Genomic DNA, 922746 nt, shown 5'->3' with positions numbered 1-922746 from the left:
CCGGGTCAAGCGTGTGTTGAGCATGGTCCAGCTCGATGCTTTCGCCCAGCGTTACCCGGCGCAGCTTTCCGGCGGACAGCAACAGCGTGTGGCGTTGGCTCGCGCATTGGTGTTCGAACCGCAATTGGTGTTGATGGACGAACCCCTCGGCGCACTCGACAAGCAATTGCGCGAACACATGCAGATGGAGATCAAGCACCTGCACCAGCGCCTCGGCGTAACGGTGGTCTACGTGACCCACGATCAGGGCGAAGCCTTGACCATGTCCGACCGCGTGGCGGTGTTTCATCAGGGCGAAATCCAGCAGATCGCGCCACCGCGCACCTTGTACGAAGAGCCGAAAAACACCTTCGTTGCCAACTTCATCGGCGAGAACAACCGTCTCAACGGGCGCCTGCACAGCCAGACCGGCGACCGTTGCATTGTTGAGCTCGGGCGCGGTGAAAAGGTCGAAGCGCTGGCGGTAAACGTCGGCAAGACTGGTGAGCCGGTGACCCTGTCGATTCGTCCGGAGCGCGTCAGTCTCAATGGCTCCAGCGATCAATGCGTCAACCGCTTCTCCGGGCGAGTCGAGGAATTCATCTATCTGGGCGACCACGTCCGGGTTCGCATGGAAGTCTGCGGCAAGACCGACTTCTTCGTTAAACAACCGATTGCCGAGCTCGATCCGGCGCTCGCGGTCGGCGACGTGGTACCGCTTGGCTGGCAGGTCGAACACGTTCGCGCGCTCGATCCACTTTTAGAGGCGCATTGATCGCCCCGGCAATACCAACACCAACCCTGCACGTGGAGAGAACAATAAATGTTGAGATCCCTGAAATTCACCGCTTTGGCACTGGGCATGATGGGCGCGGCCAGCGCAATGGCCGCCGGCCCTGACCTGACCGTGGTGTCCTTTGGCGGGGCGAACAAGGCCGCGCAGGTCAAAGCCTTCTACGCACCATGGGAAGCGGCAGGCAACGGAAAAATCGTGGCCGGCGAGTACAACGGTGAAATGGCCAAGGTCAAAGCCATGGTCGACACCAAGAGCGTGTCCTGGGACCTGGTGGAAGTCGAGTCGCCGGAATTGTCCCGTGGTTGCGACGAAGACATGTTCGAGCAACTGGACCCGGCGCTGTTCGGCAAGACCGAAGACTACGTCAAGGGGGCAATCCAGCCTTGCGGCGTGGGATTCTTCGTGTGGTCGACCGTGCTGGCCTACAACGCCGACAAGCTGAAAACTGCACCCACCAGTTGGGCGGATTTCTGGGACACCAAGCAATTCCCGGGCAAGCGTGGCCTGCGTAAAGGCGCCAAGTACACCCTGGAATTCGCCCTGATGGCCGACGGCGTTGCGCCCAAAGACGTCTACAAAGTGCTGGCAAGTAAAGATGGCCAGGACCGCGCGTTCAAGAAACTCGATGAACTCAAGCCAAGCATTCAGTGGTGGGAAGCCGGCGCACAGCCGCCGCAATACCTCGCTTCCGGTGATGTGGTCATGAGTTCGGCGTACAACGGCCGCATCGCTGCCGTGCAGAAAGAAAGCAACCTGAAAGTGGTGTGGAACGGCGGTATCTACGACTTCGACGCATGGGCCATTCCCAAAGGTTTGGATGCCAAGCGCGCCGAAGCGGCGAAGAAATTCATCGCCTTCTCGGTACAGCCGCAGCAGCAGAAGACCTACTCGGAAAACATCGCTTACGGCCCGGCGAATATCCAGGCCGTACCGTTGCTGGCCAAGGATGTCCTGAAAGACATGCCGACCACCCCGGAAAACATCGCCAACCAGGTGCAGATCGACGTCAGCTTCTGGGCTGACAACGGCGAGCAACTGGAACAGCGCTTCAATTCCTGGGCGGCGAAGTAAGCAGCGATTGAACCTGTAGGAGCTGGCTTGCCAGCGATCCGGGCGACACGGTGTATCAGCCAGACCCCGTTATCGTTCATCGCTGGCAAGCCAGGCTCCTACAGGTGATGAGTTGTTATCAAGAACAGAGGTGGCCTTGTCCTCAAGAAGCGCCACCTCTGTAACGATCAAAGATTTCCGGAGTACGCCATGGCTATCGCCGTTCCCGTGAACGCGGGCACTGACCCCACCTTGAAGCAACGGCTCAAGCACGCCGAGCGGGTCAACCGCTGGAAGGCCCAGGCGCTGATCGCGCCGCTGGTGCTGTTTTTGTTGCTGGTGTTCCTGGTGCCGATCGTGGCGCTGCTCTACAAAAGCGTGGGCAACCCGGAAGTGGTAGGCGGCATGCCGCGCACCGTGACCGCCATCGCCAGTTGGGACGGTCGCGGCCTGCCCGCTGAACCGGTTTACAAAGCGGCCGCCGAAGACCTCGCCGAAGCCCGCAAGAATCAAACCCTGGGCGATTTGTCCAAACGCCTGAACATGGAGCTGGCCGGCTACCGCAGCCTGCTGACCAAAACCGCTCGTGCCTTGCCGCTCGCTACTGAACCGGCTTCTTATAAAGAAGCGCTGGAAGGCCTCGACGAACGTTGGGGCGATCCGGCCTATTGGCAAGCGGTACGCCGCAACACCAGCAGCATCACCCCGTATTACCTGCTGGCAGCTGTCGATCACCGTATCGACGACCTCGGCGAAATCGCTCCGGCGACCCCGGACCAGGCGATCTACCTCGACATCTTCGCCCGGACCTTCTGGATGGGCCTGGTCATTACCGTGATCTGCCTGGTGCTGGCGTATCCACTGGCTTACCTGCTGGCCAACCTGCCGTCGCGGCAGAGCAATTTGCTGATGATTCTGGTGTTGTTGCCGTTCTGGACGTCAATTCTGGTGCGCGTCGCAGCGTGGATCGTGTTGCTGCAATCGGGTGGCCTGATCAATAGCGGCCTGATGGCCATGGGCATCATCGATAAGCCGATCGAGCTGGTGTTCAACCGTGTCGGCGTCTACATCTCGATGGTGCATATCCTGCTGCCATTCATGATCCTGCCGATCTATAGCGTGATGAAAGGCATCTCGCCGACCTACATGCGCGCCGCGATTTCCCTCGGCTGCCATCCGTTCGCCAGTTTCTGGCGGGTGTACTTCCCGCAGACCTATGCCGGTGTCGGCGCTGGTTGCCTGTTGGTGTTCATCCTCGCCATCGGCTACTACATCACCCCGGCGCTGCTGGGCAGTCCGAACGACCAGATGGTCAGCTACTTCGTCGCTTTCTACACCAACACCAGCATCAACTGGGGCATGGCGACCGCACTCGGTGGGCTGCTGCTGCTGGCGACGGTCGTGCTTTATCTGATTTACAGCTGGCTGGTTGGCGCGAGCCGCCTGCGCTTGAGCTAAGGGGAGAACGAAATGCTGAGTCCTTATATGTCGCCCATTGAACGGGTGTGGTTCTACAGCTTGCGGATTCTCTGCGGCTTGATCCTGTTGTTCCTGATCCTGCCGGTGCTGGTGATCATTCCACTGTCGTTCAACTCCGGCAGTTTCCTGGTGTATCCGCTGCAAGGGTTCTCGTTGCAGTGGTACCACGATTTCTTCGCCTCGGCGGAATGGATGCGCGCTCTGAAGAACAGCATCATCGTGGCCCCGGCAGCAACGGTGCTGGCAATGATCTTCGGTACGCTGGCGGCCATTGGCCTGACCCGGGGAGACTTCCCCGGCAAAGCGCTGGTGATGGCATTGGTGATTTCACCGATGGTGGTGCCGGTGGTGATTATCGGTGTGGCCAGTTACTTGTTCTTCGCGCCGCTGGGGCTGGGCAACAGCTTCTTTTCGCTGATCGTGGTGCATGCGGTGCTGGGTGTGCCGTTTGTGATCATCACGGTATCGGCGACATTGCAGGGTTTTAACCAAAATCTGGTGCGTGCCGCTGCGAGCCTCGGTGCTTCGCCGCTGGTCGCGTTCCGTCGCGTGACGTTGCCGTTGATCGCGCCGGGTGTGATTTCCGGTGCACTGTTCGCCTTCGCGACCTCGTTCGACGAAGTGGTGGTGACACTGTTCCTCGCCGGACCGGAACAAGCGACCTTGCCACGGCAGATGTTCAGCGGTATCCGCGAAAACCTCAGCCCGACCATCGCCGCCGCCGCAACATTGCTCATCGCCTTTTCGGTGGTGCTGTTGCTGACCCTGGAATGGCTACGCGGCCGTAGCGAAAAACTGCGTACCGCTCAGGTTTGATACCGCTTCTTGTAGGAGCCGGCTTGCTGGCGAATGGTGCAACGCGGTGTGCCTGATACACCGCTTTCGCCGGCAAGCCGGCTCCTACAGGGTCGTGTCAGGCGTGGGTCATTCACCACCTGAATGGCAGACAACCCGCAATCCCAAGCTACTATTGTGCCCAGCTCCCCTACCTATAAGAGGCTGCGCACATGAGTCTTTCCTCTTTCAAAATCGCTCACAAACTGATCACCGGCGCAGGGGCTATCGAGCAACTCGCTGCCGAGCTGACGCGTCTGGATATCGACAACCCACTGATCGTCACCGACGCCACGCTGGTCAAATCCGGCACGGTAGAGCTCGCTCTGGCGCAGCTCGGGGGGCGGGCGTACGAAATTTTTGATCGCGTGTTGCCGGATCCGGAAATCGCCATCGTCGAAGACTGCATGCAGGTCTATCGCGATGGCGGGCATGACGGTTTGATCGGGCTGGGCGGCGGCAGTGCCATCGACATCGCCAAGAGTGTGGCAGCTTACGCCGGTTATCACGGTGCGCTGGAAGATCTGTTCGGCGTCGACCAGGTGCCGCGCAAAGGCCCGCCGCTGATCGCCATTCCGACCACTGCCGGCACCGGCTCGGAAGTGACCAATGTGGCGATTCTTTCCGACAAGGTCGCGCAGCTGAAGAAGGGCATCGTCAGCGATTATTTGCTGCCCGATGTGGCGCTGGTCAGCCCGCAGATGACCCTGACGTGCCCGCGCAGCGTCACCGCCGCCAGTGGTGTCGATGCGCTGGTGCATGCCATCGAATCCTACCTGTCGGTCAACGCTTCGCCGATTACCGACGCGCTGGCCATCGGTGCAATCAAGCTGATCGCCAAGGCATTGCCCAAGGCCTACGCCAATCCATCGAACCTGCAAGCCCGGGAAGACATGGCCACCGCAAGCCTGATGGCGGGCATGGCATTCGGTAATGCCGGGGTCGGCGCGGTGCATGCGCTGGCGTATCCGCTGGGCGGGCGTTTCAATATTGCCCACGGCGTCAGCAACGCCTTGCTACTGCCCTATGTCATGACCTGGAACAAGATGGCGTGTGTTGAGCGCATGCAGGATATCGCTGAGGCCATGGGTGTACAGACCGCTCACCTGAGTGCCAATGAGGCGGCGGACAAAGCCGTTGTAGCCATGACTGAATTGTGTGCGGCAGTGGAAATTCCACAGGGGTTGCGCAGTTTCGGCGTTCCCGAAGACGCCATCCCGGCCATGGCCGTGGAGGCGGCCGGGATCGAGCGCCTGATGCGCAACAATCCGCGCAAACTGAATGCCGTCGATATCGAAAAGATTTATCGCGCGGCGTACTAGGGCCTTCTCTGATCATGGATGATGGCTAAGCCCAATCATCGCGCTTACGGTGCGCGCGCCAAAGTATGAGGTATACAATGCGCGCCATCGTGATTCTGCTCAGAAAAGGTGCGTCATGCAGCCCTTCGTAATTGCTCCGTCGATTCTCTCCGCCGACTTCGCCCGCCTGGGCGAAGAAGTGGACAACGTCCTGGCCGCTGGCGCCGATTTCGTGCACTTCGATGTCATGGACAATCACTATGTGCCCAACCTGACCATCGGCCCGATGGTGTGTGCGGCGCTGCGCAAGTACGGCGTGACCGCGCCGATTGACGCGCATCTGATGGTCAGCCCGGTGGACCGCATCGTTGGCGACTTCATCGAAGCCGGCGCGACCTACATCACCTTCCACCCGGAAGCCACCCAGCACGTCGACCGCTCTTTGCAATTGATCCGCGAGGGCGGTTGCAAGTCGGGCCTGGTGTTCAACCCGGCGACTCCGCTGGATGTGCTCAAGTACGTGATGGACAAGGTCGACATGATCCTGTTGATGAGCGTCAACCCGGGCTTTGGTGGGCAGAAATTCATCCCAGGCACGCTCGACAAGCTGCGTGAAGCGCGGGCATTGATCGATGCCTCGGGTCGTGACATCCGCCTGGAAATCGACGGCGGCGTGAACGTGAACAACATTCGTGAAATCGCCGCGGCCGGGGCTGACACCTTCGTCGCCGGGTCGGCCATTTTCAATGCGCCGAACTATCAGGAAGTCATCGACAAAATGCGCTCCGAACTGGCACTGGCTCGCCCATGAGTGGTTTTGAGCAGCTTTTCGCGGGGCGTCTGCCACGGCTGGTGATGTTCGATCTGGACGGTACGCTGATCGATTCGGTCCCGGACCTGGCGGCGGCTGTGGATAAGATGCTGCTCAAACTGGGTCGCGAGCCCGCAGGCCTGGAAGCCGTGCGCGAATGGGTCGGTAATGGCGCGCCGGTGCTGGTGCGTCGTGCACTGGCCGGTGGCATCGATCATTCGGCGGTCGATAACAGCGAGGCCGAGCGGGCGCTGGAATATTTCATGCAGGCCTATGGCGAGAGCCATGAGCTGACCGTGGTCTATCCCGGCGTACGCGATACCCTCAGATGGTTGAAAAAGCAGGGTGTCGAAATGGCGCTGATCACCAACAAGCCGGAGCGATTCGTTGCGCCGCTGCTGGATCAGATGAAAATCGGCCGGTATTTCCGCTGGATCATCGGCGGTGACACCCTGCCACAGAAAAAACCGGACCCGGCCGCACTTTTTTTCGTGATGAAAATGGCCAACATTCCGGCCTCGCAATCCTTGTTCGTCGGCGATTCGCGCAGCGATGTGCTGGCGGCGAAAGCGGCGGGAGTCAAGTGCGTGGCCCTGAGCTACGGCTATAACCACGGACGTCCGATTGCCGAAGAGTCGCCGGCCTTGGTGATCGACGATCTGCGCATGCTAATTCCCGGTTGCCTGGATCCGGCCGCTGAGATAACGTTGGCCGACGCTGTCAAACCCCCTTCTGGAAACGCCATCGTGGTGGTCACTCGCAAACTCTGGATGAAAGTCATCAAGGCCCTGGCCCGCTGGCGTTGGCGCGCCTGACTTTATCCTGGCCGGTCCCCCGGCGCGTTTGCACACCTGACTGTTCGACCCTCAAGCCACGAGGCACCTCATGATCCGCGAAGAATTCCTGCGTTTGGCCGCTGCCGGCTACAACCGCATCCCGCTTGCCTGCGAAACCCTGGCCGACTTCGACACCCCGTTGTCGATCTACCTGAAACTGGCCGATGAGCCCAATTCCTACCTGCTGGAGTCCGTACAGGGCGGTGAGAAGTGGGGCCGTTACTCGATCATCGGCCTGCCGTGCCGTACCGTACTGCGAGTCCACGATCATCACGTCAGCGTGACCGTTGATGGCATCGAGACTGAAAGCCACGATGTTGAAGACCCACTGGCTTTCGTCGAGACCTTCAAGGCTCGCTACAACGTGCCGACCATCGCCGGTCTGCCACGCTTCAACGGTGGCCTGGTGGGTTACTTCGGTTATGACTGCGTGCGTTATGTGGAGAAACGTCTGGGCAAGTGCCCGAACCCGGATCCGCTCGGTGTGCCGGACATTCTGCTGATGGTGTCGGATGCCGTGGTGGTGTTCGATAACCTGGCCGGCAAGATGCACGCCATCGTCCTGGCCGATCCGGCCCAGGATGACGCCTTCGAACAAGGTCGCGCGCGCCTCGAAGAGCTGCTGGAAAAGCTCCGACAGCCGATCACCCCGCGCCGTGGCCTGGATTTCAGCCAGCAACAGTCCGCCGATCCAGTCTTCCGTTCGAGCTTCACCCAGAACGATTACGAAAAAGCCGTCGACACCATCAAGGAATACATCCTGGCCGGTGACTGCATGCAGGTCGTGCCTTCCCAGCGTATGTCGATCGACTTCAAGGCAGCGCCGATCGATCTGTATCGCGCACTGCGCTGCTTCAATCCGACGCCTTACATGTACTTCTTCAACTTCGGCGACTTCCATGTCGTTGGCAGTTCGCCGGAAGTGCTGGTGCGGGTCGAAGACAACCTGATCACCGTGCGCCCGATTGCCGGCACCCGACCACGGGGCGCCAACGAAGAGGCTGACCTGGCGCTGGAAAAAGACCTGCTGTCGGACGACAAGGAAATCGCCGAACACTTGATGCTGATCGACCTCGGTCGCAACGACACCGGTCGCGTATCGGAAATCGGCTCGGTGAAACTGACCGAGAAGATGGTCATCGAGCGTTATTCCAACGTCATGCACATCGTGTCCAATGTTACCGGCCAACTGAAGAGCGGGCTGACGGCGATGGATGCACTGCGGGCGATTCTGCCGGCGGGCACCTTGTCTGGCGCACCGAAGATCCGCGCGATGGAAATCATCGACGAACTGGAGCCGGTCAAGCGCGGCGTGTATGGCGGTGCGGTCGGTTACTTCGCCTGGAACGGCAACATGGACACCGCCATTGCGATCCGCACGGCGGTGATCAAGGATGGCGAGCTGCACGTGCAGGCCGGTGGCGGCATCGTCGCCGACTCGGTGCCGGCGCTGGAATGGGAAGAAACCCTGAACAAGCGCCGTGCCATGTTCCGTGCCGTGGCCTTGGCCGAGCAAACCCCAAACACCTGAGTTCATGCGGTAAAGGAGCTTCTGTGGCGAAGGGGCTTGCCCCCGTAGCGAGTGCTCAGCAAAAAGATCGCAGGCTGCGCCAGCTCCTACAGCACATCCCCAGGTGCATGTAGGAGCTGGTGCAGCCTGCGATCTTTTGATTTTCAAACGCGGATCAGAAATCCAGCGCGACCCCAACCGTCAGCCCTTGCTGGGTAAAGTCATCATCCTTGCGGAACGTGTACCCGCCACGCAGCGCCAGATCGGCCGTCAACTTGTGGCTGACGCCCAGGCTCACGCGATTCAAGTTGCTTTGCGGCGCGTATCCATCAAGCTCGAAATCCAGGGATGGCAGACTGTTGAGGGCGATGTTTACATTCTGCACGTCATCCTCGTATTCATGCTCGTAGGCATACTCGCCGAACACTTGGGTCTGTGAAGTGATCTGGTATTTCCCCTGCAGTCCTGCACCGAGGCGTTTTGAGTCGCGCTTCTGGTCGTCAAACGTCAGCGCCGTAGAACGTGCGGCGTTTTCCGAGTAGCCGTCGACTTCGACCTTCGCGTAATCCGCGCTGATGAACGGTGACAGGTGCCAGTCACTGCCCGGCCGCGCAATGTCGTAGCCGACACGTGTGCTGAACGCCCAGAGATAGCCATCGGTATCACCTTTCTCCGCACCTTGCGCCGCACCCAGATCGAATTTGCGCTTGAGGTTGTCGTAATCCAGTTTGCCCCCGGTCAACGCAGCGTCCGCCCACCAGCGATCTTGCTGGAACTGACCGAAGGCGGTGGCCAGGTAGCTGTTGAGTTTGTAATCCGAGTCGTTATTGCCTGCCTCCAGATCTTGACGGTAGAAGCCTGCCGCTACACCCACACGCCAGGCTTCGTTAAGCCGATAGCTGCCGCCGATGTTGAGGTTGTAACCACTGCCATCGGCGCTGGCGCCGCTGCTTTGGCTGTCGACATCGAGGTGCTGTCCACCCCCGGCGACAATCGCACGCCATTGACCGACGGCTTGCCAATTACCCCAATCCGATTGCCATTGGCTACGCAGTTCATCCTGATGCGCCCGCAACGTTGCGTGAGCCATCTCCGGCAACAGCGTCAGTTCCCAAGGCGCCGCCAGTAAGGAATAGGCGTAATCGGAAATCAGCTTTTGCCCGGTCTCAGTCGGGTGAACACCGTCGTTGTAGATCAGCTTGCTCGGATCCGGGGTCGCGCTGTTGATGCCAAAGGTCGCGTTTTCGGTGCAGCCATTTCCGCTGAAGCAAGTCGCAGTCAGGTTCTGCCCGGTGGCCAGTCCGAATCGCGCCGGATCGGCGAAGGTTTCCTGCAATAGCAGTGGAATATTCAGTGGAATGATTTGCGCATCGATCCCCGCCAGTCGAGTGACCAATTGCCGATTGAAGGCCGCGCTCAGTTGTGAGGTCGGTGTCTGCAAAGGGGTCCCATTGATGGCTGGAGTCAAACCCAGGTCCGGTAGCAGCCAAACCATGATGTACTGGGCGCCGGCGGTTTGCAGTAGCTGAACGCTGTTTGCCAGCCGGTCCGCCGCGGCATTCGCCTGGGCGCCACTTTGTACGCGGCCCTGCAGGAAATCATTACCGCCGCCGGAAAGGTAGTACAGCGCGTTGGGATCGGCGCGAAAGCTGTTGGTCGGCAGATAGCCGGCGCGGGCACGTTCGCCCGTCGCGGATACGGTGGTGATCGAGTCAAGGATCTGGTCGGTACGGTAGCCACCTACAGCCCAGTTGTTACCATCCGGCAAACCTTGGGCGGCCCGTGCGGCCGAGGTCGAAGCGGAGGTCTGGTCCGCTGAAAATCCAAGATTCCCGCCCAGCAGTTGGGTCGAGTTGGCGGAATAGACTTCGCCGCTACCGTCCCGATAAGTCGGTCCGGTACGGTTGGTGAAGCGCAGGGTCGAACCGGGAGGGCCGCCCCTGTCGGTAAACTGTCCCGCATCGTTGAGGCTGTCGCCAAAGACGATGAAGTTCGAGTAAGGGGTGGGCGCCGCAATCGCCTGGGCGCAGGCCATCGCGAGCACGCAACCGGCGAGCGGTGCAGCCAATCTCTGCTTGATCATGAGCAAGTCCGTTTGTTTATTGTTTTGGTAGGCAAAACGACAGTGCCAAAAAACTATAGAGCCAGATGCCATTCGGCGCGAACCCGCCAAATGTTTCAGGCGCTTCGATCGCACCATATTGCACGCTCTGCCCAGCTAAGTTACTGTGCCAAGACGTATAAATGAGACCTTCCCCGTGTTGATCGTCAGCAAACTTCTGGATCAAGTCATCAAGGCACACGCCCGTTGGCGTTGGCGCGCCTGAATCCTTCTGCCGGCCCGGCCGGATCTTTACCGCTTCGCCTTCTTTACCCGTAAGACATGCCGCTTTGCTGCGCAATTCCAGCGCCTGACAAAAGTGCAGGACGCTGCGGGTGAATCATTCGAAGGCTGTTTTAGTAGTCAGTGAATCAAAGAGGTTCTTAACGCCATGTTGCTGATGATCGATAACTACGACTCTTTTACCTACAACGTTGTGCAGTACCTTGGTGAGCTAGGCTCCCAGGTCAAAGTCGTGCGCAACGACGAGCTCACCATCGCTGAAATCGAAGCCCTCAACCCAGAGCGCATCGTTGTGTCGCCCGGCCCGTGCACGCCGACCGAAGCCGGCATCTCTATCGAAGCGATCAAACATTTCGCCGGCAAGTTGCCGATCCTGGGCGTGTGCCTGGGCCATCAGTCCATCGGCCAGGCCTTTGGCGGCGACGTGGTGCGTGCCCGTCAGGTGATGCACGGCAAGACCAGCCCGGTGTTCCACGAGGACAAAGGTGTATTCGAAGGTCTGAATCGTCCTCTGACGGTCACGCGCTATCATTCCTTGATCGTCAAACGCGAAACGCTACCCGACTGCCTCGAGTTGACCGCCTGGACGCAGCTTGAAGACGGCTCGGTCGACGAAATCATGGGCCTGCGTCACAAGACCCTGAATATCGAAGGCGTGCAGTTTCACCCTGAGTCGATCCTCACCGAGCAGGGCCACGAACTGTTTGCCAACTTCCTCAAACAAACCGGCGGCACGCGCTAAGGACGACTCATGAATATCAAGACAGCCCTGGGCCGTATCGTCGAACATCTCGACCTCAGCACCGAAGAAATGCGCGACGTGATGCGCGAAATCATGACCGGGCAATGCACGGACGCGCAGATTGGCGCGTTCATGATGGCCATGCGCATGAAGAGCGAAAGCATCGACGAAATCGTCGGCGCCGTATCAGTGATGCGTGAACTGGCCGACAAGGTCGAACTCAAGACCCTCCACGGTGTGGTCGATGTGGTCGGCACCGGCGGCGACGGCGCGAACATTTTCAACGTGTCGACCGCTTCGGCGTTCGTGGTTTCGGCAGCCGGATGCACCGTGGCCAAGCACGGCAACCGTGCAGTCTCGGGCAAGAGCGGCAGTGCCGATTTGCTGGAAACAGCCGGTATCTATCTGAACCTGACGCCGGTGCAAGTCGCGCGTTGCATCGACAACGTCGGCATCGGCTTCATGTTTGCCCAGACTCACCACCGCGCCATGAAGTACGCCGCGGGTCCGCGCAAGGATCTGGGCTTGCGCACCTTGTTCAACATGCTCGGCCCGCTTACGAATCCGGCCGGTGTTAAACATCAGGTGGTCGGCGTGTTCACCCAGGCGTTGTGCCGGCCATTGGCTGAAGTGTTGCAGCGTCTGGGCAGCAAGCACGTGTTGGTGGTGCATTCGAAGGATGGCCTGGACGAATTCAGCCTCGCAGCGCCGACCTTTGTCGCTGAGCTGAAAGACGATCAGATCACCGAATATTGGGTCGAGCCGGAAGACCTGGGCATGAAGAGCCAGAGCTTGCACGGCCTGGCGGTCGAAAGCCCGGCGGCATCCCTGGAACTGATTCGCGATGCCTTGGGCAAGCGCAAGACCGAAAACGGTCAGAAGGCTGCCGAGATGATCATGCTCAATGCCGGCGCCGCGTTGTACGCCGCCGACCATGCCAGCAGTCTCAAAGAAGGTGTTGCCTTGGCGCACGATGCGCTGCACACCGGCCTCGCTCGGGAAAAACTCGAGGAGCTGGGTGCGTTTACCGCGGTATTCAAAGTGGAGAATGAGGGATGAGTGTGCCGACGGTTCTGGAAAACATTCTGGCGCGCAAGGCTGAGGAAGTCGCCGAGCGTCGTGCTCGCGTCAGCCTCTCCGAGCTGGAAAGTCTGGCCAAGGCGGCCGATGCACCCCGTGGTTTTGCCCAGGCATTGATGGCTCAGGCCAAGCTGAAACAGCCGGCGGTCATTGCTGAAATCAAGAAAGCGTCGCCGAGCAAGGGCGTGATCCGCGAGAACTTCGTTCCCGCTGACATCGCTAAAAGCTACGAGAAGGGTGGCGCGACCTGCCTGTCGGTGCTCACCGATATCGACTTTTTCCAAGGGGGCGATGCGTATCTGCAACAGGCGCGTGCGGCATGCAGCCTGCCGGTGATCCGCAAGGATTTCATGCTTGATCCGTACCAGATCGTTGAGGCGCGTGCATTGGGCGCCGATTGCGTGCTGTTGATCGTCTCCGCACTGGATGACGTGAAAATGGCCGAGCTGGCGGCCGTGGCCAAAAGCGTCAATCTCGATGTGCTGGTGGAGGTCCACGATGGCGATGAGCTGGAGCGGGCCCTGAAAACCCTCGACACTCCGCTGGTCGGCATCAATAACCGTAACCTGCACACCTTTGATGTCAGCCTCGAAACCACGCTTGACCTGTTGCCGCGTATTCCGCGCGATCGTCTGGTGATCACTGAGAGCGGCATCCTCAATCGTGCCGATGTCGAGTTGATGGAAATCAGCGATGTCTACGCATTCCTGGTCGGCGAGGCATTCATGCGCGCCGAGAGTCCGGGTACCGAGTTGCAGCGTCTGTTCTTCCCAGAGCGCGGTGTGCCTGTCAGCGGTTCGACCCTCGACTGAAACGCATCGCGAGCCTGCTCGCTCCCGCATTGGATTTTTTGGTGTAAACAAATCCTTTGTAAGAGCGAGCTGGCTCGCGATAGCGGCATAGGAAGCACCACAGGCTTTGTGTCCGACGGATTCCCTCATGACCTCACCTCTCTCCCTGACCATCGAAGCCGGCCTGCAAATGGAACAGGATCTGTTGGCGTCAGTCTGTGCCGGCGACGCAGAATTCGGTCTGCTGTTCTGGCAACCAAGCGATCAAGCCTTGGTTATGCCGCGCCGCTTGAATCGCTTGCCAGGTTTCGAGGCCGCTTGTGAGGTGTCGGCAGCAGCAGGCTGGCCCGTGCTGTTGCGCGATACCGGCGGCGAACCCGTCCCGCAATCAGCCACCACGATCAACATCGCACTGGTTTACGCCCCCCCGCGCAGCGAAGGGGATCTGAACCGCATCGAATCTGGATACCGCCGATTGTGTGATCCGATCTGCCAGCTACTGGATGAATTGGGTGGCGCTTCGTCTCTTGGCGAAATCGACGGTGCGTTCTGCGATGGCCGTTTCAACGTCAACCTGGACGGACGCAAGATGGTTGGCACCGCCCAGCGCTGGCGCCAGAGCCAGGGCGGTCAACGTCCAGTGGGGCTGGTGCACGGTGCAATGTTGATCGATAACGAGCGCGAGTCGATGGTCGCGGCGGTCAACCGCTTCAACCAAGCGTGCGGACTTGAACAACGGGTGCGTGCCGAAAGCCACATTGCCCTGCATGAGAAATTCGTCGCGCCGGATGCGTTGGCGCGTCTCGATGAGCTTTACCGTCTGATGCTCGAACAGATGTTCAGCGGCTAGGTTTTCGAGCTTATCGGGTGCCGAAGACCACCATGGTCTTGCCTTTGACGTCCACCAGGTTGCGTTCTTCCAGATCCTTGAGCACACGACCGACCATCTCTCGCGAACAACCGACAATCCGTCCGATTTCCTGTCGTGTCACCTTGATCTGCATCCCGTCCGGGTGAGTCATGGCATCCGGCTGCTTGCACAATTCCAACAAACAACGCGCAACGCGACCGGTGACGTCGAAGAACGCCAGGTCACCCACCTTGCGCGTAGTGTTGCGCAGGCGTTGTGCGATTTGTCCGCTAAGCACGTAAAGAATGTCAGGATCCTGCTGCGACAGTTCACGAAATTTCGCGTAGCTGATTTCCGCGACTTCGCATTCGACCTTGGCCCGCACCCAGGCACTTCGCTCCTGCTCCAGACCGGCCTGTTCGAACAGGCCCAACTCACCAAAGAAGTCCCCGGCATTCAGGTAAGCGATGATCATCTCCCGACCGTCCTCATCTTCGATCAGGATGGTGACCGATCCTTTAATGATGAAGAACAGCGTCTCCGAACGGTCGCCGGCGCAAATGATGTTGTTCTTGGCCTGATAGCGACGGCGCTGGCAATGCATCAGCAGCTTGTCGAGGTTTTTGATCCTGGGGGTGTGGGCAAGAGCAACCATGGTTGTATCCCGAAAAGACTGCGCGGTGTGTTTGGTTTTTTTATGAATAGCGAAAACAGCGACAAGGCCGACCATGCGCCAGCGAATTGGCGTCAGCTTATCAGACACTTCCTAGAATATTCGAGAAATTACCTACGGTGCAGATGCTTATGTCCTAGGAAGGCAAGCGCTGCCATTCGAGGGCCCTGTGCTAAGCTGGCGACCCTTTTTTAGACAGTGGAGTCTTGGCGATGAAGGCACGCATCCAATGGGCTGGCGAAGCCATGTTCCTCGGCGAATCCGGTAGCGGTCATGTCGTGGTCATGGACGGTCCGCCCGAAGCCGGCGGTCGTAACCTGGGAGTCCGGCCGATGGAAATGCTCCTGCTGGGTGTTGGCGGTTGCAGCAATTTCGATGTGGTCAGCATCCTCAAGAAGTCCCGCCAGGCTGTGGAAAGCTGTGAAGCCTTCCTGGAAGCCGAGCGTGCGACCGAAGATCCAAAAGTGTTCACCAAAATCCACATGCATTTCGTGGTCAAGGGCCGTGGCTTGAAAGAAGCCCAGGTCAAACGTGCCATCGAGCTGTCCGCCGAGAAGTATTGCTCGGCTTCGATCATGCTCGGTGCAGCAGGCGTGGCGATCACTCATGACTACGAGATCATCGAACTCGGTTGAATAGACATTCAACTATCATAAAAGCGGTGCAGACTCTGGCGATCCCAAGCGGACGTCTGCATAATGCGCCACTTTTTTCAGGGTAGTGGCCGGTCGACCGGCAGGCCGCGCGCCCGAAACAGACAACCAAAATCGCCATCGCGAAGAGGTGTTAACCGTCCTACGCAGGTGCGTTGTTCGCATCTGACGGGCATGCTTGATCACGCGGCCGGGCCGCAAACACATAGAGAGTTTTTAACGGTGAAAAGCAAACTCAAGCTCCACGGGTTCAATAACCTGACCAAGACCTTGAGCTTCAACATCTATGACATCTGCTACGCGGAAACCCCGCAAGATCAACAGGCCTACGTCGAGTACATCAATAAAGAGTACAACGCCAAGCGCCTGACGCAGATTCTCACGGAAGTTGTCGATATCATTGGTGCCAACATCCTGAACATTGCGAGTCAGGACTATGAGCCACAGGGCGCCAGCGTCACGATCCTGATCTCTGAAGAACCGGTAACCCCGACCGAGAGTCAGATCGAAGAGTCCCCGGGCCCGCTGCCGGAAATCATCCTGGCCCACCTCGACAAGAGCCACATTACGGTGCACACCTACCCGGAAATCCATCCGGATGACGGTATTGCAACCTTCCGTGTGGATATCGACGTGTCGACTTGCGGGGTCATTTCACCGCTTAAAGCGCTCAATTTCCTCATTCACCAGTTCGACTCGGACATCGTGACCGTGGATTACCGTGTGCGCGGTTTCACCCGTGACGTTGAGGGCAAAAAGCACTTCATCGACCACGAGATCAATTCGATCCAGAACTACCTCTCCGAAGACACCCGCGACGCGTATCAGATGACCGACGTGAACGTGTACCAGGAAAACCTTTTCCACACCAAAATGCTGCTGAAGAACTTCGAGCTGGATAACTACCTGTTCGGTGACGCTACCAACAGCCTGTCCTCTGAGCAGCGCACTCAGGTGACCGAGCGGGTGAAGCACGAAATGCTCGAAATCTTCTACGCGCGTAACATGTCGTAAGATTCTCGAACTCAAAAAAGGCGACCTCGGTCGCCTTTTTCATGTCCGTCGCAAACCCCTGTAGGAGCGGGCTTGCCCCCGAAGAGGACCTATAAGGCAACAGAGCCCTCACATCCGATAAGTACTCTTGGTCATCACCTTGGCCATCAGACTCATTCCGAACTTCACAGGTGCCGGAAAACGGAAGCCCCCCGCATCCAGCGCACTTTCGGCATGTTGCTCTTCATCAATGCGCATCTGCTCAAGAATCGCCCGGGACTTTTCATCCTCGGCCGGCAATTGCTCCAGATGTTCGTTCAGGTGTTTGCACACCTGATCTTCCGTCGCCGCAACGAACCCCAGGCTGACTTTATCGCTGATCAGGCCGGCCACTGCGCCGATCCCGAAAGACATGCCATAAAACAGCGGATTGAGAATGCTGGTGTGGCTGCCCAACTGATGAATGCGTTGTTCGCACCAGACCAGGTGGTCGATTTCTTCCTCGGCGGCGTGCTCCATGGCTGCGCGCACTTGCGGCAGTTTCGCGGTCAGGGCCTGCCCCTGATACAGCGCCTGGGCGCAGACTTCGCCGGTATGGTTGATACGCATCAGGCCGGCGACGTGGCGGGTGTCTTCGTCGCTCATTTTTGCGTCCGGTTGGACGATGGCCGGCGATGGGCGGTACGGATGGCCATTGGAAGGCAACAGAGTACGCATCGCGGCGTCTGCTTGCAGCAGAAGACGGTCAATCGGCGAGTAGTGACGTTGGGTAGTCATGCTGACCTCCGGAGGAATCTCGGCGGCCAGTTTAACCCAATCGGCCGGGGAAGGTTTGCGCTGGGTCAAGATCAAAAAATCGCAGCCTGCGGCAGTTGCTACATGGGTTCGCGATCCACGTAGGGGCTGCCGAAAGCTGCGATCTTTTAAGTACCTACACTCAGCCCGGCGGCCAATGCATTTGGCGCTGACCCAGCACGTGCATATGAATGTGATAGACAGTTTGCCCACCTTCTTCATTGCAGTTCATGACAACGCGGAAACCTTTTTCACAACCCAGCTCCAGCGCCAGACGCTGGGCCGTGAACAGAATGTGTCCGGCCAGTGCCTTGTCATCTTCGGTGAGGTCGTTCAGGGTGCGCACCGCTTTCTTCGGGATCACCAGAAAATGCACGGGTGCCTGTGGGGCGATGTCGTGGAAGGCCAGAACCTGGTCGTCCTCGTAAATGATCTTCGCCGGGATTTCCCGATTGATGATCTTGGTGAACAGAGTATCCACAGCTGTTTTCTCCGTTGTTTGGGCTGGTCTGAGTGTACTCACGGGTTCAGTCCGAGCCCAGTCTTTTACCGGCAAGTCGGTCAGCGTGGGCAGTGTGCCTTGATGACCATCCCGGTGATTGTGCGAATCAGCCAGCGCGAGCCGAACCGGGGCAGGGTGGCCAGCCATCGGTTGCGCCGTCCCGGAATGATGATCGCACGGTTTTTCTCCAGGGCGCGCACGGTATAGAGGGCGACCTCTTCCGGGCTCATCAGCATTTTGCTGTTGGCCAGTTTTTCAGTGTTCAGTTGCGCGGTATGGAAAAACGCCGTGCGGGTCGGTCCTGGGCAAAGCACTGAGACCTTCACTGCGCATTTTTTAAGCTCGACCCGCAAGGCTTCGGAAAAGTGCAGCACATAAGCCTTGCTGGCGTAATACGTGCTCATCCACGGCCCGGGATGAAAGGCTGCAACCGAAGCCACATTCAGTATTTGCCCGCCGCCTTGCAGCGCCATGCTATTGCCAATGGCGTGGCAGAGGCGGGTGAGGGCAAGGATGTTCACTTCGATGAGGTCCTGCTCGGTCATCCAGTCCTGGGCCAGGAACGGGCCGCATGTACCGATGCCGGCGCAGTTGACCAGCAAGTCGATCTGCCGCTCACCTTCTTCCAATTCCAGCAAGAACCCGGACAGGCGCAGTGGCTCACCCAGGTCGCAGGCGCGAAACAGCACTTCCACGCCGAAGCGTTGAGTCAGTTCAATCGCAATACTTTCCAACTGATCACGTTGTCGGGCCACCAGAATCAGGCTTCGGCCGCGCCGGGCCAGGGCTTCGGCCATCGCCAGGCCGATGCCACTGGAAGCGCCGGTGATCAGAGCGTAACGGGTCATGCAGTTCTCCATCGCAACAGCTCCGCGCCGCGACGCAGGTGTCACGGGCCAGGAGCGCTGTTCATTCTTTCGCAGAGTCTACAGGGGGCTGGGCCTCTTCGGCTGCATCGTCGTTGGAATTTGGCGCAGGCTCGGCCTCGACATCGATTTCTTCGGAGATGACAGAACCGCTGTCGTAGCGGCTCTGCGCAGCACTTTCATACTCTTCCTGAAGGCTCGAGATGCCTCCGGCCAATACGCCCACCAACATCAACGCGATGAACGCCAGCCACAATGAAGCCAGCACTTTTACCGCAGCGCTGTTTGGCGGGGGCGGCGGGCCGTAGCGATTGGGACCTGTGTCGCCGGGCATCGCCATGGTTACAAACGGGAAGATGCTGCCAACAAACGGAACGAGGTTGATCAGCCACAGCCAGCCGGACCAGCCGATGTCATGCAGGCGCTGAACATTGATCTGAATGCTGACGAAGGCGAACCCGACAAACACGATCAAGGCGAGCAGACTGCCTAAAATCAGGCCCGCAGTAGAGTCTGAATCGATAAGGGCCAGGGCGACCACGGCAAACACCCCGCAAACCGCCATGAGGATCAGGGTCAAGACCATCGTCCAGGCCAGATAGCGCAAGCGACCGATACGCCCATCGAAGCTGAATGGCTTGAGTGTGGCAAATTCTGTGGAGGTTGCCCCAAGGTCCGCTCGGGGTGGGGTGTAAGGCGACGGAGGATCGACCGATGTGGCTGAGTAATGCTCATGAATCTCGGTGAGGTTCAATTCTACAGGCGGCTCGGCTTCGATGCGGGCATCGATGCCGGTTTTGCTCAGTGCTTGCAGATAGGTTTGAGCGTCGGCATGGCTCAGGTCGCGTTTGAGCGCGACCGGGCGGCCGCTGAACAGGCGCTCGATTGCCGCGACATCACTTTTGAACAACTGCGCAAGGTTGACCTTTGCAGTCGTGATATCGACACCGGGCTGCAAAGCGCCTTCGAATACGATCTTGAAACGGTTTTCGCCCATGTTCGAAGCATCCTTGTCACGAGAGATTGAATAAGAAATCCAGGCCTGGGCGTGTAAAGGGTCAGCCGTGGGAGGTCGACCCAGGGTTGACTGTCAGCGCGGCCACCGCTTTGGCAGCTGTGCGGCGTGTTCCAGCGCCTTGCGATACTCCCCATCAAGACGCGCGACCAATTGATCGACACTTGGCAAATCATCGATCTCGCCGACGCCCTGGCCCGCGGACCACACGGTTTTCCAAGCTTTGGCTTCATCGCTGATGGGCTTGAGCTTGGAGCCGAAGTTGATTTCGCCCTTGCCTTGCAGCGCTGACATGTCGAAACCGGCGGCTTCCAGGCTCTGACGCATGAAGCTTGCCGGAACGCCTGACACCGCTGGAGTATGGATGATGTCTGCGGCTCTGGCTGTCAGCAGCATTTCTTTGTAGGCGTCAGACGCATGACTTTCGGTTGTGCCGATAAATCGCGTACCGAAGTAAGCTAAATCCGCACCCAGCAATTGTGCGGCGAGAATTTCGTGGCCGTGGTTCAAGCATCCGGCCAATAGCAGGGTCTTGTCGAAGAACTGGCGGATTTCGGCCATCAGCGAGAACGGGCTCCAGGTGCCGGCGTGGCCACCGGCACCGGCGGCCACTGCGATCAATCCATCTACCCCGGCTTCGGCAGCTTTCTCGGCATGACGGCGGGTGGTGACGTCGTGGAATACCAGGCCGCCGTAGCTGTGGACCGCATCGACCAGTTCCTTTACGGCGCCGAGGCTGGTGATCACGATCGGTACTTTGTGTTCCACGCAGATTTCCAGATCCGCTTGCAGCCTTGGATTACTGTTATGGACGATCAGGTTCACAGCATACGGTGCGGGGTTGTCCATTGTCGCCAACCCGGCCTCGATCTCCTTCAACCAGGCTTTGAACCCACTGCTTTCACGCTGGTTCAGCGCCGGGAAGCTGCCGACCACGCCGTTGCGACAGCAGGCCAGCACCAATTGCGGGTTGGAGATGAGAAACATCGGCGCAGCCACCACAGGCAAGCGCAGACGTTGTTCGAGCAAAGCGGGCAGCGACATTGGAAGTACCCCGAAATAACACGATCAGTAGGATTTAGAACGGCCGAACCACGACCAGAATTACGATTGCCAGCAATAGCAGAACCGGCACTTCATTGAACCAGCGATAAAAGACATGGCTCCGGGTGTTTTCGCCACGGGCAAATCGTTTTACCTGGGCGCCGCACATATGGTGATAGCCGATCAGCAGTACGACCAGTGTCAACTTCGCATGCATCCAGCCACCCTGGGTGAAATATGCACTTGGGTTGAGGCTGATCAACCAGCCGCCAAAGATCAGCGTGGCGATCATTGCCGGGCCCATGATTCCCCGATACAGCTTGCGCTCCATGATGCTGAAGCGTTCCTTGCTCACGGTGTCTTCGCTTTGAGCGTGATAGACGAACAGGCGCGGCAGGTAAAACAGGCCGGCAAACCAGCAAACGATGCTGATGATGTGAAAAGCTTTTAGCCACAAATAGAGCATTTTTAGTTATTCCAGGATTCACGGTAGACCGAATAGTAGAGGCTTGAGCGTCCGCACGTCACCTTGGCGGTTGTCGCAGGGGCGCGCGGCCCCTATTATCGACGGCTTTCCAGTGGGTTCGTTGAGGGCAGGTTTATGGTCAAGGTCGGTATCGTCGGCGGCACGGGTTACACCGGTGTCGAACTGCTGCGTCTGTTGGCGCAACATCCGCAAGCTGAAGTGGTTGTCATCACTTCCCGATCCGAGGCAGGCCTGGCCGTTGCCGACATGTACCCGAACCTGCGAGGCCACTACGACGGCCTGGCGTTCAGCGTTCCGGACATCAAGACCCTGGGCGCTTGCGATGTGGTGTTCTTCGCCACACCGCACGGTGTTGCCCACGCCCTGGCCGGCGAGTTGCTGGCGGCGGGGACCAAGGTCATCGACCTGTCGGCCGATTTCCGCCTGCAAGACGCGGATGAATGGGCCAAGTGGTATGGTCAGCCGCACGGCGCACCGGAGTTGCTGGACGAAGCGGTCTACGGCCTGCCGGAAGTCAATCGCGAGCAGATCAAGAAAGCGCGTCTGATTGCGGTGCCGGGTTGCTATCCAACTGCCACGCAATTGGGCTTCCTGCCATTGCTGGAAGCGGGTCTGGCCGACGCCTCGCACTTGATCGCTGACTGCAAATCCGGCGTCAGTGGTGCTGGTCGTGGCGCCTCCGTAGGCTCGTTGTACTCCGAAACGTCGGAAAGCATGAAAGCCTATGCCGTGAAAGGTCACCGTCACTTGCCGGAAATTCGCCAGGGCTTGCGTCGTGCAGCAGGCAAGGATGTCGGCCTGACTTTCGTTCCACACCTGACGCCAATGATCCGTGGCATTCACTCGACGTTGTACGCGACCGTCGTTGATCGCTCGATCGACCTGCAGGCGCTGTTTGAAAAGCGTTATGCCAACGAACCGTTCGTCGACGTTATGCCGGCCGGTAGCCACCCGGAAACCCGCAGTGTGCGTGGTGCCAACGTCTGCCGTATTGCTGTGCATCGTCCTCAGGATGGCGATCTGGTGGTCGTATTGTCGGTGATCGACAATCTGGTCAAAGGTGCGTCGGGTCAGGCGGTACAGAATATGAACATCCTGTTCGGGCTGGATGAGCGTCTGGGTCTGTCCCACGCTGGCATGTTGCCCTAAGGCTTGTACCGAACAGCAAAAAGGCCCTTTGAAAGGGCCTTTTTGCATTCTGGCTTGGCGATTGGATTGGCTGATATACCATAACAATAGTTGACCGCTTTTCTAGGAGAAGCGGATAATGCGCGTCATCACGCAATATGACGGCGTAACGCCGGGAGATAGTCAGCATGAGCGTCGAATCCTTCACCCCCACGGCTTTGCAATTCACCCACGGTGCCGCGCACAAGGTGAAGAGCCTGGTCGATGAAGAGGGGAATGATCGCTTGAAGCTGCGCGTATTCGTTACGGGCGGCGGTTGTTCAGGTTTTCAATACGGCTTCACCTTCGATGAAGAAGTGGCCGATGACGACACCATCGTCGAGCGCGAAGGTGTGAGTCTGGTTGTCGATCCGATGAGCTTCCAATACCTGGCGGGCGCCGAGGTGGATTACCAGGAAGGTCTGGAAGGCTCGCGTTTTGTCATCAAGAACCCTAACGCGACCACTACCTGTGGCTGTGGCTCTTCGTTCTCGATCTGATCAGCGCGTCGCTACCAACAAAACGCCGTATGGCCTCAAGGCCCTGCGGCGTTTTGCTGTCCGGCATTTATGCGGGGTAGATGGCGCCGAGCACGCGTAATCCACGGGCTCCAGTGACGCTAGGGCGATTGGCCGCGATGCCTTCGAGGCAGCAGTGGGCCAACCAGGCAAAGGCCATCGCTTCGACCCAGTCAGGGTCTACGCCGTAAATGGCGGTGCTGCTGACTTTTGCGTTTGGCAGCAGGCTGGACAGTCGGCTCATCAGCGCAGCGTTATGCGCGCCGCCGCCGCAGACCAATAGTTCCTGGGTATCCAGCTGAGCGCTTTGCAGTGATTCAATGATGGTCAGCGCGGTCAGCTCAAGCAGCGTTGCCTGCACATCCTCGGCCGCAAAGGAGGGCAAGTGCGCGAGGTGTTGCATCAGCCATGGCAGGTTGAACACTTCGCGGCCGGTACTCTTCGGGCCTTGGGTAACAAAGAATGAATCACTGAGCAGTGCCTTCAGCAGATCAGGTTCGATCTTTCCACTGGCCGCCCATTGGCCGCCACGGTCGTAATTGTCGCCACGATGCTGATTGATCCACGCATCCATCAGCACATTCCCTGGACCGCAGTCGAAGCCGGCTACAGGTTTTCCGGGCTCGATCAGGCTGAGATTACTGAAGCCACCAACATTAAGCACTGCGCGATGGCCGGTGCGCTCTTCGAACAGGGCTTCGTGAAAGGCGGGTACCAGCGGTGCGCCTTGACCGCCAGCGGCGACGTCGCGGCTGCGGAAATCGCTGACTACCGTGATGCCGGTGAGCTCTGTCAGCAGGGCGGGATTACCTATCTGCACCGTGAAGCCTCGTGCGGGCTCATGGCGAATGGTCTGGCCGTGGCTGCCAATCGCTCGAATGCTTTGAGGCTTGAGCTGCTGTTGAGTCAGGAGGGCGTTAATGCCCTGTGCAGCCAGCTTTACCCAGTTTTGCTGGGCCACGGCAGAGCGGGCAATCTCGTCCGCCCCACTGACGCACAAGCCAAGCAGCTCGGCACGCAGTGAATCGGGCATTGGGATGTAGTGGGTGGCGACCAGTTTGATCGCCGGGGATTGCTCGATCAGCGCTATGTCCAGGCCATCAAGGCTGGTCCCGGACATCACGCCTATATAGAGCGACATGGCTTAGCGCCTGGCCGAGGCTAGCTGGGTGGATTTTTCCTGATCCATGCGCGCCATCAGCGGTTGGCTCTGAGCAAGGAAGCGCGCACGCTCGCCTTTGGAAATTGGATCGGCCATTGCTACTTTCTGGCCCAGCGGATCAACGTGCACGCCATTGACCTGGAACTCATAGTGCAAGTGCGGTCCCGTGGAGAGGCCAGTGGTGCCGATATAACCAATGACCTGACCTTGCTTGACCGTGCCGCCAGTCTTGACGCCTTTGGCGAAGCCCTGCATGTGGCCATACAGCGTGCGGTAGGTGTTGCCATGCTGAATGATGACCGTATTGCCGTAACCGCCACGGCGGCCGGCGAGCAAGACTTTGCCGTCACCGGCGGCCTTGATGGGGGTGCCGCGCGGCGCTGCGTAGTCGACACCTTTGTGGGCGCGGATCTTGTTCAGGATCGGGTGTTTGCGGCCCATGGAGAACTTGGAACTGATACGGGCGAAGTCCACCGGCGTACGAATGAACGCCTTGCGCATACTATTGCCGTCAGCGGTGTAGTAGCTGCTGTTGCCTTGTTTGTTGGTGTATCGCACGGCAGTGTAGGTCTTGCCGCGGTTGGTGAAGCGTGCGGACAGGATTGGGCCATTGCCGACAGCCTTGCCGTTGACAACCTTCTGCTCGTAGATCACGTCAAACTCGTCGCCCTGTCGAATATCCTGGGCAAAGTCAACGTCGTAGCCAAATACGCTGGCCATATCCATGGTCAGGCTATGGGACAGGCCGGCTCGAGCCGCGGACTGCGATAGCGAGCTGTTGATCACGCCATGTACATAGGCTGAGCGCACGGTGGGTTTGGCAGTAATGCGGTTGAACGTGTAACCCTTGTCGTTCTTGGACAGGGTGATGGTTTCCAGATCGCTGATTTTACTGTGCAGGCTGGTCAGTTGGCCGTCCGGGCCCAGTTCGAATTCAAGTTTCTGCCCGCGCTTGAGTTGGCTGAACTGCTTGGCCTGCTTGTCACTGGCGAGTACTTCTTTCACGGCAGTGGTTGGAAGGCCTACTTTTTCGAACAGGGTAGAGAGCGTGTCGCCTTTGGCAACGGTCACTTCCCTGTGGCTATCGAGCTTCTTTTCTTCAGCGACCGCTACTGTCACGGGAGCAGGTGCTGGCGCGGCTTCAGCGGTTTCCTGTGGCTCTTCTGCGCTGTTTTCAATCTGTGCGAAAGGAGAAGCTGCTGACTCATTTGTGGCTTCGACGGCTTCAGCGACGTCTTGATCTTGTGTCAGTTGTTCAGCAGGGCTTTCCAGTTCAAGACTCAGGGTCGTCTTTTTGGCTTCAACATCACTGGAAGGGAATACCAGAAGCGCCAGGCTCAGAAGGGCGGCGATGCCACTTGCAGCGAGCAGATGGGTCTTCGGGTAAAGCGGAGGCGCTTTAGACGATTCTTTGGTCATAAGTAGTGTTTTGACTTTGAAAATGATGAATTGGAAAAGATGAATGACATGATGAAGATGAAATAACTGTATAAAATATAACCAAATCATCTCTGAAGCAAGTCTACGGACGTTCCGTCCGTGGATTGGTGTCCGTGTGCCGGGCAAACCTTGTATTTGACGCCCGATCTTGTATGGTTGGTCCCCTTTGAATTCGAGCCTTGCGGGTCTGTTATGAAGTCGGTTGAAGAGCAGCTAGCGCTGATCAAACGTGGTGCGGAAGAACTGTTGGTCGAGTCCGAGCTGATCGAAAAGCTCAAGCGTGGCCAGCCGCTGCGTATTAAGGCAGGCTTCGATCCGACGGCGCCGGATTTGCACCTGGGTCACACCGTGCTTATTAATAAGCTGCGTCAGTTCCAGGAGCTGGGGCATCAGGTGATCTTCCTGATTGGTGACTTCACCGGGATGATCGGTGATCCGAGTGGCAAGAGCGCGACGCGTCCTCCGCTGACTCGTGAGCAGGTTCTCGAGAACGCCGAAACTTACAAGACTCAGGTTTTCAAGATTCTCGATCCGGCCAGGACGGAAGTGGCATTCAACTCCACCTGGATGGATCAGATGGGGCCGGCCGACTTCATTCGCCTGACTTCGCAGTACACCGTGGCTCGCATGCTCGAACGCGATGACTTCGACAAGCGCTACACGACCAATCAGCCAATCGCCATTCATGAGTTCCTTTATCCGCTGGTCCAGGGTTACGACTCGGTAGCGCTGCGTGCGGACGTCGAGCTTGGCGGTACCGATCAGAAGTTCAACCTGCTGATGGGGCGTGAGCTGCAGCGTGGTTATGGTCAGGAAGCTCAGTGCATTCTGACCATGCCGCTGCTTGAAGGTCTGGATGGCGTGAAGAAAATGTCCAAGTCGTTGGGCAACTATGTCGGTATTCAGGAAGCGCCGGGTGTGATGTACGGCAAGCTGGTTTCCATTCCGGATGCGCTGATGTGGCGTTACTTCGAGCTGCTCAGCTTCCGTTCGATGGATGAGATCAATGCGTTCCGTGCCGATGTGGAGGCGGGTGCCAATCCGCGTGACATCAAGATCAAGCTGGCTGAAGAGATCGTTGCACGTTTCCATGGTGAAGAGGCTGCGGCCAGCGCTCATCGTGCGGCGGGCAACCGTATGAAGGATGGCGAGCTGCCGGATGATCTGCCAGAGATCGAATTGACTGCTGCTGAGGATATGCCGATCGCTGCTGTCCTTAATAAGGCTGGCCTGGTCAAGAATTCGGCTGTAGCGCGAGATCTTCTCGGTTCTGGTGGAGTGCGTATAGATGGTGAGGTTGTTGATCGCACCTTTATACATGCGCTGGGTGCGACCCATGTTTGCCAGGCTGGCAAGAAGGCATTTGCGCGTATTACGCTCAAATCCGAATAAACCTGAAATAAGGGGTTGACGGCGAATTTTAGAAGCCTATAATTCGCCCCACTTCCGGCGCAGTCGAAACGGAAAACTCCTTGGTAAACAAAGAGTTACGCAGTTTCGGCAGCAGGTTGCTTCAGGTCATCGAAGCCAGAAAGAAGTTGAAAAAGAGGTGTTGACAGCAGCGTGTAACGCTGTAGAATTCGCCTCCCGCTGACGAGAGATCTGAAGCGCAAGTGGTTGAAGTTGTTAAGGAAATCCTTGAAAACTTCTGAAAAATACCACTTGACAGCAAATGAGGCTGCTGTAGAATGCGCGCCTCGGTTGAGACGAAAGATCTTAACCAACCGCTCTTTAACAACTGAATCAAGCAATTCGTGTGGGTGCTTGTGGAGTCAGACTGCTAGTCAACAGATTATCAGCATCACAAGTTACTCCGCGAGAAATCAAAGATGTAACCAACGATTGCTGAGCCAAGTTTAGGGTTTTCTCAAAACCCAAAGATGTTTGAACTGAAGAGTTTGATCATGGCTCAGATTGAACGCTGGCGGCAGGCCTAACACATGCAAGTCGAGCGGATGACAGGAGCTTGCTCCTGAATTCAGCGGCGGACGGGTGAGTAATGCCTAGGAATCTGCCTGGTAGTGGGGGACAACGTTTCGAAAGGAACGCTAATACCGCATACGTCCTACGGGAGAAAGCAGGGGACCTTCGGGCCTTGCGCTATCAGATGAGCCTAGGTCGGATTAGCTAGTTGGTGAGGTAATGGCTCACCAAGGCGACGATCCGTAACTGGTCTGAGAGGATGATCAGTCACACTGGAACTGAGACACGGTCCAGACTCCTACGGGAGGCAGCAGTGGGGAATATTGGACAATGGGCGAAAGCCTGATCCAGCCATGCCGCGTGTGTGAAGAAGGTCTTCGGATTGTAAAGCACTTTAAGTTGGGAGGAAGGGCATTAACCTAATACGTTAGTGTTTTGACGTTACCGACAGAATAAGCACCGGCTAACTCTGTGCCAGCAGCCGCGGTAATACAGAGGGTGCAAGCGTTAATCGGAATTACTGGGCGTAAAGCGCGCGTAGGTGGTTTGTTAAGTTGGATGTGAAAGCCCCGGGCTCAACCTGGGAACTGCATTCAAAACTGACAAGCTAGAGTATGGTAGAGGGTGGTGGAATTTCCTGTGTAGCGGTGAAATGCGTAGATATAGGAAGGAACACCAGTGGCGAAGGCGACCACCTGGACTGATACTGACACTGAGGTGCGAAAGCGTGGGGAGCAAACAGGATTAGATACCCTGGTAGTCCACGCCGTAAACGATGTCAACTAGCCGTTGGGAGCCTTGAGCTCTTAGTGGCGCAGCTAACGCATTAAGTTGACCGCCTGGGGAGTACGGCCGCAAGGTTAAAACTCAAATGAATTGACGGGGGCCCGCACAAGCGGTGGAGCATGTGGTTTAATTCGAAGCAACGCGAAGAACCTTACCAGGCCTTGACATCCAATGAACTTTCCAGAGATGGATTGGTGCCTTCGGGAACATTGAGACAGGTGCTGCATGGCTGTCGTCAGCTCGTGTCGTGAGATGTTGGGTTAAGTCCCGTAACGAGCGCAACCCTTGTCCTTAGTTACCAGCACGTCATGGTGGGCACTCTAAGGAGACTGCCGGTGACAAACCGGAGGAAGGTGGGGATGACGTCAAGTCATCATGGCCCTTACGGCCTGGGCTACACACGTGCTACAATGGTCGGTACAGAGGGTTGCCAAGCCGCGAGGTGGAGCTAATCCCACAAAACCGATCGTAGTCCGGATCGCAGTCTGCAACTCGACTGCGTGAAGTCGGAATCGCTAGTAATCGCGAATCAGAATGTCGCGGTGAATACGTTCCCGGGCCTTGTACACACCGCCCGTCACACCATGGGAGTGGGTTGCACCAGAAGTAGCTAGTCTAACCTTCGGGAGGACGGTTACCACGGTGTGATTCATGACTGGGGTGAAGTCGTAACAAGGTAGCCGTAGGGGAACCTGCGGCTGGATCACCTCCTTAATCGACGACTCAGCTGCTCCATAAGCTCCCACACGAATTGCTTGATTCATTGAAGAAGACGATAGAAGCAGCTTTAAGCTCCAAGCTGATAGCTCCAAGCTAACAGTTGCGCGCTCGAAATTGGGTCTGTAGCTCAGTTGGTTAGAGCGCACCCCTGATAAGGGTGAGGTCGGCAGTTCGAATCTGCCCAGACCCACCAATTTTGTTATGGGGCCATAGCTCAGCTGGGAGAGCGCCTGCCTTGCACGCAGGAGGTCAACGGTTCGATCCCGTTTGGCTCCACCATATAACTGCTTCTGAAAGTTTAGAAATGAATATTCCGATGTGAATATTGATTTCTAGTCTTTTGATTAGATCGTTCTTTAAAAATTTGGGTATGTGATAGAAAGATAGACTGAACGTTACTTTCACTGGTAACGGATCAGGCTAAGGTAAAATTTGTGAGTTCTCTTAGTTGAGAAATTCGAATTTTCGGCGAATGTCGTCTTCACAGTATAACCAGATTGCTTGGGGTTATATGGTCAAGTGAAGAAGCGCATACGGTGGATGCCTTGGCAGTCAGAGGCGATGAAAGACGTGGTAGCCTGCGAAAAGCTTCGGGGAGTCGGCAAACAGACTTTGATCCGGAGATGTCTGAATGGGGGAACCCAGCCATCATAAGATGGTTATCTTGTACTGAATACATAGGTGCAAGAGGCGAACCAGGGGAACTGAAACATCTAAGTACCCTGAGGAAAAGAAATCAACCGAGATTCCCTTAGTAGTGGCGAGCGAACGGGGACTAGCCCTTAAGTGGCTTTGAGATTAGCGGAACGCTCTGGAAAGTGCGGCCATAGTGGGTGATAGCCCTGTACGCGAAAATCTCTTGGTCATGAAATCGAGTAGGACGGAGCACGAGAAACTTTGTCTGAATATGGGGGGACCATCCTCCAAGGCTAAATACTACTGACTGACCGATAGTGAACTAGTACCGTGAGGGAAAGGCGAAAAGAACCCCGGAGAGGGGAGTGAAATAGATCCTGAAACCGTATGCGTACAAGCAGTGGGAGCCCACTTTGTTGGGTGACTGCGTACCTTTTGTATAATGGGTCAGCGACTTATTTTCAGTGGCGAGCTTAACCGAATAGGGGAGGCGTAGCGAAAGCGAGTCTTAATAGGGCGTCTAGTCGCTGGGAATAGACCCGAAACCGGGCGATCTATCCATGGGCAGGTTGAAGGTTGGGTAACACTAACTGGAGGACCGAACCGACTACCGTTGAAAAGTTAGCGGATGACCTGTGGATCGGAGTGAAAGGCTAATCAAGCTCGGAGATAGCTGGTTCTCCTCGAAAGCTATTTAGGTAGCGCCTCATGTATCACTGTAGGGGGTAGAGCACTGTTTCGGCTAGGGGGTCATCCCGACTTACCAAACCGATGCAAACTCCGAATACCTACAAGTGCCGAGCATGGGAGACACACGGCGGGTGCTAACGTCCGTCGTGAAAAGGGAAACAACCCAGACCGTCAGCTAAGGTCCCAAAGTTATGGTTAAGTGGGAAACGATGTGGGAAGGCTTAGACAGCTAGGAGGTTGGCTTAGAAGCAGCCACCCTTTAAAGAAAGCGTAATAGCTCACTAGTCGAGTCGGCCTGCGCGGAAGATGTAACGGGGCTCAAACCATACACCGAAGCTACGGGTATCATCTTAGGATGATGCGGTAGAGGAGCGTTCTGTAAGCCTGTGAAGGTGAGTTGAGAAGCTTGCTGGAGGTATCAGAAGTGCGAATGCTGACATGAGTAACGACAATGGGTGTGAAAAACACCCACGCCGAAAGACCAAGGTTTCCTGCGCAACGTTAATCGACGCAGGGTTAGTCGGTCCCTAAGGCGAGGCTGAAAAGCGTAGTCGATGGAAAACAGGTTAATATTCCTGTACTTCTGGTTATTGCGATGGAGGGACGGAGAAGGCTAGGCCAGCTTGGCGTTGGTTGTCCAAGTTTAAGGTGGTAGGCTGGAATCTTAGGTAAATCCGGGATTCTAAGGCCGAGAGCTGATGACGAGTGTTCTTTTAGAACACGAAGTGGTTGATGCCATGCTTCCAAGAAAAGCTTCTAAGCTTCAGGTAACCAGGAACCGTACCCCAAACCGACACAGGTGGTTGGGTAGAGAATACCAAGGCGCTTGAGAGAACTCGGGTGAAGGAACTAGGCAAAATGGCACCGTAACTTCGGGAGAAGGTGCGCCGGTGAGGGTGAAGCATTTACTGCGTAAGCCCACGCCGGTCGAAGATACCAGGCCGCTGCGACTGTTTATTAAAAACACAGCACTCTGCAAACACGAAAGTGGACGTATAGGGTGTGACGCCTGCCCGGTGCCGGAAGGTTAATTGATGGGGTTAGCTAACGCGAAGCTCTTGATCGAAGCCCCGGTAAACGGCGGCCGTAACTATAACGGTCCTAAGGTAGCGAAATTCCTTGTCGGGTAAGTTCCGACCTGCACGAATGGCGTAACGATGGCGGCGCTGTCTCCACCCGAGACTCAGTGAAATTGAAATCGCTGTGAAGATGCAGTGTATCCGCGGCTAGACGGAAAGACCCCGTGAACCTTTACTATAGCTTTGCACTGGACTTTGAATTTGCTTGTGTAGGATAGGTGGGAGGCTTTGAAGCGTGGACGCCAGTTCGCGTGGAGCCAACCTTGAAATACCACCCTGGCAACTTTGAGGTTCTAACTCAGGTCCGTTATCCGGATCGAGGACAGTGTATGGTGGGTAGTTTGACTGGGGCGGTCTCCTCCTAAAGAGTAACGGAGGAGTACGAAGGTGCGCTCAGACCGGTCGGAAATCGGTCGTAGAGTATAAAGGCAAAAGCGCGCTTGACTGCGAGACAGACACGTCGAGCAGGTACGAAAGTAGGTCTTAGTGATCCGGTGGTTCTGTATGGAAGGGCCATCGCTCAACGGATAAAAGGTACTCCGGGGATAACAGGCTGATACCGCCCAAGAGTTCATATCGACGGCGGTGTTTGGCACCTCGATGTCGGCTCATCACATCCTGGGGCTGAAGCCGGTCCCAAGGGTATGGCTGTTCGCCATTTAAAGTGGTACGCGAGCTGGGTTTAGAACGTCGTGAGACAGTTCGGTCCCTATCTGCCGTGGACGTTTGAGATTTGAGAGGGGCTGCTCCTAGTACGAGAGGACCGGAGTGGACGAACCTCTGGTGTTCCGGTTGTCACGCCAGTGGCATTGCCGGGTAGCTATGTTCGGAATAGATAACCGCTGAAAGCATCTAAGCGGGAAACTAGCCTCAAGATGAGATCTCACTGGGACCTTGAGTCCCCTGAAGGGCCGTCGAAGACTACGACGTTGATAGGTTGGGTGTGTAAGCGCTGTGAGGCGTTGAGCTAACCAATACTAATTGCCCGTGAGGCTTGACCATATAACACCCAAGCAATTTGCTTCTCGAAAGAGCATCAGATTGCGGTGTGTGAAGACGCAACGAACCGAAAGTTCGAAATACTCACAAAACACCAAGCTATCACATCCCCAATTTGCTGAAGCGCGGCCAGCTGGCCACGATTCGGTACCCGAATTTCTTGACGACCATAGAGCATTGGAACCACCTGATCCCATCCCGAACTCAGCAGTGAAACGATGCATCGCCGATGGTAGTGTGGGGTTTCCCCATGTGAGAGTAGGTCATCGTCAAGATTAAATTCCGAAACCCCAATTGCGAAAGCAGTTGGGGTTTTGTTTTGTCCGCGGGAAAGTTTCGTCTCCGGGATTTCTATGCAATGGCTCGGAGCGTGGCTATTATGCGGGCCTCATTGTGAGGCGAGACTTGCATGCTGACGTTGTTAAAGCTTCTTAAAGATGGTCGATTTCACTCCGGCGAAGCCTTGGGGGCGGCCTTGGGTATCAGTCGTAGTGCCGTGTGGAAACAGCTCCAGCATCTAGAAGCTGAACTAGGTCTTTCTATTCACAAGGTCAGAGGTCGTGGTTATCAGCTATCGACTTCATTGGTACTGCTGGACCCTGCGGAGATCCTGCGAGCATCTTCCTGTGCCTGGCCAGCCCTCGTTTACGACTCGATCGACTCTACAAATGCAGAGGCGCTGCGTCTCATCGAGCGGGGCCAGGCGGCACCCTTTCTAGTGCTTGCTGAGCGGCAAACGGCCGGTCGCGGGCGACGCGGCCGCAAATGGGTGAGCCCATTTGCAGAAAATGCCTATTACAGTCTCGTTTTGCGTATTGATGGTGGTATGCGTCAGCTAGAAGGCTTAAGCCTGGTTGTTGGGCTTGCCGTAATGCAGACCTTGCGTGAACTGGGTATTCCAGGAGTCGGGTTGAAATGGCCTAACGATGTCCTGGTAGGGCAGAAAAAAATAGCCGGGATACTGTTGGAGTTGGTCGGGGATCCTGCTGATGTTTGTCACGTGGTCCTTGGTGTTGGGATTAATGTGAACATGCAATCGACTGATGAGGTTGATCAGGAGTGGACATCCATGCGGCTCGAATCAGGCAGGGTCTTTGATCGCAATCATTTGGTCGCATCGTTGAGTGTGACGCTTCAACGATACCTGGCTCGTCATCAGGCGGATGGCTTTTTGGCTATCCAGTCTGAGTGGGAGCAAAATCACCTGTGGCAAGGGCGAAATGTGTCGTTGATTGCTGGCGTCAACAAAATAGAAGGCCAGGTGATAGGTATCGACAGTCAGGGTGCGTTGCGTTTGAGGGTTGGTGGCGTGGAGAAAGTTTTCAGTGGTGGTGAGCTGAGCCTGAGGTTGCGTGATGATTCTTGAGCTCGACTGTGGAAACAGCTTCATCAAATGGCGTGTGCTCGCAACGCATGTCCGGCAGGTAGTTGGTGAGGGGGTCGTTGATTCGGACCTTGCGTTACTGGAGAGTCTTGAGGCGATTGGAGGGCTTGCTCTTACCTTTTGCCGGCTGGTAAGTGTCAGGACTGCAGAGGAAACCACCGCTTTGATGTCGTTGCTTTCAGGCGCCTTCAGCGTCTCCGTAGTCTGTGCTGGGCCGGCGCGTGAGATGTCTGGCGTTCGAAATGGATATGAAGAGTTCGAGCGTCTAGGGCTTGATCGTTGGCTGGCTATGCTTGGTGGCTTCCATTTGGCGGGCGGCGCCTGCCTTGTGCTTGATTTCGGAACAGCGGTCACTGCTGACTTCGTTGCTGCGGACGGAGAGCATCTAGGTGGTTTCATCTGCCCCGGCATGCCATTGATGCGCAACCAGCTGCGTACCCATACCCGTAAAATTCGATATGGAGATCTGGCGGCTGAGCGGGCACTGGAGGTGCTTGTTCCTGGTCGAACCACTGTCGAAGCTGTCGAGAGGGGCTGCTCCCTGATGTTGCGTGGCTTTGTTCTGACTCAGCTCGAATTGGCACGCAGCTACTGGGGTGAAGATTTCACCGTCTTCCTCACTGGTGGGGATGCGAGTCTGGTCGCCGAGGTTGTGCCTCAGGCCAGAGTCGTTCCGGACCTGGTCTTTGTCGGTTTGGCTATGGCTTGCCCTTTGTCCTGAGGTTTTTATGCGTTGGTTGTTTCTGCTGCTACTGGTCCTCAATGGCTTTTATTACATCTGGCATCAGCAGGAAGCGCCTCTGCGTGCGAAAGACGTAACACCCTTGAATTTGTATCGCGGCGCTCAGCAAGATATCCGCTTGTTGAGCGAAGCATCTGAAGCCCCCCGAGACAAAGCCAAGGCGCCTGCGGACAATAACTGCCTTTATTTGGGGGGATATGTTCGTCAGGACGCCGCACAAGCGGTAGAGCGGCGCTTGACTGGCATGGACGTAAAGTTTCAATCGTTGCCAAGGAGTGGGGGAGAGGCCTCTGGTTACTGGGTGCGTATCGCGCCTGAAAGCAGGCGATGGCTGGATGATCTGCAGCTGATAAACCTTTCTAAAGAATTCAACGAGTTAAAACATAAAATAATGCTATGCGAGGGGGTTGCGCCCACTGAATAGTTTGCATAGAATGGCGCCCGCTCCACAGCGAACACCGGAAACGGTAAGCGGTGTGAAGCGAGGTCAACGCAGCTAAGCTCAGGTTTTTAATGAGAAAAATGCTTGACAGAAGGCTGGCATGATGTAGAATGCCGGCTCGCTTAGGAGGGGTTCCCGAGCGGCCAAAGGGATCAGACTGTAAATCTGACGTCTACGACTTCGAAGGTTCGAATCCTTCCCCCTCCACCATTTTAGCGAGAGCTGTAAGCCTCGCGGGTATAGTTTAGTGGTAGAACCTCAGCCTTCCAAGCTGATGATGCGGGTTCGATTCCCGCTACCCGCTCCAAGTTTACAGGTTTTGCACAGTTTTACGCTCTTGTAGCTCAGTTGGTAGAGCACACCCTTGGTAAGGGTGAGGTCAGCGGTTCAAATCCGCTCAAGAGCTCCATATAACAAGGCAGATATGAAAATATCTGCCTTTGTTTTAGGTGGTAGTGGTTGCGCCTGATTGTGTTTTTGAAGGTTGCCGGTGTCGTGAATGCCGGTGTTGCAGCCAGGGTTGCCTAGTAAGTGTTGTAAAGTCTTTTTCGGGTCGGCATAATGGTCGGCCTGATTTTGTTTTAGGTCAGTAGCTCAATTGGCAGAGCGACGGTCTCCAAAACCGTAGGTTGGGGGTTCGATTCCCTCCTGACCTGCCAGATTCACTCGGTGTGTCTGGCTTTCTTTTCACAGGATCTTCATAGATGACTCCTAAAGCTGAAGCTCAAGGCTCTCGTTTCGACCTCCTCAAGTGGCTTGTAGTAGTCGCTCTGGTGGTTGTTGGCGTTGTTGGCAATCAGTACTTTTCTGCTTCGCCGATCCTGTACCGCGTACTCGCATTGCTTGCTATTGCTGCTGTAGCTGCCTTTGTAGGCCTGCAGACGGTCAAGGGCAAGTCTTTCTTTGTACTGGTTAAGGAAGCGCGCACCGAAATTCGTAAAGTCGTTTGGCCAACTCGCCAAGAAACCACGCAGACCACGTTGATCGTTGTGGCTGTTGTTCTGGTTATGGCGTTGCTGTTGTGGGGGCTTGATTCCCTGCTCGGCTGGCTTGTTTCCTTGATTGTCGGCTAAGGGTGTCCCGTGGCTAAGCGTTGGTATGTTGTGCATGCTTACTCCGGTTACGAGAAGCATGTTATGCGCTCGCTCATCGAGCGCGTAAAGCTGGCCGGTATGGAAGATGGCTTCGGCGAGATTCTGGTTCCCACTGAAGAAGTGGTTGAAATGCGCAATGGCCAGAAGCGCAAAAGCGAGCGTAAATTCTTCCCTGGCTATGTGCTGGTGCAGATGGATATGAATGAGGGTACTTGGCACTTGGTCAAGGATACTCCTCGGGTGATGGGTTTCATTGGCGGTACTGCCGATAAGCCTGCACCAATCACCGATAAAGAGGCAGAAGCGATTCTGCGCCGCGTTGCCGATGGCAGCGACAAGCCGAAGCCGAAGACGTTGTTCGAGCCGGGCGAGTCGGTGCGTGTCAATGACGGTCCGTTCGCAGACTTTACCGGTGTTGTTGAAGAAGTTAACTACGAAAAGAGCCGGATCCAGGTCGCGGTGCTCATTTTCGGTCGCTCTACTCCGGTGGAGCTCGAGTTCAGCCAGGTCGAAAAGGTCTAGTTGAACAAAAATCCCAACCCCGCAGCCGTAGGCTGTGGGGTTTTGTCGTCACTGGGATAAACGCGCAAGTAACCGGGGAGCCTTTCGAGGCGCTTGAACCCGTAATTGGAGTGCCTCATGGCCAAGAAGATTACCGCTTACATCAAGCTGCAAGTGAAAGCCGCTCAGGCTAACCCAAGCCCACCAGTTGGTCCTGCTTTGGGTCAGCACGGCGTGAACATCATGGAATTCTGCAAGGCTTTCAACGCCCGTACTCAGGGTCTTGAGCCAGGTCTGCCGACTCCAGTGATCATCACTGTCTACAGCGACCGTAGCTTCACTTTCGAAACCAAATCCACCCCTGCTTCGGTTCTGCTGAAGAAGGCGGCCGGTCTGACCAGCGGTTCCGCTCGTCCGAACACCGTTAAGGTTGGCACTGTAACTCGTGCTCAGCTGGAAGAAATCGCGAAAACCAAAAACGCGGATCTGACTGCAGCTGATATGGAAGCAGCCGTGCGTACTATCGCCGGTTCTGCTCGTAGCATGGGCCTTAACGTGGAGGGTGTGTAATGGCTAAGCTGACCAAGCGTCAAAAGGCTATCGCCGGCAAAATCGAAGCAGGCAAGGCCTACAACTTTGTAGACGCTGCTGCCCTGCTGGCTGAGCTGTCGACTGTCAAGTTCAGCGAGTCGTTCGACGTTGCTGTAAACCTGGGTGTTGACCCGCGTAAATCCGACCAGGTCGTTCGTAGCGCTACTGTGCTGCCGCACGGCACTGGCAAGACCGTTCGCGTTGCTGTGTTCACTCAAGGTCCTGCTGCTGAAGCCGCTCTGGCTGCCGGCGCTGACCGTGTGGGCATGGACGACCTGGCTGCCGAAATGAAAGGCGGCGACCTGAACTATGACGTAGTGATCGCATCCCCGGATGCCATGCGCGTTGTAGGTCAGTTGGGTCAGATCCTCGGTCCACGTGGCCTGATGCCTAACCCTAAAGTCGGCACCGTAACGCCAGACGTCGCTACCGCGGTTAAAAACGCCAAGGCTGGTCAGGTTCGTTATCGCACCGACAAAAACGGCATCATCCACACTTCCGTTGGCAAGATCGGCTTCGACGCCGTCAAGCTGAAGGAAAACGTTGAAGCCCTGATCGCTGATCTGAAGCGTATCAAGCCAGCTTCCTCGAAAGGCATTTACGTCAAGCGCGTTACCCTGAGCACCACTATGGGCCCAGGTCTGGTCATCGACCAAAGCTCGCTCGACGCGTAAGACACAGATTGGCGCAAGCGATTGCGCCAATTGAAAAATTGGGGTCCCTGCCTGGCGGGGGCTATCCAAGACCGTAGGCGACGCAAGTCTTAAACCTCAAGCCTACGCAGATGGTGCTCCCGGTTCCTTACCGAATCAGACACCAAAACGACATCGGGTTTCGACCAGATGAAACGGTAACAAGCAGGAGTTAAACCCGTGGCAATTAAACTCGAAGACAAGAAGGCCATCGTCGCTGAAGTCAACGAGGCTGCCAAAGTCGCTCTGTCCGCTGTCGTGGCTGATGCCCGTGGCGTAACAGTAGGCGCGATGACCGGACTCCGTAAAGAGGCTCGTGAAGCTGGCGTTTACGTACGTGTTGTACGTAACACCCTGCTCAAGCGCGCTGTTGCTGACACTGAATTCAGTGTCCTCAACGACGTGTTCACTGGCCCTACCCTGATTGCATTCTCCAAAGAACATCCAGGCGCTGCTGCCCGGATTTTCAAAGAGTTCGCAAAGGGTCAGGACAAGTTCGAGATCAAGGCAGCTGCGTTCGAGGGCAAGTTCCTCGCAGCTAACCAAATCGACGTACTGGCAACTCTGCCGACCCGTGACGAAGCAATTTCTCAGCTGATGAGCGTGATTCAAGGCGCTACCAGCAAATTGGCTCGTACTCTGGCGGCAATTCGCGACCAGAAAGAAGCTGCTGCAGCCTAAGGCTCGTCAACTTCTCGCGTTTTTTGTTTTTTTCGATGGTCGCGTAGGCCGTCCCCAATATCAGGAATTAGATTCATGTCTATCTCTCAGAACGATATCCTTGAAGCAGTTGGCAACATGTCCGTAATGGAAGTTGTTGAGCTGATCAAAGCTTTCGAAGAAAAATTCGGCGTTACCGCTGCTGCTGCATCGGCTGGTCCAGCTGCTGCTGCCGCCGTTGTTGAAGAGCAAACTGAATTCAACGTCATGCTGACCGAAGCTGGCGAGAAGAAAGTTAACGTGATCAAGGCAGTACGTGAACTGACCGGTCTGGGCCTGAAAGAAGCCAAGGCTGTAGTTGACGGCGCTCCTGCCATGGTTCTGGAAGCTGTTGCCAAAGAAGCAGCTGACAAAGCCAAAGCAACTCTGGAAGAAGCAGGCGCTAAAGTCGAGCTGAAGTAAGCATCGACTTTGCTCCTCCAGCCCGAGCGTTAAGCGACAGGCTGATGGCTGGTGGCTCTTGCCACCGGCCTTTTTCCGTTATTGGCAGCCGACTGGGTCGGCACCGATAACGTGCTGTAACCACCCGATGCGGTGGCGCAAACCATGGGGTTTGCACGATTTTCTGGCTGCTCCCGTCGGGAGGGGCCAAACAAGCAGGTGACCAAGCTGGGGAACGCTGATGGCTTACTCATATACTGAGAAAAAACGTATCCGCAAGGACTTTAGCAAGTTGCCGGACGTCATGGATGTGCCGTACCTCCTGGCCATCCAGCTGGATTCGTATCGTGAATTCTTGCAAGCGGGAGCGACTAAAGATCAGTTCCGCGACGTGGGCCTGCATGCGGCCTTCAAATCCGTTTTCCCGATCATCAGCTACTCCGGCAATGCTGCGCTGGAGTACGTCGGATATCGTCTGGGCGAACCGGCATTTGATGTCAAAGAATGCGTATTGCGCGGTGTTACTTACGCCGTACCTTTGCGGGTAAAAGTGCGCCTGATCATTTTCGACAAAGAATCGTCGAACAAAGCGATCAAGGACATCAAAGAGCAAGAAGTCTACATGGGTGAAATCCCCCTGATGACTGAAAACGGTACCTTCGTAATCAACGGTACCGAGCGTGTAATTGTTTCCCAGCTGCACCGTTCCCCGGGCGTGTTCTTCGACCACGACCGTGGCAAGACGCACAGCTCCGGTAAACTGCTGTATTCCGCGCGCATTATTCCTTACCGCGGTTCGTGGCTGGACTTCGAGTTCGACCCGAAAGACTGCGTATTCGTGCGTATCGACCGTCGTCGCAAGCTGCCTGCTTCGGTACTGCTGCGCGCGCTCGGTTACACCACTGAAGAAGTGCTGGACGCGTTTTATACCACCAACGTATTCCACGTGAAGGGCGAGACCCTGAGCCTGGAGCTGGTGCCTCAGCGCCTGCGTGGTGAAATCGCTGTCCTTGATATTCAGGATGACAAAGGCAAGGTTATTGTCGAGCAAGGTCGTCGTATTACCGCTCGCCACATCAACCAGCTGGAAAAAGCCGGGATCAAAGAGCTGGATGTGCCTCTGGACTACGTCCTGGGTCGCACAACCGCCAAGGTCATCGTGCATCCGGCAACCGGCGAAATCCTGGCAGAGTGCAACACCGAGCTGAACACCGAGATCCTGGCCAAAATCGCCAAGGCTCAGGTTGTTCGCATCGAAACTCTGTACACCAACGATATCGACTGCGGTCCGTTCGTCTCCGACACCCTGAAGATCGACTCCACCAGCAACCAATTGGAAGCGCTGGTCGAGATCTATCGCATGATGCGTCCAGGCGAGCCGCCAACCAAAGACGCTGCCGAGACCCTGTTCAACAACCTGTTCTTCAGCCCTGAGCGCTATGATCTGTCAGCGGTCGGCCGGATGAAGTTCAACCGTCGTATCGGTCGTACCGAGATCGAAGGTTCGGGCGTGCTGTGCAAGGAAGACATCGTCGCGGTACTGAAGACTCTGGTCGACATCCGTAACGGTAAAGGCATCGTCGATGACATCGACCACCTGGGTAACCGTCGTGTTCGCTGCGTAGGCGAAATGGCCGAGAACCAGTTCCGCGTTGGCCTGGTACGTGTTGAACGTGCGGTCAAAGAGCGTCTGTCGATGGCTGAAAGCGAAGGCCTGATGCCGCAAGACCTGATCAACGCCAAGCCAGTGGCTGCGGCGGTGAAGGAGTTCTTCGGCTCCAGCCAGCTGTCCCAGTTCATGGACCAGAACAACCCGCTGTCCGAGATCACCCACAAGCGTCGTGTTTCAGCACTCGGCCCTGGCGGTTTGACTCGTGAGCGTGCCGGCTTTGAAGTTCGAGACGTTCACCCGACGCACTACGGTCGTGTTTGCCCGATCGAAACGCCGGAAGGTCCGAACATCGGTCTGATCAACTCCCTGGCTGCCTATGCGCGCACCAACCAGTATGGCTTCCTGGAAAGCCCGTACCGTGTGGTGAAAGACGCTCTGGTCACCGACGAGATCGTATTCCTGTCCGCCATCGAAGAAGCCGATCACGTGATCGCTCAGGCTTCGGCCACGATGAACGACAAGAAAGTCCTGATCGACGAGCTGGTAGCTGTTCGTCACTTGAACGAATTCACCGTCAAGGCGCCGGAAGACGTCACCTTGATGGACGTATCGCCGAAGCAGGTAGTTTCGGTTGCTGCGTCGCTGATTCCGTTCCTCGAGCACGACGACGCCAACCGTGCGTTGATGGGTTCGAACATGCAGCGTCAAGCTGTACCAACCCTGCGCGCCGACAAGCCGCTGGTAGGTACCGGCATGGAGCGTAACGTAGCCCGTGACTCCGGCGTTTGCGTCGTGGCTCGTCGTGGCGGCGTGATCGACTCCGTCGACGCCAGTCGTATCGTGGTTCGTGTTGCCGATGACGAAGTTGAAACCGGTGAAGCCGGTGTCGACATCTACAACCTGACCAAGTACACCCGCTCCAATCAGAACACCTGCATCAACCAGCGTCCGCTGGTGCGTAAAGGTGATCGGGTTCAGCGTAGCGACATCATGGCCGACGGCCCGTCCACCGACATGGGTGAACTGGCACTGGGTCAGAACATGCGCATCGCGTTCATGGCATGGAACGGCTTCAACTTCGAAGACTCCATCTGCCTGTCCGAGCGTGTTGTTCAGGAAGACCGTTTCACCACGATCCACATCCAGGAACTGACCTGTGTGGCCCGTGACACCAAGCTTGGCCCAGAGGAAATCACTGCCGACATCCCGAACGTGGGTGAAGCGGCACTGAACAAGCTGGACGAAGCCGGTATCGTTTACGTAGGTGCTGAAGTTGGCGCAGGCGACATTCTGGTCGGTAAGGTCACTCCGAAAGGCGAGACCCAGCTGACTCCAGAAGAGAAGCTGTTGCGTGCGATCTTCGGTGAAAAAGCCAGCGACGTTAAAGACACTTCCCTGCGCGTACCTACCGGTACCAAAGGTACTGTCATCGACGTACAGGTCTTCACCCGCGACGGCGTTGAGCGTGATGCTCGTGCACTGTCGATCGAGAAGTCCCAGCTGGACGAGATCCGCAAGGACCTGAACGAAGAGTTCCGTATCGTTGAAGGCGCTACTTTCGAACGTCTGCGTTCCGCTCTGGTCGGCCACAAAGCCGAAGGCGGCGCCGGTCTGAAGAAAGGCCAGGACATCACCGACGAAGTTCTTGACGGTCTTGAGCACGGCCAGTGGTTCAAACTGCGCATGGCTGAAGATGCTCTGAACGAGCAGCTCGAGAAGGCTCAGGCCTACATCGTTGATCGTCGCCGTCTGCTGGACGACAAGTTCGAAGACAAGAAGCGCAAACTGCAGCAAGGCGATGACCTGGCTCCAGGCGTGCTGAAAATCGTCAAGGTTTACCTGGCAATCCGTCGTCGCATCCAGCCGGGCGACAAGATGGCCGGTCGTCACGGTAACAAGGGTGTGGTCTCCGTGATCATGCCGGTTGAAGACATGCCGCACGATGCCAATGGCACCCCGGTCGACGTCGTCCTCAACCCGTTGGGCGTACCTTCGCGTATGAACGTTGGTCAGATCCTTGAAACCCACCTGGGCCTCGCGGCCAAAGGTCTGGGTGAGAAGATCAACCGCATGATTGAAGAGCAGCGTAAAGTTGCCGAGCTGCGTAAATTCCTGCACGAGATCTATAACGAGATCGGCGGTCGTCAGGAAAGCCTCGATGACTTCTCGGACCAGGAAATCCTGGATCTGGCTCAAAACCTGCGTGGCGGCGTTCCAATGGCCACTCCAGTGTTCGACGGCGCCAAGGAAAGCGAAATCAAGGCCATGCTGAAACTGGCGGACCTGCCAGAAAGCGGCCAGATGCAGCTGACCGACGGCCGTACCGGCAACAAGTTCGAGCGCCCGGTTACCGTTGGCTACATGTACATGCTGAAGCTGAACCACTTGGTAGACGACAAGATGCACGCTCGTTCTACCGGTTCGTACAGCCTGGTTACCCAGCAACCGCTGGGTGGTAAGGCGCAGTTCGGTGGTCAGCGTTTCGGGGAGATGGAGGTCTGGGCACTGGAAGCATACGGTGCCGCTTACACTCTGCAAGAAATGCTCACAGTGAAGTCGGACGATGTGAACGGCCGTACCAAGATGTACAAAAACATCGTGGATGGCGATCACCGTATGGAGCCGGGCATGCCCGAGTCCTTCAACGTGTTGATCAAGGAAATTCGTTCCCTCGGCATCGATATCGATCTGGAAACCGAATAACACGTGACGCGAATCGAGAGCGGGGCAGGATTGCCCGCTCTCTGCTCCGCCAGGAGGAAAGGCCTTGAAAGACCTACTGAATTTGCTGAAAAACCAGGGTCAAGTCGAAGAGTTCGACGCCATCCGTATCGGATTGGCATCGCCTGAGATGATCCGTTCGTGGTCGTTCGGTGAAGTTAAAAAGCCGGAAACCATCAACTACCGTACGTTCAAACCTGAGCGTGACGGCCTGTTCTGCGCCAAGATCTTTGGCCCGGTAAAGGATTACGAGTGCCTGTGCGGTAAGTACAAGCGCTTGAAGCACCGTGGTGTGATCTGCGAGAAGTGCGGCGTTGAAGTTGCGCTGGCTAAAGTTCGTCGTGAGCGCATGGCGCACATCGAACTGGCCTCGCCAGTTGCCCACATCTGGTTCCTGAAATCGCTGCCGTCCCGTATCGGCTTGCTGATGGACATGACCCTGCGTGATATCGAGCGCGTTCTCTACTTCGAGAGCTATGTCGTTATCGATCCAGGCATGACCACCCTTGAAAAAGGCCAACTGCTCAACGACGAGCAGTACTTCGAAGCGCTGGAAGAGTTCGGCGACGATTTCGATGCCCGCATGGGTGCTGAAGCTGTCCGCGAACTGCTGCACGCTATCGACCTGGAGCACGAGATTGGCCGCCTGCGTGAAGAAATTCCGCAAACCAACTCCGAAACCAAGATCAAGAAGCTGTCCAAGCGTCTGAAGTTGATGGAAGCCTTCCAGGGTTCCGGCAACCTGCCAGAGTGGATGGTGCTGACCGTTCTGCCGGTTCTGCCGCCAGATCTGCGTCCACTGGTTCCGCTCGATGGCGGTCGTTTCGCGACTTCCGACCTCAACGATCTGTATCGTCGAGTGATCAACCGTAACAACCGTTTGAAGCGCCTGCTGGATCTGTCCGCTCCGGACATCATCGTGCGCAACGAAAAGCGTATGTTGCAGGAAGCTGTCGACGCACTGCTCGACAACGGTCGTCGTGGCCGCGCTATCACAGGTTCCAACAAGCGTCCTCTGAAATCCCTGGCTGACATGATCAAGGGTAAGCAGGGTCGTTTCCGTCAGAACTTGCTCGGTAAGCGTGTTGACTACTCCGGTCGTTCGGTAATTACCGTAGGTCCGACCCTGCGTCTGCACCAGTGCGGTCTGCCGAAGAAGATGGCTCTCGAGCTGTTCAAGCCGTTCATTTTCGGCAAGCTGGAAATGCGTGGTCTCGCTACCACCATCAAGGCTGCCAAGAAGATGGTTGAGCGCGAGCTGCCGGAAGTTTGGGACGTTCTCGCCGAAGTGATTCGCGAACACCCGGTGCTTCTCAACCGTGCACCGACCCTTCACCGTCTAGGTATCCAGGCGTTTGAACCGGTACTGATCGAAGGTAAGGCTATTCAGCTGCACCCTCTGGTCTGCGCCGCGTACAACGCCGACTTCGACGGCGACCAAATGGCCGTGCACGTACCGCTGACGCTGGAAGCCCAGCTCGAAGCGCGCGCGTTGATGATGTCGACCAACAACATTCTGTCGCCAGCCAACGGTGAGCCAATCATCGTTCCGTCGCAGGACGTTGTATTGGGTCTGTACTACATGACTCGTGAAGCGATCAACGCCAAGGGCGAAGGTCGTGTGTTCGCGGATCTGCAGGAAGTTGACCGTGTATTCCGTGCCGGCGAAGCCGCACTGCACGCCAAGGTCAAAGTCCGGATCAACGAAACCGTCAACGACCGTGATGGCGGCAGCGTGAGCAACACCCGTATCGTCGACACCACTGTCGGCCGTGCGCTGTTGTTCCAGGTTGTGCCAAAAGGTCTGTCGTACGACGTCGTCAACCTGCCGATGAAGAAAAAGGCAATCTCCAAGCTGATCAACCAGTGCTACCGCGTGGTTGGTTTGAAAGAGACTGTGATCTTCGCTGACCAGTTGATGTACACCGGTTTTGCTTATTCGACCATTTCCGGCGTTTCCATCGGTGTTAACGACTTCGTTATCCCGGATGAAAAAGCCCGCATCATCAATGCTGCTACTGATGAAGTGAAAGAGATCGAAAGCCAGTACGCCTCCGGCCTGGTAACCCAGGGCGAGAAGTACAACAAAGTGATCGACCTCTGGTCCAAGGCGAACGACGAAGTTTCCAAGGCGATGATGGCCAACCTCTCGAAAGAGAAAGTCATCGACCGTCATGGCGTCGAAGTCGACCAGGAATCGTTCAACTCGATGTACATGATGGCTGACTCGGGTGCGCGGGGTTCCGCAGCACAGATTCGTCAGCTGGCCGGTATGCGGGGCCTGATGGCCAAGCCGGACGGTTCCATCATTGAAACGCCGATTACTGCGAACTTCCGTGAAGGTTTGAGCGTACTCCAGTACTTCATCTCCACTCACGGTGCTCGTAAAGGTCTGGCGGATACCGCGTTGAAAACGGCGAACTCGGGTTACCTGACTCGTCGTCTGGTAGACGTGGCGCAGGATCTGGTTGTAACCGAGATCGATTGCGGCACCGAACACGGTCTGCTGATGACTCCGCACATTGAAGGCGGTGACGTTGTAGAGCCGCTGGGTGAGCGCGTATTGGGTCGTGTTATCGCCCGTGACGTATTCAAGCCAGGTACCGAGGACGTCATCGTTCCTGCCGGCACTCTGGTAGACGAGAAGTGGGTCGAGTTCATCGAACTGAACAGCATCGACGAAGTGATCGTGCGTTCGCCGATCAGCTGCGAAACCCGTTTCGGTATTTGCGCCAAGTGCTACGGTCGCGATCTGGCTCGTGGTCACCAGGTGAACATCGGTGAAGCGGTCGGCGTTATCGCTGCCCAGTCCATCGGTGAGCCGGGTACCCAGCTGACCATGCGTACGTTCCACATCGGTGGTGCGGCAAGCCGGACCTCCGCAGCCGACAGCGTTCAGGTGAAGAATGGCGGTACCGTCCGTCTGCATAACCTGAAGCACGTTGAGCGAGTGGATGGTTGCCTGGTTGCAGTGTCCCGTTCTGGTGAGCTGGCCATCGCTGATGACTTCGGTCGTGAGCGTGAGCGTTACAAGCTGCCGTACGGTGCCGTGATTTCGGTTAAAGAGGGTGACAAGGTCGAAGCTGGCGCTATCGTGGCCAAGTGGGATCCGCACACTCACCCAATCGTTACCGAAATGAAAGGTACCGTGACCTACGTGGGCATGGAAGAAGGCATCACGATCAAGCGTCAGACTGACGAATTGACCGGTATGACCAACATTGAAGTACTCGATGCCAAAGATCGTCCAGCTGCCGGTAAAGACATCCGTCCTGCCGTGAAGATGGTCGATGACAACGGCAAGGATCTGTTGCTGCCAGGCACTGACGTTATCGCTCAGTACTTCCTGCCAGCCAACGCCCTGGTCGGTGTAGCGGATGGTGCGAAGATCGCGATCGGTGATGTTATCGCTCGTATCCCGCAAGAAACTTCGAAGACCCGTGACATCACCGGTGGTCTGCCGCGTGTTGCCGACTTGTTCGAAGCTCGCCGTCCGAAAGAAGCGTCGATTCTGGCTGAAGTCAGCGGCACCATCGCGTTCGGTAAAGAGACCAAAGGCAAGCGCCGTCTGGTTATCACGCCGAACGACGGTAGCGATCCGTACGAAGAGCTGATTCCGAAGTGGCGTCACCTGAACGTATTCGAAGGCGAACAGGTAAACCGCGGCGAAGTTATCTCCGACGGTCCAAGCGATCCGCACGACATCCTGCGTCTGTTGGGTGTGAGTGCGCTGGCCAAGTACATCGTTAACGAGATCCAGGACGTTTACCGTCTGCAAGGCGTGAAGATCAACGACAAGCACATCGAGACCATTCTGCGTCAGATGCTGCGTAAAGTTGAGATCGCTGAATCCGGCGATTCCAGTTTCATCAAGGGCGACCAGATGGAATTGACTCACGTACTGGTAGAGAACGAGCGTTTGAGCGGCGAAGACAAGTTTGTCTCCAAGTTCACTCGCGTTCTGCTGGGTATCACCAAGGCGTCGTTGTCCACCGAATCGTTCATCTCGGCGGCTTCCTTCCAGGAAACCACTCGCGTACTGACCGAAGCGGCGGTAACCGGCAAGCGCGATTACCTGCGCGGCCTGAAAGAAAACGTGGTCGTGGGTCGTCTGATCCCGGCTGGTACCGGCCTGGCCTATCACAGCGAGCGTAAGCGCCGTCGTGATGCTGACAAGCCGTTGCGCGTAAGCGCCAGTGAAGTGGAAGCTGCACTGACCGAAGCGCTGAACTCGAGCGGTAACTGAGTTCTGCGGTAAATGAGCGTGAGGCCCTGGTCGCTCCGTTCATCGAATCGAGACAATTTGTCGAGGTTGGATGAGCGGAGAGGGCGGGGCCTTGCCTTGACTGGGGACAAGATCCTCTTTAGACTCTTGTACCCCTAAATTTGGCGGGAATTCGTTCCTGCCATTTTGCTTTTCTTGCAAGACAATAGCGTCGCAAGACAACAGTGGAGCTAGTAGATGGCAACTATCAACCAGCTGGTACGTCAGCCGCGTAAGCGTATCGTCGAGAAATCCGACGTACCTGCGCTGCAGAACTGCCCGCAACGCCGTGGCGTGTGCACCCGTGTGTACACCACCACGCCGAAAAAACCTAACTCGGCACTGCGTAAAGTATGCCGTGTGCGCCTGACCAACGGTTTCGAGGTTTCCTCGTACATCGGCGGTGAAGGTCACAACCTGCAAGAGCACAGCGTGGTACTGATCCGCGGCGGTCGTGTAAAAGACTTGCCAGGTGTTCGTTACCACACCGTACGCGGTTCTTTGGATACTTCCGGCGTTAAAGGTCGTAACCAGGGTCGTTCGAAGTACGGTACCAAGAAGCCTAAGTAGTAGCGGCTTTTTGTAAAAACTGATTTTCTATTTTTCTGAGTCGATAAGAGTAAGGTCGGAGGCGTCCCGTAAGGGCACCGATTCCGAGCGAACCTGAAGACCGTTTGAGGGCTTATCCATGCCAAGAAGACGCGTAGCAGCCAAGCGCGAAGTGCTTGACGATCCAAAATACGGAAGCCAAATTCTGGCCAAGTTCATGAACCACGTGATGGAAAGCGGCAAGAAAGCCGTTGCCGAGCGTATCGTTTATGGCGCGCTGGAAAAGGTTAAAGAACGCAAGAACAGCGACCCCCTGGAAATCTTCGAGAAAGCTCTCGACGCCATCGCTCCGCTGGTCGAAGTAAAGTCGCGCCGTGTAGGCGGTGCTACTTACCAGGTTCCGGTTGAAGTTCGTCCGTCCCGTCGTAACGCTCTGGCAATGCGCTGGTTGGTAGACTTCGCCCGTAAGCGCGGCGAGAAGTCTATGGCTCTGCGTTTGGCTGGCGAACTGCTGGACGCTGCCGAAGGTAAAGGTGCTGCAGTTAAGAAGCGTGAAGACGTGCACCGTATGGCTGAAGCTAACAAAGCTTTCTCGCACTACCGCTTCTAATTTTTGCGTCACTAATTTTGCGAGGGCTTTATGGCTCGTACTACACCGATTAACCGCTACCGTAACATTGGTATCGTAGCTCACGTGGATGCTGGTAAAACCACCACCACCGAGCGCGTCCTTTTTTACACTGGCAAAAGCCACAAGATGGGCGAAGTGCATGACGGCGCTGCGACCACTGACTGGATGGTTCAGGAGCAGGAGCGTGGTATTACCATTACTTCTGCTGCCATTACCGCCTTCTGGCAGGGTTCGGCCAAGCAGCACAAAGACCAATACCGCTTCAACGTAATCGATACCCCGGGCCACGTAGACTTCACCATTGAAGTTGAGCGTTCCCTGCGTGTACTCGACGGCGCTGTCGTTGTGTTCTGTGGCACTTCCGGCGTTGAGCCGCAGTCCGAAACCGTATGGCGTCAAGCCAACAAATACGGTGTTCCGCGTATCGTTTACGTGAACAAGATGGACCGTGCCGGCGCTAACTTCCTGCGCGTGATCGCTCAGATCAAGCAGCGCCTGGGTCACACTCCGGTGCCGATCCAGTTGGCTATCGGTTCCGAAGACAACTTCCAGGGTCAGATCGATCTGATGTCCATGGAAGCTGTTTACTGGAACGATGCTGACAAGGGCATGACTCCACGTCGTGAAGCCATCCCTGCCGAGTTGCAGGAGCTGGCTGAAGAGTGGCGCGGCAACATGGTTGAGGCTGCGGCCGAAGCCAGCGAAGAGCTGATGAACAAGTACCTGGAAGGTGAAGAGCTCACCATCGAGGAAATCAAGGCCGCTCTGCGTCAGCGTACTATCGCTGGTGAGATCGTTCTGGCTGTTTGCGGTTCTTCCTTCAAGAACAAGGGCGTTCCCCTGGTTCTCGACGCCGTTATCGACTACCTGCCGGCTCCTGTCGACATTCCTGCTATCAAGGGTTCCAACCCTGATAACGAGGAAGAAGAGATGGAGCGTCATGCGGACGACAACGAGCCGTTCTCGGCTCTGGCGTTCAAGATCGCTACCGACCCATTCGTGGGTACCTTGACCTTCGTCCGCGTTTACTCGGGCGTGTTGGCCTCCGGCGACGGCGTGATCAACTCGGTCAAAGGCAAGAAAGAGCGTGTGGGTCGTATGGTGCAGATGCACGCAAACGCCCGTGAAGAGATCAAGGAAGTGCGCGCTGGCGACATCGCGGCCCTGATCGGCATGAAGGACGTCACCACTGGTGAAACCCTCTGCAACGCTGACAAGCCAATCATCCTGGTTCGCATGGACTTCCCGGAGCCGGTTATTTCGGTTGCTGTTGAGCCTAAGACCAAGGATGACCAGGAAAAAATGGGTATCGCTCTGGGCAAGCTTGCTCAGGAAGACCCGTCTTTCCGCGTAAAAACTGATGAAGAGACTGGTCAAACGATCATCTCCGGCATGGGCGAGCTGCACCTGGACATCCTGGTTGACCGGATGCGCCGTGAGTTCAACGTCGAAGCCAACATCGGCAAGCCTCAGGTTTCCTATCGTGAGCGCATCACGAAGAGCTGTGAAATCGAAGGCAAGTTCGTTCGTCAGTCCGGCGGTCGTGGCCAGTTCGGTCACTGCTGGATCCGTTTTGCTCCTGCTGACGAAGGTCAGGAAGGTCTGCAATTCGTGAACGAAGTAGTGGGTGGTGTGGTTCCTAAGGAATACATCCCGGCTATCCAGAAAGGTATCGAAGAGCAGATGAAGAACGGTGTTGTTGCCGGCTATCCGCTGATCGGCCTGAAGGCTACCGTGTTTGATGGTTCCTACCACGACGTCGACTCGAACGAGATGGCGTTTAAGGTGGCTGCTTCCATGGCGACCAAGCAACTGGCCCAGAAGGGCGGTGGTGAGCTGCTTGAGCCGATCATGGCGGTAGAGGTTGTTACGCCTGAAGACTATATGGGTGACGTGATGGGCGACCTTAACCGTCGTCGCGGCATGATTTTGGGTATGGAAGATACGGTCTCCGGTAAAGTAATTCGTGCCGAAGTTCCGTTGGGCGAGATGTTCGGTTATGCGACCGACGTTCGTTCCATGTCCCAGGGTCGCGCAAGCTACTCTATGGAATTCAAAAAATACAATACAGCTCCGTCGCACATCGTCGAAACTGTAACCAAAAAACAAGGCTGATTCAGCCCCTTTAGGCTAGGAGTTAATTGTCGTGGCTAAAGAAAAATTTGATCGTTCCCTTCCGCACGTCAACGTTGGCACCATCGGTCACGTTGACCACGGTAAAACCACTCTGACCGCAGCTCTGACTCGCGTTTGCTCCGAAGTTTTCGGCTCGGCAATCGTTGATTTCGATAAAATCGACAGCGCGCCAGAAGAAAAAGCTCGTGGTATCACCATCAACACCGCGCACGTCGAGTACAACTCGAAGATCCGTCACTACGCTCACGTTGACTGCCCAGGTCACGCTGACTACGTGAAGAACATGATCACCGGTGCTGCCCAGATGGACGGCGCGATCCTGGTTTGCTCGGCCGCTGATGGTCCGATGCCACAAACCCGTGAACACATCCTGCTGTCCCGTCAGGTAGGCGTTCCGTACATCGTGGTTTTCCTGAACAAGGCTGACCTGGTAGACGACGCTGAGCTGCTGGAACTGGTCGAGATGGAAGTTCGCGACCTGCTGTCCACCTACGACTTCCCAGGCGATGACACTCCAATCATCATCGGTTCGGCTCGTATGGCGCTGGAAGGCAAAGACGACAACGAAATGGGCACCACTGCCGTTCGTAAACTGGTTGAAACTCTGGACAGCTACATCCCAGAACCAGAGCGCGCTATCGACAAGCCATTCCTGATGCCAATCGAAGACGTATTCTCGATCTCGGGTCGTGGTACTGTTGTGACTGGTCGTATCGAGCGCGGTATCGTTCGCGTTCAAGATGCACTGGAAATCGTTGGTCTGCGTGACACCACCACCACCACCTGCACCGGTGTTGAAATGTTCCGCAAGCTGCTCGACGAAGGTCGTGCTGGCGAGAACTGCGGCGTTCTGCTGCGTGGTACCAAGCGTGACGACGTTGAGCGTGGCCAGGTTCTGGTTAAGCCAGGTTCGGTTAAGCCGCACACCAAGTTCACCGCAGAAGTTTACGTTCTGAGCAAGGAAGAAGGCGGTCGTCACACTCCGTTCTTCAAAGGCTACCGTCCACAGTTCTACTTCCGTACTACTGACGTGACTGGTAACTGCCAGCTGCCAGAAGGCGTTGAAATGGTAATGCCAGGTGATAACATCCAAATGGAAGTTACCCTGATCAAGACCATCGCAATGGAAGACGGTCTGCGTTTCGCTATCCGTGAAGGCGGTCGTACCGTCGGCGCTGGCGTCGTAGCCAAAATCATCGAGTAAGCATCTCTTTTGAGATAGCTTCGATGCTTTGAAAAAGCCCCCGCTCAGCGGGGGCTTTTTTATTGGGTTGACACCTATCTGGGGCGTCTATAGAATTGCGCCTCCTTTTAACGGGCGTATTGCGCTCGGTGGGAATAGCAGCCGGAGTCTGAAATCCAATGCAAAATCAGCAAATCCGTATCAGGTTGAAGGCTTTCGACCATCGCCTGATCGACCAATCAACCCAGGAAATCGTGGAAACCGCGAAACGTACTGGTGCTCAAGTGCGTGGTCCAATTCCACTGCCTACCCGTAAAGAGCGGTTCACCGTTCTGGTCTCCCCGCACGTCAACAAAGACGCGCGTGACCAGTACGAGATCCGTACTCATAAGCGCGTTCTGGACATCGTCCAGCCAACGGATAAAACCGTTGATGCTCTTATGAAGCTTGATCTTGCGGCCGGTGTGGAAGTGCAGATCAGCCTCGGCTAAGACTCGGTCTTAGTCGTGTAACGCTCTGAAATGGGCGGCCATAGCGGGTGAAAGCCCCGTACACTCATGAGGTTTACAACATGACTATTGGTGTAGTCGGTCGTAAATGCGGTATGACCCGTATTTTCACCGAAGAAGGTGTCTCCATTCCGGTCACGGTCATTGAGATCGAGCCGAATCGCGTCACCCAGTTCAAAACTGAAGAGACCGATGGCTATCGTGCAGTGCAAGTCACTGTCGGCGAGCGTCGTGCTTCGCGTGTAACAGCAGCTCAGGCTGGCCACTTCGCTAAAGCGAACGTTGCCGCTGGTCGTACCGTAATGGAATTCCGCCTTGAAGAAGGCGAGTACCAGGCCGGCGATCTGATCAACGCTGAAATCTTCGCCGCTGGTCAACTGGTTGATGTAACCGGTCAGTCCAAAGGTAAAGGCTTCCAGGGTACGATCAAGCGTTGGAATTTCCGCGGGCAAGATAACACCCACGGTAACTCCGTATCCCACCGCGTTCCAGGCTCTATCGGCCAGTGCCAGACTCCTGGTCGTGTATTCAAGGGCAAAAAAATGTCCGGTCATATGGGCGCTGAGCGCGTGACCGTGCAGTCCCTCGAAGTAGTGCGCGTGGACGCTGAACGCAATCTGTTGTTGGTCAAGGGCGCTGTTCCTGGCGCTACTGGCGGCAACTTGGTTGTACGTCCAGCAGCCAAGGCTCGCGGTTAAGGGGAAGCTGACATGCAATTAAATGTAAATGACGCTCAAGCGATCGAAGTTTCCGAACTGACATTTGGCGGCGAATTCAACGAGACGCTGGTTCACCAAGCAGTCGTGGCCTACATGGCCGGCGGCCGTCAAGGTAGCAAGCAGCAAAAGACCCGTTCCGACGTTCGTGGTGGCGGTAAGCGCCCTTGGCGTCAGAAAGGTACTGGCCGCGCTCGTGCCGGTACTATCCGTAGCCCAATCTGGCGTGGCGGCGGTACCACTTTCGCAGCTCGTCCTCAGGATCACTCCCAGAAGCTGAACAAGAAGATGTATCGCGCAGCAATGCGTTCCATCCTTGCTGAGCTGGTGCGTACTGATCGTCTGGTAGTAGTTCAGGATTTCGCCGTTGAAACGCCGAAAACCAAAGACCTGCTGGGCAAACTGAACAACATGAGCCTGACCGACGTTTTGATCGTGTCGGACGCTGTTGATCAGAACCTGTACCTGGCTGCTCGTAACCTGCCACACGTTGATGTACGTGACGTGCAAGGTTCCGATCCAGTTAGTCTGATCGCATACGACAAGGTGTTGATCACCGTGTCGGCCGTGAAGAAATTCGAGGAGCTGCTGGGATGAACCAGGAACGCGTATTTAAAGTTCTGCTTGGCCCGCACGTTTCCGAGAAGGCTACGGTTCTGGCAGACAAGAAAGGCCAGTTCGTTTTCAAGGTTGCTACCGACGCAACCAAGCTGGAAATCAAGAAGGCCGTCGAAAGCCTGTTCAGCGTGAAAGTAGAGCGTGTTACTACCCTGAATGTTCTGGGTAAGAGCAAGCGCACTGCTCGCGGTCTGGGCAAGCGTAATGACTGGAAGAAGGCAGTTATCTCCCTTCAGCCAGGCCAAGATCTCGATTTCAGCAGCAGTGCTGAGTAAGGAAGGGGTGCATCATGGCAATCGTTAAATGCAAACCGACTTCCCCTGGCCGCCGTTTTGTGGTCAAGGTGGTCAACCAGGAGCTGCATAAAGGCGCTCCTCACGCACCGCTGCTCGAGAAGAAGTCGAAGTCTGGTGGTCGTAACAACAATGGCCGTATTACCACTCGTCACATCGGTGGTGGTCATAAGCAGCATTATCGTCTGGTCGACTTCCGTCGCAACGACAAAGATGGCATCTCTGCCACTGTCGAGCGTATCGAATACGATCCAAACCGTACTGCTCACATCGCTCTGCTGCTGTACGCAGATGGCGAGCGTCGCTACATCATCGCCCCTAAAGGCGTGAGCGCTGGCGACCAGCTGATCGCAGGTGCTCTGGCACCGATCAAGCCGGGCAACGCTCTGCAACTGCGTAACATTCCAGTTGGTAGCACCGTACACGGCATCGAATTGAAGCCAGGTAAAGGCGCACAGATCGCTCGTTCCGCTGGTGCTTCGGCTCAGCTGATCGCTCGTGAAGGCGTGTACGTTACCCTGCGTCTGCGTTCCGGTGAAATGCGTAAAGTCCTGGCTGAATGCCGTGCGACCCTGGGCGAAGTCTCGAACTCCGAGCACAGCCTGCGTTCGCTGGGTAAAGCTGGTGCCAAACGCTGGCGTGGCGTTCGCCCAACCGTTCGTGGTGTTGCCATGAACCCGGTTGACCACCCACATGGTGGTGGTGAAGGTCGTACCTCTGGTGGTCGTCATCCGGTATCGCCATGGGGCTTCCCGACTAAGGGCGCGAAGACTCGTGGTAATAAGCGTACCGACAAAATGATCGTCCGTCGTCGCAAGTAAATAGAGGGATACGACAGTGCCACGTTCTCTGAAAAAAGGTCCTTTTATCGATCTTCACCTACTGAAGAAGATCGAAGTGGCGGCGGAAAAGAACGATCGCAAACCGGTGAAAACCTGGTCGCGTCGTTCGATGATCCTGCCACAAATGGTCGGTTTGACCATCGCAGTACACAACGGTCGTCAGCACGTCCCAGTTCTCGTGAACGAAGACATGGTCGGCCACAAACTGGGCGAGTTCGCCGGTACCCGCACTTATCGCGGGCACGTGGCAGACAAGAAAGCCAAGCGTTAAGGGGTTAGGAAATGGAAGTAGCCGCTAAGTTGTCGGGCGCTCGAATCTCCGCCCAGAAAGCCCGCTTGGTCGCCGACCAGATCCGCGGGAAGAAGGTGGGCGAAGCGCTCAACCTGTTGGCTTTCAGCAGTAAGAAAGCCGCCGAGATCATGAAGAAAGTGCTGGAGTCGGCCGTAGCCAACGCCGAGCATAACGAAGGCGCAGACGTTGATGACCTGAAGGTCAGCACCGTTTTCGTCAACGAAGGGCGTTCGCTGAAGCGCATCATGCCGCGTGCCAAAGGCCGTGCTGATCGCATCGTCAAGCGGTCTTGCCATATCACTGTCAAGGTTGCTGACAAGTAACGGAGTCGAAGAGATGGGTCAGAAAGTACATCCCATTGGCATTCGCCTGGGAATCGTCAAGGAGCACACCTCCGTCTGGTACGCAGACGGTCGGACTTATGCGGACTATTTGCTCGCAGATCTGAATGTGCGTGAGTACCTCCAAGACAAACTAAAAAGCGCGTCCGTAAGCCGTATCGATATCCATCGTCCGGCCCAAACTGCACGCATCACCATCCACACCGCTCGTCCAGGTATCGTTATCGGGAAGAAAGGTGAAGATGTTGAGAAACTGCGTCAGGACCTGACCAAGCAAATGGGTGTGCCTGTGCACATCAATATCGAAGAGATCCGCAAGCCGGAGCTCGACGGTATGCTGGTTGCGCAGAGCGTAGCTCAGCAGCTGGAGCGTCGCGTAATGTTCCGTCGCGCTATGAAGCGCGCTGTACAGAACGCCATGCGCATTGGTGCCAAAGGCATCAAAATCCAAGTGAGCGGTCGTCTCGGCGGTGCTGAAATCGCACGTACTGAATGGTATCGCGAAGGTCGTGTGCCACTGCACACCCTGCGTGCCGACATCGACTATGCCAACTACGAAGCTCACACCACTTACGGTGTGATCGGTGTAAAGGTTTGGATCTTCAAAGGCGAAGTAATTGGTGGTCGCCAAGAAGAACTGAAACCACAAGCACCAGCGCCTCGTAAAAAAGCTGCTAAGTAAGGGGTACGCCAAATGTTGCAACCAAAGCGTACGAAGTTCCGCAAGCAAATGACTGGTCACAACCGTGGCCTGGCATTGCGCGGTAGCAAAGTCAGCTTCGGCGAGTTCGCGCTGAAGTCTGTTGCTCGTGGTCGTCTCACCGCTCGTCAGATCGAGTCAGCGCGTCGTGCTCTGACCCGTCACGTAAAACGTGGCGGCAAGATCTGGATCCGTGTATTCCCGGACAAGCCTATTTCCAAGAAGCCACTCGAAGTTCGGATGGGTAAAGGTAAGGGTAACGTCGAATACTGGGTTGCCCAGATTCAGCCAGGCAAAGTCCTGTATGAAATCGAGGGTGTTTCTGAAGAGCTGGCGCGTGAGGCTTTCGCCCTGGCTGCTGCAAAGCTGCCGCTCGCCACCTCCTTTGTTAAACGGACGGTGATGTGATGAAAGCGAATGAACTTCGTGAAAAATCCGCACAGCAGCTGAACGAGCAACTGCTCGGCCTGCTGCGCGACCAGTTCAATCTGCGTATGCAGAAAGCAACTGGCCAGTTGGGGCAGTCTCATCTGCTCTCGCAAGTTAAGCGTGACATCGCTCGCGTGAAGACTGTGCTCAACCAGCAGGCAGGTAAGTAATCATGGCTGAAGCCGAAAAAACTGTCCGTACGCTGACTGGCCGTGTTGTCAGCGACAAGATGGACAAAACCATCACCGTTCTGATCGAGCGTCGCGTTAAGCACCCGATCTACGGTAAATACGTTAAGCGTTCGACTAAGCTGCACGCGCACGACGAAACCAATCAGTGCCACATCGGCGACAAAGTCACTATTCGTGAAACTCGTCCTTTGGCCAAGACCAAGTCTTGGGCGCTGGTTGATGTTCTCGAACGCGCTGTGGAAGTCTAAGGACTAGGGGTCGGAGAAATTATATGATTCAGACTCAATCCATGCTCGATGTGGCCGATAACAGCGGCGCTCGCCGTGTTATGTGCATCAAGGTGCTGGGTGGCTCCCATCGTCGTTACGCTGGTATCGGTGACATCATCAAAGTTACCGTGAAGGAAGCAATTCCTCGCGGTAAAGTGAAAAAAGGCCAAGTGATGACTGCTGTTGTAGTCCGCACTCGTCACGGCGTACGTCGTGCTGATGGCTCCATTATCCGCTTTGATGGCAACGCTGCTGTTCTGTTGAACAACAAGCAAGAGCCGATCGGCACCCGTATCTTTGGGCCAGTGACCCGTGAACTTCGTACTGAGAAGTTCATGAAGATCGTCTCGCTCGCCCCAGAAGTGCTGTAAGGAGATCCGACATGCAAAAGATTCGTCGTGACGACGAGATCATCGTGATCGCCGGCAAAGACAAAGGTAAGCGCGGTAAGGTGCTTAAGGTTCTCGCTAACAACCGTCTGGTTATTGGTGGTCTGAACCTGGTCAAGCGTCATACCAAGCCTAACCCGATGTCGGGCGTGCAGGGCGGTATCGTCGAAAAAGAAGCTCCACTGGATGCTTCTAACGTCGCCATTTTCAACGGCGAAACCAACAAGGCTGACCGCGTTGGTTTCAAAGTAGAAGACGGCAAGAAAATTCGTGTCTTCAAGTCGACCCAAAAAGCGGTTGATGCTTGAACACTGCTAGGTAGATGAGACCATGGCACGACTAAAAGAGATTTACCGGAAGGAAATTGCTCCGAAACTTAAGGAAGAACTTAAGCTTTCGAACGTGATGGAAGTTCCGCGCGTTACCAAAATCACCCTGAACATGGGTCTGGGCGAAGCGATCGGCGACAAAAAAGTCATCGAGCACGCTGTTGCTGACCTGGAAAAGATCACCGGCCAGAAAGTCGTTGTGACCTACGCTCGCAAATCCATCGCTGGCTTTAAAGTCCGTGAAGGTTGGCCGATCGGCGTCAAAGTGACCCTGCGCCGTGAGCGTATGTACGAGTTCCTGGATCGTCTGCTGTCGATCTCCCTGCCTCGGGTTCGCGACTTCCGCGGCCTGAATGCCAAGTCCTTTGATGGTCGTGGTAACTACAGCATGGGCGTGAAAGAGCAGATCATCTTCCCGGAAATCGACTACGACAAGATCGATGCTCTCCGCGGTCTGGACATCACCCTGACCACCACTGCCAAGAACGATGATGAAGGCCGCGCTCTGCTGCGTGCGTTCAAATTCCCGTTCCGCAACTGATTGGAGTAGGACCATGGCCAAGATGAGCATGAAAAACCGCGAGCTGAAGCGTCAGCTCACGGTTGCCAAGTACGCCAAAAAGCGTGCAGCACTGAAAGCTATCATCGTTGATCTGAACGCAAGTCCAGAAGCGCGTTGGGAAGCTACAGTAGCTCTGCAGAAGCAGCCACGTGACGCAAGCGCTTCGCGCATGCGTAACCGCTGCCGCCTGACCGGTCGTCCACACGGCGTTTACCGCAAGTTCGGCCTCGGCCGTAACAAACTGCGTGAAGCTGCCATGCGTGGTGACGTACCGGGTCTGGTTAAAGCCAGCTGGTAAGTACTATCAAAGTCTCGGTGTCCAGGATCGCAAGATCCTGACCACCGGTGGCCTTGAATCTGAAACAAGCCCCTTTTGGGGCTTGTTTCATTTCCGCAGTGTGTCTAGAATACCCGGCTCGCCTGAGCCCGTGTTTTCATGCTCGGAGATTCTCGGCGACACGTAATAGCCGCAAGGCTAATTTTTTTGTATTAGGAGCGTCTAGCCCATGAGTATGCAGGACCCGTTAGCGGACATGCTAACTCGTATCCGTAATGCCCAGATGGCTGAAAAGTCCGTCGTAAGCATGCCATCTTCCACGTTGAAGGTAGCTGTTGCCAAAGTCCTGAAGGACGAAGGTTACATTGCGGGTTATCAGATCAGCAGCGAAATCAAACCACTGCTGTCCATCGAGCTGAAGTACTTCGAAGGCCGTCCGGTTATCGAAGAAGTGAAGCGCGTTAGCCGTCCAGGCCTGCGTCAGTACAAGTCCGTCGATGATCTGCCAAAAGTTCGTGGCGGTCTCGGTGTGTCTATCGTCTCCACCAACAAGGGTGTGATGACTGATCGTGCTGCGCGCGCTGCCGGTGTCGGCGGCGAAGTTCTTTGCACTGTGTTCTAAGGGGGGATAAGCATGTCTCGCGTCGCTAAGAACCCCGTTAAGCTGCCAGCCGGTGTCGAAGTAAAATTCGCAGGCCAACAGCTTTCGGTGAAGGGTGCCAAGGGCACTCTCGAACTGAACATCCATTCGTCCGTTGAGATTGTTGAAGAAGCTGGTGAGCTGCGTTTCGCTGCTCGCAATGGCGATCAACAAACTCGCGCAATGGCTGGTACCACTCGTGCGTTGGTAAACAACATGGTCCAAGGCGTAAGCCAAGGCTTCGAGCGCAAGCTCCAGCTGGTCGGTGTTGGTTACAAAGCGCAAGCAAAAGGCACAGTGCTGAACCTGGCTCTTGGCTTCTCGCATCCAGTGGATTACGAACTGCCGGAAGGCATCACCGCTGAGACTCCTAGCCAGACCGATATCCTGATCAAGGGCATCGACAAGCAGCTGGTAGGTCAAGTGGCCGCCGAGATCCGCGACTTCCGTCCACCAGAGCCGTACAAAGGCAAAGGTGTGCGCTACGCGGACGAAGTCGTCCGTCGTAAAGAAGCCAAGAAGAAGTAGGGCATAGCAAATGACCGACAAAAAAGTTACTCGACTGCGTCGCGCTCGCAAAGCACGCCTGAAAATGCACGAACTCGAAGTCGTGCGTCTCTGCGTGTTCCGCTCTTCGCAGCACATCTACGCCCAGGTCATTTCGGCCGACGGCAGCAAAGTCCTGGCAAGCGCCTCGACTTTGGATAAAGAACTGCGTGATGGTGCCACTGGCAACATCGACGCGGCCACTAAGGTTGGCCAGCTGGTCGCTACGCGTGCTAAGGCCGCTGGCGTCTCGCAAGTGGCTTTCGACCGCTCTGGCTTCAAGTATCACGGCCGCGTTAAAGCGCTGGCTGATGCTGCTCGTGAAGCTGGGCTGGAGTTCTAAGTTATGTCAAATAACGACCAAAAGCGCGACGAAGGCTACATCGAGAAGCTGGTTCAAGTTAACCGCGTAGCCAAAACCGTTAAAGGCGGCCGTATCTTCACTTTCACCGCGTTGACCGTGGTGGGTGATGGTAAGGGCCGTGTTGGCTTCGGCCGTGGCAAGTCGCGTGAAGTGCCTGCTGCGATCCAGAAGGCAATGGAAGCTGCTCGCCGCAACATGATCCAAGTTGATCTGAACGGCACCACTCTGCAGTACGCAATGAAGTCCGCTCACGGCGCTTCGAAGGTGTACATGCAGCCTGCTTCTGAAGGTACCGGTATCATCGCTGGCGGCGCTATGCGTGCTGTCCTCGAAGTTGCTGGCGTTCAGAACGTTCTGGCCAAGTGCTACGGCTCGACTAACCCGGTAAACGTGGTTCACGCCACTTTCAAAGGTTTGAAGGCTATGCAGTCTCCTGAATCCATTGCCGCCAAGCGTGGCAAAAGCGTCAAGGAGATCTTCTGATCATGGCTACCGTTAAAGTTACGCTGATCAAAAGCATGACCGGCCGCATCCCTAACCACAAACTGTGCGTTAAGGGTCTGGGTCTGCGTCGCATCGGTCACACTGTAGAAGTCCTGGATACTCCCGAGAATCGCGGGATGATCAACAAGGCTTACTACATGCTGCGTGTCGAGGGTTAATCGATGAAACTCAATGATCTGAGTCCAGCGCCGGGTTCCCGTCGCGAAAAGCATCGTCCGGGCCGTGGTATCGGTAGCGGTTTGGGTAAGACCGGTGGCCGTGGCCACAAAGGTCAGACCTCCCGCTCCGGTGGCACCATCGCTCCAGGCTTTGAAGGCGGTCAACAGCCGCTGCATCGTCGCCTGCCGAAGTTCGGTTTCGTTTCCCTGAAGGCCATGGATCGCGCAGAAGTGCGTTTGTCCGAGCTGGCTAAAGTGGAAGGCGACATCGTCACCGTGCAGTCCCTGAAAGATGCCAACGTGATCAACGTCAACGTACAGCGTGTGAAAATCATGCTGTCCGGTGAAGTGACTCGCGCTGTCACTATCGGCAAGGGAATCGGCGCCACCAAAGGTGCGCGTGCGGCTATCGAAGCAGCTGGCGGCAAGTTCGAGGAATAAATGGCTAAGCAAGGTGCTCTCTCTGCGCTCGGCAAAGGCGGTATGTCTGAACTCTGGGCTCGTCTGCGTTTTCTGTTCCTGGCGATTATCGTCTACCGAATAGGCGCACACATCCCGGTTCCAGGTATCAACCCAGACCGACTCGCGGACCTGTTTCGACAGAATGAGGGGACCATTCTTAGCTTGTTCAACATGTTTTCCGGCGGCGCGCTGGAGCGGATGAGCATCTTTGCACTGGGGATCATGCCTTACATTTCGGCATCGATCATCATGCAGCTGATGACCGCCGTCAGCCCGCAGCTGGAGCAGTTGAAGAAGGAAGGTGAAGCTGGCCGTCGCAAGATCAGCCAGTACACCCGCTACGGCACTGTCGTCCTCGCTCTCGTCCAGGCTATTGGTATGTCCATTGGTCTGGCGGGGCAGGGCGTTGCGTTCACTGGTGACTTTGGCTTCCATTTCGTCGCGGTATCCACTTTTGTGGCTGGTGCGATGTTCATGATGTGGCTGGGTGAGCAGATTACTGAGCGTGGTGTTGGCAACGGTATCTCGATGTTGATTTTTTCGGGTATCGTCGCCGGTCTTCCGAGAGCGATCGGGCAGTCTTTCGAGTCTGCACGTCAGGGCGATATCAACATCTTCGCTTTGGTTGCCATCGGTTTGCTGGCAGTAGCGATTATCGGTTTCGTGGTGTTCATTGAGCGTGGTCAGCGTCGTATTGCTGTTCACTACGCCAAGCGTCAGCAGGGCCGTAAGGTCTTCGCTGCGCAGACTAGCCACTTGCCGCTGAAGGTGAACATGGCCGGTGTTATTCCGGCTATTTTCGCGAGCAGCATTTTGCTGTTCCCGGCTTCGTTGGGTGCCTGGTTTGGTCAGTCTGAAGGTATGGGCTGGTTGCAGGACATCTCGCAGTCGATCGCTCCTGGTCAGCCGTTGAATATTCTGCTGTTTAGTGCAGGGATTATTTTCTTCTGCTTCTTCTATACGGCGTTGATGTTCAATCCGAAAGACGTAGCGGAAAACCTGAAGAAGTCCGGTGCCTTTATTCCGGGCATCCGTCCAGGTGAGCAGTCTGCGCGCTACATTGATGGCGTTCTGACTCGCTTGACCATGTTCGGTGCTCTTTACATGACGGCCGTGTGCCTGTTGCCCCAGTTTCTGGTGGTCGCAGCCAACGTTCCGTTCTACCTTGGCGGGACCTCGTTGCTGATCGTCGTCGTGGTTGTGATGGACTTCATGTCCCAAGTACAATCGCACCTCGTTTCGCACCAGTACGAATCCCTGATGAAGAAAGCCAACCTGAAGGGTTACGGCAGCGGCATGCTGCGCTGACCCATAAGGTTCGAGGAGTTGGTGATGAAAGTTCGTGCATCGGTGAAAAAGCTGTGCCGTAACTGCAAGATTATTCGCCGCGAAGGTGTTGTTCGAGTAATTTGCAGCGCGGAACCGCGTCACAAACAGCGCCAAGGCTGAGTGTGATTGTGCTTCAAGCCCGGTAGCTAGTGCGCTACCGGGTTGATTATTTGTTATTACAGCGATATTATCTCGCGCCCTATTTCTTGGCTTCCGGGGCGTAGGTAGCTGTCAATTGGAGTCCCACTGAATGGCCCGTATTGCAGGCGTTAACATTCCAGATAACAAGCATACTGTTATCTCGCTGACCTACATCTATGGTGTTGGTCGCACTACTGCACAGAAAATTTGTGCAGAGACTGGGGTAAACCCAGCCGCAAAGATCAAGGATCTGAGCGACGAGCAAATTGAACAGCTGCGTGGCGAAGTGGCGAAGTTCACCACTGAAGGTGACCTGCGTCGCGAAATCAACATGAAAATCAAGCGCTTGATGGACCTCGGTTGCTATCGCGGTCTGCGTCATCGTCGTGGTCTGCCAGTACGCGGTCAGCGTACCAAGACCAACGCGCGTACCCGTAAAGGTCCGCGTAAGCCGATCCGCAAGTAATCGCCCCAGCGAATCGACAGGAAAATTATCATGGCAAAACCTGCTGCTCGTCCTCGTAAAAAAGTTAAAAAGACAGTGGTTGATGGCATCGCCCACATCCATGCATCTTTTAACAACACCATCGTGACCATTACCGACCGTCAAGGTAACGCTCTTTCCTGGGCTACCTCCGGTGGTTCGGGTTTCCGCGGTTCCCGCAAGTCCACCCCGTTTGCTGCTCAAGTAGCTGCTGAACGTGCTGGTCAAGCTGCGCTGGAATACGGCCTGAAAAACCTCGACGTCAATGTCAAAGGTCCAGGTCCAGGTCGTGAATCCGCAGTCCGCGCTTTGAACGGCTGTGGCTACAAGATCGCCAGCATCACCGACGTGACGCCAATCCCGCACAACGGGTGCCGTCCGCCGAAGAAGCGCCGCGTGTAATCCAGGAGATTGTAAAGAATGGCTCGTTACATTGGTCCAAAATGCAAACTCGCTCGTCGCGAAGGCACCGATCTCTTTCTGAAGAGCGGCGTGCGCGCGATCGAATCGAAGTGCAACATTGAAGCAGCACCTGGTATCCACGGCCAACGCCGCGGTCGCCAGTCCGACTACGGCACCCAACTGCGTGAAAAGCAGAAGGTCCGTCGTATCTACGGCGTTCTCGAGCGTCAGTTCAGCGGCTACTACAAAGAAGCTGCTGGCAAGAAAGGTGCAACCGGTGAAAACCTGCTGCAACTGCTCGAATGCCGTCTGGACAACGTTGTATACCGTATGGGCTTTGGTTCGACTCGTGCCGAATCCCGTCAGCTGGTATCGCACAAGTCGATCAGCGTAAACGGTCAGACCGTTAACGTTCCGTCTTACCAGGTTCGTGCTGGTGACGTGGTCGCTGTTCGCGAGAAAGCAAAAAATCAACTTCGCATTGTCCAAGCTCTCGATCTGTGTGCCCAACGTGGCCGCGTAGAATGGGTAGAAGTAGACACTGAGAAGAAGTCGGGCGTTTTCAAGAACGTTCCAGCTCGCAGTGATCTGTCCGCCGACATCAACGAAAGCCTGATTGTCGAGCTCTACTCCAAGTAAGGGCTAGAAAATAGGTGCATCCATGCAGATTTCGGTAAATGAGTTCCTGACACCCCGCCACATTGATGTGCAGGTTGTCAGTCCAACCCGCGCCAAGATCACGCTCGAGCCTCTCGAGCGTGGCTTTGGCCATACCCTGGGCAACGCGCTGCGCCGCATCCTGTTGTCCTCAATGCCCGGCTGTGCAGTAGTCGAGGCCGAGATTGACGGTGTGCTCCACGAGTACAGCGCCATCGAAGGTGTACAGGAAGACGTAATTGAAATCCTGTTGAACCTTAAAGGTCTGGCTATCAAGCTGCACGGTCGTGACGAAGTTACGCTGACCTTGTCGAAGAAGGGTTCGGGGGTGGTTACCGCTGCCGATATTCAGCTGGATCATGATGTCGAGATCGTTAATCCCGATCACGTAATCGCTAACCTGGCGTCTAACGGCGCCCTGAACATGAAGCTAGTAGTAGCTCGTGGTCGTGGTTATGAACCGGCAGACTCGCGTCAGAGCGATGAAGACGAAAGCCGCAGCATCGGTCGCTTGCAGCTTGACTCTTCGTTCAGCCCGGTTCGCCGTATCGCATACGTGGTGGAAAACGCCCGTGTCGAGCAGCGTACTAACCTGGACAAGCTGGTTATTGATCTGGAAACCAACGGCACCCTGGATCCTGAAGAGGCTATTCGTCGCGCTGCAACCATTCTGCAACAGCAGTTGGCTGCGTTCGTCGACCTCAAAGGTGACAGTGAGCCAGTGGTTGTCGAGCAGGAAGACGAGATCGATCCGATCCTGCTTCGCCCGGTTGACGATCTGGAACTGACTGTACGTTCGGCTAACTGCCTTAAGGCGGAAAACATCTACTACATTGGTGACCTGATTCAGCGTACCGAAGTAGAGCTGTTGAAGACTCCGAACCTGGGCAAGAAATCCTTGACTGAAATCAAGGACGTTCTGGCCTCCCGCGGTCTGTCCCTCGGCATGCGCCTCGACAACTGGCCGCCTGCAAGTCTTAAGAAGGACGACAAGGCGACTGCCTGATCGTCGTAATCACCGAACGTAGTGTTTGGTAAGGAATGAACCATGCGTCATCGTAAAAGTGGTCGTCACCTGAGCCGCACCAGCTCGCACCGCAAGGCCATGTTCCAAAACATGGCGGTGTCGCTGTTCGAGCACGAGCTGATCAAAACTACTCTGCCAAAAGCTAAAGAACTGCGCCGCGTTGCTGAGCCGCTGATCACTTTGGCCAAGACAGATAGCGTTGCTAACCGTCGTCTGGCTTTCGACCGTACTCGTTCGAAAGCTATCGTTGGTAAGCTCTTCAACGACCTGGGCAAGCGTTACGCTACCCGTGAGGGTGGCTACCTGCGCATCCTCAAGTGCGGTTTCCGCGCTGGCGACAACGCGCCTATGGCGTACGTCGAGTTGGTTGATCGTGCTACTGCCGGCGAAGCTGTATCCGCCGAGTAAGACGTCAGTCTGAAACAAAGAACCGGGCCTAGTGCCCGGTTTTTTGTGTCTGAAACAAATGTGTTGGTTGTACAGATCTCTTCTTCCTCCAAGCCGTCATGATGTAGAGGGGAGGATCGTTAGGAATTATCTATCGATGTCTATGAGTCAATGAATTTGTAGGTGTCACATTGATGATCAATACTCCTTCTCAGCCGATTAGCCGGCAGTTCAAGACCGACAGAGGAAGGACGATCGCATGAGTCAGAACACAACGCTTACAACCGCCAGTGGCGCACCTGTTGCCGATAACCAGAATTCCCGTTCCGCCGGCCCCCGTGGCCCGCTGCTACTCGACGACTTTCACCTGATCGAGAAGCTCGCCCACTTCAACCGTGAAAACATCCCGGAGCGCCGCGTGCACGCGAAAGGCTCGGGCGCCTACGGTACGTTCACGGTCACTCGCGATATCACTCAATACACCAGCGCAAAACTGTTTGAATCGCTAGGTAAGCAAACCCCGACCTTTTTGCGGTTCTCTACGGTCGGTGGCGAACGCGGTTCGGCTGACACTGAGCGTGATCCCCGTGGTTTCGCGTTGAAGTTCTACACCGAAGAAGGCAACTGGGACATCGTTGGCAACAACACCCCGGTATTTTTCATCCGTGATCCGTTGAAGTTCCCTGACTTTATCCACACCCAAAAACGTCTGCCGCAAAGCAATCTCAAAAGTGCCCAGATGATGTGGGACTTTTGGTCGCACTCGCCTGAGGCACTGCATCAGGTAACGATCCTGTTTTCGGACCGTGGCATTCCTGACGGCTACCGTCACATGCACGGCTTCGGGAGCCACACCTACAGTCTGATCAGCGCCGATAACGAGCGGCATTGGGTCAAATGGCACTACAAGACCAAGCAGGGAATCAAGAACCTGGCACCAGCCGATGCAGCACGTTTGGCTGGTACAGATCCTGATTACGCCCAGCGTGACTTGTTCGAGGCCATTGAGGGCGGTGATTTCCCGAAATGGCGCGTCTGCATCCAGATCATGTCCGAAGCTCAAGCCGCTGCGCATTACGAGAACCCGTTTGATGTCACCAAGACCTGGTCGCAGAAAGAGTTTCCGCTGATCGAGGTCGGTGAGCTGGAGCTCAATCGCAACCCGCAAAATTACTTCGCTGAAGTCGAGCAGGCCACATTCGGCCCTAGCAACATGGTACCGGGTGTGGGGCTTTCGCCGGATCGTATGCTGCAGGGTCGGGTATTTGCCTATGCGGATGCACATCGCTACCGCGTCGGCACCAATCACCAGCAATTACCGGTGAATGCGCCTCGCTGCCCGGTCAACACCTATCAACGTGATGGTTCGATGGCGTTTGGCAGCAACGGCGGCGCAGCGCCGAACTACGAGCCGAATAGCTACGTCCATTCACCCAAGCAGGCACCTCATTTTGCTGAGCCTGCATTGGCGCTGAACGGAGCGGCTGATCGCTACGATCACCGCGAAGACACCGACTACTACAGCCATGCTGGAGCATTGTTCCGCTTGATGACAGAGGACCAGAAATCACTGCTGGTCAGCAACATCGCAGGTGCGATGGCGGGTGTTTCCAGCGATGTAATTGATCGTCAGCTCCAGCACTTCTACAAGGCTGATACGGCGTATGGAGAAGCAATCGCAAAGCAGCTCAACGTACAGCTTAACGAAGTCTAAATGAGAAGCAGAACCGCCCTTGTTTGGGCGGTTTTTGCGTTATTTAAGCTGCTTTTCTCAGAATATCTTCGCTTTTATTGCGTCTGGCGAGTGACGTTATGGTCGGGTTGGTTCAAACTGTAACTTTCAAGCAGGGAGATGTAGGGCAATGCAAGGCCACCCAGACGTAATCGATTACCTCAACACGTTGCTGACCGGCGAACTGGCCGCGCGTGATCAATATTTCGTCCACTCGCGGATGTATGAGGACTGGGGTTTCACCAAGCTCTACGAACGTATCAATCACGAGATGGAAGAGGAAGCAGGGCACGCCGATGCGCTGATGCGCCGGATCCTGATGCTCGAAGGCACGCCGCGCATGCGCCCGGACGATCTTGATGTCGGCACTACGGTGACCGAGATGCTCGAAGCGGATTTGCGCCTGGAATACAAAGTCCGTGCTGCGCTGTGCAAGGGCATCAAGCTCTGCGAGCAGCACAAGGACTATGTCAGCCGCGAAATGCTGCGGGTTCAATTGCATGACACCGAAGAAGATCACACCTACTGGCTCGAGAAGCAGTTGGGTCTGATCAAGTTGATCGGGCTTGAGAACTACCTGCAATCCCACGCCTGATTCAACGGATACAAAAAAGCCCCTGTCACTGATGAAGTGACAGGGGCTTTTTCATGAGTCGGATTAAGCCCGATCACGTTCCAACAGCGGTTTCAGGTAGTAGCCGGTGTGAGATTGCTTCATCTCGGCCACTTCCTCGGGTGTGCCAACCGCAATGATCTGCCCACCCTTGGAGCCACCTTCCGGCCCAAGGTCCACCAGCCAGTCAGCGGTCTTGATCACGTCCAGGTTGTGTTCAATCACCACCACGGTATTGCCGTGATCGCGTAGGCGATGCAGTACGTCCAGCAGTTGCTGAATGTCCGCGAAGTGCAGGCCGGTCGTTGGCTCGTCGAGGATGTACAAGGTTTTGCCGGTGTCGCGTTTGGACAATTCGCGGGAGAGTTTCACCCGCTGGGCTTCACCACCGGACAAAGTGGTCGCCGATTGTCCGAGTTTGATATACGACAGACCGACATCCATCAACGTTTGCAGCTTACGCGCCAGTGCGGGGACCGCGTCGAAGAACACCCTTGCTTCCTCGATGGTCATTTCGAGGGTTTCGTGAATGCTCTTGCCCTTGTACTTGATCTCCAGGGTTTCGCGGTTGTAACGCTTGCTCTTGCAGACGTCGCACGGGACATAAATGTCCGGCAGGAAGTGCATCTCCACCTTGATCAGGCCATCACCCTGGCAGGCCTCGCAGCGTCCGCCCTTCACGTTGAAGGAGAAGCGCCCTGGCCCGTAACCCCGGGAGCGGGATTCCGGCACGCCGGCGAACAACTCGCGGATCGGCGTGAACAATCCGGTGTAAGTCGCCGGGTTGGAGCGCGGTGTACGGCCGATAGGGCTTTGGTCGATGTCCACGACCTTGTCCAGGTGTTCCAGGCCCTTGATGCTGTCGTGGGCGGCAGCCTCAAGCGTGGTCGCGCCGTTCAGCGCCGTGGCACTTAATGGAAACAGCGTGTTGTTGATCAGCGTCGACTTGCCCGAGCCGGACACACCGGTCACGCAGGTCAGCAGGCCGATCGGAATCTCCAGGTCGACATTGCGCAAGTTGTTGCCACGAGCTCCTTTGAGGGACAGCGTCAGCTTCTTGTTGCGCGGCGTGCGATTGGCCGGGACTTCGATCTTCACGCGCCCTGAAAGGTACTTGCCCGTCAAGGAATCCGGGTGAGCCATGACTTCCGCCGGCGTACCTTCGGCGACGATATGCCCGCCGTGCACGCCGGCGCCTGGACCGATGTCCACCACATAGTCGGCCAGGCGAATGGCGTCTTCATCGTGTTCGACCACGATTACCGTATTGCCAATGTCGCGCAGGTGTTTAAGAGTGCCAAGCAACCGGTCGTTATCGCGCTGATGCAAGCCAATCGACGGTTCGTCGAGGATGTACAGCACGCCGACCAGACCGGCGCCGATCTGACTGGCCAAGCGGATTCGCTGGGCCTCGCCGCCCGACAACGTGTCGGCACTGCGATCAAGCGACAGGTAATCGAGACCTACGTTGACCAGAAACTGCAGGCGCTCACGGATTTCCTTGAGGATCTTGTCGGCAATCTCGCCACGACGGCCGGTCAGTTTCAACCCGCCGAAGTATTCGCAAGCATCGCCGATGGGCAGGTTGGTCACTGCCGGCAGGGTCTTCTCGCCGACCCATACGTGCCGTGCTTCACGGCGCAGGCGGGTGCCGCGGCAATCAGGGCAGGATTGAGTGCTGAGGAACTTGGCCAGCTCTTCACGCACCGAGGCCGACTCGGTTTCGCGGTAACGGCGTTCCAGGTTTGGCACGATGCCTTCGAACGGGTGCGAGCGTTTGACGATATCGCCACGGTCGTTCAGGTATTTGAAGTCGACGTTTTGCGAACCGCTGCCGTGCAGGATGAATTTCTGCTGATCGGCCGGCAGCTCGTTGAACGGCACTTCGAGGCTGAACTTATAGTGCGAAGCCAGCGATCCGAGCATCTGGAAGTAATAGACGTTGCGCCGATCCCAGCCGCGAATCGCACCTTCGGCCAGGGTCAAATCACCGTTGACCAGTCGCTTGATGTCGAAAAACTGCTTAACCCCCAAACCATCGCAGGTCGGGCAGGCACCGGCGGGGTTGTTGAAGGAGAACAGCTTGGGTTCCAGTTCGCTGATGGCATGGCCGCAGATCGGGCAGGCGAAGCGCGCGGAGAAGATCATTTCTTCACCGGGCTCATCGTCCATCGGCGCCACGAGGGCGATGCCGTCCGCCAGTTTCAGCGCGGTCTCGAAGGATTCGGCCAGGCGTTGTTGCAAGTCGGCGCGAACCTTGAAGCGGTCGACCACGACATCAATGGTGTGTTTTTTCTGTTTGTCGAGCTTGGGTGCTTCGTCCAGCTCATAGAGCTTGCCGTTGATTCGGGCGCGGACGAAGCCCTGTGCGCGCAGCTCTTCGAAGACCGACAGATGTTCGCCTTTGCGCTCGCGGATCACTGGGGCCAGCAGCATCAGCTTGCTGCCCTCCGGTTCGGCGAGGACCAGGTCGACCATCTGGCTGACGGTCTGCGCTTCGAGCGGGATGTCGTGATCCGGGCAACGCGGAATACCTACGCGTGCATACAGCAGGCGCAGGTAGTCGTAGATTTCAGTGATGGTGCCGACGGTCGAGCGCGGGTTGTGCGAGGTCGACTTCTGTTCGATGGAGATCGCCGGCGACAGGCCTTCGATGGTGTCGACATCTGGCTTTTCCATCATCGACAGGAACTGCCGGGCATAGGCCGAAAGCGATTCGACGTAGCGGCGCTGACCTTCGGCGTACAGGGTGTCGAACGCCAGGGATGACTTGCCCGAACCGGACAGGCCGGTGATGACGATCAGCTTGTCCCGTGGCAGGGTCAGGTCGATGTTCTTCAGGTTGTGGGTTCGAGCCCCACGAATCAGGATCTTGTCCAAAGTGGCCTCGCTCGGCGGGCGTCGAAAACATAGGAGTATACGGCCAAATACTGGATGGATGCACACTATCAAGCAAGTGGGTTACTGTCGTACATGAAGAGTGTGTCAGCAATGCGCGGCAAAGCGTCGCGATATATCCCGTCAATCGATGGGACTGGTAGAATCGCCGCCGGTTCACATGAGGTTTTTCCATGCACGATCCCCACAGCGAGCGTATGAGTGGCAGCGAGACCCGCGCAGCAAGCGGTCTGGCCCTGGTGTTCGCCTTCCGTATGCTTGGCATGTTCATGGTGTTGCCGGTACTGGCGACCTATGGGATGGATCTGGCGGGAGCAACCCCGGCCTTGATCGGTCTGGCGATTGGCGCTTACGGCCTGACGCAGGCGGTTTTCCAGATTCCGTTCGGTATCATTTCCGACCGCATAGGTCGTCGCCCGGTGATTTACCTGGGGTTGATCGTCTTCGCCCTCGGCAGTGTGCTGGCGGCCAATGCCGATTCGATCTGGGGCGTTATCGCCGGACGAATCCTGCAGGGCGCCGGGGCGATTTCCGCGGCGGTCATGGCATTGCTGTCAGACCTGACCCGCGAGCAGCACCGGACCAAGGCCATGGCCATGATCGGTATGACGATTGGTCTGTCGTTCGCGGTCGCCATGGTCATAGGGCCGTTGCTGACGCGTGTTTTCGGCCTGTCCGGGTTGTTTTACGCCACGGGTGGCATGGCGCTGTTCGGCATCGTCATCGTGATGTTCATGGTGCCGCGCTCCACCGGGCCGTTGCAGCATCGTGAGTCCGGTGTGGCGCGTCAGGCGCTGATGCCGACGCTCAAACATCCGGACCTGCTGCGCCTGGATCTCGGCATCTTTGTGTTGCACGCCATGTTGATGTCGAGTTTCGTTGCCTTGCCCCTGGCCCTGGTCGAAAAAGCCGGCCTGCCCAAGGAGCAACACTGGTGGGTCTACCTGACCGCGCTGCTGATTTCTTTCTTCGCCATGATCCCGTTCATTATCTACGGCGAGAAGAAACGCAAAATGAAACGAGTTTTACTCGGCGCCGTCGTGACGCTTCTGTTCACTGAGCTATTCTTCTGGCAGTTCGGCGACAGCTTGCGGGCTCTGGTGATTGGTACGGTGGTGTTTTTCACTGCGTTCAATCTCCTGGAAGCTTCGTTGCCGTCGCTGATCAGCAAGGTTTCACCGGCGGGTGGCAAAGGCACTGCGATGGGGGTTTATTCCACCAGCCAGTTCCTCGGGTCGGCACTGGGCGGCATTCTCGGCGGCTGGATGTTCCAGCATGGCGGTCTGTCGGTTGTGTTCCTCGGATGCGCCGGTCTGGCTGCCCTCTGGCTGGTCTTTGCTGTTACCATGCGCGAACCTCCCTACGTCACAAGCCTGCGCTTGCCGTTGTCGCCTGAGGCGATCCGCGAAGCGGGTCTGGTCGAGCGCCTGAAGGCGGTCGTAGGGGTAACAGATGCAGTGATCGTCGCGGAAGAAGCGGCTATTTACATCAAATTGGACACCGAACTATTGGATCGCACCACCCTTGAGCGCCTGGTGAACAACCCGGCCGGGGCAGCGTGCGTAGCCTAGGAGAACGTTATGGCCCGTGGGGTTAACAAAGTCATATTGGTCGGCACTTGCGGCCAGGATCCCGAAGTTCGCTACTTGCCTAACGGTAACGCCGTGACCAACCTGAGTCTGGCGACCAGCGAACAGTGGACCGACAAGCAAACCGGTCAGAAAGTCGAAAAGACCGAATGGCACCGTGTATCGATGTTCGGCAAGGTTGCAGAAATCGCCGGCGAATACCTGCGTAAAGGTTCGCAGGTCTACATCGAAGGCAAACTGCAGACCCGCGAGTGGGAAAAAGACGGCATCAAGCGTTACACCACTGAAATCGTGGTCGACATGCAAGGCACCATGCAACTGCTGGGCGGCCGTCCACAGGGCGACCAACAGGGCCAGGGCGGTGGTAACAACTACCAACAATCCGCTCCGCGCCAACAGGCACCGCGTCCTCAGCAGTCGGCACCGCAACAGCGTTCGGCTCCGGCTCCACAGCAGGCTGCGCCGCAACCGGCTCCGGATTTCGACAGCTTTGATGACGATATCCCGTTCTAAGCATTCGTTAGACCGAACGGTATAAAAAAGCCCGTAGCGCTTACACGCTACGGGCTTTTTGTTTTTCGTATGTGGCGATTCAGCCCTTGGCGAACGCCAGCATGTCCGCGTTCACCTTCTCTTTATGGGTATCGGTCAGCCCATGGGGCGCGCCGGGGTAGACGAGCAACTGCGCATGCTCGATCAACCGCTTGCTCTCCAGGCCCGCAGCCTGAATCGGCACGATCTGGTCATCATCGCCGTGGAGGATCAGGGTCGGCACATCAAATTTCTTTAGATCCTCGCGGAAATCGGTTTCCGAGAATGCCTTGATGCTGTCAAGGGTGTTCTTGTGGCCGCCCATCATGCCTTGCATCCAGAACGAGTCGATCAGCCCCTGGGAGGATTTGGCGCCCGGACGGTTGAAACCGAAGAACGGACCGCCGGCAATGTCCTTGTAGAGTTGTGAGCGGTCGGCGATGGAGCCGGCGCGGATGCCGTCGAAGACTTCGATCGGCAAGCCCTTGGGGTTGCTTTCGGTTTTCAGCATCAGCGGTGGTACGGCGGAGATCAGTCCGGCCTTGGCCAGGCGTTTGGTGCCGTGACGGCCGATGTAACGGGCCACTTCACCGCCGCCAGTGGAAAAGCCGAAAAGAATCACGTCCTTGAGGTCCAGGTGTTCGATCAACTCCGCCAGGTCGTCGGCGTAGTGATCCATGTCGTTGCCGTCCCACGGCTGGCTGGATCGGCCATGGCCCCGACGATCGTGCGCGATGGCGCGGAAGCCGTTGTTGGCGAAGTGCAGCATCTGCGATTCCCAACTGTCGGCGCTCAAGGGCCAACCGTGGCTGAACACCACCGGTTGTCCGCTGCCCCAATCCTTGTAGTAAAGGGTGTTGCCTTCGCGAGTCGTCAGAGTAGCCATGTCGAACATCTCCAGAACGTAGCGTGGGTTGGGTGTTTACTGGTTGGCAGTCAGGAAGTCGTCGGTGGAGACCACACTGGCGTAGGCAAAGCCCAGGGCGGACATAAAGGCCGCATGCACGTGGGCTGCCGGAACGGTCAGGCCGTTGAATTCCAGGTCGCGGCTGGCACAGGCGTCGTGAATCACCGTGACGCTGTAGCCCAGATCATTGGCGGCGCGGGTAATGCCGTCGACACACATGTGGCTCATGCTGCCCACGACCACCAACTCCTTGATGCCTTTCTCATCGAGGATTGACTGTAGTTCGGTTTCGCGGAACGAGTTGACGAAGTGCTTGAGCACCACTGGCTCGTTGGCGCGGTTGAGGACTTTGGGATGCAGTTTGGCGCCTTCGGAGTTCGGGGTGAAAAACGGTGCATCCTCGGAGGTGAACTCGTGGCGGATGTGCACCACCGAATCACCTGCGTCGCGGAAGGCCTTGATCAGGCGCACGGCATTGTCCGCAGCGGCGTCGGCACCGACCAGCGGCCACTTGCCTTGGGGGAAGTAGTCGTTCTGGATATCGACTACGATGAGCGCTTGCTTGGCCATGACTGTTACCTCGAAGTGTGTGTTGGGTGTGGAATGAAGTATCAGGTTTAGCTGACATTCCGAGGATTGGCCGCACCGACAATAAGAGGGGGAAAACTGACAATGGACGCACAAAGGGCAATCGCCGAATTGGGGGTACTGATTTACCCCGGCGCGCAGATGGCGGCCGTGCATGGGTTGACGGACTTGTTCGGCGTGGCCAACCGGATCGCTGCCGAGCATCAGGCTGTGCAGTTGCCGTTGCTACGCGTCAGCCATTGGCAGGTCCGGGACGAGCAAGTGCCGGAGCGCGTCTTCGACAGCCAACCAGGGCCGGATCGCGCCATGGTGGCCGTGCTGATTCCGCCATCGATTGCCGGTTTCTCCGAAGGCCAGGCGCCGCAGGGTTTGATCCGCTGGTTGTGCGAACAACATGCCAGCGGTGCGACGCTGGGCGGAGTATGCGTAGGGTCGATCCTGCTGGCTGAAAGCGGTTTGCTCGACGGCCGCAGCGCCACCACGCACTGGACCTCTGCGAAAACCTTCGCCGAGCGTTACCCGGCCATCAAACTCAAGGCCGATACACCCATTGTCGATGACGGTGACTTGATTACCACTGCTGGATTGATGGCTTGGTCCGAGTTGGGTTTACGTCTGGTCGACCGCTTGCTCGGGCCGAGTATCGCCACCGGCACGGCGCGTTTTCTGGTGGTGGAGCACAGCGACAGTGCCAGTGAATGCGGCAGCAACTTTGCGCCGATCCTCAGCCATGGCGATGCATCGATCCTGAAAGTGCAGCACTGGTTGCAAAGCACCGGCGCGACCGATGTTTCATTGTCGGCGATGTCCGAGCGGGCAGGGCTGGAAGAGCGCACATTTCTGCGGCGTTTCCGTTCAGCCACCGGGCTCAAGCCCACCGAATACTGCCAACATCTGCGCGTGGGTAAGGCCCGAGAAATGCTCGAATTCACCAACGGCACCATCGATCACATTGCCTGGACTGTGGGTTATCAGGACCCCGGAGCATTTCGCTCGACCTTCAAGAAAATCACCGGGCTGGCGCCGAGTGATTATCGAACGCGGTTTGGTGTCACGCCGGCTAGCGCCACACGCTAGATGCCTCACCACAAACCCATGCAGGAGCGAGCTTGCTCGCGATAGCGGCTTAGCATTCAACATAGATGTTGACTGGCATTCCACCATCGCGAGCAAGCTCGCTCCTACAGGGGGTCGTGCAAAATGCCTGAACCTCAACAGGCTTCGTGCAGATTAAAACAGGCAAGTTGCCATCACGTTTTGCGCAACCCATTGATTTGAAAGCCATTGCACCCGCCTGGTCATTGGCGTGATCTCTGCACTCCCTATCACTACATTCATCACGCGCCGATTGAAGGGGGATGCATGACCCCGGCAAACCGCAAGAAACTGGTGGTCGCTCATTCGGTTAACGCCGACGCGCCGTTGCACGAAGTCGAGACCAACCGGGCACTCGCCCGTTGGCTCGCGCAAATACTCGGGCTCAAATACGCGGGCAGTTACAACGCCGACTTGCATGACGGAAAGGATCTGTATCTGTTGCCCACCCAAACCCTGGTCGGCGCCGCCGCAGCAAGAGCATTGGGGGTCGAGGGGCCAGACGATTTGTGGGGCGGTTATGTCGACCACGATTTCATCTGCACCAAGGCCATCAGCCACGGCTTGCTGAACCACAACGCTCGTGCACCTCAAGGTTGGGCGCCGTTGTTCTCCGAGCGGGTGCGCAGCGTGGTGCTCGACGGTCTCAGCGTGTTTTCCTTTGAAGATGCGCGGCCGGCAGCGGAACATCTGCTGTACAACGGGCCGATTCGCCTCAAGCCGATTCATGCCTGTGCGGGGCGCGGGCAGGAAGTGATCAAAAGCCTCGATCAATTCGACGACATCCTTGCCCGGCCAGACGCTAAAACCCTGTTCAACGAAGGCGTGGTACTGGAGCAGGATCTGGAGCAGGTCATCACCCACAGCGTGGGTCAGAGTTTTGTCGGCGACAAAGTACTGAGTTACTGCGGTGAGCAATACTTGACCGAAGACGCCCATGGCGAGCCGGTATACGGCGGCTCCGACCTGCTGGTGGTGCAGGGCGAGTATGACGATTTGCTGTTGCTCGACCTGGCTGAAGACGTGCGCCTGGCGATTGAGCAGGCCCAGGTATTCGACAGCGCTGCGAATGAAGCCTACCCCGGATTTTTTGCGTCGCGGCGCAACTACGACATCGCTCAGGGGGTGGACAGCAACGGTCGGCAACGCAGTGGCGTGCTCGAACAATCCTGGCGCCTGGGCGGGGCCAGCAGCGCCGAGGTCGCGGCATTGCAGAGTTTCATCAACGATCCGGACATGCGCGCCATTCGCGTGTCTGCCGTCGAGACCTACATCGACCAGCCGCTGCCGCCAAACGCCATTGAGGTGTATCGCGGCCCGGCTCAGGACAGTGATTTTCTACTCAAGTACGTAACGGTCAAATCCTATGACGGCTAGAAGCGAAAGCATTCAAATCGACATCGACGACGAACAGATGAGCGGGACCTTTCTCAGTCCAAAATCGAAAGTCCCCGGCGTGTTGTTTGTGCACGGCTGGGGCGGCAGTCAGGAGCGCGACCTGGAGCGGGCCAAAGGTATCGCCGGGCTGGGTTGTGTGTGCCTGACGTTTGATTTGCGCGGCCATACCGGGGGCACAGGCATTCCCTTGACCCGAGTGACGCGCGAGGACAATTTGCGGGACTTGCTGGCAGCCTATGATCGTTTGCTTGCGCATCCTGCGCTCGATACCTCGGCGATTGCCGTGGTCGGCACCAGTTACGGCGGCTACCTGGCTTCGATCCTTACGTCGCTCAGGCCGGTGCGCTGGTTGGCGCTGCGGGTGCCGGCGCTGTATCGCGACGAAGAATGGCACACGCCTAAACGCGATCTGGACAAGCTCGATTTGTGCGATTACCGCAGTACCTTGGTGCGCGCCGACACAAACCGTGCGTTGCATGCGTGTTCGGCATTTACCGGAGATGTGTTGCTGGTGGAGTCCGAGACCGACGACTTTGTTCCCCACGCAACGATCATGAGTTATCGCGCGGCGTGTCAGCAGACGCATTCGCTGACGCACCGCATCATCGATGGTGCCGATCACGCCTTGAGCGACCCGGTTTCACAGCAGGCCTACACGTCGATCCTGGTGGACTGGATCACGGAGATGGTAGTGGGTGAACGGTTGAGCATTATTCAATCGAAATGATTTGAGGCGTTCTCGCGGATGCCTTCGCCGCTTGCTCGCGATGGCGTCCTGACTACCAACAACAATTCACTTGGGTTTCTTGCTGATCCGCAACGACTTGGCCTTGGCTTCGACGATCAGGTACATCACTAAGGTGATCAACAGCGGCAACAGAAAATAGATCGCCCGATATGCCAGCAATCCTGCCACCAGACTGCCCCGTGATGCCTCATGTTGCAGCAGCGCCACAAACACCGCTTCCAGCACGCCGAGCCCGGCGGGGATGTGCGTGATGACCCCGGCAATTGCGCTGATCAGCAATACACCCAGCACCAACGGGTAATCGAGCTTGCTCGGCAGCAGGGTGAAAATGACCGCTGCCATCAGCGACCAGTTCAGCGCGCCGAGGCACAGTTGCAGGATCGCCATGCGCAGCGACGGTAAATTGATTTCCACTCCACGAATCGACCATTCCCGACGACTGGAAAAACGGCAAGCCGCCAGGTATCCGGCACTCACCAGCAGCAACAACACTCCCACCGCTTGCAGCGCACCGCTGCTCAGTTTCCAGCCCGGTGGCATGCGCACCAATCCACTGCTGAACACCACGCCGGCGATCAGCATGTAGCCGATCCAGTTGGTCGCCAGGCTCAGGCCGAGGATTTTCGCGATGTTGCTCTTGCTCACCCCGAGGCGCGAGTACAGCCGATAACGCATGGCAATGCCACCGACCCAGGCACTCAAGTTGAGGTTGAAGGCGTAGCTGATGATGCCCACCGGGAGGATCTGTTTCCAGGTCAGGTCCTGACGGATGTAAGTGCGCCCGATCAGATCGAAACAGGCATACACCAGAAAACTCAGCACTGTCAGGGAGGACGCGATGATCAAGGTGCGCACTTTGAAATCGGCCAGGGTCTCGAGCACTTCGGCCCATTCGATGCGCTGGGCGAACATCGTCAACAACACAATCAGCGCCAGAAAAAACAACATGGTCAGCGGTTTTTTCCAACGGCTCCAGCGCGACTTGGCCGGGTGCTCGGTGTGGGACGTCGATCCGGTATCAGCGTGGCTCATGGTGATCGCTCCCGGTCGCAGGCGTGAAGGGTTTCAGGCGTGGTTTGTGCGCCGGTAGCCAACCGGCCCATGCCGGAAAATGCCGCAGAAAGTGAAATACCAGAAAGCCGACGGTCATGTGCCAGACCCGTCCGCGTGGCATTTTTTCGGGGGACATGATCTTGCAGTGATGGTCGCTGAGGTCTTCGAGTCGGTCGTACAGCTCACGGTTGAACTGGCGATCGCGAATCAGCACGTTGGCCTCAAGGTTCATCGACAGACTCAACGGGTCCAGATTGCTGGAGCCGACGGTGCTCCAGTCTTCGTCCACCAGCGCCACTTTGCCGTGCAGCGGTCGGTCGCAGTATTCGTAGATTTTTACCCCGGACTTGAGCAAGTAGTCGTAGGTCATGCGCGCCGCGAGCTTGGCCACCATCATGTCCGGCTGGCCCTGCAGGATCAGCCGCACATCGACGCCCCGGCGCGACGCGTTGCGAATTTCGCGCAACAGCCGATAACCCGGAAAGAAGTAGGCATTGGCGATCACCACCCGCCGTTGTGCAGTGCGCAACACCTGCCGATAGACCTCTTCAATGTCCGTCGGGTGTTCGCCGTTGTCGCGGTACACCAACCGCACTTGACCGTCATGATCGTTGATGGCCAGTTCGGAGCGCCGTTGTCGGCGCCTTTGCCACCAGTATTTGGCCCGCGCCGGGCGACCGCATTGCAGCAAGGCAAAGTGATGGATGTCAGCGACCACCGGCCCCTGTACTTCAACCGAATAATCCTGCTTGGCCTCAGGGCCGAAGTCAGCCAAATGATCGGCGGAAAAATTGATCCCGCCGATGAAGGCGACAGTCCCGTCCACCACCACGATTTTGCGATGCAAACGTCGGAACCAGTTGGTGCGGATGCCCAGGCGTTTCGGTGCCGGATCGAACATCTGCAAATGCACGCCCGCGCCGCTTAGAGCGGTGAGAAACCCGGTGCTCAATTCGCCGCAACCGAAGCCGTCGAGGCTGACGGTGGTGCGCACGCCCCTTTGTGCCGCTTCGATGAGGATCTGTTGCAGTTCGTTGCCAACCTTGTCTTCGAACAGAATGAAGGTTTCCAGCAGGATTTCGTTCTGGGCCTGACGCAACGCTTCGAACACTCGAGGAAAATACGCCTCGCCATTTTCCAGCAACTCGACTCGATTGCTGCCTTGCCAGCCGTATTCGACATCGACTGCTGTCGGCTCGCGTACCGGCGGCGCGGGGATGTGTTCAACCGTGGTTTTTTCCATCGACTGGCTGCTCATAGCTCGATCTCCACCGATAGCGGGACGTGGTCGGAAAGGTGGGACCAGGGCCGGCTTGCCAGCACCTGCGGATGGCTGGCCTTGAGGTGGCGCACGTAGATGCGGTCCAGACGCAAAGCCGGCAAACGTGCGGGAAAACTGCGCGCCGGTTTGCCATGATGTTCGGCAAAGACTTCGCGTAATCCGCTGGGTTTGAGCAACGCATCGGCGCGCTGGCGCCAGTCATTGAAGTCACCGGCAACGATTACCGGCGCGTCGTCTGGCAGCGCGTCCAGGCGTTGGGCCAACAGAGCGAGTTGCGCGTTGCGGTGGGTTTCCCGAAGGCCCAGGTGCACGCAGATGGCGTGCACCTCGCGACCGTCGCCGGGCAGGCGCAACACGCAATGCAGAATCCCGCGGTTTTCGTGACCGCTGATGGACACGTCGAGATTGTCATGACGAATAATCTGGAATTTCGACAGCAGCGCGTTGCCGTGATCGCCCGCCGGATAGACCGCGTTGCGCCCATAGGCGAACTGTGGCCAAAGGGTGTCGGCGAGGAATTCGTACTGCGGTATCGTCGGCCAATTGTTGTAGCGCTTTGGATGCTGCTCGTGGGTGCCATGGACTTCCTGCAAAAACACCACATCGGCGGACACACTGCGCACCGCTTCGCGCAGTTCCGGCAGGATGAAACGCCGATTGAGCGCGGTGAATCCTTTGTGGGTGTTGACCGTCAGCACCGTGAACCGACGCACTTGGGTGTCGATGCTGGACTGTTCGTCCGTCACGCCGACAGGCTCTGAAATGCTCATGACAACACGCCCTCCACAGCGGGCTCACCGGGAACGGTGTCCAGATCCTTGTCGAGGTGCAATCGCTCCAGTAAACGACGGGCATCGAAAGGCGCCCGGACTTTGATGTCGTTATCGAAATAGCAGAACACTTCACGGGACTTGCGTGGCTTTGGCTTCAGGCGAGGTGCAATCAGCTGCGGATCGCTCGGTTGTCGGCCGTGCTGCCATGCTTCGATCCGGTCGCCCCAGCGCTGCAAGGCCTGCGGCGTGTAACCGCTGGCGTAGAGTTCTTCGGCGCCATGCAGTCGCAGATAGACAAAGTCGCTGGTGATGTCTTCGCGGTACGGCCATTTACCCGCGGTGTCGGCGATCACCAGGGCGGTGTTGTAGCGTTTGAGCAGGCGAATGAACGCCGGGTCGACAAAGCTCTCGTGGCGGATTTCCACGGCGTGGCGTAAACGCTTCTTTTTGTAGGCCTTCAGGCTGGCATGGCCGTTGACGTGGGCGTCATGCTGACGGGCGAGGGCGGCGGCTTGTTCGGTGTCGCGGGGCAGCTGGTCAAGGAAGGTCTCGAACAGCCCAGCGTCGAATTTGAAGTCAGGAGGGAACTGCCAGAGGATCGGTCCGAGCTTTTCTTTCAGCTCCAGTACCCCGGAGGCAAAGAAGTTCGCCAAGGGCTTGTGAACCTCCCGCAGGCGTCTGATGTGGGTGATGAAACGCGGGGCTTTGACGCTGAACACGAACTCGGCGGGCGTTTCGCCATACCACTGAGCGTAACGTTCCGGCCGCTGCAGGGCGTAAAACGATCCATTGATTTCGATGCTGTTGACCGCCCGTGAGGCGAATTGCAATTCTCGCTTCTGGGCCAGCCCCTTCGGGTAGAAATCCCCGCGCCAGGGCGTATACCGCCAACCTGAAATACCGATATGAATCGCCGCCATGTCGCCTCCGGTCCGATGCCCTGTCTTTGAAGGACTGCACGGTGGCGCCGAAAGTTTCGACGGGGCTACGGACGGTTGACCGCCGCTTGCAGCGTAGGAGCTGGCGCAGCATGCGTGCTAATGTCACCCGGCGAGTTTTTCGACGATGCATTGGCGGGCCAGGTGCGAACTTGTCCGGCATTTCTCGATCAGTTCCTTACAGTCACAGCCAACGGAGAGGGTGCTTTGATCGGGCTCAAGATCGCGACTTTACTGGGTGCACTGCTGTTTTTGGGCAGCGAGACGCTCGAAGCAGCGGCGATACCGGGATTGCCGGCTGCCGCCAGTACCGCCGCGACACCCGCGGCGCACCCAGAACCGCTGGTGCAGGGCGGATTGCTGGGCGCCATCAGTTCGAGCATTGACGAGGTCCAGAGCAAGCTCGACCTCAACGAGCACCTGGTCGACACCTGGCGCCTGCGCGCTGATCGGGCGGTGGATGAAGTCGATGAGCTGGTCAATCGTCCATCGGCTCGCTCGAGCTGGAGCGTCCTGGGGGATTTCCTTCTGCTGACCTGCGTCTGGGCTGGCGTATTTGCGCTGCTTTGGCTGGTCGGGCGCCTGTTGGCGCAACGTCTGGGTGCACATCGCTGGCTGCTCAGTCGCGAGCGTGGCCAAGCGTTGCTCGGCTACTTGTTGCCCTACGCAATTCCGGCGGTAGTCAGTTTGCCGCTGACGATATATGCCAGCCAGTTTTTGCAGGTTTCAGCGGGTCGGGCCCTGGCGCTGTGTTTTGCCTACGCGACGAGCGCCGGCGTTTTTGCCGCGTCATTGGTGATGTCGCTGGTGGTGGTGTTCAACGTCGGGCACAAGCGCCGGGCGGTGCGGATCATCCGAGAACACAGTCCCCGGCCGCTGTTCTCCATCGGTTTTCTGGTTGCCCTGAGCGATGCCCTGACCAGCCCGCAGATCGCCCATCAACTGGGTAATAACCTCACCAGCAGCGTCGCCGTTTTTACCGGGCTCGCCGCTTCAATTTCGTTTGGCTTGCTGGTGATCCGCATGCGTCGGCCGGTGGCTCATGTGATTCGGATTCTGCCGCTGGCCCAGCGCGTCAGCCAGCCGGCATTGCGTGAAACCCTGCGCATATTTTCCGGGCTCTGGTACTGGCCAATCCTGTTGATGGTGCTGGTATCGATCATCAACCTGATCGGCATTGGTGACGACAATCAGACTGTGCTGCGCAGCGCGCTGTTCACCACCGTGTTGCTGATTGCCACGGTGTTTCTCAGCACCACGCTGCATCATTTGTTCAAGGCACGCAGCGAATCGGATGTGCGGCGCGGCAGTGCCTACAAAGAGCGTTTCCTGAACCTGTCCCACGCGTTGTTGCGCATTGCCATGGCCGTCGTGTTCATCGATGTCCTGGGACGCATCTGGGGCGTGTCGTTGTTCGAGTTTGCGGTCAGTAACGCAGTGGGCCGAGCGATCAGCGATTCCCTGAGCCATATCGGTCTGATCTTCCTGGTGACGTGGATGGTCTGGGTGGTGCTCGACACGGCCATTCAGGAGGCCTTGAAACCACCGGCAAGCAAGCGCTCGGCGCGCCAGCCGAGTACACGGGTGAAAACCATCCTGCCGCTGTTGCGCAATGCGATCAAAATCATCCTGGTGGTGATCTGCGCAATCACCACCATGGCCAACCTGGGAATCAACGTTGCGCCGTTCCTGGCTGGTGCCGGGGTAGTGGGCCTGGCGATCGGTTTCGGTTCCCAGCAACTGGTGCAGGACGTGATCACCGGGTTGTTCATCATCATCGAAGACACCCTGTCCATCGGCGACTGGGTGGTGCTCGATTCCGGTCATGCCGGTACTGTCGAGGGCCTGACCATTCGCACCTTGCGCCTGCGTGACGGCAAGGGGTTCGTGCACTCGGTGCCGTTCGGCCAGATCAAGGCGGTGACCAACCAATCGCGGCAATTCGCCTATGCGTTTTTCTCGGTACAGTTCACCTATGACACGGATGTGGACAAGGCCATCGAGTTGATTCGCGAAGCCGGGCATTCGATCAGCAACGATCCCTTCCTGCGTTACAACCTGCAAGGGCCGCTGGATGTCTTCGGCGTCGACAAGATGGACCTCAACGGAGTGGTGCTGACCTCGCAATTCCGCACGGTGTCCGGCGGGCAATATGCGGTGAGCCGGGCGTTCAATCAGCGTTTGAAAAAACTTGTGGATAACAGTCCGTGGGTGCACTTCGCGCAGACTTATCCACAGCAGGCGCTGGTGCCGAGGCATCCAGTCGAGGCGCCGCCGCAGGTTGAGTCAGAGCCGGAGCATTCGGTATTGATGCCCGATGGGTCGCGGTCGCAGTAAGTCGTCCGGGAGGTTTTTGTTGGTTTTGAGGGCCCCTTCGCCAGCAAGCCGGCTCCTACAGGGATATGCGCAGGTACATCAACCAGTAGGAGCCGGCTTGCTGGCGAAGGGGCCAGCGCAAACGCCATCAATGCCGGATCAGCTTATTGCGCACCTCTTCGCTGGCTTGCTGATCAAGTTCCACCCAGAACAAAGGCTTGCCGGCAATCTCGGCAGCCACCGGCAGGCCATCGCGATACACCAGCCGATTGCTCGCCAGCGCCGGGACTTTCGCACCGGGCAACAGCGTGCCGGCGAGATTCAGCGGATCGACCCCGCAAACGGCGACGAGACTGCCATCCTTCGGTCGGCCCCGTACTTCTCGCAATAACGGAATCGCCTCGGGGAGCGCAAATTGCTCCCCCGCCAGGCCGCTGACAAACCGCCCGCCACGAATCTCGCCCCGAGCCTCCAGGCGATGAAAAGTGCGCAGCAGCTCGCGCCAGCTCGGCAGCCAGTCCGCCTCACGTTCCAGCAGGCGCCAGAACACCACGCCGTAGCGGCGCAGCAAGGTCATGGCAATGTGTTCCAGCGTATCGGCGGGTGTCGGCGCCGGACGTGGGTTATCCACAGCCGGCACGGCGGGAGCGCGACGCAACAGCGCCCATCGCCCCGCATCGTCCATGCCGCCGATGAAGGCCCCACGTCCGCGGTGACTGCTGCGGTTCTGCCGCTTGCTGGCCGGCGTAATCAGCGCGCGCAGTCCGGCGAAGCTGTCGGCGTTCACCAGTCCGGCGCCTACCAGTTCCTGCAAGGCGATTTCCAGTTCCGAACGCAGCAGATGGGCCTCGTGAATCAGCTCATCGAAAAACAGCGCGCCGTGCTGACTGAGGGCGGCGTGAACCTTTTGCGTTTTCGGTGACAGTTCACTGATTGGCGTCTGCTCGGTCAGCCCGCTCCAGAGCCCGACCTGACTGCGCGGCAGCAACACAATCGGTGTACTGCGCAACGCGGTGCCGGTGCTCTTGTTGCGCGCGCTCAGACGCGTCCACACCAGCCTGCCGCTACGGCACAGCTCATCGAGCCACAACGCCGAGTAATCCTTGATCCGCGCCGGCAGGATGTCGCTGTCCCACGCAGAAGCGGCGGCGGGGTAGCCTTCGAATTGGCTGACCACGACCGGCAACACGGCCGCGCCTTGACCCTGATTGGCACTGGACACATGCTGCCAATCGAACAGAAACCGCATGAAGTCCTGCAAAGCCACCGGCTCGATTTCCCGGCGCAGGCGCTTGACCGTGTAGCGATGAATACGTGCGAGCAAATGCCGCTCGGACCATTCTTCCTCTTGGGTGCCGGGGTTGAAACGTCCGCGCAGGACATAGCCCTCACGCTCCAGTTGCGCCAAGGCCTGGCTCACGACAGGGCCGGATAAGCCGAGGGGTTCGGCAATAGCATGCAGCGGTAGCGGTCCGAAGGCGCTGAGTCGCGCCCGGATCATGTCGACCAAGGCTTCCTCCCGCTCCCAGACTTCATCGAAACCCGGTAGCGCCAGCAAGGGTGGCGAACATTGTGCCTGTGGATAAATCGCCCTTAGACAGGTCAGCCGTTCCAACGCCAGCCACAACGATTGCACAGCGTTGATCTGCAAACGGCTGGCGCGACCGCTCTGGGCCAACGCGTTGAGCCAGTTGCGCCACTGCGGATTGACCTCGGCTTCTGCGTCAGTGATACACGCCAGGCTCATCAGCGCTTCATGCATTTCATCGATGCCCGTGGGCGCAGGCCAGGCTTCTTTGCGCACAGCGTTGATCGCCTCGGCATCCAGTGCACCGAGGTCGTCGGTCGATTGCGGGTCGCTCCAGCGCCGGTTGAGCACAGCTTGGGTGCGGCGCTCTTCCAGCGGCGCGTCGTCGAGAAAGGTGTAGGGCCGGGCGCTGAGAATTTCTGCTGCCAACGGGGAGGGCGCCGGCAGGTCGCGACTGATCAGACGCACCTCGCCGCGCTCCATGCGGCGCAGCAAGGCGAGCCAGCCTTCGCAGTCCATGGCGTCGTGCAGGCAATCGTCGAGGGTTTGTTCCACCAGCGGATGGTCAGGAATTTCCCGTTCGCCGGCGAGGTTTTCCACGCAAGCGATCTGATCGGGGAACACGCTGGCGATCAGGTCTTCGCTTTTCATTCGCTGGATTTGCGGCGCCACTTTGCGCCCGCCGCTGTAGCGCGGTAACGCCAGGGCCACCCCGGTATTCCAGCGCCAGCGTACGCCGAACAGCGGCGCGTCGAGCACAGCCTGAATCAGGAGGTGTTCGGCACTGTTGCTGTGGATATATCGCCAGACATCGTCCAGTTCGAAGCTGTGGCTGGTGGACAGCGACAGCACGATGGCGTCTTCGCTGGCGGCGGCCTGCAATTCGAAGTTGAAGGTGCGGCAGAAACGCTTGCGCAGGGCCAGACCCCAGGCGCGGTTGATGCGGCTGCCGAACGGCGTGTGAATGATCAGTTGTGTGCCACCGGACTCGTCGAAAAAGCGCTCCATCAGCAGCGTGTCTTGCGACGGCAGGGCGCCCAGGGTTTGACGCGCTGGAGCCAGGTAGTCCACCAGTTGTTCAGCGCTGGCGACGTTCAGGCCAAGGGTCTCGGTCAGCCAGTCGAGTGCCGGTTGCAAGTTGCCCGGCGTGCAGCCAAGCAACTTATCGAGGTGCGCTTGCAGGCGCGCTACCGCCCAAGACAATTCAGCGCTGCGCCCCGGTGCTTCGCCGAGCCAGAACGGAATGGTCGGTGGCTGACCCTGGGCGTCTTCGACCCGGACCTTGCCGGTTTCGACGCGCAGGATCCGATAGGACGTATTGCCCAACTGGAAGATATCGCCGGCGATGCTTTCCACCGCAAAGTCTTCGTTGATGGTGCCGATGTTCAGCCCTTGGGGCTCCAGCAGTACGCTGTAGTCAGCGTTGTCCGGAATCGTCCCGCCGCTGGTCACGGCGGTGAGTTTTGCGCCCCGGCGACCGCGCAGGGTGCGGGTCACGGCGTCGCGGTGCAGGTAGGCGCTACGGATGCCCTGACGCCCGTTGTAGCCCTCGGCGAGCATGTGCAGCAGCGCTTGATAATGCTTGTCGTCGAGTCCCGCATACGGCGACGCCCGGCGGAACATGTCCAGTAGCGCTTGCTCCTGCCATTCCTGGCAGCTGACTTCGGCGATGATCTGCTGCGCCAGTACATCCAGCGGTGCCTTGGGAATCGACAACGTGTCGAGCTCGCCCCGACGCACGCAGTCGAGCAGCGCGGAGCATTCGATCAGGTCGTCGCGGGTGGTGGCGAACAGTCGACCCTTGGGCGTGCCACCAACCTGGTGCCCGGAGCGACCGACTCGCTGCAGAAAACCGGCAATCGAACGTGGCGAGGCGATCTGGCACACCAGGTCGACGTCGCCGATATCGATCCCCAGCTCCAGCGATGCCGTGGCGATCAGCACTTGCAGGTCGCCGCGCTTGAGCCGCTGTTCGGCGTCGAGGCGAAACTCTTTGGCCAGGCTGCCGTGGTGGGCGGCCACGGCTTGCTTGCCCAGGCGTTCGCTGAGGTGACGACTGAGGCGCTCGGCCAGGCGCCGGGTGTTGACGAAAATCAGCGTGGTGCGGTGTTGCCGGGCGAGGGCGGCGAGACGGTCATAGACCAGTTCCCAGACATCGTTGGCCATCACCGCCGACAGCGGTACCGGAGGTACTTCGATGTCCAGATCACGGGGCCGGGCATGACCGATGTCGATGATCTCGCAAGGACGATCACGACCCACCAGAAAACGCGAGACTGCCGCGATGGGTTTTTGCGTGGCCGACAGACCGATGCGCATCAGCGGTTCGGCGCACAGGGTCTGCAAGCGTTCAAGGCTCAGGGCCAGGTGACTGCCGCGTTTGCTGGCGGCGATGGCGTGGATCTCGTCGACGATCACCGTGCGGGTGGTTGCCAGCATCTGCCGGCCGGAGTCGGATCCCAGCAGCACGTAAAGCGATTCGGGGGTGGTGACGAGGATGTGCGGCGCCATCTTGCGCATCGCCGCGCGATCTTTCTGCGGGGTATCGCCGGTGCGAACGGCGGTGGCGATCTGCACCTCGGGCAGACCCATTGCACGCAATTGCTCGGTAATTCCGGCCAATGGGTTTTGCAGGTTGATCTGGATGTCGTTGGACAAGGCTTTGAGCGGCGAAACGTAAACCACCAGGGTTTCGTCAGGCAGGCCGCCAGGGCTTTCAAGGCCTCGGTGGACCAGATCGTCGATCACGGCGAGGAAGGCGGTGAGGGTCTTTCCGGAACCGGTGGGCGCGGCGATCAATGTCGAGCGGCGCTGGCGGATCAACGGCCACGCCCGGGCCTGGGCGGCGGTGACCGCAGGGAAGGTGTGGCTGAACCAGGCGCTGACGGCGGGGTGGAAGCCGTTCAGGGCACTGTCTGCGGGGATGGGCAGGTTCATGGGGCAATTTATGCGGGTGGGTGGGCCAAGATGCAAGTACCGCTGGGGATCTGGGCTTGCTGGCAATGGGGCCAGTAGCATCACCACAAATCCCGGACATCTACACTTTACGGATGACGGTTGCGCACTAAACCCGCAAAATGCAACGATTCGCGCAACTTTCAACGACATCGCCCGCAAGCGCTGTCGACAAACCATCGTTCCAATCAGACTGGGCCTGCTGACTCTATGCGAATGCGCCTTATGTTACTGGGCGGCGGAAATGCCCTTGGGCAGGCGCTGATTCGCCTCGGTGCAGAGGAAGACATCGGTTTCCTCGCCCCCCGCCCGCCACAAGATGGCTGGGATGCCGCGAGCCTGACGCAACTGCTCGACGACACGCGCCCGGACGCGTTGATCAACCTCGCCTATTACTTCGACTGGTTTCAGGCCGAAGCGGTCAGCGAACAACGCCTGGCCCGACAGGAACGGGCGATCGAGCGTCTGGCCGAACTGTGCCAGCACCACAATATCGTGCTGTTGCAACCTTCGAGCTATCGGGTGTTCGACGGCTCCCGCGCTACCGCCTACAGCGAAAAAGACGAACCACTGCCCCTGGGCCTGCGCGGTCAGGCGTTATGGCGGATCGAACAAAGTGTGCGTGCCACCTGCCCGCAACATGTATTGCTGCGTTTCGGCTGGCTGCTCGATGACAGCCCCGATGGGACCCTTGGCCGCTTCCTCGCCCGAGCCGAAAAGCCGGAAGAGCTGCTGATGGCCGATGATCGCCGCGGTAATCCAACGCCGGTAGACGACGCCGCTCGCGTGATCATTTCGGTGCTCAAACAACTCGATTGCTCCGCGCCGCTGTGGGGCACCTACCACTACGCCGGGCATGAGGCGACCACGCCGCTGGCGTTGGGGCAGGCAATTCTTACCGAAGCCCGCAACCTGCATGAGCTGGCCATCGAAGCGCCGACCGCCCAGGCTCATGCCACGCGTCCGGATGCCGCCGAAGAGCCGCAACACGCTGTGCTGGCCTGCAAGAAGATTCTCCACACTTTCGGGATCAAGCCACGCGCCTGGCGTGCGGCACTCCCCGGTCTACTGGACAGGTTCTATCGCCATGGCTGAAGGTCCCGTTTTAATCACCGGCGGTGCCGGTTTCATTGGCTCGCACCTGACCGATGCCCTGCTAGCCAAGGGCCATTCGGTGCGCGTTCTCGATGACTTGTCCACCGGCAAGCGCAGCAACCTGCCGCTGGATAATCCCAGGGTCGAGCTGATGGTGGGCGATGTTGCCGACGCAGCGCTGGTTGCCCGGGCGATGGTCGGTTGCAGTGCAGTGGCGCACCTGGCGGCCGTGGCCTCGGTGCAGGCCTCGGTGGACGATCCGGTGAAAACGCACCAGAGCAACTTCATCGGTACGCTGAACGTCTGCGAAGCCATGCGCCAGGCCGGGGTCAAACGCGTGTTGTTTGCCTCCAGCGCCGCGGTGTACGGCAATAACGGCGAAGGCGAGTCCATCGACGAAGACACGCCGAAAGCGCCGTTGACGCCTTATGCGTCGGACAAGCTGGCCAGCGAGCATTACCTGGATTTTTATCGACGCCAGCATGCGCTGGAGCCGGTGATCTTTCGTTTCTTCAATATCTTCGGCCCGCGCCAAGATCCGTCCTCGCCGTATTCCGGGGTGATCAGTATTTTCAGCGAGCGCGCGCAGAAAAGTCTGCCGATCACGGTGTTCGGTGATGGCGAGCAGACGCGTGATTTTGTCTACGTCGAAGACCTGGTCGATCTGCTGGTGCAAGCCATCGAAAAAAACCAGGTCGAATCGGGCGCAATCAACGTCGGCTGGAACCAGGCAACGACGCTAAAACAGTTGCTCGAAGCCCTTGAAACCGTGGTCGGTGAGTTGCCTCCCGTGAGCTACGGTCCGGCCCGTTGCGGTGACATTCGGCATTCCCGGGCGAACAACCGGCGGCTGTTGGAGCGCTTCAAAACCACCGAACAGACACCCATGAGTGTTGGCCTGGCGCGGTTGTTGGAACGATAAATCGTTTCAAGCGGACATGAAAAAGGCGCCTTTTTACAGGCGCCTTTTTCACGGCCGGAATTTACGTTACAACGTGCGCAATTCCTGTGGCAAGGGAGCTTGCTCCCGGTCGACCGCAATGCAGTCGCCATCAGTTCTAAGTCTGCTCACCACTAAGCCAGGTTCACCACCACGTGAACGTTCTTTAGAACTTGTAACCCAGACCGACCATGTAGATGAACGGGTCCACATCCACGTCCACACGTGCCCGGGTACCTGGGGCAATCGCGTTGTTTTCAACGGTGGCGCGGGTATCGATGTCGATGTAGCGCACCTGGGCGTTGATCATGACGTTGTCTGTCAGCATGTAGTCAGCACCGACCTGCCAGGCCATGCCCCAGGAGTTTTCCGCCTTGAAGTTGCTGAAGCCGGCGGCCTCGGCTTCGCTGCCCACATGTTCGTCGTAGATATAGGTGTAGTTGATGCCGCCGCCGACGTACGGCTGGAACGCCGACTTCGGATCCAGCGGGTAGTACACCAGGCTCAGGGTCGGTGGCAGGTGCTTGAGCGTGCCAAGTTTGCCGTTGGCCGCGCTCAGCGCTGTGCCCTTGAGTTTCACGTCATGCTCGAACGGTGTCGCTGCCAGCAGCTCGATACCCACGTGGTCGGTGAGCATGTAGGCGAAGTTCAAGCCCAATTGCGTGTCGCTGCTCAGGGTCGCCTTGCCACCCAGGTCGGCACCCGCCAGCGGGCCTTGATCGACCTTGACGTGGGAGCTGTCGGCTTCCGGGTTGACAGTGATTGCACCGGCGCGGATGAGAATGTCACCGGCCTCGTGGGCGTGGGCGAGCGGGGCTGCGAGCGCGAGGGCAACCATCGAGGCGCTGAGCAAGGACTTGTTCATGGGGGCTCCAGAGGACGTTAAAAATTTTCTATGACCAATGGTAGCGGGCTAATGAATTTCTGGTGTTGATGTAGCTCAATAAATTTGAAATGGATAGGTTTTATGGTGTTTTTGCTGGCCTCATTGCAAGCAGACTCGCGATGAGGCACTAACAGACAACACAAGGGCAGCGGATTCACTCCGGCAATTCATAGAGGTAAATCTTGTCCGCCCCCATTTGATATCCGGCATCCGCCAGCTCGCTGCTGGACGCCTGGACCTGCAATGCACCTTCGATCCAGTACGGTTGATACAGCTCGTCGACTTTCACCCCGACTTCACTCCTGACGTGCACGATCTGGTTCGACGGCGGTGGCGGCACATGGATGCAAGCGCCGAAATACGGCACCAGCAGAAACTCGGTGGTGCGTCCTTCTTCGTTCACTTCCAGCGGCACGATGTAGCCCGGCAAGCGGATGTTCTGACCGTCGAGCGCCTTGACCACCGGTGCGTTGGGCAGGTCTTGCCTGGCGGCCGGCGCCGATTCGGCCGACAACGCATCGCTCATCTTCGACAGATCGTGCAGCGGTGTCATGTTCGGTACTTCAACCGGCGCGTCAGGCGGAATCATTTCCGACCAGGTCAGGTCTTTGGGCTGTGCCGCCCACAGGGGCAGGGCGACCAGCATCAACAGCGCAAGTACAGCGCGGGGCATTTTCAACATCCTCATAAACGGATCGACAGACCATCGGCCAACGATTGGCGATAGGCGCGCCAGGCCGGCACGCAGCCCATCAGCAATGCGGCGCCAAGGATGCCACCGAGCAGCGTCCATTCATATTCGCTTGGCCAACTCAGCGGCAAAAACAGACCGTAATTGGCTTGCACGTACCCTTGGGCTGCGGCGATACACGCATAGAGCAGTGCTACGCCCGTCACGACGCCCGACAGCGCCAAGGCAAAAGCTTCCAGCACCAGCAACGTCGCGATGTGCCACGGGCGCGCCCCCACGGAGCGCAGGATCGCCATCTCCCGACGGCGTTCGTTGAGGCTGGTGAGAATCGCCGTGAGCATGCCGATCAAACCGGTCAGGACCACAAACAGCGAAACCACGAACAACGCTTTTTCCGCCGTGCCCATCAAACTCCACAGTTCTTGCAGCGCCACGCCCGGCAAGATCGCCAGCAACGGTTCACCACGGAATTCGTTGATGTCGCGCTGCAGGGCAAAGGTTGAAATCTTGTTGTTGAGGCCGAGCATGAACGCGGTGATCGCCTGCGGTTTCAGGTCCATGTTGCGCGCTTGATCAGCCGTGACGCGACCCTCGCCCCGGGCCGGCACGCCGTTGTGCCAGTCGATGTGGATCGCTTCCATGCCGCCGAGGCTGATGTGCAACGTGCGGTCGACCGGCGTGCCGGTGCGCTTGAGAATGCCGACCACGGTGAATGGCTTGTCGTCGTGCTTGACCAGGCTGATCGCTGCCACGCCGTGGGCCAGCACCAGTTTGTCGCCCGGTTTGTAATGCAGCGCTTCGGCCACTTCGGCGCCAAGCACCACTTCGAACGGATCGGTTTGGAAGGCCCGGCCATCGCTCAGTTGCAGGTGCTGCTGGCGGCCGTACTGGTAATGCTCGAAGTAGGCTTCGGTGGTGCCCATCACCCGATAACCGCGATGGGAATCGCCGAGGGACATCGGGATCGCCCATTTCACTTTCGGGTTGTTGGCGAAATGCTCGAAGCTGTCCCAACGGATGTTGTTGGTGGCGTTGCCGATGCGGAACACCGAATACAGCAGCAGATTCACCGAGCCCGAACGGGCGCCAACGATCAGGTCGGTGCCGCTGATGGTGTTGGCGAAACTGGCTTTGGCCTCGGTGCGCACACGCTCGACGGCCAGCAGCAGGCACACCGACAAGGCAATGGCGAACGCGGTGAGGATCGCAGTGAAGCGGCGGTTAGCCAGGCTGGCCATGGCTAGACGGAACAAATACATCTCAGACCTCGGACGGGGTGGCGGCGCGATTGAGTTCGGCCAGCGACAGGTTGCGGTCGAACAGCGGTGCCAGGCTCTGGTCATGGCTGACGAACAACAGGCTCGAGCCAGCCTCGCGGCACTCGGCGAACAGCAGGCGAATGAAGTTCTCGCGGGCGTCGTAATCCAGCGCCGAGGTTGGCTCATCGGCAATCACCAGCTCGGGCTGTCCGATCAATGCCCGTGCGGCGGCGACCCGTTGTTGCTGGCCGATGGACAACGAATCGGCGCGCCGACCGAGGATGTTTTCATCCTTCAAGCCCAAGTGGGCGAGCAGGGTGGCCGCCGCTTTATCGACACTGCCGTGACGCTGTCTGGCCCGCTCGGCACGCAGTTTCGAGAAGTGGCAGGGCAGCTCGACATTCTCGCGCACCGACAGAAACGGCAGCAGGTTGAACTGCTGGAAGATGTAGCCGGTGTGATCGACGCGAAAGTGATCGCGAGCGCCGGCCGAGAGTTGCGTCAGTTCCTGGCCGAGCAGGCGGATACTGCCGTGATCAGGCTTTTGCACGCCGCCGAGCAGCCCGAGCAGGGTGGTCTTGCCACTGCCGCTGGGGCCTTTGAGGAACAGGGTTTCCCCGCGCTCCAGGACAAAGACCGGAATGTCCAGCAGTGGCGGGTGACCGGGCCAGCTGAAGCCCAGGTCGGACAGTTCGATGAGTGGTTGGGTCATTTAGCCGATTTCATGGGTGTTGATTGACCTGTGTAGGAGCTGCCGCAGGCTGCGATCTTTTGATCTTTTGATCTTTGAAGGTCAAAAGATCGCAGCCTCGTTTCACGCCGCAGCTCCTACAGGGCGATCTTCGGTGAGTTTAGAATTTGAGAGCAGCCGCTTTGGCCGCCACATCAACCCCTTGCTGCCCGCTCGGGCCGATCAGTTGTACCTGAATTTTTTGGGTGGCCGGGAACGTGTTGAAAATGTTCGCCAGATCCAGGGTCTTCAGTGCGTCGGGCGTAGCGCAGGTGAGTTGGTAACGGGCGTGGATTTCGCTGTGGTCGTGGTGATGTTCGCCTTCATCGTGATCCTCGTCGGCATCTGGTTTGTCGCCGAACAATGGGCTTTCCAGTGCCTGATTTTCCACCACGCACCCAGCGGCTTTCGGCAAGTTGAACAGCGCCAATGGTGATTCAAGCTGAGCACGTACGGTCGCGACTTTGGCTTTATCGGCATCGCTGGTGGCGGCGTGTTCGAAGCCCACCAGGTTCATCGCCGGGCTTTCCAGTTCCAGTTGCAGCGTTTGCCCATCCAGTGCCGCGTTCAAGCGACCGACGCCATGCTCGTGGGCGCCGAGGCTGCCGTGCTCATGGTCATGTTCATCAGCGGCGTGGGCGCCAGCCAGCGGCAGCAAGGCAAACGGCAAGGCGAGAAGCAGGCGGCGCATGGCGAGTCTCCAAACAGTAAAATGAATAAAATGTTATGTGATCTTATAACGTAAGTGCAGAGAGTTTGACTGTCTGCTTGGCGTTGCACAAGTCCCATGGGAGCATGCAAGCGAAGAAATGTGCGGGAGCGGAGTTATGTTGCGAATTCGCGGAAGCATCGGCGAATGGCCGGTGGATTTGACCCTGGAAATGGATGACAGCGACTGGGCACGGCTGGGTGCGCAGTTGCAGGTGGAGAAAACCGCCGTCAGCACGCCTGCGGCGAAACCGCTGAATCAGGACGAGGCACTGTGGCAGGTTGCCAAGGACTTGTTGCGCAAGGCCGGGCAATTGAGCGGGCCGCAGCTGCTTGATCAGCTCGAAGGGCTGGCCGGCAGCGCGGCGGCAGGCAAGCGACTGTTGGTGCGTTTGCGCCACAGTCCGCAAGTCAAAGTGGTGAGTGGTGGGGACACGCCGCTTTACAGTTGGATCGAATAAACCGCAAAACATCGCAGCCTGCGGCAGCTCCTACAGGGTTTACATTCCTCTGTAGGAGCTGCCGCAGGCTGCGATCTTTGGACTTTTAATAAAGCGCAGCAAACAGTTTGCGACGGTACGTGCTCACCAACGGATGATCGCTGCCCAGCAGGTCGAACACTTGCAGCAAGGTCTTGTGCGGCAAGCCTTCGCTGTAGCTGCGGTTGCGGATGAACAATTTCAGCAAAGCATCCAGCGCGGCGTCGTATTGCTGACGGGCCAGCTGCTGGATCGCCAGTTGATAAACCGCTTCATCGTCCAGGGGGTTTTTCGCCAGGCGAGCTTTCAGGTCAGCGGCGTCCGGCAGGTCCCGGGCCAGGCCGAGGAACTTGATCTGCGCCTTGGCGCCGGCCAGTGCGGCTTTGTGTTCGTCGCTTTTGACGGCATCCAGCACGGCTTGAGCTTCGCCCAATTCACCGCGTTCGGTCAGGCAGCGGGCGTAGAGGATAAGCGCCCTGGCGTTGGTGTTGTCCTCGCCCAACAGCACTTTGAGGATGGCTTCGGCATCGGCGAAGCGGCTGTCATCAAACAACGCCTGAGCCTGCTCGAGCGGGTCGGCGGCGGCTGGCGGGGGCATCTGTACGTGGGGTTCGAGCAAGGCGCGCACGGCCGATTCCGGCTGAGCACCGGCAAAACCGTCTACCGGCTGGCCATCCTTGAACAGCACCACGGTCGGCAGGCTGCGAATGCCGAAGCGGGCAACGATGTCTTGCTCCAGGTCGCAGTTGACCTTGGCCAGCAGCAACTCACCCTGATAGCTCTCGGCGATGGTCTGAAGCAGTGGCATCAGCACTTTGCACGGCGCGCACCATTCGGCCCAGAAATCCACCAGCACCGGTTTGTGAAAGGAGTTCTCGATCACTGACTGGTCGAAATCGGCAGTCGTGGCGTCAAAGATGTACGGCGTTTCCTGACTCATGGGCAATCTCGTAAAAGCGTGAATGTGCTCACTATAAGGGCTGGCGTAAAAGATCGCAGCCTTCGGCAGCTCCTACGGCTAAACCGCATTCCCCCTGCAGGAGCTGCCGAAGGCTGCGATCTTTCAACGGTTTCAAATACGTCGTGCGTGATACAGGCTCACATGCCGGAACTCTTCCGGCTCGGCCAGATCCGGCAAAGTCATGGCTTCGAGCATTTCAATGCGCCGGTACAACGGATGGCGAAAATCCCTGACCCGCGAATCCGCCACCAGGGCTTCGCGCCCGCGACTGAGAAACTCATCGAGCAGCGGCAGGTTCGCCCGGTCGTACAACACGTCCGCCACCAGAATCAGATCGAAGCGATCGTCCTCGGCGAAAAAATCCGTGGAGTAATTGAGCTGCACGTCATTGAGCTCGGCATTGGCCCGACAGGCGGCAATCGCCAGCGGATCAAGGTCGCAAGCCACGACTTCGAGCGCCCCGGCCTTGACCGCAGCAATACCTGCCACGCCAGAACCGGCGCCAAAATCCAGCACTCGCTTGCCTTTGACCCAATGCGGGTTTTCGGCGAGATAGCGGGCTACGGCCAGACCACTGGCCCAGCAGAAACTCCAGTACGGCGGCTCATGCAGGATGCGCCGGGTTTCTTCCGGGCTAAAGGCACGGTCCATGTTGTCGCCGTCGATCAGCCACAACTTCAGCTCGGTTCCCGGCAGCCCGCACGCCACCAGTTGCGCATCGCCCAACAGTTCACTCAAGGCCTGTTGCAGGTCTGGCGGTGCACTCATGGGGCTTTGACGAACTGCAATTGGCCCACGGCCTGGGTCGTCGGCTGCGTGATCGTTCGCGACGGCAGATGCAGGATCAGTTGCCCGGACTGACTGGCGCGGCCACGCAATTCAACGCGGGCACCGGTCGGAAAGGATTCAGGATTGAAGCGCAGGCGAAACGGCAAGGCCTGATTGGTGCCGATCAGGCTGGAGCTGGCGAGCAATTGTTGTGGCCGATCCTTGTCATCGATCACCAGCAGTGCGAGTTCGACTTCGGCGCCGGCCGGTACACCTTGCAGGGTGCCGCTCAATTCACGCTGATACGCCGGCAGCGGGCCGAGTTCAGCCGCTTCCCGAGCTTTTTTCTGCGCTTGCTGCGGTGCGGGACCGGGTGTCGGCGGCTGGGGCTGGGGTGAATCGCTGCTGCAGGCCACCAACAGGCCGAAAAGACTGAGCAAAACGAGCGGACGTAACGACATTGGCGGCTCCGGAAAGATGAAATCCATGGATCAAGTGATCATCCCGTCTGTATACCGCAAACCCTATGGCTTGTCTTGCCACAGGGATGCGCTACCATGGCCCTCCCTTTTTTTGTTGCCTGCCACCATGCACTGTCCCTTCTGCGGTGCCAACGACACCAAGGTCATCGACTCGCGTCTGGTCGCCGAGGGCGAACAGGTTCGCCGCCGGCGTGAATGCCTGGCCTGCGGCGAGCGTTTCACGACGTTCGAGACGGCTGAACTGGTGTTGCCGCGCCTGATCAAAACCGACGGAAGTCGCCAGCCGTTCGACGAAGAAAAACTGCGCGCCGGTATGCAGCGGGCGCTGGAGAAGCGCCCGGTGAGTGTCGAGCGCCTCGAATCGTCGCTGGTGCACATCAAACACAAACTGCGCGCCACCGGCGAACGCGAGGTCAAATCCCTCGTGGTCGGTGAACTGGTGATGGCCGAGCTGCAAAAACTCGACGAAGTCGCCTATATCCGCTTCGCTTCGGTGTATCGCCGCTTCCAGGACCTCAACGAGTTCCGCGAAGAGATCGATCGCCTGGCCCGTGAGCCGGTGAAAGAATGAGCACGCCTACCGAACAAGCCATCCTCGACGCGCATTTCATGGCCCGCGCCCTGGAACTGGCGCGCAAGGGTCACTACACGACGCACCCCAATCCTCGGGTTGGCTGCGTGATCGTGCGTGACGGGCAGATTGTTGGCGAAGGCTGGCATGTCCGTGCCGGTGAGCCCCACGCCGAAGTCCACGCCCTGCGCGCGGCGGGCGAGCAGGCTCGAGGCGCCACCGCATACGTGACGCTGGAACCGTGCAGCCACCACGGCCGCACGCCACCCTGCGCCGATGCGCTGGTCAATGCCGGCGTGGCGCGGGTGGTCGCGGCCATGCAGGACCCGAACCCGGAAGTCGCCGGTCGTGGTCTGCAACGCCTGGAGCAGGTCGGTATCGCCACCGAAAGCGGCGTGCTGGAAAGTGAAGCGCGCAAGCTCAATCAGGGCTTCCTGAAACGCATGGAACACGGCTTGCCGTTCGTGCGGGTCAAACTGGCGATGAGTCTCGACGGCCGCACTGCGATGGAAAGCGGCGAAAGCCAATGGATCACCGGCCCGGCGGCGCGTTCGGCGGTTCAGCGCCTGCGCGCCCAGGCCAGCGTGGTGCTGACCGGTGCCGACACGGTATTGGCGGACCACGCCCGTTTGACCGTACGCGCCGAAGAGCTCGGTCTGGATGCCGAACAAACAGCATTGGCCATGAGTCGACCGCCGCTTCGTGTGTTGGTCGACGGGCGTTTGCGCGTGCCGCTGGATGCGCCGTTCTTCAAGGCTGGCCCAGCGCTGGTTGCCACCTGCGTAGCGGTGGAAGAGCAGTATGCAAACGGCCCGGAATGCCTGATCGTGCCCGGCTACGATGGTCAGGTCGATTTGCGACAGCTGCTGGTCGAGCTTGCCAATCGTGACGTCAATGAAGTGTTGGTCGAGGCCGGCCCGCGGTTGGCGGGCGCCTTTGCCCAACTCGGTCTGGTGGACGAGTTCCAGATCTTCATCGCCGGCAAGTTCATGGGCTCTTCTGCACGACCGTTGCTGGACTGGCCGCTCGCCCAGATGAAGGATGCGCCCGAGCTCAAAATTACTGAAATTCGCGCAGTGGGCGATGACTGGCGAGTCATCGCCATTCCTTTGTCAACCGCGAGCGTATAATTCCCGGCCATCGCTTTAGCGCTGGCTTTGTTCTCGAGGAGAACCCCATGTTCACCGGCATCATCGAATCCATCGGCAGTATCCGTGCACTGACCCCAAAGGGCGGTGATGTGCGGGTTCACGTCGAAACCGGCAAGCTCGACCTGAGCGACGTCAAACTGGGCGACAGCATCGCGGTCAACGGCGTGTGCCTGACTGCTGTCGAACTTCCGGGCAATGGCTTTGCGGCCGACGTCAGTCGCGAAACCCTCGACTGCACCGCCATGAACGACCTGAAAAGCGGTAGCCCGGTCAATCTGGAAAAAGCCCTGACCCCGACCACTCGCCTCGGCGGGCATCTGGTCAGTGGTCACGTCGACGGCGTGGGCGAAGTGGTTGCCCGTACCGAGAACGCGCGGGCTGTGGAATTCCGCATCCGCGCGCCGAAGGACCTGGCCAAGTACATCGCCCATAAAGGCTCGATCACCGTCGACGGCACCAGCCTGACCGTGAACGCAGTCGATGGCGCCGAGTTCCTGCTGACCATCATTCCCCACACCCTGAGCGAAACCATCATGGCGTCGTACCAGCCGGGTCGCCGGGTGAACCTGGAAGTGGACTTGCTGGCTCGTTACCTGGAGCGCTTGCTGCTGGGAGACAAAGCCGCAGAGCCGACCTCCGGTAACATCACTGAAAGCTTTTTGGCCGCCAACGGCTACCTAAAATCCTGACCCAAGGGGGTGCCTTGTGGCGCTCAATAGCATCGAAGAACTGGTTGAAGACATCCGCCAAGGCAAGATGGTCATCCTCATGGATGACGAAGATCGCGAGAACGAAGGCGACCTGATCATGGCCGCCGAGTGCTGCCAGCCCGAGCACATCAACTTCATGGCCAAGCACGCCCGTGGCCTGATCTGCATGCCGATGAGCCGCGAGCGCTGCGAACTGCTCAAGTTGCCATTGATGGCGCCGCGCAACGGTTCGGGTTTCGGTACCAAGTTCACCGTGTCCATCGAAGCGGCCACCGGCGTGACCACCGGCATCTCCGCCGCCGACCGCGCACGCACCGTGCAAGCGGCCGCCGCCCGTGATGCCAAGGCTGATGATATCGTCAGCCCTGGCCACATCTTCCCGTTGATGGCCCAGGCTGGCGGTACGCTGGCCCGCGCTGGCCACACCGAAGCGGCCTGCGACCTGGCGCGCATGGCCGGTTTCGAGCCGAGCGGCGTGATCTGCGAAGTGATGAACGACGACGGCACAATGTCCCGTCGGGCAGAACTGGAAGCTTTTGCTGCCGAGCACAACATCAAGATCGGCACCATCGCCGACCTGATTCACTACCGGATGATCCACGAACGTACCGTTCAGCGGATTGCCGAGCAGCCACTGGACAGCGAACTGGGCCAATTCAACCTGGTGACCTATCGTGATTCGGTAGAGGGCGATGTGCACATGGCACTGACCCTGGGCAATGTCTGCGCCGAAGAACCGACCCTGGTTCGCGTGCACAACATGGACCCGCTGCGCGACCTGTTGATGGTCAAACAACCGGGCCGCTGGAGCCTGCGCGCCGCCATGGCCAAGGTTGCCGAGGCTGGCAGCGGTGTGGTGCTGTTGCTCGGTCATCCGCTCGATGGCGACGTATTGCTTGCGCACATCCGCGAAACTGCCGACCAGCAAGCGGTGAAAAAACCGACCACCTACAGCACCGTGGGAGCCGGCTCGCAGATCCTGCGTGACTTGGGCGTGCGCAAAATGCGCCTGATGTCGGCACCGATGAAATTTAATGCGATATCCGGTTTCGATCTGGAAGTTGTAGAATACGTGCCCTCCGAATAATGACCGGTTGTTTGCGGCCTTGAATTCGCGGTTCAAATATCACTGAGGGATGCGTACGAGACGCGTCCCGGCTCTTTAAGAGATCTAACGAATGACCCTGAAGACCATCGAAGGTACCTTCATCGCCCCTAAAGGCCGCTACGCTTTGGTAGTGGGCCGTTTCAACAGCTTCGTTGTTGAAAGCCTGGTCAGCGGTGCTGTTGATGCCCTGGTTCGCCACGGCGTGAGCGAAAGCGACATCACTATCATCCGCGCACCTGGCGCCTTCGAAATCCCGCTGGTTGCGCAGAAAGTCGCTCAGAAAGGCGAGTTCGCGGCAATCATCGCCCTGGGCGCGGTCATTCGTGGCGGCACTCCGCACTTCGAATACGTGGCTGGCGAGTGCACCAAGGGCCTGGCCCAGGTGTCCATGGAATTCGGCGTCCCGGTCGCTTTCGGCGTCCTGACCGTTGATTCCATCGAACAAGCCATTGAACGTTCCGGCACCAAGGCCGGTAACAAAGGTGCTGAAGCTGCCCTGTCCGCTCTGGAAATGGTCAGCCTGCTGGCGCAGTTGGAGGCCAAGTGATTAGCGACGAAAGCGATCGTTTCAACCCGCGCGATCCAAAGCCTGCGGATGCCGGCAAGCCATCGAAAAGCGTCAAGCGTCGCGAAGCTCGTCAGCTCGCGACTCAGGCGCTGTACCAATGGCACATGGCCAAGCAGTCGTTGAACGAGATCGAAGCGCAGTTTCGGGTCGATAACGATTTCAGTGATGTCGATGGCGCGTACTTCCGCGAGATCCTGCATGGGGTTCCGCAGTTCAAGACCGAAATCGACACCGCACTCACGCCTTGCCTCGATTTGACCATCGAAGAGCTGGATCCGGTTGAGCTGGCGGTTCTGCGCCTGTCGACCTGGGAACTGCTCAAGCGCGTCGATGTGCCGTACCGCGTTGTGATCAACGAAGGTATCGAACTGGCCAAGGTCTTCGGTTCCACCGACGGCCACAAGTTCGTCAACGGTGTGCTCGACAAGCTGGCCCCGCGTCTGCGTGAAGCTGAAGTCAAGGCGTTCAAGCGCTAACCAGCGCTTGGATCTGCGATGGGTGAGTTTGAGCTGATCCGCCATTTTTTCGCCGCCGCGCCTTGTGCGCAGGGCGGCGAGGGCGTTGCCCTCGGGATCGGCGATGACTGCGCCTTGCTGGCTGTTCCCCCGGGGGAACAGTTGGCGATTTCTACCGATACGCTGGTAGCCGGTGTGCATTTCGCCGACCCCTGCGATCCGTTTTTGCTCGGTCAGCGCTCGCTGGCCGTCGCGGTCAGCGACCTGGCCGCCATGGGCGCCACGCCCATTGCCTTTACCCTTGCCCTGACCTTGCCGACGGTGACAGCCGAATGGCTGCAAGCCTATGCCCGTGGTTTGAATCAAATGGCGCAAAGTTGTGGTGTGGCATTGGTCGGTGGTGATACCACCCGTGGGCCGTTGAGCCTGACCATGACGGTGTTCGGTCGTGTGCCGGGTGGGTTGGCGTTGACACGCAGCGGTGCGCAACCGGGCGATCTGCTGTGCGTGGGCGGTAATCTGGGCAACGCCGCCGGTGCGTTGCCCTTGGTGCTCGGTCAGCGCACAGCCAGGCCTGACATCGCCGAGCCGTTGCTAGCGCATTACTGGTCGCCGCAACCGCAGCTCGGTTTGGGACAGGCTTTACGCGGCAAGGCCACGTCGGCAATGGATATCTCTGACGGCCTGCTCGCGGATTGCGGGCATATCGCGCTGGCCTCGAAGGTTGGTATCCGCATCGAGCGGGACCGCTTGCCACTGTCGCAGGCCCTGGTCGCATTTGTCGGTTTCTTTGACGCACAAGTGGCGGCCCTGAGCGGCGGTGACGATTACGTACTGGCCTTCACCCTACCGTCCGTCGAGTTACCCGGTTTGCTTGCCGATGGCTGGCCGATCCATGTGATCGGGCGGGTAGTGACGGGGCAGGGCGTGACGTTGCTGGATGCCGACGGGCAAGACATCACCCCGCAAATCCGGGGCTATCAACATTTTCGGGAGTCACCGTGACAGATCACCCCAAACAGGTTCCGGCAGAGTTCGTACCGCCGTCGGTCTGGCGCAATCCTTGGCATTTCCTCGCGTTCGGCTTCGGCTCAGGCACCTTGCCAAAAGCGCCGGGCACTTGGGGCTCGTTAGTTGCGCTACCCTTTATACCGGTATGGCAGATGCTACCGGATTGGGGTTACTGGCTAATGCTGGGCATCACCATGCTGTTCGGCTTCTGGCTGTGCGGCAAGGTGGCCGATGATTTACGCGTACACGACCACGAAGGCATCGTCTGGGACGAAATGGTCGGGATGTGGATTACCCTGTGGCTGGTGCCGGAAGGTTGGCAGTGGTTACTCGCGGGTTTTCTGATGTTCCGCTTCTTCGATATTCTCAAGCCGTGGCCGATTCGCTGGATTGACCGGCATGTGCACGGTGGCGTAGGGATCATGCTCGATGATGTATTGGCCGGGGTGTTTGCCTGGCTGGCGATGCAAGGGTTGGTATGGATATTCGCCTGACCTGGGCAGGTCATCAGGCGTCAAGTGGGAGAACTAGGGATGGCTCGACACAGGTTGGTGGTGATGGTATTCGCCTTTTTTTGCTCACTCGCTCAAGCGGGAGAGGCTGAGACGACGCCGTCCGTAATTCACCTGGCCAGCGAAGATTGGGAAGACTACACCGCTGCCGATGGCCATGGATTGGGTTGGGACGTGCTGCGGCATGTCTTCGAACCGGCGGGTGTCAAAGTGGACATTCGTTCCGAGCCCTATGTACGTTCAATGGGCCTGGCCGAGCGTGGTGAGGTCGATGCCTGCGTCGGCTCTTATGGCAACGAATCCAAAGGCGTGCTTTATCCCCGCTGGAATTTCGACACCGATCATATCTATGCCTTGGGATTGGCGAGCAGCCCGGTGCCAACCCCTGAAACCCTGGGCAATTATCGGCTGGCCTGGGTCCGCGGTTACGATTTTCAGGATTACCTGCCCAACGTGCACCGCTATGACGAAGTGATCCGGCGCACCGGTATCGTGTCGATGCTGACTCACAATCGCGCGGACTTTTATATCGATGCCCTGACCGAGGTCGATTTCGTTCTCAATCGGGCCAAGGATCCGTCGCAGTTGCGCCGTACCCATATCGCCGAGTTGCCGCTGTATCTGTGTTTTGCCAAGACCGACAAAGCCCGCACGCTGATGGCGTTGTTCGATCAGCGCATGGAGCAACTGGTGAAAAACGGCGAACTCAAACCGATCTTTGAGCGCTGGAAGCAGCCGTATCCGTTTGACGACCATTAAATGTAGGAGCTGCCGAAGGCTGCGATCTTTTGATCTTGACGCTTTAGGATCTAAAGATCGCAGCCTTCGGCAGCTCCTACCTTGATGGCAGATCTATAGATATCAAACTTTTTGATGGTTATCGCCGATAATTCAGCCTAAGCGTCCTCCGGATCCTGCTGTTACAATGCCCGCTTTATGCGAACTTCAGATTCTTTAGATCAGGAGCACACCGGTGCCTGTCGTTTTTGTCGCCGCTTCCAAGCTGCCAACGCCTTTTGCGCAATTCACCATGCACGGCTTTCTCGATGAAGCCACCGGCCGGGAGCACGTCGTATTGAGCCTGGGTGAGTTCGACGACGGTGCCCCGGTACTCGGCCGGTTGCACTCCGAATGCCTGACGGGCGATGCCTTGTTCAGCCAGCGTTGCGACTGCGGCTCGCAACTGGAGGCCGCCTTGCAGGCTATCGCCCGTGAGGGTCGTGGCGTATTGCTCTACTTGCGTCAGGAAGGCCGTGGCATTGGCCTGCTGAACAAGATCCGTGCCTATGAATTGCAAGACGGCGGTGCCGACACCGTTGAGGCCAACGAGCGTCTGGGTTTTGCCGCTGATCAGCGTGACTACGCCATGTGCCTGCCGATGCTGGAGCATCTGGGCGTGAAATCCCTGCGCCTGATGACCAACAACCCGCGCAAGGTCAAAGCCTTGACCGACATGGGAATCGTGGTTGCCGAGCGGGTGCCGCTGCACACCGGTCACAATCCGCACAACCGCCTCTACCTGGCGACCAAGGCCAGCAAACTCGACCACATGATGGGCAATGAACATCAGGGCGAGGTAGACCGGGCGTGACCCGCGGTCAGGTACGGCGGCGACTGTCAGTCAGCTGGTGGCAATACCTGGCGATGGCCTTGTTGCCTCTCTTTGTGATCAATGCGGTGTTTGGCCAGAGCGAGGCGATCCTGCCGGTGCTGGCGATGCCGCTGTTCATCGCTGGCGTGGCCTCGATGTTTGTCAGCCTGAAATTTTTCGGTGCCTACAAACACGCGCTGATCGCCACTCAGAAAGCTCTCGACTCCCCTGAAGAGCCCGCCGCATGGATCAGCCTGGCCGCCAAGCGCCGCACAGCCTTTCTCGCCGCCGGCCTTCCGGCATGGATCGGTGCGCTGGCGGTGTTCGTCGGTCTCGAGGCGGTGCCACTGATGCTGCTGGCGCTGTCGACCGCCGTGCTGTTCTACCTCTATCGTATTCCGCGTCAACTCGGTTGATGCGTCCTGTCTGGCTGGCAGTTTTGCTGCTGGCCATCAGCGGTCCGGCAGCGGCTGTCGAGCGCGTTGTCAGCCTTGCGCCTTCCCTGTCTGAAATTGTCGTTGAACTGGATTCGGCAGACCTTCTGGTCGGTGTCCTGGATGCGGGCGAACGTCCTGCCGAACTCAAGGACTTGCCCTCAGTGGGTCGTTACGGTCAGCTGGACATGGAGCGTTTGCTCAGCCTGAAACCTGATTTGCTGTTGCTCTGGCCCGGCAGCGTCGGCCCGGCCCAGCGTGCCCAGCTCAAGCGTCTGAACATCCCGACTTTCGTCGCCGAACCCCATAGCGTGGTTCAACTGACCGTGCAGATCGAGGCGATTGCAACTCAGCTGGGTCGGCCTGAGCGTGGGGCTGCCTTGTCCACCCAGTTGCGCCAGCGGCTGGATGAACTGCGTCAACGCTATCGACGAGAGCAGCCGTTACGCGTGTTCTATCAGGTCTGGGACAAGCCGCTGTACACGGTGGGGGGAGGTCAGATCATCAGCGATGCGCTGGAAGTCTGCGGGGCGAAGAACGTGTTTGCCGACCTGCCGCTGCCAGCACCGCAAGTCAGCGTAGAGGCCGTGCTTCAGCGCAATCCCGAGGTGATTCTGGCCAGTGATCAGGCGCAGCTCGAGGCGTGGAAAGCGTGGCCGCAGGTGGCGGCGGTCAAGCAGCAGCAATTGCGCTTAGTGACAGACAAAGGCCTGGAGCGGCCGAGTGGGCAGATGGTCGAGGCGACTGCAAAGCTGTGTCAACTTATCGATCCTGAGCGCTGAGTTGCGGCGTACCTACGCGCTACCTCCTACAACTGTATTTCCGGTGTCCACGTCACCCCGAACATCCACGCCCGACCTTCTTCGCGATACCCATACTGACTGCCTTCATGGCTGTACATCGCCCGGCTGTAGCCCTTGTCCAGCAAGTTATCCACCTTTAGCTCCAACTGAATTTCACGGTTGAGTGCCCAACTGCTGCGCAACCCCAGCAACGCGTAACCACCCAACGGCTGTTGATTGTTCAAGTCGTCGTAGCTGCTGCTGACCGCCTGCCAACTGGCGCCGAGCCCGAGACGATCGAACTGTCGATCCAGGTCCAGGCTTAGCGTGCGTCGTGCGCGGCGGGCCAAGGTATGGCCGGTGTCGCGGTCCCGTGGGTCGATGATCGCCACGCCAAGGTTGCTCTGCCAGCCGAACAGCTCCTGTTTCAACGCCGCTTCGAAACCGTTGATCCGCGCCGAAGCAACGTTTTCCGGTCGCGAGTTGCTGCCGAAAATGATCGCGTCTTCAAGGTCCGTCCGGTAGAGCGAAGCCTCCAGTCTACTGCTCTCGGTCAGTTGGCTTCGCCATTGCAGTTCATAGCTTTTCGACGTCTCGGGCTTTAAATCCGGGTTGCTGAAGTCCGGGTAATACAGATCATTAAAGGTCGGTGCGCGAAAACCTTCGCTGTAGGTCAGCAACATTTCATTGTCAGGGTTCAGCGGCAGGGTGAGGGTACCGCTCCAGGTGTTCTGGCTGCCAAACTGCTGGTTGTCGTCATGACGCAAGCCCAGTTCGGTGGCAAAACTGTCGGCCTGATAACGATGCTGGATAAACGCGGCACGGTTCCAGCGGCTGTCTTCATCGAACGCGGTGCTGCTGTTGACCCGGTCTTCGTACCAGTCGCCGCCAATCATCAGGCTGTTGCGCTCAGTGAGTGTCAGGTCGTTTTGCCAGTTCACCGAGTCGCGATAGGTGTTGAACACGCTGCGCTCATCGCTGAGCTTGTCGAAGGTTTTCTCGCTGTTTTCACTGTGGCCGAATTCAACGCGGGATTTCCACACCTCGTTGATCCGGGCGTCGGCATAGCTGCTGACACTGCTCACATCGAATTCGTTGTAGGGCTGCTGCTGACCGAAGGTGTTCAGGTCGAAGCGCCCGAACGGGTTGTCGTATTCGCTCTTGCCGCGGTTATCCAGCAGGTTGGCACCGATCTCGATGTCGTCGCTGAGCGCGTGGCTCAGACTCAGGCTGAGCGACTTGTTGCGGTAGGCATCGTGATCACCGTCACTGGGATATGACTGGTGAGTGCGATCAATCCCGGCGGTTTCATCGAGGCTGGCGCCGAGATTGAAGCGGGTTTGCTCATCGCCACCGGACAGCCCGAGACTGCGTTCCCAGGTCTGATTGCTACCAAAGCCGACATGCAGTTGCGGCCGCAATCCTGGTTCGCCGCCACGGCGGGTGAAAATCTGGATTACCCCGCCAATTGCATCGCTGCCATAAATCACCGAACGGGAGCCGCGCAACACTTCAACGCGCTCGACCTGTTCGATGTTGATGTGTTGCAGGTTGCTGTCGCCGGAGGTTGAGCTGCCGATGCGTTGGCCATCCACCAGCACCAGACTCTGCGCCGATTGAGTGCCACGGATGTAGACCCCCGGCAGGCTGCCGCGCCCACCGGTCTGTGCGACCTGAACACCGGGCACACGACGCAGCAGATCAGTGACGCTGTCGGGTTGCAGGCGGTCGATGTCTTCGCGGGTGAATACAGTGTTGGCGGCGCTGCTGTCATTGCGCGCCTCGACCTGGCGGTTGGCGCTGATCAGCACGTCGGGCAATTTCAGGGCTTGATCGCGTTCGAAGGTGTCGGCCAGCAGTGGGCCGGCTGGCAACAGGGTCAGCGTCAGGGCGAGGGGAGAGAGTTTCATGGAGGATCCGGGATTTCAGATGCGACACAACGCCCCTGTAGGAGCTGCCGAAGGCTGCGATCTTTTGATTTTGATTTTTCAGATTTGGCGCTGCCGAAAGCCAGGATCAAAAGATCGCAGCCTTCGGCAGCTCCTACACAGGGTTAGCTGTTTAGAGGTTCAGCAGTTGCAGGCGTTCGCGAATGGACGCTTCGATCCCGGCCTCATCCAAACCGCATTCGGCCAGCATCTGCGCAGGTTTGGCGTGTTCGACGTAGATGTCCGGCAAGCCCAGGTGCAGCATCGACTTGAGGATGTTCTCGCGAGCGAGGAATTCGCTGACCGCGCCTCCGGCGCCGCCCATGATTGCGTTTTCTTCGATAGTCACCAGCAGTTCATGACTGCCGGCGATTTCGCGAACCAGCGCTTCATCCAGCGGCTTGACGAAGCGCATGTCGACGACGGTCGCCTCCAGCTTCTCGGCGACTTTCAGCGCCTCGGCCAATTGCACGCCGAATACCAGCAAGGCGACCTTGCTGCCCTGACGACGAATCACACCCTTGCCGATTTCAATCGGTTCGAGATCTTTTTCGATCGTCGCATTAGGGCCATTGCCGCGCGGGTAGCGCACCGCCGCCGGGCCGTTGTAGAGGTGGCCGGTGGTGAGCATTTTGCGCAGTTCGTTTTCGTCGCTCGGCGTCATCACCAGCATGCCGGGGATGCAGCGCAAATAAGACAGGTCAAAGCTGCCGGCGTGAGTCGGGCCGTCTTCGCCCACCAGACCGGCACGGTCGATGGCGAACAGCACGTCGAGGTTCTGCACCGCCACATCGTGAACAAGCTGGTCGTAACCGCGTTGCAGGAACGTCGAGTAGATCGCCACCACCGGTTTCGCGCCTTCGCAGGCCATACCGGCGGCGAGAGTCACGGCGTGTTGTTCAGCAATCGCCACATCGAAGTAGCGCTGCGGGAAACGCTCGCTGAAGGCCACGAGGTCCGAGCCTTCCTTCATCGCCGGGGTGATCCCGACCAGGCGCGGATCGGCAGCGGCCATGTCGCACAGCCACTCACCGAACACACCGGAATACTTCGGCCCGCTGGCCTTCTTCGGCGCGACGGCCGGGGCGTCCAGCGGTTCGAGTTTGGTGATGGCGTGGTAACCGATCGGGTCGACCTCCGCGGGAGCGAAGCCTTTGCCTTTCTTGGTGACGATGTGCAGGAACTGCGGGCCCTTCAGATCGCGCATGTTACGCAGGGTGGCGATCAGGGTCGGCAGGTCATGGCCGTCGATCGGGCCGATGTAATTCCAGCCCAGCTCTTCAAACAGCGTGCCGGGGACCAGCATGCCTTTTGCGTATTCTTCAGTGCGGCGGGCAATTTCCCAGGCGCCGGGCAGGCGCGACAGGACTTTCTTGCTGCCTTCACGCATGCTCGCGTAAGTGCGGCTGGAAAGGATTTTCGCCAGATAATTCGACAGGCCGCCGACGTTGCGCGAGATCGACATGTCGTTGTCGTTGAGGATTACCAGCATGTTGGCGTCCACTTCCGGCGCATGGTTCAGCGCCTCGAACGCCATGCCGGCCGTCAACGCGCCGTCACCAATGACGGCAATCGCCTTGCGATCGCTGTTCTGCAGGCGGGCGGCAATCGCCATGCCCAGCGCTGCACTGATCGAGGTGCTGGAATGGCCAACGCCAAAGGTGTCGTACTCGCTCTCTGAGCGGCGCGGGAAAGCGGCAATACCGTCCTTCTGGCGCAGGGTGCCCATGCGCTCGCGGCGACCGGTGAGGATCTTGTGCGGATACGCCTGATGACCCACGTCCCACACCAACCGGTCGTCCGGGGTGTCGAAGACGTAATGCAACGCGATGGTCAGCTCGATCACGCCCAGCCCGGCACCGAAATGCCCACCGGTCTGGCCGACCGTGTAGAGCAATTCCAGGCGCAACTCATCGGCCAGGGTTTCCAGCTCGGCTTCGCCTAACCGGCGCAGGCCGTCCGGCGTATTCGCGCGGTCGAGCAGGGGCGTGGTCGGGCGCTTGCGGGGAATCTCATGAAACGTCGTGGGCATCAGGCGAATCGTTATAGGTATAAAAGATGCGGCAGTTTACCTGATGCATCGCCCCCTGCCCACGCGTTGGTTTTTTTTGGCGTAATCGCCGTCAGCTGCGGCGATCGACGATATAACGGGCCAGATCGCGCAACGGCTCGGCCGCCGCGTCAAACGGTCGCAGCGCCTGCAGGGCCTGGTCGCGCAGTTCCAGGGCATAGGCCTTGGCGGCTTCGAGACCGAGCAGGGCCGGGTAGGTCGGTTTGTCCCGCGCGATGTCGGCGCCCTGGCGTTTGCCAAGCGTGGCGGTATCGCTTTCGACGTCGAGAATGTCGTCCTGGACCTGGAATGCCAGGCCAATGGCCTGCGCATAAGTTTGCAGGGCTTGCAGTTCGTCTTTCTCGGCACGGCCGCTGGCCAGGGCGCCGAGCTTGACGCTGACCTCGATCAGCGCGCCGGTCTTGTGCCGATGCATGTATTCAAGGGCTTTTTGATCGAGCTTCAAACCGACCGAGCCAAGGTCGATGGCCTGACCACCGACCATGCCCGCCGGGCCTGCGGCCAGTGCCAGGGCGCTGACCATTTGCAGGTGGATCACAGCGTCCAATGTGCTCAGGCGCGGGTCGAGCAGGGCGCTGAAGGCCAGACTCTGCAAGCCGTCGCCAGCGAGAATCGCGCAGGCTTCGTCGAATTTCTTGTGGGTGGTGGGCAGGCCGCGACGCAGATCGTCATCGTCCATGGCCGGCAAATCATCATGCACCAACGAATAGGCATGGATCAGTTCCACGGCACAGGCCGCGCCGTTGGCTTGCTCGGGCTTGCCACCCAGTGCTTCGCACGCGGCATAGGCCAGCAGTGGGCGCACGCGTTTGCCGCCATTCATCACGCTGTAGCGCATGGCTTCGTACAGCCGCGCCAGTTCCGGGCTCGGCGCGGTGAACAGGGTTTCCAGCGCTGTGTTGACGCGGGCCTGACTGCTTGCCGAGTACGCTGCAATCATTCTGGTTGATCCGCGTCGAAGGGTTCCTCGGCCAGCTCGCCATCACGCTCAAGCAGCACCTGAACCTTTTGCTCGGCCTGGGCCAGCGCCGCCTGGCAATCGCGAGTCAGACCGATACCCTGCTCGAAAGCGGCCAGCGAGTCCTCCAGCGACAATTCGCCATTCTCCAGACGCTCCACCAGCGTTTGCAGGTCGGCGAGGGACTGTTCGAAATCCAGTGCAGCTTTTTTGCGGGCCATGGCGGCGATTTCCGGTTGACGTTAAACCGGCGCGACACTAGCAGATAGGGGGGGCGTGGGCAAATGAAGGGGGGATTCGAAGGCCTTGATTTTGAGTGCCTCAAAGTTCGTGGCCCCCGATGATACGGATTATTCGGCTCGCATTATGAGCCGAATAGAAACGCTATTCGGCTCACCGTCCACCCGTTACCGTGATTCCGACCGCAATTTCAGATCCATCCGATTGTTTAAAAACGTCCCAATGGCTAACCTGCGCCCCCTCTACGACTCGACAGTCACGGGTCTTTCAGACGAAACGCAGTATTGGCATCTATAACGCGTCCAGGATCAGGCGCAAGGTTTCGTCATGCATGGCAGGAGGCGTCGCATGCGCTCATTTCTTTTGCTGCTGATCGGGGTGGTTTTCGCGCCCATGATTCTGGCTGCGCCGAATGCCGAGTTATCGGAACCTGTGGGCGGATGGCGCTTCAACGGGTTGCTCGATCGCACAGAAAACCCGCAAGTCGCCTATCCCACGCCACCCATTGACCGGGGCGTGCAGCGTAATCGCACGATGATCGAAGGCCGGCTCAAGGCCCTCGGCACCCAGCGCGGGCCGCACACCTTGGCGGTCAACGGTAATCCGCTGAATCTCTACACCGACGAACAAGGGCGTTTTGCCCGGCCCTATGCGTTTGGCGCCGGCTCCAACAGCGTCGAAGTACGCAGCGCCGAAGGTCAGTCACTCAAGCGTGTTCAATTCTATGAGGCCAACAATCTGCGCACCCCGGCGCGGATTCGCGTGGTGCTGGGTTGGGACGATCCGAAAGCCGAACTCGACCTGCATATTGTCACGCCCGATGGCCAGCATGCCTTCTGGGCGCACCCGGCGTTGACCAATGGCGGGGGCCTGGACCCTGACGGCGTCGATGGTCCGGGTCCGGAAATGTTCACCATGACCGCACCGCTGCGTGGCTCTTATCTGGTTTACGTGAACTATTGGGGCAACTTCGGCAGCGGCGGCTATAACTTCGATGAGGCCGGCAACCAGAACGAGGTGATCACTTCGCAGATCAATCTGGTGCTCAACGAAAATACCGTCGATGAAAAACGCGAGACGTTCATCGTGCCCCTGCGCGCAATCGGCGACCTGCTGCTGGTCAAGACTTTCAACTACTAAACATCCCGCTCCACGGATGAACTGGGTTTTGTGAACATGAGCGAAAACACTGCAACGCCGGCCGTCAAACCGTCCCGCCGTTGGCCAGCCATTGTCGTCGGGCTGTGCCTGGTCTCAGGCGTGGTCGCTGGCATGGGCTGGCTGATGCAAAAAAACAAAGCGCCGGCACCGCAACTGGCGGCGGAAAAACTCGGCATGAGCCGCCCCGATGGATTGCTCGAAACCCATTCCTTGAGCCAGTTGCCCAAGGACCTGTTGGCGGTGCCGTTTCTCAAGGAAACCCTGACCGAAGATTTCGTTTTCTATTATCAAGCCCACGCCGATCGCCTTGGGTTGATCGGCAGTCTGCGGCGGATCATTTACGAGCATGACCTGAAGTTTCAGGATTCGCTGATCGAGCAACTGTTCGATCAACCGGCAGACGTGGCGTTGTGGCGCGGTACGGATGGACGGCTTAAGGATTTCCTGCTGGTGATGGATCGCGGTGGCCTGGCCAAGGTCCTGGAACCGCTGGCGAAAGTGGCGCTGGATGATTCGCAATTGAGCAAAATCGCCGACGTGAAAGTCGGTGCCGAGGATGTGGCGCTCTATCAACTGACTTACAACGCCAGCAAGGCGCTGCTGTTCGCTTCCCATGGCGACAAACTGGTGGTGTTGTCCAATCCGGCGAAACTCTACGACCCGCAACGCGGCGCTTCACAGGACGCCGGGAGCGTTTCGACCCAATCCATCGCGGCGCTGCTCAACGGCGAAAAATTGTTCCCCGAAGCCTTCGGCCTGCCACCCCGTGCGCCGGAGGTGAAGCAACGCCTGTCGGTCAATGCCAGTGTGTTGGCCATGGGGTATCAGCGCTTCATTCCGAATTTCGCCGGCCTGCGTTTCGACATGGACGACAAGGGCTGGCACAGCTTTCTCGCGATGGACGAGTTGGACAATCAGCCGGACTTCGATTTCAAACCGATCTGGCAAGCCATGCCCATGGGCGCCAGCGCTTGCGTAGCGTTGCCGCTGGCCGCCGAACAACAAAAGCCGCTGCTGGTGAAACTCGGCGCCGAAGACCGTGTTGCCCAAGCGTTGACCGAACACATGGCCGGCGCGGCGGGGCTGTGCTGGTACGCCGATTCGCGGCTGTATACGCCGTTGCTGGTGGCCAGTCTGAATGATGAGGAGGGCGGCAAGCTCGATGGCGATCTGGGCACGTTGTTTGGCTCGATGGTGGGTGCCTATGAAGGCAATGTCGCCGAGCGCGTCTTCCCGGTGGTGGAGAAACAGGAGGGGCAGAGCCATCAGTGGCAGCGGCAAGTCAGTTCCAGTTTCGGCCCGTACAAAGCCAAGGACGCCGAGAATCCGGAGGCGATCAGCGGCAAGGCATTCATGCGTGTGAGCCTGGCGCGGCACGGTTCGACACTGCTGTTTTCCCTCGACGACAAACTGGTCGACAAGGCCCTCGGCACCCTCGACAAACGCTTCCCGCCGATGGCCGATGTGGTGCCCAAAGACCTGCTGATGCCGGTGTACTTCGGCCCGGAATCCATGGCGCAATTGATACAGCAGGAAACCCTCGACAGCCTGCCCCAAGACATGGAACCGGTGTTCTACAACGCCGCGCAGACCTACCTGATTCCGAAACTGCGCCAGCTCGGCGGCTACCGCAAATATGCGCTGACCTTGCCCGAAGGCAGTGAGCCCGACGGCCATTGGCACTGGTTGCCGCTGGAATGGAAAGCCCTGTGAGCGCACTGATCCGCAGCCTTGGTTTACTCGCTTTGCTGCTGAGTGCGGGCGCCCGGGCCATCGAAGCGCCCGCGCTCGATCCGCAGCAATCCCAGGTCTTCCGCGCCTGGTTTGTGCGCATCGCCCAGGAGCAACTGAGCCAGGGCCCAAGCCCACGCTGGTATCAGCAGGACTGCGCCGGGCTGGTGCGATTTGCCGCCAATGAAGCGCTGAAAATCCATGACGACAAATGGCTGCGCAGCAATGGCCTGTCCAATCGCTACCTGCCGCCGGAGTTGCAACTGAGCAATGCCCAGCGTCGTCTCGCCCAGCAATGGCAGCAGGGCGGTGGCAAGGTCGGGCCGTACGTCAACGCGATCAAACTGATTCAGTTCAACAGTCATCTGGTCAGTCGCGATGTGTCTCAAGCTCGTCCTGGCGACCTGATGTTTTTCGATCAGGGCGACGATCAGCACCTGATGATCTGGATGGGCCGCTACATCGCCTATCACACCGGCACCACCACCCCCACCGACAACGGCATGCGTTCGGCAAGCCTGCAGCAACTCATGACATGGAAGGACACGCGATGGATACCCGATGCAGCCAACCCCAACTTCATCGGCGTCTATCGACTGAATTTTCTCTCCCAATGACCGGTGCCCGCATGCTGCGTTTTCTGTCTCTGCTGTTGGTGTTGATACTGCCGTTCTCGGCGGTCAATGCCGAAGACACCGTCGAGCCAAGCGGCTACACGCCGGTGGCGGGCGAAAGTTTTTTCCTGCTGGCCGACAGCAGTTTCGCCAGCGATGAACAGGCGATGGTGCGCCTCGAGGCGCCGGGTCGTGACTACCGGCGTTATCGCATGGAACCGTACGGTGGCGCCGACATTCGGGTGTATCGCATCGACAAGCCGCTGGATTTCCTCAAGCGCCAAAAGAACCTGCATCGCGTGGTGAGTGACGGCCAGTTCAAGGGTGAGGGGCTGTCCAATACGTTGGCGTACCTGTGGGACAACTGGTACCGCAAATCCCGGCGCGTGATGCAGCGGGCGTTTTCCTACGAGTCGCGTAAACAGGTCACCGAGCAAGTGCCGGAACTGAAGATGGGCGACACCATGGCCGCGCCAACGCCCTACGATGCACAGCCGCAATTCGCACTGATTCCGGGTTTGCCGGTGGTCAGCCAGTTCCGTTATCCGCTGTGGCAAGCCAAGCCGATTCAGCCGCCAGCGGGGGTAAACCTGGCGGGGTCTTCCAGTGAGTTTGTCAGTGTGGCGCCGGGCAACGTGTATATCCCGTTGGGCAACCTGAAACCGGGTTTGTACCTGGTGGAAGCGCTGATCGGCAAGTACCGCGCGACGACCATGGTCTTCGTCTCCAACACCGTGGCGGTGAGCAAGATTGCCGGCGACGAATTGCTGGTGTGGGCGGCGCGCAAACACGAAGGCAGTTCGGTGGCGAAGGTCAATGTGCTGTGGACCGATGGTCTCGGCGTGATGAACAGCGGTGCCACCGATGCCGACGGTTTACTGCGACTGAAACACGTGAGCCCCGAGCGCTCGTTCGTGATTGGCGAGGACGAAGAGGGCGGGGTGTTCGTCTCGGAAAACTTCTACTACGACAGCGAAATTTACGACACCAAACTCTACGCCTTCACCGACCGGCCGCTGTATCGGCCGGGGGATTGGGTGTCGCTGAAAATCGTCGGACGCGAGTTCAAGAACGCCCGGGATTCGGTGCAGCCCAGCGCTGCCGACGTCAACGTGAGCGTGCTGGATGCGACGGGAACGGCGCTGCAAAGTCTGGCCTTGAAACTCGATTCCACGGCGGGTGCCGAGGGTCGCTTCCAATTGCCGGATAACGCGGTGGCCGGTGGCTACGAGTTGCGGTTCAACTACAAGGATCAGGTCTACAGCAGTGCGTTCCGCGTGGCCGAATACATCAAGCCACATTTCGAAATTTCCCTGAATCTGGCCAAGCCGGATTACCGCACCGACGAGCCGGTGAAGGGCAATCTGGTGCTGTTGTACCCGGATGGCAAACCGGTGGCCAATGCCAAATTGAGCCTGAGCCTGCGCGCCCAGCAACTGTCGATGGTCGACAACGAGCTGCAATACCTCGGGCAATTCCCGGTGGAGTTGACCAGCACGGAACTGACCACCGACGCCAAAGGCAACGCGACGCTCGATCTGCCGGCGGCCGAGAAACCGAGTCGCTACATGCTCACCGTTTTCGCCAGCGATGGTGCGGCGTACCGGGTCAGGACCACCAAGGAAATCCTCATCGATCGCGGTGCGGCGAATGTCCGGTTGAGCGCGTCGCAACGGTTCAGCGCGGTGGGCGACAAGGTTGGGTTCAGCTACGCCCGCGAGGGTGAGCACGCGCAAGCGATTACACCAAGCAGTTACGGTTGGGTACGCCTGGAAGATCAGAGCACGGGCGAAGGCAAACTGGCTGCAACCGACAAAGGCTTCACCCTGGCCTTCGAGCGTCCGGGGACATACAGCCTGACACTCAGGGATGATCATGGCCGCACGCTCGGCGCGACCGGGCATTCGGTCACGGGCGAAGGTGTCAAAGCGGTCCCCGGCACCGTGGAAATCGTCCTCGACAAACCCGAGTACAAAACTGGCGATGAAGCGCTGGCGCTGATTACTTTTCCCGAGCCGATCAGTGATGCGCTGCTGTCGCTGGAGCGTGACAAGGTCGAGGCCACCGCGTTGCTGTCCAAGGGCGGCGACTGGTTGAAGATGGAAAAACTCAGTGACACCCAATACCGCGCACGTATTCCGGTGCGCGACGGTTTCGCGCCTAACCTGACCTTCTCGGTGCTCTACACCAAGGGCGGTCAGTACAGCTTCCAGAACGCCGGCATCAAGGTGATTACGCCGCAGATCGACGTGGCCATCGCGACGGATAAAGAGGCTTATCAGCCCGGCGAAACGGTCTCGGTGGACCTGACCACACTGTTCGCCGGCAAACCGATTCCGGCGCATCTGACGGTCAGCGTGGTCGACGAAATGGTCTACGCGCTGCAACCGGAAGTCGCGCCGACGATCGACCAGTTTTTCTACCATCCACGGCGAAACAACGTGCGTACCAGCGCCAGTCTGTCGTTCATCAGTTACGACGTGGCATTGCCAGGCAGCCCCGGCGCGCCGGGCAAAGCCAATCGCAGTGAGCGCGGGGTGAAAGTGCTGGAGCGGCCGCGTCGCGAAGACGTCGACACCGCTGCGTGGCAACCGGAGTTGCTGACCGATGCCAATGGTAAAGCCCGTTTCACCTTCAAAATGCCTGACTCGCTGACCCGCTGGCGCATCACGGCGCGGGCCATCGCCGATGACGGTCAGGTTGGGCAGAAGAAGCAATTCGTGCGCTCGGAAAAACCCCTTTACCTGAAGTGGAGCGGGCCGAACCGATTCCGCAGTGGCGACAAACCGGACCTCGGCGTGTTCGCGTTCAGTCAGGCCGAAAAACCAGTCAAGGCTGAACTGGTGACCCATTACGCAGGCACCGAACAGCGCTTGCCTGTCACGCTCAATAGCGGCATCAACTACATCGCCTTGCCGGCATTCCCATTGGCCAATGGTGAGTGGACGGCCGAGTTGCTGCTGGACGGTAAACCCGCTGATGCCCTGGCCGTGCATCTGGCCGTGACCGGTGAAGGCTGGCAGGTCAGGCAAAGCCAAAACCTGGACGTTGCCACTGGCGATACACCGTTGACCTTGCCGGCTGATGCAACGGACATCCACCTGCGACTGGACGACAGCCCGCAAGCGCTGTTCCGCTCGGCGCTGGATGATCTGCTGAGTTATCCCTACGGCGGCGTCGAGCAAACAGCCAGTCGTCTGTTGCCGTTGAGCATCGCTTACCCGACCCTTGCAACGAATCCGCAGATCCGCGATCGCTTACGCCTGATCATGCAGAACAGTCGCTTGCGTCTGGTGCAAATGGCTGGGCCGTCGGCGGCATTCACCTGGTGGGGCATGGACGGCGAGCCGGACGCGTTCCTCACCGCTTACGCCTATTACGCCGACTGGCACGCCAGTCAGGTACTGGACCTGAGCCTGCCGCCGGAGCATTGGCAGCGGGTGTTGGAGGTGTACGCGAAGCAGGCGAAGAACACGCCGCTGTTGCAGCGTGCGCTAATTCTATCGTTCGCCAAACAGATGCAATTGCCGGTCAATACGCTGCTCAGCGGTTTGATGGACGATCTGTCGAAAGCGGGCGAGGGCACTGCCGCGAACCTGATGGAGGATGGCGAAGACAGCCTCGTCATGAGCGATCCGGATTCCGCTCTCGGTCTGGCCGCCGCACGCGTGCTGACGGCCTCCTTGGCCAAACAATCCAAGGTCGCTCTGCCAGAGACTTTCAACCGGCAACTGGCCGATGCGCAGCAACGATTGGCGGCCAGTTCCCAACCGTTTGCCGAAGCGCTGGACCTGTCGTTGCAACCGTTCAATCAGGCTCATGCTCAAGCGTTGTTGCGACGTCTGTTGCCGCAGCAATCAACCCTGGAGCGTGCGCTGGCGCTGACGTGGCTGCAACGCAGTATCGAACAGGCGTCGCCTACCATCGCACTGGCGCCAGGTGAAGGCTGGAAGAAGCAGCATGGCGTTTCTGGTGAAATGTATTGGACGTGGCAGGGGGCTGCGCCGGTGCCCGCCGTGTTGTCACTGACCGGGGAGCAAGAGCGTCCGCTGCGTGCCGCATTGAGCTTCCAAAGCCAGCAACCTGTGGTCGATCCGATGGCGGTCACTATCACCCGTCGTCTGTCGCGTCTGGTGCCGGGGGATGAAGCATTCACCTTCAAACTGGAAGCGGTCGGCAACGCGCCGCTGTCCAGCGACAGCCTGTATCTGGACGAAGTGATCATCACCAGCAAAGCCGCCAAACCGCTGCGCTACGGCATGCTCGAAGTGCCGTTGCCACCGGGCGCAGATGTTGAACGTACGACCTGGGGCATCAAGCTCATGGGCAAGGCCGGCACCGAGCCGAGCGCGCTGGAAAAAGCGCGCTTCGAGCCGGGGCAAATGGCCTACGCCATTGCGGTCGATGCCTTGAGCGGTGAATTGCGTCTGCGGCACTTGGTGCGCTTCTCGCAAAAAGGCCAGTTCAACCTGCCGCCGGTGCGTTTCACTCAGGTTTATGCGCCACAACATCAGGCCCGGGAACAGACACCGGCCCTCGGTCAGGTCACGGTTCACTGACGTGTGGCGGCCTCTGCTCGGGTGGCTGCTGTGTTTGATCCCTGCGCTGGCAATGGCGCAGGACGAACCGCTGCGCGTGGCATTCAAGGGCGAATTGTTGTCGTTGAATCGTGCTCAAGCGATCTCTCGCGAGCCTTTGCCTGCAGATTTGCAGGCGCCGCTGGGCAGTGTGTGGAAGTTGTTTGTCTATGCCTGGCTGGTGGATACCGGCGCACGAGAACCGGCCTATGAATGTCGTGGGCAGTCGAAGGAAGAAGTTTATTGCTGCACGCCGGGCGGCAAGATCGAACGTGATCAGGCGCTGGTGAAATCCTGTGGCTTGTATTTCGAGCCGGCGCGATTGGGCATCAAGGACGCCGATTGGCGGGTGTATTGGCAGGCGCGGCAAGCACCGGAATGGCTACTCGATTTACCTTCGCTGCAACCGGCCACACGGGTTTCGGTGGCGGCGCTGTTGAAGGTGCTGGCGGTCATGCCGGCACAGGATCAGGCCCGGCGTGTGTTGCTCGATGTGGTACTGAATGCGGCGGATGGCAATGTCGCAGGCGAACTCGGCAGCCGCTTGCGGGTGAAAACCTGGAGCTGGTTGAGGGATCAGGATGCCGCATCGCGCCAAGGTGGATTTGCCGGTTGGACGGCAGACGCAGAGCCGATCTGGGCCGGTGGGCGCGGGACCAGTCAACGGGTTTTGCGTGATTATGCGCAGGCGTTGGCGTCGGTCATTCCCGTTGAATGGCCGGTCGATGCTGGACGGTGCGTCGAGGTCGGGCTGTTCTCGCGATACCCGGTGCGGCGTGTGCTATCGGGTGAGAGCGTGGTGTCCGCGGGACCCTTGCGTGGCGATTATCGTGTCGAATTCATGAACGGTAACGCGCTGGATATTCACAGCGACGGTGAACTTTTTCTGCTGAACGACACGCTCGTTGCCCGTGTGGATCGCGAAGAATACGTCGCTCGGGTTTTGCAACGTGAAGCCAGTGCAGAACCCGTCGAAGCTGCCAAAGCCCTGGCTGTGGCCATCCGCACTTACTTGCTGCAAAACGCCACGCGACATGGTGATTGCCTAAGCATCGATGACAGCAGCAGCCGTCAGCGCGTTGCACCGCGTCCGGCCAGTGCCGGGACGCGCAACATTGCCGCGTGGACCAGCGACCTGGTACTGGCAGGCAGCGCCGTCACCTACCACTCCGATCAACCCGGCCCCGACAGGCTGTCCTGGCAACAAGCCGTCGAGCAAGCCAACGCCGGCCAGCGTTACGACGCCATCCTGTTGCACGCTTACCCACGTGCCAGCCTCAGCCGCTGGGACAACCCGGTCGCTTCCTGCGAGGTGCTTCCCGCCGCACAAGACTGGCTGCAAAAGCAGCGTCACACCTGGCGCCCGCGCCTCGATAGTGAAACCGGCTACAACGAAATCAGCAGCTTCGCCGTGTGTCGCCTGACCTTCGGCCGACCCTATGTCGACCGCGAACGCCAGCGCATTTATGTGCGCGGCGTGCTGTCGCTGCAAGACCGGCTCGACCTGACCCACGAATACCTGCATCTGGCCTTCGAAGCGCACCCCAACGGCCAGGATGAAACCTACATCGAAGGGCTCGCCCGCCACCTCTTGCTGGAATAGTCCATGAAAACCCGTTTTCCACAGCTATTGTTGTTTCTCTGTTCGCTGGTGGCATTGCCATCGGTGATGGCGGCTGAAGGCGTCAAGCTCGACACGCCCGCCGGCGGTTGGCGCACCGGCGCACCTGAGGGCGAAGGGGAAAGCTTCCGGCAGACCGTCAACTACCCGGCCTCGTCGGTGAACACCCCGCCAGGTCAAGCCAACACGGCTCGCATCAGCGGGCAAATCAAAGCGACAGCCAAATCCACAGAGCCCGGCCGTCTGATCGTCAACGGGGTCAGTATGCCGCTGAAAATCGATCCAGCCGGCCGTTTCGATCGCCCGTTCTCATTCCCCAACGGCAGCAACAGCGTCGAGGTTCGCAGCCCCAACGGCCAGCAACGTCAGCGCACGCAATTTCTCAACAGCAGTGGGGGTGCGACCCCGGCCAAATTGCGCGTGCTGTTGTCCTGGGACAGCGACAACACCGACCTGGACCTGCACCTGATCACCCCCGACGGCGCCCACATCTGGTACGGCGACCGTGTTGTTCCCAATGGCGCAGCACTCGATGTCGACGTGACCACCGGCTACGGCCCGGAAATCTTCGCCATGCCCGCGCCGATCAAGGGACAGTATCTGGTGTATGTGAACTACTTTGGCGGCGGGTATCGCAGCGATGAAGAAGGGCAGGAGGATGCGGGTCAGCCGCTGACCACGGCGCAGGTAACGGTGATTTCCGAGGAGGGGACGCCGAGCGAGAAGATGGAAACGTTCCTGGTGCCGATGCGGGCGGTGGGGGAGCTGACGCTGGTGAAGTCATTCAGCTATCCGTGAGGTCGAGGTACAACATGCGCAGCGTTTGCACACGATTGCGCCCGTGATCCTTGGCGCCATACAGGGCTTCATCCGCTTGTGAAAGCAGGCTCGAAAGGTCGTAGCCCGATTCGCGAGTGGTGACTACGCCGATACTGACGCTGAGCAACCCTGGCTCCAGCATCGCCAGCCGGAAAAACGCTTGGCGAATACGTTCCGCCACCTGAACCGCCTCCTGTTCATCGGCCTCTTTGAGCAGGCAGGCAAACTCCTCTCCTCCGATCCGACCGAACACATCGTGACTGCGAAGGTGAGCTGTCAAGATTCGACTGAACGCGATCAGTGCCTGATCCCCCATCGGATGACCAAAGCTATCGTTCAGACGCTTGAAGTGATCCAGGTCGCACAGCAGCAATGCAGCGGGTTCTTCGCGGCGCTTGCAGCGGGTCAGCAGGAGTTTTCCGTGTGACATGAAGGCGCGACGGTTGCCGATTCCGGTCAGCGGATCACAGAACGCAGCAGCCTTGAGCTTCAACTCGGCGCGCTCCTTGACCATGGCCAGCGTCACGTAAGCAATCCCGATGACATACAGCATGGATTCGAACAGCATGAAGGAGAAAAAACGCACACCATCGCCGAGGCCTGACAGGGCTTGCTCCAGTGGCAGACTCTTATCGATCACGCTGCGAACGATATAGAAAGTCGTGTGCAACAGCGTCAGTGCCAGCGCTGGCATGTACGCGACTTCAAGCTTACTGCGGCTGCGCCAGAACTCCGATGCCGTCAGCACGCCGTAACCGGCCGCCATCAGTGAATACGCCACAACTCGCAGGGGCATGGCGTCATAGAACGCCGGGATAAAGCACAGGATCAGCCAGATGCCGGCGCCCGCGAAAATTCCCGGCAGCGACGGCGCACGCCCGACAAACACGCGCATGGCGGTCCAGTTCATAGCGGCGCTCAGCAACAGCGCCAAGTTGCCAAAAACGAGCGGGATAACATCCACTCCCCGCGACCGCCAACTGACCAGCACCACACCAAGTGCAGCCAGCAGCATCATTGCACCCAGATAAGCCAGCGACCGCTCGCGGGTTTCACGCCACCAGGCATGACAGGTCAACAACCCCATCAAAATGAAAACGAAGACCGAGACTACCAGCAGGGTCGGGATGTGCAGATCCATTGCGAAGGTTTCCGTTGAGCTTGAATGCGAAGTCCGACCGGCAGAGCTTCTTCCGGGTAAGGGTAACGGTCTTTGGACGAGGTGGATTTAGCATCAGCGATTTCACCTTGGCAAGCCAATCAACTCGCTCGTATTCAGCACGGACCGCTGGGCGTCAGACAGGAAGCTGTCGCAAACCTATGGTCGTGAATTACTTTCTTTGAGGCATTAAAAAGCCGGCTTGTGGCCGGCTTCTCGGGGACTGGCTTGGATCATTTTTGGTAAACCGCGCCAGCCTTCAAAACGTACATCCGGATCTTGCGTCCGGCTGTGGGACCTGGCGAGAAAATCATCTGCCGGGTCGGGGCGATCTCGGCCGCGGGGCGGGTCGATGCGCAAATGTGGGGCGCAGCATACTGATTTTTTTGGGGAATTCCCAGTCTGGCGTGAAGTGCCAAGCTGATTGGAACGGGTCGGCACTACAGAAACGGTACCGTCGGCCTGCGTTTGTTGAGCGTGGACCACCAGAACACCCAGCCCAGTACTCTGATGTTTTGTTCTTCTATGTGTGCGGCTCTAAAAATTTCATCCGGGTACTCGGCGCTGTTGTGACTGCGCATGCGCAGTGAATTGCCCGGAACTCTGTGCAGGTATTTTATTCGCAGCATGCCGTCATGTTCGACGGCGTAAATCTCTCCATCGATAATTTGCGTGAGCCCACGGTCAATGGCGATGAGGGAGCCATCTTCAATTTTTTCCGCCATGCTGTTGCCGATCATGCGTGCACAGATGGCATCGGCATAATTGATTTCCAGAGAATCGAGGTCGCTTCGGGGGAGCCGGATGGACTGATTGGGGACTTCGATGACATGGGTTTTGTTGGAGTCGGGCTTGATGGCTGTTTCCTTGAAGAGGGGCAGTTCGATATCGGTGGGTTCGATGACCTTGTAAATACCGCGTATCGCCTGAGCATCGAAGGCATTGCCGGACTCGTCGAGCAGGCGTAGTTCTTTCGCGTCCTTCGGGCCGTCGCCGGTTTTCAGCCAGTCGCTGTTCACGGACAGTCTTCTGGCAACTTCTTCCATGCGGTAATGAGGCACTCCGCGGGTGTACCAGTTGTGAACATTTTGTGGTTTTGAAATCTTCAGGAATTCGGCAAATCCAGTCGTCGTAATGTTCGCCTCTTCGAGGAGCATTTTGAATCGTGAACCGCAGGTCTTGGTCTTTTTCATAAACGCGAGTCTACCCGCGTGGCATAAGGCTTTGATTCAACGAGACGTTCAAATTTCAGGGGTAATTTAAGACTGGATGTAAGAGGTGTTGGGGGGAGGTTAAACAGGAAAAAACCAATGCGCCCCGGTATTAAACGACGCGTTATGGAGCGCTTTTGCAACGTCCACAAAAAACCCCGGATCACCGGGGTTTTTCTTGCCGCTTACCGCTAGAAGCAGCGCAGCTGCGCTTAGCCTTTATAGGCAGCAACCGACTTGGTGATCGCTTCGCGGGCGGCGTCTGCGCCGGCCCAGCCTTCGATCTTCACCCATTTGCCTTTTTCGAGATCTTTGTAGTTCGCGAAGAAGTGCTCGATCTGCTGGATCAGCAGAGGTGGCAGGTCGGTGTATTCCTTCACGTCGACGTACAGCTGGGACAGCTTGTCGTGTGGAACCGCGATCACTTTGGCATCGCCGCCGCCGTCGTCGGTCATGTTCAGGATGCCGACTGGACGCGCGCGAATCACCGAACCTGGAGCTACCGGATAAGGGGTAACAACCAGCACGTCGAGGGGATCACCGTCGTCAGCCAGGGTGTTCGGGATGTAACCGTAGTTGGCCGGGTAGAACATTGGGGTGGCCATGAAACGGTCAACGAACAGGCAATCGCTGTCTTTGTCGATTTCGTATTTGATCGGCGCGTGGTTGGCCGGAATCTCGATCGCGACGTAGATGTCGTTCGGCAGGTCTTTGCCAGCCGGAATCTTGCTGTAGCTCATTGGGCGTTGCCCCCGTTAGTTGACCAGAAACACTTGGCCGGATTGACCAAAAAGTGGCGGCGATTATAGGCATATTCCTACGGCGACGCCATGTACCAGAAGTCGCGTAGACCTTAGTCGTGGGTCCGGTAGACCGGGTCTTGCGCCAGAAGTTGCCGCAGCCGGCCCAATGGGTCCTGGCGATAGAACAACTTCAACTGCGCATACACCTGTGGATAAGTGTCTTGCAGCACATCCGGGGCGCTGAAGAAGTACTCGCTGGTGACGGCGAAGAACTCGGCCGGATTTTCCGCAGCGTAGGGGTCGATGGCGGTCTCGGCGTCGGGATTGCGATCCAGTTGCCGGTCGAGGTCGTCGTAGGCTTCCTGCATGACTGTGGCCCATTCGCTGACCCGCATGTCGGCGTGCAGCGGCGGTAAGCCATTGGCGTCACCGTTAAGCATATCGAGCTTATGCGCCAGTTCGTGGATCACCAGGTTGTAGCCTTCCCAACCACCGCTGGCCATTACCCCGGGCCAGGCCAGGATGACCGGACCTTGCTGCCAGGCCTCACCGCTGTGTTCGCCATCCCATTCGTGTTCGACGCCACTGGCGTCGCGATGGCGCTGGGGGCTCAGGAAATCGTCCGGGTAAAGGATGATTTCGTGAAAGCCCTGATACCAGTTCAGATCGCCAAGGTTCATCAAGGGCAATTGCGCCTGGGCAGCGAGCAGCAGGCGTTGTTCCTGGTGTAACTCCACCCCGGGCAGGGCGGTCAGGTGTTTGTCGTCCAGAAAGAGCACACAGGCTTCGCGCAGCCATTGATCTTCGGCAGCGCTGATACCGTCGAGAAGGCTCAGGTGATGACGCACCCGCTGCCACATGTCATCGGCAATCGGGTGCCTGGCCAGGATACGCTGGCGGCGCCAGGCGCTCAGGGACCACATCGACGATCAGCGCGGGTGGGCTTTGGATGCCGCGTTACCGAAGCGGCTGCGCACGACGCCAATGATCATCGGTACCAACGACAGCAGGATGATGCCGACCACCAGCAGTGACAGATTCGATTTGATGAACGGCACGTTGCCGAAGAAGAAACCGAGGGTCACCAGGCCGCCGACCCACAGGATGGTGCCAAGGACGCTGAAGGCGAAGAAGCGGGGGTAGGGCATTTTTGCCACGCCGGCGACGAACGGTGCAAATGTGCGGATGATCGGCAGGAAGCGCGCCAGCGTCACGGTTTTTCCACCATGCTTGTCGTAGAAATCGTGAGTTTGTTGCAGGTAGTCGCGACGGAATATTTTCGAGTTCGGATTACTGAACAGTTTTTCACCTGCCGTTCGTCCAATCACGTAATTGGTGCTATCGCCCAGAATCGCTGCGAGCATCAACAGACCTGCCAGCAATACCGGGTCCATGCCGCCACCCGCCGCCACGGCGCCAGCGATAAACAGCAGAGAGTCGCCAGGCAGGAAGGGCATTACTACCAGGCCGGTTTCACAGAAAATCACCATAAACAGAATGGCGTAGATCCAGGTCCCATAGTTGGTCACGAGCATATCGAGGTACACGTCGAGATGCAGGACAAGATCGATCGGGTTGAAATCCATGGGGGCACCTGTGTTAACGGTCCGGGGCTGCGGGCCTGTGCGATGACTTCGAAAGCCTACAGACGGGTGTAGATTTTCTTACAAGTCAGAAAGGTCGGCATTATACGAGCCGGGTGGTGAAAAGCGCGTCGAGATTGTAGCGGGGGATGTCGATACAAAGATCAAAACTCGGGTGACAATTAATAACCCCCGCGACGTGCTACAGATCTTGAGTTTGCGGCTCAAGAAAAATTCCATGGGCTGGATTGACGGCTTTACGGCAGTCGAACAGGAGGGGCTCGCCGCAGAAGCCCGTCCTGTTGGCGCGAACTTACAGTTCGTCGCTGATTGGCAATATATAGTTCTTGAACTCGGTGTCTTCCCGGAATCCGATGGACTCATAGGTTTTCTGCGCGGCTTCGTTGTGACTGCTGGTGGAAACCCGCATGCGCACGGCATTGGTTTCCTTGGCCATTTTTTTCGCAGTACGGATCAGGTTGTCGGCCACCAGTTGGCGACGGGCATCTTCTGCAACGTAGATATCGTTGAGGATCCAGACGCGCTTTAGCGATAGCGACGAGAAACTTGGGTACAACTGACAGAAGCCCATCAGTTTGTCGTCATCGGCCAAGGCCAGGTAAATCACCGATTCCTTGCGACGCAGGCGTTTTTCGAGGAATGCCCGGGACGAGTCCGGATACGGCAGGGAACCATAAAACTCGCGATATCTGACGAACAGCGGAGTCAACAGGTCCAGGTGTTCGAGGGTCGCTTGAATAATCCGCATGGTAGGTCTCGTCTGCAAGTGGCTGTCTCACATCTTTGTCGGCGACGGGAAACCCTGGCGGCCGTGAATCGATCCTGCCTCAAATCGGAATGCAAACGCAATGCGGAAACGGTTCAGGTTTTCGGAGGATTCAACAGAAAATTACTTTTCATGTCTGCACTCATGTCCGCATCCAGCGTATGAACCTGTGCCTCGTCCTTCAGATTGACTCCCGATAGCTGCCGCCGGCAGGCTTCCCGCATCAAATACACCAAGCGATGTGCCGCCATGCCGTAACTCAGGCCTTCGAGACGGATATTGGAGATGCAGTTGCGCCAGGCATCCGTCAGGCCGACCTTCGGGTTGTAGGTGAAGTAAAGGCCCAGGCTGTCCGGGGAACTGAGGCCGGGGCGCTCACCGATAAGTATCACGGTCATTTTCGCACCAAGCAGTTCGCCAATTTCGTCTGCGACCGCCACGCGTCCCTGTTCCACGAGGATGACCGGTGCAACGGACCAGCCCTCGACTGAAGTCTGTTCCTCGAGGCGTGCCAGAAACGGCAGGCTATGGCGATGGACGGCCAATGCCGACAGGCCATCGGCGATCACAATGACCAGATCAACGCCGTCGGGATGGCTTGACGCGTATTCGCGCAGGGTCTGCGCCGATGCATCACTGAGTTTTCGCCCCAAATCCGGGCGTTGCAGGTAAGTGTTTCGATCCGGCGCCGCGCTATGTAGGAACAAGCTCTCGCGACCACGATCGAGCAGTTGCGCACCGAGTGAGACATGATCAAAAGGCAAATGAACAGCGTCCCGCGCCTGAGCATGCGCGTATTGGAAGTCCAGTTGTGCGCGGGTGGGGATGCTGGTGCCAGTACGGCCCAAGGCGATCCGGGCGGGTGTCAGCCGGCGCAGTTCCAGCCATGGATTGTGCGGGTCGAAGGGTAGTTTATCCATGTCATCATTCATCCCAGTTGTGCCAGGGCCTGGCGGAAGGCTGGCGGCAGGTTGTCGCCAAAGAGAACCTTGCCGTCCGGCTGGGTAAAGATGCCCATTTTGGCCAGCCACTGCTCGAATTCCGGTGCCGGTTTGAGTCCCAGCGTCTGGCGGGCATAGAGCGCATCATGGAATGAAGTGGTCTGGTAGTTGAGCATGATGTCATCGGACCCTGGAATGCCCATGATGAAGTTGATCCCGGCTACGCCCAACAGGGTCAGCAGGGTGTCCATGTCATCCTGGTCGGCTTCGGCGTGGTTGGTGTAACAGATGTCACAGCCCATCGGTACGCCCAGCAGCTTGCCGCAGAAGTGGTCTTCGAGTCCGGCGCGGATGATTTGTTTGCCGTTGTACAGGTATTCCGGGCCGATGAAGCCTACGACGGTGTTCACCAGAAACGGATTGAAGTGTCGCGCTACAGCGTAGGCACGGGCTTCGCAGGTCTGTTGATCGACACCGTGATGGGCGTTGGCCGACAGAGCGCTACCCTGGCCTGTTTCGAAATACATCAGGTTTTGCCCAAGTGTGCCGCGATTCAGGCTCAATCCGGCGTCGTACCCTTCCTTTAGCACGTTCAGGTTGATGCCGAAGCTGGCGTTGGCCGCCTCGGTGCCGGCGATCGACTGGAACACCAGGTCCAGTGGCACGCCACGGTTTACCGCCTCAATCGACGTGGTGACATGGGTCAGCACGCAGGCCTGCGTCGGAATTTCGTAGCGCTGGATGATCGCGTCGAGCATCTCCAGCATGGCGCAGATCGAGGCGACGCTGTCGGTGGCCGGGTTAATGCCGATCATTGCATCGCCGTTACCGTGCAACAGGCCATCGAGAATACTTGCGGCGATACCGGCCGGCTCGTCGGTCGGGTGGTTGGGTTGAAGGCGGGTGGACAGGCGGCCGCGAAGGCCGAGGGTGCCGCGAAAGTGGGTGACTACACGGATTTTTTGCGCCACCAGGACCAGATCCTGTACGCGCATGATCTTCGACACGGCGGCGGCCATTTCCGGGGTCAGGCCGGGGGCGAGGGCGCGCAGGCTCTGTTCGTCGGCGTCGTCGCTAAGCAGCCAGTCGCGAAAGTCGCCCACCGTGAGATGGCTGACGACGGCGAAAGCCTGTTTGTCATGGGTATCGATGATCAGTCGGGTGACTTCATCGGCTTCGTAGGGAATCAGGACGTCCTGCAGGAAGTGGCGCAACGGAATATCGGCCAATACCATCTGCGCGGCCACACGCTCGCCATCATTGAGCGCTGCCACGCCTGCCAGAAAGTCGCCGGAACGCGCCGGGCTGGCCTTGGCCATGACGTCCTTGAGGCTGTCGAATCGGTAGGTCTGGGCGCCGACGGAATGGGCAAATGCGGCCATGGGGCGGGGCTCCTGTTGTGTACAAGCATTGATTGCTTCGCGAATTTCCGTTGGAGTCTGCTCGCGAATGCGATTTGCCAGAGGCTTTTATGCACAATGACACACCGCATTCACGGGCGAACCCGTTCCCGTTTTGGATCTTCATGCACCTCAACAAGGCAGACACCGGCCAACTCTCCAGGTGCCGGTGATCTCGACTGTGCATAGCGTCGGCGGGCCCCTGGAGCGCTGCCTGGCCGACGGTCAAGAGCATTACTGAATGATGGGCAAGCAAAGACCGCGCCGGAGCGGTCTGGCCTTGTGTGTTAGTGGCGGGCTTCGCTGGCAAGCCAGCTCCTACAGGTTTTGCGCGATCTTGCAGGAGTCGGCTTGCTGGCGAATGGCTGCTATTCGGTCAGAAGAAGCCCAGCGGATTGATGTCGTAGCTCACCAGCAGGTTTTTGGTTTGCTGATAGTGGTCGAGCATCATCTTGTGGGTTTCTCGGCCGACGCCGGACTTTTTGTAGCCACCGAACGCGGCATGCGCCGGGTACAGGTGGTAGCAGTTGGTCCACACACGACCGGCCTTGATGGCGCGGCCCATGCGGTAGGCGCGGTTGATGTCGCGGGTCCAGAGGCCGGCGCCGAGGCCGAACTCGGTGTCGTTGGCGATGGCCAGGGCTTCGGCTTCGTCCTTGAAGGTGGTGATACTCACCACCGGGCCGAAGATTTCTTCCTGGAATACACGCATTTTGTTGGTGCCCTTGAGCAGGGTTGGCTGGATGTAATAGCCGCTCGCCAGGTTGCCCTCGAGTTTTTCCACCTTGCCACCGGTCAGCAGCTCGGCCCCTTCACCCTTGGCGATTTCCAGGTATGAAAGGATTTTGTCGAATTGCTGTTCGGACGCCTGGGCGCCGACCATGGTGTCGGTGTCCAACGGGTCGCCACGTTTGATTTGCAGGACTTTCTTCATTACGACGGCCATGAATTCGTCGTAGATCGACTCTTGCACCAGCGCCCGGGAAGGGCAGGTGCAGACTTCACCCTGGTTGAAGAACGCCAGTACCAGGCCTTCGGCGGCTTTTTCGATGAAAGACGGTTCGGCCTTCATGATGTCTTCGAAGAAGATGTTCGGCGATTTTCCACCCAGCTCCACGGTGGACGGAATGATGTTTTCCGCTGCGCATTTCATGATGTGCGAGCCGACCGGGGTCGAACCAGTAAAGGCAATCTTGGCGATGCGTTTGCTGGTTGCCAGGGCCTCGCCGGCTTCTTTGCCGAAGCCTTGTACGATGTTCAGTACGCCGGGTGGCAGCAGGTCGCCGATCAGTTCAACCAGTACGGTGATGCCCAGCGGGGTTTGTTCGGCAGGCTTGAGCACTACGCAGTTACCGGCAGCCAGGGCCGGGGCAAGTTTCCAGGCGGCCATCAGGATCGGGAAGTTCCACGGGATGATCTGCCCGACCACGCCCAGTGGTTCATGGATGTGATAAGCCACGGTGTTGCCGTCGATCTCGGCAGCGCTGCCTTCCTGGGCGCGGATGCAACCGGCGAAGTAGCGGAAGTGGTCGGCAGCCAGCGGGATGTCGGCGTTCAGGGTTTCGCGAACGGCTTTGCCGTTGTCCCAGGATTCGGTGATGGCCAGCAGTTCGAGATTTTGCTCGATGCGGTCGGCGATTTTCAGCAGCACCAGTGAACGCGCCTGAGCGGACGTGGCGCCCCAGGCATCTGCAGCGGCGTGGGCGGCGTCCAGGGCCTTGTCGATGTCTTCGGCCGTGGAGCGCGGGAATTCGGCAATCGGTTGGCCATTCACTGGCGAGGTATTGGTGAAGTACTGACCTTTGACAGGCGCGACGAACTCGCCGCCGATGTAGTTACCGTATTTGGCTTTGAACGAAACGATAGCGCCTTCAGTACCGGGGTGAGCGTAACGCATGGTGGTTTCTCCTGGCTTTTGTGCTTATTAGGGAGGCGCGCATGTGCGCTTGGTATAAGCGTAGAGCAAGGGGCGGGCCAGTGCCGTGCAGGTCAGGAAGATCAAGGCCTTGCAACGTTTTTGTCGGACGGATGGAGTACGCTTGTGACGCTTTTGGTACAGGTGATGTGACACTTTGTACCGCTAATGGCACAGCTCGTGACTGATCGGTCTTACCAGCATTGCAATGCAGGTCAGGCTGGAGGATGCTCGGGCCATCGCTGCAGAGACAAGCTGTAGGAGCTGCCGAAGGCTGCGATTTTATGGATTGAAAAATCAACATCAAAAAGATCGCAGCCTTCGGCAGCTCCTACGCTGAGTAGGACTTTTCGGGGAGAATAATAAGAAAATGCACGACAACCATTTGAGTCGACATGCTCGCCAGGTGTTGACCGTGACCCAGGGTAAAGCCCATTCGCAGGGGCCTGGCAGCGATCCGTCAATCGCCCGTTCCTGGCTGCGCTGCCTTGAGGATTATCGCCTCGACCCGGCCCTGACCATGGCGCCTACGGTGCTGGAACATGGCCGCGTCCTCGAAAGTCGCGAACGGTTGCAGCAAGTGCTGCACATCGCCGGCAATGAAATGACCAGCCTGCATCAACAGCTCTCAGGTGCCGGACATGCGGTGCTGTTGACCGATGCCCGGGGCGTGATTCTCAACTGTGTGACGGCCCCGGCCGAACGCCAGATCTTCGAGCGCGCCGGTCTCTGGCTGGGCGCTGACTGGAGTGAGTCCTGCGAAGGTACCAACGGTATCGGCACCTGCCTGGTGGAGCGCCAGTCGCTGACTATCCATCAAGATGAGCATTTTCGCGGTCGCCACACTGGCTTGACCTGTTCGGCGAGTCCTGTTTTCGATCCCCATGGCGAATTGCTCGCTGTTCTGGACGTTTCCTCGGCCCGCCGGGATGTCTCGCGGCAAAGCCAGTTCCACACCATGGCGCTGGTCAATCTGTCGGCGAAGATGATCGAGAGTTGCTACTTTCTGCGCAGCTTCGACAATCACTGGTTATTGCGTTTTCACTTGCAGGCCGAATCTGTCGGTTTGTTCAGTGAAGGGTTGCTGGCGTTTGACGGGGAAGGACGCATCAGCGCGGTCAATCAGAGCGCGCTGAACCTGCTGGGGCATATTCGCAGCGGCTTGCTGGGTCATCCGGTGGAGGCGTTTTTCGATTGCTCGCTGGATGAATTGCTCGGTCGCGCCAGCATCGATGCCAACGCCAGCTGGCCACTGCGCACCCGTGACGGGCGCAGTTTGTTTGCCGTCTTGCGTGGGCAACCCCGTCGCATTCAGGCTCCGTTGGTGCAGCGGCCGCTGGTTGAGGCGCAGGCAGGTACGTCCGGTATTTGTCTTGGGGATTCGTCGCTACAAGAAAGCTTTCGCAAGGCCTTGCGGGTTTACGAGCGGGATGTGCCGCTGCTGGTCAATGGTGAAACCGGGTCGGGCAAGGAAGCGTTCGCCAAAGCCGTGCATCAGGCCAGCCAGCGGGCGCAAAAAGCCTTTGTCGCCCTCAACTGTGCAGCCATCCCTGAAAGTCTGATCGAGAGTGAACTATTCGGTTATCGCGGTGGCAGCTTTACCGGTGCACGCAAGGAAGGCATGCGCGGCAAGTTGCAGCAGGCCGATGGCGGGACGTTGTTCCTCGACGAAATCGGCGATATGCCGCTGGCCATGCAAACGCGGCTGTTGCGGGTGCTGGAGGATCGTCAGGTGGTGCCGATTGGTGGGGAGCCGGAATCGGTGGACGTACGGATCATCAGCGCAACGCACAGAGATTTGCTGGCGCGGGTGCAGGACGGTGGTTTCCGCGAGGACTTGTATTACCGCCTCAATGGTTTGGAGATTGCGTTGCCCGCGCTGCGTGAACGCAGTGACAAATCCCGACTGCTCGATTTTTTGCTAGCTCAGGAGGCGGGCGGGGAAACCGTATTGATCGACACAGCCGCTCGTGAGGCGTTGCTTGGGTTTGCCTGGCCGGGCAACGTGCGGCAGATGCGAAATGTACTGCGTACGTTGACCGCGCTTTGTGAGAACGGGCGGATCGGACTGGAAGATTTACCGGTAATGATTCGTCAGGCGCGACCGGCTGAACACGCGGTTGATGAACCTTGCGAATATCCGCTGGAAGATGCCGAGAGGCTGGCGCTGTTGAATGCGCTGGAGCATACGCGGTGGCACATGACGCATACGGCTGAGCAATTGGGGGTTAGCCGAAATACCCTTTATCGCAAGCTGCGCAAACATGGTATTGCCCGCTAATTGCCACGACGACCTGTAGGAGCCGGCTTGCTGGCGAAGGCGATCTTGAGATTGCTTCGCCAGCAAGCCGGCTCCTACAGGTTTTGCACTGAGCACAATCGAAACAAAGGTGCGATTTTCCCCTCCCTACGCTAACCTGCGGCCATGTTTTACGAGGTCGACTATGCACATTCATATTCTGGGTATCTGCGGGACTTTCATGGGCTCGATGGCGGTTCTGGCCAAAGAGCTGGGTCATCACGTGACGGGCTCCGATGCCAACGTCTATCCGCCGATGAGCACTCAGCTGGAGGCTCAGGGGATTGAACTGACCCAAGGCTACGACCCGGCGCAACTGGATCCGGCCCCTGATCTGGTGGTGATCGGTAACGCCATGTCCCGGGGTAATCCGGCCGTTGAGTATGTTCTGAACAAAGGCCTGCCTTATGTTTCAGGTCCGCAATGGCTGGCCGATCACGTGCTGCAAGGTCGTTGGGTGCTGGCGGTTGCCGGTACGCATGGCAAAACCACCACCAGCAGCATGCTCGCCTGGGTGCTGGAACACGCAGGTATGAGCCCCGGCTTCCTGATCGGCGGCGTGCCGCAGAATTTCTCGGTGTCGGCGCGTCTTGGTGATACGCCGTTTTTCGTTATCGAGGCCGATGAATACGACAGCGCGTTCTTCGACAAGCGTTCCAAATTCGTTCACTACCGTCCACGCACGGCAATCCTGAACAACCTTGAATTCGACCACGCTGACATTTTCCCGGACCTGCCGGCCATCGAACGGCAGTTCCATCACCTGGTGCGGACCATCCCGAGCGAAGGCCTGGTGATTCACCCGACCACCGAACCCGCGTTGCAGCGGGTCATTGAGATGGGTTGCTGGACTCCGGTGCAAACCACGGGTGCCGGCGGTCAGTGGCAGGTCAAGTTGCTCAGCGAAGATGGCTCGAAGTTCGAAGTGATGTTCGAAGGCGTCGCCCAAGGCGTGGTCGAGTGGGACATGACTGGCCAGCACAACGTTGCCAACGCCTTGGCGACCCTGGCTGCCGCACGCCACGTTGGTGTGGTTCCGTCCATGGGCATCGCCGCCTTGAGCGCCTTCAAAAGCGTGAAACGCCGGATGGAGAAAGTCGCGGAAGTCCGTGGTATCACCATTTATGACGACTTCGCTCACCACCCGACGGCCATTGCCACCACGCTGGATGGCCTGCGTAAACGCATTGGTGATGCACCGTTGATCGCAATCATCGAGCCGCGCTCCAACTCCATGAAGCTTGGCGCACACCGTGACGGATTGCCGGAAAGCGTGGTCGATGCCGATCAGGTGATCTGGTACGCACCGGCCAATCTCGGCTGGGACCTGGCGGGCACTGCGGCCCTGTGCACCGTGCCGTCGATTGTCAGCGATTCGCTGGAAGGCATCATCGAGCGTGTGAAGAGTCAGGCGCAGCCGGGCACCCACGTGGTGATCATGAGCAATGGCGGCTTCGGCGGCCTGCACGGCAAACTCGCCGAGGCGCTGAAATGAACAACGGCCCGGACCGCATTACGCTGGCGATGACCGGCGCTTCGGGCGCTCAATACGGTTTGCGCCTGCTCGACTGTCTGGTGCGAGAGGATCGGGAAGTGCACTTCCTGATCTCCAAGGCTGCGCAATTGGTGATGGCCACCGAAACCGACGTCACGCTGCCGGCCAAACCGCAGATGATGCAGGCATTCCTGACCGAATACACCGGCGCCGCCGCCGGGCAGATACGCGTGTATGGCAAGGAAGACTGGATGTCGCCGGTGGCTTCGGGTTCCGGCTCTCCAGCGGCGATGGTAGTGGTGCCGTGTTCCACGGGCACCTTGTCGGCCATCGCTACCGGCGCTTGCAACAACCTGATCGAACGGGCCGCTGACGTGACGCTCAAGGAGCGTCGCCCGTTGATCCTGGTCCCTCGTGAAGCGCCGTATTCGAGCATTCACCTTGAGAACATGCTCAAGTTGTCGAACATGGGCGTGACGATTTTGCCGGCGTCACCGGGCTTCTATCATCAGCCGCAAACCATCGACGATTTGATCGACTTCGTCGTCGCACGGATTCTCAATCTGCTGAATATTCCCCAGGACATGCTGCCGCGCTGGGGCGAGCATCATCTGACCAGCGATGAATAAGCTGTTGGTGATGGTGCTGGTGTTGCAACTGACCGGTTGCGCCACGGTGCGAACGCTGGATGCGGCCAAGCCGGGGGCGCCGGTGGTGTACTCGGGAACGCGTCTGGATTTGTATGCGTTGAAGGGGGGTTGCTGCGCCATGGACCGTTTCGGTGCCGAGGCGCCGAGTTATCCCGGAGTCGACCTGCCGGCCAGCGCTTTGCTCGACACGCTACTGTTGCCGCTGTCGTTGTTGACGGTCTTGGGTGTCAGCTTTCAGGCCACGGGCGGGTTGTAAAAACAAAAGATCGCAGCCTTCGGCAGCTCCTACAGATGATTGAGCAGGAGCTGCCGACGGCTGCGATCTTTTGAACCTACTTGCCTAATTTGCGCAACTCATCCGACTCGACAACCCGCACGCCGTCCTGTTCTTCCAGCGCCAGACGCCACATCGCGCGGGCCAGTTGGCAGGCTTCGATGCCGTGGTATTTACCGGGGATCAGCCGCGACAAGGGGCCGGCAACTTTCTCGCCCAAGCGTGGTTGAGTGCGCTCGCCCAGCAGCAGCGAGGGGCGGCAGATGGTCAGTTGTGGCCAGTCCTGCGCGCGTAATGCGTGCTCCATCTCGCCTTTGACCCGGTTGTAGAAAATCGAAGATCTGCGATCGGCTCCCAGCGCACTGATCACAATCAGATGCCGTGCGCCCATCTCCCGTGCGCGTTTGGCAAAGGCCACCACCATGTCCAGATCCACCGCGCGGAACGCTTCTTCCGAGCCGGCTTGCTTGATAGTGGTGCCCAGGCAGCAATAGGCAATGTCGACGCGGCCGTTCAGTTGCGGCAGAAAAACCGTTGGGTCCCCTACCGGGTTTTCCAGATGCGGATGCTTGGCCAGTGGCCGGCGCGAAGGCGCCAATACCCGGCTGATCGTGGGCTCGTTAAGCAGGCGATCAAGCAGGTGCTCACCGGTCAAACCGGTAGCTCCGGCAAGCAATACGTGCTGAGGCGTCAAGTACATAGTGTTTCTCCCTTGATACTGTTCAGCTTAGTTGTTGTTTGCAGGCTTGCCGTTGATCAAGGCACTTTGTAAGGCTTTTCGTGCCTGCTGCTTACGTAACAGCTGCCAGTGCGAGAGGACGGTTTTCGGTGCCCAGATCTGTGGTTCCGATGCTTCGAAACCGTCCGCCAGTTCGCGTTCGGCAACGGTGGCCTTGGCGAGTTTGAAGGCCTGTTCCAGGTCATCGGTCTGGTTCAATGCCTGGGAGAACAGGGCATCGCCGAAGTAAGTGAAATTGGCTTCCTCCGAGCAGCCGAAGGAAACCCGGTCGGCCCGCGAGGCCGTCATGATCAAGGTCCGTTCATCCTTGAGGGCCGGGATGAAACCGCCGGAATAGCAGGACGAGATTACGATCACCTTGTCCCGATTTTTCAGCGGGGCGAGGACCGCGGCCATTTCGTCGGCCGGCAGATCGGCCAGTTCCATACGCGGTTGATCGAGCACCAGTTCGTGTTCGCTGGTGCCGTGGCTGGTCAGGTAAAGGAAGATCAGGTCTTCCGGGCCACTGCGTTCAGCCAGGGTCAAGGCGGCGCGGCGCAGGTTTTCCCGAGTGGCCATCGGGCGGTCGCCAAGGTGGTCGCGGTGGTTGACCAGACGGATCTGGCCGTAGGCGCCAAAGCGGCTGGCGAGCATGTTGGCGACATAATCCGACTCGCGCAGGAACACGCTTTGCTTGCCGTCACCGGCAAGGGTCAATGAGTAGAGTTCAACGGCGGGGGTCGAGGCTGGAACGTTGGCCAGCGCTTCTTCGAGCAAGCGCCCCTGGGCCAGCAGGCCAAGCTCCAGCGTATCGGGCAACAATTTGCCCGCAGAGTCCCGTACGCGCTGGCCGTTGACCCACGTTCCACTCAGTACAGTCCCGTCCGTCAGCACCAACGTGCCGTGGCCCTGATAGCTGTCGTTGTCGAATTGTCCGGTGTAGAAGCTACCGTCCGCCAGGTTCAATCGGCCTTGGCCGCTGAAACGCCAGTCGTTGAACTGACCGATGTAGTGACTGCCGTCCGCGCCAATCAATTCGCCCTTGCCATTGAGCGAGCCTTCCTTGAACTGGCCCAGCCAGACATCGCCGTCCGCGTTTTCGTAACGACCTTTGCCGTGCAATTGGTTGTTCTTGAAGGCGCCGATGTAGATGTCGCCGTCGGCACTGTTGAAAGTCCCGTTGCCTTCCAGTTGGCCGTCGACGAAGTGACCGGTGAACTGGTTGCCGCTGGCGTCGCCGCGCTGGCCTTCGCCGTTGGGTTTGCCGTGGGCGAATTGGCCCTGGTAGGAACTGCCGTCATCGAGTTCGAGGCGACCCAGGCCTGAATACTGATCGGCTTTGAATTCGCCGCGATAACTCATGCCGTTTTCTTTGAGGGTCCCTTCGCCCGAGCGTCGGCCGGCTTTGAAACCGCCACTGTAACTGCTGGCGCTGGTGGTCAAAGTGCCCTGGCCGTCGAACAGTCCCTGATTGAACTGACCGCGATAGACCTCGCCGTTACTGCCGTGCCATTCGCCCTGGCCATGCCACTGGCCCTTGTCGAATTCGCCGGCGTACCAGCTACCATTCGGGTAGTCGATGCGACCTTGGCCTTGCAGCATGCCGTCGACCAGATCGCCGCGATAACGTCCGCCGTCCGGCAGGCGAGCATCGGGGGGTAATGGCGATTCGCCGTCTCCGCAAGCGGTGAGCAGCAGGGTCAAGGCAAGCAGTGCAAGTGGGCGCATAGCGGGTTCCGGGCAATTAGGCGACCGAGTATGCCGCAGCCATGTGTCCTTATATAGAGTGGGGCAGAGCGAGACAGTGCGAAACAGCGTGAGCTGCTTCGCATCAGCGAAGGTTTACACGAAGCAGAGCGACAAGGGCTCGGCGACGTAGGCCGGTTTGTCCGAACCTTCGATTTCCAGGGTGGCGGTGGCCTTGAGCAGCCATTGGCCAGGTTTCTTCTCGTTGACTTCAGTGAGTTCGACCTTCAAGCGCACTTTCGAATCGACTTTGACCGGCTGAATGAAACGCACGCTATCAAGACCGTAGTTGACGACCATCTTCAAGCCTTCGGGCATGACGAGGATGTCTTCCATCAGTTTCGGGATCAGTGACAGCGACAGGAAACCGTGGGCGATGGTGCTGCCGAAAGGCGTTTGCGCGGCCTTGACGGGATCGACGTGGATGAACTGAAAATCCCCTGTGGCTTCGGCGAACAGGTTGATGCGGTCCTGATCGATGGTGAGCCATTCGGAACGTCCAAGTTCCTTGCCGATATAATCTTTGAGCTCTGCAACGGGAACATAGGGCATTGAGACTCTCCTTGGGTGTATCGCTTTTATAGTTTTGAGGTGGGGGGGGATTTGACCTCCCGGATTACCACTTTAGATCATCATGGCAAAACGCTCCGGTCAACTCACCATGCTTTTGGCGAATGCCGGTTCATAGCGCAGGCGTGCTTATAATGCCCGGTCCAATGCGGGTGACGGGTTTTTCAGGAGATCGAAAATGTTGTTACGGGGCCTGACGTGGCTGGTGCTGTTCCAATTGCTGGGCACCGCGATCAATCATTTGTTTTTACCCGTGTTGCCGGGGCCGATTGTCGGGTTGCTGCTGTTGCTGGTGTATCTCATTTGTCGTGGTCAGGTCGGTGAGCCACTGAACCTGGCGGCCGGCAGCCTGTTGCGATACTTGCCATTGTTGCTGGTGCCGCCGGCCGTGGGTGTGATGGTGTATGCCGCCGACATTGCGGCGGACTTCTGGGCCATCGTCGGTGCACTGGTACTGTCGCTGCTGTTGTCGATGGCCTTTGCCGGCGTGCTGATGCAGCGCCTGGTCAAGCGTCACGCTCATCACCCCGAGGACGGGCAATGATCTTCGATTGGCACGGCGCCTGGGCGTCGGTAATTCATCATCCCCTGTTCGGGATCGGTATCACCCTCGGTGCTTATCAGTTGGTGCTGGCAGCGTTCGAGAAAACCCGCTGGATCTTTTTGCAGCCGGTGCTGGTCTCCATGCTGTTGGTGATCGGTGTGCTGGTGGGCTGCGGCCTGACCTACGCCGAGTACCGCAAGAGCACCGAAATTCTCAGCATCCTGCTCGGCCCGGCGACAGTGGCGCTGGCTGTTCCGCTTTATCTGAACCTGCGGCGGATTCGACAGTTGTTCTGGCCGATATTTACTACGCTGGTGATAGGCGGCGTGGTGGCCACGGGGATGGGCGTGTTGCTCGGCTGGTGGTTCGGCGCCGAACACATGATCCTGATGACCATGGCGCCGAAGTCGGTGACCTCGCCAATCGCCATACTGGTGGCCGAGCAGATCGGTGGGGTCGCCGCGCTGGCAGCGGTGTTTGTATTGATCACCGGGGTGATCGGAGCCATCTTCGGTCCAGGTCTGTTGACTTGGCTCGGTGTGCACAGCGCCGAAGCCCGGGGCATGGCGTTGGGCATGACCGCCCATGCGGTCGGCACAGCGGTGGCGATGCAGGAAAGTGAAGAGTGCGGCGCCTTCGCGGCGCTGGCGATGAGTCTGATGGGCGTGGCCACGGCGGTGTTCCTGCCGTTGGTGGTGTCGATGGTGGTGTAAGGAAAAATGTCTATGAGTCTGCCGCTTTTCCCGCTGAACACAGTGCTGTTTCCTGGCTGCATCCTCGATTTGCAGATATTCGAAGCGCGCTATCTGGACATGATCGGTCGCTGCATGAAGCAGGGCGGCGGCTTCGGCGTGGTGTGCATCCTCGAAGGTGAAGAAGTCGGTATCGCCCCGGCGGGTTACGCCCTGGTCGGGTGTGAGGCGCTGATCACCGATTTCAAACAGCAGGACAACGGCCTGCTGGGGATTCGGGTTCAGGGCGGACGGCGTTTCCATGTATTGCGAACGGAAGTCCAGCGCGATCAGTTGACCGTCGCCGAGGTCGAGTGGCTGGAAGACGAGCCCGAGCAGCCACTGCAGGATGAGGACGCCGACCTGGTGGCATTGCTCAAGGCCCTGGCGGAACACCCGATGGTCGAAGCGTTGAACATGGGCACTGAGGCGACCGGGCAACAATCACTGGCCAATCAATTGGCGTACCTGCTGCCGTTTGCCGAAGTCGACAAGATCGACTTGCTGCAACTTGATGATCCGCAACAACGACTGGATGCAATTCAGGCGTTGTTGGACGAGTTGCAGGGTGAGTTGTTTGCATAGTTGTACTTTGAATTATGTGGGCTGTTGTTTTTTCTCTGCTCGTCAATTATTTTTCCAATGGCTCGGATGCGCTGAGCTGTTTGATAATTAATGGATGATCTTATGACTATTTATGAAGATGAGTATGCTTTTTGGGATGATATTGCAGGCAGGTTCATTTTAAAGCACGCTTCAAATGATACGAGTGCCAAGGATATTATCGAGGCGGCTGGTTTCTATGCAGACCAAATGGTAATTGAGCGACGCAAGCGCAAGCGTAAGAAAAATCCAGAATGAGTCGGGTTTTTATACGTTGATAATTCCCAGTTGATTGGGTTGCCAAAACATTCGGCTGCACTTTGTGAAGAATGGCTGGTTTGATATGGATATTCAGGTGTTTTATGATAACGGAATGGCCCCGGTTAGATTTTTCTGCTCATCTTTTTGTAAATGGACTTCCGCTGGTGCTGAATCTACACCATATGGAGCAGCGACTACTTGATAAGCGTATAACGACGAATGAGCGTCTGCAGGTCGAGTCTGATCTGGCGGATAAGGATCTGCCACGGTTTGTGACAGTTGCCGCTCATGACGATGACGATCCGCTATTGTTTCGTTTTGTAGTGGCTGGCGATAACGTCTATGAAATGTATGCGGATTCGCCTGGCAAGTACCAGGGGTGGCGTTTGCATATGGATCCGGTAAAACGGCATATGAGTGTGGTGGATAGCTCCACGGATGCGCTTTTCTCGCTCATAGGAAAGGAAGGGGTGAGGCTGGGTTTAGACGATTTGAGTGTTGGCTCTTTGTCGGTGGTGTTGGTGAGTGAAGAGCGAAAATCAGGGATTTATCTGACCACTACAAATTATCGAGATAAGCGACCGGATATTAAAAGGCCGGCCGTCAAGAAAATTATTGTTGATGTAAATCCTAACTTTACCGGGCATGACGCTTTTAACGGAGAGGTCGCGAAATTTGTTCTTAAGGTGGTTAAGCAGCCTGAGTGGGACGATGGTGATGACTGGTTTCTGGCTGGATAATATTGCCTTGTTGTGACTTATAGGTCTGCAGCAACGGCTGAATATGATTCAGACGTTGCTGTGTGATTTTCAGTGTGAGGTGGTTCGCCTGGCGAACACTAATAAATGCGACCTGCAGCAGTTGCTTCAAGGGATTGCGCGTCAATAGGCATATTTCATCATGGCATGGGGCAGGTGCCGCAACGCAAAGAACCCGAACAGCGCCACCATTGCCGGCAATATCAGCCACCAGACCTTGGGTGGCATGGCGTTGAGTGGCGTCTGGCGCTGACTCAACCCCAGGCTCGCCGCACAGACACATGCCGCCAGCATGGCGCCGGCCAGCACATCCGTTGGCCAGTGCGCGCCCAGATAGACGCGTGACAAAGCAATCGCCAGCGCCGGAAGGCAACCCACCAGCAACCAGGTCAGGCGCATCCGCGGGGGTTGTCCGCGGCCGGCCAGTACGGCGAGGGTGAGGAACAGCGCGAAAGACCCTGAAGCGTGGCCGCTGGGCATGCTGTAGCTGGTGAGCGGATCGCTCAACACTTCCGGGCGCAGACGGGCGAAAAAGTATTTGGTCGCGGTATTGGCCAGTGCCGTGAAGAGTAGTGTGCCGCCGACGAAAATAGCGTGTCGCCATTGCCGCATCAGTAGCAACAAACCGGTCAGCAGCGCACTGAGCAGCAACATGTTGCGGAATTCCCCGATCAGGGTGAACACCACTGCCACTTCATCCAGCATCGGTTTTCGATGTTCCTGCACCAGCGTCATCACGCCTTGATCGAGTGCAGACAGGTGCGAGTAACCGATAAACAGTCCCGCCAGAATCAGCAGGCTCATCCCGGCAATGAACAGCGTCGCGCGGCGATGCCGGCGCAGGCTGCTGGTCGCGCTTAAGCCAATCATCACCGCAATACTGCCGGCAACAATTCCGGCCTGGAGCCAGAAGCCTTCCGGCAACGGCAAGCGTATTGCCGCTCCGGTTGCCCAGCCAGGCATCAGGTAAGCCACCGACCAGCCCGCACCGGCCAACAGACTGACGGCGAAGAAGCGCGGGAACGGCATGTCGCACATCCCGGCCACCATCGGCAGCATCGGACGCAGGGGGCCGATAAAGCGTCCGACCAGCAGGCTGGCAATACCGTAGCGCTGAAAATAAGACTCGGCCCCGGCAATCCATTCCGGATGATGGCGCAAGCCCGGCAGGCGCCGGATGTTCTGGTGGAAGTGACGGCCCAGGAAATACGAAACGACATCGCCCAGCACCCCGGCGACGAAGCCCAGCAAGAGCGTCTCGCTCAGCGTCAGCGCGCCACTGCCGGCCAATACCGCCACGGCGAACAGCAGCACGGTGCCTGGGACGATCAGCCCGGCAATCGCCAGGCACTCGACAAAAGCCACGATGAATACCGCCGCGGCCAGCCATTGCGGGTTGACCGCCAGCCATCCGGTCACGCTGTCGAGCCATGGGCCCATAAGTCCAACTCCATTTTCATTGGTTGCTCCGTAGGAGCTGCCGCAGGCTGCGATCTTTTGCCTTTCAAAAATCACAAGATCGCAGCCTGCGGCAGCGCCTACAGGAATTTGTTTACAGCAGGATGTAATCGCGCCCTTCGACTTGCCCCCGCCGCAGCGGGTTGCGCGTGCAGTACGGCGCATAGGCCGCATCGACGAAACGGTACATCAGGTGTTCATCGCGCCCATGGGGGATACCCAGGCGTGTCGTCTGGATGATTTGTGCCGGCACAGGACCGACGTCTTCGACCAGTAGCACCTCATGGTCAAAACGCTTGGCGTCCCACATCCGCACCTTCAAGCCCAGAGACTTGCACAGCAAGGTTTGGCCTGCGCAGAGCTTTTGTGACGGGCGAGGGTGGCCTTGGGCGTCGGGATTGTTCAACAGCATCTGCGCCAGGCTGGCCGGTCCGCTCAACTCATCTATCCACGGATAGGCGGATTTGATCAAAACCGCATTGCCCGGTCCTTGGGCGCTGAAGTTCAATGAGTCGCCACCCCGGGCGTAATACATATAGATGTGGCCGCCTTCCAGAAACAAAGCCTTACGCTTTTCTGTGTAGCCGAGGGACGCGTGGCTGCCTTTTTCGACACAGTAATAGGCTTCGGTCTCGATGATTCGAGCGCTGAGCCACAGGTCGCCGACTCGGTGGCGGATGACTTTTCCCAGTAGGTCCCGGGCCAGAGTCTGCGCGTCGCGGTCGAAAAATACGTCTGGAAGACCCGTGGGCTGGCCAGTGGTGGGTGCTCGAATGGTCAGGTTGGACATGATATTCGGCGTTTGTCAGGGTTGAATGAGTCGTGATGATAACAATTTGCAGCTTAATTCCGGCTGAACGTGGACAAATCACCCTCGATTTCGACCATCCGCCCGTCACCGCTGTTAGTCGGAAGGCGCGACAGCTATAATCTGCCGCTTTACTCTTTACCACGACCTTAGCAAAGACCTCGCCCAGACCATGACTGAGTCCGTTCTTGACTACATGACCCGCTTGGGTCGCGCTGCCCGCGAAGCCTCCCGCGTGATCGGCCGTGCCAGCACCGCGCAGAAAAACCGCGCCTTGCAGGCTGCCGCCAACGCGTTGGACGCTGCACGCGCCGAGCTGACCGCTGCCAATGAGCAAGACCTGGCAGCCGGCCGCGTCAATGGTCTGGAGCCGGCTTTGCTGGAGCGCCTGGCGCTGACCCCTGCGCGCATCGACGGCATGATTATCGGCTTGCGTCAGGTCGCGGCATTGCCGGACCCGGTCGGTGCGATCCGAGATATGAGCTACCGTCCGTCCGGCATTCAGGTCGGCAAAATGCGCGTACCGCTGGGAGTGATCGGGATCATCTACGAATCCCGGCCGAACGTGACCATCGATGCCGCCAGCCTGTGCCTGAAGTCCGGTAACGCGACCATCCTGCGCGGCGGTTCCGAGGCGATTCACTCCAATCGTGCCATCGCTGCCTGCATTCAGCGTGGTCTGGCCGAGGCCAATCTTCCGGCTGCAGTGGTGCAAGTGGTCGAAACCACGGACCGTGCTGCCGTCGGCGCACTGATCACCATGCCTGAATACGTCGACGTCATCGTGCCCCGTGGCGGTCGTGGCCTGATCGAGCGTGTCAGTCGCGACGCCCGCGTGCCGGTCATCAAGCATCTGGACGGTATCTGCCACGTTTATGTGAGCGAACACGCCGACCTGGCAAAAGCCCAGCGCATCGCGTTCAACGCCAAGACTTACCGTTATGGCATCTGCGGTGCGATGGAAACGTTACTGGTCGATCAAACCGTTGCCAACAATTTCCTGCCGTCGATGGCGGCCCAGTTCCGCGAAAAAGGCGTCGAGCTGCGCGGTTGCGAACGCACCCGGTCGATCATTGATGCCATACCGGCCAGCGAAGACGACTGGAGCACCGAGTACCTGGCGGCGATTCTGTCGATCCGTGTGGTCGACGGGCTGGACCAGGCGATCGAACACATCAACCATTACGGCTCTCACCACACCGACTCGATAGTCAGCGAACACCAGGGTGACACCCGGCGTTTCGTGGCTGAAGTCGACTCGTCATCGGTGATGATCAACACGCCGACCTGCTTCGCCGACGGCTTTGAATACGGATTGGGTGCCGAGATCGGCATTTCTACTGATAAGCTGCACACCCGTGGCCCGGTCGGCCTCGAAGGCCTGACCTGCGAGAAGTACATCGTAGTCGGTGATGGACAGCTGCGCGGACAGGAGCCGGTCTGACTTGGGCGATCTCGACCCGTCAGCCCCGTTGACCGCCAGCGAGCCAGCACCTCGGCGCATTGGCGTACTGGGCGGAACCTTCGATCCGGTGCACATCGGCCATTTGCGCGGTGCGCTGGAAGTCGCCGAAACCCTGGCGCTCGATGAGCTGCGTCTGACACCCAGTGCCAGGCCGCCTCATCGGGACACACCCCAGGTTTCGGCACAAGACCGTCTGGCGATGGTCGAGTGCGCGGTGGCCGGTGTGGCTCCGTTGGTGGTGGACGCCCGCGAATTGCAGCGGGACAAACCGTCCTACACCATTGATACCCTGGAACTGATGCGCGCCGAACTGGCTGTGTCCGACCAGGTTTTTCTGCTTTTGGGCTGGGACGCATTTTGCGGCCTGCCCACTTGGCACCGCTGGGAAGAGTTGCTCCAGCATTGCCATATCCTGGTGTTGCAACGCCCGGATGCCGACAGCGAACCGCCGGATGCCTTGCGCAACCTGCTGGCAGCGCGCTCGGTGAGCGACCCGCTGGCCCTCAAGGGGCCGAGCGGACAGATTGCATTCGTCTGGCAGACACCGCTCGCGGTATCCGCCACCCAGATCCGTCAACTGCTGGCCAGCGGTAAGTCGGTACGTTTCCTGGTGCCCGACGCGGTCCTGGCCTACATCGATGCGCACGGGCTCTACCGTGCGTCGAACTGAATAGGAGTGCTTCAAGGCACGTGGCAACAACGTGTATCGAAGCCCCGAACAAACGAGCAAAACGAGTTTTATATGACGAGCAACAACGAAAGCAAAGTTAAACGCAAAGGCACATTCAAGAGCGCCCCGCTGCCTGAGAAAGTTCTCGCCGTCGAGCCGCCTAAAGGTGACGAGCTGGTCAAGGTCGCCGTAGCCGCCCTGGAAGACGTCAAGGCCCAGGACGTGCTGGTGATCGATGTTCGCGACAAGCAGAGCATCACCGACTTCATGATCATCGCCACCGGTACCTCGAACCGCCAGATCGGCGCGATGCTGGACAAGGTTCGCGAAGCGGTCAAGGCCTTGGGCATCAAGCCGCTGGGCGAAGAAGGCAAGGGCGACAGCGACTGGGTCCTGTTGGACATGGATGACGTGATCGTCCACATGATGACCTCCAACGCCCGTCAGTTCTACGACCTGGAGCGCCTGTGGAAAGGCGCCGAGCAGAGCCGTGCCGCTGATGGCAAACACCACAGCCCTGAAGTTGGTCACGAGCATTTCACCAAGCTCAACAAAGACCAGGAATAAGGAACGGCTGTGCGACTGCGACTGATCGCCGTCGGCTCCCGCATGCCTAAATGGGTGGAAGAAGGCTGGCATGAATATGCCAAGCGTCTTCCGTCCGAGCTGGCGCTGGAACTGGTGGAAATACCGCTCAACACCCGGGGCAAGAACGCCGACGTGGCACGCTTCATCCGTCAGGAAGGCGAAGCCATGCTGGCCAAGGTCGGGCCGAACGAGCGTGTTGTCACCCTCGAAGTCCATGGCAAGCCCTGGAGTACCGAGCAACTGGCGGTCGAACTCGATCGCTGGCGGCTGGACTCGCGCACCGTCAACTTCATGGTCGGCGGCCCAGAAGGGCTGGCGCCGGAAGTCTGTGCCCGGGCTGACCAGCGCTGGTCGTTGTCGCCGCTGACGTTGCCGCACCCGCTGGTGCGGATTCTGATCGGCGAACAGTTGTACCGTGCCTGGACCGTGCTGTCCGGTCACCCTTACCACAAGTAATTCTGCCCTCATGTCCCAGCCGATCCGCATCAAGGACCACGAAAAAGACGCCCGTCTGGTGCGTGGCCGCGTCGTGTTCGGGGCAATTGCAGTGGTGACGCTGATCTGCGTGTTGATTGCGCGTCTGTATTTTCTCCAGGTCATCCAGTACGAGTACCACTCGACCCTGTCGGAAAACAACCGTGTCCATGTGCAGCCGATTCCGCCGACGCGCGGTTTGATCTTCGACCGTAATGGCGTGGTGATTGCCGACAACCGGCCGAGTTTCAGCTTGAGTATGACCCGCGAGCGCTCCGGCGACTGGCAGCAAGTGCTCGATGTGATTGTCGAAGTGCTGGAGCTGACGCCCGAGGATCGGGTGATTTTCGAGAAACGCATGCGCCAGGGCCGTCGTCCGTTCGAGCCGGTGCCAATCCTGTTTGAGTTGAGCGAAGAACAGATCGCCCGGATCGCGGTGAACCAGTTCCGCCTGCCTGGTGTGGAAGTGGTCGCGCAATTGGTACGTCACTATCCGCAGGGTGCGCACTTTGCGCACTCGGTTGGTTACATGGGGCGGATCAACGAGAAGGAGCTCAAGTCCCTCGATCCGGTCAATTACAGCGGCACTCACCACATTGGCAAAACCGGTATCGAGCGTTTCTACGAGCCTGAATTACACGGCCAGGTGGGTTACGAGGAAGTCGAGACCAACGCCCGGGGCCGCGTTTTGCGCGTGCTCAAGCGTACCGATCCGATTCCCGGCAAGGACATCGTCCTGAGCCTGGACATCAAATTGCAGGAAGCCGCCGAAGCGGCGCTCGGTGGTCGTCGTGGCGCGGTGGTCGCACTGGACCCGAAAACCGGCGAAGTACTGGCCATGGTCAGCCAGCCGAGTTTCGACCCGAACCTGTTTGTCACCGGCATCAGTTTCAAGGCCTATTCCGAACTGCGCGACTCCATTGACCGGCCGCTGTTCAACCGCGTATTGCGAGGCCTGTACCCGCCAGGTTCGACCATCAAGCCGGCGGTGGCGATTGCCGGTCTGGACGCGGGTGTGGTGACGGCGTCGTCGCGAGTGTTCGATCCGGGCTATTACATGCTGCCCAACTACGATCACAAATACCGTAACTGGAACCGTACCGGTGACGGCTTTGTCGACCTCGATACGGCGATCATGCGCTCCAACGACACCTACTTCTATGACCTGGCCCACAAGCTGGGGATCGATCGGTTGGCGGCATACATGACCAAGTTTGGCATCGGTCAAAAAGTCTCGCTGGACATGTTCGAAGAATCACCGGGGTTGATGCCGTCCCGCGAATGGAAACGTGCGACCCGTCGGCAGGCGTGGTTCCCGGGCGAAACGCTGATTCTCGGGATTGGGCAGGGCTATATGCAGTCGACCCCGCTGCAACTGGCCCAAGCCACCGCGCTGGTCGCCAACAAAGGCGTCTGGAACCGTCCGCACCTGGCCAGGACCATCGAGGGTGTGAAACCTGTTGATGAGAATCCGATGCCGGACATCATCCTGCGCGACCCGTCGGACTGGAACAAGGTCAACCATGGCATGCAGCAGGTGATGCACGGTGCCCGGGGTACGGCGCGCAAGGCCGCGATCGGTGCGCAGTACCGGATTGCCGGCAAGTCGGGTACGGCCCAGGTGGTCGCGATCAAGCAGGGCGAGAAGTACGACCGTTCCAAGGTTCAGGAGCGCCATCGCGACCACGCCTTGTTCGTTGGCTTCGCGCCGGCCGATGATCCGAAAATCGTGGTCTCGGTAATGGTCGAGAACGGTGAGTCCGGCTCTGGTGTCGCCGCGCCCGTGGTGCGGCAGATCATGGACGCCTGGCTCCTGGACCAGAATGGCCGGTTGAAGCCTGAATACGCCAGCCCTATCAGCCCTGAGGCAACAGCCCGTGAAGAATAATTTCGATCGCATGCTCTCGAGCGAGGATGTGATGCGTCGTCGTGCGACGTTGCTGCAGCGTCTGCATATCGACGGCCCGTTGCTGATCCTGCTGCTGACTCTGGCGGCCGGCAGCCTGTTCGTACTCTATTCGGCCAGTGGCAAAAGCTGGGATCTACTGGCCAAACAAGCCACTTCGTTCGGCATCGGCCTGGTGTCGATGATTGTCATCGCCCAGTTCGAACCGCGTTTCATGGCCCGTTGGGTCCCGGTGGGTTATGTGCTCGGCGTGTTGTTGCTGGTGGTCGTCGACATCATGGGGCACAACGCCATGGGCGCCACGCGCTGGATCAACATTCCCGGGGTCATCCGCTTCCAGCCTTCGGAATTCATGAAGATCCTGATGCCGGCGACCATCGCCTGGTACCTGTCCAAGCGCACCTTGCCGCCGCAACTCAAACATGTGGGGGTCAGCCTGTTCCTGATTGGCTTGCCCTTCATCCTGATCGTGCGTCAGCCCGACCTCGGCACTTCATTGCTGATTCTGGCGGGGGGCGCCTTTGTGCTGTTCATGGGCGGCCTGCGCTGGCGCTGGATCCTCAGCGTGCTCGCTGCTGCCGTGCCGGTGTCCGTGGCCATGTGGTACTTCGTGATGCACGATTACCAGAAACAGCGCGTCCTCACTTTCCTCGACCCGGAAAGTGACCCGTTAGGCACTGGCTGGAACATCATTCAGTCGAAAGCCGCCATCGGCTCCGGTGGGGTGTTCGGCAAAGGCTGGCTGCTCGGCACCCAGTCGCACCTGGACTTTCTGCCAGAAAGCCACACCGACTTCATTATTGCGGTACTGGGTGAAGAGTTCGGCCTGGTGGGTATCTGCGCGCTGCTGCTGATTTATCTGCTGCTCATCGGTCGTGGCCTGGTGATTACCGCCCAGGCCCAGACATTGTTCGGCAAATTGCTCGCGGGCAGCCTGACCATGACGTTTTTTGTTTATGTTTTCGTCAACATCGGTATGGTCAGTGGCCTGTTGCCGGTGGTGGGGGTTCCGTTGCCGTTCATTAGCTACGGAGGAACTTCGCTGGTGACGCTACTGTCAGCGTTTGGGGTTTTGATGTCGATCCATACCCATCGCAAGTGGATCGCGCAGGTTTGAATAAGGTGAAGATTTCAATGCAAGTAATGCGTGGCTGGGCGACTCGATACGCGCCATGGGTCGGCCTGGTAAGCATCCTTGGCACAATGCAGACAGCATTGGCCGGCGATTACGAAGGTTCACCCCAGGTGGCCGAATTCGTCGGTGAAATGACCCGCGACTACGGGTTCGCTGGTGAGCAACTGATGGGCGTGTTCCGCGAAGCCGAGCGCAAACAGTCGATTCTGAATGCCATCTCCAAACCTGCCGAACGGGTAAAACAGTGGAACGAGTATCGCCCGATGTTCATTACCGACGCGCGCATTGCACGCGGTGTGGACTTCTGGCGCCAGCACGAGGCAGTCCTGGCACGAGCCGAGCAGGAATACGGCGTACCGGCGCAGGTCATTGTTTCGATCATCGGCGTTGAGACCTTTTTCGGGCGCAATACCGGTAATTTCCGCGTAATCGATGCCTTGTCGACGCTGGGTTTCGACTATCCTCCCCGTGCCGAATTTTTCCGCAAGGAACTGCGTGAATTCCTTTTGCTGGCCCGTGAGGAGCAGGTCGATCCGTTGACACTCAAGGGCTCTTACGCCGGGGCAATGGGGCTGCCGCAATTCATGCCGAGCAGTTTTCGCGCCTATGCAGTGGATTTCGACGGTGATGGCCACATCAATATCTGGAACAACCCGGACGATGCCATTGGCAGTGTCGCCAGTTATTTCAAGCGTCATGGCTGGGTCGCGGGCGAACCGGTGGTCAGCCGCGCCGATGTGCGCGGCGAGCAGGTGGACGAAGGTTTGACCACGGGCATCGAGCCGGCGAAAACCGTCGGGGAGTTGCGAGCCTTGGGGTGGTCAAGTCATGATGCGCTGCGCGATGATATGCCGGTTACAGCTTTCCGCCTGGAAGGCGACAATGGCCCCGAATACTGGATGGGTCTGAAGAATTTCTACGCGATTACGCGTTATAACCGCAGCGTGATGTACGCCATGGCCGTACATCAGCTGTCTGAACAGCTGGTCCAAGCACGGGGCGTCAAGTAATGCGGGCATTGCCTATGAATAAACCCCTGAAGCTGATGGCATTCGCCGCGCTGGCGATGCTGGTCGCCAGTTGTTCGACCAGTCGCCCGCCAGCGCAGAAGGCTCCTGCCGCCGTACGCACGACACCGGGACTGGACATCAACCGCGCCCACAAGGATGGCGCGCCTTGGTGGGACGTCGATGTTTCGCGTATCCCGGACGCCACGCCGACCCTGCACACCGGCCCGTACAAGGCTAACCCGTACACCGTGCTGGGCAAGACCTACTTCCCGCTGCAAGAGTCCAAGACCTATGTGCAGTCGGGCACGGCGTCCTGGTATGGCACCAAGTTTCACGGCCAGAACACCGCCAACGGCGAGGTGTATGACCTGTACGGCATGAGTGCCGCGCATAAGACGCTACCGTTGCCGAGTTACGTTCGGGTGACCAACCTGGACAACAACAAGAGCGTGATCCTGCGGGTCAACGACCGGGGGCCGTTCTACTCGGACCGGATCATCGACTTGTCTTATGCGGCCGCCAAAAAACTCGGTTATGCCGAAACCGGCACTGCGCGGGTCAAGGTTGAAGGTATCGATCCGCAGCAATGGTGGGCCGCCAAGGGCCGTCCGGCACCGTTAATGCTCAATGAACCGAAAGTCGCGCAAAATAGCGCTCCGGTGATTACGGCTTCGGCCGGCACTGTCGAGCAATGGACGCCGCCACCGCAGCAACACGCCGCCGCGGTAGTGCCTGTACCGGTTGATGCAAAAAAAAACGCTTCTGCAGCAGCCTCTGGCCAGTATCTGCAGGTGGGCGCGTTCGCCAACCCGGACGCTGCAGAACTCCTGAGATCGAAGCTCAGCGGGATGGTGAGCGCTCCGGTGTTCATCAGTTCGATCGTGCGCAATCAGCAGACCCTGCACCGGGTGCGCCTGGGGCCGATCGGTTCGCCGGGTGAAGTCCAGCAGGTACAGAACAGTGTGCGCCTGGCCAACCTCGGTTCGCCAAGTGTTGTGACTGAGTAATACGTAAGACTTGATTGACGGTTCGTCTGCGGTTTTGGGGGGCGGACCAGGTTGTTGACTCGTTGAAGAACAAAAGCCCGGCAAGGGTGACTGGAGTGAGCAACTGAACACGCGATAACCCGTTAGAAGGTTATTTGATTAGTTTTGCCCTTGGGCAGTTTCCATTAGCGATTTCGAGAGACGGATGAACATCACCACCTTTGCCAAACGCCTGTTCCTGTTAGTCCCGCTGCTCCTCTCACCCGCCGCTTTCGCGGTCGAGATGATGCCGTCGCCACCACAACTGGCCGCCAAGGCCTACGTGCTCATGGATGCCAGCAGCGGCAACGTGCTGGTCGAGAACAATGGTGACCAGCGTCTGCCGCCGGCCAGCCTGACCAAGCTGATGACCGCGTACATCGCGACCCTCGAAATCCGTCGTGGCCAGATCGGCGAAAACGATCCGGTGACCGTCAGCGAAAATGCCTGGCGTACCGGCGGTTCGCGGATGTTCATCAAGGTCGGCTCGCAAGTCACCGTCAGCGACCTGCTGCACGGCATCATCATCCAGTCGGGCAACGACGCCAGCGTTGCGCTCTCCGAGCACATCGCCGGCAGCGAAGACGCCTTTGCCGATATGATGAACAAAACCGTTGGCGACCTGGGCATGACCAACAGCCACTTCATGAACCCGACCGGTCTGCCGAACCCTGAGCACTATTCGTCGGCTCACGACATGGCGGTGCTGGCTCGTGCAATCATCCACGAAGATCCTGCTCACTACGCGATCTACTCGCAGAAAGAGTTCTTCTGGAACGGCATCAAGCAGCCGAACCGCAACCTGCTGCTGTGGCGTGACAAGACGGTCGACGGTCTGAAAACCGGCCATACCGACGAAGCTGGCTACTGCATGGTGTCCTCGGCCGTACGTGATGGCATGCGCCTGATTGCTGTGGTTTTCGGCACCAACAGCGAAGTGGCCCGCGCCGCCGAGACCCAGAAGCTGCTGACCTACGGTTTCCGCTTCTTCGAAACCCAGACCTTCTATCAGAAAGGCGCCGAGCTGGCTCAGGCGCCGGTGTGGAAAGGCTCCACCAATCAAGTCAAGGCTGGCCTGGCGCAAGACCTGACCATGACCCTGCCCAAAGGCCAGCTGAAAAAGCTCGCGGCCAGCATGACCATGAACCCGCAACTGATCGCGCCAATCGCCAAGGGTGACGTGATCGGTAAAGTCGAAGTGAAACTGGACGACAAAGTGGTGCACAGCGCCGACCTGATCGCCCTGGACGCTGTCGAGGAGGGTGGTATCTTCCGCCGCATGTGGGATAGCATCCGTCTATTCTTCTACGGCTTGTTCAACTGATAGTGTGCACCTGCAAGGCCCCGCGCTGATCTGGCGTAGGGCCTTGCCGTCGCCACGGCTTACGCTTACGAGGCCGTTACGCCATGACCGATACCGAAGTAAAGGCGCCAAAGATCGAATTCCCTGCCAACGATTACCCGGTTAAGGTGATCAGCGACACCGGCGTGGGCAACAAGGACAGGATCATCGACATCGTCAAGAAGTACGCCACGATCAATGATGAGCGAATTGACGAGCGCCAGAGCAGCAACGGCAAATACACCACGATTCAGTTGCACATCGTTGCGACCGACCAGGACCAGCTGTACAACATCAACAGCGCACTGCGGGCCACCGGTTTCGTGCACATGGTGCTGTGATGTCTGGCACGCTGGGCTTTCGCGAACTCGGCCAGATGGCTTACGAGCCGGTCTGGCACGCCATGCAACGATTCACCAACGAACGCGGCAATGATGCCGCCGACGAGATCTGGCTGGTCGAGCACCCGCCGGTATTTACCCAGGGACAGGCTGGCAAGGCCGAGCATCTGCTGCTCCCCGGCGATATTGCGGTGGTGCAGGTTGATCGTGGTGGTCAGGTGACGTACCACGGTCCCGGCCAGTTGGTGGCTTATTTGCTGTTGGATGTGCGCAAGCTGGGGTTTGGCGTGCGCGATCTGGTCAGCCGGATGGAGCAGTGTCTGATCGAGCTGCTTGCGAGCTACGGCGTGACCGCCGCGGCCAAGCCCGACGCGCCGGGTGTCTACGTCAATGGAGCGAAAATCGCTTCCCTGGGTCTACGGATCCGCCACGGTTGTTCCTTTCATGGCCTGGCCCTGAACGTGGACATGAACCTGGAACCGTTTCGACGGATAAATCCCTGCGGCTATGCCGGGCTGGCGATGACCCAGCTGAGCGATCACGCAGGACCGATTGAATTTGCCGAGGTAAGTGCCCGGCTGCGCGCGCAGCTCGTCAAACACCTCGACTATGCTGAGCAGACGACCCTGACGGGCGGAATCGACTGATATGACTACTGATGCAGTGCAAACCATGATCCCGACGCTCGATGTCTCCGAGCGCCCGGCCCCGCGTCCCAAGGTTGAAGCCGGCGTCAAGCTGCGCGGCGCCGAGAAGGTTGCACGCATCCCGGTAAAGATCATTCCGACCACCGAACTACCGAAGAAGCCCGACTGGATTCGCGTACGCATCCCGGTTTCGCCGGAAGTCGACCGCATCAAGGCCCTGCTGCGCAAACACAAGCTGCACAGCGTCTGCGAAGAGGCGTCCTGCCCGAACCTGGGTGAGTGCTTCTCCGGGGGCACCGCGACCTTCATGATCATGGGTGACATCTGCACCCGTCGTTGCCCGTTCTGCGACGTTGGTCACGGCCGTCCGAAGCCGCTGGACGTCAACGAACCGGAAAGCCTGGCCATCGCCATTGCAGACCTGCGTCTCAAGTACGTGGTGATCACCTCGGTAGACCGCGACGACCTGCGTGACGGCGGTGCCCAGCACTTTGCCGACTGCATCCGTGAAATCCGCAAGCTGTCGCCGAATGTGCAACTGGAAACCCTGGTTCCGGACTACCGTGGCCGCATGGACATAGCCCTGGAAATCACTGCCGCCGAGCCGCCGGATGTGTTCAACCACAACCTGGAAACCGTGCCGCGCCTGTACAAGGCTGCGCGTCCGGGTTCCGACTACCAGTGGTCGCTGACCCTGCTGCAACGCTTCAAGCAGATGATGCCGCACATTCCGACCAAGTCCGGCTTGATGCTGGGCCTGGGCGAGACCGACGAAGAAGTCATCGAAGTCATGAAGCGCATGCGCGAACACGACATTGACATGCTGACCCTCGGCCAATACCTGCAGCCGTCCCGCAGCCACTTGCCGGTGCAACGTTTTGTGCACCCGGATACCTTCGCCTGGTTCGCCGAAGAAGGTTACAAGATGGGCTTCAAGAACGTCGCATCCGGCCCGTTGGTACGTTCTTCGTATCACGCCGACGAGCAGGCGAAGCTGGTCAAGGCTGAACTGATGTCGTCCTGATCGACGCAATGAAATGAAAAGCGCCCGCACGGCATCCAGCCTCGCGGGCGTTTTTTTGCCTGGCCTACGGCAATGGCTGTTTTTTCCTGCAACCTGCGGGGCAACGGTTCCTCTTCTGTTTGTCCCCGTTCCTGACTACTGTGTGCTGAAGATTTCACACAGGGAGATTCACGGATGACCGCTCGACCGACCCACACCCTTTGCCCTCATGCCCCCGTCCCGGCACTGCCGTCGGAAGGCATGATCGGTGTCATCGCACCCGCCGGTCCCGCGCCGCTGGACACCGACAAGGCGGTGCAATGGATGCGTGCCCGGGGTTATTCACTGAAAGTGTTTCCCGGGGTCTACGAAAAAAACGGTTACCTGGCCGGTAGCGACGAGGTGCGACTTGGCGACCTGCATGCAGCATTCGCCGACAGCGAGGTGGATGCGATCATCTGCCTGCGCGGCGGTTACGGCACACCGCGACTGCTCGATCGCATCGATTTTGATTTGCTGCGTGACAACGCCAAGCCGTTCGTCGGCTACAGCGATATCACCGCGCTGCATTTGGCGATCAGTCGTTATGCCGGCTTCGTGACCTTTCATGGTCCGTTGCTCAATGCTGACCTGCTGGGTGACAAGCAAATACCTACGGAGTCTTCGTTCTTCAACATGTTGCGCGGGCAGGTAAGGGCGGGCACGGTGCTGGCTCATCCGGTGGCTTACCCGCTGACGACGATCGAGCCAGGCGTTGCTCATGGACGCTTGCTCGGAGGCAATCTGGCCATGATCGCCGCGACCATGGGCACGCCCTACGAGATTGATGTCGAGGGCGTCATTCTGTTGATCGAGGATATCAACGAGCCTCTGTATCGCATCGACCGGTTGCTGACGCAGCTGCGGCTGGCCGGCACGTTGCACAAGCTGCGCGGCGTGTTGGTCGGGGATGTCGCGGGTGTTGAGGTGGCAGCGCTGGACCGGTTGCTCAAGCAGACCTTCGCGCCATTGAAGATTCCGGTGTTGTCCGGGTGGCGAAGCGGCCATTGCGATCCGAACCTTACGCTACCCATGGGGGCGTTGGTGCGCTTGGATGCTGGGAACAAGGAGTTACTGTTGGAGCAGGATGTGGTGGTCAGTTAAGTCGCGAGCATCTGAAAAGATCGCAGCCTGCGGCAGCTCCTACGGATGTACCCCAAATCCCGTAGGAGCTGCCGCAGGCTGCGATCTTTTGCTTTTAGCGGTTGCGTAACCCTTCGAGCAACTTGTGCGTCGGGTAACCATCCGCCGGCCAGCCAAACGACTGCTGGGCGCTGCGGATGGCCTTGCGCGTGTTGGCGCCAATGATGCCGTCGGCGGTGCCTGCGTCGTAGTTCTGGGCACTCAACAGGTTTTGCAGTTCAATCCGTTCGGTACGGCTCAGCGGCAGGTCATCCTTGGGCCACGAACCGCTGATCAAGCCAGCGCCGTTGAAGCGTTCGGACAACAGGCTCACCCCCAGGGCATAGGACGACGAGTTGTTGTACTTGAGAATCGCGCGGAAGTTATCGAGCACCAGGAATGCCGGGCCTCTATAGCCAGCCGGCAGCAACAGGGCGGCGGATAACTGCTCGGAGCCGGCCGGGGCCTGGCCGCCGTTGGGCAACATGACGCCCAGTTGGCGCCATTCGGCGACAGTCTTGCGAATCGTACCGTCGGCCAATACGTAATCGAAACCGCCCGGCAGCTGGACTTCAAAGCCCCATGGCTGACCTCTCTGCCAGCCGGAGCTTTGCAGGTAATGCGCGGTCGAGGCCAGGGCATCTGCCGAACTGCCCCAGATATCGCGGCGGCCGTCGCCGTCGAAGTCCACGGCGTGGGTGTTGTAGGTGGTCGGGATAAATTGGGTCTGGCCCATCGCGCCCGCCCAGGAGCCCAGCATCTTCTCAGGCTCGATGTCACCTTGTTGCAGGATCTGCAGGGCCGCGATCAATTGCGCATGGGCGAAGCCTGGGCGGCGACCTTCATAGGCCAGAGTCGCCAGCGAATTGATCACCGATTTGCTGCCCTGGAATTGCCCGAAGTTACTCTCCATGCCCCACACCGCCACCAACGCCTGGCGATCGACGCCGTAGCGCTGCTCGATACTTTGCAGGACATCGGCGTATTGGGTGACCAGCGTCTGGCCCTTGCGCACGCGCAGTGGCGACAGGGCGCCGTCGAGGTATTCCCACACCGGTTTTGCGAATTCCGGTTGGCTGCGATCGGCACGAATCACGCTGGGGTCGAAGCTGACATTGGCGAAAGCGCGATCAAACAGATCGGCGCGCACGCCGGCGGCCAAGGCATCCTTGCGGAAACCTGCCTGCCATTCGGCGAAGGTCTGCGTCGGCTGGATGTCGACGTTCTCACCGGTCGGAACCACTGGCGGAACAACCGCCGGGGCGGTGGCAACGGGCGACGTCTGGAGGGGTTGAGCGTCGGCAGCGGTCGGTTTTTCCGCGCAGGCGACAAGCAAAACAAGGCTGGAGGCAGCAATCAATTGGCGCAGGTGCCAACGACGGGGAATACAAAAGGGCATGCACAGGTCCAGGGAAAACGATTCAGATACAGACCTTAACATGTAGAAGGGGTGTTCTGCTTCAAGCGGCCAGAAAGTAAGAAGCCTCCCAGCTATTAGACTGGAAGGCTTCGCGGCGGTAGCTGCCTTTGCCTTTGCCGGCACGTTCCTGACGGCTGCGGAACAGTGGCTGGGCGATGATGGATTTGGCCTTGTTGGGGCCATGCGTTGATGGCTTTTTGCTCATGATGATTTCTCGCAAGTGTGTGGTTTTTGCGGGGTAAATCATCGGCTGAAGTTGAGGTTCTGTCTATAGGGGCGATCGATGGGGACTTTGCAGGAACAAAGATCAAAGGATGGTCCGAATGCGGCCCGAGCTTTCGGCAGCTCCTACGCAGGATCGCGTTTCAATCTGCAGGAACTGCCGAAGGCTGCGATTTCTTGATCTTACTCGGCAGGCAACGCCAATTTTTGCCCAGCCATCAACAGTGTCAACCGACTCAAGCTCATCCACGGCGAACCAGCCGCCTGGCCTTTGATCTGCGCATCAATGCGTTGCGCTTCCAGCAACAACTGCGCCCAGCGTTGCGCCGAGTAGCGTTGCAGGGCTTTACTCATCAACGGTTTGCGTTTGTCCCAGACAGGCGGCTTGGCCTGGCTGAAGGCTTTGTCCAGCGGCGTGCCCTGACTGTATTGCAGCGAAATGTTGGCCAGCAGGCGCAGTTCGCGGGCCAGGGCCCAGAGAATCACGGGTGGCTCGACGCCCTCACCGCGCAACCCTTCGAGCATTCGCAAGGCATGGGCCGCTTCGCCATTGAGGATCGCATCGGTCAAACCGAACACGTCGAAGCGAGCACTGTCGGCCACGGCCGCCTGCACTGTTTCAACGGTGATCTGGCCACCCTCGGCCATCAGTTTGAGCTTCTCGATTTCCTGGGCTGCGGCCAACAGATTACCTTCGACCCGCGCGGCAATCAGCTCAACGGCATCCTGGTTAGCAGAAAGCCCGGCCTGGGACAGGCGCTGGCGGATCCAGCTCGGCAACTGGCTGACATCCACCGGCCAGATCTGCACGAACTGGGTTTGCTGGCCTTCAACCAGGGCCTTGCCCCACTTGGTCTTCTGCGCGCTGCCATCGAGCTTGGGCAGGCTGATCAACAACAGTGTGTCTTCGGCCGGTCGCGAGCAATACTCAATGAGCGCGGCTGCACCTTTGTCACCGGGTTTGCCGGAAGGCAGACGCAATTCCAACAGGCGCTTTTCGGCGAACAGCGACATGCTGGCGCCAGCCTGCAGCAATGTACCCCAGTCGAAACTGGCATCGGCGGCAAACACCTGGCGTTCATCAAAACCCTGCTGGCGGGCGGTCAAGCGAATGGCATCCGCGGCCTCCTGGCACAGCAACGGATCATCGCCGCTGATGATGTAGACAGGCGCGAGGGCACCTTGCAGGTGTTTGGCGAGTTGGGCGGGGGCGAGTTTCATAAGAGAGGGCGAACGGGGCGCTTGAGCGCCCCGTAAGTCTTACTGCTTCGGCAGTTGGATTGGCGACTGACGCGGCGTTTGCGCTTCAGCTTTTTGCGCCGCTTCCAGTGCCGCAGCATCAGCCCTGGCTTTGGCTTCGGCGGTCTGTTGCAGCTGATCCAGTTGCGCTGGGCTCAGCTGCGACAGGCGCAGCATCATGCGTTGAACCAGCTCACGACGGGTTTCCGTCTTGGCGGTTGTGGCTTCCTGGTCCGAGCCCGCCAGATTGTTGCCGTCGTGAAGGAAGATTTTTTGTACTTCAAGCTTGTCACTTAACAGCGGCAGGTTGCCCTGGCCACGGATGTCGTAGTTGAGTACGGTCGTCACCTGGTATTCACCCGTACGGCCGGCACCGGCGTAGCTGAGGATGCGCTGACTTTCCTGCTCGTCAGTCAGCACAAGCTTGTAGGGTGCGCCGGTGTAAACCTTGACGCCGCTGCTGGTCAGCATCTGACGCAGTTGCGTCACGGTTTCGCCGTAAGCGTTGCGGGCGCTCAGATCAAGTTCCTTGATCGCCAGTTCGTTGGTGCCGGTACCACGCAGCTGGAAACCGCAGGCGCTCAGCAGAACCGCAAGGCCCATTACCAGCAAATTGCGTTTGATCATCTTGTTGTTCCCCTTGAAACCATGTGGGCCGATCGAGCGGCCCGAAAGGTTTTACTCGGCGCCAGGCTGACCTGGCGCCTGCTCCAATTAGCTGGCGACGATATTGACCAGTTTCCCGGGCACTACGATCACTTTACGAATGGTCAGGCCGTCGACAAAGCGCAGAACGTTCTCGTTGGCGCGGGCGGCGGCTTCGACTTCTTCGCGGCTGGCGCTGGCCGGCATTTCGATGTGACCGCGCAGTTTGCCGTTGACCTGAATCACCAGCTGCAAGCTGTCTTGCACCAAGGCCGTTTCGTCCAGCACCGGCCAGCCAGCGTCGATCACCGGTTCGGCGTGGCCCAGTTGATTCCAAAGTTCATGACTGATGTGCGGCGTGATCGGAGCCAGCAGCAGCGTCACGGTTTCCAGGCCTTCGTGAATCAGTGCACGATCCTGTTCGGTGCCTTGCGCGGCTTTTTCCAGCACGTTCATCAGTGTCATCACCTGGGCGATGGCGGTGTTGAATTTGTGGTTCTGGCCGACGTCCTGGCTGGCCTGCTTGATGGCCAGGTGGATCGAGCGGCGTACAGCCTTCTGTTCATCGTTCAGGCTGGCAACGTCGAGTTTGCCCGGCAGACCCTGCGTGACGTGCGCCTGAGCCAGACGCCAGACGCGCTTGAGGAAACGGTGTGAGCCTTCAACGCCGGAGTCGGACCATTCTGCGCTCATGTCTGGTGGCGAAGCGAACATCATAAACAGACGGCAGGTGTCTGCGCCGAACTGGTCGATCATCGACTGTGGGTCGACGCCGTTGTTCTTCGACTTGGCCATCTTCTCGGTGCCGCCGATTTCTACCGGCAAGCCGTCAGATTTCAACTTGGCGCTGATCACCTTGGCTTTGCTGTCACGCTCAAGTTCGACGTCCGCCGGATTGAACCAGGTGTAAGCCCCGTTGGCTTCGCGACGATAGTAAGTCTCGGCGATCACCATGCCTTGGGTCAGCAGGTTCTTGAACGGTTCGTTGGAACTCACCAGGCCTTCGTCGCGCATCAGCTTGTGGAAGAAGCGCGCGTACAGCAGGTGAAGAATCGCGTGTTCGATTCCGCCGATGTACTGATCCACCGGCAACCAGTGGTCGGCCGCCGATTTTTCGACCAGGCCACCTTCAAAGTGCGGCGAGGCGTAACGGGCGTAGTACCACGAGGACTCGACGAAGGTGTCCATGGTGTCGGTTTCACGCTTGGCAGGCGCGCCGCATTTAGGGCAGCTGCACTCGTAGAACTCGGGCATGCGCGCCAGTGGCGAACCGGCACCATCGGGTACGACGTCTTCCGGCAGCACCACAGGCAGTTGATCTTCCGGCACTGGCACATCACCGCAAGTGTTGCAGTGGATGATCGGGATCGGGCAGCCCCAGTAGCGCTGACGGCTGATACCCCAGTCGCGAAGGCGGAACTGGGTGCGCGAGGCGCCCAGTTCTTTCTTGATCAGCGCAACTTCGATGGCATCGAAGGCCCCTACGAAGTCGAGGCCGTCGAACTCACCGGAATTGATCAGCGTGCCGTGCTCGCCGTAGGCGTCTTGCCATGGTGCGGGGTTGGTGTCACCGGAGCTGGTGCGCACAACCGATTTGACCGGCAGGTTGTACTTGTGTGCGAATTCGAAGTCGCGTTCGTCGTGGGCGGGAACCGCCATGACTGCGCCGTCGCCGTAGTGCATCAGCACGTAGTTGGCGACCCACACCGGGAGTTTTTCACCGGTCAACGGGTGCTCGACGAACAGGCCGGTCGGCAGGCCTTTTTTCTCCTGGGTGGCGACGTCGGCTTCGGCCACGCTACCGCCTTTGCATTCAGCGATGAACGCTTGCAGTTCAGGATTGTTCTGTGCGGCCAGGGTGGCCAGGTGGTGCTCGGCGGCCACGGCAACGTAGGTTGCGCCCATCAAAGTGTCTGGACGGGTGGTGAAGACTTTCAGCGCGCCGGATTCGCCGATGGAGTCGACGTTGTACGGAAATTGCACTTCCATGCCGCGAGATTTGCCGATCCAGTTGCGCTGCATGGTCTTGACCTGTTCAGGCCAGCCAGTCAGCTCGTCGAGGCTCTCCAGCAACTCATCCGCGTACGCGGTGATCTTGAAGTAGTACATCGGGATTTCGCGTTTTTCGATCAGCGCACCGGAGCGCCAGCCGCGACCGTCGATCACCTGTTCGTTGGCCAGGACGGTCTGGTCGACCGGGTCCCAGTTCACGGTGCCGCTTTTTTTGTAAATCACGCCTTTTTCGAACAGGCGGGTGAACAGCCACTGTTCCCAGCGGTAGTAATCGGGTTTGCAGGTGGTCACTTCGCGCGACCAGTCCACCGCCAGACCCAGGCTGCGCAGCTGGGTTTTCATGTAGGCGATGTTTTCGTAGGTCCACTTGGCAGGCGCTACGTTGTTCTTCATTGCGGCGTTTTCCGCAGGCATGCCGAAGGCGTCCCAACCCATGGGTTGCAGAACGTTCTTGCCGAGCATGCGCTGGTAGCGGGAGATCACGTCGCCAATGGTGTAGTTGCGCACATGCCCCATGTGTAGCTTGCCGCTGGGGTAAGGGAACATCGACAGGCAGTAGAAGGTCTCCTTGCCTGGCTGTTCACTGACTTCAAAGGACTTTTGCTCATCCCAGAAAGACTGGGCGGCGGCTTCGATTTCACGGGGCTGATATTGTTCGTGCATGGCTACTTTTGAACTGAATAGGGGTGGCCTAATCCTCTTCAATGCAACGCTGGACAGTGATCACGCCCTATTGGCGTTTTCGATGTCCAGCCGAGCTGGAAGTGGAGTTACAGGAAGCGCCGTAGCATACATGACCGCGCTCTACCGAGGGAAACCCTGATTGCTGCCGCGCGTCTCGTAAAACCGCTGCGAGGGCCGTTGGTCGCGGCACTCAGCCGGTTTGTTGATGGAAGCTAAGCTCTAACTGGGGAGTAGGTCTTATCTTCCAATGAGGTGAGGGATGGTTGAGTCACGGCAAAAAGCATCAAAACCGGAGCTGTACGAAAGACTGATCGATCGTCTGGGGCTGGCCCTGGAAGCGGCAAAAACCGCAGGTCGGCTGCGCGACGAACGCCCTCTGGAACTGGAACTGCGTGGCTTGAGCCCCGCAGAGTTTGCTTTGGTCAAGGCGTATCTGGATCGCAGTGAACGTGAGACACATGGATGCTTGTCAGAAGCAGTGAAGCAACTTGATGCACCACGTTCGGCCAAGATCATCTGGCTAAAGGACAAGGTTCCCGGCAGAGACGCGGTAAAGGTCCGGTCTTTGCAATACAAGTAGTCACAAAACCATGCTCCAGGATTTTTTGAAGCATAGTCCTTCCATATTTATTGTCGCATTGTGCCAACCCACTTAGGCTTCGGGCATCTCAAGGAGATGCTCGATGCCTTTTCGTTATTTCATGAAACAACTACTGTTGCCGCCCGGCATTCTCTTGCTGCTGCTTTTGCTCGCCTGGTGGTTGCGCCGCTCAAGGCCGCGGCTGGCCGGTGTGTGCTTTGCTCTGGGCTTGGGCGGGCTTTGGCTGATGAGTCTGCCCGTGGCGGTGGAATGGAGTGCCAGGCTGCTTGAAACCGAACCCCCGCTCAGACGCGACGAATGGGCAACTTTGGGGCAGCGCGCCGACGCTATCGTGGTATTGGGCTCGGGGCGTGAACGGGGTGACCTGGCCTGGGGCGCCGATCAGCCCACAGGCATTGGTCTGGAGCGCCAACGCTATGCGGCGCGGCTAGCCAAGGCGTCCGGGTTGCCGGTGTTGACCAGCGGCGGACTGCATTACGGTTCGCCACCGAGCGAAGCGCAGTTGATGGCTGATTCTCTGCGTGACGATTTTGGTGTGACGGTGCGCTGGCAGGAGGGCGAGAGCCGTACCACCTGGGAAAACGCGCAACTCACGGCGCAAGTGTTGTTGCCCCAAGGGATCAAGCGCGTGGTGGTCGTGACGCAGGCTGCACACATGCCTCGTTCTGTCTGGAGCTTTCGCAAGGCAGGATTTGAAGTGATACCCGCGCCCGTTGGGTTTTTGGGCGGGGACAATGCTCGACCGTTGGGAGGCTGGATGCCGGAGTTCAAGTCGATCTGGCAGAGCGGGCAGTTGATGAATGAAGCGGTCGGGCAGGTTGGGTACTCGTTGTTCTATCGCTGAAGAGCAAAAGATCGCAGCCTGCGGCAGCTCCTGCATTGGGATTGCGTACACCCTGTAGGAGCTGTCGAGTGAAATGAGGCTGCGATTTTTTCACCGTCGCCTCAAGTCTTCAGACAGTCTTGGCCATCCGGCTCGCCATTAGCGCCCAGCCAAACAACAACACGCAAACAATGATCAACGGCCAAGAACGCCATTGAAGATAAGGTGTGAGGCCGTGCATCGGTACCACTTCGCCATACAGGATTGCGCGTTCGAACTGCGGAATCTGCTCGGTGATCTGGCCAAAGGGGTTGATCAGGCCGGTTACGCCATTGTTGGTGGCGCGAATCATCCAGCGGCCGGCTTCAAGGCCACGCATCTGTGCCATCTGCAAGTGTTGCAGTGGGCCGATGGACGTGCCGAACCAGGTGTCATTGCTGATGGTCAGCAGCAAATCACTGCGGGCGGCCAGGCTGGCGGCGAACTCCGGGTACACCACTTCGTAGCAGATGAACGGCGCAATCTGATAGCCCTTGGCTTGCAGTAGCGGCTGGTCGGCCGGGCCGCGGGCAAAGTCCGACATTGGCAGGTCAAAGAAGGCGATCAGCCCGCGCAGTACGTCCTGCAGCGGCACATATTCGCCAAACGGCACCAGTTTCTGTTTGAGGTAAGTACCGTCGCCCTCACCGGCAACGGTGATGCCATTGAAGAAGCGCTTTTCCTGATGAACGATTTGCCGGATCGGCACGCCGGTAATCAGCGCCGAATCTCGCTCGGCAGCGAATTTTCCCATCATGTCCAGATAGCCCTGGGCAGATTCCTTAAGCACCGGAACCGCCGTTTCTGGCCAGATCAGCAAGTCGACACGCTTGGAACTCAAGCTCATGTCACGGTACAGCGCGAGCTGTGCATTGAGCTGCGCCGGATCCCACTTCATGCTCTGTTCGATATTGCCCTGGATTGCCGCGACACTCAGTGGCGCGCCTGAAGGGCTGGTCCAGGCGTGATGCTTGAGCGCCATGCCGGCCACCCATGGTCCGGTCAACAGAACCACGCCCGCAGCAATGAAGCCTTTACGGCCCGTACGAACCAGCCGCAAGCCGTTGTAGATCAGCGCGGCCGTTAGAGCCAGGGTGAAGGAAATCAGCCACATCCCGCCGACAGGCGCGAGCCCGGTTAGCGGGCCATCGAGCTGACTGTAGCCGGAGTAAAGCCATGGGAAGCCGGTCAGGAACCAGCCGCGGAACGCTTCCTGGCCTACCCACAACGCCGCGAAAGCCAGCGAATCGGCTAGCGGCGCCTCATTGCGGCGCAGCCAGCGCGCCCAGAGCCAGGCGGGCAGGGCGAAGAACCAGGCAATCGCCGCGGTGAAGATCAGCATCAGGAAGCCGGCCAGCAGCACCGAAGCACCACCGAAGTGGTGGATGCTGTAGTAGATCCAGCTGGTGCCGGCGCCGAACAGGCCGAAGCCGAAACACCAGCCGCGTCCCAGCGCTTGGCGCGGGCTCAGTTCACGTAGACCGGCGTAGAACAGGCCGACTGCCAGTAATGCCAATGGCCAGATATCGAACGGCGCCAGCGCCAGGGTGGTGATTGCACCGGCCGCCACGGCCAGCAGGTTACCGGGCCAGCCGGGGCGGGTTGTCCAGCGCATTTCAATCCTTAGCGAGCAATAGGCGTCAGGCGAAGCAAGTGAATCCGACGACTGTCGGCATTGAGGATGCGGAAGCGGTAGGGGCCAATTTCCGTGATTTCGTTGCGCTTGGGCAGATGCCCGAATGCGCTCATCACCAGGCCGCCGACGGTGTCGAATTCGTCGTCGGAGAATTCGCTGTCGAAGAACTCGTTGAAGTTCTCGATCGGCGTCAGGGCCTTGATCAGGAAGTCACCGCTGGGTAGTGGCTTGATGTAGCTGTCTTCTTCGACGTCGTGTTCATCTTCGATGTCGCCGACGATCTGTTCCAGCACGTCTTCGATGGTCACCAGGCCTGCCACACCGCCGTATTCGTCGATGACGATGGCCATGTGATTGTGGTTGGCGCGGAATTCGCGCAGCAACACATTAAGGCGCTTGGATTCGGGTACAAAAGTGGCCGGCCGCAGCAGGTCCTTGATGTTGAAGCTATCGCCGTTCTCCTTGAGGATCAACGGCAGCAAGTCCTTGGCGAGCAACACGCCCATCACGTCATCATGGCTTTCGCCGATGACCGGGTAGCGCGAGTGCGCCGAGTCGACCACGGCAGGCAGGAATTCGCGGGGTGTCTGGGTCGCCTTGATGCTGACCATTTGCGAGCGCGGGACCATGATGTCGCGAACTTGCAGGTCGGCTACCTGGATGGCACCTTCGACGATGGCCAGCGCTTCGCTGTCCAGCAGTTTGTTCTGATGTGCATCGCGCAGCAGCTCCAGCAGCTCCTGGCGGTTTTTCGGCTCGTGGGCAAAAGCCTGGGTGAGCTTGCCCAGCCATGACTTCTGCCCGTTGCTCGATCGATCTTCGCTCATAGCGATTACTCTGAATCCTTTGTTGTTTTGGTAGGGGGTACGTCAGTTTCGTCATCCGCGTACGGATCGGGAAAGCCCAGTTCAGCAAGCAACGTTCGTTCCAGTGCTTCCATTTCTTCGGCTTCCTCGTCCTCTATATGGTCGTAACCAAGTAGATGCAAGCAGCCGTGAATCACCAGATGCGCCCAATGGGCGTTGAGTGCCTTGCCTTGTTCGGCAGCTTCGCGCTCGACCACGGCGACGCAGATCACCAAATCGCCCAGCAACGGGATGTCGAGAAACTCGTCCGGTACATCGGCCGGAAACGATAGGACGTTGGTGGCGTAATCCTTCTGCCGCCAGGTGTGGTTCAGCTCGCGACCTTCAGCCTCGTCGACCAGACGAATGGTCATTTCCGAGTCGGCAGTGCGCTGGCGCAGGGCCAGTTCGCACCATTGGCGGAACTCGGCCTCGCCAGGGGCAGCGGCGTCGGTGGCGATTTGCAGATCAAGCTCAAGCATCGCGGCGGCTATCCTTGGCGGCTGCATCATCGGCCGCTTTGGTTTCGAAGCGCTCGTAGGCTTCGACAATGCGCTGCACCAATGGATGGCGCACAACGTCCTTGGGCTGGAAATGGGTGAAGGTGATACCTGGTACGTCCTTGAGCACTTCGATCACATGGTGCAAGCCGGATTTCGTGCCGCGTGGGAGGTCAACCTGGGTGATGTCGCCGGTGATGACCGCTGTTGAGCCGAAACCGATCCGGGTCAGGAACATCTTCATCTGCTCGACCGTGGTGTTCTGGCTCTCATCGAGAATGATGAAGCTGTTGTTCAGCGTACGGCCGCGCATGTACGCCAGTGGCGCAACTTCAATCACTTGACGCTCGATCAGCTTGGCGACGTATTCGAAACCCAGCATTTCGTAGAGCGCGTCATAGAGCGGGCGCAGATAAGGGTCGATTTTCTGCGACAGGTCGCCGGGCAGGAAACCGAGTTTTTCACCCGCTTCGACCGCCGGGCGAACCAGCAGGATGCGGCGAATCTGTTCGCGTTCCAGCGCGTCCACCGCGCAGGCAACCGCCAGATAAGTCTTGCCGGTACCGGCCGGGCCGATGCCGAAATTGATATCGTTACCGAGAATTTCCTTCACATAGCGCAGCTGATTCAAGCCGCGTGGGCGAATCATGCCTTTTTTGGTACGCAGGGCGACGGAGGCTTCGGCGGGCGAGTGGTTGTCCAGCTCTTCGACGGCAGATTCCTGCAGGAACAGGTGAACCATGTCCGGCGACAACTCGGTACCCTTGGTTTCCCGGTACAGGCGGCGCAGGAGGTTTTCCGCGGAGGTGGTGTGTTTGGGTTCGCCGATCAGTTCGAACTGGTTTCCGCGGTTGCGGATCTCGATGGTCAGGCGCTGTTCGATCAAGCGCAGGTGCTCGTCGAATTGCCCGCACAGATTGGCGAAGCGGCGAGCTTCAAAGGGCTCGAGGATGAAACGATGTGGTTCGATGGGTGCGTTCAAGGTCGTATTTAGCCGCCCTGGGGCAATTGAGATGAATCAAGGATAGCGCCAGTGGCGCGGGTGCGAAAGCTCTTAAATGGATCAATCCATTCTCAAGAACAATGCAGTTCACTGTGGGAGCTGGCTTGCCAGCGATGGCGATGTAACTGGCGACATCTTTGTCGGGCTTGCTGGCCCTATCGCTGGCAAGCCAGCTCCCACAGGGATCGGTGTTATTGGAGCAACGAACCGCGCAGCGAGTGCGGCTGCGCGGCATCGATATGTACATCGGCGAACTGGCCGATCAAGTTCGGATTATCGCAGCGGAAGTTGACGATCCGGTTGTTCTCGGTCCGGCCCTGGAGTTCGCCAGGGTCTTTCTTCGAATAATCTGTAACCAGAATTCGCTGAATCGAACCGACCATTTGTCGGCTGATTTCGAAACCTTGTTGGTTCAGGCGATGCTGCAGTGCGTTGAGGCGTTCTTTTTTCAGCGCTTCCGGCGTCTCGTCGGCAAGGTCTGCGGCCGGTGTGCCCGGACGCTGGCTGTAGACGAACGAGTAGGAAAAGTCGAACCCGACGTCCTGAATCAACTTCATTGTTTGTTCGAAATCTTTCTCGGTCTCGCCGGGGAAGCCGACGATGAAGTCCGAGCTGATGCAAATGCCCGGCACGGCAGCCCGCAGTTTGCGCAGTTTGGATTTGTATTCCAGTGCGGTGTGGTTGCGCTTCATCGCTGCGAGGATGCGGTCCGAGCCCGATTGCACCGGCAAATGCAGGTGTTTGACCAGTTCCGGCACGTCGGCGTGGGCCTGGATCAGGCTGTCCGAGAATTCCAGCGGGTGCGAGGTGGTGTAGCGGATGCGGTCGATGCCGTCGATGGCTGCAACCACGCGGATCAGCTCGGCGAGGTCGGCCAGGCGACCTTCATGAGTGGTTCCACGGTAGCCGTTGACGTTCTGCCCCAGCAAGGTGACTTCGCGAACGCCGTTTTCGGCCAGGTGGATGATCTCGGCGATCACGTCGTCGAATGGCCGGCTGACCTCCTCCCCGCGGGTGTAAGGCACTACGCAGAACGTGCAGTACTTGCTGCAACCCTCCATGACCGAGACATAAGCACTCGGGCCGTCGACACGGGGCTCGGGCAAGTGATCGAATTTTTCGATTTCCGGGAACGAGACGTCGACTTGCGGCAGTTTGCTGCTGCGCGCGGCGTCGATCATTTCCGGCAGGCGGTGCAGGGTCTGCGGGCCGAAGACCACATCGACGTAAGGGGCGCGATCGCGAATTGCGGCACCTTCCTGACTGGCTACGCAACCGCCGACGGCGATCACCATGTCAGGGTTGGCCAGTTTCAGCTCGCGCCAGCGACCGAGCTGGGAATAGACGCGATCTTGCGCGCGTTCGCGAATCGAGCAGGTGTTGAGCAGGATCACGTCGGCGTCTTCAGCGCGGGCGGTGACTTCCAGGGCCTGATGTTCGCCCAGCAGATCGACCATGCGCGAGCTGTCGTACTCGTTCATCTGGCAACCGTGGGTTTCGATGTAAAGCTTCTTGGCCATGGAAAGATTCATCACGTGATTCAAAGAACCGCCCATTATAGGGAACATGTTGCGCGGTTCCTACCGCTGTGCGTCCGGTGGCTATGCTATAGTTTGCGCCCTCATTTTTATCCCCGACGTGTTACTCGCCCACCATGACCAAACGTGAAGCTCCAATCTATAAGGTGATTTTCCTCAACCAGGGCCAGGTGTTCGAAATGTACGCCAAGCAGATCTATCAAAGTGATCTGTGGGGCTTTCTGGAAGTGGAAGAGTTCGTCTTTGGCGAGCGCACGCAAGTGGTCGTCGATCCGAGCGAGGAGAAGCTCAAGGCTCAGTTCGAAGGCGTAGTGCGTAGTTTTGTGCCGATGCATTCGATTGTGCGCATCGACGAAGTCGAGCGTCTGGGCACACCGAAAATCAGCGAAGCCCGGGGCGCGGTCGGCAATGTGATGCCGTTTCCGATGCCGATGCCTGAGAAGTAAGGCAAGGGACCGGGTCGCCCCTATCGCTGGCAAGCCAGCTCCCACAGGGAATTGTGGCGATCACGATAGGGTGAGCGCCCGAGATCAACTGTAGGAGCTGGCTTGTCGGGTCGCCGCATCGCAGCGAAGGCGACAGCCGGCTCGGCGCTAAAATCAGGGAAGAGGCGAAAAAGGCGTGCGCCCATCAGCGCTCTGCAATTCCATCAAATATTTACGGAATATTTGTCCCAGCACCTGAGTGGCTATCTCGAGTTCTTCGCGGGGCATCTTTTCAGTGACTTCGTCGGCAGTATCCAATGCTTCTTCGGCGCCATTGACCGCCGCCATCTTCAACAGAATGTATGCCTGGATGTTATTGGCCGGTACGCCTTCGCCATGGAAAAACATGCTGCCGAGCTTGAATTGCGCCTGTGCATGGCCTTGCAGTGAGGCCTTTTCGAAATAGCTCAAGGCTTGATTGAGGTCGCGCGGCGTATTTTTACCTTCGTAATAGAACTCACCCAACTCGTATTGCGCCTGGGCATCCCCTTCATTCGACGCTTTCTGGCAGGCGGCGAGTGCCTGTGCCAGGTCTTGCGGCTGAGTATTGAGGGTGCAGCGACCCATCGCTGGGATTAACAACGAGTTGCCGCCTGCTTGTGCGAGCGCGAGCAGGGGCTGAAGGAGCAACAGGCAGCCCAGTGAAAGGGCGCGGCCGGTGCGGTTCATGGGAATCGACTTACCTCTGAAGGGCGCGCGGACCCATCGAGGGATCCAATAAGCGCGCATTATGAAATAAGCAGGACCAACCTTACAAAGTCTTTACTCGTTTTTCTGCTACGCGGGAATTATTTCCCCGCTATGCGAGAGATTATTAGCAGATGAGCAGAAGAATGTGCAGGAATGTCGGTGAAAGCTGACGCTGGCAGCGGCCAGCGTCAGCGATGCAGTCTTATTTCAATGCTGCGAACGCGCGTTCAGCCGCGTCCAGGGTCAGTTTCAATTCGGCTTCGCCGTGGGCAATCGAGGTGAAACCGGCTTCGAATGCGCTGGGTGCCAGGTACACGCCACCTTCCAGCATCAGATGGAAGAACCGTCCGAACAGCGCTGCGTCACTGGCCATCACGTCATCGAAGGTGACGATGTCGTCTGCGCCGCTGAAATACAGGCCGAACATGCCACCGGCCTGGGTGGTCACGAACGGAATGCCGGCCGCATCGGCACGCTGTTGCAGGCCGTCGAGCAGGCGGGTCGTGTAGTCGCTCAGTTCCGCGTGGAAGCCCGGGCGGCTGATCAGGCGCAGAGTGGTAAGGCCCGCGGCCATCGCCAGCGGGTTACCCGACAACGTACCGGCCTGGTAGACCGGGCCGAGCGGGGCGATGCGCGACATGATTTCGCGCTTGCCGCCGAAGCAGCCGACCGGCATGCCTCCACCGATGATCTTGCCAAAGGTGGTCAGGTCCGGCGTTACGCCGTAGTGAGCCTGGGCACCGCCGAGGGCGACACGGAAACCGGTCATCACTTCGTCAAAAATCAGCACAACGCCGTGCTTGTCGCACAGGGTGCGCAGGCCTTCGAGGAACCCCGGCGCCGGCGGTACGCAGTTCATGTTGCCAGCCACTGGCTCGACGATGATGCAGGCCACCTCCTGTCCTGCTTCGGCAAGCATGGCTTCGACGGCGTCGATGTCGTTGAACGGTAGGGTCAGGGTGTGTTTGGCAAACGCCGCCGGTACACCGGCGGAACTCGGCACGCCCTGAGTCAGTGCGCCAGAGCCTGCCTTGACCAGCAAGCTGTCGGAGTGGCCGTGGTAGCAGCCTTCGAATTTGATGATGCTGTCGCGACCGGTGAAACCACGGGCCAGACGGATTGCGCTCATGGTCGCTTCAGTGCCGGAGCTGACCATACGCACCATTTCCATCGACGGCACGAGCGAGCAAACCAGATCGGCCATCTGGGTTTCCATCTCGGTCGGGGCGCCGTAGGACAGGCCGTGCTCCAGTTGCTTGCGCACGGCGTCCAGCACGTCCGGATGACTGTGGCCGAGGATCATTGGGCCCCAGGAGCCGACGTAATCGACATAACGCTTGTCGTCCTCGTCGGTCACGTAGGCGCCTTCGGCATGCTTGAAGAACAACGGGGTGCCGCCGACACTCTTGAATGCGCGGACTGGCGAGTTCACGCCCCCGGGAATGTGTTTCTGGGCGTTGGCAAACAGGGTTTCGGAACGAGACATGATCGGGCTCTCAAATCAGATATTTAAGCGAATTAAATAGAAAGCAATTGGTTGAAGGCGCGAGCTCGGCGGGTCACTTCAGCCGTGCTCTCGGCGCCAAAAAGACCCTGCACCACTGCCAACAGGTCGACACCATGCTCCACCAGCGGGGCGGCGTTCTCCAGGGTGATGCCGCCAATCGCGCAGATCGGCAGGTGCAATTGCTTGCGGGCGTGGTCCAGCAGTTCGAGGCTGCAGGTCGGCGCGCCGGGTTTGGTGTTCGAATTGAAGAAACGGCCGAAGGCGACATAGCTGGCGCCTTCCCTGGCAGCCTGTTCAGCCAGCTCGAGTTGCGCGTGGCAGGTCGATCCGATGATGGCCCTGGAGCCGAGCAATGCCCGGGCCGGGGTCAGCGGACCGTCGGTCTGGCCCAGGTGTACGCCAACGTTCAGGCGTGCCGCCAACTCGGCGTCATCGTTGATGATCAGCCGGGTTTTGTAGCGTTCGCACAGATCGCGCAGGGCCTCGGCCTCACGCAGGCGGCGGGCCTCGTCATTGCTCTTGTCGCGGTATTGCAGCAGGGCGACGCCGCCTTCCAGTGCCGCCTCCACGTACGAAAGAAATTTACCGGCCAGTAGCTGACTGTCGGTAATGGCGTACAGCCCACGTAGTTTCATCGGACAAGCCTCACCGCATGTAGGAATTACGAACAGAAATCCAGTGGCAAGCGACGCGGCACGAACTGGCCTTTGCCCAACTGCTCGGCATCGCGCAGTGTGCGCCACGTGTAGTTAAGCGCGGTCTGCACGGCACTGGCGAGGTTTTCGCCTTGGGCCAGACGACCGGCCAAGGCGCTGGCCAAGGTGCAACCGGAACCGTGATAACTGCCCGGCAGACGCTGACAGGTAAAGGTCTGGCGCAAGCCGTCACGGCTGTACAGGCGGTTGTGGATTTCGGTTTCATCGCCATGACCGCCGGTGATCAGCAGGTGTTTGACGAACGGCAGGAGTTTTTCAGCGCACTCGTCGGCGGTGCCCTCAGGCAGTTCGGCGAGGATGCGGGCTTCAGGAAGGTTAGGTGTCGCAATGATCGACAGGGGCAGCAGGCGCTCACGCATGGCGTAACCGACTTCGTCCTTGCCCAGGCGTCCGCCGCCGCCGGCGCGCAGCACCGGGTCGCAGACCACCGGCAAATGCGGGTGCGCTGAAAGCAGTTCGACGACGGTGTCGACCATTTCCAGGGAGCCCAGCATGCCCAGTTTAACCGCCGCGACTTCGGAATCGTTAAGCACGGCGTTGGCCTGAGCCATTACCCACTCACGGTCGAGGACGCGGAAGTCAGTGACATTGACGGTGTCTTGCACGGTCAGGGCGGTGACGGCCGGAGCCGCATGGCAACCCTGAGCGAGCAGGGCTTCGATATCTGCCTGCAAGCCGGCGCCACCACTTGGGTCGTGGCCGGAGAGACAGAGGACAACGGGGCGAGAGCTGTAGATATTCATGGTGCGCGAGCTTACCACCAAACCTGTTTTTCGGGTGTTGTGGCAGTGTGTTTGGTCGATACATTGTGGCGAGCGGGCCAGCTCCCGTTGGGCAGCGAAGCGGCCCTGGCTTTTTTTCTGCTATACCGCGTTGCCGGACTTTACGACGGCTTCGCAGCCGAGCGGGAGCAAGCTCCCTCGCCACAGTGTTGCTCGATTTACCGTAAGTGTCGCTGTAACGCCCGTCCTAGAGCCTTTTCTTTAAATGTTTCAATGGTGTTTAATGGCCATCAACGGCTATGCTAGAGTGGATCCAAACCAATAACAGGTAATACCGGTTTTACGTCTGCTCAAAAGGAAATGGGGGGCTTCTGACAGGACCGGACAGGCCACGCTGGGGCTTAAATGCGCTATTTGCTAATGTTGCTGTTGTGTTTGCCCCTTTTGGCAAACGCCGTCGAGTTCGACGAGTTCACTCAGAGCCTTCCCTTGGGCCGAACCCTGCAAGTGTTTGAAGACGCGGCAGGTCAGGCGACCATCGCGGATATCCGTGCGCAAGCGGCGGCGGGCAATTTCAAACCCCACAATAAAGACACGCTCAATGCCGGGTATTCACGTTCGGTGTACTGGCTAAAAATCGACCTGCATTATCGTCCGTCCAACCCGGTGGCACAGCGCAGCTGGTTGCTGGAACTGGCTTACCCGCCTCTCGATCATCTCGATCTGTATTTGCCGGATGCCGCCGGCAACTATCAATTGGCGCGGCAGACCGGCGATGCCTTGCCGTTCGACAGTCGTGAGATTCGCCAGAACAATTATCTGTTCGACCTGACGTTCAAACCCGATCAGGCGCAAACCGTTTATCTGCGTCTGCAAAGCCAAGGCTCGATTCAGGCACCGGTGACCTTATGGTCGAGTACAGCGTTTCTCGAAGAACAGCCCGTGCGCCTCTACGTGTTGGGTTTGATCTACGGCGTGCTGCTGGGGATGCTGGTCTACAACCTGTTCATCTATCTCAGCGTACGTGACACCAGTTACCTTTATTACATTTTCTACATCGCTTCGTTCGGCTTGTATCAGCTCTCGGTTAATGGGGCGGCGGTGCAGTATTTCTGGCCGGACAACCCGTGGTGGGCTAACGCCGCGACGCCGTTTTTCATCGGGTGCGCAGGGCTGTTCGGCAGTCAGTTCGCCCGCAGCTTTTTGCAGATGTCCACGCACAGCCGCTGGGTCGACCGCTTGTTGTTGGCGCTGGTGGCGTTCAGTGCGCTCGTGGTCGGCCTGTCGCTGATGGCCAGCTACGCCCTGGCGCTACGCCTGGCGACGGCGTTGGCGTTGACGTTCACCGTGGCGATTTTTGCCGCCGGTATATTTGCCTGGCTGCGCGGTTTGCGGGTGGCGCGGTACTTCATCATCGCCTGGTCGGCGTTTTTGCTGGGCGGCATCGTCAATACGCTGATGGTGCTGGGATACCTGCCAAACGTGTTCCTGACCATGTACTCCAGCCAGATCGGATCGGCGATTGAAGTGGCGTTGTTGTCCCTGGCCCTGGCCGACCGCATCAACGCCATGCGCGAGCAACAGGCGCAAACCCTGTTCGATGCCAGTCAAAAACTCGAAGTGCTGAACCAGCAACTGGCGCACAGTAACCAGCTCAAGGATGAATTCCTCGCCACCCTGACCCATGAATTGCGTACGCCCATGAACGGGGTGATCGGCTCACTGGAGCTGATGCAGACTGTCCAGATGGACCCGGAACTGGAGCAGTATCAGCAAACGGCTTCAGTCTCGGCGCGGGACATGATGCGCATGGTCAACGGCATACTGACCCTGACCGAATTGCAGGCTGGCAAGCTCAAGGCCTCGGCGAGCACCTTCAGTCTGCGCGCAATGGTCGAGGCATTGCGCATGCAGTTCGAAGGCAATGCGTTGGCCAAGTCGCTGGATTTCAAGGTCGATGTGGCCACGGGGGTGCCGGATCGTATGCAGGGCGACAGCGTCAAGATCGCGCAATGCCTGGAATGCCTGCTGGACAACGCCATCAAGTTCACCCGCATCGGCGGCCTGGCCCTGCGTGTGACCGGCAAGACCATCGAGCCCGACCGTCTTGCGCTGACCTTTGCAGTGATCGACACGGGCATCGGCTTCACTGATCTGGGGGAAGCGACGATGTACCAGCGGTTCTTCCAGCTTGATGGTTCGATGACCCGTGAATACGGCGGTTTGGGGGTTGGCCTGGCGATTTGCCGACAGTTGGTGGAGTTGCTGGGAGGGCGCCTGACTCACCGTTCCGAGCCCGGACGCGGCAGCCGATTCCAGCTCGACGTCGTGGTAGAACAACCCATGGCGGAACGGCCGGCGATGCCCTCGATGCCCAGGGTTTTTCCACCGTTGCGTCTGCCCCAGGATTGCACGGTGCTGCTGGTGGACGACAACAGCATCAGCCAACTGGTGATGCGCGGCATGTTGCTCAAGCTTGGCTTTCGTGTGCGAACGGCTGACAACGACGCCATGGCGCTCGAACAATTGCAGCAGGAAATCTTCGACGCAGTGCTGATCGATTATCGGTCGCCGCGTCGGGAAGAGGTGTCGTTCTGCTGCCAGATTCGCGCCTTGGCGGGTTACGCCGAGGTTCCGCTGTTCATGATCGCCCTCGGTATTGACCGGGAGCACTGCCCGACCGGCGCAATGATCGATTACCTCAGCAAACCGGTGAAGTTCGAAGACTTGCAGGCAATACTCTATCGTCGAGTGCTCTGTTCTCAGCAGGGCGAAAGCGCCGACAATTAGGCGGATATGACACTTTGTTCGGTCAAGAGGCGGTGCTTAACTGAACTCCCTTGGCCGACCAAAGGAGCCCTGTCATGAACTTGCATCAGTTCGCCGAAACCCACGAAGTCACCAACCAGCCGCCATCACTGGACGGCGCCAATCTGTACCGTATCGACTTGCCGTTGCAGGAATGGTCGCGGCGGTTCGGTGCCGGTTGGGCGCAATCGCGGATCGAGGCCTACGGCGCACTGGCGGGTGGGCCGCTGATGGAAGCAGGGTTCCTGGCCAATCAGAACAAACCGGTTTTCAGCAGCCATGACCGTTATGGTCATCGCATCGACTTGGTGGAGTTTCATCCGGCCTATCACGAACTGATGCGCACGGCCGTCGAGCACGGCTTGACCTCATTGCCCTGGGCGCACCCGCAGGACGGCGCCCATGTCGCTCGCGCATCCATGACGTATCTGCACAGCCAGGCCGAAGCCGGCAGTGGCTGCCCGCTGACCATGACCTTCGCCAGCGTCCCGGCGTTGCGCCTGCAAGCGGACTTGGCGAAACAGTGGTTGCCCAAAGTCCTCGCCACCGAATATGACCCGCGCAATGTTGGCATGGCCCACAAGGCTGGCGTAACCATCGGCATGGCGATGACCGAGAAGCAGGGCGGTACCGATGTTCGCGCCAACACCACCAAGGCCTATCCGGTCGGCGCCAGCGGTCCTGGCCAGGCCTACGAACTGGTTGGCCACAAGTGGTTCTGTTCGGCGCCGATGTGCGATGCGTTCCTGACCCTGGCACAGACGGACAAGGGGCTGACCTGCTTCCTGCTGCCGCGCCATCGTCCCGACGACGCGCGCAATCAGTTCTACATCCAGCGGTTGAAAAACAAACTCGGCAATTGCTCCAACGCCTCCAGCGAAGTGGAGTTCCGTGGCGCGCTGGCGTGGATGGTCGGTGAAGAAGGGCGCGGCGTCCCGACGATCATCGAGATGGTTGCCATGACGCGCTTTGATTGCATGGTCGGTTCCAGTTCGCTGATGCGCCAGGCGCTGACGCAGGCCAGCCATCACTGCGCCCATCGTTCGGTGGGTGGCAAGTTGCTCAGCGAACAACCCTTGATGCAGAACGTGCTGGCGGATCTGGCGCTGGAAAGCGAAGCGGCGCTGGCGTTGAGCCTGCGCATGGGCAAGGCGCTGGATCATCTGGACGACAGCCAGGAAGCCAGGTTTGCGCGACTGGTCACGGCCGTAGGCAAGTACTGGATCTGCAAGCGCGCCCCCGCGATGATCAACGAAGCCGCCGAATGCATGGGCGGCGCGGGTTATGTCGAAGACAGCATCCTGCCGCGTCTGTATCGCGAGGCCCCGGTGAATTCGACGTGGGAAGGTTCCGGCAACGTGCAGTGCCTTGACGTGCTGCGTGCGCTATCCAAAGAGCCCGGCGTTCTCGATGCGCTGTTCAGCGAATTGGGCGATGGTCATGGCGATAAACGGCTGGCGGCGCACATCCATCAATTGCAGGCGGCGTTCAAAGACACCGGTGACATTCAGTACCGGGCGCGACAACTGACCGAAGACATTGCGCTGGGGTTGCAGGCCAAGCTGTTGCTGGAGGCGGGGAATGCGGTGGTGAGTGATGCGTTTATTGCCAGTCGACTTGGTTCGAACGGTCGGGTTTACGGCGCCTTGCCACGTGGCCTGGATGTGGAAGCCATCGTCGCTCGGTCCACCCCGCAAGGATTCTGAACACTGTAAAAACCTGTGGGAGCCAGCCTGCTGGCGATAACGGTGCCACAGCCAGCAGACAGGGTGAATGTAATTGCGCTATCGCCAACAGGCTGGCTCCCACAGGGGTTTTGCATTCACCGCAATTCTTCTGCATTGCCAATACGCCACTGTTCCCGTGAAGCGATGATGCAGGCAAGATGAAGGTCTGCAAGTCAGAACACAGGATGCTGATCGTGACCGAAGCTTTTATTGTCGTTCAAACCGCCGAGCAAGCCGTGGACCGGCTTGCACTCTTGCACAATCGTGCAACCACCGCGCTGAATCAGGCGCTCAAGCGTTACCTCAAGGATCGTGTCGAGCCCGATGCCGAACAGCGCTCGATGTTCCGCTATCCCGAATTGCGTCTGACCTACCATTGCCAGGGCGAAGTCCCGCAAACCACCCGCGCCTACGCCAAAGTCCAGTTACCGGGCACATACAGCGTCACCGTCACCCATCCCGCCGCATTCCGTAAATACCTGTTGGAGCAACTCGTGCCGCTGATGCACGACTTCACGGTGACCGTCGAAGTCGGTGTCAGTCAGCAGAACATTCCATATCCGTACGTGGTCGAGCAGGGCGATGAGCTGGCCGGCTCCGGCGTGACCGCCGCCGTCCTGGCGCGGGTGTTTCCAAGCACCGACCTGTCGGCGGCGACCGACGGTATTGCCGATGGTTTGTACGATTGGGAAAACACCGATCCGCTACCCCTGGCGCTATTTGACGCCGCTCGTGTGGACTTCTCCCTGCGTCGGCTGGTGCATTACACCGGCAGCGACTGGCGTCATGTGCAGCCGTGGATCCTGCTGACCAACTATCACCGTTACGTCGACCAGTTCATCGTCCATGGCCTGGAACAATTGCGCAGCGATCCGCGTTTTGTGCGCATGGTCTTACCGGGCAATGTGATCATCGAAAAGAGCATGGATCACGGCGAAGCATCGGCGATTGCCGCGGGCGTGGTCTGGCATCGCTACCAGATGCCGGCGTATCACCTGATCGCCAGTGATGGCCACGGCGTGACCCTGGTCAACATCGGCGTCGGCCCGTCCAACGCCAAGAACATCACCGATCACCTGGCCGTGCTGCGCCCGCATTGCTGGCTAATGATCGGCCACTGCGGTGGCTTGCGTCAGTCGCAGACCATTGGCGACTACGTGCTGGCGCACGCTTACATGCGCCGTGACGGGATTCTCGACCGGGTCGTGCCGCCGAACATTCCGATTCCGGCCCTGGCCGAAGTACAGATGGCGCTTCAGCAGGCGGCAGCCAATGTCACCGGGGAGAAGGGCGATGAGCTGAAGAAACGCCTGCGCACTGGCACCGTGCTGACCTACGACGACCGCAACTGGGAGCTGCGCTGGGCCCAGGAACGTCCGCTGATCAACTTGTCCCGCGCCGTGGCGGTGGACATGGAAAGTGGCACCATTGCGGCTCAGGGTTATCGCCTGCGGGTGCCGTACGGCACGTTGCTGTGCGTGTCGGACAAGCCGTTGCACAGCGAGATCAAGCTGCCGGGCTCGGCCAACGCGTTCTATGAGCGTGCGGTCAGCCAGCACCTGAAAATCGGTATCGCCGCCGTGGATCTGCTGCGCACCGAGCTTAACTCGTTGCACTCGCGCAAACTGCGCAGCTTCGACGAGCCGCCGTTCCGCTGATTCGCGATGGTCATTTAGCGGTCGGGGCACTAGCATTGTCAGCCCTGATCGCTAGATGTTCTCGCCGCCATGTCCCGTCCTCAACGTCCCGTTTCCCGCCGCCCCGGTGTGAAGCCTCCTGCTGCAGCCCCGCGCCGTGTTGCCAAGGCACCGCCAGCGGAGCCGAAACTGATCCTGTTCAACAAGCCGTTCGATGTGCTGACCCAATTCAGTGACGGCGAAGGGCGGGCGACGCTCAAGGATTACATCGATGTACCGGGGATTTATCCGGCGGGGCGACTGGACCGAGACAGTGAAGGTTTGTTGCTACTGACCAACGATGGCCAGCTACAGGCGCGCATCGCCGATCCGAAACACAAGCTTGCCAAAACCTATTGGGTTCAGGTTGAAGGGGAGCCGAGCGCCGAACAGTTGCAGCGCTTGCGTGACGGCGTCGAATTGAATGACGGCATGACCCTGCCCGCCGAGGCGCGTCCACTGGACGAACCCGAATTGTGGCCTCGCAACCCGCCGGTACGCTTTCGTAAAAGCGTACCCACCAGCTGGCTGGAGTTGGTGATTCGTGAAGGGCGCAACCGGCAGGTGCGGCGCATGACGGCGGCGGTCGGTTTGCCGACGTTGCGCCTGGTACGGGTCAGAATCGGCGACTGGACGATCGAAGGGCTCGATCAAGGCCAGTGGAAGGAAGTGCCAGCGCGCTTATAGGGCGCCGGATTCGATCAGGCCGATCACCACGCTCTTGATGATGAACGCTGCCACGCCCAGGCCCAGCACGAAAAACAGAATGAACGAGCCAAAGCGCCCGGCCTTGGACTTCTTTGCCAGATCCCAGACGATGAAACCCATGAAAATGATCAGGATGCTGACCAGTCCGGTCATCATCCACTCTTCGAATACTGCAGGATCCATCGAACATCTCCAGCGCGCAGGCGGCTAAAAAGGGCGCGGGGAGTATACGCCTGCGCGGGTTCACGCTGTATCGACCTGCGTCGGTGTGTCGCAGTCATTCGTCGCCTGTGCCGTCCCCATCGCCGGCAAGCCAGCTCCTACAAGGTCTAGCGCCGGTCACAACGTTGCGAACGACACAAAACCTGTAGGAGCTGGCTTGCCAGCGATAGCGTCCTCAACTGCGCAGATGAGTCAACGGCAGTTCGGTGCTGTTCAATACCTGATTGAGCACAAAACTCGAGCGCACACTGGTCACGCCTTCAATCCGGGTCAGGTGTCCCAGCAGTAGCTTCTGATAGTGATCCATGTCCGGCACCACGACCTTGAGCTGATAGTCGGCGTCCATCCCGGTCACCAGGCTGCATTCGAGCACTTGCGGCAAGGTGCGAATGGCCGCTTCGAAATTCTCGAAACGCTCTGGCGTGTGGCGGTCCATGCCGATCAGCACGTAGGCGGTCAGGCTCAAACCGAGCATTTTGCGGTCGAGCAGGGCGACCTGGCGGGAAATGTAGCCGTCGTCCTCCAATTGCTTGACCCGTCGCGAGCACGGCGAAGGCGACAGGCCGATGCGCTCGGCCAGCTCCTGGTTGGAGATGCGCGCGTCGCGCTGCAATTCCGCCAAAATGCTCAGGTCATAACGGTCGAGCTTGCTCATCAATCAGTCCTTTGTCGTAACTATTGCGATGGATTATCTATCCAGGGTTAAAAATTGCGCAAGTGATGTTTATTTCAGCAATCTTCGCAATCCTCTGCTGGTGCTCCAGGCCTATTCTTATCACCAGAATCACTGCTCGGACAAACAGTCCACAGCCGCTCGCCCAATCAGGCCAGCGGCGGCCGCCGCCCCCCACCGGGGATGTGCCGGCCCCCGAGCTACACACTGTCCAGAAGGCGGCGTGAGGTGAGCCAACGTCAAAAGCGTTGAGCCAGGACGAAGTTCTCAAGGGGAGGCCGACGGGTCTCCCCTTTTTCTTTACCCGTAATTTACCGCCGCCCCTCAATAAATAAGTTTCGTGACTGATAACCTGTTGCAGAACCGGCCTGTGCTTTCCCAGTCTTACGTACAGGCTCTAACCGGCAATGAGGAAAAGCATGAAGTCGCGCATCTGGCGTTTGGCCGGTGTTGGTTTGCTGTGTATCAGTGTCACTGCGCAATCGCTGGCCGATGAGACGCAGAATCGGGGTGGCGATGGCGGACAACATGGCCAGGGCGGCCATCAGGGCAGCAATCAGGGACATGGCGGCAACGATCAACCGCGCCCGCAAAACGGCCAGCAACAGAACAGCGACGTCATTCACGGCGACAACAGTCGCCAATTCGAGCATAACGGCCAGCCCCCGAACGGCCAATCGCAGAACCACCCACCACCAGACTACAACAGCCGGGTTCGCTCCCCGCCACCACCGCCACAATTGCCGGCCAATGACCTGCCGATCCAGGGTAAACCCGACACCGTGCGCCAGACCCAGGAACCTCAACGTGGTTACTATCAGGACCCGCCGCGTCGCAATGATTACAACCAGCATTGGGGCGGCTATGTGGGGGCGCCCAGCCATGACAATCAGTGGCAGGGACGTCCGGGCGGACACGGTAACGGCTGGGGCCCCGGACCCAGATATCGTCCCGGCCAGGTAATCGATCGCTTCCCGGAACGCGACTACCGCGTGCCTTACCGGGGCATGGATTACCACTATTCCGGTGGCTACTGGTACCGCCCACTTGGTCCGCGTTATGTGGTGGTAGAGCCGCCGAGGGGGATTCGTGTCAGCTACTTGCCTGAATACGCCCAGCAAGTCTGGATCGGCGGGGCGCTGCTGTTCCTCGCGGCAGGCTCGTATTACGCCTATCAGCAAAGCACTCAGGATTACGTCGTGGTCGAGCCGCCGGTCGGCAGCCCGCAATCACAACCGGTGCCACCGGCCGGCAGCAATGGTTATGACGTGGTGGCGTATCCGGCCAACGGCCAGTCGCCGGAACAGGTCAGCGGGGATGGTTTCGAGTGTTATCAGTACGCGGTGCAGCAGAGCGGTTTTGACCCGCGCACAGCGACCTATCAGCCAGACCCTTCCGTAGTGCAAAGCTACCAACAAGCCCAGGGAAACTGCCTGAGCAGTCGTGGCTATCAAGTGAATTAGCGAGCCCGTGCGGCGTTCACCACTTCCTGCGGGTCGGCGTGCACCAGCACTTCGGCGCGCGGGTAGGCGCTGTGAATGGCTGCCGCGGCCTGCTCGCTGATGCCATGAGCGACTGACAATGTCAGATCCCCCGGCAATTCCAGATGCAATTGCACGAACCATTGATTGCCGGAGATGCGCGTTCGAAGGTCGTGCGCGCCCAGCACCCCGGGCACGCTGCAAGCCAGTTCCAGCATGTGCTGGCTGACATCCGGTGGCAGCTCTTCATCCATCAACACCGCAAAACTTTCCCGGGCGATCTGCACCGCGCTCCACAGAATGTAGGCAGCGATTCCCAGACCGAACCAGGGGTCGACCTGATGCAGGCCAAACCCGGCCAGCACCAGAGCCACCAGAATGCTGCCGTTGAGCAGCATGTCCGAGCGGTAGTGCAGGGAGTCGGCGCGCACCGCATTGGAACCGGTGGCCTTGACCACACGATATTGAAACATCAACAAGGCCAGGGTCAGCGCGAGCGAGAACACAATCACCGCGATGCTGATCCACGGCGCGCCCACGGGCTCGGGATGTTTCAACCGATCGTAGGCCTGCAACGCAATCAGCACCGCACTGCCACCAATGAACAGCGCCTGGGCCATGCCCGCCAGTGACTCGGCCTTGCCATGCCCGTAGCGATGATCGTCGTCGGCCGGGCGCAGGGCGTAATGCACCGCGAGCAGGTTGAGCAGAGACGTAACGCCGTCGAGTGTCGAGTCGGTGAGGCCGGCGAGCATGCTCACCGAACCGCTCAGCCACCAGGCGATGGCTTTGGCGACGATCAGCGTGCACGCCACCGCCACCGAGGCACGGGTCGCCAACCGCAGCAAGCGGGCGTGTTCGGAGCTGGAGGTCATAGGGACAGCTGTTCCTTAAAGTGATCCTTCACCCGCATGGGTTACGCGGACGGTTGCAGGCCGAGCATCGCCAATTGCTGGGCGCTGCCTTTGCTCTGGATCAAGCGCGGATCGTCCAGCGGAAAGCTGCGGCCCAGTTCACGTTCGAGAATAGTCTGCAACTTGCGGTTATCGACTTTGCCGTCGGCGCCAATGGCTTCCTTGAGCTTTTGCGGTGCAACTTGCGCGGTCTCTCCCGGTGCGTAGTAAATCGCGCCGGTGGCGAAGTCCACGGCGAACGCGATCAATCCGGGAATGATGTAGAACAGCAAGCCCACGGCATCGAGCACGGCAATGGCCGGGTCGATCTTGCCGTCGATCTGGCCACGGCGATCGGGATAGAAAATCGACCCACAGGCGGTCACTTGAGTCAGCAAGGTTGCGACCAGAACACCGCCAATCAGGCGAAAGGGAGCACGCATATGAAATCTCCTGAGTAGAACGCCAAGAACGTTACTGGTTTGAGCCCAGACTACGCCAAACAGTTCGCCGTTATACTCGCCGCTCTGTTTTGGAGCCAGCATGATTTCTTTGCCGATTGATGAAGTTTTACCCGCCCTGCGTGAAGCCCTCGCTACACGCCACGAAGCCGTGCTCGAAGCACCGCCCGGCGCCGGTAAAACCACCCGCGTGCCATTGGCCTTGTTGAACGAACCTTGGCTGGCCGGGCAGACCATCCTGATGCTCGAACCGCGCCGCCTGGCTGCCCGCGCCGCGGCCGAACGGCTGGCCAGCGAGTTGGGCGAGAAGGTCGGCGAAACCGTGGGTTATCGCATTCGACTCGACAGCAAGGTCGGCCCCAACACCCGTATCGAAGTGGTCACCGAAGGCATTCTCACCCGACGGTTGCAGGACGACCCGGCGCTGGAAGGCGTGGGCTTGCTGATTTTCGATGAATTCCATGAGCGTAGTCTCGATGCCGATCTGGCGTTGGCCCTGAGCCTCAACGGCCGGGAATTGTTCCGGGATGACCAGCCGCTGAAAATCCTCTTGATGTCTGCCACCCTCGAAGGCGAGCGCCTGGCCGGGTTGCTCGACGACGCGCCGATCCTGCGCAGCGAAGGGCGCATGTACCCGGTGGCGATGCGCTGGGGGCGGCCGTTTCAGGCCGCAGAGTTCCTCGAGCCGCGTCTGGTGCAGACCATCCTCGAAGCCTTGAGCGACGAGACCGGCAGCGTGTTGGTGTTCCTGCCGGGGCAGGCGGAAATCCGTCGTGTGCATCAACAACTGGCCGATGCCTTGGGCGTAAATACTCAGGTTTTACTCTGCCCGTTGCACGGTGAACTGGACCTGGCCGCGCAGCGTGCGGCCATCGATCCGGCACCGGCGGGCAAACGCAAAGTGGTACTGGCCACCAACATCGCCGAAACCAGTTTGACCATCAACGGCGTGCGCGTGGTCATCGATGCCGGGCTGGCGCGGGTGCCGCGTTTCGATCCCGGCAGCGGCATGACCCGCCTCGACACCCAACGCATTTCCAAGGCCAGTGCTACCCAGCGCGCGGGTCGTGCCGGGCGACTGGAGCCGGGCGTGTGTTATCGCTTGTGGTCGCAGGATCAGCACGAGCAACTGGCCGCTTACGGCAGCGCAGAGATTCTTTCGGCGGACCTCGCAGGGCTGGCCTTGCAACTGGGCCGTTGGGGCGTGACACCGGGGCAATTGGTGTGGCTCGACGTGCCACCCGCGGCCGCTTATGCACAGGCTCAGGATTTGCTGCAGCGCCTCGGTGCGCTGGAGGGGGAAACGCTGACCCGTCACGGTCAGTCCATGGCCGAACTGCCGGCGCATCCGCGCATCGCCCATTTGCTGTTGCGTGGTCAGGCGTTGGGGTTGGCGGACATGGCTTGCGATGTCGCCGCATTGCTTGGCGAGCGCGATATCCTGCGCGGCGCCGGGGCGGATCTGCACAGTCGATTGACCCTGTTATCCGGCGAGGAACGTGCCGCGCGCGGCGCACAGGGCGGGGTACAGCGAGCTCGGCAATTGGCACGGCAGTATCGCGGCTATCTGCGCGGCAAAGCATCCGAACCGGTCAGCGATCCGGATCATCCACGCTGGCTCGGCGCGTTGCTGGCGCTGGCCTATCCGGACCGCGTGGCCCAACAGCGCCGCGCCGGTGGCGCGGAGTATCGCCTGGCCAACGGTCGCGCCGCGTTGTTCGCCGAAGCCGACAGTTTGATGAAGCAGCCGTGGCTGGTGATTGCCGATCTGGGCAGTCGTCAGGGGCAGCGTGAAGAACGGATTTATCTGGCGACGGATTTCGATCCGGCGCTGTTTGATTCAGTGCTGGCCGAACAGGTGCGCTGCGTCGATCAACTGGATTGGGACGAACGCGAAGGTGTGCTGCGCGCCGAGCGCCAGCGTAGGGTCGGGGAGTTGATCCTCAGCCGCGAACCGCTGACCGGCCTCGACGAAAGTGCCCGCAGCCAGGCGTTGGTCAACCTGGTGCGACGCAAAGGGCTGGAGTTGTTGCCGTGGACTCCTGAGCTGCGCCAGTGGCAGGCGCGGGTCGCACTGTTGCGGCAACTGGATCTGACCGGCAAGGGCGAAAGCGAATGGCCGGATGTCAGCGACGCTGCGCTGCTCAAAAGCCTCGAACACTGGTTGATGCCGTATCTGGGCAAGGTTTCGCGACTCAGTCATTTTGCCAATCTCGACCTGTCGAGCATCATTCGCAATTTGTTGCCATGGCCGCTGCCACAACGGCTGGACGAGTTGGCGCCGCACCATTTAAGCGTACCGTCGGGCTCCTCGATTCGTCTGGATTACAGCGAGCAACCGCCGATTCTCGCTGTGCGTTTGCAGGAGTTGTTCGGCCTGGCCGAAACCCCGCGCATCGCCGGTGGTCGGCAAGTGGTGAAACTGCATCTGCTGTCGCCGGCGCGGCGGCCTGTGCAGGTGACGCAGGATCTCGCGAACTTCTGGCGCAGCACCTATGCCGAGGTGAAGAAGGATTTGAAAGGGCGTTATCCGAAACATTATTGGCCGGATGATCCGTTGGTGGCCGAGGCGACTGCGCGGATCAAACCGCGTAAATAATCGCAACGCGATTACGTAGGAGCCGGCTTGCTGGCGATAAGGCCACTGAAATTTGCATCGGCTGCGATGACGCCATCGCTGGCAAGCCAGCTCCTACAGGGGAGGGTGTGAACGTTCGGATTTGGCGGTGAGTTGTTCGCGGCAGTAATCAGCAAACAACTGCGCCGGCTTGGTCAGTTGCCCGCGCTTGAGCCATGCCGCCACCAGCCCTGAACCGGTGACCTCTTCTGCAATGTTCACGCACGCCACTTTCTTCCCGTCGTAGGTGCACTCCGAGTGTGGCTTGGTGACCAGGATCGAGAAGCCGAATCCCTGGCCGACCATGCCGCGCACCATCTCGATGGAAGGCGAGCTGAAGGCGATGCGTGGGGTCAGGCCCAGCTCATCGAACAGGCTGACGAAGTAGGTCCGACTCGGTTGCACGTCCAGAAGAATCATCGACTCCAGGCACAGGTCCCGCAGTGACACCTGAGCCTGTTGGGCAAAGCGGTGATCCGCCGGCAGCAGCGCGTAAGGCCGCTGTGCCGGCATCAAGGGCTCGGTCTGGATGGTGCCGTCGAGGTCGTGTTCATACAGAATCGCCAGGTCGAAGGCGCCGGAGGTCAGGCCCTGCACCAGCTCTTGTTGTTCGCCGTCGCGAATGCGGATCTCCACCCCCGGATACAACGCCGAAAACCCGGCGATCAATTGCGGCAGGTACAGCGGAGCTACGGTTTCGAAACAGCCGATATCGATCTGTCCGGACACTACGTCGTTGTCGGCCAACGCGTTCTGTTCGAACTCCTTGGCCATGCGCAGCAGTTCCTGGGCCTTGCGATAAAAGCGTGCACCGCTGGGGGTCAATGACACGCCCTGGGCGTGGTGGCGGATCAGCAGCTGCACGCCGAAACTGTCTTCCAGCCCTTTGATGGCCGTGGAGATCGAAGGCTGGGCGATGTACAGCTTGCGTGAAGCCTCGGCGACGCTGCCGCACTCGACGGTGGTGATGAAGTATTTCAGTTGACGCAGATTGTAGGCAGCCACAGCAAACCTCGGGGGAGAACGGATCAGGCATCCTGGCAATTTGCGCGCCACCCCTATCCACTCGGGTAGCGATTTGTTGTGTTTGAACAATAACCACATGCTGCGCCAGAAGGGAGATTGGCTACGTAGTTTTTTCTTGGCCTGCGAACACATTTTTACTGGTTTTGCACCGCTCGGGCCTGAGCGACTATCCAATACACAAGAATGTCCTCTGGAGCATCTGAACGTGTTCGATCTTGAGTATTGGCAACGCAAGGCCGCCACAGTGCGGTTTCCCGACCTGGCGGTGATCGACGGTCAACGCCGCCCTGCGCAATCGGGGCGGACATTCGCTTCGATCAATCCTGCCAACGGGCAATGCCTGGCCAACGTTGCCGCCTGCGGCGAAGAAGACGTAAACGTGGCAGTACGCAATGCGCGGCAGGTGTTTGAGGCCGGTACCTGGTCGGCACGCTCGCCGAGCGAACGCAAGCAAGTGCTGTTGCGCCTGGCCGACTTGATCCTGGAAAACCGTGAAGAACTGGCGCTGCTCGATTCGCTGAACATGGGCAAACCGGTCACGGACGCCTACAACATCGACGTGCCGGGTGCCGCCGGGGTGTTCCGCTGGTACGCCGAAAGCCTCGACAAACTCTACGACCAGATCGCGCCGAGTGCGCAGAACGTGCTGGCAACCATCACCCGCGAAGCACTCGGTGTGGTCGCAGCGGTAGTGCCGTGGAATTTCCCGCTGGACATGGCCGCATGGAAACTCGCCCCGGCCCTGGCCGCTGGCAACTCCGTCATTCTCAAACCTGCCGAGCAGTCGCCGTTTTCCGCTCTGCGCCTGGCTGAGCTGGCGCTAGAGGCGGGGATTCCAGCAGGAGTGCTCAACGTGCTGCCGGGTCTCGGCGAACAAACCGGTAAGGCCCTCGGTCTGCACCCGGACGTCGACTGCCTGGTGTTCACCGGCTCCACTAAAGTCGGCAAATATTTCATGCAGTACTCGGCGCAATCGAACCTGAAGCAGGTGTGGCTGGAGTGCGGCGGCAAGAGTGCGAACCTGGTGTTCGCCGATTGTCAGGACCTCGATCTGGCAGCGGAAAAAGCCGCGTTCGGTATCTTCTTCAATCAGGGCGAAGTCTGCTCGGCCAACTCGCGGTTGCTGGTGCAGCGTTCGATTCATGACGAGTTCGTCGAGCGCCTCAAGGCCCAGGCCGAACGTTGGCTACCGGGCGATCCGCTGGACCCGTCGAGCGCCGCGGGGGCCATCGTCGACAACCGTCAGACCGCGCGCATCATGAAGTTCATCCAACAGGCCGAACAGCAAGGCGCGACCAGAGTCTGTGGCGGTCGGCAGTCGATTTTCAACGGCTCTGACAACTTCATTCAGCCGACGATTTTCACCGGTGTGACCCCGGACATGCCGCTGTTTCGCGATGAAGTGTTTGGTCCGGTATTGGCCGTCACGGCGTTCGACGACGAAGCCCACGCGTTGCAACTGGCCAACGACAGCGTCTACGGTCTGGCGGCTTCGCTGTGGACCGACGACCTCAACCGCGCCCATCGTGTGGCGCGACAATTGCGAGCGGGCACGGTGTCGGTCAACAGCGTCGATGCGCTGGACGTGACCGTACCTTTTGGCGGTGGCAAACAGTCCGGTTTCGGCCGCGACCTGTCCCTGCATTCATTCGATAAATACACCCAGTTGAAGACCACCTGGTTTCAATTGCGCTGATAACAAAACGGAGAACCGGCGATGACCACACCACGTGATACCCGCGACTACCAGGCCGCCGACGCTGCGCACCACATCCATGCGTTCGTCGATCAGAAAGCCCTCAACGACGAGGGACCAAGGGTGATGGTCCGTGGCGAGCGCCTGCACCTGTGGGACAACGATGGCCGGCGTTACCTCGACGGTATGTCCGGGTTGTGGTGCACCAACCTCGGCTATGGGCGCAAGGACCTGGCCGCCGCTGCGAGCCAGCAGTTGGAACAGCTGCCGTACTACAACATGTTTTTCCACACCACCCACCCGCAGGTGATCGAACTGTCCGAGCTGCTGTTCAGCCTGCTGCCGGCTCACTACAGCCACGCGATCTACACCAACTCTGGCTCCGAAGCCAACGAGGTGTTGATCCGTACGGTGCGTCGCTACTGGCAGGTGCTCGGCAAGCCCGAGAAGAAAATCATGATCGGCCGCTGGAACGGTTACCACGGTTCGACCCTGGCCGCGACGGCGCTCGGCGGCATGAAATTCATGCACGAAATGGGCGGCATGATTCCGGACATCGAGCACATCGACGAGCCTTACTTCTTCGCTCACGAGGGCAATCTGACCCCGGCCGAATTCGGTCTGCGTGCGGCGCAGCAACTGGAAGCCAAGATTCTTGAACTGGGGGCGGACAAGGTTGCCGGCTTCATCGCTGAACCGTTTCAGGGCGCGGGTGGGATGATCTTCCCGCCGGAAAGCTACTGGCCGGAAATCCAGCGCATCTGCCGCAAGTACGATGTGTTGTTGTGCGCCGATGAAGTGATCGGCGGCTTCGGTCGTACAGGCGAATGGTTCGCCCACGAGTACTTCGGTTTCGAGCCGGACACCCTGTCCATCGCCAAGGGCCTGACCTCGGGTTACATCCCCATGGGCGGCTTGATTCTGTCGAAGAAAATGGCCTCGGTGCTGGTGGAGCAGGGCGGTGTATTTGCCCACGGCCTGACCTACTCCGGGCACCCGGTGGCGGCGGCGGTGGCGATCGCCAACCTCAAGGCCCTGCGCGATGAAGGTGTGGTGACGCGGGTCAAGGACGACATCGGCCCGTACCTGCAACAGTGCCTGCGCGAAGTGTTCGGCAAGCATCCGTTGGTGGGTGACATTCAGGGCACCGGGATGGTTGCGGCGCTGCAACTGGCTGAAGACAAAACCAGCCGCAAGCGCTTTGCCAACGAGAATGACATCGCCTGGCGCTGCCGCACGATTGGTTTCGAGGAAGGTGTAATTATTCGCTCGACGTTGGGGCGGATGATCATGGCGCCAGCGTTGATTGCCAGTCGTGAAGAGATTGACGAGCTGATCGGCAAGACCCTGAAAGCGATGGATCGTACGGCGCAGGAATACGGCCGGCTCTGATATCGCCTGAAGGTTCTTCGGACCTTGATCGCCGGCAAGCCAGCTCCTACAGGGTTTGCGTCGACCCTGTTTTTTGGGTGCGACAAAGAACCGTAGGAGCTGGCTTGCCGGCGATCGCTATTGCACATTCAACACATTCTCCAGGTTCTGCACCCACCTCGGGCATCACCGCCTACAGCGCTCTTTCCCGGTGCGCGCTAAGCAGTATTTTCATCGTCCACATCCACATATTTCCTCATTTTCCTAATCCCGCCCTTGGGCCACCATCGATCTCGCCAGCCCACCGAACGCTGCCCACCGAAGGGTCCCCGAGAGACCACAGGTTGCAGCCGATTCAGGGCTCGCCGTACTGCCCATGACAAAACTAAATCAACAGCTTTGGGAGTGCTCCATGATCAAGTCCTTGCTTACCCGCGTTGCCCATCCACTGGCGGTCACCGCCATCGCCGCGACGGTCGCCACCAGCGCCCAGGCCGGCACCCTGTCCATCGGTCATACCACCTGGGTTGGCTACGGCACCCTTTACCTCGCACAGGACCTTGGCTACTTCAAGGAAAACGGTTTGACCGTCGAGTTGCCGGTGGTCGAGGAAGCGGCGATGTACATGGCCGCGCAAGCGTCCGGCGAGTTGTCCGGCTCGGCGTCGACCATCGACGAGGTGCTCAAGTACCGTCCGCAATTCTGCTTCAAGGCTGTGGCCGCGCTGGATGACAGCCATGGTGGCGACGGCGTGCTGGTCGGCAAGGACGTCAAGAGCCTGCAGGAACTCAAGGGCAAGGCCGTGGCGGTGAACGAAGGTTCGACCTCGCAGTTCTGGCTCTCGTATCTGCTGAAAAAACACGGCATGAGCATGAGCGACATCACTGTGCAGAACATGACGGCCGACGACGCCGCCACTGCATTTATCGCCGGTCGCGTACCGGCCGCCGTGACCTGGGAACCGCACCTGTCGATGGTCCGCGACAAGCAGCAGGGTAAGGTGCTGATCGACAGCAGCAGCACGCCGGGAGTGATCGTCGACGTGGTCGCACTGAACTGCAGCGTGATCGAAAAACAGCCGGAAGACGTCAAGGCGCTGGTGGCCGGTTTGTATAAAGCCGTGCAATACACCAAGGACCATCCGCAGGAAGCCTACAAAATCATGGCCAAGGGGGTCGGCGGTTACCTGTCCGATCCGAAAGAGCTGGAAGCCGCCGCCCAAGGGGTACGTTTCTACGATCAGGCGATGAGCGAAAAACTGTTGGGCTCGCCGGGCCAACCGGGTGACAGCGCACCGCTGATCAAGCTGGCCAACGAGACCGCCAGCGAGCTGCAAGGCAAGCCCTACAACGTCAGCAATGACGACCTGATCGACAACCGCTTCGTCACCCCGCTCTAGGAGGCTGCATGTTCAAGCGCAATTCATGGCTGAGCCGCTGCATAACGCCCAAGACCGGTTTGCCGGTCTCGGTGATCTGGAGCGCGAGCGGCCTGGCCTGGGTGCTGTTGGTCGGGCTGTGGGCCGGGTTGTCCTACGGCGGCGTGGTGCCGGGCATGTTCCTGCCGACGCCGGGCGCGGTGGTCGAGGCCGCCGTGCGGTTGGGTCGCGACGGCACCCTTGGCCAGCATGTATGGGCCAGCGTTGAAGTGGTGATGGTCGGCTTCATTGTGTCGTCCCTGGTGGCGGTGCCGCTGGGGCTGTTGATGGGCAGTTTTCGCATCGTCCAGGCCTTCCTTGAACCACTGGTGAATTTCATTCGCTACCTGCCGGTAACCTCGTTCGTGCCGCTGTTCATCCTGTGGATCGGCATCGGTCTGGAGCAGCGGGTGTCGGTGATCATCTTCGGCGTGTTCTTCCAGCAACTGGTGATGATCGCGGACGTGTCCAAAGGCATCTCCAAGGACCTGATCAACGCCTCCTACACCTTGGGCTCCAATCGCCGCGATGCCGTGCTGCATGTGATCGCGCCGGCTTCCCTCCCCGGTGTGCTCGACACCCTGCGCGTGACCATGGGCTGGGCCTGGACTTACCTGGTGGTGGCTGAACTGGTCGCCGCTTCCAGTGGCCTGGGTTACCTGAGCCTCAAGGCGATGCGCGGCTTTCAGGTGGACGTGATTTTCCTCGCTATCGCGATCATCGGCCTGCTGGGCCTGTTCACCGATCAACTGTTTCGTTTCCTTCGCCTGAGGATCACCGCATGGGCTCAGTAACCGCCGCCACTCATCGTTTTGTCGCCCCTCAGGCTGCCCCGGTGAACGCGCCCCGGCTGCAAGTAGACAAGGTCAGCCTTCGTTACAAGAAACCCGATGGCGGTACTTTTACTGCGCTGGAGGAAGTGTCGTTCGAAGTGCCGGACCAGCAATTCGCCGTGCTCGTCGGGCCGTCGGGTTGCGGCAAGTCGAGCCTGCTGTACCTCACCGCCGGCCTCGCGGAACCGACCTCAGGCGAGATTTACGTCGGCGGCCAGCAAGTCGAAGGCCCGGGCGCGGATCGCGGCATGGTGTTCCAGAGCTACACGCTGTTCCCGTGGCTGACCGTGCGGCAGAACGTCGAATTCGGTCTCAAGCGTCGCGGCATGCCGGCGGCGCAGCGCAAGGACATCGTCGACTATTACGTCAATGAAGTGGGCCTGAGCGGATTTGCCGACAACTACGCCAAGCAGCTGTCCGGCGGGATGATGCAGCGCGTGGCGATTGCCCGGGCATTGGCTAACGATCCGCAGATCCTGCTGATGGACGAGCCCTTCGGCGCCCTCGACAGCCAGACCCGCCTGCAAATGCAGCAGTTGTTGCTGCGGGTGTGGGGCAACAGCAAGAAGACCGTTCTGTTCGTGACCCACGACATCGACGAAGCCATTCTGCTCGGCGACCGGGTGTACGTGATGGGTGCCAGACCTGGACGGATCAAACAGATCCTGGATGTGCCGATAGAGCGTCCACGCAACCTCGATATGGTCATGGAGCGCTCATTCATCGAGATGAAGCGTGAGATCTTCGGGCTGCTGCATGATGATCTGGAAGAGGTGCATTAAGCCGCCAACGCACACCCCCTGTAGGAGCTGGCTTGCCAGCTCCTACAGGTTATGCGTTAAGGCGCAGCCGGGAGTAGGAACCGGGCAATCACCGGCAGGTGATCGGAAATACGCAGCGTATCGTCTTGCCTGACCTGCGCCTCGACCCGTTTGATCCGCGGACTGTAGAACAGATAGTCGACAGTCCGGTCCGGGCCGCTCAGCCCCGTATCATTCGGGTAGTGGGTCAGCCAGCGCTCGCGGTCGATACCTCCGGCCTCGTTGTTGGTCGGGATCATCGGGTACTTGTCCCACAGCACATGCAGCGCGCTGTCGGCGGAGTAGGGCGTGCGTTGATCTTCCGGCAGGCGTCGATACTGGCCCAGCGGCAACAGGTTGAAGTCACCGCCGATCAGCCACGGCGTGCCACGACCTTCGAACTTGTCGAGCATCTTGGCCACGGCGCTTACCTGGGCCTGCAATGTATCGTCGCTCTGGGTGGCGCGGTCCAGATGAGTGTTGAGGACCGCCATCTGCCCGCCATCACTCGACGGCAAGTAGGACACCAGCACGGCGTTTTTGGGATTGAACTGGCGGCTGATCGGGTTGGCCGAGGCGACCGGCAGTTGCAATCGTTCGGCATGTTCGATCTGGAAGCGGCTCAGGGTTGCCAACTGCCGGCCAACGCTGCCGAAGATGTGTGGATCGGGGATGAAATCCGCCTTCCAGTCGAAGGCGTTGGCGCTGCACGGATACAAGTCGGCGACCCGTTCCTGCAGCAGTTTGAGCTGGTGCTGGTAATCGCTGGCCTTGGCACCGTTGTCGAGCTCTTGCAACAGCACCACGTCCGGTTGCTCGTCTCGAATCACCCGCGCCACTTCGTCGAGGCTGAAGGCCATGTCTTCGGGCGTGGGGCTGTCGTCGGTGCCGGCCGCCAGGTCGTTCCAGAACACATAACGCTTGCCGGCCAGGTACTGAACGTTCCAGGTCATCACCTTCAGCGCCTGGCCGGGGACCAGTGTCGGTGCCTTGGAGCTGCAATTGACCGGCAGCACTTCCTTGGCCTCGGGGCGCCAGGTCAGGCTGTAGATCGACAGTGCGAGCAGACCGGTCACAATCATCAGGCCCAGCAGGGTGTAGCGCAGTAGACGGGTCATGGCTCGACTTATTAGCGTTACAAAATTGTTCCCGAGCATACCTGAGCGCGATGGCCGCGCCCACGGTCAGAGCGCTGCGTCATTGTTCTCGGGCAACGGGTTGATCAGCATGAACAGCCGGAAGAGCACAACGCTGGTAAACAGCTGAAGGAAGCTGTGGGCGCTGTCGATCAGCACGGATACCACCGGGTTCTGCGGTTCCGGGTAAGCCGCCAGCGTCAGGCCTTTGAGCAGCCACAACGGTCCCATCACACACAGAATGCACAGCAGGATGCGCAGGAAGTGACCTTTGGTCGTGCGCAGGCTTTCCTTCATCGCGGCCAGTGGCGCCAGGCCACGCAGGACCAGCAGGTATTCACCGAACGCCAAGGTCACCATCAAGTAGATACCCGGCAGGAAGTACAGCGAAAGACCCAGCAGAATCAGTACGGTGTTGAGCGCTGTCAACAGGGCGAAGCGTGGCCACAGGTAAGCGGCCCTCGACAACAGCTCGCGATTGCTCGGCGATTCGCCACGGCTGCGAGCGTCGAGAAACAGAATCAGTGCGGCGGTGTACAGCGGGTACACCAGCAGGCCGACGATCACGCTGATGCCGGGAAAGCTGTCCGGCTCGGTGGAGTGGTCGACCACTTGTTGCAGCAGCGCTTCAAGGATCACCAGCGGCAGGCATAGCTGCACGATCTGACCCAGATTGCGCTTGAAGAAATACAGGGAGTCACGCAGTACATCTAAGGGGTTCATCAGTCGTTATCGCAGGTTGTAATCAGGTGCACACTGTAACCGATGATATGCAGGCGTTAGCAAACGTAAACGTTCGGTAAAGGACATTGAAACATCTTGTTTCAGCCTCCATTAAGGTCGAGCACCTTATCCTTAATGGATAAAGGCAACGATTTTCCCGGCAATCTATGAGGTCGCCATGAACAGCGAAGAACAAACCCTGATCGATGGACTGTTTTCCCGGCTGCAACAAGCCGAATCGGACGCAGCCCCGCGCGACGGCCAGGCCGAGGCGCGGATCAAGGAACACCTGACGCGCCAGCCGGCGGCAGGTTATTTCATGACTCAGGCGATTCTGGTTCAAGAGGCGGCGATCAAGAGTCTCGATGAACAGAACAGGCGACAGACCCAACAGATCCAGCAATTGCAGGCTGAGCTGCAACAAGCCAAGGCGCAGTCGGCCCCGGCCCCTGCAGCGAGCAGCGGCGGCTTTTTGTCGAGCATCTTCGGCGGCGCTACCCGCGATCCACAGCCCGTGCCAACCCAGAGTGCGCCGCCTTCGAACGCTGGCTGGCGTGAACCGGGACGCTCGTCGTTCGGTTCACAGCAGAACTTCGGAGCACCGCAGCACAATTACGCCCCTCAGGCGCCAGCAGCCGGGAGCAGTTTTCTCGGTGGTGCATTGAAAACCGCCGCTGGCGTGGCGGGTGGCGTGATGCTGGCACAAGGCATCAGCAGCCTGTTCCAGCACAATCAGCAACCGCAGGAAGTCGTCGAAGTCATCAAGGAAGAGCCGGCCCAGGTCAACGACCAGAGCAACAACACCTGGGGCGATGATCAGCGTATGGCGGACAACGATCAGGGCGCCGACGCCGACTACGGTGATGAATCGTTCTTCAGCGGCGACGACGATTCTTTCGTCTGATACACCTGTGGCGAGGGAGCTTGCTCCCGCTGGACTGCGTAGCAGGCCCTTTGGGTTCTAAAGCAAGCGCGTTGCTTCGCACCCCAACGGGAGCAAGCTCCCTCGCCACATAGCCGATTATTCGCGGAACATTCCTCAGGGCTGGCATACTGGGCGCCTTTCGGGCCTGGAGCCTGATTTCCGCCTTTGAGGAATGCCGGTGAAAAAAATCGCAGTGTTCGCCGATGTCCAAAACCTCTACTACACCGTGCGTCAGGCCTATGGTTGCCATTTCAACTACGCCGCGCTGTGGGCTGACATCAGCAAACAGGGCGAAATCGTTGAAGCCTATGCCTACGCCATCGACCGTGGCGACAGCAAACAGCAGCAGTTCCAGCAGATCCTGCGCAACCTCGGTTTCACCGTGAAGCTCAAACCCTACATCCAGCGCAGCGACGGCTCGGCCAAGGGCGACTGGGACGTGGGCATTACCCTCGATATCATGGACGCCGCGGACCATGTCGACGAAGTCGTGTTGGCGTCCGGCGACGGTGATTTCGACATGTTGCTCGAACGCATCATCAGTAAACATGGCGTGCAAGCGGTGGCCTACGGCGTCCCAGGCCTGACCGCCAATTCGCTGATCCGCGCCGCCAGCCGCTACGTGCCGATCGAAGGCGCGTTGCTGCTCAAGAATTGATTTTTACGGAGTTGAAACAGGTTTGGAACGCATCGCAGTCATCGACTTTGAAACCACCGGGATCTCCCCAAGCAGCAGCTGCCGGGCCACGGAAATCGCCGTGGTGATCCTTGAACAGGGGCGCATCGTCGAGCGTTACCAGAGCCTGATGAACGCCGGTGTGCGGGTCCCGGCGTTCATCGAGCAACTTACCGGCATCAGCAACGCCATGCTGCGCACCGCGCCGTCGGCGGAGCAGGTGATGAACGAGGTCAATGAGTTCGTCGGCACTACGCCCCTGCTGGCGCACAACGCCGCGTTCGACCAGAAGTTCTGGGATTTTGAACTGGGGCGGATCAAGCGCACCCGGTTGCAGAACTTTGCCTGTTCGCTGTTATTGGCCCGACGTCTGATGCCGGCTGCGCCGAACCACAAACTCGGCACGCTCACCACATTCGCCAACCTGCCAAATACCGGCAAGGCCCACCGGGCGATGGCCGATGCCGAGATGGCGGCCAACCTGACCACCCATCTCGCCGAAGAGTTGTTGAAGAAGCATGGCTTGCGCGAGCTGTCCCATGATTTGCTGTGCAAGTTGCAGAAAGTACCGGCCGCGAAAGTAACCGAGCATCTCCAGCGCTATCGCTGATCCCGAGTACACCGCATATCCGCTGTAGGAGCCGGCTTGCTGGCGAACGCAGTGGATCAGCCAGCATTGGGTTTGAATTTGAATCCGTCATCGCTGGCAAGCCAGCTCCTACATGTAACTATTTGCCATTCCCTTCGATATGCCCCAGCGGCACGCGCTTCTCTATCGCACTCGACAACACAATCGACGTCTTGCTGAACCCGAACGTGGCAATCCGGTTGATCAGCTCTTCCAGCTCCGGCATCGAGCCCACCGCCGCTTGCATGATCACGCATGGGTCACCTGTCACCCGGTGGCATTCGGTCAATTGCGGGATTTTGATCAGGTCGTCGTAGGCCTTCTGGTTGCCGTGCTGGTTCAGGCGCAGTTCGATCACGCACTGGATCGGAAGCCCGAGCTTGGCCATATCGACTTTCGCCTGGTACCCGGTGATCACGCCGCTGGCTTCGAGCTTGGCCACGCGTTCGGCCACCGCCGGGGCGCTCAGGTTGACCTTGCGCGCCAGGTCCGCGTAGGACGCGCGACCGTTTTCCAACAGGGCGCTCAGTAACATGCGGTCATATTTGTCCATCGAGCAGGCTCCTGAAATGACAGACTTTCGAAAGCACGGTTTATTGCAACAAACTCCGTGATTTGAAAAGTGTACTGGCGCTATAAACACGTTTTGTAACTTATTTTCCACCGTTGGCCTTTCTAGAATAGCCGTTCACTTGTCTTGCCTGCGAGCTGTCACCATGCCTGGCCTCCGTCGCTTTCCTTTGCCGTTGATCGCTGCCTTTTTCGCGTTGTACGTGATTTGGGGTTCGACGTATCTGGTGATCCGTATCGGCGTGGAGTACTGGCCGCCGTTGCTGCTGGCGGGTATTCGTTTCGTCATTGCCGGCTCGCTGATGTACGTCTTTCTGCGCTGGCGCGGGGCGCCGGCACCGACCTGGGCGCAGTGGAAAGCGGCAGGTATCATCGGGATCTTGCTGCTGGCGTGCGGTAATGGCGCGGTCAGCGTGGCGGAACACACCGGCGTGGCTTCCGGCGTCGCGGCACTGGCGGTGGCGACGGTGCCGTTGTTTACCTTGCTCTGCGGATATTTCTGGGGCGCACGTAATACCCGTCTCGAATGGGCCGGGATTGTGCTCGGGATGATCGGCATTGCCATGCTCAACCTGGGTTCCAACCTGCAATCGAGTCCATTGGGTGCGGCGTTGTTGATTTTTGCGGCGGCCACCTGGGCGTTCGGCTCGGTGTGGAGCAAACACCTGCCGTTGCCCCAAGGCGCGATGGCCAGTGCCGTGGAAATGCTGGTGGGCGGCGTCGTGCTTCTGATCGCCAGCGCTGCGAGCGGTGAGCACCTGGAGAAAATGCCGCCAATCGAAGGCTGGGCCGCACTGGCGTACCTCACCGTGTTCGGTTCGATCATCGCCTTCAACGCCTACATGTATTTGTTGAAACACGTGCGTCCGGCGGCAGCGACCAGCTATGCCTACGTCAACCCGGCGGTGGCGGTGTTGCTGGGCATCGTGTTTGTCGGTGAAAGCATCGGCATCGAGGAAGCATTGGCCATGCTGGTGATCATCAGCGCGGTGGTGCTGATTGGCCTTCCGCAATGGCGCCGGACACCGCAGCGGCCAGTGGTGACGGCAGTGCCGACAGAATCCCGCGTGAATTAGGGTAAACTGCGCGGCATTGCACACCCGCGCTGAATTTTCCTACGGTACTCCCATGACTTTCGCCTCCCTTGGCCTGATCGAACCCTTGCTGCGCTCCCTTGAGACGCTCGGCTACCAGACGCCTACGCCGGTTCAGGCGCAAGCCATTCCGGCGGTGCTGGCCGGTCGCGACCTGATGGCCGCCGCCCAGACCGGCACCGGCAAGACCGCAGGTTTCGCCCTGCCGCTGCTGCAACTGCTGGCCATGGAAGGGCCGAAAGTCACCGCCAACTCGGTGCGTGCGCTGATCCTGGTGCCGACCCGCGAACTGGCTGAGCAGGTTCACGAAGCCGTGCGCCAGTACGCCGAGAATCTGCCATTGCGCACTTACGCGGTGTACGGCGGCGTCAGCATCAACCCGCAAATGATGAAGCTGCGCAGCGGCGTTGATCTGCTGGTTGCCACCCCGGGCCGCTTGCTCGACCTGTTCCGCCAGAACGCGCTGAAGTTCAACCAGTTGCAAACTCTGGTACTGGACGAAGCCGACCGCATGCTCGACTTGGGCTTTTCCGAGGAGTTGGCGAACATTTACCGTGCGCTGCCGAAGAAACGCCAGACGCTGCTGTTCTCCGCCACCTTCTCCGATGAGATCCGCCTGCTGGCCGGGCAGATGCTCAACGACCCACTGACCGTTGAAGTGAGCCCGCGCAACGTCGCGGCCAACACGGTCAAGCAATGGATCGTGACGGTGGACAAGAAACGCAAGCCGGAACTGTTCGTGCACCTGATGCGCAAGGGCAAGTGGAAACAAGTGCTGGTGTTCGCCAAGACCCGCAACGGCGTGGACGCGCTGGTGGAAAAACTTCAGGGCCTGGGCATCAATGCCGACGGCATCCACGGCGACAAACCCCAGGCAACCCGTCAGCGTGCACTGGACCGTTTCAAGGCGAGTGAAGTGCAAATCCTGGTCGCCACTGACGTGGCCGCCCGAGGCCTGGACATCGAAGACTTGCCGCTGGTGGTCAACTTCGACTTGCCGATCGTGGCCGAGGACTACATCCATCGCATCGGTCGTACCGGTCGCGCGGGTGCGACTGGCGAGGCGATTTCGCTGGTGTGTGCCGATGAAGTGAATTTGCTGTCGGCCATCGAGATGCTGACGCGCCAGACCTTGAAGCGTCAGAGCGAGCCGGATTTTGAACCGGAGCACCGCGTGCCGGACACCGATGCCAGCGGTCAGGTGGTCAAGAAGCCGAAGAAACCGAAGAAGCCAAAGGCTTCGGGCGGCGGCGGCGGTAAACGCAATCTGGGTAAATGGGTCGATAGCGGGGAAGCTGCGCCAGCGGAACCGTCGATCAAGCCTGTGCGAAAAGTGCCGGTGTTCAATACTGGGCCGCGTAAGCGTAAGCCGTAATTTCGCACTGCGTCCGTTAGGCCGTCATCGCCAGCAGGCTGGCTCCCACAGGTTTTTTGTGAACGACACATATCCCCTGTGGGAGCCAGCCTGCTGGCGATGGGAGCTACGCGGTCATTAGCCCTTGCGCTGCAACCACTGCACCATTCCCGATCCGGCCGCTCGCCCACTGGCGAAACACGCGGTCAGCAGATAGCCACCCGTCGGCGCTTCCCAATCGAGCATTTCCCCGGCGCAAAACACGCCAGGTATTTGCTTGAGCATCAAGCGTTCATCCATCGCCTCGAACAGCACACCGCCCGCGCTGCTGATGGCTTCGTCCAGTGGGCGGGTTTTTACCAGCGTCAGGGGCAACGCCTTGATCGCGTTGGCCAGCAGGGCCGGGTCCGTGAAAGTGTCGGCAGGGGTCAGTTCTCGCAGTAGTGCGGCTTTCACGCCATCGATACCCAACTGACTGTGCAAGTGCTTGGCCATGGAGCGTGAGCCCCGTGGCTTGTTCAGCGCAACCTGGATTTTATCCACAGGCCGACCCGGCAGCAGATCCAAATGAATCGTTGCCGAGCCATGCCGGTTGATCGCCTCGCGAATCGGTGCAGACAGGGCGTAGATCAAACTGCCTTCGATTCCGGTGGCGGTGATCACGCATTCACCCAGCCGTGGTACGTCGTCATTGAGGCCAATGGCGATGTTTTTCAGCGGGGCGCCGGCGAATTTGCTGATCATTAAATCGCTCCAGGCCTGCACCTCGAAGCCGCAGTTGCTCGGCTGCAGGGGTGCAAGTCCTACGCCGCGTTGCTCCAACGGCAGCATCCACGCGCCGTCCGAGCCCAGGCGCGACCAACTGCCGCCGCCGAGGGCGAGGAGGGTGGCGTCGGCTTGCACGGTTTTTTCGCCTTCCGGGCTGTCGATGCGCAAGTCACCTTGGTTATTCCATCCCAGCCAACGGTGACGGGTGTGGATAACTACACCGCTGTCGCGCAGGCGCTTGAGCCAGGCGCGCAGCAAGGGGGCGGCTTTCATGTCGGTCGGAAACACCCGGCCGGAACTGCCGACAAAGGTTTCGATGCCCAGGTCATGAATCCATTGGCATAACGCATCGGCACCGAAACCTCTCAGCAACGGTGCGATCTGCGGGGCGCGTTCGGCGTAGCGTGAGAGAAATGCCGGATAGGCTTCGGAATGGGTGATGTTCATGCCGCCGACACCGGCCAGCAGGAATTTGCGACCGACTGAAGGCATGCCGTCGTACAGATCCACCTTGATCCCGGCCTGGCTCAACACTTCGGCCGCCATCAGACCGGCGGGGCCACCACCGATGATGGCGACCGTAGAAGGGGAGGTATTCGAAGGCTGGGTCATGGAGTGCGCTGCGGTTTGGCTGGATAAGCCGCGCATTCTACCAGCCCGATCCCCTGTAGGAGCGAGCGTGCTCGCGATAGCGGTCTGTCAGTAGGTTATGCGTTGAATGTGCCTGCGCCATCGCGAGCAAGCTTGCTCCTACAGGGGGGGGAGCGGTGTTTTTAATGCTGGTTAAAAAATAACCAATTCTCTGTAGTCTGTAAGTAGCAAGGGCTGTAGGCGCTTTCACTCAGGTTATCCACAGGCAGTTCCACAGGCATTGTGGGTAAAGCATCCACACGTCAGTGACAACCTGATGACGCCCAGACGCGCTGCGCGCTGTGATGGAGGATGCCGTGACGACGGGCCAGCGCATGGCGGTCCTTGCTGTAGCCGCCGCCGATCACCCCGACCACCGGGATATCCCGGCCCAGGCAATGGCGCATGACGCTTTCATCGCGGGCGCCAACGCCTTCGTCTGTCAGCTTCAGATAACCCAGGGCGTCGTCTTTGTGCACATCGACCCCGGCGTCGTACAGCACAAGGTCTGGTTGATAGAGGGGCAGCAAGTAATTGAGTGCGTCATCCACCACCCTCAGGTAATCCGTATCACCCATGCCATTGGGCAGCGGAATGTCCCAGTCACTTTCGGCTTTGCGTGCCGGAAAATTTTTCTCACAGTGCAGGGAAACGGTCACCGCTTCGGGAGTGTTGTGCAGAATCCGTGCAGTTCCGTCGCCTTGATGCACATCGCAATCGAAGATCAGCACCCGATTGACCCGACCGCTTTGCAGCAGGTAATGACTGATCACCGCCAGGTCATTGAAGATGCAGAACCCGGCCGGGTAGTCGTAATGAGCATGGTGGGTGCCGCCCGCCAGATGACAGGCCAAGCCGTGTTCCAGCGCTTGTTCGGCCGCCAGTATCGAACCGCCGACTGCCCTAACGGTTCGCCGCGCCAGTGCTTCGCTCCACGGCAGGCCGAGGCGGCGCTGATCTTCGCGGGACAAATCGCCACTCATGTAGCGTTCGATATACGAAGGGTCATGGGCGAGGGCGAGAATCTCTGCCGGGCACAACTCAGGTCGCAGCAAATCAACATCGCGGGTCAGACCACTGTCAATCAAGTGATCGCGCAGCAGGCGAAACTTGTCCATGGGGAAGCGGTGCTCCGCCGGGAACTCGGGACTGTAGTCTTCGTGATAAATCAGTGGCAGTGACATGGTCATTTCGGATAGGAATGAGAGAAGGATCCTACCAGCGTTGTAGACTTGCAGCATGCAAACGGAGGGCGGGGGAACAATGGAGCCGATACTGGAACTTGAGAGTGCGCGATTGTTGTTACGTCAGTGGCGCGACGAGGACTTGCCGGAATTTGCGGCAATGTGTGCCGACTCGCAGGTGATGCGCTACTTTCCAGCCCCCTTGAGTCGATTGGAAAGTGCTTCATTGATCGGGCGAATCCGGGGACATTTTGCCGAGCATGGTTTCGGGCTGTGGGCGCTTGAACGCAAGGACACAGGCCAGTTCATCGGTTTCACCGGGCTTGGCGTCGTCGGCTTCGACGCGCCGTTTACCCCGGCCATTGAAATCGGCTGGCGCCTGGCTCGTGAACATTGGGGGCTGGGCTACGCCAGTGAAGCGGCGTGGACCGCTCTGCGGTGCGGGTTTGATCGCCTTTCGGTCAATGAAATCGTCTCGTTCACCGCTGACAACAATCTGCCATCACAGAAAGTCATGCAGGCAATCGGTATGCAGCATGATCCGGCCGACGATTTCAACCACCCCAAGCTCGCCGTCGATCATCCCTTGCGTCACCATGTGCTGTATCGCATCAACCGTGAGCAATGGCTGCAAACCTTGCATGGATAAGCCTGCTTGGATGTTTACAATGACCCCATAGGCCCAGTCCGGAAATTGAATTGACTGTCGCAGTCAAGACTGCGCGGTAATGTTGTATGTGAGGAGAGTCTGAATGAGCCAAGTGTTGGAAGATCTGGTCGACCTGTTGACCCTGGAACCGATCGAAGAAAACCTGTTCCGTGGCCGCAGCCAGGACCTGGGCTTTCGCCAGTTGTTCGGCGGTCAGGTGCTCGGCCAGTCGCTATCGGCAGCCAGTCAGACGGTTGAAGAGGCGCGCCATGTGCATTCGATGCACGGCTATTTCCTGCGTCCGGGCGATGCCGGTTTGCCGGTGGTGTATCAGGTTGACCGGGTGCGTGATGGCGGCAGTTTCAGCACGCGTCGGGTGACGGCAATCCAGAAAGGCCACCCGATCTTCACGTGCAGTGCGTCGTTTCAATACGACGAAGAAGGCTTCCGGCACCAGACCGAAATGCCGCAAGTGGTCGGTCCGGAAAACCTGCCGTCGGAGCTGGAGATCACTCAGCAGCGCGCACACCTGATCCCCGAGAAAATGCGCGAAAAACTGTTGTGCCCCAAGCCGATCGAATTCCGCCCGGTGACCGAAAAAGATCCCTACAACCCGCTGCCGTGCGATCCGGTCAAGTACGTCTGGTTTCGCGCCGATGGCGCCTTGGCCGACTCCGCGGCGCTGCATAAATATCTGCTGGCCTACGCCTCGGACTTCGGCCTGCTGGTGACCTCGATGCAACCCCACGGCAAAACGGTCTGGCACAAGGACATGCAGGTCGCCAGCCTCGACCACGCGTTGTGGTTCCACCAGGATTTGCGCGCGGACGACTGGTTGCTTTACGCGATGGACAGCCCGTGGGCCGGCAACTCACGCGGGTTCAACCGTGGCAGCGTGTTTAACCGTGCCGGACAACTGGTGGCGTCGGTGACCCAGGAAGGGTTGATTCGTCATCGCAAGGATTGGGCATGAGTCTGGTCGACGTGCGTCATTGGGTGTTTGATATGGACGGCACCTTGACCGTCGCCGTGCACGACTTCGCCGCGATTCGCGTGGCGTTGTCGATTCCTGCCGAGGACGACATCCTGACCCATCTCGCCGCGTTGCCGGCCGATGAAGCGGCAGCCAAACACGCCTGGCTGCTGGAGCACGAACGAGACCTGGCGCTGGGATCGAAACCCGCGCCGGGTGCCGTGGAACTGGTGCGTGAACTGGCCGGTCGCGGTTATCGCCTGGGCATCCTCACGCGCAATGCCCGCGAGCTGGCGCACGTCACGCTGGAAGCTATCGGCCTGGCCGACTGCTTTGCGGTGGAAGATGTTCTGGGTCGCGATGAAGCACCACCGAAGCCGCATCCCGGCGGATTGCTGAAGCTGGCGCAAGCGTGGAACGTGCCGGCCAGCGAATTGGTAATGGTGGGTGACTACCGGTTTGACCTGGATTGCGGTCGGGCAGCGGGAGCGCGGACGGTGCTGGTCAATCTGCCGGATAATCCGTGGCCGGAATTGACCGATTGGCATGCAGCCGATTGTATTGAGTTACGCCAAATGCTTTGCGCATGAGGGCGTTGTTCTCTGCTTGATCGCCATCGCGAGCAGGCTCGCCCTACAGATGATCGCCTTCCAGTGTGGGAGCGAGCCTGCTCGCGATGGCGTCATATCAGCCACTGCATTCCCTACTGCCCAAACAGCGCCTTCTGGCCCTGCGGCGATGTAAACATCCCATCCCCGTCATGCCCGACGCCGGGTACTTCGATCAATTGCTGATTCAGCCCTTCGGGTTGCAGCCGCTTCAGATAACTAAAGTAAAAACGCCCCCGCGCCAACCGAGAGGGACCTTGAGCCTTGGCCTCGCAACGCGTGTCCAGCTGTGGATGATTCGGGTTGGTGTCCTGCTGGCCCAACAGGTAAACGATGTCTCGCTTGAGGTACTTTTCCTGCAACTGTGCGGGTGTTTGTCCTTCGGCGTAAGCGGGTAAATCAGCCAGTCCATATTTCCAGCGATTGAAATCCGGACAGCCTGCATGGTTGAACGCCACCGGCCGACGCTCGTCGAAATAGGCGTAAGACGAAGGGTTGGCAATCACATAACGCACCTGCACACCGGAGGCTTCAAGGGCTGACTGATCGTGACCGAGCAATGCGTAGCGCTGAACAACCTGCGCGCCGCCGGAATGTCCGGCAATGACAATCTGTTTCACCTCGGGAAACTGCTGTCGGTCACCCAGGCGGGCGATGATATCGTCCAGCGCCTGGTAAGAACTCAGGCGAAACGGTGCGGTAGATTCCCCACCCGCCATCCATTCGTCGCCCTGCCAGCGTAAAACGGTGTCCGCTACCGGATGCAGCGCGACGTCGGTGTCGTTGAGAAATTGCGGGGCGATCACCAGGGTCGTCGCGCTTTGCCCGGCCAGTTCGGCCGCCCGTTCACCACTTTGCAGATAGGTTTGCGCATTGCGCAGGCGACCGTGGAGGATGATCAATACCCGTTCGAGTTTTGCCGGGGCGGGGCTGATGCCCACTGCAATTTCGCCTGATTTCAACAGCAGGCGTCCGGGACTGATCTCGTTGACCGCCCGTTCGGCGGCCTGGGACGTTGCGCATGTGAACAGAACAACCAACAACCACTTCTTCATTTACAGATTTTTCGCCGCAAAGGTATCGCACTGGCCAACCTGGCCCTGGGCGAAACCGGTTTTGAACCAGCGCACCCGTTGCGCTGACGTACCGTGGGTAAACGAGTCCGGCACCACACGGCCCTGCCCTTGTTGCTGCAACCGATCGTCGCCGATGGCGTTCGCTGCATTCAGTGCTTCTTCGATATCGCCCGGTTCCAGCCAGTTCAGACGCTTCTGCGCATTGTTGGCCCAGACCCCGGCGAGGCAATCGGCTTGCAGTTCCTGGCGTACCAACAGACCACCGTCGCCTTCCATCTGCCGACCCTGTTGGCGCGCGGTCTGAATTTTCGCGGAGACGCCCAGCAAGGTCTGCACATGGTGTCCGACCTCGTGAGCGATCACGTAGGCCTGGGCGAAGTCGCCAGCGGCAGAAAACCGTTGGGACATTTCCTGGAAGAACGCCATGTCCAGGTAGACCTTTTGGTCAGCGGGGCAGTAAAACGGACCGGTAGCGGAGGTGGCCAGACCACAGGCTGAATTGACGCGGTTGCTGAACAACACCAGAGTCGGGTCCTTATATTGACGACCGGCCTGCTGAAAGATCTGACCCCAGGTGTCTTCGGTATCGCCGAGGATCGAGCGCACAAACTCAGCCCCCTGGTCATTGGCCGGTGGCGCCTGACGACTCTGGTTGGTGGCCGGTGCCGATTGCTGGCCCATTTGCCCGGTCAACTGCCCGAGGATTTGCAACGGATCCTGGCCGGTGATCCAGCCAATGCCGACAATCAGGAGGATCGCCGTCAGGCTCAGGCCCTTGCCACCACCAAAGCGCATGCCGCCACCGCCACCGCCGACATTATCGCCACGGGCGTCGACCACGTTGTCGCTGCGTCGGCCTTTTTTCCATAGCATGTGGGAATCCTCTGGTTGTCCGTGCGATGAGTGTTGCTGTTGAGTGGGACCCGCGCCAGTCCGGTCGTCAGACTGCTTTTTGTACTTGTGGTTCCAGATTTCGCTTCAATCGCCTTATCTTCTAGAATCAACAAAATTTTTCTTTGGAACGTCCCATGGCAGGCAGTCAGATCGAACGTGTCTTCAGCGTTTTGGAAAGTTTGACCGGTGAACCTCAGGGTTTGCCGATGCAGACGTTGGCCGAACAACTGGACATCCCCAAAAGCGCGACCCATCGTTTGTTGGCCGAGCTGATCCGTTTGGGCTATGTGCGACAAAATCCGGAAAACCTGCGCTATCACCTGTCCACCAGACTGGTCGCCATGGGGTTTCGTTACTTGTCGGTCAGTGGTGCGGATATCGTTCAGCCAGTGCTCGATCGTTTGGCCCGGGAAACCGGTGAGCTGGTGCGGTTGGGCGTTGTCCAGGGCGAACGACAAGTGTGGATCGCCAAATCCCAGGGCGCCCGTTCGGGCCTGCGATACGACCCCGACATGGGACGCGACGCGCCATTGTTCTACACCGCTTCCGGGCACGCCTGGCTGGCCAGCATGAGTGATGCCGAGGCGTTGTCGCGAGTGGAGCAGCAGGCGCAAGAGTTGCCTCACGATATTGGACCGAATGCACCACGTTCCAACATTGAACTGCTGGAGCGCTTGCGTCTGGCCCGGGAGCAGGGCTATGCCTGGGTCGAAGAAAGTTCTGCAGTGGGCACTTCGGCGATTGCGGCGGTGATACGCCATCCACGGGAGGGGCGAGTGATCGGCGTGCTCAGCATTGCCGGTCCGAGCGCACGATTACCGGGCGCGCTATTACATGAGTTGGCGCCCACGTTGTTGAAATACACTGAGGAATTGTCGGCGGCGAGTCAGGCGTCGGAGTTGTTCACTTGAGCGCCTTGGAGTTGTCATTCTGAAGTGTGCGGTATTCGCCCTTTTTTTCGCTTTCTCTGTGTGAAAAAGTGGAACCAAGTTCTAAATTAATCGAATCGCGCCTCAACCTAAAAAGGACTTCGCTTTGACGTCGCCTACCAGCACCCCGCTTTCCGGCGTCAACCATCCCTTTAAAGGGATCTTGCTGATCGTTGTAGCCACCTTCCTGTTTTCCAGCCACGACGCTTTTTCCAAATACCTGTCCGGTTTCTACCCGATTGTCATGGTGGTCTGGGCGCGCTATGTGGTGCATACCTTGCTGATGGCCGGGATTTTCCTGCCGCAATCCGGGCTGCGAGTACTGCGAACCAAGCGGCCACTGCTTCAGCTGGCCCGGGCGCTGTGCCTGTTGGGTACCAGCCTGTTTTTTACCACGGGGCTGATGTACATCCCGCTGGCTGAGGCGACCTCAGTCAACTTCCTGGCTCCAGTGCTGGTCACTGCGCTGTCGGTGCCGCTGCTGGGCGAGCGGGTGACGCGAGGACAATGGCTGGCGGTGATTTTCGGGTTTATCGGGGTGCTGATCATTGTTCATCCCGGTGGGGATCTGTTTACCCCGGCGGTATTGCTTCCATTCTGTTCGGCGCTGTTTTTCTGCTTCTATCAACTGCTGACGCGCAAGCTCAGCAAGATCGACAGCCCGACCACCAGTAACTTCTTCGCCGGCTTGTGCAACACGCTGGTGATGAGTGCGCTGGTGCCGTTCTTCTGGCAGACACCAAACCTGGTGCATGGCGCGATGATGCTGGCGCTGGGAGCTTGCGGGATGACGGCGCACCTGTTTCTGACCCAGGCTTTCCGCCTCGCGGCACCGGCGTTGCTGGCACCATTCAGCTATTGCCAGATCATTTTTGCCGGTCTGCTGGGCTGGCTGCTGTTTTCCCACACGCCGACCTTGACCACCGTGATCGGTATTGCCGTGATCTGCTGCAGTGGGTTGGCGGCGGCGTGGCAGCAAAGCCGCCGGTAAAAGCCCAAAGAGAAACGACCTGTAGGAGCGAGCCTGCTCGCGATGTTCGTTAACGATGACGCGGGTTGTCTGGATACCCGCATCGCGCTCAGGTTTTTCGCGAGCATGCTCGCTCCTACAGGGGGTAATGCGCCGAACGTCAGTCGGTGATGGTCGGAATCTTGCGCGGAGCCATGAAGTACATCCAGATCAGTGCAATGAAGTACATCGCCGGGATCATGGTGAACAGCACGGTGTAGTTGTTGTTGGTGATGGTCAGAATGTGGCCGACCAACTGGGTCATGAACATTCCGCCAATCGCCGCACACATGCCACCGAAGCCGAACACCGTACTCATCATGTGCTTGGGCGTGTAGTCCATCACCAGGCTCCAGATGTTTGCGGTCCAGGCCTGGTGGGCGCCGATGGCCAGGGAGATGGCAGCCACCGCGACCCACAGGTTGCTGGAACCGGCCGCCATGATCACCCCGATGATGCAGCAGGCGAACAGGAACATGGACATCAGTCGCGCCTTGATCGGGTTGACACCGCGACCGATCAGGAACGAGGAGAGGATGCCGCCGCCAACGCTACCGAAGTCGGCAGTGAGGTAGATGATGATCAGCGGAATTCCCATCTGGGTCACATTGATGCCCAGGTTGTATTGCTGGTTGAGGAACGGCGGCAGCCAGTACAGGTAGAACCAGAACACCGGTGCGGTCATCGAGTAGGCGAGGGCGAAGGCCCAGGTGCCGCGCATGCGCAGGATTTTCGAGAACGGTACGCGGGTTTGTTCCGGTTCGACTTCGTTCTGGATGTAGTCCAGCTCAGACTGTTTCACGCTCGGATGATCTTCCGGGTTGAAGTACTTCAAGCCCCAGAACAGCAACCAGATCCCGCCCAGCGCCGACATGCACAGGAACGCGGCTTGCCAGCCCCAGACGTGCAGGATCAGCGGCAGCAGCATTGGGGTGAACATCGCCCCGACGTTGGTGCCGGCGTTGAAGATACCGGTCGCTACGGCGCGCTCGCCGGCCGGGAACCACAGGCGTGTGGTTTTCACACAGGCCGGGTAGTTGGCTGCTTCGGTCAGGCCGAGGATGAATCGGCAAACCATGAAGCCGACCGCTGAAGTGGCCAGGCCGTGGGCACCGGTCGCCAGGCTCCAGAGCAGCACCGCGCAGAAGAACACGCGCTTGACGCCAACTCGGTCGATCAAGCGGCCTTGCAGCACGAAACCGATGGCGTACCCAACCTGGAACCAGAAGTTGATGTTGGCGTAATCCATCGCCGTCCAGCTCATTTCCTTGGCCAGGATTGGCTGCATCACGCCCAGGGCGGCGCGGTCGATGTAGTTCAGGGTGGTGGCGAAAAACACCAGCGCCAGCATGCCCCAACGGGTTTTGCCGACTGCCATGGCGCCGCGGATTTTGTCGCCGATACCGCCGGCAGTGACGCTCATGGCCGGAGCCATGCGTGAGCTTTGGGAAGGAATCATGTGTGCCACCCGTTTTTGAATTTGTTATGTGGTGTTCTGAAGCATCGAACTGGTTGTTGTTCACTGCGACCGGTATGGCCTCAATGTGGAGTCGATGTTGGGCAGAAGACGAAAAACCGTCAATTCGCCTACGGCCATTTTGTTCGATAATCGCACACAAAACTAACCAGATAGTACACTTTGAATTGCTGTGTCACGCTGTCAGCCCAATAATTCTCCCAAGACAAACGCTATCCTCGTAGGAGCTGCCGAAGGCTGCGATCTTTTGATTTTGGCCATCCTCGATCAACCGAAATCAACATCAAAAGATCGCAGCCTTCGCCAGCTCCTACATACAAAGCGTGCAACGCCCCTAACAAGATTGCCTCCACCGGGAGCCGAACTATGCAGCGTTCCATTGCCACCGTGTCCTTGAGCGGTACCCTGCCGGAAAAACTCGAAGCCATTGCCGCCGCCGGTTTCGACGGCGTCGAAATTTTCGAGAACGACCTTCTCTACTACGACGGCAGCCCTCGGGAAATTAAACAGATGTGCGCCGATCTCGGGATCGCCATCACCCTGTTTCAACCGTTCCGCGATTTCGAGGGTTGCCGCCGTGATCGATTGGCACGCAACCTGGAACGGGCCGAACGCAAGTTCGACCTGATGCAGGAACTAGGCACTGACTTGGTGTTGGTGTGCAGTAACGCCTCGGCCGACTCCATGGGTGATGAACAGATTTTAGTCGACGATTTGCGTTTGCTGGCCGAGCACGCTGGTGCCCGTGGGCTGCGCATCGGTTACGAAGCGCTCGCCTGGGGGCGGCATGTGAACACTTGGCAGCAAGTGTGGAACATCGTGCGCCAGGCCGATCATCCCAACCTCGGCGTGCTGCTCGACAGCTTCCACACGCTGTCGCTCAAGGGGGATCCGAGTGCCATCGCCGATATTCCCGGCGACAAGATCTTCTTCGTGCAAATGGCCGACGCGCCGATTCTGGCCATGGATGTACTGGAGTGGAGCCGACATTTCCGCTGCTTCCCGGGCCAGGGTGAATTCGATCTGCCAGGCTTTCTCGCACCGATCATCAAGAGTGGCTACACCGGGCCGCTATCGCTGGAAATCTTCAACGACGGCTTCCGCGCCGCGCCACCTCGGGCCAACGCCGCCGATGGATTGCGTTCGTTGCTGTATCTGGAAGAAAAAACCCGCGAACGCCTGGCCATGGAAGCCCAGCCTGCGAGCAACAGCGAAATTCTCTTTGAAACGCCCAAGGCCAGCGAATACAACGGTATCGAGTTTCTCGAATTCGCAGTGGACGAAAGTCTCGGCGCCAAGCTTTCCCATTGGCTGGAACGCTTGGGGTTCGCCAAAGCCGGGCAACATCGTTCCAAAAGCGTCAGCCTGTTTCGCCAAGGCGATATCAACCTGATCCTCAACTCTGAACCGTACTCGTTTGCGCACAGTTTCTTCGAGGCTCACGGTCCTTCGCTGTGTGCTACCGCCGTACGGGTCAAGGACAGCAGCAGTGCGCTGGCTCGGGCCGTGGCTTACAAAGGTCAGCCGTATCGCGGGCTGGTCGGCCCCAATGAACTGGAGCTCGCCGCCGTGCGCGCACCCGATGGCAGCCTGATTTACCTGGTGGATCAGGATGCCGATGTCTATGGCACCGACTTCAACCTGTCCCCGCAAGCGCTGGTCAGCGGAGGGCTCAAGCGCATCGATCACATGGCCATGGCATTGCCCGCCGACAGCCTCGACAGCTGGGTGCTGTTTTACAAGAGCCTGCTGGATTTCGAGGCCGATGACGAAGTGGTGTTGCCCGATCCCTATGGTCTGGTGAAGAGTCGGGCACTGCGCAGCCGGGACAGTTCGATCCGCCTGCCGCTGAACATTTCCGAGAACCGCAACACTGCGATCTCACACGCGCTGTCGAGTTATCGCGGCTCCGGGGTGCATCACATTGCGTTTGATTGTGACGATATCTTTGCCCAGGTCAGCCGGGCGAAAGAGGCGGGTGTGCCGCTGCTGGACATCCCGCTAAATTATTACGATGACCTGGCGGCGCGCTTCGATTTCGACGATGAGTTCCTCAGCGAACTGGCGTACTACAACGTGCTGTACGACCGCGATGCCCAGGGCGGCGAGCTGTTCCACGTGTACACCGAGCCGTTCGAAGGGCGGTTCTTCTTCGAGATCATCCAGCGCAAGAATGGTTACGCCGGCTACGGTGCGGCCAACGTAGCCGTGCGTTTGGCGGCCATGGCCAAATCCCGAAGCGGCGCCGTACGTCAGGCAAAGTTGTAGGGAAATCGTAATCACGGTAACAAAAGCGCTGCTGCGCGGCTTCCTTCACTGTGCCGCGCAGCCCATAATCGCCGCCTGTGCAGTGATGGCCGTGAGCCCGCGATGACAACAATTTCAGAACTCTCTTCAGTGCCCGACCAGCCCGTTGCCGAGCCGCGCAAGAGTCGCAAGAACAACCCGGAAAAGACCCGCGAGAACATCCTGCAAGAGGCGATCGTCGAGTTCGTCCAGCAGGGGTTGTCCGGTGCTCGTGTCGACGCCATCGCCGAGCGCATTCACACCTCCAAGCGCATGATCTATTACTACTTCGGCAGTAAGGAACAGCTCTACGTTGAGGTGCTGGAGAAGCTTTACGGCGACATCCGCAACACCGAAAGCCGTTTGCACCTGACCGAGCTGGCGCCGGTGGATGCCATTCGGCGGATGGTTGAATTCACCTTCGATCACCACGACCGCAACGTGGATTTCGTGCGGATTGTCAGCATCGAGAACATCCACAACGCCGAGTTTGTAAAGCGTTCCGAGGCGATCAGGGCGATGAACAACACCGTGCTCGATTCACTCGATGTGATTCTGCGCCGGGGTGTTGAAGAGGGTGTCTTCCGCGCGGGCCTGGTGCCGCTGGATGTGCATCTGCTGATCAGTTCGTTCTGCTTCTATCGGGTTTCGAACCGCCATACCGTGGGGGAGATTTTTCAGATCGATCTGCCGGACGAGGCTGTCAAACAGCGTCATCGCGAGATGATTTGCGAGTCGGTTTTGCGCTACCTGCAGGCTTGATTGTCCTGGTTCTCAACCAATCGCATTCACGCAACACTCTGTAGGAGCTGGCTTGCCAGCGAAGGCGGCTGACCTGATTCACCGCATCGCCTGCTTCGCCAGCAAGCCGGCTCCTACGTAAAAGCAGGTTGGCGCTTCAGTCATTCATGCTCTGGAAATGCTCAAGCATTCGCTGGACATCCGGCACCACACCGCTGAACAATTCGAACGCCTTCACCGCCTGAAACACCGCCATGTTGCCGCCATCCAAAGTCCGGCAACCCAATGCACGGGCGTTGCGCAGCAATTCGGTCTCCAACGGGAAGTAGACGATTTCCGCCACCCACAGTTCGGCTCGCAGCAGCTCGACTGGCACCGGCATGCCCGGCAGTTTTTTCATGCCCATCGGCGTGGTGTTCACCAAACCGTCAGCCTGAGCCATGGCGGTTGACAGGTCATACCCGGCCACCGCTCGTGCCACGCCGAAATGCTGATTGAGATTGTCAGCCAGATCCTGGGCGCGGCGGATATCCACGTCAAAAATGCTCAGCTGTTGTACGCCCTCGCTCAACAACGCGTGAGCCACCGCTGCACCTGCACCGCCGGCGCCCATTTGGACCACGCGCTCAACGGCAACACCCTTCAAACCGCGACGAAAACCCTCGGCAAATCCCAGGCAATCGGTGTTGTGGCCGATGCGCTTGCCGTCTTTCAGCACCACGGTGTTGACCGCACCGATACCGCGGGCTTCCGGCGACAGTTCGTCGAGCAGCGGGATGATCGCCTGTTTGCACGGAAAGGTGATGTTCAACCCGGTGTAGTTCATCCGCTCGGCAGCCATTAACAGGTCGGGCAGGGCATTGCTGTCGAGTTTCAACTGATCAAGGTCAATCAGGCGATAGAGATAACGCAGCCCTTGGGCGTCGCCTTCGTGCTCGTGCAACGCTGGTGTGCGGGAGGCCTGAATGCCGGCGCCGATCAGCCCGGCCAGGATCGCGGAGTTCTGAGTCACGGTAGTCACCCCTTCAAACGCTGACTGAAATGCTCCAGCGCCAGGCGATAGCCGTGGCTGCCGAAACCGGCCATGACAGCGGTCGCAATGGCGGATACAAAAGAGTGGTGGCGGAAGGGCTCGCGGGCGTGGACGTTGGACAGGTGCACTTCGATCACCGGCAGTTCGCTGGCGACGAGGGCGTCGCGAATGGCGACGGAAGTGTGGGTCCACGCGGCAGGGTTGATGACGATCCCGGCACAGCGTCCGCGGGCGGCGTGAATCCAGTCGAGCAATTCACCTTCATGGTTAGTCTGGCGAAACTCCACTGCCAGGCCGAACTCTTCGGCGGTACGTGCGCACAGGACCGAAATGTCTGCCAGGGTTTCGTGGCCGTAAGTTGCCGGTTCACGGGTGCCGAGCAGGTTCAGGTTCGGGCCGTTGAGCACCAGAACGATAGGGGGCATCGCAATTTCTCCACTTATTATTTTTGGATTCGGCCGTATGTTTCAGCCTGTGGAGATAAATTGTACTAACTGGTTAATTCGGTCAATTGAAGTGACTGCACGCTGGCTGTTTGTGGGCGGTGATCGGACACTTTCAGCGGCTAACGCGGTAAATGCTCTACGAGGAAGTCGATGAACGCCCTCAACCGCAGCGGCACGTGACGGCTTTGCGGGTAGAGCAGGGTAAATGGCCGTGAGCACCCGCCATAAGGCTTGAGCACTTCCAGCAGCGAGCCATCGGCCAGTTCCTTTTCCACGATAAAGCGGTAGGTCTGGAACAATCCGGCGCCGTATTTGGCCAGGGTCACGCCACCCAGTACGTCGTCGGAGCAACTGAGGTTGCCCTCGGCCAGAATCTCCCGTTGTACGCCGGCATCATTGAACAGCCAGGCAATACGCCGACCACTGCTGGGCAATTCGTACTGAATGCATTCGTGTTGCTCAAGATCGCCGAGGGTTTGCGGAGTACCGTTACGTTTCAAGTAATCCGCGCTGGCGACCACCACCAGTGCGGCGTCTTCCAGATGCCGGGCGATCAGACCGGAATCCGGGATGGCTCGCACGCGAATTGCCATGTCGTAGCCTTCACCGACGAAATCGATGTTGCGATTGCTGATGTGCGACTCGACTTTCACAGCCGGGAACCTCGCCCGGAATTCGGGCAGCAGCGGCAGAATTCGATGGTGTGCGTAGGTGGTCGGAATACTGATGCGCAAGGTTCCTGATGGCTCTTGCTGTTGACCCATGACCTCACGCTGGGCCTCGACCAGTTGTGCCAGAGCCTGGCGGCATTCTTCGTAATAACGGCGGCCACTGTCGGTCAATTTGACGCTGCGCGTGGTGCGGGCGAACAAGCGCACGCCAAGGCGCTCCTCCATGCGTGACACTGAACGGCTCACCGCGGCCGGTGTTACCCCTGCCACCAGCGCCGCCGCGGTGAAGCTGCCAGCCTCGGCGGCCAGGCAAAACAGCTCGATGCTGCCCAGCTGTAGATCGTCGAAATGTCGCTGCATGATGGGTTACACCGGGGGTAGATGAAGTATTCGACCCAGTATTTATCAGCGCCAAACCTACGAATACAAAAAAACCGTCACGAGGACGGTTTTTGCGTCTTGCAGATGCACTCAACGCCGGGTCAGCATCACCCCGGATTCCATGTGATGAGTCCACGGGAACTGGTCGAACATCGCGCATCGGGTGATGCGGTGGGTGTCGTGCAGTTGGGCGATGTTGGCTGCCAGGGTCTCCGGATTGCAGGAGATGTACAGGATGTTGTCGAAGCGTCGGGTCAGCTCGCAGGTGTCCGGGTCCATGCCGGCGCGCGGTGGGTCGACGAACACGCTGCCGAACTCATAGCTCTTGAGGTCGATGCCGTGCAGGCGCCGGAAAGGACGAACTTCGTTCAGGGCTTCGGTCAGCTCTTCGGCGGACAAACGCACCAGGGTGACATTATCCACAGCATTTTCGCTGAGATTGCTCAAGGCCGCGTTGACCGAGGTCTTGCTGATTTCGGTGGCCAGCGCCTTGCGCACGCGGGTGGCGAGCGGCAGGGTGAAGTTGCCGTTGCCGCAATACAGCTCCAGCAAATCATCGGAGCGATCGCCAAGCGCATCGAATGCCCAATTGAGCATCTTCTGGTTTACCGTGCCGTTGGGCTGGGTGAACGCGCCTTCCGGCTGGCGATAGCTGAAAGTGCGGCCGCAGACTTCCAGCTTTTCGACCACGTAATCGTGCCCGATGACTTCGCGCTTGCCCTTGGAACGGCCGATGATGCTGACATTCAGCTCGGCCGCCAGCTTCGTGGCCGCCGCGTGCCAGTGCTCGTCCAGTGGACGGTGATAGCAAAGAGTGATCATCGCATCGCCAGCCAGGGTGGTCAGGAACTCCACCTGGAACAACTTGTGGCTCAGCGGCGCACTCGCTTGCCACGCTGCCTTTAGCTGCGGCATCAACTGGTTGATGCGCAGGCTGGCAATCGGGAACTCTTCGATCAGGATTGGCGTGCGTTTGTCTTCCTGGGAAAACATCGCGTAATGACGTTCGCCGGCTTCGCGCCACAGGCGGAACTCAGCGCGCAGGCGGAAGTTCTGCAACGGCGAGTCGAATACGGCCGGCTCCGGCGCATCAAACGGGGCCAGCAGGTCCCGCAAGCGCGTGACCTTCTCTTCGAGTTGAGTGGCGTAAGCCTGGGAATCAAAAGTCATGCGTTGAACCAACCGAGTTTGATCACAAACAGAATCGACAGGATCACCAGCGCCGGGTTCAGCTCGCGACCACGACCGGACATCAGCTTGATGGCGGTCCAGGCAATGAAACCGAAGGCGATGCCGTTAGCGATGGAGTAAGTGAACGGCATGGCCAGCGCGGTGATCACGACAGGTGCAGCGACGGTGATGTCGTCCCAGTCTATTTCGGCCAGGCCGGATGTCATCAGCACGGCGACGAACAGCAGGGCCGGTGCAGTGGCGAAGGCTGGAACGCTGGCGGCCAGTGGCGAGAAGAACAGCGCCAACAGGAACAGGATCGCCACGACGATAGCGGTCAGGCCGGTGCGGCCCCCGGCACTTACGCCGGCAGCGGACTCAATGTAGCTGGTGGTGGTCGAGGTGCCCAGCAGGGAACCGGCCATTGCAGCGGTACTGTCGGCGATCAGCGCACGGCCCATTTTCGGCATGTGGCCGTCCTTGCCCATCAATCCAGCGCGCTTGGCCACGCCGATGAGGGTGCCGGAGTTGTCGAACAGGTCGACGAACAGGAAGGCGAAAATCACGCTGACCAGACCGATGTCCAGCGCACCTTTGATGTCCAGTTGCAGGAACGTCGGCGCCAGGGATGGCGGCATCGACATCACGCCGCCGAACGGGGTGAAGCCCATGACGATGGAAATGATGGTGACCACCAGAATACCGATCAGCACCGCACCGCGCACGGCCAGGGCTTCAAGGGCGACGATCAGGGCAAAGCCGAGGGTGGCGAGGATCGGCGCCGGCTGTTTCAGGTCGCCGAGGCCGACCATGGTCGCCGAGTTGCTGACAACAATGCCGGCGTTGTGCAGGGCAATCAGGGCCAGGAACAGCCCGATACCGGCGGCAATCGCCGAGCGCAGCGGCAGCGGGATACTGTTGATGATCCATTCGCGGATGCGGAAGATCGACAGCAGGAAGAAGCACACCGCCGAGATGAACACCGCGCCCAGCGCCACTTGCCAGGTATGGCCCATGTGCAGGACCACGGTATAAGTGAAGAAGGCGTTCAGGCCCATGCCCGGTGCAAGGGCGATCGGGTAGTTGGCGATCAGGCCCATGACCGTGGAGCCAATGGCGGCTGCCAGGCAGGTGGCGACGAACACCGCGCCCTTGTCCATGCCGGTCTCGCCGAGGATGCTCGGATTGACGAACAGAATGTAGGCCATGGCCAAAAAGGTCGTGACGCCCGCGAGAATCTCGGTGCGTACATTGGTGTTATGTGCCTTGAGTTGAAACAGCCTTTCCAGCATGTCTGCTCCCCGTGGCGCGCCGGGCGCCGTGAATGTATCGACCTCAACAGCAAAGCACAGACCGCAGAACGCGCCTGAAAAATACTGTGGGTCGGAAAAAGCCGCGCATCATACCAGTCGCGTGGGGTTATGGCTGCTTATGGCGGTGATCGTCGTCGATGTTTTGCGACAAAGCCAAGTGCGCCATACTGCGCGCTGGTTTTTTGAGGTGGACAGGTCCTGGATGAAAAAGCGTCTGGCTGGCGTATTTGGCGTACTGATGGCGTTGTTTCTCGGGACTCAAGTGGCCAAGGCGGCATCGGCCCCGCCCTTGAGTGAAGTGAAGGTGCTCAAGGTCGCTTCGCCTTCCTGCGGCGTCGAAAGTATCGACGAGGGACAAAAACAGACGCGTTGTGACCACAGCGGATCGAACATCCTTGTTTACGTGCTGGAAGTCGGTTACGGCCGCGAGCCCCGTGTCGCGCTGGACGGCTTCGAAGTGAATGGCACCCGCACGCCGGTCTGTGCTTTCAGGAATGGAAACCTGACCACCTGCACCCCCGGAGAAAAAACCGTCGGCTATTTATATGCCTTCGATCTCGCGGGCAAACAGGAAGGCACTTTCAGCTTCAGCAACACCTCGCTCAATGCACCGGGCAATACGCTGTCTACTCAGCTTTACATCAAGTAACGGCCGGACCAGAAACAGAGGGCACGAAAGCTGACTACGCTTTAAGAATCATTTTGTGGATCGTAGCCCATGACCTTTCGTGCCTTGATTGCCCTCGCCGAGGGTGTTGATGACCTGCAAGTCGTGACCTTGATCGATGTGCTCCGCCGCGCCCAGGTTGAAGTGGTGGTGGCAAGCATCGAGGGGCGACGCATGCTCACCTGCGCCCGCGGCACCCGCCTGACCTGCGATGCGATGTTGGTGGATTTGCTGGCCCAGCCTTTTGACCTGATCGCCCTGCCAGGCGGTGCGGTGGGTGCGCAACATCTGGCGGCGCACCAGCCCGTGCAGCAATTGATCAAGGACCAGGCCGCCGCCGGTCGACTGTTCGCAGCAATTGCCGAAGCACCTGCGGTGGCGCTGCAAGCCTTTGGGGTATTGCGGCAACGGCGCATGACATGCCTGCCTTCGGCCAGTCATCAGCTGTCGGGCTGTAACTTCGTCGATCAGCCGGTGGTGGTCGACGGTAACTGCATCACCGCCCAAGGCTCGGGCGCGGCATTGGCGTTTGCCTTGGTGCTGGTTGAGCAACTCTGTGGCAAAGCCACGCGTTCGGCGGTGGCGGGGGAGATGTTGATCAAGTGAGGGTCAGGCCTTCACCTCTTCCTTTGGCACATGCATGCGGTCGCGATTGGCCAGGGTCGGGAACAGCTTGATCCAGGTCCCGGTCACCACCAGCGTACCGATTCCACCCATGACCACGGCTGGCACGGTGCCGAACCAGTGGGCGGTCAATCCCGATTCAAATTCGCCCAACTGATTTGAAGCACCGATAAACAAACCGTTCACGGCGCTGACCCGACCGCGCATTTCGTCCGGTGTTTCGAGTTGTACGAACGATGCGCGGATCACCATGCTGATCATGTCGGCGGCGCCCAGCACCACCAGCACGGCCAGCGAGAACCAGAACGAGGTCGACAGGCCGAAGGCAATGGTTGCCACGCCGAACACACCCACGGCCGTAAACATCACGCGCCCGACATTGCGTTCCACGGCGAATCGCGCCAGGAACAGTGACATCAGCAAGGCGCCCACTGCCGGTGCCGAGCGCAACAGGCCAAGCCCCCACGGGCCGGTCAGCAGTATGTCTTTGGCGAACACCGGCAACAGCGCCGTCGCCCCACCCAGCAGAACGGCGAACAGATCCAGGGAAATGGCCCCGAGAATGTCCGGTCGGCTGCGAATGAAACGAACGCCTGCCAAAAGCGAGTCCAATGTGGCTTTGCCTTTGTTCAACGGCGTTTGCCGGGCCGGCAGGTTGAGCATCAATGAACATGCGATGACATAGAGGAGCACGGTGGGGCCATACACCCAGACACTGCCGAAGGCGTAGAGCAGACCGCCGAGGGCCGGCGCAACGATGGTCGCCGATTGCTGCGCTGACTGTGCAGCGGCAACGGCCCGGGGAAACAGGGCGCTGGGCACAATGCTCGGCAGCAGGGCCTGGGTGGTCGGCATCTCGAAGGAGCGGGCCGCACCGAGCAGGAAGGCGAGGATGAAGATCAGTTCCCGAGTGACATGATCCGTCGCACTGCCAATGGCCAGCGATAAGGCGATCAGCGCTTGCAACGACTGGCAGATCGCCGCGACCTTGCGCCGGTCATAGCGATCCGCGACGTGCCCGGTGTGCAGCATGAACAACACGCGCGGGGCAAACTCCACCAGGCCGACCAAGCCAAGGTCGAGCACGTTCCCCGTCAGTTGGTACAGGTTCCAGCCGATAGCCACCGTGAGCATCTGAAAACCGCTGGCGGTGAAAATCCGGGCCAGCCAGAACGCGAGGAACGGACGATGGTGACGTAACAGCAAGGGCTCTTGGCTGGGCATCTGCGGCAAATCTGGGGGAGGGGAACGGCGAGGTTATCACCAAGCTGTAACAGGAAGTTGCAGTGACAGAAAATTTAGTTAGCCAGACATCGATTGTCCACTCAATGGAAAATCTTCTGGAGAGGGAGCTTGCTGTGGCGAGGGGGCTTGCCCCGTTCGGCTGCGTAGCAGCCGTAAAAACGATCAAGCAGGGCTAACTGATAAATCCATTTTTTGCCGGGGCTGAGGTCGCTTCACAACCTGACGGGGACGAGCCCCCTCACCACATTGATGTTGTTCTATCCAAAAATCTGTTTCAGGCCATTTCGCCACCCCTGAGGCAACTTGTCACGCGGCAAAAGACCACGCGAGTCCTCCCCGGAAATGGGACTACTCTTTCAACGTTGATTGATCCAGATCAAAACCCTCAAATGGAATTGATCCGGCGGCCGCAAGGCCTGACTCCCTGCGTTGTGATGCGTATAAAAAAAGAACAAACAGAGATTCGCCACACTCCATATCCGTGGGGGCCGTGGGTGCAGGCTTTCAGCCCGCAGCCGTACTACCTGACAGAGGAAGACTTATGTTCGGTTTAGAGGCACTTGATCTCGCCCGAATTCAGTTCGCGTTCACCATCTCGTTCCACATCCTGTTTCCGGCCATCACCATCGGTCTGGCGAGCTACCTGGCGGTTCTCGAAGGCCTGTGGCTGAAAACCCACAACGACACCTACCGTGACCTCTACCATTTCTGGTCGAAGATCTTCGCCGTCAACTTCGGCATGGGGGTGGTTTCTGGCCTGGTCATGGCCTATCAGTTCGGCACCAACTGGAGCCGCTTCTCCGATTTTGCCGGGGCGGTGACCGGTCCGTTGCTGACGTACGAAGTGCTCACGGCATTTTTCCTCGAGGCCGGGTTTCTGGGTGTGATGCTGTTCGGCTGGAACAAAGTCGGGCGTGGCCTGCACTTCTTCTCCACGGTCATGGTGGCCATCGGCACACTGATCTCGACCTTCTGGATTCTCGCCTCCAACAGCTGGATGCAAACCCCGCAAGGCTTCGAAATCATCAATGGCCAGGTCATCCCCACCGACTGGCTGGCGATTATCTTCAACCCATCGTTCCCGTACCGCCTGATGCACATGGCGACGGCGGCGTTCGTCGCCACGGCGTTCTTTGTCGGATCTTCCGCGGCCTGGCATTTGCTGCGCGGCAAGGACAACCCGGCGATCCGTAAAATGCTTTCGATGGCGATGTGGATGGCCCTGATTGTCGCGCCGATCCAGGCCGTTATCGGTGACTTCCACGGCCTCAACACGCTCGAGCATCAGCCAGCAAAAATTGCGGCAATCGAGGGGCACTGGGAAAACAAGGGCGATGAGGCGACTCCGTTGATCCTGTTCGGCTGGCCGGACATGAAAGAGGAGAGAACCAAATTTGCCGTAGAGATCCCTTACCTGGGCAGCCTGATCCTTACTCACTCGCTGGATAAACAGGTGCCGGCACTCAAGGAATTCCCGCCTGAAGACCGGCCGAACTCGACCATCGTGTTCTGGTCGTTCCGGATCATGGTTGGCCTGGGCTTCCTGATGATCTTCACCGGCTTGTGGAGCCTGTGGTTGCGCAAGCGTGACAAGCTCTATACCTCGCGACCTTTTCTGTATCTGGCGCTGTGGATGGGGCCATCCGGCCTGATCGCGATTCTCGCCGGATGGTTCACGACGGAAATCGGCCGCCAGCCGTGGGTGGTGTATGGCTTGATGCGCACGGCGGATGCGTCCTCCAACCATAGTTTCGTGCAGATGAGCATCACCCTGATCCTGTTCGTCGTGGTGTATTTCGCGCTGTTTGGCGCCGGCCTGGGCTACATGATGCGCCTGGTGCGCAAAGGGCCGAAGATCGACGAAGGCAAGGAAACCAACGACGGTGGTCCAGGCCAAAAACGTACGCCCGCCCGTCCGCTGTCCGCAGCCGACGACGAGCACGCTGATGCCGACCACGCCGTGACCAAGGAGATTTGAATCATGGGTATTGATCTTCCGCTGATCTGGGCCGTGATCATCATCTTCGGCATCATGATGTACGTGGTCATGGATGGCTTTGACCTGGGTATCGGGATTCTCTTCCCGTTCATTCCCGGTAAAACCGACCGTGATGTGATGATGAACACTGTCGCCCCGGTCTGGGATGGCAACGAAACCTGGCTGGTGCTGGGCGGCGCGGCGTTGTTTGGCGCCTTTCCGCTGGCCTATTCGGTGGTGCTCTCGGCGTTGTATCTACCGCTGATCTTCATGTTGATCGGGCTGATCTTCCGCGGCGTGGCCTTCGAGTTCCGCTTCAAGGCCAAGGACGACAAGCGTCACCTGTGGGACAAGGCCTTCATCGGCGGCTCGATTGCCGCCACGTTCTTCCAGGGGGTGGCGCTGGGTGCATTCATCGACGGATTGCCGGTGGTCAATCGGCAGTTTGCCGGTGGCTCACTGGACTGGCTGACCCCGTTCACGTTGTTCTGCGGAGCGGCGCTCGTCGTGGCGTATGCGCTGCTCGGTTGTACCTGGCTGATCATGAAGACCGAAGGCAAGTTGCAGGAACAGATGCATGACCTGGCGCGGCCCCTGGCGTTTGTGCTGCTGGCGGTGATTGGCATCGTGAGCATCTGGACCCCTCTGGCTCACGCTGAAATTGCGGCGCGCTGGTTCACCTTGCCGAACCTCTTCTGGTTTCTGCCGGTGCCGATTCTGGTGCTGGTGACGATGTACGGCCTGATCCGTGCCGTGGCACGCAATGCGCATTACACGCCGTTCCTGCTGACGCTGGTGCTGATCTTCCTCGGTTACAGCGGATTGGGGATCAGCCTGTGGCCCAACATCGTGCCGCCGTCGATCTCGATCTGGGATGCCGCCGCGCCGCCGCAGAGCCAGGGTTTCATGCTGGTGGGCACGCTCTTCATCATCCCTTTCATCCTTGGCTACACCTTCTGGAGCTACTACGTATTCCGCGGCAAGGTGACCCATGAAGATGGTTACCACTAAAGGAGGTCGAAACAATGAGCGGCAAACACACCTTGCACGACATTGAAGAAGCCGAAAAAAAACCGCTGTGGCAGCGGCTCGGCTGGTTGGCCATGATCTGGGCGGGCAGCGTCGGTGCATTGTTCATCGTCGCCAGCCTGATGCGCATGTTCATGAACGCCGCAGGCCTGAGCACCCACTGAACCACCTGACATCCCATCCCGCGGCCATCAGGCGCGGATTTCAACCCTCCGACCGGAGGGTTTTTTTTACCTGTTACTTACGCGCCCTGAGGATCACAAATTTAGGGTTGGCCGCCACTTGCTCGACGCCGCGAAACAACCGCGCCAGTTTGCTGTGATACCCCAGGTGACGATTACCGACGATGTATAGCGCGCCACCGACGACCAGCGCTTCACGTGCCTGCTGAAACATCCGCCAGGCGAGAAAGTCGCCCACGACCTGTTGCTGATGGAAGGGTGGATTGCACAGCACCACGTCCAGCGACTGCGGCTCTTGTCCGGCCAGCCCATCCCCGGCGCGGACGATCACATCCCGCTCACCCAGCGCCGCGCGCCAGTTCTGCTCGGCCGATTGCACCGCCATGAATGATTCATCTACCAGCGTGTAATGGGCTTGGGGGTTTTGCAGCGCGCTGGCGATGGCCAGCACCCCATTGCCGCAACCGAGGTCGGCCACGCGTGCCGTACCCAGGTTTTTTGGCAAATGCGGCAAGAACGCTCGCGTACCGATGTCCAGGCCTTCGCGGCAAAACACATTGGCGTGGTTGAGCAGTTCAATCGCAGGCGTTTCGAGTCGATAACGAGTCGGGTAAGGGGAAGTGGCGGGCGCTTTGTTTTCGGTCGTCGCAATCAGCAAACGCGCCTTTTTCACCGCTAAAGAGGCCTGCACCGGACCGATGTAACGCTCCAGCAGGTCTCCCGCCGCCCGTGGCAGATGCTTGATCATGGCGCCCGCAATCACTTGAGCACCGGGTGTCAGTTGGCTTTGCAGACGGATCAGTTGTTCTTCCAGCAACGCCAGGGTTTTCGGCACCCGGACCAGCACGCGATCAAAGGGGCCGACCAACGCTTCACTGGCCGGCACGCTCGGTACGGCATCAAATGCCATGCCGTTGCGCACAAGGTTTTTTTCCAGCCCCTGAGCGGACAGGTAAGAATCGCCGCTGCTGATCACCTGGACTTTTCCCGCCAGGCTGGCGGCCAAAGCGCCGAAACTGTCGTTGAGTACCAGCACTCGGGTGTCCGCCGCTGGTTGTTGTCCGGCCAGATGGTTGAGCAGGTATTCGTCTGCGGCGTCGAAAGCCTGCAGCGGTTCGTTCTGCTGTTCAGGCTGGCGGATCAGGTCAAGGCGGGCGAAGGGTGTTTCGAGCAAAGGCATGGGGCGGGGCTCTGGGTGATCAACGTATGTCCCGCAGCCCGAGGGCGTTGTGGCGGGCGGAGCCGTCCGAGTGTACTGCGTCGTGAAGGGTTCACACGTCATCACTCAGGAGGGCCGCAAATGGTACTTTTTTTTCGATGGGATTACTCGCAGGATTTCCTGAAGACGGACGCGCTCAGATGGCTCCTGACCTGGCCGCGGCGATGACTGCCGCAATCTTGTTGTTAACGCCAAGCTTTTCGATAGCCCTGTGCACATGAAAGTTGATCGTACGCTCGCTCAGATTGAGGATCCTGGAGATCTCATAGGCGGTCTTGCCCAAGGCTGACAGCTGCAGTACTTCTTTTTCACGTGGTGATAATGGCGGTGCCGGGTGGGCAGGCGTTTTTTTCGGGTAAGCCAGAGCCGCCAGGGCATGCAGGTGGTGGATGATGAAAACCATGAATCCCATGTTTTCATACAATTCGAAGGCTGAAATAGGGCAGTGGCTTCTGGCCAGGCTCAGGGTGCTGCACAGACCCGTTTGCTCATCGTGGATCGCTTGCGACCAGCCATATTGCAAGCCTTGCTGTTGCATCGCTTGCCAGATCCACGGTGCTTCAGAAAAAAGCTCTTCACTCCAGAGAACCGGCAAAGTGGAATGGTTGCAGTATGCCACTATCGGGTTTGTTTGACCCACTGTATGTTGCTCATTGCGGGTGCTCCAGCTATGAGGAAAATTGTTCAGATTCAGAATGTCGCAAGCTGCAACGTTGTTGTTAGAAGTTACTGAAAATTCACAAAATTTGTATCCCAGATTTCTGACAAAATTCAGTGAGATTCGATAGGCTGTTTTGATCTCGTGCGTATGTGAAAGCTGTTTAAGCTGTGACTCCTTCCAGATCTCCATACTTGTACTCCATCATCATGTCCGCAGGGTGCACTCTTTGGATCCGAGATCCGGCACGCCACGAGTGTAGGATAATTCCTAGCGCCATGCTGTGACTTTTTTGCTCTTGCAAATAAGGAAAAGTGTACCTGTGGTTCTTAAGCGAAAGATCAGCATTGAAATGCTATGTGACATCCAATATGGACTGTTCGTAGTGCTAAATAGATATAAGTCACTTCGATATACATTAAAAGCCACTACAAACTATGGGTGGTTACGTCCGTGGGTTTGCGGGACACTGCTCCTGTCTGTTGATTGGAGCGTCCTATGACCGCCAGCGAAGAGAAATTCACACGTCAGACCTTGCTCGACGTACAGCCGGTGACTGCGAACCTGTTCACTTTGCGCGCAACCCGCGACGCAGGTTTCCGATTCCGTGCAGGACAGTTTGCCCGGTTGGGAGTGGTCAAGGCTGATGGCAGCACGGTATGGCGCGCTTATTCCATGGTGTCCTCACCTTTTGATGAATTCCTCGAGTTCTTTTCCATCGTCGTCCCGGGAGGTGAGTTCACCAGCGAGCTCAGTCGTTTGGGCGTCGGCGATACCTTGTTGGTGGACCGTCAGGCCTTCGGCTACCTGACACTGGACCGTTTTGTCGATGGGCGAGATCTGTGGCTGTTGTCCACAGGCACAGGCATAGCGCCGTTCCTGTCAATACTTCAGGACTTCGAGGTGTGGGAGAAGTTTGAGCGCATCCTCCTGGTCTATAGCGTGCGTGAAACCAGGGAGCTGGCCTATCAAGCATTGATTTCGGGTCTGGCGCAAAGGGAGTACCTCGCGGAACACGCACATAAACTGCAATTTATCGCGACGGTCACGCGCGAGCAGCATCCCGGAGCCCTGAATGGACGAATTACCACGCTCATTGAGAATGGCGAGCTGGAGCGGGCGGCGGGTGTTGCGCTGACGCCAGAGCATTCGCGGGTCATGCTTTGCGGCAACCCTCAGATGATCGACGACACGCGCAAACTGCTTAAACAGCGCGATATGCACCTGAGCCTGAGCCGGCGACCCGGGCAGGTCGCAGTGGAAAACTTCTGGTAAAAAAAACGGCGCCTCGCGGGCGCCGTTTTTTTACCAAGCCATTCGATCAAGGCTGGTTGTTCTGTGCCTTCAGCAGGTCACGGATCTCGCCAAGCAATTCTTCTTCCTTGGTCGGAACCGGCGGCAAGGTAGGCGCCACGGATTCTTCGCGCTTCAGACGGTTGATGGCCTTGACCCCCATGAAAATCGCGAAGGCGACAATGACGAAGTCGATGATGGTCTGAATGAATTTGCCGTATGCCAGCACCACGGCCGGGGTGTTGCCCTCTGCTGCCTTGAGCGTGATGACCAGGTCACTGAAGTCAACGCCACCGATCAACATCCCGATTGGCGGCATGATCAGATCGCCCACAAACGACGTTACGATCTTGCCGAAAGCGGCCCCGATGATGATGCCGACAGCCATGTCGACCACGTTGCCTTTGACCGCGAAGGCCTTGAATTCATTGAGCACGCCCATAGGTTATTTCCTTGTTACAGATGAGGTTGATGAACGCAGTGTAAATCAGCGAATCGCTTCTTGCTCGAAACCACTGCTCACGGCATTAGCTTGCTATCGACCAGGCCAGCGGTGAAAAGGTTGCAGTGATCGCTCGCGGGTGAGCGCCACGGCGATGCGCAAAGTTCCTTTTTGAAACAATGTTTTCATGGAAGTCTTGATGCCTCGTCGAGCAGTTGATATTTGTTCCGAATGATATATCTGACAGGATCGCATCGGTCTTGTTGATCGTTTAGGTTGCTAATTAACCAGGGGGTTAATTGGCGCTGATGTTGATGTCGAACAGGTTGCTTCTGGCGTTTATATATTCTGAAGGGGAAGTTGAAGTTGCTGTTTAAGTGAATCTAAACAAGATTCATTATTCTGGATTGGTTGTGCAGTGCATGTTTAATTGGTTAAAGGTTGTATAGCTTTTGAGAAGTGCTTTCTGAGTGTTGTTTGCTCTGTATAGGGGGCGGGGTGGAAAAGTTAGACAAGCGTAGATTAAATGGTGGGAGTAATTGAATAAGCGCCAATTCAACGGGTACTTCCTGTAAACCTGAACGTATCAATCATTTTCTTGCCGCGCTGATGCGCCCCACCTGAGCTATCATCGCGTTTTTTTCCGGGGGTTCCGATGGCCAAGGCCAAGCGCATGTACGGCTGCACCGAGTGCGGCTCAACCTTCCCCAAGTGGGCTGGCCAGTGCGGTGAATGCGGGGCCTGGAACACGCTCACCGAAACCATGGTGGAAAGCGGCGGGGCAGCGGCGCCCAGTGGTCGTACCGGTTGGACCGGCCAACAGGCGCAGATCAAGACCCTGGCCGAGGTCAGCGTTGAAGAGATACCGCGTTTTTCTACGGCCTCAAGCGAACTCGACCGCGTGCTGGGCGGTGGCCTGGTGGACGGATCGGTGGTGCTGATCGGCGGCGACCCTGGCATCGGCAAATCGACGATTCTTTTGCAAACCCTGTGCAATCTCGCCAAAAGCATGCCGGCGTTGTATGTCACTGGCGAAGAGTCTCAGCAGCAAGTGGCCATGCGTGCCCGGCGACTGGGGTTGCCCCAGGATCGGTTGCGGGTCATGACCGAAACCTGCATCGAAACCATCATTGCCACGGCCCGCCAGGAAAAGCCCAAGGTCATGGTGATCGATTCGATCCAGACGATCTTTACCGAGCAACTGCAATCGGCACCGGGTGGTGTATCCCAGGTGCGTGAAAGTGCGGCGTTGCTGGTGCGCTATGCCAAACAGAGCGGTACGGCGATTTTCCTGGTGGGCCACGTCACCAAGGAAGGCGCGCTGGCTGGCCCTCGAGTGCTGGAGCACATGGTCGACACCGTGCTGTATTTCGAAGGTGAGTCCGATGGACGCCTGCGTCTGCTGCGGGCGGTGAAGAACCGTTTCGGTGCAGTCAATGAACTGGGCGTGTTCGGCATGACCGACAAGGGCCTGAAAGAAGTCTCAAACCCTTCTGCGATTTTTTTGACCCGTGCTCAGGAAGAAGTCCCGGGTAGCGTGGTCATGGCGACGTGGGAAGGCACCCGGCCGATGTTGGTGGAAGTCCAGGCGCTGGTGGATGACAGCCACCTGGCTAATCCGCGTCGGGTCACGCTCGGGCTGGATCAGAACCGCTTGGCGATGTTGCTGGCGGTGTTGCACCGTCATGGTGGCATTCCAACCCACGATCAGGATGTGTTTCTCAACGTGGTCGGTGGGGTGAAAGTGCTGGAGACCGCGTCGGACCTGGCGTTGATGGCGGCGGTGATGTCCAGTTTGCGCAACCGGCCGTTACCCCACGATCTGTTGGTGTTCGGTGAGGTCGGGCTTTCCGGTGAGGTGCGTCCGGTTCCTAGCGGTCAGGAGCGTTTGAAAGAAGCCGCCAAGCACGGCTTCAAGCGGGCCATCGTGCCTAAGGGCAATGCGCCGAAAGAGTCGCCGGCAGGGTTGCAGATCATTGCCGTCACTCGTCTGGAACAGGCCCTGGATGCGCTCTTCGAATAAAGTGCTACCTCTCGTAGAAGCTGCCGAAGGCCGCGATCTTTTTTATAAGGTCAAAAGATCGCAGCCTTCGGCAGCTCCTACGAGGTCAGATTTCGATTAGTTCGCCCAGTTCGCGCTCCAGTTCATGCTGGTCGGCCAGGTTGAGTTCGATCAGGCGCCGCAGGCGCTCAATAGACTCCAGGCTGATGTGTCGGCAGACGAAGCCGAGCTGGCCGTGTTCTTCGTGGGTCAGGTGCACATCCATGAAGATGTCGATGTCATCGCTTAGATGAATGTCGACTGAAAAGTCCTGCTCGGGATTGCCCTGCCAAGGATCGGGTCGCTCGATCAGCAAGCCCTTGAGCGACAAATCAACCAGCTTCACCGGCCAGATGTACTCTCCCTGGCTCAGCTCGGTCCTGGCATCGAACGCGATTCGTTTGAAGCGGCGACGTTCGGCGGGGTGCTCGCTCATGGCGCAATCCTCTTGATGTTCGCTGACTATAGACCCGCATTGTCAGAACCTGCCAACCAGGACAGGGCTCTAGACCAACGTTGGGTATGGTCTTTGTCGTCAGGAGCGCTAAACTCGGTGTGGCTGTCTTTTCTTGTCCACTCTGGCTGGAATCCTAAAATGAAAAATAATAATAGCCTGCTACGCCATCTACCCTGGCTGTTGCTGGCAATCATAGGTGCGTGTGCTTTGGGCGTAGTGGCATTGCGCCGAGGCGAGGCGATCAACGCCTTGTGGATTGTGGTCGCTGCTGTGGCCATCTATCTGGTCGCCTACCGCTACTACAGTCTGTTCATCGCCAACAATGTCATGCAACTCGATGCGCGACGGGCTACCCCTGCCGTGCTCAATAACGACGGTCTGGACTACGTTCCAACCAACAAACACATCCTCTTCGGTCACCACTTCGCGGCCATCGCCGGTGCAGGTCCACTGGTCGGCCCGGTCCTGGCGGCGCAGATGGGCTACCTGCCCGGCACGCTGTGGCTGATCGCCGGGGTGGTGCTGGCCGGTGCCGTTCAGGACTTCATGGTCCTGTTCATGTCCACCCGCCGCAACGGTCGTTCCCTGGGCGATATGGTCCGCGAAGAAATGGGCCGGATTCCCGGCACCATCGCGCTGTTCGGCTGCTTCCTGATCATGATCATCATCCTCGCGGTGCTGGCGCTGATCGTGGTCAAAGCCCTGGCCGAGAGCCCGTGGGGTATTTTCACGGTGATGGCGACCATCCCGATCGCGATGTTCATGGGCATCTACATGCGCTACATCCGCCCGGGTCGCATCGGCGAAATCTCGGTGATCGGCGTGCTGTTGCTGCTCGGTTCGATCTGGCTCGGCGGGCAGATAGCCGCCGATCCGGTGTGGGCCAAGGCCTTTACCTTTACCGGTATCCAGATTACCTGGATGTTGATTGGCTACGGTTTCGTCGCCGCAGTGTTGCCGGTGTGGCTGATTCTGGCCCCGCGCGACTACCTGTCGACCTTCCTCAAGATCGGCACCATCGTCGCATTGGCCATCGGCATCCTGGTGACCATGCCCGAGCTGAAAATGCCGGCGCTGACCCAGTTCGTCGACGGCACCGGTCCGGTATGGAAAGGCGGTCTGTTCCCGTTCCTGTTCATCACCATTGCCTGCGGCGCGGTCTCCGGTTTCCATGCGCTGATTTCTTCCGGCACCACGCCGAAGTTACTGGATAACGAAACCAACGCCCGTTACATCGGCTACGGCGGCATGCTGATGGAGTCCTTCGTCGCCATCATGGCCATGGTTGCAGCATCGGTGATCGAACCTGGCGTGTACTTCGCCATGAACAGCCCACCGGCCGTGGTCGGCGGTGATGTGGTGGCAGTGGCGCAAGCCGTCAGCAGCTGGGGCTTTGCAATTACCCCGGAAGCGCTGCAGGCAGTGGCCCACGACATCGGTGAAACCACCATCCTGGCCCGTGCCGGCGGTGCACCGACCCTGGCGGTCGGTATCGCGCAGATCCTGCACAGTGTTCTGCCGGGTGAAAACACCATGGCGTTCTGGTACCACTTCGCGATCCTGTTCGAAGCGCTGTTCATCCTGACGGCAGTCGACGCCGGCACCCGAGCCGGGCGCTTCATGCTCCAGGATTTGCTCGGCTCTTTCGTGCCAGCGTTGAAACGCACCGAATCCTGGACCGCCAACCTGATTGCCACCGCCGGTTGTGTGGCCATGTGGGGTTGGTTGCTGTACCAGGGCGTGATCGATCCACTGGGTGGCATCAACACCTTGTGGCCGTTGTTCGGCATCTCCAACCAGATGCTGGCCGGTATCGCATTGATGCTCGGCACCGTGGTACTGATCAAGATGAAGCGCCAGCGTTATGTCTGGGTGACCATGCTGCCGGCAGTATGGCTGCTGATCTGCACCACCACCGCAGGCTTCATCAAGCTGTTCGACGCCAACCCGGCGATCGGCTTCCTGGCGTTGGCGAAAAAATACAGCGATGCCTTGGCCAATGGCCAGATTCTCGCCCCGGCCAAGGACATTACGCAGATGCAACACGTGATCTTCAACGCCTACACCAACGCAACGCTGACCGCGCTGTTCCTGTTCGTGGTATTCAGCATCCTGTTCTATGCGCTCAAGGTCGGCATTGCCGCCTGGGGTAAAAAAGAACGCACGGATAAAGAGTCGCCATTCCAGGCACTGCCGGACGCGTAACCGAGGATTTGCACCATGTTCAATGACCTGAGTCGCCTCGGTAAATACCTCGGTCAGGCTGCGCGCCTGATGGTCGGCATGCCCGACTACGACAACTACGTCGAGCATATGCAGACCAAGCACCCGGACAAACCGGTGATGAGCTACGAGATGTTCTTTCGCGAACGTCAGGAAGCCCGTTACGGTGGCAAGGGTGGGCCTAAGTGCTGTTGAAACACACCACTTAGGCATCACCTCTGTAGGAGCCGGCTTGCTGGCGATAGCGATCTTCGGGACGCCATCGCCAGCAAGCCGGCTCCTACAGTTTTTTCTGCGCCCAGGAGACCTTATTTTGTCAGTCCCTATACCCGTCACGATCCTCAGCGGCTTCCTCGGTGCCGGCAAGACCACGTTGCTGCGCCACCTGCTCAAAGCCGAGCACGGCCTGAAAATCGCCGTGATCGAGAACGAATTCAGCGATGCCGGTATCGACACCCAACTGTTGGGCGACGAGCCGGTACAAGTGATGACGCTGTCCAACGGCTGTGTCTGCTGCACCATCCACACCGACCTGACCAAAGCCTTGTATCTGCTGCTCGAGCGCCTCGACAGCGGCGACATCGCCTTCGACCGCCTGGTGATCGAATGCACAGGCCTGGCGGATCCGGCACCGGTGGCGCAAACCTTTTTCATCGACGAAGAACTGCGCGAACGCTACATCCTTGACGGCATCATCACGTTGGTCGACGCAGCGCATGCCGACGTGCACCTGACCCAGACCATCGCCCAGGCACAGATCGGTTTCGCCGACCGTTTGCTGGTGAGCAAGCGCGACCTGGTGAACGAGCCGACGTTCACGGCATTGAGCGAGCGCCTGACCCGTATCAACCGCCGAGCACCGATTCGCATCGTCGATCACGGCAAGATCGATCTGGCTGAATTGCTTGATGTTCGCGGGTTCAATCTAAACGCTGATCTCGGTGGCGGCGTGAGTTTGCGTCCAGTAAGCCAAGCCCCGTCCATCGACCGCATATCGAGCCTCGTGCTGCGCACCGACAAACCACTGGATATCGACAGGCTCAGCGAGTTCATGAACGAACTGCTGGAGGAGCATGGTAAGCAACTGCTGCGCTACAAGGGGGTGTTGAACATCCAGGGCGAACCGCGACGCATGGTGTTCCAGGGAGTTCTGAAGTTGTACGGTTTCGACTGGGATACCGAGTGGTCCGACGATGAAACGCGTGAAAGCGTGATCGTTTTCATTGCCGATGATTTGCCGGAAGAAAAGATCCGTGAAGGATTTTCGCGGGTGGCGGCGGAGTAAGCTCCGCCGTTTTCATTGGGTCTGACGTCGCCATCGCAAGCGGGCTCGCTCCTGCATTTGCAGTGTATTCGTCTGTAGAAGCGAGGTTCGCCCGCGAAGACGAACTAGCCGGCAACGCGGTTCTGGCTGAGTAACGGTTGAGCGTTCAGTAACATCTCCTCCAAATGATCCAGATGCCGGTGTAGAAGTGTCTCGGCCTTCAAAGCATCGCCATGCTCAATCGCATCCACAATCTCTTGATGTGCTTGCCAATCGCAATAGCCTCCCGCTTGCGCATCAAATTGCGCAATGGCCAACGATACTAGCGGCACAAGTGTTCCCAAAAAATGCGCCAGTGGCGCATTTCCCGCCATTTCGGCCAGCTGCGCGTGAAACTCCCCCGAAACCCGGAGTGCTGAGGCAGGATCCCTGCATTGGCGCTCGCGCGCGATGAGTGCGCGCAGACATTGCAGATCTTGTGGAAGAGGGTGCTGACAGGCCAGTCGTACCAACGTGATCTCGGTCAGGCGCCGGGCATGCAGGTTTTGCCGAACCTGATCGACTCCGAGCGTTGCAACGCGTGGACGATGATTGCTGCGCAGAACAATGATCTGTTGATGAGAAAGTCGTGTCAGCACGCCACGAACGTCGCTGCGCCGAGCGCCGAACATCTGCGCCAGACTTTCCTCGGTAAAGCGGCTGGCCTCATGAATGCGCTGTGCAAAGATGGCGTCGAGGACCCGCGAGTACAGATCATCCGCCGCCAGTGGAAAGGGCAGGGTGGTAAGCGTTTGCGGTGAAGCGAAGCTGTTCATGGCCTGTCTCCGGTTCGAAGAGGATTCAACTGCCGAGGTTGTCTTCCGGGATGTTCAACTCGATGCCCATGCGCTGGCCTTCGCGAAGAATGTGCCGACGCATCTCGGCGCTGGCCTGGGCGCTGTTCTTGCTGCGGATCGCCCGCACCACGGCTTCGTTTTCTTCAAGCCGTTCAGCCAGGTGTTCGGGGGAGTTGCGCAGCACTTCGGCGCTTTGCTTGAGGGCATTGCTGGTTTGCTGGACCACGCTTTGGAAGATTGGATTCGACGTCAGCGCGAACAGCTCTTCGTGGAACGCGATGTACGCATTCGCACCGGCTTCGCTGTCGTTGGCTTCCAGGGCTTCGCGCATGTCCATCAGGGTGAGGCGCAGTTGCCCGACTTCCTTGCTGCTGATGGACTGCGCCACGAGGCCGACGATGAAAGGTTCGAGGGTGTAGCGCAGTTGCAACACATCCTCCAGGCTCGCGGCGGCGACTGCGCTGTCATGTGCCTGACTGTCGGCGAGATTCGCTTCAAGCACCACCACGCCTTTACCCGGCATCGAGCGCACCAGGCCGAGGGTTTCCAGCACGATCACTGCTTCACGCAGGCTTGGCCGGCTGATGCCCAGTTGTTCGGCCAGTTCACGTTGTCCCGGTAGCATTTCGCCGGAGCGCCACTGACCACGGGCCAGCGCGGCCCGAAGTTTTTCTACGACTGAATTGACGACGGTTGAGGTGCTAATCACTTTTTGCTCCGTGAGTTGCTGATGACCAGTCACTGAGCGCCGAGGGCAGGATCAAAAAATCGCAGCCTTCGGCAGCTCCTACGGATGGTCCTGCGTCAAAATTCCTGCTGATGGGCCGCGGTTACCGGTTTTCTCGGCTGGAAGGTATAACCCACCTGGCCGGAAAGTACCTTGTTCGCCCGTTGCACATCGATGTCTTTTTCCCAACGGGCAATGGCCACTGTGGCGACGCAGTTGCCGATCAGGTTGGTCAGCGCCCGGCCGATGCCCATGAACCAGTCCACGGCCAGCACCAGCACCAGGCCCACCACCGGAATGGCCGGGATCGCCGTCAGCGTTGCCGCCAGGATCACCAGTGCCGAGCCCGGAATACCGTGCGCACCTTTTGAGGTGATCAACGACACCAGCAGAATGGTCAGCAGGTCGGTCATTGCCAGCGGTGTGCCGGTAGCATTGGCGATGAACACGATGGCCAGGGTCAGGTAGATCGAGAAACCGTCGAGGTTGAACGAGTAACCGGTAGGAATCACCAGTCCGACTGTCGAACTTCCGATCCCCAGATGCTCAAGCTTGCGCATGATTTGTGGCAGCACGGCATCGGATGAAGCGGTGCCCATGACGATCAGCAATTCTTCGCGCAGGTACTTGAGCAATGGCCACATCTTCAGGCCGGAGAGGCGCATCACCAGGCCGAGAATCAGCGTCACGAAAGCCACGCAGGTCAGGTAGAACAGGCCGACCAGGCTACCCAGATGTTGCAGCGAGTCCAGGCCATATTTGCTGGTGGTAAAGGCGATCGCACCGAACACGCCGATCGGCGCCAGGCGCACGATCATGCCCATGATGCGGAAGATTACGTGGCTCAACTCATTGATCAGGCGGGAAATGCCTGACGCCGCCTCACCCACCAGGTTCAGTGCGCTACCGAACAGCACGGAGAACAGCAGCACTTGCAGGATGTTGTTGTCGGCGAATGCACCGATCACCGACGTCGGAATCAGGTCCATCAGGAACTGCGTAGTGGTGTGCATGTGCTGGCCGCGCTGGGCGATATCACCCATGTCGGCTGCGGAAAGCTGCTCCAGGTGAATGTTCGCGCCGCTGCCAATGCCAGTACTGAAGGCGAACACCAGACCGATCACCAGCGCAATGGTGGTGAGTATTTCAAAGTAGATCACTGACTTCAGGCCGATACGGCCGACTTTTTTCAGATCACCGGCACCGCTGATGCCACTGACCACGACGCAAAACACGATCAGGCCAATCAGCATTTTGATCAGCTTGATAAAGCCGTCGCCGAGCGGTTTGAGTTGAGCGGAATATTCGGGAAGGGTCAGTCCACAGACGATGCCGAGCACCAGTCCGAGAACCACTTGGAGGAAGATTGAACGCGTGCACCATCTGAGCATGGGAGGAATCCTGGTCGGTGTCCTGGCAGCCGAGCGTCAGTCGCATTGACTTCAGGACTTAATTATTGTGGTCTTACCGGTATGTCCAGTGCAGGCGCAGTCTAGGCTCGGCTTTTGGGTGATCGCAAGTAAAATTTAAGAAATTGGCATGACCGGTCTGACCAGTAATGCTGGTCCTGTAGGAGCTGGCTTGCCAGCGAAGGCGTCCGAGTGGTTGGTGAATGGTTCAAGACCGCCTTCGCCGGCAAGCCGGCTCCTACAGAGTGACGGCCTTTAAAACGCAGACGAAAAAAAACCGGCCATTTCCATGGCCGGTTTTTTTAGACTGCGGTTAGGCGGGCTGATTAAGCGCCGTACACCGGCAGCTTCTTGCAGATGGCCTTGACCTTCTCACGAACGGCGTCGATCACCGCTTCATTGTTCAGGTCAGCCAGGATGTCGCAGATCCAGCCAGCCAGTTCCTTGCACTCTGCTTCCTTGAAGCCGCGGGTGGTCACAGCCGGGGTGCCGAAACGCAGACCGGAAGTGACGAACGGGGAGCGTGGGTCGTTAGGTACGGAATTCTTGTTCACGGTGATGAACGCTTTGCCCAGAGCGGCGTCGGCGTCTTTACCGGAAATTTCCTGCTTGATCAGCGACAGCAGGAACAGGTGGTTTTCAGTACCGCCGGATACCACGTCGAAACCGCGCTCGATGAAGACGCTGGCCATGGCCTGGGCGTTTTTCACCACTTGTTGCTGGTAAACCTTGAACTCAGGCTGCAGCGCTTCCTTGAAGCAGATCGCCTTGGCCGCGATCACGTGTTCCAGCGGACCGCCCTGGGCGCCCGGGAATACCGCGGAGTTCAGCTTCTTCTCGATGTCGGCGTTGGCGCGAGCCAGGATCAGGCCACCACGTGGACCGCGCAGGGTCTTGTGGGTGGTGGTGGTCACGACGTCAGCGAACGGAACCGGGTTCGGGTAGACGCCAGCGGCGACCAGACCGGCCACGTGGGCCATGTCGACGAACAGGTAAGCGCCCACTTTGTCCGCGATTGCGCGGAAACGCGGGAAGTCGAGGATCTGCGAGTAGGCAGAGAAACCGGCCACGATCATTTTCGGCTTGTTCTCGACCGCCAGGCGCTCGACTTCGTCGTAGTCGATCAGGCCGTTGGCGTCGATGCCGTACTGAACGGCGTTGTACAGCTTGCCCGAAGACGAAACGCTGGCACCGTGGGTCAGGTGACCGCCGTGGGCCAGGCTCATGCCCAGGATGGTGTCACCGGCCGATAGCAGGGCCAGGTAAACAGCGCTGTTGGCTTGCGAACCGGCGTGTGGCTGAACGTTGGCGTAGTCGGCGCCGAACAGCTCTTTGGCGCGATCGATAGCCAGCTGCTCGACGATGTCGACGTACTCGCAACCACCGTAGTAGCGCTTGCCCGGGTAGCCTTCGGCGTACTTGTTGGTCAGTACCGAGCCTTGAGCTTCCATCACCGCAGGGCTGGTGTAGTTTTCCGAAGCGATCAGCTCAATGTGCTCTTCCTGGCGCTGAGCTTCTTGCTCCATGGCGGCAAAGAGATCGGCGTCGTACTTGGCAATAGTCAAATCACGGCTGAACATGGCGGTCCTCAAGGATCGGGGGCAGAAAAGGGGGGCATTCTACCCCAACGCGTTTTGGAAGGCATATGAAACGGCATCATGTCGCAGACAAGTGGGCTTCATGACGGGATCAGCGGTGAATGTGCCGGCCACGCCAGCAAGCCGGCTCCTGCAGGAGACTGCATTTCAACGTAGGATCCGGCTTGCTGGCGATCGCGTCATCAGCCTCGCTGCACAATTTCAGTCGAAAATGAACAGCGCATCATTGCTGAACTGCCCTTCGAATCGATCGGCCGGCATCGGCCGCCCGAACAGATAACCCTGCACTTCGTCACAACCGTGCTCACGCAGGAAATCAAGCTGCTCCTGGGTTTCCACACCTTCGGCGATCACCGACAGATTGAGGCTGTGAGCCATGGCGATGATCGCTCGGGCAATCTGCGCATCCTGTTCGCCGGACGGCAGGCCGTCGACAAAGGTGCGGTCGATTTTCAGTACATCGATCGGGAACTGCTTGAGGTAGTTGAGCGACGAATAGCCGGTGCCAAAGTCATCGACCGCAATGCTCAATCCAAGATTTTTCAGGCCGTCGAGGATCTGCATCGCTTCACTGACTTCGCGCATCAGAATGCTTTCGGTCAGCTCCAGCTCCAGGCATCCCGGCGGCAGGCCGGTTTCCTTGAGAATCGTGGCGATGCGCGTGCCGAGTTGGCCATCGGAGAACTGCCGCGCCGAGATGTTCACCGAAACCTTGGGCACGCGCACTTTGGCCTGGTGCCAGGATTTGAGCTGACGACAGGCCTCAAGGATCACCCAGTCACCGACATCAACCACCAATCCGAGCTCTTCGAGTACCGGAATGAAGTCCCCCGGCGGCACCAGCCCGCGGCGTGGATGACGCCAGCGCAACAGCGCCTCGGCACCGGTCAGACGCTTGCCGTCACCACTGAACTGCGGTTGGTAATACAGCACGAATTCGTTTTGCTCCAGGGCGTGGCGCAAGTCGCTTTCCAGCTCCAGTCGCTCCAGGGCGCTGGCGTTCATGTCCGCCTGATAGAACTGGAAGTTGTTCTTGCCGCGCTCCTTGGCGTGGTACATCGCCGTGTCGGCGTTCTTCATCAACTGGCTGAGTTCGTTGCCGTCCTGCGGGCTCAGGGCGATGCCGATACTGGCCGTGACAAAGAACTCGCGGCCTTCGAGCACGAACGGTTTCACCAGGCTGGCGAGAATCTGCTCGGCCACATGAATCGCCCGGTTCAAGGCGATTTCACGGTTGGCCCGCGGTTGCAGAAGCAACGTGAACTCGTCACCGCCCATGCGTGCCACGGTGTCGTCGTCATCCACGCAGCCGAGCAGGCGCGTGGCCATGTCCTTGAGCATACGATCGCCAGCGGCATGACCCAGGGAGTCATTGATCGGCTTGAAACGGTCGAGGTCGAGGAACATCAGCACGACCCATGACTTCTGGCGCTCCGCTGCCTGCAACGCCGTGTGCAGACGATCCTGAAACAGCGTGCGGTTGGGCAGGTGGGTCAGGGCGTCGTAATAAGCGAGGCGGTGAATGCGTTGCTCGCTGGCCTTGCGCTCGCTGATGTCACTGAAAAAGCACACGTAACTGGCCAGATCGCCTTCGTCATCCAGTACTGCGGTGATGCCGACCCAGGCGGGATAGTGTTCGCCATTGCGCCGGCGCAGCCACACTTCGCCTTCCCAGGTGCTGTGCTGATTGAGTTGCTTGAGCACGTAACGCAGGTGGGCTTCCTGCTGATCGTCGACGGTCAGCATGTTCGGCAACTGGTCGAGCACCTGCTCCACGGCGTAGCCGCTGACACGACTGAACGCTTCGTTGGCCTGAACGATGTAGCCAGCGGGGTCGGTGATCAGGATCGCCGATGTCGAGTGCTCGAAAACCGTGGCCGCCATGCGCAGATCCTTTTCCGCCCGGCGTTGCTGGCTGATGTCGCGGCCGACACCCAGCACCCCTTCAAAGGCGCCGTGTTCGTCCCAGACCAGCACCAGGCGCAGTTCGATGGGAATCTTGCGCCCGTCGGCCCGCAGACAGTCGAAAAGGAACAGTTGGGTTTGCACCTGGCTGCGCAAACGGGCCAGTTGATCGGCCGAGTCCAGCGCCTTGCTGACCCGGTCCATCAGGCTGTAGATGCCCATCAATTGTTGCGGGTTGGCGATCGTCGATTGCCAGCCGTTCTGAAATATCCACTCGACGTCATAGCCCAATACTGCTTGCACCGACGGGCTGACGTAGTTGAGTGCCAGCCGGCTGTCGGTGGAAAAAATCACATCGCTGATGCTTTCGGCGAGCATTCGGTAGCGCTGCTCGCTGTCGCGCAGGGATTCGCTGGCTTCGATCTGGTCGGTGATGTCCTTGGCCACGCCGATAATCCGCGTGACCTGATTGTCCTTGTCCCGCGCCAATGCCTGCTCGCGAATCTCGAAGCGTCGCCATTGCCCATCCTGATGGCGGAAGCGCAACTGGCATTGCATCAACTGGCGGTAACCGGCCTGGCGCTGGACTTGACGCGAGCGGTGGTAGTAATCGGCGTCTTCGGGATGCAGCAGGATTTCCCAGAAGTACTCACCCATCTGGTGCAGCTCGGTGCGGCTGTAACCCAGTGTCTGGCCCAGATGGTGGTTGCTGAAAATCATTCGCTGACTGATCACGTCCTGCACATACAGGTGATCCGGGACGGTACGCACCACGTCCGACCAGAATCCCTCACGCTCCAGCAGAGACAATTCGATGAGCTTGCGGCTGGTGATATCGGTGATGCTCAGGATCACTGCCTGGTAATCGACCTTGTTTTCCGGAAGGCGAAGCACCAGCCACAAGTGTTGGTCCCGACCATTTGCATTTTGCAGTTTGATTTCCAGCTCAAGTTGTTTTTGCTGGTTGAGCGCCGCCTCGAGCACCTGGTCGCCGATGGCGCTGCCATTAAGCGGATCGCCATCGATCAGGCGTTTCCAGGCTTGGTCGGAGCAATCGACGTTGAGCAATTGCAGCGCGACCTGGTTGACCTCGGTGATGCGCAGTTCCTGGAGCAATCGCTGGCGCTGCTCCGGCACTGCCAGCCATGCTTGCAACTGTTCGCCGCCTTGCAGTTGCGCCTTGTTGAAAGCGTTCTGCAACCCGGACATATCCAGTACGCACAAGGCGACGCCAGTGCCTTCGAAAATGTCTTGATAGCGGCGGCGGCCCTCATGCAGCTGGCGTTGGCGGCGGCGCATGTTGAGCAAGGCGATGAACGGCAGCATGGAAAACGCCAGCCCCAGCAGGCATTTTCCAATAAACGCCGGCAGCAGTTCTTCGAGCACATCTTGTCGATCGAACAGCCCGCGTAATTGCCAGTCGCTGCTGCTCAACGGAACGGTCAGCACGCTGTTGGCAACATCGTCCTCGGTCAGGGTGCCCGGATTGACCGAAGGCATCGCTTCGTCGCGGCTGATGATCTGGTGATCGATGCGGTTCTCTACCAGCCACAGCGGGCGGTCACCGGCTTGCGATTGCTTGGTCAGCGAAGCAAAGAAGGTCGGTGTCAGGCGCAGTGCCCAGTATCCACGGGAACTGCCGCTGGCTTGATGCAGCAGCAAGTACACCACCGAGCCATCATTGGCATTGCTGAAATAATGCGCCTGGGCATGGCTGCGACGAACGAGTTCAGCGAGGTAGTCGGTGTCATCGCTGTTGCTGGCGCTGTCGCCGATAACCTTACCTGAAGGGCTGAGCAAGGTCAGGCTGTGCAAGTCCGGCAGGGACTGTTGCAGTTTGCGCTGCAGTGCCTGCAATTCGTCGGTGCCTTGGGGTTGCTCGATGATCGGCAGCAGGTTGAGGGCGATCTGCGCGTTGAGCGCCATGTTGAGGCTGACTTGCGCAGCCAGATCGGCGGTGTAATCGATGGTGTACTGACGCTGGTTTGTCTGGGTTTCACGCAGTTGATCAAGCAACTGCCAGAACAGCAGTGCCAGTAGCAGCAAAACGAGGGTTGCCAGGCTGCCCCTCAAGGTCCCGCGCAGGGGCGAGCCGGGCGCGGTGGTCGGCGCACTGGAAGTCAGGGACAAAGGAGCGTTGGACAAGCTGTCATCCTGCGGTTTGGCTGGACTGGCGCGACGCGCACTATAAGCCGGACGCCCGAAGGGCGGCTAGCATGCCCTGAGTTGTGGCGAAGTGCCAGCCCCAGTCCGTCGGCTGGACTGCCACTGGTCAATCAGGTAGCTTTGCCGGTTACGCGGGAGCGTTCCAGCTCCTAGACTCAGACTTTTTCAGCGCGCACGTATTGATAGCCTCAAGCGAGCGACGCGCACGGTCTGGCCGGGCATTGCCTGCGCTCCAATCATTCATCAGTCACTGACCCAAGGTTCTCCATGGCTCAATACGTATTCACCATGCATCGGCTGGGCAAAGTTGTTCCACCGAAGCGGGAAATCCTGAAAAACATTTCTCTGTCATTCTTCCCGGGCGCCAAGATTGGCGTCCTCGGCCTCAACGGTTCGGGTAAGTCCACGCTGCTGAAAATCATGGCTGGCGTTGATACCGAATTCGACGGCGAAGCCCGTCCGATGCCGGACCTGAACATCGGTTACCTGCCGCAAGAGCCTCAACTGGATCCGACCAAGACCGTGCGTGAAGTGGTCGAGGAAGCGGTCAGCGTGATCAAGAACGCCCAGGCTCGCCTGGACGAGGTCTACGCGGCCTACGCTGATGAAGATGCCGACTTCGACAAACTGGCCGCAGAACAGGCCAAGCTCGAAGCCATCCTGCAAGCCAGCGACGGTCACAACCTGGATCGCCAACTGGAAGTCGCCGCCGATGCGCTGCGTCTGCCAGCGTGGGACGCCAAGGTCGAATTCCTCTCCGGTGGTGAGAAACGTCGTGTGGCCCTGTGCCGTCTGCTGCTGTCCGCACCGGACATGCTGCTGCTCGACGAACCGACCAACCACCTGGACGCCGATTCCGTTGCGTGGCTTGAGCACTTCCTGCACGATTTCCCGGGCACCGTGGTCGCGATCACGCACGACCGTTACTTCCTCGATAACGTCGCCGGCTGGATTCTGGAACTCGACCGCGGCGCTGGTATTCCTTACGAGGGCAACTATTCGGGTTGGCTGGAAGCCAAGTCCGATCGTCTGGCTGCCGAATCCAAGCAGCAGTCGGCCCACGAAAAAGCCATGAAAGAAGAACTGGAGTGGGTGCGCAAAGGCGCCAAGGCTCGCCAGTCGAAATCCAAGGCTCGTCTGCAACGTTTCGAAGAAATGCAGTCGCAGGAATTCCAGAAGCGCAGCGAAACCAACGAGATCTACATCCCGGCCGGTCCGCGCCTGGGCGACAAGGTCATCGAATTCAAGAATGTCACCAAGGGCTATGGGGATCGCGTACTGATCGACAACCTGTCGTTCTCGATGCCTAAAGGCGCCATCGTCGGTGTAATCGGTGGTAACGGTGCCGGTAAATCGACGCTGTTCCGCATGCTGATGGGCAAGGAACAACCGGATTCGGGTTCCATCGAAGTCGGCGAAACCGTGCAGCTGGCTTGCGTGGACCAGAGCCGCGAGGACCTGGATGGCAGCAAGACCGTGTTCCAGCAGATCTCCGACGGTTCGGATCAGATCCGCATCGGCAACTACGAGATCCCGTCGCGTACCTACGTCGGTCGCTTCAACTTCAAGGGTGGCGATCAGCAGAAGTTCGTCAAGGACCTGTCTGGTGGTGAGCGCGGTCGCTTGCACCTGGCCCTGACCTTGAAAGAGGGCGGCAACGTCCTGCTGCTCGACGAACCGTCCAACGACCTCGACGTTGAAACCCTGCGTTCCCTGGAAGAAGCCCTGCTGGACTTCCCGGGCGCCGCCATTGTGATCTCTCACGATCGTTGGTTCCTTGACCGCGTCGCGACCCACATCCTGGCGTACGAAGACGACTCGCAAGCCGTGTTCTTCGAAGGCAACTACACCGAGTACGAGGCCGACCGTAAAAAGCGCCTCGGCGAAGCCGCTGCACAGCCGCACCGTGTACGGCACAAGAAACTGGCGTGATTCGGGCCGGTTGCATGAACACACGGAGCCTTCGGGCTCCGTTTTTTTTGCGTGTTTTTTACGCATACCGAGTTGAATTCATCGCCGGCAAGCCAGCTCCTACAGGATTTGTGTTGTGCCCGGATTGTGTGAGCTCAGGGAAAACTGTAGGAGCTGGCTTGCCGGCGATGCGGTGTAACTGATGGTGCATTGCTGGGAATTGATCTCCCTATTCGGGTGCGAAAAAGGCCAAAAAGCAGATTAATTTATATCCTGCGCACCATTTAATTTCATAAATGCGACGTTCTGCGCTGTTCTTGTGCGTGAATCCTTTGTTACAGTCCGGCCAAATCTCCTCCAACGACAATAAATTTGCCGAGACATTTCCATGATCGAATCCGTCGAATCCTTCCTTGCGCGCCTGAAAAAACGCGACCCGGACCAACCCGAGTTTCACCAGGCTGTCGAAGAAGTCCTGCGCAGTCTGTGGCCCTTCCTCGAAGCCAATCCGCATTACCTGGCCTCGGGCATCCTGGAGCGCATCTGCGAGCCGGAGCGGGCGGTCGTGTTTCGGGTTTCCTGGGTCGACGATCAGGGCAAGGTGCAAGTCAATCGCGGATTCCGTATCCAGATGAATAGCGCCATCGGTCCGTACAAGGGCGGCTTGCGCTTCCACCCGTCGGTGAACATGGGTGTGCTGAAATTCCTCGCCTTCGAGCAGACCTTCAAGAACTCCCTGACCTCGCTGCCGATGGGTGGCGGCAAGGGTGGTTCGGACTTCGATCCGAAGGGCAAAAGCGACGCGGAAGTCATGCGCTTCTGTCAGGCCTTCATGAGCGAGCTGTACCGCCACATCGGTGCAGATGTTGATGTGCCGGCCGGTGATATCGGCGTCGGTGCCCGTGAAATCGGCTTCCTGTTCGGCCAGTACAAACGCCTGAGCAACCAGTTCACCAGCGTACTGACCGGCAAGGGTCCAAGCTACGGCGGCAGTCTGATTCGCCCGGAAGCCACCGGTTTCGGTTGTGTGTACTTCGCCGAAGAGATGCTCAAACGTCGCGGCCTGGCTGTCGAAGGCAAGCGTGTGGCGATTTCCGGCTCGGGCAACGTTGCGCAATACGCGGCGCGCAAGGTCATGGATTTGGGTGGCAAGGTGATTTCGCTGTCCGATTCCGAAGGCACCTTGTACTGCGAGAGTGGTTTAACCGAGGAGCAATGGCTGGCGGTGCTGGAGCTGAAAAATGTGCAGCGCGGGCGCATCCGTGAACTGGCCAGCCGTTTTGGCCTGGAGTTCCGCGCCGGTGAGCTGCCGTGGAGCCTGAGCTGCGACATCGCTTTACCGTGCGCCACGCAAAACGAACTGGATGCCGAGGCTGCTCGTACCTTGCTGCGCAACGGCTGCTTCTGTGTGGCGGAAGGCGCGAACATGCCGACCACCCTTGAGGCCGTCGATTTGTTCATCGAGGCGGATATTCTGTTCGCGCCGGGTAAAGCGTCCAACGCCGGCGGTGTCGCGGTGAGCGGGCTGGAGATGTCGCAGAACGCCATGCGCCTGCTGTGGACCGGTGGAGAGGTGGACAGCAAGCTGCACGCGATCATGCAGTCGATCCATCACGCTTGCGTGCACTACGGCGAAGAGGACGGTCGGGTCAACTACGTCAAAGGCGCCAACATCGCCGGTTTCGTAAAAGTCGCCGATGCCATGCTGGCTCAAGGCGTGGTTTAAGCCGGCTCGATGCGGATCACCTCAATCAGCTGATCCCCGGCGGGGCGCTGCCACAGCACTTCATCATTGAGTTGTGCTCCCAGCAGCGCCCGACCCAGTGGAGAGCCCCAATTGATCAGGCCATGGGCGGCATCGGCCTGATCTTCGCCCACCAGTTGCACGCGGCGTTCGCTGTCGTGTTCGTCGGCGTAGGTCACCCAACTGCCGATCTGCACTTTCTCGGTCGAGGTCGCGGCTGGCACCACTTGCGCACTGCCCAGACGTTGTTTGAAGTAGCGCAAGTCGCGCTCAAGGTCCGCCAGGCGCTGTTTGTCGGCTTGCTCTCCCTTGGCCGATTGCTCGGCATGCAGAGTTTGCAGCTCGGCGACTTTGCCCTGCAACTGGCTCAGGCCTTGCGGGGTGACGTAGTTGGGTTGCGCACTGACCTGCCGCTCGACCGGCTGATCGGCTTGCGCGGCGGCATTATCTTCATTGACGAAGGCACGGCTCATGGTTTTGCTCCCGTAATAGGGTTTTGGCCATGGTCGCAGGCATTTGGTTTCACTGGATGTCTGTAAGCGACTCATTGCGAGCGATAGGCTCGGGCAGCGTCCTGATCCTTTTGTTGTTGCCAGGCTTTGTCCCGTTCCTCCAGATGGCTGTTGCGGTAGTCTGCGCGATCCTGGTTGTCACGCATGGCCAGGCACTGGTGGAATCCATCGCTCCAGCCCTCTGCGTATAACGGATCCTTCAGATAACGCGGTACGTTTTTGCGAAACTCGCCGCTGATGGATCCGGCGGCTTGCCGGCCACTGCTGCAACCGTCGTCAAAACCATCGGCGAAGGCGGGCGGGTAACCTTTGGCGAGCAGATCATCGTGGGTTGACTGGCAACCTGTGATCAACAATACAGTCAGCAATCCTGCACACCGCCACATCATTCACTCCAAAGCCATTACGTGGCCGATAGGGTGAGTCTAGAAGTGGATGCGTCAGTGGTTTGTGAAAGGAAGATCAAAAAAACGCAGCTTTGTAGGAGCCGGCTTGCTGGCGAAATGGACCATGCGGTGTCGGCTGGACCGCTTTCGCCAGCAAGTCGGCTCCTACAGGGAGTTGCGGTGCGTTCGGATCAGTAGTGGTACCACTTCACCTCCAGCATCACTTCGTTTTCTGGCGTGGCCATGTGACTGAATTCACGCTGGGCACTCAGGCGCAGACCCAGATTGCGTGACAGCTCCCATTGCTGATTCAAGCTGATGGAGCGCCGCACTTCGCCATTGGTGAAAAAATCACCCTTGGTTTCCAGGCTGAGGTTGCCCAGCGGGTTTCTCCATAGCAGGCCCGTATTGAAACCCGCCGCCGGGGAAATGAATTCAGCGAAATCGTTGTTGTGCTCCACGCGCACGGTGCCCAGGGCAAAACCGAGCATGTCATCGGCCAATTGCCAGGTGCCGCCACCGCCGCCGTTGACGTGGCTGACCAGGTTTTCGTCATCATGTTTGCCCGGCACCCGTTCCAGGCCGCCGGTGACTTGCCAGGACCACGGTTGCAACAACTCATTGCGCGGGGTCAGGGAGCGGATGGTTGCCAGGTCCAGTTGCTGGACCTGCCAGTCATTGCCCTCGTACTGGCGCAGTTTCAGTTGCAGGATTTCGATTTGTGCGCCGAGGGGGAAGCTTTCGGCGTTGTCATTGAGGTCGTGATAGGCCATGCGCAGGCCGTATTCGCCGAACGCTTTGTCGCCTCTGGTGCCCGCGCCGAGTTGCCAGGTGCGGGACTCATGGCCGTCCTCGGGCAGGCCGGGTTGCGGGATGTCCAGCTCCGGTGCCGGATTCTGATTGATCGCCCGCAGCAATTCGAAACTGCGCTGGGCGCGCTGCGGATCGCGCTCCTGACCATTGGCGCGGTAGCGCTCCAGACGATAGGCCGCATCGATAATCAGGGCCTGACGGTCGCGGGGTTGCGCCTTGAACGCCGGGTCTTGCAATTGATTCTGATCGGCGCTGACTTTCAGTACCCATTGTTGCTCTTCGTCAGACAAAGGCTCGGCACGGCTCAGCAGCTCACGTTCGCGCGAAGGGCGATACTGGATGGATTCCACCACCCCGGCCTCTTTCACAGCTTTGACAGTGTCGGTGGGAATGGCCGTGATCGGAAATTGTTCCGTCAGGCGCAGGCTTGGGCGTGCCACTTGCAGCAGTTCAAGCAGGCGATAGGAGCAGTTTTCGTCGAAGAAGAAGTAGTCGAATTTGATCTGCTTGAGTTCCCAGACGTGCTCGACCATACGTGCGGTCTCTTGCTGGGTCAGGTTCAGTCGGTACTCCCACAGGTCACGGTTTTCCAGGCTGCGGTATTCCGAAAGTTTTTCCTGATAGGGTACCAGCGCGAACAGGCCAGGATAGCCGCCCATCAAGCCTTTCCACGCATACAGAATGCTGTTGTCCGAACCCTCGATGTAGGCGCCGAAGTTGATCGCGTAACTGAGCAGCGAGGTTTTGTCGCTCTGCACATCAGCTTGATCGATGCGCAGCAGGGTATGGCCGAACATCGAGGATGGGCTGTTCAGGTAGGCGGCAGGAAAGATCATCACCGCGCTGTGGGGGGAGACATCCTTGAACCATTGCTTGAATTCGGCGCAGTCCGGTGCGGGCAGGTCAGTGAGATTCAGCTGTGCTTTGAGCCAGCGTGCACGGGCCGGGTATACGCATTGTGCATGTTGCTCACCTGCGCTGGCTGGGGTGTACAGCGCCTGCACCGTCGCGGCCAATTCATGATCGGGGTGTTCGTTGCCATCGGCGGCAAGGAAGAATTTCGGGTCGCTGACATAACTGCGCCAGCCACCGAGCTTGGCGGTTTCGTAATGTCCCAGGGATATCCAGAAGGGGTCGTTGGCCAGTTGCTGCAAACGTTGAGGGTCGATGTGAGGCGCGGCGGACAGCGGGGCGCAGACACAGAGCGCCAGCCAGGCAAGGCGTTTGAGCATAAATGGCAACTTAAACAGAAAATAAATGAAAGACCCGGCGCGGTTCATGCCGCTCACTTGTAGGAGCTGTCGAGTGAAACGAGGCTGCGATCTTTAAAGACAAGATCAAAAGATCGCGGCCTCGTTTCACTCGACAGCTCCTACGGTTGATCTGGTATTCCCAAAAGAGGGCAGGTCCAAAAAACAAAAACCCGCTTCCCGAAGAAAGCGGGGCGGATCGAGCTTAAGCCTGGGTGGCGTACTTGGCCAGTCGTGGGTCGTTCTTCAGAACGGCCAGCGTGTTGGTATGCACATCTTCCGCCGTCACGTCAGCTTTGCTGAAGATCTGCTGGAAGTGCTCGTGAGTCACGGCGGCGAAGTGCGCACGGTCTTGCGGCGCCACACCCAGTACAACGGCATAAGTGGTCAGCGCTTCGCCCTGACCTTTGGCCATGTCTTCGGATAGCTCGTTCATCATGCCGTTCATGGCAAACCACGATTTGCCGCCATAGGTCAGCGACGCATTGGTCGCACAACCGTTGGTACCGGACGTCATACCAAAGGTTGCGTTGCCGGAAGTGCCGTTGGTGGTGGATGCCAGGAAGTGAGCCGGAGTACCACGCTGACCTTCGAACAGCATGTTGCCCCAACCGCAATCCGGACCGCCTGGCGCCTGCGCCATAGCGTTGATGGATACAGCGGTGAAAAGAGTACCGAGAAGAATCCGTTTCATAGCGTTGTTCTCTTTATGTGCGTACTAATAGACAAGGGGGTCTGGCCCATTCCGGTGCCAGTGGGCCGGACATTACTCCGGCCGCGCAGGTTGGAGTTTAGGCACGATCAAGGGGTTCCGTGATTTTTTGCAAAACATTCATTGGGAACTGTGAATTGTGCCCGTTGCGCCTGGGGATGTCGGATTGTCTATGCTCAGGCCTACGGCGCTCCTTGCCAGTCGGGCATGGGCAGCGCCAGAATGCTGCCATCTGCCCCGCCTGATTGTTAAGGAAGCCCGATGCCTGATCCTGTTGCTGCCAGCTTGCGTCTCGCGCCTGAAGCGCTGACCCGTCCGTTTTCCGCTGAACAGTTCAGCTTCTCTACCACCAATGATCTGGAGCCCTTTCGCGGTGTGCTTGGCCAGGAACGTGCGGTTGAAGCCTTGCAGTTTGGTGTGGCCATGCCACGCCCCGGTTACAACGTCTTTGTCATGGGGGAGCCCGGCACCGGTCGCTTCTCGTTCGTCAAACGCTATCTGAAGGCTGAAGGCAAGCGCCTGCAGACCCCGGCGGACTGGGTCTACGTCAACAATTTCGATGAGCCGCGCGAGCCACGCGCACTGGAATTGCCGTCGGGCAGCGCCGGTGCATTCATCAGCGACATCAACGGGTTGATCGATAACCTGCTGGCGACATTTCCGGCGGTGTTCGAGCACCCTTCCTATCAGCAAAAGAAAAGCGCCATCGACCGCGCATTCAATCAGCGTTACGACAAGGCGCTGGACATAATCGAACGTCTGGCCCTGGAGAAGGACGTCGCGCTCTACCGCGATGCCAGCAATATCGCATTCACTCCGATGAGCGATGGCAAGGCACTGGACGAAGCGGAGTTCGCCCAGTTGCCGGAAGCCCTTCGCGAGCGCTTTCATGACGATATTTCGGCCCTCGAAGAGCGCCTGAACGAAGAGCTCGCCAGCCTGCCGCAGTGGAAGCGCGAGTCGAGCAATCAATTGCGCCATTTCAACGAAGAAACCATCACTCTGGCCTTGCAGCCGTTGTTGTCGCCATTGTCCGAGAAGTACGCCGAGAACGCGGCGGTGTGCGGTTACCTGCAAGCGATGCAGGTGTATTTGCTCAAGACCGTGGTCGAGCAACTGGTGGACGACAGCAAAACCGACGCTGTCGCGCGCAAGATGCTGGAAGAACAATACGCACCGAGCCTGGTGGTGGGTCATTCGGCCAGTGGCGGTGCACCGGTGGTTTTCGAGCCGCATCCGACCTACGAAAACCTGTTCGGCCGCATCGAATACAGCACCGACCAGGGCGCGCTGTACACCACCTACCGTCAGTTGCGGCCGGGTGCGTTGCACCGGGCGAACGGCGGTTTCCTGATTCTTGAAGCGGAAAAAATGCTCAGCGAGCCGTTCGTGTGGGATGCGCTCAAACGCGCCCTGCAATCGCGCAAGCTGAAAATGGAATCGCCACTGGGCGAGATGGGCCGTTTTGCGACCGTGACGCTGACCCCGCAGCACATTCCGTTGCAGGTCAAAGTCGTTATCATTGGTGCCCGTCAGCTCTATTACACGCTGCAAGACCTCGATCCGGACTTCCAGGAAATGTTTCGTGTCCTGGTGGATTTCGACGAAGACATCCCGATGGTCGACGAGAGCCTGGAGCAATTCGCCCAGTTGCTTAAAACCCGTACTTCCGAAGAAGGCATGGCGCCGTTGACCGCCGATGCGGTGGCGCGCCTGGCGACGTACAGCGCCCGTCTGGCGGAACATCAGGGGCGTTTGTCGGCACGTATCGGTGACCTGTTTCAACTGGTCAGCGAGGCGGACTTCATCCGTCACCTGGCCGGTGATGAAATGACTGACGCGGGGCACATCGAGCGCGCACTCAAGGCCAAGGCCACCCGTACCGGGCGTGTATCGGCACGGATTCTCGACGATATGCTGGCCGGGATCATCCTGATCGATACCGATGGCGCGGCGGTCGGCAAGTGCAACGGTTTGACGGTGCTGGAGGTCGGCGACTCGGCCTTCGGTGTGCCGGCGCGGATTTCCGCCACGGTTTATCCGGGCGGCAGTGGCATCGTCGACATCGAGCGTGAGGTCAATCTCGGCCAGCCGATCCACTCCAAAGGCGTGATGATCCTCACCGGGTATCTGGGCAGCCGTTACGCCCAGGAATTCCCGCTGGCCATTTCCGCAAGTATCGCGCTGGAGCAGTCCTACGGTTACGTCGATGGCGACAGCGCCTCCCTCGGCGAGGCGTGTACGCTGATTTCGGCGCTGTCGAAAACCCCCCTCAAGCAGTGCTTTGCCATTACCGGTTCGATCAACCAGTTCGGTGAAGTGCAGGCCGTGGGTGGCGTGAACGAGAAGATCGAAGGCTTCTTCCGTCTTTGTGAGGCGCGTGGGTTGACGGGTGAACAAGGAGCGATCATTCCGCAGGCCAACGTTGCAACGCTGATGCTCGACGAGAAAGTGTTGGCCGCGGTGCGCGCCGGGCAATTCCATGTCTACGCCGTGCGTCAGGCCGACGAGGCGCTGAGCCTGTTGGTCGGCGAGCCTGCCGGCGAGCCGGACGAGAATGGCGAATTTCCGGAAGGCAGCGTGAATGCGCGGGTGGTCGAGCGCCTGCGGGTTATCGCGGAAATGATCAGCGAAGAAGATTTCAAAGAAGCTGAAAAAGAAGCCGCACAGGAAGCCTTGGTCGAAGCCAAGCCGGCTTGAGGCCGCACCTGAACTGAACTCGCGCCTCTAGTGTGGGAGCGAGCCTGCTCGCGATGACGGACTGACATTCACCGGTGTGGTGACTGATATTCCGCTATCGCGGGCAGGCTCGCTCCCACATTTTCATGTGTGAAATCGTGAAAATGCGCCATCGAAATGACGTCAATATTCACACTATGACCGCTCGGCGCCTTCTGGTCTTGATGGGCGTCCGGATCAGACTTTTCTTCTATTCTCAGCTCAAGGATATCGACAGTAATCACTGGATCGAGACAGCCTTCCCGCGGGGGCTGAACAACCGCACTACCGAGGGTCGCCGCCATGTCGCGCAACCTCTGCCTTACCCGTCATTGCCTGGGTCTTGTGACCCGGATCGAGTGCGCCGTCCGCCCATTGGCGGGAGATACGGGCATGTGGACCTTGCTGTTTGCCGCCGGAATGGCCGGTGAACAGCCTTCGGCGATCAAGGCCCAAGGCCCGTTTCACGGACCGTTTGTGGCCGAGTCCATTCTCGATACCATCGTGGAAAGCCTGACCCTGCACGGCTACGAATTGGCCGATGATCCGCAAATCTGGTGCCTGCACTTGCAAGCCCAGCTGCGTGAAATCAATGGCGGCCGCTGCCGCAATGTGGGTGGCTTCGAGTTTCACCCCGAGCATTGAGTCGCACTATTGATCAAGACGCGACATGTCGGCCTTGTCGAGTTTGACCTCGTAACCATATTGCACGGTGGTAAGGTCGGTGCGTTGATAGGTTTCCAGGCGCGTTGGCTGGCCGTAGAAGTAATGCACGGCAAACAGCGCCGGACCTTGCGCGCCGGCTTCATGGGTCACTGATAGAATTTCCTTCAAGTAATTGCCGCTGTCGTCCCTGGCGAAAAAACGCCAGTCCTGGGCAGGAAACGTCTTCAGATCGACCACCAATTTGTTGCCCTTGAGTGCCAACCCTTTGGGCATTTGAGGCGCGTCGATTACTTTTTTGTCGACGGTGGCCAGGAACAATGGCATAGAGCCCACCGCGTAGGCCGGAGTCTGCGGGAACAGATTCAGATCGTAGATGATAGTGCCGCGCAAGCTATCAATCTGATAAGCCTGCGGTGGCAGTTCAATCGGCTCGTCGCGTTTGCCGTGGCTGTCTTCGGTGAAAAAACTCACCGGGCTTTCACCCGGATTGAACGAGGTGCCGAGCAGTTCATCATTGAAAGTCCGCAGGTGACTGAACTCGATGCGCGCTGCGCTGGGGTCATCGACCGACTGGGTGATGCTGACGCCTTTTTTCAGTTGCTCCTCACTTAACGTGGCTCCCGCGAGCCAGGCTGGCGCCTGATCGTCGTACACCACCACCGACAGATCCAGCGGCTGGATGGTTTTGTCCGTGGTGCTGGCCTCGAAATGCCGGATTGGCAGGTTCAGGTTTTTGCGGGTTACGGTGGCGGTGGAAAAATCGAGCAGGCTGACTTCGAGGGTTTCGATGGTTCCGTTGAAGTACACCTTGGAATAGTGGCGCGCCTGCTGCTTTTCGAAGGTACGCTGTTCTTCGTTGAGCTGCCTTTCCAGGTCCACGCTCCAGCTCTTCTGTTGCTGCATTTTCGCGAGTTGTTGCTGATAGAAGGCGATTTGTGCGGCGGTTTCGTTGATCGAACCGGCGCGTGACAGGAATTGGCCTGTGTTGTCCCTCGCCTGGACAATCAGCGGGTTCAGCAGTGCCTCGTTGACTTCAGCGGCCGGTGGCGCGCTATTGATATATTCGATTTCTGCGTAGTTGTTCGTGAGATTCAGCAGGGTGACGCTCAGATTGTCATTGGTGCGCGTCTGTCCGACATCCTTTTTCGTCAGGTCGAAACTGTAGAGCCGGCGCGGTGCAATGACTTCGAGTTTACCCTGCAGGGTTACCGGTTGCGGCTGCTGCTTCTTATCGGCGTCGAGACCGTCGATAAAGGGGTAGGTCACGGTCAGGTCATCGGGATTTGTCAGGTTGGAGCTTGATGGGCTGAGTTGAATGCCGGGATCGGTCTCCGACCATTCCGGCTGAAAGGGGATCACCCGCTGGTTACTCAGGGTGACCGATTGCCATTCCAGGCCATGGGGAAACAGAAACGCGGCGGGGATGCCGAATGTGAAGGGGAATACCGGTTGCAGATCGATCAGGTAATCGGAACTGGAGTCTTTTTGCAGCACGAACAACCCATTGATATAGGTGTCGACCAGCGCCTGCGGCGTGGGGTAATGCTTGAGCATGGCGAGCACGTCTTCGGCGTATTCGGTTTCCGATGGCTTGCTGTCGAGCTTCAGCTGCGCCCGTTCAAGCAATAACAGGGATCCGCCCAATTCCGCCACGGCATCCTTGAGTTTTGGATCCGCTATGGCATCCAGGGATTTTTCGAACTGTGCGGTTTTTTCTTCAAGGCCAACCTGGCGTTTTTCATCGCTGGGTGAGCAGCCGCTTAGCAACAGTACCAGGCAGATTCCGGCACTCGTCAAAGGCAATCGCGCATCCATTTCCAGTCTTCCTGTCCGATACCGCGGGGCGGTCAATGATTTGGACACTAGCAGAAAAACCTTGATACACAGGTGCAGGTGACGGATTTTTCAGTGGTTTCTGGGTGTAACGAGCGGCTGTTATACTCGCGGCCATTTCCAGTCCACATGTGAGTTTCAATGGAACGCTTTATCGAAAACGCAATGTACGCCTCGCGCTGGCTGCTGGCGCCGATCTATTTCGGCTTGTCCCTCGGGTTGCTGGCGCTGGCACTGAAATTCTTCCAGGAAGTTTTCCACGTCATTCCGAATGTATTTTCGATGGCCGAGTCGGACCTGATTCTGGTGCTGCTGTCGTTGATCGACATGGCGCTGGTGGGCGGTTTGCTGGTGATGGTGATGATTTCCGGTTACGAGAACTTCGTTTCCCAACTGGATATCGACGACAGCAAGGAGAAGCTCAACTGGCTGGGCACCATGGACTCGTCGTCGTTGAAGATGAAAGTCGCCGCATCGATCGTGGCGATTTCGTCCATTCACCTGCTGCGCATCTTCATGGATGCCAAGAACGTCGACCCTGAGCATTTGCAGTGGTACGTGATCATTCACATGACCTTCGTGGTATCGGCATTTGCCATGGGTTATCTGGATAAAGTCACCAAGCACTGATCCGGACCAGCTCCCTTGTGGCGAGCAAGCTCGCTCGCCACAAAATACCCCGATAACAGACCAATGGTCCGCCTGGAGGCTTGTACTTTGCTGCGTCGAGGCTTATCCCTGTAGAGGTATTGGCTCGTCACTGCGAGAGGTGCGTCCATGAACCTGCAAGAGTTGAATGCCTATGCCGTCGCCGGGAAGGTAGACGAGCTGAACCTTATTTCCATGGAGGGAGGCATCTACCTGCTGGAGGCACGGATGCATGGTGCGGCGTATCCGTTGAGCGATACACATGGCCACATGATGAACCTGCGTTCGGTGGAGCATGCGCGTGATGTACTTCGCTCCTTTCCCAAGTTGCATTTCAATCTGGTGCATACCGTCGTTCATGACGAGATGTGCGGGTTGGTTGCCGATGTCGAGGAAAACCTGAAGGTGCCGATCGCCTGACGTCCCTCATCAACGCCATGACAACTGTGCTAGTCTGCTGGCCCTTTTGGTTCCGGGCGCTCCGGGACGCGCTGTGCACGCACGGCCTGTTCCTGAGCCGTCCGCACAGCGGAGCAGTGTCATGTCCGAAGTAAATCTGTCCACCGACGAAACGCGCGTCAGCTACGGTATCGGCCGTCAGCTGGGCGATCAATTGCGCGACAACCCGCCACCGGGCGTTAGCCTGGACGCGATCCTGGCTGGCCTGACCGACGCATTTGCCGGTCTACCAAGCCGTGTTGGCCAGGAAGAAATGTCCGCGAGCTTCAAAGTGATCCGCGAAATCATGCAAGCCGAAGCTGCAGCCAAGGCTGAAGCGGCCGCTGGCGAAGGCCTGGCGTTCCTGGCTGAAAACGCCAAGCGTGATGGCATCACCACGCTGGCTTCCGGCCTGCAGTTCGAAGTTCTGACTGCCGGTGAAGGCGCCAAGCCATCCCGTGAAGACACCGTGCGTACTCACTACCACGGCACTCTGATCGACGGCACCGTGTTCGATAGCTCTTACGATCGTGGCCAGCCAGCAGAGTTTCCGGTTGGCGGCGTGATCGCCGGCTGGACCGAAGCCCTGCAACTGATGAATGCTGGCAGCAAATGGCGCCTGTACGTGCCGAGCGAACTGGCTTACGGCGCTCAAGGCGTTGGCAGCATTCCGCCGCACAGCGTACTGGTGTTCGACGTCGAGCTGCTCGACGTTCTGTAATTGCGGTTACCTGTAGGAGCCGGCTTGCTGGCGAATTGCATCTGCGCGATTTCATAGGTAAATCGTGTCGTCTGCATCGCTGGCAAGCCAGCTCCTACAGGTTTTGTAGCGTGTTTCATATTTCGAGCTTGTGGGTCATTTCGTGCGACGGGCGCAACGCCCGGGCATAGCAGAACAGAAACAGGTTGCGCACCACCTCTTTGAGTACCACCGGCTCGCTGGAACTCAAACCGTTGAGGTCAAGGTCACCTTGATCCTGCAACTCACTCAAGGCCTCCTCTTCCAGTACAGCGCAAACTTCACCGGTTTCCCGATGCAGAATCCTGAGATAGGGGTGCGGGCGGTCCAGCCAGGCGTCGATCAAATAAGTCATGAGTTCTCATCTCCATTGGTGGGTTCAATGAGAATAATTCCTATTCAATAAATAGCAAGGCCCTATTGGCAGTTTGGACTTTTTTGTGGGTAAAGATTGCGTCAGGTCAAAACGGCTGGCGTTTGGCTAGTGTGCGGATATGCGGGGCGAAACGGAGGAGGGTGAGGCACCATCCCACGCCGGGCGCGGGATGGAGTACAGCGCAATCAGACCTTTCTGACGAACTCGGATTTGAGTTTCATCGGACCGATACCGTCGATCTTGCAGTCGATGTCGTGATCGCCATCGCACAGACGGATATTCTTGACCTTGGTGCCGACCTTGACCACCAGCGATGTGCCCTTGACCTTGAGGTCCTTGATCACGGTAATCGTATCGCCGTCCTGCAGGACGTTGCCGACCGAATCTTTCTTCACCGCGTCATCGGACGCCGCTTCGGCTTCGCCACTGGCGGACCACTCGTGGGCGCACTCGGGGCAGATCAGCTGAGCGCCGTCTTCATAGGTGTATTCGGAATTGCATTTCGGGCAGGGTGGCAACGTGCTCACTAAAGCTCCTTGGATTCAGGATCGCTAAAAAGCGCACATTATATAGGGTTTTAGAGTCGGAAGGTGGGACTGTAGGAGCCGGCTTGCTGGCGATGCATGCAACTCGGTGTGCCAGGGGCGCCGAGGTGATGCAATCGCCAGCAAGCCGGCTCCTACAGAACGCGTATCAATGCGTACGCGCGACCGCGAATTCGCTCAGTTCAACCAATGCATCGCGGTATTCACTGGCAGGTAGCGCGTCGAGGCACTTGATTGCGCGGGCTACGTAATCACGGGCCAGTTGCGCGGTGTACTCCAGCGAACCTGAGGCTTCCACGGCTTCGCGGATACTTTCCAGGTCTTCGATCCCGCCTTTCTGGATCGCCTTGCGCACCAGGGCAGCCTGTTCGGGTGTTCCTTCGCGCATGGTGTAGATCAGCGGCAGGGTCGGCTTGCCTTCGGCCAGGTCGTCGCCGACGTTCTTGCCCAGGGTTTCGGCGTCACCTTTGTAGTCCAGCAGGTCGTCCACCAACTGGAAGGCTACGCCCAGGTGGTCGCCAAACGTGCGCAGGGCTTCAGCCTGTTCCGGTGTAGCTTCACACAGGGCTGCGGCACTGTGGGTCGAGGCTTCGAAGAGCATCGCAGTCTTGCCGCGGATGACTTCCATGTAGGTCTCTTCGGTGGTGCTGGCGTCACGGACCTTGGACAGCTGCAACACTTCGCCTTCGGCGATAATGCGCGTGGCTTGCGAAAGGATCTTCATCACCGGCATAGAGCCCAGCTCGACCATCATTTCGAACGAGCGCGAATACAGGAAGTCGCCCACCAGTACGCTCGGCGCGTTGCCCCACATGGCATTGGCGGTCGAGCGGCCACGGCGCATGCCTGACATGTCGACGACGTCGTCATGCAGCAGGGTCGCGGTGTGCAGGAACTCGATGGTCGCAGCCAGCAGGCGCAGTTCGTCGCCTTCGCGACCCAGCGCCTTGCCACACAGCAACACTAATAAAGGACGCAGGCGTTTACCGCCGGCCGAGGTAATGTAGTCGCCGATTTTCGATACCAGCGGCACACGGGAGGTCAGCTGCTTCTTGATGATGCCGTCGACGGCGCTAAAATCGTCCGCCACCGCGCGGTAGAAAGCTTGGGGTTGCATCAGCGACAGTTGCTCCAGAAGGGTTGCGCGGCATGCTAGGACCCACGCCAGCAGGTGTCAAGGCGCGATGGACGGCCCCTTGCAAGGCAAGCGTGGCTTGCGTACAATCGCGCACCCTGAACTTCCTGGGCAGCACCTGCCTTACGCAATTGCAAGCGGGCCTTCCAGCCCCATGCAGCCATGCCAGCCAATACCTCTTCTTATAAAGAGCTGGGTGAGCAGGATTATCGGAGAAATACCATGTCTTATGCAGTAATCGTTACTGGCGGCAAGCAGTACAAAGTCGCCCCAGGTGAATACCTGAAGATCGAAAAACTGGAAATCGCTACCGGCGAATCCGTTACCTTTGATCGCGTTCTGTTGGTTGCCAATGGCGACGACGTGAATATCGGCGCTCCAGTTGTTGCTGGCGCTACCGTTGTGGCTGAAGTGATCTCCCAAGGTCGTCACGATAAAGTCCGCATCATCAAGTTCCGTCGTCGTAAGCACCACATGAAGCGTATGGGCCACCGCCAGTGGTACACCGAGATCAAAATCACCGGTATTCAGGCTTAATTTCAGCCTAATTCCTCACTAGGAGAATTGAACTCATGGCACACAAAAAAGCTGGTGGTAGTACCCGTAACGGTCGCGACTCAGAAGCCAAACGCCTTGGCGTGAAGATGTATGGCGGCCAGGTTATCATTCCGGGCAACATCATCGTGCGTCAGCGCGGCACCCAATTCCACGCTGGCTACGGCGTTGGCATGGGCAAAGATCACACTCTGTTCGCTAAAATCGACGGCGTGATCAAGTTCGAAGTAAAGGGCGCCTTCGGTCGTCGTTACGTAAGCATTGTCCCGAAGACTGAAGTCGTCGCGGCATAATTACGTGGTTGCTGGAAAAGCCCTGTCTTGCGACGGGGCTTTTTCGTTTGTGGGGTGAGTCTCTTGCAAAGCTGTTTGAGGTGGGCTCCAGCGCTGGATTCGCGGTCGTTGATTGAGGTCGCTGCGCTCATTTTTGCAAGAGTCTTATGTCTAGATTTTTTCGGCTCGTCCGTATGGCGAGAGGCGTTTTGTTATGAAGTTTGTTGATGAAGTATCGATTCGAGTAAAGGCCGGTGACGGTGGCAACGGTTGCATGAGCTTCCGTCGCGAGAAATTCATTGAAAATGGCGGCCCGAACGGCGGTGATGGTGGTGATGGCGGCTCGGTCTACATGATCGCCGACGAAAACCTCAACACTCTGGTCGACTACCGTTACACCCGGCACTTCGATGCCGAGCGTGGCTCCAACGGCGGCAGCACCGACTGCACCGGTAAAAAAGGTGAAGAGCTGGTGTTGCGCGTTCCGGTCGGCACGACGGTAATCGACTCCGCGACTCAGGAAGTGATCGGCGACCTGACCAAGGCCGGCCAGAAGTTGTTGGTCGCTCACGGTGGCTGGCACGGTCTGGGTAACACCCGATTCAAATCCAGTACCAACCGCGCACCACGCCAGACTACCCCGGGCAAGCCAGGCGAGCAGCGTGACCTGAAACTGGAAATGAAAGTGCTGGCGGACGTCGGTCTGCTGGGCTTGCCGAATGCTGGCAAGAGTACCTTCATTCGTTCGGTATCGGCTGCCAAGCCGAAAGTCGCCGACTACCCGTTCACTACCTTGGTGCCGAACCTGGGCGTGGTCAGCGTCGATCGCTGGAAAAGCTTTGTGGTCGCCGACATCCCGGGTCTGATCGAAGGTGCTTCCGATGGTGCGGGCCTGGGGATTCGCTTCCTCAAGCACTTGTCGCGTACGCGTCTGCTGCTGCACCTCGTCGACATGGCGCCCCTGGATGACACCAGTGCGCCGGATGCCGCTGAAGTCATCGTCAACGAGCTGACCAAATTCAGCCCGTCCCTGGCTGAGCGTGATCGTTGGTTGATTCTGAACAAGTGCGACCAGATCCTCGACGAAGAGCACGATGCTCGCGTCAAGGAGATCGTTGATCGCCTGGAGTGGACCGGTCCGGTCTATGTGATCTCGGCCATCGCCAAGCAGAACACCGAGCGCCTGTGCCACGACATCATGCGTTACCTGGAGGATCGTGCTGATCGTCTGGCTAACGACCCAGCCTACAAGGAAGAGCTGGCGGATCTCGATCAGCGCATCGAAGACGAAGCCCGTGCTCAGTTGCAGGCGCTGGATGATCAGCGTGCCCTGCGCCGCAGCGGCGTGAAGTCGGTCCATGACATCGGCGACGATGATTGGGACGAAGAAGATGTGGATGACGAAGACGGTCCGGAAATCATTTACGTGCGTGACTGATTCGTTGCGATAAACTTAAGCGCCGCTCAATTGAGCGGCGTTTTAGTATCTGGAAATCGATTGTTGGTCACGAATAACCACGAATAATGTCACGGGCAGTGCTAGGTCGTGCTGCCCTCAAGCTAAGGTTGAAGATGATGCGGAGCAAGGTGACAGGTGCGCAGCGTTGGGTCGTCAAAATCGGCAGCGCTTTGCTGACGGCTGACGGCAAGGGCTTGGATCGCGCGGCAATGGGTGTCTGGGTTGATCAGATGGTGGCCTTGCATGAGGCAGGTGTTGAGCTGGTGCTGGTGTCCTCTGGGGCGGTGGCGGCTGGCATGAGCCGTTTGGGCTGGACCTCGCGACCCAGTGCGATGCACGAGCTTCAGGCCGCGGCTGCAATCGGTCAGATGGGGCTGGTGCAGGCATGGGAATCGAGCTTTGCCGAGCATGGCCGGCATACCGCGCAGATTCTCCTGACTCACGACGACCTGTCCGACCGCAAGCGCTACCTGAATGCCCGCAGTACCTTGCGTGCACTGGTCGAGCTGAAAGTGATTCCGGTGATCAATGAAAACGACACCGTGGTCACCGACGAAATCCGTTTCGGCGACAACGACACCCTTGCAGCGCTGGTGGCGAACCTTGTCGAAGCTGATTTGCTGGTGATCCTCACTGATCGCGATGGCATGTTCGACGCTGATCCGCGCAATAACCCGGATGCCCAGCTGATTTACGAAGCGCGCGCCGATGATCCCGCGCTCGATGCGGTGGCGGGTGGTACGGGTGGTGCGTTGGGTCGTGGTGGCATGCAGACCAAGTTGCGTGCGGCGCGTCTTGCTGCACGCTCCGGTGCTCATACCATAATCGTTGGTGGACGAATTGAGCGCGTGCTGGATCGCCTCAAGGCGGGTGAGCGCATCGGCACGCTGCTCTCGCCTGAGCGCGGCATGCTCGCGGCGCGCAAGCAGTGGCTGGCCGGGCATCTGCAAACCCGTGGCACCCTGGTGCTCGATGCGGGTGCGGTGACGGCGTTGTCCCAGGGCAATAAAAGCTTGCTGCCGGTTGGCGTCAAATTGGTCCAGGGCAGTTTCCGGCGCGGCGAAATGGTTGTGTGCGTAGCGCCGGACGGTCGTGAAATTGCCCGTGGCCTGGCCAACTACAGCGCGCTCGAGGCACAAAAAATCATCGGTCAGTCGTCTGATGCGATTGTCGGTCTGTTGGGTTACATGGCGGAGCCGGAACTGGTTCACCGCGATAACCTGATCCTGGTCTGAAGGAATACCTGAATGCGCGTGGCAAATGGATTGTTGGGATTGCTGTTGGCGATGCCGCTGTTGGTTTCGGCCGAAGAGATTGGTCAGGTGTCGACGGTGTTCAAATTCGTCGGGCCGAATGACCGGATTGTGGTCGAGGCTTTCGACGATCCGAAGGTTGAGGGTGTGACCTGCTACCTGTCACGCGCCAAGACCGGAGGTGTGAAGGGTGGGCTTGGCCTGGCCGAAGATCGTGCCGAGGCGTCTATCGCTTGTCGTCAGGTCGGGCCGATTACCTTCAAGGGCGAGCTCAAGGATGGTGATGAGGTGTTCAAGGAGCGTACCTCGCTGGTCTTCAAGACCATGCAGGTGGTGCGCTTCCTCGACAAGAAGCGCAATACGCTGGTGTACCTGGTGTACAGCGATCGCCTGATCGAGGGCAGCCCGCAGAATGCGGTGACGGCGATTCCGATTTTGCCGTGGGCTCACGCTCAGTAATCGGACACAAATCGAACTGTAGGAGCGAGCTTGCTCGCGATAGTGGATATCCAGCCAGCACAAATGCTGAGCGTTAATCCGTCATCGCGAGCAAGCTCGCTCCTACAGTTTTTTGTGTGTCCGCCAAATCGCAGGCAATAAAAAACCGACCCTGAGGTCGGTTTTTTAATGAACGAGTCGCTTAGGCAGCAGCGGCAACGTTCAGGGCCTTAACGTGGCCATTCAAACGGCTCTTATGGCGAGCAGCCTTGTTCTTGTGGATGATGCCTTTATCGGCCATACGGTCGATAACTGGCACAGCCAGAACGTATGCAGCTTGAGCTTTTTCAGCGTCTTTTGCGTCGATGGCCTTAACTACATTCTTGATGTAGGTACGAACCATGGAACGCAGGCTGGCGTTGTGGCTGCGACGCTTCTCAGCCTGTTTTGCACGTTTTTTGGCGGAAGGTGAGTTGGCCACCGTCGAGCTCCTCGAAAGACTTTTTAGGAAATAGCAAACAAAATAGGCCGCGAATCATGCCGATGAGTTGAGGTCTTGTCAAGGGCGGTTGAGACGTTCCGCTAAGTGGTAGGTGACGCAAGCTTGGAGATTTCTTTCCAGCGTGCGACCTGTAAACTCGCGAGCTTTGGCTCTGTGCTGTTGCGGCGCGGAGTATCGCATAAGTGGGCGCTTTATTCGCCTGCTGTTTATCGACAGGCGCAAACTCTTTCAATGAATCTGCTCAAATCGTTGGCCGCCGTAAGCTCTATCACGATGCTTTCCCGGGTTCTGGGGTTTGTTCGTGACACCCTCATTGCGCGCACATTTGGCGCGGGAATGGCGACGGACGCCTTCTTTATCGCCTTCAAATTACCCAATCTTCTGCGGCGGATTTTTGCCGAGGGGGCGTTTTCCCAAGCTTTCGTGCCGATTCTTGCCGAATACAAGAGCCAGCAGGGTGAGGAGGCAACACGAACCTTCATCGCTTATGTCTCGGGCCTGTTGACGCTCGTACTGGCGCTGGTCACGGTGCTGGGCATGATCGCAGCGCCCTGGGTTATCTGGGTGACGGCACCGGGTTTCACTGATACCCCGGAAAAATTCGAGCTGACGACCAGCCTGCTGCGGGTCACGTTTCCCTACATTCTGCTGATTTCCCTTTCGTCACTGGCCGGTGCGATCCTCAATACCTGGAATCGTTTTTCGGTGCCGGCTTTCGTGCCGACGCTGCTGAATGTCAGCATGATCATCTTTGCGCTGTTTCTGACGCCGTATTTCGATCCTCCCGTGATGGCGCTCGGCTGGGCCGTATTGGTAGGGGGGGTGGCGCAGTTGCTCTATCAGCTGCCGCATCTGAAAAAGATCGGCATGCTGGTGCTGCCGCGCCTTAATCTGCGCGACAGTGGTGTCTGGCGAGTGATGAAGCAGATGTTGCCGGCGATTCTCGGCGTGTCGGTGAGCCAGATTTCGCTGATCATCAACACCATTTTTGCTTCGTTCCTGGTCGCCGGGTCCGTGTCGTGGATGTACTACGCCGACCGTTTGATGGAATTGCCATCCGGCGTACTGGGCGTGGCTTTGGGTACGATTCTGCTGCCGACGCTGGCCAAAACCTATGCCAGCAAGGATCGCCACGAGTACTCGCGCATCCTCGATTGGGGGCTTCGGCTGTGCTTTGTACTGGTGCTGCCATGTTCGCTGGCATTGGGGATTCTTGCGGAGCCGCTGACGGTTTCGCTGTTCCAGTACGGCCAGTTCAACGCGTTTGATGCGGCGATGACCCAGCGAGCCCTTGTTGCCTATTCCGTCGGATTGCTGGGGATTATTGTGATCAAGGTGCTTGCTCCCGGCTTTTATGCGCAACAAAACATCCGCACACCGGTAAAAATCGCAATTTTCACGCTGGTCGTCACACAGCTGTTCAACCTGATGCTGATCGGGCCATTGGCCCACGCCGGGCTGGCGCTGGCTATCAGTGCCGGTGCCTGCCTGAACGCGGGGCTGCTGTTCTACCAACTGCGCAAGCAGCAGATGTACCAGCCGCAACCGGGCTGGGCGAAGTTCGGCTTGAAGCTGGTGATCGCGGTCTCGGTGATGTCTGGCGTACTGTTGGCCGGGATGCATTTCATGCCGGCGTGGGGCGAAGGGCAGATGCTGGAGCGTTTCCTGCGCCTGGGTGCATTGGTGGCTGCTGGCGTAGTGACATATTTCGGCATGTTAGGGTTGATGGGCTTTCGTTTGCGCGACTTCAATCGAAAGGCGTTGGGCTAAGGTTAAGGTCTTGAAAAATACGGGCGAGCCGACAGTTTGGTCGGCTCGATTACTTTGGGTTACGGTGTTGCCTGTCGTCGGGCGCCGGGTGTGGTTATAATCGACCACTTTATGAGCAAGAAGCGCGTTATGCAGCTGGTTCGAGGCCTCCACAATCTGCGCCCCCAGCATCGGGGCTGCGTCGCCACTATTGGCAACTTTGACGGTGTACACCGTGGCCACCAGGCTATCCTGGCGCGGCTGCGTGAGCGTGCGCTTGAATTGGGCGTGCCCAGTTGCGTGGTGATTTTCGAGCCGCAACCACGCGAGTTTTTTGCGCCGGAGACTGCGCCGGCTCGCCTGGCCCGCCTGCGGGATAAACTGCAGTTGCTAGCCGCCGAAGGTGTTGACCGCGTTTTGTGCCTGGCTTTCAACCAGCGCCTGAGCAAACTCAGCGCCAGTGAATTCGTCGATACCATCCTGGTTGATGGTCTTGGCGTACAGCACCTGGAAGTTGGTGACGACTTCCGATTCGGCTGTGACCGTGCAGGGGATTTCGATTTCCTGCTGCAGGCAGGCATGGTTCAGGGTTTTACCGTTGAAGCGGCGCAGACTGTCGAACTCGATGGCATCCGTGTCAGCAGCACACAGGTGCGTAACGCCCTGGCCGCCGCTGACTTCGCCCTGGCCGAACGCCTGCTGGGGCGTCCGTACCGGATCGCCGGGCGGGTGTTGCATGGTCAGAAACTGGCCCGGCAACTGGGAACGCCCACTGCCAACATTCAACTCAAGCGCCGTCGCGTGCCGTTCACCGGGGTTTACCTGGTCGACGTCGAGATCGACGGCAAGACCTGGCCCGGCGTCGCCAATATCGGCGTGCGGCCTACGGTCCAAGGTGATGGCAAAGCCCACCTGGAAGTGCATCTTTTAGATTTTGCCGGCGATCTGTATGACCGGCGTTTAACGGTGGTTTTCCACCACAAGCTGCGTGAAGAGCAGCGTTTCGCCTCTCTGGAGGCGCTGAAAACGGCGATCAGCGCGGATGTCGCCGCCGCCCGTGCACTAGCCGCACCTAGCGCCCATCGCTAATGAAGAGCCTTAAATGACCGACTATAAAGCCACGCTAAACCTTCCGGACACCGCCTTCCCAATGAAGGCCGGCCTGCCACAGCGCGAACCGCAGATTTTGCAGCGCTGGGACAGTATTGGCCTGTACGGAAAGTTGCGCGAGATTGGCAAGGATCGTCCAAAGTTCGTCCTGCACGACGGCCCTCCGTACGCCAACGGTACGATCCACATCGGTCACGCACTGAACAAGATTCTCAAGGACATGATCATCCGCTCGAAGACCCTGTCGGGTTTCGATGCACCTTATGTTCCAGGCTGGGACTGCCACGGTCTGCCGATCGAGCACAAAGTCGAAGTGACCCACGGCAAGAACCTGGGCGCCGACAAGACCCGCGAACTGTGCCGGGCCTACGCCACCGAGCAGATCGAAGGCCAGAAGTCCGAGTTCATCCGTCTGGGTGTGCTGGGTGACTTCTCCAACCCGTACAAAACCATGGATTTCAAGAACGAGGCCGGTGAAATCCGTGCCTTGGCCGAAATCGTCAAGGGTGGTTTCGTGTTCAAGGGCTTGAAGCCTGTGAACTGGTGCTTTGACTGCGGTTCGGCCCTGGCTGAAGCGGAAGTCGAGTACGAGAACAAGAAGTCCTCGACCATCGACGTGGCGTTCCCGATTGCCGATGAAGCCAAACTGGCTGCCGCTTTCGGTCTGCCGTCGCTGGCCAAGCCTGCTTCCATCGTGATCTGGACCACCACCCCGTGGACCATCCCGGCCAACCAGGCGTTGAACGTTCACCCGGAATTCAACTACGCACTGGTCGATGTCGGCGACAAACTGCTGGTGCTGGCCGAAGAACTGGTCGAGTCGTGCCTGGCGCGCTACTCGCTGGAAGGTTCGGTTGTTGCGACCACGACCGGTAAAGCACTGGAACTGATCAACTTCCGTCATCCGTTCTACGACCGTCTGTCGCCGGTTTACCTGGCCGACTACGTTGAATTGGGCGCTGGCACCGGTGTGGTTCACTCCGCACCGGCCTATGGCGTGGACGACTTCGTGACCTGCAAGAAGTACGGCATGGTCAACGACGACATCCTCAATCCGGTCCAGAGCAACGGCGTGTACGCGACCTCGCTGGAATTCTTCGGCGGCCAGTTCATCTGGAAGGCCAACCCGGCCATCGTCGACAAGCTGACCGAAGTCGGTGCGCTGCTGCACACCACCATCATCGAACACAGCTACATGCACTGCTGGCGCCACAAGACCCCGCTGATCTACCGCGCCACCGCGCAGTGGTTCATCGGCATGGACAAGCAGCCAGTGACTGGCGACACCCTGCGCCAGCGCTCGCTCAAAGCCATCGAAGAGACTCAGTTCGTTCCGGCCTGGGGACAGGCGCGTCTGCACTCGATGATCGCCAACCGTCCTGACTGGTGCATTTCCCGTCAGCGCAACTGGGGCGTGCCGATCCCGTTCTTCCTGAGCAAGGAAAGCGGCGAGCTGCACCCTCGTACCGTCGAGCTGATGGAAGAAGTCGCCAAGCGCGTTGAAGTCGAAGGCATCGAAGCCTGGTTCAAGCTGGACGCCGCCGAGCTGCTGGGCGACGAAGCGCCGCAGTACGACAAGATCAGCGACACCCTGGACGTCTGGTTCGATTCTGGTACCACGCATTGGCACGTCCTGCGCGGTTCTCACCCGATGGGCCACGAAACCGGGCCACGCGCCGACCTGTACCTGGAAGGTTCGGACCAACACCGTGGCTGGTTCCACTCGTCGCTGCTGACCGGTTGCGCCATCGACAATCACGCGCCATACCGCGAGCTGCTGACCCACGGCTTCACCGTCGACGAGTCCGGCCGCAAAATGTCCAAGTCTCTGGGCAACGTCATTGCACCGCAGAAAGTCAACGACACCCTGGGCGCCGACATCATGCGTCTGTGGGTTGCATCGACCGACTACTCGGGTGAAATGGCTGTTTCCGAGCAAATCCTGCAACGCAGTGCGGACGCCTACCGGCGTATCCGTAACACTGCGCGCTTCCTGCTGTCGAACCTGACCGGCTTCAATCCGGCCACCGACATCCTGCCTGCAGAAGAAATGCTCGCGCTGGACCGTTGGGCCGTGGACCGCACCCTGCTGCTGCAGCGCGAGCTGCAAGAGCACTACGGCGAATACCGTTTCTGGAACGTGTACTCGAAGATCCACAACTTCTGCGTGCAGGAGCTGGGTGGTTTCTACCTCGACATCATCAAGGACCGTCAGTACACCACCGGCGCCAACAGCAAGGCCCGCCGTTCGGCGCAAACCGCGCTGTTCCACATCTCCGAAGCGCTGGTTCGCTGGATCGCGCCGATCCTGGCCTTTACCGCCGACGAGCTGTGGCAATACCTGCCGGGCGAACGCAACGAATCGGTGATGCTCAACACCTGGTACGAAGGCCTGACCGAATTGCCGGAAGGCTTTGAACTGGGTCGTGCGTATTGGGACCGGATCATGGCCGTGAAGGTCGCGGTCAACAAGGAAATGGAAATCCAGCGCGCCGCGAAGGCTGTCGGTGGCAACCTGCAGGCCGAAGTGACGCTGTTCGCCGAAGACGCACTGAGTGCCGATCTGGCCAAGCTGAGCAACGAGCTGCGCTTTGTGCTGATCACTTCGACCGCCTCTGTCGCACCGTTCGTGCAAGCACCGGCCGATGCTGTGGTAACCGAAGTCGGCGGCTTGAAGCTGCAAATCGTCAAGTCGAGCCACGCCAAGTGCGCCCGTTGCTGGCACTGCCGTGAAGACGTCGGCGTGAACCCGGAGCATCCTGAAATCTGCGGCCGTTGCGTAGATAACATCAGCGGCGCTGGCGAGGTTCGTCACTATGCCTAATGCCATTGGCCGTTTCGGACGGCTGAGCTGGCTTTGGTTGAGCCTGCTGGTTCTGGTCATCGACCAGGCCAGCAAGTTCTACTTCGAAGGCAAGCTCGAGATGTATCAGCAAATCGTGGTGATTCCCGATTTGTTCAGCTGGACCCTGGCCTACAACACTGGCGCTGCGTTCAGCTTCCTGGCTGACAGCTCTGGCTGGCAGCGCTGGTTGTTTGCCCTGATCGCCATCGTGGTCAGTGCAGTACTGGTGGTCTGGCTCAAGCGTCTGGGACGCAACGAGACCTGGCTGGCCATTGCCCTGGCGCTGGTGCTGGGGGGCGCGCTAGGCAATTTGTATGACCGCATCGCCCTTGGCCATGTGATCGATTTCATTCTGGTGCATTGGCAGGATCGCTGGCGTTTCCCGGCGTTCAACGTTGCCGACAGCGCCATCACGGTTGGTGCGGTAATGCTGGCACTGGACATGTTCAAAAGTAAAAAGACCGGAGAAGCCGTAAATGACTGAACAGGTATTGGCTGAGCAACGCATCGGCCAGAACACGGAAGTCACCTTGCATTTCGCATTGCGCCTGGAGAACGGCGACACGGTGGACAGCACCTTCGACAAAGCCCCGGCGACCTTCAAGGTCGGTGACGGCAACCTGTTGCCAGGTTTCGAAGTGGCATTGTTCGGTTTCAAGGCCGGTGACAAGCGCACGCTGAACATCGAGCCGGAAAACGCTTTCGGCCAGCCGAACCTGCAAAACGTACAGATCATCCCGCGTTCGCAGTTCCAGGACATGGAGCTGTCGCCAGGTTTGCTGGTGATCTTCAACGATGCGGCCAATACTGAATTGCCGGGTGTGGTCAAAGAGTTCGATGACGCGCAAGTGACCATCGACTTCAACCACCCGCTGGCTGGCAAGACGCTGACCTTTGACGTGGAAATCATTTCCGTCAAAGCGCTGTAAACGTCTTTCTGTAGGAGCCGGCTTGCCGGCGAAGTGGCCTTGAAGCCTTGCGGTGAATCCAATGGCCTCATCGCTGGCAAGCCAGCTCCTACGGTGAGTTGTAACGATCTGAATTCTTGCGCGCAAGACACGAGGCACAGCATGCAAATCAAACTCGCCAATCCCCGTGGCTTCTGCGCCGGTGTGGACCGGGCGATCGAAATCGTCAACCGCGCCCTGGAAGTCTTCGGGCCACCGATCTATGTGCGCCACGAAGTGGTCCATAACAAGTTTGTCGTCGAAGACCTACGCTCCCGTGGTGCGATCTTTGTCGAAGAGCTGGATCAGGTGCCGGACGATGTCATCGTGATCTTCAGCGCCCATGGTGTTTCCCAGGCTGTGCGTACCGAAGCGGCTGGCCGTGGGCTGAAAGTATTCGACGCTACCTGCCCGCTGGTGACCAAAGTCCACATCGAAGTGGCGCGCTACAGCCGTGACGGCCGCGAGTGCATTCTCATCGGCCACGCCGGTCACCCGGAAGTCGAAGGCACCATGGGTCAGTACGACGCCAGCAATGGCGGCGCAATTTATCTGGTCGAAGACGAGAAAGATGTCGCCGCGTTGCAGGTGAACAACCCGGAAAAACTCGCCTTCGTGACCCAGACCACGCTGTCGATGGACGATACAAGTCGCGTTATCGACGCACTGCGTACGCGCTTCCCTGCTATCGGCGGACCGCGCAAGGATGACATTTGCTACGCCACGCAAAACCGTCAGGACGCGGTCAAGCAACTGGCCGATGAATGTGATGTGGTGTTGGTGGTCGGCAGTCCGAACAGCTCCAACTCCAATCGCCTACGCGAATTGGCAGAGCGCATGTCCACGCCTGCCTATCTGATCGACGGCGCCGAAGACCTGCAAAAGAGTTGGTTCGACGGTGTAGAGCGTATTGGTATCACCGCGGGCGCTTCTGCTCCGGAAGTGCTGGTGCGTGGCGTGATCCAGCAGTTGCAGGCCTGGGGCGCTACCGGTGCCGACGAGCTGGCTGGTCGCGAGGAGAACATCACGTTCTCTATGCCTAAAGAACTGCGTGTTCGCTCCTTGCCCTGAGTTTTTTCCTTTTTTCGCATAACGCCTGTTCAGGTTTTGCATTGCGCAGGCTTACACGACCGGTCCGTGCCAGCACCACTTGATGCTGGCTTACCGGTTTGCGAGCTGCACAAATGTGTAATGTCCCCCCAAACAGTGTCTCGCCCTGACCTCTGAACCGTATCGAGCTTTCGACCGTGCTGTTCCCCACAATCGATACGCGTGCACCGCTCTGGCGTTCGGCCAGCAGTGGATTGTCGTTGTCCATCTCTCCCTTGCCGCTGATATCCAGAATGATCCGCCAGCCTTGGCTCCAGTCGCCATTGATGCCGTGAATCACCACGGCCTGGTTGCGGACGATGGCTTCGCTCCGGGCGGTGCGAATACCACTGTAAAGAGCCTGGGCCGCTTGCTCTCTTTGGTTCGACTCGATCAGCGTTGCGAACGCCGGACTGACCAAATGCAGAACAATTCCTGCAATTGCCAGTCCCATGAGCAGTTCGATCAGGCTGAAGCCCTGTTGCCGCATGACGTCTCCCTCCGTGGCGTGATGTGGTTCGCGCAATCCTTGCGCGAGAAATCGTAACGCAATCGCACCACAGCGCTCGAACGTTGTGCGGCGTAAGAGCAGGTATAGCCGAAGGAAACAAAAGGCTGCGATGGATCATCCTACAAAAGGTTTCACGCTGATCGAGTTACTGGTCGCGATTGCGATCTTGCTGGTGCTGATGACCTTGGCCATGCCGGCATTTACCCGTTCGGTGCAATCGGCCAAGGCTGATACGGAAATCAGTGACCTGCAACGCGGTTTGAATATGGCCCGACTCGAAGCTATCGAACGTGGCATCACCACGCGGCTTCGCCCGACAGCAGACGACAACAAATGGACCGGGGAACTGGCGGTTTATGACGGTGCTGGCAAATCAGCCAATGTATTGCGGGTTATTCCGGCGATGAGCAGTGGTGCAATCCTGACGCTAACCTCAGATGTCACTGCCATCGATTTCAACAATCTCGGCGGGTTGTCATCGCCGCCCACAACGGTGGTGATCAGCCATGTGCTGGGGGGCCAGAGCAGGATGCTAAATGTGTGTTTGAACGGACGAATTCTTTTGGGTGGAAGTTGCGGATGAGAGCAGGGAGCAAGTTTATACAGGAGGGCATGACGCTGATCGAGGTCCTGGTGGCGTTGTTGATTCTCGGCGTGGGGTTGTTGGGGGCTGCGGCGTTACAGCTCAATGCGCTGAAGTACACGGACAGTTCGCGAATGAGCAGCCAGGCGAGTTTTATCGCCTATGACATGATGGACCGCATTCGCGCTAACGCTAATGCCGATTACACCGTTACGCCCACCGGCTCGGGCAACCTGAATATTGCCCGGGATCAGGATCTTTACGACTTCACCAGCAACATCCTCGATTTTGGCGGTCCTACCGCCACTGGCAACATCTCCGTCAATCAGCGCGTATACACGATCACCCTGGAATGGGATGACTCGCGAGCGGCCAACAGGGCTGATTCGCGACGCAGCTTTGTGCTGACCAGTCGTGCAACCGTCGATCCGCAATCAACACGATGAGCCACACCAGTAAAGGTTTTGGCCTGATCGAGTTGCTGATCGCCCTGGCACTGAGCCTGGTTGTGGTGCTCGGCGTGGTACAGGTGTTCATCGCTTCCAAAAATACCTTTGTCAGCCAGAACGTCTCGGCCACCCTGCAAGAAGATGCGCGTTTCGTGCTGAGCAAAATGATTCAGGAAATCCGCATGGTCGGCATGTTCGGCTGCCTGGGGACGATTACCGACTCAAGTAAAAAAAAGGACTTCAAGGCAAACCAGATGACACCGGTCCGTTGGGATAACGCCGCCCGCAAGTTGACCCTGGTGACGGCAGATGTCGGCAGTAATGGAGGCGCACCCACCTGGACAGTGATTTCCGATTGTCGCAACAGCGCAACGGCGTATAGCGATGCGCAGACTGCGGCGCCCGGGCAGTTGGCATTTCCGATTCGACGGGTGATTTACGGCGTCAGCAATAACGAGTTGACGATGGGGAGTGGAGAGGGCCCGCAACAAGTGCTGGTAGATAATGTCGGTGCGTTCGATGTGAGCTTCGGTCTCGCCAGGTCCGCCACTGACATTGGCGTTTCCAGTTACAGCAGCAACCCGTCGGACCCGGCGCGAATCCGCAGCGTTCGTTTGACGCTGACGCTTCATGACCCCGGCAACAGGGTCCGTGATCAAACCTTCCATGTGGTTGCCGCCTTGCGCAATCGCTTGTTGTGAGGGAGTGTCAATGAGTTGCCAATCCGAGCGCGGCATGGCGCTGCTGATTAGTCTGGTGTTTTTGCTGTTGCTGACGCTGATCGGCATTTCGTCAATGCAGAGCGCTACGCTGCAGGAAAAAATGGCCGGTAGTGTGGCATTGCGTAATCAATCTTTTCAGGGTGCTGAAGCGGTGCTCAGGGTTGGCGAAAGCGCAGTGCAGCAAAAAAACTATTCACTGCATGTTTGCAGCAGTACTCGCCAATGCACGCCGCCGACCGAGTCGTCGACCATTACCGCTGCAGGGTTCAACTCCACGTCGGGGGTGACCTGGATTGCATCCGGCAATGGCTTTTATGGTGTGCAAAATTTAGGACCTGTCCGGGATGCCGTGAATGTGCCGATCAACACGCCAGCGACTCTATATCGGGTAACAGCAGTAGGTATCACCGGACATTCTCGCAGCGTGGTGGAGAGCATCTATGCGAAGTACTGAACTGCGTGCCGGGCTTTGGCCGCGAGTGTGCGGTGTTGTTTTGGGGGTGTGTCTTACAGTTCCCGCCTGGTCGTTTACGCTGCCGAACACGCCAGCCCTGAATCGGGAGCGGTGTTTGGCTGCGGGTAATTGGTACGGTTTTTATCATGTCAGCGTAGGGTTGCGGCCAATCTGCCTGAACCTGCCCGAGGCGTTCAGCGGTAAGATGCTCGACAGCAACGACGATGGCGTGATCGATAATCCCGATGCGATTTCCAGCGGCGTGATCTTTGTCGGAGAAGACGCGACTGCCATCGACAATGACGCGACCGGGATCGGCAGTGATTCCAGTGGCGACAACACCCTAGGGGTGGAAAAATCCGGCGGCGTCAGCCGTCGCATCATGTGGCGACAAATACAGTAAGTGAGCGTTGAGGTATGCAGAGATTCAACCGTGGATTTACCCTGATCGAAATCATGATCGTGATCGCGATCATCGGTATTGTCATGACCATTGCAGCACCGAGCTTTACCGAATATCTGCAGAAAGGCCGACGTGCCGAAGTGGCCGGGCTGCTATCTGAACAGGCGCAGATCCTTGAGCGCTTCTATTCGCAGAAAAATGCCTACACCGGTGCTGCCGGTCTGAGCGGCGGTAATGACTACTACACGATCACAGCTACCCTGACTGACCAGACCTTCCTGCTGACGGCAGTGCGCAAGGCTGACACCAGCATGGCCACAGACAAGTGTGGTGATTTCACGATCACCAACACCGGGGTGCGCAGCATGGTCAACGCCGCCTCCGGCCTGACCAGCAAGGATTGCTGGGGTCGTTGAGTTCCTTTTTCGGGCGCTTTTTTTTGCCCTCTGTCTAATGAATGGTTGGATCAGAACATGACCAGGCAACAGCAAGTGGTGATTGTCGGCGGCGGGGTGATTGGTTTGCTGACGGCCTTCAATCTGGCATCCGAAGGACAGAATATTGTGCTGCTGGATCGTTCGAGCGTCGGCCAGGAATCTTCATGGGCCGGCGGCGGGATCGTTTCGCCGCTTTACCCGTGGCGCTACAGTCCGGCAGTCACAGCGCTGGCTCATTGGTCGCAGGATTTTTATCCACAGCTGGGCGCGCAATTGTTTGCAGCGACGGGCGTCGATCCTGAAGTGCATACCACCGGGCTGTACTGGCTGGATCTGGATGACGAGGCTGAAGCGCTGGCATGGGCTGTCCGGGAAAATCGTCCTTTGAGTGCTGTGGATATCTCGGCGGCTCACGACGCGGTGCCGGTGTTGGGTGGTGGTTTTTCCCGGGCGATCTACATGGCCGACGTGGCCAATGTGCGTAATCCACGCCTTGTGAAGTCGCTGAAGGCTGCATTGCAGGCGCTGCCAAACGTGACAATTCATGAGCAGTGTGAAGTCAGCGGTTTTGTTCGTGACGGCGATAAAGTGCTTGGCGTGCAAACTGCCATGGGGGCGATCCATGGGGATCAAGTGGTCCTGACTGCGGGTGCCTGGAGCGGTGATTTGCTCAAGAACCTGGGTCTGCAATTGCCTGTCGAACCGGTAAAAGGGCAGATGATTCTCTACAAGTGCGCGGCTGACTTCTTGCCGAGCATGGTCCTGGCCAAGGGACGTTATGCAATTCCCCGGCGCGATGGACATATCCTGATTGGCAGCACGCTGGAGCATGAAGGCTATGACAAGACGCCCACCGGGCCGGCACTGGAAAGTCTGAAAGCGTCGGCGGTGGAATTGATTCCGGCACTGGCCGACGCCGAAGTGGTTGGGCATTGGGCTGGTCTACGCCCAGGTTCACCTGAGGGCATTCCCTACATCGGTCGCGTGCCGGGATTTGACGGGCTGTGGCTCAACTGTGGGCACTACCGTAACGGGTTGGTGCTGGCGCCAGCCTCGTGCCAGTTGTTTGCTGATGTGATGCTGGGCCGGGTGCCGATTATCGATCCTGCGCCGTATGCGCCGAGCGGTCGGATCTGAAGTAAAGTCAAAAGATCGCAGCCTTGGGCAGCTCCTGCATAGGAATGTGTTTTCCATGTAGGAGCTGTCGAAGGCTGTGATCTTTAATGCTTAATCCAGCCCCAGTTTCTTCAGTCGGTAACGCATCGACCTGAATGAAAGGTTCAGCCGCTGAGCCGCCGCCGTGCGGTTCCAGCGGGTTTGCTCCAATGCCTGAAGCAGTAACTGGCGTTCGACGTTTTCCAGGTAGGCTTCCAGATTGTGGATCTGAGTCAGGTCTGGCAGGCCATCTCCAACAGCGCAATTGCCTTCGGCCAGGCGCAGGTCGCCGGCTTCGATCTGCTTGTTTTCGCATAGCGTATGCGCTCGCTCGAGCATGTTTTCCAGTTCCCGGACATTGCCGGGGAAACGGTAGCTTTTGAGCACGTCGAGGGCTTGCGGATGGAGTTTTACCTCCGCTTGACCGGTGTTGGCGGCGAGGCGTTTCAGCATGTGGCTGGACAGTGCTTCGATGTCATCGCGTCGTTCGCGCAAAGGGGGGACTGGCAGCTCTATGACGTTCAAGCGGTAATACAGATCCTGTCGAAAGCGCTCGGCAGCAACTTCCGCATTCAAGTCCTTGTGCGTAGCGCAAAGGATGCGCACGTCAACTACCGTTTCCTGCTGCCCACCGACACTGCGCACGGCTTTTTCCTGAATGGCACGTAACAGTTTCACCTGCATCGCCAGCGGTAAATCAGCCACTTCGTCAAGGAAAAGAGTGCCGCCCTGGGCCGCCTGGAACAGGCCGGGTTTATCTTCCATGGCGCCGCTGAAGCTGCCTTTGCGATGGCCAAAAAACTCGCTTTCCATCAGCTCCGACGGGATCGCTCCGCAATTGATCGGGACGAACGGTTGGCCGCCGCGGGGGCCTTGGTCATGGATCAGGCGCGCGACTAATTCTTTGCCGCTACCGGATTCACCGCTGATGTAAACCGGTGCCTGACTACGGGCCAGTTTAGTGATGTGCTTGCGCAGAGTGCGCATGGGCAACGAATTACCGAGCAGGCGTCGGTCAATGGCGACGCCGGCAAGGGGAAGCAGCAGGGCACTGGTGACCAGTTCACGCAGGCGTGTGAGGTCCACCGGTTTGGTCAGGAAGTCGAAGGCCCCGGCCTTGAGTGCGCTGATCGCGGTGTCCAGGCTGCCATAGGCAGTGATCATTGCCACCGGCACCTGTGGATAAAATTGTTGGATGTGCTGCACGAGCTCAAGGCCGGTACCGTCCGGCAAGCGCATGTCGGTCAGGCACAAATCGAAGGTTTCGCGCTTCAGCAGAGCCAGAGCCTCGGCGACATTGCGGGCGCTGAACGTATCGAGTTTCATTCGTCCCAGAGTAATTTCCAGGAGTTCGCGAATGTCCGGCTCGTCGTCGACGACCAATACTTTTTTCCGTGTGCCGGTATTCAAATTTGTTTCCGTTCGTGAGCAAAGATGATGCGAAAGCAGCCGCCCTCTTGGCGTGCCTTGAAGTCCAGGCCGGCCTGATTGCTTTCGCACAGCTCACGGGACAGATAAAGCCCCAGGCCTGTGCCTTGTGGGCTGGAAGTGAAGAAAGGTTCGAACAGATGCGTTTGAAGCTCCGGCGCTACGCCGGGGCCGTTGTCGAGGATATCGAGGGTTGGCAGTTGGGTGTCGCGGTCGATGAACAGATCAAGCCAGACTTTCGCGTTTTCCTGGTCACGGGTGTTATGGCGCCACGCATTGTTTAACAAATTACCGAGAATCTGGTTCAACTGATTCGGGTCCATCAGGGTTTTGAAATTGCCGGCACCGATGTTCAAGTGAATCTTCTGGTTTTGGGCTATTTCTTCGCGGGCATCGGCCACGAATTGTTCCAGCCATGGCTTCAAGTCGAGCCGTTGCGGCACAGTTTTTTCGCGGCGAGACAGTTGCAGGACGTTTTCGATGACTCGATTCATGCGTTGGGAGTGATCTTGAATAATCTGCGTCAGACGTCGATCGGCAGCGTTCAGTTCCTCTGATTCACGTAACAGTTGTGCAGCATGACTGATGGCACCCAGCGGATTGCGGATTTCATGGGAGATGCTCGCGGTCAGGCGACCCAACCCTGCGAGTTTCAGTTGCTGAGCCTGTTGCGCGATGTGGGCAAGGTCTTCGAGAAAGACCAGTGTCTGGTGTTGTGGGCTCTGGTCCAGTGCAATGAAGCTAGGTTGCAATTCCAGGCCGTTACTTTCGATCTTAAGGCTCTGGGGGCGGCGAACCGGATTGTCGAGCCAGCGTTGCAAACGCTCGACCAAGGCAGGAGCGCAGTCGTCGATTCGGCGGCTTTGGATGAGGGCACAACCGAGCAAGGTCAGGGCGCTGTGATTGGCCAGTTGCACGTATCGCTGTTCATCAAGCACGAGAATGCCGGTGCGCATGCGTTGCAGGATCAGGGCGTTGAGGGTTTCGAGGCCAGCCACTTCGCTGGCCCGCTGTTCGGCCAGGCTTTCGCTGACTTCGACGCGCCGGGTCAGGCCTTGCACCAACAGTGCTGCTACAAAGCACAGGGTGCCGAGCGTGCCCGCTTGCAGGTAATCATTGGCGCTGGCCGCATGGGTGAGGCTCAGGAGAAAGCTGAAGCCGACGATACCAAGCGCACCGACAGCTGCAATCAATAGGCCGATGCGCCTTCGCAACAGGGTATTGCTGATGGCCACCGATACGACCAGAAGATTGCCGATGGCGCTGGCCACACCACCGGCGGCGTAGAACAGGCCGCTCAGCAACAGGACGTCGACCAGCGCCAGACTGAACAATTGCCCGTGCCGGCGCGTGTTTCCAGGAAGCGCCACCAGCAAAATATTCAGGACCAGATACAGCCAACTGCCACGGCGCAATAAAGCATCGTTGGCAGATGTCAGCAGCGGGGTATCAATGTTACTGGAGACCAGCACCAGGGTAATGCCGATGGTCAAGCGGTAGAGATGATAGAGGCGCAGCAGGCGGCGGGCCTGTTTGCCGCCGGGACTGATTCTCTCAGCGGTCACTGGAGCCTGGGCCTTGCTCGAGATGAGCCTGGCTGCAATACCATTGTTGTTCCAGGTTCAAAGCGCGGTCGCGGGGCAGGTGGACGCCGCAATGGGCGCAACGGACCATGGGCGCGGCTTCTCGCTCGCCAGGAGATTTGGGGGCAGAGGACTGACCCTTGAACTTGCGCCAGAACCATACTGCAGCGGCAATCAGGGCAATCCAGAACAATAGACGAAGCATGGTGAGCTGCTTTATGGCGGATGAACCGCCAGTTTAGCCAAGGACCTGACAGGCGCACAGCCTAATAAAACGCTGACATAAAAAAGGGAGACTCGAAAGTCTCCCTTTTTGTACACCCGAGGTGTCAGTCGAACACACCGAAGGTCATGTAGCTGAACCACGAACGGTCGTCGTTGTTGCCTTCAGCTTCGTGATTTTCTTCCTCTATCACATCGCCTTCTGCGTCTTTTGGCTTGAGCTCGTTAGGAATCGCGTCCTTGGCTTCCTGGAACTGCTTCTGCACATCCTGGTTGGCACGGGTTTCACCCGGTGGCAGTGGTGGACGCGACTCGATGAGACCCAGGGTTGCCTTGCTCAGCCACGAACGGTTGTCGGCTTCCGCCATCGACGGTACGAACTGGCCGTCTACCAGACTTGGATGGTTCGGGTAGTTGAGTTTCAGGGTTTCCAGGCTGGTGGTCGCCAGCTCATCCAGATGCAGGCGCTGGTAAGCCTCGGTCATCACCGCCAGGCCGTCACCGACAGAAGGGGTTTCCTGAAAGTTTTCCACGACATAACGGCCACGATTCGCAGCGGCAACGTAGGCCTGGCGAGTCAAGTAGTAGTTGGCAACGTGAATTTCGTAGGCCGCCAGCAGATTGCGCAGGTAAATCATGCGCTGCTTGGCGTCAGGCGAGTAACGGCTGTTGGGAAAGCGGCTGGTCAGTTGGGCGAACTCGTTGTACGAGTCACGCGCGGCACCTGGGTCACGCTTGGTCATGTCCAGCGGCAGGAAGCGCGACAGCAGGCCAACGTCCTGATCGAAAGATGTCAGGCCCTTGAGGTAGTACGCGTAATCCACGTTCGGATGCTGTGGGTGCAAGCGAATGAAGCGCTCTGCGGCAGACTTGGCTGCCTCTGGCTCGATGTTCTTGTAGTTGGCGTAGATGAGCTCAAGTTGCGCCTGGTCGGCATAGCGACCGAACGGATAACGCGATTCCAGAGCCTTCAGCTTGGTGGTGGCGCTGGAGTAGTTGTTGTTGTCCAGGTCGTTTTGAGCCTGTTGGTACAACTCGACTTCACTCAGGTTTTCGTCTACGACTTCCTTCGATGAGCAAGCAGCGGTCAATGCGAGGATGGCGATCAGCAGCAGGTGTTTCACTTGCATGGCGGCTTGCGTCCCTATGACGGCCGCTGTCTTGGGCGTGGCCGTCCTGTTATGATGAGCGCCCCGTTGAATAGCCTCGGGGCAAAAGACGCCGTATTTAACCACAAGCGCGCAGCCGAAACCAAAAGCTGTGCCGACGCCTAGTCTGAGCATGTCCGATAAAATTGAACTTCGCGCAGAGGTGCCGTCCGAATTGGGCGGCCAACGCCTCGATCAAGTCGCCGCACAATTATTCGCTGAGCACTCGCGCTCGCGCCTTTCCGCCTGGATCAAAGACGGCCGCCTGACTGTGGATGGGGCGGTTATCCGCCCGCGAGACATCGTCCATGGTGGCGCCATCCTTGAGTTGACTGCCGAGCAGGAAGCTCAGGGCGAGTGGGTCGCTCAAGACATTGCCCTGGACATCGTCTATGAAGACGACGACATCCTGGTGATCAACAAGCCTGCGGGCCTGGTGGTGCACCCGGCTGCCGGTCATGCCGACGGCACCTTGCTCAATGCCTTGCTGCACCACGTGCCGGACATCGTCAATGTGCCCCGCGCCGGTATCGTGCACCGTCTGGACAAGGACACCACCGGTCTGATGGTGGTGGCCAAGACCATTCAAGCGCAGACGCAGCTGGTTACACAGTTGCAGAGCCGCAGCGTCAGCCGCATCTATGAATGCATCGTGATCGGTGTGGTGACAGCGGGCGGCAAGATCAACGCGCCGATCGGTCGTCACGGCCAGCAACGCCAGCGCATGGCCGTAATGGAAGGTGGCAAGCAAGCCGTCAGCCATTACCGCGTGCTCGAGCGCTTCCGCTCCCACACTCATGTGCGGGTGAAGCTGGAAACCGGCCGTACGCACCAGATTCGCGTACACATGGCGCACATCAACTACCCGTTGGTCGGAGATCCTGCCTACGGCGGTCGTTTCCGTATCCCGCCGGCAGCCAACCCGACCATGGTCGAGTCGTTGAAAAACTTCCCGCGTCAGGCGCTGCATGCGCGTTTCCTGGAACTGGATCATCCGACCACCGGTAAGCGCATGAGCTGGGAGTCGCCGTTGCCGGAAGACTTCGTCTGGCTGTTGACCCTGCTCAAGCAAGACCGCGAGGCGTTCATCGGATGAGTGACTGGCTGATTCCTGACTGGCCCACGCCGGCCGGGGTCAAAGCCTGTGTCACCACCCGTGCGGGCGGCGTCAGTCTGGCGCCGTTCGACAGCCTCAACCTCGGCGATCATGTCGACGACAGCCCTGAAGCCGTCGCCGAGAATCGCCGTCGTCTGACCGAGCATTTCTCCGTTCAACCGGCCTGGTTGCAGCAGGTCCACGGCATTGTCGTGGCCCATGCTGATCCGGGTCGGGTGGATACGGCTGATGCCAGCTGGACATCAACACCGGGGATCGCCTGCGCGGCGATGACGGCCGATTGCCTGCCTGCGCTGTTTTGCGACCGCGCCGGCACTCGTGTAGCGGCGGCCCATGCCGGTTGGCGCGGGTTGGCGGCGGGCGTGCTGGAAGCCACCCTCGACAGTCTGGCGGTGCCACCAGCAGAAGTATTGGTCTGGCTCGGTCCAGCCATCGGCCCACAAGCCTTTGAAGTCGGCCCGGAAGTGCGTGAAACCTTCGTGCACCAGTTGCCGCAAGCGGCTGAAGCCTTTGTGCCGAGCCAAAACCCCGGCAAGTTCATGGCCGACATCTATCTGCTTGCACGTCTGCGTCTGGCAGCTCGCGGCGTCACCGCTGTCTACGGTGGCGGTTTCTGCACCGTGACCGACCCACGATTCTTTTCCTATCGCCGTGCCCCTCGCACCGGTCGGTTCGCCTCCCTGATCTGGCTCGCCCGCTAAGCTTGTCTGATCTGCATCAATGTCTTGACGCTTGAAACTCCCAGAATCGACCGCATCTATTGTGGTATCTGGCAGGTTTCTTCATTCAGGACGTTTTATAGGTCCGACCTGCTCAAAAGGAAGGTGACTTATGCGTATAGACCGTTTAACCAGCAAATTGCAGTTAGCGTTGTCCGATGCTCAATCCCTGGCAGTCGGGCTCGATCATCCGGCCATCGAGCCGGCGCACTTGATGCAAGCCTTGCTCGAACAGCAGGGCGGTTCGATCAAGCCGCTGCTGATGCAGGTGGGCTTCGACGTCAACAGTTTGCGTAAAGAGCTGACGAAAGAGCTCGACCAGCTACCGAAAATCCAGAACCCGACCGGTGACGTGAACATGTCGCAGGATCTGGCGCGTCTGCTCAATCAGGCCGACCGTCTGGCCCAGCAGAAAGGCGACCAGTTCATCTCCAGTGAGCTGGTGCTGCTGGCCGCCATGGACGAGAACAGTAAGCTCGGCAAGCTGTTGCTCGGCCAGGGGGTGAGCAAGAAAGCCCTGGAAAATGCGATCAATAACCTGCGTGGTGGTGAGGCCGTCAACGACCCAAACCACGAAGAATCGCGTCAGGCGCTGGACAAGTACACCGTCGACCTGACCAAGCGCGCCGAGGACGGCAAGCTTGACCCGGTGATCGGCCGCGACGATGAAATTCGCCGCACGATTCAGGTGCTGCAACGCCGTACCAAGAACAACCCCGTGCTGATCGGTGAGCCTGGCGTGGGTAAAACCGCCATTGCCGAAGGTCTGGCCCAGCGCATCATCAACGGCGAAGTGCCGGATGGCCTGAAGGGCAAGCGCCTGCTGTCCCTGGATATGGGGGCGTTGATTGCCGGTGCCAAATATCGCGGTGAGTTCGAAGAGCGGCTGAAGTCCCTGCTTAATGAACTGTCGAAGCAGGAAGGGCAGATCATCCTGTTCATCGACGAACTGCACACCATGGTCGGTGCCGGTAAGGGCGAAGGTTCGATGGACGCAGGCAACATGCTCAAGCCAGCCCTGGCGCGCGGTGAGCTGCATTGCGTCGGTGCGACCACGCTCAACGAGTACCGCCAATATATAGAGAAGGATGCGGCCCTTGAGCGACGCTTCCAGAAGGTTCTGGTGGACGAGCCGAGCGAGGAAGACACCATTGCGATCCTGCGTGGCCTGAAAGAGCGCTATGAGGTTCACCACAAGGTGGCGATCACCGACGGTGCGATCATCGCTGCGGCCAAGCTCAGCCATCGCTATATCACCGACCGGCAGTTGCCGGACAAGGCCATCGACCTGATCGACGAGGCCGCCAGCCGCATCCGCATGGAGATCGACTCCAAGCCCGAAGTGCTGGACCGTCTGGAGCGTCGCCTGATTCAGCTGAAGGTGGAATCCCAGGCGCTGAAGAAAGAAAGCGACGATGCCGCGAAGAAGCGTCTGGAAAAGCTGCAGGAAGAAATCGCTCGGCTTGAGCGTGAGTACTCGGATCTGGAAGAAATCTGGAACTCGGAGAAAGCCGAGGTGCAGGGTTCTGCGCAGATTCAGCAGAAAATTGAACAGTCCCGGCAGGAACTGGAAGCCGCTCGTCGTAAAGGCGACCTGAACCGCATGGCCGAATTGCAGTACGGGGTGATCCCGGATCTGGAGCGCAGCCTGCAAATGGTTGACCAGCATGGCAAACCTGAAAACCAGTTGCTGCGCAGTAAAGTGACAGAGGAAGAGATCGCCGAAGTCGTTTCGAAATGGACGGGTATCCCGGTATCGAAAATGCTCGAAGGCGAGCGCGACAAACTGATGAAGATGGAAAGCCTGTTGCACCAGCGTGTGATCGGCCAGGACGAAGCGGTGGTCGCGGTTTCCAACGCGGTGCGGCGTTCCCGTGCCGGGTTGTCCGACCCGAATCGGCCAAGCGGCTCGTTCATGTTCCTCGGCCCGACCGGTGTCGGTAAAACCGAGCTGTGCAAGGCGTTGGCCGAATTTCTCTTCGATACGGAAGAGGCGATGGTGCGGATCGACATGTCCGAGTTCATGGAGAAACATTCCGTGGCTCGCCTGATCGGTGCGCCACCAGGGTATGTCGGTTACGAAGAAGGCGGTTATCTGACCGAGGCAGTGCGTCGCAAGCCTTACTCGGTGATCCTGATGGACGAGGTCGAGAAGGCGCATCCGGATGTGTTCAACATCCTGCTGCAAGTGCTTGAAGACGGTCGCTTGACCGACAGCCATGGCCGCACGGTGGATTTCAAGAACACCGTGATTGTCATGACCTCCAACCTGGGCTCGGTACAGATCCAGGAACTGGTCGGTGATCGTGAGGCGCAACGTGCGGCGGTGATGGATGCGATCTCCAGCCATTTCCGGCCGGAGTTCATCAACCGTGTCGACGAAGTGGTGATCTTCGAGCCTTTGGCGCGGGATCAGATCGCCGGCATTACCGAGATCCAGTTGGGTCGTCTGCGCAGCCGCCTGACCGAACGGGAGCTGAAGCTTGATCTCAGTCCCGAGGCGATGGATAAGCTGATCGCGGTGGGTTACGACCCGGTATACGGCGCACGGCCGCTCAAACGAGCGATCCAGCGCTGGATCGAGAACCCGCTGGCACAGTTGATTCTGTCGGGGCGGTTCATGCCGGGCGACACTGCGCACGGGGTCGTGGAAAACGACGAAATCGTATTCGCCTGATCCATAACCGCAACAAAATTGAAAAGGTCCCGCATTGCGGGACCTTTTTTTCGTTAGGCTGTTGAACTCAAAGGAAAAGGCTTGTAAAGTGCGCCCCGCAGTAAGTCACCCGCCAGGGTTTCCGCTCCCCAAGCAGGAATCCAAAATAAGTTGCAAATCATTAACTTGAAAGCAATTTAGGGGGTTGACAGAGGTTCTGAAGATTGTAGAATAGCGCGCCTCAGACACACGAACGCAGCGATGCAAACGGGTCGAAGAGAACGCAGTAAAGCTTCAAAGTTGTAAATTGAAATATGTAGTTCCGTGATAGCTCAGTCGGTAGAGCAAATGACTGTTAATCATTGGGTCCCAGGTTCGAGTCCTGGTCACGGAGCCAATTTCAAACCGGGGTATAGCGCAGTCCGGTAGCGCGCCTGCTTTGGGAGCAGGATGTCAGGAGTTCGAATCCCCTTACCCCGACCATTTTTGGGTCGTTAGCTCAGTTGGTAGAGCAGTTGGCTTTTAACCAATTGGTCGTAGGTTCGAATCCCACACGACCCACCATTTTTGAAACCAGTTAACGCTGGGATCGAATCTTAAGATCAGAGGCCAAAAGCGCTGATCGAAGAAGGCGACTTTTGTAAGGTCGCCTTTTTTTTACCGGGGTATAGCGCAGTCCGGTAGCGCGCCTGCTTTGGGAGCAGGATGTCAGGAGTTCGAATCCCCTTACCCCGACCATATTAAAAATCCTCGTATCGAAAGATACGGGGATTTTTTTTGTTCCGGTTTTTTGTGGAGCCCATGAGAAGCTTCGCTGGCAAGCCAGCTCCTACAAGATCGATGCGGTCCTGTAGGAGCTGGCTTGCCAGCGAAGAGGCCCTCGGATCTTAGTGCAGCTTCAAGCGCGGCTCGGTACCTCGCCCGATTTTGCTGCCCAGCATCAGCATTGCCGTGCGAAACGGTCCGTACAGCGCCATTTGGTGCATGCGGTACAGCGACACATAGAACATCCGCGCCAGCCAGCCTTCGAGCATCACGCTGCCGGTAAGGTTGCCCATCAAGTTACCCACAGCCGAAAAACGCGACAGTGAGATCAGTGAGCCGTAGTCGGTGTACTTGTACTCCGGCAGTGCCTTGCCTTCGATGCGCAGTTTCAGCGATTTGGCCAGCAACGAAGCCTGTTGGTGAGCGGCCTGGGCTCGTGGGGGCACGTTACGATCACTGCCCGGTTGTGGGCAGGCTGCACAGTCACCGAAAGCGAAGATGTTCTCGTCGCGGGTGGTTTGCAGGGTCGGCAGCACTTGCAGTTGATTGATGCGGTTGGTTTCCAGGCCGTCGATGTCCTTGAGGAAACCCGGTGCACGAATCCCCGCAGCCCAGACTTTCAGACTCGCCTTGATCTCGTTGCCGTCGGCAGTGATCAGGCTGTCGGCGGTGACTTCACTGACCGCCGCATTGGTCATGACGTTGACCCCGAGCTTCTCCAGGGTTTTATGCACAGGTCCACCAATCCGTTCCGGCAGCGCGGGTAATCCCCGTGGGCCGGCTTCGATCAAGGTGATGTGCATGTTTTCCGGTTTGATTCGGTCCAGACCGTAAGCCGCCAATTCATGAGCGGCGTTGTGCAGCTCGGCGGCCAGCTCGACGCCGGTGGCACCCGCACCGACGATGGCCACGCTGATCTGCTCGACGGTGTCGGTCTGCCCGGCATGCGCTCGCAGGTAGTGGTTGAGCAGTTGCTGGTGAAAGCGCTCGGCCTGTTTTCGGGTATCGAGGAACAGGCAATGCTGTGCCGCGCCCTGGGTGCCGAAATCGTTGGTGGTGCTGCCGACGGAAATCACCAGCGAGTCATAAGGCACTTCGCGTGCAGGTACCAATTCCAGGCCGGCTTCGTCATATGTGGCGGCGAGCTGGATTTTCTTGCTCGCACGATCTAGCCCGCTCATGCGCCCCAGCTGGAACTCGAAGTGGTTCCATTTCGCCTGGGCAACATAGTTGAGTTCGTCTTCGGAGGAGTTCAGGGAACCGGCCGCCACTTCGTGCAACAACGGTTTCCAGATGTGGGTCAGGTTCGCGTCGACCAGCATCACGCTGGCTGTGCCGCGCTTGCCCAGAGTCTTACCCAGACGGGTAGCCAACTCCAGACCGCCGGCGCCGCCGCCGACAATAACAATACGATGGGACATGGGGATAACTCGCAAGGCTAAAAGAAATCTTTTTCGTTACCCAAGCGAGCATGAGGGTCTGTTGACGTTTGATGACGACCGCCACGTGGGCGTCCGTCCCTTCGGGTTGCGCTCCAACGAGCGCGAGGCTGCGTTGCGGGATTTGCCAAGGGAACAACCATTGGCGGCATCCCGCGCCTTGCCTCGCACTCGTTGGAACGCAACGCAGTTCGTCATTAAACGTCAACAGACCCTCGGCAGCTCATAGCGTTAGGTAACTGATAAATCGGCTCAACAGGCCCAGACCAATGGTCACTGCCAGGACCAGTACAAGGAGCATCCACGGCCGAAAAGGCCGGCGCTCGACTTGGTGCTGAGACAACTGCAGGTACTCTTCGACATGCTTTTGGTCGTCGGGGTTCAGGCGGCTGGTCATATTTGGGCCTCGTCAGTAGACGTTGCTAAATCTGTAGAAGCTACAGTGGTTTTATCCGGGGTTGAACGCAGCATAGCCGCTGTCCGGAATGGGCTCGACGCTCACTGTATCGTCCAGGCGAATGATGCCACTTTGTAACACCCGTGCGGTGATTCCGCCATGCCCACGCACAGCCTGGAAGGTACCGGGGCCGAGGTTGTTTTCAAGGCGTGCACAGGGCTGACACCAACCGGTGGTTTCGAAAATCGCCTGGCCGATGCGAAATCGTCGGCCCTTGAGGCTGAACAGGTTGATCCCACTGATAACGAGATTGCGCCGCAGATCTTCAGGCCCAACCGGATGATCCTGGGCACGGCCCATCAGCGAAATGATCACGGCCAGATGTTCCCACTGAAGGAGTGTCACCTGTCGCGCATTACGCACGCCCGGGCGGGCGTGATCGCCGGTCAGGCCGGCTTCAAGACGCGCTTCCACGGCGTCCAGTTCAATCATCTGCGAATGTGAGAACGGTCGTACGCCAATCCAGCGCACGCGCCCTTGCTGCGGCACGTCGGCAATCAGTTGCTGCAATGGGCTCACAGGCTGATCCCGACGTCGAACACAATGCTGCGTCCCAGGTTACTGCGCAGAAAGTCCGGTGCGTCCGGATGGGCGAACAGCACGCGGGCGAAGGTCGGACCGACCAGCGACAACGATCGCCAGCCCTGGCGCAGGTATTCGGTGGGCGGAGGGAAGTGGCTGTTGAGGTCCAGCACTTCTCGCTTGAGGCTGGCGAACGCGATGATGTCCAGTTCGCCCAGATCCATGCCACGTTCTTTGTAGTTGTGGGCTTTTTTGCGCAAGGTCGGCGCCAGTCGCAGCAAGAACTCGTTGGCGGGGATGCGTCGAGGCTTGGCTTCACGGCGCACCAGTTGGCTCAGGGAGAACGCACTGCGGCGGCGTTGCAGTTCGTCGCGCCATTCATCATTGAGGCGACGGCCTTCATCGAGCACAAAGAACACTTCGAAATTGGCATCACGAAACAGCACGTCCGGCGGCTCGCCGGCAGGGGCAAACTCGTCGGCGCGGTAGGGGATGTTCAAGCCTTGTAACAGGCGCTGGCAGACCCAACGCTCACGCTCCCATTTGCGGGCATTGGACAGGAACGCGTTGGCTTGCTCGGCCGCAATGGTCAGCAGGCGTAAATAATCTGAGTCATCCATAGGCCCAAGCTTAGCGTTCAAACGTGATCGCAAAGAAGACAATTTGCCTCATTGGGTCAATTCCTCTGCTCCTCATGCCCGTTTCAGGGCTCTGCACAAAACGGATAGTGATCTGCGCTCACTGGATATTGCCTCGCACCGGACAGCTCTACCCTCGGCTGTACGGACGTAAGCCGTGTTACCGATGCTCTAAAAAAACAACAACAAGAGATATATGCCATGCGCAAGATCGACGTACATGAGGTTATCGACAACGCACGTTTCAACCGCTTTCACTGGATGGTGCTGTTCTGGTGTGCCCTGATCATCATCTTCGACGGTTACGATCTGGTGATCTACGGCGTGGTCTTGCCGATGCTGATGAAAGAGTGGGGGCTCAGTCCTCTGCAAGCCGGTGCACTGGGCAGTTATGCACTGTTCGGCATGATGTTTGGCGCGCTGTTCTTCGGACCGCTGTCGGACAGGATCGGCCGCAAGAAAGCCATCACGATCTGCGTGATGCTCTTCAGTGGTTTCACCGTGCTCAATGGTTTCGCACGCAACCCCACCGAGTTTGGCCTCTGTCGCTTCATTGCAGGGCTCGGCATCGGCGGCGTGATGCCTAACGTGGTGGCGCTGATGAACGAGTACGCGCCGAAAAAAATCCGCAGCACGTTGGTTGCGATCATGTTCAGCGGTTATTCGGTGGGCGGCATGTTGTCCGCGGGGCTGGGCATTGTGCTGATCCCGAGTTTCGGCTGGCAGTCGGTGTTTTACGTGGCGGTCCTGCCGTTGCTGTTGTTGCCGCTGATCATGTATTTCCTGCCCGAATCGGTGGGCTTCATGTTGCGTCAGGGGCGTAATGAAGAGGCGCGCAACATTCTTCAGCGCATCGATCCGGCCTACGTCGCGCAAACGTCTGATCAATTGCACATGGCCGAAGTGAAAGGTACGGGCACCCCGGTGTTGCAGTTGTTCCGTGAAGGCCGCGCGCTGCGCACGCTGATGCTGTGGCTGGCGTTTTTCTGCTGCCTGTTGATGGTGTACGCGCTGAGTTCCTGGTTGCCGAAACTGATGGCCAACGCCGGTTACAGCCTGGGTTCGAGCCTGTCGTTCCTGCTGGTGTTGAACTTCGGTGCAATCTTCGGCGCGGTCGGCGGCGGGGTGCTGGGCGACAAACTCAATCTGCCGAGAGTGCTGGCGGTGTTTTTCGCCATGGCGGCGGTATCGATCACGCTGTTGGGCTTCAACAGCCCGATGCCGGTGTTGTACCTGCTGATCGCCATTGCGGGTGCGACCACCATTGGCTCGCAGATTCTTTTGTACGCCTGCGCCGCGCAGTTTTATTCCATGACGATTCGCTCTACCGGCCTGGGCTGGGCGTCGGGCATTGGGCGCAACGGGGCCATCGTCGGTCCGCTGCTGGGTGGTGCCTTGCTCGGGATCAGTCTGCCCTTGCAACTTAACTTCATGGCGTTTGCCTTGCCCGGTGCGGTGGCGGCCCTGGCCATGACTGTGTTCGCCATCAGCAGCCGACGCAGCGCTGCTGGTGTCAACCCAGCGTTGTCAGCGACGGGTGCCTGAAACATGAAAGCGTTTTTCCAGGACTTCTCGTTGTCAGCCGCTGTGGCTGGGTTCATTGCCACGGTTATTTCCTATGCCGGCCCGTTGGTGATCATCTTTCAGGCGGCAGAAGCGGCTCATCTTTCGCGGGAAGTGTTGTCGTCCTGGATCTGGGCAATCTCCATTGGTAGCGCTGTGCTCGGTATCGGTTTGAGCCTGCGCTACCGCGTTCCGGTGATCATCGCCTGGTCGGCGCCGGGCTCGGCATTGCTGGTGACGCTATTGCCGGACATTTCCATGGCCGAGGCGGTTGGAGCTTATCTGGTCAGCAGCCTGATCATTTTCGTGGTTGGCATCTCGGGTGCTTTCGACCGGATCATCAGCAAGCTGCCCGCTGCCATCGCGGCGGCGATGCTGGCGGGGATCCTGTTCAGCTTCGGCACCGGCTTGTTCGTGTCGATGCAGCGCAAGCCGTTGCTGGTCCTGGCGATGTTTGCCTGCTACCTGATCTGCAAGCGGGTGATGCCGCGTTATGCAGTGATGATGGTGCTGCTGGTTGGCTGTTCGATTGCCGCGTTCACCGGTGATTTGCATCGTGACGCGCTGGTGATCGGCCTGGCCACGCCGGTGTGGATCACCCCCGAGTTTAGCCTGGGGGCGATCCTGAACATCGCATTGCCACTGGTGATGGTGGCGCTGACCGGTCAGTTCGTGCCCGGCATGGCGGTGCTGCGAGCCAGTGGTTACCCAACACCAGCAAGCCCGATTATCGCCAGTAGCGCGCTGGGCACGGCACTGCTGGCGCCGTTCGGTTGCCATGGACTGAACCTGGCGGCAATCACCGCGGCGATCTGCGCCGGTCGCGAATGCCACGAAGATCCTCGCAAACGCTACGTGGCCGGGGTCGTCGGCGGCCTGTGTTACCTGCTGCTGGGGATCTTCGGCGCCACGCTGGTCTCGCTGTTTTCAGCGTTCCCCAAAGAGTTGATTGCGGCGCTGGCCGGCCTTGCTTTGTTCGCCGCCATTGCCGGCGCGTTGACGGGCGCGATGGCGGTGCCGAGCGATCGAGAAGCCGCGCTGGTGACCTTTCTGGTCACGGCTTGCGGCATGTCGTTGTTCGGTTTGTCCGCAGCGTTCTGGGGGCTGATTTTCGGCATGGTCACCCATGTGCTGTTGAGCGCCCGTCGTCCCGTTCCCACTCGCAAATCCACTGCAACTGAAGTCCTTCAACCTGTCGATCAATAACAATAAGAGAAAAACGATGAAACAGATTCTCCCAACAACCGGTTCGGCGTTGTCCCTGGCTGTCGTCTCGAGTTTTTCCACGGGCGCGATGGCCGCCGAAAAAGGCTTTATCGAAGACACCACCGCGACGTTGCAGGCGCGCAATTATTACTTCAGTCGCGACTATTCAGACATCGTCGGCGCCAACCAGCAGTCGAAGGCTGAAGAGTGGGCTCAGGGTTTCATCCTCAACGTGAAGTCCGGATACACCCAGGGCCCCCTCGGGTTTGGGGTGGACGTCATCGGCTTGCTCGGCCTCAAGCTCGATAGCAGCCCGGACCGGGTCAATACCGGTTTGCTGCCGGTGCAGGACGACGGCCGCGCGGCGGACAACTACAGCCGTCTGGAAGGCGCGTTGAAGATGCGCTACTCCAAGACCGAGCTGAAAGTCGGTGAGTTGCAACCCAACCTGCCCGTGCTGGTGTTCAGCGATATTCGCCTGCTGCCGCCGAGTTATCAGGGCGCAAGCATCACCTCCAGCGAGATCAACGGCCTGACCTTGCAGGGTGGTCATTTGAGCTCGACCAGCCTGCGCAATGAGGCCGGCGACGAAAAAATGCAAGCGATGCTGGGACATGTGCCGCAGCGCCAGGTCAGCAGTGACGGTTTCAATTTCGCAGGCGCCGACTATGCCTTCAACGACAAGCGCAGCTCGGTCAGCGCCTGGTATGGGCAACTGGAAGATATCTACAGCCAACGGTTTTTCGGTCTCAAGCACAGCGAGCCGGTGGGGGACTGGACCCTCGGTGCGAACCTCGGTTATTTCGACTCGCGAGAGGACGGCAAAAAGCTGCTGGGCAACATCGACAACCAGGCGTTCTTCTCGTTGCTGTCGGCCAAGCGGGGTGGCCATACGTTTTACGTCGGCTATCAAGGCATGTTTGGCGACAGCGCGTTCCCCCGGGTGTTTGCCAACATCTCGCCATTGGGCAACGAAGTGCCGACCTACGAGTTCGCCTTCACCGATGAACGTTCCTGGCAGGCCCGCTACGACTATGACTTCGCCGCGCTCGGTGTCCCGGGGCTGACCAGCACCGTGCGCTACATCAGCGGCAATAACGTCGATACCGGAAAGGGCTATGAAGGAAAGGACCGCGAGCGTGACCTGGACATTGGCTATGTGTTGCAGAGCGGCAGCCTCAAAGGCCTTGGCATCCGTGTGCGCAACGCGATGGCGCGCTCAAACTACCGCAGTGATATCGACGAGAACCGCTTGATCCTCAGCTACACGTGGACCTTGCTGTGAGCCATTGATCACAGGTTGCTGGTGCAATCACCCATGACGTTGTAGGTCACGCGATGGGTCTGGCCCTGATGATCGATATACTCCATGGTCGCCGGTACGACCCCGCACGCGGTCGCCGTGTTCGACACGGAAACAACTTTGGCGATGTCCAGCGGCTGCGCAGGGTTGTACAGGACCGCGAGAGGTTCGTTGTCGGCGGCCATGGCCGAGGTGGCGATGACGGTCAGCAACAGGCTGATCAACGTTTTCATTATGGTGTGCTCCGTGTCGGTTCTGATGTTTGAATTTTAGTCTTCGCCACCGACGGATAAAGGGGTGAACGGCGGATGCAGCCTTACATAAAACGTAACAGTCACCGCCCGGGGGAGGGTTTATGGATGTGCTTAACAACCTGCGTGTATTCATGCGCGTTGTCGATTGCGCCAGTTTCACCGGGGCCGCCGATGCACTGGATTTGTCGACCGCACAGGTATCTCGACTGGTGGCGGATCTGGAGGAACATCTACAGGCGCGCCTGCTGCACCGCACCACACGGCGCCTGAGCCTGACCGAAGCCGGTGAACGCTTTTTGTTGCGCAGTCGGCAAATTGTCGAAGCCATGGACGAGGCAACGGCCGAGGCCCGTGGCGCTCATATCAATCCGGCCGGACGCCTGCGGGTGCACAGCATGACCGGCCTGGGCGTGCTGCTCACACCCTTGATCGCCCGCTACAGTGAGCTTTATCCCGATGTGGTGTTCGAGCTGACCTTGTCGCAGCGCAATCCCGATCCGCTGGAGGAGGGGCACGATGTGGTGATTTCGATCGCTGCCGAATTGGCCGACTCGCAAATGGTTGCGCAGGCCATCGGACAGATCTACAGCGTACCCTGCGCCTCCCCGGGCTATCTGCAACGCCGGGGCGTGCCGCAGCAGCCGTTGGCGCTGAACGATCACCAATGCCTGCGCATGCTCGACCCATTGTACAGCGATCAATGGCTGTTCCAGGACGAGCACGGCGAGCTTGCCGTCAGCCCGGCCAAGACCTTTCAGTGCAATGTCGCCGAGTCGATGGTCAAGGCATCGGAGGCGGGCATGGGCATCAGCCTGCTGCCGTTCTACACCGCGACGCGGCCCTTGAGCGACGGCACTTTGCTGCGCGTGTTACCGGCATGGCGCCTGCGCGAACGCAATGTGTATGCACTGTATCCGTCGCGGCGTTTTCTCGATGCCAAGGTGCGCACCTGGGTGGACTTTCTCAAGTCTGAACTGCCGAAGGTGTTCGCCGAACATGAGGCAGTGATGAACGATCCGCGGCATTGGGCTTGAAGTCGAAGGGCGGGCCAGCGGCGGTGTAGACTGAGTGTCTGTTGTTCTTCGCCTGGGAGGCGCGCGTAGCCATGATCGGTGCAGAGTTGCTGTCATCGCAAACCCTTGCGGTCGGCTGGCTGATCTACGTGCCGGTGTTGATCTGGGCGATCAGCCGCGCACCGTGGGTTGAATTGTTCACCGATAGCCGACGTCAGCATTTGCTGTTCGGAACAGTGTTTGCGCTGTTTCTGTTGTGGCTGGTACGGCGTGACTTCGATACTGGCGTGTCATACCACTTCATCGGCATGACGGCGGTGACACTGCTGTTGGACTGGCCGCTGGCGCTGGTCGGCGGGTTGGTGGCGCAAATGGGGCTGGTGTTGCTTGGCCGACAGGATCTGGCGGCGGTTGGGGTCAATGGCGCGCTGTTGATTGCGCTTCCGGTGCTGGTCACGGAGTGCTGCGCCCTTCTGGTGGAGCGTGCGCAGCCACGAAATCCCTTTGTGTATATCTTCGTGTCCGGTTTCTTCGCCGCCGCACTGTCGGCGTTGCTGTGCCTGCTGCTGGCGCTTTGGTTGTTATGGTTCGATGAGCGTTTCGAGATGCCGTACTGGCTGGAGGATTTCGTCGGATACCTGTGGCTGATCATTTTTCCTGAAGCGTTCATCAACGGCATGATCGTCAGTGCGCTGGTGGTATTCAGCCCCGAGTGGCTCGAGACATTCAACCGCACGCGCTATCTCTCGGCGCCGTGGAAGGACGACGATCCCAAGTCCTGATTCACGTCAAAACCTGGAATCGCCGATTCGATGGATCAATGCCGCGGGTCGAAATCGCCGCTGAACATTTCGTCCTCGGCATCGGGCGCCACCGGAATCTTGTGTTCTTCGGATGCCCAGGCGCCCAGGTCGATCAGCTTGCAGCGGTCGGAGCAGAATGGCCGGAACTTGCTCTCGGCGGTCCATTCCACGGGGGCGCCACAGGTTGGGCATTCGACGGTTGTTGGTTGGCTCATGACTGGCCTCCACGCAAAGAAAGATAAAAGTGATGCAGGCGTTCGACCTCGCTGTGCAACCAGGCAAGGTCGCGGTCATTGACCACGACGTCGTTGGCATGGCTCACGCGATCGTGGCGGCTGGACTGCACCTTGAGGATCGCCTGGACTTGCTGTTCGCTGGTCTGGTCACGCCGCAATGTGCGTTCGATCTGGAGCTGCTCGGGGGCATCGATGACCAGCACTCGCTGAGTCATGGCGTACTGTCCGGACTCGATGAGAAGGGGCGAAACCAGGATCGCATAGGGTGATTTTGCCAGCGCCAGGTGATGGGCAATCTCCTCGCCGATCAGCGGATGCAGCAAGGCCTCCAGCCAAAGGCGCTCATCCGGGACTTCAAAAATCAGCTTGCGCAAGGCGGCGCGGTCCAATTGCCCATCGGCCTGCAGCACGCCGGGGCCAAAGTGTTCAGCGATTTGCACCAGTGCCGGACGACCCGGCTCCACGACCCAGCGGGCAGCGTGATCGGCGTCGACCACGTGCACGCCCAGGTCGATGAAGTGTTGGGCGGCCGCGCTTTTGCCGCTGCCGATACCGCCGGTCAGGCCGAGAATCCAGGGTTTTTCCACAGGGGTATTCATTTCAAACCGACAAACTGCCAATAGAAGTCGGTTATTTGACCACCCCAGAGCAAGGCAATCCAGCCGGCAATTGCCAGATAGGGGCCGAAAGGGATCGGAGTTGAGGTTTTTGCGTGGCGCAGACGCAGGCTGACCAACCCGATGATGGCCCCCACCAGTGACGACAACAGGATGGTCAACGGCAGGATTTGCCAGCCTCCCCAAGCGCCCAGCATGGCCAACAGCTTGAAATCGCCGTGACCCATGCCGTCCTTGCCCGTGATCAGCTTGAACAGCCAGAACACCACCCACAGCGCTGTGTAGCCAGCGATTGCGCCCCACAGGGCTTCTTGTAAGGGCACGAACAGGCCGAAGCTGTTGACGATCAATCCCAGCCACATCAATGGCAGCACCAGCACGTCCGGCAAAATCTGATGCCCGGCGTCGATCAGGCTCATCGCCAGCAAGCCCCAGGTCAGGATCAGCACCAGGCAGGCCGCCCAACCAAAACCAAAGTGCCAGGCAATGAAGGCCGACAACAGGCCGCAAGCCAGTTCGGTGAGTGGATAGCGCTTGCTGATCGGTGTCGTGCAGGCGGAGCAGCGTCCGCGCAGAAATACAAAACTGAGCACAGGAATGTTTTCCCAGGCACGGATCCGGTGACCGCAGTGCGGACACTCGGAATGCGGCAGCATCAGGTTGTAGGTCCGCAACGGTGTTTCGGCGGGGAGCCCGAGAATGTCATGGGCTTGCAGGCGCCAGTCGCGTTCGAGCATTTTAGGCAAGCGCCAGATCAACACATTGAGGAAGCTGCCGACCAACAGGCCGATCACCCCGGCGATGACGACAAAAGCCAGCGGATGGAGCATCAGAATTTCGTTCAAGGGCATGTCAGATCGCTGAGCCGAGTTGGAAGATGGGCAGGTACATCGCAACTACCAGTCCGCCGACGATAACACCCAGTACCACCATGATGAATGGCTCCATCAGACTGGTGAGGTTATCGACCAGGTTATCGACCTCGTCCTCATAGAAGCCGGCGACCTTGTCGAGCATAGCGTCCAGCGTGCCGGACTCTTCGCCGATGGCGGTCATCTGGATCGCCATGCTCGGAAAGACTCCGCTGGTGCGCATGGAAAAATTCAATTGCATGCCGGTTGCGATGTCTTGCTTGATGCGCAGCACGGCGCGTTTGAACACGACGTTACCGGTGGCACCGGCCACGGACCCCAAGGCTTGCACCAATGGGACGCCAGCAGCGAAGGTCGTCGACAGGGTGCGGGCGAACCGGGCCACGGCGGACTTGTACATCAGGCTGCCCACCAGCGGCAGGTTGAGGAGCCAGGCGTCCACTCGTTCGCGAAAAACCCGGGATGCCTTGAGCGCGTGGCGCATACCGAAGATCGCAACGAGCAGTGCGCCCAGCACCGCCCACCACCAAGCCTGCATGAACTGCGACAGGCTGATGACCATCACCGTGAACGCCGGCAGTTCGGCGCCAAAGCCCTTGAACACGGATTCGAACTGCGGCACCACTTTGACCAGGAGAATCCCGGTGACAATGGCCGCGACCAATACCACCACCAGAGGATAGGTCATGGCCTTCTTGATCTTGGCCTTGAGGCGCTCGCTCTTTTCCTTATAGGTCGCAACGCGTTCCAGCAAGGTATCCAGGGCGCCGGCCTGTTCGCCAGCGTCGACCAGGTTGCAGTAGAGATCATCGAAATACTGAGGTTTCCTGCGCAGGGCCGCGGCGAAGCTGTTGCCCGCTGCAACGTCCTGTTTCAGCTCATCCACCATTTTGCGCATGGCCGGGTTATCGAAGCCTTCGGCGATGATGTCGAACGACTGCAATAACGGCACGCCGGCCTTCACCATGGTCGCCATTTGCCGGGTGAACAGGGCAATGTCGTGGGCTTTGATGCGTTTGCCGATGCTGAACAGTGACGGTGGTTTCTTGCGTACCTTGGCGGGCGTGATGCCCTGCTTGCGCAATTGCGCCTTGATCAGTGCCGGGTTCGCCCCGTTGAGCTCGCCGGTGACTTTGCTGCCTTTGCGGTCTGTACCTTCCCACGTATAGACACTGATTTTTGCTGCCTTGACCGCCATGTTCTGCCCTTGGTGACTCGATTAGTCGAACTGCCTCGCGAGACTTATAGCCTAGTCAACGGGCGAAGCCCAACCCGCGTCGGTCAGGTGACAAAAAGCGTCAGATAGTGCGGATCCTGAGGGTAGGAAAGTGCTTCGCACGGGTCGCATCCCTTGAAAACACGAGGGCAGAGCCTTGGCACAAGCTGTGCTCCCCCAAGGTCAGATCATGAGATTTCCACTCATGCACGGAGTTTTGCTATGAACAATCACAAAGGTTTTACTCTGATCGAGCTACTGATCGTGGTGGCAATCATCGGGATCCTGGCCACCTTTGCTTTGCCGATGTATTCCAAGTATCAGGCCCGAGCCAAAGTCACGGCCGGACTGGCCGAAATTTCCGCGATGAAGGTGCCTTTCGAGGATGTGATCAATCAGGGCGGTACACCCGCTACCGAAAACGTGGTCCCGGGAGGCGGGACCTCGACCAGCAACTGTGCACTGACGGTGACAGCCACTGCCGAGTCGGGTGACGGCAAAATTGTTTGCACGCTACAGAATGCGCCCGGTCAGGTACAAGGCAAAACCATCACCCTGACCCGCAACGGCACCACCGGCTGGTCCTGCGCGAGTACCGTGTCGCAGGATTACGTGCCTAAGGGTTGCATCGGTTCTGCAACCTGACGCAGTACCCTGTAGGAGCGAGCCAGCTAGCGATGGTCGTTAACGATAACGCGTATTTACTGGCTAAGCGCGGAGTTCTCGAGTCCATAGTCGCAACGCCGCCCGCAGCGAGCTCGCTCCTGCACAAGTGTGAGCAATCGCATGTCGAGAACTCATGTCATTTACTAAAAAAAGCTCAAAAAATTCATGAGCTTAGGAACTTTCTTCAAACCTGCAACTTGCATGCAGTGTTTTTGCTACTCATGCATTTTGCATGATTCCGGGAAAATTGAAATTCTATAACTTATTGATTTTTATAGTTTTTTATCTAATCGAAAAGTTGGCACAGCGTTCGCAATACTCCAGACAACCCTGCCGACATGACACCCGGCAGACTTTTCCGAAAAACAGGAGTTACTCGTATGAAGAAGTTCGCTATCACTGCCGCTGCTGCTACCGCGCTGACCCTGACCATGGCCAATGCTGCATTCGCTCAAACCAGCCAGGCATCCCAATCGCCAATGGTGCTGGCTACCGGTGAAGTGACCGAAATGAAACAGGACACTTCCGATACCTGGATCACCACCAAAGTCAAAAGTGACCTGATGACCGAAAAAGGCATTCCAGGCACCGACATCAAAGTCGAAACCAACAAGGGTGTTGTATCCCTGTCGTCCACCGTAGCGGTCACTAAATCCCAGAAAGATACCGCAGTGGCGATCACCAAGAAAATCGAAGGCGTCAAAGCGGTTTCCGCTGACGGCCTGAAAGCCGAGTAAGGCAAGGCTTCTCGCCTGGACCGGGAGAAGTTGCGGCAGACGGGAAAAGTCATACGTCTGTCGCCTTTGAAGAGTTCATGCGACCGGCCATAAGGATTTGGCCACCACAGGCTCCGCGCATTCGTGCCGGGGCCTGTTTTTTGGGGAATCAACATGATTCCTGTAGGAGCGAGCTTGCTCGCGAAAGCGGTCTTTCATTCAATATTTGTGTTGAATGTCAGTCAGCCATCGCGAGCAAGCTCGCTCCTACATTGATCGTCAGTTGCAAGACTGGGCTTTCACTCCGCATCCAGATGCAACGGTGTTATCACCCGGCCGTCACTTTGCGCCTCGCCCAGGTTGGCATCGATAAAGTACACCCGGTCATCTTCCAGCTGGCCCTTGTCGACCAGGTAATCCTTGATGCTGCTGGCGCGTTCCTGGCCGAGTTGACGTAACAGCACATCACTGGAACTCCAGAACTTGATCACTTCGGCACGCATTTTTGCGGTGCGTTCTTCCTTGCCCAAGTCCTCCCACTCCGGCGCTGGTTGCGTCTTAAGGCGAGTGCGGAAGATGCCTTCCAGAAGGGGACCCTTTTCACTGTCCGGTACTTCCAGCAATGAGGCCTGCGCGGGAACCTTGTCGCCACGACGCTGGAGCATTTTGTAGTAGTTGTACTGGTATTCCCGTTCCAGGCGTTGCTCGGCAATCAACGGACCATCGCTGCTCTTGGCGGCGGTGCCTTCGATTTCCAGGCGCAGGGCCGGACGCTCCTTGAGGGCCTTGGCCAGTTTGTCCAACGCGCCTTCGGCATCCTTGCTCAATTCGCTGGACCCCGCTGCGAACGAGACGGTGCCCAGGTCTTCCGAACCGCCACCACTGACCAACCCGCCGATCAACTTGAATGGCGCTGCCGCCGCTTTGACGATCAGGTTACGCAGGGTTTGCCAGACAATCGGCATGACGCTGAACTGTGGATTGTTCAGGTCGCCGGTGACGGGCAATTCGATGGAAATCTTGCCATCGACGTCCTTGAGCAGGGCAATGGCCAGCTTCAATGGCAGGCTTACGGCGTCCGGGCTGTCGACTTTTTCACCCAGTTGCAGTTGCTCGACCACCACTTTGTTGTCGGCCTTGAGCTGACCCTTGGTGATCCGGTAATGAAGGTCCAGGTTGAGTCGGCCCTTGCGGATGCGGTAACCGGCGAACTTGCCCGAGTAAGGTGTCAGCGTGGTCAATTCGACGCGTTTGAAGCTGGTTGCGATGTCGAGGCTGGCCATCGGGTCGAACGGGTTGACCGCGCCCTTGATGGTCACTGGCGCATAGCGATCTACCTTGCCTTTGACGTCTACACTGGCCGGTTTCGGCTGGCGGCTGTCGATGGTGCCAATCTGACCGTTGAGCTGCTGGATCGCGGTCGCAAAATTCGGTGTCAGGCTGAAGTCGGCGAAGTTGGCCGAACCATCATTGATGAAAATGCCACCGATGTGGATGCCCAACGGTTTGTCTTTGCTGGCAGGTTGGGCGGTGGTCGTCTTGGTAGCGGAATCGGCCGGTTGGGGGATCAGCAGGTCATCGATATTGGTGGTGCGGTCATCGTTGATCATGAAACGCGCGTAAGGCTGCAGCAGATTGATCCTGTCGATCGAAAGGCTATCGCCGTGCTGATAATTCAGACCCTCGGCCACCACTTGTTGCCATTTGAGGAAGTCTCGGGTTTTCAGGGTGTCCAGCGTATGCAACTGATCGATCCGGGCGCGGCCGGTGACGCTCAAAGCCAGCGGTTCGGTGCTCTTGAGGTTGACCGCCAGATCGCTGCCGAGCATGCCGCTGCGCAGTTCCAGGCGAATGAATGGGTTGATGTAGGACTGCGCGACACGCAGGTCGATGTCCTTGGTCTGGACATTCAGTCTGGCGCTGACCGGTGCCAGGTTGACTTCGCCATCGGCCGTGATCTTGCCTTGTTTGCCTACGCCGGTATCGAGCCTGAGCTTGAAGGGCGAGCCATTGAGGCTGTCGTATCCTTCCAGATCGATATTTAGCGGTGCCAGCTCCAGCTCCACGGCAGGTTGCGCCTTGCGATCCGCCAGATGCACCTTGTAATCGCGCAGTTGCACATCCTTGAGCAGCACTTGCCACGGTTTGCTCGGCGCGGTGGGTTCGGGTTTTGGCGAATCGGCGGAGGCAGGTGCGGTGGCGGGTTCGGCGTCAGCCTTGGCTTTGGCCACCGGTTTGGCTGGCTGGCTGGCGAAGAGTTTCTGCCAGTCGAGCTGGCCATCGGACTCCAGCGCTGCCCAGGTTTCCAGCTTGTTGCTGCGGATCTTGCCGACCACTACTTGCTGCTTCGCCAGGTCCACAGTGGTTTCACTGACGTCCAGACGCGCAAGCTTCACCAGCGGACGCCCGTCTGGGGCCTTGATGGCGAAAGGGGCGATGGTGGCCGAGACGTTACTCAACAGCAGTTCGGTTTCCTTGGACAGGTTGAGTTTGTAGTCGGTGCTGACGCTGAGAATGCCGCTTTCGAGGTCCAGCGGCACGGCGTCGCGTACATAGGGCCAGAAGGCTTTCATCTTGCCATCGGTGATTTTCAGCTTACCTTCGGAGGCGAGCGGGATAAGGCTGAAGTTGCCGGTCCAGTCGATCTGTCCGCCGTTGGGGCCGATAGCCACCAAGGTCATGTCGGCGCTGTCTTCGGGCAGGGTGCTGAGGTTTTTCAGCTCGAAATCGAGTGTGTCGTAGAGGAATTCGATGGGCTCGCTGGGGCGGGCATCTTCGAAATGCACGGCGCCGCCAGCGAATTTGATCCGCTCTATGCGCAACGGAAACGGCTTGGCGTCCGGGTCAGTCGGCGTCGGCTCACTGGCGGGCACCTTGAACAAGCCGAGCAGATTGAGCTTGCCGTCCTTGGCGAACAGGATTTCTGTCTTGGCTTTGTCCAGTTCAACATCGGACAGGTGCAGTGCCTTGGTCCAGAGGCTGTCGATCTGCAGGTTAGCGTATAGGCGTTCGAAGCCTACGTGTTCCTTGCCAGGTTCGCCGATGTTCAAGCCCCAGACCGTCAGTTCAAGGCTGAACGGATTGAGTTCGATCCGCTGAATCGTGGCGGGCATGGTGGCGTAATTGGCCAGTTGCTGATTGGCTACGCGCAGCGCAATTCCCGGCAAGATCAGAAAGCCCAGCAAGCTGTAGAGGGCCAGAGCAGTCAACAAGGCGCCGATGGCGCGAATCAATCCTTTGGGCATGTGTGGCTTCATCTGTCTGAATCGGAGTGCCTTGGAGTATGGCATGCGATTACGGTTCCGAAGGAATCGCCCGATTCAGGAAACTTCAGATTTATCCGACGTCAGTTTACAGCTGCAAAATAAGCGTTTTCAGAGGCGGCTGTTGATCCGCCGACGGGAAATCGGCACCCGGTTTCATCACCGTCCACTCCCGAACGGGCCGCCCGGCCTTCTCGGCGCAGCGCAGGACCTGCTCGCGCCAATCGTCCATGCTGACCTTTGCCAGGTTGTTGCAGCAGATCAGCACGCCGTTGTCAGCGGTAGTCAGCAGCGCCGGTTTCAGCAGGCTCTGATAGTCGCGCAGCAGATCGACGGTACCAAAAGCACTCTTGGCCCAGGCTGGTGGGTCGAGCAACACCAGGTCGTACTGACGTTGCTCCAGGCGTTGATAGCTCGGGAGTTTTTGCCCGCGACGCTGGCTGATCGGCAGTCCGGCCAATTGGCGAATCGCCGGGAAGTAATCGGACTGGATGAATGACATGGTCGGCAACTGCGGGTTCAGCAGGCCGTTTTCCCGACCCACCGCCAGGTTGCCTTCGGCGAAGTCGAGGTTGCATACCTCGCTTGCGCCACCGGCCGCGGCGCTGAGGCCGACGCCACAGGTATACGCAAACAGGTTCAATACGCTTTTGTTCTTGCTGTGATCCTTGACCCAACCGCGTGTATTGCGCAGGTCGAGAAACAGCAGCGGGTCCTGACCGGCATGACGCCCGCGAACCCGGTAATTGAGGCCCCACTCGTGACCGACCAGGTCTTGCAGGGCGGCATCGTCGGCACGGTACACGATGTCTTCGCGGTCGATGCGTGAGTTGCCACGGGAACGGTCGTTGTAGACCAGCAGCAAGTCGAGGCCCAGGTGTTGATTGATCGCTTGGTGCAATTGCAGCAGCGCCTCGCGTTCCAGCGGCTGGTGGAAACTCTGCACCAGCAATTGCGGCCCGTAGCGGTCGATGGTCAGGCCACCGGCGCCTTCCTGGCTGCCATGGAACAGGCGGTAGCAATCGGTGCCCTGCTGATGCAGTTCGGCAAGCAGGTCCTGGCGATGTTCGAGGGCGGCGCGCAGCGCCTGATTCAAGGAAGACATGCTGGGCGCCTTGCTGGAGGATTTGGGCGCGGGAGTTTAACAGTTTGGAGCGCAACCTGTAGGCGCTGCGATGCGGCCTTGCGACTTGCCAGCGAAGGCCGCAACACAGCTTATCTGACAATCCGCATTTTGGTTATCGCTGGCAAGCCAGCTCCTACAGGCCCATCCGCCGCCTGGCACGTTGCACCGAGCCATTGCGTACCGCCCAGCGCAACATCGGCGCACTGCGATTGACGCTGGCGCGGATCAGTTTGCGTTGCAACGGGTTCTGGCTGACGCCGAGCATGTCGCTGGCCCAGTCCGGCAGCAAATCTATCCCGGCCTGCATCATCAACCCGCCGAAAGGCTTGGCCAGGCGGCTGGGGGAGGGAGCATTCAATAGCAGGCGCAGCACTTCACGACTGCGTTCATCGCACAACAGTTGCGGGCGAATGCGTTCAAGGTAGTCGCGAATTTCTTGCCGCGAGCGGGGCACATCTCGGGCGCCGAGCCGTTCGGCGACCAAGGCAATTTCGGCGTAATAGCGATCCTGATCCGCGAGGGACAAGTGTGGATTGCGATAGCGCAGGTGCGCGGCGAGAAAGTTGCTGACTTCCGCGACGTGTACCCAGGTCAGCAGGTCCGGATCGCTGGCCGCGTAAGGGCGCCCATCCGGCGCCGTGCCCGTCACTTGCAGGTGAATGGTGCGCACTTTTTCGATCAGCCAGTCGGCGTCCTGGCGTGAGCCGAAGGTCGTGCCGGAGATGAATTGCCCGGTGCGCCGCAGGCGCCCGAGCATGTCCTCGCGAAAATTCGAATGGTCCCAGACCCCGGCCAGCGCCAGCGGATGCAGGGCTTGCAGCATCAAGGCACTGATGCCCCCGATCAGCATGCTGCTGAAGTCGCCGTGGACTTGCCAGCTCACCGAATCGGGTCCGAACAGGCCAGGGTCGCCCTTAGGATTTTCCAGATCGAGCTTGCCGAGGGATAAACCGGTCAGGCTCATGATCTGGGTTTCGATGCGGGTGCGGATGAATTCCATAATGAACCTGTAGGAGCGAGCATGCTCGCGATGGACGTGAGGATACGCGGTGCGTTTGAGTCCATCGCGAGTGAACTCGCTCCTACGCAAGGCAGTACGTTATTGATTCAGGCGTTTATCGATCAGGCCTTGTACCACGCTTGGGTCGGCAAGGGTCGAAGTGTCGCCCAGGGTGTCGAGTTCACCGCAGGCGATCTTGCGCAGAATACGCCGCATGATCTTGCCCGAACGGGTTTTCGGCAAGGCCGGCGCCCATTGGATCAAGTCCGGTTTGGCGAAACTGCCGATCTCTTTGCTGACATAAGCCAACAGCTCCTTCTTCAGTTCATCGTCGGGCTCGACGCCATTCATGGGGGTGACGAAGGCATAGATGCCCTGGCCCTTGACGTCATGGGGGTAACCGACCACGGCAGCCTCGGCGATGCTGTCGTGCAGCACCAGGGCGCTTTCGACTTCGGCGGTGCCGATGCGGTGGCCGGACACATTGATCACATCGTCGATGCGTCCGGTGATCCAGTAGTCGCCATCTTCATCGCGTCGCGCGCCATCGCCGGTGAAGTAGTAGCCGGGGTAAGGTTTAAAGTAGGTGTCGACCATGCGCTGCGGGTCACCGTAGACGCTGCGGATTTGCGCGGGCCAGCTGGATTTGATCGCCAGCACGCCGCTACCGGCGCCTTTGATTTCCTTACCCTGTTCGTCGAGCAACACCGGTTGCACGCCGAACATCGGTTGCGTGGCGCAGCCAGGTTTGATTCGTTGCGCACTGACCAGCGGGCTGAGCATGATGCCGCCGGTTTCGGTCTGCCACCAGGTATCGACAATCGGGCAACGCTCTTCGCCGACGGCGTGGAAATACCATTCCCACGCTTCCGGGTTGATTGGTTCGCCGACGGTGCCGAGCAGCCTGACGCTGGCCCTTGACGTTTGCTTCAAGGGTTCCGGGCCTTCTCTCATCAGGGAGCGCAAAGCGGTCGGGGCGGTGTAGAAAATGTTCACCTTGTGCTTGTCGATCACCTGCCAGAAGCGTGAAGTGCTGGGGTAACTCGGCACGCCTTCAAAGATCAGCGTGGTCGCGCCGTTGGCTAGCGGGCCGTAGACGATGTAGCTGTGGCCCGTGACCCAGCCGACATCGGCGGTGCACCAGAAGACTTCGCCGTCGCGGTAGTCCAGCACGTATTTGAAGGTCATCGTCGCCTGTAGCAAGTAGCCGCCGGTGGTGTGCAGTACGCCTTTGGGTTTGCCGGTGCTGCCGGAGGTGTAGAGGATGAACAGCGGATCCTCGGCGTCCATCGGCTCGGGCGGGCAATCGGCGCTGGCGTCTCGTAGCGCCTGGTGATACCGGATGTCACGGCCTTCGATCCATTCGACTTCACTGTGGGTGTGCTCGACGACGATGACGGTGCTGACATTCGGACAACTTTGCAGCGCCTTGTCGACTTTCTCTTTGAGCGGTACGGGTTTGCCGCCCCGAACGCCGGCGTCGGCGGTGATGACGGTCTGGCAGTCGGCGTCGAGAATGCGGTCGCGTACGGAGTCAGGCGAGAAGCCCCCGAATACGACCGAGTGCACCGCGCCAATGCGGGTACAGGCGAGCATGGCGAAAGCCGCTTGCGGAATCATAGGCATGTAGATGCACACGCGATCGCCTTTTTTCACCCCTCGGCTTTTCAGCACATTGGCCAGGCGACAGACATTTTCATACAGTGTTTTGTAGGTGATCGAGAGGGAGTCGGCAGGGTCGTCGCCTTCCCAAATGATTGCGACCTGGTCGCCGCGCTGTTGCAAATGGCGGTCGATACAGTTGTAGCTGACGTTCAACTTGCCACCAGCAAACCAGCTGGCTTCGCCGGTTTTCAGGTTATAGCGCTGGACGGTGTCCCACGGCGCGCTCCAGTCGAGGAAGCGTGTGGCCTGTTCGGCCCAGAAGGTGCTGGGGTGTTCGATGGACTGGCGGTAGAGGCGGTGGTAGTCGTCTTGACTCAATTGTGCAGCCCGGCGGACGGCATCGGCTTTGGGGAACGTGCTGATATCGAACATGACGGTTCCTTATTCTTGTTTTGCGACAAGGATAAAGATGCGCCGAGAGGTCAATGGGTTCAAGAGGGGAGCGGTACGACCCTCGTAGGAGCTGGCTTGCCAGCGAAAGTGGTGGATCAGTCAATATTTATCGGACTGACACACCGTCTTCGCTGGCAAGCCCGCTCCTACAGAGGAGGGCATTACTGCCGCACCGTCAAATCATCCGCGGTGACGACCGCGGAAGTAGTTGATCAGGCCTTGTGTCGAGGCATCTTCGGCAGGGGTTTCTTCGCTGCCGACCAGGCGGTTGTAGACACCTTTGCCCAACTCTTTGCCCAGCTCCACGCCCCATTGGTCGAAGGCGTTGATGCCCCAGACCACGCTTTGCACGAAGACTTTGTGTTCGTACATCGCCACCAGCGCACCGAGGCGGCGCGGGCTGATGCGTTCAACCACCAGGGTGTTGCTCGGTCGGTTGCCCGGGATCACTTTGTGCGCGGCGAGTTTCTGTACCTCGTCTTCGCTCATGCCCTTCTCGCGCAGCTCAGCTTGGGCCTCGGGCAGAGTTTTGCCCAACATCAATGCCTGGCTCTGGGACAGGCAGTTGGCGTACAGCCACTGGTGGTGGTCGGACAGCGGGTTGAAGCTGACGATCGGCACAATGAAGTCGGCCGGAATCAGTTGGGTGCCCTGGTGCAGCAACTGGTGATACGCATGCTGGCCGTTGCAACCAACGCCGCCCCAGATCACTGGCCCGGTGTCGGTGGAAACCGGTGTGCCGTCCTGGCGCACGCTCTTGCCGTTGGACTCCATGTCCAGCTGTTGCAAGTGCTTGGTGATGTTACGCAGGTAGTGGTCGTATGGCAGGATCGCGTGGCTTTGCGCGCCCCAGAAGTTGCCGTACCAGACACCGAGCAAGGCCAGCAGCACCGGCATGTTCTGTTCGAACGGCGCGGTCTGGAAATGTTGGTCCATGGTGTAAGCACCGGACAGCAGTTCCTTGAAATTCGACATGCCGATGGCCAGGGCGATCGGCAAACCAATGGCTGACCACAGCGAGTAACGTCCACCGACCCAGTCCCACATCGGGAAGATGTTTTCTTCGCGGATACCGAACGCCACGGCGGCGGCGTTGTTGCTCGATACCGCGATGAAGTGGCGATACAGCTCGGCTTCCGAACCACCCTGAGCCAGGTACCAGGCACGGGCGGCCTGGGCGTTCTTCAGGGTTTCGAGGGTGTTGAAGGATTTCGACGAGACGATGAACAGCGTGGTCTCGGCGCGCAGCTTCATGGCCAGTTCGTGGAATTCGCTGCCGTCGATGTTTGCCAGATAGTGGCAACGCACACCTTTCTGGGCGTAGGACAACAGTGCTTCGGAGACCAGCTCGGGGCCGAGGAAGGAGCCACCGATGCCGATGTTCACTACGTCGGTGATCGGTTTTTCGGTGTAACCGCGCCACAGGCCGTCATGGATTCGGCCAACGAGGTCGGTGATCTGGTTCAACACCTTGTGCACTTCAGGCATCACGTTGACGCCATTGACTGACAGCTTGTCGCCAACCGGACGGCGCAGCGCGGTATGGAGTGCCGGGCGACCTTCTGAAGAATTGACGATTTCGCCGTCGAACAACGCCTTGATTGCGCCCTTGAGGTCGACTTCGTTAGCCAGGCCCACCAGCAGATTGCGGGTCTCGGCGTTGATCAGGTTCTTCGAGTAGTCGAGAAACAGGCCGCAGCTGCTGAGAGTGAATTGAGTAAAGCGCTGCGGATCGGCATTGAACGCCTCCCGCATGCTGAAATCCTGCATGGCTTGGCGGTGGTCTTTCAGCGCTTGCCAGGCGGGCAGAGCGGTCACGTCGTGAGGGGTGCGGTAGTACGCCATCGCTGCGGGTTTCCTTTTTACTTGAACGGCATTTTTAATACTGAAAATACCGGAGCGCTGTGGGTGGGCGTCCGGTCAACTGCGACGATTCGATTTCATGGCGCAGGGCGAATACAGTAAACCCCGCGTCATGATCTGTCTTGACTTTGTCTGACCTGTTTCCGGTACTTTTTTAACATCGAAGTTAGGAACGGTCCGACAAACGGAGGAGAAAGCGCCCGGATCAGGCGACCTGGACCGGAATGGCGTTGCTGGTGTGGCTCAGTTCATTGCCTGGCGCCATGTAGAGCATGCGCGGCTTGAAGTTGAGCAGTTCGGCTTCGCTGTAGTGGGCGTAAGCGCAGATGATCACGCGGTCACCGACTTTAGCCTTGTGCGCGGCCGCGCCATTGACCGAAATCATGCGCGAGCCTTCTTCGCCTCGAATGGCGTAGGTGGTGAAGCGTTCGCCGTTGTCGACGTTGTAAATCTGGATTTGCTCGTACTCACGGATACCGGACAGGTCGAGCCATTCACCGTCGATGGCGCAGGAACCTTCGTAATCAAGGACGGCGTGGGTGACTTCGGCGCGATGCAGTTTGGCTTTGAGCATGATGGCGTGCATGGATCTTTCCCAGGTCGGCGGGCAAATGGCCCGAAGGGTTGGTGGGGGCAATGCATTACAGGTGGGCACAGCACAACCCCTGTAGGAGCAAGCTCGCTCCTACAGGTTTTTTCGTGTTCAGACGAGCGCGTCGAGGTTCAGGTGCAGGTTGTCGATCAGCCGCGTGGTGCCGAGGAACGCCGCCACCAGAATCACGAGGTCGCGATCTTCCGCCGTTGCCGGGTGCAAGGTCAGGGCATGGCGAATTTCCAGGTAATCCGGACGCAGACCCGTCGCTTCGAGCTGTTTGATTTGTGCGTCGATCAGCGCCGGGAAATCCCTCCGGCCCTGCTTGATCGACTCGGCGATCTCGCTCAACGTGCGATACACAATCGGCGCTATGGCCCGTTGTTCTTCGCTCAGGAAGCTGTTGCGCGATGACAGCGCCAGGCCATCGGCCGCGCGCACGGTTGGCTCGCCGATGATCTGGACCGGCATGTTCAAGTCATGCACCAGTGCGCGAATCACGGCTAGTTGCTGAAAGTCTTTCTGGCCGAAAATCGCCAGGTCCGGCTGGACCATGTTGAACAGTTTGTTGACCACCGTCGCCACGCCTTCGAAATGCCCCGGACGGCTCGCGCCGCACAAACCTTCGGACAATTGCGGGACGCTGACGCGGGTCTGGCCCGTCATGCCGTCGGGGTACATCTCTTCAACGGTGGGTGCGAACAACAGGTCGCAACCGGCTTCGAGGAGTTTTTCCTGGTCGGCGGCGAGTGTGCGCGGGTATTTGTCGAGGTCTTCGCCAGCACCGAATTGCAGCGGGTTGACGAAAATGCTCGCGACCACGAAATCCACCCGTTGGGTGGCCTTGGTAATCAACGCCACGTGACCACTGTGCAAGTTGCCCATGGTTGGCACGAAGCCTATGCGCTTGCCTTCGTTGCGGGCGCGGGCCACAGCGGCCCGTAGTTCGCGTACGGTTTTTACGGTGTTCATGCAGAAAATCCGTGTTCGATTCCTGGGAAAGTCGCCGCTTTGACTTCAGTCACATAGGCACGCAAGGCCGCATCAATACTGGTTTGGCCGGTCATGAAGTTTTTCACGAATTTTGGTACGCGGCCGGTAATGGACAATCCCAGCATGTCGTGCAGGACCAATACCTGACCGTCGGTGCGATGGCCGGCGCCGATCCCGATCACGGGAATATTCACCGCCTGGGTAATTTCCTCAGCCAGTTCGCTGGGTACGCATTCAAGCAGCAGCATCGCCGCGCCAGCCTGCTCCAGGGAAATTGCATCGGCACGCATCTGCCGCGCCTGGTTTTCGTTGCGGCCTTGAACCTTATAGCCACCCAGGATGTTCACCGACTGCGGCGTCAGGCCCATGTGCGCGCATACCGGGATGCCGCGTTCGGCTAGCAGGCGGATCGAGTCGGCCAGCCACAATGCACCTTCGACCTTGACCATGTGCGCACCGGCCTGCATCAACAGGGCGCTGTTGGTCATGGCTTGTTCGGTGGTGGCATAAGCCATGAAAGGCAGGTCGGCGAGAATCAAGGCATCGCTGTTACCGCGTTTGACGGAGGCGACATGGTAAGCCATTTCCGCAGTGGTAACGGGCAGGGTGCTGTCGTGACCCTGCAGAACCATGCCGAGGGAGTCGCCCACCAGCAGCACTTCGACTCCCGCCTGATTGCAGGCGTGGGCGAAGGTCGCGTCGTAGCAGGTCAGCATGGTGATCTTTTCACCTTTTTGCTTGAGACCTTGCAGGGTGGTCAGGGTGATGGCTGGCATGAAAAGTTCCTCATTCAGGCGCTGTGGAAACTACTGCGAGTAACGCGCGTGATTCTTCGATAAACACAGGCGCACGTTCTTCTGTCGTGCTTTTAAGGCCTGGATTGCGCCCTTTAACGCCGTGTTGGCGGCAGCGGGACGCCTATAGTCGTGAGGAGAACGAGGGAAGTCAATTGTGTGTGTTACCGCATTGTTACGGGTGGGGTGTTACCGGGGTAACTGATGCGATTCAGCAGGTTTGTTCGATTCGGCGGCCAGTTGCACTTTTGTGTTCACCACAAACCAATGTAAAAGCGAGCCTGCCAGCGATGGCGCTGGATCAGTACATACCAATATTGGATGTACTGCCGCCATCGCGAGCAGGCCGCTCGCGCAAGGGATTTGGGTCAGTTCGGGGGGAGTCGCTCCAGGCCGACGAACGGGCATGCCTTGAGCAGTTCGGCCAGGGTCCGGCCATCGGCTAATCGCAGATCCGCCGGTGCCAGCTCGGCGAGCGGATACAGAACGAAGGCCCTTTCCTGCATATGGTAGTGCGGGACCTTGAGGCGCGGCTCGTCGATCAACCGGTCACCAAACAGCACAATATCGAGGTCCAGCGTACGTGGCCCCCAGCGTTCAAGGCGTTCGCGGCCTTGTCCATTTTCAATGGCTTGCAGGGCATCCAATAACGCCAACGGCGCCAATGTACTGTCGAGTGCGGCGACCGCGTTGGTGTAGCGCGGTTGACCCGGCAGCAGCGAGTCGCTCTGGTAAAACGCAGAAACCCCGAACAGCTCAGAATGGGGTAACTGCGCCAGTGCCTCGACAGCACTGCGCAACTGTTCGGCGGGTGCAGCCAGGTTGCTGCCCATGCCGATATAAACGCGTTCCATGGATTACTCGTCCGTGGTGCTCGAAGCGCCTGCGGCGCGTTTTCGCTTGGAACCACCGCTGCGCCGACGTTTGCGCGGCCCCCCGGTGCCGTCGTCTTTGCCACTGAGGTCGCGGATCATGTCGCGACGCTCGCTTTCATTGGCGTCCTGATAGTCGGTCCACCACTCGCCCAGACCGTCGGTCTGCTCGCCAGCGCTTTCGCGCAGCAGCAAGAAGTCGTAACCGGCACGGAAGCGTGGATTGTCCAGCAACAGATCGGCACGCTTGCCGCTGCGGCGTGGCAGGCGCTCCTGCATGTCCCAGATCTCGCGGATCGGCATGGTGAAGCGTTTCGGAATCGCAATGCGTTGGCACTGTTCTGCAATCAGCTCGTGCGCCGCTTCCTGCATCGCCGGAATCGGTGGCATGCCACGTTCTTGCAGGCGCAGGACGCGTGCCGGCAGGGCCGGCCAAAGCAGGGCTGCAAACAGGAAGGCCGGGGTTACCGGTTTGTTCTGTTTGATCCGCAGATCGGTGTTTGTCAGAGCTTCGCTGATCAAGGTGTGCGTGTACGTGGGGTTGTATTCCAACGCTTCGGCACTGGCCGGGAACAACGGATCGAACAGTTGCAGGTCGACCAGCATTTCAAACGTATCGGCGGCATGGCCGGAGAGAAACAGTTTGAGCACTTCTTCGAACAGGCGGGCCGAAGGGATTTCTCGCAACATCGGCGCCAGTTCACGGATGGGCTGGGCGCTGTGCTTTTCGATGCCGAAATTCAGCTTGGCGGCGAAACGCACTGCCCGCAGCATCCGCACCGGGTCTTCCTGGTAGCGCTGCTTCGGATCACCGATCAGACGGATCAAATGATTGCGGATGTCGTGTACGCCATTGGCGTAATCGAGGATGCGCTCACTGACCGGATCGTAATACAGGGCATTGATGGTGAAGTCGCGACGTTGCGCGTCTTCCTCCAGCGTGCCGTAAACGTTATCACGCAGAATGCGCCCGCTCTCGTTGCGGGAAGACTGGTTGCTGTCTTCCTCTTCTTCGTTTTGCGGGTGATTGGCGCGGAAGGTCGCGACTTCGATGATTTCGCGGCCGAAGTGGATGTGCACCAGTTTGAATCGGCGACCGATGATCCGCGCGTTGCGAAATTCGGCTCGTACCTGTTCTGGAGTGGCGCTTGTGGCAACGTCGAAGTCTTTCGGCGTGATACCCAGCAGCATGTCGCGCACACAACCGCCGACCAGGTAGGCCTGGTATCCGGCGCTCTGCAGGCGTTCGACGATATTCACCGCATAACGGCTGAATTGCGCCTTCTGCAGCGAGTGTTGGCCGCTGTTGAGCACTTCAGGCGTACTGCGAATGTGTTGCGTATGACGCTTTGGAGAACGGAATGACTGGAACAGCTTCTTCAGCATGGGATGCACTGTTTGAAGGAATATTCGGCCATACCAGAAGAACGACCGCATGATGGGCGGGGATTCTAGCATTTAGTCGGGGGATGGTGTAGGACGACGCGTTATGACCCTGTAGGAGCGAGTATGCTCGCGATGGTCGTCAACGATTACGCGGGGAATCAGATGCCCAGGCGGCGCCTATGAGTTTTTCGCGAGCACGCTCGCTTCTACAGGGGGCTGGGTGATTTCTTTGAATCGCGGAAACCACAAGGGGAGCCGAAGCTCCCCAAGAAGTAGTTGCATGCTCTATTTTTATTTTTGGTTTCGGGCTTTTTATTTTTGTTGAGTGCCCTCGTCATGAAGCTTTTCCTTCATGACCCTCCCAATCGGGAGCCAAGAGCAAACGGATTGCTTTGGTCGCTGAATTGCAGTGATCTTTCGATCCAACCAGTACAGGCTCTGTCTTAGGACAGTTTTTTGTTGTTCTCGGCCTGGTCGTGGGGCTAGCCCCAAATACAACGCCTCTCCAAAAGAATCAGTTAGCTGCGCCTCTCGCCGTCTTGTTTTTATTGTGCGTGAGTCGATTCGTCTTATTTTTATTGTCTTGTGCATTGCTTGTTATTGTTCTTGTACCAAACATATAGCAGGGTGCGTGCCAACTTTTGCGAAGCCTAGTAAAACAAGGGGTTGGGTCGGTTAGGTGGGTTTATGAAGGCGAAAAAAAACCGGGGTTTCGTTACCGTAAGCCCCGGCTTCTGTTACGTGAAAAAAGTGAGGTAACAGTTTTTTCACAAAAACACGTGTTACCTGCACATCAGACAGGTGCGATTCAGCTTTCGCTGGGCACTCCGGTCTTGCGGCGTGGAATACCCAGGCGCTGACGACGTTCCCACAGGCATTTGCGACTGACGCCGAGTTTGCGCGCCAGCTCGGTTTCGGTCATGTGGTCCTGGTGTTCGAGCACGAAATGCTGGAAGTAGTCCTCCAGGGACAGATCTTCGGTCGGCTCATGGTTGGTGTTACTGGAGCTACCGTTGCCCTGTTGCGGGGGCAGGCCGATGAAATCATCGTCTTCCAGGTCACTCAGTTCGATGTCGATGCCCAGCAATTCGGCGGAAATTTCCGGACTCTCGCACAGGATCACGGCGCGCTCGACGGCGTTTTCCAGCTCGCGGACGTTACCGGGCCAGGAATAGTGACGAATGGCCTGCTCGGCATCGGCGGCGAATTTCAGGTCTGTGCGGTTGATTCGCGCACTCTGCCGCGCCAGGAATGCATTCGCAATTTCGTTGACGTCTGCGCCACGCTCGCGCAGGGCAGGCAATTTCAGTGCGATCACATGGAGGCGATAATACAAGTCTTCACGGAACTGGCCGATCTTCGCCAGGCTCTTGAGGTCGCGGTGAGTCGCGGCAATCAAACGCACGTCGACCTTTTGCGACTGCACCGAACCTACCCGTCGGATTTCGCCTTCCTGCAGGACGCGCAGCAAGCGAGCCTGGGCTTCCAGTGGCAGCTCGCCGATTTCATCGAGGAACAACGTGCCGCCGTCCGCCGCTTCGACCAGGCCGGCACGCCCGGCGCTGGCGCCGGTGAAAGCGCCTTTTTCGTGGCCGAACAGTTCGGACTCGATCAGGCTTTCCGGAATGGCTGCGCAGTTCACCGAGATCATCGGTGCCTTGGCGCGTTTGGACAGGTTGTGCAGCGCGCGCGCGACCAGTTCTTTACCGGTTCCGGACTCGCCCTGGATCAGGACATTGGAGTCAGTCGGTGCCACTTTGCGGATCTTGCCATACAGGTCCTGCATGGGCGGACACGAGCCGATAATGCCGATTTCGCCATTGCTGTTGTCGGTAGCGGATTTCACTGCGCCATTGGTGGCCTTGCTGGCCACCGGCTCAACACCAGACTGGGCTGATTGCCGGTCACGCAGGATTCGCGCGGCAGCTTGCAGCATCTCGTCGTGGTCGAACGGCTTGGCGATGTAGTCCACAGCCCCCATTTTCATTGAGTCGACCGCCGAGCGCAGGCTGGCATAGCTGGTCATGATCAGCACAGGCGTGCCCTGGGCGAGCTTGATCAGCTCGGTGCCAGGCGCACCCGGCAGGCGCAGATCGCTGACGATCAGGTCGAACGAGGGAATGGTGAAGCGTTCTTGTGCTTCCTGCACTGAACCGGCTTCGCTGACCTGGTACTGGTTACGTTCCAGCAGGCGGCGCAAGGCGGAGCGGATAATGGTTTCGTCTTCGACGATCAAAATGTGCGGCATTGATTCGATACTCTCGACGGTCTCAGTTCACAGCGGACGTCGCTTCGACATGACGCGGCAAGGTCACCCGAATTCGGGTGCCGCGTTGGCTGTGTACATCAGCCGGGCTGTCGATGGTGATTTGTCCATAATGCTCTTCAACGATGGAATAGACCAGTGCAAGGCCCAGACCTGTGCCTTCGCCAGGATCCTTGGTGGTGAAGAAGGGTTCGAACAATCGGTCCATGATGCTCGACGGAATACCGCTGCCTTCGTCTTCCACGATCAGGTCGACCGTGTGTTCGCCGGCTTCGCTTTTGACTCGCACCGCGCTGCCGGGAGGCGAGGCGTCTCGGGCGTTTGAGAGCAGATTGATCAACACCTGCGCCAGTCGTTGCGGGTCGCCCTCAACCCAGTGATCCGGATCGCACAGGTTGTAGAACTGCACCTCGAAATTGCGCCGGTTCAGGGCCAGCAAGCCAATGGCATCCTGGGCCACTTCGGCCAGACAGACGGGTTCGTCACTGTGTTGATGGCTGCCGGCATGGGCGAAGCTCATCAGCGACTGGACAATACGTGACACACGTTTGGTCTGCTCAAGGATCTGTCCGCTGATTTCCTTCAGCTCACCGTCTTCCTCGCGTTCTTCGCGCAGGTTTTGCGCAAGGCAAGCGATACCGGTAATCGGGTTGCCGATTTCATGGGCCACACCGGCCGCCAGCCGGCCAATGCTCGCCAGGCGCTCGGAGTGCACCAGTTTGTCTTCGAGCATCTGGGTTTCGGTCAGGTCTTCCACCAGCAACACCAGGCCGCTGTTACCTGGCGCGAGCGGTTCATCGATCGCCGCTTTGTGCAGGTTCAACCAGCGGGTCTGTCCGTCGAGGGTCAGATGTTGTTTGTGCAGATGTTCGTCCGGCAGATTGATGAAGCCTTGCAGTAATTCTTTCCAGGGATCGGCAATGGTGCTCAGTCGCGATCCGACAACACGTTGCGCGGCAATCCCGGTCAATTCCTCCATGGCTTTGTTCCACATGAGGATTTCCTGATCCTTGGCCAGCGAGCAGACACCCATCGGCAGCTCCTGCAAGGTCTGGCGGTGATAACGGCGCAACGCATCGAGCTCTGCGGCCAGGCCGGTCAGGCGCGAGTGGTAGTCCTCGAGGCGGCTTTCGATGAAGTGGATGTCCTCGGTGACATAGTTTTCGCCACCGGCCTTATAAGGCAGGAAGGTCTCGACCATGTCCTGGGCGACGCTGGGCCCCATCAGGCCGGAGAGATTGGCTTCGATGCGGTCGCGCAAGCGGCGCAAGGCGTACGGCCGGCGTTCGTCGAAGGGCAGATAGAGGTCGCGCAGGGCCTGCTCGACTTCCTTCTGCGCCGCCTTGGCGCCCAACGGTTTGGCCAATTGCGTAGCAAACTCCTGAGGCGACGCGGCATGCAGTTCACGCCGCTGCGGCCGGCGCACGTTGTCCACGGCACAGGCTTCAGCGGCGCTGGCTTCTTCGGTACTGGCATTGGTGAACAGTGAAATCAGGGTGAACATCAACACGTTGGCGGCCAGGGAGGCAATCGCTGCCATGTGCCAACTGGTGTCATCCAGCACGTAAATCATGTTCAACAGCGGTATATAGAAGCCCTGCAGGTTGCCGACCAGCGGTAGCAACATGGTGATCAGCCACACCAGAATCCCCGCCAGCAAGCCGGCGATGAAGCCGCGACGGTTGGCGGTCGGCCAATACAGGACCGACAGCACGCCGGGGAGGAATTGCAGTGTGGCAACAAACGCGACGATGCCAAGGTTGGCCAGATCCTGCTCGGCACCGAGCATCAGGTAGAAGCCGTAACCGGCCATGATGATTGCGACGATCAGTGCTCGGCGGGTCCACTTCAGCCAGCGGTAGATGTTGCCTTCGGCCGGTGGTTGATAAAGCGGCAACACCAAGTGGTTCAACGCCATCCCGGACAGCGCCAGGGTGGTGACGATGATCAGGCCGCTGGCGGCGGACAGGCCGCCGACATACGCCAGCAACGCGAGGGCTTTGCTGTTGGCGGCAATGCCGATACCCAGCGTGAAGTATTCCGGGTTGGTGGTGGCGCCGAGTTTCAGCCCCGCCCAGAGAATCAGCGGTACCGCCAGACTCATCAGCAACAGGAACAGCGGCAACCCCCAGCTGGCACTGACCAGTGAGCGCGGGTTGAGGTTTTCAGTGAAAGTCATGTGATACATGTGCGGCATCACGATCGCCGAGGCGAAGAACACCAGCAGCAGAGTGCGCCACGGGCCTTCCTGCAGCGGCGTGTGCAGGGCGGCGAGGGCGGTCTGGTTTTGCAACAGCCACAGCTCAAGCTGTTGCGGGCCGTCGAATACGCCATATAGCGCATAGAGGCCGACGCCGCCCAGCGCGATCAGCTTGATCACCGATTCGAAGGCAATCGCGAATACCAGTCCTTCGTGTTTCTCGCGGGTGGCGATATGCCGGGAACCGAAGAAAATCGTGAACAGTGTAATCAAGGCACAGAAGCTCAAGGCCACGCGGTGTTGCACGGGTTCGCGGGTGAGGATGCCGATGGAGTCGGCTACCGCCTGAATCTGCAGTGCCAGCAGCGGCAAAACGCCGACCAGCATGAAAATCGTCGTCAATGCACCGGCCCAGGTGCTGCGGAAGCGGAACGCAAACAGATCGGCCAGGGACGACAGTTGATAAGTGCGGGTGATTTTCAGGATCGGATACAGCAGCACCGGCGCCAACAGAAATGCCCCGGACACGCCGAGATAGCTGGACAGGAAGCCGTAGCCGTATTGATAGGCCAGGCCGACGGTGCCGTAAAACGCCCAGGCACTGGCGTAAACCCCCAGCGACAAGGTGTAAGTCAGAGGGTGGCGAATAATCGCCCGGGGGATCATGCCCCGTTCGCTGATCCAGGCCACGCCGAACAGCACCGCCAGGTACGCGGCGCTGATCAGGATCATCTGGGTCAGGCTAAAGCTCATCGGCATCTTTTTGACTCTGCAGGATGAAGGTCACGACAATCAGAATCAGCCAGAGCAGATAAGGGCGATACCAGGCGCCAGTGGCGTCGATCCACCAATCCATGATGGCCGGGGAAAACAGGTAAATCCCCACTACCAAAAGCAGGACCAAGCGATAGATGTACATCCCGGCCTCTCTTTTTTATGCGCGTGCCCGAAAACGTGCGGCGATGGTAACGGATGGGCGCGCCACTGCAAGCAAGATCACAGCAGTTGTGCCTCGGGCAGGTTCAGTGTGCGCGGGATCAGCGACGCATCCCAGTGCGCAATACCCCAGCTCAGTAGCTCCCGTGGCGTGGCGTACGCCAGTTCGCTGCCCGGATTCTGCCCCAGTGCGCGAAGGGCTCGCAGCAACAAAGGTGTTGCCTGATCTTCGGTTAGCGGCGGCGAACGGTAGGATTTGCCGAGTTTGTTGCCATCGGGCTGGGTAATCAGTGGGATGTGCAGATAGCGCGGCTGCCGCAGGCCAAGCAACTCCTGGAGATAGAGCTGACGGGGCGTTGAGTCGAGCAGGTCTGCACCCCGCACGATGTCGGTGATGCCTTGCCAGGCATCGTCCAGCACCACGGCCAGTTGGTAAGCATAAAGCCCGTCGCGGCGACGAATGACAAAGTCGCCTACCTCCCGGCCCAGATGCTGGCGGTACTCGCCCTGCACACGGTCAACGAAGTGATATTCCAGCGTTGGCACGCGCAGGCGTATGGCGGCATTTTCCGTGCTATGGCCAGCGTTGCGGCACAGCCCCGGATAAATGCCGTGATAGGGCTCCAGTTGCTTGCGTGAGCAGGTACAGGCGTAGGCCAGGCCATGATTGAACAAGCCATTGAGTACTTCGGCGTAAGCGTCGTGGCGATCGCTCTGGCGAACCAGTTCGCCGTCCCATTCAAAGCCGTAACTCTCCAGTGCCTTGAGTATTGCTGCCTGCGCGCCCGGTTCCTCACGGGGCGGGTCGAGGTCTTCCATGCGCATCAGCCAACGCCCACCCACGGCGCGGGCATCGAGGTAGGACGCCAGCGCGGCGACCAGTGAGCCGAAATGCAGATGGCCGCTGGGCGTGGGGGCGAAGCGCCCGATGTAGTCAGGTCTGGTGATGGCGGTCATGAAGGCAACGTTACTTTTCCAGGCGGTCGTCAGATTCCCGTAGGAGCGAGCTTGCTCGCGAAGGTCGTCAACGATAACGCTGGGAGCCTGTTGCTACTCGGCGATCTCAGGTTCATCGTCGGAACGCCGCCCGGAGCAAGCTCGTTCCTACAGTGATGGCGATATTATATCGAGACGGGCATCGCAAAATTCAGAAACAAAAACGGAGCGTTCGCACGCTCCGTTCTTCGTTCAAGCCGCAATTATTTGCCGACTTGCTTTTCCTTGATTTCCGCCAGGGTCTTGCAGTCGACGCACATGTCGGCAGTAGGGCGGGCTTCCAGGCGTTTGACGCCAATTTCGACGCCGCAGGATTCGCACCAGCCGTACTCTTCGTCCTCGATCAATTGCAGCGTTTTGTCGATCTTCTTGATCAACTTGCGCTCACGATCACGGGCTCGCAGTTCGAGAGCGAACTCTTCTTCCTGGCTGGCACGGTCTGCCGGGTCCGGGAAGTTGGCTGCTTCGTCCTTCATGTGATCAACCGTGCGGTCGACTTCCTGCATCAAGTCCTGTTTCCACTTGTTCAGGACCTTGGTGAAGTGCGCGCGCATGGGCTTGCCCATGTACTCCTCGCCCTTCACTTCTTTGTAGGGTTCGAAGCCGCTGATCGACTGATTTTGCTGCTTTGCTTGGGTGGACATGAAATAGACCGCCTCTACTCTTGTAATCCATCTGCGCAGGATTGCTCCATCACCGACACCTGCCGGCCCTGCGGCTGCAAGCGGGCGAACTTACCAGATCAAATCAGACCGCGCTACTCCCGGATGTCGAGGCTGCGGCCCGTTGCGCTTTCAAATGCTGACAAAGCGCTGTCTGGTGGCTCTGGAACGCTGCTCAATTATTGATTTTAGTCAAACCTGGGGCACCCGCATGAGTCGTTTGTGTCCAGTGTGTTAAGGCTTCTGACCGCTTTAGGTTCTCGCTCGTTCCTGCGCTTGGGTAGAATCGGTTTTTTTCCCGTTGAAGGAAGGCCCATGGCTCAGTCCTACAGTGCCCGCAGTCGTGCGATCGAACCTTTCCATGTCATGGCGCTGCTGGCGCGGGCCAATGAATTGCAGGCGGCCGGCCACGATGTGATTCATCTGGAGATCGGCGAGCCGGACTTCACCACTGCCGAACCGATCATTCAGGCCGGCCAGGCTGCGCTGGCATCGGGCCGAACCCGTTATACCGCTGCCCGTGGCATTCCCGAGTTGCGTGAGGCGATTTCAGGCTTTTATCAGCAGCGCTATGGCTTGAACATCGACCCGCGACGCATCCTCATCACGCCCGGCGGTTCTGGTGCGTTGTTGCTGGCCAGTGCTTTGCTGGTGGATCCGGGCAAGCACTGGTTGTTGGCAGACCCCGGTTACCCGTGCAACCGACATTTCCTGCGACTGGTTGAGGGCGCTGCACAGTTGGTTCCGGTAGGTCCCGACGTGCGCTATCAACTGACGCCGGACCTGGTCCAGCGTTACTGGGATCACGATAGCGTTGGCGCGCTGGTGGCGTCTCCGGCTAACCCGACAGGGACGATCCTGACCCGGGATGAGTTGGCCGGGCTGTCTCGTTCGATCAAAGAGCGCCACGGCCATCTGGTCGTGGACGAGATCTATCACGGGCTGACTTATGGCACCGATGCTGCCAGCGTGCTGGAAGTCGACAATGACGCCTTTGTGCTGAATAGTTTTTCGAAGTATTTCGGAATGACCGGTTGGCGTCTAGGTTGGCTGGTGGCGCCCGATGCCGCGGTCGGTGAATTGGAAAAACTCGCGCAGAACCTCTACATCAGTGCGCCGAGCATGGCTCAGTACGCTGCGCTGGCCTGTTTCGAGCCGGCAACAATCAGCATCCTCGAAGAGCGCCGGGCAGAGTTCGGTCGACGTCGGGATTTCTTGCTTCCCGCTTTGCGCGAGTTGGGTTTTGGCATCGCGGTAGAGCCGGAAGGGGCGTTCTATTTGTACGCCGATATCAGCAAGTTCGGCGGCGATGCCTTCGCGTTCTGTAAGCATTTTCTCGAAACCGAACATGTGGCGTTTACTCCGGGACTGGATTTCGGGCGGTATCAGGCCGGTCATCATGTGCGGTTTGCCTACACGCAAAATCTTCAGCGCCTGCAGGAGGCGGTCGAGCGTATCGCTCGCGGCTTGCGGAGCTGGCAAGGCTGATGCGCTTTCATCCTCCCCTCGAAGAAGGTCGGTTGATTCGTCGATACAAGCGTTTTCTCGCCGATATCGAAACCGTTACCGGTGAGTTACTGACAATTCACTGCCCGAATACCGGATCGATGCTCAATTGCCAGGTCGAGGGCGGGCAGGTCTGGTTCAGCCGCTCCAACGATCCGAAGCGCAAGCTGCCTGGCACTTGGGAAGTCGGTGAAACCCCGCAAGGGCGATTGTTCTGTGTGAACACTGCTCGGGCCAACGCTTTGATCGAAGAAGCACTGCGAGCAGGCGTGATCGGCGAGCTCAATGGCTTTACCGGGTTAAAGCGTGAAGTCGCATACGGTCAGGAAAACAGCCGCATCGATTTTCGCCTCGACTATTCCGAAGGGCCGGCCTATGTCGAAGTCAAAAGCGTAACGCTGGGCTTCGACGGGACGGCGGTGGCAGCGTTTCCCGATGCGGTGACCCAGCGCGGGGCCAAGCATCTTCGGGAGTTGGCCCATTTAGCCCGGGATGGCATTCGTGCGGTGCAGTTGTATTGTGTGTGCCTGACTGGCATCGAGTCGGTGCGGCCTGCCGTCGAGATCGATTCAGCGTATGCCGCTGCACTGCGCGAGGCGGTGGCCAGCGGCGTCGAAGTGCTGGCTTACGGTGTGCGCCTGAGTCATGAGGAAATGGTCGTTGATCGACGCCTGGACGTTGTGTTCGAAGACTAAATGCTGACCCAGATGCCCTGTTCGTCCTCGCTGCAGGGAATACTCGTCAGTGATCGCCCTTCACATGGACCGGCAATGCATGCGCCGTCTTCGATCAGGAACAGTGCGCCGTGGGTGGCGCACTGGATCAGGCTTTGACTGGAGTCGAGAAACTGATCAGGGTGCCACTCAAGCGCAACGCCTCGGTGCGGGCAACGATTGACGTAGACATAAACCTGTTCGCCACGGCGCACGGCAAACAGTTTTTGGCCCTCGAGTTCGAAACCCCGACTGCGGTCGTTGACCAGTTCTGCGCCCGCACAAAGCAACTTCATCGCTATCCTCTGTTTCGCAACTCGTGACCGAATATGTCCGAGCTTGACGTTCAAATGCTGTCGATTATCAAATGGCTGACTTGCCCGCAAGGGACGCGCGCCATGGTGCCGAGGATACTTGGCCTGCTGATGTGATGCCCGGGAAACCTTCAAAGGAAGCTATTTATGCGCCTGAACGCCCGTGTCACTGCAATCTGTTTGGGGTTCTTCGTCAGTCACCACGCCGCGGCGGCCGAGTTGCCGCAACGCTGGGTCAGTGCCGGGGGGGCACTGTCAGAATGGGTGAGCGCTCTTGGCGGTGAATCGAAACTGGTCGGTGTCGATACAACCAGTCAGCACCCGGCGTCCCTCAAAGCGCTGCCTAGCATTGGTTATCAGCGGCAGTTGTCAGCAGAAGGTGTCTTGAGCCTGCAGCCACAAATTCTTGTCGGCACCGAAGAAATGGGGCCGCCGCCGGTGCTATCGCAGATCCGAAGCGCGGGGGTGCAGGTTGAATTGTTCTCGGCGCAGCCGGACCTGTCGACATTGCAAAACAATGTGCAACATTTGGGCAAGCTGCTGGGGGCGGAAAATCAGGCCACGCAATTACTGGCAACTTATCAACAGCAACTTGAACAGCAAAAAATTCGGGTGACCAAGGCGCAGTTGACGCAAAAGTCCCCAGGTGTCCTGTTACTGCTCGGTCACGCAGGTGGCAAACCGCTTATTGCCGGCAAAGGCACGGCCGCCGACTGGATGCTGCAACGCGCCGGGGGGCATAACCTGGCGATCCATACCGGCTACAAGCCTTTTTCTGTTGAGTCGCTGGTCAGCCTGGACCCTGACGTGTTGGTGTTCGCCGATCGTGCATTGGCCGGCGATGCAGCGCGGGCAGCGCTGTTCAAGGAGAATCCGATTCTTGCGTCTACTCGCGCGGCAAGGGATGGACGGGTCCTGGAGCTCGACCCGACATTGCTGGTAGGCGGGTTGGGCCCCCGTCTGCCGGAAGGTATCAAGCGGCTGTCTGACGGTTTTTACCCAGAGGGTGCGCTGCATTAACCCTTCGGATGGATTCGCCGATATCCGGCACTTTTTCACAGGCAAAAAAAGACCCGGCAAGAGCCGGGTCAAATAACCGTGATTAGCCTGATGAGGAGATAATCTGAGAGTCCGAACCAAGGGCTTTCAAGAATATCGACCAGTCTCGCGACCAGTTGTGATAATCATAGCGATTCTCATTATCATGTCAACAGCTGATTTCTCATTTGCCGACTTCATGTCGCAGGCTGGAAGTAAGTCGTTGAAATCATTGTGTATTGATCTGTCGTTTTCAGGGGGCCATTAATTTGATCTACCTGCAGCCGGAGTGGACAACGTTAATGCGCTCAGTTCTTATGGCGCGACGAAATGGCTTCCAGCTGTTTGTTCAGGGCCTCTTTGCGTTCGGCAGGAATGTCATTCCAGTGCACGTCCATCAGGGCGCCTTCAATCGCATACAACAACACCTTGGACGCCCGAAATCCGCGCGTGCGCACGGCCCGATAAGCATCCACCGCTCCCAGGCGCCGCAAGTCCGAGGCGCTGTGGATGCCCACGGCATGCAGCCACTGCGCCGATGTCTTGCCAAGATTCTTCAGGTGTTGCAATTCATCATTCATCAAGCCTCCTTGCGATGGCCAAATGGAGATCGTGGGCAAGCATTTGAGGAGTGTAGCCATCAGTAGGAAAAGCGTGATTGTTTGGTCGTTTTTGACGCAAATGCTTCTAAGGGGCGAATGTCGAGAGGGTGGGTCGCTTCGAAAATGCGCAAGAAACGGCGGTGAGAAATCGCCCTTTGCAGCAATGACATCCTGTACCCGGCGCGATAAGTGCGCTGGACTTTTCAGTGCGTAGCCTTGTTCAGCGAGTTCGATATCGCAGGCGGGTGCCAAAATTCATCGACATCAGGATTTCGTCTGCACTGAGTTCGCGGGGGAAGTAGGCGCCGGAAATTTGCGCGTGGCCCAAACTTGCACCTTCGAGGTTGGCCTTACTGAAGTCAATGCCGCGCAAGTCGGCAGAGCGGAAGTAAGCGTCGCGGAAGTCTACGCCATCGGCATTGAGTTCCCGCAGGTCCAGACCCCGGAAATCGCCACTGACCATGTCGATCGGGCCATCCGTGGGGCGTTCGCTGTTGAAGCCTCTGATGTCGTCTTTGTGCAGCAAGGCATAAAGCGGAGTGTCGAGAAGTTTCGGCTGGCTCATATCGCATCACCTATTGGTTTTATGACGCCAGTATAGTGCCGCTATTTAACAGCCGTGAAGCCGATGAAGGCTTCACGCTGAAATACTTTTTACAGCCCGGGAAGGCGTTGTCGAATTTGCGCGACTACGGTATCGAGGGTCCCGCTCTCATTGGTCTGTACGCGCTTGCTGCAGAGAATTTCCGCCGGTGTCAGCGCTTCACGGTTGGCTTGCTGGGCTTCGATAACGGCCAGGGTGGCGTCCGACGGGTCCTTCTTGTCTGCCTGACGCAAAGCCAGCCAGCTTTCGATCACGGCTTGCGGCGCATTGCAGTCGAGGATCAGGAACGGTGCGCCGGTGGCCTCGGCAACTTTCGCTGCGCTGTTGCGCTGATCACGCTTGAGGTAAGTGGCGTCGATCACCACCGGAAATCCAGCATGCAGTATGACATCGGCGATTTCATGCAGTCGGTCATAGGTCGCAACGCTGGCATCGTTACTATAAATGCCGGCCTGCAGGTCATTCTTGACGGTTTGCTCGCCGAACAGGCGCTTGCGTTCAACATCGGAGCGCAGGCGAATCGCACCCAGCGCTTCCACCAGGCGCATTGCGACATGGCTTTTGCCGACAGCGGAAACACCGTGGGTAATGGCCATGAAGCGCGATGGGATGGTGCTGTAGCTTTCCGCCAGGTTGGCGTAATTGCGGTATTGGCGCAGGGTGGTCGCGCGCTGCACTGCAGTGGCTTCGGCTGGCATGCTGAACAGGGCGACTTTGGCGCGAACCAGGGCACGGTAGGCTTTGTAGAAATTCAGCAGTTCGAGGCCGCGGTAATCGCCGGTCAGCTCCAGGTACTGGCTGATGAAGCGACGCGCCAGGCACTTCAGGCCGCGGTCTTCCAGATCCATTGCGAGGAAGCCGGTGTCGGCATACACGTCAGTAAAACGAAACGGTTCGTTGAATTCGATGCAGTCGAAGATGACGACCTTGCCGTCGATCACGGTTGCGTTGCCGAGATGGATGTCACCGTGGCATTCGCGAATGAAACCGTCGGCCTTGCGCTGGGCAAACAATGGCTTGAGACGCTCGAAGCTGCTTTCGGCCCATGCTTGCAGGGCGTCGAGTTGCAGTAGATCGGCCTTGTCGCTGAGGAACGGGCGGATCTGCTCGAAGTTCTGCCGTACCGGTGCCATGACGCTATCGGGAGTGCCGGCTTCGTGCTCGCTCGGGACTTTCGGTGCGCTGAGGTGGAAGCGGGCAATTTGTTCGGCCATTTCGTCGATGTGCGCAGGGGTCAGTTCGCCGTTGGCTTGCAGAGTGCTGAGCAGTCCGTTTTGCGCGAACTGGCGCATCTTCAAGACATACTCGATGGCCGGGCCGTCGCCGCCCAATTGCGGAGCTTCGATGCTGCCGGTGACCGGTAGCACTTCGAGGTACAAATCGTCGGTCAGGCGCTGGTTCAGGCGCAATTCTTCCTTGCAGAAATGTTCCCGAGCCTCAAGGCCGGTGAAGTCGAGAAATCCGAAATTAACCGGCTTCTTCACCTTATATGCATAGGGGCCGGTGAGCAGTACCCAGGAGATATGGGTTTCGATGACCTGGAATTCCTCAACGGGATGCGGATAGAGGGCAGGGTTTTGCAGGGCAGCGATCAGGGACTGGCTCACAGGCGATCCTTCAGAGTCTGGGAAATTCAAGGCCGTCATTATGGCCGCAAGTCCGCTCGACGCAAACCTCGGAGCGTGCCTGTTGAGGAGCAATAAAGTGCGTATAATCCGCCGCCATGACTCGTACTAGATCTCCCCGTACCCCTAAAAAACCACCTGCCAAGGGCATGAGCCCATGGTTGAGCTGGGCCATTAAACTCAGTCTGGTCGGCCTTGTAGTGCTGGCCGGCTTCGCGGTTTACCTCGACGCGATCGTCCAGGAAAAGTTCTCCGGCAAGCGCTGGACGATTCCTGCGAAGGTCTATGCGCGCCCGCTCGAACTGTTCGTCGGACAAAAGCTGAGCAAAGCGGACTTTCTGACCGAGCTCGATGCTTTGGGCTATCGCCGCGAAAGCGTGGCCAATGGCCCGGGTGCGGCGGCTGTCAATGGCAATACCATCGATCTCAACACCCGTGGCTTCCAGTTCTATGAAGGCATGGAGCAGGCGCAACCTGTTCGCGTGCGTTTCTCCGGGGATTACGTGGCCGAATTGTCGGCGACCAATGGTTCGAAGCTTTCGGTGGTGCGTCTGGAACCGCTGCTGATCGGTGGTTTGTACCCGAAGAATCTTGAGGACCGGATTCTGATCAAGATCGATCAGGTTCCGCCGTACCTGCTCGATACGCTGGTCGCCGTAGAGGACCGTGATTTCTATCATCACTTCGGTGTTTCGCCGAAATCGATTGCCCGCGCGATCTGGGTCAACGGCTCGTCTGGGCGCATGCGCCAGGGCGGTAGTACGCTGACACAGCAGTTGGTCAAAAACTTCTATCTGACTAATGAGCGCAGCCTGAGCCGAAAGCTCACCGAAGCCATGATGGCGCTCTTGCTGGAACTGCATTACGACAAGCGCGAAATCCTTGAGGCTTACCTCAACGAAGTGTTTGTTGGCCAGGACGGTCAGCGTGCGGTGCACGGTTTTGGTCTCGCCAGCCAATTCTTCTTCAGTCAGCCATTGGCAGAGCTCAAGCTGCATCAAGTGGCCTTGTTGGTTGGCATGGTCAAAGGCCCGTCTTCCTACAATCCGCGTCGTTATCCGGAGCGTGCGCTTGAGCGCCGCAACCTGGTGCTGGATGTGCTGCAAGAGCAGGGCGTAGCCACTGCCGAGCAAGTTGAAGCCGCGAAGAAGATGCCGCTGGGCGTGACCAAGCGCGGCAGTCTGGCGGACAGTTCGTTCCCGGGCTTCCTTGACCTGGTCAAGCGTCAATTGCGCGAAGACTATCGCGACGAAGACTTGACCGAAGAAGGTCTGCGGATCTTCACCAGTTTCGATCCGATCCTGCAAATGAAGGCTGAAGCCTCTGTCAACGACACCTTCAAGCGCCTGTCCGGGCGCAAAGGGTCCGATGACGTTGAAGCGGCGATGGTCGTGACCAATCCGGAAACCGGTGAAGTACAGGCCATGATCGGTAGTCGTCAGGCCAGTTTTGCAGGGTTCAACCGGGCGCTGGATGCGGTGCGACCGATAGGCTCGTTGATCAAGCCAGCGGTCTATCTGACAGCGCTCGAGAAACCGAGTCAGTACACGTTGACCAGTTGGCTGTCGGACGAATCCTTCTCGGTCAAAGGGGCGGATGGTCAGGTCTGGAAACCGCAGAACTATGATCGCCGCTCCCATGGCACGGTCTTCCTTTATCAAGGGCTGGCGCACTCGTACAACCTGTCGACCGCACGTCTCGGGTTGGCCGTGGGTGTGCCAAACGTGTTGAAGACACTGGGGCGGCTGGGGGTGACTCGCGAGTTTCCTGCCTTCCCGTCGATGTTGCTCGGTGCTGGCGGCATGACGCCAATCGAAGTGGCGACCATGTACCAGACCCTCGCCAACGGTGGCTTTAACACGCCGATGCGCGGGATTCGCAGTGTGCTGACCGCCGAGGGCGAGCCGCTCAAGCGTTATCCGTTCCAGATTCAGCAGCGTTTCGATCCGGCTTCTATTTACTTGATCCAGAGCGCCATGCAGCGCGTGATGCGCGAAGGCACCGGCAGCTCGGTTTATAACGTGCTGCCCAAGACCCTGACCCTGGCCGGCAAGACCGGTACCAGTAACGATTCGCGAGACAGTTGGTTCGCAGGCTTCAGTCAGGATTTGCTGGCGGTGGTCTGGCTGGGGCGCGATGACAACGGCAAGACGCCGTTCACCGGTGCCACTGGCGCGTTGCAGGTCTGGACCAGTTTCATGCGCAAGGCTGACCCACTTCCCCTGGACATGCCACAGCCTGACAATGTTGTACAGGCCTGGGTCGATTCACGCACCGGCCAAGGTTCTGATGCCGGTTGCCCAGGCGCTGTGCAGATGCCGTATATTCGCGGCAGCGAACCGCCTCCCGGTGCCGCATGCGCGAGCGAAAGCCCCGCTTCCGGAGAATCGGTGATGGATTGGGTCAAAGGCTGGATGAATTAAGCAAAGAGGGTTTCAAGTGAACAAGTGGTTGATTCCAGCGGTTGCCGCCATGGCTTTGCTCAGCGGTTGCTCCTCCGTACAACGGGGTTCGATTCCGGTCGTGGATTCCGGTACTGCGGTGTCCAACAGCGAGCGGATTTCGGCGAACGGCGGCTACCGTCAGACGACGGTAAAACGTCCTGTGCAGGCACAGGCTCAAGCGATTCCGCAGGGTGATACCGGCGTTGTCGTGATGGTCCCAGGTGGCGGTGCGACGACCTCGACGCCGATCAGCACCACACCGATTACTCCCGGCCCGATCACGCCGGGCCCGATTGATACGTCGCCGGTTCAATCCGCACCGGTCAATCAGGGCGGTTACAGCATGCCGTCGACGCCTAGCGGAATTCCATCGGCCAGTGCTGGTGGCCTGTCCGCGGACGAGCAACTGGATGGCCCGGTGCTCGCACTGTTGACCACGGCCCAGCAACAACAGGCCAGTGGTGATCTAAATGGTGCCTCTTCCAGCCTCGAGCGCGCTCAGCGTGTGGCGCCGCGCGAACCTCAAGTGCTTTATCGCCTGGCGCAAGTGCACATGGCTCAGGGTGACGCAGCACAGGCTGAGCAGTTCGCTCGCCGTGGACTGACTTTAGCCAATGGTCGTCCGGCACTTCAGGCAAGTTTGTGGGAGTTGATCGCGCAGGCGCGTGAGAAACAGGGAGACTCTTCCGGTGCAGCATTGGCCCGTCAAAAAGCCAAGGTTGCGTCATGATGGATGCGCGTTTTCTGAAGATTGCCGATCAGTTGCTTCTGATCGAGCGTGAACTGCGGGTGCAAGGCTGGTGGGACGAAGTCGCGCCATCGGCTGAAGCGCTTTCCAGTGTGGAGCCGTTTTCGGTCGATACCCTGGACTTCGAGCAGTGGCTGCAATGGATTTTCCTGCCGCGGATGAAGATGATTCTTGAACAGGATCTACCGTTGCCCAACGCCTCGGGCATACAGGAAATGGCCGAAATGGTCTTTGCCGGGCGCAATGTCCGGGGTAAGGACCGGCAATTGCAAGTGTTGCTCAAAGAGTTTGATCTGCTGATCAAGGCATCTCGCTGAAGCAAAAGCTGCCAGTGCCTGCTGGCGGTTTTCGATAATACTCCCCGGTCAATCGTCGGTCGCTGCCGGTGAAGTGCGTACGCCTGCCAATTTCTTGCCAAAAGTTGCGCAATTGAAGCCAACACTCACGGTATTTACAGGTTTTTTCTTGCGTTCTCATGCGGTTACCAGAATAAAGCGCATAGACGACTTGACTTGCAAGGGACGAAACAGAAGAATCCAAAGTCCGCTGTACAGGGACTGCCAGAAGCAGACCCTCTCAGCAGATCATGAGGCGCATATCCGCGTCGACCTGTTACACCCGCAACGCGTTACCTCGCGCTGGGTGGGAAAGCCCCGCAACACTTGGGACGATCCCAATACTTGCTCAGTCAGTGCTGACGTAGTCGGCGACCACCGTCGCTCATGCTCTGCTGAGAAGTAAACCTATTAAGACCCGTTCCATTTTTCGTGGGCGGTATTCTGGCGTTTTAGAGGTGAGCAACGTGGAGCTTTTATCTGGCGGTGAGATGCTCGTCCGCTTCTTGCGTGACGAAGGCGTCAAATATATCTACGGGTACCCGGGTGGTGCTCTTCTTCATGTATACGATGCCCTGTTCAAAGAACCGGAAGTGACCCACATCCTGGTTCGTCACGAACAAGCGGCTACCCATATGGCTGACGGTTACGCCCGTGCCACCGGTAAAGCCGGTGTGGTACTGGTGACTTCCGGTCCTGGCGCCACAAACGCCATCACCGGTATCGCCACGGCCTACATGGATTCCATTCCGATGGTGGTGATTTCCGGCCAGGTGCCGAGCACTATGGTCGGTACCGATGCGTTCCAGGAAACCGACATGATCGGTATCTCCCGGCCGATCGTGAAGCACAGCTTCATGATCAAGCACGCGTCGGAAATCCCGGAAATCATGAAGAAAGCCTTCTATCTGGCCCAATCCGGTCGTCCTGGTCCTGTCGTGGTCGATATCCCGAAAGACATGACCAACCCGGCCGAGAAGTTCGAATACGTCTTCCCGAAAAAAGCCAAGTTGCGCTCCTACAGTCCGGCTGTTCGTGGTCACTCCGGGCAAATCCGCAAGGCGGCAGAAATGCTCCTGGCGGCCAAGCGTCCTGTGATGTATTCCGGCGGCGGCGTTATTCTGGGGGGCGGTTCTGCGCCGCTCACCGAGTTGGCGAAGATGCTCAACCTGCCTGTGACCAATACCCTGATGGGTCTCGGTGGCTTCCCTGGCACCGACCGTCAGTTCATCGGCATGCTTGGCATGCACGGCAGCTACACCGCCAACCTGGCCATGCACCATGCTGACGTGATCCTTGCCGTCGGTGCGCGTTTCGATGACCGTGTAATCAACGGCGCTTCGAAGTTCTGCCCGAACGCCAAGATCATTCACATCGACATCGACCCGGCTTCGATTTCCAAGACCATCAAGGCCGACGTGCCTATCGTGGGTCCGGTTGAGAGCGTCCTGACCGAAATGGTCGCGATCCTCAAGGAAATCGGCGAGACCCCGAACAAGGAGTCTGTTGCCAGTTGGTGGAAGCAGATCGACGAATGGCGCGGTGATCGCGGCCTGTTCCCTTATGACAAGGGCGACGGCAGCGTGATCAAGCCGCAGGCTGTGATCGAAACCCTGTGCGAAGTGACCAAGGGCGATGCCTTTGTCGCTTCCGATGTGGGTCAGCACCAAATGTTCGCGGCGCAGTACTACAAGTTCAACAAGCCGAACCGCTGGATCAATTCCGGTGGGCTGGGCACCATGGGCTTCGGTTTCCCGGCGGCCATGGGTATCAAGTTGAGCTTCCCGGATGATGATGTCGCCTGCGTGACCGGCGAGGGCAGCATCCAGATGAACATTCAGGAGCTGTCGACCTGCCTGCAATACGGTTTGCCGGTAAAAATCGTCATCCTGAACAATGGTGTCTTGGGCATGGTTCGCCAGTGGCAGGACATGAGCTACGGCAGCCGTCACTCGCACTCCTACATGGAGTCGTTGCCTGATTTCGTCAAGCTGGCGGAGGCCTATGGTCACGTTGGTGTGCGCATCACCGATTCGAAAGATTTGAAGTCGAAGATGGAAGAAGCGTTTGCCATGAAAGATCGCCTGGTGGTGATCGATATTTCGGTCGACACCAGCGAGCACGTCTATCCGATGCAGATCAAAGACGGCTCCATGCGCGATATGTGGCTGAGCAAGACGGAGCGTACCTAATCATGCGGCACATTATTTCCTTGCTTCTGGAAAACGAACCGGGCGCTCTGTCTCGTGTGGTCGGCCTGTTCTCGCAGCGCAACTACAACATCGAAAGCCTGACCGTGGCGCCAACCGAAGACCCGACCCTTTCGCGTCTGACGCTGACCACTGTCGGTCACGATGAAGTTATCGAGCAGATAACCAAGAACCTGAACAAACTGATCGAAGTGGTAAAACTGGTCGACTTGTCGGAGAGTGCTCACATCGAGCGTGAACTGATGTTGGTCAAGGTCAAGGCCACCGGCGCCCAGCGCGCCGAGATCAAGCGCACCACCGATATTTACCGTGGACAGATCGTCGATGTCAGCGCCAGCGTGTATACCGTTCAACTGACCGGTACCAGCGACAAGCTCGACAGCTTCATTCAGTCCATTGGCACTGCCTCGATTCTGGAAACCGTCCGTAGCGGCGTGACCGGGATCGCACGCGGCGACAAAGTACTCAGCATCTAAACCAAATTAGCGAATGGCCTGAACGGCCTGATATAGGGGAAATTCATGAAAGTTTTCTACGATAAAGACTGCGACCTGTCGATCATCCAGGGCAAGAAAGTCGCCATCATCGGTTACGGTTCCCAGGGCCATGCTCAAGCGTGCAACCTGAAAGACTCTGGTGTTGACGTGACTGTTGGCCTGCGTAAAGGTTCTGCCACCGTTGCCAAGGCTGAGGCTCATGGCCTGAAAGTGACTGACGTTGCTTCCGCTGTTGCAGCTGCCGACCTGGTCATGATCCTGACCCCGGACGAGTTCCAGTCCTCCCTGTACAAGAACGAAATCGAGCCGAACATCAAGAAGGGCGCCACCCTGGCCTTCTCCCACGGCTTCGCGATCCACTACAACCAGGTTGTGCCGCGCGCTGACCTCGACGTGATCATGATCGCGCCGAAGGCTCCAGGCCACACCGTACGTTCCGAGTTCGTGAAGGGCGGCGGTATCCCTGACCTGATCGCGATCTATCAAGACGCATCGGGCAACGCCAAGAACGTTGCACTGTCCTACGCTGCTGGCGTTGGTGGCGGTCGTACCGGCATCATCGAAACCACCTTCAAGGACGAGACCGAAACCGACCTGTTCGGCGAGCAAGCCGTTCTGTGCGGCGGTACCGTTGAACTGGTCAAAGCCGGTTTCGAAACCCTGGTTGAAGCTGGTTACGCGCCGGAAATGGCCTACTTCGAGTGCCTGCACGAACTGAAGCTGATCGTTGATCTCATGTACGAAGGCGGTATCGCCAACATGAACTACTCGATCTCCAACAACGCCGAATACGGCGAATACGTGACCGGTCCGGAAGTCATCAACGCTGAATCCCGTCAGGCCATGCGCAACGCCCTGAAACGTATTCAGGACGGCGAATACGCCAAGATGTTCATCAGCGAAGGCGCTACCGGCTATCCTTCGATGACCGCCAAGCGTCGTAACAACGCCGCTCACGGTATCGAAGTCATCGGCGAGCAACTGCGCTCCATGATGCCGTGGATCGGTGCCAACAAGATCGTCGACAAAGCTAAAAACTAAGTCACGCGCTTGTACGAAAAACGCGGCTTAGGCCGCGTTTTTTCGTTTGGAGGATCGGTTCTGGTATAAAGCTACATCGTTTGCGGCCGAATCGTGGTCCCAGACACCTGTCCAAACTTTCCACCCCGTTGCAAGGTAATGTCCATGAGCGAACGCCCCGAAGAGCCAAACCAGGCTCCTGACGCCGAAAGCCTGCTGCCCATCGATGAACATGTCGAGGAAGGGCATGACGCTGAAGGTCGCAAAGTCCGGCATCGTGGTATCTATCTTCTGCCGAACCTGTTCACCACTGCGAACCTGTTCGCAGGGTTCTATTCCATCATCAACTCGATGAGTGCTCAGGCGGCCTTGAGTGCTGGCGACGCCGTCAACGCGAGCAAGTATTTCGCTTTTGCCGCTATCGCGATTTTCGTCGCCATGGTGCTCGACGGCCTCGACGGCCGCGTTGCGCGCATGACCAACACCCAGAGTGCCTTCGGTGCCGAGTACGACTCGCTGTCGGACATGGTCGCCTTCGGCGTTGCCCCGGCGTTGCTGGCATTTGGCTGGGCCCTGGGTGACATGGGCAAGGTTGGCTGGATGGTGGCGTTCATCTATGTGGCGGGTGCGGCGTTGCGTCTCGCGCGTTTCAACACGCAGGTCGGTACCGCCGACAAGCGCTACTTCATCGGTCTGGCCAGCCCGGCGGCTGCTGGTGTGGTGGCGGGCATTGTCTGGGCGTTCAGCGATTACGGCATCCAGGGTTCGAAGATGTCTTTCCTGGTTGCGTTGATGGTTGCGGCGGCGGGCATGCTGATGGTCAGCAACATCAAGTACAACAGCTTCAAGGAGTTGGATCTGAAGGGGCGTGTGCCCTTTGTGGCGATCCTTGTCGTAGTGCTGGTGTTCGCCGTGGTGTTCAGTGATCCACCGCGCATTCTGCTGCTGGTTTTCCTCGCCTATGCAGCATCCGGTCCGGTGCAGTACTTGTTACATCTTCGTCGGCGCAAAAGCGCCGAGTGATGTAATTTCCCTCATACTCCGCAGTCTGTTGGTGCATCTGTTCTCCAATGCTGCGGAGTAGCCATGCTGATCAAAGTCCCAAAAGCATCTGACTGCCATGAGTGGGATGTCACGCCTGAGTCCCTCTATCTTTCTCGACGCCATGTATTGGGTGCTGCTGTTGCCGGTTTGGCCATCAGCGGGCTACCTCGGTGGGCGGCGGCGGCCGACGATGTGGAGCGCTATGCGGGCGTTGAACCTGGAAAGGCACCTTCCTGGTTCGGCAAAAAGCTTCCCTCAATTGAGTGGGGGGCAGTAAACGTCAAGGATGAGGCGGTCACGCCGTTCAAGGACGCAACCCACTACAACAACTTCTATGAGTTCGGCACGGATAAGGGTGACCCAGCTGCCAACGCCGGTGCACTGAAGACTCAGCCGTGGACCGTTGTTGTGGATGGTGAGGTGGGTAAGCCGGGGCGATATGCGTTGGAAGACTTCATGAAGCCTTACCAATTGGAGGAGCGTATCTATCGACTTCGTTGTGTTGAGGCATGGTCGATGGTGATTCCATGGATCGGATTTCCTCTCTCGGCTTTGCTCAAGGAAGTTGAGCCAACCTCCAGCGCCAAATTCATCCGGTTCGAAACCCTGCAGGACCCCAAGAGTATGCCGGGACAACGCTCCGGTTTTGCTTTGATCGATTGGCCTTATATAGAAGGGCTGCGATTGGATGAGGCGATGAACCCGTTGTCGATTCTCGCGGTGGGCATGTACGGACGTGAGTTACCGAATCAGAACGGGGCGCCACTACGTCTGGTGGTGCCCTGGAAGTATGGGTTCAAAAGCATCAAGTCCATTGTTCGGATCAGTCTTGTCAGCGAACAGCCTAAAACCACCTGGGAAAGCATCGCCTCGGACGAATACGGCTTCTATGCGAACGTGAACCCTACGGTTGACCATCCGCGCTGGACTCAGGCACGCGAACGTCGACTGCCAAGCGGACTCTTCAAGCCGAATGTGCGTGAGACGCAGATGTTCAATGGGTATGGGGATGAAGTCGCTTCTCTATATGCGGGGCTCGATCTGCGGAAGAACTACTGATGCGATATCCGGCTTGGCGTGTGGGTGTGTTTGTTGTTGTGATGGTGTGGCCAATGTTCTGGTTGTACCAGGCCTGGATGGATGTGCTTGGGCCGGATCCTGGCAAGGTATTAGTCGACCGGCTGGGATTGGGAACGCTAATTCTGTTGCTCATCACACTGAGCATGACACCGATGCGGAAACTCACCGGTTGGGCGGGGTGGATTGCTGTCCGTCGGCAATTGGGATTGTGGTGTTTCGCTTATGTGGTTCTGCATCTGGTTGCCTACCTGACTTTTATCCTTGGGTTCGATTGGTCGCAACTCGGCGTCGAGCTGCGTAACCGGCCGTACATTATTGTCGGAGTAATGGGCTTCTTGTGTTTGCTGGTGTTGGCGGTGACCTCCAATCGATACAGTCAGCGCCGATTTGGTGCTCGCTGGAAGAAGTTGCACCGCCTGGTTTACGTAGTTCTCGGGCTTGGGCTGCTGCATATGCTCTGGATTGTGCGCGCCGATCTGAAGGAGTGGACTATCTATGCATCTATAGGTGCAGTGCTATTAGTGCTGCGATTACCGCCTCTTGCTCGCCGAATCCCCTGTTTAGTGACTAAAAAGGGCACTTCTGCCAAAAAGGCGTAAATAGGTGTTGACGGCAGATTTCAGATGTCTATAATTCGCCCCACTTCCGGCGCAGTCGAAACGGAAAACTCCTTGGAAAACAAAGAGTTACGCAGTTTTCGGCAGCGGGTTGCTTCAGGTCATCGAAGCCAGAAAGAAGTTGAAAAAGAGGTGTTGACAGCAGCGTGTAACGCTGTAGAATTCGCCTCCCGCTGACGAGAGATCTGAAGCGCAAGTGGTTGAAGTTGTTAAGGAAATCCTTGAAAACTTCTGAAAAATACCACTTGACAGCAAATGAGGCTGCTGTAGAATGCGCGCCTCGGTTGAGACGAAAGATCTTAACCAACCGCTCTTTAACAACTGAATCAAGCAATTCGTGTGGGTGCTTGTGGAGTCAGACTGCTAGTCAACAGATTATCAGCATCACAAGTTACTCCGCGAGAAATCAAAGATGTAACCAACGATTGCTGAGCCAAGTTTAGGGTTTTCTCAAAACCCAAAGATGTTTGAACTGAAGAGTTTGATCATGGCTCAGATTGAACGCTGGCGGCAGGCCTAACACATGCAAGTCGAGCGGATGACAGGAGCTTGCTCCTGAATTCAGCGGCGGACGGGTGAGTAATGCCTAGGAATCTGCCTGGTAGTGGGGGACAACGTTTCGAAAGGAACGCTAATACCGCATACGTCCTACGGGAGAAAGCAGGGGACCTTCGGGCCTTGCGCTATCAGATGAGCCTAGGTCGGATTAGCTAGTTGGTGAGGTAATGGCTCACCAAGGCGACGATCCGTAACTGGTCTGAGAGGATGATCAGTCACACTGGAACTGAGACACGGTCCAGACTCCTACGGGAGGCAGCAGTGGGGAATATTGGACAATGGGCGAAAGCCTGATCCAGCCATGCCGCGTGTGTGAAGAAGGTCTTCGGATTGTAAAGCACTTTAAGTTGGGAGGAAGGGCATTAACCTAATACGTTAGTGTTTTGACGTTACCGACAGAATAAGCACCGGCTAACTCTGTGCCAGCAGCCGCGGTAATACAGAGGGTGCAAGCGTTAATCGGAATTACTGGGCGTAAAGCGCGCGTAGGTGGTTTGTTAAGTTGGATGTGAAAGCCCCGGGCTCAACCTGGGAACTGCATTCAAAACTGACAAGCTAGAGTATGGTAGAGGGTGGTGGAATTTCCTGTGTAGCGGTGAAATGCGTAGATATAGGAAGGAACACCAGTGGCGAAGGCGACCACCTGGACTGATACTGACACTGAGGTGCGAAAGCGTGGGGAGCAAACAGGATTAGATACCCTGGTAGTCCACGCCGTAAACGATGTCAACTAGCCGTTGGGAGCCTTGAGCTCTTAGTGGCGCAGCTAACGCATTAAGTTGACCGCCTGGGGAGTACGGCCGCAAGGTTAAAACTCAAATGAATTGACGGGGGCCCGCACAAGCGGTGGAGCATGTGGTTTAATTCGAAGCAACGCGAAGAACCTTACCAGGCCTTGACATCCAATGAACTTTCCAGAGATGGATTGGTGCCTTCGGGAACATTGAGACAGGTGCTGCATGGCTGTCGTCAGCTCGTGTCGTGAGATGTTGGGTTAAGTCCCGTAACGAGCGCAACCCTTGTCCTTAGTTACCAGCACGTTATGGTGGGCACTCTAAGGAGACTGCCGGTGACAAACCGGAGGAAGGTGGGGATGACGTCAAGTCATCATGGCCCTTACGGCCTGGGCTACACACGTGCTACAATGGTCGGTACAGAGGGTTGCCAAGCCGCGAGGTGGAGCTAATCCCACAAAACCGATCGTAGTCCGGATCGCAGTCTGCAACTCGACTGCGTGAAGTCGGAATCGCTAGTAATCGCGAATCAGAATGTCGCGGTGAATACGTTCCCGGGCCTTGTACACACCGCCCGTCACACCATGGGAGTGGGTTGCACCAGAAGTAGCTAGTCTAACCTTCGGGAGGACGGTTACCACGGTGTGATTCATGACTGGGGTGAAGTCGTAACAAGGTAGCCGTAGGGGAACCTGCGGCTGGATCACCTCCTTAATCGACGACTCAGCTGCTCCATAAGCTCCCACACGAATTGCTTGATTCATTGAAGAAGACGAAAAGAAGCAGCCCGAAATTGGGTCTGTAGCTCAGTTGGTTAGAGCGCACCCCTGATAAGGGTGAGGTCGGCAGTTCGAATCTGCCCAGACCCACCAATTTTGTGTGGGAAACGCCTGTAGAAATACGGGGCCATAGCTCAGCTGGGAGAGCGCCTGCCTTGCACGCAGGAGGTCAACGGTTCGATCCCGTTTGGCTCCACCACTAACTGCTTCTGATTGTGTAAAGCTTAGAAATGAGCATTCCATCGGTTCGATGGTGAATGTTGATTTCTAGTCTTTGACTAGTTCGTTCTTTAAAAATTTGGGTATGTGATAGAAAGATAGACTGAACGTTACTTTCACTGGTAACGGATCAGGCTAAGGTAAAATTTGTGAGTTCTCTTAGTTGAGAAATTCGAATTTTCGGCGAATGTCGTCTTCACAGTATAACCAGATTGCTTGGGGTTATATGGTCAAGTGAAGAAGCGCATACGGTGGATGCCTTGGCAGTCAGAGGCGATGAAAGACGTGGTAGCCTGCGAAAAGCTTCGGGGAGTCGGCAAACAGACTTTGATCCGGAGATGTCTGAATGGGGGAACCCAGCCATCATAAGATGGTTATCTTGTACTGAATACATAGGTGCAAGAGGCGAACCAGGGGAACTGAAACATCTAAGTACCCTGAGGAAAAGAAATCAACCGAGATTCCCTTAGTAGTGGCGAGCGAACGGGGACTAGCCCTTAAGTGGCTTTGAGATTAGCGGAACGCTCTGGAAAGTGCGGCCATAGTGGGTGATAGCCCTGTACGCGAAAATCTCTTGGTCATGAAATCGAGTAGGACGGAGCACGAGAAACTTTGTCTGAATATGGGGGGACCATCCTCCAAGGCTAAATACTACTGACTGACCGATAGTGAACTAGTACCGTGAGGGAAAGGCGAAAAGAACCCCGGAGAGGGGAGTGAAATAGATCCTGAAACCGTATGCGTACAAGCAGTGGGAGCCCACTTTGTTGGGTGACTGCGTACCTTTTGTATAATGGGTCAGCGACTTATTTTCAGTGGCGAGCTTAACCGAATAGGGGAGGCGTAGCGAAAGCGAGTCTTAATAGGGCGTCTAGTCGCTGGGAATAGACCCGAAACCGGGCGATCTATCCATGGGCAGGTTGAAGGTTGGGTAACACTAACTGGAGGACCGAACCGACTACCGTTGAAAAGTTAGCGGATGACCTGTGGATCGGAGTGAAAGGCTAATCAAGCTCGGAGATAGCTGGTTCTCCTCGAAAGCTATTTAGGTAGCGCCTCATGTATCACTGTAGGGGGTAGAGCACTGTTTCGGCTAGGGGGTCATCCCGACTTACCAAACCGATGCAAACTCCGAATACCTACAAGTGCCGAGCATGGGAGACACACGGCGGGTGCTAACGTCCGTCGTGAAAAGGGAAACAACCCAGACCGTCAGCTAAGGTCCCAAAGTTATGGTTAAGTGGGAAACGATGTGGGAAGGCTTAGACAGCTAGGAGGTTGGCTTAGAAGCAGCCACCCTTTAAAGAAAGCGTAATAGCTCACTAGTCGAGTCGGCCTGCGCGGAAGATGTAACGGGGCTCAAACCATACACCGAAGCTACGGGTATCACTTAGGTGATGCGGTAGAGGAGCGTTCTGTAAGCCTGTGAAGGTGAGTTGAGAAGCTTGCTGGAGGTATCAGAAGTGCGAATGCTGACATGAGTAACGACAATGGGTGTGAAAAACACCCACGCCGAAAGACCAAGGTTTCCTGCGCAACGTTAATCGACGCAGGGTTAGTCGGTCCCTAAGGCGAGGCTGAAAAGCGTAGTCGATGGAAAACAGGTTAATATTCCTGTACTTCTGGTTATTGCGATGGAGGGACGGAGAAGGCTAGGCCAGCTTGGCGTTGGTTGTCCAAGTTTAAGGTGGTAGGCTGGAATCTTAGGTAAATCCGGGATTCTAAGGCCGAGAGCTGATGACGAGTGTTCTTTTAGAACACGAAGTGGTTGATGCCATGCTTCCAAGAAAAGCTTCTAAGCTTCAGGTAACCAGGAACCGTACCCCAAACCGACACAGGTGGTTGGGTAGAGAATACCAAGGCGCTTGAGAGAACTCGGGTGAAGGAACTAGGCAAAATGGCACCGTAACTTCGGGAGAAGGTGCGCCGGTGAGGGTGAAGCATTTACTGCGTAAGCCCACGCCGGTCGAAGATACCAGGCCGCTGCGACTGTTTATTAAAAACACAGCACTCTGCAAACACGAAAGTGGACGTATAGGGTGTGACGCCTGCCCGGTGCCGGAAGGTTAATTGATGGGGTTAGCTAACGCGAAGCTCTTGATCGAAGCCCCGGTAAACGGCGGCCGTAACTATAACGGTCCTAAGGTAGCGAAATTCCTTGTCGGGTAAGTTCCGACCTGCACGAATGGCGTAACGATGGCGGCGCTGTCTCCACCCGAGACTCAGTGAAATTGAAATCGCTGTGAAGATGCAGTGTATCCGCGGCTAGACGGAAAGACCCCGTGAACCTTTACTATAGCTTTGCACTGGACTTTGAATTTGCTTGTGTAGGATAGGTGGGAGGCTTTGAAGCGTGGACGCCAGTTCGCGTGGAGCCAACCTTGAAATACCACCCTGGCAACTTTGAGGTTCTAACTCAGGTCCGTTATCCGGATCGAGGACAGTGTATGGTGGGTAGTTTGACTGGGGCGGTCTCCTCCTAAAGAGTAACGGAGGAGTACGAAGGTGCGCTCAGACCGGTCGGAAATCGGTCGTAGAGTATAAAGGCAAAAGCGCGCTTGACTGCGAGACAGACACGTCGAGCAGGTACGAAAGTAGGTCTTAGTGATCCGGTGGTTCTGTATGGAAGGGCCATCGCTCAACGGATAAAAGGTACTCCGGGGATAACAGGCTGATACCGCCCAAGAGTTCATATCGACGGCGGTGTTTGGCACCTCGATGTCGGCTCATCACATCCTGGGGCTGAAGCCGGTCCCAAGGGTATGGCTGTTCGCCATTTAAAGTGGTACGCGAGCTGGGTTTAGAACGTCGTGAGACAGTTCGGTCCCTATCTGCCGTGGACGTTTGAGATTTGAGAGGGGCTGCTCCTAGTACGAGAGGACCGGAGTGGACGAACCTCTGGTGTTCCGGTTGTCACGCCAGTGGCATTGCCGGGTAGCTATGTTCGGAATAGATAACCGCTGAAAGCATCTAAGCGGGAAACTAGCCTCAAGATGAGATCTCACTGGGACCTTGAGTCCCCTGAAGGGCCGTCGAAGACTACGACGTTGATAGGTTGGGTGTGTAAGCGCTGTGAGGCGTTGAGCTAACCAATACTAATTGCCCGTGAGGCTTGACCATATAACACCCAAGCAATTTGCTTCTCGAAAGAGCATCAGATTGCGGTGTGTGAAGACGCAATGAACCGAAAGTTCGAAATACTCACAAAACACCAAGCTATCACATCCCCAATTTGCTGAAGCGCGGCCATCTGGTCACGATTCGGTACCCGAATTTCTTGACGACCATAGAGCATTGGAACCACCTGATCCCATCCCGAACTCAGCAGTGAAACGATGCATCGCCGATGGTAGTGTGGGGTTTCCCCATGTGAGAGTAGGTCATCGTCAAGATTAAATTCCGAAACCCCAATTGCGAAAGCAGTTGGGGTTTTGTTTTTGCGGCGTGAAAAAAACGAGAGCAATCAAGCACAAATTGCTCAGTTATTTTTGCCCCAGGACACTAGAATAGGTCCAACTTTTTCAGAGTCAGAGCGCTTATGCCGGATTCGGTTGACGCCAAAGAGCTGTCAGAATTACCACTGGAAGATCTGGTTGCCTGCCATGAGTGTGATTTGCTCATGCGCAAACCCGAACTCGCCCACGGCGAAAAAGCCCTGTGCCCACGCTGTGGCTACGAACTCTATGCCCATCGGTACAGCGTTGTACAACGCAGTCTTGCATTGGTCATAGCCGCGCTGTTGCTGTATGTCCCGGCGAACTTTTTACCCATCATGCAGCTCAATCTACTCGGGCAATCTTCGCATGACACTGTCTGGAGCGGGGTTGTTGCGCTTTTTGACACGGGCATGCAAAGCGTTTCAGTGATTGTGTTCCTGTGCAGCATGGGGATCCCGCTGCTCAAGCTGCTGTGCCAATTGGCCGTATTGTTGAGTATCCGTTTCGATATCGGACGCAGTTACGGCTTGTTGCTCTATCGCATTTATCACCACATACGCGAATGGGGGATGCTTGAGGTTTACCTCATGGGTGTGTTGGTTGCGATCGTCAAACTGGCAGATATGGCAGCAATCACCGTCGGCCTGGGATTGGCGTGTTTCATTGGTTTGTTGCTGGTTCAAGTCTGGCTGGAGGTCGTCATGTCGCCTCACCAGATCTGGCAGGCGTTATCAGGAGAGGATGCCCATGCGGGCGATTGATGCAGGCATTCTGATTTGCAAGGAATGTCATGAATTGAACAGGCAGGAAGCTGATACCGATGAGCAAGTCTGTACGCGCTGCGGGGCGCTTGTGCACGCCCGCACCCCGAATAGCCTGGTGCGAACCTGGGCCTTGCTGATCACCGCTGCCATTCTGTACATACCGGCGAATCTGCTGCCGATCATGACCGTCAACTCTCTGGGCAAGGGGGCTCCGAGTACGATCATGGCGGGGGTGATCGAGCTGGTGCACTACGGAATGATCCCCATTGCCGCCGTGGTGTTTATCGCGAGCATTCTGGTGCCGACGTTCAAGCTGGTGGGGATCGCGCTGTTGCTGTTCTCCGTGCAGCGTCGGCAGCCACTTTCCGCGCGGCAGCGCATCTGGATGTACCGTTTTATCGAATTTATCGGCCGCTGGTCGATGCTCGATATCTTTGTGATCGCCATCCTCGTGGCGGTTGTGAATTTCGGGCGGCTTGCCAGCATCGAAGCCAATCTTGGTGCCGTCGCGTTCGCCAGCGTGGTGATTCTGACGATGCTTGCCGCAGTAACTTTTGATCCCCGACTGATTTGGGATAACACGGAGTCGGACGACGACCATGAGTGATTTGCCTGTAGCGAAAACCCGACCGGCCTCCAACTGGTCTGCCATTTGGGTGTTACCACTGATTGCCTTGATCATTGGCGGCTGGCTCGGCTGGCGTGCGTATAACGAAACCGGCATCGAAATTCAGGTGCGCTTTGAAAGTGGTGAAGGTATTCAGGCCAACAAGACTGAGGTTGTCTATAAAGGCATGTCGGTCGGTAAAGTCAAAAGCCTCAAGCTTGATGACGAGGGCAACTCCAAGGGTGTGATTGCCAGCATCGAAATGAACAAGGATGTGGAGCAATACCTGCGTACAAGTACACGTTTCTGGCTGGTCAAGCCGAGCGTGACCCTGGCCGGTATCACTGGCCTTGAGACGCTGGTTTCAGGCAACTACGTTGCGGTCAGTCCGGGGGAGGGCGAACCCGTCCGCAAGTTCAAGGCCCTGGCACAGGAACCGCCACTCTCTGATGCGCAGCCCGGCCTGCACCTGACAATCAAGGCTGATCGCCTGGGTTCGTTGAACCGTGGCAGCCCGGTGTTCTACAAGCAGATCAAGGTTGGGCAGATCAAGAGCTATATCCTTTCCGAAGACCAGAGCACCGTTGAGCTCAAGGTCTTCATTGAGCCGACCTACGCCAAACTGGTGCGCAAACACACCCGTTTCTGGAACGCCAGTGGCGTCAGCATCGACGCCAACCTGTCGGGTGTGAAGATACGCAGTGAGTCCCTCGCCAGTATCGTTGCCGGTGGTATCGCGTTCGCTACGCCGGAAAACCGCAAGGACAGCCCGCCTACCGATCCGAGTCTGCCTTTCAGGCTCTATGAAGACTTCGATGCCGCAGCGGCCGGTATTCGAATCAAGGTCAAGCTCAGCGACTTCGAAGGCTTGCAGGCTGGTCGCACGCCGGTGATGTATAAAGGCATTCAGGTCGGTAATCTCAAGGCACTGAAAGTCGATCCTGACCTTTCCGGAGCTACTGCTGAACTGACAATGGACCCGTTGGCCGAAGACTATCTGGTGGACGGTACGCAATTCTGGGTGGTCAAACCGTCGATTTCCCTGGCGGGAATTACCGGTCTGGAAGCACTGGTCAAAGGTAACTACATCGCCGTGCGTCCTGGCGACAAGGGCTCGGCACCGCAGCGCGAATTCGTCGCACGGCCCAAAGCGCCACCGCTGGATCTGCGCGCACCTGGCTTGCACCTGGTGTTGTTCACCGAAAACCTCGGCTCGCTGGAAGTCGGCAGCCCGGTTCTCTACAAGCAGGTCAAGGTCGGTTCGGTACAGAGCTACCAGTTCTCGCGAACCAAAAAGCAGCTGATCATCGGCGTGCACATCGAGAAGGAGTACGAGGAGCTGGTTAACGCCTCGACACGCTTCTGGAATGCCAGCGGCATTACGCTGACGGGCGGGCTCGGTGGGGTTCAAGTCAAAAGTGAATCGTTGCAGAGCTTGATGGCCGGCGGCATCGCATTCGAGACGCCTGAAGCCAAGGCACCCTTGCAGAAACGCATTCCACGTTTCCGTTTGTTCGCCAATCATGAAGACGCCACGCAAAAGGGCGCAGTGGTCACGATCAAAGTGGATCGCGCCGATGGTCTGCGTACCGGCACGCCGATCCGCTTCAAGGGTCTGGATGTCGGCAAGATTGAAGATGTCGACCTGAGTGAGGATTTGCAGTCCGTACTGCTCACCGCACGCATTACTGAAGTGCCGGAGCGCATCGCTCGGGTGGGTAGTCAGTTCTGGGTGGTCAAGCCTGAACTGGGACTGATCAAAACGTCCAACCTCGAAACCCTGGTCACCGGGCAATACATCGAAGTACAACCTGCGGCCAAGAATCTTGGCCCGCAGAAGAGTTTCGTAGCGTTGCCCACGCCACCGGAAACAGCCAAACAGGAGGCCGGTTTGAGCCTGGTGTTGAGCGCTCCGCGCCGTGGGTCCCTTAAGGCCGGTGTGCCGGTTACCTACCGCGAAATCACGGTGGGCAAGGTGACTGGCTACGAGTTGGGTCAGACGGCTGATCGTGTGCTGATCCGTATCCTGATCGAACCAAAGTACGCACCACTGGTACGCAGCGGTACACGTTTCTGGAACACCAGTGGTTTTGACTTCGACGTGGGTCTGTTCAGAGGTGCGACGGTGCGCACTGAGTCCCTGGAGACAATGATTCAGGGCGGTGTTGCCTTTGCCACGCCAGACGGTGAGCGCATGGGGAACCCGGCGCGGCCCGAGCAGACGTTCGCGCTGTTCGACAAGTTCGAAGATGAATGGCTGACCTGGGCGCCGAAGATTCCCCTCGGCAAGTAGTTCTCCGGTGCCTGTGCTGCCGTCATCGCGAGCAGGCTCGCTTGCACAATGATCTTGATCTTATGTGGGGGCGAGCCTACTCGCGAAACGGTCTTTGAGTGCACCAAAAAGACTAAAAAAAGCCTACAAAAAAGGCCGCGATCCATCGGATTGCGGCCTTTTTTATTGCCTTCGATTCAAGCCTCAGACCGCATCCAGCTCCGGTTCATCCGCTGGCTCGTTGATCGTCGTCTTCACTTGTTCGTGACGACGAATGTACTTCCAGTCCGCTTCATCGATGTAGATACCGGCGGGACCGCTGCCGCCTTCCAGGTCGATGGCGACACTGGCGCAGACTTGCGGCTTCACACTCGCCAGAATCGGTACGAAGCCCAGTTGCAGGCTGGTTTCCAGCAATGCGGCCTGGTTCTTCTCATCAATGTCCGCGGCCTCGTCAAGGTAGTACGGTAGACGCACGCGACCGGCGAGGTCGCGATCCATCAAGTGCAGCAACAAGTACATGTTGGTCAGTGCCTTGATGGTCATCGTGGTGCCATTGGACGCGGCGCCGTCGATGTCGGTATGGATCACTGGCTGGCCGTTGACCTTGGTGATCTCGAATGCCAGTTCAAACAGATCCTTGAGGCCGAGCTGATTGTGGTTCGCCGCTACCAGACGCGCCAGATATTCCTTGGCCTCTTCGTTCTTGTTGTCCTGTTCGGCGCTTTGGCTGAGGTCGAAGACGGACAGGGTTTCGCCCTCTTCGTACTGCCCGGCGCTGTGGATGATCTGGTCGATGTGCTTGAGCGCTTCCTTGTTCGGCGCGAGGACGATGCGGAAGCTTTGCAGGTTGGACACCTGACGCTTGTTGATCTCGCGGTTGAACAGCGCCAGTTGGTGCTCGAGGCTGTCGTAGTCGCTGCGGATGTTGCGCAAGGTCCGAGCGATGTCCGTCACGGCGGCACGACGTGCCTTGCCGAGGGTGAGGGCTTCGTCGGTGCGGTGCGCGTAAGCGTTGATCAGCAGTTGCAGACGACGCTCCATATCGTCTTCGCTGTCGAACTTGGCCACGCCCTTTAGGCGCACCTGAGCGTACAGCGCCTCGATCTGGCCGTCGGCGCGCAGCAGGCCTTGCCAGCTGTCCTGATAGTCGTTGAGCAACGGCAGCAGGTTGTCCATCGAATCGTCGATCGGGTCCATAAACGGTGTGCCGAACGGCAGGTCCGCCGGCAACAGCTGGCGGCGACGCAGGGCGTCGTCGAGGGTGCGTTGCTTGGCTTCCATGTCGCCGATCTGCCGGCCGACCAGTTGCAGCTTGGCCGACAGTTGCTGGACGCGTTCGGTGAAGGCGTCACTGGAACGCTTCAGTTCGTCCTGCGCCGCTTCCATTTGCGCCAGTTGCTCGAGCTTGTCTCCTTCCTCGGCGCTCAGGGTTTGCGCGCGGCGGAAGTCTTCCAAAGCCTTTTGCGCATCCAGCACTTGCTGGTACAACGCTTCGGTCTGGGTCTTGCTCGCAGCGCGGTCGGCGGCGACGGCTTGCTGGGTCTTGAGTTGCTTGAGTTCTTTGTCCAGACGCTCTTTCTGATCGCGCAATGCGGCACGGTCAGCCAAGGCTTGCAAGGCTGGCGGTTCGATGTTGGAGATGTCGATGGACAGCCCAGGTACTTCGAAACGCTCGCCTTTGAAGCCGTCGAGGATCAGTTCCACGGACTTCACCCAGTCGCCGTTTTCGTCGAGGGTGATGCCGTGTTCGCCCAATGGCAGGCTGAACAGTGTGCTGTTGAACAGACGCATCAGTCGTTCGACGTCTTGCTGCGAGAATTCTTCACGCAGGCGGGCGTAGCTGTTGTTATCGGCATGATCGAGTTGCTGTTTGACCGACTTCAGGCGTTTTTCCAGATCGCGCAGACGCTCTTCGAGGTCTTCGGCGCTGAACTGACGGGACTGCGCCAGTGCACCGGCCAGTTCATCGTGGGCGTCCTTGGCGGCCAGCAGTTGCTGCTCCAGCACCTTGACGTCATCGACCAGGGCAAAGCGATGCTTGAGCACCGACAGTTCGCCAAGCCAGCGCTGGATGCCGGTGATTTCCCGCTCCAGGCGCATCAGTTCCTGAGTGCCGCCGCGCTGATCGTTTTGCAGGGCGTCCTGCTCGTTACGGTAGTGCTCGGACTGTATGGTCAGTTCTTCCTTGCGCGCACTGGCGTAGTCCGACCAAGTGCCGAGCAGCGAGTCGAGCAGGGGGGAGATCCGGTGCAGTTTGCCGCGCAGAATGTCGCGTTGCTTGACGCCGTTGGCCAGGGCCTCGACCAATGGGCCGGCGGCGACCAGCGAGTTGTAGTCCTGCTCCATGCGTCGTACATCGCGGAAGGCTTCTTCGCACGCCGCAATGTAATCGACGCTGCCGGATCGCAGGCTGTGCTCGAACGCATCGAGAAACAGTTGCTTGAGTTTGGCCGCAGTGATTTCGCGCATGTGCAGCAGGTTGATGAACAGCGCTCTGAAGGTCTTCAGGCTTTGTTCGCTGGTGGAGCGCAGCGGGATCAGCGTCAGGTCCAGCGGGATCGACGTGTGTCCGCCGACCAGCAAACGGCGCAGTTCATCCGGCTTGAGTTCGTAGGCTTTCAGGCCTTCGCGCTCAAGGTTGGTGAACAGTTCTTTTTGACGCAGGCAAGTATCGTTCTTTTGGTAGTGGGCCAAATCGAGTTGACCGGCATAGGCAAAGAACTGGTGACCGAAACCACCCCCAGGGCCACGGCCGACCACACCGATCACGTGCGGGCCGTGGGGCAGGTTCACTTCAACGAGAATGTAACTGGTGTCCGAGGCGAAGTAGAAGCGTCGGGACTGCTCCAGGCTGTACTTGCCGAAGCTCATGTCCGACATGCGCGCCAGAATCGGGAATTGCAAGGCATTGATCGAAGCGGATTTGCCGAGGTTGTTCGCGCCGTAGACCGACAGCGGTTCTTCCAGCGGGAACAGACCAAGGCTGTAACCGGCGGTGTTCAGAAGGGCAAAGCGGCGGATGCCGTAACGTTCCTTGCTCATGCGTCGAGCTCCTGTTCTTCGGCGATGGCGCGGGCCAGGGCGTCTTCTTCGCTTTCACCATCGAATTCACTCAGATCGAGCGGATCGTCGGTCTGCAGCAGTTTTTCGTCGCTGTCTTCATCGATCAGCACTGGCACCGGCAAAGGCAATACGCTGTGCAGGCTGGCTGCCAGATCACGGTCCTGCTGGACCGAGAGGCACACATCGAGGAAACGGTGCATCGGCGGCAAGAACCGGTAGATGCCGTTTTCTTCACCGGCGAAGCCGAGCTGGGTCATGCGGCGCATGATTTTTTCTTCAAGCTCTTCGACGGTCTGCACTTCAGCCTGGATGAACAGGTCGCGGTATTTTTCCAGCAACGACGGCAATTCATCACGGCCCAGGCTGCCGCCATCGAGGACGGCAATCGGATCGCGGCCCTGATCGGCCAGGTGCTCGACGAGGATGAACGTGAACAGCGCCAGACGTTGCGCGGTCTTGTTCACTGCCGCAGCGGCGAGGTCCGGAACGAAGTAGTAGAAGCCGCGGGTATCGCACACCAGTTCAAAACCCAGGGCCTTGAACAGCGTGCGGTATTGGTCCTGGAAGTTCGACAATTGTGCGTACAGCTCCGGATCCCGGCGGCTGACGTGATAACCCTTGAACAGCTCGCGAAAGATCGGTGCCAGATGGGACAGTTCGGATAGATCAAGATGCATGTGGAGTGCTCGCAGAATTCTCGGGGGCCTCAGGGCCGGCCGAGAGCAGGGCGAAGGAGCGCAGGCTGACCTGGTGCTCGTGTGTGAAGTAATCGCGACGTTCCAGGCGCTCGCGCTGGAAGCGTTTTTCCCGGGAGAGGCGCGAGAACCAGTACAGCAGTTCGTCGGTGGCGCTGTCCGGTTCCTGCTCCAGCAGCCAGGTCATCAAGTCCGGCATCGGCAGCGCGTCTTCGCAGCGTTCGAGCATTTCCCGAACTGTGCGCGGCGCACGCGGCGCTTCGCCTTTCTGCGTCTTGTGGGCTTTGGGGAAACGCGCCGGTTTCGGTTCGAAACGGGCCAGGGCGTAAACGTAGGCTTCGACCTGACTGGCGCTGCCGAGAAAGGTGCTCTGCGGCCGCGTGAACATCGGCATGGCAGCATGCGGTACGGCATCGATGCCTTTGCGGCGGATCATCGACAGGGCCAGTGCGGCGCCACGGGTCACGGCGTTGTGTCGGCGCGCTTCTTCGCGCAGCGGCAACAGCAGTTCGCGGGCGTGACGCAAAGTCAATTGGGCGCTGGTTTGCATTTCGAGGATGCGCGCGTGGGTGCGCAGCAGCATGTCGTCGTCGACCAGGTGGCCGAGGCGTTGCTGTTCGCTGAGCATCTTGAGCAGGACGTTTTCGACCTTGCGCACGCCTTGTTCGAAGGCGCCGTCGGCGTTCACCAGATCAATCATCGGCTCGACGTATTCGTCCCAGGTCGCCAGGACTTCAGCGTAACGCTGGCGCAAGGGAATCTGCCGGTCGCTGGTTTTCGCCCTTTCGGCGACGGCCACCAGCGCCTGTTCGTCGTTATCGAGTTTTTTCAGTACATCGCGCACCCGCATGTCGAGCAGACGCAACTGGCGCGCCAGGTCGTTGCCATCGCGGATATCGAACGCGTCCTGGATATAACCGGCCAGACGCTCGAGGTGGCGCAAATAGGCTTCGATCTCCAGGCACAGGCCCAAACGGTGTTCACGGCGCAGGTAGGCGAGGAAGTCGTGAATCTGCGCATTGAGCTCGAACCGGTTCGGGCTTTTCGCCACGGGGACCAGAATATCGAGGCGAATCCACACGTCCAGCAGGCTGGTGATGTCCTGCGGCGTACTGTCGAGTTGCTGGGCGGCCAACTGTGAACGCAATTCGTTGAGGCTCAGTGTGCCTTGGTCGAAGTGCTCGCACAGTGGCTCCAGAAGTGCCCAGTGTTCAGCGAGGGCGCGCAAGACGCGCTTGGGTTCGATCATCGGAATGGCCGGCTGGTTGGCGATTAAAAGCCGCGATTGTACTGCATTGGGCGCGATGCAATTCACTCTCGGGACAAGCTGTCGCTTTTTGTATCGGTAAAGTCTATCGATCAACAGCGGGCGATCTTGTGCGAACGGCGGTAGAATCAGCGCACTATTAGTTATCCACAAGTGGCCGACCTTTGCTTATCGAGTCCCGCCGTCGCGCTTATTTGAACGCCATGCAGGTGGTCAACTGGCTGCCGCGCACCGAATTGCCCTTTGCCGCGCCTTCACGGCCCGAGCTGCTGGAGATCCCCGAGCCGCTTGTCGTCGCGCCTGTTGCGCCGGCTCCGGTGGCTCAAACACCCGTCGCGCCTGCGGTCAAACCGGCCGAGCGGGTGAAGATCGAGGTGCCTCGGCCATCGCTGGCGAGCACGCGCACCGGGGCCAAACCGGTGGAAGAGGCCGACGCGGCACCGGTCGTGGCGAAGGCGCCGGTCGTGCCGCCACCGCGCTTCGCGCTGCAATTGCTGCGGGCCGGGCGTTGCCTGCTGCTGGTCGAGTTACCCACAGGCGAAACGTTCCAGACCCGCGATCCCGCTTATTTGCTGCTCAAGGACATGTTGCGCGCCGCCGGTCTGCCGGACAGTCCGCAGATCGTCGGTGAACCTGTACGCTGGCCGTTGCTGGTGCGCGGGACGATGGATCAGGGCCCGGAAGCCGCCCGTGACTTCGTGCAGGGTTTTCTCTCGGTGCGGATGGAAGAGGCGCCTTGCGTCTGTCTATGGCTGATCGGCCTGCCCGCGGTGCGTTTTGCCGCAGAGGCAAATGCCGAGGCCTTCAACCGTGAACTCCAGGTCGAAGGCCTGGGTTCGGTCTGGGCCTTGCCGGGCCTGGAATTATTAATGGAAGAGCCACAGCGTAAAGCTGATGTCTGGCAAGCCATGCGTCGGCTGATGGCGCGCTGGAAAGAATCGAATGAGTGACGCTGTATCGTTCCGCCCGATGAGCGAGGCGGACCTGGAAACCGTACTGAAGATTGAATACGCGGCGTACAGCCATCCCTGGACCCGCGGGATTTTCCTCGATGGCCTGGGCAAGTACCAGATCTGGCTGATGTTTGAAGGCCAGCAGCAGGTTGGCCACGGAGTGGTGCAGATCATCCTTGATGAGGCGCATCTGCTGAACATTACCGTCAAGCCCGAAAACCAGGGCCGAGGCCTTGGTTTGACGTTGCTGGAACACCTGATGTCGATTGCGTACAACGCCGACGCCCGGGAGTGTTTCCTGGAAGTGCGCGACAGCAATACTGCGGCGTTCAAATTGTACGAGCGGTATGGATTCAACGAGATCGGACGCCGCCGGGATTACTATCCGGCCGTGGGCGGGCGCGAAGACGCGGTGGTCATGGCCTGTACTTTGGTGGACTGAGCACTGTAGGAGCTGCCGAAGGCTGCGATCTTTTGATTTTCTATTCGAAACAAAAAAGATCGCAACCCTCGGGAGCTCCTGCGAATGCACGCAGAACTCAGCGCTTTTTGTCGAGAGGATCGCGCCGCGCCAGCTCCGCTTCATCCAGGCCATTGCCGCCACCGATGTCTTCTTCATCGACGATGCTCAAGTCCCAGTCTGCGGGTTCATCCTCGCCAGCTTCACGGCTATCACGAGCGCCATCTTCACGGGTCAGCGTTTCCGGGCTCATGTCATCGTCGGTGGGCTCATGGTCATCGGTCGAAGCACCGGTCATGCCTGCTTCACGTACACGCTGGCGGGGCATCAGTTGCTCACGTTCTTTTTCGGGCAGTTCGTCACCGATTTTTGCGCTGGGTTCTTCCTCATCGAAATCCAGTTCACGCACCGAGCCCATGCGGTCTTCGTTGTCATCGACAGGTTCCGGTTGTACCGCATCGTACGGACGTCGTGATTCAGTCATGGCAATTCCTCATACTGTGGGTCTTACTAGGGTGGACCCATCCGGCTCACGAGAATTCCCCCGGCAAGGAGCGCCACGTTTTGCATCAGGGCTTATCTGCATTACGCGCGTGACCTCGACGGGCGGTCGTCTGTCAAAGCAGCGCATCATTCACGAGGCTTCATTGCATGAACGAATTACAAGATCTGATTGATAACAACGAGCGTTGGGCCGATGCGATCAAGGAGGAAGATCCTGACTTCTTCGCCAAACTGGCCCGCCAGCAGACACCTGAATACCTGTGGATCGGTTGTTCCGATGCCCGTGTGCCTGCGAACGAGATTGTGGGCATGCTGCCCGGTGACCTGTTCGTACACCGCAACGTGGCGAACGTGGTGTTGCACACCGACCTGAACTGCCTGTCAGTGATCCAGTACGCGGTCGACGTGCTCAAGGTCAAACACATTCTCGTCACCGGTCACTATGGCTGCGGCGGCGTACGTGCCTCGATGCAGGATCGTCAGTTGGGCCTGATCGACGGCTGGCTGCGCTCGATCCGCGATCTGTATTACGAAAAACGCGACGAGCTGGCCAAGTACGCGACCGAAGAGGAACGTGTCGACCGCCTCTGCGAACTCAATGTGATCCAGCAGGTGGCTAACGTCGGCCACACCAGCATCGTGCAGAACGCCTGGCACCGGGGACAGAGCCTGTCGATCCACGGTTGCATCTACGGCATCAAGGATGGTCGCTGGAAAAGCCTGAACGCCACCATTAGCGGTTTCGAGCAGCTGCCACCGCAGTACCGCTTGCGTCCGGTTGATTCGCAGTAATCCATCGGTTGAGAAAGGCTTGGCTGACGCCCAAGGGCATAGGCAAAAAAGAACGGTATTTCCACTGTTGAAGACAGAGGAAATACCGTTTGATCACAGCCTTGGCGAGGGATGGCGGATCAAGATATTGGAAAAGGATTACAGCAGACGCAATGCCAGTTGGCTGCCGGCACGCAGGTATTCAACTTGTGCGGTTACCGCGTCCTTGACGATTGCTTCGCCGGTATCGGTCAGTTTGGCTTTTTTGGCATCAATGACAGCTGTCTGCAGCAACTGCATGGCGACATCCATTGCTTTCTGGAAAGCAGTCACAGTGTTGTGCTGGCCAAACTCGCGCACCACAACGTCCATTCGACGATCGGCATCGTCTCGCAGGTTTCGGTACTCAACGACCGATACCTTGCCGTCCTGATAAATTTCATTGATCAACTCTTCGAGTGTCCTGGATATCGGGGTCATCGGATCTTCCTTGGGTTGGTGTTTGAATGTCCGACTCAGGTTAATTCAAGTCCACAGCGTCGAAGAATCAGGACTAGCCCTTGCACTCAGTGAGATAACACCGCACGTGTTGTAAGAAGGTTCTTTCGGCTTTTCAGGCCTGGCCCTCGACACAAGCAGTCGGTGGCCAGGCAGACGAAGGGGGAAGTCGATGGCGCAGGCAACCTGCGCTTTTCTTACGGCATCACTGGCGGCGTGTACGCCAGCGTTGTTCCCAGCGCCCACAGCAGAAACAGCACCAGTGGCGTGTGCACCAGCAGCTGCACGAACGAGAAGCCGATCAGGTCTCGCGCCTTCAACCCCAGTACGCCCAGCAGCGGTAGCATGTAAAACGGGTTGATCAGGTTGGGCAGGGCTTCAGCAGCGTTATAGATTTGCACCGCCCAGCCCAGGTGATAGTTCAGGTCGTTGGCGACTTGCATCACGTAAGGCGCTTCAATGATCCACTTGCCGCCGCCGGACGGGATGAAGAAACCGAGGATCGCCGAGTACACCCCCATCAGCAGCGCATAGGTGTCGTGGGACGCAATGCTGACGAAGAAAGACGAGATATGGTGCGCCAGAGTTTGCGCGTCGGCGCCTTTGACCGTGGTCATCAATGCGGCAATCGAGCCGTACAGCGGGAACTGGATCAGCACGCCGGTGGTGGTCGGCACCGCACGGGACACCGCGTCGAGGAAGCTGCGCGGACGCCAGTGCAGCAGCGCACCGAGCATGATGAACAGGAAGTTGTAGGTGTTCAGCCCGGAAATCGCAGTGATTGCCGGTTTGGTCGAAAACTCGTGGAACAGCCAGCCACCCGCCAGCAGCACCAGCACAATGGTCAACAGCGGGCTGTGTTCCAGCCATTCGCCTGGACGAGTGCGCGGTTGCAGGGGCGGCAGGTTGAAGCTGGGGTCGATGCCACAGGCCTTGGCATCGCGCGCCGTGTTCGGGCCAGGCGCGGTGGCGTACGCGATGATCAGCGAAATGACAATCAAGGCCAGTAACATTACGCCCGATTGCCACAGGAAGATCGTCTGGGTGAAAGGAATCACCCCGGTGATCGACAGAATTGATGGCGGCAGGCTGGCGGGATTGGCCTGCAATTGCGCGGCGGACGACGAAAGGCCCAATGCCCACACGGCACCGAGACCCAGATAGGCCGCAGCACCCGCAGCGCGATAGTCCATTTTCAGGTCGGCACGGCGGGCGAGAGCGCGCACCAGCAACCCGCCGAACACCAGCGACAAGCCCCAGTTCAACAGCGAGGCAACCATCGAAATCAATGCCACCCAGGCCACGGCGGAACGACCGTTTTTCGGGATCTTCGCCAGGCGGTCGATCAACTTCACTGCCGGAGGCGAACTGGCAACCACATAGCCACCGATCACCACGAAGGCCATTTGCATGGTGAACGGGATCAGGCTCCAGAAGCCATCGCCGAACGCCATGGCCGCGTCGGTGGGTTTGGCGCCCATCGCAAGGGTGGCGAGGGCGACGATAATCACGGCCAGTGCCGCGAACACCCAGGAGTCAGGGAACCAGCGTTCGGCGAAACTTGAACAGCGCAGGGCAAAACGGGCGGAGCGGGTATCTTCGATATCAGCGGCCACGGGAGTACCTCGAATTTTTATGTTTGTTGTGGTCTTCGGGGCCGCAGCGACCCGTCTGGACAGACGCCAACATTAATTCACCCCGGCATTTTTTGCGGGCCTGATTTGCGGCTATGGGACTTTGGTCTAACGGGTTGTCCGCGGGCGCGTTTGCGTAGACCATGAGCGCCTTGGTTTTTGCCTGCCAGAGTTCTCTTCATGACTGCCAACACCGATTCGCGCCCGGCGCCGTTCAATCGCTCGGACTACAAGACCCTGGGGCTTGCAGCCCTTGGCGGGGCGCTGGAAATCTACGATTTCATCATTTTCGTGTTTTTCGCGCTGACGCTGAGCCAGCTGTTCTTCCCACCGGAAATGCCCGAGTGGCTGCGTCTGCTGCAAAGCTTCGGGATCTTCGTCACCGGCTACCTGGCGCGGCCGCTGGGTGGCATCCTGATGGCGCATTTCGCCGATCAACTGGGGCGCAAGAAAGTCTTCAGTCTGAGCATCCTGATGATGGCGCTGCCGTGCCTGTTGATCGGGATCATGCCGACCTACGCCCAGATCGGCTATTTCGCGCCGTTGCTGTTGTTGCTGTTGCGCGTGCTCCAAGGCGCCGCGGTGGGCGGCGAAGTGCCGAGTGCCTGGGTGTTTGTCGCCGAACATGCGCCGGTGGGCCATCGCGGTTATGCCTTGGGCTTTTTGCAGGCGGGGCTGACGTTTGGCTATTTGATCGGCGCGTTGACCGCGACGTTTCTGGCGCAGGCGTTCACACCGGCGGAAATTCTTGATTACGCCTGGCGCTACCCATTCCTGTTGGGCGGTGTGTTCGGCGTGATTGGCGTCTGGTTGCGCCGCTGGCTCAGTGAAACACCGGTGTTCATGGCGATGCAGGCGCAGCGCGAAACAGCGGCCGAATTGCCATTGCGTACGGTCCTGCGCGAGCATCGCCTGGCGATCTTGCCGGCCATGATCCTCACCTGCGTGCTGACCTCGGCGGTGGTCGTGTTCGTGGTCATCACCCCGACCATGATGCAGAAAGCCTTTGGCATGACTGCCAGCCATACCTTCGGTCTGAGCGCGCTGGGCATTGTTTTTCTGAACATAGGCTGCGTCCTTGCCGGATTACTGGTCGACCGCATTGGCGCCTGGCGTACGGTGATGCTTTATAGCCTGTTGCTGCCGCTGGGGATCGGGGTGCTTTACACCTGCCTGATCACGGGTGGCAACTGGATCGGCCTGGCCTACGTGATTGCGGGTCTTTGCTGTGGTGTGGTCGGCGCGGTGCCGTCTGTGATGGTCAACCTGTTTCCAGCACGGGTTCGCGTTTCAGGCATTTCCTTTACCTACAACATTGCCTACGCCGCCTGGGCAAGTGTCACACCGCTGTTACTGATCGGTCTGATGCCGTGGAGCCCATGGGTCTGTGTGATGTTCAGTGCGGTGATGGGGGCGGTGGGCGTTGGCAGTGCCGCGTATTTCGGTGCGCGCATGCCAAACATTGGGCGTTGCACGGCGGCGGGCGTTACCTGATAGGCAGGTTTGCCAAAGGTGAGGCGTTTATTTTGTGTAGGACAGCGTTGAAGCGCTCTTCAGAAAAGATCCTCAAGGCCGATGATTAGGCTGCATATCGCTTTCTAACCTGTCCATCGGTGCTTTCCATGTTCAATAAACGCTTGAAGCAGGAGCTGTCGGCCCTTCGTGAAGAACTCTCCAGCCTTCAACAAGTGAAGGAAAGTCTGGAAAGCGAAATGCTGGTGCTGACCCTCGACAGTGAGGGGCGGGTTCAGTCGGTCAATCAGAACTTCCTCGATGAGATGCATTACAAGAGCGTCGACTTGATCGGGCGACACATTGACGACGTTGTTCCTGGTCATGTGAAAAACGACGAGTTCCAGCAGCGTTTCAAGAATGCATTGATTCGTGGCGAGCACTTTGCCGGCACCGTGCGCCTGCTGCGCGGCACGGGTCAGGAAGCCTGGTTGCGTTCGATCTTGCAACCGGTGCGCAGCGCTGGCGGGCGGATCAAGCACTTCTCGATTTTCTCCAGCGACCTGACGCGTACCATCGAGTCTTCCCGAGACCACGAGAACCTCATTGGTGCGCTGGTCCGCTCTACAGCGGTGATCGAGTTCGACCTCAATGGCAATGTGCTCACCGCCAACGACCGCTTCCTCAGCGGTATGGGCTACAGCCTGGCGCAGATCAGGGGCAAACATCACCGCACGTTTTGTATGCCGGAAGAGTACAACAGCGGCGAGTACCAGAATTTCTGGCGCCGATTGAATGCGGGCGAGTACGTGGCTGATCGCTTCAAACGGATCGACAGTCATGGTCGTACGGTCTGGCTGGAGGCTTCCTACAACCCGGTGGTCGATGCCAACAACACGTTGTACAAAGTGGTGAAATTCGCCACGGTGATTACCGATCAGGTCAATCAGGAACAAGCGGTGGCCGAAGCCGCCAACATTGCCTACAGCACATCAAAGCAAACCGACCAAAGCGCCCAGCGCGGTAACGCCGTGGTCACCCAGGCAGTCGATGTGATGCGTGACCTGGCCAAACACATGCAAACGGCCGGAGATGGTATTGAAGCCCTGAATGAGCAGTCGCTGGTGATCGGCACCATCGTCAAAACCATCAGCGGCATTGCTGAGCAGACCAACTTGCTGGCGCTCAATGCGGCCATCGAAGCGGCCCGCGCAGGTGAGCAGGGTAGGGGGTTTGCCGTGGTGGCGGACGAGGTCCGGCAACTGGCTTCACGCACTAGCCAGGCCACTGACGAAATCGTCCTTGTAGTGCGTCAGAACCAGGACATGGCGCGCAATGCCGTGTCGCTGATGACTGACGGCAAGCTCCAGGCCGAGCAGGGGTTGGCGCTGGCCGCGGAGGCGGGTACGGTGATTGTCGAGATCCAGGACGGCGCGCAGAAGGTGGTCAATGCGGTGGGGCAGTTTGCCAATCAGTTGACCGGTTGATTCAACGCCATCGTATTTGGAAGATCGCTACAATCTGCTCCTTTGCCCAAGGAGCAAACTTCCATGAGCGCTTCCCACCGCCGCCCCGTTCCCTTGTCCAAGGCCTATCGTCTGCTCAATCACGGGCCGACCGTGTTGGTCAGCGCAACCCACAATGGGCAGCGCAATATCATGGCCGCAGCCTGGGCCATGCCGCTGGATTTCGAGCCGCCGAAAATCGCCGTGGTGCTGGACAAGTCCACTTGGACACGCCACTTGCTAGAGGCCTCGGGCACCTTTGTACTCAACGTGCCTTGTGCCGCCCAAGCCGATATCGTCCAGACCGTTGGCTCGACCTCCGGCCTGGAACTGACCCGGAGTCAGGGCCGGGACAAGTTTGATGCCTACGGTTTGCAGACCTTCGAAGGCGAACGGATCGCTGCGCCGATGCTCGAAGGCTGCGTCGCTTGGCTGGAATGCCGTCTTCTGCCCGAGCCCGATAATCATCAACAATACGACCTGTTCCTGGCCGAAGTGATTGCGGCCCAGGCGGATGAGCGTGTCTTCAGCGACGGCCGCTGGCATTTCGAAGGTCATGACTCGTTGCGCACTTTGCACCATGTGGCGGGTGGGCATTTCCTGAAGATTGGCGACCCGGTGGACGGCAAGGCTTTGCAGCCGTAACGTGGTTCGATCCAAGCCATCAGCACATTTACAATGAGGCCAAGCGATGAGCAAGTTGCGTGTGGGGATCATTTTCGGGGGCCGTTCGGCGGAGCATGAAGTGTCATTGCAATCGGCGAAAAACATCGTCGATGCGCTGGATCGTTCGCGTTTCGAACCGGTGCTGATCGGCATCGACAAGCAAGGCCACTGGCACCTTAACGATCCTTCGAGTTTCCTGTTGAATCAGGAAAACCCGGCGCTGATCGCACTCAATCAGTCCAACCGCGAATTGGCTGTAGTGCCGGGTAAAGCCAGTCAGCAACTGGTGGAAACTTCCAGCCAGGAACTGCTGGGCCATGTCGATGTAATCTTCCCGATTGTCCATGGCACCCTTGGTGAGGACGGTTGTCTCCAGGGCTTGCTGCGCATGGCCGACTTGCCGTTTGTCGGTTCCGATGTGCTCGGCTCGGCCGTGTGCATGGACAAGGACATCAGCAAGCGCCTGCTGCGCGATGCCGGTTTGGCGGTCACGCCGTTCGTGACCCTCAATCGCGCCACGGCAGTGCGTTCGGGGTTTGCCGAGGTACAGGGGAAGCTGGGCTCGCCGCTGTTCGTCAAACCGGCGAATCAGGGCTCGTCAGTGGGGGTGAGCAAGGTTGCCGATGAGGCTGAATACATCGCAGCGGTGGAACTGGCGTTGAGTTTCGACACCAAGGTTTTGATCGAATCCGCCGTCAGCGGCCGCGAAATCGAGTGCGCGGTGCTCGGCAACGAAGACGCCATTGCCAGCGGCTGCGGTGAAATCATCGTGCGCAGCGGCTTCTACTCTTATGACAGCAAATACATCGATGCTCAGGCGGCCGAGGTGGTGGTGCCAGCCAACATCAGCCCCGAAGCCAGCGAGCGCATTCGTGCCATGGCAGTTGAAGCATTCCACCTACTCGGTTGCTCGGGACTGGCCCGCGTCGACGTGTTCCTGACCGACAACGGTGAAGTATTGATCAACGAGATCAACTCGCTTCCCGGCTTCACCCGCATCAGCATGTACCCGAAACTCTGGCAGGCCACCGGTATGACCTATAGCGAATTGGTAACGCGTTTGATCGAGTTGGCACTGGAGAAACATCAGGACAGGCAGGCGTTGAAGATCAGTCGTTAAGCCGGTAAAAAGGGCCTGCCAACCGGTAAGCCCTTTCGCATTCCCGCGTGCGATTCAATCCCCCAGTGCCAGCCCCTCACGTCGTGGGTCCGCGCCACCTGCCAATGATGTTTTCCCTCGCGCATCCTTCACACGCACAATCGCCTGGGTGCCGCTGGTCATGTCGATTTCACTCACCGTGTGCCCTTTGTCCTTCAGCGCCTGAATCAGCGTCTGGCTGAATTGGCCGCGCTCCAGTTCCGTGGGGCCGTTGCGGCTACCGAAGTTCGGCAGGTTGATGGCGGCTTGTGCATCGAGGTTCCAGTCGAGCAGTCCGATGGTGGATTTGGCGACGTATTCGATGATTTGCGAGCCGCCGGGAGAACCGACCGTGGCTAGAAATTCGCCGCTCTGGCGATCGAAGATCAAGGTGGGGGCCATGGACGAGCGTGGGCGTTTGCCAGGTTCGACGCGGTTGGCGACTTTCTGCCCGTTCTCTTCGGGGATAAACGAGAAATCGGTCATCTCGTTGTTGAGTAGAAAACCCTGGACCATCACGTGGGAACCGAATGCCGATTCGATGGTGGTGGTCATGGACACAGCGCCACCGGCGTCATCGACCGCCACCACTTGCGAGGTAGAGATGCGCAGCGGCGAACGGTCTGGCGCGTAGGCAACCTGAACGCCTGGCGGTGTGCCGGGGTTGGCGGTGCCCATGCTGCGTTCCCCGATCAGGGCGGCACGGCTGACGAGGTAAGCCGGATCGAGCAGGCCTTTGACCGGTACGGGCACGAAATCGCTATCGGCCAGGTACTGCGCACGGTCGGCGTAGGCCAGACGCTCGGCTTCGGCGATCAGGTGCACGGCTTGCGGCGTTGGCTCGATGCCGGCCGGAAAGTCGGTTTTAACCGGTTTCATCGGCGCCAGTGCCAGGCGTTGATCACGCGTTTCCAGGGCTTGCAACGTGCCCAGGATTTGCGCCACGGCAATGCCGCCCGACGACGGCGGTGGCATGCCGCAAACCTGCCAGCGTTTGTAGTCGGTGCACAGCGGCGCGCGTTCCTTGGCCTGATAGCCGCTGAGGTCGCTCAGCGACAGACTTCCCGGGTTGCTGTGACCTTGAACCTTGGCCACGATCTCTTGGGCGACAGCGCCTTTGTAGAGAGCATCGGGACCTTCATGGGCAATACGTTTGTACAAGGCGGCCAAGGCCGGATTTTTCAGCACGGTGCCTGTGGCTTTCGGGGTGCCATCGGCGTTGCGAAAGTAGGCCATCATGTCGGGTGAGCGCTGCATCGATGAGTCCGCAGCGATCAACCGGTGCAGGCGTGGGGAAATGACGAAGCCTTGTTCGGCGAGTGTTATCGCCGGATCAAACAGTTTCGACCAAGGCAGTCGGCCGTGTTTTTGATGAGCCAGTTCCAGGGCGCGCAAGACACCCGGCGTCCCCACCGAGCGACCGCCAATCTGCGCTTGGGTGAACCCCATGGGTTGCCCGTCGGCTTGCAGGAAAAGCTTCTCGGTGGCACCGGCCGGCGCGGTTTCGCGACCATCGTAGGTGCGCACGGATTTGCCATCCCAGAGCACGATCAGCGCGCCACCGCCAATGCCCGATGATTGTGGTTCGACCAGCGTCAACACGGCTTGCATCGCAATCGCCGCATCGATGGCCGAGCCGCCCTGGCGCAACATCTCGCGTCCGGCTTCAGCGGCCAGCGGGTTGGCGGCGGCCGCCATGTATTTTTCGGCGTGGCGGGTTTGCAGGTCGGTGCGATAGCCCGAAGCGCTTTCCGGTGCGATGGGCAACGTCGGCGCCGAAGCGTTATGACACGCGGTCAGGGTTAAAGCACTGGCGACGAGCGCGAGGTCTGACAGGCGAAAGCGGCTCAAAGGGAAGGCTGAGAACACGCGAAAATACTCCGTCCGTTGGATACAAGATCAATGGACTCTAAAGGCCGACCGGGGCGGACGCAAACCAGCTTCTGCGGCAAATTGTTTTTGTCCTTCATGGGCGACCGGATTTTCTGTAGGGTCGTTGGCACCAGGCAGGCCAGAAGATCTACAAGAGGCGTACATGCAAACCGAATTCCCGACCCAGCCCAGCTATCGTACCCAGCGCGAACAGTTTCTTGTCGCGGCGACCGGCGCTGGCGCGACGCTGACCGAGTACCTCCATCCGCTCAAAGGGCCGTTCGGCGAGACCTTGAGCACCGATGTCGCGGTGCTGGGTGATCCTGGCGCCAAGCGTTTGCTGATCGCGTTGAGCGGTACCCACGGGGTCGAAGGTTTTTATGGTTCGGGTTGTCAGACCCAATGGTTGCAGGAACTGGGCAAGCGCTCCCTGCCTGCGGACGTCGCTGTGGTGATGATCCATGCCATCAACCCCTGGGGCATGGCTTGGCTGCGTCGAGTCAACGAAGACAACATCGACCTCAATCGCAATCACCTGAACTTCCAGCGCTCGCTGCCGGACAACCAGGCCTACAGCGCGCTGCATGAAATCTATGCCTGCGCGCAATTGCACGGCCCGGAGCGCGAGCGTGCCGATGCCTTGCTCGACGAGCAGATTCGCCAGCATGGCTGGCCAGCGGTGATGTCGATTGTCGAAGGCGGACAGCATGCTCATCCCGATGGCCTGTTCTACGGCGGGCTCGCGCCTGGCTGGTCGAACCGCACGCTGCATCAGATCTTGCAAAAGCACGTGGCCCACGCTGAGGTCGCGATGTGTTTCGACTTGCACACGGGCGCGGGTGAGTACGGGCATCCAATGCTGTTGACCATCACCGAGTCTGCCTATTCGGCACTGGCGGATGCACAAGCGATTTACGGTCCGTGGCTCTATAGCCTGCAAACCGGTGCCGACACCACGAGCGAAACCGGGGTGGCCGCGACGGCCACCGGTTACACCTCACAGGCGTTGATCGATGCGTTACCGCATGTTCGGTTGATGCCGTTTGTCATCGAGTGCGGGACCTATCCCGGGCCGGACGTTCACCGGCATCTGCGCGATGACCATTGGCTGCACCTGCATGGCAACCCGAGTGATACGGTGGGGCGGGCAATCAAACTGAATCTGCTGGAGCAGTTCTACCCTGCCGACAGTGATTGGCGAGCGATGGTCTGGCTGCGGACCTGGCAGATCTGGGAACGGGCGTTGAACGCGTTGCCAACGGTTCGTGCCTGATCTGTAAATGGCGTTGATGTACTGAAGCGATTTACTGTGGGAGCGAGCCTGCTCGCGATGGGCGTTAACGATAACGCGTGCGTTCTGGATAAACGCGGCGTTCTTGAGTCCATCGCGAGCAGGCTCGCTCCTACATTGTTACGTGCGTTGCCCGTTGGAATTTACCAGTCGGTCACACTTGCGCCACGGCATTGCCAGGGATGGCCGCGGTGTTTTTACGCACGGCGCGATACAGCAGGCTGGAGACCATGAAACCGATCACCGCCAGCACGCTCATCAAGCCAAACACATAGTTATAGCCTTGCTGGCCAGGGAAGTGATCCAGGATCGAACCGTAGATCACGTAGGCAAACATGCCGGGTGCGTAACCGATCAGGCAGCCAATGCCGAACGCAGAACCGGTGATGTGCTGGGGAATTCCCACTTCGCTCATCGGCGCCCAGAACACGCCGCGCATGGTGAACACGATCAGCGCGAAGGAGAGGGTGGCAGCCATGCCGACGTAGATGAATTGTTCACCCTTGGGGATCAACAGGATCAGGGCCATGAGCGGCAGCAGGGCCAGAAACGCCCACTTCAGGTAGCGCGAGGGGCTCTTGAAATGCTTGTCCGCCAGGAATCCACCCGCCGGGCCACCCAGAATTTTCAGGAAGTACTGGTTGATGATGCCGTAGGCGCCGACCAGCGCGACTGGAAGCTCGTAGATGTCCTTCAGATAAGGAATGAAGTAGGTCAGACCGCAGTACACGATGTAGACCATGAATACGTTGAGGCTGACCAGCCAGATGCCGGGCACCCGAATGGCTTCGAACAGGCCGGACCTGCCGGACTCGCGCTTTGCCACGGGCGCGGGTTTGCTGTCACGCAACAGGAACCAGGTGAGAATGCCCGCGAGGATGTCGACGATGGAGTAGAAGACAATCGCCGATTTCAACCCCGCTTCGCCAGAACCCATGGCCACGAAGACGCCGAGGGCAGAGAAGGCGACCAGCGTATCGACGACACCGCGACCCCCCTCCAGAAAACCGAACATGCGCCCTTGTTCTTTGTCGTCGCCAAGATTGCGCACGGCCTTGAGCAGCGAGGGCCAATAGATGCAGTCGGCGCAGACTGCCAGCAGGCAGAACACGATCAGCAGTTTGTTGAAACCGGGAAAGGTCGCCAGGTACAGCCCCAGACCACCGGTGCCGATCAGCCCTAAAGGAATCAGTTTGCGCGTGTCAAAACGGTCGGCGAGATAACCGCCGACCACGAACAGCGCCGTGGCGATAATGGCGTTGGCGCTCAGCAATGTACCGATTTCGGTATGGCTCAGGCCCATGTATTCCTGGATGGGCACGTAGAACGCGTCTTTCAGGTTCGCGAGTTTGTAGATGGTGCCCCCACCCAGGATGAGGATGAGGAAACGCAGCCATTTGGCTTTTGCCTGTGCGGTCATTTTTTTGTTCTCCACAGTATTCAAGGGGCGTTCTGGCGAGCTTCGTCAGCGATCAGGCAGGAAGCGGCGTGTCAGCCAGGGTCAGTTCGGCCAGCACTTTCAGCTCACCGAGCAGGCCGCGAACGTATCGAATCTGGTTATTCGCCCAGACGTGCTCATCGGCCATCATTCGTTCTGCCGAGTAGCCGGGCGGTAGCGCCGTTTCACTCATTTCCCGGTAGTCGATGAAGGGGTCGGCGGCTTCGTCCGTCTGGCGGAAAGCGGGGGCGATGTAGTGGTTCTCCTGCTCCAGAATGAAGGCCACTACCTGAGGCGTCTTGTCGCCGAGCATCAACAGTTCGAACAACATGCGCGCGCTGGGCAGGTGATCTTCGACGCTGCCTTGCAGTACACCGTAGTGGCCGAAGCCATTGTGTTCAGGGACGACTCGCACGCCTTTCATGTGGACCTGGCGGATATGCGGTGCCAGCGCTTGCAGGGCTGGAAGCGGTTGTTCGCAGGCATTGATCATGTTGCCGAAGTCGAACAGGGCATGCAGGCGTGGATGCTCGAGGCGGTTGAGCAACTGGGCGATTTCGTGGCTCTTGAGCTCTTCGTGCTGCTCGAAGTCGAAGAACAGATCGTGTTCGTCTGCTTGCTGCGCCAGGTAGCGAAGGTCGGTCTCGATCAGGTCCATCACTCGCGAGAGGTGACCTTCATAACGCGAATAGACGCGGATGTTGCGGGTGCCTATGGCCTTGGCGATGGCGATGACCTGGTCCACGTCTTCCTGGCGTGTGCTGCTGATTTCCAGGTGCACATCCAGGCCCAGGGCCGAAGCCTTGCAGGAGAAGTCCTGAAGTTGCTGCAGACTCATGTTGCTCAGGCTGTTGGCCTCGCCATCGAGCAAATGCAGGCTCAAGCCTTGCAATTCATGGCGATAGGCGAAATCCAGAAGTTCACCGGGTGTCACGCCGCCATGGGTGAGGTTGGTCAGCAAAGGGTAGGCATGGGCGAACAGGCGCATGCGTTGCATGCGGTCGATGAGTTTGCCGGCAAGTTGTGGGGTCAGCAGCGGTGGCGGGTGGTTGCCGTGGGTGTTGTGGCTCAATAGAGCGTTGAAGCGTGCTTGGATACAGTTCATTGGAATTATTCCTGGTACAGGCACCGGTTCGGTCGGTGACGTCTTTATCGCACCAGGGTGGATCTACCCCTATATCCACTAATTTTTAATTTTCAGGACCACTTTCACGCCAGTGGGTCCACTTGTCAGAAGCGCTTTGCGCAATGGCCCGTTGAAAAAAGATTGCAATCAAAGTGTGTAGCCCATTTTGATCAAGGCCTGAGCCAGCGCCTCGACTTTGTCCCTGGCCTGTTCAACCGGCGTTCCGGCGAAGCCGATGAGCAAACCGGGTGGCAGATAGCGTTGCAGGCAGTAGTCGCTCAGGGCATAGGTATGAATCTGGTGGTGGGCCAGTTCCTTGGCAATGGCATCGTCATCCAGTTCGGGAGCCAGCCAGCCGATCAGGTGCATGCCGGCGTTGACCGGCTTGATCTCCATGAAATTCCCCAGGCGTTGCTGCAGTTCGTTCAGCAGGCAGTCCTGACGCGCCTTGTAGAGCGCACGCATGCGCCGGATGTGACCGAGGAAATGGCCTTCTCGAATGAAGTCCGCCGTGACCGCCTGGAGTAGCGTGGAAGGGCTGCGGTCCATGACCGCGCGCATGGCGCAGAACGGTTCGACCAGTGCCGGCGGGAGCACCACATAGCCAAGCCGCAGCGATGGGTAGAGCACCTTGCTGAACGTACCGACGTAGATCACCCGCGCCCATTGATCCATGGCGTAGAGCGCCGGCAGCGGGCGTCCGCCATAGTGGAACTCGCTGTCGCAGTCGTCTTCGATGATCCATCGTTGCCCGCGGCCGGCCCACTCGATCAACTCCTGGCGTCGCGCATAACTCATGGTCGTGCCGAGCGGGTGCTGACGCGAAGGCGTGGTAAACGCCAGCCGGGCTTCGGGGCACTCACGCAGACCTTGTTGAACGTCGATGCCCTGCTCGTCGATGCGCAAGGGCACCACCCGGCAACCTTGGGCCTGTAGCGCGATGCGTGCGGCGATATGGCCGGGATCTTCCATCCAGATACTGTCTTGAGGGTCGAGCAGCAACATGCCAAGCAGGTTGAAGGCTTGCTGGGCGCCAGAGACGATCACCACTTGCCCTGCCTCACAATCGATTCCGCGGGCGTCATAGACATATTCGGCAATGGCCTCCCGCAGCCGCTGCAGGCCTTTCACTTCGCCGTAACCGAGTATCGCTTTGGTCGGCTGTCCCAGGTGCCGGTTCATCAAGCGCTTCCAGACATGCAATGGAAAGGCATCGAATGCCGCGTGGCTGGGCAGGAAAGAAGTGGGACAGCTGGGTTCCCACGCTGCGTAGGAAATCCCGCTGAAATGGTCGCTGCGTAGCGACAGCACGGACTGGCTCAGGTTCGACAGGCGAGGGGGCTTGCGCTGTTCGTCGGCTGCGGCGTCACGACTTTCCCACTCGGCGCAGACATAAGTGCCTGCGCCTTTGCGAGAAACCAGGAAGCCTTCAGCGATCAGTTGGTCGAAGGCATTGAGAATTGTGATTCGCGACAACTCCTGCTCTTTGCACAAGGTCCGCGTCGAGGGCAGGCGGGTGCCTCCGGGCAGTCGACCGGCAAGGATCTGTTGGCGGATTTGCAGGTAGAGCTGGCGATAAAGAGGCGTTGAACTGGCACGATCCAGCGCGATACCTGTCAGGAGCATACCGCCGGGGGATTTCATCTGTTCTGCCTCGGTTGTTTTTCTTGTACGTCACCGCGCCATTATGTTGTAGCGCCTCAAGAAGGAAAACCTGTCGGTTTCCAGGGCGATCTCTGATGGGCGATGGAGGTAATGGCGACGTACTTTTCTCGAGGCATAAAAAAACGGCCTACCTTTCGGTAAGCCGTTTTTAGTACTTGGTGGCTACACAGGGACTTGAACCCCGGACCCCAGCATTATGAATGCTATGCTCTAACCAACTGAGCTATGTAGCCAAGTGGCGCGCATTATTCACCGGTAACGGGGATGCGTCAAGCATAAATCTAAAATATTTCTCCACACTTTCAACCGCTTATCCTCTTGAGCCGAAAAAACGGCTCTGGGGAGGGCATCAATTGGGCTGAAATCTGCCGGTATTGGTACTCACAACGCACTTCAAGGTCGTTAGCAGGCTAAGGGGATGGCGCTGCCGCACTGAAAAATGGCACATTGGCAACCTGCCCGTTTGCACCTCTCTGTTGTTTGGAAACTCCAATGGCTATCAGCAATGCCCAGACCGGTTCAATGCCGGCGTCCGCTTCTCCTCAAAGCAGCCCTTTGGTCATGCGCATCATCGGCGCCGTTGCGCTGGCGCATCTGATCAATGACCTGATTCAGTCGGTGTTGCCTTCGATCTATCCGATGCTCAAGGCCAACTACGGCCTGACGTTTACCCAGGTCGGGCTGATCACCCTGACGTTCCAGTTGACGGCTTCTCTGTTGCAGCCCTGGGTCGGTTACCACACGGACCGCCATCCCAAGCCGTGGCTACTGCCGGCCGGGACTGTGTGCACCTTGATCGGGATCGTCATGATGTCGATGGTAGGCAGCTTCCCGATGATCCTGCTCGCGGCAGGGTTGATCGGCATCGGCTCGTCGACTTTTCACCCGGAAGCGTCCCGTGTGGCGCGACTGGCTTCGGGCGGGCGCTTCGGTCTGGCGCAATCGACATTTCAGGTCGGCGGTAACGCCGGATCGGCCTTCGGCCCTTTGCTGGCAGCGGCGATCATCATTCCTTACGGTCAGGGCCATGTGGCGTGGTTTGGTTTGTTCGCGGTGTTTGCGCTGTTCGTGCTGTATTGGATCAGCCGCTGGTACGCCAACCACTTGAACCTGTTCAAGCTCAAACAGGGGCAGGCGGCGACTCACGGACTGTCCAAGGGACGGGTAACCAGTGCACTGGTGGTGCTTGGGTTACTGGTGTTTTCCAAGTACTTCTACATGTCCAGCCTCACCAGCTACTTCACCTTCTACCTGATCGAAAAGTTCGACCTGTCGGTGGCCAGTTCGCAGTTGCACCTGTTCCTGTTTCTCGGCGCGGTGGCGGCGGGGACCTTCTTCGGTGGGCCGATCGGCGACAGGATCGGGCGTAAGGCGGTGATCTGGTTCTCGATCCTCGGCGTTGCGCCATTCACGTTGTTGTTGCCCCATGTCGATCTGTTCTGGACCAGCGTCCTCAGCGTGGTCATCGGCTTCATCCTCGCCTCGGCGTTCTCGGCGATTGTTGTGTACGCCCAGGAACTGGTGCCGGGCAATGTCGGGATGATTGCCGGGATATTCTTCGGTCTGATGTTTGGTTTTGGCGGGATTGGCGCGGCGTTGCTGGGGCATCTGGCGGATATTCACGGCATCGAGTACGTGTATTTCCTGTGTTCGTTCCTGCCGTTGCTGGGCGTGCTGGCGATTTTCCTGCCTAGAACAAAAAAAGCCTGAATCACCCTGTAGGAGCCGGCTTGCTGGCGATAGCTGCGCTGCGGTCTACCTGACACCGCGTTATCGTTCTTCGCCAGCAAGCCGGCTCATACAGGAATTCCAGGCAAGAAAAGCCGCGTATCAAGCGCGGCTTTTTCTTGGGCGTGTTGCTGGCACGTTAAGTAGGAAGTCTTGATCGCCGAAGGATGATTTCGACCTTCTCTCGTTAGCGGTGACACCGACGCAAATCTATCGGCTCAGAATCCAGGCGTGAACGCGGTGCCCTTGAACGACTTATTGGCTTCTGCGTAATCCGTTGTTCGGCTGCGCAATCGGATGAGTGTGTGGCGGTACGGCTCGATAGGATCGAGGCTCTAATGTTCGCCGGGCAGAAGCTCAACATGAAAATAGCCATTGTGGGGATCGGCGCCATGGGTGGGTTGTTTGCTGCCCGTTTAGCCTTGAAGGTCAGCACGGTGTACCTGATTGAGAAATCGCCATCAATCATTGACGCCGTTCGAGCGCATGGTCTTCGGTTGCACGATGGAAAAGGGCTGCATGTGGTCCATCCGGCAATTGGCTTGGCGGCCGATTTTTCCGAGCCTGTAGACATGCTGTTGATGTTCACGAAAGGTTTTCATACGCGTGACGCTATCGAATCCTGTCGACATCTGGTGGGGCCCTCCACCAGCGTCGTCTCATTGCAGAATGGATTGGGAAATGCCGAGATCCTCTCAAGTGTGGTGGCGTCTCAGCAAATCGTCATTGGGGTTACCAATCATCCGGCGGATCTCATGGCGCCCGGGGAGATACATAGCTGTGGTGAAGGTGAGATTCGGCTATGGAGTTGGCGAAATGGTGGGGATGAGCGAGCGAAAGCCATTGCACAGCTGTTGAGTGCAGCCGGTTTAACCTGTATCGCCGATCCTGAAACGGCGATGAGGGTCTGGGAAAAGGTCGCGTTCAATACGGCCTTGAATTCGATCTGCGCCGTTTCTCGTTTAGATGTGGGAGCTGTGGCTTGCAGTTCGCCCGGGATTCAGCTCGCTCTGAGCATTATCGAAGAGGTTGCGGTGGTGGCGACTGCATCCGGAAGCAGGTTCGACACGGTCAGAGTCGAAGCCGCGATTCGTTATGCGTTTGCTCATCAATCAGCGCACAAGCCTTCGATGCTTCAGGATATTGAGGCGCGAAGGGCTACCGAGGTGGACTTTATCAGTGGCGCAGTTATTGAAAGAGCGCAGAGTCTTAATGTGCAGATACCCGTGACTGTCGCGCTGGACTCATTGATTCGCCTGATAGAGCAGCAGCACTTGGTTGAGAAGGGGGATGTTGCTGGATACAAAAAAACCCATATTCACTGAGTGAACATGGGTTTTTTGTGTCCGTGAGCGTGCGCCGAAATCCGGCTCCGCGTTACACGTTGAAGCGGAAGTGCATCACGTCGCCGTCTTTGACGATGTAATCCTTGCCTTCCAGGCGCCATTTACCGGCTTCCTTGGTACCGGCTTCGCCCTTGTACTGGATGAAATCGTTGTAGGCGATTACTTCGGCGCGGATGAAACCTTTCTCGAAGTCGGTGTGGATCACGCCGGCAGCCTGAGGTGCGGTGGCACCGACTTTGACCGTCCAGGCGCGGACTTCTTCGACGCCGGCGGTGAAGTAGGTCTGCAGGTGCAGCATTTCGTAGCCGGCGCGGATCACGCGGTTCAGGCCAGGCTCTTCGAGGCCCAGTGCCTCGAGGAACATGTCTTTCTCTTCGCCGTCATCGAGTTCGGCGATTTCCGCTTCGATCTTGTTGCAAACCGGTACAACCACTGCGCCTTCTTCTTCGGCGATGGCGCGAACAACGTCCAGGTGCGGGTTGTTCTCGAAACCGTCTTCAGCGACGTTGGCGATGTACATGACCGGTTTGGTGGTCAGCAGGTGAAAGCCCTTGATCACCGCTTTCTCATCGGTGCCCATGTTCTTCATCAGGCTGCGCGCAGGCTTGCCTTCGGTGAAGTGAGCGATTAGTTGCTCCAGCAAGCCTTTCTGGACCACGGCGTCCTTGTCACCGCCTTTGGCGTTGCGCGCGACTTTCTGCAGTTGCTTCTCGCAGCTGTCGAGGTCGGCGAAGATCAGTTCCAGGTCGATGATTTCGATGTCGCGTTTCGGGTCGACGCTGTTGGAGACGTGAATCACGTTCTCATCTTCAAAGCAGCGGACCACGTGAGCGATGGCGTCGGTTTCACGGATGTTGGCCAAAAACTTGTTGCCCAGGCCTTCACCTTTCGAGGCGCCGGCAACCAGGCCCGCGATGTCGACGAATTCCATGGTGGTCGGCAGGATGCGCTTTGGATTGACGATGGCTGCCAGGGCTTCCAGGCGCGGATCCGGCATTGGCACGATGCCGCTGTTCGGCTCGATGGTGCAGAAGGGGAAGTTCTCGGCCGCGATACCGGATTTGGTCAGGGCGTTGAACAGGGTGGACTTGCCGACGTTAGGCAGGCCGACGATGCCGCAATTGAATCCCATGGTGTTTCCCCTCGGATAAGAGTCAGGCCTTCTGGCTGTGCAGGTTTTTCATCGCGCGGTTCCATTCTCCGGCGAGGATATCCGGCAGCACGCCGAGGGCAAAGTCGATGCTGGCATCGAGTTTTTCCTGTTCGGCGCGTGGCGCACGACCCAGGACGAAATTTGAAACCATACTGGCAACGCCCGGGTGGCCAATGCCAAGCCGCAGACGGTAGAACGTATTCTGATTGCCCAGTTGCGCAATGATGTCGCGCAACCCGTTGTGACCGCCATGGCCGCCGCCCTGCTTGAGCTTGGCAACACCGGGTGGCAAGTCGAGTTCGTCGTGCGCCACGAGGATTTCTTCAGGCTTGATGCGGAAGAAACCGGCGAGTGCCGCTACGGCCTGGCCGCTGCGGTTCATGTACGTGGTGGGAATCAGCAGACGAACATCCTGACCCTGGTGCGAATAGCGCCCGGTCAGGCCGAAATATTTGCGGTCCGCCACAAGGTTTACCCCTTGTGCGTTCGCGATGCGCTCAACAAAAAGGGCCCCTGCGTTATGCCGGGTCTGTTCGTATTCAGCGCCTGGATTACCCAGGCCAACGATCAGTTTTATGGCAGTCACGATAGGGGCCCTTCCTTGGAGTGGTGGATAACATCGCCGCAATCAGGGAAAGCGGCGAAAGTGGACGAAAATTGCTCATTTACCATAGATGTAAACTCCGCGTTCTCGCCCGCTTTCTCGCTATGCTCTAGTCCGCGATGTTTCCGGTCACTCCGGCGAACAGAGTGAAATTACTCTGCTGCGCCTTCTTCGGTAGCTTCTGGAGCAACACGTGGAGCGTGGACGTTGGCAACAGCCTTGTCATCGCCGTGTGCCAGAGCAACGAACTCAACGCCTTTAGGAGCTTTGAGGTCCGACAGGTGAATGATCGAACCGATTTCGGCGTTAGCCAGATCGACTTCGATGAACTCAGGCAGGTCTTTCGGCAGGCAGGAAACTTCGATTTCCGAAGTAACGTGCGAGATTTCGCCGCCTTTCTTGGTCGGTGCTTCTTCGTTGATGAAGTGCACTGGAACGATCGCGGTCAGTTTCTGGCCAGCGACTACGCGTACGAAGTCAGCGTGCATCACGTGGCCTTTGGCCGGGTGACGCTGCAGGGCTTTGATCACGACGTTCTGCTTGGTGCCACCAACGTTCAGCTCGATGATGTGGCTGTAAGCCGCTTCGTTTTCGAGCAGTTTGGCAACTTCTTTGGCCAGCATGCTGATGGATTCAGGGGCTTTTTCGCCACCGTAAACTACAGCTGGAACCAGGCTTGCGAGACGACGCAGGCGGCGGCTCGCACCTTTCCCTAGGTCGGAACGCACTTCAGCATTCAGAGTAAAATCGTTCATGTTGTATCTCCAAAATAACCACACTCGCCCCAGCGTTTGCGACCAGCGCTAAAGGCGATATGGGCAAAAAAGCCCCGCCCCGACAGGAATGCCGGGGCGGGGCGCTTTTCGTCAACGAGACATTTCGAGAAGGGCAGGGCCCTTAGCGGAACATCGCGCTGATCGATTCTTCATTGCTGATGCGGCGGACCGCCTCGGCAACTACCGGTGCGATATCCAGTTGGCGGATACGCGCACAGGCTTGTGCTGCAGCGGACAGCGGGATGGTGTTAGTCACCACCAGCTCGTCCAGCACGGAATTTTCAATGTTTTCGATCGCCCGACCGGACAGCACAGGGTGCGTACAGTAAGCGAAAACCTTGGCAGCGCCATGCTCTTTCAGGGCCTTGGCCGCGTGGCACAAAGTGCCGGCGGTATCGACCATGTCATCGACCAGAATACAGGTGCGCCCTTCGACATCACCGATGATATGCATCACTTCAGAGTGATTGGCTTTCTCACGGCGTTTGTCGATGATCCCGAGATCAACGCCCAGGGATTTGGCAACGGCACGTGCACGCACGACGCCACCAATGTCCGGGGACACGATCATCAGGTTTTCGAAGCGCTGATCTTCAATGTCATCCACCAGAACCGGGGAGCCGTAGATGTTATCTACCGGAATATCGAAGAAACCCTGGATTTGGTCAGCATGCAGATCAACCGTGAGAACACGGTCGATGCCGACTACGGTAAGCATGTCAGCCACGACTTTCGCGCTGATAGCCACACGTGCGGAACGCGGACGGCGATCCTGACGGGCATAACCAAAGTAAGGAATAACAGCAGTGATACGAGTAGCCGAGGAGCGGCGGAAGGCATCAGCCATCACTACCAGTTCCATCAGGTTATCGTTGGTCGGAGCGCAAGTCGGCTGAATAATGAAAACGTCTTTACCGCGAACGTTTTCATTGATCTCGGCTGTAATTTCGCCGTCGGAAAATTTACCGACAGAAATGTCACCGAGAGGGATATGCAGCTGACGTACGACACGCCGAGCCAGATCGGGGTTAGCGTTCCCCGTAAAGACCATCATCTTGGACACGCGCAGTACCTAGAGGCTGAGGGTAACCTGGATGAGTATAGAAAATGGCAGGGGCGGCTGGATTCGAACCAACGCATGGCAGGATCAAAACCTGCTGCCTTACCGCTTGGCGACGCCCCTGTATCTGTTGCAACGATTACCCAGTAATCGGTTCCTTTAGAGCAGACTTTGCAGCTTGCGATGCAACATCGAAACGTTGCTTCCTTTTGCTACAAACCCTGTAAGGGTCTCTGTAAGAAGGGCCGAGACTTTATCAGCTTCAGCTTTGCTTGGGAAGCCCCCAAACACACAACTTCCAGTTCCGGTGAGTTTTGCTTCGGTAAATTTACCTAACAAATTCAAAGCGTTACGTACTTCTGGATAACGCCTTGTTACCACCGGCAAGCAGTCATTTCGACTGTTTCCCTTGGGAACGGGGCGCACTTTAATGGGAGGAGTGTTACGTGTCAACAACGGATCTGAAAAAATTTCTGCCGTACTAACAGAGACTTGCGGTACCAGCACGAGATACCACGGTTCTTCCGGGTCGACAGGGGTCAGTTTCTCGCCAACACCTTCGGCAAAAGCCGCATGGCCACGCACGAAAACCGGGACGTCGGCACCCAGCGTCAAACCCAGTGCAGCCAGTCGATCCTCGTCCCAGCCCAGTTGCCAGAGATGGTTCAGCCCGAGCAGTGTCGTCGCGGCATTCGAACTGCCGCCACCGATGCCGCCGCCCATGGGCAGGATTTTTTTGATCCAGATGTCGACACCCTGCGAACAACCGGATTGCTCCTGAAGTTTTTTCCCGGCCTTGACGATCAGATTGCTGTCGTGGGGGACGCCTTCGAATTCGGTGTGCAGTTGAATGACGCCGTCATCGCGCAGCGCATAAGTGATTTCGTCCCCGTAATCGAGGAACTGAAACATCGTCTGCAACTCGTGATAGCCGTCTTCACGGCGACCGAGAATGTGCAGCATCAAATTAAGCTTGGCCGGAGAGGGCAGGGTCAGGCGATTGGCTGGCATGTCATTGCCCCAGCTTGCGGGGTTGCCACACCTTGATCACCAGCGTGACATCAAGGTCGGTGCCGCTGAGCTTGATGCGCTCGGGCAGCCAGAAACCATTTTGTTGCGTATACGAGGTGTATTGGACCTTCCAGCCATCCTGTTCGAGGCCCGCCAGGCGACTGTCGGCATCCAGTGTCAGGCGACTTTTGCTATCGGGAGCGGGAAGCCCGCGCACCCACCAGGACAGGTTGGACACCGGCAACTTCCAGCCCATCTGTTCCTCAAGCAGGACTTCCGGGTTCGGCGCCTCGTAACGCCCCTGATTGGCGACTTCCAGCGACACCTTGCCCGGACGCCCGGTCAGGCGTGCGGCGCCGCGACCCAGCGGACCGGAGAGGCGAATGTCGTAGTAATCCTGGCGCTGCAACCAGAACAGCGTGCCGCTGCCCGAATCCTTGGGTGCGCGAATGCCAATCTTGCCGTCGATCTGCCAGCCGTCGAGGCTGGTCAGTTGCTGTTTGTGCTCGCGCCAAAGCGCCGGGCTGCCGTGACCCTCTACCGATTCGCGGGAACCGACGCCCGCGCAACCGGCGAGCAGGGCGATGAAACTGAAAACGATGAAGTGGCGCAAAAACATGATTTTAAAGAGTCTCTGATCCGGTCAAGCGCTTGATGGTGCCGCGCAGGGTTGGGCTGTCGGGTTGTTCCTTGAGGAATTTACTCCAGACCTGTTTGGCTTCGCGTTGCTTGCCATTGGCCCACAGCACTTCACCCAGGTGGGCGGCGACTTCCTGATCGGGGAAGCGCTCAAGCGCTTGACGTAACAGGCGCTCGGCTTCGTCGTAATTGCCCAGCCGGTAATTTACCCAGCCGAGGCTGTCGAGGACTGCCGGGTCTTCGGGATTGATCTTGTGGGCTTGTTCAATCAAGGCTTTGGCTTCGGCGTAGCGTGTTGTGCGGTCAGACAGCGTGTAACCGAGGGCGTTCAGCGCCATGGCGTTGTCCGGGTCGCGCTTGATGATCAACCGCAAGTCCTTTTCCATCTGCGCCAGATCATTGCGTTTTTCCGCCTGCATGGCCCGGGTATAAAGCAGATTCAAATCATCCGGGTATTGCTGCAAGGCTTGCTGCAACACGTTCCAGGCTTTGTCGGACTGATTGTTGGCGGACAGGGTTTCAGCTTCGATCAGGTACAACTGGATCACGTAATCCGGTTGTTCATCGCGCTCGGCCGCCAGTTTGCGCTGGGCTTCGGCGGTCTTGCCGTTGTTCATCAGGATATCGGCCTGACGCAATTGCGCAGGCAGGTAATCGTTGCCAGGGCCGACCTGGTTGTATTCGATCAATGCACCTTGCGGATCGTTGCGCTCTTCGGCGATGCGGCCGAGGTTCAGGTGTGCCGAGTCGACATGGCTGTCCCGGGCGATCAAGTCCTCCAGGTAACCTTTGGCTTCTTCCCACGCCTTGGCTTCGAGGCAAACCAAGGCAAGCGAGTAACGCAAGTCGTCGTCGTCCGGGTATTGCTGAACCAGGCTGGAGAATTCGGTCTTGGCGTCGTCCATGCGGTCCTGTTCGACCAGCATGCGTGCATAAGTCAGGCGCAAGCGCTTGTCGTCCGGGTATTTCTTGATACTTTTTTGCAGCAGCGGCAGGGCTTCGTCGCCGCGACCCAGAGTTTGCAGCAGACGCGCGCGCAGCAGGATTGGAGCGATTTCTCCATCGTCAGGCGGGTTGTCTTCGAGCAGGGTCAATGCGCCTTTGGCGTCACCGTCCTGTTGCATCAACAAGGCCTTGCCGAAAATCAGCTGGCTGTTGTTCGGATGACGCTGCAACAGTCGGTCGAAGCTGTTCATCAGGCCGGTGCGGGTGTCCTGGTCTGTTTCGGCTGCCGACAGAGCGAGGAAATCGAAATGGGTATCGCCCTTGCCCAGCAGGACCTTCTCCATATAGACCATGGAGTCGTCATAACGCCCGGCGCGTGCCAGTTGAATGGCCGCTGCGCGTTGAGCCTCAAGGTCGTCAGGGGCGTTTTTGGCCCAGATCAATGCGGTGTCGAGGGCCGCCTGATCGGCGCCAAGGTACTCGGCAATGCGAAATGCGCGCTCGGAAATGCCCGGATCCTGGGTATTGATGGCCTGGGTGACATAGTTGTCCAGAGCAATGTCGAAACGATTGCGCTGACCAGCCAGTTCGGCGCTCAACAGGCTGAAGACGGTGTCTTCGCTGAACGAGCTATAAACCTTGGGCTTTTCAGGGGCCGGCGCGCTGTCTTCAGCCGGCGGCGTACCGTCGGACGAAACGGGTGCCAAGGCCTGGCAGCCGCTGAGGAAGGCAAGAGCGAGGAGCAACGCGGAGGATCTATTCATATAGGAAGAGGACGACTAACCTGCGGTCGGATCATCATGACACAAGCTTTCGGCCAAACATAACCGCCCCGGCATTTTCCCGATGTTACAGGTCCCATGTAGGCGCTGCCGTAGGCTGCGATCTTTTGGCGTCTTCAGGTGCGCCGAAATCAAGATCAAAGATCGCAGCCTTCGGCAGCTCCTACGGAAGCCCATCGACTGCGCAAACGAGAACGGCTCGCAACGTCGGCGTTGTCTAACGGGGTGATAGAGATCGAGTAGTTGTTCTGTTTCCGTCGAAGTAGGACAATTGCCGGCTTCACGTCACCATCAGCGACTTTGAATGGCCTTCCTTGCACTCGGTATTAACCACAAGACTGCTTCAGTAGACGTCCGCGAGCGCGTGGCTTTTACCCCTGAGCAACTGGTTGAGGCCTTGCAGCAGCTCTGCCGACTCACCGACAGCCGCGAAGCTGCGATCCTCTCCACCTGCAATCGCAGTGAACTCTATATAGAACAGGATCACCTGTCGGCGGACGTCGTGCTGCGCTGGTTGGCCGAATATCATCATTTGAGCTTCGAAGAGCTGCGCCAAAGCGCTTATGTGCACGAAGACGATGCGGCAGTTCGTCACATGATGCGGGTCGCCTCCGGGCTCGATTCGCTGGTGTTGGGCGAACCGCAGATTCTGGGCCAGATGAAGTCGGCCTATGCCGTGGCTCGCGAGGCCGGTACGGTCGGGCCATTGCTCGGGCGCTTGTTCCAGGCCACGTTCAACGCGGCCAAGCAAGTGCGCACGGATACGGCCATCGGCGAGAACCCGGTGTCCGTGGCGTTTGCTGCGGTAAGCCTGGCGAAACAGATTTTCAGCGACCTGCAACGCAGCCAGGCCTTGTTGATCGGTGCCGGCGAGACCATCACTCTGGTCGCTCGCCATCTGCACGATCTCGGAGTAAAGCGCATTGTCGTCGCCAACCGTACCCTGGAACGTGCCAGCATTCTGGCCGAACAGTTTGGCGCCCATGCGGTGCTGCTCTCGGACATACCGGCGGAACTGGTACGCAGCGACATCGTCATCAGTTCCACCGCCAGCCAGTTACCGATTCTGGGTAAAGGCGCGGTGGAAAGCGCGCTGAAGCTGCGCAAGCACAAGCCAATCTTCATGGTCGATATTGCCGTTCCGCGCGACATCGAGCCAGAAGTCGGCGAATTGGACGACGTTTACCTGTACAGCGTCGACGATCTCCATGAAGTGGTCGCCGAGAACCTCAAGAGCCGTCAGGGTGCAGCCCAGGCTGCCGAAGAGATGGTCTCGGTCGGTGCCGAAGATTTCATGGTGCGCCTGCGCGAATTGGCGGCGGTCGACGTGCTAAAGGCTTATCGTCAACAGAGCGAACGGCTTCGCGACGAAGAGCTGCAAAAGGCTCAGCGTCTGTTGGCCAACGGCAGCAGCGCCGAAGATGTGCTGGTGCAACTGGCACGCGGCCTGACCAATAAACTGTTGCACGCACCGAGCGTGCAGTTGAAAAAGCTCTCTGCCGAAGGTCGCCTGGATGCGCTGGCGATGGCCCAGGAACTCTTTGCCCTCGGTGAGGGCTCATCGGATAGCTTTTCGGATAAGAAACCGCAATGAAAGCGTCACTGCTCAATAAGCTGGACATCCTCCAGGACCGTTTCGAGGAATTGACCGCCCTGCTTGGCGATGGCGAGGTCATTTCCGATCAGAACAAGTTCCGCGCCTATTCCAAGGAATACGCGGAAGTCGAACCGATCGTGAACGCCTATAAACAGCTGCTCAAAGTGCAGGGCGACCTCGAGGGTGCCCAGGCATTGCTCAAGGACAGCGACCCGGACATGCGCGAAATGGCCGTGGAAGAAGTTCGCGAAGCCAAGGAACGCCTGGTCGAACTGGAAGCCAGCCTGCAACGGCTGCTGCTGCCCAAGGATCCGAACGACGGTCGCAACGTGTTCCTTGAGATCCGCGCCGGCACCGGCGGTGACGAAGCGGCGATTTTCTCCGGCGACCTGTTTCGCATGTATTCGCGTTACGCCGAGCGTCGCGGCTGGCGGGTGGAGATCCTCTCGGAAAACGAGGGGGAGCACGGTGGCTATAAAGAAGTCATCGCCCGGGTCGAAGGCGATAACGTCTACGGCAAACTGAAGTTCGAATCCGGTGCGCACCGCGTGCAGCGGGTTCCGGCAACCGAGTCTCAGGGACGCATCCACACCTCGGCCTGCACCGTGGCGGTATTGCCCGAGCCGGACGAACAGGAAGCCATCGAGATCAACCCGGCGGACCTGCGGATCGATACCTATCGTTCGTCCGGCGCTGGTGGTCAGCACGTCAACAAGACCGATTCGGCTATCCGCATCACCCACTTGCCGTCCGGCATCGTGGTCGAGTGCCAGGAAGAGCGTTCGCAGCACAAGAACCGCGCCCGGGCGATGTCCTGGCTGTCGGCCAAGCTCAACGATCAGCAGACCAGCGCTGCGGCGAACGCCATCGCCAGCGAGCGCAAGTTGCTGGTCGGTTCCGGTGACCGCTCCGAACGCATTCGCACCTACAACTTTGCCCAGGGCCGGGTCACCGACCATCGGGTCAACCTGACGCTGTATTCGCTCGACGAAATCCTCGCCGGTGGCGTCGATGCAGTGATCGAACCCTTGCTGGCCGAATATCAGGCTGATCAATTGGCGGCGATAGAATGACGATCATTGCCAGTTTGTTGCGAGCCGCCGATTTGCCCGACTCGCCGACGGCGCGTCTGGACGCCGAATTGTTGCTGGCGGCGGCGCTGGGCAAGTCCCGCAGCTTCCTGCATACCTGGCCGGAACGCATCGTGCCGAGCGAAGCGGCGCTGACGTTTGCCGAGTTCTTGCAACGCCGTCGCGGCGGTGAGCCGGTGGCCTATATTCTCGGTCAGCAAGGTTTCTGGAAACTCGATCTGGAAGTGGCGCCGCACACGCTGATCCCGCGTCCGGACACCGAGTTGCTGGTGGAAGCCGCGCTGGAATTGTTGCCGGCTACGCCCGTCAAAGTGCTCGATCTCGGCACGGGCAGCGGCGCAATCGCCCTGGCCCTTGCCAGTGAACGGTCGGCTTGGAAAGTCACGGCCGTGGACCGCGTGCTGGAAGCCGTGGCCCTGGCGGAGCGCAATCGCCAGCGCCTGCACCTGAACAATGCCACTGTGCTCAGCAGTCACTGGTTCAGTGCTCTGGAAGGTCAGCGCTTTGAACTGATCATCAGCAATCCGCCGTACATCGCCGCAACTGATCCGCATCTGGTGGAAGGCGATGTACGCTTCGAACCGGCCAGCGCCTTGGTGGCCGGCATTGATGGGCTCGACGATCTGCGTTTGATCGTCGCCCAGGCGCCGGATCATCTGGAGGCGGGTGGCTGGCTGATGCTCGAACACGGTTACGATCAAGCCGTGGCTGTGCGCGACTTGTTGCTGGCCCGCGGTTTTGAAGAAGTCCACAGCCGCACCGATCTGGGCGGCCATCAACGCATCAGTCTGGGGCGCCTGCCGTGCTGAATGATCAGGAATTGCTGCGCTATAGCCGGCAGATTCTGCTGCAGCACATCGACATCGATGGTCAGTTACGACTCAAAGACAGTCGCGTATTGATCATCGGTCTCGGTGGTCTCGGTGCGCCGGTGGCGTTGTATCTGGCCGCCGCCGGCATTGGTGAAATGCACCTGGCGGACTTCGACACGGTCGACCTGACCAACCTGCAACGCCAGATCATCCATGACACTGACAGTGTCGGCATGAGCAAAGTCGATTCGGCAATCAAGCGCCTCACGGCGATCAATCCCGAGGTCCGGTTGGTCCCCCATCGCACGGCGCTTGACGAAGACTCGCTGGCAGCGGCCGTGGCCACTGTGGATCTGGTGCTCGATTGCTCCGACAATTTTTCCACCCGTGAAGCGGTTAATGCCGCTTGCGTGGCGGCCGGCAAACCGCTGGTCAGCGGTGCGGCGATTCGTCTCGAAGGGCAGCTGTCGGTGTTCGACCCGCGTCGTCCAGAAAGCCCGTGCTACCACTGTCTGTATGGGCACGGCAGCGAAGCCGAACTGACCTGCAGCGAGGCCGGCGTGGTCGGGCCACTGGTGGGGCTGGTCGGGAGCTTGCAAGCGCTCGAAGCATTGAAACTGGTGGCCGGTTTCGGCGAGCCACTGGTGGGGCGCCTGTTGTTGATCGACGCCTTGGGCACACGCTTCCGTGAGTTGCGGGTCAAGCGTGATCCGGGTTGCAGCGTTTGTGGGTCGAAACATGCGTGAAGCGCCGATTGGCGTGTTCGACTCCGGTGTCGGCGGGCTCTCGGTGCTGGCCGAGATCCAGCGGTTGCTGCCCAACGAAACGCTGATGTACGTCGCCGATTGCGGCAACGTTCCCTATGGGGAGAAAACGCCAGAGTTCATCCGTCAGCGTTGCAGCGTGATGGCAGACTTTTTCCAGCAGCAGGGTGCCAAGGCGCTGGTGTTGGCCTGTAACACCGCAACCGTTGCCGGGGTCGCCGACTTGCGACGCGATTATCCCGAGTGGCCTATCGTCGGTATGGAGCCGGCGGTCAAGCCGGCAGCCGCGGCGACCCGCAGCGGGGTGGTTGGCGTGCTGGCGACGACGGGCACGTTGCAGAGCGCCAGGTTCGCAGCGTTGCTCGACCGGTTTGCCACCGACGTTCGAGTCATCACCCAGCCGTGCCCCGGTCTGGTGGAGTTGATTGAACAGGGCGACCTGCGCAGTCCCGCGCTGCGTCAGTTGCTGGCTGGATATGTCGCGCCGCTGCTTGCTGCCGGCGCCGATACCCTCATTCTCGGCTGCACCCATTACCCCTTCCTCAAGCCGATGCTCAAGCAGATGATCCCCGATGACATCAGCCTGATCGACACCGGTTCTGCAGTTGCGCGTCAACTTCAGCGCCTGCTGGCCGAGGGCGAATTGCTCGCCGACGGACCTGCGCGTGAAGCGCAATTCTGGACCAGTGCCGACCCGGTTCATTTTAGAAATATCTTGCCGATACTGTGGAATACCTCTGGCATTGTGCGAAGCTTCAACAGGTAGGAAATTTCCCGGGGGGGAATACGAAGATTGGGTGAACTTCTGCTTAATCGCTGCCTTCTATAGGTTTGCAGGGTCAGGAATCAAAAAACCATACGAAATCGTTCGGAAAAGGAAGTTTCTAGTGAAGCGACTATTCTGCTTGGCCGCGATTGCGGCCGCATTGATGGGGCAAAGTTTTACCGCTCAGGCAGCAGGCGTGGAGTTCGCGGTGGGTCAAACCGGTGAATCGACCATGACCTATCGTTTGGGCATGCAATTCGACTGGGACCAGAGCTGGTGGCAAACCGATGTGGGTCGCCTGACCGGCTACTGGGATGGCGCATACACCTATTGGAAAGGTGACGAGAAATCCAGTAACCACAGTCTTTCGTTCTCGCCTGTGCTTGTTTACGAATTTGCCGGCCAGAACGTCAAACCCTACGTCGAGTTCGGGATTGGCGTGGCGGCGTTTGCCAGTACCGAGGTCGAAAACAACGACCTTGGCAGCGCCTTCCAGTTCGAAGACCGCTTTGGTGTCGGTTTGCGCTTTGCCGGCGGACATGAAGTCGGGGTGCGCGCGACGCACTATTCCAACGGCGGGATCACCACGCCGAACGATGGTGTAGAAAGTTACGCATTGCATTACACGATGCCGTTGTAATACTCGATACATGCATCAATTGTGGGAGCGAGCCTGCGCGCTCCCACAATTTTATTTTGGCAACTTTGTGATCAGCGATACGCCGTCGTAATGCCCTGGCGTTCGTCGATGCATTCCGGCGCTCCCATCTCGAACTCCCGGCATATCAGCGGGCGCTTTTCGTAGATAGTACACATCATCGTGTTGCGATCCAGCGCGGCGCACCAGCCGTCGTCCAGGCGCAGCATGACTTCCCCGCCCCAGTCATCGGTATCGATAAACCGTTCAGGCACACCCGTATCGGTGATCAACATGACCTCGAGCTGGCAGCAGCAGGCTGCGCAGGTCGAGCACGTGACTGCGGGTTCCGCGATTTGCGTGTGAGGGATGGTTTTCATGGTGCGCAGTGTAAGTCAGTCACCCTGCGCTGTGTGAAAGCTCTGACGGACGCCGCCTTTGACAACGCTTGCGGTGGTCAATCCTTGATCGGCGGGTTACTGCGCACCATTCGCTTGCCGATCTCCAGTTTCACCTGGTCAGGCAACCTGGACAATGGCCAGAGCGCAGCCATGAATGCCGCAGGGAAATTGATTTCCAGCGGACGATCCTTGAGTTGTTCGAAAATGTGCCGCGCGGCTTTTTCCACTGGCCAACTCAGAGGCATGGAGAAATCATTCTTACTCGTCAGGGGCGTTTCGACAAAGCCCGGGCTGATTACCGTGACTTCGATGCCTTCGGGCGCGAGGTCAATGCGCAGGGATTCGAACAAGTAACGCAAACCGGCCTTCGAGTTGCCGTTCGCTTCGGCTCGGGGCAATGGCAGGTAAGTCACGGCGCTGGCCATGGCCACTAGATGTGGCGCGGTACCGGCACGTAAAAGCGGCAAGGACGCTTCAGCGCAATAGGTACTGGCAAGCAGGTTGGTACGCACCACATGCTCGACGATCGACGCATCGAACTGTCTGGCATCCACGTATTCGCAGGTTCCGGCATTGAGGATGACCGTGTCCAGCGAGCCCCAGTACTCGGCAATCTGTTCGCCAATCTCGCGCACGGTTTGACTGTTGGTCAGGTCTCCGGGTAGCGCCAGCACTTGTCCCGGATATCGTTGCGATATGACTTTCAGGGATACCGCAGACCGTGAACTGACGGCCAGGTGTGCTCCGGTTTTCAATATTTCTTCAGCCAGCGCGGCGCCAATTCCGCTGCTGGCGCCCGTCAGCCAATATCGTCGTGGAGGTGTACGGCTCATCCTAATCTCCCATTCGGCCAGGTATCGGCCCAGCCCGGTTGTCTTTTATCCATCTTCGGATTACCGCGTGAAATCAGTTAATGGCGCTCTCATTTGGCTCGCCGACAGGTTGTCGTGACGGCAGGTTTTTGAAAGCGCTCAGGGCGCGGGTGCGGGAAGTGCCCAAATCGACAATTGGCGAAGGGTAATCGACCACACCGAACAACCCCCCCACGTTGGCAGGGTTGTGCACTTCTTTATTACTCAGATCAGCCAACTCTGGCAGCCAGTACTTGATGAACACTCCCTGCGGATCGAATTTTTCCGATTGGCTCAGCGGGTTGAAAATCCGGAAGTAGGGCGCCGAATCGGTGCCGGTGGACGAACTCCACTGCCATCCACCGTTGTTCGCGGCCAGGTCGCCATCGATCAGGTGGCGCATGAAAAAGCGCTCGCCTTCACGCCAGTCGATCAACAGGTTTTTGGTCAGGAACATTGCCACCACCATGCGCAGACGGTTGTGCATCCAGCCGGTTTCAAGGAGTTGGCGCATGGCTGCGTCAATAATTGGCAGGCCGGTACGTGCCTCTTGCCAGGCGGCGAGGTCACTGGGGGCGTCGCGCCACGCCAGAGCCTCGGTTTCGGGGCGAAACGCCCGATGCCGGGAAACCCGTGGATACCCCACCAGAATGTGTTTATAGAACTCGCGCCATAGCAGTTCATTGATCCAGGTCACGGCACCGGAACTTCCGCTCTCAAACTCTCCCTGATTGCTTTGTAGTGCCGCGTGCAAGCATTGGCGGGGAGAAATCACGCCTGCGCCGAGGTAGGGCGAAAGTTGGCTGGTACCGGGTTTCGCCGGGAAGTCCCGTTCGTCTTTGTAATGATCGATCTGCGCATCGGTAAAACTGGCGAGGCGACGGTGAGCTTCGGTCTCGCCGGCGGGCCAGAGGTCGCGCAGGCTGGCATTGGGCGCCGGGAACCCTTCAATAATGGAGGGGAGCGCATCGCTGTCGATGTCCAGCGGTGCTTGCGCCTTGGGTGCGCGCACCAGGCCGGGCAGCGAATGATGCAGTCGTTCATAACAGACTTTGCGGAACTGACTGAAGACCTGAAAGAAGTTGCCGGTTTTGGTCAGGACGCTGCCGGGCTGGAACAGCAATTGATCGAGGTAGCGGTGTACCTCAATACCTTCGGCCTCTAGGGTTCTGGTGACTGCGGCATCTCGAGCGGTTTCATGGATACCGTATTCGTCGTTGAGGTGCAGCGCGCCGATCTGCAACTGCCGACACAGGTCGAGCAATACTGCTGGCGCATCCTCCCAATACGGTGCCCTGCGGATCATCAGGGGAATATTCAACTGATCCAGTGCGTGGCTCAACTCGACCAGGTTGCGCAGCCAGAAATCCACTTTGCAGGACGCATCGTCATGGTCCAGCCATTGCTGCGGACTCAGCAGAAACACTGCCACACTCGGACCGCGAGCAGCGGCGGCCGCGAGTGCGGTGTTGTCATGCACGCGCATGTCGCTGCGCAGCCAGATCAATTGCATTTTCAAGTCCGTGCGATTCATTTAGATCAACCCACGCTGAACGAGTGCCTGATGTGCCGCCAATGGATCTTCGGCCAGGTACAAGTCTGCGATCTCGGTATTTTTTGCGGACAACTCGGCGTGGTGGATGCACACCGTTGGTCCGGCAATCATTTTTGGGCAACTGACGCCTTTGAAAAGTTTCGGCAGCTGCGCCAGGTTCATGGCTTTGCTGGAGTACAGCAAGACGCCTCGGGCCTGCAGAAGGTCGACCGCCAAGGCGAGTTCACCGACAGGCAGCGGCCAGTCGAATACCTCCACCGGGCAATCGGCGCTACTGACCAACCAGGCCGTCAGCCACAGGTGAGGTTCCAGGGGCAGGTCTGAATGGTTGATCAGCAGCAGTGGCGCGGTTCGCAACTGACGATTGTTATGGTAGATGCGTGCACCGAATTTGCTGCGTAACCAGGAACAAAAAAAAGTCCGCTCCATTCGTGCACCGAACTGGCCCTGCCAACGGTGTTCCAGGTTAGCCAGCAAGGGCATCAGTAATTGCTCGCACAAGGTTCTCGGCGGATACAGCGCCATGACCTGGTTGACGGTGTCATCGAGGGTGCGTTCATTGAGTCGGGTCACCGCTTGCAGCAGCGTCTGCAACAGTGCGTGCCAGTCGTTATCCACGACTTCACTCACCGCCTGCGGGGTATCGAGCAATGGCTTGACCTGACTGACAGCCACCCCACGGTTGAGCCAGGTGAGGATGGCCTGGATGCGTTGAACATGTTCGGCAGAGAACAGACGGTGCCCCTTGGGTGTGCGAAGCGGCACGATCAGCCCGTAGCGCCGCTCCCAGGCGCGCAAGGTCACGGCATTGATGCCTGTTTGGCGCGCTACTTCCCGGATGGGCAGCCAGCCGTCGTCCAGGGCTTTCTTAAAATCATGGCCGAGGTCTTCGCTGGCACTGGTGTCAATAGGGGCTTTCATTAGAGGGCATTTCGCAGGCTGAGATTTTCCGGATGCGGTTGCAGGTACACCTGCTGCGCGAGGTAGGGATCGGGATGTTGGCGCAAGTGATGTTTGAGCAGTGTCAGCGGAACCACCAGAGGCACGATACCTTGGTGATATTGGCTGATCAGGTGTTGCATCTCTTGTTTGTCTTCACGGCTGATGGCTCGCTTCAGATAGCCGGTGAGGTGTTGCAAGACGTTGGTGTGGGTGCGACGCGTGGCGCATTTTTGCAGGGCGACCATCAGCTCGCTGAAATAGCGGGGGCCGAGTTCCTTCGGGTCGGTATGGCCCTGGGTGCCGAGCAGATTGCCCAAGACTTTGTATTGCACCGGGTCGTGAGCCATCAGCAGGTACTTGTAGCGCGAGTGGAATACCGTAAGACCGCGCCGCGTCAGACCTTCTTGCAATAATTGCTGCCAGGCGCTGTAAGTGAAGACGCGGGTAAGAAAGTTTTCCCGCAGCACCGGATCGTTGAGTCGGCCGTCTTCTTCGACTGGCAGGTCCGGGTGCTGCAAGCAGAACGCCTGGGCGTAGATACCCCGGCTGCCGCCCTTCAGTGGCGTACCGTTGGCGCGATAGACCTTGACCCGCTCCAAGCCGCAGGAAGGTGACTTCTGCATGAAGATGTACCCGCAAATGTCACCCAGCTCTGCCGCCATTTTCCGCCCGTAGGCGGCCAACGGCTGGGTGACATCAAGGGTGTCATCACGAGTGCCGACGGCTTGCGGATTGTCCGGCTCGCCAACCAATCGGATCGGCTGGCGCGGAATGCCCAAGCCAATGGCTACTTCCGGGCAGACCGGGAGAAACTCGAAATACTCGATGAGGGTGTGACTGCACAGCCGCGATTCCTTGTGCCCTCCGTTGTAGCGCACGTCGAAACCCATCAGGCAGGCGCTGACGGCGATTTTCGGTTTGACTGGAATGGGCTGCATTGGAATGCCTCGAATCTAAACCTGTACAGACACTCAGGTCTGTACAACATACCTTTATCTTAGATTCGAAGTTGTACACGTCAAGTTTTGTGTATAAGTTTTTCGGTTTAATGCCCCTGCTTACTGCAAATGTTCGTGCAAACGGCGAGCGGCTTCCTGACCACTGAGCCAGGCACCTTCGACTCGTCCGGACAGGCACCAGTCGCCACAGGCATACAGCCCCAGATCGGCGTCTGCCAATGTGCCCCATTCGTGACTGCTGGCAGGGCGGGCGTAGAGCCAGCGATGCGCGAGGCTGAAGCTCGGCGCCGGCATGGAATCGTGCAGCAGTTCGGCGAATGCGCCGTGCAACTGTTCGATCACCGCCTCCTTGGACAAGTCGATGTGTTGTCGGCTCCAGGCACTGGTGGCGTGCAAGACCCAGGTGTCGAGGGTGTTGTCGCGTCCGGGTTTGCTGCGGTTGCGGGCCAGCCAGTCGAGTGGGCTGTCTTGTACGAAGCAGCCTTCCATAGGCGTTTCCAGCGGTGTTTCAAAAGCCAGGGCGATGGCCCAGGTCGGGTCCATTTTCACCCCGGCGGCGGCACCAGCGAGTTTCGGTGCCGAGGCCAGCAGCGCAGTAGCCTGCGGGGCCGGCGTGGCGATGACGACGTGGCTGAACGGGCCGTGGGTGAAGCCTTCGGCGTCCTGCAGATGCCAGTGCTCCTCACCGCGATAGACCTCGGTGATCCGGCAGGCGAAATGCACTTCAAGGTCGCCGAGCAGTGCGCGGGTGATCGCGCTCATGCGTGGCGTACCGACCCAGCGCGTTTGTTCATCCGGCGACAAATTGAGTTGGCCGCCGTGGAAGGTGTAAAGCTGCGGTGTCCATTCAGCCACCCAGCCGTTGGTCTGCCAGCGTTGAACTTCCGTGACAAAACGGCGATCGCGGGCCGTGAAGTATTGCGCGCCCATGTCCAGGGCGCCCGCATCGCTGCGCTTGCTCGACATGCGCCCGCCACTGCCGCGACTTTTATCGAACAGGTGAACCACGTACCCGAGGTCCGTCAGGGCCTGGGCGGCGGAGAGTCCGGCGATGCCGGTGCCGATGATTGCGATAGGTACAGTCATAGGGGCCTCGTTTACCTTTCTGTACAGACTACGCCGGGGTTTGAACCTGTACAATATTGTTTTTTGGTATAACTTTTAGCGTTCTCGATCCGACAGCTTGGCCTATTGTTAAGCATAGAGCCTGCTCGATACCAAAGATCCCTGCTTATAAAAATAGACTAATGGACAGGGTAAAACGCCACGCGAGGAAGAAGTCATGCACATATTGCTGACCGGCGGTACTGGTTTGATAGGACGTCAGCTTTGTCGGCGCTGGTCGAATCAGGGGCATCGGCTGACTGTCTGGAGTCGCACCCCTGAAAAAGTCGCGAACATCTGTGGCCCTCAAGTGCGTGGAATCGCCCGTCTTGAGGATTTTGGGCAGGAGTCGCTCGATGCGATCATCAACCTTGCCGGTGCTCCGATTGCCGACCGACCCTGGACTCACAAGCGCAAAGCCCTGTTGTGGAGCAGTCGAATCAAACTGACCGAAACCCTGCTGGCCTGGCTGGAAAGTCGCGGGCAGAAGCCGCAGGTGTTGATCTCCGGTTCTGCGGTAGGGTGGTACGGCGACGGCGGGGAACGTGAGTTGACCGAAGAGTCGCCACCGGTCGTTGATGATTTCGCCAGTCAACTATGCATCGCCTGGGAGGAAACCGCGCAGCGAGCCGAGTCATTGGGCATTCGCGTGATCCTCATCCGGACCGGTCTGGTTCTCTCGGCCGAGGGCGGCTTTTTGTCGCGGCTGTTGCTGCCTTTCAAATTCGGTCTGGGCGGGCCGATTGGTAATGGTCGGCAGTGGATGCCGTGGATACACATCAACGATCAAATCGGCTTGATTGATTTTCTTCTGCATCGCAGTGACGCTAGTGGTCCCTATAATGCGTGCGCGCCTGAACCAGTACGCAATCGCGAGTTTGCCAAGACACTGGGCAGCGTGCTGCGTCGCCCGGCCGTTATGCCGATGCCAGCCTTTGCCTTGAAGGTAGGCCTGGGCGAATTGTCTTCGTTGTTGCTGGGGGGCCAGCGGGCCACTCCGGTTCGCCTGCTGGAAGCGGGCTTCACTTTTCAGTTCACGGATTTGCGTGCGGCTTTGGATGAGTTGTCCAGCCGCCTTTGAAATAGGACGTTGCATGACCGATCACGCGTTGCTTCTGGTCAATCTGGGCTCACCTGCCTCCACCTCGGTGGCTGACGTGCGCAGCTACCTCAATCAGTTTCTGATGGATCCGTACGTGATCGACCTGCCATGGCCGATCCGGCGTTTACTGGTCTCGTTGATCCTGATCAAGCGCCCCGAACAGTCGGCCCATGCTTACGCTTCGATCTGGTGGGACGAGGGCTCGCCATTGGTCGTCCTCAGTCGTAGATTGCAACAGGCAATGAATGACAAGTGGAATCACGGTCCGGTCGAATTGGCAATGCGTTACGGCGAGCCTTCGATTGAGACAATGCTGGTGCGTATGGCTGCAGCCGGCCACAAGCGAATCACCCTGGCGCCGCTTTATCCACAGTTCGCCGACAGCACCACCACCACTGTGATCGAAGAAGCGAAGCGTGTGCTGCGCGAGCGAAAACTCGACGTTCAGTTGTCGGTGCTTCAACCGTTCTACGATCAGCCGGAGTACCTCGAGGCACTGGCCGCTTCGGCCAAACCTCATCTGGAACAGGATTTCGATCACTTGCTGCTGAGCTTTCACGGCTTGCCGGAGCGGCATCTGAAAAAGCTCAATCCGGGTCACAGCTTCGAGGGTGGCGGTGATTGTTGTGCCGGTGCGCCGCCTGAGGTGGTTGCGACCTGTTACCGCGGCCAGTGCCTGCGCACTGCCGCAGAGTTTGCCAAGCGCATGGGCTTGCCGGACGGCAAGTGGTCGGTGTCGTTCCAGTCGCGTCTGGGGCGTGCCAAATGGATCGAACCCTACACCGAAGCGCGCCTCGATGAGTTGGCCAAGAGCGGAGTTAAAAAGATTCTGGTGATGTGCCCGGCGTTCGTCGCCGATTGCATCGAGACACTGGAAGAAATCGGTGATCGCGGCAAGGAACAGTTCCGCGAAGCGGGAGGCGAAGAGTTGGTGCTGGTGCCGTGCCTCAACGATGACCCGCAATGGGTGCGGGCGTTGAGCGCGTTGTGCGAGCGAGCACCGTTGGTGCTTTAAAAACATCGCCAGCAAGCCGGCTCCTACAGGGTTGCGTACAGACCTGTAGGAGCCGGCTTGCTGGCGATGGCGTCACGCAGATCGACTTTAGATCAGCGGCTCATCCGCCTTCTTGTGCTTCCAGCTGTCATTGCCCGGCAACAACAGGTTCAACCCGATCGCCACCACCGCGCACAACGCGATGCCTTTGAGACCGAAGTCGTCCGGACCGGTGCCGGTACCGATCAGCACGCCGCCGATCCCGAACACCAGAGTGACCGAGACAATCACCAGGTTGCGCGCTTCGCCCAGATCGATTTTGTGGCGGATCAGGGTATTCATGCCCACCGCCGCAATCGAACCGAACAACAGGCACAGAATCCCGCCCATCACCGGCACCGGAATGCTTTGCAGCAGAGCGCCGAACTTGCCGACAAATGCCAGGCTGATGGCAAAGATCGCCGCCCAGGTCATGATTTTCGGGTTGTAGTTCTTGGTCAGCATCACCGCGCCGGTCACTTCGGCGTAGGTGGTGTTGGGCGGACCGCCGAACAGGCCGGCTGCCGTGGTGGCAATGCCGTCACCAAGCAAGGTGCGGTGCAGGCCGGGTTTTTTCAGGTAATCGCGACCGGTCACGCTCCCCACGGCAATCACGCCACCGATGTGCTCGATGGCCGGGGCCAGGGCGACCGGAACGATGAACAGAATCGCTTGCCAGTTGAATTCGGGCGCAGTGAAGTGCGGAATTGCAAACCACGGTGCGGCGGCAATCTTCGCGGTGTCGACAACGCCGAAGTAGAACGCCATGCCAAAACCGACCAATACACCGGAGATGATCGGCACCAGGCGGAAAATGCCTTTGCCGAACACCGCGACGATCAGGGTGGTCAACAACGCGGGCATCGAAATCAACATTGCCGTCTGGTAGTGAATCAGCTCGCTACCATCACCGGCCTTGCCCATCGCCATGTTGGCGGCAATCGGCGCCATGGCCAGACCAATCGAAATGATCACCGGGCCGATCACCACGGGCGGCAGCAGGCGATCGATGAACCCGGTGCCTTTGATCTTCACGGCCAGGCCGAGGAAGGTGTAGACGAAACCTGCCGCCATCACGCCGCCCATGGTCGCGGCCAGGCCGAACTGGCCCTTGGCGAGAATGATCGGGGTAATGAAGGCAAAGCTCGATGCCAGGAACACCGGCACCTGACGCCCAGTGACGATCTGGAACAGAATCGTCCCCAGGCCGGCCGTGAACAGCGCCACATTCGGGTCGAGGCCGGTAATCAGCGGCATCAACACCAGGGCGCCGAAGGCCACGAACAGCATCTGTGCACCCGACAGCACCGTGCGCCAGAGCGGATCGTTGAACTCTTGCTGCATGGTCACGCGTCCTTCTGCTTGGTGCCGAAGATCTTGTCACCGGCATCGCCAAGGCCCGGAATGATGTAACCGTGCTCGTTGAGTTTTTGATCGATGGAAGCGGTGTAGATGATCACGTCCGGGTGAGCTTTCTCTACCGCGGCGATACCTTCAGGGGCCGCCACCAGTACCATGGCGCGGATATCGCGACACCCGGCCTTCTTCAACAGATCGATGGTGGCAACCATGGAGCTGCCGGTGGCGAGCATCGGGTCGATGATCATCGCCAGACGTTCGTCGATTTCCGGGACCAGTTTTTCCAGATAAGTATGGGCTTGCAGGGTTTCTTCGTTACGAGCAACGCCCACGGCGCTGACCTTGGCGCCCGGGATCAGGCTGAGCACCCCTTCAAGCATGCCGATGCCGGCACGCAGGATCGGCACGACAGTAATTTTCTTGCCGGCGATTTTCTCGACCGACACAGTGCCGCACCAGCCTTCAATATCGTAGGATTCCAGCGGCAGGTCTTTGGTGGCTTCATAAGTCAGCAGGGCGCCTACTTCCTGAGCGAGCTCACGGAAATTCTTGGTGCTGATGTCTGCGCGGCGCATAAGGCCAAGTTTATGACGGATCAGCGGGTGGCGGATCTCATGGATGGGCATGGGGAAAGGCTCCGGCGGCGGGCAAAAAAACCGGCCTAGATTAATCTATCCGAGGGTGTTGTCCTATAGACATAGAGTACGTTAGTCCACAAACGCTTGATCTGGCTTCGGTTGATGCGTACCTTTGCCCGCTTTTCCGAATCCGCCATCCCCTTGGAGAGCACCATGTCCGCTGATCTCGAGCATATCCGTCAAATCATGCGAGAGGCTGACTGCCTGTACACCGAAGCTGAAGTCGAGGCGGCCATCGCCCGCGTCGGTGCACAAATCAATGATCAACTGGCGGACAGCAATCCGGTGGTGTTCTGCGTGATGAACGGCGGGCTGATTTTCTCCGGCAAGCTGCTGACCTACCTGCACTTCCCGCTGGAAGCTTCCTACCTGCACGCCACCCGTTATCGCAACGAAACCAGCGGTGGTGACCTGTTCTGGAAAGCCAAGCCGGAAGTTTCGTTCATCGACCGTGACGTGCTGATCATCGATGACATCCTTGATGAAGGTCACACCCTGGGCGCGATCATCGACTTCTGTAAACACGCTGGCGCCCGCAAAGTGCACACCGCCGTGCTGATCGACAAGGACCACGACCGCAAGGCTCGCCCGGACCTGAAAGCCGATTTCGTCGGTCTGCCTTGCATCGATCGTTACATCTTTGGCTATGGCATGGACTATAAAGGCTATTGGCGTAACGCCAACGGGATCTTTGCCGTTAAAGGAATGTAAAAAATGACCGCGCCACGCTTTCTTGATCAGACGCTGTTCGCCGAGTTGGCCGAGAAAGCGGCGGCTAACCCTCGTGGGCGACAGCATCACAACTTCCATCAGATGGAAGAGGCTTGCCATCGCATGGCGGTGGGTTTGCAGCCGTCCACGTATATTCCGCCTCACCGGCATTTGGCCGAAAACAAGGCCGAAACCCTGTTAGTCCTCAAGGGCCGACTGGGTGTGTTGATCTTCGATGAGGCCGGAGCTGTGCTGAGCAAGACCGTGCTTCAGGCCGGTGGCGAGTGCGTCGGCGTGGACCTGCCCACCGGTGTGTTCCACGGTTTGGTGGTGCTGGAGGCCGACAGCCTGATGTTCGAATGCAAGGCCGGTCCCTATCGTCCGGTCGGCGAGGGTGAGTTGGCATCGTGGGCTCCGCGCGAAGGCGAGCCCGGCGTTGCCGAATATCAGGCCTGGATGCACGCGCAATTCGACTGATCGCGGCCTTCGGCAGCGCCTGCATTGGGTTGGCGAACACCCTGCAAGAGCTACCGAAGGCTGCGATCTTTTGATTTTCAACCCATGCTAGAGTGCTTGGCCCCGATTCCGGAGCCTGACATGAGCCGTTCGATCCGCTGCTGCGCCGCCCTGTTGCTGACCCTTAGCCTGCCCTTGGCTGCCGCGCCGGCGCCCATGCACAGTCAATTTCTGCCGCCGGATGACCTCACTCTGCGCAATGCCGACCCCGAACAGCAGCAACTGATGCAAGTCACTGATTATTCGGTGGTGGTCGGTGCCCAGCGTCAGTCCAATCAACAGCCGATTCCGGTCACGTCCCCATTGCTCATTCGCCTCAAGGGAAAGTCCTTGAACAAGGGCGCCACCATCAGTCAGGTGCTGGTCAACTTCGATGGCGAGAGTAAAAGCCTGAAGAAACCGGTTTATGACGAGTCGAGCAAGACTCTGATTCTCTATTACCCGATGGCTCAATACCGCGTGGTAATCGACTTGTTGCGTAACGATACGGTGTATTGCCAGTTTCTCAGCTATGCCAACGGCCATGTATGGGCCGATCTGCATACCGGCAGCGTTCGTCCGCGTTGAGCCCCGGGCCCGCACAGGGGTAAACTGCCCGCCCCGTGTAATGTCTGCGAGCTGGAGTCGGCAATGCGTAAAGATAAGAAACAAGTGATTGGTGACGAGATCGGCGATGAGCAGATCAAATTGTTCCTCGATTTCGAACCGCTCGACGCGACTTCTCCGTCCCTGCACAAACTGATCAAAGCCTATCGTGGTCTGCGCATCGATGACTTCGAGCGATTTTTGACGTTCTTTGTCGAGGCCGGTTATGACGTGAACGGCAAGGACGAGCACGGCAAGGACTTCGTTACGCTGATCCAGGATCAACGCAACGCGCCGGACTACATCGAGCTTATTGAAAAAGCGCGCGGTTAAGATCTTTCAGGCACCGCAAAAAAACGCCCCGAACTTGTAGGAGCCGGCTTGCTGGCGATCGCATCACCTCGGTCTGTCAGATCCACCGGGGTGATGCCATCGCCAGCAAGCCGGCTCCTACAGGAGCGGGGCGTTTTTCATGTGGCCCAATCAAGCGTAGCTTTCGGTCTCACTGCTGGCTTCAACCAGTTCCAGGGCGACGTTGTTCTGCGTGTTGATCTTGCTATACAGCGCAGCGTCGGTTTCCAGAACCTTTTCCCGGGCCGGGAAGATTTCTGCCAGTTTGCCAGCCCATTCGCCCTTGGTTTTACCCGGGAAGCATTTTTCGATCAGTTCCAGCATGATCGAAACCGTCACCGAAGCACCTGGCGAAGCACCCAGCAGGGCGGCAAGGGAGCCGTCCTTGGCCGCAACCAGTTCGGTGCCGAATTGCAGGACACCGCCTTTTTTCGGGTCTTTCTTGATGATCTGCACCCGTTGGCCAGCCACTTCCAGGCGCCAGTCTTCGGCTTTCGCTTCGGGATAGAAGCGACGCAGGGATTCCAGGCGCTGTTCCATGGACTGCATCACTTCGCTGACCAGGTACTTGGTCAGGTCCATGTTGTTTTTCGCCACGGCCAGCATCGGGCCGATATTGCCGGCGCGAACCGACAGCGGCAGGTCCATGAAGGAGCCGTGCTTGAGGAACTTGGTGGTGAAGCCGGCGTAAGGTCCGAACAGCAGGGATTTCTTGCCGTCGACGACACGGGTGTCCAGGTGCGGCACGGACATTGGCGGCGAACCTACGGCTGCCTGGCTGTAGACCTTGGCCTGGTGATGCTTGACCACTTCCGGGTTGTCGCAACGCAGCCACTGGCCGCTGATCGGGAAACCGCCGAAGCCTTTGCTCTCTTCGATACCCGACGCTTGCAGCAGCGGCAGTGCCGCGCCGCCAGCGCCGAGGAAGACGAATTTGGCGTCGACTTCACGGGTGTTGCCGCTGTTGACGTCTTTGATGCTGACGGTCCAGCCGGCTTTGCTGCGTTTCAGACCGGTCACACGCTTGCAGTACTTGACCTGGGCATCGGGTGCGCTGGTCAGGTGCTTGAGCAACTGGTTGGTCAGGGCGCCGAAATTGACGTCAGTACCATTGATCACTCGAGTGGCGGCCAGGGTTTCGCCAGCGTCGCGGCCAGGCATCATCAATGGCATCCACTCTGCCATCTTTGCCTTGTCTTCGGTGTATTCCATGTCCGCAAAGGCGTGGTGCTTGCTCAGCACCTTGAAGCGCTCCTTGAGGAAGGACACGCCGCTGTCGCCCTGCACGAAACTCAGGTGTGGCACCGGGCTGATAAACGATTTGCACGAGCCGAACGTGCCTTTTTTGGTCAGGTACGACCAGAACTGCTTCGACACCTCGAACTGGGTGTTGATGTGCACGGCTTTCTTGATGTCGACGGCGCCATCGGAGGACTGAGGCGTGTAATTAAGCTCACACAGTCCGGCATGACCGGTACCGGCGTTGTTCCACGGGTTCGAACTCTCCGCAGCACCGGAATCCATCAGCTCGACGACTTCCAGCTTGATCGCGGGGTCGAGCTCTTTGAGCAGTACTGCAAGGGTGGCACTCATGATGCCGGCCCCAACCAGTACTACGTCGACTGCTTCGTTATGCGCCATTTAACGCGTCTCCAAAATCTGCAGCACCAAATTGACGGCATGGCTGCCAGGAGTGACGGGGCTTGTCAGTGTTGCCCCAAGTACCCATGGCAGGATCGCCATGTCCGAATCTTCGCAATTTTTTGCAACTTCGACGGACGCTACCTGCCGGGTCTACCAAGAGTCCTAATGAACTCATTTCAACGAGCAGCTGGCAATTCGACTTATGGTCGATACATCCGCTTGTGCAACCAAATCCGTAGCGGACAGGCTTCAGGCTCCGGTGTTCGCGGAATACTCGGTCCTGTGTCGTTGGGCTGTTGTAGACGCTAATGGTGCATATTCAGACGCAAAACTATTCATTTGCTCGCCACACTCTTGTGAAGTTGTGAAAACCCGTTTTTTTCACGCTCTTTTGAAGACGTGAACCTCAAAAAGGGCTGTCCAAGCCTGGCACCGTGCCCGGATGGATTGCCGCCATGGGCTACATGGCAGGCAAAACGGGCAAACAGCTCAGTGACCGAGCGTAATGACAGCTCTGCAGATTCGCGAAAAGTGGAGGTTTTGCTCAACAAAACAGCAAGCGCGCCAGCTTCACTCGATCTGTGTGGGCGGCTCTCTGTGGGCGGTGCGGGGTGTCAATACAAGCGCATTGACGATGCTGCGAGGCCCGATCAGGAGACGTCCTTATAATCGGGGGGAGATTGTATCTAAGAAACGCAGGGAAATGGTCGTGTTTAATGACTTTTATTAGGCGTTCGGTCAGGTGGTCATCAGATGATGCACCCGTGACCGCGTTTGGCGCTGAACGACACGGGCGCTCGCGGGCAGAGGCTGTTGCAGCCAGTTAAGGCGGATTTCTTCGATTTCGACCCAGCCTTCACCGCTCGGCCGCAGGTTGCATTGCTTGAATGCCTGACAATAGCCGTTGCGGTCGAGCAGGGCGAAACAGCGATGCCGCGGGCGTGGAGCGAACAGTGAAATCAGATAACGCATAGAGAAGTACCTTTTGAGTTTCTGAAATAAAGAATGAGCGCAAGCCGTTACGTGCAAGTGTATGGGGGGTGACATCTGCATGACAGGCGTTGCGGTCTGAAGGGGTTGTCAGAAATTTCAACAAACAGTGTGGGGTGCTGGTTCGTCGCAGTGGCGCACCGCTATACTGCCCCCCTGTTTGTGCCTGATTCTGGAGAGAAGAGCATGTTGCAACGTCTGTTGTTCGGTTTGATCACTGTGACCAGTTTGACCCTGGTCGGCTGCGCCCACAGCCCGCAACAACTGAACCCGGAACCCAAGCTGACCACTCAACTGGCGCCGGTCGGCCATGGTCAGCCTGTGGTGGTGCGAGTGGTGGACGGTCGCCCATCGCCGACTCTGGGCACCCGTGGCGGTCTGTATCCGGAGACCAGCGCAATCACCGTGCAGGGCGCGCAGATTCTGCCGAAATTGCAGGCTCAGGCTGAAGCGGCCGTGCGCCTTTTGGGCTTTACGCCGACTTCCAATGCGATGAATGCCCCGCAAATCACCGTGACTCTGGCGGAATTGAAGTATCAGTCGCCCAAAGAAGGCATGTATGTGACCGAGGCGACCATTGGTGCGACGTTCCGCTCCGATGTGCAGAATGCCAATCGCCGTTACAGCGGTCGTTATGGTGCGTCCCTGGACCAGCGTTTCGGCATGGCGCCGAACCAGGAAACCAACACCAAACTGGTCAGCGATGTGTTGAGCGATGCCTTGACCCGTCTGTTCAAGGATCCGACTGTGGGTCAGGTGCTCGGCGAGTAATGCGAGCCCCGTAGGAGCTGCCGCAGGCTGCGATCTTCTGATCTTGTCTTGAAATAAAAGATCGCAGCCTGCGGCAGCTCCTACAGCAGCCCTTGCGGTCGGTTTTCAGGCCGCTTGCGATGGGTGCCATTGGTCAATTGATTTGTTGTTTGTCGCAAAGGGGAGGGCAGGCTTGAGGGCTTTGGGTAGAATCCGCGCCGCGGGTCGTCGGTGTGGCGCCTGCCTACCTGTTTAGCTTGAGGCTTGTGATGTCGCTGCATTTGATGACGCTGTTTTCCGCCCATCCCGCCAAACTGATCAATCTGCTGGCCCTGCTCTTTGCCTTTCCGGGCGGCTGGTTGCTGCACGCTACCCGTCGCCGCGAACAGCGCGCGATGGCGAGTCTTCAAGCGCAGCGCCAAAGCCGTCCCAACGCAGAGCCGACGCTGGATTGGGCAACCCTGCGCATGAACCGGTTTTTCTACATCTTCGGTTTTGCCTGCATGGCGCTGGCACTTTTGGTGTCGTGGATCAGCACGCAGGTTTAAATTTGTGAAGTAAAAGATCGCAGCCTGCGGCAGCTCCTACAGAAGCTGCCGCAGGCTGCGATTTTTTCGTTTAGAGCGGTAATCCAGCCTTGACCCGATACTGATTGCGCACCGGCGTTGCGTATTGCAGCACCAGGAACGGACGATGCTCCTCGGGGCAAGCCTCAAGGCGCTGCTGCCATTGCTCCTGAGCCTTTGCCAGCTCGTCGGTTGCAAACATCTCTGCAGCTTTTGGCACCGTCAATTGCGGGTCAGCGTCTTTCCACATGGCGTAGGCCAGGTAGTGCACCGGGAACAGGCGATACCCACCTAAAATCTGCTTGTCCATCTCGACCGCCAATTGCTTGGTGTCATCGAACAGTTCAGTGATTGGTGCGGCAAAATTCACGTGGACACGGCCCTTGTAGCCGGTAATGCCTTTGGCAATGCTCACATCATCCTCGCCCGGCACCTTGGTATAGCTGCCGGTGGTGGCGCGGATATACAGCTCGCGGGCCTTGGCCTGATCGCAGGGGTCGTATTCGTAGCTGATCGATACCGGGGTGAGGTTCAGCGAACGGATAACCTCGCCGAACGGCTCGTCCTTGCGGCTCATGTGGAACATCTTGAGGATCGCCGACTCGGTGCGGTCGTCGCCGTCCTTCGCGCGACCTTCAGCCTGGGCGATCCAGATCGAGGCGCAATCGTTGCGGATCGAATGGTTGATGTACGCCGACAACAGCTGATACGCCGCCATTTTTTCACGACGCCCGGTGATCGAGCGGTGCACGATAAAGCTCTTGTTCAGGCGCATCAGGTCGCTGACAAAAGGCTTTTGCAGAAGGTTGTCGCCGATGGCGATACGCGGTGTCGGCAGGCCTGCGTGATACACGGCGTAGTTGACGAAGGCCGGGTCCATTACGATGTCACGGTGATTGGCTATGAACAGGTAAGCGCTGCCGGATTTGAACTGCTCGACACCGGTATAGGTAACGCCGTCCGTTGCGCGCTCGATGGTGTGGTCGACGTAAACCTCGACTTTGTCCTGCAGCGTAGCGACCGAATGGACGCCGGCGAACTCACGGCGCAAACGATGAGCTATAAGAGGTTTGAGTGCCCAGCCTAAAGCGCCGGCAAAGCGCGGGAAGCGAAAGTGGGTGAGGATATCTAGAAACGCCTTGTCGCCGAGCAGCCGGTCCAGCACCGCTGGGACTTCGCTGTCGTCGTAAGGTCGGATGGCATCGAATTCGCCCATCATGCTCTCTTGTTAGAAACGGCTAGGGTAAGTAAAGGATCTGATCAAAAACCGGCGGGGTACGGTCTGAAAAAGTAGCCAGACAAAAATAGCCCTGCAAATAGACCGGCGATTATACGCACAAGTCACCTGGGAGACCGCGATGCTGGAAACTGCGCAGTATGAATGTCCGTATTGTGGTGAGGAGGTCGAGACGACGCTGGATTTGTCCGGTGGCGATCAGACCTATATCGAGGACTGCCAGGTGTGTTGCCGGCCGATAACGTTTGTACTGCAAGTGCATGAAGAGGAATGGCATCTCGAAGTTTTCAGTGAAAACGAGTGAGGGGCGTCTATGCAGCGCATTTACGAACCGGAAAACCTGATGGAAGGCGAGTTGCTGCAAGGCATGCTGGCCAGTGAGGGTGTCGAAGCGCATCTGGTGGGCCGTGATCTGGTGGGCGCCACCGGTGAATTGCCGATCTTCGGCCTGCTGGGCCTTGCGGTGGACAACGATCAGGCCGAATACGCCCGTGAGCTGATCAGTGCGTACAATGCCGCACTGCCCCTGTCCGGCGATGAGCCGGACAGCTTCCCCGGCACGCTGGTCTGTTAGGCTGGCGTTCGTTTGATCAAGAGTTGTGCTGCCCCATGTGTGGACGTTATGCCTTGTTTCGCTGGAATCGCGACTTCGCGACCCTGCCCGGATTTCCCGCCGATCAGCAGGCACAGTGGAACATTTCCCCCAATGATTCGGTGTTGATGCTGCGCGCAGGCCTCGACGGCCAGCGTGAACTGGCTCGCGCCCGTTGGGGCCTGACACCACCGTGGCTGACGGATTTGTCCCGCACTCCGGCGCATGCCCGCGCCGAAACCGTTGCCGAGCAACCGATGTTTCGCCAGGCCTTGCGTGAGCGGCGTTGTCTGCTGCCGGCCAACGGTTTCTACGAGTGGCGCGGTACAACGCGCAAGCGGCCCTTCTGGTTAACACCGGGGGAGGGCTCGTCGCTGTTTTTCGCTGCGATCTGGGAAGCGTATCCGGTGCAGGAGCAAGTGTGGTTGAGCACTGCAGTGATTACTCAGCCGGCGGCTAGTCAGCGTCGACCATTGATCCTCGATGAGGCGGGGCAGGCAGCGTGGCTTGATCCCGAGACGCCGCTGTACGCGCTGCAAGCCTTGCTGGCCAGTGAGCCTGTAGCGTTGCGCGAGCGGGTGCTGGCCAACATGGTCAACGATCCGAAGCTCAACGGACCGGAGTGTCTGACACCGGGTTGAGGGGGCGAAAAAATTGCAGCCGGCGCCAGCTTACGAATTTTTTCTGCGTTGATGAGAGCTTTGCCTGAAAAAGGCGTCTTATTTCTTGTGTATCTGGCGTCGATACATTTCCACGCCTAGGATACGCGGCATGTTTTCAGGGAGTTTTTCGATGAACAAGACTTTGATTATCAGTGCACTGAGCGCAGCGCTGCTGCTGGCCGGTTGTCAGTCGGTCAACACCACCAGCGGCGGTGCGGTGGGCGTTGAGCGCAAGCAATACATGTTCAGCATGCTGTCTTCGCAAGAAGTCGACCAGATGTACGCCCAGTCGTATCAAAAGACAGTAGGCGAAGCGACGAGCAAGGGCGTGCTGGACAAGACCAGCAGTGAAGCCAAGCGTGTACAGCAGATTGCCGACCGACTGATTGCTCAGGCGCCGACATTTCGTCCGGACGCGGCCCAGTGGAACTGGGAGGTCAACCTGATCAAGAGCGATGAACTCAACGCCAACTGCGGTCCTGGCGGCAAGATCATTTTCTACACCGGGCTGATCGACAAGCTGCAGCTGACTGACGATGAAATCGCCGCGGTCATGGGCCATGAAATTGCCCACGCCCTGCGCGAGCACGGTCGTGAAGCGATGTCCAAGGCTTATGGCATTGAAATGGCCAAGCAGGGCGCGGGCGCCTTGCTTGGATTGGGTCAGGACAGCCTGGCCCTGGCAGACGCCGTGGCCAACTACGGCATGACCTTGCCCAACAGTCGCGCCAATGAAAACGAGGCAGACCTGATCGGTCTCGAACTGGCCGCCCGCGCAGGTTATAACCCGAATGCCGCGATCACCTTGTGGAACAAAATGAGCAAGGCCTCGGAAGGTTCGCCACCGGAGTTCATGAGCACTCACCCGGCGTCGTCGAGCAGGATTGCGGCGTTGCAGGCCGCGATCCCGAAAGTGATGCCGTTGTACGAGCAAGCCAGGAAGTCCTGATCGTCTTGCGGTGAGGCTGTTGGCTTCATCGCGAGCGGGCTCCTGTGGGCGAGCCTGCTCGCGATGAACGATAACCCCGGTCTATCGACCTAAACCGTCAAACCCACCCACTGCTCTGCATCGCCTTGTACACCGCCACAATCGCCAGAATGAAGAACGCCGACGCCGCCAGTCGACGGATCAGCGTCAGGGGCAGTTTGTCTGCGGCAAAATTACCTGCCAGTACCACCGGTACGTTGGCGATCAGCATGCCAAGGGTGGTGCCGATGATCACTAGCCACAGTTCCGGGTACTGTGCGGCCAGCATCACGGTCGCGATCTGGGTCTTGTCGCCGATTTCCGCGAGAAAGAAGGCAATCAGGGTGGTCAGGAATGGCCCGAACTTGCGCGCGGTGCTGGCTTCGTCGTCATCCATCTTGTCCGGTACCAGAGTCCACAGCGCAGTGGCGGCGAAGCTCACAGCCAGGATCCAGTGCAGCATCGTATCGGAGAAGAAACCGCCGACCCACGCGCCGACCGCACCGGCTGCCGCGTGGTTGGCCAGCGTTGCGGCGACGATGCCGGCGATGATCGGCCAGGGCTTGCGGAAGCGGGCAGCAAGAATGAGCGCGAGCAGTTGCGTCTTGTCGCCGATTTCGGCCAAGGCAACGATTGCGGTGGGTACGAGTAGTGAATCCAGCATCAGGGGTTTTCCTAAGGGGCGGGTCGACACGGCTATGACACGTACAGCCTTCCCGCCCCGGGTAAGGTGTGCGTGTCATAGGTCTTGTCAAACCCTGCGAACCGTCTGATGCGGTCGCTTGGGTCGCATACGCCATGGTCTGAGGACCAAGTATGTTGACGTATGCCGGACGAGCATGGCGCTCGTGGGAGACTACTCCCCTAGGACGGAGCGGATTCTGCCTTTGCAAAACCCATTCGGCAAGCCTTCTTTTTCAAAAGAGGGTCTATCCGCGCTTGGCCCGGTATATCCGGAATCCTTGACCTTCGGCCTTGATTGCGCAAACACCGAGATGCTCTTCTATCAACGGTTGGTACTTCAGGAAGCTATTGGCTACCAAACGTAGTTCGCCACCGTTTTTCAGATGTTTGGCTGCTTTTCGCAGCAAATTTTCGGTAGCGAAATAATCGGTGTGGACGCCGACATGGAACGGCGGGTTGCTCAGAATGGCGCTCAAACCCATGGGCGCGGCATCGATGCCGTCGCCGGTAATCACGTCCGCTTCCAGGCCGTTGGCGGCCAGCGTCAGGCGGCTGCTGGCGGCGGCAAATGCGTCGACGTCGAGCAAAGTGACCTGATTGTGTGGGTATCGACGCTTTACGGCGGCGCCTAGAACGCCCGCGCCGCAACCGAAGTCGAGCAAGTGGCCACTGGGCAGTTTGTCCAGGTGTTCCAGCAGCAAAGCGCTGCCGCGATCCAGGCGACCGTGACTGAAAACACCTGGCAGGCTGATGACTTTCAACGGACCTTCGGCCAGCGGTAATTCATAGGTCTGGGCCAGGCTTTCCAGCGGTTTGGCTTCAGGCGCGTTAGCCACAGAGACTAACCACAGCTGGCAATGCCGTGCGCTGTCGAGCTTGCGCGGCTTGCCGAACGGATTGAGTTGCTTGGCAGCGCCTTCGATGCCGCTTTTTTTCTCACCGACCAGGTAGAGCTCGCGGCCGGCCAGGCGCGAGGCGAGGGCATTGAGGATGTAGTCCGTCAGATCCTTGGACTTGGGTAGAAACACCACGGCGCTATCAAATTCGCGTTCAGGGGCGTTCACACCAAAATGGCTGCGTTCGGCAAAGCGCCCGTCCAGGGCGGCCTGATCGCCGGCATGCCAGCACCAACCGTGAGCGTCGGGCAGGCGGCCGAGCAAATCATCGGCGGGCAAACCGGCCAACAACACCGAACCCTGGAATAAGTCGGCCTGACGAAGCAGTACTTCACTGCGCGGATCCATAACTGCTCCTGTGGAAAAAAGTGCCGCAGTTTATCAACTGACGACCCGCAGCGCCTTACCGCTGAAGTATCCCAAGGCGTTTTCAGTCACTTGACCCACGATCCGCTGGCGCGCTTCGCGACTGCCCCAAGCGTTGTGCGGGGTAACGATCAGGCGTGGGATATCGTCGGCCAACAGTGGATTGCCGTTGATCGGAGGCTCGACACTTAATACGTCGGTGGCGGCTCCGCCCAGATGACCGTTGCGCAAGGCGTCAGCCAGGGCTTGTTCGTCGATCAGACCGCCGCGCGCCGTGTTGAGCACGAATGCGCCGGGCTTCATGGATGCCAGTTCCCGGGCACCGATGAAGTGCCGGGTGTGTTCGTTGAGCGGGCAGTGCAGGGTCAGCGCGTCAATCTGTGGCAGCAGCTCTTCCAGCGGCAAACGGTCCGGCCGGGCAGGGCGCCCCGGAATCTGTCCGAGCAGCACGCGCATGCCGAACGCTTCGGCCAGTCGCGCAACTGCGCCACCCAGTTCGCCGTGTCCCAGCAAACCGAGGGTTTTACCTTCGAGTTCGACAATCGGGTAATCCAGCAAACAGAACTGTTTGGCCTGTTGCCAGCGCCCTTCACCGACGGCTTTCTGATAATCGGCCAGGCGTGTGGCCAGGTTGAGCAGCAGCATGATGGTGTGCTGTGCGACCGACGGCGTGCCGTAACCCTGGCAATTGCACACGGTAATCCCGTGGGCACGGGCGGCGGCGAGGTCGACGTTGTTGGTGCCGGTGGCCGTGATCAGGATCAGCTTGAGATCAGGGCTGGCAGCCATGGCGGCGGCATCGATGACAATTTTGTTGCTGATGGCAACGGTGGCGCCCTTGAGGTGATCGATCACTTGATCCGGCAAGGTCTGGGGGAACAACTGCAAATCGCTGAAGCAATCGCGTAACGGTCTGAGGTCAAGGTCACCGAGGTCCAGGGACGGATGGTCGAGGAAAACGGCGCGGCGAGTGTTCGTCATCAACTGTACCTTTTGTGCAATGAACTGAAGGCGTAATCTGCCGAGCCTACCAGATGAAATAAATAGTTACGCTTGGCCTAAAGGAGCCCCACATGTACTGGACAGAGTTCTTGACCGTTGCCCTGATTCACTTGCTGGCGGTGGCCAGCCCCGGCCCGGACTTTGCCGTGGTGGTACGTGAAAGTGTTACTCACGGCCGGCGCGCTGGCACCTGGACTGCGCTGGGTGTGGGAACCGCAATTTTCCTGCACGTCGGTTATTCGCTTCTGGGCATCGGACTGATCGTCTCCCAGTCGATCATGCTGTTCAACGCGTTGAAGTGGGCCGCCGCCGCTTACCTGCTGTACATCGGTTTCAAGGCGCTGCGAGCGCAACCGGCCAAACCTGTGGCGGACGATTTGCACAAGGAAGCTGGCGAGCGCACTGCGCGTGGCGCTTTCACCTCAGGTTTCGTTACCAACGGTCTTAACCCGAAAGCCACGCTTTTCTTCCTCTCGCTGTTCACCGTGGTCATCAACCCCCACACACCGCTTGCGGTGCAGGCCGGCTATGGCGTTTATCTGGCGGTGGCAACGGCGATCTGGTTCTGCCTGGTGGCCATGCTGTTCAGCCAGCAGCGCGTACGCGCCGGTTTTGCCCGCATGGGGCACTGGTTCGACCGGACGATGGGCGCGGTGCTGATCGCGATTGGCGTGAAACTCGCGTTTACCGAGATGCACTGATCAATCACACATCCCCTACGATGAAAGTCAACGAATGCTGGCGCAACGCTAGCATTTGTGCGGCTCTGCAAATCATTCCTTTGGCTGATTTGGCTGGCGATCAAGGGCACTACAGTGCTTACTTTCAGCCAAGACCGTGCAGTCAGAAAAAGGGATTCTTATGTTGCAGACTCGCGTTATCCCCCCAGCCGAAGGCGCTTACCAGTATCCGCTGCTGATCAAACGGTTGCTGATGTCCGGTGCCCGTTATGAGAAAACCCGCGAGATCATCTACCGCGACCAGTTGCGGTACAGCTATCCGACCCTGATCGAACGGGTGGCGCGTTTGGCCAACGTGTTGACGGCAGCCGGCGTCAAAGCCGGGGATACCGTGGCGGTCATGGATTGGGATAGTCATCGTTACCTGGAATGCATGTTCGCCATTCCGATGATCGGTGCCGTTATCCACACCATCAACGTGCGCCTGTCACCGGAACAGATTCTCTACACCATGAACCACGCCGAGGACCGCTTCGTGCTGGTCAACAGCGAGTTCACCGGGCTGTACAACGCGATTGCGGGACACCTGACCACGGTCGAAAAAACCGTGCTGCTGACCGATCTGCCGGAAAAGACCGCGGATCTGCCCAACCTCATCGGCGAATACGAGCAGCTCCTGGCTGCCGCGAGTCCACAGTACGACTTCCAGGATTTCGACGAGAATTCTGTCGCGACCACGTTCTATACCACCGGCACCACGGGCAACCCCAAAGGCGTGTACTTCACCCATCGGCAACTGGTGCTGCATACCATGGGCGTTTCGACCATCATGGGCGCGATCGACAGTGTCCGCCTGCTGGGTACCAACGATGTGTACATGCCGATCACTCCGATGTTCCACGTGCATGCCTGGGGCTTGCCGTATGTGGCGACCATGCTCGGCCTCAAGCAGGTATATCCGGGGCGCTATGAACCGGAATATCTGGTGGAGCTGTGGCGTAAAGAGAAGGTCACCTTTTCCCATTGCGTCCCGACCATTTTGCAGATGGTCCTCAACGCCAAGGCTGCACAAAACACCGACTTCGGCGGCTGGAAGATTGTCATCGGCGGCAGCGCGCTGAACCGCACTTTGTATGAAGCAGCCAAGGCCAAGGGCATCCAGCTGACCGCGGCTTATGGCATGTCGGAAACCGGGCCGCTGGTGTCATGCGCGCACCTCAACGATGAATTGATGGCTGGCAGCGAAGACGAGCGCACCACCTACCGTATCAAGGCCGGTGTGCCTGGGCCATTGGTGGAGGCGGCGATTGTCGATACCGAGGGTAATTTCCTGCCGGCCGATGGCGAAACCCAGGGCGAACTGGTGTTGCGTGCGCCATGGCTCACCGAGGGCTATTTCAACGAGCCGCAAAAAGGTGCCGAACTCTGGGCCGGGGGCTGGTTGCATACAGGGGACGTAGCGACTCTGGACAGCATGGGCGTGATCGACATCCGTGATCGCATCAAAGACGTGATCAAGACCGGTGGCGAGTGGATTTCCTCCCTGGACCTGGAGGACCTGATCAGTCGTCATGCGGCGGTACGCGAAGTAGCAGTGGTTGGCATCGCCGATCCGCAGTGGGGTGAGCGACCGTTTGCTTTGGTGGTGCTTCGTGAGGGGCAACAAATCGGGGCCCGGGAGCTCAAGGAACACCTCAAGCCTTTTGTGGAATTGGGGCACCTGAGCAAGTGGGCTATTCCGAGTCAGATCGCCCTTGTTACTGAAATTCCCAAGACCAGCGTCGGTAAACTCGACAAGAAGAAAATTCGCGTCGATATCACCGAATGGCAAGCCACCAACAGTACCTTCCTCTCGACGCTTTAAGCGTCTGCTGGCGTGCCCGAAAAGGCACGCCAAGCCCACCAAGCAAGCGCTTGGCTTGTCAAATTTCTATTTTCAGCCATCCTAGCCGGGCCGACGGGTGTCGGATTGGCGAAAGGACTGTTCCAGAGTGGTTGGCGGGTGCAAATCACACTTTAGAGGGATCAAGCAGTACTACCTGCTGGCTATAGTCCGTTCAAGGATTTTTAGAAACGGAGCACACGCACAAACAGGGGCGATGCAACTTTGGAATGACTTTGGGACGCCATGGCTCCCGGTTATCCACAGCGTTTTTAGAAGTGCTAATGCCATAACAATAAAATGCACATGGAGAAGCGTCGATGACATCAGTAAACCAGTTCTGGCGCCGGGCGAAATTGCCTCTGGCTGTCAGTCTTGCCTCTACGCTCGCCGGGCCAGCATTCGGCGTCAGTTTCAACGTTGGTGAAATCGAAGGTCAGTTCGATTCATCCCTGTCGATCGGTGCCAGTTGGTCTACCGAAAGTGCCAACAAGAATCTCATCGGCGTCAACAACGGCGGCCGTGGCCTGTCCCAGACCTCCGATGACGGTCACCTGAACTTCAAGAGTGGCGAAACTTTCTCGAAGATCTTCAAGGGCATTCACGACCTTGAACTGAAATACGGCGATACCGGCGTTTTCGTCCGTGGCAAATACTGGTACGACTTCGAACTGAAAGACGAAAGCCGTCCGTTCAAGGACATCAGCGACAGCAACCGCAAGGAAGGCGCCAAGTCTGCTGGCGGCCAGATCCTCGACGCCTTCGTCTACCACAATTACGCCATCGCCGATCAGCCGGGTTCCGTGCGTCTGGGCAAGCAGGTGGTGAGCTGGGGTGAAAGTACCTTCATCGGCGGCGGCATCAACTCGATCAACCCGATCGATGTGTCCGCGTTCCGTCGTCCAGGCGCCGAGATCAAGGAAGGCCTGATTCCGGTCAACATGTTCTATGTGTCTCAAAGCCTCACCGAGAACCTCTCGACAGAAGCTTTCTACCAGATCGAATGGGACCAGACCGTTGCCGACAACTGCGGCACGTTCTTCTCGCAACCCGACGTGATCGCCGATGGTTGTGACAACAACCTGGCCGTACTGCGCACCCAACAGAGCCTTCGCAGCGCATTGGGTCCCTTGGCGACGCCAGCCCTCAATGTCCTGTCTGCCAGGGGCGTGACCTGGGGCAATCCGGACGAAGGCGTTATCGTCCGTCGCGGACCGGATCGTGACGCTCGAGACAGTGGTCAGTTCGGTGTGTCTTTCAAGTATATGTTCGATCCGCTGGACACCGAATTCGGTGCCTATTTCATGAACTACCACAGCCGCGCGCCGATCTTCAGCGGCCATGGCGCGCCAGCCAGCGCCTATAACCCGCAGGCTTTGGGTGGCGCACTGGTGGGTGCCGGTATTCCGCCCCAGCTCGCAGGTGCTGCGACGGCACAATTGCTGCCGTTGGTGGTAGCGGGCAACTCCAGCTACTACGTCGAATACCCTGAAGATATCCGCCTGTATGGTCTGAGCTTCTCCACTACGTTGCCTACCGGTACGGCGTGGAGTGGTGAACTCAGCTACCGGCCGAATGCTCCGGTTCAGCTCAACACCACCGACATTCTCTTCTCCGGTCTGACGCCGCTCAACCCTAGCGTTTCCGTACTCTCGGGTACTCCAGGTCAGGATCAACAAGGTTATCGCCGCAAGGAAGTGACCCAGCTGCAGACAACGCTCACCCACTTCTTCGATCAGGTGATGGGTGCTGAGCGACTGACTCTGGTTGGCGAGGTTGGCTGGACCCACGTCGGTGGCCTGGAAGACAGCTCCGAAGCGCGTTACGGTCGTGACCCGAGCTACGGCCCTGGCCCGTTGCCGAACAACCAGTGCGTTGTGTTGAACACCGGCACTCTGGCGGGTGGGGCGCAAAACAACGTCAGCCGCTACTGCGAAAACGACGGGTTTACGACCGCCAACTCCTGGGGCTACCGCGGTCGCGCCATCTGGGAATACAACGACGTGTTCGCTGGTGTGAACCTCAAGCCCAACGTGGCCTGGTCCCATGACGTTGAGGGTTACTCCCCTGGCCCTGGCGCCAACTTCGAGGAAGGTCGCAAAGCAGTCAGCCTGGGTGTCGATGCCGAGTACCAGAACACCTATACCGCAAGCCTGGCCTACACCAACTTCTTCGACGGTAAATACACCACTGTGGATGATCGCGACTTCGTTGCGCTCAGCTTCGGCGTGAACTTCTAAGCACTGTATTTTCAGGATGAACGCACATATGAAAATAACCAAGAGTCTGTTCCACGCCGGTGTCCTCGGGTTTTCGCTGCTTGCGACCAGCGTCATGGCCGCGGTCCCTGCGGCCGAGGCGGACAAGTTGGGCAAGAGCCTGACCCCGATGGGTGCTGAAATGGCGGGTAATGCCGACGGTTCGATTCCGGCCTGGAAGCCAATGTCGAAAACGGCCGGGACTGTCGACAGCAAAGGCTTCCTGTCCAACCCATATGCCAGTGAAAAACCGCTGTTCACCATCACGGCGCAGAACGTCGACCAGTACAAGGAAAAGCTTGCCCCGGGCCAGTACGCGATGTTCAAGCGCTACCCGGAAACCTTCAAGATGCCGGTCTACCCGTCGCATCGCGGTGCGACCGTTCCGGATGACGTGTTTGCCGCCATCAGGAAGAACGCGACCAACACCAAACTGGTGTCCGGCGGCAACGGCCTGGAAAACTTCGAAACCGCAGTCCCGTTCCCGATTCCGAAAACCGGGGTTGAAGTCATCTGGAACCACATCACCCGCTATCGCGGTGGTAGCGTGACTCGCCTGGTCACCCAGGCCACGCCACAACCGAACGGTTCGTTCAGTCTGGTGTACTTCCAGGACCAGTTCGTGTTCCGCGACAAGATGAAGGACTACGATCCGGCGAACCCGGGCAACATCCTGTTCTACTTCAAGCAGAAAGTGACGGCTCCGGCACGTCTGGCCGGTGGTGTGCTGCTGGTTCATGAAACCCTCGACCAAGTGAAGGAACCGCGTTCGGCGTGGGTCTACAACGCCGGTCAGCGTCGCGTGCGTCGTGCTCCACAAGTGTCCTATGACGGCCCGGGTACCGCTGCCGACGGCCTGCGTACTTCCGACAACCTGGACATGTATAACGGCGCACCGGATCGTTACGACTGGAAGCTCGAAGGCAAGAAAGAAATGTACATCGCCTCCGACGCCTACAAGCTCGACGATCCGACGCTCAAGTACGCCGACATCATCAAGGCGGGTCACATCAACCAGGACCTGGCTCGTTACGAGCTGCGTCGTGTGTGGCATGTGGTTGCGACCCTGAAGGAAGGCCAGCGTCACATCTATGCCAAGCGTGACTTCTACATTGACGAAGACACCTGGCAAGCGGCGGTGATCGATCACTACGATGGTCGCGGTCAACTGTGGCGAGTTGCCGAGGCTCATGCCGAGAACTACTACGACAAGCAAGTGCCATGGTATGCACTCGAAGCGCTGTACGACCTGCAATCGGGCCGTTACCTGGCGCTGGGCATGAAAAACGAAGAGAAGTCGGCGTATGACTTCGGCTTCACGGCGACCACCAGCGACTTCACCCCGGCCGCGTTGCGTCAGGAGGGTGTTCGCTAAGTTGAGTTGAATAGAGACGGCATCCGCTCTGGAGAAACGCCCCGACTGGTTCGGGGCGTTTTTTTTGTTCGTAGACTTTTTGTAGCCATTTGTAGCAATTACCTTCATTCCCTAGCCGTTTACGGCTAGTCTGCGGACATCTGCAACGCCGCCACCCGCGATTCAAACAAGAGCCGGCTATGACTGATTTGTCTACACCCCAAGGTTCAGCAACTGCTGCTGTCGCGACATTGGACGGACGATTCTTTCGTCCGCCATTGCCCGACGGTCATGTCCTGCGACCGCGTTTGTGCGAACGATTGAGCGCCGGTCTTGAAGGGCGGTTATTGCTGGTGAGTGCGCCGGCGGGGTTCGGCAAAAGTTCGCTGGCGGTGGAGTTCTGTCAGGCATTGCCGGGTCACTGGCGTAGCCTCTGGTTAGGGCTGAGCCCTCGAGACAGTGACCCTGGGCGTTTTCTCGAGCGTTTGCTGGAAGGCCTGCAGGACTATTTCCCGCATCTGGGCAGACAGTCTCTCGGACTGCTGAAAATGCGACAGCGCCATCAGCCGTTCGCCTTCGAGGAATGGCTGGACGGTTTGCTCGACGAGTTGGCCGTGTACCTTTGCGCGACTTCGCCGCTGCTGCTGGTGCTGGATGATTATCATCTGGCCCAGGGGCCGGTGCTGGACCGTTGCCTGCAATTTTTCCTCAATCATCTTCCCGATGGCTTGCTGGTGATGGTCACCAGTCGCCAGCGACCCGACTGGCACCTGGCGCGGCTGCGGCTGTCGCGGCAATTGCTCGAGTTGCATGAACAGGATCTGCGCCTGACCCACGACGAGGCCTTGAGCCTGCTCGACCGACACAGCAGTTCCCTGCGCGGTGAGGCACTGGAAAACCTGATCCAGCGCAGCGAAGGTTGGGTCGCGGGGTTACGTTTCTGGCTGTTGGCCGCCTCGGAGGCGGGCACCGATGGCGCGCTGCCGCAATCGTTGCACGGCGGGGAAGGGTTGATCCGCGATTACTTGCTCGAAGAGGTTATTGACTGCCTGCCCGCCGAGGTCCAGTCGTTCCTCTATGACACGGCACCCCAGGAACGATTTTGCAGCGAACTGTGCGACGCCGTTCGCGATGCCCATGACAGCGCTGAAATTCTGCGGTTTCTGCTCGCCCACCAAGTGTTCCTGGTGCCGCTTGACGAGCACGGGCACTGGTATCGCTATCACCACCTGTTTTCCGATTTGTTGCGCACTCGTCCCGCCGCCCAGTCGCTGGTCCCTGCGGCGAGCCTGCACCTGCGCGCCTGCCGCTGGTTCAATGCCCAGGGGTTGCTCGACGAGGCGGTGGAGCAGGCGTTGCGCGCCGGTCACCTGGATGTCGCGGCGAACCTGGTGCAGAACCTTTCCGAAGAGCAACTGCTGGCCGAGCAGAACGTCGGCATGTTGCTTCGCTGGAAAATGGACTTGCCCGACAGCCTGTTGATCAGTACGCCACGCTTGATCGTGCTGTACAGCTGGGCGTTGGGCATGGCTTGCCAACTGGACGCTGCCGAAGAGCTGGCCAGTCATTTGAGTCGCTTCCTGCCGGCGCCCTCGGCCACTGCGCAGAAATCCATGCTGGCCCAGTGGCTGGCGTTGAGCGGCATCATCGCCCGTGGACGGGGCAATCGTGAGCTCACGCTGCTGTATTGCCGCGAAGCGCTGGAAAGCCTGCCAGCCAAGCGTTATGGGCAACGCCTGATGTGTCTCTCGACACTGTCCAACCTGGCCATCGCCGACGGTGATTTATGGCGCGCGCGGGGACTGAACCGTGATTCGCTGGAGTTGGCGCAGCGCGTGGGCAACCCGTTGTTCGAAGCGTTGGCCCATTACGATCGAGCTCGGGTCCTGCAAGCGCGCGGGGAGGTCTTTCGGGCACAGGACGAAGTACGCCAGGGTTTGCAACGCCTGCAGGGTTTGTCCTCGCAGCGACTCTATGCCGTGCGTGCCCGACTGACATTATACGAAGGCGTTTTACTGGCTCAGCGGCTACAACCCCAAGCGGCGCGGGTGCGATTGCAAGCGGGTTTGAATGAGGCCCGTGCCTGCCGGGATATCAGCGTATTGATCGGTCATTGCGTAATCGCCAGGCTCGAAGGCAGCAGCGGTGAATTTGCCAAGGCCTTTGCCGAACTCGCTGAAGCCGAGCGCCTGATGCATATCTGGGACGTGCCGCCGATCTACTACCTGGCGATGATTACCTTGGTCAAATGTGAGTTTTGGCTGGCCCAGGGGCGAACCGATCTGGCCGAAGCCTGGCTGGCACGGCTGGGGCAGACTTACAACGGCGAGCATGCGGCGGCTCCGCCGGAGTTTCACCCGCAACTGCCGTTACACATTGAATTGCAACAAGCGCAGCTGGAGGTCATCCAGGGCCAGCCGATGCTGGCCGAGGGGCGTTTGAATGCTCTTCTCGAACATGGTCAGCAAAGCGGTCGGCAGATGCTCAGTGCCATGGCGCTGACTCAAAAAATCACCTTGTTGCTTGGCAGTGGCCGCGAGCCTGAAGCACGCAAGGCTCTGATTCAGGCACTGGACGTTGCCGGTGGAGGCGTTTTGCAGCCGTTCGAAGGTTTGTTGGCCGAACATCCGGATTGGTTGCGCGGGCAACTGCAACTCAACCCGCCGACGCCTGTTTCGCAGAGCCTTATCGAAAAGCTGCCGACACCGGTGGCTCGCTTCAGTCTGGAGCCTTGCGCGGCGGCGGAGCATCTCAGCGCTCGAGAACTGGCCGTCCTTCGATTGATTGCCCAAGGCTGCTCGAACCAGGAAATCAGTGACCAACTCTTCATTTCCCTGCACACGGTCAAGACCCACGCCAGCCATATCAACAGCAAGCTCGGAGTCGAGCGGCGGACACAGGCGGTGGCGCGGGCCAAGGAGTTGGGGGTTTTGGATTAAGAAGTTTTCACGTTACTCATGCGGATAAATGCTTCGACCCTCAAGTGTGCGAAAATCGCCTGTCCCCGTTTATCGAGCAGGCTCCGATGTCCCAGAAACCCGCCCTCATTCGCGAAACCTTCCCCGTCGGCCCTTTGCAGTGCAACTGCACGATCATCGGTGATCCGGTGACGAAAAAGGCCATTGTCGTCGATCCGGGTGGCAATCATGAGCTGATCCTGGCGCGGCTTGACGCGCTGGGCCTGAAGGTGGTCAGTATTATTCATACCCACGCGCACCTGGATCATTTCCTGGCTTCCGGCCAGTTGAAGGAGAAAACCGGTGCGACGTTGCACCTGCACAAGGAAGACCAATTCCTTTGGGACAACCTGGAAATGCAGTGCCAGATGTTCGGCGTGCCCTACACCCCGGTACCGTCGCCGGACCGCTGGCTGGCCGATGATGAAGCGTTGGACTGCGGCTGCGGTGTAGCGCTGCACACGCCGGGTCATACGCCGGGCTCCATGAGCTTCTGGTTTTCCGACGCCAAGTTGCTGATTGCCGGTGACACGCTGTTTCGGCGCGGCGTCGGCCGCACGGACTTGTGGGGCGGCGATCAGGCGACCATCGTGCGTTCGATCAAGCAGCGGCTGTACACCCTCGATGAAGACGCAACGGTGGTAACCGGACACGGTCCGGATACCCGACTGGGCGATGAAATGCGCGAAAATCCTTTCGTGCGGGCCTGAAGTGCCGTTGTGAAGGCAAGGCGGAATTTTTATCCACATTTATGATCCAACGCCCGCAAAGGCCGATGCCTTGGTCCGTTGCACCACAGAATGCAAAACGTAGGAGCTTTACATGTTCACCATGCGTCGTTTGATGATTGTCGCTACTGCCGTGGCCGTACTGTCCGGCTGTGCCTCGCCCAACCCTTATGACGGTCAGCCGCAGGGGCAGGCGGACAGCGGTTCCCAAGGCATGAGCAAAACCGCCAAGTACGGTGGTCTTGGCGCGCTCGCCGGTGCTCTGGCCGGTGCCGCCATCAACCACGATAACCGTGGCAAGGGCGCGTTGATCGGTGCCGCAGTGGTGGGTGCTTCCGCTGCCGGTTATGGTTACTACGCCGATCAGCAAGAGAAAAAACTGCGCGCCAGTATGGCCAACACTGGTGTTGAAGTGCAGCGCCAGGGCGACCAGATCAAACTGATCATGCCGGGCAACATTACCTTCGCCACCGACTCGGCTAACATCGCCCCAAGCTTCTATCAGCCACTGAACAACCTGGCCGGCTCGCTGAAAGAGTTCAACCAGAACCAGATCGAAATCGTCGGCTACACCGACAGCACCGGCAGTCGCCAGCACAACATGGACCTGTCCCAGCGTCGCGCTCAAAGCGTGGCGACCTACCTGACGTCGCAAGGTGTCAGCGGTGCCAACTTGAGCGCCCGTGGCGCCGGCCCGGATAATCCGGTAGCCAGCAACGGTGACACCAACGGCCGTGCACAGAACCGTCGTGTCGAGGTCAACCTCAAGGCGATTCCAGGTCAGCAGTATGGTGCTCAGCAGTAAGCGCTGCACAAATGCCTGATTGAACCCCAGGCTAAAAAAGCCCGCCCGATTCCAATCAGATCGGGCGGGCTTTTTTTTATCGTCAGTTCCTGCAGGGGAAGTGGCGATCACAAAAAGTGTGCACTTCGTAGGAGCTGGCTTGCCAGCGAAGAGGCCAGCATGGACGCTGGTGGTAATGGTTCAGAATCAAAAAAGCCCCCGAACCAGTGAAAGTCCGGGGGCTTTTTGTGTCGCGAAAGCTTGCTTACTTCTTCAGGCCGTAATGCTCATCGAGCATACCCGGCGAGTTCGGGGCTTTCGGAGCGTAGTCGCGAGGCGGCTCCTGATCCCGCGGTGGCGTCAGGCGTTCCCGTGGTGCCTGCACTGCGTCGGCGTGCAGGGAGGCCAGCAGACGTTGGCGGGTCTGCTCGTCCAGGGCCAGGCGGTTGGCGCCCTCGGCGAGATGATCCTGCACTTCCTGATAGCTCTGAGTCAGTTTCTTGACCAGTGTGGCCGTGCTGTTGAAGTGGGTCACCACCTCGTTCTGATAACTGTCGAAACGTTCCTGAATATCGTCCAGCTGACGCTGCGTGCGGTTAGGCGCGGCGCTCGGCGCGAGGCGAGCGATCAGGAACCCAATGGCGACACCCACAACCAGGGCAAGAGTCGGTAACAACCAAACTAAGAGCGAGTGTTCCACGAGTCCTTCCTCTATAAACGGCTTTGCTTTACGTTAACGGCTCCAACCTGCGCTGTATACCGCGATTCACTCGCAATAAATTGGCACAGACAATTTGCTAGACGAGTCGACCTGATACGAGGTCACGGAGTTCCTTCCTTGCTTATGCGTGAAACCCCTGTAGTGATTGATGGCCCGGTGGGGCAACTGGAAGCTCTTTACCTGGATAATGAGCAGCCCCGCGGCCTGGCACTGATCTGCCATCCGAACCCGGTGCAGGGCGGCACCATGCTCAATAAAGTGGTCTCGACCCTGCAGCGCACCGCACGCGATGCCGGTTTTATTACCTTGCGTTTCAACTACCGTGGCGTCGGCGCCAGCGAAGGCTCGCACGATATGGGCACAGGTGAGGTCGATGATGCCCAGGCGGTAGCCGAGTGGTTCCGGGCCAGGCATCCGCAATTGCCGCTGACCCTGTTCGGTTTTTCCTTCGGTGGGTTTGTTGCAGCAAGTCTCGGCGGACGCCTGGAAGCTAAGGGTGAGCCGATCAAGCATCTGTTCATGGTCGCGCCGGCGGTCATGCGCCTCGATGCTCAGAACCCGCTGCAACAGCAGGGCGAACTGACCCTGATCCAGCCGGAAACCGACGAAGTGATCGATCCGCAACTGGTTTACGAATGGTCTGACAAGCTCGAACGCCCCCATGAGCTGCTGAAAGTGGCAGAATGCGGGCACTTTTTTCATGGCAAGCTGACCGATCTCAAGGATCTGATCCTGCCGCGCCTTTCGAATTGATTGCAGTCTGACAAGCGATTACCCATGACGACTCGTACCCGTATTCTTACCGGCATCACCACCACCGGCACGCCGCACCTGGGCAACTACGCCGGAGCCATCCGCCCGGCGATCATCGCCAGCCGCGACAGTAACGCTGATTCGTTCTACTTCCTGGCCGACTACCACGCCTTGATCAAGTGCGATGACCCGCTGCGCATACAGCGCTCGCGTCTGGAAATCGCCGCGACCTGGCTTGCAGGTGGCCTGGATGTGGACCGCGTGACGTTCTATCGTCAGTCCGACATTCCCGAAATCCCTGAGCTGACCTGGTTGTTGACCTGCGTCGCCGCCAAGGGCCTGCTCAACCGCGCCCACGCCTACAAGGCCTCGGTGGACAAAAACGTCGAGACCGGCGAAGACCCGGACGCCGGCATCACCATGGGCTTGTACAGCTATCCAGTGTTGATGGCCGCTGACATTCTGATGTTCAACGCGCACAAGGTGCCGGTCGGTCGCGACCAGATTCAGCACGTGGAAATGGCCCGCGACATCGGCCAGCGCTTCAATCACCTGTTTGGCCAAGGCAAAGAGTTCTTCACCATGCCCGAGGCGTTGATCGAAGAGAGCGTCGCCACGTTGCCGGGCCTGGACGGCCGCAAGATGTCGAAGAGCTACGACAACACCATTCCGCTGTTCAGCAGCGCCAAAGAGATGAAGGACGCGATTTCACGGATCGTCACCGACTCCCGCGCGCCGGGTGAAGCGAAAGATCCGGACAACTCGCACCTGTTCACCCTGTTCCAGGCGTTCGCCACGCCGGCGCAAGCCGACGAATTCCGCAGCGAGCTGTTGCAAGGCCTGGGTTGGGGTGAGGCGAAGAACCGACTGTTCCAGTTGCTGGACAACGATCTGGGCGAGTCCCGCGAGCGTTACCACCAACTGATCGAGCGTCCGGCGGATCTGGAGGACATGCTGCAACACGGTGCGAAAAAGGCTCGCGCGGTGGCGACGCCGTTTCTTAACGAGCTGCGTGAAGCAGTCGGCCTGCGTTCCTTTGTTGCCCAGACCCAAGTGGCGGCGACGACCAAAAAGAAAGCCGCGAAATCGGCGCGTTTTGTCAGCTTCCGAGAAGACGACGGCAGTTTCCGTTTCCGTCTGCTGGCGGCCGATGGTGAGCAACTGCTGCTGTCGTGCAACTTTGCCGACGGTAAAACCGCTGGGCAGGTGACCAAGCAGCTGCAAGCGGGCCAGGCTCTGGACGTGCGCAGTGAAGACCTGAGCTTCAGCGTTTGGCTGGAAGGCGAGTGTGTAGCCGATAGCCCGACCTTTGCTGACAGCGCCACTCGCGACGCTGCCATTGAAGCTCTGCGAATTGCCCTGACCCCGGTTCAGGACTAAACAGCGGCGCGGTCCGACCAAGGGCCGATTGCCATTCCTCGGGGCCGTCGCTACAGTGACGGCCCGTTTTTGTTGCCTTGCTAACGAATTATGACGCCCCTAGAACGATATCAAGCTGATCTGAAACGCCCGGAATTCTTTCATGACGCCGCGCAGGAAACGGCCGTGCGTCATTTGCAGCGCCTGTACGATGATCTGGTCGCCGCCGATCAGAATAAACCGGGCCTGCTGGGCAAACTGTTTGGCAAAAAGGATCAGGCGCCTGTCAAGGGCCTGTATTTCTGGGGCGGCGTGGGCCGCGGCAAGACTTACCTGGTCGACACCTTCTTCGAAGCGTTGCCGTTCAAGGAAAAGTCTCGTACGCACTTCCACCGCTTCATGAAACGTGTGCATGAAGAGATGAAGACCCTGGGCGGTGAGAAAAACCCGCTGACCATCATCGCCAAGCGTTTCTCTAACGAAGCCCGGGTCATCTGCTTCGATGAGTTCTTCGTTTCCGACATCACCGACGCCATGATCCTTGGCACCCTGATGGAAGAGCTGTTCAAGAACGGCGTGACCCTGGTCGCGACGTCGAACATCGTGCCGGACGGTCTCTATAAGGACGGCCTGCAACGCGCGCGCTTCCTGCCGGCCATTGCGCTGATCAAGCAGAACACCGAGATCGTCAACGTCGACAGCGGCGTCGATTATCGTCTGCGTCACCTCGAACAAGCCGAGCTGTTCCACTATCCACTCGACGAAGCCGCCAACGAGAGCCTGCGCAAAAGCTTCCGTGCATTGACCCCGGAATGCACGGCGGCGGTCGAAAATGACGTGCTGATGATCGAAAACCGTGAAATTCGTGCCCTGCGCACCTGCGATGACGTGGCCTGGTTCAACTTTCGTGAACTGTGCGACGGCCCACGCAGCCAGAACGATTACATCGAACTGGGCAAGATCTTCCACGCCGTGCTGCTTAGCGATGTCGAGCAGATGAGCGTCACCACCGACGACATCGCCAGACGTTTCATCAACATGGTCGACGAGTTTTACGATCGCAACGTGAAACTGATCATTTCTGCGGAAGTCGAGCTTAAAGATCTCTACACCGGCGGTCGCCTGAATTTCGAATTCCAGCGCACCCTCAGCCGACTGCTGGAAATGCAATCCCACGAATTCCTGGCGCGGGCGCATAAGCCGTAACAGTGTTCGGAAAGTAAAAAAGGCCTGCGCATGCAGGCCTTTTTTGTGGTGCGCCGAAGATCAAAAGATCGCAGGCTTCGCCAGCTCCTACAGATACACACCATCGGTAGGAGCTGCCGTAGGCTGCGAACTTTTAGGCCGCTTGCTGAAACTGCTGCCGATACTGGTTCGGTGACAGTTCCGTATGCTGGCGGAACAGGCGCGCAAAGAAGCTCGCATCGTCGTAGCCTACTTCGTAGCTGATGGTCTTGATGCTCTTGCGGCTGGCGGACAGCAAGCCCTTCGCCGTTTCGATGCGCAGGCGTTGCAGGTAATGCAGCGGCTTGTCGCCGGTGGCGGTCTGGAAACGGCGCATAAAATTGCGAATGCTCATGCCGTGTTCGCGGGCAACGTCTTCGAAGCGAAACTTGTCGGCAAAATGCTCTTCGAGCCAGTGCTGGATCTGCAGGATAATCACGTCTTGATGCAATTTCTGCCCGCCAAAGCCGATCCGCCCTGGTGAATAGCTGCGCTGGACTTCATAGAGAATGTCGCGAGCCACGGCCTGGGAAACGTTGGCGCCACAGAAACGCTCGATCAGATAGATGTACAGATCGCATGCGGAGGTGGTGCCGCCCGCGCAGAAAAGATTGTCGGCGTCGGTCAGGTGCTTGTCCTGATTGAGCTGAACCTGTGGGTAGCGTTCGGCAAAAGCTTCGAAGAAGCGCCAGTAGGTTGTCGCCTCCTTGCCGTCGAGCAGGCCGGCTTCGGCCAGCCAGAACACGCCGGTGGCCTCGCCACACAACACGGCGCCGCGCGCATGTTGCTGGCGCAACCAGGGCAGGACCTGTGGATAACGTTTGCACAGTGAATCGAAGTCGTCCCAGAACGCCGGGAGAACGATGATATCGGCGTTTTCCAATGCGCCGTCTACCGGCATCATTACATCGCTGAAACTGTTCACCGGTTTGCCGTCGGGGCTGACGAGTCGCGTTTCGAACGCCGGAGTCAAGCCATGACCCAGCTGTTTGCCGTAGCGCAGGCTGGCGAGATGGAAGAAATCCTTGGCTGTCATGAGGGTGGTAGCGAAAACCCGGTCGGTTGCCAGGATGCTGACGCGCCGCAAGGGCGTGGAGGCTTGGTTAGACATAATTCAACTTTATTCTTATAGGGGAAAGTGGTCACCAGACGGCTGGATCGTCTTATTTTTTGTCGGATGTGTCCAGTGTCCTGTATCGGACGCGGGGCTTAGTCTCTGAAGGTCTGTTTCTTCTGAAAATAAAAAAAAGGTGCTGCATGATCCCTAGAACACTGTTCAGTTCCGAGCACGAACTTTTTCGCGACAGCGTGCGTACATTCCTCGAAAAAGAAGCGGTGCCGTTCCATGGACAGTGGGAAAAGCAGGGCTATATCGATCGCAAACTCTGGAACAAGGCGGGTGAGGCGGGGATGCTGTGCTCGCATTTGCCCGAAGAGTACGGCGGATTGGGGGCCGACTTTCTTTACAGTGCGGTGGTGATTGAAGAGGTCGGCCGTCTGGGTTTGACCGGCATCGGATTCTCTCTGCATTCAGACATCGTTGCGCCGTATATCCTGCATTACGGCAGTGAAGCGCTGAAACACAAATACCTGCCGAAACTGGTGTCTGGCGAGATGGTGAGCGCCATTGCCATGACCGAGCCGGGTGCCGGTTCCGACCTGCAAGGGGTGAAAACCACCGCAGTGCTCGATGGCGATGAATATGTGATCAACGGCTCGAAGACCTTTATTACCAACGGCTATCTGGCGGACCTGGTGATCGTTGTCGCCAAGACCGATCCCAAGGCCGGCGCGAAAGGCACCAGTCTGTTTCTGGTCGAGACCAGCACGCCGGGCTTCGAAAAGGGCAAGCGCCTGGAGAAGGTCGGCATGAAAGCCCAGGACACCTCGGAATTGTTCTTTCAGGATGTCCGGGTGCCTAAGGAAAACCTGCTCGGCCAAGCCGGAATGGGGTTTGCCTACCTGATGCAGGAGTTGCCGCAGGAGCGGTTGACCGTGGCCATCGGCGGGCTGGCGTCAGCCGAGGCCGGTTTGCAATGGACGCTCGATTACACCCGCGACCGCAAGGCGTTCGGCAAGTCGATCGCCGACTTCCAGAACACCCGCTTCAAGCTGGCGGAAATGGCGACAGAAATCCAGATCGGCCGGGTCTTCGTTGACCGATGCCTGGAGCTGCACCTGCAAGGCAAGCTTGATGTGCCAACGGCTGCGATGGCCAAGTACTGGGGCACCGACCTGCAATGCAAGGTGCTCGACGAGTGCGTGCAGCTGCATGGCGGCTATGGGTTCATGTGGGAATACCCGATTGCCCGGGCGTGGGCGGATGCGCGGGTGCAGCGGATTTATGCCGGGACCAATGAAATCATGAAGGAGATTATTGCGCGATCTCTTTGAATCCATGTGATGGCTGAAAAGATCGCAGCCTGCGGCAGCTCCTAGACAGGATCGGTTTGAGCCCTGTAGGAGCTGCCGAAGGCTGCGATCTTTTTACTTAGGGCGCAGGGTTCGGATGATCCTTGTGAATCGCTTCGATCCCCTCCAGCACTTCTTCCGACAGTTTCAGATCAAAACTGGCAATGTTGCTCTCCAGTTGTTCCATCGTGGTCGCGCCAATGATGTTGCTGGTCACGAATGGCTGTTGAGTGACAAAGGCCAGCGCCATTTGGGCGGGATCCAGGCCGTGCTCCCGTGCCAATGCCACATAGCGGCTGCACGCCGCTTCCGACTGCGGGTTGAAGTAGCGACTGAAGCGGCTATAGAGGCTCAGGCGGCCCTTCGGTGGGCGCGCGCCACCTTCGTATTTACCCGAAAGGAAGCCAAACGCCAACGGCGAGTAAGCCAGCAAACCGCACTGCTCGCGAATGGCGATTTCCGCCAGACCGATTTCAAAGCTGCGGTTGAGCAGGTTGTACGGGTTCTGGATCGACACTGCGCGCGGCCAGCCACGGGCTTCGGCCAGGGCGAGGAAGCGCATGGTGCCCCACGGTGTTTCGTTGGACAGGCCAATGTGGCGAATCTTGCCGGCCTTGACCTGCTCGTCCAGCGCTTCGAGCGTGTCCTCCAGTGGTGTCAGATTCGCTTCGGTTACGTGCTTGTAGCCCAACTGGCCGAAGAAATTGGTGCTGCGCTCCGGCCAGTGCAGTTGGTACAGGTCGATGTAGTCGGTTTGCAGGCGTTTGAGGCTGCCATCGACAGCTTCCGTTATGTGCTGTCGATTGTGCCGAAGGCTCTTGTCGCGAATGTAATCGATGGTATTGCCGGGGCCGGCGATCTTGCTGGCGAGGATCCAGTCGGCGCGATCACCGCGGCTTTTGAAGTAATTGCCGATGTAACGTTCGGTGGTGGCGTAGGTTTCGGCCTTGGGTGGCACCGGGTACATCTCGGCGGTGTCGATGAAATTGATCCCGGCGCTCTTGGCCCGTTCGATCTGTGCGAAGGCGTCTGCCTCGCTGTTTTGCTCGCCCCAGGTCATGGTTCCGAGGCAGAGGGCACTCACGTTCAGATTGGTCCGGCCTAGCTGGCGATATTCCATCGGGGTGCTCCTTGGGCAAAACAATCATAAAAGCAGGTTGAATTATTTTTCGCAATCTGCATAATTGCGCACCTCTTTCTGCAGTGGAAGTGATGCGCCGCCGCCGAAGAATCTTGCCGTTGAACGGACGCGCCGACCCGAGCCCCCGAAAGCGTCTGTATCCGGCTGCCTTTGACTTGTCAAAGTACGCACTATTCAGTAAGATCCGCCGTCTAATTTACAGGGCGGCCCCTGAGGCTATAAAGAATGAAAACTTTTACTGCTAAACCGGAAACAGTACAGCGCGACTGGTTTGTCGTCGACGCTGCAGGTCAGACCCTGGGTCGTCTGGCCACCGAAATCGCGAGCCGTCTGCGTGGCAAGCATAAAGCTGAGTACACTCCTCACGTTGACACCGGCGATTACATCGTCGTTATCAATGCCGAGCAGATTCGTGTAACCGGTGCTAAAACCACCGACAAAATCTACTACTCCCACTCCGGTTTCCCGGGCGGTATCAAGTCGATCAACTTCGAAAAGCTGATCGCTAAAGCCCCTGAGCGCGTGATCGAGACCGCGGTCAAAGGCATGCTGCCTAAGAACCCGCTGGGTCGCGACATGTATCGTAAGCTGAAAGTCTATGCGGGCGCTGTACACCCTCATACTGCTCAGCAGCCCCAAGAACTGAAGTTTTAACGGAATAGTTCATTATGTCGGCGACTCAAAATTACGGCACTGGCCGTCGCAAGACCGCAACCGCACGCGTTTTCCTGCGTCCGGGTACTGGTAACATCTCCATCAACAACCGTTCGCTGGATAATTTCTTCGGCCGCGAAACTGCCCGCATGGTAGTTCGTCAGCCGCTGGAATTGACTGAGACTGTCGAGAAATTCGACATCTACGTCACCGTGATCGGCGGTGGTGTAAGTGGTCAGGCTGGCGCAATCCGCCACGGTATCACTCGCGCTCTGATGGATTACGACGAGACTCTGCGCAGCGCCCTGCGTAAAGCCGGTTTCGTAACCCGCGATGCTCGTGAAGTTGAACGTAAGAAAGTCGGTCTGCGTAAAGCGCGTAAGCGTCCGCAGTACTCGAAGCGTTAATTCGCTTTCACGTTCAAAAAAGAACGCCCAGTTTCCTCGCGGAGCTGGGCGTTTTTTTATGCGTGCGATTTATCAAAGAATTGCGCTGTGACAACTTGCCACATCCGCAGACGCCCTATACTACAAGGCTCGGGGGTGATGGGCTCCGGTAATTACCTTGTCAGAATTGGGGCTTTTCATTACCATTCGGCAAAATTTTTATAAGTACATAGTTTTACTTAGTAGATGCCTGATTTAACAGGCCACAAAGCTGATGGGAGAGGACTGAATGAGCAATGACGGCGTGAATGCAGGCCGGCGTCGCTTCTTGGTAGCAGCCACATCCGTGGTGGGTGCTGCAGGAGCGGTGGGGGCTGCGGTCCCGTTCGTGGGGTCATGGTTTCCCAGTGCCAAGGCGAAAGCCGCAGGTGCACCGGTGAAAGTGAATGTCAGCAAAATCGAGCCAGGCCAGCAGATGATTGCTGAGTGGCGCGGTCAGCCGGTGTTCATCGTCCGCCGTACCGAGGAAATCCTGGGGAATCTGAAAAAGATCGAGGGCCAGCTGTCTGACCCGACCTCCAAGAACTCGACACAACCTACCTATGTTGATCCGGAAACGCGTTCGATCAAGCCCGAGGTTCTGCTGCTGATTGGTATCTGCACGCACCTGGGTTGTTCGCCGACATTCCGTCCCGAAGTGGCACCTGCTGATCTGGGCAAAGACTGGGTAGGCGGTTATTTCTGCCCTTGCCACGGTTCCCATTACGATCTGGCTGGCCGCGTCTACAAGTCGCAACCTGCGCCTTTGAACCTGCCAGTTCCCCCGCATTCCTATGAGACCGATGACATCATTATTGTTGGCGTCGATACGGAGAAAGCGTGATGAGCAAGTTCATGGATTGGGTTGATGCGCGCTTTCCCGCCACCAAGATGTGGGAAGACCATCTCAGCAAGTATTACGCTCCGAAGAACTTCAACTTCTTCTATTTTTTTGGTTCCCTGGCGCTACTCGTTCTGGTCAACCAGATCGTTACCGGTGTCTGGCTGACCATGAGTTACACCCCGTCGGCGGAAGAGGCCTTTGCTTCTGTCGAATACATCATGCGCGACGTCGAGTACGGCTCGATCCTGCGTCTTCTGCACTCCACCGGCGCTTCGGCGTTCTTCATCGTGGTTTATCTGCACATGTTCCGTGGGTTGCTCTACGGGTCGTACCAGAAGCCACGGGAGCTGGTGTGGGTCTTCGGCATGCTGATCTACCTGGCGCTGATGGCTGAAGCGTTCATGGGCTATCTGCTGCCGTGGGGCCAGATGTCCTACTGGGGTGCCCAGGTGATCATCTCGCTGTTCGGCGCGATCCCGGTCATCGGCAACGACCTGACCCAGTGGATCCGTGGTGACTACCTGATTTCCGGTATCACCCTGAACCGCTTCTTCGCCTTGCACGTGGTTGCCTTGCCGATCGTGATTCTCGGTCTGGTGGTGTTGCACATCCTCGCGTTGCACGAAGTGGGGTCGAACAACCCTGACGGCGTGGACATCAAGAAGCACAAGGACGAAAACGGCATCCCGCTGGACGGCATTGCCTTCCACCCTTACTACACCGTGAAAGATATCGTCGGTGTCGTGGTGTTCCTGTTCATCTTTTGCTCGATCGTGTTCTTCTTCCCCGAGATGGGCGGCTATTTCCTCGAGAAGCCGAACTTCGAAGTGGCGAACGCCTTCAAGACCCCAGAGCACATTGCTCCGGTCTGGTACTTCACGCCGTTCTACGCAATTCTGCGGGCGGTTCCGGACAAGCTCCTGGGTGTTATCGCCATGGGCGCGGCCATCGCTGTGCTGTTCGTCCTGCCGTGGCTCGACCGTAGTCCGGTCAAGTCGATGCGCTACAAGGGCTGGATGAGCAAGATCTGGCTATGGGTATTCTGCATCTCGTTCGTGATCCTCGGTGTGCTAGGCGTTCTGGCTCCGACTCCAGGCCGTACGTTGTTATCGCAGGTATGTACCTTCCTGTACTTCGCCTACTTCATTTTGATGCCGTTCTACACCAGGCTCGAGAAGACCAAACCGGTTCCGGAAAGGGTGACTGGCTGATGAAAAAGCTATTTGCTGTATTGATGCTTGCTGCGCTGCCAGTGTTCGCTTTCGCTGCTGAACACGGTGGCCCGGAGCTGGAAAAAGTCGATATCGACGTTTCCGATAAAGCGGCCATGCAGGACGGTGCACGTACGTTCGCCAACTACTGCATGGGCTGCCATAGCGCCAAGTTCCAGCGTTACGAGCGCGTTGCCGACGACTTGGGCATTCCCCATGAATTGATGTTGGAGAAGCTGGTTTTCACTGGCGCCAAGATCGGTGATCACATGAATGTCGGCATGCAGCCGGCGGACGCCAAGGCCTGGTTCGGCGCGGCACCACCGGACCTGACACTCGTCGCCCGTGTTCGTGGCACCGACTGGCTCTACGGATACCTGAAATCGTTCTACGAAGATCCGTCACGCCCTTGGGGCGTGAACAACAAGGTTTTCCCGAACGTGGGCATGCCTAACGTCCTGGTGGGCCTGCAAGGCCGTCAGGTCGTCGGTTGCAAACAGGTTCAGATCGTTGAAGACGGCAAGAAGCAATATGATCCGTTGACCGGTACGCCACTGACCCATGAGGCGTGCGATCAACTGACCATCGTGCCGAAAAGCGGTGCTTTGACCGAAGAGCAGTTCGATGAGAAGGTCAAGAATCTGGTAACCTTCCTGGCTTACTCGGCTAACCCGGTTAAGCTGCAACATCAGCGCATTGGTACTTACGTATTGCTGTACCTGGCGTTCTTCTTCGTATTCGCTTACCTGCTCAAGCGCGAATACTGGAAAGACGTGCACTGATAACGCTTCAAGCAATTGCTGTTAATCGCGCGCGCCCAAGGGCGTCTCAGAGTAGCGAACCTGGTCATCCAGACGTTATTTGAGGCGCCCTCTGGGCGCGCTCGTTTTTCCGCTTCCGATAATTTCTACAAGCGAGGAGGACCGCCATGGGCGTGACCAATCGGTTGGCCTGTTACTCCGACCCCGCCGACCACTATTCCCACCGAGTGCGCATCGTACTGGCAGAGAAGGGTGTCAGCGCAGAGATCATTTATGTGGAGGCAGGCCGCCAGCCACCTAAACTGATTGAAGTGAACCCTTACGGCAGCTTGCCCACCCTGGTCGATCGTGACCTTGCGTTGTGGGAGTCGACCGTGGTGATGGAATACCTGGATGAGCGTTACCCGCATCCGCCACTACTGCCGGTTTATCCCGTGGCGCGTGCCAACAGCCGACTGCTGATTCATCGTATTCAGCGTGACTGGTGTGGCCTGGTGGATCTGATTCTGGATTCGCGGACCAAGGAAGCGGCCCGTGCCGTAGCTCGCAAAGAGTTGCGTGAAAGCCTGACGGGCGTGTCGCCGTTGTTCGCCGACAAGCCGTTTTTCCTTAGTGAGGAACAAAGTCTGGTGGATTGCTGCCTATTGCCAATACTCTGGCGATTGCCGATTCTGGGTATTGAACTGCCGCGGCCAGCCAAGCCGCTGCTTGATTATATGGAGCGCCAGTTTGCGCGTGAGGCTTTCCAGGCGAGTCTGTCTGGTGTCGAACGCGACATGCGCTAAGGCTTAAGGAGCCGCTATGAACTCCAGTCGACCTTATCTGGTCCGTGCGCTCTATGAGTGGATTGTTGACAACGATTGCACCCCGCACATGCTGGTCAATTCCGAGTACCCGTCGGTGCAGGTGCCGCAGGGGTTTGCCAGTGAGGGGCAGATCGTCCTGAACGTGTCGCCACAAGCTGTGCGCCATCTGCATATGGACAACGAGGCTGTGAGCTTCGAAGGTCGCTTCGGGGGTGTGCCGCACACCTTGTATGTGCCGATCGCTTCAATCCTGGGTATCTACGCCAGGGAAAATGGCCAGGGCATGGTGTTCGATCTGGAATCGCCTATGGGTGAGGACGATGACATCGAGCCGGATGATGACATTCCGCCACCCGACAGCGAGCCGCCGCGTCCCAGCGGTCGACCTAGTTTGAAGGTGGTGAAGTAATAAAAAAGGCGATCCGGAAGGGTCGCCTTTTTTATTACGTAGGAGCTGCCGCAGGCTGCGATCTTTTGATTTTGGCTTTCAGGATCAAAAGATCGCAGCCTTCGGCAGTTCCTACACCGCGTGTGGGTCAGTCAGCTCAGTCGATGTACTCGAACAGCTTCACGATCTTCTGCACACCGGAAACGCCTTGAACCAGGCTGGTTGCCTGTGCGGCTTCCTGTTTGGTCAGCAGGCCCAGCAGATAGACAATACCGTTTTCAGTCACGACCTTGATGCGCGACCCGGGGATGTTCGCATCGGTGAGCATCTGGGCCTTGATTTTGGTGGTCAGCCACGTGTCGTTCTGGCGTGCCAGCAGCGAAGAGGGCGCCAGCACCTGCAGCTCGTTGTGGACCTTCTTGACGCGCTGGACGGCGGCAGCGGCCCGTTCGGCCTTGGCCTTGAGGTCTTCGCGTGGTGTTTGTCCGGCGAGCAGCACGACGCCGTTGAAGCTGGTAATAACGATGTGCGAGTCCTTGTCCAGGGCTGGATCAGCCTTGGCAATGTTTACGCCGACCTTGGTGTCGATCAGGGAATCGTCGATTTTGCTGCCCAGTGTGCGCGTGCCGCGGTCATCTTCAATCGGCGCTTCGCGGCTGGCAGTTACCACCGAGGTGCAGCCGCTGATGCCCAGGCACAGGGTCAAGGCCAGTAGGCCAAGGCGATTAGGGGTCATTCTTCACTCCCGAACAATTGGCTGTCGATCAAGTCGCATAGACAGTGGATCGCCAGCAGGTGGACTTCCTGGATACGAGCGGTGACGTTGGCCGGTACGCGGATCTCGACGTCCTCGGGCAACAGCAGTGACGCCATGCCGCCACCGTCACGACCCGTCAAAGCTACGACAATCATTTCGCGATCATGTGCGGCCTGGATCGCTTGAATTATGTTTGCCGAGTTACCGCTGGTGGAGATTGCCAGTAATACGTCGCCCGGCTGGCCGAGTGCGCGGATCTGCTTGGAGAAGATTTCGTTGTAGCTGTAGTCGTTGGCGATCGAGGTGATCGTCGAACTGTCGGTTGTCAGGGCGATGGCTGGCAGACTCGGGCGCTCGCGCTCAAAGCGGTTGAGCAGTTCGGACGAGAAATGCTGGGCATCGCCAGCAGACCCGCCATTGCCGCAGGAAAGCATTTTGCCTTCATTGAGCAGGGCGTTGACCATGACCTGGCTGGCTTGCTCGATGTGCGGTGCAAGTACGTCCATCGCCTGTTGCTTGGTGTCGATACTGGCCTGGAAAAGCTGGCGAATTCGGGATTGCATGTCCATCTGTGTGACCTTAATGAGCGCGGCTGTTCGGCACGTGAATGTGCAGCCCGCAAAGCAAAGAGCAAAAGTGTCGAGTGAAAGTGTCCGGTCTGGAGTGCATGCGATCAGCCATCAAAGGCATTCTGCAGCCAGTTCAACTGATCGAGATTGCTGTCGATGGCAACCACGTCGAAGCGGCAAGGAGAATTGGCCCAGCGCGATTCGTGCTGAAGAAAAGACTGTGCAGCGAAGATCAGTTTCTGCTGTTTGCGCCCGTCAACACTGTCGAGCGCACCACCCCATTGAGTGTTTTTTCTGTAGCGGACTTCAACGAATACTACTGTATCGCCATCTAGCATGACCAGATCAAGCTCGCCGCGTTTGCATAACCAGTTCTGCGCCAGCAGGCGCAGCCCTTGTTGTTGAAGATGCTCGAGCGCATGACGCTCGGCATCTTTTCCGCTTTGCTGACGTGATCTGTCAGGCATCAGCGAGCGGTGTCCGGCAGGCGCTGAACCTGACCGTTGATGAATTCGGCCCATGGCAACTGGCGCACGACGCGCTGGCTCTGAGTCATGCTCAGACTGCCTGACTGGCCTTCGATGCGGCTATCTGGCAGGGCCTTGAGTTGGCCCAGGCGCGGGGCCAGGCGATAAGCATCAACGCCCATGGCGTAAAGACGGCCAAGGCTGCCACTCGCTTGCGGCCACTGAGCAGTGACCTGGCGACGCAGCGGATCATTGGCGTCCAGCAACCATGGGGTTTCGCAGAAGCGAATGCCGTTCATGTCGTTGTACTGGTTCACATCGCCGCTCGCACTGAATACGTGGGAGGTAGCGTAAACCGGAACGTCACCCGCGTACTGGAAATTCAGGGTCGGTTTGATCTGTTGAGCCTGTTGCGGTGTGGCTGCAAGGAAGATGAACTCGATATCCTGACGACGCGACGGCTGGGCGGCGACTTGCGATCCAACCGTGCTTTGCAGGCTCTTGGCGCGACCCTCACTCTGGCGCAGCTGGAACATGTCGGCGATCTGCTGGGCCAGTTGCACCGGCTGATCGACACGCTCGGTGGCGACGATGCTGCCGCCATTGGCTTGCCAGTCCTGGCTGAACGCCTTGAGAACGCGGTCGCCCCATTCACCCTTCGGTACCATGATGGCTGCGCGATGCAGGCCATCGGCGCGTGCGCGACGGGACACTTCGCGGGCTTCATCTTCAGCGGCAAGACCAAACTGGAACAATTGCGCCGGACCTTGATCACCCTCGCTGTAGTTCAGCGCCAGGGTGGTGATCGGCAGTTGCGGGCGAGTGCTGAGTTGTTTGACCAGTGGTTTCTCCAGTGGGCCGACTACCAGTTGCACGCCATCGGCCTGGGCCTTGCGATAGAACTCGTCCATGGAGGTCAGGCGTGAGCTGTCATAGAACTCGATAGCTGGCGGTTTCTGCCCGGCCTGTTGCGCCTGGTAATGAGCGGCCATGAACCCGTCGCGCAGCGCCTTGCCGACGGATGCCAGTGGGCCGTCCTGCGGCAGCAGCAAGGCGATTTTGCTCAGGGGCTGGCTGGCCAGTTCCTTGAGCTTGGTCAGGGCGACGGGCAGCTGAATAGCGGCCGGGTGTTTCGGGTTCTGGGCGCGCCAGTTGTCGATGGCCGCTTGTTGTTGTTCCAGGGTGCCGGCGGTTTTCACGGCCAGGGCCAGGGCCATCCAGCCGCCGAGGTCGTCGGTGGTGGAGGGTTGCAGCTGGTCGGTTGGCAGAGAGGCGATCAGCGTCCAGATGGCTTCATGATTTTTAGCCGCCGCTTCGCCGCTCAGCATCGGAGCGATAAAGATGCGCTCCCGTGCGGCCGCGAGGGTTTGCCCATCGGCTTCAAGAGCGCGGGCGCGCACGGTGCCGGTACGGACCTGTTGCTCCTGCGACAATTCGCCCAGGCGCTGCAGGCTTGGATGGTTCAGCGCCGTCAGTGCGGCTTTCGGCTGGTTGCGGGTCATGGCCAGTTCGGCTGCCAGGGTGCTGGCGAAGACCTGTGGGCCGGGCTTGAGCGACTCGACGGGAACCTGTTGCAGGATTTGCGCGGACTGGCCGGCATTGCCTTGTCGATAGGCGAGGTCAGCCGCACTCAGGCGCAGCAGGGCTGCGTCTTCCGGTGATTTGCTTTGGGCTGCCTTCTCGAGCAGTTGCTCGATACTGGCATCCGGGGTCCGTGGAACTTCGCCAAGGCTGGAGGAGGGCGAGCTGGCGCAAGCCGCCAGCAAGGCAGCAAGGCAGAGGGCAGATAACAGCCGCAGGCAAGCGATCATGTAAGTGTTCCTGATACTCGATCAAATTAGCGTGGAATTGTACCCAAGCACTGGCCGGGGCGCGATGTTACTGGCGTGAATCGATCAATTTAGCTGCTGTAAATGTTGCTGCAGTGCACAAACGGTCTTTAAGGCGGTAACCGCTTGCGCGTATCGCGAGCGGCGCTACGCGCTACAATGGCGACTTTTACCGATCATGAGGTGTGCGCTTTGACTGCTCCAGGTGCTTTGAATTCCGCTGCTGGCTCGCTTTATGTGGTGGCGACGCCCATCGGCAACCTGGATGACATCAGTGCGCGGGCGCTGAAGATTCTGCGCGAAGTGGCGCTGATTGCCGCCGAGGATACCCGTCACTCCCAGCGGTTGATGCAACATTTCGGTATCTCGACGCCGCTCGCGGCCTGTCATGAGCACAACGAGCGGGATGAAGGCAGTCGCTTTATTACCCGTCTGCTCGCCGGTGACAACGTGGCATTGATCTCCGACGCCGGGACGCCGCTGATTTCCGATCCCGGTTACCACTTGGTGCGCCAGGCTCGCGCGGCAGGCATCAACGTGGTGCCGGTGCCTGGCGCCTGTGCCTTGATCGCCGCATTGTCGGCGGCGGGATTGCCCTCCGATCGCTTTATCTTCGAAGGATTCTTGCCGGCCAAGGCGGTAGGGCGCCGGGCACGCCTGGAACTTGTAAAGGAAGAGCCGCGCACACTGATCTTCTACGAAGCACCGCATCGCATTCTTGAATGTTTGCAGGACATGGAACTGGTGTTCGGCGCTGAACGCCCGGCATTGCTGGGTCGTGAGCTGACCAAGACCTTCGAAACGCTCAAGGGCTTGCCGCTGGGAGAGTTGCGTGAGTTCGTCGAGTCAGACAGTAATCAGCAGCGTGGCGAGTGTGTGGTGTTGGTGGCGGGCTGGACGGCGCCTGAGACGGAAGATGCGGTAAGCAGTGAAGCGATGCGCATCCTTGATCTGTTGCTCGAAGAAATGCCGCTCAAGCGCGCGGCGGCTTTGGCCGCGCAAATTACCGGCGAGCGCAAGAACGTGCTTTATCAAGTCGCACTGGATAAACAGAAGGGCGAGTAAAAAACCGACGTGCAGGCGTGGCCATAGGCGCTTAACGCTTGTTCTTCGGGCGCTCTGCCGGTAACCTGCGCGGCGGAGAGTCGATCGGACAGTCGCTGCCCTCTATGAAAATTAGGGGGGGGAGGAAAGTCCGGGCTCCATAGGGCGAAGTGCCAGGTAATGCCTGGGAGGCGTGAGCCTACGGAAAGTGCCACAGAAAATAACCGCCTAAGCGCTTCGGCGCCGGTAAGGGTGAAAAGGTGCGGTAAGAGCGCACCGCACGTCTGGCAACAGTTCGTGGCTAGGTAAACCCCACTTGGAGCAAGACCAAATAGGGTCCCAAGGCGTGGCCCGCGCTGGGACCGGGTAGGTTGCTAAAGATGTCCAGTGATGGCCATCGTAGACGAATGACTGTTCAAGACAGAACCCGGCTTACAGATCGACTCTCCACCTTTTTTCTCTATTCTGCTTTACTCAATTAGGCAGAAGGTAAGTGATGGCACTTTAGCTCCTTTGCTGGCCGTCAGTAGACAGCTTCTGTGATATCCAGAAGCTGCAGTTTGTAACTCCTCGCCGTACTGATTTCCCTCGTCACACAATCGTCGGCAGAAGCACTTTTGTAATACCAAAAAAATCTTACTCTTAATAAATTACTTTAACTTCCGAGCGCAGCCGTCTGTGTTGCTTCAAGTTGTTGGGCGGATTCATCTGCCAAATTCTCGATACCCCCTCCTTCGTACTCCTAAATCTCAGTTCTGTAAGGGTTTTCCTTTGATCCGCGCCTTGACGGTGTGGTGGGCGCATTCCTATAGTGTGCGCAAGTGGCGGAAAGTGGCATAAAGTGGGTTTTTTAAACTCAAAACGCTAGAATTTGGAGAAACGCTGACGTGTTTCGCGGAGCCAACGCTATCAGTCTCGATGCCAAGGGTCGTCTCGCAATGCCGAGCCGGTACCGTGACGAGCTTGATTCGCGCAGTTCCGGTCAGTTGATCGTCACTATTGATGCCGTTGATCCATGTCTGTGTGTTTATCCCCTCGATGAGTGGGAAATTATTGAAACCAAACTGCGTGCACTGCCTTCGCTTCGCGAAGAGAACCGCCGCCTGCAACGTTTATTGATTGGTAATGCCGTCGACCTCGAGCTCGATGGCAGTGGTCGTTTTCTGGTTCCGCCGCGTCTTCGTGAATATGCCAAGTTGGATAAGCGCGCGATGTTGGTAGGCCAGCTGAACAAGTTCCAATTATGGGACGAGGATGCCTGGGACGCGGTTTCTGCCGCTGACCTGGCTGCTATTCAACAACCGGGCGCGATGCCTGATGAACTGCGTGATTTGATCCTGTGACTATTGATAGCGGCTTTAACCACATCACCGTACTGCTTGACGAAGCCGTCGAGGCGCTCGCTGTACGTCCTGATGGCTGCTATCTGGACGGTACGTTCGGACGTGGCGGACACAGTCGGTTGATCCTCAGTCAGCTCGGCCCAGAAGGTCGGTTGCTCGGATTCGACAAGGATCCTCAAGCGATTGCCACCGGGCAGACGCTAGCGGCCGAAGACGGCCGCTTTGTCGTTGTGCAGCGCAGCTTTGCCGAGCTCGGTGCCGAGGTCGCAGCACGCGGGTTACATGGCAAGGTCAGCGGCATTTTGCTCGACCTCGGTGTGTCTTCGCCGCAGCTCGACGACCCTGAGCGTGGCTTCAGTTTTCTCAACGATGGCCCGCTGGACATGCGCATGGACCCGTCCCGCGGCATCAGCGCAGCCGAATTCGTCAACACCGCTCCGGCAGAAGAAATTGCCCGGGTGTTCAAGGAATACGGCGAAGAGCGTTTTTCCGGTCGCATGGCGCGAGCCGTGGCAGAGCGTCGCGACATCAAACCGTTCGAGCGCACCGCCGATCTGGCTGAAGTCCTGAAAGTCGCCAACCCGGCGTGGGAAAAGGGCAAGAACCCGGCCACTCGCGCTTTCCAGGGTTTGCGAATTCACGTCAACAACGAACTGGGTGATCTGGAAACCGGCCTCGAAGCCGCGCTGGATTGCCTGGAAGTGGGCGGACGCCTGGTAGTCATCAGCTTCCATTCGCTGGAAGACCGCATCGTCAAACTGTTCATGCGTAAGCTGGTAAAAGGCGAAGCCGACAACCTGCCGCGCAACCTGCCGGTTCGGCATGTAGCGTTCGAACCCAAAATCAAAGTCCATGGCAAAGCGCAGACGGCCTCCGACGCCGAACTCAAAGCCAATCCACGCTCCCGTAGCGCTGTCATGCGTGTGGCGGAGAAGCTGCGGTGAGCAGGCTTTTCGCCAAGCCACTGCCCGGCGGAAGCTTTTTCATGCTGCTGCTGTTTATCGGCGTGCTCGTGTCGGCCATCGGCGTGTCTTACAGCGCCCACTGGAATCGCCAGTTGTTGAATTCGCTATACAACGAGTTGAGTGTGCGCGACAAGGCGCAGGCCGAATGGGGCCGCTTGATTCTTGAGCAGAGTACCTGGACGGCCCACAGCCGCATCGAAGTGCTGGCTACCGAACAACTGAAAATGCGCATTCCCGGTGCGGCCGAAGTGCAGATGGTGGCGCCATGATGAAACTCGAAGGCGCACTCTTCCCTTGGCGATTCCGCCTGGTGCTGGGCTTGCTCGGCGTCATGGTGGCGGCGATTGCCTGGCGTATCATTGATTTGCAAGTGGTCGACCGTGCCTTCCTTAAGGGGCAGGGCGATGCGCGCAGTGTCCGCCACATTCCAATTCCGGCTCACCGTGGTCTGATCACCGACCGTAACGGCGAGCCTTTGGCCGTCAGTACCCCGGTCACCACGCTTTGGGCCAATGCCAAGGAAATGCAGACCGCCAAAGAGAAGTGGCCAGCACTTGCATCTGCCCTTGGACAGGATCCGAAAGCCCTGGCCGATCGTCTTGAGGCTCAGGCCAACAAAGAATTCATTTATCTGGTGCGAGGGCTGACGCCGGAGCAAGGCCAGGCTGTGCTCGATCTGAAAGTACCGGGTGTCTACGGCATTGAAGAGTTTCGCCGTTTCTATCCGGCCGGTGAAGTTACTGCGCACATGGTCGGATTTACCGATATTGACGATCACGGTCGCGAAGGGGTCGAGCTGGCCTATGACGAATGGCTGGCCGGGGTCCCCGGCAAGCGTCAAGTGATCAAGGACCGGCGCGGCCGGTTGATCAAGGATGTCCAGGTCACCAAAAACGCCAAGGCCGGTAAGCCCTTGGCGTTGTCCATTGACCTGCGCCTGCAATACCTGGCCAACCGCGAACTGCGCAACGCGATCATCGAGAACGGTGCCAAGGCTGGCAGTCTGGTGATCATGGATGTGAAGACCGGCGAGATCCTCGCCATGGTCAACCAGCCAACCTACAACCCGAACAACCGTCGCAACCTGCAACCGGCGATGATGCGTAACCGCGCGATGATCGACGTGTTCGAACCAGGTTCGACCATGAAGGCGATTTCCATGAGCGCCGCGATCGAAAGCGGGCGCTGGAAACCGACCGATACGGTCGAAGTTTATCCGGGCACTTTGCAGTTGGGTAAATACACCATTCGCGACGTATCGAAGACCGAAGGTCCGGTGCTCGACCTGACCGGCATTCTGATCAATTCCAGTAACGTCGGCATGAGCAAGGTCGCGTTCGACATCGGCGGTGAAACCATTTTCCGCCTGGCGCAGAAAGTCGGACTTGGTCAGGACACCGGCCTGGGCTTCCCGGGTGAGCGCGTCGGTAACCTGCCGAACTATCGCGAATGGCGCAAGGCCGAGACCGCCACGCTGTCCTACGGCTACGGTATTTCGGTGACCGCGATCCAACTGGTTCACGCCTTCTCGGCCCTGGCCAACAACGGCCGTCTCGCGCCGCTGACACTGATCAAAACCGACAACGCTCCGCAAACCACCCAGGTGTTGCCTGAAGCCGTCGCGAAAACCATGCAAACCATGCTGCAACAAGTGATCGAAGCGCCTCGCGGTGTATTCCGCGCGCAGGTGCCGGCGTATCACGTAGGTGGCAAGTCCGGTACTGCGCGTAAAACCTCGGTCGGTACCAAAGGCTACGCAGAAAACTCCTACCGCTCGCTGTTTGCCGGTTTCGGCCCGATGAGCGATCCCCGTTACGCCATCGTCGTGGTGATCGATGAACCGACCAAGGCCGGTTACTTCGGCGGCCTGGTATCGGCGCCGGTGTTCAGTCGCGTGATGTCCGGCACCTTGCGCCTGATGAACGTAACCCCCGACAACCTGCCACCTACTCAACAAGCGAACGCAACGCCGGTCGTTCCAGTGAAAGCCAATGGAGGGCGCGGCTGATGTCTTTAAGTCTGAACAAGATTTTCCCCCACGCCGGTCACGATCTGTTGATCCGTGAGTTGGCGCTCGACAGTCGCAATGTGCGCGCGGGTGACCTGTTCCTCGCAGTGCCGGGCGGCAAATTCGATGGTCGTGCACACATTGCCGACGCGCTTGCACGCGGGGCGGCTGCGGTGGCTTATGAAGTGGAAGGCGCCACGGTGCTGCCGATCACTGAGGTTCCGCTGATTCCGGTAAAAGGTCTGGCGGCTCAGCTGTCGGACATCGCCGGACGTTTTTATGGTGAGCCAAGCCATCACTTGAACATGGTTGGCGTGACCGGTACCAACGGCAAGACCAGCGTGACTCAACTGGTTGCCCAGGCACTGGACCTGCTTGGCCAGCACTGCGGCCTCGTCGGCACGTTGGGTTCCGGTTTCCACGGTGCCCTGGAAAGCGGCCTGCACACCACGCCGAATCCGATTGCCGTGCAAGCGACCCTGGCTGACCTGAAAAAGGCCGGCGCCAAAGCCGTCGCCATGGAAGTCTCTTCCCATGGTCTGGATCAGGGGCGAGTGACTGCTCTGGCCTTTGACGTCGCAGTGATGACCAACCTGTCCCGTGATCACCTGGATTATCACGGCACCATGCAGGCTTACGGCGAAGCCAAGGCCAAGCTGTTTGCCTGGAGCGAATTGAAATGCCGGGTGGTTAACCTGGATGACGAATTCGGCAGGCAACTCGCCGCCGACAAACGTGAATCGCGGTTGATCACGTATAGCCTCGAAGACTCCAGCGCCTACCTGTATTGCCGTGCGGCGCAGTTTGACGATGAAGGCGTGCGCGCCACGCTGGTCACGCCACAGGGCGAGCATCTTTTGCGCAGCACCTTGCTCGGTCGTTTCAACCTGAGCAACGTACTCGCTGCCGTCGGTGCCTTGCTCGGCCTGGATTACGCGCTGGACGAAATCCTCAAGGTACTGCCGAAACTCGAAGGCCCGGCCGGACGCATGCAGCGCCTGGGCGGTGGAACGCAACCGTTGGTCGTGGTCGACTACGCCCACACACCGGATGCGTTGGAGAAAGTGTTGCTGGCCTTGCGCCCTCACGCCAAGGGTCGTTTGCTGTGCCTGTTCGGCTGTGGCGGCGACCGGGATCGTGGCAAGCGCCCGCTGATGGCCGAAGTGGTCGAGCGTCTGGCGGATGGCGTACTGGTCACCGACGACAACCCGCGTACCGAAGACCCGGCATTGATCTTCGACGACATCCGCGCCGGTTTTACCGCTGTGGATAAAGTGACATTCGTGGCTGGCCGTGGCCAGGCGATTGCCCAGTTGGTCGCCGGCGCTTCGGCGGATGACGTGATCGTGCTGGCCGGCAAAGGTCACGAGGACTATCAGGAAATCAATGGCGAACGCCACGCTTTCTCCGATCTGGTCGAGGCTGATCATGCCCTGACCGCGTGGGAGGTGGCCCATGCTTAAAGCCTTGAAACTCAGCGAACTGTCTGGCGCGCTGAACGCTCGCCTGGTCGGCAGCGATGCCAGCTTCGACGGCGTCAGCATCGACAGTCGGGCGATCCAGCCGGGCCAGTTGTTCATTGCGCTGACCGGTCCACGCTTCGACGGTCATGACTATCTGAATGATGTCGCAGCCAAAGGCGCCGTGGCGGCATTGGTCGAGCGCGAAGTTGCCGACAGCACGCTGCCACAATTGCTGGTCGGGGACACCCGTGAGGCTTTGGGACAGCTCGGTGCGTTGAACCGTGCCGCATTTACGCAACCTGTTGCAGCCGTCACCGGCTCCAGCGGCAAGACCACGGTCAAGGAAATGCTGGCGAGCGTCCTGCGTACACGCGGAACGGTACTGGCAACCCGTGGCAATCTGAACAACGACCTCGGCGTTCCATTGACCCTGCTCGAACTGGCGCCGCAACACAGCGCTGCCGTGATCGAACTGGGTGCCTCGCGCCTGGGCGAAATTGCCTACACCGTCGGCATGACCAAACCGCACGTGGCCATTCTCAACAATGCCGGGACTGCCCACGTTGGCGAGTTCGGCGGCCCGGAAAAAATTGTTGAAGCCAAGGGCGAGATTATTGAGGGGCTGAGTGCCGATGGCGTCGCCATTCTCAATCTCGACGACAAGGCGTTTGGCATCTGGAAGGCGCGCGCCGGCGAGCGCAAAGTGCTGACCTTTGCGCTGAGCAATGTCAGCGCCGACTTTTACGCCAGTGACCTGGCCACGGATGCTCGTGGCTGCCCGTCATTCAACTTGCACAGCCCTGAAGGTGTGGAGCGTGTTCAATTGAATCTGCTCGGCACCCATAACGTCGCCAACGCCATGGCTGCTGCCGCCGCCGCCCATGCCTTGGGTGTGTCGCTGTTCGGCATCGCCACCGGGCTCGGCGCAGTGCAACCGGTTAAGGGTCGTACCGTCGCGCAGCTGGCCACCAATGGCATGCGCGTGATTGACGACACTTACAACGCGAACCCCACCTCCATGTGCGCCGCCGTTGATATACTGGCCGGCTTTTCCGGTCGCACCGTTCTGGTGCTCGGGGATATTGGCGAGTTGGGCGATTGGGCGCAGCAGGGGCATCGCGACGTGGGCGAGTACGCCCGTGGCAAGGTTTCTGCGCTGTACGCGGTCGGGCCAATGATGGTTCACGCCGTCAACGCTTTCGGTCCACAGGCTTTTCACTTCAGCACACAGGCTGAACTGATCGAGGCCCTTGGCGCCGAGCAAGATACAAACACCACCATTTTGATCAAGGGCTCGCGCAGCGCCGCGATGGAAAACATCGTTGCCGCTTTGTGCGGATCCAGTCTGGAGAAACATTAATGCTGCTGCTGCTAGCGGAGTATCTGCAACAGTTCTACAAAGGCTTCGCGGTCTTCCAGTACCTGACCCTGCGCGGGATTCTCGGTGTACTGACCGCGCTGGTTTTGTCGCTGTGCTATGGCCCGTGGATGATCCGCACCCTGCAGAACCGTCAGATCGGCCAGTCCGTGCGCAATGATGGTCCGCAATCGCACCTGTCCAAATCGGGCACCCCAACCATGGGTGGCGCGCTGATTCTGTCGTCCATCGGTGTCAGCACCCTGCTGTGGGCTGACCTGACCAACCGCTACGTCTGGGTCGTACTGCTGGTGACCTTGCTGTTTGGCGCCATCGGCTGGGTCGACGACTACCGAAAGGTGATCGAGAAGAACTCCCGTGGCCTGCCAAGCCGCTGGAAGTATTTCTGGCAATCGGTATTCGGTTTGGGCGCGGCGATCTTTCTGTATATGACTGCAGCCACACCGGTCGAGACGACGCTGATCCTGCCGATGCTCAAGGACCACAGCATTGCGCTGGGCGCCGGTTTCATCGTCCTGACCTATTTCGTGATTGTCGGTTCGAGCAACGCGGTCAACCTGACCGATGGCCTCGACGGCCTGGCAATCATGCCGACCGTGATGGTCGGTGGTGGCCTGGGCATTTTCTGCTACCTGTCCGGCAACGTGAAGTTCGCCGAGTACCTGTTGATTCCGTACGTGCCGGGCGCCGGCGAATTGATCGTGTTCTGCGGCGCACTGATCGGTGCAGGCCTGGGCTTCCTGTGGTTCAACACCTATCCGGCGCAAGTGTTCATGGGTGACGTCGGCGCACTGGCGCTGGGCGCGGCCCTGGGCACTATCGCGGTAATCGTCCGTCAGGAAATCGTCCTGTTCATCATGGGCGGCGTGTTCGTGATGGAGACCCTGTCAGTCGTCATTCAGGTTGCTTCCTTTAAGCTGACCGGTCGCCGTGTGTTCCGCATGGCACCGATTCACCACCACTTTGAACTCAAGGGCTGGCCTGAGCCGCGCGTGATCGTCCGTTTCTGGATCATCACCGTGATTCTCGTGCTGGTCGGCCTTGCCACCCTGAAGCTGAGGTAGAAACTCGTGTCTCTGATCGCTTCTGACCACTTCCGCATCGTTGTCGGCCTCGGCAAGAGCGGCATGTCCCTGGTTCGCTTCCTGGCGAACCGGGGCGTGGCGTTTGCCGTGGCCGATACGCGGGAGAATCCACCGGAACTGGCCACGCTCAAGCGTGACTATCCGCACGTGGAAGTGCGTTGTGGCGAGCTGGACGTCGAATTCCTGTGCCGTGCCGACGAGCTCTACGTGAGCCCGGGCCTGGCGCTGGCGACCCCGGCCCTGCAGGCCGCCGCCGCCCGTGGCGTGAAATTGTCCGGTGACATCGAGCTGTTCGCGCGTAACGCAAAGGCGCCGATCGTGGCCATCAGCGGTTCCAACGCAAAAAGCACCGTAACCACCCTGGTCGGCGAGATGGCGGCTGCGGCCGGCAAGCGTGTCGCCGTTGGCGGCAACCTCGGCACGCCAGCGCTGGATTTGCTCAGCGATGACATCGAGCTGTACGTGATGGAACTGTCGAGCTTCCAGCTCGAGACTACCGACCAACTCGGCGCTGAAGTGGCGACCGTGCTCAACGTCAGCGAAGACCACATGGATCGCTACAGCGGTCTGCCGGCCTATCACCTGGCCAAGCACCGGATCTTCCGCGGCGCCAAACAGTTCGTGGTCAACCGTCAGGACGCGCTGAGCCGTCCGCTGATGGGCGAGGGCCAGCCATGCTGGACCTTCGGTCTGAGCAAGCCCGATTTCAAGGCTTTCGGCATTCGTGAAGAAGACGGCGAGAAGTACCTGGCCTTCGAATTCGAGACCCTGATGCCGGTGCGCGAACTGAAGATTCGCGGCGCGCATAACCAGTCCAACGCATTGGCAGCCCTGGCCCTGGGCCATGCGGTCGGCCTGCCGTTCGATGCCATGCTGTCGAGCCTGCGCACCTTCGCCGGCCTTGAGCATCGCTGCCAGTGGGTCCGTGACCTCGACGGCGTGAGTTACTACAACGACTCCAAGGCGACCAACGTCGGCGCCGCACTGGCGGCCATCGAAGGCCTGGGCGCGGACATCGACGGCAAGCTCGTGCTGATCGCCGGTGGCGATGGCAAGGGTGCCGAGTTCAAGGACCTGCGTGATCCGGTTGCCGCCAACTGCCGTGCCGTGATCCTGATGGGCCGCGACTCAGACAAGATCGGCGAGGCCATTGGCGATGCCGTGCCGCTGATCCGCGTCGGTTCGCTGGTCGAAGCCGTCGAACAATGCCGTGCCGTTGCCCGGCCGGGCGATTCGGTGCTGCTGTCGCCGGCCTGCGCCAGTTTCGACATGTTCAAGAACTACGAAGACCGTGGTCACCAGTTCGTCCGTGCAGTGGAGGATCTGGCATGAGTCTGAAAAACATCATCAAGCCTTATCCATCGCCACTGATCACCGGGCGCGGTATCGACCTCGACTTCCCGATGCTCGCCGGTTGCCTGACGCTGCTCGGGCTGGGTTTGATCATGATTGCCTCCGCCTCCACTGAAGTGGCTGCGGTGCAATCGGGCAGCGCCCTGTATTACATGATTCGCCACCTTATTTACGTAGTGTTGGGTCTGGGTGCCTGCATCGTCACCATGATGATCCCGATCGCCACCTGGCAACGCCTGGGTTGGCTGATGCTGCTGGGTGCGTTCGGCTTGCTGATCATGGTGATCATTCCGGGGATCGGCCGCGAAGTGAACGGTTCGATGCGCTGGATCGGTTTCAGTTTCTTCAACGTTCAGCCTTCCGAGATCGCCAAGGTGTTTGTGGTGATCTACCTCGCCGGTTATCTGGTGCGTCGCCAGAAAGAAGTACGCGAAAGCTGGATGGGTTTTTTCAAGCCGTTCATCGTGCTGCTGCCCATGGCGGGCCTGTTGTTGATGGAGCCGGACTTCGGTGCCACCGTCGTGATGATGGGGGCTGCCGCGGCGATGCTGTTCCTCGGAGGGGTCGGGCTGTTCCGTTTTTCCCTGATGGTGGTGCTGGCTGTCGGTGCGGTGGTGGCATTGATTCAAATGCAGCCGTATCGAATGGCGCGCCTGACCAACTTTGCCGATCCATGGGCTGACCAGTTTGGCGCGGGCTATCAGTTGTCTCAGGCATTGATTGCGTTCGGTCGCGGCGAGTGGCTGGGCGTTGGCCTGGGCAACAGCGTGCAGAAACAGTTCTACCTGCCGGAAGCCCACACTGACTTCGTTTTCTCGGTATTGGCCGAAGAACTGGGGGCTGTGGGTTCGCTGTGCACCGTCGCGCTGTTCGTCTTTGTTTGTATTCGTGGCATGTACATCGGTCTGTGGGCCGAGAAGGCCAAGCAGTTTTTCGCTGCCTATGTTGCCTACGGTTTGTCGTTCCTGTGGATTGGTCAGTTCCTGATCAATATCGGTGTGAACGTCGGCCTGCTGCCGACTAAAGGTCTGACTCTGCCGTTCCTCAGCTATGGCGGCAGTTCGCTGGTGATTTGCTGTGCCTGTCTCGGCTTGTTACTGCGCATCGAGTGGGAGAGTCGAACCCACTTGGGCAGTGAGGAGATGGAGTTCCATGAGAGCGACTTCGCCGAGGAGCCGAACCATGGGCGCTAACGTCTTGATCATGGCGGGCGGCACCGGTGGCCACGTGTTCCCGGCGCTGGCCTGTGCCCGCGAATTCCAGGCCCGCGGTTACACCGTGCATTGGCTGGGTACACCGCGTGGCATTGAAAATGATCTGGTCCCGGCGGCCGGAATCGAATTGCATCGCATCAACGCCAGCGGCCTGCGTGGCAAGGGCAAGTTGTCCATGCTCAAGGCCCCGTTCATGTTGCTCAAGTCGGTCTGGCAGGCGCGGGCGATCATTCGTCAGCTGAAACCGGCCTGCGTGGTGGGTTTTGGTGGTTATGTGACCGGTCCCGGTGGTGTGGCTGCAAAACTGGCCGGCGTGCCGGTGATCGTTCATGAACAGAACGCCGTGGCCGGTACCGCCAATCGGTTGCTGGTGCCGTTGGCCGCCCGAGTCTGTGAAGCCTTCCCCGACACCTTTACCCTGTCGAACAGCCGCCGGACCACGGGTAATCCGGTGCGTACCGAGCTGTTCCTCGAAACTCCGCGACCTGCCCTGGCCGGTCGCAAGGCGCGTTTGCTGATCCTTGGCGGAAGCCTTGGCGCAGAGCCGTTGAACAAGTTGCTGCCTGAAGCCCTTTCGCAAGTCGCCGTCGACTTGCGCCCGGACGTGTTCCATCAGGCCGGCAAAAATCATGATGAAGTGACTGCAGAGCGCTATCGCGCGGCTGGCGTCGAGGCGCAAGTTCAGCCCTTCATCAAAGACATGGCCCAAGCCTATGGCTGGGCCGACCTGGTGGTATGCCGCGCAGGCGCGCTGACCATCAGTGAACTGGCTGCTGCCGGGCTGCCCTCGATGCTGGTGCCTTTGCCCCACGCGATCGATGATCACCAGACCCGCAACGCCGACTATTTGGCCCGTGAAGGCGCAGCCTTCCTGATGCCGCAAAGAACGACTGGCGCAGCGGATCTTGCCGCTCGCCTGACAGAGGTTTTGATGCAACCACAACGACTCAACGATATGGCGACCGCGGCCCGCCGCCTGGCCAAACCCGATGCCACCCGTAACGTGGTCGATACCTGCCTGGAGGTGGCCAATGGTTGAGAATCAGAAAGCCATGCCACAACCGGAAATGCGCCGCATCCGTCGTATCCACTTCGTCGGTATCGGCGGTGTGGGCATGTGCGGGATTGCCGAAGTGTTGCTCAACCTTGGCTATGAAGTGTCCGGTTCCGACCTGAAGGCTTCGCCGGTCACCGAGCGTCTGGAATCCTTCGGTGCACACATCTTCATCGGCCACCGTGCCGAGAATGCCGCCGCTGCCGATGTGCTGGTAGTGTCGAGCGCTGTGAACACGTCCAACCCGGAAGTTGCCACCGCACTGGAACGCCGTATTCCGGTGGTGCCGCGTGCAGAAATGCTGGCGGAGCTGATGCGCTACCGCCACGGTATTGCCGTCGCCGGCACCCACGGCAAAACCACCACCACCAGCCTGATCGCCTCGGTGTTCGCGGCCGGTGGACTGGACCCGACGTTCGTCATTGGTGGCCGTCTGAATGCAGCAGGCACCAATGCCCAGCTCGGTACCAGCCGTTACCTGATCGCCGAAGCCGACGAAAGTGACGCCAGTTTCCTGCACTTGCAGCCGCTGGTGGCCGTGGTCACCAATATCGACGCCGATCACATGGCGACTTACGACGGTGACTTCAACAAACTGAAGAAAACCTTCGTCGAGTTCCTGCACAACCTGCCGTTCTATGGTCTGGCCGTGGTGTGCCTGGACGATCCGGTCGTTCGTGAAATCCTGCCACTGGTCAAACGCCCGACGGTCACCTATGGCTTCGGTGAAGACTGCGACGTGCGCGCCATCAACGTGCGCCAGCAAGGCATGCAAACGTTCTTCACCGTGCTGCGTCCTGACCGCGAGCCGCTGGATGTATCGGTGAACATGCCGGGCAACCACAACGTGTTGAATTCGCTGGCGACCATCTGCATCGCCACCGACGAAGGCGTCAGCGATGAAGCCATCGTCCAGGGCCTGTCCGGGTTCCAGGGTGTCGGCCGACGCTTCCAGGTTTACGGCGAGCTGCCAGTGGATGGCGGCAGCGTAATGCTGGTCGATGACTACGGTCACCATCCGACCGAAGTCGCCGCCGTAATCAAGGCTGTGCGCGGTGGCTGGCCGGAGCGTCGCCTGGTGATGGTTTACCAGCCGCACCGCTACAGCCGCACCCGCGACCTGTACGACGATTTCGTCAATGTACTGGCCGATGCCAACGTGCTTCTGCTGATGGAAGTCTACCCGGCGGGCGAAGAACCGATTCCGGGCGCCGACAGCCGCAAACTGTGCAACAGCATCCGCCAGCGCGGCCAGCTCGATCCGATCTACATCGAGCGCGGTGTCGACCTCGCGCCAGTGGTCAAGCCGCTGTTGCGTGCCGGTGACATCCTGCTGTGCCAGGGCGCCGGTGATATCGGTGGTCTCGCACCGAAATTGTTGAAGAGTGAGTTGTTCGCCGGTGCAGTGGCTGCGCCGCAGAAGGGGAAGTTGAAATGACCGCAGCCTACGCCAACCTGGCCTCCACGATCGCGCCGAAAGACTTCGGCCGCGTCGCCGTGCTGTTCGGCGGCAAGAGTGCCGAACGCGAAGTGTCCCTGAAGTCGGGCAACGCTGTTCTCGATGCGTTGCAAAGCGCTGGTGTGGACGCATTCGGCCTCGATGTGGGTGATGACCTGCTGCAACGTCTGCTCAACGAAAAGATCGATCGCGCCTTCATTATTCTCCACGGTCGTGGCGGTGAAGACGGCAGCATGCAAGGCCTGCTTGAATGTCTGGGCATTCCCTACACCGGCAGCGGCATCCTCGCGTCGGCCCTGGCCATGGACAAGCTGCGCACCAAGCAGGTCTGGCACAGCCTGGGTATTCCCACGCCACGTCACGCAGTATTGAGCAGCGAGGCCGATTGTATTTCTGCTGCGACGGAACTGGGCTTCCCTTTGATCGTCAAACCGGCCCATGAAGGTTCAAGTATCGGTATGGCCAAAGTGAGTTCCGCGTCCGAATTGATCGACGCATGGAAAGCGGCCAGTACCTACGATTCGCAAGTGTTGGTCGAGCAATGGATCCATGGTCCGGAGTTCACCATCGCCACCCTGCGTGACCAGGTGTTGCCGCCAATCGCCCTGGGCACGACGCACAGTTTCTACGACTACGACGCCAAGTACATCGCCAACGATACCCAGTATCGCATTCCGTGCGGGCTGGACAGCGCCAAGGAAAAGGAACTCATGGACCTCACGGCGAAAGCCTGTGAAGCGTTGGGTATCGCCGGTTGGGGCAGGGCAGACGTGATGCAGGACGCCGACGGGCAGTTCTGGTTTTTGGAAGTCAACACCGCACCGGGCATGACCGATCACAGCCTGGTGCCGATGGCGGCCCGTGCCGCCGGTCTGGATTTCCAGCAACTGGTCCTGGCCATTCTGGCTGCCAGTGTTGCCGGTAACCAAGAGTCGAAAAGAGGTTAAGGCCATGCAAGGCGCTCAGCTCAGACATCAGCCCACCGCACCGACCGGCCGCAAGCCGGTGCCGCGGGGTGCCAGCCGTATGGTGGCTAAAGAGCCGATGTCTGCGCGCCTGCCGAAAGCCAACTTTGGTTTTCTCAAAGCGTTGTTCTGGCCAGTGCTGTTGGTCGCCCTGGGGTTTGGCACTTACGAAGGCGCGCAGCGTTTGCTGCCATACGCCGATCGGCCGATCACCAAGATCAACGTGCAGGGCGATTTGAGTTACATCAGCCAGCAAGCGGTGCAGCAACGAATCGCCCCGTTTGTGGCGTCGAGTTTTTTTACCATCGACCTGGCGAGCATGCGCACCGAGCTGGAAACGATGCCTTGGATTGCCCACGCGGAAGTACGTCGGGTGTGGCCGGATCAAGTAGTGATCCGCCTGGAAGAACAACTGCCGGTGGCCCGTTGGGGCGACGAGTCGCTGTTGAACAACCAGGGTCAGGCCTTCACTCCGCGCGAGCTGGCGAACTATGAACACCTGCCACAGTTGTTTGGCCCACAACGGGCTCAGCAGCAAGTGATGCAGCAATACCAGGTACTGAGCCAGATGCTCAGGCCGCTGGGCTTCTCGATTGCACGCCTTGAACTGCGTGATCGCGGCAGCTGGTTCCTGACTACAGGCCCCGGCAGTGCGGGCCCCGGGATCGAACTGCTGCTGGGACGCGGCAAACAGGTGGAAAAGATGCGCCGTTTCATCGCCATCTATGACAAGACGCTCAAAGAACAGATTACGAACATTGCGCGCATCGATCTGCGCTACGCCAACGGCCTTGCTGTTGGCTGGCGGGAACCTGTAGCGCCCACGGCAGCCCAACCCGCTGTCGCGAAGAATTAAGAAGAGGCAGGACCCATGGCAAACGTGCAAAGCGGCAAAATGATCGTCGGTCTCGATATCGGCACCTCCAAGGTGGTGGCGCTGGTGGGCGAGGTCGCGGACGACGGCACGCTGGAAATCGTCGGGATTGGTACTCATCCGTCCCGTGGCCTGAAAAAAGGCGTGGTGGTGAACATCGAATCCACCGTGCAATCGATCCAGCGCGCCATCGAAGAAGCACAGCTGATGGCGGGTTGCCGCATTCACTCGGCGTTCGTTGGCGTGGCCGGCAATCACATCCGCAGCCTGAACTCCCACGGCATCGTGGCAATTCGTGATCGCGAAGTCAGCTCCGCCGACCTTGAGCGCGTGCTCGACGCCGCCCAGGCCGTAGCGATCCCGGCTGACCAGCGCGTGTTGCACACCCTGCCGCAGGATTACGTGATCGATAACCAGGAAGGTGTCCGCGAGCCGCTGGGCATGTCCGGCGTGCGTCTGGAAGCCAAGGTCCACGTGGTCACCTGCGCCGTCAACGCTGCACAGAACATAGAAAAATGTGTGCGCCGCTGCGGTCTGGAAATCGACGACATCATTCTCGAACAACTGGCGTCCGCGTACTCGGTGCTGACCGATGACGAGAAAGAGCTGGGCGTGTGCCTGGTGGACATCGGCGGCGGCACTACCGACATCGCGATCTTCACCGAAGGCGCAATCCGTCACACCGCGGTGATCCCGATTGCCGGCGATCAGGTGACCAACGACATCGCGATGGCGCTGCGTACCCCAACCCAGTACGCCGAAGAAATCAAGATTCGCTACGCCTGCGCCCTGGCCAAACTGGCGGGTGCCGGTGAAACCATCAAGGTCCCAAGCGTTGGTGATCGTCCTCCGCGCGAGCTGTCCCGTCAGGCCCTGGCTGAAGTGGTCGAACCGCGTTACGACGAACTGTTCACCCTGATTCAGGCCGAGCTGCGTCGCAGCGGCTACGAAGACCTGATCCCGGCCGGCATCGTGCTGACCGGCGGTACCGCGAAGATGGAAGGCGCCACTGAACTGGCCGAAGAAATCTTCCACATGCCGGTCCGCCTGGGCGTGCCTCACGGCGTCAAAGGTCTCGATGACGTGGTTCGTAACCCGATTTACTCCACAGGCGTTGGCCTGTTGATGTATGGCCTGCAAAAACAGTCCGACGGCATTTCGTTCTCGGGCATCGGCAGCCGCGACAGCTACAGCAACGAAGAGCCGCAGGCTCCGCTGCTGGACCGCCTCAAGAAGTGGGTCCAGGGCAATTTCTAATGCTTTACCGCAATACCGTAATACCGAAGCACGCAGTAGGCGAAAAAACTAGAGAACGTAAAGGAGAGGGAAAATGTTCGAACTCGTAGACAACATCCCCGCAAGCCCGGTAATCAAAGTTATCGGTGTCGGCGGTGGCGGCGGCAACGCTGTCAACCATATGGTCAAGAGCAACATTGAAGGCGTCGAATTCATCTGCGCCAACACTGATGCCCAGGCGCTGAAAAGCATCAGCGCACGGACCATCCTGCAACTGGGTACCGGCGTGACCAAAGGTCTGGGCGCTGGCGCCAACCCTGAAGTAGGTCGTCAGGCCGCTCTCGAAGACCGTGAGCGCATTGCCGAAGTCCTGCAGGGCACCAACATGGTGTTCATCACCACGGGCATGGGCGGTGGTACCGGTACCGGTGCTGCGCCGATCATTGCCGAAGTGGCCAAGGAAATGGGGATCCTCACTGTTGCGGTGGTGACCCGTCCGTTCCCGTTCGAAGGTCGCAAGCGCATGCAGCTGGCCGACGAAGGCATCCGCCTGCTGTCTGAAAGCGTTGACTCGTTGATCACTATTCCCAACGAGAAGCTGTTGACCATCCTCGGTAAGGACGCCAGCCTGCTGTCGGCTTTCGCCAAGGCTGACGACGTTCTGGCCGGTGCCGTTCGCGGTATCTCCGACATCATCAAGCGTCCGGGCATGATCAACGTCGACTTTGCCGACGTACGCACCGTGATGAGCGAAATGGGCATGGCAATGATGGGCACTGGCTGCGCCAGCGGTCCGAACCGTGCACGCGAGGCCACCGAAGCGGCCATTCGCAACCCGTTGCTCGAAGACGTGAACCTGCAAGGCGCGCGTGGCATCCTCGTGAACATCACCGCCGGTCCTGACCTGTCCCTGGGTGAGTACTCCGACGTGGGCAGCATCATCGAGGCCTTCGCTTCCGAGCACGCCATGGTCAAGGTCGGTACCGTTATCGATCCGGACATGCGTGACGAACTGCACGTGACTGTCGTTGCGACCGGTCTAGGCGCTAAAATCGAGAAACCTGTGAAGGTCATCGACAACACCGTCCATACCTCGATGGCTTCTCAGCCACAACAACAGGCCCCTGTTCGTCAGGAAGCTCCAGCGGTGAACTATCGTGATCTGGACCGTCCGACCGTCATGCGCAACCAGGCTCAGGCCGGTGCTGCGGCTGCCGCGAAGATGAATCCGCAAGATGATCTGGACTACCTGGACATTCCGGCCTTCCTGCGTCGTCAGGCCGATTAATGAAATGTATCAGGGCTATGAAGGTGATTGGTGTTCAGCAAAGGCGTGGTCTGCTATCATCGCCAGCCTTTGTTGATACCAGTTCGCAATTTGCGCTGAAGCGGCCCAAGCCATGATTAAACAACGCACACTGAAAAATATTATCCGTGCCACAGGTGTAGGTCTGCACTCCGGGGAGAAGGTTTATCTGACTCTCAAGCCTGCGCCGATCGACACCGGCATCGTCTTTCGCCGTAACGATCTCGATCCAGTGGTCGAGATCCCGGCTCGTGCGGCCAATGTCGGCGAGACAACGATGTCGACGACGCTGGTCAACGGTGACGTGAAAGTGGACACGGTGGAGCACTTGCTTTCGGCCATGGCTGGCCTGGGCATCGATAACGCCTACGTCGAGCTCTCCGCGTCCGAAGTTCCGATCATGGATGGCAGCGCTGGACCCTTCGTATTTCTGATTCAGTCGGCTGGCCTGGAAGAACAGGACGCCGCCAAGAAATTCATCCGCATCCTGCGTGAAGTGACAGTGGAAGACGGCGACAAACGCGCCACATTCGTCCCTTTCGAAGGTTTCAAGGTGAGCTTCGAGATCGATTTCGATCACCCGGTTTTTCGTGACCGCACCCAAAGTGCAAGCGTGGATTTTTCCAGCACTTCGTTCGTAAAAGAAGTCAGTCGCGCCCGTACCTTTGGTTTCATGAGTGACATCGAGTACCTGCGCAAGCACAACCTCGCACTCGGCGGCAGCGTTGAAAACGCTATCGTGGTCGATGCCGATGGCGTACTGAACGAAGACGGCCTTCGCTATGAAGACGAATTCGTGAAGCACAAGATCCTCGATGCAATTGGTGACCTCTACCTGCTGGGCAATAGCCTGATTGGTGAGTTCAAGGGCTTCAAGTCCGGCCACGCACTGAACAACCAGCTGCTGCGCAAGTTGATTGAGCAGACAGATGCCTGGGAAGTCGTGACGTTCGAAGATGCCAGCACTGCACCAATTTCTTACATGCGTCCTGTTGCGGCCGTGTAAGTAAAAAACCTCTCTAGTTTTTAAAGGCTACCTTCGGGTGGCCTTTTTTTATCTCTGCTTTTCAGCTGGCGCACACCACACGATTACGCCCGCCTTCCTTGGCCTCATACAGGGCCTTGTCTGCGCTGAACAGCAATTGTTCCAGGTTGATTTCACTGGCTGTCGTCCAGGTGGCGATGCCGATGCTAACCGTCATCGGTGACTGAACTGCACCAGACAGCGGCAGTTTCTCGACCGCTGCACGGATCTGTTCGGCAATCTTTCGTGCGCCGTCGCTGTCGGTTTCGGCCAGAATCACCGAAAACTCTTCGCCACCGTAGCGGGCCACCAGGTCTGCCGGGCGATGGACATGAGCGCGTATGACCTCGGCCAGCGTCCGTAGCACCTCGTCGCCGGCCTGATGGCCATGGCGATCGTTGAACGCCTTGAAGTGATCGGCATCGATCATCAACAGCGACAACGGCCTCCCGGAGCGTTGCGCGCGAAACCATTCGTGGCGCAGTGCATGATCGAGGGTTCGACGGTTGGCAACGCCGGTCAGCGGATCGGTGGCGGCCAGTTGCGCCAGTTCCTGCTCGGCGTTGTGCCGCAGCCGCAGTTCGCGGCAAAGCAGCCAGCTCAGCCATAAAAGGCCAATGCACAGAACGCCCGTAGCGCCGCTAATCACCCATGCCGTGCGTTGCCAGGTGGCAAAAACCTCGTCAATCGACAGCGCGACGATTACCGTCAGTGGCAGGTTTCCGACCCGGGAGAAAGTGTAGAGGCGCCCTTGTCGATCGTTGCTTGAGACACTTTCGAAGGTGCCGCTGCGCTCCTGCAACATCCGCACAACATTCGGACGGCTGGCGAAGCTTTTGCCGATTGCAGTGTTTTGCCTGAATGGCTTCTGCGCCAAGAGAATGCCGTCGTCGTTGATGATCGCCAGCGTACTGTCGGCGCCGATATCGAGGCTGTTGAATAGCTGGTCGAAATAGCTCATGCGCATCGAGGCCACCGCGACGCCCAGGAATTCCCCCGTGGGTGAGGCAATGCGTCGGCTGAAGCTGATGCGCCATTCGTCCTTTTCTTCGCAGTCGCAGCGCGGTTTGAACGGTCGACTGATGAACATGCCGGTGTCAGGGTTGAAGGCATGGGCCAGGAAATAGTCGCGATCAGCGAAATTGCCCGGTTTTGGTTCGATCAATGACGAGTCGGCCAGGACCTCGCCATGCTTGTCCAGCAACAGAATGTCGCCTTTATAGCGCGCGGTGGTGGAGCGGTCGAACAGCACCAGATGGCGAATCTGCGCCGACACCTGTTTCAGATCGTCCCGTTGTGCGGCGGCGATCAAGCCTTGCAGGGTCAGGTCGTAGAGCTCGACCGTGCGCAGCACATCCGCGTCGATCAGTTGGGCAATGGTTGTAGCACTGCGAGTAGCAACCTGTTGGGCATTGGTGTGTTCGCGAATGAGCAGAAATGTGACGATGCACAGAATCGAGATAACAGTCAGGGCGCTGCCTACGATCACCATGATCTCGGGTCGACCGGTATTGGCAGGCGTGTGCGGAATTTGGCTTGAGGTCATAGGACTGACGTCTGCTGGAGGAACTCTGTAAGCGTAGTTCCAATAACGTAACCCTATAAAAAAAGCCGCTGAAAGCAGCGGCTTGAAGACAACTTCTCAAAGGGAAGAGCCGATGGAAAGTGTCGAGGGAAACTGGAGCGATGCGGGGCAATCAGCTGTCTTTTTCAGTCTGCTGAGTCTGATTGCGCAACGCTTGTGGCGCCTGGGTGGATTCAGGGGCTTTGGCTGTCATCTCGATCTGCTGCGCCTCGAACGCGGCAGCACGTGCGGCGTTTTGCGCGACGAACGTCTGCGACTCCTCCGCGAAGGCCAATGGCGACAGGAACAATGAGGACAAAACAAAAGCGCTGGCAATACCCATACTGTTGGACATCTTTAAAACCTTCTTGCTTGGCAAGTGCTGTTTGGTGCGGGCAAAGATAGGGATGTCGGCGGTTGGGAAAAAGAGTGGATTCATGAAAGGACTGTTACACAAAAGACAAAGATCGCAGCCTTCAGAGGATCAGACAGGCAGATGAATCCCGAACGTATTCATCCCGTGATCACTGCGCACGAATACATCGCCGCCATGCATCAATGCAATCGCCTTGACGATGGCCAACCCAAGTCCGTGGTTATGGCCGCTGTTGCTGCGCGACGCATCGACCCGGTAGAAACGCTCGAACAGGCGCGGCAGATGCTCCCGGTCAATCGGCGATCCGGGGTTGGCCACGCCGATGCTGACTTGATGCTCCTGAACCTCGATCCGCACTTGAATCACCTGTCCGGGCTCAGTGTGCTGCACTGCGTTGTTCAGCAGATTGATCAATGCACGGCGCAAATGGGCGATTTCGATCTGCACTTGCGCATCACCACTCACTTCAACCTGAACCCGGGCATCTTCGAGAATGAAGTCCAGGTATTCCAGAGTCGTCGCCACTTCATCGGCCAGGGACGTGGAGGTCAGTTTGGTCGCTTTGCTGCCCTGATCGGCGCTGGCCAGGAACAGCATGTCATTGATGATCGAACGCAACCGCTCCAGTTCTTCGAGGTTCGATTGCAGCACTTCGAAATAATGCTCGGCGGAGCGTCCGCGGGTGAGTGCGACCTGGGTTTGGCCGATCAGATTGGTCAGCGGTGAGCGCAACTCATGGGCGACGTCAGCGTTGAACGACTCCAGGCGTGAGTAGGCCTGTTCCACCCGCTCCAGCGTCGAGTTGAACGACCTCACGAACTGGTCGAGCTCCGGCGGCAACGGCGACAGCCGCAAGCGTCCGGAGCGCAAGGGCGGCGCGAGGCGTTGGGCTTCCTGGGACAGTTTGATCAACGGCTTGAGACCGATCCGCGCCACCCAGTAACCCAACGCCGAGGCCATCAGCACGCCAATGATCGCCAGGCTGATCAGGGCAATCAGCAACTGGTGTTGCGTGTGGAAAAACGTCTCGGTGTCGATGCCGATCATGAAGCGCAACGGCGGGCGCTGGTCCTTGGCTGGAAACTCGCTGACCAGCACTTTCATCGGGTAGGGCTGATTCGGTAACTGCAGGTCGCGCATGCCCAGCGGCCCATCGGCAAAGGCGCGGATTTGCGGTGTCGGGTTGCCGTATTCGTAGTGCGGATCGTCGCTGGTGATCCAGAAATTGATGCGCTTGTCTTCTTCACCCAGCAGCTTGAGTTTGTTGTTGATCTTCACCCAATGCTCGGGCGTGCCGTAACGGCCGACGGTGGATTCGAGCACGCTGTAGCGCGCATCCAACTCGGCTTCGGGTAGCAAACCGAGGCCTTTGTCGACTTGTTGGTACAGCGCCCAGCCGATCAACAGAAAGACCAATAGCGCCACCAGCGTGAACATCCCGCTCAGGCGCAGCGCAATACTGTTACTGGACACCACGGCTCTCCAGCACATAACCCATGCCGCGGATCGTGTGCAGAAGTTTCTCTTCGAACGGCCCGTCGAGCTTGGCTCGCAAGCGTTTGATCGCGACTTCGACCACATTGGCGTCGCTGTCGAAATTGATGTCCCAGACCATTTCGGCAATGGCGGTTTTCGAGAGGATTTCGCCTTGTCGACGGGCCAGCACGCTGAGCAGCGAAAACTCCTTGGCGGTCAGGTCCAGGCGGGTGCCGGCGCGGGTGGCCTTGCGGCTGATCAAATCTATCCACAGGTCGGCGATGCTCACTTGCACCGGTTCATGACCGCCGCTGCGGCGGGTCAGCGCTTGCAGGCGCGCCACCAGTTCAAGGAAGGAAAACGGTTTGCCCAGGTAATCATCGGCACCGTCGCGCAGGCCTTTGATGCGGTCTTCGACGCGCTCGCGGGCGGTGAGCATGATCACCGGGGTTTGCTTGCGCGCACGCAGGGCGCGCAGTACGCCGAAGCCGTCGAGCCCCGGTAGCATGACGTCGAGGACGATCACCGCATAGTCGCTTTCCAGCGCCAGGTGGAGGCCTTCGACCCCGTCCCGGGCCAGGTCCACGGTGTAGCCCTGTTCCGTCAGGCCGCGATGCAGATAGTCCGCGGTTTTTTCTTCGTCTTCGATAATCAGAACGCGCATGACCCCGCCTCAGTCTGTGGTCGCCAACGCCGCAACCGGCGTAGGTTTGGGCCGATGGAATAACCGCTCAAGCCATAAGTATATGACCGGCGTGGTGAACAGCGTCAGCGCCTGGCTCACCAGCAAGCCGCCAACTACAGCGATCCCCAAGGGTTGGCGCAACTCGGCGCCGGTGCCGAAACCGAGCATCAGCGGCAGGGCGCCGAGCAGCGCGGCGAGGGTGGTCATGATGATCGGCCGGAACCGCGTGATACAGGCCTTGAAGATCGCCTCTTCCGGCGACAATCCACCGTTGCGCTGCGCGTCGAGGGCGAAGTCGATCATCAGGATGCCGTTTTTCTTGACGATACCGATCAGCAGTACCAGCCCGATCAGCGCCATGATCGAAAAATCCTGACCGCAGATCCACAGCATGATCACCGCGCCCAGACCCGCCGAGGGCAAGGTCGAAATGATCGTCAGCGGGTGCACGAAGCTCTCGTAGAGCACGCCAAGAATGATGTAGACCGCCACCAGCGCCGCCAGGATCAGCCACGGCTGGCTGGCCAGCGAGCTCTGGAATGCCTGGGCCGCGCCCTGGAAATTGCCGCTGATCGCCGCCGGCATGCCGATGTCGGCCTTGGCCTGGTTGAGCATGATCACCGCATCGCCCAAGGCCACGCCGGGTGCCAGGTTGAATGACAGGTTGGCGGCCGGGAACATGCCGTCGTGGGCGATGGACAATGGGCCGATGGTCGGCGCATCAAACTTGGCGAGGGCCGACAGCGGCACCATTTCTCCACTCAAGGGGGAGCGCAGGTAGAAATAGTTGAGACTCTCAGCCTTGCCGCGCTGCTTGGTATCCAGTTCAAGAATCACGTTGTACTGGTTGACCTGCGTCTGGAACTCGTTGATCTGCCGCTGGCCAAACGCGTCATACAGCGCTTCGTCGACATCGCTGGCGGTCAGGCCGAAACGGGCAGCCGCGCTGCGGTCGATGTTGATGTGGGTGATGCTGCCGCCCAGTTGCAGGTCGTTGGAAATGTCCCGGAACGCCGGGTTACCGCGCAGTTTTTCCGTCAGGCGCTGGGTCCAGGTGCTGAGGGTCGCGCCGTCGTTGCTCTTGATCACGTACTGGTATTGGGCACGGCTCGGGCCGGAGCTGAGGTTGATGTCCTGACCGGCACGCAGATACAGCACAATGCCCGGGACTTTCATCAGTTGCGGGCGAATCCGGTCGATGAATTCACTGGCCGAGACGTCACGGTCGCCGCGTTTTTTCAAGGCAATCCAGAAACGGCCGTTGGCGATGGTCTGGTTGCTGCCCGAGACGCCGACCGAGTGGGAAAACGCCTGGACAGCAGGATCGGCGGCGACGATTTCGGCCATCGCCAGGTGTTTTTTCACCATGTCACCGTAGGAAATGTCCGCCGCCGCTTCGGTGGTGCCGAGGACAAAACCCGTGTCCTGGATCGGGAAGAACCCTTTGGGGATGAGGATGTAGCCGGCGACCGCCAATGCCAGGGACAAGCCGAACACGCCGATCATCAACTTCTGATGGGCGAGGGCGCGGCGCAGGCCTTTTTCGTACCACCCCAGCAGGCGCTCGCCGAAGCCCGGTTTGTCGTGGGCGTGATGCACCGGTGCACGCATGAACAGCGCGGCCAGGGTGGGTGCCAGCGTCAGGGACACCACCACCGAAATCAGAATGGTCGAAGTGGCGGTCAGGGCGAACTCCTTGAACAGTCGCCCGACCACACCGCCCATGAACAGCAGCGGGATGAACGCCGCCACCAGCGAGAAACTGATCGACACCACGGTGAAACCAATTTCGCCGGCGCCTTTGATCGCCGCCTCGCGCATGCCATCGCCGGCTTCGAGATGGCGGTGAATGTTTTCCACCACCACGATCGCATCGTCTACCACAAACCCCACGGCCACCACGATTGCCACCAGCGTCAGGTTGTTCAGGCTGAAGCCCATCACGTACATCAGCGCAAAACTGGCGATCAACGACACCCCGAGCACCGCCGACACAATCAGCGTGGCCGACAGTTGGCGCAGGAACAACGCCATCACCGCGACCACCAGCATCACCGCGATCAACAGGGTGATTTCTACTTCATGCAGAGAGGCGCGGATGGTCTGGGTTCTGTCGATCAACACTTTTACCTGCACCGAGGCCGGCAGCATCGCTTGCAGCGCCGGCAGCGCGGCCTGGATGCGATCCACGGTTTCGACGATGTTGGCGCCCGGTTGGCGGAAAATCACCAGGTTGACGCCCGGTTGCGAACCCGCCCAGGCCTGAACGTAGGCATCTTCCGAACCGTTGACGACTTTGGCGACATCCTTGAGGTGAACCGGTGCGCCGTCCTTGTAGGAAACGATCAGCTGGCTGTATTCGTCGGGGTGGAACAGCTGATCATTGGTCGAAAGCGTTGAAATGCTCGACTCGCCGTACAGCGCACCTTTGGCCAGGTTTAGGCTGGTTTGCTGGATCGCCAGGCGAATGTCCGCCAGGGTCAGGCCGATGGCAGCGAGTTTGTCGGCGGACACCTGAACACGAATCGCCGGGCGTTGCTGGCCGGTGATGGACACTTGGCCGACACCGTCGACCTGACTGAGTTGGCGGGACAGCAGGGTCTCCGTCAGGTCGCTGAGTTCCGGGCCGGGCATCAGCGACGAGTTGACGCTGAGGATCAGCACCGGGCTGTCGGCCGGGTTGACCTTGCGCCAGGTCGGCAGGTTCGGCATGTCCTTGGGCAGCTTGCCGGCGGCGGTGTTGATCGCGGCCTGCACTTCCTGGGCGGCGGTGTCGATGCTTTTATCGAGGGTGAATTGCAGGGTCAGGTTGGTCGAGCCGAGCGCGCTGCTCGACGTCATCTGGGTCACGCCGGGGATGGCGCTGAATTGCACTTCCAGTGGTGTGGCCACCGACGACGCCATGGTTTCCGGGCTGGCGCCGGGCAGTTGCGCAGCGACCTGGATGGTTGGGAATTCAGCTTCTGGCAGTGGCGCGATGGGCAGTCGCGGGAAGGCAATCGCGCCCAGCAGTACCAAGGCGAAGGTCAGCAGAATGGTCGCGACAGGGTGATCAATGCACCACGCGGAAACCGAGCCGTGGCCCTTCATGGCGTCGTCTCCGATTGCACCACCTGCGGTGGATCGGTCAGCACCTGCACCACCGAACCGGGCTTGAGACGCGACTGGCCATCGCTGACCAATTGATCACCGGCCTGCACGCCTTTGATGATGTTCAAACCGCTGTCTTGATAGACCATCTGCACCGGGACGGCTTCGACCTTGTCGCCCTTGAGGCGGTAAACGAAATGTTGATCGAGGCCGCGCTGTACGACGTTGGGCGGTACGACCAGCGCATCTTTATCCAGCGCTGTCTGAATTTTTACCGTCACCAGCAGGCCCGGCCAGAGTTTCTGCCCGGCATTGTCGAATTCGGCCTTGGCGCGGATGGTGCCGGTATTGGCGTTGATCTGGTTGTCGATCAGGGTCAGGTGGCCTTCGCCGAGGAGGTTGCCGGTTTCGCCATCGGTGTCGGCACCAATGTAGGCCTTGACCCGGGCGTGCTGTGGGTCGCTGATCAGGCCTTGCAGGGTCGGCAGCATTTGCTGGGGCAGGGAGAATTCCACGGCGATCGGGTCGATCTGGGTCACGGTGAACAGGCCTTGGGTGTCGGTCATGCGCAAGAAGTTGCCTTCATCCACTGTACGAATGCCGACGCGACCGGTGACTGGCGAGCGAATCTGCGTGTAGGACAACTGCACCTGAGCAGCATCGATGGAAGCTTGATTGCCCTGGGCGGTGGCTTTGAGCTGATTGACCAAGGCTTGTTGCTGGTCATAGGTCTGCTTGGAAACGCCGTCGTCGACACTGAGCAGCTTGTAACGCTTGAGGTTGACCAGCGCCACTTGCAGTTGTGCCTGACTTTCGCCCAATTGTGCCTGGGCCTGGTCGAGGCTGGCGCGAATCGAGCGGTCGTCGATGGTGGCCAGCAGGTCGCCTTTTTTCACCAGTTGGCCTTCCTTGACCAGGATTCTGGTGAGGATGCCGTCGATCTGCGGGCGGACCACGACGCTGTGCAGGGACAGGACCGAGCCGATGCCGCTGACGTAGCGCGGCACGTCTTTTTCAGTGACATTCACAACGCGTACCGGGATGGCGGAGGGGGTGGCGAGTTTGGTTTTGCCCGGTTTGCTGGCGTACCACAGGCCCAGCGCTGCCAGGATGATCAGAAGGGCGACGAGCAGGGCGGGTTTTTGCTGGATTCGCATGCGAGTGAGGCGCCGGGTCGGAAGTGTGGGTAGTTTCCTTTATAAACCTGTTTGGGGGTCGGGAAGGTGACGGCTAACTGACGGCGCTGTCAGTTTGGCTTGGGCTTTGCGGCCTTATAGCCGAAGTTTTCTTCGGTAAAGGCAACTTATGGATTCGCAGCGATCCCTGTAGGAACTGGCTTGCCAGCGAATGGGCTCGAAATCGATGCAATATTCAAGGTTGCCTTCGCCAGCAAGCCGGCTCCTACAGGAAATCAGGCCTCTCAGGATCTTTGCAGGCGCTGGCTTGCCACATTAATTCGCCACCCGAACTCCGCCCAGACTCCCGCTCAATTCATACGCCGCCAATTCCGCCTGATGCGCCGCCAACAACTCCGGCAGTGACCCGCGCAAATACTCCACCCACGTCTTGATCTTGGCATCCAGATACTGCCGCGACGGATAGATCGCATACAGATTCAGTTCCTGAGATCGGTACTGGGGCATCACGCGCACCAGCGTGCCGTCGCGCAAGCCGTCGATGGCTGCGTACAACGGTAAAACCCCAACGCCCATGCCGCTGGTGATCGCGGTTTTCATGGCGTCGGCGGAGTTCACCAGGAACGGTGAGCTGTTGATTGTGACCATTTCCTGGCCTTCCGGGCCGTCGAAGGCCCATTTTTCCAGGGGAATCACCGGGCTTACCAGACGCAGGCAGGCGTGGTTGAGCAGGTCGCTGGGTTTCTGCGCGCAGCCGTTGGCTTTGACGTAGGCCGGGGAGGCGCAAACGATGCTGTAGGTGATGCCCAGGCGCTGGGACACAAAGCCCGAGTCTGGCAGTTCGCTGGCGAGGACGATGGACACGTCGTAACCCTCGTCGAGCAGGTCCGGCACGCGGTTGGCCAGGGTCAGGTCGAATGTCACGTCCGGGTGGGTCTTGCGATAGCGGGCGATGGCGTCGATCACGAAGTGCTGGCCGATACCGGTCATGGTGTGCACTTTCAGTTGCCCGGCGGGGCGTGCGTGGGCGTCGCTGGCTTCGGCTTCGGCTTCTTCGACATAAGCCAGGATTTGCTCGCAGCGCAACAAATAGCGTTTGCCGGCTTCGGTCAAGGCGATGCGGCGGGTCGTTCGGTTGAGCAGTCGGGTTTGCAGGTGGGCTTCCAGGTTGGAGACCGCGCGCGAGACGTTGGCCGTGGTGGTGTCCAGTTGCACGGCGGCGGCGGTGAAGCTTCCGGCCTCGGCCACGTAACTGAAGGCGCGCATGTTTTGCAAAGTGTCCATGGGGTGCTCTCTGGGCGAATAGCAAATTGTGACACGAAGTTTCAGGGGCCGTGACCCCCTACATTGGGATTATCTCGTTAACGGTAACAAAGATTCACAAGAATCCCAGCTTATCGCCATCAAAGCCCACCCATAGAATTGCGCGGACTGTAGGAGCCGGCTTGCTGGCGATGGCATCGCTGCTGTCATCCAGATGCAGCGCGGTGTCTGCAACGCCAGCAAGCCGGCTCCACAAGATCTCGTTATCCCCCCTATTTTCAGGAAATCGCAGCAGTGCCGCGTCGCATCAGCAGAGCGCTTCAGCCGCTCAGTGTTTTGGCTTTAACCCTGGCAATCGGCGGCTGTATCGGAACCGCAGGTATTGCCCCACAGGGCGAGGCGCTGCAAGCCAATTCACTGGCCACCGACGACGCCATCCAGAGCGCCGCCCAGGATGCACATTGGCCTACCGCGCAATGGTGGCAGGCCTATGGCGACTCGCAACTGAACAGTTGGATCGATCTCGCTGTACAAGGCAGCCCGAGCCTGGCCATGGCCGCTGCCCGAGTGCGTCAGGCAAGGTCCATGGCCGGTGTCGCCGAAGCCGCGGAGTCGGTGCAGATCAACGGCGACGCCACCCTCAAGCGGCACAACTGGCCGACCGATCAGTTCTACGGCCCCGGTGATCTGGCCAACAGCACCACCTGGGACAACAACGCCGCGCTGGGCTTGAGCTACGCCCTCGACCTGTGGGGTCGCGAAAGCAATGCCAGCGAGCGCGCCGTCGACATGGCGCACATGACGGTCGCCGAAGCGCGCCAGGCCCGGCTCGAATTGCAGAACAACATCGTGCGCGTCTACATCGAGCTCTCGTTGCATTACGCGCAGCGCGACATCGTTGAAGCGACCCTCAAGCAGCAACAGCAAATCCTCGACCTGGCGCAGAAACGTTTGGACGGTGGCATCGGCACCCATTTCGAAGTCAGTCAGGCCGAAACGCCGCTGCCGGAAACTCATCGCCAGATCGATGCACTGGACGAAGAGATCGCCCTGAGTCGCAATCAACTGGCCGCTCTGGCCGGCAAAGGGCCGGGCGAGGGCGCGCAGTTGCGGCGTCCGACGCTGTCGTTAGGTGCGGCACTGAAATTGCCATCGTCGCTACCGGCGCAATTGCTCGGCCAGCGCCCAGACGTGGTCGCCAGTCGCTGGCAGGTGGCGGCGCAGGCGCGAGGGATCGATGTCGCTCACGCCGGTTTCTACCCGAACGTCGATCTGGTGGGCAGCCTCGGCTACATGGCTACCGGCGGCGGGGTGCTGGAGTTCCTGACCGGCAAGAAACTCAATTACACGGTCGGCCCGGCGATTTCCTTGCCGATATTCGACGGCGGACGTCTGCGCGCACAGCTGGGTGAAGCCTCGGCCGGGTATGACCTCGCTGTGGCGCATTACAACCAGACCCTGGTCAACGCGCTGAAAAACATCTCCGACCAGTTGATCCGCCGCGAGTCCATGGACAAGCAGCAGGCCTTCGCCACCGAGTCGGTGGGCGCGGCGCAGAGGACCTACGACATCGCGATGATCGCCTACCAGCGTGGCCTCACCGATTACCTCAACGTGCTCAATGCCCAGACGTTGCTGTTCAAGCAGCAGCAAGTGCAGCAGCAGGTGCAAGCGGCGCGTTTAAGTGCTCATGCCGAACTGGTGACGGCGCTCGGTGGTGGACTGGGTGCGGGCAACGATGTGCCGAAAGTCGAACAAACCCAGCCACCTAAAACCCCGGTTCTGCTGAGGTGAATGTAATTCCTGTGGGCGCTGCCCTGCTGGCTATGAGGTTGGCACTCCAACATTGATGTCGACTGATACTCCGCCATCGCCAGCAGGCTGGCTCCCACAAGTTCCGAACCGTGTTTGAATTTTACTGAGCAGGATTTCATGACTCCCTTGCCCGCACCTTTGCGCTGGCTGTACTCCCTTGAATGGCGCCGGGGTTTCTTTGACTGGGCACGCAGTGACGGCGTGACCTGGGTGTACATATTCAAGGTCCTGATCGCCGCGTTCCTGACGCTGTGGCTGGCCATGCGCCTGGAGCTGCCGCAGCCGCGCACGGCGATGATCACCGTGTTTATTGTCATGCAACCGCAAAGCGGTCAGGTGTTCGCCAAGAGTTTCTACCGTTTTCTCGGCACCTTGGCCGGCTCGACGGTGATGGTCGCGCTGATTGCCTTGTTTGCGCAGAACACCGAACTGTTCCTCGGCTCGCTGGCGATCTGGGTCGGCATCTGTTCGGCCGGCGCGGCGCGTTGCCGTAACTTTCGCGCCTACGGTTTTGTGCTTGCCGGCTACACCGCAGCGATGGTTGGTTTGCCCGCGCTGGCGCATCCCGATGGCGCGTTCATGGCGGCGGTTTGGCGGGTACTGGAAATCTCCCTGGGGATTCTCTGCGCGACCCTGGTCAGTGCCGCGATCCTGCCGCAAACCGCCAGCGCGGCGATGCGCAACGCCTTGTATCAGCGCTTCGGCGTGTTTGCCCTGTTTGTCACCGATGGCTTGCGCGGGCGCAGTCAGCGCGATGCGTTCGAAGCGGGCAACGTGCGCTTTATTGCCGAGGCGGTGGGCCTGGAAGGCTTGCGTAGTGTCACCGTATTCGAGGACCCGCACATGCGTCGGCGCAACGGTCGGCTCAGTCGTTTGAACAGCGAGTTCATGGGCATCACCACGCGCTTCAACGCCTTGCATCAATTGCTTGAACGCCTGCGTAGCAGTGCGGCGGATCAGGTGGTGGCGGCGATCAAACCGGGTTTGCAAGACCTGGCCGAATTGCTCGACGGCTACAGCGGCCGATCCCTGACCAGCGCGGATGCGGCGCGTCTGGTCACGGTATTGACTGCCTACAAAGAAGGCTTGCCAGCGCGAGTGCGCAGCCTGCGGGCGACCTTTCAGGAGAGTGCGCCGAGCGACGCCGAGCAACTGGATTTCCACACCGCGTACGAGCTTCTGTATCGCTTCGTCGACGACCTGCACAGTTATGCACAGACCCACGCCTCATTGGCCGAACACAGCCATGCGCGGGAGCAATGGGATGAACCGTTCACCCCGCAAACCAACTGGATGGCCGCCGCCGCATCGGGGATTCGCGCGGCGTTCATTCTGGTGGTGCTGGGCAGCTACTGGGTCGCCACCGCGTGGCCGAGCGGCGCGACCATGACCCTGATCGCCGCCGCCACCGTAGGCCTGTCCGCCGCCACGCCGAACCCTAAACGCATGGCCTTCCAGATGGCCTGCGGTACGTTTCTCGGTGCGCTGATCGGCTTCGTCGAGATGTTTTTCATCTTCCCGTGGATCGACGGTTTTGCACTGTTGTGCGTGATGCTGGCGCCGGTGATCGTACTCGGTTCGTTCCTGACCTCACGCCCGCAATACGCCGGTGTCGGCCTCGGGTTGCTGATCTTTTTCAGCACCGGCTCGGTGCCGGACAACCTGACTGTCTACAACCCGTATACCTTCATCAACGACTACATCGCCATGGTGCTCGGCATGCTGGTGTGCGCGGCGGCCGGGGCGATTATTTTGCCACCGAACAGTCGCTGGTTATGGCGTCGGCTGGAGCAGGATCTGCGTGGTCAGGTGGTGTACGCCATCAGCGGCAAGCTCAAGGGGCTGGCGTCGAGTTTCGAAAGCCGCACCCGCGACCTGCTGCATCAGGCTTACGGCCTGGCTGCAGGGCAGCCGCACGTGCAGCGCGACCTGCTGCGCTGGATGTTCGTGGTGCTGGAAGTCGGCCACGCGATCATCGAGTTGCGCAAGGAACAGGCGATTCTGCCTGTGCATCCGGCCTATGCCGAATCCCAGCCGTGGCGCCAGGCGATCCGGGTGATGGGGCGGGCGCTGGTGCGGCTGTTCCTGCAACCGGGCAGCAACAACCTGGAGCGCGCACTGGTCGCCGTGGATCACGCGATCAGCCGCGTGCAGTCGACTGACGAACCCTTCGCCCCGCACTTCGATACCTCGGCTTTGCGTCGGGTGAAAAGCTATCTGCACTTCATCCGCACCTCGTTGCTGGACCCGCAATCACCGCTCGCCGCTTACGCAATCGCCAAGCCTGAAGGACTTGAACATGCCTCGTGAAATCGCCTTCCACGGCGTCTACATGCCGACCATGACCCTGATGTTCTTTATCGCGGCGGCGTTGGCCTGGGCGCTCGACCGGTTCCTGTCCGGCTTCGATCTGTACCGCTTCTTCTGGCACCCGGCGCTGCTGCGCCTGAGCCTGTTTACCTGTCTGTTCGGTGCGTTGGCGCTGACTGTCTACCGTTGACTCTCACTGGGAATGCCCTGATGAAAAAGCTTTTCAGCCTGCTCGCGACCTTGCTGGTGCTGGCCCTGGCGCTGTGGATCGGCCGCTCCCTGTGGGAGCACTACATGAACACACCCTGGACCCGCGATGGCCGGGTGCGTGCCGATATCATCAACGTCGCCGCCGACGTCACCGGCGAAGTGGTGAACGTGCCGGTGCGTGACAACCAGTTGGTGAAAAAGGGTGACCTGTTGATGCAGATCGACCCTGAGCACTATCGCCTGGCGGTCAAGCAGGCCCAGAGCCTGGTCGCCTCGCGCAAGGCGACGTGGGAGATGCGCAAGGTCAACGCCCATCGTCGCGCCGATCTGGACAACCTGGTGATCTCCCGGGAAAACCGCGACGACGCCAGCAACATAGCCGACTCGGCCCTGGCCGATTACCAGCACGCCCAGGCACAGCTGGAAGCCGCCGAACTCAACCTCAAACGCACCGAAGTGCGTTCCGCGGTGGACGGCTACGTGACCAACCTCAACGTCCATCGCGGCGATTACGCGCGTATCGGCGAAGCGAAAATGGCCGTGGTCGACATGAACTCGTTCTGGGTCTACGGCTTCTTCGAAGAAACCAAACTGCCCCACGTGCGCGTCGGTGACAAAGCCGAGATGCAACTGATGAGCGGCGAAGTGCTCAAGGGCCATGTGGAAAGCATCTCGCGCGGTATCTACGACCGCGACAACCCTGAGAGCCGCGAGCTGATTGCGGATGTGAACCCGACTTTCAACTGGGTGCGCCTGGCGCAGCGGGTGCCGGTGCGGATTCACATCGATGAAGTGCCCGAGGGCGTGCTGTTGGCGGCGGGGATTACCTGTACGGTGGTTGTAACAGGATTGTAGGAGCGAGCTTGCTCGCGATGGAACGCGAGCAAGCTCGCTCCTACAGAGGGTGTTTCAGCAAAACGTCTCCTGCAGGTGGCGCCAGAAAATCCTGCCCTCGGCCTTCTCGAACACCACCGTCGAACGGCGATCCGAATGCTGTCCGGTCGCATCGGTCTGCTGCTCGCGATAACTCACGGTCGCGCCGCCATCGTGCAACGCAATGCCACACAGTTCGCTGAGTTCGATGCGAAAGCCGAGCTTCTTGCCACCCGCGAGCGTGAACAGCTCACTCAGCGCATCAAAATCCAGGACCCGACCCAAGGGCGAGACCATGGAAAACTCAGGCGAAAAACGCGACAACAGGTTTTCGAGTTCGGACGCGGCACGCTCCTCGGCCAGCCATTGTTCGATGGCGACGTGGGCCTGGATGACTTCATCGAAATATTTTGTGTAGTCGGTCATTGTGCTGTTTCCTGCAATTTTGTAAAAAATGTGCCGGCCCCTTCGCGGGGATCCAGGGTTGAAATGCTATCTGAGCTACGCAACAGAACCTTGTAGGAGCAAACTTGCTCGCGATTGCAGGCGACTCGGTTTCAAAGCTGCCCACGCAACCCGAACCGCTTCATCAACCCGGACTCCAGCAAACCCTTGGGCACCAACCCCGCCAGCAACGGCAGCGCTCGACTTCCATTGCCCAGGCGTATCAGCCGTGGTGGCTTTGCTTGTTGCACTGCCTTGAGCAACCCGGCGGCAAACTCGCTGGCCGGGGTCGGGTTGTCTTGCGAGGCTTTGGCTCTGGCACGGATGCCCTCACGCAACGGAAACCACGGCGACTGCTCGCTGATCAGTTGTTCGGCTTCATGACCGGCGTTCTTGGCAAAACTGGAGGCGATGGCGCCCGGCTGGACTTCCATGACCCGTACACCAAAGGGTGCCAACTCCATGCGCAAGGCATCGCTCAAGGCATGGACGGCGGCTTTCGACGCGCAGTAGGCGCCGGCGAACGGTGTGACCAGAATACCCGACACGCTGCCGATGTTGACCACGATCCCTTTGGTCCGACGCAGCACGGGAAACATCGCGCGAGTGACGCCGACGATAGAAAACACGTTGGTTTCAAACTGACGCTGCATCGCCGGTACGCCGCCATCGAGCAACGGCCCCATCGCGCCATATCCTGCGTTGTTGATCAGCACATCGAGCCCACCGCGCTCATGGTTGATACGTTTGCTCAGCGCTTCGAGTGCCACGCCATCGTTAACGTCCAATCGCACGGCCGTGAATCCGGCAGCGTTCAGCGCGGCAACATCTTCAGTCCTGCGCGCGCTGGCCCAGACCTCGTAGCCGGCAGCCTTGAACACATCAGCGAGGGCACGGCCGATGCCGCTGGAACAACCGGTAATCAACGCAACGGGCATGGCGCATTCCTTGTGCAAAAAAGGGGGAGGAATCAGTCGGAAAAACTGCCTTGCAAACGCTCGGCGCGAAACTCCAGGGTTTCCGGGCGGTAGCCGGGACGTAGCGGCGGCATGGGCAGGCAGTCTTCCCAACGGCCACCGGCCTGTAATTCGCCGGGACCGCGATAGCGTGGGGCGGTGTATTGATTGTCGGCCAGATTGACGGTGTCACCGGGCGCATAGGCCGCGACTCGCCAGCGTAATTCGGTCAACGGCACGTCGTTGCCATTGTTCATGGTCAATTGCAGCGGACGGTCGGGAGGGCAGTGCTGCGGCGCATAACTGATGCGCAGCTCCAGGCGTTGCAGCTGCTTGAGCTCGCGGTGGTCCATCCAGATGACCCAGGTGGCGACGATGCCGAGCCCCACAGCGGCGGCAACCGAGACGGGCAAGGCTTTGGCCGGGTAGCGCAGTAGCAGGATCAGCCAGGTAATGACCAGCAGGATACCGATAAACATGACGCGCCAACCTCGGGAGTAGAGGAGACCATCCTACCTAAGCGCAGGTGGGGTTGGCGATGGGCTGATTGTTATGGTGTCTGTGCCGGCCTAATCGCTGGCAAGCCAGCTCCCACAGTGTTTGCGGGTGTTCACAAGATAGGTGTTCACCGCTGAAACCTGTGGGAGCTGGCTTGCCAGCGATGGGGTCGGTGGAGGCAATACAAAAACCTGACAAAAAAAGCCCCCACCCAAACTACTGCGGATAGGGGACGCAGTGGCCTGGATGGGGGCTTCTTTTTAACTGCAGGTTTACTGCGCGATGGTTTTCACCGACACGCCACGCTCGATTGGCGTCGAGCGACCGTAGATATCCTCAAACCGCTCGATATCGTCTTCGCCCAGGTAGCTGCCCGACTGCACTTCAATAATCTCCAGCGGGATTTTGCCCGGGTTACGCAGGCGGTGCACCGAAGCGATCGGAATGTAGGTCGACTGGTTCTCGGTGAGCAGGAACACGTTCTCATCGCAGGTCACTTCAGCCGTGCCGCTGACCACGATCCAGTGTTCGGCGCGGTGGTGGTGCATTTGCAGCGACAGACATGCGCCCGGCTTGACCGAGATGTGCTTGACCTGGAAACGACCGCCCATGTCCACCGAGTCGTAGGAGCCCCACGGACGGTAGACCTCGCAGTGGTTCTGGGTTTCGCTGCGGCCCTGTTCGTTGAGGGTGTTGACCATCTGTTTCACGCCTTGGACCTTGTCCTTGTGGGCGATCATCATGGCGTCCTTGGTTTCGACCACGACGATGTTTTCCAGGCCGATCACCGACACCAGTTTACCGTTGCCGTGGATCATGCAGTTTTTGCTGTCCTGGATCACCACGTCGCCTTTGGTGACGTTGCCGTTGGCGTCTTTGGCATTGACTTCCCACAGCGACGACCAGCAACCGACATCGCTCCAGCCCGCGGTCAGCGGGACTACGCAGGCGCGCTGGGTTTTTTCCATCACCGAGTAGTCGATGGAGTTGTCCGGGCAGCAGGCGAAGGTGGCTTCGTCGATGGTGACGGTATCTGCGTCCTGAGCGCTGCGTTCCAGGGTCAGCAGGCAAGTGTCGTAGATGTCCGGATCGTGCTTTTTCAGCTCTTCAAGGAAACGGCTGGCGCGGAACAGGAACATGCCGCTGTTCCAGAAGTAGCCGCCGGACTGCACGTACTCGGTGGCGCGTTTCACGTCGGGTTTTTCGACGAAGTGCGAAACACGGCTGACGCCTTCAGGCAGCAGCGAATCGTTGGTCGACTTGATGTAGCCGTAACCGGTTTCCGGTTTGGTCGCCGGCACGCCGAACAGCACCATCTCGCCGTTTTCGGCCGCGACGGTGGCCAGGGCCAGGGCGCGTTGCAGGGCTTTCTGGTCTTCCAGCACGTGGTCGGCCGGCAGCACCAGCATCAGCTCGTCGCGACCTTCATTGACCAGCATCATCGCGGTCAGGGCCACGGCCGGCGCCGTGTTGCGACCGAACGGTTCCATCAGGATGCGCTGGGTTTCGAGTTTGCGCGCAGTCAGTTGCTCATTGACGATGAAACGGTGGTCCTTGTTGCAGACCACGATTGGCGTGTCCATGCCGTCGAACACCAGGCGTTCCAGGGTTTGCTGGAACAAAGTGTGCTCGCCGGTCAGGGCCAGGAACTGTTTAGGGAACTGCTTACGCGAAAGCGGCCAAAGACGCGAACCGCTACCACCTGACAAGATCACCGGAATCATGTTGTTACTCCTTGCAAATCGTTTGGTTAGAGCGACGAACGTTGTGTCGTTTCACTCTTGTTTTTGTTCCGTGTCCAAGGCTGACTCGACTCCCTTGTAGGAGCCGGCTTGCTGGCGATGGGAACCTTGAGGACGCCATCGCTGGCAAGCCAGCTCCTACAGGGGCTGTGTTTGCGGTCAGTCCTGGTAAAAATTGTTTAGCGCGTCGAGACCGGGCGTTTTACCCAGACTGGCGACAGGCTGCTGCCGTTACCGGTGACGTACAGCACTGCCGCTTCACCGCGTTCCAGGGCGACGGGTTTCACGTCGCCGACTTTCGTTGCGCCATCGTATAGCGCCAGGCTGACTTTGACCGGGTTGATTTCACGCTCGCCACGACCCTTGGGCGCAACGTTCGGGACCACGTCGGTCTTGCCGTCGGCGGTTTTCAGGGTCAGCGCCTTGTCGCTGAGGTTTTGCACACGCACCAGGGATTTCTGCTTGTTCTTGAACGGCGGCTCTTCAATCAGTTGCGGCGCGCCGCTGGCGTTGTTGACCAGGGTGTAATAGTGATCGCCGGCCAGTTTCACCGGCAGGGTCTGGCTGCCGACCTTGGCGCTGTAGTCGCCGCCCGGCATGAAGCTGAAGTCACTGCTGGCCAACGGCGCGACATCACTCAGGTTGGTGCTGCCGACGGTGGCGCTGACTTCGGCGTTACTGGCGTTGAAGATACGCACGAAGGACGAGCCTTTCGGGGCGGTCGGGCCGTAGAGCGCGGAGTCGCCAGCGGCGAAGGCCTGCATCGAAAGCACACTCATACCAGCAACCAGTGCAAAGGTCTTGGCGAGACGACGAGGAGTAGTCGTGAAAGTCATGGTAGTACCTCTCTCTTTCAGTTTTGCGCCCGGTCGGGCGTCTCGGATTTAGTGTTGATGGCTACGTTTTGTTGGCGGGCGCCGGCTTGTTTAAGCTCTGCGACCCACTGCGGGTCGGCGTCGCCGATTTCGTTGTTCACAGGCAGATATCGTTCAGGGAACTCCCAGATCAGCACTTGGGGCGGGCTGTTCTTGAAAGCGTCGCTTTTGAGGTAGCTGAGCATCGGCAGAATCGGGCCGTGGCCGTCTTCGGCGTAATTGACCACGTCACTGTTGAGCGCTTGCTTGAGCGCACCGACGAAGTTCCAGTTCGGATTGGCGCTGTAGCTGGTGCCGATCAGGGCCACCGGCACTTCAGTGTTGGCGAACAGGGCGTCGTCGCCGGCGGGCTGATCTTGCGCCGCGACCGTATTGCGCTTCTGCAAGGGCTCTTGCTTGGGCATCAGGTTTTCGAACAGCGGGTCCAGTGGCAGGAACAGACGCAGGTCGCCCTTGTGCGTGATGGTTTCCGCAGGCTCGGTGACGAAGCGCTGCGGCTCGCCGCTCAGCGGGTACTTGTCGGCGATGGTCTTGGCCAAACGATTGGCGGCGATCTCGGCACCTTGTGGCGTCCAGTGCGTGTCGGTGCGCAGGAACACTTGCTGGCCGTTCTGCTTGGCCTGCATCAGCGGGCCGAGCAGGTCAGGTGCAGGAATCCGGTCAGCGGCCAGGCGCTGGTGGAAATCCTTGTACAGGTTGGCGTGGATGCTGGCCGGTTTCACCTCACCGAGGTGTTCCGGGTACAGGCGCACCTTGGCCGGCACCACCGCCATCACCAGTTGCACGCCTTTGGCTTTCAGCGTTTGGCGCACGCCTTCGACCAGCGCGTAGTTGCCTTGCAGGTTCAACTCTTCGTTGACGATCGGGTGGAATTCTTCATCGCTGTACAACCACTGATCGCGACCGAGCACCACGCCCGGACGACCTTCGTTGAACAGTTTGAAATCCAGTGCGGCCCAGAGGTTGGTGCCCAGGCGCTTGATCGGAAACTCGTCGTCGTAGTGGGTTTCCACAGCCTTGGTCCAGCGGCCGTTGAGCACCGTCGCATCGGCGTTGGTGCTGAAGCCCAGGAAGCTGCGAACCGACCACACGCCCAGGGCGAGCAGCGTCACCAGGAACAGGGCGATGTAGAAGATGCGTAATGAGCGGGTCATGGTCAGATCCCTCAGAACTGGAAGTAAAGGAACGGCGAGAAGCTTTGCGCCGAGAGTTTGAGAATCGAGGCGATGAACAGCAGCAACACCAGCGCACGCATGGCATAGCGCGACCAGTCAGCGGTCCAGTAGGCCGGTTGCACCTGGGCGTCGACGCCGACGGTGTAGCCAGGCTGGTGGATGCTCGCCGGGTTATCCCCAGGCGCGGCTTTGATCAGGCCTGGTTCGGTGGCGGCCGGGCCGTCGCTGTCGACGTTCACCGCAGGCTTGGTCTTGGCAGGCGGCTGATTGCTGTAGAAGTCACGGATGCCGAAGAACGCCAGGGTCACGTAAGCCACGATCAGTGTTGCCACTTGCAGGCCGGTGAGGCTGGCCTGATTGAGTTCCGACAGCGACCAGTCGCCGAAGCTGAACATCGCGCCGTACATGCGACCGGCAACGTGCAGGTTCTCGGCACGGAAAATCACCCAGCCCATCACCACCAGCAGGAAGGTCAGCGCCCAGCGGATCGGGTTGATGCTGCGCGGCGAGGTGTTCAGGCCAAGGGCTTTTTCAATCGCCAGCCACATGCCGTGCCATGCACCCCAGACGATGTAGGTGATGTTCGCGCCGTGCCACAGACCACCGAGCAGCATGGTCAGGAACAGGTTGCGATAGGTCATCAGCGTGCCTTTGCGATTGCCGCCGAGGGTGATGTACAGATAGTCACGCAACCAGGTCGACAGGCTGATGTGCCAGCGGCGCCAGAACTCGGTGATCGACTGGCTGATGTACGGCTGCTTGAAGTTTTCCATGAAGCGGAAACCCATCATCAAGCCCAGGCCGATGGCCATGTCGCTGTAGCCGGAGAAGTCGAAATACAACTGCGCGGTGTAGGCCAGGGCGCCGAGCCAGGCATCGCCCGTGGTCGGGTTTTGCAGGGCAAAGCAATGGTCGGCCACCACCGCGAGGGTGTCGGCGATGAAGACCTTCTTGATGAAACCCTGCATGAACCGCGTGCAGCCCTCGGAGAATTTGTCGAGGGTGTGGGTGCGGTTGTTGAACTGATCGGCCAGGTCGCGGAAACGCAGCACGGGGCCGGCGATCAGGTGCGGGAAGATCGCCACGAATGCGGCGAAGTCGATCAGGTTACGGGTCGCCGGGGTGTCACCACGGTAGACGTCGATGATGTAGCTGATGGACTCGAAAATGTAGAACGAGATCCCGATCGGCAACAGCACGTGGGTCAGGATGAACGGCTCAAGGCCCACCGACGTCATCATCGCGTTGATGCTGTCGACGCCGAAGTTGGCGTACTTGAAGTAGCCGAGGATGCACAGGTCGACGACCACGCCGAGCAGCAGCCAGCGCTGCGCCGGTTTGGTCCTGACGCCTGCGGCACCGACTTTCAGGCCGATCCAGTAGTTCCACAGCGTGACGGCCGCGAACAGTGCCAAAAAGTCCACACGCCACCAGGCGTAGAACATGTAGCTGGCAATCAGCAGCAGCAAATTGCGATAGCGTTGCCCGCTCAGGTAGTACAAGCCGAGAAAGATCGGCAAGAACAGAAACAGGAACACGTTGGATGAAAATACCATCCCGATCTCTCCATGTTTAACCAACAGTCAAGGGCCAACGGCCCCCCCAAACCCCCCACAGAAATCCGGGGGGATGTATTGCATTCAAGCCACCGCGATCCCTTGTAGGAGCCGGCTTGCTGGCGAAGGCGGCAGATCAGTCGACATCGATGGTGAATGTCATACCGCCATCGCCAGCAAGCCGGCTCCTACAAAGGATTTGCGTTAAGAACCCTTGCCCTTTTCATTGGCCGGGTCGTAGACCTTGGTCAGGTCGCCGCCCAGGCGAAAGGTCTTGAACGGTTGCATGTCATGCTTCTTCTCCAGCACATCCGGCGCGCAGGTGTAGAGCGAGCAGAACGGTTCGAGCCAGGCGAATTTCGAGTCGACCTTCAGGTCGGTCATGTCCTGTTCCTTGCCGTTTTTTTCTTCGAACTCATCCGGGTCTTTCACCCCGGCGAGCACGCGATCACCCAGGCGTTTCAACGCGCCGTTGTTTTCCTGACGCAAGTCCACACCGTTGACCTGAGCGAAACTGGCGATCATCGCCAGCGGCGGCAGGGCGTAGTTGTGGTACGCCAGCGCCCGTTGCTGACGCTTGAGTTCGTTGGGCAGGTAACCGTCGGCGTCGACCTGGTTAGCGCCGACCTTGAATTCCTTCACGGCCCAGTCGAACAGGTCGCGGCGGTTGGTGGCGACGGACGTGGCCATCACCGACCAGGCGGCCCAGTACGAGTGGTTGTTGGTCTTGTCCAGCGGCAGGTTGTCCCAGTCGCTGACCACCTGATCGGCCATCTTGCTGAACCAGGCTTCGATCAGCTGCGACTCTTGCTGATGGTTGGCCAGCGGATGGGAGTCGGAAAACTTCAGGCGAATGTATGAAGACGCCATACTGCCCAACGCCCATTTGCGCATCGACTTGCCGGTGTGGTTGAAGTCCTTGGACATCAACGCATCGGCCTTGGCCCACGCGGTGAGCCAGTTCAACGTGCACTCCAACTGTTCCGGGCGACCGTCACGCATGAATTGCATCACGCGCTTGCTGGTGCCACGTTCCATTTTGGTGATGTCGGCGGTGCTGTCGCGGAAGGCTTTTTCAGACTGTACGTTCAGGGTCGAACGGGCTTTGTCCGAGCCTTCGTACTTGCTGCGAAATTGCAGCGAGCCGGTGTAGGGCGTCGGCAGCGCATCGCAGCCTTCGCTCTTGTCGCCGGTTTTGACTTTCTCGATCGGCGCAAAATAGCCCTGTGGCGGACGCAATGGCGCCGCGGCCTGAGTCGCGCCCGCGAACATCGCCAGGCTCAACAGCGTCGGTGCCAACAGTTTTGCAATTTTCGGATTTCGCATAGCAGACCTCATTGCCCGGCCGAAGCGGTACGTTGCTCAGCGCTCGGGAATACGTTGCGTTTGCAGATTTTCGCTTCGACTTTCTGTGGCGCGGCGCCCGCTTGTTCCGGGCCCTGGACTTCGACGGCCAGCAGGTTCTGCGAGGCCCAGTCTTCGTCCGTGCGCAACTCGAAGGCGAAACGTCCGTCAGTGTCGGAGGTTTCCGGTTTGTCGATCTTGATGTCCTCGTGGCGACCGTTCATGTACCAGAGGGTGGCTTGCAGGGTTTTCACCGAGGTGTCGGCGAAGCGGATGTCGACCTGGTGACTGCTGTTGCGCAGGTCGAGGTTTTTGCTGTTGACCATCAATTCGTTCTTGCCCGGCTTGAGCGTGGCGCTGCCGGACATCTGTGCATCCTTGCCTTCGCAACCGTTGTCCAGCAGCGCCATCATCTGGCGGTAGATGGTTTCCTGGTCGAGGCGATAGAGCGGCGAGAATTCCCAGATGAGAATTTTCGGCGGGTTCTTCTGGAATTCGTCGCTGCCCAGGTACTGCAGCATCGAACCTTCCAGGCCACCGCCGGGGAACGCCACGTTGAGAATGTCAGCGCCGATGGCCTCTTCGAGGAAACCGGCGAAGTTGTAATTCTTGCCACTGTGACTGGTGCCGACCAGGGTGATCTGCGGGTTGCCGGAATCGCCGAACAGATCGCCATCGCCCGCTTCGCCCTTGGGCTCGGTGGTGAACTGATCCATGTACTGGATCGCGTAGCTGGTGCCACAGAGTTGACCGGCCATGTTGTGCAATGTTCCGGTCTTGCCCATGCGACCCGACTTTTTGGTCTCGAATTCGCGCTTGGGAATGTCGGCGAATTCAGGCAGCTGCTTGACCTTCTCGGCGACGATTTTCGCCGTGCGTTGGGCGCCATAAGGGGTCCAGTGCTGGTCGCCACGGAAGTAGAAATCGTGGGCGGGCAGGGTGTCGGGCAACGACTCGTTGGTCAGCGGCGACAGGTCTGGCACGACGTAACCCATGGCCGCGAAACGACCGAGCATGGACTTGTAGTTCCTCAACGCCTTGTCGAAATCGAAGCTGGCTTTCTCGGCCGGGTTGAGCTTGTTGCGGTTCACCAGGCCACGGGTCGGCTGGTACACGACAACCAGTTCCACGCCTTTGCTCTTGAACGCATCGTGCAGTTGCTTCATGCGTTTGTAGCCGGCCGGGGTGGTGTCGAATTCGGTGCGCAAGTCTTCTTGCGTACGGAACAGCCAGTCGCCCTGGGCCTGTACCAGCGTGGTGAAGTTCTGCTGATAACGCGTGGTGTAGTTCTTCGCGTCGTGGGCGGCGGGGCACAGGCTGCAGCACGGTTCTGCGCTGAACTTGGGCGCTTGCACCTCATCGGCACGCACGCCGCCGCTGGCCGCGAGAATGCCGGCGGTCAGGGCCGACAGGCTGAGTAATTTGATCAAGTGTGGGTGCATAAAATTATCCTCAGTCCTGCATTTCGGTCTGGCGTTCGACAGGGTCGATCAGCACGGCTTTCTGCTGGCGCACCAGCAAATCGAGAATTTCATCCTGGCGCTCGCCGAGAATCCCCGAGAAGCTGATGCCGCTGGATTTGGTCGGGGCGAGCATGGACACGCGATACAACTCGACGCTCAGTGGCGAGTCGATGGACAGCGGGCCACTGCCGTTGGCCGCCAGCTCACCGCCCACGACGATCAGCGATACCTGCGCATCGAACGGGTCGAGCTTGATGTCACGGTCGGTGTTGCTCAGGTCTTTGATGTGGCCGTACACGCCGGTCAGGCCGTTGGCCATCGCAACGTTTTCGTACAGGCGAATGTTCACGCTGTTACGAATGCGGATGCCGTGGCGGCGGTTGCTCACGACTTTGTTGCCCCACAGCAAATTGTCGGCACTCTCGTAGAGGGTGATGCCGTCGGTGTGGTTCTGGTAGATCTCGTTGTGGGCGATCAGGTTGTTGACGCTGTTCCGATCGATCACCAGACCCGACAACTTGTTGTCGTAGCTGCGGTTGTTGAAGATGAAGCTGTCGTTGACCTCACGGGAAATAATGATCCCGTGCTTCTTCTTGGTCCCGTACACCGTATTGTCGGCAATGATCAGACCGTGGGAACGGTCGTGCGGGTCGATGCCGTAGACGATGTTGTCTTTGTAGGTGTTGCCCTTGACCACGAAGTTGCTGGTTTCGTAGCAGTAGAAGCCGTACCACATGTCCGAGAACTCGGAACCGACGATCCAGCCGGTCGGTTCAGGGCGCTTGAGCACCTTGGCCATGTTCGGCGTGTATTGGGAAATACTCACGCCGTACGACTTACTGTTGGCGTAACCGAAACTGGCCATCTTGCTGTTGGCGATATAGGTCTCGGTGCCACCCCAGGCCAGCAGGAACGGACGGAATTCCTTGGGCGATTTGAATGTCGCCGGGCCGTTGTCCTTTTCGCGCCAGCCAGTGATTTTGGTATCACGCACGAACAGCTGGCCGTCGTTGACCAGGAACGAACCGGCCTCTTGCGACAGGCGCAACTCCTGGGTCTGCTTATCGATTTCGAGAATGCCGTGACGGCCGACCACGATCGGCAGTTTGGCGAGGAACACACCCGGCGAGGTTTCGCTGAAGTACTGCTTGGGCAGTTTCTTCGCCAGGTCCTTGAGGTTCATGTAGCCGTCGTCGACAAAGATCGCCTGGGGGATGCCGTGCTGACGCACCACCCACTCGGCCATCTTGTTGTCGCCGCCGATGAAGTCCTTCAGGGCGTCTTCCTGCATCATCCGGCGCACGCTGATTTTGCCTGCCTTGCTGCGCACGATTTTCGCGGCGATGGCCTCAGCGGTGTAGCCGGACACGTCCGGCAATTTCGGCGTGGCCAGTTCCAGCGGTGCGGTCGGTGCGCTGCTGACGGTGTAGGTCTTGGCCTGTTGCAGTTCCTTGGCCACGGTCGCCGGCTTTGCAACTGGCTCCACATTGGCGAAGGCAGTCGCACTGGCCAGCAGCATCGCGCCGGCCAGCAGGCTGATCGAGCCCTTTATGGCTTGATGATTCATCTGGGAGACTCCCTTCGCAATGTGCATCAGAAGCGCCAGATCACGTCGATGAACGCGCGGTGCATGTACGAATCGACTTCCTTGCCATACGCATCACCCGGCTTGAACACGCCGCCACGCAAGCGCACCAGCGCCGAAGGTTCGTCGATCGCCTGACTCATAGACGCAGGCAGCAGGCCCTGCTTGAAGTACTTGGTCACTACCAGGTCCATCTCCTGACCGAGGTCTTTCTCGCCGTCGTTCAGCGGCAGGGAGGTGCTGGAGAGGATCGCGCCGGTCACGTCGTCAGTGTTGTTCTGCACCGCGTCGATGCCGTTGCTGCCGACCGGCTTATTGCCGTCGACGCGCCAGAATTTGTGGTAGATCAGGCTGGCGTCGTATTCGTCGTTGAGCATCCAGGAACCGAACAGCGTGGTCGATTGCAGGTTGTTCATTTCGCCACGGAAGGCTTCGCCGAAACGGTGCACACGCGAACGTGTACCGGTGTAGTTCGAGCGGTTACTTTCCAGACCGTTCTGTTCATAGTCTTCGCTGGCGCGGGCATAGGCAGCGCCCACTTGCCATTGCGGATCGAGGCGCAAGCGCACACCCAGGTCAGTGGCCCAGCCGTCGACATCGCCACTGCGTTTGGCTTGTGCGGGAGCGCTGCCATCGGCGTTCAGCGGGTTGACCGTGTCGCGGTCACCGCTCATGCCGGTGATGCTGCCCCAGTAGTTGACGGTGTTGGTATTGCGCCAGTTATAAGCGTCGCTGTCGGCGGTGAGACCGAGCCAGCTGATGTCGCCGTTCTGCTTCTTGTCCAGCGAATCGCCCGGCACACCCGGTTGTGCGTAGTCGAGTTTGCCGTCGTCGTGGGTGTGGTGGCCGCGAATGCCGACCCAGTTGCCCGGTGTCCACTGGTATGCCGCATCGGCGTAGGCGTGCAGGCGATCCTTGTCTTGCGGCGCCAGCTCTTTCAGGTCGGTGCGGTACTCGCTGAAGCGTTCGGCGATACCGACGTTGGCGCGCAGCAGAGTGGTGTCGAAGGTCCAGTTCAGGGCTTCGATGTTGGTGTCGCGCCACTGGCCGTCGTCGTTGCGCAGGCGCTGGCGACCGAACTTCAGGATCTCGCCCGGGTAAGGCGTGAAGCCGCTGTAGCCGACCCAGAACTCGCGCATGGCCAGGTAGTTTTTCTTGGTTTCGCGATCACCGTTGTCGGTGTTCTCGGCGCCATCGGATTGTTGCAGGGTGTCGGTCTCGATGATGTCGGTGGACGTCACCGCCTGACCCATGGCGTAGGCGCTCCACGCGCCGCTTTCGCCATAAACCCAAGGACGCAGGTCGAGGCCGAGGCCGTTGACGTCGCCGCCGCCCTGAGTGCCGAGGTCACGGTCGTCTTCGGACTGGCCGGTGATTTTCACGTCCAGGCCATAGTTCTTGGTTTCTTCGGTCATCGCAGCGAGCGTCGGGCAAGACCAGATCAGCGCGAACGTCAGGCCGATACCGGCCTTCATGAATGGATTCAATTTCATAGGGATTCCTCGCCATCTTCTTCTTGCAGGGCGTGCAGTGGCAGCGTGTTCTGGCTCAAGTTGCCGCGAACAGACTGTTCCTGTTTCAACAGGCGTTGGGCCTCGGCCAATTGCGCAGGTGGCAGTTGGGCTTCGAGGGTTTGCGCAAGCTCGGTGGCTTGCGGGGTGTTCTGGGCCTTGGCCAGTTGGCTGAAGACGTATGCGTTGAGCGGGTCAGGCTTGGTGCCTTTGCCTTGGGAGAACAGTTGGGCGATGGCGAAGTCGGCGCTGTTCTGGCCGTTGCGCGCAGCGGTCAGCAGATGGTCGAGCGCTTTCTGCGGATAGACCTTGCCCAGGTAACCACGACGATAGATCTGACCGAGGTAGTAATCGGCGGCGACTTCGCGGCCAACGGCTTTCTGGAAATGCTCCTCGGCAACCTTGGCGTCGGCCGGAACCATCTTGCCTTCGTAGTAGAGCTTGCCCAGCAACAGCTCGGCGCGCGGTTGATCGGCGGCGCGACCGTTGTCCAGGTACTTCATCATCTGATCGACGTCACCCAGTTCGGGGAAATCGTAGAGCAGTTGCGCGAGCGTGACCCACGATGCCGGGTAGCCTGGGGCGATCGGTTCGAGCAGCGATTGCGCGGTCTTTTCGTCGGGCGTGCCCAGGGTCGAATCCGCGAGCACACGGGCGACGCTGTCCACGCGTTGAGCGGATACAGTGCCGCGAGCATGACCGGCTTGCATCTGTTTGATCAGCTCGGCCTGTTGTTCAGGCTGGGCCTTTTTCTGATAGACCGTGGCCAGTTCGACGTAGCAGATGTCGGTGGTGTTGATCGCGGCCTTGCAGATCTTTTCCACGTCATCCAGGTGCTGGTCGTAGGTGCCTTGGGTGCGATACAGCAGCACTTGCGCAAGCCCGGCTTCCGGTTTGCCTTCGGCGCGCCATTGGCTGATCTGCTTCTGTGCATCGACGTTGGGGAAGCTGTGCGGGTATTGCAGGTACAGCATCGCCAACGGGATCAGCGTGTTGCCTTCGCCAGCGGCGGCGGCTTTTTTCAGCAGGGTTTCAGCTTCGTGCTGCTCGGCTTCGGTGGAGCCGGGCTTGGCCACCAGCAGGCGACCGAGGCGAGCCTGGGCACGCGGGGAGACGCTGGCGGCAGCGCGGTAAGTCGCCTCGGCCTGTTTCATCTGCGCCGGGTCGCGGCTGTCGACTTGAAGGTCGGCCAGGCCGACCTGGGCTTCGCTGTAGCCCAGGTCTGCCAGCTGCTGGTAGTTCGCCGCGGCAGTGGTGGTGTCACCGCGCTTGAGGGCTTCGTTGGCCAGGCGTTGGTCGGGCAGGCCGGCGCAACCGGCCAGACTCACAGCCAGCGCCAGCGAGCACACCATATGCCCCCTGTAGGAGCTGGCTTGCCAGCGATTCGCTTGACGCGGTTTTTCAGTTACACCGCAGTGATCCAATCGCTGGCAAGCCAGCTCCCACAGGGAACTCGGTGTTTTCAGGAGGCTGATGATAGTCACAGGCATGTCCTCGACTTAAAGACCGGCAGCCATGGCTTTGTCGATCAGCCAGTTCAGGTTCGGGCCACGGTCGCTGTTCACTTCCACCGGGCGACCGGCGAGGGTGCTGTCCAGGGCTTCGTCGGGCTGGATCAGTACGCGGATATCGGAAGACAGATCGGCGCTTTTCAGGCTGGTGCTGCTGACGATCTTGCCGGTGCGGGTCTTGTCTTCGCCGGCGATCTGGAAGCGCACGGCGGTGCCAGGCAGCACGTCACCGAACTGGCGATAGGAGAAGCGCGCTTCGACGTTGGCTTCGGTATTGCGCGGCACCAGCTGGAAGATCACGTCGCCCTTGCTGGCGTACTGACCGTTGGCGACCATTTGCTGGGCCACGGTGCAATCGCATGGCGAGGTCAGGGTGCCGGTCATTTGCTTGCCGAACAGCTCTTCAACTTTGGCCGGCGACAGTTGATCGTCTTCCAGGTGACCCTTGAGCACGTCGAGCATGCTGGTGCTGAACGTCGCCAGCGGTGCGCCTTTAGCGGCCACGCCGTCGCCTTTCACCAGGCTCTGCACGGTGCCGTCACGGGGCATGGTGATGTTCACGCCCGGCACGCTGACCAGACCGGCCTGGGCGTGGCTGACGAAGTACATGCCATACACCGATTTGAAAATGAACCCGAACGCTGCCAGGCCCACGACGAAAACGCCGAGGCTGAAAGTCACGGCTTTCATGCGGCCCAGCGCGCTCATGCCGTGGCCGCCGTCTTTGTTCTTGCGCGCCTTGGTGAAGTTGTCGCGCTGCAAGGTTGCCAACATTTCACCGATGCTGACGAGATCGCCGGCCAGGTGCGAGGTGATCAGGTGGCGCAGGGTCGAGATGTCTTGTGGTTCCAGGTTCTGGAACTGGCAACCGGCGCGGCCGGTCTGGCGATCAAACGAGCGGACCTGCAGTTCGACGTCCATGGCCAGGCCAAGGTTGTCGATCACGAATTGCAGGCGAGCCTTGTACACATCACCCACTTTGAGCGGCAACTGACCGGCGCTGAACGCCAGGCCGCCGGCGGACAGGTCGATGACCCGGGCTTCGACCGGCGTGCGGTCGGGGCCGAAGAAACGCAGCTTGGCCGGGATTTTTACGCGGGCGTGTTGGCGCTGGGCTTCGGATTCGTGCACTACGTTGCTGTTGACGGCGGTATTCATATGGGCGATTTCCTGGTTAATTCAAAAAAGGGGCGGTCAGACCATCAGCAGCAGCACGGCGACAAAAATGCTGCCGGCGGAGAAGGTCATGGTCCGAGACGACCAGGTGTTGAACCAACGTTGAAAGCTGGCAAGATCACGGGTCAGGGAAGTGGGTTGGCGAGTCCAGGACTGTTGGTCGAGGCGGAAGAACACGTAGATCTTCACCAGCGCGCCGACGATCTGGTTGTAATAGAGAATCGCCGGGTAGGCCGGGCCGATCCGGTGACCGGAGCACGACAGCAGCAGGGTCAGGATCAGGCGGGTGATGCCGATCCACAGCAGGTACACCAGGATGAACGCAGTGCCGTACTTGAAGCTGGCGATGATCGCGACGGTCAGGCCCAGCAGCGAGGTCCACATCGACACGCGCTGATCGAACAGCACCACCGAGGTGAAGGCACCTAGGCGTTTGACGCCCAGGCCCAAGGCCCGGGAGTTCTGCCGCAGATTGTTGCCGTACCAGCGGAACATCAGCTTGCGACTGGCCTTGATGAAGCTCTTTTCCGGGGGATGCTCGACGGTGTTGATCGCGGCGTCTGGCACGTAGAAGGTGTCATAGCCCAGGCGCATCAGGCTGAACCAGCTCGACTTGTCGTCGCCGGTCAGGAACTTGAAACGACCCAGGCGCCAGTGTTGCAGCGAGTCGCTTTCCACGTCGGCGATGAATTCCGGGTTGGTGACCACGGTGGCACGGAACACCGACATGCGACCGGTCATGGTCAGCACGCGCTTGGACAAAGCCATCGAGCACATGTTGATGTGGCGCTGGGCGAAACGCAGCTTGTGCCATTCGCTCATGATGTAGCCGCCGCGCACTTCGCAAAACTCGTTGGTGGTCAGGCCGCCGACATTGCCGAACAGTTGGAACCACGGCACGGTCTTGCGTACCACACCTTCGCCGAGCACGGTGTCGCCATCGATCACGGCGACCACGGCGCGGTCATCCGGCAGGTGACGGGAGATGGCGCGGAAGCCGTAGGCCAGGCCATCGCGTTTGCCGGTGCCGGGAATGCGCACGAAATCGAGCTTCACATGCGGTGGAGGGTTCATCCGCTTCCACAGGCTTTTCACCAACAGCTCATCGGACATTTCTACGATGGAGCAGACCATGGTGGTCGGCAGGCCGCAGTCGATGGCTTCGCGGATCACCGAGCTGTAGACCTGTGCGGTGGTCAGGGCGTCGATACGGAAACTGGTGACCATCAGGAATACGTGGGACGGGTCCGCCGCCTTACCCAGCTTGCGCACTTTGCGGCGCAAGTACGGGTAGACGATGTATAAAAAAATCATGCCGCGCACAAAGTGTGTAGCACCCATCGAGTAGCGCCAGATACCGACGATACCGATCAGGAAAATAAAGTCCTTCGACTCGGAGTCGAACGTGGACACAGGCAACGCCACGGCGATGCCCATCAGTAAACTTAGATAAAACAGCCAACCGGCGGCCTGAATTAGGCCGTGCTTTAGCCTGTGCATAATCTGCATCCGTCTCGATCTCGGGCGAGGCCCGAATGGGTTAAGGCAGGCGTAGAAAGCAGCCCGTAGGAGCTGCCGCAGGCTGCGATCTGTTGATCTTTTGGCGTCGGTGAAGACGCCAAAAGATCGCAGGCTTCGCCAGCTCCTACGGAACCGTGGTTACCAGCAGATACCTTCGGTCCGGCCAGTCACGCTGGTGGCCTTGGACATGAAACCGACCAGGTCGATCACTTGCTTGCCGTGCGGAACGTTCTGCGCCAGGGCGCGGAATTTCTCGTCACGGTTGCCAAGGATGATCACGTCGGAGTTGTTGATCACCGCGTCGAAATCGGAATTGAGCAAGGACGAGACGTGCGGGATCTTCGACTCGATGTAGTCCTTGTTCGCACCGTGAACACGGGCGTATTCGACGTTGCTGTCGTAGATGCTCAGGTCGTAGCCCTTGCCGATCAGCATTTCCGCCAGGTCCACCAGCGGGCTTTCGCGCAGGTCGTCGGTGCCGGCCTTGAAGCTCAAGCCCAACAGAGCGACTTTGCGTTTGTCGTGGCTGGAAACGATGTCAAAGGCGTTCTGTACCTGGGATTCGTTACTGCGCATCAGCGAATTGAGCAGCGGCGCTTCAACGTCCAGGGAACCGGCGCGGTAGGTCAGGGCGCGCACGTCTTTGGGCAGGCACGAACCGCCGAAGGCGAAGCCTGGGCGCATGTAGTACTGGGACAGGTTGAGGGTCTTGTCCTGGCAGACCACGTCCATCACTTCCCGACCGTCAACGCCGACGGCCTTGGCGATGTTGCCGATCTCGTTGGCGAAGGTCACCTTGGTGGCGTGCCAGACGTTGCAGGTGTACTTGATCATCTCGGCAACGGCGATGTCCTTGCGAATGATCGGCGCGTCGAGTTCCTCGTACAGCGATTGCAGAACGTCACCCGAGGCCTTGTCGAACTCGCCGATGACAGTCATTGGCGGCTGGTCGTAGTCGGCGATGGCGGTGCTTTCACGCAGGAACTCAGGGTTCACGGCGACGCCGAAATCAACGCCGGCCTTCTTGCCGGAGCAGTCTTCGAGAATCGGGATGACCACATTGGCCACGGTGCCCGGCAGCACGGTGCTGCGCACGACGATGGTATGGCGGGTGGTCTTGTCACGCAGGACAAAACCGATTTCGCGGCACACGGCCTCGATGTAGTTCAGTTCCAGATCGCCGTTCTTCTTGCTCGGCGTGCCGACGCAGATCATCGACAGGTCGGTGTCGCGAATCGCCTCGGCGAAGTTGGTGGTGCCACGCAGACGACCGGTCTGGATACCTTGTGCCAGAAGTTCGCCCAGGCCCGGTTCAACAATCGGCGAACGGCCTGCATTGATCATATCGATCTTGTCTTTGGCAACATCGACGCCGACAACGTCATGGCCCCGTGCAGACAGGCAACCGGCGCAGACTGCGCCAACGTAACCCAAACCAAATATGCTGATGCGCATCGCAATTACCTCTCTGTTATCAAGACTGTGTTCAACAAGCCATTAGATGGCCGGAGTTAATGGTGTTCAGCGTTCATAGTGCACTCGCAAGTGCGCCGTTCAGGCGCAACAATGCCGTGTGCGGGCATATAAGTTACGAGTGTCTAAATAAGTGCACTCAAGGTGTGCGTAACAAGGCCTTATTGTTATGACTTGCCCTGTTATGCAGCCGTTCGTCCTTTTTAAAGGTGTCGGTGCACAAGTCGTGCGCGCTTGATGTCAGGCCGAGAGCCCGTAGATCAAGCGGTTGGGTGCTCTGGCGAGCACGTTTATAGGGGCGCGGCCATGGCCGTGTAGGGGATATTCAAGTCGCGTATCTCCTCTCAATCCTGTGTTGCCCAAATCAGGGATTAATCAGCGAAAGTTGGTCTTGCAACTTTGCTACATGAATCACTTCTCTGCGTAAGTTATCTCGTACAGAAACGGCGATAATCGTTACCGGTGGTATGAGCGGTGCATTTGGACATAGTTCCAGTCCATCCATCGCGAAAGCTGAAATTTCTTGAAATATTGAGAAAGATGGCACTGCTCTCATATTGATAGCACTTGCCGTTTCGCCCTTTATATATAGGCGGATAATTGGCGAGGATAGTTTTTTGCCATCACTGTTAAAAAAAGTCAGTGCCACTACGGAAAAAAAAGCTTGAAGTCGAGTGAAACTAAAGTCAGAAAACTGATCGATGGTTTTTTGGCGTCAAGTCTTTGTCGACTCGAGGGGGGGATTGTCGGACAATCAATAGGGCTGCACGAGGGTTTTCAAGCCCTCGTGCGACAGGCTTTAGCATTACTCCGGCGCGTGATCGCGCAGGAACACAAAGCTGTCGGGTTTGGACTGTTCAGCGCTGTAGCGATAGCCCTGCACATCGAATTGTTTGAGGGCCGCCGGGTCGTTGATGCGTTCCTCGATGACGAAACGACTCATCAGGCCTCGAGCCTTTTTCGCGTAGAAACTGATGATCTTGTACTGACCGTTTTTCAGGTCCTTGAACTCGGTGTTGATGATGCGTGCGTTGAGGGCGCTGCGTTTGACCGCCGAAAAATATTCGTTGGAGGCCAGGTTAAGCAGTACGTCGTCACCTTGATCGGCGAGGGCTTCATTCAACCATTCGCTGATACGCGTGCCCCAGAACGCATACAGGTCCTTGCCGCGGGCGTTGGCCAGTTTGGTGCCCATTTCCAGTCGATAAGGCTGCATCAGGTCCAGTGGGCGCAGCAAACCGTACAGACCTGAGAGCATGCGCAAATGCTTTTGGGCGTAGTCGAAATCGGCTTCGCCGAGGGTTTGCGCATTCATGCCGGTGTACACGTCGCCCTTGAAGGCCAGCAGTGCCTGCTTGGCGTTTTCCGGGGTGAAGGCCGGCGTCCAGCTGCCGAAGCGCGCGGCATTGAGGCCACCGATCTTGTCGGAGACGTGCATCAGCTCGCTGATCTGCGCCGGGGTCAACTCGCGCAATTGCAGGATCAGTTCCTGGGAATGGTCGAGGTATTGCGGCTGGGTGAAGCGCTGCGTGGCCGGCGGTGTTTCATAGTCGAGGGTCTTGGCGGGTGAAATCACCATCAGCATGAAGTCGTCTCCTTTAATCGTGGCGGCGATTCTAGGGGGTTGTCGGCGTTGACTCCAGCTATGAGCGTGATAGGTGATCGGTGGTGTCATGGGACAAAATCGCAGCCTCGCTTTGCTCGACAGCTCCTACAGGACCGAGTTGGCTCAAAATTGGAACCGGATCGCGTAGGAGCTGCCGTAGGCTGCGATCTTTTGAGCTTCCCGCGATATAGTGCCGCGCGTGTTTTGTTATGGAGACTTCCTTTGCGCATCGCTTTATTACTCTATGCCTGGCTGTTGAGTTTCGGCGCCCTGGCGGCTTCGGGCGATGTGGCGACGCTTGATCGCAGCACCTGGCCGGAGAAGCTCACCAATCCGACGTTGTTCGACGTGGCATCACGGGCTGAAATCCTCATGTTCGCTCGCGTATTGCTGTCCAGCGAGTCTCTGGATGAGCCAACGTTGGCCCGGCAGCTGGGCTTGCGCACCCTCAACATGGAATCGGTCACCCGGGTTCGCCAGCACCTGTGGCAGCGCTTGCTGAGTAGCTATAACTTCGCCCAGCAAAGCTGCGATCAGGACGCCTCGTTCTGTTTCCTGGTCGAGGATATGCCCACCTTGCGCGAGCAAGCGGCCAAATTTCAGCTCAGCGAAGACAGCTACTACATCAAATGGGCCGAGCCGAGCCGACAGTTCCATACCCGATACCTGGACGAGCAACTGCGCAAGGCGGCGCTGTTTCCACAGACCAGTAGCGAAGTCGATCGTTTTGGCGACTTTGAGCGCAACGGCGACGCGATGCACGACCGGCTGTTTTTACTGACGCTCGACAGTGCCGCCAACGCTGCGCCGGACAACACCGTCTGGGTTGCCGAGTACCTGCGCAAGTCGAACATGAGCGGGACATTTTTTGTCCTCGGCAAGGATGTTCAGGCGCGTTTGAATGAGGGGGCGGTGGCCAGCCTGCAATCCACTTACTCAAAGCAGTGCGTCGGCGTGCAGGGTTGGGAGTTTCGCTCCCACAGCCATTGGCAGGACTGGCAGGACTCGGTCCGGCGCAGCGCTGACCTGGCAAAAAGCAAACTGCCGGAGAACTTCGTGCCGCTGTTTCGCCCGCCCGATGGCCAGCGCCGTTCTGACGCCGAAGGTTTTTTCAACGACCAGGGCTTGCAGGTGGCGCTGTGGGACATCGACGCCCAGGACGGTGCCGGCAAGCTCAAGGGTGATCAGAGCGCGCAACGGGTGCTGACCCTGATGCTGTTGTGGCGTCACGGTGTGATCAATTTCAATGTGAAGCAGGATGGGGTGAGAACAGCGCTGCCCTGGCTGGTCACGCAAACGGCGCCTGTCGGGATCGGTTGGGAGGATTGTCAGGACGGGTTTCGCTGAATTCGACGAAAGCCCGGAAACATTGGGGCAGAGGCGATTTTGGGCGGGAATTCGTTGCAGGTTGATCTCCGACTGTAAACGGGTGATGGCAGTCCGCCAAGTGCTATTGGTCATTCTGAAAAATAAACTTCAAAAAAACGTCAAAGTACTTTTTTCTGTCACACGTTTTGGAGTATTACGAAGACAGACCGCCGAAACCTGCAACACAGGTGGCGTCTTCCAAGACCCCGCATGTAGGCAGAACACTTGAGTCCCCGCAGGTGTATTCGGCAGTCACTTCAAGGCGCAGCACCGTCAAGGTATTGCGTCGAATGGCTCCCACAAAGGTGACCGAGTATGGATGATCACGGACGTAGCTCTTCTTCCAACCAGCCAATCCTTTATGTACTCGATACCAACGTATTGATTCACGATCCAAACGCGCTGCTTAACTTCGAAGAACACCACGTCGCCATCCCGATGACCGTGCTGGAAGAGCTGGACAAGCTCAAGAGCGGGCATCACAGCGTTGCCGCCGAATGCCGCCAGGCCATTCGCCTGATCGACAAGACCCTGGGCGATGCCTCTCCCGAGGACGTCGAGCAAGGCGTGCCGATCCAGCGTGGCAAGAGCGGACCCAAGGGTTTGCTGTCAATTCTGATGAGCAAGCATGCCGAGCCGAACCTGATTCTGCCCGAGCACCTGAACGACAACAAAATCATCAACCAACTGATCGATCTGCACGCACGCGATCCGAAGAAGCCCGTGGTGCTGGTTACCAAAGACATCAACATGCGCCTCAAGGCCCGCGCCTGCGGGATCGCGGCCGAGGATTACAGCACCGACCAACTGGTCGACGACGTTTCGCTGCTGCCTAACGGTTATCACAACATGACCGGCTCCTTTTGGGACCGTGTGAGCAAGGTCGAAACCCGTCAGGACCACGGCCGCACCTGGCATCAGGTGCAGTTGATCGACAATCTGCCGGCGGTGCACATCAACGAGTTCATCATCGACGAGCAGGGGTTTGTCGGCTGGATCAAGGAGATCGAAGAAGACAAGCTGCTGATCCTGGACCTGCACCAGGAGCCGCTGTTGCATCAGGAAGCCTGGGGCCTGAAACCGCGTGACATCTATCAGAGTCTGGCGCTGTACGCCTTGCTCGATCCGGACATTCACCTGGTCAACCTCTCCGGTGCCGCCGGTTCCGGTAAAACCATCCTGGCGCTGGCCGCAGCCATCGAACAGACCATGGTCAGCAAACGTTATCGCCGCATTATCGCCACCCGTAGCGTGCAGGGCCTGGACCAGGAGATCGGTTTCCTGCCCGGCACCGAAGCAGAAAAAATGGAGCCCTGGCTCGGCGCCATCACCGACAACCTCGAAGCCTTGCACATGGATGACGAAAGCACCCATGGCAGCGTCGACTACATCCTCAGCAAAGTGCCCTTGCAGTTCAAATCCCTCAACTACATTCGAGGTCGTAGCTTCCAGCAGAGCCTGATTTTGATCGACGAATGCCAAAACCTCACGCCGCACCAGATGAAAACCATCATCACCCGTGCCGGCGCCGGTTCCAAAGTGGTGTGCCTGGGTAACCTCGCACAGATCGACACCCCTTACCTGTCCGCGACCAGCTCCGGGCTGACCTACCTGACTGAACGCTTCAAGGACTTCCCGAACGGGGTGCACATCACCCTGCAAGGGGTGCCACGTTCGATCCTGGCCGAATACGCCGAAACGCATCTGTAACTGCATCACCAAAACCGGGCGGCCCTCGCGGGCCGCCCGTTTTTTTTGCCGTACGCAAAACCCTGTAGGAGCTGGCTTGCCAGCGATGGGGCCATGAGCCTTGCGGTGAACTCGAGTCCGCCATCGCCGGCAAGCCAGCTCCTACAGGTTGTGGTACGTCCGATAATCGTGCGTGCGAAAAATTGACCCGCAGGTTTACAATCGACGCTCCTGATCAGGAGTAATCCCGTGCTGACTCATCTCGATTCCCAAGGTCGCGCCAACATGGTCGACGTCACTGAAAAAGCCGTGACGTTCCGTGAGGCGACGGCCCAAGCGCTGGTGCGCATGCTCCCCGAAACCCTGCAGATGATCGTCAGCGGCGGTCATCCCAAGGGCGATGTGTTTGCCGTAGCGCGTATTGCCGGCATTCAGGCAGCGAAAAAAACCAGCGATCTGATTCCTCTGTGCCACCCGTTGATGCTGACCGGCGTGAAAGTCGAACTCAGTGCCGAAGGCGACGACTGCGTGCGCATTGTGGCGCGCTGCAAGCTGTCCGGGCAGACCGGTGTCGAGATGGAAGCCCTGACCGCGGCCAGCGTCGCGGCGCTGACTATCTATGACATGTGCAAGGCCGTGGACCGTGGCATGACCATCGAAAGCGTACGCTTGCTGGAGAAAGTCGGCGGCAAGAGCGGGCATTTCCAGGCGGACCCGTCATGAACATCACCGTGAAGTTTTTTGCTCGTTATCGTGAAGCGCTGGGTGTGGATTCGGTAAAGGTGGAAGGCCAGTTCGCGACCGTCGATGACGTCCGTGCGTTGCTGGCTCAGCGTGATGGTGCGGATGTATTGAGAGAGCAGAATCTGATGTGCGCCCGCAACGAGGATCTGTGTCAGTTAGACGAACCGGTGAGCGACGGTGACGAAGTGGCGTTCTTCCCGACTGTAACCGGAGGCTGAACCATGGCCATTCGCGTGCAGTCCACGCCGTTCGACCCAGGGGCCGAGGTCAACGCCATGCACGATGCCAATGTCGGCGTAGGCGCGGTGGTGAGTTTTGTCGGCTACGTCCGCGACTTCAATGACGGGTTAGACGTTGCGGGGATGTTCCTTGAGCACTACCCGGGCATGACCGAAAAAGCCCTTGGCAAGATCGCCATCGAAGCCGAGCAGCGCTGGCCGTTGCTCAAGCTGGAGGTGCTGCATCGCATCGGTGCCCTGGAGCCGGGCGAGCCGATCGTCTTCGTCGGTGCCGCCAGTGCTCACCGTCAGGCGGCGTTCGATGCCTGCGCCTTTGTCATGGACTACCTGAAAACCCGTGCACCGTTCTGGAAGAAGGAAAACACCAGCGACGGGCCGCGCTGGGTCGAGGGGCGTGACAGCGATCATGCGGCGGCGGATCGCTGGAACAAATAACCTCTGCAGTGCACTTCAATCAGCCATCGCTAGCAGGCTAGCTCCCACAGGTTTTGTGTGCACCGCAAATCCATGTGGGAGCCAGCCTGCTGGCGATGGCGTCATATGCACCTCTAAAAATCTTGATGATTCACCACCCGACCATCGACCGGAACGGGCTGCATTTGCCTCATTGACGATTTATACATAAAAGTCCAGTATGGAATTATAAGTACAACAAAGGTTTCCCCGTTTCAGCTTTTTCTTCTGTCTTGCCAAACCAACAACAACCGCGAGAAAACGAACATGAAGAAGTTTCCCCTCATCACCGGTCTGGCCCTGAGCCTGTTGGCGTGCAGCTCTGTGTTTGCCGCCGAGAAAACCCTGCGCATCGGTATTGAAGCGGCTTATCCGCCGTTCGCATCCAAGAGTGATAAAGGTGAAATCGTCGGTTTTGACTACGACATCGGCAATGCCTTGTGCGCGCAGATGAAGGTCAAGTGTGTGTGGGTCGAAGGTGAGTTCGACGGTCTGATTCCTTCTTTGAAAGTGAAGAAAATCGACATGGCGCTGTCGTCCATGACCATCAACGAAGACCGCAAGAAGTCGGTGGATTTCACCCACAAGTACTATTTCACTTCGTCGCGCCTGGTGATGAAGGACGGCGCCGTCGTTGACGACCAGTACGCCAGCCTTAAAGGCAAGAACATCGGTGTGCAGCGTGCAACCACTACTGACCGTTATGCCACTGAGGTGTTTGAACCCAAGGGTATCAACGTCAAGCGCTACAGCAACAACGAAGAGATCTACATGGACCTGGCCGCCGGTCGCCTTGATGCGATTTTTGCCGACACCATTCCTCTGAACGACTTCCTGCAGATGCCGCGTGGCAAGGGTTACGCCTTTGTCGGGCCGGAGCTGAAAGACCCGAAATACGTGGGTGAGGGCGCCGGGATCGCGGTGCGCAAAGGCAATGGTGAGTTGGTCAGTGAGCTGAACACAGCCATTGATGGTATTCGTGCCAATGGCGAGTATCAGAAGATTTCGGACAAGTATTTCAAGTCCGACATCTACGGCGACTGATCAAACGCCATCGCTAGCAGGCTAGCTCCCACAGGTTTTGTGTACACCGAAAATCCATGTGGGAGCCAGCCTGCTGGCGATGGGGCCGGAACAATCCCTGCAAATGATCAGCCCTTCAATTCCTTCAAATGCTTGTACACCGTCGCCCGCCCCATGTTCAGCACATTGGCCACGTAGTTCGAGGCGCTTTTTCCCTTGAACGCGCCTTCGGCGTGCAGCGCCAACACCAGTTCACGTTTGTGGTCGCGGGTCAGGACGTTCAGGCTCAGCTGGCGTTCGCGCAGCCAGGCGTGCAGGAAGGTGTTGATCCGTTCCTGCCAGTCATCGCGAAACAGTGAATCCGGTTGCGGGATCAACTTGGTCGGCGACAGGAACAGGTCCAGTGCGGCCTTGGCATTTTCGAACAGCGAAATATTCAGGTTGATGCACAACACCGCCAGCGGATGACCTTCGCTGTCGCGCAAAACGGTGCTGAGGCTGCGAATCTTCTGACCATCCCAGTTGAGCTTTTCGTACGGCCCGATGTTTCGTTCGCTGACGTCATCGCTGAGCATGTCTTCCAGCGCCGAGTCATCGCCGATTTCCCGTTTTGACAGGTTGTTGGCGATGTAGTCGACCTTTTGCGTGCGCAGGTCGTGCAGCACCACCTCGGCATGGGGAAAGAACAACGTGGCGATGGCATCGGCGATCGCCCGGAAGTTATCCAGAGAGGTGTTGTTCAGGGCCGTGTCGGTTTCAGGGGCGTTCATACAGTGGAGCTCCAGGCAGCGTCAGCGCCCATGGGAGGGCGCTGAAAGTGTGCCGTAATCGTGTGGGCACGTCACCTGCGGGCAACGATCAACCCAGGCGGGCAGGGGACAACATCTCGGCGCTCAGGCCGAAACGGGTGAGTGGCTCGGGCAGGGCTTCACCGCGCACCAGCGCCGCACTGGCCTGACCCATGGCCGGCGAGGTCTGGATGCCGTAGCCGCCTTGCGCCGCGACCCAGAAAAGACCAGGTACCTGCGGATCGAACCCGGACAGCAAATCGCCGTCACTGACGAAACTGCGCAGACCGGCCCAGGTGCGGGTCGGACGGCGGATGGTCAGGGTCGTGGCTTCTTCGATCTGGTAGATGCCCATGGCGATGTCCAACTCTTCGGGCTGCACGTCGTGAGGATCCACCGGGTCGGCGTTGGCTGGCGAGCCGAGGAACATGCCAGCGTCGGGTTTCATGTAGAAGGATTCGTCGAGGCTGACCAGCATCGGCCAATGGTGGATGTCCACGCCTTCGGGGCCGGCGAAGATGAACGCGGCGCGGCGCTTGGGTTGCAGGCCCAGCGGCTGTGCTCCGGCAAGTGTACCGATCTTGTCGGCCCAGGCGCCGGCGGCGTTGATGATGATCGGCGCGCTGAAGGTCTGGGTGTTGGTCTGAACCTGCCAGACACCTTCGGCGTCTCGGCTCATGCTCTGTACTTCGCAGTCGGTGTGGATTTCACCGCTATTGCGGCGGATACCGCGCAGATAGCCCTGGTGCAGGGCGTCGGTGTCGATGTCACTGGCGGTCGGGTCATAGATCGCGCCATGGACTTTTTCGCGACGCAGGATCGGCACCCGCGCGCAGGCTTCCTCGGCGCTGAGCAATTGCATCTCCGGCACCGTGGTTTTCGCGCTCTGGTATTGCCGGTTCAGCTCATCCGGGTCACCAGTCAAGTCCACGGTCATTTCGCCCCGGGGGGTCAGCAGCGGGTGTTCACAGAAGCCGCTTGGCGGGTTGTCGAAAAAATCCCGGCTGGCCTGGGTCAACGCCCGCACTTGCGGGGTGCCATACGCGGCGGTGTACAGCGCTGCGCTGCGTCCGGTTGAGTGATAAGCCGGATGGGATTCGCGTTCGAGCACGATCACGCGAGCATGCTGCGATAGCCAGAAACCGGTGGAAGCGCCGGCAATTCCGCCGCCGATGATGATGAAGTCTGCCTGGCTCATGAACGTCTCCAGTTGGGGCGTAATTCTCAAAATTGAAGAGATCTCCCTGTAGGAGCGAGCCTGCTCGCGATGGTGTGTCAGTCGACATCAATGTGTCAGATACACCATCGCGAGCAGGCTCGCTCCTACAGGGGTTGTGGTGTTAGTGAGATAGGCGATAGATCGCATTGGCCAGCGCAATGTCTTCCAGGCCCAGGCCGATCGAGCGGAAGAACACGTGCCGGTCATAGTCCGGACGCTGTACTTTTTTGCTGATCAGGTCAGGCAAGTCACCGACAATCGCGCTGTTGTCCCAACCGTGCTCTTCGGCGGCGATCAGCATTTCACCGGCCGAACCTGGTGTGGTCAGGCGATAGTCGCAGAACACCTGCATATCATTGAGGCTCTTCGGTGGCACTTCGTGGGCACGCGGTGCGTTGGTGCTGATGGAGGTGATCAGCGCGGGTTTGCGCAAAGTTGACGGGTCGATCACAGGTCCGGCGGAAGATGTGCACAGCATGATCACGTCGGCCTCCTGAACAGCGGCTTCTCGACTGTCCGCGATGTTCAGGCGTGGCTCGATGTTTTTCAGCAGGCTCACGGTTTCGGCATCTTCACCCAGGCTCGGCGAATACACGCTGATGCTCTGCCAGTCACGCAATCCCTTCACGTAATGCAGATGTGCCTGGGCAACCTTGCCGCTGCCGATTATCGCCAGGCGAGTGGCGTGCAACGGAGCGAGTGCATCGACCGCAACAGCCGTCGTTGCAGCGGTGCGAGCAGTGGTCAATTCACCGGCATCGCAAAGCAACAGTGGCTGCCCGGTTTGCATCGACATCAGCAGCGTCCACGCCGTCACCAGCGGGCCTTGCTCGCGCACGATATACGGAGAGGTCTTGACCCCATAGACACCGTCTTCCGCCAGCACACCCAGATAGTTGATGAAGTCGCCCGCACCCTGCGGAAACTCAACCAGTTGCTGCGCCGGTTGCACGGCTTGCCTCGACGCCAGGTCATGAAACAGTTTGCGCAGGATCTGCGGAACGTCGACTTGCGCCAGTAACTCGCGAGCCTGGGATTGGTTGATCACATGGGGCGTACTGGACATGGTCGGCTCCGAACACTCGAATTAAACTAATTTGTCCATTATGGACTTTTAGTTGTTGCGAGCAAGCGCCTGTTGAAAAATCCAGACGAAAAAAAAGCGCAGACCGTTTCCGGCTGCGCCTCTTTCTGCAAGGAGTCCGTTAAGGACGCTTGCGCTCAACCGCCCGCAGCAGATGCGTCGGAGGGGTTTCGCAGCTGATTTTCTTGCCCAGCAGCGCCTCGATGGACGGCAACTGGTAGGAATCGTCTTCACCGGCAAAACTGATGGATACACCATCGGCACCGGCGCGACCGGTTCGGCCGATGCGGTGCACGTAGTCGTCCGGAACTTCCGGCAGGGTGAAGTTGATCACGTGGCTGATGCCATCGATGTGGATGCCGCGACCGGCCACGTCGGTGGCGACCAGTACGCGGATCTTGCCTTCGCGGAAACCTTCCAGCGTCTTGATGCGCTTGTGCTGCGGCACGTCGCCGGACAGTTGCGCGGCGTTGATGCCGTCACGCACCAGGCGTTCTTCGATGCGCCGCACTTCATCTTTGCGGTTGGCGAACACGATGACCCGCTCCCAACCGTTGTCGTTGACGAGGTTGTAGAGCAGTTTGTATTTATCTGCGCCGGCCACCGCGTAGATGTGCTGCTCGACGTTTTCGTTGGCCACGTTTTGCGACTCGATCTCGACGATCGACGGGTCGGTGGTCCATTGCTTGGCCAGGTTCATCACGTCTTCGGTGAAGGTCGCGGAGAACAACAGCGTCTGACGCTCGGACTTCGGCGGGGTCTGGCGAATGATCTGGCGTACTTGCGGGATGAAGCCCATGTCGAGCATGCGGTCGGCTTCGTCCAGCACCATGACTTCAACCATATCCAGGTGCACGTCGCCGCGCTGGTTGAAGTCCAGCAAACGGCCCGGCGTAGCGACGAGGATGTCGCAGTGACGGGCTTCGAGGTGCTTGAGCTGCTTGTCGAAGTCCATGCCGCCGACAAACGTCATGACGTTGAGGCCGGTGTACTTGGTCAAGTCAGCCGCGTCCTTGGCGATCTGCACCACCAGCTCACGGGTCGGGGCGATGATCAACGCGCGCGGTTCACCCATGTAGCGCTCTTTCGGCGGCGGGGTTTGCAGCAGCTGGGTGATGATCGAGACCAGGAACGCGGCGGTTTTGCCGGTACCGGTCTGAGCGCGGCCGATAGCGTCTTTGCCGGCGAGGGTGTAGCCCAGCACCTGAGCCTGGATCGGCGTGCAATACGGAAAACCCAGATCCTGGATGGCGTGCATCAGTTCAGGGGCGAGTTTGAAATCGTGGAAGCGGGTTTTGCCTTCCTGGGGTTCGACGACGAAGTCTTCGAGTTTCCACGGGATGACCGGGGCTTTCGGCTTTGGTTCACGCCGTGGCCTGGCGGGTTTTTGCGCTTCAGCGTGCGATTGCTCGGAGGCCATTGGTGCGGCAGGCTCAGTTGCCGGAGCGCTCTGCGGCTCGTGTGTCGGTGCCGCGACTGAGGCGGTCCGGCCAGGCTGATTACCGTCGGTGCGGTGGCTGGGACTGTGAGACGGAGCGCTGGTGACTGGCGCGAGTTGCTCAGTCTCGCTTTTACCGAACATTTTCTTGAGTGCTTTGAGCACGGTCATCTCATCAATTGGTTAAGTGCCGGCCAGTGTAATGCAAGAATCGGGCGCGGCGTAGAGGGATGGATCAAAGGGCGCTTTTAAACGTATTCGATCAACGCAAGCGTTCGGCAAGCCAGGTGCCGATGTCGCGAATCTCCTCGGGTAACACTTCGTGGCCCATTGGGTATTCCTGCCATGTCACGGTGACACCACGCTGCTTCAGGTGCTCGTAGGCGCTGCGTCCCATCGCGTTCTGCACCACATCATCGTATTGACCGTGCAGGCTCAAAACCGGAATGCGCTGCTGGCTGGCGGACAACTCCACTGCATCATTAAAGGTTGGCGCATAAGTGGAGAGGGCAACTACGCCACCCAACGGTCCCTGCCATTTCAGAAACGCGGTGTGAAAGACCACCGCGCCACCCTGGGAAAAACCGGCCAGAAAAATCCGCGAAGGGTCTATTCCGCAGGCGCGCTGTTCTTCGATCAATTCGATGACCCGATTCGCAGATGCTTCAAGTTGCTGCTCGTTAATCGAACGGGCCGGGCTCATGGCCAATATGTCGTACCAGCTCGGCATCTCGTAGCCGCCGTTGATGGTGACGGCGCGGGTCGGTGCCTGGGGCAATACGAAACGGGTGCTCAGCAGGATTTCCTGAAGGGCTTCAGCGACGGGCAGGAAGTCGTAGCGATCGGCACCGAGGCCGTGCAGCCATATAACGCAAGCGTCTGCGGTCTTTACAGGCTGAAGAATCAAGGGCTCGGTCATGTCTGCTCCAAATGTGTGCGCGCGCGCTCAATAAGTGCGTAGCCGGAGTGCGCGTCTGGTTGATCCGTTACGAAGATGTCGCAAGGGTACAAGTTTTCCTATTGACCTGTCCCGTAATGGCTTCGGCAAGCGGTGTGGTACGGGCTTTGCTATGGGGAAGCGGTGCAACCCATCTCGCGTGCGGCGGTAACACTATCAGTCGAATGCCGAGCGTGGGATAGCAAAGAATCCGGTGATGGATGTTCGCCAGTGACCGATACGGGCTTTGCGAACGTGAAAGGGCTACAGCCCGTTCGGCCGATTGGTGAGAAGTGAGTTATCCATGATGTGGATTTTCTCCTACTAGACTCATAGCTAACGTCTTACGTCGGTTGACCCCAAAACAAGCCAACACGGGTCGACTACGCCTCAAAAGGGTGCGACAGGACTCACGCTCCGACACAACAAGAGCAAAACTGGAGGTTTGAATGAAGATGTTGAAATCCACCCTGGCGATCGTGACTGCAGCCGCAGTACTCGGTGTCAGCGGGTTTGCCCAGGCGGGCGCAACCCTGGATGCAGTGATGAAGAAAGGTTTCGTGCAGTGTGGCGTCAGCGATGGTCTGCCAGGCTTCTCGGTTCCGGATTCCACCGGCAAGATCGTCGGTATCGATGCTGACTATTGCCGCGCTGTGGCCGCTGCCGTGTTCGGTGACGCGACCAAGGTCAAGTTCAGTCAGTTGAACGCCAAGGAGCGCTTCACCGCGCTGCAGTCCGGCGAAATCGACATCCTGTCGCGCAACACCACCATGACCAGCTCCCGTGACGCCGGCATGGGCCTGAAATTCCCGGGTTTCATCACCTACTACGACGGCATCGGCTTCCTGGTGAACAACAAGCTCGGCGTGAAAAGCGCCAAAGAGCTGGATGGCGCGACCATCTGCATCCAGGCCGGTACCACCACCGAGCTGAACGTTTCCGACTACTTCCGTGGCAACGGTCTGAAATACACCCCGATCACTTTCGACACCTCCGATGAAAGCGCCAAGTCGCTGGAATCCGGTCGTTGCGACGTGCTGACTTCCGACAAGTCCCAACTGTTCGCCCAGCGCAGCAAGCTGGCCGCGCCGAAGGACTACGTGGTTCTGCCGGAAACCATTTCCAAGGAACCGCTGGGCCCGGTCGTGCGTAATGGCGACGACGAGTGGCTGGCCATCGTGCGCTGGACTGGCTACGCCATGCTCAACGCTGAAGAAGCCGGCATCACTTCGCAGAACGTCGAAGCTGAAGCCAAGGGCACCAAGAACCCGGACGTAGCTCGTCTGCTGGGTACCGACGGTGAATACGGCAAAGACCTGAAAGTGAAGAAAGACTGGGTGGTACAGATCATCAAACAAGTCGGCAACTACGGCGAAGTGTTCGAGAAAAACCTCGGCAAGAGCACTCCGCTGGAAATCGACCGCGGGCTGAACGCTCTGTGGAACGCTGGCGGCATTCAATACGCACCACCAGTGCGCTGATGGTTCTATCACCCGGTGGGCCAACCACCGGGTGATGTTCTGTTCCATTATTTGCGGGGCACTACATGCAAAATTCAATCGGCGCACCCAAGCAGAGGCTCAGCCTCAGCGATCCGCGAGTGCGTGCGTGGGTATTTCAGATCATCACGATTATCGGGGTGGTCTCGCTGGGCTGGTATCTGTTCGATAACACTCAGACCAATCTGCAACACCGGGGCATTACCTCCGGTTTTGACTTTCTGGAGCGCAGTGCCGGTTTCGGCATCGCTCAACATCTGATCGATTACACCGAAGCGGACAGTTATGCCAGGGTGTTTGTCATCGGCCTGCTCAACACGCTGCTGGTGACCTTCATCGGCGTGATCCTGGCGACGATCCTCGGATTCATCGTCGGTGTGGCAAGGCTGTCGAAGAACTGGATCATCGCCAAGCTGGCGACGGTGTACGTGGAAGTCTTCCGTAACATTCCACCGCTGCTGCAGATTCTGTTCTGGTACTTCGCGGTGTTCCTGACCATGCCGGGACCGCGCAACAGTCATAACTTCGGCGACACTTTCTTCGTCAGCAGCCGTGGCTTGAACATGCCGGCGGCGTTGATGGCGGACGGTTTCTGGCCGTTCGTGGCGAGCGTCGTGGTGGCCATCGTCGCCATCGTGCTGATGAACCGGTGGGCCAACAAGCGCTTCGAAGCGACGGGCGTACCCTTCCACAAGGTCTGGGTCGGCCTGGCGCTGTTCCTGGTGATCCCGACGCTGTGTGCACTGATTTTCGGCGCGCCAGTGCATTGGGAAATGCCCAAGTTGCAAGGCTTCAATTTCGTCGGTGGCTGGGTGTTGATTCCGGAACTGCTGGCGTTGACCCTGGCCCTGACGGTCTACACCGCGGCGTTCATCGCCGAGATTGTGCGTTCGGGCATCAAATCGGTCAGCCACGGCCAGACCGAAGCGGCGCATTCCCTGGGCCTGCGCAACGGTCCGACCCTGCGCAAGGTCATCATCCCGCAAGCCCTGCGCGTCATCATTCCACCGCTGACCAGCCAATACCTGAACCTGGCGAAAAACTCTTCGCTGGCGGCCGGTATCGGCTACCCGGAAATGGTCTCGCTGTTTGCCGGGACCGTGCTCAACCAGACCGGCCAGGCGATCGAGGTGATTGCGATCACCATGAGCGTGTACCTGGCGATCAGTATCAGCATTTCCCTGCTGATGAACTGGTACAACAAGCGCATTGCGCTGATCGAGCGGTAAGGAAAAGCGCATGAGCACTCATACTTTCAAACCTGACATGCCCCCACCGAGCAGCAGCATCGGTGTGGTGGCGTGGATGCGCGCGAACATGTTCTCCAGCTGGCTCAACACCCTGCTGACCCTGTTTGCGTTCTACCTGATCTACCTGGTGGTTCCACCGATTCTTGAATGGGCAATCATCGACGCCAACTGGGTCGGCACTACCCGCGCCGACTGCACGAAGGAGGGCGCCTGCTGGGTGTTCATCCAACAGCGTTTCGGCCAGTTCATGTACGGCTACTACCCGCCGTTACTGCGCTGGCGCGTGGACCTGACCGTGTGGCTGGCGATCGTCGGCGTGGCGCCATTGTTCATCTCGCGCTTTCACCATAAAGCGGTGTACGGGCTGAGTTTTCTGGTGCTGTACCCGATCATTGCCTGGTGCCTGCTGCACGGCGGTGTATTCGGTCTTGACGCCGTGGCGACCAGCCAATGGGGCGGTCTGATGCTGACCCTGGTGATCGCCACCGTCGGCATTGCCGGTGCGTTGCCGCTGGGTATCGTCCTGGCGCTGGGCCGTCGTTCGAACATGCCGGCGATTCGTGTGGTCTGCGTGACCTTCATCGAATTCTGGCGCGGCGTGCCATTGATCACAGTGCTGTTCATGTCCTCGGTGATGCTGCCGTTGTTCCTGCCAGAAGGCATGAACTTCGACAAGCTGCTACGAGCGCTGATCGGCGTGATCCTGTTCCAGTCGGCCTATGTGGCCGAAGTGGTGCGCGGTGGTTTGCAGGCGATCCCCAAGGGGCAGTACGAAGCCGCTGCCGCGATGGGCCTCGGGTACTGGCGCAGCATGGGCCTGGTGATTTTGCCGCAAGCCCTGAAGCTGGTGATCCCCGGGATCGTCAACACCTTCATCGCGCTGTTCAAGGACACGAGCCTGGTGATCATCATCGGCCTGTTTGACCTGCTCAACAGCGTCAAGCAAGCCGCCGCCGACCCGAAATGGCTGGGTATGGCCACTGAAGGCTACGTGTTCGCCGCCCTGGTGTTCTGGATTTTCTGTTTTGGTATGTCGCGCTATTCCATGCATCTGGAACGCAAGCTCGACACTGGCCACAAGCGTTAGGAGTTCTCTGTAAATGAGCGAAGCAATCAAACAGCCTGTGAGCCCTGAAGGCATTATTCAGATGCAGGGCGTGAACAAGTGGTACGGCCAGTTCCATGTACTGAAAGACATCAACCTCAACGTCAAGCAGGGCGAGCGAATCGTGCTGTGCGGCCCGTCGGGTTCCGGCAAGTCCACCACCATCCGCTGCCTCAACCGTCTGGAAGAGCACCAGCAGGGCCGCATCGTGGTCGATGGCGTGGAGCTGACCAACGACCTCAAGCAGATCGAAGCGATCCGCCGCGAAGTCGGCATGGTGTTCCAGCACTTCAACCTGTTCCCGCACCTGACCATCTTGCAGAACTGCACCCTGGCACCAATGTGGGTGCGCAAGATGCCCAAGCGCAAGGCCGAGGAAATCGCCATGCATTACCTGGAACGCGTACGCATTCCGGAGCAGGCGCACAAGTACCCGGGGCAGCTGTCCGGCGGTCAGCAACAGCGTGTGGCGATCGCGCGTGCACTGTGCATGAAACCGAAAATCATGCTGTTCGACGAACCGACTTCGGCGCTCGACCCGGAAATGGTGAAAGAGGTGCTCGACACCATGATCGGCCTGGCTGAAGACGGCATGACCATGCTCTGCGTGACCCACGAAATGGGCTTTGCCCGCACCGTGGCCAATCGCGTGATCTTCATGGACAAGGGGGAGATCGTCGAACAGGCTGCGCCGAACGACTTCTTCGACAACCCGCAGAACGACCGCACCAAGCTGTTCCTGAGCCAGATCCTGCATTGATCGAAGCCAGGCAGTGAAATAAACCCGGACTGAGTTCCGGGTTTATTTTTGTCCTCGATTTTGCCGATGCTGCGTAGGAACTGCCGAAGGCTGCGATCTCTTGATCTTCGCTTCTAACAAAATCAAAAGATCGCAGCCTTCGGCAGCTCCTACATCGGTAACGTTTAAGCCTTCAAGGTTGCCCTCTCGTAGCAAGCTAACTAACATGTCGGAAAATTCATCCTATGATTGGATGAAAGGGCGAATTCCATGTCAGAAACCTCTCCATTAGTTAAACGATCTCTGGTCGATCAGGCTCTGGACCAGTTGCGCCAGCGTATTAACCAAGGCAACTGGGTCGTCGGACAGCGCTTGCCCACCGAACCTGAGTTGTCCGCCGAACTGGGCATCAGTCGTAATACCGTGCGTGAAGCCATGCGGGTGTTGGCATTTTCCGGGCTGATCGAAATCCGTCAGGGTGACGGCAGCTATCTGCGGGCAGTGGTCGATCCACTCGACACCCTGAAGGCCTTGTCCCGTTGCTCCCTTGAACAGGCTCGCGAAACGCGACACATCCTCGAGGTCGAGGCCATCGGCCTGGCGGCACTGCGCCGTACCGAAGAGGACATGGTGGCATTGCGCGAAACGCTGAGCGTCAGTGGCAGCCACTACCACGGTGATCTTGATACCTACATCGCCTGCGATCTGGTGTTCCACCGCCGTCTGGTAGACGCCGCGCACAACCCGACCCTCAGCGAGCTGTATCGCTATTTCTCCGGCATCGTCGGCGCACAACTGCGCCAGAGCCTGAACATCGCCCCGCGCCGCCAGGAAGTGTTTGACTTGCACATCGCGTTGCTCGATGCCGTCGAGCAACGCGACCCGGAACGGGCCAAAGCCCTGTCGAGGCAGTTGATCAATGAACCTTGAACCCGAGAAGTCCATGCACCGCAGTGATTTATCCACAGCCCCCAAGCGCTCGACAGAGCTGGAAGAGTTACTGATCGATGCCGAGGCCGATGATGAACAGGTCCAGCAAGCCCATCCGGTTTTGCGCCGACCATGGCTATTGCTGCTGGGTCTGATCCTGGTCGCTTTGAACCTTCGTCCGGCGTTGTCGAGCATGGCGCCGATGCTCAGCGAGGTGTCGAAGTCTCTTGGTTTGTCTGCCTCCCAGGCTGGCTTGCTGACGACGTTACCGGTGCTGTGCCTTGGCCTGTTTGCGCCATTGGCGCCAGTGCTGGCGCGGCGTTTCGGCGCCGAGCGCGTCGTGCTGGGAATTCTGCTGACCCTCGCTGGCGGGATTATCCTGCGCAGTTCCTTTGGTGAGATCGGTTTGTTTGCCGGCAGCGTGCTGGCCGGTGCCAGCATCGGTGTGATCGGTGTATTGCTACCGGGCATCGTCAAGCGTGACTTCCCGAAACAGGCCGGGACCATGACCGGCGTTTACACCATGGCGTTGTGTCTCGGCGCGGCGATGGCGGCGGGAGCAACCGTGCCGTTGAGCGAGCATTTCGACCAGAGCTGGGCGCTTGGCCTGGGCTTCTGGGTGATTCCGGCACTGGCCGCCGCGATTTTCTGGTTGCCGCAAGTCGGCCAGAAACATGGCGCACACAATGTGGCTTATCGCGTTCGGGGATTGCTGCGTGATCCGCTGGCCTGGCAGGTCACTTTTTACATGGGATTGCAATCGTCTCTGGCCTACATCGTGTTTGGCTGGTTGCCTTCGATCCTGATCGGTCGTGGCCTGACCCCGACCCAGGCTGGGCTAGTGTTGTCGGGCTCGGTGATCGTGCAATTGGTCAGCTCGCTTGCGGCCCCTTGGCTGGCGACTCGCGGCAAGGACCAGCGGTTGGCGATTGTGGTCGTCATGGTGCTGACGCTCGGTGGCTTGTTCGGTTGTCTGTATGCGCCGATTGAAGGTCTGTGGGGTTGGGCGATTGTGCTCGGGTTGGGGCAGGGCGCTACATTCAGCCTGGCGCTGACCCTGATCGTGTTGCGCTCGCGGGATTCCCACGTCGCGGCGAACCTGTCGAGCATGGCCCAGGGTTTCGGCTACATCCTGGCGTCGATGGGGCCGTTCGCGGTTGGTATCGTGCATGACTGGACCGGCGGCTGGACAGCGGTGGGCTGGATCTTCGGTGTTATTGGTCTTGGCGCGATCATCGCCGGTCTTGGCGCTGGACGTGCGCTGTATGTGCAGGTCGAAAGCGAGAAAGTCTGACTCGCACACTGTCGGTATTCGGGCCGCGAATGCCGATAGTGTTTCACTCGTTTGCAGACTATCGTGCAGGCAGTCTTTCGACGCCATTTTGCACAACAGGGAGTTTGCTCATGAGTGATGCCCACAGCGCCTTGATCACCCGATTCTACCAAGCGTTCCAGCGCCTTGATGCCGAAGCGATGGCTGCTTGCTACACCGACGATGTGGTGTTCAGCGATCCGGCCTTCGGCGAACTGCGTGGGCGCGATGCCGGTGACATGTGGCGCATGCTCACTACCCGCGCCAAGGATTTCTCTCTCACGTTCGATAACGTGCGCGCTGATGAGCGTACCGGTAGCGCCCATTGGGTGGCGACGTATCTGTTCAGCCAGACCGGCAACACCGTGATCAACGACATTCAGGCGCGCTTCGTTTTTCGCGATGACAAGATTTGCGAACATCACGACAGCTTCGATTTGTGGGCCTGGTCACGTCAGGCGCTGGGGTTCAAAGGCCTGTTGCTGGGTTGGTCGCCCTTGGTGCGCAACGCCGTTCGCGCTCAGGCGTTGAAGGGGCTGAAGGCATTTCAGGCCAGTCGCTGATAAGATCGCCGCTTGTTCCTTTCAAGCCCTGATCGTGACGTGACCACCCTCACTGAAAGCCCTGTCGAAGTCGTCCCGCCTGCGAATAAAACCTGGTTCGTCTACCTCGTGCGCGCCGCCAATGGCTCGCTGTATTGCGGAATCAGCGACGATCCGGCGCGCCGTTTTGCCAAGCATCAAAGCGGCAAGGGCGCGCGGTTTTTTCTCTCAAGCCCTGCCATGGCCCTGGTGTATACCGAACGCTGCCGCGACAAAAGCGATGCGTTGCGTCAGGAGCGGTTGATCAAGAAGCTCAAGAAAAGCGCCAAGGAATGTCTGGTGGCGAGTGCCACTTCAGGCTTATCACTCTGACTGATCAGTTCCCATCAAGCAGATCTGTAGGCTGCTAACCGATTGCGCGCTAAGCTGCGGTCTCCTACTTTTGCGGCGGAGCCGAGCATGTCCGAGTTGATTCTGCATCATTACCCGACGTCCCCCTTCGCCGAAAAAGCCCGCCTGCTGTTGGGCTTCAAGGGGTTGTCCTGGCGCTCGGTGAAAATCTCTCCGGTGATGCCAAAACCCGATCTCACGGCGCTGACCGGTGGTTATCGCAAGACACCGGTGTTGCAGATCGGCGCAGACATCTATTGCGACACTGCGTTGATTGCGCGCCGACTGGAACAGGAAAAAACCTTGCCTGCGTTTTTTCCAGAAGGACAGGAAATGATCGCTGCGTCGTTCGCCGCCTGGGCTGATTCGGTGATCTTCCAGCATGCAGTCAGCCTGGTGTTCCAGCCTGAATCGATCGCCGTGCGTTTCGGCAATTTGCCGCCTGAAGCGATCAAGGCGTTCATCGCCGATCGTGCCGGCTTGTTCAGTGGTGGCAGCGCGTCCAAGTTGTCCGCGGAGCAGGCCAGGCATCAATGGCCGACCATCATGTCGCGGCTGGAGCTGCAATTGCAGCGCGAGCAGGGCGACTTCCTGTTCGGTGAGCCGTCAATTGCCGACTTCGCGCTGGCTCACTGCCTTTGGTTCCTGAAAGCAACACCGGTTACCGCACCGTTGGTGGATGAATACCCGGCGGTTGTCGCCTGGTATGCCCGAGTGCTGGGTTTTGGTCATGGAGCATCCAGCGAAATGGCGTCCGACGAGGCATTGGAGGTTGCGCGCACGTCCCAACCTGCGGCATTGCCGGATGAGCAGTTTGTTGATCCGAACGGGCTCAAGGCGGGTCAGCAGGTGGTGATTGCGGCGACTGACTACGGCGTTGATCCGGTCGTTGGAGAATTGCTTTTTGCGGGTAGCGAGGAGTTGATTGTGCGCCGCGAAGACGAGCGTGGCGGCGTGGTGCATGTACACTTCCCCCGCTTTGGTTTCCGCATAGAAGCGCAGTAAGCCCAGGAACTGTAGGAGCTGGCTTGCCAGCGAAAGCGGTTGTCAGTCAGCATTGTTGTCAACTGACCCCCCGCCTTCGCTGGCAAGCCAGCTCCAATAATGGAAGGGCTACTTCAAGGCTGCCAGAATCGCATCCGGGTCATACCCGCGAATCAGAGTTCCGTTCACATCAATGATCGGAATCCCGCCACCGCCCAGCGCTTCATAGTCCTTGCGCGCCACGGCGTCCTTCTCGATATCGAATTCCTTGTACGGAATGCCTTTCTGATCGAGAAAACGCCGGGTCAGTTTGCAGTAGCCACACCACTCGGTGGCGTAGAGCACGACGTTGGCTTTGGCCTGGGTCTGCTCGGACACCACTTGCGAGGGGTTGAACGCCCGCTCGATCTTGCCCCAGTTCTGATAGACCACGACCACCAGCAGGATCAGCAGGAACTTCTTCAGTATGCCGGCGAGCATCAGTTGCGTCGCTTGAGCTGGTCGGTGAGCGAGGTCGGAAGGCCCTTGATGATCAACGTGCCGGCTTCTTCGTCGTACTCGATCTTGGAGCCCAGCAAGTGCGCCTCGAAGCTGATCGACAGGCCTTCTGCGCGACCTGTGAAGCGGCGGAACTGGTTGAGGGTGCGTTTGTCGGCCGGAATCTCGGGCGACAGGCCGTAGTCTTTGTTACGGATGTGATCATAGAAGGCTTTCGGACGTTCCTCGTCGATCAGCTCGGAGAGTTCTTCCAGGCCCATCGGCTCGCCGAGCTTGGCCTGGCTACTGGCGTAATCCACCAGGGTCTTGGTTTTCTCACGGGCGTCTTCTTCAGGCAGGTCTTCGCTTTCGACGAAGTCACTGAACGCTTTGAGCAAGGTGCGGGTTTCACCTGGACCGTCGACCCCTTCCTGGCAGCCGATGAAGTCGCGGAAATACTCCGAAACTTTTTTCCCGTTCTTGCCTTTGATAAAGGAAATGTACTGCCTGGACTGTTTGTTGTTTTGCCACTCGGACACGTTGATCCGCGCCGCCAGGTGCAATTGGCCAAGGTCCAGGTGACGGGAAGGCGTGACGTCCAGTTCGTCTGTCACAGCCACGCCTTCACTATGGTGCAGCAGGGCGATGGCCAGGTAATCGGTCATGCCTTGCTGATAGTGGGCGAACAGCACGTGGCCACCGACCGACAGGTTTGACTCTTCCATCAGCTTTTGCAGGTGCTCCACTGCCACGCGGCTGAATGCCGTGAAGTCCTTACCGCCCTCGAAGTATTCTTTCAACCAGCCGCTGAAGGGGTGCGCTCCTGACTCGGCATGGAAGAATCCCCATGCCTTGCCTTGTTTGGCGTTGTAGCTCTCGTTGAGGTCGGCAAGCATGTTTTCGATGGCGCCGGACTCGGCCAGTTCAGAGTCGCGGGCGTGGAGAACTGCGGGCGTGCCGTCGGGTTTTTTGTCGATCAGGTGGACGATGCAATGACGGATCGGCATGGGCTTCTCGGCTGAATGAAGAGAGGAGGGCGTGCTCCCCCGAAAAAGCGCCCAGTGTACCGCAACCACTGGTTTTGGCGCGGCGTGGAGGGTGATTCAGGGCTGACCGGCGGCGTGGAGGCTGTTTTTTACTGTTTTAGCACAATAAAGCTGACCAATCGGGTAGCTAGAGGCGGATATTTCCACGTCTGTGTGCTAGCTTTGCCCGGTCTTGCGCGAAGTCACTGCGTTAAGCCTGCAGTCAGCATGTGTCAGGTCGAACCAAACCCTGATTTCGGTATCTATAACCCCGATCCCGAGGTTATTTGGCCGAGGGTGCCGGATCCAAAAGATCGGGCTCGATGGCTGACATTGCACTCTGCAATCCATATGAATTTGATAGGGAAGGAACACTAAATGGCTCTTACTAAAGACCAACTGATCGCCGACATCGCTGAAGCTATCGACGCGCCGAAAACCACCGCGCGTAACGCTCTGGACCAACTGGGCCAAATCGTTGCCGATCAGCTGGAAAACGGCGGCGAAATCACTCTGCCAGGTATCGGCAAGCTGAAAGTGACTGAGCGTCCTGCCCGTACTGGCCGCAACCCTTCGACTGGCGCTGCCATCGAAATCGCTGCCAAGAAAGTGATCAAGCTGGTTGTGGCCAAAGGCCTGACTGACGCTGTTAACAAGTAAGACTTGTTAAAAAAAACCGTGCGCCGGAGCAATCCGGGCACGGTTTTTTTGTGGGCGTTGATAAATGGAGTCACGTTCGAAGAATGTCGGCACTTTCTCTATGTAAGCGTTGAACTTTCCTACAGCCTTATTGATTGCTCATGCGCCATGGATAAGTAATATCAATGGGGTGCGGCGCTAGGCTTTGCGTAAAAAGCTGAACCTTAATTTCGCTGTTGGTTACAGGGAAGTAATTATGAGAGTCAAACAGTTAGTAATGTGTGTGCCATTTCTTTTTTCCGGTCATGTTCTGGCTGATGAGGGCGAACATTGTCCGAACCCTTCGGTCATCAAGGAGTTCACCGCTGGAACCTACAAAGCGCCAACAACCAGCGGCGGCGGGGAGTGGTATGGCGTTTCGCAGAGCGGCCGGGGTCCGGTGGGTGAGTTCGATGTCGCCATTTTCAGGCCTCACGAAGAGGTTGAGGGCGGCGCTGTCGTCGGTGAGATCCTGCGCTGTGGATACCGACTGCAGGGAGGCGGTGCGCTGGACATGAAGTTCAAGAACGAAGGAACACTGGTGCGTATCGGTACCAATGGGCCGTGGGCCGAGTGGTATAACCAGTACTATTGCGATAACAAGGAAGAGCGAGCCTGTCTGTTCAAGGAAATCGTACGACCGACGAGGCGTTGATGTATTCGATATTTAAATGTTTTTTCAAACCGTGCGCCGAACTCATCCGTGCACGGTTTTTTGTTGGCGCAGAAAAAGCCTTCTGCTGATTATTCAGTCGTTGTCTTGCTCCAGCGTACCTGACGCCAGGTTTGTTGTTGTGCCTGGGTATGGAAAGTCCAGGCGACGAAGCGGCTTTGTTTCTGGCCCTGGGACATCTCCACGACCTGGCTCTGTAGTGCGCCGGCCTTTTTCAGCGCGACCTGGATCGCGGGCAAATTTGAAGCCTTTGACACCAGCGTGCTGAACCACAAGACTTGCTGGCCCACCTGCGCGCTCTCACTGATCAGTTGCGTGACGAACCGTGCCTCGCCACCTTCGCACCACAATTCGGCGGCCTGTCCGCCAAAATTCAGCACCGGCAGTTTTCGCTTCGGATCGGCCTTGCCCAGGGCGCGCCATTTGCGTGTGCTACCTCGAGTGGCCTCATCCAGTGAGGCATGGAACGGTGGATTGCACATGGTCAGATCAAAACGCTCGGCGCTTTCCAGCAAGCCCAGCAGGATCTGTTTGCTGTTGGTCTGTTGGCGAATCTGGATGGCCTTGCTCAAGCCATTGGACTGAACAATTGCTTTGGCCGCGGCAATGGCGGTGGCATCAATTTCAGACCCCAGGAACTGCCAACGATAATCGCTATGTCCGATCAGCGGATACACGCAGTTAGCGCCCATCCCGATGTCAAGAACCTTCACTGCAGCGCCTCTCGGGACCACGCCCTCGTTGACACTGGCCAGCAGGTCGGCAAGAAAGTGCACGTAATCGGCGCGCCCGGGAACCGGTGGGCACAGGTAGTCAGCAGGAATGTCCCAATGGGCGATTCCATAGAAGGACTTGAGCAGTGCTCGGTTGAACACCCGTACCGCGTCCGGGCTGGCGAAGTCGATGCTTTCCTTGCCATACGGATTGATGATCACGAACTTTTTCAGTTCCGGAGTACTTTTGATCAGTGCCGGAAAGTCGTAGCGACCTTGGTGGCGATTGCGTGGGTGCAGGCTGGCTTTCTCGCGCGGCTCCAGAGCTTTGGCCGGGGTGGCGGGTGAGGGCTTTTTGCGCGCAGGTTTGGGGGGGCGAGGAGCGGTCATGGCGGTGGTCGATTCGGGTATGGCCAAAAGTGGCGAGCATTGTCCCACATTGATCGCCCATGCGCCGAACCTGTGTAGGAGCGCCTTCGGCAGCTCCGGGGGATTGGTGGCGTTTGAACAAAAAAGGGAGGCCACCCGGGCCTCCCTTTTTCATTGCGATTTGCCGTTACAAACTGGCAATCCGCGCATGCTGCTCGGCCAGCTTGCCAAGAGCCTGTTCGGCTTCGGCCAGTTTGGCGCGCTCTTTCTCGATGACTTCAGCTGGCGCCTTATCGACGAAACCCGCGTTGGACAGCTTGCCGCCGACGCGTTGTACTTCGCCTTGCAGGCGCTGGATTTCCTTGTCCAGACGCGCAAGCTCGGCGCCTTTGTCGATCAGGCCGGCCATCGGCACCAGCACTTCCATCTCGCCGACCAAGGCGGTGGCGGACAGCGGTGCTTCTTCGCCAGCAGTCAGCACGGTGATCGATTCGAGGCGGGCCAGTTTCTTTAGCAGCGCTTCGTTTTCGGTCAGGCGACGCTGGTCTTCGGCGCTCACATTTTTCAGGAACAGCGGCAACGGTTTACCTGGGCCGATGTTCATTTCGCCTCGGATGTTACGGGTGCCGAGCATCAGGCCCTTGAGCCATTCGATGTCATCTTCGGCCGCCTGATCGATGCGCGCTTCATTGGCCACTGGCCAAGGTTGCAGCATGATCGTCTTGCCTTCGATGCCGGCCAGCGGCGCGATGCGCTGCCAGATTTCTTCGGTGATGAACGGCATGAACGGGTGCGCCAGGCGCAGGGCGACTTCCAGTACGCGAACCAGGGTACGACGGGTGCCGCGCTGGCGTTCGACCGGAGCGTTTTCGTCCCACAGCACTGGTTTGGACAGTTCCAGGTACCAGTCGCAATACTGGTTCCAGATGAACTCGTACAACGCTTGTGCGGCCAGGTCGAAACGGAACTGGTCGAGTTGACGGGTCACTTCGGCTTCGGTGCGTTGCAGCTGCGAAATGATCCAGCGGTCAGCCAGAGACAGCTCAAAGGCTTCGCCGTTCTGGCCGCAGTCTTCGCCCTTGTCCAGCACGTAGCGCGCCGCGTTCCAGATCTTGTTGCAGAAGTTGCGATAGCCTTCGACGCGACCCATGTCGAACTTGATGTCGCGACCGGTGGACGCCAGTGAGCAGAAGGTGAAGCGCAGAGCGTCGGTGCCGTAGCTGGCGATGCCTTCGGCAAATTCGTCGCGGGTCTGCTTCTCGATCTTCTTCGCCAGTTTCGGCTGCATCATGCCGGAGGTGCGTTTCTGTACCAGGGCTTCGAGTTCAATGCCGTCGATGATGTCCAGCGGGTCCAGGACGTTGCCCTTGGACTTGGACATCTTCTGGCCCTGGCCATCACGCACCAGACCGTGAACGTAGACAGTCTTGAACGGAACCTGCGGCGTGCCGTCTTCGTTTTTCACCAAGTGCATGGTGAGCATGATCATCCGGGCGACCCAGAAGAAAATGATGTCGAAGCCAGTCACCAGGACGTCGGTAGAGTGGAATTTCTTCAGGAATTCGGTTTTTTCCGGCCAGCCGAGGGTGGAGAACGTCCACAAGCCCGAGCTGAACCAGGTGTCGAGAACGTCGTTGTCCTGTTGCAGCGCAACGTCCGGGCCGAGGTTGTGCTTGGCACGCACTTCGGCTTCATCGCGACCGACGTAGACCTTGCCCGACTCGTCGTACCAGGCCGGAATCCGGTGGCCCCACCACAGCTGACGGCTGATGCACCAGTCCTGGATGTCGCGCATCCACGAGAAGTACATGTTTTCGTACTGTTTCGGCACGAACTGGATACGGCCGTCTTCAACGGCGGCAATCGCAGGCTCGGCCAGAGGCTTGGTGGATACGTACCACTGGTCGGTCAGCCACGGCTCGATGATGGTGCCGGAGCGGTCGCCTTTCGGTACTTTCAGGCCGTGATCGTCGACGCTGACCAGCAGGCCCGCGGCTTCGAACGCAGCAACGATCTGCTTGCGCGCTTCGAAACGGTCGAGGCCGGCGTATTCGGCCGGGATCTTGCCGTCGATGGTCTCGTTCAGCGTCCCGTCGAGGTTGAACACCTGGCAGGCCGGCAGAACGGCGGCGTTCTTGTCGAAGATATTCAGCAGCGGCAGGTTATGGCGCTTGCCGACTTCGTAGTCGTTGAAATCGTGGGCCGGGGTGATTTTCACGCAGCCGGTGCCGAATTCAGGATCGCAGTAATCGTCGGCGATGATCGGGATGCGGCGGCCAACCAGTGGCAGCTCGACAAATTTTCCGATCAGGGCTTTGTAGCGCTCATCGTTCGGGTTAACGGCCACGGCGGAGTCGCCGAGCATGGTTTCCGGGCGGGTGGTCGCGACGATCAGGAAATCGTTGCCTTCGGCGGTTTTGGCGCCGTCGGCCAGCGGGTATTTCAGGTTCCACAGGAAACCTTTCTCGTCGTGGTTCTCCACTTCGAGGTCGGAAATCGCCGTGTGCAGCTTGGTGTCCCAGTTGACCAGGCGCTTGCCGCGGTAGATCAGGCCGTCTTCGTGCAGGCGTACGAACGCTTCCTTAACGGCTTCCGAGAGGCCATCGTCCATGGTGAAGCGCTCACGGCTCCAGTCGACGGACGAGCCGAGGCGGCGGATCTGACGGCTGATGTTGCCGCCGGACTCATCCTTCCACTCCCAGACTTTCTCGAGGAATTTCTCGCGGCCCAGGTCGTGGCGGCTCTGGCCCTTGGCTTCGAGCTGACGCTCCACCAGCATCTGTGTGGCGATGCCGGCGTGGTCGGTGCCCGGCTGCCACAGGGTGTTGCGACCCTGCATGCGGCGAAAACGGATCAGGGCGTCCATGATCGCGTTGTTGAAGCCGTGACCCATGTGCAGGCTGCCGGTGACGTTCGGCGGCGGGATCATGATGGTGTAGGACTCGCCCGCGCCTTGCGGGGCGAAGTAATTCTCAGACTCCCAGGTGTTGTACCAGGAAGTTTCAATGGCGTGCGGCTGGTAGGTCTTATCCATGCGCGGCGGGACCCTATTGGCATTTATTCAGGAAAAGCCGGGAAGTATAGCGGGGATGAGCCGATGCGCGTAGAGCGAGGTGACAGTGGGCGGGGGAAAAGTTGAGGTTTTGTGTTTTGTCAGCGCAGGTCCCTTTGCGGGCAAGCCAGCTCCTACAGGTTATGTGTCGTACAGCTATTTTGTGATCGACACCAAACCCTGTGGGAGCTGGCTTGCCAGCGATGGCGGTCTATCAATCGATGCGATTCAAATCGTTATGCCGCGTTTCCTTCAGGCACAGCACGGCAATCAAGCTCAGCACTGCCGCCGCGGACACATACCCGCCGACATAACTCAATCCACCCATCGCCACCAGCTTCTGCGCGAAAAACGGTGCAGCGGAAGCCCCGACGATACCGCCCAGGTTGTAGGCCGCCGAGGCGCCGGTGTAGCGAACTTGGGTGGGGAACAGCTCTGGCAGCAACGCGCCCATCGGGGCAAATGTCACGCCCATCAGGAACAGTTCGATGCACAGGAACAGCGCCACTCCCCAGGTCGAGCCGTGGGTCAGCAGCGGCTCCATCAGAAATCCGGACAAAATCGCCAGCACGCCTCCAATGATCAGCACCGGCTTGCGCCCGTAACGGTCACTGGCCAAGGCTGACAACGGAGTAGCGGCCGCCATGAACAGCACGGCAATGCACAGCAGTCCGAGGAACGTTTCGCGACTGTAGCCAAGCGTCGACACACCGTAACTCAGCGAAAATACGGTGGAAATGTAAAACAGCGCGTAGCACACCACCATCGCACCGGCTCCCAGCAATACAGGCAGCCAGTATTGACCGAACAGTTCGAACAGCGGGATTTTCACTCTCTCCTGGCGTGCCACGGCGTTGGCGAACACCGGTGTTTCATGCAGCTTGAGGCGCACGTACAGGCCGACCATCACCAGCGCTGCACTGAGCAGGAACGGGATGCGCCAGCCCCACGAGCGGAACTGTTCGTCGTCGAGCAGCATGGCCAATGTCAGGAACAAGCCGTTCGCGGCCAGGAAGCCGATGGAAGGGCCGAGCTGCGGGAACATGCCGAACCATGCGCGTTTGCCTTTGGGGGCATTTTCCGTGGCCAGTAGCGCCGCGCCGCCCCATTCACCGCCCAGTCCCAGGCCTTGGCCGAAACGCAGCACGCAGAGCAATATCGGCGCCCATGCCCCGATACTGTCGTAGCCCGGCAGCACGCCGATCAGCGTGGTGCACACGCCCATCAGCAGGAGGGAGGCGACGAGGGTCGATTTGCGCCCGATGCGGTCGCCGAAGTGGCCGAACAGGGCAGAACCCAGGGGGCGCGCGAGGAAAGCGATGCCAAAGGTAAGAAACGCCGAAAGCATCTGGGCAGTCCCGGACGTTTGCGGAAAGAACACCGGCCCGATGACCAGCGCTGCTGCGGTGGCATAAACGTAGAAATCGTAGAACTCGATGGCGGTGCCGATGAAACTCGCCGTGGCCACGCGGGTGGCGGAGTTGGTCGGTTGTGCAGGAGCGGAGTCGCTGTAAGTCGTGCTGGTCGTCATGCGGTTATCCCTGACAGTCATGTGCTCCGATGGAGCGAATTATTATGGTCGAGAACCCAGGGATGTGGGTGGGGGCGCGGTCGCTGTTCCAGGTAGGAGCAATCGTCGGCTTGCTGCGGATGTGGCTGATGGTCAGGCCGGAAGCTGCGCGGTGCGGGGTAAGCACGGGCCCGGCGAGGCTTGGGTAAGCGAATCGATTATAGGAAGGTAGCTAACGATCAAACAAGTGAGAAGTTTTGAGAGGTTTTGAGAGGATCGCAGCCTCGCTTCGCTCGACAGGTCCTACGGTGAGCGGCGTTGTAGGAGCTGTCGCGGGCTGCGATCTTTTGGCAACTCAGCGGATAGAAACCGCGGGGGGTGAACTGGTCTGCCAGATGAGCACCCGCGTAACACGATTGTCTTCGGTCTCGAGGATTTCCAGGCGATAGCGGCCGATCTTCAGGCATACGGTGCTTTCGGGAATGGTTTCCAGGGCTTCGGTCACCAGGCCGTTCAGGGTTTTCGGGCCGTCGCTCGGCAGGTGCCAGCCGAGGCTCTTGTTCAACTCGCGGATTGACGCGGCGCCGTCGATCACCAGGCGTCCATCGGCTTGAGGGTGAATGTGCGGATTATCGAGCCTGTGCTGGCTTTCGAACTCCCCGACGATTTCCTCAAGAATGTCTTCCAGTGTGACGATGCCCAGCACTTCACCATATTCGTCGACCACCATGCCTAAACGCCGCTGTTGCTTGTGGAAGTTGAGCAGTTGCAGTTGAAGAGGGGTGCTTTCCGGGACGAAATACGGTTCGCGACTGGCTGCCAGCAGCGCTTCTCGGGTCAGGCTCGCATCAGCTAGCAGGTGGAGGATGTGCCGGGTGTTGAGCACGGCTTCGACCTGATTGATATCGCTGTGGAATACCGGCAAACGAGTGCGTCTGTTGTGTCGCAATTGTTCGATGATTTCGTCGATGGGGTCGTCAAGGTTGATCCCGTCGACATCGCTGCGAGGGACGAGAATGTCATTGACCGTGATGTTGTCCAGGGCGTGGATGCCCGACAACGGGTGAGGGCGGCAGATAACATTTTCGGCGGTGTCCTGCCGTTCAGTCAGTGCCTCCTCTTCACTTTGTTGTACCACTTTGACTTTGCGAGCAAATGGCCGCACCAGTAACTGGCTGATGCCTTTAAGCAACCAGGCGGCGGGATAGACGATTTTCAGGGGGACGCGAAGCAGGTTGTTGCCTTGGGCCAGGATCGCCTCGGGATAGCGGGCAGCAAGGGCGCGGGGCAGGTAATCGGCGAACATCAGCACGACTGCGCCCGCTCCCAGACAGGCAATCCATGGGCCGTTTTCGGACCAGGTAAAAATCGCCAGCAGGGTGCTGATGACCACCACGAGAGCGCGGCACAGGGTATTGCAGAAGATCAGGCTGTCGAGGGGGAAGCTCAGTTTCGCCAGTGGCTTATCGCTGGAACGCGTTGCCGTGCGCTGGGCCAGCAGATGCTGGTGCGCCGTTTCGATGGCCGTAAACAGCCCCGACCATAAAATCAGCAGGGCCACTACTGCGAGCATCGGCCCTATGGGCAAGTCGTCCATTAATGCCGCCCGTCAGATATGCAGGATGTATTCACGAACCAGCTTGCTGCCGAAGTACGCCAGCATCAGCAGGCAAAACCCGGCCAGGGTCCAGCGAATGGCTTTGTGACCGCGCCAGCCGAGACGGTTGCGACCCCATAGCAGAACACTGAAGACAATCCAGGCCAGGCACGCCAGCAAGGTTTTATGCACCAGGTGCTGGGCGAACAGGTTCTCGACGAACAGCCAGCCAGAAATCAGCGACAGCGACAGCAGCGTCCAGCCGGCCCAGAGGAAACCGAACAGCAGGCTTTCCATGGTTTGCAGCGGCGGGAAGTTTTTGATCAGCCCGGACGGGTGTTTGTGCTTGAGCTGGTGATCTTGTACCAGCAGCAGCAAGGACTGGAAAACCGCAATGGTGAACATGCCGTAGGCAAGGATCGACAGCAGGATGTGCGCGAGGATGCCCGGCTCCTCGTCGATGATCTGTACCGTGCCGGCCGGGGCGAACTGCGCCAGCAACACGGTCAAGGCGCCGAGCGGGAACAGCAACACCAGCAGGTTTTCCACCGGAATTCGCGTGCAGGCCAGCAGACTCAAGGCAATGACGGCGGCGGCAATCAGGCTGGCGGCACTGAAAAAGTCCAGGCCCAGACCGATCGGGGTCAACAGATGGGTGAGCAGGCTGGCGCTATGGGCCAGCACGGCAAGCACGCCGAGCGTAACCAGCAGGCGCTTGTTGGCCTTGGCGCCGGAAGCCAGGCGAGTGCCCTGGTAAATGGTCGCAGCGGCATATAAGCAGGCGGCGGCGAGGGTCGTAAGCAAGCTGGGTGACAAGGGGAGCATAAATCCTGTTAGGCAAGCCCGAAAGTCGCTGAGTTTGGCATAGAACCCCCGCCACACGAAAGACCGCGCAAGCTGACAGCGAGGTGTCCGTTGGCCGCAGTCTTCGCTATAATCCGCGACCTGCCCACGCCGCAGGCTCGCCGAGCACACGTTTAGTCCGGTCCGGGCCGCCATTATCCCGGTCTACACAGGGCCTGAAAGGATCGCGCAATGTTTGAAAACTTAACCGACCGTCTCTCGCAGACGCTGCGCCATGTCACCGGCAAGGCCAAGCTGACCGAAGACAACATCAAAGACACCCTGCGTGAAGTGCGCATGGCGTTGCTCGAAGCCGACGTCGCCCTGCCGGTGGTGAAGGACTTCGTCAATTCGGTGAAAGAACGCGCTGTCGGCACCGAGGTGTCGCGCAGCCTGACGCCGGGCCAGGCCTTTGTGAAGATCGTCCAGGCCGAACTCGAAAGCCTGATGGGCGCGGCCAACGAAGACCTGAACCTGAGCGCAGTGCCGCCAGCGGTCATCCTGATGGCCGGCTTGCAGGGTGCGGGTAAAACCACCACCGCCGGTAAACTTGCGCGCTTCCTTAAAGAGCGCAAGAAGAAGACCGTCATGGTCGTGTCCGCCGACGTTTACCGTCCTGCGGCGATCAAGCAGCTGGAAATGCTTGCCGGTGAGGTTGGCGTTACCTTCTTCCCGTCCGACCTGAGCCAGAAGCCGGTCGAGATCGCGCAAGCGGCTATCAAGGAAGCAAAACTCAAATTCATCGACGTGGTCATCGTCGATACCGCCGGTCGTCTGCACATCGATGAAGAGATGATGGGCGAGATCAAGGCGCTGCATGCCGCGATCAATCCGGTCGAAACCCTGTTCGTGGTCGACGCCATGACCGGCCAGGATGCCGCCAACACGGCCAAGGCTTTCGGCGACGCGCTGCCGTTGACCGGTGTGATCCTGACCAAGGTCGACGGCGACGCCCGTGGCGGTGCTGCGCTGTCGGTCCGTGCAATCACCGGCAAGCCGATCAAGTTCATCGGTATGGGCGAGAAGAGCGAAGCGCTCGACCCGTTCCACCCTGAGCGTATTGCCTCGCGTATTCTCGGCATGGGCGACGTGCTCAGCCTGATCGAGCAGGCAGAAGCGACTCTCGACAAGGACAAGGCCGATAAACTGGCCAAGAAACTGAAGAAAGGCAAAGGCTTCGACCTTGAAGACTTCCGCGATCAGCTGCAACAAATGAAGAACATGGGCGGCCTCGGCGGCCTCATGGACAAGCTGCCGAACATGGGCGGCGTGAACCTGGCGCAAATGGGCAACGCTCAAGGTGCGGCAGAGAAGCAATTCAAGCAGATGGAAGCCATCATCAACTCCATGACCCCGGCCGAGCGCCGCGACCCTGAGATGATCAGCGGTTCGCGCAAACGTCGGATTGCCATGGGTTCCGGCACTCAGGTGCAGGACATCGGTCGCTTGATCAAGCAGCACAAGCAGATGCAGAAGATGATGAAGAAATTCTCCGCCAAAGGCGGAATGGCCAAGATGATGCGCGGCATGGGCGGTATGTTGCCCGGCGGCGGCATGCCGAAGATGTAAAGAATCCGCGCCGGCCATCGGGTCGGCGCTGCCCCACACGGACGTGGGATACACAGCAAACCCGCACTTGGCGGGAGCTGATCGGCCGTTTTCAACGACGGCTCTATAGCAAATCTGCATGGCGACCGATAGGCCGCCAGAAAAAGACATTTGCAAAAGTCCGGATATTCCTTAGAATATGCGGCCTTTCGGGCACCTATGCCCGCTGTGCCTTTAGATTTGCAGCACCGACTACAGGAACGATGTTCACATGCTAACAATCCGTCTTGCCCTTGGCGGCTCCAAAAAGCGCCCGTTTTACCACTTGACCGTAACCGACAGCCGCAACCCGCGCGACGGTTCGCACAAGGAACAGGTTGGTTTCTTCAACCCTGTTGCTCGTGGTCAAGAAGTCCGTTTGTCCGTGAACCAAGAGCGCGTAGCCTACTGGCTGAGCGTTGGTGCACAACCTTCTGAGCGCGTTGCTCAGTTGTTGAAGGAATCTGCTAAGGCTGCGGCCTGAGCAATATGAACGCGACGCCAGCTGTTGCTGATGATTTGATCGTTATCGGCAAGATTTACTCGGTTCACGGCGTTCGCGGCGAAGTGAAGGTGTACTCCTTTACTGATCCGATTAAGAACCTGCTGGAATACAAAACCTGGACGCTCAAGCGTGACGGCAATGTAAAGCAGGTAGAGCTGGTCAGCGGACGCGGGAACGACAAGTTCCTGGTCGCAAAGCTCAAGGGTCTCGATGATCGCGAAGAAGCTCGTCTTCTGGCCGGTTATGAGATCTGTGTGCCGCGCAACCTGTTCCCTGAACTCACCGACGGCGAGTACTACTGGTACCAGCTGGAAGGTCTCAAGGTCATCGACACCCTCGGACAATTGTTCGGGAAGATCGATCACCTGCTGGAGACCGGCTCGAATGATGTAATGGTGGTCAAGCCATGCGCTGGCAGCCTGGATGATCGCGAACGCCTGTTGCCCTATACCGAGCAATGCGTGTTGGCCATCGACCTGGCAGCAGGTGAGATGAAGGTGGATTGGGATGCGGACTTCTAAGCGTGGCTAACTTGCGCGTAGAAGTGATCAGTTTGTTTCCCGAGATGTTCTCCGCCATCAGCGAGTACGGCATCACCAGTCGTGCGGTGAAACAGGGGCTCTTGCAGCTGACCTGTTGGAATCCGCGAGACTACACGACGGATCGACATCACACTGTGGACGATCGCCCGTTTGGCGGTGGTCCGGGCATGGTGATGAAGATCAAACCCCTGGAAGATGCTCTGGTTCAGGCCAAGGCAGCAGCCGGGGAGGCGGCGAAGGTGATTTACCTGTCCCCCCAAGGCCGTCAACTGAATCAGTCGGCGGTACGCGAGTTGGCGAATCTGGATGCACTGATCCTGATTGCCGGCCGCTATGAAGGCATTGACGAGCGTTTTATTGATGCTCATGTCGATGAAGAGTGGTCGATTGGCGACTATGTACTGTCTGGCGGCGAGCTGCCGGCGATGGTCCTGATCGATGCGGTTACACGACTGCTGCCTGGAGCTTTAGGGCATGCGGACTCCGCAGAGGAAGATTCCTTTACGGATGGTTTGCTGGATTGCCCGCACTACACCCGACCGGAGGTGTATGCGGATCAGCGTGTTCCCGACGTATTGCTAAGTGGCAATCACGCGCACATCCGGCGTTGGCGTTTACAGCAGTCCCTTGGTCGGACCTATGAACGACGCGCCGATCTTCTGGAAAGCCGCTCGCTTTCTGGAGAAGAGAAGAAGCTGCTCGAGGAATACATCCTCGAGCGGGACGATAGTTAACAACGTATCGATGGTAGATCCGACGATTTACCTTAGGAGCACAGCATGACTAACAAAATCATCCTTGCACTCGAAGCAGAGCAGATGACCAAAGAGATCCCTACCTTTGCCCCGGGCGACACCATTGTCGTTCAGGTGAAAGTGAAGGAAGGCGACCGTTCGCGTCTGCAAGCGTTCGAAGGTGTTGTTATCGCCAAGCGTAACCGCGGCGTAAACAGTGCATTCACCGTTCGTAAAATCTCCAACGGTGTTGGCGTAGAACGTACTTTCCAGACCTACAGCCCGCAAATCGACAGCATGGCCGTTAAACGTCGCGGTGACGTACGTAAAGCCAAGCTGTACTACCTGCGTGACCTGTCTGGTAAAGCAGCTCGCATCAAGGAAAAACTGGCTTAAGTCCAGCTTCCGATGCAGAAAAAAGCAGCCTACGGGCTGCTTTTTTGTTGCCTGCGATTTGGTGCCTGGTTGAAAAGATCGCAGCCTGCGGCAGCTCCTACAGATTGAATTCAGATCTCCCGTGGGAGCTGCCGAAGGCTGCGATCTTTTGGATTTACGCCGTCTCCGGCTGGATCAGCGCCAGCAGCGTCCACCCAGCCGCAAGCTTGAGCGTACTGTCGGGTGTCACCACATGCACCCAGCCACTGTCATCGCGCACGAACAGCAAGGTCGCCCGATCACCATGCAGTGCGCGGTAGTCGTTCCAGCCAAAGCCATCCGTCAACGTCGTGCTGTACAGTTCGGAACCCTGACTCAACTGACTCGCAAGCTTGGCGTAGGTCAGTGCTTCACTGCCCAGTTGATTGCCCCGATGTTCCAGGCTGGTGCGATGTTTGTCTGTGCGACGGTTTTCCTGGCCGCTGGCCAGACCGAACATCCGCTGATGGCCCAGTTCATGACGAAAGCGCATCAGCGCCAGCGTGTTCATTTCACCGGACGGTGAGAGGGCCAGAAGATGTCCCAGTCCGACCAGATCCAGATGGGCATCGGCGTGTTGCGAGGCCGGGTTGCCGAAGTAGGTGGGCAAGCCCTCCATTCGCGCGGCGCGAATGTTCTCCCAGCTTGAGTCTGTCAATAACACTCGGCTGCCCAATTGTTGCAGTGCTTTGCCCAGCGTGCGCGCAGGTCCGTTGGCCCCAATGATCAAAAAACCGCTCGGTGCCGGTTCCGCGACGTTCAGCAAGCGCGCCAGCGGCCGGGCTGTCGCACTTTGCAAAACAACGGTGCCGATAATCACCGCGAACGTCAGCGGCACCAGCAGCAACGCACCTTGATGTCCTGCCTCGTGCAAGCGAATGGCGAAGATTGCCGACACGGCCGCCGCAACAATCCCCCTCGGAGCAATCCACGCCAACAGTGCGCGTTCGCGCCAGCTCAGGCTCGACCCGGCCGTACTGAGCAGCACGTTCAAAGGGCGCGCGATGAACTGGATGATCAGCAGCAGAATCAGCACCAGAGGCCCGAGACCGATCATCGCGTTCAGATCCAGTCGTGCCGCCAGTAGAATGAACAGCCCCGAAATCAGCAGGACGCTGAGGTTCTCCTTGAAATGCAGGATATGCCGCACGTCCACGCCTTTCATGTTGGCCAGCCACATGCCCATCAGCGTGACGGCGAGCAAGCCGGATTCGTGCGTGACTTCGTTGGAGGCGATAAAAATCCCCAGAACGGCGGCGAGCGCTGCCAGGTTATGAAGGTATTCCGGCAGCCACTGGCGGCGCATCAAAGTACCGAGCAACCAGCCACCAAATATCCCGAAAAGACTGCCACACAGAATCACGCCGCCGAAAGTCAGCAAGCTCTCTTTAAGGCCGTTACCTTCGGTGTTGGCAATGATGAAGCTGTAGACGACCACGGCGAGCAGCGCGCCGATAGGATCAATGACGATACCTTCCCAGCGAAGGATGTTGGCAATCGACGCCTTGGGCCGTACGACGCGCAACATGGGTACGATCACGGTCGGCCCGGTGACCAGGGTCAGGCTGCCAAAAAGAATCGACAGCATCCAGTCGAAACCCAGCAACCAGTGTGTGGCGACGGCAATTACAATCCAGGTTGAGAGCGCGCCCAGTGTCACCAGTCGATGAACGACACTGCCGATTTCACGCCATTCCGACAGATGCAGCGTCAGGCTGCCTTCAAACAGAATCAACGCTACCGCCAGCGACACCAATGGCATCAGCAATGGGCCAAACATTTCCTGCGGGTCGAGCAAGTGCAGCACCGGCCCGGCCAGAATGCCGGTCAACAGCAAAAAAAGAATCGCCGGCAGCTTCAGGCGCCAGGCTAACCACTGGCAGCCCAGTGCCGCCGCACCGATACCGCCAAACGCCAACAATATTTGCTGCTCGCTCATTGCTGCTCCCTGTTCCTTGAGATGGCGGCCTATGAAAGACTAGCGGCCAATTCCCTGTCCATTTTTAATTTTGTGCGCAGCTTTGAGGCTACGCGACTTGAGTGCCCATGCCTGCCATCGATCATCCGCTGATAGACCAATTCCTCGATGCCCTGTGGCTGGAAAAAGGCCTTTCCGATAACACCCGCGATGCCTATCGCAGTGACCTGGCCCTGTTCAACGGCTGGTTGCAGGAAAAAGGCCTGGAGTTGATCAATGCCGGGCGCGAGCTGATTCTCGATCACCTTGCCTGGCGGCTGGAGCAAAACTACAAGCCTCGGTCCACGGCACGATTTCTCTCCGGTGTGCGTGGCTTTTATCGCTATCTGTTGAGGGAAAAACTGATCTCGGTCGATCCCACCTTGCGTGTGGATATGCCGCAACTCGGTCGTCCATTGCCAAAATCCCTGTCGGAAGCCGATGTGGAAGCACTGCTCAAAGCGCCGGATCTGAGCGAAGCCATCGGTCAGCGTGATCGCGCCATGCTCGAAGTGTTGTATGCCTGTGGCCTGCGTGTGACGGAGCTGATCAGCCTGACACTGGAGCAGGTCAATCTGCGCCAAGGGGTTTTGCGGGTGATGGGCAAGGGCAGCAAGGAGCGTCTGGTGCCGATGGGCGAGGAAGCGATTGTCTGGGTCGAACGCTACATGCGTGATGCACGTAGTGAACTGCTCGGCGGGCGCCCCAGCGACGTGTTGTTTCCCAGCTTGCGTGGCGAGCAGATGACCCGCCAGACCTTCTGGCACCGCATCAAGCATCAGGCCAAGGTGGCGGGGATCGGCAAGTCGCTGTCACCGCACACCTTGCGCCATGCCTTCGCCACGCATCTGCTCAATCACGGCGCTGATTTGCGGGTGGTGCAGATGCTGTTGGGACACAGCGATTTGTCGACGACACAGATTTATACCCACGTTGCCAGGGCGCGGTTGCAAGACCTGCACGCCAAACACCATCCCCGCGGCTGACGACGTACTCTACAGGGGAACATCATCCATCTATGCGTCATGCGTCGAGCTCGTGTTGTCTGGCGACAGGCGCATTCGGCCACACGGACCTTATGTGATAGGCTTTGCCGGTTTGCACGATGGGCGGTTATGACCCGGTGTTTCGGCACGGGTGTTCTAGTCGTCCCATATGTTCGCCTTCAGGAGTTCTCATGCGTCTGACCCAGATTATCGCCGCCGCAGCCATTGCGTTGGTCAGCACCTTTGCCGTCGCCGACGACGCGGCCGACAAAGCCATTCGTAAGAGTCTGGAAAACCTCCAGCTCGAAGTGCCGGTAGAAACCATCACCGCCAGCCCGCTGCCGGGCCTGTACGAAGTCAAACTCAAGGGCAGCCGCGTTCTCTACGCCAGCGCCGACGGCCAATACGTGGTTCAGGGCTACCTGTTCGATCTCAAGGGCGGTAAGCCAGTCAACCTGACCGAAAAAACCGAACGCCTGGGCATCTCCAAACTGGTCAACGATATTCCGGTCGCCGAAACCGTGGTGTACCCGGCCATTGGCGAAACCAAGTCGCACATCACCGTATTCACTGACACCACTTGCCCGTACTGCCACAAGCTGCATGCGGAAGTGCCTGAGTTGAACAAGCGCGGCATTGAAGTGCGCTACGTCGCGTTCCCGCGCCAGGGCCTGGGTTCGCCGGGTGACGAGCAACTGCAAGCAGTGTGGTGCTCCAAAGACAAGAAAGCGGCCATGGACAAAATGGTCGATGGCAAGGAAATCAAGGCCGCCAAATGCGATAACCCGGTTTCCAAGCAGTTCGCTCTGGGTCAGTCGATCGGCGTGAACGGCACACCGGCCATCGTTTTGGCCGACGGTCAGGTCATTCCGGGCTACCAGCCTGCGCCACAAGTCGCCAAACTGGCGCTGGGCGCGAAATAGATTCGCATTGTCAGGGCCAGCCTTGACGATCATGGTCCGGCAGCGACATCGCCGGGCCATTAATAGAGAGCCGCGAGCACGCGGTTGTTTTCACGGCCGGCCTTGAGTCGGTCGTTTTATGGGGAGTTCACAGTGAAACCGGTCAAAGTAGGCATCTGTGGGTTAGGAACCGTCGGTGGCGGTACCTTCAACGTACTTCAGCGCAACGCCGAGGAAATTGCTCGTCGTGCCGGGCGTGGGATCGAAGTGGCACAAATTGCCATGCGCACGCCAAAGCCTCAGTTCCAAACGACCGGTATTGCGATTACCAACGATGTCTTCGAAGTGGCCACGAACCCTGAGATCGACATCGTGATAGAGCTGATGGGCGGCTACACCGTTGCCCGCGAGCTGGTACTCAAGGCCATCGAGAATGGCAAGCATGTGGTCACCGCGAACAAGGCTCTGATTGCCGTTCACGGTAACGAAATTTTCGCCAAGGCTCGCGAGAAGGGCGTGATTGTCGCGTTCGAAGCGGCCGTGGCCGGTGGCATCCCGGTGATCAAGGCGATCCGTGAAGGCCTGTCCGCCAACCGCATCAACTGGGTGGCCGGCATCATCAACGGCACCGGCAACTTCATCCTTACGGAAATGCGCGAGAAGGGTCGCACCTTCGAAGACGTGTTGGCTGAAGCCCAGGCACTGGGTTACGCCGAGGCTGATCCGACCTTCGACGTTGAAGGCATCGACGCGGCCCACAAGCTGACGATCCTGGCTTCGATTGCGTTCGGCATTCCGCTGCAGTTCGAAAAGGCTTACACCGAAGGCATCACCAAACTGACCACTGCTGACGTGAACTACGCCGAAGCGCTGGGCTACCGCATCAAGCACCTGGGCGTGGCGCGCAGCACTGCAGCCGGTATCGAGTTGCGCGTGCACCCGACGCTGATCCCGGCCGATCGCCTGATCGCCAACGTCAACGGCGTGATGAACGCGGTGATGGTCAACGGCGATGCTGCCGGTTCGACCCTGTTCTACGGCGCCGGCGCCGGCATGGAGCCGACCGCTTCGTCGGTGATCGCCGACCTGGTGGACGTGGTTCGCGCCATGACGTCGGACCCGGAAAACCGCGTGCCGCACCTGGCATTCCAGCCGGATTCGCTGTCGGCTCACCCGATCCTGCCGATCGAAGCCTGCGAAAGTGCCTACTACCTGCGCATTCAGGCCAAGGATCATCCGGGTGTGTTGGCACAGGTCGCGAGCATCCTCTCGGAGCGCGGCATCAACATTGAGTCGATCATGCAGAAGGAAGCCGAGGAACACGACGGCCTGGTGCCGATGATCCTGCTGACCCACCGCGTGCTGGAACAGCACATCAACGATGCCATCGCTGCTCTGGAAGCCCTGGCGGGTGTGGTCGGTCCGGTTGTACGGATTCGTGTCGAGCACCTGAACTAAGTCGTAGTCGTTACCGGGCGTCGTTGCAGGCGCTCGGCATTGCGAACACTGTCCCAATGGAGTCAGTCATGCGTTACATCAGCACTCGCGGCCAGGCACCGGCCCTTAATTTCGAAGACGTCCTGCTGGCAGGTCTTGCCACCGACGGCGGTCTGTACGTCCCGGAAAACCTGCCACGTTTCACCCAGGAAGAAATCGCTTCCTGGGCCGGCCTGCCGTACCACGAGCTGGCTTTCCGAGTCATGCGCCCGTTCGTGACCGGCAGCATTCCGGACGCCGATTTCAAAAAGATTCTTGAAGAAACCTACGGTGTGTTCGCCCACAGCGCCGTTGCGCCGCTGCGTCAACTGAACGGCAACGAGTGGGTGCTGGAGCTGTTCCACGGCCCGACCCTGGCGTTCAAGGACTTCGCCCTGCAACTGCTCGGTCGCCTGCTCGACTACGTGCTGGAAAAGCGCGGCGAGCGTGTGGTGATCGTCGGCGCCACCTCCGGTGACACCGGCTCTGCCGCCATCGAAGGCTGCAAGCATTGCGAAAACGTCGACATCTTCATCCTGCACCCGCACAACCGGGTGTCTGAAGTGCAGCGTCGGCAGATGACCACCATTTTCGGTGAGAACATCCACAACATCGCCATCGAAGGCAACTTCGATGATTGCCAGGAAATGGTCAAGGCGAGCTTCGCCGACCAGGGCTTCCTCAAGGGCACTCGCCTGGTCGCTGTGAATTCGATCAACTGGGCGCGGATCATGGCCCAGATCGTTTACTACTTCCATGCAGCCCTGCAACTGGGCGGTCCGGCGCGTTCGGTGGCGTTCTCGGTGCCGACCGGCAACTTTGGCGACATCTTCGCCGGTTACCTGGCCCGCAACATGGGCCTGCCGATCAACCAGTTGATCGTCGCAACCAACCGCAACGATATCCTGCACCGCTTCATGAGCGGCAACCAGTACGTCAAGGAAACCCTGCACGCCACTCTGTCACCGTCCATGGACATCATGGTCTCTTCGAACTTCGAACGCCTGCTGTTCGACCTGCACGGTCGCAACGGCGCGGCAATCGCCGGGCTGATGGATTCGTTCAAGCAGGGCGGCGGTTTCAGCGTCGAGCAAGAGCGCTGGACCGAAGCTCGCAAACTGTTCGACTCGCTGGCCGTGGATGACGCGCAAACGTGCGAAACCATCGCCGAAGTCTACGAGCAGACTGGCGAAGTGCTGGATCCGCATACCGCCATCGGCGTCAAGGCTGCGCGCGAATGCCGTCGCAGCCTGGACATTCCAATGGTGATTCTGGGGACCGCCCACCCGGTCAAATTCCCGGACGCCGTGGAAAAAGCTGGTGTAGGAAAAGAGCTCGAACTCCCTGCACATCTTTCTGATTTGTTTGAGCGAGACGAGCGTTGCACCGTGTTGCCGAATGACTTGAAAGCCGTGCAGGCCTTTGTCAGTCAGCATGGCAACCGTGGCAAGCCTTTGTAACGTCTAAAGCTGTCACATTTTGAAGCCCGTCTCCTGACGGGCTTTTTCATTTCTGCATGCACACTTGTCGTGTTGTCGCCCAGAAAGGAAGGGCGAGCGAATCACGAAGGATGTGGCAATGCTGTTTTCAAATGGGTTCAAACCGGTTGGGTGTTGGCTGTTGCTGCTTGCAACCATGGGCATCAGCCAAATGGGCGTTGCGGCGCCGATGGTCATCCCTGAGCACGGTTCGACGCTCGCGCTGAATGCGCAGGAACTGCAGTGGATCGCCACTCACCCGCGCGTCGTCGTCACGGCGCTGGATTATCCGTTGTACCTGTTCAAGGACAAACATGGCCGCTGGAGCGGCTTTCATTTCGATGTGCTCAAGCGCATCAGTGTGATGACGGGATTGCAGTTTGTTTTCGAAGAGTCGTTTTCGACCGATCAGATGCTGGTGAAACTGGAAGGCGGTAGAGCCGACTTGAGTTCAATGCTGTCGATGAACGATGAGCGCAAAGTGTTTCTGGATTTCAGTCATGCGTTTGGTGGCGCTGGCTGGATATTTGTCGGACGAGTCGGGGCGCCCCAGGTGCAATCGCTGGACGAACTGGCGAAACGGGTGCTGGTGCTGCCGGCCCGGCATGCACTGGAAGCAGTGATTCGCCGCGACTACCCGTCCATTGAGTTGCGAACGGTGAAAACCAACGCCGAGGCGCGAGCCTGGGTTGAAAGCGGTGACGCCTACGCCACCATCGACAATGAAATTGGCGCGCAACTCTATCCGTCCGGACGGCTGCAAGTCGGGGCTGTCGTGCCGGGCAAATGGGACGCAGATTACATGTCGGTACGCAAAGGGCAGCCGCAATTGCTGAGCATTCTGAACAAGGCCCTGAATGCTTTTCCTCCAGAGGACCTGCGTGCCATGCGCCTGAAGTGGTTCAGTGGCGCGGTTGCGTCCCGAGCACCAGGTTTCTGGCAAAGACTGGATCAGTGGTTCTGCGCTGGAATTGTGGTCGTTGGTTTGTTCAGTCTGTTGTCATTGCTGTGGAACCGGCGGTTGGCGGTGCTGGTCAGGCAGAGGTTTGAGGCCGAAAAGAGCCTCAGCGATCAGCTGGCCTTCCAGCATGCATTGCTGGACGCCATGCCCGACCCGATGTTCGTTCGTGATCTGCAAGGGCGCCTGGTCATGTGTAACAAAAGTTATGAGGAGGCTTTGTCGACCCGATTTGATCAGGTTCAGGGGCGACAGTTGATTGAGGTCGATGTCATGCCCAAACGCACCGCCGAACTCTTGCATGCCGAATTCATGAGCCAGCTGGAAACGCGAAGGACGCGTTTCAGTGAGCGGCAGTTGAGATTCAAGGACGGTATCCGGGACGTCTATCAGTGGACTGTGCCGTTTTACGGTGCAGACGGCCATTTACGAGGATTACTGGGTGGTTGGGCTGAAATCGATCGTCGAAACCGACAGGCGTGAAGCCAACGTTTTTTCTCTGTCATGTTGGCCGTGCATGCTCATTTGACCTGATTTGCAGGTACACCCTGCAATCAGCCTCCAGAACTTTCTTCTCGGGCCCGTGGTCATTTATTGCAGACACGCCCAAGGCACGTTGTTTCGGACTATTGAGTGGAGATCGGGATGGAAAGTATCAGTCTATTGCTCGGTGAGGCGCTGAGCCCGTATCAAGTTACATTGACCCCTTCAGGTGGTCATGGCGATTGCCTGGTGACCTTGAAGAATTCGATTGGCGCCACAGTCGTCGAGCGAGCGTTCAATCAGGCTCAGTTGAATGACAAGCGTTTGTTGACGGATGTGGTTGATGGTTTGCATCGCGACGTGCTGATCGCAGAAGGACGTTTGGAGCCCTGTGTCATGGCGGCGTTGCGCAATGCTGCCCTGGACAAGCGGGTGGCCAGCCAGGTTTGAAGGGATTTGTGCGGGAACCTTCCTGCACCCATGCCAGTCAGAGCTTGTAACAACAGGATCAAGCATTGTGCTCCGGTGCTTGTATCTTGCTGCTACGGGTCTTTATGTAGGCCACGTTTAACCCCGAGTCGTCTCCCCACTTCTCGGGGTTTCTTTTTTCCGTGATTTTTCAATGTCCGGCCTGCTGCTCAAAAAACGCCTTGGCAGCGTCGAGGTACTCACGGCGGCTTTGCGGGTCGAGCCAGGCTGCATAAGCCTCGCTCAATTGATCTCGAGGCAAGGCGCGTAGCAGTCGATTGATCTCGATAATCGCCTCGCGGCCCTGCGGCGTGTCGGTACAGCCGATGTAGCCAGACAGATACTTGCCCGTGCCGCGAATCGGATAGAACAGCAACTCATCCTCCGCGATTTCTTGCTGCTGCGCCTGGTAGCGGATCTCCGGACGATAACCCAGCAGCAATTGCAAACGACCCAGGCGTTGCATCTGCAAGAGGCTGCCCAGTGCGTCGTTGCCGTAGTGGAGCGTCAGCACCTGGCTCGGGGCCTGTTTGAGCAGTGCATCGAGGTACTCGCCGTAGTTGCGCTCGGCAACAACTCCCAGGGTGACGGTGCCGGTCGCCAAAAGCGCGGAAAGGTCCACCTCGTTGTCCTTGATGAAAGGCGCCAGCACTTCTCGATCAGCGCGTCGCACGGCCAGGCCGTTACTCATGGCGCGAAAGACCGGGATGGAAAACGCGATCCAGGTTTCGCGTTCCTTGCTCCAGTTCAGCGCGGCATCGCAGGTGAGGGATGACTCATGAAGCATTTGCAATCCGCGGGCTCGATTGACCTTCATCACGCTGTGCTGGTACTGAGGCATGTCGGCGATCAGTGTTGTTAACAGTTGATCGATGATCCCCAGACCTTTTTTAGGCCCATCGAATATGAACAGCGGTGGCAAGTCGCGCTTGAGCCAGATCAGGGTTTCCTTGGACTGCGCGAACGCCGAAGGAGCAATGGCTGCGATCAGCAGTGCGCCCGCAATAGCGCGCAATGCCCGCCCGTTTTGCCACCGGCAGTGCTTGAGGACTCGCGCAAGCCAGCGCTTGGGCTCAAATGGCCCCGTCTTTGCGCAGTTGTATGATCTGCGACGCGTCATAGCCAAGTTCCTGGAGTACCTGCGCGTTGTGCTCGCCCAGTTGTGGCCCGACCCATTCACAATCACCGGGTGTCTCAGAGAGTTTCGGCACAATGCCCGGCATCTTGAAATCTTTGCCATCCGGCAGCTTGGCCTGCAGGAACATTTCCCGGGCAAGGTATTGCGGATCACTGAACATGTCTTCGGCGCTGAAGATCCGACTGGCGGGAACGTCAGCCTGATTCAAGCGTTCGATGACGCTGTCCAGGGGGAGCGAGTTAACCCAGCGATCAATGACGCCGTAAAGCTCGTCGCGACGTTTGTCACGGCCATCGTTGCTGGCCAGTGTCGGGTCGTTGGCCAAGTCTTCGCGGCCAATGATCAGCATGAAGCGTTTGAAGATCGCGTCGCCGTTCGCGCCGATCTGCACGTGCTTGCCGTCAGCGCTGGTGTGAATCGAAGACGGAGTGATGCCGGGCATGATATTGCCAGTGCGCTCGCGGATGAAGCCGAATACGTCGAACTCCGGGACCATGCTTTCCATCATGGCGAAGATCGCTTCATACAGCGCCACATCGACCACCTGGCCTTGGCCACCGTTGACTTCTCGATGACGCAAGGCCATCAGCGCCCCGATCACGCCCCACAGTGCGGCTATCGAGTCCCCGATGGAAATACCGGTGCGCACCGGTGGTCGGTCCTCGAAACCGGTGATATAGCGCAGGCCGCCCATGGATTCACCGACGGCGCCAAAGCCTGGCTGGTCTTTCATCGGGCCGGTCTGGCCGAATCCCGAGAGCCGCACCATGACCAGTTTCGGGTTCAACGCGTGCAGGACCTCCCAGCCCAGACCGAGTTTTTCCAGTACACCAGGGCGAAAATTCTCGATCAGGATGTCCGCTTCGCCCAGCAGCTTTTTCAGAATCGCCAAGCCTTCCGGATGCTTCAAGTTCAGGGTCAGGGACTTTTTGTTGCGTGCCTGAACGAACCACCACAACGAAGTGCCTTCATACAGCTTGCGCCATTTTCGCAGCGGATCGCCGCCATCCGGGGATTCGATCTTGATCACATCGGCGCCGAATTCAGCGCAAATCCGCGACGCAAAGGGACCGGCGATCAGTGTCCCCAATTCGATGACTTTCAGACCTGAGAGCGGTTTGGCGGTGAGCGGCATGCTGGTTCCTGTAGGACAAAGGTTGAGCGAGTACAGCGTTTTAACATAGCCGACTGTCAGGCGCCCAAGGTTGATCGCCATCTATTCGTGGAATGCTTGCCGCATCGGTTAGACTTGCCGCCTTTCCCCGTATCAAGAAGCCCGTTCATGGCCCAGCCGTCCACGACCTACAAGTTTGAATTGAACCTCACCGACCTCGACCGCAGCGTCTACGAGAGCGTCAAGCAGACCATCGCCCGACATCCTTCGGAAACCGAAGAACGCATGACCGTGCGCCTGCTGGCCTACGCCCTCTGGTACAACGAACAGCTGTCTTTTGGCCGTGGTCTGTCAGAAGTGGATGAACCGGCCCTGTGGGAAAAAAGCCTGGATGACCGTGTCCTGCACTGGATCGAAGTCGGCCAACCCGATGCCGATCGCCTGACCTGGTGCTCGCGCCGCACTGAGCGCACCAGCCTGCTGGCCTACGGCAGTTTGCGCGTCTGGGAAGGCAAGGTAATCCCGGCGATCAAGAATCTGAAAAACGTTCATATTGCGGCAGTCCCTCAGGAAGTCCTGGAGACCCTGGCCAAAGACATGCCTCGCGTGATCAAGTGGGATGTGATGATCAGCGAAGGGACGATTTTCGTCACCGACGACCGTGGTCAGCATGAAGTCCAGTTGCAATGGTTGTCGGGTGAGCGCGGCTGATCCCTCGCCGCTCATCCGGTTTTACCCTACCTAATCAAGAGAAGCCCCTGTCACCCCATGCGCATCGAACCCCGCCTGCTGCCCGACACCCTGCCATTTCTCGGTGATATTCCGCCGCTGCTGACCCGCCTGTATGCCGCGCGGGGCGTGCAGTCTGAAGCCGAACTGGACAAGAGCCTGGCGCGACTGATTCCGTTCCAGAAGCTCAAGGGCATCGAGGCGGCGGTGGATTTGCTGGTGATTGCGCTCGAGCAGCGTCAGCGGATCCTGATCGTTGGCGACTTCGACGCCGACGGCGCCACGGCCAGTACCGTGGGGACCTTGGGTTTGCGCTTGCTGGGTGCGGCGCATGTCGATTACCTGGTCCCGAATCGCTTCGATTACGGCTACGGCCTGACACCGGAGATCGTTGCCGTGGCGCTGGAACGTCAGCCTCAGTTGCTGATCACCGTGGACAACGGCATCTCCAGTGTCGAGGGTGTAGCGGCGGCGAAGCAGGCCGGGCTCAGTGTACTGGTCACCGATCACCACTTGCCCGGTGACGAACTGCCTCTGGCCGATGCCATCGTCAATCCGAATCAGCCCGGCTGCGAGTTCCCGAGCAAGGCGCTGGCGGGTGTCGGGGTGATTTTCTATGTGCTGATGGCCTTGCGTGCGCGATTGCGCGAGCTCGGCTGGTACGCGAACACGCCGCAGCCGAACATCGGCGAATTGCTTGATCTGGTGGCTTTGGGCAGCGTCGCCGACGTGGTTCCACTGGATGCCAACAACCGGATTCTGGTGCATCAGGGCCTGGAGCGCATTCGTGCTGGACGTGCCCGGCCGGGGATCAAGGCGATCCTCGAAGTGGCCAAGCGTGACCACACGCGCATCACTTCGACCGACCTGGGCTTCATCGTCGGCCCGCGCCTGAACGCGGCGGGGCGACTGGATGACATGAGCCTGGGCATCGAATGCCTGCTGACCGACGACGCCGGGCTGGCACGCGAAATGGCGGCTCAACTGGATGGCATGAACCAGGACCGCAAATCCATCGAGCAAGGCATGCAGCGTGAGGCGCTGGCGCAGCTCAAGGATTTGCCGGTGGAATCGATGCCGTTCGGTTTGTGTCTGTTCGATCCCGAGTGGCATCAGGGCGTCATCGGCATCCTCGCGTCGCGCATGAAAGAGCGTTACTTCCGACCGACCATTGCCTTCGCCGATGCTGGCGATGGCTTGCTCAAGGGCTCGGGACGTTCGGTCCAGGGCTTTCACATTCGTGATGCCCTGAGCGTGGTGGCGGCGCAGCATCCGAACCTGATCACCAAATACGGTGGTCATGCGATGGCGGCCGGCCTGACACTACCGGAAGCGAATTTTCCGCTGTTCGCCGAAGCCTTTGATGCTGAAGTGCGTCGGCAACTGCGCGAAGAAGACCTGACCGGGCGCTTGCTGTCGGACGGCACGCTGGCGGTGGAAGAGTTTCACCTGGAACTGGCCCGCGCCCTGCGCCATGCGGGTCCTTGGGGCCAGCATTTTCCTGAACCGTTGTTTCACGGTGTGTTCCAGTTGGTCGAGCAGCGCGTTGTCGGTGAACGGCATCTTAAAGTCGTGCTGAAGAGCGAGTGCGGCTCGGTCAAACTCGATGGCATTGCCTTCGGGATCGACCGCGACATCTGGCCCAATCCAACGATCAAATGGGTAGAACTGGCCTATAAGCTCGACCTCAACGAGTTTCGTGGGAACGAGACGGTTCAACTGATGATTGCCCACATCGAACCGCGTTGACCCCACACCTGTAGGAGCGAGCTCGCTCGCGATGGACGTGAACGATGGCGCTGGGAACCTGATACACCGCGGTGTCCTGTCGTCCATCGCGAGCGAGCTCGCTCCTACAAGGGGGCGACATCCCCCGATGTCGACTAGGCTCTAAGCACTGCTTGATTATCCTTGTGACGTCTTGTCCATTTTTTGCCCGCGGGGGCGGGTGCTGTAGCTTTTTCCTGTCACTCGTCGACTTTTCAAACAGAACCCTGGAGCCTGCCCACTGATTCGAGAGGTGCCCCATGAGTCTGCTGCTTGAACCCTATACCCTTCGCCAATTGACCCTTCCCAACCGTGTCGCGGTCTCACCAATGTGCCAATACTCAAGTGTTGACGGCCTGGCCAATGACTGGCATCTGGTCCACCTCGGCAGCCGCGCGATCGGCGGGGCCGGGCTGGTGTTTACCGAAGCCACGGCGATCACTGCCGACGGGCGCATCACCGCGCAGGACCTTGGCCTGTGGAACGATGAACAGATCGAGCCTTTGCAACGCATCACTCGCTTCATCGCGGCGCAAGGCGCCGTAGCCGGTATTCAACTGGCCCATGCCGGTCGCAAGGCCAGTACTTACAGACCGTGGCTGGGCAAGCACGGCAGCGTCAAACCCGACGAGGGTGGCTGGGTTCCGGTCGGCCCTTCACCGATTGCTTTCGATCCCCAGCACACCCAGCCCAAGCAGCTGGATGAAGGCGAGATCGCCACCGTCATCCAGGCCTTTGTCGAAGCGGCCAAGCGCGCGCTGACTGCAGGATTCAAGGTGGTCGAAGTCCATGCCGCCCACGGTTACCTGTTGCATCAATTTCTTTCACCCTTGAGTAATCAACGCCGCGATCAGTACGGCGGTTCGTTCGAAAACCGCATCCGGCTAGTGCTCCAGGTCACCGAAGCGGTGCGTGCGGCGTGGCCGGAAGAGTTGCCGGTGTTTGTCCGCGTCTCGGCGACCGATTGGGTGGAGGACGGTTGGAACCCGGATGAAACCGTGGAGCTGGCACGGCGCCTCAAGAACCTGGGTGTGGATTTGATCGATGTTTCTTCGGGTGGCACAGCGGTGAACGCCGAAATCCCCACAGGCCCCGGCTATCAGACCCGATTCGCCGAGCGTGTGCGCAAAGAGTCAGGCATCGCCACCGGCACCGTCGGCATGATTACCGAGCCGGCCCAGGCCGAGCACATTCTGCGCACCTGTCAGGCGGACATCATTTTCCTGGCGCGTGAATTGTTGCGCGATCCGTACTGGGCGCTGCATGCGGATGACGATCTGGGCGGACGCAAGGCGGTCTGGCCGGCGCAGTACCAACGAGCGACCCATCGCGAGCAGCCGATCCACGAGTCGGATCTGCGCGACTAAAACCATCGGCATGAAAAAGCCCCTGAATCGAGAGATGCAGGGGCTTTTCTTTGCGCCGAATGCCAATCAGGCCGCTTGAATTTTGCTGCGGTTCTGCTCGACTTTATTCAGGTAGTCCTTGAGTTTTTCCTGCTCCGCGGCGGTGGTGAACAAACCGAGCTTGCTGCGACGCCACAGGATGTCGTGGGCGGTGGTGGCCCATTCTTCGCTGCACAGGTAATCGACTTCGCGGGTGTAGAGACCGCCGCCGATGTGTTCGCCCAGATCCCTCAGACTCTCAACGCCTTCGAGCATGCGCCAGGTGCGGCTACCGTAGGTCGTGGCCCAGCGGCGCGCGATTTCGCTTGGGACCCAGTCGAACTGGTCGCGAATGCGCGAGCTCAGGGCTTGCGGCGTGGTCATGTCTTCACCGCCCGGCAGCGTGGCGTTGGCGGTCCAGCTCGGCTGGATGTGCTTGAAGTACGGTGCCAGTTGCGTCAGCGCCGACTCGGCCAGTTTGCGGTAGGTGGTGAGCTTGCCGCCGAACACCGACAACAAAGGTGCCTCTTCGCCGGCGCCGGACAGTGCGAGGGTGTAGTCGCGGGTCACGGCGGACGGGTTATCGGATTCGTCGTTGCACAGCGGCCGTACGCCGGAATAGCTGTGCAGGATATCGTCGCGGCCGATCTGCTTTTTGAAGTGTGCGTTGACCACCTTCAACAGGTAGTCGGTCTCGCCGTCGGTAATCGCCACTTTCGCCGGATCGCCGGTGTACTCGCGGTCAGTGGTGCCGATCAGGGTGAAGTGGTTCAAGTACGGAATGGTGAACACGATGCGCTGATCTTCGTTTTGCAGGATGTGCGCGTGTTCGCCTTCGTACAGCTTCGGAACGATCAGGTGGCTGCCCTGAATCAAGCGAATGCCGTAAGGCGATTCCATCTTCAGATCGTCGCGAATGAATTTGGCAACCCATGGGCCGGCGGCGTTCACCAGTGCCTTGGCGCGGATGGAAAACAGGCTGCCGTCGGCACGCTCCAGATGCAGATGCCATAGGCCTTTGGTGCGGCGCGCGCTGACGCAACGGGTCAGGGTATGAACGTGAGCGCCTTTTTCCCGGGCCGCCATGGCGTTCAATACCACCAGACGCGCATCGTCGACCCAGCAGTCGGAATATTCGAAGCCTTTGGTGATCTCACTTTTGAGCGCGCTGTCCGGTCCGAATTTCAGGCTTTTCGAACCTTCAAGCTGTTCGCGCTTGCCCAGGTTGTCATAGAGGAACAATCCGGCGCGGATCATCCAGGCCGGGCGCAGGTGAGGGCGGTGTGGCAGCACGAAGCGCATTTGCTTGACGATGTGCGGTGCCTTGGCCAGCAGCACTTCGCGCTCAGCCAGGGCTTCGCGAACGAGACGGAATTCGTAATGTTCCAGGTAACGCAGGCCGCCATGGATCAGCTTGCTGCTGGCTGAAGAGGTGTGGCTGGCCAAATCATCCTTTTCGCAAAGGAACACCGAAAGCCCTCGGCCGGCAGCATCCGCTGCGATCCCCACGCCATTGATCCCGCCACCGATGACAGCGATATCGTAGACCTCGGAAAGAGGGGGCGTAGGCAAGGTAGAAGTGGGCATCGGCTCGGGCCTCGGAATTCTTTGATGTTCTGTATTTGAATTCGAACATTTATGTTCATTTGCGAAAATACTAGCCCATAAAGACGCGCACAGCCAGCCGGCTTCGATTGAAAATACTCATCAAAGGGCCATTAAAGGAAAATTTACGAACATTGTCTTGAGGGGGATTGATTGTAGGAGTTGGCTTGCTGGCGATGGCGCTCTTGAAAACGCCATCGCGAGCAAGCCGGCTCCTACAGGTTGTTTAACCGCCTTCGGCGTTAAACAACTTCCAGCCGAACCTTGTGCTGGTTCAACAACTGCGCCAGCGCCGGGGACGGCTGCTGATCGGTCACCAGGCAATCGACCAGGCTGATCGGCCCCAGGCGAATCATGGCGTTGCGCCCGAATTTGCTGGAGTCGGCCGCCAGGATCACCTGCCGAGCGTTAGCGATGATCGCTTGGGATACCCGCACTTCCTGATAATCGAAGTCCAGCAGGCTGCCGTCTTCATCAATGCCGCTGATCCCGACCAGGGCGAAATCGACTTTGAACTGGTTGATGAAATCGACGCTGGCCTGACCGACGACACCACCGTCGCGCCGCACGTTGCCCCCGGTCAACAGAACGTCGAAGTCGTCCTTGGCACTGAGCATGGAGGCGACATGCAGGTTATTGGTGATGATCTTCAGGTGATTGTGATTGAGCAGTGCACGGGCAATGGATTCTGTGGTCGTGCCGATGTTGATGAACAACGAGGCATGGTCGGGAATCTGTGCGGCAATCGCTTCGGCGATTCGCTGCTTTTCATCGCGCATCTGATCGGCGCGCATGGCATAGGCGGTGTTTTCGACACTGGAGTCGTAAGCCGCGCCGCCATGGTAGCGCCGCAACAGATTGGCTTCCGCGAGCTGGTTGATATCGCGGCGAATGGTCTGCGGAGTGACGACGAACAGCGTGGCCATTTCCTCGATGCTGACGTAGCCGCGTTCACGGACCAGTTCGAGGATTTGCTGCTGACGGGGAGGCAGATTCATGGGGCGTCCTTTGGGCTGCCGTGCAAAATTTGCCCATGATGCCGCAGGAATCGGCTCCCGACCAGTTACATACAGATACGAGTCTGCATCCTGCCTTATTCAGCTTCGTCTTCGGCCGCCCAATCGCGGGTCCGGCTGACGGCTTTTTTCCAGCCGGCGTAGAGTTTTTCCTTCGCCGATTCGTCAAGGGTGGGTTCGAATTGACGTTCAATCACGGCCTTGCCACGCAACTCTTCCAGGCTGCCCCAGAATCCACAAGCCAGGCCCGCCAGGTATGCGGCGCCCAACGCGGTGGTTTCGCGCATTTGTGGTCGTTCGACTTGGGTGCCGAGGATGTCGGCCTGGAACTGCATCAGGAAATTGTTCGCCACGGCGCCACCGTCTACGCGCAGGGCCTTGAGTCGTTCGCCGGAGTCCTGCTGCATGGCATCGAGAACGTCGCGAGTCTGATAGGCGATCGATTCCAGCGCTGCACGAATAATGTGATCCACTCGAACGCCGCGGGTCAGGCCAAACAGTGCGCCACGTGCATACGGATCCCAGTAGGGTGCGCCAAGGCCGGTGAAGGCCGGCACCAGGTATACGCCATTGCTGTCCTTGACCTTGTTGGCAAAGTACTCGGTGTCGTGGGCGTCGTTGATGATCTTCAGTTCGTCGCGCAACCACTGCACGGTGGAGCCGCCGTTGAACACCGCGCCCTCCAGGGCATAGGCCACTTCGCCGCGGGGACCGCAAGCGATGGTGGTGAGCATGCCGTGCCGGGATTTCACCGCTTTGTCGCCGGTGTTCATCAACAGGAAGCAGCCGGTGCCGTAGGTGTTTTTCGCCTGGCCGGGCTCGACGCACATTTGCCCGAACAGGGCGGCTTGCTGGTCACCGGCGATACCGCCGATGGCAATGCCGCTTTTGGTACGGCCATAAATCTCAGAAGACGACTTAACTTCCGGCAACATTTCGCGGGGAATATCCAACACCTCCAGCATCTTCGCATCCCACTCCAGCGTGTGGATGTTGAAGAGCATCGTGCGCGAGGCGTTGGTGTAATCGGTGACATGCACCTTGCCGCCGGTAAATTTCCAGATCAGCCAGCTGTCGACAGTACCGAACAGCAGCTCGCCGTTGCGCGCACGCTCACGGCTGCCTTCGACGTTGTCGAGGATCCACTTGAGTTTGGTGCCGGAGAAGTACGGGTCGGTGACCAGGCCAGTGGTGTCGCTGATGTATTGCTCGTGGCCATCGCGTTTGAGCTGCTGGCAGATTTCGGTGCTGCGCCGGCACTGCCAGACGATGGCGTTGTAGATCGGACGACCGGTGTTCTTGTCCCAGACCACGGTGGTTTCACGCTGGTTGGTGATGCCGATGGCCGCGACCTGATCGTGATGCAGGCCGGCTTGCGCCAGGGCCTCGACCATCACTGCGCTTTGGGTGGCGAAGATTTCCATCGGGTCGTGTTCGACCCAGCCGGCTTGTGGGTAATGCTGTGCGAACTCCCGTTGGGCGGTGCAGACCACGTTTGCGTCACGGTCGAAAATGATCGCACGGGAGCTGGTCGTACCCTGATCGAGGGCAATGATGTAGTTCTTATTCTGTGTGTCGGTCATGTCGATTGCCTTGGACGAAATAAGGGAGTGAGGTCTGGCGCGTGATCAAAGGGCAGGGGGCACGCGCCAACGGTATCAAGAAGTTCTGGGTTTGCCGTCAATGGCAGCTGTTGCTTCCTTTGTAGCAGGTACGGCGCTCGGCAGATGGCGGGCAATCAGCCCGCGATAGGCGGCGGCACCCAGGCAGGCGCCGACAATCGGCGCGAAAACCGGAATCAGGAAGTAAGGAGTATCGCGTCCGCCAGTGAGGGAAATTTCACCCCAGCCAGCGAAGAATGTCATCAGCTTTGGACCGAAGTCCCGCGCCGGGTTCATCGCGAAGCCAGTCAGTGGTCCCATTGAGCTGCCGATCACGGCAATCAGCAGACCGATCAGCAGCGGCGCCAGCGGGCCTTTTGGCAACCCGTTGTTGTCGTCGGTCAGGGACATGATCACGCCCATCAGGATGGCGGTGATGATCACTTCGACCAGAAATGCCTGGGCAGTGGTCAGAGCAGGGTTCGGGAACGTGGAGAAAACCGACGCCAATTCAAGGCTGGCCTGGCTGCCGCGAACCATATTGTGAAGCTGTTCGAAATCGAAGAACAGGTTGCTGTAGAGCGTATAAACCAACAACGCTCCACAGAAGGCTCCCGCGACTTGGGCGAGAATGTAGAAAGGCAATTTGCGCTTTTCAAAGCCGGCGAAAATGCTCAGTGCGATGCTGACGGCGGGGTTCAAATGAGCACCGGAAACCCCGGCGGTCAAGTAAATCGCCATGCTCACGCCGACGCCCCAGATAATGCTGATTTCCCAAAGGCCAAAACTGGCACCCGCGACCTTGAGCGCAGCAACGCAGCCTGTACCAAAAAATATCAGCAGCGCGGTACCCAGAAACTCGGCCATGCACTGGCTCGAGAGCGACGGTTGTTGTAAAGCGGTCGTCATTGAAACCTCGTTGTTTTTGTTGTCTGACGCTTTCTAGCCATCATGGTCGAAGCGCGTTTTCACCGTGGCAGGAATCCCATCCTAGTCGCGGTTAACTGCCGTGTATTGCTGTAGGAAATTTCGCTTTTTTTCATAAACGAAAAAATATAGACAAGAAACGCTGTTGTCAAAGGTCGAAAGTGAACTGTCGGTCATAAAGAAACTATTCGTCGCGTGAATGAACGAATGACTGGATGGCCGTGAGTGCGAAGTACACAAGCTGAAACAAAGCCGCCATAGAGCCTTTTGTGGACCAATGTCCTAGAATCCGGCGCAGTGTTTTTCATCTGCCGACCCGTCTGGAGCTGTCTCATGACCCCTGCATTGGATTTGTTGAAAAAGGTTCGGGCCGAACACCGCGTGCACAGTTACGCACATGACCCGAAGGCTGCGTCCTATGGCCTGGAAGCTGCGGAAAAACTGGGTCTCGACCCGGCTCAGGTGTTCAAGACACTGTTGGCAGCCAGTGAAAAAGGGGAGTTGTTGGTGGCGGTTGTCCCGGTGGTAGGAACGCTGGATTTGAAGGGGTTGGCTCAGGCGGCTGGCGTGAAAAAAGTTGAAATGGCCGACCCGGCGGCGGCACAGCGATCCACCGGCTACCTGCTGGGCGGCATCAGTCCGCTGGGCCAGAAGAAGCGCTTGCGCACGTTTATCGACAATTCGGCCCAACCGTTTGCGAGTATTTATGTCAGTGCAGGCCGGCGGGGGCTGGAAGTTGAATTGGACCCCGCGGTGCTGGCTGAGCATACCCAGGCGAAGTTCGCTGATATTGGTCGTGCCTGAAGGCGGGGCGGGGAGCTGTTCTGTCGACTGGAAGGTGATCGGGTGAAGATTGGCGGGAATGCGACGCTGGTGGCCAGCGCAACCCTGATGTTGGGCTGAAAGCAAAAGATCGCAGCCTTCGGCAGCACCTACAGGTGTGCACAATCCAGGTAGGAGCTGCCGAAGGCTGCGATCTTTTAATTCGTATCAATTAGCGGTGCTGTACCGCCGGACACCTGACTCGACGACCGGAATCTGCGCCGCCGTGCTGCCGGACGCCTGGAACAGCACCAAATGTTCCGCCGCGACACGGATACCGACCTCAGCGCCAATCAAATGATCGACATGACTCGGAAAGATCGACTCCAGTTGCGCGCCGGTTGGTAACTGCAGGCGATAGAGCGTCGACGCGCCCTGGAACGACTTGCCGACAATTCGCGCCTTCAGTGCGCTGTCCGGGGCATAAACGATGTCGTCCGGACGCAATAACACATCCACCGCACCGCCGACCGGCCAGGTGTAGGCGCGGTTACCGCGCAACTCTCCCAACTCGGTCTGCACCGACTCCGGGCTGCTCAACTGACCACGAATGAAGTAACCCTGGCCGATGAAGCTGGCCACATATGGTGTCAGCGGTTCGTGATACAGGTTGTAGGGCGTATCCCACTGCTCCAGACGACCTTCCTTGAACACGCCGACATGATCGCTGACGGCAAAGGCCTCTTCCTGATCGTGGGTCACCAGAATCGCACTGGTGCCACGAGCCTTGAGAATATCGCGAACCTCGTGGCTGAGTTTGCGGCGCAATTCGCCATCGAGGTTGGAGAACGGTTCGTCGAGCAGCAGCAATTGCGGCTCCGGCGCCAGGGCGCGGGCCAGGGCGACACGTTGCTGCTGACCACCGGATAGTTCATGGGGAAAGCGTTTGCCGAGGCCTTTGAGGTTGACCAGTTCCAGCAGCTCTTCGGTCACGCGATCCTTTTGCGGATGCTTGCGAATGCCGAAGGCGATGTTGTCGGCCACGCTCAGGTGCGGAAACAGCGCGTAGTCCTGGAACACCATGCCGATGCGACGCTTCTCCGGCGCGAGGGTGAAACCGGCGCTGGAGATGGTCTCGCCCGCCAGTTGGATATCACCTTCGTGCACCGGTTCGAAACCGGCAATCGCCCGCAGGGTGGTGGTCTTGCCGCAGCCCGAAGAGCCGAGCAGGCAACCGATGTCACCGGCGTTCAAATGCAGGTTGAGGTTCTGTACCACGCGCTGGTCTTGATAGCCGCAGGCTAGGTTTCGCAGGTTCAACAGTAATGGCTGGCTCATGCGTGGTGGTACGCCGGTTCAACGAGAAATTCCAGCAGCGCCTTTTGTGCGTGAAGACGGTTTTCTGCCTGATCCCAGGCCACCGAGCGCTTGTCGTCGAGCAGGTCGAGGCTGATTTCTTCGCCACGGTGGGCGGGCAGGCAATGCATGAACAGTACGTCATCAGCCGCCAGGTCGAGCAGCGCGCGGTTCACCTGGTACGGTGCGAAAAGCTCAAGGCGCTTGGCGGTTTCTTCTTCCTGACCCATGGAGGTCCAGACGTCGGTGCTCACCAGATGGGCGCCCCGTACGGCGTCCTTCGGGTCACGAACGATGGTGACGCGGTCACCGGCCTTGGCCACGAACTCGGGGTTGGGCTCATAGCCTTCCGGACAGGCAACGCGCAACTGGAAGTCGAACTGGATCGCCGCTTCTATATAGCTGTTGCACATGTTGTTGCCGTCGCCGATCCAGGCCACTGTCTTGCCCTGGATGGAGCCGCGGTGTTCGAGGAAGGTCTGCATGTCGGCCAGCAACTGGCACGGATGCAGGTCATCGGACAGACCGTTGATGACCGGTACGCGCGAGTTAGCGGCAAATTCGGTCAGGTTGCTGTGGGCAAAGGTACGGATCATCACCGCGTCGAGCATGCTCGACATGACGATGGCGCAGTCGCCGATTGGCTCGCCACGGCCCAGTTGGGTGTCACGGGGCGACAGGAAAATTGCCTGGCCACCGAGCTGGATCATGCCGGCTTCGAACGAGATACGGGTGCGGGTCGAGGACTTCTCGAAAATCATCCCGAGCACGCGGTTTTTCAGAGGCTCGAACAGTACGCCGCGGTTACGCAGGTCCTTGAGCTCAACGCCTCGACGGATCACGCTGACCAGCTCTTCGGGCGTGCAATCCATCAGGGAGAGAAAGTGCCTTGCGCTCATCATTGACTACCTTTTTGTTACAAACCGCAGATGCTCAAAGCCTTGTTTAACGGAACAACGGGCGAGACCTGCGGCGTAAGCCGCACGGGGCGACGAAATAGGGGAAGGCGCGATCTTATAATTAAATGTCGCGTCTTACCAATAGGGCTACAGTTTTAGGGGAATTCAGAGGGGCTACGGGATCACCGCAATAGCACTTTTGAAGCCTTTTTCCTGACAGCAGTGGCTCATTTGTACACCGGCCTCTCAGGGCTTGGCAATCCAACGGCGCGGGGATGACGTCTGGCGGGTCGTTTTCTGACCTTTCGTCCGGGTTGTTGGCCGGTGGTCATCGGCTCTCCTGATAGTCGCCGATTCACAAGACGAACGTCGCTGGCGTGGTAGCAGGGCACGCGCCATAGTTTTGTTCCCGCGGCAAATACTGCCCGCCCAGAACAAGACAGAGACTGGCCATGACCAAGACTCTCCATCACCGTGCGTGCCATCTGTGTGAAGCCATTTGCGGGTTGACCATCGAGACCACCGAGGTCGACGATGGCAGCGTGCAGATCACTTCGATCAAGGGCGACGCCCTGGATACCTTCAGTCGCGGGCATATCTGCCCCAAGGCTGTCGCCTTGCAAGACATCCAGAACGATCCGGACCGGTTGCATCAGCCCATGCAGCGGGTGGGCAACGAATGGCAGCCCATCGAGTGGGAGGCAGCCTTCAATTTGATCGCCGAGCGTCTGGCGCAGATTCAGGAACATCACGGGCAAAACGCCGTGGCGGTCTATCAGGGCAACCCCAGCGTGCACAACTATGGGCTGATGACGCACAGCAATTATTTTCTCGGCCTGCTGAAAACCCGTAACCGGTTTTCCGCCACTTCGGTCGACCAATTGCCCCATCATTTGACCAGCCATTTGATGTACGGCCACGGTTTGCTGTTGCCGATTCCCGATATCGATCACACCGACTTCATGCTGATTCTGGGCGGCAATCCGCTGGCTTCGAACGGCAGCATCATGACGGTGCCGGACGTGGAAAAACGCTTGAAAGCGATTCAGGCCCGGGGTGGCAAAGTGGTGGTGGTCGATCCCCGTCGCAGCGAAACGGCGGCAATCGCCGATCAGCACCTGTTCGTGCGCCCCGGTGGCGATGCGGCGTTGTTGTTCGGTCTGCTCAATACGCTTTTCACAGAAGGGCTGACCCGCAACAGTCATTTGCCGGTGGACGGTCTGGATGACGTGCGCGAAGCCATCGCATCGTTCACTGCCGAGGCCATGGGACCGCTGTGCGCCGTACCGGCCGAACAGATTCGCCAGTTGGCGCGAGACTTCGCCGCAGCGCCGAGCGCGGTTTGTTACGGCCGCATGGGGGTCTCGACCCAGGCTTTCGGTACGCTGTGCCATTGGCTGGTGCAGTTGATCAACCTCGTATCCGGCAACCTCGACCGCGTTGGCGGTGCGTTGTGCACCGAGCCGGCGGTGGACCTGGTGGCCTCGACATCGGGCGGGCATTTCAATCTGTGGCAGAGCCGGGTGTCCGGTCGCCCGGAATATGCGGGCGAATTGCCGGTGTCGGCACTGGCCGAGGAAATGCTCACCGAAGGGGAAGGGCAGGTCCGCGCACTGATCACCGTGGCGGGCAACCCGGTGCTGTCCACGCCCAACGGTCGAAAGCTCGAACAGGCGCTCGATGGCCTCGAGTTCATGGTCAGTATCGATCTGTACATCAATGAAACCACGCGTTATGCCGACCTGATCCTGCCGTCTACCTCGGCGCTGGAGAACGATCATTACGACACGACGTTCAATATGTTTGCGGTGCGTAACGTCAGCCGCTTCAACCGCGCGATCCTCGCCAAGCCTGAAGGCGCGCTGCACGATTGGGAGATCTTCGTCGGGCTGGCCAAGGCGTTTGCCGCTCGAACCAACAAGGAGCTGAAACCCACCATTGCTCCGGCGCAAATGATCGATCGCGGCCTGCGCATGGGCATGTATGGAGACGCGTCGGCGCACAAGCTGTCGCTGGATACTTTGTTCGATCATCCCCATGGTGTCGATCTGGGGGCGCTCAAACCCAACCTGGTGCCACGCCTGAAAACCGCCAATCAGCGAGTCCAGGCGGCCCCTGCCGCGATCCTTGCCGACCTGGCTCGTTTCGCCGCCTTGCAGGCACCGGCTGCCGATGAGTTGCTGATGATCGGTCGACGCCATGTGCGCAGTAACAACTCGTGGATGCACAACTATCATCGTCTAGTGAAGGGCAAGCCGCGTCACCAGTTGCTGATGCACCCGGACGATCTGGTCAGTCGCGGGCTCAATGACGGGCAGCGAGTGCGGATCAGTTCGCGGGTTGGCGTGATCGAGGTCGAAGTGCTCGGCAGTCTGGACATGATGAAAGGTGTGGTCAGCCTGCCGCATGGTTGGGGTCATGCCAGGCCCGGCGTGCAAATGGCGATTGCCAGCAGTCAGCCGGGCTCCAGCGCCAATGACCTGACGGACGAATGTCAGCTGGATGAGTTGTCCGGGAACGCGGCGCTCAACGGCGTTCCGGTGACAGTGGTCGCCGCGTGATTTAGTCTGACGGAGAGACCGAGCAGGGGGCTCGGCTTTCCGTTACAATGCGCCACCGTGCCGACCCGTGAGTCGGAAAGTTCAGCCGAGGTGCTCCATGGATATCATCGAAACGATTAAAGAGCAGATTGCCAACAACACCATTCTGCTTTACATGAAAGGTTCGCCGAATGCCCCGCAGTGTGGCTTCTCCGCGAAAGCTGCGCAGGCCGTGATGGCGTGTGGCGAAAAGTTTGCGTACGTGGATATCCTGCAGAACCCGGAAATCCGCGCCAACCTGCCAAAATATGCCAACTGGCCAACCTTCCCGCAGCTGTGGGTCGGCGGTGAGCTGGTCGGCGGTAGCGACATCATGATCGAGATGGCTGCAGACGGTTCCCTGCAAACCACCATCAAGGCTGCTGTTGAAGCCGCTGCGGCTAACAAGTCCGAAGCCTGATTCGGTCCCTGCTTCCTGTAGGAGCGAGCATGCTCGCGATGGTAGTCAACGGTAACGCTCGGACTCTGGTTCTCCGCGGCGTTCTCTAGTTCATCGCGAGCAAGCTCGCTCTTACAGTAAAAGCAGGCACAAAAAAGCCCCGCCTCTTCAAAAGAGAGCGGGGCTTTTTGTTGTATCGAGATTAGCGGTACGACGTTATTCGTCTTCGCCCATCTGCGATTGCAGGTAATTTTCAAGACCCACTTTATCGATCAGGCCCAGTTGGGTTTCCAGCCAGTCGATATGTTCTTCTTCGGACTCAAGGATATCTTCAAGCAATTCACGGCTACCGAAGTCGCCAACTTTTTCGCAATGGGCGATGGCCACTTTCAGATCGGCGTGGCCGATTTTCTCGATGCGCAGGTCACACTCAAGCATTTCCTTGGTGTGTTCGCCGATGTGCAGCTTGCCCAGATCCTGGACATTCGGCAGGCCTTCAAGGAACAGGATGCGCTTGATCAGCTTGTCCGCGTGCTTCATCTCGTCGATGGATTCGTGGTACTCGTGCTTGCCAAGCTTGTTCAGGCCCCAATCTTCGTACATGCGTGCATGCAGGAAATATTGATTGATCGCGACCAGCTCATTGGCAAGGATCTTGTTGAGATGCTGGATGACTGTAACGTCGCCTTTCATGATGGGGTCCTGCCCTTTATTAACTGTCTATAAGGCAGAGTTTGAGCCGCCTATTTAATAGTGTCAAACCTAAGTTATTGAAACTTATATGAAAATTAATCGGAATAAGAATGTTTGTGTTCCGCGTCTAGCGCTTAACTAGTTGATTTTCAGGCATAAAAAAACCGGACTAGAGTCCGGTTCTTTGACATTCTGTATTTAGGCGGCGGTAAATTCAGCGGGAAAGGGAATCGCTGCTTGAGCCGTTTGCAGTTTGGTCAGCGTTTCGCGGACCACTTCCTTGGCAAGGCAGGCACATTTACCGCATTGGCTGGCAACGCCGGTGGCCACGCGGACTTCCTTGTAACTGCAGCATCCTTCATAGATCGCATCGCGGATTTGACCGTCGGTGACACCAGTGCAGAGGCAAACATACATAAGGGAAGACCGTCGCTTGTTTATGTCTCGAATGCGATGGATCTTAATGTTAACGAGAATGATTGTCAAAGTGCTTTGCCGTCACTTTAGCCCAAGGCTGACGAACGGTTTTCCTTCAGGGTGCGGCTGCCATTATGCAGCGGCGATTTTGCGTCCTCGGGAAAAACCGTTGAGGACAGGTCAAACGCGCAGTGTATGATGGCCGGTCTTTGCGACCCGGGTTCGTGTCACAGGGCTGCCATCTGAGGGTGGCAGGCTGACGCGAACCTTGTTCTTCACGCTATTACACCAGGAGATATCCAATGAGCGTACTCGTAGGCAAACAAGCCCCTGACTTCACCGTACCGGCCGTACTCGGCAATGGCGAAATCGTTGACAGCTTCACCCTGTCGTCGGCCATCAAAGGCAAATACGGCCTGGTGTTCTTCTATCCGCTGGACTTCACCTTCGTTTGCCCGTCCGAGCTGATCGCTCTGGACAACCGCATGTCCGAGTTCAAGGCGCGCAACGTTGAAGTGGTCGCTGTGTCGATCGACTCGCACTTCACCCACAACGCCTGGCGCAACACCCCGGTCAATGATGGTGGTATCGGCGCAGTCCGTTACACCATGGCTGCCGACATCAAGCAGGAAATCATGAAGGCCTACGACGTTCAGTCCGCTGACGGCGTGGCTTTCCGTGGCGCGTTTCTGATCGACGACAAAGGCGTTGTCCGTTCGCAGATCATCAACGACCTGCCGCTGGGCCGTAACATGGAAGAGCTGCTGCGTCTGGTCGACGCTCTGCAATTCCACGAAGAGCACGGCGAAGTCTGCCCTGCCAACTGGAAAAAAGGCGACAAAGGCATGAACGCTTCGCCAGAAGGCGTTGCTGCTTACCTGACCGAGCACGCTGCCGCGCTGTAAGGCACGTTCCAGGTACAAAAAAACCGGCCATCGAGGCCGGTTTTTTTATGGGTGGAATTGGTCAGATTTCTGTGGGAGCGAGCCTGCTCGCGACGGACTCTGGAACGCCGTGGGGTAACAGGCACCCAGCGTCATCGTTGACGACCATCGCGAGCGTGCTCGCTCCTACAGACAAGCCAGATCAATCGTCGAAATCTTCCCATCCGCCCATTTGTTTCCAGCGATTGACGATGCCGCAGAAAAGCTCTGCCGTCTTCTCGGTGTCATAGCGAGCCGAGTGAGCCTCGCGACCGTCGAAGTCGATATCGGCGGCCTGACAAGCCTTGGCCAGCACGGTTTGACCGTAGGCCAGACCGGCGAGCGTCGCGGTGTCGAAGCTGGAGAACGGATGGAACGGGTTGCGTTTCATGTCCAGTCGCGCAACCGCGGCGTTCAGGAAGCCCAGGTCGAAGCTGCTGTTGTGCCCGACCAGGATTGCCCGTTTGCAGCCGTTGGCTTTCAATGCCTTGCGCACGCCACGGAAAATATCGTTAAGAGCCGACTCTTCACTCACTGCCATGCGCAGAGGGTGATCAAGTTTGATCCCGGTGAACTCCAGGGCCGCCGCTTCGATGTTCGCGCCTTCGAACGGCTCGACACGGAAGAAGTAGGTGTGATCAGGGTACACAAAACCCTTTTCATCCATGGCGATGGTCGTCGCAGCGATTTCCAGCAGGGCGTCGGTGGCCGAGTTGAAACCACCGGTTTCTACGTCGACGACAACGGGCAGGTAGCCACGAAACCGTGCGGCCATTGGGTGACGGGAACCGCCGCCACCGCCTTGACCTTCCTGTTCGTCGTCGAAATGGTCTTCACTCACGCGTGTTCCTCCAGCAGGCGCCAGCGCAGTTTTTCACCGGCGCGCAGCGGGATAACGGTCAGCTCGCCAAACGGCAGGCTGGTTGGGGCAGTCCATTCTTCGCGGACCAGGGTGATGCGATCGGTGTTTGCCGGCAGGCCATAGAACCGTGGGCCGTTGAGGCTGGCGAAGGCTTCGAGCTTGTCCAGCGCATTGCGCTGTTCGAAGGCTTCGGCGTACATCTCGATGGCTGCATACGCGGTGTAGCAACCGGCGCAACCGCAAGCGGCCTCTTTAGCGTGCTGGGCGTGGGGCGCCGAGTCGGTACCGAGGAAGAACTTCTTACTACCGCTGGTGGCAGCGTCGAGCAGGGCTTCCTGGTGCGTGTTGCGCTTGAGGATCGGCAGGCAATAGAAGTGCGGCCGAATCCCGCCCACCAACATGTGGTTGCGGTTGTATAGCAGGTGATGCGCGGTGATGGTCGCGCCAACGTTGGCCGAGGCCGAGTTGACGAACTGCACGGCGTCTGCAGTGGTGATGTGTTCGAACACCACTTTGAGGGTCGGGAAACGCTCTACCACACGACGCATGTGTTCATCAATGAAAATTTTCTCGCGGTCGAACACGTCGACATCGCCTCGGGTGACTTCACCGTGAATCAACAACGGCATCCCGACTTCGGCCATGGCCTCGATCGCAGGGAAAATCTTGTCGATGCTGGTGACGCCAGAGTCCGAGTTGGTGGTCGCGCCGGCCGGGTACAGCTTGGCGGCGTGAACGAACCCGCTGGCCTTGGCCTCGCGAATTTCTTCTGGCTGAGTACGGTCGGTGAGGTACAGGACCATCAGCGGTTCAAATGAGCTTCCAGCCGGGCGGGCAGCGAGAATCCGCTGGCGATAGCCGTCGGCTTCAGCTGCGTTGCGGACCGGAGGGACCAGGTTGGGCATGATGATGGCGCGACCAAAGGTGCGCGCGACATCCGCGACGGTATTGGCCAACACGGCACCATCGCGAAGATGAATGTGCCAGTCGTCGGGACGCAGCAGGGTCAGGCGGTCGGACATGAGGGGATTCCAGGCGGGTCAAACTGAAGGGAATGCTACCGGAAAAGACTCTTGCAGGCACTCGCTATCAAGTTTTGCACGAAGCTTCCGATATCCAACAGGTATGCCGTGAACATCTGTGTGTCGGTCTTTTTGTTGCAGAAGCCAGTGGAGCCTCCCGTGCGCCAGCGTTATTTAGCCTTGCTCAGTGTGTTTGCCAGCCTTCCCGCGATGGCGCTCACTTTCCAGACACGGATGGAGAGCACCGAGTGGACGGTCGAGGGCGACAAGTTCGAGTGCCGCCTGACTCAGCCGATTACCGATTTCGGTTCGGGGCAGTTCGTGCGTCGCGCTGGCGAGCAGGCGACATTTCGTCTGAATGCCTATAACGCGATGATGGGTGGTGGTTCGGCGACTCTGTTGGCCGCCGCAGCGCCATGGCAACCGGGGCGGGGTGACATTAACCTGGGCTCGGTCAGAATCGGCAGCGGCAATGTGTTGTTCAACAGTTCACAGGTTCAGGCCGGACGACTGATCAGCGGTCTGATTGACGGTCGCAGTCCGGTGGTGCGGCATTCTGCGGGGGATGGCCGGATATCGGAAGTGCGCCTTTTGCCGGTCAAGTTCAACAAGGCATTTGCCGACTACCAAGGTTGTGTGGCGAAGTTGTTGCCGCAGAATTTCGATCAGGTGAAACAGTCTCAGGTCGGTTTTCCCGGGGGCGGCATTGATCTGGATGCAGCCGCCAAGGCCAGGTTGCAGGTGATGCTGGAGTACATGAAGGCCGACCCGACAGTCAATCACATCGAACTCGACGGCCACTCCGACAATAGCGGCAACCGCCTGACCAACCGCGATCTATCACGGCGCAGGGCTCTGGCAGTCATGGATTTTTTCAAGGCCAATGGCATTCAGGAATCGCAGATCACCCTGCGCTTCCACGGTGAGCGTTATCCGTTGGCACCGAACAGCAATAATGCCCATCGCTCGAAGAATCGTCGGGTAGCGATTCGTCTGGAGCGGGGAGCACCGCCGGAACAAGTAGCTCCGCAAGCCACGAAGCCGGATGCCTCGGCAACTTCCTGATCCGCTGATCATGGTCGCTCTCTCGACATGTTCTGTCGCTTCGTCGTCATAAGCTGTCGCGCCACTGTAAATTATTCTGCATGAGCGGTAGACTTCCCGGCTTTCCGTAGAACCCCGTGGAGTGATGGCATGGCGGACGTAAACAAGGTCGTTCTGGCATATTCCGGCGGCCTGGACACTTCGGTGATCCTCAAGTGGCTGCAGGATACTTATAACTGTGAAGTAGTGACCTTTACCGCTGACCTGGGTCAGGGCGAAGAGGTCGAGCCGGCCCGCGCCAAGGCACAGGCCATGGGCGTAAAAGAAATCTACATCGACGATCTGCGCGAAGAATTCGTGCGTGATTTCGTGTTCCCGATGTTCCGCGCCAACACCGTTTACGAAGGCGAGTACCTGCTGGGTACTTCCATCGCTCGTCCGTTGATCGCCAAACGCCTGATCGAAATCGCGAACGAAACCGGGGCTGACGCCATTTCCCACGGCGCCACCGGCAAGGGCAACGACCAGGTTCGTTTCGAACTGGGCGCTTACGCCTTGAAACCAGGTGTAAAGGTGATCGCTCCCTGGCGCGAGTGGGACCTGCTGTCCCGCGAGAAGCTGATGGATTACGCCGAGAAGCACGCGATCCCGATCGAGCGCCATGGCAAGAAAAAATCCCCGTACTCGATGGATGCCAACCTGCTGCACATCTCCTACGAGGGTGGCGTGCTGGAAGACACCTGGACAGAGCACGAAGAAGACATGTGGCGCTGGACCGTCTCTCCGGAGAACGCTCCTGACAAGCCACAGTACCTGGAACTGACCTACCGCAACGGCGACATCGTCGCGCTGGACGGTGTCGAAATGACCCCGGCCACCGTATTGGCGACCCTGAACCGTATCGGTGGCGAACACGGTATCGGTCGTCTGGACATCGTCGAGAACCGTTACGTGGGCATGAAGTCCCGTGGCTGCTACGAAACCCCAGGCGGCACCATCATGCTGCGCGCTCACCGTGCAATCGAGTCGATCACGCTGGATCGCGAAGTGGCTCACCTCAAAGACGAGTTGATGCCGAAATACGCCAGCCTGATCTACACCGGTTACTGGTGGAGCCCTGAGCGTCTGATGCTGCAACAGATGATCGATGCGTCCCAGGCTCACGTGAACGGCGTTGTACGTCTGAAACTGTACAAGGGCAACGTGATCGTTACCGGTCGCAAGTCCGACGAGTCGTTGTTCGACGCCAACATTGCCACCTTCGAAGAAGATGGCGGCGCCTACAACCAGGCCGACGCAGCGGGCTTCATCAAGCTCAACGCCTTGCGCATGCGCATTGCAGCAAACAAAGGTCGGAAGCTTTTCTGAAGCCTTTGAGCTTGTAATGGGAACTGCGGCCTCGTATCAACGAGGCCGTAGTTCTGAATGAGGGGGCGTTTTGCCCTGAATTGCGATACCACGTTCATTCTGCTGACGCCTTTCTGTGCGCCGGTTGGCGCTGCGGCGTCAATTACTGCTGGTTGCTGGCGAGTGCTCCCTCCTGGCCTATGACCGTCAATTCATGAGAACTCAAATTGTAAGCAACATAGAATGTTGCGTTGCGTTTGCGTGCCGGTCGTGAATGCCTGAGCGCGACAGCTTTCAATAACGTCTCCGTTTCGGTACACGTGATGAACATCACCGTGCTCGCCGGTTTCTCCTGGTGCTTTTGGAACTTTTCCAGCAGAGCGCTAAACTCGACTTTTCTGTCCATGCAACGTGCATCAATGATGTAGAGATCTTTGACATGCTCGGGAAGATGAATATGGTGCTCGACAGAAAACCGAGTATGTAAACTTATCCCGGTTTGTGAGTTAGGGGGAAGTTGGTGGTCACTTATCGATGTAACAGGTTTGGGCGCACTTAACGTCTCTTTAGGTGTCTTGTTTTCCGAGTGCTCGGTATTTTCCATGATTTTAATGAAGTGTTTTCCCTTTTCAAAGTCGGAAGGGGCATACAGTGATCGATGGTTGAAGTTGAGCGTCGCGAAAAACAATAAAAGTAAATAGAACGGAAAGCTGATCAAAAACCACACATAGAGTTCTCTTTCGTCATCATCGAGGAAGGGCAAGGATATTGCTGCCGAGGTTTCAGACAGGACAGCAAACATCCCGATAATTGTCATGGGGTTCGTGATGAGGCTTTGAGGTCTTATCATGCTTTATGCTCATGTTAATGTGATTTTCTCGATGGCTTACAGGTTTGGTTTTCGGGTGCAGGGTGGATCTGTGGAGCTGAACGTTTTTCTTAGTGATTTTTATTTAATACCTTTGTCGGTTTTTTCGAAGGGTTGAATTGTTACTTTTATCATCCTTTAATGAGTTTTTTTTGCTGTAAGATTAAGATGATAGTTGGCGTGTGATATTTCTGGTACGAATGTTGATTCTGAAAATATCCGTTACTTTTGTATTGGCGGTAGGGTGCGCTGCTTTCAGAACACGGCTTTTGGCTCACGTTACTCGTTGATTTTTGTTAAAGGTCGATACAAAAAATGATTTAAGGAGGTGTGATCTCCACTCGGATACAGTTTTCAGTTCAGGGTGTTCGAGGTTTTTTTGTAAGAATAATCTGTGATGTTTGTAGGGAATGTCTCTCGGTGCAGGTGCTCGGGAAGGCCGACATGCAATGGGTGAAACGACTAGGCTATTGTGCGGGCTCTAAAAATTCGAACAGCGAAAATTGGACTTGCCCATGAATAAAGTGCTGATCGTCGATGATCACCCCGTCATTCGTCTTGCGGTGCGTATGCTGATGGAACGTCATGGCTACGAAGTTATTGCGGAAACCGATAACGGCGTGGATGCATTGCAACTAGCCAGAGAACTAATGCCGGACATTGTCATTCTGGATATTGGAATTCCAAAGTTGGATGGCTTGGAAGTTATCGCACGTTTGTCATCAACAGCAATGCCGATGAAAGTGTTGATACTGACATCTCAGGCACCCGGTCATTTTTCCATGCGGTGTATGCAATCGGGGGCTGCAGGATATGTTTGCAAACAACAGGATCTGACCGAGTTGCTCAGTGCAATCAAGGCCGTACTGTCAGGTTACAGTTACTTTCCAAATCAAGCCTTGCACACAGTACGTTCCAGTCTGGGGAACGCCAGCGAAGCCGATATGGTGGACCGTTTATCGGGGCGGGAGATGATGGTCTTGCAGCAGTTGGCACGAGGCAAGACCAACAAGGAGATTGCAGACGGAATGTTCCTGAGCAATAAAACGGTCAGCACTTACAAGACTCGCCTGCTGTTGAAACTCAATGCGCGGTCGTTGGTGGATTTGATTGAGCTGGCGCAACGTAATGGTTTGGTGTGACGGCAGAACTGCCTGACGGGGAGAAAAGGGGTTCCTCTAATTCGGGCTCATAATAAAAAGCCTCCGTTTTCGGGAGGCTTTGAGGCGTCACATATCAAAATCGTAATCGGCCAATTGCTTTTGCAGTCGGCGCTCCTCCAGCAGATTGTCGATGGTGCGGCGTTTGCTCAGATTGGTTTTCGCTACTTCGACCACCGGTTCGGCATCATCAGCCTCCACGGTACTGAAGTCGTCTTCTACGTCCAATTGCTCTTTGCCAGTACTCATTTAGCTACTCCAGGCTAAGAAGGCCTTTGGCGCTCTTATATCGACATTCTACCGGCGGGTAAAAAAGATTTTTTCAATCAGCCATCGAGTAAATCCAATAGTGCGTCAATCGTCCGAGGTTTTTTGTTTGTATTCGCACAAGTCTTCAATCCGGCAACTGCCACAGCGGGGCTTGCGAGCCAGGCACACGTAGCGTCCGTGGAGGATCAACCAGTGATGGGAGTCAAGCAGGAACTCTTTGGGCACAAACTTCATCAGCTTCTTTTCGACTTCAACAACATTCTTGCCCGGTGCAATGCCGGTGCGATTGCTGACACGGAAGATGTGGGTATCGACGGCCATAGTCAGCTGGCGGAACGCGGTATTGAGTACCACGTTGGCGGTTTTGCGGCCGACACCGGGCAGGGCTTCAAGCTCCTCGCGGGTTTGCGGCACTTCGCCAGCGTGAAGCTCCACCAGCATGCGGCAGGTCTCGATGACGTTTTTTGCTTTGCTGTTGTACAGCCCGATGGTCTTGATATATTCCGACAGACCTTCAACACCCAGGGCATGGATCGCTGCCGGGGTATTGGCTACGGGGAACAGTTTTGCAGTGGCCTTGTTGACGCCGACATCGGTCGATTGCGCCGAAAGGATCACCGCGATCAGCAATTCGAAAGGCGACGAATACGCCAGTTCGGTTTTCGGTTCCGGATTGTCTTCATGTAGCCTGCGGAAAATTTCCAGACGTTTTGCGGCGTTCATGGGCAGTGCGTTTCCTCAAGGTCAGTGTGAAGGGGGCGAACGATGCCAGGCCTGCCACGCAGCCAGCAGCAGCCCCAACAAAATGAAACCGCCGGGAGCCAGTGTCACCAGGCGCAAGCCACCGTCGGCGAGCAGTAGCCAACCCTGCCAGTCTGGCTGTTTCGCGCCGGCCAGCCAGGAAAAATGATTGCCGAATGTCCCGTTGCCGATGAATTCGCGCAACAGGCCAAAACCCGTCAGCAATGCGCCGGACAGAGCGCACAACTTCAGACGTTCCACCCGGGCGCGGCGGAAAAAGCCAGCATGCTCCAGTACAACGCATTGCAAGGCGACCAAGCCTGCATAGATTCCCAAATGCTGATGCCATGGCAGCGACCAGATTTGCGCGGCGAGTTGCGCACAGCTGGTCCACGTAGCGGCGAGCAGAACGCTGGCCAGTAAATGAGTAGTCGGCAGCATTCGCGCTCGTAGTACAGCCATGCTCAGGCCAAAAGCGGTGACCACCAGGACGAACAACAACCACAGACCCAAAGCAGTCACCAGCGTGTCGGTGATCCCAATCAGGGGCGCAAGCATCAGCGTGCCCTGCAGGCGGAGTGATTTATTCATGTGATGGGCTCCCGAGTAACGCTTGCCGGTGCCCATCGAAGTAGCGCAGGGCGTCGTGGGTGGCGTTGATCACGGCTCTTGAAGTGATGGTCGCCCCGGCGATCTGATCGAATTGACCCTGATCCTTTTTCAGGGCCCATCCAGCGTCGGCAAGCTCGGTTCGGGATTTATCGGATAAAGCCTGAAGCCAGGTATTGGGCCAGTCTGCGATGCGCGCGCCAAGCCCCGGGGTTTCTGATTGCTTGAGAGTTTTGACACCTATCAGCCTGCCGTTTGCATCGATTGCAATCAGCAATTCAATGGCGCCAGCGTAGCCTAAAGTTTTACTGCGCAATAACACGGCGCAAGCCTTGCCGGCTTTGGATGCACGGTAGCCGGTCAGCAGCGTGCTGTTTTCGAGTTTGGTGTTTTCGAGCGGGAGAGGTTGTTCGAGTGGCTGATTGTCATAGCTGTCCGCTGCTAGCAAATCCAGCAGGTTGCGAGTGTCGATCAGACGCTGGTCGGCTGCAATACGCGGCGCGCTGCTGTACTGTGCAAGCCAGGTCAGACCGATGCCGAGCGTTGCCAGTAACACCAGGATTGCTATGTTCGATGCTCGGCTCATGGGGAAGCCTGCTGCTGTCTGGCCGCGACAAAGCGCTCCAGGGCGGGCACGCAAAGATTCATCAAAAGGACGCCAAACGCCACGCCGTCCGGATAACCGCCCCAAGTGCGAATCAAATATGTCAGCAGCCCGACACCTGCGCCAAACAGCAGTCGCGCTCCAGTGCTTTTGGCGCCGGACACCGGTTCAGTCACAATGAAAAACGCCCCCAGCATGCTCGCGCCGGTGAGGAGATGAAACAGCGGTGAGCCATGGGAATCGGAGCCCGAACCGTTCCAGCACAGCAAGCTGATGATGAAAAGGCTGGCGAGCATGCCGACTGGCGCATGCCAGCTGAAGACGCGGCGCTGCAGTAGGAACAGGCCTCCTGCCAGAAACGCCAGACTCACCCATTCCACGCCACGGCCACCGAGATGACCGAACGCTGGGTTCGCCGAAAACAATTCATCGATGGTCAGGCTTTTGTTCATGCGCAGGCTGTCCAGCGCAGTGGCCTGAACCCAAGCGTCCGGAAGCTGACCGAATGCGAATGCCTGTTGCAATCCACCCAACAAGTCCATGCCGTGAGAAGACGGCCAATGGGTCATCTGCTGAGGAAACGTGATCAGAGCGAAAGCGACGCCAAGCATTGCGGGGTTTAATGGGTTCGAACCCACTCCGCCATACAAGTGCTTGCCAAATACCATCGCGAACGCGGAAGCGCTGATGGTCAGCCACCACGGACAATAGGGGGGGAGGGCCAGGGCCAGCAATGTTGCGCTGACCAGCGCGCTGCCATCACTCAAGGTCGGTTTGAATGGCCGCTTGCGCAAATGCAGCACGCTCGCCTCAACGGCGAGCGCCATTGCAATGGCCAGAATCAGATTGATCAGCACGCCCCAGCCATATAGCCAGAAGGACGCCAGCAGTCCCGGCAGGACGGCCAGCAACACCAGTTTCATGGCTTGCTGCAAGCGATCGTCAACCGATTCAAGGGGTGGCATAGGCGTCCACCTGACGTTCGGCTTCACTGACCGCACGCAACAGCGCTTCAACCTGTTCGGCGGAGGCTTCGCTGTTTTGAGCTTTTTTGAGTTCGGCGCGGCGCATGGCCAGCTGAATTTTTGCCCGTTTCAGCTCGACATCGTTCTTGGGCGTTGCAACGGACGTGGGCGTTGGTGGTTCGGTGCTTTCCAATTGCGCCAAGGCTTGTTCGGCCGCTTCGAACTGCTGTTGCAGGATGATCAATTGCGATTGTTGTTCGAAGGTCGGAGGATGCCCGAAGGCCTTCAGCGATTTGGTCAGTTGGGCGCGGCTCATCGCGACATCGATCCTGGCTTTTTTCAGCGCCGCGTCGACATTCGCGGCTTTCTGGGTTCGCACGCGATCGAGGGCTGCTTGTATCGGGTCGAGTGTCACCTCCACCGGGTGGGCGGCACGTTGGCGGGCCTGTCGTTCGGCTGTTTTCTGTTGTTCTTCACGCTGCAAACGGGCGTTGCGCTGCTCAAATCGGCGCCGGGCGTGATTGCGCTTGGTGGTACGCGCCTGTTGTTCTTCCTGCGTGAATGCCAGGCCACCGACAACCGGTACTACTGTGGTGGGCGGCAACGGACGCATTTCAATGCAATCCACCGGGCAAGGCGCCACGCAAAGGTCGCAACCGGTGCATTCGTCGATGATGATTGTGTGCATCAATTTGGCCGCGCCGACGATGGCATCGACCGGGCACGCCTGAATGCATTTGGTGCAACCGATGCACTCGGCTTCGCGGATATAGGCGATTTGAGCAGGCGCCGCCCCCCGACTGATGTCCAGTTCCAGCACCGGCACTTTCAATAACTGCGCCAGCGCGGCGATGGTTTCGCTGCCACCAGGCGGGCACTTGTTGATCGGCTCGCCACTGACGATGCCTTCGGCGTAGGGCTTGCATCCGGGATGACCGCACTTGCCGCACTGAGTCTGTGGCAATAGGGCGTCGATGCGTTGAATCAGACTCATGTTTTGATCAGTCCGCTGAATCCTAGAAAAGCCACTGCGATCAGTCCGGCGCCGATCAGATCGATCGGCAGGCCACGAAAGGGCAGGGGAATATCGTTATCGAGTGTACGTTGGCGCAAATCTTTGAACAGGCTCAGCACCAGCCAGAATCCCAGCCCTGCGCCAAGGCTCAGAGCTGTGGCATGAAATAATCCCTTATCCGCCTGGGCGTTGAGCAGCGCTACCCCGAGCACGCCTGCATTCCCTAGCAGCAACGGCCAGAGGCCTTCAAAAGACCACTTCGGGAGCGCCGTAGAAAGGACGTTCAGCAGGGGGCTGATCAGCAAAACGCTCAGTGGCAAAAACACGAACAGATGCAGGGCGGTCAGTTCCAGTGGCGCCAGCAGCCAGTGGTAGAGCGCATAACCGAGCATGCCGACGATCAGCATCAGGCAGGTTGTTGCAATGCCCAGCGCATGGACCTGGCGGCGCTCGCTTGCCAACAGTGGATCGACACCCAGCGGCCAGTGCAACACGAGGTTGTTGATCAGGGCGGTGCTGATAAGCGTTAGCAGGGTTTCGGTCATGATCGTCCGTATTCCGCTACTGGATCACTGCGTAGGAGCTGCCGCAGGCTGCGATCTTTTGATCTTTAAAAGCAAAGTCAAAAGATCGCAGCCTGCGGCAGCTCCTACGGACATTATGGGCCAGACATGAAAATCCCACAGTCGCGCCAGGCACGGCTGTGGGATCGGATTGCCGCACAAATTTACTTGATGCGCTGACCAGGCTTGGCGCCGCTGTCAGGGCTGAGCAGATAGATTTCTTCACCGCCAGGGCCCGCCGCCATCACCATGCCTTCGGAAATGCCGAACTTCATTTTCCGCGGCTTGAGGTTGGCGATCATCATGGTCAGGCGACCATCGAGCTTCGACGGGTCCGGATAGGCACTCTTGATTCCGGAGAACACGTTGCGGGTCTCGTCGCCGATGTCCAGCGTCAGGCGCAACAGTTTGTCGGCGCCTTCCACATGCTCAGCCTTGACGATCAGCGCGACGCGCAAATCGACTGCGGCGAAGGTATCGAACTCGATTTCCGGCGACAGCGGGTCTTTCGCCAGTTCCCCGTTGCCCGCTGGTGCAGCTTCGCCGGTGTCGGTCTGGCTGGCGGTCAGGTCTTCTTTTGACGCGTCGGTCATGGCTTGCACCTTGACCGGGTCGATGCGGGTCATCAACGGCTTGAACTCGTTCAACTGATGGTTGCTGAGCAAGGTCGCATGGTCGTTCCAGGTCAGGGGCGCGACATTCAGGAACGCCTCGGCGTCAGCGGCCAGCAATGGCAGCACCGGCTTGAGGAAGATCACCAGTTGGCGGAACAGGTTGACGCCCGTAGCGCAGATGGCCTGGACTTCATCCTGCTTGCCTTCCTGTTTGTTCAGCGACCAGGGCGCCTTGTCGGCGATCCAGGCGTTGGCGCGGTCGGCCAGGCCCATGATCTCGCGCATGGCGCGGGCGAAATCGCGGGCTTCATAGGCGTCGGCGATGCTTGGCGCGGCGGCCAGGAAGGCATCAGTCAGTTCAGGCGCTGCGTTGGTGTCGACCATGACGCCGGCATTGCCCTTGTTGATGAAACCGGCACAGCGGCTGGCGATGTTGACGACTTTGCCCACCAGGTCGGAGTTGACCTTCTGCACGAAGTCTTCGAGGTTCAGGTCCAGGTCGTCGACGCCACGGCCGAGCTTGGCCGCGTAGTAGTAACGCAGGTATTCCGGCGACAGGTGATCCAGGTAGGTCCGGGCCTTGATGAAGGTGCCGCGGGACTTGGACATTTTCTGACCGTTGACGGTCAGGTAGCCGTGGACGTTGATGCCGGTCGGCTTGCGGTAGCCCGCGCCTTCGAGCATGGCTGGCCAGAACAGGGCGTGGAAGTTGACGATGTCCTTGCCGATGAAGTGGTAAAGCTCGGCGGTGGAGTCCTTGCCCCAGAACGCGTCGAAGTCCAGCTCCGGCGTGCGGTCGCACAGGTTCTTGAAGCTGGCCATGTAGCCGATTGGCGCATCCAGCCACACGTAGAAGTACTTGCCCGGTTCGTCGGGAATCTCAAAACCGAAGTACGGCGCATCGCGGGAGATGTCCCATTGTTGCAGGCCGGCATCCAGCCATTCGGCAATTTTGTTGGCGACAGCGTCCTGCAGGGTGCCACTGCGGGTCCAGGTTTGCAGCATTTGCTGGAAGTCCGGCAGCTTGAAGAAGAAGTGCTGGGAATCCTTGAGCACCGGGGTGGCGCCGGAGATTGCCGACTTCGGATCCTTCAAGTCTGTCGGAGCGTAGGTTGCACCGCATTTTTCGCAGTTATCACCGTACTGGTCTTCGGTGCCGCATTTCGGGCAGGTGCCCTTGATGAAGCGGTCGGCCAGGAACATTTTCTTTTCCGGGTCGAAATACTGGGTGATCGAGCGCGTGGCGATGTGCCCGGCGTCGCGCAGCTTCAGGTAGATCTGGCTCGACAGCTCACGGTTTTCTTCAGCGTGAGTGGAGTGGAAGTTGTCGAAGTCCACCAGGAACTCGGCAAAGTCGGCGCTGTGTTCAGCCTGGACGTTGGCGATCAATTGTTCCGGGGTGATGCCTTCCTTTTCCGCGCGCAGCATGATCGCCGAACCGTGGGCGTCGTCGGCGCAGACGTAGATGCATTGGTTGCCGCGGTGCTTCTGGAAGCGCACCCACATATCGGTCTGGATGTATTCCAGCATATGGCCGAGGTGAATCGAACCATTGGCATAGGGCAGGGCGCTGGTGACGAGGATCTTGCGTGGCTCGGACATGGGGCTCGGCTACTTGATGAAACGGAGGTCGGCCACTATAAAGCGCCGGCGCATATTTTTCACCCTGTGAGCCTGTTTCATTGGATGAGCGAACTGTAGGAGCCCGGCTTGCCGGCGATAGCGGTCTTGGGTATGCCATCGCCGGCAAGCCGGGCTCCTACAAAAGCGCGATCTTTTGAGCATCCCGCCGAACGCTTAGAACAGGTACGATACCCCTCATCCTTTCCAAGTCCTGTTTTCGGAGTTGCCCATGAGCGCCGTCAATCGCGCAGCGGTGGAAGCCGTTCTTCGCCAATACACCGATCCTTACCTGAACCAGGACCCGGTCAGCGCCGGGTGTGTGCGCAACATCGACATCCAGGGCGATCGCGTCAGTGTTCAGCTCGAGTTGGGTTACGCCGCCGGCCTGTTCAAGAGTGGCTGGGCGCAGATGCTGCAAATGGCCATTGAAGGGCTGGATGGTGTGGCAAGCGCCCGTGTCGACATCTCCAGCGTGATTGCCGCGCACAAGGCTCAGGCACAGATACCGGGCCTGGCCAATGTCAAGAACGTAGTGGCCGTGGCATCCGGCAAGGGCGGCGTGGGTAAATCCACCACCGCTGCCAACCTGGCATTGGCCCTGGCCCGTGAAGGCGCCAAGGTGGGGATTCTCGACGCGGACATCTACGGTCCGAGCCAAGGCATCATGTTTGGTATCCCGGAGCGCACCCGTCCCGAGGTCAAGGATCAGAAGTGGTTTGTGCCGCTCAAGTCCCATGGCGTCGAAGTGATGTCCATGGCCTTCCTGACCGACGACAACACACCGATGGTCTGGCGCGGACCAATGGTTTCCGGTGCCCTGCTACAACTGGTCACGCAAACCGCGTGGGGCGATCTGGATTACCTTGTCATCGACATGCCACCAGGCACTGGCGACATCCAGCTGACCCTGGCGCAGAAAGTGCCGGTGGCCGGTGCGGTCATCGTCACCACGCCACAGGACCTGGCATTGCTGGACGCACGCAAGGGTGTGGAAATGTTCCGCAAGGTCAACATTCCGGTGTTGGGTGTGGTGGAAAACATGGCCGTGCACATCTGCTCGAATTGTGGACATGCCGAGCATCTGTTCGGTGAGGGTGGTGGTGAGAAGCTGGCGACCCAGTATGGTGTCGAACTGCTTGCTTCGTTGCCGTTGGCGATGGAAATCCGCGAGCAGGCCGATGGTGGCAAGCCAACCGTGATCGCCGAGCCAGATTGCCCGATCGCCATGGTTTACCAGGAGCTGGCCCGCCATGTCGGTGCGCGGATCGTGTTGCAGGAAGCGTTGACGCCGGCGATGCCGAATATCAGCATCAGCGACGATTGATTTGCGGCGCCTATAAACAGATCGCAGCCTCGCTTCGCTCGACAGCTCCTACATTGGATTGGCCTACACCTGTAGGAGCTGTCGAGCGAAGCGAGGCTGCGATCTTTTGATCTTGCTTTAGATACGCAACCCGCCATCCATCTCCAATATCCGACCGGTGTAGTAGTCGTTCTCGAAGATGTAAGCCGCCGAATGGGCGATCTCTTCAGGCTTGCCCATGCGCTTGAGCGGAATCCCGGCAGTCATCTTCTCCAGCGCTTCAGGCTTCATGCCCAAGGTCATTTCGGTTTCGATGAAGCCTGGTGCAATGCCGGCAACACGGATGCCGTAGCGCGCCAGTTCCTTGGCCCAGGTCACGGTCGCGGCTGCAACACCGGCCTTGGCGGCGGAGTAGTTGGTCTGACCGACGTTGCCAGCGCGGGAAATCGACGAGATATTGATGATCGCGCCGCTGTTGTTCAGTTCGACCATTTTGGCCGCGACTTCACGGGTGCACAGGAACACGCCGGTCAGGTTGACGTCGATCACCGCCTGCCATTGGGCCAGGCTCATCTTGGTCATTTCGCCGTCCTTGACCTTGAGCAGCAGGCCGTCACGCAGGATCCCGGCGTTGTTGATCAGGCCATGGATCGCGCCGAAGTCTTCGGCAACCTGGGCGACCATATGAGTCACTTGCTCTTCATTGGCAACGTTGCACAGATAAGCGCGGGCTTCGACGCCCTTGGCCTTGCAGGCAGCGACGGCGTCGTCGAGTTTTTCCTGGTTCAGGTCCACCAGCGCCAGTTTCGCGCCTTTATTCGCGAAATACTCGGCCATGGATCGGCCTAAACCCTGGCAACCGCCAGTGATAATGATTACTTTGTCAGTGAGTTGCATTCGCATGCCCCGGTAAATGGTCTGGGTTTTTTCATAGGCATCTTCTCCATCACGCCTACCTTGGCACATGAGAACTGCCCCTAATGGCGCGCTGGAACTTTTGCCAGTCGCTGTCCGTTTTTTCTGACGGATTCTATTCAAGGAGTCATAAATTGAGCGTTGAAGCGGCTAAGCATGCACGAGAATTGCTTCTCAAGGAATACCGTGGCGTGCTCTCCACGCACTCCAAATCGATGCCCGGCTTTCCATTCGGCTCTGTGGTTCCTTACTGCCTGGACGAGCAGGGTCGGCCCCTGATCCTGATCAGCCGCATCGCCCAGCACACTCATAACCTGCAAAAAGATCCGAAATGTTCGCTGTTCGTGGGCGAGCGCGGGGCGGAAGATGTGCAGGCCGTTGGTCGCCTGACTTACCTGGCCGAGGCGCAACAACTGGAAGGCGAAGGGGCCATCGCAGCGGCGGCCGAACGTTACTACCGCTACTTCCCGGAATCACAGAGCTACCACACGGCGCATGATTTTGATTTCTGGGTGCTTGAGCCGGTACGCCACCGTTACATCGGTGGTTTCGGCGCGATTCACTGGGTCAACGACCTGACTCTGGCCAACCCGTTTGCCGGCAAGGCCGAGGTGAGTATGGTCGAACACATGAACGCCGATCATGCCAAGGCCATTGCCCATTACGTCGATCTGGCCGGTTTGCCGAAAACCGCAGCGGCGCAAATGGTCGGTATCGATACCGAAGGCATGCACCTGCGTATCGGTCAGAGCCTATACTGGTTGCCGTTCCAGGCACCTTGTAATACGCCGACACAAGTCCGCGAGGCCTTGGTTTCACTGGCTCACGCCGAACATTGGCCAAAAAATGAAGTGGCCGACGCTTGAATTCACGAAACGGCGACGTCATCTAAGGTGAACTGGCAAGGCATTCTTGCGTTGAGGAACCATTTGATGCGCCCTTTTTTGTTGCTCTTTCTGCTGTTCCCGGTGTTGGAGCTGTTCGTATTCGTAAAGGTGGCAGGATCGATCGGGTTTTTCCCGGCCCTGCTGCTGGTCATTCTCGGCTCGATGTTCGGTGTGTTCGTGCTGCGCATCGCCGGACTGGCTACAGCGCTGCGTGCCCGTGAAAGCCTGAACCGCGGTGAGCTGCCGGCCCAGACCATGCTCGAAGGCCTGATGCTGGCGTTAGCCGGTGGTCTGTTGATCCTGCCGGGTTTCATCAGCGACGTGATTGGCTTGATCATGCTGTTGCCGATCAGCCGTCGCCTGCTGGCCAATAAAATGCGCCGGCGTGCCGAAGAGCAGGCCATCCGCCAACGTGCGTTCGCCGATGATCTTCAAGCCCGGGGCGGTCCCGCGCCGCGCGAGCCGCTGGGGCGTGAGCCCAATGTGATCGAAGGCGAGTTCGAACACCGCGACACCAAGTAATAGCTTCGACTCACGGCACCTTCGGGTGCCGTGTTCGTTTAGGGGGTGAAAGGAAAAATTTTCGATCCCTGCCCTTGTAATCAGTTTGTACGCCCTTATGTAACGGTCACCGCAAGGTTTCTGGCGATCACGCCAGACAGACTTCCGCGGTTCGCTTGACGAACCGCACCCGGCACCGCCGGACTTTGTTAAACCCGCCGGGACTACACCGGCCGATGAAAACCACAATTAGGAGAGATCGACAATGAAGCTTCGTCCTCTGCATGACCGCGTCGTCATCCGTCGCAGCGAAGAAGAAAAGAAAACCGCTGGCGGTATCGTTCTGCCAGGTTCGGCTGCTGAAAAAGCCAACAGCGGCGAAATCCTCGCTGTCGGCACCGGCCGCGTACTGGACAACGGTGAAGTGCGTGCACTGGCCGTCAAGGTTGGCGACAAGGTTGTGTTCGGTCCTTACTCCGGCAGCAACACTGTGAAAGTCGACGGCGAAGACCTGCTGGTAATGAGCGAGAACGAAATCCTCGCTGTTATCGAAGGCTGATTCCCCGTTCATTTTCCGCTACTACAAAGTATTTAAGGAATATCGATCATGGCTGCTAAAGAAGTTCTGTTTGGCGATTCCGCCCGCAAGAAAATGCTCAAAGGCGTCAACGTCCTGGCTGACGCGGTAAAAGCGACCCTGGGCCCGAAAGGCCGTAACGTGATCATCGAGAAGAGCTTCGGCGCTCCGACCATCACCAAGGACGGCGTTTCCGTCGCCAAAGAAATCGAACTCGAAGACCGTTTCGAAAACATGGGCGCGCAGCTGGTCAAAGACGTTGCCTCCCGTGCCAACGATGACGCTGGTGACGGTACTACCACCGCTACCGTTCTGGCTCAGTCGATCGTCAACGAAGGCCTGAAAGCCGTCGCTGCCGGCATGAATCCGATGGATCTGAAGCGCGGTATCGACAAAGCGACCATCGCTATCGTCAAAGAGCTGAAGAACCTGTCCAAGCCTTGCGCTGACACCAAGGCAATCGCTCAGGTAGGCACCATCTCGGCCAACTCCGACAACTCCATCGGCGACATCATTGCCGAAGCCATGGAAAAAGTCGGTAAAGAAGGCGTGATCACCGTTGAAGAAGGCACTGGCCTGGAAAACGAACTGTCGGTTGTAGAAGGCATGCAGTTCGACCGTGGCTACCTGTCCCCGTACTTCGTCAACAAGCCGGAAACCATGGTTGCCGAGCTGGACAATCCGCTGGTTCTGCTGGTCGACAAAAAGATCTCGAACATCCGCGAAATGCTGCCAGTGCTGGAAGCCGTTGCCAAAGCTGGCCGTCCACTGCTGATCGTTTCCGAAGACGTTGAAGGCGAAGCCCTGGCGACTCTGGTCGTGAACAACATGCGTGGCATCGTTAAAGTCGCAGCCGTCAAGGCTCCAGGCTTCGGCGACCGCCGCAAGGCCATGCTGCAGGACATCGCCGTTCTGACTGGCGGTACCGTTATCTCCGAAGAGATCGGCCTGAGCCTGGAAGCAGCCACCCTGGAAAACCTGGGTAGCGCCAAGCGCGTGACCATCTCCAAGGAAAACACCATCATTGTTGACGGTGCTGGCGTAGCAGGCGACATCGAGTCCCGCATTGCTCAGATCCGTGCTCAGGTTGCCGAAACTTCCTCGGACTACGACCGTGAAAAACTGCAAGAGCGTCTGGCCAAACTGTCCGGCGGTGTTGCAGTGATCAAGGTTGGCGCTGGTTCCGAAGTAGAAATGAAAGAGAAAAAAGCCCGCGTTGAAGACGCCTTGCACGCTACCCGTGCAGCCGTTGAAGAAGGCGTGGTACCTGGCGGTGGCGTTGCGCTGATCCGCGCTCTGCAAACCCTGAACGATCTGAAAGGCGACAACGCTGATCAGGACGTAGGTATTGCTGTTCTGCGCCGTGCCGTTGAAGCACCGCTGCGTCAGATCGCTGCCAACAGCGGTGACGAGCCAAGCGTTGTGGTCAACGAAGTCAAGAACGGCAAAGGTAACTTCGGTTACAACGCTGCGACTGGCGAGTACGGCGACATGATCGAAATGGGCATCCTGGACCCAACCAAGGTAACCCGTTCCGCTCTGCAAGCTGCATCGTCGATCGGCGGTCTGATCCTGACCACCGAAGCCGCTGTTGCTGATGCACCGAAGAAAGACGGCGGTGCTGGCGGCGGTATGCCAGACATGGGCGGTATGGGCGGCATGGGCGGCATGATGTAAGCCAGCCTCACCCCTGTACTAAAAACCCCGCCTGCGAAAGCAGGCGGGGTTTTTTATTGTCTTCGATTTTTTTGGGGGGGCTGGAGATCGCGTCGCCCCCATCGCGGGCAAGCCACGCAACCACAGGAACTACATCGTCCATGTAGAAGCAAGCTTGCTCGCGATGGCGTCAGTTCATACGCTGACCGGATCCGCCTTGGCCACTCGCTCAGCGTTCACCACCGGTCGATAAAGAATGTAGTAGTACGACCCCAGACAAATCAGCCAGCAGAAAATCGCCGTCCAAACGTTGTGCGAAAAAAAGTGCGCCCCCTGCATCATCCGGCCGATGGAAAACACGCTGCCCAGGGCAAAGGCGAACACAAATGCTGAGCGAGCCAAACGCGGGCGGCGGTCACGCAAGACGAAATACAGGGCAAACAATGTGAACCCGGTCGCCGCATGTCCACCCGGCCAGCAGCGCCCGGGTTTGTCGGTAGCAGGGCGCGGGCTCAGCAATTCGCTGTAGGTCTCGTGACCGCCGAATTGCTCAAGGCTCCATGGACATTGCACCGCCGTCACCGCTTTCATCGGTGTAACAAAAGAGGTCGCCAGTGCCAGAGACAGCACAAGACAACCCAGTTCCCGTTTGAATGGCTTGAGCCTTGCGATGAAAAACGAGCCGATGAAACCGAGGATGGCAAACACCGAGAAGGCGATGACCACTTGTTTAGCGCGGTCGTGCAGGATGTCTTCCAGGAAGTAACTGTGGCGCCCGATGAATTGTCCGGCGACCGGGTCGTAGAACAGCTTGGCCAGGTCCATGTCCAGGTTGGTCAATTCAAGCAATACCAAAATGATCGCCGCAATGACGGGGACCCCAAGGCACACCCAGAAATTGAGCGGGCGAGAGGCGGGGCGTGCAAGGGTCGAAACCATGCGAGTTCCTTGGTCAGTGAAATGTTCTGAAATGCGCAGTCGCGCGGAGTTTGTGCCCGATTCTGTCGCCAGCGTGTGAATCGATAGTGAAAAACTTGTTAAGGCCGTAATCGGTCAGTTTCTATATTTTTGAGCTTCACTCAGTCCTAGCCGTGAGCCGAACTTGGCCTTAAGCTGCGCGGGCCAAGACGGCCGTTACTGTGTACGGAGAGATGCCCATGCGAATTTTATTGGTTGAAGACAATCGCGATATCCTCGCCAACCTGGCCGATTACCTGGGGCTCAAAGGCTATACCGTAGATTGCGCACAGGACGGATTGTCGGGCCTGCATTTGGCGGCCACCGAGCACTACGATTTGATCGTGCTCGATATCATGTTGCCCGGTATCGACGGTTACACCCTGTGCAAACGCCTGCGTGAAGATGCCCGTCGTGACACGCCGGTGATCATGCTGACCGCACGCGATCAACTGGACGACCGTCTGCAAGGATTCAAGTCCGGTGCCGACGATTATCTGATCAAACCGTTCGCCCTGTCAGAGTTGGCGGCCCGGGTCGAAGCGGTCATGCGCCGTACCCAGGGTGGCGGACGTCGCACCTTGCAGGTTGGCGATTTGAGCTACGACCTCGATACGCTTGAGGTGACCCGCGAAGGCCGCCTGCTGAAGCTCAACCCGGTGGGCCTGAAGTTGCTGGCCGTGCTGATGCAGAAAAGCCCCCACGTGTTGCGCCGGGAAATTCTCGAAGAAGCGCTGTGGGGCGACGACTGCCCGGACAGCGACAGCTTGCGCAGCCATGTCCACCAACTGCGCCAGGTGATCGACAAGCCATTCGCCAAGCCGCTGCTTCAAACGGTGCACGGCGTGGGCTACCGCTTGGCCGAGGGGCGTGATGGAGTTTAAACAGAGCCTTTCCCAGCGGATCATCATCGCCTTTGCGCTGATGAGCGCGCTGGTGGCGGGTGCTTTCGCCATGGGCATCATCGCGACGGTGCATCTGGTGGAAGAAAAACTTATCTCGGCCGGTCTGGGAGGCGATTTGCAGCGGTTGCTGCTGATGGACAGTGTCTCGGACTGGAGCCATCGGCCCGAGCCGGATCAGCTGTTCTATTTCAGCGGTGGTCCGGGCGACTTTGAATTGCCCAAGGATTTGCGTCATCTGGATCCGGGTTTTCACGAAGTCTTCCGCGACCAACTGTCGTATCACGCGATGGTCGAAATCGTCGACGGTCGGCACTACGTCCTGTTGCAGGACCAAAGCGACTTTGAAGAGCGTGAACGGGTGTTGTTTGCGGTGGTGCTGGTGGGATTCGTGCTGAGCCTGGCACTGGCCGTGTTTCTTGGCTGGGTCCTGGCACGCAAAGTGATGGCACCGGTAGTACGCCTGGCCCGCCAAGTGCGCCATCGCGATCAGCTGTTAGGTCTGGCACCCCCGCTGGCACCGGATTACGCCGCAGACGAAGTCGGCGAATTGGCCGTGGCATTTGACGCGACTCTTGGGCGTTTGCGCCAGGCGTTGAGCCGCGAGCGCCTTTTCACCAGTGACGTCAGCCATGAACTGCGCACCCCATTGATGGTTCTGGCCAGTTCCTGCGAACTGTTGCTCGAAAATCCCGGTCTTGATCTACGTGGCCGTGCTCAGGTTGAGCGGATCGCCCGGGCTTGCGAAGAAATGCGCGAGCTGGTGCAAACCTTTCTGATGCTGGCGCGTGCGCAACGTGAAGACGTCAATATGTCGCCTCAGCAGACCCTTGGCGCAGTGGCTGATGGTCTGCTCGGTCTTTGGCGCGAGCCGATCGAAGCCAAGGGATTGAAGCTGATTTTCGAGTCCGGGCACCCGCCGATTACTTGTTACAACGCCACGCTGCTGCATGCCGTGATGGGCAACCTGCTGCGTAACGCATTGCATTACACCGAGAGCGGGTTCATCCGCTTGACCCTGACATCCACTGGCTTTCTGGTAGAAGACAGCGGTGTTGGCATTCCTGAGGAAAAACGCGAAGCAATGTTCGAGCCTTTTGTGCGCGGAAACGAGAAACGCGGGGAAGGATTGGGGCTTGGTCTGTCGCTGGTGCAGCGGATCTGTGAAAACCAGGGCTGGAATGTCAGCCTGACAACCATGGAACCTCATGGCTGTCGTTTTCAAGTGGAACTGATTCAACTTGAGGCCTAATCTCAATAAGTGAAGGTCATATCGATTGGAACTATTTCTGAAAAACCTTGTAATAATTTGAGGTTTTTTTAACGAAATTTTCACAATTGCATGACCTGATGCTGACACGGCGCTACCTAATGTGGCTGTCATCAGAAGTTCAGGAGACTGTGATAATGGATGGCCCGATCAAACTAGATTTTTCCGAAAAGTATGACGATCAGCACGCGCAACGCTATTTGCGCAAGCATCAGGATGGTCTCGGTCGTCGCTTGTCTCACTGGCGTGACGTGCAAATGGCACGCAAGGCGCTGGCCCTGGTGGGAGAACCGGGCCTGGTTCTCGATTTGCCCTGCGGAGCAGGGCGTTTCTGGCCAATGCTGGCCGAAAAGCCAAACCGTGTGATCATCGGCGCCGACAACTCGGAGTCCATGCTGAAGATCGCCACGCAGTCGCAACCTGCCGATGTGGTGAAACGGGTACAACCCTTGCACACCTCTGCATTCGACATCGCCTTGCCTGATAACGCAGTCGACAGCATTTTCTGTATGCGATTGCTCCACCACATAGGTGAAGCCGAGCATCGACTGGCGATTTTGCGGGAATTCGAGCGTGTATCCCGCGATAGCGTGATCCTTTCGTTGTGGGTTGATGGCAATTTCAAAGCGTGGAAACGTAAACGCGCGGAGAAATCCCGTAATCAGGAAGGTTACCAAAACCGATTTGTGTTACCGGCCGCTACTGTAGAAAAGGAATTTGAGCAGGCGGGTTTCCGCATCCAGGAACAACTGGACTTTATTCCGCTCTATGCCATGTGGCGGGTTTACGTATTACGCAAGAGGTAACAGGATGGCAGTGCAGTGTGCAGCAGAAACGGAAGTCCCTTCTCAGGACCGCTTTGATTACTTCTGGAATCAACGCGGTGAGTGGGTGGAGGAACCCAACGTCCGTCGCGGTGGGGAGAGTGGCGTTCAGCGAGTAACCGGCAGTGATGGTCAGTTGCTCTATATCAAGCGCCAGACCGGACACATCCATCGTAGTTGGCTGCATCCGTTTGGTCGTCCTACGGTGTTGCGTGAGCGTGATGCGCTCACCGGGGTGACCGCGCTTGGAGTTCGCGTTCCACACATGGTTTTCTGCGGTGCACAGCGCGATCCCGTTCATAAATGGAGGGCGCTGCTGGTAACCAAGTCCCTGGACGGCTTCGAGGAAATCGAACACTGGTACGCCGGCGGTGGTCGCGAGCGTCACGGTGAAGCAGTCCATGACCGAGTGCTGAAGGATCTGGCCGAAAACCTGGCCCGCATGCACAAGGGGCGTTGGCAACACAGCTGTATCTACATCAAGCACGTTTTTGTTCGTGTGACGGGTGAGGGCGATTCGGCGAATGTCGAGATCGCACTTATCGACCTGGAGAAGTGTCGACAGCGCTTGACCGCCTATCGCGCCGCTGCTCACGACATGAAGCAGCTGCGTCGCCACTCGTCGTTCGATCCGGCGGACTGGAAGAAACTCGTCTACTTTTATGAGACGGCGTTTGGCAGCGCTATCAAAGGTTTGTAGCAATGAAACTCGAAATTGCACGAGGTTTGTTTCTAGTAGGAGCCTTGGCAGTTGCGTCGATCGCGGTGGCAGCGTGGGAGCAGCCTCGCACCCAGGTTCTCAGCTCGATCAACGCAGAAGAGCATTGTCCGTTGCCACGGGTAGCCAAGGCATCCGTGGCCACTCAGCCCGACCATGATTTGTTGCTGTTCATGTTCGGACTTTCTCAAGGAATGAGGCCGCAAAGTTGACTCGATCGAAGCAAGAATAAAAAGGCCTCGCTAATGCGAGGCCTTTTTTTGTCACTGATTGCCCTCCTGCACCTTCCCTCTATAGAAGTTGGCTCGGATGGTGTACCAGCCCCATTGCTGTCACTGACACGCCAACGCGAGCAAGTTTTAAGGCTGGACCACAGCCTTGTCGGGTTTTGCCAACAACGTGTACACGCACGGCAACACAAACAGGGTGAACAACGTGCCGATCGACATGCCCGTGGCGATCACTGTGCCAATGTCGAACCGACTGACCGCACCCGCACCCGTGGCGATGATCAACGGCACCATGCCGAACACCATCGCCGCGGTGGTCATCAATACCGGACGCAGACGAATGGCGGCGGCTTCCTCCACCGCTTCCCGTGCAGTCAACCCCTTGTCCTTGCGCAGTTGGTTTGCAAACTCGACGATCAGGATCCCGTGCTTGCTGATCAGGCCTATCAACGTCACCAGTCCGACCTGGGTATAGATGTTCATGCTCGACCAGCCCAGGAAAAGCGGAATCAACGCGCCGCAAATTGACAGAGGTACGGTGACCAGGATGACCAATGGGTCGCGGAAGCTTTCGAACTGCGCGGCCAGCACCAGGAAGATGATCGCCAGTGCCAGGCCAAACGTGACCCACAAGGCGCTACCTTCCTGAACGTATTGCCTCGATGCGCCGGCATAATCGAAGGCAAAGCCTGCGGGTGCTTCTTCGCTGGCGATCTGGTGCACGGTGTCAATGGCTTCCCCCATGCTCACCAGTGGCACGCCAGACAGGATGGCAGAGTTGAGTTGCTGAAACTGATTCAACTGCCTTGGACGTGCGCGGTCGGTCACGGTAATCAGGGTAGACAAGGACAGTAGCTCGCCAGTGGTGTTTTTGACGTAGTAGTTGTTCAACCATTGCGGGTTATCGCGGAAAGGGCGTTCGACCTGGGCGATGACTTTGTAGCTGCGACCTTCAATGGTGAAACGGTTGATTTCGGCTTCACCGAGTAACGTCGCGAGCGTCCCTCCCAGGTCCTGCATCGATACCCCCATTTGCGCAGCCTTGGCGCGGTCTATGTCTACCACCACTTCAGGCTTGTCGAACGCCAGGTCGACGTCGACGAACGCAAACTTGCCGGATTCCATCGCGCGTTTCTTCACCCGGTCGACCACCTGTAGCAGCAATTCGTAATCGTTGGCGGAGTTGATGACGAACTGGAAGGGCAACCCTTCGCCGGTGCCCGGCAGGGAGGGCAGGTTGAACCCGAAAATCTGCAGGCCCGGAATGCTCTCGAGTTTGGCCTGGACCTCCGGAAGGATCGCCATTTGCGTGCGACTGCGATCATTCCACGGCTTGAGCAGGAAGCCGCCAATCCCGGACTGCACACCGTTGAAGCCATTGATCTGGAACGACGAGTAATACTCGGGAAACGATTTGAAGATGTTGATGAATTCGTCGGTGTAAGTGTTCAGGTAGTCGAGGTTGGTCGGTTGGGGGGCATTGGCCAGCATGAAAATGATGCCCTGATCCTCATCCGGCGCGAGTTCCGACTTGGTGAACTTGAGCAATACCGGAATCAGGCACAGCACGATGACGGCAAACACCAGCACCACCGGCCGAGTGTTGAGGGTGCCGTGCAACATGCTCTGATAGCGGCGCTTGAGACCTTCAAAAATCCGGTCCAGGCGATGGGCCAGCCCGCTGGGGTTTTCATCGTGGCGCAGCAGCAGGGCGCACATCATCGGCGACAGGGTCAGCGCGACAATGCCGGAGATCACCACCGCTCCCGCCAGGGTCAGGGCGAACTCCTTGAACAGTGCCCCGGTGAGACCGGTCAGAAAGCCAATGGGCGCATATACCGCCGCCAGGGTGATGGTCATCGAGACCACCGGCATGGCGATTTCCCGGGCACCCTCGATGGCTGCATCCAGCGGTGTCTTGCCTTCCTCAATATGACGGTGGATGTTTTCCACCACCACGATGGCGTCGTCCACCACCAGACCAATGGCCAACACCATTGCCAGCAGGGTCAGCAGGTTGATCGAGTAGCCCATCATCTGCATGAAGAACATCACACCGATCATCGACAGCGGGATGGTCACGACCGGGATCACCACCGAGCGCAGAGCTCCGAGGAACAGGAACACCACCACGATCACAATCAGTACCGCTTCAAACAGGGTTTTCACCACTTCGTCGATCGAAGCCTGAATGAACAGGGTGGCGTCGTAGGCGATTTCTCCCTTGAGGTTGGGTGGTAATTGCGCCTCAAGGTCCGGCATGATCTTGCGCACTTCCTTGATCACTTCCAGCGGGTTGGCGCCGGGCGTGGCCTTGATCCCGATGTACACCGAGGGGGTGCCACCAAAGGAGCTGATGGTGTCGTAGTTTTCTGCACCCATTTCCACCCGTGCCACATCGCGCAGCAGTACACGACTGTCGCCATCGACCTTGAGCGCAATCGCGCCGAAGGCTTCAGCGGACTTGAGCTCGGTATTGGCGTTGATGCTGGTGACCACATACTGGCCTTTCACTTCGCCGGCGGCGGAAAGGAAGTTGTATTGGCGCACGGCGTTGGTCACGTCGCTGGCACTCAGGCCGAATCCCGCCAGTTTCACCGGGTCCAGCCACAATCGCATGGCAAACACCTGATTGCCGAGAATCTCGGCTTCGGCCATGCCGGGCAGGGTCGCCAGTTTCGGTTGGATGACCCGCGACAGGTAGTCGGTAATCTGCGGGTTGCTCAGTTCCTTGCTGAAGAAGCTGATGTACATCAGCGCCGAGGCATCAGCCGCTTCTTTGCTCAGAACCGGGTCTTCGGCGTCCTGGGGCAGCTGGTTTTTGACCTCGTTGGCCTTGGCCAGCAGTTCAGTGAACAGGCGGTCGCTGTTGGCGCCAATGCGCGCATAGATCGAGATCACCGAGAAGTTTTGCCGACTGACCGAGGTCATGTAGTCGATGCCTTCGGCGCTTGCCAGGCTCTGTTGCATCGGTTGAGTGATGTAGCCCTGGATGGTTTCGGCGTTCGCCCCGGGGTAGGCAGTGGTCACCGTGATCAGGGCGTTTTCCATCTGTGGGTACTGTCGCAACGGCAGCTTGCTCCAGGCTTGAAAGCCCAGCAGCACAATCAGCAGGCTGACCACGGTTGCGAGAACCGGACGGCGGATGAACGGGTCGGTAAAAGCCATGGGGATTCCTTGATCAGTCCGCGCGGGGCGGGCTGTTCTTCTCGCCTAGAGTCTTGTCGTCGCTGATGGCAATGTGCGCGCCGTTGTCCAGTTTGATCTGGCCGGCCGTGACCACTTTTTCGCCGTTCTGCACGCCTTTGGTGATCATCACCTGGCCGTCACGGCGTTCGCCGGTTTCGACAAATCGCCGTTCGGCGATCAGCACGGGCTGGCCCTTGTCGTCTTTTTCCAGACTGCCGTCTTCGGCCTTTTTCTGAGCGGCGACATACACCGAGTTGCCATAAAGCGTATAGGCGATGGCGCTTTCCGGGACGACGATGCGGGGCTGCGGGTCGGGCAGCAGCACCTGCAAGCTGGCAAACATTCCCGGCAATAATTTGCCATCCGGGTTGGCCAGGGTCGCACGGACTTGCACGTTGCGGGTGCTGTTCTCGACTTTCGGGTTGATCGCGCTGATGGTGCCGGGGAACACCTGCGTCGGATAGGACGCGACGATGATCTGCACCGCTTGCCCCACGGCAATCTTTGGTACTGACTGTTCAGGTACGAAAAAGTCGACGTACAGGCTGCTGAGGTCTTGCAGCGTGGCAATCATGGTGCCGCTGGCCACGTAGTCGCCGACGTCCACCTGGCGAATGCCGATCGTGCCGCTGAAAGGCGCGAGAATGCTTTTTTTGCCGAGAGCGGCCCTGAGTTGATTGACCGTGGCCTTGCTCTTTTTGTAGACCGCCGAGAGTCGGTCGAACTCACCTTTGGAAATGGCCTGACTACCCACCAGCTGACTGCCGCGGTTGTAGTCAACCTGGGCCAGTCCAAGGTCGGCCAGGGCGGTTTCAAGCAAGGCGCTTTCCACTTTGCTGTCGAGCTGGACGATGGGTTGGCCGGACTTGACCTTTTGCCCTGACTCGAATTGCACATCAATCACGGTGCCGTCGGTTTCCAGGCTCAGGTCGACACCTTGCAGCGCCTTCAGGGTTCCAACCGTGGGCAGCCGGGCTTGCCACGGTCGTTCGGTAGCCGTGGCGACGGCGACACTGATTGGTGGTTTCGGCGCGGAGAAGCCTTGGATCATCGTGTAAATGGAGAAGGCTTTATAGGCGGCCAGGACCAGCACGATCAGCAGAACAACACCCAACATGATCAGCATGCGGCGACGCAGCATATTTCCAGTTCCTTGGAGAAAATCAGGTGAGACAGTGGGGCACATTACCGCGACTGGGAGGGGGAAACCAACTGCCAGTTTTTACAGGGTATGAGATTTTAGAGAGATACAATTGCGAAAAGATCGCAGCCTTCGCCAGCTCCTACAAAATGCACATCATTCCAATGTAGGAGCTGCCGAAGGCTGCGATCTTTTGGCGTTTCATGCCATCAGGTGAAGATGGTTGTCCCAGAGCCCTGCCGGCAGTTCCAGCGGTTTCGCAACGAGGTTTTCCTGACGACAATCGTAGTAGCGGCAACGCCCTTGGCCCGAGGAAACGACAAAGCCGTCGGCCACCGCGCCAACCCCGGCGCAATCGGGAAGCGGCGCATCCAGGCGCACTTCTGCGCTGTCCAGATCCCAGATGAAAAAGCGGTTGCTCCGTGGTGCGGTCAATGCCACCAGGCGCAAGTCACTGTGCACAGCGACGCTGGCGGTGTAGTGCCCCATGGCCTGCAACTGGTGTTCGGGCACTGGGAACGCCACGAACGGTTGACCGGGACGCTTGATCGCCAACAATTCCGACGATTCGTGCGCCGCGCCCATGAATTGTTGTCCGGCGACGATGGTGCCGTCGCTGGCAATACCCAGGTGGCGCACGCTGTTCATCTGCTGGGCGAGGGTTTCCTTGCTCAGCAGAGTGCCGTCCCGTTGCATCAGGACCAGGCTGGGCTCCATGGCGTTGAGGTTCATCTCGACCCGGCTTTCGGCCTCGGTGCGAATCCCGCCGTTGGCCACGACCAGGGTTTCGCCGTCGGGCATCCACGACACCTGATGCGGGCCGATGCCATGGGTGGAAATCTCGCCGCTGTGCACCAACCGTTCGCCTTCGAATTTGTACACACCGAGCAGGCCGCGACCCGGATCGGAGGTGTCGTTTTCGGTGGCATAGAGCCAGTCGCCGCTTTGGTGAATCACCGCATGACCGTAGAAGTGCCGGTTCGGTTGCGAGGTCACGGTTTGCAGCAGCGTGCCATCGCGCAGGTCGACCAGGTAACTCTCGGTGCCCGGGCGACGGGCGACAAAGAGCGCGATCGGCAGCGCCGGGTGGTTAATGATGTCGTGGCAACGCTGGCCGACCTGGGTGGCAAACACCTGAGTGCCATCCAGCCGATAACCCACGGCGTAATGCTTGCCGTCGGTATCGTCCCGCGCTGAAAGCAGCAGCGGGCTTTGGTCCTTTTGCCTGAACAGCTTCCAGCCGCCCAGCGTCACTGCGCCCAGCAGCAAACTACCTAATGTCAGAGCCTGGCGTCGCAGCATGGAAGTCGCCCTCATCAGTCACCGTCGTTGGCGTTGAAGCCCAGTTGGATGCCCAGCGCCTTGGCCAGTTCGCCCTCGTGCAGGCGGTGGACGACGTTGAGGCTGTCGTAGAGTTCATTGAGCTGTTGGCGACCGGCCTCGTCATTGAGCATGTCGGTCAGCGAGCGCTTGTTGCCGGCGAACTGTTTCAGCGCGGCGTCGTAGGCGGCGTCGATCTTGTCGGCCAACGGCTTCTGCTCGCTCGGCAGCAAGTTGCGCAGACCCTTGTTGTCCACACCTTCCCAGACTGTTTTGGCCGCCGCAAGGCTGGCTTCGAGACCTGCCAGGGACGATTGGCTGCGCCAGGCATCAGCCTGGAACGGCTGTGGAACGCCTTTGGTCTGGCGACCCATCGGGGTGCCCAGTTTTTTCTTCAGGGTGTCGAGTGCGGTGACTTGCACGCGCAGCAGATCGGCGATGGCTTCGTGAGAATCGGCGTAGCGCTGGTTCGGAAATTTGCTCATTTGCGCGAGCATGCCGTCGGTGTTGTTCCAGCTTTTCAGAATTTCTTCGGCCAATTGCTTCTGACGCTCGCCAATGGCGATCAACAGTGGGCAGTACCTGGCTTTCTGTTCGGCGTTGGCCACATCAGGCTTGCTGTCGAACAGGATGTATTCATAGGCCGAGAGGCCCTGTACCACGACGCTGGATTTTGCCAGCGTCGCCGCATCGATCTGCGGTTGCGCGGTGACCAGTTGTTCGACCTGACGGCCGACGAGGTTTTTCTTGTCTGGCCAGAACTGCACTTGCCATGCGCGGTTGCCTTCGGCCAGCGGCCCGATCAGCAGCGGTTGCAGCTCGGCCCAGGCTTTTTGCGCGTGCAGGAAATCGGCGCGGGCAGTGTCCAGGGTTTCCTTGCCTTCACAATAGGCGAGGGCGCTGACGGCCAGTTGGCGGTCAGCCTCGACCCAGCGGGTGTAGGTCGGCAGGATCACCGATTTGGCGATGGCTGCCGAAGTGACCGCTTGCGGGTCCTGGGGCGAGCAGGCACCCAGAGCGAGTGCGGCAAGACTGGTGAAAAGCAGTTTGGGACGGAACATGTCGGGCTCCCGCTGAATAAGTGCGTGTTAAAGGGAATTCAAAAACGCCAGCAACGCCGCGCGTTGCCCGGCATCGAAAGACAAAACCTGTTGCTGCGCCGCTGCCGCTTCACCGCCATGCCAGAGCACGGCTTCGAGCAGGTTACGGGCGCGGCCGTCGTGCAGGAACTGAGTGTGGCCGCTAACCGCCTGCGTCAGGCCGATGCCCCACAACGGCGGCGTGCGCCAGTCGCGGCCGCTGGCCTGGAATTCGGTTCGGTTGTCGGCCAGGCCGTCGCCCATGTCGTGCAGCAGCAGATCGCTGTAGGGGCGAATCACTTGATTGGCCAGTTCAGGTTCGGCGGCGTTGGCGGCGGTGGTGTATTTCGGTGTATGACAGGTCTGGCAACCGGCCTGATAAAACAGGGTCTTGCCGGCCAGGACTTCGGGTGCATTGACGTCGCGACGGGCCGGTACGGCGAGATTACGACTGTAGAACAGCACCAGGCGCAGGATGTTGTCACTGACTTCCGGCTCGCCATCGGGACCGTTGCCATTGGGTGCCTGCGTGCAGGCGATTTGCGCGTCGGTGCAGTCATCAAAGGGTCTCAGGCTGGTCGTGAGGCCCATATCACCAGAAAACGCGTGAACATTTTGTTGATTGAGATTGGGTTGCCCGGCTTTCCAGCCGAATCGTCCGAGAACGGTTTTCTTCTGTTCGTCGTCCCAGACCCGGTTCGGACGTCCGGCGATGCCGTTTTTGGCCTTTGCCTGAGCTTCGGCGTTGGCCAGGATCGCTTCTTCGGGGATCGCTTCGAGCAGGCCCAGGCCGATCATCGGGGGGGCGACCCGCGCCGAGAAGCGGGTGTCGGGGTGCATCGGTCCATAATTCAACCGGGTGATGTTCAAGTTCGGCTTGCGCAATTCGATCTCGGTGCCGTCCTTGAAGCGAATTGGCACGGGGGTGTAGTCAACCCGCACTTTGCCTTCCGGGGCCACCCCAGGTACGGCCATGTCCTGAAACTGGCCGCCGTAAACGGGTTCGGGGACGACCCCAAGTTGTTCGATGACATTGGCGTAGGCTGGCGCATCGGGGATCGACAGGCGCACCAGCATCGACACAGCGTTCTGTGCGCCGGCCTCGGGTGGATGACCGCGGCCATCCTTGATGTGGCAACCCTGGCAGGCGTTGGTGTTGAACAGCGGGCCGAGGCCATCGCGAGCAGTGGTGGTCGACGGGGCGATCACCCAGGGGTTGCGGAAGAAACTGTTGCCGACGCTGAAATCCACACGCCGTGACGGCGGCAGATTGGCAGAAGGCAGGGAAAATGAGTTCTGGTCTGTCTTGCGCACGGTCGCACTGCCCCCGGAGCGGGCTTCACCGGGTTCGGCCTGGGTGAATTTCGGGGCGTCATCGCAGGCACTCAGGCCCAGGGCCAGAAACAGTGCGGACAAGCGAAGAAGCAGCGAGGGCATCAGACATCCTGCAAGACGAGCAAAACAAGGGCGCAAAGTCTAACAGGGCAGGGGAATTTGAATAAGAGGAATTATCGTTTGCTTGGATTAGTAGGCGGTGGCGCAGGTTGCGATCTGTTGATCTTGCCTTTGAAAAGATCGCAGCCTCGTTTCTCTCGGCAGCTCCTACAGGATTAGCGGTGTTCCGGACAATAAAAAGGCGACCCGAAGGTCGCCTTTTTATCCAGCCAGCGTTGATCAGAATTCGTGATCAGCGTTGTCCGGGTTCAGGTCGCTGATGCCCAGCTTGCCCGCAGCGGCTTCGATCGAACCGGTCTGCTTGACCAGGGAAGCGATAGCGTCGCGAACGATCTGGTTGCCAGCGGTGTTGCCGGCGGCGATCAGTTGGTCGTAGTGCTCACCCTTGTTGGCATGGTCGACGATCACTTGCATCTTCGCTTCGGTCGCCGCGAGGTCGGCTTTGAGCGCGGTGTCGGCAGCCGGATCGGCCTTGGCCACCAGGGAGGAAAGGCTGGCGCCGGTCATTTTGGTACCGTCGACGCGGGTGTACTCACCCAAGTACACGTTACGAATGCCTTTGGCATCGTAGAACTGCGAGTTGTGGGTGTTATCGCTGAAGCAGTCGTGTTCGTCTTCAGGGGAGTTGGCCTCCAGGGAAACCTTCATGCGCTCGCCCGCCAGTTCGCCCAGGGACAGGCTGCCCATGCCGAACAGCATCTTGCGCAGGCCGGTTTCAACAGGTTCGGCTTCCAGGGTGGCGCGGTAGTTGTCAGCCACGTTCGGCTTCCAGTTGCCGACCATTTCTTCCAGATCGCTGACCAGCAACTGAGTAACCGACTTCAGGTAAGCGCGACGACGATCGTTATGACCGCCGGTGGCGCCTTTGCCTTCAAGGTAGTCGGAAGCCGGACGGTTGCCAGCGCCTGGGCCGGTGCCGTTCAGGTCCTGGCCCCAAAGCAGGAATTCGATGGCGTGGTAGCCAGTGGCAACGTTGGCCTCGGAACCGCCCAGCTCGTTCAGGCTGGCGAGTTTTTCCGGGGTGATGTCCTTCACGTCAACCTTGTCTTCGCCGACCTGGATTTGCGTGTTGGCGATGATATTGGCGGTAGCGCCAGGGTTACCCAAGGCATGTTCATAGGACTTGTCGACATAGTCGATCAGGCCTTCGTCCAGCGGCCAGGCGTTCAGCTGACCTTCCCAGTCGTCGATGATGGTGTTGCCGAAGCGGAACACTTCACTTTGCAGGTAAGGAACGCGCGCCGCGATCCAGGCAGCCTTGGCGGCTTTCAGGGTGTCGGCGTTCGGCTTGGCGAGGAAGGCGTCGATGGCGGTTTGCAGGGTCTTCGCAGTGGATTCGGCATCGCTGTAGACGGCGAAGACGATGTCGGCGTAATGCGCGACAACGGCCTTGCCGGCGGCTTCGTCGACTTTACCGGCCGCGGCAGGTGCAGCGGCTGGAGCAGCCGGGGCAGCAGCAGTGCTGGCAGCCGGCGCAGGAGTGGCGGCTTTTTCTTTGTCTTTGCCTTCACCGCAACCGGCGAGGGAAATAGCGATGGCCAACAGACTGGCGGTAGCCAGAGGCATACGAATCATGGCGAACATCCTGCTTCGATAAGGGGTGGTAGGGCGCTGACAGCGCGCAAAACTGCGACATAATGCAAATCTTTCGCATTATGTGTAAAGGGTTGTAGGTGGAAATATTTCTTATTCATGGGGGTGCACGCTCACTCTGTAAGAGCAAGCTTGCTCGCGATGAACGTGGGGACAGCGCGTTTTTTCAGGCCAAACGCGTCATCATTCACGACCATCGCGAGCAAGCTCGCTCCTACAGGGGGTCACAAGATAGCGGCGTTGGTGCGCTGGGCCTGCTTCAAGTAAGCGCTCAATTCCCGAGACTGCAGGGGTTTACTGTAAAAGTAGCCCTGACCTTCGTGACAGCCCTCAGAGATGATGTAGGCCTCTTGCTCGGCGGTTTCCACGCCTTCTGCAATTACCTGCATGCCCAGGCTCTTGCCCAACTGGATGATGGCGCGAACGATGGTCGCATCGTCGTCGTCATCGAGCAGGTCCTGCACGAAGCTCTTGTCGATCTTGATCTTGTCCAGCGGCAGGCTTTTCAGATAGCTCAATGACGAATAGCCGGTGCCGAAGTCGTCGATGGCAATCAGTGCGCCGGAGCGGCGCAGGCTGAGCAAATGCTGGGCCGCGGTGCTGATGTCTTCCATCAGGCCGGTTTCGGTGACTTCGAGTTCGAGGCTGCGCGGTGGCAGGCGGTACATCTGCATCAGGTTGTTGACCACCCGTGGCAATTCGGCGTGATGCAACTGCACGGTCGACAGATTCACGGCCATGCGCAGGTCGCTGAAGCCCTGGTCATGCCATTCGCGCAATTGCCTGCACGCCTGATCCAGCACCCATTCGCCGATGGCAATGATGGTGCCGTTCTGCTCCGCCAGCGGGATGAACTGGTCCGGCGGGACCAGCCCGTGGTCGGGATGCTGCCAGCGAATCAATGCCTCGACACCGACCACGCGGTGATCGCGATAACTGATCTGCGGTTGGTAGACGAGATAAAACTGGTTGCGGGTCAGTGCATCACGCAGGTCTTTTTCCAGCTCGCGCCGGCGACGCATCTCAGTGTCGACACTGGCGATATAGAACTGATAACGGTTGCGCGAGCGAGTCTTGGCCAGGGTCATGGTCTGCTCGGCTTTTTGCAACAGCTTCTCGGTGCTGTCGCCGTCCTCCGGGAACAGTGTGATGCCGATGGTGGCGCGCAGGCGGATCTCCTGGTGATCGAGGGCGAACGCCGCTTCGAGGTCATCAAGGATGCTTTGCGCCAGTTCGGCGGCTTCATAAGGCTGTTCGATATCGGCCTGCACCAGCGCGAACTGATCGCCCCCGAGACGAGCGAGGGCGCCGAGACGCCCGCTGTGGCCTCGCAGCCGATCGGCGAGGGCCAGCAACAACTGGTCACCGGTCTGGTAGCTGAATTGCTCGTTGATGCCCTTGAAGTCATCGAGCCCGACACACAGCACTGCGACCCGTCGCTGCAGCTTGCCGGCGTCGATGAGGATCTTGTCCAGTTGCGTTTGCAATTGCTGGCGGTTGGGCAGGCCGGTGAGGAAGTCGTACTGGGCCATGCGCAGCAGGCTGTTTTCCGCTTCGTGGCGCAGATGGGTGTTGCGTTCGATGGATTCGAGCAATTGGTTGGCGGTGTTGATCCAGATGCCCAGTTCGTTTTTCTCGTGTCCCTTGAGCAGAGGAATCTTGTGTTCGCTGGGGCGGTCCGGGTTGATTTCCGTCAGGTGCTCGATGATTCGCGACAGCGGTTTGGTCAACAGCCAGTGGTAGACCAGATACAGTACCAGTCCCATTGCCAGGGCTCGCAACACACCGGAGATAAAGATGATCACTGAACTGACAATGAACCCTTGGCCATAGGTGGCGGTATCGAGTGTGATGCTCAGGTCGCCGTAATATTCGCTGTAGGGGCCGCGTCCCACCAATTGGGTGGTGAACGTGCGTTCCTTGCCGAGGATCAGGTCGGTCAGCCAGCGACTGTTGGATTGCTGCAACTCGCGAGACTTCTGCGCAAGCATGGCTTCGTTGGGATGGCCGATGGAGGCCTGGCGCACTGCATCGTCCTGAAACAAACCTTCGATCACCTGCATGCCCATTTCCCGATCCAGGCTGTAGACAGCCTGGGTCGAGGGATCGCGAAACATGTCGAGGATGCGCCCGGCATCGTCGGCGACGGCCTGACGGGTTTTATAGGCGTCGAAAACAATCTGCGCGCAGCTCAAGACCACACCGACGATCAATGCCGACAGGAGCACGACCCGGAGCAACTTCACCGACAAGCTGTTCTTGAGTTCCAGCTTCAAAGGGTTATTCCTTGTTCCGTGCAGATAGCATCAAGTTGCCATGAGTATTGGCAATCCCGTGATGTCAGTCAAAGGGACAATCATCCTTGGGAGATTTTGCCTGCAGCTTGGCCGATTTGCAGTTATTTGAAATATCTGGCGAATTAGCACTGTGTCGGTTGTCGAGTCCTTCAACTTGAGGGGCGGGTATAGATATTTTCCATGCGTTTGATGTTAGACGTCTGTGGCGCAGGGGCAAGGGCGATGGCGCCTGTTTCATTGTCGGAAAAATTACCTTGTATATGGCGAAAAAAAACCCGGCATGAAAGCCGGGTTTTTTGACTGGCATCGAGCTTAAGCGGTGAAGGTTTTGCCTTCGAACTGCTCAGCCACGAACTTCCAGTTGACCAGGTTCCAGAACGCTTCGACATACTTTGGACGAACGTTGCGGTAGTCGATGTAGTAAGCGTGTTCCCAGACGTCGCAGGTCAGCAGCGGAGTGTCGCCGTTGGTCAGCGGGTTGCCGGCGCCGATGGTGCTGGCCAGGGCCAGGGAACCGTCCGCCTTTTTCACCAGCCAGCCCCAGCCGGAACCGAAGGTGCCGATGGACGTCTTGCTGAATTCTTCCTTGAACTTGTCGAACGAACCGAAAGCCGCGTTAATGGCTTCAGCCAGTGCGCCGGTTGGTTGACCGCCGGCGTTTGGCGCCAGGCAGTTCCAGTAGAAAGTGTGGTTCCAGACCTGAGCGGCGTTGTTGAAGATACCGCCCGAGGAAGTCTTGACGATTTCTTCCAGGGTCTTGCCTTCGAACTCGGTGCCAGGCACCAGGTTGTTCAGGTTCACGACGTAGGTGTTGTGGTGCTTGTCGTGGTGAAATTCCAGAGTTTCTTTGGAAATGTGCGGCTGCAGGGCATCGTGTGCGTAAGGCAGTGGCGGCAATTCGAAAGCCATGGTGAATCTCCTAATCAGGTCAGGTGCGGTGAGCGCAAGGCCGATCACGGGCGGCCAGACAAGCGCCGGGGAGTTTGTACTCTTTGCGGCGCAGGTGTCGGATCATAGCACCGGGGGGGCGGCATAACCACGCAACAACTGTGTGGAATAGAGGTTCCAGAGCAGTTTGGAATAACTCACCCGGCACTGATCAGCTGCAATGCTACTGCGAACATCATCACCGCGACCAATAGGTCAAGAATTCGCCAGGTACTCGGACGGGCGAGCCAGGGAGCCAGCCAGGCTGCACCGAGCGCCAGGGTGAAAAACCACAGCAAAGACGCACTGGCCGCGCCCATTACGTAGGCACCAGGCTCGGTTTGTTGCGCTCCCAGGGAGCCGATCAGCAGTACGGTGTCCAGATAGACATGCGGGTTAAGCAATGTCACCGCCAAGGCACTCAACATGACCGCTCGCAATGAACGCACGGTTTGATTTTCGCCCTGTTGCAGGCTTTGTTTCGAGAAGGCCCGACGCAGGGCCTGGCTGCCGTACCAGATCAGAAAGGCTGCGCCACCCCAGCGGGCAATCGCCAGCAACGTCGGGTTCTGCGCCAGCACCGTCGCCAGACCGAACACGCCGGCAGCCACGAGCAGGGCATCGCAGGCCACGCAAAGCGCTGCGACCGGCAGGTGATGTTCACGCCTGAGGCTTTGCGCCAGCACAAATGCATTCTGCGTACCGATCGCCATGATCAGGCCAAAGGCCACCAACAGGCCGTTTACATAACTTTGCCACATAGCGTTTTACTCCCCGTTGGACGCCAGATCCCGCAGTACCTGCACGGCGCGCTCGGCATCGGCCTGGCCGACGAACAAATGATCGTGGTAGTAGCCGGCGATTACGTTGCAGCTGATGTTGGCCTTGCCCAGTGCAGTGGCGAACGCCGCCGTAAGACCGACGGCTTCGAGGGCCGAGTGCACATTTAGGGTGATCCAGGCAGCGATGTAGTCGAAGCTGAATCCGGCCTGTTCGGCGTGGGAGCGTTCCAGAATAACGGTCAGACCTTCCGTTTCGCGAAAGCTGCCGATGATTTCCAGACCGGTAGGCAATTTCCCGTCACGCAGGGTACAGAACACGTATTCGCCGGCATTGAGTTGCGGGCTCATGCTGCGCAGCAGCGTTGCCAATGAAGTTTCGCCAGCCATGGGATGATCCTTGTTAAAGAGTTCTTGTCGGGCATTCTCCCCGTGAACGCTGTATAAGAAAAACCAATCATACTGATCGCTCATTAGGAAAACTGATGTTCGACTATAAATTGCTTTCTGCGCTGGCTGCGGTGGTCGAGCAGGCCGGGTTTGAACGGGCAGCCCAATTGCTGGGATTGTCTCAATCGGCGATTTCACAGCGCATCAAACTGCTGGAGGCTCGGGTCGGCCAGCCGGTGCTGGTACGCGCTACGCCGCCAACTCCGACTGAAATCGGTCGCCGGCTGCTCAACCATGTGCAACAGGTACGGTTGCTTGAGCGGGATTTGCAAAGCCTGGTGCCGGCACTCGATGAACAGGGTTTACCGGAGCGCCTGCGGATAGCCTTGAACGCCGACAGTCTGGCCACCTGGTGGGCGCAGGCCGTGGGGGAGTTTTGCGCGCAGCAAAAGGTCTTGATGGATCTGGTGGTCGAGGACCAGACCGTCGGCCTCAAGCGCATGCGTGCCGGCGAAGTGGCCGCCTGCCTCTGTGCCAGTGAGCGCCCTGTGGCCGGGGCACGCAGCGTTCTGTTGGGAGCCATGCGCTATCGCGCACTGGCCAGTCCGGCCTTTATTACCCGGCACTTTCCTGATGGCGTTCGCGCCGATCAGTTGGCCAGAACTCCGGCACTGGTGTTTGGTCCGGACGATTTCCTGCAACATCGATACCTCGCTTCTCTCGGCGTGGACGGTGGATTTGAACACCATTTGTGCCCGTCTTCCGAAGGATTCATCCGCCTGACCGAGGCCGGTCTTGGTTGGGGGCTGGTCCCTGAATTACAGGTGCGCGAGCAACTGGAAAGCGGCGTTTTACTGGAGCTTTTGCCAGATAAACCGATTGATGTGCCGCTGTACTGGCATCATTGGCGCAACGGCGGTCAACTGCTGGGGTTACTCACGGATCAATTGGTGCGCGCTTCCAGGCAATGGCTGGTGCCGTTGGACTGACGGGCAGCGTCAAGACCTCACGTACTACGCAAAACGAAATATTCGGAGCACTACATGAAAATTCTGGTCACCGGCGCAAGCGGCTTCATCGGCGGGCGCTTTGCGCGTTTCGCCCTGGAGCAGGGCCTGGACGTACGGGTCAACGGTCGCCGGGCCGAGAGCGTGGAACATCTGGTGCGCCGTGGCGCCGAGTTCGTCCCGGGTGATTTGAGCGACCCGGAACTGGCGCGCCAGTTGTGCTCGGACGTGGAGGCCGTGGTGCATTGCGCCGGAGCCGTCGGTTTGTGGGGGCGTTATCAGGATTTTCATCTGGGTAACGTCCAGGTCACCGAAAACGTGGTCGAAGCTTGCCTCAAGCAGCGAGTTCGCCGACTGGTGCACTTGTCGTCACCGTCGATCTATTTCGATGGACGCGACCACCTGGGCCTGACTGAAGAACAGGTGCCCAAGCGCTTCAAACATCACTATGCCGCGACCAAATACCTGGCCGAACAAAAGGTCTTCGGCGCTCAGGAGTTCGGCCTCGAAACCCTGGCTTTGCGTCCGCGTTTCGTCACCGGCGCCGGCGATATGAGCATTTTTCCGCGCCTGCTGAAGATGCAGCGCAAGGGCCGCCTGGCGATCATCGGCAATGGCCTGAACAAGGTCGACTTCACCAGCGTCCAGAACCTCAACGAAGCGTTGCTCAGCAGTTTACTGGCCACCGGTTCTGCCCTTGGCAAGGCCTACAACATCAGCAACGGCACGCCGATTCCTTTGTGGGACGTGGTCAACTACGTCATGCGCCAGATGGAAGTCCCGCAGGTCACGCGTTACCGTTCCTACAGCCTGGGCTACTCGGTGGCTGCGCTCAACGAGGGCGTGTGCAAGTTGTGGCCGGGGCGGCCCGAGCCGACGCTGTCGCGGCTGGGCATGCAGGTCATGAACAAAAATTTCACCCTGGACATCAGCCGCGCCCGGCATTATCTGGATTACGATCCGAGGGTCAGCCTGTGGACGGCGCTGGATGAGTTCTGCGGTTGGTGGAAGGCTCAAGACATTCGCTGACGACGGGCTGCCGGTCACCTGTTGAACCGAGGACCGGGGTTCGGGGTCAATGGATGCGGCCGTGAGGGTTATAATGCACGGCACAAAGCCATCATCTGTTTCACAAAGGTTGATTCAATGTCCATGCGTAACGATGCCAACGACGACTTCGATGATGTACCGAGCCTGCGTGCAAACGTTCTCGATGACGATGATTTTCCCTCCACTGCCCGCACAGTCGTGCACTCGCGCTCGGCACCGGTGGTCAAGGTCAAGGCCGCGAGCACCGGCCCGCTCTGGGCGTTGGTCGGCGCGTTATTCTTCGCTTTCGCAGGTCTTGCCTGGTGGAGTTTTCAGCAGATTTCCCTGATGGAACAGCAACTGGTAGCGACCCAGGAAAGTTTCGCGCGAATCAGTGAGGAGGCGGCGGGACGCTTGCAGGACATTTCCGGCAAAGTGGTCGCCAGCCAGACCAATGTCACCTCCGACAGCGAAGCCCTGAAGCTGCAGATCAAACAACTGGAAAGCCGGCTGCTTGAGCAGAGCACGCAGCAGCAAGGTGTTGCAGGTCAGGCTTCGGATCTCGACAAGCGTCTGGCGCAGATGAGTGCGCAGACAGCCGAACTGGATAAGCGCCTCGCGCAGATGACGACCCAGAACACCGAGCAACAGACCGCCAACACGCAATTGCAGGCGCAGGTCAAAACGCTGGGCAGCGAGTTGACCACGCTGAAAAATGCTCCGGCGGACACCGAGAAGTTCGATGCGCAACTCAAGAGCCTGGGCGCCGATATCGTCGCGCTGAAGAAGCAAGGCAACCCGAGTGCTGCCATCGAGCGACTGGAGCAAGATATCCTGATACTCAAAAGCCAGCAGGACAACCGCCCGTCTGCCCCACAAGGTGGGAACACCGCCGAGTTCGATGCGTTCCGTGGCCAGGTGACCCGCAATATCAACACCCTTCAGGCGCAGATCCAGAATCTGCAACAGCAATTGCGCGCTCGGCAGTAATTGGCACAGAGGCTGGTCACAACCATTACCTGAATACTCATGCATGCCCCATTGCCGTCTACGCTCTTGAAACACCAACAGGAACGAGGGACGCGTAATGGGGTTTCTGCAAAAGTTGACCTGGCTGTGCGGCATGCTTGTGCTGTGCCTGGGCCAGGCGCAAGCCGCCGGTACCGAGAAGGAAGACAGTAAGGCTGCCATCGCCTTGCTGGAAAAAGCCCTGGCCTATTATCACGAGAATGGCGACAAGGCTTTTGCGGCGTTCAGTCGTCAGGGCGAATTTGTCGACAAGGACCGTTATGTCTTCGTGCTCGATACCAAGGGCGTGATGCTTGCCAGCGGCGGACCGTCCGCGGCGTTGATCGGCCGGGACGTGTCGGAAACCCTCGGGCCGGACTTGCAGAAAACCTTCAAGGACGCCCTGAACGTGCCGGAAGGCAATGGCATTCAGCAGGCGGAATATCACTGGCAGAACTGGGCGGACGGCAAGGTCGAGCGCAAGCACGTGTACTATCAGCGCATCGGGCAACGGATTCTTGCGGTCGGTTACTACCTGCCACGGGCGTCAGCGGAGCAGGCCATGGCCTTGCTGAACAAAGCGGCAACCGATCTGGCCAAGGACGAAAAAGGCACCCTGACGGCAATCAATTCCCTCAAGGGTGGATACCTGCAGGATGATCTTTATGTGTTTGTCGTCGACCTCAATACCCAACGGTATGTGGCTCATGGGACCAACTTGCGGCTGATCAACACCGATTTCAACAAGGTCGAAGATCCGGAAGGCAAACCGGTCGGCGAGCCGATACTGGCACTGATGGCCAAGCAGGATTACGGCGATTACGAGTACCGCTGGAAAAACCCGGTGACCGGCAAGGTCGAGAACAAGCATGCGTACCTGAAGAAGGTCGGGCATTTCCTGGTGGCTGTCGGGTATTACAGCCCTTGAATGTCAAAAGATCGCAGCCTGCGGCAGCTCCTACGCGGTGAGGCGTTAATTTGTAGGCGCTGCGGCAGGCTGCGATCTTGACTTTTGTGCTTATCGCGCCTTGTCCTCGCGCCCGCGCAACAACATGTTCGGCATCGCAATTGCCGCCGCCAGCCCAAGCAGCGACACGGCGGCGCTGACCATCAGCAAGTGCCGGAACGTGAGCAGCAGTTCCGCACGCAGGGCGTCTTGCGCATCCCCTGGTGCGGCGTTCAAGCCATCCAGCAGCACATTCCCGGAATGACCTTCGGCGATCAGCGTCGAACCGGCCAGATGGGCGAAACTCGAATCCTGCAACAGCGCCAGCAGCAGTGCCGACATCAACGCCACGCCCACCGCACCGCCCAGCGAGCGGAAGAGGTTGGTGGTGCTGGTGGCCACGCCAATATCCCTCTGTTCAACCGAATTTTGCGTCCCCACCAATGAAGTCGGGAACTGCATGCCCGCGGCGATCCCGCAGAGCAACATGAACAGGCTGCTCAGCACAAAGGCCAGGGGGGGACTGAATGCCATGCCCAGAATCGAGATCGGCATCAGCACGGCGCCGGCGAGGATCATCGGCTTGTAGCGCCCGGTCACAGAAGTGCGCCGACCGGCGAAATAGGCGCCGATCGGCAAGCCCATGGCCAGCGGCAGCAAATGCAGGGCAGCGCTGTCGGCACCGGCACCGGTCACGCTCTGGAAACGCAATGGCATCAACACGATCAACGAGATGGCCTGGAAACTGGTGAAGAAGATCGTGCACCAGCACAGGATCGCATTGCGGTTGGCGAACAGATGCATGGGCAACAATGGCTCGCGCGCACGCCGTTCATGGACAACGAACAATCCCAGAACCAGTACCGCACAGGTCAGCAACGCGAGCACTTCGGCGCTGCGCCATGAATGGCCCTGGCCGACCTGGGTGATACCGAGGAGCAACGCGGTCAGGCCGATGATCATCAGCAGGGTGCCGAGGTAATCGATGATCGGTTTGCGTTGCGGGATCGGTAGGCCGACCAGCGTACGATTGGCCACCAGCCACGCGCCGAGGCCCAATGGCAGGTTGATCAGGAATACCCAGCGCCAGGACAGGTACTCGGTCATGTAGCCGCCGAGCACCGGACCGGCCACGCTCGCTACCGCGTACATGCTGCTGAAGTAACCCTGATAGCGACCACGTTCCCGGGGCGGCACGATGTCGCCGATGATCGCCTGACTCACGGAAATCATCCCGCCAGCGCCGATGCCCTGAAGAATCCGCGCCAGCACCAATTGCTCCATGCTCTGGGCCAGGCCACAGAACATCGAGGCCAGGGTAAACAGGCCCATGCCGAACAGCATCAACTTGCGCCGCCCGTACAGATCACCCAGTTTGCCGTAGATCGGCACGGCCACTGTCATCGCCACCATGTAGCCGGAGATGACCCAGGCCAGCAGGCTAACGTCCTTGAACTGCGCGGAAATGGCCGGCATCGACACGGCGACGATGGTTTGGTCCAGTGCCCCAAGGAAAATCGCCAGCATCAGCGCGATCAACACACTGCGGATGGCCGGTTTGGGCGTTTCAGGCTGCTGGAGATTAGTCACGTGGAGTCCTGCGGGCAAAGATTGACCCGCAAGGGGCATGGCGAGCGGGGATGCTCGCCAGTGTAAATCGATAGCAGGCTATTCGATAGCCTCGTACGGGAGACCGACGTAGTTTTCCGCAATGGTTTTGCGGCCCGCTTGCGAGCTGACAAAATAATCCAGCTCCGATTCGGCAATGCGCTGGCTGAACGCATCATGGTCGTCGAAGCGGTGCAGCATCGACGTCATCCACCAGGAAAACCGTTCGGCCTTCCACACGCGACGCAGACAGATTTGCGAGTACTTCTCCAGCAAATCGAGGCGATCGTCGCGGTAAACCTTGACCAGTATGTTGAACAGGGTACTGACGTCACTGGCCGCCAGGTTCAGGCCTTTGGCGCCGGTGGGCGGGACGATGTGCGCGGCGTCGCCGACCAGAAACATGCGTCCGTATTGCATGGGCTCGACGACGAAGCTGCGCAGCGGGGCGATGCTTTTTTCGATGGACGGGCCGGTTACCAGTTTTTGTGCAAGATCGGCCGGTAGACGATTTTTGAGCTCGTCCCAGAAGCGTTGATCGGACCAGTTCTCGACGTTTTCATCAGCGGGCACTTGCAGGTAGTAACGGGTACGCGTTGCCGAACGCATGCTGCACAGGGCAAAACCGCGTTCATGGCGGGCGTAGACCAGTTCTTCGTGGACTGGCGGCGTGTCAGCCAGAATGCCCAGCCAACCAAACGGATAGACGCGTTCAAACACGTTCAGACAGTCGGCGGGAATCGATTGCCGCGCCACGCCGTGGAAGCCGTCGCAACCGGCGATGTAATCGCAATCGACCCGATAAGTCTCCCCGTCCTTCTCAAAAGTGACAAACGCTTCATCGGTTTTCATGCCGTGGGGGACGACGTTGCAAGCCTGGTAAATCGTCTGCGCACCGACCTCCCGACGAGCGGCCATCAGGTCACGAGTGACCTCGGTCTGGCCGTAGATCATCACGGTCTTTCCACCGGTCAACGCTTGCAGATCAATGTGCACCTGACGTCCGTCGAGGGCCAGTTCGAAGCCGCCGTGAACCAAGCCTTCGGCGTCCATGCGCTGACTTACTCCAGCCTGACGCAACAGCTCTACCATGCCTTGTTCGAGCACGCCGGCGCGGATTCGGCCGAGTACGTAATCAGGGGTTTGACGTTCGAGAATGAGGGTGTCGATGCCGGCGTTGTGCAGCAACTGACCGAGCAGCAAACCAGAGGGTCCAGCACCGATAATGGCAACTTGGGTTTTTAGCGTTTTCATTGTTTTTATGACTCGCAAGCTCCACACGACCAGGGCCGGTGAATTATTTTTATGGATCGAGTGCTTGCATTTTTCACTTGCGAGTCTGTCAATTGAAGGTGAAAACTGAGCCGATACCTGTACATTCTGCCAATCGGTGCGATTATCGCCCGACACCTATTCCGAAGCCTGGATTGAAGTGATGAACAAGCCTGACCTGCCTTCGATTCCGGTGTTCAAGCTCTACGGTGAAAGCCTGGATTGGCCCACCCCGGACTTGTTGCACTGTGAAACCATTTCCAAACGCAGTCGCGAACATCATTGGGAAATAAAACCCCATCGCCATGCTGATTTGTGTCAGCTGCTCTTCGTGTTCAAAGGTCAGGCCGCGCTTGAAATCGAAGGCCAACGCACGCAACTGAACGAACCGGCGATCCAGATCCTGCCGCCGCTCTCGGTTCACGGCTTTCGTTTTTCCGAAGATGTAGAAGGGTTCGTGGTGACGTTGGCTGCGCCGCTGATCGCCCATTTGCAGTTGCAACTGGGGCATTCGGTGAATGCTCTGGCCCAGGCGGAAAGTTACCCGGCCGGCAAAGATGCCGAGTACCTCAATAGCCTGTTCAGCGCATTGCAGAACGAATACACCAGCCACCAGCCAGCGCGAGAGATGCTCATGCATTCGCTGGTCAGCGTGATCATGGTGTGGGTCAGCCGTCAGGTGATCCAGCGGCGAACGGCAATGGCGCGCCCGCAGCGCGCAAGGGAATACCTCAACGGGTTTATTCAACTGGTGGAGGAAACCTATCGCCAGCACGTCAAGGTCGAAGACCTGGCGCATCGGTTGGGGATTTCCGTGTCCCACCTCAATGGCACGTGCCGTGAGCTGGCGGGACAACCGGCGTTGCAGATCATGCACGAACGGCAATTGCTGGAGGCCAAGCGTTTGCTCACCTACACCAGCATGACCATTTATGAAATGTCCGACGTGTTGGGATTCTCGGACCCGACCAACTTCACACGCCTGTTTCGGCGTCGTGTGGGGATTTCGCCAAAGGCGTTCCGCGACCGATTGAAGTCCGATCAGGGCAACGAGACCTGATCCCCTTCGTTATCGGAGGGTACTGAGGGTCGCGTTGTGGGGGATGCAGTGCCCGAAATTGCAGCTCGCGGCGTCGCGGGGCAGATCGCGCAACTGCTCGACTCGCCAGGCCGCGGCGCCATACAGCCCGAGCGTGACTGCGCAGGTGACGAAAATGGCGAGGTATCTTCTTGTTCTTATGTTCACGGTATTGGCCTCTGAACGAATACTCTTCGGTATTACTCTGAGCATAGGTCATCGCGGGTGAGTTACCAACCCCTGGCGCGTGCTATTCAACCGCTGATGACCCCGTAGGAGCAGGCTTGCCAGCGCCCAAGGGGGCGTTGCTTACAGGCCAGCGTCCCACGCCGGTTCCTGGGGAAATCTCACCACCAGAAAATCCAGCAAACTGCGTAACGCCGCCGGCATGTGCTTGCGTGAGGCATATACCGCGTACACGTTCATTGGCCGAGGTTCGGCGGCGGGCAACAGACGGACAAGCTCACCGCTGTGGATATGCACCCCGGCCTGATAAGTCGGCAACATTGCCACCCCGGCGCCTGCCATCGCAGCACGCAACAACGTGCTGGCCTCATTGGCGCTGATATTGCCCTGTACCGGCACCGAAATCTGTTCGCCGTCCCGCTCGAAATGCCAGAGGCTTTTGCCGAAGTAGGAATGGGTGAGGCAGTTGTGCTGGCTCAGGTCTTCTACCCGTTGCGGTGCCGGGTGCTCGCGCAGGTAGGCGGGGGAAGCGCAGATCACTGACCGGCAGACGGTCAGGCGGCGGGCGATCAGGTTCGGGTCCAGGTCATTGCTGGTGCGGATCGCCAGGTCGATACGCTCGTCCACCAGGTTCACGGTGCGGTCGAGCATTTGCATGTCGATGCTGACCGCCGGATAGCGCTTGACGTACTCGGCCATGGCATCGGCCAGTTGGGCCTGACCGAATGAAGTGCTGACGCTGATTCGCAACAATCCGCGCGGCGCGTCTTCCGGGACGCTGACGGCGGCTTGCATGTCGGTGGACAGTTCGAGCATCTGCCGGCAGCGGGGCAGCACTTCGTTGCCGGCGGCGGTGAGGCTCAACTTGCGCGTGGTGCGGTGCATCAGGCGTGCGCCTACCCAGTCTTCCAATTCCGCCAGATAACGCGAAACCACTGGCCGCGACAGCTCCAGATGATCGGCCGCGGCGGATTGGCTGCCGAGGTCGACCACCGTGACGAACACGCGCATTGCTTGTAGACGATCCATGATTTGCCCGATTTCAGAAACAAACTATGTTCAAGGATCGCATTTTTTGTACTGAGTCAGGCAACTAAGCTCCCTCCATCTTCTGTAGGAGCCGGCTTGCTGGCGATGCTGTCCCAGGCGCCGCGCTTTCCCGGTCAGCATGGGTTTTCGTTAAAGACCATCGCCAGCAAGCCGGCTCCTACAAAGGCGTATTTCAACCAAGGAGCAACAGATGATCGGTTTCACCACGTTTAAGCGTATTTTACTGGCCAGCGCCGCTCTCGGTTTTGCCGCCCACGCCAGTGCATCGACGCTGACGCTGGATGTCTACAACCCCGGCGAAAAGGCAATTTTCCCGGTGACGTCCGTACTGGTCAGTGGCGACAAAGACGCGATCCTGGTGGACGCGCAATTCGGCAAATCCCAGGCCGAACACGTGGTGGAGAAAATCCGCGCCAGCGGCAAGCAATTGACCACCATCTACATCAGCCACGGCGACCCGGACTATTACTTCGGCCTCGACACCCTGATGGCTGCATTCCCCAAGGCCAAAGTGCTCGCTTCGCAGCCGACCGTAGACCACATCAAGAAAACCGTCGACGGCAAACTGGCCTTCTGGGGGCCGAAGATGGGCGCGGACGTACCGGCCAAAACCATCGTGCCGGACGTACTCAAGGGCAACAGCCTGATCCTCGAAGGGCAGAAGTTGCAGGTGGTGGGCCTGGAAGGCAAACAGCCTGATCGCAGCTTCGTCTGGATTCCGTCGATCAAGGCTGTGGTCGGTGGCGTGGTCGTGGCAGAAAACATCCACGTGTGGATGGCCGATACCCAAACTGCGCAGTCCCATGCCGATTGGTTGGCTACGCTGCATGCCATTGAAACCCTGAAACCGAAAACCATCGTGCCCGGCCACTACCTCGGCGAGAGCGCCCGTTCGCTGGCCGCCGTGCAGTTCACCGCCGATTACATCAAGGCTTTCGACGAAGAAACCGCCAAGGCCAAGGACGCTGCCGAACTGATCGCCGCCATGAAAAAACGCTTCCCGACCCTGGGCGAGGACAGCTCCCTGGCGCTGAGCGCCAAAGTCGCCAAGGGCGAGATGAAGTGGGGTGAGTGAGCTGATGCGGTGAGGCGTTGAAGGTGCTTTTTGTGGCGAGGGGGCTTGCCCCCGTTGGAGTGCGAAGCGCTCCCCTGCAATGTGACAAGTACACCGCGTTTTCAGGTCTTACGACTGCTGCTCAGCCGAGCGGGACGGTGCGGCGATCCGACAAGCCCCCCTCGCCATATTCGCCAGCAAGCCGGCTCCTACAAGGGCAGCTCAGCGTGACTGAGCCTGTTCCACCAACCACCCCATCAACTCACGCAGCTTCGACGAAGGCAGGGGTTTTTCGGGGAATACCAGGTAATACGCCAACCCCGTTTTCACCTTCAATTCAAAGGGCATGACCAGCCGTCCGGCGTTCAGGTCATCGCCAATCAGCGACCAGTCGCCGATCGCCACGCCTGTCCCCTGGGACGCCATCGACATCGCCAGGTCCAGTGTTTCGAAATGCTGGCCTTTGCCGACATTGGTCAACTGCACATCCGCCGCTTTCAACCAGGCCTTCCAGTCACGCTCGTCGCGGGTCGGGTGCAGCAGCAGGTGCTGTTGCAGGTCGGCGGGCGTTTGCAGGGGCATGGGGCCTTCGAGCATGGGCCTGGAACACACCGGTGTCAGTTGCTCATCGAACAGTTTTTGCGCCATCAACGCACTGTCCGGCGGCGTGCCGTACATCACCGCCGCATCGAATTGTTCGCGATGAAAATCCACACCGTGTTTGACCGTTGTGGTCAGTTCCACCGGCACGTCCGGGCGTTCCTTTTGCCATTGCAACAGTCTCGGCAGCAGCCACCGCATGACACAGGTCGGCGCCTTGAGCTGCAGGGTTTCGCGCTTCTCGCCGATCTGCTCCACGGCCTCGTCGATCAGGCCGAAAATCTGCTGGACCCGTGGCAGCCATTCCCTTCCCTCGGCCGTGAGATCGAGACCCCTGGCCTGACGGATGAACAGCTCATAACCCAGATGATCTTCCAGACCGGCGATCTGTCGACTCACCGCGCCTTGGGTGATGTGCAGTTGCTCGGCAGCCCGGGTGAAATTGCAGCACTGCGCGGTAATCAGAAATGTGTGCAGCGCCGGCAGGGGAGGCAGTCGTTTCATTGGGATCCAAGGTATGACGTGAGGACATGGCTAGTATGACTTTTTATCCATTGTTGCGGCTATGTGTCGCCCGTTCCAATGAGGCCATCCCTGGACCTGCGAATCCATCATAAACACTGCGCAGGCCCGGCGTCTCAAATCGAACAAGAAGGGCAATTCACATGGCGACGTGCGGCGAAGTATTGGTCAAATTACTCGAAGATTACGGGGTCGAGCAGGTGTTCGGCATTCCCGGTGTTCACACCGTGGAGCTGTATCGCGGGCTGGCCCGTTCGAGCATCAACCACGTCACACCGCGTCACGAACAGGGCGCCGGGTTCATGGCCGACGGCTATGCCCGCACCCGCGGCAAACCGGGCGTGTGCTTCATCATCACCGGCCCAGGCATGACCAACATCACCACCGCGATGGGCCAGGCCTATGCCGACTCGATCCCGATGCTGGTGATTTCCAGCGTGCAATCGCGCAGCCAGTTGGGCGGCGGTCGCGGCAAGCTGCACGAGTTGCCGAACCAGGGCGCATTGTGTGCCGGTGTCGCGGCGTTCTCCCACACCCTGATGTCGGCGTCGGAATTGCCGGGCGTGTTGGCCCGTGCCTTTGCGCTGTTCCAGGCGGGTCGTCCGCGTCCGGTGCACATCGAAATTCCGTTGGACGTATTGGTTGAAGACGCCGACGAACTGCTCAACAGCCTGCCGGTCCACATCGACCGCGCCGGTGCTTCGCCGTCCGCCGTTTCGCGCATGACTGACCTGCTGGCCGGCGCCAAGCGTCCGTTGATCCTCGCCGGTGGCGGTGCCATCGACGCCGCCGCCGAGCTGACAGAGCTGGCCGAGCTGCTGGATGCTCCTGTGGCACTGACCATCAATGCCAAAGGCATGCTTGAGTCCGCTCACCCGTTGCTGATCGGTTCGACTCAAAGCCTGGTCGCGACCCGTGCGCTGGTCGCCGAGGCCGATGTCGTGCTGGCCATCGGTACGGAACTGGCCGAGACCGATTACGACGTGACCTTCGCTGGTGGTTTCGAGATTCCTGGCAAGCTGCTGCGTGTCGACATCGACCCGGACCAGACCGTGCGCAACTACCCGCCGCACGTGGCGCTGGTGTCCGACTCGCGCAACGCTGCCCAAGCCTTGCTCACTGCGCTGTCGCACAAATCCTTGGCCGAACGTCGCAACGATTGGGGCCAGGTTCGCGCCGCCCGTTTGCGTGAAGACCTGGCCGCGACCTGGGATGCGTCGACCCTGGCCCAGACCCGTTTCCTCGAAACCGTTTTGCATGAACTGCCGGACGCTGTGTTCGTCGGCGATTCGACCCAACCGGTATACACCGGAAACCTGACGTTCAACCCTGAGCGTCCGCGCCGCTGGTTCAACTCGTCCACCGGTTACGGCACCCTCGGTTACGCCTTGCCGGCAGCAATTGGCGCGTGGCTCGGTGGCGGCGTTGAAAGCGGCACTCGTCCGCCGGTGGTGTGCCTGATCGGTGACGGCGGCCTGCAGTTCACCTTGCCGGAATTGGCCAGTGCCGTTGAAGCACGCACCCCGGTGATCGTGCTGCTGTGGAATAACCAGGGCTACGAAGAGATCAAGAAATACATGGTCAACCGCGCCATCGAGCCGGTGGGCGTCGACATCTATACCCCGGACTTCATCGGTGTGGCCAAGGCCCTGGGCTGCGCCGCCGAAGCGGTCAGTGGCGTCGAGCAACTGCGCGGTGCGCTGCGTGCGGCGACAGATCGCCAAGGCCCGACACTGATTGAAATCGATCAGACCGAGTGGATGAAGGCGGTGTCGAAATGACCTTTCCAACCAACCTCGATGGCCTGTACATCAACGGCCAATGGTCGGCGGGCAACGAACACCTGCGAGTGATCAATCCGGCGACCGAAGCCCTGTTGACCACTGTGAATGGCGGCGATGATCGCGCTGTTGATCAAGCCGTGAGCGCAGCCACCGAGGCTTTTGCCGACTGGTCGAAAACCACCGGCGCCGAGCGCGGCGCGATCCTGCGCAGGATCGCCAATGGCGTGCAGGCCCATCGCGAAAAGCTGATGCACTTGCAATCGAGCAACAACGGCAAGCCACAGTTCGAAGCCGCGATTGATGTCGATGATGTGATCGCCACGTTCGAGTACTACGCCGGTCTGGCCGAGGGACTGGACGCCAAGCAAGACAGCAATGTCGAGCTGCCGACCGATGACTTCAGCGCGCGTATGCGCCGCGAAGCCTGCGGTGTGGTTGGTCTGATCGTGCCGTGGAATTTCCCGATGGTCACCACTGCGTGGAAACTCGCGCCAGCCCTGGCCGCCGGTTGCTGCGTGGTACTCAAGCCTTCGGAAGTGACGCCGCTGCCGGAGCTGGAACTGGCCGCGATCATCGCGGATGCCGGGTTGCCCGCGGGCGTGTTCAACCTGGTGTGCGGCACCGGCCTGGCCGTTGGCGCTCCGTTGTCGGCTGACTCGCGCATCGCGAAAATCTCCTTCACCGGCAGCAACGCGGTCGGTGTGCAGGTCATGCAACGGGCGGCGGAAACCGTCAAAGGCGTGAGCCTGGAACTGGGCGGCAAATCTTCGCTGCTGGTGCTCGCCGACGCCGATCTCGACCTGGCGGTGGAAGTGGCCTGCGGTGGTGGTTTCTTCAATGCCGGGCAAATGTGTTCCGCCACCAGCCGCGTGCTGGTCGCCGATGAATTGGCCGATGAATTCCTCACACGGGTGAAGGCCCGTGCCGAAGCAATTCGCGTGGCCGACCCGTTCGACCCGGACGTGGAAATGGGCGCGCTGGTCAATCAGGCGCAATACCAGCGCGTACTCGGCCACATTGATCGTGGTCTGAGCGTTGGCGCCAAGCTGGTTTGCGGTGGCAATCGCCCGGCCGACCTGCCGCGCGGATATTTTTTACAGCCGACGGTGTTCACCGAAGTGCCCCTCGACAGTGCGCTGTGGTGTGAAGAGATTTTTGGTCCGGTGATTTGCGTACGCAGTTTCACCTCCGAAGCCGAAGCGATTGCCCTGGCCAACGACAGTCAGTTCGGTCTGGTCGCCAGTGTGGTGACGCGCAATGCACAGACGGCTGATCGTGTTGCCAACGCGTTGCAGGCGGGGCTGGTGTGGATCAACGCGCCGCAGGTGATCTTCCCGCAGACCGCCTGGGGCGGCTACAAGCAGAGCAGCATCGGCCGTGAATTGGGGCCGTGGGGCTTGCAGGCTTTCCAGGAAATAAAACACGTGATTCGGGCCGTCTGACGACCCTTTCCTGTAGGAGCGAGCCTGCTCGCGATGGACGTCAACGATGACGTGGGGTGCCTGAATGTACGCGGCGCCTTTGCACCCATCGCGAGCAAGCTCGCTCCTACATGAGGCATGCGCAGGCGTCATGGCTTCAATGAGTTTTTATCGATAGTCAGGTGTTTTACACGACCTCAGGATGAACTCACTGGTTCAACCAAACCCCCGAAAACAGAGGGGCCAGCGCTGTTCCAGTTGCGCAGTACCAACAGTTTCGACCTGCCTTATACCTACAAAAACAAAGGGAGTCCGTAATGGGCGAGCATGATCTGAACAGACGTCAATTCATCAAGACCGTGGGCGTAGCCTCGGTTGCCGCGGCGGCCATGAGCCTGCCGTTCGTCAAGGCCAATGCCAGTGACACACGTTTCACTGGCAAGACCCTGCGTTTGTTGACCTGGTCTGATGACACCGGCCTGGCTGCACTGCGCAACATCGCCGCGACCTTCGAAGACAAGTACGGCTGCAAGGTCATCGCCGACCGTACCGGCAGTACCTCGGAAATGGTCGCCAAACTCAAGGCCGGCGGTGATCGTGCGCAATACGACATCATCACCCTGGCCGGCGTCGGCGCTGAGGGCCTGGCCGCCGCCAACCTGCTGGAAAAACCCGACCTCGACCGCATTCCCAACATCGTCGATGTGCCGGAGAAATACCGCACCGGCGCCAACGGTCACGGCATCGGTTACCTGTTGTGGTGCAATAGTCTGGTCTACAGCACCCGCACCCAGAAAGAAGTCCCCACCAGCTACGCCTCGCTGTGGGATGCCGACGCTGCGCCGAACATTTTTCTGCCGCCGCCGAACTGGACCGAGGCCATGGACCTGATCATCATCGCCGCCAAACTGGCCGGTGGTGACGAACACAACATCGAGCCTGGCTTCAAGAAGCTGGCCGAGCTCAAGGACCGCGTGGTGACCCTGGGCGAAAACCCGAACCAGATCGCCGAACTGTTCCGCACCGGTTCCCTGGACATGGGCGGCTTGTACGCGCCGGCGTTCTTCCCGAAACAGATCCGCGATCCGGCCTACGGTCTGGGCGCCACCTTCGGCATGAAGGAAGGTTTCTACACCGACCTGATGCTCTCGGTAATGCCGAAGAATCGTCCGGGCGATACCGATATGGCCTACGCCTTCATCAACCACTCTCTGGACCCGCTGGTGCAGGGCAAGATGGCGGAAGACATCTACAACGGTCCGGTCAACGCCAAGGCGATCATCTCTGCCGAAGCGCGCAAGAGCCCGTACATCCTCACGCCGGAGCAGATTGCCGAGAAGGCGATCATGCACGACAACGCCTTCCTGGCCAGCGTGCATGACCAATGGATTCGTCGTTACACGGAAATCTTTTCTTCCTGATCTGAATGACAGGGAGGCTCTTCGAGCCTCATCGCCAGCAAGCCGGCTCCTACAAGAACAGCGCATGACCTGTAGGAGCTGGCTTGCCAGCGATCGAGTGCGCAGCACTCGCCATGCGCCTGATCTTCCATTGACGAGACCTTTGCTATGGAACACCAACCTTTGACTCATTCGGTCAGCGTCGCTGAGTCGCGCCCGCGTCGGGGTGTTTCGCCGACCGCGCGCGCCTGGCTTTTCCTCACGCCGTCGATGCTGTTTCTCGGCGTGCTGATCGCCGCCAGCCTGCTGGTCCTGCGCATGAGCGTGGGCACCAAGGGCGCGGAATGGTCAGGTTTCAGCCTGGCCAGCTATGCCCAATTGCTGGAACCCTACTACCTCAAATCCTTGATGCTGACCCTGCGCCTGGCGCTGATCAGCGCGGTGATCGCCGTGATTCTGGCGATCCCGGTGGCCTACACCATGTCGCGCCTGACTTCGCCGTTCGTGCGGCGGATTTTCCTCGCAGCGGTGTTGCTGCCGTTGCTCGTCAACCTGCTGCTGCAAAGCTACGGCTGGCTGGTGATTCTCGGACCGGGCGGCATGCTCAACCAGACACTGATGGGCCTGGGCCTGATCAAGCGTCCGATCATGCTGCTGTACAACCAGAACGGCGTATTGATGGGCCTGGTGCAGACGGCGTTCCCGTTGGCTGTGCTGCCGATTGCCAGCGCCATGCGCGGTGTCGCCCGCAGTTACGAAGAGGCTGCCGCCACCTTGGGCGCCAGTCGCTTCCAGGTGTTCCGCCAAGTGGTATTGCCGATGAGTTTGCCGGGCATCATTACCGGTGCGACGCTGGTGTTCGCCTACAACGCCAGCAGTTTTGTGGTGCCCTTGCTGCTCGGTGGCCGACGCGTGCCGATGCTGGCGGTGATGGTGCATGACCAGATCGCCCCGCTGATGAACTGGCCCGCTGCGTCCGCTGCCGGTGTGGTGCTGATCGTCACCACGCTCGCGATCATGACTTTGTCCGAATACATCACCGGCCGTCGTCGGCGCATGCTGGAGGCTTCGCAATGAGTACCTTGACCAAGAAGCGCCAGTCGCTGTTGCCGGGTGACACCGGCAAGTTCGCCGGCATCCTTTCAGGCTTCATCCTGCTGCTGGCGGTGCTGCCGATTTTAACCATGATCGTCATGTCATTCAGCGGTGCGTCGAACCTCGACTTTCCGCCGAGCAGCTACAGCCTGCAATGGTACAAGGCTGCCTGGAACACCTTTGTGTCGCCGGACTCCAGTGACGTATTGAGCCTCGGCCAGGCCATGACCACCAGCTTGATGGTGTCGTGCCTGACCATGGTCTTCGCCACGATCATCGCGGTGCCGGCCGCGTACGCGCTGACCCGTTGCGAGTTCCGTGGCAAGGCCGTGGCGCTGCAACTGATGTCTCTGCCACTGGTCTTCCCGATGGTGGTATTGGGTCTGGCGCTGTTGCTGGTATTCGACAGCCTGCCGTTCCACATGACCACGTCTCGCCTGGTGATTGCCCACGTGATCCTCGCCTTGCCGTTCGTGGTGAAAAACTGCACGGCGGCGATGCTCTCCATCGGCAGCGAAGTCGAGGAGGCCGCACAGATGCTTGGCGCTTCACCGCTGCGGGCTATTGTCGATGTGGTGGTGCCGTTGATGAAGTCGGGGATTCTGGCGGGCATGCTGCTGGCGTTCATCGTCTCGTTCAACGAATTCACCGTGACCTACTTCCTCTACACCATCGACGTCATGACCGTGCCGATCTGGATGTACAGCCGCACTGTGTCCTCGCTCGACCCCACCGTATTTTCGTTTGCCGTGCTGATCGTGTTGATCGACTTCGTCCTGATCTGGGCGCTCGAAAAACTGGTGGGTGAAGGTGGCGTTTCGTTCTGATTTCTTGAGGTGATTTATGTCTGGTCTGATTCTGGAAAACGTCGAGAAACACTACGGCTCGGCGTGCGCGGTAAAGGATGTAAACCTGCATTTGCCCGAAGGCAAACTGGTGTGTTTCCTCGGCCCGTCGGGCTGCGGCAAAACCACTTTGCTACGGATGATCGCGGGGCTCGAAACCCTGAGCGGTGGCGAGATTCGCCTGGACGGCGAAGACATCGGCAACACTCCGGCGCATTTGCGCAACTTCGGCATGGTGTTCCAGTCCCTGGCGCTGTTTCCGCACATGACTGTGGGCGAGAACATCGCCTATCCGCTGAAACTGCGCGGGGTCAGCAAGGCTGATCAGCAGGCGCGGGTGGTGGAGTTGCTGGAGCTGATCCAGCTGCAACCAATGATCAATCGCCCGGTGGCCAAGCTCTCCGGCGGCCAGCGCCAGCGCGTGGCGATTGCCCGGGCGATTGCCTCGCGCCCGAAAATCCTTTTGCTCGACGAACCGCTGTCGGCGCTGGATGCCAAGCTGCGCGAGTCGATGCAGGTGGAAATCCGTCAGTTACAGCAGCGCCTGAACATCACCACCATCATGGTGACCCACGATCAGCGCGAGGCCATGACGATGGCCGATATCGTTGTGGTGTTGGGTGAGCACAAAGTGCAGCAGGTGGGCACGCCGATCCAAATCTACCGCCATCCGGTGAACGAATTCGTTGCGGACTTCATCGGCTCAGGCAACATTTTTCCGGCCACGGTGCTGGGTAATGGCAAGGTCAGCTTGCCGGGCGGCGATGCGCTGCAAGTGCCGATCTGCAGCAGCATTGTGGTCGGTGAAAAAGTGAAGATGCTGATTCGTCCGGAAGACCTGCAACTGTCGGCACCACAGGCGACGGCGGGGAACCGATTGCTGGGCAAAGTGACGTTTGTGCGGGATATCGGTGCGACCATCGAGACGACGGTGGAGTGTTCCGGGGTTTCGTTTACCGCGCTGAGCACGCCGTGTCAGGGCTTTGGTTTAAGTATCGGGCATCCGGTGTCGGTGACGTTGCCGGTGGAGGCTTGCCGAGTGTTGGGAGCTTGATCCGGATTTGATGTTGGCCTTTCTGGCCCCATCGCTGTCAAGCCAGCTCCTACAGGTTCTGTGAGCGCCACAGATCACTGTAGGAGCTGGCTTGCCAGCGATAGCGTCATCCGCAACGCCACAACCACTTGATCAAACCGTCAACCGCAACCGCGCCAAATCCCTTAACGGCGGAGCCCCGAACAATCGGCTGTACTCCCGGCTGAACTGCGAAGGGCTTTCATAGCCGACTCGATACCCCGCCGCCGAAGCCTCAAGCCCCTCGGCCAGCATCAACCGCCGCGCCTCCTGCAAGCGCAGCTGCTTCTGATACTGCAACGGACTCATCGCCGTCATCGCCTTGAAGCGGTGATGCAGTGTCGACACGCTCAGGTTCACTTCCTTCGCCAGATCGTCAATGCGCAGCGGCTGTTCAAAATTGCCGTTGAGCCATTTGATTGCCTGACTGATGCGATGGCTCTGGCTGTTGGCGATGGCGATTTCGTACAGCCGATGGCCCTGTTGACTGCGCAGCAGCCGATAGAGAATCTCCCGGCGAATCAGCGGCGCGAGCATGGCGATGTCTTTCGGGGTCTCAAGCAAACGTGCCAGGCGCAGCACGGCGTCGAGCATCGCGCTGTCGAGTTTTTCGACATACAACCCGCGCCCGGTCGGACGGGTGGGGACGCCCATGGGCCCGGCGTCGGCGATCAGCGCGGTGATTTCCGCCGGATCGATGTCCAGGCGCAGGGCGAGGATCGGTTCGTCGGCCGAGACATTGACCACTCGACCGCTGAGCGGCATCGAGACCGAGACCATCAGGTAATTCAACGGATCGTAGTTGAAGTACTCATTGGCCAGCTGAACTTCCTTGCGACCCTGGGCCATGATGCACAGCGCCGGTTGTGCCAGTACCGGGGCGAACTCGTGGGACCGGCTGTGGCGCGACATGAACAACGAGCCGATGGCCGTGGCGTAGCTGCCATCTTCGGCGGTGTTGCGGCGGATGATTGCCGCCAGCTCGGCACGCTGGTGCTCCATGTCGGTGTCCAGCGGGGCTTCAGAGTGATCGAGTGACGACATGCACGGCATCCTCGGCAAGGCATGGAAGGGAATGGAGCTGAGCATACGTTTGTGCAAGTGGCAGCGGTAGACACATCCTGCCCGATGCTTGCCTGATTCTGCACGGGGAGGGTTTCGTCCCCAAACACGGCCAACCCGCCGACAACCCCGATAACCCCGCAGGAGCTGCCGAAGGCTGCGATCTTTTGACGTTTTCTTTCAAAATCAAAAGATCGCAGCCTTCGGCAGCTCCTACACAAAACGCGATGGCAGAACCGTGACAGGTTTTTACAGGCTGCTGATGCAGTCTCGCAGGATTGTGCAACGCACCGGCAGGAATCGACTAACGACTGACCCATCGTGGCCCTTAACCTTTGATCCTGTTGCAGCCCGTCCCCCGGCTGCCACGCGACTCCCCGGGAGGGTTGAACCATGTCCAAGCAAATCCCAGTCAGTCATATGGCTTTCGTTCGAGCGCGCGCTGGACGTTCGGCGGAGCTCGGCCTGCGCCTCAGCGCCCTGATCGAGCCGTCCCGCGCTGCGCCAGGTTGCCTGAATTTTGCCTTGCAGCACTCGCAATGCGATCCGCAGTTGTGGCTGGTGTCCGGTTTCTGGAGCAATCAACAAGCCATGATCGCCTATTTCAGTACTCCGGCAATGGAGGTTTTTGCCGAGCTGGTGCAGGAACTGTTGGTCGACAGCCTGGATTTCCATACGTTCAAGGATGTGTCGGCGGCCCAGGCCTTGCACCAGTCAGGGGCGGCAGTACACAAACTGGCCGGTTGAGGGTTTAATGCAGCATTCTCAACTAGCCAGGAAGCGCGACATGGCACGCAAAGCCTTTGAAACCTTCGAAGCCGTATCGGCCGTCGTCCCCCGTGAAGGCGGGTACTACGCGGCAATCGCCACCAAAGCCATCGGTGCTTCCGGTGCGCCTCGTTTCAACAAATTGCTGGAAGAACAAACCTTCAAGACCGCCAAGGAAGCGGACGAAGCCGCTGCCTTGAAACTGACCCACCTCAAAGGCGTCGACGAAGACGGCGGGCTGATCTGGTAGTTACTTGACCGCCCCGGGACGGTACATCTTGAACAACGCCTCACGACCCAGCTGGAAATAATCCGCTGGCCCACCGCCGCGCAGAATCGGTTCTGCCGCGGCGGTGTCGTACACCCCATCCTTCAACAGCCATTTGGCGATGTGCACGGCGACCACTTCGCCGAGAATCAACCAGCTCGGCACCACGTTTCCATCGGCCCGTTGCAACTGAATGATCTGTGTGACCTTGCATTCGAAGGACACCGGACTCTCGGCGACGCGTGGTACCTGAATGACTTTCGAAGCAGCTGTCGTCAGCCCGGACAATTCGAATTCATTGACGTCTGGCCCGACCATCGCGCAGCTCTGATTCATTTGCTCGGCCAGTGGCCGGGTGGCCAGGTTCCAGGCGAATTCACCGGTCTGCTCGATGTTGTTCAGGCTGTCTTTGCGCCCGACGCTGGAGAACCCGATGATCGGCGGAATGTAGTTGAAGGCGTTGAAGAAACTGTAGGGCGCCAGGTTCAAGCGCCCCTCGGCATCCTGTGACGAAATCCAGCCGATAGGGCGCGGGCCGACGATGGCGTTGAACGGATCGTGGGGCAGGCCGTGGCCGTTGGCGGGTTCGTAGAAATGGATGTCGTCGGGCATGAAGGAGTTCCAGGGGGCGTTATTCGGATGGCGTTCATAGTGCAAGGATGAGCAGCTGATTTCCAGTCGACTCTACCTCTGTAGGAGCGAGCCTGCTCGCGATGGAGTGTCAGTCGACAACAACTGATCTGATACACCATCGCCGGCAAGCCGGCTCCTACAGGGGGGGATGTTGATTCAATGAAAAAGGGGCAGACCCCGGTGAGGTCTGCCCCTTTTCTTTGCCGCTTGATTTAGTCCGTGACGATCCGCGAATGTTTGCGGGTGTCTTTCATGGTGATGTACACCAGCAACGACACGGCGATGCAGGCGGTGACATACCAGTAGTAACCGGATTCCATGCCGATGCTCTTGAACCACAGTGCGATGTATTCAGCGGTGCCGCCGAAGATCGAGACGGTCAGTGCGTACGGCAGGCCGACGCCCAGGGCGCGGATTTCAGTCGGGAACAGTTCGGCTTTCACCACGGCGTTGATCGAGGTGTAGCCACTGACGATGATCAGCGCCGCCATGATCAGGAAGAACGCGCCCCACCAGGTCGTGATGGTGTGCAGGGTGGTGAGGATCGGTACGGTGAACAGCGTACCCAGGACGCCGAAGGCAATCAAAATCGGCCGGCGACCGATTTTATCCGACAGCCCGCCGATGATCGGTTGCAGGCACATGAACAGAAACAGCGTGGCGGCGGAAATGGTGGTGGAGTCGGAGATGCTCATGCCGACGGTGTTCACCAGGTATTTCTGCATGTACGTGGTGTAGGTGTAGAACGCCAGCGTACCGCCCATGGTCAGGCCGACCACGGTCATCAGTTCCTTCGGGTGGCGCATCAAGGTGCGCATCGCGCTTTCCTTGGCCTTTTCTTTCTTGGTGAAGGACTCGGTTTCTTCCATGCCACGACGCAGGTACAGCGCGACCACGGCACACAGTGCGCCAATGGCGAACGGGATGCGCCAGCCCCAGGCGTACAGCTCCTCGGTGGTCAGGAAGTTCTGCAGGACAATCAGTACCGCCAAAGCGATGAGCTGACCGGAAATCAGGGTCACGTACTGGAAGCTGGAGTAGAAACCACGACGTTCCTTGGTTGCCATCTCACTGAGGTAAGTGGCCGAGGTGCCGTATTCGCCACCGACCGACAGGCCTTGCAGCAAACGTGCGAACACCAGCAGGATCGGCGCGCCGATACCGATGACTTCGTAGCTCGGGCTCAGGGCGATCAGCAGCGAGCCGAAGCACATCAGGTACACCGAGGCCATCAACGCTTTCTTGCGCCCGACTTTGTCGGCATACAGGCCCATCAACCAGCCACCGATCGGGCGCATCAGGAAGCCCACGGCGAAGATCGCGGCGGTGTTCAGCAGTTGTGCGGTGGTGTCGCCTTTAGGGAAAAAGGTCTTGGCGAAGTACAAAGAGAAGGCGGCATAGACGTACCAGTCGTACCACTCGACCATGTTGCCGACAGAACCGCTGAAAATCGATTTGATGCGACTGGCGGTGGTTCTTTCTTTAGCCGGCGTGGCAGCCGACCCAAGGGGCAGGGCGTTGGAGTTATCCATTGAAGGATCCTTCATTTAATTGTTTTTGTGGAGCGCGATTAAACGCAGCCTGCTGGGGCTATAGCAGGAGCTGTGCCAACGGGGAGAGGGCCGGTTTAGAGGGGGTAGGGTGTTTCGGTGAGCGGAAATCCGCTTATGTTCGGCTGGGGATGAGCGGAAAACTGCTGATTGGTTCGTGAATTTGCAGTGCCTGTTCTGGCCTCATCGCTGGCAAGCCAGCTCCCACAGAGGATCTGTGTACTCCGCACATTGTAGGAGCTGGCTTGCCAGCGATGAGGCCCGTCCAAACGCTACAAAAACATCTCTCGGCTCAACCCATGCCGTTGCATCTTTTCATTGAAGGTCCGACGCGGCAGTTGCAGTTCTTCAAGCACCGCTTTGATGTCGCCCTTGTGTCGGGTCAGCGCTGCGCGCAGGCATTGCGCTTCGAACGCTTCCTGCTGCGCCGCCAGTGATTGCCCGGGTTCGATGCCTACGGGTGTCATCTCGCCAAGCCCCAATACCTGCCGCTCGGCCACGTTCGCCAGTTCGCGCACGTTGCCCGGCCAGTCGTGGCTCAGCAGATGGCTCAATTGCGGACCACTCAATGGTGCAAAGCTACGGCCCAGCCGCTCCGCAGCACTTTGGGCAAACGATTCGAACAATAACGGAATGTCTTCACGGCGCTCGCGCAACGGCGGCAAACGCAATTCGGCAACGTTCAAGCGATAGGCCAGGTCCTCGCGGAAACGACCAGCCCGAGCTTCGTCGAGCAGGTCTGGTTTGGTCGCGGCAATGATGCGCAAGTCCACGTGGATGCTTTGATTGGAACCCAATCGTTCAAGCTTGTGTTCCTGTATCACCCGCAGCAGTTTCACTTGCTGGGCCAGGGGCATGCTTTCGATCTCATCGAGAAACAGCGTGCCGCCGTCGGCGTATTCGAGCTTGCCGATACGCTTGCCTTGGGCGCCCGTGAACGCGCCGCTTTCGTGGCCGAACAACTCGGCTTCGAACAGTTGCTCCGGGATCGCTGCACAGTTGAGTGCGACAAAAGGTTTGTCGGCCCGCGGTCCGAAGTCGTGCAGGCAGCGGGCGACCAGTTCCTTGCCGCTGCCGGTTTCGCCGCGGATCAGCACATTGACCGGCAACGTCGCCAGGTCGAGCACTTGCCGGCGCAAGGTCTGTAAACCCTTGGAGACGCCCAGCAGGGTCGTATCGAGTTTGGCGCGGTTGTCGGCCTGTTCGTGCAGTGCGCGGTTTTCCAGAACCAGCCGACGCTTGTCGAGGGCGCGGCGCAGGCTGCCGAGCAGGGTCTCGGGGCTGAAGGGTTTTTCGAGGAAGTCGTAAGCACCATCGCGCATGGCCTCGACGGCCATCGGCACATCGCCGTGGCCGGTCAGCAGAATCACCGGCAAGTCGGCGTCGCGGCGTTGTACTTCGGCCAGCAGTTCCAGACCGGTCATGCCGGGCATGCGCACGTCGCTGAGAATCACCCCGGCAAAGTGCTTGGGCAGCTGCGCCAGGCATTCATCGGCGCGACTGAACAATTGCACCTCGAACCCCGACAGGCTCAACCATTGTTCGACGGCGCTGCGGATGCTGCTTTCGTCGTCGACCACCATCACTGTGTTCAGCATGGTTCAGGTGCCTCCTGGTCGATGGGCAGGGTCAGGGTAAACACCGCGCCGTTGTCATGATTGTCGGCGCTCAGACGACCGCCCGATTCGTGCACGATGGCGAAAGACACTGCCAGTCCGATACCCAGGCCATCGCCCACCGGTTTAGTGGTGAAGAACGGATCGAACACCTTTGACAGGTTCTCTTCGGCGATGCCGCCACCGTTGTCGATAACGCTCAGGCGCCACAAGTGTTCGTCGGCTTCGAGGCGGATTTCCAGACGCTTGCAGGGTTTGTCCTGCATCGCATCCAGCGCATTGCGCAGCAGATTGATCAACACCTGCTCCAGACGAATCGCATCGCCACGCACCCAAGCCGGGCGGGTCAGGTGCAGCACCGTACTGACTTGCTCGTCGCGCAGTCGTGTCTCGAGCAATTGCAGCGATTGATCCACCACGGCAGCCAGGTCCAGGCGTTCGCGCAAGCCGCTGGGGCTTTTGCGGGCGAAGGTTTTCAAGTGGCCGGTGAGGGCCGCCATGCGCGTGAGCATATCGTCCACCGGCTTGAGCGCCTTGTAGGCGTCGTCGACCCGGCCATGGTCGAGCAGCAGACGCAGGGTTGCCAGCTGCATGCGCTGGGCGGTCAATGGCTGGTTGATTTCATGGGCAAGGGCGGCCGACATCTGGCCAAGTGCGGCGAGTTTGGCCGATTGCACCAGGCCTTCCTGTGCGGTGCGCAGGTCACGGGTACGCTCCTGTACAAGCTGTTCGAGCTCTTCGCGACTGCGCTGGCGCATTTTTGCCAGGCGCCAGCGCTGATTGAGGAACAGCAACAGAAACACCACTGTCAGCCACAAACCGGCGGCGGCAAGGGCGGCGTTGCGGCTGTCTTCGAAGGCAACCTGTGGGCGGCGCAGCAGGTGCAGCGTCCAGCCTTCGGTGCTCAGGGGCAGCGACTCCCATAGATAATCCGCTTTGCCATCGGGGCCATCGACCCGCGCCAGATCGCTGTTGTCGTCGAAACGTCGCAGCGACTCAAATGCGAGCGGGGTCAGGGTTTGTTTGTCGTATTGACGGGTGGTCTTGAGCTCGGCGTGATCGCTGTCGCTCAACGGCTGGAGCACGCGATAGCGCCAGCCTGGCTGGTTGGCGATGAAGATGATCCCGCGCTTGTCGCTGACCAACAGCGTGTCGCTGCCCTGGCGCCACTCGCGTTCCAGCTCCGGAAATTCCAGTTTTACCACCATGGCGCCGAGGAACTGGTTTTCTTCATCCGTCACGGCGCTGGACAGGAAGTAGCCGGGAATCCCGCTGGTCACGCCCACGGCATAAAAGCGCCCGGTGCCTTGGGTGCGGGTCTGATTGAAATAAGGACGGAAGCCGTAATTGTGCCCGACGTAACTACTGGGCAGGCGCCAGTTGCTGGCCGCGATGGCCAGGCCGGTGCGATCGAGCAGTTCGAGGGTCGAGGATTCGGCGGCGCCGTTGATTTTTTCCAGTTTGCGGTTCAGCGCATCCTGTTGTTCAGGGCTCACCGACCCCTTGAGCGCCGAGCGCAATTCCGGGTCCAGCGCCAGCACGGCGGGCAGGGCGCGGTAGCGTTCGATCAGGGTGTGCAGTGAGTTGGCGTACAGCGCCAATTGCTGATTGGCCCGGGCCGCGTCTTCGACCATTGACTGGCGCACGGTGTGGCGCATGGCCAAGGTGGCGGCGATGGCGGCGCTGGCGAGGATGAGCAGGGTGAACAACGTCAGGCGCAGGAATCTGGAGGTCGGGAGCATTGAACCGAAATCGGATTGAAGACTGGACGCGCAAGATAGCATGTGAACCTTTTTGCGCCAGGTCTCATCTGCTTGGGTGAAGACTTGAGTTCAACGATTCATGCTTAGGCGCATTTGTATCATTTCATCCACCAGTTGCCCCATCGAGAAAACTCTGCTCTCTTTTTTATCCAGGTCCATGCGATCCAAGTCATCAAAGTTCAAGTGCGCTTCGTGCATCCTATTGGCCTCCCCGGTCTGCTCAGACGGGCTGCCACCAGCATCTGCGTTGAGATGTACGAGCATTCTCGGACTGTTCAATACCAGGTTTTCAAGCAAGGACACGCCACCAACGTTGCTGGCATCGATTTCATAGAAGTAATAGGGACGGCCAGCTTGGGCTGCATAAAACATTGCCCCTTCAAGCGTCTCTGCGACAATCAAGGAATCCCCACTGACCATTTTATCAACCGCAGTGAATTCCTCTGAAGGTTTGAATCCCTCCTTTTTTAACTCTTCAGGGCTACGCAGGTCTGCACGGTAGACCTTGCCACCAAAACTGGTTCTTTGCAGCAGGTTCCTGCTGTTCCAGAAATGGTCGGACAAATTGGGGTTTGCATCCTGAATGTTGAGCACAATATTTTGATCATCGGTTGGCGCCGGTGGACTGCCAGGACTGTTTTCAGAGTCTGAACGACTTGATTCACTGCGTGAGCGATTGGTGTCGGGAGATACGGGCGAGGTTTGGTAGTCCATTGATTCATCAACGGCTTCAATCGGTTCCAGGCTATAGGCGGCTCTCAAGTCGGGTTCGACCCTTAAAAAATCGTCCATAGTCTCGTCGTCGTATGGCTGCCACATACGCCCATCAGGATCAATCCTGCAGACTGGGTTGTTTCCACAGAATCGATACAAATTCAGTCCGTTAATCGAGCCAAACGGATCCGGATTAATCCACCGACACAACCACGGCGCGTAATACCTCAACCCATAGTCATACAACCCGCTCGCATCCCGCTCCTTGCCCGAATACCGAACGGTTTTGTAATCGGCCTCGACCTTCGATCGGGCCGCCCACCACGCCGTGCCGCCGTAGGGGTAATAGCCTTCATGGCTGATGATTTCAGCCTGGTCGTCCAGCTCCAGGGTGCTGGAGCCCAGATGATCGTTGAGGCAAAAGCGTAATTGATCCTGCCGGATGCCGTCGGGCGGTGGGGTGACCCAGTGCAGACACCGCACCTGACCTCGTTCGGTCTGTACGGTGATGACTTCCAAGTGTTCGCCATCATCCTGCGTGCGTATCTCCAGCCCCGGCAGATAGCGAACGTTGCGCACATGCGTCATGCCGCTGGCGACGCAACGTTGGTGTTTGCGTACTCGCAGGTGCTGGTGGTCATACACGTAATATTCAGCGTCGTCCTCGTTGTCTTTGCGGCTGATGACTGTGATCTGTTGCAGTTGGTTTTGCCCACTCCAAAGCAGGTGCTGACCATGGGGATGCAGCGCTTGCAGGTTGCCGTTGAGATCGAAACCTTTACCGAAATCGGGCAACAGCTGTTCATCCCAGGGCAGGGCGCGGTTGCTCTCGTCGGCGACTTTGAATGCTCTGCGATGCGCCTGGCCGGGATGACCGCTTTGGTGGCGCAACAACGTCAGGTTGCCGCCCTTGTCGTATTCATAATGTTCGGTGTAGTTGAGAAGCCGGGAACTGTCACCCGGACCGAGCGTCAATTCCGGCAGCTCCGGGCGAATGTTTTGACCCGGGACTTCACGACCCGACGCACTGATCAACCGGGACAGGCTGTCGTAGACATAGTGATTGGTTGATTCAACGAGCTGGTTGGCAAAGTAGTGCGTGGGTTGTGCGTGATCTTGCAATTCCACCACGTTGCCGGCCGCATCATGCGTATAACCGAGGTCCTGCAACTGTCCTCGACCGACACGTTCGGTCACCAGGCGTTGCAAACGTCCATTGGCAGGGTCGAACTGCGAGTGGGTCGTCGTACCATTGCCGCTGGTTTGCGATTCGGTCTGGCCTTGGGCGCTGTACCCAACACTGTGCAGCATTACTTTTCCGCGACGTCGTCCTTGAGTTGCAAGCGAACCTGTTGAAGTTGACCGGCCCGATCAAAATGCCAGGATTGGCGATGGCTCCGGGCATCGGTCTGACGAACCAGATCGTTGCTGGGGCTGTAATCTCGGCGAGTCTGGAAACCCTCGCCAGGTTCGAGCAATTCGTTGCGGGCTTCTGGTAATAGCGGCCAGTCGGGGCTTTGCAGGGTTTTCAGAAAGTGTCGCCGCTGGACAAGCCGTTGACCGAGCAAACCGTACGCCTCTGAATGCAGGGTGCCAGCGGTGTCATCGAAACGGATCAACTGTCCACACTGATTTTGCGCAGCGAACCCGGCCCGATTGTCAGCATAAGTCAGGCGCTCAATCGTTCGAAACGCCGAACCGCGGGTCTGCTCATGTGTCGCGGTCAGTCGTTGCATTGGGTCGTAGTCGTGTTTCCAGTGGCTGCCTCGGCTATCCCAATGATTGCGGATCAGCCCGGCTTCGCCGGCCATCTGCAAAGTCCAGCCAGAATCGACACTGGACCTGGATACCTCCTTCCCCGCGAGACTGAACACCGTGGCCATGTTCGGACCGACCGTGTGCGCCAGAAAACGGGGATCGCGCTGCGCCACCAAACGTCCTGCGCTGTCGTGTTGTTGAGCGGTGACAAGCGCCTCAGGGATGAGCTCGGTAATCTCCCGTCGCCAGTAGCTCACTTGGCGCACTGGCAAGCCACGGCTGTCGAAGGCTGCCAGCTGTGGAGTGTGGGAGTGAATGTTCCGGTTCAATGCAGTGTCCATCCATTGCGCGTTTTCACCGGCGGTGTTGGGTCAAACAGATCGTTCTCATCGAAGAACAGGTCGTACCAGCAGCGATAGCACTGTTCCCGTCTTAAGGGCTTGAGTTCCGAGTTTTCTCCCTGGGGCATTTTTTTGGCCAGTACCGTCTGCGTCGGCCGGCCGGCGGCGTCGTAGAATTGTTGATCGTGATAGGCGAACTGGCGTAACGACTCGTCGTTGATACGGCGAAACTGATCGGCGAAGTACGGCCGGTAGATCCGCACTGTCTGGCCCTTGTTGTTGTATTCGACCGGTTCGCTGACCCGCCAGCGCCGCGTGGCTTCGGCTTCCTCAGGGGTACCATCCTCCTTGAGTTTCAGTGTGCCGTCCGGCTTGACCACCCAGGCTTTGCCACGCTCGACTTCCTGCTTGCTTTGCAGCACGCGGCCGAAGCCATCCTGATGGATGATGGCAATGCGAATCTGCAACTCCGGGTCACCCGGATAACGGTCGGCCTGCAAGGTGGCGACGTGCACCGGTTCTCGATGAGCGGCCTCAATATATTGCTGGAGAAGCCGTTCAAACTCGTTCGGGTCTTCGAGTTCCCGCAGATGCTGGCGGGCGCGGTCGCACAGGTGGCCACTGGGAAGCACGAAGCCTTCTGCTCGAGCCCAGGCCAGCCATTCGTCACTGGGTTGGGTGTCCGTTGGGACCCGGCCCATCCAGCTGAAAGCATCGCTGAACATCGCCATGGCGTAGTTGCCGATGGCCTCCAGAGGCGATTCGATGGCGTGCGCCGGGCTGCGGTCGTCGGGTCGCACGTAATCGTCGAGGGGATCGAAACCGACTTCCACACCCAGTTCGGTGCCAAAAAAGCTGGTGACCAGCCCTTCACCAAAGGCGTTGTAGCACGCCTGCCGGGTATTGCGATTGGGGTCTTCGATGGACGCAGGCAAAAACGTGCAGTAATCGGTGTTCAACGTTTGGGTGATACAGCCGTCCGGCAATTCGATGGCGGTGTGCAGGCACCCGTAGGGGTCATTGGTGACTTTGGTGATGCCGTGGCTCTGGGTCTGCTGGAAAAAATCGACATTGTAGAAATCCTCCAGGCCAAGGTAGTGCGCGAAGCCGCGGTGCACCGACCACAGGTAGTTTTTTGCATCGGTTGGGCCTTCGGGTTCGGACAGTTCAACCTCGGGCAAGAACCACTCCATGATGTGGTAACCCACCTCTTCGAGTTTTTCCTTGAGGTTGAACGGCATGTTGCCGTTTTCGTCCTTGAGCTTGTCGTAGGCGCTCAGGGCGGTGGCATCCAACTCGGCGATTTTCACGTAACCGGGCAGCGCATGGTACGTCGCAGATCCCTTGTCCATGGTCTGACCGGTGTCGGGATCGATGTAGTACTGCATGGACATGCTGGCAAGCACTGCCTTTTTCGCCCATTCCCCGTCGTCCGTGCTCCATTCCAGAAACTTTGCGTGGTGGATGTCCTTGCTGCTCAGCTGCCCTTTTTCCAGTACCAGCGCATTAGTGCGTTCCCGATAGGGCAGACCCAATCGATAGCGCACTCCCGGTTTCCAGGCGTCTTCATCGTAGATATCGATGTATTCGGCTTTGGACTCGGTCAAATACCAGCGCTGTTGTGACTCATCGTGGGCGTCCGTCCAGTATCGGCTTTCATGTTCGTCGTCGAAGGGCGGTGTTTCGGCGGTTCTGCGTCGGGCGTAATAGACGATGAAAGCATGCAGCACGCTGCCGAACTCGTCCCATCTCAGATTGAGCGTGTGTTCGCAGCGCGGATCGTCGGGCAATTCAGGTTCGTACTGATAGCTGATCGATTCCAGTGCCATGGGTTGCAGCACGGTATAGGGATAGTGAAGTCCTTTTGCGCGCAGTATGCGCACCTGATAGCGGTTTTCTTTCACTGCATAGGGCACTTCCGGTTTATCGGCAGCGAACACCTCAGTTCGCAACTCTACGCCGCTCAGTGCGCGTGCAATCTCGCGAGATGTTTCTTCGTCCTGCGGTCCAACGGGTTCTGCCGCTTTGTCCCGACGATGAAACTGCTCCAGTTTTGTTGGCAAAAGGGCGATAGCTTCCGTATCGCCCGGGTAATAGCCGTCCCTGGGCTGATCAATGGATTTACCCGTGTGAAACCAGGTTTTACTCAGAGAAGGCGCGGTAAAGCCCAGGGTTGAGCGTTCCGCCTCAGTGGCTTCGGTGTCAATCTGCATGACCAGGCCAAAGCCCCGGAACTCCCGTTCAATGGGGTCGTAGTAGCCCTGGCGATAGCTCATGACCTGAGTCAGTCGATTACGGGTGATTTCATCGAACCGGGTTTGACGCTTGACCAGATGCATCGCGAACGGCACTTCGGATTCGAAGACCTTGTCTTTATCGATCTGGTGTTGTTCAAACTCCTCATCCAGGAGTTCCTGCGCTGAACTGCGATACTCGATGCAGCTGCGAGCCCCCATGTTGTTGTTGCTGCTATCGATCAGGTAGGGTTTGGCATGGACAAAATCATAACGCCAGTGCTGTGGGGTCATGTGGGGAACAGTCAGCACCAGGCTGGAACAGCCCAATCCCAGCAGATCGGCAATGGTGACCTGGCACAAATTGTCGTAACGCACGCCTTCCGGCCAGGGAATATCAATGGATTGCTTGGCAAAGCCCTTGCCGCATTGGTTCATGAACACGCGGAAGCAATCGGATTCCAGGCAGATCAAGTCGGCTGCGCCCGAGCCGTCCAGGTCGGCGAGCAGCACCCGGGAAGCGTTGAACGCCTCATAAAGAAACGTCGGGGTGCTGAGCAGGATTTTTTTGCCAAAGCGACCATGGCCGAGGTTCGGCCAGCACTCCAGGCTGTCGTGACTCAGGCGAAACAAGTGCTGTTTGCCGCTGCCCAACACATCGCTGAAACCCACGACTTGCGTTTGCGAATTGCGCGGCTGTGGCAGTGCGTCGTCCTTGTGTGGCACGTCACGCCCAATACTGAAGCCGTTGTCCTCGCCCAGGTTGGTGTACAAACGCACACTGTTGTTGCCGATCATGGCCAAATGAGTTCGACCATCGCCCACCAGATCGGCCATTTGCGCCTGGGGATGGAAGTACTCCAGCGGGAAGGCTTTATAGGTGACGAACGTTGACCATTGGCGGTCGGGGTTCAGGGTAAAAAAGCCATTCATGGTCGGGGCGTGCACGCCCCATTCCAGTTTGCCATCACCGTTGAGGTCGCTGAGGGTCTGGCGCAGTGCCTTGCTGCTGTCGGCCACCGGAATGGAGAGTAACTCCGTTAACTCGCCATAGCACACGTCATCGCCACCGCTTTGGGCCCGTAACACGTCGCGGTAATACCAGGCCTTGTCGTAGCGGCACAACACACCCGGCATACCCTTGCCGTACAGATCTACCAACTGGTAGCGCTGGCCGTCGTTGAGCCCCGGCATCTGCGGGAAAGATTTCCAGCCCGGTTGTTTGCCAGCGAGATCGAAAGGCGCGTAGTTGAACTCCTTCGGCGGCCGGCTCTCGACCTTGCCTTGGCGGTCATAGGCCTGAAGGTGCGCGGCGGTCAGTTGGTTGTATCCCAGTGGGCTCTCGTGGTGCTCCAGCAGCAAGCGCTGCACCAGCTTCGGTGAACCACTCAGTTCCCCGGGGAAATGGTGGAACATCAACACTTGGCGGCACAGTTGCCGAGTGCCCAGTGCGAATCCGTAGTCGTGATTCCAGAACGGATCGCTACGCCCGCCCCATTCACCGAACTCTTCGCCTTCCTGCATGTAAGGAGGGCCGTAGACCGGTGTGATCGTCAGGTCATGGCTGCGTTCGCCATAATCGAACAACAGATGAAAGTGAAAATCCACGTTCTTCCAGCCATCGGTATTCCAGGAATACAGTTCCGACTCCGCTACTGCGTTGCCATACAGCACCCGATGCAGATAGCGCTGGGCGCGATAGTCGCGAAAATCTGGCGGAGCGGGTTCTTCGGTTTCGGCCTTGTACTCGAAGACCATGTGTTCGCCGCGAACATTGACGCTCTCGTCCAGCAGCCACACACCGACACGTTCGGGTTCGGTTGGTTTGTTCGGGTCTTTGGGTTCGGCCCGGCGCGAGGCGAGCGTCTTGCCATACATCTGGATGCTGCCATCGGGGCCGTGAATCAGCCAGAAACCTGCCCTGTCGCTGTCAGTGAACCATCGTTCGATCCTGACGAAATCGCCCTCGATCCGAGGCTGGTAACGGACTACCTGATAGGATATTCCTGCGACGGTTTCCGCTCTTTCAATGATCTCGCCTTTACCGTCAAGCTCCGGCATCCAGACTTCGCCGTCGGGGCCGACGGGCAAATCCTTGCCGTCATAAAGCGGAACGCCTTTGCTCGTACGCAACGTGATGGCGTTAACGGTCAAGTGCCAGCCGATGCCAAACATACTGTTGCCAACATGACTGCCATAGCTGAGCGAAAGGGCCGGTGCCAGATCACGATTGGGAGCTTTGGAAATGGGCAGCGGCAATGAAAGCGAGGCGGCACCCAAGGTGCCCACCGCGCCCCACCCCCCAAAGCTGGCAATGGCGCCGCCAATTTTTGGTTGGGCGGGGGCGGAAATATTGATAGTGCCTTTTTGTTCTTCCGTGGCCATTTCGGTTCCCACCTGACAAGGGTGCACAAGTGCATTCAACTTATCAGAGGGCTTGCGGCCTGTGACCTGTCATATCTGACAGGTCAGCCCAAAAAAAACCGGCCTGTCGTTGCCGACAGGCCGGTTTTATACTTGGGGTTTAAGCGCCGCTTACTGCACTTCCACCGCCAGGCTTTCACTGATTTTTTGCTGCCAGATGGCAGGACCAGTGATGTGTACCGACTCGCCCTTGCTGTCAACCGCGACGGTCACCGGCATGTCCTTGACGTCGAACTCATAGATCGCTTCCATGCCCAGTTCGGCGAAAGCGACTACACGGGACTTCTTGATCGCTTGCGCCACCAGGTAAGCCGCGCCGCCGACAGCCATCAGGTAGACGGCCTTGTGGTCCTTGATCGCTTCGATCGCAGTCGGGCCGCGCTCGGATTTGCCGATCATGCCCAGCAAGCCGGTCTGCTCGAGGATCTGACGGGTGAACTTGTCCATCCGCGTTGCGGTAGTCGGGCCAGCCGGGCCAACCACTTCTTCGCGCACCGGATCAACCGGGCCGACGTAGTAGATGAAACGACCCTTGAGGTCTACCGGCAGGGTTTCGCCCTTGTTCAGCATCTCGACCATGCGCTTGTGCGCGGCGTCGCGACCGGTAAGCATCTTGCCGTTGAGCAGGACGGTTTCGCCCGGCTTCCAGCTCTGCACTTCTTCCGGAGTCAGGGTGTCGAGGTTGACGCGACGGGCCGACGGGCCAGCTTCCCAGACGATTTCCGGGTAGGCGTCCAACGGTGGTGCTTCCTGGGCAACCGGTCCGGAACCGTCGAGCACAAAGTGCGTGTGACGGGTGGCGGCGCAGTTGGGGATCATGCACACCGGCAGCGAGGCTGCGTGAGTCGGATAATCCATGATCTTCACGTCGAGCACGGTGGTCAGGCCACCGAGGCCCTGGGCGCCGATGCCCAATTGGTTGACCTTCTCGAACAGCTCCAGGCGCATTTCTTCAATGCGATTGGACGGGCCGCGCTTTTTCAGCTCGTGAATGTCGATGGATTCCATCAACACTTCTTTAGCCATGACAGCGGCTTTCTCGGCGGTGCCGCCGATGCCGATCCCGAGCATGCCCGGAGGGCACCAGCCGGCGCCCATGGTCGGAACGGTCTTGAGCACCCAGTCGACGATCGAGTCGGACGGGTTGAGCATGGCCATTTTCGACTTGTTCTCGGAACCGCCGCCCTTGGCCGCCACGTCCACTTCCACGGTGTTACCCGGAACGATGGAGTAGTGGATCACGGCCGGGGTGTTGTCCTTGGTGTTCTTGCGAGCGCCCGCCGGGTCGGCGAGGATCGAAGCGCGCAGGACGTTTTCCGGCAGGTTGTAGGCGCGACGTACGCCCTCGTTGATCATGTCGTCCAGGCTCATGGTGGCGCCATCCCAACGCACGTCCATGCCCACGCGGACAAACACGGTCACGATGCCGGTGTCCTGGCAGATCGGACGGTGGCCGGTGGCGCACATGCGCGAGTTGATCAGGATCTGTGCCATCGAGTCGCGAGCCGCTGGCGATTCTTCGCGCAGGTAGGCCTCGTGCATCGCCTGGATGAAATCCACGGGGTGGTAGTAGGAAATGAACTGCAGGGCGTCGGCAACGCTCTGAATCAGGTCGTCTTGCTTGATCACGGTCATGAGTCGCGCTCCTCTAAAAGACGGGAACATTCAATAAGGTGCTTGCAGCTTGGGTGCATCGGTCGGTTGCAAGCACCTTTCAAGGCACGCCGGGGCTGCTGGCGCGACGCTAAAAAGGCGCGGCAGTATACCGCGCCTCACGGGCAGGCACACGCGCCGGCAGTCAATCGTTGGTCGCATACCGCACATATCCGCAGGAGCTGCCGAAGGCTGCGATCTTTGAGGTAGTTTTTTGAGGCGCAAGATCAAAGGATCGCAGCCTGCGGGGAATGTCAGTCAAGGATTTGACGCCGGTTTTTCGCCCCTAAAATTGAATGGTCATTTAACGACCGCGCTACTAAAGTGACATTTGGTCTGTAGAGTAGGACGCTCCGTCAGCCTCCATTATTGGTGAGTCAACGATTGACCCCTAACGCCATCCAGCAACTGTTGCTCAAGCGTTTTGCCCTCGCGGCCGGCACCTATGCCCTGGCATTGCTATTGCTGTGGCTGGCTTTTTTTACGGATCACTTTACTGGATCTCAGTCTGGTGTCGCCGTCGGTAGTGCGCTGGTGGTCATCAGCCAGGCCATTCTGTTCGCGCTGTTTTATTCCGGCCTCAACCTGCGCTTTGCCGACCCGAGCCTGACCGAGGCGCAAGTGTTGCTGGGGCTGGGGTGGCAAACCTGGCTGGTCGCCCATCTGGACGAAGCCCGTGGCGCGTTCCTGGTGTTCTATGTCCTGATTCTGCTCTTCGGCCTGTTCCATCTGTCGCGCCGCGCCTTTGTGCGTTGTGCTCTGTTGGTGTTCTTCAGTTTTTGCGCGATCACCCTCTGGGAAGGCTACCACTCCCAGTTGCCGGACCCGGCCACGGCGGTGTTGCAGGTGTGCGTGTTGTTTATCGTACTGGTGTGGCTGGTGCTGTATGCCCGCTATATCCAGGCCTCGCGGCAACTGATGCGCCAGCGGCGATTCGCCTTGCAGGCACACCAGGACACCTTGCGCGGAATGATGCGTCAGCTCGAGGATCTGGTGGCTACCGACGAACTGACCGGCCTGTTCAATCGCCGGCATTTCCTGCGCCTGGCTTCCCGTGAGTTGAATGCCATGGACGCCGGTGTGGTGCATGGCCTGGCATTGATCGACCTCGATCACTTCAAACGCATCAACGATGTACACGGCCACGCGGCCGGCGATCAGGTGTTGCAGGCCTTTGCTGGCGTGGCCACAGCCTGCCTGCGCGAGGGCGATGTGCTGGCCCGATACGGCGGTGAAGAGTTCGTTGTGCTGCTTCCCGATTGTGATGCCGAGCGTTTGACGGCTTGTTGCGAGCGGCTGCGTATCGCCTTCACCGATGTAGAGATGGTGGGTCTCAATGTGCGCAACCTCAGCCTGTCGGCCGGGATGACCCTGCTGGCGCTCGGCGACGATCTTGACGATGCCTTGCAACGGGCCGATCAGGCGCTGTATCGCGCCAAGCGTGACGGACGCAACCGTTGTGCCGCGGCGTGGGAGAACGTCGATGCCTGAGTTGCGGGTCGGAGACAAACAATGGTCGGTAGCGGCGGGCAGCAATCTGCTCGACGCACTGAATCACAATGGCGTGGCGGTGCCTTATAGCTGTCGCGCCGGCAGCTGTCATGCGTGCCTGGTGCAGTGCATGCAGGGTTTGCCAAATGACAGTCGTCCCGATGCCTTGAGCGCGCAGCAGCGTGAGCAGGGTTGGCGCCTGGCGTGTCAGTGTCAGGTGGTCGAGGACTTGCAGGTGCATGCCTTTGATCCGTTGGTCGATGGTCGCCCTGCTGAAATTTCAGCCGTCGACTGGTTGAGCACCACGGTGCTGCGCTTGCGCGTAATACCGCAACGACCGTTGCGTTACAGGGCCGGACAGCATCTGGTGTTGTGGGCGGATCATGTGGCACGGCCCTATTCCTTGGCGAGCTTGCCCGAAGAGGAACGGTTTCTGGAGTTCCACCTTGATTGTCGTCTACCGGGTAAATTCAGTGAGGCGGCTCGCCACTTCAAGATCGGCGAATCGATCCGCCTGGGTGAGCTGCGCGGTGGCGCCTTGCATTATGACCCGGACTGGCATGCCCGACCGCTGTGGCTGATGGCGGCGGGCACCGGTCTGGGGCCGCTGTTTGGCGTTTTGCGCGAAGCCTTGCGACACAATCACCAAGGCGACATCCGCGTCATTCACCTGGCCCATGATGCCGATGAGCATTACCTGGCCAAACCCCTGCAAGCCATGGCTGCCAGCCGCCAAAACCTTAGTGTCGAGCTGTGGACCCCGGCCGGGTTGCCAGCGGCTTTGGCGCAACTGCGGCTTGTTTCGCGGCAAACCATGGCCTTACTCTGCGGAGCCCCCGACAGCGTCGACAGCTTTGCACGGCGTCTTTACCTGGCGGGACTGCCGCGCAATCAACTGCTGGCCGATGTGTTCCTGCCCCGTGGTTGAGCGCTGACTTCTCAGACGCGAGATTTGCCATGACCGATGCCATCCAGATTGAACGCGAACGCGGCCTGCTGACCCTGCGCCTGAATCGTCCGGACAAGAAAAACGCCCTGACTCGCGCCATGTACAGTCACTTGGCCGAGGCGTTGCAAAAAGCCGACAGTGACCCCGAAATCAACGCCGTGCTGATCACCGGGTCCGCCGAGTGCTTTACCGCCGGCAATGACATCGCCGACTTCATCCAGCAACCACCGAGCAATCTTGACAGCCCGGTGTTTCATTTCATGCTCAACCTGCTCGAATGCCGCAAACCGGTGATTGCCGCTGTGGCGGGGGTGGCGGTGGGGATTGGCACAACGATGTTGCTGCATTGCGATCTGGTCTATGTGAGCCGCGATGCACGCTTGCGCATGCCGTTCGTCAATCTCGGTTTATGCCCGGAGTTCGGTTCCAGTCTTATTCTGCCGCGGCTGCTGGGGCAGGCCAAAGCGGCGGAGCTGTTGTTGCTGGGAGAAGGCTTTAATGGTGAACAGGCTGCGGCGTGGGGCATTGCGTCCCAAGCCTTGGGCAGTGGCGAAGAAGCCTTGGCCAAGGCGCGGGAGATGGCGCTGCGCTTCGAATCGTTGCCGCCGGAAGCGGTGCGCATCAGTAAGCAATTGATGAAAGCGCCGGATCGGGAATTGCTGCGCAAAGTGATCGAGGAGGAGGGCGCGTTGTTTACCCAGCGGCTGCGATCGCCGGAAGCGTTGGCGGCGTTGACCGGGTTTATCAAACGGCATTGAGTTTTGTGGTGACAGAGTGGGCGTCATCGCTGGCAAGCCAGCTCCTACAGTTGATTTGCGGTGTTCATACGATCCCTGTAGGAGCTGGCTTGCCAGCGAAGAGGACAGATCAGAAGACTCACCTTCAGGATCAGGAAGCAAAAAGCCCCGCCATTCACATGGCGGGGCTTTTGATTTTCGAACAACCGGTCACTCAGACCATCGGGTCGCCAACGTGCAGGATTTTCATGCCGTTGGTGCCGCCGGTGGTGTGGTAGCTGTCGCCCTTGGTCAGAATGACCCAGTCGCCTTTCTGCACGACGCCGCGCTTGACCAGCTCGTCGATTGCTTTCTGGCTGACTTCGTTCGGCGCCAGCGAAGCCGGGTCGAACGGGATGGTGTACACGCCACGGAACATTGCCGCGCGTGCCTGGGCTTCGCGGTGCGGGGTGAACGCGTAGATCGGCACCGAGGAACGGATGCGCGACATGATCAGCGGGGTGTAGCCACTTTCGGTCAGGGCGATGATCGCTTTCACGCCCGGGAAGTGGTTGGCGGTGTACATGGTCGCCAGTGCAATGCTTTCGTCGCAGCGGGTGAACTCCTTGCCGATGCGGTGGCTGGAAGTCTTGCTGGTCGGGTGCTTTTCGGCACCGACGCAGATACGCGCCATGGCCTGAACAGCTTCCAGCGGGTACAAACCGGCAGCACTTTCGGCCGAAAGCATCACGGCGTCGGTGTAGTCGAGTACGGCGTTGGCCACGTCGGACACTTCGGCGCGGGTCGGCATCGGGTTCTGGATCATCGACTCCATCATCTGGGTCGCGACGATCACCGCCTTGTTGTGACGGCGTGCGTGCAGAATGATCTTCTTCTGGATGCCCACCAGTTCGGCGTCGCCGATTTCCACACCCAGGTCGCCACGGGCAACCATCACCGCGTCGGACGCCTTGATCAGGCCGTCGAGGGTTTCGTCGTCGGCCACGGCTTCGGCGCGTTCGATCTTCGCCACCAGCCAGGCGGTGCCGCCGGCCTCGTCGCGCAGCTTGCGGGCGTATTCCATGTCGGCGGCGTCTCGCGGGAAGGACACGGCGAGGTAGTCGACTTCCATTTCCGCAGCGAGCTTGATGTCGGCCTTGTCTTTTTCCGTCAGGGCCGGGGCGGTCAAGCCGCCACCGCGACGATTGATGCCTTTGTGGTCGGACAGCGGGCCGCCGATGGTCACGGTGCAGTTCAGTTCGTTGGCGGTGGCAGTGTCGACGCGCATCACCACGCGGCCGTCGTCGAGCAGCAGCTCGTCACCCACGCCGCAGTCCTTGACCAGGTCCGGGTAGTCGATGCCGACCACCTGCTGGTTGCCTTCGGTCAGAGGATGGCTGGTGGAGAAGGTGAATTGATCACCGATCTTCAGCTCGATCTTCTTGTTGGCGAATTTGGCGATACGGATTTTCGGGCCTTGCAGGTCACCCAGCAGGGCGACGAAGCGACCGTGCTTGGCGGCGAGGTCACGCACCAGCTTCGCGCGAGCCTTGTGCTCGTCGGGGGTGCCGTGGGAGAAGTTCAGGCGGGCGACGTCCAGGCCAGCCAGAATCAGCTGTTCGAGAACTTCCGGCGAGTTACTGGCCGGGCCAAGGGTGGCAACGATTTTGGTACGACGGACGGACATGCAAAGACTCCTGAGTTCAAGCGCTAAGTGAGGCTACTATGCTGCGAAGGTGTAGTCATTGTTCGTGTGCACTACTTTTTTTGAAGATATTGGTTTCAAGGAAGAACCAGGTGCCGCGGTGTCTTGACGGATCAACTTTGCGCCGGACAGCCTGAAGATTTCCGCCCGCGGGTCGATACAGCGTTCAAGACAGGAGATCCCCCATGCGATTCGTGCACATTGCCGCCCTAGCCATCAGCGTCCTCAGCGTCACGGGCTGCACCCGTTGGTCGATGAACCATCATTTGAACAATGCCTACAAAGCTTATGACCGGGGCAACTGCGAGCAAGTCATGCTCGAATTGTCCAAGGTCGAGCGCGAAAGCCGGGCACGCCCTTATGTGTGGCCGGAAGCATCGATGATGCGTGGCCTGTGTCTGGAGCGGCAGAAGATGTTCGTCGATGCGGCGCAGACGTATCAGTTCATCATGGCCGCGTATCCCCAGAGTGAATACGCTTATCGCGCCCGCGCGAGATTGGAAACCCTGCAAAGCCTGGGACACTACCCGTTGCGCAGTGCGGCCGCAGCGGTTCGCCCGACACAATTCTGAAGGTTCGCTGCCTGGCTCACCGGCGCAGGTGAGCTATAGTCGAATAAACCGGTTTAGAGCCTGATCTCTAATCCGGGGCAACGCCTGCAACCGGCATTGGCAAGACACAGCGCTGCAAGTAGCGGCGCACCGGGAGTGGGGAGAGCGGGCACTTATACAAGACAGACCCGTTCCGAAGCAGTAGTGCGGTTCTGCTTAAGAGCCTTGCATAGTGACGTCCACATGTTTACCGACCGCCGGATCGAGCGGCACCAACTGCCGTATTGTCTGAAAGTCTTCAACGGCCACACCGACAAGACCATCGGCTACCTGGGCAATGTGTCCGAAGACGGGCTGATGCTGATCAGCCAGCTGCCGATGATGATCGGCGCTGATTTTGATTTGCGCCTGAAGATCCCCGTCACTGATGGCAGCCCGAAAGTGATCGACCTGCGGGCGTGTTGCCTGTGGTGTCATGAGGACGCAACCCCTCACCACTATGACGCCGGGTTCAGCCTGCAACGGGCGCCGCCGGAGTATGGGCAACTGGTCGAGGCGTTGAAGCAGTATTTCAGTTTTCAGACGTTGCCGGCGTCGGCCTGAGGTCAACCACGATTGCGCTGATCGTCATCCCCCGGCTTTCTTCCAGGCCAGGTACTGTGTCACCAGTTTAGCGCCCAACCCGTCAGGACGCGCTTCCAGTACCCATACGCCATGAGCGCTCAACCGCTCATGGCGTTCGGCCCGCGCGTTCAGGTAGTCCACGGTACCGCAGTAATCCAGTGCCTCTTGCAAGGTTTGCACGGGTCGCTGTCGCAGACTATCGAGCAGATCCTCGCGCAAACTGGCCACGACGACCTGATGCTGTTTGCTCAGGCGTTTGACCGCGATCAGCAATTCTTCGTCGTCTTCGTCCCGCAGATTGGTGACCAGCATCACCAGTGCCCGGCGTTTTTGCCGGGCCAACAATTGATTGGCGGCAGCCTGGTAGTCGGCGGGGCGCTGAGTGCTGTCGAGGTCATAGACACTGTTGAGTAGGACGTTGATCTGGGCAACGCCTTTGACCGGGGCAAGATAGCGCGGCTTTTCGCTGGCAAAGGTGTTCAGACCCACCGCATCACCCTGGCGCAACGCCACATAGCTGAGCAAAAGGCAGGCATTGAGCGCGTGGTCGAAATGCGTCAGTTCATCATCCTGACTGCGCATGTGCCGGCCGCAATCGAGCATGAAGACAATCTGTTGATCGCGCTCGTCCTGATACTCCCGGGCAATCGGCGTGCGTTGGCGGGCGGTGGCTTTCCAGTCGATCTGACGCAGGCTGTCGCCTTCACGAAACTCCCTGAGCTGATGAAACTCCAGACCCAGGCCGCGACGTTGTTTTTGGCGCACGCCGAGCTGGCTGAGCCAGTTATCCACAGCCAGCAGTTGACCGCCATAGAGGCGGGTGAAGTCGGGGTAGACGCGGGTATGGTCGGGTACATTGAGCAAGCGATTGTCGGACCATAAGCCCAGCGGGCTCGGCAAGTTGATTTCGCACTGTTCGAACCCGAAGTGACCGCGTTTGAGTGGGCGTAGCCGATAACCGACGCTGCTGTGATGGTCGGGTTGCAGTTGGGCAATGAGGGGCAGGTTTTCGAAGCTCAGGCCCGGCGGCACATGATCAAAGATTTGTATGTTCAGTGGCTGTGCAAAGTCATGCGCGATGGTCAGTTGCACATCGCTCCACCGTCCAAGCGCCAGGGTGGCGGGCAGTTGGCGCTTCAGCCGGGGCGAGGGCAGGCGCTTCAAGCGCACGGCATCGAGAATGGCCTGGGCCGACAACGCCAACAACAATCCCCAGTTGATCGCCGTGAGATTCGATGGCATGGCGATTTCCAATGCCCGCAATGTACCCAGCGCAATGCCGCATGCCAGCAGGATCACCAGCCAGATCAGCAACAGGCGCGACGGCTTCACTGGCGCGGCGCCGGCACTTGATCGAGCAATTGCTGGAGTACCTGATCGACGTCCAGACCTTCGATATCCAGCTCCGGCGCAACGCGCACGCGATGGCGCAACACGGCCAGTGCGCAGCCCTTGATGTCATCAGGGATGACGAACTCGCCACCTCGCAGCAACGCTCGAGCCCGGGCACAACGCACGAGCGCGATGGACGCTCGCGGGCCGGCGCCGAGGATCAGGCCAGGCCAATTGCGGGTGGACCGCGCCAGGCGCACGGCGTAATCGAGCACCTGATCGTCCAGTGGCAAATCGCTGGCGATACGTTGCAGGGCCAGCACATCCTTGGCTTGCAGCAGTGTGCGTAGGGGCTGCACGTCAAGCATGTCGGCGCGAGTCGAGCGGCTGACCTGACGCACCATGGAAAGCTCCTGGTCGGCGTCCGGGTAGTCCATGCGTACCTTGAGCATAAAGCGATCCAGCTCCGCTTCGGGCAGTGGATAAGTACCTTCCTGTTCGATCGGATTTTGCGTGGCGAGCACCATGAACGGTTGCGCGATAGGCAGGGCGCGACCTTCGAGGGTGACCTGGCGTTCCTGCATGGCTTCGAGCAGCGCGGCCTGGGTTTTCGCCGGGGCGCGGTTGATCTCGTCGGCCAGCAGCAGGTTGGTGAACAGCGGGCCTTTGCGCAGCTTGAATTGCTCGGTCTGCAAGTCGTACACCGCATGACCGGTGACGTCGCTGGGCATCAGGTCCGGGGTGAACTGGATGCGAGCGAACTCACCGCCGAAGCAGCGGGCGAGGGCGCGTACCAACAGGGTTTTGCCCAGCCCCGGTACACCTTCAAGCAACACATGACCGCCGGCGATCAGCGCGGTCAGGACGTCGTCGATCACCGTGTCCTGGCCGATCAAGGCTTTTTGCAGTTCCTGGCGCAAAGCCCGGGCCAACTGGCTGGCGCGCTGGCGTTGCTGAGCGGCATGGCTTGGTACATCCGGCTCGATCGCTTCACTCATAGGGCGTTCCTCAAGATTTGCAGGTGGGCGACCTGACGGCTGAAATCAACGCTGGACACTCGTCGTTTCGGGCGTGGGGTCATGGCCTGGCTGATAGCGTGTGTGGGTTGGCCGGTAAGGCGTTCAATCACCTGCCATTGTTCGGCAACGTCAAGCTGTTCAAAACCCGGGTAGCGACGTCGTGCACGGCGCAGGATGTCTTGCTGCAAAGCCTGCAGCAGGTGGGCCTGACCGCTGCGGCGCCAGATGAAGTCGGCACTGGCGCGCAGGTGTTCCTGAAGTTGCCGACGTGCCTTCGGCGCGGGCTCCAGCAGAGGGCCCTGTCTTACGCCCAGGTGCCAGAAGCCCAGGCAGATCAGCGCGAACAAGGCCACCAGCGCCTGGGGGAAGTAGCGCAGCAGCAAGGTCGGCAGACTGTCGTGATCGGTATTGAAGACCAATGTCACATCGGTGTCGGCGGTCAGGTACCAAAGCAGCCAGGCGTTGTCGTACAGGTCGATGGTCGGGGTTTTCCACAGGTCCGCATCGGTGACCACAATGACTGAGCCGAGCCCGAGCCCGAGCTGCATCATGTGCGTGGCTTTGCTGCTGTTGGCCCAGGCCTGGGCGAGGTTGTTCGGGTCTTCGAGATGGAAGGCGGTGTCGAAACCGGCGAAGGCCGGTGCATCTTCGTCTTCCAGGTAAAGTCTGGTCAGGTTGGGGTAGGGATCTTCGCCGACATTGGGCGGCGGGCCCTTGAGGTCTTTGCTCAGCGACTGGTGAATCTGCACTCGATCAAGCAGCAGGTCATTGCTCTGGCCCAGTTTTTCATCCCACAGCGATTGGGCGACGAACAACAGCCGCCCACCGCCCCGGGTCCAGTTCATCACTTGATCAATCTGTCGTGGGGTCATGTTGTAGCGGTCCCCGAGCAACAGCAGGCTGTGCTGGCGCGGGTCGAGGGCCGGCAGGGCGTCGAGTCCATTGGCGTGGGTGACGGTCAGGCCTTGCTTGCGCAGGAAGTGTTCCGCTGCCAGATAGGGATTGGCCTGGGCCTCGGGAGAGGGACCGTGATCGATTTCTTCCTGAAAGGGTGTGGCCTTGAGGTACAGATAAACACTCGATATTGCGAGCAGAACAATACCGAGCACGCCGATCACTATCCATCCACGCCGACTCAATGGGTTGCTCCCGGACCGAACAGATCGCGCCAGGTTTCACACAGTTCCTGCTGCGTCTGGAGCGGGGGCAAGCGATGACCATAGGCCATGTTTTGCCAGTGCCCGGTCAGGGCTCTGCTGAAAGCCAGCAGGGCCGGTTGTTGCAGTTGCTCGATGCGCTTGAGCACCTGGCCTTCGGTGTCGGCGCTTTTAAACGATATGTTGAAGTCGTGCAGCAAGCGGCTGAGCAGGGCGCGGTAGAGCAACCCGAGGGCCTCGCGCGGGTTGGTTTGCCACAGGTGTTCAGCACTGGTGGCGATGTCGTCGGGCAAGGATTCTGGCTTTAGATCCAGTCCGAACGCCTGCTGTGGCAAGGGGAGTTCGGCCTTTCGCTTTCGCGTCGGACGCCGGTTGACCAACGTCTGCAACGCGTCGCGATAGCGCCAGATCAACACCGCGAGGCCACTGATGAACGCCCCCCACAAGACAACTTCAATGACTGTCGCCGCCGCAGCGAATCGCTGGCCGTCAAACAGCTTGAACAACGCCTTCAGCCATTGCGGCGTTTTATCGTCGTTTGGGGATTCGGCGTCCGGTTTGTCCTCGCCGAATCGGTAGCGTGTTACCGCTTCCCTGTTCTTGAAGGGCGGTTGATCGAGCAGGGCCTTGATGCTGTCACGGGAGGCTTGGCTGGTCAGGGGTTGATCGAGCAAACGCGGGCTGTCGGGGGATACGTCCGGTTCGGCGGCCCACACTGTATGCGCTGTCGGCAGTAGCAGGAACACCGCCAGTAACAGCGCGCTGCTTACAGCGACTACGCGCTGACGGAGGCGACGGAACACCAGTTCGATGTCCCAGGCTTCCAATACGGTGCGCCGGTTCAGATACAGGCTGAATCCACAGGCAACATAAACCGGTTCCCAGACGACAAGCACCACGACATAGAAAGCGTTGGTCAGGTGCTCCAGCCAGCGCCAGTCCTGGGTCATCGCGCTGATCAGCGTCTGCCAGCTCCAGTCAATCGCGACTTGCTCGGGCAGCAGGAAATAAAACAACGCCATCAGACCGATCCACAAGGCGCCTTCCAGATGGACGCCGATGATTGTCAGCCAGCGCGCGGCGCTGGCGTCTCGCTGCAGCAGCACGCGCAAACGTTGCTGGCGCGGATGCCCGTCCAGACCTTCCAGTTGCATCACCGGCATCACGAAACTGCGAGTCGGACTCAAACGGCGCCAGGTCAGGCTGGCGAGCAATTGCGGTCTGAGTAATCGCGGCCATTGGTAAAGTGCCTGTTTGAGCGTGGGTGTTTCGCCGAACAGGGCTTTGGACAGGATGTACAGCGGCAGGCGGTCGAACGCCGGTTTCAGCCACCAGAAGATGAACACGGCAAGGGATGGCGAATCCCAAAGCCCCCAGGTCAGCAGCGCGAAAACCGGAATGGTGATGATCGCCCAGCTGGTCATCAACAGGCGCCGATGGCGCTGGCTCAGGAGTACCCCCAGGTCCATGGCTTCCCAGGTTGTGCGAGGGCGGATGGCCACGGTGGCGTCACTCAGGCGCATGACGTTGGCGTCCGGCAAACAGCAGATAAATCAGCACCAGCACCCATAGCCCCGCACCGACCAGGTACTTGATCACGGCCGTGGGGCCGGTCATTGATGACCAATAGGCCTCGATGAACGCAGCAATCAGCAAAAATAACATGACCCCGCAAATCATCAGGACGCTTTTGTGCGCCGCCAGCCGCAAGGCTTCAGTGCGCGTCAGGCGCCCCGGTGCGATCAGAGCCCAACCCAGTTGCAAACCGGCAGCACCGGCCAGGGCGATGGCGGTGAGTTCAAAGGCACCGTGACCGATCACGAATGGCCAAAAGGTTTGTCCGTAGCCGATATTCGTCAGGTGTCCGGCGACTGCGCCGATCATCAAACCGTTGAAAATCAGGAAAAACACACTGCCCATCCCCAGCAGCAAACCGCTGGCGAAGGTCTGAAAGGCAATGCCGATGTTGTGCATGATGTAGTAGCCGAACATCACCCAGTCTTCACTGGCGGCACGCTCCGCTGTGCGCCCGAGATGACCGGCGACGGGGTCGTACATACTTTGCATTTCGCTGACCTGGGGGGCAGGGATCAGGTTGTAGATCAGGTCCGGGAACACATACACCAGCAGCGCGAACCCGCCCAGGCTGCCAAAAAACATCAGGCTGGCGGCAAGTACGAAGCGCCATTGTTCACGCACCAGTTGCGGGAAGTCCGCGAGGATGAATGCCAGCACATTGGCGCCCAGTCGGCTGCGGTGACGATAGAGTTGTTGATGTCCGCGCAGTACTTGTTGCTGTAATGAGTCCACCAGAAAGCTGCTGTAGCCACGTTCCCGGGCAATTGCCAGGTGATGGCAAAGGCGTCGGTAGTTGCTCGGGAAACTGTCGAGGTCTTGGGCTTTGCGGTCCCGCTCCAAGCTCGCCAGCTGGAGGGAAAACTGCGCCCATTCGGCCTGGTGCCGATGCTCGAAGAGACTTTGCTTCATGCCGGTCCCAACAAGCCGCGAGCGATGCCATTGAGCGCTTCCACCGCTCGCGGAGCAGGAACCTGAAAGGGTTGCGCGAGGATGGACGCCAGTTCATGGGTGCGCGCTTGAGAGAGTTCACCCTGGCGTTCGGCAAAGCCAAGAATGGCCCGCTGTTCGATGAGGGTCAGTGCCAATGGCGGTCGGCAAGGCTGGGCCTCGGGCAGCTCGGGACGAATGAGCGGTTGATCGCGGTAAATCACCAGTGTGCCGGCGGCAATGTCGCCAAGGCGCTTGAAGTTTGGGTGTTGCAGGCAGCTGATGGCGCCAAAGAAGTACCCGAACGGCAGCAGATCGACAAAACGCAGCAAGTTGCGCAGCAGCGAAGCGGACCAGCCGATGGGCGTGCCATCGTCCTGCACCACGCGCAATCCCATCCATTGCTTGCCCGGTGAGCGGCCCTGGTTAAGCACTTCGAACAACACCATGTACCACCAACTGATCACGAACAGCAGGATCGAGCCCAGCCCTGCGCCCAGTTTGCCGAGCATCGCCAGGACAATAAACAGCAGGCCCAGAATCACACCGCGCACGCCAAGGTCTATGGAGAACGCCAGGGCACGCACCATCAATCCGGCTGGTCGCAGTGGCAAGTCGATGCCTTCGGGCGTTTCGACCTGATGCCGCGTATCCAGTGGTGGTGACAGCGTTGCATTCCGTGGCGGTGCTGTGGTCTCGAGCATGGGCAACCTGATGATGTGGCCTGGATCGGGAGTCGGTGTCCCGATGCTAGCAGCCTCCTTGGGTAATACGACATAACAATGTAATGCACATCATTTTGCGCAAGCTGCTTGAATGGCAAGACTACTGGCCCAGGCGGGACGTGAACGCCTAAACTTTGCCGATCTTCAGTTCAGGAATCGCCCGTGACCTCCATTTTCTGGTACGACTACGAAACCACTGGCATCAATCCCCGCTGCGACCGCCCTTTACAGATGGCCGGGCTGCGCACCGACTTCGACCTCAATGAAATAGACGAACCGGTCAACCTCTTTTGCCAGCCAAGCGAGGACATCCTGCCGCACCCGGCCGCTTGTGCGATCACCGGGATCACTCCGACTTTACTGGCCGAACAGGGTTTGAGCGAAGCCGATTTCATGACGCGTGTGCATGCCCAGCTCGCGGCGCCGGGCACCTGTGGCGCGGGGTACAACACCTTGCGTTTCGATGACGAGATGACCCGCTACAGTCTTTATCGAAACTTTTTCGATCCTTACGCCCGTGAGTGGCAGGGCGCAAACAGCCGCTGGGACTTGATCGATGTGGTTCGTGCCGCTTACGCCTTGCGTCCGGACGGCATCGTCTGGCCGACGGATGACGAGGGGCGGATTACGCTTAAGCTCGAGCGTCTGACCGCTGCCAACGGTCTTGATCATGGTCACGCCCACGAAGCGCTGTCGGATGTTCGCGCGACGATTGCCTTGGCACGCCTGATTCGGGAAAAACAGCCAAAGTTGTATGACTGGCTGTTTCAATTGCGCAGCAAACAAAAGGTTATGGATCAGATTCGCCTGCTGCAACCGATGGTGCATGTTTCCGGGCGGTTTTCGGCGGCGCGCAATTACGTGGGTGTCGTTTTGCCTTTGGCCTGGCATCCACGCAACAGGAATGCCCTGATTGTCTGTGACCTGCACCTTGATCCACAAGGGCTGCTCGACCTGGATGCCGAGGCGTTGCGTCAGCACCTGTACACACGCCGTGATGACCTGCTTGCGGGCCAATTGCCGGTACCGCTGAAACTTATCCACATCAACAAATGCCCGGTGGTGGCACCTTTGGCGGTACTTCGTGCTGAAGATCAGCAACGTCTGGGCCTGGACATGCCGCTTTATCAGCAACGTGCGCTGCGGCTAAGTGAGGCGCAGAAAGTTTGGCTGGATAAAGTGCTGACAATTTATGCCAAGGAGGATTTCACCCAGAGCCAAGACCCCGAACAACAGTTGTACGATGGATTTATCGGGGATCGGGATCGTCGCCTGTGCGAACAAGTCAGAAACGTCGACCCTGTTCAATTAGCGCAAGAGTCGTGGCCTTTCGATGATGAGCGTTTGCCGGAATTATTGTTTCGATATCGCGCTCGTAACTTTTCCGACACGTTGAGTATCGAAGAACAAGAGCGATGGCGAATGTTCTGTCAGAAGCGTCTGACAGACCCTGAATGGGGTGCACCCAATACCTTGGAAAGTTTCGTAGAGGCTGCAGCCCAGTTGAGTGTAACTGCTACGCCGTTTCAGCAAATGGTATTGAGTGAGTGGCAGGACTATGTCCAGAAATTACGCAAACGTTTGGATCTTTGAAATCGAACATGCCTCGGGTTGAATATCGCGCATAAAAAACGCCAGCATCTGCTGGCGTTCTTTTTTGTCACGGATCCGTCTGCGACAAGCTCTGCGGCTTAGCCCAGCAGGGTAGCCCAGCCTTCAACCACGTCACCGCCCCACTTGGCTTTCCACTCTTTCAGAGTTTTATGGTTGCCACCTTTGGTTTCGATGACTTCGCCGTTGTGCGGGTTTTTGTATTGTTTAACTTTGCGAGCACGCTTGGTGCCAGTCGTTTTGACGGCAGCGCCGCGTGGTGCTTTGGTTTTGGAGTCTGGATCCAACAGCGCGATGATGTCGCGCAGGGACTTGGAGTATTCGCCCATCAGGGTGCGCAGTTTGCCTTCGAATTCCAGCTCGGTTTGCAGCTTGTCGTCTTGGGACAGGTTCTTCAAACGGGCTTGCAGCTCTTTGATAGCTTCTTCGGTGGCGCGATATTCGTTGATCAAGGACATGGTGACTACCTTATGTTTTGCGCTGGATGGCAGGTGACAGTGCGGCAATAATAGTCAGGGTGTTTCATCAAGTAAACATTTAAACCAAGTTTATTTACTTTAGTTGCATGGATTCTGGACACATTGGTAATGCAATTAAAAGTGTGATTTCGACCTCAGGAAAAAAACATAAATTAACAAATGAGCAGCTTCGCAAGAGCAGCCGCAGGGTTGAGCACGGCGATGCTCATCGTGCGGGGCCTGCCTTCTGGCAGCGCAGGGTGTCATCAATACTGCAGTTTTTTTGCACAATCGCTAGAATGGCCGCCTTTGCGAAGTTCTGGAGTTTCCCCCTCATGCGCACCTTTCGCCTGGTGATTTCTTGCCCGGACCGTGTCGGCATCGTTGCCAAAGTCAGTAACTTTCTGGCATCACACAACGGCTGGATCACTGAAGCGAGCCATCACTCGGACAATCTCAGTGGCTGGTTCTTCATGCGTCACGAAATTCGCGCCGATTCGCTGCCGTTCGGTATCGAAGCGTTGCGCGAAGCCTTTGCCCCGATCGCCGAAGAGTTCTCGATGGACTGGCGCATCACCGACACCGAACAGAAGAAACGCGTGGTTCTGATGGCCAGCCGCGAGTCGCACTGCCTGGCGGACTTGTTGCACCGCTGGCACAGCGATGAGCTGGACTGCGAGATTTCCTGCGTGATTTCCAACCATGATGACTTGCGCAGCATGGTGGAGTGGCACGGCATTCCGTACTACCACGTCCCGGTCAATCCGCAGGATAAACAACCGGCATTCGCCGAAGTGTCGCGCCTGGTCAAACAGCACGACGCCGAAGTAGTGGTACTTGCCCGTTACATGCAGATTCTGCCACCGCAGTTGTGTCGCGAGTATGCGCAGAAGGTCATCAACATTCACCACAGCTTCCTGCCATCGTTCGTCGGTGCCAAGCCTTATCACCAGGCGTCCCTGCGTGGCGTGAAGTTGATCGGCGCGACCTGCCACTATGTGACCGAAGAGCTGGACGCCGGCCCGATCATCGAGCAGGACGTCGTGCGCGTCAGCCACAGCGACAGCATCGAAGACATGGTGCGGTTCGGTCGTGACGTCGAGAAAATGGTACTGGCCCGCGGCCTGCGTTATCACCTGGAAGACCGGGTGCTGGTGCATGGCAACAAGACTGTGGTGTTCTGATAGCACCACCCGATGGTTGAAATTCGAAGGGCCTGGGCGTTCAATCGCTTCAGGCCCTTCGCCGTTTCTGCCCTGAGGACATGACCATGGCCGATCCACTGGACAAAGCAACATCCAAGGCTCCCGCCACGCTGGGTGAGGGTTGTTTGAGCCGCTACGACCCGGACGACATGGAGCCTGAAACCGGAACGGAATTTCCTGACGCCGCGAAATTGTGGGAAGAGTTGAAACGTCAAACCGACGAAAAATCTCAGTAGGAGTTGCCCAAAGCTGCAATCTTTATGCTCGCTTAACCTTCGTCAGCTTCTTCAACAACGGCCGCCCGAGCATCAGCAAAAACACCGGCCCACCGGCCAGCAAGTAGAAGTAAAACGTCACCGCACGCCAAATCAGAATCGCCGCTGCTGCTGTGGACTTACCTACCATGGGCGCCAGCAACGCCGCTGACGTCAACTCCGCCGCTCCGGCACCGCCTGGCAGCAGGCTGAATTGCCCGGCGCTGAGTGCAAGCATCTGCACAAGAAAGCTCCAGGCCCATTGCAGATCTGCGCCAAGCCCACGCAACGCCAGGTACAGCACGCTATAGCGCAACGCCCAATGCACACAGGTCAGCGCAAACACCGTGATCAGTGTCTGAAAGGGTAACTTCAGCGTGTCAGTAAAAGCCGCCAGAAAATGCAGGAGTTTTCTCGCCCAGCGCATTCGGGTGGCGGTCTGGACATTCAGACGGGCGAGCAATCGACCGCTCATTCGAATCACTAACCGGTGATAACGGGCCAGCATCACGCAACTGAGCAACCCGCCAAACATCGAAATGGCGCTGACGGTCAGCAACCACTCCATACGCTGGCTGAGGTGTTGGAACAGTGAATAGATCAGAATTCCGCTCAGGGCGCAGAGAAAAAACAGCAGATCGCTCAGTTGGTCCATGGCAAATACCGCGCTACCCCGGGCCGGGCGTACGCCGTTGCGGGCAAGCAGCGCCATGATGGTCAAGGGGCCGCCACTACCGCCGGGTGTGGCGCAGTAGGCAAACTCGGCTGCCATTACCACGCCGAGGCTTTTGAGTCCGTTCACCTTGTGGCGTTGATCTCCCAATAGCAGACTTAAACGCAGGGAGTTCACCAGCCAGCACAGCACGATCATACCGAACATGATCAGCAGCCAGGTTCGTGGAAAACCGCTCAGCCGCGACCAGGTCTCACTGCCGCCCAGCAACGTTGGAATCAGCACCGCAGCGAGTAGGCCAATCAGTAAAAGAATAATGCGACTCATGCGACACGACCGATTCTGTCGCTTTGCTGGGCCAGCCAACGGGTCTTGGTCATCGGTACGCGTCCTTGATCGAGCAGGCGTTCAAGGGTGTTCAGCCAGTAACGCCGCGAGAAGTCATGGCGCATGTCGACCGGGTGCAAACCAAGACGAATCACTGGAGCGTGTCGCCAGCGTTGTTCGCGCTGGTCATTGACGAGTTTGGAAACGCCGCGACGCCAGGCACTGCGGGCGCTCCACACCAGACCGGGCGCATCGATTGCAGTAAATTCCGGCAAGCGGTACAGAAACTGCGGGTCGCTCGTGTAGCTCAAAGGTAACTCTCGCAAGGCCTGTCGGGTGCCTTCGCTCATCAGCCAGGCCGGAGCGACGAATCCCTGCAGCGGCCAGTCATGGCGGCGAAACAGGTCGATCCCCGAACGCAGGCGGGCGAGAGCGGCTTCGCGAGATAATTGATAAAACTCGCCTTCGTGGGTGTAAATCCGGCGCATGAACCAGTCCCGGGCATTGCTTGCCATTGGTCCGTCATCGCAATGGAAGTAACCGTGCAGCGTCAATTCGTCACCACGGGCGACCCTGTCACTTAGAAAACGGCGAAAGTCGGGATGAGCGCCGAGATCGTTGTCCTTATGGTAGTTCGGCACCACCAGCCAGGTCATTGGTACACCACCTAGCGCGTCGACGGCTTCGACGAAGGGTCGATAGTCGGCCCAGGTTTGCGGAGCGACATCATGCAATACCAATAACAGAGCTGGACTGTTCATGGACTCAGCCATTGGCCGTCTGCGGCCATTGCGTGCCGAGCACGGCGTGGTAGTGCCCCAGCAGGCTGTCGACCACCGAATCCCAGGCGTAAAAACGTTCGACATGTTTGCGCGCCTGTCTTCCCAGCGCGGCGCTGTCTGAGGCGAACAATTCACGCACCGCATTGGCCATGGCCGTGGGATTGTTCGGCGCGCACAGCAGGCCGCCTTCTTCGGTGACGATTTCCTCAAAGGCGCCGGCCGCGACGGCCACCACCGGAATACCGCACGCCATCGCTTCGAGGATCACCAGGCCGAAGGTTTCCTGGTCACCGGCGTGGAGCAACGCATCGGCACTGGCCATCAGGCGGGCGACTTGCGTGGCGGGGCAGAACTGATCGATCACGCTGACGTTGGACGGCACCGCTCCGGGCATCGACGAGCCGACCAGCAACAGGTGATAGCGCCGTCCCAGGCGCTTCATGCAGTCGAGCAGTACCGGCAGATTTTTTTCCTTGGAGCCACGTCCGGCAAAGATCAGCAGATGGGTGTCTTCATCGATACCCAAATCGGCACGCAACTCTGGATCTCTGGCATCCGGAGTGAAGGTCTGCAGATCGACGCCCAGTGGTTGCACGAAAACATTCCTGACACCCAGCCCGGTCAGTTTGTCGGCCATGACCCGACTTGGCGCCAGTACCCGATCGAAGTTGCCGTATAGCTTGCTGACATAGGCCTCGACATTGTTGGTCACCCAATTACCCATGCGATTGCTGACCAGCAGCGGCAGGTCTGAATGATAGAAACCAATGACGGGCACATCGAGTTGGCGTCGAGCATCCAGCGCAGCCCAGGCGGTGAGGTAGGGGTCACCCACTTCAATCAGATCGGGCTGTAAATCCTGCAGGACGTTGCGCCAGGGCGCGAGACGGAGAGGGAATCGATATCCCTTGCCGAAGGGCAGGGCGGGTGCCGGAACCTTGAATATGCCGTCGTGTTCGCTAAAGGAGGAGCCGGGAATCAGCAAGCTGTGGCGAATGCCCGGCTTGATGCCCAGGCGACGATGCTTGGCATCCAGATAAGTGCGAACGCCACCGCTGGCAGGGGCGTAGAACATGGTTATGTCAGCGATATGCACGATGAGCATCCCTCCGGTCCTGGTTCTCCCTTGGTTGACCTTTATGAAGGATAGTTGTTCGGTTGGGGTTGTGATGGCGGGGCCAGTTCCTACAGGTCTTGTGCTTAACCCTGTAGGAGCTGCGATGCGGCGATCCGACTTGCCGGCAAAGTGGCCGATCCGGCGCTAGATGCGGAAACTGCCAACCAACTGCTTCAAACGCGCCGCCTGCTGTTCAAGATCCGAGCACGCGCGCAACGTCGATTGCAGGTTCTCCACGCCTTCCTGGTTCAGCGTATTGATCTCGGTGATGTCGACATTGATCGACTCCACCACGGCCGTCTGTTCCTCGGTCGCGGTAGCGACCGACTGGTTCATGCCGTCGATTTCACCGATACGCAGCGTCACGCTGTTGAGGCGCTCGCCCGCCAGATTGGCGATTTCCACGCTGTCCTGGCTGTGACGCTGACTGTCGCTCATGGTGCTGACCGATTCTCGGGCGCCGATTTGCAGTTCCTCGATCATGGTCTGCACTTGCTGCGCCGACTCCTGGGTGCGGTGCGCCAGATTGCGGACTTCGTCAGCCACCACGGCAAAACCACGCCCGGCTTCGCCGGCACGGGCCGCTTCAATCGCGGCGTTGAGTGCAAGCAGGTTGGTTTGCTGGGAAATGCTGGTGATCACTTCGAGAATTTGCCCGATGTTCACGGTTTTGCTGTTCAGCGATTCGATGTTGCTGCTCGACGCGCTGAGCATGCTCGACAGTTGATTCATCGCGGCAATGCTGCGATCCACCACTTGCTGGCCGTCTTCGGCGAGGCTGCGGGCGTCGCTGGCCTGGTTCGATGCTTGCGCGGCATTGCGGGCGATTTCCTGGGCGGCGGCACCGAGTTGGTTGATGGCCGCGGCAACGCTGCTGGTGCGTGAGGCTTGCTGGTCGGAGTTGTACATCGACGAATTGGAAGCCGCCACCACCCGCAAGGCCACTTCGTTGACCTGACCGGTAGCGGAAGACACTTCACGGATCGAACCGTGGATGCGCTCAACGAAACGGTTGAAGGCGGTGCCGAGGCTGCCGAATTCGTCGTTGTTCTCAATGGTCAGGCGCTTGGTCAGGTCGCCCTCGCCGTCGGCGATATCGGCCATGGCGCGGGTCATGACGTGCAGAGGCTGGATAAGAATGCGGATCAGCATGCCCAGCAGGGCGATGATGATCGCCACGGCGATCACGGTTGCAACCACCGCCGAGGTGCGGAATTCGCTGAGCATCGAGAAGGCTTTTTCCTTGTCGACCGACAGACCGATGTACCAGTTGACCGAAGGCAGGCCTTTGATCGGGGTGAACGAGACAATGCGGGTCTTGCCGTCGACATCGACTTCGCTGAAACCGCTGCCGATGCGAGGAGTGTCTTTCGCAAACGCCTCGCTCAGGGATTTCATTACCAGGGTTTTGTCCGGATGAACCAGGATCTTGCCGTCGGCGCTGACCAGAAACGCGAAACCCATGCCATCGAAATCGCGGGCACTGAGGGTCTCGATCAGGGTTTGCAGGCTCAGGTCACCACCTACAACGCCCACGCTCTGTCCGGCTTTTTTCGAGGCAGCGGCCATGGAGATGATCAACTGGCCGGTCGCCGCATCGATGTACGGTTCGGTCAGGGTCGGCGTGCTGCTGTTTTCGGCACCTTTGTACCAGGGACGAACGCGCGGATCGAAGCCGTCAGGCATCTTTGCATCAGGACGTATAGTGAAGTGCCCCGTGGCGTCACCCAGGTAGGATGCCATGAAGGTCGACGTCAGGGCTTTCTGCTCAAGCAGGTTGGCGACGTTGGATTGTTCCGCATTGATCGCAATGTTTTGCGAAAGGTTTTCGATCAGCAAAATGCGGCCGGCCAGCCAGGTCTGAATATTGCTGGCGGTGACGTCGCCCATCTCGTTGAGGTAGCTGTCCAGGTCTTCGCGGATCGCGTTGCGCTGTAGATAGTCGTTGTACAACGTGAATGAGGCGAAAGCGGCAATAACGATGAGCGCGGCGGCAAGCAGGATTTTATGGCTGAAACGCAGATTTTTGTTCATGGCTTGGGGTTCCGCTAAGGTCTTAATGTCCAACGCGTGCTTTTATAAAGGGACGCACTGTAGGCAATGTTGAAAGCAACTGATATTTCCGCCTCTCCTTAGGGAAATTTCTGATCAGATCGTGTCTGATTGCTTTGTCGAAGTAGCTATCGGCCGAGCAGGACTAAAGATTAACCATTGGGTGACCAAATGCCTGACTCATCGCAACTCGTCATCGGCGCCGATCTGGCGGGGCAACCGATTTCCCAGGACTTTCGCCTGGCGAATCGTCACGGATTGATCGCGGGTGCAACCGGCACTGGTAAAACCGTGACTTTGCAACGCCTGGCCGAAGCCTTCAGCGATGCGGGAGTGGCAGTGTTCGCGGCCGACATCAAGGGAGACCTGTGCGGCCTGGGTGCCGCGGGCAACCCCCAGGGCAAGATCGCAGAACGGATTGCCGGGATGCCTTGGCTGAACCATCAGCCTCAGGCGTATCCGGTGACCTTGTGGGACATTCATGGTCAGTCCGGTCATCCTTTGCGTACCACCTTGAGTGAAATGGGGCCGCTGCTAATCGGCAGCCTGCTGGAACTGACCGACAGTCAGCAGTCCGCGCTGTATGCAGCGTTCAAGGTCGCGGACCGTGAAGGTCTGTTGCTGCTGGATCTGAAAGATTTGAAGGCATTGCTCAACCATCTCAAGGACAACCCGGTGCTGCTGGGGGACGACGCGGCCCTGATGACCACGGGTTCAAGTCAGGCGCTTTTACGCCGACTGGCCACCCTGGAGCAGCAGGGCGCCGAAGCGCTGTTCGGTGAACCGGCGCTGCAACTGGAAGACTTGTTGCAACCGACCGCAGACGGACGCGGGCGTATTCACCTGCTTGATGCCAGTCGCCTGGTGCACGAAGCGCCCAAGGTCTACGCGACATTCCTTTTGTGGCTGCTGGCCGAACTGTTCGAACAACTGCCGGAGCGCGGTGATGCCGACAAACCGCTGCTGGCGCTGTTTTTCGACGAGGCACACTTGTTGTTCAACGGCACACCACAGGCATTGCGCGATCGTCTGGAACAGGTTGTACGGCTGATTCGTTCGAAAGGCGTGGGCGTGTACTTCGTCACTCAGTCGCCGGGCGATTTGCCGGACGACGTGCTGGCTCAGTTGGGCTTGCGTATTCAGCACGGTTTGCGCGCCTTCACCGCCAAGGAGCAGAAGTCCCTGCGGGCGGTTGCCGAGGGATTTCGGCCAAATCCGGCGTTCGACACCTTGTCGGTGCTGACCGAGCTTGGCATTGGCGAGGCGCTGGTCGGCACGCTTCAAGAGAAAGGCACGCCGCAGATGGTCCAGCGGGTGTTGGTGGCACCGCCACAATCGCGAATCGGGCCGTTGAGCGAAACCGAGCGCATGGTTTTGATCGCAGGCTCACCGTTAAAGGGGCGGTATGACAAGCCGATCGATCGCGAATCAGCCTATGAAGTGCTGATGGGACGCAAGGGCTTGGCACCTGAACCCGAATCGGAGCAGGGCAAGCAGGAACCGAGTTTCACCGAACAGGCCGGAGAGTTTCTCGGCACCGCGGCAGGGAAGGCGTTGAAATCGGCGATGCAACAGGCAGCGAACCAGATTGGCCGACAGTTGGTGCGTGGTTTGATGGGGTCGTTGCTGGGCAGCAAAAAACGCCGCTGAAAGCAAAAGATCGCAGCCTCGGGGTACTCGCAATCCCAATGTAGGAGCTGCCGAAGGCTGCGATCTTTTAAGCCTTGGATTTGGCGTGCGCCGCCAGCCGCTCCAGCGCTGCCCGCAAATTCGGGTCGCTGATGCCATCGGCCGTGGCCTGAATGGTCGCGGCCGCAACGTTGGACAAATCCATGGTATGCCCGGTCGCACCTTGCTGAACGGTCGGTGGCTGAACTTTGAACAGGATTCGGGTCAGACTGGCAAACTCATCGAACATCTGCAATTGCCGCTGCAGGCGCTTTTGCTGGTAACGCAGCCGGGTCGCCCAATGCCCATCGGTGACAATCAGCAACAAACTGCCTTCGCGCCAGGAGGCCACGTGGCAATGCTCGCGAGCGGCGGGTTGCAGTTGACTTTCAAGCAGACGCTGCAGATGACCCAGTCGTTGAGCGTGGCCGAGGATGGCTTTCAACGGTTTGGCTTCGCGTAATAGAACGGCAGGTACTTTAGCCGTAAGTGGGCGAAACGCCATGATCAGACACCTGAAGTAACAGAGACGCCATGGTAGCAGAAAGCACGGATCAACCCGCCCATTGCTTTTGGGTGTGCTTTACCCATTAAATCAACAACTAACTTCTTCCTTGAATGGGTTGAAGTTGAGCAAAACGCCCTTATTTTAAGTGAGCCCCGTCAAAGCGCAGTGCCAGCATCGTGGAATTTCGCCACTTTCCTCACCACCGTTTCCGGGTAGAATGCTCGTTCGCATGCGGCCATGAGGGCTGCACGGGCGACTCACGGGGCCGCCCTCCATCCCTTTAGTGTGGAAGATCCTGCCGATATGTTTGCGCCTTTGTTAAAGAAACTTTTTGGAAGCAAGAATGAGCGTGAAGTCAAACGCATGCTCAAGACGGTGCAACTCGTCAATGCCTTCGAAGAGCAAATGGTGGCCCTTTCGGACGATCAATTGCGTGCCAAGACAGACGAGTTCAAGGCCCGCATCGCCAAAGGGGAGACCCTCGACAAACTGCTGCCAGAAGCCTTTGCGGTCGCCCGTGAAGCCGGTAAGCGTGTCATGGGCATGCGTCACTTCGACGTCCAGCTGATCGGCGGCATGACCTTGCATGAAGGCATGATCGCGGAAATGCGTACCGGTGAAGGCAAGACCCTGGTGGCAACACTGGGCGTTTACCTCAACGCACTGTCCGGCAAAGGCGTGCACGTAGTGACGGTGAACGACTACCTGGCCCGTCGTGACGCCAACTGGATGCGTCCGTTGTACGAATTCCTCGGCCTGACGGTCGGCGTGGTCACGCCGTTCCAGCCGCCGGAAGAGAAGCGCGCCGCCTACGCCTCCGACATCACCTACGGCACCAACAACGAATTCGGTTTCGATTACCTGCGCGACAACATGGCGTTCAGCATGGAAGAAAAATTCCAGCGCGAACTCAATTTTGCCGTGATCGACGAAGTCGACTCCATCCTCATCGACGAAGCCCGTACCCCGCTGATCATTTCCGGTCAGGCCGAGGACAGCTCCAAGCTGTACATCGAGATCAACAAACTGATCCCGCGGCTGGAATTGCATGTCGAAGAAGTCGAAGGCGAAGTCACCAAGGCTGGCCATTACACTGTCGACGAGAAGACCCGCCAGGTAGAGCTCAACGAAGCCGGTCACCAGTTCGTTGAAGAGTCGCTAACCTCCCTCGGCCTGCTGGCTGAAGGCGAAAGCCTGTACTCGGCGCACAACCTGAGCCTGCTGACTCACGTTTATGCCGGCCTGCGTGCGCACAAGCTGTTCCACCGCAACGTCGAGTACATTGTGCAGGACGGTCAGGTTGTCCTGGTCGACGAACACACCGGTCGCACCATGCCGGGCCGTCGTTTGTCCGAGGGCCTGCACCAGGCCATCGAGGCCAAGGAAAACCTGAACATCCAGGCCGAGAGTCAGACCCTGGCATCGACCACGTTCCAGAACTACTTCCGTCTGTACAACAAACTGTCCGGCATGACTGGTACGGCCGACACTGAAGCGTTCGAATTCCACCAGATCTATGGCCTGCAGGTCATGGTCATTCCACCGAACAAGCCGTTGGCCCGTAAGGACTACAACGACCTGGTGTTCCTGACCGCCGACGAGAAATACGCCGCGATCGTGGCCGACATCAAGGAAAGCATGGCTGCCGGCCGTCCGGTTCTGGTGGGTACCGCGACCATCGAAACCTCCGAGCACATGTCGAGCCTGCTCGTGAAAGAAGGCATCGAACACAAGGTCCTGAACGCCAAGTTCCACGAAAAAGAAGCCGAGATCATCGCCCAGGCCGGCCGCCCAGGCGCGCTGACAATTGCTACCAACATGGCCGGTCGTGGTACCGACATCCTGTTGGGCGGTAACTGGGAAGTGGAAGTGGCATCGCTGGAAGACCCGACCCCTGAGCAGATTGCCCAGATCAAGGCCGACTGGCAGAAGCGTCACCAGCAAGTGCTCGAGTCGGGCGGCTTGCAGGTGATCGCCTCCGAGCGTCATGAATCGCGCCGTATCGACAACCAGCTGCGTGGTCGTGCCGGTCGTCAGGGCGACGCCGGTTCCAGCCGTTTCTACCTGTCCCTGGAAGACAGCCTGATGCGCATCTTTGCCTCTGACCGGGTGAAGAACTTCATGAAGGCCCTGGGCATGCAGCCTGGCGAAGCGATCGAGCACCGCATGGTGACCAACGCCATCGAAAAGGCTCAGCGCAAGGTTGAAGGCCGCAACTTCGACATTCGTAAACAACTGCTCGAGTTCGACGACGTCAACAACGAACAGCGTAAAGTGATCTATCACATGCGTAACACGTTGCTGGCCGCCGACAATATCGGCGAGACCATCGCCGACTTCCGTCAGGACGTGCTCAACGCCACCGTCAGCGCCCACATTCCTCCGCAATCGTTGCCTGAGCAGTGGGATGTGGCGGGTCTTGAGGCTACGTTGCAAAGTGACTTCGGTGTCGCGCTGCCGATCCAGCAGTGGCTCGACGAAGACGATCACCTGTACGAAGAAACCCTGCGTGAAAAACTGATGCAGGAACTCATCGCCGCGTACAACGAGAAAGAAGACCAGGCGGGCGCCGAAGCGCTGCGCTCCTTCGAGAAGCAAATCGTTTTGCGCGTGCTGGACGACCTGTGGAAAGATCACCTGTCGACCATGGATCACCTGCGTCACGGTATCCACTTGCGTGGTTATGCCCAGAAGAATCCGAAGCAGGAATACAAGCGCGAGTCGTTCACGCTGTTCTCCGAGCTGCTGGATTCGATCAAGCGCGACTCGATCCGTGTGCTGTCCCACGTTCAGGTTCGCCGCGAAGATCCGATCGAAGAAGAGCAGCGCCTGCGCGAGGAAGCCGAAGCTTTGGCGGCCCGCATGCAGTTCCTGCATGAAGAAGCCCCAGGTCTGGAGCAACCGGAAGTGTTGGGCGAAGAGATCGATGTGGTCCTGGCCGCCGCTCCGGTTCGCGCCGAACACAAGCTGGGTCGCAACGAGCTGTGCTACTGCGGTTCGGGCAAGAAGTTCAAGCATTGCCACGGGCAGATCCAGTAAAACCCGTTTCAAACGCTGAAATACCCGCGCCGCGACCGGCTTTTGCCGTCGCGGCGTTTTGCCATTCAAACCACCGTTTATCCTGAAACGGTGCTGACATCATTTAAAGGAGCGCATTCATGGCTGTTGGTCTTGGTCCTTTGCCAACGTTGCACCCGGTTGCCGGTTTTGAACTCGGTATCGCCTCGGCCGGCATCAAGCGCCCGGGGCGCAAGGATGTTGTGGTCATGCGCTGTGTTGAAGGCTCCACGGTTGCCGGCGTGTTCACCCTGAACGCCTTTTGCGCCGCACCGGTGATCCTGGCCAAACAACGCGTGCAAGGCCCGGTGCGCTATCTGCTGACCAACACCGGCAATGCCAACGCCGGCACCGGCGAACCAGGCCTGGCCGCAGCCGAGCGTACTTGCGCGAAACTGGCCGAGTTGACCGGAGTCGATGCCAGCCAGGTGCTGCCGTATTCCACCGGTGTGATCGGCGAGCCGCTGCCTGTGGAGAAAATCGAAGGTGCGCTGCAAGCGGCCCTCGATGACCTGTCGGTCAACAACTGGGAAGCTGCCGCCACCGGCATCATGACCACCGACACCCTGCCGAAGGGCGCCAGCCGCCAATTCGAGCATGACGGCGTGACCATTACCGTCACGGGTATCAGCAAAGGCGCCGGCATGATCCGTCCGAACATGGCAACCATGCTCGGCTACATCGCCACCGACGCCAAAGTCGCTCGCGACGTGCTGCAAAACCTGATGCTGGATGGCGCCAACAAGTCGTTCAACCGCATTACCATCGACGGCGACACCTCGACCAACGACTGCTGCATGCTGATCGCCACCGGTCAGGCTGCGCTGCCGGAAATCACCCGCGCCGAAGGCGAGCTGTTCGCCAAGCTCAAGCAAGCGGTGTTCGAAGTCTGCATGGACGTGGCCCAGGCCATTGTTCGCGATGGCGAAGGCGCGACCAAGTTCGTGACTGTTGAAGTCAATGGCGGCGGCAACCACCAGGAATGCCTGGACGTCGGTTACACCGTGGCCCATTCGCCGCTGATCAAGACCGCGCTGTTCGCTTCCGACCCGAACTGGGGCCGTATCCTGGCTGCTGTGGGTCGTGCTGGTGTACCGAACCTGGACGTGAGCAAGATTGACGTGTTCCTCGGTGAGGTGTGCATCGCCAGCCGTGGTGCGCGTGCCGCGACCTACACCGAAGCCCAAGGCTCGGCGGTCATGCAGCAGGAAGAAATCACTATCCGTATCGAGCTGGGACGCGGCGATTGCAGCGAAACCATCTGGACCACCGACCTGTCCCACGAATACGTGAAGATCAACGCCGAGTACCGTACGTAACGACCCATAACCCGTAGGAGTCGGCTTGCTGGCGAAGGCGTCTTTTGCCGCGATCAATGTATCGAAGCTGATGACGCTTTCGCTGGCAAGCCAGCTCCTACAGGGTGATCTATATGGCTTGAGGATGCTTGAACATGAGTTATCACCTGATCATCGGCGACAAACTGCTTTCTTCCTGGTCCCTGCGCGGCGCTCTGGCTCTGGATTTGACCGGTACTGCCTACAGCGAAGAACTGATCAAGCTGAACCAGCCGGACACCCGCGAGCGTCTGCTCAAGCATTCGCCGACCGGTAAAGTCCCGCTGCTGAAAACCCAACACGGTACGGTCGCCGACTCCCTGGCGATTGCCGAGTACCTGGCAGAGCAATTCCCGCAAGCCGGACTTTGGCCAAAAGATACCGCCGCCCGTGCCCAGGCGCGTTCGGCGTGCGCACAGATGCATGCGGGGTTCTTTGGCATGCGCGCCAACATGCCGTTTGATCTGAGTCACGATGCACCCCTGTCACCGATTCCAGCTGATGTGCAGGCGGACATCGAGCGCATGTCGGCGTTGTGGGCCGAGTGCCGTGCCGTCGCGACCGAATCCGGACCTTACCTGTTTGGTCGTGTCAGTCTGGCCGATGCGTTTTTCGCCCCGATTGCTGTGCGCCTGCGCACCTACCGGGTGAAACTGTCCACGATTGACGAAGCCTACGTCGAAACCCTCTACCAATGGCCCGCCTTCAAGGCCTGGCAGAAGGCCGGACTGGAGGAACTGCAAAGGTGAAAAGAGTCCATGTAGCCGCGGCCGTCATCCGTGATGGCAGTGGCAATATCCTGATTGCCCGGCGTGCCGATTCCCAGCATCAGGGCGGTCTGTGGGAATTTCCCGGTGGCAAGGTCGAGGCCGACGAGTCGGTTGAAACCGCGCTCGCACGCGAACTCAAGGAAGAGCTGGGGATCGTGGTCAGCGCGGCGCGTCCGATGATCAAGGTCCGTCATGACTATCCGGACAAGCAGGTGTTGCTGGATGTCTGGGAAGTGTCGGCATTTAGCGGTGAGCCCCATGGCGCCGAAGGTCAACCACTGGCCTGGGTGTCTGTGCGTGATCTGTCGGGGTATGAGTTCCCGGCGGCCAATCAGCCGATTGTGGCGGCAGCCCGGTTGTCTTCGCAGTACCTGATTACCCCGGAAGACCTGGAAACACCGGCTCTATTGCGTGGTATTCAGAAAGCCATCGCCGGTGGCATCAGGCTGATCCAGTTGCGGGCGCCGAACGGCTACGATCCGCAGTATCGCGATCTGGCGGTGGATGCCGTGGGCCTGTGCGCCGGTAAGGCACAGTTGATGATCAAGGGGCCGTTCGAGTGGCTGGGCGATTTCCCGTCAGCTGGCTGGCACATCACCTCGGCTCAATTGCGCAAGTATGCAGCGGCCGGTCGACCATTGCCAGCCTCGCGCTGGTTGGCGGCGTCCTGCCACAACGCTGAAGAGCTGGCGCTGGCCGAACAGATGGGCGTGGATTTTGTCACCTTGTCGCCCGTGCAGCCAACCCTGACTCACCCTGATGCGCAGCCGTTGGGCTGGGAGCAGGCGTCGAGCCTGATCGACGGATTCAGCAAACCGGTGTTCCTGCTCGGTGGTGTGGGTCCGGCAGAGTTGCAAAAAGCCTGGGCGGCGGGGGCCCAAGGTGTGGCGGGGATTCGGGCGTTCTGGCCTGATTCTTTGGTGTAGTTTGCTGGACTCTTCGCCAGCAAGCCGGCTCCTACGGATTTAGGCACACTTGTAGGAGCCGGCTTGCCGGCGAAAGCAGCCTGTCAGGCGCAGACTAAACCCCCGGTTTTGCCGCGGCCTGCCAAAGAATCTCGGCAATCCCTTGGCGCTTGGCAATCACTCGCGCCACGACAAACAACAAATCCGACAACCGATTGATGTACGCAAGGCCAACCCCGGCCAACGGCTCGATCGCATTCAATTGCTGGCATCTTCGCTCGGCACTGCGGGCAAGGCTGCGGCAGACATGGGCCTGGGCAATCAGCGCCGAGCCTCCCGGCAAGATGAAATTCTCAAGCGGCCCCAGCTCTTCGTTCCATACATCGATCGCCGCTTCCAGACGCTCGATTTCCGCTGCGTTCAGCGCTTGATAAACCGGCATCGCCAGCTCGCCACCCAGATCGAACAAGCGGTGCTGACAAGGTGCCAACACCTCGATCACTTCGTGCAAGCCTGGACATGTGCCTGTTTCTGCCGCCAATCCGGCCAACAGCACGCCGACCTGACTGTTGAGTGTGTCGACCTCACCAATCGCCTCGATTCGCGGGTGATCCTTGGGCACGCGACGGCCGTCGCCCAAACCGGTTTCACCTTTGTCACCGGTGCGGGTGTAAATCTTCGACAGGCGAAAACCCATGGTTACCTCGTTAGCTGATTGAGTTCTTGAGAAACAAGCGGGGTGCTTGCCAATGGCAGGCGCAAGGTGAAACAGGTGCCTTGGCCCAGGGTTGATTGCACTTCCATCTGACCCTTGTGGTTGTTGGTGATGATGAAATACGACACTGACAGGCCAAGGCCTGTGCCCTGGCCGATTTCCTTGGTAGTGAAAAACGGTTCGAACGTGCGTTTGCGCACGCTTTCGCTCATGCCGATGCCGTTGTCCTCGACCTGGATTTCCGCCCACGGCGGATTGAGTCGGGTGCGCAGAATGATCCGCCCCGGTTCGCTGTCGTCTTCGCGCTGGTGAATGGCTTGCGCGGCGTTTTTCAGCAGATTGAGCAAAACTTGCTCCAGTTCGTTCGCAGTGCCCGGCACCGGCCCCAGCGCCGGGTCGAACTGGCGGATGATTGCCTGGCCCTTGAAGTCGAAACCGATGGCCAGATCGAAATCGTTGCCGGCAATTTCCACGGCTTGATCAATCAGTGCAGGTAAATCGCACGGGGCCATTTGTCGGGTGCTGCGGCGGCTGAAACTGAGCATGTGGGTAACGATTTTTGCTGCCCTGGCGCCGGCCTGCTGGATGCCGTCGAGTAACTGCGGCACTTCGCGGATTTGCAGATACTGGTTCACCGTCGCCAGTTCGATGTTGGCCTGTTCCGCCACTTCGATGTTTTTTGGCAGTTCAGGCGACAGGCGTCGTCGAATGTTTTGCACGTTGTGCAGGATCGCACCCAACGGGTTATTGATCTCATGGGCCATGCCAGCGGCAAGACCGCCGACCGAGAGCATTTTCTCTGACTGCACCATCATTTCTTCCAGGGACAGGCGCTGGGTGATGTCGTCGATCCTGATCACCACGCCGCGCCCTGCGCCCCCCATGAGCGGATAGAATGTCAGGGCGTAGTGCCGGGGTTCCTCGTCCTTGACCCAGGTAACCCGTTCGATCTTGGCCACCATGTGTTGCTCAACGGTTTGCTTGAGCTGCGGCAAAAACGGCTTGAGCGGCTCGAAAGCCAGGAAGATCGGCTGATTCAAGGCTTCGTCCAGACGCGTGCCGGACAGGGCGCTGGCCTCCTGATTCCATTGCGTCACGTAAAGCTGTTCGTCGAGTGCAATCAGCGCTGACGGCATGGAGTCGATGATGCTGTTGAGGTAATTCTGGAAGCCGGTGAGTTTCTTTTCGATCTTGCTGCGCACCTGGACTTCAAGTTCCAGCTTGCGATTGGTATGCCGGGTTTCTTCGGCTAGACCCTGGGCCTGGTCGTAGGCCGCCTGTGAGTCGTCCCGCGCCCGTTTGAGCTGCTGCTCCCGGGCTTCGATGCGCGAGAGCATGGTGTTGAACGCTTCCGCGAGACTGCCGATTTCATCGTGGTTGCCGCGCGAGGCGCGCAACGCGTAATTCTCTTCGCGGGTCACTTGTCGGGACAGCTCTTCGAGCTGATGGATCGGTCGGGTGATCAGGCGCTTGATCTGGCGAGCGATCACCAGCCACAGCAGCACGCTGAAAATCAGGATGCCGAGGCTCGCGGTCAGAGTCCCTGTATAGAAGGCGACGGGCAGTTCGCTGCTGGCGACCAGCAGCAAATGCCCGGGAGCGGTGCCCGGGCGGGGCAGGGTGATGACTTGATTGCTGCGAAACTCGGTAGCCTGCCAGGCTTCGATATGCCGGTAGCGTTTGGGCAGTTCCAGCTTTTCGCCATGCTGCAATTGCGCGAGCTGCTCGCCCTTGCCGTCATAGAGAGCAGCCGCGCGCAACGGCGAATAGGCATTGAGCTCATTGAGCAGGCGCTCGGCGCTTTGCGGCGATTGGAGTGCCTCGGACACCAGGCTGGGGTTGGAGATCAGGCGGCCGATCGTCTGCAAGGCTTGAGGCGCCATGCTTTCCTGCGAGATGTAGTACGCGGCGCTGATAAATGTCAGGTTGGCCACGAGCAGGACGGTGGTCAACAGCACCAGCAGGGCGGCCAGAAGTTTCTGGCCGACAGGCAGGTTTTCAAGACGCTGGCGCAATGGCATCAGGTTCTTCGCTGAATAGGAACAAGTGGCCAGCGTAGCCGCTGCTCAGTCGCTGGGCAATCCAAGGCTGTGCAGACGGGTGATAAGGCGTTGTTGCAATTGAGTGAGGTGGGGCAGTGTCAGCTGATGACGTTCCGCGACTTTGCAGGCGTAACCGAGCAGGTAACTGATCTCGGTACGACGCTGGCTCGTAACATCCTGATGCATCGAGGAATAATTGGCAGCGGTCGCGTGAATCACGCGTTCGACTTCCGACAGCAGGTTTTCGGCGGCGGCAGGCTGTCCGCAACGCTCAAGCAACTCCGTCAGTTCGCTACACAGGGTAGCGACTTCGCAGTGGTGGTCTTGTAAGACGCCATTGCGGCAATCGTGCAGCACCGTCAGCGGATTGATCGCGCAGTTGAGCGCGAGTTTTCGCCACAGCCTCGTCAGAATTTCCGTGTTCCATTCATGGGGAATGCCGGCTGTGCTCAAGTCTTCCAGCCAGATCGGCGCGACCGGGTGGCAGGTATCCCCGAGCCAGGTGAAGCCGTGCCCTGCAAACACCACCCGCCAGTCACCATCGCGAAAGGCACCCTCGGTACTCGACGCAAAAATGCAGCGCGCCTGTGGAACCTGCATTGCTACGGCGTCCTGACTGCCCAGACCGTTTTGCAACAGGATCACCTCGGTACCCGGCGCCAGGCGCGGCGCCAGTTTGGCAACCGCCGCTTCGGCGTCGTAGGCTTTGCAGGCCACCAACAGTCGGCTGATCGGTTCAATGCTTTCGGGTGTTTCGGCGGGTACGGCAAAGCGTTGTGTTTCACCGTGTTCCACGAGCGTCAGTCCGCCAGCGGCCTCGTAGGCCTGCAGTCGCGCGGTATCACGCAGAATCAATCTGACCGACGCTCCGGACCGTGCCAGACGTGTCGCCCATAAAGTGCCGAGGCTACCGGCGCCCAGAACATGCCAGGTGGTGGACATCAACTTTTTGCTCTGTTTGAAGCGCGCATCGGAGGCTCGCAGTGAATGATGGAAAAGACCCGTTATAATCAGCGCGGATTTTAACCGCAAGCAAGGCGTGCTTTCTCGGCGCGCCTTTTATTTGGAGAGATTACATGCCGTCGTTCGACGTGGTATCCGAACTGGACAAACACGAAGTCACCAACGCGGTCGAGAACGCCGTCAAGGAACTCGATCGTCGCTATGACCTGAAAGGCAAGGGCAGCTTCGAGTTCAAGGAAAAAGACCTGACCGTCAATCTGACCGCTGAAGCGGATTTCCAGCTTGAAGCAATGATTGAGATCCTCAAGCTGGCGCTGGTCAAGCGCAAGATCGACGTGCAGTGCCTTGAGGTCAAGGATGCGTTTGCGTCGGGTAAATTGATGAAGCAGGAAGCCGTTCTCAAGGAAGGCATCGACAAAGAGCTGGCCAAGAAAATCGTTGCTCACGTCAAGGATGCCAAGCTCAAGGTCCAGGCCGCCATTCAGGGCGAACAGGTGCGCATTACCGGCAAAAAGCGTGACGACTTGCAGGAAGCCATTGCCGCGCTGCGAGCCAAGGAATTCGGCATGCCGCTGCAGTTCAACAACTTCCGCGACTGATTTTCGAAGCGGGAACCTCTCGGCGTTTTCGGCGTCCGAGGCCCAAGCAACGGCAGAAACGATTGAGCCCGTGGCGGTTCGGTCTTTCTGCCGCTATTTTTCGCGTGCCGGATAGCCGGAAAACAGGAGAAAGCAGATGGACTTAAATGCTGAAGTAGACAATCTGGTCAAGGCTTCCCAAGCCTGGATCCCGATGATCATGGAGTACGGCAGTCGCGTACTGTTGGCGGTGATCACCCTGGCTATCGGCTGGTGGCTGATCAACAAGGTCACGCAAAAGCTCGGCGGCCTGCTGGCGCTGCGTAATGCAGATCTGGCGCTGCAAGGGTTCATCAGCAGCCTGGCAAACATCATTCTCAAGGTTCTGCTGATTGTCAGCGTGGCGTCGATGATCGGTGTGGAAACCACCTCGTTTGTCGCGGCGATCGGTGCGGCAGGTCTGGCCATCGGTCTGGCCTTGCAGGGGAGCCTGGCAAACTTCGCCGGTGGCGTGCTGATTCTGTTGTTCCGTCCGTTCCGTATCGGTGACTGGATCGAGGCCCAGGGTGTTGCCGGGACCGTCGACAGTATTCAGATTTTTCACACTGTCCTGCGCACGGGCGACAACAAAACCATCATCGTACCCAACGGCAATCTGTCGAACGGCATCATCACCAACACCAACCGTCAGCCGACCCGCAAGGTTGTCTTCGATGTGGGTGTTGATTACGAAGCGGATCTGCAAAAGGCCCGTCAAGTATTGCTGGAGCTGGCCAAGGATCCACGCGTGTTGACCGATCCCGAGCCTCAGGCCGTGATTTCGACCCTGGGCGACAGTTCGATCACTGTTTCCCTGCGTGTGTGGGTCAAGACGGCTGATTACTGGGACGTGATGTTCATGTTCAATGAATTGTCCCGTGACCGCCTCCGGGATGCGGGTATCGATATTCCATTTCCACAGCGGGTTATTCGTGTGGTTCAGGAATCTGCGGTGCAGTGAAGTGTATTTAATACAGGCCTGACTGTTTGGTCAGGCCTGTATTGGTTGAACCTCGTACAACAAGTAATAAAAAAGGCCCATCCGAAGATGGGCCTTTTGTTTGTTACCGCAAACTAACTGGATGCGATTACAAAACCGACAGCGGGTAGTCGACGATGAAACGGAACTCTTTCACGTCGCCTTCGCCTTCGTCGGCATTAGCGAAGTGCCATGCCTGACGGATACGGAAGGACAGGTCCTTGGCTGGGCCAGACTGAACTACGTATTTGGCTTCAAAGTTGGTTTCGTTGTGCTTGCCATCTGCACCGTAGAAACCTTCGTAAGAACTGCCTGCTGGAGTGTTGGTACCGTCGATGTCCCAACCTTTCACGTAACGGGTCATGAAGCTCAGACCTGGAACGCCGTACTCAGCCATTTTTAGGTCGTAACGAACCTGGGCAGACTTCTCGTTTGGTGCGTTGAAGTCAGAGTACTGGATGGAGTTGGCGAGGAAGATCGAGTCGCCACCCTTGTTGTTGTCACCCACGCCGATGTAGTCGAACGGGGTGTCGCCGTTGATTTTCTGGAAGGCCACGGTAATGGTGTGTGCCTGCAGGAACGAGAAAGCAGCGGCCAGGGAGAACGCGGTGTTGCTGATAGCGCCGGCTTTAGCGTCACCGGTATCTTCGGTGTTGTAGATGTTACCGTCCAGGTTCAGCGACTCACTGTCAGTGAACGGGATGGTGTAGTTCAGGTTGGCGTAGTACTGGTTCCAGATGTCTTCCAGCTTGGCGCCGTACAGCGATGCACTCAGGTTGTCGGTGATGCCCCATTTGCCACCAGCGTAGTCGATGGAGTTGGCTTCCTCGCCAGCGTAGGTAGCATACAAGCCGCCTTCACGGGAGTTGGCGTTCTGGCTGGTGCCCGAGTAGAAATGACCGGCTTCGAGGTCAAGGTTCTGGATTTCGCTGCTCTGCAGCTGGAAGCCGCTCGCAGTTTGCGGAAGGATGCGGGAGCCGCCGACAGCGAATACCGGAGCGGTGCTCGGCTGCATGTCACCCATTTTCAGCTCGGTCTTGGAAACGCGAAGCTTCAGAGCGCCGCCAGCTTTACCCTGGCTGTCTTTGTTCTGGCCTTGGTCGTTGAGGCTCAGGTTGCCCGACCCTGCATTCTCGTCGGTGCCGTCGAGCTTGATTGCCAGGTAACCGAATGCATCAACGCCAACACCGATCAGGCCTTGGGTGTAGCCAGAGCTGAAGTTGCCCCAGATGCCTTGGGTCCAGTCTTTCTGGTCACGGCTGCCGGAATCTTTGTTATCACGGTTGAAGTAGTAGTTGCGAACCAGCAAGTTCAGCGTGCTGTCTTCAACAATACCTTTGGCTTCAGCCTGGTCACTTACGAAAGGGGCGGCCGTAGCCAATTGGGTACTGGCTGCTGCTGCAACTGCCAGTGCGATCATGCTCCACTTCATCACGCGCATCGTGATTTGCTCCTTTGGTTTTTAGAAGAGTACTGCCGTCCCACCTGTTTTATTATCTGGGCGGCTCTTTCTTTTTGTGTCGGCGCAAACTTATATCACGCCGACAATGTTGGCGATACTTGCGTATCTAACCTTTCGTGTTCTGTACGACCCTGTCGCAAACAGCTTGGTAGATGTCGCAAATTTAAAGCCCCAACGCAACAGGGTTGACCACGTCTGTGCGGTTTCTTTACGCCTGAGTGTCGGTAAAAAGAGTCCTTGGTGAAACGTTTGAATCTCCTTTGGGCTACCTTGCCACTGTTTTTTTCTGCCTTCGGGCTTCCACTTCCAGCGGAGCGCCATCAGGCGATGTGGGTATGAATGCAACAAGCGTGCACAAACTACTGTTGTGCTGCTGTTTTTTTCTAAAACGTTGACTGGTCGTGAAAAAACCTCATAAACCGGGGGGTTCAAGCGCCTTTTTTTTTGGCTTGACTCCGTGTTGCACATCATGGTTCCCGGTTGATGTCGACCGCCTGACCGCCAAAAATGTTACCGGTTCACCCCGCCTGTGGGTAAAAGGCGGATGTCGAAGCGTTCAGCGTAGACGCACTGTGCGGTTTTGGTGCGAAAAATTTTACTGAATTTTCTCGAACCGAAAAAAATTCTCATCACCTGAAGCAAAAATATCGTTATCAATCAGTCATTTCGATGTTTTTGGTCTCGGCGGCGGTGCTGTCATGGTGCGCTCAACCGAAAAACGATTCATGGCAGTGCGCGGCACGCCTCTATTTTTCCAAATGCAGGATCGGTTCGTCGTGAAGCGCGTGCGATTCGCAGGTATGCTGCCATCCGGTCGTTTGGCGCACCCCACTCTCGGGATGGGCGCTAAGCTGAAAATGATGCCCCGGCGGGAGTGCTCACAGTGTTCGATTTAGATCCACGCCTTCAACAAGACACGTTGCCGATCGGAGACTTTCCGCTCTGTCGGTTACTGCTGTCCAACGACTCGAATTATCCCTGGTTCATCCTGGTGCCACGTCGCGAAGCTATCAGCGAGATATTTCAGTTGGATGTCTCTGATCAGTTGCAGTTGTTTCAGGAAACCACGGCGCTGGCGGAAACCCTCAAGGACGCCTTTGACGCAGACAAATTAAATGTCGCGGCTTTGGGTAATGTTGTCAGTCAATTGCACATGCACGTCATCGTGCGCAAACGCGAAGACGTCGCGTGGCCGGCACCGGTATGGGGGAAGCATCCCGCCAAGCCTTACGGTTCGGAACAAATCGCTGCCATTCACGAACGGTTGCGTCTGGTATTGACCGATGGTTTTACGTTTTTGGAGGACTGAGCCATGAGCCTTGAAGAGCGCGTGACTGATCTGGAAAGTCGTCTGGCGTTTCAGGATGACACCATTCAGGCATTGAATGATGTACTGGTGGCGCAACAGCGGGTGGTTGAGCGCCTGCAGCTGCAGATGGCGGCACTGCTCAAGCGGCAGGAGGAAATGGTCGGTCAGTTCGAGTCTTTTGAAGAAGACGCCCCACCGCCGCACTACTAGTAGTAGTTAGTCGTTAGTGAGTTGAGATTGCGATGTAAGCAAAAAAAACCGCGAACAGTCAGGCTGTTCGCGGTTTTTTTATGGCCTTGAATCAGCGTCGTGGCAATGCGGCGATCACGTCTTCGGCTTGCAGGCCTTTGTCACGGTTCATGACAGAGAACTCTACGCGTTGGCCTTCGACCAGGACGCGATGTCCTTCGCCACGAATGGCCCTGAAGTGCACGAAGATATCGTCGCCGGAATCGCGGGAAATAAAGCCGAAGCCTTTCGACGTATTGAACCACTTGACGGTGCCGGTATCGCGGTTGGTCATGTCATAGCTTGGTGATGCCGTTGCAGGTGATGATTTGTAAAAGCTGATGGCCAGGTGCAAGGCTACGGCAACAAGCGCCGCTACCAGGCTGAACAGAACGGCGGGTTGGCCGGCAATGACGGGCATCGGTGCGATCAGCGTCAATGTTTGCAGAACCACAGCCAGTACCAGCAAGGCACTGACCAGGTTCTGCAGTTGATGACGCGGGCCTTTGTTCCAGTAAGGAATGACGGGAGCAAGAGTAAGGTTGAGCAGGCCGAAAAAGGCCAGGTAAAGGGCGTCGGGTTGTTGCAGGTAGGGTAAGGCTTCGGGATGCAGGCTAGGGATGAAGGACAGCAGCAAAGCCGCTGCACCTATCAACAGGTGGACGATTTTCAACATTTTGATTAACTCACGTTAAGACAGCACACAAGGAAGAGCTGATGGCGCACGGTTCGCTTCAGAACAATAGGAGGCGTTGGACACGTACCCGGTATCAGCCTATGCGTCGCACCCGGAAAAAATAGGCATTGACGACACGCTGCCTATTTAACAGTAAAGCCGCAGGGTACTCAAATCAGGGCGTCCGACGGCTAGTCAAGGAGGGGCGATGTTCCCGAAATCTCGGGGCTGCGGTGTGAGGGCAGGCTTGCTAGAGTGGTTGTGCACCTGTTGGATGAAATTCATCACCTTTAGGGGAAAGACATGGCAATCGATATCGGTATCAGTGAAGAGGATCGCAAGTCCATCGTCGACGGACTGTCGCGTCTGTTGTCGGACACCTATGTTCTTTATTTGAAAACCCATAATTTTCATTGGAACGTCACCGGGCCCATGTTTCGGACCCTGCACTTGATGTTCGAAGAGCAGTACACCGAACTGGCGCTGGCGGTCGATTCCATCGCCGAGCGCATTCGCGCCCTCGGGTTTCCTGCACCCGGTGCTTATTCTGTTTATGCGCGCCTCTCTTCTATCAAAGAGGAGGCGGGGGTGCCTGCTGCAGAAGACATGATCAAACAATTGGTCGAAGGCCAGGAAGCCGTGACACGCACTGCGCGAGGCATTTTCCCGTTGCTCGACAAGGTCAGCGACGAACCGACGGCAGATCTGCTGACCCAGCGTATGCAGGTTCACGAGAAAACCGCGTGGATGTTGCGCGCGTTACTGGACCAATAACGCTTCTGAACGCGGGTAACACCATTGAGGTGTTGCCCGCGCTGCCTATTCCGACATCTTTACGCACTTCTCAGTGAAGGCATCGGCGGAAAGTTGCGTGGGAAAAATACCTGAGTAGGACGTTGTCCATGATCTGCCAGCAGTTGTTGGCTTATCCTACGATCAGGGTCATAAAGTCATCTGGATATACCTTTGTATCCGCGTTTTTATAAGTGGCACACAGTTGCTCATATAAAAAATCGAGGATGACAAAGGAGTGTCAGCGTTATGGTTTATGGCAGAGAAACACAGGGGCGGGACAATACACGTAGTGAAATAATGATTGATCCATTCGTCCGTGAATTTGATATGGGGCTGGTACGGCCTTTGTCTCGTTCCGTGCGCTTGAACGGCTTTGCGACCTGTTTGCGACTTGAGCAGGTTTATTGGGATATTCTGGCGGACATGGCCAGGATCAATTGCTGCACGGTAAGCACCCTGTTGTCTCACGTGGATCGCGAAGTACATTTGCGCCATGGCGGGGTAAAGAATTTCAGTGGATTGGTGCGGGTCGTCTGTGTTGTGCACAATCTCAGGGAAGTGGTGATGTCCCAGCCATCGCATTAAACAGGCAGAGTGTCGGCCTGTGCAGTCTTACGGCTGCACAGGCCGCATTTAATGGATATAATCCCGCTCTTTGCCGCAAAGCCCTGCGTGCGCGGTAGCAATCTGATCGCCGAGACAACCCCCATGCCGATGTACGATTATCAATGTGCTTCCTGTGGTCATCAGTTGGAAGCCATTCAAAAGATCAGCGATGCACCGCTGGTCGACTGCCCTGCCTGTCAGGCGCCAGAGCTTAAAAAGATGCTGTCCATGCCGGGCTTCCGCCTCAGCGGCAGCGGTTGGTACGAAACCGATTTCAAGACCGGTACCAAGAAGAATCTGGCCGGCGGCGACAAAGCTGACTAAGGTCTGGAACCCGAGTTGAACGACACGTGCGAGCTCTTGAGCATCCCGCAGCGGATGTGCCCAAGGTCTCCAACCGAATTTCGAATTACGAGAAGTGAAACCACTACCATGATGCGCAGCCATTATTGCGGCCAACTGAACGAAAGCCTGGAAGGCCAGGAAATTACCCTTTGCGGATGGGTCCACCGTCGCCGTGACCACGGTGGGGTGATTTTCCTCGATATCCGTGATCGTGACGGTCTGGCCCAGGTAGTGTTCGATCCAGACCGTGCAGAAAGCTTTGCCGCCGCCGACCGCGTACGCAGCGAGTTCGTCGTGAAGATCACCGGCAAGGTTCGCCTGCGTCCGGCCGGTGCTACCAACGCCAACATGGCGTCGGGCATGATCGAAGTCCTGGGTTATGAACTGGAAGTGCTGAACGAGTCGGAAACCCCGCCGTTCCCACTGAACGAGTTCTCCGACGTTGGCGAAGAAACCCGCCTGCGTTATCGCTTCCTCGACCTGCGTCGCCCGGAAATGGCCGAGAAGCTGCGTCTGCGTTCACGCATGACCACCAGCATCCGTCGCTTCCTGGACGAGAACGGCTTCCTCGACGTCGAGACGCCGATCCTGACCCGTGCCACCCCGGAAGGCGCACGTGACTACCTGGTGCCTAGCCGTACTCACGCTGGTTCGTTCTTCGCCTTGCCGCAATCGCCGCAGCTGTTCAAGCAACTGCTGATGGTGGCCGGGTTCGATCGTTACTACCAGATCGCCAAGTGCTTCCGCGACGAAGACCTGCGCGCCGACCGCCAGCCGGAATTCACCCAGATCGACATCGAGACCAGCTTCCTCGATGAAAAAGAGATCATGGGCCTGACCGAGCAAATGATCCGCAACCTGTTCAAGGAAGTGCTGGGTCTGGAATTCGGTGATTTCCCGCACATGACCTTCGAAGAAGCCATGCGCCGCTACGGTTCCGACAAGCCTGACCTGCGTAACCCGATGGAACTGGTTGACGTTGCCGACCAGCTCAAGGAAGTCGATTTCAAGGTGTTCAGCGGCCCGGCCAACGACCCGAAATGCCGTATCGCCGCCTTGCGCGTTCCGGGCGGGGCAAGCATGCCGCGCAAGCAGATCGACGATTACACCAAGTTCGTCGGCATCTACGGTGCCAAGGGCCTGGCGTACATCAAGGTCAACGAGCGCGCTGCCGGTGTTGAAGGTCTGCAGTCGCCGATCGTGAAAAACATCCCTGAGGCCAACCTCAACGTGATCCTCGATCGCGTTGGCGCGGTCGATGGCGACATCGTGTTCTTCGGCGCCGACAAGGCCAAGATCGTCAGCGAAGCCCTGGGTGCGCTGCGGATCAAGCTCGGTCACGACCTGAAACTGCTGACTTGCGAGTGGGCACCGATGTGGGTCGTCGACTTCCCGATGTTCGAAGAAAACGACGACGGCAGCTTCAGCGCCTTGCACCACCCGTTCACCGCGCCGAAGTGCACGCCGCAAGAGCTTGAGGCCAACCCGGCCGGCGCTCTGTCCCGTGCCTACGACATGGTGTTGAACGGTACCGAGCTGGGTGGCGGTTCGATCCGTATTCACCGCAAAGAGATGCAACAGTCGGTGTTCCGTCTGCTGGGCATCAACGAAGCGGAACAGGAAGAGAAATTCGGCTTCCTGCTCGACGCCCTGAAGTACGGCGCACCGCCGCACGGTGGCCTGGCCTTCGGTCTGGACCGTCTGGTGATGCTGATGACCGGCGCCCAGTCGATCCGTGAAGTGATCGCCTTCCCGAAAACCCAGAGCGCGGCAGATGTCATGACTCAGGCGCCGGGTCAGGTGGATGCCAAGGCATTGCGCGAATTGCATATTCGTCTGCGCGAAACGCCTAAGGCCGAGTAAGGCTGGTCAGAAGGGCGCATCTCTGGATGCGCCCTTTCTTTATAGGCAGATCTGTACAGGATTTCTGTTTGCCGGCCGACGCAATGCAGCGCGGCGGGCAATGTTTCAAAGAGAATTCGGAGCGAGATATGGCAGGTCATTCCAAGTGGGCGAACATCAAGCACCGCAAAGAACGTCAGGATGCCAAAAAAGGCAAGATTTTCACCAAGTGGATTCGTGAGCTGACCGTCGCGGCCCGTCAGGGTGGTGGTGATCCAGGTTCCAACCCACGTCTGCGTCTGGCGTTGGACAAGGCCCTTGGCGCGAACATGAGTCGCGACATCATTGACCGCGCAGTCGCCCGTGGTGCCGGCGCCGCCGATACCGACGATATGGTCGAACTGACCTACGAGGGCTACGGCCCGGGTGGCGTCGCGGTGATGGTCGAGTGCATGACCGACAACCGTAATCGCACCGCAGCTGCGGTTCGCCACGCGTTCAGCAAATGCGGCGGCAATCTCGGCACTGACGGCTCGGTGGCTTACCTGTTCGAGCGCAAGGGGCAGATTTCCTTCGCCGCCGGCGTGGATGAAGACGCGCTGATTGAAGCGGCCATGGAAGCCGACGCTGACGACGTGGTGACCAACGAAGACGGTTCTATCGACGTGTTCACTTCGTTTGCCGGTTTCTATGCCGTTCGTAACGCGCTGGAAGCGGCCGGTTTCAAGGGTGATGATGCAGAAATCGTCATGCTGCCGACCACCAGTGCCGAGCTCGATCTGGAGGGTGCCGAGAAGGTCCTCAAGCTGATCGATATGCTAGAAGACCTGGACGACGTGCAAAACGTCTACTCCAACGCGGAGATTCCGGAGTCGGTGGCCGCACAGCTCGGTTGAGGTATTGAAAGATCGCAGCCTTTACCCGTTCCCGTAGGAGCTGGCGAAGCCTGCGATCTTTTGATTTTCGGTGGTTTATTTAAAAGATCGCAGCCTTCGGCAGCTCCTACACAGTTATCCTCCGTTAACCGCGATCTCTTTCTGCAGGCGTTATGACTTTAATCCTTGGTATCGACCCCGGTTCGCGCATCACCGGTTATGGTGTTGTTCGCGATACCGGCCGTGGTTGCGAGTATGTGGCCTCCGGCTGCATCCGTACCGGCGCCGGCGAGTTGCATGAGCGCTTGCAGATTGTCTATCGCGGTGTCCGGGAAATCATTCAGACGTACCATCCGGTAACCATGGGCATCGAAAAGGTGTTCATGGCGCGCAACGCCGACTCTGCCCTGAAACTGGGCCAGGCCCGCGGTGCCGCCATTGTGGCGGGCGCGGAAGAAAACCTGGAAATTGCCGAATACTCCGCGACCCAGGTCAAACAAGCCGTGGTCGGCACCGGCGCGGCGAATAAAGAACAAGTGCAGATGATGGTCATGCATATGCTGAAATTGACCAGCAAACCTCAGATCGATGCCTCGGACGCCCTGGCCATTGCCATTTGTCATGCTCATACCCGGTCCAGCCTGTTGCCCCACGGTCTGGGTGCGGCACGCAGTCGTGGCGGGCGCCTGCGTCTCTGATAGCATCAGCAGTCATTTTCATGGAATGTGGAATTTTCGCCTGGGTTGTCGGCGATACTTCCTCATTCCGTCAGTCGCTGGCCCAGAGCTGGCCAACGCTCAAGGATTTGTAACGTGATTGGACGTTTGCGCGGCACCCTGGCTGAGAAGCAGCCACCGCATCTGATTCTGGATGTAAATGGTCTGGGTTATGAGCTTGAAGTGCCCATGACGACTCTGTATCGCTTGCCGTCGGTCGGTGAGCCGCTGACCTTGCACACCCATCTGGTCGTGCGCGAAGACGCGCAGTTACTCTATGGTTTTGTCGGCAAGCGTGAGCGAGACTTTTTTCGCGAATTGATCCGCCTCAATGGTGTCGGGCCAAAGCTGGCCCTGGCCTTGATGTCTAGCCTGGAAGTCGACGAGTTGGTCCGCTGCGTGCAGTCCCAGGACACCTCGGCGCTGACCAAGGTGCCGGGCGTGGGCAAGAAGACCGCCGAGCGTTTGCTGGTGGAACTGAAGGATCGTTTCAAGGCATGGGAAACCGTACCGGCCATGTTTGCGCTGGTACCGAACCAGCCGGATGGGCCAGCCCCGGTGAACACCGCTGAAAACGACGCGGTCAGCGCCTTGATTTCCCTGGGTTACAAACCCCAGGAGGCAAGCAAGGCGGTGTCTGCGATCAAGGAGAAAGGTTTGAGCAGCGAAGACATGATCCGCCGTGCCTTGAAGGGGATGATCTAAGTGATTGAAGCTGATCGTCTGATTGCTGCCACGACGGCCCCTCGTGACCGCGAGGAAGTCCAGGATCGCGCCATTCGCCCGGTCAGTCTGGCCGAATACATCGGCCAGCCGACCGTTCGTGAACAAATGGAGTTGTTCATCCAGGCGGCGCGCGGGCGTAACGAATCGCTGGATCACACCCTTATCTTCGGCCCGCCGGGCTTGGGTAAAACCACCCTGGCAAACATCATTGCCCAGGAAATGGGCGTGTCGATCAAGAGCACGTCCGGCCCGGTGCTGGAACGCCCCGGTGATCTGGCGGCGCTGCTGACCAACCTTGAACCACATGATGTGTTGTTCATCGACGAAATCCATCGGCTGTCACCGATCGTCGAAGAAGTGCTTTACCCGGCCATGGAAGATTTCCAGCTCGACATCATGATCGGCGAGGGGCCGGCGGCGCGCTCGATCAAACTGGATCTGCCACCGTTCACCCTGGTCGGCGCGACCACGCGGGCAGGGATGCTGACCAACCCGTTGCGCGACCGTTTCGGCATCGTTCAGCGTCTTGAGTTCTACAACAACGCTGACCTGTCGACGATTGTCAGTCGTTCGGCGAGCATTCTCGGTTTGCCGCTGGACCCGGAAGGTGCGTTCGAAATCGCCCGCCGTGCTCGCGGCACCCCGCGGATCGCCAACCGCTTGCTGCGTCGGGTGCGCGATTTCGCCGAAGTGCGTGCCAAGGGGCATATCACCAAGCCGATTGCCGACCTGGCGCTGAACCTGCTGGACGTTGATGAGCGTGGCTTCGATCATCAGGACCGACGTCTGTTGTTGACCATGATCGAGAAGTTCGATGGCGGTCCGGTCGGTGTGGACAGTCTGGCCGCCGCGATCAGCGAGGAGCGCCACACCATTGAAGACGTGCTGGAGCCTTACCTGATCCAGCAGGGCTACATCATGCGCACGCCACGGGGGCGAGTGGTGACGCGACATGCCTACCTGCATTTCGGTTTAAACATTCCGTCACGATTGGGCGAAATGCCCGTGGTAGACGAGTTTCTTGATGTCGTGGACGATTAATCACCTTTGCGTGCTGATTTTTTCGGGCAATGTGTGGTCCCACGACCGTACTTTTGCGCGAAAGCCGCAGAACAATGAAAAACAGTTGCCTGGCCGGATTGGCAACCTGAGGAGTAAGCACTAGAGTATGCGCGCGCAAAACGGGCTGGAGCCTTTCGCACATCGTTGTCGCGTTTATTACGAGGACACCGATGCGGGCGGCATCGTGTATTACGTTAATTACCTCAAGTTTATGGAACGGGCTCGAACCGAGCGGCTACGAAATCTGGGCTTTGCCCAATCGCAGCTGGCAGGTGAGGACCTGTTGTTTGTCGTGCATTCCAGCGAAGCGCGTTACCACGCGCCGGCGCGACTGGACGACGAACTGCTGGTAAGCGCTGAAGTAATCGAATTGAACCGTGTCAGCCTGCGTTTCAAGCAGCAGGTCAGGCGGGCTACGGATGATGCGCTGCTCTGCGAAGGGCAGTTTCTGGTGGCCTGTGTGCGCACTGAAAGTTTAAAACCCCGGGCCATTCCCGAAGCTCTACGAGCGGCCTTTGCCGACGTGAGCGGCGCGGGTACACACTCAAAGCAGGAGATAAAGCGTGGAAGCTAACGTCGTCGACCATTCCTCCATGTGGAGCCTGGTCAGCAATGCCAGTATCGTGGTGCAACTGGTAATGCTGACCCTGGTAGCCGCATCGGTGACCTCATGGATCATGATCTTTCAGCGCAGCAACCTGCTGCGCGCCGGTCGACGTGCCCTGGAGAGCTTTGAAGAGCGCTTCTGGTCGGGTATCGACCTGTCCAAACTCTACCGTCAGGCCGGCAGCAACCCGGACCCTGATTCAGGCGTCGAGCAAATTTTCCGCGCCGGCTTCAAGGAATTCTCCCGTCTGCGCCAGCAGCCAGGCGTGGACCCGGAAGCGGTCATGGAAGGCGTGGCCCGTGCCATGCGCGTTGCCATTTCCCGTGAAGAAGAAAAGCTTGAGCAGAGCCTTCCGTTTTTGGCGACCGTTGGTTCCGTGAGCCCGTACATCGGTCTGTTCGGTACGGTGTGGGGCATCATGAACTCCTTCCGTGGTCTGGCGACCGCGCAGCAAGCGACCCTGGCCACTGTGGCTCCGGGTATCGCCGAAGCACTGATCGCTACCGCGATCGGTCTGTTCGCCGCCATTCCTGCCGTAATCGCCTACAACCGTTTTGCCGCTCGCAGCGAAACGCTGATCAGCCGTTACTACACCTTCGCCGATGAATTCCAGGCGATCCTGCACCGCAAAGTGCACACCAGCGAAGAATAAGCAGGTAATTTCCAATGGCTTTAATCGCTCGAGCTCGCAAAAAGCGCAAGCCGGTTGCCGAGATGAACGTGGTGCCTTACATCGACGTGATGCTGGTACTGCTGGTCATTTTCATGGTGACCGCGCCGATGCTCAATCAGGGCGTGAAAGTTGATCTGCCCAAGGTTTCCAGCGAAGCCTTGCCGCAGGACAACAACACCCAGGTCCTGACCATTTCGATCAAGGCTGACAAGACCTATTACTGGAACCTTGGCAGCGAAGTCGATACAGAAAAGCAGCAGGACAAGGCCATGACCTTGCCGCAGATGACCGACGCCGTGACCAAGATCATTCGCGCCGGCAACGAAGGCGGCAAGCACACCCAGGTGTTCATTCGTGGCGACAAGACGGTCGACTACGGCGCCGTCATGGGTGCAATGGGCGGGTTGCAGAAAGCCGGGGTCGGTAATGTTGGCTTGATTACCGAGGCACCCTGATGCAACAAATGCGAGAGCCGTCCGCCTCGGAAAGTTACTTCTGGCCCAGTGTCTGGGCGATTGGCTTGCACGTGCTGGTGTTCGGCATGCTGTTTGTCAGTTTCGCCTTTACCCCGGAGTTACCGCCGGCCAAGCCGATTGTCCAGGCGACCTTGTACCAGCTGAAATCGAAAAGTCAGGCGACCACCCAGACCAATCAGAAGATTGCGGGTGAAGCGAAGAAGTCCGCCGCGCGCCAGACCGAAGTCGAGCAGATGGAACAGAAAAAGGTCGAGCAGGAAGCAGTGAAGGCTGCGGAACAAAAGAAAGAAGAAGCGGCTCAAAAGGCCGAGGAAGCCAAGAAGGCCGACGAGTCGAAGAAAGCGGAAGAGGCGAAAAAGGCTGACGAAGCCAAGAAAGCCGACGAAGCGAAGAAGACTGCTGAAGCCAAGAAGGCAGAAGAGAAACAATTGGCTGATATAGCCAAGAAGAAAGCGGAAGAAGAAGCCAAGAAGGCTGCTGAAGAAGAGGCCAAGAAAGCGGCCGCTGAAGAAGCCAAGAAAAAGATCGTCGAAGACGCAAAGAAGAAAGCCGCGGAAGACGCCAAGAAGAAAGCTGAAGCTGAAGAGGCGAAGAAGAAAGTCGCCGAAGACGCGAAGAAGAAAGCCGCTGCCGACGCTGCGAAGAAAAAATCGCAGGATGCGGCACGTAAATCCGCCGAAGACAAAAAGGCCCAGGCCTTGGCAGATTTGCTTTCCGATACGCCACAGCGTCAGCAGGCCTTGGCCGATGAGCAGGGTGACGAAGTCGCCGGCAGTTTCGATGACCTGATTCGTGCACGTGCTGCGGAAGGCTGGGCTCGTCCACCTTCGGCGCGCAAAGGCATGACAGTGGTGTTGCAAATCGGCATGTTGCCGGACGGTACGCTGACCTCGGTAAGCGTTTCCAGGTCCAGCGGCGACGGTCCGTTTGACGCATCGGCTGTGGCAGCGGTGAAGAATATTGGACGTTTGACAGAAATGCAGGGAATGAAGCCGAGCGATTTCGCTCCGTATCGTTCATTCAAGATGACATTCACACCTGAGGATCTAGCCTTGTGAGAAACCTTCTTCGAGGAATGCTCGTCGTTATCTGCTGCATGGCAGGGTTAGCGATGGCAGATGAGAAAAACATTCTGGTCACCAGCGGCAGCGATCGGGCAACTCCGATTGCAGTCGTGCCGTTCGGTTTCCAGGGCGGCAGCGTGCTGCCGGACGATATGGCCGAAATCATCGGTAACGACCTGCGCAACTCGGGTTACTACTCGCCGATTCCAAAGCAGAACATGATCAGCCAGCCAAGCCAGGCCAGCGAAATCATCTACCGTGACTTCAAGGCGCTCGGTGCGCAGTACGTCATGGTTGGCAGCATTGTTCCGGCCGGCGGTCGCCTGCAGGTGCAATACGCACTGTTCAACGTCGCCACCGAACAGCAAGTGCTGACCGGTAGCGTGTCGGGTGGCGTTGATCAACTGCGCGACATGGCGCACTACATCTCCGACCAGTCGTTCGAAAAACTCACGGGTATCAAAGGTGCGTTCTCGACTCGCTTGCTGTACGTGACGGCCGAGCGTTTCTCCGAAAAGAACACTCGCTACACGCTGCAGCGTTCGGATTATGACGGTGCCCGTGCGGTAACCCTGCTGCAATCGCGTGAGCCGATCCTGTCGCCGCGTTTTGCACCGGACGGCAAGCGCATCGCTTATGTCTCCTTCGAGCAGAAGCGTCCACGCATCTTCATGCAGAACATCGACACCGGTCGCCGTGAGCAGATCACCAACTTCGAAGGTCTGAACGGCGCGCCAGCCTGGTCGCCGGATGGCAATCGCCTGGCGTTCGTACTGTCGAAAGACGGCAACCCGGACATCTACGTGATGAACCTCGGTTCGCGTCAGATCACTCGCGTTACCAACGGTCCCGGCATCAACACCGAACCGTTCTGGGGCAAGGATGGTTCGACCATCTACTTCACGTCTGACCGTGGCGGCAAACCACAGATCTACAAGACCAGCGTCGGTGGTGGCGGTGCTGAACGTGTGACTTTCGTCGGTAACTACAACGCCAACCCTAAACTGTCGGCTGATGAAAAGACGCTTGTCATGATTCATCGTCAGGATGGTTTCACCAATTTCAAGGTGGCGGCCCAGGATTTGCAGCGCGGTAGCGTAAAAATCCTCACTGATAGCACTCTGGACGAGTCGCCTACTGTCGCGCCCAACGGCACCATGGTAATCTACGCCACCCGCCAGCAGGGCCGGGGAGTCTTGATGCTCGTGTCCATCAATGGACGCGTAAGGCTCCCGCTTCCTACCGCACAAGGCGAAGTCAGAGAACCTTCCTGGTCCCCTTACCTGAACTGACGCGGCGCTTTACGTTGTACTTAACACACTGGGGTTCATTAGGAGTTTCACGATGGAAATGCTGAAGTTTGGTAAATTTGCTGCGCTGGCACTGGCCATGGCTGTAGCTGTAGGTTGCTCGTCCAAAGGCGGCGACAATGCCGGTGAAGGCGCGGTAGATCCAAACGCTGGTTACGGCGCAAACACTGGTGCAGTTGACGGCTCCCTGAGCGAAGAAGCTGCACTGCGCGCTATCACCACTTTCTACTTCGAATACGACAGTTCGGATCTGAAACCAGAAGCCATGCGCGCTCTGGACGTTCACGCCAAAGACCTGAAAGCAAACGGCGCTCGCGTTGTTCTGGAAGGCAACACCGACGAACGTGGTACTCGTGAGTACAACATGGCACTGGGCGAGCGTCGTGCGAAAGCCGTTCAGCGTTACCTGGTACTGCAAGGTGTTTCCCCAGCTCAGCTGGAACTGGTTTCCTACGGCGAAGAGCGTCCAGTTGCTACCGGTAACGACGAGCAGTCCTGGTCTCAAAACCGTCGCGTCGAACTGCGTAAGTAATTCGTCATGCGAACGTGCCGTCGTGCTGTAACTGTTTTGGCTCTCAGCCTCGCTCCGCTTGCGGTGTGGGCTGCGGTTCCTGTGGTCGAGGACAACTCCGGCTATAACAATAGCGGGAGCAGTTATCCGCCTGCAGGTTACGGTACGAGCGGCGCCTATGCCGGGGGAGGGGTTTCGACCCCTGTCTCGGCACAGGGCCAGCTGTTCAACCAACTGCAACAAATGCAGGATCAGATCTCGCGCCAGCAAGGTGTGATCGAAGAACTGCAAAATGATGTAGCGCGCATGAAGCAGGAAAGCCTGGAGCGATACCAGGATCTTGATCGGCGCATAGGAACCGGCGTTGCACCAGCCGCGACTCCTGATAATTCTTCCACCGGTGGCGATTTGAATGCCCCCGGCGCAGCTGCAGGCGCTGGCGCAGCGGCCGCTCAAGCGCCCGCCGCGGGTAGCGAGCCAGCGGATCCGGCGAAGGAAAAGCTCTATTACGACGCTGCCTTCGACCTGATCAAGGCCAAGGATTTCGACAAGGCCAGTCAGGCTTTCGCCGCTTTCCTGCGCAAATACCCGAACAGTCAGTACGCGGGCAATGCCCAATACTGGCTGGGCGAAGTGAACCTGGCCAAAGGTGATCTGCAAGGTGCAGGTCAGGCATTTGCCAAGGTTTCCCAGCTGTATCCCAAGCACGCCAAAGTGCCTGATTCGCTGTACAAGCTTGCTGATGTAGAGCGCCGCCTGGGTCATACCGACAAGGTCAAAGGCATTCTGCAGCAGGTCGTGTCCCAGTATCCGGGCACGTCGGCCGCTCAGTTGGCACAGCGCGATCTGCAAAAAATGTAAGGCTGCCTGACCTGTTTCGAAGAAACCCGCGCTTGTCGCGGGTTTTTTCGTTAGAATTCACGCCCTTTTTATGAAACACGCTTTTTGGTGCCTGCGCATTGCCGGGGTTCCTTGAAGTGCCTGACGGAGGCGGACAGCCTGTTTAGCTGTTACGCCCGTGGCGACTATGCAAGACACATTGAGAATCACCGAAGTTTTCTACTCGTTGCAGGGTGAAACACGGACTGCCGGGCTGCCCACTGTTTTTGTGCGCCTGACCGGTTGTCCTCTGCGTTGCCAGTACTGCGACAGCGCCTACGCCTTCACTGGCGGGACCATCCGCACCCTCGATGACATCCTCGAGCAGGTCGCCGGATTCCGTCCGCGTTATGTCTGTGTCACGGGCGGCGAGCCTTTGGCCCAACCCAACGCCATTCCATTGCTCAAACGCTTGTGCGATGCCGGTTACGAAGTGTCACTGGAAACCAGTGGCTCTATTGATATCTCGGCGGTGGATTCCCGAGTCAGTCGCGTTGTCGACCTGAAGACACCGGGTTCGAAGGAAGCACACCGCAACCGCTACGAAAACATTGAACTGCTCACACCCAACGACCAGGTGAAGTTTGTCATCTGTTCGCGGGAAGACTATGACTGGTCAGTGTCCAAGCTGATCCAGTACGGTCTGGATCGGCGTGCCGGTGAAGTGCTGTTTTCGCCAAGTCACCATGATCTCAATGCTCGGGATCTGGCGGATTGGGTGGTGGCGGACAATCTGCCAGTGCGCTTGCAATTGCAGCTGCATAAATATCTTTGGAATGACGAGCCGGGGCGCTGAGATGACTGATCAATTGAACACCACCGAAAAACGCGCGGTCATCTTGCTGTCTGGCGGTCTGGATTCCGCCACCGTCGTGGCCATGGCTCGCGCCGAAGGCTACAGCTGCTACACCATGAGCTTCGACTATGGTCAGCGCTCCCATGCCGAACTGCACGCCGCGGCGCGTGTTGCTCGCGATCTGGGTGTAGTCGAGCACAAAGTGATCGGCCTTAACCTGAACGGCATGGGCGGCTCCGCACTGACGGACAGCAGCATCGATATTCCAGAAGAGTTGGGTGAGGGCATTCCGGTGACTTACGTGCCAGCGCGTAACACGGTGTTCCTGTCTCTGGCGTTGGGCTGGGCTGAAGTGCTTGGCGCACGTGACATCTTCATCGGTGTGAATGCGGTGGACTACTCCGGTTACCCGGATTGCCGTCCCGAATTCATCGAGTCTTTCGAGCGCATGGCCAATCTGGCCACCAAGGCCGGTGTCGAGGGCAATGGTTTCCGCATCCAGGCACCGCTGCAAAACCTCAGCAAGGCGCAGATCGTCCAGGCGGGTGTGAAGCTGGGGGTGGATTATGGCCTGACCGTTTCCTGCTATCAGGCCGATGATAACGGCCGTGCATGCGGTAAGTGCGACAGCTGCCGACTGCGTGCAGAAGGCTTTGCGGCAGCCGGAATCAGCGATCCAACCCCTTATTTTTGATTTATTTCAAAATAGGTGTTGAATAGTCCTTAAAAATCAGTATTATACGCGCCACCACACAGCGGGTCGTTAGCTCAGTTGGTAGAGCAGTTGGCTTTTAACCAATTGGTCGTAGGTTCGAATCCCACACGACCCACCATTTTCAAAGCAGTTTTAAAAGTCTGGAAGGCCCACGCAAGTGAGGATTTCCGGATTTTTTTTTGCCTGCGATTCAGGGCGGCCACTTCAGGCTGCACCGCATGACCAAGTCAGAATCACCTTTTGCATCCGTCGGATATTCTGTAGCCTTGCGCAGCTCCAACGCTGTCCGTGCCTGATCAATACTCACTTTCCCGGCGGTACCCTGAAGGGTCCGGAGCCGGGTGTATACTCGACTTTCGCGCGAATGCGCCTGCAGGTCTTGCGAACATGACGCAGATTTCCGAACGCCTTCTGGTTCAAGCCCACCTCGATGCCAAGCAGCCCAAGCCGCTGACCGCTGACGAAGAGGCTTACTATCGCGCCGCCATCGCTGCCGAGCTCAAGGCTCAGGACGCGGTGCTGGTTGCACACTTCTATTGCGATCCGGTGATTCAGGCCCTGGCCGAAGAAACCGGAGGCTGCGTTTCCGACTCGCTGGAAATGGCCCGTTTCGGCAACGCTCATCCGGCCAGGACAGTCGTTGTCGCCGGCGTGAAATTCATGGGTGAGACGGCAAAAATCCTCAACCCTGAAAAACGCATCCTCATGCCGACCCTGGAGGCGACCTGTTCGCTGGACCTGGGTTGCCCGGTCGATGAGTTTTCGGCGTTTTGCGATCAGCATCCGGAGCGCACGGTGGTGGTATATGCCAACACCTCCGCGGCGGTCAAAGCCCGGGCGGACTGGGTCGTGACTTCAAGCTGTGCCCTGGAGATCGTTGAAAGCCTGATGGATAACGGCGAAACCATCATCTGGGGCCCGGACAAGCACCTGGGCACCTACATTCAACGCAAGACCGGCGCCGACATGCTGCTGTGGGACGGTGCCTGCATCGTTCACGAAGAGTTCAAGTCCAAGCAGCTCGAAGACATGAAAGCGCTGTACCCGGATGCGGCGATCCTGGTGCACCCTGAATCGCCGACCTCGGTGATCGAACTGGCGGATGCCGTAGGCTCGACCAGTCAATTGATCGCGGCGGCACAGAGCCTGCCTAACAAGACGCTGATCGTCGCAACCGACCGCGGCATCTTCTACAAGATGCAGCAGCTGTGCCCGGACAAAGTCTTCATCGAAGCGCCTACGGCCGGTAACGGCGCCGCATGCCGCAGTTGCGCGCATTGCCCGTGGATGGCGATGAACACGCTTGAGCGCACGCTGAAGAGCTTGAAGGAAGGCGCGAATGAGATCTTTGTGGATCCGGCGCTGATTCCGCAGGCGATTCGCCCGCTGAAGCGGATGCTTGATTTCACTCAGGCTGCGCGGATGAAGCTGGCCGGTAACGCATAAAGTCAAAAGCCAAGATCAAAAAGATCGCAGCCTTCGGCAGCTCCTAGATGGTTTTGTTTTCACCTGCAGGAGCTGCCGAAGGCTGCGATCTTTTTTGTGGCTGTTACTTGGTTTTCTTTGGAATCCGCACCAGCTGCGTATTTGAATACATGTCATGCCAGCTGCGTTTCTGCTTGTCGAACAGCGACCAGAAGAACCCCAGTCCAACGCACAGCAGTGAGGCGATCGACACCACAAAGCGCAGTAGCGCCTGCCACAGGCTGATGGACGAACCATCGGTATTCTGTACCCGAATGCACCACACCTGCATGCCAAGCGTCTGGCCGGAATACGTCCAGAACTTGGCGAAGAACCCAAACAGTACAAACAGCAGGACCGTCGAGAGCAAAGGATCACCATCCAGAGCCCCGGCTTCGGTCAGGGTGCGCATTTTTTCTTCGCCAATGATCGCCATCTGAACCATCTTGTAGATGCCGCTGGTGACGATCAGCAGGGCAGTGCACAACAGAAAGTCGTAGAACATCGCTGCCAGGCGACGACCCAGGCCTGCGACAGGAAAGTCGCCCTGAGGGGTAAGCAGGTGTTTCGACATGGCAGGCTCTCGGTGGAAAAAGAAAGCCATTTTACGGATTTACGCGCACAAAAAAGCCCCTGATGTCAGCATCAGAGGCTTTTTCGTAACAGAAGATTAGGCTTCTGCTTGAACTTCGTCAGCCTGCATGCCTTTCTGGCCCTGCACGGCGATGAAGGTCACTTTCTGGCCTTCTTTCAGGCTCTTGAAGCCGTTGCCCTGGATGGCGCGGAAATGCACGAACAGATCCGGACCGCTTTCAGGAGTGATAAAACCAAAACCTTTCTCGTCGTTAAACCACTTGACGGTACCGCTCTGACGTTGGGACATTTCTTATTTCCTTTGACGCAAAAATTAATGACAGTCTCCTTCACATGAAAGAGTACTGGGGCTGGTTGCAGGAGAGTAAGAAGACGTCGAACGGGATGTAGCTAACTTGTAGGCTACTGCCCAGGTCACGATTCCAAGCGACCCATGCAAACACAGTGAACAAACTCTACGCCAACTACGGGAGAAAAAACAAGCCCCCGTAGAAGGCCCGTATTTGCTCAGGTTGATGGCGTTTAGTCAGTTCAGCAGGTGTTCTATGCAGGTGCCTTGTTCAATTGTGTTCGATCGTTATAAGCAAAGTTCATAATCGAAGCTTAGAGCTAAAACAGTGCACTGCTTTATGGCGGTTGCGTTACACATTAGTGCACTGTTAACGCAACCGCGTTACTTATAGGAACAGTTAATCAGCCGCGATAGTAGCGTTGAGGAACAAATGGCATTTTGCTTACCAGCAAAGGCACCTTTTTCCCACGAACAATCGCCCAGACAGGTGTGTCCAGCGCGACGTAAGCGCTGTCGACGTAACCCATTGCCAAAGGACCCGCCAGGGTCGGCCCGAAACCACCGCTGCAGACGGCGCCAATGATCTCGCCAGTCTCGTTGACGATTTCGGCACCTTCGCGCACCGGGGTGCGTTCTTGCGGCAACAGGCCAACACGTTTACGGCTGACACCGCCTTGCTGCTGGACGAATACGTTTTCAGCGCCAGGGTAGCCGCCGGCACGTGCGCCATCGGCACGACGCGGTTTGGAAATCGCCCACAGCAAGCTCGCTTCGATCGGGGTGGTGTCGGTGTTCATGTCGTGGCCATACAGGCACAGGCCGGCCTCCAGGCGCAGGGAATCGCGAGCGCCAAGGCCAATGGCCTCCACTTCCGGTTCGGCCAGCAGGGCGCGCGCCAAGGCTTCTGCGTTGGCCGCCGGCACGGAAATTTCGAAACCGTCTTCGCCGGTATATCCCGAGCGGCTGATGAAGCAATCCGCGCCCAGCAAGTTGACGCGGGCGAACTGCATGAACGTCATCTTCGCAACGGTAGGTGCCAGACGTGCCAGTACTGTTACGGCAGCAGGACCTTGAAGGGCCAGCAGGGCTCGTTCTTCGAACAAGGGTTCGATCGTGCACTGTTCGCCGATGTGCTTGCGCAGATGCGCCAGGTCCTGATCCTTGCAGGCGGCGTTGACCACCAGGAACAGTTCGTCGTTACCCAGATTGGCAACCATCAGGTCGTCGAGGATGCCGCCGGTCTCGTTGGTAAACATGGCGTAGCGCTGCATGCCCACCGGCAGGTCGATGATGTCCACCGGCACCAGGGTTTCCAGGGCCTTGGCGGCGTCAGCGCCTGTCAGGCGGATCTGGCCCATGTGGGAGACATCGAACAGCCCGGCCTTATCGCGAGTGTGCTGGTGTTCTTTCATCACGCCCAACGGGTATTGCACGGGCATGTCATAACCGGCGAACGGCACCATGCGCGCGCCGAGTTCGATGTGCAGGGCGTGCAAGGGGGTTTTCAACAGTTGTTCGGTGGACATATTCAGCTCCTGAAAAGTTGTGCAGATGAGCGCACATCAGCACTCGATAATGTTGACCGCCAAACCGCCGCGGGCGGTTTCCTTGTATTTGCTTTTCATATCGGCGCCGGTCTGGCGCATGGTGCGGATGACCTTGTCGAGGGAGACGAAGTGTTGCCCGTCACCGCGCATGGCCATGCGCACGGCATTGATGGCCTTGACCGAGCCCATGGCGTTGCGCTCGATGCAAGGCACCTGTACCAGCCCGCCAATCGGGTCGCAGGTCAGGCCGAGGTTGTGTTCCATGCCGATCTCGGCGGCGTTTTCCACTTGCTGCACGGTGCCGCCAAGGACTTCGCACAAAGCGCCCGCAGCCATCGAACACGCCACGCCGACTTCGCCCTGGCAGCCGACTTCGGCGCCAGAGATCGAGGCGTTTTCTTTGTACAGAATGCCGATGGCCGCGGCCGTCAGCAGGAAACGCACGACGCCGTCGTCATTCGAACCCGGGATAAATCGCATGTAGTAATGCAGCACGGCGGGAATGATCCCGGCGGCGCCATTGGTCGGCGCGGTCACAACGCGCCCGCCATTAGCGTTTTCTTCGTTGACCGCCAGCGCGTAGAGGTTGACCCAGTCGAGCACTGACAGTGGGTCGCGCAATGATGATTCGGGGTTCTTGCACAGTTGCCGGTGCAGCGCGGCGGCCCGTCGCTTGACCTTCAGGCCGCCGGGCAGGATGCCTTCATTGCGGCAACCGGCGGCGACGCAGTCCTGCATCACCTGCCAGATTTTCAGCAGGCCGGCGCGGGTTTCCGCTTCCGGCCGCCAGGCGCTTTCATTGGTCAGCATCACCTGGCTGATCGACAGCCCATATTTGACGCAATGACCGAGCAAGTCCTTGGCGCTTTTAAACGGGAATGTCAGGGGGGTGGTGTCTTCGACGATGCGGTCGGCGCCGGCAGCGTCCTCATCGACCACAAATCCGCCGCCGACCGAGTAGTACTCGCGGCTGCGGATTTGCAGCCCAGCGGCGTCGAATGCGCGGAAGATCATGCCGTTGGGGTGATAGGCCAACGGTTTGCGAATCATCGCCAGGTGTTCTTTCTCGTTGAACGCAATGCTGTGTTCACCGAGCAGGTTCAAACGACCGTTGCTGCGAATCTCTTGCAGGCGCGCTACGACGGTTTCGGTGTCGACGGTGTCCGGGTGTTCGCCTTCCAGGCCCAGCAGCACAGCCTTGTCGCTGCCGTGCCCCTTGCCGGTAGCGCCGAGAGAACCATACAGCTCGACTTTGATGCTGGCGGTGGCTTCAAGCAGGTTTTCGCGGCGCAAACCTTCGACGAAGCGCGCAGCAGCGCGCATCGGGCCGACGGTGTGGGAGCTGGAGGGGCCGATGCCAATCTTGAACAGGTCGAACACGCTTAACGACATGAGTTGTTCTCCGGTTTCTTGTTATAGGAATTCGCGGATTGTCAGGCTTGATGCAATCCTTGTGGGAGCTGGCTTGCCAGCGATGACGGTGTGTCAGGCAACAGAAATGTAGGCTGATCCATCCTCATCGCTGGCAAGCCAGCTCCCACAGGGTTTTGTGATGTTCCTGGATAAGGGGGCGAGCAGACCCGCCCCCTTATCCGTTTAAGCGTAGCTTTCGATCGACGGGCAGGCGCACACCAGGTTGCGATCGCCAAACACGTTGTCGACACGACCGACCGGCGGCCAGTACTTGCCTTCGATCAGCGAGGCAACCGGGTAAACGGCCTGCTCGCGGCTGTAAGGGTGGGACCACTCACCGACCAGCTCTGCCGCCGTGTGCGGAGCGTTTTTCAGTGGGTTGTCTTCCTTGTCCAGGGTGCCGTTTTCCACTGCGCGGATTTCTTCGCGGATGCGGATCATGGCGTCGCAGAAGCGGTCCAGCTCTTCCTTGGATTCGCTCTCGGTCGGCTCGATCATCAGCGTTCCAGCGACCGGGAACGACATGGTCGGGGCGTGGAAACCAAAGTCGATCAGGCGCTTGGCCACGTCATCGACGCTGATGCCGCTGCTGTCTTTGAGCGGACGCAGGTCGAGGATGCATTCGTGCGCGACCAGGCCGTTACTGCCGGTGTACAGCACTGGATAGTGCTCTTCGAGGCGACGGGAAATGTAGTTGGCATTGAGGATTGCCAGCTGCGAAGCGCGCTTGAGACCCGCGCCCCCCATCATACGAATGTACATCCAGGTGATCGGCAGAATGCTTGCGCTGCCGAACGGTGCTGCGCAGACCGCGCCTTCCTTGCGTTCCATCTGGGCGTGGCCCGGCAGGAATGGAGTCAGGTGCGATTTCACGCCAATCGGGCCGACACCCGGGCCGCCACCGCCATGTGGAATGCAGAAGGTCTTGTGCAGGTTCAGGTGCGAGACGTCCCCGCCGAACTTGCCCGGGGCGCAGAGGCCGACCATTGCGTTCATGTTGGCGCCGTCGATGTACACCTGGCCGCCGTTGTCATGAATGATGCCGCAGATTTCGCGGATGCCTTCTTCGAACACACCGTGGGTCGACGGGTAGGTGATCATCAGCGCGGCGAGGTGTTCGCGGTGCTCGATGGCCTTGGCGCGCAGGTCTTCGATGTCAACGTTGCCACGGGCATCGCAAGCAGTCACGACAACGCGCATGCCAGCCATTTGGGCGGTGGCCGGGTTGGTGCCGTGGGCCGACGACGGGATCAGGCAGATGTCGCGACGGTCTTCGCCACGGCTCTGGTGATAGGCGCGAATAGCCAGCAGACCGGCGTATTCACCTTGGGAACCGGCGTTCGGTTGCAGCGAGATCGAGTCGTAACCGGTGGCGGCGCAGAGCATCGCTTCCAGTTCGTCGGTCAGTTGCTGGTAGCCGGCACTTTGCTCGGCTGGAGCGAACGGGTGCAGGGCGCCGAACTCGGCCCAGGTCACCGGGATCATTTCGCTGGCGGCGTTGAGTTTCATGGTGCACGAGCCCAGCGGGATCATGGTGCGGTCCAGTGCCAGGTCCTTGTCGGCGAGCTTGCGCAGGTAGCGCATCAGCTCGGTTTCCGAATGGTAGCGGTTGAACACCGGGTGGCTGAGGATCGGCGATTGACGCACCAGCGCGGCCGGGATAGTGCTGACCACCGAAGCGGCGAGAGCAGCGAAGTCCGGCAGTGCTTTACCCTCGGCGAAAATGCCCCACAGGGTTTCAACGTCGGCCTGGGTGGTGGTTTCGTCGAGGGACAGGCCCAGACGTTCGGCGTCGACCACGCGCAGGTTGATCTGCTGGGCGCGAGCCTGTTCGTGCAGTTTGGCGGTGTTGGCGCCAGTGGCTACGGTCAGAGTGTCGAAGAAGCTTTCCTGTTCAACGCCCAGGCCCAAAGCGTTCAAGCCCTTGGCCAGGATCGCGGTCAGGTGATGCACGCGATTGGCGATCTGCGTCAGGCCTTTTGGACCGTGGTACACGGCGTACATGCTGGCGATGTTGGCCAGCAGCACTTGTGCGGTGCAGATGTTGGACGTGGCTTTCTCGCGGCGGATGTGTTGTTCGCGGGTCTGCATCGCCAGGCGCAGGGCCGGCTTGCCGAAACGGTCCACGGATACGCCGACCAGACGGCCTGGCATATCACGCTTGAACGCATCTTTGGTGGAGAAGTAGGCCGCGTGCGGGCCACCGAAGCCCAGTGGTACGCCGAAGCGTTGGGCGCTACCGATGGCCACGTCGGCGCCGAATTCGCCTGGCGGGGTCAGCAGGGTCAGCGCCAACAGGTCAGCGGCTACGGCAACCAACGCGTGGGCGGCGTGGAAGCGTTCGGTCAGTTCGCTGTAGTCGAACACATCACCGTTGCTTGCCGGGTATTGCAGCAGGGCGCCGAAGAAAGCGCTGACGTCGGTCAGCTCACGCTCGTCGCCAACCACCACGTCGATGCCCAGTGGCTCGGCACGGGTGCGCAGTACGTCGAGGGTTTGCGGGTGGCAATGCGCGGAAGCGAAGAACTGGTGGCTGCCCTTGTTCTTGCTCAGGCGTTTGCAGAACGTCATGGCTTCGGCAGCGGCGGTGGCTTCGTCGAGCAGGGAAGCGTTGGCGATCGGCAGGCCGGTGAGGTCGCTGATCAGGGTCTGGAAGTTCAGCAACGCTTCGAGACGCCCCTGGGAAATTTCTGGCTGGTACGGGGTGTAAGCGGTGTACCAGGCCGGGTTTTCCAGCAGGTTGCGCAGGATCGGCGACGGCGTGTGGGTGCCGTAGTAGCCTTGGCCGATGTGAGTCTTGAAAAGCTGGTTCTTGCCGGCGATGGACTTGATCAGCGCCAGGGCATCGGCTTCGCTCAGACCGTCTTCCAGGCCGAGGACGCTGGTGCCCTTGATGCTGTCGGGAATAACGCTGGCGCTCAGGGCTTCCAGGCTGTCGAAGCCAAGGCTGTTGAGCATGGCTTGCTCGTCACCGGCACGAGGGCCGATGTGACGGGCGATGAATTCATTGGCGGTACTTACATTTACAACAGCAGGATTCACTTCAGTCATGTCTGTGCTCCTCAGGCTTCGGCTTGGGCTTTGATCAGGCGGTCGTAGGCGTCCTGATCCAGCAGTTGGGCGACTGCTTGAGCGTCGCTTGGCTGGAAACGGAAGAACCAGCCTTCGCCCAGCGGATCTTCGTTGACCAGCTCAGGGCTGCTGTCGAGCGCCGGATTCACTTCCAGCACTTCACCGTCCAATGGCATGTAGACACCGCTTGCAGCTTTTACCGATTCAACCGTGGCGGCTTCGGCGCCTTTTTCGTAGGACTGCAGCTCAGGCAGTTGTACGAAAACCACGTCGCCCAAGGCGTTTTGTGCGAAAGCGGTGATGCCGACCGTAACGCTGCCGTCAGCTTCGGTGCGCAGCCATTCGTGATCTTCAGTAAAACGCAATTCGCTCATGGAAACTCCTAAGGGGCCAGACTCGTCTGGTGGACGCGATTGAAAGCTGGGGCAATGCCCGGTTATGACGGACTACATAGCAAGAACGCGGCCAATGTTTATTTTTCTATTAAATTCAATGACTTATATTAATTTTTGGGTGGCTGGATTTCGATGGCTGTAGCGAAATCGCTACGCCGTATGTCGCTGATAAAAGGCGAGGTGGATCAAAGCCTTGCAGGGCCGTGATCGGGGAGGGGTGTAGCGATATCGTTCCGCTGTAGCGCTTTCAGTACAGGTGGGGGTCGTTTTTAGACGTGATTTTCCGATGCATGGACATTCACGACCTGTAGGAGCCGGCTTGCTGGCGATCGCGATTTTGCAGACGCCATCGTCAGCAAGCCGGCTCCTACAGGTCGGTGTTCATCAGACTTTTCAGGCCTTGCCGGGAATCCCGTACTTGCGCAACCGATGGGCAATCGCGGTGTGGGAGGTTTGCAGGCGGGTTGCGAGTTGGCGGGTCGAGGGGTAGCTGGCGTAAAGTTTTTCCAGCAGGGTTTTCTCGAATTCGTCCATGGCCTGTTCCAGGCTGTCGACCTCGTGGTCGCCCTGGCGAGCGACCGAGGTGCCGGCGATGTCGAGGTCGCCGATGTCCACCAGGCTACTCTCGCAAATCGCGGCGGCACGGAAAATCACGTTCTGCAGTTGCCGTACGTTGCCGGGCCAGCGGTTGCCCAGCAGTGCCGGATAAGTGCCCGGCGCCAGGCGGCAGACCGGGCGCTGGATCTGCGCGCAGGCCTGCTGCATGAAGTAGCGAGCTAGCAGCAGGATGTCCTGGCCGCGTTCGCGCAGGGGCGGGACTTCGACATTGAGGACGTTGAGGCGATAGAACAGGTCTTCGCGAAACAGGCCTTCGCTGACCATTTTCTCCAGGTCGCGGTGGGTCGCGCTGAGGATACGTACGTTGACCTTCACCTCACGATCACCGCCCACCCGGCGAAAGCTGCCGTCGTTGAGAAAGCGCAGCAACTTGGCCTGCAAGTACGGTGACATCTCACCGATTTCGTCGAGGAACACCGTGCCCTGGTTGGCCAGTTCCATCAGCCCCGGTTTGCCGCCCCGTTGCGCGCCGGTGAAGGCGCCGGGGGCATAACCGAACAACTCGCTTTCGGCGAGGTTCTCCGGCAATGCCGCACAGTTCAACGCGAGAAATGGTGCGCTGTGTCGGGCGCTGATGGCGTGGCAGGCTCTGGCCACCAGTTCTTTGCCGGTGCCGGTTTCGCCCTGGATCAGCAGCGGTGCATCAAGGGTCGCGACCCGCTGGGCGCGTGCCTTCAGGGTGCGGATCACCGGGGATTCACCGAGCAGCGCGTCAAATCCTTCGGCGTGATCGTGGTGCAGTGCGGACAGGCGTTCGCCGATGCGGTTGGGCTGATACAGGGTCAGCAGGGCGCCGGCATCGGTGATTGGCGTGGCGTCCAGCAGCAAAGTCTGGCCGTTGACCGTGATTTCCCGCAGCGGCAGGCGAAAGCCGTGTTCAAGCAGGGCATCAAGCAAGGCCGGGTCGGCAAACAGGTCGGCGACGCTTTCACCGGCCGGTTCGCGACCGTACAGGGCGATCAATGCCGGGTTGGCCAGCAGCACCTTGCCGTCACTGTCCAGCGCCAGTACCGGGTCGGTCATGGCCGCGAGCAATGCATCGAGCTGCAAGTGTCGGCGCTGGCCGGGCAATATGTCGACCACCGTCACCGCTTGCACGCCACGTACGCTGAACAATGCATCGCGCAACTCTTCGAGGACCTGCGGGCTCAGGGTCGGGGCGTCGATGTAGACGTTGGGTGGAACCATTTCCACCGCATCCAGGTTGAGATTGCGCCCGCCGAGCAGGGCCAGGACTTCCTGGGTAATGCCGACGCGGTCGATGAAGCTGACGTGGATACGCATGGGGCGGTTTCGGGTTCTGCAGTGCGGAGGGGGGCAAGTATGCCTTGGTGAAGGGGTAGAGGTGAAATCCGCAGTCAGGTACAGCACCTGTAGGAGCCGGCATGCTGGCGATTCGGACGGTGCGGTATGTCAGTAATACCGCGTTATCGTTCATCGCTGGCAAGCCAGCTCCTACAAGGGATAGGGGTTACTCGAATTTCTCGAGATCTATCGGGTCGCCCGATTTCATATTCAGCTGCTCGCGGATGTCTTCGAACATCAGGTCGTAATGTTCATGTGACGAACCAATAGCGATTTTTTCTTTGGGAATGCCATATTTTTCGGCGATTTTCGTCACATTGCTCGCGAAGTTGTAGGCTTCTTCCTTGGGCAGGAAGAAGGGCTCCTTCAGTTCCTTGCCCTGAATGGTGCCATGCATGGTGAACTGAATGCCTTTTTCCCCTTTGGGGTTCTTGCTGACTTCATAGTCGAGGTGAATGTTGTAACTCACATCATCCTTGTTCAGCGCATGGCGCTCGATGTGCAAGTGACCAGGATCAAACGTTGCCATAAACACCTCTCCCTACAAGTAAGTAATGCCCGGTGTCGCCGTGCTGATGCGTGTGCCGGCGGTGCCCAGAATGATCGATTCAATGTCCGCCAGCGAGCCGATCACTGCGACTTTTCCAGTATGGCGTGCAAATTCGCAAGCTGCCTGCACCTTCGGTCCCATGGATCCGGCGGCGAAGCCGAGCTTTTCCAGTTCATCGGGGTGCGCCTGGGCGATGGCTTTCTGCGTCGGTTTGCCGAAGTCGATGAAGGCCGCGTTGACGTCGGTGGCGATCACCAGCAGATCGGCTTCAAGCTGTTCGGCCAGCAGCGCCGAGCACAAGTCCTTGTCGATGACGGCCTCGACGCCCTCCAGTTTGCCGGGGGACGTGTACATGGTTGGAATGCCGCCGCCACCGGCGCAGATCACGATGCTGTTTTTTTCCAGCAGCCACTTGATCGGACGGATTTCGAAGATGCGTTTCGGTCTTGGGCTGGCAACCACACGCCGATATTTGTCGCCGTCCGGGGCGATGGCCCAGCCTTTTTCGGCGGCCAGTGCCTCAGCCTCTGCTTTGGTATAGACCGGACCGATGGGTTTGGTTGGATTCTTGAACGCCGGGTCGTTGGCGTCGACTTCGACCTGGGTCAGCAAGGTAGCCAAGGGCACCTCGAAGTCCAGCAGGTTACCCAGTTCCTGTTCGATGATGTAGCCGATCATGCCTTCGGTCTCGGCACCGAGAACGTCCAGCGGATAGGGCGAAACCGAGGTGTAGGCCGCCGCCTGCAATGACAGCAGACCGACTTGCGGACCATTGCCGTGGGCGATGACCAGTTGGTTGCCGGGGTGGATCCTGGCGATCTGTTCGGTGGCGATCCGGATGTTGGCGCGCTGGTTGTCAGCGGTCATGGGTTCACCACGGCGGAGCAGGGCGTTGCCGCCCAGGGCTACGACGATACGCATGGTGCAGTCCTTCTAAACAGAGGAAAGGCAAACAACTCGATCCCCTGTAGGAGCAAGCTTGCTCGCGATAGGATCGCCGCGGTCGGTCAGAGATACCGAGGCGTGGCTATCGCAGGCAAGCCAGCTCCCACAGTGACCATGTCGTGTCAGTGGGAGCTGTATGGCTTACAGATCAGCCAGGGTCGACACCAGAATCGCCTTGATCGTGTGCATGCGGTTTTCCGCTTGCTCGAAGGCGATGCAGGCCGGCGACTCGAACACGTCATCGGTCACTTCGATGCCGTTGTTCAGGAACGGGTACTGCTCGGCAATCTGCTTGCCGATCTTGGTGTCGCAGTTGTGAAAGGCCGGCAGGCAGTGCATGAACTTGGTGCGCGGGTTGCCGGTGGCTTTCATCAACTCGGCGTTGACCTGATACGGCAGCAGTTGCTGGATGCGCTCAGCCCAGGCTTCGACCGGTTCACCCATCGACACCCAGACGTCGGTGTGGATGAAGTCCACGCCCTTGACCGCTTCTTTCGGGTCTTCGGTGAAGGTGATGCGCGCGCCGCTTTCTTCGCCATACTGTTTGCAGCGGGCCACCAGATCGTCCGCCGGCCACAGGGCTTTCGGCGCGCAGATGCGCACGTCCATGCCGAGTTTGGCGCCGATCAGCAGCAGCGAGTTACCCATGTTGTTGCGCGCATCGCCCAGGTAGGCGTAGCTGATCTCGTGGATCGGCTTGTCGGCGTGTTCGCGCATGGTCAGCACGTCGGCGATCATTTGGGTCGGGTGATATTCATCGGTCAGGCCGTTGAATACCGGGACGCCGGCAAACCTGGCCAGCTCTTCGACGATTTCCTGCTTGAAGCCACGGTACTCGATGGCGTCATACATGCGCCCGAGCACGCGGGCGGTGTCTTTCATGCTTTCCTTGTGACCGATCTGCGAAGAGTTTGGGTCAATGTAGGTGACGTTCGCGCCTTGGTCATAGGCCGCGACTTCGAAGGCGCAACGGGTGCGGGTCGAGGTCTTTTCGAAGATCAGGGCGATGTTGTTGCCCTTCAGGTGTTGCTGTTCGGTGCCGGTGTACTTGGCACGCTTGAGGTCGCGGGACAGGTCGAGCAGGTAGCGCAATTCGCGAGGGGTGTGGTGTTCCAGGCTCAGCAGATTGCGGTTGTGAATATTGAACGCCATTTTGGATCTCCTTGGGTTTGGGTAATCCCCTTGGCCGCGCGGGATACGCGTCGGCCAAGGTCAACAGGTTAGTAGTCGATCGGGTCGCGGATGATCGGGCAGGTCATGCAATGGCCGCCGCCCCGTCCACGGCCGAGTTCGCCGGCGCTGATGGTGATGACTTCCACGCCGGCCTTGCGCAGCAGGGTGTTGGTGTAGGTATTGCGGTCGTAACCGATGACCACGCCGGGTTCCAGGGCCACCACGTTGTTGCCGTCGTCCCATTGCTCGCGCTCGGCGGCGAAGCTGTTGCCGCCGGTTTCCACCACGCGCAGGGCCGTGAGGTTGAGGGCCTGGGCGACGGTATCGAGGAAGTTGGTTTGTTCACGGCGGATATCGATGCCGCCCGGTTTGCTGTCATCGGGACGCAGGGTGAAGGCGACAATCTGGTTTACCACTTCCGGAAAAATGGTCACCAGGTCGCGGTCGCAGAAGCTGAACACCGTGTCCAGGTGCATCGCCGCACGGGACTTCGGCAGGCCGGCGACGATCACTTTCTCGACGGCCTTGTTCTTGAACAGATTCACCGCCAGTTGGGCAATGGCCTGGCGCGACGAGCGCTCACCCATGCCGATCAGCACCACGCCGTTACCGATCGGCATTACATCACCGCCTTCGAGGGTGGAGTTGCCGTGCTCCAGGTCCGGATCGCCGTACCAGACTTGGAAATCGGCGCTGGTGAACTCGGGGTGGAATTTATAGATGGCAGTGGCCAGCAGGGTTTCCTGACGGCGCGCCGGCCAGTACATCGGGTTGAGCGTGACACCGCCGTAGATCCAGGAGGTGGTGTCGCGGGTGAACTGGGTGTTGGGCAGTGGCGGCAGAATGAAGCTGGAGTGGCCAACGAAATCGCGGAACATCTCGATGGCCTTGCCACCAAAACTGCTCGGCAAATCGTCGCCCGAAACGCCACCGATCAGGTACTCGGCAATCTTGCGCGGCTCCAGGCTGCGCAACCACGAAGCGGTTTCGTTGATAAGACCCAGTCCCACCGAATTGGCGGTGATCTTGCGCTCCAGAATCCAGTCCAGGGCTTCGGGGATGGCGACGATGTCGGTCAGCAGGTTGTGCATTTCCAGCACGTCGATGTTGCGTTCGCGCATCTTGGTGACGAAGTCGAAGTGGTCACGCTTGGCTTGCGCCACCCACAACACGTCATCGAACAGCAGTTCGTCGCAGTTGTTCGGGGTCAGCCGCTGATGGGCCAGTCCTGGGGAGCAAACCATGACTTTGCGCAGTTTGCCGGCCTCGGAATGTACGCCGTACTTTTCCATGGACATTACAGTGATCCTCCAGATGACAAAAACGTGTGTTACAGAGTCAGGAAGCCGTCGTAGAGACCATAGGCTGCCACCAGGGCGCCCGCGACCACTGCGGCGAAAATCAGCTTCTCGACGTGAGTGAAAACCGGTTTGTTGATTTCAAGCTTGGCCTTGGCGAACAGGATTACGCCGGGGGCGTAGAGCAGGGCCGAGAGCAGCAGGTATTTGATGCCGCCGGCGTAGATCAGCCAGACCGCGTAGATCAGGGCCACGGCGCTGATGAACAGGTCTTTCTTGCGTGCGGCCAGCGCACCTTCATAGGATTCGCCGCGCACCGCCAACAGGAGGGCGTAGGCCGCCGACCACAGGTAAGGCACCAGAATCATCGAGGTGGCGAGGTAGATCAGCGACAGGTAAGTACTGGCTGAAAACAGCGTGATCACCAGGAAAATCTGCACCATGGCGTTGGTCAGCCATAAGGCGTTGACCGGTACGTGGTTGGCGTTTTCCTTGCGCAGGAAAGCGGGCATGGTGTGGTCCTTGGCGGCGGCGAACATGATCTCCGCGCACAGCAACACCCACGACAGCAACGCACCGAGCAGCGAGATGATCAGGCCGACGCTGATCAGCACCGCGCCCCAGTGACCGACCACATGTTCCAGCACGGCAGCCATCGACGGGTTCTGCAACTCGGCCAGTTCCGGCTGCGTCATGATCCCCAGCGACAACACATTCACCAGCACCAGGAACAGCAGTACGGTGACGAAGCCGATGACCGTGGCTTTACCCACGTCGCTGCGTTTTTCCGCCCGGGCCGAGAAGATGCTCGCGCCTTCGATGCCGATGAACACCCACACGGTGACCAGCATCATCTTGCGCACCTGGTCCATCACGCTGCCAAGGTCCGGGTTCTTCAGGCCCCAGATGTCGGCGGTGAAGATGTCCAGTTTGAAGGCGAACAACGCGATCAGCATGAACAGCACCAGCGGCACGATCTTGGCGACCGTGGTCACCAGGTTGATGAACGCCGCTTCCTTGATCCCTCGCAACACGAGGAAGTGCACGGCCCAGAGCAGCACCGACGCACCGATCACCGCCGCCGGCGTATTGCCCTCGCCGAAAACCGGAAAGAAGTAGCCCAGGGTGCTGAACAGCAGCACGAAGTAGCCGACGTTGCCCAACCAGGCACTGATCCAGTACCCCCACGCCGACGAGAAGCCCATGTAGTCGCCGAACCCTGCCTTGGCGTAGGCATACACCCCGCCGTCGAGATCGGGCTTGCGGTTGGCCAGTGTCTGGAAAACAAAGGCGAGGGTGAGCATTCCGACCGCCGTAATCGCCCAGCCGATCAGAATGGCGCCGACATCGGCACTCGCCGCCATGTTTTGTGGCAGGGAAAAGATCCCGCCACCAATCATCGAGCCAACAACCAGCGCAACCAATGCGCCGAGTTTCAGTTTTCCGGGAGAGGCAGACATTGCGTGACACCAATGCAGTGGAAGAGCGGGCAGGCTAAGTCTGATGGCAATTAAAATAACTGACTTGGATCAGTGCATGGGCATATTCAATAATTATCAGCAGAGTGCCATCATTCATATTCTGATTGTCTGTAATGCTTGATCCAGAGGCTTTCTGGCATTTAGTGGATAGTGTGGGTATTTGTTTCGAGTTATGACGCTAGTTGGCGTTCTAGAGTTCTAAAGTTTGTTGGTGATGTCGTTTGTGAAAAATGTGTTATTTAGAAAATATATAAATAAACGGATTGTCGTCGACGTTTATATAGCCGATTTGTGCAAGTAAGACGCCTTCGATTGGCGTTATTCAATAATCGTTATTACGCTTCACACGATCCCACGTCACCCTGATGCCTCCCGGAGACGCACAATGTCGCAAGCGCCGCAAAAACTTCGTCTGAACGCCCTGATCGCGCTGGTGGTGGGATCGATGATCGGCGGCGGGATCTTTTCTCTGCCGCAGAACATGGCGGTTCAGGCCGATGCCGGAGCAATCATGATCGGTTGGGCGATTACGGCGGTGGGCATGCTGACGCTGGCGTTCGTGTTCCAGACCCTGGCCAATCGCAAGCCCGAGCTGGAGTCCGGCGTGTACGCTTACGCCAAGGCCGGGTTCGGCGACTACATGGGTTTTTCCTCAGCCTGGGGCTACTGGATCAGTGCGTGGCTGGGCAACGTCGGCTATTTCGTCTTGCTGTTCAGTACCCTGGGCTATTTCTTTCCGGTGTTTGGTCAGGGCAACACACCCGTTGCCATCGGTTGCGCCTCGGTGCTGTTGTGGACCGTGCATTTTGTGGTGATGCGCGGCATCAAGGAGGCGGCGTTCATCAACCAGGTGACCACGGTGGCCAAAATCGTGCCGTTGATCATGTTTATCGTGATTGCCGCCGTGGCGTTCAAGGCTGACATCTTCACGCGGGATATCTGGGGGCATGGCAATCCGCAATTCGGCAGTGTGATGGATCAGGTGCGGCACATGATGCTGGTCACCGTGTTCGTGTTTATCGGCATCGAAGGCGCCAGTGTGTATTCGGCCCGCGCGGAGAAACGCTCGGACGTAGGCCGCGCGACGGTCATCGGGTTTCTCGGGGTGCTGGCGCTGTTGGTGTTGGTGAACGTGTTGTCGCTGGGGATCATGACCCAGCCCGAACTGGCGAAACTGCAGAACCCGTCGCTAGCCTCGGTGCTGGAACATATCGTCGGTCCGTGGGGTGCGGTGCTGATCAGCGTCGGCCTCGCGATCTCGTTGCTCGGTGCCTTGTTGTCCTGGGCGCTGTTGTGCGCCGAGATCCTTTTTGCCACGGCCAAAGACCAGACCATGCCGGCGTTTCTGACCAAGGAGAACGCCAACCATGTGCCGGTCAACGCGCTGTGGATGACCAATCTGATGATCCAGCTGTTTTTGCTGATCACGCTGTTTTCCGCTGGAACTTACACCAGCCTGATTTACCTCGCCTCATCAATGATTCTGGTGCCGTATTTGTGGTCGGCGGCGTATGCGGTGTTGTTGAGCGGGCGGGGCGAAACCTACGAGAACTCACCGGCCGAGCGTTCCAAGGATCTGCTGATAGGTGCCATCGCCCTGGGTTACGCGGTGTGGTTGCTGTACGCCGGTGGCCTGAAATATCTGCTGCTTTCGGCATTGCTGTATGCCCCTGGCGTGATCCTGTTTGCCAAAGCCCGGCATGAGCAGGGCAAGCCACTGTTCACGTTGGCGGAGAAGGGCGTTTTTACCTGCGTGATCAGCGGGGCCGGGCTGGCGGCGTATGGGTTGTACAGCGGGTTGCTGAGTCTATGAAGTTGTTGCTGGCGTACACGCCGCCTTATGACTGGGCGGCAATCTCGGGATTCCTGTCGGTGCGGGCGATTGCCGGCCTGGAGACGGTGGTCGATGGTGTCTACTCGCGCAGCATCGGCCTGAGCGGCGTGCACGGCATGTTTTCGATCCAGCCTGCAACGGCGGATTCACTTGAACTGACCCTGGACTTCCCCAACCCGGCCGCCACGCCTGAGATCGTCGCGCGGGTGCGCAGGATGTTCGATATGGATGCGGACTTGAAGGCAATCCATCGACGCCTGGCGGTTGATCCGCTAATGGCGCGATTGATCGCCGAGCGTCCGGGGTTGCGGGTGCCGGGTGCGTGGGATGGTTTGGAACTGGCGATCCGTGCGGTACTGGGGCAGCAGATTACGGTGGTGGCGGCGATCAAACTGGCTGGCAAATTGCTCGCGCAGTACGGCGTGCCGCTGCGTTCGTCGCTGCCGAGTGTGACTCATGTGTTCCCGACGGCCGAGGTGTTGGCCGGGGCGGATCTGGCCGCGTTGGGCATGCCGAAAAGCCGCGGCCGGACGTTGTCGGACGTGGCGCAGGCATTGCTCGATGATCCCCGATTGTTTGAGCCCGGGCGGGAAAGCGGCGTGGCGCGATTGCTGGCCCTGCACGGGATCGGGGACTGGACGTCGCAGTACATCGCCTTGCGCCAATTGCGGGACATGGATGGTTTTCCCAATGGCGATGTGGGGTTGATCAATGCGTTGGCGGCGCTGGAAGGTGGGCCGGTGACGGCTCGGCAACTGTTGTCGCGTGCCGAGGCGTGGCGGCCTTATCGAGGGTATGCGGCGCAGTTGTTGTGGACAGCGTTGAGTCGGGTGGACTGAGCTGATTCCGGATCTGTGGTGAACGGTCAGGCGCTTTCGCTGGCAAGCCAGCTCCTGCAAATAATCGCGGGACGTGTGCGGACAACTGTAGGAGCCGGCTTGCCGGCGAAGACAATTCGGGCATCACCACTGAGCGTGGTGAGAACCCAATTGCGTCGCCGGCAATGACCACTGCAACGGTGTTCCATTGATCTTCAGCGCAACCCGCAATCGATACGCCGGCCCCCATGGTGTCTGCTCGACCTCCATTCCCTGATCCTTTTGATCCTCCTCCCGCAATGGCTCATCGGACCCGGTCCCGGCCTCGATCAACAACTTTGCCGTTCGCGCCAAAGACAAACGCGCTGAACCACCATGGCCGCCACTCAAACGTTCAGCCAACAAGCGGATCACACTGGCCGCCATCAAATACCCGGTGGCGTGATCGAGGGCTTGCACCGGTAGTGGCGTCGGTTTGTCCGCCTGCTTCCAGCCCATACCCGCCTGCGCAATGCCACTGCTCATCTGCACCAGACTGTCGAAGCCGCGACGGTCTTGCCACGGGCCGCTCCAGCCGTAGGCATTGAGGCAGACGTCGATCAGGCCGGGGGTCAACTGCTGTCTGTAAGCCGCACCATACCCCAGGCGTTCCAGTGCATCGGCGCGGTAGCCATGGAGCAGAATGTCGGCGTCCATCAGCAAACCTTCGAACACGGCTCGATCCGTCTTGTCGTGAAGGTCGAGACGCGCACAGCGTTTGCCCAGGGTGACTTCGGGCACAACACCCGGCTCATCCCAGGTCGGTGGGTCGATGCGCAACACGTTGGCGCCGAGGCCGGCCAGAAACCGACTGGCGATGGGCCCTGCCAGCACTCGGGTCAAATCCAGCACCTTGATGCCAGCCAATGGTCGAGCAACCGAACCCTGCCACGGCTTGACGCGTTGGCTGTGGTTGCGGGTGAACTCAATCAACGGATCTGCGTTGACTGCGATGCCTTGCGGGTGTGCCTGCCATTGATCACGGCTGCGCATCTCGGCGGCACAGCCGCCGGCCTCGACAACAGCCTGCTCCAGATCGCTTTTGGCCCATTGCGCCACTTTGCCTGCCATCGTTGCACGGTCGGCGCAGGTGCCGAGCACGCGTTCAGCCGCGGCACGGTGATGGGGGGCGTTGGTGTGCAGGCGAATCCAGCCATCAAGTGCGGCGTAGTCACCGGCGACCGGATCCCACATCGGCGGAACACTCCAACCGGCTGGACGGATCGATGTCGAGAACCAGAAGGACGCCAAGCGCCGGTCGACTTCAAGGTCCGGCAAGCGTGCGGTTTGTCGGTGCAGCAATTCGCTGACCGCCTGACCGGCAGCGGCGATGCTGGCGCAGGCCAGTTCGGTGACGGCAAATGCCGAGGGCAGGGCGCCGCTGGAGGTGAACGGGATCGGGGTGTGGGGCAAGCCGAGTGCGGCTTGAATGGGCGTGAGCAGATCAGTCATCGAAGGCCCTCCGAAGCGAGAGCCAGATCTTAGATCAAAAACCTTCAGGCCAGATGAAATCCCCTGTAGGAGCGAGCTTGCTCGCGATAGCGGTGGATCAGGTGACATCTGCATTGCAGGTCAGTCAGCTATCGCGAGGAAGCTCGCTCCTACAAGGGGAATCTCGATTACACGCGGAACTGGTCCATCAATTTCATCTGCTGGGTAGTCAGGGCGTTGAGCTGGCTGCTGATCTGCGCCGACTCAGTGGCCTGGCCGGTCAGGGTTTCGGTGACGGTACGGATCGCCGAGACGTTACGGTTGACCTCTTCGGCCACAGCGCTTTGTTGCTCGGCGGCACTGGCGATTTGCAGGTTCATGTCGCTGATCACGGTCACGGCGTCGCTGATTTTGCCCAAGGCCTGCACCGCTTGCTGGATCTGCCCGGCGTTGCTGTGGGCCTGGGTCTGGCTCGAGTGCATGGTCGCGACAACACCGCGTGTGCCGCTCTGGATGCGCTCGATTACCAAGCGGATTTCCTCCACCGAGTCCTGGGTGCGCTTGGCCAGGTTGCGTACTTCATCGGCCACCACCGCAAAGCCGCGACCGCTTTCACCGGCGCGGGCGGCTTCAATCGCGGCGTTGAGCGCGAGCAGGTTGGTTTGCTCGGCGATGCTGCGGATCACTTCCAGCACCGAGCCGATCTGCTCGCTGTTCACCGCCAACGCTTCGACTTCGGTCACCGCCTTGCTGACTTCGTCGGCCAGTTGATTGATGTCGCGGGTGCTGCGCTCGATGATCTGCATGCCGTCGCGGGCCGACTGATCGGCACCTTTGGCGGCATTGGCCGCGTTCGAGGCGCTGTTGGCGACATCGTGGGCGGTGGCACTCATTTCGTTGGACGCGGTGGCGACCTGGTCGATTTCGCGGAACTGCACCTGCATGCCTTCGCTGGTCTGGCGGGCGATCTCGGATGACTGATCGGCCGTGCCGCGGGCATCGGTGATGCTTTGCTTGATCTGCGCGATGGTCGGTTGCAGCTTGTCGAGGAAGCGGTTGAACCAGCTGACCAGTTCGCCCAGTTCATCCCTTTTGTTGTAGTGCAGGCGCTGAGTCAGGTCGCCGTCACCGCTGGCAATCGCCTTGAGCATTTGCGCCACGCTGTTGATCGGCCGGGTCACGCCCGAGGCGGTAAGCCACATCAGCAACAGGCCAACCACACCGGCAATCACCGCTACCAGCAGGGCTTTGATCGTACCGCTTTGCTGGGCGTCGTCGAGCACCGCTTGCAGCTTGACCGAGTCGGCCAGCAGCACTTGCCTTGGCAGGTCGATCACCACGGCCCAGGCCTTGGCATCGGCAATCGGGCTGACGGGGTACACCGCGCGGATCAGGTCGCCTTGCTGGAGCACTCTTGGCGCGCCACTGCCGAGCAATTGCAGGACGTCTTTGCCGTCCGCGCCGAGGGTATCGCCGATGCTCTTGCCGACCTTTGTCGCATCGACGCTGTAGGCGGCCATCACGCCCGTGCCGGAAACGATCAGCATGTGCCCGGCGCTGTTGAACAGCTCACGTTGAGAGTCGACTGCCGCCGCTTGCAATGCGTCCAGGGCGATGTCGACGCCGACCACGCCGATGGACTTGCCGTCTACCAGCAGCGGCACGGAAATGGTGGTCATCAACATTTCCTTGTCGCCGACGGTGTCGGCGTACGGGTCGAGCAAGCAAATGCGCTTGCTGTCCCGCGGGCAGGTGTACCAGACGTTGTACGGCGTACCGCTGAGGTTCAGGGTGGTTTTGGTCATGTCCTCTTCGACCATGATCGTGTTCAGCGTTTCACCACCGGCACGGCTGAAGTAGGTCGCGAAGCGACCGGACTCGTTGGACTGGCGCGCCGCGTCATCGACGAACTCGCTGTCTTTACCGTCCAGGCCGTTGGGTTCGAACGCCAGCCAGATCCCCAGGACTTTGCTGTTGCGCTCGAAGGCGGTCTTCAGACTGTGGTTCAACTCTTCACGCAGAGCGCCGGGTTCAAGTGAGCGCTTGGCGGCCAGGGTGCGCATGTCCATGATCTGATCGGCAAGGGCGGTCACCACCGTCAGGGTTTCACCGAACGTCTTCTGTACCCGCACCGCTTGCTCGGCCGCCTTGGCCTGAAGCAGGTCCTGCACGCTGGCGGTGAGCATTCTGCTGCTGGAATCGCTGACCAGATCATCGTTCTGATTGGTCTGGTAGATATTCATGCCGACTATCAAAGCGACTACACCTAGCAGGCACAGACCGGACAGCAGGACGATTTTCAGGCGGATGGACAGTGAGTCGAACATAGGGCGAGCTCGCGAATGGATGAAATGTTGGCTGTGAGCCCTTGCGGCTCGACACGCTAAATCCATTTAGCGCCATTCAATACACATCGGCGCGGCGAGGAGGTTGCATGAGGAGGAACCCGACGAACGGTATTGATTGAACGTTTGCGCGGAAGAATATCGCGAAGATCGGATGAAAAACGGGAGTAAATCGCGGGCAGGTTCAGGACGGTTGCGACGAGGATTCAGGGCGTGTCCAGATCCACAGGTTGCCCAGGGCCATCCCGGCAATCGCCAGGTAGATCGGCCAGCCTGGATCGAGCATCACCAGCATGAGACTTGCGCATAACAGCATGCTGACAGTGGCGCTGATTTTTGCCCGGCGAGCGATGATCTTGCCGTTGCGCCAATTGAAGAGGATGGGACCGAACAGTCGGTGGTTTTCCAGCCAGGCGCTCAAGCGCGGCGAACTGCGGGTGGCGGCCCAGGCGGCCAGCAGGATGAATTCAGTGGTGGGCAGGCCGGGGATGACGATGGCAATCAGGCCGATGCCCAGGCTGACGTAGGCCAGCAGGCCGAAGAGGAAGCGGGAGAGTTTGGAGGAGGCGGGCATGGGCTCAAGACAGCACGTGAGGCGGATCGAAATCTAACAGACTGGCGGCGTCCCCTGTAGGAGCGAGCTTGCTCGCGATGGCGGTCAAACATTCAACATTTGAATAGTCTGGCTCTCCGCTTCGCGAGCAAGCTCGCTCCTACAGGGGATGGGTCAGGCTACTTCGGTAGCGTAAGCCTGTTCCAGCAACACAGTGAAGCGGTTGAACGCGTCGATGGCGCCTTTTTCCACGTCGGCTTCTTCCTGGGCAGAGAACGCCAGGCCGTCGAGGGTTTTGACGAAGCTCTTCCAGCCTTCAGCGCGACCACCGGCCGGTTCGCCCAGGTGACGGGCCCCGAAGGTTTCGCTCAGGCCCAGGCCCACGGCGCGCTTGATCAGGAACGCCGCGCCGAGCTTGGAACCTTCAGAGACGAAAATCCAGCCCAGGGCTTCGGCCTTGGTCGGGTTGCTCAACGCGCCGGCAACCGGCGTCGGAACTTCGGTGTCGAGGTCCGCCAGGTCAGCCTTGGCGGCGTCGGCGCGGCAGCGGGCCGGCAGGTCCGGGACAATGGCGGTCAGTTCGGCATCGTTGTACAGCGACACCAGTTCCGCCTGGAACAGGTACTGCGCCACCACGAAACGGGCGAAATTGGCCTGGGTTTCGAACGGTGCATGGGCTTTGACCAGAGCATCGAGCTTGGTATGCGGCTCGTGGGTGATCTGGTTCAAGCGTTGCGAACGCAGGTTGGGGCGTTGAGCAGTGTCCTGGGTATTCATGGCAAATCCTTGGAAAAGAAGAGGCGCTTGGTAACGAGACGAACAGAAAGGCACCTGACAGTAAAAATTCCTGCCGGGTGACTTCATGAAATCACCCGGCGAGGCGACCCGAATCAGATGTCCCAGATCAGGTTGACCGCGAAGTTGCGACCCGGCTGAGTCAGGCGATCAAGGTTGGCCGGTTGTGTTACCGAAGCTTCGCCGACGCTGTCGTAGCCGCGCACGTCATCCCACAGCCAGTATTTCTTGTCGGTCAGGTTGTAGACGCCGCCGCTGACGGTCACATCGTCGGTCACCTTGTAGAACGCGCTCAGGTCGAGAATGCCGAAGCCCGGTGTCTTGAACTGGGTGCTGGTGCCATCCGGGGTTTTGAAACTGGTGCTGTCGACGCGATCCTTCTTCTTCACCAGGGTCCAGTTGAGCACACCGCCATAGTTGTCCTGGTCATAACCCAGGCCGAACACGCCGGTCAGCGGATTGACACTGTTGAGCGGCTCGCCGCTGTCGTCGTTGCGGCCGTAGGCGTAGGCCACCGAGCCTTGGGTGTACAGGCCTTGTGGTGCACCGAAGGAGTCGAGGTTCAGACGGCCCTTGATCTCCGCTCCCTTGATGGTGGCGTGCTTGATGTTGTTGCTCTGGAACGTGGTCTCGCTGTAACCGGGCGTGATGGCGTTCTCGTCGATGAAGTCGCGGTACTTGTTGTAGAACACTGCCACATCAAACGAGCCCTGCTCGAAGTTGCCGCGCAGACCGGTCTCGTAGCTCTTGCTCTTTTCCGGCTCGAGGTCCGGATTGGGCGCGACCTGATAGCCGCCGGACAGGTTTTCGAAGCGACCGTACAAGGCCTTGGCGGTCGGGGTGCGGAAGCCTTCGGCGTATTGGCCGTACCAGGTGTAATGGTCGTTGAAGCTGTAGGTGGTGCCGAATTTCGGCGACAGGCGATGCCAGGTTTTGGTCTCGTCGCTCACCTCACCATTGCGGCTCTGGTCGGCGGTCGCGAGGAACTCGTCGGTGATGTGTGGCTTGAGTTCGGTGTAGTCATAGCGAGCACCGGGCAGGAACGTCCAGTTGCCCCAGCTGATCTGATCCTGGGCGAACAGGGCGTAGCTGTTGATGGTTGGGTCCGGAAAGTCACTGGCCGGTGTGAGGGTGTCGGCGGCGCTCGGGGCACCGATGACACGACAGGCGCCGGCCACGGTCAGACAGGTGCCGGAACCGGTGCGCAGGCCAGTGACTTTGTCCTGCTTGATGGTGGTGCCATAGGTGACGAAGTGCTCGGTGTCGGCGACGGCAAACGACTTGTCAGCCTGGGCGTCGAATACCCATTGGCGATCCTTGTAGGTGGTGTCGCGGTTACGCAGCACAGTGCGCGACGGCGCATAGATTTCCTCGGTGCTCTGGTCGGTCTTGGCGATCTGGTAGTTCAACGACCACTTGATGTTGTCAGCGAGTGCGCTGTCCAGGCCGAAGCTGTGCTCGATGCCAAAACGTTCGCGGGTGATCGTATCGTTGCCGGTGCGGGACTTGTAGAAACCGAAACCGCGTCCGGCGTTGAACGGGCCGCCCACCGCGCTCAATTGATTGGTGTCGCGGTCGTCCTTGTAATGCTCGTAGGTCAAGCCCAGGCGAGCGTCGTCGGCATAGTTCCAGCCCAGTTTGGCCAGCACGTTGGTGGTGCGCACATCTTCCGGGTTGGCCTCGGTGCGGTTCAGGCCAGTACCGCCGGTTTCGCCGTAGGATTCTGTTTCATGACCATTGCGCTGGCTGAGGTGCAACAGGCCATCGAACTCGCCAGTGCGGCCGGCGACGGTGCCGGATGTCAGCCAGCTGTCATCGGCAGAGCTGTAGCCGGTCTTCAGGCGTGCGCCGACATCCTTGCCGGGTTTGATGATGTCATCCGGGTCCAGCGTGTAGTAGCTGACAGCACCGCCAATCGCGTTGCTGCCGTACAGCACCGAGGCCGGACCGCGGAGGATTTCCACGCGCTTGACGATTTCCGGGTCGACGTAGTTGCGGTTGGTCTGGGCGTACGGGCCGTTGAAGAAGCCGTCGGGTACTTGCACACCGTCGATCTGGGTCAGGACGCGGTCGCCATCGATGCCGCGAATGTTGTAGCCGCTGATGCCGGAACGCTGACCAGCGCCACCGACCGAAACACCGGGCTCGTAGCGCACCAGTTCCTTGATCGTATTGACGTTGTTGCGGTCCAGATCTTCGCGCGTGTAGACCGAGACCGTGCTCGGCACGCTGTTGACGTCCTGTTCGTTACGGGTGGCGCTGATGGTCACCTGATCAAGATTGAGCGCGCTGTTGGTGGTGCGTTTTTCCAGGACGATGCTGTTGTTGCCCAGTTTGCGATAGCTCAGGTTGGTTCCCACCAACAGGCGATCCAGCGCTTTCTCCGGCGGCAACGACCCGCGCACACCCGGCGAGGACACACCTTGTGCCAGCTCCGACGACACGCCGACCTGCCAGCCGGTCACAGCGGTAAAGGCATTGAGCGCCGATACCAACGACTGCTGGGGAATGGCGAACGCGTAATCGCCCATTTTGCGGCTTGACTGTTCGGCGGCGGTGGCGGCCATCAGCGGTGCAGCGCCGGCCATCAGGATGGCCGCAGTCAGCAACGACAGCACGCGGGAAGGTGAAGAGGCTGGGCGGGTAAGGCGAGAGGACATCGATAGCGCTCCGTGTCGCACGAATCTTTATAGGTGCTGATCGGCATGGTGAGATGCGAATCAATTGCATTGGCTATAACGAGACGTACGGGATTTGGCTATCGAGTAAAAATAATTCTCATTCAGTTGAGGATGACCAGTGCCGGGAATTCCTGGAGCCGTGCCGAGGTGATGTGGGCCAGGGAGCGAACCACGTCCAGCGGTTGATCAAGGCGATAGTTGCCGGTTACGGCGACATCGGCCAGTTGCTCGTTGTTGTTGATGATCCAGCCCGGGTAATACCGACGAAGCTCTGCCAGCACCTGGTTCAACGGGCAGTTTTCAAACACCAGCCGGCCCTGGACCCACGCCAGGTCAGTGGCGGCATCGAGTTTGGTCGTCCGGTCGAAGCCGTTGGGGCCGATGCGGATACTTTCCCCGGCGGACAAACGCACCCGCGCGTCATCACGGGTGGCGCGCAAGTCGACATTGCCGCGCTGCACCCGCACCTGTGCCACACCGTCGAGGTAACGCACGGCAAACGCCGTGTCGCGGACACTGGCCTTGACCGGGCCGGCGTCGATTTCCAGCGGTTGGCCGAGATTGGCCTGCACTTCGAAAAACGCCTCGCCCTGATACAGGCGGGCCACGCGCTGTTGGTCGTTGATGGTGCTGGAAAACGCCGAGTTGGTATTGAGCAGGACTTTCGAGCCGTCCTCCAGTTGCAGGCGCTGGCGCTCGCCAACAACGGTCAGGTGATCAGCTTGCAGGCGCATCGGCAGGTTGCTGAAGCTGAGCAGTCCGAGGATCAGCACGGCGGCAGTGGCCAGCGGTTTCCAGTGCGGACGCAAGCGCGTGAGGACGGTGACTTTCGGCGCACGCGCCGCCAGGCTTTGCGCACACTGCGCCACTTGCGGGCCGTCCCAGATCGCCTGGGCCTTGGCGAACGCCTGGGCATTTAGCGGGTCGGCATCGAGCCATGCGTGGAACTGACGGGTCTGCTCCTCGTCAGGACAACCGAGCACGATGAGCCAGTCCAGGGCCTGGTCCATTGCAGTGGCGGCGTCCTGTGCCGGTGAAGGCGCAGGGGAGCGGTGGTTGTCCGTCACGGTGTTTCCTCGGCGTGTCAGTGCACGGCTGTTTTTTTTAGTGAAGCGTAAAAAGTGGGCCAAGGGTATCAAAGCCCGGTAATCAGTGCAGTCGGTGAGGGTGTGAGCGGCAGCCTCAATCCGCATTCAAGCGGTCAGCGACACCGATGCAGATCGACATGATCAGTTTGAGTTCTTTTTGCACGGTGCTGAGGGACACGCCCAATTCGTCAGCGATTTCCTGATAGCTGTGCCCGTGCAGGCGGCTGAGGATGAAAATCCGCTGCTGCCGGCTGCTGAGTTCTCCGAGACTCACGTTCAGGCGCTCCAGCAGTTGTTCGGCATGGGCAGCGTCTTCGGCGCTGCTGGTAGGGGCGGCGACGCTGTGCATAACCTCTTCAGGGACGTCGTCGACCATCGTGCGCGAATGAATGCGCCGCGCACGCAAATGGTCCAGCGCCAGGTTGCGGGCCGTCTGGAACACGAAGGGTTCGAGATGATCGATGGTCCGCTCACTGAGCGCCCGGGTCACCCGCAGGTAGGTCTCCTGCAGGAGGTCTTCGGCGGTGCTGTGATTGTTGACCATTCGCTCCAGCGTACGCAGCAGAGAGACCCGCTGGGTGATGAAGACGTCGTTGAAACGCGATTGACTCACGGGAGGACCTGATCCATTTCGAGCGAATGATAATGCTTATCATCTACTCGAATGGTCAAGTACTGATTTGTGAAGGTTTACACGCGGGCTTGCAAATAAGTCGCGTAATCCGGAATTCGATGGGTGTGCGACTGCTTCATCATCGGGCTGCTGAGCAGATAATCGGCGCTGCATTCATTGCAGGCCACCGGGATGTTCCAGACCGCAGCAACCCGCAACAACGCCTTGATGTCCGGGTCGTGTGGTTGCGGTTCGAAGGGGTCCCAGAAAAACACCAGCATGTCGACCCGTTGCTCGGCGATTTGCGCGCCGAGTTGTTGGTCACCGCCCAATGGGCCGCTGATCATGCTTTGCACTGGCAGGTCGAGACGTTGTTGCAACAACAACCCTGTGGTGCCGGTGGCGACCAGCTCGTGTTGCGCCAGTGTGTCTTTGTGCCGTGCGGCCCAGTCGAGCAAAAACACCTTGCAGTGGTCGTGGGCGACCAAGGCGATACGCTTGCGCGCAGCCAGGGTCTTTTGCGTAAAGCTGATGCCGATCATGGATGGTTCCACAGGCGATTTGCGAGGGTGATTCTGAGGACGCTATCGCCAGCAAGCCGGCTCCTACAAGGTTGAGTCGTATACGATTGTTGTAGGAGCCGGCTTGCTGGCGATAGCAATTTTGCAGACGCAGAATTATTCCGCGTTGCACAGCGCCAGGCAGTTATCGAGCATGCGGTTGGAGAAGCCCCATTCGTTGTCGTACCAGGCCAGCACCTTGAGCAGCTTGCCGCTGGACTTGGTGTGGTTGGCGTCGAAGATCGATGACAGCGGGTTATGGTTGAAGTCGCTGGAGACCAGCGGCAGGGTGTTGTAGCCGAGGATTTTCGAATGCTGGCTGGCTTCTTTCATCAGCGCGTTGACTTCCTCGGCCGACGCTTCGCGCTTGAGCTGCACAGTCAGATCCACCAGCGACACATTGATCACCGGAACGCGCACCGCCATGCCAGTGAGCTTGCCCGCCAGTTCCGGCAGCACCAGGCCGACGGCTTCGGCAGCACCGGTCTTGCTCGGGATCATGTTCTGGGTGGCCGAACGGGCACGGTACGGATCGGTGTGGTAAACGTCAGTCAGATTCTGGTCGTTGGTGTAGGCGTGGATCGTGGTCATCAGACCGCTTTCGATGCCCAGCTCGCGGTGCAGCACCTGGGCTACCGGGGCCAGGCAGTTGGTGGTGCACGAAGCGTTGGAAATAATCTGGTGCGACTGGCGCAGAATGTCGTGGTTCACGCCGTACACCACCGTGGCGTCGGCGCCTTTGGCGGGCGCCGAGATGATCACTTTGCGTGCGCCGGCCGTAATATGCGCCGCGGCCTTGGCGCGGTCGGTGAACAGGCCGGTACATTCGAACACGACATCAATTTTTTCCGCGGCCCAGGGCAAGTCGGCCGGGTTGCGAATCGCGCTGACGGCAATGCGGTCGCCGTTGACCGTCAGGCTTTCCTCGTCGTGCTGTACATCGGCGTCGAACGTGCCATGAACAGTGTCGAATTTGAGTAAGTGTGCGTTCATTGCGCTGTCGCCCAAGTCGTTGATGGCGACAATCTGCAAATCCTGACGGTAGCCCTGGGTATAGAGTGCGCGCAGAACGTTACGGCCGATGCGGCCAAAGCCATTGATTGCGATTCGAAGAGTCATTTGTCTGCGCTACCGTCGTTTTGTTGTTGGAATTACAAGATTATTCGCAAAAAAATAGAAAACAAGCCTTTTTAATGGCAATATTTTGTTCAATCTACAACGAGTGACCTGAATCAACTGGTCCGACCGATCAAGAAAACCGTCTGTCATTCCATCGACACCGGCCTTTGATCAGCATAGACAATCAGGTCGCCACATCCGTTAGCCTGGAGTTCTACACATGCATCCCCGCGTCCTTGAGGTCACCGAACGGCTTATCGCCCGCAGCCGCGCCACGCGTGAGGCTTACCTTGCATTGATTCGCGGTGCGGCCAGCGACGGTCCGATGCGCGGCAAGCTGCAATGCGCCAACTTCGCCCACGGCGTGGCCGGGTGCGGCAGCGACGACAAGAACAGCCTGCGGATGATGAACTCCGCGAACATTGCGATTGTTTCGTCATATAACGACATGCTCTCGGCGCACCAGCCGTACGAAGTCTTCCCTGAACAGATCAAAAAAGCCCTGCGTGAAATCGGCTCCGTCGGCCAGTTCGCCGGTGGCACGCCAGCCATGTGCGATGGCGTGACTCAAGGCGAGCCGGGCATGGAACTGAGCCTGCCGAGCCGTGAAGTGATCGCGTTGTCCACAGCGGTGGCGCTGTCCCACAACATGTTTGACGGGGCACTGATGCTCGGCATCTGCGACAAGATCGTGCCGGGCCTGATGATGGGCGCGTTGCGTTTCGGTCACCTGCCGATGATCTTTGTGCCAGGCGGTCCGATGGTTTCGGGCATTTCCAACAAGCAGAAAGCTGACGTGCGCCAGCGCTACGCCGAAGGCAAGGCCAGCCGCGAAGAGTTGCTGGAATCGGAAATGAACTCCTATCACAGCCCCGGCACCTGCACCTTCTATGGCACCGCCAACACCAACCAGTTGCTGATGGAAGTCATGGGCCTGCATTTGCCGGGCGCCTCTTTCGTCAACCCGAACACACCGTTGCGCGATGCCCTGACCCGCGAAGCGGCGCATCAGGTCACGCGCCTGACCAAGCAAAATGGCGACTACATGCCAATCGGCGAAATCGTCGACGAGCGTTCGCTGGTCAACTCCATCGTGGCCCTGCATGCCACTGGCGGCTCGACCAACCACACCCTGCACATGCCGGCGATTGCCATGGCGGCGGGCATTCAGCTGACCTGGCAGGACATGGCCGACCTCTCCGAAGTCGTGCCGACCCTGAGCCACGTCTACCCGAACGGCAAGGCTGATATCAACCACTTCCAGGCGGCGGGCGGCATGTCGTTCCTGATTCGCGAATTGTTGGATGCCGGGCTGCTCCACGAAAACGTCAACACCGTGCTCGGCCATGGCCTGAGCCGTTACACCATGGAACCGTTCCTCGATAACGGCGAACTGGTCTGGCGTGAAGGCGTGACCGAAAGCCTCGATGAAAGCATCCTGCGTCCGGTTGCTCGTGCGTTCTCGCCTGAGGGCGGCCTGCGGGTGATGGAAGGTAACCTCGGTCGCGGTGTCATGAAAGTTTCGGCCGTGGCCCTGGAAAACCAGATCGTCGAAGCACCGGCCATGGTGTTCCAGGATCAGCAGGATCTGGCTGATGCGTTCAAGGCAGGTTTGCTGGAGAAGGATTTTGTCGCAGTGATGCGCTTCCAGGGCCCGCGCTCGAATGGCATGCCGGAATTGCACAAAATGACGCCTTTCCTCGGTGTGTTGCAGGATCGCGGCTTCAAGGTCGCACTGGTGACTGACGGGCGCATGTCCGGCGCCTCGGGCAAAATCCCGGCGGCGATTCACGTCAGCCCCGAAGCTTATGTCGGTGGCGCTTTGGCGCGGGTGCAAGAGGGCGATATCATCCGCGTCGATGGCGTCAAAGGCACCCTGGAGCTTAAGGTGGACGCCGAAGAATTCGCAGCGCGCACGCCGGCCAAGGGCCTGTTGGGTAACAACATCGGCACCGGTCGCGAGCTGTTTGGTTTCATGCGCATGGCCTTCAGCTCGGCGGAGCAGGGCGCCAGCGCCTTCACTTCTGCCCTGGAGACGCTTAATTGAAACTGGCTTTGGTCGGTGACATCGGTGGGACCAACGCACGTTTCGCGTTGTGGAAAAACCAGCAGCTGGAATCGGTCCAGGTGCTGGCAACGGCCGATTTTTCCAGCCCGGAAGAGGCAATCAGCCTCTATCTGAATGGGCTGGGCCTTGCGCCGGGTTCAATCGGTTCGGTCTGCCTGTCGGTGGCCGGCCCCGTGAGCGGCGACGAATTCAAGTTCACCAACAATCACTGGCGTCTGAGCCGCAAGGGGTTCTGCCAGACCTTGCAGGTCGATCAGCTGTTGCTGGTCAACGACTTCTCGGCCATGGCGTTGGGCATGACCCGTTTGCAGCCCGGCGAATTCCGCATGGTCTGCGAAGGCACGCCGGAGCCGTTGCGCCCGGCGGTGGTGATCGGACCGGGCACTGGCTTGGGCGTTGGCACCTTGCTCGATCTCGGCGAAGGGCGTTTTGCCGCGCTGCCGGGTGAGGGTGGTCATGTTGATCTGCCCTTGAGCAGCCCGCGTGAAACCCAGCTATGGCAGCACATCTCCAATGAAATCGGACACGTCAGTGCTGAAACCGCACTGAGCGGCGGCGGCTTGCCACGTGTTTATCGGGCGATCTGCGCGGTGGATGGGCACACGCCCGTGCTCGACACACCGCAAGCCATTACCGCTGCCGGGTTGGCGGGTGACCCTATTGCTGTGGAAGTGCTTGAGCAGTTCTGCTGCTGGCTCGGTCGCGTGGCCGGCAACAACGTACTGACCAGCGGTGGACGCGGTGGTGTGTACATTGTTGGCGGAGTGATTCCGCGGTTTGCCGATTTCTTCCTCGAAAGCGGTTTCGCCCGCTGCTTCGCCGACAAGGGTTGTATGAGCGATTACTTCAAGGGGATTCCGGTGTGGCTGGTGACAGCGCCGTACTCGGGTCTTGTTGGTGCCGGTGTAGCGCTCGAACAGGCTTGAGATCGAGTTGCCTTCATCGCTGGCAAGCCAGCTCCTACAGGTTTGTGGTGTTCTTGCGTTTGGTACGAACTCTGTAGGAGCTGGCTTGCCAGCGATGGGGCCAGGACAGGCAACAACTATTCAAGGTGCTTAAGGCATAATCCGCCCAATTCAAAAAACAAGGACGCCGCCCCGTGAGCTCAGTCAACAAGTCGATTTTGTTGGTCGATGACGATCAAGAGATACGCGAGTTGCTGGACACCTACCTGACCCGCGCCGGTTTCCAGGTGCGCACCACGCCCGATGGCGCCGGCTTTCGCCAGGCCCTGAACGAGGCGCCGAGCGATCTGGTGATCCTTGATGTGATGCTGCCCGACGAAGACGGCTTCAGCTTGTGTCGCTGGATTCGTCAACATCCCCGTCGGGCGCAAGTGCCAATCATCATGCTCACCGCCAGTTCCGATGAAGCCGACCGGGTGATCGGTCTTGAGCTTGGGGCCGACGACTACCTCGGCAAACCGTTCAGCCCGCGTGAGTTGCAGGCGCGGATCAAGGCGTTGCTGCGTCGCGCGCAGTTCGGTCAGGAACGCAGCGGCGGTGAAGTGCTGGCCTTCGATGACTGGCGCCTGGACATGGTCAGCCATCGGCTGTTCCACACCGATGGTGAAGAGGTGATTCTCTCCGGCGCCGATTTCGCCCTGCTCAAACTCTTTCTCGATCACCCGCAGCAAATCCTCGACCGCGACACCATCGGCAACGCCACCCGTGGGCGGGACCTGATGCCGCTCGACCGCATCGTCGACATGGCGGTCAGCCGTTTGCGCCAACGTCTGCGCGACACCGAGAAACCACCTCGGCTGATCCGCACCGTACGCGGCAGTGGCTACCAACTGGCAGCCAGTGTGGTTGCCAGCAATGGTCACTGAGTCCTTGCGCAAGCTTGCGGCGAGGGTGCCGGTGCCACGTTCGCTGCTGGGGCGAATGTTGCTGCTGACGCTGCTTGCGGTGCTGTTCGCGCAGGCGTTATCGAGCGTGATCTGGGTCTCGCAACTGCGCGCCACGCAACTGGAAGGCCTGGTCACCAGTGCCCGCAGCCTGGCCCATTCGATGACCGCCAGCGTCAGTTATTTCCGATCGTTACCGGTGGCTTATCGGCCTTTGGTGCTCGATCAGTTGCGCAGCATGGGCGGCACCCGGTTCGTGGTGACGCTGAACGACAAGCCCCTGGGCATGGAAGTGTTGCCCGTGACCCCGCGAAAAGCGGCGGTCATCAAAGCGGTGGATGAAGTGCTGCGTGCGTCCCTGGGGCATGACACGGATATTTCGGTCACCTTCGTCAGCCCCGAAGACCTGCGAATCTTCAACGGCGGTCTCAAACTCGATGAGCTGCCACGTTCGTGGGCGCACTATGCATTGACCCTGGAGCCGGTGAACCCGCCGGTGCTGGTCACGCAGATCCAGATGGCCCCGGGTGAGTGGTTGTACATCGCGTCGCTGTTGCCCGAGCCCTACACCAGCCTTGAAGAGCAAGGCCTGCCTGCGCAGCAGGTGTGGTTCATCGTACTCACCAGCGGTTTCCTGTTGTTGTTCATTGGCCTGTTGGTGCATTGGCAGAGTCGACCACTCAAGCGTCTGGCGCGGGCTGCACGAGATTTGTCACTGGGTGCCGACGTCGAACCGGTGGCCGAAGGCGGTGGCAGTGAAGTGGTCGAAGTCGGTCGCGCCTTCAACACCATGCGTGAACGCATCAGCCGCTACCTGACCGAGCGCAGCCAGTTATTCAGCGCGATTTCTCACGATCTGCGAACGCCGATCACCCGGCTGCGATTGCGTGTCGAATTGCTTGAAGACGAACAACTGCAAACCAAGTTCGGCCGCGATCTGGATGAGCTGGAGTTGTTGGTCAAAGGCGCGCTGCAATGCGTGAAAGACACTGACATCCATGAAAACATCGAGCCGGTGGATCTCAATCACGTACTCGACTGTCTGGTGGAACCGTACCTGGCGCCGAACGGCAACGGCCGCGTGACCCAGCAGGGACGTGCACTGGCCGCGTATCCCGGCAAGCCGCTGGCGCTCAAGCGTTGCATCGGCAACCTGATCGACAATGCGCTGAAGTACGGGCAGAACGCGCATCTGCATATCGATGATGATGACAGCGCCTTTGTGCTGCATGTCGACGACGAAGGACCGGGGGTTCCGGAGCAGCGGCTGGAGCAGGTGTTCGAGCCGCACTTCCGCCTGGCCGGGCAGCAGCAGGGTTATGGGTTGGGGCTGGGGATTGCGCGCAACATTGCCCATAGCCATGGCGGTGAGGTCACTTTGCAGAATTTGCGTGAAGGTGGGTTGCGGGTGACGTTGCAGCTGCCGCGCTCGGCGGATTAAAAGTCAAAAGATCGCAGCCTTCGGCAGCTCCTACGCCGACAAATGTAGGAGCTGCCGAAGGCTGCGATCTTTTGATCTTGCTTTGTCACCGAACGGTGACAAACCATGCCCCCTTCGTTACAAGCCCGCCACCGCCCGTTGTTTAGACTGCCCCTCAGTCATAACAACAAAAAAGGCACCCCATGGACTCCTCTCAACCCGCCTTCAGCAGTTGGCTGAACGCACCCGCCCATCAGCAATGGCTCGCCGCTGAAGGCCTGCGACTACTGGCATTTGCCAAGGCTTCAAAGCTGCCTGAAGGTTTCGGAAATCTCGACGAGCGCGGTCATCTGCCCCCCGACGCCCAAGCCGAAACCATGAACACCGCACGCATGACCCACAGCTTTGCCATGGCTCACATTCAAGGGCTGCCGGGTTTTGCCGAACTGGTCGATCACGGTATCCATGCCTTGCGCGGACCACTGCGCGATGCCGTGCACGGTGGCTGGTTCGCGAGCGCCGAGCATCGCGATGGCAACACCGGCAAGAACGCCTATCTGCACGCTTTCGTCGCGCTGGCCGCCAGTTCTGCGGTGGTCGCGCAACGCCCCGGCGCGCAGGCCTTGCTCGATGATGCGCTTGACATAATCGACACGTATTTCTGGAGCGAGGAGGAGGGCGCCATGCGCGAATCCTTCAACCGCGACTGGAGTTGCGAAGAAGCCTATCGCGGCGCCAACAGCAACATGCACGCCACCGAAGCCTTCCTCGCCCTGGCCGATGTCACCGACGACAACCGCTGGTTGGGTCGCGCCCAACGCATCGTCGAGCGGGTGATCCACAATCACGCCGCCGCCAACGACTACCTGGTGATCGAGCATTTTGACCGCGATTGGCAGCCGCTGCGCGAGTACAACCACGACAACCCGGCTGACGGTTTCCGTCCTTATGGCACCACACCAGGCCATGGTTTCGAATGGGCACGGCTGGTGCTGCACCTCGAAGCGGCACGGGTACGAGCCGGCATGCTCACGCCGGGCTGGCTGGTCACCGACGCGCAAAAACTCTTCGAGCACAATTGCCTCCATGGTTGGGATGTCGACGGCGCGCCGGGCATTGTCTACACCCTCGATTGGGACAATCGCGCGGTGGTTCGCCATCGTCTGCACTGGACTCATTGCGAAGCCAGCGCCGCCGCCAGCGCCTTGCTCAAGCGAACCGGCGACGCGCAGTACGAACATTGGTACCGGCTATTCTGGGAATTCTGTGACAGTCATTTCATCGACCGTTGCGAGGGCAGTTGGCACCATGAACTCGATCCCTTGAACCGCCCGAGCGCCGACATCTGGGCCGGAAAACCGGACCTTTACCACGCCTGGCAAGCCGTGCTGATTCCGCGCCTGCCCCTGGCGCCGAGTATGGCCAGCGCGCTGGCGCAGTCGTCCCAGAGCGCTTCTATGTAACCATGCGGTGACATTCGCGCATCCCTTCGTTACCTGCGAGGGGATATCCCCTGTTTAAAATCCTATGCAGCGCAAGCACCAGACTTGCAACGCATAACAACAAGAAAGGTACTCCTAGATGAATGCGATTTCTCGCCTCGCTACTGTCATTTCTCTCGCTTCCCTGTCTGCGCTCCCTCTCAGTGTCCTGGCTGCCGAACCCAAAGGTTCCGTGGAAGTTGTGCATTGGTGGACCTCCGGTGGCGAGAAAGCAGCGGTTGATGTCCTCAAGGCCCAAGTCGAAAAAGACGGCTTCACCTGGAAGGATGGCGCAGTCGCCGGTGGTGGCGGTTCCACGGCCATGACCGTGCTCAAGAGCCGCGCCGTGGCCGGTAACCCGCCGGGCGTTGCACAAATCAAAGGGCCGGACATCCAGGAGTGGGGCAGCACTGGCCTGCTCAGCACCGATGCGTTGAAAGACGTTTCCAAAGCGGAAAACTGGGACGGCCTGCTGTCGAAGAAAGTCTCCGACACCGTGAAGTACGAAGGTGATTACGTGGCCGTGCCGGTGAACATTCACCGCGTCAACTGGCTGTGGATCAACCCGCAAGTGTTCAAGAAAGCCGGGATCGAAAAAGCCCCGACCACCCTCGAAGAATTCTATGCCGCCGGCGACAAGCTCAAAGCCGCCGGCTTCATCGCGCTCGCCCACGGCGGTCAGCCTTGGCAGGACAGCACCGTGTTTGAAGACATCGTGTTGTCGGTCATGGGTGCTGACGGCTACAAGAAAGCCCTGGTCGATCTGGACCAGAAAACCCTGTCCGGCCCGCAAATGACCCAGTCGTTCACCGAGCTGAAAAAAATCACCGGCTACATGGACCCGAACCGCGCCGGTCGTGACTGGAACATCGCCGCTGCCGACGTCATCAGCGGCAAGGCCGGCATGCAGATGATGGGCGACTGGGCGAAAAGCGAGTGGACCGCCGCGAAAAAAGTCCCGGGCAAGGACTACCAGTGCGTGCCGTTCCCAGGCACCGAAAAAGCCTTCACTTACAACATCGACTCCCTGGCGGTGTTCAAGCTCAAGGCTGATCGCAAGGGCGACATCGCTGCCCAGCAGGACCTGGCCAAGGTCGCATTGGGCACCGACTTCCAGAAAGTCTTCAGCATGAACAAGGGCTCGATCCCGGTACGTAACGACATGCTGAAGGAAATGGACAAGCTCGGCTTCGACGAGTGCGCCCAGAAGTCGGCGAACGACTTCATCGCGGACGACAAGTCCGGTGGTCTGCAACCGAGCATGGCGCACAACATGGCCACTTCGCTGGCGGTGCAGGGCGCGATTTTCGACGTGGTCACCAACTTCATGAACGACAAGGACGCAGACCCGGCCAAGGCCAGCGCCCAACTGGCGTCGGCTGTCAAAGCTGCCCAGTAAAACCACGGCCGCCGCAGGCCAGGCCTGCGGCATCTATCGATGATCTGCCAATTGTAGGAGCCGGCTTGCTGGCGATAGCGGTGTACCTGACACACCGTGTCGCCCGTGTCGCCAGCAAGCCGGCTCCTACAGGTTTGATCTTCATTTCTAACACTGGATTATCCCGATGAGCTCTGTGGCGGTTTTCAGCAAAGCCTCACCGTTCGATGCGCTGCAACGCTGGCTACCCAAGTTGGTACTGGCGCCGAGCATGCTGATCGTGTTGGTTGGTTTCTACGGTTACATCATCTGGACGTTCATTCTGTCCTTCACCAATTCCAGCTTCATGCCGAGCTACAAGTGGGTCGGCCTGCAGCAATATATGCGCCTGATGGACAACGACCGCTGGTGGGTCGCGAGCAAGAATCTCGCGCTGTTCGGCGGCATGTTCATCGGCATCAGTTTGGTGCTGGGCGTCTTCCTCGCGGTGCTGCTCGACCAGCGCATTCGCAAGGAAGGCTTCATCCGCACCGTCTACCTGTACCCGATGGCGCTGTCGATGATCGTCACCGGTACGGCGTGGAAGTGGCTGCTCAACCCTGGCCTGGGTCTGGACAAGATGCTGCGTGACTGGGGCTGGGAAGGCTTCCGTCTCGACTGGCTGGTGGATCAGGATCGCGTTGTCTACTGTCTGGTGATTGCTGCCGTGTGGCAAGCCTCCGGGTTTGTCATGGCGATGTTCCTTGCCGGTCTGCGCGGTGTCGATCAGTCGATCATTCGTGCCGCGCAGGTCGATGGCGCGAGCTTGCCGACCATCTACCTGAAGATCGTGTTACCGAGCCTGCGCCCGGTGTTCTTCAGTGCCTTCATGATCCTGGCGCACATTGCGATCAAGAGCTTCGACCTGGTCGCGGCGATGACCGCAGGCGGTCCCGGCTACTCGTCCGATCTGCCGGCGATGTTCATGTATTCCTTCACCTTCAGCCGTGGCCAAATGGGCATCGGTTCGGCCAGCGCCATGCTCATGCTCGGTGCCGTGCTGACCATCCTCGTGCCGTATCTGTACTCCGAGCTGCGAGGCAAACGCCATGACTGATCAATTCGCAAAGCGTGGTGTCAGCTTCAGCCGCATCGCCATTTACGCCACGTTGCTGCTGGCCGCTGCGGTGTACCTGATCCCGCTGATCGTGATGCTGCTGACCAGCTTCAAATCCCCGGAAGACATCCGCACCGGCAACCTGCTGAGCTGGCCGACCGTGATTGACGGCATCGGCTGGATCAAGGCCTGGGACGTGGTCGGCGGCTACTTCTGGAACTCGGTGAAAATCACCGTACCGGCGGTTCTGATTTCAACCTTCGTCGGCGCCATGAACGGCTACGTATTGTCGATGTGGCGCTTCCGTGGTTCGCAACTGTTCTTCGGTTTGCTGCTGTTCGGTTGCTTCCTGCCGTTCCAGACCGTGCTGCTGCCGGCCTCGTTCACCCTCGGCAAGTTCGGCCTGGCCAACACCACCACCGGCCTGGTGCTGGTGCACGTGGTCTACGGGCTGGCGTTCACCACGCTGTTCTTCCGCAACTACTACGTGAGCATTCCGGATGCGCTGGTCAAGGCCGCAAGGCTAGATGGCGCGGGCTTCTTCACGATCTTCTGGAAAATCCTGCTGCCGATGTCGATCCCGATCGTGATGGTCTGCCTGATCTGGCAGTTCACCCAGATCTGGAATGACTTCCTGTTCGGCGTGGTCTTCGCCAGTGGCGACGCCCAGCCGATTACCGTGGCCCTGAACAACCTGGTCAACACCAGCACCGGGGCCAAGGAATACAACGTTGATATGGCCGCCGCGATGATCGCCGGGCTGCCGACACTGCTGGTCTACATATTCGCTGGCAAGTATTTCCTGCGTGGGCTGACGTCCGGCGCGGTCAAGGGGTAGAACATGGCAACTCTCGAATTACGCAACGTCAACAAGACCTACGGCGCCGGTTTGCCGGACACCCTCAAAAACATCGAACTGAAGATCAATGACGGGGAATTCCTGATCCTGGTCGGCCCGTCGGGCTGCGGTAAATCGACGTTGATGAATTGCATTGCCGGCCTGGAAACCATCAGCGGCGGCGCGATTCTGGTGGACGACGCCGACATCAGCGGCATGAGCCCGAAAGATCGCGACATCGCCATGGTGTTCCAGTCCTACGCGCTGTACCCGACCATGAGCGTGCGCGACAACATCGCCTTCGGCCTGAAGATTCGCAAAATGCCGACCGCGGACATCGACGAAGAAGTCGCTCGGGTTTCCAAACTGTTGCAGATCGAACACCTGCTCAGCCGCAAGCCGGGCCAACTCTCCGGTGGACAGCAACAGCGTGTGGCGATGGGCCGTGCCCTGGCGCGTCGGCCAAAGATTTATCTGTTCGACGAACCGCTGTCCAACCTCGACGCCAAGCTGCGGGTCGAGATGCGCACCGAAATGAAACTGATGCACCAGCGCCTGAAAACCACCACGGTCTACGTGACCCACGACCAGATCGAAGCCATGACCCTGGGCGACAAAGTGGCGGTGATGAAGGACGGGATCATCCAGCAGTTCGGCACGCCGAAAGACATCTACAACAACCCGGCGAACCTGTTCGTGGCGAGCTTCATCGGCTCGCCGCCGATGAACTTCATCCCCCTGCGTTTGCAGCGCAAGGACGGTCGTCTGCTGGCGTTGCTCGACAGCGGCCAGGCCCGTTGCGAGTTGCCGCTGGGCATGCAGGACGCCGGTCTCGAAGACCGCGAAGTGATACTCGGCATGCGCCCGGAGCAGATCGTGCTGGCAAACGGTGAAGCCAATGGTTTGCCGACTATTCGCGCCGAAGTCCAGGTCACCGAACCGACCGGTCCCGACACGCTGGTGTTCGTCAACCTCAACGGCACCAAGGTTTGCTGTCGTCTGGCGCCCGATGTGGCGCCGCAGGTGGGCGAGACCCTGACGTTGCAATTCGATCCGGCAAAAGTGCTGCTGTTCGATGCCAAAACGGGTGAGCGTCTGGGGGTTGCTGGCGTAGCGAAAACCGAATTGCACGCTGACAACGTCGCCCAATTCAAAGGCCGCTGAAGAACAAAACTGTAGGAGCGAGCCTGCTCGCGATGGACGTCAACGATGACACTGGAAACCTGACACCCCACGGTGTTCTCAGGTTTCTCGCGAGCGGGCTCGCTTCTACAGGGGGGACATGTGGCGGATGGATTGTTATCCGTCGCAACTGATGTAACCGCGTTAAAGAAGAAAAGTTAATAACAATAAAACGAGGAAGTAGGGATGAAGATGAAGAACAAGGCCCGGTTGATCTGCCAAGTGTCAGCAGCGGCAGCACTGGTTCTGGCCGGCAATGCCATGGCCGATGAAGCGTTCAGCTCCGATTCCAAGTGGATGACGGGCGACTGGGGTGGCGAGCGCACCAAACTGATCGAGCAAGGCATCGACATCAAAATGGATTACGTCGGTGAAGTCGGCGGCAACCTCCATGGCGGTTTCAACGATGACAAGACCGCACGCTACGCTGACCAGTTTGGCCTGGGCGCGGCGTTGGACCTGGAAAAACTGTTCGGCTGGGACAACACCCAGGCCAAGATCCAGCTCACCAATCGTAACGGCGAGAACATCTCCAACGACCGCATCGGCGACCCGCGTGCCGGCACCTTGAGTTCGTCCCAGGAAGTCTACGGCCGTGGTCATATGGTCCGTTTGACCCAGTTGTGGATCCAGCACCAGTTCTTCGACAACAAGCTGGACGTCAAGGCCGGTTACTTCGGTGAGGGTGAAGACTTCAACACCTTCCCGTGCGAGTTCCAGAACCTGGCGTTCTGCGGTTCCCAGGTGGGTAACTGGGCCACCAACATCTGGTACAACTGGCCGGTCAGCCAGGCGGCGATTCGCGTGAAGTACAACATCAACGACGAGCTCTACGCTCAGATCGGTGCGTACAACCAGAACCCGTCGCAACTGGAACACGGTAATGGCTTCAAGCTCAGCGGTAGCGGCACCGAAGGCACCGTCCTGCCGGTTGAGCTGGTCTGGTCGCCGAAGGTCAACACCTTGCCGGGCGAATACCGTGTCGGTTACTACAAAAGCACGGCCAGCGCCGATGACGTCCGCGAAGACGACAATGGCGATGATGCCGCCACCAGCGGTAATGCGTATCGCAGCCACAGCAGCAAGCACGGTTACTGGTTCGTTGCGCAGCAGCAACTCACCAGCCATAACGGCGACGCCAGCCGCGGTCTGAACATTGCCGCCAACGCCACGTTCCACGACAAGGACACCAACATCGTCGATAACTACCAGTCGCTGATGTTTGTGTACAAGGGCCCGTTCGATGCACGTCCAAAAGATGACGTCGGTATCGGTTTTGCCCGTATCCATGTCAACGAAGACGTGAAGAAAAATGCCGAGCTGACCAACGCTGCCAACGGTGTCAGCGACTACAACGATCCGTTGTTCTCGCCGCTGCGCGAGACCGAATACAACTACGAGCTCAACTACGGTTTCCACGTGACCAACTGGCTGACCGTGCGTCCCAATCTGCAATACGTCACTCACCCTGGTGGTGTGCATGAAGTCGACGATGCTCTGGTCGCTGGCCTGAAAATTCAGTCGGTGTTCTGACGCGTCTGCGATAAGCTCCTCCTCTATGTGCGCATATTTGCGGACAGCCAAGGCTGTCCGCTTTTTTTTGAGGGGCGCGCCCCCCGCTGACAGTTGATTTCAGGACCGTGGCACATGCTTGAGCATCCGCTACAACGCTTCTTCAAATCCTTGCGCGAACGACCGGTGTTCGCGTGGGAGCGCTATCAGATGCGCGATGTGCTGGTGATCGATCATCCGCGCTGTCAGGCGGTGTTCAGTCGGCAGGGGGCGCAGTTGCTGCACTTCCAGCCTCAAGGTCAGAAACCGTGGCTGTGGTGTGCGGCGAAGTGGCCGCAGGTCGGTGCGATTCGCGGCGGTGTGCCCGTGTGTTGGCCGTGGTATGGCCGACATCCGAGCGAGAACGCCTGGCCGTCCCATGGCTGGGCACGGTTGCTCGACTGGAAACTGCTCGACAGCAGCCATGACGACGATGGCGTGCGTTTGCACTGGCAATTGAAGTTGTGTGACTGGCAGGTGGACCTGCACGCGCACCTGGGCGAGCGCATGGACTTGCGCCTGAGCACCGAGCATCAGGACGACATGCCATGCCAATTGAGTCAGGCGTTGCACGCTTACTGGCGTATTGGTGACGTTGGTGAGGTAGCGCTGTCTGGGCTCGAAGGCGCCCAGGGCTACGACCATCTGAGTCGGCAGGTTTGTCAGCAGGAGGGTGAGCTACGCGTCAATGGTGGGTGTCAGCGAGTGTTTCAGCATGACGGCGAATTGCAGCTCAACGATCACGCTTGGGATCGGGCGTTGTGCATCGATACCGGCGATACGGCAGACACTGTGGTCTGGCATCCGGGGTCGCGACCGCTGCTCGGCGTGACCTGGAACGAGATATCCGAATTCGTTTGCGTTGAGGCGGCAAGCGGCGGCACTGACAGCCTGTGTCTGCAGCCGGGGGAGCGGGCGCATTTGAGTTTGCAGGCGTGGGTGGGGGCGTAAAGAAAGATCAAAAGATCGCAGCCTACGGCAGCTCCTGCAAAGGCGCGTGTACACCTGTAGGAGCTGTCGAGTGAAACGAGGCGGCGATCTTTTAATTAATTGAACTCATCCCCAACCGGATACCGGCTGGCATTCAAGCTCTCTTTGATCTTGCGCAGATGTGGCTGGAAATCCACCCCGCGACGTAACGTCATGCCGGTCGCCAGTACATCGAGGACCGTCAACTGGATGATCCGCGAAGTCATCGGCATGTAGATGTCGGTGTCTTCCGGCAGCGGAATGTTCAGGCTCAGGGTGCTGGCCTTTGCCAGTGGCGAGTTCTCGGCTGTCAGGCCCAATACCGACGCGCCGTTCTCCCGAGCGATGCGAGCCACTTCGACCAGTTCGCGGGTGCGGCCGGTGTAGGAAATGATCACGAACAGTTCGCCTGTGTGTGCCACCGAAGCAATCATGCGCTGCATCAGCACGTCGGCATGGGCGGTGACGGCGAGGTTGAAACGGAAAAACTTGTGCTGTGCATCCAGCGCCACCGGGGCCGAAGCGCCGAGGCCGAAAAAGTGGATCTGTCGCGCCTGGATCAGAAGGTCGACGGCGCGGCTGATCAGGTTCGGGTCCAGGGCCTGCAAGGCACTGTCCAGGGACGCAATGGCGCTGCCGAAAATCTTCTTGGTGTACGCCTCCGGATTGTCGTCAGCTTCAACCGCTCGGCTGACATAGGCGGCTCCGCTGGCCAGGCTCTGGGCCAACTGAAGCTTTAGCTCGGGGTAGCCGCTGACACCGAACGAGCGACAGAAACGATTGACCGTCGGCTCGCTGACCGAAGCGGCCTGGGCGAGGGCGGCAATGCTGAAACGAGTGGCCTGCTGCGGGTTGAGCAGGATCACCTCGGCGACTTTGCGTTCGGCCTTGTTCAGCTCTTCAAGGCGATTCTGGATCTGCTCCAGTAAATTTCGCACGCGGTCCATATGAGTTTCCTTGATTCACCGGCGCCGATAAGCGCGCGGCTAATGCAAAAAGGGCCTTTGGTGAGGCCCGTAACGGTGGCCTATCCTACTGATGGCTCCGACCGACCACCACTCGGAATCTGTATTTTGCGAAAATGTTGTGGTTATTACTACATTTTCCCTTGAGTGATGCCTTGAAAAAAGGTATTTGTAGCTTAACTTGATAAAAGAACAAACATCATGCCTTCGATTACGGTTGAACCGTGCACCTTTGCCTTGTTCGGCGCCCTGGGCGATCTCGCCCTGCGCAAGCTGTTTCCTGCCCTCTATCAACTCGATGGGGCGGGTCTCTTGCACGAGGACACGCGAATCATCGCCCTGGCCCGTGAGGCGGGCAGCGAGCAGGAGCACCTGGCGTTCATCGCTGGCGAGTTGCGCCGCTATGTGGCTGCCAAAGAGCTGGATGAAGCCGTTGTCGAGCGCTTTCTCGCACGCCTGAGTTATTTGCATGTCGACTTCCTCAATGCGGATGACTATGTCGCCCTGGCAGAGGCGGCAGGCAGGGCGCAACGGGTCATCGCGTATTTCGCCACGCCCGCAGCGGTCTACGGCGCAATCTGCGAGAACCTGGCAAAAGTCGGCCTGGTGGAAAACACCCGCGTAGTGCTGGAAAAACCGATCGGTTCCGATCTGGAGTCCTCGCGCAAGGTCAACGACGCCGTGGCGCAGTTCTTCCCGGAGAATCGCACCTATCGCATCGACCATTATCTGGGTAAGGAAACTGTCCAGAATCTGATCGCGTTGCGTTTCGCCAACAGCCTGTTCGAAACCCAGTGGAATCAGAACTACATCTCCCACGTGGAAATCACCGTGGCCGAGAAGGTCGGCATCGAAGGCCGCTGGGGTTACTTCGACAAGGCCGGCCAGCTGCGGGACATGATCCAGAATCACCTGCTGCAACTGCTCTGCCTGATCGCCATGGACCCGCCGGCCGACCTGTCCGCCGACAGCATCCGCGACGAGAAAGTCAAAGTGCTCAAGGCCCTGGCGCCGATCAGCCCGGAAGGGCTGACCACACAGGTGGTGCGCGGCCAGTACATCGCTGGTTACAGCGAAGGAAAACCGGTACCGGGCTACCTGGATGAACCGAATTCCAACACCCAAAGCGACACCGAAACCTTCGTCGCCTTGCGTGCCGACATCCGCAACTGGCGCTGGGCAGGCGTGCCGTTTTACCTGCGGACCGGCAAGCGCATGCCGCAGAAGCTGTCGCAGATCGTCATCCACTTCAAGGAACCGTCGCACTACATCTTCGCCCCCGAGCAGCGCCTGCAAATCAGCAACAAGCTGATTATCCGCCTGCAACCGGACGAAGGCATTTCCTTGCGCGTTATGACCAAAGAACAAGGCCTGGACAAGGGCATGCAGCTGCGCAGCGGTCCGTTGCAGCTGAATTTTTCCGACACCTGGAGCAGCGCACGGATTCCCGATGCCTACGAACGGTTGTTGCTGGAAGTGATGCACGGCAATCAGAACCTGTTTGTCCGTAAAGATGAAATCGAAGCCGCGTGGAAGTGGTGTGACCAGTTGATCGCCGGGTGGAAAAAATCCGGCGATGCGCCCAAGCCGTACGCGGCCGGGTCCTGGGGGCCGATGAGTTCCATTGCTCTGATCACGCGGGATGGGAGGTCATGGTATGGCGATATCTGATTTGAAACTGCCGCAGGGCGTCAGCGCCCATGCGTTCAAGAGCGCGGTGCTGCTGGCCGAAGGTTTGGCGCTGAACGTGGCCAAGCAACTGAGCGATGCCATTGAGGACCAAGGCACTGCCACCCTGGTGGTGTCCGGTGGTCGCAGCCCGGTGGCGTTTTTCCAGCACCTGGCCAAGCAGAAGCTGGACTGGTCGAACGTGGTGATCAGCCTGGCTGATGAGCGCTGGGTGCCGGTTGAACATGCCGACAGCAATGCCGGCTTGATCAAGCGCTACCTATTGCAAGGCCCGGCGGCCAAGGCTCAGTTTTTGAGTCTGTACAGCGCTAGCGCCAACCTGGAACAGGCGGCCGATCAGGCTGACCGTTTGCTCTCCGAGTTGCCGGTGATCGACGTACTGGTGCTGGGCATGGGCGATGACGGTCACACCGCTTCGCTATTTCCCAATAGCCCGAATCTTGCCGAGGCATTGCAGGCCGATGGCATACGTCGCTGCTGGCCGATGCTGGCGCCGACCGTGCCGCATCAGCGCCTGACCATGAGTCGCGCGCTGCTGGCTTCGGCCAAACACAAAGTTCTATCGATTTGCGGTCAGTCCAAGCTGACCACCCTGAACATCGCACTGGCCGGTGACGATGTCGCCGCAATGCCGATTCGCGCGTTTTTGCAACCCACGTTAGAGATTTACTGGTGCCCATGAGCCAAGGAACAGCCGCTATGACAAACCCATCCCCGACCGTTTCCATGGCGGATAAAGTTGCCCTGATCGACAGCCTCTGCGCCAAGGCGCGGATCCTGCCGGTGATCACTATTGCCCGCGAGCAGGACGTTCTGCCGCTGGCCGATGCCCTCGCGGCCGGTGGCCTGACCGCCCTGGAAGTGACCCTGCGCTCGCAGTTCGGCCTCAAGGCCATCCAGATCCTGCGCGAACAGCGCCCGGAGCTGATGACCGGTGCCGGCACCGTGCTCGACCGCACCATGCTGGCCGCGGCTGAAGCGGCAGGCTCGCAGTTCATCGTCACGCCAGGCATCACGCGCGACTTGCTGGAAGCCAGCGTTGCCAGCCCGATTCCGCTGTTGCCGGGGATCAGCAATGCCTCGGGCATCATGGAAGGCTACGGTCTCGGCTATCGCCGCTTCAAGCTGTTTCCGGCTGAAGTCAGCGGCGGTGTCGCGGCCATCAAGGCGCTGGGCGGCCCGTTCGGCGAAGTGAAATTCTGCCCGACCGGCGGCGTCGGTCCTGCCAACATCAAGAGCTACATGGCGTTGAAGAACGTCATGTGCGTGGGCGGTAGCTGGATGCTTGATCCGCAGTGGATCAAGAACGGCGACTGGGCCCGCATTCAGGAATGCACCGCCGAGGCTTTGGCGTTGCTGGACTGATTCGTCACCCTACACTTCGTTGTGTGTTCTACGGCTTTACGGTGCGCTTGGTCGGTGCACCGTTTTTTTTTGCCTGAAGAACAACGTGCAGGAGCTGCCGCATGAAATCATCGACATCATGCGATACATAGTTACCGCATGCCCAAAATCGACCGATGCTAGCCTGCGTTCATCTTATGGAAGAGAGAACGTCATGGACGCCAACACCCCAGTTACTTCTTTTTTTTTGTTGTCCCCGGAACAAATTGCCGGCCCCTATTTCCGCAACTCGAAACTGATTCGTCGAAACATCAGCGAAGGTGCCGACGGCATTCCACTCGTGCTGCGACTGTCGATCATCGATGCCATGACCGGTGAACCGGTCCCGGATGCGCTGGTGGACATCTGGCACTGCAATGCGCGGGGCGCCTATTCGGGTTGGAGCAAGATCAATCCGGATGTTGAGGTTGACTCCGGTGACATCGGCGCGATTGCGCGGACCGACGACGATACCTACCTGCGTGGCGCGCAGTTCAGCGACAAATCGGGCATCGTCCGCTTCACCACTATCTATCCGGGTTTCTATGCCGGACGTGCCGTGCATATTCACCTCGCCGTGCGCATTGCCGCAGGCAACAATTATCTGGAGGAAAGGCATGTCGCCTGGGTCGGACAGCTTTACCTGCCTGAGGTCGCCTCGCGTTCAGCACTGTGTGCCCGTCAATACGGTGGGCGTGCTTCAACTCGTCTGACCAACGCTGAAGACTTCTACTATTCGACCATGGGCGGCGATGCCTCGATCCTGAACGTACACACGTTGGGGCGGGATTCGAATGAAGACGGCTTTTTCGGGCAGATGACCATCGGCATCGACACCTTCTCGGTGTCGACACAGATCAAACCAGAAGACTTCGACAAATACACCGTCTGACGTCAACGCAGTTGGGTCAGTGCGCTGCTCAGTGCATCCATGTCGTCAGCGGTGCTGATGAGTCCAGGCGTGATGCGGATGCAGGGACCACACGCCGCACCGCTGCGCGTTACAGTGAACAGGTTGAACTCCTTTAACAGGCGCTCGACCATCACTTGCTGGTCGGCATGGCGGGTAAAGCGCATCGAGGTGATGCCACAGTACAGCCGCGGATCATCCGGGGTCATGACTTCGATGCCCGGCAACTGGCGTACCGCGCCAACCCAACGGTTGCGCAAGTAATTGAGGCGTGCGCCTTTGGCGGCGGCACCGCCCATGGCCCAATGTTCTTCGAGCACCAGCGGCAAGGTCAGCAGCGCAGGGATATTAGGCGTGCTGTAGGAGGTGCGGGCACGGATGTCGGTGACTGGAAAATGCATTTCGCCCATGTCCGGGTCGATATCGGCCAGACGTTCGGGGGCGATGTAGAGAAAGCCCAGCGTCAGCGGTGCGCCGATCCACTTGTGCAGGTTGAAACCGGCGAAAGCGATGCCCAGTTCGGTCAGATCAAACTCGATCTGACCGAGGGCGTGGGCGCCGTCGAGGATCACATCGATCCCGTGTTCCTTGGCTGCGGCTGCAATCGCCTGCACCGGCATCACCAGGCCAGTGCGATGAGTGACGTGCGTCAGGGCCATCAATTTGAGCCGCGGATGACGTGCGAAGGCGTCACGGTAGGTGACCAGCAAACTGTCGTAGCTTGCCGGATGCGAATGTTCGATTTCGATCACTTCAACGCCGCGATTGCGTGCCAGCCAGCGTATCGCGCCTTTGACCGTGTCGTATTCCAGGTCGCTGACCAGCACCTGATCACCGGGCTGAAGGAGGTTGTAGTTGCGGATCAGCGACTGCAAACCCTCCGATGCATTGCGGGTGAGGGCAATGCTGTCAGCGCAGGCGCCAATCAGTCTGGACAACGGTGCGCGGATTTTCAGGCTGTCACCTTGTTCGAAGCGCTGGCGCACATAGACCGAGTTGCTGCGGTTGATGAACTCGATGTTGCGCTGATATTCCTCGACCACCGTGCGCGACATGCGCCCGAAGTAACCGTTTTCAAGGTTGATCGGGCCGGGTTCGACCTCGTATCGGTCGGCGAAGGTTTGCCAGAACGCTTCATCACGGGCACGCAGGGTGTTGTCAGGCATGGAGTTACTCAATCTGGGGGCGGATAAGCCAGTCAGTGACGTGGGGCAGGTTTGCCGTGCTTGGCGCGCAGCGGTTCGAGCAAGTCTGACAAACCGTTGTGATCGATTTCCTGCATCAGGGCCAACAGACCGCCGAGTTCGCCATGGGGGAAACCTTCCCGGGCGAACCAGTTCAGGTAGGGGCCGGGCAGGTCGGCAATGATTCGACCCTTGTACTTGCCGAAGGGCATTTGGCGTGTGATCAGCAGTTCAAGCTTTTCGGGGTTCATCGATCAGTCGTCTGGAGTCAGTCAGGAAGGAAAATACAGGCATTCTGCATGCAGGCCAATTGACAGTTCATGCAAAAAAAACGGATACAGATTTCTATGTTGTTGCTAAGTATCTGATAAATAACGATTTAATTAACGGTTCCGGAGTGGCATGCAGGGTGCACTACTTATTGCATCTTTCATCAACCGCAAGGAATTGAAAAATGACCGACATTAATAAAGAATCCATTTCTGTACTCAACGACCTTATTGAAACCTGCAAGGACGGACAGGAAGGGTTCAAGACTTGCGCTGAAGACATCAAACACCCTGAACTCAAAACCCTCTTTGTTCAACGTTCCGCTGATTGTGGTAGCGCAGCGGCTGAGTTGCAGAGCGCGGTTCGTTCGATGGGTGGCGACCCGGAAACTTCCACCAGTGTCAGCGGCGACCTTCATCGTCGTTGGGTCGATGTGAAGTCAATGTTCACCGGCAAGGACGAGGAGGCTGTTCTCAACGAAGCAGAGCGTGGTGAAGACCATGCAATGAAGGCGTATCGGGACGCCATGGAAAAAATCAACAAACACAACCTGGTCGGTATTCGTGATCTGGTTGAGCGTCAATACCACGGTGTGCAGCGTAACCACGATCAAGTAAAAGCCCTGCGTAACCAGGCCCGTGCTCGCTCGTAACACCTATTAAAAACGCCAGTAAAACTGGCGTTTTTTTGGATCAAAAGATCGCAGCCTGCGGCGGCTCCTACACGCGAAATTCCGTAGGAGCTGCCGCAGGCTGCGATCTTTTTAGCGATCAACCAATGCTGATGGCCGGCAGCTCGGTCAATGTCACGCTCTGTTGTTTGCGGGGTGCCAGAATCTCCGCCTCGCCATCCACCACCAACTCATCGCGCTGGTTGAATACGCGGGTGGCAATGCGCACGCGGAATTTCGGCAGTTTTTCGAGGATTTCCAGACGCACGGTCAGGGTGTCGCCAATTTTCACCGGCTTCTGAAAGCTCATTTGCTGACCGATGTAAATGGTCCCGGGCCCAGGCAATTCACAGGCAACTGCCGCACTGATCAGCGCACCGCTGAACATGCCGTGAGCGATGCGCTCCTTGAACATGGTGCTGGCGGCGTATTCGGCATCCAGGTGCACAGGGTTGTGATCGCCCGACATCGCGGCGAACAGCTGAATGTCTCGCTCTTCGACCGTCTTGCTGAAGCTGGCCGTCTGGCCGACTTCCAGTGATTCGTATGGCGTGTTGGTAACCTGGGTCATCTGTCTCAATTCCTGTGACGAATAAGAAAATTCACAAAAGCTATTCCGATCTGGGTGGCCGAGGGCTGCTCAAGGCCTGTGCGATCCAGTTCAAAACATCGGCGATGACTTCATCGCGATTGCTTTCGTTGAACAGTTCGTGCCGTGCCTGTGGGTAAATCGTCAGTTGCACGTGTTGGTTGCCGGCCGCGCGCAAGGCGCTGGCCAGATCATTCAGACGCTTGCCTTCACTCACCGGATCACATTCACCGCCAATTACCAGCAGCGGCAGGCCCGGATCGATCTGCGCGAGATTGGACGCTTTGCTGATTTGCTGCAACCCACCCAGCAAGTCGATCCACAGTTGATTGGTGCAGCGAAAGCCGCACAGTGGATCGTTGGCGTACAAGTCGACTTGCGCCGGATCGCGGCTGAGCCAGTCGAACCGGGTGCGCACCGGTTTGAATTTGTTGTTGAACGAACCGAATGACAACCATTCGATCAACGCACTGCGTCCCTTCGGTCCTTGGCGCAGGCGCTCGAGGCGAGCGATTTGCCGGGCCGCGCGATAGAGCGCCACAGGCTGGAAGTTCGAACCGCTGAGAACCGCCCCGTGCAGGCTGGCGCTATGGTGCAGCAGATAAGCCTGGGCGATGTAACTGCCCATGCTGTGACCGAGCAGCATGATCGCCACGCCGGGATGCTGCAGGCCGATGTGCTGGTTAAGGCTGGCGAGGTCACTGACAACCTTGCACCAACCATCGTTGTCGGCGAAGTGGCCAAGAGTCCCGTTTTCGGCAGTTCTGCCATGTCCACGCAAGTCCGGTGCACAGACGCCATAGCCCTGTTCACAGAGTTTTTCCGCCAGGTCGGCATATCGGCCACTGTGTTCGGCCATGCCGTGGGCCAGCAGAATCACTGCCTTCAGGCCGCCCGCAGGCAGCCACTGATTGATGAAAAGGCGGCTGTGGTCACTCGTGGTCAGCCAGAAAGTGTCATGAATCATGGCGGTTCCTTTGCATGAGGCTGTTCGGTTGGAAACAGCTCGTTGCAGTTTATAGCGCATCCTTGGTTGGGCGTCTGATCAGCCTGCGCCACGGCTGAAAGATTCATACGGTCAATGACGACTGCGGGCATATTTGCCTGCTACGCCATAACTGCTAGTGTCCGTGAAGTTCCGCTTTTCGAAGTTTTTGTTTTTGAAATGACAGAAAAGTGGCCCGGATAGGCGCAGGCAAAGAGGACAACAACAATGCAATCTGATTTCTGGAATGACAAACGCCCGGCCGGCGTGCCACTTGATATCGATGTAGGGGCTTACAAGTCGGTGCTTGAGGTGTTCGAGCGTTCCTGCAAGAAATTTGCTGACAGACCCGCGTTCAGCAACATGGGCGTGACCCTGACCTACGCCGAACTCGAACGCCAGAGCGCTGCCTTCGCCGGCTTCCTGCAAGCCCACACCGACCTGGTGCCGGGTGACCGCATCGCGGTGCAGATGCCCAACGTCCTGCATTACCCGATTGCCGTGTTCGGTGCATTGCGCGCCGGGCTTATCGTAGTCAACACCAACCCGTTGTACACCGCGCGGGAAATGCGTCATCAGTTCAAGGACTCCGGTGCCCGCGCGCTGGTGTACCTGAACATGTTCGGCCAGAAAGTCCAGGAAGTACTCCCCGACACCGATATCCAGTACCTGATCGAAGCGAAAATGGGTGACCTGATGCCAACCGCCAAGGGCTGGCTGGTCAACACAATGGTCAGCAAGGTCAAGAAAATGGTCCCGGACTACAACTTGCCTCAGGCCATCTCCTTCAAGAGTGCGTTGCGTCAGGGCCGGGGCGTGGGTATCAAACCGCTGAGCGTCGGCCTTGACGATATCGCCGTGCTGCAATACACCGGCGGTACCACCGGCCTGGCCAAGGGTGCGATGCTGACCCACGGCAACCTGGTGGCGAATATGCAACAGGCACGGGCCTGTCTGGGGCAGTTCGGCAGTGACGGGCAACCGTTGTTGCGCGAAGGCCAGGAGGTCATGATCGCGCCGCTTCCGCTGTACCACATCTATGCATTCACCGCGAACTGCATGTGCATGATGGTGACGGGCAACCACAACGTGCTGATCACCAATCCACGGGACATCGGCGGTTTCATCAAGGAGCTTAAGAACTGGCGGTTCTCGGCATTGCTGGGGCTCAACACCCTGTTCGTTGCACTGATGGATCATCCGGACTTCAAGACCCTGGATTTCTCGACGCTCAAGCTCACCAACTCCGGCGGCACCGCGCTGGTCAAGGCAACCGCTGAGCGTTGGGAGCAGTTGACCGGTTGCCGCATTACCGAAGGCTACGGCCTGACCGAAACCTCGCCCGTGGCCTGCACCAATCCCTACGGCAAACAGTCGCGGATCGGCACCGTCGGCCTGCCGGTGCCGGGTACAACCTTGAAGGTGATCAGTGATGAGGGCGTCGAACAGCCCTTGGGTGAGCGCGGCGAACTGTGTATCAAGGGCCCGCAGATCATGAAGGGCTATTGGCAGAAACCCGAGGCCACCGCTGAAGTTCTGGATGCCGAGGGCTGGTTCAAGTCCGGGGACATCGCGGTGATCGATCCGGACGGTTTTGTGCGCATCGTAGATCGCAAGAAAGACATGATCATCGTCTCTGGTTTCAACGTGTACCCGAACGAAATCGAAGATGTGGTGATGGCTCACCCGAGAGTCGCGAACTGTGCCGTCATCGGCGTGCCAGACGAACGGTCGGGGGAGGCGGTGAAGTTGTTTGTGGTGGCCCGTGAAGCGGGTGTCAGCCTTGAGGAACTGAAGGCCTACTGCAAGGAAAACTTCACGGCATACAAAGTACCCAAGCACATTGTGCTGCGTGAGTCGTTGCCGATGACGCCTGTGGGCAAGATCCTGCGCCGGGAGTTGCGTGATATCGCTTGATGGGTGAATGGCCGCGCGTCGCGCGGATCGCGGGCAAGCCACGCTCCCACAGGTATCTACGTAGATCCTGGGGGAGCGGGCTTGCCCGCGATGCTTTTGGTCGGACGCTAAAGCCCCGGTATTCGTGGCTTTCAGGGCTTTATAGGTTTTTTGCTCTAAAATGACTGCCTGCTATTCTTTAGTCACAATTGTGACTGTAGAGGCCGCTTTTGGCTCTAGGCGACCCTTGGCAAAGCTGCTACTCTCGGCGCGCTTTGTGACTTCTCGGCCTTCTGTCAGCCAGATTCACCAATGACCAAACACCAATAATAATCGCATCAAATGCGGTGCTGAATTCGCGTTGCTGAGGAGTGGGCTTCCATGAACGAAGACTTTTGGAAGGATAAGTACCCAGCTGGGGTTGCTGCCGACATCAATCCAGACGAGTACCCGAATATTCAGGCAGTGTTGAAGCAATCCTGCCAACGCTTCGCCAACAAACCGGCTTTCAGCAACCTGGGCAAGACAATCACCTACGGTGAGCTGTACGAACTATCCGGTGCCTTTGCCGCTTATCTGCAACAGCATACCGATTTGCAGCCGGGCGATCGAATCGCCGTGCAACTGCCCAATGTGTTGCAATATCCGGTTGCCGTCTTCGGTGCCATCCGCGCCGGCATGATCGTGGTCAATACCAACCCGCTGTATACCGCGCGGGAAATGGAACATCAGTTCAACGACTCTGGTGCCAAGGCCCTGGTCTGCCTGGCCAACATGGCGCACCTGGCCGAAATCGTCGTGCCGAAGACCGGTGTCAAACACGTCATCGTCACCGAAGTTGCCGACCTGCTGCCGCCACTCAAGCGCCTGCTGGTCAACAGCGTTATCAAATACGTTAAAAAGATGGTGCCGGCGTATCACTTGCCTAAGGCCGTCAAGTTCAACGACGTACTGAGCAAAGGCATGGGCCAGCCAGTGGCGGAAGCCAGCCCCGCCAGCAGTGATGTCGCGGTGCTGCAATACACCGGCGGTACGACCGGCGTGGCCAAGGGCGCAATGCTGACCCATCGCAACCTCGTCGCCAACATGTTGCAATGCAAGGCACTGATGGGCTCCAACCTCAATGAGGGTTGCGAGATCCTGATCACGCCGCTGCCGCTGTACCACATCTATGCATTTACCTTTCATTGCATGGCGATGATGCTGATCGGCAACCACAACATCCTGATCAGCAACCCGCGCGACCTGCCGGCGATGGTCAAGGAGCTGTCGAAGTGGAAGTTCAGCGGCTTCGTCGGACTGAACACCTTGTTCGTGGCCCTGTGCAACAACGAAGGTTTCCGCAAGCTGGATTTCTCGGCGCTGAAAGTCACGTTGTCGGGCGGTATGGCCTTGCAACTGGCTGCGGCCGAACGCTGGAAAGCGGTGACCGGCTGCGCCATCTGCGAAGGCTACGGCATGACCGAAACCAGCCCGGTGGCAACGGTCAACCCGATCCAGAACATCCAGATCGGCACCATCGGCATTCCGGTGCCGTCGACCCTGTGCAAAGTTATCGACGATTCCGGTGTTGAACAGCCAATGGGCGAGATCGGCGAACTGTGCGTGAAGGGCCCGCAAGTCATGAAAGGTTACTGGCAGCGCCAGGATGCCACCGACGAAATGCTCGACAGCGAAGGCTGGCTGAAAACCGGTGATATCGCGCTGATCCAGGCGGACGGTTACCTGCGCATTGTTGATCGCAAGAAAGACATGATCCTGGTCTCGGGCTTCAACGTGTACCCGAACGAGCTCGAAGACGTACTGGCCGTGTTGCCGGGCGTGCTGCAGTGCGCAGCCATTGGCGTGCCGGATGAAAAGTCGGGCGAGGCGATCAAGATTTTCATCGTTGCCAAGCCGGGTGTGACCCTGACCAAGGAACAGGTGATGGAGCACATGCGCGCCAATGTCACCGGCTACAAGGTCCCGCGCGCCGTGGAATTTCGCGATGCGTTGCCGACCACCAACGTCGGCAAGATCCTGCGTCGTGAATTGCGCGATGAAGAGCTGAAAAAGATCAACGCGAAGAAAACCACCGCGTAACCAAATAAAGCCCCGCAGATGCGGGGCTTTTTTATGGGCTTTTGCAATTCAAAAGATCGCAGCCTGCGGCAGCTCCTACGGGTGTACGCCTCCCCTGTAGGAGCTGCCGCAGGCTGCGATCTTTTCGGTGTTATTGGCGAAACGGCGCGAAATTGACGTTAGTCCCTGTCGGCCGCATGTCCTGCAGGTACGAGTCCTTGTCCGCACTCAGTTCCAGGCTCAGTGCGGCCTTGCGCTTGCCTTCGTTACGTATCACCAGGCCTTCAAGCTTCTCACGCAGGAACACTGTCGGCACTTTCAGGTGCAGCAGTTCGTCGGTGTCCGGCGTGTGCATCAGCAGGTGAATCCACTCGTACTGACCAATGGCCAGGCGCGCTACCGGGATGTCGAACCACCAGATATTGCGGTTGCGGTTCAATTCGGTGAAGTGGCAGTTGTTGACGCCAAGCACAGCACCGCCAAGTTCCTGGTTTCTGCGGGCAATGGCCTGCTTTTTATCGAGTTTCATAACATTCCTACGGGATTGGATCTTCAGCGCCATGGCCTGAATGTGTTGCGCATTCTCGGGGGTTGCCGGGCAAACATAAAGCGCAACCTGCATCGAGCGATAAAATGACACTGTGAAAATAAATGAAACTCCGTGCAAACGCTCCCGGTCAACCTTGTGTAACCACTTTTCCATCCAGATGTTCACAGGAGAAATACCATGAGCAGTACAGGCGATAAAGTGAAAGGCATGGCCAACGAAGCCGCGGGCAACGTCAAGCAAGGTATTGGCAAGGCGACCGGTAACGACAAAATGCGCGCCGAAGGCGTGGTGCAGGAGAAGAAAGGCGAAGCCCAACAAGCCGTAGGCAAAGCCAAGGACGCGGTCAAGAAAGGTGTCGACGAAGCCTGATTCGGCTTCGACGACGGTTAGGAACGGCCATCCGCGGATGGCCGTTTTCGTGTCAGGCTGAACTTGATTGCGGAAATTGTTTCAAAGCCGCCAAGTGCGCTACTTTGATGCAACAAAAGGGCCCCTGAGTCGCCACGACTTGACCTCTGAATCTGTTTGCGGCGAATGGAGACGCTAATGATTTTCCCGGACATGAAAGGCATGCCCCTGCACCGTGTGATGGTGCGCACGGTCACCGAATTCGTCGACGACGAAATGTCGACCTATGCCTCGGCGCTCGCCTATCAAATGCTGTTTTCGCTGTTTCCGTTCATTTTGTTTCTGATTGCGCTGATCGGTTTCCTGCACCTGCCTGATTTTTTTTCGTGGCTGCGCCTGCAATCGGAACTTGTGCTGCCACCCCAGGCCCTGGAGCAGGTCAACCCGGTGATCGACCAGCTTCAGCAATCCAAGGGCGGTTTGCTGTCGGTAGGTATCGTAATCGCTCTGTATACCGCCTCGGCGGGTGTGCGATTGATGATGAGCGCAATGAATGCGGCCTACGACGTAGTGGAAGGTCGTCCGCTGTGGAAACGCTTTCCGTTGTCGATTATCTATACCGTCGGCATAGCCGGCATGCTACTGATCGCTGCTGCACTGATGGTGCTCGGGCCGCAGGTGATGAGCTGGATCGCCTCGCAAGTCGGCCTCGAGTATTTCATCGTCACGCTCTGGACCATCGCTCGCTGGCCGGTGATCGTGATTCTGTTGATGGTCGCAGTGGCCTTGATCTACTACGTGATGCCCGACGTCAAACAGGAGTTTCGCTTCATCACGCCCGGCTCCGTGCTGGCAGTGGTGGTATGGATCATCGCCTCGTTGGGCTTTGGCTTCTACGTCAAGGAGTTCGCCAACTACAACGCCATGTATGGCAGTATCGGCGCGATCATCGTGCTGTTGCTGTACTTCTATATTTCCGCCGCCGTGTTGTTGCTCGGCGCGGAAATGAATGCGGTGATCGAGCACATGTCGCGAGAGGGCAAGGACCCTGGCGAAAAGGTTCCCGGCGAACACGGTCCGGGCCATGAGGAAAAACACCATGTGTCGGGGCTGGGCCGGGATCACTCGCTCAAGCCGACCACTGACGAAGCCCAATCATGATTCGTGACATTCTCAAAATGGGCGATGAGCGCCTGCTGCGCATTGCCCCGCCCGTACCCGCCGAAATGTTCGACAGCCCTGAGCTGTGGCAACTCATCGACGACATGTTCCAGACCATGGAAAGTGTTGGCGGTGTGGGCCTGGCTGCGCCGCAGATTGGTGTCGATCTGCAATTGGTGATCTTCGGATTCGAGCACAGCGAGCGTTATCCGGACGCCGAAGCCGTTCCGCAGACGATTCTGATCAACCCGTTGATCACGCCGCTCGACCCGACGCTTGAGGAAGGCTTTGAAGGTTGTTTGTCAGTGCCGGGACTGCGCGGTGCGGTGCAGCGTTACCAGCATGTTCGTTACGAAGGGGTCGATCCGAAGGGCGAAACCATCGTGCGCGTTGCTTCAGGGTTCCATGCGCGGGTGGTGCAGCATGAGTGCGATCATCTGATCGGGCGCCTGTACCCATCGCGTATTACCGACTTCAGCAAGTTCGGGTTTACCGAAGTAATGTTCCCGGATCTTGATCCCAGCGCGGACGACTGACCATCGGTACAAAACCCTGTGGGAGCCTGCTCGCGATGACGTCGTGTCAATCAACATCAATGAATCTGACATATGGCTATCGCGAGCAGGCTCGCTCCCACAATTGTTTACGGCGCCAGCCCCATCGCAATCATCGGCTTGCTGCGCGCATAGCGAGTCAAGCGTTCAACCATTGCATAAGGCATCTGCGGGTCGAACGTAAAACCGCGACGCTCATAAAACCCCCGCAAATCCGGATGACAGAATAACCATACCGGGTGTTCGCAATCCTTTACTGCGGCCTCGATCAACCCTGCCGCAATCCCTTGTTCGCGACAGCCCGGATCGACAAACAGTCCTGTCAGCCAGTGGCCGCCCGATACTGGACGCAAACACAGCGCGGCAACGATTTCATTGCGCCGGGCCACCCACAACTGAGCATCACGGACCGCTTTCATCGACGATTGGTGGGCGCGGTAAAACTTGTTCATCAACGGCCATAACGGCTCGTCGAGTCGACTGTATTGAGTGCTGGGCATGTCTTCGACTGTCGGCGTACAAAGCGGGCGATTATAAAAGAACACGCGAGCGGGGATAGGTGTATACCTGATCTCACATCCCAATGTGTGGAGTACGCATCATGTCCAAAGGTATGGATTCAAAGAAATCGGCGAAAAAGAAACCGGCGAAAACCGCCATTGAAAAACGCGCAGACAAGAAAGCCAAAAAAGTGGGCGTGTTCGGTCACTGATCCCGCGTTGAATGCTCGCTCCCATGCAATGTGGGGGCGATGCTCTTGCAGGTTTTTTTGCTGCAAACCTGCATAAAATCTCCCGGTCCGAATCCCTGATGCACCGTCCGTCGGCGTCACCCTCTTTTTTATCCAGAGCCTGCGGACGCTGAACCGATTTTGTCCTGGTGATGGCCAATTAGTGGCCTTGCAAGACGACTGCTGCTGGCTATGCTCACGCGTAACTAACGATATCGAACAAAGCGATGTTGGCAGTCAGAGTGCGCAAATCAAGGCACCTACACTTGACCAAAGGGAGCCGTCGATTAAATGGAGTTTGTTGATAAGTCTGTTAGGTCTGGCCCGAGTGAGGGCTATCAAGAGAAGGATGTTTTGATGAGAGTGCCGGTATAGGGACCCTCCGATTGATCATCATTTATCACCTGACAAATCCTTCTTATTGGAGGAACGCGTGTGCCTGTTCCGTGGAACGTAGTGGTGGATTTGAAAGAACTGCAGCTTTCATTAATCAAAAGAACGCGCCGAAGGTGATACGAACATGTTTAACCTACATCACAAGGCTGACCTGCTGGAAATCGAGCGATTCAGTTGTGCCCTGACCGAAGCCAATGGCAAGTTGGCGGCAATCAGTCGTTCGATGGCAATGATTGAGTTCACCCCGGATGGCTTCGTGATTGAGGCAAATGAGAACTTCTGTAGCGCCATGGGCTACAGCGCCGATGAAGTGCGTGGCAAGCATCACCGGGTTTTTTGTGAGGAACGGTATTACCGCAGCGACGCTTATACCAAATTGTGGCGTGACCTGAGCCGTGGCGAGCCGCTGAGCGGGACGTTTATGCGGCTGGACAAGGGTGGCAGCGAAATCTGGCTCGAAGCCAGTTACATGCCGGTTCCGGGCCCCGACCGCCAGGTCAGGAGCGTGATCAAAGTCGCGACCGACGTCACCGCCAGGGTCAACAAGGAACATGAAAACGCAAGCATGCTTGCAGCGATCGGACGTTCGATGGCGGTGATTGAGTTCACCCCCGAAGGCCGGGTGATCACCGCCAATGAGAACTTCCTGAAAACCATGCAGTACTCGCTAAACGAAGTGATAGGTCAACACCACAGCCTGTTTTGTCACCGTGCTGAAGCCGAGTCTCAGGCATACAGGAATTTCTGGGCTTCGCTCAATCGCGGGGAATTTCACTCCCATCGTTTCGAGCGCAAGAACAAGCAAGGTCAGACGGTATTTCTCGAAGCGTCCTACAATCCATTGTTCGACGCGAAGGGCCGGCTGTACAAAGTCGTCAAGTTTGCCAGCGACATCACCCAGCAGATGACGACCCTGCAAACTGCGGCCGAATCGGCCCACAGCACGTCTGTGCAAAACGACGTTTGTGCGCGCAAAGGGTCCGAAGTGGTGCAGCAAACGGTGCAGATCATCCAGGATATTTCCAAGGATTTGAACGAAGCGGCGGTGAGCATCGACGCCGTCAGCAAACAGTCCGACATCATTGGCACCATTGTGCAGACCATCCGCGGTATTGCCGATCAGACCAATTTGCTGGCACTTAACGCCGCCATCGAAGCGGCCCGTGCCGGGGAGCACGGGCGAGGATTTGCGGTGGTGGCCGATGAAGTGCGCAGCCTCGCGGCGCGTACCAGCCAGGCGACACTGGAAATTGTCGAGGTGGTGCGCAAGAACCACGACCTGTCCCTGAGCGCGGTGTCGAGCATGCAATCGAGCCTGAGTCGAACCGGGCTTGGGGTGGAACTGGCGAACGAGGCGGGGGAGGTGATTCTGGAGATTCAGCAGGGCTCCCGGCATGTGGTGGATGCGATCAGCCAGTTCAACTCGACGTTGCAGCTGAACTAGTCGCAACGCTGAACCTGTGGCGAGGGAGCTTGCTCCCGTTGAACTGCGCAGCAGTTCCTTTTTTGGGGCCGCTTCGCTGCCCAGCGGGAGCAAGCTCCCTCGCCACAGGGGTTTCGTTTCCGTTCACGGCAAGCCGTTGCAGCCGTATTTGAGAAAGCCGGGGCGTTGTGCCAGGCGCTGGAAATACTCATCGACTGCCGGATAATCAGGCCGATCAATCGGTGTCATCAGCCAGCGATTGACCGACAAACCGATGACAATATCTGCCAGGGTGAAGCGTGGCCCGGCCACGTACGCCTTGGTGGTCGCGAGCTGGTGTTCGAGGATGCCCATCTTCTGATTCCAGCCGCGGGCGCTGACGTCGATACGGTGCGCATCCTGAAATTCCGGGTCTTTGCGCACCAACGCCATGAACGCGTAGCTCCAGGAGGAGTTGAGCTCGGTGGCTTGCCAGTCCATCCACTGTTCTACTCGGGCGCGTGCCGCTGGGTCGGTAGGCAGCAGGTCGGCGTGATGGTGTTTGGCGGTCAGGTAGCGGCAGATGGTGTTGGATTCCCATAACACCCCGGCGTCATCGACGATCACCGGCACCTGGGCGTTAGGGTTCAGCCGAAGAAACTCGGGACTGTGAGTGGACGCAAAGCCACTGCCCCAATCCTCGCGTTCGTAGGCAATACCCAGTTCCTCACAGGTCCACAGGACTTTGCGGACGTTGATGGACGAGGCTTTGCCGAGAATTCTCAGTGCATGTTCCATGGGTTACTCCATCGAAAATGACGTATATGCAGTGTAGGAGCTGCCGAAGGCTGCGATCTTTTGATCTGGATTTTTTCAACGCGGATCCGGAGATCGCAGCCTTCGGCAACGCTTACGCATGTCGAGGCGGAGAACTATGTGCTCTCGCGCACCTTCAATTCAAACCCCATGTCCTGCACCGGTTTGGCCACGGTGTTGCCGGCCATCAGCGTCAGCATCTGCTCCGCCGCACGACGGCCAATGGCTTCACGCGGGGTGTTGATGCTGCTCAGGCGCGGGACCATGTGTTCAGACATGGGCAAATCGTTGAAACCCAGAATCGCTACCTGCTCCGGGATCTTGATCCCGCAGCGCATGGCTTCTAGAAGGGCGCCCTGGGCCAGGTCGTCATTGCCGAAGAAAATGGCATCGACATCGGGGTGACTGGCCAGCAGTTGCAAGAACAGTTCGCCACCGAGGCCCACAGAGGAGGAACGCGGGGTGAGAACTTCCAGGTCTGGGTCATACAGGCCGGCCTTCTTCAGCGCCTTGCGGAAACCTTCGCCGCGCAACAAAGTGCGCTGATCCAGTTGCGCACCGATGTAAGCCAGACGTTTGCGCCCACGGGACAGCAAATGTTCGGCCGCCGTTTCCCCGGCTGCCAGTTGCGAGAAGCCGACGCAATTGAGCCCGGCTGCGCTGTCCAGCTCCATCATGTACACACACGGAATATTGCTGGCTTCGATCATCCGTCGCGAACTTTCGGTGCGGTCGAAACCTGTCAGCAACAGGCCGCGCGGTTGATAGGCCATGTAATTGCGCAGCAGGTTTTCTTCTTCGTCGCGTGAATAATGGAAGTTGCCGATCAGCACTTCGAAGCCCTTGGGGCGCAACACCTGATGAATGGCTTCCAGGGTGTCGATGAAGAGCAGGTTGGACAGCGATGGCACCAACACCACCACTGAGTGGCTCTGTGCCGAAGCCAGGGCGCGTGCTGCCGGGTTGACCACGTAGTTGAGTTCGAGCGCCGCTTTCTGGACTTTTTCCACCAGTTCGGTGGCCACCGTGCTGACCCCACGCAGGGCTCGAGAGGCGGTAATCGGGCTGACGCCGGCCAGTCGCGCTACTTCGTTCAGGGTAGGGCGGCCAGTGGTGCGGGTATTTTTGTCGTTTTTAGTTGGGTTCATCGACGGCTTGCCAAACAAAATTCAAGGCACTAAGGTAGCGCTGTCTCGATGCAGCTGCAAATGCGTGAGCGAGGGTTCGCCTGATCCTCGCTTTTTGGCGTTGGGACTTAACCTGCTGCAACCCACAAAATGACAAGAAAGGCGTCGGCAACTTCTGCTTTTGGTCTAGTGTCATAACTGGCAAAGGTAGCGCTGTCTGCGCGCTGAGGTGTTACATGAATCATCCCATCACCGCCCTGGTCATCATGGGCGTTGCCGGTTGCGGCAAGACGTGCGTCAGCGAGGCCTTGTGCCATTTGAGCGGCGCCACGGCCATTGAAGGCGACTCTTTTCACCCTGCCGCCAATATCGAAAAGATGAGCGCGGGTATCCCCTTGAACGATGAAGACCGTGCCGGCTGGCTCGACAGTCTGTGCGATGAATTGCGCCGCATCGATGCCAGGGGCGAACGCCCGGTGCTGACCTGCTCGGCCCTCAAACAGATTTACCGCGAACGTCTGCGCAGTGCCTTGCCGGGCCTGGGTTTCGTGTTTCTTGAGTTGACCCCTGAAGTCGCTGCCGACCGCGTATCCCACCGGCCAGGGCATTTCATGCCGTCGACCCTGATCGACAGCCAGTTCGCCACCCTCGAATCACCCGTGGGCGAGCCGTTGACCCTGGCACTGAATGCCTCGACCAACAGTGTCGAGCAACTGGCTGCGAAGGCTCATGTCTGGTGGCAGGCCAACGGCCTGAAACAGGCGGTATGACTGTGTCGGCAAAGACAGCGCTGTCCTCGCGACTTCTGATTAACCCGCTTTAATAACAACAACAACCAGGAGACACCCCCCAATGTTTGGCATGTCCCACGAGACGTTCCTGCTGCTCGATGCAGTGGTTACGGTGATCGGGCTTATCGTTCTGATCACCAAGTTCAAGTTGCACCCATTCCTCGCACTGATCATCGCCGCAGCCTTCCTCGGGCTGACGTCCGGCATGCCGATCGGCACCATCATCAAGGCGTTCCAGGACGGCTTTGGGGGCGTGCTTGGTTTTGTCGGCATCATCCTGGCGCTGGGCACGATGCTCGGCAAAATGATGGCCGAATCAGGGGGGGCCGATCAGATTGCGCAGACGTTGATCCGCGCCTTCGGCAAGGACAAGGTGCAGTGGGCGATGATGTTCGCCGCGTTTCTGGTCGGTATCCCGCTGTTCTTCGAAATCGGCTTCGTATTGCTGATTCCGTTGGTGTTCATCGTGGCCCGCCGCACCGGTGTGTCGATCATCAAGATCGGTATCCCGCTGCTGGCCGGTCTGTCCGCGGTTCATGGCCTGGTGCCACCGCACCCGGGCCCGTTGCTGGCCATCGGCGTGTTCGGTGCCGATATCGGCAAGACCATTCTGTACGGCCTGATCGTAGCGCTGCCAACCGCCATCATCGCTGGCCCGATCTTCGGTACGTTCATTGCCAAGCATATTCCGGGGCATCCGAACCAGGAGCTGGTGGATCAACTGGCGCGCGAAACCGATTCGGCTGAACTGCCAAGCTTCGGCATCACGCTGGTGACCGTGCTGCTGCCAGTGTTCTTGATGCTACTCAAGACCTTTGCCGACGTGGTGCTGCCCGATGGCAACATCTTCCGCGCCTTCATGGACCTGATCGGTCACCCGATTTCGGCATTGCTGCTGGCATTGCTGCTGTCGTTGTATACCTTCGGCTACAAGCAGGGCATCGGTTCCAGCCAAATGATGAAATGGCTGGATGCGAGCCTCGCGCCGACCGCCGCGATCATCCTGATCATCGGTGCCGGTGGTGGCTTCAAGCAGATGCTGGTGACCAGTGGTGTGGGCGACGTGATCGGCCACATGGCGGTGAATGCACAGATCTCGCCGATCCTGCTGGCTTGGCTGGTGGCAGCGGTAATCCGTATCGCCACAGGTTCCGCAACCGTTGCGACCATTACCGGCGCGGGCATCGTGGTGCCGGTGGTGGGGATGATCCCGGGTGTGAACCGTGAGCTGCTGGTGCTCGCCACCGGTGCCGGTTCCCTGATCCTGTCTCACGTCAACGACGCCGGTTTCTGGCTGGTCAAGCAGTACTTCAACATGACCGTGGCCGAAACCTTCAAGACCTGGACCGCGATGGAAACCATTCTGTCGGTGGTGGCCCTGGGCTTTATCCTGTTGTTGTCGCTGTTCGTTTAAGCGATTCGACAGACACAAAAAAACCGCATCGCTGCGGTTTTTTTGTGGGTGATGCAAACCTATGTAGGAGCCGGCTTGCTGGCGATGCAGGCGACACGGTGTAACGTCTGACCGAGTCGATGCGATCGCCAGCAAGCCGGCTCCTACAGGTTCGGTCAGGCGTTGGATTTGGTGACGAGCCCATCCGCCCGGAACATCCCGCGAATCCCGCGTACGGCCTGGCGAATCCGGTCCTGGTTTTCGATCAGGGCAAAACGCACGTGATCATCGCCGTACTCGCCAAATCCAACACCCGGCGAGACGCAAACCTTGGCCTCGGCCAGCAGTTTCTTGGCGAACTCCAGCGAACCCAGGTGCGCGTAAGCCTCAGGGATCTTCGCCCAGACATACATCGAAGCCTTCGGATTCTCGACCATCCAGCCCAGTTCATGCAGTCCTTTGACCAGCACGTTACGGCGTTGGCGATACTGCTCGGCGATGTCGCGCACGCATTGCTGATCGCCTTCCAGTGCAGCAATTGCGGCCACTTGCAGCGGGGTGAAGGTGCCGTAGTCGTGATAGCTCTTGATCCGCGCCAGGGCGTTGACCAGTTCCGGGTTGCCGACCATGAAGCCGATGCGCCAGCCAGCCATGTTGTAGCTCTTGGACAGGGTGAAAAACTCCACCGCAATGTCCTTGGCGCCTGGCACCTGCATGATCGACGGGGCTTTCCAGCCGTCATAGACGATGTCGGCGTAGGCCAGGTCGTGCACCACCAGCACGTCGTATTGCTTGGCGAGGGCGATCACCCGCTCGAAGAAGTCCAGCTCCACGCACTGTGCGGTGGGGTTGGACGGGAAGCCGAGGATCATCATCTTCGGTTTCGGGATCGAGCCGCGAATGGCCCGTTCCAGCTCCGCGAAGAAATCCACGCCCGGTACCAGTGGCACGGACCGCACCTGGGCGCCGGCAATCACGGCACCGTAGATGTGAATCGGGTAGCTCGGATTCGGCACCAGTACCGTGTCGCCCTGGTCGAGGGTGGCCAGCATCAAATGCGCCAGGCCTTCCTTGGAGCCGATGGTGACAATGGCTTCGCTTTCCGGGTCGATGTCGACCTCGTAGCGCTCCTTGTACCAGTTGGAAATCGCCCGGCGCAGACGCGGAATCCCCTTGGACGTGGAGTAACCGTGGGTGTCTTCACGCTGGGCGACCTGCACAAGTTTTTCGACGATGTGCGGCGGCGTGGCGCCGTCGGGGTTGCCCATGCTCAAGTCGATGATGTCTTCGCCACGACGACGGGCGGCCATCTTCAGCTCGGCAGTGATGTTGAAAACGTAAGGGGGGAGTCGATCTATGCGCGCAAAGCGGCGCGGCGAACCTTGTTCGGCCATTGTTGCCTCGGATAACGTAAGCGCCCGGAACCGTCCGAGCGACGCAGGTCACTGCGGTGACCTGTGGCGGAATGTACGGTCAGCTGTGGCAGACTGTCCAGCCTCAAAGTAAACAAATTTGTCCGAAGGATAGGGTTCGATGGAATTTACCAGTGGCTTCTTGTTGAGCCTGTCGCTGTGCCTGGACATCGGCGTGGCCAACATCGCGATGATCACGCTGGCCATGCAGCGCGGCTATTTCCAAGGCTTTGCGCTGGGGTTGGGGACTTGCGTGGGTGACCTGATCTACGCCGTGCTGGCGCTGGCCGGCATGACGGTGTTGCTACAGTACGAAACCGTGCGTTGGGTGCTGTGGATTGGCGGTTCGGCGCTGCTGGTCTACTTCGCGGCGAAAATGATCTATTCGGCGATCCACCATGAAGCGCTGTTGGCCGAAACGGCAGAAGTCGGGAACAACTCCCACCGCAAGGAGTTCTTTCGCGGGATTTTTCTCGCCATGTCGTCGCCCAGTGCCATTCTTTGGTTCGCCGCGGTGGGTGGCACACTGATTGCCCGTTCCGGTGGCGGTGGCCCACTCAGTTCAGCACTGTTTCTCGGCGGCTTTCTCTGCGCCGGACTGCTCTGGTCGGCCGGCCTGTGCTTCGCCGCGAGCCATGGCGGCAAGTTGCTCGGCGACAAATTGCTGCGCTATTCCTACATGGCATCGGCAGCGATCTTCTGCTATTTCGCGGTCTACGTGATCCTGTCGGGGTACAACGAGTTTGTCGGCTCTGGCGCCGCCGAGCAGTTGCACGCCCTATAAGTGGGCGAATCGGGTTTGGCTTCTATACTCCCAGCCGAACCCATTTTTAAGCTCCAGGAGACGAGCCATGGATGAGCAAACACGCGTTGAGGTGACGCAGCCGCGCTTCGAGCACGGACACTTTCTGCTGATCGCCGGGCTTGGCGGGAATTTTACCCAGCAAACCGTCAAGGGCATCCCCGAACTCTGGGAAAAGTTCATTCCTCATCTAGGGAAGATTCCGGGTCAAAAAGGCGAAGTGACCTACGGCGTCTGCTGCAACTTCGACGGCAAGGGCGGCTTCGATTACATCGCCGGGGTGGAGATCAGCAGGCTCGACGATTTGCCGGAGACATACCGCTGGGTAGAGGTTCAGCCCCAGCAATACGTGGTGTTCGAACACAAAGGGCCGTTGGAATCCTTGCCGCAAACCTTCCAATACATCCATGGCACATGGCTGCCACAGTCCGGACGCGAACTGCTCAATGCCCCGGAGTTCGAGCGCTACAGCGAAGATTTCAACCCCAGGCTCAATACCGGCAAGCTGGAACTCTGGTTGCCGCTCAAGGCCTGACGCCGACATCGAGAGACGGATCGCTTGATTCGTTTCTCGATGTCGCACGGCGGCTGATTTATGATTGCGGGCTTTCCCACGCTGATCCCGAGTTGCCATGAACGCCGTCATCCGTCACGTCACGCCTGCCGATCTGGACCGCTGCTACGCCATCGAAACCGTTGCCTACGAAGGCGACGAAGCCGCTACCCGGGAGAAAATCTCCACCCGCATCGCCACCTGGCCCGAAGGGTTTATCGTGGCGGAAGTGGACGGCGTTGTCGCCGGATTCATCAATTCCGGTGCGGCGTTCCAGGTGGAAATGTCGGACGAGGCGTTCAAGGAACTGATCGGCCACGACCCGGCCGGGCCGCACGTGGTGATCATGTCGGTGGTGGTGCACCCGGATTATCAAGGGCAGGGCCTGGCCAAGCGCCTGATGGGCGAGTTCATCGAGCGTATGCGTGCGATGGGCAAGGTCACCATCAACCTGATGTGCAAGGAACGGCATATTCCGTTGTATGCCGGTTTTGGCTTTGCCTACATCAAACCCTCGGCGTCCGACCATGGCGGCATGGTGTGGCATGAGATGGTTTTGACGCTTTAATCTCTGTAGGAGCTGCCGAAGGCTGCGATCTTTTGACGTTGGCCTTCAAAAAAAAGATCGAAAGATCGCAGCCTGCGGCAACTCCTACCAAGGTTCATCGACGCGCAGTTAAAACACCAACCCCATCCGCCGCTCATAACCGATCCGCCCCTTGTACGCCTCGCCGCTGTCGACAAAGCCAAACCTGGCGTACAGGGCGATGGCGGCTTCGTTGTCGGCGTCCACCGACAACTCCAGCCCCTTGATTTCCGGCCAGGCCAGGCGCGCAACTTCGGGAAGCGCTTGCAGGCAGGCCTTGCCGTAGCCTTTGCCCTGAGCGCGTTGATCGACTTGCAGCGCATGCAGGGTCGCGCTGTGTTCATCGGCCCAGCCCGGCAGCACTGGCGGGCGCTTGAGCAGCAGGAACGCCACGGGAATGTCCTCGGCCAGCAAGGCAAAGCCCTTGACCCCGGGGCCGGGTTTGGACAACAACGTGTGCAAGGCACCGTGGATGTCACCCGAGAATTTGATCTGTTGCGAATGCACTTCAATAGCCTCGACCTGTTGGCGCTGCAGCGCGTTCAGGCTTTCATAAGGCACGAGTCGGGCTGTCACTGGAGTGTCCTTTTCCAACGCAAATGAGCCTCGGATTCTAGCGAGTTTGGCTTTATGGTTTATTTTTATTTCGTCTGTCGATTTGCCGGATCGCCGGACGACTAAGGGTGTCTTCCTGATAAAAACCACGGAGAACCACCATGAGCGCACACACTCAGATCCAGAACCTGATCGACAGCTACCGCCAGGCCGTCATGGCCAAGGATGTGGACAGGGTCATGGCACTGTACGCCGATGACATCGTTTCGTTCGACGCGGTCAAGGCCCTGCAATTCAAGGGCAAGGAGGCCTATCGAGCGCATTGGCAGGAGTGTATGGAGATGTGTCCGGGTCCGCATCTCTTCGAGTTTCACGAGGTCAGCATCGAAACCTCGGAAACTCTCGCTTTCGCCCACTGGCTGGCGCATTGCGGCGGCACCAACGACAAGGGCGAAACCCAGGCATGCTGGATGCGCGTGTCTGCATGCTATCGGCAGGACGGCGGGTTGTGGCAGATCGTCCATGAGCACTGGTCTTCGCCGTTTGATATGCAGACTGGCGCGCCGCTGTTCGATCTGAAGCCCTGATCATCGGAAAAACAGGTCAAAGCCCCCGGCTGCCGCCATAGTTGATCGGTTCCTCAAGGAGAGCGTGATGAAGTATTTATGCCTGGTCTACAGCGATGAGCAACTGCTGCATTCGCTGCCGGAGAGCCCGCATGATTCTGAATGCATGGCCTATGCCGAGTCGATCCAGGGCAGCGGCCGGATGGTCGCCGCCGAGGCGCTGGAGTCGGTACAGACCGCCACCACGGTGCGTATGCGCAACGGCAAGATGTCGATCACCGATGGCCCGTTCGCAGAAACCAAAGAGCAGTTGGCCGGCTTCTACCTGATCGATGCCAAAGACCTCAACGAAGCCATCCAGGTCGCCGCAAACATACCGGCGGCTCGGGTCGGCAGCGTCGAAGTGCGGCCCGTTCGGCAGTTGAATCCCTAAGATGCCAGGGTTACCGGTGCAGGCGCAGGTCGAGCGGGTTTATCGCCAGGAGTCGCGGCGCATTCTGGCGACGCTGATTCGCTTGCTTGGCGATTTCGACCTCGCTGAGGAGGCCTTGCATGAAGCGTTTTTCATCGCGGTCGAGCGCTGGCAGCGTGATGGTGTGCCGGAAAATCCTCGCGCCTGGCTGGTCTCCACCGGGCGCTTCAAGGCCATTGATGCCTTGCGTCGAAGCGCAAGGTTTGCGGCATCTCGGCCGCTGCTGGTGGCGCAACTGGAAGCGCTGGAGCAGGCCGACTGGAGTGGAGAAGATGTGGAAGACGACCGCCTGCGTTTGATCTTCACCTGCTGTCACCCGGCCCTCGCATCGGATGCGCAGGTGCCGCTGACGCTGCGGGAAGTTTGTGACCTGACCACTGAAGAAATCGCCCGCGCGTTCCTTTCGGCACCGGCCACCATTGCCCAGCGCATCGTGCGCGCCAAGGCGAAGATCCGCGACGCGAAAATCCCTTATCAGGTGCCCAGTCTTGCCGAACTGCCCGAGCGCCTCGACAGCGTGTTGCGGGTGATTTACCTGGTGTTCAACGAGGGGTATTCGGCGTCTGTCGGCGAGTCGCTGATTCGTGAAGATTTGACTCGGGAAGCCATTCGTCTTGGGCGATTGTTAATGGAGTTGTTGCCAGACCCCGAAGTGATGGGGCTGTTGGCGCTGATGCTGTTGCACGAGTCGCGGCGGCCAGCCAGAACCTGCGCCAGCGGCGAGTTGATCGTGCTGGACGAGCAGGACCGTGCGTTATGGGACGCCGACCTGATTGCCGAGGGCTGTGCCTTGATTGAACGGGCGCTGACCCTTGGGCGTTTTGGGCCCTATTGCCTGCAAGCGGCGATTGCGGCAGTACATGCCGAAGCGTCGACGGCGGAGCAAACCGACTGGCCGCAGATCGTCGGTCTGTATGACGTGCTGCTGCGAGCGGTGCCATCGCCGGTCGTCGAGTTGAACCGGGCTGCGGCATTGGCGCGACGCGATGGGCCGTTGGCGGGGCTGACGCTGGTCGAGCGAATTCTTTCGCGGGGAGATTTACAGGATTACCACTTGGCGCATTCGGCGCGGGCGGAGTTTTGCCGGCAACTGGGTCGGTTCGACGAGGCACGGGCGGCGTGGGAACGGGCGCTGGAATTGACTCAGCAGGCGCCCGAGAGGCGATTTATCGAAGGGCGGCTCAAGACACTGGAGTGACGTCGCTCAAGCCGCCTCATCGGGTTAGAGGCTGAACCCACCGTAGCTAGCCGATGTTGATGATGCGCGGCGGATTGGCGGCTCTTGGTAGATACCGCTTGAACCTCACGGAGCAAGCGTTGTTCGAGGCCGCCTTCGCCGGCAAGCCGGCTCCTACAGGAAATCATGCCTCGCACGCTCTTCGTAGGAGCTGGCTTGCCAGCGATGGTCGTTAACGATTGCGCGGATCGGTTGGATCAACGCGACGTTATGGGGTCCTTCGCCGGCAAGCCGGCTCCTGAACAGGCCATCCGCTTATTGCGGGCGCACGCGCAGAGTCAGGCCCTTGAGGAAGTTGCGCAGCAACTGGTCGCCGCACGGACGATAGTTGGTGTGGCCGAACTTGCGGAACAGCGCGCTCAGTTCTGGCTTGGACACCGGGAATTCGGCTGCCTTGAGGATCGCGTGCATGTCGTCTTCTTTCAGTTCGAAAGCGACGCGCAGCTTCTTCAGGATGATGTTGTTGGTCACCGGCACTTCGATCGGCTGCGGCGGACGGCTTTCGTCCTTGCCACGCTTGAAGATCACCAGACCGTCGAGGAAATGCGCCATGACTTCATCCGGGCAGCGGACAAAGCCTTCCTCGTCTTCCTCTTTCTTGTCGAGGTAGGTCAAAAGGTCCGGCAGGGTCACGTCCATGCCGCCGAGCTTGATGATCTCGATGACTTTCTTGTCGCTGATGTCGAGCATGTAGCGCACGCTGCGCAGTACGTCGTTATGAATCATGTGGGCAGTCCTGATATTCAGCTGTGGGCGTCGCGGCCAGGCGCGGCGCCGAAATGTGTGGCGGCAAAAGAAGCCTTAGAACTTCTCTTTGCCGGACAGGTAGCGCCATTGCCCTAGCGGCACTTTGCCGATGGACACGCCGCCGATGCGGATGCGGCGGATACCGATGACCTTCAGGCCGACAGCCTGGCAGAGCAGGGCGATGATGCCCGGCTGCGGGTTTTTCATGGCGAAGCGCAGACGGTTTTCGTTCTGCCAACTGGCCTTGACCGCCGGTAGCTCTTTGCCTTTGTAGGTCAGGCCGTGGTTCAAGCGATTGAGGCCGTGTGCCACCATCTCGCCTTCGACTTCGACGACGTACTCCTGCTCGATCTTGTTCGAGTCGGCGGTGAGTTTGCGCAGGATTTTCCAGTCCTGAGTAAACACCAGCAGACCGCTGGCATTGGCCTGCAGGTCGGTGCTGGCGGTCAAGCGCAGGAAGTGGCCCCGCAGCGGACGTTTGCCGTAGCGGTGCTCTTCGCTGAGGGTCTCGGCGCTGATGCTGGCCATGGCGGTATCTGCGTCCATGCCGGCAGGCACGTTGAGCAGCAGGGTCACCGGCTCGGGCGCGGTGGCCTTGGCTTCCGGGTCCAGTTCGACTTTCTGGTTGTCGACCTTGAACTGCGGCTCGTCGATGACTTCGCCGTCGACGGTGACCCAGCCGCCCTCAATGAACAGCTCAGCCTCCCGACGGGAGCAGCCGACGAGTTCGATGAGGCGTTTGGAGAGACGAATCGGGTCAGTCATGTCAGGGCCGTAACAAAAAGGGGGTGGGCATTGTACCTGCCTGGCGCCGGTTAATCCCGGCTCCATTTGCACCGTAGAGTTTTTAGTCGGTGCGTGTCAGCCATTGCGCGTCAATAGTTGCGGCTGGCGCATGCGCATGCGCATGCGCAACAACGGATACGGCTGCCCCATGCCATCGACTTCAGAGCGACCGATTACTTCAAACCCTAGCTTGAAATAAAAGCCCAGGGCTTGCGGGTTCTGCTCGTTGACGTCCAGTTGATCGGCGTTGAGGTTTTCCAGGGCATAACGCAGTAACCGTTTGCCAAGGCCCTGGCCGCGATACGTCGGCTCGATGAAAAGCATTTCGATCTTGCCCGCCGCGACTCCGGCAAACCCGGTGATGCGCTGGTCCGAATCCTTTGTGCAGATCAACATCACTGCATCCAGGTAGCGGGTCAGTACCAGGTTTTTCAGCAGGTTGATGTAGCTGTCCGGCAGAAAGTCATGGGTGGCACGCACGGACGCCTCCCAGACCCGGGTCAGTTCTTCGTAATCGCTTTGTTTCGGCGTGTGGATGACCGAATGCTGACGCATGCCTGTCTGCCCTATATGCGTGATTGATGAGAATCCTTTCAACCTCAAACGATAGCCGTAAAAAAGCCCCGCATCTCGTCAAGAGAGCGGGGCGTTGTGTATTTTTTGCGTTTAGATCTGTTCAGCCCACAGATCGTATTCGTCGGCGTCAGTCACCTTGCACCAGACTTTGTCGCCCGGCTTGAGGTTGCTGCCGTTGTCGATGAATACGTTGCCATCGATTTCCGGGGCATCGAAGAAGCAGCGGCCAACGGCGCCTTGCTCGTCGACTTCATCGACCAGCACTTCGATCTCACGGCCGATGCGCATTTGCAGGCGAGCCGAGCTGATGGCCTGCTGGTGTGCCATGAAACGGTCCCAACGGTCCTGCTTGACGTCGTCAGGGACGACTTCCAGGTCCAGGTCGTTGGCCGGAGCGCCTTCGACCGGCGAGTACTGGAAGCAGCCGACACGATCAAGCTGGGCTTCGGTCAGCCAGTTCAACAGGTACTGGAAGTCTTCTTCGGTTTCGCCGGGGAAGCCGACGATGAAGGTCGAACGGATGATCAGGTCCGGGCAGATCTCGCGCCAGTTCTTGATGCGCGCCAGGGTCTTGTCTTCGAAGGCCGGGCGTTTCATCGACTTCAACACTTTCGGGCTGGCGTGCTGGAACGGGATGTCCAGGTACGGCAGGATCTTGCCGGCGGCCATCAGCGGGATCAGTTCGTCGACGTGCGGGTACGGGTAAACGTAGTGCAGGCGAACCCATACGCCGAGGGTGCTCAGGGCTTCGCAAAGTTCGGTCATGCGGGTTTTCACCGGCGCGCCGTTCCAGAAGCCGGTGCGGTATTTCACGTCGACGCCATAGGCGCTGGTGTCTTGGGAAATGACCAGCAACTCTTTGACGCCGGACTTGACCAGGCGCTGGGCCTCGTCCAGCACATCACCGACTGGACGGCTGACCAGTTTGCCGCGCATCGACGGAATGATGCAGAAGCTGCAGCTGTGGTTGCAGCCTTCGGAAATCTTCAGGTAGGCGTAGTGGCGCGGGGTCAGCTTGATGCCTTGAGGCGGCACCAGGTCGATCAGCGGGTTATGGTCCTGACGCGGCGGCACGACTTCGTGCACGGCATTGACCACTTGCTCGTACTGCTGCGGACCGGTCACGGCCAGCACGCTCGGGTGTACGTTGCGAATGTTGCCTTCTTCGACGCCCATGCAGCCGGTGACGATGACCTTGCCGTTTTCCTTGATGGCTTCACCGATCACTTCCAAAGACTCGGCCTTGGCCGAATCGATGAAACCGCAGGTGTTGACCACCACGACGTCGGCGTCCTGATAGGTGGACACCACGTCATAACCTTCCATGCGCAACTGGGTCAGGATGCGCTCGGAGTCGACCAGTGCTTTGGGGCAACCCAGAGATACGAAGCCAACCTTTGGATTGGCCGGCGCAGGAGTGGTGGACATGTCTAACCTCGGTGTTTTGTGACGCCGCTGCCGCGTAGGGCAAACCGACGGACGGGCGCTTGAAGTGCGCCTCTGATCAAAAAGTGCGCAATTCTAGCGATGAGTCGTTCACTTGACCAGCTTTATGCAGGGAAATACGACGAGTGCTGCGCTATGCTTCGCGCCGTTGGGGTTTACCGATTTTTTACAGTCAATAATTCGTCTGTAACCTGAAGTAAAACAGCGCATGCTGCACCTCAAAGCATAGTGCTTCTTTCAAAGAAGCCCGGGTCTGGGTAGTAGGAGTGGTGGATGGGTCAGGCAAGTAGTCAGGCTGCGGGCGCCGAGCATTCGGCGGCGAAACCGATCGGCATGCTGGTCGCCGCAGTCGGGGTGGTATATGGCGACATCGGCACCAGTCCGTTGTACACCCTCAAGGAAGTGTTTTCCGGCGGCTATGGCGTACCGGTCAACCACGACGGCGTGCTGGGGATTCTGGCACTGATCTTCTGGTCGCTGATCTGGGTCGTGTCGATCAAGTACATGATGTTTGTCCTGCGCGCCGACAACCAGGGTGAAGGCGGGATCATGGCCTTGACCGCGCTGGCCCGGCGAGCGGCGGCGGGGCATGCCAAACTGCGCGGCTTTCTGGTGGTCTGCGGGCTGATTGGTGCGGCGCTGTTCTATGGCGACAGCATGATCACCCCGGCGATTTCCGTGCTCTCGGCGATTGAAGGCCTGGGGCTGGCGTTCGATGGTATCGACCATTGGGTGGTGCCGCTGTCATTGGTGGTGTTGGTCGCGCTGTTTCTGATCCAGCGTCACGGCACGGCGCGGATTGGCATTCTGTTCGGGCCGATCATGGTCACCTGGTTTCTGGTGCTGGGCGCACTGGGCGTCTACGGCATCATTCAGCACCCGGAAGTGTTGCAAGCGATGAACCCGGCGTGGGGTGTGCGCTTTTTCATCGTGCATCCGGGCATGGGCGTGGCGATACTTGGCGCCGTGGTGCTGGCATTGACCGGTGCCGAAGCGCTGTACGCGGACATGGGCCACTTCGGCCGTAAACCGATTGCCCGTGCGTGGTTCATCCTCGTGCTGCCGGCGCTGGTGCTGAACTATTTCGGTCAGGGTGCCTTGCTGCTCGGTGACCCGGAAGCGGCCCGCAACCCGTTCTATCTGCTGGCGCCAAGCTGGGCGTTGATCCCGCTGGTGGGGCTGTCGACCCTGGCGACGGTCATTGCCTCGCAAGCGGTGATTTCCGGTGCGTTCTCCCTGACCCGTCAGGCGATCCAGCTCGGTTACATTCCGCGAATGCACATCCAGCACACCTCAAGCGCCGAGCAGGGCCAGATCTACATCGGTGCGGTCAACTGGGCGCTGATGGTCGGCGTGGTCCTGCTGGTGCTGGGCTTTGAATCCTCTGGTGCTCTGGCTTCGGCCTATGGCGTGGCCGTGACCGGGACCATGCTGATGACCAGCATTCTGGTGTCGGCAGTGATTTTGCTGCTGTGGAAGTGGCCGCCAGTCCTGGTGGTGCCGGTTCTGTTGGGCTTCGTGTTGGTCGACGGTTTGTACTTCGCCGCCAACGTGCCGAAAATCGTTCAGGGCGGTGCGTTTCCGGTGATCGCCGGTCTCGCGCTGTTCGTGCTGATGACCACCTGGAAGCGTGGCAAGCAGTTGCTGGTCGATCGTATCGATGAGGGTGGATTGCCGCTGCCGATCTTCATCAGCAGTATCGCCGTACAGCCGCCGCACCGTGTTCAGGGCACTGCCGTATTCCTGACGGCGCGACCGGATGCCGTGCCCCATGCGCTGTTGCACAACCTGTTGCACAACCAGGTGCTGCACGAGCAAGTGGTGTTGCTGACGGTGGTGTACGAGGACATCCCGCGGGTGCCACCGTCCCGGCGCTTTGAAGTCGATTCCTACGGTGAAGGCTTCTTCCGGGTCATCCTGCACTTTGGCTTCACCGACGAGCCGGATGTACCCAAAGCGTTGAAACTGTGCCACCTCGACGAGTTGGACTTCAGCCCGATGCGCACCACGTATTTCCTCAGCCGTGAGACGGTTATTGCCTCCAAGCTCGAAGGCATGTCCCGCTGGCGCGAGGCGCTGTTTGCTTTCATGTTGCAGAACGCCAATGGCAATTTGCGCTTCTTCAATCTGCCGCTGAATCGGGTGATTGAGCTGGGGACGCAGGTGGAGATGTAAGCCCCAACAAATAGCCCCCGTTGCCATTGCGGCAGCGGGGGCTTTTTTGTGTTCAAAAGATCGCAGCCTTCGGCAACTCCTACGGGGCGTACGCCGCTCCATGTGGGAGCTGCCGAAGGCTGCGATCTTTTTGGGAGGCTCTATCAGGTCACTCTTGAGCGCTCGCTTCGGCTTCCTTCGCCTGACGCTTCTCGATCACATCCACCAGGCGCTGGGCCAGCGCCGGGTAGTTCTCGTCGAAGTGGTGGCCGCCAGGCAGCTTGATGGCTTCGCCCACCGCAGTCTTGTCGGTGCAGCCACTCTCGTCGCTTTCTTCTTCACCGTAGATGCACACCACTTTGGCGGCTGGCAGCTTGGCCATTTCCGGGCCGGTGGCGGCTTCTTTGCCGGCGTTGCCGAGCCAGCCTTCGACTTCGATTTCGAAGCTGCCGGTGCGGGCGAAAGCCAGCAGGATGATCGCGTCGACACGCTGCTGTTCCGATTCGGCCAGACGGTTGTAGATAGCCGGCAGGACGTCCGCACCGAACGAGTAGCCAGTCAGGATGAAGCGCTTGGTGCCCCATTTCTGCCGGTAATGCTGCATCAGTTCGGCCAGGTCCAGCGCGCTTTGTTCAGGGCTTTTGTGTTGCCAGTAATAGCGCAGGGTGTCGATGCCGACCACCGGATAGCCGATCTTCGCCATTTCGCCAGCTACGTCGCGGTCGAGGTCGCGCCAGCCGCCGTCACCGGACAGGAACAGGGTCACGGTGTCCTTGGCCTGACCCGCTGGCACTTCGACCACCGGGATCTGCAGGCCGCCAGCGGCTTTGTCACCGCCGACGAGGATCTTGCGCAGTTCGTTGTTCAGCACTTGCGGCAGGTTGATGTCGTAGTCGCTGATGCTGGTTTCGGCGTTGGGCTGGTCACGCACGAAGCCGGCACTGGTATCGTCCGGGTTGTCATTCCACGCTACCAGCCAGTGACCGTGGGCAGCACTTTTCGGTAACAGGTGGGTGCAACCGCCGGGTTTTTCCAGGGCCAGGTCCACAGAAACCGCCTGGGCCTTGTCGTTCTTCTGCTCCGACAACCAGCGCCAGGCGAGCACGGCGCCAGGGCCAATACCGCTGACCAGGGTTGCCGGGCCTTTCAATTCGCGCAGGCCGGCTTGCAGGGCGCGACTTTGCAGCAGGCAGTCCTTGGGCAGGATCACCTGGACGATTTGCGCTGAAGCGCTACGGCTCAGGGTGGTCAATTGTTTGTCATTGAGCTTCTGGTCATCATTGACCGCCACCAGCACCTGAGCCTTGGGCGTCGTGCCGGGGGTAACGCGGGTCATGACGGCGCCATCGGCCGGTGTGAGTTGTTCCAGGGTCGGTTCCGGTGCCGGGCGTTTGAGGTACCAGAAACCGCCACCGAGAATCACGGCCAGCACAATCAGTACCGCCAGGATGTACTTCAGGGAGCGTTGAATCATCAGCGTTTCACCAATCCAGTCAAGCCGCCCGCGATCAGGGCAGCAGTGTCGGCCAGGGCAACCAGCGGATCGAGTCCGGCGGGCACGGCCATATAACGGGGTTCCCAGTCAGGCTGGAACTTGTCTTTGAAGCGGCGCAAGCCTTGGAAGTTGTAGAGCTGCTCACCACGGCGGAATACCATCGAGCCCAGGCGCTGGGTCAACGGTGCGCCACGACGGGGTTGCAACCCCGACAACGGCACCATGCCCAGGCTGAAACGCGCGTATCCATGATTTTTATAATGTTGAATCAGGCCGACCATCATGAACTCCATGGTCAGTTTCGGGGCCTCCGGATGCGCTCGCATCAGGTCGAGGCTGGCCAGGTCATGGTTGTAGGTCTCGAGCAGGTTGGCGAACGCCACCGGGCGCCCTTCGAAACGAATCACTGCAATGCGGAAATGCTTGAGATAGTCATCGCTGAAGCGGCCGAGCGAGAAGCCTTTCTCGCGCACGTTCTTGCCGGTCAGCCAGGCATCGGAAATGACCTTGAGCTCATCCATCGGTGCCTGCCCCGGCTCATGGATCTCCAGGGACAAGCCGTCACGGGTGCCGCGGTTCCAGGTGTAGCGCAGGTCCTTCATCTCTTTGCCCTTGGCTTCGAGATCAAAGCGCTTGAGGTCGACCCGGGCTTCTTCGCCGAGCTTGATCGCGGTCAAGCCGATGTCCATGTAGTACGGAAGGTTCTCCGCACGTACTTGATAAAACACGGGACGGGCGTGATGGATGTCGCACAGGTCGCGGAACTGCCAGATCATTTCGGCCCGTTGCTGGCCAGGTCCGATAGGGTCATACAGCGCCACCAGGCTGCGGCCACGGCGGGCGTACATCAGGAACGCCTCGTCGTTAGGGTGAAACAGCAGCGCCTTGTCACCGGTCAGCGCGAGGCCACCGTCCGGTTGCGCGGAGGCCATGAGGATCCTGCTCGCTCGCTCTAGCTCTTCAGGTGTCGGTAGATGGATCACCGGGCGAGCGGTGCGCAGCAGCCAGGTCAGGGACACCACCACCAACAGCACTGCCGCGCCGAGCAGCGAGCGCAAACCGCGTGGGGCATCGGCGTCGAGGGTGAACTGCCACCATAGTTGATGGCTATACGGAACGTCCTGATAGGCGAACAGCAGCAGCCACATGGACGCACCGAGTACGCACAGGCTGGCGACCAGATAAAGCGGCGAAAATGGCAATTCGGTCAGGCGGCTCGGGCGATAGAACGAACGCCGGAAAACCCCCAGCAGGCTCGCCGTCAGCACCATCAGGCTGGCTTCCTCCCAGTCAAAACCCTTGAGCAGCGAGAGCAGGGCGCCCACCAGCAGCAGAATGGTGGTCAGCATCCACGCAGCCGACAGACGACGACGCAAGCCTTGGGCCAGCAGCAGGCACAGCACACCGATCAGGCTGGCGCCAAAGTGCGAAGCATCGACCAAACGATGAGGGATCAGAAATCCGATGTGTTCCAGGCGTGTATCGATTTCCGGCGTTGCCCCGGAGAACAGCAGCACCACACCGGACAGGAACACCAGCACCGCCAGGATCGGCGCGGCCAAGCCAGAAGCTGCGCGCAAGGTCTGGCGCGTCTGGAACAGGCGTTGACCTTCGTTGATCAGCAGCAGCAGGCAAGCGATCAGCAGCGGCAGCACGACATAGATCAAGCGATAGAGCAGCAGGGCGGCGGCCAGTGGCGCAGCGCCCAGTGTGTCGGAGAAAGCCGCCAGCAAGATCGCTTCGAACACGCCGACACCGCCCGGCACATGGCTGAGCACGCCGGCGGCCAGGGCCAGCAGATACACCAGCAGGAATGCGCCGAATGGTGGCGCTTCGGGCAACAAGAGATACAGCACGGTTGCGGCGGCGGCCACGTCCAGGGCGGTGATGATCAATTGCAGGAAGGTCAGGCGCCGACCCGGCAGGCGCAACGTGCGGCGTCCGATCTTGACCAGCAGATTGTCAGGTAAAGGCTGTTCCGGCAGGCGACGTCGGTAGATCCCGATGGCCAGAACCGAGAACAGCAGCAGCACGGCTGTTGCAATGATGCCCAAGAGGGTCGCGGAGAGTCCCAGGGCGGCGGAAGCCGCAGGCAGGTTGCTGAGGGTTGCCAGTGCGGCCAGCGGGGGCAGGGCGCAGCCCAGCGACAGGCTGGCAAACAATGTCATGCGGGCGACTTCGGCCGCGCCTACACCATCACGGGCATATAGGCGGTAGCGAACCGAACCGCCCGACAACATCGAAAGGCCGATGGCGTTGCCGATGGCAAATGCCGTGAACCCCCCCAGCGCTAATGTGCGGGGTGCAAGTCTGACGCCAGCGTAGCGGCTGGCGGACCACTCGTAACCCAGCAGAATGATGAAACCCGCCACGGTTGCGCCCAGAGCGCCAAGCAAGGCCGGTTGCGGAACTTCGAGAATCGAGTCGTGCAGCGCGTCGAGGTCGAGTTCGCTCAGCAAGTGTCGACAGGCAATTAGAGCGATCGTGAACAGCAAAAGTGTGACCGCCAGGCCGATGGGTTGGCGGTACTTGCTGATCTGATCAAGCAGGCGTAAACGCTCAGCCTTGATCGGTTGTGTCGCTGTGACGGGGTCTTTTGGGTCAGACGAGTTGGCGAGCATCAATCACCTCTTGGATTGTGCGCGACAGGATGGAGGTATCGAGCCAAGTTACCAATCCCTGTAGAAAAAAATAATCACAAATATTGACGTCCATCACCGGATGCTTGGGACGGTTCATTATCAGCTGTAAGGGTTTCAGCCTGCGAATGAGCATAGTCTGAACTCGGGGCATTGGGCGGCCCGAACGGCTCGCTACACAGTGACAGATCATTGTTGCGAAAGGACTTTTTCGACAGATACAAAAAAGGCCACTCTTTCGAGTAGCCTTTTTTGATGTTTGGTTGCGGGAGCCGGATTTGAACCGACGACCTTCGGGTTATGAGCCCGACGAGCTACCAGACTGCTCCATCCCGCGTCTGTGTGGCGGCATTCTATAGAGAAACGCTGGGGTGTCAACCGTTAATACCGAATTGGGTCAAATAAACCTAAAGCAGCGGTAAACGGTCGCAGGGTTGGCTTAAGTTTTGGAATCTGAAGGATTTCTCATTTCTGTATGGCCAGGGCGTCTGCCTTGATTTGTAGGAGCCCGGCTTGCCGGCGAAGGCGTCATTGAATCTTGCATCAACAGGAAGAGTTGCTTCGCTGGCAAGCCAGCTCCTGCAGGAAAGACGTCAGTGAGTATGGCGGCGGAGCAAGGGTCACCTTCGCTGGCGTCTAAGAGGAAATACGCGCGCACAAAAAAGGCCACTCTTTCGAGTAGCCTTTTTTGATGTTTGGTTGCGGGAGCCGGATTTGAACCGACGACCTTCGGGTTATGAGCCCGACGAGCTACCAGACTGCTCCATCCCGCGTCTGTGTGGCTCATTCTATAGAGAAGCGCTCGGGTGTCAACCTTCAATTCCGATAAAACCTGTTCATCTTCAATCGCTTAGATCGTTTTGTGGGTGATTGAAAGGGCTGAGAGTGAGGCGGGGCAAGGGCTGTGGCTCTATTGTGATGAGCTTTCTGATTGAAAAAATAAATTCATCAGTGTGTTTTCCTGCACGGGGAAAAGAACATTCAGCACTACTGGTGCTATATACAGGGGTCAGTGAGATACTGTTTATCCGGCACACCATGACCCCCTTTTCCTGCCATGAACACTGCTTCGACATGACCCAGCGAAAGATCATTCACGTCGATTGCGACTGCTTTTATGCCGCTATCGAAATGCGCGACGACCCACGATTGGCGGGTAAGCCGCTGGCGGTAGGCGGCTCGGCGGATCGCCGTGGGGTCATTGCCACCTGCAATTATGAGGCGCGAGCCTATGGTGTGCGTTCGGCCATGTCTTCGGGGCATGCTCTGAAACTGTGCCCGGACCTGACCATCGTCAAGCCGCGCATGGAGGCCTATCGGGAAGCCTCGAAGGAAATTCACACGATCTTTCGCGATTACACCGACATCATTGAGCCCCTTTCCCTTGATGAAGCGTATCTCGACGTGTCGGACAGCGCGCATTTCGCGGGTAGCGCGACACGCATCGCCCAAGACATCCGGCGCCGCGTTTCCAATCAGTTGCATATCACCGTGTCTGCCGGGGTGGCGCCGAACAAGTTTCTCGCCAAGATCGCCAGCGACTGGAAAAAGCCCAATGGGTTGTTTGTGATTACGCCGGGTCAGGTCGAAGAGTTTGTCAGTGGTTTGCCGGTGAGCAAGTTGCACGGGGTCGGTAAAGTCACCGCCGACAAGCTTGGCAAGCTCGGTATCGCCGATTGCTCGCAATTGCGCGAATGGGACAAATTGGCACTGGTTCGCGAATTCGGCAGTTTTGGTGAGCGACTCTGGTGTCTGGCCCGTGGGATCGATGACCGAGTAGTACATAACGACAGCCGTCGTCAGTCGATCAGTGTCGAAAACACTTACGACGCGGATCTGCCGGATCTGCGCAGTTGTCTGGATAAGTTGCCCGAGCTGCTGGAAACCCTTGCAGGTCGCATGGCGCGAATCGACAGCAGTTATCGGCCGGGCAAGCCTTTCGTCAAAGTGAAGTTCCACGACTTTACCCAGACCACACTTGAACAGGCCGGAGCAGGGCGGGATCTGGGGAGTTATCAGTTGATGCTGACCCAGGCCTTCAATCGCGGCGGTAAACCGGTTCGGCTGCTTGGGGTTGGGGTGCGGCTGGAGGATTTGCGCAGTGGCTTCGAGCAGATGGAGTTGTTTGAGCGTTAAGTCCTGTAAAGCAAAAGATCGCAGCCTTCGGCAGCTCCTACAGGGAAATGCATTCCAATGTAGGAGCTGCCGAAGGCTGCGATCTTTTTTGGCCTTTAGTTCGGCCGGGGGTTCGCCACCAGTCGCTTACCATCCTTGGCCAATGACTTCAGGAATTCATCCTGTAACTCCGGGTCATTGCGCGTCAGTTCAATCAGGCTCTGTTCCAGTTCGCTGGCTTCTTCTTCAAGGCCCAGCTCCGACAGGCGCTTGACCCGGTGTACCCATTGGCTCACTTCGTCGCCTTCAAGGTCGTCATAGATCAGCCCATGAGCTTCATACAGCTTGCTGCGCAAGGTGCTGCTGACGGCGAGCGAGGAGTCGGTGTGCACGTCGTCCTGGGCGTCTTCGACCTTGATCAGCAGTCGGCTCAGATGATTGATGTCATGTTCGGCAAAAGGACTGTCCAGCAAGTTCAAGCGCAGCACGCCGTTCTTGTCGGTACTCAGCTCGAAGGTTTCCTTGCCGGCCTTGACCTCGACCGGGCGTTCGCTCCACGGCAGGCTTGAGTATTCAGTGCGTTTATCGCGCTGGACCTCATCGATGCCCGCCAGATTTTGCTGGGCCCGACCGTGAGACTGCACGTTCATGAACGGGTTGAGACCGGCAAAACCGTAGCTGAGCCAGTCCTTGGTCACGCTGTCCGGCAGGTTGCCGAGGGTGAATACATTGACCACGTTGGCGCCGACACCCGCCACCACAGCCACCGCACCCAGCGGAATTTCGTAAACCTCCCGCCAGGGTTGGTAAGGCGTATAGCGATCGTAGTGTCGCGTAACTTCGAATTCGGTGACTTCGAAGGTCTTTTGCTCGTGGATCTTCACCCGCCGTTGCGGCAGCTCAAGCACCTTGGGCTCACCAACATCGATCTGCAGGCTGTGATCGAGCAATTTGCGCTCGACACGTTCCTCGTGCTCGCTGCGTTGTGACATGTGATTGGCACAGCCGCTGACCAGCAGGGCGCCGCACAGGGCGGCACCACCGAGGCCTAAGGTGTTTCGCTTGAACATGACGTCTCTATCTGGTTTCAGCGGCGGATACGGGCCTGAAGGAACGACAGCACGTCGGCGACCGGCAGCGCTTGCGCCTCGGCCTCGGTGCGGCTCTTGTATTCCAGGTTGCCTTCGGCGAGGCCGCGGTCACTGACCACGATCCGGTGCGGAATGCCGATCAGTTCCATGTCTGCGAACTTGATGCCCGGGCTGGTTTTTTTGTCGCGGTCGTCCAGCAGCACTTCGAAGCCGGCCGCGGTCAGTTCCGCGTACAGCTTGTCGGTAGCTTCGCGAACCTGTTCGGTTTCATAGCGCAACGGTACCAGGGCAATCTGGAATGGCGCGAGGGTATCGCTCCAGATGATCCCTTTTTCGTCGCTGTTCTGCTCGATGGCAGCCGCCACGACGCGGGACACGCCGATGCCGTAGCAACCCATTTCCAGGGTGACCGGCTTGCCGTTCTCGCCCAGCACTTCGCACTTCATCGCCTTGCTGTACTTGTTGCCCAGCTGGAAGATGTGCCCGACTTCGATGCCGCGCTTGATTTCCAGGGTGCCTTTGCCGTCAGGGCTTGGGTCGCCAGCGACGACATTACGCAGGTCGGCTACGGTCGGAACAGGCAAGTCGCGCTCCCAGTTCACGCCGAAGTAGTGCTTGTCGTCGATGTTGGCACCAATGCCGAAGTCGCTCATCAGTTCGACGGAACGGTCGATGATGATCGGCAGCGGCAGGTTCAACGGGCCGAGAGAGCCGGCACCGGCGCCGATGGCGTCGCGCAGTTCGCTTTCGGACGCCATGACCAGCGGGCTGGCAACGCCAGGCTGGTTGGCGGCCTTGATTTCGTTCAGCTCGTGGTCGCCACGGATGATCAGGGCAATCAGCTTGCCTGGCTCTTCAGCGTGAACCACGAGGGTCTTGATGGTTTTTTCGATCGGCAGGTTGAAGCCTTCGACCAGTTGCGCAATGGTCTTGGCGTTCGGGGTGTCGACCAGGCGTAGCTCTTCGCTCGGTGCTGCGCGGGAGGTTTCGCGAGGCACTGCTTCGGCTTTCTCGATGTTCGCCGCGTAGTCGGAACCGTTGCTGAAGACGATGTCGTCTTCGCCGGACTCGGCCAGTACGTGGAACTCGTGGGAACCGGCGCCGCCGATGGAACCGTTGTCGGCTTCTACAGGGCGGAACTTCAGGCCCAGGCGAGTGAACACGTTGCAGTACGCCTGGTGCATACGGTCGTAGGTGACCTGCAGCGAAGGCTGGTCAGCGTGGAACGAGTAGGCGTCCTTCATGATGAATTCGCGGCCGCGCATCAAGCCGAAGCGTGGGCGGATTTCGTCACGGAACTTGGTCTGGATCTGGTACAGGTTGATCGGCAGCTGCTTGTAGCTGCTCAATTCGTTGCGCATCAGATCGGTGATGACTTCTTCGTGGGTGGGGCCTGCACAGAAGTCGCGACCGTGGCGATCCTTGAAGCGCAGCAATTCCGGGCCGTACTCTTCCCAGCGACCGGATTCCTGCCACAGCTCAGCCGGTTGAGTGCTCGGCATCAACACTTCGAGAGAGCCGGCGGCGTTCATTTCTTCACGAACGACGGCTTCGACCTTGCGCATTACCCGCAGGCCCATCGGCAGCCAGGTGTACAGGCCCGAGGCGAGTTTGCGGATCATGCCGGCGCGCAGCATCAGCTGATGGCTGATCACGACCGCGTCTGAAGGCGTTTCTTTCTGTGTGGCGAGCAAAAATTGACTGGTGCGCATGGTTGGCCGTTATCGATTGCTGATGACGAGAAATGACGGAGCATTGTACGGGCGAGATCCGCTGGCGTACAGGCGTGCGGTCGGCGGTGTGGCGGCGGGTGGAATTCACGCCGCCCGCGGCAAAGGTTCCTGCAAAAAGCTTCTTATGATTCTTCCGCGACCTGGGTCGGTACCGGTTCCTGTTTGGGGGTCGGGCCTGCGCGGCGGTTCTCCTGGAACCAGTGCAAGGCGATCAGCAGCAGTGTCGGGACGCCCAGAAGAGCAGTGATCAGGAAGAAATTGTGGTAACCGAACTTTTCCACCATGACGCCCGAGTAACCGCCGATCAGGCGTGGCAGCAGGAGCATGATCGAGCTGAGCAGGGCGTACTGGGTGGCGGAGAACTTGAGGTTGGTCAGGCTCGACAGGTAGGCGACGAACGCCGAGGTGGCGAGGCCGGAGCTGAAGTTGTCCAGGGAGATGGTGAGGATCAGCATGTTCAGGTTGGCGCCCATGTCGGCGAGCATCAGGAACAGGATGTTAGTGCCCGCTGATGCGGCGCCGCCGATGAACAGGATCGGCAGAATACCGAATCGCACGATCAGCAGGCCACCCATGCCGGCGCCCACGAGGGTCATGATCAAGCCGAAGATTTTGCTGACGCTGGCGATCTGATCCTTGGTGAAACCCTGGTCGATGTAGAACACATTCGCCATGACGCCCATGACCGTATCGGACATCCGATAGGTGGCGATCAGTCCGAGCAGCAGCAGCGCTTGCCAACGGTAACGCAAAATGAAGTCGTTGATCGGTGTCAGCACTGGTGCCAGCCCGCGGCGGCCCATGGCTGACAGGCACAGGGCGGTGAGGGTGGTGTAGAGGATCGCCCGCAGGAATGCGCGGTCATCGAGCAGTAGGTCGAGCAAGCTCGATCCTTCAAACAACACGCTGGCAAAATCGGTGTTGTAGAGCTGGGTAAACATGGCCGGTACAGAGACCAGCAGCACGATCAGGACGAACACCGAGGCCAGTTGATGCACGAAGCTGTAGCGCCCCGCTTGCAGTTGTGTGCGCAGTGGCACTGGTGGTTCGCGCATGAAAAAGGAAGTGAGCAGCGCAGGAACCATCAGGGCGCCGAACAGCAGATACGTACCGGCCCAGGCCGAATGCTTGTAGTTGAAGCCGGTAGAGCCAAAGCCTTCGGCGAAGAATAAGGCGCCAGCCGTGGCCAGCAGGGCGGCTATCCGATACCCGGACATGTAACTGGCGGCCAGGGCAGCCTGGCGGCTGTCGTCGGCGATTTCCAGGCGGTAGGCATCTACCGCAATGTCTTGGGTCGCCGAAGCGAAAGCTACGACCACGGCAATGGCGATCAGCCAGGACAAGTGCTTTTGCGGGTCGCAGAAACCCATCCCGACCAGGCCGAGAATCACCAGCGCCTGTGACAGCACCAGCCAGGATCGTCGTCGACCGAGTTTGCCGAGCAATGGCAGGCGCCATTGGTCGAGCAACGGGGACCAGACCCATTTGAAGGCGTAGGCCAGTCCGATCAGGCTTGCGTAGCCAATGGTTTCGCGCGCCACACCGGCTTCACGCAACCAGACCGAAAGCGTCGAAAACACCAGCATGTAAGGCAGGCCGGCGGCGAAACCAAGCAGCAACAGCACGAGTGTCGATGGGCTGGCATAAGCGGCGAGCGCGGCGCGCCAGGTTTTACGGGGCATGGGCTGAAGTCTGCCTCAACAAATACGGAAACAAAGCGCGCACTCTAACCGCTGTGCTCTACCGGACGCCAGCCATGACGCTGAATATCAACACGATTATTCAGGACACTGACGCCTTCCATGCGTAGCCGAGCGCGCTGTTCGTCGCCCGAAGGGCTTCCGGCCGGCAGACTCAGGCGGCCACCTGCACCCAGCACGCGATGCCAAGGCAATTTGCTGTCGCCCGGCAATTGGCTGAGTGTGCGACCGACCCAGCGGGCGGCCCGGCCCAATCCCGCCAGTTCAGCCAATTGACCGTAGCTCACGACTTTGCCCGCGGGTACTTGCGCGAGGGTCAGGTACAGCGCCGCGCGTCGGATTTGCGCCGCACTTTCGGGTTCGTTGGTGGATTCGTTCACGATTGCAGCGTCCTGGAAAATGCACAGTACCGTTTGTAGAGTAAATCCTCGATTGCCAGTTGAGAAATGAACTCAATAGAAATCGTCGGGTCAGTCCTTGCTAGTGCCTTATTCCTGCGGATAATGCCGACTTTTTTCGCAATCCTGAGCCTTTATTTGCTTATGTTGTCCAGAACCCTGCTATGCCTCGCTGTCGTCAGTGCCTCCACGCCCTTGCTCGCTGATACCGTCTGGTTGAAAAACGGTGACAAGTTGAGCGGCAAAATCATTCTGTTCGATGGTGGCAAGCTGTTGGTTCAGACCGAGTATGCCGGAACGGTGCCGATTGACTGGAACAAGGTGAAAACCCTGGAGAGTGACCAACACCTGTTGGTCAAGCAGGATGCCTATACCGGGGAGGTGACCAAGTCGCTGCAGGCGGCGGGGGATGGCAAAGTGACCCTCGCCAACGGTGACGCGCCCAAAACCGTGGAGTTGGCGAGCATCCAGCAGATGCTCAAGCCCAGGCCGGTGGTCGAGGATCTGGTCTGGAAAGGCAACATTGATGCTGCTTTGGATTATCAGCGCGCCGATAAGGATACCGACGATTACGATATCGACTTCAAGACATCTGCGCGTCATGGCCGTTGGCGACATATAGCCGAAGGCGAGTACAACCGGGAATTCCAGGATGACGTGGTCACGACGGACAACTGGCGGGCCGAATATTCCCTTGACCGCTTCCTGACGGAGCAATGGTTCTGGCAGGGTCGTCTGGTCTACAAGCGTGACAAGGTTGAAGATCTTTCCCGCCAGCGCACGGTCGGTACGGGTCCCGGTTATCAGTTCTGGGATAACGAACTGGGCGCGTTCTCCCTGGGTTCGCTGGTCAACCGCACGGACTATGAGTTCGCCGATGGCAGCAAGGAAAACTTCTATTCCGTGGCCATGAAGTGGGATTACAACCGCTACCTGGTGGGCAAGAAAGTTGAGTTCTTCACTAATGGTGAGGTGGGCAAGCCGCTGACGGACGTGGCTGATTACGCATTGGACTCAGAGATAGGCCTGCGCTACAAGGTGACGGACTGGGCTTCGCTCAATCTGAAGGCTGAGCGCAATATCATCAGCGGTACCGACGATGCGGATCTGGATAAGACTCGATACACCGCAGGGTTTGGCGTGACCTGGTAAACGCCAGAAGAAAAGATCGCAGCCTTCGCCAGCTCCTACAGTTTTACACGAGACTCTGTAGGGGCTGGCGAAGGCTGCGATCTTTTTTGTGCGGGTAAAAAACAATCGCCCACAAAAAAGCCCCGCTGTTGAGGCGGGGCTTTTTACTAAAGCAAGTACAAGTTAGATAACTTGAACTTCTTCAGCTTGCATGCCTTTCTGACCGCGGGTAGCGATGAAAGAAACCTGTTGGCCTTCTTTCAGGCTTTTGAAGCCGTCGGATTGGATAGCTTTGAAGTGAACGAACAGGTCGTCACCGGATTGTGGGGTGATGAAGCCGAAGCCTTTTTCATCGTTGAACCACTTAACGGTACCGGTTTGGCGATTAGACATGGTGTAACTCCTTGAACAAAGATAACTGCGACTCAGGAAGAACCCTGGCCGAGACTGAGTGCAAAGAGCAGGAAAAATTCTTGTAGATGGTTGGATCGAAATTCAACATATCGTGTAGAGATTCTCAGTGACACAAGCAGCACAGTGGCGCCACCTTAACCCTTTTTCCGGAACGTGCCAATGCTTCTTGCGAAGGTTTCTCTGTTTTAGTGACTGACGGTGCGGCGAATTGCCCCGAAGGTCCATTAATCCGGGAGGATCGCGAGAATTGCGACAGGCGCTTTGAACCCGACGGCGCGCCCCGGTAAGATGCCGGACAGATTTTCTCCACCTCGCTATTCAGGACACCGCCATGAGCATCAAATCGGACAAGTGGATTCGCCGCATGGCGCAAGAGCACGGCATGATCGAACCTTTCGTCGAGCGCCAGGTGCGCGGCAGCGACGATAGCCGTGTGATCTCCTACGGCGTGTCGAGCTACGGCTACGATGTGCGTTGCACCAATCATTTCAAGGTGTTCACCAACATCAATTCGGCCATCGTTGACCCGAAAAACTTCGATGCCGGCAGCTTCGTCGACATCCACAGCGATGTTTGCATCATTCCGCCGAACTCCTTCGCCCTGGCCAGCACCGTTGAATACTTCCGCATTCCGCGCAATGTATTGACCATTTGCCTGGGTAAAAGCACCTACGCGCGCTGCGGCATCATCGTCAATGTCACGCCGCTTGAGCCGGAGTGGGAAGGTCACGTGACCCTGGAATTTTCCAACACCACCAACCTGCCGGCGAAGATCTACGCCAACGAAGGCGTGGCGCAGATGCTGTTCCTTGAGTCTGACGAAGAATGTGAAGTGTCCTACAAGGACCGTGGCGGCAAGTATCAGGGGCAGCGTGGCGTGACCCTGCCGCGGACCTGAGTCAGCCGTCTGACAATCCGTGGGAATTCTTGAGCGAGCGTACACTCTATGGGGTGTACTGCTCCGGTCCGCGCAAGGCGGACCGGGCCATCGCTCAGGAGTGCATTATGAAGATCGACCCGCGAATCAGTGCCGAACTGGCAAGGCTTGAGCCCAATCAGGTTGGCGTTATGGCTTGGTCCTTGCTGGCTCACCCGCCCATTAGCATGAACGGCGGTATCCCTGGTCAGCCTGATCCCGATACCCCCAACGAACAACCCACCGAACCAGGCGAGCCCACGCTGCCGGACGAGCCACCGCCCGCGCCTGTTGTCTGACAGGGTTATGCAGGAGCGAACCTGTGCCGCACGGCGCTCCGATGATGAATTGAATGGCAACGCGTCTTCATTCACGTTTTTCGCGAGCAAGCTCGCTCCTGCAAAATGACAGGCCAGATTTCATTGGCGCCAATGACGAAGATCCTGCTGTCGTCGTCCTGCTCGACCTGATAGCCGCCGGTAAATGCACCGAAGGCAGGTAACAGGCTGACCTCGACACCGAGTCTGAAGCACGCGAGCCGCAGGCTTTGCCGACCTCGACCATTGAGCCGATAAACCGGGTGTACATGGCCGGCCAACACATGGCGGTCCGGGTGCGGGATCGGTTCATGCTGCAGCGAGAAAGGCCCGAGCAACATGGGCTCGGGTATCACACGAATGTTCAGCGAGGCGGGTGGATCGCCTGCGCGTTTATCGTGGTTGCCACGTATCAGGGTCATGGGTAAGTCAGCCTGTCGTGCTCGCCATTGGGCCAATGCTTCAAGCGTGGCTGTTGCATGGGAACCTGGCCCGTGGAGAAAGTCGCCGAGGAAAATCAGCTGCCGGCAGGGCAGGGCCTCCAGTATTGCATCCAGCACCGCAATGTTTTGCGATGTGGTGCCTCGAGGCACCGGTTGGCCGAGCCTTCGGTACGCAGCCGCTTTGCCAAAATGCACGTCGGCAATCAATAGCGTCTGCCGTTCCGGCCAGTAAATCGCCCTTTCCGGCAACAACCAGAGTTCTTCACCTGCGAGTTGAACCGGATAGGGCGTGCTCATCGGACTTCCCCCGATTCGGCGGTTTTTTCCAGATCGCTGACCATGCGCCTGATCCGGTCGGCGAGTTTTTCCGAACTCATGCTTTCGCGCATGCGCTCCACCAGCAATGGGAACCCCAGGGGCGTAGGACGTTTGATCGAGTGCAGGTCGAGCCGCAATCGATTGATATGCTCCAGCGTCCTCTCCAGACGCCTGATATCCAGTTCCTCACGCAAGACTTCTTCCCCGGCTTGAGCCAGTAATAGATTCTGCGCGTCGTATTGTTTGAACACTTCAAAGAACAAGCCGCTCGAAGCCTGAACCTGGCGAGTGCTTTTGGGGGCACCCGGGTACCCTGCGAACACCAGTCCGGCAATTCTCGCGATTTCCCGAAAGCGGCGTAACGCCAACTCACCTGCATTGAGGCTGGCGAGCACGTCATCGAGCAAATGTGCAGGGCTAAACAAATCACGATTCAGCTGTGCGGGCCAATTCACATAAGTCGCGCTCAGCAACTCCAGCCCGTAATCATTGACGGCGATGGAAAATGTCACCGATTGCCGCTGGCTGACTCGCCACGCCAACAGGCTCGCCAACCCCAAATGCACCTGACGGCCAGCGAAGGGATAAAGGAAAAGATGCCAGCCTTCGCGAGATTTCAGCGTTTCGGCCAGCAGACTGTGTTCGGTTGGCAATCCGGACCAACGTTGTTGCACGGCTATCAGCGGTCGCAATGCCCGCATTTCCGGGCCGGTAAATGTGCCTTGTGCCGCAGCGCTGAACCGCGCAACCACGGCATTGGCCAGCTCGTTGGAAAGAGGCATGCGCCCACCATTCCAGCGGGGCACAGCGGCTTTTTTCAGTGTGCTGCGCTTGACGTATGCAGTCATGTTTTCCACCCGGACCAGCTCCAGCAAACGACCTGCGAACAGAAAGCCGTCGCCGGGCTTGAGGCGTGCGATAAAGCCTTCTTCGACACTGCCCAGTTGCTTGCCACCGCCACCCTTGCTCCAGAATTTCAATTGAATGCTTGCATCACTGACGATGGTGCCGATGCTCATGCGATGACGGCGGGCCAGTCGCGCATCAGGTACACGCCAAACGCCCTGTTCGTCGGGTTCGACACGGCGGTAATCCGGATAGGCCGTCAGAGAAAGCCCGCCGTGGCGTACGAAAGCCAATGCCCACGTCCAGTCCGCCGGACTGAGGTCGCGATAGGCCCAGGCTCCACGTACTTCTTCGTACAGCTCATCGGGATCAAATCCCCCTCCCAATGCCATGCTGACCAAATGTTGAACCAATACATCCAGAGGTTTATCGGGAGACTCTCGCGGTTCGATGCGACGTTGCGCCACCGCATCCTGAGCGGCAGCGGCTTCGATCAGTTCAAGATTATGGGTCGGTACCAGTGTGACTCGCGACACGCGCCCTGGCGCATGACCGGAACGGCCGGCACGCTGCATCAGGCGCGCCACGCCTTTTGCCGAACCAATTTGCAGCACCCGCTCCACCGGCAGGAAATCCACACCCAGATCCAGGCTGGACGTGCAGACGACCACTTTGAGGCGCCCCTCCTTGAGTGCCCGCTCAACCCAGTTACGGGTTTCACGGGACAACGAACTGTGATGCAGCGCAATCAACCCTGCCCATTTCGGTCTGGCATCGAGCAAGGCCTGGTACCAGATTTCCGATTGGGCGCGTGTATTGGTGAATACGAGGCTGCTGGCGCTGCAGTCCAATTGCGCCGCGACCTGCGGCAACATCTTCAGCCCGATGTGTCCGGCCCACGGGAACCGCTCGCTCGTGGGAGGCAGCAACGTGTCGATCAGCAGTTTTTTACCGGTCTGACCCTGAATGCTGATGCCTCGTCCCTGTGGGATCAAGACCTGTTCGGCATGAACCTGATTGCCCAGCGTTGCGGAAACACCCCAGACGATCAGCTCGGGGTGCCAGCGGCGTAAACGCGCCAGAGCCAGTTGCAATTGCACGCCGCGCTTGTTGCCGAGCAATTCGTGCCATTCGTCGACCACCACCATGCGCAAGGTTGAGAGTGCTGATTGCGCATCGGCTCGGGCAAGCATCAGGGTGAGGCTTTCCGGCGTGGTAATCAGCGTGGTAGGCAGGCGCCGAGTCTGGCGTGCCCGTTCGCTATTGCTGGTATCGCCCGTGCGCAGGCCGACGCTCCACGGAATCTGCAAGTCGAGCAGCGGCGCTTCCAGGGCTCGGGCGGTGTCAGCGGCGAGGGCGCGCATCGGGGTGATCCACAGCACGGTCAAGGGGGCGCTGGCAGGATTGCGCTTGCGTGTCGTTTCAGCAGGCGGGAGGGGGCGGGCAAATCGATTGAGCGCGCCAAACCAGATCGCATAGGTCTTGCCGGCTCCGGTGCTGGCGTGCAGCAATCCGCAGTGGCCTTTTTCGACGGCTGTCCAAACCTGTTTCTGAAAAGCGAACGGAATCCAGCCGCGAGTGGTGAACCAGCGTTTTGCAAAGTCGGCGGGCGTTCCCATTCGGACGACAGGCTCTGATAGGCTCCTTTCAATGACCACAGTGCAATGCCGAAGGTTTAATCAAACGCGAGTCACGAACGTCCGACTCCAACCCGGTGTATTTCATATTCGGAAAAAACTGTGTCAGTTATTGACACCTATGGACGGACGAGCCGTGTTTTTATCGCACCCTTGCACGGCCGAGGCCTCATTGAAGGGGCTTTTGGGCAGCATTTATTCCATAAACTTGAAAGGAAAATTCGGATGGCTTTGAATCGAGCAGGAAGCTTGAGTGCGGATATAAAGACAACTGGCGGGGTTCTGGAGTTTCGAGTGACAGACGGGCTCGAATACTTTGAGCGGTCGGGCCTGCACTGCATTATTGCCAGCAATGGTCAGGGAAAAGAGTTTTACGTTTATTTGCCGTTGGCTATTGCGAGCGGCCGTTACAGTTTGGGGCTCAGTGAGCGGTCACCGATGATCTTCCACGTGACGGGTAATTCCGAATCGGATGTTCATCGAGGCTCGCTTGAACTGACGGTCGGGGGCGATGCACAGTTTGCCGGAAGCTTCAGCGGGATGGATGCAGATGGGCTGGAGGTGGAAAACGGCACCTTCAGGCTGGAATACCACGCCCTCGCCTGATCCGAGTCGAACGGGGTAGCCGGACTGGCGGGCTACCCTCCGATCCGTCTGTGGTTATTTCAGGTTGCCACTGAGGAACTGCTTCAACCGCTCACTCTTCGGATTGCCCAGCACGTCTTCCGGCGCGCCCTCTTCCTCCACCAGCCCCTGATGCAGAAACAGCACCTGGCTCGATACTTTACGGGCGAAGCTCATTTCGTGGGTCACCATGATCATGGTTCGGCCTTCTTCGGCCAGCCCCTGAATCACCTTCAGCACTTCACCCACCAGCTCCGGATCCAGCGCTGAGGTCGGTTCGTCAAACAGCATGACCTCCGGCTCCATGGCCAATGCGCGGGCGATGGCGACCCGCTGCTGCTGACCGCCGGACAGGAATGCCGGGTATTGGTCAGCCACGCGGGAGGCCAGGCCTACCTTGTCGAGGTACCGCCGGGCGCGATCCTCCGCTTCTTTCTTGTCGCAGCCCAGCACCCGGCGCGGGGCCATGGTGATGTTTTCCAGCACCGTCATGTGGCTCCACAGGTTGAAATGCTGAAACACCATGGCCAGCCGGGTGCGGATCCGTTGCAGTTCATCGGCGTCAGCCACATGCATGCCGTGGCGATCCTTGATCATGCGCACGTTCTGTCCGTCGAGGCTCATGGCGCCCTCGTTGGGTTGTTCCAGAAAGTTGATGCAGCGCAAAAAGGTGCTTTTGCCCGAACCGCTGGCGCCGATCAGGCTGATGACGTCGCCGGTCTTGGCCTTGAGCGAAACACCTTTGAGGACTTCATGATCGCCGTAGCTTTTATGCAGGCCTTCGATGGTCAATTTGTACATGGGGCATGCATCCTCAAGGCGAAAGTAAGTAGCCGCTGCGATAGGCTTCAGCGCCTGCGACATGGGCGATCACCATGCCGGCGGTGGCCATGCGGCGCAGCGAGCGGGCGTACATCAGCCCGGTGGCGGAGCAATGAACGGGAGTGACCCGATCATTGATCGGGTCAATGATTTCGGCGATCAATTGCCCTGCTTTCAGGTATTCACCCGGCAGCGCAGTGAACACCAGCAGTCCACCCACGGGGGTGGCCACCGGCTCGACACCGGCCAGCGGCGTTGCCGGATAAGGCAGTCCGGGCAAGGGCGCGGGCTCACCGGCAATGGCGCCAAAATGGACCAGGTAGTCGATCAATGCCTGGCAATCGAGGCTGGCCAGCGGATGATTGACGTCACCCTGGCCGCGCAGTTCGACGGTCACCGAAAAGCTGCCCGCCGGGATCTCGAACTGCTCGCCGAAGCGCTCTTGTAACTGCCACCAGAGCAGGGTGAAACATTCGTCGAACGACTGGCCCCCGGAATCGGTGGCCAACAAGCTGGCTTCAGCCCCGATGTAGCGGGCCAGCGGCTCGACCTGCGGCCAGGCTTGCGGCGTGGTGTACAGGTGCGCCACCGCTTCGAAATCGCAATGCAGGTCCAGCACCATATCGGCATCGCAGGCCAGTCGTTGGAGGGTCAGACGCTGGGATTGAAGTTGGGTTTCGGCGGTCTGCCGGGTCAGCGCATCGCGCAGGCTGCTGCGGATCAGTTGCAGGTTGTGCTGTGGATCGTCGCTGAGTTTGCCCTCGATCTCGTTGCCGACTTCTTCACTGAGGTCGACAAACCAGCGGTTGAAGTTCTGACCGCTTTCCAACTCGTAGCGGCCGAGCGGCACATCCATCAGCACCTGTTCCAGCCCGACCGGATTGGCGATGGGTACCAGCACGATTTCACTGCGCAGGCGGCCGGCGGCTTCCAGCTCTGCCAGGCGTTGCTTGAGGTGCCAGGCGACCAGCATGCCGGGCATCTCGTCGGCGTGAAGGGACGCCTGGATGTAGATCTTGCGGTTGCTCGGTTGCGGGCCGAAGTGGAAGCTGTGGATCTGTCGTGCGGTCCCCGGTAGCGGGGCCAGCAGGTCATGAATCTGGTGGCGCATTTGTAGATTGTCCTAGTGGGTCGGCCCGAGGAAGGCCAGCCAGCGGCGTTCGGCGAGACGAAACAGGCCGACCAGCGCGAAGGTGATGGTCAGGTAGATCAGCGCAGCGATACCGAACGACTGGAAGGTCAGGAATGTCGCTGAGTTGGCGTCCCGAGCCACTTTGAGCACGTCGGGGATCGTCGCGGTGAAGGCCACGGTGGTCGAGTGCAGCATCAGGATCACTTCGTTGCTGTAGTACGGCAGCGAGCGACGCAGGGCTGAGGGCATGATCACGTAGGCATACAGCTTCCAGCCAGTCAGACCATACGCCTTGGCAGCTTCGACTTCACCATGGTTCATGCTGCGAATGGCCCCGGCGAAAATCTCCGTGGTGTAGGCGCAGGTGTTGAGGGCGAAGGCCAGTATCGTGCAATTCATCGCATCGCGAAAAAACGCATCGAGTACCGGCTGTGCGCGAATCGCCGCCAGGCTGTAGATCCCGGTGTAGCAGATCAACAGCTGGATATACAAAGGCGTACCACGGAACAGGTAGGTGTAGAACTGCACAGGCCAGCGGATGTAGCGGTGCGGCGACACTCGCGCGATGGACAGCGGGATCGACACCAGAAAGCCAATGAAAATCGATGCGCTCAGGAGCCACATCGTCATGGCCAGACCGGTGATGTTGTTACCGTCGCTATATAGGAAGGGGCGCCAGTATTCCTGAAGAAGCTCGATCATCGTACGGCCTCCCGGGTTCCGGCGGAGTAGCGACGTTCAAGCCAGCGCAGGATGAAGTTCGAGGCGCTGGTGATCAATAGATAGATCAGTGCGGCAAGCACCAGGAAATAAAACAGCTGGTAGGTGCTTTTGCCCGCGTCCTGTGCAGCTTTGACCAGATCGGCCAGACCGATGATCGATACCAGCGCAGTGGCCTTGAGCATCACCATCCAGTTGTTGCCGATGCCCGGCAGGGCGAAACGCATCATCTGCGGGAAGACCACGATCCAGAATCGCTGGCCGCGCTTGAGGCCGTAGGCTGTGGCGGCTTCGACCTGGCCCCGCGGGACGGCAAGGATTGCGCCGCGAAACGTTTCGGTGAAGTAGGCGCCGTAGATAAAGCCCAGGGTGATGACCCCGGCGCTGAACGGGTTGATCTCGATGTATTCCCATTCCATGTAGTCGGTGAACGAGGTCAGCCAGGTTTGCAGGCTGTAGAAGATCAGCAGCATCAGGACCAGGTCCGGTACGCCGCGAATCAGCGTGGTGTAGCACTGGGCAGGCAGGCGCAGCAATTTGACTTTCGACAGTTTGGCACTGGCGCCCAACAGGCCGAGCAATACGGCCACCAGCAGCGACATCGCCGACAATTTGATGGTCATCCAGGTGCCTTCCAACAGCAATGGACCGAAGCCCTGGAGGCTGAAGGCGGAGAGCCCCAGATTTTGTAAGAGGTTTTCGAACATAAATCAGCAACCTGATCGGATGAAAAAAGCGCCCATCGCGAGATGGGCGCCGGGCATTACTTGCCGCTGTACAGATTCAGATCGCCAAAGTGTTTCTTCTGAATGGTGGCGTAGGTGCCATCATCGTGTAACGCTTTGATACCTTTATCCAAAAGTGCTTTCAGCTCGGTGTTACCTTTCTTAATACCAACGGCAGTTTTGGCAGGCAGCAGTTCGCTGTCGACGGGCTGGGTGATTTCGTAGTCAGCGCCTTTAGGCGACTTCAAAAAGCCCAGTTCGGCTTGCAGCATGTCCTGGATCCCGGCGTCGAGACGGCCGGACGTCAGGTCGGAATACACCTGGTCCTGGTTCTGATAGGCCTGGGTTTTCACCCCAGCCTTGTCGAGAACGGCTTTGGCGTAGGCTTCCTGGATGGTGCCTTGTTCATAGCCGACCGTCTTGCCCTTCAGCGACGCGACGTCGGCGGTGATGCCCGAACCTTTCTTGGCCACGTAGGCGGTTGGGCCGGAGAACAGCTCGCTGGAGAAGTCGATGACTTTTTCGCGGGCCGGGGTCACGGTCATCGACGAGATCACACCGTCGAATTTGTTGGCTTTGAGGCCCGGAATCATGCCGTCAAAATCGCTTTCAACCCATTTGCACTTGACCTTCAACTCGGCGCAGATTGCGTTCCCCAGATCGACGTCGAAGCCGACCAGGTTGCCGTCGGCCGCTTTCGACTCGAACGGTGCGTACGAAGGGTCAACGCCGAAACGCAATTCCTTGTATTCCTTCGCCAGGGCGGAGCCCGCAGCCACGCACAACGCCAGTGCAGAAAGGGTCAGCATTGCTTTTTTCATTATTCAATCCCTAAAACCAATATGAGCGCTTGTGGCGCAGAATTATTGTTACTGGAAAGCGTAAGACGTTAGAAAGTAGCAATTTCCGAACCAGAGTGGCGAACAAGCGTTTTAAAAGGTGCTCGACGAACGGCCGGAGCACGATTTATGCACGAAAACGGGCGCAGGGAAATGGGCGCACCAGATCGGCCCGAAAAGAATCAGGTCAGAAGTTGGCCGGGGGCCTTAGCCAAGCAGATCCTGCAGCGTCGCCAGGCTGTCAGCCTCATCGACCGACTTGTCCTTGCGCCAGCGCAACATGCGTGGAAATCGCACTGCGATGCCGCTCTTGTGGCGTCTGGACAAGGCGATGCCTTCGAAGCCCAGTTCGAACACCAGGCTCGGCTGAACGCTGCTCACCGGTCCGAACTTTTCCACGGTGGTCTTGCGTACGATGTTGTCGACCTGGCGGATTTCTTCGTCGGTCAGACCCGAGTAGGCCTTGGCAAACGGTACCAGTGAGCGTTCGTTGGCGTCTGGGGGGCCATCCCAGACGGCGAAGGTGTAATCGCTGTAGAGGCTGGCGCGCCGCCCATGCCCGCGCTGCGCATAAATGAGCACGGCATCGACGCTGAACGGGTCGACTTTCCATTTCCACCAGACGCCCATGTCTTTGGTCCGGCCGACGCCATACAGGGCATCACGGGATTTGAGCATCAATCCTTCGACTCCGAGCTGGCGTGAAGCTTCCCGCTGGCGAGCGAGGTCAAGCCAACTGTCACCGCTGACTAATGGTGAAAGGCGCAACAACGGATGCGCGCAGGCGTGTACCACTTGCTCCAGTTGCGAGCGACGTCGGGACTGAGGCTGGTTGCGCCAGTCTTCGCCTTGCCATTCGAGCAAGTCGTAGGCAAGGACCACCACCGGCACCGCCTCGAGGATTTTGCGGTCCAGCGTCTTGCGACCGATGCGTTGTTGCAGCAAGGCGAACGGAAGGACCGACGGGGTTTGCTGATCGAGCGTCTCTTCGGTGCCGGGCGGTGCGGTTTTCCAGGCAACGATTTCGCCATCGATGACGGTGCCGTCGGGCAGCTCCTGAAGCAGGCTGTCGAGCTCGGGAAAACGGTCGGTGACCAGCTCTTCACCCCGCGACCAGATCCACAGACGTCCGTCGCGCTTGATCACCTGGGCACGGATGCCGTCCCATTTCCATTCCGCCTGCCAGTGATGAACGGGGCCAAGCAGTGCTTCGAATTGCTCAACCGAAGGCGACAGGGCGTGGGCAAGAAAGAAAGGGTAGGGCTGGCCGCCGCGCTGGGCGTGTTCATCGGACGATTCGGCGGCGATCAGTTTCTGGTAGCTGGTGGCATCGGGGCGGTGGGTCTGGTCGGTATATCCCACCATCCGCTGGGCCACGCGTTTGCTGTCCAGATGGGCCATGGATGCCAGCGCACGGGTCACCAGCAACTTGGAAACGCCGACGCGGAAGCTGCCGGTGATCAACTTGATGCACAGCATCAGACTTTGGCGGTCCAGTTGCGCCCACAACGCGGGTAGCTGATGCGCGAGCACTTGCGGGGTTTCACCGCGCAGCGGCAGCAGTTTTTGCTCGACCCATGTGGCCAGTCCCTCGGTCGAGCTGTGGGGGGATTCGGGCAATACCAGGGAAATGGTTTCCGCCAGATCGCCCACGGCCTGATAACTCTCTTCGAACAGCCACGATGACAGGCCGGAATACGCGACGGCAAGTTCGCGCAGAACGCGCACCGGCACCAACTGCCGAGGGCGTCCGCCGGACAGAAAGTACACTGCCCACGCGGCATCTTGCGGTGTCGCTTGAGCAAAATAATTCTGCATGGCCGCCAGCTTGGCGTTGTTCGACGTCGAGGCGTCAAGCTCGCCATAGAGCTCGGCGAAGGCTTTCATGGCAGTGCCTCGGCACGTTCGGGGGCGGCCGCTATTGCATCCTCTTCGTCGTCGCCATATTCAGTGCTGAAGGCCATGGCATCCAGTCCTTGCTCGCACAGATGACGCACCAGCACCCCGACCGAACCGTGGGTCACCATGATCCGTTCGGCCCCGGTCTGTTCGATGGCCCACAGCAGGCCGGGCCAGTCGGCATGGTCAGACAGCACGAAGCCACGGTCGACGCCACGCCGCCGTCGAGTGCCGCGCAACCGCATCCAGCCACTGGCGAACCCGTCACTGTAGTCGCCAAAGCGCCGCATCCAGCTACTGCCCCCGGCGGACGGTGGCGCAAGCACCAGGGACTTGCGCATGATCGGGTCGCTTTTTTTCAGTTCCGTGGCATTTATTGTCGGCGGCAGATGAACGCCTGCCTCCCGGTAGATCCGGTTCAACGGCTCCACTGCGCCGTGCACCAGGATGGGACCGAGGTTGGCGTCGATGCCATGGAGAATGCGTTGGGCCTTGCCGAAGGAATAGCAGAACAACACGCTGGTTTTGTCGGCGGCGGCATTGGCTTGCCACCACTGATTGATCTCGGCAAATACCTGTGCCTGGGGTTGCCAGCGGTAGATCGGCAGGCCGAAGGTCGATTCGGTGATGAAAGTGTTGCAGCGTACCGGTTCGAACGGTTCGCACGTGCCGTCCGGTTCAATTTTGTAGTCCCCCGAGGCGACCCAGACTTCCCCGCCATATTCCAGACGCACCTGCGCCGAACCGAGCACATGCCCGGCTGGGTGAAAGCTCAGGTGCACACCGTGATGCAGCAGACGCTCGCCATACCGCAGGGTTTGCAGATTGATGTCCTGGCCAAGCCGTGCACGCAGTATGCCTGCACCGGGCGCTGCGGCCAGATAGTGCTGATTGCCGCTGCGGGCATGATCGCCGTGGGCGTGGGTGATTACCGAGCGTTCGACGGGTCGCCACGGGTCGATATAAAAATCCCCGGCGGGGCAATACAAGCCTTCGGGACGCGAGATAACAAGGTCCATGATGTGGCCACGATGGAGGGGAGTTGTTAGCTATGAGGATGGCGCGAGGGGAGAAGTTCTATCTGTTTTTCGGGATCCTGTAGGAGTGATCCTGCTCGCGATGGCGTCATACCAGCCAAGTTCGTTGGTGTCTGGCATGCCGCAATCGCAAGCAGGCTCGCTCCTGCAGGGTATTGCGGTTACTTTCCGGGTGTCAGGGTCAACCGTGCCTTGCCATAGGCAGTATCGAAGTTCTGCGGCTGCATCGGCAGGCTCATGTACTGACCCTTGAGCCATGGCTCGATACTGTTGAGATAGTTAGGGCTGGCCGGGTTGCCGGATTGGCCGGTGCCGTTCTGGGCCATCAACGGTTCGGTCTGGCCGAAGTCGACGATAAAGCGCATGGCCGGCGCCAGTGTGGTGTTGAAGTCCTGGCCCCAGGCGAACGCGGCGGTGTTGAGCGTGGTGTGGTCGCCGCCGGCGGGAAGAGGGCCGCGCACGGTCTGGCCGCTGGCATTCTTCCAGTCATAGCGATGCAGTTTGCCCCATTGCCAGGCCTTGTGGTCAGCGCCCAACTGGCTGTCGCCCGCGCTGATCGCTGCCGCAAGGCTGCGCGCGAGAATCGCCGGTTTGTCTTCTTTCTGCGCGGTGCGCACGTCATCCCAGAACGGACTGTCTTCACGGCCCAACAGGTGATCCGCTTGCGCGGCGTAGGACAACTTGCCATCAGCGACAAAGGCTTTCCACGCCGGGCTGTTTTGCGGGCCCAGTTCATCGAGGAAAATCTGCCGTGTGCTTTCCTGCAGGAACAGTTCGTAAATCGCCGCGTCGGTGGACGCCGGTGCGAGTTTTCCGTCGAACGCCATCAAGCGGCTGTAGGCCTCGTGCGCCTTGGCGCGATCGGTCACCGGCAACGCATCAATGGCTTGCTTGAGAGGCTGGGACATGCCCGGCGCTTCAAACATTTTCTTCAGTTTGGCGGCGAACGTGGTGGTCTGGTCGTACTGCATGGCGATCATGCTGCGGCTGTCGTGTTTACCGGCGCCGGCCAGTTCAGCCAAGCGCTCGCCACGTTCCGGTGCCGACCACGAGTTGGACAGTTGCATACCGTAACCGTGGGGGATGACCCGCTGGTTGGCAGTCCCGAGCCAGCCTTGAGCCGGGTCCTGGTCGTAGGGATGCAGCATCGGGTCGGCGTACCCGTCCCAGTCGTAGCGACCTTCCCAACCCGGTGAGGGCAACAGTCCTTCGCCTTCGCGGCGGTTCGGATAGCGCCCGGTGACTTGCCAGCCGATGTTGCTGGCATCGGCAAACACCAGATTCAAGGCGATAGCGCGGATTTCGCGGCTGGCGTCCGAGGCTTTTTCGATGTTCTGGGCGCGGGTCAGGTCGAAGAACGCGTCCAGGGTCTTGTCGTCGGTGAAGCTCGGCGTCTGCAAGGCCAGGCCGAAACCATTGGCCAGCGTGGTGCCTTGGGCGCTGTTGAGCAGCGGACCATGGCGGGTTTCGTACACCGCTTCGCGAATCGGCCGCTGGCCTTTGACGAAATAGGTTTCGTTGCGCACGACCACTGGCTGCCACTTGCCGGCGTTTTCGTAGGTCAGGCCGTTGCCCTGGCGTTTGATCTTCTCCAGGAACAGGTCCTGGTTATCGCCCATGACGGACGTCATGCTCCACGCCACTTTGCCGTTGAAGCCCGCCAGCACCATCGGCAACCCGGCGACGGTCACACCAGAGGCCTGATACTTCGGCGCACGGATCTGCACATAGCTGAACAATGACGGAACGCCCAGTGGGCCGTGGCTGTCGCTGGCCAGCAGACTTTTACCGCTGCGGCTGCGTTGCGGGGCAATGGCCCAGTTGTTCGACGAAGTTGCGCCCAGCAGGTTCAGGTCAGACAGTTGTGCGCTGGCTTTACTGATTTGCTCCAGTCCCGGGACTTGCCCGTTGAGCTTGATGCCTTGCAGCTTTTCACTTTCGGCCGCCGGCAGTTTTTCGTCGGGCGCGGACGGTGACAGCCACGCGAGCTTGTCGGTGGTGACCGTTTGAGCCAGCACCAACGAGGCAACTTCTTCCGGCAGGTTGGCCGACTGGCTGAAATTCAGCAGGCAGAAAATCAATGCTGAGTCTTCCGGTTGCCAGTATTCAGGCTTGTAACCAGTGGCCGCGAGGTCTGCCGGTAACTTGTCGCGGTAACGGAACAGGTAAGCGTTGACGCCTCGGGCATAGACTTCAAAGAAGCGTTTGAGCCGCGGCGAAGATGCCTTGTACAGCTCGCCGGCGCTTTTCTTCAGGTTGACGGCGCGCATGTAGCGGTCGGCATCCAGCAGTTCCGCGCCGTGCATTTCGGACAAGCGGCCCTGTGCCAGCAGGCGCAGGGTGGCCATTTGCGTGATGCGATCGCTGGCGTGCACGTAGCCCAGAGCGAAGAGCGCATCGTGGAAGCTGTTGCTTTCAATCAGCGGCATGCCCATGGCATTGCGCCGTACCGAAACGTTCTGCGCCAGCCCCTTGAGTGGCTGCACGCCGGAGGTGGGCGGGAGGGTGTCCTGGGCGTTGAACGTCTGACAACCGGTCAGGCTCAAGACACCGGCCACTGCTGCGGCAACGCCGAACCGGGGTAGAAAATGAGTAAGGGCTGGCGAGGCCATGGCAAAGCTCCTGCGGGGGTGGTGGCGCAATAAAGCCGCTACGTTAGTGAGCAGGCGATGGCCGCGCAAGCGGGGTAAGAGGTTATTTCAAGATTTGTCAAAGATCGCGGCCTCGGCAGCATCTGCGCGGTCTCGGCGTATTCCCTGTAGGAGCTGCCGAAGGCTGCGATCTTTTGATCCTCATAGTGACTTGCCACCCCGTAACCGGTGATGTTCAAGTGCAACACGCTCAATAATCCTGGAGAACAGTCAGCATGGAGCTCAAGACAAACGCAGCACTGATCATCATCGATCAACAAAAAGGCATCCTTCACCCCAGGTTGGGTCGCAGGAATAATTCCCAGGCCGAAGAGCGCATGCTGGAGTTGCTGAGCCATTGGCGACGCACCGGCCGGCCGGTGATCCATGTTCAGCATTTGTCCCGGTCAGAGGATTCGGTGTTCTGGCCACAGCAAGCGGGGGTGGAATTTCAGGAGCGCTTTGAACCGGTCCCTGGCGAGCGATTGATCCAGAAACAGGTGCCGGATGCGTTTTGTTCGACGCAACTGGAGGCGGCGTTGCGCGAGGCAGGAATCGGGCAGTTGGTGATCGTCGGCGTCGCGACGCACAACTCGGTGGAGTCAACAGCGCGCTCGGCTGGAAATCTGGGCTTTGATGCGTGGGTGGTGGAGGATGCCTGCTTTACCTTCGACAAGGCTGACTTCTATGGCCATGCCCATTCAGCCGAGGAAGTGCATGCGATGTCGCTGGGCAACCTGCATGGCGAATACGCAACGGTCGTCGGCACCGCAACCATCCTGAAGAACGACTGAAACCGCTGTAGGAGCGAGCTTGCTCACGATAGCGGTCGGACGGAGACACTGGTGATGAATGTGCTGCCGCCATCGCGAGCAAGCTCGCTCCTACAGGGATCTGCATTCACAGGACCGTTGTCTGGCGCAGATCGAGTGTAGGTGCGAGCATGTTCGCGCAGGCAATTCAATGGGCGAAGACAGTTTTCGCCCGAAGCATCAAGCGCCGTGGCACTTCTTGAATTTCTTGCCGTTGCCGCATGGGCATGGATCATTGCGGCCGACGTCTTTCAAGGCGTTGCGCACCGGTTCCTGGTGAGCGTGGCCGCAATTCGGACCGTGGACATGACCGTGGTCGTGATCATGATCATGCTGGTGATGGTCATGATCGTGGTTGCAGTCAGGGCCATGGACGTGGGGTTGTTGGGTCATCGGGGTTACTCCGGAATTAAATCGGCGGGGATTATCACGCCATTACGCGTCAGGTGCACGTAGTGGGCGATGAATAAACCGGTTTCCATTTCACCTTCCAGACGATAGGGAATGCCTTGCTTGGGGTTTTTGAGTTGTTTGACCAGATCCTTGGCCCTGGGCCACAGGTTGGTGCGGATCGGCACCTTGAAATAGACGCTGTGTTTGGGGCCGACCGTAAACCACTGTTCATGCTCGCCTTCGGCAAGCAAGATGTCCGCCAGGTGAATGCGATATTCCAGGCCACGCACCGTCAGGTCGCTGTCGTTGGGGTTGTCGACACGAAAGTGCAGGATGAATTTCTGATCAAGCAGCCTGGCCCGCACGACTTCGACTTTTACCAAGTGGACCTCGGGATCCGGCTCGTCGCTGCTGAACCAGGACGCACAGCCCCCGAGCCCGAGGAACAAAAACAGAGTGAAGGTCTGCAAGAAACGTCTGTGACTGGTCATGTCGAGGTTCTCCCTTAAGGCCAGTCTAGTCCCTTCATCTCATGCGCCGAAGTATCCCGCGCAGCACTTCTTGAACTTCTGCCCGCTGTCACATGGACAGGCATCATTGCGCCCGAGTTTGAGCTGCACAGTGGGATCAATGAAATACCAGCGTCCGGCGATCTGCACGAACGATGAGCGCTCGCGGTGGCTGTGCTCGCCGTTACTGTCATGCCAGCGCGCAGTGAATGTCACAAAGGCGTGCTCGGGCTGCCCACCCAGCACTTCCGAGCTTTCCACCTCAAGCCCCAGCCAGGTGCTTTGGGCGCTCCAGTCACTGATGGATTGACGATCAAGGCCTGCCTGTAGCGCCGGCAAAGTCGTGGCCACCAGATAATCGATCAAGCCCAGCACATAGGCGCTGTAGCGCGAACGCATCAAGGCTTCGGCGCACGGGGCAGGGTGACCGGTATGGTAATGGCCGCAACAGGCGTCGAGCAGGGTGCCGCTACCGCAGGGGCAAATGGATGTACTCATTGCATTACCACCAATATTTCCCGAAGTTTTCCGGATTGGCCCAGAAGCGTGAATTGAGCCAGTCGGGTACTTGCTTGTATTCAAGCAGATCGTAGGTAAACAGGGTCAATACCTGTTCATCACGGGCAAAGCGTTCGCTGGCTTGCAGGGCCAGGGAAAAGAAATCCGTTTCCTGCCAGCCGCAGGCCGTAAGGTCCGCCAAGACCGCGATGCGACTGGCGTTGAGATTGCGGATCCCGCCCAACAGATTCAGACCATCACGCTTGGGCAGATGCTCCAGGCAATCGACCACCAGGGCCAGATCGAAACGGCGGGCCGCCAACTCGGCAGGCAACGGTCCCGGTGCGGCGCACGCGACGAAGGTGTCCGGGTGAGCCAGTTTGAATGCCTCCAGCGCCGGGAATTCGCTGGCGCCGATCAACAACAGTCGCGCAGGGGCATAACGGTCAAGTAGCGCAGCCAATGCCTGTTGCGGCGTGCGTGAAGAATTACCTGCAATCATCGAAGTTCCTCAATCAGATCCGACAAGACTAGCCTGCCCGATCGTTCGGGCCTAGAGCGGCTTGACGACAAAAGCGCCAACCTGTCGTTATTACGCGAATAAACAGCATGGCCCATTGCTGGCGGAGTTTAAATCTCGGGTCTTTACTACCTGAATCGGTTCTAAGCCGATCCCTCAGGAGAAAACCAGATGAGCATAGTTCGGACAGCATTACCCTTGGTTCTGTTAACCAGTTTGTTGACTGGTTGCGCAGGTTTGCAGAAAACCGACTGGCCGACCTGTGCGGCAGTCGGTGGTGTCGTGGGTGCCGGTCTCGGTGCGACCGAGAGCTCGGCATGGGCAGGGTATGGTGCTCTGCTCGTTGGCGGTACCGCAGCGGCTTATTGCTGGGTTCACGGTGATGGCGACGAAGACGGCGATGGTGTGCCGGACAGCCGCGACAAGTGCCCGGGTACGCCTAAAGGCGTACAAGTCGATGCTGACGGTTGCCCACCACCTGCACCGGTGGTTGAAGAAGCGGTTGTGGTCAAGGAAGAAACCATCGTCATTCGCGATGTTCACTTCCAGTTTGACAAGGCCACACTGACCTCGTCCGACAAAGCGGTCCTCGACAAGATTGCCACCCGCCTGAAAGCCGAAGCCCCGACTGCTCAACTGACCGTCACCGGTCATACCGACAGCGTAGGCAGCGACACCTACAACGCGAAGCTTTCGGAAAAACGCGCCCACTCGGTGGTTGAATACCTGATCGAGCAAGGCGTACCTCGCAGTAACTTCGTGTCGGTTGTCGGTGCCGGTGAAAGCCAGCCAGTGGCGGACAACTCAACCGATGACGGTCGTGCACAGAACCGTCGCACGGAAATCAAAATCCAGCGTTAAGCCCCCTCGCATCCGCGCCTTGTGCAGTCGCGGATGCGGGTCTTTACTCCTGTGTAACCGGTATCGGCCGGTGACACAGGAGCTTTCAACATGATCTTTCTCACAAGGACCGTCTTGCCGGTTCTGCTTCTTGGCAGCCTGTTGACCGGCTGCGCTACCCATAGCGATGGCACTGCCCCTCTCAATCAACGCACCTGGCCCATTTGCAGCCTTATCGGCGGCCTGGTTGGCGGAGGCCTGGGCGCGATTGAAAGTGCCGGTTGGGCCGGTGGTGGCGCGGCGCTGGGCATCTTGACCGGCGGTTTGATCTGCTATGCCCAGGATGGCGACGAAGACAGCGATGGCGTTTTCGACCGACGCGACCGCTGCGCCGATACGCCCGAAAATACCCCGGTCGATCATCGCGGTTGTCCGCTGCCGCAGTACCCGGTCAATGAGAAGCCTGCCCCCGTGCAATCGGAAGTCATCACGCTGAACGATGCCGGCGACGTCATGTTTGCGTTCAACCAGGCCGACCTGACCCCCGCGGCACAGAGCCAGCTGGACGGGATCATGGGCAAGCTGGAGGACGCCGGTGTGGTCAGCGTCAAAGTGGTCGGCCACACCGACAGCGTGGGTGCGGATGCCTACAATCAGGCCTTGTCGGAGCGGCGCGCCAGCAGCGTGGCGGATTACCTGCTGCTCCAGGGCGTAGCGCCAAGCAAAGTCACCAGCGAAGGCAAGGGTGAAAGTCAGCCGATAGCCGATAACGAAACCGAAGAGGGGCGCGCGAAAAACCGTCGCGTAGAACTGCATATCAATCGCTGAGCCTTGGAATAGAGCCGTCGGACGATAATTGTGAGCGTCGCGACGGCCATTCGGCGGCCTTGATGAAGAATTTTCCCTTGCCCTCTGGCTTATCCTGCGTGGAAGCCGTTACTGTGCGTGCAAATAATAATTCTCATCGGGGGGCGTATGAACGCGTTATGGGGGCTGGGGAAGTTGTTGACCCTGCTGTTCTGGCTGGTGGTGCTGTTCAATCTGCTCTCGCCGTTTGTTTTTCCGCTGCACCCTCTGGTCAATCTGGCCGGTGGCCTGCTGGCATTCTTCCATCTGCTTGAAGTGCTGCTGTGCAATCGCAGCCTCAAAGGTCGCGCGCACCCTTGGCGTGACCGCCTGAAGATTGTCATTTTCGGCGTTTTCCATCTGCAAACCATTCCCGCCCCCACCGCACCTAAGGCTTCCCATGCGTAAACTCTGTCTGCTTGCCGTACTCATCAGTCCTTTGGCCTGCGCACAGGTGGTAAGTGTCGAAACCAATTCGCTGATGCGCTTGCCCAACACCGCCAGCACCCTGCAACTCGAACGCCTGGAAGTCGCCGATTACGGCACCTTGCTGATCCCCTCGAACGTGACCGAAGTCACTGTGGGCGAATTACACTTGGGGCGTGACGCGCGCATCGCGATCGTGCCCGGCGAGCAGGTGTTGGCGTTGAAGGTCCATCGGGCTGATTTGTCCGAGGGCAGCCAGATCACGGCTCGTGGTGCGCCGGGAACGTATCAGAAAGCGGCCCGTTCGGGGCGTAACCTGGATTTACAGATCAAGACCCTGAACGCGCAGCAACTGCAGGTGGATGCTCGCGGTGGCGCCGGAGCTCCCGGCTTTGTCGGACTCGACGGAGCCAATGGTCAGAATCCGGGATGCACTTGGGGCCAGGCCGGTCGTGGTGCCGATGGCAGCGACGGCAGTAATGGCCAGCCTGGCGCGCCGGGGGCTTTGGTCAAGCTGGTGGTGCCGCGTGACTATCCGGTAGATCGGATCAAGGTTCAGGTGGCCGGCGGTGCCGGTGGTCTGGCCGGGCCTGGCGGCAAGCCGGGGGCGGGTGGCAAAGCCAAGGGTTGCTTCGTTTACGAGGCTGATGGTGGCAAGGGCGGCAAGCCAGGAGCTGAGGGTCAGCCTGGGCCCGAAGGCGCAGCGGGTTCGGTGACCGTGCAGCGGTTGTAAATCCAGCGCAAACTCTGTGGCGAGGGCGCAAGCTCCCTCGCCACATAAACTTCGACAGAATCAAAAAACCGGCCGTACCGCAGCAATCGCCACCAAAGCCAACCCCACCAGCAGATTGATCCCCACCAACTTGCGGATCCGCCCCAACACTGCGGCCCCTGCCGACCAATCCTGCGCTTGCACGGCCGTGCGCAGTTCCGGCAGCATCAGCGCCTGTATCCGGATAAACAACGCCGTCATCACCACATACAAGCCCATCATCACCTGCACGTAACGCGGCGCGGCTTCAAAACCGTTGAACTGCAGATGCAGCATGCCGACTCCGCTGACTGGCAGCAGCACCACTGCCACCCAGACCCAGCGGAAAAATCCTTGAAACACTTCTACCCACAGCTTCAGCCGGGCAGAGCCTTCCAATGCCTTCAACGCCGCAGGGCGCAGGACCATCCAGGCGAAAAACATGCCGCCGACCCACACCAGTGCGGCCAGTACATGCAGGCTATAAATGAGGCTAAAAGGTGTCATTGGGGTACTCCGTTCTGCGCGGGATTCATTAGCGGGGTATGATAGCGGCCAAACCGAACCACTGAAAATTTATCCAGCGTTTTTGCGCCCGACAAACAATGATCAGCACCGAACTCAAAACCACGATCCAGGGCGCCTATTCGCGTTTTCTCGAAGCCAAGAGCCTCAAGCCGCGTTATGGCCAGCGCCTGATGATCGCCGAAGTCGCCAAGGTCCTCGGTGACATCGACACCGACGACGAAGGCCGGCGCAGTGGCGACCCCGCGATTGTCGCGGTGGAAGCCGGCACCGGTACCGGCAAGACTGTGGCCTACAGCCTGGCGGCGATCCCCACCGCCAAGGCCGCCGGCAAACGGTTGGTGATCGCCACGGCCACCGTGGCTCTGCAGGAGCAGATCGTCTACAAGGACCTGCCCGACCTGATGCGTAACAGCGGGCTGAATTTCAGCTTCGCCCTGGCCAAGGGGCGCGGGCGCTATATGTGCCTGTCCAAGCTCGACATGCTGCTCCAGGAAGGCCACGCGCAAACCGCCACGGCGCAGTTGTTCGAAGAAGAGGGTTTCAAGATCGAGGTCGACGAGGCCAGCCAGAAGCTGTTCACCAGCATGATCGAGAAACTCGCCGGCAATAAGTGGGACGGCGACCGCGACAGTTGGTCCACCGCCCTGGAAGACGCCGATTGGGCGCGTCTGACCACCGATCACAGCCAGTGCACCAACCGTCATTGCCCGAACTTCGGCCAGTGCGCCTTCTACAAGGCCCGCGAAGGCATGGGCAAGGTCGACGTGATCGTTACCAACCACGACATGGTGCTGGCCGACCTGGCTTTGGGCGGCGGCGCCGTGCTGCCGGACCCGCGCGACACCATCTACGTGTTCGACGAAGGCCACCACCTGCCGGATAAAGCCATCGGCCACTTTGCCCATTACACGCGCCTGCGTTCCACGGCTGACTGGCTGGAAACCACCGCCAAGAATCTCACCAAGCTGCTGGCTCAGCACCCGTTGCCTGGCGATCTGGGCAAATTGATTGAACAAGTGCCGGAGCTGGCGCGAGAGATCAAGACCCAGCAGCAATTCATGTTCACTGCGTGCGAGCAGATTGCCGACTTCAAGCCCGGCGAAGACGTCGAAGGCCGCGAGCGCCCGCGTCACCGTTTTGTCGGCGGGGTGATTCCCGATCACATGCGTGAAATGGGCATTGAGCTGAAGAAAGGTTTCGCGCGCCTGACCGACTTGTTCACGCGCCTGACCGAACTGCTCAAGGAAGGCATGGACGGTGAGGTCAACATCGGCATCGCCAGCAACCAGGCCGAAGAGTGGTATCCATTGTTCGGCAGCTTGTTGTCCCGCTCCTCGGGCAACTGGGAATTGTGGACCGCGTTCACCGTCGAAGACCCGGAAGACAACCCGCCCATGGCTCGCTGGCTGACCCTGGCAGAAAGCGGTTCGCTGTTCGACATTGAGGTCAACGCCAGCCCGATCCTCGCGGCGGAAATGCTCCGGCGCAATTTGTGGAACGTGGCCTATGGCTGCCTCGTCACATCGGCGACCCTGACCGCGCTCGGTACTTTCGACCGCTTCCGCATGCGCGCCGGGCTGCCGAAAAAGGCCGTTACCGCCGTGGTGCCCAGCCCGTTCCACCATGCCGACGCCGGTGTGTTGCGAGTGCCAAACCTGAACGCAGACCCGCGGGATGCAGCAGCGCACACCGCGGCGATCATCCGCGATCTGCCAGACCTGGTCGAAGGCTCGCGGGGTACGCTGGTGCTGTTTTCCTCGCGTAAACAGATGCAGGACGTGTTCGATGGCCTCGACCGAGACTGGCGCAAACAAGTGTTCATCCAGGGCAACCTGTCGAAACAGGAAACCCTGAACAAGCACAAAGCGCGGGTCGATGGCGGGGATTCCAGCGTGCTGTTCGGCCTGGCGAGTTTTGCCGAAGGGGTCGACTTGCCCGGTGCGTATTGCGAGCATGTGGTCATCGCCAAAATTCCGTTCTCGGTGCCGGATGATCCCGTCGAAGCAGCACTGGCTGAATGGATCGAAGCCCGGGGTGGTAATCCGTTCATGGAAATCTCCGTACCGGACGCCTCGCTGAAACTGGTCCAGGCCTGCGGTCGCCTGCTACGTACCGAAGAAGACCGCGGCACCATCACCTTGCTCGACCGGCGCCTGGTCACTCAGCGCTATGGCAAGGCGATCCTCAATGCGTTGCCTCCTTTCCGACGCGAAATTTCCTGAAACACCGGTGGGCGGTTTCGCCCACCGCGTTGTCTATCTTTCAGCCATCGCTTTTCCATTGGCCCATTGAAGGTCGTTAGGGAGAATTTCGTTCTCATGATTCGCCGTTCGTTGCCTGCCGTTTTCGCCCTGTTGTTCGCAACACCCTTGCTGGCCGCTCCCGCTGGACAGCAGACGCTGTTCAACTTTGTACGCCCCGCCGACGTGGTTCAGGTGGCGACTCAGGACGCCAGCTTGCCGCAATCCAACGCCGAGCAAACCCCCGAGGGCGAAGTGCTGCGCCGGGTAACGTTCAATCCGGTGGCCCGGCCAACCTTGCGCCTGAGTCCGCAAACCGGTGCATGGGACTGGTCACAATCGGGGTTCATGAGCCTGCGGATCCAGAGTGCGATGGACTGGGCGCTGACTCTGTACGTCACGATCCAGAGCAACGATGGCAAGACGCTGGTCAGCCGCGTCGACCTGCCGGCCGGCCCTGCGCAAACCCTGTTGGTGCCGTTACAAGCGACTTCACCCTTGAGCCTGGGCATGAAAGCCGGGCCACCGATGCCGATGACAGTTGATGGCCAGCGAGTGTTGCTGGCCAGCAGCGCAGGTGAACTGGACCGTGGCCAAGTGGTGTCGGTGAGCGTGTCGATGGATCAGCCGAACGTCGCGCAAAGCATTCTGCTGGAGCGCTTTGGTGTGCAGGACGGTGAAGCGGTGACCCAAACCGTATATGGCGGATTGGTCGATGCCTACGGTCAATCGACACGGGCCAAGTGGCCAGAGAAAATCAGCAGTGACGATCAGCTCAAAGGCGCCGCGGTCAAGGAGCAGCAACAACTGAAAACCTGGCTGGCCGAGCGGGAGAAGTCGTCACTGGACAAATTCGGCGGCTTGAACAAAGGCCCATCGTTCAAGGCCAGCGGTTTTTTCCGCACCGAGAAGCGCGATGGTCGCTGGTACCTGGTGACGCCGCAGGGTCATCCATTCTATTCGCTGGGCGTCAACACGGTCACTGCGGACGTCAACCAGACTTACGTGGCCGGTCGCGAGTGGATGTTCGAATCCCTGCCCAAGCCGGACGATGTTTTGGTCGGTCATTACGGCGAAGGCGACAACCGTGGCGGCAACGGTGCCGATCAGGGTCGTGGCTACAACGCCGGTCGCTGGTACGATTTTTACGGGGCCAATTTGCAGCGTCTGTACGGTGATCCGTGCGCGCTAGGCAGTGACACCAAGGCCGGCGTTGCCGCTGCCGCCAAGGCCGATGCGGTTGAGGCCGCGGCAGAGAAAGCCGTTGAACGAACGGTTGTGCCGCCGAGTCCTGAGTCCGGTGTCGCAGAAGCTGCCCGGGTTGAAGCGAAAGCGCCAGCCCCCGAGGCTGTGGAGCCTTGCAAGGCGGTTTTTGACGAGCAACGCTGGGCCAACCATACCCTCGATCGTCTGCAAGCCTGGGGCTTCAACACAATCGGCAACTGGAGTGCACCAGTGCTGGGTAACGCCGACCGTGTACCGTACACCTTGCCGTTAGCGATCGTCGGCGATTACGCCAGTATCAGCACGGGCAGTGATTGGTGGGGCGGCATGCCCGATCCCTTCGACCCGCGCTTCGCCATGGCCACCGAGCGTGCAGTGGCCATCGCCACCCGCGATCATCGTGATGATCCATGGCTGATCGGCTACTACGCCGACAATGAACTGGCCTGGGCCGGGCCTGGCGATGATCCGAAAGATCGTTATGCCTTGGCCTACGGCACCTTGAAAATGACCACCGACGTGCCGGCCAAACGCGCGTTTCTCAAGCAGTTGCGTGACAAGTACCGCAATCAGGCAGGTCTGTCGAAAGCCTGGGGCATTGATCTGCCCGCGTGGGAGTTGATGGAAGACCCGGGTTTCGTGCCACCATTGCCTGACGCCGCACACCCGGAAATCGAAGCTGACTTCAGATATTTCCAGAAAATCTTCGCCGACACTTACTTCAAGACGATCTCCGACTCGCTCGAGTGGCACGCACCGAATCAGTTATTGCTCGGTGGCCGTTTCGCCATCAGTACGCCGGAAGCGGTGGAGTCCTGCGCCCAGTACTGCGACGTGTTGAGTTTCAACATGTACACGCTGCAACCTCAGGATGGTTACGACTTTGCCAAACTGCGCAACCTCGACAAGCCGGTGCTGATTACCGAGTTCAATTTCGGCTCGGCTGATCGTGGACCGTTCTGGGGGGGTGTCACACCATTGGCCAAAGAAGACGACCGGGGGCCGGCCTACGCGAATTTCCTCAAACAGGCGATGAGCGAGCCGTCGATTGTCGGTGTGCATTGGTTCCAGTACCTCGACCAACCGGTAACCGGCCGCCTGCTCGATGGTGAAAACGGCCACTTCGGTCTGGTCGGGATTACCGATCTGCCGTTCCAGGGCTTCGTCGACAGCGTGCGCAAGAGCAATCTGGCGGCGGTCGATCAAATGGGTAAAGAAGCCGAAAAAGCTGCAGCCGAGGCTGACAAAGCGAGCCACGATGCCGAAGGGGGCCGCAAGGCCGACGCCGGGAAAGGGCCGGGCAAGGGCGCGGGCGGTCATTCTGGCAAAGGCCATTAAACCCGTTTTGCAGCCTGTGGCACCTGTAGAAGCTGTCGCAGGCTGCGATCTTTCGATCTTGATCATCAATTGACCGCCCGGCCCAACCCTGTTCCCAAAACCCTCAAGGGCTGGAACAATGCCCGCCACTTTGTAGAGCGTTAATCCGGGGGAGTTGCGGGTGCAGATTCAGGGTCATTACGAGCTTAAGTTCGAGCCAGTGCGTGAGGCGTTCGCGGCACTGTTCGACGATCCTCAGGAACGTGGCGCGGCGTTGTGCATTCAGGTCGGTGGCGAAACCGTTCTCGATCTTTGGTCCGGCACGGCGGACAAGGACGGTGCCGAAGCCTGGCACAGCGATACCATCGCCAACCTGTTCTCCTGCACCAAAACCTTCACCGCCGTTACCGCGCTGCAATTGGTGGCCGAAGGCAAGCTGCAACTGGATGCTCCGGTAGCTCGGTACTGGCCGGAATTCGCCGCTGCCGGTAAAGAATCCGTCACCCTGCGCCACCTGCTTTGCCATCAGGCCGGACTGCCCGCGCTGCGCGAGTTGCTGGCTCCTGAGGCCCTTTACGACTGGCAAACCATGGTTGACGCGCTGGCCGCCGAAGCACCGTGGTGGACGCCGGGAGAAGGTCACGGTTATGCGGCGATCACTTACGGCTGGCTGATCGGCGAGTTGCTGCGACGCGCTGACGGTCGTGGGCCGGGCGAGTCCATCGTGGCCAGGGTTGCCAAGCCATTGGGGCTGGATTTTCACGTCGGTCTGGCTGACGAAGAATTCCATCGCGTGGCGCACATCGCTCGCGGCAAGGGCAACGTCGGCGACACCGCAGCCCAGCGCCTGTTGCAAGTGACCATGCGTGAGCCAACCGCCATGACCACCCGAGCCTTCACCAATCCGCCGTCGATCATGACCAGCACCAACAAACCGGAATGGCGGCGCATGCAGCAACCGGCCGCCAATGGCCACGGCAATGCCCGAAGCCTGGCCGGCTTCTACGCCGGGTTGCTCGACGGCCGCTTGCTGGAAAGCGAGATGCTCGACGAGCTGACCCGCGAACATAGCCTGGGCGAAGACAAGACTTTATTGACCCGGACCCGATTCGGCCTGGGTTGCATGCTCGATCAACCGGACGTGCCTAACGCAACATTCGGCCTCGGCCCGCGGGCGTTTGGTCATCCAGGTGCCGGTGGCTCCATCGGTTTTGCCGACCCGGAGCATGACGTAGCCTTCGGTTTTGTGACAAATACTCTGGGGCCCTACGTCTTGATGGACCCGCGTGCGCAGAAGCTGGTGCGGGTACTGGCCACCTGTCTGTAAAACGGGCTCAAGGGTCCCAGGGCCGGAACCCGAACGCCTTTTCAGTTTCAAAGCGTCTGTTTATACGGCCGATGTGGCCTGATTTTTTGACTTCATTTTTGTGGATATCCAATGTCATCCAATAAAACCCTCGCCTTGGCCCTGTGCTTCGCTGTTACCGGTTGCGCACAGACCCCACAAAATGATTCCGATGGCGGTAGCTGGTGGTCGTTCGGCTCCTCCGACAAAGTCGCGGCGAAAGAGTCGGCACCCGCTCCAGCTCCGCTGAAACCGGCAGCCATTGCACCGGTCGCCAAGACCGATAGCAGCAGCCCTTGGTACTGGCCGTTCGGTTCCGATGACAGCGCAGACAAGTCCGCCAAACCGCAAGTGAAACCTGAAGTTAAGCCTGCTGCCGTTGCAGCCGCCAAAACCGAAGCCGATACCGGCGGCAAGTGGTGGTGGCCGTTCGGTGGTAGCGATCAGAGCACTGCCAAAGCCGTGCCGATGCCTGATCCAAAAATTACCCAAGCCTGGCTGGACGACTACGAACCACGTCTGCGCGAAGCGATCAAGGACAGCAACCTGCAACTCGAACGTCGCGAAAACGTGCTGGTAGTCATAGCGCCGGTCGAAGGCTCGTTCAACCCGGACCGCCCGGCCATGCTGCTGCCGGTCACGCTCGGCCCGTTCACCCGGGTCGCCAAAATGCTCGAAGTCGATCCAAAGACTGCCGTTCTGGTCCTCGGCCACAGCGACACGTCCGGTGCTGCTCCGGCCAACGTCAAGTTGAGCCAGGAACGTGCTCAGGCTGTCGCCGCGATTTTCCGTCTCAGTGGCCTGCAACGTGATCGTCTGATGTTGCGTGGCATGGGTGGTGATGCGCCGCGCGCTGCCAACGACAGCGTCGAAGGACGTGCGCTGAACCGCCGCGTGGAGCTGCTGGTTACGCCGCAAAACACCATGGTTGCGTTGCTGAGCAAATACAACATGCCGGCGCCGAAACCGCTCACGATGGTCGCCGCGCAGGACGTCAAGCCCGTCGCCAAACCTGTGACTGCGGCACCTGCCAGCTCGAAAGCGACCGTGCCAGCGGCGAAAAAAGCCCCCGCGAAAAAAGCACCGGCCAAGAAAGCCCCTGCCAAAACCGCGACCCCGGCGAAAAAGACCACGCCAGCCAAAGCCTCCACTGCTGACAAGAAGGTCGCCGCCACCGATACTGCAAAGAAGTGATTCGTTAACCAAAAGGAATGCGCCATGACCCAGGGCCTGGCTGATATGCGTCGTGACTACACCCGTGATGGCCTGACCGAGGCACAAGCCCCGGGCGAACCGTTTGCGCTGTTCCATCAGTGGTTCGCCGACGCGGTGAAAACGGAGCAGGCACCGGTGGAAGCCAACGCCATGACCCTGGCCACGGTCGATCCGGACGGTCGACCGCACTGTCGCATTCTGCTGCTCAAGGGCCTGGACGAGCAGGGTTTCACCTTCTTCACCAACTACGACAGCGCCAAGGGCCAGCACCTGGCCGCCAATCCATTCGCGGCCATGACGTTTTTCTGGCCAGCCCTGGAGCGTCAGGTGCGCATCGAAGGACGGGTGGTGAAGGTCACGCCACAGGAGTCTGACGCTTACTATCAGGTTCGCCCGCTGGGCAGCCGCCTGGGCGCCTGGGCTTCCCCGCAAAGTCGTGTCATCGCCGATCGTGGCGAGTTGGAAACACTGCTCAAGGACACCGAGCAACGCTTCAGCGATAGCCAGCCTCATTGCCCGGAGCATTGGGGTGGATATCGCCTGTTACCCGAGCGTATCGAGTTCTGGCAGGGTCGTCCGAGCCGCCTGCACGATCGCCTCAATTACCGTCAACAAGCCGCCCGCTGGATTCTTGAACGTCTGGCACCCTAGGCAGTCTACCGATCGGGATAGCCTGCCGCCGCGGCCTCAAGCCACTTCGGCAGGTCTCTGCGCTTTATCTTTTGCGCCTGAGCGTTTGCGAGCTGTTCGAGCATGAAGGCTTTTTTCTGTTCGTCGTTGCCCGCCAGCGCCAATGCCAGGTCGCGGTCCATCCAGCGTTTGATCCGCACGTACAACCACCCATGGAAGTACAACCCGGCGACGGTCGTGGCGACAATGATAAAGTAGTCCATATGAATCCTTGGGCCAGTGGCACAGTTTTTTGGTTTGCCGCTACTGTGTGGTGAGTTCGTGCAGGCGTCTTAACGAAGCCTGAATCAAACCAGTTTTATCCGTGCCGTGCCGTGACAGGCGTCAAGCTGCGGGGTTTAATGAATACCTGTCCTTTGGAGTTGATGCTATGCGTAAGTCTGTTCTGCTGGTTGCTTCTTTTTCCACGATGGCGATGTTGCTCACCGGTTGCCAATCGAGCCTGACCGGTGACTCCTACTCCCGTGACGAAGCGCGTCGTGTGCAGACGATTCGCATGGGGACCATCGAAGCCCTGCGTCCGGTGAAAATCGAAGGTACCAAGACCCCCATCGGCGGCGCTGCGGGCGCAGTGGTCGGCGGCGTTGGAGGTAGCTCTATCGGCGGCGGCAAGGGCAGCATCGTCGCCGCCGTCATCGGCGCCGTCGCCGGTGGCCTGATTGGCTCGGCTGCCGAAGAAGGCCTGACCCGTACCCAGGGTGTGGAAATCACCGTGCGCGAGGACGACGGCAGCATGCGCGCCTACGTGCAACAGGTTCAGGAAAACGAAGTGTTCCGTGTTGGCGAACGTGTACGGATCTCCACCGTTGACGGTACGAGCCGCGTTTCGCACTAAGCGTAAACAATCCATAAGAAAAACCCCGATCAGGCGACTGATCGGGGTTTTTCTTTTTAAGGCAGGTTTTCAGCATCAAGCTGCAAATCGCTATTCTTCAGGGCTGTTTCGATTATCTGCTCCGGTGTCAGTTCTCGAGAGTTGTCCCGGTCACCAAAATATTCAACCGGCCAGAATGGAAAATCGAAAGTACGAGCATTCGGAATATTGAGAGCCAGCGTTTCCATGCAGAGCCAGGTGGCGTGTTCCGGGCCATGGGCAACCATCACTTTCTCCATCGCTGTTTTGCTATTGAAGGCCCTGTGTAAAGCAAGGCGTGCAACGCAAAGTTAGCGAGGAAAGTTGGAGGTTGATGCCAGCAGCGTCCGAAATGGCCGCAGTACGAATCCGACAACGCTGTATGGCCTGTCTGACGAAAATGAAGGAGTTATCTGCTCCCTCATTTCTCGTTATTCCGATCAAGCCTTTGGAGGCGCAGCCGCGTGCAGCAAAGGCTTGCGACTCGCCATCGCAGTCACCGCATATCCAATCAGCGCGGCCAGTATCGAACCGGTCAGAATCCCCATGCGATCCATCCCGGCGTAGTCGCTGACCCCAGGTTCGAATGCCAGCGAACCGACGAACAGACTCATGGTGAAGCCGATGCCACAGAGGATCGCCACACCCAATACCTGACCCCAATTGGCGCCTTGAGGCAGGGCGGCGATGCCGATTTTTACCGCGAGCCAGGTCAGTCCGAACACACCTACGGTCTTGCCCAGCAGCAGTCCGACCGCAATGCCCATCGGCACGTCGTGGGTAAAGCTTTCGACAGTTACCCCACTCAGGGAGAGGCCGGCGTTGGCAAACGCAAACAGCGGCAAAATGCCGTAGGCCACCCATGGGTGTAGTGCATGTTCAAGCGTGAGTAGGGGGGACGTCTCGGCGTTTTTCGTGCGCAAAGGAATACAGAATGCCAAAGTGACGCCGGCCAGCGTGGCATGGACGCCGCTCTTGAGCACGCAAACCCAGAGGATCAAGCCAACGATCATATACGGGCCAAGCTTCACCACGCCGAGCCGGTTCATCCCGATCAGCGTTGCGATGCACGTTGCAGCCAGAGCCAGAGACAGTGTCGAAAGCGCGCCGGAGTAAAAGATTGCAATGATGATGATTGCACCGAGGTCGTCGATGATTGCCAGGGTCATCAGGAACAGCTTCAGCGATACCGGTACGCGTTTACCCAGCAGTGCCAGCACGCCGAGGGCAAAGGCGATATCGGTGGCCGTCGGGATTGCCCAGCCGCTAAGGGCGGATGGGTTGTCCCGGTTGAGGAACCAGTAAATCAGCGCCGGCACCACCATGCCGCCAATGGCGGCGGCACCGGGCAACACGATCTGCGACGGTCTGGACAGTTGGCCGTCAAGGACTTCGCGTTTGACTTCCAGGCCGATCAGCAGGAAGAACAAGGCCATCAGGCCATCGTTGATCCAGAGCAGCGCGGGTTTGGCGATTTTCAGGGCGCCGATCTGGGCCACGACGGGGGTGTCCAACAGCCCGGTGTAGAGCCACGACAGCGGCGAGTTGTTGATGACTAGAGCCAGAACGGCAGCCGCGATCAATAACAGACCGCTGGCAGCTTCCAACTGAAAGAAACGCGTGAAAGTGCTACGCAGAGGCAAGGTCGCTCTCCATCCGTGAATTCAAAAGGTGTTACACCCTAACAAGTACTGTTAGTTGTTAAAACAAAAGTTATATTCTTTTTTGTTATATGCCGTTACAGACCAAACCAATAGCTCGGGCTTGAGCCTAGCAGTTGCCAGACGTATTGAACCTCAGCTGTATCTGTGCCGGATGCCGGATTTTTCCTAAGCTTGTTGATTGAGCCCTGTACCAGGGGCGACTTTTGCCTGATTCAGCGAGAACCTCATCATGAGCGTCAACCGACAGTGGTCCCGCGAGGCGATCCGGATTATCGAAGCCGATTTCCAACGCAGCGCCGACACCCACCTGATCCCTTTGCCGCTGCCGGGTTTTCCGGGCATCGAGTTGTACTTCAAGGATGAGTCCAGCCACCCCACGGGCAGCCTCAAGCATCGCCTCGCACGTTCGTTGTTCCTGTATGCACTATGTAACGGCTGGCTCAAACCCGGCGCGCCGGTCATCGAGGCTTCAAGTGGCTCGACCGCCATTTCCGAGGCTTACTTTGCGCGCATGCTGGGCTTGCCGTTCATTGCAGTGATGCCTGCCACCACCTCGAAAGAGAAAATCGCGCAGATTGCGTTCTACGGTGGCCAAAGCCATTTGGTAGACGACCCGACCCAGATCTACGCCGAGTCCGAGCGTCTGGCGCGCGAGCACGACGGGCATTTCATTGACCAGTTCACCTATGCCGAGCGTGCCACCGACTGGCGGGCTAACAACAACATCGCCGAGTCGATTTTCCATCAGATGCGATTCGAGCAGCATCCCGAGCCGAGCTGGCTGATATCCAGCCCTGGCACCGGCGGTACCACTGCGACCTTGGGCCGCTACGTGCGTTATCGCCAGCACGACACCCGCGTCTTGTGTGCCGATGCCGAACGCTCGGTGTTCTTCGATTACTATCAGACCGGCGATGCCAGTCTGCGTCTTGATCATGGTTCACGGATCGAAGGCATTGGACGGCCACGGGTGGAAGCCTCGTTTCTGCCCAAGGTGATCGATGCGATGGTCAAGGTGCCGGATGCGCTGTCCCTGGCAGCCATGCATTACCTGGCGGAGCGCTTGGGGCGTCATGTCGGCGGGTCGAGCGGGACCAACCTGATCGGCGCATTGATGGCGGCTCAGCACATGAAAGCGCAAGGGGAGACGGGGTCGATGGTGGCGATTCTGTGTGACAGCGGCGAGCGCTATGCCACGACGTATTACAATCAGGCCTGGCTCAAGGCTCAGGGGTATGAATTGAGTGGGATGATCGCCGCAGTGGCTGCGACGGTGGAACAGGGTGAGCCGTTGCCGACGTCGGTACTGCGCGCCAACATCTGACAAGCATGACCTGTAGGAGCTGGCTTGCCAGCGAAGACGGACTCACCTTCAACATCAATGCTGGCAGGTCCGACGCCTTCGCTGGCAAGCCAGCTCCTACAGGTTTTTATCAAGCCTGCAGGCCGAGAATGTCCCGGGCGACGGCTTCAGCAATACGAATCCCGTCCACACCTGCCGACAGAATCCCGCCCGCATAACCCGCGCCTTCACCGGCCGGGAACAAGCCTTTCACGTTCAGGCTCTGCATCGACTCGTTGCGGGTAATACGCAGTGGCGACGACGTTCGCGTTTCGATGCCGGTCAGTATGGCGTCATGCAGCGAATATCCACGAATCTGTTTCTCGAACGCCGGCAAGGCTTCGCGGATCGCTTCGATGGCGAAGTCCGGCAAGGCCAGGGCCAGGTCGCCCAGTGCGACGCCCGGTTTGTAGGACGGCTCGACGCTGCCCAGTTCAGTGGACGGCTTGCCCGCGATAAAGTCGCCGACCAATTGCGCCGGTGCTTCGTAGTTGCTGCCACCGAGCACAAAGGCGTGGGATTCCAGGCGTTCCTGCAACTCGATGCCTGCCAGCGGTCCACCCGGATAGTCGACTTCAGGGGTGATGCCGACGACAATCCCGGAGTTGGCGTTACGTTCGTTACGCGAGTACTGACTCATGCCGTTCGTGACCACTCGGTTCGGCTCGGAGGTCGCCGCCACCACGGTGCCGCCTGGGCACATGCAGAAGCTGTAGACCGAACGGCCGTTCTTGGCGTGGTGCACCAGTTTGTAGTCGGCGGCGCCGAGTTTCGGGTGCCCGGCGTACTTGCCCAGGCGAGCGCGGTCGATCAGCGACTGTGGATGCTCGATGCGGAAACCGACCGAGAACGGCTTGGCCTCCATGTACACGCCGCGACCGTGAAGCATGCGGAACGTGTCGCGGGCGCTGTGGCCGAGGGCCAGGATCACGTGTTTCGAAAGAATCCGCTCACCACCGTTGAGCTCGACACCGACCAACTGGCCATCATCGATCAGGACATCCGTGACACGCTGCTGGAAGCGCACTTCGCCGCCGAGCGCACGAATCTGCTCGCGCATGTTTTCCACAACACCAGTCAGACGGAATGTACCGATATGTGGCTTGCTGACGTAGAGGATCTCTTCCGGCGCACCGGCCTTGACGAATTCGTGCAGCACTTTGCGGCCGAGGAATTTAGGGTCCTTGATCTGGCTGTAGAGCTTGCCGTCGGAGAACGTGCCTGCGCCGCCTTCGCCGAACTGCACGTTGGATTCGGGGTTGAGCACGCTTTTGCGCCACAGACCCCAGGTGTCCTTGGTGCGCTGGCGTACTTCGGTGCCGCGCTCGAGGATGATCGGCTTGAAGCCCATTTGCGCGAGCAACAACCCGGCGAAAATCCCGCACGGGCCGAAGCCGACAACGATCGGGCGAGCACTCAGGGCGGCCGGCGCCTGGCCGACTTCTTTGTAGCTGACATCCGGCGCCACGCTGACGTTACGGTCATCGGCAAACTTGTGCAGTACCGACGCTTCATCGCGAACTTCAAGGTCGATGGTGTAAATGAAGCACAGTTCGGAGGACTTTTTGCGCGCATCGTAGCTGCGCTTGAACAAGGTGAAATCGAGTAGGTCATCGCTGGCAAGCCCCAAACGCTGCACGATGGCAGGGCGCAGGTCTTCTTCGGGATGGTCGATCGGCAACTTGAGTTCGGTGATTCGTAACATGGCGGGATCCGGTTCGCGGGGCGCACAACTGCGCCAGGGCGTTTGAAGCCGGCGATTATAAGCCCCAATGGCACCGTCCAGTGAGGCAAAAACCGCCTCTCGTCGAATCAGTCGTCCCGTGCACCACCGAAGGATGCGCAACCGCGCTGCACTTTACCGTCGACGCGAAGTTCAGCGCTCATGTGCTGGATGCTGCCGGTGCTGCTGTCGACGCAGCGTTGCGGTGCGACCCACAGCTCGATGTGTTGATTATTGGCATCGGTGCTGAGGTTGAATCGACCATCGCCCAGTTGCTCTTCAACGTAGGGCACGGCCAATGGCGGCAGGCCGGCACGCTCGAGGATCAGGCCTTTGCCACTGACTTTCATCGTCCATTGCGGGTTGTGGCCCGCTGCACGCAAAATCGACAGTTTGAAGTTTGGATCGTCACATGCCGTGCCCGAGCGCTCGATGCGGTACAGCGTTTCCAGGTCAAGTTGGCCGTCGGCACCGTTACCGGAGACAACCTTGCCACGCACATCGGCAAACAGCTTGCCCTTGCCATCGGCCAAGGTGGCAGCCTGTTGCAGGACGCTGGTGCCACCCGTGTCGTTGACCACATAACGATTTGGCTGGTTGCACGGTTGGAACAGCAGTTTGCCATCCGCCGCCGTCAACTGCCCTTGCAAACGGGTCTGACCGACATGAGACGCGCTTTCACGCGGGCTGTCGAACAATTGGCACGCGGCGAACAGCGGAAGCAGGGCAACGACGATGAAGGAACGGGCAACACGCATCTTTGGCTCTCCAGACAAGTGCCGCCACGTTACTCAGCCTGACCGTTCATCACAACCCCATCAGTTGTTGTCGATCAACCGGTAGGAGCCGGCTTGCTGGCGATAGCGATCTGGAGGGCGCCATCGTCAGCAAGCCGGCTCCTACGGTTTTCTGGGTGAATTAACCTACTTGAAAAGTCTGACCCGTCTGCAAGCCTTCCACGCTTTTGGCGTAGGCCAACGCCACATCCGCCGCAGGGACCGGTTTGAACCCGCGGAAGTACGGCGCGTATTTGCCCATGGCTTCAACCAGGACGTTCGGACTGATCGAGTTGACCCGCAGGCCGCGCGGCAACTCGATGGCGGCGGCGCGTACGAAACTGTCCAGTGCACCGTTGACCAGTGCTGCCGATGCGCCGCTGTAGATCGGATCGTGGCTCAGTACGCCGGTGGTGAAGGTGAACGATGCGCCGTCATGGGCGTATTCGCGGCCGATCAGCAACAAGTTGACCTGGCCCATGAGTTTGTCTTTCAGGCCGAGAGCAAAACTGTCTTCGGTCATCTCATTGAGCGGGGCAAAGGTCACGTTGCCGGCGGCGCAGATCAGGGCATCGAATTTGCCGGTCTGCTCGAACAGTTTTCGAATCGATGAGCTGTCGCTGATATCCACCTGAAAATCGCCGCTGTTTCGGCCAATGCGGATAATTTCGTGACGCTGGGACAGTTCCTTGTCGACAGCCGAACCAATGGTTCCGCGTGCGCCGATCAATAGAATTTTCATGGGGGCCGATCCTCGTGGGTGGGAAGAGGCTTCAGTTTAGAGTGGTTTTGTAAGCAGATAAGCGCACTAATAGGCAACCTTTGGTTTTCAAATGGAAACAATCCATGAGCGAAATGGATGACCTCGCGGCGTTCGCGGTGTTGATCGAGGCGGGGAGTTTTACCTTGGCGGCGCAGCAGTTGGGATGCAGCAAGGGCCAATTGTCCAAACGCATCAGTCAATTGGAGGCGCAGTTTTCCGTTGTCCTGTTACAGCGCACCACACGGCGCTTGAGCCTGACGGCGGCGGGCGCGGCGTTGCTGCCGCAAGCCCAGGCGTTGGTCGTGCAGGCCGAGCGAGCACGTCAGGCGTTGGCGCGCTTGAAAGATGACATGGCCGGTCCGATACGTATGACCGTTCCGGTTTCGCTGGGGGAAACCTTTTTCGATGGCCTGTTGCTGGAATTTTCCGCCCAGTATCCCGAGGTGCAGATCGAGCTGGATCTCAACAACAGCTACCGTGACTTGTCCCGCGACGGTTTCGACCTGGCGATCCGCTCGGATGTGGCGATAGACCAGCGACTGGTGGCTCGCCCGGTGTTGGCGTGGCACGAAATGACCTGTGCCAGCCCGGCCTATCTGGATCTGCACGGTGAACCGCAAACGCCGCAGGCGCTCGGTGAGCATCGTTGTTTGCTAAACAGCCACTACAGTGGGCGTGAAGAATGGTTGTATCACCAGCAACATGAATTGCTGCGGGTGCGGGTGTCGGGACCGTTCGCCAGCAACCATTACAATCTGCTGAAAAAAGCCGCGCTGGCTGGTGCAGGGATTGCGCGCCTGCCGTCTTATTGTTTGTCAGCGGAATTGGCTGACGGGCGTTTGCGCTGGCTCCTGCGCGATTACCAGACGCGGAGCATGCCGATGTATCTGGTGCATGCGTATCAGGGGGGGTTGCCCAAGCGCACGCAGGTGCTGGCGGATTACTTGATTGGGTGGTTCAAGCGCAGTGGCGAAGCGCTGGACAGGCTATAGGCTCCTACAGAGGTTATTCATTGTTTTCGGTATTGTGTGTGGGTAAACAAAAACGGCCCGAAGGCCGTTTTTGTTTACCGCAAAGGCTTAACCGCCGAGGTACGCTTCGCGCACTTTAGGGTCGGTCAGCAGTGCTTCACCGGTGCCTTGCATCACCACGCGGCCGTTCTCCAGAACGTAGGCGCGATCAGCAATTTTCAGTGCCTGGTTGGCGTTCTGCTCGACCAGAAACACCGTCACACCGTCCTTGCGCAGCTGTTCGATGATGTCGAAGATCTGCTGGATGATGATCGGTGCCAGACCCAGCGACGGCTCGTCGAGCAGCAGCAGCTTGGGCTTGCTCATCAGCGCGCGGCCGATGGCGAGCATTTGCTGTTCGCCACCGGACATGGTGCCGCCACGCTGGCTGAAACGCTCTTTCAGGCGTGGGAAAAGTCCGAGAACCTTGTCCATCTGTTCCTGATAATCGCCTTTCGCGGTGAAGAAACCGCCCATGGACAGGTTCTCTTCCACGGTCAGACGGGAAAACACCCGACGACCTTCCGGCACCACGGCAATGCTCTTGCGCATGATCTGCGAAGAGTCCTGGCCGACCAGCTCTTCACCCATGTAGCGGATGCTGCCGCTGTGGGCTCGCGGCGAACCGCACAGAGTCATCAGCAGCGTGGACTTGCCCGCACCGTTGGCGCCGATCAGGGTCACAATCTCGCCCTGGCGGACTTCGACGTTGACGCTGTGCAAGGCCTGGATCTTGCCATAGAAGGTGGAAACGTTTTCAAACTGCAGCATTTACGCTTCCCCCAGGTAGGCTTTGATCACTTCAGGATTATCGCGGATCTGTTCCGGCGTACCGTCGGCCAGGGGCGTGCCCTGGTTGATCACGACGATGTGATCGGAAATGCTCATGACCAGCTTCATGTCGTGTTCGATCAGCAGCACGGTCACGTTGTGCTCTTCACGCAGCATGCTGATCAGCGCCTTGAGGTCCTCGGTTTCCTTCGGGTTGAGGCCGGCCGCCGGTTCGTCGAGCATGAGGATCCGCGGGCGGGTCATCATGCAGCGAGCGATTTCCAGACGACGTTGCTGACCGTAGGCCAGGGTGCCGGCCGGACGGTTGGCGAACTCCTTGAGGTTGACCTTTTCCAGCCAGAACTCGGCAAAGTCCATGGCCTCGCGTTCGCTTTTGCGGAACGCCGGGGTCTTGAACAGGCCGGACAGGAAGTTGGTGTTCAGGTGACGGTGCTGAGCGATCAAGAGGTTCTCGACCGCGGTCATGTCCTTGAACAACCGCACGTTCTGGAAGGTGCGCACCACGCCTTTGAGGGCGATCTTGTGGCCCGGCAGGCCTTCGATCGGCTCGCCGTCGAGCAGGATGCTGCCGCCGCTCGGCTTGTAGAAGCCGGTCAGGCAGTTGAACACGGTGGTCTTGCCGGCGCCGTTGGGGCCGATCAGGGCAACCACTTGTTTCTCTTTCACGCTCAAGGCTACGCCGTTGACCGCCAGCAAGCCGCCGAAGCGCATGCTCAGGTTTTCTACTTTAAGGATCTCGCGGCTCATTTGCGCAGCTCCATGTGAGGACGTTGCATGGGCAGCAGACCCTGAGGGCGCCAGATCATCATCAGTACCATCAAGGCACCGAACATCAACATGCGGTACTCACTGAACTCACGCATCATTTCCGGCAGCAGGATCATCACCACGGCAGCCAGGATCACGCCCAGTTGCGAGCCCATGCCACCCAGTACCACGATGGCGAGAATGATCGCCGACTCGATGAAGGTGAAGGACTCCGGTGTCACCAGACCCTGACGGGCGGCGAAGAAGCTACCGGCGAAACCGGCGAAGCTCGCGCCCAGGGTAAAGGCCGACAGTTTGATGAGGGTCGGGTTCAGGCCCAGCGCACGGCAGGCGATCTCGTCTTCACGCAAGGCTTCCCAGGCGCGGCCCAACGGCATGCGCAGCAAGCGGTTGATGACGAACAGCGCAGCCAGTGCCAGGAACAGCGCAACGAGGTAAAGGAAGATCACCTTGTTGATCGAGTTGTATTGCAGGCCGAAGTATTCGTGGAAAGTCTGCATGCCTTCCGCGGCTTTACGTTCGAAGGTCAGGCCGAAGAACGTCGGCTTCTCGATGTTGCTGATGCCGTTCGGGCCACCGGTGATATCGGTCAGGTTGCGCAGGAACAGACGGATGATTTCACCGAAGCCCAAAGTCACGATCGCCAGATAGTCACCGCGCAGACGCAACACCGGGAAACCCAGCAGGAAGCCGAAGGTAGCGGCCATCAAACCGGCAATCGGCAGGCAGATCCAGAAACTCAGACCGAAGTAGTGCGACAGCAGCGCATAGCTGTAGGCGCCGACGGCATAGAAGCCGACGTAACCAAGGTCAAGCAGACCGGCAAGACCGACCACGATGTTGAGGCCGAGGCCGAGCATTACGTAGATCAGCACCAGCGTGGCGATATCCACCGCGCCGCGGGAGCCGAAGAACGGCCAGACCAGGGCACCGGCGATCAACGCGATGATGATCCAGCGCTGGGTGGTCGGCAGGGTCAGGAAGTTGCTGGCCTTGGCCGGAATCAGCGGCATGCCTGGCGACGAACGCCAGGCCGAGCTGATCCGCTGGTCGAACAGCACACGCAGGAACATCAACACTGAGCACACCGCAATGGTGATCAGGGTGGCGTTGCTGGTGCCATGAACTTCAAGGTTGATGCCGACGATGGTCAGTTTCAGACCGAGTACCGGGTAGGCCACGGCCCACACCAGCAAGGCACTGAACAGTGCCTGTTTAAGATTCCTAGTCATACCTTCTCAACCTCCGGACGGCCCAACAGGCCGGTTGGCCGGAACAACAACACCAGAACCAGAAGGCCGAAGGCCACGACGTCCTTGTACTGGTCGCCGAAGATATCGGCACCAAAGGCTTCCGCCACGCCCAGTACCAGCCCGCCGAGCATGGCGCCCGGAATGCTGCCGATACCGCCCAGTACCGCTGCGGTGAAGGCCTTGAGGCCGACCAGGAAACCGGCGTTCGGGTTGATCACGCCGTATTGCATGCTCAACAACACGGCCGCGACGGCCGCCAGTGCGGCACCGATGACGAAGGTCAGAGCGATGATGTTGTTGGTGTTGATACCCAGCAGGTTGGCCATCTTGATGTCTTCGGCACAGGCGCGGCAGGCGCGGCCCAGGCGGGAGCGGGAGATGAACAGCGTCAGGCCGAGCATGGCGACCAGGGTCACCACGAACACCACGATTTGCATGTAGGAAATCAGCACTTCATGTGCGCCACCTGGCCCAAAGGCAAAATTGCCCGGAATCAGGTTGGGGATGGATTTGTCCTTGGAGTCTTGCGCCAGCAGAACGGTGTTCTGCAGGAAGATCGACATGCCGATGGCAGAGATCAGCGGGATCAGACGGTTGCTGCCGCGCAAGGGGCGGTAGGCGATCCGTTCGATGCTGTAACCGTAGGCACTGGTCACGACAATGGTTGCGATGAAAGCGGCGGTCATCAACAGCGGAACACTGTCGAGTCCCATCATGGCCAGCCCGGCGATGGCGATGAACGCCACGTAGGAACCGATCATGTACACCTCGCCGTGGGCGAAGTTGATCATTCCAATGATGCCGTAAACCATCGTATAGCCGATGGCGATCAGGGCATACGTGCTGCCAATGGTCAGACCATTAACCAGCTGTTGGAAGAAGTGATAGATGTCAGGCATTACAGCGCTCCTAAAAACCTGATACGCATTTCACTGGTGGAGTCATTTTCCCGCCCGAGCCCCGTGGATCTGCATCCACTTCGAATTCGGGGTTTGCCAGCGAACCGCTGATGACGGTTTTGAGATTTTCAGGTGGGGAGACTGGCGGATCACGCCAGCGCGGCCCAGATACGTTCGTAAAACAAAGCCCACGGCACGCCGTGGGCTTTGTTGGCAGTCAGTCAGGCAACGCCTTACTGGGGCTTGGCTTCAGTTTTTGGTTTGCCGAAGTGCCACTCGTAAACCACGAATTTGAAGTCTTTGAGGTCACCTTTCTCGTCGAAGCTCAGGTCGCCGGTAGGGGTCTTGAAGGTGCCGGCGTGGATGGCTTCGGCCACTTTGGCAGCGTCTTCGGACTTGGCAGCCTTGATGCCGTCGGCGATCACGGTCACAGCCGAGTAGGCCGGGAACACGAACGGACCGCTCGGATCTTCTTTCTTGGCTTTGAACGCATCAGCCAGGGCAACGTTGGCCGGATCCTGGTCGAAGGATTTCGGCAGGGTCACCAGCAGGCCTTCGGAAGCGTCCTTGGCGATCTGCGAAATGGAGTCGTTACCCACGCCTTCCGGACCCATGAACTTGGCTTTCAGGCCTTTTTCCTGGGATTGACGCAGGATCAGGCCCAGCTCCGGGTGGTAGCCGCCGTAGTAGACGAAGTCGACGTTGGCTTGCTTGAGCTTGGAGATCATCGAGGAGAAGTCCTTGTCGCCGGCGTTGACGCCTTCGAACACGGCAACCTTCACGCCTTTGCCTTCCAGGGTTTTCTTCACTGCGGTGGCGATGCCTTCACCGTATTGCTGTTTGTCGTGCAGAACAGCAACGATTTTAGGCTTTACGAAATCGGCAATGTAGTTACCGGCCGCAGGGCCCTGGGCGCTGTCCAGGCCGATGGTGCGGAACACCATTTTGTAACCACGGGCGGTGATGTCCGGGCTGGTGGCTGCCGGAGTGATCATGATCACGCCTTCGTCTTCGTAGATGTCCGAAGCCGGTTGAGTGGAGCTGGAGCACAGGTGACCGACCACGAACTTGACGCCGTCGTTGACGACTTTGTTCGCGACCGCCACAGCTTGTTTCGGATCACAGGCGTCATCGTATTCAACGGCTTCGAGTTTCTTGCCGTCAACGCCGCCTTTGGCGTTGATTTGCTCGATGGCCATTTTAGCGCCACTGAATTGCATGTCGCCGTATTGGGCTACAGGGCCGGTTTTAGGGCCGGCGATGCCGATCTTGATGGTGTCAGCTGCGAACGAATGGCTGGCAACCCCGGCCAGAACCATAGCGGCAAACAGTTTGGAAATCTGCTTAGTAGCCTTAGTCATAGTGCTCCACTCTTACTGTTGTAGTTTTTATAGTCCTGGCGCCGTGGGGCGGCAGAACCGGGTCAGATATCGAAGACATCCCCGGAAAAGCCCCTCGGCAACTGTACCGGTACAGTGTAGAGCGCCGATTGTCAGCCTGGGAAGCTGGCGCCGGGGGGCAAAATCTGCGGGTGTCGCTATTTTGAAAGAAAAAGTCAGAATTACGGCGGGGTTTTGACGGGCATATAACCTGATTCCGTGCATTCCCTGGCATTCCTGCTCTTTTCATTCAGTGACGTAAATTGCTTCAGGGTTTTTCTGCCAGACCACCGACGTTATCATTGCGCCGATTTCTTTTCCGGACCAAACCCATGACTGAAGAACCTAGCACCCTCTATGCCAAGCTGCTTGGTGAAACCGCATCTATTACCTGGAAGGAATTAGAGCCGTTCTTCGCCAAGGGTGCCCTATTGTGGGTCGACCCCAGCCTGGATTTGATCGCTGCGGCTGAGGCTGTAGCGAGTGATGAAGGCGAGAAAGTGGCTGCCTGGCTGGCCGCTGACAAGGTCGCCAAGCTGTCTGAAACAGGGGCGCTGGATCTTTTCGAGCGTGACCCGCAGCTGTGGGCGGTTGTGGTTTCGCCGTGGATTCTGATCCAGGAAAGGGCGACGGCCTGAAGCGTTGCACCTTATCGGTGCGACGTTTCGCCAGCCGAAAGTGTGTAGCCGAGTAGCGTGATGGCACGTTGCCGTGGAGAAAGGCCACAGCCTCACGGTGACGTAAACGTAACGGGAACAGTTGAGAGAGCAGCCTGAGGGCTGCTTAATTGTTTCCGGGTGTGGATAAAAGAAAAAGATCGCAGCCTGCGGCAGCTCCTACAGAGCCAGCTGTACACCCGTTGGAGCTGCCGCAGGCTGCGATCTTTTCAGGTCTAAGCCGTCTTGCCCGTATGGTTATTCAGCGAAATAACCTTGGTCTTGCCAATGCGATGACGGTAGATCTCGCGCAGGTACTTGATCGATTTCTTCACGCAATCCCGAGAAAGACGTATGTCGTTGATCGAGACAAACTTGTCCTTGTCGTTGATCAGCTCGCGGTACTTCTTCTCGTACATCGGCTTGATCGCGTACCAGTTGGTATCGAGGATCTTTGCCGGGTTCTCGAATTCGTTGAGCAAGTCATCGATACGGTCTTCGTCGAACTCTTCCTGGACGATGAAATCCAGGATCGAGTTGTCCAGGGTTTCGTCAAATCGGTACGGTGCCTTGGCGAAGCAACGCTTGATGAACGCCACGATCAGCGTCAGGAAGTCGTCCGACAGGCACGGGCTCTTGGCGATCAACGTGGTCAGCGACAGGTTGGCCGAGGCGCCGATCACCAGCGCGTAACGCTTGAGCGTGGTGTTGGGGAACAGACTGTTGAGGTGGGTCTTCAACCGGTTCAGGTCCATGTAGGACAGCTTGTAGTCTTTGGGCAGCGAAACAATCGACACCACCGACGAGCAATTCTTGAAGAAGTGCAGGTCGTGCAGGGCTGCGGCGTCGTAACCCGAATTCTTGTACTGCTCCAGCGACGCACGATAGCGCTTTGACTCGATCGGCAGCAGACTGATGCCTTCGATCGCCTGGGTGACCTTGTTGAAGTGCGGCAGGTCGATCGAACGGAAGAACAGGTCGTCGATGTTCAAGCGCTGTGGCTCTTTCTCGAACACCTTGAACTTGTCGTTGCTCGGTTGTGGGGTTTCCGGAACAACGGATTCGGCATAGGCAATCGCCACCGGCCCGGCCAGGCTCATGAACAGGTCGTTGGCGTCCAGGCGGATGGTTTCACCAATGTCGATGCCGGCGCGACGGAAATAGTTCTGGTCATAGTCAGTCGTGACCGCCTGCGCGGTCAGAATGTTGAAAATCTGCTGCGAAATGTATTGGTTGGCGTGCTTTTCCATCGCATTGACATCAATGTTCTGGATGTTGCCGTCATCGTTCTCTTCGGCGTAACGCATGATGTCGTTAGAGATGAGCATCATCGCGTTCCATGGGCGGATGCGGCCCATGACGCTGGCTTCGCTGCTGTCTTCATTGGCGAAATTGTAGGAAAAGTCCCACTCTTCCGACAGGTATTTGCACAGCAAGCGCCCGGCGTTGATATGTAGCGCTTCGGACATTTCACTGCGGTGATCGGAAATGTTCGGCAGCACGCAGATGCCGCTGGTGAAGATCGGCTCGAACACGAACGAGTGGCCGCTCTTGCCGTCATGCTCGTCCATCGGCTTGGTGTCGAACGTCTTGTTCATGTACGAGTGCTGCTGGGCCAGACCAAATTCAGAGGCCATGCCCGAGCCCGTACCGCCACCGGCGCTGAAGATCGAGAAATACAGGCGCGACTGGTTGGCCTTGATGCCGCAGCTGTCGATCAGGTACGAGTGAATCATCTTCCAGTCAGGGCTGGAAAAACGCTGGGTGTCCTTGTTCAGAATGATCTTGGCCAGGTACTGACCGAGGATCGGCGCGTTACCGGCGCCACCGGCGTGGACTTCCGACAAGTCCATGATTTTCATTTTGCTGTAGTCGCGCAGGAAGCCGCTTTTTTCGCCCTTGCGCGAGAAGCGGATACGCCCGGCGATGTCCTTGTCCAGGTCGCCGAGCATCACCAGCGGCTCGACCAGGAACACTGGCTTGGTGGCCTTGTTCGGGCCCAGGCGCAGGTTGTTGCGAATCCATTGGGCAGGGCTGTAGCCCTTTTCGGCATAACGCTTGTCTGGCGACAGGCGATCGTCATTGTTGAATTCGTTGAGGTAGAACTTGCGCGCGTTGTACACCAGCTCCGCGACATCCAGCGCGATGTTCGAGCCACATCGGCCCAGACCGATCAGGCACACTGACGGGAATTCCTGGTGGCTATGCTGTTCGCTGTCGCCTTCCAGGTGCGCAGGGCGCGGGAACACCATGTCGCGCAGGCCGTCGAGGTTGTCGAGAATACGGTCGGTGTTGGTTTCGGTGAAATACAGGTACTGCTGGGTCGACAACGGACGAGAAGGGAGCGAAGGCTTCGGTGATGACGGGCTGTTGGCCGCAGGGGTCAAGGTCAGATCGGATAGCGCAGGGGCCGGGTTATTTTTAGAAGTCATTGTTCGCCATCTACCTGGGCTGGTGGGTAGGCCGACTCACTGTCGTCAAACCTTCACGGAATTGAATCGCGTCTTTTGTCAGCGCGTATTGAGCCCAAGCCTGGGCTTGAGACTGAGTTGTGCTCGGGGAATCCTTTCCCAAGTCATGATGAATCGGCCAATATTCGGCGTTCTTTAATCAAAAGGAGGCCAAATGATGTCAATACTACCTTCGCTGGGATTTGCCGGTATCGGGCTGATGGGGTTGCCGATGTGCCAGCGTTTGTTGGCGGCTGGTTATCCTCTGACCGTGTGGAACCGCAATCCGGCCAAGTGCGCGCCTCTGGTGGCGGCTGGGGCGCGACAGGTCGCCACAGCGGCCGAATTGTGTCAGCACGCGGACGTGGTAATGCTCTGCCTGGCAGACACGGCGGTGGTGCGTGAGGTGGTCTTTGGTCCGGCGGGTGTTGTTGAAGGGGCGAAGAACGGTCAGTTATTGGTGGATTTTTCCAGCCTCGAGCCCAGTGCCACGCGGGAAATGGCCAACGAGCTGATGGAAGAAACCGGCATGGCCTGGCTGGACTCCCCGGTGTCCGGTGGTGTGGTCGGCGCTGAAGCGGGGACATTGGCGATCATGGTGGGCGGGGAGATTCGGAATCTTGAACGGGTCCGCTCCGTATTGTTGAGCCTGGGACAGCGCGTAACACACATGGGTGGCGTTGGAGCGGGGCAGGTGACCAAAGCGTGCAATCAGATGATTGTCGCCTGCAATGCGTTGGTGATTGCCGAAGTGGTGGCGCTGGCGGAAAGTTCCGGGGTGGATGCCAGCCTGATCGCCGCCGCACTGGCGGGCGGTTTTGCTGATTCCAGGCCGCTGCAGATCCTGGCTCCACAAATGGCCGAAAGTCGTTTCGAACCGGTCAAGTGGCATGTTCGGACCCTGCTCAAGGATCTCGACACAGCGGTGAAATTTTCTCGTGAACAGGGTTCGGCTACACCGATCACCGGCTTGGCGGCGCAGTTGATGCGTTTGCATGGGGGGCAGGGATTTCTTGAGAAAGACCCGTCTACATTAGTGCAGATGTTCCGTGCACCAGACTCAACGTCGTAGCGCTGTAGGAGTGCTTGCGCTGATTGATTTCATTGAGCACCGGATGCAGGTCGGCCAGCGGTACGGGCCGACTGAACAGGTAACCTTGAACGAAGTCGCAGCCGTGGTCCTCGAGGAACTGGTATTGCTCGAAGGTTTCAACGCCTTCGGTGACCACCTGCAAGTGCAGGGTGTGGGCCATGACGATAATGGCCTGGACGATCTCCATGTCCGCGGTGGCCTTGGGAATGTCCTGAATGAATGAGCGATCTATTTTCAGCGTATTGAGCGGTAGGCGCTTGAGGTAGGCGAGGGATGAATAGCCGGTGCCAAAGTCATCAATCGACAGCGACACACCGAGGGCGCGTATCTTTCGCAACAATACCAGGGTGTTGGCGATGTTGCCCATCAATGCGTTTTCGGTGACTTCCAGTTCAAGTCGATGGGGAGCGACCCCGTAAGTCCGCAGAGCGTGTTCGATTTCATCGGCCAGATCTTCGCGCGCCAGGTTCAGGGGCGAGCAATTGACGGCAATCTTGAGTTCTTCACAGTCTTGGCGCGAAAGCTCCCCCAGATCCTCGCAGGCTTTGCGCAGCACCCAATTGTCCAGTTCGGCAATCAGGCCATTGGCCTCCGCGATAGCGATAAAACGGTCGGGAACGAGAAAGCCGTGGACCGGGTGTTGCCAGCGGATCAACGCTTCAAGTTTGCTGACTTGACCGGTTTTCAGGTCATAGATCGGTTGGTAATACAGCATCAGCCCGGTGTCCTCGCGCAGGGCGAAGCGTAGTTCTTCTTCGAGTTGCAGCTCCAGTGTGGCCCGGGCTTTCAGGTTGGCGCTGAAGAAGTTCAGGCCATTTCGTCCACCGCCCTTGGACTGGTAGAGCGCCAGGTCGGCGTTTTTCAGCAGCTCCTCGCAGGTCTTGCCATCTTCCGGGAACAGGCTGATGCCGATGCTGGTGGTCATGACCATGCGCCGTCCGGCCAATTCGATGGGGTCTTTCATTTTCAACATGATGCGCTGGGCCATCTGCCGCGCCTCTTCACGATCATGCAGGTCGATGAGCAGGCAGAACTCGTCGCCGCCGAAGCGCGCCACGACATCTGCATGACTGCGTATCGAACTCTTGATATGGCCGGCCAGCACTTTGAGCAGCTCGTCACCGGCGTCATGGCCGAGGCTGTCATTGATCCGCTTGAAATGATCAATGTCCAGGAACAGGACCGCCAGCATCCCGCCCTCGTTGGTCTTCTCGATGAGTTTTTCGGCGAAGATCTGATTAAAACCACGGCGGTTGAGCAGGTTGGTCAAGGCGTCGTAGTGCGCCACCTGCTGTAGCGACATGCGCGCCTGGTCCAATTGGCTAAGCAAGGAGTTGACCCGCTGCAGGTCGTGGTCCTTGTGCTGGAGTTTCTTGTCCGCGAGCGCTGCGCTGATGCTGCTGCCGATGATCAGCAGAGTCACGACGGCGATCGTCAGCGCCAGTTGTACATGATTGTGTTCACTCGCCTGCGTCAGGAGGCTACCGACGGGTTGCACCAGATTGAAGGCGGCCATGGCCGTAAAATGCATGCTCAGAATGCCCGCGCCGAGCAGCAGACTGGCGCAATACTTGAGAAGCTGGTGCATCACTCCCGCGCCATTGCGCAGGTGCCTGGCCAATAGCAGTGTTGCCAGGGCAGCGGCAATGGCGATGAGGATGGAAAGCGCGAACAAGCCGGGTTGGTAATAAGCCGTGGCATTCGAATGCATGGCCGTCATGCCCACATAATGCATCGCGGCGATGCCCAGTCCGATGCCGATCGACGACGTGCAGCAATGCCGCAATTTCAATTGCGCAAGGCTCAACGTTTGCATGGCCAACCATGACGCGATCAATGCGATTGACAGGGATAGCAGTGTGACTGGCAGCTGGTAACGAATTTCGATGGGCACGCGAAACGCGAGCATCCCGATGAAATGCATGGCCCAAATACCGCCCGCCAGGCACCCGGTACCCACCCAACGCCAGCGCGTCTGAGAAGTGGCCTGTTCCGCATGGTTTACCCGCTCGGCCATGTCCAGCGTGGCAAAGCATCCGACGCAGGCGACCAGGTAAGCCAGCAGCACCAGAAAAGGGTCATGCACACAATCAAGTATGACCTGCCCGTTCTCTGGCAGCGCGGAAATGAACTGCAGCCCCGGCCACTCCATTAACCTGCCCCATCATTGTCATCCTTGCCGACGCAATGAGCGCCGGCGAATTCATGGAGTATAGAGGTCATGGATGGACAGCAAGCGATAGTGGCACTTTGGCGCAAATGATTTTGGCATTAACCCAATAGCAATTAGTGCTAACGGTCAGGCTATTTTCCTCTCGGCCATATCGAACTCTGGTTGCAGGGCCGGTAGACCGAACGCAGCTCGGGCGGCATCGCAATCCGGGTTCGCCTCGCCGTCTACCCAAGAGGCTTCGAATTCCCGGCAGGTGCTCGAGCGTTTGTCATAGATCGAGCATTGCACCTCACTGCCTACATCACCCACCAGGCTGATGCAGCGCACCGGTTTGCACCCGGTGCCAAGCATCGCTACCCGGCTTGGACTGATTTGATCGACAAGCTCATCGGGCACAGTTCCCCCGGCCGAGGTGCATTCACCCCAGAAAAATGACACGCGAAAATGAGAACAGCAGGCACCGCAATTCAGACACGGACTGGCTTCGGACATGGGCGATTATCTAAGGAGGAATGGGGACGCAGGGGGATAAAGCAAGGTCGCTATTCTAGGCTTCGCCAGCGGGTTGGGAAGGGGGGGCGGCAGGTATTTTTCAACGGCAGGTGTCAGGCCGGAAATTGCAGGTTTTGCCCCGAAAACATTGAGCCTTATCGAGCCGCGGACCAGAGCGTTTTGCGAAAGATTGCGATGGTCTGATATCAGCCTTACGAATAATTACAGACAGCTCTGGCAGGCCTGTCTAGATTGCAAATTCCGGGGACAGTGACGACCCCATAACAATAAATGAGACGGACCCATGCAGAAATCGACCCAAGCGGCGAATGCCTGGCGCATTCTGTTCCTGTTGTTCCTGGCCAATCTGTTCAATTTTTTCGACCGTACCATTCCCGCCATTATCATCGAACCGATCCGCATGGAATGGCATCTTAGCGACTTCCAGCTGGGTATCATCGGTACTGCATTCACCCTCGTCTACGCGATCGCCGGTCTGCCACTTGGGCGTATGGCCGATACAGGTTCGCGCAGCAAACTCATGGGTTGGGGCCTGGCGGTATGGAGTGGCCTGACAGCGGTCAACGGCATGGTCGGCAGTTTCTGGAGTTTCCTGATCGTGCGCATGGGTATCGGTATCGGTGAGGCCAGTTACGCACCCGCCGCCAATTCGTTGATCGGCGACCTGTTCCCCGCTCACCGTCGGGCACGGGCCATGGGCATTTTCATGCTCGGCTTACCGTTGGGGCTATTGCTGGCGTTCTTCACCATTGGCGCGATGGTCAAGGCTTTCGACAGTTGGCGCGCGCCGTTCTTTATCGCGGCGGTGCCGGGGCTGATCCTCGCGGTTTTCATGTTCTTCATCAAGGAGCCCACGCGCGGTGCCGCGGAGAGTGTGCAGGTTTCCCAGGAACGTGTAGACCGGCCGATCCGCCGAGTGCTGGCCGTACCGACATTTTTGTGGCTGGTCTTGGCTGGCCTGTGTTTCAACTTCGCCACCTACGCCTGTAACTCGTTTCTGGTGCCGATGCTGCAGCGTTATTTCCTGATGCCATTACAGGAGGCTGCGGTGGCCACCGGGGTGATTGTGGGTGTCACCGGGTTGGTCGGTTTGACGCTTGGCGGCTGGATTGCGGACAAGATTCACCAGCGAGTCGCTAATGGTCGCCTGCTGTTTGCCGCATTCAGTCTGATTGTTTCTACCGTCTGCACCGCTTGGGCGCTGCATGCCGGCCGCATCGAGATCGGTGTGTTTGTGGCAGTGTTCAGCCTGGGCTGGTTGTTTGCTTACAACTTCTACACTTGCGTCTACACGGCGATCCAGGACGTGGTCGAACCGCGTCTGCGGGCCACGGCGATGGCGCTGTTTTTTGCCGGGTTGTACTTGCTGGGTGGTGGCCTGGGGCCGGTGGTGGTGGGCGGATTGTCCGATCACTTTGCCCACACGGCGATGTTGACGGCCGGTGCCGAACAAATGACCGAAGCTTTCAAAGCGGTCGGCCTGCATGACGCGATGTACCTGATCCCGGTGGCGCTGTTTTTCACCGTGGTGTTTCTGGTACTGGCTTCGCGGTGTTTTGTGCGCGATGCCAAGCGGATGAAGGAGGGGTTGGTTGGGGTGGTTGAGCCAGAGGTTGCACCGGCGACTGCATGATTGCTAGCGATGAGGCCATCGGCATCACCACAAAAGTCAGATGGAAAAAGGCCCGCATCGCTGCGGGCCTTTTTGTTTACAAGTGTCCCGTCCTGAATAAGGTTTACACCTTCTGACCTATTTTCAGGAGGGAGCAATGGATTCGGGGAAAAGGCGCAGTCAGCGCGATTACACGCTGGCTTTTAAATTGTCGGTGGTCGATCAGGTCGAAAAGGGCGAGTTGAGTTATAAAGAGGCTCAACGGCGCTATGGCATCCAGGGTCGGTCAACGGTGTTGGTGTGGTTACGCAAGCATGGTCGGCAGGATTGGAGCCAAGGCGCGTCTATTCGAGTGCTGAGGAAGAGTTCCATGGCCGAGTCCACGGTACCGCTGTCACCCGAGCAGCGGATCAAAGAGCTTGAAGAACAGCTTGAACTGAGCAATCAAAAGGCTCAGTTTTTCGAGGCTGTCGTAAACGTCTTGAAGAACGACTACGGTGTATCCATCGTAAAAAAGCGACCCGGCAAGTCCTCGCGCAAGGGCAAGTCAAAGACCTGAGTATCAGCAGGGCTTGCCTGTTCATGGGCATTTCACGTCAGGCTTACTACAAGCGCAACCGAGCGTTTGATGCGAAGGCTAGCGACGATCAAAAGGTCGTGGATTTCGTCTTGGAAAAGCGGCGGCGTCAGCCAAGGCTGGGAACACGCAAGCTGCATTATATGCTGCATGCCGAAGCAGAAACGAGTCTGCGGGTGGGGCGCGATCGCCTGTTCAGCATCCTGCGAGAAGCGCGAGAATTGGTCCCTCGCAAGCGGGCATACCACAAGACCACCCACAGCCATCATCGATTTCGCCGCCATCCAAACCTACTCAAGGCAGGCCCGCAGCAAATCATTGCCTGTGCTCCTGAGCAAGTTTGGGTTGCGGATATAACCTATCTGCCTACCCAGGAGAGCGTTGCTTATCTGAGCCTGATCACCGACGCCTACTCGCGTAAAATAGTGGGACATCATGTGCATGAGAGCTTGCATACAGAGTCGGTGCTCAAAGCGCTGAAGAAGGCTGTAGGAGGAAGGAAAACCAAGCAGCCGCTGGTTCATCACTCAGACCGTGGGGCGCAGTATTGCTCCGACCTTTATCAGCGTTTTCACACCAAGCACGGGGTCATTTGTTCGATGACCGATGGCTATGACTGCTATCAGAACGCGATGGCGGAGCGAATAAACGGGATTTTGAAGACGGAGTTTTTGCTGCATCGCCCCAAGAACCTGGCCGACGCGGTGAGAATGGTTGATGAATCGGTGCTGATCTACAACGCGGAGCGGCCACATCTGGCCTTGAAATACAAAACGCCCGATGCGGTGCATCGGGCGTTTTGAGACTGAAACAGGTGTAAACCTATTTCAGGACTAGACAAAGAGTGGCGCAGGGGACTTAACCCGCTACCAACACCCGGATCGCTTCCAGTCGCAGCGCCGCCTTGTCGAGCATGGCCAGGCCTTGCTCGCGTTGTTTGCGCAAGGCAACCAGTTCGCTGTCACGCACGGTCGGGTTGACCGCTTGCAACGCGGTCAGGCGCGCCAGTTCTTCGTCGGTATCGGCTGCCAGGCGACGTTGCGCCTCGGCAACACGTTCGGCGTGGCGCGGGAAGATTTTCGCTTCGCCGGCGTTGATCCGTGGCGTCAGTTGATCGCGCTGGGCCTGGATGAACTTGTTGGCGCTGGCACGCGGCACGCTTTCCAGCTGATCGTTCAAAGTCTCGAACGATACGCGGGCCGACAAGTCGTTGCCGTTGGTGTCGAGCAGGCAGCGCAGGGCGGCCGGTGGCAGGTAACGGCCCAGTTGCAGCGAACGCGGGGCAACCACTTCGCTGACATACAGCAGTTCCAGCAACACGGTGCCAGGTTTCAGCGCCTTGTTCTTGATCAGTGCCACGGCGGTGTTGCCCATGGAGCCGGATAGCACCAGATCCATGCCGCCTTGAACCATCGGGTGTTCCCAGGTGATGAACTGCATGTCCTCGCGGGACAGCGCCTGGTTGCGGTCGTAGGTAATGGTCACGCCTTCGTCGTCGCCCAGCGGGAAGCTGGCGTCGAGCATTTTTTCGCTTGGCTTGAGGATCAGCGCGTTTTCCGAATGGTCTTCGCTGTCGATACCGAACGCATCGAACAGGGTTTCCATGTAAATCGGCAGGGCGAACTGATCGTCTTGCTCGAAGATGTCTTCAACCAGTGCATCACCTTCGCCAGCGCCACCGGAGTTGAGCTCCAGCAAACGGTCGCGACCGGTGTGCAGTTCTGCCTCCAGACGCTCACGCTCGGTGCGGGCTTCGTCGATCAGCGCTTGCCACTCTCCGTCGTCCGCTTCTTCGAGCAACGGCAGCAGGCGCGGGCCGAACTGATGTTGCAAGGCGTTGCCGGTTGGGCAGGTGTTGAGGAACGCGTTCAGTGCTTCGTGATACCACTGGAACAGGCGCTCTTGCGGGCTGGTTTCCAGGTACGGCACGTGCAATTCGATGATGTGCTTCTGGCCGATCCGGTCCAGGCGACCGATACGTTGCTCCAGCAGATCCGGGTGGGATGGCAGGTCGAACAGCACCAGGTGATGGGAGAACTGGAAGTTGCGGCCTTCGCTGCCAATTTCTGAGCAAATCAGCACTTGCGCGCCAAATTCTTCGTCAGCGAAGTAGGCGGCGGCGCGGTCACGTTCGAGGATGTTCATGCCTTCGTGGAACACCGTGGCCGGGATCCCGGAACGTACGCGCAGGGCGTCTTCCAGGTCCATGGCGGTTTCGGCATGGGCGCAGATCACCAGCACTTTGGTGCGCTTGAGCATTTTCAGCTGGTCGATCAGCCACTCGACGCGCGGGTCGAATTTCCACCAGCGCTCTTCTTCGTTGGCGTCCGGCTGGGCCTGGAAGCTGACTTCCGGGTACAGCTCGGCGTGATCACCCAATGGCAGTTCAAGGTATTCGTCGGGACACGGCAGCGGGTACGGGTGCAGCTTGCGCTCCGGAAAGCCTTGCACGGCGGCGCGGGTGTTACGGAACAGCACACGGCCGGTGCCGTGGCGATCGAGCAGTTCGCGCACCAGGCGGGCGCTGGCTTCGGTGTCGCCATCATTGACTGCGGTCAGCAGGGCTTCGCCTTCGTTGCCGAGGAAACCGTGGATGGTCTTGTGCGCTTCAGGGGACAAGCGACCTTTGTCGAGCAGTTCCTGAACGGCTTCGGCCACCGGGCGATAGTTTTCGCTCTCGGCGCGGAAGGCCTTCAGGTCGTGAAAACGGTTCGGGTCGAGCAGACGCAGACGAGCGAAGTGGCTGTCCTGGCCCAACTGTTCCGGGGTAGCGGTCAACAGCAGCACGCCAGGAATGGTTTCGGCGAGTTGCTCGACCAGCGAGTATTGAGGGCTGACCTGATCTTCATGCCAGACAAGATGGTGAGCCTCGTCAACCACCAGCAAGTCCCAGCCGGCCGCGAACAGGGCGTCCTGAGCTTTTTCGTCATCCACCAGCCATTCCAGAGCGACCAACGCAAGCTGGGTGTCTTCGAACGGGTTGGAGGCATCGCTTTCGATGAAGCGTTCTTCGTCGAACAGCGCGACCTGCAGGTTGAAACGACGGCGCATTTCCACCAGCCATTGGTGCTGGAGGTTCTCCGGTACCAGGATCAGCACGCGATTGGCGCGGCCAGAAAGCAGTTGGCGATGGATCACCAGACCGGCTTCGATGGTTTTGCCCAGGCCTACTTCGTCGGCCAGCAGCACCCTTGGTGCTATGCGGTCGGCGACTTCGCGGGCAATGTGCAGCTGGTGCGCGATCGGTTGTGCACGCACGCCACCCAGGCCCCACAGCGAGGACTGCAACTGGCGGCTGGTGTGTTCCAGAGTGTGATAGCGCAGGGAGAACCAGGCCAGCGGATCGATCTGACCGGCGAACAGTCGGTCGCTCGCCAAACGGAACTGGATGAAGTTCGACAACTGGGTTTCCGGAAGAGTGACTACTTCGTTCTGCGCGTTGAGGCCGTGGTAGACCAGCAAGCCATCGACGTCGTCGACTTCGCGAACGGTCAATTTCCAGCCTTCGAAGTGAGTGATGGAGTCACCCGGCGAAAACCGCACACGGGTGAGGGGCGCGTTCCTTAGCGCGTACTGGCGAGTGTCGCCAGTGGCCGGATAGAGCACGGTCAACAAGCGGCCGTCCTGTGCCAGAACGGTGCCTAAACCCAGCTCGGCTTCGCTGTCACTGATCCAGCGTTGCCCCGGTTGATACTGCTGCGCCATGCTGCCTGACTCCCACCTTGAAAAAGCGGGCTATCTTAACGGAATGAGGGCTTCAGGGCCAAAGGACTCTCAGAAAAACTCACAGTCTTACGTTAGCCCACTCACGCAGGGAGCGCAGTTCGGGGCACCAATGCGTGCCAATTGAGTCACAGTTTGCGACCGATGGCTCAAGTCGCCATCCGCGCAGCCGACAGCCTGCTGAAAGGAGACTGAAAATTATGCTGCCACCGATGCTCCCCTTGAGTGCCGTGCCGATCACTTCGCAACATGACCCGATCCGCCAGCGTCCGGATATTCCCCCTGTAGTGCCGGTACAGGAAAGCTCCGGGGACAGCACTATCAATCTGCAGAACCGCGATCCTGAGGAGTCTGCGTTGCTGCTGCGTGAGGAGCAGCGCCGTAAACAGGAGCAGGAGCGCCGCCGCCGTGAGGCCGATGAAGACCCTGATGCCTATCTGGCTGTTCCGGGGGACGAACTCAATAGCGACAATACCGTGCCGGTCGCGCCATTGATGGAAGACCAGCCACGCCAAGGGTTATGGGTCGATATCGAGATTTGAGTGCGCGACTGGTCAGCGCTGGCGTCAGGACGCATTATTGGCACCATCCTGCCCAAGATGCGGCATCTGAAACTTACATATCAAGCGATGCACTGAACGCCATGAACCAAGACGACAAACTGATTGACCTCAACGCTGAACGCGCCAAACGTGTTCACGACCTCAATGACAAACGGCTCAACGAAGTGCGCCAGGCGTTCGAGCAGGCTATGCCATTGGGAAAAGCCAAGAAAAAGCCGAAGAACAAACCTAAAAAACGCTGATCTTCCCCCCCGCATTGATTGATGCGGGTCAAACTTTCCCCTTCCTCTTGCCCTGCCGAGGGCAACATTGATCCCGGTCAATGTTCTCTCCTGCCCGTTTGGTTAACTTAGCCCCATCGCAACACGGCAAGTACAGGAGACGCGTCATGTTTTTCGACAACGTGGTGATCGCCGGAGTGCTGACTGTCAGCCTCATGTTTGTATTTTTTGCAGGGTTCGGACTTTTTATCTGGAAGGATTCGCACAAGCGGAAGTAAACCGTAGTTCTTTCTGGATGTAATGAGCACGCAAGGCATTTTGGGCAACTTCGGTTGCCCTTTTTTTTTTCTGAAAGAATTTGCTGTCATTCACCGTCCCCTGTAGGAGCGGGCCTGCTCGCGATGCGTCGTAACATTCAACGGATTAGTTGGCTGTAACACCGCCATCGCGAGCAGGCTCGCTCCTACACGGGGGGTGTAGTGACAGGGAAGTTAGCGACCATAAAAAAGGCGCGGTCCTTGCGGAACGCGCCTTTTTTCGTTGGGCTCTGTATCAGCTGCCCAGTGCCTTCGAGGCCAGCCAGAACAATCCGGCCGACAAGGCAATGGTGGCTGGCAGGGTCAGCACCCAGGCCAGCAGGATCGTTTTCACGGTGCCACCCTGCAGGCCGCTTTTGTTGGCGACCATGGTGCCGGCCACGCCTGAGGACAGGACGTGGGTGGTGGACACCGGCAGGCTGAAGATGTTGGCCATGCCGATCAGGCTGGCGGTGGTGATCTGCGCCGACATGCCCTGCGAATAGGTCATGCCTTGCTTGCCGATCTTCTCACCGATCGTCAGTACCACACGCTTCCAGCCAACCATCGTTCCCAGGCCCAAGGCCAGTGCCACTGCCAGAATCACCCAGAACGGAGCGTATTCGGTAGTGGTGGTCAGGTCCTTGCGCAATTTGTCCAGGTCAGCCTTCTCGCGGGCTCCCAGGCTTGGCAGTTTGCTGACTTTCTTCGCGGTGTCATCCAGGCAAAGCAGATAGCGACGCACTTCGATGCGGCTTTCCGACGACAGCGAATGGTAGTCGGCTACACCCTTGAGCGTGCCCAGCAGTGCGGTAATTGTCGGTTCGGTCTGTTGCGGGTTGCAACGGAATTTCTCCGGCAGGTCGCCTTCAACACTCTTGCCAAGGGCCAGGAACTCACCCAGGGTTTCGGAATTGCGCTGGTAGAACTGGTTGAGGTGCAAGGTAGCGTCGCGGGTCCGCTCGATCTGATAGGTGGTGCTGTTAAGGTCGAGTACGAATTGCGCTGGCACGATGCCGATCAGCACCAGCATGATCAGACCGATGCCTTTCTGGCCATCGTTGGATCCGTGTACGAAGCTCACGGCCATGGCCGAGATCACCAGGACCAGGCGATTCCAGAACGGCGGATGTTTCTTGTCGTCGATCTTGCGGCGTTGTTCCGGTGTCTTGTGCATCTTTGACAGCGGACGCCACCATTTAAGACCGATCAGGATCAGTGCTGCGATCAGGAATCCGGCCATCGGCGAGAACACCAGCGAGGCAGCGATGTCGATCGCTTTCTGCCAGTTCACCCCGTCAGCCAACGGAATGTCATTGATCAGGGCATTGGCCAGACCGACACCGAGGATTGAACCAATCAGCGTGTGAGAGCTCGAAGCGGGGATGCCGAAGTACCAGGTGCCCAGGTTCCAGGTGATGGCAGCCGCGAGCAACGAGAACACCATGGCCAGGCCGTGACCGGTGTTCACGTTGATCAGCAGTTCTACCGGCAGCAGGTGGACGATGGCATACGCCACGCCGACCCCGCCCAGCAACACGCCGAGGAAGTTGAACACACCGGAAAAGAACACGGCCAGGTGTGGCGGCATGGCTTTGGTGTAGATAACGGTAGCCACCGCGTTAGCGGTGTCATGAAAGCCGTTGATGAACTCGAAGGCGAGGACAAAGGCCAGGGCGAGCAAGAGGCTCACAAGCACCCAAGCATCCAGTCCGCTGAATAAATCGATCATGAAGGTTTTCTGACCCGGTCGTAAGGGGGCGCGATTATGCCAGAAAAGTCTGACAATCAACGCATTCGCTGCTCATCGGTAACATTCTTCAACGATTTTTCTTCGAGAAGGGGCCCAATTCCCAGGCATCTGCTGTGACTTGCAAGTCATTGATATTACGTGCAAAGCCCCGTACTGCCGGCGTATTGCTCTCGACAGGGAAAGCCTGAAGAGCCTGTACGAAATATCTGATAAGAAGGTCAGATTTAGGTGTTTTTCCGTAGCGAGTGTCACAGATGGCCGCTGCCCGCTCGTAGCGGGCGCGAAAGGCAACATCAATACATCCCGCTTTTAACGGGGGTAGTGGCAGGCCCTTGAAGGATCAGGCCGAAGCACTCATGGCTCTTCGGCTTTGAGTTCCTTTTCAATTTTTTGAATTTCCTGCTGGAAAACCTGATCCTGAACCGTGGCGCGTTTACGCCAGGGTTTGCGTTCCGGTTCCGGCTGAGCGGCGTAGGTGGTGACTTCTCCGCCGTAAACTTCCTTGTAACGTTGTTCCTGGCGCTCAAGTTCCGCGCGCAGTTCGTCTTTCGTCACAGTAATACCTGTTTGAGTTGAGATTATTTCTGGTGAAACGCGCTGCATCAAATCGACTGATCGCGCTCGACGAATGGACAATACCTTTCAAAGGCATCGTTCTTACGACAAGTGATCAATGCTTCCATGTCGCAGGCGGCCACGGCACCAGAGTTAAACGGCTGACGTAGCATCAGTTTCCTTTTCCAGCGAACGCACTGGCGAAATCCATGTATGGAGGTCAGGCGCTTGCTGTGATCGGCAACGATAAAACACATCATTGCCAGGTTGCAGCGACGGCAAGTAAAAGGCGCGCTACTGAATTGTATTATAGCGGGCCATTTGAAGAACACTATCTCCAAACAGTTAAAAGTGGTGCAGGGATGTGACCGAATTGTTGCTGGAAACTTAACGGACGATAAGAGATCTGGCAGATATCAGATGCGGGGCGATGCCTTTCTGACGCCATTAAGTCGGTCAATTCAAGGTAACTATATCGACTCCCTAACTGTGGAGACCAGGCGGCGAAAATTCAAGTTGGTGATTGAGGGAACGCGCTTTGATTGCGATCACTCAAGGGAGGCAAGCGACTGGATTGCGATTATCGGGCGCGCGTTCGATAATCGCCCATTGTTGATTGCCCGGGGTTGTGCGATGAGTGCCAGCCCCTTGTAATAGCCGCTGATCCGTGCGGGAAAAGGACCTTATATGAACGATCAATTGCGCAACTCTTTCGCTTCCGTCGCCCCGCCCATCGTCGCGTCGCCGGCCAAGCGGATTCAGGCATTAACGGGTGATCCGGATTTCATGACCTCCCTGGCCCGTGGCCTGGCCGTGGTGCAAGCTTTCCAGGAGCGCAAGCGGCACCTGACCATCGCCCAGATCAGCCATCGCACGGAAATTCCACGTGCCGCTGTGCGTCGTTGTCTGCACACGTTGATCAAGCTCGGCTATGCCACCACCGATGGCCGCACGTATTCGTTGTTACCTAAAGTGCTGACCCTGGGCCATGCCTATGTATCCTCGACGCCGCTGGCGGTTTCTGCCCAGCCGTATCTGGATCGCATGAGCGAGCAGCTCCACGAGGCATGCAACATGGCCACGCTGGAAGGCGACGACATCCTGTACATCGCCCGTTCCGCAACAACCCAGCGGCTGATCTCGGTTGATCTGTCGGTAGGCGGGCGCCTGCCGGCGTATTGCACATCGATGGGGCGGATTCTGCTGGCAGCGCTGGATGACACGTCTCTGGGCGAATACCTCGATCACGCCGAATTGCAGGCCAAGACCAGTCGTACAATTCACACCCCCGAGGCCTTGCTCGAATGCCTGCAAGAAGTTCGACAGCAAGGCTGGTGCATCGTCGACCAGGAACTCGAGCAAGGGCTGCGTTCGATTGCGGTCCCGGTGTACGACGCCTCCGGCCAGGTGGTCGCCGCGCTCAATGTGAGCACCCATGCCGGCAGGGTCAGCCGCAACGAACTGGAACAACGGTTCCTGCCGGGCCTGTTGAGTGCCAGCCGCGACCTCAGCGCGCAGCTGTTTGCCTAAGCTGTTCGATAAACGCACAAAGTCGCGTTTATCGAATTGACGCTGTTTCCTCTGGCTCATTACTGTCGCGGCTTCGTCAGAGTCTGCTGACACCGTTCGCCTGCGATTTGTGGAAATAAAAATAATGAACCAGCCTCAGTCTGCTGTAGGAAACTGCCTCGACGTGCAGTCCTTCATCAATGCCCAACCCATTTCACGCTACCAGTGGCGCGTGGTGATTCTGTGTTTTCTGATTGTCTTCCTCGATGGCCTCGACACCGCAGCCATGGGCTTCATCGCGCCGGCGCTGTCTCAGGATTGGGGTATCGACCGCGCCAGCCTTGGCCCGGTGATGAGTGCGGCGTTGATCGGCATGGTCTTCGGCGCGTTGGGCTCGGGTCCGTTGGCTGACCGTTTCGGACGAAAAGTCGTACTGGTCGGCGCGGTACTGTTGTTCGGTGCCTTCAGTCTGGCTTCGGCGTACAGCAGTAATGTCGAGCAGCTTCTGGTGCTGCGCTTCCTGACTGGCCTGGGCCTGGGTGCCGGCATGCCGAACGCCACGACGTTGTTGTCGGAATACACCCCGGAGCGTAAGAAGTCTTTGCTGGTGACCAGCATGTTCTGCGGCTTCAACCTCGGCATGGCCGGTGGCGGATTCATTTCGGCCAAGTTGATTCCCGCGTTCGGCTGGCACAGCCTGTTACTGATTGGCGGGATTCTGCCGTTGATTCTTGCGGTGGTTTTGCTGTTCTGGTTGCCGGAATCGGCACGTTATCTCGTCGTCCGAAACCGCGGCACCGACAAAGTACGCAAAGCGCTGGCGCCGATTGATCCAGGCGTGGTGGCGCAGGCGTCCAGCTTCAGTGTGCCGGAGCAGAAAACCGTCAAGGCGCGCAATGTGTTTGCGGTGATTTTCTCAGGCACCTACAGCGTGGGCACCTTGTTGCTGTGGCTGACCTACTTCATGGGCCTGGTCATTGTTTATCTGCTGACCAGTTGGTTGCCGACCCTGATGCGCGACAGCGGCGCGAGTATGGAGCAGGCGGCCTTCATCGGTGCGTTGTTCCAGTTTGGTGGTGTGCTCAGTGCGGTCGGAGTGGGCTGGGCGATGGATCGGTTTAATCCGCACAAGGTCATCGGCACCTTTTACCTGTTGGCCGGGGTGTTTGCCTACGCGGTGGGGCAGAGCCTGGGCAACATCACGATTCTGGCGACGCTGGTGCTGGTGGCCGGGATGTGCGTCAACGGTGCGCAGTCCGCGATGCCATCCCTCGCGGCGCGGTTCTATCCGACCCAAGGCCGTGCAACCGGGGTCTCGTGGATGCTCGGCATCGGACGTTTCGGCGCGATTCTCGGTGCCTGGATGGGTGCCACGCTATTAGGGCTTGGCTGGAACTTTGAGCAGGTACTGACGGCGTTGGTGATTCCCGCGGCGCTGGCGACCGTAGCGGTGGTGATCAAGGGCATGGTCAGCCATGCGGATGCGACCTGATTCGGGTTTGAAATAGTGGTGTAGCAGTAAAAGATCGCAGCCTGCGGCAGCTCCTACAGGGGAATGTATAAATCTGTAGGAGCTGCCGCAGGCTGCGATCTTTTGGGGGCAGCGCATAAAGATAGCCAAACAACAATGTGTTCGATAAACGAACGCTCAGTCGATTATCGGATTGTTTGACGTTTTTCAGGGGCTTAATCTTCAGTCATTCCGGCGTCGCGCATCGGCGCCTTTTTCATCCACTGTTGGTTAATAACAAATGGGAGCCTGCCCCAATGGCTGAAATCCTTTCGCTGCACGACGCGGTGAAGCAATTCGTAAACGACGGCGATACCGTCGCGCTCGAGGGCTTTACTCACCTGATCCCTACGGCGGCGGGTCACGAAATCATTCGCCAGGGCAAGAAAGACCTGACTCTGGTGCGGATGACCCCTGACCTGATCTATGACCAGTTGATCGGTGCCGGTTGTGCTCGCAAACTGATTTTCTCTTGGGGCGGCAACCCGGGCGTTGGTTCGCTGCACCGTCTGCGTGACGCTGTCGAGAAGCAATGGCCCCACGCGCTGGAAATCGAAGAACACAGCCACGCCGACCTGGCGAATGCCTACGTCGCCGGGGCTTCTGGCCTACCGTTCGCGGTACTGCGTGCCTACGCCGGTTCCGACCTGCCGAAGGTCAACCCGCTGATCAAATCCGTCACTTGCCCATTCACCGGTGAAGTGCTGGCCGCCGTGCCTTCGGTGCGCCCGGACATTACCGTGATTCACGCACAGAAAGCCGACCGCAAGGGCAACGTGTTGCTCTGGGGCATTCTCGGCGTGCAGAAAGAAGCCGCGCTGGCCGCCAAGCGCTGCATCGTCACCGTTGAAGAAATCGTCGACGATCTCAATGCACCGATGAACTCCTGTGTATTGCCAACCTGGGCCTTGAGCGCAGTCTGCCACGTACCTGGCGGCGCGCATCCGTCCTACGCCCACGGTTACAACGAGCGCGACAACCGTTTCTACCAAGCCTGGGACCCGATTGCCCGCGACCGTGAAACCTTCACCGCGTGGATCAACGAATACATCCATGGCAGCGCTGACTTCAGCGAGTTCCAGGCCAAACTGGCCGCCGCTTCGGAGGCTAAGTAATGACTTACACCACTAATGAAATGATGACCGTCGCCGCTGCCCGCCGTCTGAAGAACGGTTCGGTGTGCTTCGTAGGCATCGGTCTGCCGTCGAAAGCAGCCAACCTGGCACGCCTGACTTCTTCGCCGGATGTAGTCCTGATCTACGAATCGGGCCCGATTGGTGCCAAGCCAAGCGTATTGCCCCTGTCGATCGGTGACGGTGAACTGGCGGAAACCGCTGACACCGTGGTGCCGACCGGTGAGATTTTCCGTTACTGGTTGCAAGGCGGGCGTATTGACGTCGGTTTCCTCGGCGCGGCGCAAGTCGACCGTTTCGGCAACATCAACACCACCGTGGTCGGTGATTACCACTCGCCGAAAGTGCGCCTGCCAGGTGCCGGTGGCGCGCCGGAAATTGCCGGTTCGGCCAAGAGCGTACTGATCATTCTCAAGCAATCGGCACGTTCCTTCGTTGATAAGCTCGACTTCATTACCTCGGTCGGCCATGGCGAGGGCGGTGATTCGCGCAAGCGTCTCGGCCTGCCTGGCGCCGGTCCGGTCGGCATCATTACCGATCTGTGCATCATGGAGCCGGAAGAGGGCACCCATGAGTTCGTGGTCACTGCACTGCACCCGGGCGTCACCCGTGAGCAAGTGGTTGCCGCCACCGGTTGGGCGATTCGTTTTGCCGACCATATCGAGCAAACCGCTGAGCCGACTGAAGTCGAACTGACAGCGCTGCGCGATCTCGAAGCCCGCACCGCTGCCGCCCACGGTCAAGCCCCGGGAGAAGCGTGATGCGTGACGTATATATCTGCGATGCGATCCGCACACCTATCGGCCGCTTCGGCGGTGGCCTGTCGACGGTTCGCGCCGACGACCTGGCTGCCGTGCCGATCAAAGCCTTGATGGAGCGCAATCCGTCGGTGGACTGGAACGCGGTGGACGAGGTGTTCCTCGGCTGCGCCAACCAGGCGGGTGAAGACAACCGCAACGTGGCGCGCATGGCACTGCTGCTGGCCGGACTGCCGGAAACCATTCCGGGCGTGACCCTCAACCGCCTCTGCGCTTCGGGTATGGATGCCATTGGCACTGCCTTCCGCGCCATTGCCAGCGGCGAAATGGAGTTGACGATTGCCGGCGGCGTCGAGTCGATGTCCCGGGCGCCGTTCGTGATGGGCAAGGCCGACGCGGCGTTTTCGCGCAATATGAAACTGGAAGACACCACCATCGGTTGGCGCTTCATCAACCCGTTGATGAAAGCCCAGTACGGCGTGGACGCGATGCCGCAGACTGCCGACAATGTCGCGGATGATTACAAGGTCTCCCGCGCCGATCAGGACGCGTTCGCCTTGCGCAGTCAGCAACGTACCGCCGCCGCGCAAGCTGCAGGCTTTTTCGCCGAAGAAATCGTTGAAGTGCGCATTGCCCACAAAAAGGGTGAAACCGTGGTCAGCCAGGACGAACATCCTCGCGCCGATACCACCCTGGAAGCCCTGACCAAACTGAAACCGGTCAACGGCCCCGACAAAACCGTCACGGCCGGCAACGCCTCCGGTGTGAACGATGGCGCTGCCGCGTTGATCCTGGCCTCGGCCGAAGCGGTGAAGAAACACGGTTTGACCGCCCGTGCCAAAGTGCTGGGCATGGCCAGCGCCGGTGTGGCCCCGCGTGTGATGGGTATTGGCCCAGTGCCAGCGGTGCGTAAACTGATCGAGCGCCTCGGTGTGGCGGTCAGCGATTTCGACGTGATAGAACTCAACGAAGCGTTTGCCAGCCAGGGTCTGGCGGTGCTGCGTGAACTGGGAATCGCCGACGACGCGGCCCAGGTCAACCCGAATGGTGGCGCCATTGCCTTGGGTCATCCGTTGGGCATGAGTGGTGCGCGATTGGTATTGACTGCGTTGCATCAGCTGGAAAAGACCGGTGGCAAGAAAGGTCTGGCAACCATGTGTGTCGGTGTTGGCCAAGGTCTGGCTCTGGCTATCGAGCGCGTTTGACGCGCTCTGAAGACTTATAAGAACTGAGGAATGTTTCATGACTGACAAGCCTGGTTACCGTCGCCCGCAGGAAGGCACTCAACCGCCGTACCTGCATCCGACTTACCAATCAACCAACCTGCGCTCGCCGTCGAAACCGTTGGTGTTCCTGCCGCATTCATTGTCGGAAATTACCGGTCCAACCATCGGTGCCGAACGCATCAATGAGAAGGACAATGACCTGACTGCCCAGCATGACGCGGAACCTCAGGGTGAGCGCATCATCATCCACGGCCGTGTGCTGGACGAAAACGGTCTGCCTGTGCCGGGGATTCTGGTAGAGATCTGGCAGGCCAACGCCGCCGGTCGCTACGCCCATGCCCGCGACCTGCACGACGCGCCGCTGGACCCGAACTTCACCGGCACCGGTCGCACCGTGACCGACGCCGATGGCTGGTATCAATTCCAGACCATCAAGCCTGGTGCGTATCCGTGGGGTAACCACCACAACGCCTGGCGCCCGGCGCACATCCATTTCTCGTTGTTCGGGCCGAGCATCCTCACGCGTCTGGTCACGCAGATGTATTTCCCGGGCGACCCGCTGCTGGCCTACGACCCGATTTACAACTGCGTACCCGACACCGGTGCAAAAGAGCGCTTGATCGCCACGTTCGATCTGGAAAAAACCATCCCTTCCTATGCCCTCGGTTATCGTTGGGACATCGTTTTGCGCGGCCGCGACGTCACGCCGATGGAGAAATAAGATGACGCTGACTGCGACCACGTCCCACACCGTCGGACCTTACTACCACATCGGCCTGACCTGGCTGAACCGCGAAAACCTGACCGTCGAACAAACCTTGGGCGAGCGCGTGGCGATCACCGGGCAAGTGGTTGATGGCAACGGCGATGTCGTCAACGACGCGATGCTGGAAGTCTGGCAGGCCAACGCGGCCGGCAAATACGACCACCCGGAAGACGACCAGGACAAACCCCTGGACCCGAATTTCGAGGGATTTGGCCGGGTGCCGGTGGATGCCGAAGGGCGCTTCCGTTTCACCACGATCAAACCGGGTACCGTGGAAGGCCTGAAAGGTACGATCCAGGCGCCGCACTTGGTGGTGCTGGTGTTCGCCCGTGGTCTGGTGAAACACTTGCTGACACGGATCTATTTTGATGGCGAACCGGCCAACGTCGACGATCCGCTGCTCGAATGCGTACCGGCCGAACGCCGCAGCACGCTGATGGCGAAGCAGGATGCATCAGGTGTTTACCAGTGGAATGTGATTCTGCAGGGCACTGATGCCGAGACGGTGTTCTTCGATTATTGAGTGAGCACCGTGCCCCCTGTAGGAGCCGGCTTGCTGGCGATTGCGGTGTCAGTTTCATCAATGTTGAATGACACAGCGCAATCGCCAGCAAGCCGGCTCCTACAGAGGCTCCTGCATCTGCGGAACGGGACTGTTGCAAAGTGTGTCTAGACTCTCACTGTCCCCATTGAGTGAAAAACGATGACAACCCCGATTTCTACTACAGCTTTATATACGGGCGAGGAGCGCAGCAAGCGGATCTTCGCCATTGTCGGTGCCTCGTCCGGCAACCTGGTCGAATGGTTCGACTTCTACGTCTACGCCTTCTGTGCGATTTATTTCGCCCCAGCCTTTTTCCCGTCCGACAACCCCACGGTGCAGCTCGTCAATACGGCGGGCGTATTCGCCGCCGGGTTCCTGATGCGACCGATCGGCGGCTGGATTTTCGGGCGTGTCGCGGACAAGCACGGGCGCAAGAACTCGATGCTGATCTCGATTCTGATGATGTGCTTCGGCTCGTTGTTGATCGCCTGTCTGCCGACCTACAAGGACATCGGTGTCTGGGCGCCGATCCTGTTGCTGTTCGCGCGTTTGCTGCAGGGCCTGTCCGTGGGCGGCGAGTACGGCACCACCGCAACCTATATGAGTGAAGTGGCGCTCAAGGGCCAGCGTGGGTTCTTCGCTTCGTTCCAGTACGTGACCCTGATCGGCGGACAGCTGCTGGCGGTGTCGCTGGTAGTGATCTTGCAACAATTCCTCACTGAGGACGACCTGCGCGCCTACGGCTGGCGGATTCCGTTCGTGGTCGGTGCCGTGGCGGCGCTGATTTCGCTGTTCCTGCGTCGTTCGCTGAAAGAAACCACCAGCAAGGAAATGCGCGAAAACAAGGACGCCGGCAGCATCAAGGCGCTGTTCCGCGATCACAAAGCCGCGTTCATCACCGTGCTCGGTTACACCGCCGGTGGCTCGCTGATTTTCTACACCTTCACCACGTACATGCAGAAGTACCTGGTGAACACCGCCGGCATGCACGCCAAGACGGCCAGTTACATCATGACTGGCGCGCTGTTTCTTTATATGTGCATGCAGCCGATCTTCGGCATGCTCGCGGACAAGATTGGCCGACGTAACTCGATGCTCTGGTTCGGCGCGCTGGGTACCTTGTGCACCGTGCCGATCCTGCTTAGCCTCAAAAGCGTCAGCAGCCCGTTCATGGCTTTTGTGCTGATTACCCTGGCGCTGGCGATCGTGAGTTTTTACACCTCGATCAGCGGCCTGGTGAAAGCCGAGATGTTCCCCCCGGAAGTGCGCGCACTGGGCGTTGGCCTGGCGTATGCGGTGGCGAATGCGATCTTCGGTGGCTCGGCGGAATACGTGGCTCTGAGCCTCAAGGCCGTAGGGATGGAAAACTCCTTCTATTGGTACGTGACGGTGATGATGGCAATCGCCTTCCTGTTCAGCCTGCGCCTGCCGAAACAGGCGAAGTATCTGCATCACGATCTTTGATCTTCACGCGCGGGTCGGCAAGGCCCGCGCCTTCAGGAACTGTTTATGAACCAGCGACCGGGCAATCAATTGTTCGATGCCTATTTCACTGCCCGCGATATGCGTGAGGTGTTCTGCGATCAGGGCCGGGTCCAGGCCATGCTCGATTTCGAAGCGGCGCTGGCCCGTGCCGAGGCTCGGGTTGGCTTGATTCCGGTGAGTGCTGTCGCGCCGATTGAGGCCGCGTGCAGCGCCGGACATTACGACTTTGCCGCTCTTGGCGAGGCGATTGCCACGGCCGGGAACTCGGCGATTCCGTTGGTCAAGGCGCTAGGCAAACAGATCGCTGCGCACAATGCCGAGGCTGAACGTTACGTGCATCTTGGCGCGACCAGTCAGGATGTGATGGACAGTGGTCTGGTTCTGCAATTGCGCCGAGCGCTGGAACTGATTGAAAAAGATCTCGCCGACCTGGGCCAATCCCTCGCGGTGCAAGCCCAGCGCTACGCCGCCACTCCCCTGGCAGGGCGTACCTGGTTGCAACATGCGACCCCGGTTACCCTGGGCATGAAAATCGCCGGTTGGCTGGGCGCAGTGACCCGCAGTCGTCAGCGGTTGCAGGAACTCAAGCCGCGCCTGTTGGTGCTGCAATTTGGCGGTGCGTCCGGAACCCTTGCAGCCCTTGGCGAACAGGCGATGCCGATAGCCCAGGCGCTATCTGAAGAACTGCAACTGACCTTGCCAGACCAGCCGTGGCACACCCAGCGCGATCGCGTGGTGGAGTTCGGTTCGGTTCTGGGTCTGATCGCCGGCAGCCTCGGCAAAATGGGCCGCGACATCAGCCTGTTGATGCAGACCGAAGCCGCCGAAGTGTTCGAGCCATCGGCACCGGGCAAGGGCGGTTCCTCGACCATGCCGCACAAACGCAACCCGGTGGGCGCGGCGGTGTTGATTAGTGCGGCGACCCGTGTTCCCGGTTTGCTCTCGACGCTGTTCAGCGCCATGCCGCAAGAGCACGAGCGCAGCCTCGGTTTATGGCACGCCGAATGGGAAACCCTGCCGGAGATTTGCTGCCTGGTGTCCGGCAGCCTGCAACAAGCGCTGCTGGTTGCCCAGGGACTGGAAGTGGACGCCGAACGCATGAGGCGCAACCTCGACCTGACCCAAGGCCTGGTGCTTGCCGAAGCGGTGAGCATCGTCCTTGCGCAACGCGTAGGGCGCGATACCGCACATCATCTACTCGAACAATGCTGCAAACGTGCCGTGGCCGAACAGCGTCATCTGCGAGCGGTGCTCGGCGACGAGCCGCAAGTGACTGCCGAGTTGTCGGCCACCGAACTCGATCATCTGCTGGACCCCGCCCATTATCTCGGTCAGGCCAAAACCTGGGTCGAGCGAGCGGTGGCTGAACATTCTGCATTGACTGCCTGAAGGAGATTGCTGTGGCTTTCGTTCAACTCGCCGATGGCGAACTGCACTACCAAATTCAAGGGCCGCAACTCGACGGACCGGTCGACGCGCCGGTGCTGGTGCTGTCCAACTCTCTGGGCACCGATCTGCACATGTGGGACGCGCAAATCCCGGCGTTCACCGAGCATTTTCGTGTGTTGCGTTTTGACACTCGCGGCCACGGCCAGTCCTTGGTGACACCGGGGCCGTACAGCATCGAGCAACTGGGTCACGACGTGCTGGCGCTGCTGGATGCCTTGCACATCGAGCGCGCACATTTCTGCGGCCTGTCCATGGGCGGGTTGATCGGCCAGTGGCTGGGCATAAATGCCGGCGAGCGCCTGAACAAGCTGATCGTGTGCAACACTGCAGCGAAAATTGGCGATCCATCGATCTGGGACCCGCGCATCGAGATGGTGCTGCGCGATGGTCAGGCGGCCATGATTGCCCTGCGTGATGCATCGATTGCACGCTGGTTCACCCCGGACTTCTCCGAAGCCAACCCGGCGGCGGCCAAGCAGATTACCGACATGCTCGCGGCCACTTCCCCACAGGGTTATGCAGCCAACTGTGCAGCCGTGCGCGATGCCGATTTCCGCGAGCAATTGTCGTCGATCAAGGCGCCGCTGCTGGTCATCGCGGGCACCGAAGACGCCGTGACGCCACCGTCCGGCGGCCACTTCATTCAGGAACACGTGCCGGGTGCCGAGTACGCCGAGTTTTACGCCGCGCATTTGTCCAACGTCCAGGCAGGCGACGCATTCAGCGAACGCGTGCTGACGTTCCTGTCGGCTCAGTGAGGGATTTTCCGTGGACGAAAAACAACGTTACGACGAAGGTATGGAAGTCCGTCGCGCGGTGCTGGGCGACGCCCACGTCGACCGCAGTCTGACCACCCTGACCGAGTTCAACTCGGAGTTTCAGGAGATGATCACCCGCCACGCCTGGGGTGATATCTGGACCCGACCAGGCCTGCCGCGCCACACTCGCAGCCTGATCACCATTGCCATGCTGATCGGCATGAACCGCGAGGGCGAACTCAAATTGCACCTGCGCGCCGCCGCCAACAACGGCGTCAGCCGTGGCGAGATCAAGGAAGTGATCATGCAGAGCGCAATCTACTGCGGGATTCCGGCAGCCAATGCGACGTTCCACCTGGCGGAATCAGTGTGGGATGAGTTGGGGGTTGAATCGCGGGAGTAAGTGATCTGATCCCTGTAGGAGCCGGCTTGCCGGCGAAGAGGCCCTGGAATTGTGCGTCACTGGTGAGGCCGACTTCGCTGGCAAGCCAGCTCCTACAGAAATGGCAGTGCTGGTAGTTAAAGCAAACTGATCGGATAGCTGACGATCACGCGGTTTTCATCGAACTCGTTGTTGCTGTAGTCCCGGCGCATGGTCGAGTTGCGCCACTTCACGTTCAAGTCCTTCAGCGCACCGCTTTGCACGGTGTAGCCCAGTTCCGATTCACGTCCCCATTCCCTGCCATCGGTGATGGTGCCGGTGTGCACGTTGTCACCGCTGATGTAGCGGTTCATCAGGGTCAGGCCCGGCGCGCCGACGCCGGCGAAGTTGTAGTCGTGGCGTACTTGCCAGGATTTTTCCTGGGCATTGTCGTAGCTGGAGTTGTAGCTGTCGTTGGCCAGCGTCCCGCCGCTGGTGCCGTTGACGCGCATCCAGGCGCTGTCTCCGGTGAGTTTTTGCAGGCCGACATAAAAGGTGTTGCTACCGTATTTTGCCGAGAGCATCCCGGACCAGGTCTTGTTGTCCAGATCGCCGGCCCGGGCGCTGCCGTCTTCCTTGCCGTAGAAGTAGCCAAGGTTGGCGCCCAGGGTCCAGTCGCCAAGGGGCTGGCTGTGGATCAGATTGACGTATTGCTGGCTGTAGATGTCCTTGAGTTCAGCGTTCCACAGACCGATCTGGGTGCGCTTGTCGTTGAACACGTACTCGCCGCCCTGGAAGTTGAAACGGTCGGACGTGAACGCGGCTTTGCCGGTCATCGACATGTCGCCCATGCTGCTGTCGTCACGCGGGCTGTTCTGCCGGAACTGGCCGCCGTAGAGCGTCAGGCCATTGATCTCCTTCGAGGTGATCTGGCCGCCACGGAAGGTTTGCGGCAGCGAGCGACCATCATCCGAGCGCAGGATAGGCAGCACCGGCATCCATTCGCCGACCTTCGCTTCAGTCTGCGACAGCCTGGCCTTGAACGCGACGTTGGTGCGGCCGAAGTTGTCTGCCGGGCGACCATCGCTATCGAGCGGCAGCAGTTGCGTTCCGCCAGTGCCCTTGCCGCCATCAAGCTTTACCGAGTACAACCCCAGCACATCCATGCCAAACCCGACGATGCCTTGAGTGAATCCGGACTTGGCATCGAGGATGAAACTTTGCGTCCACTCCTCAGCCTTGCCCTGGGCCTTGGTCGGGTTGGTGAAGTTGCGGTTGAGGTAGAAGTTGCGCAGGTTCAGGTTGACCTTGGCGCCTTCGACAAAACCCGGTTCCTCGGCATGGGCAGGCAGGGTCGCGCTGGCCACGGCAATGGCGATCAGGCCGGGAACGAAATACTGCGCAGGAGAAGGCTTCATGGGGTTGGGTCTCTCTAATTCTTTGGGGTGAAACGGGGCGATGCCGCAACCCGGGGTTGCAGACGAACAGTCGATCAGGACAAGCGAAGCGGATCAGCCGGAGAGGGCGGGGCGCGGGGGCATGGTGTCGAACCTGTTGTTTTTGGTTTTGTGGTTCGGATGGTGTGGGAAATGTACTGGATGGTTCAATTGCTAAGATTGGGTTTTGGGCGATTATCGAACGGCAAAAGATCGCAGCCTTCGGCAGCTCCTACAAGGGAACGCGAATGTCCGCGTAGGAGCTGCCGAAGGCTGCGATCTATTAATTTTAACCAACAAAAAGCCCACCAATCGGTGGGCTTCGTGTTTTCACAGCGCTATCAGAACAACTTCAACTCCGGCGCTTCTTTTTTCAACGGCTCGTTCTTCGCCGTTTGTTCGTTCCAGCCACCGCCCAAGGCCTTGTACAGATTGACCTGGCTGACCAGCTGCGCCAGACGGTCAGTGATCAGCACTTGTTGCGCGCTGAACAGCTGACGCTGGGCATCGAGGAAGGTCAGGTTGCTGTCGACACCGATGCGGTAACGACGCTCGGCCAGGCGGTAGTAGTCCTGGTTGGCACTGACGAAATCTTTCTGTGCCTGCAACTGCTGGACGTAGGTCTGGCGCGCGGCCAGGCCGTCGGCGACTTCCTGGAAGGCCGTTTGAATGGACTTCTCGTAATTCGCCACGCCGATGTCTTTCTGGATTTTCGAGTAATCCAGGCTGGCACGCAGGCTGCCGGCGTTGAAGATCGGCAGGTTGATCTGCGGCTGGAACAGCCAGGTCCCCGAACCACCGTTGAACAGACCGGACAGGTCCGGGCTCAAGGTGCCTGCGTTGGCCGTCAGGCTGATGCTCGGGAAAAACGCAGCCCGCGCCGCGCCGATGTTGGCGTTGGCGGCCTTCAGGTTGTATTCGGCCTGGAGGATGTCCGGACGACGTTGCAGCAGGTCCGATGGCAGGCCAGGCGGAACGTCGCTCAGCAGATCGTCGTTCAGCGGTTTGGCCGCTTGCAGGTTGGCTGGAATGCTGGTGCCGAGCAACAGCACCAGGCTGTTCTCGTCCTGGGCGACCTGGCGGGTGTACTTGGCCAGTTGCGCACGGGCGTTTTCCACCGAGGTGCGCGATTGCGCCAGGTCCAGGGCCGAAGCGACGCCGACTTCATTGCTGCGGGCGGTGAGCTTATAGCTCTCCTCGAATGCAGCGAGGGTGTCCTGGGTCAGCTTCAGCAGTTCCTTGTCGGCCTGCCAGGTCAGGTAGGCGTTGGCTACGCTGGCCACCAGGCTGATCTGGGTGCTGCGGCGACCTTCTTCGGTGGCGAAGTACTTTTGCAGCGCTTCTTCGTTCAGGCTGCGAACGCGACCAAACAGGTCGAGTTCGTAGGCACTGACACCCACAGTCGCCGAGTAGGAACTGGTGATGCCGGATTCACCTGTCTGCGAAGCGTCGGCCGGAACCCGCTGGCGGCTGCCGGTGCCGTTGGCCGAAACCGCCGGGAACAGATCGGCCCGGGAGATGCGGTACTGCGCCGCAAAGGCATCGATGTTCAAGGCAGCGACGCGTAAGTCACGGTTGTTTTCCAGCGAGATCTGAATCAGCTGTTGCAATGCCGGGTCATGGAAAAACTGCTTCCAGCCTTGTTCGGCAGCGGCCTGAGCGGGAGCCTGGGCCGGCGAATACGCCGGCCCTTCAGGGTATTGGCCCGCCACCGGAGCGTCCGGCTGCTGATAGTCAGGTATCAGCGAGCAGCCACCGAGCACGAACGCGGCAACTGCCAGGGAGAGTAGCGACTTGCTCATTAGCCAGCCTCTTTAGGAGTTTCAGTAGCGTCATCCTGGTCGACGTTTTTACGCTGACCCATGGCAGACACAGTGACGAAGAACAGTGGGACCCAGTAGATTGCCAGCACGGTAGCCGTGATCATACCGCCAATCACACCGGTACCGATTGCATGCTGGCTACCGGAACCGGCGCCCGTGGAGATCGCCAGCGGAACCACACCGAGGACGAACGCCAGCGAGGTCATGATGATCGGCCGCAGACGCATCCGGCAGGCTTCGATCGCTGCATCGCGCAGGCTGCGCCCTTGTTCATGCAGCTCCTTGGCGAATTCGACAATCAGAATGGCGTTTTTCGCCGCCAGACCGATAGTCGTCAACAGGCCCACCTGGAAGTACACGTCGTTGGACAGACCGCGCAGGCTGGTGGCCATGAGCGCACCAATGATCCCCAGCGGAACAACCAACATCACCGCGATCGGAATCGACCAGCTTTCATACAGCGCCGCCAGACACAGGAACACCATCAGCAGCGACAGGGCATACAACGCTGGCGCTTGCGAGCCGGACAGACGTTCCTCGTACGACAGGCCGGTCCAGGAAATACCGACACCGGCCGGCAGTTTCTTGGCAATGGCTTCAACTTCGGCCATGGCTTCACCGGTGGAGTATCCCGGAGCCGGGGCGCCGAGGATTTCCATCGCTTCGACGCCGTTGTAACGGGCCAGTTTCGGCGAACCGTAGATCCACTCGCCCTTGGCGAACGCCGAGAACGGCACCATGGTCCCGGTGCTGTTGCGCACGTACCACTTCTGCAGGTCTTCAGGGCTCATGCGAGCACCGGGCTGGCCTTGCACGTAAACCTTCTTCACCCGACCGCGGTCGATGAAGTCGTTGACGTAGCTACTGCCCAAGGCAATCGACAAGGTGTTGTTGATGTCAGCGATGGTCACGCCCAACGCGCTGGCCTTCTCGTCATCGATTTCCAGCTGGTATTGCGGTTCGTCGTTCAGGCCGTTCGGACGGACCTGCGACAGGATCTTGCTTTGCGCCGCCATGCCGAGGAACTGGTTGCGCGCTTCCATCAATTTTTCGTGACCGATACCAGCGCGGTCCTGGAGGAACACGTCGAAACCGGTGGCGTTCCCCAGTTCCAGTACCGCCGGTGGCGCGAAGGCAAACACCATGGCGTCACGGAAGGTGAAGAAGTGCTGCTGGGCACGGGCCGCGACCTTGAACACGTTGTTGTCGGCGTTACGTTCATCCCACGGGCGAAGCATGATGAACGCCATACCCGAGCTCTGGCCACGGCCGGCGAAGTTGAAGCCGGTCACGGTAAACACCGAGTTCACCGCATCGCCTTCACCGCCATCCTTGCCCGGACGCAGCAGGAATTCGCGCATTTCGTCCACGACCACCTGGGTACGCTGGGCCGTCGAACCGGCTGGGGTTTGCACCTGGGCAAACAGTACGCCCTGGTCTTCTTCCGGCAGGAACGCCGTTGGAATGCGGGTGAACAGCCAGATCATGCCGACGACGATCAGCAGGTACGCCAACAGGTACGGTGCCTTGTGCTTGAGCATACTGCCCACACCGCGCTCGTAGCTTCTGACACCGCGGTCGAAATTGCGGTTGAACCAGCCGAAGAAGCCGCGTTTCGGGGTGCCATGTTCGCCTTTGGCAATCGGCTTGAGCATGGTGGCGCAGAGTGCCGGGGTGAAGATCAGTGCAACCAGGACCGACAGGGCCATGGCCGAGACGATGGTGATCGAGAACTGCTTGTAGATCACGCCGGTGGAACCGCTGAAGAACGCCATCGGCAGCAGAACCGCCGACAGTACCAGGGCAATACCGACCAGTGCACCCTGGATCTGGCCCATGGATTTCTTGGTGGCTTCCTTGGGTGACAGGCCTTCTTCGCTCATCACCCGTTCGACGTTTTCCACCACGACGATGGCGTCGTCCACCAGCAAGCCGATGGCCAATACCATACCAAACATGGTCAGGGTGTTGATGCTGAAACCGGCCGCCGCGAGGATCCCGAACGTACCGAGCAATACCACCGGCACGGTCATCGTGGTGATAATGGTGGCGCGGAAGTTCTGCAGGAACAGGAACATCACCAGGAACACCAGCGCGACCGCTTCGACCAGGGTGTGAACCACGCCTTTGATCGATTCGGTCACCACCGGGGTGGTGTCGTACGGGAATACCACTTCCATCCCTTCCGGGAAGAACGGCTTGAGGCTGTCGATGGTCGTGCGCAGGGCTTTTGCGGTGTCGAGGGCGTTGGCGCCGGTGGCCAGTTTCACCGCCAGACCGGACGCCGGAGCGCCGTTGAACTGGGCATTGATGCTGTAGTTCTCACCGCCCAGGCCGACTTCGGCGACATCTTTCAAACGAACTTGCGACCCGTCCTTGTTGACCTTGAGCAGGATCTTGTCGAATTGTTCGGCGGTCTGCAGGCGGGTCTTGCCGATGATCGTCGCGTTCAGCTGTGTGCCGGGCAGGGCCGGCAAACCGCCGAGCTGACCGGAAGACACCTGCACGTTCTGTGCGGCGATGGCGGTCTTGACGTCGATCGGGGTCAGGTTGAAGTTGTTCAACTTGGCCGGGTCGAGCCAGATACGCATGGCGTACTGCGAACCGAACACCTGGAAGTCGCCGACACCGGCGGTCCGTGAGATCGGGTCCTGCATGTTCGACACGATGTAGTTGGACAGGTCGTCCTTGGTCATGCTGCCGTCACGCGACACCACGCCGATCACCAGCAGGAAGTTCTTCACTGCCTTGGTCACGCGGATACCCTGTTGCTGCACTTCCTGCGGCAGCAGCGGGGTGGCCAGGTTCAGTTTGTTCTGTACCTGAACCTGTGCGGTGTCGGAGTTGGTGCCTTGCTCGAAGGTCGCGGTAATGGTCATGGTGCCGTCGGAGTTACTTTCCGACGAGACATAACGCAGGTTGTCGATACCGTTGAGTTGTTGCTCGATCACCTGAACCACGGTGTCCTGCACGGTTTGCGCCGAAGCGCCCGGGTAGGCTACGGAGATCGCAATCGCCGGAGGCGCAATGCTCGGGTATTGGTTGATCGGCAACCGGAGGATCGATAGTGCCCCGACCAGCATGATCACCAGGGCAATTACCCAGGCGAAAATCGGACGGTCGATAAAAAATTTCGACATGGGTTACTCCCCTTTGCCGCTGGAAGCCTTGTCAGCTGCCTGTGCGGGGGCCGGGTTTTTTGTGGCTACGTTGGTCGCTTCCCTGGCGTTGACTTCGATGCCGGGTTTGACGAATTGCAGGCCTTCGGTGATCAGGCGATCGCCAGCCTTCAGGCCGTCTTCGATCAGCCATTGGTTGCCGACGGTGCGGTTGGCCTTGAGCTGACGCAGTTGGACCTTGTTGTCCGGGCCGACAACCATTGCGGTCGGCGTGCCCTTGAGGTCGCGGGTCACACCTTGCTGTGGCGCCAGGATCGCCGCGCTGTTCACGCCGGCTTGCAGTTTGGCGTGTACGAACATGCCCGGCAGCAGGGTGTGGTCAGGGTTCGGAAACACGGCGCGCAGGGTGACGGAACCGGTGGTCTGGTCAACCGAAACTTCGGAGAACTCCAGCTTGCCGTCCAGCTTGTACTGGCTGCCGTCCTCAAGGGTCAGCTTGACCGTTGCGGCATTGTCACCGGCCTTTTGCAGACGACCACTTTCCAGTTCGCGGCGCAATTGCAGCATTTCGACCGAGGACTGCGTCACGTCGACGTAGATCGGGTCGAGTTGCTGGATGACCGCCATCGCGTCGACCTGGGCATTGCTGACCAATGCGCCTTCGGTCACCGAAGAGCGCCCGATGCGACCGCTCAGCGGTGCGTAGACCTTGGTGTAGCGCACGTTGATCTGGGCGGTTTGCAGCGCGGCTTCCGATTGCAGGCGGTTGGCCACGGCGGTGTCGTATTCCTGACGACTGACAGCTTGCTCGTTGACCAGTTGCTGGTAGCGGTCGGAGACCGACTTGGTCGAACGCAGGTTGGCTTCAGCGCTTTTCAGTGTCGCTTCATAGACCGACGGATCGATCTGATACAGCTGCTGGCCGGCCTTGACGTCGCTGCCTTCCTTGAACAGGCGCTTGAGAATGATGCCGTTGACCTGAGGGCGAACTTCGGCCATGCGGAATGCGCTGGTGCGCCCCGGCAGATCAGACGTCAGGGTGAAACTTTGCGGTTGCAGGGTTACGACTCCGACCTGAGGGGGCGGTGCGGCTGGTGCTGCCTCTTCCTTTTTGCATCCGCTGAGTAGCGATGCCAGGGCGACGGCGGCGACCAGAGCGGTAACAGCTGGCTTGAATTGCATGAAAATCCTCGGGTCAGGCGCGCAAGGTGCGCACAAGAAAGGTGGAAGGTTTAAAAAATGGGTGCCGAGTGGATAAGTAGCTTGCTAAGGAATATACTTACGTACATGGTTGTTTGTAAATACCTTGGCTGTGTACACATATCGTTACAGTGGCCGTGGAAAGGTTCGAATTGTAGGCCGGGGACGAGACTCAAGAACGCTCGCCCCACTCTTTTTCAGCAGATATTCAGACATCGCTGAAGCACCCTGATTGAGGTTGTACTGCCATGGTCCGTCGTACCAAAGAAGAAGCTCAGGAAACCCGTGCCCAGATTCTCGTGGCGGCGGAGAAGGCCTTTTTCGAACGGGGTGTGGCGCGTACCACGCTGGCGGACATCGCAACCCTCGCCGGTGTCACTCGCGGTGCCATCTACTGGCATTTCAGCAACAAGGCGGACCTGGTGCAGGCCATGCTCGATACCTTGCATGAGCCGCTGGAGGAAATGGCCAAGGCCAGTGAGAGCGAAGATGAGCTCGATCCCCTGGGGTGCATGCGAAAGCTGCTGGTTCATTTGTTTCATCAAATTGCGCTGGACCCGAAAACCCGACGCATCAACGAAATTCTGTTTCATAAGTGCGAATTCACCGATGAAATGTGCGACCTGCGCCAACAGCGCGTGACAGCCAGCCTCGACTGCAACGTGCGCATTGGCGTGGCCCTGGGTAATGCAGTCAATCGTGGGCAATTGCCGGAAAACCTCGACACTGCCCGTGCGGCGATCAGCCTGCATGCATACATCGACGGCATCCTGTACCAGTGGTTGCTGGCCCCCGACAGCTTTGAACTGCACACCGAAGCCGAGCGTTGGGCCGATACAGGGCTGGACATGCTGCGTTTGAGCCCCAGTTTGTGTAAATGAAGGAACATGCGTAATCGACGTATTGTGTGTCAACCGTCGAGACCGTAAATGAACTGTTCTTCACGTGCCCTTCGACAATGGGCTGCTTTTATATACTTACACTCGGCCCGTTGACAGGTTGCGAGCTCAGTAATTTGTAGGAGTTTTGTGTCGAGTCTGTGAGCAAGTCCTTTTCGCGGTCCCCGTAGGGGATGGTTTCAAAGCCATAATATTGTTTTCAAATAACAAAAAGCCCCTGCTCTTTCGAGTCGGGGCTTTTGCATTTCCAGGATGACTGATTACAGCGTCGGGTAGTCGATATAACCAACCGGCCCCTTCGCATAAAACAGCTCCGGCCGCGCTTCGTTAAGCGGCGCATCGGCTTTCAAGCGCGCCGGCAAATCCGGATTGGCGATGAACGGCACACCGAATGCGACCGCATCGGCCTTGCCACTGGCCAGCCATTCGTTGGCGCTGTCCTTGGTGAAGCGTTCGTTGGCAATGTACGGGCCTGCGAAAGCTGCTTTCAATTGTGGGCCGAGGCTGTCAGCGCCTTCTTTCTCGCGTGAGCAAATGAAGGCGATGCCACGCTTGCCGAGTTCACGAGCAACGTAAGTGAAAGTTTCAGCCAGGTTGTCGTCGCCCATGTCATGGGAGTCGGCGCGTGGAGACAAATGCACGCCCACGCGACCGGCGCCCCAGACTTCGATCGCCGCGTCGGTCACTTCCAGCAGCAGGCGTGCACGGTTTTCCAGGGAGCCGCCGTAATTGTCGGTGCGCTGGTTGGTGCTGCTTTGCAGGAACTGGTCAAGCAGGTAACCGTTGGCGCCGTGAATCTCCACGCCATCAAAACCAGCAGCCTTGGCGTTTTCAGCACCCACGCGATAAGCGTCGACGATGTCGGCGATTTCAGCGGTTTCCAGTGCGCGTGGGGTAGGGTAGTCCGCCAGCGGACGCACCAGGCTGACGTGGCCTTTTGGCTGGATGGCGCTGGGTGCAACCGGTGCTTTACCATTCAGGTACGTCGGATGCGAAACCCGGCCGACGTGCCACAGTTGCAGGAAAATCTTGCCGCCTGCGCCGTGGATGGCCTTGGTCACGTTGGACCAGCCACGTACTTGATCGTTGGACCAGATGCCCGGGGTGTCCGGGTAGCCGACGCCCATGGGTGTGACCGACGTGGCTTCGCTGAGAATCAGGCCAGCGGAAGCACGTTGTACGTAGTACTCGGCCATCAGTGCGTTTGGTACTCGACCTTCATCGGCGCGGCAACGGGTCAGCGGCGCCATGATGATGCGGTTGGCCAACTCGAGGTCGCCCAGTTTGATCGGATCGAAAATAGTCGTCATGTAATGCAACCCTCGTGAGGTAATGGTTGATCAGTTGGTAGCAGGAGCCAGATCGGGATTACCGCTCTGACGGAACGTAATCAGGGTCACCAGCAGGGCGAGTACCGCCAAAACAGCCGCTGCGAGCGGCACGCTGGTCAGTCCGAAACCGTGGGCGATCACGCTGCCGCCGACCCAGGCACCCAACGCATTGCCGACGTTGAATGCACCGATATTCAGGGTCGACACCAGGTTCGGAGCCGCTTTGCCAAAGGTCACGACGTTCACTTGCAGGGCAGGCACTGCGGCGAAACACGCAGTGGCCCAAAGGAACAGGGTGATTTCGGTCGGGATCAGCGCGACGCTGGTCCAGGTCAGGACGGTGGAGATCACAGCCATGGCGATGAAGACGCCGATCAGGGTTGCCGCCAGGCCTTTGTCGGCCATCTTGCCGCCGATGATGTTGCCGACCGTCAGGCCCAGGCCGATCAACATCAGGGTCCAGGTCACGCCACGGGGCGAGACGCCGGTGACTTCACCCAGCAACGGTGCGACGTAGGTGAACAGCGTGAACACCGAGGCGGCGAACAGTGCGGTCATGCTCAGCGACAACCAGATTCCGGCACCCTTGAGCGCGGCCAATTCAGCACGCATGTCGAGTTTTTCTTCGTCGCGCTTTGCCGGCAGGAAGCGGATCAGGCCGATCAGTGCGATTACGCCGATCACGGTTACCGCCCAGAAGGTCGAGCGCCACCCGGCTTCCTGACCGAGCGCGGTACCCAGCGGTACGCCGAGTACGTTGGCCAGGGTCAGGCCGGTGAACATCAGGGCCACAGCCGAAGCACGTTTGTTCGCAGGCACCAGGCCCGCGGCGACCACCGAACCGATACCGAAGAAGGCGCCATGGCACAGTGCTGTGACCACACGGGCAAACATAAGCACGTTGTAGTCGCCAGCCACTGCGCAGAGCAGGTTGCCGACAATGAATATGCCCATCAACGCCACCAGTGCGGCCTTGCGTGGCAGCCTGGCGGTGGCCAGCGCCATGAACGGCGCACCGATCGCCACGCCCAGGGCGTAACCGGTCACCAGCCAGCCGGCACCGGGGATCGACACACCAAGGTCCGCCGCGACGTTGGGCAGCAAGCCCATGATGACGAACTCGGTGGTACCGATGGCGAAGGCGCTCAAGGCCAATATGAGTAGCGAGAGAGGCATTGTTTGATTCCTTGTCGGCTGGCTGACGTGGGGGGCGTTCTCAATTGGCCTACCCGTTGCTGTGTGAAAACCAATTGAGAACCGCCCCCACAGGGTCAGAGCTCTTTACTGAAGGTTTTGAGGAACTCCTGAATGGTTTCCTCGTTGCGCTTGAAAAAATGCCATTGGCCGACTTTGCGGCTGCTGATCAGGCCGGCGCGTTGCAGGGTCGCCAGGTGTGCGGACACTGTGGACTGCGACAAACCGCAACGTTGATCGATCTGCCCGGCGCAAACGCCGTGCTCGTTGCTGTGGGACTGGTCGGGAAATTCGACGGTCGGGTCTTTGAGCCAGTGCAGGATTTCTCGCCGTACTGGGTGTGCCAGGGCTTTTATTATTTCGTCGAGATTGATGGTCATGATGTGGGCTCGTGATGTTTGAAACGCTATATCGCGATGAAGCGAACTTTAAATCGGTATTTCGCGATATACAAATATGATTTGGCTCTGACCAGCTCACATTTCGGTATATCGAGTTATAACGATACGTTGAGTGTAACAAGGGATGGCCGCAGTGCTAAGCTGCGCCCATGAACTATCTCGCACATCTTCACCTCGGTGGCCAGCGCCCCGGTCAATTGCTCGGCAGCCTGTATGGCGATTTCGTCAAGGGCAGGCTGCAAGGGCAATACGATCCGGAGATCGAAGCCGCCATCCAGCTGCATCGCAGCATCGACGTGTTTACCGATCGGCATCCGCTGGTGGATGCGTCGTTGTCACGGTTTTCCCTGACGCGCCGGCGTTATGCCGGGATCGTGCTCGACGTGTTTTTTGACCATTGCCTGGCGCGGGACTGGAAGTTGTATGCGGACCGGCCACTGGCGTTGTTTACCTCGGATGTTTACCAGGTGCTGTCCACTGAACCGCAGCTCCCGGAGCGCTTGGCTCGCATTGCGCCTTATATGGTGGCCGATGACTGGTTGGGTTCTTACCGGGAGTTCGACGTGCTGGAGCAGGTGCTTCGGGGTATTTCACGACGGTTGACCCGTCCGGAGGAACTGGCGGGCGCGATGCAGGAACTGCGGCGGTTGTATGAGCCTTTGAGCGAGGATTTTCGGTTGTTCTATCCGCAGTTGCAGGATTTTGCGCAGAACTACCCAGTACGCTGAACCCCCTGTAGGAGCGAGCCTGCTCGCGATTGCCATTTGTCATTTGTCATTGAGCATCATCGTTGAATGTAAATCCGCTATCGCGAGCAGGCTCGCTCCTACAGGGGGAATGTGTTTACGCGGCAATCGCGGGGCGCAGGGGAACTCGTTGCGATTCAACAACAGCACCAAACAACGCCTTTTGCACCACCTGCTGCGCCTCGAACGCCAGTGCTGCGCGTTCCCGACCTTCGCAAGCGATGGGCTTGAGCAGATGAATCTCCACGTCGCCGCGATCATTGGCAAACAACCGCATCAGGTGCGACAACAGATCATCGTCGCCAATGAACGGTGCCAACGCATCGAGTTCGCCGTTGCGCACATAACGAATCGCCACCGGTTGCATCGCCACTCCGGAATCGATGGCGGCGGACAGCAAGCGGCCATGAAAGGTGCGCAGTGAACGGCCATCGGTGGTAGTGCCTTCCGGGAACATCAGCAGCGGATGCGCCGTTTCCAGATGACAGGTCATCTGTTTGCGGAGCAATTGGCTATCACCCGAACCACGTCGGATGAACAGGCTGCCAGCCTTGGCCGCCAACCAGCCAGCCACCGGCCAGGTGCGCACTTCGGCCTTGGACAGGAACGACAGGGGCGTGAGCATCCCCAGCAACGGAATGTCGGTCCAGGACACGTGATTGCAAACCCACAGCATCGGCGCCTTTGGCAGCTCACCGTGGACCGTGACGTCAAAGGGCAGGGCGTTGCTCAGGCGAGCCATGAAAAATCGCGACCAACGCTGGCGGCGTTCCATCGAGTGCGCCATGCCCAGGCGCTCGAACAACCCGAACACACTGGCCATGCTCAGCCCCAGCGCCACCACCAGCAAGACCCGCGCAACTCGCGTGTATACGCGCAACCGGCTCATCACACAGCTGCCTTGAAGTGTTTGGCGTAGCGCGGGCAGAGTTCGTCGCGCTTGAGCAGGATGAACACGTCGGCGACCTGGAAGTCTTCGTCCCAGCACGGCTCGCCGCAGATCTTCGCGCCCAGGCGCATGTAGGCCTTGAGCAGGGGGGGCATTTCGGCGATCACGTTGGAAGGGATGTCCAGGCTCGGCAATGGCTTTTTCGGCTCGGCCCGCAGGTGTTCGGTGCACAGGTAGCGCTCGCGCAGACGCTGCATGATCGCGTGGGCCTGGATGCCGCCATCCTGCATCGGAATGCTCGCGCAGCCCATCAAATAGCTATAGCCGCCCTGGTTGAGCACTTCGGCCAATTCGCCCCAGAGCACGGCAATGGTGCCGCCGTTGCGATAGGCGGGATCGACACAAGTACGACCGATTTCCAGGATCGGGCCCTGCAAGTGGATCAGGCCATTCAGGCTGAACTCTTCTTCGCTGTAGAACTTGCCCAGGCTGCTCGCGGCGGTATGGTCGAGCAAGCGGGTGGTCGCCACCAGACGTCCGGTGTTGAGGTCGCGCACACCGATGTGGGTGCAATGTACGTCGTAGTCATCCATGTCCAGACCCCGTTCCGCGCCTTTGAGCCTGGCGTTGAATTCGCCGCTGAACACGTTGAATCGCAAGGCCTGGGCTTCTTGCAAAGCCTCGGCGCCCACCAGGCGTTCGGCTTGCAGGCGGCGTTCGTTGCCGGTGTCGCTGATGCGGGCGATCTGAGTCATGGCGAATCTCCATTCGGGTTGCTCACCCGTCTTTGGGCTACAGCGAATCGACTTTCTTTGTCTAGCCGTGTTGTGCAAAGTCAGGCTATGTAGCCCCGGTGTCATCGCCATTAAGCTTTGGTGATGCTTATATGACAGCCCACAAGGAGCCTCTTATGCCCTGGCAAACCCTGTTGAACCGTGGCGAGCGCCTGCCCGCCAATCCTGATCTGGCCGAAGGTTTTGCAACCTTGTTGCAGCAACTGGGTAGCGTTACACCGTTCGAGTTGGCGGTGGCGGGCGCACGCTTGATGGCCACACCGGGTTTGGCGTTTCTGGTGGGCTATCAAGCCGCGTTGCGCATGCTCTGGCCGAGCGCCCCGGCGAGTCTGGGCGCGCTGTGCGCCACCGAACAGCGCAGCCTGCGCCCGGTGGACATGCAGACCCGACTCAGTGGTTTGCGCCTGAGCGGCCGCAAGGATTTTGTCACTGCTGGCGATGCCGCCGACTGGTTGCTGGTGGCTGCACGCAGTGAAGAGCCCGACGAAGATCCGCGTTTGAGCCTGGCGGTGATTTATCGTGATGAGCCGGGTGTGCGGGTGGAGCAACTGCCGGCGATCCCATTGATGCCGGACATCAGCCATGGCCGGCTGTTTCTGGAAAACGCGTTATGCGAATTGCTGGCGGGGGATGGTTGGGATGCCTACGTCAAACCGTTCCGCACGCTGGAAGACATTTATGTACTGAGTGCCATGACCGCGTGGTTGTATGGCGTTGGCCAGCAGAGTGATTGGTCGCAAGGCTTGCAGTTGCGTTTGTTGGCTTTGCTCGCCGGTTGCGCGGAAGTCAGCCGACTGCCGCCCACCAGCCCGGCCGGGCATGTGTTGCTGGGCGGGTTGTTTGCGCAGTTCGAGGCCCTGAAAAAACCAATCAATGAAGCGCTGGCCGAGGGACCTCCAGAGTGGGCGGCAATGTGGCAGCGCGATCAGGCCGTGATGGATCTGGCGGCGGGGGCGCGGGGCAAGCGGTTGGCCAAGGCATTGGCGGGCCTCTGAGAATTTTGGGAGCTGTCGAAGGCTCGGGCCGCGTTCGGCAGCTCCTACAAGGGTCGCCTGAGTGTCATTTGATTGGGCTAGGCTAACCCGGTTATTTCCCATGAGCCCCCGCCATGCTGAAAGGCTTTTCCCTGATTTTCCTGCTGTTTTTTAGCGTCTTCGCCCACGCCGAACAGTGGCCCGCCGAGCAATGGCCGACCGGCCCGACCATCACCGGGTCTGCGCGAGAGGCGCTTGAGTCCTACGCCTTCCCACCTCGCGACGATAGTACCCGTCAAGGCATTCGCACTGACGCCTTGGTCGTGATCCACGACGGCCAGTTGATCTACGAACGCTACGCCGGCCCGACCACGGCCCAGACGCCACACCTGACGTGGTCGATCAGCAAGAGCCTGATGGCATCCGTCCTTGGCATGGCTTACGGCGAAGGGTTGTTCAAGCTTCAAGACCCGGTACAGAAGTTTTATCCGCCGCTGAACAAATACCCGGCCATGACCCTGGCCGACCTGCTGCACTGGGCCTCGGGCATCGACTGGCAGGAAGACTACGAATACGCACCGTTGAAATCCTCGGTTGTGGCCATGCTCTACACCCGGGGGCGTAGGGATATGGCTGAATTCACCGTCGATCACGACAGCTATGCAGCGCCGGGCCAGGCGTTTCGTTATTCCAGTGGTGACAGCAACCTGTTGTCCGCTGCGTTGAAAAACATCGTCGGGCCCAATCGCTACGCCGACTATCCATGGACTGCGCTGTTCGAGCCGTTGGGTATTGGCCATGCCGTGTGGGAAGCCGATGACACTGGCACTTTCGTTGCGTCTTCGTATGCGTATCTCACGGCGCGGGATCTGGCGCGCGTCGGCTTGTTGATGGCCCGTGACGGGCGTTGGGGCGATAAACAACTGTTGCCCAGAGACTGGATCGCGTTCAACCGCGAACCCTTTGCCCACTATCGTGCCCGTCAGGATGACGCCGTGCCCGGTGGCCACTGGTGGCTCAATCGCGCAGCTGACGGGGCCGCCCAACCTTGGCCCGATGCGCCTGCCGACACCTTCGCTGCGTTGGGCCATTGGGGGCAGGCGATGTACGTGATACCCAGTGAAAAACTGGTGATCGTGCGCTACGGCGACGACCGCGACGGCAGCTACCGGCACAACGAAATGCTCAAGCTCGCGCTGAAAGCCGTCGCCACAACGGTGCGGCCATGAGCGGATTTCTTCGACGCCGACCGATCAGCTCGCTGTTGTTGATCCTGCTGTTGGCATTGCTCGGCTGGATCTGGCATGAGCGCGTGGCGTTAGGGGCGTTCCCCGACATCATCAGCGCCTACACCGCCAAGGAGTATTGCTCGTGCCGTTATGTGATGAACAACCACCCCGAGTATTGCCGCGGGTATGTGAAACAGTGGTTGCCGACCAGCGGCTTCACCGATGACATTGCCATCAAGCGTGTAACAGCCAGCGGTATGGGGCGCAGCAACAGCGCACAGTGGATTGGCGAGCATCAGGGCTGTCGCTTGCTGCCCTGGAAGCAATGAAGCTTGCTCGCCACAAAAGCGGGTTGGGTGGCGTAGATGGCTTGCAATGCGCTGAGGGCCAGTTAAGGTTCAGCACAGGTTTATCTGCCCTCACGAGTTTTTATGTTCAAGTGTTTCACTTTGAAAACCCTATCTTTCCTGCTGTTGGCTGGCGCTACGCTGTCGGCCCACGCCGACTGGTACCTCGACGGCGAATCCTCGCGGCTGTCATTTGTCAGCACCAAAAACGCCAATGTTTCTGAAGTGCAGCGCTTTCTGGTGCTGCATGGCCAGGTCGATCCCAAGGGTTTGGCGCGAGTGGAAGTCGAGATGGATTCGATCAACAGCGGCATCCCGTTGCGCGATGAGCGCATGCGCAAAGAGCTGTTCGAGATCGAAAAGTTTCCCGAAGCCTTGATCACCACCCAGATCGATTTGCGTCCGATCAACGATCTCGCTCCCGGTGCGCAACTGGAATTGCGCCTGCCGCTGACCGTCGATCTGCATGGCAAGCAGCACACGTACAACGCCCAGTTGCTGGCCACCCGTCTCGATGACCGGCGTTTCCAGGTGGTGACGCTTGAGCCGGTGGTTATCAGCGCTGAAGACTTCGAGCTGGCGCCTGGCCTTGAAACCTTGCGCAAATTGGCCGGGTTGTCCGCGATCGGTCTGTCGGTGCCGGTGGGTGCGGTGCTGATTTTCACGGCGCGCTGACATGGCCGGACCGATATTTCCCTGGCGTGAAGGCAACCACTTCGAACTCTTGATCGACGGCCCGCAGTTCTTCCCGCGCATGCTGGTGGCGATTGCCCGTGCCGAAGAACAGGTTGAACTGGAGTTGTACCTGGTCGAGGCGGGCGCTTGCGCCGAGGAGATGGTTCAGGCGCTGGTCCAGGCCGCCGAGCGCGGCGTGCGGGTGCGGTGCCTGTTCGATGACTATGGCAGCCTGGCTTTCACACTGGCCTTGCGCCAGCGCCTGACGTCCGCCGGGGTCGAGTTGCGGTTCTACAATCGCCTGAACTGGCGGCGCTGGGTCGGCAACTTCTACCGTGATCATCGCAAGCTGTTGTTGGTCGATCAGAGCCTGGCCGTCGTTGGTGGCACTGGCGTTACCGATGAGTTCTGGATGCCTGGTGAAGACGTCAGCGAGTGGCACGAAGTCATGGTGGAAATGTCCGGGCCGCTGGTGCTCGACTGGCAGTTGCTGTTCGACCGCCAATGGATCGCCAACCGTCATCGCCGCGCCTGGCGCCCGGCTTCGCATTTTGGTTTGCCACGCTTGCCGCGGGTACCTTCGGTGGGTGAGGGCATGGGCCGCGTTGCCTACGCCGACGCCCGCCAGCACCGCGATATTCTGCAATCGTTGATTCGCGCATTGAATAGCGGCCAGCGTCGGATCTGGCTGGCCACGCCATATTTTCTGCCGACCTGGAAAGTCCGTCGCTCATTGCGCCGTGCCGCTGCCCGAGGCGTCGATGTGCGCCTGCTGTTGACCGGGCCGCGCACTGATCACCCGTCCGTGCGTTACGCCGGGCATCGCTACTATCCGCGACTGCTCAAGGCCGGGGTGCGGATTTTTGAGTACCAGCCGTGCTTCCTGCACCTGAAAATGGTCCTGATCGACGACTGGGTCAGTATTGGTTCGTGCAATTTCGATCACTGGAACTTGCGCTTCAACCTGGAAGCCAATCTTGAAGCGCTGGACCCAAGCCTGACCCGGGCGGTAGCGGCGAGTTTCGAACGGGACTTTACCCAGAGCCTGGAAGTCAGTCTGGAGGCATGGCAGCGTCGACCGCTGTGGAAGCGGGTCAAGCAGAGGATCTGGGGGTGGGTGGATCGGCTGGTGGTGAATCTGCTGGATCGGCGGGGATAAAGTTAAAGCGAGATCAAAAGATCGCAGCCTTCGGCAGCTCTTGCAGGGGTATGAGGTGTTCCCCGTAGGAGCTGCCGAAGGCTGCGATCTTTTGCGTTGAGGGTTACAGCAACTCAAAACTCTGCTGCGTCACGTCCTGGGAATCCAGGCCGATCTGCACGTTGAACTTGCCGGGCTCCGCTGCGTACTTGAGCTGGGTGTTGTAGAACTTCAGGTCATCCTCGGTGATGGTGAAGTGCACGACTTTCTGTTCGCCAGCCTTGATCATCACTTTCTGGAAGTTCTTCAACTCCTTGAGCGGCCGGATCATCGAACCGGTCACGTCCTGAATGTACAACTGCACCACGGTTTCGCCGTCACGCTTGCCGGTGTTTTTCACCGTGACGCTGGCGTCGAGCTTGCCGGTCTTGTTCAGCGTGGTCGACGACAGTGCCATGTTGCTCAGGTTGAAATCGGTGTAGCTCAAGCCGAAGCCGAACGGGAACAGCGGGCCGGTGGTGTCATCGAAATACTGCGACGTGTAGTTGCCCGGCTTGCCCGGCGTGAAGGGCCGGCCAATGCTCAGGTGGTTGTAATAGGTCGGAATCTGGCCTACCGAGCGCGGGATAGTGATCGGCAGTTTGCCCGACGGGTTGTAGTCGCCGAACAGCACGTCGGCAATGGCGTTGCCGCCTTCCGTACCGCTGAACCAGGTTTCCAGGATCGCGTCAGCCTGTTCCTTCTCTTCGAGAATCGACAGCGGGCGGCCGTTCATCAACACCAGCACCAACGGTTTGCCGGTAGCTTTCAAGGCTTTGATCAATTCGCGCTGGTTGGGCGGGATGTTGATATCGGTGCGGCTCGATGATTCGTGCGACATGCCGCGGGACTCGCCCACCGCTGCGACCACCACATCGGCATCCTTGGCGGCTTTCACCGCTTCGTCGATCAGCACTTGCGCCGAACGCGGATCGTCTACCACTTCCGGGGCATCGAAGTTGAGGAAGTTCAGGTAACCGAGGATTTTTGGATCGCTGGTGATGTTGGCGCCACGGGCATAGATCAACGTCGATTGCGAACCCAGTGCAGCGGTCATGCCGTCGAACAGCGTGACCGATTGCGCAGGGCGACCGTTAGCGGCCCAGCTACCCATCATGTCGATCGGTGCCTTGGCCAGCGGACCCACCAAAGCGATTTTCGCGGTTTTTTTCAGCGGCAGGGTTTCGCCCTGGTTTTTCAACAGCACCAGACTGCGGCGCGCCACGTCTCGGGCCTCGGCCCGGTGCAGGCGGCTATCGGCATTGGTGTCGGCCGGATCTTGCTCGGCTTTGCCGATGCGCAGGTACGGGTCCTTGAACAGGCCCATGTCGTACTTGGCCGCCAGCACTTCACGCACGGCGTTATCGATGTCGCTTTGTTCAATCTCGCCGGCCTTCAACAGCCCTGGCAGCTCTTTGCCATAGAGGGTGTCGTTCATGCTCATGTCGATACCGGCCTTGATCGCGAGCTTCGCGGCTTCGCGGCCATCGGCGGCAACGCCGTGCTTGATGAGCTCGAAAATTGCCCCATGGTCACTGACGGCCAGGCCTTTGAAGCCCCAATCCTTGCGCAGCAGGTCATTCATCAGCCAGGTATTGGCGGTGGCCGGCACGCCGTTGATCGAGTTCAGTGCAACCATCACCCCGCCAGCACCCGCGTCAATTGCCGCGCGGTAGGGCGGCAGGTAATCCTGGTACATCTTGACCGGGCTCATGTCGACAACGTTGTAGTCGCGTCCGCCCTCGACCGCGCCGTACAAGGCGAAATGCTTGACGCTGGCCATGATGCTGTCGGCCGCGTTTGCACCGGAGCCCTGGAACGCCTTGACCATGACGCCGGCAATGCGCGACACCAGGTAGGTGTCTTCGCCGAAGCCTTCGGAAGTACGGCCCCAACGTGGGTCGCGGGAGATGTCGACCATCGGCGCGAAGGTGAGGTCGACGCCGTCCGATGAGGCTTCCTTGGCGGCGATGCGCCCGGACAGGGCAATGGCGTCCATGTCCCAGCTCGAGGCCAGGGCCAGCGGGATCGGGAAAATGGTGCGGTGACCGTGGATCACGTCATAGGCGAAAAACATCGGGATCTTCAGGCGGCTGCGCATCGCCGCGTCCTGCATCGGCCGGTTTTCCGGGCGGGTGATCGAGTTGAACGTGCCGCCGATGTTGCCTGCCGCGATTTCCTTGCGGATCAGCTCCCGGGGCATTTCCGGGCCGATGCTGATCAGGCGCAGCTGGCCGATTTTTTCATCGAGGGTCATTTGCTTCATCAGGTTGCTGATGAAAGCGTCCTTGTTCTCCAGGGGTGCGGGTGTCGTGGCGGCCAATACGTTATGACTGGCCAGGCCGACGAACAGGCCCAGCAAACACAGCTTCTTCATGAATAGTTTTCTCAAGGGCCCAAACGGCGATGAACGCGCCGGCCAGCCAAAAGTTAGGGAGCGACTATTGTTGTTCGGGTGCTGACTGAAAAAACCACAACCGAAGTCCGCACGCGTTTTCGCGCAGGGCCTCTTTTTAGCCCATCGGCCCGTGGCAATCCAGAGGCGCGGGCGATTATGCCCCAAGAGCCGGCTGAGAAGGTTTCACGGTCGGGTTTTTCATGAAATGTATAAGGGAGCTTGATCCTGATGAATGTCAGTCCAATCTATCGTTCGCGCCTGCAGGTCGCCACGCTGCTCATGCTGGCCACACTGCTGAGCGCCTGCGGCATCAACAATATCCCGACCCTGGACGAACAGGCCAAAGCCGCGTGGGGCCAGGTGCAGAACCAGTACCAGCGCCGCGCCGACCTGATCCCCAATCTGGTGGAAACCGTGAAGGGCTATGCGGCTCACGAGAAGGAGACCCTGACTGCCGTCATCGAAGCGCGGGCCAAAGCCACGTCGATCCAGGTGGACGCCTCGACCCTGGACAACCCGGAAAAGCTCAAACAGTACCAGCAGGCCCAGGACCAGCTCAGTGGCGCCTTGAGTCGGTTGATGGTGGTGTCAGAGCGTTATCCGGACCTCAAGGCCAACCAGAATTTCCTTGCCCTGCAATCGCAGCTTGAGGGCACCGAAAACCGCATCAGCGTGGCCCGGCGCGACTTCATCCTCGCGGTGCAGAAGTACAACACCGAGATCCGTACCTTCCCCGGTCGCCTGTGGCATACGGTGATGTACAGCAGCCTGCCGGTTCGCGAGACCTTCGAAGCCACACCGGGCTCGGAAAAGCCCCCAGAGGTCAAGTTCTGAAAACGGGATGAACATCACGACAAGAGGTTGCCAATGCGTGTGTTGAAAGTGGGCTTGATGCTGGTGTTGGGGATGCTGGCCGTTACCGCTCGTGCCGAGCTGGTTTTTCCGGCGTTGACCGGGCGGGTGGTGGACAACGCCCAAATGATCGAACCGTCGGTGCGACAGCAACTGACCCAGCAACTTCAGGCCCACGAAACTGCCACTGGCGAGCAACTGGTGGTGGTCACGTTGCCGGATTTGCAGGGCACCGACATTGCCGATTTCGGTTATCAACTTGGCCGCCACTGGGGCATTGGCCAGAAGGACAAGAACAATGGTGCCTTGCTGATTGTCGCCCGGGACGAGCGAAAACTGCGTATCGAAGTCGGCTATGGTCTGGAGGATCGCCTCACCGATGCCCAGAGTTCGGTGATCATCAATCAGGTCATCACGCCGTCATTCAAGGCTGGAAACTTCAGCAAAGGCATCAGTGATGGTGTTGCGGCCATGCTGGTGGTACTGGGCGGCAATCCATTGGACGAGCCGTCGACCGTCTATGAGTCTCGAGGTGACCCGGGGGACGATTTCGTCTCGCGCCATCCCGGGGTCTTCGTGTTTTTGCTGCTGTTGTTCATCCTGACAGTCTTTGTTGGGCAAATGCTCGGTATCCTCCCTTCCGGCCGTGGCGGTTCCGGAAGGTCCGGCGGCGGTTTTGGCGGAGGGGGGTTTGGCGGTGGCGGTGGCGGGGGCTTCAGCGGCGGTGGGGGCAGTTTCGGCGGTGGCGGTTCTTCCGGCGGCTGGTGAAAATAATTCCGATCAGGCATTTCACGACATGGCATTACTGACTGAACACGAACAACGCAAGGTCGCCGAGGCGATTGCCCGGGTCGAGCGCGACACCGATGCGGAACTGGTGACCGTGCTCGCGGCCCGTGCCGACGACTATGCCTACATTGCGCTGCTATGGGCCAGCCTGGTGGCGCTGCTGGTGCCAGGCATCGTGCATTACCTTACCGGCTGGCTGACCCTGCACAGCCTGCTGCTGATGCAATGGATCACCTTTATCGTGTTGTGCCTGGTGTTTCGCCTGCCGAAAGTGACCACCCACCTGGTCCCGCGTTCGGTGCGTCATTGGCGTGCCTCAAACCTGGCCCGCCGACAGTTTCTGGAGCAGAACCTGCACCACACCGAAGGCAGTACCGGCATGCTGATTTTTGTCTCAGAGGCCGAACGCTATGTGGAAATTCTGGTGGATGAGGGGATTTCCAATCGTCTCGACAACAAGAATTGGGACGAAATCGTTGCCAGTTTTACCCGGCAGGTGAAGCAGGGCCAGACCCTTCAAGGGTTTGTCAGCTGCATCGAGGCTTGTGGCGAGCTGCTCAAAGTGCATGTTCCGGTGACTCATTTGCGCAATGAGTTGCCGAACCGATTGGTGGTGCTCGCTTAAATCTTTTCATGTCGTCCTGTAGCGCTCGCCGCTACAAATCCCGTCAATTGTCCGGGATTATTCTACTCGTCAGTATTTCTCTCTATTAGCGGACGCCCAGCGAAGGGCGCTTCGACGTAGAGGGATTCTTATGTCAACCCAACAATCGATCGACTCTCTGGCACGGTTAGGTCCTGGCACAAAGAAAAGCGCACCGTCGGTGAAGTTGACGGTGAAAGAAACACAAATCCTGATGTGGTGTTACAGGGGAAAGACGACCTGGGAAATCGCCCGGATCGAGAATTGCGCGGAGTCGACCGTCAATTTCCACTTCGCCAACATTCGAAGAAAATTCGACGTCAACTCTCGCAGCACTGCGTTACTCAAGGCGATCGAGTCAGGAGCGTTCAAGGTCGATTCTGTCGCCCGGCGAGGTTCCCATGAGCCTGACTGATTCGATATACCACAGCATCAGCGCACTTATGTTGGCGTTGGGAATTGCAACATTGCCTGTTCTTGACGGAGAGGTTCTGTTCGGTGCAGCGCTCGGCGCGTGGCTGGTCACGACCACTCGCAGCAACCTCAAAACCTGGCAGCGTATAGGCTCATGGTTGCTTTCTGCCGGTGTCGGTTACCTTTTCACGCCTGTCGCACATCCGTTGGCGCCTTTTCTGACTGCCGGCGTAACGGCCTTTCTTTGCGCACTGATCGTTATTCCCGTCAGTATCAAGCTCATGCAGTGGGTCGATGGCGCCGGTATCGGCGACATCATTCGGCACCTCAGGGGGCGACGATGAAAGGGCCAGGAAATTTGCCTTGAAACAATGAAGAGCGGATTTTTCTTCAAGTTTCGCTCGAAGGTTTAAGTGTCGCCAGAATCGTGGCCATTTCGCAAAGCTTGATTTCCATGTCTCGTAGCCGTTGCTTTTCCTCCAGTGTGTTTTGGATGGCGCAACGTCCTTCTTCGTCGAGCAACCGCCATAACGCGAGAATAGTGTTTTCCCGTTCAGTGCTTGGCGGAGGGCTTGCCGAAGTATCGGTCATGGCTTGTCTCAAAATCGGACCCTCACCCAGCAGCAACCAGTCGAGGGAGATGCCACGCGCTTGAGCAAGATCTACGCATAATGAGTATGGTGTGCTGTCGCGACCTTTCCAGCTACTTAAGGTTTGTGGGCTGATCTGAAGGGCAGAAGACAATGAGGCGTCGGTTTTTGTGCCGGTTACCTGTTTAAGTCTGGCCAGAACAGCTTGTGATTTTTTGCTACGCAATTTGAGCCTCTTCCTTTTGACTTATGCTTTTTGAGTGCCTAATTTATGCGTAATGAGTACTTATTTTCTTGCAAGTAATCAATCATCAACTATGAGACAGCAAAATACGATGTCGAAACTTCCCAATGGTATCAGGGTGATTTCCTACGAGCATGGCTCAAGCCCATTACGCGTCTGCCCGATGCACTTCCTTATGTCTGGCAGACATTGTTCGCAAGATCGAAACGCTGCGATGAGCGTTTTAAACAGTATTACGGTTGATCACGTTGATTGCCACCAAGTGACTATCGGGAATAGAGCATGAGTACTTATAAAATGGTGTGTCCGCACTGCTTGAACAGGATGCGCATTCGCACCAGCGAGGGTCGCCATATTTTTCTGCGCGTGGCGTATCTGCAATGCACGTCGGAGGCCTGCGGCTGGTCCGTTCGTGCCGAATTTGAGATGACCCACGAGCTTTCGCCCAGCGGCATGCCCAATCCAGCCGTACGCCTGCCTTGCGCAGGACCCGATTTGCGCCATGCCGCGCGTCCTGTCGTTGTGAATCCTGTCACGACCGATGCACCGCAGGTGGCGAAAGCATGAAGGAGGATGAAAAGGCCGATCTGAATGAGGAGTTGCTGGCGATTGCCCAAGCGTATCTGGTGCGCCATGAAACCGAAGGGGGAGTCGATGATCAAGTCTTGTTCTGTCGCGCGGTCAAACATTTGCAGAGCGTGGATGTGCCGATGCATGTGGCGGAAAAACTGGTCAGTCATGCTTACGGCGTACTCAAATCCAGCAACGACCGTCGACGTCTGGACATCGCTGCAAGCTCTGAAACGGTCGCCATGGTGACTGACCCGGTCAATGGCCTGACCTGGGCGGTGCCGGTAGGACTGATTGTCAAACACATCATCAATTCGCCGAGTAACCGCAAGCTTCGCCTGGTGGAGCGCTGACGTTTCAAAGGCGGTATCGAGGTCCTGGCGTCATGACCGGGACCAGCAACAAAAATAACTCCGTGCCCAAAGTCCTCCTCGCCCTTAAAATAACGGCATTCTCCGATTTGCATCGCCCGAGGCCGTTTTCCATGTCTGTCACCGCTACTCCCGCCAGCCTCGCGCCGGATCATCACGCCCAGTTCATCGATCTGTTGCAAACCAGCCTCGATCAAAACGCCTTTATCAAGCTGGTGCTGGCCAAGTACGCAGGCACCGAGGCAGACCTGCAGCGGCTCATCATCAAGCCGGTCACGGTCAAGGCGCAGCCGTGCCTGTCCTTCGTCTACCGGTACAAGACCCGCGACATCACCAAAAATCTACCCGTGGCCGAAGGCGTCGCGAGCATTGCCGAACTGCTGCCCGCGGCATTCAAAAATGCGCATTTGTTATCGTTGACAGACGAAGCCCAGCTCGAATACAGCAAAAAGGGCAAGTCTTCGCTGTTCAAGAGCAAACCCCAGCAATTGCGTGAAGCACCGTCTGCCGAACATAACCGCGAGAAAAACCGGTTTCTCGATCTGAATCGGCCGTTTCTCGCTGACCTCGGCGTCACCAACAGCAAGCATGAACTGATCCCGGCGATGTCGCGCAAGTGGAAGCAGATCAACAAATTCATCGAAGTCTTCAGCCATGCCCTGACCTCGTCGCCATTAGCGCTGGACAAACCGGTGCGGGTGGCGGACTTCGGTTCAGGCAAGGGCTATCTGACGTTCGCCATCCACGATTACCTGCGCAATACCTTGAAGGCCGAAGGTGAAGTGACCGGCGTCGAGTTGCGAGAAGACATGGTCACCCTGTGCAACACCGCGGCGGCAAAGCTCGAGCATCCGGGGCTGATCTTCAAGTGCGGTGATGTGCGCAGCGTGGCGCCGAGTGAGCTGGATGTGATGATCGCCCTGCATGCCTGCGACATCGCCACCGATTATGCGATCCACACCGGTATACGTTCCGGCGCCTCGATCATCATGTGCTCGCCGTGCTGCCACAAACAGATTCGCCTGCAAATCCAGAGCCCGGCGTTGCTCAAGCCGATGTTGCAATACGGATTGCACCTGGGCCAGCAGGCAGAAATGGTCACCGACAGCTTGCGTGCCTTGTTCCTGGAGGCTTGCGGTTACGAGACCAAGGTGTTCGAGTTCATCTCCCTGGACCACACCAACAAGAACAAGATGATTCTGGCGGTCAAACGCGCCGAGCCGGTAGATCCGGGCCAGCTGTTGGCGAAAATCCAGGAACTGAAGGACTTCTACCACATCACTGAACACTGCCTGGAAACCCTGCTGCGTGCTGATGGTTACCTCTGATCCTGTAGGAGTCCGGCTTGCCGGCGATAGCGATCTCGAGGACGCCTTCGCCGGCAAGCCGGGCTCCTACGGGGTTAAGCGGTGGCAGCTTGCGCCGGGTGCACTGCGGTCTTGCGCCCCAGCACTACCGTCACGATCACACCCGCCGCAAACACCCAAGTGATCGGTTCAACGTGTTCACCGAAGAACAGTGCTGAAAAGGCGATGGTGAAGAAGATCTGCAACAACTGGATCTGACTGACCCGGGCAATGCCGCCCATGGCGAGCCCGGCATACCAGGCGAAGAACCCGATGAACTGCGAAAACAGAGAAACGTAACCGAAAGCCCACCAGGTCTTTGACGAGATTTCACCCTGATGCTGCAGCGCCAGGTACATCACCGGCCCGATCAGCAAGGGCGTCGACAATACCAGCGCCCAGCAGATGACCTGCCAGCCGCCCATCTCCCTGGCCAATCGACCACCTTCGGCGTAGCCAAGGCCGCCCACCGCAATGGCTCCGAGCATCAACAAATCCCCGGCTTGAATACTGCCTGCGCCGCTGATCAGCGCATAACCGAGCACCAGCGCACTGCCTAGTGCTGCACAAGCCCAGAAGGCTTTCGACGGTCGCTCATGGGACAACCACGCGGCATAGAGCGCTACGCACAGAGGCTGCAGGCCGTTGACCAGTGCCCCATGAGACGCCGGCAAGGTTTGCATGGCCCAGGCTGACAGCACCGGGAAGCCCAGGATCACCCCTGCAATCACCAGGCTCAGGCCTTTGACCTGTTTCCAGGTCGGCCACTTTTCCCGTCGCCACAGCAACAGCAAAGCCGCCGGAATCGCTGCGAACAACGCCCGCCCCAAGCCATTGAGCAGCGGATGAAGTTCCTGCACGACGATCCGTGTGAAGGGCAGGGTAAGGCTGAAAATCACAACGCCGAGCAGGCCCAGGGCCATGCCGGTGTTTTCGCGCGAAGACATGTTGGCAACCAGAATCGTGGAGGGTGGTGGATGTTTTTATCTAGCCATAAAACCGGGGCTTTGGCGCTTACAGATGGCCGCAGAAATATCCGTACAGTTTGAGATCGGCATCGCTTCAGGTAGTAGCCGGTTGTTACCCGACCCGCTGGATAAGGACTACCTTGAATACTCCTACGCATTTTCCAGAGGAGTCCTCCCCATGGCGGCGAAAAAAATTCTGATGCTGGTCGGCGATTACGTCGAAGACTACGAAGTGATGGTGCCTTTCCAGGCGCTGCTCATGGTCGGCCACACGGTGCACGCCGTTTGTCCGGACAAGGCTGCCGGTCAAACCGTTCGTACGGCGATCCATGACTTCGAAGGCGATCAGACCTACAGCGAAAAACCCGGTCACCTGTTCGCCCTGAACTTTGATTTTGCCAAGGTCAAGTCTGCTGACTATGACGCGTTGTTGATTCCGGGTGGTCGTGCTCCGGAGTACCTGCGCCTGAATGAAAAAGTTTTGGAGCTGGTCCGGGATTTCGATAAGGCGGGTAAACCGATTGCCGCGGTATGTCATGGCGCGCAATTACTGGCGGCAGCGGGAATTCTTGAGGGCCGTGAATGCAGCGCCTACCCCGCCTGCGCCCCGGAAGTTCGCCTGGCCGGCGGTACATTCATCGACATCCCGGTGACGGACGGCCATGTTCAAGGCAATCTGGCCACTGCACCGGCCTGGCCTGCGCACCCGAACTGGCTTGCCGGTTTCCTCGGGTTACTGGGGACCCAAATCACGCTGTAACGAGGGATTTGCCATGTGCGAGCTGTACGTCAAAGCCGACCCGATTCTCTACGAGTCGCGCTCGCGCTCGCTGCGCATCTGCGGGGTGGTCACGACCCTGAGACTGGAGAATCAGTTCTGGGACATCCTCAGCGAAATTGCCGAGGTCGACAGCATGACCACCAATCAGTTGATCGCCAAGTTGTACGAAGAGGTGATGGACTATAGAGGAGAGGTGGTCAATTTCGCTTCGTTTCTGCGGGTGAGTTGTACGCGGTATTTGAGTCAGCGACGCACGCAGGCGCCAGAGTTATCGGTGGTGCGGGCGGTGGTGAAGTAACTGCTACCGCATGGACTACCGCGAGCAGGCTCGCTCCCGCAGGGATTACGCTGAACCTGTGAGAGCGAGCCTGCTCGCGAAGGGCCTGGACAGGCGACAGAAGCCTGGTGCTGGTCTTTACTCTGAAGCGCGCATCCTCTCAATTGTCCAGGAGAAACAGCATGTCCGGATGGTACGAAGTCAGCAAAAGCAGTAGTGGTCAGTTCAGGTTTGTGCTGAAGGCAGCGAACGCCGAAACCATTCTGACCAGCGAGCTGTACACCACCCGCGCCGCCGCCGACAAAGGCATTGCATCGGTCCAGGCCAACAGCCCGCTGGATGAACGCTACGAGAAAAAAACCACCAAGGATGGCCATCCTTACTTCAATCTCAAAGCCGGTAACCACGAAATTATCGGCAGTAGCGAGGCCTATTCATCACCCGTGGCCATGGACAAAGGCATCGCCAGCGTGAAGGCCAATGGGCCAACGACCGTGATCAAGGACAAGACCTTGCCCGTGCTTTGAACGTCCCCTTCAAACCCGACTCGCCCCCACATTGAAATGCATTCCACTGTGGGGGCGAGCCTGCTCGCGAAGGCGTCATCCGCCGCTAAAGCTCGACAGGAACCGTGAGCTTCGGGCTGCCCAAACCATGCGTCTTCGAATCAAATAACCGCAACTCAACCCCCGTCCCTTCGAACACCTTCGCGTAATGCCGCTTCTGATGCTGGATGAACGCCTTGCTGCGCGGATAAATCGAGATCGCCACCACCTGCGGTTTCGCAAGGCGCAAGGCATGGATGATGTGGCTGTCCTGCTCGCCCAGGGCATGGCCGAAAATACACAGCGCCTGGTCATGGCCGAGTAACTGCTCGTAGCAGAACGACAGATAGTCCGAACTGCGAATGGTCTTGAGCTTTTCCGCACTCGGCCCTTCGTTGACGAACAATGGCACATCGTCGAGGGTCTTGATCGTGTTGTTGATGGCGAAACTGCCCAGCAACGTGCCTTCGGTCGACATCAATTTTCGCGCGGTTCCGTCCTGATTGCGCACCAGGTGCAAACCACCGTGCAGGTACAGCAAACGGGTTTTGTCGGTGGCCGTGGCGCTGAGGTCAAAACCGGGCTCGGCGCCCTGAAACAGATCAGTAATCGCGCCGGGTTGATGCTGCAATGCCCAATAGTTGAGCAAGTCGTAATTGGTGGTGAACACAGTGCGGTAGCTGGCCATTTCCTGATTGATCGTTGCCAGTGTCGAAGGCACTACCAACCGCCATGGGATGTGCACCGCATGCACCGTGTTGATCAGCGCTTCCTTGATCGCGTAATAACGATTGCGCGGTGCGGCAGAACTGACGGCCAAGGCCTTGTTGACCCGACTGGTGATTTTCAGCGCGCTCAGCACTTGCTCGAAACTGCGCGTCTGCATCGCATCGAACACACTCAGTTCCGAAGGGCTCAGGGGTTTTTCTTCAACGGTGCGAGCGTTCTCGAACAACGACTCGTACCCAAAGTCATCCCACACCGTCCGGCTGGCACCGTTCCCCACCAGCAAACCGCTGAACGAAACGGTGCTGCGCAAGGCGTTCCAGTCTTCAAGTTGGGCATCGACATCCTGGAAATCGGTCATTGCGATCAAAGTCTCACGGCAAAAGGGGGCTGATGGGCGGCGACTTTATCACGAGCCGATGCCGAGCCCGATCAATGCGCGCTTTGACCCCTCGAAGCGAGTACACAAAGCATCGCACCCAAAGCGAGGAAGGTGCATAACAGTGACAGAACCACGAAAGCGTTGACGCCCAAGGCGCCCAGGAAATACGCCGCACTGATGGGCCAGCCCAGTCACCCGTAATCCACTGCCGACCACTTGAAGAGGCCCTGCAGAATCAACGGTGCTGCCGTGTTGAATGCGATGATCACGCCATACCCCAAACCTCCGGCGAGTGTCGGCAACAGGAAGGCTCGATCACGCAGTATTCGCCAGTAATTTGGCCAGGCGAATAACTGTGAATTTTCTTCGGTCGGCTTCGCAAATCTGATTCGCATCACAGTCGCGAGCATCAACAGGGTCGCACCACCCAAGAGGTAAAAAATCCAAGGCCAACCCAGGCCAGACTGGATGATTGAGCCCAGGTACTGGCCTACACCCAATGCCACCACAAAGGAAATCGAAATCCAGGAAAGCGCTTTGGCCAGCAAAGCGCCACTGAAACTGTCGCTGATCAGTACCCGGGCCTCACCGAAATCCCGCTTGCGCCGACGCCTTGAAGCAGGCGAAGGATCAAAAAAGATTCCAGCGTCGAAGACAGAGGCAAGACAAGATTCGCTGAACCATAAATTCCCAATGCTGCCAGTAACACCGGTTTGCGCCCTATGCGCTGGACAGACTGCCCCAGAACAGCATCGGCATCGCCATTCCGATCAGATACACCGCTAACCCCCAGGATGCCTGCGAGGCGTCGGCTTTGACATATCGAGCAATCTCCGGCAGTGCTGTCAGGTAAATGCTCATGCCTAGCTGGGCGAGAAACACCGTGCTGCAGGTGACGAGGAGGGTGGTGGTGTTTTTCATGGACCTGGCGTCTTTTCTAAACAAGTACTTTGATCGCTGCGTGGCCGGTTATGAATAGTCCCGATCCTGTAGTGGTGTATGGCGTGGTTAAGAGCCGCGTAGGACAATTCGCGATGAGCGTTGGAGGTGTTGGGTTTGCATTTCGCGACATAAAGCGAGATATCCTGCCAATTCAACCGATCTCTATTTAACGAGTCCCAGATGCTGCAAAAAAGCCTGATCCGTCGTCTCGACCTGATCACTCTGCAACTCTTCGTCGCCGTGCATGAAGAGGGTACGCTGACCCGTGCGGCGACCCGTGAAGCCATTGCGGTGTCGGCGGCGAGCAAGCGTCTGATGGAGCTTGAAGAGGCGCTGGGCATCAGCCTGTTTGTGCGTCAGGCCAAGGGCATGACGTTGACGCCGGCCGGCGAAACCCTGCTGCACCATGCGCGGCAGATGCTGTTCAACGTCGAGAAGATGGGCCTTGAAATGGGCGAGCACAGCCACGGTGTGCGCGGTTACGTGCGGATGCTCGCCAATCTGTCGGCGATCATTCAGTTTTTGCCCGAAGACCTGCGCGATTTTTCCGAGCGTCATCCGCAGGTCAAGACTGACCTTGAAGAGCGGCCAAGCGCCGGGGTAATCCAGGGGGTGCTGGATGGCGTGGCGGATCTCGGGATCTGTTCCATCGACAGTGACGTCAAGGGGTTGCACAGCGTGTTGTATCGTCAGGACAAACTGGTGGTGTTGATGCCGTCGCATCATCCGTTGGCGAGCCGTTCGAGCCTGGCTTTTGCCGACACCCTGGACAGCGATTACGTCGGTCTGCACGCCGCCAGTTCGATCAACATGCGCACCCATGCGGCGGCGCGTGAATCCGGCAAAGTGTTGCGCCTGCGCATTCACGTGCCGGGGTTTGATGCGATGTGCCGGATGGTTCAGGCCAACATGGGCATCGGCATTTTGCCGCACAAGGCTTACGAGCTGTTTGGTCGGGCGTTGGGATTGCATGCGGTGCCGTTGACGGATCAATGGTCGGATCGGGCGTTGATTCTGGTGGTGCGCGATGAGGCGTTGCTGTCGCCGGTGAGCCGGATGTTGTTTGAGCATTTAAAAAGTACCTCTCCCCCGTAGGAGCTGCCGCAGGCTGCGATTCTTTGATCTCGATCTTCCAATGATCAAAAAGATCGCAGCCTGCGGCAGCTCCTGCGGGAGCGTTCGCGTTTCGCGAACGCTTGTTGCCAACTGAAGGTTGGATTCCTCAGGGCTCGGTCCTCTAGCCTTGGCATCAATTCCAAGAACAACCAGAGGTACCCCGCGATGACTGCCCCCTTGAGTGCAATCAAAGTGATCGAGATCGGCACGCTGATCGCCGCGCCATTCGCTGCCCGCATGCTCGCCGAGTTCGGCGCCGAGGTGATCAAGATCGAAGCCATGGGCCAGGGTGATCCCTTGCGCAAATGGCGCAAGCTGCACGAAGGCACTTCGTTGTGGTGGTACCTGCAATCACGTAACAAGAAATCGTTGGCGCTGAATCTCAAATCCCCCGAAGGCATCGAACTGGTCAAACAACTGGCAACCAGCGCCGATGTACTGATCGAAAACCTGCGTCCCGGCGCGCTGGAGAAACTCGGCCTTGGCTGGGACGTGCTGCATGCCCTCAATCCCGATCTGACCCTGGTGCGGATTTCCGGTTACGGCCAGACAGGCCCGTACCGCGACCGTCCGGGTTTCGGCGCGATCGGCGAGGCCATGGGCGGGATTCGCTACACCACCGGCACCCCCGGTTCGCCACCGGCAAGAGTGGGTGTCAGCCTTGGCGATTCCCTGGCGTCGCTGCACGCGGTGATCGGCGCGCTGATGTCGCTGCTGCGGGTCAAGACCGGGCAGGGCGGTGGGCAGATCGTTGATGTGTCGCTGGCCGAAAGCGTGTTTAACGTCATGGAAAGCCTGGTGCCCGAATACGACATGCTTGGCCATGTGCGTGAACGCAGTGGCGGTGCTTTACCGGGAATCGCACCTTCCAATACTTACCTCACTGCCGATGGCGCCTACGTGGTCATCGCCGGTAACAGCGATCCGATCTACAAGCGTCTGATGCAAACCATTGGCCGCTCCGATCTGGCCGAGGCGCCGGAATTCGCCCATAACGACGGGCGTGCAGCCAAGAGCGGTTTGCTCGATGCTGCCATCACTCACTGGACGAGTAGCCTGCCCATCGACGACGTGCTGGCCGCGCTGGAAGCCGCCGAAGTGCCCGCCGGGCGCATCTACTCCGTGGCCGATATCGTCGCCGATCCGCACTATCAAGCACGAGACATGCTGCTCAACGCCGAGCTGCCCGGAGGTGCCATGGTGAAGATGCCGGGCATCGTGCCGAAACTCTCCGAAACCCCCGGTGGCGTGAATTGGTCCGGGCCTGGCCTGGGTCAGCACACCGACAGTGTCCTTGTGCAATTGGGTCTGACAGTGGCCGACATCGAACGTCTGAAAACAGAAGGAGTGGTGCAATGATCACCGATTATTCCGAGCGCCTGATCGTTCAGGAAGTGTCTGCGCGTGACGGCCTGCAGATCGAACCGACCTGGGTTGAAACCGTGGATAAGATCGCCTTGATCGATCAACTGTCGCAAGCCGGTTTCAGTCGTATCGAAGCGGGTTCGTTTGTCTCGCCCAAGGCTATTCCCGCATTGCGCGATGGTGAGTCGGTGTTCAAGGGCATCGCCCGCAAACCGGGAGTGATCTATGTTGCATTGATCCCCAACCTTAAAGGTGCGCAACGGGCACTGGCCTGTAGCGCCGATGAGTTGAACCTTGTGATGTCCGCCAGCCAGACCCACAACCTGGCGAACATGCGCATGCGTTGTGAAGATTCGTTGGCCGCGTTCGGTGAGATTGTGCAGTTCGTTGGCGACAGTCCGGTGCGACTCAACGGCAGCATCGCCACCACCTTCGGTTGCCCTTTCGAGGGCAAGATCGACGAGGACCGTGTGCTGCAAATCGTCGAGGTCTACCAGGAACTCGGCATCCAGGGCATCACGCTGGCCGACACCACGGGGATGGCCAATCCGCGTCAGGTCGATCGCCTCGTGCGTCGGGTGTTGCAGCGGGTTTCGCCTGCGGACCTGACCCTGCATTTTCACAACACTCGAGGCCTTGGCCTGTGCAACGTGTTGGCCGCTTACGAGGCCGGCGCTCGACGTTTCGATGCGGCACTTGGCGGGCTTGGCGGTTGCCCGTTCGCACCGGGAGCCTCGGGCAATATCTGCACCGAAGACCTGGTCAATCTATGCGATGAAATCGGTATTCAAACCGGTATCGATTTGCCGTTATTGCTCAAGCTATCCCGAGGATTGCCAGCGCTGCTGGGGCACGAGGTTCCCGGTCAACTGGCCAAGGCCGGACGCAACTGCGATCTGCATCCGATCCCTACCTGACATCAACCCCTTGTAGGAGCTGGCTTGCCAGCGATGAGGTCATCCCGTTCAACATTAATGTCGACGGGTACACCGCTTCGCCAGCAAGCCGGCTCCTACAGAAACACGCACCTCAACCAGACAACAAAAACAATGGGACCCCCATGGGAAGTCCGCCTGGAGAACCACAATGAGCCTGAATGCACTGGAGGCGAGCGCGAGCCCGTCCGTTAGCCACGACGAAGAAAAAGCCCTGGTCAGCAAAGTCGCCTGGCGATTGATGCCCTTGATCATGGTCTGTTACCTGTTCGCGTTTTTCGACCGAATCAACATCAGCTTCGCCAAGTTTCAGCTACAAACCGACCTGAGCCTGAGCGACACCGCTTACGGCCTCGGTGCCGGGTTGTTCGTGGTCGGTTACGTGATTTTCGAAGTGCCAAGCAACATGATGCTGTACAAGGTCGGCGCCCGTCGCTGGATCGCCCGGATCATGATGTCCTGGGGCCTGGCCACGGCACTGATGGTCTTCGTCAACAGCGAATGGCAGTTCTATGCCCTGCGCTTCGTGATTGGCGCGATGGAAGCGGGTTTTGCGCCGGGCGTGCTGTATTACCTGACGCTCTGGTTTCCGCAACACTACCGCGGTCGCATCACGTCGATGCTGTTTCTGTCGTCGGCGTTTGCCGGTCTGGTGGGGGCGCCGTTCTCCGGTCTGGTGCTGCAACACCTCGACGGTGTGCTGCAAATGCGTGGCTGGCATTGGCTGTTCCTGCTCGGCGGTGTGCCGTGCATCGGCCTCGGTTTGCTGGTGCTGACCTTGCTCAAGGACCGCATCGAAGACGCCCATTGGTTGACGCCGTCGGAGAAGACGCTGCTGGCCAGCCGTATCGCTCATCACGAACCGCACAAGAGTGGCGGCTCACTGCTTGCGGCGCTGCGGATTCCGGGGTTTCTGACACTGGGGCTGATCTACTTTCTGATTCAGGTTGCGTCCTATGGACTGAATTTCTGGGCCCCGCAATTGATCCGCAGTGCAGGTACCGAGAGCCCGGTGATGATTGGTCTGCTGACGGCCATTCCGTACATCTGTGGCGCCATCAGCATGGTGGTTATCGGACGGTTGTCCGACGCGACGGGTGAGCGGCGCAAATTCGTTGCAGGTCTGGTGGCCGTGGGTGCGATTGGCTTCTTCTGCGCCGGGATCTTTGCCGATCACACGACCTTTCTGATCGTCGCCCTGGGCTTGCTAGGTGCCGGGATTATCGCCTCCATCCCGAGCTTCTGGACCTTGCCGCCAAAACTGCTGGCCGGTGCTGGCGCAGGTGCCGCGGGCGGGATCGCGGTGATCAACACGTTGGGCCAGTTCGGCGGTATCGTCAGCCCGGTCATGGTCGGACGGATCAAGGACCTGACCGGCAGCACTACGCCGGCGCTGTATGTGATTGGTGTGTGTGCGCTGATCGCCGTGGCGCTGCTGATGTGGGGGTTGCCGCAGAAGCTGCGCACCCTCGACAAGTTTTAAAAAATCGCAGCCTTCGGCAGCTCCTACAGGGACCACGCATCCCCGTAGGAGCTGCTGGAGGCTGCGATCTTTTGATCTTCAAGAAGTCGCTACCACTGCTTTCCCCACCGCATCACCAAACTGAATCAACACCACCCCCACAATCAACAACACCGCTCCAAACACCTTGGGTAATGTCACGTGCCGTTCCACCAATCCAAACCAGCCAAAGTGGTCGAGTAACATCGACGCCACCACTTGCCCCGCGAGTGCCAATGCCATGAACCCCGAAGCCCCGAGCCTGGGCAGCAGCACCAGCGCCAATGAAATAAAACACGCCCCGAACGCGCCACCGGCCCATATCCACAACGGCGCCTTGCTGATAAATGCCAGTGACGGCAACGGCAAACGCAACGCCAACATGATCGGCAACAGCACCAGAATGCTCACCACGAGTGAAGCGAGGGTAGCCCACAACGGATGACCCAATCCGCGGCCAAGGTTGACATTGATCGCACTCTGAAACGGCACCACCGCCCCGGCGAATGCGGCCAGCAGTAAAAGGCCAGCCCAGTGCAACGTACTCATGTTCATCCTCCAACAGGTTTTGCTGGACTCTAGAGTATTCGTCGCGCAGATTTAAATTCCGTTTTGCTATTCAGAACATGCATGAAATGAATGATCTGCGCTGCATCGACCTCAACTTGCTGGTGATCCTGGACGCCTTGCTCAGCGAGCAACACGTCACCCGCGCCGCCGAGCGCTTGCATTTGAGTCAACCGGCAGTCAGCCATGCCTTGGCGCGTTTGCGCGATCTGCTGGGTGATCCGTTGCTGGTCCGCGCGGGCGCGACTCTGGTGCCTACTGCGCGCGCATTGGAGTTGGTCGCGCCACTTTCGCAAGCGTTGGCCCAGGTGCAATCCTTGCTGGCACCGAATGCCTTCGATCCGGCCACCGCCAAGCGCACCTTTCGCTTGGCCATGTCCGATTACGGCGCGGCCATTGTTCTGCCGGGATTGATCCGCACCTTGCGCCGCGAAGCGCCAGGCATCGACCTGCAAATCAGCCACGCCAGCCGCGAAGGCATGCTCGAAGGCGTGGTCAACGGTGAAATCGATATCGCCGCCGCGGTATTTCCAGAGTTACCGAACGAGTTACGCAGCACACCGCTGTTCGAAGAGCACTACGCCTGCCTGGTCGACCACAACAGCCTGTCCGACAGCGGCATCCTCGATTTGCCCACCTATTTGCGTCGTCCCCATGTCCTGTTGGAAATGCGTGGCAGCGGCACGCCGGAAATCGAACGCGCCCTGACCAGTCTGCGCGAACGCCGTCGAGTGGCAGTCAGCCTGCCGCACTGGCGTGTCGCCCCGGAGCTCATCAGCGGCACCGACCTGATCCTGACTGTCGCCTCCCGTGCCCTGCGTGATATCGATGAGTCGACGTTGGTCGTCGTGCCGCCGCCGTTTCAGATACCGTCGTTCACGTTTGTCCTGGTGTGGCACACGCGGCGGGGTGGAGATCAGGCGTTGAACTGGTTGAAACAGCAGATCGTGCAAGGGATTGAACCTTGATGTGTTTCTTCGGCAATCTGGCAGTCCAGAGCCAAAGACCTGGGATAGACTGGCGAGCATTCAACACCGCGTATAAAAAGGAGCCCCGATGACCCCCTCGCTACTCATGGCTGTGCTCGCCTCGGGTTTTATTTACGGCATAACCCCGGGGCCCGGTGTATTGGCAGTTTTCGGCATTGGCGCAGCGCATGGACGTCGGGCCGGTGCAGGGTTTCTTTGCGGGCATTTGCTGGGCGATGTGGTCTGGTGCAGCACTGCGCTGGTGGCTATTGTCGGTGCACGGGAAGTCGGCAGCACCGCGTTCGATGTGCTCGGCGTACTCAGCGGGCTCTATCTGTTCTGGCTGGGTTGGCGCGCTGTACGGGCGCAGCGCAGTGGCAGCGAAGCACCGCAGGGCCCGGCGCGTCAGCCGTTCTGGCACGGCATCCTGTTCGGTCTGACCAACCCGAAGGCTTATCCGGTGGCGGTGGCCACGTTCACCGCGTTATTGTCGAGTCGCGCCGAGTTGCTGACCTGGTCGATGTTGCCGTGGCTGATCGTCCTCAGTTTCCTGGGCGGTCTTATCGCCTACGCTATCCTCATCGGCATCGTCGGTGCCCAGCGGGTACGTACCTTGTACCAACGCCATGAACTGGCAATCACCCGACTGTGCGGGGTAATGTTCATCGGTTTCGCCATCAATGCACTGGCACATGCGTTGCCAGGGTTGGTGGCGAACAAGGCTTGACACTGATCGCAGGGAGGCGACAGTCATACCGTCAGCGCAGGGGCGCCTGAGCGGTCAGGGACGGATTTGATTGCTACATTGTCCGGAAGCGCTCTCGGTACCATGGCAACCAGAAACTCTGCGCCGCTGGCGAGCTACATCGATCTGTTGCTGGACGCCGTTTGCGCGGTGGATAAACAGGGCCGCTTCGTCTTTGTCAGCGCGGCCTGCGAACGCATTTTCGGCTACTGCCCCGACGAGTTGATTGGCCAGTCCATGATCGATCTGGTGCACCCGGCCGACCGCCAACGTACTCTCGATGCTGCGCGGGAAATCATGGGCGGCGAGCCAAAGCTCAATTTCGAGAATCGCTATATGCGCAAGGACGGTCGGGTGGTGCACATCCTCTGGTCGGCGCGTTGGTCGGAAGTCGACCAGTTGCGTATCGCCGTGGCGCGCGACATCACCGAACGCAAACAGGCCGAATCCCGGCAAGCGGCACTGTATGCCATTTCCGAAGCGGCCCATGCGGCTGAAGACCTGCTGGCGCTGTTCAAACGCATCCACATGATCATTGGCGAATGGCTGCCGGCGCTGAATTTTTCCGTGGCGCTGTATGACGAGCACTGCGCGCAGCTGAATTTCCCCTATCACGTCGATGACCAGGAGCCACAACCCGGGCAGCCGGGAACGCTGACCGGGCGCTTGTGTGCTGAAGTCATTCGCTCGGGCCAGCCGATTCTGTTGACGCCAGACCAGATTGCACCTGGTTTTGAAGCGCTCATGAGCGCTCATGACGCGCCCTGCTGGCTGGGCGTTCCGCTGAACTCGCAAAAGGGCACCATCGGTGCGCTGATCGTCAAAAGCATACCGGGCGGGGAGCGTTACACCGAGCAAGACATGGAACTACTGCAATATGTCTGTGCCCAGGTCGCCACCGCGATCGAGCGCAAACAATTGCATACACGTCTGCAGCATATGGCCCAGTACGACCAACTGACGCAACTGCCCAATCGTGAGCTGCTGCGCGACCGCCTCAAGGCGTCATTGGAGATCGCCCAGGAAACGAATGGGCGCCTGGCATTGTTGTATGTCGATCTCGACCGCTTCAAACAGGTCAACGATACCCACGGCCACGCGGTCGGCGACATGCTGCTGCAAGCGGTGGCCAACCGCCTCAAGGGCTGCGTGCGGGAAACCGACACCGTGGCGCGCATTGGCGGCGATGAATTCGTGGTGTTGCTGCACAGCATCCACGCTCCGGAAGATACGGACATCGTGGTCGGAAAAATCCGTCAGGTGCTGGTTCAACCCCTACGGCTGGACGGTCATAGCCTGTGCATCCAGCCCAGTATCGGGGTCGCTCAATATCCGGATCACGGCACTGAAGAGAAGCAGCTGTTCCGGCACGCTGACGAGGCCATGTACACCGCCAAGCGTGAGCAGCACCTGCGGCTCGTCTGAAAACATCGTCACCGTTCGTCGTGACGATTTCAGCTTTTCTAAACCTTTTGGATGGCAAAAATTCAGATTCTATGCGGGCTACAGCTCGCCGCGATCAATACCAAGAGGAAGAGAATCATGCCTAACTCAAGAAACTCGAACTCGGGAAACTTCGCCAACGATCGAACGAAGGCGTCTGAAGCCGGTCGCAAAGGTGGGAAAACGACCACCACGACTGTCGACAAAGAAAAACCCGACATGGGCCGCAAAGGCGGACAAGGCGGGCAAAAGTCTCGCTAGTGGATGAAGGTTGTTTTGATTGAGAAGCGGGGGCGAAAGCTCCCGTTTGAATTTGAAGAGGAGGGCGCGACCATGAACCGGATGGCCACCCGATTGCGTAATGTCAGTTTTGTCACGTTGTTGGGCCTGTACGCCAGCAGTGCGTGCGCCCAGTCGCCCGCCGAGTTCATCAACGATGCGTCGGCCCAAGGCATGGCGGACATCGAAGCCAGCCGCCTGGCGCACCAGAAGTCCGAATCCAAAGAGGTCAAGGACTACACCATTGTCGTGATCAACGACCGCACCACCGCCAATCAGCACCTGGCAAAAATCGCCAAACAACTGGACCTGCCGGTGGCACCGCGAGAAGAGGTCGTCGAAAAAGCCAAGGCGTTGATGCCAGAAGTCCTGGAGGGCACCAGTTTCGATGAGGCTTATGCTGCCAGTCAGGTGAAAACCACCGAGCAAGCTATCGAACAGCTGGAGCAGACGGCGCAGACCACCGACGTGCCGCAGATCAAGGCGTTTGCCGAAGAGACCCTGCCCAAGCTGCAAAACCATCTGCAAATGGCCCGGGCACTGCAAGCCAGTCGCTAAGGCTTGAGTTGCGCAGGTGACGACGGTCACCTGCGCTTTTTATCAGCAGTCTTTCAACCCGGACTTACCTTTTTCTTCGACAACGGTACCGTCCAGCGAAATGGTCTGGCCTTCGCCGAGGGTCCGATATTGCTTTCTCAGCGCTTCCAACTCCTTGAGGTCCAGCGCTTCAAGCCCAAGCATTGCGTTCTGCGCTTCCTTGGTCACCCGCAGCAATTCATCGACCTTCAAATGCAGAATGTCCGTGTCGCGGTTCTGCGTGTTCTGGATCAGGAACACCATCAGAAAGGTGATGATGGTGGTCGAGGTATTAATGATCAGCTGCCACGTATCGTTGAAATGAAAAATCGGCCCGCTCAATCCCCACAAAAAAATCAGGACAATCGCCCCCAGAAACGTTTTAGGGCTACCGGTCCATAGGGCGAGTTTCTGTGCGACTTTTGCGAATTTCATGGCCGTTTTCCTTATTGGGGATGAACCTGAAATTCAGACATCGGGGGGGAGATGAAAATTCGGCAGTGATTGACGCGTAACTGAAAAAGCGGAGTTCTGAACCACTGGCAGTGACCATCGCGCTATCGTAGTGAACCGGTTGTCGGTCCACGTTCCGACAACGCACTGACAGGAGAACGCAATGACCTGGTCCGCCAAACAATACGTCGCTTTTGAAGATGAACGCACCCGTCCGGCCCGTGACCTGCTGGCGGCGATCCCCGCTGCTGATGTGCGCTCGGCCGTCGATATCGGTTGTGGCCCCGGTAACTCGACGCAGTTGCTGGTGGAACGTTTCACCGGCGCGACGGTGCGCGGGCTGGACAGTTCGAGCGACATGATCGAGGCGGCCCGCAAGCGTCTGCCGCAGGTGAAGTTCGATCTCGCCGACATCGATACCTGGAGCGAATCAGGTCCGTTCGACGTGATTTTTGCCAACGCTGTGTTGCAGTGGGTGCCCGATCACGCCACGTTGTTGCCTTCACTGGTGAGCAAGCTCGCGCCCGGGGGCAGTCTGGCGATCCAGATGCCCGACAACCTCCAACAACCTTCGCACCGGTTGATGCGCGAGGTTGCGGCTGACGGCCCATGGGCCAGCAAATTGGCAAAAGTCGCCGGGCAACGAACCGAAATGGCCGACGCCGGTATTTATTACTCGATGCTCAAAGCCTGCTGCGCGCGCGTCGATGTGTGGCGCACCACCTACCATCATCCACTCGCGGACGGTGCAGCCGGCGTGGTTGAGTGGTTCAAGGGCAGTGGGTTGCGCCCGTTTCTCGAACCGCTGGATGAGGCGCAAAGGGTGCAGTATCTCAAGCAGTATCAAACGGCGATTGAGCAGGCTTATCCGGCATTAACCGATGGTTCGGTGCTGTTGCCGTTTCCTCGGTTGTTCATCGTCGCGACTCGCTGAGGCGAAAAGGTACCCCGACATTGTGTGGCGAAGAAACAAGGTTCCTCGCCACAAGGTCGCGTCAGGATGGCTCTGCATCCATGCGCCGAGCGATCACATCCAGCTCATCGCAGCCATCGCGCAACGGTTTGCAGCACAACAATGCGAAGTCGCTGAGGATCACCGAGTCAGTGCTGATTTCACCGCGCATCGCGAGATTTTCGAGCACCTGTGTCACGGCGCCGATTCTATAACCGGCTGTGCTGAGGAGGGAGTGCAGTGGCTGGGTGGTGTTGACGTAGAGGGCTCGGAGGTTCCTGTGCTTTGCCATCGAGTCGCCAAACCCGATACGCCATTGGGGCGCGCTCGGACTATAGGGCTCATGACAAAGGCACAGCAATGCGCAAGTCTACGGACAATTCCCGGTGTCGTGTAGGACATTGCTTTTTCGAAGAGACTTGGTACGCGCCTTCAAAAATGGGGCCCTTGATATCGGTCCAGGTGGGCGTTCCACAAATGCCCACCCCCAAAAAAAACCGGCCACTCGGGCCGGTTCATTCATCGCTCAAGCAAGGTTTTCAACTCTGCTGCAACACTTTCAATGCCGCCGAGGCCAAAAAACCCGAACGGCTTTTTTCTTCCGGATGGTGCAACACGTACTCATCAATACGGTTGAGCAGGTAACCCGGCAATGTGATGTTCAGCTTCTGGGCCTTGCCCAGATATTTGGTGACGTCGATGTCGACCAGCGCCCACGCACACCCGGCGTATTTTGGGTTGGCTGCATGCAAGGTCACTTTATTGGCTGGTGGAATGGGCGAACCGTCTTCGGCCAGAATTTCGAAATGGCCTTCAATGGCTTCCCGCGCCATGGCCATCGCGTCATCCAGATCTTCCCCGGCGGAAAAGCAGCCCGCAATGTCGGGGACTTCAACGCCCCAGGCGTGCTTGTCATCGCCCATTGAAATCGCAATCGGGTAAAGCATGTTGTTTGTCCTCCGCGGACCTGGCGCATCGGCTCCTGGAGCAGCGCCTGTTGCAAAATACTGATGGCCGTTTTCTTCAGCAGATCTTTCTTTGGATGAGGGACAGTCACCAGCCCCGGTTTGGTCGGGTGCTTGAAGTGGTGATGGCTGCCTCTGATTCGTACCAGATACCCGCCGTCCGCAACGAGTTGGCTTATCAAAAATCGGCTGTTCACATCACCTCCTTGTGGTGTGCTTGTGGTTACTATACCTACTGTTTTTCTGTAATCAACACTATAACCACCGAAGCTTCCTGATTCGGCGGTTAAGGGATTGGTATCGAGTCTAGGGGGCCGTTGTGGGCTGGGCCTTGGACAAGCCTGAAATGATCGGCCTGGTGTATTGCGGGGTTTTGCTGAAGCGTGGGGCCCGAATTTCAAGCACAAAAAAACCGGCCACAAGGACCGGTTTTTTTGTGTCTACATCCCCGTCAAAACCCTCTTGACGTGAGACTAAAATTCGATTGGAGCGGGTGAAGGGAATCGAACCCTCGTTATCAGCTTGGGAAGCTGGAGTAATGCCATTATACGACACCCGCTCAGAGCGGTGACTTTGTACCAGATGTGCGCGGGGAAATGAAGTTTTTCTTTGCGCCAGACGGGTTTAGCGCAGATGAAGCCAGGCAAAGACCGGTAGCGGTCGTTCGCGGGCAAGCCTCGGCTACAGGAATGGAATCAACACTGTAGCGCGGAGCTTGCTCGCGATGACGCTGTTTCAGATGGACAATGCATGGTGGTCCTGGACGTAGTGGTAACGCGGTCGGCTTTCATTCTGCGCCGGTTTCAGGAACCCCATCAGTGCGTTGCGGCTGTCCCGGCAGGCGGCTTTGTGCTCCATGTCGAGAAAGTGCCCGGTGGCCTGGAGGGTGCTGAAGGTGCTGTGTTGCACGTGGCCGGCGAACAGTCGGGCGTCATCTGCGGCGGTGTATTCGTCCCATTCACCGTTGAGGAACAGCACCGGCACGTCGATCTTCTTCGCCGCGTTCAAGTAGCACTGGCGATCGCTGTGCAGCACGTCGTTGATGTGGAAGTGCATCTGCCCGTACTCGTGCTCGGCGAGGGAGCTGACGTGGCGGTAGTTGAAGCGTTTGAACAACGACGGCAAGTGTTTACCGATGGTGTCGTTCACCAGGTGCCCGACCCGGTCCCCATCGCGGCTGCCGAGGTAGTCGACGCCGCGCTCGAGGTAATCGAGCATGTGCGCGTTGATCACCGGAGAGAACGAGCTGATCACGGCTTTTTCGATACGCCGTGGCCTTTGCGACAGCGCCATCATGGTTGCCGCGCCACCCCAGGAAAACGACAGCACGTGTTCGGCGGCGAAGTGGTCGATCAGCTCCAGGAGGATCTGCCCTTCGATTTCCTTGGTGAGCATTTTTTCATGCAGGTTGTGGGCTTTTGACCTGCCCGCGTAGGGCTGGTCGTAGCAGACCACGTTGAACTGCGGATAGAGGTTTTTCACGGTTTGTGCAAACGACGCAGTCGTGGCCATCGAGCCGTTGACCAGGATGATGGTCTTCTCTGCGGCGTCTGCGCGATAGAACTCCGTGTAAACCCGGTACTGACCCTGTATATCCAGCACAGCGATTTCTGGCCTCATGTCATAAGACTCCTGGCAAGCGTGTATGCGCGCAAATGAGATTGCACGAGCTTTGTGACAGGTAGGCATACGCCTGGAATTTGAGAGGCCCATGTCGATCCACTGCAGTCCGGTCGACGGGTATTGTTATTGGCGGGCAGTCTGCCGGATGAGGCCGGAACCCAAGGGTTCCTACCGGCAAAAAGTTTCTTAGAAGTATGGGGTGACTCGTCGGTCACATTTCGGCCGACGTCCTGATTCAAGCAGGGGTCACATCAATGTGCAAGTGCCGTTGGTAAATTGTTCGACAACTTCTGCTGAGCGGTCGATTGCTTAGATCAATCCGATCTCTTCATCGCTCAATGGACGGTATTCGCCCGGTTTCAACGCGTCGTCGAGCACCAGGGGGCCCATGCGTTCTCGGTGCAGGCGCAGCACCTTGTTGTCGAAATGACCGAACATGCGCTTGACCTGGTGATAACGGCCTTCGACGATGCTCAGGCGTGCACACTTTGGTCCGAGCAGCTCTAGTCCGGCAGGTAGGGTGGTGAGGTCTTCGAAGGCGAAGTACAGGCCTTCACTGAATGTGATGGCGTATTCGGCGCCGATGTCCTGTTCGGTTTCGACGTAATAGACCTTCGGCAATTGGGTCTTTGGTTGGGTCAGGCGTCGCGACCAACTGCCGTCGTTGGTGATCAGCATCAGCCCGGTGGTGTTGAAATCCAGGCGTCCGGCGATGTGCAGGTCGTCCTTGTTCGGCTCATCGATCAAATCGAGCACGGTCGGGTGCTGCGGGTCACGGGTGGCGCTGACGCAACCGGCAGGCTTGTGCAGCATGAAATGGCGCAGGGGTTTGCCCACTTGAAGCACATCATTGTCGACTTCGATACGGCTGAATTCGCGAACTTCGCTGTGCGGGTCGCTGACGATTTTTCCGTCAACCCGCACGCGTTTTTCCACCAGCAACAGGCGCACCTGCTTGCGGTTGAAGCACGGCAGGTTGCTGAGGAAACGGTCGACGCGCATGAACGAATGATCATTGAAGTAAGGGGCGCGCATCTTACTTCAATGGCTGCGCCGCCGCTTGCAACTGCGCCTCGACTTCGGCGCAACGCGGGCACAGGCAGGAAGCATTGCGCAGTTCGGTCGGCAACGACTGGAGCACCGCCGGGTCGATAGTGACGCTGTAGCACCAGCAGGTGCGGTCGGCGGTTCGCGGATCGGCCAGGGTGCAATCGTTGGCGGCGCCACAGGCTGGGCAGAGGTCAGGCGGGTTCATGATCGAGGTGAGGCATTTCCATACAGGTGCGGTTACGGCCACTTTGTTTGGCCCGGTACATCGCATGATCCGCCCGCGACAGCAGGCTGTGCAAGGTGTCATCGGACAGCAGGGTGGTGAGACCGATGCTGACGGTCACTTGCAGGGTCTGATCGTTGTAGGCATAGCGCTGTTGTTCCACGTGCCGACGAATTTTCTCGGCGATCATCCGACCGGTCTCAGCGTCGGTGTCCTTGAGCAACACGATGAACTCTTCACCGCCCCAGCGGCAGACGATGTCGGAGTGCCGAAGGCAACTTTCCAGATCCCGGGCAAAACCGATCAGCACCTGATCGCCGGCCAGGTGACCGTAGGTGTCGTTCAACGCCTTGAAGTGGTCCAGGTCGAGCAATAGAGCGGTCAGCGGCAGGGGTTCGCGTTGGGCTTCGTGCATGGCCTGAGCGGCCAGCAGGTCGAAACCCCGACGGTTGGGCAGCTCGGTCAGGCTGTCGAGGGTCGCCTGGGTCTGGATCTTGTCCTGATAACGTCTGATTACCCGGTTGAGCAGCACCAGCACGCTCAGCGTGACCAGCAGGCAGATCAGCAGGTTGAGGTACAGCGACTGGCGGATTTCAGTGAGCGCGCCGTCTTCACGTTTATCGACGAACAAGTACCAATTGAGCTCGGGAATGTAGCGCACATTGAGGAAATGCCCCTGGCCCTGGACCGAATATTCGTAGCTGCCGCTATGGGGCTTTGGCAGCCGGCCGAGCAGGTCTTTCATGCTGTCGAGCTCGCTGAGTTTCTGCCCGATGTGCGCACCTTGCGGCCCGCCTTCGGCACCTGTGAGCACCAGGCGCCCGAAATTGTCGACGAAGAACACGCTGCGTTGATAACGCTGCTGGTACTTGTCGATCAGCTTGATCACCGCATCCACGGTCAGACCGACGCCCGCCGCGCCGATGAATCGGTCGTTGTAGTCGTAGACCTTGTAGTTGATGAAGAAGGTCAGGTTGTCCTTGTTGGCAAGGTCCGGGTCGACGTTGATCTCGTAGGGATCGTTCATGTCGCGCACGCGAAAGTACCAGGCGTCGCGGGGTTCGGAGACCTTGACCTGTTTGAGCACACCCTTGGCGTGATAGTAGGTCAGGCTGGTGTTGGAAATGAAGAACGCGGTGTAGGCCCCGTAATGGGTCATGACCTCGTTGAGGTAGCGGGTCATCTGGTCGGAGTCTTTTTCACCGTTGACGACCCAGTCACGCATGAAGGTGTCGCGGGACATCATCGAGGAAATCAGGATCGGTCTGACAAGGTCTTTCTGGATTTCCGAGTAGACCGTGTCGGATGTCAGTGGCAATTCGGTATTGACGATGCTGTCGCGGATCGACGCCCGCGAGGCGTAGTAACTGAGAAAGGAGGTAGCAAGATAGCCTGCGCCCAGCAACGCAACCAGCGTGAAGACCAACGAACGTTGAGAATACAGCGGCGAGCGAAGCGGCATGGCAGTTCCATTGGCAGTCATCCGATGTCGCATTCTAATGGCACAGCGGGGAAAAAACTGCTCCATGTGCGCCGCGAATAGTCGTTCCAGTGGTTGCGTCATCACATAACTCTGTAGGAGCTGCCGCAGGCTGCGATCTTTTGATCTTTAAGTTCAAGACCAAAAGATCGCAGCCTGCGGCAGCCCCTGGCAAGCGCGTTTATGCCAGTGTTTTCAGGTAAGCCCGCCATCCGCCCAGATGGCTGATTTGGGTCGCGCCCTCCAAGCCATAGGCCTCACAGATAAACCCGCTTTCCCAGCGACCGTCCGCCAGTTGCACTTTGCCCAGCCCCAGCGGTGCAGCAATCCCGGTCAGGAATGAGCCCAACTCCGTGCTCGGCAACTCCCAGACTTCCACGCTAATCGCCACGCCACCGTCCTTCACACGAACCATTCCAGGACGAAACGGTGGGCCGCCGGCCAATGCGTAGAGCTGATAGTCAGGCGAGCTAAGTGTCGTTTCCAACAACCGGGCGCCACGCTGCTTGAGCTGCCAGTTCAGCGCCAAGCCGTCCAGGTGTGCGCCGCAAACCACCAGCCGCGCCCGATCATGGCGCGCCACGGCCGTCAAGGCTGGTGTCGCCAAAGCGTCCTGGCGCTGCAAGCCATCGGCCACGCTCAACAAGTACTGATCGGTGAAAGCACGACCAAACAGTGTCACGCCCCACGGCAAACCGTTGCCCATGAAACCGCTTGGTACGGCGATCGCGGCGTAGTCGAGCAGGTTCATGAAGTTGGTGTAGTAACCCAGTTCCGAGTTGCGCAGCACGGGTTCAGCGTCGAGTTCGGCCAGGGTGACGGGACGGCCAATGGTCGGCGTGACGACGCAATCGAGACCCTCCAGCGCTTTATCACACACGGCTTTGAGTGCTTGCAGCCGGTATTGGGCGCGGAAGGTTTGCACGCCGTTGACGGCGGGGGCCTGGGCCAGAACGGCGCGGATCACTGGCAGCACGGCTTCGGGATTTCGCTCCATCAGTTCACCCGCCACGCTGTAGCGTTCGGCAACCCATGGGCCTTCATAGAGCAGGCGGGCCGCTTCCAAAAATGGCGACAGGTCCAGTTCCACCGCCTCACCGCCTAACGCCTTGAGCCGATCGATGGCATCACCGAACAGCAGCGGGCCTTCAGGGCAGCCGAAGAACTCAAGGTCCTGCGCACGCGGTACGCCGAATCGGAACGGGCGTGGAGCACCGAACGCCGAGCCGTCATTCCACGAAGGATTATTGCGACTGTACGCGTCCCGAGGGTCGAGGCGTGCTGTGAGCGACAGCAGCTGACTGGCCTCCCGAGCCGTCGCGGTAAACGTGGTCACACAATCGAGGGTGCGACAGGCCGGGACCACCCCGGCGGTGGAGATCAGTCCCTTGGTGGCTTTCATGCCAACCAGATTGTTCAGCGCTGCCGGCACGCGTCCGGAGCCAGCGGTGTCGGTGCCTAGCGAAAAACTCGCCACGCCAAGCGACACTGCCAGCGAAGAACCGGCGCTGGAACCGCCCGATGGATACTCCGGCAACACACTATTCGGGCAGGCGCCATAAGGCGAACGGCTGCCATTGAGGCCTGTGGCGAATTGGTCGAGATTGGTCTTGCCCAACGGGATTGCGCCCAGCGCCAGCAGTTGCTCGACAATGGTGGCCGAACGTTCCGGAACATAGGCGAACGCCGGGCACGCCGCCGTGGTTGGAATGCCCGCCAGGTCGATGTTGTCCTTGATCGCGAACGGCACGCCGTACAGCGGCAGGCTGTCGATGTCGCGGCCATCGAGGGCGGCGAGGTAGGGTTCCAGTTCTTCGACACTGAGCAAGTGGATGAACAGGTGATAGTCCGGGTTCAGCGCCGCGGCTTTATCCCGAAGGTGCAACAGCAGTTGCCGGGGCGTGGTGCTGCCGTCGCGGTAAGCGCAGCGCAGGGCGTCGAGTTGCAGATTGATGTTCATGGTGTCAGTCCTTATCAAAATGGCTTCAGTCGAGTTCCAGCACTGCGACGCGCTGTCCGGCGCGCACCGCCGAACCGGGTTGCACGCGAATCTCGCGCACCACGCCGGCCATCGGGGCGAGCAGGGGGATTTCCATCTTCATCGACTCCAGGATCACCAGCACATCGCCGGCCTCGACCCGGCTGCCGGCCTCTACCTGCACCTGCCAGAGGTTGCCGGCGATGTGGCTGTCTATGCTCAGTTGGCCGTTGCCCAGCGGCGCGTCTTCGGTTGGCTCCGGGGCGGCTTCCTCACTCTCGAAATGCGCCTGGCCGCTGGCAATCCAGCGCTCGCGTTCGGCGTTGAACGCACCTTGTTGCTGCTTGCGAAACGCCTCGATGCCGCCGGCCTCTTTCGCCAGAAACGCCTGGTAATCCGCCAGGTTCAACTGGCTGTGCTCGATGTTCAAATCGAAGCGGCCGAGGGGGAAGTCGCGGCGGATGCGCAGCAGTTCATCGGCACTCACCGGGTAGAAACGGATCTGGTCGAAAAAGCGTAGCAGCCATGGTTTGCCATCGAACGCAGCGACTTCGCGGTAGCGGTTCCACATCTGCAAGGTGCGGCCGACAAACTGATACCCGCCGGGGCCTTCCATGCCGTACACGCACATGTAGGCGCCACCGATGCCCACCGAGTTCTCGGCGGTCCAGGTGCGGGCCGGGTTGTACTTGGTGGTGACCAGACGATGGCGCGGGTCCAGCGGGGTGGCGACCGGTGCGCCGAGGTAGACGTCGCCCAGTCCCATCACCAGGTAGCTGGCATCGAACACCGTGCGCTGCACTTCATCGAGGTTCGGCAGGTCGTTGATGCGGCGGATGAATTCCAGATTACTCGGGCACCACGGCGCGTCCTTGCGCACGGTGGTCATGTATTTCTCGATGGCCAACTGGCACGCCGGATCGTCCCAGGACAGCGGCAGATGCACGATGCGCGACGGTACTTGCAGGTCCTTGGCGGCGCACACGGCATCCCATTCGCCTGCGACGATACCGAGCAGGTCGCAGAGCGACAGTTGCTCAGGCTGGTAATGGATTTGCAGCGAACGAATGCCAGGCGTGAGGTCGATCACGCCGTGCAGGGTTTTACTTTCCAGGGCTTGCATAAGGGCGTGGGCACGGAAACGCAAAACCAGATCGAGTTCGGGTGCGCCTATCTCAAGCAGTAAATGAGTATCGCCTGAGAGTCTTGCAACCAGCCGCGTATCGTCCTGACCGATATCCAACACCACAGGCGACACAATCCCCTGTAGGAGCCGGCTTGCTGGCGATGAACTTGTAGCGGTTTCTGCCTGGGCCCCATCGCCTGCAAGCCGGCTCCTACAAGGGGCATCCCATTTCAAGGCGAGGCTTCGGGCAGTCTTGAGGTCGATCGGTGAGAACTGAACTTTGTCCCCGGCCTTGAGTTGCCCCAACTGCCAAAGATCCGCTTCGATCACCGTCACCGGACACACGAACCCGCCAAGGCTCGGGCCGTCCGGCCCAAGGATCACCGGCATGTCGCCGGTAAAATCCACGGCACCGATTGCATACGGATTGTCGTGAATATTCGACGGGTGCAAGCCCGCTTCACCGCCATCGGCACGCACCCATTCCGGCTTCGGCCCGATCAGGCGCACACCGGTGCGGCTGGAGTTGAAATGCACTTCCCACTGGGTGGCGAAGAAGGTGCCGATGTAGTTTTCAGTGAAGTACTCCGGCGCGCCGTGGGGGCCGTAGATCACTCGAATCTGCCGCACCGCCGGTAGCTCGGCGAGCTGCTCTTCAGCCAGTTGCTGACCGACGCTGTGGTCACTCAAGGCCGGCACATGCAACACGTCGCCAGCACGCAAGGCGCGTCCGCCATGACCGCCGAACTGGCCGAGGGTGAAGGTGCTTTTGCTGCCCAGGTAATCCGGTACTTGCAGGCCACCGCGCAGGCACAGGTAGCTGCGGGCACCGGCACCGGCAATCGTACCGAGGCTCAACGTTGCCCCCGATTCAACCAGCAGCGCGGTGTTCATCGGCACGGTTTCGCCATTCAAGGTCAGAGGAATAGCGGCGCCGGTTACGGCCACGACCGCAGCGCAATTGAAGCGCAGCATCGGCCCGCTCATGGTGATTTCCAGCGCCGCAGCGCCTTCGTCGTTGCCCAGCAAGCGATTGCCCAGACGCAGTGCGCGGCTGTCCATCGGCCCTGATGGCGGCACACCGACTGCCCAGTAACCGAGGCGGCCAGGGTAGTCCTGAACGCTGGTCTGGGTGCCTGAGCTGATCACCTCGAAGGTGTTGGCCTGATACACCAGGCCTTCCAGGCAACGGGTCCACGGCTGGCCGCTGGCGAACGGCGCATCCAGCAGAATTTGCCGCAGGTAATCGCGGTTGGTTTCGACGCCATACAGTTGGATGTCGCCGAGGGCTTGATGCAGATCGGCGCGAGCCTGTTCCCGAGTCGGCGCCCAACTGATCACCTTGGCGATCATCGGATCGAAGTAGGGCGGGATCTCGCAGCCAGCCTCGACCCAGGTGTCGATACGCAGCTGAATGCCATTGGCCGCTGGAAAGTTCACGGCAGTGAGCAATCCCGGGCTCGGCTGAAAATCCCGGCCCGGATCTTCCGCATACAGCCGCGCCTGAATCGCATGCCCCTCCGGTTTCAACGCCTCAACCAACTTGCACAGCGGTGGCAGATCACCAGCGGCCAATTGCACCATCCAGCGCACCAGATCGACGCCCCAGACCTGTTCAGTAACGCCGTGCTCCACCTGCAACCGGGTGTTCACTTCCAGAAAATAGAAGCGCTGTGCCTCACTATCGAACACAAATTCGACGGTGCCTGCACTGCGATAATTCACCGCTTTGGCGAGTTTGATGGCCGCCGCGCACAGTGCCTCGGCCATGCCGTCGGGCAGATTCGGTGCCGGGGTTTCTTCGAGGACTTTCTGGTTGCGGCGCTGTACCGAACAGTCGCGCACGCCGAGGGCAATCACCTCGCCACGGCCGTCACCGAACACCTGAACTTCCAGGTGACGAGCACGCTGGATGTACTTCTCGATGAACACGCCCGCGTCGCTGAAGTTGTTCTGGCCCAGACGTTTGACCGCTTCGAAGGACTCGCTCAACTCGGCTGCGCTGCGGCACACGCGCATGCCAATGCCGCCGCCGCCGGCGGTGCTCTTGAGCATCACCGGGTAACCGACCTGTTCACCGGCTATCAGGGCCGCATCGAGGCTGTCGAGCAACTCGGTGCCTTCGAGCATCGGCACGCCGTGTTGCTTGGCCAAGGCGCGGGCGGTGTGCTTGAGGCCGAACACACGCAGTTGCTCAGGCGTTGGGCCGATGAAGGCAATCCCGGCGGCTTCGCAGGCTTCGGCGAACGCGGCGTTCTCCGAGAGAAAACCGTAGCCAGGATGGATCGCGGTAGCACCGCTGGACTTGGCGATGGTGAGGATCTTGTCGACCGCCAGATAAGTGCCGGCCGCCGCGCCTTTACCGAGGCTGTGGGCTTCGTCGGCTTGCAGGATATGCAGGCTGGCGGCATCGGCTTCGGAGTACACGGCAACACCCTGCACATGCAGTTCGCGCAAGGTGCGCAGGATGCGGCAGGCGATGGCGCCACGGTTGGCAATCAGGACTTTTTCGAACATGGCATAACCCCCGGAGGCGATAGCGCATCAGCCTCGACTTGGGATGCGGGCCGTCCCGCAGTTTTTCGAAAGGCACCGGGGTCGTCCCCGTTGACAGAAATACACAGCACCCTTGTAGGAGCTGGCTTGCCAGCGATAGCGGCGTGTCAGCCGACATCATGGTTGAAGGTGCCGGCCAATCGCTGGCAAGCCAGCTCCTACAGGGGAACGGTTACTTGATGCACTGCCCCGAACGGGCCTGGCACAGGGCAAACAACCATCTACGCAACCGCGCTAATTTCAGTTCCATACCAGCAGCTCCGCAGGGGTCGGGTTGTAGGCGTTGCACGGGTTGTTCAGCTGCGGACAGTTGGAGATCAGCACGATCACGTCCATTTCGGCACGCAGGTCAACGTACTTGCCCGGTGCGGAAATCCCGTCTTCAAAGGTCAGGCCACCGTCAGCGGTGACCGGCACGTTCATGAAAAAATTGATGTTCGGACCGATGTCGCCTTTACCCAAGCGGCCGTCATGTACACAGGCGCGCAGGTAGTTGTCGCGGCAGCTGTGCATGTAACGTTTTTCCAGGGCATAGCGCACGGTGTTGCTCTCTTGTGCGCAGGCCCCGCCGAGGGTGTCGTGGCGGCCGCAGGTGTCGGCGACGATGGTCAGCATCGGTTTGCCCAGGTTGGAATACAGCACGCTGCCGGTGCTCAGGTACACGCTGTTCTGACGGCGCAAGGTGCGCTGCACGTCGTAGCGCTCCTTGGGGTTGGCAACGCTGTAGAACAACGTGTCGACGGCCTGATTGCCTTCCAGATCGAGGATGCGCAGCGTTTGCCCGGCCTTGACTTCCATCAGCCAGGGTTCACCGGCCGGGATGGTGGCGCGGTAGATTGCGGCTTCAGGCTGCTTTTCAGTGGTGATGAGAGCGAGTGACATGACAGCGATCCTCAGGCGAACAGACGGTCGGTGTTGATGAAGCCGCGCTCGTTTTCCGGGCGCAAAGTTCGGCAGTGTTCGGCGATGCTGGCGTCGGCGTTCATCCAGCTGAGCTTCAAGGGTTTGGGGGCGTATTCCGGCGATGGATCCATCGGGTGTTGCAGGGCCGTGAGCACCACCAAGGTATCCATCGGTGCGTACAACTCGATGTAATCACCGGCCTTGGAATTGGCCTCAACGAAGTGGAAACGCCCAGCGTCATCGACGTTCACCCGGCTGAACAGGTTGAGGGTCATCAGCAAGTCCGACAGGCCCAGGCCCCACTTGCCCAGCTCCACCAGCAGGTTGTCGGTGCCGTTGCGGAAGAAACCGTTGCGCAGCTCTTGATAGCGACCGGTACCGTATTTTTCTGCGACCTCTTCAGCGCAAAGCACGCCGCCGAGGCTGTCGCTCCAGCCGCAGGTGTCGGCAGTGATTGCGGCCAGCACGCGACCCATGTCCGAGTACAGGCAATGGCCGGTGGTGAGCTTGGCGGTGTGTTGGCATTTGAGGCTGTCGGGCAGATTCAGGCGCTCGGTTTTTTCATTGGCATTGAGCAGCGTCAGGCTGACGTTGGCGCCACCGCGCATGTCGGTCAGGCGCAGCAACTGGCCGCGTTTGAGCACGAAGGAGCGATGGCCGCCGCCGGGGAGCATTTCGTCGGCGAAGGGCGGGAACAGTTGGGTCGAATCAGTCATCGGGAAAATCCTCTCAAGCGGTTCGAAGTGAGCCCGCCAGTTGCACCGGCAAGGCGTCGACGGCGGCACGGCTGATGCGGCGGTCGCTGTTCAAGGGAATGTCGTAGGTGATGCGCGCGCCGTAGGCCCCGGGGGCGTGCGGATCGAGGCGGACCTTGTCGAACACCAGCAAGCGCGTACCGAGGCTGAAACCTTCGGACAGGTCGTGGGTGACCATGAACACCGTCAGTCGGGTCTCGCGCCACAGTTCCAGGAGCAAGCCGTGCATGTCTTTGCGGATGCCCGGATCGAGCGCGCCGAACGGCTCGTCGAGCAGCAGCACTCGCGGCTTCATGATCAGCGCCTGAGCGATGGCCAGTCGTTGCTGCATGCCGCCGGAAAGTTGCGCCGGGTACTTGTCCAGCGAATGGCCGAGGCCGACTTTGTGCAGCAGCACCGAGGCTTGTTCGCGGGCCTCTTTTTTGGCGCTGCCGAACAAGCGCCCGAGCAGTGGCGAGCGCGGCAGTTCGAGACCGAGCGTGACGTTGTCCAGCACGCTCAAATGCGGGAACACCGAGTAGCGCTGGAACACCACGCCACGGCTCGCGTCCGGCTCACCGGCCAAGGGTTGATCATCGAGCAGGATCTCGCCGCGACTGGCGCGCTCCTGGCCGAGCAGCAGACGCAAAAAGGTCGATTTACCACAACCGGACGCGCCCACCAGGGTGCAGAATTCGCCCTCGTTGACGTTCAGGTTCAGGCCTTCTAGCACCACCTGGTCGGCGTATTGCTGCCAGACGTTTTTTACCGTGATAAAACTCATTTGGCGGCCCCTTCATACCAAGGGAAGGCGCGACAGGTGAGGTACTTGAGGCCCCAATCCATCAGCCAGGCGAGGAGGGTGATCCACACCACATAGGGCAAAATCACGTCCATTGCCAGGTAGCGGCGCACCAGGAAAATCCGGTAGCCCAGGCCGTCGGTGGAGGCGATGGCTTCGGCGGCAATCAGGAACAGCCACGCTGAACCAAGCATCAGGCGCAGCGAGATAAGCAACCGTGGCAGTAACTGCGGCAGCACCACCCGTAGCATCAAGGTCCAGGTCGAGGCACCAAGGGTCTGGGCCTTGATCAGCAGTTCCACGGGGATTTCCCGGGCGCGCTGTTCCAGGTCACGGGCCAGCGCCGGGGTGATGCCGATCACGATCAGCATCACCTTCGACAACTCGCCCAAGCCGAAAACGATGAACAGGATCGGCAGGATCGCCAGCGGCGGCACCATCGACAGCACCGTCAACAAGGGCGACAACGGTGCGCCAAACAGCGGCAGGGTGCCCGCGGCGATGCCCAGGCACAGACCGGCCAAGGCACTGATGCCGAGGCCGATGGCCAGCCGGCGCAGGCTGGACGCGGTGTCTTGCCAGAGCAGGTATTCGCCGGTGCGGCTGTCGGCGACAAACGCCAGGCGTTTCACCGCGTCGCTCATCTGCACGGCGCTGGGCAGCAGCTTGTCATTGGGGTTGTCCGCCAGCCGCTCGGCCGAGCCCATGAAGTAGGCAAACAGCACCAGGGCGAACGGCAGGATCACCAACAGCAGGCGACTCGGGCGATCCGGGTGTCGATTGATCAGGCGCATGGCCAATTCTCCTGATTACAGCTTGGCGTCGGCGGCCATCTGCACGTAGCTCGGGTCGAAGCGCAGCTTGAGGTTACTTTTGTCGCCGCTGGTCACGCCGTTGGCGAAGGCCATGCCGACCGCGCTGGTGTCCTTGGCGCCTTCACCCAGCAAACCGTGCTGAAAGGAAAACTCGGCGACTTTGCGCATGGTCTCCGGCAATTGCTGGCTGGTGCTGAAAGCCAGAGCTTCCTTGGGGGTGGCGAACAATTTGGTGGAGTCCAGTTGCGCCTGGAAACCCGCCAGGTCGGTGCCCGAGGCCTTGGCCATGTGTTCCAGCGCGGCTTTGCTCGCGGCGTTCCTGGCATTCATCAACTCGACCACTTCGAACCACGCGCCAGTCAGCGCTTTGCCCAGTGCCGGGTTGTCTTTGAGGGTGGCGCTGTTGACGACCATCATGTCCATGATTTCGCCGGGGATCTGGCTGGAGTTGAAGACTTCGGTCACCGCAGGCTTGGCCTTGATGTCCGAAAGCATCGGGTTCCAGGTGGTGACGGCGTTGACTTGATCGGTGTTGAAGGCGGCCGAAATGTCGGCGTCGGAGGTGTTGACCACTTTCAGGTCTTTCTCGGTGAGGTCCACCGAGTCCAGCGCCCGGGCCAACAGGTAGTGCGAGACGGACAGTTCGACCAGATTGACGTCCATGCCCTTGAGGTCGGCGATTTTCTTGCCTTCACCCTTGAGCACGATGCCGTCATTGCCGTTGGAAAAGTCGCTGACGATCAACGCGGTGCTGTCGACGCCACCGGCCGCCGGAATGGTCAGGGCGTCCATGTTGGTCATGGTGCAACCGTCGAACTGGCCGGCGGTGTATTGATTGATGGATTCGACGTAGTCATTGAGCTGCACCACGTCAATCTTGATGCCGTACTTCTTCGCCCATTTGTCGACGATGCCCTGACTGCCGGCGTATTCCCAAGGCATCCAGCCGGCATAGATCGTCCAGCACACGCTGAAGTGATCTTTCTGGGCGGCTTGGGACGAAAAGCTCACAAGGGCTGCGAACGCAGCGGCGAGCAGGGCGGGTAAACGAAGCTGGGACATGGTGGTTCTCCAGTTGATCAAGGGCGGACAGGAAGGCAGCGACACCGCTAGCGGTGGCTTGTCTCCCGGGCTTTTGTCCCGCCGTGTAACCTCAACTGGAGGTCGCCAACTCTCGGACCAGCCACTCGCGCTTGCGAGCCGGAACCCTAGTCAGCCATTTTCAGATTGTGGTGCCGCGAACCTGTGATGACTCCTGCACGGACTTGCTAAAGCGAGAGCCGTGCCAAGTCTGTTCGAGGCGTCTGGCACGGGGATCAAAGGACGGGGTGGTGGGCGCGATCATGGGTTGCTGCATTGTGATGGTGCGTCCATGCACCGAGATGCAGCGCGCTGCGCCATTGATCCGAAGGTCAGCACCACCAGGCACTTGAAAGGGGGAACGTCAGTCAAAACAGGTGTCAACCGGCCTGGGCCGGTTGTGGGTCTTTCAGGAGGCCGTCATGTTTCGTCGACTGTTGCTCAGTGCTGTTCTCGGTCTTGGGTTATCCGGTTGCTACTATTACGCCGGCTCCTACGACGTCTACTCCGCTCCGTATTACTACCCTGGTTATTCGCCCTATTCCTACTATTACGGCCCACGCTATTACTACGGCGGCCCGCGCTTTTATGGTGGATATCGATACTATTATCGGGGTGGTCACGCGCCCAGGTATCACGGCGGTGGATATCACCATGGCCACTGATCAATGCGTGAAGGGATGAAAAACCTTTCATCGGGCAGATGTTTCAACTTGTTGCGTGAACGCACCAGATTCGGAAAACGGTGTCTCATCTATCGACAGTCACCGAATCTTTGATTGTCGCCTGCCAGCGTCGCTGGTGTGGCTCACTCGCGGTCCAGGAGGCCGCTATGTATCGCCGAATTCTTCTGATTGCAGTGTTGGGATTATCCCTTGGTGGGTGCGTGCCTTATTACGATGAAGGAGGCAGTTACTACAGTTCCGAAGTCTATACCTCGCCGTCACCGGCCTATTACGCCGGGGGCAGTTCCTACTATTCCAATGGCGGCGGTTACTACACGCCACCGCCCCGGTACTACGCGCCGCCAGCGCGCTACTACCAACCGACGCCGCGTTATTACTATCAACCGCGTGTCTATCAACCGTCTCCACGCTATTACCAGTCGGCCCCGCGGTACCATCAACCATCGCGCAATGACTACCGGGCGCATCAGAGCCAGGGATGGGACGGCCGCAGTCGCGGTGGCTGGGACAATAACAAAGGCCACGACGGACGACGTGGCGGTCGAGGCGACCATAACGGTCGTGGCAATCACGACGGTCGTGGCAGTCACCGCTGATCGTTACAACAGTGCATTTTCCAATGTGGGAGCGAGATTGCTCCCCCATTTTTTTGCAGACTTCAGTAATTCAACAAATCCGCCAGCGGATGCCGACCTTCCCATACCTTGTGAAAATGCGCCTCCACCACCGCGTCCGGCACGTTGTTGATGTCGGGCCAATGCCAGCGGGGCTTCTGATCCTTGTCGATCAACCGCGCGCGCACGCCTTCGCTGAATTCCGGGTGGCGGCAGCAGTTGAGGCTCATGGTGTATTCCATCTCAAAGACCTGGGCCAGCGACAGGTGTTTGGCGCGAATGATCTGTTCCCACACCAGATGCGCAGTCAAGGGCGAGCCTTCGCTCATGGTCCTGGCGGCGCGACTCATCATCGGGTCGCTGTTGTCGCGCAGGGCGCTGATGGCTTTCCAGGCGCAGCGCACATCACTGACATCCAGCAGCTCGTCGATTTGCTGGCGACGCGGCAGCCACTGGGCCTGGGGCATCTGTGCCACGGCTTCCTGCTGCAAGGCCTTGAGCAAGCTGTTGAGCTGCATCGGTGTTTGTTCCTGCCAGTTCAATTGCAACAGGCCTTCGATCAATTGCGCTTGCTGCTCATCGAGCAGAAAACGATCTGCCAGATCCAGGTCGATGGCATCGCGGCCATTCATGTGCGCGCCGGTCAGGCCCAGAAACAAGCCGAGCTTGCCTGGTAGCCGCGACAGAAACCAACTGGCACCCACATCCGGATACAGGCCGATGCTGATCTCGGGCATCGCCAAGCGACTGCTCGGCGTGACGATACGCAGGCTTGCACCTTGCAACAGGCCCATGCCACCGCCGAGCACATAGCCATGGCCCCAGCAGATCAACGGTTTCGGGTAGGTATGCAGGTTGAAGTCCAGACGATATTCCGCGGCGAAGAATTGCGCGGCCAGCGGTGGCACTTCGCCCGGGTGGGCGCGACAGGCCTCCACCAGGCTGCGCACTTCACCACCGGCACAAAAGGCCTTGGCACCATTGCCGCGCAACAGGACGCAGACGATTTGCGGATCCTTGGCCCATGCGTCCATTCGGTCGCGTAAAGCGTTGATCATCGGCAGGGACAGGGCGTTGAGGGATTTTTCGGCATCCAGGCTAGCGATGCCGATACGGGCGCCGTCGGTGCCGGTGAGCTCTTCGAAGTGCAGATTCATCGTGACCTCGATCGGGAATTTGAGGGTTAAGTATGATCGCTGTGTAAGAAAGTGCCGGATCTGCATCAGATCATTTGACAAGCGTGGTGCGCTTTCCTAGGGTTCGCCCCATTGTTTTTGCCGGATGTAACCATGACTGCTGACGACCGTATCAAACTCGAACCGAGCTGGAAGGAGGCGCTGCGTGCCGAATTCGACCAGCCCTACATGACAGAGTTGCGAAATTTTCTGCAGCAGGAGCGAGCGGCCGGCAAAGAGATCTATCCGCCAGGGCCGATGATCTTCAATGCGCTCAACTCCACGCCGCTGGACAAGGTCAAGGTCGTCATCCTCGGTCAGGATCCCTACCACGGTCCGGGTCAGGCCCATGGCTTGTGCTTCTCGGTGCAACCGGGCGTGCCGGCGCCGCCGTCGCTGGTGAACATCTACAAAGAGTTGAAGCGCGACCTGAACATCGACATCCCCAACCATGGCTACCTGCAAAGTTGGGCGGATCAGGGCGTACTGATGATCAACACCACCATGACCGTCGAGCGGGCCAATGCCAACGCGCACAAGGACAAGGGCTGGCAGTTTTTCACCGACCGGATCATTGAAGTGGTCAGCCAGCAGCAGCCGCACCTGGTGTTCATGCTGTGGGGTGCCCATGCGCAGAGCAAGCAGAAGCTGATCGATGCGACCAAGCATCTGGTGCTGACGTCGGTGCACCCGTCACCGCTGTCGGCTTATCGCGGCTTTCTCGGTTGCGGGCACTTCAGCCGCACCAACAAATTTCTCGAGCAGAATGGCGAGACGCCGATCGAGTGGCGCTTGCCGCCGGTTTGAAAAGCATCGTCGGAGCGGCGCCCGCAGAAGGCTGGCTCCCACATTGGTTTTGCGGTGTTTACAAACCTGTGGGAGCCAGCCAGCTGGCGATGAATTCAACACTGTCTTTACTCTGGATTGCGGTTCCAATACTTGAACAACGGCTCTGCCAGAAACAACACAAACAACAGCCGCATCACCTGCATCGCCGTCACCAGCGGCACCGACAATTGCAGGGTCTGCGCCGTCAGGCTCATTTCGGCAATCCCGCCGGGCATCATGCCCAAGGTCAACGAACGCAGATCAAGATGGGTCAGCGCACTCAAGCCCATTGCCGCCACCGTGGCGATCAGCATGGTCAGTACCGTGCCAATCAATGTCCGCCCCATGAACGAAGGCGCACGCCGGAAAAACTGGCGGTTGAAGTGACAGCCCAGCCCGCTGCCGATCAACCATTGGCCGATCTGGCTGCCGCCGTCAGGCAAGCCAATGTGCAAGTCCCAACCGATACTCACTGCCGCACTCACTAGCAAGGGGCCGAACAGCCACGGGTTGGGTTGACGCAGACGCTCCCATATCCAGGCAGCCAGTGCCCCTGTGGGAAACAAAACCGCCAGCCAGCGCCAGTCGATGCTGCCAGCGTGTGAAATCGACGCGCCGTCGCCCAGCAGATATTTGAACGCCGCGGGAACACACAGCACCACCACCAACACGCGCAGACTCTGGCCAGCCGCTACCCGACTGAGCACCGCGCCGTTACGTGCGCCGAGGTTGACCATCTCGCCGGAACCACCGGGCATGCTGGAAAAGAACGCAGTGGCGCGATCTTCGCCAGTGCGCCGCATCAGCCATACGCCGACCACCGCCGACAGGCTGGTGACCAGCGCACCGAAGAAAATCAAGCCGAAATGACTGAGGACCTGCTCCATCACCACAGGAGTGAAGTGCAAGCCGATACCGATTCCGACGATCCACTGGCCGCACTTGCGCCCACCAGGGATTTCGGCCAATTGCCAGGGTGTCAGGCAGCGCACGAGGATGATGGCCAGCAACGAGCCGACCATCCACGGCAAAGGCCAGCCGACCTGGCTGGCGAGGTAACCGCCGAGCAGGCCGACCAGCGGGGTTCCCCACCAGGCTTTGAAAGGTGTTCGATCAGACATCGGCAATAACGCGCCGCGCAACTGAACGTTTACGCCAGATGCGCACAATCGGCACCAGCAACATGACCGCGATCAACCCCCAGACGCCGACGGTGATGCCGCTCGACCAGAGAATGTCCAGCGAACCGTTGGAAATCGACAGCGCTCGACGCAGGTTCTGCTCCATCAACCCCCCGAGGATGAAACCCAGCAGCACCGGCGATAACGGGAAGTCCAGCTTGCGCAGGATGTAGCCGAAGATGCCGATGCCGATCATCAGGAACAGGTCGAAGGTGGTGGCATGCACCGCGTACACACCGATGGCAGTGATGATCGCGATCATCGGCACCAACGCCCAGTTAGGTACGGCGAGGATTTTGGTAAAGATACGGATCATCGGGATGTTCAGGATCACCAGCATGATGTTGGCGATGAACAACGATGCGATCAGGCCCCAGACGATGTCCGGCTGCTGTTGAAACAGCAGCGGGCCGGGTGTGATGTTGTAGAGCGACAGCGCGCCGATCATCACTGCCGTGGTGCCAGAGCCTGGAACGCCAAGGGTCAACATCGGAACCAGTGCACCGCAAGCCTCTGCACCAATGGCGGTTTCGGGGGCGGCCAGGCCGCGTTTGTCGCCTTGTCCGAATTTTCCGCTTGGGCCAGCGATGCGTTTCTCGGTCATGTAGGCCACGGCGCTGGCCAACGTTGCGCCAGCACCTGGCAGCACACCCATGATGAACCCGAGCACACCGCAACGCATGTTCACCCAGAACACCGAAGCCGCTTCCTTGAAGTTGAACAACATTCGGCCGGTGGCCTGGAACGCTTCCTGACCACGGTGGGTTTTTTCCAGCAGCAGGAGGATTTCGCTGATGGAGAACAAGCCCAGCACCAGCACCACGAACTGGATACCGTCGGTGAGGTGGATGTTGTCCCCGGTGAACCGGTACACACCGCTGTTGGCATCAATGCCGACGGTCGACAGGAACAGCCCGATCAGTGCCGCGATAAACGTCTTGAGTGGCCGGTCACCCGCCATACCGCCCAGACAGACAATCGCAAATACCATCAGTACGAAGTATTCCGCGGGACCAAAGGCAATCGCCCACTTCGCCAGCATCGGCGCGAACACCACCATCCCGCAGGTCGCAATGAAGGCACCGATGAACGAACTCCACGCCGACAGCGACAACGCGACTCCGGCCAGACCCTGGCGGGCCATCGGGTAGCCGTCGAGGGTGGTCATCACGGTGGACGCTTCGCCCGGGATGTTCAGCAGAATCGAACTGATCCGGCCGCCATATTCGCAACCCAGGTAAACCGCGGCCAAAAGGATCAAAGCCGACTCCGGTGGCAGACCCAACGCGAAGGCGATCGGGATCAGCAATGCCACGCCGTTGATCGGACCCAGGCCGGGGAGCAGGCCGACGACCGTACCAATCAGTGTGCCGCTGAGTGCAGTCACGAGGTTGTAAGGGGTCAGTGCGACGCCGAAACCGTGACTCAAATATCCAAGCGTATCCATATCAGTTCTCCAGAACGTCGAGCAGGCCCAGAGGCAGTGGCACGTCCATGACTTTGTCGAACAGCAGGTACAGGCCGATACTCATCAGGCTGATGATCACCGCGCCCGGCAGCCAGCGCCCGCCGTACAGGCGAGCCAGCGGAATGCCAACCAGCATGCTGCTGAGGATGAAGCCCAACGGTTCGAACAGCCCGGCGAAGACCAGCAGCAACAGCACGCAAACACCAATCTTGGTCAGGGTCTCGCGATCCATCGGCGGATCTTCATCGGTGTGTTTGATCGGCGAGGGGCGATACACCATGTAAACCAGGGCCAGGCCCATCAGTCCCAGCATCAACAGGGGGAACGCGCGCGGGCCGATCGGCTCGTAGGAAAAAGGTGCCTGGTAGGGCAGGGCCATCAGCACCAGGCTGATGCAGGCCAGCAACAGCACTGAAGCAAAAATGCGTTGTAAGAGCATGGGGAACTCCTGTGCTGCGGCTCCGCCGAACGGAGCCGCAGCCGCTAGACAGAGGCGATCACTGGATCAGGCCGAACTCTTTGGCCAGCACTTTGTAGTCCGCGACTTGCTTCTTCACATAGGTGTCCAGTTCCGGGCCGGTCATGGCGAACGGGAACAGTTCACGCTGATCGCGCAGCTTGGCGAACTCGGGTGATGCCAGCAGCTTGTCGAACGAGTCTTTCCACCAGGCGTAGTCTTCATCGCTGACTTTAGGCCCGACGTAGAAGCCGCGAACCACCGGCCAGACGATGTCATAGCCTTGCTCGCGGGCGGTCGGAATGTCCTTCATTTCCGGCTCGTCCAGACGCTTGTCGGAGAACACCGCCAGCAGGCGCATGTCGCCGCTCTGGATGTGCGGCATGGAGTCGGAGATGTCGGTGCTGCCGACCTGAATGTGCCCGCCGAGCAGGGCGGTGGCGATTTCGCCACCGCCTTCGAGGGCGACGTAACGCAGGTCACGCGGGTTGATACCGGCGGCCTTGGCGATCAGCGCGGTTTGCATCCAGTCCTGGCTACCAACGGTGCCACCAGAACCGATCACCACTTTGCTCGGATCTTTCTTCAGCGCCTGTACCAGATCGTCTAGGGTCTTGTAGGGCGAATCGCTTTTCACCGCGATGGCACCGTAGCTGGTGCCAACGGCAGCGAGCCAGCGTACGTTGGTTTCATCGAAGCGACCGAACTTGCCTTGCGCCAGGTTCAACAGCGAACCGCTGGACCACGCCACCAAAGTACCGGCATCCGCAGGCCGCTGCGCGACCACCGCGTTATACGCCACCGCGCCGACACCACCGGGCATGTAGGTCACGCGCATGGGTTTGGTCAGCAGCTTTTCGTTGATCAGCGCGCTTTGCGCCAGTTTGCAGGTCAGGTCGAAGCCACCGCCAGGTGACGCCGGGGCGATGCATTCCGGGCGTTTTGGCTCGGCCATGAGTTGGCCGGCAAACAGCATGCAGCTGGCGGCGAGGGCGAAACGGCGCAGTGATCGATTCATTGTTGTCTCCACAGGAGTTTTTGTTTTTCGGGATGATTCAGGTGCGTCGATTTCGCACAGTGCTGGTGTGTTCAAGTCCACAAGGACTGAACCACGAACAGCCGGCTTCGGCGCTGGCGATTACGAGAGTTGGAATTGGATCGAAAGGATGGGGCGGGTAAGCCTGGAGCTGTCTGGACAGCATGCTGCAGTACCTCGGTTATTGTTCTTATTGGCGAAAACGCTTCAAGGCGTTTTTCGAGAGCTACATTTCACAACAGGTTACGAACGACGGAGAGGATGTCGGCAATCGGAACATCCCGTAACCAGACTCTAACGGCCCAACCTTTCGCTAACCTTTCAGCGGGCCTTCGCGTTTTTTCGGGCTTCACAGCGACGGATGCCGCTGTAAACTCCGCGCCAAAGAATGGCGTCGGCCGTCCCTGAATGAGGTAAATATCCATGCGTGTTCTGCTCGTCGAAGATCATCTGCAGCTCGCCGAAAGTGTCGCCCAGGCGCTCAAAAGCACCGGGCTGACCGTGGATGTGTTGCACGATGGCGTGGCTGCCGATCTGGCGCTGAGCAGCGAGGAATACGCCATGGCAATCCTTGATGTCGGGCTGCCGCGCATGGATGGATTCGAAGTGCTGGCGCGCCTGCGGGCGCGGGGCAAGAACCTGCCGGTGTTGATGCTGACCGCCCGCAGCGACGTCAAGGATCGGGTCCATGGCCTGAACCTCGGCGCCGACGATTACCTGGCCAAGCCGTTCGAACTGACCGAACTCGAAGCGCGGGTCAAAGCCTTGCTGCGCCGCAGTGTGCTGGGCGGTGAGCGCATTCAGCGCTGCGGTGTGCTGGCTTATGACCTGGAAACCCGGCGTTTTACCCTCGGTGAAGAATTACTGACCCTGACTTCCCGCGAGCAGGCCGTATTAGAAGCCCTGATCGCACGTCCCGGTCGGGTGATGAGCAAGGAACAACTGGCTTCCCAGGTATTCGGCCTCGACGAAGAGGCCAGCCCCGATGCGATCGAAATCTACGTGCACCGCTTGCGCAAGAAGCTCGATGGCCAGCCGGTCGCCATCGTGACCTTCCGCGGCCTCGGCTACTTGCTGGAAAGCCGCGATGCATAAGCCCAGCAGCCTGCGCTGGCGGTTGCTGTGGAACCTCGCGCTGTTGCTGGTGGTATTGATGCTCGCCAGTGGGCTGAGCGCTTACTGGAATGGTCGCGAAGCTGCCGACACTGCGTATGACCGGACTTTGCTGGCCTCGGCGCGGACCATCGCTGCCGGCCTGTCCGAACGCGACGGTAGCCTCAGTCTCGATGTGCCTTACGTGGCCCTCGATACCTTTGCCTACGACAGCGCCGGGCGGATTTTCTACTTGGTCAATGACATCAACCAGAAGCTGATCTCCGGTTACGAAAATCTTCCAGCCCCGCCCCCGGGAACGCTGCGTACCGATAACTATCCCGCCCTGGCGCGTTTTTACAATGCGACGTATCAGGGGCAGAACGTGCGTGTGGTCAGCCTGCTCAAGGCGGTCAGCGAGCCGAACATGAATGGCATGGCGGAGATCCGCGTGGCGGAAACCGATGAAGCGCGGGTCAGTATGGCCCGCAGTCTGGCGGCCGATACCTTGTTGCGCCTGGGCATGCTGGCGATCGGTGCATTGATGCTGGTCTGGTTTGCGGTCAGCGCCGCATTACGCCCGTTGGAGCGCTTGCGCACGGCGGTGGAGGAGCGACAACCCGATGATCTGCGGCCGCTGCCGCTGGTCGAAGTGCAGCGCGAATTGTGGCCGCTGGTGCGAGCGCTCAATCACTTTACCGAGCGTCTGCGCGAACAATTCGAGCGGCAAGCGCAATTCATTGCCGATGCGGCCCACGAGCTGCGAACCCCGCTGGCGGCATTAAAGGCGCGACTGGAACTGGGCATGCGTTCGGCTGAGCCCGATACCTGGCGCAGTACGCTGGAAACTGCCGCCCAAGGCACGGATCGCCTGACCCATCTGGCCAATCAATTGCTTTCTTTGGCGCGAGTCGAATACGGCGCACGAGCGATCGCCGAGGGGGGCGCGCAGTTGCTGGATCTGAGTCAGTTGGCGCGAGAGCTGGGCATGGCCATGGCCCCGCTGGCCCACAAGCGCGGTGTCGCTCTGGCGCTGGAAGCGGACGAGCCGGTGTGGTTGCGAGGCGAGCCAACACTGCTCAATGAGCTGCTGAGCAATCTGGTTGATAACGCCCTGGCCCATACACCAGCGGGTGGCAATGTGATTTTGCGCGTCACCGCGCCGGCGGTGCTGGAGGTCGAGGATGACGGCCCGGGCATTCCCATTGACGAACGTGGCCGCGTGTTCGAACGTTTTTATCGGCGCAACCAGCAAGTCGCCGGATCAGGTTTGGGCCTGGCGATCGTCGGTGAAATCTGCCGCGCACATCTGGCGCAAATCAGCTTGCACGATGGTGAGCACGCCGGGTTGAAGGTGCGGGTGAGTTTCATGTCCGGGGAGTAACACGGCAACACCACACCTGTGGCGACGGGCAAGCCCTCTCGCCACATTGCTCAGTAGAACATCGAGCGGGTTTCTTCCAGATCGGCGCACATGACCCTGTCGTCAAAGTCGATGCCGAGCGTCCTGAATACCGGCACGTCGCAGACATCGACACGGGCGAACGGGTGGTCGGTGTCCTTTTGGCAATACAGGCTCGCGATCTGCACCAGGTCCGCGTAGTCGACTTGCGCTGACTGACGCCTGAAGTCCAGGTAAAGCCGCGGCACCTGTACGAGCTTGTCCGGGAAATCCCAGACTTTGAGCAATTTTTCCCCGATCAGCGGATGAATCTGGTCAATCACATGATTGAGGCTGACCGGGTCGGACAGCAATTCATAGTGATCTTCGGCGTAGGTCAGAATCGGCAGCACACCGATCTGGTGCACCAGTCCACCCAGAGCGGCCTGATCAGGTTTGAGCCGGGTATAGCGGCGGCACAGCGCATAGCTGACCCCGGCGATCTCCAGGCTTTTGCGCCAGACATCACGCATCTTCTGTTCCACTACATCGGAGCGGGCATGGAAAATCTGCTCCATCACCAGGCCGATGGCCAGGTTACAGCTGTAGTTGATGCCCAGGCGCGTGATTGCCGTGTGAAGATCGGTCACTTCCTGAGTGGCGCGCAGAAGCGGGCTGTTGACCACTTTGATCAGGCGCGCCGACAGCGCGGTATCGCGACTGATCACTTTGCTCAGGGTACTGACGCTGACTTCCGGGTTTTCAGCGGCCTTGCGAATCTGCAGGGCCACCTCCGGCAACGTTGGCAGAACCAGGTCATCGTTATCGATGGCCTCAACCAAATCCTGTTGGACCTTTTCCGCCAGCTCGCTCATTTAGTTTCTCTAGGTGTTGCACAAAGTGCTGCCGTTATCGCTGGATTTCGCGATCGCGGTCCAGTTCGTACGGCAGGTCGAGCAGTTTTAAAGCGGGGCCTTCAAGTGCGCCCAGGTGGATATCCCCATTTTCTGCTGCTTCGGCTTGCAACACCGCCAGGAGTTCAATGTTTTGCCCGGTGTGTGCGGCGAGCACCACTTCGCCGATAGAGCTGCCGTGGGTTGGGGAAAACAGTTGAACGCCTGGATCCGGCAGTTCGTCGGCGATGAGCTGCAGGCGATACAAGCGGCGCTTGAGTTTGCCCAGATACTGCATCCGCGCGACGATTTCCTGGCCGGTATAGCACCCTTTCTTGAAACTCACGCCACCAATGGCCTGCAGGTTGAGCATCTGCGGAATGAACAGCTCGCGGGTAGCTGGCATGACCTGGCCAATCCCGGCGCGGATCTGGCCCAGCAACCATTGGTTCAGATCGCCTTCACTCAATGCTGCGGACAATTTGCTCTTGATCGCATCAGCCTGATCGGCGGCCACCCACAGCTCGGCCCGCTCTGGCGAAACGCGGAGGGCGATCAAGCCATTGCTGCGAACAACACTGTCGGTTTCTGTCGGCAGCTCCAGACCGAAATCGGCCAGTGTCGCGTCGCCGTGCGCAATGCCGAAACGGACCCAGGCGGCACTTTCATCGGTCAGCCTGGACTTGGAGAACACCGCATATTTTTTCAGGTCCGCCAACTGCGGTTCAAGTAACTCGGTGGCCATGGCCATCAGTACGCCGTCGCCTTCAAGCAGGATGCGAAAACTCGATTGCATCCGGCCTTTTTGCGTACAGCGCGCGCCAAGGCTGGCCCGGGCGTCGCTCAGATAATTGAGATTGCAGGTCAGTTGGCCTTGCAGGAATTTGCTGGCGTCCGCGCCGCGAACCGCGAGAACACCTTCGTGAGACAGGGTGCAGAAAAAAGCAGAGTCGGCCATGGGTCATCGCAGGGTAAAAAGTCTGGTAGACATCATAAGGGGGCGCCTTCGAAATGGGTAGTTAACAAAGGCTTGTCGATGCCCGACCAAAGCCGACTGTGCGGCGAGGTCCGGGCCTGTATACTTGCCGCCTATTTGAGGAGCGCTCCATGGTCGAAGATGTTGAACTGAACCGCCTCTTTTGGCATAGCCGCCGCGGCATGCTTGAACTTGACGTGTTGCTGGTACCGTTCACGAAAGAGGTTTACGCAACGCTCAATGAGGTGGATCGTGCGTTGTACGTCCGCCTGCTGACGTGTGAAGATCAGGATATGTTCGGCTGGTTCATGGAGCGTGCCGAATCGGAAGATCCAGAGCTTCAGCGCATGGTTCGCATGATCCTGGATCGTGTCCAGCCCAAGTAAAACGTACGAATGCCGCTGGCATGCCTCACGGCAGTTGCTGGCGGCATACCTGTTGGCCCAGCTGTTCGCGCTGGGTTCGCTGTTTCTACTCTCTATCCCACTCAGGGCCAGTGTGCTCGGGGTTGTGCTGTGCGTGGTTCACGGTATTTGGTCGTTGCCCCGGCAGATCCTGTTGACACATCCGCAGGCATTCTGCGGCTTGCGCCGCGAGGCTGATGGCTGGCAATTATGGCGTCGGGCTGGGGGATGGCAGCCGGTTCAACTGCGTCCGGACAGTCTGGCATTGCCGTTGATCGTGGTGTTGCGATTTCGGTTAAATGGCGAGCGTCGGGTCAGGTCCATTTGCGTGCCCCGGGATTCGCAAGCGACGGATGTGCACCGGCGCCTGCGAGTCCGGCTCAAGTTCAGCCGGCGAAGGTGGGAGGTACCAGAATAGTGTCCAGCGCGACCGGCAACAGGTTCGGATAGTCGAGGGTGTAATGCAGGCCTCGGCTTTCCTTGCGCTCCATGGCTGACAGAATCATCAACTCGGCAACCTGGGCCAGGTTGCGCAATTCGATCAAATCCCGGCTGACCTTATAGTTGCTGTAGAACTCGTCGATTTCATCGAGCAATAGTTGCACCCGGTGCTGAGCCCGTTGAAGGCGCTTATTGGTGCGCACGATGCCGACGTAGTCCCACATGAATCGGCGCAGTTCATCCCAGTTGTGCGCAATGATCACGTCTTCGTCGGAGTCGGTGACCTGGCTCGCGTCCCACGCGGGGAGGGAGGCTGGCATGGTTACACGGGGCAATTGTTCAATAATGTCCATTGCCGCCGAACGTGCGTAGACAAAGCATTCCAGCAACGAGTTGCTGGCCATGCGATTGGCCCCGTGCAGGCCAGTGAAGCTGGTTTCGCCAATGGCATACAGGCCCGGCACGTCGGTGCGGCCCTGTTGATCAACCATCACGCCTCCGCAGGTGTAGTGCGCTGCAGGCACGACCGGGATGGGTTGTTTGGTGATATCGATCGAAAACTCCAGGCAGCGTTCATACACTGTCGGGAAGTGTGTCTTGATGAACGCTTCGGGTTTATGGCTGATGTCCAGATAGACACAATCGACTCCCAGGCGCTTCATCTCATGGTCGATGGCGCGGGCAACGATATCCCGTGGCGCCAGTTCGGCCCTGGGATCGAAGCGCTGCATGAAGCGTTCACCGTTAGGCAGCTTCAAGTGCGCACCTTCCCCGCGCAAGGCTTCGGTGATCAGGAAGCTCTTGGCCTGCGGGTGATAAAGGCAGGTCGGGTGGAACTGGTTAAACTCCAGGTTCGCCACCCGGCAACCCGAGCGCCAGGCCATGGCAATGCCGTCACCGCAGGCACCGTCGGGGTTACTGGTATAGAGGTAGACCTTGGCTGCGCCGCCGGAGGCGAGAATGACAAAGCGTGCGCCATAGGTGTCGACTTGTCCGGTGCCGCGATTGAGCACATAGGCCCCGAGGCAGCGATCGCCTTCCAGGCCCAGACGCTTTTCGGTGATCAGATCGACCGCGACCCGCTGCTCCAGCAGTTCAATGTTCGGTCGTTTTCCGGCTTGATCGAGCAAGGTCCTGAAAATCGCCGCCCCCGTGGCATCCGCAGCGTGAATGATACGTCGATGACTGTGTCCGCCTTCGCGAGTCAGATGAAACTCGAATGCGCCATCGTCTGTACTGAAGTGCTCATCGCGGGTGAAAGGCACACCTTGGTCGATCAGCCACTGGATGGCTTCCCTGCTGTGCTCGACAGTGAAGCGTACGGCATCTTCGTGGCACAGACCGCCGCCAGCGTTGAGCGTATCGTCGACGTGGGACTCCACGGTATCGGTATCATCCAGAACGGCAGCAACACCACCCTGTGCCCAGAAGGTCGAGCCATTGGCGAGGTTGCCTTTGCTCAATACCGCGATGCGCAAATGACCGGGCAAGGTTAGCGCAAGGCTCAAGCCGGCAGCGCCGCTGCCAATTACCAGAACATCGTGTTGAAACTGTTGGCTCATTTCAGGATTCCGCTCAAAGCGACCCGGGTCGGGGTTGGCGCACCTGGACTGGCGAGTCGAGGCAGCCGCACAGCCCACTAGTATATAGAGGGGGGGAGCGGCACAATACCCGAGCGGGCATGGCATTGTGAAACTACTGTGACGGAAAATATCGGACGCTTCGTCGGATGGTTTTTCTGCCATTTGGGCGACACGAGGACTGTATCGTCGATTTAACAGTATTTTTCCCTGCAGGGTTGCACAATGTCGGGGTGATGCCGCATAAATATTTGGAACTTTTGCCAAAGGGCCAAGATCAATAGACCGTTGCCTGAATCAAGGGACAGTGTCGGTTTCGGTGCGGGATCGGGGTTTGATCCTTGCCGGTGAATCCGATAACAAGATTATTCGCGCAGCCGGGTCAACTCGCGCTGCGCTTTTCGTGCGTGCCAAATCAGAGCCCGCAGGAAACTTGCCTGGAGGGGGAGAACTTTTGCGAAAAGCCCGAGTCTATGTTTGCAAGTCTGGTGGTTTAGTTCTGCAAGCCTCCTCCGAGCTTATCGAGGAGTGTTCATGCTAACCCAGGAAGAGGATCAGCAACTGGTCGAACGCGTTCAGCGCGGCGACAAGCGCGCTTTCGATCTGCTAGTGCTGAAATACCAGCACAAAATTCTCGGGTTGATCGTGCGTTTTGTGCACGACACCCATGAAGCCCAGGATGTGGCACAGGAAGCCTTTATCAAGGCGTACCGTGCACTTGGAAATTTTCGCGGAGACAGTGCGTTTTATACGTGGCTTTACCGCATCGCCATCAACACGGCGAAAAACTATCTGGTTTCACGCGGCCGTCGGCCGCCGGATAGCGATGTCAGTTCTGAAGATGCAGAGTTCTACGATGGCGATCATGGCCTCAAGGATCTCGAGTCGCCAGAGCGGGCGTTGCTGCGGGATGAGATCGAAGGCACCGTCCATCGAACCATTCAGCAACTGCCGGAAGATTTGCGTACGGCCTTAACTTTACGTGAGTTTGATGGTCTGAGTTACGAGGACATTGCGAGCGTCATGCAATGTCCGGTGGGCACCGTGCGCTCCCGGATCTTCCGCGCCCGGGAGGCCATCGATAAAGCCCTGCAGCCGTTGTTGCAGGAAAACTAAAGACAGCGGCGACAGCCAAGAGAGGAACGCCATGAGTCGTGAAGCCCTGCAGGAATCGCTGTCCGCAGTGATGGATAACGAAGCGGACGAATTGGAATTGCGTCGGGTATTGAATGCCTTTGACGATGTTGAAACCCGTGAAACCTGGGCTCGTTACCAGATCGCTCGGGCAGTGATGCACAAGGATCTCTTGCTTCCACGCCTGGACATCGCTGCGGCCGTTTCAGCTGCACTGGCGGACGAAGCGGTGCCGGCAAAAGCCACCCGTGGACCATGGCGCAGCCTGGGTCGTCTGGCGGTCGCTGCTTCGGTGACGCTTGCAGTGCTGGCGGGAGTTCGCCTGTATAATCAGGACGAGATCGCCGGTGTCGAACTTGCGCAGCAATCGAACCAGCCAGGCTTGACCGTTCCTCAAGTAAAAGGCCCAGCTGTTCTGGCCGGCTACAATGAAAGTTCGGAAGCCACCGGTCCTATGGCCAATGGCGTTCTGCAAGGTCAGCCAGGCTGGCACGATCAGCGTCTGCCAGGGTACTTGCGTCAACACGCACAACAGGCTGCATTGAAAGGTACGGAGAGCGCGCTGCCTTACGCTCGTGCTGCAAGCCTGGAAAACCGTTAAGGAGGATCATGCGCGCCATACCTCTACTTACGCTTCTGCTCGGTGGCTGGTTCATTGTTCCAGCCCACGCCGATGAGGCCCAGGACTGGTTGAACCGTCTTGGCCAGGCCGAGCAACAGCAAAGCTTTAAGGGTACTTTCGTCTACGAGCGTAACGGTAGTTTTTCTACCCACAACATCTGGCATCGCGTCCAGGATGGCAAGGTCCGTGAGCGGTTGCTACAGCTCGACGGGTCTGCTCAGGAAGTCGTACGCATTGATGGGCATACTCAATGCGTTAGTGGCACGCTGATATCGGGGCTTGGAGATTCACCCAGTTCTGGCGCTCGTGCACTCGATCCCCAAAAGCTCAAGAATTGGTATGACCTTGCGGTGATCGGCAAGTCGCGTGTTGCCGGGCGATCCGCAGTGATCGTTTCGCTGACGCCACGCGACCAGCATCGATACGGTTTTGAACTGCATCTGGACAAAGAAACCGGCCTTCCACTCAAATCGTTGTTGCTTAACGACAAGGGTCAATTGTTGGAGCGTTTCCAGTTCACGCAACTGGATACCGCGCAGATTCCATCCGACAGCGCGTTGCAACCCGGCGCCGATTGCAAGCCCGTCAATCTTGAAAATGACAAGGCTTCCGCGGTCAAGGCTGCACCGGTTTGGCATTCCGACTGGCTGCCCCCAGGTTTCGAGTTGACCAGCAGCTCCGCGCGCAAAGATCCAGACACAAAAACTCAGGTCAACAGTCTGATGTACGACGATGGTCTGGCACGCTTCTCGGTGTTCCTCGAATCGCTCAATGGTGCACCCGTCACCGATATTCGCACTCAGTTAGGCCCCACCGTTGCCGTGTCTCGACGCTTGACTACCCCGCAGGGCGATATGATGGTGACCGTGGTTGGCGAGATACCGGTCGGCACCGCTGAACGGATTGCGCTTTCAATGCGCACCGATGCCGCTGCAACCAAGCAGTGAGCTGAAATCGAAATGTTTGGTGAGCATTTCAATTTGCATAAATCCCTAAAATTTCTTATAGGTCACAGCCCCTCGGCTCTGGCCTTGTTTGTTGTTCCCGGAACAAAAATACCGGCGTATTGTTCCCGGTGTTCCTTGCTCCATATCGCTTAACCCTGCTCGTCGTAACGGGAGCCGTATGTCGATACCACGTTTGAAGTCTTACCTTTCCATCTTTGCCACTGTGTTGTTGCTGGGGCAGGCAGTCACCGCTCAAGCGGTCGAATTGCCTGACTTTACGCAGCTGGTCGAACAAGCCTCGCCTGCGGTTGTGAACATCAGTACCACGCAGAAACTGCCGGATCGCAAGGTGAACCAGCAGATGCCTGATCTCGAAGGCTTGCCGCCGATGCTTCGCGAGTTCTTCGAGCGCGGCATGCCGCAGCAACCACGCTCGCCACGCGGTGATCGTCAGCGTGAGGCTCAGTCCCTGGGTTCGGGGTTCATCATTTCACCTGACGGCTACATCCTGACCAATAACCATGTGATCGCCGACGCCGACGAAATTCTCGTGCGCCTCGCTGATCGCAGTGAAATGAAGGCCAAGCTGATTGGCACGGATCCGCGTTCCGACGTGGCGCTGCTGAAAATCGAAGGCAAGGATCTCCCCGTTCTGAAGCTCGGCAAATCCCAGGATCTGAAAGCGGGTCAATGGGTTGTGGCGATTGGCTCGCCATTCGGTTTTGACCATACGGTCACCCAAGGTATCGTCAGTGCCGTGGGGCGCAGCCTGCCGAACGAAAACTACGTGCCGTTCATTCAGACTGACGTGCCGATCAACCCGGGCAACTCCGGTGGTCCGCTGTTCAACCTGAACGGTGAAGTGGTGGGCATCAACTCGCAGATCTATACCCGCTCCGGTGGTTTCATGGGGGTGTCGTTCGCGATCCCTATCGATGTGGCCATGGATGTTTCCAATCAGTTGAAATCCGGCGGCAAGGTCAGCCGTGGCTGGTTGGGTGTGGTGATTCAGGAAGTGAGCAAGGATCTGGCCGAATCGTTCGGTCTGGAGAAACCAGCCGGTGCGCTCGTTGCTCAAATTCAGGATGATGGCCCGGCTGCCAAAGGCGGCTTGCAGGTCGGTGACGTGATCCTGAGCATGAATGGCCAGCCGATCGTCATGTCGGCGGATCTGCCGCATTTGGTAGGTGCATTGAAGGAGGGCGCGAAAGCCGATCTGGAAGTGATTCGAGACGGTAAGCGCAAGAATGTCGCGTTGACAGTTGGCGCCATCCCGGATGAGGACAAAGAGCTGGATGCCTTGCCTGGTTCCAGCATTGAGCGCAGCAGCAACCGATTGGGCGTGTCGGTGGCTGAACTGACCGCCGAGCAGAAGAAGACCTACGACCTCAAGGGTGGTGTGGTGATCAAGGAAGTCCAGGACGGTCCTGCTGCCCTGATCGGCTTGCAGCCTGGCGATGTGATTACCCACCTGAACAATCAGGCCATCGGCTCCGCCAAGGAGTTTGCGGACATTGCCAAGGCGTTGCCGAAGAATCGTTCGGTGTCGATGCGGGTGTTGCGTCAAGGTCGTGCCAGCTTCATCACCTTCAAGCTGGCTGAGTAATCCGGTTGTTGGCTGAATAAAAAACCGCCTCGAAAGAGGCGGTTTTTTATGCCAGAAAGAATCAGCCCATCATGTCCTTGATCATGCGTTCCTGCTCCATCAGCTCGCGTTGGCGTGCATCGATCCTTGACGACAGCGGGAAGTTGGTGCCCGCTTTGCGTTTGGCGAAGTCCAGTTGTTGGATTGCCTGGCGATAATCGCCAACCAGTGCGAAGTATTCCGCACGAGCCTGATGCAGCCCGATGATATTGCCAGACAGGCCGCGAGTCTCTGCAACCTGGTACCACACGTCCGGGTCGTCCGGACGCGACTTGAGCAGGCCTTCAAGGGCCTTTTCCGCATCGGCGGTACGGTTCTGCTTGAGCAACAAATCAACGCGCACCTGATTCAGTGGATAGTTGCCGGGATACTGGGTCAGCATCCGGTCAACCCGGGACTGGGCATCTGGTAGGCGATTGTTGGTGATGTCCAGATCGACCTGAGCGAGGTTGTAGATGATCTCGTTCGGCGCCCTGGCCAGCAGCAACTTGAGATTCTCCCGGGCCTCATTCAGTTGGCCGCCCTTGATTTGAGCGATGGCCAAGCCATAACGGGCTACGTCGCTCTTGGGGTTTTCCTCAAGTTGAGCGCGAAAGCGTTTGGCGCCAAGGCCTGGGGTTTCTTCGTAGATCAGTTGGACTCGCGCACGAATCAATTGATAGCGCAGAGTGTCCTCGATGCCGCCTTGAGGGGCCTGCTCGGCGCGGTTGCGGGTGTCGGCGATCCGCGATTCGGTGACCGGGTGAGTCAGCAGAAATTCCGGCGGCTTGGCGTCAAAGCGGTACTGACGCCCCAGACGCTCGAACATGCTGGGCATCGATCGCGGGTCGTAGCCGGCCTTCTCCAGGTTGAGAATGCCGATGCGATCGGCCTCCTGCTCGTTTTGGCGCGAGAACCGTCGTTGTTCCTGAATTGCCGCCGCCTGCGTACCCGCAATGGCCGCGATCCCGGCATCGCCGGCGCCTGCTGCGGCAATCACGATGCCGGCCAGCAGGGCAGCCATCATCGGCACTTGCATACGCTGCTGGGCTTCGACGCCGCGGGCAAAGTGGCGTTGCGACAAGTGAGCCAATTCGTGCGCCAGTACTGAGGCATACTCGCCTTCGGTCTGGGCGTTAAGGAACAAACCGCCGTTGACCCCGACAATCCCACCCGGCGCCGCAAAGGCGTTGAGCTGAGGGCTGTTGATCAGAATGAACTCCAGTCGCCGGTCACTGACCTGGCTGGTTTCCACCAGTCGATAGACGCTGGATTCGACATAGTCCTTGAGTTGCGGATCGTTGAGCTGCGATACCTGGCTGCGCAGCATCGCCAGCCAGGCGCGGCCCAACTGGTATTCCTGTTGCGGCGAGACAATGGCAGAACTGGCGTCGCCGAGTGACGGCAAGTCGTCGGCGAAGCCCGGTGAGGCGAGCAGGCAAGCGAGCGTCAGCAGGGTAGGGCGCAAAAAAGTCATGCACAAAGCCTTAAAAGACAAAGACCTTACTGTAGCCGGACACCAGCGTTGCGACCAGATATTCTAGGCGACCCAAGCACCTGACACCGGAGTGATGCAATGATCGACGCTGTAGAGCATGACGTTGAGCTGGACGCCAGCGGCCTGAATTGCCCTTTGCCTTTGCTCAAGGCCAAGATGGAACTCAATCGGATGGCCAGCGGCGCGGTGCTCAAGGTGATTGCCACCGATGCGGGTTCGCAACGCGACTTTCGCACCTTTGCCCGATTGGCCGGTCATACGCTGCTTCGTGAAGAAGATGAGGCGGGTGTTTACCGCTATTGGTTGAAAAAAGCCTGAAATCTGCGGCGTTTTGTTCTTAAGGAATATTGATGTTCAAAGTGTTTCGCGACTGGATCCAGCGCTATTTCTCCGATGAAGAAGCGGTGGTGTTGGCCGTCCTGCTCTTTCTGGCGTTCACCGCTGTGCTCACGTTGGGCGGTATGCTCGCGCCGGTCCTGGCCGGGATGGTGCTGGCGTATCTGATGCAGGGACTGGTGGTGTCACTTGAGCGCCTGCGTGTTCCCGGAGGCGTGGCGGTGGGGCTGGTTTTTGCTTTGTTCATGGGGTTGTTGCTGGTATTCATCGTGGTGGTCGTACCGTTGCTGTGGCATCAGTTGATCACACTGTTCAATGAGCTTCCGGGCATGCTCGCCAAGTGGCAGTCGCTTTTGTTGCTCTTGCCCGAACGTTACCCACATCTGGTGTCCGACGAGCAGGTGCTGCGGGCCATCGAAGTGGCGCGGGGGGAAATCGGCAAGTTCGGTCAGTGGGCGCTGACCTTTTCGCTGTCGAGCCTGCCTCTGCTGGTGAATATCATGATCTATCTGGTGCTGGTGCCGATTCTGGTGTTCTTTTTCCTCAAGGACCGCGCAATGATCGGTGAATGGGTACGCGGATATCTGCCGCGTGAACGGGCATTGATCACTCGGGTCGCACATGACATGAACCGGCAGATCGCCAATTACATTCGCGGCAAGGTCATCGAGATTTTCATTTGCGGCGGTGTGACCTACCTCGCTTTCGTCGTGCTGGAGCTCAACTATGCGGCGCTGCTGGCGTTGCTGGTGGGGGTTTCGGTAGTGGTGCCGTATGTCGGCGCTGTTGTAGTGACGGTCCCGGTGTTTTTGATTGCGCTGTTCCAGTGGGGGTGGAGCGATCAATTCATATACTTGATGGCAGTGTACGGAATCATTCAGACGCTGGATGGCAACGTACTGGTTCCGTTATTGTTTTCGGAAGCCGTCAACATGCATCCGGTCGCGATCATCTGTGCGGTCTTGTTGTTTGGCGGGTTGTGGGGCTTCTGGGGGGTGTTCTTTGCGATTCCCCTGGCGACACTGTTCAAAGCCGTACTGGATGCCTGGCCGCGTAAAGAGCCTGTGGTGGCGCCGCTGCTTTAGATTGTAAAAAGATCGCAGCCTGCGGCAGCTCCTACCGGGAAATGCGTAATCCCGTAGGAGCTGTCGCAGGCTGCGATCTTTTAAGAATCAGGCTTTATTCAATGCCTGAGCTGCAGCCAATACAGCATCAACATGCCCGGGCACCTTCACGCCGCGCCATTCCTGACGTAGCACGCCATCCTTGTCGATCAGGAACGTGCTGCGATCCACGCCCATGTATTCCTTGCCATAGAGCTTTTTCAGCTTGATCACATCAAACAGTTGGCAAAGCGCTTCTTCTTTGTCGCTGATCAGCTCGAACGTAAAGGCTTGCTTGGTCTTGAAGTTTTCGTGGGACTTCAGGCTGTCGCGAGATACGCCGAACACTTCGGTGTTAGCCGCTTTGAAAGCGTCCAGTTGATCCCTGAAGCCCTGGCCCTGAGTGGTGCAGCCTGGCGTGCTGTCCTTCGGATAGAAATAGAGCACCACCTGCTTGCCCTTCAGACCCGAGAGGCTGACGGTCTGCCCGCTGGTCGCGGGCGCTTCGAAATCGGCAACCGGTTGGTCGATGGCAACGGCCATGAAAGCTTCCTTACATTGGGTTCTGTGGGCGCCACGGCTCGATCAGGGCATCAAGGTTCAACGCGTCAGCGAAGTCCAGGAATTGATCACGCAGCCAGCTGATCTGCACACCCGCCGGCAGGGTCACGGTAAACGTGGCATTGAGCATGGTGCCGCCGGTTTGCGGTGCCTGATAGGTATCGCAGGTCAGGTTTTCCAGTTCGACGTTGTGGTCGGTGAAGAACTGGCAGAGCTCGTTGATGATGTCCGAGCGGTAGGCCGAGCTGACGTAAGCGACGTACGGCAGGGCTTGCGGGCGGTTTTCCAGGGCGGCGCTGCGCACCACGTTGACGGTGAATGCGTGTCGCTTGGCCAGGATGGGGAGGCTGCCTTCAAGGCGTGCCAGTGCATCCCAACTGCCGGTGATTTCCAGTACGAGTGCACTGCATTCGCCGTGACGGGTCAGCCGGGAGGTGACCACGGCGCAGCGGTTTTCATGGCTGGCGCGGCACAGGACGTTGGTCAGCTCCATGGGGTTGGCGCCGAGGGCACTGATGACAAGGAATTGTTCGCGAACTGTGGGGGTGGACATGCAGCATTCCTAAAGCGATGAGCGGTCGGTACATTCAGGGCTGTATTTTTCGTGAGCAAGCCTGCGGATGCGAATTCAGAAAGCCTCACGCGCTGGTTGCACGTGCTCCAGTATGGCAGGAGCGAGGAGTGGCAACGCTGGAATGGGGCTTGTGATGCCGAAAATGGAGGCTGAAACCCGACGGACGAGCTTGTCAGTACCGATCAAAGTCTGAAGGGTAGCGAAAAGCGGCGCCAAGGGGAATGGCGGCAGCGCAGTACTTCGCTTGTGCAAGCATCTTGGCGCCAGTACCATTACCGCTCTCTTTTTCCGGCAGGAGCGGTTTCATGATTGCGGGCAGTATGGTGGCACTGGTCACACCCATGGATGCACAAGGGCGTCTTGACTGGGACAGCCTCAGCAAACTCGTGGACTTCCACCTTGAAAACGGCACCCATGCCATTGTTGCCGTCGGCACTACCGGCGAATCGGCAACCCTCGATGTAAACGAACATATCGAAGTCATCCGTGCCGTGGTCAAGCAAGTCAACGGCCGTATCCCGGTAATTGCCGGTACCGGCGCCAACTCGACCCGCGAAGCTGTCGAGTTGACCCGTAACGCCAAAGAGGCCGGCGCCGACGCCTGCCTGCTGGTCGTACCGTATTACAACAAGCCGACCCAGGAAGGCCTGTACCTGCATTTCAAGCACATTGCCGAATCCGTCGATATCCCGCAGATCCTCTACAACGTGCCTGGCCGTACCTCCTGCGACATGCAGGCGGAGACCGTGATCCGTCTTTCCACCGTGCCAAACATCATCGGCATCAAGGAAGCGACTGGCGACCTGAAGCGTGCGAAGGCCATCCTTGATGGCGTAAGCAAGGATTTCATCGTGTTGTCCGGTGATGATCCGACCGCGGTTGAGCTGATCCTGCTGGGTGGCAAGGGCAACATTTCCGTTACCGCCAACGTCGCTCCGCGCGAAATGGCAGACCTGTGCGAGGCCGCGCTCAAGGGTGACGCCGAGACTGCACGCGCCATCAACGAAAAACTGATGCCGTTGCACAAGGACCTGTTCATCGAGGCCAACCCGATTCCGGTGAAGTGGGCCTTGGTCGAAATGGGCCTGATGCACGAAGGCATTCGCTTGCCGCTGACCTGGCTGAGCGCACCCTGTCATGAAACGCTTCGCACGGCCCTGCGCCAGTGCAGCGTCCTGGTTTAATTGAGGAAGTACAACGCATGAAGCGAATGGCCGGACTTTCCGCACTTGCCTTGATCATCTCCAGCACGAGTGGCTGTGGATGGGTCTGGGGCCCGGAAGGTTATTTCCGTGACCGTGGTAGCGACTACCTGGAAGCGCAACAGACTGCACCGATGCAATTGCCGCCGGACATCACCTCCGCCAAGCGTCTGGACCCGTTGCTGCCGATCCCGCGCAACGTAGCCGATGACACCGTCAAGGGTGAATACATCGTTCCTCGACCGCAACCGTTGACGGCGGCGGCTAACGCCAGTGCGTATTCCTTGCAGAAGAGCGGTGACTCGCGCTCGATCCTGGCGCAAAACCCGCCGGCCGAAGTCTGGCCCGTGGCCGTTCAGTTCTTCCAGGACAATGGGTACCGCCTGGATGAGCAGCGTCCGCAAACCGGCGAATTCACTACCACCTGGCAACATTCCGATGAACTGTCGGCAGCCATGGCCAAGCGTCTGAGTGCGGCCGGTGTCAGCACCGACAGCGAAACCCGAGTGCGCGTGCGCATCGAGCCGGGCGTGCAACGCAACACCAGTGAAGTCTATGTGGTCAGCGCCGAGCGGCCCGCCGGCAGCACCGCCGACGTCGATTTCACCAACCGTTCGGTCAATACCGGTCTGGACGCGGCCCTGGTCGACGACATGCTCGCGAGCATGAGCCGCATCTCGGAGAAGGGCGGTTCGGTTTCCATGCTGGCTTCGCGAGATTTCGATGCGCCTAGCCGTGTGAGCCTGAGCGAGGACGGCAGCGGTAACCCGGTGCTGAACGTCGGTACCGATCTGGATCGTGCCTGGTCGAGTGTCGGTCGTGCGCTGGAACAGGGTGAATGGCGCGTTGAAGACATCAACCGCAGCCTGGGCCTGTACTACATCAACCTGGCGGAAAAAGCCGAGAAGAAAGACGACAAGCCTGGCTTCTTCAGCAGCTTGTTCGGCAGCGCGCCGAACAAGGAAGAAGTTGAAGCCCGTGCCGAGCGTTATCAGGTTCGCCTGAGCAAGGTCGGCGAGAACATCCAGGTTACCGTCGAGAAAAACATCAACACCGTCGCGCCTGCTGATGTAGCGCGCAAAGTGTTGAGCGTGATTCAGGACAATTTGGGCTGATGACATGCGTTTTGCCGTTCTCGGCAGCGGTAGCCAAGGGAACGGCACGCTGATAGCCAGCGCTGATACGTACGTGCTGGTAGATTGTGGTTTCTCCCTGCGGGAAACCGAAAAACGCTTGCTGCGCCTGGGTGTGAACCCGGCGCAGTTGAGCGCGATACTCGTGACCCACGAACATGCCGACCACGTGCATGGCGTGGGTTTGCTGTCTCGGCGTTACAATCTGCCTGTCTACCTCAGTCGCGGAACCCTGCGCGGGATGCGCAAACCGATTGAGCCTGCGGGCCTTCTGGCAGGCGGCGAGCAGCTGCAAATCGGTGACTTGAGCATTGGTGTCATCGCCGTGGCCCACGATGCGCAAGAGCCGACGCAATACGTGTTCAGTGATGGTGAGCGGCGCTTCGGCCTGTTGACCGACCTGGGGTCCTATTGTGACAAGGTGCTGGAGGGCTATCGGGACCTCGATGCATTGATGATCGAGTCCAATCATTGCCGTGACATGCTGGCTCGGGGTCATTATCCGTACTTTCTCAAGCAGCGGGTTGGCGGTGAGCTGGGACATTTGAATAACCACCAGGCGGCATTCCTGGTGTCCGAGTTGGGCTGGCAAGGCCTGCAACACCTGGTCCTGGCCCATCTGAGCAGCAAGAACAACCTGCCGCAGCTGGCCCGGCAATGTTTTGTCGACACCCTCGGGTGCGACCCGGACTGGCTGCAACTGGCCGATCAAGATTCAGGGCTCGACTGGCGACATATCGCCTAGCCCAT

General features: G+C 58.8%; 855 protein-coding genes, 18 tRNA genes, 6 rRNA genes, 1 other RNA gene, 7 pseudogenes and 2 riboswitches (1 of these 889 only partly in view). Of the genes and pseudogenes, 497 read left to right on the top strand and 390 right to left on the bottom strand.

Annotated features, from left to right (window positions below):
- The 8 genes from QMK58_RS27045 to trpE all read left to right on the top strand — a co-directional run.
- Window positions 1-754, top strand: partial view of an ABC transporter ATP-binding protein gene (locus tag QMK58_RS27045; protein WP_053162911.1) — the 3' portion only. The gene continues 371 nt to the left of window position 1, outside the view; only the last 754 of its 1125 coding nucleotides appear in the window; its start codon lies beyond the left edge, outside the window; it ends in the stop codon at window positions 752-754.
- A 48-nt stretch (window positions 755-802) separates the two neighbouring features.
- Window positions 803-1846 (top strand): ABC transporter substrate-binding protein, encoded by a 1044-nt coding sequence (locus tag QMK58_RS27040; protein WP_053162909.1) that lies wholly within the window; start codon window positions 803-805, stop codon window positions 1844-1846.
- Between the two features lie 189 nt (window positions 1847-2035).
- Window positions 2036-3283 (top strand): ABC transporter permease, encoded by a 1248-nt coding sequence (locus QMK58_RS27035; RefSeq protein ID WP_053162906.1) that lies wholly within the window; start codon window positions 2036-2038, stop codon window positions 3281-3283.
- 12 nt (window positions 3284-3295) lie between these two features.
- Window positions 3296-4120 (top strand): ABC transporter permease, encoded by an 825-nt coding sequence (locus QMK58_RS27030; protein WP_053162904.1) that lies wholly within the window; start codon window positions 3296-3298, stop codon window positions 4118-4120.
- A 191-nt stretch (window positions 4121-4311) separates the two neighbouring features.
- A complete protein-coding gene (locus QMK58_RS27025) occupies window positions 4312-5460 on the top strand; it encodes an iron-containing alcohol dehydrogenase (protein WP_053162902.1) in 1149 nt (382 codons plus the stop codon).
- 115 nt (window positions 5461-5575) lie between these two features.
- Complete coding sequence (gene rpe / locus QMK58_RS27020; RefSeq protein WP_053162900.1) at window positions 5576-6250, top strand: ribulose-phosphate 3-epimerase; 675 nt, start codon at window positions 5576-5578, stop codon at window positions 6248-6250.
- Window positions 6247-7065, top strand: coding sequence for a phosphoglycolate phosphatase (locus QMK58_RS27015; protein ID WP_053162898.1), 819 nt, complete (start codon window positions 6247-6249; stop codon window positions 7063-7065). The genes rpe and QMK58_RS27015 overlap by 4 nt, the downstream gene beginning before the upstream one ends.
- Before the next feature lie 70 nt (window positions 7066-7135).
- A complete protein-coding gene (gene trpE / locus QMK58_RS27010; RefSeq protein ID WP_053162896.1) occupies window positions 7136-8617 on the top strand; it encodes an anthranilate synthase component I in 1482 nt (493 codons plus the stop codon).
- A 154-nt stretch (window positions 8618-8771) separates the two neighbouring features.
- On the opposite strand, the gene estP is transcribed toward trpE, so the two are convergent.
- Window positions 8772-10679, bottom strand: coding sequence for an esterase EstP (gene estP, locus QMK58_RS27005; RefSeq protein ID WP_053162894.1), 1908 nt, complete (start codon window positions 10677-10679; stop codon window positions 8772-8774).
- A 16-nt stretch (window positions 10680-10695) separates the two neighbouring features.
- Window positions 10696-10998: a hypothetical protein gene (locus tag QMK58_RS27000; RefSeq protein ID WP_156322392.1), complete on the bottom strand. Its 303-nt coding sequence runs from the start codon at window positions 10996-10998 to the stop codon at window positions 10696-10698.
- Window positions 10999-11088: 90 nt separating this feature from the next.
- On the opposite strand from QMK58_RS27000, the gene QMK58_RS26995 reads away from it, so the two are divergent.
- The 4 genes from QMK58_RS26995 to QMK58_RS26980 all read left to right on the top strand — a co-directional run bounded on the left by QMK58_RS26995 (window position 11089) and on the right by QMK58_RS26980 (window position 14403).
- Window positions 11089-11682, top strand: coding sequence for an aminodeoxychorismate/anthranilate synthase component II (locus QMK58_RS26995; RefSeq protein ID WP_007906885.1), 594 nt, complete (start codon window positions 11089-11091; stop codon window positions 11680-11682).
- Window positions 11683-11691: 9 nt separating this feature from the next.
- Window positions 11692-12741, top strand: a complete 1050-nt coding sequence (gene trpD, locus QMK58_RS26990; RefSeq protein ID WP_053162892.1) for an anthranilate phosphoribosyltransferase — start codon at window positions 11692-11694, stop codon at window positions 12739-12741.
- Window positions 12738-13574, top strand: coding sequence for an indole-3-glycerol phosphate synthase TrpC (gene trpC, locus QMK58_RS26985; protein ID WP_053162890.1), 837 nt, complete (start codon window positions 12738-12740; stop codon window positions 13572-13574). Before trpD ends, trpC begins: the two co-directional genes overlap by 4 nt.
- Before the next feature lie 127 nt (window positions 13575-13701).
- Entirely contained in the window at window positions 13702-14403 is a 702-nt protein-coding gene (locus QMK58_RS26980) for a biotin/lipoate A/B protein ligase family protein (protein ID WP_053162888.1), read from the top strand.
- A gap of 10 nt (window positions 14404-14413) precedes the next feature.
- Here QMK58_RS26980 and crp read toward each other — a convergent pair whose 3' ends face one another.
- Window positions 14414-15058 carry a cAMP-activated global transcriptional regulator CRP gene (crp, locus tag QMK58_RS26975; protein WP_053163819.1) on the bottom strand — a complete coding sequence of 215 codons (645 nt, stop codon included), beginning with the start codon at window positions 15056-15058 and terminating at the stop codon, window positions 14414-14416.
- A 230-nt stretch (window positions 15059-15288) separates the two neighbouring features.
- On the opposite strand from crp, the gene QMK58_RS26970 reads away from it, so the two are divergent.
- Together QMK58_RS26970 and speD are read left to right on the top strand one after the other, a co-directional pair.
- Window positions 15289-15711, top strand: coding sequence for an OsmC family protein (locus QMK58_RS26970; RefSeq protein ID WP_003176451.1), 423 nt, complete (start codon window positions 15289-15291; stop codon window positions 15709-15711).
- A 240-nt stretch (window positions 15712-15951) separates the two neighbouring features.
- Window positions 15952-16743 carry an adenosylmethionine decarboxylase gene (gene speD / locus QMK58_RS26965; RefSeq protein WP_053162886.1) on the top strand — a complete coding sequence of 264 codons (792 nt, stop codon included), beginning with the start codon at window positions 15952-15954 and terminating at the stop codon, window positions 16741-16743.
- A gap of 108 nt (window positions 16744-16851) precedes the next feature.
- On the opposite strand, the gene coq7 is transcribed toward speD, so the two are convergent.
- The 6 genes from coq7 to hemJ all read right to left on the bottom strand — a co-directional run bounded on the left by coq7 (window position 16852) and on the right by hemJ (window position 21410).
- Window positions 16852-17499, bottom strand: a complete 648-nt coding sequence (coq7, locus tag QMK58_RS26960) for a 2-polyprenyl-3-methyl-6-methoxy-1,4-benzoquinone monooxygenase (protein WP_053163817.1) — start codon at window positions 17497-17499, stop codon at window positions 16852-16854.
- Window positions 17500-17659: 160 nt separating this feature from the next.
- A complete protein-coding gene (locus tag QMK58_RS26955) occupies window positions 17660-17998 on the bottom strand; it encodes a histidine triad nucleotide-binding protein (protein WP_053162884.1) in 339 nt (112 codons plus the stop codon).
- A gap of 80 nt (window positions 17999-18078) precedes the next feature.
- A complete protein-coding gene (locus QMK58_RS26950; RefSeq protein ID WP_053162883.1) occupies window positions 18079-18867 on the bottom strand; it encodes an SDR family NAD(P)-dependent oxidoreductase in 789 nt (262 codons plus the stop codon).
- Window positions 18868-18928: 61 nt separating this feature from the next.
- The gene (locus QMK58_RS26945) at window positions 18929-19882 is read right to left on the bottom strand and encodes a DUF805 domain-containing protein (RefSeq protein ID WP_053162880.1); all 954 of its coding nucleotides are present in this window, start codon (window positions 19880-19882) and stop codon (window positions 18929-18931) included.
- A gap of 93 nt (window positions 19883-19975) precedes the next feature.
- Window positions 19976-20944: an NAD(P)H-dependent flavin oxidoreductase gene (locus tag QMK58_RS26940; protein ID WP_053162879.1), complete on the bottom strand. Its 969-nt coding sequence runs from the start codon at window positions 20942-20944 to the stop codon at window positions 19976-19978.
- Between the two features lie 34 nt (window positions 20945-20978).
- On the bottom strand, window positions 20979-21410 hold the full coding sequence (hemJ, locus tag QMK58_RS26935; protein ID WP_053162877.1) for a protoporphyrinogen oxidase HemJ: 432 nt from the start codon (window positions 21408-21410) through the stop codon (window positions 20979-20981).
- A gap of 135 nt (window positions 21411-21545) precedes the next feature.
- Here hemJ and argC point away from each other — a divergent pair, with 135 nt between their 5' ends.
- Window positions 21546-22580: an N-acetyl-gamma-glutamyl-phosphate reductase gene (argC, locus tag QMK58_RS26930; RefSeq protein ID WP_320395638.1), complete on the top strand. Its 1035-nt coding sequence runs from the start codon at window positions 21546-21548 to the stop codon at window positions 22578-22580.
- A 167-nt stretch (window positions 22581-22747) separates the two neighbouring features.
- Window positions 22748-23098: an iron-sulfur cluster insertion protein ErpA gene (gene erpA / locus QMK58_RS26925; RefSeq protein WP_007906865.1), complete on the top strand. Its 351-nt coding sequence runs from the start codon at window positions 22748-22750 to the stop codon at window positions 23096-23098.
- A 67-nt stretch (window positions 23099-23165) separates the two neighbouring features.
- On the opposite strand, the gene QMK58_RS26920 is transcribed toward erpA, so the two are convergent.
- Window positions 23166-24257 (bottom strand): anhydro-N-acetylmuramic acid kinase, encoded by a 1092-nt coding sequence (locus QMK58_RS26920; protein ID WP_053162873.1) that lies wholly within the window; start codon window positions 24255-24257, stop codon window positions 23166-23168.
- A gap of 3 nt (window positions 24258-24260) precedes the next feature.
- On the bottom strand, window positions 24261-25697 hold the full coding sequence (locus QMK58_RS26915; RefSeq protein ID WP_320395637.1) for a peptidoglycan DD-metalloendopeptidase family protein: 1437 nt from the start codon (window positions 25695-25697) through the stop codon (window positions 24261-24263).
- A gap of 213 nt (window positions 25698-25910) precedes the next feature.
- On the opposite strand from QMK58_RS26915, the gene tyrS reads away from it, so the two are divergent.
- From tyrS to bfr (QMK58_RS26640), 55 genes are all read left to right on the top strand, one after another.
- Window positions 25911-27110, top strand: a complete 1200-nt coding sequence (gene tyrS, locus QMK58_RS26910) for a tyrosine--tRNA ligase (protein ID WP_320395636.1) — start codon at window positions 25911-25913, stop codon at window positions 27108-27110.
- Between the two features lie 494 nt (window positions 27111-27604).
- A 16S ribosomal RNA gene (locus QMK58_RS26905) occupies window positions 27605-29141 on the top strand.
- Window positions 29142-29263: 122 nt separating this feature from the next.
- Window positions 29264-29340: transfer RNA gene (locus tag QMK58_RS26900), tRNA-Ile, on the top strand.
- 10 nt (window positions 29341-29350) lie between these two features.
- A tRNA-Ala gene (locus tag QMK58_RS26895) sits at window positions 29351-29426 on the top strand.
- A 234-nt stretch (window positions 29427-29660) separates the two neighbouring features.
- Window positions 29661-32554, top strand: a 23S ribosomal RNA gene (locus QMK58_RS26890).
- Window positions 32555-32710: 156 nt separating this feature from the next.
- Window positions 32711-32826, top strand: a 5S ribosomal RNA gene (rrf, locus tag QMK58_RS26885).
- Together the 16S, 23S and 5S rRNA genes with 2 tRNA genes alongside form the textbook arrangement of a ribosomal RNA operon.
- Before the next feature lie 134 nt (window positions 32827-32960).
- Window positions 32961-33917, top strand: coding sequence for a bifunctional biotin--[acetyl-CoA-carboxylase] ligase/biotin operon repressor BirA (birA, locus tag QMK58_RS26880; protein ID WP_053162844.1), 957 nt, complete (start codon window positions 32961-32963; stop codon window positions 33915-33917).
- On the top strand, window positions 33907-34656 hold the full coding sequence (locus tag QMK58_RS26875) for a pantothenate kinase (protein WP_053162842.1): 750 nt from the start codon (window positions 33907-33909) through the stop codon (window positions 34654-34656). The genes birA and QMK58_RS26875 overlap by 11 nt, the downstream gene beginning before the upstream one ends.
- Before the next feature lie 7 nt (window positions 34657-34663).
- Window positions 34664-35101, top strand: a complete 438-nt coding sequence (locus tag QMK58_RS26870) for a hypothetical protein (RefSeq protein WP_320395635.1) — start codon at window positions 34664-34666, stop codon at window positions 35099-35101.
- 143 nt (window positions 35102-35244) lie between these two features.
- A tRNA-Tyr gene (locus QMK58_RS26865) sits at window positions 35245-35329 on the top strand.
- A 23-nt stretch (window positions 35330-35352) separates the two neighbouring features.
- A tRNA-Gly gene (locus QMK58_RS26860) sits at window positions 35353-35426 on the top strand.
- Between the two features lie 26 nt (window positions 35427-35452).
- A tRNA-Thr gene (locus tag QMK58_RS26855) sits at window positions 35453-35528 on the top strand.
- Window positions 35529-35702: 174 nt separating this feature from the next.
- Window positions 35703-35778, top strand: a tRNA-Trp gene (locus tag QMK58_RS26850).
- A 45-nt stretch (window positions 35779-35823) separates the two neighbouring features.
- Window positions 35824-36192, top strand: coding sequence for a preprotein translocase subunit SecE (gene secE / locus QMK58_RS26845; protein ID WP_007984402.1), 369 nt, complete (start codon window positions 35824-35826; stop codon window positions 36190-36192).
- A 9-nt stretch (window positions 36193-36201) separates the two neighbouring features.
- Window positions 36202-36735 carry a transcription termination/antitermination protein NusG gene (gene nusG, locus QMK58_RS26840; protein WP_007984405.1) on the top strand — a complete coding sequence of 178 codons (534 nt, stop codon included), beginning with the start codon at window positions 36202-36204 and terminating at the stop codon, window positions 36733-36735.
- A gap of 117 nt (window positions 36736-36852) precedes the next feature.
- The gene (gene rplK / locus QMK58_RS26835) at window positions 36853-37284 is read left to right on the top strand and encodes a 50S ribosomal protein L11 (protein ID WP_007933726.1); all 432 of its coding nucleotides are present in this window, start codon (window positions 36853-36855) and stop codon (window positions 37282-37284) included.
- Window positions 37284-37979 carry a 50S ribosomal protein L1 gene (gene rplA, locus QMK58_RS26830; protein WP_003186095.1) on the top strand — a complete coding sequence of 232 codons (696 nt, stop codon included), beginning with the start codon at window positions 37284-37286 and terminating at the stop codon, window positions 37977-37979. Before rplK ends, rplA begins: the two co-directional genes overlap by 1 nt.
- A 198-nt stretch (window positions 37980-38177) precedes the next feature.
- The gene (gene rplJ / locus QMK58_RS26825) at window positions 38178-38678 is read left to right on the top strand and encodes a 50S ribosomal protein L10 (protein ID WP_007970413.1); all 501 of its coding nucleotides are present in this window, start codon (window positions 38178-38180) and stop codon (window positions 38676-38678) included.
- A 75-nt stretch (window positions 38679-38753) separates the two neighbouring features.
- Window positions 38754-39119 (top strand): 50S ribosomal protein L7/L12, encoded by a 366-nt coding sequence (gene rplL, locus QMK58_RS26820; protein ID WP_053162838.1) that lies wholly within the window; start codon window positions 38754-38756, stop codon window positions 39117-39119.
- A gap of 220 nt (window positions 39120-39339) precedes the next feature.
- Complete coding sequence (gene rpoB, locus QMK58_RS26815; RefSeq protein ID WP_053162836.1) at window positions 39340-43413, top strand: DNA-directed RNA polymerase subunit beta; 4074 nt, start codon at window positions 39340-39342, stop codon at window positions 43411-43413.
- Between the two features lie 64 nt (window positions 43414-43477).
- Window positions 43478-47677, top strand: coding sequence for a DNA-directed RNA polymerase subunit beta' (gene rpoC / locus QMK58_RS26810; RefSeq protein WP_053162834.1), 4200 nt, complete (start codon window positions 43478-43480; stop codon window positions 47675-47677).
- A gap of 216 nt (window positions 47678-47893) precedes the next feature.
- On the top strand, window positions 47894-48265 hold the full coding sequence (rpsL, locus tag QMK58_RS26805; RefSeq protein ID WP_002555494.1) for a 30S ribosomal protein S12: 372 nt from the start codon (window positions 47894-47896) through the stop codon (window positions 48263-48265).
- A gap of 118 nt (window positions 48266-48383) precedes the next feature.
- Window positions 48384-48854 carry a 30S ribosomal protein S7 gene (gene rpsG, locus QMK58_RS26800; RefSeq protein WP_002555493.1) on the top strand — a complete coding sequence of 157 codons (471 nt, stop codon included), beginning with the start codon at window positions 48384-48386 and terminating at the stop codon, window positions 48852-48854.
- A gap of 30 nt (window positions 48855-48884) precedes the next feature.
- The gene (gene fusA, locus QMK58_RS26795) at window positions 48885-50990 is read left to right on the top strand and encodes an elongation factor G (protein ID WP_053162832.1); all 2106 of its coding nucleotides are present in this window, start codon (window positions 48885-48887) and stop codon (window positions 50988-50990) included.
- A gap of 31 nt (window positions 50991-51021) precedes the next feature.
- On the top strand, window positions 51022-52215 hold the full coding sequence (gene tuf, locus QMK58_RS26790; protein ID WP_008053875.1) for an elongation factor Tu: 1194 nt from the start codon (window positions 51022-51024) through the stop codon (window positions 52213-52215).
- 158 nt (window positions 52216-52373) lie between these two features.
- Window positions 52374-52685 (top strand): 30S ribosomal protein S10, encoded by a 312-nt coding sequence (rpsJ, locus tag QMK58_RS26785; RefSeq protein ID WP_003186070.1) that lies wholly within the window; start codon window positions 52374-52376, stop codon window positions 52683-52685.
- 80 nt (window positions 52686-52765) lie between these two features.
- Entirely contained in the window at window positions 52766-53401 is a 636-nt protein-coding gene (gene rplC / locus QMK58_RS26780) for a 50S ribosomal protein L3 (RefSeq protein WP_003186059.1), read from the top strand.
- A gap of 12 nt (window positions 53402-53413) precedes the next feature.
- Window positions 53414-54016, top strand: a complete 603-nt coding sequence (rplD, locus tag QMK58_RS26775) for a 50S ribosomal protein L4 (RefSeq protein ID WP_003228735.1) — start codon at window positions 53414-53416, stop codon at window positions 54014-54016.
- Entirely contained in the window at window positions 54013-54312 is a 300-nt protein-coding gene (gene rplW, locus QMK58_RS26770; RefSeq protein ID WP_002555488.1) for a 50S ribosomal protein L23, read from the top strand. Before rplD ends, rplW begins: the two co-directional genes overlap by 4 nt.
- A gap of 14 nt (window positions 54313-54326) precedes the next feature.
- Entirely contained in the window at window positions 54327-55151 is an 825-nt protein-coding gene (rplB, locus tag QMK58_RS26765) for a 50S ribosomal protein L2 (protein WP_008053874.1), read from the top strand.
- A gap of 16 nt (window positions 55152-55167) precedes the next feature.
- A complete protein-coding gene (gene rpsS / locus QMK58_RS26760) occupies window positions 55168-55443 on the top strand; it encodes a 30S ribosomal protein S19 (RefSeq protein WP_002555486.1) in 276 nt (91 codons plus the stop codon).
- A gap of 11 nt (window positions 55444-55454) precedes the next feature.
- Entirely contained in the window at window positions 55455-55787 is a 333-nt protein-coding gene (rplV, locus tag QMK58_RS26755) for a 50S ribosomal protein L22 (protein ID WP_003103908.1), read from the top strand.
- Window positions 55788-55800: 13 nt separating this feature from the next.
- Window positions 55801-56487 carry a 30S ribosomal protein S3 gene (gene rpsC, locus QMK58_RS26750; RefSeq protein ID WP_007970424.1) on the top strand — a complete coding sequence of 229 codons (687 nt, stop codon included), beginning with the start codon at window positions 55801-55803 and terminating at the stop codon, window positions 56485-56487.
- Window positions 56488-56499: 12 nt separating this feature from the next.
- The gene (gene rplP / locus QMK58_RS26745) at window positions 56500-56913 is read left to right on the top strand and encodes a 50S ribosomal protein L16 (RefSeq protein WP_003228729.1); all 414 of its coding nucleotides are present in this window, start codon (window positions 56500-56502) and stop codon (window positions 56911-56913) included.
- A complete protein-coding gene (gene rpmC, locus QMK58_RS26740) occupies window positions 56913-57104 on the top strand; it encodes a 50S ribosomal protein L29 (protein WP_002555481.1) in 192 nt (63 codons plus the stop codon). The genes rplP and rpmC overlap by 1 nt, the downstream gene beginning before the upstream one ends.
- A 2-nt stretch (window positions 57105-57106) precedes the next feature.
- Window positions 57107-57373 carry a 30S ribosomal protein S17 gene (gene rpsQ, locus QMK58_RS26735; RefSeq protein WP_003176419.1) on the top strand — a complete coding sequence of 89 codons (267 nt, stop codon included), beginning with the start codon at window positions 57107-57109 and terminating at the stop codon, window positions 57371-57373.
- Between the two features lie 23 nt (window positions 57374-57396).
- Complete coding sequence (rplN, locus tag QMK58_RS26730; protein WP_002555479.1) at window positions 57397-57765, top strand: 50S ribosomal protein L14; 369 nt, start codon at window positions 57397-57399, stop codon at window positions 57763-57765.
- Window positions 57766-57776: 11 nt separating this feature from the next.
- Window positions 57777-58091 (top strand): 50S ribosomal protein L24, encoded by a 315-nt coding sequence (rplX, locus tag QMK58_RS26725; RefSeq protein ID WP_003176416.1) that lies wholly within the window; start codon window positions 57777-57779, stop codon window positions 58089-58091.
- A 22-nt stretch (window positions 58092-58113) separates the two neighbouring features.
- Window positions 58114-58653, top strand: a complete 540-nt coding sequence (gene rplE / locus QMK58_RS26720) for a 50S ribosomal protein L5 (RefSeq protein WP_003210069.1) — start codon at window positions 58114-58116, stop codon at window positions 58651-58653.
- Window positions 58654-58666: 13 nt separating this feature from the next.
- Window positions 58667-58972 carry a 30S ribosomal protein S14 gene (rpsN, locus tag QMK58_RS26715; protein WP_003176414.1) on the top strand — a complete coding sequence of 102 codons (306 nt, stop codon included), beginning with the start codon at window positions 58667-58669 and terminating at the stop codon, window positions 58970-58972.
- Between the two features lie 208 nt (window positions 58973-59180).
- Window positions 59181-59573: a 30S ribosomal protein S8 gene (gene rpsH / locus QMK58_RS26710; RefSeq protein WP_003186040.1), complete on the top strand. Its 393-nt coding sequence runs from the start codon at window positions 59181-59183 to the stop codon at window positions 59571-59573.
- A 12-nt stretch (window positions 59574-59585) separates the two neighbouring features.
- The gene (gene rplF / locus QMK58_RS26705; RefSeq protein WP_003176412.1) at window positions 59586-60119 is read left to right on the top strand and encodes a 50S ribosomal protein L6; all 534 of its coding nucleotides are present in this window, start codon (window positions 59586-59588) and stop codon (window positions 60117-60119) included.
- Window positions 60120-60129: 10 nt separating this feature from the next.
- Window positions 60130-60480 carry a 50S ribosomal protein L18 gene (rplR, locus tag QMK58_RS26700; protein ID WP_053162831.1) on the top strand — a complete coding sequence of 117 codons (351 nt, stop codon included), beginning with the start codon at window positions 60130-60132 and terminating at the stop codon, window positions 60478-60480.
- A 3-nt stretch (window positions 60481-60483) separates the two neighbouring features.
- Entirely contained in the window at window positions 60484-60984 is a 501-nt protein-coding gene (gene rpsE, locus QMK58_RS26695; RefSeq protein ID WP_003186035.1) for a 30S ribosomal protein S5, read from the top strand.
- A 2-nt stretch (window positions 60985-60986) separates the two neighbouring features.
- Window positions 60987-61163, top strand: a complete 177-nt coding sequence (gene rpmD, locus QMK58_RS26690; RefSeq protein ID WP_003186033.1) for a 50S ribosomal protein L30 — start codon at window positions 60987-60989, stop codon at window positions 61161-61163.
- A gap of 3 nt (window positions 61164-61166) precedes the next feature.
- The gene (gene rplO / locus QMK58_RS26685) at window positions 61167-61604 is read left to right on the top strand and encodes a 50S ribosomal protein L15 (RefSeq protein WP_003228720.1); all 438 of its coding nucleotides are present in this window, start codon (window positions 61167-61169) and stop codon (window positions 61602-61604) included.
- Complete coding sequence (secY, locus tag QMK58_RS26680) at window positions 61605-62933, top strand: preprotein translocase subunit SecY (protein ID WP_003228718.1); 1329 nt, start codon at window positions 61605-61607, stop codon at window positions 62931-62933.
- 24 nt (window positions 62934-62957) lie between these two features.
- Complete coding sequence (gene rpmJ, locus QMK58_RS26675; RefSeq protein WP_002555468.1) at window positions 62958-63074, top strand: 50S ribosomal protein L36; 117 nt, start codon at window positions 62958-62960, stop codon at window positions 63072-63074.
- 130 nt (window positions 63075-63204) lie between these two features.
- On the top strand, window positions 63205-63561 hold the full coding sequence (gene rpsM / locus QMK58_RS26670) for a 30S ribosomal protein S13 (RefSeq protein ID WP_009045849.1): 357 nt from the start codon (window positions 63205-63207) through the stop codon (window positions 63559-63561).
- 30 nt (window positions 63562-63591) lie between these two features.
- The gene (gene rpsK / locus QMK58_RS26665; RefSeq protein ID WP_002555466.1) at window positions 63592-63981 is read left to right on the top strand and encodes a 30S ribosomal protein S11; all 390 of its coding nucleotides are present in this window, start codon (window positions 63592-63594) and stop codon (window positions 63979-63981) included.
- A gap of 18 nt (window positions 63982-63999) precedes the next feature.
- Complete coding sequence (rpsD, locus tag QMK58_RS26660) at window positions 64000-64620, top strand: 30S ribosomal protein S4 (protein WP_003176404.1); 621 nt, start codon at window positions 64000-64002, stop codon at window positions 64618-64620.
- A 22-nt stretch (window positions 64621-64642) separates the two neighbouring features.
- The gene (locus QMK58_RS26655) at window positions 64643-65644 is read left to right on the top strand and encodes a DNA-directed RNA polymerase subunit alpha (RefSeq protein WP_007970428.1); all 1002 of its coding nucleotides are present in this window, start codon (window positions 64643-64645) and stop codon (window positions 65642-65644) included.
- 42 nt (window positions 65645-65686) lie between these two features.
- Window positions 65687-66073 (top strand): 50S ribosomal protein L17, encoded by a 387-nt coding sequence (gene rplQ / locus QMK58_RS26650; protein WP_007970429.1) that lies wholly within the window; start codon window positions 65687-65689, stop codon window positions 66071-66073.
- Window positions 66074-66311: 238 nt separating this feature from the next.
- Window positions 66312-67766, top strand: a complete 1455-nt coding sequence (locus QMK58_RS26645; protein ID WP_320395634.1) for a catalase — start codon at window positions 66312-66314, stop codon at window positions 67764-67766.
- A gap of 148 nt (window positions 67767-67914) precedes the next feature.
- Window positions 67915-68379 carry a bacterioferritin gene (gene bfr, locus QMK58_RS26640; protein WP_007970123.1) on the top strand — a complete coding sequence of 155 codons (465 nt, stop codon included), beginning with the start codon at window positions 67915-67917 and terminating at the stop codon, window positions 68377-68379.
- 63 nt (window positions 68380-68442) lie between these two features.
- Here the strand turns inward: bfr (QMK58_RS26640) and uvrA are convergent, their stop codons facing one another.
- Window positions 68443-71277, bottom strand: coding sequence for an excinuclease ABC subunit UvrA (uvrA, locus tag QMK58_RS26635; protein WP_053162827.1), 2835 nt, complete (start codon window positions 71275-71277; stop codon window positions 68443-68445).
- A gap of 191 nt (window positions 71278-71468) precedes the next feature.
- Between uvrA and QMK58_RS26630 the strand changes: the two genes are divergently transcribed.
- Both QMK58_RS26630 and QMK58_RS26625 read left to right on the top strand, forming a co-directional pair.
- Entirely contained in the window at window positions 71469-72866 is a 1398-nt protein-coding gene (locus tag QMK58_RS26630; RefSeq protein WP_320395633.1) for an MFS transporter, read from the top strand.
- Between the two features lie 9 nt (window positions 72867-72875).
- On the top strand, window positions 72876-73397 hold the full coding sequence (locus QMK58_RS26625) for a single-stranded DNA-binding protein (RefSeq protein WP_053162823.1): 522 nt from the start codon (window positions 72876-72878) through the stop codon (window positions 73395-73397).
- 79 nt (window positions 73398-73476) lie between these two features.
- Here the strand turns inward: QMK58_RS26625 and QMK58_RS26620 are convergent, their stop codons facing one another.
- Both QMK58_RS26620 and QMK58_RS26615 read right to left on the bottom strand, forming a co-directional pair.
- Window positions 73477-74301, bottom strand: coding sequence for an alpha/beta fold hydrolase (locus QMK58_RS26620; protein ID WP_053162870.1), 825 nt, complete (start codon window positions 74299-74301; stop codon window positions 73477-73479).
- A gap of 36 nt (window positions 74302-74337) precedes the next feature.
- A complete protein-coding gene (locus tag QMK58_RS26615; protein ID WP_053162822.1) occupies window positions 74338-74892 on the bottom strand; it encodes a cysteine hydrolase family protein in 555 nt (184 codons plus the stop codon).
- 102 nt (window positions 74893-74994) lie between these two features.
- On the opposite strand from QMK58_RS26615, the gene QMK58_RS26610 reads away from it, so the two are divergent.
- The 3 genes from QMK58_RS26610 to QMK58_RS26600 all read left to right on the top strand — a co-directional run bounded on the left by QMK58_RS26610 (window position 74995) and on the right by QMK58_RS26600 (window position 78130).
- Window positions 74995-75987, top strand: coding sequence for a GlxA family transcriptional regulator (locus tag QMK58_RS26610; protein ID WP_053162820.1), 993 nt, complete (start codon window positions 74995-74997; stop codon window positions 75985-75987).
- 285 nt (window positions 75988-76272) lie between these two features.
- Window positions 76273-77382: a DUF3182 family protein gene (locus QMK58_RS26605; protein ID WP_053162818.1), complete on the top strand. Its 1110-nt coding sequence runs from the start codon at window positions 76273-76275 to the stop codon at window positions 77380-77382.
- Entirely contained in the window at window positions 77372-78130 is a 759-nt protein-coding gene (locus tag QMK58_RS26600; protein WP_053162817.1) for an alpha/beta hydrolase family protein, read from the top strand. Before QMK58_RS26605 ends, QMK58_RS26600 begins: the two co-directional genes overlap by 11 nt.
- Window positions 78131-78196: 66 nt before the next feature.
- Here the strand turns inward: QMK58_RS26600 and QMK58_RS26595 are convergent, their stop codons facing one another.
- Genes QMK58_RS26595 through QMK58_RS26580 form a run of 4 tightly spaced genes read right to left on the bottom strand, consistent with a single transcriptional unit; the run spans window position 78197 to window position 82179 of the window.
- Complete coding sequence (locus QMK58_RS26595) at window positions 78197-79183, bottom strand: lysylphosphatidylglycerol synthase domain-containing protein (RefSeq protein WP_053162815.1); 987 nt, start codon at window positions 79181-79183, stop codon at window positions 78197-78199.
- A complete protein-coding gene (clsB, locus tag QMK58_RS26590) occupies window positions 79170-80462 on the bottom strand; it encodes a cardiolipin synthase ClsB (protein WP_053162813.1) in 1293 nt (430 codons plus the stop codon). The genes QMK58_RS26595 and clsB overlap by 14 nt, the downstream gene beginning before the upstream one ends.
- Entirely contained in the window at window positions 80459-81256 is a 798-nt protein-coding gene (locus QMK58_RS26585; RefSeq protein ID WP_053162811.1) for an endonuclease/exonuclease/phosphatase family protein, read from the bottom strand. Before QMK58_RS26585 ends, clsB begins: the two co-directional genes overlap by 4 nt.
- The gene (locus QMK58_RS26580) at window positions 81253-82179 is read right to left on the bottom strand and encodes a DUF72 domain-containing protein (protein WP_053162809.1); all 927 of its coding nucleotides are present in this window, start codon (window positions 82177-82179) and stop codon (window positions 81253-81255) included. Before QMK58_RS26580 ends, QMK58_RS26585 begins: the two co-directional genes overlap by 4 nt.
- A 225-nt stretch (window positions 82180-82404) precedes the next feature.
- Between QMK58_RS26580 and QMK58_RS26575 the strand changes: the two genes are divergently transcribed.
- Window positions 82405-84534, top strand: a complete 2130-nt coding sequence (locus QMK58_RS26575) for a mechanosensitive ion channel family protein (RefSeq protein WP_053162868.1) — start codon at window positions 82405-82407, stop codon at window positions 84532-84534.
- Between the two features lie 127 nt (window positions 84535-84661).
- On the opposite strand, the gene QMK58_RS26570 is transcribed toward QMK58_RS26575, so the two are convergent.
- Window positions 84662-88978 carry a DEAD/DEAH box helicase gene (locus QMK58_RS26570; protein WP_320395632.1) on the bottom strand — a complete coding sequence of 1439 codons (4317 nt, stop codon included), beginning with the start codon at window positions 88976-88978 and terminating at the stop codon, window positions 84662-84664.
- 228 nt (window positions 88979-89206) lie between these two features.
- Between QMK58_RS26570 and QMK58_RS26565 the strand changes: the two genes are divergently transcribed.
- A complete protein-coding gene (locus QMK58_RS26565) occupies window positions 89207-90091 on the top strand; it encodes a sugar nucleotide-binding protein (protein ID WP_053162806.1) in 885 nt (294 codons plus the stop codon).
- Window positions 90084-91013, top strand: coding sequence for an NAD-dependent epimerase/dehydratase family protein (locus QMK58_RS26560; protein WP_053162803.1), 930 nt, complete (start codon window positions 90084-90086; stop codon window positions 91011-91013). The genes QMK58_RS26565 and QMK58_RS26560 overlap by 8 nt, the downstream gene beginning before the upstream one ends.
- 184 nt (window positions 91014-91197) lie before the next feature.
- Here the strand turns inward: QMK58_RS26560 and QMK58_RS26555 are convergent, their stop codons facing one another.
- From QMK58_RS26555 to QMK58_RS26535, 5 genes are all read right to left on the bottom strand, one after another.
- Window positions 91198-91896, bottom strand: a complete 699-nt coding sequence (locus QMK58_RS26555) for an OmpW/AlkL family protein (protein ID WP_053162801.1) — start codon at window positions 91894-91896, stop codon at window positions 91198-91200.
- Between the two features lie 175 nt (window positions 91897-92071).
- Window positions 92072-92590 carry a DUF3299 domain-containing protein gene (locus QMK58_RS26550; protein WP_053162866.1) on the bottom strand — a complete coding sequence of 173 codons (519 nt, stop codon included), beginning with the start codon at window positions 92588-92590 and terminating at the stop codon, window positions 92072-92074.
- Between the two features lie 11 nt (window positions 92591-92601).
- On the bottom strand, window positions 92602-93867 hold the full coding sequence (locus QMK58_RS26545) for an ABC transporter permease (protein ID WP_053162799.1): 1266 nt from the start codon (window positions 93865-93867) through the stop codon (window positions 92602-92604).
- A 1-nt stretch (window position 93868) separates the two neighbouring features.
- On the bottom strand, window positions 93869-94579 hold the full coding sequence (locus QMK58_RS26540; protein WP_053162797.1) for an ABC transporter ATP-binding protein: 711 nt from the start codon (window positions 94577-94579) through the stop codon (window positions 93869-93871).
- 139 nt (window positions 94580-94718) lie between these two features.
- Window positions 94719-95288, bottom strand: coding sequence for a DUF2796 domain-containing protein (locus QMK58_RS26535; protein ID WP_053162796.1), 570 nt, complete (start codon window positions 95286-95288; stop codon window positions 94719-94721).
- Between the two features lie 136 nt (window positions 95289-95424).
- Here QMK58_RS26535 and QMK58_RS26530 point away from each other — a divergent pair, with 136 nt between their 5' ends.
- Window positions 95425-95766: a hypothetical protein gene (locus QMK58_RS26530; protein ID WP_053162795.1), complete on the top strand. Its 342-nt coding sequence runs from the start codon at window positions 95425-95427 to the stop codon at window positions 95764-95766.
- Between the two features lie 85 nt (window positions 95767-95851).
- Here QMK58_RS26530 and trxA read toward each other — a convergent pair whose 3' ends face one another.
- The 3 genes from trxA to QMK58_RS26515 form a co-directional block, all read right to left on the bottom strand.
- Window positions 95852-96724, bottom strand: coding sequence for a thioredoxin (trxA, locus tag QMK58_RS26525; RefSeq protein ID WP_053162794.1), 873 nt, complete (start codon window positions 96722-96724; stop codon window positions 95852-95854).
- Window positions 96725-96856: 132 nt separating this feature from the next.
- The gene (locus QMK58_RS26520; RefSeq protein ID WP_320395631.1) at window positions 96857-97513 is read right to left on the bottom strand and encodes a class I SAM-dependent methyltransferase; all 657 of its coding nucleotides are present in this window, start codon (window positions 97511-97513) and stop codon (window positions 96857-96859) included.
- On the bottom strand, window positions 97510-97974 hold the full coding sequence (locus QMK58_RS26515) for a YbaY family lipoprotein (protein ID WP_053162790.1): 465 nt from the start codon (window positions 97972-97974) through the stop codon (window positions 97510-97512). The genes QMK58_RS26520 and QMK58_RS26515 overlap by 4 nt, the downstream gene beginning before the upstream one ends.
- Window positions 97975-98101: 127 nt before the next feature.
- Here QMK58_RS26515 and nrdR point away from each other — a divergent pair, with 127 nt between their 5' ends.
- The 12 genes from nrdR to QMK58_RS26455 all read left to right on the top strand — a co-directional run bounded on the left by nrdR (window position 98102) and on the right by QMK58_RS26455 (window position 106888).
- Window positions 98102-98566, top strand: coding sequence for a transcriptional regulator NrdR (gene nrdR, locus QMK58_RS26510; protein ID WP_003228656.1), 465 nt, complete (start codon window positions 98102-98104; stop codon window positions 98564-98566).
- Entirely contained in the window at window positions 98563-99696 is a 1134-nt protein-coding gene (ribD, locus tag QMK58_RS26505) for a bifunctional diaminohydroxyphosphoribosylaminopyrimidine deaminase/5-amino-6-(5-phosphoribosylamino)uracil reductase RibD (protein WP_053162787.1), read from the top strand. Before nrdR ends, ribD begins: the two co-directional genes overlap by 4 nt.
- A 47-nt stretch (window positions 99697-99743) precedes the next feature.
- Window positions 99744-100406 (top strand): riboflavin synthase, encoded by a 663-nt coding sequence (locus tag QMK58_RS26500; RefSeq protein ID WP_053162786.1) that lies wholly within the window; start codon window positions 99744-99746, stop codon window positions 100404-100406.
- Between the two features lie 16 nt (window positions 100407-100422).
- On the top strand, window positions 100423-101514 hold the full coding sequence (gene ribBA / locus QMK58_RS26495; RefSeq protein ID WP_053162784.1) for a bifunctional 3,4-dihydroxy-2-butanone-4-phosphate synthase/GTP cyclohydrolase II: 1092 nt from the start codon (window positions 100423-100425) through the stop codon (window positions 101512-101514).
- 91 nt (window positions 101515-101605) lie between these two features.
- Window positions 101606-102082 (top strand): 6,7-dimethyl-8-ribityllumazine synthase, encoded by a 477-nt coding sequence (ribE, locus tag QMK58_RS26490; protein ID WP_003228649.1) that lies wholly within the window; start codon window positions 101606-101608, stop codon window positions 102080-102082.
- On the top strand, window positions 102079-102579 hold the full coding sequence (gene nusB, locus QMK58_RS26485; protein ID WP_003185935.1) for a transcription antitermination factor NusB: 501 nt from the start codon (window positions 102079-102081) through the stop codon (window positions 102577-102579). The genes ribE and nusB overlap by 4 nt, the downstream gene beginning before the upstream one ends.
- 18 nt (window positions 102580-102597) lie before the next feature.
- Window positions 102598-103563: a thiamine-phosphate kinase gene (thiL, locus tag QMK58_RS26480; RefSeq protein ID WP_053162782.1), complete on the top strand. Its 966-nt coding sequence runs from the start codon at window positions 102598-102600 to the stop codon at window positions 103561-103563.
- Window positions 103560-104063, top strand: a complete 504-nt coding sequence (locus tag QMK58_RS26475) for a phosphatidylglycerophosphatase A (protein ID WP_053162780.1) — start codon at window positions 103560-103562, stop codon at window positions 104061-104063. Before thiL ends, QMK58_RS26475 begins: the two co-directional genes overlap by 4 nt.
- A 39-nt stretch (window positions 104064-104102) precedes the next feature.
- Window positions 104103-104840, top strand: coding sequence for a transporter substrate-binding domain-containing protein (locus QMK58_RS26470; protein ID WP_320395630.1), 738 nt, complete (start codon window positions 104103-104105; stop codon window positions 104838-104840).
- A 214-nt stretch (window positions 104841-105054) separates the two neighbouring features.
- On the top strand, window positions 105055-105672 hold the full coding sequence (gene ribA / locus QMK58_RS26465; protein WP_008053837.1) for a GTP cyclohydrolase II: 618 nt from the start codon (window positions 105055-105057) through the stop codon (window positions 105670-105672).
- Window positions 105669-106088: an MFS transporter gene (locus QMK58_RS26460; protein WP_320395629.1), complete on the top strand. Its 420-nt coding sequence runs from the start codon at window positions 105669-105671 to the stop codon at window positions 106086-106088. Before ribA ends, QMK58_RS26460 begins: the two co-directional genes overlap by 4 nt.
- Window positions 106088-106888 (top strand): cobalamin-binding protein, encoded by an 801-nt coding sequence (locus QMK58_RS26455; RefSeq protein WP_053162773.1) that lies wholly within the window; start codon window positions 106088-106090, stop codon window positions 106886-106888. The genes QMK58_RS26460 and QMK58_RS26455 overlap by 1 nt, the downstream gene beginning before the upstream one ends.
- A gap of 26 nt (window positions 106889-106914) precedes the next feature.
- Here the strand turns inward: QMK58_RS26455 and QMK58_RS26450 are convergent, their stop codons facing one another.
- The 4 genes from QMK58_RS26450 to QMK58_RS26435 form a co-directional block, all read right to left on the bottom strand.
- Window positions 106915-108798, bottom strand: coding sequence for a TonB-dependent receptor domain-containing protein (locus QMK58_RS26450; RefSeq protein WP_320395628.1), 1884 nt, complete (start codon window positions 108796-108798; stop codon window positions 106915-106917).
- A gap of 151 nt (window positions 108799-108949) precedes the next feature.
- Window positions 108950-110848, bottom strand: a complete 1899-nt coding sequence (gene dxs / locus QMK58_RS26445) for a 1-deoxy-D-xylulose-5-phosphate synthase (protein ID WP_053162769.1) — start codon at window positions 110846-110848, stop codon at window positions 108950-108952.
- Between the two features lie 91 nt (window positions 110849-110939).
- Entirely contained in the window at window positions 110940-111827 is an 888-nt protein-coding gene (gene ispA / locus QMK58_RS26440) for a (2E,6E)-farnesyl diphosphate synthase (RefSeq protein ID WP_320395627.1), read from the bottom strand.
- Window positions 111824-112066, bottom strand: coding sequence for an exodeoxyribonuclease VII small subunit (locus QMK58_RS26435; RefSeq protein ID WP_007970180.1), 243 nt, complete (start codon window positions 112064-112066; stop codon window positions 111824-111826). Before QMK58_RS26435 ends, ispA begins: the two co-directional genes overlap by 4 nt.
- 367 nt (window positions 112067-112433) lie before the next feature.
- Here QMK58_RS26435 and QMK58_RS26430 point away from each other — a divergent pair, with 367 nt between their 5' ends.
- From QMK58_RS26430 to QMK58_RS26405, 6 genes are read left to right on the top strand one after another with little or no spacing between them, the layout of a single operon-like run.
- Entirely contained in the window at window positions 112434-113225 is a 792-nt protein-coding gene (locus QMK58_RS26430; RefSeq protein WP_053162766.1) for a YfaP family protein, read from the top strand.
- Between the two features lie 36 nt (window positions 113226-113261).
- A complete protein-coding gene (locus QMK58_RS26425; protein ID WP_053162764.1) occupies window positions 113262-114959 on the top strand; it encodes a DUF2138 domain-containing protein in 1698 nt (565 codons plus the stop codon).
- Window positions 114944-115594: a DUF1175 domain-containing protein gene (locus QMK58_RS26420; protein ID WP_053162762.1), complete on the top strand. Its 651-nt coding sequence runs from the start codon at window positions 114944-114946 to the stop codon at window positions 115592-115594. The genes QMK58_RS26425 and QMK58_RS26420 overlap by 16 nt, the downstream gene beginning before the upstream one ends.
- On the top strand, window positions 115591-120150 hold the full coding sequence (locus QMK58_RS26415; RefSeq protein ID WP_320395626.1) for an alpha-2-macroglobulin: 4560 nt from the start codon (window positions 115591-115593) through the stop codon (window positions 120148-120150). The genes QMK58_RS26420 and QMK58_RS26415 overlap by 4 nt, the downstream gene beginning before the upstream one ends.
- A gap of 1 nt (window position 120151) precedes the next feature.
- Window positions 120152-121771, top strand: a complete 1620-nt coding sequence (locus QMK58_RS26410; protein WP_320395625.1) for a DUF2300 domain-containing protein — start codon at window positions 120152-120154, stop codon at window positions 121769-121771.
- 3 nt (window positions 121772-121774) lie between these two features.
- Window positions 121775-122587, top strand: coding sequence for a YfaP family protein (locus QMK58_RS26405; protein WP_053162758.1), 813 nt, complete (start codon window positions 121775-121777; stop codon window positions 122585-122587).
- Here QMK58_RS26405 and QMK58_RS26400 read toward each other — a convergent pair.
- The 9 genes from QMK58_RS26400 to QMK58_RS26360 all read right to left on the bottom strand — a co-directional run bounded on the left by QMK58_RS26400 (window position 122574) and on the right by QMK58_RS26360 (window position 132329).
- Window positions 122574-123749, bottom strand: coding sequence for a GGDEF domain-containing protein (locus tag QMK58_RS26400; protein WP_320395624.1), 1176 nt, complete (start codon window positions 123747-123749; stop codon window positions 122574-122576). The genes QMK58_RS26405 and QMK58_RS26400 overlap by 14 nt on opposite strands.
- Before the next feature lie 458 nt (window positions 123750-124207).
- Window positions 124208-124960 (bottom strand): S24 family peptidase, encoded by a 753-nt coding sequence (locus QMK58_RS26395; protein ID WP_053162754.1) that lies wholly within the window; start codon window positions 124958-124960, stop codon window positions 124208-124210.
- 230 nt (window positions 124961-125190) lie between these two features.
- A complete protein-coding gene (gene ppa, locus QMK58_RS26390; RefSeq protein WP_003205933.1) occupies window positions 125191-125718 on the bottom strand; it encodes an inorganic diphosphatase in 528 nt (175 codons plus the stop codon).
- Window positions 125719-125831: 113 nt separating this feature from the next.
- On the bottom strand, window positions 125832-126644 hold the full coding sequence (locus tag QMK58_RS26385; protein ID WP_053162752.1) for a zinc-dependent peptidase: 813 nt from the start codon (window positions 126642-126644) through the stop codon (window positions 125832-125834).
- A 6-nt stretch (window positions 126645-126650) separates the two neighbouring features.
- Window positions 126651-127307, bottom strand: a complete 657-nt coding sequence (locus QMK58_RS26380; RefSeq protein WP_053162750.1) for a DedA family protein — start codon at window positions 127305-127307, stop codon at window positions 126651-126653.
- A gap of 310 nt (window positions 127308-127617) precedes the next feature.
- Entirely contained in the window at window positions 127618-128073 is a 456-nt protein-coding gene (locus QMK58_RS26375) for a GNAT family N-acetyltransferase (RefSeq protein ID WP_053162749.1), read from the bottom strand.
- A gap of 113 nt (window positions 128074-128186) precedes the next feature.
- Entirely contained in the window at window positions 128187-129011 is an 825-nt protein-coding gene (eutC, locus tag QMK58_RS26370; protein ID WP_053162862.1) for an ethanolamine ammonia-lyase subunit EutC, read from the bottom strand.
- A gap of 8 nt (window positions 129012-129019) precedes the next feature.
- On the bottom strand, window positions 129020-130414 hold the full coding sequence (locus QMK58_RS26365; RefSeq protein ID WP_053162746.1) for an ethanolamine ammonia-lyase subunit EutB: 1395 nt from the start codon (window positions 130412-130414) through the stop codon (window positions 129020-129022).
- Window positions 130415-130808: 394 nt separating this feature from the next.
- The gene (locus QMK58_RS26360) at window positions 130809-132329 is read right to left on the bottom strand and encodes an aldehyde dehydrogenase family protein (protein WP_034148108.1); all 1521 of its coding nucleotides are present in this window, start codon (window positions 132327-132329) and stop codon (window positions 130809-130811) included.
- 388 nt (window positions 132330-132717) lie between these two features.
- Here QMK58_RS26360 and QMK58_RS26355 point away from each other — a divergent pair, with 388 nt between their 5' ends.
- The 4 genes from QMK58_RS26355 (at window position 132718) to QMK58_RS26340 (ending at window position 137047) form a co-directional block, all read left to right on the top strand.
- Complete coding sequence (locus QMK58_RS26355; protein ID WP_320395623.1) at window positions 132718-134628, top strand: sigma-54-dependent Fis family transcriptional regulator; 1911 nt, start codon at window positions 132718-132720, stop codon at window positions 134626-134628.
- Between the two features lie 163 nt (window positions 134629-134791).
- Window positions 134792-136141 (top strand): UDP-N-acetylmuramate:L-alanyl-gamma-D-glutamyl-meso-diaminopimelate ligase, encoded by a 1350-nt coding sequence (gene mpl / locus QMK58_RS26350; protein WP_053162743.1) that lies wholly within the window; start codon window positions 134792-134794, stop codon window positions 136139-136141.
- Entirely contained in the window at window positions 136138-136770 is a 633-nt protein-coding gene (ubiX, locus tag QMK58_RS26345; RefSeq protein ID WP_053162741.1) for a flavin prenyltransferase UbiX, read from the top strand. Before mpl ends, ubiX begins: the two co-directional genes overlap by 4 nt.
- A complete protein-coding gene (locus tag QMK58_RS26340) occupies window positions 136763-137047 on the top strand; it encodes a YceK/YidQ family lipoprotein (RefSeq protein WP_053162737.1) in 285 nt (94 codons plus the stop codon). Before ubiX ends, QMK58_RS26340 begins: the two co-directional genes overlap by 8 nt.
- A 76-nt stretch (window positions 137048-137123) precedes the next feature.
- Here the strand turns inward: QMK58_RS26340 and QMK58_RS26335 are convergent, their stop codons facing one another.
- From QMK58_RS26335 to QMK58_RS26325, 3 genes are all read right to left on the bottom strand, one after another.
- Complete coding sequence (locus QMK58_RS26335; RefSeq protein ID WP_053162735.1) at window positions 137124-137765, bottom strand: oxidoreductase; 642 nt, start codon at window positions 137763-137765, stop codon at window positions 137124-137126.
- 27 nt (window positions 137766-137792) lie between these two features.
- Window positions 137793-139511 (bottom strand): C13 family peptidase, encoded by a 1719-nt coding sequence (locus QMK58_RS26330; protein ID WP_053162733.1) that lies wholly within the window; start codon window positions 139509-139511, stop codon window positions 137793-137795.
- 114 nt (window positions 139512-139625) lie between these two features.
- The gene (locus QMK58_RS26325) at window positions 139626-140081 is read right to left on the bottom strand and encodes a MaoC family dehydratase (RefSeq protein WP_053162731.1); all 456 of its coding nucleotides are present in this window, start codon (window positions 140079-140081) and stop codon (window positions 139626-139628) included.
- A gap of 196 nt (window positions 140082-140277) precedes the next feature.
- On the opposite strand from QMK58_RS26325, the gene QMK58_RS26320 reads away from it, so the two are divergent.
- The 5 genes from QMK58_RS26320 to QMK58_RS26300 all read left to right on the top strand — a co-directional run bounded on the left by QMK58_RS26320 (window position 140278) and on the right by QMK58_RS26300 (window position 142978).
- Window positions 140278-140643: a CidA/LrgA family protein gene (locus tag QMK58_RS26320; protein ID WP_053162729.1), complete on the top strand. Its 366-nt coding sequence runs from the start codon at window positions 140278-140280 to the stop codon at window positions 140641-140643.
- Entirely contained in the window at window positions 140640-141356 is a 717-nt protein-coding gene (locus QMK58_RS26315; protein ID WP_053162728.1) for an LrgB family protein, read from the top strand. Before QMK58_RS26320 ends, QMK58_RS26315 begins: the two co-directional genes overlap by 4 nt.
- A gap of 12 nt (window positions 141357-141368) precedes the next feature.
- Window positions 141369-141959, top strand: coding sequence for an LON peptidase substrate-binding domain-containing protein (locus QMK58_RS26310; protein ID WP_053162726.1), 591 nt, complete (start codon window positions 141369-141371; stop codon window positions 141957-141959).
- Between the two features lie 102 nt (window positions 141960-142061).
- Complete coding sequence (locus QMK58_RS26305; protein ID WP_172681861.1) at window positions 142062-142235, top strand: hypothetical protein; 174 nt, start codon at window positions 142062-142064, stop codon at window positions 142233-142235.
- A 104-nt stretch (window positions 142236-142339) separates the two neighbouring features.
- Window positions 142340-142978, top strand: coding sequence for a hypothetical protein (locus QMK58_RS26300; protein WP_320395622.1), 639 nt, complete (start codon window positions 142340-142342; stop codon window positions 142976-142978).
- A 141-nt stretch (window positions 142979-143119) separates the two neighbouring features.
- Here QMK58_RS26300 and QMK58_RS26295 read toward each other — a convergent pair whose 3' ends face one another.
- Entirely contained in the window at window positions 143120-144436 is a 1317-nt protein-coding gene (locus tag QMK58_RS26295) for a bifunctional DedA family/phosphatase PAP2 family protein (RefSeq protein WP_053162722.1), read from the bottom strand.
- Window positions 144437-144548: 112 nt separating this feature from the next.
- On the bottom strand, window positions 144549-145244 hold the full coding sequence (locus QMK58_RS26290) for a DNA-3-methyladenine glycosylase (protein ID WP_053162720.1): 696 nt from the start codon (window positions 145242-145244) through the stop codon (window positions 144549-144551).
- 190 nt (window positions 145245-145434) lie between these two features.
- On the opposite strand from QMK58_RS26290, the gene QMK58_RS26285 reads away from it, so the two are divergent.
- From QMK58_RS26285 to QMK58_RS26225, 13 genes are all read left to right on the top strand, one after another.
- The gene (locus QMK58_RS26285; protein WP_053162717.1) at window positions 145435-146706 is read left to right on the top strand and encodes a glutamate-5-semialdehyde dehydrogenase; all 1272 of its coding nucleotides are present in this window, start codon (window positions 145435-145437) and stop codon (window positions 146704-146706) included.
- Window position 146707: 1 nt separating this feature from the next.
- Window positions 146708-147397: a nicotinate-nucleotide adenylyltransferase gene (gene nadD, locus QMK58_RS26280; RefSeq protein WP_172681860.1), complete on the top strand. Its 690-nt coding sequence runs from the start codon at window positions 146708-146710 to the stop codon at window positions 147395-147397.
- 72 nt (window positions 147398-147469) lie between these two features.
- The gene (gene rsfS, locus QMK58_RS26275; protein ID WP_053162713.1) at window positions 147470-147964 is read left to right on the top strand and encodes a ribosome silencing factor; all 495 of its coding nucleotides are present in this window, start codon (window positions 147470-147472) and stop codon (window positions 147962-147964) included.
- A 9-nt stretch (window positions 147965-147973) separates the two neighbouring features.
- Window positions 147974-148441 (top strand): 23S rRNA (pseudouridine(1915)-N(3))-methyltransferase RlmH, encoded by a 468-nt coding sequence (rlmH, locus tag QMK58_RS26270; RefSeq protein ID WP_007937439.1) that lies wholly within the window; start codon window positions 147974-147976, stop codon window positions 148439-148441.
- A gap of 10 nt (window positions 148442-148451) precedes the next feature.
- Entirely contained in the window at window positions 148452-150347 is a 1896-nt protein-coding gene (gene mrdA, locus QMK58_RS26265; protein WP_053162711.1) for a penicillin-binding protein 2, read from the top strand.
- A 31-nt stretch (window positions 150348-150378) separates the two neighbouring features.
- Entirely contained in the window at window positions 150379-151482 is a 1104-nt protein-coding gene (rodA, locus tag QMK58_RS26260) for a rod shape-determining protein RodA (protein WP_053162859.1), read from the top strand.
- Window positions 151483-151499: 17 nt separating this feature from the next.
- Window positions 151500-152510 (top strand): lytic murein transglycosylase B, encoded by a 1011-nt coding sequence (gene mltB / locus QMK58_RS26255; RefSeq protein ID WP_053162709.1) that lies wholly within the window; start codon window positions 151500-151502, stop codon window positions 152508-152510.
- Complete coding sequence (locus QMK58_RS26250; protein ID WP_053162707.1) at window positions 152510-153517, top strand: septal ring lytic transglycosylase RlpA family protein; 1008 nt, start codon at window positions 152510-152512, stop codon at window positions 153515-153517. The genes mltB and QMK58_RS26250 overlap by 1 nt, the downstream gene beginning before the upstream one ends.
- A gap of 184 nt (window positions 153518-153701) precedes the next feature.
- Window positions 153702-154859, top strand: a complete 1158-nt coding sequence (locus QMK58_RS26245) for a D-alanyl-D-alanine carboxypeptidase family protein (RefSeq protein WP_053162705.1) — start codon at window positions 153702-153704, stop codon at window positions 154857-154859.
- A gap of 83 nt (window positions 154860-154942) precedes the next feature.
- The gene (locus QMK58_RS26240; protein ID WP_053162703.1) at window positions 154943-155218 is read left to right on the top strand and encodes a DUF493 domain-containing protein; all 276 of its coding nucleotides are present in this window, start codon (window positions 154943-154945) and stop codon (window positions 155216-155218) included.
- Window positions 155218-155865: a lipoyl(octanoyl) transferase LipB gene (gene lipB / locus QMK58_RS26235; protein ID WP_053162701.1), complete on the top strand. Its 648-nt coding sequence runs from the start codon at window positions 155218-155220 to the stop codon at window positions 155863-155865. Before QMK58_RS26240 ends, lipB begins: the two co-directional genes overlap by 1 nt.
- A gap of 25 nt (window positions 155866-155890) precedes the next feature.
- Window positions 155891-156889 (top strand): lipoyl synthase, encoded by a 999-nt coding sequence (gene lipA, locus QMK58_RS26230; RefSeq protein WP_162130451.1) that lies wholly within the window; start codon window positions 155891-155893, stop codon window positions 156887-156889.
- A 174-nt stretch (window positions 156890-157063) separates the two neighbouring features.
- The gene (locus tag QMK58_RS26225; protein ID WP_053162699.1) at window positions 157064-158011 is read left to right on the top strand and encodes a S66 peptidase family protein; all 948 of its coding nucleotides are present in this window, start codon (window positions 157064-157066) and stop codon (window positions 158009-158011) included.
- Window positions 158012-158105: 94 nt separating this feature from the next.
- Here the strand turns inward: QMK58_RS26225 and QMK58_RS26220 are convergent, their stop codons facing one another.
- The 5 genes from QMK58_RS26220 to leuS all read right to left on the bottom strand — a co-directional run bounded on the left by QMK58_RS26220 (window position 158106) and on the right by leuS (window position 164231).
- Entirely contained in the window at window positions 158106-159428 is a 1323-nt protein-coding gene (locus tag QMK58_RS26220; RefSeq protein ID WP_053162697.1) for a lytic murein transglycosylase, read from the bottom strand.
- A 61-nt stretch (window positions 159429-159489) separates the two neighbouring features.
- Window positions 159490-159654 carry an alternative ribosome rescue factor ArfA gene (gene arfA / locus QMK58_RS26215; RefSeq protein WP_007946659.1) on the bottom strand — a complete coding sequence of 55 codons (165 nt, stop codon included), beginning with the start codon at window positions 159652-159654 and terminating at the stop codon, window positions 159490-159492.
- Window positions 159655-159854: 200 nt separating this feature from the next.
- The gene (gene holA, locus QMK58_RS26210) at window positions 159855-160892 is read right to left on the bottom strand and encodes a DNA polymerase III subunit delta (protein WP_053162695.1); all 1038 of its coding nucleotides are present in this window, start codon (window positions 160890-160892) and stop codon (window positions 159855-159857) included.
- Between the two features lie 39 nt (window positions 160893-160931).
- Entirely contained in the window at window positions 160932-161537 is a 606-nt protein-coding gene (lptE, locus tag QMK58_RS26205; RefSeq protein WP_053162693.1) for an LPS assembly lipoprotein LptE, read from the bottom strand.
- An 87-nt stretch (window positions 161538-161624) separates the two neighbouring features.
- Window positions 161625-164231 carry a leucine--tRNA ligase gene (gene leuS / locus QMK58_RS26200; protein ID WP_053162691.1) on the bottom strand — a complete coding sequence of 869 codons (2607 nt, stop codon included), beginning with the start codon at window positions 164229-164231 and terminating at the stop codon, window positions 161625-161627.
- Window positions 164232-164511: 280 nt separating this feature from the next.
- Here leuS and QMK58_RS26195 point away from each other — a divergent pair, with 280 nt between their 5' ends.
- Window positions 164512-164832 (top strand): hypothetical protein, encoded by a 321-nt coding sequence (locus QMK58_RS26195; protein WP_053162689.1) that lies wholly within the window; start codon window positions 164512-164514, stop codon window positions 164830-164832.
- A 103-nt stretch (window positions 164833-164935) separates the two neighbouring features.
- Window positions 164936-165697: a YdcF family protein gene (locus QMK58_RS26190; protein WP_320395621.1), complete on the top strand. Its 762-nt coding sequence runs from the start codon at window positions 164936-164938 to the stop codon at window positions 165695-165697.
- A gap of 109 nt (window positions 165698-165806) precedes the next feature.
- On the opposite strand, the gene lnt is transcribed toward QMK58_RS26190, so the two are convergent.
- From lnt to miaB, 5 genes are all read right to left on the bottom strand, one after another.
- On the bottom strand, window positions 165807-167330 hold the full coding sequence (gene lnt, locus QMK58_RS26185; protein WP_320395620.1) for an apolipoprotein N-acyltransferase: 1524 nt from the start codon (window positions 167328-167330) through the stop codon (window positions 165807-165809).
- Window positions 167331-167338: 8 nt separating this feature from the next.
- The gene (locus QMK58_RS26180; protein ID WP_027924283.1) at window positions 167339-168178 is read right to left on the bottom strand and encodes an HlyC/CorC family transporter; all 840 of its coding nucleotides are present in this window, start codon (window positions 168176-168178) and stop codon (window positions 167339-167341) included.
- Window positions 168179-168183: 5 nt separating this feature from the next.
- The gene (gene ybeY, locus QMK58_RS26175) at window positions 168184-168678 is read right to left on the bottom strand and encodes an rRNA maturation RNase YbeY (protein WP_053162684.1); all 495 of its coding nucleotides are present in this window, start codon (window positions 168676-168678) and stop codon (window positions 168184-168186) included.
- Complete coding sequence (locus tag QMK58_RS26170) at window positions 168671-169678, bottom strand: PhoH family protein (RefSeq protein ID WP_053162682.1); 1008 nt, start codon at window positions 169676-169678, stop codon at window positions 168671-168673. The genes ybeY and QMK58_RS26170 overlap by 8 nt, the downstream gene beginning before the upstream one ends.
- 212 nt (window positions 169679-169890) lie before the next feature.
- Entirely contained in the window at window positions 169891-171219 is a 1329-nt protein-coding gene (miaB, locus tag QMK58_RS26165; RefSeq protein ID WP_053162857.1) for a tRNA (N6-isopentenyl adenosine(37)-C2)-methylthiotransferase MiaB, read from the bottom strand.
- Between the two features lie 134 nt (window positions 171220-171353).
- Between miaB and QMK58_RS26160 the strand changes: the two genes are divergently transcribed.
- Window positions 171354-171683, top strand: coding sequence for a DUF1820 family protein (locus QMK58_RS26160; RefSeq protein WP_003185742.1), 330 nt, complete (start codon window positions 171354-171356; stop codon window positions 171681-171683).
- A 153-nt stretch (window positions 171684-171836) separates the two neighbouring features.
- Here QMK58_RS26160 and QMK58_RS26155 read toward each other — a convergent pair whose 3' ends face one another.
- The 4 genes from QMK58_RS26155 to QMK58_RS26140 all read right to left on the bottom strand — a co-directional run bounded on the left by QMK58_RS26155 (window position 171837) and on the right by QMK58_RS26140 (window position 175378).
- Window positions 171837-172391, bottom strand: coding sequence for a tetratricopeptide repeat protein (locus QMK58_RS26155; RefSeq protein ID WP_053162680.1), 555 nt, complete (start codon window positions 172389-172391; stop codon window positions 171837-171839).
- Between the two features lie 223 nt (window positions 172392-172614).
- A complete protein-coding gene (gene hemL, locus QMK58_RS26150) occupies window positions 172615-173898 on the bottom strand; it encodes a glutamate-1-semialdehyde 2,1-aminomutase (protein ID WP_320395619.1) in 1284 nt (427 codons plus the stop codon).
- A 32-nt stretch (window positions 173899-173930) separates the two neighbouring features.
- The gene (gene thiE / locus QMK58_RS26145) at window positions 173931-174554 is read right to left on the bottom strand and encodes a thiamine phosphate synthase (RefSeq protein ID WP_053162677.1); all 624 of its coding nucleotides are present in this window, start codon (window positions 174552-174554) and stop codon (window positions 173931-173933) included.
- A 26-nt stretch (window positions 174555-174580) separates the two neighbouring features.
- Entirely contained in the window at window positions 174581-175378 is a 798-nt protein-coding gene (locus QMK58_RS26140; protein WP_053162676.1) for a hydroxymethylpyrimidine/phosphomethylpyrimidine kinase, read from the bottom strand.
- Between the two features lie 384 nt (window positions 175379-175762).
- On the opposite strand from QMK58_RS26140, the gene QMK58_RS26135 reads away from it, so the two are divergent.
- From QMK58_RS26135 to QMK58_RS26120, 4 genes are all read left to right on the top strand, one after another.
- Window positions 175763-178147, top strand: coding sequence for a 7TM diverse intracellular signaling domain-containing protein (locus QMK58_RS26135; protein WP_320395618.1), 2385 nt, complete (start codon window positions 175763-175765; stop codon window positions 178145-178147).
- Window positions 178148-178221: 74 nt separating this feature from the next.
- Window positions 178222-179871 carry an acyl-CoA dehydrogenase family protein gene (locus QMK58_RS26130; RefSeq protein WP_053162672.1) on the top strand — a complete coding sequence of 550 codons (1650 nt, stop codon included), beginning with the start codon at window positions 178222-178224 and terminating at the stop codon, window positions 179869-179871.
- A 179-nt stretch (window positions 179872-180050) separates the two neighbouring features.
- Window positions 180051-181550, top strand: a complete 1500-nt coding sequence (gene amn, locus QMK58_RS26125; protein WP_172681859.1) for an AMP nucleosidase — start codon at window positions 180051-180053, stop codon at window positions 181548-181550.
- A 69-nt stretch (window positions 181551-181619) separates the two neighbouring features.
- Window positions 181620-182255, top strand: coding sequence for a pseudouridine synthase (locus tag QMK58_RS26120; protein WP_053162670.1), 636 nt, complete (start codon window positions 181620-181622; stop codon window positions 182253-182255).
- Here the strand turns inward: QMK58_RS26120 and QMK58_RS26115 are convergent.
- Together QMK58_RS26115 and QMK58_RS26110 are read right to left on the bottom strand one after the other, a co-directional pair.
- Window positions 182250-182459, bottom strand: coding sequence for a DUF2788 domain-containing protein (locus QMK58_RS26115; RefSeq protein WP_003228500.1), 210 nt, complete (start codon window positions 182457-182459; stop codon window positions 182250-182252). The genes QMK58_RS26120 and QMK58_RS26115 overlap by 6 nt on opposite strands.
- A 214-nt stretch (window positions 182460-182673) precedes the next feature.
- Window positions 182674-183153 (bottom strand): Lrp/AsnC family transcriptional regulator, encoded by a 480-nt coding sequence (locus QMK58_RS26110; RefSeq protein WP_007937367.1) that lies wholly within the window; start codon window positions 183151-183153, stop codon window positions 182674-182676.
- 437 nt (window positions 183154-183590) lie between these two features.
- Between QMK58_RS26110 and QMK58_RS26105 the strand changes: the two genes are divergently transcribed.
- Window positions 183591-184634, top strand: a complete 1044-nt coding sequence (locus QMK58_RS26105; RefSeq protein WP_320395617.1) for a DUF6515 family protein — start codon at window positions 183591-183593, stop codon at window positions 184632-184634.
- On the opposite strand, the gene QMK58_RS26100 is transcribed toward QMK58_RS26105, so the two are convergent.
- Window positions 184631-185527 (bottom strand): cation diffusion facilitator family transporter, encoded by an 897-nt coding sequence (locus tag QMK58_RS26100; RefSeq protein WP_320395616.1) that lies wholly within the window; start codon window positions 185525-185527, stop codon window positions 184631-184633. The two genes, QMK58_RS26105 and QMK58_RS26100, sit on opposite strands and share 4 nt — an antisense overlap.
- Window positions 185528-185568: 41 nt before the next feature.
- A complete protein-coding gene (locus tag QMK58_RS26095) occupies window positions 185569-185988 on the bottom strand; it encodes a polyribonucleotide nucleotidyltransferase (protein WP_320395615.1) in 420 nt (139 codons plus the stop codon).
- 100 nt (window positions 185989-186088) lie between these two features.
- On the opposite strand from QMK58_RS26095, the gene hrpB reads away from it, so the two are divergent.
- Window positions 186089-188605, top strand: a complete 2517-nt coding sequence (gene hrpB, locus QMK58_RS26090; protein ID WP_320395614.1) for an ATP-dependent helicase HrpB — start codon at window positions 186089-186091, stop codon at window positions 188603-188605.
- Between the two features lie 93 nt (window positions 188606-188698).
- Here hrpB and QMK58_RS26085 read toward each other — a convergent pair whose 3' ends face one another.
- On the bottom strand, window positions 188699-189628 hold the full coding sequence (locus QMK58_RS26085) for a LysR family transcriptional regulator (RefSeq protein ID WP_053162658.1): 930 nt from the start codon (window positions 189626-189628) through the stop codon (window positions 188699-188701).
- Between the two features lie 226 nt (window positions 189629-189854).
- On the opposite strand from QMK58_RS26085, the gene QMK58_RS26080 reads away from it, so the two are divergent.
- The 5 genes from QMK58_RS26080 (at window position 189855) to QMK58_RS26060 (ending at window position 195748) form a co-directional block, all read left to right on the top strand.
- Window positions 189855-191345, top strand: coding sequence for an aldehyde dehydrogenase (locus QMK58_RS26080; protein WP_320395613.1), 1491 nt, complete (start codon window positions 189855-189857; stop codon window positions 191343-191345).
- Window positions 191346-191366: 21 nt separating this feature from the next.
- Window positions 191367-192737 carry an aspartate aminotransferase family protein gene (locus QMK58_RS26075; protein WP_053162654.1) on the top strand — a complete coding sequence of 457 codons (1371 nt, stop codon included), beginning with the start codon at window positions 191367-191369 and terminating at the stop codon, window positions 192735-192737.
- Between the two features lie 391 nt (window positions 192738-193128).
- Entirely contained in the window at window positions 193129-194115 is a 987-nt protein-coding gene (locus tag QMK58_RS26070; protein WP_053162651.1) for an ABC transporter substrate-binding protein, read from the top strand.
- 8 nt (window positions 194116-194123) lie between these two features.
- Entirely contained in the window at window positions 194124-194927 is an 804-nt protein-coding gene (locus QMK58_RS26065; protein WP_053162649.1) for an ABC transporter permease, read from the top strand.
- Entirely contained in the window at window positions 194915-195748 is an 834-nt protein-coding gene (locus QMK58_RS26060; protein WP_007975815.1) for an ABC transporter ATP-binding protein, read from the top strand. Before QMK58_RS26065 ends, QMK58_RS26060 begins: the two co-directional genes overlap by 13 nt.
- Window positions 195749-195804: 56 nt before the next feature.
- Here QMK58_RS26060 and QMK58_RS26055 read toward each other — a convergent pair whose 3' ends face one another.
- On the bottom strand, window positions 195805-196884 hold the full coding sequence (locus QMK58_RS26055) for an endonuclease/exonuclease/phosphatase family protein (RefSeq protein WP_320395612.1): 1080 nt from the start codon (window positions 196882-196884) through the stop codon (window positions 195805-195807).
- A 66-nt stretch (window positions 196885-196950) separates the two neighbouring features.
- A complete protein-coding gene (locus tag QMK58_RS26050) occupies window positions 196951-197625 on the bottom strand; it encodes a YciC family protein (protein ID WP_053162646.1) in 675 nt (224 codons plus the stop codon).
- Window positions 197626-197803: 178 nt separating this feature from the next.
- On the opposite strand from QMK58_RS26050, the gene QMK58_RS26045 reads away from it, so the two are divergent.
- The 3 genes from QMK58_RS26045 (at window position 197804) to QMK58_RS26035 (ending at window position 199836) form a co-directional block, all read left to right on the top strand.
- Window positions 197804-198529, top strand: a complete 726-nt coding sequence (locus QMK58_RS26045) for a DUF2076 domain-containing protein (protein ID WP_320395611.1) — start codon at window positions 197804-197806, stop codon at window positions 198527-198529.
- Window positions 198530-198728: 199 nt separating this feature from the next.
- Complete coding sequence (locus tag QMK58_RS26040; RefSeq protein ID WP_007946629.1) at window positions 198729-199208, top strand: NYN domain-containing protein; 480 nt, start codon at window positions 198729-198731, stop codon at window positions 199206-199208.
- 22 nt (window positions 199209-199230) lie between these two features.
- Window positions 199231-199836: a PolC-type DNA polymerase III gene (locus tag QMK58_RS26035; RefSeq protein ID WP_053162642.1), complete on the top strand. Its 606-nt coding sequence runs from the start codon at window positions 199231-199233 to the stop codon at window positions 199834-199836.
- Between the two features lie 118 nt (window positions 199837-199954).
- On the opposite strand, the gene QMK58_RS26030 is transcribed toward QMK58_RS26035, so the two are convergent.
- Entirely contained in the window at window positions 199955-200407 is a 453-nt protein-coding gene (locus QMK58_RS26030; protein WP_007990688.1) for an Lrp/AsnC family transcriptional regulator, read from the bottom strand.
- A 163-nt stretch (window positions 200408-200570) separates the two neighbouring features.
- On the opposite strand from QMK58_RS26030, the gene yedA reads away from it, so the two are divergent.
- Both yedA and QMK58_RS26020 read left to right on the top strand, forming a co-directional pair.
- Window positions 200571-201500, top strand: coding sequence for a drug/metabolite exporter YedA (gene yedA, locus QMK58_RS26025; protein ID WP_053162640.1), 930 nt, complete (start codon window positions 200571-200573; stop codon window positions 201498-201500).
- A 52-nt stretch (window positions 201501-201552) separates the two neighbouring features.
- A complete protein-coding gene (locus tag QMK58_RS26020; RefSeq protein WP_053162638.1) occupies window positions 201553-202893 on the top strand; it encodes a DEAD/DEAH box helicase in 1341 nt (446 codons plus the stop codon).
- 117 nt (window positions 202894-203010) lie between these two features.
- Here QMK58_RS26020 and QMK58_RS26015 read toward each other — a convergent pair whose 3' ends face one another.
- Both QMK58_RS26015 and QMK58_RS26010 read right to left on the bottom strand, forming a co-directional pair.
- Complete coding sequence (locus QMK58_RS26015; protein WP_177330211.1) at window positions 203011-204252, bottom strand: TIGR03862 family flavoprotein; 1242 nt, start codon at window positions 204250-204252, stop codon at window positions 203011-203013.
- Between the two features lie 281 nt (window positions 204253-204533).
- Complete coding sequence (locus QMK58_RS26010) at window positions 204534-205454, bottom strand: histone deacetylase (RefSeq protein WP_053162854.1); 921 nt, start codon at window positions 205452-205454, stop codon at window positions 204534-204536.
- A 79-nt stretch (window positions 205455-205533) separates the two neighbouring features.
- Between QMK58_RS26010 and QMK58_RS26005 the strand changes: the two genes are divergently transcribed.
- The 3 genes from QMK58_RS26005 to QMK58_RS25995 all read left to right on the top strand — a co-directional run bounded on the left by QMK58_RS26005 (window position 205534) and on the right by QMK58_RS25995 (window position 207666).
- Window positions 205534-206103, top strand: coding sequence for a GNAT family N-acetyltransferase (locus QMK58_RS26005; RefSeq protein ID WP_053162634.1), 570 nt, complete (start codon window positions 205534-205536; stop codon window positions 206101-206103).
- Between the two features lie 103 nt (window positions 206104-206206).
- Window positions 206207-207076 (top strand): acyl-CoA thioesterase II, encoded by an 870-nt coding sequence (tesB, locus tag QMK58_RS26000; protein WP_320395610.1) that lies wholly within the window; start codon window positions 206207-206209, stop codon window positions 207074-207076.
- Window positions 207073-207666, top strand: a complete 594-nt coding sequence (locus tag QMK58_RS25995; protein ID WP_053162630.1) for an HAD family hydrolase — start codon at window positions 207073-207075, stop codon at window positions 207664-207666. The genes tesB and QMK58_RS25995 overlap by 4 nt, the downstream gene beginning before the upstream one ends.
- Before the next feature lie 113 nt (window positions 207667-207779).
- On the opposite strand, the gene QMK58_RS25990 is transcribed toward QMK58_RS25995, so the two are convergent.
- Window positions 207780-208739, bottom strand: a complete 960-nt coding sequence (locus QMK58_RS25990; protein WP_053162627.1) for an alpha/beta fold hydrolase — start codon at window positions 208737-208739, stop codon at window positions 207780-207782.
- Window positions 208740-209633: a neutral zinc metallopeptidase gene (locus QMK58_RS25985; RefSeq protein ID WP_053162625.1), complete on the bottom strand. Its 894-nt coding sequence runs from the start codon at window positions 209631-209633 to the stop codon at window positions 208740-208742.
- 155 nt (window positions 209634-209788) lie between these two features.
- Between QMK58_RS25985 and QMK58_RS25980 the strand changes: the two genes are divergently transcribed.
- Window positions 209789-210565, top strand: a complete 777-nt coding sequence (locus tag QMK58_RS25980; protein WP_053162623.1) for an IclR family transcriptional regulator — start codon at window positions 209789-209791, stop codon at window positions 210563-210565.
- 124 nt (window positions 210566-210689) lie between these two features.
- Window positions 210690-211574, top strand: coding sequence for a DMT family transporter (locus QMK58_RS25975; protein ID WP_053162621.1), 885 nt, complete (start codon window positions 210690-210692; stop codon window positions 211572-211574).
- A gap of 139 nt (window positions 211575-211713) precedes the next feature.
- On the opposite strand, the gene QMK58_RS25965 is transcribed toward QMK58_RS25975, so the two are convergent.
- Window positions 211714-213051 carry an MFS transporter gene (locus QMK58_RS25965; RefSeq protein WP_413817396.1) on the bottom strand — a complete coding sequence of 446 codons (1338 nt, stop codon included), beginning with the start codon at window positions 213049-213051 and terminating at the stop codon, window positions 211714-211716.
- 384 nt (window positions 213052-213435) lie between these two features.
- On the opposite strand from QMK58_RS25965, the gene quiC reads away from it, so the two are divergent.
- Window positions 213436-215337: a 3-dehydroshikimate dehydratase QuiC gene (gene quiC, locus QMK58_RS25960; RefSeq protein ID WP_053162617.1), complete on the top strand. Its 1902-nt coding sequence runs from the start codon at window positions 213436-213438 to the stop codon at window positions 215335-215337.
- A gap of 102 nt (window positions 215338-215439) precedes the next feature.
- Window positions 215440-216117: a TetR/AcrR family transcriptional regulator gene (locus tag QMK58_RS25955; RefSeq protein ID WP_053162615.1), complete on the top strand. Its 678-nt coding sequence runs from the start codon at window positions 215440-215442 to the stop codon at window positions 216115-216117.
- A gap of 136 nt (window positions 216118-216253) precedes the next feature.
- Here the strand turns inward: QMK58_RS25955 and QMK58_RS25950 are convergent, their stop codons facing one another.
- From QMK58_RS25950 to QMK58_RS25930, 5 genes are all read right to left on the bottom strand, one after another.
- Window positions 216254-217108, bottom strand: coding sequence for a shikimate dehydrogenase (locus QMK58_RS25950; RefSeq protein WP_053162852.1), 855 nt, complete (start codon window positions 217106-217108; stop codon window positions 216254-216256).
- Window positions 217109-217113: 5 nt separating this feature from the next.
- On the bottom strand, window positions 217114-217554 hold the full coding sequence (gene aroQ / locus QMK58_RS25945; RefSeq protein WP_053162614.1) for a type II 3-dehydroquinate dehydratase: 441 nt from the start codon (window positions 217552-217554) through the stop codon (window positions 217114-217116).
- Between the two features lie 140 nt (window positions 217555-217694).
- The gene (locus tag QMK58_RS25940) at window positions 217695-218606 is read right to left on the bottom strand and encodes a LysR family transcriptional regulator (protein WP_320395609.1); all 912 of its coding nucleotides are present in this window, start codon (window positions 218604-218606) and stop codon (window positions 217695-217697) included.
- A 111-nt stretch (window positions 218607-218717) separates the two neighbouring features.
- Window positions 218718-219797: a tRNA (uridine(54)-C5)-methyltransferase TrmA gene (gene trmA, locus QMK58_RS25935; RefSeq protein ID WP_320395608.1), complete on the bottom strand. Its 1080-nt coding sequence runs from the start codon at window positions 219795-219797 to the stop codon at window positions 218718-218720.
- Window positions 219794-221089 (bottom strand): NCS2 family permease, encoded by a 1296-nt coding sequence (locus QMK58_RS25930; RefSeq protein WP_053162608.1) that lies wholly within the window; start codon window positions 221087-221089, stop codon window positions 219794-219796. Before QMK58_RS25930 ends, trmA begins: the two co-directional genes overlap by 4 nt.
- Window positions 221090-221312: 223 nt before the next feature.
- Here QMK58_RS25930 and QMK58_RS25925 point away from each other — a divergent pair, with 223 nt between their 5' ends.
- Both QMK58_RS25925 and QMK58_RS25920 read left to right on the top strand, forming a co-directional pair.
- The gene (locus QMK58_RS25925; protein WP_053162850.1) at window positions 221313-221759 is read left to right on the top strand and encodes a DUF4879 domain-containing protein; all 447 of its coding nucleotides are present in this window, start codon (window positions 221313-221315) and stop codon (window positions 221757-221759) included.
- 69 nt (window positions 221760-221828) lie between these two features.
- Complete coding sequence (locus QMK58_RS25920) at window positions 221829-222383, top strand: DJ-1 family glyoxalase III (RefSeq protein ID WP_053162606.1); 555 nt, start codon at window positions 221829-221831, stop codon at window positions 222381-222383.
- Window positions 222384-222386: 3 nt separating this feature from the next.
- Here QMK58_RS25920 and QMK58_RS25915 read toward each other — a convergent pair whose 3' ends face one another.
- Complete coding sequence (locus QMK58_RS25915) at window positions 222387-223625, bottom strand: MFS transporter (protein WP_053162604.1); 1239 nt, start codon at window positions 223623-223625, stop codon at window positions 222387-222389.
- Window positions 223626-224187: 562 nt separating this feature from the next.
- On the opposite strand from QMK58_RS25915, the gene QMK58_RS25910 reads away from it, so the two are divergent.
- The 3 genes from QMK58_RS25910 to QMK58_RS25900 are packed head-to-tail and all read left to right on the top strand — an operon-like array spanning window position 224188 to window position 226817.
- The gene (locus tag QMK58_RS25910; protein WP_053162602.1) at window positions 224188-225624 is read left to right on the top strand and encodes a cytochrome ubiquinol oxidase subunit I; all 1437 of its coding nucleotides are present in this window, start codon (window positions 224188-224190) and stop codon (window positions 225622-225624) included.
- A 3-nt stretch (window positions 225625-225627) separates the two neighbouring features.
- Window positions 225628-226635, top strand: coding sequence for a cytochrome d ubiquinol oxidase subunit II (gene cydB / locus QMK58_RS25905; RefSeq protein WP_053162601.1), 1008 nt, complete (start codon window positions 225628-225630; stop codon window positions 226633-226635).
- 14 nt (window positions 226636-226649) lie between these two features.
- Window positions 226650-226817: a DUF2474 domain-containing protein gene (locus tag QMK58_RS25900; RefSeq protein ID WP_082344552.1), complete on the top strand. Its 168-nt coding sequence runs from the start codon at window positions 226650-226652 to the stop codon at window positions 226815-226817.
- 73 nt (window positions 226818-226890) lie between these two features.
- Here the strand turns inward: QMK58_RS25900 and QMK58_RS25895 are convergent, their stop codons facing one another.
- Both QMK58_RS25895 and QMK58_RS25890 read right to left on the bottom strand, forming a co-directional pair.
- A complete protein-coding gene (locus QMK58_RS25895; protein ID WP_320395607.1) occupies window positions 226891-228015 on the bottom strand; it encodes a methyltransferase in 1125 nt (374 codons plus the stop codon).
- 175 nt (window positions 228016-228190) lie between these two features.
- Window positions 228191-228904: a helix-turn-helix transcriptional regulator gene (locus tag QMK58_RS25890; RefSeq protein WP_053162597.1), complete on the bottom strand. Its 714-nt coding sequence runs from the start codon at window positions 228902-228904 to the stop codon at window positions 228191-228193.
- Between the two features lie 306 nt (window positions 228905-229210).
- Between QMK58_RS25890 and QMK58_RS25885 the strand changes: the two genes are divergently transcribed.
- Window positions 229211-229987, top strand: a complete 777-nt coding sequence (locus QMK58_RS25885; protein WP_320395606.1) for a ferredoxin--NADP reductase — start codon at window positions 229211-229213, stop codon at window positions 229985-229987.
- A 46-nt stretch (window positions 229988-230033) separates the two neighbouring features.
- On the opposite strand, the gene mscL is transcribed toward QMK58_RS25885, so the two are convergent.
- Window positions 230034-230447: a large-conductance mechanosensitive channel protein MscL gene (gene mscL, locus QMK58_RS25880; RefSeq protein ID WP_053162594.1), complete on the bottom strand. Its 414-nt coding sequence runs from the start codon at window positions 230445-230447 to the stop codon at window positions 230034-230036.
- 655 nt (window positions 230448-231102) lie between these two features.
- On the opposite strand from mscL, the gene radA reads away from it, so the two are divergent.
- Window positions 231103-232470: a DNA repair protein RadA gene (gene radA / locus QMK58_RS25875; RefSeq protein ID WP_053162593.1), complete on the top strand. Its 1368-nt coding sequence runs from the start codon at window positions 231103-231105 to the stop codon at window positions 232468-232470.
- 85 nt (window positions 232471-232555) lie between these two features.
- Here the strand turns inward: radA and QMK58_RS25870 are convergent, their stop codons facing one another.
- The gene (locus QMK58_RS25870) at window positions 232556-232924 is read right to left on the bottom strand and encodes a PilZ domain-containing protein (RefSeq protein ID WP_053162591.1); all 369 of its coding nucleotides are present in this window, start codon (window positions 232922-232924) and stop codon (window positions 232556-232558) included.
- A gap of 159 nt (window positions 232925-233083) precedes the next feature.
- Here QMK58_RS25870 and QMK58_RS25865 point away from each other — a divergent pair, with 159 nt between their 5' ends.
- The 3 genes from QMK58_RS25865 (at window position 233084) to yjiA (ending at window position 236453) form a co-directional block, all read left to right on the top strand.
- Entirely contained in the window at window positions 233084-235150 is a 2067-nt protein-coding gene (locus QMK58_RS25865) for a carbon starvation CstA family protein (protein ID WP_053162589.1), read from the top strand.
- A gap of 15 nt (window positions 235151-235165) precedes the next feature.
- The gene (locus tag QMK58_RS25860) at window positions 235166-235363 is read left to right on the top strand and encodes a YbdD/YjiX family protein (protein WP_007895266.1); all 198 of its coding nucleotides are present in this window, start codon (window positions 235166-235168) and stop codon (window positions 235361-235363) included.
- Window positions 235364-235481: 118 nt separating this feature from the next.
- Complete coding sequence (gene yjiA / locus QMK58_RS25855) at window positions 235482-236453, top strand: GTPase (protein WP_053162587.1); 972 nt, start codon at window positions 235482-235484, stop codon at window positions 236451-236453.
- A gap of 104 nt (window positions 236454-236557) precedes the next feature.
- On the opposite strand, the gene QMK58_RS25850 is transcribed toward yjiA, so the two are convergent.
- The 5 genes from QMK58_RS25850 to QMK58_RS25830 all read right to left on the bottom strand — a co-directional run bounded on the left by QMK58_RS25850 (window position 236558) and on the right by QMK58_RS25830 (window position 245052).
- Window positions 236558-237247: a GntR family transcriptional regulator gene (locus tag QMK58_RS25850; protein ID WP_053162585.1), complete on the bottom strand. Its 690-nt coding sequence runs from the start codon at window positions 237245-237247 to the stop codon at window positions 236558-236560.
- Window positions 237248-237272: 25 nt separating this feature from the next.
- Window positions 237273-237977: a FadR/GntR family transcriptional regulator gene (locus QMK58_RS25845; protein ID WP_053162583.1), complete on the bottom strand. Its 705-nt coding sequence runs from the start codon at window positions 237975-237977 to the stop codon at window positions 237273-237275.
- A gap of 95 nt (window positions 237978-238072) precedes the next feature.
- Window positions 238073-239386, bottom strand: a complete 1314-nt coding sequence (locus QMK58_RS25840) for a C4-dicarboxylate transporter DctA (protein ID WP_053162582.1) — start codon at window positions 239384-239386, stop codon at window positions 238073-238075.
- 344 nt (window positions 239387-239730) lie between these two features.
- Entirely contained in the window at window positions 239731-240984 is a 1254-nt protein-coding gene (glyA, locus tag QMK58_RS25835) for a serine hydroxymethyltransferase (protein WP_053162579.1), read from the bottom strand.
- A 219-nt stretch (window positions 240985-241203) separates the two neighbouring features.
- The gene (locus tag QMK58_RS25830; protein ID WP_053162578.1) at window positions 241204-245052 is read right to left on the bottom strand and encodes a bifunctional diguanylate cyclase/phosphodiesterase; all 3849 of its coding nucleotides are present in this window, start codon (window positions 245050-245052) and stop codon (window positions 241204-241206) included.
- Between the two features lie 288 nt (window positions 245053-245340).
- On the opposite strand from QMK58_RS25830, the gene ettA reads away from it, so the two are divergent.
- Complete coding sequence (gene ettA / locus QMK58_RS25825; RefSeq protein WP_053162576.1) at window positions 245341-247005, top strand: energy-dependent translational throttle protein EttA; 1665 nt, start codon at window positions 245341-245343, stop codon at window positions 247003-247005.
- A gap of 367 nt (window positions 247006-247372) precedes the next feature.
- Window positions 247373-248710, top strand: a complete 1338-nt coding sequence (gene gdhA / locus QMK58_RS25820; RefSeq protein ID WP_053162574.1) for an NADP-specific glutamate dehydrogenase — start codon at window positions 247373-247375, stop codon at window positions 248708-248710.
- Here gdhA and QMK58_RS25815 read toward each other — a convergent pair.
- The 4 genes from QMK58_RS25815 to QMK58_RS25800 form a co-directional block, all read right to left on the bottom strand.
- Window positions 248707-249201 (bottom strand): GreA/GreB family elongation factor, encoded by a 495-nt coding sequence (locus QMK58_RS25815; RefSeq protein ID WP_053162572.1) that lies wholly within the window; start codon window positions 249199-249201, stop codon window positions 248707-248709. The genes gdhA and QMK58_RS25815 overlap by 4 nt on opposite strands.
- 71 nt (window positions 249202-249272) lie before the next feature.
- Window positions 249273-249626 carry a hypothetical protein gene (locus QMK58_RS25810; protein WP_053162570.1) on the bottom strand — a complete coding sequence of 118 codons (354 nt, stop codon included), beginning with the start codon at window positions 249624-249626 and terminating at the stop codon, window positions 249273-249275.
- A 191-nt stretch (window positions 249627-249817) separates the two neighbouring features.
- On the bottom strand, window positions 249818-251671 hold the full coding sequence (locus QMK58_RS25805; protein ID WP_053162848.1) for a DUF4105 domain-containing protein: 1854 nt from the start codon (window positions 251669-251671) through the stop codon (window positions 249818-249820).
- Window positions 251672-251894: 223 nt separating this feature from the next.
- Complete coding sequence (locus QMK58_RS25800; protein ID WP_053162567.1) at window positions 251895-252383, bottom strand: DUF3015 domain-containing protein; 489 nt, start codon at window positions 252381-252383, stop codon at window positions 251895-251897.
- Between the two features lie 279 nt (window positions 252384-252662).
- Between QMK58_RS25800 and QMK58_RS25795 the strand changes: the two genes are divergently transcribed.
- Window positions 252663-255101 (top strand): Lon protease family protein, encoded by a 2439-nt coding sequence (locus QMK58_RS25795; RefSeq protein ID WP_053162565.1) that lies wholly within the window; start codon window positions 252663-252665, stop codon window positions 255099-255101.
- 68 nt (window positions 255102-255169) lie between these two features.
- Here the strand turns inward: QMK58_RS25795 and QMK58_RS25790 are convergent, their stop codons facing one another.
- Window positions 255170-255424: a hypothetical protein gene (locus QMK58_RS25790; RefSeq protein ID WP_053162564.1), complete on the bottom strand. Its 255-nt coding sequence runs from the start codon at window positions 255422-255424 to the stop codon at window positions 255170-255172.
- Here QMK58_RS25790 and QMK58_RS25785 point away from each other — a divergent pair.
- Window positions 255423-255764, top strand: coding sequence for a hypothetical protein (locus QMK58_RS25785; protein ID WP_320395605.1), 342 nt, complete (start codon window positions 255423-255425; stop codon window positions 255762-255764). The genes QMK58_RS25790 and QMK58_RS25785 overlap by 2 nt on opposite strands.
- A gap of 6 nt (window positions 255765-255770) precedes the next feature.
- Here the strand turns inward: QMK58_RS25785 and QMK58_RS25780 are convergent, their stop codons facing one another.
- On the bottom strand, window positions 255771-257600 hold the full coding sequence (locus QMK58_RS25780) for a hypothetical protein (RefSeq protein ID WP_320395604.1): 1830 nt from the start codon (window positions 257598-257600) through the stop codon (window positions 255771-255773).
- A gap of 159 nt (window positions 257601-257759) precedes the next feature.
- On the opposite strand from QMK58_RS25780, the gene QMK58_RS25775 reads away from it, so the two are divergent.
- From QMK58_RS25775 to QMK58_RS25765, 3 genes are all read left to right on the top strand, one after another.
- Window positions 257760-258248, top strand: a complete 489-nt coding sequence (locus tag QMK58_RS25775) for a TIGR00645 family protein (RefSeq protein WP_007970904.1) — start codon at window positions 257760-257762, stop codon at window positions 258246-258248.
- Window positions 258249-258395: 147 nt separating this feature from the next.
- Window positions 258396-258686: a DUF6482 family protein gene (locus QMK58_RS25770; RefSeq protein WP_053162555.1), complete on the top strand. Its 291-nt coding sequence runs from the start codon at window positions 258396-258398 to the stop codon at window positions 258684-258686.
- A gap of 121 nt (window positions 258687-258807) precedes the next feature.
- A complete protein-coding gene (locus QMK58_RS25765; RefSeq protein WP_053162553.1) occupies window positions 258808-259425 on the top strand; it encodes an FKBP-type peptidyl-prolyl cis-trans isomerase in 618 nt (205 codons plus the stop codon).
- A gap of 115 nt (window positions 259426-259540) precedes the next feature.
- Here the strand turns inward: QMK58_RS25765 and QMK58_RS25760 are convergent, their stop codons facing one another.
- The 3 genes from QMK58_RS25760 to QMK58_RS25750 all read right to left on the bottom strand — a co-directional run bounded on the left by QMK58_RS25760 (window position 259541) and on the right by QMK58_RS25750 (window position 261481).
- A complete protein-coding gene (locus tag QMK58_RS25760) occupies window positions 259541-259798 on the bottom strand; it encodes a hypothetical protein (RefSeq protein WP_053162551.1) in 258 nt (85 codons plus the stop codon).
- A 206-nt stretch (window positions 259799-260004) separates the two neighbouring features.
- On the bottom strand, window positions 260005-260346 hold the full coding sequence (locus QMK58_RS25755; RefSeq protein ID WP_008028840.1) for a zinc ribbon domain-containing protein YjdM: 342 nt from the start codon (window positions 260344-260346) through the stop codon (window positions 260005-260007).
- Window positions 260347-260512: 166 nt separating this feature from the next.
- Window positions 260513-261481: a polyprenyl synthetase family protein gene (locus tag QMK58_RS25750; RefSeq protein ID WP_053162548.1), complete on the bottom strand. Its 969-nt coding sequence runs from the start codon at window positions 261479-261481 to the stop codon at window positions 260513-260515.
- Window positions 261482-261721: 240 nt separating this feature from the next.
- On the opposite strand from QMK58_RS25750, the gene rplU reads away from it, so the two are divergent.
- The 5 genes from rplU to QMK58_RS25725 all read left to right on the top strand — a co-directional run bounded on the left by rplU (window position 261722) and on the right by QMK58_RS25725 (window position 265497).
- Window positions 261722-262036 carry a 50S ribosomal protein L21 gene (gene rplU / locus QMK58_RS25745; RefSeq protein ID WP_003176051.1) on the top strand — a complete coding sequence of 105 codons (315 nt, stop codon included), beginning with the start codon at window positions 261722-261724 and terminating at the stop codon, window positions 262034-262036.
- Window positions 262037-262071: 35 nt separating this feature from the next.
- Complete coding sequence (gene rpmA, locus QMK58_RS25740; RefSeq protein ID WP_017340859.1) at window positions 262072-262347, top strand: 50S ribosomal protein L27; 276 nt, start codon at window positions 262072-262074, stop codon at window positions 262345-262347.
- Between the two features lie 193 nt (window positions 262348-262540).
- Window positions 262541-263764, top strand: coding sequence for an Obg family GTPase CgtA (gene cgtA / locus QMK58_RS25735; RefSeq protein ID WP_053162546.1), 1224 nt, complete (start codon window positions 262541-262543; stop codon window positions 263762-263764).
- A 137-nt stretch (window positions 263765-263901) separates the two neighbouring features.
- Window positions 263902-265020: a glutamate 5-kinase gene (gene proB, locus QMK58_RS25730; RefSeq protein WP_053162544.1), complete on the top strand. Its 1119-nt coding sequence runs from the start codon at window positions 263902-263904 to the stop codon at window positions 265018-265020.
- Between the two features lie 12 nt (window positions 265021-265032).
- Window positions 265033-265497: a CreA family protein gene (locus tag QMK58_RS25725; protein WP_053162542.1), complete on the top strand. Its 465-nt coding sequence runs from the start codon at window positions 265033-265035 to the stop codon at window positions 265495-265497.
- Between the two features lie 181 nt (window positions 265498-265678).
- On the opposite strand, the gene rpsT is transcribed toward QMK58_RS25725, so the two are convergent.
- Window positions 265679-265957 carry a 30S ribosomal protein S20 gene (gene rpsT, locus QMK58_RS25720; RefSeq protein ID WP_020798646.1) on the bottom strand — a complete coding sequence of 93 codons (279 nt, stop codon included), beginning with the start codon at window positions 265955-265957 and terminating at the stop codon, window positions 265679-265681.
- A 252-nt stretch (window positions 265958-266209) separates the two neighbouring features.
- On the opposite strand from rpsT, the gene murJ reads away from it, so the two are divergent.
- The 6 genes from murJ (at window position 266210) to ispH (ending at window position 273700) form a co-directional block, all read left to right on the top strand.
- Window positions 266210-267748 (top strand): murein biosynthesis integral membrane protein MurJ, encoded by a 1539-nt coding sequence (gene murJ / locus QMK58_RS25715; RefSeq protein ID WP_053162540.1) that lies wholly within the window; start codon window positions 266210-266212, stop codon window positions 267746-267748.
- Window positions 267749-267877: 129 nt separating this feature from the next.
- Window positions 267878-268816 (top strand): bifunctional riboflavin kinase/FAD synthetase, encoded by a 939-nt coding sequence (ribF, locus tag QMK58_RS25710; RefSeq protein ID WP_053162538.1) that lies wholly within the window; start codon window positions 267878-267880, stop codon window positions 268814-268816.
- Between the two features lie 13 nt (window positions 268817-268829).
- Window positions 268830-271661 (top strand): isoleucine--tRNA ligase, encoded by a 2832-nt coding sequence (gene ileS, locus QMK58_RS25705; RefSeq protein WP_053162537.1) that lies wholly within the window; start codon window positions 268830-268832, stop codon window positions 271659-271661.
- Entirely contained in the window at window positions 271654-272166 is a 513-nt protein-coding gene (gene lspA, locus QMK58_RS25700; protein WP_053162535.1) for a signal peptidase II, read from the top strand. The genes ileS and lspA overlap by 8 nt, the downstream gene beginning before the upstream one ends.
- Before the next feature lie 7 nt (window positions 272167-272173).
- Window positions 272174-272611, top strand: coding sequence for a peptidylprolyl isomerase (locus QMK58_RS25695; RefSeq protein ID WP_320396564.1), 438 nt, complete (start codon window positions 272174-272176; stop codon window positions 272609-272611).
- Window positions 272612-272752: 141 nt separating this feature from the next.
- Window positions 272753-273700 carry a 4-hydroxy-3-methylbut-2-enyl diphosphate reductase gene (ispH, locus tag QMK58_RS25690; protein ID WP_053162531.1) on the top strand — a complete coding sequence of 316 codons (948 nt, stop codon included), beginning with the start codon at window positions 272753-272755 and terminating at the stop codon, window positions 273698-273700.
- On the opposite strand, the gene QMK58_RS25685 is transcribed toward ispH, so the two are convergent.
- On the bottom strand, window positions 273669-274208 hold the full coding sequence (locus QMK58_RS25685) for a GspH/FimT family pseudopilin (RefSeq protein ID WP_053162529.1): 540 nt from the start codon (window positions 274206-274208) through the stop codon (window positions 273669-273671). The two genes, ispH and QMK58_RS25685, sit on opposite strands and share 32 nt — an antisense overlap.
- Before the next feature lie 130 nt (window positions 274209-274338).
- On the opposite strand from QMK58_RS25685, the gene QMK58_RS25680 reads away from it, so the two are divergent.
- The 7 genes from QMK58_RS25680 (at window position 274339) to thiO (ending at window position 278414) form a co-directional block, all read left to right on the top strand.
- Entirely contained in the window at window positions 274339-274812 is a 474-nt protein-coding gene (locus QMK58_RS25680; protein WP_320395603.1) for a GspH/FimT family pseudopilin, read from the top strand.
- Entirely contained in the window at window positions 274809-275258 is a 450-nt protein-coding gene (gene pilV / locus QMK58_RS25675) for a type IV pilus modification protein PilV (RefSeq protein WP_320395602.1), read from the top strand. Before QMK58_RS25680 ends, pilV begins: the two co-directional genes overlap by 4 nt.
- Window positions 275255-275962, top strand: coding sequence for a prepilin-type N-terminal cleavage/methylation domain-containing protein (locus QMK58_RS25670; RefSeq protein WP_053162524.1), 708 nt, complete (start codon window positions 275255-275257; stop codon window positions 275960-275962). The genes pilV and QMK58_RS25670 overlap by 4 nt, the downstream gene beginning before the upstream one ends.
- Before the next feature lie 10 nt (window positions 275963-275972).
- Complete coding sequence (locus tag QMK58_RS25665; RefSeq protein ID WP_053162522.1) at window positions 275973-276437, top strand: PilX N-terminal domain-containing pilus assembly protein; 465 nt, start codon at window positions 275973-275975, stop codon at window positions 276435-276437.
- A gap of 115 nt (window positions 276438-276552) precedes the next feature.
- Window positions 276553-276840: a hypothetical protein gene (locus QMK58_RS25660; protein ID WP_256220755.1), complete on the top strand. Its 288-nt coding sequence runs from the start codon at window positions 276553-276555 to the stop codon at window positions 276838-276840.
- A 14-nt stretch (window positions 276841-276854) separates the two neighbouring features.
- Complete coding sequence (locus tag QMK58_RS25655) at window positions 276855-277256, top strand: type IV pilin protein (RefSeq protein WP_053162518.1); 402 nt, start codon at window positions 276855-276857, stop codon at window positions 277254-277256.
- A 57-nt stretch (window positions 277257-277313) separates the two neighbouring features.
- The gene (thiO, locus tag QMK58_RS25650; protein ID WP_320395601.1) at window positions 277314-278414 is read left to right on the top strand and encodes a glycine oxidase ThiO; all 1101 of its coding nucleotides are present in this window, start codon (window positions 277314-277316) and stop codon (window positions 278412-278414) included.
- A 90-nt stretch (window positions 278415-278504) separates the two neighbouring features.
- Here the strand turns inward: thiO and QMK58_RS25645 are convergent, their stop codons facing one another.
- The 4 genes from QMK58_RS25645 to QMK58_RS25630 all read right to left on the bottom strand — a co-directional run bounded on the left by QMK58_RS25645 (window position 278505) and on the right by QMK58_RS25630 (window position 282795).
- On the bottom strand, window positions 278505-279842 hold the full coding sequence (locus QMK58_RS25645) for a sigma-54-dependent transcriptional regulator (protein ID WP_053162514.1): 1338 nt from the start codon (window positions 279840-279842) through the stop codon (window positions 278505-278507).
- A complete protein-coding gene (locus QMK58_RS25640) occupies window positions 279839-281425 on the bottom strand; it encodes a sensor histidine kinase (RefSeq protein WP_053162512.1) in 1587 nt (528 codons plus the stop codon). The genes QMK58_RS25645 and QMK58_RS25640 overlap by 4 nt, the downstream gene beginning before the upstream one ends.
- On the bottom strand, window positions 281415-281648 hold the full coding sequence (locus tag QMK58_RS25635) for a PP0621 family protein (protein WP_082344551.1): 234 nt from the start codon (window positions 281646-281648) through the stop codon (window positions 281415-281417). The genes QMK58_RS25640 and QMK58_RS25635 overlap by 11 nt, the downstream gene beginning before the upstream one ends.
- Window positions 281649-281772: 124 nt before the next feature.
- Window positions 281773-282795 (bottom strand): outer membrane protein assembly factor BamD, encoded by a 1023-nt coding sequence (locus QMK58_RS25630; protein ID WP_320395600.1) that lies wholly within the window; start codon window positions 282793-282795, stop codon window positions 281773-281775.
- Between the two features lie 151 nt (window positions 282796-282946).
- Here QMK58_RS25630 and rluD point away from each other — a divergent pair, with 151 nt between their 5' ends.
- The 7 genes from rluD (at window position 282947) to QMK58_RS25595 (ending at window position 288043) form a co-directional block, all read left to right on the top strand.
- Complete coding sequence (gene rluD / locus QMK58_RS25625; protein WP_053162507.1) at window positions 282947-283909, top strand: 23S rRNA pseudouridine(1911/1915/1917) synthase RluD; 963 nt, start codon at window positions 282947-282949, stop codon at window positions 283907-283909.
- Window positions 283906-284631 (top strand): peptidoglycan editing factor PgeF, encoded by a 726-nt coding sequence (gene pgeF / locus QMK58_RS25620; RefSeq protein ID WP_053162505.1) that lies wholly within the window; start codon window positions 283906-283908, stop codon window positions 284629-284631. The genes rluD and pgeF overlap by 4 nt, the downstream gene beginning before the upstream one ends.
- Window positions 284632-284761: 130 nt before the next feature.
- Window positions 284762-287326 carry an ATP-dependent chaperone ClpB gene (clpB, locus tag QMK58_RS25615; RefSeq protein WP_053162503.1) on the top strand — a complete coding sequence of 855 codons (2565 nt, stop codon included), beginning with the start codon at window positions 284762-284764 and terminating at the stop codon, window positions 287324-287326.
- A gap of 300 nt (window positions 287327-287626) precedes the next feature.
- Window positions 287627-287702, top strand: a tRNA-Asn gene (locus QMK58_RS25610).
- A gap of 9 nt (window positions 287703-287711) precedes the next feature.
- Window positions 287712-287788: transfer RNA gene (locus tag QMK58_RS25605), tRNA-Pro, on the top strand.
- Between the two features lie 5 nt (window positions 287789-287793).
- Window positions 287794-287869, top strand: a tRNA-Lys gene (locus QMK58_RS25600).
- A 97-nt stretch (window positions 287870-287966) separates the two neighbouring features.
- Window positions 287967-288043: transfer RNA gene (locus QMK58_RS25595), tRNA-Pro, on the top strand.
- Window positions 288044-288192: 149 nt separating this feature from the next.
- Here QMK58_RS25595 and QMK58_RS25590 read toward each other — a convergent pair.
- The 4 genes from QMK58_RS25590 to QMK58_RS25575 all read right to left on the bottom strand — a co-directional run bounded on the left by QMK58_RS25590 (window position 288193) and on the right by QMK58_RS25575 (window position 291108).
- On the bottom strand, window positions 288193-289491 hold the full coding sequence (locus tag QMK58_RS25590) for an NAD(P)/FAD-dependent oxidoreductase (RefSeq protein ID WP_320395599.1): 1299 nt from the start codon (window positions 289489-289491) through the stop codon (window positions 288193-288195).
- A 241-nt stretch (window positions 289492-289732) separates the two neighbouring features.
- Complete coding sequence (locus QMK58_RS25585; protein ID WP_008022453.1) at window positions 289733-289906, bottom strand: DUF3094 domain-containing protein; 174 nt, start codon at window positions 289904-289906, stop codon at window positions 289733-289735.
- Between the two features lie 51 nt (window positions 289907-289957).
- Window positions 289958-290485, bottom strand: coding sequence for an MOSC domain-containing protein (locus QMK58_RS25580; RefSeq protein ID WP_320395598.1), 528 nt, complete (start codon window positions 290483-290485; stop codon window positions 289958-289960).
- Complete coding sequence (locus QMK58_RS25575) at window positions 290482-291108, bottom strand: DUF1780 domain-containing protein (RefSeq protein WP_003228301.1); 627 nt, start codon at window positions 291106-291108, stop codon at window positions 290482-290484. The genes QMK58_RS25580 and QMK58_RS25575 overlap by 4 nt, the downstream gene beginning before the upstream one ends.
- Window positions 291109-291327: 219 nt before the next feature.
- On the opposite strand from QMK58_RS25575, the gene QMK58_RS25570 reads away from it, so the two are divergent.
- Genes QMK58_RS25570 through QMK58_RS25560 form a run of 3 tightly spaced genes read left to right on the top strand, consistent with a single transcriptional unit; the run spans window position 291328 to window position 295180 of the window.
- Window positions 291328-292671 (top strand): aromatic acid/H+ symport family MFS transporter, encoded by a 1344-nt coding sequence (locus tag QMK58_RS25570; RefSeq protein ID WP_053162496.1) that lies wholly within the window; start codon window positions 291328-291330, stop codon window positions 292669-292671.
- 3 nt (window positions 292672-292674) lie between these two features.
- The gene (locus tag QMK58_RS25565; RefSeq protein ID WP_320395597.1) at window positions 292675-293895 is read left to right on the top strand and encodes a benzoate/H(+) symporter BenE family transporter; all 1221 of its coding nucleotides are present in this window, start codon (window positions 292675-292677) and stop codon (window positions 293893-293895) included.
- Window positions 293896-293911: 16 nt separating this feature from the next.
- The gene (locus QMK58_RS25560; RefSeq protein ID WP_320395596.1) at window positions 293912-295180 is read left to right on the top strand and encodes an OprD family porin; all 1269 of its coding nucleotides are present in this window, start codon (window positions 293912-293914) and stop codon (window positions 295178-295180) included.
- A gap of 8 nt (window positions 295181-295188) precedes the next feature.
- Here QMK58_RS25560 and QMK58_RS25555 read toward each other — a convergent pair whose 3' ends face one another.
- Complete coding sequence (locus tag QMK58_RS25555) at window positions 295189-295431, bottom strand: DUF2790 domain-containing protein (protein ID WP_053162490.1); 243 nt, start codon at window positions 295429-295431, stop codon at window positions 295189-295191.
- Window positions 295432-295553: 122 nt separating this feature from the next.
- On the opposite strand from QMK58_RS25555, the gene QMK58_RS25550 reads away from it, so the two are divergent.
- Both QMK58_RS25550 and QMK58_RS25545 read left to right on the top strand, forming a co-directional pair.
- Entirely contained in the window at window positions 295554-296486 is a 933-nt protein-coding gene (locus tag QMK58_RS25550) for a LysR family transcriptional regulator (protein WP_053162488.1), read from the top strand.
- Between the two features lie 71 nt (window positions 296487-296557).
- Complete coding sequence (locus tag QMK58_RS25545; RefSeq protein ID WP_053162486.1) at window positions 296558-297247, top strand: energy-coupling factor ABC transporter permease; 690 nt, start codon at window positions 296558-296560, stop codon at window positions 297245-297247.
- Between the two features lie 35 nt (window positions 297248-297282).
- Here the strand turns inward: QMK58_RS25545 and yacG are convergent, their stop codons facing one another.
- From yacG to QMK58_RS25525, 4 genes are read right to left on the bottom strand one after another with little or no spacing between them, the layout of a single operon-like run.
- A complete protein-coding gene (yacG, locus tag QMK58_RS25540; RefSeq protein ID WP_007970539.1) occupies window positions 297283-297483 on the bottom strand; it encodes a DNA gyrase inhibitor YacG in 201 nt (66 codons plus the stop codon).
- The gene (coaE, locus tag QMK58_RS25535; protein WP_053162484.1) at window positions 297480-298103 is read right to left on the bottom strand and encodes a dephospho-CoA kinase; all 624 of its coding nucleotides are present in this window, start codon (window positions 298101-298103) and stop codon (window positions 297480-297482) included. The genes yacG and coaE overlap by 4 nt, the downstream gene beginning before the upstream one ends.
- Window positions 298100-298972 (bottom strand): prepilin peptidase, encoded by an 873-nt coding sequence (locus tag QMK58_RS25530; RefSeq protein ID WP_053162482.1) that lies wholly within the window; start codon window positions 298970-298972, stop codon window positions 298100-298102. The genes coaE and QMK58_RS25530 overlap by 4 nt, the downstream gene beginning before the upstream one ends.
- A gap of 1 nt (window position 298973) precedes the next feature.
- On the bottom strand, window positions 298974-300191 hold the full coding sequence (locus QMK58_RS25525; protein ID WP_053162480.1) for a type II secretion system F family protein: 1218 nt from the start codon (window positions 300189-300191) through the stop codon (window positions 298974-298976).
- 240 nt (window positions 300192-300431) lie between these two features.
- Here QMK58_RS25525 and QMK58_RS25520 point away from each other — a divergent pair, with 240 nt between their 5' ends.
- Entirely contained in the window at window positions 300432-300854 is a 423-nt protein-coding gene (locus tag QMK58_RS25520; RefSeq protein ID WP_320395595.1) for a pilin, read from the top strand.
- 401 nt (window positions 300855-301255) lie between these two features.
- Window positions 301256-301612 carry a BON domain-containing protein gene (locus tag QMK58_RS25515; RefSeq protein ID WP_320395594.1) on the top strand — a complete coding sequence of 119 codons (357 nt, stop codon included), beginning with the start codon at window positions 301256-301258 and terminating at the stop codon, window positions 301610-301612.
- Window positions 301613-301890: 278 nt separating this feature from the next.
- Here QMK58_RS25515 and QMK58_RS25510 read toward each other — a convergent pair whose 3' ends face one another.
- The 15 genes from QMK58_RS25510 to dksA form a co-directional block, all read right to left on the bottom strand.
- The gene (locus QMK58_RS25510; protein WP_320395593.1) at window positions 301891-304881 is read right to left on the bottom strand and encodes a DUF748 domain-containing protein; all 2991 of its coding nucleotides are present in this window, start codon (window positions 304879-304881) and stop codon (window positions 301891-301893) included.
- Window positions 304882-304942: 61 nt separating this feature from the next.
- The gene (locus tag QMK58_RS25505; protein ID WP_053162470.1) at window positions 304943-305959 is read right to left on the bottom strand and encodes a class I SAM-dependent rRNA methyltransferase; all 1017 of its coding nucleotides are present in this window, start codon (window positions 305957-305959) and stop codon (window positions 304943-304945) included.
- Between the two features lie 154 nt (window positions 305960-306113).
- A complete protein-coding gene (locus tag QMK58_RS25500) occupies window positions 306114-306980 on the bottom strand; it encodes an oxygenase MpaB family protein (RefSeq protein WP_053162468.1) in 867 nt (288 codons plus the stop codon).
- A 99-nt stretch (window positions 306981-307079) separates the two neighbouring features.
- Complete coding sequence (gene acs, locus QMK58_RS25495) at window positions 307080-309017, bottom strand: acetate--CoA ligase (protein ID WP_320395592.1); 1938 nt, start codon at window positions 309015-309017, stop codon at window positions 307080-307082.
- Between the two features lie 201 nt (window positions 309018-309218).
- Entirely contained in the window at window positions 309219-310883 is a 1665-nt protein-coding gene (pgi, locus tag QMK58_RS25490) for a glucose-6-phosphate isomerase (protein WP_053162465.1), read from the bottom strand.
- A gap of 223 nt (window positions 310884-311106) precedes the next feature.
- Window positions 311107-311487 (bottom strand): aspartate 1-decarboxylase, encoded by a 381-nt coding sequence (gene panD, locus QMK58_RS25485; protein ID WP_003228271.1) that lies wholly within the window; start codon window positions 311485-311487, stop codon window positions 311107-311109.
- A gap of 117 nt (window positions 311488-311604) precedes the next feature.
- Window positions 311605-312465: a pantoate--beta-alanine ligase gene (panC, locus tag QMK58_RS25480; RefSeq protein WP_320395591.1), complete on the bottom strand. Its 861-nt coding sequence runs from the start codon at window positions 312463-312465 to the stop codon at window positions 311605-311607.
- The gene (panB, locus tag QMK58_RS25475; RefSeq protein ID WP_053162461.1) at window positions 312462-313262 is read right to left on the bottom strand and encodes a 3-methyl-2-oxobutanoate hydroxymethyltransferase; all 801 of its coding nucleotides are present in this window, start codon (window positions 313260-313262) and stop codon (window positions 312462-312464) included. Before panB ends, panC begins: the two co-directional genes overlap by 4 nt.
- A 386-nt stretch (window positions 313263-313648) precedes the next feature.
- Window positions 313649-314134: a 2-amino-4-hydroxy-6-hydroxymethyldihydropteridine diphosphokinase gene (folK, locus tag QMK58_RS25470; RefSeq protein WP_053162459.1), complete on the bottom strand. Its 486-nt coding sequence runs from the start codon at window positions 314132-314134 to the stop codon at window positions 313649-313651.
- 3 nt (window positions 314135-314137) lie between these two features.
- Entirely contained in the window at window positions 314138-315538 is a 1401-nt protein-coding gene (locus QMK58_RS25465; RefSeq protein ID WP_053162456.1) for a polynucleotide adenylyltransferase PcnB, read from the bottom strand.
- 808 nt (window positions 315539-316346) lie between these two features.
- Complete coding sequence (locus QMK58_RS25460; protein WP_053162454.1) at window positions 316347-317786, bottom strand: sigma-54-dependent transcriptional regulator; 1440 nt, start codon at window positions 317784-317786, stop codon at window positions 316347-316349.
- Between the two features lie 22 nt (window positions 317787-317808).
- Window positions 317809-320763 carry a sensor histidine kinase gene (locus QMK58_RS25455; RefSeq protein ID WP_172681857.1) on the bottom strand — a complete coding sequence of 985 codons (2955 nt, stop codon included), beginning with the start codon at window positions 320761-320763 and terminating at the stop codon, window positions 317809-317811.
- Window positions 320747-320923 (bottom strand): hypothetical protein, encoded by a 177-nt coding sequence (locus QMK58_RS25450; RefSeq protein WP_003176118.1) that lies wholly within the window; start codon window positions 320921-320923, stop codon window positions 320747-320749. The genes QMK58_RS25455 and QMK58_RS25450 overlap by 17 nt, the downstream gene beginning before the upstream one ends.
- 77 nt (window positions 320924-321000) lie before the next feature.
- Complete coding sequence (gene gluQRS, locus QMK58_RS25445; RefSeq protein WP_053162450.1) at window positions 321001-321897, bottom strand: tRNA glutamyl-Q(34) synthetase GluQRS; 897 nt, start codon at window positions 321895-321897, stop codon at window positions 321001-321003.
- Between the two features lie 242 nt (window positions 321898-322139).
- Window positions 322140-322580: an RNA polymerase-binding protein DksA gene (gene dksA / locus QMK58_RS25440; RefSeq protein ID WP_053162448.1), complete on the bottom strand. Its 441-nt coding sequence runs from the start codon at window positions 322578-322580 to the stop codon at window positions 322140-322142.
- A 333-nt stretch (window positions 322581-322913) separates the two neighbouring features.
- Here dksA and QMK58_RS25435 point away from each other — a divergent pair, with 333 nt between their 5' ends.
- On the top strand, window positions 322914-324086 hold the full coding sequence (locus QMK58_RS25435; RefSeq protein WP_053162446.1) for a pyridoxal phosphate-dependent aminotransferase: 1173 nt from the start codon (window positions 322914-322916) through the stop codon (window positions 324084-324086).
- Complete coding sequence (gene sfsA / locus QMK58_RS25430) at window positions 324086-324799, top strand: DNA/RNA nuclease SfsA (RefSeq protein ID WP_320395590.1); 714 nt, start codon at window positions 324086-324088, stop codon at window positions 324797-324799. The genes QMK58_RS25435 and sfsA overlap by 1 nt, the downstream gene beginning before the upstream one ends.
- Here sfsA and QMK58_RS25425 read toward each other — a convergent pair.
- Window positions 324796-325113, bottom strand: a complete 318-nt coding sequence (locus QMK58_RS25425; protein ID WP_053162442.1) for a Rieske (2Fe-2S) protein — start codon at window positions 325111-325113, stop codon at window positions 324796-324798. The genes sfsA and QMK58_RS25425 overlap by 4 nt on opposite strands.
- Before the next feature lie 165 nt (window positions 325114-325278).
- Between QMK58_RS25425 and QMK58_RS25420 the strand changes: the two genes are divergently transcribed.
- Window positions 325279-326151 carry a heme/hemin ABC transporter substrate-binding protein gene (locus QMK58_RS25420; protein ID WP_053162440.1) on the top strand — a complete coding sequence of 291 codons (873 nt, stop codon included), beginning with the start codon at window positions 325279-325281 and terminating at the stop codon, window positions 326149-326151.
- A gap of 326 nt (window positions 326152-326477) precedes the next feature.
- Here QMK58_RS25420 and QMK58_RS25415 read toward each other — a convergent pair whose 3' ends face one another.
- From QMK58_RS25415 to QMK58_RS25405, 3 genes are all read right to left on the bottom strand, one after another.
- Window positions 326478-326750, bottom strand: a complete 273-nt coding sequence (locus QMK58_RS25415) for a TfoX/Sxy family protein (RefSeq protein WP_007971093.1) — start codon at window positions 326748-326750, stop codon at window positions 326478-326480.
- Window positions 326751-326991: 241 nt separating this feature from the next.
- Window positions 326992-327336, bottom strand: a complete 345-nt coding sequence (locus QMK58_RS25410; protein ID WP_320395589.1) for a pentapeptide repeat-containing protein — start codon at window positions 327334-327336, stop codon at window positions 326992-326994.
- Window positions 327337-327425: 89 nt separating this feature from the next.
- On the bottom strand, window positions 327426-328982 hold the full coding sequence (locus QMK58_RS25405; protein WP_053162436.1) for an AAA family ATPase: 1557 nt from the start codon (window positions 328980-328982) through the stop codon (window positions 327426-327428).
- 116 nt (window positions 328983-329098) lie between these two features.
- Between QMK58_RS25405 and mrcB the strand changes: the two genes are divergently transcribed.
- From mrcB to QMK58_RS25320, 17 genes are all read left to right on the top strand, one after another.
- Complete coding sequence (gene mrcB / locus QMK58_RS25400) at window positions 329099-331423, top strand: penicillin-binding protein 1B (protein ID WP_320395588.1); 2325 nt, start codon at window positions 329099-329101, stop codon at window positions 331421-331423.
- Between the two features lie 16 nt (window positions 331424-331439).
- On the top strand, window positions 331440-332174 hold the full coding sequence (locus QMK58_RS25395) for a tetratricopeptide repeat protein (protein WP_053162432.1): 735 nt from the start codon (window positions 331440-331442) through the stop codon (window positions 332172-332174).
- The gene (locus tag QMK58_RS25390) at window positions 332174-332509 is read left to right on the top strand and encodes a YqcC family protein (RefSeq protein WP_053162431.1); all 336 of its coding nucleotides are present in this window, start codon (window positions 332174-332176) and stop codon (window positions 332507-332509) included. The genes QMK58_RS25395 and QMK58_RS25390 overlap by 1 nt, the downstream gene beginning before the upstream one ends.
- Window positions 332510-332994: 485 nt before the next feature.
- A complete protein-coding gene (locus QMK58_RS25385; RefSeq protein ID WP_053162846.1) occupies window positions 332995-334719 on the top strand; it encodes an acetolactate synthase 3 large subunit in 1725 nt (574 codons plus the stop codon).
- A gap of 2 nt (window positions 334720-334721) precedes the next feature.
- Window positions 334722-335213: an acetolactate synthase small subunit gene (gene ilvN, locus QMK58_RS25380; RefSeq protein ID WP_003176102.1), complete on the top strand. Its 492-nt coding sequence runs from the start codon at window positions 334722-334724 to the stop codon at window positions 335211-335213.
- Between the two features lie 45 nt (window positions 335214-335258).
- On the top strand, window positions 335259-336275 hold the full coding sequence (ilvC, locus tag QMK58_RS25375; RefSeq protein ID WP_007909969.1) for a ketol-acid reductoisomerase: 1017 nt from the start codon (window positions 335259-335261) through the stop codon (window positions 336273-336275).
- 144 nt (window positions 336276-336419) lie between these two features.
- Window positions 336420-337277 carry a CDP-diacylglycerol--serine O-phosphatidyltransferase gene (pssA, locus tag QMK58_RS25370; protein ID WP_053162429.1) on the top strand — a complete coding sequence of 286 codons (858 nt, stop codon included), beginning with the start codon at window positions 336420-336422 and terminating at the stop codon, window positions 337275-337277.
- Window positions 337278-337340: 63 nt separating this feature from the next.
- Window positions 337341-338357, top strand: coding sequence for a protein-methionine-sulfoxide reductase catalytic subunit MsrP (msrP, locus tag QMK58_RS25365; RefSeq protein WP_053162427.1), 1017 nt, complete (start codon window positions 337341-337343; stop codon window positions 338355-338357).
- Window positions 338357-338977 carry a protein-methionine-sulfoxide reductase heme-binding subunit MsrQ gene (gene msrQ / locus QMK58_RS25360; RefSeq protein ID WP_053162424.1) on the top strand — a complete coding sequence of 207 codons (621 nt, stop codon included), beginning with the start codon at window positions 338357-338359 and terminating at the stop codon, window positions 338975-338977. Before msrP ends, msrQ begins: the two co-directional genes overlap by 1 nt.
- 487 nt (window positions 338978-339464) lie before the next feature.
- Window positions 339465-341001: ribosomal RNA gene (locus tag QMK58_RS25355) — 16S ribosomal RNA — on the top strand.
- 81 nt (window positions 341002-341082) lie between these two features.
- A tRNA-Ile gene (locus QMK58_RS25350) sits at window positions 341083-341159 on the top strand.
- 30 nt (window positions 341160-341189) lie between these two features.
- Window positions 341190-341265 (top strand) — tRNA-Ala (locus QMK58_RS25345).
- 248 nt (window positions 341266-341513) lie between these two features.
- Window positions 341514-344405, top strand: a 23S ribosomal RNA gene (locus QMK58_RS25340).
- A gap of 156 nt (window positions 344406-344561) precedes the next feature.
- Window positions 344562-344677, top strand: a 5S ribosomal RNA gene (gene rrf / locus QMK58_RS25335).
- Between the two features lie 146 nt (window positions 344678-344823).
- Window positions 344824-345483, top strand: a complete 660-nt coding sequence (locus tag QMK58_RS25330; RefSeq protein WP_053162422.1) for a paraquat-inducible protein A — start codon at window positions 344824-344826, stop codon at window positions 345481-345483.
- Window positions 345470-346093 (top strand): paraquat-inducible protein A, encoded by a 624-nt coding sequence (locus tag QMK58_RS25325; RefSeq protein WP_053162420.1) that lies wholly within the window; start codon window positions 345470-345472, stop codon window positions 346091-346093. The genes QMK58_RS25330 and QMK58_RS25325 overlap by 14 nt, the downstream gene beginning before the upstream one ends.
- Window positions 346086-348386 carry an intermembrane transport protein PqiB gene (locus QMK58_RS25320; RefSeq protein WP_053162418.1) on the top strand — a complete coding sequence of 767 codons (2301 nt, stop codon included), beginning with the start codon at window positions 346086-346088 and terminating at the stop codon, window positions 348384-348386. The genes QMK58_RS25325 and QMK58_RS25320 overlap by 8 nt, the downstream gene beginning before the upstream one ends.
- A gap of 183 nt (window positions 348387-348569) precedes the next feature.
- On the opposite strand, the gene mksF is transcribed toward QMK58_RS25320, so the two are convergent.
- From mksF to mksB, 3 genes are read right to left on the bottom strand one after another with little or no spacing between them, the layout of a single operon-like run.
- Complete coding sequence (gene mksF / locus QMK58_RS25315) at window positions 348570-351410, bottom strand: Mks condensin complex protein MksF (protein WP_053162416.1); 2841 nt, start codon at window positions 351408-351410, stop codon at window positions 348570-348572.
- Window positions 351407-352108 carry an Mks condensin complex protein MksE gene (gene mksE, locus QMK58_RS25310; RefSeq protein WP_053162414.1) on the bottom strand — a complete coding sequence of 234 codons (702 nt, stop codon included), beginning with the start codon at window positions 352106-352108 and terminating at the stop codon, window positions 351407-351409. Before mksE ends, mksF begins: the two co-directional genes overlap by 4 nt.
- On the bottom strand, window positions 352098-353375 hold the full coding sequence (gene mksB / locus QMK58_RS25305; protein WP_320395587.1) for an Mks condensin complex protein MksB: 1278 nt from the start codon (window positions 353373-353375) through the stop codon (window positions 352098-352100). The genes mksE and mksB overlap by 11 nt, the downstream gene beginning before the upstream one ends.
- Window positions 353376-353596: 221 nt before the next feature.
- Here mksB and QMK58_RS25300 point away from each other — a divergent pair, with 221 nt between their 5' ends.
- Both QMK58_RS25300 and rimI read left to right on the top strand, forming a co-directional pair.
- Window positions 353597-354343, top strand: coding sequence for a hypothetical protein (locus tag QMK58_RS25300; protein ID WP_053162410.1), 747 nt, complete (start codon window positions 353597-353599; stop codon window positions 354341-354343).
- Window positions 354336-354788, top strand: a complete 453-nt coding sequence (rimI, locus tag QMK58_RS25295; RefSeq protein WP_053162408.1) for a ribosomal protein S18-alanine N-acetyltransferase — start codon at window positions 354336-354338, stop codon at window positions 354786-354788. The genes QMK58_RS25300 and rimI overlap by 8 nt, the downstream gene beginning before the upstream one ends.
- 97 nt (window positions 354789-354885) lie before the next feature.
- On the opposite strand, the gene QMK58_RS25290 is transcribed toward rimI, so the two are convergent.
- The gene (locus tag QMK58_RS25290) at window positions 354886-355290 is read right to left on the bottom strand and encodes a hypothetical protein (protein WP_053162407.1); all 405 of its coding nucleotides are present in this window, start codon (window positions 355288-355290) and stop codon (window positions 354886-354888) included.
- A gap of 167 nt (window positions 355291-355457) precedes the next feature.
- On the opposite strand from QMK58_RS25290, the gene can reads away from it, so the two are divergent.
- Complete coding sequence (gene can, locus QMK58_RS25285) at window positions 355458-356102, top strand: carbonate dehydratase (RefSeq protein WP_053162405.1); 645 nt, start codon at window positions 355458-355460, stop codon at window positions 356100-356102.
- Between the two features lie 138 nt (window positions 356103-356240).
- Here the strand turns inward: can and QMK58_RS25280 are convergent, their stop codons facing one another.
- Together QMK58_RS25280 and QMK58_RS25275 are read right to left on the bottom strand one after the other, a co-directional pair.
- Window positions 356241-356561: a hypothetical protein gene (locus QMK58_RS25280; RefSeq protein WP_053162402.1), complete on the bottom strand. Its 321-nt coding sequence runs from the start codon at window positions 356559-356561 to the stop codon at window positions 356241-356243.
- A 215-nt stretch (window positions 356562-356776) separates the two neighbouring features.
- Window positions 356777-358195 (bottom strand): short-chain fatty acid transporter, encoded by a 1419-nt coding sequence (locus QMK58_RS25275; RefSeq protein ID WP_053162401.1) that lies wholly within the window; start codon window positions 358193-358195, stop codon window positions 356777-356779.
- Window positions 358196-358393: 198 nt separating this feature from the next.
- Here QMK58_RS25275 and QMK58_RS25270 point away from each other — a divergent pair, with 198 nt between their 5' ends.
- The 5 genes and pseudogenes from QMK58_RS25270 to ddlA all read left to right on the top strand — a co-directional run bounded on the left by QMK58_RS25270 (window position 358394) and on the right by ddlA (window position 362956).
- Window positions 358394-359707 carry an MFS transporter gene (locus tag QMK58_RS25270; protein ID WP_053162399.1) on the top strand — a complete coding sequence of 438 codons (1314 nt, stop codon included), beginning with the start codon at window positions 358394-358396 and terminating at the stop codon, window positions 359705-359707.
- A 128-nt stretch (window positions 359708-359835) separates the two neighbouring features.
- Window positions 359836-360564 (top strand): annotated as a pseudogene (locus QMK58_RS29045) (PAS domain-containing protein); the annotation flags it as partial.
- A complete protein-coding gene (locus QMK58_RS29040; RefSeq protein WP_256220753.1) occupies window positions 360544-361152 on the top strand; it encodes a methyl-accepting chemotaxis protein in 609 nt (202 codons plus the stop codon). The pseudogene QMK58_RS29045 and the gene QMK58_RS29040, both read left to right, overlap by 21 nt.
- A gap of 63 nt (window positions 361153-361215) precedes the next feature.
- Window positions 361216-361815, top strand: coding sequence for a flavin reductase family protein (locus tag QMK58_RS25260; RefSeq protein ID WP_320395585.1), 600 nt, complete (start codon window positions 361216-361218; stop codon window positions 361813-361815).
- A 46-nt stretch (window positions 361816-361861) separates the two neighbouring features.
- Entirely contained in the window at window positions 361862-362956 is a 1095-nt protein-coding gene (gene ddlA / locus QMK58_RS25255) for a D-alanine--D-alanine ligase (RefSeq protein WP_053162394.1), read from the top strand.
- Between the two features lie 54 nt (window positions 362957-363010).
- Here the strand turns inward: ddlA and ggt are convergent, their stop codons facing one another.
- The gene (gene ggt / locus QMK58_RS25250; protein ID WP_053162392.1) at window positions 363011-364843 is read right to left on the bottom strand and encodes a gamma-glutamyltransferase; all 1833 of its coding nucleotides are present in this window, start codon (window positions 364841-364843) and stop codon (window positions 363011-363013) included.
- A gap of 166 nt (window positions 364844-365009) precedes the next feature.
- Between ggt and QMK58_RS25245 the strand changes: the two genes are divergently transcribed.
- Window positions 365010-366119, top strand: a complete 1110-nt coding sequence (locus tag QMK58_RS25245) for a DUF2817 domain-containing protein (RefSeq protein ID WP_053162390.1) — start codon at window positions 365010-365012, stop codon at window positions 366117-366119.
- Between the two features lie 172 nt (window positions 366120-366291).
- On the opposite strand, the gene QMK58_RS25240 is transcribed toward QMK58_RS25245, so the two are convergent.
- The 4 genes from QMK58_RS25240 to QMK58_RS25225 all read right to left on the bottom strand — a co-directional run bounded on the left by QMK58_RS25240 (window position 366292) and on the right by QMK58_RS25225 (window position 370599).
- Complete coding sequence (locus QMK58_RS25240; protein ID WP_053159723.1) at window positions 366292-367557, bottom strand: MFS transporter; 1266 nt, start codon at window positions 367555-367557, stop codon at window positions 366292-366294.
- A gap of 52 nt (window positions 367558-367609) precedes the next feature.
- Entirely contained in the window at window positions 367610-368680 is a 1071-nt protein-coding gene (locus tag QMK58_RS25235) for a sugar phosphate isomerase/epimerase family protein (protein ID WP_053159721.1), read from the bottom strand.
- 168 nt (window positions 368681-368848) lie between these two features.
- Window positions 368849-370345, bottom strand: coding sequence for a PLP-dependent aminotransferase family protein (locus QMK58_RS25230; protein ID WP_053159719.1), 1497 nt, complete (start codon window positions 370343-370345; stop codon window positions 368849-368851).
- 177 nt (window positions 370346-370522) lie between these two features.
- Window positions 370523-370599: transfer RNA gene (locus QMK58_RS25225), tRNA-Met, on the bottom strand.
- Between the two features lie 259 nt (window positions 370600-370858).
- Between QMK58_RS25225 and QMK58_RS25220 the strand changes: the two genes are divergently transcribed.
- Complete coding sequence (locus QMK58_RS25220; RefSeq protein WP_053159717.1) at window positions 370859-372076, top strand: MFS transporter; 1218 nt, start codon at window positions 370859-370861, stop codon at window positions 372074-372076.
- Between the two features lie 356 nt (window positions 372077-372432).
- The gene (locus tag QMK58_RS25215) at window positions 372433-373419 is read left to right on the top strand and encodes a ketopantoate reductase family protein (protein ID WP_256220654.1); all 987 of its coding nucleotides are present in this window, start codon (window positions 372433-372435) and stop codon (window positions 373417-373419) included.
- A gap of 52 nt (window positions 373420-373471) precedes the next feature.
- On the opposite strand, the gene ychF is transcribed toward QMK58_RS25215, so the two are convergent.
- The 8 genes from ychF to QMK58_RS25175 form a co-directional block, all read right to left on the bottom strand.
- Window positions 373472-374572 (bottom strand): redox-regulated ATPase YchF, encoded by a 1101-nt coding sequence (gene ychF, locus QMK58_RS25210; protein WP_053159715.1) that lies wholly within the window; start codon window positions 374570-374572, stop codon window positions 373472-373474.
- 22 nt (window positions 374573-374594) lie between these two features.
- Window positions 374595-375179 (bottom strand): aminoacyl-tRNA hydrolase, encoded by a 585-nt coding sequence (gene pth, locus QMK58_RS25205; RefSeq protein WP_008037207.1) that lies wholly within the window; start codon window positions 375177-375179, stop codon window positions 374595-374597.
- 170 nt (window positions 375180-375349) lie between these two features.
- Complete coding sequence (locus QMK58_RS25200; protein ID WP_053159713.1) at window positions 375350-375952, bottom strand: 50S ribosomal protein L25/general stress protein Ctc; 603 nt, start codon at window positions 375950-375952, stop codon at window positions 375350-375352.
- A 142-nt stretch (window positions 375953-376094) separates the two neighbouring features.
- Window positions 376095-377036, bottom strand: coding sequence for a ribose-phosphate pyrophosphokinase (locus QMK58_RS25195; protein WP_003171603.1), 942 nt, complete (start codon window positions 377034-377036; stop codon window positions 376095-376097).
- A 45-nt stretch (window positions 377037-377081) separates the two neighbouring features.
- Window positions 377082-377156: transfer RNA gene (locus QMK58_RS25190), tRNA-Gln, on the bottom strand.
- A gap of 36 nt (window positions 377157-377192) precedes the next feature.
- Window positions 377193-378044, bottom strand: a complete 852-nt coding sequence (gene ispE / locus QMK58_RS25185; RefSeq protein WP_320395584.1) for a 4-(cytidine 5'-diphospho)-2-C-methyl-D-erythritol kinase — start codon at window positions 378042-378044, stop codon at window positions 377193-377195.
- Window position 378045: 1 nt separating this feature from the next.
- Window positions 378046-378663, bottom strand: coding sequence for a lipoprotein insertase outer membrane protein LolB (gene lolB, locus QMK58_RS25180; RefSeq protein WP_053159709.1), 618 nt, complete (start codon window positions 378661-378663; stop codon window positions 378046-378048).
- Window positions 378664-378667: 4 nt separating this feature from the next.
- Window positions 378668-380392, bottom strand: coding sequence for a tetratricopeptide repeat protein (locus QMK58_RS25175; RefSeq protein ID WP_053159708.1), 1725 nt, complete (start codon window positions 380390-380392; stop codon window positions 378668-378670).
- A gap of 322 nt (window positions 380393-380714) precedes the next feature.
- Between QMK58_RS25175 and hemA the strand changes: the two genes are divergently transcribed.
- The 6 genes from hemA (at window position 380715) to QMK58_RS25145 (ending at window position 386080) form a co-directional block, all read left to right on the top strand.
- Window positions 380715-382004, top strand: a complete 1290-nt coding sequence (gene hemA / locus QMK58_RS25170; RefSeq protein WP_053159706.1) for a glutamyl-tRNA reductase — start codon at window positions 380715-380717, stop codon at window positions 382002-382004.
- Window positions 382001-383080: a peptide chain release factor 1 gene (prfA, locus tag QMK58_RS25165; protein ID WP_053159703.1), complete on the top strand. Its 1080-nt coding sequence runs from the start codon at window positions 382001-382003 to the stop codon at window positions 383078-383080. Before hemA ends, prfA begins: the two co-directional genes overlap by 4 nt.
- On the top strand, window positions 383077-383907 hold the full coding sequence (prmC, locus tag QMK58_RS25160; RefSeq protein WP_053159701.1) for a peptide chain release factor N(5)-glutamine methyltransferase: 831 nt from the start codon (window positions 383077-383079) through the stop codon (window positions 383905-383907). Before prfA ends, prmC begins: the two co-directional genes overlap by 4 nt.
- Window positions 383901-384656, top strand: a complete 756-nt coding sequence (locus tag QMK58_RS25155; RefSeq protein WP_053159699.1) for a molybdopterin-synthase adenylyltransferase MoeB — start codon at window positions 383901-383903, stop codon at window positions 384654-384656. The genes prmC and QMK58_RS25155 overlap by 7 nt, the downstream gene beginning before the upstream one ends.
- Window positions 384649-385440: a glutamate racemase gene (gene murI / locus QMK58_RS25150; protein WP_320395583.1), complete on the top strand. Its 792-nt coding sequence runs from the start codon at window positions 384649-384651 to the stop codon at window positions 385438-385440. The genes QMK58_RS25155 and murI overlap by 8 nt, the downstream gene beginning before the upstream one ends.
- 121 nt (window positions 385441-385561) lie before the next feature.
- On the top strand, window positions 385562-386080 hold the full coding sequence (locus QMK58_RS25145; RefSeq protein WP_053159695.1) for an acyloxyacyl hydrolase: 519 nt from the start codon (window positions 385562-385564) through the stop codon (window positions 386078-386080).
- Window positions 386081-386151: 71 nt separating this feature from the next.
- Here the strand turns inward: QMK58_RS25145 and QMK58_RS25140 are convergent, their stop codons facing one another.
- The 6 genes from QMK58_RS25140 to QMK58_RS25115 form a co-directional block, all read right to left on the bottom strand.
- The gene (locus tag QMK58_RS25140; RefSeq protein ID WP_008153413.1) at window positions 386152-386457 is read right to left on the bottom strand and encodes a YkgJ family cysteine cluster protein; all 306 of its coding nucleotides are present in this window, start codon (window positions 386455-386457) and stop codon (window positions 386152-386154) included.
- A gap of 77 nt (window positions 386458-386534) precedes the next feature.
- Window positions 386535-387311 (bottom strand): SDR family NAD(P)-dependent oxidoreductase, encoded by a 777-nt coding sequence (locus tag QMK58_RS25135; RefSeq protein ID WP_053159693.1) that lies wholly within the window; start codon window positions 387309-387311, stop codon window positions 386535-386537.
- A 73-nt stretch (window positions 387312-387384) separates the two neighbouring features.
- A complete protein-coding gene (gene phrB / locus QMK58_RS25130; RefSeq protein ID WP_320395582.1) occupies window positions 387385-388842 on the bottom strand; it encodes a deoxyribodipyrimidine photo-lyase in 1458 nt (485 codons plus the stop codon).
- A gap of 21 nt (window positions 388843-388863) precedes the next feature.
- Window positions 388864-389805, bottom strand: a complete 942-nt coding sequence (locus QMK58_RS25125; RefSeq protein ID WP_320395581.1) for a MerR family transcriptional regulator — start codon at window positions 389803-389805, stop codon at window positions 388864-388866.
- The gene (locus QMK58_RS25120) at window positions 389805-390764 is read right to left on the bottom strand and encodes a DUF523 and DUF1722 domain-containing protein (protein ID WP_320395580.1); all 960 of its coding nucleotides are present in this window, start codon (window positions 390762-390764) and stop codon (window positions 389805-389807) included. The genes QMK58_RS25125 and QMK58_RS25120 overlap by 1 nt, the downstream gene beginning before the upstream one ends.
- Window positions 390765-390884: 120 nt before the next feature.
- The gene (locus QMK58_RS25115; protein WP_053159687.1) at window positions 390885-391871 is read right to left on the bottom strand and encodes an NAD(P)/FAD-dependent oxidoreductase; all 987 of its coding nucleotides are present in this window, start codon (window positions 391869-391871) and stop codon (window positions 390885-390887) included.
- Between the two features lie 196 nt (window positions 391872-392067).
- Here QMK58_RS25115 and QMK58_RS25110 point away from each other — a divergent pair, with 196 nt between their 5' ends.
- Both QMK58_RS25110 and hemH read left to right on the top strand, forming a co-directional pair.
- Window positions 392068-392970 carry a TIGR01777 family oxidoreductase gene (locus QMK58_RS25110; protein WP_053159685.1) on the top strand — a complete coding sequence of 301 codons (903 nt, stop codon included), beginning with the start codon at window positions 392068-392070 and terminating at the stop codon, window positions 392968-392970.
- A gap of 13 nt (window positions 392971-392983) precedes the next feature.
- On the top strand, window positions 392984-394006 hold the full coding sequence (hemH, locus tag QMK58_RS25105) for a ferrochelatase (protein WP_053159683.1): 1023 nt from the start codon (window positions 392984-392986) through the stop codon (window positions 394004-394006).
- 87 nt (window positions 394007-394093) lie between these two features.
- On the opposite strand, the gene QMK58_RS25100 is transcribed toward hemH, so the two are convergent.
- Window positions 394094-395368 (bottom strand): uracil-xanthine permease family protein, encoded by a 1275-nt coding sequence (locus QMK58_RS25100; protein ID WP_053159681.1) that lies wholly within the window; start codon window positions 395366-395368, stop codon window positions 394094-394096.
- A gap of 2 nt (window positions 395369-395370) precedes the next feature.
- A complete protein-coding gene (upp, locus tag QMK58_RS25095) occupies window positions 395371-396009 on the bottom strand; it encodes a uracil phosphoribosyltransferase (RefSeq protein WP_053159679.1) in 639 nt (212 codons plus the stop codon).
- Window positions 396010-396174: 165 nt separating this feature from the next.
- On the opposite strand from upp, the gene QMK58_RS25090 reads away from it, so the two are divergent.
- The 4 genes from QMK58_RS25090 to QMK58_RS25075 all read left to right on the top strand — a co-directional run bounded on the left by QMK58_RS25090 (window position 396175) and on the right by QMK58_RS25075 (window position 398166).
- Window positions 396175-396732, top strand: a complete 558-nt coding sequence (locus QMK58_RS25090) for a hypoxanthine-guanine phosphoribosyltransferase (protein WP_008045996.1) — start codon at window positions 396175-396177, stop codon at window positions 396730-396732.
- A gap of 3 nt (window positions 396733-396735) precedes the next feature.
- Window positions 396736-397209, top strand: coding sequence for a WbuC family cupin fold metalloprotein (locus QMK58_RS25085; protein WP_053159677.1), 474 nt, complete (start codon window positions 396736-396738; stop codon window positions 397207-397209).
- 120 nt (window positions 397210-397329) lie between these two features.
- Window positions 397330-397815 carry a hypothetical protein gene (locus QMK58_RS25080; RefSeq protein ID WP_053159675.1) on the top strand — a complete coding sequence of 162 codons (486 nt, stop codon included), beginning with the start codon at window positions 397330-397332 and terminating at the stop codon, window positions 397813-397815.
- Window positions 397816-397878: 63 nt separating this feature from the next.
- A complete protein-coding gene (locus QMK58_RS25075) occupies window positions 397879-398166 on the top strand; it encodes a PA4642 family protein (protein WP_053159673.1) in 288 nt (95 codons plus the stop codon).
- 150 nt (window positions 398167-398316) lie between these two features.
- Here the strand turns inward: QMK58_RS25075 and mqo are convergent, their stop codons facing one another.
- Together mqo and QMK58_RS25065 are read right to left on the bottom strand one after the other, a co-directional pair.
- Window positions 398317-399825, bottom strand: coding sequence for a malate dehydrogenase (quinone) (mqo, locus tag QMK58_RS25070; RefSeq protein WP_053159671.1), 1509 nt, complete (start codon window positions 399823-399825; stop codon window positions 398317-398319).
- A 741-nt stretch (window positions 399826-400566) separates the two neighbouring features.
- Complete coding sequence (locus QMK58_RS25065) at window positions 400567-400800, bottom strand: hypothetical protein (protein ID WP_053159670.1); 234 nt, start codon at window positions 400798-400800, stop codon at window positions 400567-400569.
- A 204-nt stretch (window positions 400801-401004) separates the two neighbouring features.
- Between QMK58_RS25065 and QMK58_RS25060 the strand changes: the two genes are divergently transcribed.
- The gene (locus QMK58_RS25060) at window positions 401005-401589 is read left to right on the top strand and encodes a YajG family lipoprotein (RefSeq protein WP_053159669.1); all 585 of its coding nucleotides are present in this window, start codon (window positions 401005-401007) and stop codon (window positions 401587-401589) included.
- A 248-nt stretch (window positions 401590-401837) separates the two neighbouring features.
- Entirely contained in the window at window positions 401838-402116 is a 279-nt protein-coding gene (locus tag QMK58_RS25055; RefSeq protein WP_320396563.1) for a hypothetical protein, read from the top strand.
- 70 nt (window positions 402117-402186) lie between these two features.
- Here the strand turns inward: QMK58_RS25055 and QMK58_RS25050 are convergent, their stop codons facing one another.
- Entirely contained in the window at window positions 402187-403353 is a 1167-nt protein-coding gene (locus QMK58_RS25050; RefSeq protein ID WP_053159664.1) for a 1-acyl-sn-glycerol-3-phosphate acyltransferase, read from the bottom strand.
- Between the two features lie 139 nt (window positions 403354-403492).
- On the opposite strand from QMK58_RS25050, the gene QMK58_RS25045 reads away from it, so the two are divergent.
- The 4 genes from QMK58_RS25045 (at window position 403493) to QMK58_RS25030 (ending at window position 405574) form a co-directional block, all read left to right on the top strand.
- On the top strand, window positions 403493-403675 hold the full coding sequence (locus QMK58_RS25045; RefSeq protein ID WP_053159662.1) for a CPXCG motif-containing cysteine-rich protein: 183 nt from the start codon (window positions 403493-403495) through the stop codon (window positions 403673-403675).
- A gap of 9 nt (window positions 403676-403684) precedes the next feature.
- Complete coding sequence (locus QMK58_RS25040; protein WP_053159660.1) at window positions 403685-403945, top strand: putative signal transducing protein; 261 nt, start codon at window positions 403685-403687, stop codon at window positions 403943-403945.
- A 35-nt stretch (window positions 403946-403980) separates the two neighbouring features.
- A complete protein-coding gene (locus QMK58_RS25035) occupies window positions 403981-404604 on the top strand; it encodes an SOS response-associated peptidase (protein ID WP_053159658.1) in 624 nt (207 codons plus the stop codon).
- A 151-nt stretch (window positions 404605-404755) separates the two neighbouring features.
- Window positions 404756-405574, top strand: coding sequence for a M48 family metallopeptidase (locus QMK58_RS25030; protein WP_053159656.1), 819 nt, complete (start codon window positions 404756-404758; stop codon window positions 405572-405574).
- A 97-nt stretch (window positions 405575-405671) separates the two neighbouring features.
- Here QMK58_RS25030 and QMK58_RS25025 read toward each other — a convergent pair whose 3' ends face one another.
- The 3 genes from QMK58_RS25025 to QMK58_RS25015 form a co-directional block, all read right to left on the bottom strand.
- Window positions 405672-406256 carry a TMEM165/GDT1 family protein gene (locus QMK58_RS25025; RefSeq protein WP_053159654.1) on the bottom strand — a complete coding sequence of 195 codons (585 nt, stop codon included), beginning with the start codon at window positions 406254-406256 and terminating at the stop codon, window positions 405672-405674.
- A 90-nt stretch (window positions 406257-406346) separates the two neighbouring features.
- Window positions 406347-406469: riboswitch (yybP-ykoY riboswitch) on the bottom strand.
- A 52-nt stretch (window positions 406470-406521) separates the two neighbouring features.
- On the bottom strand, window positions 406522-407520 hold the full coding sequence (locus tag QMK58_RS25020; protein ID WP_053159652.1) for a class I SAM-dependent methyltransferase: 999 nt from the start codon (window positions 407518-407520) through the stop codon (window positions 406522-406524).
- 33 nt (window positions 407521-407553) lie between these two features.
- Window positions 407554-408519, bottom strand: a complete 966-nt coding sequence (locus QMK58_RS25015; protein ID WP_053159650.1) for a 2-hydroxyacid dehydrogenase — start codon at window positions 408517-408519, stop codon at window positions 407554-407556.
- A gap of 92 nt (window positions 408520-408611) precedes the next feature.
- On the opposite strand from QMK58_RS25015, the gene QMK58_RS25010 reads away from it, so the two are divergent.
- From QMK58_RS25010 to QMK58_RS24980, 7 genes are all read left to right on the top strand, one after another.
- Window positions 408612-409241, top strand: a complete 630-nt coding sequence (locus QMK58_RS25010; protein WP_053159648.1) for a LysE family translocator — start codon at window positions 408612-408614, stop codon at window positions 409239-409241.
- Window positions 409242-409401: 160 nt separating this feature from the next.
- Window positions 409402-411084, top strand: coding sequence for a fatty acid--CoA ligase (locus tag QMK58_RS25005; RefSeq protein WP_053159646.1), 1683 nt, complete (start codon window positions 409402-409404; stop codon window positions 411082-411084).
- 338 nt (window positions 411085-411422) lie between these two features.
- On the top strand, window positions 411423-413342 hold the full coding sequence (locus QMK58_RS25000) for a DUF1302 domain-containing protein (RefSeq protein ID WP_053159644.1): 1920 nt from the start codon (window positions 411423-411425) through the stop codon (window positions 413340-413342).
- Between the two features lie 28 nt (window positions 413343-413370).
- Window positions 413371-414735 carry a DUF1329 domain-containing protein gene (locus QMK58_RS24995; RefSeq protein WP_320395579.1) on the top strand — a complete coding sequence of 455 codons (1365 nt, stop codon included), beginning with the start codon at window positions 413371-413373 and terminating at the stop codon, window positions 414733-414735.
- A gap of 179 nt (window positions 414736-414914) precedes the next feature.
- On the top strand, window positions 414915-417653 hold the full coding sequence (locus QMK58_RS24990; RefSeq protein WP_320395578.1) for a LuxR C-terminal-related transcriptional regulator: 2739 nt from the start codon (window positions 414915-414917) through the stop codon (window positions 417651-417653).
- A gap of 86 nt (window positions 417654-417739) precedes the next feature.
- Window positions 417740-418381 carry an MBL fold metallo-hydrolase gene (locus QMK58_RS24985; protein WP_053159638.1) on the top strand — a complete coding sequence of 214 codons (642 nt, stop codon included), beginning with the start codon at window positions 417740-417742 and terminating at the stop codon, window positions 418379-418381.
- Between the two features lie 112 nt (window positions 418382-418493).
- Complete coding sequence (locus QMK58_RS24980) at window positions 418494-419204, top strand: OmpA family protein (protein WP_053159636.1); 711 nt, start codon at window positions 418494-418496, stop codon at window positions 419202-419204.
- Between the two features lie 244 nt (window positions 419205-419448).
- Here QMK58_RS24980 and QMK58_RS24975 read toward each other — a convergent pair whose 3' ends face one another.
- The gene (locus tag QMK58_RS24975; protein WP_053154920.1) at window positions 419449-419883 is read right to left on the bottom strand and encodes a YhcB family protein; all 435 of its coding nucleotides are present in this window, start codon (window positions 419881-419883) and stop codon (window positions 419449-419451) included.
- Between the two features lie 144 nt (window positions 419884-420027).
- On the opposite strand from QMK58_RS24975, the gene QMK58_RS24970 reads away from it, so the two are divergent.
- The 3 genes from QMK58_RS24970 (at window position 420028) to zapE (ending at window position 423222) form a co-directional block, all read left to right on the top strand.
- The gene (locus QMK58_RS24970; RefSeq protein ID WP_053154922.1) at window positions 420028-420657 is read left to right on the top strand and encodes an alpha/beta hydrolase; all 630 of its coding nucleotides are present in this window, start codon (window positions 420028-420030) and stop codon (window positions 420655-420657) included.
- Window positions 420658-420681: 24 nt separating this feature from the next.
- Window positions 420682-422037, top strand: a complete 1356-nt coding sequence (locus tag QMK58_RS24965) for a tryptophan--tRNA ligase (RefSeq protein ID WP_053154924.1) — start codon at window positions 420682-420684, stop codon at window positions 422035-422037.
- A 90-nt stretch (window positions 422038-422127) separates the two neighbouring features.
- Window positions 422128-423222, top strand: coding sequence for a cell division protein ZapE (gene zapE, locus QMK58_RS24960; protein ID WP_053154926.1), 1095 nt, complete (start codon window positions 422128-422130; stop codon window positions 423220-423222).
- A gap of 133 nt (window positions 423223-423355) precedes the next feature.
- Here zapE and QMK58_RS24955 read toward each other — a convergent pair whose 3' ends face one another.
- Complete coding sequence (locus QMK58_RS24955; protein WP_172681789.1) at window positions 423356-424276, bottom strand: GlxA family transcriptional regulator; 921 nt, start codon at window positions 424274-424276, stop codon at window positions 423356-423358.
- A 221-nt stretch (window positions 424277-424497) separates the two neighbouring features.
- On the opposite strand from QMK58_RS24955, the gene QMK58_RS24950 reads away from it, so the two are divergent.
- Window positions 424498-425634, top strand: coding sequence for an acyl-CoA dehydrogenase family protein (locus QMK58_RS24950; RefSeq protein WP_053154929.1), 1137 nt, complete (start codon window positions 424498-424500; stop codon window positions 425632-425634).
- 97 nt (window positions 425635-425731) lie between these two features.
- On the opposite strand, the gene QMK58_RS24945 is transcribed toward QMK58_RS24950, so the two are convergent.
- Window positions 425732-426772, bottom strand: coding sequence for an NADP(H)-dependent aldo-keto reductase (locus QMK58_RS24945; RefSeq protein WP_053154931.1), 1041 nt, complete (start codon window positions 426770-426772; stop codon window positions 425732-425734).
- 246 nt (window positions 426773-427018) lie between these two features.
- Here QMK58_RS24945 and rplM point away from each other — a divergent pair, with 246 nt between their 5' ends.
- The 7 genes from rplM (at window position 427019) to QMK58_RS24910 (ending at window position 431903) form a co-directional block, all read left to right on the top strand.
- Window positions 427019-427447 carry a 50S ribosomal protein L13 gene (rplM, locus tag QMK58_RS24940; protein WP_007905295.1) on the top strand — a complete coding sequence of 143 codons (429 nt, stop codon included), beginning with the start codon at window positions 427019-427021 and terminating at the stop codon, window positions 427445-427447.
- 14 nt (window positions 427448-427461) lie between these two features.
- Window positions 427462-427854 (top strand): 30S ribosomal protein S9, encoded by a 393-nt coding sequence (gene rpsI, locus QMK58_RS24935; protein ID WP_003228056.1) that lies wholly within the window; start codon window positions 427462-427464, stop codon window positions 427852-427854.
- A gap of 268 nt (window positions 427855-428122) precedes the next feature.
- Window positions 428123-428716 (top strand): ubiquinol-cytochrome c reductase iron-sulfur subunit, encoded by a 594-nt coding sequence (petA, locus tag QMK58_RS24930; protein WP_053154933.1) that lies wholly within the window; start codon window positions 428123-428125, stop codon window positions 428714-428716.
- Entirely contained in the window at window positions 428716-429927 is a 1212-nt protein-coding gene (locus QMK58_RS24925; RefSeq protein WP_053154935.1) for a cytochrome b, read from the top strand. Before petA ends, QMK58_RS24925 begins: the two co-directional genes overlap by 1 nt.
- Window positions 429927-430709: a cytochrome c1 gene (locus tag QMK58_RS24920; RefSeq protein ID WP_053154936.1), complete on the top strand. Its 783-nt coding sequence runs from the start codon at window positions 429927-429929 to the stop codon at window positions 430707-430709. Before QMK58_RS24925 ends, QMK58_RS24920 begins: the two co-directional genes overlap by 1 nt.
- Before the next feature lie 146 nt (window positions 430710-430855).
- Window positions 430856-431473, top strand: a complete 618-nt coding sequence (locus QMK58_RS24915; protein ID WP_007972581.1) for a glutathione S-transferase N-terminal domain-containing protein — start codon at window positions 430856-430858, stop codon at window positions 431471-431473.
- Window positions 431474-431489: 16 nt separating this feature from the next.
- On the top strand, window positions 431490-431903 hold the full coding sequence (locus QMK58_RS24910) for a ClpXP protease specificity-enhancing factor (RefSeq protein ID WP_053154938.1): 414 nt from the start codon (window positions 431490-431492) through the stop codon (window positions 431901-431903).
- A gap of 136 nt (window positions 431904-432039) precedes the next feature.
- Here the strand turns inward: QMK58_RS24910 and QMK58_RS24905 are convergent, their stop codons facing one another.
- The 4 genes from QMK58_RS24905 to QMK58_RS24890 form a co-directional block, all read right to left on the bottom strand.
- Window positions 432040-432618, bottom strand: a complete 579-nt coding sequence (locus QMK58_RS24905) for a BON domain-containing protein (RefSeq protein WP_320395577.1) — start codon at window positions 432616-432618, stop codon at window positions 432040-432042.
- A complete protein-coding gene (locus QMK58_RS24900) occupies window positions 432615-433208 on the bottom strand; it encodes a phosphoheptose isomerase (protein WP_007904374.1) in 594 nt (197 codons plus the stop codon). Before QMK58_RS24900 ends, QMK58_RS24905 begins: the two co-directional genes overlap by 4 nt.
- 104 nt (window positions 433209-433312) lie before the next feature.
- On the bottom strand, window positions 433313-433675 hold the full coding sequence (locus QMK58_RS24895; RefSeq protein WP_053154942.1) for a YraN family protein: 363 nt from the start codon (window positions 433673-433675) through the stop codon (window positions 433313-433315).
- Window positions 433675-435486: a penicillin-binding protein activator gene (locus tag QMK58_RS24890; RefSeq protein ID WP_053154944.1), complete on the bottom strand. Its 1812-nt coding sequence runs from the start codon at window positions 435484-435486 to the stop codon at window positions 433675-433677. The genes QMK58_RS24895 and QMK58_RS24890 overlap by 1 nt, the downstream gene beginning before the upstream one ends.
- Window positions 435487-435663: 177 nt before the next feature.
- Here QMK58_RS24890 and rsmI point away from each other — a divergent pair, with 177 nt between their 5' ends.
- From rsmI to lpxC, 18 genes are all read left to right on the top strand, one after another.
- Window positions 435664-436569 carry a 16S rRNA (cytidine(1402)-2'-O)-methyltransferase gene (rsmI, locus tag QMK58_RS24885; RefSeq protein WP_320395576.1) on the top strand — a complete coding sequence of 302 codons (906 nt, stop codon included), beginning with the start codon at window positions 435664-435666 and terminating at the stop codon, window positions 436567-436569.
- A gap of 76 nt (window positions 436570-436645) precedes the next feature.
- Window positions 436646-436999, top strand: an RNA gene (rnpB, locus tag QMK58_RS24880) — RNase P RNA component class A.
- 436 nt (window positions 437000-437435) lie between these two features.
- On the top strand, window positions 437436-437891 hold the full coding sequence (gene mraZ / locus QMK58_RS24875; protein ID WP_053154948.1) for a division/cell wall cluster transcriptional repressor MraZ: 456 nt from the start codon (window positions 437436-437438) through the stop codon (window positions 437889-437891).
- Window positions 437888-438835, top strand: a complete 948-nt coding sequence (gene rsmH / locus QMK58_RS24870; RefSeq protein ID WP_053154950.1) for a 16S rRNA (cytosine(1402)-N(4))-methyltransferase RsmH — start codon at window positions 437888-437890, stop codon at window positions 438833-438835. The genes mraZ and rsmH overlap by 4 nt, the downstream gene beginning before the upstream one ends.
- Window positions 438832-439125, top strand: a complete 294-nt coding sequence (gene ftsL, locus QMK58_RS24865) for a cell division protein FtsL (RefSeq protein WP_053154952.1) — start codon at window positions 438832-438834, stop codon at window positions 439123-439125. The genes rsmH and ftsL overlap by 4 nt, the downstream gene beginning before the upstream one ends.
- Window positions 439125-440864 (top strand): peptidoglycan D,D-transpeptidase FtsI family protein, encoded by a 1740-nt coding sequence (locus QMK58_RS24860; protein ID WP_172681790.1) that lies wholly within the window; start codon window positions 439125-439127, stop codon window positions 440862-440864. Before ftsL ends, QMK58_RS24860 begins: the two co-directional genes overlap by 1 nt.
- Window positions 440864-442327, top strand: coding sequence for a UDP-N-acetylmuramoyl-L-alanyl-D-glutamate--2,6-diaminopimelate ligase (locus tag QMK58_RS24855; protein WP_053154956.1), 1464 nt, complete (start codon window positions 440864-440866; stop codon window positions 442325-442327). Before QMK58_RS24860 ends, QMK58_RS24855 begins: the two co-directional genes overlap by 1 nt.
- Window positions 442320-443687: a UDP-N-acetylmuramoyl-tripeptide--D-alanyl-D-alanine ligase gene (locus QMK58_RS24850; protein WP_053154958.1), complete on the top strand. Its 1368-nt coding sequence runs from the start codon at window positions 442320-442322 to the stop codon at window positions 443685-443687. Before QMK58_RS24855 ends, QMK58_RS24850 begins: the two co-directional genes overlap by 8 nt.
- On the top strand, window positions 443687-444769 hold the full coding sequence (gene mraY / locus QMK58_RS24845; RefSeq protein ID WP_053154960.1) for a phospho-N-acetylmuramoyl-pentapeptide-transferase: 1083 nt from the start codon (window positions 443687-443689) through the stop codon (window positions 444767-444769). Before QMK58_RS24850 ends, mraY begins: the two co-directional genes overlap by 1 nt.
- 6 nt (window positions 444770-444775) lie before the next feature.
- Complete coding sequence (gene murD / locus QMK58_RS24840) at window positions 444776-446122, top strand: UDP-N-acetylmuramoyl-L-alanine--D-glutamate ligase (RefSeq protein ID WP_053154962.1); 1347 nt, start codon at window positions 444776-444778, stop codon at window positions 446120-446122.
- The gene (gene ftsW / locus QMK58_RS24835) at window positions 446119-447336 is read left to right on the top strand and encodes a putative lipid II flippase FtsW (protein ID WP_053154964.1); all 1218 of its coding nucleotides are present in this window, start codon (window positions 446119-446121) and stop codon (window positions 447334-447336) included. The genes murD and ftsW overlap by 4 nt, the downstream gene beginning before the upstream one ends.
- Window positions 447326-448396 carry an undecaprenyldiphospho-muramoylpentapeptide beta-N-acetylglucosaminyltransferase gene (gene murG, locus QMK58_RS24830; protein ID WP_053154966.1) on the top strand — a complete coding sequence of 357 codons (1071 nt, stop codon included), beginning with the start codon at window positions 447326-447328 and terminating at the stop codon, window positions 448394-448396. The genes ftsW and murG overlap by 11 nt, the downstream gene beginning before the upstream one ends.
- Entirely contained in the window at window positions 448389-449849 is a 1461-nt protein-coding gene (murC, locus tag QMK58_RS24825; protein ID WP_053154968.1) for a UDP-N-acetylmuramate--L-alanine ligase, read from the top strand. The genes murG and murC overlap by 8 nt, the downstream gene beginning before the upstream one ends.
- Window positions 449846-450817 carry a D-alanine--D-alanine ligase gene (locus QMK58_RS24820; protein WP_053154969.1) on the top strand — a complete coding sequence of 324 codons (972 nt, stop codon included), beginning with the start codon at window positions 449846-449848 and terminating at the stop codon, window positions 450815-450817. Before murC ends, QMK58_RS24820 begins: the two co-directional genes overlap by 4 nt.
- A 4-nt stretch (window positions 450818-450821) precedes the next feature.
- Complete coding sequence (locus QMK58_RS24815) at window positions 450822-451691, top strand: cell division protein FtsQ/DivIB (RefSeq protein ID WP_053154971.1); 870 nt, start codon at window positions 450822-450824, stop codon at window positions 451689-451691.
- Between the two features lie 15 nt (window positions 451692-451706).
- Window positions 451707-452966, top strand: coding sequence for a cell division protein FtsA (gene ftsA, locus QMK58_RS24810; protein ID WP_007972611.1), 1260 nt, complete (start codon window positions 451707-451709; stop codon window positions 452964-452966).
- Window positions 452967-453039: 73 nt separating this feature from the next.
- Complete coding sequence (gene ftsZ / locus QMK58_RS24805) at window positions 453040-454233, top strand: cell division protein FtsZ (protein WP_053154973.1); 1194 nt, start codon at window positions 453040-453042, stop codon at window positions 454231-454233.
- Window positions 454234-454345: 112 nt separating this feature from the next.
- Window positions 454346-455257, top strand: coding sequence for a UDP-3-O-acyl-N-acetylglucosamine deacetylase (gene lpxC / locus QMK58_RS24800; RefSeq protein WP_053154975.1), 912 nt, complete (start codon window positions 454346-454348; stop codon window positions 455255-455257).
- Between the two features lie 61 nt (window positions 455258-455318).
- On the opposite strand, the gene QMK58_RS24795 is transcribed toward lpxC, so the two are convergent.
- The 7 genes from QMK58_RS24795 to QMK58_RS24765 form a co-directional block, all read right to left on the bottom strand.
- Window positions 455319-456821, bottom strand: a complete 1503-nt coding sequence (locus tag QMK58_RS24795) for a diguanylate cyclase (protein WP_053154977.1) — start codon at window positions 456819-456821, stop codon at window positions 455319-455321.
- Between the two features lie 151 nt (window positions 456822-456972).
- Window positions 456973-457194 carry a hypothetical protein gene (locus QMK58_RS24790; protein WP_053154978.1) on the bottom strand — a complete coding sequence of 74 codons (222 nt, stop codon included), beginning with the start codon at window positions 457192-457194 and terminating at the stop codon, window positions 456973-456975.
- Window positions 457195-457323: 129 nt separating this feature from the next.
- Window positions 457324-458688 (bottom strand): heavy metal sensor histidine kinase, encoded by a 1365-nt coding sequence (locus tag QMK58_RS24785; protein ID WP_053154980.1) that lies wholly within the window; start codon window positions 458686-458688, stop codon window positions 457324-457326.
- On the bottom strand, window positions 458678-459355 hold the full coding sequence (locus QMK58_RS24780) for a heavy metal response regulator transcription factor (protein WP_033056445.1): 678 nt from the start codon (window positions 459353-459355) through the stop codon (window positions 458678-458680). The genes QMK58_RS24785 and QMK58_RS24780 overlap by 11 nt, the downstream gene beginning before the upstream one ends.
- 9 nt (window positions 459356-459364) lie before the next feature.
- Window positions 459365-462466, bottom strand: coding sequence for a multidrug efflux RND transporter permease subunit (locus QMK58_RS24775; RefSeq protein ID WP_320395575.1), 3102 nt, complete (start codon window positions 462464-462466; stop codon window positions 459365-459367).
- On the bottom strand, window positions 462463-463623 hold the full coding sequence (locus QMK58_RS24770; protein WP_053154984.1) for an efflux RND transporter periplasmic adaptor subunit: 1161 nt from the start codon (window positions 463621-463623) through the stop codon (window positions 462463-462465). The genes QMK58_RS24775 and QMK58_RS24770 overlap by 4 nt, the downstream gene beginning before the upstream one ends.
- A 294-nt stretch (window positions 463624-463917) precedes the next feature.
- On the bottom strand, window positions 463918-464886 hold the full coding sequence (locus tag QMK58_RS24765; protein WP_053154986.1) for a LysR family transcriptional regulator: 969 nt from the start codon (window positions 464884-464886) through the stop codon (window positions 463918-463920).
- 273 nt (window positions 464887-465159) lie between these two features.
- On the opposite strand from QMK58_RS24765, the gene QMK58_RS24760 reads away from it, so the two are divergent.
- From QMK58_RS24760 to QMK58_RS24745, 4 genes are all read left to right on the top strand, one after another.
- Window positions 465160-466659 (top strand): efflux transporter outer membrane subunit, encoded by a 1500-nt coding sequence (locus QMK58_RS24760; RefSeq protein WP_320395574.1) that lies wholly within the window; start codon window positions 465160-465162, stop codon window positions 466657-466659.
- Window positions 466660-466797: 138 nt separating this feature from the next.
- Window positions 466798-468990, top strand: coding sequence for an FUSC family protein (locus QMK58_RS24755; RefSeq protein ID WP_053154990.1), 2193 nt, complete (start codon window positions 466798-466800; stop codon window positions 468988-468990).
- Window positions 468980-469180, top strand: coding sequence for a DUF1656 domain-containing protein (locus QMK58_RS24750; protein WP_007896379.1), 201 nt, complete (start codon window positions 468980-468982; stop codon window positions 469178-469180). The genes QMK58_RS24755 and QMK58_RS24750 overlap by 11 nt, the downstream gene beginning before the upstream one ends.
- A gap of 20 nt (window positions 469181-469200) precedes the next feature.
- Window positions 469201-470055, top strand: coding sequence for an HlyD family secretion protein (locus QMK58_RS24745; RefSeq protein WP_053154991.1), 855 nt, complete (start codon window positions 469201-469203; stop codon window positions 470053-470055).
- 54 nt (window positions 470056-470109) lie between these two features.
- On the opposite strand, the gene QMK58_RS24740 is transcribed toward QMK58_RS24745, so the two are convergent.
- The 16 genes from QMK58_RS24740 to yaaA form a co-directional block, all read right to left on the bottom strand.
- Window positions 470110-470499 (bottom strand): DUF4440 domain-containing protein, encoded by a 390-nt coding sequence (locus tag QMK58_RS24740; RefSeq protein WP_053154993.1) that lies wholly within the window; start codon window positions 470497-470499, stop codon window positions 470110-470112.
- Window positions 470500-470630: 131 nt separating this feature from the next.
- Complete coding sequence (locus QMK58_RS24735) at window positions 470631-471455, bottom strand: SDR family oxidoreductase (protein ID WP_320395573.1); 825 nt, start codon at window positions 471453-471455, stop codon at window positions 470631-470633.
- 32 nt (window positions 471456-471487) lie between these two features.
- Window positions 471488-471952 (bottom strand): multidrug transporter, encoded by a 465-nt coding sequence (locus tag QMK58_RS24730; RefSeq protein WP_095056987.1) that lies wholly within the window; start codon window positions 471950-471952, stop codon window positions 471488-471490.
- 291 nt (window positions 471953-472243) lie between these two features.
- Window positions 472244-473695 carry a mannose-1-phosphate guanylyltransferase/mannose-6-phosphate isomerase gene (locus tag QMK58_RS24725; protein WP_053155010.1) on the bottom strand — a complete coding sequence of 484 codons (1452 nt, stop codon included), beginning with the start codon at window positions 473693-473695 and terminating at the stop codon, window positions 472244-472246.
- Between the two features lie 197 nt (window positions 473696-473892).
- Window positions 473893-474549 carry an alginate O-acetyltransferase AlgF gene (locus QMK58_RS24720; protein WP_053155012.1) on the bottom strand — a complete coding sequence of 219 codons (657 nt, stop codon included), beginning with the start codon at window positions 474547-474549 and terminating at the stop codon, window positions 473893-473895.
- A 17-nt stretch (window positions 474550-474566) separates the two neighbouring features.
- The gene (locus QMK58_RS24715) at window positions 474567-475742 is read right to left on the bottom strand and encodes an alginate O-acetyltransferase (RefSeq protein ID WP_053155013.1); all 1176 of its coding nucleotides are present in this window, start codon (window positions 475740-475742) and stop codon (window positions 474567-474569) included.
- A gap of 11 nt (window positions 475743-475753) precedes the next feature.
- Complete coding sequence (locus tag QMK58_RS24710; protein WP_053155014.1) at window positions 475754-477319, bottom strand: MBOAT family O-acyltransferase; 1566 nt, start codon at window positions 477317-477319, stop codon at window positions 475754-475756.
- 204 nt (window positions 477320-477523) lie between these two features.
- On the bottom strand, window positions 477524-478645 hold the full coding sequence (locus tag QMK58_RS24705) for a mannuronate-specific alginate lyase (RefSeq protein ID WP_320395572.1): 1122 nt from the start codon (window positions 478643-478645) through the stop codon (window positions 477524-477526).
- 8 nt (window positions 478646-478653) lie between these two features.
- Window positions 478654-480105, bottom strand: a complete 1452-nt coding sequence (locus QMK58_RS24700; protein WP_053155019.1) for an alginate O-acetyltransferase — start codon at window positions 480103-480105, stop codon at window positions 478654-478656.
- A gap of 10 nt (window positions 480106-480115) precedes the next feature.
- Window positions 480116-481693: a mannuronan 5-epimerase AlgG gene (gene algG / locus QMK58_RS24695; RefSeq protein WP_053155021.1), complete on the bottom strand. Its 1578-nt coding sequence runs from the start codon at window positions 481691-481693 to the stop codon at window positions 480116-480118.
- A 26-nt stretch (window positions 481694-481719) separates the two neighbouring features.
- Entirely contained in the window at window positions 481720-483204 is a 1485-nt protein-coding gene (locus QMK58_RS24690; protein ID WP_320395571.1) for an alginate export family protein, read from the bottom strand.
- A complete protein-coding gene (gene algK, locus QMK58_RS24685) occupies window positions 483201-484712 on the bottom strand; it encodes an alginate biosynthesis TPR repeat lipoprotein AlgK (protein ID WP_320395570.1) in 1512 nt (503 codons plus the stop codon). The genes QMK58_RS24690 and algK overlap by 4 nt, the downstream gene beginning before the upstream one ends.
- 9 nt (window positions 484713-484721) lie before the next feature.
- Window positions 484722-485891, bottom strand: coding sequence for an alginate biosynthesis protein Alg44 (locus QMK58_RS24680; protein WP_053155025.1), 1170 nt, complete (start codon window positions 485889-485891; stop codon window positions 484722-484724).
- Window positions 485892-485927: 36 nt separating this feature from the next.
- Window positions 485928-487409: a mannuronan synthase gene (gene alg8 / locus QMK58_RS24675; RefSeq protein ID WP_371259753.1), complete on the bottom strand. Its 1482-nt coding sequence runs from the start codon at window positions 487407-487409 to the stop codon at window positions 485928-485930.
- Between the two features lie 159 nt (window positions 487410-487568).
- A complete protein-coding gene (locus tag QMK58_RS24670) occupies window positions 487569-488885 on the bottom strand; it encodes a nucleotide sugar dehydrogenase (protein ID WP_053155030.1) in 1317 nt (438 codons plus the stop codon).
- Window positions 488886-489708: 823 nt separating this feature from the next.
- Entirely contained in the window at window positions 489709-490488 is a 780-nt protein-coding gene (yaaA, locus tag QMK58_RS24665; protein WP_053155032.1) for a peroxide stress protein YaaA, read from the bottom strand.
- A gap of 243 nt (window positions 490489-490731) precedes the next feature.
- On the opposite strand from yaaA, the gene QMK58_RS24660 reads away from it, so the two are divergent.
- The 6 genes from QMK58_RS24660 to QMK58_RS24635 all read left to right on the top strand — a co-directional run bounded on the left by QMK58_RS24660 (window position 490732) and on the right by QMK58_RS24635 (window position 496046).
- Window positions 490732-491856: a polysaccharide deacetylase family protein gene (locus tag QMK58_RS24660; RefSeq protein ID WP_320395569.1), complete on the top strand. Its 1125-nt coding sequence runs from the start codon at window positions 490732-490734 to the stop codon at window positions 491854-491856.
- 336 nt (window positions 491857-492192) lie between these two features.
- Window positions 492193-493587: a PhoH family protein gene (locus QMK58_RS24655; protein WP_053155035.1), complete on the top strand. Its 1395-nt coding sequence runs from the start codon at window positions 492193-492195 to the stop codon at window positions 493585-493587.
- Between the two features lie 228 nt (window positions 493588-493815).
- A complete protein-coding gene (gene moaC, locus QMK58_RS24650; RefSeq protein ID WP_053155043.1) occupies window positions 493816-494289 on the top strand; it encodes a cyclic pyranopterin monophosphate synthase MoaC in 474 nt (157 codons plus the stop codon).
- The gene (gene moaD / locus QMK58_RS24645; RefSeq protein WP_053155045.1) at window positions 494286-494528 is read left to right on the top strand and encodes a molybdopterin converting factor subunit 1; all 243 of its coding nucleotides are present in this window, start codon (window positions 494286-494288) and stop codon (window positions 494526-494528) included. Before moaC ends, moaD begins: the two co-directional genes overlap by 4 nt.
- 3 nt (window positions 494529-494531) lie before the next feature.
- Complete coding sequence (gene moaE / locus QMK58_RS24640; protein ID WP_053155047.1) at window positions 494532-494984, top strand: molybdopterin synthase catalytic subunit MoaE; 453 nt, start codon at window positions 494532-494534, stop codon at window positions 494982-494984.
- Between the two features lie 285 nt (window positions 494985-495269).
- Window positions 495270-496046: an ABC transporter substrate-binding protein gene (locus tag QMK58_RS24635; RefSeq protein ID WP_053155049.1), complete on the top strand. Its 777-nt coding sequence runs from the start codon at window positions 495270-495272 to the stop codon at window positions 496044-496046.
- A 107-nt stretch (window positions 496047-496153) separates the two neighbouring features.
- Here the strand turns inward: QMK58_RS24635 and QMK58_RS24630 are convergent, their stop codons facing one another.
- The 5 genes from QMK58_RS24630 to QMK58_RS24610 form a co-directional block, all read right to left on the bottom strand.
- Window positions 496154-496795 carry a transcriptional regulator gene (locus QMK58_RS24630; RefSeq protein WP_053155051.1) on the bottom strand — a complete coding sequence of 214 codons (642 nt, stop codon included), beginning with the start codon at window positions 496793-496795 and terminating at the stop codon, window positions 496154-496156.
- 88 nt (window positions 496796-496883) lie between these two features.
- Entirely contained in the window at window positions 496884-498011 is a 1128-nt protein-coding gene (locus QMK58_RS24625) for an NAD(P)/FAD-dependent oxidoreductase (protein WP_053155053.1), read from the bottom strand.
- Between the two features lie 142 nt (window positions 498012-498153).
- Complete coding sequence (locus QMK58_RS24620) at window positions 498154-499098, bottom strand: ornithine cyclodeaminase family protein (protein WP_320395568.1); 945 nt, start codon at window positions 499096-499098, stop codon at window positions 498154-498156.
- A gap of 139 nt (window positions 499099-499237) precedes the next feature.
- Window positions 499238-500725: an ATP-dependent RNA helicase RhlB gene (gene rhlB / locus QMK58_RS24615; protein WP_053155058.1), complete on the bottom strand. Its 1488-nt coding sequence runs from the start codon at window positions 500723-500725 to the stop codon at window positions 499238-499240.
- A 91-nt stretch (window positions 500726-500816) separates the two neighbouring features.
- Window positions 500817-501473, bottom strand: coding sequence for an alpha/beta hydrolase (locus QMK58_RS24610; RefSeq protein WP_053155059.1), 657 nt, complete (start codon window positions 501471-501473; stop codon window positions 500817-500819).
- A gap of 467 nt (window positions 501474-501940) precedes the next feature.
- Here QMK58_RS24610 and QMK58_RS24605 point away from each other — a divergent pair, with 467 nt between their 5' ends.
- The 9 genes from QMK58_RS24605 to QMK58_RS24565 all read left to right on the top strand — a co-directional run bounded on the left by QMK58_RS24605 (window position 501941) and on the right by QMK58_RS24565 (window position 510263).
- Complete coding sequence (locus QMK58_RS24605) at window positions 501941-502972, top strand: amino acid ABC transporter substrate-binding protein (RefSeq protein ID WP_053155060.1); 1032 nt, start codon at window positions 501941-501943, stop codon at window positions 502970-502972.
- A 65-nt stretch (window positions 502973-503037) separates the two neighbouring features.
- Window positions 503038-504219 carry an amino acid ABC transporter permease gene (locus QMK58_RS24600; protein WP_053155061.1) on the top strand — a complete coding sequence of 394 codons (1182 nt, stop codon included), beginning with the start codon at window positions 503038-503040 and terminating at the stop codon, window positions 504217-504219.
- Window positions 504220-504229: 10 nt separating this feature from the next.
- Window positions 504230-505327 carry an amino acid ABC transporter permease gene (locus QMK58_RS24595; protein WP_053155064.1) on the top strand — a complete coding sequence of 366 codons (1098 nt, stop codon included), beginning with the start codon at window positions 504230-504232 and terminating at the stop codon, window positions 505325-505327.
- Window positions 505328-505340: 13 nt separating this feature from the next.
- The gene (locus QMK58_RS24590) at window positions 505341-506105 is read left to right on the top strand and encodes an amino acid ABC transporter ATP-binding protein (RefSeq protein ID WP_003178331.1); all 765 of its coding nucleotides are present in this window, start codon (window positions 505341-505343) and stop codon (window positions 506103-506105) included.
- Between the two features lie 249 nt (window positions 506106-506354).
- Complete coding sequence (locus tag QMK58_RS24585; protein WP_320395567.1) at window positions 506355-507014, top strand: FadR/GntR family transcriptional regulator; 660 nt, start codon at window positions 506355-506357, stop codon at window positions 507012-507014.
- Window positions 507004-508308: a CynX/NimT family MFS transporter gene (locus tag QMK58_RS24580; protein WP_320395566.1), complete on the top strand. Its 1305-nt coding sequence runs from the start codon at window positions 507004-507006 to the stop codon at window positions 508306-508308. Before QMK58_RS24585 ends, QMK58_RS24580 begins: the two co-directional genes overlap by 11 nt.
- A 110-nt stretch (window positions 508309-508418) precedes the next feature.
- Window positions 508419-508889 carry a nuclear transport factor 2 family protein gene (locus QMK58_RS24575; RefSeq protein WP_053155070.1) on the top strand — a complete coding sequence of 157 codons (471 nt, stop codon included), beginning with the start codon at window positions 508419-508421 and terminating at the stop codon, window positions 508887-508889.
- A 39-nt stretch (window positions 508890-508928) separates the two neighbouring features.
- Entirely contained in the window at window positions 508929-509240 is a 312-nt protein-coding gene (locus tag QMK58_RS24570) for a GIY-YIG nuclease family protein (protein WP_053155072.1), read from the top strand.
- A gap of 87 nt (window positions 509241-509327) precedes the next feature.
- Window positions 509328-510263, top strand: a complete 936-nt coding sequence (locus tag QMK58_RS24565) for a glutathione S-transferase family protein (RefSeq protein WP_053155074.1) — start codon at window positions 509328-509330, stop codon at window positions 510261-510263.
- A 108-nt stretch (window positions 510264-510371) separates the two neighbouring features.
- Here QMK58_RS24565 and QMK58_RS24560 read toward each other — a convergent pair whose 3' ends face one another.
- Together QMK58_RS24560 and yejK are read right to left on the bottom strand one after the other, a co-directional pair.
- On the bottom strand, window positions 510372-510722 hold the full coding sequence (locus tag QMK58_RS24560) for a glutaredoxin family protein (protein WP_053155076.1): 351 nt from the start codon (window positions 510720-510722) through the stop codon (window positions 510372-510374).
- Window positions 510722-511726 (bottom strand): nucleoid-associated protein YejK, encoded by a 1005-nt coding sequence (gene yejK / locus QMK58_RS24555; protein WP_053155078.1) that lies wholly within the window; start codon window positions 511724-511726, stop codon window positions 510722-510724. The genes QMK58_RS24560 and yejK overlap by 1 nt, the downstream gene beginning before the upstream one ends.
- Before the next feature lie 396 nt (window positions 511727-512122).
- Here yejK and QMK58_RS24550 point away from each other — a divergent pair, with 396 nt between their 5' ends.
- Together QMK58_RS24550 and QMK58_RS24545 are read left to right on the top strand one after the other, a co-directional pair.
- Window positions 512123-512404: an HU family DNA-binding protein gene (locus tag QMK58_RS24550; protein ID WP_007905514.1), complete on the top strand. Its 282-nt coding sequence runs from the start codon at window positions 512123-512125 to the stop codon at window positions 512402-512404.
- A gap of 235 nt (window positions 512405-512639) precedes the next feature.
- Window positions 512640-513077 (top strand): DUF3757 domain-containing protein, encoded by a 438-nt coding sequence (locus QMK58_RS24545; protein WP_053155079.1) that lies wholly within the window; start codon window positions 512640-512642, stop codon window positions 513075-513077.
- A gap of 89 nt (window positions 513078-513166) precedes the next feature.
- Here QMK58_RS24545 and rlmF read toward each other — a convergent pair whose 3' ends face one another.
- The 5 genes from rlmF to QMK58_RS24520 form a co-directional block, all read right to left on the bottom strand.
- Complete coding sequence (gene rlmF / locus QMK58_RS24540) at window positions 513167-514198, bottom strand: 23S rRNA (adenine(1618)-N(6))-methyltransferase RlmF (protein WP_053155081.1); 1032 nt, start codon at window positions 514196-514198, stop codon at window positions 513167-513169.
- A gap of 166 nt (window positions 514199-514364) precedes the next feature.
- Window positions 514365-517211, bottom strand: coding sequence for a valine--tRNA ligase (locus tag QMK58_RS24535; protein ID WP_053155084.1), 2847 nt, complete (start codon window positions 517209-517211; stop codon window positions 514365-514367).
- Between the two features lie 232 nt (window positions 517212-517443).
- The gene (locus QMK58_RS24530) at window positions 517444-518760 is read right to left on the bottom strand and encodes an MFS transporter (protein ID WP_053155086.1); all 1317 of its coding nucleotides are present in this window, start codon (window positions 518758-518760) and stop codon (window positions 517444-517446) included.
- Window positions 518761-519094: 334 nt separating this feature from the next.
- The gene (locus tag QMK58_RS24525) at window positions 519095-520336 is read right to left on the bottom strand and encodes an HlyC/CorC family transporter (protein WP_320395565.1); all 1242 of its coding nucleotides are present in this window, start codon (window positions 520334-520336) and stop codon (window positions 519095-519097) included.
- A 12-nt stretch (window positions 520337-520348) separates the two neighbouring features.
- Window positions 520349-521161 carry an inner membrane protein YpjD gene (locus QMK58_RS24520; RefSeq protein WP_053155089.1) on the bottom strand — a complete coding sequence of 271 codons (813 nt, stop codon included), beginning with the start codon at window positions 521159-521161 and terminating at the stop codon, window positions 520349-520351.
- 210 nt (window positions 521162-521371) lie between these two features.
- Here QMK58_RS24520 and ffh point away from each other — a divergent pair, with 210 nt between their 5' ends.
- The 5 genes from ffh (at window position 521372) to rplS (ending at window position 524943) form a co-directional block, all read left to right on the top strand.
- Entirely contained in the window at window positions 521372-522748 is a 1377-nt protein-coding gene (gene ffh / locus QMK58_RS24515) for a signal recognition particle protein (RefSeq protein ID WP_053155091.1), read from the top strand.
- A 250-nt stretch (window positions 522749-522998) separates the two neighbouring features.
- A complete protein-coding gene (gene rpsP / locus QMK58_RS24510) occupies window positions 522999-523250 on the top strand; it encodes a 30S ribosomal protein S16 (protein WP_003198088.1) in 252 nt (83 codons plus the stop codon).
- A gap of 5 nt (window positions 523251-523255) precedes the next feature.
- Window positions 523256-523792, top strand: coding sequence for a ribosome maturation factor RimM (gene rimM, locus QMK58_RS24505; protein ID WP_053155094.1), 537 nt, complete (start codon window positions 523256-523258; stop codon window positions 523790-523792).
- A 2-nt stretch (window positions 523793-523794) separates the two neighbouring features.
- The gene (gene trmD / locus QMK58_RS24500; protein ID WP_053155096.1) at window positions 523795-524547 is read left to right on the top strand and encodes a tRNA (guanosine(37)-N1)-methyltransferase TrmD; all 753 of its coding nucleotides are present in this window, start codon (window positions 523795-523797) and stop codon (window positions 524545-524547) included.
- A 45-nt stretch (window positions 524548-524592) separates the two neighbouring features.
- Complete coding sequence (gene rplS / locus QMK58_RS24495; protein ID WP_003175895.1) at window positions 524593-524943, top strand: 50S ribosomal protein L19; 351 nt, start codon at window positions 524593-524595, stop codon at window positions 524941-524943.
- Between the two features lie 154 nt (window positions 524944-525097).
- Here rplS and QMK58_RS24490 read toward each other — a convergent pair whose 3' ends face one another.
- Entirely contained in the window at window positions 525098-526900 is a 1803-nt protein-coding gene (locus QMK58_RS24490; RefSeq protein WP_053155098.1) for a cation:proton antiporter, read from the bottom strand.
- 107 nt (window positions 526901-527007) lie between these two features.
- On the opposite strand from QMK58_RS24490, the gene xerD reads away from it, so the two are divergent.
- The 6 genes from xerD (at window position 527008) to QMK58_RS24460 (ending at window position 533651) form a co-directional block, all read left to right on the top strand.
- A complete protein-coding gene (gene xerD / locus QMK58_RS24485) occupies window positions 527008-527904 on the top strand; it encodes a site-specific tyrosine recombinase XerD (RefSeq protein ID WP_320395564.1) in 897 nt (298 codons plus the stop codon).
- A gap of 191 nt (window positions 527905-528095) precedes the next feature.
- Window positions 528096-528827, top strand: a complete 732-nt coding sequence (dsbC, locus tag QMK58_RS24480) for a bifunctional protein-disulfide isomerase/oxidoreductase DsbC (RefSeq protein WP_053155102.1) — start codon at window positions 528096-528098, stop codon at window positions 528825-528827.
- Between the two features lie 132 nt (window positions 528828-528959).
- Window positions 528960-530264: a homoserine dehydrogenase gene (locus tag QMK58_RS24475; RefSeq protein WP_095057031.1), complete on the top strand. Its 1305-nt coding sequence runs from the start codon at window positions 528960-528962 to the stop codon at window positions 530262-530264.
- Between the two features lie 68 nt (window positions 530265-530332).
- Entirely contained in the window at window positions 530333-531742 is a 1410-nt protein-coding gene (thrC, locus tag QMK58_RS24470; RefSeq protein WP_320395563.1) for a threonine synthase, read from the top strand.
- Between the two features lie 118 nt (window positions 531743-531860).
- Window positions 531861-533201, top strand: a complete 1341-nt coding sequence (locus QMK58_RS24465; protein WP_320395562.1) for a transporter substrate-binding domain-containing protein — start codon at window positions 531861-531863, stop codon at window positions 533199-533201.
- 162 nt (window positions 533202-533363) lie between these two features.
- Entirely contained in the window at window positions 533364-533651 is a 288-nt protein-coding gene (locus QMK58_RS24460; RefSeq protein ID WP_320395561.1) for a DUF3509 domain-containing protein, read from the top strand.
- A gap of 169 nt (window positions 533652-533820) precedes the next feature.
- Here QMK58_RS24460 and QMK58_RS24455 read toward each other — a convergent pair whose 3' ends face one another.
- Window positions 533821-534789 carry a TIGR02285 family protein gene (locus QMK58_RS24455; protein ID WP_320395560.1) on the bottom strand — a complete coding sequence of 323 codons (969 nt, stop codon included), beginning with the start codon at window positions 534787-534789 and terminating at the stop codon, window positions 533821-533823.
- On the bottom strand, window positions 534743-535942 hold the full coding sequence (locus tag QMK58_RS24450; protein ID WP_320395559.1) for a CaiB/BaiF CoA-transferase family protein: 1200 nt from the start codon (window positions 535940-535942) through the stop codon (window positions 534743-534745). Before QMK58_RS24450 ends, QMK58_RS24455 begins: the two co-directional genes overlap by 47 nt.
- Before the next feature lie 147 nt (window positions 535943-536089).
- Here QMK58_RS24450 and QMK58_RS24445 point away from each other — a divergent pair, with 147 nt between their 5' ends.
- The 3 genes from QMK58_RS24445 (at window position 536090) to QMK58_RS24435 (ending at window position 539784) form a co-directional block, all read left to right on the top strand.
- Window positions 536090-536632, top strand: a complete 543-nt coding sequence (locus QMK58_RS24445; RefSeq protein ID WP_053155117.1) for a YaeQ family protein — start codon at window positions 536090-536092, stop codon at window positions 536630-536632.
- Window positions 536633-536689: 57 nt separating this feature from the next.
- Window positions 536690-538399, top strand: a complete 1710-nt coding sequence (gene recJ, locus QMK58_RS24440; RefSeq protein WP_320395558.1) for a single-stranded-DNA-specific exonuclease RecJ — start codon at window positions 536690-536692, stop codon at window positions 538397-538399.
- 278 nt (window positions 538400-538677) lie between these two features.
- On the top strand, window positions 538678-539784 hold the full coding sequence (locus QMK58_RS24435; protein ID WP_053155121.1) for an NADH:flavin oxidoreductase/NADH oxidase: 1107 nt from the start codon (window positions 538678-538680) through the stop codon (window positions 539782-539784).
- A 66-nt stretch (window positions 539785-539850) separates the two neighbouring features.
- Here QMK58_RS24435 and glpD read toward each other — a convergent pair whose 3' ends face one another.
- From glpD to QMK58_RS24415, 4 genes are all read right to left on the bottom strand, one after another.
- Complete coding sequence (glpD, locus tag QMK58_RS24430) at window positions 539851-541389, bottom strand: glycerol-3-phosphate dehydrogenase (protein WP_053155123.1); 1539 nt, start codon at window positions 541387-541389, stop codon at window positions 539851-539853.
- A 260-nt stretch (window positions 541390-541649) separates the two neighbouring features.
- Window positions 541650-542405 (bottom strand): DeoR/GlpR family transcriptional regulator, encoded by a 756-nt coding sequence (locus QMK58_RS24425; RefSeq protein WP_053155124.1) that lies wholly within the window; start codon window positions 542403-542405, stop codon window positions 541650-541652.
- A gap of 95 nt (window positions 542406-542500) precedes the next feature.
- The gene (glpK, locus tag QMK58_RS24420; protein ID WP_320395557.1) at window positions 542501-544006 is read right to left on the bottom strand and encodes a glycerol kinase GlpK; all 1506 of its coding nucleotides are present in this window, start codon (window positions 544004-544006) and stop codon (window positions 542501-542503) included.
- Window positions 544007-544081: 75 nt separating this feature from the next.
- Complete coding sequence (locus QMK58_RS24415; RefSeq protein WP_053155129.1) at window positions 544082-544933, bottom strand: MIP/aquaporin family protein; 852 nt, start codon at window positions 544931-544933, stop codon at window positions 544082-544084.
- Between the two features lie 351 nt (window positions 544934-545284).
- Between QMK58_RS24415 and ybaK the strand changes: the two genes are divergently transcribed.
- Both ybaK and QMK58_RS24405 read left to right on the top strand, forming a co-directional pair.
- On the top strand, window positions 545285-545755 hold the full coding sequence (ybaK, locus tag QMK58_RS24410; RefSeq protein WP_053155131.1) for a Cys-tRNA(Pro) deacylase: 471 nt from the start codon (window positions 545285-545287) through the stop codon (window positions 545753-545755).
- Window positions 545756-545758: 3 nt separating this feature from the next.
- Window positions 545759-545854 (top strand): annotated as a pseudogene (locus tag QMK58_RS24405) (isomerase); the annotation flags it as partial.
- 87 nt (window positions 545855-545941) lie between these two features.
- On the opposite strand, the gene QMK58_RS24400 reads toward QMK58_RS24405, so the two are convergent.
- Window positions 545942-547051 carry an ABC transporter ATP-binding protein gene (locus QMK58_RS24400; protein ID WP_053155132.1) on the bottom strand — a complete coding sequence of 370 codons (1110 nt, stop codon included), beginning with the start codon at window positions 547049-547051 and terminating at the stop codon, window positions 545942-545944.
- Window positions 547048-547968 carry an ornithine carbamoyltransferase gene (gene argF / locus QMK58_RS24395; RefSeq protein WP_053155134.1) on the bottom strand — a complete coding sequence of 307 codons (921 nt, stop codon included), beginning with the start codon at window positions 547966-547968 and terminating at the stop codon, window positions 547048-547050. The genes QMK58_RS24400 and argF overlap by 4 nt, the downstream gene beginning before the upstream one ends.
- 452 nt (window positions 547969-548420) lie before the next feature.
- Here argF and QMK58_RS24390 point away from each other — a divergent pair, with 452 nt between their 5' ends.
- Together QMK58_RS24390 and grxD are read left to right on the top strand one after the other, a co-directional pair.
- Entirely contained in the window at window positions 548421-550529 is a 2109-nt protein-coding gene (locus tag QMK58_RS24390) for a molybdopterin oxidoreductase family protein (protein WP_320395556.1), read from the top strand.
- A 97-nt stretch (window positions 550530-550626) separates the two neighbouring features.
- Window positions 550627-550968: a Grx4 family monothiol glutaredoxin gene (grxD, locus tag QMK58_RS24385; RefSeq protein WP_053155138.1), complete on the top strand. Its 342-nt coding sequence runs from the start codon at window positions 550627-550629 to the stop codon at window positions 550966-550968.
- A 195-nt stretch (window positions 550969-551163) separates the two neighbouring features.
- On the opposite strand, the gene bfr (QMK58_RS24380) is transcribed toward grxD, so the two are convergent.
- A complete protein-coding gene (gene bfr / locus QMK58_RS24380) occupies window positions 551164-551640 on the bottom strand; it encodes a bacterioferritin (protein WP_053155140.1) in 477 nt (158 codons plus the stop codon).
- A gap of 198 nt (window positions 551641-551838) precedes the next feature.
- Entirely contained in the window at window positions 551839-552057 is a 219-nt protein-coding gene (locus tag QMK58_RS24375) for a bacterioferritin-associated ferredoxin (RefSeq protein WP_008053520.1), read from the bottom strand.
- 302 nt (window positions 552058-552359) lie between these two features.
- Between QMK58_RS24375 and QMK58_RS24370 the strand changes: the two genes are divergently transcribed.
- Window positions 552360-552962, top strand: coding sequence for a peroxiredoxin (locus tag QMK58_RS24370; RefSeq protein WP_008057532.1), 603 nt, complete (start codon window positions 552360-552362; stop codon window positions 552960-552962).
- 181 nt (window positions 552963-553143) lie between these two features.
- Here QMK58_RS24370 and rnt read toward each other — a convergent pair whose 3' ends face one another.
- Both rnt and pyrC read right to left on the bottom strand, forming a co-directional pair.
- Window positions 553144-553821, bottom strand: coding sequence for a ribonuclease T (gene rnt / locus QMK58_RS24365; RefSeq protein WP_053155142.1), 678 nt, complete (start codon window positions 553819-553821; stop codon window positions 553144-553146).
- A complete protein-coding gene (pyrC, locus tag QMK58_RS24360) occupies window positions 553818-554864 on the bottom strand; it encodes a dihydroorotase (RefSeq protein ID WP_320395555.1) in 1047 nt (348 codons plus the stop codon). Before pyrC ends, rnt begins: the two co-directional genes overlap by 4 nt.
- Before the next feature lie 159 nt (window positions 554865-555023).
- On the opposite strand from pyrC, the gene QMK58_RS24355 reads away from it, so the two are divergent.
- Together QMK58_RS24355 and QMK58_RS24350 are read left to right on the top strand one after the other, a co-directional pair.
- Window positions 555024-555929, top strand: coding sequence for a flagellar protein MotY (locus tag QMK58_RS24355; protein ID WP_320395554.1), 906 nt, complete (start codon window positions 555024-555026; stop codon window positions 555927-555929).
- 129 nt (window positions 555930-556058) lie between these two features.
- Window positions 556059-557276, top strand: a complete 1218-nt coding sequence (locus tag QMK58_RS24350; protein WP_007938916.1) for an argininosuccinate synthase — start codon at window positions 556059-556061, stop codon at window positions 557274-557276.
- 142 nt (window positions 557277-557418) lie between these two features.
- On the opposite strand, the gene QMK58_RS24345 is transcribed toward QMK58_RS24350, so the two are convergent.
- Window positions 557419-558105 carry a hypothetical protein gene (locus QMK58_RS24345; RefSeq protein ID WP_053155147.1) on the bottom strand — a complete coding sequence of 229 codons (687 nt, stop codon included), beginning with the start codon at window positions 558103-558105 and terminating at the stop codon, window positions 557419-557421.
- A gap of 533 nt (window positions 558106-558638) precedes the next feature.
- Between QMK58_RS24345 and QMK58_RS24340 the strand changes: the two genes are divergently transcribed.
- Complete coding sequence (locus QMK58_RS24340) at window positions 558639-559265, top strand: response regulator transcription factor (RefSeq protein WP_053155149.1); 627 nt, start codon at window positions 558639-558641, stop codon at window positions 559263-559265.
- Between the two features lie 87 nt (window positions 559266-559352).
- Here QMK58_RS24340 and QMK58_RS24335 read toward each other — a convergent pair whose 3' ends face one another.
- The 8 genes from QMK58_RS24335 to metG all read right to left on the bottom strand — a co-directional run bounded on the left by QMK58_RS24335 (window position 559353) and on the right by metG (window position 566266).
- Window positions 559353-559532 (bottom strand): PA3496 family putative envelope integrity protein, encoded by a 180-nt coding sequence (locus tag QMK58_RS24335; protein ID WP_053155151.1) that lies wholly within the window; start codon window positions 559530-559532, stop codon window positions 559353-559355.
- A 105-nt stretch (window positions 559533-559637) separates the two neighbouring features.
- Window positions 559638-560276 carry an endonuclease III gene (gene nth / locus QMK58_RS24330; protein WP_053155153.1) on the bottom strand — a complete coding sequence of 213 codons (639 nt, stop codon included), beginning with the start codon at window positions 560274-560276 and terminating at the stop codon, window positions 559638-559640.
- A 21-nt stretch (window positions 560277-560297) separates the two neighbouring features.
- Window positions 560298-560885, bottom strand: coding sequence for an Rnf-Nqr domain containing protein (locus tag QMK58_RS24325; RefSeq protein WP_320395553.1), 588 nt, complete (start codon window positions 560883-560885; stop codon window positions 560298-560300).
- Complete coding sequence (locus tag QMK58_RS24320) at window positions 560878-561489, bottom strand: RnfABCDGE type electron transport complex subunit G (protein WP_320395552.1); 612 nt, start codon at window positions 561487-561489, stop codon at window positions 560878-560880. Before QMK58_RS24320 ends, QMK58_RS24325 begins: the two co-directional genes overlap by 8 nt.
- Complete coding sequence (locus tag QMK58_RS24315) at window positions 561486-562472, bottom strand: RnfABCDGE type electron transport complex subunit D (RefSeq protein ID WP_320395551.1); 987 nt, start codon at window positions 562470-562472, stop codon at window positions 561486-561488. The genes QMK58_RS24320 and QMK58_RS24315 overlap by 4 nt, the downstream gene beginning before the upstream one ends.
- The gene (gene rsxB / locus QMK58_RS24310) at window positions 562459-563466 is read right to left on the bottom strand and encodes an electron transport complex subunit RsxB (RefSeq protein WP_053155162.1); all 1008 of its coding nucleotides are present in this window, start codon (window positions 563464-563466) and stop codon (window positions 562459-562461) included. Before rsxB ends, QMK58_RS24315 begins: the two co-directional genes overlap by 14 nt.
- Complete coding sequence (locus QMK58_RS24305; protein WP_053155164.1) at window positions 563463-564032, bottom strand: electron transport complex protein RnfA; 570 nt, start codon at window positions 564030-564032, stop codon at window positions 563463-563465. The genes rsxB and QMK58_RS24305 overlap by 4 nt, the downstream gene beginning before the upstream one ends.
- 182 nt (window positions 564033-564214) lie before the next feature.
- The gene (gene metG, locus QMK58_RS24300) at window positions 564215-566266 is read right to left on the bottom strand and encodes a methionine--tRNA ligase (RefSeq protein WP_053155166.1); all 2052 of its coding nucleotides are present in this window, start codon (window positions 566264-566266) and stop codon (window positions 564215-564217) included.
- Window positions 566267-566516: 250 nt separating this feature from the next.
- Here metG and apbC point away from each other — a divergent pair, with 250 nt between their 5' ends.
- On the top strand, window positions 566517-567611 hold the full coding sequence (apbC, locus tag QMK58_RS24295) for an iron-sulfur cluster carrier protein ApbC (protein WP_053155168.1): 1095 nt from the start codon (window positions 566517-566519) through the stop codon (window positions 567609-567611).
- A 117-nt stretch (window positions 567612-567728) separates the two neighbouring features.
- Here apbC and QMK58_RS24290 read toward each other — a convergent pair whose 3' ends face one another.
- Window positions 567729-568487 (bottom strand): SDR family oxidoreductase, encoded by a 759-nt coding sequence (locus QMK58_RS24290; RefSeq protein WP_320395550.1) that lies wholly within the window; start codon window positions 568485-568487, stop codon window positions 567729-567731.
- Window positions 568488-568639: 152 nt separating this feature from the next.
- On the opposite strand from QMK58_RS24290, the gene QMK58_RS24285 reads away from it, so the two are divergent.
- The 4 genes from QMK58_RS24285 to groL all read left to right on the top strand — a co-directional run bounded on the left by QMK58_RS24285 (window position 568640) and on the right by groL (window position 572147).
- A complete protein-coding gene (locus tag QMK58_RS24285) occupies window positions 568640-569371 on the top strand; it encodes a HugZ family protein (RefSeq protein ID WP_320395549.1) in 732 nt (243 codons plus the stop codon).
- Window positions 569372-569437: 66 nt separating this feature from the next.
- Complete coding sequence (locus QMK58_RS24280) at window positions 569438-569914, top strand: FxsA family protein (RefSeq protein WP_053155173.1); 477 nt, start codon at window positions 569438-569440, stop codon at window positions 569912-569914.
- Window positions 569915-570158: 244 nt separating this feature from the next.
- A complete protein-coding gene (locus QMK58_RS24275; RefSeq protein ID WP_047532658.1) occupies window positions 570159-570452 on the top strand; it encodes a co-chaperone GroES in 294 nt (97 codons plus the stop codon).
- Between the two features lie 48 nt (window positions 570453-570500).
- Window positions 570501-572147, top strand: a complete 1647-nt coding sequence (gene groL / locus QMK58_RS24270) for a chaperonin GroEL (RefSeq protein WP_008053540.1) — start codon at window positions 570501-570503, stop codon at window positions 572145-572147.
- A 174-nt stretch (window positions 572148-572321) separates the two neighbouring features.
- On the opposite strand, the gene QMK58_RS24265 is transcribed toward groL, so the two are convergent.
- Window positions 572322-573065 (bottom strand): phosphatase PAP2 family protein, encoded by a 744-nt coding sequence (locus QMK58_RS24265; protein WP_053155175.1) that lies wholly within the window; start codon window positions 573063-573065, stop codon window positions 572322-572324.
- Window positions 573066-573283: 218 nt separating this feature from the next.
- Between QMK58_RS24265 and colR the strand changes: the two genes are divergently transcribed.
- The 5 genes from colR (at window position 573284) to QMK58_RS24240 (ending at window position 577009) form a co-directional block, all read left to right on the top strand.
- Window positions 573284-573967 (top strand): two-component system response regulator ColR, encoded by a 684-nt coding sequence (gene colR, locus QMK58_RS24260; protein ID WP_053155177.1) that lies wholly within the window; start codon window positions 573284-573286, stop codon window positions 573965-573967.
- The gene (locus tag QMK58_RS24255) at window positions 573957-575237 is read left to right on the top strand and encodes a sensor histidine kinase (protein ID WP_053155179.1); all 1281 of its coding nucleotides are present in this window, start codon (window positions 573957-573959) and stop codon (window positions 575235-575237) included. The genes colR and QMK58_RS24255 overlap by 11 nt, the downstream gene beginning before the upstream one ends.
- 155 nt (window positions 575238-575392) lie before the next feature.
- Window positions 575393-576061 (top strand): class I SAM-dependent methyltransferase, encoded by a 669-nt coding sequence (locus QMK58_RS24250; RefSeq protein ID WP_320395548.1) that lies wholly within the window; start codon window positions 575393-575395, stop codon window positions 576059-576061.
- 4 nt (window positions 576062-576065) lie between these two features.
- On the top strand, window positions 576066-576779 hold the full coding sequence (locus QMK58_RS24245; RefSeq protein WP_053155183.1) for a lipopolysaccharide kinase InaA family protein: 714 nt from the start codon (window positions 576066-576068) through the stop codon (window positions 576777-576779).
- A gap of 2 nt (window positions 576780-576781) precedes the next feature.
- Window positions 576782-577009, top strand: a complete 228-nt coding sequence (locus tag QMK58_RS24240) for a hypothetical protein (protein WP_053155185.1) — start codon at window positions 576782-576784, stop codon at window positions 577007-577009.
- 147 nt (window positions 577010-577156) lie between these two features.
- Here QMK58_RS24240 and QMK58_RS24235 read toward each other — a convergent pair whose 3' ends face one another.
- From QMK58_RS24235 to QMK58_RS24190, 10 genes are all read right to left on the bottom strand, one after another.
- Window positions 577157-580195 carry a multidrug efflux RND transporter permease subunit gene (locus tag QMK58_RS24235; RefSeq protein ID WP_053155187.1) on the bottom strand — a complete coding sequence of 1013 codons (3039 nt, stop codon included), beginning with the start codon at window positions 580193-580195 and terminating at the stop codon, window positions 577157-577159.
- Window positions 580196-580208: 13 nt separating this feature from the next.
- Complete coding sequence (locus QMK58_RS24230; protein ID WP_053155190.1) at window positions 580209-581357, bottom strand: efflux RND transporter periplasmic adaptor subunit; 1149 nt, start codon at window positions 581355-581357, stop codon at window positions 580209-580211.
- Window positions 581358-581558: 201 nt separating this feature from the next.
- Window positions 581559-582659: a DUF1513 domain-containing protein gene (locus tag QMK58_RS24225; protein ID WP_053155192.1), complete on the bottom strand. Its 1101-nt coding sequence runs from the start codon at window positions 582657-582659 to the stop codon at window positions 581559-581561.
- A gap of 14 nt (window positions 582660-582673) precedes the next feature.
- A complete protein-coding gene (locus QMK58_RS24220; RefSeq protein WP_053155194.1) occupies window positions 582674-583738 on the bottom strand; it encodes an imelysin family protein in 1065 nt (354 codons plus the stop codon).
- A gap of 27 nt (window positions 583739-583765) precedes the next feature.
- The gene (locus tag QMK58_RS24215) at window positions 583766-585193 is read right to left on the bottom strand and encodes a di-heme oxidoredictase family protein (RefSeq protein WP_053155196.1); all 1428 of its coding nucleotides are present in this window, start codon (window positions 585191-585193) and stop codon (window positions 583766-583768) included.
- Between the two features lie 237 nt (window positions 585194-585430).
- The gene (locus tag QMK58_RS24210) at window positions 585431-586786 is read right to left on the bottom strand and encodes an imelysin family protein (protein WP_053156044.1); all 1356 of its coding nucleotides are present in this window, start codon (window positions 586784-586786) and stop codon (window positions 585431-585433) included.
- A gap of 242 nt (window positions 586787-587028) precedes the next feature.
- A complete protein-coding gene (locus QMK58_RS24205; RefSeq protein WP_053155199.1) occupies window positions 587029-589080 on the bottom strand; it encodes a putative bifunctional diguanylate cyclase/phosphodiesterase in 2052 nt (683 codons plus the stop codon).
- Between the two features lie 333 nt (window positions 589081-589413).
- Window positions 589414-590010 carry a superoxide dismutase gene (locus QMK58_RS24200; protein WP_027619760.1) on the bottom strand — a complete coding sequence of 199 codons (597 nt, stop codon included), beginning with the start codon at window positions 590008-590010 and terminating at the stop codon, window positions 589414-589416.
- Window positions 590011-590186: 176 nt separating this feature from the next.
- Window positions 590187-590789, bottom strand: a complete 603-nt coding sequence (locus QMK58_RS24195) for a LysE/ArgO family amino acid transporter (protein ID WP_053155202.1) — start codon at window positions 590787-590789, stop codon at window positions 590187-590189.
- A 6-nt stretch (window positions 590790-590795) separates the two neighbouring features.
- Window positions 590796-591197 carry an ACT domain-containing protein gene (locus tag QMK58_RS24190; RefSeq protein ID WP_053155204.1) on the bottom strand — a complete coding sequence of 134 codons (402 nt, stop codon included), beginning with the start codon at window positions 591195-591197 and terminating at the stop codon, window positions 590796-590798.
- 95 nt (window positions 591198-591292) lie between these two features.
- Between QMK58_RS24190 and QMK58_RS24185 the strand changes: the two genes are divergently transcribed.
- The 4 genes from QMK58_RS24185 to QMK58_RS24170 all read left to right on the top strand — a co-directional run bounded on the left by QMK58_RS24185 (window position 591293) and on the right by QMK58_RS24170 (window position 595169).
- A complete protein-coding gene (locus QMK58_RS24185) occupies window positions 591293-592186 on the top strand; it encodes a LysR family transcriptional regulator ArgP (protein WP_320395547.1) in 894 nt (297 codons plus the stop codon).
- A gap of 54 nt (window positions 592187-592240) precedes the next feature.
- The gene (locus tag QMK58_RS24180; protein WP_053155207.1) at window positions 592241-593233 is read left to right on the top strand and encodes an NAD-dependent epimerase/dehydratase family protein; all 993 of its coding nucleotides are present in this window, start codon (window positions 592241-592243) and stop codon (window positions 593231-593233) included.
- Window positions 593234-593350: 117 nt separating this feature from the next.
- Window positions 593351-594223, top strand: coding sequence for an ATPase (locus QMK58_RS24175; RefSeq protein WP_053155209.1), 873 nt, complete (start codon window positions 593351-593353; stop codon window positions 594221-594223).
- Between the two features lie 97 nt (window positions 594224-594320).
- A complete protein-coding gene (locus QMK58_RS24170; protein ID WP_053155212.1) occupies window positions 594321-595169 on the top strand; it encodes a cache domain-containing protein in 849 nt (282 codons plus the stop codon).
- Between the two features lie 90 nt (window positions 595170-595259).
- Here the strand turns inward: QMK58_RS24170 and QMK58_RS24165 are convergent, their stop codons facing one another.
- Window positions 595260-596777, bottom strand: a complete 1518-nt coding sequence (locus QMK58_RS24165; protein ID WP_053155214.1) for an MDR family MFS transporter — start codon at window positions 596775-596777, stop codon at window positions 595260-595262.
- Window positions 596778-596855: 78 nt separating this feature from the next.
- Window positions 596856-598049 (bottom strand): 4-hydroxybenzoate 3-monooxygenase, encoded by a 1194-nt coding sequence (gene pobA / locus QMK58_RS24160; RefSeq protein ID WP_320395546.1) that lies wholly within the window; start codon window positions 598047-598049, stop codon window positions 596856-596858.
- A gap of 181 nt (window positions 598050-598230) precedes the next feature.
- On the opposite strand from pobA, the gene QMK58_RS24155 reads away from it, so the two are divergent.
- On the top strand, window positions 598231-599127 hold the full coding sequence (locus tag QMK58_RS24155; RefSeq protein ID WP_053155218.1) for a helix-turn-helix domain-containing protein: 897 nt from the start codon (window positions 598231-598233) through the stop codon (window positions 599125-599127).
- Between the two features lie 327 nt (window positions 599128-599454).
- On the opposite strand, the gene QMK58_RS24150 is transcribed toward QMK58_RS24155, so the two are convergent.
- Window positions 599455-600360, bottom strand: coding sequence for a LysR family transcriptional regulator (locus QMK58_RS24150; protein ID WP_082344423.1), 906 nt, complete (start codon window positions 600358-600360; stop codon window positions 599455-599457).
- A gap of 211 nt (window positions 600361-600571) precedes the next feature.
- On the opposite strand from QMK58_RS24150, the gene QMK58_RS24145 reads away from it, so the two are divergent.
- On the top strand, window positions 600572-601456 hold the full coding sequence (locus QMK58_RS24145; RefSeq protein WP_053155221.1) for an MBL fold metallo-hydrolase: 885 nt from the start codon (window positions 600572-600574) through the stop codon (window positions 601454-601456).
- A 201-nt stretch (window positions 601457-601657) separates the two neighbouring features.
- Here QMK58_RS24145 and QMK58_RS24140 read toward each other — a convergent pair whose 3' ends face one another.
- A complete protein-coding gene (locus tag QMK58_RS24140; RefSeq protein ID WP_053155223.1) occupies window positions 601658-602539 on the bottom strand; it encodes a LysR substrate-binding domain-containing protein in 882 nt (293 codons plus the stop codon).
- A 161-nt stretch (window positions 602540-602700) separates the two neighbouring features.
- Between QMK58_RS24140 and QMK58_RS24135 the strand changes: the two genes are divergently transcribed.
- The 6 genes from QMK58_RS24135 to QMK58_RS24110 all read left to right on the top strand — a co-directional run bounded on the left by QMK58_RS24135 (window position 602701) and on the right by QMK58_RS24110 (window position 610156).
- Window positions 602701-604338, top strand: coding sequence for a 5-guanidino-2-oxopentanoate decarboxylase (locus tag QMK58_RS24135; protein WP_320395545.1), 1638 nt, complete (start codon window positions 602701-602703; stop codon window positions 604336-604338).
- Entirely contained in the window at window positions 604335-605783 is a 1449-nt protein-coding gene (locus tag QMK58_RS24130) for an aldehyde dehydrogenase family protein (RefSeq protein WP_320395544.1), read from the top strand. The genes QMK58_RS24135 and QMK58_RS24130 overlap by 4 nt, the downstream gene beginning before the upstream one ends.
- Window positions 605784-606079: 296 nt before the next feature.
- A complete protein-coding gene (locus QMK58_RS24125; protein WP_320395543.1) occupies window positions 606080-607183 on the top strand; it encodes an extracellular solute-binding protein in 1104 nt (367 codons plus the stop codon).
- Between the two features lie 147 nt (window positions 607184-607330).
- Window positions 607331-608239, top strand: coding sequence for an ABC transporter permease (locus tag QMK58_RS24120; protein WP_053155230.1), 909 nt, complete (start codon window positions 607331-607333; stop codon window positions 608237-608239).
- Window positions 608236-609084, top strand: coding sequence for an ABC transporter permease (locus QMK58_RS24115; RefSeq protein WP_320395542.1), 849 nt, complete (start codon window positions 608236-608238; stop codon window positions 609082-609084). Before QMK58_RS24120 ends, QMK58_RS24115 begins: the two co-directional genes overlap by 4 nt.
- A gap of 16 nt (window positions 609085-609100) precedes the next feature.
- On the top strand, window positions 609101-610156 hold the full coding sequence (locus QMK58_RS24110; protein WP_320395541.1) for an ABC transporter ATP-binding protein: 1056 nt from the start codon (window positions 609101-609103) through the stop codon (window positions 610154-610156).
- A gap of 132 nt (window positions 610157-610288) precedes the next feature.
- On the opposite strand, the gene QMK58_RS24105 is transcribed toward QMK58_RS24110, so the two are convergent.
- The gene (locus QMK58_RS24105; protein WP_053155236.1) at window positions 610289-611218 is read right to left on the bottom strand and encodes an AraC family transcriptional regulator; all 930 of its coding nucleotides are present in this window, start codon (window positions 611216-611218) and stop codon (window positions 610289-610291) included.
- A 411-nt stretch (window positions 611219-611629) separates the two neighbouring features.
- Here QMK58_RS24105 and QMK58_RS24100 point away from each other — a divergent pair, with 411 nt between their 5' ends.
- Complete coding sequence (locus QMK58_RS24100; protein ID WP_053155238.1) at window positions 611630-611983, top strand: putative quinol monooxygenase; 354 nt, start codon at window positions 611630-611632, stop codon at window positions 611981-611983.
- Window positions 611984-612023: 40 nt separating this feature from the next.
- Window positions 612024-612254 carry a hypothetical protein gene (locus QMK58_RS24095; RefSeq protein ID WP_053155240.1) on the top strand — a complete coding sequence of 77 codons (231 nt, stop codon included), beginning with the start codon at window positions 612024-612026 and terminating at the stop codon, window positions 612252-612254.
- Here QMK58_RS24095 and QMK58_RS24090 read toward each other — a convergent pair whose 3' ends face one another.
- The 8 genes from QMK58_RS24090 to QMK58_RS24055 form a co-directional block, all read right to left on the bottom strand.
- Complete coding sequence (locus tag QMK58_RS24090; protein ID WP_053155242.1) at window positions 612255-612884, bottom strand: flavin reductase family protein; 630 nt, start codon at window positions 612882-612884, stop codon at window positions 612255-612257. It abuts the gene before it with no gap.
- A gap of 233 nt (window positions 612885-613117) precedes the next feature.
- Complete coding sequence (locus QMK58_RS24085; RefSeq protein ID WP_053155244.1) at window positions 613118-614437, bottom strand: MFS transporter; 1320 nt, start codon at window positions 614435-614437, stop codon at window positions 613118-613120.
- Between the two features lie 290 nt (window positions 614438-614727).
- Complete coding sequence (locus QMK58_RS24080) at window positions 614728-616053, bottom strand: sigma-54 dependent transcriptional regulator (protein ID WP_320395540.1); 1326 nt, start codon at window positions 616051-616053, stop codon at window positions 614728-614730.
- The gene (locus QMK58_RS24075; protein WP_053155248.1) at window positions 616047-617813 is read right to left on the bottom strand and encodes an ATP-binding protein; all 1767 of its coding nucleotides are present in this window, start codon (window positions 617811-617813) and stop codon (window positions 616047-616049) included. The genes QMK58_RS24080 and QMK58_RS24075 overlap by 7 nt, the downstream gene beginning before the upstream one ends.
- A 90-nt stretch (window positions 617814-617903) precedes the next feature.
- Window positions 617904-619859 (bottom strand): RHS repeat-associated core domain-containing protein, encoded by a 1956-nt coding sequence (locus tag QMK58_RS24070; protein WP_320395539.1) that lies wholly within the window; start codon window positions 619857-619859, stop codon window positions 617904-617906.
- Complete coding sequence (locus tag QMK58_RS24065) at window positions 619859-620647, bottom strand: hypothetical protein (protein WP_320395538.1); 789 nt, start codon at window positions 620645-620647, stop codon at window positions 619859-619861. The genes QMK58_RS24070 and QMK58_RS24065 overlap by 1 nt, the downstream gene beginning before the upstream one ends.
- Window positions 620632-625266, bottom strand: a complete 4635-nt coding sequence (locus tag QMK58_RS24060; protein WP_320395537.1) for a SpvB/TcaC N-terminal domain-containing protein — start codon at window positions 625264-625266, stop codon at window positions 620632-620634. The genes QMK58_RS24065 and QMK58_RS24060 overlap by 16 nt, the downstream gene beginning before the upstream one ends.
- A gap of 150 nt (window positions 625267-625416) precedes the next feature.
- Complete coding sequence (locus QMK58_RS24055) at window positions 625417-626940, bottom strand: fumarate hydratase (RefSeq protein ID WP_053155254.1); 1524 nt, start codon at window positions 626938-626940, stop codon at window positions 625417-625419.
- Window positions 626941-627342: 402 nt separating this feature from the next.
- On the opposite strand from QMK58_RS24055, the gene QMK58_RS24050 reads away from it, so the two are divergent.
- Genes QMK58_RS24050 through QMK58_RS24040 form a run of 3 tightly spaced genes read left to right on the top strand, consistent with a single transcriptional unit; the run spans window position 627343 to window position 630156 of the window.
- Window positions 627343-628449 carry a sensor domain-containing diguanylate cyclase gene (locus QMK58_RS24050; protein WP_053155257.1) on the top strand — a complete coding sequence of 369 codons (1107 nt, stop codon included), beginning with the start codon at window positions 627343-627345 and terminating at the stop codon, window positions 628447-628449.
- A complete protein-coding gene (locus tag QMK58_RS24045; protein WP_053155259.1) occupies window positions 628442-629377 on the top strand; it encodes an iron-sulfur-binding ferredoxin reductase in 936 nt (311 codons plus the stop codon). Before QMK58_RS24050 ends, QMK58_RS24045 begins: the two co-directional genes overlap by 8 nt.
- A 29-nt stretch (window positions 629378-629406) precedes the next feature.
- Window positions 629407-630156, top strand: a complete 750-nt coding sequence (locus tag QMK58_RS24040; protein WP_320395536.1) for an enoyl-CoA hydratase-related protein — start codon at window positions 629407-629409, stop codon at window positions 630154-630156.
- A gap of 193 nt (window positions 630157-630349) precedes the next feature.
- On the opposite strand, the gene pyk is transcribed toward QMK58_RS24040, so the two are convergent.
- Complete coding sequence (gene pyk / locus QMK58_RS24035) at window positions 630350-631801, bottom strand: pyruvate kinase (RefSeq protein WP_053155263.1); 1452 nt, start codon at window positions 631799-631801, stop codon at window positions 630350-630352.
- Between the two features lie 203 nt (window positions 631802-632004).
- On the opposite strand from pyk, the gene QMK58_RS24030 reads away from it, so the two are divergent.
- Both QMK58_RS24030 and QMK58_RS24025 read left to right on the top strand, forming a co-directional pair.
- Complete coding sequence (locus QMK58_RS24030; RefSeq protein WP_053155265.1) at window positions 632005-632391, top strand: tetratricopeptide repeat protein; 387 nt, start codon at window positions 632005-632007, stop codon at window positions 632389-632391.
- Between the two features lie 222 nt (window positions 632392-632613).
- Entirely contained in the window at window positions 632614-632973 is a 360-nt protein-coding gene (locus tag QMK58_RS24025) for a PilZ domain-containing protein (RefSeq protein ID WP_320395535.1), read from the top strand.
- A gap of 24 nt (window positions 632974-632997) precedes the next feature.
- On the opposite strand, the gene QMK58_RS24020 is transcribed toward QMK58_RS24025, so the two are convergent.
- The 6 genes from QMK58_RS24020 to QMK58_RS23995 are packed head-to-tail and all read right to left on the bottom strand — an operon-like array spanning window position 632998 to window position 639711.
- Window positions 632998-634326 carry a DUF58 domain-containing protein gene (locus QMK58_RS24020; RefSeq protein ID WP_320395534.1) on the bottom strand — a complete coding sequence of 443 codons (1329 nt, stop codon included), beginning with the start codon at window positions 634324-634326 and terminating at the stop codon, window positions 632998-633000.
- Entirely contained in the window at window positions 634323-635324 is a 1002-nt protein-coding gene (locus QMK58_RS24015; protein ID WP_320395533.1) for a MoxR family ATPase, read from the bottom strand. Before QMK58_RS24015 ends, QMK58_RS24020 begins: the two co-directional genes overlap by 4 nt.
- The gene (locus QMK58_RS24010) at window positions 635321-636484 is read right to left on the bottom strand and encodes a DUF4350 domain-containing protein (RefSeq protein WP_053155275.1); all 1164 of its coding nucleotides are present in this window, start codon (window positions 636482-636484) and stop codon (window positions 635321-635323) included. The genes QMK58_RS24015 and QMK58_RS24010 overlap by 4 nt, the downstream gene beginning before the upstream one ends.
- Window positions 636481-638025, bottom strand: a complete 1545-nt coding sequence (locus tag QMK58_RS24005) for a DUF4129 domain-containing protein (protein WP_320395532.1) — start codon at window positions 638023-638025, stop codon at window positions 636481-636483. The genes QMK58_RS24010 and QMK58_RS24005 overlap by 4 nt, the downstream gene beginning before the upstream one ends.
- Entirely contained in the window at window positions 638012-638989 is a 978-nt protein-coding gene (locus QMK58_RS24000) for a stage II sporulation protein M (protein ID WP_053155278.1), read from the bottom strand. Before QMK58_RS24000 ends, QMK58_RS24005 begins: the two co-directional genes overlap by 14 nt.
- On the bottom strand, window positions 638986-639711 hold the full coding sequence (locus tag QMK58_RS23995; protein ID WP_053155280.1) for an RDD family protein: 726 nt from the start codon (window positions 639709-639711) through the stop codon (window positions 638986-638988). The genes QMK58_RS24000 and QMK58_RS23995 overlap by 4 nt, the downstream gene beginning before the upstream one ends.
- 183 nt (window positions 639712-639894) lie before the next feature.
- On the opposite strand from QMK58_RS23995, the gene sbcB reads away from it, so the two are divergent.
- A complete protein-coding gene (gene sbcB / locus QMK58_RS23990; protein WP_053155282.1) occupies window positions 639895-641325 on the top strand; it encodes an exodeoxyribonuclease I in 1431 nt (476 codons plus the stop codon).
- 98 nt (window positions 641326-641423) lie between these two features.
- Here the strand turns inward: sbcB and mvaT are convergent, their stop codons facing one another.
- Complete coding sequence (mvaT, locus tag QMK58_RS23985; RefSeq protein ID WP_053155285.1) at window positions 641424-641801, bottom strand: histone-like nucleoid-structuring protein MvaT; 378 nt, start codon at window positions 641799-641801, stop codon at window positions 641424-641426.
- Window positions 641802-642136: 335 nt separating this feature from the next.
- Between mvaT and purU the strand changes: the two genes are divergently transcribed.
- Together purU and QMK58_RS23975 are read left to right on the top strand one after the other, a co-directional pair.
- Window positions 642137-642985 carry a formyltetrahydrofolate deformylase gene (gene purU, locus QMK58_RS23980; RefSeq protein ID WP_053155287.1) on the top strand — a complete coding sequence of 283 codons (849 nt, stop codon included), beginning with the start codon at window positions 642137-642139 and terminating at the stop codon, window positions 642983-642985.
- An 86-nt stretch (window positions 642986-643071) separates the two neighbouring features.
- Window positions 643072-643242, top strand: coding sequence for a hypothetical protein (locus tag QMK58_RS23975; RefSeq protein ID WP_172681784.1), 171 nt, complete (start codon window positions 643072-643074; stop codon window positions 643240-643242).
- A gap of 22 nt (window positions 643243-643264) precedes the next feature.
- On the opposite strand, the gene QMK58_RS23970 is transcribed toward QMK58_RS23975, so the two are convergent.
- From QMK58_RS23970 to QMK58_RS23955, 4 genes are all read right to left on the bottom strand, one after another.
- Window positions 643265-644260 (bottom strand): lysylphosphatidylglycerol synthase transmembrane domain-containing protein, encoded by a 996-nt coding sequence (locus QMK58_RS23970; protein ID WP_053155289.1) that lies wholly within the window; start codon window positions 644258-644260, stop codon window positions 643265-643267.
- Window positions 644257-645033 (bottom strand): DUF2334 domain-containing protein, encoded by a 777-nt coding sequence (locus tag QMK58_RS23965; protein ID WP_053155290.1) that lies wholly within the window; start codon window positions 645031-645033, stop codon window positions 644257-644259. Before QMK58_RS23965 ends, QMK58_RS23970 begins: the two co-directional genes overlap by 4 nt.
- Window positions 645026-646147, bottom strand: coding sequence for a glycosyltransferase family 1 protein (locus QMK58_RS23960; protein ID WP_320395531.1), 1122 nt, complete (start codon window positions 646145-646147; stop codon window positions 645026-645028). Before QMK58_RS23960 ends, QMK58_RS23965 begins: the two co-directional genes overlap by 8 nt.
- Window positions 646148-646303: 156 nt before the next feature.
- Complete coding sequence (locus tag QMK58_RS23955; RefSeq protein WP_053155292.1) at window positions 646304-648193, bottom strand: methyl-accepting chemotaxis protein; 1890 nt, start codon at window positions 648191-648193, stop codon at window positions 646304-646306.
- Window positions 648194-648382: 189 nt separating this feature from the next.
- Here QMK58_RS23955 and QMK58_RS23950 point away from each other — a divergent pair, with 189 nt between their 5' ends.
- Window positions 648383-649861, top strand: a complete 1479-nt coding sequence (locus tag QMK58_RS23950; RefSeq protein ID WP_053156048.1) for a helicase HerA-like domain-containing protein — start codon at window positions 648383-648385, stop codon at window positions 649859-649861.
- A 67-nt stretch (window positions 649862-649928) separates the two neighbouring features.
- Here QMK58_RS23950 and QMK58_RS23945 read toward each other — a convergent pair whose 3' ends face one another.
- The gene (locus tag QMK58_RS23945; protein WP_053155293.1) at window positions 649929-650384 is read right to left on the bottom strand and encodes a DUF721 domain-containing protein; all 456 of its coding nucleotides are present in this window, start codon (window positions 650382-650384) and stop codon (window positions 649929-649931) included.
- 306 nt (window positions 650385-650690) lie between these two features.
- Between QMK58_RS23945 and secA the strand changes: the two genes are divergently transcribed.
- From secA to QMK58_RS23925, 4 genes are all read left to right on the top strand, one after another.
- On the top strand, window positions 650691-653426 hold the full coding sequence (gene secA, locus QMK58_RS23940) for a preprotein translocase subunit SecA (protein WP_053155294.1): 2736 nt from the start codon (window positions 650691-650693) through the stop codon (window positions 653424-653426).
- A 119-nt stretch (window positions 653427-653545) separates the two neighbouring features.
- Window positions 653546-654763, top strand: a complete 1218-nt coding sequence (gene argJ, locus QMK58_RS23935) for a bifunctional glutamate N-acetyltransferase/amino-acid acetyltransferase ArgJ (protein WP_320395530.1) — start codon at window positions 653546-653548, stop codon at window positions 654761-654763.
- A gap of 134 nt (window positions 654764-654897) precedes the next feature.
- Window positions 654898-655530, top strand: a complete 633-nt coding sequence (locus QMK58_RS23930) for a glutathione S-transferase family protein (RefSeq protein ID WP_053155297.1) — start codon at window positions 654898-654900, stop codon at window positions 655528-655530.
- Window positions 655527-656477, top strand: coding sequence for a Nudix family hydrolase (locus tag QMK58_RS23925; protein WP_053155299.1), 951 nt, complete (start codon window positions 655527-655529; stop codon window positions 656475-656477). Before QMK58_RS23930 ends, QMK58_RS23925 begins: the two co-directional genes overlap by 4 nt.
- Before the next feature lie 94 nt (window positions 656478-656571).
- Here QMK58_RS23925 and QMK58_RS23920 read toward each other — a convergent pair whose 3' ends face one another.
- Genes QMK58_RS23920 through QMK58_RS23910 form a run of 3 tightly spaced genes read right to left on the bottom strand, consistent with a single transcriptional unit; the run spans window position 656572 to window position 660155 of the window.
- Window positions 656572-657153, bottom strand: a complete 582-nt coding sequence (locus QMK58_RS23920) for a cob(I)yrinic acid a,c-diamide adenosyltransferase (RefSeq protein ID WP_053155301.1) — start codon at window positions 657151-657153, stop codon at window positions 656572-656574.
- Window positions 657154-657155: 2 nt separating this feature from the next.
- The gene (locus QMK58_RS23915; RefSeq protein ID WP_320395529.1) at window positions 657156-659192 is read right to left on the bottom strand and encodes an ATP-binding protein; all 2037 of its coding nucleotides are present in this window, start codon (window positions 659190-659192) and stop codon (window positions 657156-657158) included.
- A 45-nt stretch (window positions 659193-659237) separates the two neighbouring features.
- Window positions 659238-660155, bottom strand: coding sequence for a putative 2-dehydropantoate 2-reductase (locus QMK58_RS23910; protein WP_320395528.1), 918 nt, complete (start codon window positions 660153-660155; stop codon window positions 659238-659240).
- Between the two features lie 134 nt (window positions 660156-660289).
- Here QMK58_RS23910 and QMK58_RS23905 point away from each other — a divergent pair, with 134 nt between their 5' ends.
- Window positions 660290-660775 (top strand): YajQ family cyclic di-GMP-binding protein, encoded by a 486-nt coding sequence (locus QMK58_RS23905; RefSeq protein WP_053155306.1) that lies wholly within the window; start codon window positions 660290-660292, stop codon window positions 660773-660775.
- Between the two features lie 136 nt (window positions 660776-660911).
- Window positions 660912-661754, top strand: coding sequence for a mechanosensitive ion channel family protein (locus QMK58_RS23900; RefSeq protein ID WP_053155308.1), 843 nt, complete (start codon window positions 660912-660914; stop codon window positions 661752-661754).
- 127 nt (window positions 661755-661881) lie between these two features.
- Here the strand turns inward: QMK58_RS23900 and QMK58_RS23895 are convergent, their stop codons facing one another.
- On the bottom strand, window positions 661882-663213 hold the full coding sequence (locus QMK58_RS23895; RefSeq protein ID WP_053155310.1) for an OprD family porin: 1332 nt from the start codon (window positions 663211-663213) through the stop codon (window positions 661882-661884).
- Window positions 663214-664117: 904 nt separating this feature from the next.
- Here QMK58_RS23895 and QMK58_RS23890 point away from each other — a divergent pair.
- The gene (locus QMK58_RS23890) at window positions 664118-664543 is read left to right on the top strand and encodes an HIT domain-containing protein (RefSeq protein WP_053155312.1); all 426 of its coding nucleotides are present in this window, start codon (window positions 664118-664120) and stop codon (window positions 664541-664543) included.
- Between the two features lie 3 nt (window positions 664544-664546).
- On the top strand, window positions 664547-664753 hold the full coding sequence (locus QMK58_RS23885) for a SlyX family protein (RefSeq protein WP_053155314.1): 207 nt from the start codon (window positions 664547-664549) through the stop codon (window positions 664751-664753).
- 91 nt (window positions 664754-664844) lie between these two features.
- Here QMK58_RS23885 and QMK58_RS23880 read toward each other — a convergent pair whose 3' ends face one another.
- Window positions 664845-665447, bottom strand: a complete 603-nt coding sequence (locus QMK58_RS23880; RefSeq protein ID WP_053155316.1) for a cold-shock protein — start codon at window positions 665445-665447, stop codon at window positions 664845-664847.
- 303 nt (window positions 665448-665750) lie between these two features.
- Between QMK58_RS23880 and QMK58_RS23875 the strand changes: the two genes are divergently transcribed.
- From QMK58_RS23875 to nadA, 19 genes are all read left to right on the top strand, one after another.
- Window positions 665751-666221 (top strand): Dps family protein, encoded by a 471-nt coding sequence (locus tag QMK58_RS23875; protein ID WP_053155318.1) that lies wholly within the window; start codon window positions 665751-665753, stop codon window positions 666219-666221.
- A 267-nt stretch (window positions 666222-666488) separates the two neighbouring features.
- Entirely contained in the window at window positions 666489-666827 is a 339-nt protein-coding gene (locus tag QMK58_RS23870; protein WP_053155321.1) for a ribbon-helix-helix domain-containing protein, read from the top strand.
- 123 nt (window positions 666828-666950) lie between these two features.
- Window positions 666951-667172 (top strand): zinc ribbon domain-containing protein, encoded by a 222-nt coding sequence (locus QMK58_RS23865; RefSeq protein WP_320396562.1) that lies wholly within the window; start codon window positions 666951-666953, stop codon window positions 667170-667172.
- Between the two features lie 108 nt (window positions 667173-667280).
- On the top strand, window positions 667281-669056 hold the full coding sequence (aspS, locus tag QMK58_RS23860; RefSeq protein WP_053155323.1) for an aspartate--tRNA ligase: 1776 nt from the start codon (window positions 667281-667283) through the stop codon (window positions 669054-669056).
- 128 nt (window positions 669057-669184) lie between these two features.
- Complete coding sequence (locus QMK58_RS23855) at window positions 669185-669931, top strand: YebC/PmpR family DNA-binding transcriptional regulator (protein WP_053155325.1); 747 nt, start codon at window positions 669185-669187, stop codon at window positions 669929-669931.
- Window positions 669932-670083: 152 nt separating this feature from the next.
- Window positions 670084-670608: a crossover junction endodeoxyribonuclease RuvC gene (gene ruvC, locus QMK58_RS23850; RefSeq protein WP_046042207.1), complete on the top strand. Its 525-nt coding sequence runs from the start codon at window positions 670084-670086 to the stop codon at window positions 670606-670608.
- A gap of 114 nt (window positions 670609-670722) precedes the next feature.
- A complete protein-coding gene (gene ruvA / locus QMK58_RS23845; protein ID WP_007995640.1) occupies window positions 670723-671331 on the top strand; it encodes a Holliday junction branch migration protein RuvA in 609 nt (202 codons plus the stop codon).
- Entirely contained in the window at window positions 671332-672393 is a 1062-nt protein-coding gene (ruvB, locus tag QMK58_RS23840; protein WP_053155327.1) for a Holliday junction branch migration DNA helicase RuvB, read from the top strand. It begins immediately after the preceding gene.
- A 127-nt stretch (window positions 672394-672520) separates the two neighbouring features.
- The gene (ybgC, locus tag QMK58_RS23835; RefSeq protein WP_053155328.1) at window positions 672521-672988 is read left to right on the top strand and encodes a tol-pal system-associated acyl-CoA thioesterase; all 468 of its coding nucleotides are present in this window, start codon (window positions 672521-672523) and stop codon (window positions 672986-672988) included.
- Window positions 672978-673673: a protein TolQ gene (gene tolQ, locus QMK58_RS23830; RefSeq protein WP_034149144.1), complete on the top strand. Its 696-nt coding sequence runs from the start codon at window positions 672978-672980 to the stop codon at window positions 673671-673673. Before ybgC ends, tolQ begins: the two co-directional genes overlap by 11 nt.
- 23 nt (window positions 673674-673696) lie before the next feature.
- The gene (gene tolR, locus QMK58_RS23825) at window positions 673697-674149 is read left to right on the top strand and encodes a protein TolR (protein WP_172681793.1); all 453 of its coding nucleotides are present in this window, start codon (window positions 673697-673699) and stop codon (window positions 674147-674149) included.
- Window positions 674149-675228, top strand: coding sequence for a cell envelope integrity protein TolA (gene tolA, locus QMK58_RS23820; protein WP_320395527.1), 1080 nt, complete (start codon window positions 674149-674151; stop codon window positions 675226-675228). Before tolR ends, tolA begins: the two co-directional genes overlap by 1 nt.
- A gap of 17 nt (window positions 675229-675245) precedes the next feature.
- The gene (gene tolB / locus QMK58_RS23815) at window positions 675246-676526 is read left to right on the top strand and encodes a Tol-Pal system beta propeller repeat protein TolB (protein ID WP_172681794.1); all 1281 of its coding nucleotides are present in this window, start codon (window positions 675246-675248) and stop codon (window positions 676524-676526) included.
- Window positions 676527-676578: 52 nt separating this feature from the next.
- The gene (pal, locus tag QMK58_RS23810) at window positions 676579-677076 is read left to right on the top strand and encodes a peptidoglycan-associated lipoprotein Pal (RefSeq protein WP_053155337.1); all 498 of its coding nucleotides are present in this window, start codon (window positions 676579-676581) and stop codon (window positions 677074-677076) included.
- Window positions 677077-677082: 6 nt separating this feature from the next.
- Complete coding sequence (gene ybgF, locus QMK58_RS23805) at window positions 677083-677916, top strand: tol-pal system protein YbgF (RefSeq protein WP_320395526.1); 834 nt, start codon at window positions 677083-677085, stop codon at window positions 677914-677916.
- Between the two features lie 166 nt (window positions 677917-678082).
- On the top strand, window positions 678083-678730 hold the full coding sequence (queE, locus tag QMK58_RS23800; protein WP_053155342.1) for a 7-carboxy-7-deazaguanine synthase QueE: 648 nt from the start codon (window positions 678083-678085) through the stop codon (window positions 678728-678730).
- Window position 678731: 1 nt separating this feature from the next.
- The gene (gene queC / locus QMK58_RS23795) at window positions 678732-679424 is read left to right on the top strand and encodes a 7-cyano-7-deazaguanine synthase QueC (protein ID WP_053155344.1); all 693 of its coding nucleotides are present in this window, start codon (window positions 678732-678734) and stop codon (window positions 679422-679424) included.
- Window positions 679425-679487: 63 nt separating this feature from the next.
- A tRNA-Lys gene (locus tag QMK58_RS23790) sits at window positions 679488-679563 on the top strand.
- A 269-nt stretch (window positions 679564-679832) separates the two neighbouring features.
- Window positions 679833-680891: a quinolinate synthase NadA gene (gene nadA / locus QMK58_RS23785; protein WP_053155346.1), complete on the top strand. Its 1059-nt coding sequence runs from the start codon at window positions 679833-679835 to the stop codon at window positions 680889-680891.
- 103 nt (window positions 680892-680994) lie between these two features.
- Here the strand turns inward: nadA and QMK58_RS23780 are convergent, their stop codons facing one another.
- The 12 genes from QMK58_RS23780 to arcD (QMK58_RS23725) form a co-directional block, all read right to left on the bottom strand.
- On the bottom strand, window positions 680995-681483 hold the full coding sequence (locus QMK58_RS23780) for an RDD family protein (protein ID WP_053155348.1): 489 nt from the start codon (window positions 681481-681483) through the stop codon (window positions 680995-680997).
- A 96-nt stretch (window positions 681484-681579) separates the two neighbouring features.
- Entirely contained in the window at window positions 681580-681792 is a 213-nt protein-coding gene (locus QMK58_RS23775; RefSeq protein WP_007977299.1) for a cold-shock protein, read from the bottom strand.
- A gap of 404 nt (window positions 681793-682196) precedes the next feature.
- On the bottom strand, window positions 682197-683321 hold the full coding sequence (gene gcvT / locus QMK58_RS23770) for a glycine cleavage system aminomethyltransferase GcvT (RefSeq protein WP_320395525.1): 1125 nt from the start codon (window positions 683319-683321) through the stop codon (window positions 682197-682199).
- 36 nt (window positions 683322-683357) lie between these two features.
- Window positions 683358-684734, bottom strand: coding sequence for an L-serine ammonia-lyase (locus tag QMK58_RS23765; protein WP_053155352.1), 1377 nt, complete (start codon window positions 684732-684734; stop codon window positions 683358-683360).
- 204 nt (window positions 684735-684938) lie between these two features.
- Window positions 684939-687806: an aminomethyl-transferring glycine dehydrogenase gene (gene gcvP, locus QMK58_RS23760; protein ID WP_053155354.1), complete on the bottom strand. Its 2868-nt coding sequence runs from the start codon at window positions 687804-687806 to the stop codon at window positions 684939-684941.
- An 11-nt stretch (window positions 687807-687817) separates the two neighbouring features.
- Window positions 687818-688201 carry a glycine cleavage system protein GcvH gene (gene gcvH / locus QMK58_RS23755; protein WP_053155356.1) on the bottom strand — a complete coding sequence of 128 codons (384 nt, stop codon included), beginning with the start codon at window positions 688199-688201 and terminating at the stop codon, window positions 687818-687820.
- A 414-nt stretch (window positions 688202-688615) separates the two neighbouring features.
- Complete coding sequence (locus QMK58_RS23750; RefSeq protein ID WP_053155357.1) at window positions 688616-690124, bottom strand: sigma-54-dependent transcriptional regulator; 1509 nt, start codon at window positions 690122-690124, stop codon at window positions 688616-688618.
- Between the two features lie 187 nt (window positions 690125-690311).
- On the bottom strand, window positions 690312-690674 hold the full coding sequence (locus QMK58_RS23745) for a DUF5064 family protein (RefSeq protein ID WP_320395524.1): 363 nt from the start codon (window positions 690672-690674) through the stop codon (window positions 690312-690314).
- Window positions 690675-690686: 12 nt separating this feature from the next.
- Window positions 690687-691616, bottom strand: coding sequence for a carbamate kinase (gene arcC / locus QMK58_RS23740; protein WP_053155361.1), 930 nt, complete (start codon window positions 691614-691616; stop codon window positions 690687-690689).
- A 165-nt stretch (window positions 691617-691781) separates the two neighbouring features.
- Window positions 691782-692792: an ornithine carbamoyltransferase gene (locus tag QMK58_RS23735; RefSeq protein WP_053155362.1), complete on the bottom strand. Its 1011-nt coding sequence runs from the start codon at window positions 692790-692792 to the stop codon at window positions 691782-691784.
- 68 nt (window positions 692793-692860) lie between these two features.
- A complete protein-coding gene (arcA, locus tag QMK58_RS23730; protein ID WP_320395523.1) occupies window positions 692861-694111 on the bottom strand; it encodes an arginine deiminase in 1251 nt (416 codons plus the stop codon).
- A gap of 32 nt (window positions 694112-694143) precedes the next feature.
- A complete protein-coding gene (gene arcD / locus QMK58_RS23725; protein ID WP_320395522.1) occupies window positions 694144-695571 on the bottom strand; it encodes an arginine-ornithine antiporter in 1428 nt (475 codons plus the stop codon).
- A gap of 406 nt (window positions 695572-695977) precedes the next feature.
- Here arcD (QMK58_RS23725) and arcD (QMK58_RS23720) point away from each other — a divergent pair, with 406 nt between their 5' ends.
- Both arcD (QMK58_RS23720) and QMK58_RS23715 read left to right on the top strand, forming a co-directional pair.
- Complete coding sequence (gene arcD, locus QMK58_RS23720) at window positions 695978-697405, top strand: arginine-ornithine antiporter (RefSeq protein ID WP_053155368.1); 1428 nt, start codon at window positions 695978-695980, stop codon at window positions 697403-697405.
- Window positions 697402-698265 (top strand): DNA-3-methyladenine glycosylase family protein, encoded by an 864-nt coding sequence (locus QMK58_RS23715; protein ID WP_053155370.1) that lies wholly within the window; start codon window positions 697402-697404, stop codon window positions 698263-698265. Before arcD (QMK58_RS23720) ends, QMK58_RS23715 begins: the two co-directional genes overlap by 4 nt.
- Before the next feature lie 123 nt (window positions 698266-698388).
- On the opposite strand, the gene QMK58_RS23710 is transcribed toward QMK58_RS23715, so the two are convergent.
- The 10 genes and pseudogenes from QMK58_RS23710 to gap all read right to left on the bottom strand — a co-directional run bounded on the left by QMK58_RS23710 (window position 698389) and on the right by gap (window position 709468).
- Window positions 698389-699735 carry a CoA transferase gene (locus QMK58_RS23710; protein ID WP_320395521.1) on the bottom strand — a complete coding sequence of 449 codons (1347 nt, stop codon included), beginning with the start codon at window positions 699733-699735 and terminating at the stop codon, window positions 698389-698391.
- A gap of 167 nt (window positions 699736-699902) precedes the next feature.
- Window positions 699903-700430, bottom strand: a pseudogene (locus QMK58_RS29035) (methyl-accepting chemotaxis protein); the annotation flags it as partial.
- Between the two features lie 378 nt (window positions 700431-700808).
- A pseudogene (locus tag QMK58_RS29030) lies at window positions 700809-701777 on the bottom strand (chemotaxis protein); the annotation flags it as partial.
- Between the two features lie 466 nt (window positions 701778-702243).
- Window positions 702244-702633, bottom strand: a complete 390-nt coding sequence (locus tag QMK58_RS23700; RefSeq protein ID WP_053155376.1) for a YbaN family protein — start codon at window positions 702631-702633, stop codon at window positions 702244-702246.
- Window positions 702634-702786: 153 nt separating this feature from the next.
- On the bottom strand, window positions 702787-703389 hold the full coding sequence (locus tag QMK58_RS23695) for a biliverdin-producing heme oxygenase (protein ID WP_053155378.1): 603 nt from the start codon (window positions 703387-703389) through the stop codon (window positions 702787-702789).
- Window positions 703390-703502: 113 nt separating this feature from the next.
- Window positions 703503-706067, bottom strand: coding sequence for a TonB-dependent receptor (locus tag QMK58_RS23690; protein ID WP_053155380.1), 2565 nt, complete (start codon window positions 706065-706067; stop codon window positions 703503-703505).
- A 122-nt stretch (window positions 706068-706189) separates the two neighbouring features.
- On the bottom strand, window positions 706190-707155 hold the full coding sequence (locus QMK58_RS23685) for a FecR family protein (protein WP_320395519.1): 966 nt from the start codon (window positions 707153-707155) through the stop codon (window positions 706190-706192).
- 115 nt (window positions 707156-707270) lie between these two features.
- Window positions 707271-707789 (bottom strand): RNA polymerase sigma factor, encoded by a 519-nt coding sequence (locus QMK58_RS23680; RefSeq protein WP_053155383.1) that lies wholly within the window; start codon window positions 707787-707789, stop codon window positions 707271-707273.
- A 77-nt stretch (window positions 707790-707866) separates the two neighbouring features.
- The gene (locus tag QMK58_RS23675) at window positions 707867-708331 is read right to left on the bottom strand and encodes a methylglyoxal synthase (protein WP_053155385.1); all 465 of its coding nucleotides are present in this window, start codon (window positions 708329-708331) and stop codon (window positions 707867-707869) included.
- A gap of 135 nt (window positions 708332-708466) precedes the next feature.
- Window positions 708467-709468, bottom strand: a complete 1002-nt coding sequence (gap, locus tag QMK58_RS23670; protein ID WP_053155386.1) for a type I glyceraldehyde-3-phosphate dehydrogenase — start codon at window positions 709466-709468, stop codon at window positions 708467-708469.
- A gap of 220 nt (window positions 709469-709688) precedes the next feature.
- Here gap and edd point away from each other — a divergent pair, with 220 nt between their 5' ends.
- From edd to QMK58_RS23615, 11 genes are all read left to right on the top strand, one after another.
- On the top strand, window positions 709689-711515 hold the full coding sequence (gene edd / locus QMK58_RS23665) for a phosphogluconate dehydratase (protein ID WP_053155388.1): 1827 nt from the start codon (window positions 709689-709691) through the stop codon (window positions 711513-711515).
- Window positions 711512-712462 carry a glucokinase gene (locus tag QMK58_RS23660; protein ID WP_053155389.1) on the top strand — a complete coding sequence of 317 codons (951 nt, stop codon included), beginning with the start codon at window positions 711512-711514 and terminating at the stop codon, window positions 712460-712462. The genes edd and QMK58_RS23660 overlap by 4 nt, the downstream gene beginning before the upstream one ends.
- Window positions 712463-712635: 173 nt before the next feature.
- Window positions 712636-713367 carry a response regulator gene (locus QMK58_RS23655; RefSeq protein WP_053155390.1) on the top strand — a complete coding sequence of 244 codons (732 nt, stop codon included), beginning with the start codon at window positions 712636-712638 and terminating at the stop codon, window positions 713365-713367.
- Window positions 713357-714826, top strand: a complete 1470-nt coding sequence (locus tag QMK58_RS23650) for an ATP-binding protein (protein ID WP_053155393.1) — start codon at window positions 713357-713359, stop codon at window positions 714824-714826. The genes QMK58_RS23655 and QMK58_RS23650 overlap by 11 nt, the downstream gene beginning before the upstream one ends.
- 182 nt (window positions 714827-715008) lie before the next feature.
- The gene (locus QMK58_RS23645) at window positions 715009-716268 is read left to right on the top strand and encodes an AGE family epimerase/isomerase (RefSeq protein WP_053155396.1); all 1260 of its coding nucleotides are present in this window, start codon (window positions 715009-715011) and stop codon (window positions 716266-716268) included.
- A 118-nt stretch (window positions 716269-716386) separates the two neighbouring features.
- A complete protein-coding gene (locus tag QMK58_RS23640; RefSeq protein WP_053155398.1) occupies window positions 716387-717685 on the top strand; it encodes an ABC transporter substrate-binding protein in 1299 nt (432 codons plus the stop codon).
- Window positions 717686-717851: 166 nt separating this feature from the next.
- The gene (locus QMK58_RS23635; RefSeq protein WP_008032969.1) at window positions 717852-718760 is read left to right on the top strand and encodes a carbohydrate ABC transporter permease; all 909 of its coding nucleotides are present in this window, start codon (window positions 717852-717854) and stop codon (window positions 718758-718760) included.
- On the top strand, window positions 718753-719598 hold the full coding sequence (locus tag QMK58_RS23630) for a carbohydrate ABC transporter permease (RefSeq protein WP_053155400.1): 846 nt from the start codon (window positions 718753-718755) through the stop codon (window positions 719596-719598). Before QMK58_RS23635 ends, QMK58_RS23630 begins: the two co-directional genes overlap by 8 nt.
- 3 nt (window positions 719599-719601) lie before the next feature.
- Window positions 719602-720762, top strand: a complete 1161-nt coding sequence (locus tag QMK58_RS23625; protein ID WP_053155401.1) for an ABC transporter ATP-binding protein — start codon at window positions 719602-719604, stop codon at window positions 720760-720762.
- 204 nt (window positions 720763-720966) lie between these two features.
- On the top strand, window positions 720967-722313 hold the full coding sequence (locus tag QMK58_RS23620) for a carbohydrate porin (protein WP_053155404.1): 1347 nt from the start codon (window positions 720967-720969) through the stop codon (window positions 722311-722313).
- Window positions 722314-722427: 114 nt separating this feature from the next.
- Window positions 722428-723282 (top strand): D-hexose-6-phosphate mutarotase, encoded by an 855-nt coding sequence (locus QMK58_RS23615; RefSeq protein WP_320395518.1) that lies wholly within the window; start codon window positions 722428-722430, stop codon window positions 723280-723282.
- A gap of 95 nt (window positions 723283-723377) precedes the next feature.
- Here QMK58_RS23615 and QMK58_RS23610 read toward each other — a convergent pair whose 3' ends face one another.
- Window positions 723378-724238, bottom strand: coding sequence for a MurR/RpiR family transcriptional regulator (locus QMK58_RS23610; protein WP_172681795.1), 861 nt, complete (start codon window positions 724236-724238; stop codon window positions 723378-723380).
- Window positions 724239-724466: 228 nt separating this feature from the next.
- Here QMK58_RS23610 and zwf point away from each other — a divergent pair, with 228 nt between their 5' ends.
- From zwf to QMK58_RS23590, 4 genes are all read left to right on the top strand, one after another.
- On the top strand, window positions 724467-725936 hold the full coding sequence (gene zwf / locus QMK58_RS23605; RefSeq protein ID WP_053155410.1) for a glucose-6-phosphate dehydrogenase: 1470 nt from the start codon (window positions 724467-724469) through the stop codon (window positions 725934-725936).
- Complete coding sequence (gene pgl, locus QMK58_RS23600) at window positions 725923-726636, top strand: 6-phosphogluconolactonase (RefSeq protein ID WP_053155412.1); 714 nt, start codon at window positions 725923-725925, stop codon at window positions 726634-726636. The genes zwf and pgl overlap by 14 nt, the downstream gene beginning before the upstream one ends.
- Window positions 726637-726653: 17 nt before the next feature.
- Window positions 726654-727319, top strand: a complete 666-nt coding sequence (locus tag QMK58_RS23595; RefSeq protein ID WP_053155415.1) for a bifunctional 4-hydroxy-2-oxoglutarate aldolase/2-dehydro-3-deoxy-phosphogluconate aldolase — start codon at window positions 726654-726656, stop codon at window positions 727317-727319.
- A 193-nt stretch (window positions 727320-727512) separates the two neighbouring features.
- Window positions 727513-728229, top strand: a complete 717-nt coding sequence (locus QMK58_RS23590; protein ID WP_320395517.1) for an intradiol ring-cleavage dioxygenase — start codon at window positions 727513-727515, stop codon at window positions 728227-728229.
- A gap of 2 nt (window positions 728230-728231) precedes the next feature.
- Here the strand turns inward: QMK58_RS23590 and QMK58_RS23585 are convergent, their stop codons facing one another.
- Complete coding sequence (locus QMK58_RS23585) at window positions 728232-729413, bottom strand: aminotransferase class V-fold PLP-dependent enzyme (RefSeq protein ID WP_320395516.1); 1182 nt, start codon at window positions 729411-729413, stop codon at window positions 728232-728234.
- Between the two features lie 32 nt (window positions 729414-729445).
- Window positions 729446-729682, bottom strand: coding sequence for a DUF3820 family protein (locus tag QMK58_RS23580; RefSeq protein ID WP_060539690.1), 237 nt, complete (start codon window positions 729680-729682; stop codon window positions 729446-729448).
- Between the two features lie 203 nt (window positions 729683-729885).
- Between QMK58_RS23580 and QMK58_RS23575 the strand changes: the two genes are divergently transcribed.
- Complete coding sequence (locus tag QMK58_RS23575; RefSeq protein ID WP_053155425.1) at window positions 729886-730353, top strand: ferritin-like domain-containing protein; 468 nt, start codon at window positions 729886-729888, stop codon at window positions 730351-730353.
- 118 nt (window positions 730354-730471) lie between these two features.
- On the opposite strand, the gene QMK58_RS23570 is transcribed toward QMK58_RS23575, so the two are convergent.
- A complete protein-coding gene (locus QMK58_RS23570) occupies window positions 730472-730942 on the bottom strand; it encodes a MaoC family dehydratase (protein ID WP_053155426.1) in 471 nt (156 codons plus the stop codon).
- 40 nt (window positions 730943-730982) lie between these two features.
- Window positions 730983-731927 carry an alpha/beta hydrolase gene (locus QMK58_RS23565; RefSeq protein WP_053155429.1) on the bottom strand — a complete coding sequence of 315 codons (945 nt, stop codon included), beginning with the start codon at window positions 731925-731927 and terminating at the stop codon, window positions 730983-730985.
- 246 nt (window positions 731928-732173) lie between these two features.
- On the opposite strand from QMK58_RS23565, the gene fadD2 reads away from it, so the two are divergent.
- Both fadD2 and fadD1 read left to right on the top strand, forming a co-directional pair.
- A complete protein-coding gene (gene fadD2 / locus QMK58_RS23560; RefSeq protein WP_320395515.1) occupies window positions 732174-733862 on the top strand; it encodes a long-chain-fatty-acid--CoA ligase FadD2 in 1689 nt (562 codons plus the stop codon).
- 360 nt (window positions 733863-734222) lie between these two features.
- Window positions 734223-735923: a long-chain-fatty-acid--CoA ligase FadD1 gene (fadD1, locus tag QMK58_RS23555; RefSeq protein ID WP_053155434.1), complete on the top strand. Its 1701-nt coding sequence runs from the start codon at window positions 734223-734225 to the stop codon at window positions 735921-735923.
- A 130-nt stretch (window positions 735924-736053) separates the two neighbouring features.
- Here the strand turns inward: fadD1 and QMK58_RS23550 are convergent, their stop codons facing one another.
- Window positions 736054-736431: a hypothetical protein gene (locus QMK58_RS23550; RefSeq protein ID WP_053155436.1), complete on the bottom strand. Its 378-nt coding sequence runs from the start codon at window positions 736429-736431 to the stop codon at window positions 736054-736056.
- Between the two features lie 198 nt (window positions 736432-736629).
- Between QMK58_RS23550 and QMK58_RS23545 the strand changes: the two genes are divergently transcribed.
- The 3 genes from QMK58_RS23545 to def all read left to right on the top strand — a co-directional run bounded on the left by QMK58_RS23545 (window position 736630) and on the right by def (window position 738497).
- Window positions 736630-736821, top strand: coding sequence for a CsbD family protein (locus tag QMK58_RS23545; RefSeq protein ID WP_053155439.1), 192 nt, complete (start codon window positions 736630-736632; stop codon window positions 736819-736821).
- 177 nt (window positions 736822-736998) lie between these two features.
- Window positions 736999-737961, top strand: coding sequence for a YihY/virulence factor BrkB family protein (locus tag QMK58_RS23540; protein WP_053155441.1), 963 nt, complete (start codon window positions 736999-737001; stop codon window positions 737959-737961).
- Window positions 737958-738497 carry a peptide deformylase gene (gene def, locus QMK58_RS23535; RefSeq protein WP_053155443.1) on the top strand — a complete coding sequence of 180 codons (540 nt, stop codon included), beginning with the start codon at window positions 737958-737960 and terminating at the stop codon, window positions 738495-738497. The genes QMK58_RS23540 and def overlap by 4 nt, the downstream gene beginning before the upstream one ends.
- 107 nt (window positions 738498-738604) lie before the next feature.
- On the opposite strand, the gene QMK58_RS23530 is transcribed toward def, so the two are convergent.
- Window positions 738605-739015, bottom strand: coding sequence for a GNAT family N-acetyltransferase (locus QMK58_RS23530; protein WP_320395514.1), 411 nt, complete (start codon window positions 739013-739015; stop codon window positions 738605-738607).
- Window positions 739016-739765: 750 nt separating this feature from the next.
- Between QMK58_RS23530 and QMK58_RS29025 the strand changes: the two are divergent.
- A pseudogene (locus QMK58_RS29025) lies at window positions 739766-740539 on the top strand (PAS domain-containing protein); the annotation flags it as partial.
- Window positions 740540-740545: 6 nt separating this feature from the next.
- Window positions 740546-741085 (top strand): methyl-accepting chemotaxis protein, encoded by a 540-nt coding sequence (locus QMK58_RS29020; protein WP_371856350.1) that lies wholly within the window; start codon window positions 740546-740548, stop codon window positions 741083-741085.
- A gap of 123 nt (window positions 741086-741208) precedes the next feature.
- Here QMK58_RS29020 and QMK58_RS23520 read toward each other — a convergent pair whose 3' ends face one another.
- Both QMK58_RS23520 and QMK58_RS23515 read right to left on the bottom strand, forming a co-directional pair.
- Window positions 741209-741841, bottom strand: a complete 633-nt coding sequence (locus QMK58_RS23520; protein WP_053155449.1) for a glutathione S-transferase family protein — start codon at window positions 741839-741841, stop codon at window positions 741209-741211.
- Window positions 741842-741975: 134 nt separating this feature from the next.
- Entirely contained in the window at window positions 741976-743007 is a 1032-nt protein-coding gene (locus tag QMK58_RS23515; RefSeq protein WP_320395513.1) for a LacI family DNA-binding transcriptional regulator, read from the bottom strand.
- Between the two features lie 215 nt (window positions 743008-743222).
- Between QMK58_RS23515 and QMK58_RS23510 the strand changes: the two genes are divergently transcribed.
- A complete protein-coding gene (locus tag QMK58_RS23510; protein WP_320395512.1) occupies window positions 743223-743756 on the top strand; it encodes a gluconokinase in 534 nt (177 codons plus the stop codon).
- Between the two features lie 82 nt (window positions 743757-743838).
- Window positions 743839-745191 (top strand): GntP family permease, encoded by a 1353-nt coding sequence (locus QMK58_RS23505; RefSeq protein WP_053155456.1) that lies wholly within the window; start codon window positions 743839-743841, stop codon window positions 745189-745191.
- Window positions 745192-745346: 155 nt separating this feature from the next.
- On the opposite strand, the gene alaC is transcribed toward QMK58_RS23505, so the two are convergent.
- The gene (gene alaC, locus QMK58_RS23500) at window positions 745347-746564 is read right to left on the bottom strand and encodes an alanine transaminase (RefSeq protein ID WP_053155458.1); all 1218 of its coding nucleotides are present in this window, start codon (window positions 746562-746564) and stop codon (window positions 745347-745349) included.
- A gap of 139 nt (window positions 746565-746703) precedes the next feature.
- On the opposite strand from alaC, the gene QMK58_RS23495 reads away from it, so the two are divergent.
- The 3 genes from QMK58_RS23495 to QMK58_RS23485 all read left to right on the top strand — a co-directional run bounded on the left by QMK58_RS23495 (window position 746704) and on the right by QMK58_RS23485 (window position 748505).
- On the top strand, window positions 746704-747366 hold the full coding sequence (locus QMK58_RS23495) for a LysE family translocator (protein WP_053155459.1): 663 nt from the start codon (window positions 746704-746706) through the stop codon (window positions 747364-747366).
- A 67-nt stretch (window positions 747367-747433) separates the two neighbouring features.
- Window positions 747434-747919, top strand: a complete 486-nt coding sequence (locus QMK58_RS23490; protein ID WP_053155461.1) for a GyrI-like domain-containing protein — start codon at window positions 747434-747436, stop codon at window positions 747917-747919.
- Window positions 747920-748016: 97 nt separating this feature from the next.
- Complete coding sequence (locus tag QMK58_RS23485; protein ID WP_320395511.1) at window positions 748017-748505, top strand: N-acetyltransferase; 489 nt, start codon at window positions 748017-748019, stop codon at window positions 748503-748505.
- Between the two features lie 108 nt (window positions 748506-748613).
- On the opposite strand, the gene QMK58_RS23480 is transcribed toward QMK58_RS23485, so the two are convergent.
- Window positions 748614-749099 (bottom strand): GNAT family N-acetyltransferase, encoded by a 486-nt coding sequence (locus QMK58_RS23480; protein ID WP_053155465.1) that lies wholly within the window; start codon window positions 749097-749099, stop codon window positions 748614-748616.
- 140 nt (window positions 749100-749239) lie between these two features.
- Here QMK58_RS23480 and QMK58_RS23475 point away from each other — a divergent pair, with 140 nt between their 5' ends.
- The 3 genes from QMK58_RS23475 to QMK58_RS23465 all read left to right on the top strand — a co-directional run bounded on the left by QMK58_RS23475 (window position 749240) and on the right by QMK58_RS23465 (window position 751314).
- Entirely contained in the window at window positions 749240-749665 is a 426-nt protein-coding gene (locus QMK58_RS23475) for a YybH family protein (protein WP_053155467.1), read from the top strand.
- A 67-nt stretch (window positions 749666-749732) separates the two neighbouring features.
- Window positions 749733-750077, top strand: a complete 345-nt coding sequence (locus QMK58_RS23470; RefSeq protein WP_053155469.1) for a YciI family protein — start codon at window positions 749733-749735, stop codon at window positions 750075-750077.
- 1 nt (window position 750078) lies between these two features.
- Window positions 750079-751314 (top strand): RNA polymerase sigma factor, encoded by a 1236-nt coding sequence (locus QMK58_RS23465; protein ID WP_320395510.1) that lies wholly within the window; start codon window positions 750079-750081, stop codon window positions 751312-751314.
- A 294-nt stretch (window positions 751315-751608) separates the two neighbouring features.
- Here QMK58_RS23465 and QMK58_RS23460 read toward each other — a convergent pair whose 3' ends face one another.
- From QMK58_RS23460 to rimO, 4 genes are all read right to left on the bottom strand, one after another.
- Window positions 751609-752079, bottom strand: a complete 471-nt coding sequence (locus QMK58_RS23460; protein WP_046816549.1) for a DUF1456 family protein — start codon at window positions 752077-752079, stop codon at window positions 751609-751611.
- A gap of 75 nt (window positions 752080-752154) precedes the next feature.
- The gene (locus QMK58_RS23455; protein WP_053155473.1) at window positions 752155-752865 is read right to left on the bottom strand and encodes an rRNA pseudouridine synthase; all 711 of its coding nucleotides are present in this window, start codon (window positions 752863-752865) and stop codon (window positions 752155-752157) included.
- Between the two features lie 96 nt (window positions 752866-752961).
- On the bottom strand, window positions 752962-753441 hold the full coding sequence (locus tag QMK58_RS23450; RefSeq protein ID WP_320395509.1) for a GNAT family N-acetyltransferase: 480 nt from the start codon (window positions 753439-753441) through the stop codon (window positions 752962-752964).
- Between the two features lie 111 nt (window positions 753442-753552).
- Window positions 753553-754890, bottom strand: a complete 1338-nt coding sequence (rimO, locus tag QMK58_RS23445) for a 30S ribosomal protein S12 methylthiotransferase RimO (RefSeq protein WP_034146797.1) — start codon at window positions 754888-754890, stop codon at window positions 753553-753555.
- A gap of 291 nt (window positions 754891-755181) precedes the next feature.
- Here rimO and QMK58_RS23440 point away from each other — a divergent pair, with 291 nt between their 5' ends.
- Window positions 755182-757083, top strand: coding sequence for a potassium transporter Kup (locus QMK58_RS23440; protein WP_053155477.1), 1902 nt, complete (start codon window positions 755182-755184; stop codon window positions 757081-757083).
- 148 nt (window positions 757084-757231) lie between these two features.
- Here the strand turns inward: QMK58_RS23440 and QMK58_RS23435 are convergent, their stop codons facing one another.
- The 4 genes from QMK58_RS23435 to QMK58_RS23420 form a co-directional block, all read right to left on the bottom strand.
- The gene (locus QMK58_RS23435; protein WP_053155479.1) at window positions 757232-758536 is read right to left on the bottom strand and encodes a virulence factor family protein; all 1305 of its coding nucleotides are present in this window, start codon (window positions 758534-758536) and stop codon (window positions 757232-757234) included.
- The gene (gene mprF, locus QMK58_RS23430) at window positions 758536-761178 is read right to left on the bottom strand and encodes a bifunctional lysylphosphatidylglycerol flippase/synthetase MprF (protein WP_053155481.1); all 2643 of its coding nucleotides are present in this window, start codon (window positions 761176-761178) and stop codon (window positions 758536-758538) included. Before mprF ends, QMK58_RS23435 begins: the two co-directional genes overlap by 1 nt.
- Before the next feature lie 278 nt (window positions 761179-761456).
- Window positions 761457-761533: transfer RNA gene (locus QMK58_RS23425), tRNA-Met, on the bottom strand.
- Between the two features lie 359 nt (window positions 761534-761892).
- A tRNA-Met gene (locus QMK58_RS23420) sits at window positions 761893-761969 on the bottom strand.
- Between the two features lie 301 nt (window positions 761970-762270).
- On the opposite strand from QMK58_RS23420, the gene dinB reads away from it, so the two are divergent.
- Complete coding sequence (gene dinB / locus QMK58_RS23415; protein ID WP_320396561.1) at window positions 762271-763332, top strand: DNA polymerase IV; 1062 nt, start codon at window positions 762271-762273, stop codon at window positions 763330-763332.
- Window positions 763333-763427: 95 nt separating this feature from the next.
- On the opposite strand, the gene QMK58_RS23410 is transcribed toward dinB, so the two are convergent.
- From QMK58_RS23410 to QMK58_RS23395, 4 genes are all read right to left on the bottom strand, one after another.
- Window positions 763428-764381, bottom strand: a complete 954-nt coding sequence (locus QMK58_RS23410) for a hypothetical protein (RefSeq protein ID WP_053155484.1) — start codon at window positions 764379-764381, stop codon at window positions 763428-763430.
- A 17-nt stretch (window positions 764382-764398) separates the two neighbouring features.
- Window positions 764399-766114: a proline--tRNA ligase gene (locus tag QMK58_RS23405; protein ID WP_053155486.1), complete on the bottom strand. Its 1716-nt coding sequence runs from the start codon at window positions 766112-766114 to the stop codon at window positions 764399-764401.
- Window positions 766115-766257: 143 nt separating this feature from the next.
- The gene (locus tag QMK58_RS23400; RefSeq protein WP_053155488.1) at window positions 766258-767817 is read right to left on the bottom strand and encodes an AmpG family muropeptide MFS transporter; all 1560 of its coding nucleotides are present in this window, start codon (window positions 767815-767817) and stop codon (window positions 766258-766260) included.
- Between the two features lie 44 nt (window positions 767818-767861).
- Window positions 767862-768242: an MGMT family protein gene (locus QMK58_RS23395; RefSeq protein ID WP_371259763.1), complete on the bottom strand. Its 381-nt coding sequence runs from the start codon at window positions 768240-768242 to the stop codon at window positions 767862-767864.
- Window positions 768243-768377: 135 nt separating this feature from the next.
- Here QMK58_RS23395 and QMK58_RS23390 point away from each other — a divergent pair, with 135 nt between their 5' ends.
- Window positions 768378-769385 (top strand): DUF481 domain-containing protein, encoded by a 1008-nt coding sequence (locus QMK58_RS23390; RefSeq protein WP_320395508.1) that lies wholly within the window; start codon window positions 768378-768380, stop codon window positions 769383-769385.
- A gap of 162 nt (window positions 769386-769547) precedes the next feature.
- On the opposite strand, the gene QMK58_RS23385 is transcribed toward QMK58_RS23390, so the two are convergent.
- Entirely contained in the window at window positions 769548-769757 is a 210-nt protein-coding gene (locus QMK58_RS23385; RefSeq protein ID WP_002554837.1) for a cold-shock protein, read from the bottom strand.
- A gap of 352 nt (window positions 769758-770109) precedes the next feature.
- Between QMK58_RS23385 and dcd the strand changes: the two genes are divergently transcribed.
- Window positions 770110-770676 carry a dCTP deaminase gene (dcd, locus tag QMK58_RS23380; protein WP_007904652.1) on the top strand — a complete coding sequence of 189 codons (567 nt, stop codon included), beginning with the start codon at window positions 770110-770112 and terminating at the stop codon, window positions 770674-770676.
- Window positions 770677-770783: 107 nt separating this feature from the next.
- Entirely contained in the window at window positions 770784-770993 is a 210-nt protein-coding gene (locus tag QMK58_RS23375; protein ID WP_320395507.1) for a hypothetical protein, read from the top strand.
- 71 nt (window positions 770994-771064) lie between these two features.
- On the opposite strand, the gene pdeM is transcribed toward QMK58_RS23375, so the two are convergent.
- Both pdeM and QMK58_RS23365 read right to left on the bottom strand, forming a co-directional pair.
- On the bottom strand, window positions 771065-771751 hold the full coding sequence (pdeM, locus tag QMK58_RS23370; RefSeq protein ID WP_053155495.1) for a ligase-associated DNA damage response endonuclease PdeM: 687 nt from the start codon (window positions 771749-771751) through the stop codon (window positions 771065-771067).
- Complete coding sequence (locus tag QMK58_RS23365; RefSeq protein WP_320395506.1) at window positions 771748-774237, bottom strand: ligase-associated DNA damage response DEXH box helicase; 2490 nt, start codon at window positions 774235-774237, stop codon at window positions 771748-771750. Before QMK58_RS23365 ends, pdeM begins: the two co-directional genes overlap by 4 nt.
- 243 nt (window positions 774238-774480) lie before the next feature.
- Here QMK58_RS23365 and QMK58_RS23360 point away from each other — a divergent pair, with 243 nt between their 5' ends.
- Window positions 774481-774861, top strand: coding sequence for a hypothetical protein (locus QMK58_RS23360; RefSeq protein ID WP_156322303.1), 381 nt, complete (start codon window positions 774481-774483; stop codon window positions 774859-774861).
- 54 nt (window positions 774862-774915) lie between these two features.
- Here QMK58_RS23360 and QMK58_RS23355 read toward each other — a convergent pair whose 3' ends face one another.
- The 8 genes from QMK58_RS23355 to QMK58_RS23320 all read right to left on the bottom strand — a co-directional run bounded on the left by QMK58_RS23355 (window position 774916) and on the right by QMK58_RS23320 (window position 784665).
- Entirely contained in the window at window positions 774916-775680 is a 765-nt protein-coding gene (locus tag QMK58_RS23355) for an ABC transporter ATP-binding protein (protein ID WP_053155501.1), read from the bottom strand.
- A 13-nt stretch (window positions 775681-775693) separates the two neighbouring features.
- The gene (locus QMK58_RS23350) at window positions 775694-776812 is read right to left on the bottom strand and encodes a succinylglutamate desuccinylase/aspartoacylase family protein (protein WP_053155503.1); all 1119 of its coding nucleotides are present in this window, start codon (window positions 776810-776812) and stop codon (window positions 775694-775696) included.
- Between the two features lie 12 nt (window positions 776813-776824).
- Complete coding sequence (locus QMK58_RS23345) at window positions 776825-777535, bottom strand: ABC transporter permease (RefSeq protein ID WP_053155505.1); 711 nt, start codon at window positions 777533-777535, stop codon at window positions 776825-776827.
- Window positions 777532-778260, bottom strand: a complete 729-nt coding sequence (locus QMK58_RS23340; RefSeq protein ID WP_053155507.1) for an ABC transporter permease — start codon at window positions 778258-778260, stop codon at window positions 777532-777534. Before QMK58_RS23340 ends, QMK58_RS23345 begins: the two co-directional genes overlap by 4 nt.
- A 56-nt stretch (window positions 778261-778316) precedes the next feature.
- Window positions 778317-779099 (bottom strand): transporter substrate-binding domain-containing protein, encoded by a 783-nt coding sequence (locus QMK58_RS23335; protein ID WP_053155509.1) that lies wholly within the window; start codon window positions 779097-779099, stop codon window positions 778317-778319.
- Between the two features lie 225 nt (window positions 779100-779324).
- Window positions 779325-781004: an ATP-dependent DNA ligase gene (locus QMK58_RS23330; protein ID WP_053155510.1), complete on the bottom strand. Its 1680-nt coding sequence runs from the start codon at window positions 781002-781004 to the stop codon at window positions 779325-779327.
- Window positions 781001-782035 (bottom strand): ligase-associated DNA damage response exonuclease, encoded by a 1035-nt coding sequence (locus tag QMK58_RS23325; RefSeq protein WP_320395505.1) that lies wholly within the window; start codon window positions 782033-782035, stop codon window positions 781001-781003. Before QMK58_RS23325 ends, QMK58_RS23330 begins: the two co-directional genes overlap by 4 nt.
- Window positions 782036-782214: 179 nt before the next feature.
- Window positions 782215-784665, bottom strand: coding sequence for a penicillin acylase family protein (locus QMK58_RS23320; RefSeq protein WP_320395504.1), 2451 nt, complete (start codon window positions 784663-784665; stop codon window positions 782215-782217).
- A 254-nt stretch (window positions 784666-784919) separates the two neighbouring features.
- Between QMK58_RS23320 and QMK58_RS23315 the strand changes: the two genes are divergently transcribed.
- Window positions 784920-785477, top strand: coding sequence for a cysteine hydrolase family protein (locus QMK58_RS23315; RefSeq protein WP_320395503.1), 558 nt, complete (start codon window positions 784920-784922; stop codon window positions 785475-785477).
- A gap of 198 nt (window positions 785478-785675) precedes the next feature.
- Here the strand turns inward: QMK58_RS23315 and QMK58_RS23310 are convergent, their stop codons facing one another.
- From QMK58_RS23310 to QMK58_RS23295, 4 genes are read right to left on the bottom strand one after another with little or no spacing between them, the layout of a single operon-like run.
- Window positions 785676-785888, bottom strand: coding sequence for an SEC-C metal-binding domain-containing protein (locus QMK58_RS23310; protein ID WP_053155520.1), 213 nt, complete (start codon window positions 785886-785888; stop codon window positions 785676-785678).
- Between the two features lie 5 nt (window positions 785889-785893).
- Complete coding sequence (locus QMK58_RS23305; protein WP_053155522.1) at window positions 785894-786379, bottom strand: LEA type 2 family protein; 486 nt, start codon at window positions 786377-786379, stop codon at window positions 785894-785896.
- A gap of 39 nt (window positions 786380-786418) precedes the next feature.
- Window positions 786419-786895, bottom strand: a complete 477-nt coding sequence (locus tag QMK58_RS23300; protein ID WP_053155524.1) for a YchJ family protein — start codon at window positions 786893-786895, stop codon at window positions 786419-786421.
- A 4-nt stretch (window positions 786896-786899) separates the two neighbouring features.
- Window positions 786900-787397, bottom strand: coding sequence for a DUF6231 family protein (locus QMK58_RS23295; protein WP_053155526.1), 498 nt, complete (start codon window positions 787395-787397; stop codon window positions 786900-786902).
- Window positions 787398-787586: 189 nt separating this feature from the next.
- Here QMK58_RS23295 and QMK58_RS23290 point away from each other — a divergent pair, with 189 nt between their 5' ends.
- The 4 genes from QMK58_RS23290 to QMK58_RS23275 all read left to right on the top strand — a co-directional run bounded on the left by QMK58_RS23290 (window position 787587) and on the right by QMK58_RS23275 (window position 790260).
- Window positions 787587-788276: an OmpA family protein gene (locus QMK58_RS23290; protein WP_053155528.1), complete on the top strand. Its 690-nt coding sequence runs from the start codon at window positions 787587-787589 to the stop codon at window positions 788274-788276.
- A gap of 90 nt (window positions 788277-788366) precedes the next feature.
- Window positions 788367-789083 carry an OmpA family protein gene (locus QMK58_RS23285; protein ID WP_053155530.1) on the top strand — a complete coding sequence of 239 codons (717 nt, stop codon included), beginning with the start codon at window positions 788367-788369 and terminating at the stop codon, window positions 789081-789083.
- A gap of 147 nt (window positions 789084-789230) precedes the next feature.
- Window positions 789231-789509: a DUF1145 domain-containing protein gene (locus QMK58_RS23280; protein WP_053155532.1), complete on the top strand. Its 279-nt coding sequence runs from the start codon at window positions 789231-789233 to the stop codon at window positions 789507-789509.
- Window positions 789502-790260, top strand: coding sequence for a collagen-like protein (locus tag QMK58_RS23275; RefSeq protein WP_053155534.1), 759 nt, complete (start codon window positions 789502-789504; stop codon window positions 790258-790260). Before QMK58_RS23280 ends, QMK58_RS23275 begins: the two co-directional genes overlap by 8 nt.
- A gap of 60 nt (window positions 790261-790320) precedes the next feature.
- Here QMK58_RS23275 and QMK58_RS23270 read toward each other — a convergent pair whose 3' ends face one another.
- Complete coding sequence (locus QMK58_RS23270) at window positions 790321-790785, bottom strand: CopD family protein (RefSeq protein WP_320395502.1); 465 nt, start codon at window positions 790783-790785, stop codon at window positions 790321-790323.
- A gap of 98 nt (window positions 790786-790883) precedes the next feature.
- Between QMK58_RS23270 and dinG the strand changes: the two genes are divergently transcribed.
- From dinG to pdxH, 5 genes are all read left to right on the top strand, one after another.
- The gene (gene dinG / locus QMK58_RS23265) at window positions 790884-793028 is read left to right on the top strand and encodes an ATP-dependent DNA helicase DinG (RefSeq protein ID WP_053155539.1); all 2145 of its coding nucleotides are present in this window, start codon (window positions 790884-790886) and stop codon (window positions 793026-793028) included.
- A 96-nt stretch (window positions 793029-793124) separates the two neighbouring features.
- Window positions 793125-795608 carry a beta-agarase gene (locus QMK58_RS23260; RefSeq protein WP_053155541.1) on the top strand — a complete coding sequence of 828 codons (2484 nt, stop codon included), beginning with the start codon at window positions 793125-793127 and terminating at the stop codon, window positions 795606-795608.
- Window positions 795609-795768: 160 nt separating this feature from the next.
- Entirely contained in the window at window positions 795769-796914 is a 1146-nt protein-coding gene (locus QMK58_RS23255) for a serine hydrolase domain-containing protein (RefSeq protein WP_053155543.1), read from the top strand.
- Window positions 796915-797025: 111 nt separating this feature from the next.
- On the top strand, window positions 797026-798126 hold the full coding sequence (locus QMK58_RS23250; protein ID WP_053155545.1) for an OmpA family protein: 1101 nt from the start codon (window positions 797026-797028) through the stop codon (window positions 798124-798126).
- 24 nt (window positions 798127-798150) lie between these two features.
- A complete protein-coding gene (gene pdxH / locus QMK58_RS23245; RefSeq protein WP_053155546.1) occupies window positions 798151-798798 on the top strand; it encodes a pyridoxamine 5'-phosphate oxidase in 648 nt (215 codons plus the stop codon).
- A 5-nt stretch (window positions 798799-798803) separates the two neighbouring features.
- Here the strand turns inward: pdxH and QMK58_RS23240 are convergent, their stop codons facing one another.
- Window positions 798804-799040, bottom strand: a complete 237-nt coding sequence (locus tag QMK58_RS23240) for a hypothetical protein (protein ID WP_053155548.1) — start codon at window positions 799038-799040, stop codon at window positions 798804-798806.
- 167 nt (window positions 799041-799207) lie between these two features.
- Here QMK58_RS23240 and QMK58_RS23235 point away from each other — a divergent pair, with 167 nt between their 5' ends.
- The gene (locus tag QMK58_RS23235) at window positions 799208-799672 is read left to right on the top strand and encodes a glycine zipper 2TM domain-containing protein (RefSeq protein ID WP_053155550.1); all 465 of its coding nucleotides are present in this window, start codon (window positions 799208-799210) and stop codon (window positions 799670-799672) included.
- A gap of 56 nt (window positions 799673-799728) precedes the next feature.
- Here QMK58_RS23235 and QMK58_RS23230 read toward each other — a convergent pair whose 3' ends face one another.
- Window positions 799729-799938 (bottom strand): hypothetical protein, encoded by a 210-nt coding sequence (locus QMK58_RS23230; protein ID WP_053155552.1) that lies wholly within the window; start codon window positions 799936-799938, stop codon window positions 799729-799731.
- A gap of 192 nt (window positions 799939-800130) precedes the next feature.
- On the bottom strand, window positions 800131-801333 hold the full coding sequence (gene nhaA / locus QMK58_RS23225; protein ID WP_053155554.1) for a Na+/H+ antiporter NhaA: 1203 nt from the start codon (window positions 801331-801333) through the stop codon (window positions 800131-800133).
- A gap of 250 nt (window positions 801334-801583) precedes the next feature.
- Here nhaA and QMK58_RS23220 point away from each other — a divergent pair, with 250 nt between their 5' ends.
- Entirely contained in the window at window positions 801584-802678 is a 1095-nt protein-coding gene (locus QMK58_RS23220; RefSeq protein WP_053155555.1) for a PLP-dependent cysteine synthase family protein, read from the top strand.
- 109 nt (window positions 802679-802787) lie between these two features.
- Here QMK58_RS23220 and QMK58_RS23215 read toward each other — a convergent pair whose 3' ends face one another.
- The 3 genes from QMK58_RS23215 to QMK58_RS23205 form a co-directional block, all read right to left on the bottom strand.
- A complete protein-coding gene (locus QMK58_RS23215; RefSeq protein ID WP_320395501.1) occupies window positions 802788-804401 on the bottom strand; it encodes an NAD(P)/FAD-dependent oxidoreductase in 1614 nt (537 codons plus the stop codon).
- Window positions 804402-804508: 107 nt separating this feature from the next.
- The gene (locus QMK58_RS23210) at window positions 804509-805177 is read right to left on the bottom strand and encodes a COG3650 family protein (RefSeq protein WP_053155559.1); all 669 of its coding nucleotides are present in this window, start codon (window positions 805175-805177) and stop codon (window positions 804509-804511) included.
- A gap of 160 nt (window positions 805178-805337) precedes the next feature.
- Complete coding sequence (locus QMK58_RS23205; RefSeq protein ID WP_320395500.1) at window positions 805338-805937, bottom strand: short chain dehydrogenase; 600 nt, start codon at window positions 805935-805937, stop codon at window positions 805338-805340.
- Between the two features lie 104 nt (window positions 805938-806041).
- On the opposite strand from QMK58_RS23205, the gene QMK58_RS23200 reads away from it, so the two are divergent.
- A complete protein-coding gene (locus tag QMK58_RS23200; protein WP_053155563.1) occupies window positions 806042-806950 on the top strand; it encodes a LysR family transcriptional regulator in 909 nt (302 codons plus the stop codon).
- An 87-nt stretch (window positions 806951-807037) separates the two neighbouring features.
- Here the strand turns inward: QMK58_RS23200 and QMK58_RS23195 are convergent, their stop codons facing one another.
- The 5 genes from QMK58_RS23195 to QMK58_RS23175 form a co-directional block, all read right to left on the bottom strand.
- Window positions 807038-807739 carry an ABC transporter ATP-binding protein gene (locus tag QMK58_RS23195; protein ID WP_034146751.1) on the bottom strand — a complete coding sequence of 234 codons (702 nt, stop codon included), beginning with the start codon at window positions 807737-807739 and terminating at the stop codon, window positions 807038-807040.
- The gene (gene livG, locus QMK58_RS23190) at window positions 807740-808507 is read right to left on the bottom strand and encodes a high-affinity branched-chain amino acid ABC transporter ATP-binding protein LivG (RefSeq protein WP_053155565.1); all 768 of its coding nucleotides are present in this window, start codon (window positions 808505-808507) and stop codon (window positions 807740-807742) included.
- Window positions 808504-809760 (bottom strand): high-affinity branched-chain amino acid ABC transporter permease LivM, encoded by a 1257-nt coding sequence (locus QMK58_RS23185; protein ID WP_053155567.1) that lies wholly within the window; start codon window positions 809758-809760, stop codon window positions 808504-808506. Before QMK58_RS23185 ends, livG begins: the two co-directional genes overlap by 4 nt.
- A complete protein-coding gene (gene livH / locus QMK58_RS23180; RefSeq protein WP_053155569.1) occupies window positions 809757-810680 on the bottom strand; it encodes a high-affinity branched-chain amino acid ABC transporter permease LivH in 924 nt (307 codons plus the stop codon). The genes QMK58_RS23185 and livH overlap by 4 nt, the downstream gene beginning before the upstream one ends.
- A 233-nt stretch (window positions 810681-810913) precedes the next feature.
- Complete coding sequence (locus tag QMK58_RS23175) at window positions 810914-812041, bottom strand: branched-chain amino acid ABC transporter substrate-binding protein (protein ID WP_053155572.1); 1128 nt, start codon at window positions 812039-812041, stop codon at window positions 810914-810916.
- A 350-nt stretch (window positions 812042-812391) separates the two neighbouring features.
- Here QMK58_RS23175 and QMK58_RS23170 point away from each other — a divergent pair, with 350 nt between their 5' ends.
- Window positions 812392-812697 (top strand): DUF2288 domain-containing protein, encoded by a 306-nt coding sequence (locus QMK58_RS23170; RefSeq protein WP_320395499.1) that lies wholly within the window; start codon window positions 812392-812394, stop codon window positions 812695-812697.
- Window positions 812698-812951: 254 nt separating this feature from the next.
- On the opposite strand, the gene QMK58_RS23165 is transcribed toward QMK58_RS23170, so the two are convergent.
- Window positions 812952-815147 carry a hypothetical protein gene (locus tag QMK58_RS23165; RefSeq protein ID WP_320395498.1) on the bottom strand — a complete coding sequence of 732 codons (2196 nt, stop codon included), beginning with the start codon at window positions 815145-815147 and terminating at the stop codon, window positions 812952-812954.
- Window positions 815148-815340: 193 nt separating this feature from the next.
- Between QMK58_RS23165 and QMK58_RS23160 the strand changes: the two genes are divergently transcribed.
- Window positions 815341-816237 carry an NAD(P)-dependent oxidoreductase gene (locus QMK58_RS23160; RefSeq protein WP_320395497.1) on the top strand — a complete coding sequence of 299 codons (897 nt, stop codon included), beginning with the start codon at window positions 815341-815343 and terminating at the stop codon, window positions 816235-816237.
- Here QMK58_RS23160 and QMK58_RS23155 read toward each other — a convergent pair.
- On the bottom strand, window positions 816194-818410 hold the full coding sequence (locus tag QMK58_RS23155) for a putative bifunctional diguanylate cyclase/phosphodiesterase (RefSeq protein ID WP_320395496.1): 2217 nt from the start codon (window positions 818408-818410) through the stop codon (window positions 816194-816196). The two genes, QMK58_RS23160 and QMK58_RS23155, sit on opposite strands and share 44 nt — an antisense overlap.
- A 147-nt stretch (window positions 818411-818557) precedes the next feature.
- Window positions 818558-818923, bottom strand: a complete 366-nt coding sequence (locus QMK58_RS23150; protein WP_053155581.1) for a YkgJ family cysteine cluster protein — start codon at window positions 818921-818923, stop codon at window positions 818558-818560.
- Between the two features lie 304 nt (window positions 818924-819227).
- Between QMK58_RS23150 and QMK58_RS23145 the strand changes: the two genes are divergently transcribed.
- Window positions 819228-820577, top strand: a complete 1350-nt coding sequence (locus QMK58_RS23145; RefSeq protein WP_053155583.1) for a spinster family MFS transporter — start codon at window positions 819228-819230, stop codon at window positions 820575-820577.
- Between the two features lie 136 nt (window positions 820578-820713).
- Window positions 820714-821936, top strand: a protein-coding gene (locus QMK58_RS23140) for an IS3 family transposase (RefSeq protein WP_320395495.1) whose coding sequence is annotated in 2 segments (ribosomal slippage) — window positions 820714-821065 and window positions 821065-821936 — 1224 coding nt in all. Because the reading frame shifts where the segments join, the coding sequence is not laid out codon by codon here.
- 55 nt (window positions 821937-821991) lie between these two features.
- Here QMK58_RS23140 and rapA read toward each other — a convergent pair.
- Window positions 821992-824838, bottom strand: a complete 2847-nt coding sequence (rapA, locus tag QMK58_RS23135) for an RNA polymerase-associated protein RapA (RefSeq protein WP_053155585.1) — start codon at window positions 824836-824838, stop codon at window positions 821992-821994.
- Window positions 824839-825056: 218 nt separating this feature from the next.
- Between rapA and QMK58_RS23130 the strand changes: the two genes are divergently transcribed.
- From QMK58_RS23130 to ccoM, 3 genes are all read left to right on the top strand, one after another.
- The gene (locus tag QMK58_RS23130) at window positions 825057-825398 is read left to right on the top strand and encodes a hypothetical protein (RefSeq protein WP_053155588.1); all 342 of its coding nucleotides are present in this window, start codon (window positions 825057-825059) and stop codon (window positions 825396-825398) included.
- Complete coding sequence (locus QMK58_RS23125; protein ID WP_156322304.1) at window positions 825395-825661, top strand: hypothetical protein; 267 nt, start codon at window positions 825395-825397, stop codon at window positions 825659-825661. Before QMK58_RS23130 ends, QMK58_RS23125 begins: the two co-directional genes overlap by 4 nt.
- A gap of 146 nt (window positions 825662-825807) precedes the next feature.
- Window positions 825808-825918 (top strand): cytochrome c oxidase subunit CcoM, encoded by a 111-nt coding sequence (gene ccoM / locus QMK58_RS23120; protein ID WP_007976669.1) that lies wholly within the window; start codon window positions 825808-825810, stop codon window positions 825916-825918.
- A gap of 274 nt (window positions 825919-826192) precedes the next feature.
- Here the strand turns inward: ccoM and QMK58_RS23115 are convergent, their stop codons facing one another.
- Window positions 826193-827668, bottom strand: a complete 1476-nt coding sequence (locus QMK58_RS23115; protein ID WP_053155590.1) for an inorganic phosphate transporter — start codon at window positions 827666-827668, stop codon at window positions 826193-826195.
- A 375-nt stretch (window positions 827669-828043) separates the two neighbouring features.
- The gene (locus QMK58_RS23110; RefSeq protein WP_053155592.1) at window positions 828044-828244 is read right to left on the bottom strand and encodes a hypothetical protein; all 201 of its coding nucleotides are present in this window, start codon (window positions 828242-828244) and stop codon (window positions 828044-828046) included.
- A gap of 687 nt (window positions 828245-828931) precedes the next feature.
- On the opposite strand from QMK58_RS23110, the gene pcaR reads away from it, so the two are divergent.
- The 11 genes from pcaR (at window position 828932) to pcaC (ending at window position 839785) form a co-directional block, all read left to right on the top strand.
- The gene (gene pcaR, locus QMK58_RS23105) at window positions 828932-829774 is read left to right on the top strand and encodes a pca regulon transcriptional regulator PcaR (RefSeq protein ID WP_053155594.1); all 843 of its coding nucleotides are present in this window, start codon (window positions 828932-828934) and stop codon (window positions 829772-829774) included.
- A gap of 124 nt (window positions 829775-829898) precedes the next feature.
- Window positions 829899-831245 (top strand): MFS transporter, encoded by a 1347-nt coding sequence (locus QMK58_RS23100; protein ID WP_053155596.1) that lies wholly within the window; start codon window positions 829899-829901, stop codon window positions 831243-831245.
- Between the two features lie 275 nt (window positions 831246-831520).
- Window positions 831521-832378 (top strand): CoA transferase subunit A, encoded by an 858-nt coding sequence (locus QMK58_RS23095; RefSeq protein ID WP_008054173.1) that lies wholly within the window; start codon window positions 831521-831523, stop codon window positions 832376-832378.
- Entirely contained in the window at window positions 832378-833157 is a 780-nt protein-coding gene (locus tag QMK58_RS23090; RefSeq protein WP_053155600.1) for a CoA-transferase subunit beta, read from the top strand. The genes QMK58_RS23095 and QMK58_RS23090 overlap by 1 nt, the downstream gene beginning before the upstream one ends.
- Complete coding sequence (pcaF, locus tag QMK58_RS23085; protein WP_172681786.1) at window positions 833154-834359, top strand: 3-oxoadipyl-CoA thiolase; 1206 nt, start codon at window positions 833154-833156, stop codon at window positions 834357-834359. The genes QMK58_RS23090 and pcaF overlap by 4 nt, the downstream gene beginning before the upstream one ends.
- A 37-nt stretch (window positions 834360-834396) precedes the next feature.
- Complete coding sequence (gene pcaH, locus QMK58_RS23080; RefSeq protein WP_320395494.1) at window positions 834397-835101, top strand: protocatechuate 3,4-dioxygenase subunit beta; 705 nt, start codon at window positions 834397-834399, stop codon at window positions 835099-835101.
- A 1-nt stretch (window position 835102) separates the two neighbouring features.
- Window positions 835103-835669 carry a protocatechuate 3,4-dioxygenase subunit alpha gene (gene pcaG, locus QMK58_RS23075; RefSeq protein ID WP_053155606.1) on the top strand — a complete coding sequence of 189 codons (567 nt, stop codon included), beginning with the start codon at window positions 835103-835105 and terminating at the stop codon, window positions 835667-835669.
- Between the two features lie 180 nt (window positions 835670-835849).
- The gene (locus QMK58_RS23070) at window positions 835850-837154 is read left to right on the top strand and encodes an MFS family transporter (RefSeq protein ID WP_053155608.1); all 1305 of its coding nucleotides are present in this window, start codon (window positions 835850-835852) and stop codon (window positions 837152-837154) included.
- Between the two features lie 45 nt (window positions 837155-837199).
- Complete coding sequence (locus QMK58_RS23065) at window positions 837200-838564, top strand: 3-carboxy-cis,cis-muconate cycloisomerase (protein WP_320395493.1); 1365 nt, start codon at window positions 837200-837202, stop codon at window positions 838562-838564.
- An 11-nt stretch (window positions 838565-838575) separates the two neighbouring features.
- On the top strand, window positions 838576-839382 hold the full coding sequence (gene pcaD, locus QMK58_RS23060) for a 3-oxoadipate enol-lactonase (protein WP_053155613.1): 807 nt from the start codon (window positions 838576-838578) through the stop codon (window positions 839380-839382).
- A 10-nt stretch (window positions 839383-839392) separates the two neighbouring features.
- The gene (pcaC, locus tag QMK58_RS23055) at window positions 839393-839785 is read left to right on the top strand and encodes a 4-carboxymuconolactone decarboxylase (RefSeq protein WP_008054163.1); all 393 of its coding nucleotides are present in this window, start codon (window positions 839393-839395) and stop codon (window positions 839783-839785) included.
- 116 nt (window positions 839786-839901) lie between these two features.
- Here pcaC and QMK58_RS23050 read toward each other — a convergent pair whose 3' ends face one another.
- The 4 genes from QMK58_RS23050 to QMK58_RS23035 form a co-directional block, all read right to left on the bottom strand.
- Window positions 839902-841161 (bottom strand): OprD family porin, encoded by a 1260-nt coding sequence (locus tag QMK58_RS23050; RefSeq protein ID WP_053155615.1) that lies wholly within the window; start codon window positions 841159-841161, stop codon window positions 839902-839904.
- A gap of 359 nt (window positions 841162-841520) precedes the next feature.
- Window positions 841521-842981: an efflux RND transporter outer membrane subunit EmhC gene (gene emhC / locus QMK58_RS23045; RefSeq protein ID WP_053155617.1), complete on the bottom strand. Its 1461-nt coding sequence runs from the start codon at window positions 842979-842981 to the stop codon at window positions 841521-841523.
- Window positions 842981-846142 carry an efflux RND transporter permease subunit EmhB gene (gene emhB / locus QMK58_RS23040; RefSeq protein ID WP_053155619.1) on the bottom strand — a complete coding sequence of 1054 codons (3162 nt, stop codon included), beginning with the start codon at window positions 846140-846142 and terminating at the stop codon, window positions 842981-842983. Before emhB ends, emhC begins: the two co-directional genes overlap by 1 nt.
- 3 nt (window positions 846143-846145) lie before the next feature.
- Window positions 846146-847303, bottom strand: a complete 1158-nt coding sequence (locus QMK58_RS23035) for an efflux RND transporter periplasmic adaptor subunit (protein WP_053155621.1) — start codon at window positions 847301-847303, stop codon at window positions 846146-846148.
- Window positions 847304-847569: 266 nt separating this feature from the next.
- Here QMK58_RS23035 and emhR point away from each other — a divergent pair, with 266 nt between their 5' ends.
- Window positions 847570-848202, top strand: coding sequence for an efflux system transcriptional repressor EmhR (emhR, locus tag QMK58_RS23030; RefSeq protein ID WP_053155623.1), 633 nt, complete (start codon window positions 847570-847572; stop codon window positions 848200-848202).
- A gap of 278 nt (window positions 848203-848480) precedes the next feature.
- Here emhR and QMK58_RS23025 read toward each other — a convergent pair whose 3' ends face one another.
- The 3 genes from QMK58_RS23025 to QMK58_RS23015 all read right to left on the bottom strand — a co-directional run bounded on the left by QMK58_RS23025 (window position 848481) and on the right by QMK58_RS23015 (window position 851125).
- A complete protein-coding gene (locus QMK58_RS23025; protein ID WP_320395492.1) occupies window positions 848481-849530 on the bottom strand; it encodes an alkene reductase in 1050 nt (349 codons plus the stop codon).
- 30 nt (window positions 849531-849560) lie between these two features.
- Window positions 849561-850727, bottom strand: a complete 1167-nt coding sequence (locus QMK58_RS23020) for an MFS transporter (RefSeq protein ID WP_053155627.1) — start codon at window positions 850725-850727, stop codon at window positions 849561-849563.
- Between the two features lie 95 nt (window positions 850728-850822).
- Window positions 850823-851125, bottom strand: coding sequence for an ArsR/SmtB family transcription factor (locus tag QMK58_RS23015; RefSeq protein WP_007983055.1), 303 nt, complete (start codon window positions 851123-851125; stop codon window positions 850823-850825).
- Between the two features lie 170 nt (window positions 851126-851295).
- Between QMK58_RS23015 and QMK58_RS23010 the strand changes: the two genes are divergently transcribed.
- Window positions 851296-851874: an ACP phosphodiesterase gene (locus tag QMK58_RS23010; RefSeq protein WP_053155629.1), complete on the top strand. Its 579-nt coding sequence runs from the start codon at window positions 851296-851298 to the stop codon at window positions 851872-851874.
- A 115-nt stretch (window positions 851875-851989) separates the two neighbouring features.
- On the opposite strand, the gene QMK58_RS23005 is transcribed toward QMK58_RS23010, so the two are convergent.
- Together QMK58_RS23005 and olsB are read right to left on the bottom strand one after the other, a co-directional pair.
- Window positions 851990-852781: a lysophospholipid acyltransferase family protein gene (locus QMK58_RS23005; RefSeq protein ID WP_320395491.1), complete on the bottom strand. Its 792-nt coding sequence runs from the start codon at window positions 852779-852781 to the stop codon at window positions 851990-851992.
- Window positions 852781-853536, bottom strand: a complete 756-nt coding sequence (gene olsB, locus QMK58_RS23000; protein WP_053155633.1) for an L-ornithine N(alpha)-acyltransferase — start codon at window positions 853534-853536, stop codon at window positions 852781-852783. Before olsB ends, QMK58_RS23005 begins: the two co-directional genes overlap by 1 nt.
- A 155-nt stretch (window positions 853537-853691) precedes the next feature.
- On the opposite strand from olsB, the gene QMK58_RS22995 reads away from it, so the two are divergent.
- The 5 genes from QMK58_RS22995 (at window position 853692) to QMK58_RS22975 (ending at window position 857959) form a co-directional block, all read left to right on the top strand.
- Window positions 853692-854570 (top strand): acyl-CoA dehydrogenase family protein, encoded by an 879-nt coding sequence (locus QMK58_RS22995; protein WP_053155635.1) that lies wholly within the window; start codon window positions 853692-853694, stop codon window positions 854568-854570.
- 113 nt (window positions 854571-854683) lie between these two features.
- Window positions 854684-855778 (top strand): serine hydrolase, encoded by a 1095-nt coding sequence (locus QMK58_RS22990; RefSeq protein WP_320395490.1) that lies wholly within the window; start codon window positions 854684-854686, stop codon window positions 855776-855778.
- Complete coding sequence (locus QMK58_RS22985; RefSeq protein ID WP_053155639.1) at window positions 855775-856107, top strand: hypothetical protein; 333 nt, start codon at window positions 855775-855777, stop codon at window positions 856105-856107. The genes QMK58_RS22990 and QMK58_RS22985 overlap by 4 nt, the downstream gene beginning before the upstream one ends.
- Before the next feature lie 102 nt (window positions 856108-856209).
- Window positions 856210-856800 (top strand): YceI family protein, encoded by a 591-nt coding sequence (locus QMK58_RS22980; protein WP_053155641.1) that lies wholly within the window; start codon window positions 856210-856212, stop codon window positions 856798-856800.
- A 1-nt stretch (window position 856801) separates the two neighbouring features.
- On the top strand, window positions 856802-857959 hold the full coding sequence (locus tag QMK58_RS22975; protein WP_053155643.1) for a phospholipase D-like domain-containing protein: 1158 nt from the start codon (window positions 856802-856804) through the stop codon (window positions 857957-857959).
- Window positions 857960-858062: 103 nt separating this feature from the next.
- On the opposite strand, the gene bglX is transcribed toward QMK58_RS22975, so the two are convergent.
- On the bottom strand, window positions 858063-860354 hold the full coding sequence (gene bglX, locus QMK58_RS22970; protein ID WP_053155646.1) for a beta-glucosidase BglX: 2292 nt from the start codon (window positions 860352-860354) through the stop codon (window positions 858063-858065).
- Between the two features lie 249 nt (window positions 860355-860603).
- Between bglX and QMK58_RS22965 the strand changes: the two genes are divergently transcribed.
- From QMK58_RS22965 to QMK58_RS22945, 5 genes are all read left to right on the top strand, one after another.
- Window positions 860604-861209: a LemA family protein gene (locus QMK58_RS22965; RefSeq protein WP_053155648.1), complete on the top strand. Its 606-nt coding sequence runs from the start codon at window positions 860604-860606 to the stop codon at window positions 861207-861209.
- Window positions 861210-861242: 33 nt separating this feature from the next.
- A complete protein-coding gene (locus QMK58_RS22960) occupies window positions 861243-861995 on the top strand; it encodes a TPM domain-containing protein (RefSeq protein WP_053155650.1) in 753 nt (250 codons plus the stop codon).
- Window positions 861996-862023: 28 nt separating this feature from the next.
- Window positions 862024-862641, top strand: coding sequence for a TPM domain-containing protein (locus QMK58_RS22955; RefSeq protein ID WP_053155652.1), 618 nt, complete (start codon window positions 862024-862026; stop codon window positions 862639-862641).
- A 130-nt stretch (window positions 862642-862771) separates the two neighbouring features.
- Complete coding sequence (locus tag QMK58_RS22950; protein WP_053155654.1) at window positions 862772-863074, top strand: helix-turn-helix transcriptional regulator; 303 nt, start codon at window positions 862772-862774, stop codon at window positions 863072-863074.
- The gene (locus QMK58_RS22945; RefSeq protein WP_053155656.1) at window positions 863061-863417 is read left to right on the top strand and encodes a putative holin; all 357 of its coding nucleotides are present in this window, start codon (window positions 863061-863063) and stop codon (window positions 863415-863417) included. Before QMK58_RS22950 ends, QMK58_RS22945 begins: the two co-directional genes overlap by 14 nt.
- Window positions 863418-863463: 46 nt before the next feature.
- Here the strand turns inward: QMK58_RS22945 and QMK58_RS22940 are convergent, their stop codons facing one another.
- Window positions 863464-863889 carry a helix-turn-helix domain-containing protein gene (locus QMK58_RS22940; RefSeq protein WP_156322305.1) on the bottom strand — a complete coding sequence of 142 codons (426 nt, stop codon included), beginning with the start codon at window positions 863887-863889 and terminating at the stop codon, window positions 863464-863466.
- A 300-nt stretch (window positions 863890-864189) separates the two neighbouring features.
- Between QMK58_RS22940 and QMK58_RS22935 the strand changes: the two genes are divergently transcribed.
- From QMK58_RS22935 to QMK58_RS22925, 3 genes are all read left to right on the top strand, one after another.
- Entirely contained in the window at window positions 864190-864474 is a 285-nt protein-coding gene (locus tag QMK58_RS22935) for an ogr/Delta-like zinc finger family protein (RefSeq protein ID WP_053155658.1), read from the top strand.
- On the top strand, window positions 864471-864830 hold the full coding sequence (locus QMK58_RS22930; RefSeq protein WP_053155660.1) for a hypothetical protein: 360 nt from the start codon (window positions 864471-864473) through the stop codon (window positions 864828-864830). Before QMK58_RS22935 ends, QMK58_RS22930 begins: the two co-directional genes overlap by 4 nt.
- Before the next feature lie 131 nt (window positions 864831-864961).
- Window positions 864962-866176 carry a class I SAM-dependent methyltransferase gene (locus QMK58_RS22925; RefSeq protein WP_053155662.1) on the top strand — a complete coding sequence of 405 codons (1215 nt, stop codon included), beginning with the start codon at window positions 864962-864964 and terminating at the stop codon, window positions 866174-866176.
- Window positions 866177-866250: 74 nt separating this feature from the next.
- On the opposite strand, the gene QMK58_RS22920 is transcribed toward QMK58_RS22925, so the two are convergent.
- Window positions 866251-867141, bottom strand: coding sequence for a DMT family transporter (locus QMK58_RS22920; protein ID WP_053155664.1), 891 nt, complete (start codon window positions 867139-867141; stop codon window positions 866251-866253).
- A 199-nt stretch (window positions 867142-867340) separates the two neighbouring features.
- Here QMK58_RS22920 and QMK58_RS22915 point away from each other — a divergent pair, with 199 nt between their 5' ends.
- From QMK58_RS22915 to QMK58_RS22905, 3 genes are all read left to right on the top strand, one after another.
- Window positions 867341-867922: a DJ-1/PfpI family protein gene (locus tag QMK58_RS22915; protein ID WP_053155666.1), complete on the top strand. Its 582-nt coding sequence runs from the start codon at window positions 867341-867343 to the stop codon at window positions 867920-867922.
- A 13-nt stretch (window positions 867923-867935) separates the two neighbouring features.
- Entirely contained in the window at window positions 867936-868241 is a 306-nt protein-coding gene (locus QMK58_RS22910; protein WP_053155668.1) for a ribbon-helix-helix domain-containing protein, read from the top strand.
- A 161-nt stretch (window positions 868242-868402) separates the two neighbouring features.
- Window positions 868403-868747 carry a YegP family protein gene (locus QMK58_RS22905; protein ID WP_053155669.1) on the top strand — a complete coding sequence of 115 codons (345 nt, stop codon included), beginning with the start codon at window positions 868403-868405 and terminating at the stop codon, window positions 868745-868747.
- Window positions 868748-868832: 85 nt separating this feature from the next.
- Here QMK58_RS22905 and QMK58_RS22900 read toward each other — a convergent pair whose 3' ends face one another.
- Window positions 868833-869852, bottom strand: coding sequence for a DUF4917 family protein (locus QMK58_RS22900; RefSeq protein ID WP_320395489.1), 1020 nt, complete (start codon window positions 869850-869852; stop codon window positions 868833-868835).
- Window positions 869853-870001: 149 nt separating this feature from the next.
- Window positions 870002-870794: pseudogene (locus QMK58_RS22895) on the bottom strand (MFS transporter); the annotation flags it as partial.
- Window positions 870795-870995: 201 nt separating this feature from the next.
- Here QMK58_RS22895 and QMK58_RS22890 point away from each other — a divergent pair.
- The 4 genes from QMK58_RS22890 to QMK58_RS22875 all read left to right on the top strand — a co-directional run bounded on the left by QMK58_RS22890 (window position 870996) and on the right by QMK58_RS22875 (window position 875714).
- Window positions 870996-871910, top strand: coding sequence for a LysR family transcriptional regulator (locus QMK58_RS22890; RefSeq protein WP_053155673.1), 915 nt, complete (start codon window positions 870996-870998; stop codon window positions 871908-871910).
- Window positions 871911-872096: 186 nt separating this feature from the next.
- Entirely contained in the window at window positions 872097-873290 is a 1194-nt protein-coding gene (locus QMK58_RS22885; RefSeq protein WP_320395488.1) for a CaiB/BaiF CoA-transferase family protein, read from the top strand.
- The gene (locus tag QMK58_RS22880; RefSeq protein WP_053155678.1) at window positions 873287-874213 is read left to right on the top strand and encodes a hydroxymethylglutaryl-CoA lyase; all 927 of its coding nucleotides are present in this window, start codon (window positions 873287-873289) and stop codon (window positions 874211-874213) included. Before QMK58_RS22885 ends, QMK58_RS22880 begins: the two co-directional genes overlap by 4 nt.
- Before the next feature lie 169 nt (window positions 874214-874382).
- Complete coding sequence (locus tag QMK58_RS22875; protein WP_320395487.1) at window positions 874383-875714, top strand: MFS transporter; 1332 nt, start codon at window positions 874383-874385, stop codon at window positions 875712-875714.
- Window positions 875715-875792: 78 nt separating this feature from the next.
- Here QMK58_RS22875 and QMK58_RS22870 read toward each other — a convergent pair whose 3' ends face one another.
- Window positions 875793-876281, bottom strand: a complete 489-nt coding sequence (locus QMK58_RS22870) for a DMT family transporter (protein WP_053155682.1) — start codon at window positions 876279-876281, stop codon at window positions 875793-875795.
- A gap of 77 nt (window positions 876282-876358) precedes the next feature.
- Between QMK58_RS22870 and QMK58_RS22865 the strand changes: the two genes are divergently transcribed.
- From QMK58_RS22865 to QMK58_RS22845, 5 genes are all read left to right on the top strand, one after another.
- Window positions 876359-877267 carry a LysR family transcriptional regulator gene (locus QMK58_RS22865; RefSeq protein ID WP_053155684.1) on the top strand — a complete coding sequence of 303 codons (909 nt, stop codon included), beginning with the start codon at window positions 876359-876361 and terminating at the stop codon, window positions 877265-877267.
- An 88-nt stretch (window positions 877268-877355) separates the two neighbouring features.
- Window positions 877356-877994 (top strand): LysE family translocator, encoded by a 639-nt coding sequence (locus tag QMK58_RS22860; protein ID WP_053155686.1) that lies wholly within the window; start codon window positions 877356-877358, stop codon window positions 877992-877994.
- Window positions 877995-878096: 102 nt separating this feature from the next.
- Window positions 878097-879437 carry a GGDEF domain-containing protein gene (locus tag QMK58_RS22855; RefSeq protein ID WP_053155688.1) on the top strand — a complete coding sequence of 447 codons (1341 nt, stop codon included), beginning with the start codon at window positions 878097-878099 and terminating at the stop codon, window positions 879435-879437.
- A gap of 117 nt (window positions 879438-879554) precedes the next feature.
- Window positions 879555-879716, top strand: a complete 162-nt coding sequence (locus tag QMK58_RS22850) for a KGG domain-containing protein (RefSeq protein WP_082344429.1) — start codon at window positions 879555-879557, stop codon at window positions 879714-879716.
- 72 nt (window positions 879717-879788) lie between these two features.
- Complete coding sequence (locus QMK58_RS22845) at window positions 879789-880292, top strand: DUF4142 domain-containing protein (protein ID WP_320395486.1); 504 nt, start codon at window positions 879789-879791, stop codon at window positions 880290-880292.
- 42 nt (window positions 880293-880334) lie between these two features.
- Here QMK58_RS22845 and QMK58_RS22840 read toward each other — a convergent pair whose 3' ends face one another.
- Entirely contained in the window at window positions 880335-880745 is a 411-nt protein-coding gene (locus tag QMK58_RS22840; protein WP_053155692.1) for a low affinity iron permease family protein, read from the bottom strand.
- Between the two features lie 181 nt (window positions 880746-880926).
- Between QMK58_RS22840 and tam the strand changes: the two genes are divergently transcribed.
- A complete protein-coding gene (gene tam / locus QMK58_RS22835) occupies window positions 880927-881697 on the top strand; it encodes a trans-aconitate 2-methyltransferase (RefSeq protein WP_053155694.1) in 771 nt (256 codons plus the stop codon).
- A 61-nt stretch (window positions 881698-881758) separates the two neighbouring features.
- Here the strand turns inward: tam and QMK58_RS22830 are convergent, their stop codons facing one another.
- The 15 genes and pseudogenes from QMK58_RS22830 to QMK58_RS22760 form a co-directional block, all read right to left on the bottom strand.
- A complete protein-coding gene (locus tag QMK58_RS22830; RefSeq protein WP_053155696.1) occupies window positions 881759-882007 on the bottom strand; it encodes a hypothetical protein in 249 nt (82 codons plus the stop codon).
- A 247-nt stretch (window positions 882008-882254) separates the two neighbouring features.
- Entirely contained in the window at window positions 882255-882662 is a 408-nt protein-coding gene (locus QMK58_RS22825) for a type II toxin-antitoxin system HicB family antitoxin (RefSeq protein ID WP_053155698.1), read from the bottom strand.
- Window positions 882663-882700: 38 nt separating this feature from the next.
- Window positions 882701-882877, bottom strand: a pseudogene (locus QMK58_RS22820) (type II toxin-antitoxin system HicA family toxin); the annotation flags it as partial.
- Window positions 882878-883165: 288 nt separating this feature from the next.
- Window positions 883166-883239: transfer RNA gene (locus QMK58_RS22815), tRNA-Gly, on the bottom strand.
- A 176-nt stretch (window positions 883240-883415) separates the two neighbouring features.
- Window positions 883416-884300 (bottom strand): alpha/beta fold hydrolase, encoded by an 885-nt coding sequence (locus QMK58_RS22810; protein WP_053155700.1) that lies wholly within the window; start codon window positions 884298-884300, stop codon window positions 883416-883418.
- 312 nt (window positions 884301-884612) lie between these two features.
- Window positions 884613-885305, bottom strand: coding sequence for a pseudouridine synthase (locus QMK58_RS22805; protein ID WP_053156057.1), 693 nt, complete (start codon window positions 885303-885305; stop codon window positions 884613-884615).
- Between the two features lie 34 nt (window positions 885306-885339).
- Window positions 885340-885558 carry a cysteine-rich CWC family protein gene (locus QMK58_RS22800; RefSeq protein WP_053155702.1) on the bottom strand — a complete coding sequence of 73 codons (219 nt, stop codon included), beginning with the start codon at window positions 885556-885558 and terminating at the stop codon, window positions 885340-885342.
- A complete protein-coding gene (locus tag QMK58_RS22795) occupies window positions 885545-887038 on the bottom strand; it encodes a sensor domain-containing diguanylate cyclase (protein ID WP_053155704.1) in 1494 nt (497 codons plus the stop codon). The genes QMK58_RS22800 and QMK58_RS22795 overlap by 14 nt, the downstream gene beginning before the upstream one ends.
- A 199-nt stretch (window positions 887039-887237) precedes the next feature.
- Window positions 887238-889016, bottom strand: coding sequence for an allophanate hydrolase (gene atzF, locus QMK58_RS22790; RefSeq protein WP_053155707.1), 1779 nt, complete (start codon window positions 889014-889016; stop codon window positions 887238-887240).
- Between the two features lie 25 nt (window positions 889017-889041).
- Window positions 889042-892677, bottom strand: coding sequence for an urea carboxylase (uca, locus tag QMK58_RS22785; RefSeq protein WP_320395485.1), 3636 nt, complete (start codon window positions 892675-892677; stop codon window positions 889042-889044).
- 279 nt (window positions 892678-892956) lie between these two features.
- Window positions 892957-893598: an urea amidolyase associated protein UAAP2 gene (locus QMK58_RS22780; protein WP_053155711.1), complete on the bottom strand. Its 642-nt coding sequence runs from the start codon at window positions 893596-893598 to the stop codon at window positions 892957-892959.
- Between the two features lie 11 nt (window positions 893599-893609).
- Window positions 893610-894335 (bottom strand): urea amidolyase associated protein UAAP1, encoded by a 726-nt coding sequence (locus tag QMK58_RS22775; RefSeq protein ID WP_320395484.1) that lies wholly within the window; start codon window positions 894333-894335, stop codon window positions 893610-893612.
- 13 nt (window positions 894336-894348) lie between these two features.
- Window positions 894349-895137, bottom strand: coding sequence for an ABC transporter ATP-binding protein (locus QMK58_RS22770; RefSeq protein ID WP_320395483.1), 789 nt, complete (start codon window positions 895135-895137; stop codon window positions 894349-894351).
- Window positions 895134-895949, bottom strand: coding sequence for an ABC transporter permease (locus tag QMK58_RS22765; RefSeq protein WP_053155718.1), 816 nt, complete (start codon window positions 895947-895949; stop codon window positions 895134-895136). The genes QMK58_RS22770 and QMK58_RS22765 overlap by 4 nt, the downstream gene beginning before the upstream one ends.
- 15 nt (window positions 895950-895964) lie before the next feature.
- Complete coding sequence (locus tag QMK58_RS22760) at window positions 895965-897032, bottom strand: putative urea ABC transporter substrate-binding protein (RefSeq protein ID WP_053155720.1); 1068 nt, start codon at window positions 897030-897032, stop codon at window positions 895965-895967.
- 60 nt (window positions 897033-897092) lie between these two features.
- Window positions 897093-897193: riboswitch (guanidine-I (ykkC/yxkD leader) on the bottom strand.
- Window positions 897194-897472: 279 nt separating this feature from the next.
- Here QMK58_RS22760 and QMK58_RS22755 point away from each other — a divergent pair.
- Together QMK58_RS22755 and QMK58_RS22750 are read left to right on the top strand one after the other, a co-directional pair.
- A complete protein-coding gene (locus tag QMK58_RS22755; RefSeq protein ID WP_320395482.1) occupies window positions 897473-897715 on the top strand; it encodes a hypothetical protein in 243 nt (80 codons plus the stop codon).
- Between the two features lie 167 nt (window positions 897716-897882).
- Complete coding sequence (locus tag QMK58_RS22750; protein ID WP_053155722.1) at window positions 897883-898332, top strand: hypothetical protein; 450 nt, start codon at window positions 897883-897885, stop codon at window positions 898330-898332.
- 62 nt (window positions 898333-898394) lie between these two features.
- Here the strand turns inward: QMK58_RS22750 and QMK58_RS22745 are convergent, their stop codons facing one another.
- On the bottom strand, window positions 898395-899507 hold the full coding sequence (locus QMK58_RS22745; RefSeq protein ID WP_053155724.1) for an enoyl-CoA hydratase/isomerase family protein: 1113 nt from the start codon (window positions 899505-899507) through the stop codon (window positions 898395-898397).
- Window positions 899508-899639: 132 nt separating this feature from the next.
- On the opposite strand from QMK58_RS22745, the gene ung reads away from it, so the two are divergent.
- Window positions 899640-900332 (top strand): uracil-DNA glycosylase, encoded by a 693-nt coding sequence (gene ung, locus QMK58_RS22740; protein WP_053155726.1) that lies wholly within the window; start codon window positions 899640-899642, stop codon window positions 900330-900332.
- A gap of 107 nt (window positions 900333-900439) precedes the next feature.
- Here ung and QMK58_RS22735 read toward each other — a convergent pair whose 3' ends face one another.
- Genes QMK58_RS22735 through QMK58_RS22720 form a run of 4 tightly spaced genes read right to left on the bottom strand, consistent with a single transcriptional unit; the run spans window position 900440 to window position 904477 of the window.
- Complete coding sequence (locus QMK58_RS22735; protein WP_320395481.1) at window positions 900440-901474, bottom strand: AbrB family transcriptional regulator; 1035 nt, start codon at window positions 901472-901474, stop codon at window positions 900440-900442.
- Window positions 901467-902981, bottom strand: a complete 1515-nt coding sequence (locus tag QMK58_RS22730) for a tripartite tricarboxylate transporter permease (protein WP_053155730.1) — start codon at window positions 902979-902981, stop codon at window positions 901467-901469. The genes QMK58_RS22735 and QMK58_RS22730 overlap by 8 nt, the downstream gene beginning before the upstream one ends.
- 1 nt (window position 902982) lies before the next feature.
- The gene (locus QMK58_RS22725) at window positions 902983-903441 is read right to left on the bottom strand and encodes a tripartite tricarboxylate transporter TctB family protein (protein ID WP_320395480.1); all 459 of its coding nucleotides are present in this window, start codon (window positions 903439-903441) and stop codon (window positions 902983-902985) included.
- A gap of 58 nt (window positions 903442-903499) precedes the next feature.
- The gene (locus tag QMK58_RS22720) at window positions 903500-904477 is read right to left on the bottom strand and encodes a Bug family tripartite tricarboxylate transporter substrate binding protein (RefSeq protein ID WP_053155734.1); all 978 of its coding nucleotides are present in this window, start codon (window positions 904475-904477) and stop codon (window positions 903500-903502) included.
- Window positions 904478-904918: 441 nt separating this feature from the next.
- On the opposite strand from QMK58_RS22720, the gene QMK58_RS22715 reads away from it, so the two are divergent.
- Window positions 904919-905590, top strand: a complete 672-nt coding sequence (locus QMK58_RS22715; RefSeq protein WP_053155738.1) for a response regulator — start codon at window positions 904919-904921, stop codon at window positions 905588-905590.
- Window positions 905583-906971 carry a sensor histidine kinase N-terminal domain-containing protein gene (locus QMK58_RS22710; protein ID WP_320395479.1) on the top strand — a complete coding sequence of 463 codons (1389 nt, stop codon included), beginning with the start codon at window positions 905583-905585 and terminating at the stop codon, window positions 906969-906971. Before QMK58_RS22715 ends, QMK58_RS22710 begins: the two co-directional genes overlap by 8 nt.
- 50 nt (window positions 906972-907021) lie before the next feature.
- Here QMK58_RS22710 and QMK58_RS22705 read toward each other — a convergent pair whose 3' ends face one another.
- Complete coding sequence (locus QMK58_RS22705; protein ID WP_320395478.1) at window positions 907022-907843, bottom strand: HDOD domain-containing protein; 822 nt, start codon at window positions 907841-907843, stop codon at window positions 907022-907024.
- A gap of 34 nt (window positions 907844-907877) precedes the next feature.
- Window positions 907878-908819, bottom strand: a complete 942-nt coding sequence (locus tag QMK58_RS22700) for a YgfZ/GcvT domain-containing protein (RefSeq protein ID WP_053155744.1) — start codon at window positions 908817-908819, stop codon at window positions 907878-907880.
- A 149-nt stretch (window positions 908820-908968) separates the two neighbouring features.
- Between QMK58_RS22700 and QMK58_RS22695 the strand changes: the two genes are divergently transcribed.
- Complete coding sequence (locus QMK58_RS22695) at window positions 908969-909223, top strand: succinate dehydrogenase assembly factor 2 (protein ID WP_053155746.1); 255 nt, start codon at window positions 908969-908971, stop codon at window positions 909221-909223.
- A complete protein-coding gene (locus QMK58_RS22690; RefSeq protein WP_082344425.1) occupies window positions 909207-909659 on the top strand; it encodes a protein YgfX in 453 nt (150 codons plus the stop codon). Before QMK58_RS22695 ends, QMK58_RS22690 begins: the two co-directional genes overlap by 17 nt.
- Here QMK58_RS22690 and nadB read toward each other — a convergent pair.
- On the bottom strand, window positions 909628-911244 hold the full coding sequence (gene nadB, locus QMK58_RS22685; protein ID WP_320395477.1) for an L-aspartate oxidase: 1617 nt from the start codon (window positions 911242-911244) through the stop codon (window positions 909628-909630). The two genes, QMK58_RS22690 and nadB, sit on opposite strands and share 32 nt — an antisense overlap.
- 552 nt (window positions 911245-911796) lie before the next feature.
- Between nadB and rpoE the strand changes: the two genes are divergently transcribed.
- The 4 genes from rpoE to QMK58_RS22665 all read left to right on the top strand — a co-directional run bounded on the left by rpoE (window position 911797) and on the right by QMK58_RS22665 (window position 915571).
- Window positions 911797-912378, top strand: coding sequence for an RNA polymerase sigma factor RpoE (gene rpoE, locus QMK58_RS22680; RefSeq protein WP_003172477.1), 582 nt, complete (start codon window positions 911797-911799; stop codon window positions 912376-912378).
- 31 nt (window positions 912379-912409) lie between these two features.
- Window positions 912410-912997 carry a sigma-E factor negative regulatory protein gene (locus QMK58_RS22675; protein ID WP_320395476.1) on the top strand — a complete coding sequence of 196 codons (588 nt, stop codon included), beginning with the start codon at window positions 912410-912412 and terminating at the stop codon, window positions 912995-912997.
- Between the two features lie 8 nt (window positions 912998-913005).
- On the top strand, window positions 913006-913965 hold the full coding sequence (locus QMK58_RS22670; protein ID WP_320395475.1) for a MucB/RseB C-terminal domain-containing protein: 960 nt from the start codon (window positions 913006-913008) through the stop codon (window positions 913963-913965).
- 178 nt (window positions 913966-914143) lie between these two features.
- A complete protein-coding gene (locus tag QMK58_RS22665; RefSeq protein WP_053155753.1) occupies window positions 914144-915571 on the top strand; it encodes a DegQ family serine endoprotease in 1428 nt (475 codons plus the stop codon).
- A gap of 61 nt (window positions 915572-915632) precedes the next feature.
- On the opposite strand, the gene QMK58_RS22660 is transcribed toward QMK58_RS22665, so the two are convergent.
- Window positions 915633-917066: a M48 family metalloprotease gene (locus QMK58_RS22660; protein ID WP_053155755.1), complete on the bottom strand. Its 1434-nt coding sequence runs from the start codon at window positions 917064-917066 to the stop codon at window positions 915633-915635.
- 99 nt (window positions 917067-917165) lie between these two features.
- Between QMK58_RS22660 and QMK58_RS22655 the strand changes: the two genes are divergently transcribed.
- On the top strand, window positions 917166-917405 hold the full coding sequence (locus QMK58_RS22655; protein ID WP_053155757.1) for a sulfurtransferase TusA family protein: 240 nt from the start codon (window positions 917166-917168) through the stop codon (window positions 917403-917405).
- Window positions 917406-917437: 32 nt separating this feature from the next.
- Window positions 917438-918508, top strand: coding sequence for an AI-2E family transporter (locus QMK58_RS22650; protein ID WP_320395474.1), 1071 nt, complete (start codon window positions 917438-917440; stop codon window positions 918506-918508).
- Window positions 918509-918595: 87 nt separating this feature from the next.
- Here QMK58_RS22650 and QMK58_RS22645 read toward each other — a convergent pair whose 3' ends face one another.
- Complete coding sequence (locus QMK58_RS22645; RefSeq protein WP_053155759.1) at window positions 918596-919069, bottom strand: peroxiredoxin; 474 nt, start codon at window positions 919067-919069, stop codon at window positions 918596-918598.
- Between the two features lie 10 nt (window positions 919070-919079).
- The gene (locus tag QMK58_RS22640; protein WP_053155761.1) at window positions 919080-919640 is read right to left on the bottom strand and encodes a glycine cleavage system protein R; all 561 of its coding nucleotides are present in this window, start codon (window positions 919638-919640) and stop codon (window positions 919080-919082) included.
- A gap of 326 nt (window positions 919641-919966) precedes the next feature.
- On the opposite strand from QMK58_RS22640, the gene dapA reads away from it, so the two are divergent.
- The 3 genes from dapA to QMK58_RS22625 are packed head-to-tail and all read left to right on the top strand — an operon-like array spanning window position 919967 to window position 922741.
- Window positions 919967-920845 (top strand): 4-hydroxy-tetrahydrodipicolinate synthase, encoded by an 879-nt coding sequence (gene dapA, locus QMK58_RS22635; protein ID WP_053155762.1) that lies wholly within the window; start codon window positions 919967-919969, stop codon window positions 920843-920845.
- Window positions 920846-920862: 17 nt separating this feature from the next.
- Entirely contained in the window at window positions 920863-921978 is a 1116-nt protein-coding gene (gene bamC, locus QMK58_RS22630) for an outer membrane protein assembly factor BamC (protein ID WP_053155764.1), read from the top strand.
- A gap of 4 nt (window positions 921979-921982) precedes the next feature.
- A complete protein-coding gene (locus QMK58_RS22625; protein WP_053155766.1) occupies window positions 921983-922741 on the top strand; it encodes an MBL fold metallo-hydrolase in 759 nt (252 codons plus the stop codon).
- Window positions 922742-922746: the final 5 nt, after the last annotated feature.

The organism is Pseudomonas sp. P8_241, from assembly GCF_034008315.1.
Classification (GTDB): domain Bacteria; phylum Pseudomonadota; class Gammaproteobacteria; order Pseudomonadales; family Pseudomonadaceae; genus Aquipseudomonas.
This window is presented reverse-complemented; position numbering and strand designations above follow the sequence as displayed.

Coding starts and splice junctions, on each gene's coding strand:
- QMK58_RS27040 (WP_053162909.1), top strand. CDS start 803: ATGTTGAGATCCCTGAAATTCACCGCTTTGGCACTGGGCATGATGGGC.
- QMK58_RS27035 (WP_053162906.1), top strand. CDS start 2,036: ATGGCTATCGCCGTTCCCGTGAACGCGGGCACTGACCCCACCTTGAAG.
- QMK58_RS27030 (WP_053162904.1), top strand. CDS start 3,296: ATGCTGAGTCCTTATATGTCGCCCATTGAACGGGTGTGGTTCTACAGC.
- QMK58_RS27025 (WP_053162902.1), top strand. CDS start 4,312: ATGAGTCTTTCCTCTTTCAAAATCGCTCACAAACTGATCACCGGCGCA.
- rpe (WP_053162900.1), top strand. CDS start 5,576: ATGCAGCCCTTCGTAATTGCTCCGTCGATTCTCTCCGCCGACTTCGCC.
- QMK58_RS27015 (WP_053162898.1), top strand. CDS start 6,247: ATGAGTGGTTTTGAGCAGCTTTTCGCGGGGCGTCTGCCACGGCTGGTG.
- trpE (WP_053162896.1), top strand. CDS start 7,136: ATGATCCGCGAAGAATTCCTGCGTTTGGCCGCTGCCGGCTACAACCGC.
- estP (WP_053162894.1), bottom strand. CDS start 10,679: ATGATCAAGCAGAGATTGGCTGCACCGCTCGCCGGTTGCGTGCTCGCG.
- QMK58_RS26995 (WP_007906885.1), top strand. CDS start 11,089: ATGTTGCTGATGATCGATAACTACGACTCTTTTACCTACAACGTTGTG.
- trpD (WP_053162892.1), top strand. CDS start 11,692: ATGAATATCAAGACAGCCCTGGGCCGTATCGTCGAACATCTCGACCTC.
- trpC (WP_053162890.1), top strand. CDS start 12,738: ATGAGTGTGCCGACGGTTCTGGAAAACATTCTGGCGCGCAAGGCTGAG.
- QMK58_RS26980 (WP_053162888.1), top strand. CDS start 13,702: ATGACCTCACCTCTCTCCCTGACCATCGAAGCCGGCCTGCAAATGGAA.
- crp (WP_053163819.1), bottom strand. CDS start 15,058: ATGGTTGCTCTTGCCCACACCCCCAGGATCAAAAACCTCGACAAGCTG.
- QMK58_RS26970 (WP_003176451.1), top strand. CDS start 15,289: ATGAAGGCACGCATCCAATGGGCTGGCGAAGCCATGTTCCTCGGCGAA.
- coq7 (WP_053163817.1), bottom strand. CDS start 17,499: ATGACTACCCAACGTCACTACTCGCCGATTGACCGTCTTCTGCTGCAA.
- QMK58_RS26950 (WP_053162883.1), bottom strand. CDS start 18,867: ATGACCCGTTACGCTCTGATCACCGGCGCTTCCAGTGGCATCGGCCTG.
- QMK58_RS26945 (WP_053162880.1), bottom strand. CDS start 19,882: ATGGGCGAAAACCGTTTCAAGATCGTATTCGAAGGCGCTTTGCAGCCC.
- QMK58_RS26940 (WP_053162879.1), bottom strand. CDS start 20,944: ATGTCGCTGCCCGCTTTGCTCGAACAACGTCTGCGCTTGCCTGTGGTG.
- hemJ (WP_053162877.1), bottom strand. CDS start 21,410: ATGCTCTATTTGTGGCTAAAAGCTTTTCACATCATCAGCATCGTTTGC.
- argC (WP_320395638.1), top strand. CDS start 21,546: ATGGTCAAGGTCGGTATCGTCGGCGGCACGGGTTACACCGGTGTCGAA.
- erpA (WP_007906865.1), top strand. CDS start 22,748: ATGAGCGTCGAATCCTTCACCCCCACGGCTTTGCAATTCACCCACGGT.
- QMK58_RS26920 (WP_053162873.1), bottom strand. CDS start 24,257: ATGTCGCTCTATATAGGCGTGATGTCCGGGACCAGCCTTGATGGCCTG.
- QMK58_RS26915 (WP_320395637.1), bottom strand. CDS start 25,697: ATGACCAAAGAATCGTCTAAAGCGCCTCCGCTTTACCCGAAGACCCAT.
- tyrS (WP_320395636.1), top strand. CDS start 25,911: ATGAAGTCGGTTGAAGAGCAGCTAGCGCTGATCAAACGTGGTGCGGAA.
- birA (WP_053162844.1), top strand. CDS start 32,961: ATGCTGACGTTGTTAAAGCTTCTTAAAGATGGTCGATTTCACTCCGGC.
- QMK58_RS26875 (WP_053162842.1), top strand. CDS start 33,907: ATGATTCTTGAGCTCGACTGTGGAAACAGCTTCATCAAATGGCGTGTG.
- QMK58_RS26870 (WP_320395635.1), top strand. CDS start 34,664: ATGCGTTGGTTGTTTCTGCTGCTACTGGTCCTCAATGGCTTTTATTAC.
- secE (WP_007984402.1), top strand. CDS start 35,824: ATGACTCCTAAAGCTGAAGCTCAAGGCTCTCGTTTCGACCTCCTCAAG.
- rplK (WP_007933726.1), top strand. CDS start 36,853: ATGGCCAAGAAGATTACCGCTTACATCAAGCTGCAAGTGAAAGCCGCT.
- rplA (WP_003186095.1), top strand. CDS start 37,284: ATGGCTAAGCTGACCAAGCGTCAAAAGGCTATCGCCGGCAAAATCGAA.
- rplL (WP_053162838.1), top strand. CDS start 38,754: ATGTCTATCTCTCAGAACGATATCCTTGAAGCAGTTGGCAACATGTCC.
- rpoB (WP_053162836.1), top strand. CDS start 39,340: ATGGCTTACTCATATACTGAGAAAAAACGTATCCGCAAGGACTTTAGC.
- rpsL (WP_002555494.1), top strand. CDS start 47,894: ATGGCAACTATCAACCAGCTGGTACGTCAGCCGCGTAAGCGTATCGTC.
- rpsG (WP_002555493.1), top strand. CDS start 48,384: ATGCCAAGAAGACGCGTAGCAGCCAAGCGCGAAGTGCTTGACGATCCA.
- fusA (WP_053162832.1), top strand. CDS start 48,885: ATGGCTCGTACTACACCGATTAACCGCTACCGTAACATTGGTATCGTA.
- rpsJ (WP_003186070.1), top strand. CDS start 52,374: ATGCAAAATCAGCAAATCCGTATCAGGTTGAAGGCTTTCGACCATCGC.
- rplC (WP_003186059.1), top strand. CDS start 52,766: ATGACTATTGGTGTAGTCGGTCGTAAATGCGGTATGACCCGTATTTTC.
- rplD (WP_003228735.1), top strand. CDS start 53,414: ATGCAATTAAATGTAAATGACGCTCAAGCGATCGAAGTTTCCGAACTG.
- rplW (WP_002555488.1), top strand. CDS start 54,013: ATGAACCAGGAACGCGTATTTAAAGTTCTGCTTGGCCCGCACGTTTCC.
- rplB (WP_008053874.1), top strand. CDS start 54,327: ATGGCAATCGTTAAATGCAAACCGACTTCCCCTGGCCGCCGTTTTGTG.
- rplV (WP_003103908.1), top strand. CDS start 55,455: ATGGAAGTAGCCGCTAAGTTGTCGGGCGCTCGAATCTCCGCCCAGAAA.
- rpsC (WP_007970424.1), top strand. CDS start 55,801: ATGGGTCAGAAAGTACATCCCATTGGCATTCGCCTGGGAATCGTCAAG.
- rplP (WP_003228729.1), top strand. CDS start 56,500: ATGTTGCAACCAAAGCGTACGAAGTTCCGCAAGCAAATGACTGGTCAC.
- rpmC (WP_002555481.1), top strand. CDS start 56,913: ATGAAAGCGAATGAACTTCGTGAAAAATCCGCACAGCAGCTGAACGAG.
- rpsQ (WP_003176419.1), top strand. CDS start 57,107: ATGGCTGAAGCCGAAAAAACTGTCCGTACGCTGACTGGCCGTGTTGTC.
- rplN (WP_002555479.1), top strand. CDS start 57,397: ATGATTCAGACTCAATCCATGCTCGATGTGGCCGATAACAGCGGCGCT.
- rplX (WP_003176416.1), top strand. CDS start 57,777: ATGCAAAAGATTCGTCGTGACGACGAGATCATCGTGATCGCCGGCAAA.
- rplE (WP_003210069.1), top strand. CDS start 58,114: ATGGCACGACTAAAAGAGATTTACCGGAAGGAAATTGCTCCGAAACTT.
- rpsN (WP_003176414.1), top strand. CDS start 58,667: ATGGCCAAGATGAGCATGAAAAACCGCGAGCTGAAGCGTCAGCTCACG.
- rpsH (WP_003186040.1), top strand. CDS start 59,181: ATGAGTATGCAGGACCCGTTAGCGGACATGCTAACTCGTATCCGTAAT.
- rplF (WP_003176412.1), top strand. CDS start 59,586: ATGTCTCGCGTCGCTAAGAACCCCGTTAAGCTGCCAGCCGGTGTCGAA.
- rplR (WP_053162831.1), top strand. CDS start 60,130: ATGACCGACAAAAAAGTTACTCGACTGCGTCGCGCTCGCAAAGCACGC.
- rpsE (WP_003186035.1), top strand. CDS start 60,484: ATGTCAAATAACGACCAAAAGCGCGACGAAGGCTACATCGAGAAGCTG.
- rpmD (WP_003186033.1), top strand. CDS start 60,987: ATGGCTACCGTTAAAGTTACGCTGATCAAAAGCATGACCGGCCGCATC.
- rplO (WP_003228720.1), top strand. CDS start 61,167: ATGAAACTCAATGATCTGAGTCCAGCGCCGGGTTCCCGTCGCGAAAAG.
- secY (WP_003228718.1), top strand. CDS start 61,605: ATGGCTAAGCAAGGTGCTCTCTCTGCGCTCGGCAAAGGCGGTATGTCT.
- rpmJ (WP_002555468.1), top strand. CDS start 62,958: ATGAAAGTTCGTGCATCGGTGAAAAAGCTGTGCCGTAACTGCAAGATT.
- rpsM (WP_009045849.1), top strand. CDS start 63,205: ATGGCCCGTATTGCAGGCGTTAACATTCCAGATAACAAGCATACTGTT.
- rpsK (WP_002555466.1), top strand. CDS start 63,592: ATGGCAAAACCTGCTGCTCGTCCTCGTAAAAAAGTTAAAAAGACAGTG.
- rpsD (WP_003176404.1), top strand. CDS start 64,000: ATGGCTCGTTACATTGGTCCAAAATGCAAACTCGCTCGTCGCGAAGGC.
- QMK58_RS26655 (WP_007970428.1), top strand. CDS start 64,643: ATGCAGATTTCGGTAAATGAGTTCCTGACACCCCGCCACATTGATGTG.
- rplQ (WP_007970429.1), top strand. CDS start 65,687: ATGCGTCATCGTAAAAGTGGTCGTCACCTGAGCCGCACCAGCTCGCAC.
- QMK58_RS26645 (WP_320395634.1), top strand. CDS start 66,312: ATGAGTCAGAACACAACGCTTACAACCGCCAGTGGCGCACCTGTTGCC.
- bfr (WP_007970123.1), top strand. CDS start 67,915: ATGCAAGGCCACCCAGACGTAATCGATTACCTCAACACGTTGCTGACC.
- QMK58_RS26630 (WP_320395633.1), top strand. CDS start 71,469: ATGCACGATCCCCACAGCGAGCGTATGAGTGGCAGCGAGACCCGCGCA.
- QMK58_RS26625 (WP_053162823.1), top strand. CDS start 72,876: ATGGCCCGTGGGGTTAACAAAGTCATATTGGTCGGCACTTGCGGCCAG.
- QMK58_RS26620 (WP_053162870.1), bottom strand. CDS start 74,301: ATGGCTACTCTGACGACTCGCGAAGGCAACACCCTTTACTACAAGGAT.
- QMK58_RS26615 (WP_053162822.1), bottom strand. CDS start 74,892: ATGGCCAAGCAAGCGCTCATCGTAGTCGATATCCAGAACGACTACTTC.
- QMK58_RS26610 (WP_053162820.1), top strand. CDS start 74,995: ATGGACGCACAAAGGGCAATCGCCGAATTGGGGGTACTGATTTACCCC.
- QMK58_RS26605 (WP_053162818.1), top strand. CDS start 76,273: ATGACCCCGGCAAACCGCAAGAAACTGGTGGTCGCTCATTCGGTTAAC.
- QMK58_RS26600 (WP_053162817.1), top strand. CDS start 77,372: ATGACGGCTAGAAGCGAAAGCATTCAAATCGACATCGACGACGAACAG.
- QMK58_RS26595 (WP_053162815.1), bottom strand. CDS start 79,183: ATGAGCCACGCTGATACCGGATCGACGTCCCACACCGAGCACCCGGCC.
- clsB (WP_053162813.1), bottom strand. CDS start 80,462: ATGAGCAGCCAGTCGATGGAAAAAACCACGGTTGAACACATCCCCGCG.
- QMK58_RS26585 (WP_053162811.1), bottom strand. CDS start 81,256: ATGAGCATTTCAGAGCCTGTCGGCGTGACGGACGAACAGTCCAGCATC.
- QMK58_RS26580 (WP_053162809.1), bottom strand. CDS start 82,179: ATGGCGGCGATTCATATCGGTATTTCAGGTTGGCGGTATACGCCCTGG.
- QMK58_RS26570 (WP_320395632.1), bottom strand. CDS start 88,978: ATGAACCTGCCCATCCCCGCAGACAGTGCCCTGAACGGCTTCCACCCC.
- QMK58_RS26565 (WP_053162806.1), top strand. CDS start 89,207: ATGCGAATGCGCCTTATGTTACTGGGCGGCGGAAATGCCCTTGGGCAG.
- QMK58_RS26560 (WP_053162803.1), top strand. CDS start 90,084: ATGGCTGAAGGTCCCGTTTTAATCACCGGCGGTGCCGGTTTCATTGGC.
- QMK58_RS26555 (WP_053162801.1), bottom strand. CDS start 91,896: ATGAACAAGTCCTTGCTCAGCGCCTCGATGGTTGCCCTCGCGCTCGCA.
- QMK58_RS26550 (WP_053162866.1), bottom strand. CDS start 92,590: ATGCCCCGCGCTGTACTTGCGCTGTTGATGCTGGTCGCCCTGCCCCTG.
- QMK58_RS26545 (WP_053162799.1), bottom strand. CDS start 93,867: ATGTATTTGTTCCGTCTAGCCATGGCCAGCCTGGCTAACCGCCGCTTC.
- QMK58_RS26540 (WP_053162797.1), bottom strand. CDS start 94,579: ATGACCCAACCACTCATCGAACTGTCCGACCTGGGCTTCAGCTGGCCC.
- QMK58_RS26535 (WP_053162796.1), bottom strand. CDS start 95,288: ATGCGCCGCCTGCTTCTCGCCTTGCCGTTTGCCTTGCTGCCGCTGGCT.
- QMK58_RS26530 (WP_053162795.1), top strand. CDS start 95,425: ATGTTGCGAATTCGCGGAAGCATCGGCGAATGGCCGGTGGATTTGACC.
- trxA (WP_053162794.1), bottom strand. CDS start 96,724: ATGAGTCAGGAAACGCCGTACATCTTTGACGCCACGACTGCCGATTTC.
- QMK58_RS26520 (WP_320395631.1), bottom strand. CDS start 97,513: ATGAGTGCACCGCCAGACCTGCAACAGGCCTTGAGTGAACTGTTGGGC.
- QMK58_RS26515 (WP_053162790.1), bottom strand. CDS start 97,974: ATGTCGTTACGTCCGCTCGTTTTGCTCAGTCTTTTCGGCCTGTTGGTG.
- nrdR (WP_003228656.1), top strand. CDS start 98,102: ATGCACTGTCCCTTCTGCGGTGCCAACGACACCAAGGTCATCGACTCG.
- ribD (WP_053162787.1), top strand. CDS start 98,563: ATGAGCACGCCTACCGAACAAGCCATCCTCGACGCGCATTTCATGGCC.
- QMK58_RS26500 (WP_053162786.1), top strand. CDS start 99,744: ATGTTCACCGGCATCATCGAATCCATCGGCAGTATCCGTGCACTGACC.
- ribE (WP_003228649.1), top strand. CDS start 101,606: ATGACCCTGAAGACCATCGAAGGTACCTTCATCGCCCCTAAAGGCCGC.
- thiL (WP_053162782.1), top strand. CDS start 102,598: ATGGGTGAGTTTGAGCTGATCCGCCATTTTTTCGCCGCCGCGCCTTGT.
- QMK58_RS26470 (WP_320395630.1), top strand. CDS start 104,103: ATGGCTCGACACAGGTTGGTGGTGATGGTATTCGCCTTTTTTTGCTCA.
- QMK58_RS26455 (WP_053162773.1), top strand. CDS start 106,088: ATGCGTCCTGTCTGGCTGGCAGTTTTGCTGCTGGCCATCAGCGGTCCG.
- QMK58_RS26450 (WP_320395628.1), bottom strand. CDS start 108,798: ATGAAACTCTCTCCCCTCGCCCTGACGCTGACCCTGTTGCCAGCCGGC.
- dxs (WP_053162769.1), bottom strand. CDS start 110,848: ATGCCCACGACGTTTCATGAGATTCCCCGCAAGCGCCCGACCACGCCC.
- ispA (WP_320395627.1), bottom strand. CDS start 111,827: ATGATTGCAGCGTACTCGGCAAGCAGTCAGGCCCGCGTCAACACAGCG.
- QMK58_RS26435 (WP_007970180.1), bottom strand. CDS start 112,066: ATGGCCCGCAAAAAAGCTGCACTGGATTTCGAACAGTCCCTCGCCGAC.
- QMK58_RS26430 (WP_053162766.1), top strand. CDS start 112,434: ATGCGCTCATTTCTTTTGCTGCTGATCGGGGTGGTTTTCGCGCCCATG.
- QMK58_RS26425 (WP_053162764.1), top strand. CDS start 113,262: ATGAGCGAAAACACTGCAACGCCGGCCGTCAAACCGTCCCGCCGTTGG.
- QMK58_RS26420 (WP_053162762.1), top strand. CDS start 114,944: ATGGAAAGCCCTGTGAGCGCACTGATCCGCAGCCTTGGTTTACTCGCT.
- QMK58_RS26415 (WP_320395626.1), top strand. CDS start 115,591: ATGACCGGTGCCCGCATGCTGCGTTTTCTGTCTCTGCTGTTGGTGTTG.
- QMK58_RS26405 (WP_053162758.1), top strand. CDS start 121,775: ATGAAAACCCGTTTTCCACAGCTATTGTTGTTTCTCTGTTCGCTGGTG.
- QMK58_RS26400 (WP_320395624.1), bottom strand. CDS start 123,749: ATGGATCTGCACATCCCGACCCTGCTGGTAGTCTCGGTCTTCGTTTTC.
- QMK58_RS26395 (WP_053162754.1), bottom strand. CDS start 124,960: ATGAAAAAGACCAAGACCTGCGGTTCACGATTCAAAATGCTCCTCGAA.
- ppa (WP_003205933.1), bottom strand. CDS start 125,718: ATGAGCTACAGCAAGATTCCGGCTGGCAAAGACCTGCCGAACGACATC.
- QMK58_RS26385 (WP_053162752.1), bottom strand. CDS start 126,644: ATGTGGTCCCTGAGCGCCTGGCGCCGCCAGCGTATCCTGGCCAGGCAC.
- QMK58_RS26380 (WP_053162750.1), bottom strand. CDS start 127,307: ATGGATTTCAACCCGATCGATCTTGTCCTGCATCTCGACGTGTACCTC.
- QMK58_RS26375 (WP_053162749.1), bottom strand. CDS start 128,073: ATGCGGATTATTCAAGCGACCCTCGAACACCTGGACCTGTTGACTCCG.
- eutC (WP_053162862.1), bottom strand. CDS start 129,011: ATGGATAAACTACCCTTCGACCCGCACAATCCATGGCTGGAACTGCGC.
- QMK58_RS26365 (WP_053162746.1), bottom strand. CDS start 130,414: ATGGCCGCATTTGCCCATTCCGTCGGCGCCCAGACCTACCGATTCGAC.
- QMK58_RS26360 (WP_034148108.1), bottom strand. CDS start 132,329: ATGCGTTACGCTCACCCCGGTACTGAAGGCGCTATCGTTTCGTTCAAA.
- QMK58_RS26355 (WP_320395623.1), top strand. CDS start 132,718: ATGCACGACAACCATTTGAGTCGACATGCTCGCCAGGTGTTGACCGTG.
- mpl (WP_053162743.1), top strand. CDS start 134,792: ATGCACATTCATATTCTGGGTATCTGCGGGACTTTCATGGGCTCGATG.
- ubiX (WP_053162741.1), top strand. CDS start 136,138: ATGAACAACGGCCCGGACCGCATTACGCTGGCGATGACCGGCGCTTCG.
- QMK58_RS26340 (WP_053162737.1), top strand. CDS start 136,763: ATGAATAAGCTGTTGGTGATGGTGCTGGTGTTGCAACTGACCGGTTGC.
- QMK58_RS26335 (WP_053162735.1), bottom strand. CDS start 137,765: ATGTACTTGACGCCTCAGCACGTATTGCTTGCCGGAGCTACCGGTTTG.
- QMK58_RS26330 (WP_053162733.1), bottom strand. CDS start 139,511: ATGCGCCCACTTGCACTGCTTGCCTTGACCCTGCTGCTCACCGCTTGC.
- QMK58_RS26325 (WP_053162731.1), bottom strand. CDS start 140,081: ATGCCCTATGTTCCCGTTGCAGAGCTCAAAGATTATATCGGCAAGGAA.
- QMK58_RS26320 (WP_053162729.1), top strand. CDS start 140,278: ATGTTGTTACGGGGCCTGACGTGGCTGGTGCTGTTCCAATTGCTGGGC.
- QMK58_RS26315 (WP_053162728.1), top strand. CDS start 140,640: ATGATCTTCGATTGGCACGGCGCCTGGGCGTCGGTAATTCATCATCCC.
- QMK58_RS26310 (WP_053162726.1), top strand. CDS start 141,369: ATGAGTCTGCCGCTTTTCCCGCTGAACACAGTGCTGTTTCCTGGCTGC.
- QMK58_RS26305 (WP_172681861.1), top strand. CDS start 142,062: ATGACTATTTATGAAGATGAGTATGCTTTTTGGGATGATATTGCAGGC.
- QMK58_RS26300 (WP_320395622.1), top strand. CDS start 142,340: ATGATAACGGAATGGCCCCGGTTAGATTTTTCTGCTCATCTTTTTGTA.
- QMK58_RS26295 (WP_053162722.1), bottom strand. CDS start 144,436: ATGGGCCCATGGCTCGACAGCGTGACCGGATGGCTGGCGGTCAACCCG.
- QMK58_RS26290 (WP_053162720.1), bottom strand. CDS start 145,244: ATGTCCAACCTGACCATTCGAGCACCCACCACTGGCCAGCCCACGGGT.
- QMK58_RS26285 (WP_053162717.1), top strand. CDS start 145,435: ATGACTGAGTCCGTTCTTGACTACATGACCCGCTTGGGTCGCGCTGCC.
- rsfS (WP_053162713.1), top strand. CDS start 147,470: ATGACGAGCAACAACGAAAGCAAAGTTAAACGCAAAGGCACATTCAAG.
- mrdA (WP_053162711.1), top strand. CDS start 148,452: ATGTCCCAGCCGATCCGCATCAAGGACCACGAAAAAGACGCCCGTCTG.
- rodA (WP_053162859.1), top strand. CDS start 150,379: ATGCGTCGTCGTGCGACGTTGCTGCAGCGTCTGCATATCGACGGCCCG.
- mltB (WP_053162709.1), top strand. CDS start 151,500: ATGCAAGTAATGCGTGGCTGGGCGACTCGATACGCGCCATGGGTCGGC.
- QMK58_RS26250 (WP_053162707.1), top strand. CDS start 152,510: ATGCGGGCATTGCCTATGAATAAACCCCTGAAGCTGATGGCATTCGCC.
- QMK58_RS26245 (WP_053162705.1), top strand. CDS start 153,702: ATGAACATCACCACCTTTGCCAAACGCCTGTTCCTGTTAGTCCCGCTG.
- QMK58_RS26240 (WP_053162703.1), top strand. CDS start 154,943: ATGACCGATACCGAAGTAAAGGCGCCAAAGATCGAATTCCCTGCCAAC.
- lipB (WP_053162701.1), top strand. CDS start 155,218: ATGTCTGGCACGCTGGGCTTTCGCGAACTCGGCCAGATGGCTTACGAG.
- lipA (WP_162130451.1), top strand. CDS start 155,891: ATGATCCCGACGCTCGATGTCTCCGAGCGCCCGGCCCCGCGTCCCAAG.
- QMK58_RS26225 (WP_053162699.1), top strand. CDS start 157,064: ATGACCGCTCGACCGACCCACACCCTTTGCCCTCATGCCCCCGTCCCG.
- QMK58_RS26220 (WP_053162697.1), bottom strand. CDS start 159,428: ATGCCCTTTTGTATTCCCCGTCGTTGGCACCTGCGCCAATTGATTGCT.
- arfA (WP_007946659.1), bottom strand. CDS start 159,654: ATGAGCAAAAAGCCATCAACGCATGGCCCCAACAAGGCCAAATCCATC.
- holA (WP_053162695.1), bottom strand. CDS start 160,892: ATGAAACTCGCCCCCGCCCAACTCGCCAAACACCTGCAAGGTGCCCTC.
- lptE (WP_053162693.1), bottom strand. CDS start 161,537: ATGATCAAACGCAATTTGCTGGTAATGGGCCTTGCGGTTCTGCTGAGC.
- leuS (WP_053162691.1), bottom strand. CDS start 164,231: ATGCACGAACAATATCAGCCCCGTGAAATCGAAGCCGCCGCCCAGTCT.
- QMK58_RS26195 (WP_053162689.1), top strand. CDS start 164,512: ATGGTTGAGTCACGGCAAAAAGCATCAAAACCGGAGCTGTACGAAAGA.
- QMK58_RS26190 (WP_320395621.1), top strand. CDS start 164,936: ATGCCTTTTCGTTATTTCATGAAACAACTACTGTTGCCGCCCGGCATT.
- lnt (WP_320395620.1), bottom strand. CDS start 167,330: ATGCGCTGGACAACCCGCCCCGGCTGGCCCGGTAACCTGCTGGCCGTG.
- QMK58_RS26180 (WP_027924283.1), bottom strand. CDS start 168,178: ATGAGCGAAGATCGATCGAGCAACGGGCAGAAGTCATGGCTGGGCAAG.
- ybeY (WP_053162684.1), bottom strand. CDS start 168,678: ATGCTTGAGCTTGATCTGCAAATCGCCACCGACGCCGCTGCCCCTGGC.
- miaB (WP_053162857.1), bottom strand. CDS start 171,219: ATGGCCAAGAAGCTTTACATCGAAACCCACGGTTGCCAGATGAACGAG.
- QMK58_RS26160 (WP_003185742.1), top strand. CDS start 171,354: ATGACCAAACGTGAAGCTCCAATCTATAAGGTGATTTTCCTCAACCAG.
- QMK58_RS26155 (WP_053162680.1), bottom strand. CDS start 172,391: ATGAACCGCACCGGCCGCGCCCTTTCACTGGGCTGCCTGTTGCTCCTT.
- hemL (WP_320395619.1), bottom strand. CDS start 173,898: ATGTCTCGTTCCGAAACCCTGTTTGCCAACGCCCAGAAACACATTCCC.
- thiE (WP_053162677.1), bottom strand. CDS start 174,554: ATGAAACTACGTGGGCTGTACGCCATTACCGACAGTCAGCTACTGGCC.
- QMK58_RS26140 (WP_053162676.1), bottom strand. CDS start 175,378: ATGAATATCTACAGCTCTCGCCCCGTTGTCCTCTGTCTCTCCGGCCAC.
- QMK58_RS26135 (WP_320395618.1), top strand. CDS start 175,763: ATGCGCTATTTGCTAATGTTGCTGTTGTGTTTGCCCCTTTTGGCAAAC.
- QMK58_RS26130 (WP_053162672.1), top strand. CDS start 178,222: ATGAACTTGCATCAGTTCGCCGAAACCCACGAAGTCACCAACCAGCCG.
- amn (WP_172681859.1), top strand. CDS start 180,051: ATGAAGGTCTGCAAGTCAGAACACAGGATGCTGATCGTGACCGAAGCT.
- QMK58_RS26120 (WP_053162670.1), top strand. CDS start 181,620: ATGTCCCGTCCTCAACGTCCCGTTTCCCGCCGCCCCGGTGTGAAGCCT.
- QMK58_RS26115 (WP_003228500.1), bottom strand. CDS start 182,459: ATGGATCCTGCAGTATTCGAAGAGTGGATGATGACCGGACTGGTCAGC.
- QMK58_RS26110 (WP_007937367.1), bottom strand. CDS start 183,153: ATGAGCAAGCTCGACCGTTATGACCTGAGCATTTTGGCGGAATTGCAG.
- QMK58_RS26105 (WP_320395617.1), top strand. CDS start 183,591: ATGAAGTCGCGCATCTGGCGTTTGGCCGGTGTTGGTTTGCTGTGTATC.
- QMK58_RS26100 (WP_320395616.1), bottom strand. CDS start 185,527: ATGACCTCCAGCTCCGAACACGCCCGCTTGCTGCGGTTGGCGACCCGT.
- QMK58_RS26095 (WP_320395615.1), bottom strand. CDS start 185,988: ATGCGTGCTCCCTTTCGCCTGATTGGCGGTGTTCTGGTCGCAACCTTG.
- hrpB (WP_320395614.1), top strand. CDS start 186,089: ATGATTTCTTTGCCGATTGATGAAGTTTTACCCGCCCTGCGTGAAGCC.
- QMK58_RS26075 (WP_053162654.1), top strand. CDS start 191,367: ATGACCACACCACGTGATACCCGCGACTACCAGGCCGCCGACGCTGCG.
- QMK58_RS26070 (WP_053162651.1), top strand. CDS start 193,129: ATGATCAAGTCCTTGCTTACCCGCGTTGCCCATCCACTGGCGGTCACC.
- QMK58_RS26065 (WP_053162649.1), top strand. CDS start 194,124: ATGTTCAAGCGCAATTCATGGCTGAGCCGCTGCATAACGCCCAAGACC.
- QMK58_RS26060 (WP_007975815.1), top strand. CDS start 194,915: ATGGGCTCAGTAACCGCCGCCACTCATCGTTTTGTCGCCCCTCAGGCT.
- QMK58_RS26055 (WP_320395612.1), bottom strand. CDS start 196,884: ATGACCCGTCTACTGCGCTACACCCTGCTGGGCCTGATGATTGTGACC.
- QMK58_RS26050 (WP_053162646.1), bottom strand. CDS start 197,625: ATGAACCCCTTAGATGTACTGCGTGACTCCCTGTATTTCTTCAAGCGC.
- QMK58_RS26045 (WP_320395611.1), top strand. CDS start 197,804: ATGAACAGCGAAGAACAAACCCTGATCGATGGACTGTTTTCCCGGCTG.
- QMK58_RS26030 (WP_007990688.1), bottom strand. CDS start 200,407: ATGGACAAATATGACCGCATGTTACTGAGCGCCCTGTTGGAAAACGGT.
- yedA (WP_053162640.1), top strand. CDS start 200,571: ATGCCTGGCCTCCGTCGCTTTCCTTTGCCGTTGATCGCTGCCTTTTTC.
- QMK58_RS26020 (WP_053162638.1), top strand. CDS start 201,553: ATGACTTTCGCCTCCCTTGGCCTGATCGAACCCTTGCTGCGCTCCCTT.
- QMK58_RS26015 (WP_177330211.1), bottom strand. CDS start 204,252: ATGACCCAGCCTTCGAATACCTCCCCTTCTACGGTCGCCATCATCGGT.
- QMK58_RS26010 (WP_053162854.1), bottom strand. CDS start 205,454: ATGTCACTGCCACTGATTTATCACGAAGACTACAGTCCCGAGTTCCCG.
- QMK58_RS26005 (WP_053162634.1), top strand. CDS start 205,534: ATGGAGCCGATACTGGAACTTGAGAGTGCGCGATTGTTGTTACGTCAG.
- tesB (WP_320395610.1), top strand. CDS start 206,207: ATGAGCCAAGTGTTGGAAGATCTGGTCGACCTGTTGACCCTGGAACCG.
- QMK58_RS25995 (WP_053162630.1), top strand. CDS start 207,073: ATGAGTCTGGTCGACGTGCGTCATTGGGTGTTTGATATGGACGGCACC.
- QMK58_RS25990 (WP_053162627.1), bottom strand. CDS start 208,739: ATGAAGAAGTGGTTGTTGGTTGTTCTGTTCACATGCGCAACGTCCCAG.
- QMK58_RS25985 (WP_053162625.1), bottom strand. CDS start 209,633: ATGCTATGGAAAAAAGGCCGACGCAGCGACAACGTGGTCGACGCCCGT.
- QMK58_RS25980 (WP_053162623.1), top strand. CDS start 209,789: ATGGCAGGCAGTCAGATCGAACGTGTCTTCAGCGTTTTGGAAAGTTTG.
- QMK58_RS25965 (WP_413817396.1), bottom strand. CDS start 213,051: ATGATTCCTTCCCAAAGCTCACGCATGGCTCCGGCCATGAGCGTCACT.
- quiC (WP_053162617.1), top strand. CDS start 213,436: ATGCAGCGTTCCATTGCCACCGTGTCCTTGAGCGGTACCCTGCCGGAA.
- QMK58_RS25955 (WP_053162615.1), top strand. CDS start 215,440: ATGACAACAATTTCAGAACTCTCTTCAGTGCCCGACCAGCCCGTTGCC.
- aroQ (WP_053162614.1), bottom strand. CDS start 217,554: ATGCCCCCTATCGTTCTGGTGCTCAACGGCCCGAACCTGAACCTGCTC.
- QMK58_RS25940 (WP_320395609.1), bottom strand. CDS start 218,606: ATGCAGCGACATTTCGACGATCTACAGCTGGGCAGCATCGAGCTGTTT.
- trmA (WP_320395608.1), bottom strand. CDS start 219,797: ATGACTTTTGATTCCCAGGCTTACGCCACTCAACTCGAAGAGAAGGTC.
- QMK58_RS25930 (WP_053162608.1), bottom strand. CDS start 221,089: ATGCTGGAAAGGCTGTTTCAACTCAAGGCACATAACACCAATGTACGC.
- QMK58_RS25925 (WP_053162850.1), top strand. CDS start 221,313: ATGAAAAAGCGTCTGGCTGGCGTATTTGGCGTACTGATGGCGTTGTTT.
- QMK58_RS25920 (WP_053162606.1), top strand. CDS start 221,829: ATGACCTTTCGTGCCTTGATTGCCCTCGCCGAGGGTGTTGATGACCTG.
- QMK58_RS25915 (WP_053162604.1), bottom strand. CDS start 223,625: ATGCCCAGCCAAGAGCCCTTGCTGTTACGTCACCATCGTCCGTTCCTC.
- QMK58_RS25910 (WP_053162602.1), top strand. CDS start 224,188: ATGTTCGGTTTAGAGGCACTTGATCTCGCCCGAATTCAGTTCGCGTTC.
- cydB (WP_053162601.1), top strand. CDS start 225,628: ATGGGTATTGATCTTCCGCTGATCTGGGCCGTGATCATCATCTTCGGC.
- QMK58_RS25900 (WP_082344552.1), top strand. CDS start 226,650: ATGAGCGGCAAACACACCTTGCACGACATTGAAGAAGCCGAAAAAAAA.
- QMK58_RS25895 (WP_320395607.1), bottom strand. CDS start 228,015: ATGCCTTTGCTCGAAACACCCTTCGCCCGCCTTGACCTGATCCGCCAG.
- QMK58_RS25890 (WP_053162597.1), bottom strand. CDS start 228,904: ATGGAGATCTGGAAGGAGTCACAGCTTAAACAGCTTTCACATACGCAC.
- QMK58_RS25885 (WP_320395606.1), top strand. CDS start 229,211: ATGACCGCCAGCGAAGAGAAATTCACACGTCAGACCTTGCTCGACGTA.
- mscL (WP_053162594.1), bottom strand. CDS start 230,447: ATGGGCGTGCTCAATGAATTCAAGGCCTTCGCGGTCAAAGGCAACGTG.
- radA (WP_053162593.1), top strand. CDS start 231,103: ATGGCCAAGGCCAAGCGCATGTACGGCTGCACCGAGTGCGGCTCAACC.
- QMK58_RS25870 (WP_053162591.1), bottom strand. CDS start 232,924: ATGAGCGAGCACCCCGCCGAACGTCGCCGCTTCAAACGAATCGCGTTC.
- QMK58_RS25865 (WP_053162589.1), top strand. CDS start 233,084: ATGAAAAATAATAATAGCCTGCTACGCCATCTACCCTGGCTGTTGCTG.
- QMK58_RS25860 (WP_007895266.1), top strand. CDS start 235,166: ATGTTCAATGACCTGAGTCGCCTCGGTAAATACCTCGGTCAGGCTGCG.
- QMK58_RS25850 (WP_053162585.1), bottom strand. CDS start 237,247: ATGAACAGCTTCGCTTCACCGCAAACGCTTACCACCCTGCCCTTTCCA.
- QMK58_RS25840 (WP_053162582.1), bottom strand. CDS start 239,386: ATGCTCAGATGGTGCACGCGTTCAATCTTCCTCCAAGTGGTTCTCGGA.
- glyA (WP_053162579.1), bottom strand. CDS start 240,984: ATGTTCAGCCGTGATTTGACTATTGCCAAGTACGACGCCGATCTCTTT.
- ettA (WP_053162576.1), top strand. CDS start 245,341: ATGGCTCAATACGTATTCACCATGCATCGGCTGGGCAAAGTTGTTCCA.
- gdhA (WP_053162574.1), top strand. CDS start 247,373: ATGATCGAATCCGTCGAATCCTTCCTTGCGCGCCTGAAAAAACGCGAC.
- QMK58_RS25815 (WP_053162572.1), bottom strand. CDS start 249,201: ATGAGCCGTGCCTTCGTCAATGAAGATAATGCCGCCGCGCAAGCCGAT.
- QMK58_RS25810 (WP_053162570.1), bottom strand. CDS start 249,626: ATGTGGCGGTGTGCAGGATTGCTGACTGTATTGTTGATCACAGGTTGC.
- QMK58_RS25805 (WP_053162848.1), bottom strand. CDS start 251,671: ATGCTCAAACGCCTTGCCTGGCTGGCGCTCTGTGTCTGCGCCCCGCTG.
- QMK58_RS25800 (WP_053162567.1), bottom strand. CDS start 252,383: ATGAAACGGATTCTTCTCGGTACTCTTTTCACCGCTGTATCCATCAAC.
- QMK58_RS25795 (WP_053162565.1), top strand. CDS start 252,663: ATGCCTGATCCTGTTGCTGCCAGCTTGCGTCTCGCGCCTGAAGCGCTG.
- QMK58_RS25785 (WP_320395605.1), top strand. CDS start 255,423: ATGTCGCGCAACCTCTGCCTTACCCGTCATTGCCTGGGTCTTGTGACC.
- QMK58_RS25790 (WP_053162564.1), bottom strand. CDS start 255,424: ATGGCGGCGACCCTCGGTAGTGCGGTTGTTCAGCCCCCGCGGGAAGGC.
- QMK58_RS25780 (WP_320395604.1), bottom strand. CDS start 257,600: ATGGATGCGCGATTGCCTTTGACGAGTGCCGGAATCTGCCTGGTACTG.
- QMK58_RS25775 (WP_007970904.1), top strand. CDS start 257,760: ATGGAACGCTTTATCGAAAACGCAATGTACGCCTCGCGCTGGCTGCTG.
- QMK58_RS25770 (WP_053162555.1), top strand. CDS start 258,396: ATGAACCTGCAAGAGTTGAATGCCTATGCCGTCGCCGGGAAGGTAGAC.
- QMK58_RS25765 (WP_053162553.1), top strand. CDS start 258,808: ATGTCCGAAGTAAATCTGTCCACCGACGAAACGCGCGTCAGCTACGGT.
- QMK58_RS25760 (WP_053162551.1), bottom strand. CDS start 259,798: ATGACTTATTTGATCGACGCCTGGCTGGACCGCCCGCACCCCTATCTC.
- QMK58_RS25750 (WP_053162548.1), bottom strand. CDS start 261,481: ATGCAACCCCAAGCTTTCTACCGCGCGGTGGCGGACGATTTTAGCGCC.
- rplU (WP_003176051.1), top strand. CDS start 261,722: ATGTCTTATGCAGTAATCGTTACTGGCGGCAAGCAGTACAAAGTCGCC.
- rpmA (WP_017340859.1), top strand. CDS start 262,072: ATGGCACACAAAAAAGCTGGTGGTAGTACCCGTAACGGTCGCGACTCA.
- cgtA (WP_053162546.1), top strand. CDS start 262,541: ATGAAGTTTGTTGATGAAGTATCGATTCGAGTAAAGGCCGGTGACGGT.
- proB (WP_053162544.1), top strand. CDS start 263,902: ATGCGGAGCAAGGTGACAGGTGCGCAGCGTTGGGTCGTCAAAATCGGC.
- QMK58_RS25725 (WP_053162542.1), top strand. CDS start 265,033: ATGCGCGTGGCAAATGGATTGTTGGGATTGCTGTTGGCGATGCCGCTG.
- murJ (WP_053162540.1), top strand. CDS start 266,210: ATGAATCTGCTCAAATCGTTGGCCGCCGTAAGCTCTATCACGATGCTT.
- ribF (WP_053162538.1), top strand. CDS start 267,878: ATGCAGCTGGTTCGAGGCCTCCACAATCTGCGCCCCCAGCATCGGGGC.
- ileS (WP_053162537.1), top strand. CDS start 268,830: ATGACCGACTATAAAGCCACGCTAAACCTTCCGGACACCGCCTTCCCA.
- lspA (WP_053162535.1), top strand. CDS start 271,654: ATGCCTAATGCCATTGGCCGTTTCGGACGGCTGAGCTGGCTTTGGTTG.
- ispH (WP_053162531.1), top strand. CDS start 272,753: ATGCAAATCAAACTCGCCAATCCCCGTGGCTTCTGCGCCGGTGTGGAC.
- QMK58_RS25685 (WP_053162529.1), bottom strand. CDS start 274,208: ATGCGGCAACAGGGCTTCAGCCTGATCGAACTGCTCATGGGACTGGCA.
- QMK58_RS25680 (WP_320395603.1), top strand. CDS start 274,339: ATGGATCATCCTACAAAAGGTTTCACGCTGATCGAGTTACTGGTCGCG.
- pilV (WP_320395602.1), top strand. CDS start 274,809: ATGAGAGCAGGGAGCAAGTTTATACAGGAGGGCATGACGCTGATCGAG.
- QMK58_RS25670 (WP_053162524.1), top strand. CDS start 275,255: ATGAGCCACACCAGTAAAGGTTTTGGCCTGATCGAGTTGCTGATCGCC.
- QMK58_RS25665 (WP_053162522.1), top strand. CDS start 275,973: ATGAGTTGCCAATCCGAGCGCGGCATGGCGCTGCTGATTAGTCTGGTG.
- QMK58_RS25655 (WP_053162518.1), top strand. CDS start 276,855: ATGCAGAGATTCAACCGTGGATTTACCCTGATCGAAATCATGATCGTG.
- thiO (WP_320395601.1), top strand. CDS start 277,314: ATGACCAGGCAACAGCAAGTGGTGATTGTCGGCGGCGGGGTGATTGGT.
- QMK58_RS25635 (WP_082344551.1), bottom strand. CDS start 281,648: ATGCTTCGTCTATTGTTCTGGATTGCCCTGATTGCCGCTGCAGTATGG.
- QMK58_RS25630 (WP_320395600.1), bottom strand. CDS start 282,795: ATGCAAGTGAAACACCTGCTGCTGATCGCCATCCTCGCATTGACCGCT.
- rluD (WP_053162507.1), top strand. CDS start 282,947: ATGTCCGATAAAATTGAACTTCGCGCAGAGGTGCCGTCCGAATTGGGC.
- pgeF (WP_053162505.1), top strand. CDS start 283,906: ATGAGTGACTGGCTGATTCCTGACTGGCCCACGCCGGCCGGGGTCAAA.
- clpB (WP_053162503.1), top strand. CDS start 284,762: ATGCGTATAGACCGTTTAACCAGCAAATTGCAGTTAGCGTTGTCCGAT.
- QMK58_RS25590 (WP_320395599.1), bottom strand. CDS start 289,491: ATGTCCCATCGTATTGTTATTGTCGGCGGCGGCGCCGGCGGTCTGGAG.
- QMK58_RS25585 (WP_008022453.1), bottom strand. CDS start 289,906: ATGACCAGCCGCCTGAACCCCGACGACCAAAAGCATGTCGAAGAGTAC.
- QMK58_RS25575 (WP_003228301.1), bottom strand. CDS start 291,108: ATGGATGACTCAGATTATTTACGCCTGCTGACCATTGCGGCCGAGCAA.
- QMK58_RS25570 (WP_053162496.1), top strand. CDS start 291,328: ATGCGCAAGATCGACGTACATGAGGTTATCGACAACGCACGTTTCAAC.
- QMK58_RS25565 (WP_320395597.1), top strand. CDS start 292,675: ATGAAAGCGTTTTTCCAGGACTTCTCGTTGTCAGCCGCTGTGGCTGGG.
- QMK58_RS25560 (WP_320395596.1), top strand. CDS start 293,912: ATGAAACAGATTCTCCCAACAACCGGTTCGGCGTTGTCCCTGGCTGTC.
- QMK58_RS25555 (WP_053162490.1), bottom strand. CDS start 295,431: ATGAAAACGTTGATCAGCCTGTTGCTGACCGTCATCGCCACCTCGGCC.
- QMK58_RS25550 (WP_053162488.1), top strand. CDS start 295,554: ATGGATGTGCTTAACAACCTGCGTGTATTCATGCGCGTTGTCGATTGC.
- QMK58_RS25545 (WP_053162486.1), top strand. CDS start 296,558: ATGATCGGTGCAGAGTTGCTGTCATCGCAAACCCTTGCGGTCGGCTGG.
- yacG (WP_007970539.1), bottom strand. CDS start 297,483: ATGAGCCAACCAACAACCGTCGAATGCCCAACCTGTGGCGCCCCCGTG.
- coaE (WP_053162484.1), bottom strand. CDS start 298,103: ATGAATACCCCTGTGGAAAAACCCTGGATTCTCGGCCTGACCGGCGGT.
- QMK58_RS25530 (WP_053162482.1), bottom strand. CDS start 298,972: ATGCCCTTGAACGAAATTCTGATGCTCCATCCGCTGGCTTTTGTCGTC.
- QMK58_RS25525 (WP_053162480.1), bottom strand. CDS start 300,191: ATGGCGGTCAAGGCAGCAAAAATCAGTGTCTATACGTGGGAAGGTACA.
- QMK58_RS25520 (WP_320395595.1), top strand. CDS start 300,432: ATGAACAATCACAAAGGTTTTACTCTGATCGAGCTACTGATCGTGGTG.
- QMK58_RS25515 (WP_320395594.1), top strand. CDS start 301,256: ATGAAGAAGTTCGCTATCACTGCCGCTGCTGCTACCGCGCTGACCCTG.
- QMK58_RS25510 (WP_320395593.1), bottom strand. CDS start 304,881: ATGCCATACTCCAAGGCACTCCGATTCAGACAGATGAAGCCACACATG.
- QMK58_RS25505 (WP_053162470.1), bottom strand. CDS start 305,959: ATGTCTTCCTTGAATCAGGCGCTGCGCGCCGCCCTCGAACATCGCCAG.
- QMK58_RS25500 (WP_053162468.1), bottom strand. CDS start 306,980: ATGGAATTCATCCGCACCCGCATCGAAACCCAGATCATGAGCCTGACC.
- acs (WP_320395592.1), bottom strand. CDS start 309,017: ATGTTCGATATCAGCACGTTCCCCAAAGCCGATGCCGTCCGCCGGGCT.
- pgi (WP_053162465.1), bottom strand. CDS start 310,883: ATGGCGTACTACCGCACCCCTCACGACGTGACCGCTCTGCCCGCCTGG.
- panD (WP_003228271.1), bottom strand. CDS start 311,487: ATGCACGCCATCATGCTCAAAGCCAAACTGCATCGCGCCGAAGTCACC.
- panC (WP_320395591.1), bottom strand. CDS start 312,465: ATGAACACCGTAAAAACCGTACGCGAACTACGGGCCGCTGTGGCCCGC.
- panB (WP_053162461.1), bottom strand. CDS start 313,262: ATGCCAGCCATCACCCTGACCACCCTGCAAGGTCTCAAGCAAAAAGGT.
- folK (WP_053162459.1), bottom strand. CDS start 314,134: ATGGAACGCGTTTATATCGGCATGGGCAGCAACCTGGCTGCACCCGCC.
- QMK58_RS25465 (WP_053162456.1), bottom strand. CDS start 315,538: ATGCTGAAGAAGCTGTTCCAGTCATTCCGTTCTCCAAAGCGTCATACG.
- QMK58_RS25460 (WP_053162454.1), bottom strand. CDS start 317,786: ATGCCGCACATTTTGATCGTCGAAGACGAAACCATTATCCGCTCCGCC.
- QMK58_RS25455 (WP_172681857.1), bottom strand. CDS start 320,763: ATGCCGATGAGCTTTAGCCTGACCCAGATGATCCTGATCAGCGCCGCG.
- QMK58_RS25450 (WP_003176118.1), bottom strand. CDS start 320,923: ATGTACATCTATCGCTTGGTCCTGCTTTTGGTAGTGGGGATTTACCTG.
- gluQRS (WP_053162450.1), bottom strand. CDS start 321,897: ATGACCGCCATCACCAGACCTGACTACATCGGGCGCTTCGCCCCCACG.
- dksA (WP_053162448.1), bottom strand. CDS start 322,580: ATGTCCACCCAAGCAAAGCAGCAAAATCAGTCGATCAGCGGCTTCGAA.
- QMK58_RS25435 (WP_053162446.1), top strand. CDS start 322,914: ATGGCTCAGTCCTACAGTGCCCGCAGTCGTGCGATCGAACCTTTCCAT.
- sfsA (WP_320395590.1), top strand. CDS start 324,086: ATGCGCTTTCATCCTCCCCTCGAAGAAGGTCGGTTGATTCGTCGATAC.
- QMK58_RS25425 (WP_053162442.1), bottom strand. CDS start 325,113: ATGAAGTTGCTTTGTGCGGGCGCAGAACTGGTCAACGACCGCAGTCGG.
- QMK58_RS25420 (WP_053162440.1), top strand. CDS start 325,279: ATGCGCCTGAACGCCCGTGTCACTGCAATCTGTTTGGGGTTCTTCGTC.
- QMK58_RS25415 (WP_007971093.1), bottom strand. CDS start 326,750: ATGAATGATGAATTGCAACACCTGAAGAATCTTGGCAAGACATCGGCG.
- QMK58_RS25410 (WP_320395589.1), bottom strand. CDS start 327,336: ATGAGCCAGCCGAAACTTCTCGACACTCCGCTTTATGCCTTGCTGCAC.
- mrcB (WP_320395588.1), top strand. CDS start 329,099: ATGACTCGTACTAGATCTCCCCGTACCCCTAAAAAACCACCTGCCAAG.
- QMK58_RS25390 (WP_053162431.1), top strand. CDS start 332,174: ATGGATGCGCGTTTTCTGAAGATTGCCGATCAGTTGCTTCTGATCGAG.
- ilvN (WP_003176102.1), top strand. CDS start 334,722: ATGCGGCACATTATTTCCTTGCTTCTGGAAAACGAACCGGGCGCTCTG.
- ilvC (WP_007909969.1), top strand. CDS start 335,259: ATGAAAGTTTTCTACGATAAAGACTGCGACCTGTCGATCATCCAGGGC.
- pssA (WP_053162429.1), top strand. CDS start 336,420: ATGAGCGAACGCCCCGAAGAGCCAAACCAGGCTCCTGACGCCGAAAGC.
- msrP (WP_053162427.1), top strand. CDS start 337,341: ATGCTGATCAAAGTCCCAAAAGCATCTGACTGCCATGAGTGGGATGTC.
- msrQ (WP_053162424.1), top strand. CDS start 338,357: ATGCGATATCCGGCTTGGCGTGTGGGTGTGTTTGTTGTTGTGATGGTG.
- QMK58_RS25330 (WP_053162422.1), top strand. CDS start 344,824: ATGCCGGATTCGGTTGACGCCAAAGAGCTGTCAGAATTACCACTGGAA.
- QMK58_RS25325 (WP_053162420.1), top strand. CDS start 345,470: ATGCGGGCGATTGATGCAGGCATTCTGATTTGCAAGGAATGTCATGAA.
- QMK58_RS25320 (WP_053162418.1), top strand. CDS start 346,086: ATGAGTGATTTGCCTGTAGCGAAAACCCGACCGGCCTCCAACTGGTCT.
- mksF (WP_053162416.1), bottom strand. CDS start 351,410: ATGAGCAAGGAACGTTACGGCATCCGCCGCTTTGCCCTTCTGAACACC.
- mksE (WP_053162414.1), bottom strand. CDS start 352,108: ATGCATCTTGATCTATCCGAACTGTCCCATCTGGCACCGATCTTTCGC.
- mksB (WP_320395587.1), bottom strand. CDS start 353,375: ATGATCGAACCCAAGCGCGTCTTGCGCGCCCTCGCTGAACACTGGGCA.
- QMK58_RS25300 (WP_053162410.1), top strand. CDS start 353,597: ATGCAGGTGGTCAACTGGCTGCCGCGCACCGAATTGCCCTTTGCCGCG.
- rimI (WP_053162408.1), top strand. CDS start 354,336: ATGAGTGACGCTGTATCGTTCCGCCCGATGAGCGAGGCGGACCTGGAA.
- QMK58_RS25290 (WP_053162407.1), bottom strand. CDS start 355,290: ATGACTGAATCACGACGTCCGTACGATGCGGTACAACCGGAACCTGTC.
- can (WP_053162405.1), top strand. CDS start 355,458: ATGAACGAATTACAAGATCTGATTGATAACAACGAGCGTTGGGCCGAT.
- QMK58_RS25280 (WP_053162402.1), bottom strand. CDS start 356,561: ATGACCCCGATATCCAGGACACTCGAAGAGTTGATCAATGAAATTTAT.
- QMK58_RS25270 (WP_053162399.1), top strand. CDS start 358,394: ATGACTGCCAACACCGATTCGCGCCCGGCGCCGTTCAATCGCTCGGAC.
- QMK58_RS25260 (WP_320395585.1), top strand. CDS start 361,216: ATGAGCGCTTCCCACCGCCGCCCCGTTCCCTTGTCCAAGGCCTATCGT.
- ddlA (WP_053162394.1), top strand. CDS start 361,862: ATGAGCAAGTTGCGTGTGGGGATCATTTTCGGGGGCCGTTCGGCGGAG.
- QMK58_RS25245 (WP_053162390.1), top strand. CDS start 365,010: ATGCAAACCGAATTCCCGACCCAGCCCAGCTATCGTACCCAGCGCGAA.
- QMK58_RS25240 (WP_053159723.1), bottom strand. CDS start 367,557: ATGACCGCACAGGCAAAAGCCAAATGGCTGCGTTTCCTCATCCTCATC.
- QMK58_RS25235 (WP_053159721.1), bottom strand. CDS start 368,680: ATGAACTGTATCCAAGCACGCTTCAACGCTCTATTGAGCCACAACACC.
- QMK58_RS25230 (WP_053159719.1), bottom strand. CDS start 370,345: ATGAAATCCCCCGGCGGTATGCTCCTGACAGGTATCGCGCTGGATCGT.
- QMK58_RS25220 (WP_053159717.1), top strand. CDS start 370,859: ATGGCTATCAGCAATGCCCAGACCGGTTCAATGCCGGCGTCCGCTTCT.
- QMK58_RS25215 (WP_256220654.1), top strand. CDS start 372,433: ATGTTCGCCGGGCAGAAGCTCAACATGAAAATAGCCATTGTGGGGATC.
- ychF (WP_053159715.1), bottom strand. CDS start 374,572: ATGGGATTCAATTGCGGCATCGTCGGCCTGCCTAACGTCGGCAAGTCC.
- QMK58_RS25200 (WP_053159713.1), bottom strand. CDS start 375,952: ATGAACGATTTTACTCTGAATGCTGAAGTGCGTTCCGACCTAGGGAAA.
- ispE (WP_320395584.1), bottom strand. CDS start 378,044: ATGCCAGCCAATCGCCTGACCCTGCCCTCTCCGGCCAAGCTTAATTTG.
- lolB (WP_053159709.1), bottom strand. CDS start 378,663: ATGTTTTTGCGCCACTTCATCGTTTTCAGTTTCATCGCCCTGCTCGCC.
- QMK58_RS25175 (WP_053159708.1), bottom strand. CDS start 380,392: ATGAATAGATCCTCCGCGTTGCTCCTCGCTCTTGCCTTCCTCAGCGGC.
- hemA (WP_053159706.1), top strand. CDS start 380,715: ATGGCCTTCCTTGCACTCGGTATTAACCACAAGACTGCTTCAGTAGAC.
- prfA (WP_053159703.1), top strand. CDS start 382,001: ATGAAAGCGTCACTGCTCAATAAGCTGGACATCCTCCAGGACCGTTTC.
- prmC (WP_053159701.1), top strand. CDS start 383,077: ATGACGATCATTGCCAGTTTGTTGCGAGCCGCCGATTTGCCCGACTCG.
- murI (WP_320395583.1), top strand. CDS start 384,649: ATGCGTGAAGCGCCGATTGGCGTGTTCGACTCCGGTGTCGGCGGGCTC.
- QMK58_RS25140 (WP_008153413.1), bottom strand. CDS start 386,457: ATGAAAACCATCCCTCACACGCAAATCGCGGAACCCGCAGTCACGTGC.
- QMK58_RS25135 (WP_053159693.1), bottom strand. CDS start 387,311: ATGAGCCGTACACCTCCACGACGATATTGGCTGACGGGCGCCAGCAGC.
- phrB (WP_320395582.1), bottom strand. CDS start 388,842: ATGCAATTGATCTGGCTGCGCAGCGACATGCGCGTGCATGACAACACC.
- QMK58_RS25125 (WP_320395581.1), bottom strand. CDS start 389,805: ATGAAAGCCCCTATTGACACCAGTGCCAGCGAAGACCTCGGCCATGAT.
- QMK58_RS25120 (WP_320395580.1), bottom strand. CDS start 390,764: ATGCAGCCCATTCCAGTCAAACCGAAAATCGCCGTCAGCGCCTGCCTG.
- QMK58_RS25115 (WP_053159687.1), bottom strand. CDS start 391,871: ATGACTGTACCTATCGCAATCATCGGCACCGGCATCGCCGGACTCTCC.
- QMK58_RS25110 (WP_053159685.1), top strand. CDS start 392,068: ATGCACATATTGCTGACCGGCGGTACTGGTTTGATAGGACGTCAGCTT.
- hemH (WP_053159683.1), top strand. CDS start 392,984: ATGACCGATCACGCGTTGCTTCTGGTCAATCTGGGCTCACCTGCCTCC.
- QMK58_RS25100 (WP_053159681.1), bottom strand. CDS start 395,368: ATGCAGCAAGAGTTCAACGATCCGCTCTGGCGCACGGTGCTGTCGGGT.
- upp (WP_053159679.1), bottom strand. CDS start 396,009: ATGCCCATCCATGAGATCCGCCACCCGCTGATCCGTCATAAACTTGGC.
- QMK58_RS25090 (WP_008045996.1), top strand. CDS start 396,175: ATGTCCGCTGATCTCGAGCATATCCGTCAAATCATGCGAGAGGCTGAC.
- QMK58_RS25085 (WP_053159677.1), top strand. CDS start 396,736: ATGACCGCGCCACGCTTTCTTGATCAGACGCTGTTCGCCGAGTTGGCC.
- QMK58_RS25080 (WP_053159675.1), top strand. CDS start 397,330: ATGAGCCGTTCGATCCGCTGCTGCGCCGCCCTGTTGCTGACCCTTAGC.
- QMK58_RS25075 (WP_053159673.1), top strand. CDS start 397,879: ATGCGTAAAGATAAGAAACAAGTGATTGGTGACGAGATCGGCGATGAG.
- mqo (WP_053159671.1), bottom strand. CDS start 399,825: ATGGCGCATAACGAAGCAGTCGACGTAGTACTGGTTGGGGCCGGCATC.
- QMK58_RS25065 (WP_053159670.1), bottom strand. CDS start 400,800: ATGCGTTATCTGATTTCACTGTTCGCTCCACGCCCGCGGCATCGCTGT.
- QMK58_RS25060 (WP_053159669.1), top strand. CDS start 401,005: ATGTTGCAACGTCTGTTGTTCGGTTTGATCACTGTGACCAGTTTGACC.
- QMK58_RS25055 (WP_320396563.1), top strand. CDS start 401,838: ATGTCGCTGCATTTGATGACGCTGTTTTCCGCCCATCCCGCCAAACTG.
- QMK58_RS25050 (WP_053159664.1), bottom strand. CDS start 403,353: ATGATGGGCGAATTCGATGCCATCCGACCTTACGACGACAGCGAAGTC.
- QMK58_RS25045 (WP_053159662.1), top strand. CDS start 403,493: ATGCTGGAAACTGCGCAGTATGAATGTCCGTATTGTGGTGAGGAGGTC.
- QMK58_RS25040 (WP_053159660.1), top strand. CDS start 403,685: ATGCAGCGCATTTACGAACCGGAAAACCTGATGGAAGGCGAGTTGCTG.
- QMK58_RS25035 (WP_053159658.1), top strand. CDS start 403,981: ATGTGTGGACGTTATGCCTTGTTTCGCTGGAATCGCGACTTCGCGACC.
- QMK58_RS25030 (WP_053159656.1), top strand. CDS start 404,756: ATGAACAAGACTTTGATTATCAGTGCACTGAGCGCAGCGCTGCTGCTG.
- QMK58_RS25025 (WP_053159654.1), bottom strand. CDS start 406,256: ATGCTGGATTCACTACTCGTACCCACCGCAATCGTTGCCTTGGCCGAA.
- QMK58_RS25020 (WP_053159652.1), bottom strand. CDS start 407,520: ATGGATCCGCGCAGTGAAGTACTGCTTCGTCAGGCCGACTTATTCCAG.
- QMK58_RS25015 (WP_053159650.1), bottom strand. CDS start 408,519: ATGACGAACACTCGCCGCGCCGTTTTCCTCGACCATCCGTCCCTGGAC.
- QMK58_RS25010 (WP_053159648.1), top strand. CDS start 408,612: ATGTACTGGACAGAGTTCTTGACCGTTGCCCTGATTCACTTGCTGGCG.
- QMK58_RS25005 (WP_053159646.1), top strand. CDS start 409,402: ATGTTGCAGACTCGCGTTATCCCCCCAGCCGAAGGCGCTTACCAGTAT.
- QMK58_RS25000 (WP_053159644.1), top strand. CDS start 411,423: ATGACATCAGTAAACCAGTTCTGGCGCCGGGCGAAATTGCCTCTGGCT.
- QMK58_RS24995 (WP_320395579.1), top strand. CDS start 413,371: ATGAAAATAACCAAGAGTCTGTTCCACGCCGGTGTCCTCGGGTTTTCG.
- QMK58_RS24990 (WP_320395578.1), top strand. CDS start 414,915: ATGACTGATTTGTCTACACCCCAAGGTTCAGCAACTGCTGCTGTCGCG.
- QMK58_RS24985 (WP_053159638.1), top strand. CDS start 417,740: ATGTCCCAGAAACCCGCCCTCATTCGCGAAACCTTCCCCGTCGGCCCT.
- QMK58_RS24980 (WP_053159636.1), top strand. CDS start 418,494: ATGTTCACCATGCGTCGTTTGATGATTGTCGCTACTGCCGTGGCCGTA.
- QMK58_RS24970 (WP_053154922.1), top strand. CDS start 420,028: ATGCGTGAAACCCCTGTAGTGATTGATGGCCCGGTGGGGCAACTGGAA.
- QMK58_RS24965 (WP_053154924.1), top strand. CDS start 420,682: ATGACGACTCGTACCCGTATTCTTACCGGCATCACCACCACCGGCACG.
- zapE (WP_053154926.1), top strand. CDS start 422,128: ATGACGCCCCTAGAACGATATCAAGCTGATCTGAAACGCCCGGAATTC.
- QMK58_RS24955 (WP_172681789.1), bottom strand. CDS start 424,276: ATGACAGCCAAGGATTTCTTCCATCTCGCCAGCCTGCGCTACGGCAAA.
- QMK58_RS24950 (WP_053154929.1), top strand. CDS start 424,498: ATGATCCCTAGAACACTGTTCAGTTCCGAGCACGAACTTTTTCGCGAC.
- QMK58_RS24945 (WP_053154931.1), bottom strand. CDS start 426,772: ATGGAATATCGCCAGCTAGGCCGGACCAATCTGAACGTGAGTGCCCTC.
- rplM (WP_007905295.1), top strand. CDS start 427,019: ATGAAAACTTTTACTGCTAAACCGGAAACAGTACAGCGCGACTGGTTT.
- rpsI (WP_003228056.1), top strand. CDS start 427,462: ATGTCGGCGACTCAAAATTACGGCACTGGCCGTCGCAAGACCGCAACC.
- petA (WP_053154933.1), top strand. CDS start 428,123: ATGAGCAATGACGGCGTGAATGCAGGCCGGCGTCGCTTCTTGGTAGCA.
- QMK58_RS24925 (WP_053154935.1), top strand. CDS start 428,716: ATGAGCAAGTTCATGGATTGGGTTGATGCGCGCTTTCCCGCCACCAAG.
- QMK58_RS24920 (WP_053154936.1), top strand. CDS start 429,927: ATGAAAAAGCTATTTGCTGTATTGATGCTTGCTGCGCTGCCAGTGTTC.
- QMK58_RS24915 (WP_007972581.1), top strand. CDS start 430,856: ATGGGCGTGACCAATCGGTTGGCCTGTTACTCCGACCCCGCCGACCAC.
- QMK58_RS24910 (WP_053154938.1), top strand. CDS start 431,490: ATGAACTCCAGTCGACCTTATCTGGTCCGTGCGCTCTATGAGTGGATT.
- QMK58_RS24905 (WP_320395577.1), bottom strand. CDS start 432,618: ATGACCCCTAATCGCCTTGGCCTACTGGCCTTGACCCTGTGCCTGGGC.
- QMK58_RS24900 (WP_007904374.1), bottom strand. CDS start 433,208: ATGGACATGCAATCCCGAATTCGCCAGCTTTTCCAGGCCAGTATCGAC.
- QMK58_RS24895 (WP_053154942.1), bottom strand. CDS start 433,675: ATGCCTGACAGATCACGTCAGCAAAGCGGAAAAGATGCCGAGCGTCAT.
- QMK58_RS24890 (WP_053154944.1), bottom strand. CDS start 435,486: ATGATCGCTTGCCTGCGGCTGTTATCTGCCCTCTGCCTTGCTGCCTTG.
- rsmI (WP_320395576.1), top strand. CDS start 435,664: ATGGCGACTTTTACCGATCATGAGGTGTGCGCTTTGACTGCTCCAGGT.
- QMK58_RS24860 (WP_172681790.1), top strand. CDS start 439,125: ATGAAACTCGAAGGCGCACTCTTCCCTTGGCGATTCCGCCTGGTGCTG.
- QMK58_RS24855 (WP_053154956.1), top strand. CDS start 440,864: ATGTCTTTAAGTCTGAACAAGATTTTCCCCCACGCCGGTCACGATCTG.
- QMK58_RS24850 (WP_053154958.1), top strand. CDS start 442,320: ATGCTTAAAGCCTTGAAACTCAGCGAACTGTCTGGCGCGCTGAACGCT.
- mraY (WP_053154960.1), top strand. CDS start 443,687: ATGCTGCTGCTGCTAGCGGAGTATCTGCAACAGTTCTACAAAGGCTTC.
- ftsW (WP_053154964.1), top strand. CDS start 446,119: ATGAGTCTGAAAAACATCATCAAGCCTTATCCATCGCCACTGATCACC.
- murG (WP_053154966.1), top strand. CDS start 447,326: ATGGGCGCTAACGTCTTGATCATGGCGGGCGGCACCGGTGGCCACGTG.
- murC (WP_053154968.1), top strand. CDS start 448,389: ATGGTTGAGAATCAGAAAGCCATGCCACAACCGGAAATGCGCCGCATC.
- QMK58_RS24820 (WP_053154969.1), top strand. CDS start 449,846: ATGACCGCAGCCTACGCCAACCTGGCCTCCACGATCGCGCCGAAAGAC.
- QMK58_RS24815 (WP_053154971.1), top strand. CDS start 450,822: ATGCAAGGCGCTCAGCTCAGACATCAGCCCACCGCACCGACCGGCCGC.
- ftsA (WP_007972611.1), top strand. CDS start 451,707: ATGGCAAACGTGCAAAGCGGCAAAATGATCGTCGGTCTCGATATCGGC.
- ftsZ (WP_053154973.1), top strand. CDS start 453,040: ATGTTCGAACTCGTAGACAACATCCCCGCAAGCCCGGTAATCAAAGTT.
- lpxC (WP_053154975.1), top strand. CDS start 454,346: ATGATTAAACAACGCACACTGAAAAATATTATCCGTGCCACAGGTGTA.
- QMK58_RS24795 (WP_053154977.1), bottom strand. CDS start 456,821: ATGACCTCAAGCCAAATTCCGCACACGCCTGCCAATACCGGTCGACCC.
- QMK58_RS24790 (WP_053154978.1), bottom strand. CDS start 457,194: ATGTCCAACAGTATGGGTATTGCCAGCGCTTTTGTTTTGTCCTCATTG.
- QMK58_RS24780 (WP_033056445.1), bottom strand. CDS start 459,355: ATGCGCGTTCTGATTATCGAAGACGAAGAAAAAACCGCGGACTATCTG.
- QMK58_RS24775 (WP_320395575.1), bottom strand. CDS start 462,466: ATGAAGGGCCACGGCTCGGTTTCCGCGTGGTGCATTGATCACCCTGTC.
- QMK58_RS24770 (WP_053154984.1), bottom strand. CDS start 463,623: ATGCGAATCCAGCAAAAACCCGCCCTGCTCGTCGCCCTTCTGATCATC.
- QMK58_RS24765 (WP_053154986.1), bottom strand. CDS start 464,886: ATGGACACTTTGCAAAACATGCGCGCCTTCAGTTACGTGGCCGAGGCC.
- QMK58_RS24755 (WP_053154990.1), top strand. CDS start 466,798: ATGACTCCCTTGCCCGCACCTTTGCGCTGGCTGTACTCCCTTGAATGG.
- QMK58_RS24750 (WP_007896379.1), top strand. CDS start 468,980: ATGCCTCGTGAAATCGCCTTCCACGGCGTCTACATGCCGACCATGACC.
- QMK58_RS24745 (WP_053154991.1), top strand. CDS start 469,201: ATGAAAAAGCTTTTCAGCCTGCTCGCGACCTTGCTGGTGCTGGCCCTG.
- QMK58_RS24740 (WP_053154993.1), bottom strand. CDS start 470,499: ATGACCGACTACACAAAATATTTCGATGAAGTCATCCAGGCCCACGTC.
- QMK58_RS24735 (WP_320395573.1), bottom strand. CDS start 471,455: ATGCCCGTTGCGTTGATTACCGGTTGTTCCAGCGGCATCGGCCGTGCC.
- QMK58_RS24730 (WP_095056987.1), bottom strand. CDS start 471,952: ATGTTTATCGGTATCCTGCTGGTCATTACCTGGCTGATCCTGCTACTG.
- QMK58_RS24725 (WP_053155010.1), bottom strand. CDS start 473,695: ATGATTCCGGTGATCTTGTCAGGTGGTAGCGGTTCGCGTCTTTGGCCG.
- QMK58_RS24720 (WP_053155012.1), bottom strand. CDS start 474,549: ATGACTTTCACGACTACTCCTCGTCGTCTCGCCAAGACCTTTGCACTG.
- QMK58_RS24715 (WP_053155013.1), bottom strand. CDS start 475,742: ATGACCCGCTCATTACGCATCTTCTACATCGCCCTGTTCCTGGTGACG.
- QMK58_RS24710 (WP_053155014.1), bottom strand. CDS start 477,319: ATGGTATTTTCATCCAACGTGTTCCTGTTTCTGTTCTTGCCGATCTTT.
- QMK58_RS24705 (WP_320395572.1), bottom strand. CDS start 478,645: ATGCGAAATCCGAAAATTGCAAAACTGTTGGCACCGACGCTGTTGAGC.
- QMK58_RS24700 (WP_053155019.1), bottom strand. CDS start 480,105: ATGCACCCACACTTGATCAAATTACTCAGCCTGTCGGCCCTGACCGCC.
- algG (WP_053155021.1), bottom strand. CDS start 481,693: ATGAATCATCAAGCCATAAAGGGCTCGATCAGCCTGCTGGCCGGCGCG.
- QMK58_RS24690 (WP_320395571.1), bottom strand. CDS start 483,204: ATGAAATTGAATCCATTCATGAAGGCCGGTATCGGCCTGACGTTCGCG.
- algK (WP_320395570.1), bottom strand. CDS start 484,712: ATGCCTGTGACTATCATCAGCCTCCTGAAAACACCGAGTTCCCTGTGG.
- QMK58_RS24680 (WP_053155025.1), bottom strand. CDS start 485,891: ATGAATACCGCCGTCAACAGCAACGTAGTGCACGAATCCGAAGCCCAG.
- alg8 (WP_371259753.1), bottom strand. CDS start 487,409: ATGCACAGGCTAAAGCACGGCCTAATTCAGGCCGCCGGTTGGCTGTTT.
- QMK58_RS24670 (WP_053155030.1), bottom strand. CDS start 488,885: ATGCGCATCAGCATATTTGGTTTGGGTTACGTTGGCGCAGTCTGCGCC.
- yaaA (WP_053155032.1), bottom strand. CDS start 490,488: ATGCTGATGGTGATTTCACCCGCCAAGACCCTCGACTATGAAACACCG.
- QMK58_RS24655 (WP_053155035.1), top strand. CDS start 492,193: ATGGATGATCACGGACGTAGCTCTTCTTCCAACCAGCCAATCCTTTAT.
- moaD (WP_053155045.1), top strand. CDS start 494,286: ATGAACATCACCGTGAAGTTTTTTGCTCGTTATCGTGAAGCGCTGGGT.
- moaE (WP_053155047.1), top strand. CDS start 494,532: ATGGCCATTCGCGTGCAGTCCACGCCGTTCGACCCAGGGGCCGAGGTC.
- QMK58_RS24635 (WP_053155049.1), top strand. CDS start 495,270: ATGAAGAAGTTTCCCCTCATCACCGGTCTGGCCCTGAGCCTGTTGGCG.
- QMK58_RS24630 (WP_053155051.1), bottom strand. CDS start 496,795: ATGAACGCCCCTGAAACCGACACGGCCCTGAACAACACCTCTCTGGAT.
- QMK58_RS24625 (WP_053155053.1), bottom strand. CDS start 498,011: ATGAGCCAGGCAGACTTCATCATCATCGGCGGCGGAATTGCCGGCGCT.
- QMK58_RS24620 (WP_320395568.1), bottom strand. CDS start 499,098: ATGTCCAGTACGCCCCATGTGATCAACCAATCCCAGGCTCGCGAGTTA.
- rhlB (WP_053155058.1), bottom strand. CDS start 500,725: ATGACCGTGCTCAAAGCACTCAAGAAAATGTTCGGTAAAAGCGAGACT.
- QMK58_RS24610 (WP_053155059.1), bottom strand. CDS start 501,473: ATGACCGAGCCCTTGATTCTTCAGCCTGTAAAGACCGCAGACGCTTGC.
- QMK58_RS24605 (WP_053155060.1), top strand. CDS start 501,941: ATGAAGATGTTGAAATCCACCCTGGCGATCGTGACTGCAGCCGCAGTA.
- QMK58_RS24600 (WP_053155061.1), top strand. CDS start 503,038: ATGCAAAATTCAATCGGCGCACCCAAGCAGAGGCTCAGCCTCAGCGAT.
- QMK58_RS24595 (WP_053155064.1), top strand. CDS start 504,230: ATGAGCACTCATACTTTCAAACCTGACATGCCCCCACCGAGCAGCAGC.
- QMK58_RS24590 (WP_003178331.1), top strand. CDS start 505,341: ATGAGCGAAGCAATCAAACAGCCTGTGAGCCCTGAAGGCATTATTCAG.
- QMK58_RS24585 (WP_320395567.1), top strand. CDS start 506,355: ATGTCAGAAACCTCTCCATTAGTTAAACGATCTCTGGTCGATCAGGCT.
- QMK58_RS24580 (WP_320395566.1), top strand. CDS start 507,004: ATGAACCTTGAACCCGAGAAGTCCATGCACCGCAGTGATTTATCCACA.
- QMK58_RS24575 (WP_053155070.1), top strand. CDS start 508,419: ATGAGTGATGCCCACAGCGCCTTGATCACCCGATTCTACCAAGCGTTC.
- QMK58_RS24565 (WP_053155074.1), top strand. CDS start 509,328: ATGTCCGAGTTGATTCTGCATCATTACCCGACGTCCCCCTTCGCCGAA.
- QMK58_RS24560 (WP_053155076.1), bottom strand. CDS start 510,722: ATGCTCGCCGGCATACTGAAGAAGTTCCTGCTGATCCTGCTGGTGGTC.
- yejK (WP_053155078.1), bottom strand. CDS start 511,726: ATGCCGATCCGTCATTGCATCGTCCACCTGATCGACAAAAAACCCGAC.
- QMK58_RS24550 (WP_007905514.1), top strand. CDS start 512,123: ATGGCTCTTACTAAAGACCAACTGATCGCCGACATCGCTGAAGCTATC.
- QMK58_RS24545 (WP_053155079.1), top strand. CDS start 512,640: ATGAGAGTCAAACAGTTAGTAATGTGTGTGCCATTTCTTTTTTCCGGT.
- rlmF (WP_053155081.1), bottom strand. CDS start 514,198: ATGACCGCTCCTCGCCCCCCCAAACCTGCGCGCAAAAAGCCCTCACCC.
- QMK58_RS24535 (WP_053155084.1), bottom strand. CDS start 517,211: ATGGATAAGACCTACCAGCCGCACGCCATTGAAACTTCCTGGTACAAC.
- QMK58_RS24530 (WP_053155086.1), bottom strand. CDS start 518,760: ATGACGACCAGCACGACTTACAGCGACTCCGCTCCTGCACAACCGACC.
- QMK58_RS24525 (WP_320395565.1), bottom strand. CDS start 520,336: ATGGACGACTTGCCCATAGGGCCGATGCTCGCAGTAGTGGCCCTGCTG.
- QMK58_RS24520 (WP_053155089.1), bottom strand. CDS start 521,161: ATGCTCCCCTTGTCACCCAGCTTGCTTACGACCCTCGCCGCCGCCTGC.
- ffh (WP_053155091.1), top strand. CDS start 521,372: ATGTTTGAAAACTTAACCGACCGTCTCTCGCAGACGCTGCGCCATGTC.
- rpsP (WP_003198088.1), top strand. CDS start 522,999: ATGCTAACAATCCGTCTTGCCCTTGGCGGCTCCAAAAAGCGCCCGTTT.
- rimM (WP_053155094.1), top strand. CDS start 523,256: ATGAACGCGACGCCAGCTGTTGCTGATGATTTGATCGTTATCGGCAAG.
- rplS (WP_003175895.1), top strand. CDS start 524,593: ATGACTAACAAAATCATCCTTGCACTCGAAGCAGAGCAGATGACCAAA.
- QMK58_RS24490 (WP_053155098.1), bottom strand. CDS start 526,900: ATGAGCGAGCAGCAAATATTGTTGGCGTTTGGCGGTATCGGTGCGGCG.
- xerD (WP_320395564.1), top strand. CDS start 527,008: ATGCCTGCCATCGATCATCCGCTGATAGACCAATTCCTCGATGCCCTG.
- dsbC (WP_053155102.1), top strand. CDS start 528,096: ATGCGTCTGACCCAGATTATCGCCGCCGCAGCCATTGCGTTGGTCAGC.
- thrC (WP_320395563.1), top strand. CDS start 530,333: ATGCGTTACATCAGCACTCGCGGCCAGGCACCGGCCCTTAATTTCGAA.
- QMK58_RS24465 (WP_320395562.1), top strand. CDS start 531,861: ATGCTGTTTTCAAATGGGTTCAAACCGGTTGGGTGTTGGCTGTTGCTG.
- QMK58_RS24460 (WP_320395561.1), top strand. CDS start 533,364: ATGGAAAGTATCAGTCTATTGCTCGGTGAGGCGCTGAGCCCGTATCAA.
- QMK58_RS24455 (WP_320395560.1), bottom strand. CDS start 534,789: ATGACGCGTCGCAGATCATACAACTGCGCAAAGACGGGGCCATTTGAG.
- QMK58_RS24450 (WP_320395559.1), bottom strand. CDS start 535,942: ATGCCGCTCACCGCCAAACCGCTCTCAGGTCTGAAAGTCATCGAATTG.
- QMK58_RS24445 (WP_053155117.1), top strand. CDS start 536,090: ATGGCCCAGCCGTCCACGACCTACAAGTTTGAATTGAACCTCACCGAC.
- recJ (WP_320395558.1), top strand. CDS start 536,690: ATGCGCATCGAACCCCGCCTGCTGCCCGACACCCTGCCATTTCTCGGT.
- QMK58_RS24435 (WP_053155121.1), top strand. CDS start 538,678: ATGAGTCTGCTGCTTGAACCCTATACCCTTCGCCAATTGACCCTTCCC.
- glpD (WP_053155123.1), bottom strand. CDS start 541,389: ATGCCCACTTCTACCTTGCCTACGCCCCCTCTTTCCGAGGTCTACGAT.
- QMK58_RS24425 (WP_053155124.1), bottom strand. CDS start 542,405: ATGAATCTGCCTCCCCGTCAGCAGCAAATCCTCGAACTGGTCCGTGAA.
- glpK (WP_320395557.1), bottom strand. CDS start 544,006: ATGACCGACACACAGAATAAGAACTACATCATTGCCCTCGATCAGGGT.
- QMK58_RS24415 (WP_053155129.1), bottom strand. CDS start 544,933: ATGACGACCGCTTTACAACAACCGTCGCTCTCGAGCCAGTGCATGGCC.
- ybaK (WP_053155131.1), top strand. CDS start 545,285: ATGACCCCTGCATTGGATTTGTTGAAAAAGGTTCGGGCCGAACACCGC.
- QMK58_RS24400 (WP_053155132.1), bottom strand. CDS start 547,051: ATGAGCCAGCCATTACTGTTGAACCTGCGAAACCTAGCCTGCGGCTAT.
- argF (WP_053155134.1), bottom strand. CDS start 547,968: ATGAGCGCAAGGCACTTTCTCTCCCTGATGGATTGCACGCCCGAAGAG.
- QMK58_RS24390 (WP_320395556.1), top strand. CDS start 548,421: ATGACCAAGACTCTCCATCACCGTGCGTGCCATCTGTGTGAAGCCATT.
- grxD (WP_053155138.1), top strand. CDS start 550,627: ATGGATATCATCGAAACGATTAAAGAGCAGATTGCCAACAACACCATT.
- bfr (WP_053155140.1), bottom strand. CDS start 551,640: ATGAAAGGCGACGTTACAGTCATCCAGCATCTCAACAAGATCCTTGCC.
- QMK58_RS24375 (WP_008053520.1), bottom strand. CDS start 552,057: ATGTATGTTTGCCTCTGCACTGGTGTCACCGACGGTCAAATCCGCGAT.
- QMK58_RS24370 (WP_008057532.1), top strand. CDS start 552,360: ATGAGCGTACTCGTAGGCAAACAAGCCCCTGACTTCACCGTACCGGCC.
- pyrC (WP_320395555.1), bottom strand. CDS start 554,864: ATGTCCGACCGCCTGACCCTGCTGCGTCCCGACGACTGGCACATTCAT.
- QMK58_RS24350 (WP_007938916.1), top strand. CDS start 556,059: ATGGCGGACGTAAACAAGGTCGTTCTGGCATATTCCGGCGGCCTGGAC.
- QMK58_RS24345 (WP_053155147.1), bottom strand. CDS start 558,105: ATGATAAGACCTCAAAGCCTCATCACGAACCCCATGACAATTATCGGG.
- QMK58_RS24340 (WP_053155149.1), top strand. CDS start 558,639: ATGAATAAAGTGCTGATCGTCGATGATCACCCCGTCATTCGTCTTGCG.
- QMK58_RS24335 (WP_053155151.1), bottom strand. CDS start 559,532: ATGAGTACTGGCAAAGAGCAATTGGACGTAGAAGACGACTTCAGTACC.
- nth (WP_053155153.1), bottom strand. CDS start 560,276: ATGAACGCCGCAAAACGTCTGGAAATTTTCCGCAGGCTACATGAAGAC.
- QMK58_RS24325 (WP_320395553.1), bottom strand. CDS start 560,885: ATGAATAAATCACTCCGCCTGCAGGGCACGCTGATGCTTGCGCCCCTG.
- QMK58_RS24320 (WP_320395552.1), bottom strand. CDS start 561,489: ATGAGCCGAGCATCGAACATAGCAATCCTGGTGTTACTGGCAACGCTC.
- QMK58_RS24315 (WP_320395551.1), bottom strand. CDS start 562,472: ATGCCACCCCTTGAATCGGTTGACGATCGCTTGCAGCAAGCCATGAAA.
- rsxB (WP_053155162.1), bottom strand. CDS start 563,466: ATGAGTCTGATTCAACGCATCGACGCCCTATTGCCACAGACTCAGTGC.
- QMK58_RS24305 (WP_053155164.1), bottom strand. CDS start 564,032: ATGACCGAAACCCTGCTAACGCTTATCAGCACCGCCCTGATCAACAAC.
- metG (WP_053155166.1), bottom strand. CDS start 566,266: ATGTCCGAGCCACGCAAGATCCTCGTCACCAGCGCCCTGCCCTATGCC.
- apbC (WP_053155168.1), top strand. CDS start 566,517: ATGAGCGCCGTCAATCGCGCAGCGGTGGAAGCCGTTCTTCGCCAATAC.
- QMK58_RS24290 (WP_320395550.1), bottom strand. CDS start 568,487: ATGCAACTCACTGACAAAGTAATCATTATCACTGGCGGTTGCCAGGGT.
- QMK58_RS24280 (WP_053155173.1), top strand. CDS start 569,438: ATGCGCCCTTTTTTGTTGCTCTTTCTGCTGTTCCCGGTGTTGGAGCTG.
- QMK58_RS24275 (WP_047532658.1), top strand. CDS start 570,159: ATGAAGCTTCGTCCTCTGCATGACCGCGTCGTCATCCGTCGCAGCGAA.
- groL (WP_008053540.1), top strand. CDS start 570,501: ATGGCTGCTAAAGAAGTTCTGTTTGGCGATTCCGCCCGCAAGAAAATG.
- QMK58_RS24265 (WP_053155175.1), bottom strand. CDS start 573,065: ATGGTTTCGACCCTTGCACGCCCCGCCTCTCGCCCGCTCAATTTCTGG.
- colR (WP_053155177.1), top strand. CDS start 573,284: ATGCGAATTTTATTGGTTGAAGACAATCGCGATATCCTCGCCAACCTG.
- QMK58_RS24255 (WP_053155179.1), top strand. CDS start 573,957: ATGGAGTTTAAACAGAGCCTTTCCCAGCGGATCATCATCGCCTTTGCG.
- QMK58_RS24250 (WP_320395548.1), top strand. CDS start 575,393: ATGGATGGCCCGATCAAACTAGATTTTTCCGAAAAGTATGACGATCAG.
- QMK58_RS24245 (WP_053155183.1), top strand. CDS start 576,066: ATGGCAGTGCAGTGTGCAGCAGAAACGGAAGTCCCTTCTCAGGACCGC.
- QMK58_RS24240 (WP_053155185.1), top strand. CDS start 576,782: ATGAAACTCGAAATTGCACGAGGTTTGTTTCTAGTAGGAGCCTTGGCA.
- QMK58_RS24235 (WP_053155187.1), bottom strand. CDS start 580,195: ATGGCTTTTACCGACCCGTTCATCCGCCGTCCGGTTCTCGCAACCGTG.
- QMK58_RS24230 (WP_053155190.1), bottom strand. CDS start 581,357: ATGCTGCGTCGCCGCATGCTGATCATGTTGGGTGTTGTTCTGCTGATC.
- QMK58_RS24225 (WP_053155192.1), bottom strand. CDS start 582,659: ATGCTGCGACGCCAGGCTCTGACATTAGGTAGTTTGCTGCTGGGCGCA.
- QMK58_RS24220 (WP_053155194.1), bottom strand. CDS start 583,738: ATGTTCCGTCCCAAACTGCTTTTCACCAGTCTTGCCGCACTCGCTCTG.
- QMK58_RS24215 (WP_053155196.1), bottom strand. CDS start 585,193: ATGCCCTCGCTGCTTCTTCGCTTGTCCGCACTGTTTCTGGCCCTGGGC.
- QMK58_RS24210 (WP_053156044.1), bottom strand. CDS start 586,786: ATGATTCGTATGCCTCTGGCTACCGCCAGTCTGTTGGCCATCGCTATT.
- QMK58_RS24200 (WP_027619760.1), bottom strand. CDS start 590,010: ATGGCTTTCGAATTGCCGCCACTGCCTTACGCACACGATGCCCTGCAG.
- QMK58_RS24195 (WP_053155202.1), bottom strand. CDS start 590,789: ATGTGGCAAAGTTATGTAAACGGCCTGTTGGTGGCCTTTGGCCTGATC.
- QMK58_RS24190 (WP_053155204.1), bottom strand. CDS start 591,197: ATGGCTGGCGAAACTTCATTGGCAACGCTGCTGCGCAGCATGAGCCCG.
- QMK58_RS24185 (WP_320395547.1), top strand. CDS start 591,293: ATGTTCGACTATAAATTGCTTTCTGCGCTGGCTGCGGTGGTCGAGCAG.
- QMK58_RS24180 (WP_053155207.1), top strand. CDS start 592,241: ATGAAAATTCTGGTCACCGGCGCAAGCGGCTTCATCGGCGGGCGCTTT.
- QMK58_RS24175 (WP_053155209.1), top strand. CDS start 593,351: ATGTCCATGCGTAACGATGCCAACGACGACTTCGATGATGTACCGAGC.
- QMK58_RS24170 (WP_053155212.1), top strand. CDS start 594,321: ATGGGGTTTCTGCAAAAGTTGACCTGGCTGTGCGGCATGCTTGTGCTG.
- pobA (WP_320395546.1), bottom strand. CDS start 598,049: ATGAAAACGCTAAAAACCCAAGTTGCCATTATCGGTGCTGGACCCTCT.
- QMK58_RS24155 (WP_053155218.1), top strand. CDS start 598,231: ATGAACAAGCCTGACCTGCCTTCGATTCCGGTGTTCAAGCTCTACGGT.
- QMK58_RS24150 (WP_082344423.1), bottom strand. CDS start 600,360: ATGGATCGTCTACAAGCAATGCGCGTGTTCGTCACGGTGGTCGACCTC.
- QMK58_RS24145 (WP_053155221.1), top strand. CDS start 600,572: ATGATCGGTTTCACCACGTTTAAGCGTATTTTACTGGCCAGCGCCGCT.
- QMK58_RS24140 (WP_053155223.1), bottom strand. CDS start 602,539: ATGAAACGACTGCCTCCCCTGCCGGCGCTGCACACATTTCTGATTACC.
- QMK58_RS24135 (WP_320395545.1), top strand. CDS start 602,701: ATGGCGACGTGCGGCGAAGTATTGGTCAAATTACTCGAAGATTACGGG.
- QMK58_RS24130 (WP_320395544.1), top strand. CDS start 604,335: ATGACCTTTCCAACCAACCTCGATGGCCTGTACATCAACGGCCAATGG.
- QMK58_RS24125 (WP_320395543.1), top strand. CDS start 606,080: ATGGGCGAGCATGATCTGAACAGACGTCAATTCATCAAGACCGTGGGC.
- QMK58_RS24120 (WP_053155230.1), top strand. CDS start 607,331: ATGGAACACCAACCTTTGACTCATTCGGTCAGCGTCGCTGAGTCGCGC.
- QMK58_RS24115 (WP_320395542.1), top strand. CDS start 608,236: ATGAGTACCTTGACCAAGAAGCGCCAGTCGCTGTTGCCGGGTGACACC.
- QMK58_RS24110 (WP_320395541.1), top strand. CDS start 609,101: ATGTCTGGTCTGATTCTGGAAAACGTCGAGAAACACTACGGCTCGGCG.
- QMK58_RS24105 (WP_053155236.1), bottom strand. CDS start 611,218: ATGTCGTCACTCGATCACTCTGAAGCCCCGCTGGACACCGACATGGAG.
- QMK58_RS24100 (WP_053155238.1), top strand. CDS start 611,630: ATGTCCAAGCAAATCCCAGTCAGTCATATGGCTTTCGTTCGAGCGCGC.
- QMK58_RS24095 (WP_053155240.1), top strand. CDS start 612,024: ATGGCACGCAAAGCCTTTGAAACCTTCGAAGCCGTATCGGCCGTCGTC.
- QMK58_RS24090 (WP_053155242.1), bottom strand. CDS start 612,884: ATGCCCGACGACATCCATTTCTACGAACCCGCCAACGGCCACGGCCTG.
- QMK58_RS24085 (WP_053155244.1), bottom strand. CDS start 614,437: ATGGATAACTCCAACGCCCTGCCCCTTGGGTCGGCTGCCACGCCGGCT.
- QMK58_RS24080 (WP_320395540.1), bottom strand. CDS start 616,053: ATGCTGAACACAGTGATGGTGGTCGACGACGAAAGCAGCATCCGCAGC.
- QMK58_RS24075 (WP_053155248.1), bottom strand. CDS start 617,813: ATGCTCCCGACCTCCAGATTCCTGCGCCTGACGTTGTTCACCCTGCTC.
- QMK58_RS24070 (WP_320395539.1), bottom strand. CDS start 619,859: ATGCTGCACAGTGTTGGGTACAGCGCCCAAGGCCAGACCGAATCGCAA.
- QMK58_RS24065 (WP_320395538.1), bottom strand. CDS start 620,647: ATGGACACTGCATTGAACCGGAACATTCACTCCCACACTCCACAGCTG.
- QMK58_RS24060 (WP_320395537.1), bottom strand. CDS start 625,266: ATGGCCACGGAAGAACAAAAAGGCACTATCAATATTTCCGCCCCCGCC.
- QMK58_RS24055 (WP_053155254.1), bottom strand. CDS start 626,940: ATGACCGTGATCAAGCAAGACGACCTGATTCAGAGCGTTGCCGACGCC.
- QMK58_RS24045 (WP_053155259.1), top strand. CDS start 628,442: ATGCCTGAGTTGCGGGTCGGAGACAAACAATGGTCGGTAGCGGCGGGC.
- QMK58_RS24040 (WP_320395536.1), top strand. CDS start 629,407: ATGACCGATGCCATCCAGATTGAACGCGAACGCGGCCTGCTGACCCTG.
- pyk (WP_053155263.1), bottom strand. CDS start 631,801: ATGTCCGTCCGTCGTACCAAAATCGTTGCCACCCTTGGCCCGGCCAGT.
- QMK58_RS24030 (WP_053155265.1), top strand. CDS start 632,005: ATGCGATTCGTGCACATTGCCGCCCTAGCCATCAGCGTCCTCAGCGTC.
- QMK58_RS24025 (WP_320395535.1), top strand. CDS start 632,614: ATGTTTACCGACCGCCGGATCGAGCGGCACCAACTGCCGTATTGTCTG.
- QMK58_RS24015 (WP_320395533.1), bottom strand. CDS start 635,324: ATGAGTGAAGCGATCGAGCCGGATGTACCAAGCCATGCCGCTCAGCAA.
- QMK58_RS24005 (WP_320395532.1), bottom strand. CDS start 638,025: ATGCGCCTGAGTGACGCCACCGTGGCCATCCGCCCTCGCACAACCTGG.
- QMK58_RS24000 (WP_053155278.1), bottom strand. CDS start 638,989: ATGAAGCAAAGTCTCTTCGAGCATCGGCACCAGGCCGAATGGGCGCAG.
- QMK58_RS23995 (WP_053155280.1), bottom strand. CDS start 639,711: ATGCTCGAGACCACAGCACCGCCACGGAATGCAACGCTGTCACCACCA.
- mvaT (WP_053155285.1), bottom strand. CDS start 641,801: ATGTCCTTGATCAACGAATATCGCGCCACCGAAGAAGCTATCAAAGAG.
- purU (WP_053155287.1), top strand. CDS start 642,137: ATGCGCACCTTTCGCCTGGTGATTTCTTGCCCGGACCGTGTCGGCATC.
- QMK58_RS23975 (WP_172681784.1), top strand. CDS start 643,072: ATGGCCGATCCACTGGACAAAGCAACATCCAAGGCTCCCGCCACGCTG.
- QMK58_RS23970 (WP_053155289.1), bottom strand. CDS start 644,260: ATGAGTCGCATTATTCTTTTACTGATTGGCCTACTCGCTGCGGTGCTG.
- QMK58_RS23965 (WP_053155290.1), bottom strand. CDS start 645,033: ATGGCTGAGTCCATGAACAGTCCAGCTCTGTTATTGGTATTGCATGAT.
- QMK58_RS23960 (WP_320395531.1), bottom strand. CDS start 646,147: ATGCTCATCGTGCATATCGCTGACATAACCATGTTCTACGCCCCTGCC.
- QMK58_RS23955 (WP_053155292.1), bottom strand. CDS start 648,193: ATGAACAAAAATCTGCGTTTCAGCCATAAAATCCTGCTTGCCGCCGCG.
- QMK58_RS23950 (WP_053156048.1), top strand. CDS start 648,383: ATGCCTGACTCATCGCAACTCGTCATCGGCGCCGATCTGGCGGGGCAA.
- QMK58_RS23945 (WP_053155293.1), bottom strand. CDS start 650,384: ATGGCGTTTCGCCCACTTACGGCTAAAGTACCTGCCGTTCTATTACGC.
- secA (WP_053155294.1), top strand. CDS start 650,691: ATGTTTGCGCCTTTGTTAAAGAAACTTTTTGGAAGCAAGAATGAGCGT.
- argJ (WP_320395530.1), top strand. CDS start 653,546: ATGGCTGTTGGTCTTGGTCCTTTGCCAACGTTGCACCCGGTTGCCGGT.
- QMK58_RS23930 (WP_053155297.1), top strand. CDS start 654,898: ATGAGTTATCACCTGATCATCGGCGACAAACTGCTTTCTTCCTGGTCC.
- QMK58_RS23920 (WP_053155301.1), bottom strand. CDS start 657,153: ATGGGTTTTCGCCTGTCGAAGATTTACACCCGCACCGGTGACAAAGGT.
- QMK58_RS23915 (WP_320395529.1), bottom strand. CDS start 659,192: ATGCCATTGCGCCAGCGTCTTGAAAACCTGCCTGTCGGCCAGAAACTT.
- QMK58_RS23910 (WP_320395528.1), bottom strand. CDS start 660,155: ATGTCCACCACCTGGCATGTTCTGGGCGCCGGTAGCCTCGGCACTTTA.
- QMK58_RS23905 (WP_053155306.1), top strand. CDS start 660,290: ATGCCGTCGTTCGACGTGGTATCCGAACTGGACAAACACGAAGTCACC.
- QMK58_RS23900 (WP_053155308.1), top strand. CDS start 660,912: ATGGACTTAAATGCTGAAGTAGACAATCTGGTCAAGGCTTCCCAAGCC.
- QMK58_RS23895 (WP_053155310.1), bottom strand. CDS start 663,213: ATGCGCGTGATGAAGTGGAGCATGATCGCACTGGCAGTTGCAGCAGCA.
- QMK58_RS23885 (WP_053155314.1), top strand. CDS start 664,547: ATGAGCCTTGAAGAGCGCGTGACTGATCTGGAAAGTCGTCTGGCGTTT.
- QMK58_RS23880 (WP_053155316.1), bottom strand. CDS start 665,447: ATGTTGAAAATCGTCCACCTGTTGATAGGTGCAGCGGCTTTGCTGCTG.
- QMK58_RS23875 (WP_053155318.1), top strand. CDS start 665,751: ATGGCAATCGATATCGGTATCAGTGAAGAGGATCGCAAGTCCATCGTC.
- QMK58_RS23870 (WP_053155321.1), top strand. CDS start 666,489: ATGGTTTATGGCAGAGAAACACAGGGGCGGGACAATACACGTAGTGAA.
- QMK58_RS23865 (WP_320396562.1), top strand. CDS start 666,951: ATGCCGATGTACGATTATCAATGTGCTTCCTGTGGTCATCAGTTGGAA.
- aspS (WP_053155323.1), top strand. CDS start 667,281: ATGATGCGCAGCCATTATTGCGGCCAACTGAACGAAAGCCTGGAAGGC.
- QMK58_RS23855 (WP_053155325.1), top strand. CDS start 669,185: ATGGCAGGTCATTCCAAGTGGGCGAACATCAAGCACCGCAAAGAACGT.
- ruvC (WP_046042207.1), top strand. CDS start 670,084: ATGACTTTAATCCTTGGTATCGACCCCGGTTCGCGCATCACCGGTTAT.
- ybgC (WP_053155328.1), top strand. CDS start 672,521: ATGCGCGCGCAAAACGGGCTGGAGCCTTTCGCACATCGTTGTCGCGTT.
- tolA (WP_320395527.1), top strand. CDS start 674,149: ATGCAACAAATGCGAGAGCCGTCCGCCTCGGAAAGTTACTTCTGGCCC.
- tolB (WP_172681794.1), top strand. CDS start 675,246: ATGCTCGTCGTTATCTGCTGCATGGCAGGGTTAGCGATGGCAGATGAG.
- pal (WP_053155337.1), top strand. CDS start 676,579: ATGGAAATGCTGAAGTTTGGTAAATTTGCTGCGCTGGCACTGGCCATG.
- ybgF (WP_320395526.1), top strand. CDS start 677,083: ATGCGAACGTGCCGTCGTGCTGTAACTGTTTTGGCTCTCAGCCTCGCT.
- queE (WP_053155342.1), top strand. CDS start 678,083: ATGCAAGACACATTGAGAATCACCGAAGTTTTCTACTCGTTGCAGGGT.
- queC (WP_053155344.1), top strand. CDS start 678,732: ATGACTGATCAATTGAACACCACCGAAAAACGCGCGGTCATCTTGCTG.
- nadA (WP_053155346.1), top strand. CDS start 679,833: ATGACGCAGATTTCCGAACGCCTTCTGGTTCAAGCCCACCTCGATGCC.
- QMK58_RS23780 (WP_053155348.1), bottom strand. CDS start 681,483: ATGTCGAAACACCTGCTTACCCCTCAGGGCGACTTTCCTGTCGCAGGC.
- QMK58_RS23775 (WP_007977299.1), bottom strand. CDS start 681,792: ATGTCCCAACGTCAGAGCGGTACCGTCAAGTGGTTTAACGACGAGAAA.
- gcvT (WP_320395525.1), bottom strand. CDS start 683,321: ATGTCCACCGAACAACTGTTGAAAACCCCCTTGCACGCCCTGCACATC.
- QMK58_RS23765 (WP_053155352.1), bottom strand. CDS start 684,734: ATGTCGTTAAGCGTGTTCGACCTGTTCAAGATTGGCATCGGCCCCTCC.
- gcvP (WP_053155354.1), bottom strand. CDS start 687,806: ATGACTGAAGTGAATCCTGCTGTTGTAAATGTAAGTACCGCCAATGAA.
- gcvH (WP_053155356.1), bottom strand. CDS start 688,201: ATGAGCGAATTGCGTTTTACTGAAGATCACGAATGGCTGCGCACCGAA.
- QMK58_RS23750 (WP_053155357.1), bottom strand. CDS start 690,124: ATGCGTATCCACGTCAGCTTCATCGACCGCGTCGGCATTACCCAGGAA.
- QMK58_RS23745 (WP_320395524.1), bottom strand. CDS start 690,674: ATGGCAACGTTTGATCCTGGTCACTTGCACATCGAGCGCCATGCGCTG.
- arcC (WP_053155361.1), bottom strand. CDS start 691,616: ATGCGTATCGTCGTAGCCCTGGGCGGCAACGCCCTGCTCCGCCGTGGT.
- QMK58_RS23735 (WP_053155362.1), bottom strand. CDS start 692,792: ATGGCGTTCAATATTCACAACCGCAATCTGCTGAGCCTGGAACACCAC.
- arcA (WP_320395523.1), bottom strand. CDS start 694,111: ATGTCCATGGAAAAGTACGGCGTACATTCCGAGGCCGGCAAACTGCGC.
- arcD (WP_320395522.1), bottom strand. CDS start 695,571: ATGTCTGCCTCTCCCGGAAAACTGAAACTCGGCGCATTGGTTGCGCTG.
- arcD (WP_053155368.1), top strand. CDS start 695,978: ATGTCGCAAGCGCCGCAAAAACTTCGTCTGAACGCCCTGATCGCGCTG.
- QMK58_RS23715 (WP_053155370.1), top strand. CDS start 697,402: ATGAAGTTGTTGCTGGCGTACACGCCGCCTTATGACTGGGCGGCAATC.
- QMK58_RS23710 (WP_320395521.1), bottom strand. CDS start 699,735: ATGACTGATCTGCTCACGCCCATTCAAGCCGCACTCGGCTTGCCCCAC.
- QMK58_RS23700 (WP_053155376.1), bottom strand. CDS start 702,633: ATGCCCGCCTCCTCCAAACTCTCCCGCTTCCTCTTCGGCCTGCTGGCC.
- QMK58_RS23695 (WP_053155378.1), bottom strand. CDS start 703,389: ATGAATACCCAGGACACTGCTCAACGCCCCAACCTGCGTTCGCAACGC.
- QMK58_RS23690 (WP_053155380.1), bottom strand. CDS start 706,067: ATGTCCTCTCGCCTTACCCGCCCAGCCTCTTCACCTTCCCGCGTGCTG.
- QMK58_RS23675 (WP_053155385.1), bottom strand. CDS start 708,331: ATGATCGGCATCAGCTTTACGCAAAAGACCCTGGCTGCGCGCAAGCGT.
- gap (WP_053155386.1), bottom strand. CDS start 709,468: ATGACTCTTCGAATCGCAATCAATGGCTTTGGCCGCATCGGCCGTAAC.
- edd (WP_053155388.1), top strand. CDS start 709,689: ATGCATCCCCGCGTCCTTGAGGTCACCGAACGGCTTATCGCCCGCAGC.
- QMK58_RS23650 (WP_053155393.1), top strand. CDS start 713,357: ATGGTCACTGAGTCCTTGCGCAAGCTTGCGGCGAGGGTGCCGGTGCCA.
- QMK58_RS23645 (WP_053155396.1), top strand. CDS start 715,009: ATGGACTCCTCTCAACCCGCCTTCAGCAGTTGGCTGAACGCACCCGCC.
- QMK58_RS23640 (WP_053155398.1), top strand. CDS start 716,387: ATGAATGCGATTTCTCGCCTCGCTACTGTCATTTCTCTCGCTTCCCTG.
- QMK58_RS23635 (WP_008032969.1), top strand. CDS start 717,852: ATGAGCTCTGTGGCGGTTTTCAGCAAAGCCTCACCGTTCGATGCGCTG.
- QMK58_RS23630 (WP_053155400.1), top strand. CDS start 718,753: ATGACTGATCAATTCGCAAAGCGTGGTGTCAGCTTCAGCCGCATCGCC.
- QMK58_RS23625 (WP_053155401.1), top strand. CDS start 719,602: ATGGCAACTCTCGAATTACGCAACGTCAACAAGACCTACGGCGCCGGT.
- QMK58_RS23620 (WP_053155404.1), top strand. CDS start 720,967: ATGAAGATGAAGAACAAGGCCCGGTTGATCTGCCAAGTGTCAGCAGCG.
- QMK58_RS23615 (WP_320395518.1), top strand. CDS start 722,428: ATGCTTGAGCATCCGCTACAACGCTTCTTCAAATCCTTGCGCGAACGA.
- zwf (WP_053155410.1), top strand. CDS start 724,467: ATGCCTTCGATTACGGTTGAACCGTGCACCTTTGCCTTGTTCGGCGCC.
- pgl (WP_053155412.1), top strand. CDS start 725,923: ATGGCGATATCTGATTTGAAACTGCCGCAGGGCGTCAGCGCCCATGCG.
- QMK58_RS23595 (WP_053155415.1), top strand. CDS start 726,654: ATGACAAACCCATCCCCGACCGTTTCCATGGCGGATAAAGTTGCCCTG.
- QMK58_RS23590 (WP_320395517.1), top strand. CDS start 727,513: ATGGACGCCAACACCCCAGTTACTTCTTTTTTTTTGTTGTCCCCGGAA.
- QMK58_RS23585 (WP_320395516.1), bottom strand. CDS start 729,413: ATGCCTGACAACACCCTGCGTGCCCGTGATGAAGCGTTCTGGCAAACC.
- QMK58_RS23580 (WP_060539690.1), bottom strand. CDS start 729,682: ATGAACCCCGAAAAGCTTGAACTGCTGATCACACGCCAAATGCCCTTC.
- QMK58_RS23575 (WP_053155425.1), top strand. CDS start 729,886: ATGACCGACATTAATAAAGAATCCATTTCTGTACTCAACGACCTTATT.
- QMK58_RS23570 (WP_053155426.1), bottom strand. CDS start 730,942: ATGACCCAGGTTACCAACACGCCATACGAATCACTGGAAGTCGGCCAG.
- QMK58_RS23565 (WP_053155429.1), bottom strand. CDS start 731,927: ATGATTCATGACACTTTCTGGCTGACCACGAGTGACCACAGCCGCCTT.
- fadD2 (WP_320395515.1), top strand. CDS start 732,174: ATGCAATCTGATTTCTGGAATGACAAACGCCCGGCCGGCGTGCCACTT.
- fadD1 (WP_053155434.1), top strand. CDS start 734,223: ATGAACGAAGACTTTTGGAAGGATAAGTACCCAGCTGGGGTTGCTGCC.
- QMK58_RS23550 (WP_053155436.1), bottom strand. CDS start 736,431: ATGAAACTCGATAAAAAGCAGGCCATTGCCCGCAGAAACCAGGAACTT.
- QMK58_RS23545 (WP_053155439.1), top strand. CDS start 736,630: ATGAGCAGTACAGGCGATAAAGTGAAAGGCATGGCCAACGAAGCCGCG.
- QMK58_RS23540 (WP_053155441.1), top strand. CDS start 736,999: ATGATTTTCCCGGACATGAAAGGCATGCCCCTGCACCGTGTGATGGTG.
- def (WP_053155443.1), top strand. CDS start 737,958: ATGATTCGTGACATTCTCAAAATGGGCGATGAGCGCCTGCTGCGCATT.
- QMK58_RS23530 (WP_320395514.1), bottom strand. CDS start 739,015: ATGCCCAGCACTCAATACAGTCGACTCGACGAGCCGTTATGGCCGTTG.
- QMK58_RS29020 (WP_371856350.1), top strand. CDS start 740,546: ATGACGACCCTGCAAACTGCGGCCGAATCGGCCCACAGCACGTCTGTG.
- QMK58_RS23520 (WP_053155449.1), bottom strand. CDS start 741,841: ATGGAACATGCACTGAGAATTCTCGGCAAAGCCTCGTCCATCAACGTC.
- QMK58_RS23515 (WP_320395513.1), bottom strand. CDS start 743,007: ATGAACCCAACTAAAAACGACAAAAATACCCGCACCACTGGCCGCCCT.
- QMK58_RS23510 (WP_320395512.1), top strand. CDS start 743,223: ATGAATCATCCCATCACCGCCCTGGTCATCATGGGCGTTGCCGGTTGC.
- QMK58_RS23505 (WP_053155456.1), top strand. CDS start 743,839: ATGTTTGGCATGTCCCACGAGACGTTCCTGCTGCTCGATGCAGTGGTT.
- alaC (WP_053155458.1), bottom strand. CDS start 746,564: ATGGCCGAACAAGGTTCGCCGCGCCGCTTTGCGCGCATAGATCGACTC.
- QMK58_RS23495 (WP_053155459.1), top strand. CDS start 746,704: ATGGAATTTACCAGTGGCTTCTTGTTGAGCCTGTCGCTGTGCCTGGAC.
- QMK58_RS23490 (WP_053155461.1), top strand. CDS start 747,434: ATGGATGAGCAAACACGCGTTGAGGTGACGCAGCCGCGCTTCGAGCAC.
- QMK58_RS23485 (WP_320395511.1), top strand. CDS start 748,017: ATGAACGCCGTCATCCGTCACGTCACGCCTGCCGATCTGGACCGCTGC.
- QMK58_RS23475 (WP_053155467.1), top strand. CDS start 749,240: ATGAGCGCACACACTCAGATCCAGAACCTGATCGACAGCTACCGCCAG.
- QMK58_RS23470 (WP_053155469.1), top strand. CDS start 749,733: ATGAAGTATTTATGCCTGGTCTACAGCGATGAGCAACTGCTGCATTCG.
- QMK58_RS23465 (WP_320395510.1), top strand. CDS start 750,079: ATGCCAGGGTTACCGGTGCAGGCGCAGGTCGAGCGGGTTTATCGCCAG.
- QMK58_RS23460 (WP_046816549.1), bottom strand. CDS start 752,079: ATGATTCATAACGACGTACTGCGCAGCGTGCGCTACATGCTCGACATC.
- QMK58_RS23455 (WP_053155473.1), bottom strand. CDS start 752,865: ATGACTGACCCGATTCGTCTCTCCAAACGCCTCATCGAACTCGTCGGC.
- QMK58_RS23450 (WP_320395509.1), bottom strand. CDS start 753,441: ATGCGTCAGCATTCGGTCATCCACACGCCGAAACAAAGCGATTACGAA.
- rimO (WP_034146797.1), bottom strand. CDS start 754,890: ATGTCCACCACTCCTGCGCCGGCCAATCCAAAGGTTGGCTTCGTATCT.
- QMK58_RS23440 (WP_053155477.1), top strand. CDS start 755,182: ATGGGTCAGGCAAGTAGTCAGGCTGCGGGCGCCGAGCATTCGGCGGCG.
- QMK58_RS23435 (WP_053155479.1), bottom strand. CDS start 758,536: ATGATTCAACGCTCCCTGAAGTACATCCTGGCGGTACTGATTGTGCTG.
- mprF (WP_053155481.1), bottom strand. CDS start 761,178: ATGCTCGCCAACTCGTCTGACCCAAAAGACCCCGTCACAGCGACACAA.
- dinB (WP_320396561.1), top strand. CDS start 762,271: ATGACCCAGCGAAAGATCATTCACGTCGATTGCGACTGCTTTTATGCC.
- QMK58_RS23410 (WP_053155484.1), bottom strand. CDS start 764,381: ATGTTCAAGCGAAACACCTTAGGCCTCGGTGGTGCCGCCCTGTGCGGC.
- QMK58_RS23405 (WP_053155486.1), bottom strand. CDS start 766,114: ATGCGCACCAGTCAATTTTTGCTCGCCACACAGAAAGAAACGCCTTCA.
- QMK58_RS23400 (WP_053155488.1), bottom strand. CDS start 767,817: ATGCCCCGTAAAACCTGGCGCGCCGCGCTCGCCGCTTATGCCAGCCCA.
- QMK58_RS23390 (WP_320395508.1), top strand. CDS start 768,378: ATGTTGTCCAGAACCCTGCTATGCCTCGCTGTCGTCAGTGCCTCCACG.
- QMK58_RS23385 (WP_002554837.1), bottom strand. CDS start 769,757: ATGTCTAATCGCCAAACCGGTACCGTTAAGTGGTTCAACGATGAAAAA.
- dcd (WP_007904652.1), top strand. CDS start 770,110: ATGAGCATCAAATCGGACAAGTGGATTCGCCGCATGGCGCAAGAGCAC.
- QMK58_RS23375 (WP_320395507.1), top strand. CDS start 770,784: ATGAAGATCGACCCGCGAATCAGTGCCGAACTGGCAAGGCTTGAGCCC.
- pdeM (WP_053155495.1), bottom strand. CDS start 771,751: ATGAGCACGCCCTATCCGGTTCAACTCGCAGGTGAAGAACTCTGGTTG.
- QMK58_RS23365 (WP_320395506.1), bottom strand. CDS start 774,237: ATGGGAACGCCCGCCGACTTTGCAAAACGCTGGTTCACCACTCGCGGC.
- QMK58_RS23360 (WP_156322303.1), top strand. CDS start 774,481: ATGGCTTTGAATCGAGCAGGAAGCTTGAGTGCGGATATAAAGACAACT.
- QMK58_RS23355 (WP_053155501.1), bottom strand. CDS start 775,680: ATGTACAAATTGACCATCGAAGGCCTGCATAAAAGCTACGGCGATCAT.
- QMK58_RS23350 (WP_053155503.1), bottom strand. CDS start 776,812: ATGCGCCACCAGATTCATGACCTGCTGGCCCCGCTACCGGGGACCGCA.
- QMK58_RS23345 (WP_053155505.1), bottom strand. CDS start 777,535: ATGATCGAGCTTCTTCAGGAATACTGGCGCCCCTTCCTATATAGCGAC.
- QMK58_RS23340 (WP_053155507.1), bottom strand. CDS start 778,260: ATGTTCGAAAACCTCTTACAAAATCTGGGGCTCTCCGCCTTCAGCCTC.
- QMK58_RS23335 (WP_053155509.1), bottom strand. CDS start 779,099: ATGAAAAAAGCAATGCTGACCCTTTCTGCACTGGCGTTGTGCGTGGCT.
- QMK58_RS23330 (WP_053155510.1), bottom strand. CDS start 781,004: ATGAAAGCCTTCGCCGAGCTCTATGGCGAGCTTGACGCCTCGACGTCG.
- QMK58_RS23325 (WP_320395505.1), bottom strand. CDS start 782,035: ATGGACCTTGTTATCTCGCGTCCCGAAGGCTTGTATTGCCCCGCCGGG.
- QMK58_RS23320 (WP_320395504.1), bottom strand. CDS start 784,665: ATGGCCTCGCCAGCCCTTACTCATTTTCTACCCCGGTTCGGCGTTGCC.
- QMK58_RS23315 (WP_320395503.1), top strand. CDS start 784,920: ATGGAGCTCAAGACAAACGCAGCACTGATCATCATCGATCAACAAAAA.
- QMK58_RS23310 (WP_053155520.1), bottom strand. CDS start 785,888: ATGACCCAACAACCCCACGTCCATGGCCCTGACTGCAACCACGATCAT.
- QMK58_RS23305 (WP_053155522.1), bottom strand. CDS start 786,379: ATGACCAGTCACAGACGTTTCTTGCAGACCTTCACTCTGTTTTTGTTC.
- QMK58_RS23300 (WP_053155524.1), bottom strand. CDS start 786,895: ATGAGTACATCCATTTGCCCCTGCGGTAGCGGCACCCTGCTCGACGCC.
- QMK58_RS23295 (WP_053155526.1), bottom strand. CDS start 787,397: ATGATTGCAGGTAATTCTTCACGCACGCCGCAACAGGCATTGGCTGCG.
- QMK58_RS23290 (WP_053155528.1), top strand. CDS start 787,587: ATGAGCATAGTTCGGACAGCATTACCCTTGGTTCTGTTAACCAGTTTG.
- QMK58_RS23285 (WP_053155530.1), top strand. CDS start 788,367: ATGATCTTTCTCACAAGGACCGTCTTGCCGGTTCTGCTTCTTGGCAGC.
- QMK58_RS23280 (WP_053155532.1), top strand. CDS start 789,231: ATGAACGCGTTATGGGGGCTGGGGAAGTTGTTGACCCTGCTGTTCTGG.
- QMK58_RS23275 (WP_053155534.1), top strand. CDS start 789,502: ATGCGTAAACTCTGTCTGCTTGCCGTACTCATCAGTCCTTTGGCCTGC.
- QMK58_RS23270 (WP_320395502.1), bottom strand. CDS start 790,785: ATGACACCTTTTAGCCTCATTTATAGCCTGCATGTACTGGCCGCACTG.
- dinG (WP_053155539.1), top strand. CDS start 790,884: ATGATCAGCACCGAACTCAAAACCACGATCCAGGGCGCCTATTCGCGT.
- QMK58_RS23260 (WP_053155541.1), top strand. CDS start 793,125: ATGATTCGCCGTTCGTTGCCTGCCGTTTTCGCCCTGTTGTTCGCAACA.
- QMK58_RS23250 (WP_053155545.1), top strand. CDS start 797,026: ATGTCATCCAATAAAACCCTCGCCTTGGCCCTGTGCTTCGCTGTTACC.
- pdxH (WP_053155546.1), top strand. CDS start 798,151: ATGACCCAGGGCCTGGCTGATATGCGTCGTGACTACACCCGTGATGGC.
- QMK58_RS23240 (WP_053155548.1), bottom strand. CDS start 799,040: ATGGACTACTTTATCATTGTCGCCACGACCGTCGCCGGGTTGTACTTC.
- QMK58_RS23235 (WP_053155550.1), top strand. CDS start 799,208: ATGCGTAAGTCTGTTCTGCTGGTTGCTTCTTTTTCCACGATGGCGATG.
- QMK58_RS23230 (WP_053155552.1), bottom strand. CDS start 799,938: ATGGTTGCCCATGGCCCGGAACACGCCACCTGGCTCTGCATGGAAACG.
- QMK58_RS23220 (WP_053155555.1), top strand. CDS start 801,584: ATGAGCGTCAACCGACAGTGGTCCCGCGAGGCGATCCGGATTATCGAA.
- QMK58_RS23215 (WP_320395501.1), bottom strand. CDS start 804,401: ATGTTACGAATCACCGAACTCAAGTTGCCGATCGACCATCCCGAAGAA.
- QMK58_RS23210 (WP_053155559.1), bottom strand. CDS start 805,177: ATGCGTGTTGCCCGTTCCTTCATCGTCGTTGCCCTGCTTCCGCTGTTC.
- QMK58_RS23205 (WP_320395500.1), bottom strand. CDS start 805,937: ATGAAAATTCTATTGATCGGCGCACGCGGAACCATTGGTTCGGCTGTC.
- QMK58_RS23200 (WP_053155563.1), top strand. CDS start 806,042: ATGAGCGAAATGGATGACCTCGCGGCGTTCGCGGTGTTGATCGAGGCG.
- QMK58_RS23195 (WP_034146751.1), bottom strand. CDS start 807,739: ATGCTGCAGTTTGAAAACGTTTCCACCTTCTATGGCAAGATCCAGGCC.
- livG (WP_053155565.1), bottom strand. CDS start 808,507: ATGAGCCGCGAGATCCTTAAAGTAGAAAACCTGAGCATGCGCTTCGGC.
- QMK58_RS23185 (WP_053155567.1), bottom strand. CDS start 809,760: ATGACTAGGAATCTTAAACAGGCACTGTTCAGTGCCTTGCTGGTGTGG.
- livH (WP_053155569.1), bottom strand. CDS start 810,680: ATGCCTGACATCTATCACTTCTTCCAACAGCTGGTTAATGGTCTGACC.
- QMK58_RS23175 (WP_053155572.1), bottom strand. CDS start 812,041: ATGACTAAGGCTACTAAGCAGATTTCCAAACTGTTTGCCGCTATGGTT.
- QMK58_RS23170 (WP_320395499.1), top strand. CDS start 812,392: ATGACTGAAGAACCTAGCACCCTCTATGCCAAGCTGCTTGGTGAAACC.
- QMK58_RS23165 (WP_320395498.1), bottom strand. CDS start 815,147: ATGACTTCTAAAAATAACCCGGCCCCTGCGCTATCCGATCTGACCTTG.
- QMK58_RS23160 (WP_320395497.1), top strand. CDS start 815,341: ATGATGTCAATACTACCTTCGCTGGGATTTGCCGGTATCGGGCTGATG.
- QMK58_RS23155 (WP_320395496.1), bottom strand. CDS start 818,410: ATGGAGTGGCCGGGGCTGCAGTTCATTTCCGCGCTGCCAGAGAACGGG.
- QMK58_RS23150 (WP_053155581.1), bottom strand. CDS start 818,923: ATGTCCGAAGCCAGTCCGTGTCTGAATTGCGGTGCCTGCTGTTCTCAT.
- QMK58_RS23145 (WP_053155583.1), top strand. CDS start 819,228: ATGCAGAAATCGACCCAAGCGGCGAATGCCTGGCGCATTCTGTTCCTG.
- rapA (WP_053155585.1), bottom strand. CDS start 824,838: ATGGCGCAGCAGTATCAACCGGGGCAACGCTGGATCAGTGACAGCGAA.
- QMK58_RS23130 (WP_053155588.1), top strand. CDS start 825,057: ATGCTGCCACCGATGCTCCCCTTGAGTGCCGTGCCGATCACTTCGCAA.
- ccoM (WP_007976669.1), top strand. CDS start 825,808: ATGTTTTTCGACAACGTGGTGATCGCCGGAGTGCTGACTGTCAGCCTC.
- QMK58_RS23115 (WP_053155590.1), bottom strand. CDS start 827,668: ATGATCGATTTATTCAGCGGACTGGATGCTTGGGTGCTTGTGAGCCTC.
- pcaR (WP_053155594.1), top strand. CDS start 828,932: ATGAACGATCAATTGCGCAACTCTTTCGCTTCCGTCGCCCCGCCCATC.
- QMK58_RS23100 (WP_053155596.1), top strand. CDS start 829,899: ATGAACCAGCCTCAGTCTGCTGTAGGAAACTGCCTCGACGTGCAGTCC.
- QMK58_RS23095 (WP_008054173.1), top strand. CDS start 831,521: ATGGCTGAAATCCTTTCGCTGCACGACGCGGTGAAGCAATTCGTAAAC.
- QMK58_RS23090 (WP_053155600.1), top strand. CDS start 832,378: ATGACTTACACCACTAATGAAATGATGACCGTCGCCGCTGCCCGCCGT.
- pcaH (WP_320395494.1), top strand. CDS start 834,397: ATGACTGACAAGCCTGGTTACCGTCGCCCGCAGGAAGGCACTCAACCG.
- pcaG (WP_053155606.1), top strand. CDS start 835,103: ATGACGCTGACTGCGACCACGTCCCACACCGTCGGACCTTACTACCAC.
- QMK58_RS23070 (WP_053155608.1), top strand. CDS start 835,850: ATGACAACCCCGATTTCTACTACAGCTTTATATACGGGCGAGGAGCGC.
- QMK58_RS23065 (WP_320395493.1), top strand. CDS start 837,200: ATGAACCAGCGACCGGGCAATCAATTGTTCGATGCCTATTTCACTGCC.
- QMK58_RS23050 (WP_053155615.1), bottom strand. CDS start 841,161: ATGAAGCCTTCTCCTGCGCAGTATTTCGTTCCCGGCCTGATCGCCATT.
- emhC (WP_053155617.1), bottom strand. CDS start 842,981: ATGAGCAAGTCGCTACTCTCCCTGGCAGTTGCCGCGTTCGTGCTCGGT.
- emhB (WP_053155619.1), bottom strand. CDS start 846,142: ATGTCGAAATTTTTTATCGACCGTCCGATTTTCGCCTGGGTAATTGCC.
- QMK58_RS23035 (WP_053155621.1), bottom strand. CDS start 847,303: ATGCAATTCAAGCCAGCTGTTACCGCTCTGGTCGCCGCCGTCGCCCTG.
- emhR (WP_053155623.1), top strand. CDS start 847,570: ATGGTCCGTCGTACCAAAGAAGAAGCTCAGGAAACCCGTGCCCAGATT.
- QMK58_RS23025 (WP_320395492.1), bottom strand. CDS start 849,530: ATGACGACTATTTTCGATCCGATCAAACTGGGCGACCTCGAGTTGGCC.
- QMK58_RS23020 (WP_053155627.1), bottom strand. CDS start 850,727: ATGCCTCTCTCGCTACTCATATTGGCCTTGAGCGCCTTCGCCATCGGT.
- QMK58_RS23015 (WP_007983055.1), bottom strand. CDS start 851,125: ATGACCATCAATCTCGACGAAATAATAAAAGCCCTGGCACACCCAGTA.
- QMK58_RS23010 (WP_053155629.1), top strand. CDS start 851,296: ATGAACTATCTCGCACATCTTCACCTCGGTGGCCAGCGCCCCGGTCAA.
- QMK58_RS23005 (WP_320395491.1), bottom strand. CDS start 852,781: ATGAGCCGGTTGCGCGTATACACGCGAGTTGCGCGGGTCTTGCTGGTG.
- olsB (WP_053155633.1), bottom strand. CDS start 853,536: ATGACTCAGATCGCCCGCATCAGCGACACCGGCAACGAACGCCGCCTG.
- QMK58_RS22995 (WP_053155635.1), top strand. CDS start 853,692: ATGCCCTGGCAAACCCTGTTGAACCGTGGCGAGCGCCTGCCCGCCAAT.
- QMK58_RS22990 (WP_320395490.1), top strand. CDS start 854,684: ATGCTGAAAGGCTTTTCCCTGATTTTCCTGCTGTTTTTTAGCGTCTTC.
- QMK58_RS22985 (WP_053155639.1), top strand. CDS start 855,775: ATGAGCGGATTTCTTCGACGCCGACCGATCAGCTCGCTGTTGTTGATC.
- QMK58_RS22980 (WP_053155641.1), top strand. CDS start 856,210: ATGTTCAAGTGTTTCACTTTGAAAACCCTATCTTTCCTGCTGTTGGCT.
- QMK58_RS22975 (WP_053155643.1), top strand. CDS start 856,802: ATGGCCGGACCGATATTTCCCTGGCGTGAAGGCAACCACTTCGAACTC.
- bglX (WP_053155646.1), bottom strand. CDS start 860,354: ATGAAGAAGCTGTGTTTGCTGGGCCTGTTCGTCGGCCTGGCCAGTCAT.
- QMK58_RS22965 (WP_053155648.1), top strand. CDS start 860,604: ATGAATGTCAGTCCAATCTATCGTTCGCGCCTGCAGGTCGCCACGCTG.
- QMK58_RS22960 (WP_053155650.1), top strand. CDS start 861,243: ATGCGTGTGTTGAAAGTGGGCTTGATGCTGGTGTTGGGGATGCTGGCC.
- QMK58_RS22955 (WP_053155652.1), top strand. CDS start 862,024: ATGGCATTACTGACTGAACACGAACAACGCAAGGTCGCCGAGGCGATT.
- QMK58_RS22950 (WP_053155654.1), top strand. CDS start 862,772: ATGTCAACCCAACAATCGATCGACTCTCTGGCACGGTTAGGTCCTGGC.
- QMK58_RS22945 (WP_053155656.1), top strand. CDS start 863,061: ATGAGCCTGACTGATTCGATATACCACAGCATCAGCGCACTTATGTTG.
- QMK58_RS22935 (WP_053155658.1), top strand. CDS start 864,190: ATGAGTACTTATAAAATGGTGTGTCCGCACTGCTTGAACAGGATGCGC.
- QMK58_RS22930 (WP_053155660.1), top strand. CDS start 864,471: ATGAAGGAGGATGAAAAGGCCGATCTGAATGAGGAGTTGCTGGCGATT.
- QMK58_RS22925 (WP_053155662.1), top strand. CDS start 864,962: ATGTCTGTCACCGCTACTCCCGCCAGCCTCGCGCCGGATCATCACGCC.
- QMK58_RS22920 (WP_053155664.1), bottom strand. CDS start 867,141: ATGTCTTCGCGCGAAAACACCGGCATGGCCCTGGGCCTGCTCGGCGTT.
- QMK58_RS22915 (WP_053155666.1), top strand. CDS start 867,341: ATGGCGGCGAAAAAAATTCTGATGCTGGTCGGCGATTACGTCGAAGAC.
- QMK58_RS22910 (WP_053155668.1), top strand. CDS start 867,936: ATGTGCGAGCTGTACGTCAAAGCCGACCCGATTCTCTACGAGTCGCGC.
- QMK58_RS22905 (WP_053155669.1), top strand. CDS start 868,403: ATGTCCGGATGGTACGAAGTCAGCAAAAGCAGTAGTGGTCAGTTCAGG.
- QMK58_RS22900 (WP_320395489.1), bottom strand. CDS start 869,852: ATGACCGATTTCCAGGATGTCGATGCCCAACTTGAAGACTGGAACGCC.
- QMK58_RS22890 (WP_053155673.1), top strand. CDS start 870,996: ATGCTGCAAAAAAGCCTGATCCGTCGTCTCGACCTGATCACTCTGCAA.
- QMK58_RS22885 (WP_320395488.1), top strand. CDS start 872,097: ATGACTGCCCCCTTGAGTGCAATCAAAGTGATCGAGATCGGCACGCTG.
- QMK58_RS22880 (WP_053155678.1), top strand. CDS start 873,287: ATGATCACCGATTATTCCGAGCGCCTGATCGTTCAGGAAGTGTCTGCG.
- QMK58_RS22875 (WP_320395487.1), top strand. CDS start 874,383: ATGAGCCTGAATGCACTGGAGGCGAGCGCGAGCCCGTCCGTTAGCCAC.
- QMK58_RS22870 (WP_053155682.1), bottom strand. CDS start 876,281: ATGAGTACGTTGCACTGGGCTGGCCTTTTACTGCTGGCCGCATTCGCC.
- QMK58_RS22865 (WP_053155684.1), top strand. CDS start 876,359: ATGCATGAAATGAATGATCTGCGCTGCATCGACCTCAACTTGCTGGTG.
- QMK58_RS22860 (WP_053155686.1), top strand. CDS start 877,356: ATGACCCCCTCGCTACTCATGGCTGTGCTCGCCTCGGGTTTTATTTAC.
- QMK58_RS22855 (WP_053155688.1), top strand. CDS start 878,097: ATGGCAACCAGAAACTCTGCGCCGCTGGCGAGCTACATCGATCTGTTG.
- QMK58_RS22850 (WP_082344429.1), top strand. CDS start 879,555: ATGCCTAACTCAAGAAACTCGAACTCGGGAAACTTCGCCAACGATCGA.
- QMK58_RS22845 (WP_320395486.1), top strand. CDS start 879,789: ATGAACCGGATGGCCACCCGATTGCGTAATGTCAGTTTTGTCACGTTG.
- QMK58_RS22840 (WP_053155692.1), bottom strand. CDS start 880,745: ATGAAATTCGCAAAAGTCGCACAGAAACTCGCCCTATGGACCGGTAGC.
- tam (WP_053155694.1), top strand. CDS start 880,927: ATGACCTGGTCCGCCAAACAATACGTCGCTTTTGAAGATGAACGCACC.
- QMK58_RS22830 (WP_053155696.1), bottom strand. CDS start 882,007: ATGGCAAAGCACAGGAACCTCCGAGCCCTCTACGTCAACACCACCCAG.
- QMK58_RS22825 (WP_053155698.1), bottom strand. CDS start 882,662: ATGCTTTACCCGATTGCGATTTCAATGGGCGATGACAAGCACGCCTGG.
- QMK58_RS22810 (WP_053155700.1), bottom strand. CDS start 884,300: ATGAGGCCAGAAATCGCTGTGCTGGATATACAGGGTCAGTACCGGGTT.
- QMK58_RS22805 (WP_053156057.1), bottom strand. CDS start 885,305: ATGCGCGTCGACCGTTTCCTCAGCAACCTGCCGTGCTTCAACCGCAAG.
- QMK58_RS22800 (WP_053155702.1), bottom strand. CDS start 885,558: ATGAACCCGCCTGACCTCTGCCCAGCCTGTGGCGCCGCCAACGATTGC.
- QMK58_RS22795 (WP_053155704.1), bottom strand. CDS start 887,038: ATGCCGCTTCGCTCGCCGCTGTATTCTCAACGTTCGTTGGTCTTCACG.
- atzF (WP_053155707.1), bottom strand. CDS start 889,016: ATGAACATCAATCTGCAACTCGACGCCCTGCGCTGCGCTTACCGCGAC.
- uca (WP_320395485.1), bottom strand. CDS start 892,677: ATGTTCGAAAAAGTCCTGATTGCCAACCGTGGCGCCATCGCCTGCCGC.
- QMK58_RS22780 (WP_053155711.1), bottom strand. CDS start 893,598: ATGTCACTCGCTCTCATCACCACTGAAAAGCAGCCTGAAGCCGCAATC.
- QMK58_RS22775 (WP_320395484.1), bottom strand. CDS start 894,335: ATGACTGATTCGACCCAACTGTTCCCGCCCTTCGCCGACGAAATGCTC.
- QMK58_RS22770 (WP_320395483.1), bottom strand. CDS start 895,137: ATGAGTTTTATCACGGTAAAAAACGTCTGGCAGCAATACGCCGACCAG.
- QMK58_RS22765 (WP_053155718.1), bottom strand. CDS start 895,949: ATGCGCCTGATCAATCGACACCCGGATCGCCCGAGTCGCCTGCTGTTG.
- QMK58_RS22760 (WP_053155720.1), bottom strand. CDS start 897,032: ATGTCCCAGCTTCGTTTACCCGCCCTGCTCGCCGCTGCGTTCGCAGCC.
- QMK58_RS22755 (WP_320395482.1), top strand. CDS start 897,473: ATGTTTCGTCGACTGTTGCTCAGTGCTGTTCTCGGTCTTGGGTTATCC.
- QMK58_RS22750 (WP_053155722.1), top strand. CDS start 897,883: ATGTATCGCCGAATTCTTCTGATTGCAGTGTTGGGATTATCCCTTGGT.
- QMK58_RS22745 (WP_053155724.1), bottom strand. CDS start 899,507: ATGAATCTGCACTTCGAAGAGCTCACCGGCACCGACGGCGCCCGTATC.
- ung (WP_053155726.1), top strand. CDS start 899,640: ATGACTGCTGACGACCGTATCAAACTCGAACCGAGCTGGAAGGAGGCG.
- QMK58_RS22735 (WP_320395481.1), bottom strand. CDS start 901,474: ATGTCTGATCGAACACCTTTCAAAGCCTGGTGGGGAACCCCGCTGGTC.
- QMK58_RS22730 (WP_053155730.1), bottom strand. CDS start 902,981: ATGGATACGCTTGGATATTTGAGTCACGGTTTCGGCGTCGCACTGACC.
- QMK58_RS22725 (WP_320395480.1), bottom strand. CDS start 903,441: ATGCTCTTACAACGCATTTTTGCTTCAGTGCTGTTGCTGGCCTGCATC.
- QMK58_RS22720 (WP_053155734.1), bottom strand. CDS start 904,477: ATGAATCGATCACTGCGCCGTTTCGCCCTCGCCGCCAGCTGCATGCTG.
- QMK58_RS22715 (WP_053155738.1), top strand. CDS start 904,919: ATGCGTGTTCTGCTCGTCGAAGATCATCTGCAGCTCGCCGAAAGTGTC.
- QMK58_RS22710 (WP_320395479.1), top strand. CDS start 905,583: ATGCATAAGCCCAGCAGCCTGCGCTGGCGGTTGCTGTGGAACCTCGCG.
- QMK58_RS22705 (WP_320395478.1), bottom strand. CDS start 907,843: ATGAGCGAGCTGGCGGAAAAGGTCCAACAGGATTTGGTTGAGGCCATC.
- QMK58_RS22700 (WP_053155744.1), bottom strand. CDS start 908,819: ATGGCCGACTCTGCTTTTTTCTGCACCCTGTCTCACGAAGGTGTTCTC.
- QMK58_RS22695 (WP_053155746.1), top strand. CDS start 908,969: ATGGTCGAAGATGTTGAACTGAACCGCCTCTTTTGGCATAGCCGCCGC.
- nadB (WP_320395477.1), bottom strand. CDS start 911,244: ATGAGCCAACAGTTTCAACACGATGTTCTGGTAATTGGCAGCGGCGCT.
- rpoE (WP_003172477.1), top strand. CDS start 911,797: ATGCTAACCCAGGAAGAGGATCAGCAACTGGTCGAACGCGTTCAGCGC.
- QMK58_RS22675 (WP_320395476.1), top strand. CDS start 912,410: ATGAGTCGTGAAGCCCTGCAGGAATCGCTGTCCGCAGTGATGGATAAC.
- QMK58_RS22670 (WP_320395475.1), top strand. CDS start 913,006: ATGCGCGCCATACCTCTACTTACGCTTCTGCTCGGTGGCTGGTTCATT.
- QMK58_RS22665 (WP_053155753.1), top strand. CDS start 914,144: ATGTCGATACCACGTTTGAAGTCTTACCTTTCCATCTTTGCCACTGTG.
- QMK58_RS22660 (WP_053155755.1), bottom strand. CDS start 917,066: ATGACTTTTTTGCGCCCTACCCTGCTGACGCTCGCTTGCCTGCTCGCC.
- QMK58_RS22655 (WP_053155757.1), top strand. CDS start 917,166: ATGATCGACGCTGTAGAGCATGACGTTGAGCTGGACGCCAGCGGCCTG.
- QMK58_RS22650 (WP_320395474.1), top strand. CDS start 917,438: ATGTTCAAAGTGTTTCGCGACTGGATCCAGCGCTATTTCTCCGATGAA.
- QMK58_RS22645 (WP_053155759.1), bottom strand. CDS start 919,069: ATGGCCGTTGCCATCGACCAACCGGTTGCCGATTTCGAAGCGCCCGCG.
- QMK58_RS22640 (WP_053155761.1), bottom strand. CDS start 919,640: ATGTCCACCCCCACAGTTCGCGAACAATTCCTTGTCATCAGTGCCCTC.
- dapA (WP_053155762.1), top strand. CDS start 919,967: ATGATTGCGGGCAGTATGGTGGCACTGGTCACACCCATGGATGCACAA.
- bamC (WP_053155764.1), top strand. CDS start 920,863: ATGAAGCGAATGGCCGGACTTTCCGCACTTGCCTTGATCATCTCCAGC.
- QMK58_RS22625 (WP_053155766.1), top strand. CDS start 921,983: ATGCGTTTTGCCGTTCTCGGCAGCGGTAGCCAAGGGAACGGCACGCTG.